The sequence below is a fragment of the Paenarthrobacter sp. E2MeOHC11 genome (assembly GCF_058744955.1).
This window is the reverse complement of the sequence record NZ_CP196673.1, coordinates 346029-1268774: the sequence shown is the minus strand read 5'-3', so window position 1 is coordinate 1268774 and position 922746 is coordinate 346029. Positions and strand designations below refer to the sequence as shown.

Sequence of the window (922746 nt, the reverse complement as noted above, 5' to 3'; positions counted from 1 at the left end):
TGGTGGCAGACGGCGGCATTACGGACGAGTCATGGCTCGCAGGGTTGCGGGGCTGGTTCGAGTCCTTCGTTGAAGGACTGGCCAGCGGAGCGCCTGCGCTGCGCTCGGAGCAGTTGGCCGCCTTGGCGCGTGCCGGCGTCGTGAGTTTTGTCGGACCGGACCCGAAGTTCAGCGTGGACAGGGGCGCAAGGGTGTTCCGGGCGGTTTCGCCGTGGGTACACGATGCGCCGGGTGAGGCGCCGACGCTCATCGAGGCGATGTCGCCGGCAAACAGGGTGGGCATGAACGTCTCCCCGCTGCTGGAGCAACTGATGGCTGATGGCTTGGTGCGTACCAAAATCATGATGGGCGGTGAGGGCGCGCCCGTGCAGACCACAGGCCTGGACGTGGAACCGCATCCCTACCGGCCGGTGGCTGCGAACGGATCCGTCACAAAACACCTGTTTGTTTTGGGCCTTCAACTTTCTGCGACGCAATGGGGCACGGCCATTGCCGCGGAAGCCCGGCCGCGGACCGGACCGGCCTACGCCAGCGGACAGCGGACCCTCCGCGACGCCGATGAGATCGCCCGTAGCATTCTGGCCCGATAGCGGCGCGGGGCGTGATGACTCATGTCAAGATGCTCGCGAAAGTGTTGTGCGTGCCTCAGTTATTTCTGCTCGCGTGATTGAGGCTTCCAGAGCCTGTGTTTTCGCGGCGGCGAGGGCGATGAGCTGGGTTTGGATTCTGGTGATGCCGCGGGTGAGTTCGGCCGGGTTGGTGGTCTCCATTAGTTCGGCAAGTTCGGTCGCTTTGGCCTCGGTGAGGATCCCGGAGTCGATGACGCGGTGGTATGGGGTCCGTGGTTTGTCATAGATCCGGGTCTTTTTGCCGTGTTTGTTTGAGCGCCAGCCGATGGCTTTGGTGGTCGCGGTAAAGAGGTTGAGGCGGATCCGGACCAAGGCGTAGAGGGCGTTGAGGAGCTTCAGTTCGGCCGCCGTGTCGTACCTGTAGTGGAAGGCGTGCCGGCGCACGACGTCACCGTTTTTCTGCTCGACGTGAGCATTGTCGTTGGACTTATACGGCCGTGCACGGGTGAAGTAGATGTCCTTCTTCCCGGCCCACTCGATCATGGCGTAGTTGATGAATTCCCCGCCGTTGTCGGTATCAAGCCCCACCAAGGGAAACGGTAGTCGTGCCACGACCTCATCCATGGCCGCAAGGACCCAGACGTGCGCCCCGTTTCGGACGGCCACGTTCTCGGTCCAGCCGGTGAACACGTCCGTGGCGGTCAGGGTTCGTGCGAATTCCCCAGTCAGGGTGGGGCCGCAATGGACGACCAGGTCCGCCTCGATGAAACCCGGGAGCTGTTCGTGCTCGTCGCCGGCCTTACGGACCGTGATCGAATTACGCAGCAGTGGCCCGGCCTTCGTCGCGGAGAGCCCTTTGGGTTTGTCCGCGTCCTTGGTGGGTTTGAGGAGCCGGTCGATCGTGGCCCCGGAGACCTGCATCAACTGCACTCTGACAGCCGGTGTCAGTCTCTTGGTGTCGAGTTCACCAAACGCTTCGAGCTTCGGTAGCCATAGGTCCATGGTCGCGGCCAGATATTTGCCCGAGGGCATCCCCGCCAGCCGCCACACACCGATCAGGACTTTAAGCGTGTCATAGCCATAGGTTCGTCCCCGAGGCTTCCGTACCGCCACCCTCGCAGGGCCCTTGCGCTTGCGCGCTGTGGAAAGCGCCCGCCGGGCATTGGCCCTGGACCAGCCCGTGACGGCGACCAGCTCGTCCAGAACCAATCCCTTGGCATTCTTCGACGACTTCGCATAATCGGCTGCGTACTTCTTCGTGATTTCCCTACGCGTTGCCATCGACAGGTCCATCCCTCATCGTCACCGCCGTGCCCGCAGCGGCCCATGATTTCGCGAGCGTTTCTCAAATGAGGCATGCACCCCGTTTCGCGAGCACTATTCATGAGTCTCGTCGCGGGGTTGCAGAGCAGCCCAGCCTTCGTTACTGTGTGAGCTGCATCACCCAGTGTGGTGGTGCGCGCTTTTGATCCGCGGCGGGAGAGCCCTGCCGGTACATCACCCCAGGCGCCGTAGGAGCAAATCCTCCCCAGGAATCTCTCAGGCCCATGTACCGCCGCGGCGAGGCAACTCTGGAAAGCAGTCCGGCCACCGGGCTCACCGAAGGTGCAAGCCTTCCTGCCGGGCAGGAAGGCGGAAACTCTCAGGTCCATCTACAGAGCGGGGAGGAACCCGAATCTCGTGGCACCCTGTGCCGCCTGAACGATGGAGTTCCTTTGACGATTCATCCTTCCACCGGTAACGATTCACCCCATCTTGAGCGTCAGCTCAGCAACCGCCACATCCAGCTCATCGCCATTGGCGGAGCGATTGGCACTGGCCTCTTCATGGGCTCCGGAAAGACCATTTCCGCTGCAGGCCCTTCCGTCATTTTCGTGTACATGATCATCGGCTTCATGTTGTTCTTCGTCATGCGCGCCATGGGTGAACTGCTGCTGAGCAACCTGAACTACAAATCCTTCAGCGATTTCGCTGCTGACCTGCTCGGCCCTTGGGCCGGGTTCTTCACCGGCTGGACGTACTGGTTCTGCTGGGTCATTACGGGCATCGCCGACGTGATCGCGATCGCCGGGTACTCCCAGGAACTCTGGCCGTCCCTTCCGCTGTGGGTGCCCGGCCTGATCACGATCGGCATCCTCCTGCTCCTGAACCTTGCCACGGTAAAAGCCTTCGGCGAGACCGAGTTCTGGTTTGCCCTCATCAAGATCGTGGCCATTGCAGCACTCATCATTGTTGGCTTGTTCATGATTTTCAGCGGCTTCCAGTCCGACGCCGGACCGGCCAGCTTCACCAACCTGTGGAGCCACGGCGGCTTCTTCCCCAACGAGTTCATGGGCTTCGTTGCGGGCTTCCAGATCGCGGTCTTCGCCTTCGTGGGCATTGAACTGGTGGGAACCACCGCCGCTGAGGCCAAGGACCCGGAGAAGAACCTGCCCAAGGCCATCAACTCCATTCCCATCCGCGTCCTGCTCTTCTACGTGGGCGCCCTCATCATCCTCATGTCAGTCACCCCGTGGACCCAGTTCGCTGCCGGCCACAGTCCGTTCATTGCCATGTTCTCGCTCGCTGGCCTCGGCGCAGCGGCCACCATCGTCAACCTCGTGGTGCTGACCTCCGCCATGTCCTCGGCCAACTCGGGCATCTACTCCACGTCCCGCATGGTGTTCGGGCTGGCGCAGGAAGGCGACGCCCCCAAAGTGTTCGGCGCGCTCTCAGGACGCAAAGTACCCCGCAACGCCCTGTTCCTGTCCTGCGTCCTGCTGCTGTCCGGCGTCGTGCTCATGTACGCGGGCTCGGACATTGGCAAGGCGTTCGACATGGTGACCACAGTGTCCGCGGTCTGCTTCGTTTTCGTATGGTCCATCATCCTGGCCAGCTACCTGGCCTTCCGGAAGCGCCGACCACACCTGCATGACTCCTCGGCCTTCAAGATGCCTGGCGGGGTGGTGATGGTGTGGGTAGTGTTCGCCTTCTTTGCCTTCGTGCTGTGGACGCTGACCACGCAGCCGGACACGCTCGCGGCCCTGCTCGCTACTCCCGCGTGGTTCCTGATGTTGGGCATCGCGTGGGCGATCCTCCGCCGCCGTCCCGCACATCTGGCCCGCTACGCGGCGTTCCAGGCAGAACTGCAGCGGGACGCGGACAGGGTCCAGGAGCTGGAACCGGCAAACAAGTAAACGGTCCGAGCAGGCAAACTGTCTGACGAGGCAAAAGCAGGGCCCCTCACGAAGGAAGATCGTGAGGGGCCCTGCCCTGTTGTGTCACTGGGAGGTTGTCAGCCCCTCAAGCACTTCTGGTACTCCAACCACGCAAAGGCGTACCGTAGCCAGCCCACGATGTCGTACCACTTGGACGGCTTCACCGGGGGAGTGCACTGCGGCGGGTTGGGTCCGCTCTCAGCCACCTTCACCAGGGCCTTCACGACCGTCCCGGATTCGACGGCGGTCAGCACCAGTGTGCCCGTCCCTGCAGCTGCTGCCGCGGGAACCTTGAGGTTCACTGTGGCCGCACCAGCTGTGACCGGGACGGATCCAAGCGTCACCGCCGCGCCCTTGCTGTCCACGAAGACGGCGTTGAGCGACGCGTTTGCCGGGCTGCCGATGGAGGTCAGGTCGAGCTTGGAGACGGCCAGCGTGATGGACTCTCCGGCCTTGACCTCAGCCGGCGTGGAGTTGGCCACGGCAACAGAACGGCGCGCGAAGTCCGGAGACACGGGCTTGTGTGCCTGCAGGTACTTGATCCACGCATCACGATCCACCAAACCGGTGTCCTTCGTGTTGCTGCCTTCCTTGAACACCCGGAAGTTGTCACCGCCGGTAGCAAGGAAGCTGAAGGTGCCGATCCTGTACTGCTTGGCGGGGTCGATCACAGCGCCGTTCACCCAGATGCCGGTGATGCGGTCACCCGCGGGACGTGTGGCGTCGTAGGTGTAGTTCACGTTCTTGGACAGTCCCAGCTGCTGGTAGGGGCGGCTGGGAACGGTGCCGTCGGCGTTGGTCTGCCACTGCTGCTCCAGGAGCGTCTTGAACTGAGCACCCGTCAAGGACGTGGTCCACAAGTTGTTCACGAACGGCAGGACCGCGTTGGCCTCGGCGTACGTGATGGTGCCGTCCGGCGCGTAGTACAGCTCGTTACGCAGGCCACCGGGATTCACGACGCCGATCTCCGCCGCGCCCAGCTCAGGAGCCTTGAGCGTGTCCACCAGCGAGTCCGCCACAAGGTTGCCCAAGGTGGACTCACTCGCGCGATCGTCCCGCTTGGGGGCGCCGCCGGCCGGATCCGGGGTGAACGCCGTGGTGATATCAGCGGTGACTGCGCCTACCGGCTGGTTGCCGATCTCCGCAGCCTGCGCAAGGGCCTTGTCCACGATGGTTTTCACTGCCGCCACCCGCGGGTAGGCAGCAACGAGGCTTTCGGCCGTCTCCGTGGTCCGGTCCACGACCGCGGCTTTGTACGACGTCACCGACTTGCTTGCAGTGTCCACGGTGAGCGTCACGCTACCCACGTTCTCACCGTAGTTGCCTGTCTGAACGATGGGGCGCGTCGTGCCGGTCGGCTGGCCATTGGCGTCCAGGACCGGGGCATCCCAGGCGTATTCCTTGTGCGTGTGCCCGGTGAAGATCGCCGCGACATCAGGAGTGGTTTCGTTGACGAGCTTGGCGAATGGTCCACCGGCAGCAACTTCCTGCTCCAGGGTGGCGCCCTCGGGCGTTCCGGAAGCAGCGCCGTCGTGGTTTTCCACGATGATCAGGTCAGCCAGGCTTTCAGCCTTGATCCTGGCCGCTACCCGGTTGATGGCTTCCACCGGATCACCGAACTCGAGATCCGTGATTCCGGCAGGGGTTACCAAGGAAGGAACTTCCTGCGTGACCGTGCCGATAACGGCTACGCGCACGCCGTTCATATCCAGGACCTTGTACTCCGGCAAGACCGGAGTGGTGGTGCCCTTTTGGTAGACGTTCGCACCAAGGTAGGCGAACTTGGCGTTGGTGCCTCCCGCAATGACACGGTCGCGCAGGTCCTGCCAGCCGCCGTCGAATTCGTGGTTGCCCACAGCGGAAGCCTGGAGTTCAAGGGTGTTCAGGACGTCGATGGTGGGCTGGTCCTTCGCTACGGATGAAGCGAAGAGCGAAGCTCCGATGTTGTCACCGACGGAGATGAAGGCCGTCGCACCGGGGGCGGCTGCCGCACGAAGCTTCTCCACGGTGCCCGCGAAGAGCACCGTGTTGGAGTCGATCCGGCCGTGGAAGTCGTTGATGCCCAGGAACTGCAGGTCAACGGTTTCCGGTGCCTCGGTGGTCAGGTTCAGGCCCACCACGACGGGGTCGTGGTCGCTGGCCCGGAACTCGTCCCCGGCATAGTAGTTGGTCACATTGTTGTTATACCTGCTGTACTCCAGCGCTACGGACTCCACGGAGTTGATGTTCCAGATGTCGGTTCCCGTGACGGCCTCAGCGGCGGACGGGGAAGCAAGGATGTGGTCCAGGGAACCCACCATGCCGCCGAAGAGGTATGAGTGCTTGCCCGTACCCACTTCCAGATCGGTGTAGCCGGCGCCCGTGAGGACGTTGATGGGGTCTTCCTTGGAGTAGGCGTTGAAGTCACCGATCAGGAAGACCTTGTCAGTACCCTTTGAGGCTTGGAGGTCCTTGGAGAAGGCAAGCAGCGATTCGGCCTGCTTGGTGCGGGCGATATTCGAGGCGCCCTGGCCCTTGTCCGTGTCGTCCGGTGTGGCCGCGGAGCCCTTGGACTTGAAGTGGTTCACTATCGCGATGAACTTCTTGTCATCGTCTCCGCCAACCGGCTTGAAAACCTGCGCCAGCGGCTTGCGGGCACTCGCGAAGGCCACGGTGTCGTTGTGGATGATGGACTCGCCAACGGGCTCGGCCACGGCCTTCTTGTAGATGAACGCAGTTCTGATCATGTCTTCATCGCTCAGCGGGGGAGCATTTGCGGGTGTGCGCACGTAGTCCCACACGCCAGGCGTCTTGACGTTGAGGGCGTCCACGAGCTTGGACAACGCGTCGTCACGGTTCTTGCCGAACTGCGCCGAGTTCTCGATCTCTTCGAGGGACACGACATCGGAGCCGGACTTGCTGATGGCCGTGACGATCTTGCCCTGCTGGCGCTCGAAGTTCTCCGCGTTGGCAGCGCCGCGGGCGTTGCAGCCTTCCTTGACCGTGATGGGGTTGCCATCGCGGTCGGTGTAGAAGACGCAGCCGGCAAGCTGGTCACCGGTGGTGGGGAAGTAGTTGAGCACATTGAAGGAAGCGAGCTTGAGGCTGCCGCCTACGTCAGCGGGGCCCTCGGGCCGTGTGGCGGTGAAGCCTGCCGGCTGGACCGTCTCAGCGTTGGCCGGGCTCAGGGCGGCGAGGGGCTGGAATTTCCAGGAGTTGTTGCCATAACCCAAAATGACGTCGGTCCGGAACTTCGCGGGCGAGCCCACACGTACGGGGTCGGACGCAGTCAGGTACGGTAACTGCTGGGCCTTGGTGGTGGCGTCCTTGAGGAAGTTGGTGGACGCGCCGTCGTCGAGCTTGATGCCGCGCAGCGCGTTGTCAGCAACCACCGCGGCGTACTCCGGCGAACCGTAGGTGGCTACCGCCGTCGGCTGTACCAGGGGCGATGTGCCGGCCGCCAGGCCAATCTCGCCGTACTGGTTCAGGGAGTAGTTGTCCGTGACAGTGAAGTCGCCCTGCGGTGCAACGAGCATGCCCTCGAGGCTTTCCCGGGCAGCCTCGTTGGCCGGCAAGGCGAACGGTGTGGATTTGACCTCGGGTGCGGCCTCCGTGAGTTTCTTGAACCCCGCAGCTTCAACGGTGAGCTGGGTCTGGTTGGCGAACTCGCTGACAACACCAGTGAGTTCCACATAGTCGCCCGGCTGGACCGTTCCTGCCGTCGTGGGTGAATAGACGAACAAAGCGTCCGACGCCGTCCTGGCCGCCGCCGCGGTTTCGCCGCCACTTCCGGGAGTCTGGACGTAGTAGCCGTTGAAGCCGCCGGTTGCGTAAGCGGCTGTGACCTTGCCTCGCGTGGTCACGGTACTGCCGACGAACGGGCTGGCCGCGCCGGTCCCTTGGATCTCCGCGATGGCCTTGACGCCGGGTTGCGGCCCAGGGTCGGTGGGAGGAGTTCCGCCATTGGACGGCGTAGGGGTGATGGTGGTGCTGAGGCTGAAGTCTGCGGCGTTGGAGTCAGTGTCCACGCCGTTGGTGCGGTTGAGGCTCTTGACGTCCGAGTTGCCGGTTGGGGCGGTGGCAACGGCGGTCTCAAAGGTGTTGGAGGCGCCGTAGCCCAGAAGGTCGGCAATGGCCGCGTTCCCCGTCACTGAACCTGACGGCAAGGGTGACACCGCGGTGGACTGCTTGGCCAGGATCAGCGTGCCAGTGGTTCCGCTGGGGTTCAGAGTGCCTGTAGCCTGCACATCGGCCGTGGGAAGTGCCGGCGCCGTGGACGTTCCGCTGTTGGTGGCGCCCTGAACCAGGAAATAGCCCTTTGCCGGGATGCTGCCCGTGAGGGGAGTGATCCCCGTGGGTGCTGCAGTGGCTGTGCCGGACCGGTACTGCAACGACCACCCGGCCAGGCTGACCGGCTCATCCGAGGAATTGTAGAGTTCCACGAACTTGTTCTTGAAGGCCGCACCGCTGCTGCCGCCACTGAGGTAGGCCTCGTTGATCACCACGGGCGATGTGCCTGCGGGGGCGGACGGTTCATCCGCTGCCATGGCCGGCGCGGCCGTCAGTGGGGCGGCAAGCAACCCCAGTGACAGGACCGTTCCCGCTGCTAATTTCCAATGTTGTTGGTGCATCCGCTCTAACTTTCATTAGGGGGCCCTGTGGGGCCCTTTGGACGACGCCCGCTCTCTTGTGGAACGGGCGCTGTTCCGGAAGTTACTCCGGGGTAAACCTGTTGCTCGGGCATAGCAGAACACGACGGAATGAATGGGAGGTGGACCCATGGTGGCCGGAGGGTTCTCCGGCCACTGGCGTGCTACTTGGCAGCGCCCTTCAAGGACCCGGTGGTGGCGGATCCTGCGGAGCCACCGATGAGGCAGACGATCTCGCGGTCGCCGTTCTTCCAGGAGTCGCTGGTGGGATGGAGGAAGGTGACCTCCAGCGCGGATTCCTCGAACGGCAAGCCAACGAACGTCGCAAACTGTGCGCCACAGTATTCCTCAGCCTGGGTGCCAACCTCGGTATCGCCGGGGAACGTTGAAGCGTCGATGTTTGTCAGTGCAAAGGCCTCCAAATCGTGGCTCTGATCGCACGGAATGATGGTGACATCCACAACTTCCTGGCTGTCCGGGTTGGCGATGCAGTCGCCCATCTTCACTTTGAAGGCGTCGGCCTTGGACGACTCCGTCGGCTTGCCGGATTCATCGCGTTTGGCGTCGCCGCTGCTGATCAACGAACAGCCGGCCAGTGCCAGTGATGCCATAGCCAGCGCGGCGGCAGTCCGAACGGTTTTCGAACGGTGGAGCATTCTGTCCTCATTCCAGAAGGACCACGGTGCGTCGGAAGAACGGACCTGTGGTCAACAATGAGGGACCAGAAAAGGACCCATGCCGGCCGATCCCCCAATGCCGGCAATGAGTGGATCAATCCGGCTGCCCCTGGGTGGGAGGCCGCCGGACGTGACCCGAAGTGTCAAAGTCTAGGCTGTCTGTCCCAAATCCTGGATCACCTTGAAGACGGCGCCTGTCGGGTCCGACAACGTAGCCAGCCGCCCGAACGGAGTGTCCTCCGCCGGCTGCATGACGGTGGCACCGAGGGCCGCGGCTTGCTCCACGGTCGCGTCCGTGTCCTCCACGGCGAAGTACACGCTCCACATGGACGGGACCTGCTCGGGCAGGAAGCCGGAGGCGTCCATGATGCCTGCCTTGGCGTCGTCGCCGGAGCCAAGAGTCGTGTAGCGGAATTCCGGAGTGTCGCTCATGACTTCCGTGTCCCAGCCGAAGACCTTCTGGTAGAAGGTGACAGCGGACTCGTAATCCTTGGAGAGGAGCTCATGCCACGCGGGAGCCCCCGCCTCGGCCGCCACCTCGTAGCCGTTCATGCCACCGAACTGCCAGGCTCCAATGGAAGCGCCTGAGGAGTCGCCGTACATGGCCATGCTGCCTTGCTCCGGGACTTCCATGGGTTCCAAGTACACCTGGCCTCCGTTGGCGGCCGCTGCCTCGGTGGTTGCCTTGATGTCATCGGTGCGCAGGTAGGTGGACCAGACATCCGGCATGGCACCCATGTCCGCCTGCTTCGCCATGATGCCTGCAACCATCCGGCCTTCCTTCGACGCCGTGATGTAGCCGCCGTACTTTTCCTGGTCGCCGGTCTCGTAGGTCCAGCCAAAAAGGGCAGTGTAGAAGGCCTTGGCCTTTTCCGTATCGGACGTCATCAGATCAATCCAGCAGGGTGCGCCGGGAGTGATGTCAGGCTTAGGCATGGGTCAGGCTCCTGTTGTTATTCCGCGGCGAAAGCTACGGCATATGTCAGTGGTGTGGAGACAGACAGAACACTATGCGGGGGGTCTGACAGTTTCAATGATCTTCCGGGTGTCAGTTCTCAGTTCTGGGCTCGGGTGGCCGTGCCGAACAGCAGTTAAACAAACAAAAATGCCCCGGGTCCTGGAACCCGGGGCATCTCATTGGCGGAAGGTAAGGGATTTGAACCCTTGGTACGGGGTTACCGCACACTGGTTTTCAAGACCAGCTCCTTAGGCCGCTCGGACAACCTTCCTCGCCTAGTAGTGTTTCATAGGGAGTTGGCTGTTCCAAAACATCACGTCCTGCAAACCCTGCCCCGGGGCCTTGGAGGACCAGCAAGAAACCGGGAGTTCGTCATGAAAGCCGTCTACATCTCAGAGCCAGGCGGGCCCGAAGTCCTCGAAATCCGGGAGGTCCCCTCCCCGGTACCGGGCGAAGGCGAAGTCCTGATCGACGTCGTGGCTGCCGGCCTGAACCGTGCGGATGTCCAGCAGCGGCGCGGCTTCTACCCGCCGCCACCGGGAGCCTCGGAAATTCCCGGGCTGGAGATTTCCGGGCGCATCGCAGCCTTTGGTCCCGGCGTCACCAAGGCGTTCTCCGTGGGGGACAAAGTAGTGGCCCTGCTCTCGGGCGGCGGATACGCCCAGCAGGTCGCGGTTCCGGCCGAACAAGTGCTCAGGGTTCCCGAAGGCGTGGACCTGATCACGGCGGCGTCCCTGCCCGAGGTAGCCGCCACCGTTTACTCGAACCTCATCATGACCGCCCAGCTGCAACCTGGTGAAACGGTGCTCATTCACGGGGCTACGGGGGGTATTGGCACCATGGCCATCCAGTTGGCCAAGGCGCACGGCGCAACCGTCGCCACGACGGCCGGATCTGACGAAAAAGTGGGCACCGCCAAGGCCTTCCTGGGCGCCGACATCGCGATCAACTACACAGAAGAAGACTTCGTCGAAAGCCTCAAAGCCCAAAACGGCGGCAAGGGCGCGGACGTGATCCTCGACGTCGTGGGTGCCAAATACCTGCAACAGAACGTCGACGCCCTTGCCGACTACGGCCGGCTGATCATCATAGGCCTGCAAGGCGGAACGAAAGCCGAAATCAACCTGGGGCAACTCCTCAGCAAGCGTGCTGCCGTGATTGGCACGGCACTCCGTCCGCGGCCGCTTGCCGAAAAGGGCATCATTATGTCCGCCGTTCGTGAATCCGTGTGGCCCATGCTCACGGACGGCCGGATCAGGCCACTTGTCGCCAAGTCCTTCCCGCTGGACCAGGTGAGGGAAGCGCATGAATACTTTGACTCCGGCGAGCACGTGGGCAAGGTCCTGCTGCTCCTCTGATTCGACCAACCAACTGCAGCGAGGAACCATATGTCCATCCGGCACAGCCTGCTGGCCCTGCTCCAGGACCAGCCCCGGTACGGCTATGAGCTGCGCGTCGAATTCGAGGACCGGACCGGCGCAGCCTGGCCGCTGAACATCGGACAGGTTTACACCACGCTGGACCGGCTTGAGCGCGATGGCCTGGTCAGTAAAGACGGCGACGACGGCGGCGGCCACGTCGTCTACAGCATCACCGATGCGGGAGCTGAGGCCGTCGGGGCTTGGTTTGGTGGTGCCGTGGACCGTGGCACCCCGCCACGGAACGAAATTGCCATCAAGCTGGCGCTCGCCGTGACGCTTCCGGGCGTGGATACCTCAGCGGTGATCCAATCCCAGCGGGAGGTCTCCGTCAGGGCTTTGCAGGAGCATACTCAAGCGCGAAAGGCGGTGTCCGCCAACCAGCGTTCGATGGACACGGCGGGACTGCTGGTGCTTGACTCGCTGATCTTCCAGGCCGAAGCCGAAGTACGTTGGTTGGATCTCTGCGAAGCACGCATGGTGCAGGCGCAAGGCAACGTCGGCGCGGGATAGCCGCGCCCACCGCACCAGAACCACCGCTCATCGCACGGACTTAGTGTTGGGCGTGGGCTGCGCCACGATTGCTTGACCGCCTTGTTAGCGTCCTCCCTGAATGTTCAGCGCCCCAACGGCAGCAGTTCTCAAGGAGGAGACATGGGCAGAGCCCCTGACCAGGAAGAACTTGGCCAAGAAGAACTTGGCCAACACGAACTTGACCTCAGCGATCTCGAGGAAAGGCTTGATCCTACGCTGCCCTCACCGGCCGTGGATGACTCCGCCCGGGAGGCTGAAGAGCGGAAGTGGACCCCGGCAAAGATCGGGCTCTGGGCGGCGATCTCGCTGCTTGGAGCGGTGGCGTGGTACATGCTCGCGCTGGTGCGCGGCGAGACCGTCAACGCCATCTGGTTCGTTTTCGCTGCAGTATGCACCTACCTGATCGGCTATCGCTTCTATTCCAAAGTCATTGAGCGCTACCTGCTCAAACCGGACGATCGCCGTGCCACTCCTGCCGAGTACAAGGCGGACGGCAAGGACTACGTCCGCACCGACCGCAACGTGTTGTTCGGCCACCACTTCGCCGCCATTGCCGGCGCCGGTCCACTGGTGGGACCGGTCATCGCAGCCCAGATGGGTTACCTGCCAGGCACAATCTGGATCATTATCGGCGTCGTCCTTGCCGGCGCCGTCCAGGACTACCTGGTCATGTTCTTCTCCATGCGCCGCGGTGGCCGTTCCCTTGGCCAGATGGCACGTGAAGAACTTGGCGTCATTGGTGGGACGGCGGCCCTCGTGGCCACCCTGCTCATCATGATCATCATCGTGGCCATTCTCGCCCTCGTGGTGGTCAACGCCCTCGGCGAGAGCCCGTGGGGTGTCTTCTCCGTGGGGATGACCATCCCTATCGCGTTGTTCATGGGCGTCTACCTTCGCTTCATCAGGCCGGGCAAGGTGATGGAAGTATCCATCATCGGCTTCGTGCTGCTCATGGCTGCCATCATTGGCGGCGGCGCCGTGGCCGGAACCGAGTGGGGTGCGGCCTTCTTCCACCTGGACAAGGTCACTATTGCCTGGGGGCTCATCGTCTACGGGTTCATCGCCGCCATCCTGCCGGTGTGGCTGCTCCTCGCGCCACGGGATTACCTGTCCACGTTTATGAAGATCGGCGTGATCGTGATGCTGGCGCTCGCCATCATCGTGGTGCGTCCGGAAATCACCGTCCCAGCATTCAGCGAGTTCGCCGGCAAGGAGAACGGCCCGGTCTTCTCAGGGGCACTGTTCCCCTTCCTGTTCGTGACCATTGCCTGTGGTGCCCTGTCCGGATTCCACGCGCTCATTTCATCGGGGACCACACCCAAGCTGATCGAGAAGGAGCGGCAGACCCGCTTCATCGGCTACGGCGGCATGCTCATGGAATCATTTGTGGCCATCATGGCCCTGGTAGCTGCCATCTCGATCGACCGCGGCATCTACTTCGCCATGAACGCGCCCCTTGCCCTCACCGGGGGCACCGTCGAATCCGCGGCGCAATGGGTGAACAGCCTCGGCCTGGCCAACGTCAACATCACCCCGGACGTGCTGGCCCAGACGGCAAAGGACGTGGGCGAGGAGAGCATCATCTCCCGCTCCGGCGGTGCTCCTACACTGGCGGTCGGCCTGGCGCACATCATGCAGCAGTTCATCGGTGGACCCGGAATGATGGCTTTCTGGTACCACTTCGCCATCATGTTCGAGGCCCTTTTCATCCTCACCGCAGTGGACGCCGGCACCCGTGTTGCCCGGTTCATGCTGCAGGATTCCATCGGCAACTTTGTTCCCAGGTTCAAGGAAGCCTCATGGCGTCCCGGCGCCTGGCTGTGCACTGCCATCATGGTGGGCGCCTGGGGTGCGGTGCTCCTGATGGGCGTGACCGACCCCCTGGGTGGCATCAACACGCTCTTCCCGCTGTTCGGAATAGCCAACCAGCTTCTGGCAGCCATTGCTTTGGCCGTATGCCTCGCCATCTGCGCCAAGCGCGGAGTGTTCAAGTGGCTGTGGATCGTGGCAATCCCGCTGGCTTTCGTCGCCGTCGTGACCATCACGGCCAGTTTCCACAAGATCTTCTCGCCCGTTCCTGCGGTGGGCTACTTTGCCAACAACCAGGCGTTCGCCAAGGCCTTGGCCGATGGCAAGACGGAGTTCGGCACGGCCAAGACCGTGGCGGCCATGGAAGCGGTGGTCCGCAACACCGCGATCCAGGGCGTACTCTCCGTCATCTTCGTGACGCTGAGCATCATCGTGATCGTCGCCGCACTGCTGGCAACCATCAAAGCCATCCGCGCCCGCGGCGGACAGGATCATGAGGACCCGGCTGTTCCTTCCAAAGTGTTCGCCCCTGCCGGGCTGATCCCCACGACGGCGGAGAAGGTCCTGCTCGCGGAATGGGACGCACTCCCGGCGGAGAAGCGGACGCAGAAGGCCGGGCATCACTGATGAATGCCGTGGCCAAAGGGCTTCGTGGCTTCGCCACTTTCATGGGCTCGCTCATGGGTGCCGACGCCTACAGCAAGTACCTGGAGCACTTCACCACCACGGGCCATGCTGGTCCCGCCATGACTGAACGCGAGTTCTGGCGGGACCGGATGGACCGGCAGGACAGCAATCCCCAGGGCCGGTGTTGCTGACGCGGAGTTTCGCTACGAACGAAGTCCAAATACTGCTCCAGGGCCCGGCTTCGCTTGAACCACATGAGAGTATGAACGAATGAGCGATCTGAACAACATTCAGCCCACGGATGAGGCTTCGGACGACACTCCCGTGGAGGGCACCACGCTGGACGGCAGCGGGCTGGACGGCAGCGGGCTGGACGGCACCGCGCTGGACGGCGCCACGTTGGACCGGGACCTGGCGGCAGCCGATGGACAGCCATCCGGGCAGGAAGAGTCCGGGAAGGACGTCAAGCCCAAGGCAACCAGCCTTCATGAGCTCGTTGACGAGCCTGCAAAGGTGATGCGGATCGGCACCATGATCCGTCAGCTCCTGGAGGAAGTTAAGGCTGCTCCTTTGGACGACGCCGCCCGCGGCCGGCTCGCGGAAATTCATGAGCGCTCCATCAAGGAACTTGAGGACGGACTGGCTCCGGAACTCATTGAAGAGTTGGAGCGGATAAGCTTGCCGCTTCCGGAGGACAAGGCACCTTCCGACGCGGAGCTTCGTATTGCCCAGGCGCAGCTGGTGGGATGGCTGGAGGGTCTCTTCCACGGTATCCAGGCTGCGATCGCCGCCCAGCAGGCAGCCAAGGAACACGCTGCCGCGCAGATGCAACTCCGTCAGCTGCCGCCGGGAACGGTCATCGCCCCTGGCATTGTCATTGGCGAGAACGGCCAACCACAGCGTGCTTCTGCGCCAGGTGCCCACGGCGCTGCTCCGCAAGGCCGCACGGAAGACCCCGACCACGGTCCGGGTCAGTACCTCTGAGCTCGCACGTGGGTTTCTTTGGGGCCGTCCGCCAAGGACGGAAAGACGATCTGGAGCTCGGCAAGGGGTTGTGGCGACGCGCCCACGACCGTTTCCACCGGGGCCTGGACCGGTACCACCAGGTTCTTGAGGGCGTTGACGATGACGAGTTGTACAACGAACTCGTGGAGATAGCCAACGAACTGGCCGGGTTGTCCCCGCTCGTCAGGACTATCTGCGTGGAGGCCCAAAAACGTTCCCCGAGCGACGGCCTGGATGTCCCCGGGGCGCTTGCGGGGGTTCACCGCGCCTTGTCCAAGGCCGGAAATTCACTTGCTACTACCGCCGAAGCCGCGGCGATGCTGCGGTTGGCTGTTGGCCCCGTCCCGGTAGGTGCGCTGTCCGTCCGGCGACGCGCGGAGTCTGTGTTCGAACAGGTTGCTGATGCGGAGCGCCAGCTCAACAGCTGACGGGAGAGTGGCAATAAGCCAAGCGTGCGCAACTACACGCGCACGCCTTTATTCCTCCTTCACAAGAAGTTAAGCGCATAGCTGATCTCCGTAACATTCAGGGCTTTTCACGGGTTTGTGCTGGCAGTATGGCAGACATGACTTCGTCACCAACACTTACTTTCAACGACGGCAACACCATCCCCCAGCTCGGCTACGGGGTGTGGCAAGTTGAAGACGATGTAGCCGAAAAGGTGGTGCGCCAGGCCTTCGAAGCCGGGTTCCGCCACATCGATACCGCCAAGATCTACGGCAACGAGGCAGGCGTCGGCCGTGCCATTGCCTCTTCCGGCCTTTCCGCCAAAGAAATCTTCATCACCACCAAGCTGTGGAATGCGGATCAGGGCTACGAGTCCACGCTCGAGGCTTTCGAGAAGTCCTTGGACCACCTGGGCCTGGAGACCTTGGACCTCTACCTGATTCACTGGCAGCAGCCCAAGCAGGAAAAGTATGTTGACACCTGGAAAGCACTCATCGAGCTCAAGAAGCGCGGTCGGGTCAAGTCCATCGGTGTCTCCAACTTCACCAAGGAAGGCCTGCAGCGCATCATCGATGAAACCGGCGTTGTTCCGGCCATCAACCAGGTTGAACTGCACCCGTTCTTCAACCAGGCCGAGCTGCGCGAATTCAACGCCTCCAAGGGCATCCTGACCCAGGCCTGGTCGCCGCTGGGACAGGGTGGTGAGCTGCTCGAAAGCGCCACCGTAGCTGAGATTGCTGCGAAGCACGATGCGACTCCGGCCCAGGTCGTCATCGCCTGGCACCTGACCATCGGCAATGTGGTCATTCCCAAGTCCGTCACCGAGTCCCGCATCCAGGAGAACTTCGCGGCTCTCAACGTCACGCTCGACGCCACCGACATCGAGGCCATCAACGGCCTGGACCGCGGTGCCGAAGGCCGCATCGGCCCGGACCCGGCAGTCTCCGACTTCGCCTAAGCCTGAAGCTTGACCCGAATGCCCCGTACCCACCTTGGGTGCGGGGCATCCGGCGTTAATGGTCGACGGCGGCACCCGCCAGGGGAACGCATGCGCGACGACGTCCGTGGTGAAATTGAACAACCCCAGTGGACGAGGACGGAGCTTGCATGGTGGTGTTTGACGCATTGGAGCGGCAGATCGTTGCCGCCCTCCAACTTGATCCGCGGTGCCCTTGGCGGAAGATGGCAGCAGTCCTCGGCGAGGCGGAGCGAACTGTAGCCCGTCGCGGATCACAGCTTTTGGACTCCGGTGCTGTAGCTGTGGTGGGGATCCGCCCCAGGCCGGCCGTGGTGCTGGTGGAAATGCGGTGCATGCCGGGCACGGTTCGTGCCGCGGCCCAAGCGCTCTCGCAACGGACTGACACCACGTTTGTCTACACCACCACCGGAACGGGCGACTGCGTGGCGGAAATACTCACCGAGCCGTCCCGTCTGGCCGATGTTTTGTCGGATGAACTACCGTCCACCATAGGCTTGCGTGATGCCACGAGCTACCCGGTCCTGCGGTACTTCCGTACCATCCGGGAGTGGCGCCCGGAGATTCTCACGGCCGATAAGTCCGAGGCGCTCCGCTCCAGCCTCACCCAGGACACAGGCATCCTGGTGCCCCGGCAGGATCTGAGCCGCCAGGACAACGAGCTTGTCGACGCCCTCTGTGCCGACGGCCGGATGAGTTTTGAAGCGTTGGGACGCCGCGTGGGTGTTTCGGAGGCAACAGCACGGCGCCGCAGTGAGTGGCTGCTGGCCAACAATCAGATCCATTTGCGGGCAATCGTTGAGCCGGCATCCTTTGGCTTGGGAGTCGAGGCCTTGCTCTGGATCCGGGCCTCGCCGCAGCACGTTGAACACGTTGGAAAAAGCCTGGCTGAGCTTCCCACTGTCCGTTATGCCGCGGCGATCGCCGGGGACTACCAGATCATGGCCGATGTGACAGTGGAGGACATGTCGGCCCTCTACCGCTTCATCACGGACTCAGAGTGGGCGCAGAACGCTGTCACTGTGAATGTTTCCATTTTGTTGGACGCGCGAAAGCGTGGCGGCAGGGTCATGCGCTCATCGTCGTAAGCGGCGGCTGTTCTGCCAGGACAGCAGGAGCGACGGCGGCGTACCCGGTCTGCTGCTCGAAGGCGCGGCCGTAGCGGAGTAGCTGCATATCCGTGTAGTGGTTGCCAGCCAGCTGCAGACCGATGGGGAGCCCCGTGGAACTGAAGCCGGCCGGAACGCTGAGCACCGGCAGGCCCGTGGCGGACAGGAGGCAGGCTGACCGCATCCAGTCCAAGTATGTTTCGGAGGCCACGCCGGCAATATCGGAGGGGTACCGCAGCGTGGCGTCGAAGGGCAGGACCTGGGCGCATGGGCTGGCGAAGAGGTCGTAGCGCCCGAAGAACTCCTGCACGCTGCGTTCAAGGCGGGTGCGGGCGGCGGCTGTCTCGATCAAGTCCTGCGCAGTGAGGGCGAATCCCTTCTCCACGTTCCAGTGCACTTCGGGCTTGATCACGTCCCCGGCGCGCTCCAGAATCGGCCCCAGGCCCGCGGCGAAGTCCATGGCACGCGTGTTGCCGAATACCAGGTCTGCTTCGCTGAAGTCCGGGGTGGCTTCCTCAACAATCGCACCGAGGTCCTCGAAGACGGCCAGTTGCCGTTCGAGGTGCTCCACGATCTCAGGGTCCACCGGAACGCCGATGCCAAAGTCCCGCGACCAGCCAATCCGAACACCGCGCATGTCGGTCTCGAGTCCGGCCCGGAAGACCTTCGGATCAAGGCCCGCAGGGTGCGGAACGCGGGGATCCTTGCCCGCCGTCACGGACATGAACAGGGCAATGTCCTCCACGCTCCGGGCCATGGGCCCCGTCCTTCCCAGCCACGCGTAGGCGTTGACGTCGGACGGCATGGGGATGACCGCCGTCGACGGCCTGAAACCGACCACATTGCAGAAGGAAGCCGGGATGCGGAGCGAACCGCCCATGTCGCTGCCGTCGCCGATGCTCTGGACACGGGATGCGACGACGGCGGCCACGCCACCGCTGCTGCCGCCGGCACTCAGCGTTGGCGCGTAAGGGTTGGTCGTGGTGCCGAACAGGTCGTTGAACGTATGGGAGCCCGCGCCAAACTCGGGAACATTGGACTTACCTGTAGTGACAACGCCGGCCGCTTTCAAGCGCGCAATGATGAGGTCGTCGGCGTCGGGAACATAGTCACGCAAGGCGAGTGAGCCCTGGGTGGTGCGCATCCCGGCGGTGTTGTTGGTGTCCTTATGCGTCATGGGTACGCCATGGAGGGGCGCCAGGGCGGCCCCCGAGGCCGTCAGCTGGTCGGCGCGGTGTGCCAAGGCGTGGGCGCCTTCGGCGTCGAGCGTCACCACGGCGTTGATCGCTGGGTTTACCTCGGAAATGCGCTCCAGATGTTCTGCCAAGGCTTCGCGCGCCGAGACCTTCCTCTCGCGGATGGCTGCGGAAAGTTCGACGGCGGACAGCTCGCCAATGGTGTCAGGCATGGTGCTCCTTTGCTGGATTGCTACTGCCTGAAAGTGTGCCGGGTCACACGGGGTGGGGGAAGTCCCGAAACGGCGAAAGGCAAGCTTTGACCGATTCGGCCACATCGAAGGCTGATTCCGTCAGCTATTGTGTGTGATCCGGCTCATAGCAGAAGGTGTTGGTAACCCACTGGCCGATCTGGTCGCTGGGTAGGATTTTCCCCAGAGCACCGGATGCGAACAGCGTGGTTCGGATGTGGACTTGCCGAGGGGCCGACACCGGAGGTTCCCATGCACCAACCCCTGGCTCTTCAACCGCTCGCCCCCAACGAGTCCACCGACATCATGGCCATCGCCAACAATCCCATCCTGTGGATCTGCGTGGCAGGCGTGTTCGGCGTGATCATCCTTCAGTCCGTCATCTTCATGAAAGCTGCCCGGACCGCCGCCCCATCCGTGGACATGAGCACGCAGGATATCAAAACCTCGTTCCGCTCCGGCGCTGTATCGGCCATCGGCCCCTCCCTGGCAGTCTCGCTCGTCGCAATTGCCCTGCTCGGCCTCTTCGGCGCGCCGGCTGTGCTGTCCAGGATCGGGCTGATCGGTTCTGCGGCTTACGACGTATCCGCCGCCGGCATCGCGGCAGGTTCCATGGGCGCCAAGCTCGGCGATGCCAGCTATACGCAAAGTGTCTTCGCAGTCGCCTTCTTCGCCATGAGCATCGGCGGAGCGATGTGGATGCTCGCCACCCTGATCCTGACCCCGGTCCTGCGAAAGGGCGACGCCAAGATCCGATCCGTGAACCCGGCCGCCATGGCCATCGTCCCGGCAGCCGCCCTGATCGGAGCCTTCTCCTGCCTGGGGCTCACGGAACTGCCCAAGTCGGGGATCCATGTGCTGTCCTTTGTTGTCTCCGCCGCGGTCATGGGCACCTGCCTGCTGCTGGCCAAGAAGCTCGGCAAGAGCTGGCTGCGTGAGTGGGGGCTCGGCATTTCCATCGTCATCGGGCTCGGCGCAGCCTACCTCGCTGTCGGCGCCTGATCCCGCCTCCCGCCATCAGACCCGGACTTTGAGCACGAAAGGAACACCCCTCATGTCTTCCATCACTTCCGCTCCCACCACCGCCAACAACACCGCCATGGCGGACTTCAACCGCACCACCTCCCGCTGGGGCCAGATCACCATGATCTGTGGCCTGCTGATCTCCGTGGCCGGCCCTTTGTACCTCGTCTTCGCTACGGGCCTGGACATAGGTCCCGCCCAACTTTGGATTGCCTTCGCCGCAGTGGCCGCCACGTTCGGCATCATCTGGATCGTCGAGCCACTGACGTACTATCCGATCCTGGGTCCGGCCGCGATGTACCAGGCGTTCATGATTGGCAATATCTCCAACAAGCTCCTGCCTGCTGCCCTGATCGCCCAAACCAATATCGGCGCGAAGCCGGGCAGCAAACGGGCGGAACTTGCCGCCGTCGTTGCTATTTGCGGCGCTGCGGTAGTGCACCTGATCTCGCTGGCAATCTTCGTGGGTCTCCTGGGCAGCTGGCTCATCAGCGTCATTCCTCCGTCGGTCCTGCTCGTCACCCGGCTGTATGTGCTGCCCACCGTTCTGGGCGCCGTCCTGGTTCAGGCAATCGTGTCCATGAAACAGCCCCGCACCACCGTGTTCGCCTTGCTGGTCTCAGCCGTCGTCGTGTTCGTCCTGCTGCCCCTGGTGCCATCGCTCGCCATGGTGTCCACCGCCATTGCCGTCCTGGGCACCATCCTGCTGGCATGGTTCTTCCGGGGCAAAACCACTATCACTGAGGCGAAGCCCATCCACATCGAGTAGCCCCGCAGCGCGCCCCTGACCCAGCCCGAACCGTGCCCTGACCAACAGAACCAGGAAGACAGGAACCATGACTTCAACAGCCACCGCCCTTCAGCTCGACTCCGAACAGACCGCAAAGCTGCACTCCCTGTACCGGCACCTCCACGCACATCCGGAACTGTCCATGCAGGAGTACGCAACGGCCGCGTTGATCGAGGAACAACTGGACGGCCTGGGCATTGAGCACTTCCGCTGCGGCGGCACAGGGGTGGTGGGAGTCCTGCGAAACGGTGACGGACCCGTGGTGGCATTCCGCGCCGATTCGGATGGCCTCCCCATTGAGGAAGCTACCGGGCTGGACTATGCCAGCACGGACACAGGCACACTGCCTGACGGAACAGTGGTTCCGGTCATGCACGGCTGCGGCCATGACACGCACGTGGCCAGCCTGCTGGGCGCCGCCGAGGTGCTGGCGGGCAACCGGGATGCCTGGGGTGGGACGCTGGTGTTGATCTTCCAACCCGGCGAAGAAACAGCGGCCGGCGCTCTCGCCATGCTCGATGACGGCCTGTGGGACAAGGCGCCGCGGCCTGACGTGGTCTTCGGGCAACATGTCATGCCGCGTCCGGTGGGGACGGTCGCGATTTCCAGCGGGCCGGTAGCCGCCATGGCAGATTCGCTCAGGGTCACGGTGCATGGCCAGCAATCGCATGGTTCGCAGCCGCAGGATTCCATTGATCCCATCGTGATGGCCGCGCACATGGTTACCCGGCTGCAGGGGATTGTGTCCCGCGAGCTTGATCCACGGAAGTCCGCCGTCGTGACGGTAGGGACGTTCCATGCCGGCCTCAAGGAGAACATCATCCCGGCCTCTGCCGAGTTCACCCTCAACATCCGCACTTTCGATGAGGACGTCCGCGGCCAGGTCCTCGCCGCCGTCCGCCGCATCATCGAGGCAGAAGCCGCCGCGTCCGGGGCGCCGAAGCCGGTTATCGAGGAAATGTACCGCTTCCCGCAGTGCTTCAACGATCCCGACGCCGTTCCTCCCGTCATTGAGGCCCTGCGGCTTGCGCTGGGGTCTGAAGCGGTCGAAATCACCCCGCCCATGATGGGTAGCGAGGACTTCGGGCACCTGGGCACCGCGATTGGCGTGCCGTCGGTGTTCTGGATGTTCGGAGGCACGCCCGCGGCCGGACATGACGGCCCGGGCCCCATCCCCGTCAACCACTCGCCGTTCTTCGCTCCGGAGCTGGAAGGTTCGCTGGCCGGGGGAGTTGCTGCCGCGGTCGCCGTGCTGATGTCCCGGCTGGGCCGCTGACGTCCTCAGACCCGGGCCCAGGGTGCCAAGGAGTCCACGGTGCCAAACATCCGGGCCCGCCCTAGGATGGGCCCATGTTCTGCGAAAGTGCAGGCGTTTCCGCAGGGCAGCTCCCGTTTGGAGATTCTGGTCCTCGGCGTGGCAGCGGGCGGCTACGGCAAGCGTTACCCCGTGGGCCGGAAGAAGTGGGCAGAGTATGCGCTCTTCGCTGCTGACGGATCCGGAAATCACAGCGGTGCTGGCCCCATGGGTGCCACGCCCGCTCAACTCACCGCCGCTGAGGAGCGGCTCAAAGCGGTCCCGGATGGGTGGAGGTCATGGCCACTCAGAAGGAACGGGAGGTCTACTCGTTTTTCGGAGCCAGGACCCGCCTGGCTGTGCCGCCGTTCAGTAGGTCCTGGGCCCGGACCGCGATGAGCTCGGACAGGAAGCCGAGAGACTCAGGTGGGGGTGTTTCCGCCGCTGCTGCCGCCATTCTCTCCAGTGTTGAAGCCGCGGTCTGCCGCGCATCGTCGTCGTCCATGCCCCAGGCGGCCCCTTCGGCGACCAGATGTTCCAAGGTGATGTAGCTCAGCCGGATCTGGCCACTGACGGTGTGCCCGGCAAGGCCACTCGGCTGGTACAGCAGCAGGGTTGGCGCCACGTCATAGAGCGGTGCCAGCAGCACTTCTCCACCGTCGCGCAGGGTGAGGGAATAGTTCTTGGAGTGTGCATCGCCGTTGCCGATCAGCAGGTTATAAGTCACGGCGCGCAACAGGTCACGGCGAAACGCGGCCTCGTCGCGGGTGTGCGGCGCCGCGGCGTTGACCAGCCGGGTCAGGCGCGAGGGCGGTGCGGTGGTGCCTTCGTACTTCGCTTCACTGGCCAGGGCCAGGGCCTGGGTGAAGTCTTCCTGGTGCAGCCGATCGCCCTCGCCTGTGCGGTCGAAGCGCTCCACGACGATCGCCCGACGCGACCCGAAGGTTTCCAGATGGGCTTTGGCCGCAGAAAGCCCTGCCGCGGCTGCTATCCGCAGGGCCCAGTCCTCAGCGGGGAGCAGATCCGGGATGGTGGAGTCAAGTGGTTCGGGCTTGATGATGTGGGTCGACACCGAACCACGGCCGGGCCAGGCCCAGCCGTCGCCGTGTCGGGACAGCAGTACCTTGGACTGGACGCCGCCCAGTGACGCAGTGACCAGGAAGTCATCCGGCAGGTCCCATGTCGGGAGGGATTCAACCACCCCGATGACCTCTTCTTCGGTCATGGGCGCAGCAGCGCCCTCCCGCGCGGGAGGTTCCCCGGGCGGCAGAACCTGAACGGCGCCGGCGCAGTCGGCGCCCAAGACACGGAGCAGCCCAAAGGCATCCGGGACAGTGACACCGTGTTCCTTGGCCAGATTGGAACGGACCTGGCCTTCTGGCAGGAGCCCGTCAAAGAAGTTGTAGACCTCCACCCCGTCCAGGCGTTTCCTGGCCAGCGGCAGGGACAGGGACAGCAGGATGGAACCGGCACCGTAGGTTGCCAGCACCTGCGGGTCATATTGGAAGGACAGCTTGAGGCCACTGCCGCGCAGCTCACCGATGCGGTCCCCGCGCAGGTACACGTCAAGGGTCTTGCGGGGGCTCACGGCCGCACCTGCAGCTTGGAAAAGCGCGGTACCAAAGCCACGTCGCGGCCCACCGCCCTGATGGCCTGCATGGCGACGACCACGGAGACTGCTCCGCCGGCTTCGAGACGTACGATGGTTCCGCGGGTGACACCCAGTTTCACGGCGAGTTCCTGCTGCGTGATAGCGGCTTCTTTGCGGGCATCGGCGATGGACCGCCCAAGGGAGGTGGCATCCACAGCCCGGTAGAACTGCGTCAGCTCATCGGAATGTTCCATAAATCGATCATACGGCTCATTGCTCAAAATGACCTATATTTCGAACATTTCTGGAACTTTGGTGAATGTTCGATATTTCCATCATTACGTCCGCCACCTCGCGGGACGTAGCAAGCGAAAAGCCCCGGAAAACCCTAGTGCAAGGGTTTATCCGGGGCTTATACCGAGCTTCCTATCAGAATCGAACTGATGACCTTTTCATTACGAGTGAAACGCTCTACCGACTGAGCTAAGGAAGCACCGCGTCCATCACCGGTTTCCCTGGCGATCACGCAAGACATAACTGTAATAGAGGCACAGCACCCGGGTCAAAACGAGGGCAGTGGCGGCCGTTGCGGGGATGTTCACCCGGGCGTCGGGCCGGGTTCAGGCGGGCGTTTCCCTGCCGCCGGAAGCTGGGAAATCAACCGTGGCGAGGTCCGCCCGCCACTCACAACAGACGAGGGAGCCGCTCAATGACCGGGGACGCATTGAATCGGGATGAATTCACCAGGGACACCAGCCACGCACCCAACCGGCTGCGGCTGGCCGTGGTGGACATGGTGGGGACAACCATCACCGACGATGGCCGCACCGAGCGGGCCATGTCCCAGGCGCTGGTGGAACACGGCATCGAGCCGGGCAGCAGTAGGTTCGAGAGCATGCTCGGCTACGCCCGGGACACCATGGGTTTCTCGAAATTGACCGTCTTCCACCACCTCTTCGAGGAAGCCGTAATTGCCGAAAGCGCCAACAAGGTTTTCGAGAAGGCATACGACCACATGATCGACGACGGCGGTGTCCGCGCCATTCCGGGCGCGGAGGACGCCATTTTGTGGATGCGTGAGTCCGGCATGCAGGTTTGCCTGGCAACAGGGTTCGGCCGCCACACCCAGAACATGGTCCTGGAATCCCTCGGGTGGATGGGCTTGGCGGACCTCAGCCTGTGTCCGGCGGATGCAGGGCGGGGGCGGCCCTACCCGGACATGATCCTGACTGCGGTGCTCGCCCTGGACCTCGATGACGTCCGCGAGGTGGCCGTGGTGGGCGACACCAGCTCGGACATGCTTTCCGGCGTCCGTGCAGGTGCGTCGTTGGTGGCCGGAGTCCTCACTGGCTCGCACTCGGAGGCGACCTTACGCGCGGCCGGCGCCACCGTCGTCGTGGATTCCATCAAGCAGCTCCCGCTCTTGGTGGAGAAGCGGGAAGCCCGGCACTGCTAGCATTTGAGGCCGTCCTGCGGCAGCTTCCCGTCAACAAAGTAATCGTCGACGGCGGCGCTGACGCAGGAGTTCGAGCGGCCGTAGGCTGTGTGCCCCTCACCCTCCCACGTGACAAGTGAGGCGTTCTCCAGCTGCTTGCGCAGCGACTGCGACCACTCCAGGGGAGTGGCGGGATCCCCTGTGGTGCCAACCACCACGATGGGAGCGGAGCCGTTGTATTCGACCGGCGCGGGCGTGCGGGTGTTCTTGTACGGCCAGTCCTTGCAGTTGACCCCGCCGTAAGCGAAGAACGAGCCGAACGTGGGGGAGTCCTGGATAAGGCGTGCTTCCTCGGCCCGCATGCCGGCAGTGTCGGTAACCATGGGGTAGTCCAGGCAGTTGATGGCCTGGAACGCGAAAGCCGAGTTCGAGCTGTACGTGCCATTGGGTTCGCGGTCGGCGCCCAGATCGGCAAGGCGCATCATCTGGGACACATCACCGGAAAAGGCGCTTTCCAGGGCCTGGGTGAGGGCCGGCCAGCTTTGATCGTTGTAAAGGGGCAGGATGAGGCCGTTGACGAAGTCGTTGCTGGTCACCAAACGGCCATCCTTGGCGGTCTGGGGGTTCTGGTCCACGGCATTGATGAGGTCCCTGATTTCCTGGACTCCGTTGTCCACGGAGCCGCTCAGCGGGCACTGGTTCTGTCCCTGGCAACTGGCCACATAGGTGTGGATGGCTCTTTCGAACGCCCGGGCCTGTCCCGCGGTCAGTTCCTCGTTGGTGATGGACGGATCCACGGCGCCATCCAGGACGAGGTGGCCAACGTTGTCGGGGAAGAGTGCAGCATAAGTTGATCCAAGGAAGGTGCCGTAGGAGAAGCCAAGGTAGTTGAGTTTGGCGTCGTTGACCACCGCGCGCAGGATATCCAGGTCCTTGGCCGCGCTCACGGTATCAATGTGCCCCAGGACATCCCCGGTCTGCTCTGAGCACTGCTCAGCGAAGGACTTATTGAAGGCCAGTGCAGCCTCCAGTCCCTCGTCGGTATTCTTCCGGAACACCTTTTCGCGGGCCGCGTCACGTTCGGCATCGCTCATGCAGGTGACGGGGGCGGAGCGTTTCACACCACGGGGATCGAAGCCGACGAGGTCGAAGTTGGACTTCACTTTCTCGGTGAAATTGGTGTTGCCGGCGTCCCTGACGTAGTCCACCCCGGAGCCACCGGGACCGCCGGGGTTGACCAGGATCGACCCCTGTTTATTGCCGGTGCTGGGCAACTTGATGACGGCGAGTGTGATTTCCCCGGACGCCGGGTTGGCGTAATCCTTGGGTACCTGGACTTTGCCGCACTGGAAGCCGTTCTCGCAGGAGCTCCACTCCACGGGCTGTGAATAGAACTTCTCCAAGCCCTTGGGCGCTGATGCTGCGATGGATGGATCCACGGTGCTGGTGGACGGCTTGGCCGTGGGCGTTGGCATGAACGGCAGGGTGCAGGCGCTCAACACCAGCGCGGCAGCAACGGCAACACACGTCGCCACGAAGCCGCGGCCGGCCCCACGCCGGGCAGACCGGTCCCTTGAAGGGGCATCGGCGGACCGGCGGGGTGCGGACTTCATGGATTCTCCTATTGCTGGATGAGACTTGTGGCCATGGACTCGACCGCCAACAGCGGGGCCACATTGGTGGTGGTGATACGGACGCGGGCTTTGTTGATGGCGTCCATCCGGGCCAACGTGGTTTCGGGGTTTGAGTGGCCCGCGTATTCTTCAAGATCGCTCTTGAGCTCAACGTTGACCAGCTCTACGGCGTTCCCCAGCTGGATGATCAGCACGTCCCTGTAGAAGGACAGCAGATCAGTGAGGGTGCGGTCCAACGAGTCAGTGATGGAGCGTTTTGCCCGCCGTTTCTGATCGTCTTCGAGCTGCTTGACCTGGCTGCGCATGGAGGGCGGCAGCGTGCCGGACTCGGGGGCGCCGAGGCTCGCCAGCAGCGCGATCTTCTCCGCGGCGTCACGTTCGTCATTGGAGCTGTTGGCCTCGTCGGTGGCAATCTTGACCAGCTTCTCGGCCATCATCACCGCAGCGGTGACGCCACGAAGGCCGAGTGGAATGCGGACCGTATCCAAACGGCGTTGGCGAGCGTCAGCGTCGCGGGCCAGTCGCCTGGCGATGCCGATATGGCTTTGGGCGGCGCGGGCTGCTATGTCCGCGAGTTGGCGATCAATGCCGTCGCGCCTGACCAGGAGATCGGCGACGTCGGACGCCGGCGGAAGCCGGAGGCTCACCGGACGGCATCGTGAGCGTATGGTGACCAGGACGTCGGCGGGGGAGGGGGCACACAGCATCCAGATGGTGCGGGGCGTGGGTTCCTCGATCGCCTTCAGCAGGACGTTGGTGGTGCGTTCGGCCATACGGTCCGCGTCCTCCACCACAATGATCCGCCACCGGCCAGTGGCAGGCCGGTCGCCAGCCTTGGAGACCAGTTCGCGGGCCTCGTCAATGGTGATGGTGACTTTCTCGGTCCGCACGAATGTCACATCGGAGTGCGTCTCGCCAAGGATAGTGTGGCACGCGGCACACTCCCCACAGCCTCTAAGGGTGACGTCGTCCTGCTCGCAGTTCAAGGCAGCGGCGAAGGCCTTGGCCGCGTTGGAACGGCCGGATCCAGGAGGTCCGGTAAACAGCCACGCATGGGTGAGGCCGGTTTCGCCTTGCGCAGCCTGCTTCAGTTGCGCAACGACGGGCGCCTGCCCCTGAAGGTCGTCCCAGACGCTCACGAACGGTCGCCGGGAACTCGGTCAGCCAGCAGCGATTCCACCCGATCCAGGATCTGCGCGGCGAGGGTGTTGATGTCCGCGCGTGCCGGCAGGACAAGGTAGCCCGACGGCGAAGCCTCTGCGAGGTCCAGGAACGCGTGGCGGATGGCCGAATGGAAAGCATCAGGCTCGGATTCGAGCCTGTCTTCGGTGGCGTCCCCGGCGGTCCGGCGCTGGCGGCCGTCGGAAGGGTCGACGTCGAGCAATACTGTCAGGTCCGGACGCAAACCTTCCGTGGCCCACTCGTTCAAGGTCAAGACGCCATCGGCGCCCAAGCCACGGCCGGCACCTTGATAGGCAACTGAGGAGTCCACGTAGCGATCAGTAATGACCACCGTCCCCTCAGACAGGGCGGGACGGATCACCTGGTTGGCATGGGCGGCGCGGGCGGCGGCAAACATGAGGGCTTCGGTACGGGCATCGATGGTGCCGTGGCCGTGGTCCAAAACCAGGGAACGCAACTTCTCGCCAATGGGAGTGCCGCCGGGCTCGCGGGTGCGCAGCACGGAAAATCCCCGCGACTCAAGGGCGTCAGAGAGCCGGGCGGCCTGGGTGGACTTGCCCGCTCCGTCCCCGCCCTCGAAGGCGATGAAAAGGCCTGGGCTCTGAATACTCACGCGTCTAGCCTACCGAGCTTCCCTGGCATCAAAGGCGCGTAACGCCTTTCATCCACAGTGGTGGCCGCGACTACGCTGAAACCATGAGCCTTTCCGATCAGCACGCCGCCGACTTGTCTCCGGAAACCGTCGTGGTTGCGGCTGGCCGCCCCGAGCGGGCCCACGATGAGCCGGTGAATCCGCCCATCGTCTTGTCCTCCACATACTTCGGAACCGGTGCGCTGGGTGAGGGAGACCGCGGCTACGGACGCTATGCAAACCCCACGTGGGATCCGTTCGAGGACGCGCTGGCCAAGCTGGAGGGCGCCGCCCTCCCGGGGCTGCTCTACGCATCGGGTCTCGCGGCAGTCAGTTCGGCCCTCTCCCTGGTACCTGCCGGTGGCGTCGTCGTGATGCCGTCCCACAGCTATGCGGGTTCGCTTGTGATGGCAACGGAACTGGCAGAGAAGGGCTTCCTGGAACTGCGCACGGTGGACATCACGGACACCGATGCCGTGAAATCGCTCATCAGTCCTGAAAGCGGCAAGCAGGCGGACCTCCTCTGGCTGGAAAGCCCCACCAACCCAATGCTCGGTATCGCCGATATCCGCGCGCTCACCGATGCCGCCCACGCCGTGGGAGCCATCGTGGTCACGGACAACACGTTCTCCACGCCGTTGGTGCAGCAGCCGCTCAGCCTGGGATCCGACGTCGTGCTCCACTCGGTGACCAAATACCTGGCCGGACATTCGGACGTCGTTTTGGGCGCCCTCGTCACGTCCAACCCGGAGCTGCGCGCCACCCTTCTTCATCACCGGATCATCCACGGTGGAATCGCCGGCCCGTTCGAAGCCTGGCTGGCACTGCGTGGCCTCCGCACGCTGGCGCTTCGGATTGAACGTTCGCAGGCTTCGGCCGCGACGCTCGCAGAACGCCTCAGCACCCACCCGCGCGTCGAAACCATCCGCTACCCGGGCCTCCCCACAGATCCCGGGCACGAGCGCGCCAAGGTCCAGATGAAGGGCTTCGGCTCCATCCTCTGCATCCAGATCACAGGCGACGAGCACCGCAGTGGTGCCGACGCCGCCGACGAGCTGGTCCGTGCGCTGGAGCTGTGGCTTCCGGCCACGTCCCTTGGCGGGGTGGAGTCCCTGATTGAGCGCCGACGCCGGCACACGGCCGAGCCGCTCAGCGTTCCGGAGAACCTGGTCCGCTTGAGCGTCGGAATCGAGAACGTGGAAGACCTCTGGTCCGACCTTGAGCAAGCGCTGAAGTCGCTGGACGGCTAGGCTAAAGGGCGTGGACGGAAAACTCTTGATTGCCTACGTCACCAACGGGGTCTACTTCATCCTCGGCTTGGTGGCCCTCGCCCTGGAAGTGTGGGCCTTCGCGGACTGCCTGCGCCACCGGCCGACGCTCTTCGTGGCTGCCTCCAAGCGGACAAAGACGTTCTGGACCGCCCTCACCGGCGTCGCTTTTGCGATCGGCGCCCTGACGGTCTTCACCGGCGGAAGCGGCCTGGGCCTCTTCGGCATCGCCGCCGTCACTGCGGCGTGCGTGTACCTTGCCGATGTCCGTCCAGCCCTGCGTGAAGCAGGCAGCGGCGGCAACCGCAACGTCGGCCCGTACGGCCCCTGGTAAAAGGCGTTACTGGTCAATCCGGCCGCTGCTGAGGCGCCACGGCGTCCCACGCCACGGTCAGTTCACCGAGGCGCCACCGCGAGGGGCCATCCTGCAGTGGCCACCCGGCGTCGCGCAATGAACGGCACATTCCGGTCCATCGCTGCCGGTTTCCGAAGGACGCCAACGGCGCCGCCTCCAGCCATGCCTTATCCATGGCCTGCAAGAACGCGTGGATGGCTTCACCGGGCACGTTCCGGTGGATCAGGGCTTTCGGCAACCGCTCAGCAACGTCCGACGGCAGCTCAAAACTGCCAAACCGGACAGAAAAGCTCAGGCTCAACGGTCGCTCGGAATCCAACGCCACCCACGTGACGCGGCGGCCAATCTCGTCGCACGTGCCGTCGATGAACAGCCCGCCCGGAGCAAGCCGCGACTGCACCAGACTCCAGATTCCGGCAACGTCAGCTTCCTCGTATTGCCGCAGTACGTTGAAGGCGCGGACCAGAACGGGCTTTCCGGGCACCGGGACTTCGAATCCGCCCACATGGAAGCTCAGCCCTGGCCGCTCCAGGGGCTTCGCTGTCCGGACGCGCTCCGGTTCAATCTCGATCCCGCAGACCCGGACATCCGGCCTGACGGCCTGCAGCCGTTCAAAAAGTTCGACGGCGGTAGTCGGCGAAGCGCCGTAGCCCAGGTCCACCACCAGGGGCTCGACGGCGGCGCGAAGCCGCCAGGCTTGCGGCCCGGCAAGCCAGCGGTCCAGGCGGCGCATGCGGTTGGGATTGGTCGTGCCGCGGGTGATATTCCCTACGGGCTTCCCGCCCCGACTTCGGGGAGAGCCCACCCGTTCCGCTTTTTGCACCACGGCCCCCACTTTATCTCGCGCGGCCGTAATGCCCGGCAGGCAATGGAGCTGCTCAGCTAGGATGAAAACCATGACTTACAAGCTGATTCTGCTGCGCCACGGCCACAGCGACTGGAACGCCAAGAACCTGTTCACCGGTTGGGTGGACGTTGACCTGAACGACCAAGGCCGCGAAGAAGCAGTGCGCGGTGGGGAACTCCTGGTTGAGAACAACATCCTCCCGGACGTCCTTTACACCTCGCTCCTGAAGCGTGCCATCAACACCGCCAACATGGCACTGGACAAGGCCAACCGCGGCTGGATCCCGGTCAAGCGCGACTGGCGCCTCAACGAGCGCCACTACGGCGCACTGCAGGGCAAGGACAAGGCCCAGACCCTCGCCGAGTTCGGTGAAGAGCAGTTCATGGAATGGCGCCGCAGCTACGACACCCCGCCGCCGCCCCTGTCCGACGACAGCGAATTTTCCCAGGCGCACGATGTCCGCTACGCGGATCTCGGCGACGCCCTGCCGCGCACTGAATGCCTCAAGGACGTCCTGGTCCGTCTCCTTCCCTACTGGGAATCGGACATCAAGGAAGACCTGAAGGCCGGCAAGACCGTCCTGGTCACGGCACACGGCAACTCCCTGCGCGCGCTGGTCAAGCACCTTGATGGCATCAGCGACGACGCCATTGCTTCGCTGAACATCCCCACGGGTATCCCGCTGGTGTACGAGCTGGACGAGGACTTCCAGCCGATCAACCCGGGCGGTACGTACCTGGATCCCGAAGCAGCAGCCCAGGCCATCCTCGCGGTAGCCAACCAGGGCAAAAAATGACGCGTTAGTGAAAACTACGACGGCGGCCGGTCACCTCAGGTGACCGGCCGCCGTCGTACTTAATGCGCTGAGGCTAGAAGCCTTCGGGCTGCCATTCGCCCGTCACCAGGTAGGTGACCTTTCGGGCAACCGAGACGCCGTGGTCGGCGAAGCGCTCGAAGTAGCGGCTGGCCAGGGCCACGTCCACGGTGGTGGACGGGCTCTCGCTCCACTCAGGGGAGGCGATCGCCTTGAAGACGCTGAGGTGGAGGTCGTCCACGGCGATGTTGATCTTCAGGATGTCGCGGGCAACCTCAAGGTCGCGGGTCTCGAGAAGCTCGATGACCTTGGCCGTGATTTCGATGTCGTGCTGGGCCATGGCCTTGAAGGTCTGGGTCAGCGAAGCGGGGATAACGGTGGCCGGGTAGCGCAGGCGCGCCAGCTGGGCCACGTGGCGGGCGAGATCACCCATGCGTTCCAGCGATGCACTCATGCGCAGCGAACCCACAATCATGCGGAGGTCGCTCGCGACAGGGCCCTGCAAAGCAAGGATGTCGATGGCACGCTCGTCGAGGCTGTTCTGCAGGAAGTCGATGCGGGCATCCGCCGCGATGACGTCCTGGGCAAGATCCACGTCGGCGCCTTCGAAGGAAGTAGTAGCCTTCGTGATCGCTTCGTGAACCAGCTTGGAGATCTCGATGAGGTCGTCACCTACCTGGGTGAGCTCCTCCTGAAAAACCTTGCGCACTAAGGCGTCCTTTCCTTGGAAATCCCGTTCCCATGGTGGGGGTCGGATTTCAAAACCATTGGCAGTCCAACCAGTAACTGTGTCAGGACCCAGTGAACTGTTCGGCACCTTTAGATGAACGTTAGTTGAACCGTCCCCGTTTAGCGCCGGATCAATGCTTGGCCGTGTTTCCACAGCATAAGCTGGACACGTGGATCCATTGCTCATAGGTGTCGTCGCAGGCCTCGTCGGTCTGTCGTTGGGCGTCTTTGGCATGCTCGCGTTCAAGATCAGCGAGCGGCAACGCAGCATTGTTGACCTGGACGTTACTGAACCCCTGCTCCCCGAAGGGGCAGCGGAAGTGCTGGCCGTCGTCGGGCGTGCGTTTGTTGTTGTGGACGCGATCGACGGCGTGGTCCGCGCCAGTCCGGCAGCTTACGCCTATGGCCTCGTCCGCGGGCACACCGTGGTTCATAAGCAGCTCCTGGACATGACAGCGAAGGTCCGCCGCGACGGCGTGATCCTGGAGGAGCAATACGAGCTCCCTCGTGGGCCGCTGGGCAAGGGCACCATTGTGGTCCAGGTCCGGACAGCCATGCTCGGCTGGGAATACATCCTGCTCCTGGCGGACGACCGCACCGAGATCACCCGCACCGAGGAGATCCGCAACGACTTCGTGGCCAACGTCTCCCACGAGCTCAAAACCCCCGTGGGCGCCATCTCGCTCCTGGCAGAGGCCTTGGAAGCCTCTCCCGATGACGAGGAAGCAGTGCGCCGGTTTGCCAAGCGCATGCACAAGGAGTCCGGCCGGCTCGCAGCCCTGGTTCAGGACATCATTGAACTTTCCCGCCTGCAGGGTGCCAATGTCGCCCAGCAGGGGCACTCCGTGGACATCAACACCGTGATCACGGAGGCAGTTGATCGTTCACAGCTGCCGGCGGAGAGCAAGAACATTCACATCGTGGTGGGCGGACACTCCGAGTCGCTGGTGTTCGGCGACCGGGACTTGCTGGTCACCGCACTGCGAAACCTGATCGACAACGCCATCCGCTATTCACCGGAAAACACCCGGGTTGGCGTCGGCCTCCGAACAAGGGAAGGCGTCGTCGCCATCTCCGTCACGGACCAGGGCGAGGGGCTGACTCCCGAGGACCAGGAACGGGTGTTCGAACGCTTCTATCGCGTTGACGCTGCGCGTTCCCGGCACACGGGCGGAACCGGCCTTGGCTTGAGCATCGTCAAGCACGTTGTCTCCAACCACGGCGGCGAGGTGACCGTATGGTCCCAGCCCGGCCAGGGGTCCACGTTCACCATCCGCTTGCCGGAGATGGAAGGCCAGGATGACGACGCCGGCGTTCCGGCTCCCGCTGCCACAGCGGTTCCGTCCACCGGACTTCCGGCGGAACCTGCCGCCGTCGAGCCCCACCACGCGAGCCAACAACCTCAGCATGCGGGACAACAACCTCGTATCCCGAGCCAACAAGGGGGCGCCAACGGCGCCCAAGAGCAAGGAGCCAGCGCTTGAGCCGGATTTTGATTGTGGAGGACGAAGAGTCCTTCAGCGACCCCCTGTCCTATCTCTTGGGCAAGGAAGGGTTCGACGTCGAGGTAGTAGACAACGGCAGTGACGCCTTGGTGGAGTTTGACCGCAACGGTGCCGACCTGGTTCTGCTGGACCTCCAGCTGCCGGGAACGCCGGGAACGGAAGTGTGCCGGCAGTTGCGCCAGCGCTCCAGCGTGCCCGTGATCATGCTGACCGCCAAGGACTCGGAAATCGACAAGGTGGTGGGCCTCGAGTTGGGTGCCGACGACTACGTCACCAAGCCCTATTCGTCCCGGGAACTCGTAGCCCGCGTCCGTGCTGTCCTCCGCCGCCAGGGCGAGCCAGAGGAACTCATTACGTCAACTGTGCAGGCCGGGCCGGTCCGCATGGACATCGAACGCCACGTGGTGAGCGTCAACGGCGAGCAGGTGTCCCTGCCGTTGAAGGAGTTCGAACTTCTGGAGATGCTGCTCCGAAACTCAGGCCGCGTCCTGACCCGGGGGCAGCTCATCGATCGCGTATGGGGCTCTGACTATGTCGGAGACACCAAAACGCTGGACGTCCACGTGAAGCGCCTCCGCAGCAAGATCGAGCCCGATCCCTCCGCTCCGCGTTACCTGGTGACGGTGCGCGGGCTGGGCTACAAGTTCGAGCCGTAAAGCGGCAGCAACACAAAGGAAGGGCCCAGTTCACGTGAACTGGGCCCTTCCTTTGTTATACGGCTTGTAGCGTGCTGCCTGCTAGTGTCCGGCTGCTGCGGACTCCGTGGGAGTCGCAGAGGACGTCGACGTCGACGTTGCTGTCGGGGTCGGCGTGGAGGGCAGGTATTTGGCGTACTCGGGGAGCGTGCCATCAACCACCGGTACGTTGACCGTGGCGGAGTCAGATCCACTACGGATGGTGATCGGGGTCAGGCCACCAGGGATAACGCCTGCGGTGCTGAGGATCGCAGCATCAGTGGTGTCGTTCAGGTACGTCTCAGAGTTGGCTTTGACCGGAATCTCGGTCTGGGACCCGTTGGCACCGCTCATGGTGAGGGTGGCGTCGCTGCTGGACTGGTTGAACACAGCACCTATGACACGACCAGGCTCGTTCTCGCCCGAGGCAACAATCAGGATGTTGCGCAACTGCAGGGGACCAAGATCAGCTTTGATCCCGTCCGATGCCGAGTACTGGTGGGTAGTCTGCTGGGCGTTGACGAAACCACAGCCGGTGACGGACAGAAGACCGACGCCGATTGCAGCCGCCGCAATTGCCAGCTTGCCGCGCTGGACAGGGTTCATCGCAGTATTGCGCACGACACCTACTCCTCAAGAGTCATTGGAACACTTTTCAGCCATAGCCTATCGGCAAACCCCCCAAAATAAGGATTCGGGAAGGCATTGTGGCGCAGCCAACCGAGAAGATCTGCGCGCCAGGTTGCTTGCTCGAAGCATCTTTCCCCGGTTTCGTCAAGAGGTTGGAGGAAGTCGTTTAAGGCCTTATTCCCTGTATTGGCGCGGCTGGAGGGCCCGTCCGATGCCAGTCGTATGCCTTAACCGTGATAGACTAATCTGCGGGAAAGGGGAAAGTCCACATGGTTTTTGAGGTCGGCGAGACAGTAGTTTACCCTCACCACGGTGCAGCAAAAATTGAGGAAATCAAGATGCGCACCATCAAGGGCGAAGAGAAGATGTATCTCAAGCTCAAGGTGGCTCAGGGTGATCTGACCATTGAAGTTCCAGCAGAGAACGTTGACCTTGTTGGGGTCCGGGACGTAGTGGGCAAAGAAGGCTTGGAGCACGTATTTGACGTTCTCCGCGCCGAGTTCACTGAAGAGCCTACCAACTGGTCACGTCGTTACAAGGCGAACCTGGAGAAGCTTGCTTCGGGCGATGTCATCAAGGTGGCGGAGGTCGTTCGCGATCTTTGGCGTCGTGATCACGATCGCGGCCTTTCCGCAGGCGAGAAGCGGATGCTGGCCAAGGCGCGGCAGATTCTGATTTCAGAACTGGCCCTGGCCGAGAAGACAGACGAAGAGAAGGCTGCAAGCGTTCTTGACGAGGTCTTGGCTTCCTAAGAATTGAGCCCCGGTGGTGCGACAGCGCCGCCGGGTTTCTTTTTGCCCAAATACAGCCGGAGTTACTTGATCATCAAGTAACTTCAAGTACTTCCAAGTAATCTTGGGCCCATGAGTACTCCTTCCAAGCGCGCCGTCACGGCCGTGATCGTGGTCGCCGCCGGTTCCGGTGAACGACTTGGCTACGGCATGCCCAAAGCCCAGGTTCCGCTCGGCGGCGAAGCCATCCTGATGCACGCTCTCCGCGGTGTTGTAGCGTCGGATGTCGCACGCCAGATCTGCATAGCCGTGCCCAAGGGCAACACCGAACTTCGCGAGCTGATCGCCGACTTCACGATTGACCTGGTGGATGGCGGCCCGGAAATTTCAGTGGTCGACGGCGGTTCGTCCCGGGCGGATTCCGTCCGGGCTGCCTTGGCTGCCTTGGAAGACGGAACCGAATTCGTACTCGTCCACGATGCTGCCCGCGCGCTGGCCCCTGAGCGCGTGTTCCAACGCGTAGCCGACGCCCTGGCCTCCGGCGCGAAGGCAGTCATCCCCGCGATGCCGGTGGTGGACACCATCAAGACGGTCGCCGAGACCGCTGGCGCGGACTCCTCCATCGCTCCGGAGGTGGTTACCGGAACAGCGCCCCGCGAACACCTCAGGGCCGTCCAGACTCCTCAGGGCTTTGAACTGGCCACCCTGCGCCGGGCACACCAGGCTGCTGAGCTCTTCGACGACAAACAGGCCGCAGCCGTGACGGATGACGCCATGTTGGTGGAGCTTCTGGGCGTTCCGGTCCACGCTGTCCGCGGAGCCAGCCAGTCCCTCAAGATCACGACTCCGCTGGACCTCATCATTGCCGAGGGCCTTCTGGAAGGCCCGCTGGGTATCCGTTGGGTGGAGGGCTGATGACCCGGAACATGATCCTGCCCCGGACCGGCATCGGCGTCGACGTGCACGCGTTCGCCCCGGAAGACGACCCCCAGCCGCTCTGGCTTGGCGGGCTTTTCTGGGAAGGTGAGCAAGGCCTTTCAGGGCATTCCGACGGCGATTGCGTCGCCCACGCAGCCGCGGACGCGCTGTTTTCGGCCTGCGGTATCGGTGACCTGGGCACCCACTTCGGCACGGACCGCCCCGAGTTCGCTGGCGCCTCGGGGGTAAAGCTCCTTGGTGAAGCGGCCCGCATTGTGCGCGCTGCCGGCTTCGAGATCGGGAACGTTGCAGTGCAGTTCGTGGCCAACCGTCCCAAGTTCGGACCCCGGCGGGAAGAATCCCAGCGGGTTCTGACCGAAGCCGCAGGTGCTCCTGTCAGCGTTACGGCAACCACCAGCGACGGTCTGGGCTTCACAGGCCGCGGGGAAGGAATTTCGGCTGTTGCCACGGCACTGGTGTACCCGGTCCGCGACCATGAGGCTACGACGGCGGAGACGGGTCCCGCGAAAGGTGCGCCGCATGGATAAGCTGCGTGCCGGCGTCGTGCGTTCCGCAGTGGGGCTGTCCCTGGGCCTTGCTGCTGCGCTCCTGCTGGGCGGTTGTGCGGGGACACCGAAGATGGACGTCGCGGCCAGCTGTGAGTTCCTGAATAACGACACCTTCAAGCCTGATGGCAACCAACAGCAGCAGTCCAAACAGATCGCCGCGCATTATCACGAGATCGCTGACAAACTGGCTCCGGAGATCGGCAACCCGATCAAGGACATGGCCGCGATCATGGACGAAGCGGCCGCTTCATCGCTTGGCGCGGCCACCAAGGACCAGCAGGAGAAGCTCACGGTCCAGTTCAATAAGATCGGCGAATACTGCAAGTAGGCAGGTCACACCGCGTCATCGGCTAATCTGGAGCGGTGACCCTGCGCTTCTATGACACCGCCTCCGCCGAAGTCCGCGACTTCGTTCCCCTCGAAGACGGCAAGGCCAGCGTGTACTACTGCGGGGCCACCGTCCAGGGAATGCCGCACGTGGGCCACGTCAGGTCGGCCATTGCTTTCGACCAGCTGACCCGTTGGCTTGAATTCCGTGGCCTCCGCGTGACTGTGGTGCGGAACGTCACCGACATCGACGACAAAATCCTTGCCAAGTCCGCCCAGTCCTTCGGACCGGACTGGGATGCTGAACCGTCCGCGCGCCAGGCCGAAGAGTGGTGGGCCCTCGCGTACCGGTACGAGCAGGAGTTCGAGGGCGCTTACGATTCTTTGGGCGTCCAGCGGCCCACCTACGAACCCCGCGCCACCGGGCACATCCCGGAAATGCACGCGCTCATCCAGCGCCTCATCGACCGCGGCCATGCCTACCCAGCACTGGACGATTCCGGCGATGTCTACTTCGATGTCCGCTCCTGGAGCAAGTACGGCTCGCTCACGCGGCAAAATATCGATGACATGCAGGGAGCCCCCGACGCCGACCCCCGCGGCAAGCGCGACCCGAGGGACTTCGCGCTGTGGAAGGGTTTCAAAGACGGCGAGCCCGCCACCGCCAAGTGGGAGTCACCCTGGGGCGCGGGACGTCCCGGCTGGCACCTCGAATGCTCCGCCATGGTCACCAAGTATCTGGGCCCTCGATTTGATATCCACGGTGGAGGACTGGACCTCCGCTTCCCGCACCACGAGAACGAGATGGCCCAATCCCAAGCCGCCGGCGACGGGTTCGCCAACTTCTGGATGCACAACGGCATGGTCACCTTCGAGGGTGAAAAGATGTCCAAGTCCATCGGCAATACGGTGAGCCCGGCCGAGATGCTCGAACTCGCCTCACCCCGGGTGGTTCGCTACTACCTGGGACAGGCACACTACCGCTCCATCCTCGATTACCGGCCCACGTCGTTGCAGGAGGCTGCAGCCGCCGTCGAGCGCATTGATGGCTTCATTCACAAGGCCTCCGCCAAGGTGGGGGCAGACGCCTCAGGCATTTCCCCGCAGGCCAACATGCCGGCTGCCTTCATCGCCGCCATGGACGATGACCTCAATGTGCCCCAGGCCCTCGGAGTGCTTCACGAAACGGTACGGGCAGGCAATACAGCCTTGGCCTCCGGGGAGCTTGATGCTGCGAAGTCCGCCCTCTACAGCGTGCTGTCCATGACGGAAGTCCTGGGACTGGACGCAGTAAAGCGTCCGGAAGCTGTCCAAGGGCGCGAACACGCTGCCCTGGAAGTGCTGATCGAAGCTCAACTCGACGCCCGGGCAGCGGCGCGGGCCGCCAAGGACTGGGCCGCCTCCGACGCGATCCGCGACACGCTCGCCGCCGCCGGCGTCGTCGTCGAAGATGGTGCGGACGGCGCCACTTGGAGCCTCAAACGCGACTGACAAACGGCCGCGGCGGCCGAATTGCATCGGGTCAGTAGACTTGATTCCAGACTTACTCACAAAATCAAGGATGGAATCTCATGGCCAACAACGGTCGCCGGTCGGTCAAGCAGAAGAAGGGCCCCTCCACCGGAACCGGTGGCCACGGCCGCAAGGCCCTGGAGGGCAAGGGTCCCACGCCCAAGGCGGAGGACCGCACCTACCACAAGGCATACAAGAACAAGCAGCTGGCTGAGCGCTCAGCTGCCAAGCGCGGCACGGGTACCCGCCCCGGTGGCGCCGGTGCCCGCTCAGGCCCCAAGGGCCGTGCAACCGAAGAACTGGTTACCGGCCGCAACTCGGTGGTCGAAGCCCTGCGCGCGGGCATTCCGGCCAAGGCACTGCACGTCGCCATCCGGATCGAGATGGACGACCGCGTCAAGGAATCCCTCAAGCTCGCGGCTGAACGCGGCATCCCGCTGCTCGAAACCGGCAAGGTTGAGCTGGACCGCATGACCGAGGACGCCGTGCACCAGGGCCTCGTCCTGCAGATCCCGCCGTACGAATACGAGGACGCCTACGACCTCGCGGAGACAACCCTGGCCAAGTGGAAGAAGGGGCACATCTCCAACGCTCCGATCTTCGTGGCACTGGACGGCATCACCGACCCCCGCAACCTTGGCGCGATCATCCGCTCCGTCTCCGCGTTCAGCGGCCACGGCGTGATCGTTCCCGAGCGTCGCTCCGTCGGCGTTACCGCGTCCGCCTGGAAGACCAGCGCTGGTGCCGCTGTCCGCGTACCCGTGGCCCGCGCGTCGAACCTTAACAACGCGCTTAAGCAGTTCAAGAACATGGGCATCTACGTTCTCGGCCTGGACGGCGACGGCGACGTTTCGCTGCCCGATCTCAGTGTGGCCACGGAACCCGTGTGCATCGTCGTGGGCTCCGAAGGCAAGGGCCTGAGCAGGCTGGTCCGCGAAAACTGCGACCAGATCGTCTCGATCCCGATCGACTCCGCCATGGAGTCGCTCAATGCATCCATGGCCGTCGGTATCTCGCTGTACGAAGTGTCGAGGCAGCGCGCCGCTAAGTAATCCACGGTGAGGCGGCGTTGCCGTCATCCTCCGCATGCTCGCTCGTTCCTCGCTTAGACGCATGCTTCCGGATGACGGCCACGCCGCCTTTCGGCCGACGCTCGCTCACCTTTCGTCGGTTTTCGGCCGACGCTCGCTCACAGTTGGAGCTGGCTCTAGAAGTTGTGGCGGTTGGCCAGCACCGGGAGTTTTTGTCGGGCTTCCTCCACCACCGTGGGGTCGAGGTCGGCGAAGATGAGGCCCGGTTCGCCTTCGAGCGCTTCCAGGACCTGGCCGAAAGGGGACACGACGGCGGAGTACCCCACTCCTGTGGGCGCAGCACCCTTGGCCTCGACACCCTGCGTGGCCGGATCGCCTTGGCCGCAGGCGAGCACAAACGTGGTGGTGTCAACGGCACGGGCGCGGGCGAGAAGTTGCCACTGCTCGGCTTTGCCCGGACCTGATCCCCATGACGCCGAGACGATGTTGACCGCAGCGCCGCGATCGGCGTTGGCCGTGAACAGCGCAGGGAAGCGGATGTCGTAACAGGTGGCCAGGCCAAAGGTGAGGCCGCCGGCGTCGAACGTTATGGGGTCCGTACCCGCCTCAACGGTGTCCGACTCCGAGAAGCCGAACGCGTCGAAAAGGTGAATCTTGTCGTAGCTTGCTTCGACACCTGGTCCGGTGGCGAGCAGCGTGTTCCGCACCCGCCGGGCACCCGAGTCCGAGGCAGTACCGGGAGTGAACATGCCCGCCACGATGACCAGCTGCAGTTCAGCGGCAAGGGCGCGCACGCGGCTGGCCCACGGCCCTTCCAAAGGTTCGGCGATGTCCAGCAGCGAGTTTCCGAACGCGCGCATCATCGCCTCGGGAAACACCACCAACCCGGCGCCACCCTCCTTGGCCCGGCGGGCGTACTCCTCCAGGAGCCGCAGGTTGTCGGCCAGATCCCGGCCGGTGATGACTTGGGCGAGTGCCACGCGCACGATAGAACCTCCAGTTGTCTCCGTCCCAGTATGCCAAGCGGGCGCCGCGGAAGCGGCCCACGCGACACATTGGAGTAGACCCCGCCGCCTGAATCAGGTTTCGGAATAATGTTCGAGCACGTGAACGGCATAAGTAATCTGGCGCTTAGCGCGCAAGTAATGAAATCGCTACGCAGAACCTCGTCACATGAGAAGCCGGCGCGGCACATACAGGGCGTGGAACTAAACTTGCAAGTAATGGTTATGCCTATTTTTGACACAGAAGCCGCCGTCGACGCCTCACGGCCACGGCCCCTTGGACTGAGCACGCCCCAGCCCGATCTCGTCGATGCCGAAAACACGCAGAATCATCACGTGAACGTGGCCGTTTTCGCGCCCGACCTGGAGCAAGTAGAGATTGCCTTCCAGGCTCCCGGCGAGCCGTGGCGCGCCCACGCCCTTCCCAACGTCGAGGACGGCGTCCACTTCGGGCTGGTGAGCGGGGTAGCGCCGGGCACCCGGTATGGTTTCCGGGCGGCACCAGCCGAGACCGGCCTCCCCATGTCCGTGCCGGCTTTGGACCTGGACGACGACGGCGAACAGCGGCTGCTGCTCGATCCCTACGGTCGCGCTGTGGACCAGCGGGGCGAATTCCTCACGAGTGTCCACCTGGAAACCGGCTTTGACTGGGGCGATGACCAACCGCCGCGTATTCCGCTCCGAACCTCGGTCATCTACGAGGCCCACGTCCGTGGGCAGACGATGCTTCACCCGGATATCCCGGAGCACCTTCGCGGCACCTACGCCGGCATGGCGCATCCGGTGATGATCCAGCACCTCACAGAGCTTGGCATCACCGCTGTTCAGCTCCTGCCAATCCATTTCCACTTGGACGAGTCACATCTCCAGGACCTTGGCATGACCAACTACTGGGGCTACAACACGGCTGCCTTCTTTGCCCCGCATTCGGACTACGCCACCGAAGCTGCCCGCAACGCTGGCCCCCACGCGGTTCAGGACGAACTCAAGGGCATGATCAAGTTGCTGCACGCAGCGGGCATCGAGGTCATCCTGGACGTGGTGTACAACCACACCGCCGAAGCAGGTCCGGACGGTCCTGCCCTCAGCTTCCGTGGACTGGCAGAGAAGCGCTATTACCGGCACGATGCCCACGGGCGCTACCTGGACACCACCGGCTGTGGCAACACCCTGGACTTCAGCGATCCCGTGGTGGTGGACCTGGCCCTGGATTCCCTGCGGTACTGGGTCAACGACTTCCACGTGGATGGCTTCCGCTTCGACCTCGCAGTGACCCTGTGCCGGGATGCGGGCAACACGTTCGATCCCCAGCACCCCTTCCTGCAGGCCATTGCGGAGGATCCGGTATTGTCGGCGGTCAAGCTCATCGCCGAGCCTTGGGACGTTGGCTACGGTGGCTGGCAGACAGGCCGCTTCCCGCACGGTTGGTCGGATTGGAATGACCACTTCCGCGACGGCGTCCGCAGCTTCTGGCTGTCCGACCGCGCAGCCATCGAAGCCGGTGGCCAGGGCGGTTCCGTGGCCTCCTTGGCTGAACTCATGGCCGGTTCGGCCAACCTCTTTGCCTCCTCGGGACGCACCCGGCTGGCCTCGGTCAACTTCATCACGGCCCACGACGGCTTCACCCTCAAGGACTTGGTGAGCTACGACCGTAAGCACAACGAGGCCAACGGTGAGCAGAACCGCGACGGCCACGGAGATAACCGCAGCTACAACCACGGCGTGGAAGGCAGGAGCGAAAACGAGGCCATCGTTGCTGCCCGTGCCCTGTCCGTTCGGAACCTGATGGCCACCTTGCTGTTGTCCTTCGGGGTTCCCATGATTACTGCCGGCGACGAACTTGGCCGCACCCAGCAGGGCAACAACAACGCCTACTGCCAGGACAACCCCACGGCGTGGCTGGACTGGAGCCGAACCCAGGAAGCCAATGCCATGTTCAGGACCACGCGGGAGCTGGTCAGGCTCCGCCGCTGGTTCCTGAGGCACCAGCCTGAGAGCTTCCCCGGCAACGCGAACGATTCCAGCCTGCAGTGGTTCGACGATAAAGGTAAGCGGATGACCCCGGCGCGCTGGAACGATCCCAATGTGCGCTCCGTCCAGCTCCTGATGGGCCATGAGGACAGCGAAATTCGTGGCTTGATCGTGGTTAATGGCAGCAACCAGGACGTGAAGATGGTTCTGCCGGAGATCCTCAGCGAATCGGGCATCGGCAAGCGCATGTTTGAACTTCGCTTCACTACGTCGGTGCTGCACGATCGCCGGAAGGGCGCGTTGGTGGCCTCCGGCGAGCGGGATATCCTGCAAGCCAACACCATCAACATCTACCGCACGTAGGCACACCAATCAGGAGTTCTTCGCATGAACCGCAGCCGCAACAAACTGGTGGCTTTCGCGGGACTGGTGATCGCCGTCGTCGTGCTGGTGGTCGCCATGGTGGGCGGAGGTGGGTTAACAGCGCAAACCACGACGCCGGAACCTGGCTCCGCGACGTCGGCCGCCGCGACGCCGGGGGCCGCGGTGGTGGCAAACCCTTCGTCGCTGCCCGCCATCAACGCCTCGCAGCTACCCAGGGAAGCCCGCCAGACGCTGACCCTCATCGCGAAGGGTGGCCCGTACCCGTATGACCGTGACGGCGTGAACTTCGGCAACTTCGAAGGCCTCCTGCCCAAGAAGTCCGGCGGCTTCTACAAGGAGTACACGGTGCCCACACCCGGAGAGTCGGACCGGGGCGCCCGCCGGATCATCGTGGGCAAGGACGCTGCCAAGTACTACACCGCGGACCATTACGAATCGTTCAAGTTCATCGTCGAAGGCAAGTAGGAGCCCATGAAGATCTATTCTGCAGACACCTGGACCCTTGAAGAACTACGGGAGCAGATTTCCGACGCCGGCCGCAGGACCGTGATGGTCCCCCCGGCAACCACCAAGCAAGCGGTCCTGGAAGTCTTCGCCCAGGTCCTGGACTTCCCTGAGTACTACGGTGTGAACCTGGACGCCCTGAACGACTCCCTGCACGATTACGCCGACGCCCTCTCAGAGGACGACGGCGGACCCGTCACCATGATCTGGCAGGTCCCGGCCGCTTACCGCACAGACCGGTCCTTCGGGGTAGTCTGCGAAGTCCTCCAAGACGCAGAGCGCTACGCCGGCCGCGACCTCGCGGTCATCGCCGTGTTCGAGAATTAGTCGCTCCAACGTCATACCAGTGGGGGCAAGCCACGGCGCAAACAGCGACTTGAGTGCTCTGACGGAGAGTTGAGGCGTGGCCCAGCATTGATCCTATGCGTTCGTGATTCCCGCCGAAGCGCTTAAGTGGTGCGTGCCACCCAATCGTGATGCGAGAATTTAAATATTTCTGCGCTTTTTCCGACTATTTTCCAAAGTTTGACGCTAAATGTGTCGAGCGATACATTTCGGAGGGGCCTTTAGGCTCTACGTCATTTGCGTATTAGGGATTACGGCGGTGCCACGTACGGAGCCGACAATTCGACCTGGATGGGGTCGTTTGATAACAAGACCAGTTCGGTCAAGAACTTCGGCTACTACGTCACTTGGTGGCAGGACATCAACTACGGCGGTGCTGGCTTTGGCAGCGCTAACGACTACAGCGCCCTGGGTTGGTACGTGCCCTTCCTGGGTACATGGAATGACAACATCAGCAGCTTCCACAGGGGCTAAACCCACGCAGCGGTTCGCATACATCGAGTGAGCGGCACCATGCTTTGACCTGCCGATAAAGTGTCGGCAGGTCAAAGTTCTTGTCTGAAAATAGGCCCGGCTACTACTAGTCGAGGCGTAAGAAACGAGATTGGACGCGGGATGGTGTCGAGAAGAACTACTGGACGACGGGCACGCTGGACAAGGTATTTTGTGGCCTCGCTTGCCACAGGCCTAGCGTTGGCTAGTTCATCTTGTTCGGGGGGTGCGGACAGTTCAATCACGCCGGACTCATCGGGAAAAGTGAATCTGGATTACGAGAACTCTCTGATCGTATTCCCAGTGGACGCATACAGAATTTCGGCCCGTGATCGCTCTCAGATTCTTCTGGCGAGGGAAGTCATCATGACCACGTGCATGAAGGAATTTGGCTTCATCGATGATCCGAATGCTGCTTATCCGAAGGCAGAGAACCGGAACTTCGGCGTGTGGAACGTTGATCGAGTGAGACAGTACGGCTTCCGGCTTATTGGAGAAGATGCTCAATCGAACCAGAAGCACGACGAGGCAGGCTCGTGGGGGGATGCCAGGTACAAATGTCTTGCCAGCGAAAAGAGCAAGATTGATGAAATCACTCCACCTGATGACCTGATGAATGGTGGTGCTGCAGCGGAAATTGCTTTGAAAAGTCTCAGGATGGCATCAGAAACTGACGCTTGGAAGAATGCCAAGGGCGACTGGGACAAATGCATCTCAGCGGCTGGCTTGACGCCGGGGCGGGATGCTGCCAACGCCAAGTGGTCGAGCCAGCAGTCCTTTGACCTGCAGGCGAGGACAGATCAGCAAAACCCGTCGAAGTCGGACACAGCCGAAGGCGTCCGAATCGCCACGATTGAGGCCGAATGCAACCAGGAAGTCCGGCTCACCCAAACGCTCGGTGATATTCAGGCAAGCTACCAGCTGCCGCTCATCAAGCAGAATGAGGCAGTTCTTACCGCGCTCAAGAATAGAAGCCAGAACTACGTGGATGCCGCCGAGAAGTTACTGAAAGAGACGCAGTGATCGATGAGCAGCCCCGGCAGAGTGCCGCGGCAGCTGTTGGATTGAGTCGACTCTCGCGACGGTGGCTAATCGTCCTGTTGGCAGTCACCGGAGTCATGTCCGCGGGGGTGGGTTTGCTCGCCGGACGCGTCTTTGATCAATCAGAGATCATCCGGCCGGAGGACTCCATGGCTGAGATCCCTGTTTATGCAATGGTTGAAAACCGTATCGTCGACGACCGTCTTACCTTCTCTGGAGTTATTAAGGCCGGCCCGGCAGTGCCGATCCAAATCGACTTGGAGGCACAGGAACCGATTGTCGTGCGCCAGACGCTTCAGGCGGGGGAAACGTTGAAGTGGGGCGACCTTGCAGGTGTGGTTTCAGGCAAGCCCTATTTCGTCCTGCCTGATCCGCTCCCTTTGTATCGCGATCTTTCCCGAGGTGATGAGGGAGATGACGTGTTGGCATTGCAACGGGCACTTATGCAGATGGGGTATCCTTCTCCCGAAAATGGTCACATGGACAGCGCAACCATGGAAGCCGCATCCTCTTTCTTTGCCAGCGAGGGTTTCACCTTGAGCAGCGGGAGAATGCCTACCGAGCAAAGTCAACAAGTCGAACCGGGAGCTACACCAGAAACAACGGCACCAGTCGGCTCTACCCCCGCGCTCTCGATCCCACACAGACAACTGATAGCACTGCCCGTGGCCAGCGCGACCGTTGTCTCCGCCCTGAACATAGGGCAGAAAGTTACGCCCGAAAGCCCTCTTGCCACGTTCCAGGCCGAAGACAACTTCGTGGAGTTTATTGCTGAGGTCCAGCAGGCTGAGTCTCTTAAGGCTGGGCAGGATGTCACTGTAAGGGTCGCGGAAAAGCAACTGGCCGGTCGGATAACTGGCGTGGGTCCATTCACGGATGCGGGAGAAGGCCAACGTGCTGGACATCCCGTGACGGTAGAGCCAACGAGTAAGGCGGATCTGGTCTTATTGACTCCCAATTTGAGTGTCACGGTAGCTGGCCAAGGTAGCGCGGCACAAGCCCTCGCTGTGCCGTTATCTGGCATCCGACAGGATGCCGACGGGACCTACGTTCTCAGAAGCTCGGGCGACGGAAGAAACTCAAAGGTCCCCGCAACGCGTATCCCCATCACGGTTCTTCGGTCAGGGGGAGGTTTCGCCGCAATCTCCGGTGATCTCAGCCAAGGTGACGAGGTCCAAATATCGTGACTATTTCACGATCGGAGCCTCTCGCGCGCAGAGCAGAAGTTACAGGCTCCGATAACGCATTGGTCATCAGCCTAGAGAGAGTATCGCGCACATATGCAGGTGCAGAGTCCCCCGCTCTTTCTGACGTCTCACTGGCAATTGAGTCCGGTGAGTTCTTGTCCATTGTGGGCCCTTCAGGCTCAGGGAAATCGACGCTTTTAAACATCATGGGCTTGTTGGACAGAGCAAGCTCCGGACGTCTCGCCATTCGTGGACAAGCCGTCGAGGCCGCTTCAGAACGAAGCCTCGACACGGTGCGACTACACCTGATCGGGTTCGTTTTCCAGTCCTCAAACGTCATCGGCGACGATAGCGTGATCAGCAACGCTGCTATCGGATTACGGGTCCAAGGTGTGCCGATGGACGAGCGGGCGTCGGCTGCCTTGGCCGCGCTGGAGTTCGTAGGTCTGGAGCATAAACGCAAGGTCCAAGCCAAGCTCCTATCAGGCGGCGAACGGCAACGACTTGCAATAGCACGAGCAATTGCGACCCACCCGCGGATCATCCTTGCCGACGAGCCAACAGGCAATCTTGATTCCAACAACAGCAGACGGGTCATTGAATACCTTCGGAAACTCAACTCCGAAGGTGTCACCGTAATTGTCATCACCCATGATATGGACGTGGCAAATCAAGCGGATCGCCGGATTGAGATCCGAGACGGTCGAATCACGAGTGACGTCGAAACGAATTCTCAACCCATGCCGCCATCTAAGGTTCCGGTCGACCCCGAGCCCTTCGGTGCACCAAGTCAGCAGTCATGGGTCTCTCGCACCGTGTGTTCCCTCATGGATGACTGGGGCGATGCACTTACCGCGCTCTCCGCCCGTACTCTCCGAACAATGCTTCTCATCCTTGCATTTGCGATTGCCATCGGCGGGATGACGGGTGCCCTGGGTATCAGTTCGACGACGTCGAATGCCATCAACGATCGGCTGGCGATCGCCTCACAGGATCGACTGTCCATCTCCATCGAAGACGGACCTGCCGTGTTTCAAGACGATTTAGATGGACTTCGTTCCGGGGTAGATCGCATTACCCGTCTTCCTCATGTAGTTGGCGCATCCTATGTGTACTCAGCGGTTCCGGCAGACGTACGTATAACACGGGTTAAGCCCTCCGACCTGGAACCCGAAGCGCCATTGTCACTCCACTCCTCCTCGAAGAACTACTTCAATGACTTCGGAATCGACCTAATTCCCCACAACATCCGAAGTGCCCTCGACGACCCACGAGCTGGTCCTCTCGCAGTAGTCTCGACGAAGGCGGCAATTGCGCTCGACATACCGTACAGCAAGAAAACCGGGCCGGTGGCAGGGGTGAGCATATGGATCGATGACCGACTTGTGCCCGTTGTTGGTGTATTCGAACCTGGCCCAAATTTTCCTGAGTACGCTGACTCCGTATTCGTAAACGCCAGCCTCATGCGTGGCGTCTCCAGGTCAGACCTAAAAGTTCAAGTTCGAACCGAAAAGGGCTTCTCGGCTGCGATTGCGCGAGTAGCGCCGCTTGGATACTCGCCGAGCGACCCAGGGAAGGCAAAAGTAGACGTCACAGCCGATATTCAGTCAATCAGGCAGGACGTCTCAAATGATCTCGGGTCGCTCATCGCTTTGCTATCGCTGGTCCTGATGCTCCTGGCGATCATCACTGCGGCTTCCTCGATGTACCTGACCGTTCAGAACCGATCGGCAGAGATAGCCCTTCGACGAGCGATCGGCTCTAGTCGATGGCTAATTTGCCGATCCTTCATCCTTGAGGGCTTCATCGTTGGAGTTACAGCAGGTTCTCTCGGCGGCATCATCGGAACTATGACCACGCTTTGCGTCTCCTGGATCCAGGCCTGGCCGCCCGTACTGCCCCCGGAGCTATGGGTGGTTGGACTCCTTGTGGGTGCGACCACCGGTATTGTGAGCGCCATTTACCCTGCCTGGGTCGCCAGCCGTAAAGATCCCGCTATTGCACTTCGCGCGTAGAAGTCCCGCGGGAGTTCCCCCGAACCAGCTTCATAGATGCAAAACAGCACCCTCCACGGGCGGCCGCCCGCTTTTCCGTCGTTGGGCAACAACGGAAAAGCGGGGCCATGCACCTTCGAAGGCTTAGGCGTTCGCGATCAACCCCAGCTCAGCCTTGGAAGCCAACGCTGTGTGCTTCGGGAACACTCGAACCGTGTAGCCGAAGGAGCCCGAGCGGTTGATGACCACGGAGCCATGGAAGAGGTGGCGTCCGCCGCCGAGGTCCTCCAGGGAGTCCAGTTCCGCAACCACGATGTCCTCGAGCTCGTCGGATTCCTCCGCGCGGCCGAAGGCCACCTCCACGGACACGTCATCCGGGGTGAGGCTGTTGAGGGCCACGTAGGCGTTGACCTGAAGGCTGTCGCCCACCTGGGGTTCCTCGGAGACACCCACGGAATCAACGTGTTCCACCACGACCTGGGGCCACGCGTTCCGGACCTTGGTGGTCCAGGCGGCGAGTTCCTTGGCTTCCTTGAACGATTCGGCAACTGCCCTGCGCCCGGAGACAGCGGCCGGGCAATAGAGGTTGTTGACGTAGTCGTGGAGCATGCGTTCGGCCGAGACTGCGGGACCCAGGTTGGCCAGGGTGTGCTTGATCATGGATACCCAGTGGGTGGGTACGGTCTCAAGGCTGGACTCGGAGGGTCCTGCAGCACCGGCGCCCTGGGCCACCGTGGTTCCGTAGAATCGTGGCGCCACCTGGTTCTCGAGCAGCTCATAGAGCGCTGATGCCTCGATGTCGTCCCGTTCATCGGCGGAGGCGCCATTGTTCGCGGTGGGGATCGCCCAGCCGTTTTCGCCGTCGTACATTTCGTCCCACCAACCGTCAAGGACGGACAGGTTGAGCGAGCCGTTGATGGCGGCCTTCATCCCGGAGGTGCCGCAGGCTTCCAGAGGGCGAAGCGGGTTGTTGAGCCAGACGTCGCAGCCGGGGAACAGCGTCCGGGCCATGGCGATGTCGTAGTTCGGCAGGAACACGATCCTGTGCCGCACTTCGGGGTCGTCAGTGAAGCGCACCAGGTCCTGGATCATCTTCTTGCCGGCGTCGTCAGCGGGGTGCGACTTGCCGGCGATGACCAGCTGGATGGGGTGCTTCGGGTCCAACAGGAGGGCCTTCAAGCGTGCGGGGTCGCGCAACATGAGGGTGAGCCGCTTGTACGTGGGCACACGGCGCGCAAAACCGATCGTGAGCACGTCCGGGTCCAGCACTGAATCGGTCCAGCCCAGTTCGGCATCCGCTGCGCCGCGCTTCTTCCACGAAGCCCGGAGCCGGCGTCGAACGTCGTCGATGAGCTGCGCGCGCAGTTCCCTGCGAAGCCTCCAGACGTCTTCGTCGCTGACGTTGTAGGCCAAGTCCCAGCGTCCCAGTGCTTCGGCTTCTGCACCGAACTGGGTCCGTGCCAGCGAAGAGATGCGCGGGTCAACCCACGTGGGCACGTGGACGCCGTTGGTAACGGAGGCGATGGGGATTTCGGAGTGGTCGAATCCTGGCCACAGGCCGGCAAACATCTCGCGGGACACCACGCCGTGCAGCTTGGCCACGCCGTTGGCGCGCTGCGCAAGCCGCAGGCCCATCACCGCCATGTTGAAAACGGAAGGGTTGCCGCCGTCGTAGTTTTCGCGGCCCAGCTCAAGGATCCGGTCAGTCGGTACGGCAGGCGCCAGCCCGGCTTCAAAGAAATGCTTGATCTGCACGGTCTCAAAGCGGTCGATGCCTGCGGGGACCGGCGTATGCGTCGTGAAGACGGTGGACGCGCGTCCGGCGGCGAGGGCTTCGTCCCAGCTGAGGGGCTCGTTGGGATCGGACATGGCTTCCTGGATGCGTTCGATTCCCAGGAAACCTGCGTGGCCTTCATTGGTATGGAACACTTCCGGCGCCGGTGTGCCGGTGAGTTCCTGGTAGACGCGGAGGGCCTTGACGCCACCCATGCCCAGGAGGAGTTCCTGCTGCAACCGGTGGTCGCCGCCGCCACCGTAAAGGCGGTCGGTGATGCCGCGCGCGGCCTCGTCATTGGAGGGGACGTTGGAGTCCAGCAGCAGCAGCGGAACGCGTCCGACGTCGGCACGCCACACATGCGCGTGGAGTTCCCGGCCGTTGGGCAACGGAAGCGAGATCTGGACCGGCTTGCCGGGCGCGCCGTCCTTGGCCGGGTGGCGAAGCAGCGTCAGCGGCAAGCCATCAGGGTCCAGCACCGGGTAGGTTTCCTGCTGCCACGCATCGCGGGACAGCGACTGCTTGAAGTAACCGGCCTGGTAGAGGAGCCCGACCCCGATCAGCGGCACGCCCAGGTCCGAGGCGGCCTTTAGGTGGTCGCCTGCCAGGATGCCCAGGCCGCCGGAGTACTGCGGAAGCACTTCCGTGATACCGAACTCGGGGGAGAAGTAGGCAATGCACGCCGGAGCGTCTTCGCCGAGGCCCTGGTACCAGCGTGGTTCGCTGAGGTAGCGGTCCAGGTCGGCGGCGGCGTGCTGCACGCGCTCCACTACTTCGCCATTGTTGGCCAAGTCCTGCAACTGTTCGCGGCTGATCGACCCAAGAAGAGCTATGGGGTCGTGCTGCGACGCCTCCCAGAGAGCCGGGTTGAGGCTCGCAAAAAGTTCCCGAGTGGGCCGGTGCCATGACCAACGTAAATTGGTGGCCAGACGTGCCAGGGGCCGGATGGGCTCAGGGAGGACGGTACGGACTGTAAACCTTCGAATTGCCTTCACGAGCGCCACACTAACGGACTCACATGGCAGTCGGAACCGCATTGGGTTTCTTTTAGGTAAAAGACATCTTGCGTCGAGAAGAAAGGTCGTGTGCTTAGCATTCTGTGATGTTTCTCGCTAACGTCGTGCTTGTGACGAATACCGTGCGAACCATCACCGCTCTGAAATCCAAGACGAAAACGGACATCACCGACGGACTTCGCTTCGGCCGGTTCCCCATCACGGCCGTTCAGCCGGTTGTTGAGGGTGGCCGTTTCCCGGCGAAGGCCTTGCCGGGGGAGGACCTCGTGGTTGGCGCCACGGTGTTCCGTGAAGGCCACGACCAGCTGGGCGTTTCCGCTGTGCTGCTCGATCCCAGGGGCAGGGAGCGCCAGCGCGTCCGTCTGAGCCCTGCGCAGGGTGAGCAGTGGAAGGGCCTGGACCGCTGGGAGGGCCTGATCACGCCGGGCGGCACCGGGGCCTGGTCGTTCGTTATCGAGGCCTGGCATGACCGCTACGGAACGTGGCACCACAATGCAGAGGTGAAGGTCGCTGCCGGAATCGACGTCGAGTTGATGCTCGCCGAGGGCGCCGCCCTCCTGGCAGGAGCAGCCGACGACGCCGGACGTACCGGCGCGGAAAAGCGCACCTTGCGTGCCGCTTCCGTTGTGCTGGCAGACACCACCAAAACCGCCGAACAACGCCTCGGCGCCGGTTTCAGCCCTGAGGTGCTGGCCGCCGTCGAACGTCTTCCGATCCGCGAGCTGGTGACCGTATCGGAGCGTTTCCCGCTGCAGGTGGAGCGCGACCTCGCGGGCCGTGGCTCCTGGTACGAATTCTTCCCCCGCTCCGAGGGCGCCGTGTTGGACCACTCCACCGGCACGTGGACTTCCGGTAATTTCCGCACGGCTGCCAAGAGGCTCGACGCCGTAGCGGACATGGGCTTCGACGTCATCTACCTGCCGCCCATCCATCCGATCGGCTTCCAGCACCGTAAGGGCCGCAACAACACCTTGACGCCGGGACCGCAGGATCCCGGTTCGCCGTGGGCCATCGGCTCCAAGGACGGTGGCCACGATGCCATCCACCCGGAACTGGGTACGTTCGAGGACTTCGACGCGTTCGTGGCGCGTGCCAACGAGCTGGAACTCGAGGTAGCTTTGGACCTCGCCCTGCAGGCAGCTCCGGACCACCCCTGGGTGACGTCCAACCCCGAATGGTTCACCACCCGAGTGGACGGTTCCATCGCCTACGCAGAGAACCCGCCGAAGAAGTACCAGGACATTTATCCCCTGAACTTCGACAACGATCCCACTGGCCTTTCCAAGGAAATTCTGCGGATCGTGCAGTTGTGGATCAGCCATGGCGTGAAGATTTTCCGCGTCGACAATCCCCACACCAAGCCTGTCTGGTTCTGGGAATGGCTGATTGGCAAGATCAACAAAAAGAACCCGGAGGTTGTTTTCCTGGCGGAGGCTTTCACCCGTCCCCCGATGATGCACGCGTTGGGCCGGGCAGGATTCCAGCAGTCCTACACGTATTTCACATGGCGGAACACCAAGACGGAGCTTGAGCAGTACTTCCACGAGGTCAGCCACGAGAGTCCGGCGTTCTTCCGCCCGAACTTCTTTGTGAACACCCCGGACATCCTCACCGAGTACTTGCAGTACGGCGGTCCGGCAGCCTTCCGTATCCGGGCTGCACTGGCTGCGACTGCCAGCCCGCTCTGGGGTGTGTATGCCGGTTATGAGTTGTATGAGCACGTAGCCCGGCCTGGCGCCGAGGAGTACATCGACAACGAAAAGTACGAATACAAGGCGAGGGACTGGGATGGCGCAGCCGAGTCCGGACGCACCCTGGCTCCGTACATCACCAGGCTCAACACCATCCGCAAGGATCACGTTGCCCTGGGTGACCTGCAGAACCTGACGCTGCACAGCAGCACGGACGATGCCACGATCGTGTACTCCAAGCACAAGACGCTGCCGGACGGAACCAAGGACACCTTGATCATTGTGGTCAACGTGGATCCGCACAGCGCCCGCGAGAGCACGGTCTCCCTGGACTTGGCGGCCCTGCAACTGGACCCCCGGGATCTCAATGAGGACGGCAGGTTCCGGGTGGATGACTTGATCAGCGGCCAGAGCTGGGAGTGGGGCGAGCACAACTACGTCCGCCTGGATGCCCACGTGGAACCGGCTCACATCCTGAGCATCCGGAGGCAGCCTTAGTGAGTTTTTCCCCGCAGAACCCGAGCCAGTACTTCACTCCGAAGAACACCTTCGAGTTGAACGCCCCAGGTCTCCAGCATGATCCCAACTGGTACCGCAAGGCAGTCTTCTATGAGGTACTGGTGCGGGCCTTTGCGGATGCCAACGGGGATGGGTCCGGCGACTTCCATGGGTTGATCGAGAAGCTGGACTACCTGCAGTGGCTCGGCGTTGACTGCCTATGGTTGCCGCCGTTCTTCCATTCCCCGTTGCGCGATGGCGGCTATGACATTGCGGACTACACGTCCGTATTGGATGAGTTCGGCACCATCAGCGACTTCAAGCGGCTGGTTGCCGAGGCACACGCCCGCGGCGTCAGGGTGATCATCGATCTTCCCTTGAACCACACGTCGGACCAGCACCCTTGGTTCCAGGAATCCCGCAAGGATCCCACAGGTCCCTTTGGCGATTTCTATGTGTGGAGCGATACCGACGAGAAGTACCAGGACGCCCGCATTATCTTCGTTGACACCGAGGAATCGAACTGGACGTTCGATCCCATCCGGCGGCAGTTCTTCTGGCACCGTTTCTTCAGCCACCAACCGGACCTGAACTTTGAGAACCCCAAGGTCATCGAGGCCCTCTATGACGTGGTCCGGTTCTGGCTGGACCAAGGGATCGATGGCTTCCGGGCCGACGCCATTCCGTACCTGTTCGAGGAAGACGGCACCAACTGCGAGAACCTGCCGGCAACGCACACGTTCCTGCAGGACCTACGGCGCATGGTGGACGCGAACTATCCCGGCAGGGTGATCATTGCCGAGGCCAACCAGCCCCCGCATGAAGTGGTGGAGTATTTCGGTACCGAGGAAGCGCCCGAATGCCACATGGCGTTCCACTTCCCCATCATGCCGCGGCTCTACTACGCACTCCGGGACCAGAAGGCCGCGCCTATCATCGAGACCTTGCGCGACACCCCGGAAATTCCCAAGGGGGCCCAGTGGGGAACTTTCCTGCGGAACCACGATGAACTCACCTTGGAAATGGTGCCGGGGGAGGAACGCGCCGCCATGCTGGGCTGGTATGCCCCCGATCCCCGGATGCGTGCCAACATCGGCATCCGGCGACGTTTGGCGCCTCTGTTGGACAACTCCCGCTCGGAGATCGAGCTCATCAACGCGCTGCTGCTTTCCCTGCCTGGCAGTCCCTTCCTGTACTACGGGGACGAAATCGGCATGGGAGACAACATCTGGCTCGATGACCGCGATGCCGTCCGCACTCCAATGCAATGGAACCCGGACCGAAACGCCGGTTTCTCGGGGGCCGATCCGGGCAAGCTGTACCTTCCGGTCATCCAGTCGCTCGTCTACAACTACAGCATGGTCAACGTTGAAGCCGAGGCCGCCCACTCGGGTTCACTGTTGCGCTGGACCCGGCAGATCCTCAGCGTGCGCAAGAACCACCCGGTGTTTGGTTTGGGCGGTTTCCGGCACATTGAAGCGGACCACGAGGTGGTGCTTGCCTATGTTCGGGAACTGCCGGCGGGCAACCCTGAGGGGGAGGACGCCGAAACCATTCTGTGCGTCTTCAACCTCTCCCAGCACCCCGTGGCGGCAACGTTGGACATCCCTGAGTTCGCAGGCCGCGGCCTGCGGGATATTTTCGGCGGCCAGCCCTTCCCGGCCGTCGGCGACAACGGTCATCTGACCGTGATGCTGGGCAGCCACAGCTTCTACTGGCTGAGGGTCCGCTCGGCCTTTTCCAATCCCTCGTCGCCTTTTACCCAGGCGATTCCCGTGGTGACCTCCAAAGGATGAGATGAGCAAGGACAACTTGAACCCCTCCGTTGAAGGACTTCTCCGTAACTGGCTTCCAGGCAAGCGCTGGTTCCCGGTCAATAGCCCCGATTTTGCGCTGGAGCAGGTGGGCGGTTTCAGCCTCCCGGGCACTGGCGGTGACGCTGCTTTTGAGGTGGTGCTGCTGGCCGTGACCTACCGGACGGCCGACGGCGGTCCCCGGACCGACGTGGTCCAGGTTCCGTTGAGCTATCGGAGCCAACCGCTGGTGGACGCTCCGGCCGCCTTGGTGGGTGAGTTTACCGACGATTCGGGCCTCCACCTGATCTACGACGCCGTCTTCGACGCCGGGTTCGTCGCCGCCTGGTTGGAGTTGATGCGCAGCGAGGGCCTGGTGGGACTCGCCCAGGGGCACCTGACGCGTGGACGCGTCGCGCTCCCGGAAACACCCACCTCCGTACGCGTTCTGTCCGGGGAGCAGTCCAACACGTCCGTCATCATCGACGACGGCCATTCGGCGGCGATCGTGAAGATCTTCCGAGTGCTGGCGGCTGGCAGGAATCCCGAGGTTGAACTGGGTGCCGCCCTGACCGCAGCCGGGACCAGTGAGGTTCCCGCGACGCTCGGCTGGATCACGGGCTCGTGGGACGGACCGGCGTCGAACGGTACAGCAGCGGCGACTGGCGAGCTGACTGTAGCCCACGAATTCCTGGTCGGTGGATTGGACGCCTGGCGGTTGGCAGTAGAGGCCGCAGCAGCCGGCAAGGACTTCACCGCCGAGGCCCGTGGGCTGGGGGCGGCCACCGCCACGGTCCACGCCAGGCTCGCGCAAACCTTTGGAATCCAGGAGGGCCAGGAACAGGGCCCGGACATCATCGCAACTGTTGTCCGGCGCGTCCGCCAGTCGTGGGCAGAAGCCGCATCCGCCGTCGGGCCTTATGACGACAATCTGGAAGAGCTGCTGGCGGCTCTGGATCCCCGGGACGTTGGCCGGTTGCAGCGTGTGCACGGTGACCTGCACCTGGGGCAGATCCTTTTGGTTCCCGGCGCCGAGGGGCAGCCGGGACGTTGGGCGATCCTCGACTTCGAGGGCGAGCCGCTACGGACCATCGATGAACGTAATACTCCCGATCTTCCCCTCCGCGATGTCACGGGCATGCTGCGCTCGTTCGACTACGCTGCCGGTGCCGCGACGCGCGAAAATGCGAACGCCAAGGTTCCCGACTCCTGGGTGGACGAGTGCGCAGAAGCGTTCCTTGAGGGGTACATCGAAGTCACTCCCGGAACCATGGACCGCCGCTCGCCGCTCTTTGTGGCATTGTGGCTGGACAAGGCTTTATACGAGGTGGTTTACGAGCTGCGGAACCGGCCCGACTGGCTGTCCATACCGGTGAATGCATCGCGAAAAATCCTCGACAACTCAAGCCGCGGCAAGCATGCGGCAGCTATAGCGGAAGGTAAAGACATGACTGGCTCTGCACGCACCGAACGGCCGCGAGTCCCACTGCATGTGGACACCGAGACCTTGGAACGCGTGGCAGCCGGCGCCTACCATGCGCCGCACTCTGTTCTCGGCGCACATCTGGACGACCACGGCCACGTCACCATCCGAACGGTGAAGCACCTCGCCAAGTCCGTGGTGGTGGTGACCGAAACCGGCCGCACGGAAATGACTCACGAAGCGCATGGCGTGTGGGTTGCCGTCCTGGAACCGCTGCAGGCCGGCCACGTGCCGGACTACCGTTTGGAAGTGGTGTACGACGCCGAACCGGTCACCATCGATGACCCGTACCACTACCTGCCTACCGTAGGTGAGGTGGACCTGCACCTCATCGGCGAAGGTCGCCACGAACGCCTTTGGGACGTCCTCGGTGCCCACGTGCAGCACTACAGTTCCGCGCTCGGCGATGTAGATGGGGTCTCGTTCGCCGTCTGGGCACCGAACGCCCAGGCTGTCCGGGTTAAGGGCGACTTCAATGGATGGGACGGGCGCTCGCATGGAATGCGCTCGCTGGGTTCGTCCGGCGTCTGGGAACTGTTCATTCCGGGTGTTGTAGCAGGGGCGTGCTACAAATACGAGATCCTCACCAAGGGAGGTCACTGGGTAGAGAAGGCCGATCCCTTGGCTTTCGGCACCGAGGTTCCGCCGCTGACCGCCTCACGCGTCGTGGATCCCAGCTACCGCTTCAAGGACGCGGAATGGATGAGTGCCCGCGCTCAGAAGGACCCGCATAACTCACCCATGAGCGTCTACGAAGTCCATTTGGGCTCGTGGCGCCTGGGCCTTGGCTACAAAGAACTGGCCAAGGAGCTCGTGGAATACGTCACATGGCTTGGCTTCTCGCACGTTGAGTTCATGCCGGTGGCGGAGCACCCCTTCGGCGGATCCTGGGGCTACCAAGTGACGTCCTACTTCGCGCCGACGTCGCGGTTCGGGCACCCGGATGAGTTCCGGTTCCTGGTGGACTCGCTGCACCAGGCGGGCATTGGCGTCCTCCTGGACTGGGTACCAGCCCACTTCCCCAAGGATTCCTGGGCGCTGGCACAGTTTGACGGCCAGCCGCTGTACGAGCACTCCGACCCCGCACTCGGCGAGCACCCCGACTGGGGAACTTTGATCTTCGACTTCGGACGCAGCGAGGTCAGGAACTTCCTGGTGGCCAATGCGCTGTACTGGCTGGAGGAGTTCCACATCGATGGCCTGCGCGTGGACGCCGTGGCCTCCATGATCTACCTGGACTACTCCCGTGAGGAAGGACAGTGGCGGCCCAACAAGTTCGGCGGACGCGAAAACCTCGAAGCAATTTCCTTTATGCAGGAAGTCAACGCGACGGTTTACAAGTCGCACCCGGGCGCCATCATCATCGCCGAGGAATCCACCGCGTTCCCGGGGGTTACCGCCCCCACCAACCACGGCGGCCTGGGCTTCGGCCTGAAGTGGAACATGGGATGGATGCACGACTCCCTGAAGTACATCTCCGAAGACCCCATCAACCGCAAATGGCATCACGGCACCATCACGTTCTCCATGGTCTACGCCTTCACGGAGAACTTCCTGCTGCCCATCAGCCACGACGAGGTAGTTCACGGCAAGGGTTCGATGCTCCGGAAGATGCCTGGTGACCGTTGGCAGCAGCTGGCAAACCTCCGGGCCTTCTTCGCCTACCAGTGGGCACACCCGGGCAAACAGCTCATCTTCATGGGCAGCGAGTTTGGACAGGAGGCCGAATGGTCCGAGCAATATGGACTGGACTGGTTCCTCGCCGACATTCCCGCCCACCGGGGACTCCAGCTGCTGGTCAAGGACCTGAACGGGATTTACTCGTCCACGCCGGCCCTCTACGAACGGGACAACGAGGCCGGTGGTTTCCAGTGGATCAATGGCGGGGATGCGGACCACAACGTCCTGACGTTCATTCGCTGGGATCACAACGGCAAGCCGTTGGTATGCGCCGTCAACTTCTCAGGCGGCCCGCACCAGGACTACATCCTGGGAGTTCCGTCTTCTGGGGAGTGGAGGGAAGTCCTGAACACCGACTCCGAAACGTATGGCGGTTCGGGTGTGGTCAATGCGGGATCGCTGAAGGCTTCGGCGCCAGGGACCGACGGTCAGCCCGCAGCGTTGACCATCACGCTTCCGCCTCTTGGCGCTTCCTGGTTCACGCCAGCTGAGTAGAGACCTGGCTCCTAGGGGGATTCAGTAGGCCGTGAGGGGTCCGGAGCCACGCGCTCCGGGCCCTCTTCCTTTTGTTTCCGGGGATTTTCCTCGAACGAAGAGGCATGTCGCTGAGCGGTTTTGCTATCCCGGCCGAGTAGGGGTATAGTTAGTACCCGCGCTGCTCCCCAGTGGAGGACGGTGAAGCTGACAAGAAACCGCTAGGAAAATCAAGTCAAGTTCGCCGATTTGACCCGGAGGCAGGCAGCGGGTAAGTTTGAAAAGTTGCTCCGGAGCGATCCTGGACCCTGTGGGGTGTGGGTGGTGCCGGTTGTGTCTGTTGTTTGAGAACTCAATAGTGTGCCAAGTTTGTTGATACCGATTGTTTTATTGATTGGTTGAAATTTATGCCAGTTCTGTCATGCACCCCCGTGTGTGGTGGGCTGGTTTTCAGCTGGTTTCGAATTTTGTGCAGCCGTGTTCGCCGTTATTTCCGGTGGGTGTGGTTGTGTCTGTTTGATTTGTTTTACTTCAACGGAGAGTTTGATCCTGGCTCAGGATGAACGCTGGCGGCGTGCTTAACACATGCAAGTCGAACGATGATCCCAGCTTGCTGGGGGATTAGTGGCGAACGGGTGAGTAACACGTGAGTAACCTGCCCTTGACTCTGGGATAAGCCTGGGAAACTGGGTCTAATACCGGATATGACTCCTCATCGCATGGTGGGGGGTGGAAAGCTTTTGTGGTTTTGGATGGACTCGCGGCCTATCAGCTTGTTGGTGGGGTAATGGCCTACCAAGGCGACGACGGGTAGCCGGCCTGAGAGGGTGACCGGCCACACTGGGACTGAGACACGGCCCAGACTCCTACGGGAGGCAGCAGTGGGGAATATTGCACAATGGGCGCAAGCCTGATGCAGCGACGCCGCGTGAGGGATGACGGCCTTCGGGTTGTAAACCTCTTTCAGTAGGGAAGAAGCGAAAGTGACGGTACCTGCAGAAGAAGCGCCGGCTAACTACGTGCCAGCAGCCGCGGTAATACGTAGGGCGCAAGCGTTATCCGGAATTATTGGGCGTAAAGAGCTCGTAGGCGGTTTGTCGCGTCTGCTGTGAAAGACCGGGGCTCAACTCCGGTTCTGCAGTGGGTACGGGCAGACTAGAGTGATGTAGGGGAGACTGGAATTCCTGGTGTAGCGGTGAAATGCGCAGATATCAGGAGGAACACCGATGGCGAAGGCAGGTCTCTGGGCATTAACTGACGCTGAGGAGCGAAAGCATGGGGAGCGAACAGGATTAGATACCCTGGTAGTCCATGCCGTAAACGTTGGGCACTAGGTGTGGGGGACATTCCACGTTTTCCGCGCCGTAGCTAACGCATTAAGTGCCCCGCCTGGGGAGTACGGCCGCAAGGCTAAAACTCAAAGGAATTGACGGGGGCCCGCACAAGCGGCGGAGCATGCGGATTAATTCGATGCAACGCGAAGAACCTTACCAAGGCTTGACATGAACCGGTAATACCTGGAAACAGGTGCCCCGCTTGCGGTCGGTTTACAGGTGGTGCATGGTTGTCGTCAGCTCGTGTCGTGAGATGTTGGGTTAAGTCCCGCAACGAGCGCAACCCTCGTTCTATGTTGCCAGCGCGTTATGGCGGGGACTCATAGGAGACTGCCGGGGTCAACTCGGAGGAAGGTGGGGACGACGTCAAATCATCATGCCCCTTATGTCTTGGGCTTCACGCATGCTACAATGGCCGGTACAAAGGGTTGCGATACTGTGAGGTGGAGCTAATCCCAAAAAGCCGGTCTCAGTTCGGATTGGGGTCTGCAACTCGACCCCATGAAGTCGGAGTCGCTAGTAATCGCAGATCAGCAACGCTGCGGTGAATACGTTCCCGGGCCTTGTACACACCGCCCGTCAAGTCACGAAAGTTGGTAACACCCGAAGCCGGTGGCCTAACCCTTGTGGGGGGAGCCGTCGAAGGTGGGACCGGCGATTGGGACTAAGTCGTAACAAGGTAGCCGTACCGGAAGGTGCGGCTGGATCACCTCCTTTCTAAGGAGCTGCTTGCAACTGGTTGCTGTGCCTGCATGGGTGTGGTGGTGGTTGTCAGTGTTGCCCATTGCGCAGGCGTCTGTTCTGCGGTGGGTGCTCATGGGTGGAATATCAACGAATCAAACTTGTTTGGCATGGCCTTTACCGGTTGTGTCCTGGTGCCAGTACGGCGACCTGTGCCTCTTTGGGGTGTGGTGTTGTTTGGAACGTGGCCGGGGCGTGCGGTTTGTGGGGGTTGTGTTTGGCGCACTGTTGGGTCCTGAGGCAACAGGACCTTTTTGCAGCAATGCAGGGGGGCACTTCTGGTGTTTCTTTTGTTCCTGCTTCCGGTACTGCTGGTCACTGTTTTCAGCCCTGTGTGGGTTGTGGTGGGTGGTGGTCTGGTTGATGGGGTTGTTGTTTGAGAACTACATAGTGGACGCGAGCATCTAGAGCACGCACGTGGCTGATCCTTTTGGGGGTTGGTGTGTGTGTTCTTACAGCAATTTCTTATGAATGAACCTGGCCCTTGTGGTCGTGGTTCTCTCGAGTAAGTTTTTGATCTTTGTGTGGTCAAGTTTTTAAGGGCACACGGTGGATGCCTTGGCATTAGGAGCCGAAGAAGGACGTAGGAATCTGCGATAAGCCTGGGGGAGTTGATAACCGAGCGTTGATCCCAGGATGTCCGAATGGGGAAACCCCGCACAACGCTGTCATGGTGATTGTGTGACCCGCATCTGAACACATAGGGTGCGTGGGGGGAACGCGGGGAAGTGAAACATCTCAGTACCCGCAGGAAGAGAAAACAAGAGTGATTCCGTTAGTAGTGGCGAGCGAACGCGGATGAGGCTAAACCGTTCCATGTGTGATAGCCGGCGGGCGTTGCATGGGCGGGGTTGTGGGACTTTCCGTTTTGGTTCTGCCGGACCAATGGGGTGAGAGCATGAGCATAGGTGAACGGTCTTGAAAGGCCGGCCAGAGAGGGTGTGAGCCCCGTAACCGTAATGTTGTGTGCCGCCTGGAGAGGATCCCAAGTAGCACGGGGCCCGAGAAATCCCGTGCGAATCTGTCAGGACCACCTGATAAGCCTAAATACTTCCTAATGACCGATAGCGGACCAGTACCGTGAGGGAAAGGTGAAAAGTACCCCGGGAGGGGAGTGAAACAGTACCTGAAACCGTGTGCTTACAATCCGTCGGAGCCAGTCTGATTCTGGTGACGGCGTGCCTTTTGAAGAATGAGCCTGCGAGTTAGTGTTACGTCGCGAGGTTAACCCGTGTGGGGTAGCCGTAGCGAAAGCGAGTCTGAATAGGGCGAGTGTAGTGGCGTGATCTAGACCCGAAGCGGAGTGATCTACCCATGGCCAGGTTGAAGCGACGGTAAGACGTCGTGGAGGACCGAACCCACTTCAGTTGAAAATGGAGGGGATGAGCTGTGGGTAGGGGTGAAAGGCCAATCAAACTCCGTGATAGCTGGTTCTCCCCGAAATGCATTTAGGTGCAGCGTTGCGTGTTTCTTGCCGGAGGTAGAGCTACTGGATGGCCGATGGGCCCTACAAGGTTACTGACGTCAGCCAAACTCCGAATGCCGGTAAGTGAGAGCGCAGCAGTGAGACTGTGGGGGATAAGCTTCATAGTCGAGAGGGAAACAGCCCAGACCACCAACTAAGGCCCCTAAGCGTGTGCTAAGTGGGAAAGGATGTGGAGTTGCGAAGACAACCAGGAGGTTGGCTTAGAAGCAGCCATCCTTGAAAGAGTGCGTAATAGCTCACTGGTCAAGTGATTCCGCGCCGACAATGTAGCGGGGCTCAAGTACACCGCCGAAGTTGTGGATTTCACACATTGCCCTAGCCTTCGTGGTTCAGGGGTGTGGAGTGGTAGGGGAGCGTCGTGTGGGCAGTGAAGTCGCGGTGGAAACCAGCGGTGGAGCCTACACGAGTGAGAATGCAGGCATGAGTAGCGAAAGACGGGTGAGAAACCCGTCCGCCGAATGATCAAGGGTTCCAGGGTCAAGCTAATCTGCCCTGGGTAAGTCGGGACCTAAGGCGAGGCCGACAGGCGTAGTCGATGGACAACGGGTTGATATTCCCGTACCGGCGAAAAACCGCCCATGCCAAGCGGGGGATACTAACCGCCCGGAGCCTGCCCGCTCACCCTTGTGGTGTTGTGGGTTTTGGCCGAGCGCGGGACCTGATCCCGGGAGGTAAGCGTATTAACAGGTGTGACGCAGGAAGGTAGCCGGGCCGGGCGATGGTTGCCCCGGTCTAAGGATGTAGGGTCAGGGATAGGCAAATCCGTTCCTGTGTGTTTCGAGCACAATCCTGAGATCTGATGGGACTCCCGTTTGGGGGGATCCGGTGATCCTATGCTGCCAAGAAAAGCATCGACGCGAGGTTTTAGCCGCCCGTACCCCAAACCGACACAGGTGATCAGGTAGAGAATACCAAGGCGATCGAGAGAATTATGGTTAAGGAACTCGGCAAAATGCCCCCGTAACTTCGGGAGAAGGGGGGCCTGCCCCGTGATGGAGACTTGCTCTCCGTGAGCGGGTGTGGGCCGCAGAGACCAGGGGGAAGCGACTGTTTACTAAAAACACAGGTCCGTGCGAAGTCGCAAGACGATGTATACGGACTGACTCCTGCCCGGTGCTGGAAGGTTAAGAGGACCGGTTAGCCACTTGTGGCGAAGCTGAGAATTTAAGCCCCAGTAAACGGCGGTGGTAACTATAACCATCCTAAGGTAGCGAAATTCCTTGTCGGGTAAGTTCCGACCTGCACGAATGGAGTAACGACTTCCCCGCTGTCTCAACCATAAACTCGGCGAAATTGCAGTACGAGTAAAGATGCTCGTTACGCGCAGCAGGACGGAAAGACCCCGAGACCTTTACTATAGTTTGGTATTGGTGTTCGGAGTGGCTTGTGTAGGATAGGTGGGAGACGTTGAAACCCGGACGCCAGTTCGGGTGGAGTCATCGTTGAAATACCACTCTGGTCACTTTGGACATCTAACTTCGGCCCGTGATCCGGGTCAGGGACAGTGCCTGATGGGTAGTTTAACTGGGGCGGTTGCCTCCTAAAAAGTAACGGAGGCGCCCAAAGGTTCCCTCAGCCTGGTTGGCAATCAGGTGTCGAGTGTAAGTGCACAAGGGAGCTTGACTGTGAGAGAGACATCTCAAGCAGGGACGAAAGTCGGGACTAGTGATCCGGCGGTACATTGTGGAATGGCCGTCGCTCAACGGATAAAAGGTACCTCGGGGATAACAGGCTGATCTTGCCCAAGAGTCCATATCGACGGCATGGTTTGGCACCTCGATGTCGGCTCGTCGCATCCTGGGGCTGGAGTAGGTCCCAAGGGTTGGGCTGTTCGCCCATTAAAGCGGTACGCGAGCTGGGTTTAGAACGTCGTGAGACAGTTCGGTCCCTATCCGCTGCGCGCGCAGGAAATTTGAGAAGGGCTGTCCTTAGTACGAGAGGACCGGGACGGACGAACCTCTGGTGTGTCAGTTGTACTGCCAAGTGCATCGCTGATTAGCTACGTTCGGATGGGATAACCGCTGAAAGCATCTAAGCGGGAAGCTCGCTTCAAGATGAGATTTCCATACACATTATGTGTGAGAGGCCCCCAGCCAGACCACTGGGTTGATAGGCCGGATGTGGAAGCGAGGACTAAAGACTCGTGAAGCTGACCGGTACTAATAGGCCAACAACTTACACCACACAACACACTGCACGCGTCCACTATGTGGTTCCCGAACAACAACCCGCTTGTTCCAGGAACAAAAACACAACAAAATAACAACACCACAGTTGTAACCACACTTCCCACCCACCCCACCACCGGGGTGCGGACGGGTAACAAAGTTACGGCGGTCATAGCGTGGGGGAAACGCCCGGTCCCATTCCGAACCCGGAAGCTAAGACCCACAGCGCCGATGGTACTGCACCCGGGAGGGTGTGGGAGAGTAGGACACCGCCGGACACACATTAGGAAGAGCCCCGACCACGACGGTCGGGGCTCTTCACATTTAACACCCTTGTTTAACCCACCTGTGTGCCTTTTGCCACCGGTAGAGTTGGTGGTCATGGAAAACCTCTTCAGCCACCCCGCATCGGAACCCGAGCCGTCCCGGCAGGACGGTGATGCCTTGGAGCCTCTCATCATCACCGTCGTGGTTCCCACGAACGTCCCGCATGCATTCCAGGGATTCACCGATCATCCCCACCTGTGGTGGCCCTTGGAGAAGGAGAGTGTCTTCGGCGCAGGATCGCACGTTGAGTTCGAGGAAAACCTGATCCTGGAGACCGCAGAGGATGGCCGTACGTCGGTGTGGGGGACCATCGACGATTGGCAGCCTCCGCTGTCCTTCCACGCCAGCTGGTATCCGGCCAGCACACCTCTGTGGTCCACTGAGATCCGGGTTGCCTTCCGGGCTGTGGATGATGGCACCGAAGTCCGGCTGGTCCATGACGGTTGGGAAGGCGCCGAAGATCCTGCTGCTTCTCGTGCATCCTACGCCGAAGGCTGGCCAGACGTCCTTGAACGCTATGTGAGATTCATGGGCGGAGCCGTTGCCTAGGATCCGCAGACTCCACGCCAATGATTGGCGGTTGCTGAAGGCAGTCCGCCTCGAGATGCTCTCGGATACACCCATGGCCTACATCGAGAGCCTGGATGCTGCCCGCCGGCAGACTGATACGCAGTGGCAGGAACGTGCGGCGGCCATGTCCGGGGATGCCAGTATCACTTTGGTGGCTGACGCCGGTGTGGAGGGCAGCAAAATTTGTGCACTGATGCGAGTAGTGGTCAAACACCCGCAGGAGCCACAGAAGCCCCTGCAGGCGATGCTCATCAGCGTCTATGTCGCCCCGGAGCACCGTGGATTGGGTTTGGCTGACGAACTGCTCCACGAATCGTGCAAAGCCGCAGCGCAGGAGCTGGCGGCGGAACTCCTGGAGCTCGGGGTCCATGAGGATAACACCCGGGCGTTGGCCTTCTATAGGCGGCACGGCTTCGAAACCACCGGTGCAAGCAGGCCGTATCCGCAGGACACGTCCAAGCTGGAGCTTGTGATGGTTCGCTGCCTGACATAGAAGCCAGGGCTAGGAAGAGGACTCCTTCGGCACGGCCGTGCTTGTCCGCACCACGAGCCTCGTGGGGTGTTCCGCGTCGGCTGGTTCCAGGACCAGGCCATTGCTGATCGCGCCCAGGAGGGTGCGCACGGCCAAGGCTCCCTGGCCCTTGGCGTCCTGGTCGATGGTGGTCAGGCCCAGGACGTTGCCCAGGTCATGTCCGTCGATGCCCACCACTGACAGGTCATCCGGGATGCGCAGCCCGAAGTCCCGGGCCGCCAGAATGGTGCCGATGGCCATTTCGTCGGATGCTGCGAACACCGCGGTGGGACGTTCGGGCGCGCTTGCCAGCAGTTGCCTGGCTGCCTTGTAGGCGCCTTCAACGGTGAAGTCCGCAGAAACGATCCATTCGGGCCTGACTGGACAGCCGGCGTCGTTCATGGCTTTTTCGAAACCGCCGCGACGGGTTCCAGGAAGATGGAAGTCCTGGTCGTAGGCCTCATGACCGGTGACGTGCGCGATTTTGGTATGACCCAAGCCAAGGAGGTGGTTGGTGGCCTTCATGGCGATTCCGGTGTCGTCGATCCTGATGGTGGAGGCTCCCGGCAGCGGGCCACCAATACCCACAATCGGCCTGTTCATTGCATGGAGCTGCTGAATTTCGGCTTCGCTGAGTTCCAGGGAGACTGCAATGACTGCGTCCACGCGTTTGCGCAGCAGGAAGTCGTTGAAGACACTGTGCCGATGCGCGGGGTTTTCGCCGATGTTGTACAGCGTGAGGTCGTAGCCGGCCTGGAGCAGGGCGGCGGAGGCGCCCTCGATTACCGCTGAGAAGAACCAGCGGTGCACCGAGGGGACAACCAAGCCGACGTTGTGCGTGCGACCGGAGGCCAGGCTTGAGGCGTGATAGGACAACACAAAACCGAGCTCAGCAGCTGCGGAGCGTGCCCGTTCGCGGCTGCTCGGGGATACGTTGCCCTTACCGCTCAGCGCGCGTGAAACAGTGGCAACGGACAGCCCTGCGCGCTCGGCTACGTCCTTGATGCCGGTCATGCCGCTCCTCATGCAAAAATCAGCTGACTGTCAGCCAGATTGTCTCCCCAGAGCCTAGTTGATCAGCGTCTGGTTGATCAGCGCCGGTTCCCGCCGCGGAGCTGCGCAGAACCGTCTGGCCTGCCGGGAGCGGCATCGGGTCAGTCCCGACGTTCATGATCACCAAGGTAGTGCCGTTGAGGTAGGCCAGCGAAGACCATGTGCAATAGTCCTCCACCCAGGCGAGGGATCCCTGGCCGAGACGGTGCGCGGCACGCTGGGCGAGCATCTCCCTGTAGAGGTTTAGGTGCGACGCCGGATCGGACTCCTGCTTGTCCCTGGCCAGGGCCGGCCAGGACTCGGGTTGCGGCAGCCACGGATCCAGGCCGCCGCCGAAACCGGCGTGCGGCTCGGCGGACCTCCAGGGGAGCGGTACCCGGCAGCCGTCGCGGCCGATGCGCGCACCCCCGGTACGGGCGAAGGTAGGATCCTGGCGCATGGTGCCGGGAATGCTGGTGGAGTCGGGGAGGCCCAGTTCCTCGCCCTGGTAAAGGTAGGCGCCACCGGGCAGGCCGAGCATGAACATGGTGGCCGCGGCAGCCCGGCGTCGTCCGAGTTCTTCGTTGGGCTGGGCGTCGTCAGGGCCGATGCCGTCGCCGTCGCGGGGACCGGGGCCGTTGTACCCGAAGCGTGTGACATGCCGGACTACATCGTGGTTGGACAGCACCCACGTGCTGGGGGCGCCTACTGCGTCCAGCGAGACCAAGGAATCGGTGATGATGTGGCGCAGCCGGTTGATGTCCAGGCCGGCATGCAGGTACGGGAAGTTGAAGGCCTGGTGCATCTCGTCAGGGCGGACCCACTGTGCCAGCCGGGGGAGCGGATCCACGTTCGCTTCGGCGCAGAGGATGCGGTCCGGGCCGTAGTCTTCCAGGATGGAACGCCAGCGGCGGTAGATGTCGTGCAGGGCCGGCTGGCCAAACATGGGTGCGTCGTGACCCGGGAATCCGTCGGAGCTGTTGCCGTCGGCGCGGCCGCCCCAGTTGGGGAGGCCGGCGGCTTTGACGAGTGCGTGTGCCACGTCCACGCGGAAGCCGGAAATGCCGCGGTCAAGCCAGAAGCGGAGGACGCGTTCGAACTCGGCGTGGACGGCAGGGTTGTCCCAGTTGAAATCAGGCTGTGATGAGTCGAACAGGTGCAGGAACCATTGTCCGGGCTGTCCGTTCGGCTCGGTGATGCGCGTCCATGCCGGGCCGCCGAAGTGGGACTGCCAGTTGTTGGGAGGTTCGTTGCCGTCGGGTCCTTGTCCGTCCCGGAAGATGAACATGTCGCGCTCGGGGCTGTTGGCGCCAGCTGTGAGTGCCGCTTGGAAGGCGACGTGCTGGTCTGAACAGTGGTTGGGAACGAGGTCCGCGATCACGCGGAGGTTGAGTCGGTTGGCTTCTGCGATGAGGGCATCGAAGTCGGCCAAGGTGCCGAACAGAGGATCGACATCGCAGTAGTCGCTGACGTCGTATCCCGCGTCCCGCTGGGGTGAGCGGTAGAACGGAGACAACCACACGGCGTCGACGCCCAGGTTCGCAAGCTGCGCGAGTTCCGCCGTGATACCAGCCAGGTCACCTACGCCGTCACCGTTCAGATCGCGGAAGGACCGCGGGTAGATCTGGTAGATCACGGCGGAACGCCACCACCCGTGCGCCGTGGAGGCGTCATGAACAGGCGTGAGCTGAGTGAATGCTGCAGGGGGCTGGTGGGCCTCAACCGGGAGCAAGGAATCGACGGACATGGTCACATCGTAAAAGACATTTCAGGGAATTGGAAACGCTTCCAATAGGAAGTGTCCTGTCTTTTAGGGGACCAGATCGCATTGGTATTTCACGGCATCCCGTTCGGTGTAGATCGTTTGGAAGCGCTTGCAGGAGGGTGGTTCCTGCCGGGTCCCGGGCCCCGCCGACGATGAGCCATGCCGCTCTGGCTAGACTGTGAGCACTGAAAACGCTGCGAAGACTGCCGATTTGGCGTGTCCGCGGCGCTCATGTGGAGGTATTACCTTGTCGGACGAAACGGCCATGGCCGGTACATCAGAGGAACGTATCAAGGACCGCACTGCTGGTCACCCGGAAGAGCTCCGGCAGACAGCCGCGCAACGAGCGTTCCTGCAGGAGCTGGCGGCCGGTCTCCGGGCCGACCAAGTAGCCGGGGATGAGGAAACCCTCACCGTCTACTCCATCGACCAAGGGCCAATGCTTGAGCGGCACTTACCGCTGGCCGTCGTCTGGGCCGAATCCGTGGAGGACGTGCAGCACATCGTCCGCAGATGCGCCGCACATGGCGTGCCGATCGTCGCCAGGGGTGCTGGAACCGGCGTCTCCGGCGGGGCCCATGCCACCGAAGGCTGCATCGTCCTGGGACTCGAGCGGATGAACCGGATCCTGGATCTGAACCCCGACGACGAAACCGCCGTCGTCGAACCCGGTGTCATCAACGCGGAGCTGAACGCTGCCGCGGCCGAACACGGCCTGATGTATGCGCCGGACCCGGCAAGCTACAAGATGTCCACCATCGGTGGCAACGTGGCCACCAACGCCGGGGGACTGCGGTGTGCCAAATACGGCGTGACACGCGATTCCGTGTTGGCGCTCGATGTCGTCATGGCGGACGGTTCGTTGATGCACACCGGCCACCAAACGTTCAAAGGCGTGGCGGGCTACGACCTGACTGCCCTGCTGGTGGGCTCGGAAGGAACGCTGGGCATCGTGGTGGGAGTGACGGTTCGGCTGAAATACCTGCCCCGCGAAGTCCACACCATTGCGGCGTTCTACCGGGACTTCCGCAGCGCAGCCGCAGGCGTTCTGGCCGTAGGCAGGGCCCGGGTGCAGCCCGCCATCATGGAACTCCTGGACAACGGAACACTGGTACAGCTGGACGAACTCCACGGCGGCGACCTGCAAAAGCGCGGCAAGTCCCTGCTCCTGATCCAGACCGACGGCTTCGGTGCGGCCGCGGAAGCAGACGTCGTCCGGCAAGTGCTGGCCGATGGCGGCGCTACGGTGACCATGGAAGCCAGCGCTGAGGCCGAGATGCTGGTGGAACTCCGCCGCAACAGCCGCGGCGTCGAAGTGGACGACGAATTCAGGGTGGGTGAGGACATCGCTGTCCCGCGCTCACGGCTGGTCGACTTCGTTGCAGCGCTCGAAGCCATGGCCGCCCGTTTTCAGGTCCGGCTCAAGGTAGTGGCCCACGCCGGCGACGGCAATCTGCACCCCACCTTCTGGATGGACCGCGTGGATCCCGCAGCCGATGCTGACGCATTGCAGCGCCTCAATGCTGCCCTGGACGAATCCATTCGCGTGGGCCTGGAGATGGGTGGAACGATCACTGGCGAGCACGGCGTCGGGCAGTACAAGCTGCGTTGGTTGGGCCTGGAGCAGCCCGAGCCGGTGCGGGAGCTGCAGCGGCGGATCAAGGAGTTGTTCGATCCGCGGGGAATTCTGAATCCGGGGAAAGCCATCTAGCGCTGCCTTAGGGCGTCCCGCAGGGGACGATGCCAACCACTGGACTCCTCGTTGGTATTCCAAAGTGCCTCATCTCCTTCGATTGTCACATCCAGCCTGCTTGTTTATCCGCATTTACTTTCCATCATCCTCCCCATAGTCTTATTTGGTATACCAAAGATGCTATGAGGGGAATGACGTGCGCAAGAATCGGCAGGCTGGAGCGGGACTGGGTCCGAGGCTGATGACGGGTTTGTCGCTGCTGGCGCTCGTCATGGTGTCGGTCAACCTTCGGCCGGCCATTACTACCGTTGCCGGGGTGATGAACCAGGTGCCCGGAGTGTTCGGCCTGGACCCCGCGCTGCTTCCGTTGTTGGGGACTTTGCCTGTGTTGGCTTTCGGTGTCTCGGGGCCGATGGGGCTATGGTTGGCCCGCCGGCTCGGGACCGGGCGTGCCGTTGCCGTGGCCCTGTTGGTGCTGGCCGCGGCGCTGGTTGTCCGGGCTACTGTTCCGGCACTCCTGTTACCCGGAACGTTCCTCGCCGGCAGCGCGATCATGACTGCGAGCGTACTGGTTCCCCAGATCGTGAAGGCAAACCGCGGCAGCGGGTGGTGGACGGGCCTTTGCACCATGGGCTTCGGGCTCGGAGCTGCGCTCGGTGCCGGACTGGTCCAGCCACTGGAGCAGGCCTTCGGCGGCAACTTGCACTCAGCGCTTGCCGTGTGGGCGGTCCCCGCCCTGGTGGGGGCGTTCCTCATCCAGCGGTCCGGAGGGCGCCCGACGGCGGCACCCACCTCGGCGGGCACAGCAACCATAGGTGCTGGTCCCGCCACGCCGCTCAGGAAGCAGGGGACTGCATGGGCGGTCACTGCCTTCTTCGGCCTCCAGGCCATGCTGTACTTCGCCATCACGTCCTGGCTGGCTGTCTATCTGGTATCCCGGGGCCTGTCGCCAGCCGACGCCGCGTCCTTGCTGGCATGGTTCAGCCTTGCCGGGCTCCCAGCGAGTTTGCTGGCCCCCGTGGTGGCTGGCCGTCCCGCCGTCCTGCGGATCATGGCGCCCGGGCTTGGAATGACGGTTGCTCTCGCGCTGTTGGGTGTCCTCGCGGCACCGGCTGAGCTGCAGTTCCTCGCCGTCGGGATTCTTGGAGTTGTCCAGAGCGCAGGGTTCGGACTGGCCATGGCGCTGGTAGTGATCCGATCCGCCGGGCCGCCATCAGCCGGGAGGCTCTCGGCCATGAGCCAGGGCCTTGGATTCGCGTTGGCATCGCTCGGTCCGCTGCTCGCAGGGTTGCTGCACACCATGACCGGCGGCTGGGAAGTGACGTTCTGGGCGCTCGCTGCCGAAGCCGTGGTGTTGGCCGGTGCCGGATTCTTTGCTGTCCGCGGACCGCTTGTGAACGTGGAAGGGGCTGAAATATCCCGGCAGGACGGGGCGAAACCCTCGCCTGTTCGGTGATCCTGCCCAGGCGAGCCGGGAGAAACGAACAGAGTCGGCCTGGCTGTGCCAGCCGTCGGCAGGCCTGTTGAGTGGCAAGCCGTCGGCGTATCCTCGGCGATATGACCAACTCACCATCAGGGACCAATCAGCCAAGCACACCCGCCACCGAGATCCTTGAGACCAACGAGTGTTGGGAGCTCCTTAGGGGTGTCTCAGTGGGCAGGCTTGCCGTGGTGGTGGATGACCACCCAGACATCTTCCCCGTGAACTACAAAGTGGACCACGGAACCATGGTGTTCCGGACAGGCGAAGGCACCAAGCTCCATGCGGCACTCGGCGATGCTCCGGTTGCCATCGAGGCCGATGGCGTCAACGCCGAAACAGGCGTGGCGTGGAGCGTGGTGGTCAAAGGGCAGGCCTCCGCCGTTAAGTTGACCCAGGACGTGCTGGATACCATCGGACTCCTGCTCTTTCCATGGGAGGCGGGCCAGAAGGACCAATTCATTCGGATCAATCCGGGCAGCGTGACGGGCCGCCGCTTCGCAGTCACCCCTGCGGTGACGTGGTGGACACCGCTGGATGACGCACCCACGGCACGGGGCGAGTGACCCTTAACGCCAAAACCCGCCCTCGAAACGAGGGCGGGTTTCCTGCGCCAGCTAGACGAGTTCCAGCTGGTCAGCCACCACCCGGCCGGCGTGGATCACGGTGCGGTCCTTGCCACGGTCCATCACTGTGGAGGCCACTGTTTCACCGTCCACCAGGAGCAGTTCAGCAGGATCGCCAACCTCGACGCCGGGACGGTGGGACGTGTCCTTGAGCCGGGTCGCGTTGGGGTCAAGGATGCTCGCGCCACCGATCGTGGCGATGGCCAGGGAGTGCTCGATCAACTCGTCCTTGCGGAAACCATGGGTGAAGGCGAGTTGCCACGTCCGGTCCAGCATGTCGGTGTTGCCGTACGGAGACCAGTAGTCGCGCTGGCCGTCCTCGCCCAGGCCAAGCCGGACTCCGGCCTCCGTGAGCAGCGGGATGGGCAGCTGGCCAGCAGCGGAGGGAGCAACCGAAGCCAGGGAGACATCCAGCTCCGCGAAGGCATCAATCAGCCTGCGGGTAGTCGCTTCGTTGACGCTGCCCAATTGGTAGGCGTGGGACATGGTTACTTTGCCCTGCATGCCCAGGGCTCGGGTGCGTTCCAGTACCAGGTCGGTGCTGAAGACTCCCAGTTCACCGGGTTCGTGGAGGTGGATATCGATAGGGACCTGGTATTTCTCGGCCAGGCCGAACACGATGTCCAGGTGTTTCGCCGGGTCCCTGTCCAAGGTGCAGGGATCAATGCCACCCATGACGTTGGCACCGGCCTTCAGCGCCTCTTCCATCAGCTCAACAGTGCCCTCCTCCAGCAACAAACCGGCCTGGGGGAAGGCGATGATATCCACCGAAGCCTGGCCGGCGAACTTCTCCTTGGCGGCAGCAACGGCGTCGAAACGCTCCAGCCTGCAGTCCACATCCACCTGCGCATAGGAACGCACACGGGTGGTGCCCCGCGCGATCATCCGTCCCAAGGTGTCGTTCACCCGCTCCTGCAGCGGGACCTCGGCGTTGCGCCAGTTTTGACGGTCGTTCATCATCATGGTCCATACGCCTGGACCACCTGTGTGTTCACGGAAGGGTAAGCCGATGCGGGTGGAATCCAGGTGCACGTGGACGTCCGAGAAGGACGGCAACAGCAGGCGTCCGCGCCCCTCCACGACGGTGACGCCGGCCGGAACGGCGCGGGCCGGATCATGGGGCTCGACGCCGGTGATCTTGCCGCCTGTTTCGCCCGCCACAAGGGAGACGTCGCTGAGCGCTTGCCCCCACGGGCGGACGGCGCGGATCAGGGTGTTCAATGTTTGCTCCTTTGGTAGTGAATCTATGGCCTGCGTCTATTGCACGCCAGCCAGGACCGATGCCGCCATACCTGCGTGGTGGCAGGCGGGGGCTGCAGGCGCGGCCGGTGTGGGAATCTGGTCGATGCAGCGTTGGCGTTGTTCTTCCGGAAGCGTGCCGATCAAGGGGCAACGGGTCCGGAAGACGCAGCCGCTGGGCGGATTGGCCGGAGACGGCAGGTCGCCGCGGAGCCGGATCTTTACCTGTTCGCGGGCGGCCCGGGGATCCGGCAGCGGCACTGCCGAGAGCAGCGCCTTGGTGTAGGGGTGCAGCGGGTTCTGGAAGAGCTCGTCACGGGGCCCCTGTTCCACGATCTTGCCCAGGTACATCACAGCAACTTCGTGGGAAATGTGCCGGACCACGGAGAGGTCGTGCGCAATGAAGATGTAGGAAACGCCGGTGTCGCGCTGGATCTGCTGCAGCAGGTTCACCACCTGGGCCTGAACGGAGACGTCCAGGGCGGACACTGGTTCGTCGCACACAATCACCGAAGGGTTCAGGGAAATGGCGCGGGCAATACCCACGCGTTGACGTTGGCCGCCGGAGAACTCATGCGGGAAACGGTTGTAGTGCTCCGGCTTCAACCCCACCTGGTCCAGGAGTTCCTTCACCCGGTTCTTGAGCCCACCCGGCGGGTTGATCTTCTGCGCCACCATGGGAGCCGCGATGGCCGTGCCCACGGTTTGGCGGGGATTCAGCGAGGCAAAGGGATCCTGGAAGATCATCTGGACCTTACGCCGGAAGTTGTACAGATCCTTGCCGCGCAGCTGGCTGATGTCGACGCCGTCGATCACAATCCGCCCGCCCGTCGGGTCCATGAGGCGCGCCACCATGCGTCCGGTGGTCGACTTACCGCATCCGGACTCGCCCACGAGCCCCAACGTCTGGCCTCGGGCAAGACTGAACGACACGCCGTCGACCGCTTTGACCGATCTCTTGGCGGCCCCCGGAAGGAGGCCGCCCTTCAGCGGGAAATGCTTTTTCAGGTTCTCCACCTGGAGAATTGGCTGATTGTCCATGGCGGGTCCTAACGCGAATTCCGGATGGTGATGATCTGCGGGCCACTCAAATGGCAGCGCTTTCCGTGCCCGTCCTCGACCCTCAGTTCGGGCCGTTGGCTGGCACAGACGCCGTCGCCGGCGAGTTCGGCGTAGTGGCACCGTGCGCTGAAGATGCAGCCCTTGGGCAGGTCAAGGAGCGACGGCGGCTGGCCGGGTATGGGGTTCAGCCGGCTTGAGGAGCTGTTGAGCGTGGGCATCGAGTTGAGCAGGCCGAGGGTGTAGGGGTGCTGGGTGTCGTAGAAGATTTCGTCCACCGGCCCGGACTCGACGCACTGGCCGCCGTACATGACCAGCACGTTGTCGCAGACCTCGGCGACTACACCGAGATCATGCGTGATGAGGATGAGCGCAGAGTTGCTTTCCTCCTGGAGCTCGGACATAAGGTCCAGGATCTGGGCCTGGACCGTGACGTCCAGGGCGGTGGTGGGCTCGTCGGCGATTAACAGCTCGGGCTCGCAAATCAGCGCCATCGCGATCATGGCACGCTGGCGCATGCCCCCTGAGAAATGGTGCGGGTACTCGTCGTAGCGCTGCTCGGGGCTGGGGATACCCACCCTTCCCAGCATGTCGACGGCGGCCGCCCGGGCCTGCTTCTTGCTCGCCTTGTTGTGGACCAGGTAGGCCTCGGCAATCTGGTGCCCCACGGTGTAGAAGGGGTGCAGGGCGGAGAGCGGATCCTGGAAGATCATGCCGATGTTGCGGCCGCGGAGTTGGCGCATGGCCGACTCGGGCAGCGTGACCAGGTCCTTGCCCTGGAACATCGCCTGGCCGCTGACCTGCGCTGATGTGCCTTTGAGCAGGCCCATGAGTGCCTGGCTGGTGACGGACTTACCGGAGCCGGATTCGCCCACGATGCCCAGGGTCTGGCCACGTTCCAGGGCGAAGTCCATGCCGTTCACTGCGGAGACAACGCCGTCGTCCGTCGGGAATTTCACGGTGAGGTCCCGGACCTCGAGGAAGGGGGCGGTGGCGGTTGAAGCCGGGGCGCCCGCCGCTGCCGCGGTGGTATGTAACTGGGTCATTGGAGCCTCACTCGGGGATCGATGGCGGCATAGGCGAGGTCCACCACAACGTTGGCGACGATGACGAAGAACGCGGCCAGCATGGTGATGGCCATGGTGACAGGGAGGTCGCCGGAGATGGCGGCGTGCACTGCGGTGAATCCCAGGCCGGGGACGGAGAAGATCTGTTCGGTGAGGACTGCGCCGCCCAGAAGGAGGCCGATGTCCATGCCGAGCATCGTGACCACGGGGGTGATGCCCGCCCGTACGCCGTGCTTGAACGTCACAGTCCGTGGTGCCAGGCCCTTGGCGCGGGCTGTCCGGATGAAGTCTTCGCCGAATGTCTCGATCATGTTGGTGCGCGTCACCCGGATGTAGGAAGCACTGAAGAGGACGGCCAGTGCGATCCACGGCAGCAGGTAGTTGGCTACCCATGCTCCCGGTCCTTGCGGGCCAAAGGGGCTGTTGATCTCGTTGGTAGTGAAAGGCAAAAGGTGCAGCTGGTTGACGAACAGGAGCAGCAGGAAGAGGCCCGTGACCGGGATGGGCAGCGAAACACCCACGGAGGCGGCGCCGACAATGAACTTATCGACAGGGGAGCCCTTGCGCAGGGCGGCCATGAGGCCGAGCCCGACGCCGGTGATGGTCCACAGCACCAGCGCGCCGATGGCCATGGAGAACGTGTAAGGGAGTGAGCGGCCGATGATGTCCGCTACGTTCTCATTGGTTTGGAAGGACTTGCCCAGGCACGGCCATTCGCAGAGGGTCTGGGCTCCCGGGGCACCGATCATCCGGGAGGAGAAGAGCCCGCGGATGTAGTCGAAGTACTGGACCAAGAACGGCTGGTCCATGCCCAGGGCCACGCGGGCCTCAGCGACGCGTTCGGGCGTGCATTCCTGTCCGCAGGCGGCCGCGGCTGGATCGGAGGGGCCAAGCTGGAAGAGGGTGAAGGTGATGAAACTGACCGCTGCTAGAAGCAATACCAGCGATCCGGTCCGGCGAAGAATGAAAGTCATCATTGTGGTGGTTGCGGGCCGCCCGCTGATGCAGGCGGCCCGCTTCTCCTTCTGGACTATGCCCGATTAATTTTCGAAGCCCGGTTAGTTCTCGACGCCGACGATCGAGAGGTCGATGCCGCCGAAGAAGTAGCCCACCTGGGCGTTGCGGACGTTGGAACCGACCACGCTGTTGGTGTGGCTGCGGATGAGTGGCACGATCGGGTAGGTCTTCAAGGCTGAGCCGAAGGCCTCGGACCACTTCTTACCAAGTTCCTCTGAGCTGCCGTCCGTATTACGGAGCTCGAACATGGCCTTGGACACTACGGGATCGAAGTAGCGGGAAGTGTTGGAGAAGCCGTAGCTGGTGCCGTCGTTGTTCGGGCCGAGCAGGGGATCTGCGGAGGTGCGGATGGAGGCAGGATCGGCGCCGCCACACCAGCCGGAGCGGCCCATGTCCGGGAGTTGCTCGCTGGCCAGGATGGAGTAGTAGTTCGGTGCGGGAATCGCAACCAGCTCAACCTCGATGCCCAAAGCCTTCAGGTTCTGCTGAACCACGGTGCCGGTGTTCTTGAAAGCGTCCCGGTTGTTGGCGTAGCCGTAGGTGAGGGTCTTGGGGTAATCCTTGCCCTCCAGCAGCTTCTTGGCTTCCTCAAGCTTTGGCTTGCCGGTGGGATCCAGTTCCAGTTCGGTCTCCACGTAGCCGCGCATCTTGGAGTTCAGCGGGCTCTGCGTGATCTCACCGAAGCGGCGTCCACCGTACTGCACCAGGATGGATTGGCGATCCAGGGCAAGCGCGATGGCCTTGCGGACGTCCGGATCCGTGATCTTCTGGGTGTTCAGGCTCAGGACGTCATTGCAGCCCAGGAGGCCGGAGGCAACGCGGTCCTTGACCTGGGCGTCGGCCAGCTTGGCGGAATCCGAGGTCTGCAGGGCACCGTTGGAATCGAGTGTGATGGCGTTGGGATCCGAGTCGGCCAGAAGCTGCTGGCTGATGGTGGCCTGGGAGGTGGACAGGGAGAAGCTGAACGTGTCCGGAAGGGCGGAGCGGTTGGGATCCGTGGCGGGATCCCAGTGCGGGTTGCGGACCAGCTTGAGGGATTTGCCGCGGTTGTAGGACTCCACCATGTACGGCCCGGAGGAGACGGGGTGGTTGGTGTAGTCGAGCTTGGTGTCCTTGGCCTTCGGGACCGGCGCCGTGTTGGAGCGCGATGCCAGTGCGGGGAACTCGGCGAACGGCTTCTTCAGGTGGAAGACCACGGTGCGCTCATCGGGCGTTTCGACAGCCTTGAGCACAGCGGAAGGATCCTTGTACGGCCCCTTGTACCCGCCGGCGTCGAGCGCTGCGTTCAACTCCTGCGGCGCCTGGGTGAAGACATCCTGCGCGAAGGTGCGCTCCACGCCGTATTTGATGTCCGCCGAAGTGATGGGCGTTCCGTCCTCGAACTTCACGCCTTCCTTCAGGGTGAAGGTCCAGCTGAGTCCGTCATCGGAGACCTTGCCGGTATCGGTGGCGAGGTCCGGGACGACAGTTGGCGGCTGGCCGGCCGTTTCCTTGGCCATGGTCAAGGTGCGGTAGTACAGCTGACCGACGTTGGCCGTCTGGACATAGTTGCTGTTGCCCGGATCCAGGGTCTGGAAGTCGGAAGACATGAGGACGTTGATGTTTCCGCCCTTGCCGTTGAAGCCGGACTTGACCACGTTGGGGGCCAACTCCGTGACCGAACCGGCGGGCTTGGAACTGCTGGGCTGGCTTTGGCCGGCGCCACAGCCGGTAGCGGCCATGGCGATCAACACCGAGAGTGCCAGTGCTCTTGCAGGGGTTTTCATGATGCTCCTTGTGAGGGGGTGAAAGGCGATGCGGGGATGAGGGTTAGTGGCGCGAAGCTTTGGGGTCCAGGGCATCCCGGACGGCGTCGCCCAGGAGGTTGAAGGCCAGGACGGTGATAATGAGCATGACGCCGGGGACAGCGAGGAACCACGGATCGCTGAGGTACCAGTTGCCGGACTGGGCGGCGTTGAGCATCTGGCCCCACGACGGTGTGGGGTCCTTGACGCCCACGCCCAGGAAGGACAACGCGGCCTCGGCCGAGATGTTGGTGGGGATCAACATGGTGGCGTACACCAGGACGACTCCCATGACGTTGGGGATGATCTGGCGGAAGAGAATGCTCAGGTGTGAGGCGCCAAAGGACCGTGCGGCTTCGACGAACTCGCGCTCGCGGAGGCTCAGCACCTGGCCGCGGACAATGCGGGCGAGGTAGGCCCAGCCGAAGAAGCCCAGGATGATGACCAGAGAGGCCATGGGCAGGAAGCTGCCTTCGCCGAGCGGGGTATCCCGGAGCCGCGACTGCAGGATGGGCGTCAGCGACAGCACGAGCAGGAGGTGCGGAAACGCGAGGAACAGGTCCATGATGCGGCTGATGATGGCGTCGGTCTTCCCGCCGAAGTAGCCGGCCGCCGCGCCCAGCACCGTGCCGAGGACTACGGAAACTGCGGTGGATAACAAAGCGATGGTGAGGGAGACCTGGCCACCGTAGGCGAGCCTCGCGAAGAGGTCGCGGCCCAGGCCCGGCTCGACGCCCAACCAGTGCTGGGCCGAGGGGTACATGTAGCCGGGGAGCGGAAGCCCGGGGGTCTGGAAGTCATCCAGCACTTCCGGGCTGGTGTTGGAAGTAAAGGGGTCGTTGCCCGACATGGCACTCAATACGGGAGCCAGGATGGCGAACAACAAGATCGCCACCACCACGCACAGGCTGAGGAGCGCGATCTTGCTGCGCCGGATCCTCATCCACGCGGTGGCGAGCAGTGAGCGCGCCTCGGCAGGAGCGGCGGCTTTACCTTCCGGCGACGTTGCCGGAGGCGGCGGGCTGCCGGTGTTCGGTTCGATGGACTGTAACTGGGTCAACGGTTCTGCTCGATTCATGATCCGAGGAGCTGGCTCCGGAGTTCTTGTATACCAAAATAGACTAGAGCACGATTCATGCGATGTAAATCACAAATAATGTAGTGTTTGGAATACCAGAGAGTAGTCACCGTAATGTCCGCCGTAGGACAGGAAACAGGAGTCGCCCGTGCCCACCAAGGTCACCGCCCGCTACGTGCTGGGCCATCACAACGGACAGCATGTCCTGCTGGAGAACGCCTGCGTGGTCTACAGCGGCCACACCATCGAGTACGTCGGCCATGACTACACGGGCCCTGTGGACGAAGAACGCCGGCTGGGTGAGGCACTGCTCATGCCAGGCCTGATCGATCTGGACGCCCTGACGGACATTGACCACCTCATCCTGGATAGCTGGGCTGGCGCGGAGCAGGCCAAGGGGCACCAGTGGTCAGAGGACTACTTCCAGAACCGCCGCGCGGATGTCTTCACCGCCGAAGAACGCCAGCAGATCCGCGAATACGCCCTGATCCAACTGGTCCTGCATGGCATCACCACTTACATGCCCATCGCGTCCGAGGTGCACTCCGAATGGGCTGAGCCACTCGAGGAACTGGTGGGGATGGCGGAGACCAGCAGCCGTTTGGGCCTGCGGGCCTTCCTGGGTCCCGCCTACCGTTCCGGCGTGAACGTCGTGTTGGACACGGGCGAACGGTCAGTAATGTTCGACGACGGTCGCGGCCGTGAGGGACTCGCTGACGCCTTGCGCTTCATTGACCATGCGAGCGAACTCAACGATCCGCTGGTCAACGCAGTCCTGCTCCCGTGCCGGATCGAGACGCTGGACATCGAGATGCTCAAAGCCACCGCGGCAGCGTCGAGCGAGCGGAACGTGCTGGTGCGCCTGCACTCCCTGCAGGGCTTGGTGGAACGCGAACTCATCCTGGACTGGCACGGCGTGACGCCCTTGGAGCTCCTGGACCAAGTGGGTTTGCTCAACGAACGCCTCCTGATCCCGCATGCCACCTACACGGACCGGAATCCCGCGGTGCATGGCGAAGACCGCGGAGACCTGGCAAGGCTGGCGGGCAGCGGTGCCAGCATCATCCACTGCCCGCTGACCTCGATGCGGTATGGCAGCACCCTGGACTCCTTCAACGCGTACAAGGAAGCCGGCATCAATATCTCCCTTGGCACGGACTCTTTCCCGCCGGACCTCATCCGCGGCATTGATGCCGGCGTTCAGCTCGCCAAGATCCTCGCAGGCACCAACGACGCCGGTGACGTGGCCGGGTACATCGACGCCGCCACTCTGGGTGGGGCCCATGCGTTGAAGCGGCCTGACCTGGGGCGTCTTGAACCGGGGGCCCAGGCCGACATGGTGGCCTTCTCCTTGGCAGATATCCGGGACGGCGTCCACGACGACCCGCTGCGGACCCTCCTCCTGAACGGCACGGCCCGCCAAGCCGTGCTGTCCGTAGTAGCCGGACGGACCATCATGGCTGATGGCGTGATAGCCGGAGTGGACCTGGATCACTGGCGCCTGAAGGGCCAGGAACTGTTCGAAAAGATGCGCAGCGCCTATACGGTCCGGGATGCCCGGAACCGCCCCGCCGACGAGCTCTTTCCTCCCGTGTATGCTCGGTTGGAACGCTGATCGGCGCCGTCCGGCACAGGGAGCGGACGCTGGCATGAAGGGAAGTTTGACAGTGGCTGAGGCGATGCCGGAAACGGGAAATGGCCGCGATGAAGAGGCCCGCGCGGAAAACGTCTACCAGTTGGTGCTGGAGGGCATCGTCACGGGGAAGTACGCCCAGGGGATGCGGTTGCGTGAACGCGAGCTCTCGGAGATCTACAACGTCTCCCGAATCCCCGTACGTGAGGCCATTCAGCGACTGGAGCAGGACGGCTTCGTGGAGACTTTCCCGCGCCGGGGTGCGGTGGTCCGGCAACTGACGCTCACGGACGTCAATGAGCTGTTCGACATTCGCCTCTGCCTGGAAACCTTCGCTGCCAGGATGGCTGCCACTCGTGTGGCGGAGGGCAGCGACGGCGGCCGGCTGGAGGAGCTCATGGACGCTTCCAAGGCGGCCATCGACGAGGACCGGACCGAAGATGTGGCGGTGATCAGCGCCGAACTGCACGCCGAGATCGTCCGGCTCTCCGGCAACAGGCTGCTCATTGAATCCGTAAAGCCGCTCTTTGGGCGCATGCGGTGGATTTTCGGGCTGGCCCATAATCGCAGCAATGAACTCCAGCGCGACGAACACACTGAGCTGTGCAACGCGATCCTGAAAGGCCGGCCGGACCTGGCATACTCGCTGGCTTACTCGCATATCGAGCTGGGCCGCGAACCGGTCCTGTCAGGGCTCGCCGAAACCCTGGACCCGTGAGTTTTTGTACAGATAACGCCCTTTAGGGGACCTCTTCCGGGCGTTATCTGTACAAAAACTCCGCTAGTCGTCCGCGTCCGGGTACTCTTCCTCGTCGTCGTACCGGCCGGATTCCTCTACCTCGACCTCAAGGATCTTGAGCAGCTCCGTGTCCGGGTTCAGCATGATGGCGGCCTCGTCACGGCGGTGCTGCAGCACTGAGTCCAGGTAGGACTGCACAGTCTCCGCCAAGGGGACGTACCTGTCCTGCTTCTGGCTCATGTACCAGCGGTGCTCCAGGACCTCGTGCACCACTTCTGCCGGCTCCAGCTTCCCTGCCAGGTGACGGGGAATGGACCGCACAATGGGCTCGAAGATCTGGCTGACCCAGATGTGGGCGCTGATTTCCTCGTCGAGATCCGGGTTGTTGTCCGCCCGGAACTGGTCCATGTCGTTCAGCAGCCTGCGGGCCTGGTTCTCCTGGGCGTCCAGTCCGGTGAGGCGCAGCAAGCGGCGCTGGTGGTGACCGGCGTCGACGACCTTCGGCTGGAGCTGGATGGTTGAGCCGTCCGCCGTGGTCTTGATGGCGTATTCCTCCACATCGAAGCCCAGCTCGTTGAGGCGGCGGATGCGGGCGGCCACGCGCCACCTTTCGCCGAGTTCGAAGGATTCCTTCTCGGTCAGCTCAGTCCAGAGCCGACGGTAGCTGTCCATGATCAGCTCGCTGGTGGCGACTGGGTCCACCTTTTCTTCGATGAGTCCGCCGTCCAGCAGGTCCATCAGTTCACCGGCGATGTTCACCCTGGCGATTTCGAGGTCGTATTCGCGCTGGCCCATGGACAGGTCCGGGTAGAGCTCGCCGGTTTCGGCGTCCACCAGGTAGGCGGCGAAGGCGCCGGCATCACGGCGGAACAACGTGTTGGACAGTGAAACGTCACCCCAGTAGAAGCCCACAAGGTGCAGGCGAACCAGCAGCAGGGCCTGTGCGTCAATGAGCCGGGTCAGGGTGTCCTTGCGGAGCATCTGGGAGAACAACGCACGGTACGGCATGGAGAACTTGAGGTGCCGGGTTACCAGCACAGGGTTCAGCGGGCGCCCGTCCGCGGTGGTGCGTCCGGTGATCACGGCCACCGGCTCCACGCAGGGAACGTCCAACCGTGCCAGCTTGCGCAGCATGTGGTACTCGTGTCGTGCAACGTGCTCCGACGTTTCCTTGATGGCGATCACCGAACCGCCCAAGTGCGCGAACCGCACGATGTGCCGGGAGATACCGCGGGGGAGCGCCGCAAGGTTCTCGGCGGGCCAGTCCTCCAGGGCGATATGCCACGGCAGGTCCAGCAGCTCCGGATCAGCCGCAGCCGCCGTAATGTTCAGGGAACCGATGACGCTGGCAGGCGGTGCAGTGTCCTGGGCACTGGCCGCTTCAGTGCGGGGGAGCTTGCCGATCTGCCCGTAGTCGGTAGGTTCGTCGTGCCACTGGGCTTCGTTTTGCTCGCTCATGCCTCAATTGTTCCGTACTTGGCGCTGATGGCTGACGCTTCGGCAAAGGGATACTCCGGCTTCGCAGACCATTCGACGTCGGGTGCTTCCTGGAAGACGACACCCTGCTTGGCGAGCCGGGCACCCAAGGCGCCCAACCGACGTCGGAAGTCACCGGCGTTGCGGACCTCCTGTCCGGACCAGGCGACTTCGGCCAGGGAAACAGCCCGTGGGTAGAGGAGCCACTGTGCCTGCTGGTTGTCGCGGACGGTTTCAGTCCACAGCGGCCCTTCGACGCCCAGGATCTGCTGGTCCGTGAGCCCGCCCTGGGCAGGATCCCAGTTGTAGTACTCGGACCAGGTAAAGGGGCCGCCCTCCACCCATTCAAGTCCGATGGGGCTGTCCGAGGCGTACTTTTGGTCCAGGTAGGTGTTGGCGGCGGGAGACATGATCACCTGTGAGCCAGCCTGTTCTGCCTGCCGCACCACGGGGGCGAAATCGCCGTGCCAGTACTGGATCACGGCACCTTCCGGAAGCTCGACGGCGGCAAATTCGTTCCAGCCCACCACGGTTTTGCCTGTCTCAGCACCGATCCGAACGAACTGCTGCACCATGGCAACGTAATCGTCGTGGTCGGTGACCTTCGCCTCGTCGCCACCGATATGGAGGTAGGGACCCGCTGTGATGGCAGCGAGCTGGCCAAGGACTTCGCGGACGAACTCGTAGGTGGCAGGCAGGTCGGCGGTGAGGGTTGACCACCCCACCTCCGCGGTGGTGCTCATCGGTTTGGCTGCGCCGTCCGGGTTGAGCTGCGGAATAGCGGCAAGGGCGGCGTTGACGTGGCCAGGGAGGTCGATTTCCGGCACTACCAGCACGTTCTTGGTTGCGGCGTAGGCCTGGATGTCCCTGAAATCCTGCTGCGTGTAGAACCCGTGGCGCCCGCGGGCCGGTGCGGCGGTGGGGACTTCCACTGCGCCTTGTCCGCCCAAGGCGGTCAGCTGGGCATAGGGCAAACCCGACGGATTTTGTTCCGGTTCGTGGATTTCAATACGCCACGCTTGGTCGTCCGTGAGGTGCAGGTGCAGGGCGTTCAACTTGAACTGGGTCATGACATCGATCTGGGCCTTGACCTCCTCCACCGTGAAGAAGCTGCGGGCAACGTCCAGCATCAGTCCGCGATACGCGAACCGGGGAGCATCGGCAATCTCGACGGCGGGAATCACCCAGGTATCGTCGCTGCGGTCAGCGCCTTCGATAGCCGCCGGGAAAAGCTGCCGGAGTGTCTGCACTCCGTTGAAGAGTCCAGCGGCAGTGGAGGCCGTGAGCTGTACTCCATCTTCGGCGGCGGTAAGGGCATAAGCTTCCGGGCCGCCGTCGAAGGTTTCGGTCAACTCCAGGGCGATGTCGCCGGGGCGGGTGTCCGCAACGAGGGGCAGCTCGAAACCGGTGCCACTGTGCAGAAGCGCAGCGAGCTGTTCACCGACCGGCGCGGCGGAACCGACCGCGGTGATCCGTGCTGTGGAAGCAAGCGTGAAGGCCGGGCCATCCAGGAGTGCGACGTGGGAGGGGCGGGGGATCAGGTTGTCCGTCGTGTTCATGCCGTTCTTTCTGGGAGAAAGGTTAACGCGAGAGCGGCCCGACCTGGAGGGGTCGGGCCGCTTTCATGCGGAGTTATGTGACTGCCGGTGGGACTAGTCGCCCAGGCGGAGGCCGGTCTTCGTGTCGAACAGGTGCACGTGGCCGGACTGCGGACGAACGAAGATGGACTCGCCCTTCATCGGGGGGCGACGACCGTCGACGCGTGCAACGATGTCGTGGCTCTTGCCATCGAGGATGGTGTGGCCGTAGACGTAAGCGTCGGCGCCGAGTTCTTCGACAACGTCAACCTCAACCTGGAGGCCTTCGCCGTTGCCGACGGTCTCGAGGTCTTCCGGACGGGAGCCGACGGTGACGGTCTGGCCGTGAGCTTCTTCGAGGACGTCACGCGGCACGGGGTAAACCGTTCCGCCGAACTGGACGCCGCCGTCGACGACGGGGAGTTCCAGGAGGTTCATGGCCGGGGAGCCGATGAAGCCTGCAACGAAGACGTTCTGCGGGCGGTCGTACAGGTTGCGCGGGGTGTCAACCTGCTGGAGGAGGCCGTCCTTCAACACAGCCACGCGGTCACCCATGGTCATTGCTTCGACCTGGTCGTGCGTCACGTAAACCGTGGTGACGCCGAGGCGGCGGGTCAGGGATGCGATCTGCGTACGGGTCTGGACGCGGAGCTTTGCGTCAAGGTTGGACAGCGGTTCGTCCATGAGGAAGACCTGCGGGTTACGGACGATTGCACGGCCCATGGCAACACGCTGGCGCTGACCACCGGAGAGTGCCTTCGGCTTGCGGTCCAGGTACTGCTCAAGGTCGAGAAGCTTGGCTGCTTCGCGGACACGCTCGGCGCGCTCTTCTTTGGAAATGCCGGCGATCTTCAGTGCGAAGCCCATGTTGTCCGCAACAGTCATGTGGGGGTACAGCGCGTAGTTCTGGAAGACCATCGCGATGTCGCGGTCCTTCGGCGGAACGTCCGTGACGTCGCGGTCACCGATCAGGATGCGGCCGGCGTTGACGTCCTCAAGGCCTGCGAGCATGCGCAGGGAGGTGGACTTACCGCAACCGGAGGGTCCAACGAGGACCAGGAATTCGCCATCGGCGATGTCGATGTTGAGCTTATCGACGGCGGGCTTATCTGTGCCCGGGTACAGACGCGTAGCGTTATCAAAAGTAACTGTAGCCACAGTTATCAATCCCTTCACCGGCAGGTACGTGCCGGACGATCCGTTGTGAATGGTTCATTTTCTTCAGTTGAACTCCCCGGCCAATGGCCGGGGAGGATCGTGTGACGTCGCACGGTTCTGTGCGTCACATCACATCCAAGAGTATGTCAGACTTTTTGACTAACTACCTAAATGTTACGAACGTCACATGTTGCGCTGCTCACACGCTACGCCTCGGCGGTAACCCGCCGACGCTCCTTCAGCAACGCTTCCAGCAACTCCGCCACGTGCACCGGCGCTTCCACCCTGTACTGGGCCTGGGTGAAGTCCAAGCCAACTTTGATGCCCACGTCATCGCCCAGCAGCCGGCCCAAAGCATCCTCGTCGGTGACGTCGTCCCCGGCGAACAGGATGGCCGTAGCGCCGGTGGCCTGGCGCAGGAATTCCACGGCCTCACCCTTGGACGCGTGGACCACTGAGGTTTCCAGCACCCGCTTGCCGGTTTTGAGGTACACACCAGGGTGCTCGCGCAGCACCCTGGTAGCTGCCTCGACGGCGTCTTCCGCAACGTCGTCGTCGGCCATCCTTGTGTGGAGGACGACGCCGGCGGGTTTGTCTTCGAGCAACGTCCCCGGAGCGATATTCACTATTTCGGCCAGGACCTCGCGGACCGCGGCCAGCTTGGTGCGTTGTTCGTCGTCCAGCTCCAGGCCCAGGGACCCTTCACCAAGCCAGACTTCCGCCCCGTGGCTGCCGATCAGCAGCGTGTTGGCCGGAGGCGACGCGACCAGCCGCAAGCTTTCCAGCGCCCGGCCCGAGATGAGTGCCGTCGTCGTACGCGGAAGTTCGGCGAGGGCCTCCAAAGCCGCTGCTGACCTTGGAAGGGGGCGCGCGTCCTCAGCGCGGTCGACGATGGGGGAGAGCGTGCCGTCGAAATCGAGGGCCACCAGGAGATGCTCCGTGTCGGCGATGTTGCGGATAGCCTCCAACAGTTCCGGCGGGAGGGACAGATTCTCAGCTGTCATCGCGCACTACCTTTTCTTCCAGGGCGGCAAGGAACTCAGCCGACCAGTGATCGACGTCGTGGTCCAGGATTTGCTTGCGCATCAGCTTCATGCGGCGGCGCGCTTCCTTGGCGGGCATGTTGATGGCCCGCAGGACGGTGGACTTGAGTCCGTCGATGTCGTGCGGGTTGATCAGGAGCGCCTGCTTGAGTTGGTCGGCAGCGCCGGCGAATTCGCTCAGGACCAACGCGCCGTCATCCTCGGAACGGGCGGTGACGTATTCCTTGGCCACCAGGTTCATGCCATCGCGCAGGGCGGTGACCAGCATGACGTCCGCAGCGAGGTAGAGCGCCACCATTTCTTCCACCGGGTAACTGTGGTGCAGGTATCGGACAGCCGTGTTCTGGATGGTGTCGTAGGTGCCGTTGATGTGGCCCACGGTGCCTTCGATCTCCTCGCGAAGGAGCCTGTACTGCTCGACGCGTTCGCGGCTGGGGCTTGCCACCTGGATCAGCGTGGCGTCCTCCACCTTGATGTGCCCGTCAGCCAGGAGTTCCTCGAAGGCCTTTAGGCGGTGTCGGATGCCCTTGGTGTAGTCCAGCCGGTCCACGCCAAGGAGGATGGTTTTGGGGTTGCCCAGGTCTTTGCGGATCTGCTTGGCGCGCTCGATGATCTCCGGGTTGGCTGCGAGCTCGCGGATCTGGGCGACATCGATGGAGATGGGGAACGCCTGTGCCCGGGCGATGTGCGTCACCTCGCCGTCGGGACCCTTCACGTGGACCTGCTGCTGTTTGACGCTGGCGCCCAGGAAGCGGCGGGCCGAACGCATGAAGTTGCCGGCGTCGCTGGGCCGCTGGAAGCCCAGGAGGTCCGCGCCGAGCAAACCGTCAATGATTTCCCTGCGCCACGGCAGCTGGGCGAAGATCTCCGGCGGCGGGAAGGGAATGTGGTTGAAGAAGCCGATCTTGAGGTCCGGGCGGGCCTCACGCAGCAGGCGTGGAACCAGCTGGAGTTGGTAGTCCTGCACCCAGACAGTGGCGCCGTCCGCGGCGTGGCGGGCGACGGCGTCGGCAAACTTACGGTTGACCTTGCGGTAGGAATCCCACCACGTACGGTGGAATTCAGGCGGCGCGATTACGTCATGGTAGAGCGGCCAAATGGTCGCGTTGGAGAAGCCCTCGTAGAACAGCTCGACATCGTCGCTGCTCAGTTGCACCGGGATAAGGTCCATTCCTTCGTGGCTGAAGGGGCGCACCGTCTCATCGGGGGCGCCATGCCAACCCACCCACGCGCCGTCGGACTTCGTCATCATCGGCGCGAGCGCCGTCACCAGGCCGCCGGGCGAACGCCGCCAACCGCTTTCTTCGTTGTCATCGCTGATGCGATCGACGGGCAACCTGTTGGAGACCACCATGAAGTCGAACTTGGTTGCCGTGGGCTTCTTGACGGGAGAAGCCCGGACGCCGTCCTCGGTCTTGAGTTTTTCGCTTGCCAAATCCTGCATTAACGCTCCCTGGGGTTGCTGTGACTCAACTCCCAGCCTACCGGCGGAATCTTCCCTGGCACTTGATCGTTCAACTACCGGGCAGGAAGGTCTGCGGCAGATCTTCAAGTTTGCTCCCGTAAACTGACCCCGTTGCCCTAGCTATGCACTATGACGTCGAGTACCCCGAGGAACTGATGAGCCCCGCAAACGAACCACGCCTGTCCAAGGCCGAACGCACCGCCCAGGCACGGGAAAGAGCGCGCGAAATCCGCGAAGCCCAGCTGAAAAAGGACAAGCGCAGCAAGCTTCTGGTTGGCTGGGGCATTGTGGTTGCCGTTGTCGTCATCATCGCGGTGGTGGCGTTCGTGGTCATCGGCCAGGCGCAGAACAACGCACCCATCGCCGACCAAGGCCCGACGCCGGCCAACGGCAACGTGCACGGTGGCGTCACACTGTTGGCCAACAGTGAAGTTGTTAAGTCCGAACCCGCCACCGTCAACGTGGCAGACGTTCCCAGCCCTGCGGCCACCCCGCCTGCAACCGTGACGGTCCCGGGCGGCGAAGCCGAAGCCGGCAAGCCCGTCAAGGTTGTTGCCTACATCGACTTCATCTGCCCCGTGTGCAAGCGGTTCGAGACCACTTACGGAGAGTCCCTGACCAATCTCCGCAATGAAGGCAAGATCTCCCTCGAATACCGTCCCCTCGGCTTCCTGGACCGGCAGTCCACCACCAACTACTCCTCCCGCGCAGCCAACGCTGCTGCGTGCGTAGTGAACTCATCCCCGGAAAAATACGCGGACTTCTTCAACTTGCTCTTTGAACGCCAGCCGGCTGAAGGCGGAGCGGGCATTTCCGACAACGACCTGAAGAAGATGGCCACCGAGGTTGGTGCAGCCAACATCGACACCTGCGTTGACAGCAAACAGTTCCGTCCGTGGGTGAAGGTTGCCACGCAGGAGGCTGCGGCGATCGGTATCACCGGCACGCCCACCGTGTTCATCGACGGCAAGCAGTGGGACGGCAGCACCGACCTGAACGCCGAGATCCAGACGGCAATCACCGCCAAGGGCTAGCCCGGGAATGTACGACGGCGGCCGGTCACCCTTTGTTTTCGGGTGGCCGGCCGCTGTTGTTCCGGCGAATTTCGTTGACGGGGATGGTCTGGGCTAACCTTATCTAGCGCTCTTTCGCGCTTTGCTCCGGGTATTCCGGAGCACGCCTCCTTAGCTCAGTTGGCCAGAGCACCGCTCTTGTAAAGCGGGGGTCGTCGGTTCGAATCCGACAGGGGGCTCCACTAACCCCTCCATTCCGGCGATTTTGCCCGGGATGGAGGGGTTTTTCGTGTCGTATGACTTGCGGCACCGTTGCCTTCTCTGAAGACTGGGCACTGAGCACGGGCCGAGGGGCCGTGGAGCATTAACTGTTGGGGGGCCGAAAATGCTGGGTCAGAGAATGTATGCGTGGCGTCGCCCGTTGTGGCCGGTCACTTTGGCCATTGTCGTGGCCGACATTGTGGTGTGGTTCCTGCTGATCAACGGTGTCACAGGCGGCGACCCGGCCCTCGGCAATGTCGCGTTTGTGGTGACGATTGGGTGGCTTGTGCTGGGGCAGTCCATCGGCCCGAAGCTCCGGGCCCGGAGGGGCGGGCCCCAAGGCGCCAAGACTGAACGGGCAGGCCTCGGACGTGACCACTGACTCCTGAGCCCATCTGGAGAGGCCGGCCAGGGCGAGATAGCGCGGGCGCAGGGGAGCGCTGCGGAATCCAGGTCTGCGGCTTAGCGCCCGTTGAGGGCTGACTGCGTGAACTGGTAGAAGAGTTCTGGGTCGCCTTCGTCCAGTCCGAAGACCATTCCCGCGGAGACCCATCCGCGGCGTGCGAGTAGGCGCTGCAGGCTCAACCACCGTATAGCCGACCTGGGAGCCGTCCTTGGTGGCTACCCTGACCGAACCGGACTCGAGCCATCTACGGCGTTCCCGTCCCCAATGATTTTCATGCTGACCCTACCTGCGCAGACGGAGACGCTCGCAATGGGGCAGCGGCATCAGACGGCGTAGAGGATCCCGACGATTCCGAAAGCCGGACTTCAGGGACAGTTCAGGGTGCCGGTGAGGGGCTGGCCAGCCCAGGCGTTGGTGGAGTTTGGAACCTTGTAATAGCCGCGGATCTGGTAGGTCCACGTCCCGGACAGATTGCTCACGCTTTGGACTCCTGAGCTGTAGGACTTCCCGGAGTTCTTGCTCAGATCGCCGGTGAACTGTACAACGCCATCAGGGTCGATGATCTTCAGCTCGTGGTAGTTCGCGTAGGCGACGGCACTGAAATTACCGACGCTGATTTTGGCCTGGGCGAACCAGAGGAATGAATCGCAGCTCTTGGTCACGGTCACCGTGTTCGCTGCCGGGGCCGGGATTCGGGCCGCGGTGACTGCCATTGCGCCTGTATCGGTGTCGTTGAACTTTGCATGGGCCGGCGAGGCGGGGACGCTGATCATCAGCAGCACGACAGCCAGGATGATGGCTGGTACTTGCCAGATGATGCCTTTGCCCTGCATGTGCGTGTTTCCGTCCCTTTAGCGTGTTCGTTCAATTCAACTGTCCCAACGTCAACTGTGCCCCAGCAGCCTCAGGAAAGGCCTTGGTGAACACTCAAGGTCCGCTCAAGACCGGAAAATCTCCCATGCGGGGTCGCTCACTGCCTGCTGCCTGGAGCTCTGGGGCGCTTTCCGGGGCTGATTTCTTTGGGTCTATGGTCCGGACGGTGGCGAGCATTCCGGCCTCGCGACTTGCCCGGGAAATGGGCCGGGGACCGGCCGGAAGGGCATGCCGGCCGGCCCCCGGGGCCTATGGGGTGAACCCCTCGCGGGGATTCAGGTGGTGCTTACTTGGTGGTTTCGGTGCGTTGGGTGCCGGTGAAGGAGAATCCGACGGTGGAGGCGGCGCCCTGGAAGTCGTTGTTCGCGGTGGCGGGCAACGCGGTGGTGACCTTGAGGTTGTCGGTTTTGGTCGAGGTCAGGGAGGTCAGGTTGTTCAGGACCTTGTTTGCTGCGATCACGGGGCCGTTGGCCAGGACGGTGGTTTTGGTGCCGGCGCAGCTGTAGGGGGCTGCGGTGCCGGTCCAGGCGACGGAGCAGTTTTCGATGCTCAGTTGCAGGCCGTTGGTCACGTCGGTGGTGAGCAGGGATCCGGTGGCGCCGGCGGAGGTGGTGAGGGTGACGTTGTTCAGGTCCGAGTTGCCGGTGTTGGCCAGAGTGACGAGCTTTTCGACCTTGTCGCCGGGCAGCAGGCCGGCGACCGGGACGTTCAATGTGTTGGAGGCTCCGGTGCCCAGGGCGATGGTGACGGTTCCTGCGGTGACGGCCTGGGAGGCGGAGGTGGAGGAGGTGAACGCGCCGTAGGTGCCCATGCCGGCGACGGCGGCTGCGGTGCCGACCAGTGCGACGGAGGCGAGGATCTTGCCGGAGGTGGTCTTGAGGGTGATGGCCATCTGAATCGGTTTCCTTTCGGGTGGCCACCGTGTTCGGCCGGCCGTCTTGTCAGCCTCTCTGGCTGACAAGAACTACTGTGCCGGGCCAGGATCAAGAACCAATCCAGTGTTCAGTCAACAGTCGCTCAGGAAAAACTCAAGACTCCCGCACCGGCAAAATCCTGGCATGATTCCGGGCGGTCGTGTCCGTCTGCACGCCGCAGGCGATTCAGAAACGCCCGATGGCCTTGGACCGTGCAGCCGAGTCGATCTTGGTTGCGACAGCATCAGCCTTGACGGACATACGCATGAGAAGCACGACCAGGACTGCAGTGAAGCCAAGGCCACTGAAGAAGATCAACGGCACGCTGGCGTCATCCTTGGGCAGGACCGCGAAGAGAACCCACAAGGCTGCCGTGCACACGAGCAAGAAGACGGCTGTCCCTTTCAGAATCCTCAAGGATGCCTCATGGGAAGCCATCCAGGCTTCTTCGGAGGCCATGGTCGCCTTGGACCTGATGCCGAAAGTCGGATTCGGTCTGGACTGCCCCGCCTCGATCTGTGAAGCCAACATCTTCAGGAGTCCGGCAACGACCAGGAAAGCGATGCTGAACATGGCCGTGCTGAATGCTGCCCCCAAGAAGCCGCCCTTTCGTTGTGGCGTCACTTATCCGATGACCGACGCTAACCAGCCAGTATGGAGTGGCACAAGTCAATGACCTGAGCCGAGACTCCGCCCCGGCCGCTTGCCAGTGGCCGTTCGTGATACGAATGATCGCTCTTTCTGCAGCACGCCTCACCCGAACCCGGGAAGGTGTCTCCTCGGCCGATTACTTCACTCGGCTCTTCTGTTGAAGCCTCGCTGGCTGACCCTCTGTCGTACCGCGATTATCATCGGACGCGTAGCGAGGGCTGCTGAACTCACGGAACGAAGAAACTTACTGAAATCTCCGATGAATCGTCCTCTACCACGCCAGGTTTGCGTCAGTTCCCACATGGTTCGGACAGCATGCACAGCGAGGACGACGACGAAGAGTGAGATCACCAGGCCGGCAATTGAGGCGGCCACGATCATCACCCCTGTGATGTGGACCAGGAGTACGGCAGTGATCACAACAGTGTGTGCGTCAAGAAGTTCCATATTCATTTCTCGTTATGCGGGTGGGCGGATCGGGTTTGCGCAGGAGGCTCGGGGAAGCGTACTCGCGCGGATCCCGGCACAGTCAAAGCTGTTGACAGCCGGCACGGCAAACGGACACCGAAGCTCACCCCGTGTCGTTTTCGGGCGCTACTCATATCAGGCTGTTCCCCCACAACACCAAGCCTCCCTGATTTCAGTTTCGTCTTATCCTAGCGATGAGCGCGCGGGCGTTCGTTGGCAACGCGTCAGGGACGAGTCAGAATCGCCATGGGGAGGGTGTCCGGTACAGCGCTCCCCATAAGGAGGAGAAGAGAAGATGGCAGAACCACAACCACTGGACATCACCTTCGTTGCCCGGCTCGGCAAAGTCCGATCAGGTGACACTTGGACGTGTGTCCAGCTCCCCGATTCTGCGAAGATCTTTGGAACCCGTGGACTGGTCAAAGTGGCCGGCACCGTAGACGGACACCCATTCACCGGGGCCTTCATGGCGCTGGGAGACGGTACGCACAAACTCCCGGTGGCTGCTCCTGTCCGCAAAGCCATTGGGAAGGGCGACGGTGACGCCGTCGAAGTTCACCTCACTCAGCGACTGAACTGACCTCACTCAGCGACTGAACTGACAGAGCGCAGTGGTGCGACGTGGGAAGGCGGATCAGCTCTTGTGTGCGGCCGTCAAGTGTCAGGTTCATTGCCAGGCTTCCGTGGGAGCGCAAAGGCACGTCAGATTCCTCCTTGAGCCTGGCTGTCTGGGCGAAGCGGTGCCACGAGGCTTTGTCAGTCTGCATTGACAGACGAATTCTGTCAGTCTAGCCTGACGGATATGAATGCTGATGAACTCTCCGAACAGATTCGTTCGACGAGCCCCGCTATCGGCTTACGCGCGGTGGGAGCCCTTCACCGCCTGGCCGAACAGGTCGAAGCAGTCCACGTAGGGGCGGCCCGCGAACAGGGTTGGACGTGGGAGCAGATCGGTGACGCCCTGGGCGTTTCACGACAATCGATACACGCTAAATACCGGGAATGAGTTGAGCCATGTTTGAACAATTTGCCCATGACACCCGAAGGATCGTTGGGTACGCCATGGAAGAAGCCCGAAGCCGGGGCGACAAACGAATGGGAACGGAGCACCTCCTTCTGGGTGCGCTCCACGAACCGGGTCCGGAAGCGGTCCTTGGCGTCAGCCTGGAAGACGCCCGGAAGGCAGCTTCGCGGCTGGATGCCACTGCCCTGAAGAGCATCGGACTCGAAACCAAGGACCTCAAGCGGGCAACCATGCCTACGAAGGGGAGGAAGCCGCCGTTCAGTTCGGGGGCCAAGGAGACCATGGCCAGTATGCTCAAGCATGCCGTGGATCAAAAGTCCCGGCAGATCACCGCCGCCAACCTTATCGAGGCGCTCCTGGAGCGCGGAGAACACGACCCCGTGTCGGCGCTTTTTGACGAGCTTCGCATCGACCGTTCTGCCGTGCGGAAGAGGCTGTAGCTGTGAACCAACCGCTGGACAAAGGACCGTTCTTTCACGGAACAAAGGCCAATCTTCGGGAGGGTGATTTCCTGGGCGCAGGGTTCAGGTCCAACTACCGTCCCGAAGTCGTGATGAACCACATCTATTTCACGGCTCTTCGAGATGGTGCGGGACTCGCCGCCGAACTTGCCGCCGGCGACGCTGAGCCGCGCGTCTACGCCGTCGAACCGACCGGGCCCTTCGAAAACGACCCGAACGTAACCGACAAGAAGTTTCCCGGCAATCCCACCCGGTCATATCGCAGCAGCGCACCACTCAGGGTCATTGGCGAAGTCACCGACTGGACACGGCTGGCACCCGAGGCGCTGCAGGCCTGGAAGGAACGATTGGCAACACTCCTGGCCAACGAGCGCGGTGAAATTATCAATTAGGGCGGCTCTGCCCTACTGGGCGTTTTCCTTGCCTCGTCGTACCTTGCGGACAATGAGCCATGCCACGAAAGCGGCCACACCTGCGTACACGGCGTAGTTGAGGAATCGTGAGTACTGGTCCACTAAGTGGTATTGCTTGCCAAGCAACGCGCCCAGGCCAATGAGCAAGGCGTTCCACAGCCCGGTCCCGGCAATCGTGAAGATGCTGAAGGTGACCAGGTTCATGCTTTCGGCGCCTGCCGGGAGGGAAATGAGGCTGCGAACGCCGGGCAAAAGCCTGCCGAAGAAGATGGCCGACTTGCCGTGACGTTCGAACCATTTGGCGGCATTCTCGAAATCCTCACGATCAACCAGGGGAAGTTTCGACAACAGGTTGATGGACCGTTCCAGCCCTACCTTGTATCCCAGCCAATACAACAACAGTGCTCCTGCGTACGCTCCAAGGGTGCTGGTGAGGAACACCAGGAGCAGGCTGATGCTGCCTTGCTGGGTAAGGAATCCGGCCAGGGGGAGGATGACCTCGCTGGGAATCGGGGGAAAGACTGTCTCCAGCAGCGTCAGCAAGCCCACGCCCCATTCGCCAAGGGCTTCGATAACCTGCGCGGCGACACCGACAAGGCCGGTCAATTGGTCCGCTGAACCCGTCGCTTCCAAAGAGCCGATCAAGCAAGTTTCCTTCCAGGGGGGACGGGTCCAAAGGGAAGCCCAGTGATGGGGGACCACTGGGCTTCCACCTCAACGCTATTCCCACTGACGCCGAAGGGCAACGAAGGGATTACTGGGCTGGTGAATGCACTGCAACGGACGCGCGCTCAACCGGCGGGCATTGGATCTTGACAGCCGACTCCAGGGGAGCGGCGTCGAGGCCCAAGAGCATGCGCACGCCCGCAGCGCCCAATTCGTAGTGAGGCAATGACACTGTGGACAGCGGCGGACGCAGGTGGGCTGCGATGACTTCCTGGTTATCGAAACCCACCACGGCCATGTCGTCCGGAATGGACAGCCCGTTTTCCCGCAGGCCATCGTAAAGTCCCATGGCCATGCGGTCGTTGTAGCAGTACACCGCACAGACCTCGAGCTTGAGCAGGTCGCCAGTGGCGCCGTAGCCGCCCTCCTGATCGGGGTAGGCCTCCAGCACCAGCGCGGGATCGAAGGGAATTCCGGCGGCGTCGAGTGCGTCCTTGTATCCCTGGAGTCGTCCGTCCCGGGCCGGTGCGGGGGTGGTGGCATTAATGAAGGCGATGCGGCGGTGGCCACCGCGGAGGAGGAGTTCCGTAGCCGATTGCCCGCCCTGTGTTTCGTCCGGGACCACGGCCCTGGCAGCTCCGGCCTCCGGGGAGAAACAGTTGACCAGGACAAAATCCGATTCCCGGAGGGTTGCCGGGATGTCGGTGGGGCGGTGGAACCAGGTGGAATACAGGATGCCGCGTACTTTGTACTCCAACATCATGGCAATCGCATCTTTTTCGAGCTCTTGATTGCCCTCGGTGTTCGCGATCAGCAGCGCGTAGCCATGTTTCCAGGCTTCGTCCTGGGCCCCATGAATGATTTGGCCGGCGAAGGGCGTAGTGGCTACGCCGTCGGCAACCAGTCCTATGAACTTGGACGTGCCGCTCACCAACGTTTGGGCCATGGCGTTGGGACGGTAGCCCAGTTGGGTGATCGCCGCGGTGACGCGTTGACGGGTTTCGTCGGCAATGCGGGCGTTTTTCTTCTTGTTGATCACCAGGGAGACCGTGGCAGTGGACACGCCGGCCAGTTCAGCAACTTCGCGGAGGGTCACCGGATGGGCGTGGCTTTTCTTGACAGGAACGCCCTGGGCGGCCGCGTTGCCTGACTCTCTCTCCTGCGAAATCATCTGTCCTCCATCAGGAGTATATCCGGCTGCCATGGGCGTCATCCCTTGTTCGCTCCGCTCTCAAGGCCTTGGATCATGGCCTTGTTAAGGACCAGGAACACCAGCAGCAACGGCGTGATGGTCACGCAGACGGCGGCGAAAGTTGCCGTCCAATCGACCTTGCCCATGGCGCCGATGTAGTTCTGCAGGCCCAGCGGGATGGTCTTGAGGTCTTCGGAAAGAACAAACGTGTTGGCGAAGATGAAGTCGTTCCAGATGAAGATACTGTTCACCAACACCACGGTGACCACCGTGTTGAGGGACAAAGGCAGCGTGATCAGGCCAAAGATCCTGTACGGGCCAGCCCCATCCAGTGATGCTGCCTCGTAGGTTTCCCGCGGAATGTATTCGAAGAAGGACGAGAAAAGGTAGATGGACATCGGCAGGGCGAAACCGGCCAGCGGAATGATCATCGACTGGTAGGTGTCCAGCAGGTTCACGGCGGAGTAGTCGATGAACAGCGGGACCAAAGCGATCTGGACGGGAACAATGATCCCGATCAGGAAGAGGCCCCGGACCAATTTGCTGAGGCGGAACCCAAGGACCTGGATGGCGTAGGCGGCCATCATGCCGAACAAGACGATGAGGATGTTGGCGCCCATGGTGACGATGAAACTGTTCAGGATGTTCCGTCCGAGGTCACCTGTTTCGAAGGCCCGGGCGTAGTTCTCCCAGGTCAAGGAGCTGGGAAGCGCGAACGGATCGCCCGTGGCAAAGTCGTGTTCTGTCCGCAGGCTGGTCAGGAACAGCCAGGCGAGCGGGTAGACCTGGACGATCACGATGAGCATGATCAGGACCCGCGAGAGCGTTCGGTACAAGCTTGGCTTCCGCCGCCGTCGCTGATGAACCGGGGAAGACGGAGCCGAAGCGCGCGGAGTAGCCGGTGCTGTCTGGGTGATCATTAATCTGCCTTCCGCTTGAGCATGAACAAGATGAGGCCGACGGCGACGAGGCACTCGATCACGATGAAGACGGAGATGGTGCTTGCGTAGCCAAAATCCGTGCTGGTGAAGGCTGTCTTGTACATATAGGTAGTGAGCAGCTCGGAGGATTGTCCCGGGCCGCCGTTGGTCATGAGGTAGGGGATGTCGAAGCCCCGCAAGCCGTACGTGGTGGCCATGATGGTGGTGGTAATCCAGACGGGTCGTATGTAGGGGAAGCGGATCTTGGTGAAGAGCGTCCACTTCGAAGCGCCGTCCAGGACCGCGGCTTCTTCGAGTTCCTTGGGCACGGCGATCAGTGCCGCGTAAATGATGAGCATGTAAAGCCCGGTGAACCGCCATCCTTCCGGGGCGGAGACGGCGGCCAGGACGGTGTTGACGTCGGACAACCAGGCCCGTTCAAAGGAACCCAGCCCCACCCAGTGCAGCAGCTGGTTCAGCAGTCCGACTGGATCAATGGAGTAGATACGGACGAAGAGGAACGCAATGGCGACCGTGGAGATCACGGCAGGGAGCAAATACAGGGTCTTGATCAGTTCACGTCCCCGGCGCAGGGAAGTGAGCAGGCTGGCGACAACCAGTGCACCGCCCAATTGCAGGACCAAGCAAATGGCCAGGTAGATGAGGGCGTTGAAGAAGGAGCGCCAGAAGATGTCATCAGCAGTCAGCATTCGGACGTAGTTGGCAAGACCTACGAATTCCATGTCGCTGATGCCGTTCCAGGAGAAGAAGCTCAGGAACAGGGATTGAAGAATCGGGAAGAGGACAGCTGCGCAGTAGAGCAGCAGGGGTGGGAGCAGGAAAACCAGGACTGAGGTCCTTGACCTGTTGGGAAGCATGGTGGGCCTTTCGGGCGGGGGCCTTATCGGCCCCCGCCGCTTGGGTTTACTTGAAGAACTTGGGCGCGTTCTGCTTGATGGCGTCGTCCATGGTCTTGGTGAACTGTTCGGGCGTGATGTTGCCTTGGACCAGGAGGACGAGCTCTTGTTGCAGGCGCCCGTTGGTGGTGGGATCCAGCTGGGTGTCCCACGGCATGGCCTGCTTCTCCCCGAGTGTGTTGGCCGTTTCGAGTGCCTTCTTATACAGCGGGGTGGCGTTCGCGGGGACGGTTGTCTGCACATTGGTGGTGGGGGAGAGCGCTCCGGTGGCCGCGTATTCTGCCGGGTACTTCTCTAAAGCAAACTTCAGGAAGTCGCTGACCAGCGGATCGTACGTCTTTGAGTTCACTGCCATGCCGATGCCGGAGGGTGAGACGAACTCGTTGGCCGCCGTCACGGAACCCGACGTGGTGGGAAGGGTGAAGAAGTCGATGTCGTCCCGGACATCGGGGTTGAGCTTGTCGGTTGCCAGGCTGGGCAGCTCCCACGTGCCGATGTTGTACATCGCGGCCTGGCCGGAGGTGAACTGGTTCTGCGCGTCCGAGTAGCCTTGCGCGGAGAAACCATCCTGGAAGCACTTGGCCTTACCGAGTTCAGCCATCCATTGAACAGTCTTTTGGCCCGCGGGATCGCTGAACGCAGCCTCGCCCTTCTTCAGTTTCTGGACGAAATCCGGTCCAGCGGCCCGGAACGGCTGGTACGCGACGTAGCGTTCCAGCGGCCACTGGTCCTGCCCGTCGATGGCGATCGGCGTGATTCCTGCGTTGCGCAAAGCGGTGCACATCGCGGGGACGTCGTCCAAGGACGCAGGCACAGCCACGCCGGCTTTTTCCAGCAAGGCCTTGTTGTACCAGATGAATTCCAGCTCGAACTGGAACGGGATCATGTACAGGGAGCCGTCGTCGAAGCGTTGGTAGTCCAGCGCGCCGGGGCGGTAGTCGTCATAGAGGTCCAGCGACTTCAGCAGCTTGTCGGCGTCCACCATCTTGCCTTGCTTCGCCAGCTGCTGGGCGAAGGGGGTGGCGTCCGTGTCGAACAGCTCGGGGAGCTTGTTTGCCGCGGCCAGGGTTTCGAGTTTCTGGATGTAGGAGGGGCGGTCCGGGGTGGTGATGAGGTTCAGTGCGAAGCCCGGGTGGTCCTTGGCGTAGTCATCGGCGAGCTTCTTCATGATGTTGATCACCGCTCCATCGGCGGGTCTGGAGAGGAGCCACGATATTTCGCGGGGTTTGATCTCCCCGGTGGGGCTGACGTTGGCGGGGTCGCTGGTGCTCCCTCCGCCGCCGCAGGCCGTCAACGCCAAGGCTGCGACGGCTGCGACGGCGGCAGCACGGAATAGTTTCTTCATTGCGGCAATCTCCCTTGATTGGAACAGAGGTTGGTTGGGGTAGGGCGGAGTATTCAGTTGTCGGTGCGCTGACGTATCTCAAGTTCGGTGACAGTGACGTTTCCTTCGCCGGCGAAGACGCCGATCCGTCCGGAAGCGAGGTCGTAAATCCTGGCGCTGAGCGCCACCTGACGGTCGACGACGGCGACGCAAATGTCGCCGTCGACGATGACCTCAAGGGTGTGCACGCCCGGGGTGAGGTCACAGGGCCGCTCCAGTTCGACGTCGAACGGGACGTCGCCGGAGACGTGCCACTGCGCATCGCCTGTGATGGTGCGCGGCCAGCGGTCGAAGACGAGCCGGCCGCGCTTGGGTTCCAGACGCAGGACGTAGGAATGGTCGCCGTCGTGGCTTGAGCGGAGCAGCAGCCCGCACTCGGTGGTGTTGGCCGCGATGTCCAGCACAACCTTGGCGTAGAACTGATCCGGCAGCTCTTCCGCGGAGATCAGGGCGGAGTATCCGTTCGGCACGGCCAGCCGGGCCGGCAACGCGCTGGTCAGGGATACCGGAACGTCGTCCCAGAAGCTCTCCACCAGCTCATCCGCGAAGGAGAAAGCGAGTGTCCCGTCGGGGTTTTGGCGGGCTTCCAGCACGGACATGGTGCCAGCCCACTGCCACGGCCCTTGATCGCGGTTGCCTTCCTTGCTGGCGATCCATCCGAAGAAGAATCGTCGCCCGTCGCGCTCGGCGGACTTTGACGCGTAGAAGGCGCGCCCGTCGATGCTGTCCAGGTCCGGCACGATCCATGGCCCATCCGGGCTCTTGGCCATCCGGTAGCGGGTGGTGAACGATTCCGAGAACTCGGAGTACACCATGTACCACCAGTCACCCCACGCGAACACGTCCGGGCATTCGTGGGTGATGTAACGGCGCGGATCCCAGAACGGCTCGGTATGCTGCCAGGTCATCAGATCACTGGACACACACTGCGCGATGACTCCGCGGCGCCGTTCAGGCCCGGTGGAATGCCGGGCTGCCAACAGCATCCTCCATTGCGACTTGCTGTCATCCCAAAACACGAAGGGATCCCGCCAGTCACCGGACTCGTAACCGTCCGGAGCGCCGAAAGTCAGTTCCGGGTGTTTTTGCCAGGTCCGCATGCCATCGGTGCTCGTGGCGTGCATGACCAGCTGGAGCGGCGCGCCGTCGGGTCCCAGGTTGCGGGGGTTCTGGCCTGTGTAGAACAAGTGGTGGATGCCGGACTCGTCCGTGACGATGCTGCCGGTATAGGCGTTGAAGTCCAGGTCGGTTTCGCTGCCATGGTGCAGGGAAACGCCGTGGTCCTCAAACTGCGTGAGGTCCTTGGTGGTAACAAGGTTCCATGAGGTTCCGGGCTTCGGGTCGGAGCGGTCTTCGTGAAGGTAGAAGAGCCAGAACTCCCCGTCCTTCTCGAAGGGGATGAGGTCCCCAACCCATCCGTCGGCGGGTTGGAAGAAGACTGAGCGTTTCATCTGCGCTGATGTCCATTCTGCTAAAGCGTTTGATCACTCGTAAGCTAGCGTGAAAACCATCAGTGTTCAAGCGTTTTAGCAAAATTCATTTTCAGTAAAAGTAGTGGTGCTAAAACGCTTGACCGTCGGAACCCCTGCCACTAATGTCCTGCGTAACCGATGACTTACCGGACCGCTCGATGCTGAGCCGTACGGACCAGGCCACGAGTACCGATCCAGCTCTCCCACATGACGTGCAGCATCAGGCTGCCCCGGAACCGCATCCGGCAGCCCGCGCCCGTTCATTACCGCCGAATGACGTTTGGCGCGCCGTCGTGCCTGTCAAACCTTGAGAGGAAACGAATCAATGACGTATGACATCTCTCGCCGCACTGCCCTGCAAGGTGCAGGAGTTGGCGCACTGGCACTCCTGATGTCCAGTGCCGTCCCTGTAGCAGCGCACGCCCAGGCATCCCTCCGGGCGATCTACCACATGACTCCGCCATCGGGATGGCTGTGTGATCCGCAGCGTCCCGTTCATACCAACGGTGCCTACCAGCTCTACTACCTGCACTCCGGCCAGAACAACGGACCGGGCGGATGGGACCACGCGACCACGAGTGACGGCGTGTCGTACACCCACCACGGCGTGGTGATGCCACTGCAGCCGGACTTCCCGGTGTGGTCGGGATCGGCCGTCGTGGACACCGCCAACACGGCAGGCTTCGGGGCGGGCGCCGTGATCGCGCTCGCCACCCAACCCACGGACGGCATCCGGAAATTCCAGGAACAGTATCTTTACTGGTCCACGGATGGCGGCTACACCTTTACCGCATTGCCTGACCCGGTGATCGTGAACACTGACGGACGAACGGCCACCACCCCCGCCGAGGTGGAGAACGCTGAATGGTTCCGTGACCCTAAGATCCACTGGGATGCGGCGCGGAACGAGTGGGTCTGTGTGATCGGCGGGGCCCGCTACGCTGCCTTCTACACCTCTCCCAACCTGAGGGACTGGCAATGGAAGTCCAACTTCGACTTCCCCAACCACGCCCTGGGCGGCATCGAATGCCCGGACCTCTTCGAGATGACCGCCGGAGACGGCACCCGGCATTGGGTGTTTGGCGCGAGCATGGACGCCTACAGCATTGGCCTGCCCATGACCTTTGCCTACTGGACAGGTTCATGGAACGGCACAGCGTTCATCGCGGACAACCTCACGCCGCAGTCGCTTGACTGGGGATGGGACTGGTACGCCGCCGTGACCTGGCCGGCCGTGGAAGCACCTGAGACCAAGCGCCTTGCCACCGCGTGGATGAACAACTGGAAATACGCGGCCCGCGACGTGCCCACGGACGTATCCGATGGTTACAACGGACAGAATTCCATCACGCGCGAACTCAGGCTTGAGCGCCAATCGGGTGGCTGGTACACCTTGCTCAGCGCCCCCGTCCCGGCGCTTTCCAACTACGTCACGTCCACCACCACCCTTCCGGATCGCAGCGTCAACGGCAGCTTCGTACTGCCGTGGGGCGGGCGGGCGTATGAACTGGAGCTCGATATCTCCTGGGACACGGCCGCGAACGTTGGGGTATCTGTGGGCCGCTCGCCGGATGGCGCGCGCCACACCAACATCGGGAAGTACGGTGCTGAACTGTACGTCGACCGCGCACCCTCGGACCAAAGCGGCTACGCACTGGCGCCGTACACGCGCGCTGCAGCACCCATCGACGCCAACGCGCGGTCTGTTCACCTGCGCATATTCGTTGACACGCAAAGTGTGGAGGTGTTTGTGAACTCCGGGCATACGGTGGTCTCCCAGCAGGTGCATTTCGCAGACGGCGACACAGGGATTTCCCTCTATGCCGACGGCGGCCCGGCCAACTTCACCGGAATCACCATCCGCGAGTTCGGGAACGCCATTTAGGGGCCGTCCACCAAGGCGGAAAGTACGACGGCGACGCTCCAGCGGGCGGACGCGTCGCCGTCGTACGTCGCTGTCAGTTGATGGTTCCAGCCTTGACAACCGGGACGCTGCCACGACACTGATTGCATGTACAGGAACAGCCGTGTGTCCGCCCAGTTTTCGATGTCCCTCGACGGCTTCATTGCCCGCGACGATGACGGGATCGGCCCCCTATTCGACTGGTACGAGGCCGGAAGCGTTGAAACCTGGATGCCGGGACACCCTGTTCCGTTCCACCTCAGCGAGGCCGATGCTGCGTACTGGACCTCCCTGCCGCGCGAGGGCGCGTTCATCGCCGGCCGCCGAATCTTCGACATGACGAAAGGGTGGGGCGGGCATCCACCCAACGAATCGCCGACGGTGGTGTTGACCCACCGCGAACCCCCGGCGGATTGGCCGCCCATCAGGCGGGACGGCAGGCCCGTGCCGTTCGAGTTCGCCGCGGACCTGGAATCGGCACTTGATCGTGCTGCCGACCTCGCGGCAGGCGGAGAAATTGGCGTCGCGGGCGCGGACGTCGTTCAGCAGTGCTTGCGCCGCGGGCTGGTCGACGAACTGCGTGTGGACCTCGTGCCGGCACTGCTCGGGAGCGGCATACGGTGGTTCGGAGAGCTCGATGGCGACATCATGCTTGACGATCCGGTGATCGTTCCGGGTAACCGGGTGACCCACTTGATCTACCGGGTACGTCGCTAAGGGCTCAGGTGTTGAGCTCCAGCATCAGTGCCGGCAGTTCGGCGGCCAGTTCGCGTGCCAGGAAACCCAGCGGGCCGAGCTTGCTGGCCAAACGGTCCGCCGCCGCAGCGTGAAGGTGGGTTCCCCAACAGGCGGCCTGCGCGTCGCTGGTTCCCCGCGCCCGCAGCCCGGCGACGGCGCCAGCGAGAACGTCACCGCTGCCGGACGTCCCCAGTCCGCCGCGCCCGGTGGTGATCTTCCATAACTTCGCGCCGGCGCCCGACGGCTCGGCAATGACGCCCTGGCAGCTCACCACGGCATCAAACCGATCTGCCACAGCGGCAACATCGCGTTCGAGGTCTTTCACGTCCCGACCCAGCAATATGCCGGTCTCCGTCGGATTGGGCGTCAGGATCAGCCGTCCCCGCCACGGTTCGAGTTCGTCCTCGATCCTGCCCAGCACTCCCAGGGCAAAAGCATCAAGCACGACGGCGGGCCCTCCCTCGGTGCCGGCGCCGCCGTCGGACTGTTCCCTTTCGAGCATCGCCCGCAGCAGTGCCTCAGCCAGATCGAGGTCGTCCAGGCCGGGCCCCTCCGATCACCAGCACAGCTCCCCGCGAGTACTTGTCCTCGCCCGGTTCCGGCAACGGCCAGTCACGCAGCAGCGAGGGCGTCACCAGGATGGTGGCACCGGATTCACTGCGGGTGGACATTGGCGTCCCCTGCATGTTCGGTCACTGCCACTCCCTGCTCGGCCAGATGGTCAGCCACATTGAAACTCTCCAGTTCCCAAGGGCCTGCACCCGACGGACGCACGTAACGGGTGATCGACGCATTCAGCACCGACGTGGTCGCCTGGATGGTCTCGGCTCCGGCCAAGCTCGCCTCTGTCGCGGCCACGTTGCCTTCGCTTTCACCGTGCCGGATCAGCAGCAACTCCACGGCACCGGCTTCCTGCACCGCGTCCGTCAGCCCGTCCTCGTTCACAAAGATCACTCCCCCGCGTGCGTTGCCGAATGCAGAACACTACCCACTGGGTACCCTCCGGCCCAGAGAATAAACGCACGACGGCGATCGGGGAACCCTGTTCCCGGAACCCGCGGTGAAGTAGGTTGCTCGCATGGAGGACTCATATCAGGTCATCATTGCCGGTGCCGGATTCGCCGGAGTTGCAGCTGCCAAAGAACTTGGCCGCAAGGGTGTGCGCGTCTTGCTGATCGACTCAAACAACTACCACCAGTTCCAGCCACTCCTATATCAGGTAGCGACGTCCCAAATTGGCGTGTCGGCCATCGCCCGGCCGCTGCGTTCAGTTTTCCGCCGCTACAAGACGGTGAAAGTCCTGACCGCCAAGGTGGACTCCGTCAATGCGGGAGAGCGGGCGGTCACAACTGCTGATGGCCAAACGATGCGCGCCGAAATCCTGGTTATTGCTGTCGGGGCCGTCCCGAACTTCTTCAACACCCCTGGGGCGGAAGAACTGGCTTTCCCGTTGTATTCCGTCACCGACGCCACCCGGCTCGGCACAGGCCTGACGCGGTTGCTGGACCAGGCGGACAGAAAGCCTGACGGTTCCGTGGATGTAGTAGTGGTGGGAGGCGGCCCCACTGGAGTTGAAACCGCCGGGGCAATGGCCGAGAACGTCAAGTACGTGGTTCGCAAATACTTCTCGCCGGAGCTCGCAGCGCGCTGCCGTGTGCACCTCGTGGACATGGTTCCCAGCGTGTTGAACATGTTCTCCTCAAAATCCCAGAGCTACGCAACAGAACACTTGAAGAAGGTGGGGGTCCAACTTCACATGGGAGTTGGTGTTACCGAGGTCCGCGCTGACGGCGTGACCTTGGCCGATGGGAGTTCCGTACCTGGCCAGATCGTGGTGTGGGCAGGAGGCCTGAAAGCGGGCGATCTTATTGCCGGCTCCGGGCTGACCCAGGGGAGAGGGGGCCGCATTGACGTTGATACGGACCTGACTGCTCCGGATGTGGAGGGCGTGTACGTCGTCGGGGATTGCGCCAACATCACCGATTCCACGGGTGCGAAGTTGCCGCAGCTGGGGTCGGTGGCTCAACAGGCAGGTAAGTGGGCCGCATCAAACATCCTTGCGGATCTCAAGGGTGGGACCCGTACCCCGTTCCGGTACGTCGACAAGGGGTACATGGCGATGATCGGACGGGGTGCCGCCGTTGCGGAGCTCGGCCGCAAACGGATCCAGTTGCAGGGCGTTTTTGCCTTCCTTTCATGGCTGTTGGTACATCTGGCCCTGTTGTCGGGCTTGCAACAAAAGATCCGTGCCCTGTTTTCGTGGCTCAACGGATACATCCTTCACAGCCCCGCCCAAGTGGTGGTCAGCGGGCCTATCGAAAAGGAACCACCCGAGCAGGCGGCCAGCGGGAAGCCATGATGTCACGTCCTTCGGGTCGAGGGTGTGCGCAAGCTGCGAAGATATGAGTAGGAATCCCGAACAAGGAGCATCATGACCCTCAAAGAACGCCTGAAGGCCGACGTCGTTGACCACATGAAAGCCGGAAACAAGATCGCGCTGACCACGGTGCGCAACGTGCTGGGTGAGATCACCACCCGCGAAAAGTCGGGCAAGACCCCTGTGGAACTCGACGACGTGCAAGTGACGTCGCTGCTGCAGAAGGAAGCTGCGAAGCGCCGGGATACGGCCCGTATTTACACCGAGGCCGGCGAGGCGGACCGGGCGGCAGCCGAGGTGGCAGAAGCGGAGATCATCGAGGAATACCTTCCCAAGGCACTCACCCGGGAAGAAGTGGAATCCATCGTTGACGAAGCCATCGACGCCCTGAAGGCCGACGGCCAGGAACTTTCCATGCGTTCCATTGGGGCCGTCATGAAGCCCGTCACCGCCAAGGTAGCCGGTCGTTTCGACGGCAAGACCGTCAGCGAAATTGTGCGCGGACGCTTGGCCTAGAGCAACCCCGCAAACAGGTCAGTGTTTGGCGGCCGTTCGGGCCATCAAGGCCCGGAGGTCGTCGGCTACCTTGGCTACCTCGCGTTGGCGGGCGCTTCGGTGAGGCCTTGATTCATGGCCCGCCGGCCTGGCTTTAGGAGGAGTGGCACGGAGCTGCGGATCGCGACGGAACGCTGCGTCGCGTCCAATCTTGGGATCACGCACTGGGGCGTCAACGCTGACGGAGCCCTGCAGGGGATCGTGGAAGAGCGGAAGGTTCATGGTCACTGATCCTGACACATGCGCTCGCCCTCCGATATGGACAACCGCCCACGATCTACCCGAATGACTGTGCAGAAGTCCATTCGGGCTGTAGCGCGTGCCTAGCCCCAGAGCGCCTTCTTGAGCAGCGCCCTCAGTTGCACATTCTCCTCGTCGGTCAATGCGGCGAGCTGCGTCTCCTCGCAAACTTCCAGCGCGGCCCGCGCCTTGTTGTGGATCCGCCGGCCCTCGGCTGTGGAGACGATGATCTTCGCCCGGCGGTCCTGCTTGCCCTGGGCTCGTGTGACCAGGCCGCGGTGTTCGAGATCGTCCACGAGGCTGACCACCTGGCTTGGGTCCAGGCTGAGGAAATCAGCGAGCTCCCGCTGCGTGGGTTCCAGCCCGCTGCACGCGAGAGTCAGCACGGAAAATGAGCGTTCCCTCAGTCCGTAATCCGCCAGCGCCTTGTTGTTCAGCAGCGAACCCGTGGCGTGCAGTTTGGCCAGCAACAGGCCCACATCACTGCCGATTTTTGCTGCGGCCAGGCGCGGGGTTTCCACTTCGGTGCTTTGCGGGCCCATGACAACTCCAATAGTAATGAAAAACAATCGTTGACTTTTTCAATGATCCGTATTCTCATTGATCATGACAAGGATCTCACGATGCTGTGGGATCGGCCCCACCGGCGTCAGCCGGTTACTGCATGCGAAGGAGCACGCCATGAGCTTGAACGGCAAGGTTGCAATCGTTACTGGGAGTGGGCAGGGTCTTGGACTCGCTTACGCGAGGGAACTCGCCCGCCGGGGTGCCGCCGTCGTGATTAATGACGTGAATGCTGAGACTGCGGCGGAGGCTGTTGCGCTGATTGAGGCCGACGGCGGTCGGGCTACGGCGGTGGTGGTTCCGGTGGGTTCGACGGATGCTGCGAAGGCGTTGGTGGCCGGTGCTGTGGAGGCGTTTGGCGGGCTGGACATTCTGGTGACGAACGCCGGGATTCTGCGGGACAAGAGCTTGTTGAAGATGACGGATGAGGATTTTGACGTCGTCATCAACGTCCACCTGAAAGGCACATTCACGTGTGTCCGTGAGGCGTTTGCGTACTTCAAGGAGAACAACATCCCCGGCCGGATCATCACGATTGGTTCGCCGACCGGCCAGCGCGGCAACTTTGGCCAGAGCAATTACGCCGCGGCGAAGGCCGGCATCGTCGGCATGGTGCGCACGTGGGCCCTGGAGATGAAGAGGGCCGGGGTGACGGTGAATTCGGTGATTCCGGTGGCGGCAACGGCAATGACCAAGACGGTCCCGTATTTCCAGAAAGCTGTCGAGGCTGACGAGCGTGGCGAGGCAATGCCGTCGTTCTTCCGCCACGATCTTGGTTTTGGAACGGCCGACGACGTTGCCGGGCTGATTGCCTTCCTCGCCTCTGATGAGGCCGCGGGGATCACGGGCCAGGCGATCGGTGCCGGTGGTGACCGGTTGCAGGTCTGGACGCACCCGACGGCGGCGAGCACTGAGTACTGCGAGGGCGGCTGGGATTATGAGGCACTGCAGGAGAATGCCGGCTCCCTCTTTGGTGCGGATGCTTTGCAGAGCTTCGGGGAGGAATTCCTGCCCTTGCCCGCGGAGTTGCAGCCCGAGCCGGCTAAATCTGAAGCGGTTCAGGCGCGCTGATCATGGGTGAGCGTTACGAACTAGGCATCGACGCCTCCGGGCTGGATGCGATTGACATGCATGTCCATCTCGAGGTGGACAGCTGCGGGCACGGCTCACTCCCGGAGGCGTTGACGGAAGCTTCGGCGAAGTACTTCAAGTCCGAGGACCGCACTCCGTCGCTGGACAGGATCGCGGAGGTGTACCGGGAGCTGAACATGGCCGCGGTCGTTTTCACGGTGGATGCCCGGACGCAGCTCAAGCATGAGCCCAACAGCATCCCGGAGCTGATTGCCGGAGCTGCGCGGAATAATGATGCGCTGATTCCGTTCGGCAGTGTTGACCCTAGGACCGGGGAGGACGCGATCGCGGGGGCGAAGCATCAGGTTGTTGAGCTCGGTGCCCGCGGCTTCAAGTTCCATCCCTCGTTGCAGGGTTTCGATCCGTCCAACGAGGTGTTCTACCCGTTGTGGGAGGCCCTGCAGGAGTTGGGGTTGCCGTGTATTTTCCACACGGGCCAGAACGGTATGGGGGCTGGTCTTCCGGGCGGGCATGGGATCAAGCTGGCGTACTCGAACCCGTTGTTGCTCGATGCGGTGGCTGCTGATTTCCCTGGCCTGCAGATCATCATGGCCCACCCCTCGGTGCCGTGGCAGGACGAGGCGAACTCGATCGCGACGCACAAGTCCAACGTGTTCATCGACCTGTCCGGGTGGTCGCCGAAGTACTTCCCGGAATCCTTGGTGAAAGCCTCGAACTCGGTGTTGCAGGACAAGGTGTTGTTCGGCACGGACTTCCCGCTGATCACCCCGCAAAAGTGGCTGGGCGCGTTCGCGGACCTTCCTTTGAAGGACGAGGTCCGCCCGAAGATCCTCAAGGACAACGCCGTCAAGCTGCTGGGACTGGGCGGCTTGGGATGAGCACCACGACGACAGCAACAGGTGTGGAGCAGCGGCTGTACTCCGTCGCGGACTGGTACGACGCCGAGGCGCTCCTGACCACCGAAGAGCGCCGGGTTTTGGGCCGCTTGCGGGACTTCCTGGATACCGCGGCGAAGCCGTTGCTGGCCGAGTATTGGGAACGTGGGGAGTTCCCTGAGCAGTTGGCCCGGCCGTTGATTGATCTTGACCTGATGGAGCCGGCCGAGCTGACCGTTGAGGCCCCCGCTCGGGGCATCTTCCACGGGTTCCGGAATTTCGAGCTCGCCCGCACGGATGCTTCATTGGCTACGTGGTTCAACGCCCAGTCTGGTTTGTTCCGGACCGCGATCCGCGTCGGTGCCTCCGAGGAGCAGCAGAAGGAGTGGATGCCCAGGGTCCTGGACTTCTCCCTCAAAGGCGTTTTCTCGTTGACCGAACCGGACCATGGGTCGGACATCGCCGGCGGGCTCGCCACCACCGCCCGCTACGAACCAAGCCCAGGAACAGACCCCGACGGCGGAACTGGATCCGACGGCGGTAGCTGGGTTCTGGACGGTGCGAAGCGGTGGATCGGGGGAGCCTCCACGGCGGATGTGTTGTGTGTGTTCGCCCGTGACGTCGCGGACGGTCAGGTCAAAGCGTTCCTCGTGGACAGGGCCGCCGCAGGGGTGTCCCTGGAGAAGATCCAGGGGAAGACTTCGCTGCGGATGATGCAGAACGCCCACATCACCCTGGACAGTGTCCGGGTTCCGGAGGGAATGCGCCTGCATAACGTGAATTCGTTCAAGGACGTCGCGGCGATGCTGCGGGCGATGAGATCCGATGTTGCCTGGATCGCTACGGGCATCCAGGCCGGCGCGTTCGAAGCCGCCCTGGCCTATGTGAAGGAACGGCAGCAGTTCGGCCGGTCACTGGGATCGTTCCAACTGGTCCAGGAGAAACTGGCCCGCATGCTGGGCAACATCACCGCGAGTTTGTCGTTGGTGGTGCGGTTGACTGAGCAGCAGGGCTGGGGGATCTACCGGGACCAGGATTCGGCCCTGGCCAAAATGCAGACGTCCCTGATGATGCGCGAAACCGTGGCTCTGGCCCGCGAAGTCGTGGGCGGCAACGGCATCACCCTCGCCGCCGACGTCGCGCGTTTTCATGCCGACGCGGAGGCTGTCTATTCCTACGAGGGCACCCACGAAATCAACGCCCTCATCATCGGCCGCGCCCTCACCGGCGAGGGCGCTTTCACCCGCTAAGCAACGCAGCTTTTCAACCAACGCTCTTTTTCAACCAACACTCAACAGGAGGCAAAGATGCCCAATCTCGTCGTCGATTTCGACACCCTGCTCACCATGTCCGGCAAGGACCTCGGCACCACCGATTACCGTGAGATCACCCAGCAGCAGATCAACCTGTTCGCTGACGCGACGGACGACCAGCAGTGGATCCACACCGACCCGGAACGGGCCAAGGACGGCCCGTTCGGCGCCCCGATCGCGCACGGTTTCCTCACCCTGTCCCTGATCATCCCGTTCTGGGGCGAACTCTTCGACGTCGAAGGGGTCACCACCAAGGTCAACTACGGCCTGGATAAAGTCCGCTTCACCTCCCCGGTGAAGGTCGGGTCCAAGGTCCGCATGCAGGGCAGCATCGCCGAAGTCACCGAGGTCAAGGGCGGCGCCCAGATCAAGGTCAACGCCACCATCGAAATCGAGGGCCAGGAACGCCCCGCCGTCGTCGCCGAATTCCTCGCCCGCTTCTACAAGTAACCCGCTTTCCTTCGCTAAGAAACCCACCCCTCCTCTCCCAAGGAACAGCCATGTCAGGACATACTGCGCTCGCTACGTCGAGCACGACCGCAAAGCGCAAGGAAGCGCGCACGGTCATCTTGTCCAGCTATCTGGGCAGCACCATCGAGTTCTACGACTTCCTGCTCTACGCAACTGCGGCGGCGGTCGCTTTCCCCAAAGTGTTCTTCGCCGGTACGGACGAATGGGTGGGCGTCGTTGCTGCTTACGCCACGTTCGCTGCGGGCTACGTTGCCCGGCCTCTGGGCGGCATCATCTTCGGCCACTTCGGTGACCGCATCGGACGCAAGGGCATGCTCATCGTGTCCATGGCCATGATGGGCATCGCCTCCACCCTGATCGGCCTGATTCCGGGCGCCAACGTCATTGGCCCCTGGGGTGCCGTGATCCTGGTGGTCTTGCGGGTCTGCCAGGGAATCGCCGTCGGAGGCGAATGGGGTGGAGCCGCCCTGATGGCTTTGGAGCACTCGGATCCCAAGCGACGCGGTTTCGCGGCGTCGTTCGTGAACGCGGGAGCTCCCACCGGCGCGGTCCTCGGCACCGTTGTCATGGGAATCTTCTCAGCGCTGCCACAGGACGCTTTCCTGGCATGGGGTTGGCGCGTGCCGTTCCTGTTGTCCTTCGTGCTCCTGATCGTGGGCATGTTCGTAAGGCTCAGGGTTTCCGAGAGCCCCATCTTCGCCGAGGCCGTGGCGAAGGAAAGTGCCCAGGGTACTAAGCGCAAGATCCCGTTGCTCGAAGTCCTGAAGCGTCCCAAGGCACTGATCATGATCATGTTCGCCGGCGCCGCGGGCTTCGGACTGCAGGTAGTACTGCCCACGTTCTCCGTGACCTACGCGGTCTCCAAGGGCGCACCGCAGCAGGGCGTGCTCTATGCGTTCGCGGGTGCCTCGGCCATCTCCATCCTGTTTGTCCTCCTGGGAGGCAGGCTGTCCGACCGCTTCGGCCGCCGTCCGGTGATGGTCACCGGTTTGGCCTTGTTCATCCTCTACCTGTTCCCAATGTTCGGGATGCTCAGCTCCGGCAACATCGGCCTCATCTTCCTGGCCTTCACCGTGGCGCTCATTCTGCACTCATCCCTGTACGGACCCCTCGCTGCGTTCGTGTCAGAACAGTTCGGCACCACCAACCGCTACACCGGCGCGGCTGTCGGCTACCAATTGGCCACGCTGATCGGGGCGGGCTTCACACCCGGGATCGTCGCCGGCCTCTACAAGGACGCCGGCCAGAGCATCGTCCCCGTGGTGGTGTTCCTGTCGGTCATGTCGCTGGTGTCGATTGTCTTCATCCTGCTGACGCGGGAGTCTAAGAACAACGACCTTTCCACGGTCAGTTAGGAGTACCGCACCATGGACAACAACGGAGTTGGATCCTGGCTGCACCGCCGCCGCGCCAAGTCGGCTGCCAAGACGGCGCTCATTTCCGGCATTCATGTCCTGAGCTACGCCGAGCTCGCCGAACGGACCGATCAATTGGCGAACGCCCTCAGGGACAGGGGAGTGGCCAAGGGGGACCGGGTGGCCTATCTCGGCGAAAACCACCCCTCCTTCGTGGAAACCTTCTTTGCCTGCGGACTGCTCGGAGCGATCTTCGTTCCGCTCAACACGCGGCTTGCCGCCCCGGAATTGCAGTTCCAGCTGGAGGACTCGGGCGCCCGGCTCCTGATCAACGCTGATGCCCTGGAGGGTGTGGCGTCCGCGTCCGTGAAGGACACACTGGTAACCCACCGTCTTGTGGTGGCGCCCGACGGCGGCACTGCCGGTTCCGCTGTTGAGCTGCCATCCGGCGTCGAGCACTATGGCGAGGTGATCGCTGCAGCGGCCGGGATGCCGCTGGATCAGGCCGTAACCCTCGACGACGGCGCCATGATTCTTTACACCTCCGGCACCACCGGCAAGCCCAAGGGTGCGCTCTTGACGCATGGCAATATCACGTGGAACTGCTTCAACACGGTGGTGGACATGGACTTGAACCGCAACGATGTTGCGCTCATGATTTCACCGTTGTTCCATGTGGCCTCCCTGGATATGGGCCTGCTGCCGATGCTGCTCAAGGGCGCCACAGTGGTGCTCGAAACCAAGTTCGACGCAGGCCGCGTCCTCGAGCTGATCGGGCAACACAAAGTCACCACCCTCAACGGAGTGCCCACCACCTTCCAGATGCTCTGCGATCATCCGGAATGGTCGACGGCGGACCTCGCCTCCCTGGATAAGCTCACCTGCGGCGGTTCTGCCGTTCCGCAACGGGTGCTGGACGCATATGAGGAGCGCGGCATTGGTTTTACGAGTTGTTATGGCATGACCGAAACCGCGCCCGGCGCGACGATGCTGCCCGTGTCCCGCTCCAAGGAAAAGGCTGGCTCTTCCGGCTTGCCGCACTTCTTCACGGATGTTCGGATTGCGGATCCCCTGGGCGGTGTTGCTGCCCTAGGCGCGGTGGGGGAGATCCAGATTTCCGGCCCCAACGTCATCAAGGAGTACTGGAACCGGCCGGAGGCCACCGCTGACAGTTACGCTGACTCTTCCTGGTTCCGTTCGGGGGACATGGGCCACCAGGACGAAGAAGGCTTCCTGTTCGTCTCGGACCGTATCAAGGACATGATCATTTCCGGTGGCGAGAACATCTACCCGGCCGAGGTGGAAGCAGCCATCGCGGACCTGCCTGCTGTGGGGAGCGTGGCCGTGATCGGAGTTGCCGACGACAAGTGGGGTGAAGTTCCCCGGGCCATCGTCACTTTGCGTGAGGGTGCCACTCTCACGGAGGAGCAACTGCGCTCGCATCTGGAGAGCCGGCTGGCCAGGTACAAGATTCCCAAGTCCGTGGTGTTCGTGGAGGAGATGCCGCGCACGGCCAGCGGGAAAATCCGGAAGATGGACCTGCGGAAGCACTACGCCCAGTGACCACCTTTCCGGAGCCACCCGCGCTGACGTTCCTCGCAACGTTGGACGTCCAGGTGGGGGCGCCGATTGATGTCGGGGTAACGCCCCAGGGGCATCGGCGGATCATTCCGATTGTTGGCGGGACCGTAGCCGGCCCTGGATTCAACGGACGCGTGTTGCCCGCCGGCGCTGACTACCAGGTCCTCCGCAGCGCCGAACTGACCGAATTGGACGCCAGATATGCGGTGGAACTTGATGGAGGAGCCGTGGTCCATGTCCACAACCTGGCTCTCCGGTTTGGGGCTGCGGAAGACATCGCCCGGCTCAACCGTGGCGAGGACGTGGACCCCGCGCTGATCTACTTCCGTTGCACTCCACGGTTTTCCACCGCAGCCCCGGAGTTGAACTGGCTGAACCACGTGGTCACGGTGGGAAATGGGCGTCGCCGTCCGGGTTCGGTGGAGATCGACGTCTTTACGGTCGCCTGAAGAGCTTCGGGAAAAGAGGAAATGTTGGAGCGTTTTATGGCGACATATTCCGTTACTGGGCTAAATCGGGGTTAATTTCATCCAACGAACTGCCTAATTGGCGCGGGGGGCATTACGATGGGCACGACTCATCACTGAGTACGACCCATCTCAATGATTCACACCTACCCCGGGGGAAATACCAATGACCAGCTATCCTCAACAACCGCAACAGACCCAGCCCTATGCAGCAGAGGCCGGCGAGCCGCCGCTGTGGGCTCCGTACTATGGCGCACCGATCGGTGCCGCCGTTAAGCGTTTCTTCAAGAAGTACGCCGACTTCACCGGCCGCGCGAGCCGCAGCGAATACTGGTGGTGGACGCTGGTTTCGGTCATCGTCAGCTCGGTCTTCAACATCCTCGCAGGAGTTGTTGGAGCCGCCGGTGCAACCGTTAGTGACTCAGGCACGGTAGTCCTGGGTGGTGGAGCATACGTGTTCTACGCACTCCTCGGCATCTGGGGCCTCGCTACGATCGTCCCGTCCATCGCGCTGCTCATCCGCCGTCTGCACGACGGAAACTTCAGTGGACTGCTTGCTCTGCTCATCCTGATCCCGGGTCTTGGAGCGCTGGCAGTATTCGTCTTGGCACTCCTGCCGTCCAACCCGGCCGGCCAGCGTTTCGACCAGCCCAAGGCTGCATAGCAACAGGAGAATCACCATAAAGGGGCGGCACCACGTGTGCCGCCCCTTTTGCGTGCCCTGTGCCTGCTTCGGACCGCCCCGTGAAATGCTGTGACTGACGCGGACCGATCCCCAACGACGAGGAGTGCCATGTCCAGCCCTTCACCGATGAGGCCCAGCCCTTCACGCATACGGGCCGTCAAGCGCTGCGCCGTGGTGGGCGGCGGAATCATCGGCGTTGCGGTGGCCAGGGAGCTCGCCATCAAGCTCGACGGCGCCCAGGTCACCGTCTATGAGAAGGAAGACCGCCTCGCTGCTCACCAGACCGGCCACAACTCGGGCGTGGTCCACGCCGGCCTCTACTACGAGCCCGGCGGGCTGAAGGCACGGTTGTGCCGCAGGGGAGTGGAGTTGCTGCAGGAATTCTGCGCCAGGAAGAACCTTCCCTACGAGGCCTGCGGCAAGCTGGTCATCGCCCAGACGCCTGAGGAATCAAAGCGGCTGGACAGCATCTTCGCCCGCGCTACGGCCAACGGCGTGCCGGGTGCGCGAATGCTGCACGGTGACCAAATACGCGAGGTGGAGCCGAACGCCGTCGGACTTTCTGCTTTGCACTCTCCGGAAACCGCGATCGTCGACTATACGGCCATTACCCAGGCGCTCGCCGACGACGTCCGCGCCATGGGCGGAACGATCCGGCTTGGGCAGGAGGTGACAAGGCTTGAACAGCAAGGCAGTGGGGTGGTGGTTCATACGAAGGGCGGGCGGGATCACTATGACCTCGTTGTGGCTTGCGCGGGCCTCCAGTCCGACCGTCTCGCCGAGGCAACCGGCGAGCCGGCCACCCCGCGGATCGTGCCGTTCTTCGGGCAGTACTACCTTTTGGGCCAGGAAGCCCGGGACCAGGTGAAGGGCTTGATCTACCCTGTGCCAGACCCCAGGCATCCGTTCCTGGGTGTGCACCTCACCAAGCGCATCGACGGTGAGATGATGCTCGGGCCGAATGCGTTTATCTCGTTCGGCCGTGAATCCTACGCGTGGAATGAGGTGAATTTTTCCGACATCCTGAATTACGCGCTTTTCCCGGGGTTCTGGAATTTTGCCCGCCAGAACGTGCCCTCTGCCGTCCGTGAATTCCGGACCGTCGTGAGTAGGAAGAAGTTCATCCGGGAAGCGATGCGCTTTGTTCCCTCGCTGGAGGGCGCCGGCATCCTCCCCGGAACGCGCGGCGTCCGGGCCCAGGCCATGAACGGTGACGGTTCGCTGGTGGATGACTTTGTGATCGCACGACGCCGGGACACGGTCTTGGTGCGCAACGCGCCATCGCCGGGGGCAACGTCGTCGATGGCCATCGCCGAGTACATCGTGGAGCAGGCGCTGCAGGACTGATTGGCGCCAGAGTTAACAAGCCTGTGACGAAGCAGAAACGGCGTCCACATCAGGGCTGGGTACGTTTGCGGCATGATCTCATCACTGGCCTCCCTGGCAACCCGCATCGGCACCACCCTGGCGGCGTGGATCGAGGCGGCCTATGTTCTGGATTGCGTGGACCCTTCAACGGAGGAAGACGCCGGAGCGGGGTACGGAGCCAGAAGCGATCTGACCTGGCTGCCGGCACTTAGCGGCGTCACGGTAGCCAGTGCACGAGCCATCCGATCGCACGCGGAAAGGCCCCGTATTTAGCGCTGGAACCAGCTCGAAAAGCTGCAGTATGTTGCGTTGGGCACACTATTCGTTTATCGCGGGTAGTATGCCCTAAACTGCTTCACTGAGGTGCCGGTATAGGCACTATGCAGCAACGAAAGCGAACCTTCAATGGCTACTGATTACGACGCCCCGCGCAAGACAGAAGAAGAGTCTCCCGCCGAATCGCTTGAAGCCCTTCAGGCATCCCGTGGGAACAGTGCGCAGACTGCAGTGATCGACGTCGAGGAAAACGATACCGCCGAAGGAATCGACCTTCCTGGCGCCGACCTTTCCGGTGAAGAACTGACTGTCATTGTGGTCCCGGAACAGTCCGATGAATTCACCTGTGGTTCCTGCTTCCTTGTCCGCCACCGCTCCCAGATTGCGCTGGAAAAGAACGGCCTGAAGTTCTGCAAGGACTGCGAGGGCTAGATAACGCCAGGGTCTCGTTATCTTCGATCACGAAAAAGTGCGCGGAGACCTTTAAAACAGCCGCGGAATGCGGCTGTTTCGGGCTTTCGACGACCCTCCTGTGATCACTGGACAGCGCGCTTAACGGTTGCGCGCCGAAGCGGCCACAACCCGTTCAAACCCCGCATGCGCTCCTACAGTTGAAGTATCAACTTCGCCTGAAGGGGGCACAAAAAATGAGGAAACTAGGAGCGGGTTTGGCAGCCGTCCTGGCAGCTGCCGGACTCGGTCTGGCGGCACCGGGGCCGGCCTCGGCAGCGCCATATTGCGGAATCGCGTGGGGTTCCTTGGCCAAGGCCGATCCCGACATGAGTTCCGCCAACGTCACGAACGTCCGCACCGGCCAACAGCCGTGTTTCGACCGTTTGGTGATTGACATGACCGGCAAAGTGGCTGGCTATTCGGTGCAGTATGTGCCGGTGGTGGTGCAGGACGCCACTGGCTATCCCATCCCGGTTCTCGGGGACGCTGACCTGCAAGTAGTGGTAACGGCACCCTCCCACGACCAGTACGGCCAGCCCACGTACCTGCCTGCAGCCAAGGCAGAGCTTTCCAACGTGTCGGGCTACCAGACGTTCCGTCAGGTGGTTTACGCGGGCAGCTTCGAGGGCACCACGAGCATCGGCTTGGGCGTCCGTGCCCGGCTTCCGTTCCGGGTGTTCACCTTGGACGGGCCCGACGGCGGGTCCCGCCTGGTGGTGGACGTCGCCCATCGCTGGTAGGAGGTTCGGCCACTGCTCGCCACAACGCGGGAAGTTCGCCACAACGCGGGAAAGCGGCCAGTTCGCCGGAGACTTCCCTGCGAACTGGCCGCTTTCCCACGAACTCGACGCAGGCGTACCGGGGGGGGCGTCTACTCCGGTACCACCAGGGCCGGGGTGTCCTTCCGGATGGTCTCGCCGCGGAAGAAGCCCGGGCGGACACGGGACATGATCAGCATGACCACGGCACCCAACGCCAGGATCCCGATGCCGAGCACGAACACGAGCCCCACTCCGAAGATCTCCGAGCCGCTGCCGAACTCCGGAGCCCAGCTGTCAACGGCGGTCTGCAGGAAGACCACGAACAGGCCTACGCCACCCAGCAGCGGGCAGACGAGCCGGAAGAAGAAGTTCCGGGCGCTGGAGAACACGCTGTTGCGGAAGTACCAAACACAGGCAATCGCCGTCAGCCCGTAGTAGAAGCAGATCATCAAGCCCAAAGCCAGGATGGTGTCGTTAAGGACGTTCTCGCTGATCACGTGCATCACTGCGTAGAAGCCCGCCGACAGGACGCCGGCCGCAACGGTGGCGAAGCCCGGCGTCGAGAACTTCTTGCTCATGTGGCTGAAGCGCTCGGGCAGGGCGCCGTAGTGCGCCATGGCCAGCAGGCTGCGCGACGGCGAGGTGAACGTGGACTGCAGGGAGGCGGCGGAGCTGGACAGCACCGCCAGGGACATGAGGATCGCGAAGGGACCCATGACCGGGGAGGCGAGTGCCGTGAAGACGTTGGCATGGTTGTCGGCGTTGTTCAGGCCGATTCCCGTATCGCCGACTCCGGCAAACATCATGGTGGCGATGGTGACCAACAGGTAGATGCCCAGGACGATCACTGCGGTCAGCGTGCCTGCAAGGCCGGCCGTCTTCTTGCCGTTGGCGGTTTCTTCGTTCACAGTGAGGCAGACATCCCAGCCCCAGTAGACGAAGATCGACAATGAGATGCCGGCCGCGATCTGGCCGAAAGTCTCGATCTTGGTGACGTCGAACCAGTCCCAGCTGAACGGAACAGCGGTCTCGGAGGTGGACCAGTTGGCGAAAGCCATGGCCACGAACAGTCCCAGGACCAGCAGCTGGAAGCCCACCAAACCGTACTGGACGATCTTGGTGGTGTGCAGTCCGCGGTAGCTGATCCACACCGCCAGGGCCACGAAGACGAAACATGTGGCAACGTTCAGGAGTTTGTCCGAAGCGAGGTCGGCGAGCTCGGGTGAGCCCGTGGCCTGCGCCAGGAACAGGTAGAAGAAGTCCACGGCGACGCCCGCGAGGTTGGACAGCACAATGATGTTGGCCGCGAGCAGGCCCCAGCCACCCATCCAGCCCACCCAGGGGCCGAATGCTTTGGTGACCCAGGTGAACGTGGTGCCGCTGTCCGGGGAGTCCGCGTTGAGCTCCCGGTACGCGAGCGAGACCAGGATCATCGGAATGAACCCGATCAGGAAGATGACGGGTAGTTGCAGCCCGACTTCGTTGACTGTCGGGCCAAGGGCGCCCGTTAGTGTGTACGCCGGAGCGATGGTTGAAATGCCAAGAACGACGACGGCGAGGAGCCCCAACTGCCCCGTCTTCAGTCCTTTGCCGCTGATGTCGTGCGACTTCGCAGCGTCAATGCCGCTGCGGCGGATTGTCTGGCTCATGAGAGGCCCTTTCTAGATGGCCGAAGGCTGTTGCTGCGTAATGCAGTGGATGCGGCCGCCCCGGGCGAAGAGTTCCGACGCGTCAACACTGACCACGCGGCGTCCGGGGTAGGCATCGGCGAGAATGCGGAGCGCTTTCTCGCCCATGGGGTCGTTGAATCTGCAGGCGATGACGCCGCCGTCTCGGACGGCGTGCGCCAAGAGCTCACGCGGAGGCTCCTTTGGATAGAGGTCCGTGCTTGTGCTTGTGCGGTGCCGCGCGGTGCGTTGGGGTGTGGGCTCCCCGTTTGGTACGGGCCAGGAAAGTCGGGGCTTCCAGGCTGGCAATTTCAATCATGGGGGCAAGTACTCCGTGAGACGACAGTCACTAAATGAATAGCGTTCATTTAGTATGACCGGAGTCACGCTTCAGCGCAAGGAGCGGGCAGAATGCCATGCATTTATGACTGGTCTGGGTTGGGCTGCGGGTGGAGCCGCTCCCGGCTCGAGGGTACGGCCTGCGTGGGGCGGCATCTCGGCTCTTTGCCGGCGGAACCAACGCTCATCGAGCTGGGTTCACTCGTGTCTTGGGGCGGTCTTGGGGCGGGTTTTCCACATAGGGAAGTTGGGGCCTGATGGTGCTGCGTGCCGGCTGGAAGAGTTGAGGCATGGAGCAGATTCGAGCCACTCATACGCCGTCAGGCAAGGCTCTCGCTCGCGCCCAACGGCCGCCGTCCAGGGGATCCGGACCTCGGGTTTCTGACCTCATCACACTCCTGGGCGCAGTCCGCCTCGGCACCGACAGCGGGGAGCTGATCGATCAGATCCGCGGGTTGGAGAATCTGAAGTCCGCCGTCACCGGGTTGCAGGCGAGGATCGCGGTGGCTTTGGATCTGGCACAGCGGCAGGAGCAGGCCGAGGCTGGTGTGCCCGTGTCCGAGCGGGGTAAGGGTGTTGGGGCGCAGGTTGCGTTGGCTCGGCGGGAGTCCCCGAATCGTGGGTCCCGGTTGTTGGGGTTGGCGAAGGCGTTGGTGGTGGAGATGCCGAGGACTCTGGCGGCGCTGGAGTCGGGGGAGTTGAATGAGTGGCGGGCGACGCTGCTGGTCAGGGAAACGGCGTGCTTGTCTGTGGAGGACAGGTGCGCGGTGGATGAAGAACTCGCCGCGGACACCGGAACTTTCGACGGCGCCGGGGATCAAGCGATCATTGCCGCAGCGAAAGCGGCCGCGTACCGGCGTGATCCGCGGTCGGTGGTGAAGCGTGCCTCCCACGCTGTCACCGAGCGGACCGTGAGTCTGCGTCCAGCGCCGGACACCATGACGTACCTGACCGCGCTGCTGCCGGTCGCGCAGGGAGTGGCTGTCTATGCCGCGCTCACGCGTCGGGCTGATTCTGCCCGTTCGGCCGGTGATCCCCGGAACCGGGGCCAGGTCATGGCCGACACCCTCGTCGAGCGCATCACCGGTACACCGGGAGGGATCTCAGGGATCAACCTGGACCTCGTCATGACCGACCGAACCCTCTTCCAGGGCGATGCCGAACCCGCACGCGTGAAGGGCTACGGAATTGTCCCAGCAGGGTGGGCCCGGAAACTGGTCGGCGCGGGAGAAGCGGCATCACCAGGACACAGGCCAATAGCAGGCGTCGAACCCGCACCACGCCAAAAGCGACCGCCGGTCCCAGACCCCTCGCTACGGCAGGGCTTCGGATCATCGCCAGACCGGGATGTCCCGCCGGGCAGGGATGTCCCGCGGGTTGGGGATGCCCCGCCGGAGCAGGATCGCGAGTTCCAGGTCTGGCTTCGCCGGCTTTATACGGCGCCTGCCACGGGAGATCTCCTGACCATGGATTCCAAAGCCAGGCTCTTTCCACCGCGGCTCAGACGCTTCATCGAAACCCGTGATGACACCTGCCGCACCCCGTATTGCGACGCGCCCATCCGCCATATCGACCACATCGTCCCCTGGCACTCCGGCGGCACCACCACCCTGGCCAACGGGGCCGGACTCTGCGAAGCCTGCAACCACACCAAAGAAAACACCGGCTGGAGCGCCAACGCCGTGTCCGGGGACGTCCATACCGTGGAATTACGCACGCCCACGGGGCATGTGTACCGTTCCAAAGCCCCGCCGATGCCGGACCCTGGCACTCTTCGCGCCACCGCTCCAATGTCCGAGTCGCCTGAGATTTTCGTCAGCTGAACCTGAAGGCTCAGGGCTTATCTAGCGGCCCGGTGACTAGCGGCCCGGCGTCTAGTAACCCAGTGTCGGCAACGTCAGGATTTCGGCTCCGTCGTTGGTGATGGCGATGGTGTGCTCGCTGTGGGCTGTCCGGCAACCCGTCGCGCTTCGGAGCGTCCATCCGTCGGCGTCGGTGACCAGTTGTGCGGTGTCGGCCATGACCCAGGGCTCCAGGGCCAGCAGCAAACCGGGGCGTAGCTTATAGCCGCGGCCGGGCCGTCCCATATTTGGCACATGGGGATCCTGGTGCATGGTCGACCCGATGCCATGGCCACCGAACTCGGTGTTGACGGGGTAGCCCGCCTCGCTCAGGACTGCGCCGATGGCGTAGGAGAGGTCTCCGATCTTGGCGCCGGGGCGGGCTGCTGCAATTCCGGCGCGCAGGGCTCGCTCGGTCACCTCGATCATCGCCACGCTCTCCGCCGGCCTCGATTCGCCCACGATGAAGCTGATGGCAGAGTCGGCTGCGACGCCGTGGAGGGAGACGGCGAGGTCGAGTGTCAACAGGTCGCCGTCGGCAAGTGCGTAGTCCCGGGGCAACCCGTGCAGCACGGCATCGTTGACGCCGGTGCAGATGTAGTGGCCGAAGGGACCCCGTCCAAAGGAGGGTGCGTAGTCGACGTAACAGGAGACCGCTCCTGCCTCGAGGATCATGGACTTTGCCCACTGGTCGATGTCCAGGAGGTTTGTGCCCACAGTGGTACGGCCCTTCAAGGTGTGCAGAATGTTGGCGACCAATGCCCCCGTATCCTTTGCGCGGACAAGCTCAGCGGGGCTGAGGATTTCGATCATTCGGCGCCTTTCGTTCATGTGAGACCAATAACTATCCCGGCCATATTATCCCGGTATTACAATTGGAGCCATGGTCAGGCTGCCGCTTACTCCCGCAGAGGCCGAGCGTGGACAACGCCTCGGTGCTCTCCTGCGTCGCGCCCGGGGCGGGCGATCCATGTTGGAGACCGCCCTCGATGCCCGGGTCTCGCCGGAAACGCTCCGAAAGATTGAGTCGGGCAGGGTGGCTACGCCGGCTTTCCCAACCGTAGCTGCGATCGCCGACGTCCTTGGGCTTTCCCTTGACGAGGTATGGGCCGAGATCAACCAACCCGACAAGGGCGTAGATGCTGAAGGCTCTCGACGAAGCGCCCGCGAATGGCTCGCCTCCTAGGCTTTATGGCAGACGCCTCAGCGCTTGGGGCGGGCCCGAACATGAAGTCGCTCGCCTTGCTGGCCAAATAGTGTGAGGAGTTCCACCGGTTCCGAGGTGGCACTCGCAAACCAGTGTGGAGTGCGGGTGTCGAATTCCGCCACCTCGCCCGGTTTCAAAATGAAGTCGCTGTCGCCAAGCACTAAGCGCAGCTTTCCGTTGAGGATGTACATCCAGTCGTAACCTTCGTGCGATTGCGGCTCCGGAATCTCCTTGCCTGTGCCACTCTTGAGCACCATCTTGAACGCCTGGATGCCGCCGGGTCGTCGCGTCAGGGGGAGGGCGGTGCCCCACTCGTGAACGTGTGGTTTGAGGTGGATGCGGGGATCACCAGTCTCCGGGGCGTCGATCAACTCTTCCAGGGGGACTTGATGGAGCCGCGCGATCGGGAGCAGGAGTTCCAGGGTGGGTTTGCGCTGGCCTGACTCCAGCCTCGAAAGCGTACTGACGGAGATGCCGGTTGCCTCCGAAGCTTCCGCAAGCGTCACGTTGCGCTGTGTCCGCATCGTGCGCAGGCGGGGACCGACGGCGTCGAGCATGGTGCTGAAATCTGTAACCATTCCTCCAGTTTGCCATAGCGGCAAAAATACTTGCTGATACTGCCGAGTGTCCCGAACCATGGAAGAAAGCGGTACGGAGCCGCTTGAGACATGTGGAGGCACCGTGGGTGAAGAATTGAACAACAGCCAGATGGTCGAGCAATACGACGTCGTAGTGGTGGGAGGTGGCGCAGCTGGGTTAAGTGCGGCGGTCACCCTGGGGCGGGCGTTGCGCTCGGTCCTGGTGATCGACGCCGGCGAGCCCCGGAATGCGCCGGCGGCGGGGGTGCACGGTTTCCTGTCCCGGGATGGCATCAATCCCAGGGAACTGCTGGCGCTCGGACGCGCTGAGGCGCGGCAGTATGGGGCCGACCTCGTGGACGGCATCGCAGTTGCAGCGAGGACGACGGCGGATCCCGGCTCAGGCGCGGAGCTCGCGTTCGAGGTGGACTTGGCCGATGGCCGGACCGTGGCCGCACGCCGCCTGCTGGTCAGTACCGGGCTGGTAGACAAACTGCCCGACATCGATGGCATCAAGGAGCGCTGGGGCAGGGACGTTCTGCACTGCCCCTATTGCCACGGCTGGGAGGTGAGGAACAAGGCGATTGGAATTCTGGGTTCGGTGCCCATGGCGCTGCACCAGGCCCTGCTCTTCCGACAGTGGAGCCCCAACATCACCCTGTTCCTGAACGACGTTGTGGAGCCGACGGAAGAAGAGTGGGAACAACTTGCTGCCCGTTCCATCACGGTGGTGGACGGCAAGGTGCGGTCCCTGGACGTGACCGATGACGTCTTGTCCGGCGTTGTCCTGGCATCAGGGAAAACGATCCCCGTGGAAGCTGTCGTTACAGGGCCTCGACTACAGGCGCGCTCGGCCGTGCTGGAATCGCTGGGCATCGCATCAGTGGTTCACCCGATGGGCGTGGGGACCCATGTCGAGGTGACGCCACAGGGCGCGACGTCGATGCCGGGTGTGTGGGCGGCGGGCAACGTCTCCGACCTCACCGGTCAGGTGATGGCGTCGGCAGCTTCGGGCGTCATGGCAGGGGCAGCCATCAATGCCGATCTGATGGTTGAGGAGACGAGGTTGGCTGTGGATGCGGCCCGACTCTCAGCCTTGTCACGATAACGGTCCAAGTCCGTGGCAGCCTCTTCTTCGACCACTGGGACCCGGCGGTGGTGAGCTGGTTGGGCAACCGCCGCGACAGCTGACCAGAAAACAGTCGGCTTGTGGCGTTCACGAGAGGACGATTAAGGGACAGCAGTTGGAGGAGGTTGGTATGTGCTGCGCGCACTACGACGACTTCGAGCGGCGCACGAAGAAGGACTCCGCGCGCAAGCCCGAGACGCACACGTTTGATGCAAGCAAAGATGAAGCACCCGCAGGGAAGCGTCCGCAGACAGAAGGAACACTGTGGACTTTCCTTGCCCGCCGTCGCAGGGAATTTGAGGTTTCTGAACCGAAGATCGACCGCATCCGCGAGAAGGTTTAGGCATTCACAGGCACAGTCATGGAAGCTGGACCTGCTCGAACAAAAAGGGTGAAGGCGCTGCGGTCGCAGCGCCTTCACCCTTTGCCGGCGGGCTGGTTCTTGTGGATAAAACCCTAGGACGGAATGGCCAGGAACTCTCGGGCAGCCGTCACCAGGGCTTCCGTCCCTCGCGTCAGCGTTGGCTGGATAACTGGTGCAAAGTATGGCGAGTGATTCGACGGAATGTCCTCGGGAAGGCGACCTGTTGCGGCGAATTCCTTGAACAAGGAAGGCTCAGAGCCACCCAGGAACCAGAACACCAGCGGAGCACCGGCAGCGGTGGCCAAGACTCCCACGTCCTCGCTCCCGGACACCGGTCCGGGGTCGATAATCTGTGTTTCGCCAAACTTTGCCTTGAAGGCTGCGGACACCTTCCCGGTGGCATCTTCGTCGTTGACTGTCAGTGGGAACCGTTCTTCGAAATGAACTTCCGGTTCCTTGGGAGCACCTGAAGCTGTGGCTTCCCCCTTGGCAATGCGTTCAATTGAACCGAGGATCTTATCCCTGGTGGCGTCACTGAAGGTACGGACGCTGAGGCCCAGAGTTGCCGTTTCCGGGATGATGTTATTCTTTGTCCCTGAGTGAATCTGCCCAACGGTCACCACCGCGGAGTCACTGGCTGCGAGTTCACGCGAGACGATGCCCTGCAATCTGACAGTGGTTGCAGCAGCCATCAATACTGGATCAATAGTGGTCTCCGGGCGCGATCCGTGCCCCCCTCGTCCATGCAAAGTGATGTTGAGGGAATCGGCGGACGCCATGGTGACGCCGGTACGCATGCCGAACCATCCGGCAGGGAAAGGGGCCACGTGCTGGCCTAGGACGACGTCGGGTTTCGGCACCACGTCATACAACCCAGCGGCAACCATGGTTTCCGCCCCGCCGCCCCATTCTTCTGCCGGCTGGAAGAGGGCTATCAGGGTGCCTTGCCACTCATCACGCTGCGCGGCCAGGACCTCCACCGCGCCAACAAGGCAACTCACATGCACGTCATGGCCACAAGCGTGCATGACCGGCATGTCCCTGCCCTCATGATCAACACCCACAGCCGTGCTCGCATAGTCCAAACCCGTTGCTTCCTTGACCGGCAACGCATCCATGTCTGCCCTGAGCATCACCACCGGTCCGGGTCCATTCTCCAGAACACCAACAACCCCGGTCTTTCCGATATTGCGGTGAACCGTGAATCCGAGGTCTTCAAGATAACCCGCGGCGATCCCGGCGGTTCGGGTCTCTTGGAACGACAACTCCGGATGGGCGTGCAGGTCCTTGTAGAGCTTTTCGAGGTCAATGGTCATGAGTCTGCCCTTTTCGTTCGACGCCTAGATCTGGTCAGTGTATCCAGCCCAAAGCTGCAAAGGCTGGGAAGCCCCGGCACACTGGATGGCATGAGGGATTCAGAACCAGTCACCACTCAGCAATCCACCGTGGAGGAGTGGACCAAGGCCTTGGCGGAAGCAACCGGTTCGCCGGGCGGGGGTGCCGGGACCGGCGTCATGCTCTCCATCGCGGCCTCGCTGACGTCCATGGTCGCCGGATACACCCAGGCGGAGGAGGCCCAGCATGAACAGCTCGGTGACATCCACGCCCGGGCCCATGCACTTCGCCAAGCTGCGCTTCAATTAGCCGACGACGACGCGTCCGCCTCCAACGCTTTCGGCGCCGCCTTCCGCCTCGACCCCGGTCCGGAACGCGACGCCGCGATTCATCAGGCCTCCGTCGATGCTGCCGAGGCTTCAGGCGTCCTGGGGAAGCGAGCCATCGAGGCCATCGAAGACCTGGGCTGGCTCGCTGCCAAAGGGAACCCGGCGCTGATCGCCGATGTCGTTGTGGGCTTTGGAGCCCTCCGTGCAGCCATAGCCGGAGCCAGAACCAACGTGAGCTTCGACCTCGCGTCCTTGACCTCGGCCGGCACCACGCTCCAGGAAGTCAGGGAACAGCATCCAGAGCTTTGGAATACGGTGACCCGACTCAGTGACGCCCTCGACAGAATCGACGAACTCACCGCTGGAGTCGACCCAAAAGCGGCGCCGACCGAAGCTGTCTAGCTTCAGTCGGCACCGCTTTGACTACACCACTGGGTTTACTACTGCGCCTTCGGCACACGCCGAAGTACGACGGCGGCTAGTACTGCCGCGCCTGCCATCAGGACCAGCCCAATCGCCGCAGTGATGTGGACACCGGACTCGAAAGCTGTCCGGGCGGCATGTGTCAGCGCCTCCGACAACGGGGCCGGAAGGGCGGCCGCCGCATCAACAGCGCCGGCGAGCGTTTCGCCGGAGTTCCCGGCAGCTTGCTCGGAGATGCCGTCCGGAATGGTCAGGTTGTGCTGGTAGGAAGCCGTAAGGATGGAGCCGAGCACGGCCGTTCCCAGGAGCGACCCCAGTTCGTAGCCGGTTTCGGAGATGGCCGAGGCCGCTCCGGACTTATCTGCCGGCACCGAGGCCAGGATGAGGTCGTTGGAGATGGTCTCCGCGGCACCCACACCCACAGCAAGCACGGTCAGGGCTGAGAGCAGGAATACGGGTCCGCTGCCGTGGTCGCCCACCACCACTACCAGGTAACCCACTGCGCTCAAGGTCAGCCCGGCCGCCACCACGAATCCGGGCCGCACACGCTTCACCAGAGGCACCACCAGGAGCCCGGCAATGACTGTGGCCAGGAGCGCGGGAATCATCGCGATGCCCGCCTCCATGGGGGACTGCCCCTCCACCAACTGCAGGTGCTGGGCGAAGAAGTAGATAAAACCCGTCATGGAGAAGAGGGACAGCACGTTGGCCACGATGGCCGTGCTGAACACCTTGTTCCTGAACAATGCGACATCCAGCATGGGGTTCTCGATCCGCTGCTGGCGGCGAACGAAGAGAATGCCCATCACCACGCCGAAGCCCATGAAGGCTGCCGCGGATGCCCCGAAGCCATGCACTGCGAATTCCTTGATGCCGTAAACAAAAGGAGCCATGGTGACCACAGACAGGACGATGCTGGGCACGTCCACACGTCCCGGATTGGAGTCCTTGGACTCGGGAATCAGGACCCGGCCGAAAGCCAGGAGCGGCAGGAGCAGGAAAGCTGCCACCAGGAAGACGGCACCCCACCAGAAGTGTTCCACCAGCCAGCCGCCAAAGATCGGGCCGAGGGCTGCGCCACCGGAGAAACCGGCAGCCCAGACGGCGATCGCAAGCCGGCGGCGGTTGGGGTCGGTGAAGATGTTCCGGATCAGGGAAAGCGTGGACGGCATCAGCATGGCGCCGAAGACGCCGAGGCCGGCGCGTCCGGCTATGAGCCACTCCGCGGAAGGTGCGAAGGCTGTAGCAGCCGACACCGCAGCGAAGCCTGTGCTGCCGACCAGCAGCAGCCGCCGTCGTCCGATCCTGTCGCCCAGGTTACCCATGGAAACGAGAAGCGCCGCGAGGACCAGCGGGTAGGCGTCAACAATCCATAGGAGTTGAACGCCGCCCACGTCCAGGGAGCGGGCGATCTCGGGCAGGGCAAAGGTGAGCGCGGTGTTGTCGACGGCCACCAGCAGCACCGGGAACATCAGGAGCGCCAGTGCCGTCCAATCGCGCCACGGTGCTGCCTGGCCCATATCGGGACGAGCGGAGCGGGGTGCTTGGGTTGAGGACGGCGAGAACATGTCACTTACTGTACCGTCCAGACGGTACAGTTTCAAATGGAACCCCAACAAGCCTTTAGGGAATGATGTACTCATGCCACGAAAACCAGTTGCCCGGGATGCCGTCCTGGATGCCTACGAAGCCCTCCTCATAGAGGTAGGGGAACGGGCTGCCACGCTCGACGCCGTCGCCAAGCGGGCCGGGGTCTCCAAGGGTGGGTTGCTGTACCACTTCCCCAACAAGGAATCGCTGATCAGTGCCTTGCTGGAACGACTGGACCAACTGGCTGAACAGGACATTGACCGGATGAGGGCCGCGCCGGACGGTGCTGCCGCGTACTTCATCCGGACGTCCCTGTGGGCCGGGACGCCGATGGACCGTGCGTTTGTGGCCGCGACCCGCCTGGCCGAGGTTGCCCATGAAGAAACCCGCCGCAGGTTTGCCGGAATCCAAAAGCAATGGCTCGATGTCCTGGCCAAGGATGTGGGACCCGAGGTCGCCAAGGCCGTCAGTTACATGGGTGACGGGCTGTATTTCAACGCGATGTTCGAAGGCGGCCAGGACAACGGCAACGCAGGCCGGGAGGCCGACGTCGAAATCCTGTTGGGAGTCCTGGACCGGCTGCGGAAGTAGTACGTCTCCCATTTGCGGCGGCGCCCGCCACGTAGGACAATTAACCCTTGTGGCCTGCCCTGACTGAGGTCGCGTACAACTGAACATGCCTCTGATCTGCGGCGGGAGAGTCCTGCAAGCATGTGGTGCAGGCGCCGTAGGAGCAAACCCTCCCCAGGAATCTCTCAGGCCCACGCACCGCCGCGGCAAGGCAACTCTGGAAAGCAGCAGGCGCTCAGCCCACCTTCGGGCCAAAGGGCGCTGTGCTCACCGACGGTGCAAGCGATGGTTGTCCCAACAACCCGCGGAAACTCTCAGGTCCAATACAGAGCGGGGAGGAACCCGAGCCGCTGTGGCGTACCCAAACGCCGCCCAAGTATTGGAGTTCCTTCGTGACGGTTAGTTCTGCCTCCACCACCTTCGTCGATCGGCATATCGGCGCACGCCGCCAGGCCGACATTGAGACCATGCTCAAGTCCGTCGGCTACGACACCGTTGATTCGCTGGTCGACACCGCCGTTCCGAACGACATCCGCCAGGACGTCGCCCTCACACTGCAAAACGCGCTGAGCGAAGTGGAGGTCCTGGCAGAGCTGCGCAAACTTGCGTCCAAGAACAAGACCGCTGTCCAGATGATCGGCCAGGGCTACTACGACACCGTGACGCCGCCGGTGATCCGTCGCAACATCCTTGAATCCCCGGCCTGGTACACCGCCTACACCCCGTACCAGCCGGAAATCTCCCAGGGCCGCCTCGAAGCGCTCCTGAACTTCCAGACCATGGTCCAGGACCTGGTTGGCCTGCCGATCGCCAACGCTTCCCTGCTGGATGAAGCAACGGCTGTGGCCGAAGCCGTCCTGATGATGCGCCGCGCCAACAAGAACAAGGCCGTCCAGGACGGCAAGACCGTTCTTGACGCCGACTGCCTGCCGCAGACCATCGCCATTGTGAAGGGCCGCGCCGAAGCCCTCGGCTTCGACGTTGAGGTCGCCGACCTCTCGCTCGGTCTCCCGGAAGGCGCCATCAACGGCGTCGTCCTGCAGCAGCCCGGCGTTTCGGGCCGCGTGTTCGACCACTCTGCCGTCATTGCTGAAGCCAAGGAACGCGGCGCGCTGGTTACTGTTGCTGCCGACCTCCTGTCCCTGACGCTCATCACCCCTCCGGGTGAGCAGGGCGCCGATATCGCTGTTGGTTCCGCGCAGCGCTTGGGCGTTCCGCTGTTCTTCGGCGGCCCACACGCCGCGTACATGGCCGTCCAGAAGGGCCTGGAGCGTTCCATGCCCGGCCGTCTGGTGGGCGTTTCCAAGGACGACGCCGGTGTCCCCGCCTACCGCTTGGCGCTGCAGACCCGCGAGCAGCACATCCGCCGCGAGAAGGCTACATCCAACATCTGTACCGCCCAGGCACTCCTCGCCATCGTGGCCTCGATGTATGCCGTCTACCACGGCCCGGAAGGCCTGAAGGCGATCGCCGAGACCGCCCACGGTCACGCCCGGACCCTCGCAGCGTCGCTGAAGGCTGCCGGCGTCGAGGTCCTCCACGGTTCCTTCTTCGACACCATCACCGTCCGCCTCCCCGGTAAGGCTGCCGAGATCGTGGCCGCTGCCGAAGCGAAGGGCATCAACCTCCGCGGCGTTGACGCTGACACGGTGGGCATCTCGGTTGATGAGACCACGACGACGGCGGTCGTCGCCGACGTCGCGTCGGTCTTCGGCGCTTCGGTGCTTGAGTCCGCTGATGGCTTTGCGCTTGAGGGCTCTGTTGAGCGCACGAGCGACTTCATGCAGCACCCGGTGTTCAACACCCACCGCTCCGAAACCCAGCTCCTCCGCTACATCCGCAAGCTCTCTGACCGCGACCTCGCACTGGATCGCACCATGATCCCGCTGGGCTCGTGCACCATGAAGCTCAACGCCACCGCTGAGATGGAAGCCATCTCCTGGCCGGAGTTCGCCTCGATCCACCCGTTCGCACCGGATTCCCAGACCGAGGGCTGGCGCGAACTCATCACCGACCTTGAGGCCCAGCTGACCGAGATCACTGGCTACGACCAGGTCTCCATCCAGCCGAACGCCGGCTCCCAGGGTGAGCTCGCCGGCCTCCTGGCCATCCGCGGCTACCACCTCTCCAACGGCGATGAGCAGCGCAACGTATGCCTCATCCCCGCCTCGGCGCACGGCACCAACGCCGCCTCCGCAGTGCTCGCGGGCATGAAGGTAGTGGTTGTCGCCACCGCACCTGATGGCACCATCGACCACGTTGACCTCAAGAACAAGATCGAGGCCAACCGGGACGCCCTCTCGGCCATCATGATCACCTACCCGTCCACGCATGGTGTGTACGACGCCGACGTCCGCGAAGTCTGCGACGCCATCCATGAAGCCGGCGGCCAGGTGTACATCGACGGCGCCAACCTCAACGCACTCGTGGGCCTAGCACAGCCGGGCAAGTTCGGCGGGGACGTGTCCCACCTGAACCTGCACAAGACCTTCTGCATCCCGCACGGCGGTGGCGGACCCGGCGTTGGCCCCGTAGCAGCCAAGGCACACCTCGCTCCGTTCATGCCGGGTGACGCCGCATCCTGGACCGAAGGCAACGACGTCCCGATTTCCGCGTCCCGTTTCGGTTCCGCCGGTGTCCTGCCGATTTCCTGGGCGTACGTGAAGCTGATGGGTGGCCAGGGCCTCACAGAAGCGACCAAGTCCGCGCTGCTGGCTGCGAACTACATCGCTTCGCGCCTCAACGACCACTTCCCGGTCCTCTACACCGGCGAAGGCGGACTCGTAGCGCACGAGTGCATCCTTGACCTGCGTGAACTGACGGCCAAGACCGGCGTCACGGCTGAAGACGTGGCCAAGCGCCTCATCGACTTCGGCTTCCACGCACCCACCCTCGCGTTCCCGGTTGCCGGCACGTTGATGGTGGAGCCCACCGAGTCCGAAGACCTCGTGGAGATCGACCGCTTCATCGAAGCCATGATCACCATCCGCAAGGAAATCGACCAGGTTGCCAACGGAGACTTCGCCGTTGAGAACTCGCCGCTGCGCAAGGCACCCCACACTGCTGCCGCCGTCGTAAGTTCTGATTGGGACCGCGCGTACCCGCGCGAGCAGGCCGCCTTCCCGGTCCACCACCTCAAGCAGGACAAGTACTTCCCGCCCGTCGGCCGCATCGACGGCGCAGCGGGAGACCGCAACCTGGTCTGCTCCTGCCCTCCGATCGAAGACTTCGAAAACTAAGGACTGGTCATGACTGAGAACTACACCGCTCTCTACGAAGAGCACAAGAAGCTCGGCGCGTCGTTCACCGACTTCGGTGGCTGGCAGATGCCGCTCAAGTACTCCTCCGAACTGGCCGAGCACCACGCAGTCCGCAAATCCGCCGGCCTGTTCGACCTCTCCCACATGGGCGAAGTCTGGGTCACCGGTCCGGAGGCTGCTGCGTTCCTCGACTTCGCCCTGGTGGGAAAGATCTCCGCCATGTCCGACGGCAAAGCCAAGTACTCGCTGATCTGCCAGGAAGACGGCGGTATCATCGATGACCTCATCACATACCGTCGCGGTTCCGAGAAGTTCCTGGTGGTTCCAAACGCGGGCAACGCTGCCGTTGTCGCCGAAGCCCTTCTGGAGCGAGCGGCCGGTTTCGACGTGGTGGTTGAGGACGCTTCGGCCGAAACTTCACTCATTGCAGTGCAGGGCCCGCTCGCCGAAGCCATCCTGCTGCGCTTGGTTCCGGCCGAACAGCACGCACTGGTCACCGAACTGAAGTACTACGCGGCAGTTGAAGTCCCGTTCACGTTCGACGGCGGCACTCAAGACCTGCTGTTGGCGCGCACCGGATACACCGGCGAAGACGGCTTCGAGATCTTCGTGGCGAACGATTCCGCCGCAGCCCTGTGGCAAGCCATCGCCGACGTTGCTGAGGAAGGCGAACTCACTCCCGCCGGCCTGGCTTCCCGTGACTCACTGCGTCTCGAAGCCGGCATGCCCCTCTACGGCAACGAGCTCTCCCGCGAAGGCAACCCCTTCGCTGCAGGGCTCGGCCCCGTGGTGGCGCTGTCCAAGGAAGGCGACTTCGTCGGCAAGGACGCACTCGCGGCCCTCAAGGCTGACGGGGCCGGTGCCACCAGCGGGCGCAAGCTCGTGGGCCTCAAGGGCTTGGGACGCCGCGCCGGACGCGGCCACTACCCGGTCCTCAAGGACGGTGCAGTGGTTGGCGAAGTGACCTCCGGCCAGCCCAGCCCCACGCTCGGCTACCCGGTAGCGTTGGCGTATGTCGACGTCGAGCACTCTGGTCTGGGTACCGCGTTGGACATCGACCTGCGGGGTAAGAGCGAGCCGTTCGAAGTCGTCGCACTGCCGTTCTACAAGCGCCAAAAGTAGGTTACGGGTTTTTCGAACCTGGCGACCTCTGCATGCTCGGTCGCATGTGCGCCCGCTGAGCGGACGCGATGCTCCCTTGGACGCATGCTGCCGGTCGCCAGGCTCGAATCCGGTTTTCCTCCGGCGCTTCGTGAACCGCTAAGGTGCTGGGGGAATGGGGCCTGCCGAAGGTGATCCTTTGCCACACCCCTGAATCATCCGCGCTCACGGCCCCCGGCGCGACACAATTAGATGTAGCCACTACACGTAAAGGAATCAGAATGCCCAAAGTAGCGCCCGAACTTCAGTACTCCGACGAGCACGAGTGGGTCTCCCGCGGCGAAGGGAACTCGGTATCCGTCGGCATCTCCGAGGTTGCCACCGACGCTCTGGGTGACATCGTGTACGTTGACCTGCCCGAGGTTGGCTCCACGGTCACCGCTGGCGAGACCTGCGGCGAAGTTGAGTCCACCAAGTCCGTCTCGGACCTGTACTCGCCGGTCACCGGTGAGGTCACGGAGATCAACGACGCAGTTGTCGGCGACCCCGCACTGATCAACAGCGACCCTTACGGTGCCGGCTGGCTCTTCAAGGTCGCCGCTGAGTCCGACGGCCCGCTGCTCTCGGCCGAGGAATACGCCTCCAAGAATGGCGGAGACCTCTCCTAACTCCCTTCGACCGAGTCCGATTCGGGGGTTCGCTGCGGGTCGTGCCGTGCGCACGGCATGTTCTGCAGCAAGCCCCCGAATTGGGCGACGGGATGGCCCTCGCCAGGACGTCGACCCAACGGGCCCGAACGCTCGCAGGCAGCACCGGCCCACAAGGCGTAGCGTGGGATTGTAGAACTGAATAAATTTGCGACGCCGGGTTGCCGCCTTTGGGGGCCATCCGGCGTCGTGCTTCGGTCGACCTTCGCCACAAGCGGGGGAGGCCATCCGGCAGGACCATCTGCCGGACCGTTTCAAGCTGTATTAAGGGATCCCGACCATGGCTGTTGGTGTTTTCGATCTGTTCTCTGTGGGTATTGGTCCGTCGAGTTCTCATACTGTGGGGCCGATGCGGGCTGCCGCTGTCTTTGCCGGTGAGCTGAAGGACGCTGGTGTCCTGGGCTCGGTGGCGTCGTTGCGTGTTGATTTGTATGGGTCGTTGGCTGCGACGGGGCGTGGCCACGGGACCATGACGGCCACGCTGCTGGGCTTGGAGGGGTACCACCCTGAGCTCATTCTGCCTGAGGAGGTGGAGGAGCGGTTGGCCACGATCGCTGAGACGGGTGTGCTGAACCTGGCCGGTGGTGCGCTCCTGGATTATGCGGTGGAGGATATGGTGTTGCATCCGTTGACGGTGTTGCCGCGGCATACGAACGGGATGAAGTTTGCTGTCTCTGATGCTGAGGGGAATGTTCTGCGGGAGGCGACGTTCTTCTCGGTCGGTGGTGGGTTTATTGTCCGTGAGGGTGAGGAGAACGCGGCCCAGCAGGAGTTGGAGGAGTCCAAGAAGGAGTTGCCGTTGCCTTTTAGGACGGCGGCGGAGTTGATGGGCCGGTGTGCGTCCAAGGGTTTGGGGATCAGCGACATCATGTTCATCAACGAGCGGGCGTCCCGGTCGGAGGAGGAGATCCGGGAGGGTTTGCTGCATATCTGGTCGGTGATGGAGGCCTGTGTTGAAACCAGTTTGAAGCGTGAGGGTGTGTTGCCTGGTGGGTTGCGGGTCCGGCGTCGTGCTCCTGATTGGTTGGAGCGGTTGCTGAAGGAGGATAAGGACCGGAACGATCCGAAGTATTGGCAGGAGTGGGTGAACCTGATCGCCCTGGCCGTCAATGAGGAGAACGCTTCGGGTGGCCGGGTGGTGACGGCGCCGACGAATGGTGCGGCGGGGATTATCCCGGCGGTGCTGTATTACGCGTTGAATTATGCTCCGGGCATGGACAAGGCCTCCCAGCAGGACCGGGATGATGTGGTGGTGAAGTTCCTGCTCGCTGCTGGTGCTGTGGGTGTGTTGTATAAGGAGCAGGCCTCTATTTCGGGGGCTGAGGTGGGTTGTCAGGGTGAGGTGGGTTCGGCGTCGTCGATGGCTGCTGCTGGGTTGGCTGAGGTGATGGGTGGTACGCCGGGGCAGGTGGAGAACGCTGCGGAGATCGCGATGGAACATAACCTGGGGCTCACGTGTGATCCGATCGGGGGGTTGGTGCAGATTCCGTGTATTGAGCGGAACGCGATCGCTGCGGCGAAGGCGATCAATGCTACGAAGATGGCGCTCTGGGGTGACGGGACGCACCGGGTTTCCCTGGACGAGGTGATCGTGACCATGCGGGAGACGGGCAAGGACATGTCCCATAAGTACAAGGAAACCGCGATGGGCGGCCTCGCCGTCAACGTCGTCGAATGCTGAGTCTGTTTACTGTCGGTGGCTAGTGCCATGCTGTATCCATGAGCGGGGGATACGACAGGGATTTTTTGCGGGCACGCCTTGAGCTGCCCAGTCCGTCGGCGACGACGATTCTGTTGGACTACATCCACTTTTCTGTGCGTTTCCGGGCTGCCCGGAAGCTTGCGGCGATCGTGGGTGTCAACATCAGCGGTGCGGAGCTGAACCCTTTGGCCCGCGAGGGAACCTGGCACTTCGACGACAGGATCCCCAAGGAGCAACAGGCAGGCCCGGACGTCTACAAGAACAACGCGTTCGACCGTGGACACCTGGTCCGGCGCCTTGATCCTGTCTGGGGCGATGCTGCTACGGCCAAGAAAGCCAACCAGGATACGTTTGCCTTCACCAACGCTGCGCCGCAAGTGGATGACTTCAACCAGGGCAAGGAGCTGTGGGTGGGGCTCGAAGACCATGTGCTTGAACATGCCGACGCCCACGACGCCAAACTCAGTGTCTTCACAGGACCGGTCTTCCGTGATGATGATCAGCCGTACCGTGGTGTCCAGATCCCGCGGAAGTTCTGGAAGATCGCGGCATGGACCAACGATGCCAAGCTGGCCGCCGTCGGGTTCGTCCTGGACCAGTCGCCGCTGCTGGGCAAGGTTGATCTGAAGAGAGCCATCGAGACGCGGCTCCTGGAAGGCGAACCGCCCCCGCTGGGTCCGTTCCGGACGTTCCAGGTCCCCATCGGGGAGATCGCGGACCTGACAGGACTAAGCCTGAGCCGGCTGTCCACTGCGGACCGCCTTGTCAGCGGCCAGCGTGAACTCGGAAAGCAACCGAAGGCAATCCAGCTGGAGAGCATGGACCAGATCCGTTTGTAAGCACCTGTTCGCGCCCGCTTCAGCTCAGAAATGAGCCGATTTTTCTCAGCCCGATAGACTTGGGGCTGCATGTCCGCATGCGCACCACGCTTTTGAACACTGCACCAAAACCCTGAGATTGGACACGGCCACCTTGCGAGAATTCACCGCCCGCTTTGCCACCGCCGAGGAAATCGACAACTGGGACAAGCACGTCACGGCCAATCCGAATGGCGGCAACATGCTGCAATCGGACGCCTACGCGGCAGTCAAGGACGGCAACGGCTGGCTGGTCCGCCGCCTTGTGGTGGAGAGCGCCGGCTACGCCAGCTACAACCTGCTCCTGGAGAAGAAGTTCCCGGTCATGGGCCGGCTCTGGTACCTCATCAAGGGGCCGGACGCTGCTGCCGTAGAGGACATTACCCCTATGCTCACGGCCATCGCCGCCCTGGCCAAGGAACAGAAGATGAACGTCTTCGCCATCAAGATAGAGCCCGACGTCGTGGACTCACCCGAGGCGGCAACGCACCTGAAGGCCGCTGGCTTGGTTAAGGCACCGAACATCCAATCCAACGACTCAACGGCGATACTCGATATCTCGGCACCGGCCAATGAAGTGCTCCGCAACATTTCCTCGCGTGCCCGGAACGCAGTCCGCAGGGCGGAGCGTGAAGGCTGCGAGGTAGTCCAGGCGGAGCCCGGCGAAGACAGTTACCGCAAGCTTTACGGCCTCATGCAGAACACCATGAACGCCAAGGGGGCCATGCCGCTCCGGAATTATGAGTACTACGCCACGTTCTGGGAAGAGTTCAGCAGCCGAGGCCAAGGGCACTTCTTCTTCGTTCACGAGGACGGGGCGCCGAGCGTTGGCGCTTTCGTCATCAACTACGGTTCCAAGGCGACGTACAAGGACGGCGGTTCCACCCAGAACCGCAAGCAGTACGGTGACTCACACTTGGCGCAGTGGGCTGCGATCCGGCGCATGCAGGAGCTTGGCTGCGTGGAATACGATTTCTGCGGCACACCCCCTGCGGCCAGGATCAAGGACAAGTCCCACCCGCTCTATGGCCTGGGATCCTTCAAGACCAGCTTCACCAAGACCGTCACGGATTTCGTGGGCTGTTACGACCTTGTGCTGGGACCAGTCCGCTACAAGTTGTGGCTAAAGGGAGCGGAACGTATCTTCCGTCGACTCGAAACCATGCGCACCGGCGGCCAGTTCTACTGACAGCCAGTTATCGGCAGCAAGCAAACTTCAGGCCCGCCCCGGCCACCAATGGGTGCAAATCTACTGTTAGGTGAGGTATTTTCTTTGACTCCGATTGAGGCTGGAACCGACATGGAATTCGTGATTCTCAGTGACGCTGATTTCGAGACGTTTGCCAAGGGACACCCCCAGGGCAGCTTCATCCAGTCCATGGACCTGACACGCTTCCAGCGCGCCCGTGGGCAGGAAGTCGAGCTCTTTGGCGTGAGGCAGGCCGGGAGCCTGATCGCCGCTGGCAAGCTCGTCTACACAAGCAACCGCTTCGGCTACAAGGTGTGCGACTGCGCCAAGGGACCACTGATGGACTACAGCGACCCCGCGATGGTGAGCTTCGTCGTCGAGCAGCTGAAGAAGCACGCGGCTTCGAAGAAGGCCGCGGAACTGCGGATCTCACCCAACATCCGGTACATCGCACGGGACGAAGAAGGCGCCGAGCACCCGGAGGTAGAGGACAACCGCCCGCTGCTGAAGGAGTTCGAAGGCCTGGGCTTCAAGCACCAGGGTTTCGACATGAACTTCGCCAACATCAACTGGATGTTCATCAAGCAGCTCGACGGGATCGCCGATTCCGAAGAGCTGATCATGGGCATGAACTACCGCACCCGCAAGGCCATCCGGAAAGCCGAAAAGAACGGCGTTTACCTGGAGCAAGCCACGCTGGAGACCTTGGATGAGTTCTACAACGCGCTGAGCACCGCCGGCGACGAGAAGGGCTTCACGTACCGCGAACGCGAGTACTACGAGCAACTGCTCCGCAACACCTCCGATGAGTTCACCAAGCTCATGATGGCCAAAATCAACATCCCCGAGTACCGCGCGTCCATCACCGAACGCCTGGATGCCGAATCCAAGACCCTGGCAGACCTCAAGCGCGAGGTTGAGGAAACAGGAAGCAAGAAAAAGGCCAACCGCATCAAGGTTGTCCAGGACCTCGTGGACAGCTACGAGCGAAGCCTCAAGGACATCGAACGCTTCCCGGACTCCGTAGGCGTCGCCACCGTCGCAGCCATCCACTTCGCTTGCTCAGGTGACGAACTGGTGTGCGTCATCGGCGGCACAGTTCAGGATTACATTTACTTCAACGGTGCCACCTCCCTCTACTGGGGCATGATGCTGCACGCGCTCAACAACGGCTACTCGCGCTACAACTTCTACGGCACGTTCGGCATCCAGGGCCAGGATGAGACCGGCCACGGCGGCTACGAATTCAAGAAGGGCTTCGGTGGCGAAGTAGTCCAACTGGTGGGAGACTTCGTGGCCCCGGTGAACCCGCTCATCTTCAACGCCTATCGGGTGGTCAGGAAGCTCGCAGGAGCCGCCCAGACAGTGCTGGGACGATTGCCCCTTGAGAAATTGCCAGTGGTACGAAACCTGCGGGGGAACCGCTAATCAATCAAGCCAAGGGAGGATCACCGCGTGACTGAACGCCCCGAGGGGTCCGCCAGCAGGCCCCATACCGACGGCTTGCCCAAGACCCAGCCGCTGCGGCCATCGCAGGTCCGGCAGAACGTCAACGCCAAACGCATGCTCATGCGCCTGGTCCAGGGTGACAGCCCGCCCACGGCGCCCATGAACATCGTGGACCGGCTTGCCGGAAGTCCGTATGCCAACCCCACCATCCAGGTGGTAGGAGTGGATGCCTCCGCCCGTAAGACCATCGACTTCGCCCTGCACCTGGCTGAGGTTATGTTCCGCTACGGGGCAGGTGCCTTGGAAGTCGAGACGAGCATGATCGCCGTTACGGCTGCCCTTGGCCTGAAGAACGTTGAAGTGGACATCACCAACCAGTCGGTGGCCATCAATTACGCGCCCAAGGACCAGACCCCCATCACGCTGCTCCGCGTGGTGCGCTCCTGGACCAACAACTACGCCGGCCTTGCGCAAGTGCACCAACTGGTCACGGACATCGTGGCCGGGGGAGTGGGCCGCGACGAAGCCGTGCGCCGCTTGAACGAGATCATCCGCAGCGCCAAGCCCTTCCCACGGTGGATGGTCACCATTGCCTTCGGCATCTTTGCCGCAGTCTTCGTCGGCGTTTTGGGTGGCGGCCTGGGAGCTTCTGCGGTTGCCTTCGGTTCCAACATCCTGGTCAGCCTGCTCTCCCGCCAACTTGCCAGATGGCGGACCGCAGACTTCTTCAACACCATGGCGTGCGCCTTCCTGGTCACCTTTATCGCCTTGATGTTGCGGTGGGCGGGCGCGGACATCGCTCCGTCCATTGTGGTGGCCGGCGGCATCCTGCTGCTGCTTCCAACAGGGCGGCTGGTCTCGTCGGTGCAGGATGCCATCAATGGGTTCCCCGTAACGGCTGCGGGCCGGTTCCTCTCAACGCTGTTGACCTTCGGGGCCATCGTGGCGGGCATCGGCGTCGCCGTCGTGGTGGGGACGCTCATGGGCAGCGCCGTCCTGGACGTCACGCAAACATTCCCCGACGCGTACCCCCTCCTGGTCCAAGCCATCCTCATCGCCATCGCGGTGGTGGCCATTGGCGTCACCGAACAAACCCAAATGCGGCTGTTATTCCCGACGGCGGCAGTCGGCATCGTGGGGTTCTTCGTCTTGTGGGGTGTGGGCGAAGCCGGGCTCGGCGACCGTTTATCGCCCGCCGTCGCGGCGGTGGTTATCGGACTGCTGGCTCGCGTGGTCGCGCTTAAATTGGGTGCTCCCCAGCTGGTGGTCGCAGTTCCAGCAGCGCTGATCCTGCTGCCTGGACTGACGATATTCCGCTCCATGTACGCCCTGACCGTGGAAGGGGGCGACTTCCTGGCGGGTGCCGGTGGCATGCTGAATGCCGGTGCGATAGTGCTGGGTGTCGCCGCGGGCATCGTGCTCGGTGACAACCTGGCCAGGCCGCTCACGAAGGGCCTCTCCAGTAACGAGCGCCGCCGGGTACGGAGGCGTTAACAAACAAAAGCCGAACGGCGCCGCCACCTGGGCGGCGCCGTTCGGCTTTAAGAACGAAAGCTGGATTTGGCCTGTATCTAGATTTGGCCGACGGGAAGCTTCTTCTCGGCCTGGAAGACTTCCTCCACCCGGCCCTGGGCCCAGTAGCCCGACAGCGAGACCTGGGAACGCTCCAAGCCGCGCTGTGCGAAGAAGATCTCGCGGAGACCTTTCATGTAGCCACGCTCGCCGTGGGCGAAGACGTCCACGCGGCCGTCCATCCACTCGGTGTTGCGCAGGGCCTCGAGCAGGAGGTCGCTGGCCCCTGCAGGCACTCCACTGCGCAGCAGCCAGTGCAGTTCGACGCCGGCCGGTGCGGAGATCGGAAGGATGTCTGCTTCGCTGTCCACCTCGAGGTAGACCGTGCCCCGGGCGTCCGCCGCAAGGGTTTCCACACAGGCGGCAATGGCGGGAATCGCGGCGTCATCGCCGGCGAAGAGGTACCAGTCGGCGTCCGGGGCAGGGTTGTAGGCGCCGCCCGGGCCAGTGAAGATCAGCGAATCGCCGGGTTCGGCCGCAGCCGCCCAGGGCCCTGCCAGCCCTTCATCGCCATGGACGACGAAGTCGATGGCCAGCTCCTGGGCTTCCAAATCTACCCATCGGATGGTGTAGGTCCGTGTGTGCGGCCACTGATCGCGCGGCATGGTTTCGCGGATGGCCCACAAATCCAGCGGGTACTGATAATCGACGCCCGGCTGAGGGAAGACGATCTTGACGTAGCGATCCACGTACTCGTTGTTCGCATAGTCACTGAATCCTGCCCCGCCTGCCACGATCCGCACCATATGCGGTGAGAGGAGCTCGGTGCGCAGGACGGTCAGGTTGACCTGCGGGCGTGTTTTGCGTGTGGCGGACGATGCGACGGGGAGGGCAGTCATATAGGTAAGCCTAAGCTAATCCGCTGGACGTCCGCTGGGTATGAGTCGAACGTTACAACCCCGGCGCTCTCTCACCGATCGTCGCTTTGGGGCGCATCCCCTCTCACCGATCGTTGCTTTGGGACGGGGTTGGTGGACGGGCTACAGGACGGGCAGTTCCCAGTCGATGGGATCCGCACCCTGCCCCACCAGCAGTTCGTTGGTGCGGCTGAAGGGCTTGGAACCGAAGAAACCCCGCGACGCCGAGAGCGGACTCGGATGGACCGATACGATCGACGGCGCCCCACCCAGCAACGGAACCACGCCCTCGGCGTCCTTGCCCCACAAGATCGCCACCAGCGGACTCTGGCGCCCCGCGCCGTCCGTACGGTTGGCGACGGCGGTAACTGCCGCCGTCGTGATGGCCTCCCAGCCCTTGCCGCGATGTGAACCGGCATCGCCGGCTGCGACGCTGAGAACGCGGTTCAGCAGGAGGACGCCTTGGTCCGTCCAAGCGCTGAGGTCGCCATGGACCCGTGGCGGCAGGCCGAGGTCGTCGTGAAGTTCCCGGTAGATGCTGGCCAGGCTTCGCGGGATGGGTCGCGTTTGCCGCGACACTGCGAAGGAAAGCCCGACGGCGTGTCCCGGGGTGGGGTACGGGTCCTGGCCCAGAATCAGTACTTTGACGTCGGCCAGCGGTTGCTTGAAGGCCCGCAGAAGGTTCTCGGCGGAAGGCAGGACCTGTGTCCCTTTGGTGGCTTGGGTGGCTACGAAAGCCAGCGCACTGCGGAGATGGCCTTCGACAGGGCGCAGCGCATCGGCCCAGTCAGGGGCCATCAGTTCTTCGAGTGGGCGGTCAGGCAGCTCGGCGAAGCCAGCCTCGCCCGCATCTGCTGGTTCTAGATCAAAGAGTGCGTCCTCGCCATTCACCAGGCCATTGTCTCCCGCGCCGCCCCGGCCCGGCGAATGACAGTGTTGTTATTCGCCCGTAACATGGGGGTAGGACATTTTCCCCCAACAAGCGTCGAAGGAGTGTGCCGTGGCAGAACCAGCACCGGAACCGATGGCGCCGCAGGCAACGGGTTTTGACCTCCAGGACCTCGCGGCCGGGATACGCAGTGACTCTCCGCTCAGCGAACGGGACCAGCAGATGCTGGCCCTGGAACGGCAGTGGTGGAAGTATGCCGGCGCCAAGGAACAGGCCATCCGTGAGCTGTTCGATCTCTCGGCCACACACTATTACCAGATCCTGAACGCGTTGATTGACACCGAAGACGCGTTGGCCCACGATCCCATGCTCGTCAAGAGATTGCGTAGACTACGTACGTCCCGCCAGCGTGCGCGGACGGCACGTCGCTTGGGGTCCGACGCGTAAATCGCCAGGCTGATCTGTCAGCAGCAACCAGCAAGGACAACGCTTCACCATGACCAAATATGCCAAGGACGAATTCGACCAGGTTCCGCAGAACACATCCCGGCAGGGTGTACATCGCGACGCCCAGGAGACCGCCCGCCCCACGTTGTGGCCGGTCCTGACTGTTGGGGCGGTGGCCTTGGTCCTCGGATTGGTGGCCTTCCTGGTCCTTCCGAACCTCGGCGTCGTGGCACCCGGCGCCGCGCCCAGCGCCTCGACGCCGGCACCTCAGCAGACTGACGCCTCGTCTTCAGCGACACCAAGCGAATCCAGCAGCGCCCCGGCCACATCCGGCGAACCGACCCCGTCCGATAGCCCATCCGCGACGCCGTCCTCGGCTCCCGTGGACAAGGCCACACCGGTCGCGGTCTACAACGGCGCCGGCACCGCTGGGTTGGCTGGCCGTGTTGCTGGCCTGGTGGAGGCCGACGGATGGCCGCTCAGCACTGTGGGCAACTGGGGCGGCCTGCCGCAGCAGACGTCCGTGATCTTCTACAACGCACCTGAGCAGAAGGTGAACGCCGAGGCTTTGGGCGCCCTGCTGGGTATCCAGTCGATCGTTGAATCTCCCGAGGTCCAGCAGCCCTTGGTAGTTGTGGCAGGGCCTGGCTTCCAGTAGCCCAACTGGCCCGGATGGGCTCCGAATGCCCAAACTCGGTTAAGCCTCAATAACAAAAGTCACCCCCGCGCCTTGCATGGGAGCGCGGGGATAGTGACTGTGGTTACAGTGGATTAATTCCGGTACGGAGATCCCGGCAACCGGTCTTGGCTACTGCGAAAGTGTGGGCATCATGGCATTGGGAACCGTCAAATGGTTCAACGCCGAAAAAGGCTACGGCTTCATCACTGTGGATGAATCCGGCGACGACGTCTTTGTACACTGGTCCGCTATCCAGATGGATGGCTTCCGCGCCCTCGAAGAGGGCCAGCGGGTTGAGTTTGAACTGGGTGAGGGACAGAAAGGCCCGCAGGCCGAAGGTGTCCGCGTCGCTTAGCTCCCACGGCACGCCACCGTCAGCCCTTGGCTGAAACCCCCTGTGTATGTAGAGCAAAGTGGCGTCCCTGCTTGCACTCTCCCCGGTCGAGTGCTAATTATTGATTTAGCACTCCTATGGTTCGACTGCTAAGTCCGGCCCGGGTAACCCCGGTGGTGGACGGCGAATGGACCACTGGAGGATCAAGAAACACCTTGGTGGGGTGAGGTTCGGAGCGCGGGGCATACATAGGCCGCAAGCGAAGAACCGTCCGTCGCGGGCACCCCATCTGACAGGTACCTTCTTAACGACTGTCCCGAAAGGACTACCGCCGTTATGGCCAAGATCATTGCATTTGATGAAGAGGCACGCCGCGGCCTCGAGCGGGGCCTGAACATCCTCGCAGACGCCGTCAAGGTCACCCTCGGCCCGCGTGGACGCAACGTCGTCCTCGAAAAGAAGTGGGGCGCCCCCACGATCACCAACGATGGTGTTTCCATCGCCAAGGAGATCGAGCTGGACGACCCTTACGAGAAGATCGGTGCAGAACTGGTCAAGGAAGTTGCCAAGAAGACGGATGACGTCGCTGGCGACGGTACTACCACTGCAACCGTCCTCGCCCAGGCACTGGTGAAGGAAGGCCTCCGCAACGTAGCTGCCGGCGCCGACCCGCTGTCCCTCAAGCGCGGCATCGAGAAGGCCGTCGAGGCAGTCATCAGCGAACTGCTGGCCTCCGCCAAGGAAATCGAAACCAAGGAAGAGATCGCAGCCACGGCTTCCATCTCCGCCGGTGACCCGGAAATCGGCAGCCTGATCGCCGAAGCCCTGGACAAGGTGGGCAAGGAAGGCGTTATCACGGTCGAGGAGTCCAACACCTTCGGCCTGGAGCTCGAGCTCACCGAGGGTATGCGCTTCGACAAGGGCTACATCTCCGCTTACTTCGTCACCGACGCAGAGCGCCAGGAAACGGTCCTCGAAGACCCGTACATCCTGATCGTCAACTCCAAGATCTCCAACGTGAAGGAACTCGTCACGGTTCTGGAGAAGGTCATGCAGTCGAACAAGCCGCTGCTGATCATCGCCGAAGACATCGAGGGCGAGGCCCTGGCCACCCTGATCGTCAACAAGATCCGTGGCACCTTCAAGTCCGTTGCCGTCAAGGCTCCGGGCTTCGGTGACCGCCGCAAGGCCCAGCTCGCCGACATCGCCATCCTCACCGGTGGCCAGGTCATCTCCGAAGAAGTTGGCCTCAAGCTCGAGAACGCTGGCCTTGAACTCCTCGGCACCGCCCGCAAGGTTGTTGTCACCAAGGACGAGACCACCATCGTTGAAGGTGCCGGCGACGCCGAGCAGATCGCAGGCCGTGTGGCCCAGATCCGCGCCGAGATCGAAAACTCCGACTCCGACTACGACCGCGAGAAGCTGCAGGAACGCCTGGCCAAGCTGGCCGGCGGCGTTGCAGTCATCAAGGCCGGTGCCGCAACCGAAGTTGAGCTCAAGGAACGCAAGCACCGCATTGAGGACGCAGTCCGCAACGCCAAGGCTGCTGTTGAAGAAGGCATCGTCGCCGGTGGTGGCGTTGCCCTCATCCAGGCTGGTGCCAAGGCATTCGCCAACCTGAACCTGCAGGGCGACGAAGCAACCGGCGCCAACATCGTCAAGGTTGCCATCGACGCTCCGCTGAAGCAGATCGCCTTCAACGCCGGCCTCGAGCCGGGCGTTGTGGTGGACAAGGTTCGCGGCCTGCCTTCCGGCCACGGCCTGAACGCTGCCACGGGCGTCTACGAAGACCTTCTGGCTGCCGGCGTCAACGACCCCGTAAAGGTCACCCGCTCGGCTCTCCAGAACGCTGCTTCCATCGCTGGTCTCTTCCTGACCACCGAGGCCGTAGTTGCCGACAAGCCTGAGAAGAACGCTCCGGCTGCCGGCGGCGACGACATGGGCGGCATGGGCGGCTTCTAAGCCTCCTTGCTGTAGCGATACAGCGCCCAGCATCACGCTTTAGAGCAAACGACGGCGGTCCTCACCTTTTGGTGGGGGCCGCCGTTTTTGCTGCCTATCACGGTTTCAGTGTCGGTGGGGTCTGGCAGGATTAACGCATGACGATTATTGCTGCCGCTGACGGGTCCGCCCTCGGCAATCCTGGGCCGGCCGGTTGGGCCTGGTACGTTGATGACTCCTGTTGGCGCGCAGGAGGCTGGCCGCACGGCACCAACAACCAGGGTGAACTCATGGCCGTCCTGGACCTGTTCCGGTCCACGGCGCACGTGCCGGAGGAAGAACTGCTGATTCTTTGCGACAGCCAGTACGTCATCAACTGCGTCACCAAGTGGATGCCGGGATGGAAGCGCAAAGGCTGGCGCAAGGCCGACGGCAAACCCGTGTTGAACGTGGACCTGCTCAAAGACATCGATCAGGCGATCGTTGGCCGCAAATACACGTTCGAATGGGTGAAAGGGCACGCCGGGCATGACCTCAACGAGGCCGCTGATGAGCGTGCACGCGCCGTAGCCACGGCCTACCAGCAGGGTGTGGCGCACCGGGCCGGGCCCGGGTTCCCTGGCGCGCTGGGGCAGGGCCACGGGCAAGTAGAGACCCCCGCGCAGGCCAAGACGCAGACAGCAACTCAGGCAGGGACTCAGCCCCGTGCGTCAGAGCCCGTTCCCGCGGGTGCGGCTGCCTCCTCTACGGGCAGCGCAGCGAAAGCTTCCCCCAAGTTTGAACGCAGCCCCCGGCCCCATTTCGAGCCGACCCTCTTTGGGGAGTCCGGAATCTTTGGCCAGCCCGACCTTTTCAGTGAACTCGAAGGAGCTTCGGCCCAGGAGCTCTCCGCTGAAGACACTGTTCTCGCCTTGGAACGGGAGTTGCTCCGGCCGGACGTTCGGGCTGACATCGGCCGGATTGGCGTGCTGCTCCACCCGGATTTCGCGGAGATAGGCAGCTCGGGCCGTTTTTGGACCCGGGACGCCATGATGATGGCGCTGGAAGAGGACCCGGGTGAACCCACGGAGCTCGAACTTCTCAGCGCCGACCGTCTGAGCGAAAATACCATCCTGCTGAACTACCGCAGCCTCGCCCATACGGGGTCCGCCCTTCGCAGTTCTGTCTGGATGCTGGACCGCGGTCAGTGGCGGCTCCGCTTCCACCAGGGGACTGTGGAGAACTAAGCACTGTGGAGAACTAAGGACTGCGGAGAACTAAGGACTGCGGAGAACCAAGGACTCTGGATGAATGACCTGCAGGGCCGGGATGCACAGGGGGAAGACAACCGGCCCCGCAGGAGCTCAATGGGCGGGAAGCCTAGTATGTGAAGCGTTGGGTGTTGCCCTGTTCCACTTCCGAATAGCTTGTGGCGGCTGAAGACAGTGCCATGGTGATGGATGCGAGCGAGGCTTCGACCTTGCTCTGAGTGAGGGACCATTCCACGACGAGGGACTGAAAGTTGGTGGCTGCGGACCCCCGCCACGTGGTCTGGAGTTCCTCCAAGCCACGGGTCATGGCCAACACATCGGAACTGATGCGGTCAACGGTTCCTTTGACATTGGCCGATTTGAGCTGAAGCAACTCGGTATCGACGGAGATGACGCTCATGGGTATTGCCTTTCGACGAAGATGTTCCGCAGGCTGCGGCGGGATGCGTGGGCCACAACATCGAGCCTAGGCAGGGCACAGCAACCGCGAAACACAGCTTCGCCGCTATGTGGACAACACCGCTATGTGGAAATACTGCCCGTAGGGCAGCAGCGTCGGCCGGTGGCAGAGCTACTGGGAAACCAGCTCCGCGGGCTCTTCACGGAACGGAAGGCTGACCACCAACGTGGCGCCGCCGCCGTCGGTCTCCGTAACCCGCACGGTACCGCTGTGCGAGCCCACAATCGCCGCAACAATGGCAAGGCCGAGTCCGCTGCCACCGGTTTCCCGGGTCCGCGAAGTATCCGCGCGGTAGAACCGTTCGAAGATCTTGTTGGTTTCCGTCTCCGGAATTCCGGGCCCGTGATCGCGGATCTCCACGACCGACACTGAGCCGGTGGGGGTGGTCCGGACACCCACAGCGAGTTCTATCGGGCTACCTTCCGGCGTGTACCTGAGGGCATTGCCCACCAGGTTGCCGATAACCTGCCGAAGTTTGGCTTCGTCGCCGTGGACGGGAGCCGCGGAAGGGGAGTCGCCGTCGAGCCCTGTAAGGGTGATGCTCCGGTCTCCGGAGGAGGCCTTGGTGTCCACCATGGCATCGTGGGCCAGGAGTTGCAGGTCCACCGGCTTGAGCTGAAGTGGTCGCTGCTCGTCCAGACGGGCCAGCATCAACAGGTCCTCCACCATGGAGCCCATGCGCTTGGCTTCGCTTTCGATCCTGCCCATCGCCATCGCCACATCCTCCTGCGAGGTCAGGGCGCCGTGCCTGTAGAGCTCAGAGAAGCCGCGGATGGTCACCAAGGGCGTACGCAGTTCATGGGAAGCATCTGCTGCGAAGCGGCGCATCCGCCCCTCGGAAGCAGCGCGGGCCGCAAATGAGGCCTCAATGTGCGCGAGCATGGCGTTCAGGGAGCCGCCGAGCCGTCCGACTTCGGTATGCGGATTGTCGATTTCCACACGCCGGGAAAGGTCACCGGCTGCGATGGCCGCGGCCGTCTTTTCCACCTTGGCCAGGGGCCGGAAGGATCGGGCCACGGTCCAAGTGGCGATGAAGAAGGCAAGCACCAGGGTCAAGAGGCCAACGCCTACCACCACCAGGACGGCATGTTCCATGACCTTGTCCACTGGCGTCAGCGGCAGTCCGATGATGACCACGCCGTTTTGTCCATCATTGGTCACCACCCCTACGGCAACTACGCGCCAGTCGGTCCCGCCTGTGCCCCTGACCTGGAACGGGGTATTGCCGCGCTGTTTCGCCTCAGCAAGGCTGATATCGGCAATCGCGGGACGGTCAGTCTGGCTGCCGCCCAATTGGTAAGGATCAAATCCGGGAACATACAGCGTGAGCGAGTAGTCCGTGGGCACGGCGGAGTCGTTGGGCGCCGTGGGGTTCGGACGGGACAGATTGTTGAAACCACCCTGCTGTTGGGCCAGGGCGACCGCTGTTTTGAGTTTGTCGTCCACCTGGCCCTGCAGGTAGCTCTTGACGAGCGTCAACGTGCCCGATCCCGTCGCCGCCAGGGCCAGCAGGAGCAGGCCCATGATGATGGCGACGAGCTGCGACCGCAGGGACGCCGATTTCCAGCGTTGCAGCAAGGTCAGCGCTTCTCTGCCGTTCGCAGCACGTAGCCCACGCCGCGCTTGGTCTGGATCAGGGCAGCGGCATCGGGGTCGATGTCCACTTTGCGGCGCAGGTAGGAAATATAGGACTCAACGATCGAGGCGTCACCGTTGAAGTCGTATTCCCAGACGTGGTCCAGGATCTGGGCCTTGGAAAGTACCCGGTTGGGGTTCAGCATGAGGTAGCGCAGGAGCTTGAATTCGGTGGGGGACAGCTCGATCACGGTTCCGCCGCGGCGGACCTCGTGGGCGTCGTCGTCGAGTTCAAGATCGTCGACGCGGATTACGGCGTCGTCATCTTCCAGCGGCTGGGTCCGGCGGAGGACGGCCCGGATTCGTGCCACTACTTCGTCGAGGCTGAAGGGTTTGGTGACATAGTCGTCGCCGCCGACGGTCAGGCCGGTGACTTTGTCCTCGGTGTCATCCTTCGCCGTGAGGAACAAGACGGGGAAGTGCTTGCCCGCGGCACGGAGGCGGCGCGTTACCGTGAAGCCGTCCATGTCAGGGAGCATGACGTCCAGGACGGCGAGGTCGGGGGCATGGAGGTCCGCTGCTGCGAGGGCTTCGCGACCATTGGACGCGGCAACGACCTCGAAACCTGCAAAACGCAGGGACGTGGAGAGCAGCTCGCGGATGTTGGGTTCGTCATCGACGACAAGGAGCTTGGCTTCGGGGCCGTTCTTTTTCATGACATCCATGATGCTCCCAGAAACTGGGAGTTCTCTGGACGCTGCATGTGAGCGCACTGCGTGGCAGGGTTGCGTCGTCCGACCTTGCCGGGAACCGCAGCTCAGGCACCCAATGCGAGGCCGGCCCCCAGCGCCACCATGGTCACGGCGATGCCGCCGTCCAGGAACCGCCACGATAACGGCCGGGCGAAGAAGCCACGGAGAAACCGGGCACCAAAGCCCAGCGAGCAAAACCACAGGATGCTGCCCAGCATCGCGCCGGCCCCAAACCACCACTGCAGCTGAGTGCCCTGGGCGCTGGCGATCGAACCCAGAAGGGCGATATCCAGGTAGACGTGCGGGTTGAGCCAGGTCAGTGCAAGGACGGTGGTGACGGCCGCTGCTAGGCCGCGTTTCGCACCGCCGTCGTGGGCTGCTCCCTCGCTGGCAGTCAGCGACTGCGGACGCAGTGCCCGCCGGGCGGCCAGCAATCCGTACGTCACCAGGAATGTGGCGCCAATGTAGCGGAGTACGACGACGGCGGCAGGGGCTGCCGTAATCAGGGCGCCGGTGCCGAGGACACCGGCAGCGATCAGCACGGCGTCGGACAATGCGCAGACGGCCACGACGGGAAGGATGTGCTCGCCACGGATGCCTTGTCGCAGCACGAACGCGTTCTGTGCGCCAATGGCGACGATGAGGGCCAGGCCTGTGGCCAGGCCGAGGCCTGCGGAGTGGAAGAAGTCGGTGTAGGTCACTCTTTGAAACTACGGTCGAAGCAAACTTTAGGCCAGCTAATGATTCTGATGCCACGTAAGATCTCCTTATGCCACAGTTTCCCTCCGAGCAATTGCTGACCTTCGCCACAGTCCTCTCCGAGGGGACGCTGGATTCGGCAGCGCGCCTGCTTCACATCACCCCCTCTGCGGTGTCGCAGCGGTTGAAGTCGCTGGAACAATCAGCGGGTCGGGTGCTGCTGCAACGCAGCAACCCTGCGCAGGCCACCGAAGCAGGCGAAGTGGTTCTCCGGCTGGCCCGCCAGGTAGCCCAACTGGAGGCCGACGCAGGCCGGGAGCTCGGGCTGGGCACTGACGGTGCGCAACGTGCCGTTCCGATCGTGGTCAACGCGGACTCGCTGGCTGTGTGGTTCCTCCAGGCGCTTGCCCACGTGCCCGGTGATCTCAACGTCACTTTCGACCTCCACCGGGACGACGAGCAGCACTCCACGTCGTTGCTGCGGTCCGGGACTGTGATGGCTGCCGTGACGGCAACCCCTGAGCCCGTGCAAGGGTGTCGCGTGGAAAGCCTGGGCGTCATGCGATACCGCGCAGTGGCAGCGCCGGGCTACCTGGAGAGGTGGTTCCCGGATTTTCCGGACGGTTTGGACCGGGCCGCACTCAACGCTGCGCCCACAGTGGATTTCGACCGCAAGGATACCTACCAGTGGGCCTTCGTGCGCTCGTGGCCCGACGCCTCGGGAGATCCTGTGCCTGAGCGGCGGGGGCCTCGGCACTACGTGCCGGCCTCGCATGATTTCGGCGACGCGATCCGGCTTGGCCTGGGGTGGGGCTTGATCCCTGAAGTCCAGTGTGGACCGGACATAGCCGACGGCAGGCTTGTTGAGCTGGCCCCGGAGAGGCCCTTCGATGTGCCGCTTTACTGGCAGCGATGGAAGACAGCTTCCAGGGTGCTGGACGTACTGAGCGATACGGTGCGTGAGGTGTCCGGCCGGTACCTCACCAAACCCTGAAAGCGGCTAAATCCGAACACGCCCAAGGATGCTTCCAATAATGTCAGTGCCCCGTTCCACACTTAAATCATGGCAAACACAGCAGCACCAGTGAGCATCCACCACCGTCAGCTCTCCGAAGACATCGAGTTTCACGTGACCTACCTGGACAGCGAAACGGGCCGGGTCCGGCGTGAGGACTTCCACGACCTCGCGGCGGCCGAGCGCTTCGCCAGTGCCCAGCTCCGCGACGAGGATTGCTGGGCCGTGGTGGACCACGTCAAGGTCCAGCACACCAGCCGGATGGTTGCCTAGGCACCAAGCACATCCGGCCACGCTACTCGGGCCGGTTGTGCGAATGGCCCCCGTGGACGAACGGCGATGACACACCCTGGTACTTCAGCAGCATCATCATTCCTTCGGCAGCATGATCCAGGTTGTGGCAGTGGTCCATCCAGATTCCGGGGTTGTCAGCGTGGAGCAGCAACTCCCACACTTCCCCTGGCAGGACATCCACGGTGTCCAGGACGAGCGGCGAGCCACTGGGCGCAACGCCGTTCCTGCTGAGCACCTGGACATGGTGGCCGTGGGGATGCATCGGATGCGGGTCGGCGGTGCGGTTCACCACCGTCACTTTCACGGTGTCCCCGAGCGCTACGTCCATGGATGGCACCAACGGGTAAGCGGCACCGTTGACTGTAAAGGCGTAGCGCGGAATGCCATTAACAAATCGGAATTGCCGGTCCAGGACAATTATCTCTTCGCGGGTGATGGCAGCGCCGTCTGAACCAGCCCTCGTCCCGACCAACGGTTTGCCATATTCCAGCAGGTCCAGCGCAGGGGTGGTGTTGAAGACTCCCGGCGGAGCTTTCCCAGGGACGTCCACCGGAGCCGCCGCCGCGCCGGCCCCGGGGGCACCCGATGGAGCAACCAGCACAACGGCGCTGGAAGCAGCATCTGAGCGTAGGGCCACGGCCTTGTCCGGCATGGTGAAAGAGATGTCCACCCGTCCACCGGCCCCGAGGCGTACCACCTTGCCGGACACGTCTTCGGGCTGATTCACCTCGGTTCCGTCCACCGCCACGGCCTTGAAGGTCGTGCCCTCCACAAGGTAGCGCTGCGGCAGGGAATCGGTATTGATGAGGCGCATCCTCACGCTTGTACCTGGCGGGGCCGGGTACACACTGCTGCGGTCTGAGGAGCCCAGCAACCCCAGACCGCTGAGGTCGTGACCGGCCACTACGATGTCCGTTTCAGCACGGGGCAACGTTGGGTCGTGCACGACGAATGTGCCGTAGAGGCCCTTGCGGACCCCCTCGGCCGAATCCTGGTGGGTGTGGTACCAGTAGGTACCCGACTGTGCTGCAGTAAAGCGATAAGTCATGGACTGCCCGGGCATCACGGCGTCCTGGGTTGCTCCGGCCACTCCGTCCATGGCATTGGGGACGTCGTACCCGTGCCAGTGCAGGGTGACACCGGCCGCCACATCGCGGTTCTTGAGTACCACCTCCATCACCTCACCCAGCTGGGCTTCCAAGGCTGGGCCGGGAAGGCTGCCAAACGTCCAAGCCTCGGTGCCCTGGCCGGACGGCAACGTCACCTGTTCCACCCGGGCCGTCAGTTCGTAGTGCCGGACCACGGCATCGGCAGGGGATTCACCCAGCAGGCTGGTTACCGGTGTCGGGTCCGCAACAGCAGCGGCCTCGCCGCCGTCGTGATGTCCGACGGCGGCCGCGATCACCGCGCCGTCGGCGGACCGGCTCCCAAGCCAGGCAAAGACTCCGGAGCCTAAAGCGGTACACGCCATGAGTCCGGCGACTGCGGCAACCGCCGTCGGACGCCTTCCTGACGGGACAGCACCGCGTCCTGTCCGGGCAGCGCGTCCGGGCGTGAACAGCGCCAGTTTGGCCAAGAGCACCGCCAACACCACCATGGACAGGAGCACCGCGATGCTCCACGGAGCCGGGAACGGGCCCAGGATGAACGTCAATGCCAGCGACGCTACGGCCGACGCCGCGGCTGCGACCATGGCCAGTATTGCCCACTCCCTGGACCGTGCCGAATCTCCCGGCTTGCCAGGTTTGAAGCCGGTGTTCCGTCTCCTCAGCAAGAACGGAACACCGGCCATCGCGGCCCAAGCCGCGGGGATGGCGGTCAGAGGCAGGTTGATGGTTGTGCGTTCGCTGGCAAACCACCAACTGCCGGCCACCAAAGCTGGAAGCAGGGCGTAACGCGCCGCCGTCAGCACGACGGCGGCACATACCAACAGCAGCGCCAGGCCGGTTACCCGGGTCGTGGCTGGATTGCGGTCGGCACTGGACGTCGTTGAGGCGACGGCCAACCAGACCGCGGTGATCCATGCGCCGGCCGCGAGGACGGCAAGCACAAGGTCCACCGCGAGCAGCTGCGAGGTGCTCACAGCTGCCGGCAGTCAGGCCGTTGTGGGCGAGGTGGAAGCATCCGAGGACGCGGCCTTGGGAGGCAGCGGCTGCGGGTTGAGGGCTGCCGCCCTGGCGCGGTTAAAGAGCCAGTAGGACATGAAAATCATCAATACGCCGACGATGGGGTGGATCGAGACAACCCATGAGCCCGCCGGTGTGATGAATTCCGGTGAGGAACCAGTCAGCATGCCGCCGATGATGAAGATGAACAATTGGAGCCACGTCAGCAGGAAAATGCCTGCCGCCAGCCAGATTGTCCGGGATCCAACCCGGGCAATGGCAGCGACGATGGCGGCCAGAAGTGCTGAATAGCGGAGGACGTACTGTCCGTTCGCCGCGTGGAAGACGCCCGCTTCACGCTGGGCTTCGATGGTGTTTTGGAAGTGGAAATATCCCGCGAAGAACAACTGTGCGAGTGCTGACAGCAGGACGATCGCGGAGAGGACCAGGAGGGCTTTGCGCATGGGGGAATCCTCTGGTGGAAATTCGCAGATTCTTCTAGGCCTTCAAACCGCCGGCTCCCTGGCTGCGGGCTTCCCCCACCGCCGACGGCTGGCCGCCAGGATGCCTGGACCAAGGGCAACCGTTAAGGGCGGAGAGCTTCACTTGGAATCGTAAATTCGCTGGAGATGAATAGCAAGGGTTTATTGCTTCCCAGCCGGCTTTACTGTTCGTGCCCCACGTCCTTGCCCACGTCCTTGGCATCCATGATCCGGTAGGCGTAGCCCTGTTCGGCCAGGAAGCGCTGGCGTTTGGCTGCGAAATCCTGGTCAAGGGTGTCGCGGGCCACCAGGGAGTAGAAGCGGGCGGCACGGCCGTCCTGCTTCGGACGCAGGAGCCGTCCCAGCCGCTGGGCCTCTTCCTGGCGTGAGCCGAAGGAGCCGGATACCTGGATGGCTACAGATGCTTCCGGAAGGTCGATGGAGAAGTTGGCCACCTTGGAGACCACCAGCGTGTGGATCTCACCCTTGCGGAAAGCATCGAAGAGCTTCTGGCGGGCTTTGACGGTGGTTTCGCCTTTGATCAGGGGAGCATCCAGGCGCTCGGCGATCTCGTCCAGCTGATCGATGTACTGGCCGATCACCAGTAACTGTTCGCCCTTGTGGACCGCAACGAGCTCTTCCACCAGCTTGGTCTTTGTTTCCGAGGTAGCGCAGAGCCGGTACTTGTCCGCGTCGTCGGCCATGGCATAGGCAACGCGTTCGTCCCGGGGCAGGTCCACACGGACTTCCACGCAGTCGGCGGGTGCGATGTAGCCCTGGGCCTCGATGTCCTTCCACGGTGCGTCGTACCGTTTGGGCCCGATCAGGCTGAAGACCTCGCCTTCGCGTCCGTCCTCCCTCACCAGGGTTGCCGTGAGGCCAAGACGACGCCGGGCTTGCAGGTCGGCGGTCATGCGGAAGATCGGGGCGGGCAGCAGGTGGACTTCGTCGTAGATGATGAGTCCCCAATCGTGGCCGTCCACGAGTTCCAAGTGGGGATACAGCCCTCCACGCTTTGTGGTGAGGACCTGATAAGTAGCGATGGTCACGGGGCGGACTTCCTTGACCGCTCCGGAGTATTCACCGATCTCGTCCTCGGTCAGGGAAGTGCGCTTGAGGAGCTCGTCCTTCCATTGCCGTGCAGAGACGGTGTTGGTGACCAGGATCAGCGTGGTGGTGGAGGACGTCGCCATCGCTGCCGCACCTACCAGCGTCTTGCCGGCACCACAGGGGAGTACGACGACGCCGCTGCCGCCGGCCCAGAAGTTCTCCGTGGCCAGCTTCTGGTAGGGACGCAGCTGCCAGCCGCTTTCGTCCAGCATGATGAGGTGTGGTTGCCCGTCAACGTAGCCGGCCAGGTCCTCCGCCGGCCAGCCCAATTTGAGGAGCAGCTGCTTCAGCTGGCCGCGCTGCGAGGAGTGCACCACCACGGTTTCGCCATCGATCCGCGGACCCAGCAGGGGAGCGATCTTCTTGGCACGGATGACTTCCTCCAGCACGGGGTAGTCATCGGTACGCATCACCAGCCCGTGTTGGGGGTCTTTCTCCAGCCGCAGACGGCCGTAGCGGGACATGGTCTCTTCAATATCGATGAGCAAGGCATGCGGAACCGGGAAGCGGGAGTACTTCAGCAAGGTGTCCAGTACCTGCTCCGCATCCAGCCCGGCAGCCCGGGCATTCCAGAGTCCCAGCGGGGTCAGCCGGTAGCTGTGCATGTGTTCGGGGGCGCGTTCCAACTCTGCGAAGGCCGCGATGGCGTGTCGTGCCTCGGTAGCGAGCTCGTGGTCGACTTCCAGCAGGATGGTCTTGTCACTTTGTACGATCAGCGGACCGTCGGTCACTGTTGAATCCTCACTGCGCTTTTTTGGAACGGCGGTCTTGGGAACGGAGCGGTTTTCATGACCGCAGTTCGCCTGCGGGCTCCACATCGATGATCCGGTGGATGGACAAAACCCGTTCGGTGTCCTTGGCGGGATCGAACACCCTGACTCGTCCACCGGATACGGATACAGGAACAACGGTTTCCGTGTTGGCATTCCCCAGGCTGTCCACCACGTTCATGGTGACCGCCTGTTTGAGCCGGATGGCCGTTTGCAGGGTCTCCAGGCCCAGCTGCGTGGACGCTTCGCCCGCCGCTTCGGACCGAACTCCGCGGTGCTGGCGAAGGACCGACAACTGTGCCTCAACGTCGTCGTCCGGGGGTGCCGTCCGTGGCGCCGTGTACACAGGGCGGGCGCTGCCGGGCACCGCTGTTGTCCGTTTGAAACGCACGACGGCGGGCTCGGCCTCTTGCACGGCGGGCGAAAGTCCCAGCTCGCGCAGAACGCGCGCCGTTTCACGGGGGCTCGCGGACGACGTCAGGACGGTGGGAGCTATGCGCACCAGGCTCAAAGCCGACGTACGGGCCTCATTCAAGAGATCGGTGATGGCCGTTTCGTCATCGCTTTGGATGAAGCTGGCACTCGTGCCGATCCGGAGGCGTCCATGCCGCGACGCCGTGTCCTGCACGAGGTACGCCAGTGGTTGCGGCACGTCCGTGGCCGAGTGCTCCCGGAGGAACGCCAACAGCGATTCCGCATCCTGTCCGGCGTCGAGCGCCCTGCGGATGGTGGTGGCAGAAAACCGGTAGATCGACGCCGGCCCCTGCCCCTCGGCGTCGGCCATCAACAGGAGCGTCTCGCTCAGCTCCGGCGCAAGGTATCCGGGTGCGACGGCTGTCAGGTCGGCCTGCAGGAGGATGTGGTTCACCGCGGCCGGCAAATGCTCGCCGAGGATGGTCAGTGCGTGTTCGGGCTGGGCCTCGGCAATGGCCGAACCCAATTGGGTCAGGGCACCGGAACCCATCAAGCCAAGGAGCGTGGCTTCCTCGAGGATGCCGCGGACCAGGGAACTGAACCGGCGGGACATTCGCGGCTGGGACCATTCAGCCCGTTGCAGGACGGCCCTGGCATCCAGGACGGGCGCTTTGCCGTCCGGTGCGGCGGCTTCTACGGTGAGTTCGTTCAGGATCTCAAGGACCCGGCGTCGGACGACAGGAGCGTCAGGCCGCTGCGCTTCCGCGGACAGCGCATTGATGGTGGTGCCGGCGGCTCCTTGATGCGCGGCCGACGACGGACCCGTGAGTGGTTGTCCCACCAGTGAAGGTGCACGCTCGCTGGCCAGCCAGGCATTGACCAGCCAGAGCCATTGCTCCTGCCGGGGAAGGTTGAGCCATTCAAGCGACGGTGGCTGCACCCACGTGGAGCTGTCTACGTCCAGGCGCAGCAGCCCGGCCATTGCGCACAGTTCAAGGATGACCGCTGTTTCATGCACGCCCATGCGGACGGATTCGGCCAGTCGCCGCAGTTCGCGCACGCCCACACCGCCGCTCCTGAGGGTGGACAGGGGCTGCTCCCGCACAGCGAACAGCAGCTCGCTGGTCAGTCGCAGGATCTCCGCTATGGCACCCATCGCAGCGTTCCGCCGCAAGGCAGCGCTGGTGTGGCCCAGCTCCGGAACGGGCGGCGAGAGCGTGAAGTCATCCACGATCGCACCCCCACGGAGGGCAAGTCCCACGCTGTGGGGCAGTTCCACGTGGCCGGCATCCAGGGGAACAAGCAGGCCGCGGGCCAACAGCCAGTCGATGGGCCCGACGTCGTGGCTTTCGTGGGTGACGGACGCCCGCCGCTGTGCTTGGGGTACTGCGCCCATGGCCCAACTGCCAAACTTGTCCAGCAGACCCACGGTCCGCTCCGGTGCCGTCGCCAGGATCGCGCGCAGGTTCTCCGGTGTGGAGGTCCAACGCTGGAGCGCGAGGGCTGCATCCATGGGAGTGCTGGCAGGGTGGATGCCAGCGCCGCTTTGCTGGAGTTCGGCCACCAATTGCACCACGCGCTGGGCAAAGGCGGGCTGCAGACGGACCAGTTCCGTATAACTCCTGCCCAAACCTGCCGGATAGATTCCGATGACGTCCTTGAGGCTGCCTACTGGAAGGTAGAAGCGCTGGCGGGACGAGGTGGCAGGCGAACCGGCCGGTGGATCGGCGCGGTGGATGAGGGCCAGCTCCTGCAGTTTGGCAAGGATGGGGTCCAGCGCCGACAGGGTGGAGCCGGCAATGACCTTCTTGAGTCCTGCTGCGGAAATGCTGTGCCCGGTATCGGCGTTGGTACACAGATGCAGTGTCTCCAAGACCTGCATTTCGGGCTTGTTCAGGCGTTCCAAGGCCCGCTGAACACTGACACGGGCACTCGCCCTCGCAGCCAAGGCGGCAAAGTCCGGCGCCATGGGGGAGATCAGGTCCGGTCGCGCAGCAAACAAGGCCCGCAGCGAATTGTCGCTGCGCGCTTCCAGTTCCTTGCTGAGCGCGCGTATAAGGGACATCAATCCAACGTTACCGCCCCGCGGCCGCTGGTGCCTGCCGGCAGCTCACCTGGTTACTGACGGCGGCGCTGGCGAACCGCGTCCAATACCAGGACCACCGCCAGCATGAAGGCCACGGGCAAGCCATAAAGGGCTGTGTAGGTGACCCAAACCGGTGCCGCACCACCGTTGTAGGCGATCGCCATGACGGCCCCGACGGCGGCCAGGGAGGCTACCGCGATCACGGCGGCGATGATCATGAGGGGGCGGCGGTAACCCTGGGAAGTCATGCCCCCAACGCTAGCAGCAGCACCGGAACAGGATGCATTACGGCTGCCTCGATGCTGTTCGGGTACGGCTGCTGTCCTCCCTGATCGCGGCAAAGCGGGAATAGCGGGCCAGGCAGGATAACCTTGAAGGAACAGACCAACACGGACCGGGCTGTCACCCTCGATCCCGCAGAACCCTGCGGATGCGGTGTTTGGCCCGACGTGTCTCCCAAAAGCAAGAACGAAGAAGGTTGATTACGTGCCTACCGGCAAGGTCAAGTGGTATGACAAGGAAAAAGGCTTCGGATTCCTCGCGGCTGAAGACGGCCAGGAAGTATTCCTGCCCAAGACGTCCCTGCCCGCGGGCGTAACGGAGCTCAAGGCCGGAACCCGCGTGGAGTTCGGCGTGGCCGATGGCCGCCGCGGCGCGCAGGCGCTGGGGCTGCGTGTCCTGGAAAAGACGCCGTCCATCGCCAAGGCCAAGCGCATGAACGCCCGGGACCTCGCGCCAATGGTGCAGGACCTGGTGACGGTACTGGACAACCTCTCGGGTTCTTTGTCGTCCGGCAAGTACCCTGACGGCAACAAGGCAAAAGCCATCAGCATGGCGCTGCGCAAGGTTGCCGACGAGCTGGAAGCCTAGGACCGGCCATGACATCGGAATCCGCACAGGATACAAAGGCCGGAAGGAACGCCGAGGCAAGCCCCGCGGCCGGTCCTGACGCTGCCCAGGCTCCTGGCAACGGGGAAGCCCCCGCGCGGAAGCCCGTTGCGGACAAGTCACGGGCCGGCTTGCCCGTGTGGCGCACCGGGAAGCCGGACGCGTTCCTTGCTGCCGCCGTCGACACTGCGCGCGAGGCCGTCGAGGGCATTGCCAATCCCGGTGAGGTCGGGCCGCACCTCGGTGCCAAATCGGAGGGCGACCGCGTTGTCACCCACCTGTTTGAGTCCAGGCTTGCCGGATATGGCGGTTGGCAGTGGTATGCCGTGGTGACCCGCAATTCACGATCCAAGATCGTGACCGTGAGCGAACTGGGCCTGCTGCCCTCAGAGGATTCCATCCTGGCCCCGGAATGGGTGCCATGGGCCAAGCGTGTCCGTCCCGAGGATGAGACGCCCTTGGTGGAGGAAACCGTGGAGGACGTCACGGAGGAGTCCGTTCAAGCGGACGAAGACGAGGCCACGGAACCGGCTGACGCGGACGCCGATTCCGACGAACCCGGCGCAGGCAGTGAAGATGACGACGACGAAACCGGTGCCGAATAAGCGTTGCGGTAATCCCGGGGTGAACGGAGCTGAAGGTGGACACTGATGTCCACCTTCAGCTGTTTAACCACTGGATGCGCCTTGGACACCGAACTGCGCCTTGGACACCGAACTGCGCCTTAAACAGCGGCGGCGCCGTCCGGACTTACCGAACGACGCCGACCACAGCCGGTGTTGCTACTTCTTCAGTTCGCCCACTACGTAGTCGATGCTGGCGAGCAGTGCGGAAACGTCGTCCGGTTCGATGGCGACGAACGTGGCAATGCGCAGCTGGTTGCGGCCGAGCTTGCGGTAAGGCTCGGTGTCCACCACGCCGTTGGCGCGCAGGACCTTGGCGATGGCTGCGGCATCAATGGAATCGTCGAAGTCGATCGTGGCGATGACATTGGAGCGGTCTTCGGGGTTGGTGACAAACGGCGTCGCGTAGTCCGAAGCCTCTGCCCACGAGTAGATGCGGTTGGCCGAGTCCGCAGTGCGCTTGCTGGCAAAGTCCAGGCCGCCGTTGCTGTTGAGCCACTGCACCTGGGCGTCCAGCGTCACCAGGGTGGACAACGACGGTGTGTTGTACGTCTGGTTCAGCTTGGAGTTGTCGATGGCCGTCTGAAGGTCCAGGAAGTCCGGGATCCAGCGGCCGCTGGCCTTGACCCGCGCGGCGCGTTCCAGGGCGGCGGGGGAGAAGAGGCCCAGCCACAGTCCACCATCGGAGGCGAAGTTCTTCTGCGGGGCGAAGTAGTAGACATCCGACTCGGCAACGTCAACGTCGAGGCCGCCGGCAGCCGAGGTGGCATCCACCAGGACGAGGGAGCCTTCGTCGGCCCCCTGCACGCGCTTTACGGGAGCAGCTACACCCGTGGAGGTCTCGTTCTGGGGCCAGGCATAAACGTCGACGCCCGTTTCGGCCTGTGCCACCGGGCGGGTGCCGGGCTCGGATTTAATGATGGACGATGCATCAAGGAACGGTGCCTTGTTGGTAGCGGCGGCAAACTTCGATCCGAATTCGCCAAAGGAAAGGTGCTGGGCCTTCTTCTCCACCAGTCCGAAGGCAGCGACGTCCCAGAATGCCGTGGAGCCGCCAACGCCGAGGACAACCTCATAGCCCTCGGGTGCGCGGAAGAACTGGCTGAGCCCTTCCCGGACGGACCCCACCAGGTTTTTCACCGGTGCCTGGCGGTGTGACGTGCCGAGGATGGTGGACGACGCGGCAGACAGGGCCTCGATCTGCTCCGGGCGGACCTTGGACGGTCCTGCGCCGAAGCGTCCGTCCTTGGGCAGCAGATCGGCGGGAATGGTGATGCTGTTGTCGCTCACGTGTGGCTCCAATGGGTATCGGCTAGAGATGGGTCGTGGCAGGTGGCATCAACTGCCCCTTCGACACCCCAATTCTGCCTGACGTGGCCCGGGGGCAGGAACCTGTGGCCGTCATAGTCCGCCACGTGGAATATGGACGAACCATATGCGACCGGAATTATCCAGAGTAATTCCAAATAAGCTAGGCTGGGGGTTGGCGTTCATGGGGCGGCGGTGCACACCGTCCGCACCGGCAAGGGACGCGGTACGGTGGAGATTACGCAAGGAACTGCGTTCGAGGAGAGCTGAGCTGGATGACGGATCTGATCGATACCACTGAGATGTATCTTCGGACCATTTTGGAGCTTGAGGAAGAAAACATCGTGGCGTTGCGGGCCCGCATCGCCGAGCGCCTGCGGCACTCCGGACCTACGGTTTCCCAGACCATCGGACGCATGGAGCGCGACGGCCTGGTGGTTGTGTCCAACGACCGCCACCTGGAACTTACCGAGGTTGGACGGAAGCGTGCCACAGAGGTCATGCGCAAGCACCGCCTTGCCGAGCGGCTCCTGGCGGACGTTATCGGCCTGGACTGGGCCTACGTCCATGATGAAGCGTGCCGGTGGGAGCATGTGATGAGCGAGCGGGTGGAGCGCCGGTTGTACGAGCTCCTGGAACACCCCACCGAATCCCCGTATGGCAACCCCATCCCCGGACTTGAAGCGCTTGGCGGCCTTGCGAGCCAGCCCTTGTCCCGGATTGACGTCAACCTCCTGCAGGCTATGGACGGCTATGCCACAGATTCCCGGGTGGCGGTAACCCGCCTCGCGGAGCCCATCCAGGTGGAACCTGAACTCCTCACGCAGCTGGACGAAGGTGGAATCCGTCCAGGCGCAACAGTCTCGCTGGCGCGCGTCGGCGAGTACATCTCCGTCCGGGTTCCCGGCATCGAGGGCGCGCTGGAGCTTCCGCCGGAAGTTGCGGCACACGTCTTCGTATCCGTCAGCTGAGGGCTGGCCTGTACCCAACCCGTGTCATATCTCACTTTCGCGGCTTTGGTGCGCGTGTGACCTGCGGTTTTTCAGGATTGATGATAAGGGCCTGCCGCGCCACGTGCGTTTCTGTTGATAACGAATTTATTACTGCGGGGCTTAATCCCCTATAGTTATCTACTAGCGCTGATACCAAAGCGTTACCTGTTCCGGAGCCGAGCTCTGCCAGCGGAACAGGTGTGTCATCCACCACTGGCAGAGGCGGGGGAACCACAAGCGGCTGTCTAAAGAAGCAGCCTTGGGGTGAAGTCCGCAGCAGAAGTGCCCACTGACGCAAGTCCTTCCTTGGATACCTGTGTGCCGTGAGCGCCTCGTGCGGACCGGGTCTTTGAACTCTCTGACCCGAATCCGACAGCTAACTTCGCAGGCTTTTTAGAGAGGAACAGAGTTTGACAACGCAGAACGTCAGGGGCCGCCGCCGCGCGTCCGGCCCCGCTGCTGAGCTGCGGCCAGCCCGCGTCGTATCGGAGATCCGGCCACGCGACACCGAGCGCCAGGTGCGTCGCCGTAAGAGCCCGTTGCGCCAGGTAGCCGACTTTGCCGCAGCCAGTGGCGTCGGGCAGAAGGCCGGAGTTGCGCTTGCCGCCACCGGACTCGCCCTGACTGTCGGTCTGCCGGCCACGAGCCCCGTCATGGCCACCTCGGAATCAGGCCAAACCGAGTCGGCCCTTGCCGTCACCGGTGGCAGCCAGCCCGAGGTTTCCGCAGCCGCATCCGCCAAGATCGACTTCAGCCGCGCTGCCGTTGCCACTGCAGCCGACCCCGACGGAAAGCTGAAGCAACTGCTCAGTGCGCAGTCCGCGGGCAGCATCCAGCGGGCCTCGTCGGCGGGCACCATGGCCAGCCCCTTGGACACGCTGACCACAGCTTCCCCGTTTGGCTACCGCGTCAGCCCCCTCACGGGCGGCGCCGGCGACTTCCACCGCGGCCAGGACTTCGTGGCTCAGTGCGGCACCGCCGTACATGCGGCAGCCAGCGGCAAGGTCACCTTTGCTGGATGGCACGAGTACGGCGGAGGCAACCGCGTGGTGGTAGACCACGGGAATGGCCTCGAAACCACGTACAACCACCTGTCATCCTTCACCGTCAAGGTGGGCCAGACGGTCAGCCGCGGCGATACGGTCGCACTGAGCGGCACCACAGGCGCTTCCACCGGCTGCCACCTCCACTTTGAGGTCCAGGTCAATGGTGAAGTTGTCGACCCCATGGGCTGGCTCTAAGGCCAGTTGATGGTTGTCTCTCGCATTCGTGACACACCCCGTGACCTGAATGTGACATTCGCGTTCAACTGTTGTACCGTACAAAGCGCATCGGCTTTTTAGGGGGCCGGTGCACTTGAGTGGATTGCCTAGCTCTGCCACCACTCGAGGTCCGTTCGCATAAATCGTCTGGCAGGGGCGGGGGAACCACTTCTGGTCTTCGAAAGAAGGCCTTGGGGTTAAGTCGCAAAGCTTCCTTGAAGCAGCGCGGCCGGATGACTCCCATCCGAATCCGACAGCTCACCTCGCAGGCATTGGGAGAGGCTACCTACGTGTCATCACGCACTACCCCTGCGCGCCACCGCGCCGAATCGGTTCGTACGAACCCCTTGAACACGCTTTCCAAGGCTGTTTCATCGAATGCCGGTACCGTTGGCCGCCAGGCCGTCGTTCTGGCAGCAGCATCAGGCCTCGTCCTCAGCGTCGGCTTGCCGGCACAGGCAGCTGACACCGACGTTTCCAAGTCGGAAGCCTCCAGCACCCAGCAGATGGTTGCCACCGCCGTCGTCACCGCGGAGCCCACAGCTACCGTTTCCTTTGAAAGCCCCGTTGTGGCCACCAAGGAAGCCCCCAAGATCCAGCGCGCTTCGCAGACCACCCAGCGGGCCACTGCAAACGGCACGCAGGACGCAGCAGGTGCTGTCACCGCCAAGTCGTCCGAAGCCAAGGACGCTGCTTCCAGCGCCGCGGCCTCCGGCCTCGCTGCCATCGCCTACACCGGCATTGGCCACCCGTACGTTTGGGGCGGCACAACGCCCAACGGATGGGACTGCTCCGGCTTCACCCAGTGGGTCTACGCACAGGCTGGCATCAGCATCCCGCGCGTCAACGCCTGGACGGCCATGAAGCCCACCAGTACTCCGGCCCCCGGTGACCTGGTCATGCAGAACGGCGGAGCCCACGTAGGCATCTACGTTGGCAACGGCATGATGATCAGCGCTTTGAACCCGGGCCAGGGCACGCTCCTGCACTCGGCTGCCTCCACCGGCACGTCCTCCTTCTTCACCCTCCGCTAGAAACAATCCGGTTCGAGGTTCGCCAGCATGCCCCCCAAGTGCTGGCGCGCCGATTAGCCGCGTGTACCCCAACTGCATGCGGATATGAAAAGAGAAAACCATGACCAGTGCAAACAAAGTTGCACGGCATCGCGCTGAGGCCCCCAAGACCAGCTCGCTTGCCGTCATCGCCAAGGCCGTCAGCGACAACGCCGGTGGCGTTGGCCGCCAGGCAGCAGTCATTGCCGCAGCTTCAGGCCTGGTCCTGACCGGTAGTGTTGCTGCCAACGCTGCCGAGACCAAGGTGGACCGCGAGTCCACCTCGACGTCCACCCTTGACGTCCAGTCGGTAGTCCAGGCGACCATCGCTGCGGACTCAACGGTTGCCATCTCCTACGAGCGCCCCGTGGTCACCACGGTGGAAGCTCCGGCTCCGGTAGTGAAGAAGGCTCCAGCCAAGGCTGAAACCAAGGCGGCCACGGAGAGCACAGCAACGTCCGGCAACGCTACGGTCGCCGTCAACACTGCGGCTCCGGCGGCAAAGGCTCCGGCAGCTGCCAGCGGCCTTGGTGCAGCAATCGCTGCTGCTGCCTACGCACAGCTTGGCGTCACCCAGGACTGCACCATGTTGGTGACCAACTCCCTGGCCGCCGTTGGCATCAACTTCCACGACTGGCCCGCTGGTTACCTGTCCTTGGGCCGCACGGTCAGTGCAGCAGAAGCGCAGCCCGGCGACCTCGCCTACTACGCCAACGGAGGTTTGGCTGGACAGGCCCACATCGCCGTCTACGTTGGCAACGGCATGGCAGTCCATGGTGGATGGAACGGATCCACCACGGCACTGTTCAGCGTCAACGTCGGCTCCGGCCCGGTTTTCATCCGCGTCAACGGCTGATCCCACATCATCATGAACACCCCGCAGGCTCCGGCCGGCGGGGTGTTCTGCTTTAACCGCGCATGAACTCTTGCCGACACCGCAGGCGAAACGGCAGAAAGATTCGTGGATACGGCATATAAGTGCTTACCCTTATGTTGTCGATCCACAGCCCGTACAAGCAGAGGGCAGCCGGCCCTCGTGCCCCTGACGGGTGCGGCCGTGAAGAGGTACGTGCATGCGCACACTCGTTCTGAATGCTGGATATGAACCGCTGGCGGTAATAACATTCCGCCGGGCGCTGGTCCTTGTGCTCACTGGGAAAGCTAGCGTTGTGGCCGAAGGCGACGAGCCTGTCGTCGGGCCACAGGAGATTCTCGGACGACCATCCGTGATCCTCCTCAACCGCTACATCCGTCCCCGGTACAACAGGATTACTGCCGTGAGTCGCCGCGGGGTCCTTCGCCGCGACGGTCACCACTGCGCCTACTGCGGGAAAACAGCCCACACCATAGACCACGTCCACCCCAAGTCCAGGGGCGGCGCGGATTCCTGGGAAAACCTGGTTGCGGCGTGCTTGAAATGCAACAACGCCAAGAGCGACCACACGCTGGCCGAAATGGGTTGGAAACTCCGTTTCAAGCCCGGCGTGCCCCAGGGAACCATGTGGCAGATCAAAGAACTCGAGAAACCTGCGCCGGACTGGGACCCGTTCCTGTTGCCGGAATCCGCTGCCTGATCGATTTCTGCTGACCTCCGGACGTCCGGGTAATCTGGGCGGATGGAGTTCAACGCCGTGATTTTGGCGGGAGGCAGGGCCACCCGCCTCGGAGGCGTGCCCAAGCCGTCGCTGACGTACGACGGCGCGTCGCTCCTTTCGCATGCCCTGCAGGCAGTCCGGGGTGCCGCAGCCGTGGTAGTCGTAGGGCCCGATGCTTCAGGATCCGGCGGTGTGCTGCTACCGGACAATGTGCTGAGGGCGCGGGAGGAACCGGCGTACGCGGGTCCGGCCGCTGCGATTGCAGCGGGCTTGGCCGCGTTGAAGAACCACGGCATGGGCGCTCCGTGGACGCTTGTCCTGGCTTGCGACATGCCGCATGCCTCCCGTGGCGTTGCACTCCTGTGGGAAGCACTTGCCTCACAGCCCGGGGTGGAGGGGGCCATGGCGGTCTCCGCGGACGGCCGGAAGCAACCGCTGCTGGGCGCCTACAGCACCGCAGCCATGGAACGGGAGGTAGGCGTAGCTTCGCAAGGTTCCGGGTTAACGAACTCTTCAGTGTTCCGGCTGCTTGCTAGGCTGAATGTGCTGGACGTTGCCGTCCCCGCAGGCTCTACGGATGACGTGGACACGTGGGAGGACGCAGCGGCCTTGGGCATTGACTACGAGTTGGAGGCGCACGTGAAGAGCCAGGAAGAAACGCTCGAGGAATGGTGCCGCACATTGCTGCAGGCGTTTGAGCTTGAAGGCGTTGAAGTGGACGTTAACGAGGTCCTGGCAGTGGCTGGCGTTGCTGCGCATTCAGTGGTGCGCCCCGCCGCACCCTTGACCACGTTCATCGCCGGATACGCCGCCGGCATGGCCCGCGGCATTGGCCAGGCCAGCGACGACGCGTCGATGAACGCTGCCTTGGACCTGGCCCGCAAAGTTGCCCAAGAGTACTCGGAGTCCGGGGCTGGCGCCGAATGACCCAGGCCCCCAACGAGGGCCATCACGCGGCACACACGTGGCATGAGGCTCGGCAGCGCGCGTTCGATGGCGCTGCTCCCATCCCGCCAGGCCCGGTCCCGCTGGGGTCTGCCCTTGGCCGCACCTTGGCATCGGATGCCCTGGCAGTGCAGGACATGCCCCACTATGCTTCTTCCGCCATGGATGGCTGGGCCGTCAATGGTAGCGGCCCGTGGATACTCAGTGAGCCGGGCCAGAGGCTTGCGCCTCACCAAGCCAGTCCCATTGTTACCGGTGGGCTGATACCTCCCGGGGCCAAAGCCGTGCTGCGCAGCGAGAGTGGCGTCATCACTACGGACGACGACGGCCTTCCGGTCCTTGCGTTGGGCGGCACCGCCAAACCGGGGGAGCCGCGCAACGGCCAACACATCCGCAGGGCTGCAGAAGAGGCAGCCGAGGGTGATGTCCTGCTCAAAGCCGGGACAGTGCTCAACCCGGCGCACATCGCGCTGGCAGCGTTGGCAGGCCTGGATCACGTGGAAGTCATGGGCAAACCACTGGTCAGGTTCCTTTTGACGGGTTCGGAGGTGGTGGCCCAAGGTATCCCGCGGCCTGGACAGGTCCGGGACACCTTCGGCCCGCAACTCGGCGCCGTGGTGGAACTCCTGGGCGGTATCGCCGGGGAGCAACTCAGGGTGGGCGACAGTTATGGGGAGTGGCTCGCCGCACTTCAGGACACCGAGCCGTCCCCCGAGGAACTCAGCGCAGACGAACCGTACGCAGAAACTGAACCGCCTGCCGACGTCGTCATTACGACCGGCGGGACAGGGCGTTCGGGGACTGACCACTTCAGGCGGGCGGTGGCAGAACTTGGTGGCCGGTTGCTGATCGACGGTATTGCCATGCGGCCTGGACATCCGGCCGTGTTGGCGGAGTTGCCCGATGGCCGGTTCGTCCTGGGTCTGCCTGGAAATCCGCTTGCCGCGATGATGGCCTTGTTTACCCTGGGGGCGCCCTTGCTGGCTGCGTTGGGCCACGGAAGCCTCCAGGAAGTGGGCGAAGTTCCTTGTGGAGCGATGATCGACGCGGAGCCCGGACGGACCCGCTTGATGCCTTTCAAACTGGTGTATGGCTTGGCGTCGCCGGCACAGCATGCGGGCCCGGGAATGATGCGTGGCCTGGCCGGTGCGGACGGGGTCATGGTGGTACCGCCGCACGGAGTCCAACTGGGCGAGCTGGTCCCGGCCTTTGCCTTGCCGTGGGGCAAACCGTTGCCCGCGCCGAAGACACCTGAAGACAAGCCCCGCAAGGCGCCGCCGCGGAGCCAAAAGAAGACCCCGCCAGGTCCGGTGGACTGGAGTGCCCTGGACGCATGAGGGCCGGGGCCAGCCTCCTGGTCGGTGCCCACAAAGTGCAATGATGGACTCATGAACAGGCATGCTCCCGAACAGGACATCAACGAAGATGACCTGCAGATCCATCCGCCCAAACAAGCTGCGGCAGGCCTCAAAGCCGTCACCGTTGCCCTTGAACGGGGATACGCCCAGGCCGGGGTGGCCCGCACGGTCCGGTCCATGCTCAGGGTCAACCAGCATGATGGCTTTGACTGCCCCGGGTGTGCATGGCCGGAATCCATAACCGGAAGGCGCAGTCCCGCTGAATTTTGCGAGAACGGGGCCAAGGCGATCGCCGAGGAAAGCACCACCCGGACCGTCGGTGCCGAATTCTGGGCGAAACATTCCCTGGCCGACCTTGAGGATAAGACGGAGTACTGGCTGGGGAGCCAGGGAAGATTGTCGGAACCCGTGGTCATCAAACCGGGCGACACTCACTACTCGCCCATCAGCTGGACCGAGGCATTCGCCCTGATCGGCGAGCACGTCAACGCCACCACGCCGGACAAGTGCGTCTTCTACACCTCCGGCAGGACGGCCAATGAGACGGCCTTCATGTATCAACTGTTTGCACGAAGCCTCGGCACCAATAACCTGCCGGACTGCTCCAACATGTGCCATGAATCCTCCGGGAGCGCGCTCAACCCAACCATCGGCATCGGCAAGGGCACTGTTTCCCTGGAGGACATCCACCACGCTGAGCTGGTACTGGTAGTAGGCCAGAACCCGGGAACCAACCATCCCCGCATGTTGTCCGCCCTCCGCGACTGCAAGAACAACGGCGGAAAGATTGTAGCCGTCAACCCGCTCCCCGAGGCCGGCCTCCTGAACTTCAAGGATCCGCAATCCCTCAACGGCGTCATCGGCGGCGGCACCACCATCGCGGATGAGTTCCTGCAGATCAAGGTCGGTGGCGACCTCGCGCTGTTCCAGGCGCTGGGCCACTTGCTCCTGGAGGAAGAGAAGCGAAACCCGGGCACCGTCGTCGACCATTCCTTCATTGAGCAGCAGACCGAAGGGTTCGCGGCCTACAGGGAAGCGCGTTCGGTGCTGGACTGGGACGAAACAGAACGGGCAACAGGGCTGACCAGGGAAGAAATCACCAAGGCTGCCGGCATGATGGCCGCGTCCAAGGCGACCATTGTTTGCTGGGCCCTTGGACTGACCCAGCAGCCGCACTCGGTGGATACCCTGCGGGAAATCATCAACCTCCTGCTGCTCCAGGGAAACTTCGGCAAGCGCGGGGCCGGTGCGTGCCCCGTCCGTGGACACTCGAACGTCCAGGGTGACCGGACCATGGGCATTTGGGAGAAACCCAAGGAATCGTTCCTGGCCGCGTTGGACGCCGAATTCGGCTTCCACATGCCGCGCGACCACGGCTATGACTCCGTGGAAACCCAGCACGCCTTGGAAAAGGGAGACGTGGAGGTCTTCGTGTCCATGGGCGGAAACTTCGCAGCCGCGGGATCGGACACGGCGGCCCTGGAACAGGGGCTGAGGAACGCCGGGCTCACCGTCCACATTTCCACCAAGCCCAACCGCGCCCACGTGGTGCACGGCAAGACATCCCTGATCCTGCCCACGCTGGGGCGGACGGACACGGATGACAAACACCCCAAGGGAAAGCAGTTCCTGTCGGTGGAAGACTCCATGTCCGTCATCCATAAAACGCAGGGCCGGCTGGAGCCGGTCTCGGATCACCTGCTGAGCGAGCCGGTGATCGTGGCCCGCATGGCACAGGCGACACTGGGTGAGAACCACAGCGTCGACTGGCGGGCCATGGCAGAGGATTACGACGTGATCCGCGACCACATTGCCAGGGTCATTCCGGGCTTTGAGGACTTCAACGCCAGAGTCCGGACCAAGAACGGTTTTGTCCTTCCCAACCCGCCCAGGGATACCCGCACCTTCGCCACGGACATCGGCAAGGGGCGGTTCTCGGTGCGGCCACTTGAGTACCTGGAAGCCCCTGCCGGTCACTTGATCCTGCAGACGGTCCGCAGCCACGATCAGTACAACACCACCTTCTACGGCTTGGATGACCGGTACAGGGGCGTTTCCGATGGACGCCGGGTCATCCTGGTGCACCCCGGAGACATCGAGGATTTGGGATTCAAGGACCGTGACCTGGTGGATGTCATTTCCACGTTCGCAGGGACGGAACGGCGTGCCAACAAGTTCAGGCTCATCGGGTACCCCACGGCCAAGGGGTGTGCCGCAGCGTACTTCCCCGAAGCCAACGCATTGGTGCACCGCGAGCTGGTGGCCCGGGAATCCAACACCCCTGGCTACAAGGCCATGACCGTGCGTTTCGTCAAGAATGAAGAGAACGGATCCTGACATGGGACGAGTGACGCAGCGCCGCAAGGTGCACAAGTTTGTCCTGGACGGCTCGCCACAGGCACTGGAGCATCCCGTCCGCTTCAAGGAGGACGTGCTGGCAGTGGAGGAGCCCCTGGAAATCCGGTTGGGGGACATGTCCTTCTCCGTCACCATGCGCACCCCCGGGGACGACTTCGACCTCGTGGCGGGATTCCTTGTCTCGGAAGGCATCGTGTGGGAACCTTCGCAGCTGATCTCCGAACGGTTCTGCGCGGGGGAGAACGAAGACGGTGTGCAGACCTTCAACGTGGTGGACGCCCAGCTCAGGCCTGACGTGGTGAGGCCTGACACCGGGCGCAACGTCTACACGTCCAGCTCGTGCGGGATTTGCGGCACTGATTCCATCGACGCCGTCCGCAAGTCCTCCCATCACAGTCCCAAGGAAGACGACGTCACCATCCCGGTCAGGGCGCTTGCAGCCCTGCCGGACCGCCTCCGGGAGGCGCAGGCGGTCTTCGACAAGACCGGCGGCGTCCATGCTGCCGGCCTCTTCAGGATCCACGACGACGGCACCACCGAGCTGCTGTGCCTCCGCGAAGATGTGGGTAGGCACAACGCGGTGGACAAAGTGGTGGGCTGGGCCTTGCGTGCAGGAATGCTGCCGTTGAGGGGCACAGTGCTCCAGGTATCCGGCAGGGCATCCTTTGAACTCGTCCAGAAAGCTGCCATGGCCGGCATTCCTGTTCTGGCCGCCGTCAGTGCGCCGTCCAGCCTCGCGGCGGATCTGGCGGAGGAAACCGGAATTACGCTGGCGGGGTTCAGCCGCGGACACAGTCTGAACGTCTACGCCGGACGGGACAGGATCGTCGGGGAAACAGTCGAATCGGAGCGGCAGGTCGTCGGGGGATAGCAGGCAATCACTTGGCTATTAAGCTGGAACAACGTAGATTTTATCCATCGATTGGAAGCGCGGCGACCCCAGAATCGCCGCCCGTGCCCGGCACATCCGGGGCGGGGCTGCCAACCTTGTTATTCAGCTGAAGCCCAAAGGGGAATTAATTGCACGACGACCGCCGGATCACTGAACAGCGTCTTGACCGATTTGTTCGGGAACGCATTCTTCCGGCCATTTACGGCAGGGCCATACCGCTGCAGCTCAGCAGCTGGGATGCTCCGGGTGAGCCCGTGCCGGCTGCGGAGGCCATCCGCCAGCTCTTCACGCCCCAGGAACACGGCGCCCCCTGGGGAAAGGCCTGGAGCACCAAGTGGCTGCACCTTCAGGGCGAAGTTCCGCAGGACTGGGGCATGGCCGAGTCCACGTCGGTGGAAATCATCGTGGACCTCGGCTTCAACAGCGACGCCCCCGGATTCCAGTGCGAAGGCACTGCCTGGCGTGCCGATGGCAGCATCATCAAAGCGATTTCCCCCCGGAACTTCCACGTCCCGCTCAAACTTCTGGGTGGTGGACTGTCTGTCGACTTCTATGTGGAGGCCGCCGCCAACCCGGACGTTGCGCAAGGCTGGTCCTTTGCACCCACACCGTTAGGGGATAAGGCCACCTCCGGCGACGATCCCCGGTACCGCCTGGGCCGCATCGCCATGGCAGAGCTGAACGAAACGGTCTGGGAACTGAACCAGGACATCTGGACGCTCAGCGGCCTCATGCATGAACTCCCTACTGAGCTTCCCCGCCGCCATGAAATCCTGCGGGCGCTGGAACGGATGCTGGACGTTATGGACCCGGACGATGTCGCCGGGACCGCGGCGGCAGGTCGCGAGGAGTTGAAAGCGGTCCTGGACCGTCCCGCGTATGCATCCGCGCACCAGCTCCTGGCCACCGGCCATGCGCACATCGACTCGGCTTGGCTGTGGCCGGTCCGTGAAACCATCCGTAAGTGTGCCCGGACGTTCTCCAACGTGGTGGCCCTCATGGACGAGGATCCGGATTTTGTGTTCTCCTGTTCCTCGGCCCAGCAGATGGCGTGGATCAAGGAGTACTTCCCGGAGCTCTTTGTCCGGATCCGGGAGAAGGTCAAAGCCGGTCAGTTCATTCCCGTAGGCGGCATGTGGGTGGAATCGGACACCAACATGCCCGGCGGCGAGGCGATGGCCCGCCAATTCGTGGAGGGCAAGAGCTTCTTCCTGAAGGAGTTCGACGTCGAGTGCCAGGAAGCCTGGCTGCCTGACTCCTTCGGCTACTCCGGCGCCATCCCGCAGATCGTCAAGGAAGCCGGTTCCCGTTGGTTCCTGACACAGAAAATTTCCTGGAACAAGGTCAACCGGATGCCGCACCACACCTTCACGTGGGAAGGCATCGACGGAACCCGGTTGTTTACGCACTTCCCGCCGGTCGACTCGTACAACGCTGAACTGCACGGCCGCGAACTGGCCCACGCGGAGCGCAATTACCGGGACCACGGCCGGGGGACCATGTCCTTGGTGCCTTTCGGTTATGGCGACGGCGGTGGCGGCCCCACGCGCGAAATGGTGGCTGCTGCGCACCGTACGGCAGACCTGGAAGGTTCGCCTAAGGTCCGCATGGGCACCGCCAAGGACTTTTTCACGCAAGCTGAAGCCGAGTACGCCAACCTGCCGGTCTGGGTGGGTGAAATGTACTTGGAAATGCACCGCGGTACCTATACCAGCCAAGCCAAGACCAAGCGTGGCAACCGCCGCAGCGAGCACCTTCTGCGGGAGGCCGAGCTGTGGTGCTCCACGGCTGCCGTCCGGCTCGGTGCGGACTATGCATACCCCCGGGACGAGTTGAAGCGGCTCTGGCGGCTTGTTCTCCTGCAGCAGTTCCACGACATCCTGCCGGGCAGTTCCATTGCCTGGGTGCACCAGGACGCCGAGCGCAACTATGAGGCCATTTCCCGTGACCTCGAGGCCATCATCAGCGACGCCGCGCAGGCCCTGGTGGGGGACGGCGACACAAGCTACCTGCTCAATGCGGCTCCGCATCGCCGCGACGGCGTGGCCGCCCTGGGTATCGGTGAAGGCGCCGGATCCGGCGCAGGCGTCCAGGTGGACCAGTCCGGGGAGAGCTTCATCCTGGACAACGGCGTCATCCGTGCAGTCCTGGACGGGAACGGCCTGCTCACGTCATTGGTGGATCACGCCAGCGGCCGTGACGCGATCGCCCCGGGACAAACCGGCAACCTGTTGGAGCTCTTCCGCGACACCCCTAATGAGTGGGACGCGTGGGATATCGAGGAGTTCTACCGTCGGAACGTCACCCAACTGACCCAAGCGGACACCATCCACCTTGAACGCACGCCAGCAGGCGCCGTCGTGGTGGTCCAGCGCAAGGTGGGCGCCTCCACCATCACCCAGCGCGTGACGCTCGACGCCGGCGCCAAGTCATTGGGCATCGCCACCACCGTGGACTGGCAGGAACGCGAAAAGATGCTGAAGATCGCCTTCCCGCTGGATGTGAGGGCGGATCGCTCGGCGTCGGAAACGCAGTTTGGCCACGTCTTCCGGCCCACCCATACCAACACCTCCTGGGAAGCGGCGAAGTTCGAGATTTGCGCCCACCGCTGGATCCACGTGGCCGAGCCCGGCTATGGAGTCGCGGTGAGCAACTCTTCGAGCTACGGGCACGATGTCACCAGGGCGGTTCGCCCCGACGGCGGAACCACGACGACGGTCAGGACCTCCCTGCTGAGGTCAGCCCGGTTCCCGGACCCGGAAGCAGACCGGGGAGAGCACACCCTGGAACTGTCCATCAGGCCAGGGGCAGCGATTGCCGACGCCGTGGAAGAGGGGTACCGGACCAACCTGAAGCCGAGGTTCGTCACCGGCGGGCATGCTGTGGAGCCGCTGGTTTCGGTGTCCAACCCCGCCGTGGTGGTGGAAGCCGTGAAGCTGGCCGAGGACGGTTCAGGCGATGTCATCGTCCGGTTGTACGAATCGCTGGGTGAGCGCTCAGCTGCCACTGTCAGGCCCGGTTTTGAGGCTGTTGGAGCGACGGCCACTGACCTGCTGGAGCGTGTGGCACTGGCTCCAGGAGTGACCGTGGGGGAGGACTCGGAAGTCGACCTGGTGCTTCGTCCGTTCCAACTGGTGACACTGCGCTTCACGCGCTGACGGGTACCCCCGGCGTCAGATGCCGCCGGGGGTCACTCGACCAGACGGGGGGCTATTCGACCAGTTCGACGTCCACTGCGTCTTTCAGGATTTGAACGCGCAAGGGGAGCACCGCGTCGTAGCTCTTGAGTTCGGCTGCGATCTTCTTGGAGAACACTTCCTCCACCAGGACAGGCATGTCCTTCACTCCCGACAGGTAGCGCTTGGCTGCGAAGTCAAACTCTGACCTGTTGTTCTTGATGCGGGTGTTAAGTGCCTTGGCTTCGTCGGCAATTTTCAGCAATTCCTCATCAGAGGCGTTGCGTGCGGTCGCTTCATCCGTCTTCTGGACCAACTGGTCCTTGAGCCGGACAAACTCGTTGTAAGTCTCTTCAGACTTTGCCGTGATCCCGGCGTTCGATTCGAGCTGTCCTACCCGGTTGTCAAAGGTACGGGCAAATTCGACGTAGGCCACGTTCTTGGATTGCTTGAGTTGGCCGGCTGCTTCGCGGCAAGGGGCCGCGGCCTGGCTCAGCAAGGTTTGGCGCTCCCGAAGGTTGGCGGCCTTGGAACCGACAAACAGGCCGTTGCAGCCTGCACCGTCGGCCCTGAAGAGGCCTTCAAACTGTGGGTATGACTCCACCAGGCCTTCCATATGGTCGATGTAGCCTTCATACGAGTCTTCGAGTTGCCCGATGGCGACGCCGATTCCATCTTCACGGGACTCGTGGGCGGACTGTACTTTCTGCAGTGCGGACCGGGCCTCATCTGCAGCTTTCTGGAACTCGTCCCGTTCCTTGCGGGAGTTCTTCCCGGCCTCTTCCTGTGAGGCGGGGGCGTTCCGCGCTTTCTTGTAGGCAGCGAGGTATTCATTGGCTGCCGGCTGAAGCTTGGCCCGGGAATCCACCAGCGCGGTGAGCTGGCCATCCTTCAGTTGCTGCAGGCTTTCCTTGCGCTGCTGTCCGGATACTTGGGTCATGGTCACAACAGCCGCCGCGGCAATCACCAACAGGACAACAACGCTGGAGATCAGGATGAGGGCCAGTTTGCGCTTTTTGGGCGCCGGTTGCCCTGCGGGGTCCGGTTGCTGCGGGAGGTCCGGTTGACTTGTTGGTCCGGGTTCAATCGTCATGGCTATTCCCCGTCCTTGCCTGCAGCATCAAACTGGTCCGTGCGCTTCTTGAGGGCACTTTCAAACTCTTTGTTGGAGTCATTGGCGTTATTGATGAGCTGGGTGTATTGCTCCTTCGCGGAGCTTTCATACTTTGTTTCGGCGGTTTTGAGTGCGTCGTTGATATCCAGCATCGCCAGGCCAGCCAGCATCCGTTTGGCCAGGCGTTCGAATTCGTCCTTGCCATCCAGGGCTTCCTGTTGTTTGTCCCGCTGTCCGCGGATGATGCCCTCAACAGAGGTCAGGAGTTCGGTTGTCCCGGCGTCGGTGTTCTCCTTGGCTGAGGCTATGGCCGTTAGGCAGGACTCTGCAGCCTTGACGTAATCTGCGGAGTAGGTCTCGCTGCCAACATTCAAGGACGAATGCAGGGGAGCGCAGGGACCACCAATGGATTGGGTAATGTTCGCCGTGTTGACCACCAGTTGATCGTTGTAGGCGATCACGGCTCCGTAGTGCTCTTTGAACCGGTTGTAGGCGTCGCGGATTTCCTGTTCCTGCACTGCCGGTGATGACCCCATCCGTACCAAACGGTCCCGGTTTATCCCTGACTCGCGTTTCAAGCGGTCACCATCCTGGTTGAGGACCGTGTCCTTGGCCTCTTGCCCGGCGGTTTCGGACATCACATTCGTCAGCCGGACCGAGAACTGGGTGACCAGCGGATCGTAGAGGTTCATTGAGTTGTCCAGTATGAGGCGTTCCTTGTCCAAACGGACCACATCTGCGCGCTGGACGCCTGCCGGGCGGGAGAGGGCAAACCACGTGCCGAGTCCTCCAGCCAGGACAGCGATGACAACCACTGCGACGATGATGATAGTACGCCGGGACTTTCTGCGGCCTGGTTGGGCTGCTGCATCCAAAGTCTCTTCCCCCATTTTCTTGAGTCTCCTAGACGTCGTGCTGTAGCCGTTTGACAAAAAGTTTGGTCCGTTCCTGCCGGGGTGCGCGCAGCACCTCGGCAGCAGGACCCCGTTCCACCACCACGCCGCCATCCATGAAGATGACCTCGTCCGCCACGTGCTGGGCGAAAGCAAGTTCATGGGTCACGATCACCATGGTCCAGCCCTCTTCAGCGAGTTCCTTGATGACGCCCAGGACGTCTCCCACCAATTCGGGGTCCAGCGCGGACGTAGGCTCGTCGAACAGGAGCAACTGGGGCTTGAGGGCAAGGGCCCTGACAATGCCCACACGCTGCTGCTGTCCGCCGGAGAGCTCAAAAGGGTACGCGTCGCGCTTGTCGGCAAGGCCAACCCGTTCCAGCAGGCGTTCGGCTTCGGCGATGGCTTCGGCACGCGGCCGCTTCTGGACCTGGACGGGGCCCTCGATAATGTTCTTCAGGACCGTCATGTGCGGGAACAGGTTGTAGTGCTGGAAGACCATGGCGCTCCGGTTCCGCAGCGCTGCGATCTCCTTCTTGCCAACTTTGGCATCGAAGTCGATGGCCAGACCGCCCGCGGCATCGCTGTCCCCGAAGGTGACCGTGCCGCCGTCGGGAATTTCAAGGCCGTTGAGCGAGCGCAGGACGGTGGTCTTGCCTGAGCCTGAGGGACCGATCAGGGCTACCACCTGGCCGCGGCGGATATCGATGTCGATGTCCCGCAGCACCACGTTGCTTCCGAACGCCTTGGCGAGGTTCCTTGCTTTCAGGACAGACGTAGCGCTCGGCTCCGGGATGGATTCGTTAGTGGGCGACATAGCGGTCCAATCTCTTTTCCACGGCGGACTGCGTGGTGGAAAGGACCAGGCAGATGACCCAGTAGACCAGGGCTGCCTGCAAGTAGAGGATCAGGAACTCGTTGCTGAACGCCGCAATTTGCTGGGCGTTGCGGAAGAGTTCGGTGACCAGGATCAATGATGCGAGGGACGTGTCCTTCACCAGTGAAATAAAGGTGTTGGACAACGGCGGTACTGACACCCTTGCGGCTTGGGGGAGGATGATGCGGACCAGGGTCTGCGGGCGCGACATGCCGATGGTGTGGCCGGCTTCCCACTGGCCCTTGGGCACGGACAGGATGGCGGCGCGGATGATCTCGGCCGCGTAGCCGCCCACATTCAGGGAGAACGCGATGATGGCGCTGGGCCAGGGATCCAGCCTGACCCCGATGCTGGGTAGCCCGAAGAAAATCACGAAGAGCTGCACCAGCAGGGGCGTGCCTCGGATGACCGATACGTAGAAGCGCCCCAGGCCCGAGAGGAACCAGTTGGGGCTCAGCCGCAACAGCGCAACCACCAACGCCAAAACCAGCCCGAAGGCGAACGAGGCAAGGGTCAGGGGTATGGTGCCCGTGACGGCGCCGGTAATGATCGGCCCGAAGGAACTCCAGATGAGGTCCCAGTTCATTTATTTGGTGACATCTGCGCCGAAGTACTTATCCGAAATCTTCGCAAGGGTGCCATCGGCCCGGAGATCGGCCAGCGCCTTGTCCACCGCTGCGGTGAGCTCGGTGGACCCCTTGCGGAAGACCAACGCACTCTCGGTCTTCTCCGGCGCTTCCGCCGCGACCTTCAGCCCGGAGTCGGGAGTGTTCTTGGCGTAGTCCAAGTAGGTGAGTTTGTCGTTCACGGTGGCATCCACGCGTCCCTGCTGCACCAGGGTGGCGGACTGCGCCCAGCCCTCAACCGCCTGGACATTGGCGCCGGCTTCAACGGCCATCTTGTAGAAGTTGCTGGTCAGCGATTGTGCCGTGGTCTTGCCCTTGAGGTCCGCGAAGCTGTTAATGCTGGTGTTGTCCGACTTGGTCACCACCACTCCGGTGGAGACGGTGTAGGGCGTGGAGAAGTCGTATTTGGCCTTGCGCTCATCATTGATGGAAATCTGGTTGGCGATGGTGTCGAAGCGCTTGGAGTCCAGCCCGGCGAAGATGCCATCGAACTGCGTTTCCTGGAACGAGGCCTTCACGCCGAGTTTCCCGGCCACGGCCTGGGCGATCTCGACGTCGAATCCGGTCAGTTCGCCTGCGCCGTCAGCATGGAAGCTGAAGGGACGGTAGGTACCCTCGGTGGCGATCACCAGTTCACCTTTGGACTTCACATCTGAAAGGGACGTGTCGCCGCCTGACTGTGCGGGCGTGGACCCGCCACCGCACGCAGAAAGTGCAAGGGCGGCCGAGGCCAGCGTAGCTGCGAGGACAGAGCGTCGGGTGCGAAGGCTGTTCATGGAGCCATCTTAGCCACCGTAAGGAACCTTGCTGGGTGTGGGGCCGCCGGCGACCGGCAACAGGGGCGTTAAAAAGGCTGAGTGGGGGCGGTCCCCAACAGCCCGCCACCACTCATCCCCCCAATTGTGTTCACGTGGGCGCCACATCCACCGGAAACCCGTTCTCTGATTCCGGTGTCAGGCTGCAACCGCGTTCACACATTCATGATTGTGCCACGATCTAATGGTTTTGTGAAAGTCTTACGCCGAGAGACGTCGTTTTCGGCGCGAATAGGCTTTCGAAAACCAGATCCCGGCCAACCCAATGGCCGTGGCCAGCACTGCGGAGTAGTTGATCAGCGAACGCAACCACAGGTGGACCAAGGGGATCAGGGGGAAGAGCTGGGAGATCAACAGCAGGGCCAGGCCGAGGAAGAGCAGGGCTGAGGCACCCCTGAGCAAGGCAGGGTAGCGGCCAACGATGGTCCGCCAGATCGCAGGCAACAAACAAGCCGACACATAGCCGGGATAAAAGCGCCCCAGCGCCGCGTAGGCCTCCATCGAAGGTCCCCACGTCAGCCCCGTCATGCCCACAGTGGAACCGCGTGTGTCCGTGATGACGAAGAAGAAAATGGTCAGCGCCACGGTGAATCCCAGGACGGTCAGCCCCCAGGGGCCGCGTATGGCGCGGACGGCTGACTGCGAGCCGAACCCCATGGCGATCTTGATGCCCATGAGCAGGAACGTTCCGTAGAGCAGGAACCGCAGGACCAGGTTAGTGACGTTGATTCCGCCCAAGAGTGCGTCGATGGCAAGGTAGGGCCCCTCGATGCTGAGGAGGATGTCCAGGGTGATCAACGCGAAGATGTAGAAAACCACCCGGTTCTCGCCCCGGATCAGGCTTGGGATCCGCGCAAGCGTAATTGCCAGGCAAACAACCAGCGTCACCCAAGGCAGGACAGCCGTCATCCGAGGTTCTCCCATATTCGTTCAGTACGTTCGTGGTCTTGTTCCTGGCGGCGCAGTGTCTTACCGAGGGCCAGTAGCCGTTCGCCGGCCAGGGTTACCAGTTCGCTTTGGGACATTTTGTCCAGCGCCTCCTGCCGGGCATTGGGTGGCCATCCGGCCTCGGCTTCGGTGATGAGCCCGCCCGCCACCAGTCCTCCGGCCGGTCCCACTCCTGCTGCCCGTGAGGTGGCGATGGCGAGTTCTGGTGGAAGCCTGTTGGCCGTCAAATGTGCCGAGAAATTTTGCGGGGCGATCCCCGTGGTGTCGCTGACCCGGTGGCGTAACTCGCCGTCGTCGATTGCGTCCACCCAGTTCCGCACCGACGTAGGGTGCGGTGGTTCGGAAAGGTGGCCAGCGGGCGCGGAACCTGGTTCGCTTCGGTCCACTACCGCGCGCAGCAAATCGATGGTGGCGATCTGGCTCACGAGTTCGCAGCCCGTGGGCGGGACCGGGGCGCCGCGGAGTTCGGAGTAAAGATCGAAAGTGGACAGTGCTTCCACGGGGCTCAGCTGGAAGCCGCGGCTGATACTCACCAAAGTGGACTCGGCAACCTTGCCGCGGACCAACTGCTGGGCCAGTGTTGTCCGCTTGATGCCGGCGATCCTGCAGACGTCAGCTGTACTGGCATCGGGCGCAACGCCGTGAAGCCAGCGCTGGAACGCCTTGGACTGTAAGGGCATGTGGAACTTTCCGGGAAGGGTCGCGGGGCAGGACAGGAGTAGGCCGTAAGTGGGAGTACGAATCGATTTTACGCGGACGCCACATTGAATTATGCTTGATGCTTGAACCCGTTGGTCCGTACACCCCCCAAGTCCGGACCAACGGGTTTTTCCATGCCTGCGGGAATCGCGGCCTGAATTCCTGCGTTTTCCCTGCTGGAGGATACACAAATGACAGCAACCTTGGTGGCCAAGAATCTTGCCGGTGGCCACGGCCATCGAACACTCTTTTCCGAACTTTCCCTGACGGTGGCTCCCGGCGACGTTGTGGGCGTCGTCGGCGCGAACGGTGCCGGTAAATCCACGCTGCTGCGCATCCTTGCCGGCGTGGACCAGCCCCAAGCGGGCAGCGTCAGCCTGGCGCCGTCGGACGCGTTTGTTGGCTGGTTGCCGCAGGAGCACGAGCGCACTGCCGGCGAAACAATCGGGGCCTACATTGCCCGGCGCACCGGCTGCGCCCAGGCAACGACAGAGATGGAATCCACCGCAGAGGCCCTCGGCTCCGGGGCTCCCGGCGCCGATGACGCCTACTCCCTGGCCTTCGACCGCTGGATGGCGTCAGGGGCAGCAGACCTGGAAGACCGTATCCCGGCCGTGCTGGCGGACCTCGGGCTGGAGCTTGGCGCAGAGGCCCTCATGACCGGACTTTCCGGCGGACAGGCCGCGCGCGTGGCATTGGCTGCATTGCTGCTCAGCCGCTTCGACGTCGTCCTCCTTGACGAACCCACCAACGATCTTGACCTCGACGGCCTGGCCCGCCTGGAGGCTTTCGTCCAGGGCCTGCGCGGCGGCGTGGTGCTGGTGTCCCACGACCGTGAATTCCTGGCCCGCTGCGTCACTACCGTGGTGGAACTGGACCTCGCCCAGAATTCCGTGGCCGTTTATGACGGCGGATACGAGGCCTTCCTCGAAGAGCGTGCAGTAGCCAGGCGCCACGCCCGTGAACGCTACGAAGAGTTCGCCAACACCAAGGCAGACCTGGTGTCCCGCGCGCGCACCCAACGGGAATGGAGTTCCCAAGGCGTCCGGAACGCCATGAAGAAGAACCCGGACAACGACAAGATCCGGCGCGCCGCGAGCAGCGAATCCTCGGAGAAGCAGGCCCAGAAGGTCCGCCAGATGGAGTCCCGGATTGCCAGGCTCACCGAGGTCGAAGAACCTCGCAAGGAATGGCAGCTTCAGTTCAGCATCGGCCAGGCACCCCGCTCCAGTGCCGTCGTCGCCACCTTGCGTGACGTCGTCGCGCGCCAAGGTGACTTCACGCTGGGACCGGTGAACCTCCAACTCAACGGCGGCGAACGCATCGGCATCACAGGACCGAACGGGGCCGGCAAGTCGACGCTCCTGCGCCTGCTGCTGGGAACGCAGGAACCGGACGACGGCGATGCCTCCATGGGCGCCTCCGTCGCCATCGGCGAAATCGACCAGGCGCGTGGACTGCTCGACGGCGGGCAGCCGCTCGGAGATGCAGTGGAAGCCGTGCTGGTGGACTGGAACAGTGCGGATGTCCGGACGCTTTTGGCCAAGTTCGGCCTGAAGGCGGACCACACCGCTCGGACAGTGGATTCGTTGTCCCCGGGGGAGCGGACCCGTGCTGCCCTGGCCCTGCTGCAGGCCCGTGGCGTCAACCTCCTGGTGCTGGACGAGCCCACCAACCATTTGGACCTCCCTGCGATCGAGCAGCTTGAAGAGGCGCTGGAAAGCTACGAGGGCGCGCTCCTGCTGGTCACCCATGACCGCCGGCTGTTGGAAAACGTTCGGCTCGATTCCCGCTGGCACCTCGAGAACGGCCAAGTCCAGGAACTTCACCACACCCCAAGCCAGGAGAAACAACCATGAGCATGGACCGCGTGGCCTGGAGCTCGCTGTACAACATCACCACTGCCAAGAGCGGATCGAAACCGTTCTCCAAGGAAACGCTGAAGCGCGTTATGGCTTTTGCTGCCCCGCACAAGGCCAAGCTCATTGCCTTCGTGATCGCTTCCATCGCAGGTGCTTTCCTGGCTGTTGCGACGCCCGTGCTGGCAGGTCAGGTAGTTGACGCCATCATCGCCAACGCCGGTGTTGGAACGGTGATTTGGCTCGCCGTCCTGATCGCCATCGTCGCCGTAGGCGAGGCCGGTGTGGGGCTGGTGACCCGCTGGCTGTCATCCATCATTGGCGAGGGCGTCATTGTGGATCTCCGCACCCGCGTCTTTGACCATGTGCAACGCATGCCCATTGCCTTCTTCACCAGGACCCGCACCGGTGCCCTGGTCAGCCGACTGAACAATGACGTCATCGGAGCGCAGTCCGCCTTCGCCGGCACGCTGTCCGGAGTGGTCAGCAACGTGGTGGCTTTGGCCCTCACACTTGCGGTCATGCTGAACACGTCATGGTTGGTGACCGTGCTGGCCATGGTCCTGCTGCCCATCTTCCTGATCCCTGCCCGGCGCATGGGCTCCAAGTTGGCGGACCTCCGCCGTGAGGCTGCTGCGCACAACGCGGCCATGGGTACGCAGATGACCGAGCGGTTCTCCGCACCGGGTGCCACCCTGGTGAAGCTGTTCGGCCGCCCCGACGAGGAATCCCGGGAATTCGCTGCCCGCGCGGGACGGGTGCGGGACATCGGTATCCGGACTGCGATGCTGCAGTTCACCTTCGTCACGGCACTGACCCTGGTGTCGGCGTTGGCTCTTGCCCTGGTCTACGGACTCGGCGGCTGGCTGGCCATCGGCGGGCAACTGGCGCCCGGTGACGTGGTGGTCCTGGCGCTCCTGCTGACCCGCCTCTACGCTCCGCTGACAGCGCTGTCCAACGCCCGTGTGGAAATCATGAGCGCGCTGGTCAGCTTCGAGCGGGTGTTTGAGATCCTGGACCTGCAGCCCCTGATCACCCAGAAACCGGACGCCGTGGAAGTTCCGGCCGGACCGGTGGCCGTGGAGTTCGACGACGTCCGCTTCTCCTACCCTTCCGCGGATAAAGTGTCCCTTGCCTCGTTGGAAGAGGTGGCAACCCTGGACACCCGGGGCGGCGAGGAAGTCCTGCACGGGATCAGCTTCAGGGTGGAACCCGGCCAGACTGTGGCCTTGGTGGGCTCCTCGGGTGCGGGCAAGTCCACAGTGGCCCAGCTGCTCTCGCGTTTGTACGACGTCGATTCAGGCGCCGTGCGCCTTGGCGGACAGAACCCCGGAACCGGTGTGGATGTCCGCGATCTAAGTTTCGATTCCCTGCGGGACACGATGGGCATGGTGACCCAGGACGGCCACCTGTTCCACGAAAGCATCGCGTCCAACCTGCGCCTCGCCCGTCCGGATGCCACCGAAGACGACATGTGGGATGTGCTCCGCCGGGCACGCCTGGAACCGATGATCCGGTCATTGCCTGACGGCTTGGAAACCGTGGTGGGGGAGCGCGGCTACCGGCTCTCCGGCGGTGAACGCCAACGCCTCACCATTGCCCGCCTCCTGATCAAGCAGCCGCGGGTTGTGATCCTCGACGAAGCCACTGCGGCCTTGGATTCCACCAACGAAGCCGCCGTGCAGGCGGCCTTGGGCGAGGCGCTCGAGGGGCGTACCGCCGTCGTGATTGCGCACAGGCTGTCCACCATCCGTGCGGCGGACGCCATTTTGGTGGTTGAGGACGGCAGGATCGTGGAACGCGGCACGCACACCGAACTGCTTGCGGCAGAGGGAAGGTACGCCGAGCTGTATCAAACCCAATTCGCCGAAGCCACAGCGGTGGCCCAGGAAGCCGTCCCGGAGCTGTAGCTGATCTGCTACCTACCTGGGCGTGGTCAGCAGCGGGATGACGTGGTCCGTCAGCAGGGGCGCGAGGTCCGTGGGCAACGGCCCGTTCAGGTCCAGCCAACGAATCTCGGCGATCTCCGCCGAAGGATGCGCCTCCCAGGTTCCGGGAGCGGTGAAGACTGTGGCCTCAATGTTCGTTGCTGCTTCGTTGGCGGCCACGGCAAGCCAGACACCAAGGGGCTGGAGCCGCTCCGCTGCTACTTCGATGCCGACTTCTTCCGACAGTTCCCGCGAAGCTGCTTCAGCCGCTGTTTCGCCGGGCTCGGGCTTGCCGCCCGGATGCATGAACTTGTCCGTCCCGCGCTTGCGAACGGTGAGCAGGTGGCCTTCGTCGTTGTAGACGCAAACGGCGCTGACCACGATGAGGTCCGTAGTGGTCACAATTGCCTCCCGGCGTTGAGTCGGACCAGGTGCGATTCCAGGAGCAAATCCTTGGCGGGCCCATGGACATCCCATGTAAAGCTGAACGAATCCGGGCCCTCAAGGACGTAGTTGACGCGGTAATCGTCGGGATCGCACCAGTGCTTGTCCTGGTTGCCCTGCTCAGAGAAGCTCATGATGTGGAAGGGCCTGCCGTCGGGAAAGAACACGTCCATCGAATCCGTGGCGGCGCCTGGTGCGAGGACATACTCGCGGAAAGCCGGGCCGGAATGGGTAGGCCAGTGCATGGTGCCGTCTTCGCGGTAGTCCAGGCCGCCGTCGGGGTTCAGTGCATAACGCACGACGCCGGTAAAAGTACCGCGGGTGCCGGAGGCGCGGTCCAGGAGTGTCCGCTCCACAGTCCAGCTGCCGGCCAAGTAGGCCTGCAAGTCCTGGATGGGTTCCTGGTGGTTCAAGTGCCCTCGATTGGAATCGAACCAACGACACCGGCTTTAGGAGAGCCGTGCTCTATCCACTGAGCTACGAGGGCCTGTGTGTCCATGGCTCTGAATCCCACTGCTGGAGCTCGAGGGCCCGGACACGACTACAAGCATACAAGCTGCCGGGGCGCTGCCCGAACACCGCTAGGCTGGCGACCATGAAAGGGCACTCGACTGCAGCAGCACCGGCCGGATCGTTCCTCCCCAACCTCCGCAGCGTCAGGGCGAACATCGGCGGCTGGGCGCAGCTGAGCGTCGTCCAGTACTTTGTGGCCGAAGCCGCCGTGATCCAGGCCTGGGCAGGTCCGGAGCCCTACAGCAGGGCCACTGGCTACATCAGCGACCTGGGAGCCATCTCTTGTGGCGTGTACGAGGACAGGGCCGTCTGCTCGCCCTTGCACTTGCTGATGAACGCCTCCTTCGTGGTCCAAGGACTGGGCCTGATCCTGGGTGCGCTCTTCCTGACCGCCGGGCTCCTGTGCGTAGCAGCGCGACCCGGTGTTGCTGCCCGGCGTTTCCGGTCCGTTGCAGCCGATTCCGCTCCAGCCCGCGTGCTGACTGTGCCGTGGATCCTGGCCGTCGCGATCCGGATCCTCACCGGAGTTGCCGGCGTAGGAACCGTCCTTGTTGGGTTGGTGCCTGAAGACCTCGACTCGCCATGGCATTTCGCAGGTGCCCTGATGTTCTTCATCGGCGGTGGATTCGCCCTGCTGCTGTTGGGCGTCCTGTGGTTCCGGCAGACTCCGGTCAGCTGGTTCCTTGCCCTGTGCGGCCTGGTTTGTATCGTTGCGCTCATCATTGGTGGGGTCACCGGGATGGAAGTTGCCCTGCCCGGCCTTGTGGAGCGGCTGATGGGGTACCCGGTGACCATCGGGTTGGCAGCAGCCGGGCTGGTGATCGCCCAGCGGGTGCACACGGAACGGAAGGCAATACGGTTGGGCTGAGGGGGGCCCTGATGCACGCAGAAGCGAACAACTGGTGCGCCGGACCTTGGCGGGGTCTATTCTGGCGCTATGACGACGGCGGCCGGTCCGCGCGGCAGTGACCGCGGGCTTCTGCCCGACCTCGCCGGGAGACGCGAGCTGGTTGGGGGATGGGCAGCGATCACGCCCATCCACTACTTCATAGTGGAAGCCGTGGCGATAGCTGCGTGGCTGGGCAACCCGGGCTATGAACGGCGGGCACACGTCATCAGCGATCTCGGTGCGGCCCACTGCGGACCTTTCAACGGGTATGAAGTCTGTTCCCCGCTCAATTGGTTGATGAATGTCTCGTTCGTGCTTCAGGGCGCAGCCATGATTCTGGGCGCCGTGTTGGTCAATACGGCCGTGTTGTCCATCGCGGCCGAGCCGGGTGCGCGGGTCATCACTCCCCGGATGGCCTCGGAGTCCCGCAGGGCAGCGGAGTCCATTCCCTGGCTCGCGGCCGGGGTTGTGCGGGCGCTGATCCTCGTTGCGGGCATAGGCCAGGCAATGGTGGGGCTTGTTCCCGAAGACACGGACCTGGCGTTGCACCTGGTCGGCGCGGGCATGTACTTCATTGCCGGGCCACTGTCCTTGGCGATCCTGGGCGTCGTGTGGCGCAGGCATACGCAGATGTCCTGGTTTGTCCTCGTGTGCGGTGCGGTGTCCCTGGGAACCACCATCTACATCCTTGCAGTGGGGCTGCGCGTGGAGGAACCGGGTGCGATCGAACGGACCATGGCCTATCCGATCATCATGGGGTTATCCATGGTGGGCCTGGTAGTGGCACGACGGGTGACGAAGCAAAGGAAAGCTGTCAGGGCTGTGGTGCGTTCTTCCGTCCCAGGAACACCGCAGCCACGCCGCACAGGAGGCTGATGAGGAACAGCACCCACGACGCAACGGTGAGCGAAGAGGCCAAAGCCACCGCACCGGCGTCGGGCGTGTCCGTTGACAGCATGGAATCGATGGCCACATTGGACCACAGGTGGGCCACCGCGAACAGCAGCGGAGCAGCCCACATGGCCCAACGCCATGACTTCCGCGCCACATTGGTGCCGATCAGCAGCAGCCAGCTGAAGCCGAAGATCAGCGGAAACAGCGTGCCGGCAGTCTTGTGGACGTAGTTGAGCTGGCCGCGCGCGGACTCATCCATGGCATCGCGGAGCTGCGAGACGTAGTCCTGTGAGAAGCCGCCGATCAGCGAGTCCGGCATCGCCAGGCCGCCGGAGAGCTGGGTCATCTGGTTCAGGGTCAGCAGGTGCAGGTACCAGAACAGGAACAGGCTGGCCACGACGCCCGCGATCACAATGAGCTTGGAGTTGCCCTGCGCCTTTTGCGGGGTGCGCTGGGTGGTGGTGTTGATCACGGGGGGCAAGGTGTGATCGGGAACCACAGCCTTTGCTCCGTGCTTCTTGATGCGCTGCGCTGGTGTCTTGGCCATGTCATCCATTATCCCGCCACATAAGCTGGAACCATGACCACCGGCAGGCACACCGCAACTGAACTCGATCCTTCACTCGACGACTACCAACTGGCAAGCGCGCTTGTCCGCGAGGCAGGCCAACTGGCGCTGCTCATGCGGATGGGCGGCTTGCAGGGCGAACGCAAGACCTCGGTGTCCGACGTCGTCACGGCGGCCGATCACGCTGCAGAGGCATACGTCCTGGAACAGTTGCGGCGCTGCCGCCCCGAGGATGGCATCCTCGGGGAAGAAGGTGCGTCGGTGGCCGGAACAAGCGGCCGGACCTGGGTGATCGACCCCGTGGACGGCACCTACAACTTCCTGCACGGCTCCACGTACTGGTGCTCGGCCATTGCCCTCAAACGGGACGATTCAGACCACGGGGGCACCGCGGTTGTTGATCCGGACGTGCTGCTTGGCGCCATCTACCAGCCCGAATTGGACAAGCTTTGGCTTGGCGGCGGGGAACACCCCGCGACGCTGAACGGAGAACCGATCTCCGGCTCCGGCGACCGCTCCGTCAGTGAAATCAGCGCAGCTACCTACATCCACCCCACGTGGCTGGCGGACCCCCGCACAGCCATGCCGTGGCACGCTGCCGCGATCACTGCCGCGTCCCTTCGTATGTTCGGGTCCGGCTCCTGCGACCTTGGCCGGGTTGCCGACGGCGAACTCGGCTGCTGGTTCCAGCACAGCTGCCCCGAATGGGACTGGCTCCCCGGTAAGGCGATTGTCCGTGCCGCAGGCGGGGACACCGCCGTCGTGAAGGTCAACGGACTTAACTGGTTCGTCGCTGGAGGCCCGACGGCGGTGCGCGAGTTGAGCGCGGCGCTCACCTCTGTTCCCCAATTTGCCTAGGTGCTGAAACCGGGTTAACCCCTTCGGGTACCCCTGCGAAGCTCCACTGTTTGCCCTTGTTATTTTGCACCGGGGGGCGTTTGCCCCCACGGTCTCAGCTGCAGGCAAGCCTTGTCCTGCAGCGTTCGCAAGGGGGAAGTACTTGAACAGCAAGAGCAAGCTGTGGCCCACCGCCGTCGGCGTTACCGCCGTCTCGGTTCTGGCCATCGGCCTCGTGGCCGCACCGGCAGCCAACGCAGCACCCACTGACGTCATTTCGGTCGGCAGTGGTCAGATCATTGATGGCTCAGTCCTGGCCATCCCGAACTTCGCCGGCCTCGCAGCCAACGGCGCAGCCAAGGCCGAGCAGATCGGCACGCCGCCGTCCGGCCCGGCCATCATCGAAAACACCACCCCGCTGGATCTCAGCGCGGTCTTCGGCGTAGTCAACGTCGGTGCGGGCAACATCCCGCTCCTGCAGGACAACGGCATCATCCAGGTTGGTGCGGTCAGCCAGTACGGCAAGGCCGTCAACGACGGTTCCTCCGAAGCATTCTCGGGCACTGTCTCCGGCGCTCCGGGTCTGGTAACCCTGCCCGGCGGCCTTCCGACCTCGGGCGACCCGGCCATTCCGGCAGCCCGTATCTCGGCCGGCACCGCAGACATCCTTGGTGGCACCGACCTGGTCAACCTCCAGCTCGACATCACCACCCTCGCGGCAGCAGCCAAGAAGGACCAGGGCGCAGCACCCCAGGGCGCCTACGCCCTTGCCGGTGTTTCGGCTGAGGTCGGCGGCACAGTGGTGGGAGGCGTTGCAGGCACCGTCAGCACCGCGATCAACACAGCCAACCTCGTCCTGACCCCGCTCGGCGTGACGGTTGCCAACCCGGTGGCCGGCGGCACCATCGCCATCACCGAAGCTGACCTCCTGGCCGCGGCAGGCGTTGCGGACCTGAATTCCCTGGCGCCTGGAACGGATTTGGTTTCCTTCCTGCCCCAGGCCGTCGCCACCAAGCTGACCACCCTGGTCAGCAGCACCCTGGCAACTGCCACTGCTGCCGTGAATGGCCTTGGCCCGATCGCCCAGCTCACCGCCGGACCTGCCCTGGCAGTCCTTACCGCGGCACTTAACGGTGTTGTCGCAGGCGTGGCAACCACCATCGTCACCCCGCTTGGTTCAGCCCTGACTGCTTTGGTTTCGGCCAAGGTCAACGTCCAGGAAACCGCACCGTCGGGCGCCTTCACCCAGCGCGCCCTGCAGGTCGGCATTGCCGGGGGCGCCATTGCCACCGTCAACCTCGCCAACGCAACTGTTGGTCCCAACCTTGACGCAGCGGCGATCCCGCTGGTCAACGCCGACACCATGGCCATCAGCGGTGGCGTGGCCCTCCTGGCACTGCTCACCTGGCTGTTCGTTCGCTCGCGCCGCCGGTCTGCGGTAGCTGCTGCCTGATCGCCTTGAGCGCATCAAGCATCAGCGAAAGGAGAACTCCTTATGTACGGCCATAACTGGACTGCAGGCGGCACAGCAGCCGGCGGTACCGCCCTCGCTGTCACCGGAGCCCCCACCCTTGGGTGGGTCATCCTGGTGGGTGTTGCCTTGCTGATCACCGGCTTCGTGGTCCTGCGTAACAGCAGGCTCAAGGCTGCGAAGCGGGATGCGGGCCCTAACCCGTAGCACCACCGGCGGGACGGCTCCTGCAAGGGCCGTCCCGCCACCCTTAATCTTTTCGAACAGGCCTCCCCGGCCACGCCCCAAGCATGGGAAGTAAATGTCGGTACTCGAATCCGCGCAGGCGCTGGCTTTTGTGCTCCTGGTGGTTTTTCTGTCGTATATCCTCGTGATCCTGGTGCCGTTCCTGCGGCGCAAACCCGATCCCGAGGGCGATCCCGGCTCTTTCTCCTGGCATGTGTTCATTCCATGCCGTGACGAGGAGGTGGTCATTGGGAAAACGCTGGAGCTGCTCCGTGCGAAGTTTCCCGAAGCCCATGTCTGGGTAGTCGATGACGACAGCGACGATGCCACGGCGGCCATTGTTGAAGCGGCTTCGGACCGCGACAGCATGATCCACCTGGTCCGACGCCGGCGGCCACTTGCCCGCACCGGCAAGGGGGACGCCCTCAACGCCGCCTACCGGACCCTGGACGGATGGCTGCCTGCCGACGTCGACCGTTCCTCGGTGATTGTCCTGGTGGTCGACGCCGATGGTCACCTTGCGGACAACGCCTTCCGGCAGGCGGCCGGTCCCCTCGCGTTCGGCGACGCAGAGGTCGGCGCCGCGCAAACCGCCGTGTTTATGTCCAACCTGGAGGACCCCGAACTCAAGGGTGGCCAGGGGCTCGACCGCATCAAGAAGGCCTTCGGCCGCTACCTGGTCCTGATGCAGGACATGGAATTCCGCACGACCATCGCAGCAATGCAGTCCCTCCGGCGCCACACCCTGACCGTGGGGCTGGGCGGAAACGGCCAGTTCACCCGGCTGTCCGCCCTGGACGCCATCGCCAGGACGTCGGGACAACCGTGGCACGGCGCGCTCCTTGAAGACTATGAACTCGCCATCCACATCATGCTGGGCGGCTACAAGACCGTGTATATGCACGACACCCACGTGGCGCAAGAGGCACTTCCGGACCTCCGCCGCCTCCTGACCCAAAGAACACGCTGGTGCCATGGCGGCATGCAATGCAGCACCTATTTGAAGCGGATCTTCGAGTCGCCGTACTTCAGCAATGTTGGCGCGATCGAATCCAGCTACTTCCTGATCCAGCCGTTCATCCAGATTGTTGGCCTGGTCCTGTGGCCGACGCTGTTCGTCACCATGGTGGCCCAGGGCGCACTGACCATGGGCAGCTTCGCAGCCTGGATTTCCGCGGCCTGGTTCATCATTCCGTTGATCTTCGCCACCGGCGTGCTGCCCTTCGCCCTGTGGGGACTGGTGTACCGGCGGCAGGTGACGCCGGAAAAGAACTTCATGATGGGCGTGGTGTGGGGCCTTGGCTATTGGCTTTACATGTACCAAAACTACGTGACGGTGCTGCGGGCAACGTACCGCCTCATCACGGGCCGGCAGGGCTGGGCAAAAACCCGCCGTAACCACGAGTCCGACGTCAAACTCCTAGCGAAGGAAGCCTAGTGGCAATGAGCGCCGACATCAGCAACGTCTCCGTCCCCCGTGGACCGCGCGCCATACCCGTTCGGAAAGGCCGCGGCGGGGGCGTGATCGGGCTGGTCTTCATCGCTGCGGCCGTAGTGGCGATGCTCCAACAGGAAAGCATCCGGGCAGCGGAAGCCTGGCTCATGGCTACCGTCTTCGACGGAATCCTCGGCGGGGCGTCCTACAGTGTGGACGACATCATCTTCCACAACGTCGGTGGCGGCCAGCCCTACGCACTCATGGTCACTGGCCTTTGCTCCAGCGCAGTCCTCCTGACACCCATCGCCGCACTCGCCGGAATCCTGTTCCTCATGGGCCGCATCCCGGTTGGGCGGCTCATGCCCGCTGCCATCACGGCCCTGGTCATCGTCTCTGTCAGCAACGCCATCCGATACTTCATGATCGCGGCGGCACAGCAGAGCTGGGGCCAGCAAGGCTTCGACCTCATGCACCACTTCTTCGGCTCCTTCGTGGTGATTCTCGGCTTCGTGGCCGCCATCATCGTCCTGGTGCGGGCCGCCGTCGTCCGTAAAGACCGTGCCGCTCCGGCTCGCAGGGGCCGGCGTGCGTCGTAGGCTGCCACTGGTCTTCGCGGCTGTTGGGCTCACCGCCGCCATGGCGTTGGCTGGCTGCGCGCCCGGAGATGCCGAATCGGCCACTGACGGCCAGGTAACCGGCGCTTCTTCGGAAAGCACAGCGGGCCAGTGCCACGTGATCACCACCCCGGAGGAATACGGTGCAAGCAGTGACTCGCGTCCCGCCGTTGCGTGTTCCGAGCCGCACACCACTCAGACATTCCTGGTTTCCAGTGTCCCCGAACCGTTGGCCGGCCGGGCCGAGCGCCCGCTCCACGAGCAATTGCAGAACCTCACCACTCGTCTTTGCCCGGCAGCCGAGCTGCGCAAGTACCTTGCCGGCAACGACCGCGACGCTACGGCGGGCATGGCCGTCACCGGTTTCTATCCGAGCCGGTCCGAGTGGGCTGCCGGGAGCCGGACTGTACGCTGCGACGTCCTGCTGACATCGCCCGACCAGGCTCCGCGGGAAACCACCATGGACCTCAAAGACGCGCTCGCGGGGCCGGATTCGGCGCAGATCCGCCTTTGCTATGCCCAGGAAATCAAGGACGGCGTGCTCAGCTCCGAAGGCTCGGATACCACCTGTTCCGAGCCCCACACCACCGAGGACGTCAGTGCTTGGTTCGGCCAGGACGCCTCGTTGGTCGGCCTCGCCGCGCAGCAGGAACGCTGCCTGCCGTTCGTTCTTGACTTCCTGAAAGTGGACGTCCTGCCGGCGGACGTGGAAGTCCGGCCAATTGTCAGGATCGACGGCGGTGCAAGGGCTGTCCGTTGCGGCGTGGCACCGCTGCAAGCCAGCCCGGAGCCCTGGACAGGAACGCTTGCGCCCCTGGCCGGCACACTGAATGGGGGAGCGGCCAATGGTTGAGACCAAGCCTGGAGAACCGAAACCATCCACACCCGAAGCGGGAGAGTTCGCTCCGATGCCGGTGCGGTCCGGCAAGGGCCCCACGTCCGGCCCGGTTCGCAGGGCAGCGGGATTTCTCGCCAGGTTCTTCGGACCCGGAGAGCTGGCGCTTGGAGGAGTCCCCGTCCCGGCTGTCCTTGCCGGCGTGGTGTCCGCCGTCGCCATGATGGTGAGGCTCTTCGTTCCAGGGCCTGTAGGCATGGCGGACCAGGGAGACGGCCACGCGCTGGTCTGCTCCCTTGGCGTCAGCAATGTCCGGCCCTGGGACTACGCCGACTTCACGAGGTTCATTTACCCAAGCTGGTCCCCGCACCACTTCGTCGGGGAGGCGTGCGGGGCTGTTGGCTCGGGTGAAGCCGTGTACTCGTCCCAACTGGCCTTCCTGTGGTTGGGCAAGGTGTTCACCCCGTTGTTTGGTTGGGGTCCCGGCCTGGATATGCGGGCCGTGGGGATTGTCTGCTGCCTCGTCTTCGGCTCGCTGATTGCCGCGCTGGTTGCTGTGCTGCCGGGACGCACCAGTTTCCGGCTCCTGGTTGCCGCACTGGTCGCTGCAGTGATGGCTGACGGTGTCTTTGCTGATTTCTTCATTTCCCCCTACCCCGAAGCTGCAGCTTTCCTGGGGACGCTGGCATTGCTGGTGGCGTTGCTGAACTACTGGAACGGCCGTGGAAACCGCTGGTTGGCCATCCTGTGGGTTGCCGCGGCCGGTACTTTCACGGTCGCGGCCAAGCCGGAGATGGTTTCGTGGCTGCCTGTGCTCGCGTTGGCGTTGTTGTGGCTGCCGTATGTTCGTTCGCAACGTTCCGGCCGCAGGGCACCGACGGCAAACTGGTGGCGGCAGCGCATGGTTCCGTTCGCGGCGATTCTGGCAATCGTAGCTTTCGCGGTGGCATTCCTTGCCGTTCAGCCCAAGCGCACCAGTGACGTGAACCTCTACAACGCTGTCTTCGCCGAAATCCTGCCGCACAGTCCGGTTCCTGAAGATGACCTCAAGTGGCTGGGCCTGGACCCGGGTTTCCTCGCGGCCAGCGGAACCACAGTTGCGTCGCCGCGTTCAGCTGCGTTGAACCCCAGGTTCCACGAGTTCCAGGAGCAGGCCGGGCCGGCGAAGCTCGTTGGGTTCTACCTGACGCACCCTGAACGGCTGATCGGTATTGGCGAACGGGGGATCACGGCCATGCTGGCACCCGAACTTGGCTACATTGGTTCCTACATGGAGGGGCAGGGGCATGAACCTTTCGACAAGGACCGCCGCTTCCCAGTGATCCTGGGCCTTTTCACCGCCATGAAAGCCGTGCCTGTGGCCTTGGTGGCCATGCAGTTGCTGACTCTATTGCTGGGCTTTGCCGTTGCCTTCCGTAAGAAGGCAGCAGTGGGTCGCCTTGCGGTAATTGTCGTGGTGGGCGGATGGTTGCAGTTCTGGGTGGTCATGCTGGGATCGGGACAGCCCGAGATGTATCGCCAACTGATCCTTTCCGGGTTCCATGCTGCGCTGTGCGTGCCATTGCTGGTGGCGTTGATCAGCATCCTGGCGTCCCAACCGCAAAAGCCTGTGCTTCAGCAACCGGAACCCGCGGTGCCTGACCAAGCGACGCCGGAGGTAGGCCCTGAGAAGCTACGTGACCCAGCCGTCAGCGTTTAGCTGCTTGCGCAGGCTGATCACGTTGCCGAGCTTGATTCCGGCAGCGGCATAGCGCTGCCTGATCCTGTGCAGGTGGGCCTTGACGGTTTGTTCACTGATGCCCATGGCGTCCGCAACGCCGCGCACGGACAAAGCTTCGCTTCCGAGGTAGAGCTCCGCCAGCCGCTGTTCGCGCAGGGATAACTTGACCCGAACCGGTGCGGTATCGACCATGATGGCGGCCGCGTCGGGGTGCACATACGGCTGCCCGTCAGCCGCAGCCCGGATGGCCGTCTCGGTGTGTGTGGGACCCGCGGACTTCGGCACGTACCCGAGGGCGCCGGCTGCGCGGGCTGCCCCTGCCTCCCACCCGTCCATGGCGGTGGCCAGGACCACCACCCGGAGGCCGGAGTCGATAAGCCAGTGGACCGCAGGAATCAGTTCTGCTTGGTGGTCCAAGGTCCCCAGGACGGCAACTGAAATGGAGTCCCCACCAAAATCGGGCTTGTCCAGGCGGGGTGGAATGGCGTTCAGCCCGGAGGCAACCACCAAGTCCGGAGCGTTGCAACGCAACCATGCATCCAAGGTGTCGATCATCAGCTGGTGATGATCGACAACCACCATACGGGTCACCATGGTTTCTGCGCCTTGGTACGGACCATGATGCTGGCACCTCCTGGATCTGTGTGGACGCGGGGGGAACCCAACAACTCGAGCTCGCTCCACAATGCCGGAGTGCATCGGTTGGGGTTCAGCTGGGTCACCCGCCATGTAATGAGCAACGTGGAGTCCATATCCGGTTCCACAAAGATGTGGATCCTTCGGGGCCGGTCAATCAACCGGTTGTCGGGCTCTCCTGCCGCTGTGGCCAGGAGCATGGTTGCCGCCAACACAGCTGACCGCGAAGCCTGCGGCATCCGGTCCACCAGGTCCGATTGCGCCACGACCATGACGGTGGATTCCAGGTCGGCCAACGCCAAGGACTCAGTGAGCCACGTGGTGGATTGCGAAAGCACCAACTGGTTGCGTAGCTGCTTTGCCAACTCCTGGGCCTGTTCCGAGAAGTGGGGGTCGAGGGGGAGTTCACGCCCCTCGGCAACCTTGGCGAACAACGACTGGATCTGTTGGTGCGTTTCGGCCAGGCCCTCGACCCTCCCGGAATCGCGCGACACGGATTGTTCGGTCAGTGTGTTCAGGGCCTCCAGGGTCCTCCGCTCCATGGCGCCGTGCAGGTGGCTGTGGAGGATAAAGACAGACAGCCCGCCCAGGAGGCCGGGGAGGAGGGTGATGAAGAAGATGAGCAGCCCTTCCCCGGAGCCGAACCGCGGGGTGGTGGCGTAATAGGCGCCGCTCAGGACCGAGTTGGCGGCTACAAGGACCAGGAAGCCCAGCAGGTCCCAGCGCATGGCGACAAGGAAGACCAACGCAGTCCCAAGGAGAACGTTCAACGCCAGGGACAGGTAACCCGATGTGAGCGTGACGAATTGGGCGGTCATGGTTCCGGAAGCAATGGACGACGCCAGCCAGATGAGGCGCACGTAGGGCAAATGGCGGCGAGGTGTCTTCGGGGCCGAAGCCATGCTGGCCACGGCAAGCCCCAAAAGGTCGAACGCCAATGCGCCAAGCTTCAAACGGTCAAGGCTGCTTCCATCGAGGGAGGCGGCGTTCAGGATGCAGGAAATGATCCAAATGGTCACGCTGGTGATCACTACGACGGTCCGGGAAACGAACAGCGGGCCGTCCTTGGAAGCTGTGTTCAGGTGCGCCAGGCTCATGGCGCGTCCGCTTCGAGGACAATGGTGGTCCCACGGCCGGGGGCTGACATGACCTGGGCCCGGCCACCGACCCCGCCCATGCGGTTCACCACGGAATTCTTCACCCCGAAGCGTTCCGCGGGGATGGCATCGGGGTCGAACCCTACCCCGGAGTCGCTGATCAACACCGACACCAGTGAACCGGAGCGCGATACCAGCACGTCAACACGGTCGGTTCCGGCATGGCGGGCGGCATTGACCATGCATTCCTCGGCGGCATCGGCAATCGCCAACTGAAGCGGCACCGGCAATGTTCCCCCTTCGCCGAAGACGTCCACGGCGAATCCATCACGGCTGTGGTGGCGGGCGCGGTCCGTCAGCAGCAGGGCAAGTTCGTTGCAGGGTTCGACGCCGGCCACCGCACCTTGGGCGCCGACAGGACCGTCCAGGTGCCTCATCGCATCCCGTAGGTGGGCTTCGGCGGCCGAGGTCCGCGGATCCAGCCCACCGGCGTCGGGTGTTCCAGTGGTGAGCATTTCCCGCAACTCGTCCGGGGCCGCTCCTGCACCGCCCCTGGCCAAGAGCGTCAGTGAGCGCAGGACGGTGTCATGCAGGACCCTGGCCTCGGCTGCGGTGGCGTCGATTTTGGCGCAGGCTACAGCCTGGGCAGCGGCCGATTCCGCCCTGACGGCTTGATCGCGCCAATAGGCCGCAAGGGCTTTGGGTGCTGAATGGCCCACCACGAACATGACGTACCAGGCCCCCGTGACCATCAGCATGGTGGTAGGCCCCAGGTTATGAACCATGGACGACATGAGGGTGTGTCCCAAGACCAGAACTGCCAGAATTCCCGTAAAGACCGCGGATTTCCATGAATCACGCAGGGACAGGACCAGGGGTGAACTTGCCGCGAGGACCAGGCTGTGCGCCAGGAGTAATGAGTCTGAATCCTGGCGGTAGGTGACACCGGCGAGGAGTTCGGAAAGGGTGATCATTGCCAGGACGATCACCAGCCTGAGCGGCCAGGCGTCGGTCCACCACATCGCGGTAAGGCAAGCAAAAACCAGGACCATCAGCACGGCGGCAACCACACGGTGCCATCCCGGCCCGCCCATGATTGGCGCCAAGTACAGCCACGAAGCCGCGATAAAGACGAAGCTGACCACGGCACCGCTGCGGACCAGCACGTCCGAACCATACTGCACCGGCCGCTCTGTTGCCGGCCGGTTAATCCATGCCCCCATGAATGTCTCCCCCGAAACCCGTGTCACCTAAAATGGTGACGACATTTCCAAATCATATGGGGGGGAGGGGCGCGTTGTTGCGATACCCGGTGTCCCGACCCGCCATTGAAGTCGACATCGTGGAAGACCACGCCGTCCTTCTCGAAGGGTTGGCTCAATGGCTCCAGGCCAATGCCCCCGGGATCCGGGTGGTGGGCCGGTACGGCTCGTGGGCCGAAGCGGCCGCGAACCTGCGGGGGTTGTCCGACGTCGTGGTCCTGGACGTACTGCTCGGCGACCAAGTGCCGCTTCGCGCCAAAATCCAGGCAATCGTCTCCACCGGACCACAAGTGGTGGTCTGCAGTTCAGTGGTGGACCCCGCCGTGATGCGCCAGGCCATCGCTGCAGGCGCACTGGCCTATATCCCCAAGACGGCGCCCGCCGGCGTGGTGGAAACCGCGCTCCGCCAGGCGGCACAGGGAATCTCATATATTACGGAGGAAGTCGCAGCTGCCCTGCAAGCCGAGCAGGCCGGGCCTCAACTATCGGCGCGGGAGCATCAAGTGGTTTCCGTGTATCTGGGCGGCGTTGCCGGCACCCTTGCAGAGACCGCGCATGTCCTCGGAATTTCCATCGATGGGGTGAAGAAGCACCTGGCGGCGGTGCGGCGAAAATTCCAGGACGGTTCCGAACCGTTGACCCGGCTGGCACTCAGGGAGCGGTTGGTCTCGGACGGCTGGCTGCTGGAGGACCCAAAACAGTGACCTCCATGGCCTTCGATCCGGCCGCCGTGGAGTGCCCGCCTTATAGTGTCGGAGCCACCGCCTAGACTGGTAGGCACCATGGATATGTTGTTTGACCCCTACGCAGACGGACCCTTCAAAGCAGGCACCAAAGCCGCAGTCAAGGCTGCCCCGGAGCTTTCCCACTCAGGCGGCGGTGCGGCCGGCGCCCGCCTCCAGCCGGGAAACAGCGGGTCATCGGACGCTCCTCAAGGACCAGCTTCAGGTGGATGGGGCAACCAAAGCGGCTCCGGTCTGCCAACTGCTGAGGCACTCCTCCAAGGTCTGAACCCGCAGCAGGAAGAGGCAGTCAAACACGCCGGCAGCCCTTTGTTGATCGTGGCAGGTGCCGGGTCAGGCAAGACCCGCGTCCTCAGTAACAGGATCGCCTACCTCATCGCCACCAAGCGTGCCCACCACGGGGAAATCCTGGCCATCACCTTCACCAACAAGGCGGCAGCGGAAATGCGGGAACGCATCGAAGCCCTGGTGGGCGGCCGCGCCAAGAGCATGTGGATCTCCACGTTCCACTCCTCCTGTGTCCGCATCCTGCGCAGGGAAGCCACCACTGTCGGGCTGAACTCGAATTTCTCCATCTACGACTCCGCGGACTCACTGCGCCTGATCACCCTTGTGGCCAAGAACCTGGACCTTGATCCAAAGAAGTTCGCACCCAAGGCCATCCAGCACAAGATCTCTGCCCTCAAGAACGAACTCGTCGACGCCGACTCCTATGCGTCCTCCGCGAATTACAACGACCCCTTCGAAACCGCCGTGGCCGAGGTCTTCAAGGGCTACACGCAGCGCCTTCGCCAAGCCAATGCCATGGATTTCGATGACCTCATTGCCGAGACCGTCTACATGTTCCGGGCTTTCCCGGCGCTCGCCGAGTCCTATCGACGCCGTTTCCGCCATGTCCTGGTGGACGAATACCAGGACACCAACCACGCCCAGTACGCCTTGGTCAGGGAAATCGTGGGCCTGGGGACCGATACCAGCGTCCAACCCAGCGAACTCACCGTGGTGGGCGACTCGGACCAGTCCATTTATGCCTTCCGGGGTGCGGACATCCGCAACATCGTCGAATTCGAGGCTGACTACCCCAATGCCCGCACCATCAAGCTCGAACAGAACTACCGCTCCACGCAGAACATTCTCAGCGCCGCCAACTCGGTGATCTCACGCAACCCGAACCGCCAGGAAAAGCGCCTGTGGACCGCTGAAGGTGATGGCGAAAAGATCGTTGGCTACGTCGGTGAGAACGAGCACGACGAAGCGCAGTTCATCGCCAAGGAAATAGACCGGCTGCAGGACGAGGAAAGCCTGCGTCCGGGCGACGTCGCCATCTTCTACCGCACCAATGCCCAGTCGCGCTCCATCGAAGACGTGCTGGTCCGGGTCGGCTTGCCCTACAAAGTTGTTGGTGGAACCCGCTTCTATGAGCGCAAGGAGATCAAGGACGCCCTCGCCTACCTGCGCGTCCTGGTGAACCCTGACGACGACGTCAACCTGCGCCGTATCCTCAACGAACCAAAGCGCGGCATCGGTGATCGGGCCGAAGGCGCCGTTGCTGCCCTGGCTGAACGTGAGCGGTCCTCCTTCATGGCCGCCGCCCGCCGTGCGGATCAAGCGCCCGGAATGGCCAGCCGCTCCGTCAACCTGGTCCTGGGCTTCGTGAAGCTGATGGATGACCTCTCCGAGGTAGCGTCCGGTTCCGGTGCCGCTGCGGCCCTGGAGGCCGTCCTGGAGCAAACCGGCTACCTTGCCGGGCTGCGCGCCAGCACGGATCCGCAGGACGAGTCCCGAGTGGAAAACCTCGCCGAACTGGTGGCCGTAGTCCGCGAGTACGAACGCGACAACCCGGAAGGTTCCCTGGGGGAGTTCCTGGAGCAGGTTTCCCTGGTGGCGGACGCCGACCAGATTCCGGATGCACCCGGCGCTGACATCGACGCCGCGGTTGCAGAGGCCAAGCGCATGGGTGTGGTCACGCTCATGACCCTGCACACCGCCAAGGGCCTTGAGTTCCCGGTGGTCTTCCTGACCGGCATGGAGCACGGGATCTTCCCGCACCAGCGCTCGGCCACCGATCCCAAGGAACTCGCGGAAGAACGCAGGCTCGCCTACGTGGGCCTCACCCGCGCCCGCAAGCGGCTCTACGTCACGCGATCCGAAGTCCGCAGCATGTGGGGCCAGAGCCAGTACAACCCCGCCAGCCAGTTCCTCGAAGAAATCCCTTCCGAACTGGTGGAGTGGAAGCGCGAAGGCATGAGCCGCCAAGCAGGCGGTTGGGGCAGCGCCCCCATCGGTTCCAACCGCTATGGCGGTTCGTTCTGGGGAGCGGGCACCTCGCGCGGTGCTGCCGCCAGCCCCACTGCGGGGTTCGACGCCGACGTTCCTGCCGCCGTCGCACGCAACAGGGTGCAGCCCCAGAAGGAAGTCATTTCCGTGGTGGTGGGGGACAAGGTCAACCACACGAGCTTCGGTAACGGCGTGGTCCTGGGCGTTGAAGGCGCGGGGGACAAGACAGTGGCCAAGGTGAAGTTCGACGTCGGGGAGAAGCGCCTGCTGTTGCGTTACGCGCCGCTGACCAAGCTTGATGCTTGATCTTCGCCGGCAGCTGGCCTCCGTACCTGTTGTCCTGACCCCCTTCCCGGCCTAGACTGACCGGGCGTTGCACTGGGGCCGACGTCTGTTTGCTGCCCCATCGCCGCAACCCGTGTTGGCAGTTTCAGCATTGCTGTGTGGGTCCGCGACTCTGATCAGCTGAAGCAGCGCATTTTCTGGACAACCGTGACGGTGCTGGCAACCCGGCCTCCCGTCGTCGAACAGCCGCCGGCAGTGGTGGAGCCGCCCGCGGGTGGGGACGCCCCGACACCCCCAGCGGCGGTGAGTCCAGCCGGTGCGCTGGCGTCGACGTCGGGCACTGAACTCGCCGCTACCGGGCTGCCGTCCGGAAGCCTGGCCTCGGCCCTTTGGGCCGCTGCGGGCTTGCTGGCTGTGGGTGGGGCATTGGCTACGGGCCTCCTGCGCCGTCCGTGGCGGAGAATCGGGGGCGTGAGGTTACCGGCATAATTGGTGGCATGCGACGGACTGTTCTGGGGATTCTTGCTGCCGTGCTCTTGGTGTTGGCCACGGGCTGCTCCTTCGCCACCGAGGATCCGGACTATGTTCCTCCGGCTCCTTTGGCGCCGCTGGAGCAACTGGAACAGGTTCCCGTCACGGAGCAGAGCAGCCTGTCTGCCGGCGAAGATGTCACCGCTTTCGTCACGGCGGACCGGAACATTGTGTGCGCCATGACATCCTCACGGGGTGGCCACCTCAACCTGCCCTACGAGGCCAATTCATACTCGGACGCCGCCAACAACAAGTTTGCGGTCATCCCGGTGGCGCACTGCGAACTGGCCAAGTATGCCAAACCGGAGCTGGCTGACATTGCCGACGACTGCGCCGGAACCGGCCTCGGCTACCTCGGCGGGACAGTGCTGCTGTCCCCTGACGCGGCTGTCTATGGCTCGTGTCGTTCCGGCGTAACACAAATGGAGTCGGAGTTCGGGCCCAAAGGCAGCCGAAACGGTCCGATCTCCAAGCTGCGGGAGTTGGCGGATGGGCAGAACATCGAGCGCAACGGCCTGCGGTGTTCGGCGTACAACGGCGGTGTTGCCTGCGGAAACGTCTCCGGTGGCGTCGCTTTCTTCGTGACGTCCGAGGGCTACCAGTTGATTTCCGACGGCGGCAAAACGGTCAGCGGGACGCTGAAACAAGCGTCCTGATCGCCGGCGGACAGACGACGGGCAGCCGTTGAAAGGTCCAAAAACCGCGTCATTCTGCGGTTTTTCTACAGCCGATAGAAGTGTAAGGTTACTCACTTAACAGGTAGTGTGTAGCTGGCGGGACTCCTCAAAGGGCTAAAGTTCCGAGAGGACCTTACGCAATGTGACCGGCTTCAATCCTGGTTGTTTACCGCGTACTTTCCGCAGCTGGCTATCGCGGTCATCGCGGTTCCCGGCTGAACAGAAAACTACTTCGACGTAGAAGGACACTAAACCGTGGACCTGTTTGAATATCAGGCGCGCGATATGTTCGAAGCGCACGGTGTACCCGTGCTCGCCGGCATCGTGGCGCACACTCCTGAAGAAGCAAAGGCAGCTGCCGAGAAGATCGGCGGCGTAACTGTCGTCAAGGCACAGGTTAAGGTTGGTGGCCGCGGCAAGGCTGGCGGCGTCAAGGTTGCCAAGACCGCCGAAGAGGCGCTTGAGCACTCCACCAACATCCTGGGCATGGACATCAAGGGCCACACCGTCAACAAGGTGATGATCGCCCAGGGCGCGGACATCGCCGAAGAGTTCTACTTCTCGGTCCTCCTGGACCGCGCCAACCGCAACTACCTGGCCATGTGCTCGGTTGAGGGCGGCATGGAGATCGAGCAGCTTGCTGTCGAGCGTCCCGAGGCCCTGGCCAAGATCGCCATCGACCCCGCTGTGGGAATCGACCAGGCAAAGGCTGACGAGATCGTCGCAGCTGCAGGTTTCGCTGAAGAACTGCGCGGCAAAGTGGCCGACGTCATTCTGAAGCTCTGGGATGTCTTCAAGAAGGAAGACGCCACCCTTGTTGAGGTCAACCCGCTGGTTCGCACCGGCGCAGGCGAGATCGTTGCCCTCGATGGCAAGGTTTCCCTGGACGAGAACGCTGACTTCCGCCACGTGCACCACGCCACGCTGGAAGACAAGGATGCAGCTGACCCGCTGGAGGCCAAGGCCAAGGCGCAGGACCTCAACTACGTCAAGCTGGACGGCGAAGTAGGCATCATCGGCAACGGCGCCGGTCTTGTGATGTCCACCCTCGACGTCGTCGCTTACGCCGGTGAGAACCACGGCAACGTAAAGCCCGCAAACTTCCTGGACATCGGCGGTGGAGCTTCCGCCGAGGTCATGGCCAACGGCCTGGACGTTATCCTGGGCGACTCCCAGGTCAAGAGCGTCTTCGTGAACGTTTTCGGTGGCATCACCGCGTGTGACGCCGTGGCAAAGGGCATCGTGGGTGCACTTGCTGAGCTTGGTTCCTCCGCGAACAAGCCGCTGGTCGTTCGCCTCGACGGCAACAACGTTGAGGAAGGCCGCCGCATCCTGACCGAGGCCAACCACCCGCTGGTTACCCTGGCCGCCACCATGGACGAGGGCGCCGACAAGGCCGCCGAGCTCGCCAACGCAGCTAAGTAAAGGGACGCGACAATGTCTATCTACCTCAACAAAGACTCCAAGGTCATCGTTCAGGGCATCACCGGCGGCGAGGGCACCAAGCACACCGCCCTGATGCTCAAGGCCGGCACCAACATTGTTGGTGGCGTCAACGCCCGCAAGGCCGGCACCACGGTCCTGCACGGCGACAAGGAAATCAACGTCTTCGGCACCGTCAAGGAAGCCATCGCTGAAACCGGCGCAGACGTCTCCATCGTCTTCGTCCCGCCGGCATTCACCAAGGACGCCGTTGTTGAAGCCATCGAAGCCGGCATCGGCCTCGTTGTCGTCATCACCGAAGGCGTTCCGGTCCAGGACTCCGCCGAATTCTGGGCACTCGCCCAGTCCAAGGTGGACGCTGACGGCAAGCAGGTCACCCGCATCATCGGGCCGAACTGCCCAGGCATCATCACCCCGGGCGAAGCACTGGTTGGCATCACCCCGGCGAACATCACGGGCAAGGGCCCCATCGGCCTGGTGTCGAAGTCCGGTACCTTGACCTACCAGATGATGTACGAACTCCGCGACCTCGGCTTCTCCACCGCGATCGGCATCGGTGGCGACCCCGTCATCGGCACCACGCACATCGACGCCCTGGCTGCGTTCGAAGCTGACCCCGAGACCAAGGCGATCGTCATGATCGGCGAAATCGGTGGCGACGCTGAAGAGCGCGCAGCCGACTTCATCAAGGCCAACGTCACCAAGCCGGTTGTCGGCTATGTTGCCGGCTTCACCGCTCCCGAGGGCAAGACCATGGGCCACGCAGGCGCCATCGTTTCCGGCTCCGCGGGCACGGCCCAGGCCAAGAAGGAAGCCCTCGAAGCCGCTGGCGTGAAGGTCGGCAAGACGCCGTCCGAGACCGCGAAGCTGCTGCGCGAAGTTTTCGCAACGCTCTAGGTTTTCGGCCGCAAGGCACAAGAAGTACGACGACGGCCCGGCGCCTTCCCCACGGAAGGTACCGGGCCGTCGTCGTACTTTAAGCGGACGTAGCTGACGCGTACGTCCATGAAAAGTCCAAGGCCCACCCGGGAGATCCGGAGGGGACTTCAATGTGTCGCGATCGCCCGGGCTGTGTACTTCGGAGCGAAAGTGCTGATCCTGGACGAACCGACAGCCGCGCTGGGTGTCAAGCAGTCCGGCGTAGTACTCCGCTACATCCTGCAGGCCCGCGACCGTGGGCTGGGAGTCATTTTCATCACCCACAACCCGCACCATGCCTTCCCCGTGGGCGATCGGTTCCTGCTGCTCAAGCGCGGCAAATCGATCGGCCACTACGACAAGAAGGACATCACCCTGGACGAACTGACGGCCCAGATGGCCGGCGGCGCCGAGCTGGCCGAACTCGCCCATGAGCTGGAACAGCTGGGCGGGCACTCCGCAGCCCTGGAGGAAGTCAAAGCGGAAGTAGCCGGTGTTGCCGACCCGACGTCGGGCAGCGCAAGCAAACGGCACTGAACATTACGCGGAGCGGACCCCGGCCGATACCTGTCGGCCGGGGTCTTTCCGTGGTGTTTGGCCCGGACATATCGTGATGGACCTGTGGAGGAAGCCATGAAAGAAGTAACCCTCGGACTAGTGGGTGTTGGCCGGATTGGCGTGATGCACGCAAAGAACATCAGCGCGCTCAACGAAGCCCTGGCCCAGGACGGTATCCAGGTCCAGCTAAAGCTCACGGATGTGGCAGAAGAGCACGCACGTTCGGTAGCACGCGACGTCGGCGGGGAGTACGTGGGCTCGATAGGGGAACTCATAGCCTCCGGAGTGAACGGGCTGGTCATCGCGACAGGCACCGCCACCCACCCGGACCTCATCCGGGCCGGCGTGGAGGCGGGCATCCCGGTGTTCTGCGAAAAGCCCGTGGCCGTGAACGTTGCCGAGTCGCTCCGTGTCCTGGATTACATCCGCGAGAAAGACGGCGTGGTGCAGATCGGCCACCAGCGCCGGTTCGATGCCGGCTACCTGGAGGCCAAGCGTGCCTACGAGGCTGGGGAACTGGGATGGATCCACTCACTGCGTGCGGTCACCTGCGACATGACCCCGCCCCGGTCCAGTTCCTGGCGACATCCGGCGGCCTCTTCCGGGACTGCTCCGTCCACGACTTCGACATCCTCCGCTGGCACTGAGGAGAATTGGACATGGCAGGGAGGTTGTTCCTGACTTATCCGCTGGCTGACGGACCGACATTGCGCCGGTTCTGTACTGGGGGAGATCTGTCGGTCCGGCTCCCTGCCCACTGGGTTTGAAGCATCTGCGCGAGTCGCAGCCTCAACAGTTAGACGACTGTTGAAAATGAGACCGTGGCAGGAAAGCAGTTCCTGACTTGCCCGCTTCGTGACGATCGGCACCTCGTGCACGAACTGTCTACGCGGAGATCAGTGGGTTCGGCTTCCCTGCCACTCACCTAGGGCGACCGGGCCGGACGGAGTTGTGACTTGATAGGAACGTGCAGCTTAGCTCTTCAGTGCTTTGTCCGCCCGGCCCGGTCAACCGTGCTCGCCTCAAACTCCTTCGACAGGAAAGAGCGCACATGACTCTCACAACGACGCTGCCCGTCAGGGCAGTCACCATCGGAGTAGATACGCACTCGATGTTTCACCACGCGGCAGCTCTGGACTCCATGGGGCATCTACTAGATGACCGCCGGTTTCCCGCCAACCTCGCCGGATACCAAGACCTGTTGGACTGGTCCTCGGGCTTTGGGATCATCAGCGCCTTCGGCATCGAATGCACCGGCTCCTATGGGGCCGGCCTAACCAGGCATCTGCTCGCCGCAGGGGTAGACGTGATCGAGGTCAACAGGGGACACTCATTGACCCGTAGCCGCTCAGGGAAAAACGACGCCATAGACGCAGAAGAAGCAGCCCGCAAAGTGCTCTCCGGTCAATGCTCTTCACCAGCCAAAGACACAACCGGCACCGTTGAAGCCATCCGTCACCTGTAACTTGTGCGGGACTCCGCCATCAAATCCCGCACGGCTGCTCTTGTCCAGCTCAGAGACATCCTCGTTACGGCACAAGGCATTCTGAAGGACCGATTGGACGCCAAGACGCTGCAAGCCAAAGCAGCAGTACAAGCACGTTCGCTCCGGCCTGACCTGACGCGCCTGGACGAGCCGGAGCAAGCCGCCAAATATGCGCTGCGGGAACTGGGCCGGCGCATCTCGGACCTAACCGTTCAGATCAACGAGACCGAAAAGCACCTGACCAAGTTGCTGCACGCAATCGCACCGACCATGATGGCACTGCCCCAAGTCGGGCCTGTCACCGCTGCCCAGCTACTGATCACTGCAGGGGAGAACGTCGACAGATTCCCCAGCGAGGCCGCGTTCGCCCGCCTCTGCGGCGTCGCACCAGTGCCGGTTTCCTCAGGTAAATCCCATCGAATGCGACTTCATCGAGGCGGAAACAGGCAAGCCAACAGATCCATCTATGTGATCACGGTAGGCAGACTCAAACTGGACCCCAAGTCCCAGGCATATCGAGACCGCAAACGGGCGCAAGGACATTCCAAAGGAGACGTTATCCGCAGCCTGAAACGCTACGTCGCAAGAGAGCTCTACTACGCCCTCAAGAAGGACCTCCAAGAACATAACCGAGTCATCAAGCTCAGGCCGTAGTCCCGGCGTCTATTGAGTTTGGGTGAAGACTTCCTTCGCTACGGTGATGGCTGACATTGCTTTGGGCCATCCAGCGTAGAAAGCCAGGTGGATGATCGCCTCTTTGAGTTCGGTTTCGGTGAGTCCATTGGTTCGTGCGCGGGCGAGGTGACCTCGCAGCTGCTCGGTACTGGAGCTGGTGATCAGGCTGGCCACCGTGATGAGGCTGCGGTCCCGGGGTGAAAGTTCTTCGCGTTCCCAAATGTCGCCGAAGAGTACCCCGTCTGTAAGTTCAACGAGTTTCGGTGCGAAGTCGCCGATGAGTTGCTGTGCCCTGGTCTGGTGTGAATCGCTCATGTGCTGAACCTTTCAATATGTGTAGCTGTAGGCGCGCGGGCGCCGGCTGTTGCTGCCGAGCGCTTAGCGGGCGGGGAGAAGCCCCGTGCGTTGTAGCCATGATTCGACGTCGGCTCCGGCGTCGCGGACCTCTTCGCCTTTGACCGCAAGGCCTTGGCCGATGGTTGCCCCTGGGCAGGATTGTTCGTAGTCGCGTGCGGTGTTGCCCAGCCCGCTTATGGCATGGGTTGTGACCGGGTAGACGGTCTTTCCGGCGAAGTCGTAGCTTTCCGTGAACGTGGTCATGATCATTGGGGCCCTGACGTTCCAGATGCCGCTGGCCAAAATCACCGTGTCGTACTGCTCTATGGAGGGCAGCGGGTTGCTGATCCCCGGGCGTGCGTCCTCGTCCTGTTCGCGGACGTTCCGGGCGACGGTGGCGTCATAGCTGTCCGGGTAGGGTTCAGCGGCTTCGATCCGGTGCATCTGGCACGGGATCAGTGCGCTGATCATGCCCGCGAGTACCTCGGTGTTGCCGATCTCCAGGTTGGTTCGGTCTCCGTAGTAGTAGTTTTCACCTGCCCGGGAGAAGTAGGCGAGCAATACCCGTTGGCCTCCCTGGCCTGGTCCTGTGCTGTTTGGTGGGGGCGTGGTGTCTGTTGAGGGCACGGTGGGTGGTCCTTGGGGTGTGCAGGCTGATGTTGCAGTTGCCAGTAGTGCGCCGGACAGCCCGGCGACCGCCCCGCGAAGGGCGGTCCGCCGACTGACGCTCAATGGATTAGAGGCCACGGGATAGCCGGCGCTTTAGTTGTAGCGGCGGCTACCGAGCCAGCTGACCATGGCGGGATCGCGGTGGTCGAAGAAGAGGCTGGCACCGGTGTCCAGGGTGGTGATCGTGGTCATTTGCTCCTCGGTGAGGGTGAAGTCGAAGACGTCCAGGTTTTGGGCCATCCTCTCGGGTCGGACGGACTTGGGGATGACGATGACGTCGCGCTGGATGAGCCAGCGGAGCACAACTTGGGCGACGGACCTGCCCTGGGCTTCGGCGATGGCGCTGAGGACCGGATCGGTGAAGAGGTTGTTCTTGCCCTCGGCGAAGGGTCCCCAGGATTCGATCTGGACGCCGCGTTCGCGCATCAGTTCCTGATCTGCTGCACGCTGGTGGAACGGGTGCGTTTCGATCTGGTTTACCGCGGGGACGATTTCGTTGTGGTCGATGAGGTCAACAAGGCGGTCGGGGTGGAAGTTCGAGACGCCGATGGCGCGGGCGAGGCCTTCCTTGTTCAGCTCCTGCATGGCGCGCCACTCGCTGTAGTAGTCTCCGAGCGGCTGGTGGATCAGGTAGAGGTCCAGGTAGTCCAGTCCGAGGCGGTTCAAGGAATTCTGGAAAGAGCGCTTGGTGTCGTCGTAGACGCTGCCGGTGGGTGCGTGCTGAATCCAGAGTTTGGTGGTGATGAAGAGGTCTTCCCGCTTGATCCCGCTGGCCTTGATCGCGGCGCCCACCGCGTTTTCGTTACCGTAGGAGGCTGCGGTGTCCAGGTGACGGTAGCCGGTGGCCAATGCCGCTTCGACGGCGGCCTGGGTTTCTTCTTCGGGGATCTGGAATACGCCGAAGCCGAGGATGGGCATTTCGATGCCGTTGTTGAGCGTGACGTTTTTCATGGGTTCGTCCTTACTGTCGTTCTGTTGAGGTTAGGCATTGGTGGTGGTGTGGGCGGCCTGGTAGTCGTGCTCGCTGACGGGTTCGAGCCACGTCGCGGTGTGTCCGTTGTCGTGTTCGACCAGGGCCAGGTGGCACATCAGGGTGTCCTGTGTTGCGCCGTGCCAGTGTTCTTCCCCTGGCGGGGTGTAGACGGTGTCTCCGGCGTGCATGAGGATGACCTTCCCGTCGCGGGTGGCTACCAGTCCCGTCCCATCGGTGCAGTGCAGTGTCTGGCCTAGTGGGTGGGAATGCCAGTGGGTGCGGGCGGCAGGGCTGAATCGGACCATGGCGGAGATCAGCCGTGAGGGATCTTCACCGGACTGCAGTGCGTTCAAATACACGTCACCGGTGAATTTTTCGGTGGGCCCCTTTGATGTGGGGCCCGGAATCGCGAGACGCATTGAAGTTCCTTTCATGAGACTGGTGGATCAGTTCCTGGTTGGTTGGGAACGACGCTGTAGTGCAAGGGATACGACGACCAGGATGACGAGCAAGACCGCGGTCGCACCGAGACTGGCGCGTAGCCCTGTCATGAACTCGCCGCTGGCCAGCAAGGCGCCGAAGATGGCCACACCCAGGGAACCGCCAACCTGACGGGCGGTGTTGACCACCCCGCTGGCCGTGCCTGCCCGTTCGGCAGCGACGTTATCCATAACCTGGGCAATGATCGGCGGGACAGTGAACGAACCACCAACGCCGACCGGGATCATGAACGCTGCGACGACCATGACCGGTGCATCCGCAGGAAGCAGACACAGGCTGATCAGGCCGGCAGCCATGATCAGCTGGCCCGCGGCGATCATCGCCACGTGCCCATACCGGGCCATCAGGCGTGCCACCCAAGGGTTAAGGATGGCAACAAGAGCCGTCATCGGCAGGAACAACAAACCGGTTTCCAGGGCAGAGGAACCGCGTTCCTGCTGGAAATAGAGGCTTTGGACAAACACGATGCCGTAGAAAGCAGCCATCGTCACCACGGCGATGATCAGCGCGGTGGACACTGCCCGGGACCGGAACAGGTCCAAGGGGATCATCGGGTGCCGGCCTTTGGATTGGGTGATGATGAACGCCGCGATCGAGATCGCGCTGATGCCGAACAGTGTCAGGATGGCGGGGCTGCCATATCCTGCCTCGGCCCCTTCGATGATGCCGTACGTCAGTGCCGCCAGTCCGGCGACGGCGGTGACCTGACCGGTCCAGTCGAAGGGCGCGGGACGGCGGGTCGAGGGTGCCACTCGGGAAAGGATGATCAGTGCTGCGGCGCCGACGGGCAGGTTGACGAAGAAGATCAGCCGCCAGTCGAGCTGCGTCAACAGCCCGCCCAGTACCGGTCCGGCAGCGGCGGCCACTGAACCGCCCAGGCCCCAGTACACAATCGCCCGACCCCGGGCGGCCGGGTCATGATAGGCCTCCCGGATCAGGGCCAACGAAGCAGGGGTGATCATTGCCGCCCCGATGCCTTGCAGGATGCGCGCAGCGATAAGGACCGGCAGCGTCGGGCTTAACGCGCATGCGGCAGAAGCAAAGATGAAGATCAGCATGCCCAGCCCGTAGGCGCGCCGGGCGCCTGCACGATCCGAGAGCGTGCCGGCGAACAGCTGGAGCGCAGAGAACATCAACGTGTACCCGGTCACCACCCACTGCAGCCCGGAGAGGCCACGGCCAAGGTCATTCCGGATTTCCGGGAGGGCGACGTTGACGATCTGAGCGTCTAGGGCAACCACGAAGAAGCCCAGCATGGCCACCATCAGGGACGCCCGTGGTCGGACAACAACAGCCGGGCGGCTGGCAGTGGGGACAGACATGGTGTCCTTTCGAAACACGGAAACGGTCTTCTTCAAGAAAACCAGCCCTTCTACGGGCGCGGGAGTACCTGTTGTGCGGTGTACTGGCAGTTCCTGTTAGACCGTTCCCGTATCGCCGTAGCCTTGAAGGCATGGACAACACCAATGACGTCCGCGACTTCCTCATGAGCCGCCGGGCACGCATCACCCCGGCCCAGGCAGGGCTCCCCGCCTACGGTGGAACCAGGAGGGTGGCTGGTCTCAAACGCGAAGAAGTAGCCATGCTCACCGGCGTCAGCACCGAGTACTACGCCCGACTCGAACGAGGAAACCTGCGGGGCGTGTCCGACTCCGTTCTCGACGCGTTAGCACGAGCCCTGCAGCTTGACGAGGCAGAACGCGCGCACCTGTATGACCTCGCCAAAGCGGCCGCGCCCACCGCAGCATCGGCGTCGCGGCGTACCCGTGCGGAGGTGCGCCCGAGCATCGAAAGAGTCTTGGCGGGGATGACCGGGACACCCGCCTATGTCCGGAATGCCCGCATGGACGTCGTGGCGGCCAACAGCCTGTGTTTCGCCCTCTACGCCGACATCCTCAGCCCGGAAAAGCTTCCACTGAACCTTGCCCGGTTCATGTTTCTGGATCCCCGGTCCAAGGACTTTTTCGTCGATTGGGATAACCTCGCCGATGACTTCGCAGCGGCGATGCGCACAGAATCCGGGCAGAACCCCCGGGACCGGGCGTTGAACAGCCTCATCGGTGACCTCGCCGCAGGCAGCACCGAATTCTCAACCCGGTGGGCACGGCATAATGTTCGGTTCCACCGCAGCGCCCGCAAGACAATGCGCAACCAACTCGTCGGCGAGATCGAGCTTACCGGCGACGCCTTGGAACTGCCCGGCGAAGGACTCACCCTGATCGCCTACTCAGCCGAACCCGGAAGCCACGCCCAAGATCAACTCGACTTCCTCGCCAGCTGGAGCACGAACAACAAAAACCACCTCGAACCCACACCACTGAACCCGCCGACGGCCTAGCCGGCAGCGTCTTCCCGAACCGGCCGGAGATGGGGTTAATGGGGGAGGGGTTGACTATAGGAACATCTCACCGGCAAGGAAATCGTGGAGGTCTATGCCAAGGGCTCCAATAACGGCGATCCGGCCATCGGTGAGGTTGGCGACGTCGATACCGCCCTGGCTTTGGTGACTTTCGACGACGGCACGGTAGGCACGGTGTCGGCCAGCCGATACAACGGGGCCGGGCATGATGTCCGGCTGGAACTCCAAGGCTCCGAGAGCTCTGTGCTTGTGGGAATGGACCAGCAGATGGCCTTGCGGTCAGCCGAACCCGGAGTCGAATTCCCCACCGGTGCCTCCCATACCACCTTCGCCGAGCGCTTCGATCAGGCGTATCGCTCAGAGATGGCCGCGTTCGTGGAACTTGTGCTTGGCCAGCGCAAGAACCCCTGCACTCCCGAAGATGCTGTCGCGGCCTCGAAGGTGGCAGACGCTGCGCAGGAGTCCCTGGAAAAAGGCGCCCCGGTAAAGGTTGCCCCGTAGAAGGTTTGGACATGGCTGACGCGGGCCGAAGAGTCTGGGGGAAAACTCCGACCCGCGCCAGGTTCAGGGGGCAGGCTAGGCGATGACTTTCATGGCCTGCCAGCCGGTGCCGAGGCTCATCGGCGGCACGTTGCTGAGCGTTCCGCCTCCCGATCCGGGATACAGCCACAAGGTGTCTCCGATGCGGCCCACGACGTCGTTCCTGCCGTCGCCGTCAAGGTCCCGCGGACCGGCCACGGCAGTGCGGGTTCCCCAGCCCGTCCCGATCTGCGTCCATTGCAGCCAGCCCCCGGAGCCATTGCCCGGATATAGCCATAATGCGCCTGTGTCGGTACGCCGCGCCAGTACATCTCCCTTGCCGTCCCCGTTGAAATCGCCGGTGCTGAAGATGGCATTCATGACGTCCCAACCCCAGCCGACGGTGTAGGGACTCCGCTGGCCTCCGGTCCCGTTTCCTTCGTAGAGCCGGAGCTCGCCATTGCTTCGGCGGCCAATAAAATCGGGGATGCCATCGCCGCTGAAATCGCCGGGGGAGAAGATCTGCGTCATGGTGCTCCACCCGGTGCTGACCTGCTTCCTGGCCGCGAAGCTGCCTGCGCCGTCGCCGGGGTAGAACCAGAGGATATCTCCGGCCCGGGCCAGGAGGTCAGGCTTGCCATCCTTGTTGAAGTCGCCAGGGGTGACGGTGTCCGTGATGGTGGACCACGCTGGTGCTGCCAGGGCGACCTGCCGCGGATCGAGTCCGCCCGAACTGTTGCCGGGGTAGAGGTACAGGTTGCCGGCGGTATCAGCGGCCAGCACGTCCGCACGGCCGTCACCGTTGAAGTCATGGGCCGACGGCGGTCCGGCTGCGGGCACAGTGTAGGTCTGGGTACCCACGGCCGAGGTGTTGCCGGCAGTGTCGACGCCGATGTATTTGAGCACCAGCGTGGTACTGCCCATGACGATCGGTTGCGCGGCACTGTACTTGATGTTGGTGGCTGATTCCGTGGCCGTAGGGGTGCTGCCATTGGTGGTGTAGTAGATGGCGGCAGGCTCATTGGCGGACAGCGCGATGGTGGCCCCACTGGCCAAGGCCCTGCCGGTGGGATTGGCCGATACCGTGGGCGCGGTGGTGTCCGGTGGCACGGAGTAGCTCTGCGTGGCTACCTCGGACACGTTTCCGGCAGTATCCCGGGCGAAGTACTTCAACGTCATGGGACCGGGTCCGTTGAAGGGGATCGCCGTGGTGTAGGGGAGTCCAGCCGTCAGGGGATCGGTGCCGTCCGTGGTGTAGCGGATTTCGGCCGGCTCGTTCGCAGCCAAGGTGATGGTGGTGCCTGGCGCGTACTCACCTCCCAGGGGAGTGGCCGTGACCACGGGCTTCGTGACATCCGGGCCGGTGGAGTACGTCTGGGTGACCACAGCCGACGAATTGTTCGCGCTGTCCACGGCGAAGTACTTCAAGGTCAGCGGACCGTTCAAAATCAGCGGAGCGGTGTACTTGCTGCTTGCCGTGGTGGGGGTGCCGCCATTGGTGGTGTAGTAAATGGTGGATGTTTCATTGGCGGTAAGGGTTATCGCCTGGCCCACCGCATAGGTTCCACCCGGGGGTGCCGCGGTGACGACGGGAGCCACGTTGTCGGTGCCGAGATAGGCCTCAAACTCAGCCAACCCGGCGTTGGTGGTGCCCGCGCTGACTGAGGTGATGTTGAGCCGCACGGAGCTCACTGTCTTGGCGGGGAAGTTGATGGTGAGGCCGGAGCCGTTGTTGGGCAGGGCTGGAACGGCCACGGTACTTCCATCAGAGAACTGCAGGTTGCCACCGGTAATCTGATCGGTCAGGAGTGGCCGATCGGACAGGGTGACCGCATTGATGGTCCGGGTGGGGGAGAAACTGTACTGAATCCAACTGCCGGCCTTTTCACCAGCAGAGACCCACTCCCGCGTGGCATCCATCGGTGCACCCCACTGGTAACCGTCCCGCGCCTTCTCCGGGCTCTGTGCGGAGGCTTTCTGCGAAGACGCCGTGACGGTGGTGCCCGCCGATTTGGCAGCGTTGCCCACCCACTCAATGGCTGTGATGTATTGCCGCTTCAGCCATTCGTCGTAGGGGGAATCCGGGCACCCTTCACCGGGGCTGCTGCAGACGTACATGTCGAAATCGGCGAACCGGACAAACGTGTCCACTTTGGCCGTGAGTTCGGCCCCGGTCACGTTCTGCGCATACTCATCGATGACGTAGGCATCGTAGGCCAGGGACGTGTGCGGCCCGGTGTAGCTTCGGGTCGCCAGCTGGGCGAACTTGGCCGTGGCCCAATGGTCGCTGTGGTCGTAGGGGGTATTGAAGTTCCCGGTCCAGTCCTGGGTGCGGAAGGTGGTGGGCTGGAAGTTGGCCACCAGGCGGTTCAACGCGGTTTGGAACTGGGATTTGGTGAACGTCGCTGCATTGTCCACGGGCCGGATAGAGGAGAGCCGGCCGTCCCAGAGTTTGAGGATGCTCTGGCTGTTGTAGGCGGCGCTGCCCAGGCCGTTCGGAAAGCCATCGGGAAGCCGCATATAGACCACCGAGACGTTGGGAGCACCGTTCAGGGTACGCATGGTCAGCGGACGCCCGGGCACTCCGGCATCGGATGTTGTCCAGCTGTTGGATACACCGGCCATTTTGGCGTAACTGGCTTGGATGCCTGACTCGAGGCTCCGCCAGTAGGTGGCTCCCTCGCCGGCCTCTCCCGCGGTGGTGAACACCGTTTGAACACATCGCTTGGCTTGGATGTCCCGCATGAAATCCGGGCTGAGGAAGAGCAGGTCGTCGTCTGTGTGGGCAACGATCTGCATGGCCCCGCCAGTTCCCGCGCAAGGCGGTTCAGCAGCAGCCGCAGGCGATGCGGAGGTCAGGACGAGTCCGCCCAAAACCAATGCAGGCCCGAGGAGCAGCCCTAGCAGGCGCCTGGGGAAGGATGGGCGGGTCTTCGGATGAGAGGATCGGCTGACGTGTTTTGGACGGTCCACAACTATGCTCCTTTGAGCAGATGTTGGGCCCCCCAGCCGGCAAACTTACGACGCCCCCTGGACGTCATGCGAATGAAATTAGGCTTTTGCTGAACTTTCAACGGAACTGAAAGCGATGCAGTGAGCGCTACTGTACTCCACCGGGACGAGCCTGGGTAGGGTTCCGGCAGACATCTACGAAGGATGTGAAAGGCAGCAACCGATCAGAGTCGGGAAGCTGGGACGCCTCGGGGTGCCACTGCACTGAGGCCACCCACCGTGAGGGGTCTTCCAGGGCCTCCACCGTACCGTCGTCGGCGACGGCCGTGACGACCAGGCCTTCGCCCACCCTTGCGACAGCTTGATGGTGCCCGGAAGCGATCTTGATGGTGCTCCCTTCGGGGGAACCATACAGTGATGCAGTTTTGGATCCGGCGGTGAGCAGCACATCGTGCCATGCCCATTCGCTGGCCGTGGTGTCGTGTGGATCCAAGCCGTTGTGGGTCACAGCAGTGGGTGCCATGTCCTGAATCAGCGTCCCACCATAAAGCACATTCAGCAGTTGGTGGCCGCGGCAGATGCCCAGCAGCGGAAGTCCGGCGTCGATGGTTGCGCGGGCAACATCCATGTCCAGATGGTCCTGCTCAGCGTTGACGTCGTACAGGGAGTCCTGCGGATCCTGGCCATAGAGGCGCGGATTGATGTCGCCGCCGCCCGGAAGCAGCACGCCGTCGAGCTCCTGCATTTCGGTGGCCAGCCTCCCGGCGCTGTCAGCCGACACCGGGGTCAGCAGCACGGGCCGCGCACCGGCCTCACGCAGCAGGTCCACGATGTAGGTGAACAGTCGGTTGGCCTCACCCACACGGGCGTCCGGAGCGTCCGAACTGCTGAGGCGAACCGGAACGCCGATACGCGGACGGGCAACTTCTGAACTCTTCATCCTTCATGATGCACCGCTCAGCGGCCGGGTGCGCAAACGCCGGCGTCATGGCGCAGCGATACTACGCTGAAGCCATGAACCGCAGCGCACCCTTGAACCCGAGTCCGCGAACTCTCGACATCCAAAGCCTTGTCCACTTCGAACGTCTGGTGAGTGCCGGTGCGGGGTCCATGAGTGGTTGGCACGCGCAGTCGCTGGACCTTCGAGGCCACGCCCGGGACCTCAAGGCCCTCAACCCCCAAGGGGCGATCTTCCTGGGATGCACGTTCGACGACGGCGTGGAAGAGAGCCTCCGACGCCGCGGGGCACTCATCTTTCCCAAACTGCAGGGCGTTCCGTTCGACCCCTACCGGGGCAGCCTCTACAGCGCCGCGGAGCTCTACCAGGACATCTCCTCCACAGAATACGAAGCCACCCTCGACGCGCAGGTCTACCAATGGAGCATCCTTCCCGGACAGCGGGCGAGCCTCGACGCCACCCTTGCCGCGGCCCTTCATGACCACGCGATCGGCGACGCCCTGGATGAGTTGCTGGATCATGGGGCGCTCGCCGGGAGCAAAATCGTGGGAGTCATGGGTGGACACGCCGCCCAGCGTGGCACCAGCGAATTCGCCGACGCCGCGAGGCTGGGCCGCCTGCTCGCCCAGGCCGGTTTCGCTGTCGCCACCGGAGGTGGACCCGGAGCCATGGAAGCGGCCAACCTGGGCGCCTCCTTGAGTGGGCTGCCCGACGCCGACACAACAGCCGCGCTGGGAACCCTCGCCGAGGTACCGGGGTTCAGGCCCTCGGTGACGGCTTGGGCGCGGCAAGCAGCCGTCGTCGTCGAACGTCATCCGGAAGGCACCCCGACGCTTGGAATACCCACGTGGTTCTACGGCCATGAGCCTCCGAACCTGTTTGCCACCCACATCGCCAAGTACTTCGCCAACGCCCTCCGGGAAGCCATCCTGTTGGAGCTTTGCAATGGTGGGACCATCTTCCTTCCGGGGGCCGCAGGAACGGTGCAGGAAATCTTCCAGGACGCCTGCGAAAACTACTACGGAGCGCCGGAGACCATCACTCCCATGGTGCTGGTGGGACGCGACCATTGGGAACGGACACTCCCGGCATGGCCGATGTTGCAGGGCCTCGCCGCGGGGAAGCCCATGGAGCACAGGATCTTCCTGGTCGATAGCGTGGAGGAGGCACTCGCAGTAGTTTCCGGCCAAGGAGCACGGCGCGGCTAGAAGTCCTTGCTGCACGGACCTTGGCCGAGTTGGGCCAGGCCCGTCCGGTCGCCGGCAGCGTATTGCCGGACCCACGAAGCCTGGTCAAACATGAGCTGCCGGGGATCGTCCACGTGGTCCAGGCCCAGCAGGTGTCCCAGCTCATGCATGATCACCGCGATGCCGATCTCCTTGCCCTCGGAAGTGTCCACAATGCCGGCGAACTGGGGCGCGTCCAGGGACACGGTGCCTGTGACGTAGGCCTTATAGCCGTTGCTCAGGCCAATTGATGAGCTTCCGCCCAGACCCACAGTCTGGCCTGTCAGGCGTGGCACCTGCTCCGGAGTGGTCCAGGCGATCAGGACGGGAGCCCATCGGTCCCCGTACCGGGCCGGCTGGTATCCGGTCCTGTTGGTGGAAGGGACCTCGGAACTCGGACCGTCGTAGATGAACTTCAATCCAGTGGCCACGCTGGCTTGCCGGACGGCTTCTTCCACCAGGGGCTGCCAGGAAGGATCCGCCTGGTCCGCGTTCACCACGTAATGGATGGGCCTGCACGGCGAGTAGGCCAGGGGGGTTCCGTCTTCTTTGACGGCAAGGAACTTGTAGGAGGTACTGGTCCGGTTTACTGGCGCCGGAGTTCCAAGCGGCGCGTCGGCTTCTTCCAGCCCGGGCAATGGGTCCTGGCGTTGTCCGAACGGTACTAAACCGGGGCGTGGAGCCTGGCTCTGCGTGGCGGATGATCCGTAGAGGAACCGCTGCAGGTCGCCGCTGAAATACGCGCCTGCGCAGACAAGGCCGAGGACGCCGAACAGGAACAGGATGGCGGCGATGCTGCTGTGCTTGATCGGTGGACGCGGCGCTGGGGGATCGGGGTCCGGCCACTGGGGCGACCCGTAAGGTTCCATGGAACCCCCTGACGTGGAGGCCGCGGACGGGAGGTGGGGCGCCGCCGTCGGCCGTAGTCGCCAGCATAAGTCCGGACGCCACGGGAGTCCATGCCGGAAGTGGTCGGCTGCTAGATGTCCTTGCGGCAGGGCGCTGATGCCAGGAGGTGCAGGCCGTTCAGGTCGCCGGCCGCGAGGCCGTCCGGGGCACCGATTTCCGGGTACATGAGCTGGACCGGATCATCCACGTGGTCCAAGCCCATCACATGTCCCAGTTCGTGTTGCATGACCGCCAGGACGTAGTCTGCCCCTTCTGGGTTGGCCAGTAGTTCGGCTACCTGCGGAGTGTCCAACTCGAGGCTGCCGGTGATATAGCTTTTGGGTCCGTTGTTGAGCGAGTACATGGTGCTGCCGCCGGTCCCGATGACTTTGTCTGCCAAGGCCGGCGCTGCCTCCGGCGTGGTCCATGAGATCAGCAGGGGAGCCCATCGATCGCCGTATTTGGCGGGCTGGTATGGTTCGCGGCGGTCCACGGGCAACTCATCGGTGCTGCCGTCGTTGACGAACTGGATTCCCGAAGCGGCGGATACCTTGGCGATCGCAGCCTCCAGCAACGCATCGGAGCCTTCCGGCGCGGAGGCGTTGTTCACTACGTAGTGCAGCGGCCGGCATGGTGAATAGCCAACGGGAGTGCCGTCGTCGTTGGTGGCCAGGAACTTGAACGAATCGTTCGCTGTCCCGGGCGCCGGCGGTGAGGCGAGAGGGGCGTCCGCCTCGTCAACGCCCGGCGGCGGGGCGTCGGCGGCACGGGCAGGTTTTGTTTGGCTTTGTCCGCTTTGCGGGGCGCCGGGGACGCTGACCCCGGGGAAAAGTGCGGTGATGCGGGGGTCTCCGTGCAGGAATCCGCTCACCAGGACGGCCACCACTGCGGCGATGCCGGCCATGAGGAGGCCGCGAAGGACCCGCCAGGCAGTTGCCGCACGTCGGTGCTTTGGCGCACGCGTTTCCCGCTCCGAGTCCACGGTTCTCCATTCCTCACGCCCTGGTCACGCGGGGCAGCGCGGAGGACGAACCAACATTACGGGCTGCGGAGGGAGGCGTCCAAACCTAGACGATCGTTGCGCCGAACACCAGGCCCAGCCCATAGGTGGCAGCCGCTGCTCCAAGACCAATGGCGAGTTGCCGCAACCCGCGGCTCAGCGGCGACGTTCCGGACAGCAAGCCCACGACGGCGCCGGTCGCCAGGAGCGCGATGCCCACCAGCACGCCGGCTACCAGCAAAGCAGCCACACCCGTCATGCCGAAAATGAACGGCAGGATGGGCACGATGGCGCCCGAGGCGAAGAAGCAGAAGCTGGACAACGCGGCGCCCCACGCCGAACCGACGGATTCGTGCTCATCGGTGGCCGGCTTCTCTGGCTGCAGGGAGAGGCTGGGGTCGCAGTCGCAGCTGAAGACGCCCATGCGTTCGGCGGCGCGGTGTTCGGCGGCTTCGTGGGTCATGCCCCGAGCCAAGTACACAAGAACCAGCTCGTTGTGCTCGATGTCCAACGAAGGTGCTGCTGTGAGCGTGGCCTGAGTGGGCAACGTGGCGTTAAGCAATTCCCGCTGGGAGCGCACGGAAACGTACTCGCCGGCGCCCATGGACAACGCCCCGGCCAACAGGCCTGCGACGCCGCTCATCAGCACGACAGGGCTGGGCACGCCGGTTGCGGCCATGCCCATGACCAGCGAAAGGTTGCTGACCAAGCCATCGTTTGCGCCGAAGACAGCAGCGCGGAAAGTGCCGGAGAGCCTGTTGCGTCCACGCGTGGCCAGGCCCCGGACCACTTCTTCGTGGATCTGCTCATCGGCCACCATGGCTGCTGTTGCCGCCGGTTCGGTGCCGTAGGGGGAGCGGCCTTCGGCTCGTTGGGCCAGGGCCAGTACAAAGACCGACCCGAAGTTGCGGGCCAGGAAGCCCAGGAACTGGCTGCGGGTTGAGGCGGCCTTGGGCATTCCGGCGTGCTCGCCCAGGAGCTTGAGCCAGTGGGCCTCGTGACGCCCTTCGGCTTCGGCCAGGGCCAGGAGGATTTGGCGTTCTTCGCCGTCGCGCCTCTGGGCGAGTTCGCGATAGACGGCAGCCTCGGCGCGCTCATCGGCCAGATACTGACGCCAGCGGCGGATGTCCGAGGATGACGGGGATGCCGCATCGTTTTTCGAGGCCATGCTGTCGACGGCCGTTGTTTCGGGGGCCGTGTTTTCGGTGGCGGGGTCCGGAGCCGGGCTCGACGAACCGGGGGATTCCTGGTGCTGTTGCACTTTCTCTCCTGTGCTGGGTGGGGTGGTTTCGGCCCCATTGCACGCCCCACACTACCGCTTATTGGCGGGGATTTTTGGCTGGTATTCCTCAACTGGAATGTTCGGCGCACCGTAATTCCGGGCACCCTTGACCCTCGACTGAGGCGGTGCTCAGATGGAAGGACAGGAGCGGGGAGCTCCCCGTTTTCCGGTTACCGGGCTTTGACCGGCCCACGAGACGGAGGTTGCATTATGGACACCACCGAATCACACGCCAGCCACCCGCGGGCGACCATCGAGTCGGACCCAGCCTATGACTACGCCGAGGACCAGGAAGTGGACGAAGCATGGGTGGAAGAGGTGGACGCCCCGGAGGACGACGAACGCGTCGTCCCGATCGATGAAACCGAGGACTTCCGCGAGGAGGACGAAGGGAACTAGGCCTGCACCCACGGGCAGAGAGGGAAGTGCCGCTGCACGCCCTCGCGCTTTCCGGCTGCGGCAACGGTCACCGTCAGGGTCCTTGAGGCCGCACACCATTGCGTCGGCCGGACAGCCTGCGTCAGGGCCCGGGTGATCAAGTGCGGTTCGGGATGCCCAAACCGCGCCGTACCGGCGTTGGAGATGATGGTCACCGTGCCCAGGAAAAGGTCGACGGCGGGAATCACCGTGACCGTGCGGGCTGCGGTTTTGGCAGGGGTTCCTGTGGCCGGCGCACTTGCGGCCGGCGTGGATGCCTGGGTGGTATCGCCTTGGTACGGCAAGGGACTGCTCCTCAGTGGAGTGCTCTTGCCCGCTCGGTTGTCTCTGGTCCGGGACGGGCCGCTTCCTCATCCGAACCACCCGTGAACATGGGGTTGGTGTGTGGCCAGTCGGAGCTTGGCACCACATCTCTTGAAGCTGGGACAACCCTACCCCACCGGGCGTTCTTCCAGGGGACGAAACAACGGCGACGCCTCCCCGAAAAGGGGTGGCGCCGCCGTCGAACGTTGCTCTGTTACTTGCCGTGCACTTTTACTTGTGGCTGCTGACCGGGTGGGCCTCCGGCGGCAGCTCTTCCGAGACAGCACCTGCGACGCGCTTGTCCCATGCTTCGCGAACCGCGGGATCCGTGGGCGGGGTGAGCAGCGAGATCACTACGTAGGCGATGAAGGAAGCCGCGAGGCCGAAGTAGATCGGCTCGTTGGCGTAGACGCCGTCAGCGCTGGGAATGACTCCAACGGCGAAGAAGATCAGCAGGACAAGCGTCAGCACCGAGCCCACTGCCATGGACCACGCGGCGGCGATGCCCGTGCCGCGCTTCCACACCAGGCCGCCCAGGATTGCCACCAGGAGGCCACCTACCAGGATGTCGTAGGCGATGGTGAGGGCGACAACCACGTCCTGCGCAGCCATGGAAATCAGCACGGCTACGATACCGAGGCCAAGTACCCAGTAGCGGTTGGCCTTGACGTCGTGCTCGGGGTTCTCCGTGTCATCAGTGTTGATGGTCTTGCCGAACCAGCTGGCCACGAACGGGACGACGTCTGCACGTGCCACCGTTGCCGCGGCAATCAGGGCTCCGGATGCGGTGGACATCATTGCTGCAACAGCTGCGGCCATGACCAGGCCGCCGATGCCGACAGGCAGGATGTGTGTTGCGACCTCTGCGTAAACCACGTCCTTGCCGAGGTTGGCGACGTCGATGTCCGGGAGCGCTACGCGGGCAGCCAGGCCGATCAGGGCCCCGGCGATGCCGTAAAGGATGCAGTAGACACCTGCGGTGGCGCCGCCCCAGCGTGCGACGGTGGGGGTCTTGGCGGTGAAGACGCGCTGCCAGATGTCCTGGCCGATCAGGAGGCCGAGCGTGTACACCACGAAGTAGGTGATGATCGTCTGGACACCAATGCCGTCGATCTGGAAGAAGCTTGCGTCGAGGCGCTCACGGATGCCGTCCATGCCGCCGGCTGCGTTCATGACGAACGGGAGCATCAGGAAGAAGATGCCTACGGTCTTGATGATGAACTGGACCTGGTCGGCCAGGGTGATGGACCACATACCGCCGATGGTCGAGTAGACGAGCACGATCGCGCCGCCAACTGCGATGGCCAGCCAGCGTTCCCAATCGAAGAGGACCACGAAGATGGTGGCGTAAGCGCCGGTGGACGTGGCACACAGCATCAGCGTGTACGCCAGCATCACGATTCCGGAGGTCTGCGTGGCCTTGCTGCCGTAGCGAAGGCTCAGCATCTGGGAGACCGTGTAGATCTTCAGGCGCTGGATGGTGCCTGCGAACAGGAGGCTGAGCAGCAGCACGCCCGAGCCGATTGCCACAACCAGCCACATGCCGGAGATGCCGAACTTGTAGCCGAGGCCGACGCCGCCCACGGTGGATGCGCCACCGAGGACCACTGCGGCCATGGTGCCGGTGTAAAGGAAGGGGCCCAGGCGGCGGCCGGCCACCAGGAAGTCGCTGTTGTTCTTGGTGCGGGACTTGCCCCACCAGCCGAATGCCAGCATGGCGAGCAGGTACACCACCACGATTGCGATGTTAATAGCCGAAGATTCCATGAGAGGTCCTTGGAGCTGATGCACGGAGGTTGGGGTTTTCGACGATACTCCTGCGAAGCGTCGAAGTCTCTGTGCTGATGATTGGAGATTGGGGATGTGTTGTGTGCCTCACAGACAACACTTGTTGCCTATGAGGATATGTTGTGATCGGAGTAACAGTCAAGATGCTTTGGTCATGGTTCCGCGGATTCTGGCCTTGTTGGCCTGTCTCCCGGCTACTATTGCTCCAATGACAGGGCCACATGACAGGCCTGAAAGGTTCGTGAATGAAGGCTCTACCCGTTGAACCGAGCAATGTTCCCGTTGCCATCGGTTCCAGAATCCGCGCAGCCCGGCAGGCGCAGCGCCTTACCATCGAGCAAGTGGCGGACGCTACCGGGCTGACCAAGGGCTTCCTCAGCCGTGTGGAGCGCGACCTGACATCGCCGTCGGTCGCTTCCTTGGTCACCCTGTGCCAGGTCCTGTCGGTATCGGTGGGGGACTTGTTCGCAGCCCCGGAGACGCACTTGACCAAGCGCGACGACGGTCCCCGCATCTCCCTGGGTGGCCAGGGCATAGTGGAGCGCTTACTGACCGCCCGTTCGGAGCGGCGGCTCCAGATCCTGCAAGCAACCATCGAGCCCCGGGGCCGCGGTGAAAACGAGCTTTACGCCGTGGACTGCGACGTAGACGTCCTGCACGTGGTCAAGGGCAGGATCAAGCTCATCCTGACCAATGAGGAGTACGACCTCGAAGAGGGGGACACCCTCTCCTTCCCGGGGCGCGAGCCGCATACCTGGATCAACCCCACGGACGAAACCGTCGAGGTGCTCTGGGTGCTGGTTCCAGCGGCCAGCCGCTAGTTTCGCGCCAACGCGCGGGGGCGGCAGCTAGCCGACGTGCACCCATGGCCGGCGGGTGATGTCCGGCTCGGCTTCCCTCAGCACTTCACGGGTGACAGGCGCGATCTCGCCTTCGCCGAAGAACAGGAACTTGCTGAGGTTGGAGATCGGGTTGCCCTCGGTCCAGCGGAAGTAGATGTGCGGCATGAACCCGGTGACGTCGCGGATGTGCAGCAGGACTGCGGCTACGGTGTTGGGCACGTTGTTGCTGTGCACTTCCAGGATCTTGAACCCGTGCCGCTGCCTGCCTACGACCTGGAGTTCCTGCTCGAAGTCCGAGCTGTCGTCCACAATGACCTCGATGAACACGGCGTCGCAGTCAACGGGAAGGTGGTTGGCCTGCTGGGCGTGCTGGAGCTTCTCCCGGTAGCGGCTTGCGCTGAGGTGCTTGGGCTCGTGGGCGATGATGCGCACTGGTCCTTCGGCAGCGTTCGCCGTGAATTCGAGGGCCTTCTCATCCATCTTGATGTGGGTGGCCCGGAGTTCGAAGGCGCGCCTCATACGGGAAATGAAGCTGACGACCATGATGCCCAGGATGAAGAGCGCCGCAATCTTCAAGCCGTCGGGGCGTTCGATCGAGTTGACCACGGTGGTGTAGACGAACACGAGGGAGATCAGCCCGAAGCCGATGACCTGGGCCCGTTGCTTCTTTCGCCGTGCGGACAGGGTCACGGCTATGGAGGCCGAGGTGATGAGGACCAGCACGCCTGTGGCGTAGGCGCCACCCTGGGCGTTGACGTCCGCCTTGAAGATGATGGTGACAAGGAAAGCGATGACTGTGAACACCAGCACCAGTGGACGAAGGGCGCGGGCCCACGCCGGCGCCATGCCGTAGCGGGGCAGGTACCTCGGGACCAGGTTGAGCAGTCCCGCCATGGCGGAAGCGCCGGCAAACCAGAGGATGGCTATGGTGCTGACGTCATAGACAGTTCCGAAGCCGTCGCCGAGGAATTTGTGGGCGAGGTAGGCGAGTGCGCGGCCCTCGGCCTTGCCGCCGTCTTGGAATTCGGCGGCGGGGATCAGCATGACGGTGGTGAAGCTGGACGTGATGAGGAATGAGCTCATGATGATGGCTGCGGTGGTGAGCAGCTTGTGGGCGCCCTTGATCCGGCCTGTGGGCTTGGCTTCGGTGTCCGTAGCGTGGCCCTTGATCTGGGGCATGACAGCCACGCCGGTTTCGAATCCGGAGAGGCCCAGTGCCAGGCGGGGGAACACCAGGAGTGCCAGGGCGATCATCATGATCGGGTCGCCGTGGGAGGTGGTGAGGGCGGTCCACCAATCGGTGATGACGCCGGACTCGGTGAAGAGGTGGGCCATGGATACGGCAATCACCACCAGGTTCAGCGCCAGGAATGCCGCCACGAGGACTACTGCCACGTTGATGGCTTCCTTGAAGCCGCGGAGGAAGACGACGCCGAGGCCTGCTATCAAGGCCAACGTGATAACCACTTGCTGGCCTTCGAGGAAGTGCGGAGCGAAGGGGTTCTCGATGAGGTGGGCTGTGGCGTCCGCGGCGGAAAGGGTAATGGTGATCATGAAGTCCGTGGCGGCGAAGCCGAGGAGGGCCAGGACGAAGAGCTTGCCTCCCCATCGGGGCAGTAGGCGTTCCAGCATGGCAATGGAGCCCTCGCCGCGCGGGCTTTCCTTCGCAACACGGCGATACACGGGCAGTGCGCCGGCAAGGGTTGCGAACACCAGGAGCAAGGTGGCCAGCGGGGACAGCAGGCCGGCGGCCAGTGCGGCGATGGCCGGCTGGTACCCAAGGGTGGAGAAGTAGTCCAGGCCGGTGAGGCACATGACTTTCCACCAGGCTTGGGGCTTATGCGAGTCCGTGGGGCGGCCGTGTGGGCCTTGCCGCTTTCCTGAGGTTTCCGGCATTCCTTCCAAAAGCCATGCTTTGAGCTTGAAGGAATTCTTTGGCCGGTTGGCCGGGTCGGCCGGAGGCCTCGTCAGGGTGGTCACGTTGTCCTTTCGCGCAGCACGGTACTGCTTCCGCTAGGAGCGTATGGCCGCATTCGACGCCGGGACCCCGGTTTTTATGGAATCTTTACGCCTGCTGTGACCGGCATCTCACCCTCTCGGATCACCACAAATTTGTAAACAGGTGATGCATATTAGGCAACTTCGAGTGTATGATGGGTGTCACAGCTAGTGATCCAATCCCCCCAAAGATGACAAGGAGTGGCACATTTTGGAAGAGCTCCGTATTGAAGCCAACGGGAACCTCGGCCCCATCGATTCGTCCCGCATCCCGCGCTACGCCGGTGCCGCCACCTACGCCCGACTGCCTCGCCTGGACCAGGTCGCCAAGGCCGACGTCACCGTAGTTGGCGTCCCCTTCGACTCCGGCGTTTCCTACCGTCCCGGCGCCCGCTTTGGCGCCAACCACGTGCGTGAGGCCAGCCGTCTGCTGCGCCCGTACAACCCGGCTTGGGACGTCAGCCCGTTCGAGAACATCCAGGTTGCCGACGCAGGCGACATGGCCGTGAACCCGTTCAACATCAACGAGGCCATCGAGACCATCCAGCAGAATGCCCTGGACCTCACGGCCAACGGCAGCAAGCTGGTCACCCTCGGTGGCGACCACACCATTGCCCTCCCGCTCCTGAGGGCAGCAGCAGAACGCGCCGGCGAACCCATTGCCATGCTCCACTTCGATGCGCACCTGGATACCTGGGACACCTACTTCGGCGCCGAGTACACGCACGGTACGCCGTTCCGCCGCGCAGTGGAGGAAGGCATCCTGGACACGGAAGCCATCAGCCATGTCGGTACCCGCGGTCCGTTGTACGGCAAGAAGGACCTCGACGACGACCACCGCTTTGGCTTCGGAATCGTCACCTCCGCTGACGTCTACTACCAGGGCGTCCTGGAGACGGTAGCCAAGATCCGTGACCGCATTGGCAACCGACCGCTGTACATCTCCGTTGACATCGATGTCCTGGATCCGGCGCACGCTCCCGGAACCGGAACCCCCGAAGCCGGCGGCATCACCAGCCGCGAACTCCTGGAAATCATCCGTGGCTTCCGCGGCATGAACCTCGTTGGTGCGGACATCGTGGAAGTCGCTCCGGCGTATGACCACGCAGAAATCACCGGTGTTGCCGGCAGCCACGTAGCTTACGAGCTCGTGACCCTCATGGCAGACAACGCCGTGGAGGGCGACCGTCTCGGCGCTCCGAACGGCTACGCACAGCAGGCGCTCGGCGCCCGCATTGCCGAACTCGCCAAGGCAACCGGAGACCAGCGATGATCGACTTCGATCCCGGTACGGCAGCCCCGACAAAGGGGACCAACCAGCGCAACGGCGGGGACCTCGTCGTCGAGACCCTCGAAGCGTTGGGCGCGAAGACCGTTTTTGGTATCCCGGGGCAGCACGCGTTGGGTCTTTTTGACGCCATGGGCCGCGGCAACCTGCACTTCGTGTCCTCACGTGTGGAGAACAACTCGGCCTTCGCCGCTGACGGGTACTCCCGTGCCACCGGAGAGGTCGGTGTGCTGTTCCTGTCCACCGGTCCCGGCGCGCTGACCTCCCTTGCAGGGCTGCAGGAGGCTTACGCCACGGGTGTTCCCATGGTGGTTGTTGCCAGCCAGATCCCGCTTGACGGCCTGGGCGCACGCCGCAAGGGCATGCTGCACCAGCTTGATGACCAGAAGGCCTCGGCCGCGAACGTCACCAAGAGCCAGCGCCTGATCCAGCACGCTTCCGGGATCCCGTCGGCCATCCAGGATGCCTGGACCGAAGCGATCTCCTCGCCGCAGGGGCCGGTCTGGATCGAAATCCCGCAGAACGTCCTGTTGGATCCCATCATGGTTCCCCCGGTGGAAGACGCGCTCGCCGAGGCCTTCGATAACCCGCCGCGCGTGGAGTTGATCCGCGAAGCCGTCAAATGGCTTTCGACGGCGGAACGTCCGGCGATCATCGCCGGTGGCGGTACGCGTCGTGGCCGGGCCGAGAAGTCGCTGCTCTCCATCGCCGAACAGCTCCGTGCCCCGGTGATCTGCACTCCCGGCGGTAACGGTGCGTTCCCATGGACCCACGAGCTGTCCTTGCAGTCGTGGATCGAGGACCGGTACATGACCGACGTCCTTGAAGACGCCGATGTGTTGATCGTCATTGGCTCCTCGCTGGGTGAAGTGACCTCCAACTACTTCACCTTTGAACCCCGCGGCCGCATCATCCAGATCGACGCCGAACCCCGCGTCCTGGAATCCAACCGGCCCGGGCTTGGCATCCGCGCCGACGCGGGCCAGGCCCTCGCAGCGCTGGACGAAGCCCTCGCTGAGGCGGGTGCAGCGGATGCGACACAGCGTTCCTGGCATGGCACCAGCCCGGAAGAGGTGGTCAAGGAGTCCTTGGCCAAGGTCACCGCACGCCTGGAATCGCAGGACCTGGCCAAGGAACTGAAGTTCATGTCGGACATCCGCGAGGCCGTTCCGGCTGATATGCAGACGTTCTGGGACATGACCATCTCTGCGTACTGGGGTTGGAGCTGCTGGGATGCCCGGCAGGGCCAGTTCCACTCCGCCCAAGGAGCCGGCGGCCTGGGCTACGGCTTCCCCGCAGCAATCGGCGGTGCCGTGGGGCTGGAAACCACGGGCAAACCGAGCCGGGTGCTGGCTGTGTCCGGTGACGGTTCCTCCATGTACTCCATCTCCGAACTCGCCACCGCCAAGCAGCACAACGTCCCGGTCACCTGGCTGATCGTGGACGACGGCGGCTATGGCATCCTGCGCGAATACATGGTGGGCGCCTTCGGCCAAGCCACGGCCACCGAACTCGCCCGCCCGGACTTCGTCAAGCTTGCCGAGTCCTTCGGCGTCCCGGCCCGCCGGGTTGCCCCCGAGGAAGTCGGGGACGCGCTCAAGGCGTCGTTCGAAGCGGACGGACCCAACGTCGTCGTGGTTGAAACGCTGCTGAAGATGTTTGGCCCCACGCATTTGGATTAAACAGACCCAAAAACAGCCAGCCCCCGCACGGTCATCCGTGCGGGGGCTGGCTGCTTTAAGGACACTCAGTCGAGTTCGCGCTGGGTGCCCTCAGGAGTGAGTTTCACAGCGACAACCGCGGCAAGCATCGCGGCGATCCAGAACACCGCGATGAGCCATAGGCCACCGCCGGCTGCGAGGCTGAGGCCGGCGACGATCATGGGAGTGAAGCCGGCACCGATCATCGAGGCACCTTGATAGGCCAGGGACGCGCCGGTGTAGCGGTTGCGGGTGGGGAACTGTTCTGCGACGTAGGCGGCAATGGGGCCGTAGAGGAAGCCCTGTACCAGCCCATTGCCCAACACGATGGCCAAGGCAAATGCCCACAGTTCGCCGTTGTCGATGAGCAGCAGGATGGGGTAGGCGAGGACGGCACCCAGGAGGGACGCTCCAATGAGGACCCGACGACGGCCGATCCGGTCGCTGAGGCGTGCCGAGTAGAAGCAGATGATCAGCGTGAGAAGTGCCGCGAAAGCCTTGATGTTCAGGACACCGTTCTTGTCAGCACCGTTCTCAACGGCCACCGAGACACCCCACACGGTGGTCATCGACTGGCACACATAGAACGCTGTGGTTGCCAGCAACCCGAGCACCACGGCGCGGCGGTTGTTCTTGAGCACGTCGAGAAGGGGCACCCGCCGCTTGGCTCCCTCTGCTTCCAGCTTCTGGAAAGCAGGAGTTTCGGACACCTTGAGGCGGATGACCATTCCAACGGCAATCAGCGCAGCACTCAGCAGGAACGGTACGCGCCAACCCCACGCCAGGAAGTCGTCACCGGAGAGTGCTGCGAACAGGGATAGCGCGAGCGTGCCCAGAATGGCCCCGGCGGGACCGCCGGCGTTGGCGAAAGCTGCCGCGAATCCGCGGTGCTTCTTGGGCGCGTGCTCTATGGCCATGAGGGCAGCGCCACCCCACTCGCCGCCCACAGCGACGCCCTGGACCAGCCTGAGCACCACCAACGCGATGGGCGCGGCAATGCCGATCTGGGCCGTGGTTGGCAGCAGTCCGATCATCGTGGTCCCAAAACCCATGATGAGCATGGAGAGGACAAGCATCTTCTTGCGGCCCATCCGGTCTCCGAAGTGGCCGAAGATCAGGCCGCCAAGGGGTCGGGCAATGTAACCGACGGCGAGCGTGACAAAGGACGCGAAGAGCGCGAAGCCGGGGTCGAGATTGGCGAAGAAGACCTTGTTGAACACCAAACTGGCGGCTGTGGCGTAGAGCATGAAGTCGTAGTACTCGATCGCACTGCCGATGAAGCTGGAGGCAAGGATGCGGCGCATGTCCTTGGACTTCATGGAATTCTCAGGTGCGAGGGGCGCAGTTCCTGGCAGGATGTCCTGCGGTGATGCTGGGCTCATGTGATTCCTCAGGTTGCTGGGGTCCGGCCGTCAGCGTTGACGGGCGAACGGAATGACGTCGAGATCGTTGGGGACGGTGAACTTTCCCGTGAAGTGTTCTGCGGCCTCGTGCCAGACAGATGCGGAGGCCGAGCCCGGAACGAGGTGATGCAGGGCCAGGTGCCCGGCACCGGCGGCTTCGGCCAGTTTCGCTGCCTCGCGGACGCTGGTGTGGGACTTGTAATGGTGGTCCCGCGCGGCCCGGCTGCCATCGTCGGTCTTGTCCGCATACAGCGATTCCACCCACGCGAAGTCGATGGCCTCATGCAACAGGAGGTCCGTGTCCTGGGCCAGGGTGATCATGTTTTGCGTGTAGGCGGTATCGCCGGAAATCGTCACGGAGCCCTCGGCAGTCTCGAAGCGGAAGGCGAACGCCGGAGCAACCGGCGGGTGCTCCACCAGGATGGCGGTCACGGTGACAAGCTCATCCCGGTAGACCTCGAACGGCTCCATGTCCGGCGTTGGATTGCTGTTGGGGTGGTACCCGGTTTCGACTGGTATCCGGAGATCTTCGGCCTTGAAGATTTCCAAGGGGCTGGGCCGGAGGCTGTCCAGGATGCGGTCATTGAGGTCCGTAGCGTGGGCGGCCATGAGTTGCTCGAACATCTGCCGGGTACCCGGCGTCGGATTCTCCGGCGCCAGCGGAAGAGGCTCGACGACGGCGCGCGGCGACACCGGGGGAAGCTCACCCCGGTTGCCCGGGCCAATGATCCTGACCGGGTTATCGGTGCGATCAGCAAGGGCGTACAGGCCAAAGATGCCCAGGCCGGCCAGATCATAGACATGGTCCGAATGGAGGTGGGTGATGAAGAGCGCCCTCAAATCCTTGAGTTCCAGGCCTGACTGGCTGAGCCTGCGTCCGGCGCCTTGGCCGAAATCCACCAGGTAGAAGGCCTCTCCCACCACCACGGCAGTGGCGATTCCCGTGCGCTCGCCGGTTTCGGCTGCCGCCCACCATCTGGGGCCGCCGGCGGTCCCCAGGGTGACGATGTGCGGTTTAAGGGATGACGTCAGTGTCACGGGTGTCTCCTTCGACGTTGGCTTTTCTCCAGTGTGGCCCGGCTCACTGCACTTGTATAATCAATCAATTCTAAGAAGTTCATAAGGAGAACTGATGGCTGAGTTCACCCTGCGCCAGCTCGAGTATTTTGTGGCCGTGCTCGATCATGGCTCCCTCACCAAAGCTGCGAGCGAAAGCAACATCTCCCAGGCCGCTGCCTCAATGGCGATCGCCCAGTTGGAAAAAAGCCTCGGCCTGGACCTGCTCATCCGGACCCGCGCCAAGAGGGTGGAGCCCACGCCGGCGGGACTTGAACTCGGCGTCCGTGCCCGGCGAATCCTCGGGGAAACGGCGGATCTGCAGGCCGGGGCACTAATGCGGTCCCATGAAGAGATGCGCGGCCGGGTGTCCATCGGCTGCATGGTGGCCATTTCGCCCCGGGTGATCCCGGAACTCATCGGCTATTTCGCGGAGAAGTGGCCCGAGGTGGAGCTCGACTTTGTGGAGGGCGCTGCCGAAGACCTGCAGAAGGCCGTGGGGGAGGGTGAACTGGACCTCGCGTTTGTCTACTCCCTTCAGGTGGTGCCGGGCGTGGATGTGGTCAAGGTGGTGGAGTCGCGTCCGCAGTTCATGCTGGCCGCGAGCCACCCCCTGGCAGGAAGGGCATCGCTACGCTTCGCCGACCTCGCCAGCGAGGATGTCATCCTCTTCAACGTGCCGCCCAGTGCCGAGCGCGTCACGGCCATGTTCCTCTCGGCGGGCATTGAGCCGAAGGTCCGCTGGAAAAGCGTGGTGGCGCAGACTATCCGCGGCGTGGTGGCCAGCGGAAGGGCTATATCCGTCACTCACGCGTGGCCGGGGGTCGCGCCTGTTTACGCGGACGCCAAAGTTGCCTTGGTGCCCATTGAAGACGATCTCCCTGAGAGTTGGCTCGTCGCTGCCGTGCCCCCGGGGATCACGCGGCCACGCAGGGTAGATGAGGTCATCAAGGCAGCGATCCACCTGGCCCGGTAAGCCATCCTCCTCATCTTTAGTTTCCCAAAGCAATCAAATAAGGTTATAGTTGCTTTAGGCAAACAAAAAGAGGGGTGTTTCCCATGTCCGTCGGTTCTGCCACAGCGACCGATCTTGTGCATCAAATCTTCGACCTCCAGCGCACTCTGCGCTGTGTGGTGACCGCCCACATGGCCCGCGTTCCCGACGTCGGAATGGCAGTCCAGGGCGTCATGCGGTTCATCGGCGAGGGGGAGACCCGCGCTACGCACCTGGCCACGCGCCTGGGCGTCAGCGCCCCGGTGCTCAGCCGGCACATCACCGAGCTGGAAGAGCTTGGCTTCGTGGTCAGGCGGCCCGATCCAGCGGACGGAAGGGCCCAACTCCTCGCCCTCACGGACAGGGGCGCGGCGAAGCTGCACGAATTCGAAGAACAACGCAGCGTGAGACTGCGGGATTACCTGGCGGATTGGAGCGAGGCAGACGCCCTCGAGGCCTCCCAGGTCATCAACAAACTCACGGAGTCCCTCAAGGACTCAATCCGGGCAACGGCGGCCGGCTCCATCACAACAAACCAGACAGCTTAGGAGCCAAGCATGGCCACACCAGCAGTTCAGCACACCAAGGCGGTGGACGCCTCAGTTAACAAGGCCGCCGCGCCCATGACGCACCGTCAAATCATGGAAGCCCTGACGGGCCTCCTGGCGGCCTTCTTCACGGCGATCCTCAGCAGCACGATCGTCGCCAACGCACTGCCCACCATCATGTCCGAACTCAAGGGCACGCAAACCGACTTCGCCTGGGTCATCACGGCCGCGTTGCTGGCGAACGCTGCAACCACGCCCATCTGGGGCAAGCTCGCGGACCTCTTCGACAAAAAGCTCCTGGTCCAGCTGAGCATCATCATCTTTGTGGCCGGTTCCGTCATGGCCGGTCTGTCCGAAACGATCCCCCTGCTGCTGACCGCACGCGTCATCCAGGGTATCGCCATGGGTGGCCTCACGGCCTTGGCGCAAGCCATCATCGGCTCCATGATCCCGCCGCGTGATCGTGGTAAGTACTCCGGCTACATGGGGGCCGTCATGGCCGTCGGCACCGCAGGTGGCCCGCTGCTGGGTGGCTTCATCGTTGACAGCCCGCTCGGCTGGCGCTGGACGTTCTTCGTCTGCGTGCCACTGGCCGTCGTCGCGCTCATCCTGCTCCAGGTGACCCTGAAGATCCAGCACATCAAGCGCCCGGCCAAGATCGACTGGCTCGGCTCCATCCTGCTGACTTCCGGTGTGAGCCTGCTCCTGATCTGGGTCTCCTTCGCCGGCAACCCGGACTACTACGACTGGTTCTCCTGGCAGTCGGCCCTGATGGTGGGTGGCGGCGTAGCGCTGCTGGCTGTCCTGGTATTCGTGGAAACCAAGGTTGCCCAGCCGATCATCCCGCTGAAGATCATCTCCGAGCGCACCACGGCCCTGGCCATCGTCGCGTCGGTTGCTGTCGGCATCGCCATGTTCGGTTCCTCCACGTTCCTGGGTCAGTACTTCCAAGTTGCCCGCGGCGCCACGCCCACCGAGGCCGGTCTGCTGACGCTGCCGATGATCGCCGGCAACCTGATTGGTTCCGTCGCGTCCGGCATCCTGATCAGCCGCTTCGGTAAGTGGAAGAGGTTCCTGATCGCAGGCTCCGTCCTGCTGATTGGTGGCCTCGCATTCGCCGGAACCATGGACCACACCACTGAACTGTGGATCGTCGCGATCTACACCGGCGTGTTCGGCCTGGGCCTTGGCATGCTGATGCAGAACCTGGTGCTGGCCGTGCAGAACACGGTCCAGGCCAAGGACATCGGAACCGCGAGTGCCTCCGTGGCATTCTTCCGCTCGGTGGGTGGCGCAATCGGCGTTTCCGTCCTGGGCGCCATCATGTCCAACCACGTGAAGGACCTGGCCGTTGAAGGCATGGCCGCTGCAGGCATCCCCGTCCAGGGTGGCGCTTCAGGAGCCAGCATGGACCTCGCCGACATGCCCGCTCCCATCGCCGAGATCATGCGTGCTGCCTATGGCGACGCCACAGCACAGATCTTCCTGATCTCCGCGATCATCAGTGTCGTGGCCCTCCTGGCCGTACTGTTCATCAAGGAACGTCCGCTGCGCCGCACCGTGGATGCCGCTCCTGAGAAGGAACTCATCGCCACAGCATCGGGAGACGCCGGGATGTCGCTGGACACCTCTTCCTTGGACGCCGTGAAGGCGGACGACGACGGCGGCAGCGCCTTTGGTGCCGGACGTACTGTTTCCGGGGCCGGGCATCAGGCTCCGAAGCAGGATTCCGGGGCAGACCTGGACCTCGAGTTTGCCCGGATCCTCACGCAGGAACGCCCGCACCCCACGGCTGCTGTCAAGGAAGCAACTGATGTGAAGGAAGTGCAGGAACAGCTGACCCGCACCCAGTACGTACTGGCGGAGCAGCAGTTGCAGCTCAGCCGTGCCAATGTGGAACTGCAGGCGCGGTTGAGGGAACAGCAAACAATCGCGGAGCAGCAGGCCAACACCGCAGGGGAACTCGCTGCGATCCGGAAGGAACTCAAGCGCGAACGCAGGCAGCAAGAGCGGATGGCGTTGTTGCTTCTGCAGGGTGTTGAAGCGCGCGAAGCCCGTCCGGACCACGGAAAGCACGCAGGCTGAATCTGGCCCCCATTCGAAATTCCCGGTTGTCCTGCGCCGGGTGCAGCGAACGAGTGCGGGACCAAGGCGCCGGCTGGAATACCAGCCGGCGCTTTGCTGCCTCTGCTGCTGTCTCTGCCCCTTGGGGTGCTCCCGCAGGGGAGCACCCCGCGACACGGCGGATACTCCGCTGGGATGATCTTTTCCGTAAGTTGTTTCGCCGGGGCAACGGATTTCGTAGAGTAGGGAGGCTAATACTGTCAGCCCCCGCTGCAACACTTCTCTTATCTCATTCACGCACTCTTTCTAAGGACCCGTGGGCATGCTTGTCACCCTTATACGGCGCTACTCCAAGCCGTATTTGCCGCAGATTGTGGCCGTGCTGATCTTTCAGTTGGCATCCACCATCGCCACGCTCTACCTTCCCAGCCTCAACGCCAAAATCATCGACGAGGGAGTTTCCCGCGGCGACACCGATTTCATCTGGCAGACCGGTGCGCTCATGCTCGCCGTCGCCCTTGGACAGGTGCTTGCTGCCATCGTCGCCGTCTACTTCGGCTCCCGCGTGGCCATGGCCATTGGGCGGGACCTGCGCCGCGGTGTTTTCCGCCAGGTCAGCAGTTTCTCCGCCCAGGACGTCAACAAGTTCGGTGCTCCCACGCTGATTACCCGTGGAACCAATGATGTCCAGCAGGTCCAGATGCTTGTGCTGATGGGCTTGAACTTCATGGTGTCCACGCCGATCATGTGCATTGGCGGCATCATCATGGCGCTTCGCGAGGACCTCAATCTTTCCTGGCTCGTGTGGGTTTCCGTCCCGGTTCTGGTGGCGGTCGTGGGTTACCTCGTAGTCCGCCTGATGCCGCTGTTCCGTTCCATGCAGACCAAGATCGACGCCATCAACGGCGTGCTGCGCGAACAGATCATCGGTATCCGTGTGGTCCGTGCCTTCGTGCGTGAACCCCACGAGGCAAAGCGCTTCGGCGACGCCAATGAGGAACTCACTGCCGTGTCCGTGAAGATCGGCAACCTGTTCGTCCTGATGTTCCCGGCGATTGGCATGATCCTGCACCTCTCCACAGCGGCGGTGTTGTGGTTCGGTGGACAGCGCGTGGACTCGGGCGAGATGCAGGTGGGCGCGCTGACGGCGTTCCTCCAGTACCTGTTGCAGATCCTGATGGCAGTCATGATGGGCACGTTCATGGCCATGATGATTCCCCGCGCTTCTGTTTGTGCAGACCGTATTGGCGAGGTGCTTGACGTCGAGCCTTCCATTCACAACCCCACCTCACCTGTGGTGCCGGCCGAGAAGAAGGGACGCGTGGAGTTCCGCGACGTCACGTTCAAGTACCCCGGTGCCGAGGCGCCAGTGCTGAGCAACATTTCCTTCACCGCGGAGCCCGGCAAGACCCTGGCCATCATCGGCTCCACGGGTGCCGGTAAGACCACCCTGGTTTCGTTGCTGCCGCGGCTTTACGATGTCGCTTCCGGTCACGTGCTGCTCGACGGCGTCCCCGTCACCGACATGGATGCCTCCGAGATCACCAGCCGCGTGTCGGCCGTGCCGCAGAGGCCATATCTGTTCTCAGGGACCATCGAGCACAACCTGCGCTTCGGCAAGCCGGACGCCACCGACGAGGAACTGTGGGATGCGCTGGAAACCGCGCAGGCCAAGGGATTCGTCGAGGAGAAGTCCTCAGGCCTGAACCGGCGCATTGCCCAGGGCGGAACCAACGTCTCCGGTGGCCAGCGCCAGAGGCTGTCCATTGCCAGGGCCCTGGTGACGAAACCGAATGTGTACCTGTTCGACGATTCATTCTCTGCCTTGGACGTCGCGACGGACGCCCGGCTTCGAAAGGCCTTGAAGGCCAAAACCCGAGAGGCGACGGTCATCATAGTGGCCCAGCGCGTCTCCACCATCGCGGATGCGGACGAGATCCTGGTGCTGGATAACGGTCGCATCGTTGACCGCGGAACGCACGACGAACTCCTGGAGACGTCACCCACGTACCAGGAAATCGTTGAATCCCAGCTGAGCGTGGAGGAAGTGGCATGAGCGAGCAGAACCAGCAGAAGAAGCGTGGCTGGGCTGCCAAGGCAGAAGCCGCCAAGGAGGCCAAGGCAACAGCCGAGGCCGAGGTGGCAACAGAGCTGCTTGACGACGAGGACTTCGTCGAGGAGGAATACGTCCCCTCGGAAGCCGATGGCGGCATGTTCGGCGACGTCCCGGCAAAGAAGGCCAAGGAGTTCTGGCCGTCCGCCAAACGGCTTATGGGGCTGCTGAAGTCCGAGGCCGTTGGCGTGTACATCGTGATCGGGCTCGTTATCGTCTCGGTGGTCCTCAACGTGATCGCCCCCAAGGTCCTGGGCAACGCCATGGACGTCATCTTTGGTGGTGTCATGGGAAAGCAGATCCCTGAGGGGGTCTCCCAAGAGCAGTTCGTGGAACTCATGCGCCAGCAGGGCCAGGGCAACTTTGCGGACATGGTCTCCAAGATGGAGCTCACCAACGGGATCGACTTCCCCAAGCTGACGTTCCTGATTTCGATCGTGCTGCTCATGTACTTTGTGGCCAACATCTTCCTGTGGGCCCAGGGCTGGTTGCTCAACAGGATCGTCATGCGGGTCATCAAGAAGCTCCGCAACGATGTCCAGGCGAAGCTCAACAGGCTCCCGCTGAACTACTTCGACACCCGCCAGCGCGGCGACATCCTGTCCCGCGTGACCAACGACGTCGACAACGTCCAGCAAGGTCTGCAGCAGGCATTCTCCCAGTTGGTCAGCTCAGTGCTCACAGTCCTTGGCATCACGGTCATGATGTTCATCGTGTCCTGGGAGTTGGCGCTGATCGCGCTGATCGCCCTGCCGTTGTCCGGCATTGTGGCGGGTGTTATTGGTGCCCGCAGCCAGAAACTGTTCGCAGCACAGTGGAAGAACACCGGCGCATTGAACGGCCAGATCGAAGAATCGTTCTCCGGCCACGATCTTGTGAAGGTCTTCGGGCGTGATGCCGACATGCTGGAGCGTTTCGACGCCAAGAACGAGGAACTCTACAAGGCCTCCTTCGGTGCACAGTTCGTGTCCGGCGTCATCTTCCCGGCCATGAACTTTGTTTCTTACCTGTCCTACGTCGGGATCGCCGTGGTGGGTGGCCTCCGGGTTGCCTCGGGCTCCATGAGCCTGGGCGACGCCACGGCCTTCATCCAGTACTCGCGTGAGTTCACCCAGCCGCTGGGCCAGATCGCCGGTATGGCGAACATGCTCCAGTCCGGCGTGGCCTCTGCCGAGCGCGTCTTCGAGTTCCTTGATGCTGATGAAGAAGTCGAAGAGAACGGCACCCGCCACCTGCCCTCCAAGACCGACGGGCACGTTGAGTTCGAGCACGTCTCGTTCAGCTATGTGGAGGACAAGCCGCTCATTGAAGACCTGTCCTTCGCAGCGGAGCCTGGCCATACCGTTGCGATCGTAGGACCCACGGGCGCCGGCAAGACCACCTTGGTGAACCTCGTGATGCGTTTCTACGAGCTCAACGCCGGCCGGATCACTTTGGATGGGGTGGACATCAAGGACCTCACCCGTTCCGAACTGCGCTCCAAGGTGGGCATGGTGTTGCAGGATGCCTGGCTGTTCGGCGGGACCATCTACGACAACATCAAATACGGCAAGCTGGACGCCACCGAAGAGCAGATCATGGAGGCGGCCAAGGCCACCTACGTGGACCGCTTCGTACGTGCGCTTCCGGACGGATACCAGACGATCATCGACGAAGAAGGCAACAACGTCAGCGCCGGTGAAAAGCAGCTCATCACCATCGCCCGTGCCTTCGTCTCCGATCCTTCGCTCCTGATCCTGGATGAAGCCACGAGCTCCGTGGACACCCGCACCGAGTTGCTGTTGCAGAAGGCCATGGCCGCCCTCCGTACGGACCGGACGAGCTTCGTGATCGCCCACCGTCTCTCCACCATCCGCGACGCCGACACCATCCTGGTGATGGAGAACGGCAAGATCGTGGAGCAAGGCAACCACACCCAGCTGCTCGCCCTCCAAGGCGCGTACTACCGGTTGTACATGTCGCAGTTCGCAGGCGAGGAAGAGACCGCTGTGGATGATTCGACGGCGGTGCACAGCTGAGTACCGATTCACTGAAGACTGGGCAAACCGCCCAGGATTCCTTTGCACCCCAGCGCATTGAGGTCCTCGTGCCGATGCGCTGGGGTGACATGGACGCATACGGACACATCAACAATGTCCAGATCGTCCGTATGTTGGAGGAAGCCCGCATCGCAGCCTTCGGGCCACCCCGCGGCGCGGGCCTTCCCGGCGTAGAGCCTCCGGCTGCCCTGTTCAACGATGTCGAAGAGGGCACCATGACCCTCGTGGTGGAGCACAAGGTCCGGTATGTCCGGACCTTGGAGTACCGCAACATTCCTGCCGTTGTGGAGATCTGGGTGGGTGCCGTCAAAGGCGCCAGCTTCGATCTTCACTACGTCATCAAGGACCCGGTTACGCGGGAGGACTGCGTCAAAGCCACCACGCATTTGGCTTTCGTCGCCGAGGACACCGGCCGGGTGCTCAGGCTCACCACGGAACAAAAGGAAAAGCTCGGGCGCTACCAAGCCTGACGAGTTTTTGTACAGGTGATGCCCTTAAGGAGCCTTCTTAGGGGCATTACCTGTACAAAAACTCCGCGTAGAGTTTCAGCATGAAACTTGAAATTGCCGTGGTCAGTGCCGCCGGTGCAGGTACCGCCGCCGCCGAAGGCGCCAACCGCGTTGAGCTCTGCAGCAGCCTGGAACTTGGTGGCATCACGCCCAGCCAAGGACTCATGGAAGCCAGCATGGAGCACGTTGACGGCCGCTTGGAAATCCATCCGCTGATTCGCCCAAGGCCCGGCGACTTCCGGTACTCAGCGTCGGACGTGGACACCATGGTCCACGAGATCCGGCATCTTCTGGCGCAGGGAGCACGCGGGGTGGTGGTGGGGGCCCTGACTCCGCAAGGCGACGTGGACATTCACGCGATCCGGCGCCTGGTGGACGCGGCCAGGGAGGCCAACGCGGACGCCCAGCTGACCTTCCACCGCGCGATCGATCAATCCCGGGATCCGTTCGCGGCCCTGGATCAATTGCTGGATCTCGGCTTTGCCAGGGTCCTTACTTCAGGCCATGAGGCCACCGCCGGGGCGGGGCTTCAGACCTTGACCGCGATGGTGGAAAGAGCCGGCGGCGCCTTGGAGATCATGGCCGGCGGGGGACTGTCCTTGGAGGACATCCCCGCGATGCATGCAGCGGGCCTCTCCGCCGTTCACTTGTCGGCCAAGAAGACAGTCTCCACGCTGGGCGATGGCGTGATCTCCCTTGGCGCCCAGGACGGTGCCGACCCCACGGCGTACACCGTCACTGACCGCGAGATTGTCCGGGCCGCCAAGGCGAAGGTCAACGCGCTGAACCTGGCCGCCACGAAGTAGCCCCCGTCCAGTGCCTCAAGGCAGGAATGCCAGTGAGTACGCATCGCAATAACCCTTTACGATTCTGCGGAACGCCGGGATGATGTAAGGATTCACCAAGTCGGTGAACAAGCCCCGGAAGCTACCTTCAGGAGTCCCAGCGATGCCGCTGCCCACGCCGGTTTCACCGGTTGTCATGTCCCCTCCAACAACCTCCCAAAACAGCAGGACGACAGGCCATCCGGAGGTGGCATGTGGCATCGGAACGTGGGACAAACTGCTGTACGGAAACCACCGGTTTGTGGTGGAAGCGCTGCAGGGTGAAAGCACCGGAGCAGCGCACGCGCACAGGGTAGTCCTCCCTTGGCGCCGGCAGGACCAGGACCCGGCATCTGTGGATGTCATCGTCGTCTCGGAAGAGTCGGGCACCAGGGTGCGAAACGTGATCGTGGAAGAGGCCACGCGCGCATCCGGGACGCTGCTGTTCGAGGCCATCGACGGCCCCGGGATCTACTTTGTGTACTACCTGCCCTACGCCATGCTGGGGAAACCGCACTATCCGCAGGCGCAGTACCTCCCGGGTCGCCCAGCGGCAGAACCCGCGTGGGCTGCCGCCGTCGTGCGTTCTCCTTGGACGCCCGCAGCGCAAGTCGAACCGTCCCAGGCCCGTGTCCTGCGTTATGAGGCGGCCAGCGAGCGGGACTCGTTCGCGCCAATGAACTTCACCGCCCGCGCCGATGAACTGGAGGACCTCCACAGCAGCCACGCAGGCGAGGCCTTCCTGGTTTTCCCCGAGGACCGGCTGAATCCCGTTTCCATGCGTGATGACCTACCGGCTCACTGGGTGATCAATGGACCATCGAGGATCGTCCATGGAGCTGCCCAGCCGGGGGAGGACTTCGTGGTCCAACTTGGGCTGTACGCCTTGGAAGACGTGGACGGCGTGGACGTCCACGTGGCCTCGCCAGGAGGCGGCCACTGCATCAACACCCATGGCGTGGACCGCCTGGGTAATCCATGGCGGAGGACGCTGACTGTTCCGGCCGGGAAGGTGCAGGCACTGTATGTGGTCCTGCCGGTCCCGTCGGAGAGCGCGGGAACCACACTGGCGGCGGCCGTGACCATCACGGCCACCGGCCAAGCGGCCCAAGAGATTGACATCCGCTTGGACGTGGCCGCCGAAAAGGACGCAGACCCGTCGATTGCGGCGGGCGGTTTCGGCGACCCCCGTTTCCTGCGGCGGCTGGCATGGCTGGACTCGACGGTGGCCCAGGATGCGGAGCTTGTGGAGCCGTTCACCGCCATCACGCTGGACGAAGCGGACAGGACATTGGGAATCCTGGGCAGGACCCTTCGGCTGAACGCATCGGGGCTTCCGGAGCAGGTGACGTCCACCTTTACCGCAGCTGTCACCTCAACGGACGGCCCCGCCGTCGAGCTCTTTGAGGCTCCGGTGAGTCTGGAGATTGAGGGGATCGACTGGAACTACTCACCGCTCACTTCCACGGCGGAAGGGCCGGCACGGATCTCGTGGCACTGCCACTGGAATGGACAACAGGGCGGCAAAGCTGCCGTATCGGTGGACCTGACCGGCGTGCTCGACGCCGACGGAACAGCCGGGTATTCGCTGCAACTCACCCCGGTGCAGACTGTGGAGGTGCCCGACGTCGGCCTGCAGCTTGGGTTCCACGAGGCTGCAGTGCCGCTCGCCATGGGCTTGGGCGTCCCGGGCGGACGGCGGCCGGAAACCCTGGACTGGACGTGGGACGTGGCCGCGAAGAACCAGGATGCGCTGTGGCTCGGTGGGGTGAACGCCGGAGTTCAGCTGGCCCTTCGGGCTGGGGGCTACGAACGGCCCCTCAATACCAACTTCTACCGGGAGAAGCCCCTGGTGGAGCCGAAATCGTGGGCCAACCGGCAACCCGGCGACGGGAAGGGCGAGGTGCTGCGAGGTGGGGTTAGGCTGCGGACTGCGGGAAGCACAGTGACGGTGCGCGCCTTCAGTGGCGCCCGGACCCTCAATGCGGGTGAGCCATTGCACTTCGATTTCCGGCTGCTGCTGACGCCCTTCAAGCCGATCGAGCCCGGGAAACACCTGTCCAAGCGTTACTTCCACCAGCCCGCCGACCCAGCGGACATCAAGGCGGCCGGCGCCACCGTGGTCAATGTCCACCACGCCACGGCCCCGGCTCCGTACATCAACGACCCCCTGCTCACTGGTGACTCGCTGCGCAGATACGTTGCTGCGTGCCATCGGCAGGGACTGAAAGCCAAGATCTACAACACCGTCCGGGAACTCACCTTCCACAGCCCGGAGTTGCTGCCGCTGATGCAACTGGATCATGAGATCTTCAGCGACGGACCGGGCAAGGGACACATCTGGCTCCAGGAGCACGCCGGGAGCGGCTACGTGTCCGCCTGGTTCGCTCCGAACGTTGAGGACATCGCAGTGGTGACCACGGGCGAGTCCCGGTGGGAGAACTTTTACGTTCGGAGCTTGCAGGAGCTGGCCAGTGGCGAGGATGGAATCGATGGCATCTACCTTGATGACATCGCCTATGACCGCCACGCCATGCTGCGCGTCCGGAAGGTCCTGCAACACGCCTGCAGGGCACGCGGCACGCATGGCCCGGAAATAGACCTGCACTCCGCCAACCAGTTCACGGCGCATGACGGCTACGCGTCCTCAGCCAATCTGTACATGGAACAGCTGCCCTATGTGGACAGGCTATGGCTGGGGGAGTACTTCGACTACGACACCACCGATCCCGACTATTGGTTGGTTGAACTGTCCGGCATTCCCTTTGGCCTGATGGGCGAGATGCTGGAGGGCGGCGGCAACCCGTGGCGTGGCATGGTGTTCGGCATGACTGGCCGGGCGCCTGCCGTGGACAACCGGCCCCTCTGGGAGTTCTGGGCCGAAACCGGGCTGGAGCACGCGACGATGCATGGGTTCTGGGACCACCACGCACCGGTGCGGACAAGCCACCCCGAGGTCCTTGCCACCACCTGGGTGACGGAACGCGGAATGGTCGTAGCGCTGGCTTCATGGGCCGGGCAGACTGAACATGTGAGGCTGATATTCGACGACGAAGCGGCCGCTACCAGCGTGGATGCCCCGGCGATCCCTGGCTTCCAATCCGCCGCGAGCTACGTGCCCGGCGAGCCCATCACCCTTGAGCCGCAGCGCGGCCTCCTCCTCACGATCGGATACTGACGTGGCAGACACAGCAACCTCCAACCTCACCGTCACCACCATTTCCCTGACCATGGCCGAACTCGGTCCGCTCAACCCCTTGCCCGTGGTCGCCGCCGAACTCGACCAGCCCTATACCGTGGGCGAGGGCGTTCCCGACGATCTGCAGGCCTCGGCCCGCTACGGTGTGGTGCCCAACGTGTACCCGTACCTGATGCAGGACGGCTACAGCCGCGAGGCGGCACCCAAGGAAGTGCCCGCCGTCGTGCTGGAAAACAGCAAGCTCAAGGTGACGGTCATCCCGTCGCTGGGTGGCCGCATCTGGGAGCTCTTCGACAAAGCGACCGGCAAGCAGCTCCTCCACACCCACGATGCTCCGCAACTGGCAAACATCGCGCTGCGTAAGGCGTGGTTCGCGGGCGGACTGGAGTGGAACATCGGGACCCGCGGGCACTCGCCCACCAGCTGCGATCCCTTGCACACCGCCATCGTCCACACGCCCGACGGCAAGCACATCCTGCGCATGTGGGAGTTCGAACGGCTGAGGGAAGTGGTGTTCCAAGTGGACATCTGGCTCCCCGCGGAATCGCCCGTGGTGTTCGCTGCGGTGCGGATCCGGAACCCTAATGACCACGACGTTCCGATGTACTGGTGGAGCAACGCCGCCATCCCGGAGACGGACCGCACCCGCGTCATCGCCCCGGCGGACGAGGCCTACGGCAGTGACTACACCACGGACATCACCCGCGTCCGGCCCACCAGCCACGAAGGCTATGACGGCACGTGGCCGGTCAACAGCCCCCACGCGGCGGACTTTTTCTTCGACATCGACCCTGCCGAACGGCGCTGGGTTGTGGCAGCAGACGACGACGGCGACGGGCTGGCGATGCTGTCCACGGGCCTCCTGCGCGGCAAGAAGCTCTTCGTGTGGGGCCAGGGACAGGGCGGCAAACGCTGGCAGGAGTGGCTGAGCCCCGGAGCTGGGCCGTATGCCGAGATCCAGGCCGGTTTGGCGCAGACGCAGTTTGAGCACCTGGTGATGCCAGCCGGCGCCCAGTGGGCATGGGTTGAGGCGTACGGTAACGGGCATCTGGATTCGGGGACCTCGCACGGTGATGATTGGGCCGCCGCGGTGGCGCACGCCGGCGAACGTTTGGAAGGGCTTCTGCCGCACGAAGAACTCGAGGCGATGCTTCCCGCAGCCATCGCCGACGCCGACGTCCCGCCGTCGACAATGTTGCTCCACGGCAGCGGCTGGGGAGTGGTGGAGCGGGCGCGGCGGCAGAAGAGCGCCTGGGCCTGGGTGGACGAAAGCGGAACGCCGTTTGCGGACGGGAGCATCACGGGGGAGCAGGAACCGTGGCTTGCGCTGCTGCAGGGAAAAGCGTTCGACGGCGCGCCCAGCTTCGTTGCGGGAACGGACTGGGCCGGGTTGCTGGCGGGGCAGGACAGTCCGGCCGCCCAGTTCCATGTGGCCACCATGCGGCACGGCCGGCAGGACCTTGAGGGCGCCAAAGATGGATATCGGCGCGTGCTGGCCACGGACGCCGGGCCGGTGACAACGGCGTTGGCGCATCGCGGACTGGGGCTGGCCCTGCTGGCGGGCGGACAGGACACCGCGGGACTTGCTGAGCTTCGGAAGGGCGTGGCGGCTGACTCCGCCAATCCCGCGTTGCTTACCGAGGCCATCACGCTCAGCATCCGGCACGGGGACCCGGCCATGGCGCTGGAACTGAACGACACGGCACCCAAGGAGGGTGCCGGCGTCGGACGTTTGAGGTTCCTCAGGGCGTTGGCGCTCGCAAGGACCGGAAACCCCGGTGGGGCGGCTGCGATCCTGCGCGAGGGCGTCGAGATCCCGGACCTCCGGGAGGGGGAGGATGCGCTCGCGGCGCTGTGGCAGGAAGTCTGCCCGAACGAGGCGGTGCCTGCCGCGTACCAATTCGGGATGCATTAGTCCCTTCGAAGGATAAAAAGTCCCGGGGATAGTGGGTTCCAGTGGGAATGCGCTATCCCCGGCGGCCGGGTGGCAGACGTTGGGCGGCCAGCAAAAATCACCACTTGACGGGTGACGTGGGTCACTGTATGTTTACGTAAACCTCTTCTATGTTCACGTAAACATGAACGGATTGGATTTAAGACAATGTTGTCGAGCTCGCACGCATCGTCGCGTCATCGTTTGGTCGCGGCCTTAGCTGCTTCAACCCTCGCCCTAGGCGCCCTTCCCCTGCTGGCCTCGCCGGCATCCGCCGCTGAGGACCTTGTCCTCACCCCCAACCCGGCCCAGGCAGGCCCGTCGTTCAAAGGCTGGGGCACCAGCCTCGTCTGGATGGCCAACGCCACCGGACAGTATCCGGAAGCCATCCGGAACGATCTGATCGACAAGGTCTTCGGTGACGACGGCCTGAACCTCAACATCGCCCGCTATAACGTTGGCGGTGGCAACGCCACGGATATCCCCGACTACCTTCGTCCCGGCGGAGCTGTTCCCGGCTGGTGGAACCCGAATGCCGGTCTCTCCGACCAGAATGGGCCGATCACCACCAACTACGCTGACCGGGACCGTTTCCTGGCCGCCTGGACCGGCGAGAACGCCTCGGATTACAACCTCGACGCCGATGCTTCCCAGCGTGCCTGGATCGCGGCCATCAAGGACAAAGTGACCACCTGGGAGGCCTTCAGCAACTCACCGCCCTACTTCATGACCGAAAGCGGCTACGTCAGCGGTGGTACAGACCCCAACGCCGACCAGATCAAGCCCGCAGCCATCGGTAAGTTCGTCAACTACGTCAAAAAGGCGGCTGAGCACGTCGAAGACACTGAAGGCATCAGCTTCGACACGATCAACCCCCTCAACGAGCCCAACACGAATTACTGGAAGACCACCTTCGGCGGCAACGGCCTGCCAAATGGAGGAGGCCAGGAGGGTGCCCACGCAGGCCCCGCACTGCAGTCCCAGGTGCTGACCGCCATGGCTGCCGAGCTCGCCGAACCGGGCACCACCACCGAGGCCAAGGTCTCCGGTCCGGATGAGACCTCCCCGAGCCGCTTCCTGGAAGATTGGAACGGCTGGACTCCGGAAACCAAAGAGGCCGTCAGCCAGCTGAACGTCCACACCTACTCCACCGGCGACCGCCTCGCGGTCCGCGACATCGCCAAGGCAACGGACAAGCCGCTGTCCATGAGCGAAGTCGAAGGCAACTGGGGCGGTGACTCCTGGAATCCGGAGAGCATCGAAAACGGTTTGGGTATGGCCACGCGCATCACTGATGACCTCCGCGAGCTCGATCCTGAGTCCTGGGTGCTGTGGCAGCCGGTCGAAGACCTCTACAACATGGAACTGGGCGAGAAGAAGAACTGGGGATCCGTCTTCATCGATTTCGACTGCAACGCCGATGGCGACTCCGTGCGGCGTTTGGCCGCAGGCGCCGCAGATCCTTCGTGCCGCACCACGGTGAACTCGAAGTACAACACCATCCGCAACTTCACCCACTACATCGCCCCGGGTGACCGGATCATTCCCACCAGCGACGGCAAGACCACATCTGCGCTGAAGGCCGATGGTTCCGGCCTGTCGATGGTGCACACCAACGATTCCGACCAGGCCAAGACCATCAAGGTGGACTTGTCCAAGTTCGCAACGATCGCTGCCGGTGCCACGGTTACTCCAGTGGTCACCACCCAGTCCCCATCCGGTGATCCGACGGCCAACGCGCTTGTCAGCGGCACCGCCGTCGCCATCGACGCCGGAACGCGCTCGGCGACGCTGACCGTTCCTGCCAAGTCCGTCACCACCTTCGTGGTGAACGGGGCATCCGGCGTCGCAGCGGATGCGCCGGCGGTACAGGATGGACAGTCCTACAGCTTCGTCGGAGTTCAGAGTGGCCGTGCAGTTACGGCATCGGATGGCTCACCGAAAACCGTGCTCAGCGATTCGGTCGCCGGCGGAAACCAGGTATGGAAAGCAACCCTCATCGCCGATGAAGACGGCACCACCCGTGACCGTTTTGTCCTGAGGCTCGCTGATGGCCGTGCTTTGGCGGCCGATACCAACGGCACTACGCTGCGCACCATCACTGACGAAGAAGCACGCACGGATAGCTCGGCCCAGTGGCTGTTCAGCACCACGGACGGTACCTCGTTCAGCCTTCTGAACGCTGGCGTTCACCAGGTCCTGGACGTCTCGAACCAGTCCACGCACGAAGGTGCTTGGATTGGGTTGTGGACCTCCAACGGTGGGGCCAACCAGGCCTTCACCCTGCGGAATGCCAGTGAGGGCACGGGCTACAACAGCTTCCGGCCCGGCCAGGACTGGCGGGATAACAACGGCAACCTGATCCAGGCCCATGGTGGCCAGGTGGTGACGTCCAAGGATTCCGAAGATAAGACGATCTACTACCTGTACGGGGAGGACCGCACCAACGGTTACCACTCCGCACCGGGCGTGCACGCTTACAGCTCCTACGATCTGTACAACTGGAAGGACGAGGGAGTTGCGCTGAAGACGTTGTCCTCACGCGGGCAAATCGACTCGGATCCGTACTTCCAGAACCTGTACTCGGGCTACACCACGGAGCAGAAGGACGCTGTCTACCGTGACCTCGGTACGGTGCCTGTGAATGGCCAGACCCCGCCGATCCTTGAGCGACCGAAGGTTATTTACAACGCGGCCACCAACAAGTGGGTCATGTGGGTCCACGCTGACGGGCCGTCGTCGTGGTCTACCGCTCAGTACGCCAAAGCCAACGCAGGCGTAGCAGTTTCTGATTCACCGTTCGGACCGTTCCGGTACATCGACAGCTACCGCCTCCACAAGGCAACGGCCGGCGATCCCACCAACTTCGCTCCGAACAACCCGGGCATGGCCAGGGACATGAACCTCTTTGTGGATGACGATGGCACTGGCTACATCATCTACTCCAGCGAAGAGAACAAGACCATGTTCATCTCCAAGCTCAACGCCGATTACACCTACCTGTCCGCTTCACCGGATACGGCGGTGGAGGGCGTCGACTTCCGGCGGGCCTTTGTCAACCAGTCCCGTGAATCACCGGCCATCATGAAATACCAGGGCCGCTACTTCATCATCTCGTCGGGAACCACTGGTTGGTCGCCGAACCCGTCCCGGTACGGCACGGCCACCAGCATCCTGGGGGAGTGGACTGACATGGGAGATCCGTTCAGCAGCGATGTTTCCTGGAACTCCAACAACTCGCAGCCGTCCTCGGTGATCCCCGTTGATCCAGCGAACGGCAAGTTCATCTACATGGGCGACCGCTGGAACGGCGGATCCGACCAGGCCCTGGCCACCGCACCGATGGTGTGGCTGCCGATCCAGATGGGCGAGGGTGGCAAGACGCTGGCGGTGAAGTCCCCGTCCGAGTGGAAACTTGAGGATCTGGACGCCAACTCCGCATGGAACGTCACCGGTGTTCCTGCCAGCCTGGCTGTTGGCTCAACCTTCAGTGTCAACTCCGTGACAGTCACCCAGAACGGACAAAGCTCCACCCAGCCCGTCACCTGGCAGGTCACCGACAACACGAACACCGTGGGAGTCATCACCGCTACGGGCACGCTCCCCGGTTTCGGTAACCGGACATTCACCCGGACCATCCCTGTTGTTCCTGACGGTGTCCAGTACGCGGTCAACGCCGGTGGGCAGCAGACAGCCGACTGGACTGCGTTGATGGCAGCAGCGGCCCAGGACGGACCTGTCCTGAACAGCGCGGCGGACCAGCCCTTCGGCGCTGATCCGGCGACGGGCAAGAGCTGGGGTTACGAAAGCCAGGACAGCGGAGTCTCCGGAACCGCGGATGGCAATATCTTCACCACCCTCCGCTACGCCAAGGCCGGGAGGGACCTGACCTACAAGTTCAACGGTCTGGCTCCGGGCACCTACACGGTCTACGCCGGGTACTACGATCCGTGGGCCCAGTGGGACGACCGCGGGGCCAAGGTCACCGTCAATGGTGCAGTGGTGGAAGCTGACCATGACTACAGCGGCGACTACCAGTCCGCGGCCTACCAAAACGTGACGGTGGGGACGGATGGCAAGATCACCTTCTCGCTCAGCCCGACACGGGGACCGGATGTGCAGCTCAGCTGGCTGATGATCGCCAACCCGGTCCCGGCCGCACCGCAGCTGAACGTCACCGCAGTGGCCAACACCAAGTGTGTTGCCGGCAAGGTCACCGTGACCGCGCAGCTGACGAACAACGACACCAAGTCGGTCCAGGCCACCTTCACCTCGGCCTACGGAACCAAGTCCTTCGCCGAGGTCAAGCCGGGCAAGAACGCGGTCCATGCCTTCACCACCCGTGCCGCTTCGGTACAGGCAGGCACCGTGGCCGTTGAAGCCAAGGCCACGGTCAACGGCCAACCGGTAACAGTGACAGCAAACGCCGCCTACAACGCAGCATCCTGCAACTAACCTGACGCTGGTGGTCCGCCTGATTGGCGGGCCACCAGCTTCTCTTCCCCCTCTCCATCCGGCTGGTGTGCCGGGCTTATGTGAAAGAAGCATGAAAGTGAACCGACATAAATTTCTGCCCCGTGTTGGCGCCGTCACAACTGCCACGGCGTTGTTGCTGGGTGTCGCCGGTATGGCGATGGCTGACCAGAACCACGGCGACCAGGACGTGGATGTCAACGTCGGCATTACCGAAATCGTCGACGGCGGCGTGCTGGCCATGAGCGTGGCGGGTACCGCCACGACATTGACCGAAGACGGGTCCACGCCCACGGTGCGGCAGTTTAAAGGCACCCTTCCTACCGTGACAGTGACCGATACCCGGGCTGCCAGTGAAATCCCGGCGGGTGCCGGTTGGTACGTGTTGGGAACGTCGTCAGACTTTGCCGGGGCGGCAGGTCAGCCGGCCATCAGCGCGTCGCACCTGGGGTGGCAGCCGCAGATCATCGACGGCGGGGCCTCCGGTCAGGTGACCGAAGGCGACCAAGTGGACACGTCGATGGATTCCGGTGCCAATGCCGTTGGTCTGGTGGACCAGGAACTGCTCGCATTGGCCTTGGACTCATCGGCGATTGCTGCCGAGGGGCAGTGGACGGCCAACGCGGACCTCTTCCTTCGGACTCCTGCGACGGTGGCACCTGGCGGTTACTCCGCCAAGCTGACGCTGTCCCTGTTCGAATAATCTCCAGCGGAGGTATCTTCGTCTCATGAGGTCCCCAACCCTCAAGCTCTCCGACCAGGGACTCCTGCTGCGCTGCGTCATCGCCGTGTGCGTCCTGGTTGCTGTCGTCTGCGCAAGTGTCGTTGCTGCAACCACCACCTTTGCCACCACCGGTGACAGCCCCGTCACGTGGGCTGTCACCCCATCGACCGTGGAGGGGCCGGATGGCCGCTCGTGGGTGGAACTCGAACTCGACCCAGGAGCCAGTGTCGACGAACACTTGGCGGTCAGGAACCTCAGCGACAGGGACGTTACCTTTGCCCTCACCGCGGCTGATGGGTATTTCACTCCGACCGGCCGCTTCAACATGCTCCCTGGCGACAAGCAGTCGGTAGCTGCAGGTACCTGGATCTCCATGGACAAGACGGTCACCGTAGCGGCGGGAGGTACCGCCGTCGTGCCGTTCACGGTGACGGTCCCGGACAACGCGACACCAGGCGATCATGCAGCGGGCATAGCTGCCTCGATCTATTCACAGGGCGGCTCGGACGGGACGCAACTGGGTGTGGAAAGCCGTGTTGGGTTCCGTGTCATGACCCGGGTAAAGGGGGAGGTCAGACCTGCGCTCAGCATGAAGGCAACCGCGAGCTACGATACGTCGTGGAATCCCCTGGAACCAGGATCCGCTGACCTTACCGTTGACCTGGAGAATACGGGCAACGTCCGACTTTCGGTGGATCCCTCCACCATGGTCAATGACGCCCGGTGGCCGGCCGCCGGGACCGAAGAAGCCAGAACTCTCGAATTGCTGCCCGGGGACCGTCGAACCGTCAGTATCCACGTACCTCAGGTGTGGCCGCTGGGCATGATGACTTTGCCGGTGACCGTTTCGCAAGGGGTGATTGCCCCTGACGGGGCCACCCAATCGCTGGATCCCGTGCAGGAAAGCGTGACGCTATGGGCGATTCCGTGGCCGCAGCTCGCCGTCCTTGTTGCTTTGTTGCTTCTGTTTGCGGGCCTTTTCCTAGGTCGCAAGCGGCGGAAGAAGGAGCTTGCCCGGCTGGTCGAAGAGGCCCGCGAGGCCGGGCGTCGGGAAGCGGGAGCCCCCTGATATCGGGGTGCTTGCCGCGCTCCCGTAAAAGTGCCGGAATGCAGCAAAAATACCCTTGTCAAACCACCGATGTTTACGTAAACTTCTTGCAACTCAATGTTTACGTGAACATTCACAAGAATGTTGATTAGATCCGGCGACTTTCTGCCTCCACAGGCCCACACTTGAGCTATCTCACGGTGCGCATGCGGATGTTGGACAGTCTCACGAAGAACCACGATCCAAAGGAGTAATCATGGCTGTAAATCTTGGCCCGTTCCAGGCGGCGGAAGGCGCCGGTCCAGGACGGCGAACCTTCCTCAAAACACTTGGAATCGGCGCCGTAGCCGCCTCCGGCATCCCGTTGCTGTCTGCATGCACGGGTGGTTCCGGTCCTGCCCCTGGTGCTTCATCAAAAAGCCTCACCTTCGGCTCGGGTTCATCGGACGAAGTTCCCCGTGCTGCCTACAAGGCAGTAACGGACGCCTTCACCAAAAAGTCGGGCTTCGACGTGGTGACCAACGTGGTTCCCCACAACGACTTCCAGAACAAGATCAACTCCTACCTGCAGGGCAGCCCGGATGAGTCCTTCACCTGGTTTGCCGGTTACCGCATGCAGTACTACGCAGAGAAGGGCCTCCTGGCTCCCGTCGACGACGTGTGGGAAAAGATCGGCGGCAACTTCTCCGACGCCATCAAGAAGGCGTCCACCGGCCCCGACGGCAAGATGTACCTGGTCCCCAACTACAACTACCCGTGGGGCTTCTTCTACCGGAAGAGCTTCTGGGCGGAAAAGGGCTACTCAGTTCCCGCTACCTTCGATGAGCTGACCACGCTCGCTGCCAAGATGAAGGCCGATGGCATCATTCCGATCGGCTTTGCCGACAAGGACGGCTGGCCCGCCATGGGCACTTTCGACTACATCAACATGCGCCTCAACGGGTACCAGTTCCACATCGACCTGACCGCGCACAAGGAGAGCTGGGACCAGAAGAAGGTCAGCGACGTCTTCGATACCTGGAAAGCACTCCTGCCGTTCCAGGACCCCGCAGCACTGGGGCAGACCTGGCAGGACGCAGCCAAAGCCCTCGAGGCCAAGAAGACCGGCATGTATCTCCTGGGCTCATTCGTGACACAGCAGTTCACGGATCCCGCAGTACTGGCGGACATCGACTTCTTCCCGTTCCCGGAGATCGCCATGGAGGGAACTGACGCTGTTGAAGCTCCGATCGATGGCCTGCTGCTGTCGAAGAAGGGTGGAGAGAACCAGGCTGCCCGCGACTACCTTGCCTTCATGGGAACCCCGGAAGGCCAGGACGCTTACGCGGCCGTAGATACTTCCAACATCGCGACGGCCAAGGGCGCTGACACGTCCAAGTACTCTGCCCTGAACAAGAAGTGTGCGGACACCATCGCGAACGCGAAGTACATCAGCCAGTTCCTGGACCGCGATGCGTTGCCGGCCATGGCCAACAACGTCATGATTCCGGCTCTTCAGTCCTTCATTAAGGATGGAAGCGTCGACGTGAAGAACCTGGAAGCGCAGGCAAAGTCGCTCTACGCGGCCCAATAGCGCAGGACTGCCCTGGCCATACGGTTGCTGGTCAACCGGCCAGGCTTCCCGAGCAAGGGTCGGCCGCGGGTCACACCGCGGCCGGCCCCTGTGCGACGAATACCAAAGGAATTCCCATGAGTACCACAGCCGAAAAACCGGCCTCCCCGAACAGCGGGCCCCCTGCAGGCGGCGCCCAACGCGGGGCAGCACACGCCTCGCCGGCAACAGCCGGAAGAACGCGCAAGAAGTCCAGGAAGGTTCGCCGCCTGAGTCGCAGGGACAAAATCGTCCTTGGCATCATGGTGGGCCTTCCAACGCTCATTCAGCTGCTGTTCGTTTGGTTGCCCACCCTGGCCTCTATTGGTCTGAGCTTCACCCGATGGAACGGGCTGGACTTGGCCGACATCAAGTCTGCCGGGACGGAAAACTATGAGTTCATCAGCCAGAACTACCCACCGTTCTGGCCGGCCATGCAGCACAACGTGCTGTGGCTGGCTTTCCTGGCCCTGATTGCAACGCCGCTGGGCCTTCTGCTCGCTGTGCTCCTGGACCAGAAGATCCGGGGAAGCAAGATCTACCAGAGCATCTTCTTCACGCCCGTCATGCTCTCCCTGGCATTGATCGGTATCATCTGGCAGCTCTTCTACAACCGCGACAGCGGTCTGCTGAACTTCCTGCTCGGTACGGCCGGCACGCCCCAGGCAGTGGACTGGTTCGGCGACTCGAACGTCAACATCTGGGCCGCCATGATCGCAGCTACGTGGCGCCACGCAGGCTACGTCATGATCCTCTACTTGGCTGGCCTGAAGGGTGTGGACCCTGCCCTCAGGGAAGCAGCGTCGATTGACGGCGCCAACGCTGTCCAGACCTTCTTCCGGGTTGTCTTCCCCGCCATGCGCCCGGTCAACATCGTGATCGTGGTCATCACCATCATTGAGTCCCTCCGCGCCTTTGACATTGTCTATGTCATCAACCGCGGCACCAACGGGCTTGAACTGCTCAGCGCCTTGGTGATCCAAAACCTGATCGGTGAAGGACAGGTGATCGGCGTCGGTTCAGCATTGGCCGTGGTACTGCTGGTGATTTCCCTGGTGCCGATTGTCTTCTACCTCATCCGCACCTTCGGCAAGGAGAAAGAGGCATGAGCACCATCGCCCGTACCCTTCCTGTCCAGACCGGCAGGACCGGCAAGACCGGCAAACGCCACTATGGCACTCACATCTTCCTCATCGTCATGGCCGCCATCTGGTTGGTACCGCTGGTCTGGTCCCTCTATACGGCGCTCCGTCCCAAGGAGGACACCGACAAATACGGCTACTTCAGCTTCGGCGGCAGCTTCGGCTTCGAGAACTTCGTCCAGGCCTGGAACCAGGGAGGATTCTCGAAGTACTTCCTGAACTCAGTCCTGATCACGGTTCCCACCGTCCTGCTGACGCTTCTCTTCGCGTCCATGATGGCTTTTGCAGTATCGCGGGTGAGCTGGAAGTTCAACATCACGCTGCTGATCATGTTCACCGCCGGCAACCTCCTGCCACCGCAGGTCCTTGCAGCACCGCTGTTTGAGATGTTCAAGCATGTTTCCCTGCCGTACTCCATCAGCGACTCCGGTAACCTGCTCAATACCTACATAGCCGTCATCATCGTGGACACTGCTTTCCAGATTGGCTTCTGCACCTTTGTGCTCTCCAATTACATGAAAGCCCTGCCGCAAGACCTGACGGAAGCTGCGTTGGTGGATGGCGCTGGAATCTGGCGGCAGTACTGGAACATCATCATGCCACTCTGCCGTCCGGCACTCGCGGCTTTGGGCACGCTGCAAGTCATCTTCATCTACAACGACTTCTTCTGGCCCTTGCTGTTTATCCAGAGCGGTGACAGGCTCCCGATCACCACCGCCATCAACAACCTCCAGGGCCAGTTCCTGAGCAACTACAACCTGATCGCGGCTGGTGCCATGATCACCTTGATTCCCACCATGATCATCTACCTTGTCCTGCAACGACAGTTCGTGGCAGGGCTCACCCTGGGCGCAAGCAAGGGGTAGCAGTCCACAACGGCGTAGCTGCGGAGGAGGGTTACCCCTTGTCCGCAGCTACGCGCTTTTTCCGCGCAGACGGCGGCCGGGCTCCCTGAGGGGGAGCGGCAGTGCTCTTGCGCACCACCATGCTGGTAGGCACGGTGGTGAAATCGTCCACCGAACCGGTGCCGGCAATCTGCTGAAGCAGGTTTTCGATGCTGAGTCGGCCCACGGCGTAGAAATCCTGGTGGATTGTTGTCAGTGGCGGCCAGAAGGACGTGGACTCGTCCAGGTCGTCGAATCCAACAATGCTGACATCTTCGGGAATGCGGCGACCCTGTTCATGCAGGGCACGCATCGCTCCCAAGGCCATTTGGTCGTTGGCGGCAAAAATGGCGGTGACATCCGGGTTGCCCGCAAGCTCCAGACCGATTTGGTAGCCGGATTCGGTGGACCAGTCGCCATGGGGGACCGAAGGGGCCTCAATACCGGCGTCCTTGAGCGTCCGCCTCCATGATTCTTCCCGGTGCGTCGCCGAGAAGGACGTGGTGGGTCCACCGATATGCCACACCTGTTGGTGGCCAAGGTCCAAAAGGTGCTGGGTAGCGAATCGTGCACCCTGTGCCTGGTCAGTATCCACCATGGGATAGCCAAAACCGGCGTTGGAATCGATGACCACGGCCGGGAGGTCCTCAGGAAGCGTTATGTCAGCGTCATCCAAAAGGTGGGCTTCGAAGATGACAACTACACCGTCGACCTGCTGCTCCCGCAGTCTTTCGTAGGCCCCGGACACGGTTCCGGTGGTGGGGTCCTGCACGGGGATGAGCGTCACTGAATAGCCCGCCTGCGAGGCAGCCGTGGCGATGGCGTCCAAGGTTCGCATGTTGCCGAAGCTGGAGAGGGTGAACATGATGACACCGATGGATTTGAACTGGCCGCTCTTGAGCGCACGTGCGGCCCTGTTGGGCCGGTAGCCAAGTTCCTTCATGGCGTCGAGAACCCTGTTCTTAGTGGATTCTTCGACATTGGTGAGTCCGTTGGAAACCCGGGAAACGGTTTGGGCGGAGACGCCTGCGGCCTGTGCCACGTCCCCGATGGACGGCCCCCTGGTGGCGCGCTTTTTGGCCGCGAGCTTCCGGGACTCCTTGGACGGTCCCGCCGGAGTCCCGATGCTTGTGTTCTCCTGATCCATGTTCACCTAAACAAAGGTACTGTCACTTTCAGTCCCGCTTGCGTAGATATTTCCAAGTGTTGCCAAAAAGGCTTCCAGTGCCGGAACGGCCGGGAGGTCGGCGCTGGCGGAAGGAAGGGGTTGTCTAGAGCGATGCGGATGCATCGAGCTGACGGCGCGCTTCGTCAAGTGTCTCGAGGATGGAGATGGTCTCGTCCAGAGTATGGATGGGCGATTCTGTACGGCCTTCGCCAACGAATCGTGCCAATGCCGTCGCTTCCCAAGACAGCCCGGCCATGGACGTCACCCCGGTCGTATCGTTCCACACCATTGCGCCACCATCATTGCCCGCGAGGCGGAAAGTGGTCGGCATGTAGAAGGAACCATCCATCTCGATTCTCGCTTGTGTGCCTGAGATGACTGCGGTGGACGGAGTACGGACGGCAAGACTGGTGGTGAGAGTGGATTGGACGTCACGCCCATGTCCAAGCACAAGAGTGGAGAAGGCGTCGACGCCGGTATCGAGTAGACCGCCGATCGCCGTGATCGATTGTGGCGCACCCAGGACCATCGAATCCAGTTGTACGGGGTAGATGCCGAGGTCGAGCAGTGCCCCCCCGCCCAGTTCGCGGCGGTGAAGGCGATGATCCGGGTAGCCTGGAATGGCCTGGCCGTGATCGGCGACCACAGAACGGACGTCCCCGAGGAACCCGTCGTTGACCAGAGTGCGCACCACGGAGGTCTGCGGTAGGTAGCGGCTCCACAGCGCCTCCATCAGCAGCACTCCGGCGTTTCGAGCCGCCGCGGCCAGCGCGCGGGCTTCGTCGGCAGTGGTCGCCATCGGCTTCTCGATCAAAGTGTGCTTTCCGGCAGCGATAGACAGGCGCCCGAGCGTTAAGTGCTCACTTTGCGGCGCAGCTATATAGACCACGTCAACCTCGGGGTCGGCGACGAGCTGCTCGTACGAGTCGTACGCCCTTGCAATGCTGTGCTGCGCTGAGAACGATCGCGCACGGTCAGCAGACCGGGAGCCGACGGCGACGAATCGTTGGTCAGTGTGCTCGTGCATGGCAGACACGAAAAGGTCCGCTATCCATCCAGGCGCCAGCAGCCCCCAACGCAACGCCGGGACGTCTTTGCCCGGGGAGAAGAGTTCAGGCTCGGGAAACGTGGTCGGAAACATTGGTGGATTATTCCTTCATTCTGCGCCTTGGTGCGCATCGAAAGTCATGGGGGCAGGCAACGGACTTGGGGAAAGCGCAGCGGTGGAGAAGGAAGCGGCCGGTTCCACCGGTACAAGAATCTTCGGAACGATCCACCCTAAGGATTGTACCATTATTAAACAATAGCTACCAAAATAGAACATTTTACGCGGGTAGTCCAAGCTCTTCGGCGGGGGTGCTGGCGGGGCGGCCCGCGACTACGGCTGTGTCATGGCGGGATCGCGGTTCCCGCACTCTTGACAATGGCGCCGGGGCAACCCTTCAATGTTTACGTAATCATTCGTCGGTGCAGACGATTTCGGGTGTTGGTGGGGCACTGCCTGGCAGCTGGTCGCTGCACCACGAGCCCCCTAGAGATCGTGAGAACCACTCCATGGCACACCATCTACGTCTGTGGGCGGGGGTCGCGGCTACGGCCGTGGCACTGACCGGCACAGTCTTGTCCAGCGCCCCCGTGATGGCCGCCGAGGCGCCCATAGCGAAGACGCTGATTATCGGGGTTGACGGGGCAGCCTTCGATTCACTGGGCCCGGCAGAGATGCCCCGGTTGGATGCGCTGCGTGCTCAGGGCACAACGTCGGTCAGCAACCTGTATACCCAGCCAATGGCGGAGACGTCCTCCGGGCCGGGATGGGCAACCATCGCCACCGGCGTCTGGCCGGACAAGCACAACGTCCTGGACAACGGGTTTGGCTCTCCACAATTTGGCGCTTACCCGGACTACCTGACACGCATTAACGCGGCATCACCGTCGCGCAAGACCGCGGCAATGGGAACATGGCAGCCCATTACCGCCACCATTTTCGGTCCGGGTGTGGACGTGCGGACCAAGTTCTCCACCGATGCGGACACAACGACGGCCGCAGTGGACGCAATCTCCACTGGCTCAGTGGACGATCTCTTCTTCTACCTGGAGGACGTGGACACGGTGGGGCACCGTGTGGGCACCAGTGGGGCTGACTACGGCGCGGCTCTTGCCAGCGCGGACGCAAGGATTGGCCAAGTCATGGACGCGGTGGCGGCACGCCCAAGCAACGAGGAATGGACGGTTGTTGTCACCACCGACCATGGTCACACCCCCACAGGAGGCCACGGCGGAAGCTCCGCGGGGGAGCGGCGTGTCTTTACCACGATGGTTGGCAAGGGAATCGCCGCAAACCTCACCCGGTACGACGCCAAGCTTGTGGACGTTGCCCCCACCGTCATGGCCGCCGCAGGGGTGCCCGTGAAGTCCGAATGGAATCTCGACGGAAATTCCTTTGGCAGCCTCACCCACGATGACTTCGACTCCCTGCGCCCAGTGCTGCAGCCCGGCGTCGATGAGACCGCGATCCCCGCGGGCATTCTTGGGTGGACCAAGGCGACGCCTGTGGGGTGGTCCATCGACAACTCGGCAATGCCTACCGGTGGGACTGCGGAGTGGCGGGGGTGGACCTTTGCCACGGATGACTTCTGGACAGCGGCCGATCGCGATCAGGGCCGTGAAACCACGGTACGTGGCCGCGACGTAATCGCGGTGGCTGACTCGGACGAATGGGACGACAAGCAGCACGCGTCCGGTCAGTTCGACTCGACGCTGGTCAGTCCCGCTTTTCCCGTTGACGGGCTGCGACGCGCGAGCCTCAGCTACGCAACCAACTACGCCATCGATGGTCCCCAGTCAGCCACGGTCACAGTAACCTTCGATACCGGGGCCACCCAGACGCTGAAGAGTTACTCCACGGCTACGAATACGGTGGAGAAACTGCCCTTCACCGTGCCAACAGGAGCCACGACGGCGCAGTTCCGGTTCCGTTACACGGGAGAGAACAGTTCCTTCTGGGCTGTGGACGCGGTGGGTATCCAGGACACGATCGAGGCGTCCGACATCCGTTACGTGGTCAACGCCGGCGGACAGCAGACATCTGACTGGGTGTCGCTGACCGGTGCGGCCGCCCAGGACGGGGGTCTCCTCAACAGCACGGCCGATCAGCCCTTCGGCGCGGACCCGTCCGGCGGAGCGCCTTGGGGATACGAAAGCTCCGGTAGTGGGAGCAGCGGCGAATCCAGCGGAGATATGTTCTCAACGTTGCGGTACGCCGTATCCAGCCGGGACCTGACCTACCGGTTCGGAAACCTTCAGCCGGGCATGTACACGGTTCACGCCGGGTATGCCGATCCCTGGTCCTGGGACAACCGCGGTGCCGAGGTGACCATTAACAACGAGGTCCGCGAAGCCGACCATGACTACTCATCGGAGAACCAGGCCGCGGCCTACGGCAACGTCGCCGTTGGCGAGAACGGCGAACTCACCTTCACGCTCAGCAAGACGCGCTCCTCTGATGTGCAGTTGAGCTGGCTCATTGTCAGTGCCGTGAACCCTGGGGAAACCGGTAACCCGCCCACGCACTCGGCCACCACCGCCATGCGATGCATCGGAAACAAGGCCTACCTCGCGGTCTCCGTGCAGAACACCACGGCAGAGGCTCTGACCATCGCTGTGGACACTGCCTATGGGTCCAAGTCCTTTGCCGGGGTAGCCCCGGGGAAGGGTGCTTCGATCGCTTTCAACAGCCGTGCTGCGATACTCCCGGCTGGCTCCGTCAGTGTCACCTCGGGTGCAACGGATGAGTCTGCAGGCTTCACCTCGACAGTTCCTTACACCGGCACCAGCTGCCCATAAGCAGCCCGGCTGCCTCAGCAGGCCAGCACGGTCGCGTTGCCCTAGTGGGCCGGCGCGGCCGTGCTTTTGCGCACCATGAGGCGGGTCGGCACCGTGGTGACGACGCTGGCCGGGGTGTTTCCGGCGATCTGCTGAAGCAGCTTTTCAATGCTCAGCCGGCCAACTGCGAGGAAGTCTTGACGGATGGTGGTCAGGGGAGGCCAGAAGGAAGTGGATTCCTCGAGGTCATCAAATCCCACAACGCTGACATCCTCCGGGATGAGGCGCCCAAGTTCATGAAGGGCCCGCATTGCCCCGAGCGCCATCTGATCGTTCGCGGCGAAGATTGCGGTGACTTCCCGATCGCGGCCGAGTTCCATCCCGACCTGATATCCGGATTCGGTGGACCAATCTCCATGAAGGACAGTGGGTGCTTGGATGCCTGCCTCGTCCAGCGTCCGTCTCCAGGACTCCTCCCGGTGCCTGGCTGAAAAGGAGGACACCGGGCCCCCGATGTGCCAAACCTGCTGGTGGCCTAGATCGAGGAGGTGCTCGGTAGCAAAGCGCGCACCCTCGGCTTGGTCTGTGTCCACCATGGGATAGCCGTAACCGGGGCTTGAGTCGATGACCACAGCGGGGAGGTCCTCGGGCAACGTAATGTCCGCACGATCAAACAGGTGCGCCTCAAAGATGATGACCACCCCGTCCACATCCTGTTCCTTCAGCCGGTTGTAGGCGCCTGTCACGGTACCTGTAGTGGGATCGTGGAGGGGGATGAGGTTCACCGAGTATCCGGCCTGTGAGGCCGCGGTGGCGATGGCATCCAGGGTGCGTCTGTTGCCGTAGGTCGAGAGATTGAACATGATGACGCCAATGGATTTGAACTGACCGCTCTTGAGTGCGCGTGCAGCCCTGTTGGGCCGATAGCCCAGTTGTTTCATGGCGTCCAGCACCCGCTGCTTGGTCTTTTCTTCTACATTCGTCAGGCCGTTGGATACGCGGGAGACGGTCTGGGCGGAAACCCCGGCTGCTCGTGCAACATCGCCGATTGAGGGGCCGCGGGCAGCCCGGGCACTCCTGACCGAGGGCGAATCGCTGTTGTGCGACGTGCTGGCCGGGCTAACGCTGTCTGCGGCATCCTCTTGTATGTTCACCTAAACATGCTAATCTTCTTTCAAGAATGTTTGCGTAAACATAGCGAGAAGAGAAGAATTCATCATGACAACGACGTCGCCCGTGGCCGACGCTCCACCCTTGGTCCAATCCCGCAAGCGCGCAGGTCGATGGATGGGGTGGGCATTTGTGGGCCCGTTCATGGCTGTCTTCCTGCTGGTATTCGTGGCTCCAGTCCTCTACGCGTTCTACCTGAGCCTCTTCCAGAACCAGATGGTGGGCGGCGACAAGTTCGTTGGGGGAGCCAACTACCTTCAGGCGCTTGGCGATCCCCAGTTCTGGGACTCCGTGATCAGGGTGGCCGTCTTCCTGGTGGTCCAGGTCCCCATCATGTTGTTCCTCGCCCTTTTCGCGGCCTTGGCACTGGACAGCGGGCGTCTGCGCGCGTCGTCGTTCTTCCGCATTTCGGTGTTCCTCCCGTACGCCGTCCCGGCAGTAGTAGCGACGCTGATGTGGGGATTCATCTACGGCCCCCGTTTTGGCCTGTTCGGCAGCATAAACGACTTCTTCGGGTTGGATCTGGCCGAGCCCCTCTCTTCCAGCTGGATCCTCGCCTCGATCGGGAACATCAACACCTGGGAGTTCACGGGCTACAACATGCTGATCTTCTATTCGGCGCTGAAGGTCATCCCCGCGGAACTGTATGAAGCAGCAAACCTTGACGGAGCAGGCACGTTCCGGGTGATCCGGAGCATCAAGCTTCCCTCCATCCGCGGAGCCATCGGCATTGCGAGCATCTTCTCGGTCATCGGCAGCTTCCAGTTGTTCAACGAGCCGAACATCCTCAAGGCGTTGGCACCAAACTCCATCAGCTCCTACTTCACGCCGAACATGTACGCATACAACCTCTCGTTTGCAGGCCAGCAGTTCAATTACGCCGCGGCTATCTCCATCATCATGGGCGTCCTGACGGTCATTGTTGCCTACGTCGTCCAGCTCTCCGGCTCGCGAAAGGATGCCTAGCCCATGTCCGTACGTTTGAGCCCAGCCCATTCCAGCGATACCGCGCCCACACCGTCACCGGCGGTGAGGCCCCGGCGGTCACCTGCACCCAGGTTGAACACCCGGCGCCACGGGGTCAGCCGGAAGCGCTCGTCCGTCCTCCTCACCATCCTGATGGGGGTCATGGCAGTGTACGCACTGCTTCCCTTGTTCTGGTTGCTGGTCAACTCCACCAAGACGCAGACCTCCCTTTTCAGCTCCTTCGGCCTGTGGTTCTCCGGGGACTTCGCACTGTGGGACAACATCGTGGGTACCCTGACCTACAACGACGGCGAATTCCTGCGCTGGCTGGCCAACACTGTGCTTTACGTGGTGGTGGGTGCCGGCGGGGCAACATTCCTTGCCACCCTGGCCGGCTATGGCCTGGCCAAGTTCGATTTCCCCGGCAAGCGCGGCGTCTTCGCGGTGGTCCTGGGAGCGGTAGCTATTCCGGGCACTGCCCTTGCCGTTCCGACGTTCCTCATGTTCAGCCAGATGGGGCTCACCAACACCCCGTGGTCGGTCATTATTCCGTCCCTGATCAGCCCGTTCGGGCTCTACCTGGTGTGGATCTACGCCCTCGAGTCCGTCCCCACAGAAGTTCTGGAAGCAGCGCGCATGGACGGTGCAGGGGAGTTCCGCACGTTCTTCACCATCTCCTTGCGAATGCTGGCTCCCGGCTTCATCACCGTTCTGTTGTTCACGGTGGTGGCCACCTGGAACAACTACTTCCTCCCCTTGATCATGTTGAGCCAATCAACCTGGTACCCGCTCACCGTGGGGCTCAACAGCTGGAACGCCCAAGCGACTACGGCCGGAGGCGAGGCCATCTACAACCTCGTCATCACCGGATCATTCCTCACCATCGTGCCCATCGTGGGGGCGTTCCTCTTCCTCCAGCGCTTCTGGCAGTCAGGACTGTCTGCGGGAAGCGTCAAGTAGAAGACCCGACGACGGCGACCTCCCGCCGTCGTAAATCTCCAAACCGCATCTGAAAGGCACTCATTCAATGAAGAACAACCATCGCTTCCGCAGGGTGGCCACTGCCGCCCTGGCGGCCAGCCTCCTGGTAGGCGGACTCGCGGCCTGCAGTGGCTCCGGAACAACCGCAAGCGCCGGGGCCGAAGGCGCCAGCGCCGCCGACATCGCCAAGGCGCTGGACACGGAGACCACCCTCACGGTGTGGGGCTGGGCTCCGCAGCTCGAGCCGATCGTGGAGGCCTTCGAGGCCAAGTACCCCAAGGTCCACGTCAACCTGGAAAACGTGGGAACGGGCAACGCCCACTACACCAAGCTTCAGAACGCCGTTAAGGCCGGAAGCGGTGCTCCGGACGTTGCGCAGATCGAATACAACGCCCTGCCGCAGTTCGCCCTGTCCGATTCCCTGGTAAATCTGAAGGACTTCGGTGCCGAGGAACTCAAGGACAACTACACGGCGTCCACCTGGGGTTCGGTGAACCTCAACGGTGGCGTCTACGCACTCCCGCAGGACTCCGGTCCCATGGCCATGTTCTACCGGGCGGATGTCTTCGAAAAGCACGGCATCAGCATCCCCACCACCTGGGATGAGTACGTTGAAGCCGGCAAGAAGCTCCACGCTGCCGACCCCAAGGCCTACATCACCAGTGACACCGGCGATGCCGGATTCACCACCAGCATGATCTGGCAGGCCGGCGGCAAGCCCTACACGCTGGACGGAAGCACCAAGGTAGCCGTTGATCTCCAGGATGAGGGCGCCAGGAAGTGGACCGGCACCTGGAACCAGCTGCTCAAGAACGATCTCCTGTCGCCCGTCACCAGCTGGAGCGACGAATGGTACAAGGGCCTCTCGGACGGAAGCATTGCCACGCTGATCATCGGCGCATGGATGCCCGCAAACCTGGAATCGGGTGCGGCAAGTGCCAGCGGACAGTGGCGTGTAGCGCCGATGCCCACCTACGAAAAGGGTGCGGCAGCAACGGCTGAAAACGGCGGCGGCGGTGACGCCGTGATGAAGCAGAGCAAGAACAAGGCGGCCGCCTACGGCTTCCTGCAGTTCGCGAACGGCCCGGAAGGGTCCAAGATCCACGCTGCAAACGGTGGGTTCCCCTCCACGACGGCCGATCTTCAGAGCGAAGCGTTCCTGAACGCCGAAAGCGCCTACTTCGGCGGCCAGAAGATCAACGAGGTCCTGGTCCAGGCTTCCAAGGACGTTGTTCCGGGGTGGAGCTACCTTCCGTTCCAGACCTACGCCAACAGCATCTACAGCGACACCGTTGGTCAGGCCTACGGTTCCAAGGGCGATCTGAATGATGGCCTCAAGGCCTGGCAGGATGCCACGGCAAAGTACGGCCAGCAGCAAGGCTTCACAGTTACCACCAAGTAAGACGTGGCGCGGGTCCAGGGCGTCCCCCGGCCCTGGACCCCGCTCCACCATTTCAGATTGGATTTCCCCTATGCCAACCTTCACTATCGGCGAGCAGGACTTCATGCTTGACGGTCAGCCCCACCGCATCCTTTCCGGCGCCCTGCATTACTTCCGCGTCCATCCGGATCAATGGGCGGACCGGATCCGGAAGGCCAGGCAAATGGGGCTCAACACCATTGAGACCTACATTCCGTGGAACACCCATGCTCCGTCCCCTGAAGTCTTCGACACCTCGGGGGGATTGGATCTGGGCCGATTCCTGGACCTGATCGCTGCGGAAGGAATGCACGCGATCGTTCGCCCTGGTCCGTACATCTGTGCGGAGTGGGACAACGGCGGGCTCCCTGCATGGTTGTTTGACCGCGGCGCTGCGGCCATTCGGGCCGATGATCCCGTGTATATGGCAGCCCTCACCGAGTACCTTGAACAGCTCGCCCCCATTCTTGTTCCCCGTCAGATCGACGCCGGCGGTCCCATCATCCTGATCCAGATTGAGAACGAGTACGGTGCCTACGGCGCTGACCGGTTCTACCTGGAAAAGCTCGTCAAGGTCAACCGGGAAATGGGGCTGACCGTGCCGTTCACCACGGTTGACCAGCCGCAGGATGACATGTTGGCCAACGGCAGCCTCCCGGAACTGCACAAGACGGGCTCGTTCGGCAGCCGCTCTGCGGAGCGCCTGGAAACACTTCGCCGCCATCAGCCCACCGGCCCCCTCATGTGTTCTGAATTCTGGGTGGGCTGGTTCGATCACTGGGGTGCGCACCACCACACCACCACCGTGGAGCAGTCCGCCACCGACCTGGAGGTGCTGCTGGAGCTTGGCGCGTCCGTGAATATCTACATGTTCCACGGCGGCACCAACTTTGGATTCACCAACGGTGCCAACGACAAGGGTGTTTACCAGCCGATCGTCACCAGCTACGACTACGACGCCCCTTTGGACGAAGCTGGAAACCCGACGGCGAAGTATTGGGCGTTCCGTGACGTTATTGGCAAGTACACAGACCTCGACGACGACGACGTGCCGGCACCTGCGCAACTCGGTTCCAGTTTTAGCGTCCCGCTGGCGCAGTCCCTCCCGCTGTGGGATTGCCTGGACCGGCTCGGGAAGTGGACCTCGCACGAGGGAATCCGCTCCCACGATGAGCTGGGCCACTACTCCGGCTTCACCCTCTACCGCAGGGAAATCGAAGTTTCCGGTCCCGCTGTACTGGAGTTCGACGAAGTACGTGACCGGGCCCAGGTATTCCTGGACAGGGTGCCGGTGGGAATCCTCTCCCGGGATCACCACGAAAGTTCCCTGGCGCTGCCCCATGACGCGGTTGGCACGCTGGAAATCCTGGTGGAGGACCAAGGACGCGTGAACTACGGTCCCCGTTTGGGGGAGTCCAAGGGCCTGATCGGAAATGCCCGGATCAACGGAGAAACTCTCTGGAACTGGGACATCCTTCCCTTGGAACTCGACGACGCAGTTCCGGTCTCAGCAGCGTTGGAGGAACAGCCCTCCCTTCCTGACGTACCAGTGTCCGGGCCGGTCTTTGTCCAGGGGACTTTTGACCTCCCCGGCGGCGGCGATACCTTCCTTTCCACCGTGGGTTGGACCAAGGGTGTGGTGTGGATCAACGGCTTCTGCCTGGGCCGGTACTGGTCCCGCGGACCGCAGGCCACGCTTTACGTTCCCGGCCCCCTCCTGCGAAAGCACGGCAACACCATCACCATGCTTGAACTCCAGGCGGCCTCCCACAGCACGGTTTCCTTCGTGGCCAGCCACGATCTTGGCCATACGGAGTTCTGACCATGACGCTGACTCAAGCAACAACGGCAGGAACTGCTGCTCCGACCGGCCGTCAGTTTCGGATTTCTGCGGAATCGGAGACAGATGGCCGCATGGTCGCGGCGGTGATCACGGAGGTCGGCGGCACCATCCGCAGCCTCACCGTGGACGGCGAGCCCCTGATCGAGGAGTTCCCCGAGTTCGGTCTCCCCAAACACTGCGAGGGCGAGATCCTCATTCCTTGGCCCAACAGGGTCCGGGATGGGCGATGGACGCATGACAGGAAAGACCTCCAACTGGCCATCAGCGAACCCGGGCGTGGCAACGCCATTCACGGCCTGGTCAGGTTACGTCCTCACACGATGGTTAGCCGGTCCGCCAGCGAGTTGACCCTTCACGTTCGGATCTACCCGAGCGACGGTTACCCGTTCGCTGTGGACGTGGAGACCACGTATTCGGTATCTCCGGAGGGGCTGGCGGTCACTCACGCTTTGACCAACAAGTCAGCCAAGCCCGCCCCTGTGGCCGTTGGATCCCATCCGTACATGCGGGTGGGCGCCACGCCCATGCAGGACGTTTCCTTGACCATCAACGCTGCCTCCTATGTGGTGGTGGATGAGCGTCTGAATCCCGTGGGTACGTCCCCTGTCTCCGGGACGCCCATGGATCTGTCCGCAGGGCCCAAGGTGGGCTGGCTGCACCTGGACACAGCATTCCTGGATCTCACTCCGGCGCCGGACGGAATGTACCGGCACCTCCTGGAGGCGCCCAACGGTGACGCCGTGGAGGTCTGGGGCGATGCCAACTACCAGTACGCGCAGGTGTACACCACCACGAGCTATCCAGCGGGAGGCCACCGGACCGCGGTAGCGGTGGAACCCATGACGGCGCTCCCCAACGCCTTCAACTCCGGAGCCGGCCTGCGCTGGCTTGAACCGGGGGAGGAATGGATCTCGACCTGGGGGATTTCACACCGGCTCGGCCCCGCACAGGGCAACCACCATAGAGGAGAGAACTGACCATGGCATGGCTAGTAACTGGAGGAGCCGGCTACATCGGCTCCCACGTAGCCCAAGCACTCATGGATGACGGCCACGACGTGGTGGTCATCGATGACCTGTCCAGCGGCAAGCGCGGATTTGTGCAGGAAGGCGCAGCCTTCGAACAGGGATCCCTGCTGGATACTGGTTTCCTTAAAGACGTCTTCGCACGCCACGACGTGGCCGGCGTGATCCACTTGGCGGGTTTCAAGTACGCCGGCGTATCGGTGGAATGGCCGCTTCACACCTATTTCCAGAACGTCACCGGTACGGGAAACCTGCTCGCCGCCATGGAAGCAGCCTCTGTACGGGCGATCGTTTTTTCCTCGAGCGCCGCCGTGTATGGGAACACTGACGTGGATCTCGTGACCGAATCGACGCCCACGAGGCCGGAATCTCCCTATGGCGAATCCAAGCTCATTGGTGAGTGGCTCATCGCAGACCAATCACGGGCAACCGGGCTTCGCCATACATCCCTCCGGTATTTCAACGTTGTTGGCTCCGGGATTCCGGACGTGGTGGATGTCAGTCCGCACAACCTGTTCCCCTTGGTCTTCCAAGCGCTGAAGGATGGCGCAACGCCGAAGATCTTTGGTACCGCCTATGCCACGCCGGACGGCAGCTGCGTCAGGGATTACGTCCACGTTGCCGACGTTGCCGCGGCCCACGTGGAAGCTGCCCGGAAACTCCAGGAGGGCGTTGATCTTGAACCCGTCTACAACCTTGGCAGCGGTACCGGGGTATCTGTCCGTCAGATCATGACCGAAATGGCCTCTGTGACGGAGATTCAGTTCGCTCCACAGATTTGCGCAGCCCGGCCCGGCGATCCTGCCCGGATCGTCGCTTCCGGCGAACTGGCACGCCGGGACATCGCCTGGGAACCAAGGCATACGCTCCGGGACATGATCTCCAGCGCCTGGGCGGCAGCCGGGAACCAGAAGTTATCCACCCACTAGCACTGCAACGCACTATCCCAAAGGAACATCATGATCGACGCCCCGGAACTGCTGGCTACCGTCACGGCTACCAGCAAGACCACCATGGAAATCAACCTCAACGCCGCCATCCAGGCTGCGGAGCAGCGTGCGCGCAATGAAGGCCGCTGCGGGATCCTGGTCACGCGGCTGGACTATGCGTCCTACACGGTGGAGCTCTCACCGGACGTGCCCTACGGCTACACCTATGAGAAGCATGACGCCTGAGGCGAAGGGATCGCGGGGCACGCCTCGCTCCGCCCGCCGGCGCTTCACTGTTCGAATCCGTTCAGCGGATTCGGCCAGGATCCTCTTGTCTTGCGTGCTGGTCGGCTTCAGCCTGGTGCTGGGGCTTACGCCGGGTTGGGCTTCGGAGATCAACGGCTCCGACATCAAGATCAGTGTTGACATTGCGCCGCGCACACAATGTAGCGGCCAGTGCCTTCCGAACGGACTCCCCGCGACGGGCCTCGACCCCGTAGGGGCCCTCGTGGCTGCCGGGCTCTGCGGCGGGACCGGGGTGCTCCTCCTGTTCGTCGGGCGGGGGCAAGCCGCTACGCGACGCCTTCCCACGGGCGGCTAGGCCAAGGACGCGACATCATGGATGCACGCCCCGCCAAAAGGTACAAAAACCCCTTGCTGGGTGCCAACATTCCGTGTAAGTTTACGTAAACATTCTTAAGAATCTTTGCACCTGGTTACCTGAATCACCTGCTTCGGTGCGCACAGCCGCGCATCGCCCAGCATGCCCACCCACCCTCGAGGCAACCGCTCACAGCGGGCGGGGGAGGGTGGAATTTCGCCCAACTGGACTCCGTATACGAGCACGGAGTCCGCCCTGGCGCTTCCCTTACCGACACCTCAGGATATGAATCTCCCCCCGCATTGCAATGAAGGAGCAAGACGATGAGCAAAACAAGCTTGTTCGTAAGAATCTCAGCAGTTGCCGCTGGCACTGCCGTACTGGCCGGCGTGGCCGGAGCCGCACTGGCTGAAGAAAACCATGGCGACCAGGACGTCGACGTGAACGTGGCGATTGCGCAGATCGATGAGCCCGGAATTCTGGCCATGAGCGTGGCAGGAACCACGGCCACCCTGACCGAGGCCGGCTCGTCTCCCACCGTCCGCCAGTTCACGGGTTCGCTGCCCACGGTAACGGTGACTGATACGCGACTCCCGGACCAGATCCCGGCCGGTGCCGGCTGGTACGTCATTGGTACATCCACCGACTTCACGGGAACCACGGGCCAGCCGGCGATCGGGGCTGGACATTTGGGGTGGTCCCCTTCGCTGATTGACGGTGGTGAATCGGGGCAGGTTGCCGAGGGCGACGTTGTGGAAACGGTCATGGACTCGGGTGCGGACGCGGTGGGCCTGGTGGACCAGGAATTGCTGGCCCTGGCCCTGGACTCAGCAGCGATCGCGCCTGAAGGGCAGTGGACCGCAACGGCCGGATTGTTCCTCCGTACGCCGGCTACCGTCGCGCCCGGCGACTACACCGCGAACCTGACGTTGTCGTTGTTCGAGTAGGCCCATTGGTGGTCCGGCTCCTGGGGGAGCCGGACTATTTTTGTGTCCAGTATGAAAAAGTTGCAGAGAAATGTCCTGACTGCCGAATACAAGGAGCGCCCATTGATTCCCGAAATAGCTGGACTTCCTTCCCTTGGGTGGACGTCATCGCCCAGCCACGCGAGCTACGACGACGCCGAGGGAACACTCACGCTCACGGCAGCGCCCGGCGTCGATTGGTCCAACGACTCGCTCGGGGGCGAACAGCAGCACCGGGCCTCGGCCCTGGCTTTCACGGCTCCAGCGTCGTTCTCGTTGTCGGCCAGGGTCATGGTGGCCTCGCCACGCACAACGTTCGACGCCGGTGTGCTGGCTTTGTGGACGGACAGCGACCACTGGGCCAAACTCTGCTTCGAGTACTCTCCGCAAGGGGAGGCCATGGTGGTCAGCGTGGTGACCAATACCTACTCTGATGACTCGAACGGTCCGGTGGTGACCGCACCGTGGGTCTACCTGCGGGTCAGCCGGGTGGGTCCCGCTTGGGCGTTCCATTCGTCAACCGACGGGCGGGACTGGTCCTTTGTCCGTCTGTTCCGGCTGAATACCGACAAACCTGTCCGCGTTGGGTTCATGTCGCAGGCGCCCATGGGGGATAGCTGCGAGGCGCGGTTCGACAGCATCAAGTTCATAGAGACAGCGCCGGAGAACCTCCGCGACGGCAGCTAGCCCCCGGCCGCGCTGCCCGTTCTCCGACGCAGACTGGCTGCCTCAGGGAATCGCAGGCACGGCGGTCGCCGTCGCGACCGGTGCGGGAGTAGGCAGGATGGCCGGTGCCGGTGCCGGTGCCGGCGCCGGTGTGGTGGGCGGCGTGACGGGTTCGACAGGTGCCGGCGCGGTGGTTGGCGGAGCCGTTGGCGTTACCGGCGGTGCCGGCGCGGTGGGCGGCGTGACGGGTTCGACAGGTGCCGGTGCGGTGGTTGGCGGTGCTGTTGGCGTCACCGGCGGTACCGGTGCGGTGGTTGTCGGAGTCGTTGGTTCCGTGGTTGGCGGCGTTGTTGGCGCTACAGGCGCGGTGGTTGTCGGATTCGTTGGTTCCGTGGTTGGCGGAGCTGTTGGCACACCCGGCGTTGCCGGCGGTGACGTCGGACTAGACGCAGGCGGTGTGGTTGCCGGTGTGGGGGCGGCTGTCGGTGACGGGGGAGTGGTTGGCGGCGCGAACGGTATCGGCGGGTCTGTGGCCGGCGGTGTGGATGCCGGTGCCGGCGGTGGAGTAGCGGGACCGGCGGCAGGTGTCTCTTGGTTCCCAAGCGCGGTGGTGGGCGACCATTGCGGCACGTTCCATGCCGGCGTCGTACCTGTCTGCTGCGCGAAGCTGGTCAGCCGCAGCGCATTGACATGCGCCTCAAATGCCAGGGGTACCAGGCTCCACGCTGACGGATCGGCCAGTGTGCCGTTCACGATGGTTTCAAAATGAAGATGGCACCCGGTGGACGCGCCGGTTGAGCCAACAAGTCCTACGACGTCGGCAGCCAGGACCGTTTCTCCCTTGCGCACTGCGACGGACTGCAGGTGGTTATAGGTGGTGACCAGGCCGCTGCCGTGGTCTATTTCCACCCGGTTCCCTCCGCCCCAAGGATGCCAGCCGACCTCGCGCACGGTTCCCTCGTCAGCGGAATGCACCGGCGTGCCACAGGCTGCGGCGTAGTCCTGTCCCGTATGGAATTCTCCGGCGGAACCCGTCATGGGGTTGGTGCGCTGCCCGAAGGGCGAACTCGGATGGAGGTTCACCAGCGGAGACATCAAGGTCCCTGGGCCAGGCCGGGCCGGTCGGCGGGACGTGTCACCAGCGGTTGCGCCCCATGAGCCGCCGCTGAAGGAACAGGTGCCGGGTGCTGACAGGCTTTGGGAGCCCAGGAAGCCCGCGATCTCCTCGGCCAACTGCCGGTATTTGGTGTAGTGGTCAGGATCTTGGTTCCGCTGCACGCGGTGGATGGCAATGCTGGAAGGCAGAGCCTGCCAGTCTTTGACGTCTTTCAAGGCCAGGAAGAAGCTGGTTGCGCTGACAAAGGGATCCATGCGATCGGCGGAGGAGCCCCAGGCCCCATTGGCGCGCTGCTGGAACAGGCCCCGCGAGTCCGGCCCTGCGGCGTCACCGTAGTCCTTGCTCTCCAGGGACGATTCGCCAAGTGCGGCCTGAATGCCGAGGATCCGGGCATCGGCGGGCAGGGCCAACTCTTCCGCCGCCGCCGCAATGGCGGAGGCGTTCCGGAGTTGGACGTCTGAAGCGGGGCCGCCCGCTGGGAGCGCTCCGCGCCCGGTGTTCGTTTGCCCGCACAGCAGCGCCCCTAAGCCATCCGAAGGTGCGAAGGTGGGTGGCGTCGTCGTAGAGGCGCTTGAGGCCTGAAATGCGGGCCCGTTCGCGGAACCCCTGGATCCTGCTGGGCTCCCTGCTGCCGCCGGAGCGGGTTCAACGGTGTGTGCCTGGGCTTGCTCTGCGGAGGGGTGGAGAGTCTGAACAGCACCCGAAGGGAAGCTGCCGATCACGGTTGCGGCAGTGAGTACTGCCAGGGGCAGCGGGATCCGATGGCGGGTCCGGGTGGCGGGCGGAACGTGGAGCGGGGTTACGCGGTGGTGGCCGTCAGAATGGCCGGTATTCACGGCGCTCACCGTTAGGGGCGGGGTCTAGCCCGGCCAAGGAGTTGGAGGTCGACGACATTGTCTTGATCCGATCCGGGTATGTTTACGTGAACATGATGTCAACGTAAACATACCGCCGACCGGTGGAGTGGTCAAGACTTGTGCTGCTGGTGGACTGACAATTCCAGATCGATAAATGCCGCAATCATGGCCCGGTACATTCGCTCGACCACATCCGGCGCAGCCCCGGACTCCTCAGCGATTGAGCGTACCTTTGCAATGACCTTCTCGACTCGGTCAGGCGCCTGGACGGCAGCCCGATCCGCCTTGAGCTTGCCGGCCTCCTCCACCCAATGTTGCCGCCGGGAAACAAGCCCCACGATCTCCCGATCCAATTCATCGATCTCCGCGCGAATACTCTCGATGTCCAGGCTCGTCATCCCACCAACCCTACCCATGCCCTGTGGAAATCCGGATGCTTAGGTAAGCCAAACAAGGTAAGTTGGCATGGTGATTCCCTCCGTAAAACCTGCCATTGACCGCGCCCCCGGAGTCTCAAAGGAGATCGAGGACGCGGCCTGGTATGTGCTCGGTCCGGCGCTGCAGGGGAGACCTTCGGCGCTGGACGGCGCGACGTTGACGTGGACCGCGGATGCCGCAGGAGAGTTGCTCGAAAGGCTTGAGCGCGGGGTTGAGGACTCCAAAGCGCCCATGATGACCAACCTTCGGCAGAACCTGGACGGCGCGTCCAGGGAAGCCAAGCTGCTTGCCGTGGAATTGCTGTTCCTGCAGTCGCTGCCGCTCGCCCATGAGGTCAAGTCACTCAGGGTGAAGCGCGCCCGCGTCGCCGAAGCCGCGTCCTGGGTTGAGCCTGCCATCGCCTTGCCGGATGAGCTCTACGAGGGCATGACGGACCATGGAGTCATCCGAGACCGCACTGCCGAATTCAACTGGACCATCTGGGACCACTTGAAGTGGCTGTGCCGGTTTGTGGCCCACGTCGACAGCCAAAACACCGACGCCATCAACCAGTCGCTCGCGGACCCCTTGGCATTCCATGAGCTCGCGGCAGCAACGCCGGAGGACCAACCCGCCCTGCGCCGCAGCATCGAGTACCTGGTGTGGCCCAGCTACTTCGAACCCGTGGTGGCGGACGTGGAACGCCAGGAAATCCGGGACGCCTTTGCTTCGCTTGTGGGCGGTGCCAAAGGTGACTCGGACGAGGACATCACCGCGGACATCCACCGCATTCGCCTGCACCTGGACGAGCAAGCAGGGCAACGCATCGACTGGTACGCCCGCCAACTGGTGAGCCAGTGGCGCAAGGTGGGAGACCCGGGTCGTCGTTCCTGGCTTCTGCGCACCCATCACGACAATGCGGACCTCCTGGCGGCCTGGGTAGCCGAAGAAAAGGCCACCTTGGACGTGGAGCACCTGCGTACGCTCACCGCGGGGGTTACGGCAGGCGTGGTCCAGCATGCAGTGGACGAGGATTACAAGCACCTTGGCTATGTGGAACGGGAGGACACCAAGACTGCCGTCTTCGCCTTCCTCACTGTCATGAAGCCCGGCGACCTCACGCTCTACCAGCACGCCGGACGGGTACGGGTTGGAGTGGTCCTCGGCGAGCCCGAACACCACGAAGACAACCGCCGGATCCGCCGCAAGGTCCGCTGGTTCGATGACAGCTATGCCATCCCCGAGCTTCCCCGCCACGCCCAGCGGCAGCTGTCCACCCCCGGCATCCTGGTGGATGTCACCAGGGTCATCCAGGCACTGCAGGAACTTCTCCCGGTAGAAGCTGAAACCGACGGCGAGGACGAAGCCCCGCCCACCGCCGTCGTCGAGGTTGTCCAGCAAGGCTTCCGGCCCCTGACCGACCAGTTCGCAGCGTCCCTTCACATGGACCTCGAGCCGCTCAAGGAGATCGCGGAACTACTGGAGGAGAACCGGCAGCTGGTTCTTTATGGTCCTCCGGGCACCGGCAAGACCTACCTTGCCAAGCACCTCGCCGCCGAACTGGCGGGCGATCACACCGACGAACGCGTGAAGCTGGTGCAGTTCCACCCGTCCTATGCCTACGAGGACTTCTTTGAGGGCTACCGGCCGGACAAGACCGACGACGGCCAGGTGTCCTTCAAGCTCGTCGCCGGGCCGTTGCGCCGGCTCGCCGAGGAAGCCGCCAAACCGGAAAACGCGCACAAACCGTACTTCCTCATCATCGATGAAATGAACCGCGCCAACCTGGCCAAGGTGTTCGGCGAGCTCTACTTCCTGCTGGAGTACCGGGACGACCGGATCTACCTGCAGTACAGCCCCAACGAGCCCTTCAGCCTGCCTGACAACCTTTACATCATCGGCACCATGAACACGGCGGACCGCTCCATCGCCATGATGGACGCCGCCATCCGGCGCCGTTTCGCGTTCATCGAACTGCACCCCAATGTCGAACCGGTCAAGGGATCGCTGCGGCGGTTCCTGGAAGCGCGGGGACTGGACACTCTCAACGCGGACCTCCTGGACGCGCTCAACGCCGCGATCGATGACTGGGACCGGGACCTGATGATCGGGCCGTCGTACTTCATGAAGAACGCCGCCCAGAATCCGACGGGCCTGCGCCGGATCTGGAAGTACGAGCTCATGCCGTTGCTGGAGGAGCACTACCACGGGCAGCTGAACCGGGCACAGCTGGAGGAGCGCTTCGGCCTGGACCAGTTACTGGGACGTCTTGCAGCCCGCTAACGCCATCCCACCCAGGCCGGGCCGGGCACCAGCCAGTGCTGGTCGGGCCCCTGCCAGTGCTGGCCGGGCCGCGGCGCCCCGGCACATCGTGATGGACGAGCTCTCCGGTGGTGTGGTGGACAAGCTCGATCCCGAATCAGCGGCGTTCATCAACGCCAGCGGACTGGCCAAAGCATCCCCCATGGGCATGGGCCTTTTCAGGATCGAGCCCGTGGGCAAGGTGGGCTCCGTCCGCACCCCCACAGTTCAACTGGAAGTCCGGCCCAAGGACCGCCTTGGCCTAAGCCGCCTGCTGTTCCTTCTGGGCTACGCCGGGGAACAGGGTTTCCGCGACCATGCGGTGGAGGCCGTGGAGCATCCGGACCTGTGGAGCGCCTTGGCCGAGTCGCTGGCGCAGTTGGCGGACCGGGCCCTCAGCCGCGGCGTCCTGCAGGGCTACCTGACGGTGGAGGAATCGCTGCGGACCGTCAAAGGCCGGATCCGGATTTCGGACCAGATCTCCCGCCGCCCCGGCATGATGGTGCCGCTGGAGGTGTCCTACGACGAATTCACGGAGGATATCGCCGAGAACCGTATTCTCCGTGCCGCGTTGGAGCGGATGGGAAAGGTGCCGGGGGTACGGCCCGACGTCCTGAGCCGTATCAGGCAGCTCAAGGGAAAGCTCGACGCCGTCACGCGGCTTCAGTCCGGAGCACCGCTGCCGCCGTGGCGGGCCAGCCGGATGAACCTCCGGTACCACCCTGTGCTGAGGCTGTCCGAAGTGATCCTGCGCAATGCCTCCGCCGAGGCGGGCGAGGGCAAGCAACAAACGGCGTCCTTCGTGGTGGATATGGCCCAGGTGTTCGAGGAGTTCGTGGGGACCGCGCTGCGCGGAGCCATGAGCGCCCATCCCGGGGAGATGCGACTCCAATACGGGGCGCTCCTGAACGAGGCAGTCAATGACTCAGATCGCCTGACGGTCCGCCCCGACGCCGTGCACTTACTTGGCGGCCGCCCCGTGGTGGTCTACGACTCCAAATACAAAGCAGCCTCCGACGCCGGGGCCTCGCTCAGTGCCGACCATTATCAGTTGCTGGCGTACTGCACCGCGCTCCGGGTCCCCACAGCGTGGCTTGTGTACGCCGGTGCCGGGGAAGTGAAGCTGCGGCGAATCCTCAACACGGACATCGATATCGTGGAGTACCCGCTGGACCTGTCGCTGCCGCCGTCGGAGATTCTTGCGGCGGTGGCGGACCTCGCTGAGCAATCGTGGGGTGAAGTAGTGCGCCAGGCTGTGGCGGGCCGGTCGGCGTCGGACTAGCCTGAGACTTAAACCGTTGGGCGACAAGGAGGCATCATGGCCGGCAAGAAATCGTGGCGCGACATGAGTAAAGGGCAACGCATTTCAGTCGTGGTCAGCGGAGTGCTGAACCTGGCTCTGCTGGTGGCCGCGCAGCGCAGCATCGCCAAGACCCCGGACTCGAACATCAGGGGCAGGAAGGCCGTCTGGCGCGCAGTATCCTTCATCAACTTCTTCGGCCCGGTCAGCTATTTCCTGTTCGGCCGCCGTCGGGATGCAGCAGGGTTGAACAGCTAAGTTCAGGCGGGCATTTTCACCGTAAAGGTGGTGCCCCGTCCCGGTTCGCTGGTCAGGGTGATGGTGCCGCCGTGGGCTTCAACGATTGCCTTGCTGATGGGCAGCCCAAGGCCGACGCCTGGGATGGTGCTGTTACGGACGCCGCCGGCCCGGAAGAACTTGGTGAACGCCTCGGCCTGCTCCTCCTCATTCATGCCCATCCCAGTGTCGGTGACCCGGCAGAACACATGGTCCTCGTCCTCCCAGGCCGCTACTTCCACGTCGCCGCCGTCGGGGGAGTACTTGATCGCATTGGATACCAGGTTGTCCAGAACCTGGGCGATGCGGGAGGAATCAACGTGTGCTTCCAAGGCGTCGGGGAGGTCCATGGAAAGCCGAATGCCGGCTTTGGCAGCCCGGGGTTCGGCGGAGGTTACGCTGCCTCGCACCAGTTCTGCCACGTCCACTGCGTGGGGCTGGATGACAATCTGGCCGGATCTGACGGCCAGGAGGTCGGAGACGAGGGTGAGGAGTCGTTCGGCGTTGCGCCGGACAATGTCGAGCTGTTTGCGGGACCGTGCATCCAGTACGTCGGGATCATCCAGGATCAGTTCCACGTAGCCCAGGATGGAGGTCAGCGGAGTCCGGAACTCGTGGGACACGTTGGCCACAAAGTCGTCCTTGGCAGCAAGCGCGTTCACCAGGTCCGTCACGTCGCTGAAGACCACCACGGAACCGGCGAACTTCCCGTCGTCGTCCACCATGGGACGCGCGCTGGCCGTGAAGGCACGCTGGTCCTTGCCTGAGCCGAGCCACACCAGCTGGTCAGTAAAGCGTTCACCGAGCACCGCGCGCCGCACGGGGCGGCGGTCCGGGTCCAACGGTGTGGTCCTGTCAGTATCGAAGACCAGCAGCTGGGATTCGTTGGGGTCGGCGTTGTCCGGGGGAGTGGCCAGCGTATGGGTTTGGCGCTGGCGCCGGTTCATCAGGACGTCGTGCCCATCGCCGTCGACAGCCACCACACCCAGTGGCAGGGCCTCCATGACCGTGTTCAGCAGCCGTTCCTGTTTGGTGCTGACCTCAAGTGCCTCTTTCAGGGCCGCGTCTTTCAACTCCAATGCGCGTTGCTGGCGGACCATGCTGAGTGTCAGGACACTGACGGACACGCCGATGCCGAGCATGAGTATGGGGAACAGGAGCGGCTTGGTGAGGTCCTGTTCCGTGAAAGTGCCACGGATGAACAGTGGAGCCCAGACAATTCCCAAGGGCCCAACAAAGGACATGGTGATGGCCAGCTTGGGGTACAAACCGGAAGCGCACAACCAAATGACGGGTAAGACCACCAGAACGCTGAGCCCTGTTATCGACTCAAGGGCCCCTTCCCTGGCAAATCCGATCGAGACCATGTCCAGGATGGGGATAGCGAGGAAGGTGGCGAAGGGCAGCCGGTGCCACGGCACCACCACGCACAGGGCCAGCAGGAATGCCTGGCTGAGCAGGAATATCAGGAAGAGGGGGTTTTCCAGCGTGGCCGGGAAAAACAGCCACACCAGGATGGCCGAAATACAAACACAAACCGATAGGGGCAGCTGGCTGAGGACTACACGCATCCGCAGGGTATGTTCGTGGAAGGAGCGTTGAAAAATCAAGAGTTTCTTCTTTTCACCAATATCCCAAGTCGAAGGGTGGGTCATGGCACATCCACCACGGATGCAGAAGAAAGTCGGTTCATGAGATCAGCCTAACCATAATGGATATACTTCTGAGGTTATCGAAGGGGCTGAGGGGCTGCGATGAGTGAAGTACGTGTGGGGTTGGTCATTGAAGATGACCAGGATATTCGGGAATTAGTACGTGTGGTTTTATCCCAGGCGGGATTTGATGTGCACACTGCGTCCACGGGATCTGCCGGTGTGACGTCAGCCCGTGAACTGAACCCGGACGTCATTACCCTGGACCTGGGGCTGCCCGACATCGACGGCTTCGAAGTCGCACGCCAGATCCGCAAGTCCTCCGACGCCTACATCATTATGCTGACGGCACGTGCCGAGGAACTCGATACCCTCATGGGCCTCGAAGCCGGTGGCGACGACTACCTGACCAAGCCGTTCCGACCCCGCGAACTGCGCGCCCGTGTCGAGGCCATGATGCGAAGGCCCCGCGCGTCGTCGGACACCAAAAACGTTCCGGAACAAGTGGACCCCGAGGTGAGCCACAACGGCTTGGCCGTCTCGGCCGGCTCCCGGACGGCGGTCCTCAATGGCGCCGAGCTGAAGCTCACCCGCACCGAATTCGACCTCCTGCTTGCCTTGCTGGAGACCGGACGGATTGTGCGGACCAAGGCAGACCTCGCCCGTCGCCTGCGCAACGAACCGTACGACGTCGGCAGTTACGTCAGCGACGCGGACGAACGTGCCGTTGAGGTGCACATGGGGAACCTGCGCAAGAAACTTGGCGACAGCATCCAGGCGCCCCGCTGGCTTGAGACGGTCCGCGGCGTCGGCTACCGACTGGCTCCCGCGAACAACAACTAAGCAACCCGCAACGGCTGGGCCGCGATCACCGGGTGATCGCGGCCCAGGTTGCCCAAACCGTTCGCGCCCTGCGGCGAGCCCAGTTCCTCGAAGAACTCCACGTTGGCCCTGACGTAGTCGGCCCATTCATCCGGGACATCGTCCGCGTAGTAGATCGCCTCAACGGGGCACACAGGATCGCATGCCCCGCAGTCCACACATTCAGACGGATGGATATAGAGCGAGCGTTCGCCCTCGTAGATGCAGTCCACGGGGCATTCCTCGATGCACGCTTTGTCCTTGACATCAACGCAGGGCTGGGCGATCACGTAGCTCATGGCTCGCTACACACCCGTGTAGACGGTCTTGCCCCACGTGTAGAAGTCCAGGGCGGACCTGCCTTGCTCACGGAAGGTATTTGTTGAGGAGTCCTTCACGCCGCCGAAAGGCACGTTGAGGTCCAGCCCCGCGGTGGGGCGGTTGACCTTGACCACGCCGGCCTGCGCCCGTGCGGCAAAGTCCGTCGCGAGGGCCAGCGAGTCCGTGCAGATGCCGGCGGTGAGGCCATAGCGGGAATCGTTGATGGCAGCGAGGCCGGCCTCGTAATCGGGCACCTCAAGTACCGCAACCACGGGACCGAAAATTTCTTCGGTGACCGCGGCGTCGTCGAACGCCAGGTCAGTCAGAACCGCGGCCGGGAAGAACAGCGGACCGTTCGGGTCGCCGTCGTGGCTTCCGTGCAGGAGCGTTGCGCCGCGTTCGACGGCGGTACGCACCGCGGCCTGGTCCTGTTCGAATTGCTGCCTGCTCACCACGGCGCCCATCCGGGCATCCGGGTCAAGACCGTCACCGGTGCTGTATGCAGCGGCCTCCTGGACCAGTGCGTCCAGGAACGCAGCGCGGATTCCCGGCGTCACGTACACGCGCGAGGTTGCCGTGCAGGCTTGTCCCGTCAGGCCGAAAGCACCTGCCGCCACCACCTGGGCAGCCTTGCGGGCATCGGCGTCGTCGAGGACCAGGACACCGTTTTTGCCGCCCATTTCCAGCTGGACCCGGGCACGGCGGCCGTTCAGGATCTCCTGCAGTCCGAGGCCCACATTGGTGGAGCCTGTGAAGGACATTCCGGCGATGCGCGGATCCCGGGCCAGGGCATCACCCACCACGCGGCCCTTTCCGTGCACCACGTTGAACGCGCCCGCAGGCAGTCCGGCGTCCTGGAGTGCACGGGCCAGGTGGGTTGCCGACAACGGCGTGAGTTCAGCCGGCTTGATGACCACGGTGTTCCCGCTGATCAGGGCCGGGGCTGTCTTCCATGCCGGGATGGCGATGGGGAAGTTCCACGGGGTAATGAGGCCGATGACGCCCAGCGGCTCGCGGCGTGTGGTGATGGTGGTGTCCGGCAATCCGCTGGGCAGCACCTCACCGGTGGCGGCCCAGCCGAGGGAGCCGAAGAAACGGAGGACGTCAGAGGCCCGCTTGACCTCGCCTTTGGCCTCGGCCAGGGTTTTGCCTTCTTCACGGACCAGGTCCTCGGCGATGGCAGCCTGGCGTTCGATCAACAGGTTGCCGGCAGCGATGAGGATGGCGCCCCGCGACGGTGCGGGCATGGCAGCCCAGCCCGGCTGGGCTGCTGCGGCTGCCGTGACGGCGGCGTCAAGGTCCCCGGCAGTACCGCTGGGGGAGAGCGCGGCGAGCTCTTCCGGACGGGCCGGGTTCATCCGCTGGGTGTCGGCTTCGCCCAGCCATTGGCCGTTGATGAGGTGTTGTGCGGTGATGCTGGAGTGTTGTCCGGGGTTGGTGTTCACGGCAAGGGTGGTTTCCAGGGCTGTGGACGTCATGGCGTTTCCTTTGAAAGTAGTGGGGTTAGAGGCTGCGGATCAGTCCGCCGTCGCACCTGAGCGCGACTCCGGTGATGTACGACGCCGGCGCGCTGCACAGGAACGCGGCGGCCGCACCGAACTCGGCGGGTTCTCCATAGCGGCGTGCAGGGATGGTCTTGCGGGATTCGAGCTGGATGTCTTCCATGGTGGTGCCGCGTCGTTTGGCGGCGGCTTGGTCCAGCTGGGTGACACGATCCGTGGCGATCCGGCCGGGCAGCAGCAGGTTCACGGTGACTTCATCCAACGCCACTTCAGCGGCGAGCGTCTTGAGGTACCCGGCCAGGGCAGCGCGTCCGGTGTTGGAGACGGCGAGGTTGGGCAGCGGAGCGACGACGCCGCTGGATCCGATGGCCAGGATGCGGCCCCAACGCCGTTCCCGCATCCCCGGAAGGACGTGCGATACCAAGGCGTGATGGGGTTTGACCAGGAGATCGAAGGCCGCGGCGATGTCGTCCGAACTCAAGGTCGCGGCGGCGCCGGGCTTGGGGCCGGGACCGTTGAGGACCAGGATGTCGATGGGTCCCAAGTCCGCCACGGTCTGTTCAATGGCGGACTCGATGCCTTCGGCAGTGGTGAGGTCGGCCTCGATGGCGACGGCGTCAAAACCGCTGGTACCCAGTGAGCCAGTCCCGTACGCAGCCTGCAGTTCCCCGACGATCTCCTTGGCGCGGTCCCTGCGGCGGCCAACGATCGCCACCCGTACTCCCTCGGCAGCCAAGGCACGCGCCACGGCCAGACCCAGCCCACCCGTGGACGCGGCAATCAACGCGGTCTTGCCGGCAATTCCCAGGTCCATCAGAAGCTCCCCACTGTTGTCTTTACTGTTGTTTTCGCGGTCTCCAGTGCCGACGCTGCTTCGCCCAGGTGCGTCCCCATGCTGGTCCGCAGGTTCTCGGGGAAGCCCGCCGCTGGTGCCCGGACGCCCGGGTCCTTGATGAGGCCGCGTTCGCGCAGGCATTCCTTGCGGATGGCCAACGCCACCTTGGCCTGCTGCTCAAAGTTGATCAGCGGCAGGTAGGGCAGCAACTCGCGTTGGGCGGCCTCGTAGCCGTCCTCTTGCCACGCCCGTACACAGGCGATCAAGGCTTCGGGGTAGGAGAACCCCGTCATGGCGCCGGCCGCACCGGCCATGAGTTCGTCCAGCAGGCCCTGCCCGCCAAGACCACCAAAGATGGAAACGCCGACGGCGGCACTCAGCTCCGCGATCGCGACGCTGGTGGGCGGCGCTTCGGCCTTAACGGCGATCACGTACTCGCAGGCGTTGACCACGGAGATCAGCGCGGACGTCGCGATGCTGACACCGCTGGCCAGTGGGTAATCCTGCAGGACCACCTTGGCGCCGGTAGCACGGTGAATGGCCTCCAGATGGTCAATCACCGTCCCAGCTTTGGCAGAGTTGGCCTGAACCATCACGGCCGCGAGCCGGCTGCCGGCCACTTCCTGGGCAGCAAGTACTTCCTCGATGGCAGTGCGGGTGGCCAGGGCGGTCACGCCAACGACCAAAGGGAGCGAGGTGCATTCGACCACGGTTTCCAGGACATCCCGGCGTTCCTCGGCCGTGAGCGCGGCTGCTTCGCCGAAGACGCCCAGGACGGTGAGCCCGGTGGCGCCGATGGCTTCGTAGTGCTCCACAAGCCCGGCCAGACTGTCCAGGTCAACGTCCAGTGTGCTGCCTTGGAACGGTGTGGCTACGACGCCCCACACGCCTGCAGGCAGGGATTCTCTGTTTTTGGGCGCAAAGAATTGCGTCATGGTTGGTTCCTTTCAGTGCAAACCGCAAAATACGGGAAGGCGGATTACTTAGCGGCCCGGCCAGACAGGCGGGCGTTTTTCCTGGAAAGCGCGGACGCCTTCGGCTGAGTCTTCGCTGTCCAAGGCAGCCATGAGGGCTGGCAGTCGAAGGCCGCGGGCTTCCTTCGCCGTGAGATGGGTGGTCTGTGTGACCATCTGCTTCACTGCCCGGACCGACGTGGGGGCGCAGGCAACGATCTGGTCCACCCAGCGCTGCACCGCGGCGTCCAGCTCTTCAGCCGGAACCACCTCGTTGACCAGGCCCATGGAGTGCATTTCCGCGGCGTCGGCTTTCCGGCCGGTCAGCAGCATGCCCATGGCCTGCGTGTGCGGGATCCGCCGCACCAACTGGTGGATGCCGCCGTCGAGCGCCAACCGCCCCACGCGAGGCTCGGTCAAACCGAACTTCGCGGTATCGGCCGCCACCACGATGTCTGCGCCGAGCACCATCTCCATACCGCCGCCCAGGGCGTAGCCGTTGACTCGGGCGATCACCGGGATATCGAGGGTGGTGCGCAGGCTCAGGCCGCCGAAGCCGTTGGGATCCAGGCCGGCCCAGTATTCAAGGCCCGTCTTGTCCACGGCGGAGGCAGACATGTCCGCGCCCACCGAGAAGGCACGGGATCCGGCGCCCGTGATCACGACGACACGCACTGATGGATCGTTCTCCAGCTGGTCCCAGATCCCGTTGAGCCGGGCTTGGGCGGTGGCATCGACGGCGTTGAGGACATGCTGGCGATCGATGACCACCGTTGCCACGTGGTTCTCTATGGTCAGGGTCACGGTGTCAACGCGGGACTCCACAACAGCCGTCATCGGAGGACCCCCAGCTGCTGCAGGCGTTCGATGGTTTCCTGGTCAAAGCCGTTCTCCAACAAGACCTCCACGTTGTGCTCGCCCAGGCGGGGCGCTGCACGACGGATGCTGGGAGGCGTTGCCGAGAGCCGGATGGGAGCGTTCAGCATCCGGACCGTGCCTACTGAGGGGTGTTCGGCTTCCACGATCATGCCGTTGGCTTCTGTCTGTGCATCCGCCAACGCCTGCTCCAAGGTGTGCACCGGAGCGTTGAGCAGCCCTTGCTCCTCGAGTTGGTGGGTCCAGTACTCGGTGGAGTTGGTGGCGATGTGCTCCCGGAAGATCGCCTGCAACGCCGGCTTGTTCTTGAACTGCTGTTCCAGGCTGGAGAATTCCGGACGCTGCGTCAGGTCCTCATCCAGCCCCAGGGCGTCGGAGATCCGGGCCAGCGGGTCCGGCGTGAAACCGCCCACCATGCACACGGCACCATCAGTGGTTTCGAAGACGCCGCTCAGGGGCATGGCACCCCAGTTGACCTCGTAACCGCGGTTGAGCTGCATGCACGCCTCCTGCATCTGCAGGTGCAGCATGGAGTCATACATGGTCACCTCCACACGCTGGCCAACTCCGGAGCTTTCCCGGGTGCGCAACGCCAGCAGGATGCCCTGCATGAGGTGCATGCCGGTGATGTAGTCGCACAAGGTGGTGGGGTAGATGGCCGGCTTGGTGTCCTCGGACTCGCGCCGCCACATCACACCGGAGTATGCCTGCGCGATCGCGTCCTGGCCGCCCTTGTGCGAGTAGGGACCGTCCGGGCCGAAACCGGTGCCCGATGCCCAGATGATCCCCGGGTTCGTGGCCTTGAGCTCTTCGTAGCCGAAGCCCATGCGCTCCATGACACCGGAGCGGAAGTTACTGACCACTACGTCTGCATCGGCCAGCAGCCTGTGCAACACGTCGCGGCCTTCTTCGGTGCGGGTGTCGACGGAGACGCTGCGCTTGTTGCGGTTGATGGACAGGAAGATCGGGTTGTCCTGGCCGTCCTGGTCCGGGAAGGAGTTGCGCGAGATGTCACCGGCGCCGGGGCGTTCCACCTTGATGATGTCCGCACCGTAGTCACCCAGCAGTTGCGTGCAGGACGGGCCCATGAACACTTGCGTAAAGTCGACGATCTTGATGCCATCCAGTGGGAGCGGCATCGTTGCCGGGGCAGCGGCGGCGAGTGCCGCCGTCGTGCTTTCCTGCTGTTCCGGTTCTACGGTCACGGTGCTCATGCCGGCACCGCAGCGGTTGCGTCGACGGTAGCGTTCGACGACGGGACGTCGCCCGGGTCGGCACCGTGGCGGCGCATGCCCTGCTGGATGTCCAGCGCGGAGACGTCGCGGACCAGGAGGTTGTTCTCCACGGCGAGGGCTGCTGCGACGCCGACGGCCTGGCCCATGGCCATGCAGGGCGGGATCTCGCGGGACATCTTCTGCGCCTCCGGCGTTGCGGAGTAGTGGCGGCCGGCCACCAGGAGCTGGTCCACTTCCTTGGGCAGGAGCGAGCGGTACGGGTAGTAGTAGTCGCGGCCGCGGGCCACGGTGTCCTCGAAGTGGCGGCGCTGTGTGACGTCGTCCTTGGTCATGACGTACTCGCCCTGCAGGAGGCGGGTCTGGCGGACGCCCATCTGGGAGGCGACGTCCAGCATGTAGCAGTTTTCGAAGCCGGGGAGGTTGGCGCGGACGTAGTCCACCGCTTCGGAGATGCGGTCCCGGGCGGCGAATTCGGCGGCAGTCATGTCGGCGGGATCGACGCCGTCGAAACCGGTCATGTGGGGGGCGTTGCACCACACCACGCCGTCGATGGGGGTCTTGAGCCACCACAGTTCCCAGGCGCCGCCAAGGAGGCGCTTGATCTTGCGGTTGATGGCGCGGGCTTCCTTGGGGTTGGCCTGCTCGAAGGCCTCTGCGGCGTTGGTGTCCACATTGCCCAGGCGGAAGACCAAGGTGGTGAGGTAGTTGTCCTTGGCGTAGCTGGCGCCGGCACGGGAGGCGACGTCGATGTCACCGGTGGTGTCGATGACGACGTCGGCCATAAAGGCCTGTGGGCCAAGCTTGGTTTCGCAGATGACGCCCTTGATCACGCCGTTGTCCACGATGGGGCGGGAGAACCAGGAGTGCAGGCGGAGGTCCACGCCTGCCTCGCGGACGAGGTCGTTGGAGACGCGCTTCCAGCCATCGGGATCGAAGGCGGCGGCGTAGCAGATGGGCTTGGGGTTGGTGTGGGAGTGGAAGTCGAAGGTGCCGTAGCGGCCCCACTTGTTCCAGAGTTCCTCGGAGGTCTTGCGGTCATCTGCCGGCGGGACGATTGCCAAGCCGAGCTTCTGGAGGCGTTCGACGTACTCGGAGACGATGCCCGTGACAGTGATTTCCTGGCCGTTGATCATGTCATCGAGAACCAGGACCATACCGCCGGAGGCGAGGCCGCCCAAGGATGAGTAGCGTTCCAGCAGGGTGACCTTGGCGCCCGAACGGGCCGCGGTGACGGCAGCGGCCACGCCGGCGGGACCACCACCAACTACCAGGACATTGGAGCGTGAGATGACCGGAGCGGTGAGGTCCGCCGTCGTGGTGCTGAGTTCCAGTGAGTTCAGAGCGTTCATGGGAGGTTCCTTACTTTCCGACGAAGATGCCGTTGCTGCGGCGTGCGGCGAGGTAGAAGACGATGCTGAGGATGGACAGGACGGCCACGTAGACCGGGAAAACCCAGGTGAGGTTCAGCGATTGGAACCAGACCAGAAGATAGGAAGCAGTGCCGCCGAAGAGGGCAACGCCGATGCCGTAGCCCAGGGCCACGCCCGTGCCGCGGATGTTCTTGGGCATCAGGGACGAGCTGACCACGTTGTAGAGGGTCATGTTCAGGACCAGGACAATGGAGCCGCCAAGAAGTACGGCCGCGAAGCCGCCGATGCCTGGCTGGACGTACATCAGCATGAGGAATACGGACGGGATGGCAAGGATTCGGGTGACGAGGAACCACTTGGACATTGCCTTGCCGTCGGCCAGCTTGCCGATGACCCAGCTGCCGACCACCAGGATGACGCCCAGGATGGTGGTGAGGGCGAAGACGGCGGTGGGATCTTCCTTGAATCCGCTGCGTGCTGCGCTGGGGAGCCCGACGTTCCAGGCGTAGTTGTAGGCCTGTGCTGCGCCCACCACGAAGATGATGGCCAGGACGGACAGCCAGTGCTTACGGACTCCGGACCACACTGCGCGGGGGGTGTTGGTGGCCATTTCCTCGGCCTTGAGCGTTTCCGGCAGGGAACGGCGGAGGTAGAGAACCACGAATCCGAAGAGGGCGCCGATGATGAACGGTACGCGCCAGCCCCAGTCGGCCATGGCGGCTCCGCCCAGGACCAGGCTGCAGAGGAAGCTGATGAGCGAGGCGAGCAGGATGCCGATGTTGACGTAGAAGGACATGATGCCGGCCACGTAGCCTTCCCGACCCTCTGGGGCGAGTTCAACGGCGTGCGAGGTGGACAGCGGAGCCTCAATGCCGGTGGAAATGCCTTGCAGGACGCGGCAAACCAGCAGGATGATTCCCGCAGCGGGGCCGATGGTCGCATAGCTCGGAGTGACGGCGATGATCAGCGTTGTTCCGGCCATCAACATGATGGAGAGCAGCATGACGCGGCGGCGGCCGATACGGTCGGCCAGGGTTCCCAGCAGGATGCCGCCCAGGGGACGGAACGCGAATCCGACGGCGAACACGGCCAAGGCGTTCAGCGTTGCGGAGAGTGGATCGGTGTTGGGGAAGAAGTTGGGGCCGATGAAGGCGGACAGGAGTCCGAAGACCATCCAGTCGTACCATTCCAGGGCGTTTCCGAGGCCCAGGCCCAGCAGGCCTTTGCGGACTTCCGGGGTGAATTTTGCGTTCTTCCGGGGAGATGAATGGGTGGTGCTTGGTGATGGGACTACGTTGTCCGTCGTTGTGGTGTCGAGCATGGAAGTGTCCTTACGCTGACGCCCAGGAGGGCGTGGGAGGGTATGACGCAGGAACGCCTGTTGGAGAAGGCGCTTGATGCGAAAGTGGCAAGGATTGTCAGCGGCCACGGTGTCGTGTCCGGACAGTTAAGGGAAAACGCTGGCGCCGTGTCGGGGCGGCAGGGTTACCACGCGTGTGGTGCGTTGACCCAGATGGCTACGCATACCTCTTCGTAGCTGTTCTTGTACCAGTGGGGAATCTCTGAGGAGTAGGTGATGGAGTCGCCCTCTTCAAGGCTGTAGCAGACGCCGTTGAGATAGACGTCCTTACGGCCGGAGATGATGTAGCAGAACTCTTCACCGCTGTGGGTAAAGGGGGTGTCGCTGGTGTCGTGCCCTGGGGGCGTGCTGATCCACTGCGCTTCGATGCTGCCGTCGCGGTTCGGGGTGAGCAGCTCGTGCACTGCTTCACCCACGGATTCGCGGGTGACGTTCTTAAGGTTGCGTCGATCGGACCTGCGGACCACGGGAGACTTGGATTCTTCCTGGCCGATGAAGAATCTTCCCACCGGGATGTCCAGGCCGTGGGCCAATTGAGCGAGTGTGGTGAAGGAAGGGTTGGCCATGCCGCGTTCGATTTGGCTGACGATCGCCTGGCTAAGGCCGGTGATGTCCGAGAGTTGGGCCAAGGTCATTCCCTTTGCCTTGCGCATGGTGCGCACCTTGTTTCCGACGGTCGCCAGCAGTTCGCTGGTGGCCGGTGGAGCAGGAGTCTCGGTAGTCATTGCCGCATCCTTCGTTGGTGAGCTAACTCACACAACTATAGTGAAGATCTTTAGCGAGTCAATGGTTTCTCTTCAATAAGGTGAAGAAATTTACAGGAGTGGTGTTTCAAGCTCGCTGATGGTCCCGCGCACGTAAAGGTCGATTTCGCTGACCTGCGGAGCGAGTTCGTAAAGGTGGTCCGCGTTGGGCAGGAGCCGGATGCTGATCTCGAGCTCTGTCGCCAGCCGGTTCATGCAGATGGCACCCACCATGTGGCTGGAGGTCTTCAAGCTCAGGACAGCGTCCATGGCGTCTTCCATGTCCAGGTTTTCCAAGGCACGATGAAGCCGCGAAACCCGCCACGGCAGGAGGGCTACGTAGTTACGGACGAAGGCGCCGATGATGGCTTGGTCTCCGCCAAGCTCAGCCTGGAGTTCGGTCAGGACGGTGCGATCCACCAGGGCGTCTGTGCACTCGTCATACTCAGACACCAGACTCCTCCCGCCTCCAAACAATAGATTCACGATTCAACAGTAGGACCCGTTCAACTGCCGACGCGCCATAAAAGCAAAGCTTGATCCAATCTTGAGCGGACTCAGAGGGAGTCTTGATCACCGGCCCACAGAGTTGGGACGAGCAGCTGAAAGATCGCGGATCCGGGGGATTCCAGGCTTGAATCAAGGAACGGGAAACAGCATGAACAGTAGTGCTCGTCCAGCACCAGGCCTCATGGTCATCATCGTCTTTTGCATGACCGTTCTCCTTGGCATCGGTGGCACCGCAGCGTTCGCACTCTGGGAACAGAGCACCCGTCCCGCAGCTACTGATCAGTCGGTCACGTCCGCCCCATCTGCTCCGCCTGCGCGATAGCCGGAGGGGTTCCCAGGCTGCCCATCCAGAAACTCCGTGAGCCGGTCTTCCAGTACTGACCGGTCCTTCAGCTGGCACTCCCATACCGTCAGCACGTCCCAGCCTCCCGCAGCCAGCTGCTCCCGTTGCTCGGCATCGCGTTGACGGGTCCGGGTTCGCTTGGCTTCCCAGAACCCGGCATTGGCCGCTGGCGCATGCTGCCCGACCCGGCAGTCATGGAAATGCCAGAAACAGCCGTTGACGAAAATGACCTTGCGCCGTCCCGCGAACACCAAGTCCGGACGCCCCGGCAGCTTCGCCGCCCCGGCCTGGCCGTGCAGCCGGTACCGGTACCCTTTCGCGTGCAGGAGCTTGCGGACCAGCAACTCAGGTTTGGTGTCCTTGCCGCGGATTTTGGACATGTTGCGGCTGCGCTGATCAGGCGTCAGGAGGTCCCGGCTCTCGCCCATGCATCCAGCCTACCCAGGCGGAGTTTTTGTACACCTCTTGCCCCTAAGACCGGGTTTTAGAGGCATTAGCTGTACAAAAACTCCAGGGTTACTGTCCTGGGCGCCTGGAAGGACAACAACCGGAGCCAATCCGGGTTTGAGTCCCGAAGCCGGACACCCTTGAGGGCAGCTGCCGTTTCATGAACGACGACGGCGGCCTCCAGCTCGGCGAGCTTGGCACCCAGGCACCGGTGGATCCCGGAGCCGAAGGCGAGGCCGTAGGGTGTGGGGCCCGGACGATCGGCGCCGGCAGTATCGGCGCCGGCAGTATCTGCCCAAGGGAATCCATGATTGCCCGTCAGCTCCAAGAGAATCTCCTCACCCGCCGGGATACGCTGACCGTCCAGCTCCGTGTCCTGGCTGGCCACCCGTCGCCACGTGGGCACGGACGACTCCGTTGCAAGGACGTGGCGGACCAGGTCGCGGGCCTTGGAGGCGGAAGCGGCTTCGCACCAGGAGATGCCACGGGACCCTTCGGCCAGGCGGAACAACGTGGTGCTGATCAGTTGCGTGGTGGTCTCCTGTCCAGCGATCAGTAGGAAGTAGCCCAGAGAGCAGATCCCGGGAGTGCTGAGACCGTGGCGGGCCAGCGCATTGAAGAGGTTGGGTTCCGGCGATGCCACCGATTCCAACACCAATTCCCTGAGCCAGGAGTAGAAGTCAGCGGCGCTGTGGGCCAGCTCGAGTTGCCGGTCCTCATCCGGCCAGCCCCAGAACAGTTCCAACGAGTCCAGGCTCCACGCTTTCAACGCCGGCACGTCGCGGACCGGCAACCCTAGCATCTCCAGCATCACGATGGCCGGGGGATCGGCGGCCACGGCCTGCACCAGGTCCACGCTCCCTCCGGAGGCCATCAGTTGCGCGGCACGGGCAGCTGCTTCGCGCGCCAAGGCACGAATGCGGGGTTCCATCGCTGCCACTTTGGCTGGCGTGAAGAAACCCGCCACTACCTTGCGGATGCCTGCGTGTGTCCCGGTGTCGTTGCTGGCCAGGACCGGCGGAAGCGCAAACCGGGCCTTCTGCAGCACCCGCAGCGCCCGTCCGCTCAACGGCGTCACGGCCAGCAGAGCGTTGGCCGGGCTGAAGTCCTGCGGCCTGTGCAGCACTTCGCGGACAGTATCCGGGTTCCGGAGCACCCGGTAAGGGCAGGCGCCGGACTCGGGAAGACCCACCTCGGTGGTTGCTGCCGCGCTCATGCCGGCAGCCCCTCAAGCCATGCGCATGAATGGGCGCGGAAATCGGCAGGATCCAGTCCGGAGGCATCAACCGGGATGGCACCAAGGAATGGAACCGGCCACGAGGTGATGGCAGCCCTGTTACTCCGCTCCACCGCGCCCGGCGTCACCGGCCAGCTTCCGAGAACCACTCCCACTACCGGCAAGGTCCTTCGGTCCAAGGCCTCCAGCGTCAGCGCCGTGTGGTTCAAGGTGCCCAGGGCGGACCGCGCCACCACAACAAAAGCAGCCGAATCGCCCAGCCGGGTTCCCAGATCGGCCAGCGTCCCGCCGTCGTGATCCAACTCCACCAGCAGTCCGCCGGCGCCCTCCACCAGCACGTGATCGTGCGCTGCTGACAGCTCACGGATCCGTCCGGCGTGAACGTCCAGCAGTGGCAGGGTGACCTCATCGAGGACGGCTGCAGGGACGGGTGCCATGGGCTCTTGGAGAACGACGCCAGCCTCCGTCGTGAGCGGATCCGCCAAGCGGGTCACCTCGGCGCAATCGGAATCGCCCACCACATTTCCGCTCTGGCAGGGCTTGTAAACGGCAACCGTCCGGCCCCTCTGATGAAGGGCAGCGGTGACGGCCGCCGTCGTGATGGTCTTACCGACGCCGGTATCGGTGCCGGTGACCAGGACGATGGGAGGCAGTTTCATGATGTTCTCTCCAGAATGCCGCGCAACGTCGCGCAGGCGTGGTCGATGTCAGCCGGGGTGAGGGTGGCCCTGGCCGTGAGGCGAAGGCGGGACACCCCATCCGGGACGGACGGTGGGCGGAAGCACCCCACAAGGACGCCCTCCGCATGGGCGGCCCCGCTGGCAGCGAGAGCCTCTGCAGCGGAGGGCATCGGGATGGACTGGACTGCTCCGGCGGAGCGTTCGACGGCGCTGCCGAGCCTCTCCAGCGCAGGCTGAAGGTGGGCAGCCATGGCAGCTGCGTTGTGGTGGACAGCCGCTGCACGCCACGGTTCGGCACGCACGACGCCGATGGCAGCGAGCGCCGCGGCCGCCGCCGGGGGAGCGAGTGCTGTGTCGAAGATGAAGCTTCGGGCCCTGTTCACCAGGTGCTCCCTGAGCAGGGCTGGGCCCAGCACGGCACCGCCTTGGCTGCCAAGTGCCTTGGACAGGGTGGCTGTGACGACGACGTTGGGATGGCCGGCCAATCCGGTTCCCGCGATCGCGCCACGTCCGGCGTCCTTCCCGGAGCCCGCGACGCCCAGGCTGTGGGCTTCGTCAACCAGCAGCACGGCGTCATGGGCTTCGGCCAGGTCCAGGAGTTCCAGTAGCGGTGCGGCATCCCCGCCCACGCTATAAATGGACTCCACGACGATGATCCCCCGTGGTTGGGTACGTTTGGCCAGTTTTTCCGCCGCGTCCGCCACGCTGTTGTGCGTGAATTCCTTCACCTCGGAGCGGCTCAGCCGGAAGCCATCGATCAGCGAGGCATGGCACTGCGTGTCGGCAACAATCAATGCCCCCGGGCCGCCGAGGGCGGTAGTGACTCCAAGGTTCGCCAGGTAACCGGAGGAGAAAACCAGCCCGGCGTCCATCCCTGTCAGCTCAGCGAGTCCGTGCTCCAACTCCAGGTGCAGCGCGGTGGTGCCCGTTACCAGTCGGGACGACGTGGCGCCCGTGCCCCACTTGGCGATGGCTTCCCGCGCGGCTTCGGCGAGCCTGGGATCCGTGGCCAAGCCGAGGTAGTCGTTACTGGCGAGGTCGATCATCCGGTGGTCCGCCCGGCGAACTTGAGGCGTCCTCACCAAACCCCGGCGCTCGCGGACCCGGGCCTGTTCCTGCAGCCACGTGGCCATGGCAGTGCTCACGCGGCCACCACCTGGTGGGAGGTTTCCGCCACGGCGGCCACCATGCCAGCGGCCATCGCGCGCACTTCAACGGCGGAACTAATGTACGGCGGCATCGCATAGACCAGGTTCCGGAACGGGCGAACCCACACGCCGTGCTCGACGGCGGCCTTCGTCACCGCGGTCACATCCACCGCGTCCCTCAATTCGATGACGCCCACGGCGCCGAAGGTACGGACGCCGGCAACGGCGTCGAGCGTCATCGCCGGGGCCAAACCCTCGGCAAGTGCGGTGCCAACGCGTTCCACGTCCTCTCGCCAAGCTCCCGTGGCAAGGATGCCGAGGCTTGCGTTGGCGGCGGCGCACGCCAGGGGATTGGCCATGAAGGTGGGACCGTGCAGGAGTGCCCCGGCGCCTCCGGAAGATACCGCCCGGGCAACGTCGCCGGTACACAGCGTCGCAGCCAAGGTGAGGTAACCGCCGGTGAGCGCTTTGCCGACGCACATGATGTCCGGGACGACGCGTGCGTGGTCCGCGGCGAAGAGTTCACCGGTTCGCCCGAAACCCGTGGCGATCTCGTCCAGGATCAGCAGCAGTCCGTGGCGGTCCGCGATCCCACGCAGGATCCGAACGCACTCGGCCGGGTACATGAACATGCCGCTTGCGCCTTGAAGCAATGGCTCCACGATAATCGCGGCGAGTTCGTTGGAATGCTCCACGGCAAGGCGCTCCACGGCGGCCCGCCATTCCTCGATTCCGGCGGGGGTGGCTGTTGCGGCCGCAGGTGGGCGGGGCGCGAAGACGTTGCGGGCCAGCAACCCTGGGAAGGACGAATGCATGCCGTCCACAGGATCGCAGACGCCCATGGCCGCGAACGTGTCCCCGTGGTAACCGCCACGGATGGTCAGGAAACTCTGCCGCGTGGGCCGGCCGGTTGCCGTCTGGAACTGCACCGCCAGTTTGAGCGCGACCTCGACCGAGATGGATCCCGAATCTGCCAGGAACACCCGTTCCAGGCGCCTCCCCGGTTCGCCCGGCGCCATGGACAGCAGGCTTTCCGCGAGTTCCACGGCGGGCTGGTGCGTGAGCCCGCCGAACATCACGTGGCTGAAACTGCTGAGCTGGCGCTGGAGGGCGGCATCCATGACGGGGTTCCGGTAGCCGTGGATCACCGACCACCACGACGACATCGCGTCCAGCACCTCATGCGTTCGTCCCCGTTCGTCGCGAAGCCGCAGCGCCACGCCGTCGGCCGCTTCCACCTCCCACAGGGGAAGCGTCGGGGAGGCAGGCGCGTAAGGGTGCCATAGGCTCGCGCGGTCACGCTCGATCAGCGTGCTCATGATGCCAGCCGTCCGTGCCTGGAACAGTCCGCGGTCCACCCCAGCGGCGTGACCTGGACCTTCATGCGGCGGCGGCACTGCGGGCAGAAGCGCGGCGGCTCCATCGCCAGCCGCTGGTGGCAGTTTTGCTGGGAGTCCGACGTCGGGCTGTCACCGCTGCCATGGACGTTACCGCCGCAATGCCCGCAAAACTGTTGGAAGTCTGCGGTGGTCACAGCGACTTCTGGAATTCCTTGATGGGCATGTTGAGCTCCACCAGCAGGTTCAGGTCGGCGTCCGCGGGGCGCCCCAGGGTGGTGAGGTAGTTGCCCACGATGACAGCGTTGATTCCGCCGAGCAGGCCCTCGCGGGTGCCGAGGTCGCCGAGGGTGAGTTCACGGCCGCCGGCATAGCGGAGCACGGTGCGGGGCATGGCGAGCCGGAACGCCGCGATGGCACGGAGGGCGTCCTTGCCGTCCATGATGCCTTGGTTCTCCAGGGGTGTTCCGGGGCGGGGATTGAGGAAGTTGAGCGGGACTTCGTGGGGTTCAAGGGCCGCGAGCTGGGCTGCGAGTTCGGCACGCTGGGCCACTGATTCGCCCATGCCGATCAGGGCGCCGCAGCACAGTTCCATGCCGGCGGCCTTGACCATGGCGCACGTTTCCAGGCGTTCTTCGTAGCTATGGGTGGTCACAACCTCGGGGAAGTAGCTCCGGGCCGTTTCAAGGTTGTGGTTGTACCGGTGGACGCCCCACTCGGCCAGCTGGTCCACTTGCCGCTGCGTGAGCATGCCAAGCGAGCAGGCGATGTTGATCTCCACTGCTTCGTTGATACGGTCGATCGCGAACTTGATCTGGTTCATGAGCTTGATGTCGGGCCCGCGCACGGCTGCGACGATGCAGAACTCCGTGGCCCCCGTGGCGGCGGTCTCCTTGGCGGCCTTGACCAGTTCCGGAATGTCCAGCCAGACACCGCGTACAGGGGAGTCGAACAGGCCGGACTGGCTGCAGAAATGACAGTCCTCGGGGCAGCCGCCGGTCTTGATGGAGATGATGCCCTCCACTTCCACGTCCTCGCCGCAGTGCTTGAGGCGAACCTCGTGGGCCAGTTGCAGGGCTGCGGGGATGGCGTCGTCGGGGAGCTCAAGGATCTCGATGAGTTGGGCTTCGGTCAGGCCCTCGCCGCGTTCGAGGACCTGCTCGCGGGCGGTGTCCAGGATGGCGTAGGTGGTGGTTTCCCGGGATTCCTGGGTTGCTTGGGTGCTCATGTCCTTGACGGTATCCGCGCTGGTGAAGGGCGATTTTGTGGGGTGCGTACAAACGCGGGTGGTTGATTTTGGACTTGACTGCCCAGGGCGCCTGGTGCAGAAGTTACAGCTGTGAAACATGGACGTGACTGAATTGACGCGCTGCGTGACTAGCGTCGGGGGCGAGGCACAGACCCCGACGAAAGCGACCACGAATGATCGACGACAAGACGAGTACCGCCACACTGGAGCCGACGACGGCGGCAAGCACCGCCGTCGGAACCGGCACCTCGGGTGCTCCAGCAGCCGGCAACTCCGACGCAATGAGTGCAGCGAAGGAGAGCCTGGAGGATTACACGCTCCGCTTCGCCCCGCGCTCCTACCGGAAGTGGAGCGCCGGTGTGGTGGCCACGAGCGCGCTGGGTGGCATCGCCTACCTGGCCGACTTTTCGATCGGCGCGAACATCGGCATCGCGTACGGAACGGTGAATGCGATCTTTGGCATCATTGTGGCGGCCGTGATCATCTTCGCCACCGGGTTCCCGTTGGCCTACTACGCCGCCCGGTACAACATCGACCTTGACCTCATCACCAGAGGCTCGGGCTTTGGCTACTACGGCTCGGTGGTCACCAACATCATCTTCGCCACCTTCACGTTCATCTTCTTCGCCCTCGAGGGCTCCATCATGGCCCAGGGGTTGCAGTTGGGCCTGGGTATCCCTCAATGGATCGGCTACGCAGTGTCCACCATCATCATCATTCCCTTGGTGATCTATGGGATGAAGACACTCGCTACGTTGCAGGTGTGGACCACCCCGCTCTGGCTGTTGCTGATGGTGGTTCCCGTTGGCTACCTGCTGCTGTCGCACCCCGAGAGTATCGATGCCTTCTTCGCTTTCACCGGCGCGTCCGGCGGGGGCGGCCCCAACCTGGCCTCGGTGATGCTGGCCGCAGGTGTTTGTTTGTCCCTGATGGCGCAGATCGCTGAGCAGATCGACTACCTTCGCTTCATGCCGCCCAAGACCGCCGAGAACAAGGGTGCCTGGTGGCGCGCCGTGATCCTCGCCGGACCGGGCTGGGTCATCTTCGGTGCCATCAAGCAGATCATTGGCCTGTTCATCGCGATCTACCTCATTGCCAAGCTGGACCCCGCAGCTGCTTCTTCCGCGAATGAGCCGGTCCACCAGTTCCTGGGCGTCTACGAGGAGATGATGCCGGCATGGCTGGCGATGACACTGGCTGTGGTGCTGGTGGTTATTTCCCAGATCAAGATCAACGTCACCAACGCCTACTCGGGTTCGCTGGCCTGGACCAACTCCTTCACCCGCATCACCAAGACCTACCCGGGCCGCATGGTGTTCGTGGTGGTCAACCTGGTCATCGCGCTGATCCTGATGGAGTCGAACATGTTCGAGTTCCTCAACACCATCCTCGGTTTCTACGCCAACTGCGCTATGGCCTGGGTGGTCACGGTTGCCTCCGATATCGCGATCAACAAGTACCTGCTGAAGATCTCGCCCAAGGTTCCGGAGTTCCGCCGCGGCATGCTCTACGCCGTGAACCCGGTGGGCTTCGTGTCCATGCTGGTCTCAGCGGGAGTCTCCATCGCGGTGTTCTTCGGGGCGTTCGGTTCCGGTGTCCAGCCGTTCTCGCCCATCTTCGCGGTGGGTCTGGCCCTGGTGCTGCCGCCCGTTCTCGCCCTTGCCACGAAGGGCCGCTACTACCTGCGCCGGACTGACGACGGCATCGACCTCCCCATGTTCGATGCCGACGGCAACCCGAGCGACGCGAAGCTTCTCTGCCACGTCACGGGCCTTGAGTTCGAACGCCCGGACATGCTCCGGTCCGGTCAGGACGGGCCCGACGGCGAACCCCAGTACATCTCGTCCCTTGCCTTGTCCACGGATAAGTCGGGCGAGCTGGTGCTCCCGGCCCAAAAGTAGCCTCTTCCCGAACCCAACCAGGTGTCAGAGCAGGTCGTTTTGAGAGCTCAGTAGGACCTGATCTGCGACCTACTTGGGTGCACGCAGAACGCCCCGGCTTCCAGGAAAGGAGCCGGGGCGTTCTGCTGTGTGTTTAGTGCTGTGTTTGCGGGGCCAGGGGCTTACTTGTCGAAGGCGTCCTTTGCGGCGTCTTTGACGTTCTCGCCGGCCTGCTTGGTCTTGGCCGCCGCTTGGTCAGCGACACCCTCGGCCTGCAGTTTCTCGTTGTTGGTGGCGTCGCCCAAGGCTTCCTTTGCCTTGCCGGTGACTTCCTGTGCCTTGTTGCTGATCTTGTCTCCGAGTCCCATGGGCCCTCCTTCGATGTAATCAAACGCTGACAATTGCTAGGCTATCGAGCAATTCTGGGTACTTCCTGAATGGACTCCAAAAATAGTCAGGATGCTTACACTGAGACCATGGCTGAGGAGATCCGGAACGAACAAACGGAGAAGACAGACCTTGACGAGGACATCGCCATGGCCTTGGTCAACAATGTGGCGTCCGGGTCCTACGCTCCTGACGGGGAGAGCGCGGATCCCCGCACCAAATACCCGTCGGGTGAATTCGAGCCACAAACCCAGGATTACCCCGGCTGGACCGAGGCCATGAACCCACGGCCCGACCATGGCGAGCAAAGCTATGTGGGCCACCACCGCCTGCTGGGCCGCCGGACCCTGATCACCGGCGGCGACAGCGGAATCGGCAAGGCCGTGGCCATCGCCTTTGCCCGGGAAGGTGCCGATGTTGCGTTCACCTACCTGCCCGAAGAAGAGCAGGACGCCGAGCACACGGTCCAGCTGATTGAAGACGCCGGAAGCAGGGCATTGGCATTACCAGGCGACCTGCGGGACGAGGAGTTCTGTCAGGAGGTCATTGCCCAGACCGTGATGGATTTCGGTGGGCTCAACGTCCTGGTGAACAACGCCGGGTTCCAGATGACAACAAGCCAAGGAATCGAAGACCTCAGCACCGATCAGTTTGACCGGACGTTCAAGACCAATGTCTACGCCCTGTTCTGGCTCACCAAGGCTGCCCTCCCTCACCTGCAGCCGGGCTCCGCCATCATCAACACCTCGTCCATCCAGGGCTACCACCCAAGCCCGTCCCTGATCGACTACGCCGCTACCAAAGCAGCGATCAACAGCATGACCTTTTCCTTGGCGGAATCACTGGGGCCGAAGGGCATCCGCGTCAACGCTGTGGCCCCAGGTCCGGTGTGGACCCCGCTGCAGCCGCCCACCCAGCCCGTGGAAAAGATCCAGGCGTTCGGGCAGGACACCCCGCTGGGCCGTGCGGGGCAGCCGGCCGAACTTGCTTCGACCTATGTGTTGTTGGCCAGTGAGGATTCCAGCTATATCTCGGGATCGGTCATTGGCGTCACGGGTGGGAAGCATTTGGCCTGATCGTCCGGGGGTTCAAAACGTGGGATCAGGGACGTCTTCGACGCTGAGTGAGCGCCGGCCATCCCGAAACTACCGGCAAATAAAACCATAAGTAATCTGACCATCGGTGTTAACATGGTGGGCAAGGGAGAGTTTCGGGCAGAGATGACCGAGGAGTGTCCGCATTGCCGTCAATGAAAAACCCTCTGGTTCCAGGGGACGCAACCCGTCCTCACGCCGAACCCCTCCGGTGCAGCCAATGCCGGTCCGCTGATCACTTGGATCTGGAAACCATCGAATCCATTGACCCGCATGCCGGCGATTTGATGGTCCGGGTGTCCTATAGCTGCCTGGCCTGCGAGGCGTCGTACGCCCACAACGCTGCGTTCCATGACGTTGCCGCGGTCCTCAACCGCAGCGGAAGCGTTTCCGGGTTGCTCCAATTCGGTGGGACGTACTTTCACTGCGGAGAAGCCATGACCTTCGCGAAATCGTCCACCCGGAGCGTATACGCCCCCATGACCACTGAGGACGTGGACGACGGCTTGCTGGACGTTTACCTGAAGACGCGCGTGATTCAATGCCGCTGCGGATTCCGGATGGAGCTGCCGGCCTGAGAGCCCGTAGTTTCGAGATGGTCTGATTGGGCCACACTTCGAGTATCAAGCACAGCGTGGGCCACGAGCGGCGCCCATAAAAGCCGCCCATCAGGAGGTAGTGCACATGGACACGGGACAACTGGTTCTCATTATCGTGTTGGCCGTCGTCGTTATTGCTGTGGTGATTGCCGCAGTGGTGATCGGACGCCGTACGAGAACGGAGATGAACCGGCACCGGGCCGAGGAGTTGCGTGAGAAGGCAGCCGAGGAAGCCATCGGAGCACACCAAGCCAAAGCCGAGTCGGCGCAGGCTGAAGCGGCCGCGCTCCAGGCGGAAGTCGAGGCGAACCGGCTTCGCAAGGACGCGGAGCGCCACGCGGAGAAGGCCGGCGAGGCGCATGAGCGGGTCGAGGAGCACCTTCGGCACGCTGACAAGCTGGACCCCAACGTCAGGGATGGCCGCGGGGCAGACGAGGAACGCGATGAGCATACGGAGCGCGCGACTGGTCGGGACCAGGCAACGGTCGACGACGGTGCGCGCCTGAGGCGCGACCGCAACGGACGTGACGATTCAGTGCGTGACGATTCAACGCGCGAGGGTGACAGGAATTCATAGTTTCCATGGAACGGAGGCAGGAAGTGAGCATCGTGGTGAGACGAACAGGTCAGGCGGTGCGCTCGGCTGAGTCGAAGGCGAGCCGGCACGCGGTTGACGTCGTTTTGGGGCATTTGGGGGAGATCGGCCCGGCAGTAGCGGCACTGCGGCGCGAATCTTCCAGGCTCGCCGAATGGGGCGAACAGCTGGCACTTGTCAGGCTGCGCGGTGGAACTGTCTTTGCCGCGGGCAGTGACGGGTCCTCGCACGAGGCCCAGAGATTCACTTCCGAGCTTGCCGCCCACGATCCCGGGGACGGTTCCGGTTTCAAAGCGATCTACATCCCCAAAGGCGCCGACGGATCAGATGGGGCCGCAGGAAGTATTAGTGCCCGGATCTCGGATCAGGTCCGACGCGGAGACATTGTGGTGCTGCTCGCCGCGAAGGGAATCACCGAGGACCTCAGGGATGCTGCTGCCGCCGCGAAGTCTGGTGGAGCGCGGGTGTGGGCTCTGACCGGAAAGGAATCCAAGGACCTGGCGCAGTCGGTCGATGAGGCCATCTGCGTCAACACGGACCCCGCCCACGCGGAGGAAGCGCACCTCGTCGCGGTGCTGGCCCTCTGTGAGTGCTTCGATGACGCACTGAAGAACCGCAACGCGGAGTAAGTCCTCCCGCGCTGACACGTGCGTGTGATCTGCGCCTCTATCGGAATAGTTGCAGACGCCTTGCAGTTGGGCAGAGTGAACCTGTTTCATTCTGAAAGGAACTGCGCATGCTGTTTTCCCCCCTGGCCCTCGGCGAGCTTGAACTTTCCAACCGACTGGTGATGGCGCCCCTGACGCGTCTTCGTGCGGGTCAGAATGGCGTGCCGGGTCCGTTGATCGCCGAGCATTACAGGCAGCGGGCTTCCCTGGGGCTGATCGTGAGCGAGGGTACCTACCCGGTTCCGGCCGGCCAGTCATACCCGGGACAGCCCGGACTCGTCACCGACGAACAAATCGCGGGTTGGAAGACAGTCACCGAGGCCGTTCACTCCGAGGGTGGGCGCATCTTCGCGCAGGTCATGCACGGTGGCCGCGTTTCGCACTCGGACATCACGGGCGGCAATGAGATCGTTGGTCCCAGCGCTGTCGCCATCGACGGCGAAGTCCGCACCCCCAGCGGCAAGCAGCCGTACCCGGTCCCGCGCGAACTCCGCACCGACGAACTGCCGGGTGTCATTCAGGAAATCGTCACCGCATCCAAGAACGCCATCGAGGCAGGGTTCGACGGCGTGGAACTCCACTCCGCCAATGGTTACCTGCTGCACGAATTCCTTGCGCCCAATTCCAACATCCGCACGGACAGCTACGGTGGCTCCCCGGAGAACCGGGCCCGCTTCGTGATCGAGACCGTCAACGCCGTGGTGGAAGCCCTCGGTGCCAACCGTGTGGGCATCCGGATTTCCCCGGAGCACAACGTCCAGGGCATCGCGGAAACCGATGCCGCTGACGTCCGGGCAACATATGAAGTCCTGGTGGACACCATCGCACCGCTGAACCTCGCTTACCTGAGCATCCTGCACCACGACCCCAAGAGCAGCCTGGTCCAGGATCTCCGGGAGCGTTTCAATGGGACGTTCCTTGTCAACACCGGGTTCAGCGAAATTACGACCCGCGACGAAGCCTTCGCCATCATCGAAGGCGGCCTCGCGGACGCCGTGGTGGTCGGCCGCCCCGCCATTGCCAACCCGGACCTCGCCCGCCGCTGGCGCGAAAGCCTGCCGCTCAACGAGCCGGACGCCTCCACCTTCTACGCCGACGGCGCCGAGGGCTACACCGACTACCCGTTCTACGCGAACTAGGTCCGTCATCCGCTGTTAGGCCAAAGCACCTCAGCAGAACCACGACGTCGGCGCCCGCCCGGGTGCCGACGTCGTGGTTTAACCTTGCGGCCGCCCGCGCGGAATATGACCGGTCCCGCGCCTGCTTTCCTATAGGATTTGTGGCATGTCTGATCCTTCCCCGGCTGGTGCCCGCGCTGGTTTTCCCGTCAGCCGCCAAGTGTTGGCCGACCACGTTTATGAAGCGCTCCTCGAGTGGCTCATGGACGGCCGCCTGGAGCCCGGGGCGGCCGTGAGCATCGACGGGATGGCGCGCGAACTCGACGTTTCTCCCACTCCGGTGCGCGAAGCCCTGGCTCGCCTGGAGCACACTGGCATGGTCCGGCGCGTTGCGCTGAAAGGGTACCGGGTGGCGCCCGTATTCACCCGGGAGGACTTTGCGGAGCTCATGGAAGCCCGCCTGTCCATCGAGCCCGTTAACGCCAAGTTGGCTTGTTCCCGCATGACGCCGGACGGATTGGACGCCCTGAAGCGGGCCGTGGAGGATCTCAAGACCGCCCCTCGTGGGGGCACGTTTGCCGAGTACCGCAGCTACCTTGAGGCAGACGAGCGGTTCCATCAGCTCATCGCCGCGCAGGCCAACAACCAGTTCCTGCTCGCGGCCTACAACACCCTCGGTGGCCAGATCCAGCGCTTCCGGCTGTTCGGGGGAGTGGGCATCACTGATGCGGAGCAAGCCATTGCAGAGCACCAGGCTGTGCTTGACGCCATGCTCGGCGGCGACCCGGAGAAGGCCGCGGAGATGATGGTTGACCACGTCGAAAAGGTCCGTGGCCGGGCTATGGCTGACGCGCCGGAGGACTAAGCACGGGACTAGACAAGGGGCTCGCCGGCTGCGCTGGCGGGCCTTCTTTGTGCGCACAGTGACCCCCTTCACATGCATATGTAAGACATATAGGATCTAGGAAGTTCCGGAAAAGGGTTGACAGTCTTGCTTGATTCGTAAATCCTATAGGAAACAGGATTCCACGAAGGAGTGATCGTCATGGCGTACACCGCCGAGAATTGGCCCATTACCGCGGCCCTCCTGCAGTTCCCGGGCACCGACGCCGCGGGGCAGCAGGTCAACGACGCCGATGCTTCCGTTTGGGCCTCGGTCCTCCAGGAAGTGAAGGACGCAGGTTTTGCCAACGCGGACCTCACTGACAGCTGGGTTCGTCCGGGCGACCTCAGCAAGGATCGCCTCGCCGAGTTCAAGCAGACCGCTGATGAAGTGGGCATCGGTGTTCCGGTCATCTCTGCCATCCGCCGCAGCGTCATCCACGCGACGGACTGGGCCGAGAACCTGGCGTACAGCCACCGGACCATTGACGCCGCCGCGGAGCTCGGTTGCGAAGTCGTATCGTTTGGACTCCACCAGGCCATCACCCCGGAGCAGCAGAAGCAGCTGTGGTTCTGGACCGTCGAGGGATACAAGGACCCGGTGGGGGACAAGGAAGCGTGGGGCAACGCCGTCTCCCGCCTCCGTGAGCTCGGCCAGCACGCAGCAGACGCCGGCATCCTCCTTTCCTTGGAAATGTACGAGGACACGTACCTCGGAACCGCTGACTCTTCAGTTCAACTGGTCCAGGACATCGGCCTGGCCAACGTGGGCCTCAACCCGGACCTCGGCAACCTCATCCGACTGCACCGGCCCATCGAGGACTGGCGCGAGATGGTGGCAAAGACCCTGCCGTACTCGAACTACTGGCACATGAAGAACTACATCCGCGACGAAGACGTTGCCCGTGACAGCTACATCACCATGCCGGCCCCGATGGAAAGCGGACTCATCAACTACCGCGAAGCCTTCAAACTGGCTCTCTCCGTGGGCTTCCAGGGCATCCTCTGCACCGAGCACTACGGCGGCGACGGCCTGAGCGTCACGGCCAGCAACCAGGACTACCTCCGCCGCCACGTCCTGCCCAAGAGCGAAGGCTACGAACTCGGCAAGAGCCAGGTAGCGCAGGGGCGCCAGGAACCAGCCACGCAGCTCGCAGGAGTTTAGGAACATGACACAGATTTTCGACAACCCGGCAGACTTCGCCGATGAAGCGTTGGACGGCTTCGTTGCGGCCAACCGTGGCTATGTTGCCCGCGTTGATGGCGGCGTCGTCCGCTCCACTGAAGTCCCTGCCGGCCAGGTGGCGTTGGTGGTCGGCGGCGGTTCGGGACACTACCCGGCGTTTGCCGGACTCGTCGGACCCGGACTCGCGACGGGCTCGGCCTGCGGGAACATGTTCGCTTCCCCGGCCGCAGGCCAGGTGTACCGGGTGGCCAAGGCTGCCAACGCCGGAGGCGGAGTCCTCCTGAGCTACGGCAATTACGCCGGCGACGTCCTGCACTTCGGCCAGGCCCAGCTCCGGCTCAACGCCGAGGGCATCGAAACACGCACGGTCACCGTCACGGACGACATCGCCAGTGCTCCGATCGGCGAACTCGGGAAACGCCGTGGCATTGCCGGTGACCTGACGGTCTTCAAGATCGCCGGTGCCGCGGCCGAAGCGGGACTGGACCTTGACGACGTCGAGCGTTTGGCCATCAAGACCAACTACCGGACCCGTTCGCTGGGTGTGGCCTTTGACGGGTGCACACTGCCGGGCGCCAAGGATCCGCTGTTCCACGTGCCGGCCGGGCAGATGTCGCTCGGCCTCGGGATTCACGGCGAGCCCGGCATCTCCGAGCACCCGATGCCAACAGCGTCCGAGCTGGCCGAACTTCTCGTCTCTAAACTCCTCAACGACAAGCCCGAGGACGCAGGTGACCGGGTGGTTGCCATCGTCAACGGACTTGGCACGGTGAAGTACGACGAACTCTTCCTGCTGTTCGGCAAGGTCGAAAAGCTGCTGACCGCGGCCGGGCTCACCGTCGTTGAACCGGAATGCGGCGAGTTGGTGACCAGCCTGGATATGTCCGGACTGTCCCTGACCCTGCTGTGGTTGGACGAGGAATTGGAACAGTACTGGGCTGCGCCTGCCGACACCCCGGCGTTCCGCAAGGGCAGCATGTCGCCCCGCGCACCTCGCGCTGACGCGGTAATCGACGACGCCGAAACCGCCGACGCAGAACAGACCACCTCAGCTGCGGCTGACCTCGGGCGGTTGGCTCTTGCCATCCTCGCCCAGGTGCGGGACGTCGTGGTGGACCATGAGGAAGAGCTCGGCAAGCTGGATGCCATTGCTGGCGACGGCGACCACGGAATCGGCATGCGCCGTGGCGTGGATGCCGCAGCGGCGGCCGGGGAAAGCGTGTCCGGTTCGTCTGCAGCACGCATCCTGACCACGGCCGGAGAGGCCTGGAGCGAACGCGCCGGCGGCACGTCCGGAGCCCTGTGGGGCTCGGCAGTTATCGCCGCCGGACAAGCACTGGGCAACCGGGATGCATACGCGGCGCAGGACGCAGCGGTCGCGGTCAATGCCTTCGTCCGCGCCATCACCGAACTCGGCAAGGCCGAGCCGGGGGACAAGACCATGGTGGACGCGCTCCTGCCGTTCAGGGACGCCTTCCAGACGGAGCTCGACGGCGGCGCTCCCGTTGACCGGGCCCTGGCGGTCGCCGCCGCGGCGGCCCAGTCAGCTGCCGCGAAGACCGCGGACCTGCGTCCCCTCAAGGGCCGGGCCCGTCCCCTCGCGGAAAAGAGCCTGGGCCATCCCGACCCCGGGGCAGTCTCCTTCGGGCTGATTGCCGCCAGGATTTCACAGTTCATCGATTCACAACTGGCCACGGTTGCCTCAGCCGGAGAGCTGTCGGCAACGGCCGGAAACGGAGCCCAAGCATGAGCAACACCCAAGGCTGGCGCATCGTCGTTGGCAATGACGAAGCCGGAGTCGAGTACAAGCAGGCACTTCTCGCCTTGCTGGAGGCGGACCCGCGCGTGGCATCGGTGACCGACGTCGGCGTTGGTTTCAACGACTCCACCGCGTACCCGCACGTCGCCGTTGACGCCGCCCGCAAAGTGGCCGAGGGCGAGGCAGACAGGGCACTCCTGATCTGTGGCACAGGGCTCGGGGTTGCTATTGCAGCCAACAAGGTCCCAGGAATCCGCGCGGTCACCGCCCACGACAGCTACTCCGTGGAGCGTTCGGTGCTGAGCAACAACGCCCAGGTCCTCACCCTCGGCCAGCGGGTGATTGGCTTGGAACTGGCCAAAAAGCTCGTAGGGGAGTGGCTCGACCACCGCTTCGACCACACCTCATCTTCCGCCGCCAAGGTGGATGCCATCTGCTCGTACGAGCCCGACTACACGAAGGCAGTCTGATCATGACCACTCCTGAAGCAACCGAAGGTTCCTCGAAGAACGCAGCCCGGAAGATCGCCGTCGTCGGCTCCGGTTACATGGGTGGCGGCATCGCCCAGGTCTTGGCTCTTGGCGGGGCGCGTGTTGCCCTGGCCGATGTCTCTGCCGAGATCGCGCAGAAGAACTTCGACCGCCTCCTGGTGGAGTCGGACCAGTTCATTGCCGACGGACTCTTCCCAGCGGGTTCCACGGAAATCCTCAAGCAGAACCTGTGGGCCGCCAAGGACATTGAGGAAGCAGTCGCGGACGCCGACTTCATCGAAGAAGCCGTTCCCGAAGTCCTGGAGATCAAGCACCAGACCCTCGCCCGGATCAGTGCCGCGGCCCGCCCGGACGCCGTGATCGGTTCGAACACCTCCACCATCTCCATTGGTGCGCTCGCGGAGGCCGTCACCAAGCCGGAGCGTTTCCTGGGCGTCCACTTCTCCAACCCGTCGCCGTTCATTCCTGGCGTCGAGGTCATCCCGCACGCCGGCACCGCTGCCGCTACCGTCGCCGCCTCCCGCGAGCTGGTCCACGCGGCCGGCAAACAGACCGCCGTCGTCAAGGACGTTACCGGTTTCGTGCTCAACCGCCTGCAGTACGCGCTCTTCCACGAAGCGGCGCAGCTGGTGGAGCAGGGCATCGCAACAGCGGACGACGTCGACACCCTGGTCCGTACGACATTCGGCTTCCGCTTGCCGTTCTTTGGTCCGTTCGCCATCGCGGATATGGCCGGTTTGGATGTCTACAACTTCTGCTACAAGTCGCTGCAAACAGGATTCCCGGAACGCTTCGCGACGCCGAAGATCCTGTCGGACCTGGTTGAGGCAGGCAAGCTCGGCACCAAGACCGGCGCCGGGTTCCTCAACGTCCCCGCCGAGCGCACGCCCGAACTCATCGCTTACCGCAACAAGGCCTACGTCGCTATGCAGAAGCTCATTGAAGAGCTCGGCCCGGCCCCCATCAACTAACCCTTCCTTCAGGAGTAAACACATGACTTTCCCCGCAGAACGCACCGCAATCGTCACCGGCGCCGTTTCCGAACGCGGCATCGGCCGCGCAACAGTCAACTACCTGGCCGCCCAAGGCTGGAACATCGGCATCATCGACCTGGATGACGCCGCCTGCAAGATCGCAGCCAAGGAAATCGCCGCGGAATACGGCGTCCAGGCCCACGGCGTTGGCGCCAACGTGGCCAGCGAGGCCGAGGTCCGCGCCGCCATTGACGAACTGGAGGCAGAACTGCCGCAGATCGTCGCCCTGGCCAATGTTGCCGGAGTCAGCTCGCCTGTTGGTTACCTCGAACTTGAACCGGCCGAATGGGACCGGGTCCTGAACATCAACCTCAATGGCGTCCACTACGCCACCCGCCGCGCGGCCGAGTCCATGGTCAAGAACCGCATCGGCCGCATCGTCAACATCTCCTCTGTTTCCGCCCAGCGTGGCGGCGGAACCTTCTCCAAGACCCCGTACTCGGTGGCCAAGGCCGGCGTCATCGGCCTGACCCGCGCAACCGCCCGTGAGCTGGGTGAGTACGACATCACCGTCAACGCCATTTCCCCCGGCCCCATCGACACCGACATCATGGGCGGCACCCTGAGCCAGGAACGCAAGGACGAACTCACCAAGGACCTTGTGGTGAACCGGGTGGGCTCCACCCGCGACATTGCTGCCGCCATCGCCTTCCTCATCAGCGAGGACTCCGGATACATCTCCGGCCAGACGCTGAATGTGGATGGCGGACTGTACATGCACTAGGCGCCCCCATGCGGACCTGGACAAGAGAACGCAAGATCTACCTTGCCGTGGGCATCCTTGCCTGCGCAGTGGGCATGGTGCTCATTTTCTTCCCGCGCTGACCGCGGCTGCATTAGTTGTTTCCTGTCACTCAAAGAGGAGTTTCAATGTCTGTTGCCACCAATTCCACCAAGGAGTTGCTGGATACGCCGGTCCTCAAATCGGCGATCTCCAAAGCGTCACGGCGGCTCATGCCGATGCTCGTCATCCTGTACGTGGTGGCCTTCCTGGACCGCACCAACGTTGGCTTCGCAGAAGCAGCGCTGGAAGTGGACAAGGGCATCACAGCGGGCGCCTACGCCCTGGGCGCGGGGATCTTCTTCATCGGTTACGCGCTGTTCGAGATCCCCAGCAACCTGCTGCTCACCAAGTTCGGGGCCAAGGTGTGGCTCGCCCGCATCGCCATCACGTGGGGCATCGTCTCGGCGTGCTTTGCTTTCGTGCAGGGCGAGACGTCGTTCATCATTCTCCGGTTCTTGCTGGGCGTCACTGAGGCCGGGTTGTTCCCGGGCGTCATCATGTTCCTGGCGGCGTGGTTCCCCAACAAGGTCCGAGTGAAGATGTTCGCCATCTTCTACCTGGCCCAGCCCTTCTCCCAGATGATGGGTGCACCGCTGTCCGGTTGGCTCATCAACATCGGTGACCAGGTCCCGGGCGTTGCAGGCTGGCAGGTGATGTTCTTCGTCGAAGGCATGCTGGCCGTCCTGGCCGGTATCGCCGCCTACTTCTTCCTTATCAACAGCCCACAGGACGCCAAGTTCCTGACCAAGGAAGAGAAAAAGGCGCTGTCCGACGTCATGGCACTCGAAGACACTGTCAAGGAGGAAACGGGTCCCCGGGGCGTCCTGGCCTCCATGCGGAACGGCCGCGTCTGGTACTTCACCGTCATCTACTTCTGCCTGCAGGTAGCGGTCTACGGTGTGACGTTCTACCTGCCCCAGCAGGTGGCGCAGCTGACCGGACAAAAGGTGGGCATCGCCGTCGGACTTCTTGCGGCTATCCCGTGGTTCTTCGGAATCTTCGCCTGCTACTTCATCGGCAAGGCCGCCAACACGGTGGCGCGTCGTCGCCGTTGGGGCACGGCACTGTTCATCTCCACGGGGCTCTGCATCTTCGGATCCGCGTGGGCGGGCGCCAACCAGCTGCCCGCGCTCGGCATCATCTTCATCACCTTGGCGGTGTGCAGCTTCTTGTCCACCGGTCCCATTTGCTGGTCGTATCCGACGGCGTTCCTCACCGGAACTGCCGCGGCTGCCGGCATCGGGCTGATCAACTCCCTTGGAAACCTGGGCGGGTTCGTCGCCCCGATCCTGCGCACCACGGTCAACCAGGTCACGGCCTCGGACACGGGAACCATGGGCGTCTACGCCTTGGGCGTCCTGCCTTTCGTTGCGGCATTGCTGATGTTCGGTACCAAGCGCTTCAGCAACAAGGCCGACGAACTGCTGGGCAAGTAGATCGTGATGCTCTCTGCTCCTGACACCCTGTTCATCGGGGTCAGCACCAAGATGTACATGGGCTACGCGCAGAGTCTGGCGTGGTTGGAGCAGCTGGTAGCAGAAGTGGACGCCCGTCCGGCCCTTGCGGCCGGGCGGGTGGTCCCGTTTGTGATCCCGTCCTTTCCGGTTTTGCCTGCAGCGGCGCGGATGCTGGAGGGCACAGCCTTGGTGCTCGGCGCCCAGAACTGCGGCTGGTCTGATGGGCCGTGGACGGGTGAGGTTTCTCCGTCGATGCTTGCTGAACTCGGGGTTGGCCTGGTGGAAATCGGTCATGCCGAGCGGCGACGTTTCTTTGCAGAAGACGAGGCGATGATCGCGCTCAAGGTCAGCGCCGCCGTCGACTCCGGGCTGACGCCGCTGCTGTGTGTGGGGGAACGCGACGTCGGCGATCCGGAGGCGGCGGCTGATACGGTGTTCCGGCAGATCAAGGCAGCAGTGGCAGGTGACTGGTCCGTTGCCTCACAACTGGTTATCGCTTACGAACCTGTGTGGGCGATCGGGGCCCCGGAGCCCGCCTCAGCCGGGTATGTTTCGCGGGTAGCGGCCGCGCTACGGGAATCGCTGGGCCACCACGGACTGGCAGGAATTCCCGTCATCTACGGCGGATCGGCGCAACCAGGCTTGATGCCACAGCTGGACGGGGTGTCAGGGCTTTTCCTTGGCCGGTTCGCGCACGACGCCACCAACTTTGGCCGGGTCCTGGACGAAGCCCTGAGTTTTTGTACAGCAGATGCCCCTAAGACGCCTTCTAAAGGGCATTAGGTGTACAAAAACTCCGCTGGCAGAGGGCCACGAATCCGCCAAGGTTCTCCAGGCCTTCCGGATGCGTCGGCAGGTAGTTGGTAAGCTCCGGCGAACGCACGACGACGGCACGCCACTGACCGCGCGACACCGCCACGTTGATCCGGTTGCGGGACAGCAGGAATTCCATGCCGCGGGGAACTTCGCCAGCTGCCGACGCTGCCATGGAAACGATGACCACAGGTGCTTCCTGGCCCTGGAACTTGTCCACGGTACCCACACGCACCTTGCCCAGCCCTGCTGCCCTGAGCTCATGCTTGATGAGCTGGACCTGGGCGTTGTAGGCCGCGACCACCAGGATGTCTGTTTCCTCGAGGGGGCGGCGGTCCGGAGAGTCCGAAGGGTCCAGCCATTTCAAGCCCAGATGAGCCTGGACTTGCCGCACCACTTCGGCAGCTTCCTCGGGGGAAGCAGTCGAGTTGGCCGTATGCGGCACGTAAACGCAGGAAATACCCGGAGCCGCGCCCTCCACGGATCGTTCCTTCGCCGCAGGGGCAGCCTCGAGCCGATTGTCGTAGGACAGCTCGGAAACGGCGCTGCACAGCTCCGGATGCATGCGCCACGACAACGCCAGGAAATAGCCCAGATGTGCGGGCAACGTGTTGTAGCCCTCCGACAACCAGCCCAAAGCTGATTCATCAACCGGTTCCGGGTGCTTGCCCTGGGTGACCTGCGGAAGCTGCTGTGGATCGCCCAGCAGCAGGAGCCGTTTGGCTGCCCGGCTGACGGCCATGGTGTTGGCAAGCGAGAACTGTCCCGCTTCGTCGATGACCAGGAGATCAAGCGAACCGGCCGGGACTTCCTTGCCCACCATGGTCCAGGCGGTGCCTCCGATCAGGGCCCCACCTGGCCGGGCCAGCAGTTCTTCGACGTCGCCCTTGGCACAGTTCGTCCAGGGCACAGGATCGTTGTGCTTGACATCCTTGGCCACGAGGCGGGGATCGACGCCGGCCTTCTCCACGGCAGCGCAGAGCATGTTTTCCACGACCGCATGGGATTGCGCCACGACCCCGACTTTCCACCCGTCGGCCACCAGCCTGGCAAGCACGTGGGCACCCACGTGGGTCTTCCCGCTGCCCGGTGGACCTTGGACTGCCACGTAGGAATGGTCCAGGTCCTTCACTGCCGCCGTAATGGCATCAATGTAGCCATCGGGGCCGGAGGGTATGGCTGGAAGGTGGGCCAAGGTGCGCAGCCGCGGCTGCTGCCGGCGGACCAGGTCCAAGGCCGGATCCTTGGGCCAGGAAGGCAACGATGCGCGGAGCTTGGTGGCCAACGCGGCCAAGGCGGCCCGCTGCCCATTCGTCTGAATCGGGCTGTCCGGGGTCAGCGCCATGGGGGTTTGTGTGAACTCCGTCGAATCGTTGCGTAGTTTCTCGGCGATGGTGACCGATTCGAAGTCTCCCTCTTCGCCGACGTCGATGACCTCCGTTCCAGCCCAACCTGCACGGCCGAGCACCGGGGATTCCTTGGCCGCCAACGCGTCCGGCAACGGGGATTGGTACATGCGGAAGTACTTCCTGCCGCGGTCCAGTCCGGCTCCGTCACCTGACCGGCCGAGCAGTTTCACGATCCGTGCAGGGTTGCTGCGAGGGGTTGGTTTGGCCCAGTCCTGCAGCAACTCGACGTGGTCCACGATGAAGAGATCGCGGGACTCGTCCCATTGCGAAGTCGGCTTTTCCAGGCGGTCGAAGTGTCCCCACCAGTGCTGTTTGTCCTCGCGGCGGTGATACCCGACTCCGGCGGCGACGATGCTGATGGCCCGGAAGTCCGATGGCGTCTGATCATCTTCGGGCAACCGGGCAAGGTAGTCGAAAAGGGCCTTCTCTTCCGGTGGTGCCTCGTACTTCTCCGGCTCGGCCTCTGATCGGGGCTCGTCCTCCACGGGGCCGCCCGGAACGATCGAGCGCTCTGCCGCACGGGCGAGCAGCCAGTTACGCAACTCCAGTGTTGAGAGGCAGTCGTATTCGTTGTAGTCCCGGATACCTTCGAGAATGGTGGCAGCTTGCTCGGCTTGGCCCGTGTCCCTGGCAGTGCAGAAGTCGGCGTAGGCAACCACGGAAGCACCGGCGTCGGTGACATCACCCGAGCGCAGATGCTGCCCCATGTAGAGGGGTTCCAGCTTCTTGATGCTGTAGGAGTTCTCGGAGACCCGGATGCTGTGCCGGACGGTGTCGTAGAGGTCCACCAGGACGCCTTGGCGCAGGAGGTCGTCGACGGCGGTTTCGCCCACCACATGCGTCAGCGAAAGATTGCGAAGGGCCGTCTTTTCGTAGGCCGCGTAGTGGTAGATGTGCATTCCGGGGTAAATGGCGCGGCGCTTGGCAACGTATTCCAGGAAGTCCACAAACGCTTGACCTTCCTCCACCCGTGAGTGCGCCCAGAATGGCCGGAAAACAGGCTCGGCACCCGGTTCCACTGGGTTCTCGATAACCCCGAACAGATACTCGAGACCCCACTTTCCGCTGGCGGGATCCTGCCAGAGGGGGTCTCCCTCGAAGTCGAAGAAGATGTCGCCCTGATCGGGAGCCGGGAGCCTTCCCAACGTGTTATCCGGGAGCACCTTGTAACTAACAGACTTGGCTTCACCGGTCTTGTCCGTGTAGTCGACGGTGCCGTCCGGGGTGCCTGTGCCGGTCTGGAGTTGGGCTTGCTCGCGGAGCCTGAGCAGCGTCGAGTCGCCAGTGGCCGGCATGGCCGCGAGCTGATCGATGGTGGTCACCCCGGTCTCGATCAGTTTCTTGCGACGGCTGATTCTCATGCCAGCCACCATGAGCAGATCCCTGTGCATCTGGACCTGCTCGGCGCAGTAGTCACAGCGGCCGCAAGCGGAGAAGCGGGTGTCGCCCCACTCCGCGGGGCCGGCCTCCGAAACATGGGCAGCTGTCATGCCGAGGAAGCGTTCCCGGCGTTCCTTGAAGACGGGGAGGATCTGTGCGAGGGGGTGGTCGCTGTGGATGCGGTTGCCCAGCACCAGGGTGACGGTTGGATCCAGGGTTATTCCGGCCTTGAGGAGCTGGTCTCCGTAGGCGGCAAGCTGCAAAAGTGCTGTGACCTTGGCATGGCGGGCCAGCTTGGTATCGAACACCGCATACAGTCCGCCGGGTTGCTTGACCAGAAAATCCGAGCGTCCGTGGAACTGGCCGTCGAAGAACGCGGCTTGGAATACTACATCCGCTCCGAGGCGCAGGGTGTGGACGGATTCCGCATGCTTGGCCGTCAGGGTGGCACGGTCCATCGAAGTGGCGGGGACGACGTCGTAAACGCCTTTTCCTGTTGCCGCGTCCCAGTGCCCGAATTCAGCCACGAACTCGTCCAGTACGCGATGTTCGTGTACGTCGCCCAGCTTGGCCGTGCGATCCAACATGGCGTCCGCCGCGAAGTCCGGCTTGGGTGACCGGCCGAGTTTTTCATCGAGTTTCCGGAGCAATTGGTATTCGCAGGTGGCCGCGATGACGAGGTCGCTGGCCGAGAAGACCAGGTCCTGCGGGGCGCCCGCTGTCTCCGGATCGAGAAAGAACACAGCGACCCACCTCTCTTCCACACCAATTGAACCAAGCCAGTTGAATCCTTGTAGCCAAGCTATCAGCGGGCACCGACAAAATAACTTCCGGCAAAGTAGCGTCGGGCCAACCTAGACTGCACCCATGACTGAAACAGCCCCCACCATTGACCCTGCTTTCGAAGCCGCGTACCAGGCCGCACAGAAGAGCCTCAGCGAGGGCGGCATTCCCATCGGGGCGGCCTTGGCCCGGGGCGGAGAAGTCATCGCCAGTGGCCACAACGAAAGGGTGCAGCACGGCGATCCGATTGCGCACGGCGAGATGTCCGCACTTCGTGCCGCCGGACGCCAAAAGACATACCGTGACACCACGCTCTACACCACGTTGGCGCCCTGCGCGATGTGCACGGGAACCATCATCCAGTTCAAGATCCCGCGCGTAGTGGTGGGCGAAGCCGAGACGTTCCCTGGCGAATTCGACCTCCTGCGTTCACGCGGCGTCGAGGTAGTGGTCCTGGACGATGCGCGCTGCGTGGACATGATGCGTGCATTCCAGGCAGAACACCCCGAACTGTGGGCCGAGGACATCGCTGAGTAGCCGCCGCGACTAAGCCGCGGCAAGGAGAGAGCGACGGCGGCACCAAGGGCGGGGTGCCGCCGTCGCCGGCTACAGAGGATCCATATACCAGCTAGCCATCCGACGGCTTTTTGGCAGGCTTCCTCGGAGCCGACCGGCGGGAACGGGCCGCCGGAGTTGATGGAATCAGTTCCTTGACTTGGGCCAGCACTGCGGCGTTGGCGCCACGGGTGCCCAGATCCTTGGCGAGGGTCTCGACCTCGGACTTCGCGGCCGCGGTACTGTCCGCTTTGGCGTGGAGTTCGGTACGCAGCTCCACCAGGCCGCGGTAGGCGAGGTTGCTTGCTGCGCCAGCGCCTTGCTGGTAGCTGGCCAGGCCGGCATCAGTCAGCGCCAGTGCACGCTCAGGGTCGGCGCTGTGGTGCTTGACCATCTTTTCGTCCTTGCGGCGGTAGAAGTCATCTCCCACGGACTGCGCGACGGCGGTGGCAGCCTTGACGCCCAAGGGCCCGCCACCGAAACGCCCGGCCGCCTCGGTCAGTGCGTCCAGGCCCTTGCTGAGATACGGCGACATGGAGCCCTCGAAAGCGAGGGTCAGGCCCACCTCGCGCGTGAAGAACTCCGGCGCGAACCGGTCCTCTTCACGGGTGACGGGAAAACCGACACGAAGAGGCAAGGTATTGGACGCTTGGACGATACCGTCCGTGGCATAGACGGCGCGGACCAGGTACTGCCCGGGCTCGTCGAAAGCGAAGCCTCCCACTCCGTAGGCGAGCTGGACGAGTTGGCTGTAGCGGTCGCTGCCGTCGTCGTCGCCCACCGGCGCAGGAGCCAGCGTTACGATCTCCGGAAGTCCGTAGAAGCAAACCACCGATTCATGCAGCACCACAGTTCCGTTGGGCTTCTGCACGTAGACCGTCGTGTTGCCGTACCGGGGATCGAGCCTGCCATCCACCATGACGGGCACGTCGGTGGTATTCCGCAACCGGAACTCGATGGACACGGGCTCCATGTAGTCGAAGTGGTCCTTGGCCGAGAGCGTCAGTTCAACGTCGCTGCCCGGCCCGGAGACCGTCATGGCGCCGGCAGGGGATTCCAGATGCCCGCCGGAGGCCCAGGGATCTCCACCCATGATCACGGAGGCCCGGTCACCGTGGCGCATGTGGAGGAGCTCGTCGTCGTCAAAGCGGAAACGGAAGTTGGCCCAGAAAGTGTCCGTGCCGTTGCGCTGATCGTATTTCCAGTCGTAGTTCATCCAGGACAGTGCATCCGGGCGGGCTTTGTCCCAGGCATGCAGGAAGTTGAAGGCGTGCCCGGCTTCGTGGACCCAGGTGTAGAGGAAGTGCCGCATGGCCCAGGCCTGATCCTGGGTGGTGGGGTTGGAGACAAGGTTGGTGAACCAGGAATGGTTCCGGAACACCGCAAAACCCTGGCGGTCGGGTCCGCGACCAGCGCCGCCAAAGCCCGCAGCGGCGTCGAACATAATGCCACCCACCCCCGCGCTGTCAAAGATGCCGGCCTGGATGCCCCACATGTTCCACGCGGGCCACCCCGAGTTGTACTTGCCGAACGAGGTTTCCATGGCGTCGTGGAGTTCGCCGACATTCCATGAAGCAAAGCCGGCGGCGCTGTCGTCGATGACTGTATGGACCGGATCGACGGTGACCGCGATTCCGGCGTCCTTATACGACGACTCGATGGTGATGGTTCGGTTGGGCAGGTCCGCGGGTCGGTTGTTGTGGGCATGGCTGTTGTAGATGGGAACCTTGGGTTCTATGTCTACGGACGAGCAATAATCCAACTCCAGGTTCATGTCACGGAAGGCGTCCGAACGGTAGGTGCACGCGTAGGGCTGGCCGAGGACTCCGCCGGAAGTAAAGGTGGCAACAGCTCCCGTGACTGCGCCGTGGGACCACGACACCACAATGTCCACCGTGGTGGCAGGATGGGTTCCTTTCCAATAGCGGACGGTTCCGAGGATATGCACGTCGGTATCGGTGAACGTCACAAGGGGTGTGTCCACGATCCAGGACTCAACATACGTCTTCACAAGTTGGTTGACCCCTGCCACCTTGACGAAGCGGGTGCTGTAGAAGTCACCGCTGACCTTGTTCATGACAGGAGACTGGACGCCGTCGCGGGAGTCGATATCCAAACGGAGGTCCACTGCGCTTCCGATGGGGCCGGGGTTGCCTTGAAAACCTTCATATCGCCCGCTGACCGCTGCGGGTCGCCGGCACCTCCAGAATTCCGTGGAGGGAAGGGACTGGACAGGTTCATGGGAGACGTCAGGGTTGTAGTAGGTGCTGGGGACGTTGGGGGTGTCCATGGGGAGATCTTTCTCGCTCTTCAAGCAGTCAATATGCGTTCGTTCATGGATCTGCACATGAACGGCATGACGGTTCAGGGCGAGGCGGGTGCGCGTGATGAGTGCTCAATATGAGTCCGAATGGCCAATGCCCAGAAGCCGTGTGTAACCCAAAATGAGGATACTCCAGCGAATGGATTATATCCATAGGAATGGTGTTGTTTTCTGCCGTCCGGAAGGGGCTGGATCGTCTGGTCAGGTGTTCCCGCCGAGCGTAGGCTGGCATCATCGGCGCCCGGAGCCGAAGGACCCGTGCCGAAGGCCCCGCGTCGATGACCCCAATCGATGAAGGAGGACCCATGAGTGCCGTACGTGAATTCATGACGACGAATGCACAGTGCATCGCCGAGGATAAGACTCTTCAGGAAGCCGCCATGCTGATGAGGGACCTGGACTGCGGTTCACTTCCCATCTGCGGCACCGACGGCAAGCTCACCGGCTTCATCACCGACCGCGACATCGTGGTCAAGTGCTTGGCCGAAGGCAAGGATGCCCGCGAAGTCCTTGCCCGCGAGCTCGCAACCGGCAAACCGTACTGGGTGGACGCCGACGCCAACGTGGACGAGGCTGTCACCATGATGGAGGACCGCCAGGTTCGCCGCCTTCCCGTCATCAGCGACCACAAGTTGGTAGGAATCATCAGCCAGGGCGATATTGCCCGCAACCACTACGCAGAACAGCGCCTCGGCGAAATGGTGGAGCACATCTCCGCCAAGGAACACATGGCCCATTGAGGAACAGCAACCACGCTGAGCCCAGCAACCAATCCAGCCGCCGCGAGGCCTTCCTTAGAGGAAGGCCTCGCGGCCCGTTCCTTCACGCAGTACGAGTTCGCCTTCTTCGATGGAGACGATCAGGCTCTTTGGTTTTCCCACGAGCTTCTTCGTTGCGCTGAGTTTCCTGCTGCTGACTTCCACTCCCACCGTGGCGCCCTTGGCCGGCAGTTCCACAGTGACTTCGTCGGCCATCCCCAGCAACATTTTGGTGGAGATGCCGCGCTCGGAGACGGCTTCCTTGCCGTTGACGGTCACGGTGACGTCGTCGGAGACGAAGCCGTCCTGAAGGATGATGAGCAGTTCCTGCATGGTCCAACTACAGCACTAACGGCGCCGCCGGGATAGGGCTTCCCGATACCTCCCTTCGGAAACTGTCGGCCACGTGAGGCAAACTGTCATGGTGACTTCAAATCTCCAACACCAGTCAGCTGACTCCGCCATCCACGCCCAGATCGCCGCCGAGCTCGGCGTCAAGGCCTGGCAAGTCAAGGCCGCGGTGGAACTGCTCGACGCCGGATCCACCGTCCCGTTCATCGCCCGCTACCGCAAGGAAGTTACCGGGACGCTCGATGACACCCAGCTCCGCGACCTCGAAGAACGGCTCAGATACCTGCGTGAGCTGGAGGAACGTCGTAAGTCCGTGCTCGAGGCGATTGCCGCCCAAGGCAAGCTGACTCCGGAACTGGAAGCCGCCGTCGTCGGCGCTGATACCAAGGCACGTCTGGAGGACATCTACCTCCCCTTCAAATCCAAGCGCCGCACCAAAGCCCAGATCGCCCGTGAAGCCGGGCTGGAACCGCTGGCCGACGTCCTGCTCGCCAACCCGCAACTGGACCCGGCTGCTGAAGCCGCCAAGTACCTGAACGCCGAGCACTCCATCGACGACGCCACCATGGCGCTCGCAGGCGCCCGCGCCATCCTGGTGGAGCGTGTCGGGCAGGACGCCGACCTCGCCGAGGACCTCCGCGAACGCCTTTGGAAGCAGGGACGCATGGTGTCCCGCGTCAAGAAGGGCATGGAGGCCGAGGGCCAGAAGTTCAAGGACTACTTCGAGTTCACGCAGGTGCCCTCCGGCATGCCGTCGCACCGCGTGCTCGCGCTGTTGCGTGGTGAAAAGGACGGTGTCCTGGAGTTGGATCTCGCCGAGGCGGACCCGGCCGACGACGACGCCCTGGCCGCCGCCCGCGGGAAGTACGAGAACGCTGTGGCCAAGTGCCTCGGGGTCGCCAACCAGGGGCGGCCCGCCGATACCTGGCTGACGCAGACGGCCCAGCTTGCCTGGCGGGGACGCATCCTGGACCGCCTCACCACCGACCTTCGCGGACGTATGTTCGCCGACGCCGAAGATGAAGCTGTGCGCGTTTTCGCCGCCAATCTGCGCGATGTCCTGCTGGCCGCTCCTGCGGGCAACCGCTCCACGCTCGGCCTGGACCCGGGGCTCAGGACAGGTGTGAAGGTGGCCGTCGTGGATGGCACTGGCAAGGTGGTCACCACGGACACCATCTACCCGCACGCCCCTGCGAAAAAGTGGGACGAGGCGTTGGCCACCCTCGGCCGGCTCGCCAAGCAGTACAACGTGGAACTCGTCGCCATCGGCAACGGAACGGCTTCCCGCGAGACGGACAAGCTGGCCACGGAACTCATCAAGTCCCTCGAAGCCGCCGGATCCAAGGGGATCCAGAAGCTGGTGGTGTCCGAAGCCGGAGCATCCGTCTACTCCGCTTCAGCGCTGGCGGCGTCCGAACTTCCCGGGATGGATGTTTCCCTCCGCGGTGCAGTGTCCATTGCACGCCGCCTTCAGGATCCGCTGGCGGAACTGGTCAAGATCGAACCGAAGTCCATCGGTGTCGGTCAGTACCAGCACGACGTCACGGCCGCGAAGCTGGACCGTTCACTGGATGCCGTGGTGGAAGACTGCGTGAACGCCGTGGGTGTGGACGTCAACACGGCCTCGCCCGCACTGCTAAGCCGGGTGGCCGGCGTAGGGCCCTTGCTCAGCGAGAACATCGTGGCCTACCGGAATGAGAATGGGCCTTTCGCCAAGCGCAGCGACCTCAAGAAGGTCCCGCGCTTGGGTGCGAAGGCCTTTGAACAGTGCGCCGGCTTCCTTCGGATCACCGGGGGAGCGGAACCCTTGGATGCCTCCAGCGTGCACCCGGAAGCGTACTCCGTGGCCCGCAAGATCCTGGTCGCAGCCGGAGGTGGACCCGCTACGTCCCTGGATCCGCAGGCGTTCGTCGATGGCACTTTCGGCCTGCCCACGGTCAAGGACATCATGTCCGAACTGGAGAAACCTGGCCGCGATCCGCGTCCGGCTTTCAAGGCGGCGTCGTTCTCGGAGGGCATCGAGAAGATTTCCGACCTCAAGCCCGGCATGATCCTCGAGGGAACCGTCACCAACGTGGCCGCATTCGGGGCCTTCGTGGACGTCGGAGTCCACCAGGACGGCCTTGTCCATGTGTCGGCGCTGTCCAACAAGTTTGTTTCCGATCCGCGTGAAATCGTGAAGTCCGGTCAGGTGGTCCGGGTCAAGGTCCTTGAGGCAGACCCTGAGCGTAAGCGCATCTCCTTGACGTTGAGGCTCGAAGACGAACCGGGCACCGCGGGCGGCCGCGGCTCCGGTGGACGTGCTTCGGGTGGACGGGATTCCGGAGACAGGAATTCGGGTGGTCAGCGTTCCGGCCAGCCTGGCCAAGGGGCGCCGCGGCAGGGCCAGGGCGATCGTCGTCAGGGCGGCGCGCGGCCAGGCAAGCCCCAGCAGGCTCCGGAGCCCGCGAACACCGCCATGGCTGAAGCTCTGCGCCGGGCCGGTCTCGGCAAGTAACTCCTACAGGCCCGCCGTCCTGGCTTCCCACGCCACTGCCTCCGAGGGCTGCAGCGCCGTGGGAAGCCAGCGGCCGATGCGCTGGAAAGCCTCGCGCCGGATGGGTTCGGGGGACAGGAAGATGTCGTGGAACGCGTTCGGCAGCCGGCTCACTGTGACAGTGTCCGCCAAGGACAGCGAACGGTGGGCGACGGCGTCGACATTCAACGCGACGTCGGCTGTGAGGGCGTCGGCTGACCATTTCGGTTGCAGGTAGCTCTTGTCCGAGAGCATGACGAGCACCGGTACGTCGATGCCAAGGCCGGCCGCAACGGTGGCCTGCCCGCGGAACACGGCGTCAAGGAATGCAGGCGTAACAGGGAAGCCCCGGTCCGGCCGCCAGTCAAGGTTGTACTCCCATTCGCCGTCGAGCGTAGCTGATACGGCACGGGTGTAGATGCCCGGATCCACCGGCGGCAGGGGTGCCAGCGGGTGGAGCTTTGCGTGGAGCCCCACCAGGGGTGCAATCGCGCGCCTGCCGAGTTCCGTGGCCTGAAATTCCAGCCAGGGGCTATTGAGGATCAGGGCCGACGCCATGCCAGGGTGGCGGGATGCCCACAGACTGAGCGTGAGCCCACCGGTGGAGTGGCCCAGCAGAATGAGTGGGCGGTCCTCGCCAGGAACACCGGAGCGGCCCATGGCTGACAGGGCGGCCGCGATGTCGGCGTCGTAGTCGGCCAGGTTGGTGACAAAACCCGGAACGCGTCCCGGCGCCAGGCTGCGGCCGTAGTTGTGCAGATCCAGGGCGTGGAAGCGTGCACCGGCCCGGTGCCAGAATTCGGCGACGTGGCGCTGGAAGAAGTAGTCGGACCAGCCGTGCACGTACAGGACATCTGCGTCGAGGCCAACGCCATCCGGGGCATCCAACCATTGCGGGCCGGAGCCGAGATACCGGACCAGGGTGGCGACAGCACCGCCGTCGAGGTTCAGCGTCTGCTGCTCAAAGCCTTCGCCAAGAATGTCCGGGCTCCACGGCTGCGTCATGCGTCCTTTTCCTTCTGCCACGGCCAGCGGCCCGTGATTTCCAATTCAAGGGAGAAGCTAAGGAACGTCCGGATCAGCACGATAATTGCCAGGACGCCGACGCTTTCGAACGTTGGAGTGACCGCGACCGTGCGGATGATGTCGGCGGCCACCAGGAGCTCAAGGCCCAGGAGGATGGACCTGCCCAGCAGTTGCCGGTACGAGCGGTACGGGGAGAACGGCGTGAGCCCGCGAGCCCGTTTCGGTTGGTAGCCACGCAGGGCCAGGGGGACGGATACCAGGGCGCCGATCACCATGACTGCCACCCCGACGGCGTCCATGTACCGGCCGACTTCTTCGATGACGTGCTGGAAATCCATGGCCCTCCTCCATAGCTGCGTGCCTCCACCGTCTCACACAACAAATAGCGACGGCGGCAGCCAGGTTCCGTTGAAACAGAACCTGGCTGCCGCCGTCGTGCGTTGTTCGAACGTTCCGCTACTCCGCGGGCGCCGGGACCGGGAAGAACACCCGGGGGTCCTGCAGCAGTGCGGGGTAGTCGAAATCGGAGCGCTTGATCACGTTGGTGACCTCGAAGTTGCGGGCAAACCGGCCATCGACCGTGATGGGTCGGCCTTGGATGAGCCCGACAGCGAAGGTTTGCCCGCCGTCGAACGGGACAGCGAGCTCAGTCTTGCCGGGCAGGGTGTTGAAGGCCTGCTCCTGTGCCTGGCGTTTCCGAGTCGGCTTCTTCTCGCGCTGCGCGACGGGACGCTTCTTGGGGGCGCCGACGTGCCGGCGGGAATTCTCCTCTGCGTACACAAACTGGTACTCATCAGGGTCTGCGGCCGGGATGGCCTTGGACTTGCCGTGCGGGGGCATGCTGACCGTGGTGAGCTGCTCCGGGCGGAGGTCCTCCACGTTGGCGCGGAGGATCAACAGGGCGTCCTCCTCCGGATCTTCGGGGTGGAACTCGTGCTTGGGTTCCGGCCAGATGTACTCGAGCTTTTCCTCGGCGCCGGGGAAAACATCGGCGTAGAACTTGGGGTCCTTGCCGAGCAGCTTGGAGCGGTGGCTGAGGTGCAGGTCCTCGTGTCCGAGCCATGGCGGCATGATGATCCGGGACGCGTAGTCAGGGTGTGCCGCCTGAGGCGCGAACTCCGCGATGTTGTCCCGCGTGTTGTCCGGGTGGCCGCGTTCCATCCACTCGTCGGCCATCGCGAGGCCGTAGAGGGTCAGCGCCGGGACGTGGCCCATCCACATGCGGACGGCGGGGTGCTGCTGCCAACCGTACTCCGGGATCACCAACGCGCGGAGGACCTGGAGTGCTTCGACGCGCTGTTTGCCGAGCCTTGAAGTGTCGAGCGCCGCGGCACTCTCACGGAAATCGGCGAAAGGGAGGAAAGTCTGCATCCTTTCAGTTTGAGGGTGCCGGGCGTGAGAACCAAGTTGAGTGCTCCGGGACACGTGCCATTGATGGGGCCTAGAGTTGCAGGGTGGAAACTTTTGACGAGAAAACTGTCACCACGGCGCCCCCGGTTGCCGAACTGCACCTGCACATCGAAGGGACTCTCCAGCCAGAGCTGATCTTTGCCCTGGCCGAACGAAACGGCATTGAACTGCCGTACGAAGACATCGAAGAACTCCGGGAAGAGTACGAGTTCACGGACCTGCAATCCTTCCTGGACCTCTATTACGCCAACATGGCCGTCCTGCAGACCGAGCAGGATTTCACGGACATGACCCGCGCCTACCTGAAGCGGGCCGCCGCTGGGGGAGTGCGCCACGCGGAAATCATGATGGACCCCCAAGCCCACGTATCCCGGGGTGTGGCACTGGAGACCTGCGTCAATGGTGTAGCCAACGCGCTGGCAACCTCTGAAGAGGACTTTGGTGTTTCGACCCTCCTCATCGCCGCTTTCCTGCGTGACATGTCCGAGGAATCCGCCCTCGAAGTGTTGGACCAGCTCCTGGCCATGCACGCACCGATCGCGGGCATCGGGCTGGACTCCGCAGAGGTGGGCAATCCGCCGTCGAAATTTAAGCGACTGTACCAGCGTGCCGGCGAGGCGGGCTTGCGGAGGATCGCCCACGCGGGCGAAGAGGGTCCGGCGTCGTACATCACCGAGGCGTTGGACGTGCTTCACGTCGAGCGGATCGACCACGGCATCCGCTGCATGGAAGACACGGATGTCGTGCAGCGGCTCGTCGCCGAACAGGTGCCCCTCACAGTCTGTCCTCTCTCCAACGTGCGGCTGCGCGCGGTGGACAAGCTGGCTGACCACCCGTTGCCGGAGATGCTGGCCATCGGTTTGAACGTCAGCGTGAACTCGGATGATCCCGCCTACTTCGGTGGCTACGTGGATGACAACTTTGAGCAGTTGGCCAAGGTTTTGGAGTTCTCGGTTCCGGAGCAGGCCACGTTGGCGGCCAACTCCATCCGGTCCTCCTTTGCCAGTGACGCCCGGAAGTCGGTGCTGTTGGACGAGGTGACGGAGTGGGTCAAAGCCTCGGTGCCGCACCCCTAGAGGCCGACAGCCGAGACCGGTAAATCACTTGCGGCACCCGGGATGTCACACTCGGTCACGACACACGGTGTTTACCATTTGCAGTCGTGGGAATTAACAATTCATTGGCAAACTGCAATGGAGTATCCACCGTTGAAGGAGAAGCATGGGCGCCAACACCGCCGAGAACACCAACCTTCGTCTGAAGGCCGTACTGGACATCCTCGCTGAAGGCGTGTGGTCCGAGACAACCCTCAACGCCGGCGAAGTCCTGGCCGAAGCGATCGTCCGCGTACCTTTCAATGACCACGAGGCTGAACTCCTCAGTGGCGGCATTCCCCGCGGCCACAAGACCCTCACTTCGGCGTCGGCCAAGCTGGTCAAGGCCGGCTGGCTGGTCAAGGGCCGCTCGGGTTGGACCATTCCGGACGACGGCCTGCGTGCGACGGTCGCCTTCCCGGATGTCTCCGCTTTCGGATCAGCGCTCGACGCCGGAACTCCGGTACCTGCCGACGTTCCGGTTCCGACGGCCCCGCCTGCGAAGCCCCAGGCTAAAAAGGCGGCGGCACCGAAGCGTGCGGTTTCGAAGAAGGCAGCTGAACCCAAGGCCGCGGCGGTGAAGGCCGCGCCGGCAGCGAAGAAGGCCACCACCCGCAAGGCGCCGGCCAAGACGAAGGCGGCTGCCGCCGTCGAGACCGTGCCGCAGCCCGGGGCTGTCGCGATTGCCGGTGACTTCAACAAGATCCTTGGAGCACCCGAGGACTGGGCTCCGCAGTACGACGAAGCCCAGATGGAATTCAATCCCTTGGTCCAGGTGTGGACGCTGACGGCTGAACTGCCCGCCGGCTTCTACACCTACAAGATCGCGCTGAACCGGTCGTGGGACGAGAACTACGGTGCGTTCGGTGCCCGCGATGGTGCCAACCACGAGTTGAACCACGACGGCGGCCCGGTCACCATCACGTACAGCCACGTGACGCGGGACATTGTGATCGGCTAAGTCTTTTCGCCGGTTCGAAACCTGCCCTTGTTCGCTTTGCTCACCGTTGAACGGCGAGTGGGACGAACAAGGGCTGGTTTCGTTAAGGTGGGTCCATGACTGACGAAACCGTTCGCCTCACGGCCCGCGTCACCGGCGTTGTCCAAGGTGTGGGTTTCCGCTATTGGACTGCCCGGAAAGCGGACGAGCTCGGCGTGAAAGGGACGGTCCGAAACAACCATGACGGCTCTGTGGAGTTGGTCGCCGAGGGAACTGTCTCCGATGTTGAACACCTCGTGACATGGCTCCAGTCATCGCTGGCCCCGGGCCGCGTGGCGGACGTTGACTTCAGGGTTTCCGAGGCCACAGGGGAGTTCGATACCTTCCGGATCGTGGATTAGGAGCCGCCGGGGCCCGGTGACGCAGTCATGAGTCCGGATTCCTTGGCAGCCAGGAGCAGTTCCTGGTCATACGCCACCATGGAGTCCACTTGCAATCTGATGGCGGTCGCCAGATGAATTGCGTCCGCACTCCGAAGTTGCCCGGGCAGCGCCGAGGCAAACATCAAATCCGTGCGGGTGACATCTACAAGGTTGAGGCCGGCAAGAACATCGTTGACTGAATCAAAGGGCAGGCTGCGGCGGCGTGCTGCGCAGTGAAGCTCGGTATAGAGGAGCATCGACGTCACCAAGTGGCCTCCCGCGACCCGGACTCCTTGGAGATGGGCGGCCAGGGCTTCGGATTCGTGCTCTTCCACAACAAGCTTCAGAATCGCGGATGTGTCCGCGTAGACGATCACCGATCCCCGCGCAGATCAGACAGGATCCCGGTTGTAGTCATGTCGCTGCTGACGCGGGGCAGGGTGCGGAAGTCCACAGGTGAAGGACTGGCTGGTCGGACACTACCGGCTTGGAGCAGCCGCTCAAAGGGTGAAGCCGACGGGGGAATGAGGGTGGCTGCCACCTCGCCATTGTTGGTGACGTCGATAACTTCGCCATTCCTGACGCGTTCCAGAATCTTACTGCTCTGGTTGCGCAGTTCCCGGTGCGGAATAGTTGTCATCATCACCCTCCGTAGCAATCGTAGCACTGTGCTCAAGAGCCGGAGGGCTGGCTTAAAATATATAGACTGGTCTATTATTCAGGCATGGCTTCCTCATACCCCAAAGGACTCGCAACCCGGCAGCGCTTGGTCGACTCCATGCTCGCCCTCATCCAGCTTCACGGCTATCACGGAACGGGGCTCAACACAGTGCTGGCGCGATCCGGGGCCCCAAAAGGCTCCTTGTACTTTCATTTCCCGGAAGGAAAAACCGAACTCGGGATCGCCGCTGTGGCTCTGGCGGGCGATCAATTCGCTGAGCTGATCGGCAGGGCGACCACCACGGCTTCCTCGCCCAACGCCGTGGTCGACACCCTGGTCGCCGAACTCAAGGGCATTCTGGAAGCAAGCGACTATCAAGCCGGTTGTCCGGTCTCGTCCGTTGCCTTGGACACAGGGTCTGGGAACGAGCCGCTCAGGGAGGCATGCGGCCAGGTCTATGACGCCTGGGTCAGCGCAGTGGCCAGCTATCTGGCGACGTTCGGGCTCGGGAAAGAGCAGGCGCAGCCTGTGGCGACATCGATGATCTGCCTGGTGGAGGGCTCCCTCATTCTGTCCCGCGCCCACAAGTCCACCCAGCCCCTGGACGCTGCTGCCGGGACGCTCAAAATGCTGATGACAGCAGTTCACAGCGAGGCCAGCGCATGAGCTCCCGGCACGCTCTCGTATTCGGCGCCACGGGCCACATCGGAAAATGGCTGGTCCGCGAACTCTTGCAGCAAGGCGTGACTGTCACGGCCGCCGTGCGCACGGAAGATTCCTTCCACCGGCTGGCTGGGTGGCTGGCAGGGCACGACGCCAACGGAACCGCAACGCAGGTACTCGTGGACTTCAGTGCGGGCGACTTGGGCCTCGATCCGACGTCGGACGATTTCGGGTCCGTGACTGAAGTCCACAACGTCGCCGGCGCCTTCGCCTTTGGCATGACTGCCGAGGCGGCCTATGCCGCGAACGTGACCAGCGCCGAGCGTGTGGTTCGCTTTGCCGCGAAGCTGCCGGCGCTGACCAGGTTGGTGCATCTGTCCGGTTACCGGGTGGGCGGCCAGAACCCGGCCGAGGTGCCCTGGGATGACTCCCGCCGCGCCAAGGACTACAAGCGCCTGGGCGCTTACGAGGGGTCCAAGGTGGAATCGGACGCCGTAGTGCAGGCAACCGCGCGTTCCTTGGGCGTTCGGTTCACCATGGTCAACCCGGCCACCGTGATCGGGGATTCCGTCAATGGCGAGTCCGGGCAGGTGGTGGGCCTCGCCTCCAGCGTGCTGGAGCTCTTCCGTGGAAAACTGCCCGTGCTGCCGGGCAATGAGCGCACGTTCGTCCCGGTGGTCACGGCCGACTATCTGGCTTCGTTCATGGCGCTGGTCCCCACCACGCCCGAAGCGGAAAATGCCTCCTACTGGGTGCTCGACGACGCCACACCGCCGTTGCCGGAGCTGCTGGGGATGCTGGGGGAGCACCTCAACGTTCGGGTCCCATGGCTGAAGATCCCCAGCGCCTTGCTGAAGAAGCTGCCCGCCAAGCTGACTGGGGCAGACCCGGAGACATTGTCGTTCCTGTCCGACGATGGATATCCGACGGCGGACGCGGTCGCCTTGGCGGAGGCGGGCGGGTTGCGCCACCCGCCTGTCGAGACTGCCTTGAAGCGCTGGGCCGACTATTTGGTGGCGGCCGTACCTGCAGCAAGAGAGGGCCGCGTAGCCTCGATGTAGTGCTCCAGCGGCTTCAAAGCCGGCTGCGATGAGGCATCCCGAACAGCGTCCGCGCCCACGGCGTTGGCCACGGCCAAAGCATGCGCATAGTCCAGGCCGAACTGGACGGCCAGGACCAAGGCAGCGCAGAAAGCATCCCCGGCTCCGATGGTGTTGGCAATGTCCGTGACACGTACGGCCGGGGCCTCGGCGACCCGTTCGCCGTCGACGAAGATCGCCGAGCCGTCGCCACCGTACGTGACGGCAACCAAAGGCGCGTTGCGAAGGGCCGGGATCAGCTCATACTCAGTCTCGTTCACGATCACCAGGTCGCACCGCTCCAGGAGCTCAGGGAGGATCGGCGCTGCAGGGGCGGCGTTCAGGGCGAAGAATCCCTTGGCCAGCCGAGCGGCTTCCAGGACAACATCCTGGTCGACTTCGAGTTGGCAGAGGACAGCCTCTTCGGCGCCGAAAGTGACACCGTCCAAGGCCACGGAGCCGTTGGCGCCCGGGCACACCACAATCTGGTTCTCGCCCTCGCTGTCCACCAGCACCAGTGCTGTTCCCGTGGCCGCATCCACCCGGGCAATGTCCTGAACGTCGACGCCGGCACCTGCCATTGCCGTGATGAGGCTGAGTCCGGCGTCGTCTTGGCCCACTGCCCCCACCATGCGGGACGTGCCCGCGAGCCGGGCCGCCGCTACCGCCTGGTTGGCGCCTTTGCCGCCGGGCTGCTGGCGGAGGACGCCGCCGCCGACCGTTTCACCCGGCGATGGGAGCCGGCCCGCGGTGGCCGTGATGTCGAGGTTGATGCTGCCCACCACGGTAAGGGAAGAGGGCGCAGCAGGCTGGGGGGACGTGCTCATGGAAGGTCCTTTTCGGGAGTAAGACAGGGAAGGAATCAGGAGGACTGGATGACGGAGAGGTGCCCGGCCTTGGCTGCCACGAGGCATTTGGCGAGGTAGAACTCGTTGCCGTTCCGGCGTACGTATTGGGTGAGGACCAGTACGGGGTCGGATGGGCGGAGTCCCAGCAGCTTGGCGCGGCTGGGACCGGCGGTACTAAGGCTGATCTGGCATTCGCCGGGGCCAAGGGAGGCACCGGGAAGTCCGGCGAGGACCTCCAGCAGCGTGGAGGCCGAAAGTGTAGGAGCCTCTGCCGCTTCCGCGAGGGCCTCAGCTTCGGGGATTCCCTGCGAGACATTTTCCTGCAGGTGCGCCACGGGCTCGCCGTTCCGGATGAGCACGCTTTCCCAGAACCACACGTCTTCGTCGGGCTGGACGCCGATACCAGGCGCCACGAATTCAGACGCCGGTTGCTTGATGGCGGCTACGCGTTTGACCTGGATGTCCTGGTCGGGGCCACCAAGAAGCTGATCGAACGGGCGGATGTGTTCAATGCCGATGCGGGGGAGTGAATCGGCCACGAAGCGCCCAACGCCGCGTCGTGCCCTGGTCAGGCCGTCCTCTTCCAGCAACATCAGCGCTTCCCGGATCACGGTGCGGCTGACGTCCATCATGGTGCCCAGCTCGGTTTCCGTGGGGAGCAGCGAACCGGGCGGCAGGATCTTGGTCCGGATGGCTTCGGCGATGCGGGAGTAGGCCGCGACGCGCAGGGGCTGCCCTGGTTGGGTGGCGATGGGTCGGGACAGGAACTGGACGGCATTGTCGGTCAAGGGTGCCTCACTTGAGATGGGTTACCGATACTGTACCGGATGACTGTGACAGGTTGCACAAGCTCGTAATACATGCTTGTATAACAACTCACATCTCATGGCGCCGCCCCGCGCCTCGGACAAAGGAGTTTGATGTGAACATCCCCACCGCCACAGGCCAGCAGACTGTGGACCCGCAGGCCCCAGCCGCAACCGAACCTGCCAAAGCCGCGGAGCACGGCCGCTTCCAAGGCAAGGCCGCCGCGCTGCTCATCACCACGCTGGTGCTTGCCGTGCTGGCCTTCCAGCTCAACGCCAGCATGATCACCCCGGCACTCCCGCACATCGGCTCCTTCTTCGGCGAGACACCCGAGGCCGTGGCGCAAGTGCAGTCGATGTTCTTCCTCGCCGGCGCCATCTCCGGTCCTGTGATCGGGCGCTGGAGCGACTTCATCGGCAGGCGCAATGCACTGCTGTTGGTCCTGGCCATCATGGGTGCCGGCACGGTGCTCTGCATCTTCGCGCCCACACTCCCGCTGCTGGTCACCGGCCGGTTCATGCAGGGTGTCTCCAGTGCCATCTTTGCGCTCTCCTACATCGTGCTCAACGAGTACTTGCCCGCCCGACTCTTCGGCACCTCGATCGGCATCATCGCTGCCATCAACGGCGGCGTCGGTGGCGTTGACGGCTACTTCGGTGGGCTCATGGCCGAGACCCTTGGCTTCCAGTCGATCTTTGTTGCCGTGCTGGTACTGGCCGCGATCGCCGTCGTCTGCGTCATCAAGGTGGTCCCCGGCGGCAAGTCCGCCGTCGCACCCGGCCGGATGGACTGGTGGGGCGCAGGTTCGCTGTCCGTGTTCCTGGTCTTCATCACGTACTTCGTCTCCACGGGTTCCTCCGCCGGGTGGACCTCACCTGCCGCACTCGGCTTGCTCGCTGGCAGCATCGCGTCCTTCACGGCCTTCTGGCTCATTGAAAAGAAGCGCGAAACCCCGCTGGTGGCAGTCCACCACCTCCGTTCACGCCAAGTCTGGCCCGTTATCGCCACCACCGTGCTGACGCTCGCGGGCATCTTCGCCATCATCAACTTCACCGTGGTGCTGCTGAGCCAGGACAAGGAAAACGGCTTCGGACTGACCGCCTCGGTGGCCGCACTGCTGTTCCTGACTCCTGCCGCGCTCATCGGTGTGTTCGCTGCTCCGCTGGCCGGTTGGATCGCCGACCGACGCGGCTGGATCAAGACGGTCCGCGTCGGCACCGCCACCAGCCTGGCCTGCGCCATCGTCGCTGCCCTGTTCGCCCACAACCAGATCGCTGTCCTCATCGCCATCGCAGCCCTGGGCATCTTCTACAACGGCTTCTTCCTGACTGCCATCAACGGCCTGTCCGTCCTGCTGTCGCCCAAGGAAGCGCCCGCCGCTTTGCCTGGCATCAACGGTGCCTCCTTCGGCATCGGGGCGAGCCTCGGCGTCGTAGTCGTCGCCCCGTTCGCGGGTCTGGGCACCGCAGCCGGGTACTCCACGGCCCTCTGGATTTCGGTGTCCATCACGGCCCTCGCCTTCGTTGTCAGCCTGTTCATCGCCGCTCCCAAGGGCGAAAAGATCTAGCGCACGACGCCGGCACGCGGCTCCCGCGTGCCACTCACCGCAGCTTCGCACCACTCCACAGAACAAGCCGTCCGCTCCACCTGAAACGAGAGACCATGACACAGCGCCCCATGACAACGGGCACCGCCGCCCCCTTCTTCCTTGACTGCGATACCGGCATCGATGACGCCCTCGCCCTGGCCTACCTCCTGGCCTCGCCGTTGGCGGACCTCGTGGGCATCGGCACAGTGAGCGGCAACGTCAGTGCGGCCGGCGGAGCCCGGAACACCTTGGACCTGCTGAACCTGGCCGGCCACCCGGACATCCCCGTGGCGATCGGTGCGCACGATCCGCAGGTGGGTACTTTCCACGGCGGTGCACCGCATGTCCACGGGGACAACGGCATCGGCGGCGTGGACCTGGTTCCTTCGGACCGCGAACCGGTCCAAGCTTCTGCTGCGGAACTCCTTGTCCAGTTGGCCCACCAGTACGCGGGGGAATTGCGTCTGGTGGCCATCGGTCCGCTGACCAACATCGCCGAAGCCCTGCGCCTGGAACCCAAGCTGCCTGAGCTCATTGCCGAGGTCACCATCATGGGCGGAGCGGCGCTGGCGCCGGGGAATATCACCCCGGTGGCCGAAGCCAACATCGCCAATGATCCCGAAGCCGCCGCCGAGGTCCTGGCGGCTGACTGGAACGTGACCCTGGTACCCCTGGATGTCACCATGACCAACGTCCTGGAGGAGAACCACCGCCAGGAACTGCTTGCTTCGGAGCACCCGGTCTCGCAGGCGCTTGGTGAGATGCTGGGTTACTACTTCGGCTTCTACGTGGATATTTTCGGCCGGGCATGCTCGGCGATGCACGATCCCCTCGCTGCCGCCATTGCTGTCCGGGGAGTGGAGCTCGCCGTGGCACCCACGGTCCGGGTCCAGGTGGACACCACCGACGGACCGGGCCGCGGCCAGACGGTCTGCGATCTTCGCGGACTCTACGTCGGACTGCCGGATCAGCGCGGTGCCCGCTGCCGCGTGGTCCTGGAAATCGGTGAGGACTTCGCGCCTCACCTGCTGGGTACCCTGCAGGCAGCCTGGCTTTCCGAGGAGCAGGAGACTGTGCCCGTCGCCTAACTGGCGGGAAACTGAAGGATTGACGACGACGGCGGCAGCGGCCCGCCGTCGTCGTTCGCCTTTAAGCGGTGCTGTCCTTGGCCGGCTACGCGTACATGAGCGAGCCGGGTGTGGTGAGCTTCTGCCCGGTTTCGAGCCAGGTCTTGAGGCCGGAGAGGATCATCGGCCAACCGCCGTAGAGCTGGTCGTTTGCGCCTTCGCGGAGCTGATCGTGCGTGACTGTGAGATGGCATGAATCGCCGACGGGCTCGATTTCCCAGGTGATCCGCGAGGTCCCCTCGGCTTTCACATCCTCGCCCCAGAGTGCGCGCATGGTTTGGACGAGGCGGCGCGGGGGATCGACTTCGATGTTCTCGCCCTCGCCGAGCGGTGCGTCCGCTTTCACGTTGTGCATCTCGAAGCGGCTGCCCGGCGTCCAATCCGACGTCAAGGTGTTCCCGAACTGGTACTTGCTGCGGATTTCGCTGTCCGTGATGGCTTCCCAGAGCAGTTCCGGAGTGGTCTTGATGTAAATCTCGAAGATCTTTTCCATGGGACTTTCCAATCTGGATTTGAGGTCGCTGAGGGCAGCGGCCCATGGTTCTGCGTATTTACTCACCCAACGATCGTGGATGAGGCGGATGGGTACCGGGTTCAGGAAGTGCAGCTTTTCGCGTCCCCGACGGCGGGTGACCACTAATCCCGCATCCTCCAGCAGCTTGAGGTGCTTGGCGATGCCGAAACGGGTCATCTCGAACCGGGCTCCGAGGGCTGTGGCGGGTTGGCCATCCTCGCGGAACAGCTCATCGAGCAGTTCTCTGCGGGTTGGGTCTGCCAAGGCCTTGAACACGGCGTCCATGGCATCAGAATAGGTGACTATTTGGTCACGTGTCAACGGTTTTCTGCTGCAAGGTTTCGCAGGGTCTTTAGACTCCGATAGTTTCCACGGCACATCGGAAACTTGATAGCACCATGACTCCCTTTCGCCCGTAACTACGGCAGAATCTCACTCCGAAAGTCCCCGCATCAGGCTGAAATCCTTGAATTTGAGCCGTTGATGTCACTTCCGGGTTTCCGATACCCATCTGTTGTTATTGCGTAAACTTTACGATAGTTTCTCACTGTGATGTGCGTCGCACTTTGGTTCAGGGCGACGAAGGCCGAGTGAAGGACAATGATGACCATCCACCCTGACGACTTGCGGACTGCCGAGGCGCGGCTGCAACGATTGCATCAACGACTAGGCGGCATTGCCTACGGCGGGGATTACAACCCGGAGCAGTGGCCACGCGAAGTGTGGCTCGAGGACGCCAAACTCATGCAGCAAGCCGGAGTGAACCTGGTGACCCTGGCGGTCTTCTCATGGAGCCGGCTGGAAACCAGCGACGGAGTTTTCGACTTTGCCTGGCTGGACGAGGTCATGGACCTGATGCATGAACACGGCATCGGCGTCGACCTGGCAACACCGGACGCCGTACCACCGGCCTGGCTCGTGGAGCAGCACCCCGACATCATGCCGGAGCGCGCCGATGGCAGCATTTTCGGCTTCGGATCGAGGCAGCACTTCGACGTCTCCCATCCCGTATACCGGGCCAAGTCGCTGGCACTCGCGGAAAAGATGGGGGAGCGCTACGCCAGCCATCCCGCACTGCGCATGTGGCATATCGGCAACGAATACGGTCCAGCCTCCTACGGTCCATGGGCGGAGAAAGCCTTCCGGGCATGGCTGCAGCGGAAGTACGCATCGCTGGAGGAACTGAACGAGGCCTGGAGCACCGCCGTGTGGGGCCAGCTCTACTCTGACTGGAAGCAGGTACGTGTCCCCGCCCAGCCCCGCACCTGGTCCAACCCGTCACGCCGCCTGGACTTCCACCGCTTCACCTCGGACAGCATGCTGGAGCACTTCACGGCCGAGCGGGATGTCATCCGCCGGCACAGCCCGGACTTGCCGATCCTCACCAACTTCATGCGGTTCTACAAGACCAACGACTATTGGGCCTGGGCGGCCGAGGAAGATGCTGCAGCCCTGGATATCTACCCGGATCCGCGCGAGGAAGATGCCCACATTGCCGCCGCGTTGAACTTCGATCTCATGCGCTCATTGCGTCACGGCCAACCGTGGATGGTCATGGAGCAGGCCACGGGAGCGGTCAGCCAATGGTCCGTCAACGTCTCCAAGCTGCCAGGCAAGATGCGCCTGGGCTCCTATCAGGCCATTGCGCAGGGCGCGGATTCCATCCTCTTCTTCCAGTGGCGCCAAGCCAAGGGCGGAACGGAGCGGTATCACTCGGCCATGGTGAACCATGCTGGCCCGAACACGCGGATCTTCCGTGAAGTGTGCCAGCTGGGACAGGAACTCACGTCATTGGGTGACCTGACCGGGACCAGGTCAACGGCCAAGGCCGCGATCGTCTTCGATTGGGACTGCTGGTGGGCTCTGGAACTGGGCAACTCGCCGCGTTCCGACCTGAACTACGCCCAGGAAGTCCTGCGTTTCTACCGACCGCTTTTTGACGCCAACATCACCGTCGATTTCGTCAACGCCAACAGCGACCTGTCCGGGTACAACCTGGTGATTATGCCGGCGTCGTATCTGCTGACGGACGCCGCCGCCTCCCGGTTCGAGAACTATGTGGCCGGCGGCGGACGGCTGGTGGTCTCATACCTGTCCGGTGTCGTGGACCAGGACAACACCATCCGACTCGGCGGCTACCCAGGGGCCCTGCGGAACGTTCTGGGCGCGTGGAGCGAGGAAATGCATCCGCTCGCCGGGGATGGTGAGCAAGTAAAGCTCTCAACGCCCGACGGCGGTACCTCCTCCGCGAGCTACTGGACTGAGCACCTGCACGCCGGGACGGCCGAAGTCCTGGCCAGCTACTCGTCGGGCCGTTTGGCGGGGTCGCCCGCGGTCACCCGCAACAACTTTGGCCGCGGAACTGCACTGTACCTGTCGGCACGGGTCGATGCCGGGCTCCTCAACCAGTTCCTCGACGACGAACTCCGCGCTGCGGGCGTGGAGCCGGAACTCAAGGCACCTACGGGAGTCCAGGTCCGCCGTCGTGCTGGCAGCAGGGCTGACGGCACCGCCAAGAGTTTCCTCATGGTGCTCAACCACAACGACGCGCCGTCCAGCGTGGACGTGCTCGACGGCGGCACGGACCGGATCAGCGGACGCCCGGTCACCGGGCCGGTTGAGATCCCGGCGAACGGCGTCCTGATTCTCGACGAAACTATAGAACGGGCGGCGGACTGATGGCATTACGACTGGACGTTCCGCCCGAGGTAGTACCGGGTCCGGGACCGAAGGAACCGAAGAAGCGTCGCGACAAGCCCGGAAGCTGGAAGCTGGCCATCAAACGCGATTGGCGTTTGTACACGCTGCTGGCGCTGCCGCTGCTGTACCTCTTGATCTTCAGGTACTTGCCGATGGCGGGCAACGTGATTGCCTTCCGCCAGTTCCAGCCCGGCGGCAGCATCTTCGGTGAGAAGTGGGTTGGCCTCAAATACGTCACGCTCTTCATCAACGATCCCAGCTTCTGGCAGGCGTTCCAGAACACCATCATCCTGGGTGTTCTGACCTTGGTGTTCTGCTTCCCGATGCCCATCATCTTCGCGCTTCTGCTCAACGAGTTGAGGTCGCAGAAGTTCAAGAAATTCGTGCAGACGGTGGCCTACCTGCCGCACTTCATGTCCGTGGTGATCATCGCCGGCATGATCCTGCAGAACTTCTCCATGAACGGCACCGTGAACCAGATCGCGGAATCCCTGTTCGGCACCACGGTGAATTTCACCCAGGACCCCGGCTGGTTCAGGCCCATGTACATCAGTTCCGAGGTGTGGCAGACCATGGGCTGGGGAGCGATCCTCTACCTTGCCGCGCTGACGAGGGTGGACGAGTCCCTTTATGAGGCGGCGCGCATTGATGGCGCCAACCGCTGGCAGCAGACCTGGCACGTAACGCTTCCTGCCATCAGGCCCACCATCATCACGCTGCTCATCCTGAACATCGGCACGTTCATGGCGGTTGGATTCGAGAAGATCCTCCTCATCTACAACCCGCTCAACTACGCAACCTCAGACGTCATCTCCACCTACCTGTACCGGGTAGGCCTGGAATCCAGCAACTTCAGCTATGCGGCTGCCATCGGAATGTTCGAATCCGTCATTGGCCTCACGCTGATCCTCTCAGCGAACGCGATCTCCAAGCGCGTCGCAGGAACGAGCCTGTGGTGAACAAGACAGCTACTGCAATTCGGGGCGTTGCAGCCCAAGGTGTCCTGGTGAAGGACATGAAAGTCTCCCGCGGCATGCGGATCTTCCGGGCTTTCAACCTGGTGTTCCTGTTGCTGGTGGTGTTCCTGACGGTGTACCCGTTCCTGAACATCATTGCGCAGTCGTTCTCCAGCGAAGGGTTCATCAACGCCGGGCAGGTCAACCTGTTCCCGATGGGGTTCAACACCGAGACCTACAAGTTGATCCTGGCCGACTCCACGTTCTGGAACAACTACGGCAACACCGTCCTCTACACGGTGGTGGCCACGGCGATTTCCATGGTGCTCACCACGGCCTTCGCGTACGCCATCGCCAAGAAGGACCTCAAGGGGCGCAGCGTCTTCATTGGACTGGCCGTCTTCACCATGTTCTTCAATGGTGGGCTCATCCCCAACTACGTGCTCATCAGTTCCATGGGAATGCGGGACTCCATCTGGGCCGTGGTGCTGCCAAACGCCATCAGCGTGTTCAACCTGCTCATCATGAAGTCGTTCTTCGAGAACATGCCCCGCGAACTGGAGGAAGCGGCATCGATTGATGGGCTCACGCAGTACGGCATCCTCTTCCGGGTGGTGCTGCCGCTCAGCAAAGCCATCATGGCCACCATGGTGTTGTTCTACGCCGTGGCCAACTGGAACTCCTGGTTCCAGGCCTTCCTCTACCTCGACAATCCGGATCTCTTTCCGGTCACCATCTACCTGCGCAACATGATCGCCGGAGTCACCACAGCGGGCTCGGCCGGCGGCACAGCGGAAAACGTCGGCCAGATCGCCGCCAACATCCAGTCGGTCACCATCGTCCTGACCGTCATCCCCATCCTTTGTGTCTACCCCTTCGTCCAGAAGTACTTCTTCTCGGGCGTGATGCTCGGCTCCGTCAAGGAATAAGCCTTATGAAAGGACATCCAATGATCCACACACCTGAGTTCCGCACGCGAGAGTTCCGCCGGCGGGATTTCCTTGGACTCGCATCCGTTGTCACCATCGGACTGATGATGACCAGTTGCGACACGGAAACCACCGAAAAGGTGGACACGTCCAAGTCACGAAACGGCGCGATGGACAGCTTCAGTGTCGGTGACACGTTCAAGGCGACGGTGCCGTTGACCTTCACCTTCCTCTTCTCCGACCAGCCCACCTACCCCTACAAGAAGGACTGGTTGCTTCTCACCAAGATGGCCAGCGACAACAACGTCACGTTGGAACCCACCATCGTGCCCAACAGTGACTACGAACAGAAGCGCAGCCTGCTGATCAGCTCCGGCAGCGCACCGGAAATCATTGCGAAGACCTATCCGGGCCAGGAGTCCGCGTTTGTCTCCGCCGGTGCAATCCTGCCGGTCAGCGACTACGTGGACCTGATGCCGCACTTCCAGGAAAAAGTGAAGAAGTGGAAGCTCGAACCTGAGATTGAAGCCCTGACCCAGGAAGACGGTAAGTACTACGTCCTGCCCGGCCTGCACGAGGAACTGTGGCCGGACTACTCACTGTGCTTCCGCAAGGATGTGCTGAAGAAAGAGGGCCTTTCGGAGCCGACCACCTGGGACGAATTCCGCGAAGTGCTGCGGTCGCTCAAGAAGGCCTATCCCGACGTCGTGCCTTTCTCTGACCGCTTCAAGGGCGACAGTGTCCTCAATATCGGCGCACCTTCCTTCGGAACCGTGGCAGGTTGGGGGCTGGTGGACGGACTGCTGTTCGATGAAGACAAGAAGGAATTCGGCTTCGCGGCAGGCTCGGACAAATTCAAGGAACTGGTCACCTACTTCAACTCCCTGGTCTCAGAAGGGCTGATGGACCCCGAGAGCTTCACCCAGACCGACGACTCCGCGATCCAGAAGTTCGTGTCGGGCAAGTCCTTTGTGATCAGCGCGAACTCGCAGAACGTCATCACGTACCGCACCTCGATGGAGCAGTCGTTGGGCAAGGGCAACTTTGAGATCGGCAAGATCACCGTTCCGGGAGGCCCGGCCGGCGACATCATCGGTGGTACCCGTCTTGAAAACGGGCTCATGCTGAACTCGTCCGTGAAGGACAAAGACAGCTTCGTGGCGCTCATCCAATACATCGACTGGTTGTTCTATAGCGACGCCGGGCAGGAATTCAGCAAGTGGGGCGTGGAAGGCACCACCTTCACCAAATCCGGCGGTAAGCGTCAGCTCGCAGCTGACATCAACTTCCAAGGACTCAACCCGGCAGGCAGCAAGGACCTGAGGGTGGACTACGGCTTCTCCGGTGGCAACTTCGCCTACGGAGGCGCCACGGAGCTGCTGCACTCCACCTTCAACGACGAGGAACTGGCTTTCCAGAAGGCCATGAAGTCCAAGAAACCGCGTGCAGTTGCTCCGCCGGTGCCGTTCAGCGACGTCGACCGCGAGCAGGCCACCCTGGCGCTGACCCCGCTCAAGGACCATGTGAAGCAGAACGCCCTGAAATTCATCACCGGTCAGCGCAGCCTCAGCGAGTTCGACGCCTACGTCAAGGAGCTCGACAGCAAGGGTCGGACTAAATACGTTGAGCTGGCGAACAAGGCCTACAAGGCCTACGCGGACAAGAAGTAGTTCTTCTGATGGCCGCGAAAGAGGCACAGTACGGAACCGGGCCGTTGTTCAAGGCGGCCAGCACCGTGTACGGCGTCATGGTGGGTGGCGCGTTGCTGGTGCTGGTCAACCTCTTGGTGGTGCTCATGCCGCTGCTGCTGGGGGTGGTTGGTCCTGCTGCGTTGCTGGGTTTCGTGTTGGTTGGACCCTCCGTTGTGGCTTCCTGCTACGCGTTCAACCGGCTTTTGGCAGGCGAGGACAGCGGTGTATTCAACGACTTCATGAAGTCGTACCGGAGCAACTTCGTCCAGGCAGTGGTGGTGTGGCTGCCCTATGCCGCCCTCCTTGCAGTCATCGGCGCGAATCTCACCAGCCTGCCGGGCAGCAATCCTGAAACGGTTGCTGCCCGGATCGGGCTGGTGGGGCTCGGGGTCCTGGTGGGCACGGCTGCCGTTCACGCGATGCTGCTACTGGCCCGTTTCAGTTTCCGCACGCTGGACATCTACCGGCTGTCCATCTACAGCATTGGCGCGCGGAAGCGGGTAGCACTCGGGAATGCGGGGATCCTCTTTGTTGCGGGATTCGTGCTGATGTCCACCACTGTGTGGTTGATCCTGTTCTTCTGCGGCCTGATCGTCTATCTGCTGTGCCTGAACTCCCGGCCACTGCTGGCGTTTGTGGAGAAGAGGTTCACCGTGGCCGCAGAAGTTTCCGCACACGGATCCTCCCCGGTGGGCTAGAGGTTCGTCCGCACCACAGCACCTTGGGCGATCACCGTGCTGACCTTTTCCAAGGCCGAGCCATCGGTCAGGGGATCCGAATCCACCACCACGACGTCCGCCATGGAGCCGCGGACCAAGCGACCAACGTTTTCGCCGCGTCCCAGCAAACGCGCCGCATTGGTGGTGGCTGCCTGCAGCGCCTCCAACGGCGTCAGTCCGGCTTCGGTGAGCAAGCGCGCTTCCGTGCCGATCGGCGTCACATCCGTTCCGAAGGAGTCGGTGCCGGCCACAATCGTGACTCCAGCGTCCTTGGCTGCGCGCACTGCGGCCTGAAGAATCGGGGTGTACTCCGTTCCGCGTGCGGCCAGGATCGGGTTGGAGGAGCGGGCCATGCTGGTGATGGCGTCCATGGTGGGTGTGAAGAACGTGCCGCGCCGAGCCATCTCCTGGATGGTCTTTTCCGTCATGAAGACGCCGTGCTCGATGCTGCGCACTCCCGCGCGGACTGCTCCATCGATTCCTTCGGCGCTATAGGCATGGCAGAGGACACCGGCGCCCTTAGCTGCCTTGACGATCGCACCGATCTGGTCCACGTTGTAGACCAACTCGCGGGGATCCTGTTCGGGAAGGCCAGCCCGCGGGTTGGCACGGGTCTTGATGACTTCGGCTCCGCGCTTGAGGTTGATGCGGGTCAGGTACGCGAGGTCCTGCGGCTCCTTGACGCCACCACTGAGCGTCGCCAAGGGTGCCAAATCCGGATCAGCCAGGAGGGAATCTCCCTGATCCGGTGAGATAAACAGCCCCGCCGGAGTCATCCGGGGGGAGAGGCCAGGAGCCCACGACGGCAGGGCGGCGAGGGCAATGTCCTGGTAGAAAGTGCTCGAACCGCTGCGTACGCTGGTGGCTCCGCCTTGCAGGAGGGCGCGGGCATCGGCCAGTGCATTGGCGTGGACGTGGGCATCGACGAGCCCTGGAAGGACCCATTTGCCCGAGGCATTGAGTCGACGGGCACGGTTGGCGACGGCGGCAACAGCTTTACGTGTTTCGTCCCGGGTGCCGACGGCGGTGACCTTGCCGCCGTCGAGCACTACCACCCCGTCTGTCACAGCACCGCCGGTCTTCGGGTCCACGACTGTTCCACCCTCGATGATGAGCGCCTTCGTGGTCAGTGGACGGCCGGGATAGTTCGGGCCCGAGGGGGCGTTGTCCGCAAGGGCAGCAGGCGCCGATGCCAGCTGCGCAGCGATGCCGGCCACGGAGATGCCAGCCAGAGCTGCAGCTCCGGCGAGGATGCCTCGGCGGGGCAACTCACCCTGGGGCTTGGGTGCTGAGGTGTGATCGTGAAGGCACATTGTTGGACTCCTGGGGAACGAGCTGCTGGGCCGCTACTTGGCCCCGGTTTAGCATTTGGTATTCCAGAATGCCTCACCTCGTTGCGTGACGCAAGCAATAGCAATGAACTTTGCGCTGCTATTGAATGCTTGGTATGCCAAAATGTGGGTCGGATTGTTGGGGACGTTGGGATCCTCTTCATCGCGGTTTCGTCCTGATCCCCACAAGCCTGTGGGCTGACGCTGTTCGTGGGCGGCTCCATCGTCAAGCTGCTGTGCCTGAACTCCCGGCCGCTGCGGGTACGTGGAGCGGAAAAGTTCCCCTTGGCCGCATCGGCAGTTGGCGAGTTATGCCGCAGGACTCGGCGCTGTCTGCAAGTCGCAGGTCGCAGGTCGCAGGTACGTGTTCGGGGCGGGCACGCGCCGCTGTTCGCAAGTCGCAAGCATGGCGCAGGTCGCAGGAACATGTGCCTGCCCCGTGCTGGCATGCGCCGGCACGGGGAAGGCAGCCCGGAAGCGAACAAAGTGTCGCCTGGCCCTCCCAATAATCCGACCCCAAAGTTAATCCGCCCCCAAAGTTCACTCTCACCCACGCCCGCGGAGCATCCTCCGCAACACCCTTATGTTCTGTGGGGTGTGTGGTGGTGGTTGCGTCGGGGTGTTTGTTGGGGGTCGATGTGGGGTGGGGGGATGAACCAGGGGACCCCGGTTGTCATGTCGATCCTCCATTGTTCTTTGTGGATGAGGTGGTGGTGGTGGCTGCAGAGCAGGGTGCCGTTTTCTGTTCCGGTGGTGCCGCCGTGGGTCCAGTACGTGGTGTGGTGGGCTTCGCACCAGGGTGCGGGCATGGTGCAGTCGGGGAAGGCGCAGCCTTGGTCGCGGGCGGTGATGGCTTTGCGGATGTGGGGTGGGAAGATCCGGGTGGTGCGGCCGATGTCCAGGACGCGGGAGTCGCTGCCGAGCAGGACGGGGATGATGTCGGCGTCGCAGGCTATTTTGCGGATGGTGTTCGGGTGCATTGGGCCGGTGAATGTTGCGGTGCCTGTGTTCAAGCGATCGGTGCCAGTGCCTGTGCCTGTTCCTATGCCTGTTCCTATGCCTGTTCCTATGCCTGTGGCTGTACGGGTTTGTGTCCTGGTGCCGGGCTGGTGGTGGCCGGTGCCGTTGAGTTGTTCGAAGAGGTCGCGGTGGTCGATGGTGACGGTGAGTTGGGGGCGGAGTCCGCCGTTGGAGGGCAGTTTCCCGGCGCTCATCGCGACGCTGCAGGCGCCGGTGAGGCCGTCGAGGAGTTTCTGTGCCCGGGAGCGGCGGTCCAGGTCCGGGCCGGTGCCTGTGCCGTTGTCTGGGCTGTGCCCGGTATCGGTGTTGTCCGTGGTGCCAGGCCCGGTGCCGGTGCTGGTTCTGGTGCTGTTGCTGTTGGTGAGTCGTGGGTTGGTGGCGGCGTTCATGGTGGTGGTGAGGGTTTCGATTTGTTCGTCGGTGGCGAAGACTTCGAGGTGGTGGAGTCCGTGGCGGCGTCGGCGGCGGAGGAACGCGCCTTGGAGTTGGTGGAGGATTTCTTCGGAAGGTTCGGGGCCGTCGTGGTCGATCCTGTCGGCCCAGCGTTTGGCCATTGTGGTGACGAAGTCCGGGTCGGTTTCGGTGGCGGTGGTGGTCAGGGCGTGTTCCATCCGGGTGATGGTGTCCTGGTCGGTGAGGTTCCGGACTTTGTCCAGGGCGGTGCTGATGATGGTCGCGGACCGGGACGGCACCAAAGCCGATCCGAGGGCCTCGGCGAGGATTCCGCGGCGGGCCGGGATTTCCTGCCCGGTCACGCCCTTCCGGGGGAGGACCTCGGCGGCGAGGGCAAGCCTGCTACGGGCTTCGCCGATGCCGATCCGCAACCGGGCCCGCAGGAACTCGGCTGCGTTCCGGTACCCGTCATCCAAAACACTGGCCGCGGACCCGGCCCCATCCACGGACAGTGCGTTGGTGGAACGTGCTTCACCAGCTGGGACTGTTGCCTCCGGAACTGTTGTGCCCGTGCCGGTGCCACTCGTTGGCTCTTCGGGTGTTTCCGTCCAGCCGGTCCGCCATTCCGGCGCTGCTGCTGAGGAGCCCGGCTGGGAGTTTTGTGCCTCAAGCCGGGACCGTTCCACTGCCTGGGCTGCGACGACCTGCAAGTACTCCACACACCGGGAGATCTCCTCCACCCGGCCGGCAAAATCAGCAGCCTCAACAAACCCCAACAGAGAAGCCTCGTCGGCAGCGGACAAGCGTGCGGAGTCCAGAAGTGCAGCGCTGTCTATAAGAAGCGCCATCAGGTCCCGCCCGGCAGACGCCTTGGGGTCAGGACGCTGAGTGTCGAAACGTTGGACTGGCTGAGCCGACGTGAAGCCAAGGCTGGTCCGGGGATTCCGCTGAGGTTTAGGGATCGATCCTGTGTTTTGGGCCGAAACGTCGGCCGGGGCGGGGCTCGTTAGCGATGAAGCCTGGGCGGACTTGGTTCTGCCGTTGAGCAGCCCCGCGCCTTGCAGGTGGCCGATCCAGGTGACGGTCGCCGTCGAATCCTTGAACCCGGCCTTATGCAATTCCGGCCTGCTCAAGAAGCGTCGTGACCGGACAGCGATCAGGGCAGCCACCGCAGGGGACGATTCCGCCCTGAGTGCTGATAACTGCCCTTGATCTTCCATAAAAACATGATGTCAGGGGGGTCCGACATTATGAGGCCTCGACTACCCGGTGATCTGCTCCCGCAAAATATCTGCGTGCCCGCAGTGCTGCGCGAGCTCCCGCAGCATGTGGAGGTAGACCCAGCGGAGGGGGAGTGGGCCGCGGCGGTTTCCCAGCAGCAGATCGTCGAGGGCAAGCGCAGCGGCCGCGCGCCGGGACGCCTCGCACGCTTCCAAGTGAGCCGCTTGAATGCTGGCTATGGTGTCGTGGTCGTCCAGGATGAACGACTCATCAGGCGACGCCGGGATGCCAATATCCGCTCTGGACCTTCGCGTGATGGCTTCGTCGAACCACACCTTCTCCACGAAGATTGCATGCTTCACCAAGCCCAGAAGCGTTGTACGCGAGGCGACCAACCGCCGTCGTGCTTGTTCTTCAGTGAGTCCATCGAGGGATGCGTTGAGGGCCCTGCGATGCTCGTCCAGAAACGTATCGAACTGGGTCCGGGCGTCCTGGTTGATGACGTCATCGGCGAACGTCTGCGGCAGTGCACTCATCCGAAAACCACCGTGCCGTCGTCGTTGATTCCCCAGCCGGGGTTGTGGGCGATCTCCCAGACGATGCCGTTCGGATCCTTGACGTGGCCGTGGAAGATGCCGCCAAACGCGCCCGCCTGCGCAGGCTTCACCACCGTTGCGCCAGCCGCCACCAAGGCATCGATGGTGCTGGCGACTTCCGCAGGGCTGCCGACGTTGTGCGACAGCGTCACGCCGCTGACTCCCGCCGTCGGTGCAGCGGCGCCGAGGTCCTGGTCGAACTTTTCGGCGTCGAACAGGCCGAGCATCAGCCCTGGCGCTATCTGGAAGAAGAGGATCTCGCCCGGAACGTCCATGGTCGGATCCCAACCGAGCCCGTCCTTATAGAAGGCGCGCGCGGCGTCGAGATCCTTGGTGGCGAACGTGAGGAAATGCAGTCGCTGGTCCATAGGGGAAGCCTATCGGGAGCGGACGACGGCGGCACTCGCCCGGTCGGGTCGGGGCAGCAGCCGCGGGCGGAGCCACTCAACATCACGAAGTAGCCAACTTGGCCGGTCCTGTTGAGCCCCGGTCCAAGCCGGTGGGAGGATGGAGCAGTGGAACCCCTCTTCGACTTCCTTGGCAGTTACTGGTGGCTCATTTTCCCTATCGGCGGGATGGCTGGTGGCTGGGCAAGGTCATGGTCCAAGGCCAGCGAGGAACGGCACCGCCGCAAGGTGGAGTTGCTGAAGTTGAAGAACCAGTTGGCGGTGCACGAGGAGGCCAACCAGGCCGAGGTAGTCTCGCTGATTGCCGCGCACGATTCTGTGAACCACAGGTGGCTCGATTACGAGCTCGACGTCGGTAACCTCATCGATTTCCCCCTCATGACCGACGTCCGTGAACCACTGACGGTTGCGTTCCTGCGCGCCAAGAAAGAAGCCGACGGCTTGCGGCCCGCTGACCCTGAAGAGATTTCGACGCCGGCCCGGCTGGCTGAGTATCGGGCGGCCGTCCATAGTTACGAACTCGCTTTCGATGTGGCCGAACGCGAAGCCAGACGCATCAAGGACGGCAACTTCAGCGGCCCCGAACGCCAACGACTGGCCACAGCGAGGAAGCTCTTGCGCATCGCGGAGGACACTGCCGCCACCCCCGCCGAACGGCAGACGGCGTACAAGCGGGCCCGCAAAGAACTCGATGGCCTGATCGTGCTGCCGGAGGCAACGGTTGCCGCACTTGAGAGCAAGATCATCAGCATGTTGGATGCGGGGGAAGCCCCGATCAAAGCCGACTAGACTCGGCACGGTCACTTTTTGCGACCTAGGTCGTCGCTTGAATAGCTTAAGCGAGGGCTTTTCCAGCTGCGGCGATCGCGTCCGAGACATTACCAGCACTTAACCAAGCGCTTCCCGTCGTGTCTACATTGAGCCCTGCAATTCGTAGTCTTTCCGCCAGAGAGTTCCTCTTTGCGGGCGATCCGTCATAGCGGACTACGTGCCGTCCTGCGGCATCGCTGAATGGCTTGACCTTGCCAACCTCAACAAGGACGGTCCGTTCGCGGCCCAGAGCGTCTGCAATGCCAGCCTCATAGTAAACGTTGGGCCGGGCCTGCCCCAGCCTTTGACTCTCGTTTGGATCGTCATCATCTCGAATCAGGTCGGTCCTTAGCTGCACCACGTCGTCTGGTGTCAGCAGGATGAGGGCTGCACCGGCCATGGCAAGGCCAGTGCGGACGACATCACCAACATATGGATTAGGGAGGCCCGTTTTAGCTACGGCGTGCTCCCATTCAACTATTCGCAGCCCGAGGGTCCGCAGGAATGTCACAACGGCTGAGTACGCCTCGTCATCTCGTCCCGTTACGACGAACACACTCGCTGGGTCGCCGATGACGTCAGCAGCCGTGGAACGGGTTAATTCTGTACTTTCCCCCTTTTCTGAGGGCTTGGGCGCGCTGAAGCCAGGTGGACCAGTTATGAACTGGTCAGTGACGTCTTGAGCACGCGCAGCAGCCTTGGCTATGTTGCTCGTGCCTCCAAGTACCCGCACCGCCGAATTTGCGGATTCCTGTTTGATCACTGGAATCATGGAGGAGGTATGCCAATCACTGGCGCTAATGCGAATGCGGGTGAGTTGGAGAGGGGGAATGGATCGACCGTTGATAGTAATTGAACGACCCTGCCGATACGGCTCTAGAAACTGTCGCTCCAGAGTCTCCTCGTCCAAATCAACTTTAACTTCATCTTGTCTTTCGCCGAACACAGAGATGCGTACGTGGTAGTAGACCAATGCTGCCTCTTTCGTATGGACCAAGGCTGTGCTCGGCCGACCCCGCCCCAATCTATTGCACATTTAAGTCGTCAACCAAGCGGATTCGGATTCATGAGACTCACCTGCTGGTCTGCTTCCGCGAAGCCTACCCGCAGCAGGAACGCTAGCCCCGCCGCACCTCCACCGGCGTCAGCATCTCCCGCTCGAACCCCACCACACGCCGCGGCCCGTGCAGGATGACCTCGTGGGAAGCAACATCGGCAGTGCTGGACGTCGAAACATGCAGCTTCACCAGCCCGGGAGTCACCACACGGTGGAGGTCCAGTCCGGTGAAAGACGTACGGTCCGCATGCACCACAAAATCGACGACGGCGGACGCGCCGGCTTCCAGCTCGACGCGGGCGTAGCCGATCAGCTCGCGGACGGGACGAACCACTTCGCCCACCGGATCCTCGAGGTAGAGCTGCACAACCTCGGCACCACCACGGGAACCCGTGTTGGTGACCGTGCAGCTGACGGTGACCGAATCCGACGTCGACATCGTGGGAGCGCTGCACTGGTGACGGGTTAGTTCAAACGTCGTATAGGACAAGCCGTGCCCGAAGCCGAACAGCGGCGAAGGATCCAGCGCGCTGACCCCGCTGGGCCCGGCGAGCTTCGAATGCAGGTAGGTGCCTGGCTGGCCGCCGGGGGAACGGGGCACTGAGACCGGGAGCTTTCCGGAGGGATTGGCGACGCCGGTCAATACGTCCCACAGGGCGGAACCGCCCTCTTCGCCGGGGAAGAAGCCCTGGACGATCGCGTCGGCGCGGTCAACAAAGGAGCCCAAGGCATACGGGCGTCCACTCAGGACCACTACCACGGCTCGAGTCCCGGAGGCCTCACACGCAGAGAGAACGCGATCCAGCATCCGATGTTGGTCGCCGGGAAGCCGGAGATCGGCGGCGTCGTTTCCTTCGCCCGAGGTACCTCGGCCAAACAGCCCAGCATTGTCGCCAACCACCACCACGCACGTGTCCACTGAGGATGCCACCTGGCACGCTTCGGCGATCTGCTTTTCCGTGGCTGCTTCACAGTTGCCGGTGACGGACGTGGTCACGGTGCCAAACCGTCCAGCGGCAACAGCTGCCACGGAGGGGACGGAAATACCCATGGGAACCTCTGGATGGGAAGCCCCCACGTGAGCGTCGAAGGAGTAGCAGCCCAGCATCGCGAAGGGGTCCTCGGCCAGCGGTCCAACAACACCCAGCGAAGCAGCCGGATCAAGTGGCAGCGCCGGAGACCCCTTGAACTCCCGGTTGCTCAGCAACACCAACGATTGCGTCGCCAATTCGCGGGCCAACACCCGGTTTGCCGGGGGATCCAGCTCAAGTGGATCGGACTCGGTGACGCTGGAGAGTACCGGAGGCGCCGCCGGGAAATCGGGCGATAACAGCCCCAGCTCGGCCTTCTGCGTCAAAACCCGGCGCAGGGCTCCATCCACAACAGATTCGTCCAGCGCGCCTTCGCGGATGCGACGCAGCAGCGGCTCGCCGAAGCAGTTCACTGTAGGGAGTTCAACGTCGACGCCGGCACTCAGGGCCAGCACCGCGGCGTCGCCGGAATCTGCGGCCACGCCGTGCGTGAGGTCCAGGAATGCGACGCCGAAGTAGTCTGCCACCACTGTCCCGGCGAAGCCCCATACCTCACGAAGCAGCCCGGTCAACAGGGCGCGGTTCGCGGCGGCCGGTACGCCGTCGACGTCGGTATAGGCGTGCATCACGGAACGCGCACCGCCGTGGCGGATCGCCATTTCAAACGGCGGCACCATGACGTCGGCCATTTCGCGGGGGCCCATGGAGACGGGCGCGTGGTTGCGGCCAGCCTGGGAGGCTGAGTAGCCCACGAAGTGTTTGAGTGTGGCGACGATGCCGGTGGATTCCAGCCCTTGGACGTAGGCGGTGGCCACGGTTCCTACCAGATACGGGTCCTCGCCGATGGTTTCCTCCACGCGGCCCCAACGGAGATCCCGCACCACATCCAGCACCGGAGCCAAACCTTGATGCACGCCCAGGGCCCGCATGCTCGTACCAATCCGGGCCGCCATTACCTGCACCAAACCAGGGTTGAACGTGGCGCCCCACGCCAGGGGCACCGGGAAGGCGGTCGCTTTCCAAGCGGCCAGACCCGCCAGGCATTCCTCGTGAACCTGAGCCGGAATCCCGAAACGGGACGCGGCCATGATCTGCTCCTGTGCGGCCGCCAGCCGGCGCGCGCCTTCGGCGGGTTCCACCGGAACGGTGCCGTACATGCGCGTGATCTGGCCCAGTCCATCGGCGATGATCTCCTCCCAGGAGCGCGTATCGCCGGCCATCTGGTTCTGCAGTGGGGCCACGGAATCACCGTCGGTGGAAGCGTTGACCCACACTCCCACAAGCTGGGCGAGCTTTTCCTCGAGGGTCATTTCACGGATGAGGTGCTCAACGACGTCCGACGCGGGAACGCGGGCAAGTGCTTGCTGATCGGCGGCGCCGGTGCTCACGGGGTCTCCTAGGGTTGCAGGGGCAATTTCTAGAAACTATCAGAAATTTCCATTTAGTTTCTAGAGTCAGAAAGTGTTGATTTACGAGCAGAATCTCCCTAGCGTTGATGCCACACAGTGGTGAAGCAGCATCCAGAGACCAGCAAAGTTCCGAAACTTTCCGAATATTTCCATCCTGAATCCTACGGAGAAACATGCAGACGTACCGAGTGGCCATCGTGGGCACGGGCGGCATCGCAGCAGTTCACGCATTCAACCTGGCCCGCACCGACAACCGGGCCGAGCTCGTGGCCGCGTGCGACGTCGACGACGCACGCCTCCAGGCCTTTGGCGATGAACACGGCATAGTCGGCCGCTACCAGAGCCTCACCGAGTTGCTGGCTGAGGCAAAACCAGACATCGTGCATCTCTGCACCCCGCCGATGATGCACATTGACCAGGCGATTGAGTGCCTCGAGGCCGGCGCGCATGTCCTTTCCGAGAAGCCTCCGGCCCTGAGCCTGGCCGACTTTGACCGGCTCAACGACGCACAAGCCAAGGGTGGCGCCCAGTTCTCGTGCGTCTTCCAGCACCGCTTCGGCGACGCCTCAACCGCGGCCCGAACCCTGATCGGCGGCAGCGATTTCGGCCGCCCGCTCGTGGCCCGCTGCGACACCCTCTGGTACCGGCCCGATGAATACTTCGACCTGCCGTGGCGGGGCACCTGGAAAGCCGAGGGCGGCGGGCCCACCATGGGCCACGGCATCCACCAGTTCGATCTCCTCCTCCACCTGCTCGGTCCGTGGGAAGAGGTCAGCGCGATCGCTTCCAGGCAAGCCCGCGCCACGTCCACCGAGGACTTCTCTGCCGCGCTGGTCCGCTTCGGGAATGGCGCCGCCGCCACCGTCATCAACTCCCTGCTCTCCCCGCGGGAAACCTCGGACATCCGCGTCGACTGCGAGTTCGCCACCATTGAACTCAGCCACCTCTACGGCTACGGCACCAAGGACTGGACCATCACGGCAGCGCCCGGACACGAGGACGCCGTGTCGGAGGCCTGGACCGGGCAACCATTGGAGCGCGGAAGCGGCCACTCAGCGCAATTCCTCGCCATGTATGACGCGCTCGACGCCGGACTGCCCCTCCCAGCCGGCGCGGACTCAGCGCGCCAAACCCTGGAGTTCGCTGCCGCGATTTACGCATCGGCCTTTACCGGCCACCCCGTGCGCCGCGGAGAAATCGTCCCCGGCCATGCCTTCTACGAGGGAATGGACGGCGAAGGGCGCGGCACCCGCGTCCTCGCCTCCACAGCCCGCCTGTAAACCCGAACCCAACCGGAGAACCCTTATGGCCACCTCAACGCAGACCTCACTGACCGATACCCTCAGCTACACCGACGACGGCCGCTCCCTGACCTTTAAGGTCGGGGCCCAGGCCATCGCCACGTACACATACCACGCCACGGACGAGCAGTACGAAAGCCCGCGTCCCTTCTTCCATCCACTGACCACCTTGGAAGGGGACGAGGTCACCATTTCAAGGCCATGGGACCATGTGTGGCACAAGGGCCTTTCGTGGGCGTTGCCGAATGTGGGCGACCACAATTTCTGGGGCGGAGCCACGTACACCCGGGAGACCGGCTACGCGAACCTGGACAACAACGGGGCCATGAACCACCAGGCCTTCACGGGCATTGAGGAGTCCGGGTCAGGAATCACTGCCACGGAATCCCTGCTCTGGACTGGACAGCCGGCCCAGGGCGGGCAGGGCGGCGCACCCCTGATCAAGGAGAGGCGTCGCTTCAGCATCCAGATCCTCCCAGCCGACAACGCGTGGGCGCTCCTGTTCGAAACCACCATGGACAACGTCTCCGGCGCTGAGATCGGCATCGGCAGCCCCACCACGGAAGGCCGCGACAACGCAGGATATGGCGGACTGTTCTGGCGCGGGCCGCGCTCCTTCACTGGCGGCGAATTCCGCTCCGAATCCGGGGCCGGGGGTGATGAGTTCATGGGCACCCGCTCACCGTGGATCGCCTTCACCGGGCAGCACGACGCCACCTGCCGGAAGTCCAGCATCATGTTCGTCGAAGACCAAGCCAACCCGGGCGCTTCCAACCAATGGTTCGCCCGCTCTTCCATGTTTGCCTGCCTCGGCTCAGCGCCGTTCTTCAGTGAAGTAGTCCCGCTGAAGGAGGGCAAACCGCTCACGTACCGCTTCGCCGTCGTGATTGCCGACGGTTCCCTCGCCGACCACCAAGCTGCTGCCCTTGCCGACGCCGCAACAGCCGCACTGGACGGTTGGGTCTAACCATGTGCAACTCGTTCCCGGGCGCCACAGCGGTTTCTGAGGTCAGCATTTACGACTGGCCCGGGATGGACGGTGCGGCCGGCGGCTCTCCGCATCTGCACACGGCGTCCACCGAGGCGTACGTGGTGCAGCAGGGGACCGGCCGCCTGGAGACCCTCGACTCGCGCGGTTTCACGTCCACTCCGCTTGCACCCGGGACGGTGGTCTGGTTTACGCCGGGCACAGTGCACCGCGCCATCAATGACAGCGGTGACCTCAGGGTCCTGGTGGTCATGCAGAATGCAGGGCTGCCAGAGAATGGCGACGCCGTGATGACCTTCCCGCCCGAGCACCTGGTGGACGTCAAGGCCTACTCACGTGCCGCTTCCCTTCCTTCCCGGGACGCCGACGGCGGTGACGCGGCTGCGGAGGCGGCCGCGCGCCGTCGTCGGGACCTGGCTTTGGAGGGGTACCTGGAGCTGAGAGCGGCTGTACTTGAGTCAGGAGTCGCGGCGCTCGCCGATTTTCATGCGTCCGCCGCCCAGTTGGTGAGCGGCAAGACCGGCGCCTGGCGGGGGTATTTGGCCGGGGGCGCGCAACGCCAGGCGGGTTTGACGGGGCAGCAGTTGGAGTCTCTCGAATCAATGGAAAGTTTCTACTTGCAAGATGCGAGGACTACGATGGGCGAACGGAAAACCCGCAGGATCTATGGCATGTGTGGCCGGATCCAGGCGTGGGAACTTTCCGAAACTGCAAACGCCGGGACGTGATTCCCGGCTTGAGAGGTGGGGACCTATGGTGACCAAGCAGGACTCGGGGCGGGCTACGATCAGCGAGATCGCGCGCGAGGCCGGAGTGTCCGTGCCTACGGTTTCCAAGGTCCTTAACGGCCATGCCCACGTCGCCGCAGCCACGCGGGCGAAGGTGGAGGAGATCATCGCCAAGCGCGACTACGCCCGCCGGCCGGCCAAGCGCAGCAAGAAAGCCGGGCTCATTGACCTGGTGTTCCCGGGCATGGGCTCGGAATGGGCGTGCGAAATCATCGAAGGCGTGGAGCGCGTGGCCCAGGAAGCCGGTTACGGCACGGTGGTCAGCAGCCTGTCGCTGGATGGCTCGCGCATTCGACCATGGCTGGCCAACCTTGCGGAGCGAAAGTCCGACGGCGTCTTGCTCGCCGTCTATGAACTGGACTCCAAGCAGATCCAGCGCATCAAGTCCCTGGGCATACCCGTGATCCTCATCGACCCTGTCGGGCAGCCGGGGCCGGACCTCATGACCGTGGGGGCCGCCAACTGGGACGGGGCGTTCTCGGCCACCGAGCACTTGTTGAAGCTTGGTCACACCCGGATCGGCATGATCGGTGGGCGTGAGGATCTTCAGTGCAGCGGTGCCCGTGAGGATGGGTATGTGGCGGCGCTGCGCCGTGCCGGGCTTGATGTTGATCCTTCGTTGATGGTGCCAGGCGATTTCTCCACCGAATCCGGGGCCCGGGGGACCGAGGCCCTGCTGGCACTCCCCGAACGGCCCACGGCGATCTTCACCGGCAACGATGCGCAGGCCCTTGGGGCGTACCGCGCCGCGCGTTCGGCAGGGCTACGGATTCCCGAGGACCTTTCCATCATTGGCTTCGACGATATCCCCGCCGCGGAATGGATCGAGCCAGGCCTGACCACCATCCGCCAGCCCGTGGTTCAGATGGCAGAAACCGCCATGCGCGCGCTGCTCCGGCACCTCGAAGGTGACGAGGAATTGCCGCAGCGCATCGAGCTGGGAACTGAGCTGGTGGTGAGGGGCTCGACGGCGGCGCCAGCTTCTTAGAGGCCGTGAGCCTCCACGGATTGCAGGAATTCGACGGATTGCTGGAACAGGGGCACTAGAGGGTCCTTGGTTCCGACCAGCCAAGCGGTTCCGATGCTCCACATCGAGGACTCGAGGTGGAGAGGCACCAGCTGTACGCCTTCAGGAATGATGGCGGAGGTGCTCTCCGGAACTATGGCGGGGCCGGCTCCGGCGGCGACGAGCGCCAGCACTGTGAGCAGGTCCGACGTTTGGTACAGGACATGTGGATGTGCGCCAAGGTCCGTGAACAGCATGCCGGTTTGAGCCGCCAGGCCGGGGCCGCGTTCCGGATCCAGACGGATGACGGAGCGGCCGTCGAGGTACTCCCGGAGTGATTCACGCGTGGATGGGGGAACCGGGTCTGCGCTGGGAATCGCAAGGGCCAGGCGATCGCGGCGAATCATCCGGGTGGCAATATCTGGTGGGGCCGGCAGGCGAACGAAGCCGATACCGAGGGCCCCGCTGCGAAGTGCATCGAACTGCGCCGACGATGACATGTCTTCCAGTCCGATATCGATCGTGGGGTGTTTAGTCCGGAAATCGGCCACGGCGCGCGGGGCAACGTCGATCGCCGACATGCCGAATCCGACGTTCAGCACACCTTCTGCTCCACCTGCCACACGTTCCATTCGCTGGGCGAGCGCATCCGCCCTGCGCACCAGGTCAATCGCATCGGCAAGCAGTACTTCACCGGCATTGGTCAGCGTTGCCCCGTGTCGTCCCCGGGTGAACAACAGGCTCCCGGCTTGCCGCTCCAGGAACTGGATCTGCTTGGTCAGATTGGATTGGGTGGTGGAGAGCGACTTCGCTGCCAGCCCGAAATTCCCGGTCTCCGCGACGGCAACAAAGGATCGCAATAGCCGTATTTCCATTTATGGACCGTAGTTCCATTCCGAATAGGAATCAAATGGGCGCAAGATTTCATTGGACGGAATGTTTGGCGACGACCAGCATGGGAGGTGTCCAAACCCAAGGAGAACCAATGCCCGCCACCCCCACCCTTCGCGCTTCAGTTGTTCAGTTCGAAGCGGTCCCCGATCGCCCGGACCTCAACCTGAAGACCATCCGCCGCCTGGCAACCAAGGCCGCAGAGGACGGTGCCCGGATTGTCGTGTTCCCGGAAATGTGCCTCATCGGCTATTGGCACCTCCGCAAGCAGACCCCTCACCGTTTGCGCCAACTGGCGCAGTCCGAGGATGGGGTAGAGGTCCGCGCTGTCAGGGAACTGGCCGAAGAGCTGGACCTGGGAATCGGTATCGGATATTTGGAGGTCGATGACGAAGGGCGGCTCTACAACTCCTACTCCCTTTGCCTTCCGGACGGCACCGTTCGCACCCATCGGAAACTGCATGCGTTCGAGCATGACTCCATCAGGAGCGGATCGGAGTTCACAGTGTTCGATACGCCCTGGGGAATCAAGGTGGGAATCCTGATCTGCTGGGATAACAACCTGGTGGAGAACGTTCGCGCCACGGCGCTGCTCGGGGCAACGGTACTCATTGCTCCGCACCAGACGGGCGGCACAAACTCCGTCAGCCCTCGTGGCATGAAGCCGGTCCCTGCCGAACTGTGGGACAACCGTGAGACGGATCCCGCGGCGATCGAGGCTGCCTTCCGTGGCCCCAGCGGACGCGGGTGGCTTATGCGGTGGCTGCCCGCCCGGGCCCACGACAACGGGATTTTCGTTCTCTTCAGCAACGGCGTGGGCCGCGACGACGATGAAATCCGGACAGGGAATTCCATGATCGTGGATCCCTACGGATCGATTGTGGCCGAGACCTGGGTAGCCGATGAGGCTGTGGTGACCGCCGATTTGGACCTTGGCCTCATACCCCTGTCAACCGGGCGCAGATGGATTCGTGGGCGCCGGCCCGAACTCTACGACATCCTGATCCGTCGGCAAGGAAACGAGGTGGATGCACGGGCGGCGCGCTTTTCCACGGAGCCCGTCCTGGGGTAGTGGCCTCCCGGCGCGCCCGGGGCGCCCGGGGTGCCAAGGAGCAGGCGGTGCCCGGTCCGACGAATCACCGCGCGCCGGTCAATGTAGCTGCAGGTCAAGGCCTTGCGTGCCGCACTTTGTACCGTTGATCGTTGGGCGATAAGGTATTGCCAGACCGTTTTGCAGAGGGCGGCCCTTTTCGCTCCTTTGCTGTCTGCTGGGGACGCATTTCAGTCAGTAGGAACGTGCATGGTCAACCCCCGCCCTGAGCAGGAAGCTCTCCAGAATGGCTACTTTTTGGATCTGGTCCTGGGCAGCGAAGACGTTGAGGCATTTCTCAGCGATCTAGCGGCTTTCTCAGCCGAGAGCCTCTCGCATCCTGACGCCACCGTCTTCTGCGGTATCACCGTTCTTCGCCGTAAGAAGTCCGCTACTGCGGCCAGCAGTGATGATCGTGCCCGCGTGATGGACGAACTTCAAAACGACTTTGAGGGTCCGTGCCTGACGGCCATGGACAAGCTGACCGCCGTCCTGGTGCCGGATCTGCTGCGAGAGCATCGCTGGCCGGACTATGTCGAAGCTGCGTCGCACCAAGGGCTGCGGTCCATCCTCAGCGTCCCGCTCCTTGTGGAGGGCGACACCCGTGCAGCCCTGAACCTCTACTCGGAGCTGACCAACGCGTTCAGTGAGTCCGATGTGGAACACGCCGAGGTCTTCGCGTCGCATGCCTCCAAATCCCTGCGTCTTGCCCTGAAGATCGCCCAGCTCAGCGATGCCCGGAACGACCTCGCAGCAGCCATGCAGTCCCGCACCGTGATCGACCTCGCGGTCGGAGCGATCATGGCGCAGAACAAATGCACCCAGGAAGAGGCCTTCACCATCCTTCGCACGGCCTCCAGCAACCGCAACATCAAGCTGCGGCACCTGGCGAAGTCGATCATCGCGGCTGTTTCTTCGGGGAAGGTCACGACGCACTTCGAGGAGTAGGGATTTTCTGCCGGAGGAGCGCTTTTTAAAGCTGAAGAACGTCGGGGTTGTGAATACCCCGACGTTCTTCCTCAAGCGTTTTTTGCTTATTTGCTGCTGCTGGATCCTGAGCAGGATGCCATTGCTGCCTTGCCCGAACCCGTATTCTTTGAGACGCTCGTCCCGTCGACGAGTATTTCGCACGTAACCGAGGATTCGGCGCTGAAATCTCCGGAAACGGTCAGCGAGGAAATGCCGAACCCAGTCGTCGTGATTTCTTTCTTCCAGTCGGCGGTGATGTCCTCGTTGGAGGAGCCGTCGCCGTTCCAGTAACTTACATGCGCAGGTCCGGTGGTGGTCACCACGTACTCGACCCTGTGCTCCTTGTTCAGCGATTCACTGACGCTGTTCGCTGCGGCCGCAATGATAGAAGTCACGATGATGGCGATGATGACCGAGACAACACCCAGGATCAGGCCTGTGATGGAGGTGCCCTTTTTGGTGAACTTGCGAGTCAGGCCGATAATACCGAAGATCACGGCGAGTGGACCCAGAATGAACGCAATGAAGCCCACGATCGGAATGATGGCGAAGACAACGGCCACGATGCCGAGAACAAGCGCCGTCGTTCCGAAGCCATTGCTTTTCAGGGGTTGGTTGTAACTGGGGTCCATGGGGCCGGGGGCCACAGGAGGGGAATACGGTTCACTCATGTCCATACCTTTGCTTGATGCGATGCGAGATGAAGCGCCGTTGTTCGGGATTGGCAGGAGGCAAGTGAATGCTCGTTCCCCCAAACAACGGCGACATCAGTGTAAGCAAAGGTAGATGAACCCTCAGACAATTTTGAAGACGGCACACGGATTGTGTCCATTCTGCAATTTCTTGCACGTACTAACGATAGAGAAGACTCAATTCCATGAGCCCATTCACTCAGAATGTCGTGTTTGAAGGGATCACGTTGACCTTCCATATATGCTCCTCAGAGGGCCTGAATGGGGGGCTCTTTTTGACTGGTCCTTAAGGGGAAAATTGAACATCTACAACTCGCCAAGCAACTGGCCAGCGCCGCCGCCAGGATGGCAACCCCATGAGGGCTGGCATCCGGATCCTGCATGGGGTCCCGCTCCGCCGGGTCACCAATTTTGGATCGAAGTTCCGGATGCTCCCGAGCCACCAAGCAGGACCTTGACCACAACGGCGCTTGTCCTGGCTGCGGTGGCCTTAGTCTTGTTTTGGATCCCGGTGCTCAATGTCGTGGGCATCCTGTTGGGTTTGGCTGCAGCTACCCTCGGCGTTATCTCACTGGTGACCGGTAGTCGGTCAAGATCCGGGACCAACGGCTTGGCCATTACCGCAGTAGCGATTGGTGGGTTCGCTGTAGTGGGCGCGATCGCTGTGCTGTCCGTCTATTCGTCGAACGGCAGCGGAAACACCAGCGCAAGCGTTTCGAAAGATACACACAGCCCGGCGGCGTCAGGTACACCGTCGGCCAGTCCGACCCCTTCGGCATCACCGAGTCCTAAGGAGACGTCAGCTACGCCGGGTTCCGCAGCGAGTCCGCACCCCGTCGGAACCACTGCCGTCGTTGGTAAGGAGTACCAAGTTGCCATTGTGGGTGTAAAGCTCAACGCAACTGACGAGGTTGTTTCGAACAATATGTTTAATGACCCTCCCGAGGGGCAGTACGTCTTGGTTGACGTCGCTGTGACCTATGTCGGTAAGGAGGAAGGGACACCGTGGATCGACCTTTCGCCCACGTTCGTAGGCACGGACGCACGCCAGTACGATGCTGGCCGTTGTGGTGCATCGCTGAAAAACAGTGCGCTGCAGGTGCCTACCTTGGAACCAGGCGGAAGCGCCACCTATCAAGTGTGCATGGACGTACCCGTAGGTGCCGTGAATGAGGGCAAGATCTTTGTCGAGGAGGGTCTTTCCTTCAATAGCAAAGCCAGAACATACTGGGCGCTGGGCTAGGAGAATTTCTCCAGCAGAATCTCACTGCGCGGCGTCGGCGACCACCAAGCGCTCCCGAAGCTGCGCGATGGTGGCCTCGGAAAGCCCGGCACGTCGGACAGGTTCCAGCACACTTCCATGCCGCTCAATCAGCAGAGCTTGCATGGTCTCCATCGACTCAGCGTGGGCGCCCATCATGGCGCCCATGCCCTTGATGGCTTCCTCGTCCAGAACACGGTCCGGCATGAGCTCGCCCATAATCGCCCTGAGTCGCGGGAACAGCTGTGGCAGGCGGGTGGCTGTCACGGCGTAGTCGGCGGAAATGGTCGCGGGTGCAGCGCCGAGGGCGGACAGCACGACGGCGGCAAACACTCCCGTACGATCCTTGCCGGCCGCACAATGGAAGACGGTTGCGCCGTCCGCCATGGCTACGAGCGTGACGCCAAGGGCGAGCTGCCGCGCCTGGGTCTCGAGGAGGTTCGCGTACCAAGCGCCAACCTGTGCAGGAGTAGTGGCGGCCGTCATCATGTCGTGGCTGATGGTCTCGGGGGATGCGACGGAAGCCGTCAACGCGAGGTGGTGGTAGCTGACACCGGCAACGGTCAACGGACCTCGTCCCGTGAAGAGTGCCTCCTCGGGTGAGCGAAGGTCGATAACTGACGTGACGCCGTCGTCGATCATTTGCTGGGCGAAAGCGGCGGGCATTACCGAGAGATCATCGCTGCGGAGCAGCACGCCCGAGCGGGTGGTGCCACCGGAAACGGGGAGGCCACCCAGATCGCGAAGATTGACGGGGGAGAGGTCCAGAGTTTCCAAGAGAGTTCCTAGCTGGCTTGCGCGGCTGACGGCGCTGGCCCGGTAGTCGGTGAGCGGCACGCGTAATGTTACATGCGCAATGTGGGAGCCCCCTCCGAGTTGTCGCCCCCGAAAGTCCGCCCTGTGACCCCGTTTCGTGACCCGAGGCAACAATGGAGCAGACTGGGTTGGGTGACCGCCAACAAACCCCGCCCCGGCCTCGCGATCGCCGCACTGAGCCTCGGGACGGCGCTGAATCCGCTGAACTCGTCCATGATCGCCGTCGCATTGGTGGTCCTGAGGGAGCACTTCGAGCTCGACGTCGCCACCGTCACCTGGGTCATCACCTCGTTCTACCTCGCGTCCGCCGCCGGCCAGCCGCTGATGGGCCGGCTCGCCGACCGTTTCGGCCCGCGCCGCCTGTTCATGTTCGGCATGGCTTTGGTCGCTGTCACCTGCGCCATCGCTCCGTTCCTGCCCAACTTCGCGCTGGTCTGCGTGGCCCGCGCGCTCATGGCTGTAGGGACCGCGACGGCGTACCCGTCCGCCGTCGTGATGGTCACCGAGCTGAGCCGGTTGGCTGACGTGCCGTCCACGCGGCCGTTGGGCCGGATCCAGATGGCGAACACCTCTGCCGCTGCCGTCGGACCTGTAGTGGGTGGGCTGTTGGTGAGCCTGGTCGGTTGGCAGGCGCTCTTCGCGATCAACGTACCTATCGCTTTGCTCGCCATGATCGTGGTCTACAAGGTAGCGCCCATCGATTCCGGGCGCGAGACCGGCAGGCTTGGCCAACTGATCCGCGATTCCGACATCCCCGGCATCCTCGCCTTCGTCACCTCGCTGATGCTGGCCATGATGGCGCTGCTCAATGTCATGCCCGGTTACCGCTGGTACCTGCTGGGCGCCGCAACGGTGATCGGCGCGCTCTTCGCCTGGCGCGAGCTGCGCTTCCAGCCGCCGTTCCTGGACCTTCGCTTGCTGGGCCGGAACCGACCGCTGCTGCTGGTCTACCTGCTGTTCGTCGTGTTCAGCGGGGTCTACTACTTCGCGTTCTTTGGCCTTCCGCAGTTGCTGCAGGAGGCAGGCCATTACGACGCCGGTGTAGTCGGCTTGCTGATGCTGCCCCTTGCAGCGTTGTCGGTGGTGGTGACGCCACTGACGGTGCGGTTCATTGAGCGGTTCGGCGTGCGTCCTGTGCTGATCACCGGCGTTCTGATCCTGACCCTTGCCGCGGGAACGCTCGGTTTCCTGACCATGACTTTGTGGGCGCCGCTGGTGTTCGTGCTCACCGCGTTGATGGGCGTTCCCTATGGCGTGGTGAGCACCGCGTCCAACCAAGGGCTGTACGTTTCTGCAAGGCCCGAGGAAAGGGGAGTGGCGGCCGGCATCTTCCAGACGTGCCGCTACCTCGGTGCGATCACTGCGACCGTGTTGATCGGCGTGCTCTACGGCCCGGGCGTGAACCAGGCGAACTGGGGCATCATGGTCCTGGTGATGCTGGGGCTCAGTGCCGTGGTGCTGGTGCTGGCTGTCATGTGGCGGAAGCCCGCGGTTTAGGGATTCAGCGGGATCAGCAGCGCCGCTGCGCCTGCGATCGACAGGGCTGCGCGCAGGTGGTTGGCCGGAACCCAGCCCCGCAGGTACGGGTTCCAATCCTGGCTGGAGCCTTGGGCCAAGCGGTTGTTGAGCGGCACGTTGATCGCCATGGTGGAGAGAAACCCAGCCAGGCAGGCCGCAGCGCCTGCCACCCGAAGCGGCGGCTGGCTGCCGGGATCGACGACGGCGGCAATCACCACGCCAGCGGAGGCGGCGGCCGAGCCGAAGAACAGGATCATGAACGGTGGGGTTACCGCCTTCTGGTTGATGGCGTTCATAGCCGCAACCGCGTCGCTTGCCGGCCGCATCCGGAGTGCGGGCATCACGAGTGCGGAGAAGGCGAAGTAGAAACCGCCCACCAGGGCCGAACCCGTTCCGGCTGCTACGGGAAGCCAAGTGCTCAAAGTTGTCATGCCTCAAGCCTGCCCTCGCCGGAGTGGACGATGAATAGTCAAGGATCCACTTTTCATACGCAGACGTCTAAGCTGACCGCATGGATCCTCTATCGCAGTTCCTGACTGGCCCACGGGCGCAGGCGGCATTTGCCCTCCGCGTGGTGATGGATCCACCCTTCGCCATTGACGTCCAGGACCAGGCCGCCCTGACGGTGATCGTCGTGGTGCGCGGGGAAGCGTGGATCACTGCGGACGGTGCTGAACCTCAACTCCTCCGGCAGGGTCGGGCTGCGACAGTACGCGGGCCGGAGCCCTATATCGTTGCTGATGCTCCCGGCAGGGAACCCACGGTGGTTATCGATGCCGACCAGTCATGCCGCACCCCCAGTGGCGAAAAGTTGGAGCTCACATTCTCCCGAGGTGTGTTGACGTGGGGCAACAGTGCCGTCGGCGAAACCGTCCTGTTGATCGGCACGTACCAGTCACCGGCGGCCGTGGGCCAGTTGGTCACGTCAGTGCTGCCCCGACTGGCGGTCTTCGCGGAGGGAGACCTCGACGGCGGCCTGTTGGGTATGTTGGAACGCGAACTCACGCAACAACGGCCTGGACAGGTAAGCGCGCTGGACAGGCTGTTGGATCTTCTCCTGCTGAACCTTGTGCGTGCCTGCGTGGAGCGGGGGGACGCACCTCAGGGACCGTGGGCGCATGCGTCCCGCGAACCCGTGGTTGCCCGGGCCCTCGAACTCCTGCACCAGGAGCCGGCGGCGCCGTGGACCGTGGCCGGGTTGGCGCTCAGGTGCCACGTCTCCAGGGCCACCATGGCCGCCCGCTTCCGTGCCGCCGTCGGGCAGTCACCCATGGCCTATCTCAGCGCATGGCGACTGGCGCTGGCCGCCGACAGGTTAGCCTCCAGCAATGCGACCACCGCAGTCATCGCGGAGGAGGTTGGCTACAGCAATGCCTTCACGTTCAGTACTGCGTTTTCGCGGGAATACGGCGTCAGTCCGAGCGGATACCGGCGGTCTTCACGGGCGGCAAGCAGCCGAACCGAAGACGCCGGTAAATCATCTGCCGGGGACCGACGCCGGTGAGCGTCGCGAAATGTAGCATCTGAGGGAGACGGCCAACAACCGTGCACTTCGGAGAAAGCGGAACACCATGTCACCCAGTCCCGATGGAATCGCCACTACCGTCAGTAAGACGTTCAGCCGCACCACCCAGGTGTCCACCACCGTCAACGCCAGCCCAGCCACCGTGTGGAAGTTGCTGACCACGGCGTCGGATTATCCGCGGTGGAACTCCACGATTGTTTCGGTGGAGGGCGAGATCAAGCCCGGATCCACCATTCAGTTGGTCTCCACACTGGATCCCAACCGTACGTTTAAGCTCAAGGTCAAAGAGTTCGAACCGTCCAGTCGGCTGGCCTGGGGTGACGCGATGGGCACCCGCGTCTACACGCTTACGGAAACCAATGGCGGAGGGACCCTGTTCGAGATGAACGAACGCATCGGCGGGCCGATATTCCCGCTGTTCGCCAATAAGATCCCGTCGTTCGACGCCAGCTTTGAACAGTTTGCCGCCGACCTGAAAGCTGCCGCCGAGAACTGACTTCAGCTGCGGGGCCTCTTGACTAAACATTGACTAAATAACTGAGTGCACTCATAATTGAGTCAAGTCAGTAAATTAGTCATTGGAGAACCCCCATGAGAGCCTTCGTCCTCAATCAGTACAAGGAACCCCTTCAGCAGATCGATGTCCCGGAGCCGGTGCTCGGCGACCATGATGTGCTGGTTAAGGTTCACGCAGCTGGCTTGAACCAGCTGGACGAGAAGATCCGGTTGGGCGAGTTCAAGCAGATCCTCCCGTACAAGCTGCCGCAGATTCTTGGCCATGATGTTGCCGGTGTGGTCCTAAAGGTGGGGCCCAAGGTGCGGTCCTTCACTCCCGGCGACGAGGTCTTTGCACGCCCCGGCAAAGACAGCATCGGCACGTTCGCGGAGCGCATTGCCGTCGCGGAGGAGGACCTGGCCATCAAACCGGCCACCGTCAGCATGGAGGAAGCGGGCTCGCTTCCGCTGGTGGCTTTGACGGCGTGGCAGGCCCTGGTGGAGCGCGGAAACGTTGGCCCCGGCCAGAAAGTACTCGTCCATGCCGGCGCCGGGGGCGTGGGCTCCATTGCCATCCAGCTGGCTAAGTACTTGGGTGCGACGGTAGCCACCACCGTCAGCGCGGGGAACAAGGACTTTGTTCGTGAGCTCGGCGCTGATGTGGTGATTGATTACCGCACCGAGGACTTCGTGGAGATCCTTCACGACTACGACCTCGTCCTGGACAGCCTCGGCGGTGAGAACCTGGAGCGGTCCCTGAAGGTCTTGAAGAAGGGCGGCACGGCTATCGGCATCGCTGGTCCGCCGGACGCCGGATTTGCCAGGCAGCTGGGTGGAAACCCTGTGCTGCTGGGTGTGATGACCCTGCTGAGCTCGGGTATCCGGCGCAAGGCCCGCCGCTTGGGCGTCACCTACGAGTTCCTTTTCATGCGCGCCGATGGCGGCCAGCTGAGGGAAATTGCTGCGCTCATCGATTCCGGCCACATCAAGCCGGTCCTGGGTCGCGTGGTGCCGTTCGACCAGACGGCCGATGTCCTTGCTGCCCTCGAAAAGGGCGGCGTCCGCGGCAAGACCGTCGTTAGCCATCTCTAGCCCCAAACCAACACCCCCGACAGGACCAACACCATGAGCAGTGAACAACAGTCGTATGTGCAAGTTCCAGCGAAGACAGTGACGGCGGGCGGCGTCACGTACGCGTACCGGGAGATGGGGCCCAAAGGCGGGGTTCCGGTGGTCTTCCTGATTCACCTTGCGGGGACTATGGACAATTGGGATCCGCGGATCATCGATCCCATCGCCGCGAAGCACCACGTCATCACCTTCAGCAATCGGGGAGTGGGCGCGTCCACGGGAAGTGTTCCGGAAAGCATCGACAGCATGGCCGACGACGCCGCGACCTTCATCCAGGCGCTGGGATATCAACAGGTGGATCTCTTCGGCTTTTCGCTGGGCGGCATGATCGCACAGTTGCTGGTCCTCAAGCACCCAACCCTGGTCCGGAAGCTGGTGCTGGCCGGTACGGGCCCTGCCGGTGGGGACGGCATCCAGAAGATCATGGGAACCACGTACTACGACATGCTCCGCGCCACCCTCACCAGGCAGGACCCCAAAGAGTTCCTCTTCTTCAACAGGAACGCCGCCGGTAAGCCTGCCGCGCGAGCCTTCATCAATCGGCTCAAAGAACGCACCACCAACCGCGAAGCGCCCATCAAGCTCGGCGCATTCCAGACGCAACTGAAAGCCATCCGCCGGTGGGGACTGTCGCCGTCGGCCGATTTGGGCGTCATCACCCAGCCGACGCTGATCGCCAACGGCGACAACGACCGCATGGTGCCGTCCAAGCTATCCGGCGACATGCACAGGCGCATTCCCGGCAGCGAACTGGTCATCTACCCCGACTCCGGGCATGGTGGCATCTTCCAGTTCCATGACAGGTTCGTCCTGGTAGCCCTTGAATTCCTGAGCCGCTGATGCCTCCAGCCGCTGAAGCTCCTGCCCGCTGATACGGTAGCTGAATGCAGCCTGCGCCCCAGACCCTTGGCCGACGTGAGCGGAATAAGCAGGAGAAGCTTGACCGCATCACCGCCGCCGCCCGTGAGCTTTTCACGCAGTACGGCGTGGATGAGGTCACCACCCAGCAAGTAGCTGAGAAGGCCGACGTCGGATCGGGAACCTTGTTCCTCTACGCCAAGACCAAGGCGGAGCTACTGCTGCTGGTGCACAACGTGAAATACGCTGGAGCGCTCGCCTCGGGCGTCGAAGCCGCTTCCAAGGAAAAGGCTGTGCTCGACGCAGTGATGGCCATCATCCGTCCCATCGTCGAGTGCAACCGCGTGCAGATTGAGAACGGCCGCACGTACCTGAAGGAAATCGTATTCGGGGATCCCGCCGAGCCGCACCACGCAGAGGCTTTGTCTCTCACCATGCGCACAGAAGAAGCCATCGCCGAGATCCTTGGCGGGGACGAGCAGTTGCTTGCCCGCGATCCGGCGAAGCTGGCACGGATCGTCTCCTCGATCATGTTCATCAGCATGACGTCCTCGGCCACCATTGGACTCACAGACGCCCAGGTCGGCGACGAGATCCGGGATCAGATCAACGTGCTCCTGGGCGCCTGACTTTTAGCTGCCTTGCCGGTTGAGGAACTCCTCGTGCTGGCGGTGCGCTTCGGTCACTTGCTCGCGGATCTTGTCCACGTCCTTGGCCTTGTTCCGATACTTGAGCGGCATCTGGACGATCTGCGCCTCTTCGGCCGTCAGCGCGCGGTAAATGCGTTCGCGCTCGTTGGCGTCAGCGGTGTAGTCGAGGTCCAGGTAATCGACGGCGTGCCGGCGGGCGTTGTTGATGGCGGTCTGGGCCTTGCCCGCAGGGCTGATCAGTGAAAGCACCACCGTGACGACCAAGACGCCGATGATGACGCTCAAGGAGAGGCCGGTGGTGATCTCGATGACGTTCACGTGCTCGCCGTCGTTGATGAACGGCAGGTTGTTCTCGTGCAGGGCGTGCAGGATCAGCTTGACGCCGATGAACGCGAGGATCGCTGCCAGGCCGTAGGAGAGGTAGATGAGGCGGTCCAGCAGGCCGTCGATCAGGAAGTAGAGCTGACGGAGGCCCATCAGGGAGAACGCCGTGGCGGTGAAGACGATGAAGACGTTCTGGGTAAGGCCGAAGATCGCCGGGATCGAGTCGAGCGCGAAGAGGATGTCGGTGCCGCCGATGGCCACCATCACCAGCAGCATGGGAGTCAGGGCACGCTTGCCGTTGACCATGGTGAAGAGCTTGTCGCCGTCGTACTTATCCGTGGTGTGGAAGAGTTTTTTGGCGAGCCGAATGATGAAGTTGTTCGCCTGGCCGTCCCCGTGGTCGCCGGGCTTGAGCAGGTTGCCTGCTGTTAGCAGCAGGATGAGGCCGAAGATGTAGAAGACCCACGCGAACGAGTTGATCAGCGCGGCGCCCAGGAAAATGAAGCCGGTGCGGGCGATCAGGGAGAACACGATGCCGAAGAGCAGGACCTTCTGCTGATCCTCACGCGGCACCCGGAAGCTCGCCATGATGATCAGGAACACGAACAGGTTGTCGACCGAGAGGGCCTTCTCCGTGATGTAGCCGGCGAAGTACTCGGACCCCATCTGGCCGCCGCCGAAGATCAGGACCAGGACTCCGAACAGCACAGCCAGGCCCACGTAGATGGACGACCAGATGGCCGCTTCCTTGAGTGAGGGGACGTGGGCCTTCCGGATGTGGAAGAAGTAGTCGAAGGCCAAGAGCGCCAGAATGACGACGATGGTGATGCCCCAGATGAGGGGAGAGACAGTCATATGATCCTGCTTTCGTGAGGCGCGCGAGTGGTGTTGCTCACCGAGGGTCAAACTCTTTGTCTAAATTTACCGGGAGTGGTGGGGCGGGTGGTAACCGAATGGCAGGATCTTTATTCAAGGGGCTAACCCCGGAGCGTCCACTCGTCCTGGTTGTGCTCCCGATGCCAGTGTTGACGAGGCTCCCCGGATTCACGGACGACGTCGTTGAGCCAGAACGTGGTGTCGGGGTTCCAGCCGGCGATGACACTCGCCGTTCCCTCGGCCGGGTCCACTTCAAGTGCGCGGCCTGCCAAGTGCAGGTAACCAGCGACGGTGAGGTGGACAGCATCCCATCGTGAGCTTGCCCTTTCCCAGTCAGGGATGACCCAATGTCCGTCCCGGCCCGTCGTGCGGAACCAGTCGTGTCTGCGGGATGCGGTGACTTTCAATGGGAATTCCCGGCATAGCTGGATCCAATCCGCAGCTGTCCCGATCTCCAGGATCTGTCCGGTTCCGGCGACCGGGATGGCGGTGGCGTTCTCCCATCCCAGCGAGTCCTCCACCAGATCCAGGCCCTGGGGAATCTGCCCCGTGGACTGCATGAGGTTGTGGGGTATTGACCACCACTCGCCTCCCACGTTGGCCCTGATGTCTGCACGGTGTTCCCTCGCAGCACGGACCTCCCCGGCCCTTTGGTTGCGCGCCCACTCTGCCAGCTTCTGTCGGGGATTTCCGGCGAGTGGCGCAGGGTCTCCCGCCGAACGCCAATCGATGCTCCACTGCCTCACCTCAGCCTCGCGGGTCCACGATTCTGCGGCAGATGTCCCGAGAACGCCCTCCGCGACGTGGCATAGGGCATTCGTTGTATCGGGCGCGGCGGCAAGAACGTCCTCGCCGTCCGGTTCCTGCCAATACCGGGCGGTATCAACGGCCCGCTCCAAAGCGTTCTGAACCAGCTGGTTGGTGATGCCCTTGAGATCCAAGGACGTGATCAATGCTGCGAGCTCATTCACAGTCGGCTCTGGCGGGGGAGGCGGCACCTCGCCCGAGGGAGACATGGTCAACATCCTCCGCGACCTGCCTGCCCCAGGATCGAGTTTGTATCCGAGGTGGAAGACGGCGATCCGGATCTCTTGGTCCATTTCCATCGCCAGTTCAAGGCACAGGCGGCGGCCTCGGGGGCCCTGCAGCAGTGAATCCATGGCGCTAAAGGGCTCTGCGAAGGCGTATGCCTCCGCTCACGTTAGCCAGCCGCGGCTTCGCGTACAGCCATACGACAACACCGAACAGCGGCACCACGAAGAACAGCAGAACCCACATGATCCGGGCAATTTGATCGAGACGGTCCTGCCGTAGGACATCGAAGATCGCCCAGATATTCGCTCCCATGACGAATACCGCGGACAGTCCCGCCAGCGACGCCAAGACCCATTCCCAAGCTTCCATGTCATCCCCCTGAGCCAGCAGCTTCCGTACAAAGTAGCACTCGCGCTGCAAACGTACGACGGCGGAGCCCGCCTTCGTGCCGACGGTTCGGCTCTCGCTGTGGTCGCCTCAGACCAGCGCGGTCATGACGTTCCAGATCGGAGAAGGCTCAATGGTGGGCTCTAGCTTTTACGCCTCCTGACGAGCCAACCAGCACCGATGGCCGCCACGACAGGCCCACCCAGAAAACTAAACCACAACGGCAAGAGGGAATCGCCGGGGTCGATTTTCTGCTCATCAATCACGTAGCCGGCGATATTCATGCCAATTATTGCGCCGACAAAGAGGACGCACCCCGCCACGATCAACACGACAGGAGCGTGGGAAAACAGTGATTTCATTTGTTCCTCTCTGACCCCAGTCGACCGCGTCGACGAACCAGCACAACAGGGCCATGAGGTCCTGATGCATGATCGATAATGGTCACGCAGCCGGGAATATTCTGAGCAGATAAAAACGACTCACAGAGGTAAAACCGATGGCCTTAGGTGGTGGCACGGCCGCAAAACCAGGGTTCTCAGGTGACCACCTAAGTGTAACCAGCGAAAAATGAGTGGTTAAAGCGATCGTCTAGGTGGTGACAGCACCCGCCATGTTCATACCTGTGCATTTGGTTGCCACAAACGCACACCCCGCAAGAAACTCCTTGTGGAAACACACTCAATGAGGAGCCCCACTTGCACCCACAACCCATGGCCAGGCGTCTGGCAGCAATCGCCGCATCAGCGGCACTAACAGCAGCAGCACTGGCAACCGGAATCGCAGCCAGCCCAAGCGCAACCGCAGCTGAACTACCATCCCCGCCCACCGGCGTCGTGTATGCCAGCGACGTTCCGTGGGCCAGCATGAGCAACGGTTGGGGACCCGCGGAACTGGACATGAGCAACGGAGGCCAGGCGTTGGGCGACGCCAACCGGAGGCCGCTGACCATCGGCGGCACTGTGTATCCCAAGGGCATTGGCACGCACGCGGCGTCGTCCATTTCCTACAACCTGGGCGGCCAATGCCGGCAGTTCCTGGCGCAGGTGGGCGTGGACGATACCCAGGGAGACCGCGGTCGCGTTGACTTCAAGGTCCTGGTGGACGGGGTGGAACGGTTCGCGGGGGAGCGGAAGGGGACGGACGGGGCCTTGCCCGTCAATGTGAATCTGCTGGGCGGCACCATGCTGCAGCTCAAGGTGGAGACCGGCCCGAAAGGGAACGGCAACGACCACGCCGACTGGGCCGATGCCAAAATCAACTGCTCGGACGCCTACCTCGCGGCACCGCTGCGCGTCGAGGGCTCAGCCGGGACCAACCTCAACGGGCTGGTCCCCGGGACGCCAGCGACCGTCGTCGTGCGTGACCTTAAGCCGCTGAGCCCGGTTAGCCTGAGCCTCCGCGGCGAAAGCGTGGCCGACGCCGTAGCTGACGCCACCGGGGCGGCCACCATCACTTTTGTGGTGCCTACTGGAGCCGCGGGCGGGACTGCTGAACTGGTCGCCACCGGTACTGGGCCGTTCGATATGGCCACGACGGGCAGGATCGGCGCGTTCGTTGTGCAGATCAGCGATGCGAAGTTCTATGTGGATTGCTCGGCTGCTGTTTCCGGTAATGGCAGCCAGGCAAGCCCGTTCAACTCGATCGCCCAGGTGAACGGCCACGGCGCGTTCAATGCTGGCGAGTCGATCCTTTTCCGGGCTGGCACCAACTGCACCGGCGCGCTCACGCCGGCTGGGACCGGCGTCGCCAACCATCCGATCACGCTCTCCTCCTACGGCGAGGGCGATAAGCCGACCATCAACGGCAACGGTGCAGTGGCAGCCATCAAGATCACCAACGCCAGTCATTGGACCGTCAGTGGATTGCGTGTGGTGAACCCGTCGGACACTCCGGTGCGCAGGGTCGGGATTCTCTTCGAGAACAGTGGAACGGCGCAGACTGCCGGGGTCGTGGTCACGGGCAACCACGTGGAGGACGTAGCGGGCTGGCGCAATAAGGCCACGGACGGCGCGGGCTTCGCGCAGTCTGCCGGCATCATGGTGCGCACCTGGGGCAAGGGGTCCGTGGACGGCATCACCATCACCGATAACGAGGTCAACGACGCTGCCGGTGGCGGCGTGAAGATCTCCGCTCCCGATACCACGGAGCGTTACAACACCAAGGTCTACGTTGCACGGAACGAGATCCATGACGTGGGCGGCGACGCGATCGTGATCCATAACTCGGACGCGCCGCTGATCGAACACAACAGGGGTTTGAACCTTGGCCAAGGCGCCCACCCCTACGAGGGCGGCAACTTCGCGGGCATGTGGCCGTACAACTCCAAGAACCCGGTGTTCCAGTTCAACGTGGTGGGCAACAGCACCACCTCCACGTATGACTCCACCGCCTGGGACTGCGACATGAAGATCGTGGGAACCTGCCTGTTCCAGTACAACTACTCGTACGGGAACGCAGGCGGCTTCTACCTCAACTGCGTGTCCAACTGCGGCGGCGGTGCTACGGCGGCGAACGTGGTTCTGCGCTACAACATCGCCCAAGACGACTGCCGTCTGGGCGGCGCCAGCAGCGGTACCGGTAAGCACTTCATTTACAACAACACCTTCTACTGCCCGTCGCGTGTGTTTTTGGATGACATGACCGGCCCACGCGAGGTGCGGAACAACCTGTTTGTGGCACCGGGCGGTTCCTTGAAGGCCGCGTCGGCTGTGTATGCGAACAACGCGTACTTTGGCGGGATCTTGCCGCCGGCTGGGGAGACTGGTTCGGTGCTGGGTGATCCTTTGTTGGTTGCTGGTGGCAGCGGGCAGACGGCGTTGGACGTTCCCGGGTACAGGCTTGCTTCCGGGTCGCCGCTGATTGGTGCCGGCACTGTAGTGGCCGACGACGGCGGCAGGGACTTCTTCGGTAACCCCACCTCGGGTGCCGGTTCCGTTGGGGCACCTGTAGGGGCCTCTGTTGGGGCGCCTGTTGGGGCGCCGAACATAGGCGCTTACCAAGGTGCGGGAGTTGCAGTTTCTCCGTTGCCTTTTGCTTCGTTGGTGAATCAGACCTCCGTGGCGAATGCGGCCAATCCGCGGAATGGGGCTGTTACGTCTGATCGTCGGACGTTCTCTGAGGAGGCTTTGGCTGCTGCCGGGCTTGGCTCGGGCGAGTCGTATTCGTCGTTTGGAGTGTCTTCCGTGTGGCATCCGACGGCTGTGGGTACGCCGGACACTGTGAAGGCTGCGGGTCAGGAAGTGGCTCTTTCGGGCCGCGGTCGGACTTTGCTGGTGACGGGGTTCTCCACGGGCAACGTGTCCTCCGGGGTGGCGACGGTGCACTTCACCAATGGGCAGAAACGCGACGTGGTGCTGTCGCTGCCGAACTGGCGCACCGGAGTGGCCACGGATACATCCATGGTGGTGGCTTCCTCGGCGTACCACCAGCGGCACACGCAGGCTTACATCGGTGGGCCGTCGACGGTGGTGCGGGTGGATGAGCCGGCACGTATCTTTGCAACGAAGATCGACATTCCTCCGGCTTTCGAGGTCTCCAGCGTGACGTTGCCGGAGGGGAGTGCGCTGGTGAATGAGGGGCTGAACATCATGGGTATCGCTGTGGGGAATCTGCCGCCGGGGTTGCGGTAGTTTCCTTGGTTGGTTGAGGTCAGAGTGTGGGATCCGCTGGTGAGGCGGGTCCCACACTTGTTTCATCGTGGGGTGCTGGTGACAGTGGTGCCCGGAAGAGGCCACCCCGGCTCCCTCGAGAACCCCTAGACGCGGCTGGCGGCCACTCATTTTTGGGCTTTTCGGCACTTATTTTCACTCTGGCAGCACCTAGTTCGGAGCACGTCGCCACCTAGACGGGAAATGGCGGGTGCACGATGTGCGGGTCAACGAAGACCGTTCTTCACTAGGAGAAGCATGATGTCGGAGCAGGCAAGCAGACATTTCGTGGCCTTCCGGCGCAAGCAGCTGGTGAAAATGGCCAATGAGTAAGGCCAAACAGTTCTCGCTATGCCTGTCCTTGATTTTCGGCGCGGGCATATCATCCGTGGGTCTGGTCCCTCCGCCGCTCGTATACCTCGTTGGCCTACTTCTCATGTCTCTCCTCGTCGTTGCCACCATGTATTACGGGCGTTGGCGATGGGTTCCACTCGGGGTGGGGTCGGCACGCGCGGCCGCTTTGGGCTTGGGAAGCGTGGCGGCGATGAGCACCGCATTAATTTTCAGGGGAGGCGAATGGAGTTTTGTTCTCATTCCCTTACTCAGCCTCGCAGGGACCGTTGGCATGTTCCGCTGGCTAACCAGACACGGGCGCTTCGTGAGCTCAAAGGGAACGGACCTCGCCTGAGTGTGAGGTCCGGTTCAGACTGCCTTCGTCATTAATATGCCCGCCGATCACGCGGCGCCCAATCGAAAGAGGGAATGATGAGCAAGGTACCGCATCCACTGCAAGTTGCTGGGTTCTTCGCAATGGCCATCATCTTTGCGACCTGGCAGCCGTTTGTTTGGTGGCGTGCCGCTGCTGCTGTTCTCATGCTGGGGTTCGGTTGCTACGGCATTTATGTGTTGCGGCGGAGCAAACGTAAAGAAACCAGCCAGGAGTCCAGCGAGCGTGAGCGACCGGGAAGATGACGATGGCCTGTGGACTAACGTCTGCAGGCCATCTCCTTATTGGTGGGTGTTTTCGTCGGGGCGAAGGCGATTCTGCAAATCAGGGTCACCCGAGCCGGCCACGAAGCCGAAGTCGTGTTTTCCATTCTCGGGTGGGAGCTCGCGCTCCAGTTTCAGTGCCGACGTGGGTGTCAACAGGGTTTTCGCGATGCCGCTTTCTGTTTCAAAGGTGAAGGACCCAAAGATTGTCGGGTCAATGCGGTGCCTCAGCAGGAGTGTCGTGTCCGAGCCATTCACTTCACAAGCGACCGGGTGATAGTCGTCCAGGTGCCGGCCCCAAATGGGCAGGGAGAGTGGAAACGAAAGCTGGACAGCTTCAGGAAATGAAAACGGGATGCGGTCAATGGAAAGACTGAAATCATCGACTCCATCCGTCTGAAGTGTGAGGGAGCGGGGGTCGAATGTTCTCGTAGGCCCGTCAGGCAACTCCGTCGCAGACCACATGAAGGCCCTTGGGTGCACCGAAACTGCATGCCTCACCAAGTGGTTACCGCTTTGGCAATACGAAATGCCGCTGTAGGCGCTTGCCTGTCCGCCGCCCAGCGCTTTTCCGATTGCGATCGCTAGCTGCTCAGAGGAAGTGTCCACGCCTCATCCTCGCACGGGGGGCGCTACCCGCTTAGGAGGGTTCGCCGTCGTCGTTTGTCCGCAGGAACTCGAAGCAGCTGCCTGGGGTGCAAGTACCGCCAGCATCTGGACAATGTTTCAGAGGTCCACCAAAGCCGCATACCCCAAGCGGTTCCTGACATCCCGGAACGCGTACTTCGCCCTGTATGCCGCGGCGCTTTGTGATTGGACTGAGGGCACGACGGCGGAGGGTGCCTTTAGTGCCAACCGCTTGACTGACGCTTACCCCGAGCTGGTCAACGCGCGCGAGGAGGCCGGGCGTCGTCAGGGGGAGTGCATGGCACCTAGACGAGGCAGGCGACCACTCATTTTTGAGGTTTTCGGCACCTAATTGTGTCCTCGCAGCACCTAGTTTGGCGGTTTTGCCACCTAGACGTGGATTTGCAGGCGCAGGCTGTGCGGGTCAAGAAAGATGGTTCTTCACTAAGGAGCAATCATGATCCTGAAGCGCATGCGCGAGATACCAGGTGGCTTGGTAGTTGCCGCGGGGTTGGCCTGCTCGGGTTGGTCATTATGGCCTGCTGTTCGCAGCGAACTAGAGCTCAATTCTTGGAATGACTCATGAGCATTAGGAACATAAAAAAGGCGTTTTCAATCTCTGCTCGGAATTTCAAGAGTCATATTGTCGTCCTCATCTTGTGCTGCTGTGCCGCCGCAGCAGGCGGGTGGGCGGCAAAGGCGGTACTGCAACCGGCACCTGACGTCAATGAACCAACGCAGTTTACGTACGTTGAGGCCGTATCTGGCACGGTTGGGTCGACCGTTGATGTCACGACCTTGGCGTCCTGGGTTGCGACACCGGTAGCCGCGAACCGCGCGTCCGGTGTTGTTACCGAGGTATTCGTCCAATCGCAAGCTGGCGACGTGCTCGGCCAAGGTTCCAATTTGTATAGCGTCAACCTCCGTCCAGTAGCGATCGCAGTTGGCGCCGTTCCTTCCTTCCGAGATCTTCAGGTGGGCGACACGGGCGGGGATGTTGGCCAACTAGAGCAGATGCTGAAGGACAGGGACCTCTTCAATGGGGCGGCTGACGGTCGGTTCGACGACGGCCTCACTGAGGCTGTCAAACGGTGGCAAAGCTCCCAAGGTATTGATGCGACAGGCGTGGTCCGTGGCGAGGATGTCGTATTCGTGCCAGCTCTTCCGGCCCGTATCGCCCTTGACACCGGAGTCATTGCTCCAGGACTAAATGTTGTTGGTGGAGAGAAAGCCATTAGCGCTTTTGCGGCTCAGCCCAGCTTTACCGTCAGAGCATCGCCAGCGCAGGCCTCTTTGATGAAACCCGGGGCCGTCATCGAGATTAGGGCACCCAAAGACGGACTTGTCTGGACGGGAGTAGTCCCGGCTTCGGGCGCCTCAAGTGATGGGCAGGGTGTCAATTTTGAGCTCAGCGGCGGGGCGGAGAAGACCATCTGCGGCTTGGATTGCTCCATCGTTCCGCCTGAAGGCCGTGAGCTTCCGTCCAAATTGGTTGTAGTTGAACCGACGACGGGTCTGACGCTACCAACCGCTGCGATCCTGTCTCAACCCAATGGTGAGCTCGAAGTTATTGATCGGGAAGGCGTTCACCATAAAGTTCGGATCACTATGAGTGCTCTTGGAATGAGCATCATCGACGGGATCGATCCAGGTACGTCGGTGCGAGTCCCTGCGAGGTCACGTCAGGGGGCACCGTGACTGCCCATCCGCTGGTGGCCGCCAACCTCAGCTTCGGATACACAAAATCGGATCTGATTATCGAAGATTGGTCGGAACAGTTCAATGCAGGAGAGATGGTTGCCTTGGCGGGGGCTAGCGGACGCGGGAAATCAACGCTGTTGTATTTACTGGGTTTGATGCTGGGGCCTTTGAGCGGCGAAATCATGGTGTTCGGAAGAAATGTAACCAGATTAAGCGACGCGAGTCGTGCCGGCCTGCGTGCCCGCAATTACGGATTTGTTTTTCAAGATGCCGTCCTGGATTCTTCGAGAACAGTTCTCGACAATGTCGTGGAGACTGCCCTGTATAGCGGGCTCAAACGTGATCTCGCTGTTGCCCGTGCTCATGATCTCTTGATGCAGTTTGGTGTTGAAACCCGTTCCGACCATAAGCCCGGACAGATTTCAGGCGGGCAAGCTCAACGGATTGCGCTCTGCAGGGGACTGATAGGCAATCCCCCTCTTCTGCTTGCCGACGAGCCCACCGGAAATCTGGATGCTGAAAGCTCCCGAGCTGTGATTGATGCGATGCGCCAACGGGCCTTGGAAGGAGGCACTGTGGTGGTGGCAACCCATGATCCGCGGGTAATGGACAGCTGCGACAGGGTGATTGGACTATGACGCTCCCTCTCCCATTCCTCCGCGAAGTTATCTTGACCGTGACCAGCCAGAAAGTCACGTCAGCAATGTCGATCATTGTTATAGCGGGCATGTGCGTTGCCGTCCTGCTCACCACAGGCCGAACCGCCGGCGTTGGGCAATCTGTTCTCGAGTCCATCGACTCCGCAGGAACGAGATCAATCGCCATACGGAGCGACCCAGACTCAGGTCTGAACACGGCCATCTTGGAAAGAATCAAAAATGTCGAAGGTGTCGAATGGGCAGGAGCCTTCAGCTCCGCTTTCGACTCAAGAAACGCTCGTGTGATTGGTGGCAACCCCGTTCCAGTTCGAGAGCTTTACACGTTCGACCCCGAGTATCTGGGTTTGGAACAAACCTGGGCGCCTGCAGAAGGAGCGTTCGCCTCATCTGCTGCAATCGCCGAGCTTGGGATGTCCTACCCGAGTGGCGGTCTATATTCAGCTGGAGCATCTCGGTCGTACGAGCTGGTTGGCGACATCCAGGTGCCGGATTTTCTCCAATTCTTAGAGCCCTTGGTCCTTGTACCACGTTCAACAGAAGGCGAACACGAAGGGCCGAACGCGATCAGTCTTCTAGTAGTAATCGCCGAGCGCGCAGAGCTGGTAAGTCCGATAGCTGCAACACTGACTTCGCTGCTGGGAATCACCGACATCAGCAAGGTCACTCTCGAAACAAGTGAGCAACTGGCATCACTTCAATCGAAAATACATTCTCAACTCAAAAGTTATGGTCATGAACTTGTGATGGGGATCTTCTTTGTCACAGTCGTTCTTGTCATGGCGGTTTTTTCAACCCACGTAATGATGAAGCGAAGAGAGTTCGGTAGGCGACGCGCATTAGGAGCTACACGTCGTTTCATCACGATTTTACTGATCTGCCAGGCGGGCATCATGAGCTTGGTGGGCGCTGGGATTGGTGCGATTGTTTCGGCAGCTGTTCTTCATTGGGAGATAGCACCGCAGCCGCCACCTGACTTCTATTTAGGAATTGTAGTTTTGGCAGTTCTGGTAGGAGTTATAGCTGTGGTGTTGCCTGCATATTTAGCTTCGCATCGGGATCCCGTGCGTGAGTTGCGAGTTCCATAGAGTTACTTTCATCCAGGAATTAATGGAATAAATAATAGAAAGCATGGTAGCTATGAGTCAACGATCACGAAAGATGGCTGACATGACAGCACATAGTTTCAGTCGGATGCCAATATTCATGGTTGGCGTTCTCGTTCTCCTGTCCGGCGGCGTTGCTGGATGCGATTCGTCGACTCAGGCCAACGAGCTGAAGCCGGCTATGGAACGATTTCCCACGCCTCTGGATTTAGCCACCGCACGAGCAAGCTGCCTGCAGGGAAAAGGATGGGACTCCAAGGTCCTTGAGGAGGATGCAACCATCGCGACCACGGTAACTGAGGTGCAGCAACGGAAGTTTGAAGAAGATGATGCTGCTTGCTTCGCGGAACTAGGCGTGGATCCCAATCGCGAACCGACGACGGCCGAATACGACGTGCTTTACAGCCAGTACGTGGAAGGCAAGAGATGTCTCGAAGAAGCAAAGCACTTCATCTCTTCCCCACCTTCCAGACAGGTGTTTCAGGAGACCTATTTGACCAATCCGTGGATTCCCTGGACAGAGGTTCCAGCTCTTGATCGTGATCTGGCTATGAAAGAGTGCCCGATGCCACCGCCGATTTACTAATATATTGGTTTGTATTTATATATTCCGAGCGAGTCTCGTTTTGGCGAGCTATCAAGGCTCTCAATTATAACTTTCTGACATTACTTATTTTGATGACTTGAAGCGCTCTTTAAAATTAGTGTCGGCTTAGGAGCTGTTGAGTGCTCACAATGGCAGCCGCACGAAGTTCATGTGGAATCAGTAGCACGTGGTGCGGTTCATCACTTCACGCATAGTGCCTTCCATGGCAGTATGACGATGAGCGCCGGCACATCGGCTTCCTATATGGCCATTGATACTCACCATTGGCCTAGGAAAGAGGCCGTGTATGGCTGGGTTTCCACTTCAAGTAACAGTTCTTCCGATATACAATCTGCGACGATCAACTGCCAGTAGCAACGAATCTATACAACCGCGTGGACGGGGCATGCTAAGGCGTGCCCCGTTTTAGCGGCGACGAGCCCGAAGTCATACATTCCGTTGTCCGGCCTGGCCTCGCGCTCCAGTTTTAGTGCCGACGTGGGTGTGAACAGGGTTTTCGCGCTTCCGCTTTTCCGATTGCGATCGCCAGCTGCTCCGCTTAGGAGGGTTCGCCGTCGTCGTTTGTTAGCAGGAACTTGCGCAGCAGGTTCGCCAGCTGTGTCCGCTCCGTCTTGGACAGGCCGTCGAGCATCTTCTGCTGGTTCTCTACGTGGTGCTCCACCACGTCATCCACCAAGGCAAGTCCCTCTGGCGTGAGGCTGATCAGTAGTTGCCGGCGGTTCTCGGGGTTGGTCTCGCGATGAACCAGGCCGCGGTTTACGAGCCGGTCCACCCGGTTGGTCATGGCCGCTGAACCGATCATGGTGAGGCTGGCGAGTCGCCCGGGCGTCAACGGCGCCTCGGCAGCCGACCGGCGCAGTGTTGCCAGGACGTCGAACTCCCACGGCTCCAGTCCGAACTGGTTCATGAATTTCTGCACGTCCAGTGAGGCGAGGCGACTCGCCCTGTTGAGCCGGCCCAGAATGCCCATGGAGCTGACGTCGACGTCGGGTCGCTCCTTGTTCCACTGCTCAAGAATCATGTCCACTGCGTCGCGGTCCATCGTCCTCCAATGCTTGACCTCAAACATTACAACACCTACATTGTCTTACATCAAATAGTTCGACATCAAAATGTATGGAAGTGAAAGATGAGTGCATCTACAGCGGTTGCCAGCAGGGCGGGAGTTGGGGCGCCCAAGGCATCCCCTCGCGACCTCTTCATCACCGCACTCGCGCCGATGGTCTGGGGCTCCACCTACCTGGTGACCACGGAGTTCCTCCCAGCCGATCGGCCGCTGCTGGCCGCAACCGTGCGGGCCCTGCCGGCGGGTATTGTGCTGATGCTCGTCACCCGAACGTGGCCGCGGGGGAGTTGGTGGTTCAAAGCCGCAGCGCTGGGCGCGCTCAACATTGGGCTGTTCTTCTTCCTGCTGTTTTTCACCGCCTACCAACTGCCGGGTGGGCTCGCAGCCCTGGTCATGTCCATCCAGCCCTTGTTTGTGCTGTTCCTCGGCGTGCTGTTGCTGGGGGAGAGGATCCGCATGGCGCACATCATTGCCTGCGCGGTTGGAGCCGCGGGTGTCGGCTTGCTCGTCCTGCGATCCGACGCGACGCTGACTTTTGTGGGTGTGCTCGCCGGGATGGCGGCGGCGCTGAGCATGGCGGCCGGCATAGTCCTCACCAAACGTTGGGGAAGGCCCGACGGCGTGGGGCTGCTTGGGTTTACTGGCCTGCAGTTAGCGATGGGTGGCGTGATGCTGCTGCCCGTGACCTTGGTTGTTGAAGGGCTGCCGGGGTCGGTTTCGGTGCCTAACCTGGCGGGTTTTGCGTACCTCAGTGTCATTGGTGCGTTGGTGGCTTACGCCGTGTGGTTCCGGGGGATCCAGCGGCTGCCCACGATGGTGGTGTCGTTCTTGGGATTCCTGAGCCCGCTTGTGGCTACTGTGCTGGGGTTTGTGTTCCTAGGGGAGGCGTTGTCGGGGTGGCAGTTGGTGGGGGCGGTGTTGGTGCTGGGGTCGGTGTTTCTGGTGCAGCGGCCGGGGGCCGTTGAGCGACAGCAAACTCCCCTAAAGCGGAAGCGATCAGGTGCGTGATGGTCCAGTTGCCCTGCAGGGCCGATCAGCGTTCGTCGAATGCTCCATCGACGCACAGTCATTGACAAACTTCGGCGTCACGGTATGAGCTAACCTGCGGATGCTCTGGCTTCCTTAGCGTTCACAAGCCGGGCAGATCCTCTCCTCGCAAAATAGCAGCCGAAACAAGCCCTAACATTAAGAGGTGCCGCCTTTTAGAATCGCGACATCCCCGTAGCTCAATAGGTTCTCCGCCTTCTCCGAAGTAATGAAGTGATCGTTCCTGCTTTCGGACTATGCCTGCGAATGGATGAAGCCGTGCCGAGTGATGAGCAGAGATTTCGATCTCGTCTACGTAGTGCGGCTAAGGCATGGCGTTCGGCGCGAACTAATGACGGCCAGGAGTCGTTGACGCGCGAGGACATCCTGAATTTCCGGATTGACGGTGAACCGCGAAGACTTCAGTCGACACAGCCTGGGATCTGGAAGCCGCGCGATCTCGCAGCTGCGTCTCCTATTCAGACGGCGTAGAGGGAACTTAGAAAGCCGCGTCCCTATGAAGGTTCCGAATAAGCTGTCGAGAACTGCTCTTGATAAGCAAGATGTTCGTAGTTCAGCCCGTGAGCCTCCGCCACCTTGAGCTTTCCTGTCGGCCTCCCAAGATTCATGACCGTGCTGTCCGGCCGAACTGTTAGGGCATGTCCGTCAAAGAGGACGTGGCAATTTGGGCATAGGCAAAGGATGTTCTCCAAAGTATCGGGCCCGTTGTGGGGGACGCCCAATGGTCGGATATGTGCACCCTCCGAATATGGCCCGGCGGCGGTGACGAGTGTGGTTCCACATATCTGGCAGGCGTTGTCATAGAGTCGCTTCACGGAAGCTGCGACATCGTAGTTCCGAATGATCCGATTGACGTGTGCGCTGCGTCGAGGCGGTGTTACATCCTCCCCACGGGTCAAAGCCGTGGCAAGTTCACCGGGGAAGAGACTTTCGCCAGCAACTGCTCGGAGCTGGTAGATCAGGACTTTCCAGCCGTCACGCATACCCCAGCCCCAATTCGTGACCGTGAACAGCCCGAGGTAGATGTATTGGTTGTGCGCTTTCCTTGCGGTGAGCACGGACTCCTTGACCAGAACCCGAACAGGCCGTCCAAGTTTGTAGTTCTCGACGAGGCCTTGGTTGCCCTTTTCCAGCTTTTGATCGGCGATATGCCGGCCTGTGTTAGCGTCTCGACCACCAGCGCCGGTGTAGGTGATCAGGTCACCCTGAATCTCGTCATCTGAGTATCCATCGGAAAGGCAAATGGATTGGGTGCCGCCTGCCTGACCAGCGATGCCTGCCTGTGTGGTCCTATGAACGCCCGCGTCGAAGGCCTCCCGTCGATCCTTGAAGGTTGTCCCTGGCGGGCAGTCCGGGATTTCCCCATACACCCGCCCTGGCGGTTCACTGGCGTTTGTGACGAGCTCTATGCCGAAGCGTTTCAGTGCCCTTCGACTCTCTGCTCCGCCCGAGAATAGTCGGATCGAGAGCGGGCCCCTGGCTGGATGCTGGATTCCGTACGCGACTGCCAAAAGCGGTTTCGAATCGATCAGCATCCCGTCGACTGCGGCGAAGTACCGCACGGACGGTTGTTGTCCGTGTTTGGCAAGGAAACCATCACGCCCCAGCATCCTGAACTCTTCGATCGTCTTTGCAATTGCTGATGGATCTGTTAGCTCCGATAATGCCCCCACAGAAGTAACCCCACAGTCTTTGTCCCTTTTTTGTTGCCGACTGCCGTCCGAGGTTGGGAGGCGGCGGATCGTCTGAGTACTGGCATAGGTGCCAACGATCTGTTGTCAAAAATATATGAATAACCGCGTCATGTGTGGCACCTAACTGACACATATATTGGGGATCTTCATCTCACGTTCGGATGAAGCGTTGTGACGAGTGAATGTTTTTGGGAATGGAGCACGGGCTCAAGTGTCTGAAGGATGTGCCGTCGCAGCCGAGAGTGAGAGTCGCCGCTGTGGATATTCAGAGGCCGTGATGCAATGGGCCGCCGCCGTTGCGATGGCTAAGTTCGGCGGCCGGTGGCTTCGCCACGTCACATCTTGACCGTGACCCCCATCACCGCCACATGAAATGAACGCTATTCATTTCATCTTTCCCTGGCCAACGGTCTCCATCAGGCGCCCATGAGCCAACCCCCAGCACTTCAGGATCTCGGCGACCCCGTAGATCCGGTCGCCGCTACGAAGTTCTGCAGCGTCGCAGCTTCCCAGCACATCAGCATGACCACCAAGGATTCTCAATGACCCCCACGTTTGAAACTGATACACCGGCAGGTGAGAAGCCTGTGGGTCCGGCCTCCGCCCAGGGGCCTGCCAAGGTTGGCGCCGAGTCCTCGGCGTTCCATCCCTGGTCCTGCTGGGATTGGTCTACATGGTGCCGCTGACGATCTTCAGCACCTACGGCATCGTCGTGGAACTGACCGGAGGGCGGCTCTCGGCTGCCTACGCCGTGACCCTGGTGGTCATGCTGTTCACGGCCCGCTCGCTGGAGCGGGGCTGGCCTACCTGGCATTCCTGACGCGAGGGTTCCGGAAACCTGCGCCGCAGCTGGACCTGAAGGAGGCGTAGGTTTCCTGAGCGCAAGCTCAGAGGATCTTAGCCAGCCGTGTGCATTCCCCTCACAGCCCCTCTGACCGGAGACGTTACGCTTCTTGGACGACATCGTAAGGGGAACGATTTCGAAAATGACTACTGCATGTAAGCTCCGCATCTTGAACATTGCATCCACAGTCCTGTTGTTAACCACTGTGATTTTGCAATCCACTCAAGTGGTCAGCGGGTTCTGGAGCTTGGCGCTTATCGTCCTCATCGGGGTCCCGACGACGGTTGCTTGGGTGATTCTTCAGCGGCGGCAAGGCGCCGAGAAGATGAGGGACGCCGCGTAGCCAGTCTTCTTCTCCCGGCGTGAAGATTCTGGCGGCCGTGCCCGCGCAAGGTGCTGTCGCCGTCGTCGTACTTCTCCGGTGACCATTGCCTGGCGGCCCCTCCTGTGGAACCCTCAACTTGATCCTGTCGCCGGGGTGACGACGGGCAGCAGGGAAGGATCCCGACATGGGACTGATACACATTGACCTGTTCACGACGCTCGACGGAGTCGCGCAGGCGCCCGGCGGGCCGGAAGAGGACCCTGCTGACGACTTCGCGTTCGGCGGCTGGCAGGCGCCGCTTATCGACGAGGTTGTTGGCGATCAGATCGATTCCGGAATGGTGGGAATGGACGCACTGCTACTGGGGCGGCGGACTTATGACATCTTCGCCTCATACTGGCCTCACCAGAATGGCAAGATCGCAGAGCTGTTCAACCGACTTCCGAAGTACGTGGCCTCGCGTCAGTCGCAACAGCTTGAGTGGGAAGGTTCCACTTGGCTCGGCCCTGACACCGTGGCGTCCTTGAGGGAACTCCGCCAGAAGCACCAGAACATCCACGTCATCGGCAGCCTCGACTTCGTTCAAACTCTTTTCTCTGAGCGCCTTTTCGACCAACTCAACCTGTGGGTCTATCCGATCCTCCTCGGCCGCGGGAAGAAGGTGTTCGCGGACGGAGTGGTGCCGAGCAACCTCAGGCTTATCGAGCCCGTGGTTGCTTCACCGAACGGTGCGGTGATGCAACGCTACACACTGGTGGAGGGGGCTCCCGCGGTGGGAAACATGGCGGAGATCGACCAGACGGAAAGCCAGTAAAGCTGTCACGCCACGGCAACCCGCCCCGCCACGTACTCCGCGTCCAGCCCAACGCCACCGACTATTGCGGAGTAATGCCGAGTAAGCCATGGGAGTCCGACGACGTAGAGGCCGGGGATCTCCGTGACGCCTCGCGAGTGCCGAGGGTAGCCCCATTCATCGACCAGAGGCATGTCGGCGAAGCTGAAGTCGAGCTTGTAGCCTGTGGCCCACAGGACGGACGTGATGTTGGCATCGGTCATGTTCAGCTGTGCCTGCTGTGACGGGAGCCAGTCGTCGGCTGGCAAGGGTGACTGCTCAGGCGCGCCGATCCCGGCCGCCGCAATGTAGGCATCGATCGCCTTTCCCGAGCGTTGCGCGAAGGCCGACTCGACTGTTGCCAGGCGTTCGGCGAGGTCGTCGCTGAAGGTGATGTCGCCGTCGTCGACTGTTTCAAGATGGCCGTGCAGGTGCATGCCTCGACGGCCCAGTTCGCGGAGGTGGATGCTGTGACCGCCGTCGGTGCCTGAGAGCAGCGGGTTAGGCGCGAAGCGTAGGGCAGGGGAGGGGAGCGCCTCGGTGGTGAGGGCATTGACTCCGTAGTCGGGACCGTGTTTGCCGGTTTCGAGCATCCAGTAGATGAGGTCCTGGCCGCGGTATCGGCGGGGTGCTTCGGGGGCGATGGAGACGGAGAGGTGGACTTCGCGGCCAGCGGCGTGGAGTTCCTCGGCGATCTGGCCGCCCGATTGGCCGGTTCCGACGATGAGTACGGCACCCTCGGGCAGCTGCTCGGGATTGCGGTAGTCGTGGGTGTGGAGTTGCGTCACGCCGGCTGGGAGCTTCGTGGCCAGAGCGGGGATCTTGGGGACTTGGTAGGCGCCCGTTGCCAGGACGACGTTGCGTGCGCGCAGGTTCCCGAGCGATGTCTCAAGATGGAACCCGCCGCCTGGTGCCGCGGATAGACGAGTGACGTCGACGCCGGTGTGGACTGGAGCGGCGATCAGCTCGGCGTACTGCCTGAAGAGGATCACCACTGCGTCGCCGGAGATGAACGCGTCCCGGTCGTCGCCGTCGTACGGCATCCCGGGGAGGTCCAGCGCAAGGTTCGGGGTGTTCATGTAGAAGCTGTCCCAGCGGTCTTGGAATGCGCCGCCGAGTGAGTCGCGCCGTTCCAGGATCTGATGCTCGACGCCGAATTGCGTGAGCCAGTAGCTCGTCGTGAGGCCGGCTTGGCCTGCGCCGATGATGACCGTGCCCGGGGTCGGTCCCATGGGGTGGAGTTTACGCTTCGGAGGCCTGTAAGGGGATGGACGAAGACGGATTTCTACTGGCTGAGCACCTGGAACGGCTGCCGCTGGAACGTCCTCCGGATGCGAGGTCGCAGGATGCCGCGCGCGTTCAAAAGACATAGGCTTTCGGAACGTATCTAGGGGGATGATTCGCACATGTCGACTACAAAATTGATTCGGCTTCTCGACATCACAACGTGGGTGGTGATCGCGGTTAGCCTTTCTCTGCTCGTCAGCGGCCTATTGGACAACTTCTGGGCGACGGCGTGCCTTATAGCGACGGCTGCTCCGTCAATTGCCAGTTGGGTGATCAAGGACAGGCTCAGTGGCGCGACCAATGGTGACGAGCCGCAGCAGCGCTAAAAACCTACCTGAAGGCGTCAGCGGCGGATGCACTGCTCGCTGTGTGGAGCATGGAATCGGCCGACTGTCAGTGCGCCTTAGCTATCCAGAAGATACTTTCGCGCCGTCGCAACCTTCATATACAGACGGAGATCGTCTCCGCCTGTGGATTTGAAGCCGTGGCGTGAGTACCAGCCAACCAGTCCGGGATTGTCAGCGTCGACCACAATGACCTGTCCGCCTCCCACTGAAGCGGCCTCAACGATCGTTTCCAATGCAACTCTGAGGAGTTGCCAGCCCCATCGCTTTTCAGAATCCCCGCGAAGAGAGCGGTCAAGGGCAAGCTTTGCCAGTAGCCAGGCGGGCGTGCTCCGCAGCAGATTCCGCTGAAGGGGCTTGGGCATATCGTCCCGGACCACCAGTGTCGGGCAAATGGCAAAGTATCCAACAACCTTTTGCTCGGTGGATATCTGGCTCTCAATGAAGAGGTAGACCATGCTGGCACCAGATTCCACTGATTTCGCTGCGTGCTCAGTGAGCCACAAGTTGCAGCTCTCCTCGCCACAGTCGAAGGCCCCCAGATCCATCCCGGGGGCCAACTTCACTATTGAATAACGGGGTTGCGTCATCGACGAATAAGCCGTGGAAGCTTGGACAGCGTCTCCAGTTCGGACGACTCGTCGGCCACGTCGAGAGAAGCCATCATGGCGTCGAAAATCTCCGGGGCCATGAGGGTGGTGTCCGCGCGTGCAACCACTCGTTCGGCGGCCTGCCTGGCAGCGTCAGTGACAAACGCCGTCTTGGAAACGTGCAGTAACTCCGCCGCCTCCGAGATCAACTGGTCTGTGGTCTCGTCGGTGCGTAGTTCCAATCGTCGGGTCTTGGTCATTGACATGGTCTCTACCTCCTCACTCGAGTGTACGGTATTTGTACGGCATCGGGTATGGCCTCATGCCCCCCATTGTTCCAACGCCCACCTCCACCGAATCAGTTCCTGCTCCAGCCGCATCCGATCCCCGACGCTTTTTGAGTCCCTCGATCAACACCGGATGGATAAATATTTCCCAGCACTAGCTATCTGCTCAGAACTCTGTAGACTTGACGGTGTTGTTGTGTTTGGCATTTGGTAGTTCAGGCAGTCCCCACGGTCCCTCTGGATCGTGACCTTCTGAAGTAACGGTGGAGAACACCCCACACCGGAGACCCGAAAGTCGGGAGCATCTCCACCTTCAGTAAGGACTGAAAAAATGGCTACAGGTACCGTGAAATGGTTCAACTCCGAAAAGGGCTTCGGCTTCATCTCTCCTGAAGATGGCAGCCAGGACGTTTTCGCTCACTACTCTGCGATCAACTCCTCGGGCTACCGCTCCCTCGAAGAGAACCAGAAGGTTTCCTTCGACGTCGAGCAGGGCCCCAAGGGTCCCCAGGCAGTAAACATCCAGGCTATCTAGTCTTCGGATAACAAAGAAGCAGGGCCGGTCATTGACCGGCCCTGCTTTTGTTTGCCCTCCTATTGGCGCTGGGCTAGACGAACTTCGACATCCGAGACCACACCGCCGTCGCGGCGAAAGCCACCAAGGCCAGGCCGGCAACCAACATCAGTACCCCGAGTTCGGTCCACACTGGAAAAGGCGTACGTGGGTTAAATCCGCCCCAGTAGCTGAAGATGCCTTCCGCCGCGGCTGTAAGGATGTTACGGGGATCGTAGGGGCCGGCGAACGGCAGCAGCAGGAGCAACGCTCCCGCAGTCAAGCAAGGTATCAGCATGGTCCTGGCAACGAGCCCAACAAAGAGCCCCACTAGGCCAAACAGGACGGCCACAGCGGAAGCGAATGCAATTTGGGCAACGGGGTTGCCTGCCTCGATGTCGTCCACGGCATAGACAAAGTTGTGGCTGTCGTTCTCCAGGAACAGTGACCTTAGGACCGGCGCCGCTCCCAAGCTCAGCCCGGCGGCGAGCACAACCGCCGCCACCGCAACCAACACGATTGTTGTCACCTTCGCGGCAACGTACTGTGCAGCGCCTTGAGCGACAATTCGATCCTTCAGGATCCGACGGCGGACATCGCCTACTGCTGTTGCGCATCCGTAGATGAAGAAGAGCAGGGGGATGACCAGGAAGGTGACCATCTCCAGCCCAGTGCCGATGGCATTAGTGCCCTCCAGGGCGCGGCTCGCGAAAAAGGCGGCCTCGTAGTCAAAACGGAGGGGGTTGTCGATGATCCGCTGACCGCCTTGGATGACGACGTTGTTGGGCTGTTCCATGGCCGCGGCCAAAGAGATGCCGTTGGCCAGTGCGTGCGACTCTGTGGTTTGAAGCCGCGTCAGGGCTGAGCTGGCATTGCTGATGCTCCCAGTAAAGGGGATTACCAACGACGCCAGCAGACCGCCGATGGGGAGGAGCAGTGCTTTGCTCCAGAACTGATATCGCAGTTCTGTTCTCAGGGAACGCAGATACTTGCTCATCGAAGTGACACCATGGCTTCCCTGTCTGGACGGACTTTTCCCCTCCGGATGGTGAATGTCGTAGAGGCAATGTCCTGATAGGACGCGGCGTCATGATCAGAAACGATGACGCACTTGCTGGCCTCAATCGACTCCAACGCGAGGCGCAGCGCACGCCTCCCATGATCATCCAGGCCTGAGCCTGGCTCGTCGAGCAGGATGCATGGCCGGCCACTTGCGAACGCCGCCGCCAGCGTGAGCTTCTTTCGCTGCCCCAGGGAGTATGAGGATGACCTCCGACTCAGCAGTTCCCGGGTGAGAAATGTCCGGATGATGGGATGGGTGGTGACCAGGCGGGGTGGGATATCCAGGAGGGCGCTGAGATTCTGCAGTCCAGTCAGGCGCTCATGGACGGCCGAGTCGTTGAAGGCCGCAGATACGTAGTCTCGAAGGTCGCTTTTGTACCAGCTAGCCTCACCCTTGAACCTGACCAGTCCTGCGAGGCACTTGAGCAGGGTGGTCTTGCCGCTTCCGTTCTCACCACGGATGAGGTGTAACCCCGTTGAAGGAATGGTGAGGTTGCCGTTATTGATGACCCTTTTGGGGCCGTAGCTCTTGGATAGGTTCGTGATGCGCAGCATTGATCCTCATTTGTCCCCCCACAATGAAAATGCCCGAGAATCACCGTTCGCGTTGATGGCTCCGGTGATTGAGCAACACTCTCGACCTGGGAGCAGCCCCTTGTCAAATGCGTTGGTGGCAACGGCCCCTTTCGAACACAAGCGCTCAGAGCGCCAGAGTCGAAGATGTGTACTAGAGGCTAAATCATGAATCGAATACATATCCACATAGCGAATTACACCCGTGTAACTCTCGCCCAGACCTCCGTAGCGTGGAAGGTAATCCACCTGCAGAGCTGAGGGAGCTTCCCATGGATCACCTGATTTCCGACCAGCCCCACCACCTAGACGGTCCCCGCCAGCACCTAGTTTTGCTCAAATCACCACCTAGATGGCCCCAAATCGGCCTGTGCAAGGCCGTTTTGCCACCTAGTCCCGATTTCTCGATCTAGCCTGCGAAGTGAGCCGCATGTCGGGCGTCCACGGAAACAGAAGGTCAGGTCGAGTGTTCGATTCAGAGGTTCAACGAATCCTCGATTTCGTTGCACGCGGCATAGGGGTGCGTGTTGTCGGCGCCACCGGAAGCGGCAAGACCGCCGTCGTCAAAAGCGTGATTGCCAACCTGGAGAAGACAGGTGTCTCCGTCCACTTCATCAGCGGTCTGCGCACGCACCGCAGTATCCCGTATTCGGCCATCAAGGGGCTGGGTTTGGACATGCGCCCGGGCCGAAGTGGTGTCTTCGACGTCGCGGACGTGTTCGCCAGCCAGCTGGCCACGCCGGGAAAGCACTTGATAGTAGCTGACGACATCCATCTGGTCGACAATGAATCCCTGGCAGTCCTGGAAGCCGTCCGCCGGCGATCCGACTGCCCAATGGTTGCCACCGCCCCGGAAACGTGGGCGTTCTCCAAAGGCCAACTCGCTGTCCTCAACCAAGGCCGCGAGGCTCACCTGCAGCTGGACCCCCTCCACTACGAGCAGGTCCACATGTTGATCGCCCAAGTGCTTGGTGCACCTGCGGATGCAGAGGCGACGGCCCGCATCCTCACCAAGTCCGCGGGAAATCCCCGGCTCATCGTACGGATAGCCGAAACGGCGTCGCTGAGTGAGCTGCTTGTCCTGAGGGACAAACAATGGCGCATGACCGGCAGCTCCCTCTGGAATGAACACCTCCGGGGAACCCTTGAAGCGCTGCTGGCTGAGGTCACCACCGAGGAGTTCACCGCACTCCACATCATGGCAATACTGGGCACGGCGCGCATCGACATCCTGCAGAAGGTCATCACCCCCGAGATCCTGGAGAATCTCGAGCGCCGCGGATTTCTCTCCGTCATGACCGACCACCACAGCGGCTCCATCGCCGCAATCAGTCCGCCGGTCATCGCCGACCATTTCCGTGGGCAGGAGATGCTCCGCGACCGACACCTGTTGCGCAGCAAAATCGCGGGGATGCTTGAGACCGCTCCGCAAACGGCCACCGAAAACTCTTCAACACCTGATTGCCTCGCCCAACTTCTCGCCGAACTCCGGCTGGAAAAGGGCGACGACGACGCAGTGACCGCCCGTCACTTCCATGACCACAACGCAGCCCGCGAACGCACGCGGTTCGAACGATGGGAAGGAAACAAGACAGCCGCCAACGCGGTGGCGCTCCTCCGTACGTATTGGGGTGCCCCCGTGAACATTCAACGCGCCGCTCGCGTCTGCGCAGAAACAACAACCGCCGACGCCGAAACAACAGACCTGCTGTTTCTCACGATTACCAAGGCGATGCTCGCTATTCAGACCGGCCAGGGGCCAAGCGCCGCCGTCGAAATTCTCCAGGCTTTATCTGCGGCCCAGCCCAAGTACGAAGCGGAAGTCGCAGATGCCGTTCTCTTTCTCAGCGCATCCCATGGTCGCATTCAACCCACAGAGCCCCCACTGGAAGGTGCCGATGCGCGCGGGGGTATGCGAAACCTGGTGTGCGGGTTGCTGGAGCTATACCGCCTGCAGCCGGAAGCTGCCCTCGAGGCAGTCGAGGGTGAGGGGGACGAGGACGCCTTCCCGCACCTCCGCCCCTTCATCCGGGGTTTCGCGATGTTCGCCGCCGGCCGGGTGGATGAATCACTCGTTTTCGCCCTGGATTGGCGTGCCGAGGCCCGCAAGAACCTGGATCAGTTCGGCGTTGTCACCAGCAGCTACATCGCTGCCCACGGACTGTTGTACCGAGGAAATTTTGAAGAGGCCGAGTACCTTATGAGCAGCGTCTTTGCCATGGGCCGGCCGGGGTTTGTCGTCGATTCCTTGTACGATGCCATGCTGCGCCTTGCGGGGCTAAGGCACGCAACCAACGTGGTCTCGCCGGCTTTCTCCATAGCTGCCCAAGCACGGGATGACGTGCACGACGTTGGACCCCTTCCCGGTATAGGTAAGGGCGCCTACGAACTCATCGCCCACAGCAGCGCCCAGCCGGCAACGTTCGACCGCAAGGCAGCCAAGCTCGTCAAACGACAATTGAAGAGCGGCTACGTTCTCGAAGCCATGATGACGGCTTTGCTGTGCACCTGTTTGTGCCCAGGCAGGCCGGTACTGGGCCTGCTGCAGAAGATCCTTAGGGAGAGTGGCATATCCGTTCACAACAACTTCCTGGCCATTGCCGCCGCAGTAGTTGAGGGAGACCACCAGCTACTGGGACTCCTCCTCAAACACTACGAACCAGATACCGACACCTACCAAATCGGTATGCTGCTCCGCGGCGCCCTCAAACGCCACGTCGTGGAAGGCGACGGTGTTGCGGCGGACGCTCTTGCGCAGGCCTCTTGGATGTTCGCCGTCCGATTCCCGTCGGCCAATGAACAACTGTCCTTCAACGCCTTCAGGACTACGCCCCTGACTGAAAGGGAGATCGAGGTGGCTGTGCTGGCGGGACACCGCTCGAATGTAGAGATTGGCGAACACCTGGGCATCAGCGCCAGGACCGTCGAAAACCACATTTCCAACGCACTGAGGAAAACCGGTGCAACGTCGCGCAACAGTCTCTTCATGCTCGTGGGGAATTCACTTCCACCACGCTGACCCGGGATACGCTCGAAGCATCTCCTGATCACCGCCCTTTCGGGCCGTCATCAGCTTCCCAACGCGTAAAGGGTTCCTGTGAGCAATTCTCCGGCCTTGGCCCGCAGGCTCGGCACCTTCGATGCCTCGCTCATTGGCCTCGGATCCATGATTGGCGCCGGCGTTTTCGCTGCCTTCACTCCAGCCGCGGCGGCTGCAGGTTCGGGGTTGCTAGTGGGCCTGGTGGTGGCGGCGTTCGTGGCCTTCTGCAACGCCACGTCGTCGGCTCAACTCGCCGCCGCCTACCCGACATCCGGTGGCACCTACGTCTACGGCCGTGAACGGCTTGGACCCTGGTACGGATTCCTGGCCGGGTGGGGATTCGTTATCGGCAAGACAGCCAGCGCCGCCGCGATGGCTATGACGTTCGCTGCCTATGCCGCACCTCAAGGCTGGGAACGCCCGGTGGCGATTGCCGCCGTCGTACTTTTGACTGCTGTGAACTATCACGGCGTAACCCGGACGGCGGGCCTGACCCGAATTCTGGTGGTTGCTGTGCTGACTGCGCTTGTCATAGCAGTAACTGCCGTGTGGGGTGGATCCGGTCCGGACTTCAGCAACCTGATGGGGGAGGGGCTGCTGGCTCACGGCTGGTACGGGATTCTTCAGTCGGCCGGGCTGCTGTTCTTCGCGTTCGCCGGATACGCGCGGATTGCAACGATGGGCGAGGAAGTCCGGGAACCTCGCCGAACCATTCCGAGGGCCATCGGCATCGCTCTCGGCATTACGATCCTGATTTACGCAGTCATCGCTGGCACCCTTCTCGCGGCACTTGGCCCCGACGGTATCGCGGAGAGTACGACGCCGCTCGCCGCCGCCGTCGACAAGGGAACCTTTGCGTGGGCTGCTCCTGTGGTTCGCGTCGGAGCCGCGATCGCTTCGCTGGGAGCCCTGCTGGCTCTGATAGCCGGGCTCGGCAGGACAAGCCTGGCGATGGCGCGAGAGCACGACCTGCCGCACGCACTCGCCGCTGTGCACCCGAAGTACAAAGTGCCGCACCGTGCTGAGATGACGCTTGCGGTGGTCATTTGCGTGATCGTTGCGGTGGCGGACCTGCGCGGTGCCATCGGCTTCTCCTCGTTCGGTGTGCTGCTCTACTACTTGGTGGCCAACGTCGCTGCGTTCACGCAGCCGGCCGAGGACCGCCGGTACCCCAAGGCCCTGCAAGTGGTTGGTGCGCTCGCGTGCGTGCTGCTTGTGGCAACGCTGCCGCCCCTGTCCGTCGGGCTGGGTGTGCTGATGTTTGGCGTTGGCACCGTATTCCGCCTTGTGCGCTTGCGGCGGCATTCGGTCGGCTAACGTGTGCGGCTGGGCGCGACCCCACCAGGGGGTAGGCAGGTGGGGCCGCGCCGTAGTGCCTCCTACGCCAGGAGCGGGTGGGGCTCCCGCCGGACACCGGGATTCCCGCCCCGGAGGCACAAGAAGAGACTATGGCCGGGTTTCGGCACTAGGTGTTCGGATCCGGCCACTAGGTGCTGCACACCCATGAAATAGGGGGCGCGAAAGGCGAAGATGAGTGGTGGGCGGCAGCGTCTAGGTGGTGGCCCGCCGTCGAGCGTTCTTGCGTTCCACCGACTCCATGTACGTGATTATGCTTCCAATCGTCAAAGTCAGAGAGCAGATCACGGCGATCATTGTGGAGGTTTCCTGAAACGGCACCACCAGCAGCGGGCTGAGCATCATGGCGTTTCCGAACCCCGACGCGGCAAAGACGCCCGCTTTGAGCAGGAGGCATCTGAGCGGGTCAGCAATCAGTAGGGTTACCGGCGCCACGACACCCAGTGCCATAGTCAGGACGACGGCGGTGGTCCTCAGATCTACGGGATCGAGTACTTTCAAGCTTTCAGGAGGCGGGGCCGTCCCAAGCAGGGTGGCTGACACCGCAGAACACACGGCCACAACGCATGTGATGATGCGAAGGGCCGCTGGGTAGAAGTGCGTGATCACTGGCAAGTCCTCGTTCTGGTTGGTTCACCCCGTATACAGAGGTAGTGCGCGGAACTGGGCAGCTGTGACGCGGGCATTCGGCCTGCACTGGCAGAATTGCCGATATGGAGTCACCCACCACCGTTCCCGCCGTCGAAGTGCGCATTTCCATCAGTGAGACAGAGCCGCTGATCTGGCGGCAGCTCGTCATTCCGGAGAGTGCCACTGTTGCCGAGCTGCACGGCGCCATCCAGTGCGCCTTCGGGTGGAAGAACTCGCATTTGTACGCTGTCGCCGGCCAAGACAGGTCAGGCAAGAAGCGCATCTTCATGGACGTCGACGACGGCGATGGTCCCGAGGGTGCCGAAAGCCCAGCTGCCGTTCGGCTGCTGGAGTTGTTCGACGCTCAGACGCCAGGTCTTTCAGACCTCCTCTACGAGTACGACTTCGGTGACAACTGGACGCACGAGATCGAGGTTGTGGGTCCCGCTGAGCTGCATGAGAACACCATCGCCTGCCTCGACGGAGCGATGAGGGGACCCATTGAGGACTCTGGGGGAGTGGGTGGGTACGCCAACGTGGTGGCTGTGGTGAGTAACCGCAGGCACCCTGAGCACAGGGAAGCAATTGAATGGCTTGAGTTCGTGACGCAGGAACACGTCTCCAAGTTCGACCCGGCCGCCTTTGATCTAGTGGCAATAAACGGGCAGCTCCGCAGCTTGGCGCAGCGATTCTGGCCAGGTGAGGTGACGGTTGCGGACTACGAAGCCGTCCTGGGGCCGATCCTGTGGTTCCTTAAGGAGGCCCAGCAGGACGGACTACCTTTGACCTCTGCCGGCTACTTGAAGCCCGCCTTCGTGAAGCGGGCCATGACCGAGCTTGGCTGGGACGATGAATGGATTTCGGCGGGACGGGTGGAGGTGAGCACGCAGCCAATCCTGAATCTTCGGGAACAGTTGCAGGAGTGGAAACTTTTGCGGAAGCTCAAGGACAGGCTGCTCTTGACGCCCAGAGGACGGAAACTGGCCGGGGACCCCGAAGCCCTGTGGGATTTCCTGGCAAATGAGTTGGCGAATCCAGACAGCGACGCGGAGCGCATCGCAACGCCGCTGTTCATCCATTGGGAACTAACAGGGGACCAGCCACCCTACGGGCTAAGGGATCAGGTGATCCAGGCAGCGCTTCACCAAGATGGGTTGAGAACCAGAACGGGCGGTGAGATTCCCCTGTCTTGGGCGAGCGACCTCTACTACGAGGTCACTGGGAGCCTGCACAGGCTCGAGTTGTGGGAAGGCCCCAGTTGGGGTCGACTCGACGAGAAGTTGTCCGACTCTGGCATCAAGTTCCTCTTGGACGTTCAGAGCCGCATGGACTGACCACGGTCTCCAGGATGTTGCCACGCCAGGTGTCGAGAGCAGCGCGGTCACTCTCGGGGAGGTCAGCTGCCTCGATGAAGCTACATAGGTCGAACCCGGCCAGAGCCGTCCGGAAGGCTCCTTCGGTAGTGGTGCCATGGCGCTCGCAGAGTTCGTTGAGCAAGGGTTCGGCGTTGTTTCTGTTGCTGCTGGCCGCTCGGAGGTCGCCCAGCCTGACGGTTTCAAGGTAGTCACCAACGATTTGCTCGGAACTGGTGTTCACGGCCGAAAGCAGAATCATGGCGATCATGCCGGTCCTGTCCCGGCCACCCATGCAATGAAAAAGGACGCCACCCGGCGGAGCATTGACGATGGAGGAGATGGCAGCTCCGGCTCGTTCGGGCATCTCAATGAGGTGGGGCAGGAAGTACAGCGCGGTGCCGACCAAACCGTTGTCCCAGTAGCCGGCCCAAAACTCCGTGTTCTCAAGTCCGTCAAGGTCCACGTTGATGGTTGTCAGCCAGGCTGGACGTTCTTGGGTATCCCCTTCACGTTCCTGCGGTTGGCGAAGATCGACGACAGTACGAATCCCCGCCTCGTACACTTGCTCCCACCCGGCGGGGCTGATCCGGTCCACGTTGTCGCTCCGGAAAAACACGCCACGCGGCGTCCGGGTTCCGTCGGCACGCTCCAAACCGCCGAGATCGCGGCCGTTGGTCAGACCATCAACCCGGAGGGCACGGTCCTTCCTCCCAGACTCTTCCATGCCCCAAGTAAAGCAAAGAGGGCTTACGCCCGCGCATGCTTTCACCCATTCAACTCCCTGATGTCGGAAGCGGCGTCAGGGGCGACCGTTGTTCCCCGGCCACGGTCGCCCCGAACGGCTACTACTTCTCGCAGCCGACTCCGTCACCGTTGCCGTCGAGTTGATAGATGTCGGTCCCAACGACCGTCACAGGACCCCTCACATATGCTGGGCCGTTACCTTTCCCACTCGCGCAATCAACATCGGACGCAATTGGCACGCAGTCACCCGTGTAGTTCGGATCGCAATTGCTCTGTGCCTGAGGCGCAGCCGGAACAGCTTTGGGAACTAACGCGGCAGCCGCGGCGTCCGCAGCTGCTTTGTCAGCGGCGGCCTTGTCGGCCGCGGCTTGAGCCGCCGCTGCCTGATCGGCTGCAGCTTTGTCAGCAGCTGCCTTATCCGCGGCTGCTTTGTCCGCAGCCGCCTTTTCAGCTGCAGCCTTCGCAGCCGCTTCCGCAGCTCGATCATCGGACAGTTTCTTTGCGGTGGCTGAGTCCAACCACGTTAATTTGCCAGCACGGTCAACTACGCATACGTACGTTTCTCCGGAAGAAGTTTGAGTCGCCTTCTCACTTTTACAGGCCGTCCCAGCGACCTTGCTGGGTGTAGGCGACGGTATCGCAGAAGGTGTTGCCGTTGTGCTGTTCACCGAGTTGGCGTTTGTCGTCGCCCCCTGACCGCAGGCTGTGGTCATAGCCAGCAGCGACGTGATCGCAACCAGTCCCAAAGTCTTCCTGCGTTGAGCCCAGGAAGACTTGCCTGGCAAATGCCGGTTTTTGGCCGTGCGATTAGAACCCTTTTTCACTTATTGCCCCCTTGTAGATGCGCCGATGCGATGGCGCGTCCCGTGACCATAACATTCGGCGGAATGGCAAGGGGAGGGAAAGTTATCTATGACTTAGCGTGCCGCTCACATTACAGGCGGCACGCCAAGACCTACGGGCTTACGCCCGCGCATGCTTCCGTCGAGCGCTAAGGTTCGCGTCCCCGCGCTCCTCAGCCACAACCGAAGCCCCCGTCCCCAACCCGCGGACCGTCCACCCCGCACTCCGCCAGGCCTCAGCGTCCAGGACGTTTCGAGCGTCCAGCACCATCCGGCGTCGTACGAGTGACCCAACAACCGACGGCGACAGCGAAACGTATTCATCCCACTCAGTCAGCAGCAGCACCAGTTCGGCGCCTTCGAGGGCGCGCTTGGTGGAGGCTTCGAAGCGGATTTGTGGGTAGCGGATCCAGGCGTTGTTGATGGCTTTGGGGTCGGTGACGGTGACGTGTGCGCCGGCCGCAGCGAGTTGCTGGGCGACGTCCAGGGCGGGGGAGTCGCGGATGTCGTCGGTGTCGGGCTTGAACGCGGCGCCGAGGATGGTCACCGTGCGGCCGGACAGGAAGCCGCGGCACATCTCGCGGGCGACCTCCACCGCGCGGGAACGCTGGTCCAGGTTCACCGAATCAACCAGGGCCATCCACTCATCCACGGACGGCACCGACAGTTCGCGTGCCTGCGCACGGAACGACCGGATGTCCTTGGGCAGGCAGCCGCCGCCGAAGCCGAGTCCGGCGTGCAGGTACCGGTTGCCGATGCGCGGATCCAGGCCCATCGCCTCGCTGAGCTCGCTCACATCGGCGCCCGACGCGTCGCACAGCTCAGCCATTGCGTTGATGAAGCTGACCTTCGTGGCCAGGAACGCGTTCGACGCCGACTTGATCAGTTCCGCCGTCGCGAAATTGCAGACCAGGCGCGGGATGCCGGCGCAGATCAGCGGCTCGTACACGGCATCCAGCACAGCGGTGACCGGGGCGCCGGCGGCTCCCTTGCCGCCGGGGACGCCGTAAACCAGACGGTCGGGAACCAGCGAATCCTTCACCGCAGTGCCCTGGCGCAGGAACTCGGGGTTCCAGCCGAGCAGCACGTCCGAGCGCCGGGCCAGGATCGCGCGGAGCGCTTCAACCGTGCCAACTGGCACCGTCGATTTACCGACGACGGCGGCGCCCTTGGCCAGGTGCGGCAGGAGGCTCTTCGTGGCGCCCATCAGGTAGGAGAGGTCCGCGGTGTCAGAGGTCTTGGACTGCGGGGTGCCCACGCAGAGGAAGTGCACCTGCGCATCGGCGGCGGCGGAGAAATCGGTGGTGAACTCTAGGCGGCCAGTGGTGCGACCGTCCTTGAGGAGCTCATCCAGGCCGGGTTCGTGGAACGGTGCCATCGCCTTGTTGAGCTGCTCAACCTTGGAGGAATCGACGTCGATACCCACCACGGTGTGGCCCATCGAAGCGAGCGTTGCGGCATGGACTGCGCCGAGGTAGCCGCAGCCGATCACGGAGATCTTCATGAGGAGGGTCCTTTGCTTGAGGTAAGTTCGGTGGGGCCGGTTCCTTCGGGAACACCTGAGATGACTTCGTCGTAGTGGCGCACCAGGTCGGCGCTGAGCACAGGCCATGTCCGGCCTTGGACCGAGGCGGTTGCTGCTGTTGCGAACGCGCGGCGCTTGGCGTCGTCGCCGATCAGGTCCTGCGCGTAACTGCGCAGCTGGGCGAGGTTTCCCGGCTCGTACAGCCAGCCAGTCCGCGAGTTTTCGACGAGGTCCAAGGGCCCGCCGCGGCCGGTCGCCACCACGGGAACGCCCGAGGCCATGGCTTCCTGGATGGTCTGGCAGAAGGTTTCGAACTCGCCGGGATGGACAAAAAGGTCAAAGCCCGCCACCGCCTCAGCCAGTGCATCACCGCCGAGGAAGCCTGTAAATACAGCGTCAGGCAGCTGCGCTTCAAGGGCCGCGCGTTGCGGGCCATCACCCACAATCACCAGCTTGGTGTTCGGCAGATCAGCCAGCACGGCGAGGTCCTCAACCTGCTTTTCGACGGCGAGCCGGCCGACGTAGCCGATGATGCGGTGACCGTCGGGCGTTACTGAGCTGCGCCACGCCGTCGAACGTTTGGCGGGGTTGAAACGCGCGGTATCCACACCGCGACGCCACATGTCCACGCGCAGGATGCCGCGTCCGCGCAACTGGTTCAGCGCGAACGTGGATGGCACAAGGGTTCGGGTGGCCAGGAGGTGGATGTTGTCCACGCGGTTCCAGGCCCAGTTCTCCAGGAACGGCACGCCATAGCGGGCGGCGTAGCTGGGAACCTCGGTTTGGTAGATCGCCACAGTCGGGATGCCGAGCTGATGGGCGGCCTGCACGGCGCGCCAACCGAGGACGAAAGGGGAGGCGAGGTGAACGACGTCGGGGGAGAAATCGGCAAGGATTCGCTTGACCCGATTCACACCACCCAACGCAACCCGCACATTCGTGTAACCGGCCAGCGGCACCGAAGGAAGCCGGTGCACATACGCACCCTTCTCGACGCTCGAAACATCAGTGTCCGACGTCGACGGCGCGATCACCATCACCTCATCCCCGCGCTCCTGCAGATGCTCCAGCACCCGCAGTATCGAGTGGGTTACCCCATTCATCAATGGCAGGAATGATTCGGCGACGATTGCGATCCTCACGCCTTCAACGGTGGCTGGGGCGGTTGGCTGCGCGGGTTCACTATGGTGGCCTGTGGAGGAAGAGTTGGTTAACAGGTGGTTCTCTGATTTGTCTGAGGGCGCGCGTAGACTTCCGGTATCCGACGCGCTGGGGCGTCATGACTTCTGGGGGTCTTGCCATGTTTGCTGCTGGGGATGGTTCGCGCGCGCTTGGGGGAGTAAACGTACGACGACGGCGCCGGGCAGCGGCGGGTACAGTCGCCGTCGGGTTGGGGCTGGCGCTGTTGTCTGGAGCCTTTGCTTCGCCCGCCATGGCTGATGTCGTGACGAATACTGTTTCAGTGGGAGATAACCCCACCGGCATTGCGGTCAATCCCGTCACCAACAAGGCGTACGTGGCCTCGTTCGAGGGTGTTTCGGTCATCAACGGAACGTCCGACGGGGGCCTCCTGTACTCCGGAGACATGCCCGTTGACGTTGCCGTGAACCCGGCGACCAACAAGATTTACGTCAGCGAGATTGGCGGCTCCGTTGCTGTTGTTAATGGGGTCTCTGGTGCTGTGACGTGGATTCCCGTGGGGTCATCGCCCGGCGTCATCGCAGTGAACTCCGCTACCAACAAGATTTACGTCGGTGTGAGTACTGGGATGACCATCATCAATGGGGCAACGAACACCACCACGTCCGTGCCGCTCGCCGGGGGCGCCCAGGACATTGTGGTGAACCAGGCCACCGGCAAGGTGTACGTAAAATCCTCCGGGACCATCCGGGTAGTGGACGCAGGCGGCATCGTTACCTCCAGCATCATCATCGGAGCCGGCGGCATTCTTGACGTCGCAGTGAATGAGACAACCAATAAGATCTACTTCACAACACTTGGCAGGTACGGTGCGGGCGTGAGCGTGATTGACGGAATCACCGATACCGTCACCGGAACCATTCCTTCGGCGAACAACGTGGGCAAACTTGCTGTGAACCCGGCCACCAACAAGATCTACGTGGCCGGGGACAGCCCCTCCATCGATGGTTTCATTCAGGTGATTGACGGTTCCTCCCAGACACAGGTCGCCGAGCTAAGGACCGCCACCAGGATCATGGACGTCGTGGTAAACCCGGCGTCGAACAAAATCTACGCACCGCTGTCCGGCAGGGGAGTCGCCATAGTTGATGGCGCGGACAACACCTTCTCAGCCGTCTTTACGGGGCAAGATCCGGTTGACGCTGCGGTGAACCCCTCCACCGGAACCGTCTACGTGGCCAACACCGGCAGTGACTCCGTATCAGTGATTGACGGCACCGTTCCCGCGCCGGTCAAGAACGACTTCAACGGCGACGGATCGGCCGATGTTCTGGCTCGCGACGGCTCCGGAGTCCTGTGGCTGTACCCCGGCAACGGCTCCGGTGGCTGGTTGTCCCGGGTCCAGGTCGGGCCGGGTTGGAACGTTATGACGGCCCTGGTATCGCCGGGTGACTTCAACGGTGACGGCACATCCGACGTGCTGGCCCGCGACGGCGCGGGGCTGCTGTGGCTTTACCCGGGGAACGGCGCGGGCGGGTTCCTTTCGCGAGTGCTCGTTGGCACGGGGTGGGAGGGCATGAGCGCTATCGAAGCGATCGACTTCCACGGCGATGGACGCGCGGACGTTGTGGCCCGCGACCGCGGCGGTGCTCTCTGGGTTTACCGAGGCGACGGAACGGGTGGATGGTTGCCGCGGATGTGGGCCGGGTCCGGGTGGACCGGAATGTCCGAGATCACCGGAGCGGGTGACTTCAACGGCGACGGCCTAACCGACCTGGTGGCCCGCGACGGGTCCGGCGCGCTGTGGCTGTACCCGCCCAACGGATACGGCAGCTGGCTTGCGCGGCAGACCGTTGGCCAAGGGTGGAATGTGATGGACTCCCTGGTTGGGCCCGGTGACTTCGACGGCGACGGACGGGCAGACATCCTGGCCCGCAACGCTGCCGGCGAGCTGTGGCTGTACTCCGGTACCGGGGGAACTGCTTGGCCCTCGGCTCAGCGCGTGGGCACGGGCTGGGGCGGGATGACGGCGATTCTTTGAGATTGTTACGCGTGTACTTGGTGCGCCGCCTATAAAAAGGCGGCGCACTGTTACCTTTTGACCGAGCGAGGCCTTCGGATGTTTGGCACTCAGGCCCTTTCGAGACTTTTTGGCCTCGCTTCAAAAAGGGGACATTTTGAAGAAACTATTTGCACTATTAGTGCTCACTGGCATTGCTTTAACGGGCTGCAGCAAAGCAACCTCTGCGCAGTCTGGGGCGAGCACCACAGCTGTTGCTGAGCAGACGATCACGGTGCCCGACGTTGGCGGACTCACCCTCGACAAAGCCACTGATCAGCTCAAAGACCTCGGACTCAAGGTAGATGCTGAGGACATAAATGACGGCAAGACAATCCTGTCCAAGAAGAACTGGCAGGTTGTCAGTCAGGATCCGCTGCCGGCCGTTCAGGTTGCGAAAGACTCCAAGGTAAAGCTTGGGGTGCGCCACCTTACGGACGAAACAGCGACACCTACTCCCACACCGACGCCAACTCCGATTCAGGAACCGATCAAGCTGGTCGCTCCGCCCGTTGTTGCAACGCCGGCTGTCGTCGTGCCGCCTCCGGCAGTAGTCGAGGCTCCGCCGGTGGTTCCAGTTGTGCCCGCTCAGCCTCCCGTTGTCCAAGCACCGCCGGCAGCGCCAGCGACCACCTATTACAAGAACTGCACGGCAGTTCGTGCCGCCGGTGCTGCTCCTATTCGTGTCGGCCAACCCGGCTACGGGTCACACCTCGACAAAGACGGCGACGGCGTGGGCTGCGAAAAGTAGGAAGTACCTCGACTTAATCATGAAAGTGGCCTCCCTTTGGGGCGGCCACTTTCGTTAGGCTCAGCACATGACTGAGGAACTCTATGTGGGCGGCGCTCAGATTGACTTTGAGGAAGCACGGAATTTCGCCAGGCGTTATTTCGGTTCCGAAGGAAGAACGTGGTCCTATCCGGCCTATGATTCCTACCCCGGTCACCCGGGCCCGGCGGTTGGGCATGCTGACCTGTTAGCCGTCGCCCTTCTGAACGCTCATCAGAAGCCAGTGGAAACCTACTATGGGCTGGAGTCGATGCTGCCCATTATCAACGGGCGTCTGGCCGATCCACATCTAACTGGGTCCCTTGCCGAAGCTGGCGAGCAGACTATTGAGGCACTGGCGCGACTGTTCGGGACATTGGACGAGCACAAACCCTCCCAAGTAGGACTTACCAAGCTGTCTAAAGTGCTCCACCGCAAGCGGCCGGAACTCATACCCCTCTACGACAAGAACATCTACTCCTGCTACGTCGGTGAGGGCAGGCCGCTACCTGAGGACGACAATCGGAGTTGGTTCAACTTGGCCAAGCTTTTGATGCGTGCGATGAAGTTCGATCTTGAATCACAGATCGACTCGTGGAGAGCTATCGCCGCTTTAGCTACTGGGCCCGCCGTCACGCCGCTCCGAGCGATGGACATCATTGGGTGGCGATTAGGCGCGCAAATCCGGGACAGTAGCTACCTCGGTGAGTTCCGTCATAGGCGTGCTTCCACGGCCGCGTAGTGATTGTGCCTCTAGCGACGGGTCGTCAGGCCAGCGGATTTTCGCCTATTGCATGGGCCACACAGGACTTGCAGATTCTCAACATTGCTGCTGCCTCCCATGGACACTGGGATGATGTGATCGAATTGAAGCTCGCCGGTCGATCCGCAACTCCGGCACCGGCCTTCATCACGGGCCCAGACGTACTGTTTCGCATCGTCCGGGATGGCGCGACGAACGGCTGCGGCTCGAGGCGTCGAACCCATAGCGACCGTTGCTTGGGCTCTGTCGATTTGCTGCTGCCTGCGTTGGTTCTTCATTACTAACAGTGCCCGAATTTCTGCTGAACGGAGCCCTTCGTTCTCCCAGTAGAATCCGTTTTCGAATTGCCAGTAGCGTCGCTCACCGATTGTGGTGAGAGCAATGGGGTACTCACTTTGGCGTTTAAGGGTTTCCGCAAATTCAGGCTTCGTAAACTTGCCCAATCGGTAAGAATTCCGGCCGATCGTTAGAACGACGGGGCCTTTACCTGTCCAAAAGCTCGGTTGATGAAAAAGGCTGACGTTATCGGCCTTTCGAAGCATGTCCTACCCCCACTTAGTTCTGGCAGCCACTTCGATTCGAGGCGCTGGTGTGATTCCATACTCTAATTGACGGCAAGGACAATGAACTCGGGTTGATTGAGCGGCACGCTATGTGACGAATCTGGAGTGCGGGTTGGAAACAATAGGCACCCCACCTCGCGCCCGCTTCAGATCCTTCCGCAGTCCTCGGTTATCAGCCCGGAGCTCCCTATTGTCGTCAGCCAGCCCCTGATTGTCCTCGGCCAACCCGCGATTCGTAGCCTCCAACTCAAGCACCAGCTTCACGCCGGCCAGGTTCAGCCCTTCATCCAGGAGCACCCCGATCCGTCGCAGCGTCGCCAGGTTCCGTTCGCTGTAACGGCGAGTTCCGCCGTCGGTCCTCTCCGGAGTGAGCAGGCCTTTGCGCTCGTACAACCGAAGGTTCTGCTGGCCAGTGCCCACGAGTTCAGCTGCTACGGAGATCGCGTAGACACCCAGCGCGTCGCGCCCGCCCCCGTCCCGTTTGCCAGTCGAAGCAGGGCCGCCGCCGGGCGCGGACGCGCCCAATCCGCCGTCGTGCTCCTCCGCAGCAGAACCCGCCATCAAGACCTCCCAAAATCCACTTGCACCACTCTCTCGCCGGTGCTATAAAAAATCTATACCAGCCACCACAGATCAGGAAGAGCTGGCACAACAACAGAATCATCATCAAGACCAGAGGAGTGAGAACAAAATGCTGATGCGCACTGACCCGTTCCGCGAATTCGACAGGCTCGCCCAACAGGTTTTTGGCACAACAGCACGCCCTGCCGGCATGCCCATGGATGCCTGGCAGGAGGGCGAGGAGTTTGTCGTTGCCTTTGATTTGCCCGGTGTGAGCCCTGACTCCGTCGACCTCGACGTCGAGCGCAACGTCCTCACCGTCAAGGCAGAACGGAAGTCGCCGGCGGGCGAGAACTCAGAGATGATCGCCGCCGAACGCCCGCAAGGCGTCTTCAGTCGGCAACTGATCCTGGGCGACACCTTGGACACCGAAGGCGTCAAGGCCAGCTACGACTCGGGCGTGCTGACACTCCGTATCCCCGTCGCAGAGAAGGCCAAACCACGGCGCATCGAGATCACGTCCAACGGACAACGGCAAGAGATCAACGCCTGACCCGTCCGCCCTGTCGGAAGGCTCACCCGGGGGTGGCCAACCGGCAGGGCGCCGACCGGGAACAGGCGCCGACCGGGAACAACGGAGGCGGCCGCATCGGAATAGTTGGGCGCAGGCTTCGCGCCACGTCACAGCGTTTCTTAGCGCACATGAAAGCGGCCCCCGCCCGTCGTCTCCCGATTGATGGCCCCCGGTTCACGCCGGGGGCCATCCCCAAGTCCGCTGCAGGAAACCGGAACCAGACGTGAGCGATCAACCTGACCACTACGCCACTTTGCACGTGCCGCCCGACGCGACGGCCCGCGACATCACCCGCGCCTACCGCGCGCTGCTCCGGACCCATCACCCGGACACACATCAAAAGGTCGACGACGGCGACACCACCTCCGCGGCCGACCTCAAGGAACTGCACGCCATCATGCAGGCGTACGTCGTTTTGTCGGACCCAGGAAAGCGGGCGGCTTACGACCAGGCGCGGCGGAGCGGTGTGCCCGCACGAAGGCCCGGAACGCCTGGAACGCCGGTGAAGGTACGGGTCCATCGACATGAACCGGCAGGCAGCAAGGAAACCAAGCCGCCCCTGTCTTTCGGACCAACCCAATGGGAGCCTTCATCCCGAACCCACAGAACACCAAGGAGGCATTCATGAGTGCTTGGCGTCCGTACGACGGCCACATCATTCCCGCGTTCTACGAACGATTCGAGAAGCGCTGGGGGAGAGGAACAGCACCGTTCCTCGACCCCGAAGTCCACGAGCAACCCATGCCACGGGCCCAGTGGATCAACCCGGACACGGGCGCGGCGGTAGCTGTTGTCCCCATCTGGACCGACGATCCCGAGCAAAGGTCCTTCGGCGTCTTCTACCTGCCACCCGCCGGCGATATCTGGATGCTCCGCCCGGGGCTCACCACATTCCTGGAACCCAGTGCCGGATCCAGTAAAGAGCAGGTGACGCTCCGCAACGACGCCTTCAAGAAGGCCGTCAACCACGCCAAGGAGTTCATCTACGGCCCGCAGCTTTGAGGGGGTGCGCCGAGGGGCGGGATCTCGGGGGAAAGTAGGCTTCAAACTGCTGGGGTGTCGCCCCTCGGCGAGGGAATAGCCACAATTGCGGACCGATCCTGACCTCGATCAGCCGTAGTCTGAAACCACGGAACCCCGACGAAGAGGATGCAGTCATGACCGCGGCAGACCCGACCATCAGCACAGTCCCGACTGGCTACTCCAGCGTCAGCCCCTGGCTCATCACTCGAGACACGAACGCCCTCTTCGAGTTCATCACGGCTGCGTTTGGCGCTGAGGAGATCGACCGGGTCGTTGGCGAGGACGGGACCATCGGGCACGCGGAAGCGCGGATCGGCGACTCAGTAGTCCTCGCATTCGACAGCCGACCGCATTGGCCCGCAACGCCGTCGTACCTCCGCCTTTATACGCACGACGCCGATGCCGCCTTCCACGCCGCCCTCGCCGCGGGTGCCACCACGGTTTCGGTCCCCGACAACAGCGCCTGGGGCGACCGTGGCGCCCGGATTCTGGACCCGCTGGGGAACGTCTGGTGGATCATGTCGCACATGGAAGACGTCTCCGACGACGAAGCCGCCAGCCGCTGGCAGGCCCCCGAATACGCGGCGGGGATGGACTATGCGGTCGAATCCCTCCATCGGCACATGATCGGCCAGCCGGACGCACGCGTCCCCGATGAAGTGACGTCCATGTCCCCGCTGGTTCGAGCCGACGGCATCAGCCACATTCCCGCTGGCTACCGTTCCGTGGAACCCTGGATCATCACGCGCAGCACACCCGGGCTCCTGGACTTCATCACTGCCACGTTCGGCGCCCAGGAAGCGTTCCGGGTCCCCATGGAAGACGGGTCCATCGGCCACGCGGAAGCGAGGATCGGCGACTCAAACGTCCTTGCCTTCGATTCCCGCCCGGACTGGCCGCCGACTCCGGCTTTCCTCCGCGTCTACGTCGACGACGGCGAGGCCACCTTCGCTGCCTCGCTCGCAGCAGGTGCCACGGCGGTGACGACCATGACGGAGATGTTCTGGGGAGAAACAGTGGGCTGGGTCAGGGACCCCTTGGGAAACCTCTGGTGGATCCACTGCCGGGTCGCAGAGCTCAACGAGGAGGAGGCCTACACGAGGATGGGCGATCCCGAGTTCGTGAAGGCCATGGAGTACGTATCGGGCGTGGACTTCTTCGCGAGGGGTTAGCTCTCGGCAGTAAGCGGGCTTCAACGTGCGCAGAGCCAACCGCGGGCTTATTGCCAGAAATCCTTGTGAGGGGCAGCAGCCTCGTCCTCCAGGAGAGGGCCCACCACAGAGATTTTGCGCTGACCGCGGCTGAAGACTTCGCGGCAGGGAAGGGACAGAGTGGGGTTTTCGGGATTGTCTCCCGTAATGCTCAGCAGTGATTCTTCGCTGAGCCCGTAGACCACTCGCCCGATGCCCGTCCAGTAGACAGCACCGGCACACATCGCACATGGTTCTGCGCTGGTGTACAGCGTTGACCGCGCCAGTTGCTCGGTATTGAGCTGTCGAAATGCTTCCGCCGCAGCCCTGAGTTCGGCGTGCTGGGTCGGGTCGCCTTCCAGCGGCATCGAATTGTTTCCCTTCGAGCTCACCACCGTGCCATGTTCGTCCACCACCACGGCGCCGAATGGATGCCGTCCCTCAGCCTTGACTTGGTGGGAAAGCGTGATGGCCAGGCGCAGGAAGTCCACGTCCTGTTGGGAGACGGCAGAGCCGGGGTTCGCAGTGTTTGTCACTTCTGAATCTCTCTTGATATGGGTTAGACGGAGAGGCCGTGGGGCTCACCGACGCGGTCGAGGTACTCACGACGCCGCGCAAACAGCCCCTCAAAGCCCCGAGAAGTCGCCCCTCAGCGGAAGGCACGGCACAAAGCAAAAAGAAGGCTGGTGCAGCCTAGGGAAAGAATCCCAAGGCGGCTGCACCAGCTGCTAGTACGACTTTCTGCTATGAGTTGTGACACCTATTCATTGGCCGCTCCTAGTTCCCGGCTTCGATTGTTTCCGGGCCTTTCAAAGTCTGTGCAGGTGAGGCGGAGCTGAGGTGGCAACTGAGGGCTCCGTACCCCGGGAGAACACCTCCCATCTTACGGCGGCTGCGTGAAAAAAGCGCTGGAATTCGCGGTATTTCAGGGGCGCCTGCGGGCCGTGCGCTGCCTGCCGTGGCACGATAGATCACGATGAAACTGCGCGCTGATCAGACCGGAAACCGTGGCCTCCCGATGCCCCTTTGGCTGCAGGGTGGTTTGGAATCGGCGCAGGCGGCCTTCATTTCGGCCATCGTGGTGGTGCTCCCGCTGGTGGGAGTGTGGGCCACCGACGGATTCCAAGACCGGAACGTGGACTCCTTGGCTCGCTTGGCCGGCCAGGCCTGGCTGCTGATTCACGGCGTTCCGCTGGAGTTGGCCCAAGTCAGCCTCGGCACTGCGGGCCAGCCGGGCTCGGGCCTGTTGTCACTCATTCCTTTGGGCCTGACGCTCATCCCCTTCCTGCTCGCCTGGCGGGCCGGGCGCCGCCTCGCCCGTGCCTCGTACACAGACCAGCTGTGGCAGGCATTCTTTGGCGCATTCGTTGTCTACGCGGCTTTCGGTGCAGCTACCGGGTTCGTGTGCCGCACCTCCGAAGTGGTCATCAACCTCTGGCTGGCCATGACCATTCCGCTGATCTCCTTCGGCCTGGGCATGATCGTCGGCGCCCGACGCGAGGCAGGCTCGTGGAGCCGCCTGATCGGCGTTGACGCCGTAGCCTGGCTTGCTAAGACGAGCCAGCACTCGCGCTGGGCGGGCTCGTATGTGGGCTCGGCGTTGAAGGCCGGCTTTGTCGCGGCGATGGCTGCCGTGTGTTTGGCCGCACTGCTCCTGGCGGCGACCATTGTGTGGCACTGGACGGACATCATCGCCGTCTACGAAGGCATCCAAGCCGGCGCCCTCGGCGGAGCCGTGCTCACTATCGCGCAGCTTGGATTCCTGCCGAACCTCGTGATTTTCGCCCTGTCCTGGTCCTCCGGCGCCGGCTTCTCGCTCGGCGTTGGCTCGACGGCGGGTCCGTTGGGTACCGCCGTCGGACCGCTCCCGGCCGTCCCGGTCCTTGGGGCCCTTCCCGCGGGACAGCTCGACGCCGGGGCCATGGCCCTCGCGCTTCCCGTCGTAGCGGGCATCCTGGCAGGCTGGTGGTTCCTGCGTGAAGGCGAAAACCACTTCGACGAGTGGCTCTCCATCAAGATCAAAGCCCGCTGGTTCACGGCAACCGTCTCAACCCTGTTCCTGGGCGCATTCATCGGCGCAGTTACCGGTCTGTTGGGCGGTGCCTTGGCGTGGATCGCGCGCGGATCGGCCGGCATTGGCCGGCTCACGGAAATCGGACCCCACCCGTTGTGGACGGCAGTCTGGCTGGCCGCGGAAGTGGGCATCGGCGTCGTTATCGGTTACGCAGTGGGGCCGTGGCTGGAACGCCGTCAGAAGCTGCGCGAGGCGGACCTCGACGAAGCAGCGTACGACGACGAACACGCCTAAGCGGGTCCTCTTCCGCTGGCGCTGGGGAGCCTCAGCCGGCTTAGCGAAGCGACCCCGGCATCGAGTCCTCGAGCTGCGTCATGCACTGCGTTTTGGCGGATTCCGTCAACGCCCCGCGCGAGCAATCCTGGTACGTGCTGACCTGGTTGAAAAAGAGCATCGACGTCAGGATGAGCAGGCACATGACGGCCGAAACGATGAGGCCGGAGATGGTCCCGAAGAGAATCAGCCGCGGGTGCTTGTACTTCAGCGTCCTCACCAGAACCACAATCCCCAACACCAAACCCGCGAGCGTCAGGATGGCACTCAACCACACGTAATTCACGTTCAGGGAGAACACGAAGAACGCGCCCAAAGCCGTCAAAAGGAATGCACGGAACAGGATTTGGGTCACGCCGAGGGCGGACTTTTCGGCCTCTGAGCGGGGTTGCTGGCTCGGCTTGGGACCGACGTCGGGATTCATGTTTTCCAGCCTACGCGAGCCGCCCATAAGCTAGTGCAATGCGCATTGTTGTCCTCGTCTCCGGTACCGGTTCCAATCTTCAGGCAGTCATCGACGCCGTGAAGTCGGGTGAACTGGATGTCGAGATCGCCGCTGTGGGTGCCGACCGCCCCGACACGTATGGCGTGGAACGCTCCGACGAGGCCGGCATTGAGACCTTCGTGGTCAACTTCAACTCGTTCGAAACCCGTGCTGAATGGGACACCGCACTGCGCGACAAGGTCCTTTCCTACCAGCCGGACGTCGTGGTGTCTTCCGGGTTCATGAGGATCGTCAGCTCCGACTTCATTGATGCATTCGGTGGCAAGTACGTCAACACGCACCCCGCGTTGCTCCCATCCTTCCCTGGCGCCCACGGAGTGCGCGACGCCATCGCGTACGGCGTGAAGGTCACGGGCTGCACCGTTCACTGGGCCGACGCCGGCGTGGACACGGGCCCCATCATTGCCCAGGAAGCCGTTGCTATCCTTCCTGAGGACTCCGAAGAATCCCTGCACGAGCGCATCAAGGTCGTGGAGCGCCGCCTGCTGGTCCAGACCCTCGCAGACCTCGCCGCCGCACCCAACTGAGTCGCAGCACCTGTTCCACTGAGCCCTGAGTGGAGCGTTTGCTGTTACCTAGTTGGGTGGCAGGAACGAAAGGCTGTGGATAACGCCCCAGGCTCCCGTCGCATTTGCCAGCATGGGCTGATGAAGATCCCACGGCCGCTCCCGGCAGACCTCACTTCGAAATCCTTTACAACGCAGGAAGCACTCGATGCCGGAGTGTCGGTTGGGCGCCTGCGTTACCGGGATCTGGACTCGCCGAGCCGAGCCATTCGAGTCCCTCGTCTGGACACCGAACATGCCTTCGCGGACATGGTTCGGCCGATCACTCAGGTCACACCATTTTCGGCGGCGTCCCACGCGACGGCGTTCCTACTATGGGGGTTTCCTGGCTTCCTGCCCGGCAGCCACGAGCCTGGGATTCATATTTCGCGGCCCCACGCCATGGCCATCCCTCGACGGCGCGGTGTGGTGGGACATCGAGGTCAGTTCTTCGAGGATGAAATCACCACGTTCAATGGCCTGCTCATCACCAGCCGGGCTCGGACGTGGCTGGACTGCGCGCGGAAGATGGACATCGACGAGATCACCGTTGTGGCCGATCATTTGCTGCGTATCCCCAGACCGGAATTCGAAGGACGGAGTTCGCCCCACTGCGCCATGGATGAGCTCGAAGAGATGCTTGACCGTCACTGGGGGACACCTGGCATCCGCAAGGCCCGCCTCGCTTTGGAACAAGCATGCGTGGGGTCCGACTCGGCTCCCGAAACGCGACTGAGGCTGGCGCTCAAGTGGGCTGGCCTACCCACAGCGGAAGTCAATGTTCCTACGGAGCTAGGTCCCGGCGTCGTGCGTCAACCGGATTTGGCCTATCGCGAGCAGCGCGTTGCCGTGGAGTACGAAGGTGAGGGTCACTCGGATCCGGAGCAGATCGTGAGGGACATCGCCCGGGAGGAGGATTACAGTCGAGCCGGCTGGACCCTCGTGAGGATCTCAAAGCGGCACATGAGCAACAACGCGAGGTCCGCCGTGGCCAAGGTGCGGCGGGCGCTCGAACAACGCGGCTGGTCACCCAAGTAAGTCGCAGTTCAGGTCGTTCCCAGGGCTGGGAACGACCTGAACTGCGACTCAGTTGGGTACGAGGCGGGGCGGTTACGAGAGTTCGCGCTGCTTCGTTTCGGGGGCGAAGAACGCCATCCACAGCACGGACAGCAGCACCAGACCACCAGCCATGGCGAAGGACTGCGCCAATCCGAACTCCGGCCAGAAGAACGAGGCAAACACCAAGGGCCCAAAGCCTGCCCCGATCCGGGAGAACGTCGACGCCCAGCCGAAGCCCGAGCCGCGAAGCTCAGTCGGGTACAGCTCGGACACATACGCATAAAGCACAGGGATGGCCACCTGGACCACGAAGCCGAACACCAGCAGCCAGAACACGGCCGCCGAGGGAACGTCCACCACGAACGCCACGATCACCAAGGTCAAAGCGGACAACGGACCGGTGATGGCCAGGATCCACTTGCGACCCACCCGCTCCACCAGCAGCGCTGCCACCACCACACCCAGGAGTCCGACGGCGGCCATGCTCGCCGTCGTGACGAACGCCTTGTACTCCTCAAACCCAGCACCGATGAGAATGCGCGGCATCCACGTCAGCGACAGGTAATAGACCAGCAGGATGCTGAAGAAGAGTGCCCAGGCAGCGGTGGTGATCTTCCAGTTGAACTGCCAAATCCGCCGCAACTGGGCCCAGGCGCTGCCGGGGGAGAGGCGCGGCGCAGCCTGCGGTTCGGGCAGGCTATACGCCCGCGGCGAAGCACCTGTCGCCTCGACCAGGCCATCAATGACCGCCGCAGCCTCGGCACGGCGACCCGCACGGATCAGGAACAGCGGTGACTCGGGAACCGAACGGCGCACCCAGAAAACGAGCAACGCGGGCAGCACCATGATCAGCATGGTGAGCCGCCAGTCGCCGAAGGCAGCAACGAGCCCGGCCGAGATAAAGCCACAGAGCGCAGCACCGATCGGCCACCACCCGTCCATGGCCGTGAGCACCTTGCCCCGTTGCTTCCGCGGAGTGAACTCACCCACCAGTGCGTAGTCCACGGGGATGCAGCCGCCCAGGCCGAAACCGGCCATGAAACGGAAGATGCAGAACCACACGATGTCCGGTGCGAACGCACCCAGAACCGTGAAGATGCTGAAAATCAGGAGGGTGGCCGTGAAGGCCTTCTTGCGTCCGATGGTGTCCGCAATGGTGCCCCATGCGAACGCACCCACGGCCATGCCGATCAGGTTGGCCGTGCCGATCCACGCAGCGTCAGCCGGCTGCAGGGACCAGTGCTTGGACAACAGCGGAATCAGGATGCCGTTCAGCGTGACATCCCAGGCGTCGAACATGAACCCGAGCCCGCCGATCAGGAAAATCCGTCCTTGGACCTTCCACCGCCATGGCAGGTCCTGCACAACTTGTTCGCCGCTGGGCACGGCTGTGTATGTATTCATTTGCCCTCCTGCATGCAACTTTATGCGCTGGGCACCGGGCTGCCGTCCGGGCTACTTCTGGTTCTCGATCGCCCGCCGCAGGAAACCACCGGCTTCCTCCAGGGCACCCTTGGCCTGACCAGCCTCGATGCCTGTCAGGAGCACCAAAATCGCCGCCTTGACCGAACCGCCAACCGAATCCAACGCGGCAGCGGCCTCATGGGCATCAACGCCGGTTGCGTGCTGAACGGTGCGCTGCGATCGGGCCAGCAGCTTTTCATTCGTGGCGCGCAAGTCCACCATGAGGTTGCCGTACGTCTTGCCAAGCTTCACCATCACCAGCGTGCTGATCATGTTGAGGACAAGTTTCTGGGCCGTGCCCGAGTTCAGCCTGGTGGAACCCGCGATGAACTCCGGACCCACCACAACCTCGATCGCAGCATCCGCCACGTGACTTACTGCCGAGCCCTTGTTGCACGCCAGCGACGCCGTGAACGCGCCCCGCTTCCGGGCTTCTTCCAACGCACCGATCACGTAAGGCGTCCGGCCCGAGGCCGTGATACCCACGACGGCGTCGGCTTCGGTCACGTTGATATCGTGCAGGTCGCGCGCGCCAGCAGTTGCGTTGTCCTCGGCGTACTCAACGGGTTTCTGGATCGCCTGCACACCGCCTGCGATGAGTCCGACGACGAGTCCGGGCGGGGTGCCGAACGTTGGCGGGCATTCGCTCGCGTCGAGCACACCCAAGCGACCGGCCGTGCCGGCTCCCACATACAAAAGGCGGCCGCCGCGCTGGAGCCGCTCCGCAACGGCGTCGACGGTTTGAACAATGGCGGCACTGGCCGCTTCAACCGCAGCGTGTACTCCTGAACTGTGGGAAAGCATCGCGGCCACGAGTTCTTCGGTGCCCAGGATGTCCAGGTTTTCCAGGCCCTCGGCCGTGGCCTCCGTCGCCAACCCTGCGAGTTCCGTGCGCAGGCCCGCGAGTTTGTCCGCGTCGTTGGGGTTAGTCGGGCCAGTTTGTGCCGTCACGGTGGATGTACCTTTCCTGGATGAGCCCGCGGCGCGTCGCAGCGAGGGCAGCACCGTCCAAGCCATCGCCGAGCGGGGCCACCACCTCAATCCCAGCCGAAGCGAGTGACTTCCGCAAGAGCGCCGCGAAGAAGTCCGAGCCCACCACTCCGCCCAGCATCGCCACGCGGGGTGTGCCGCCCTCGTCGCCGCTGGACGCGAGCTTCACGGTGCGGGTCAGGATGCGGCACGCCTCGCCGATGATGTCATGCGCGACGGCGTCACCCGCCTCCGCCGCGTGCAGAACCAGCGGCGCGAAACGGGCCATCGCGCGGTAGGGGTTCTCGTTGGCCGCGAGCCAGCCCGGCAGCATCCCGGGCGACTCGACCAGTGCGCCGGCCGCAGCCGACAGCGATGTGGCAGGGCCGCCGTCGTGTGCTTCAAGAACTGCCTGCAGGCCTTGCTGGCCGATCCATCGTCCGCTGCCGCGATCCCCAAGATAGGGTCCCCAGCCGTCGGCCCGGTGCAGGACTCCGGAGTCATCGAACCGGAAGGCGACGGCGCCTGTCCCAACGATGAGCGTGGTGCCGGGGGCGCCCTGGAGCGCGCCGAGCTGGGCGGCCGTGGCATCGGAGAGCACGGCTGCCGGGACACTGAACCGCTGGGACAGCATGGTGGCGAGTTCCTGCGACTTCTCGGCGGATGCTTCAACCCCGGCCACGGCGGCCCCAATACCGGTCAAGGTGCTGACGGGGAGGCCGGGCGGCAATTGGCTGACCGTCTCAAGGAGGAGGTCGAAAGCCATCGTTGGCCCGTTGTCCACGTGCACTCCGGGGAAGCCATGCTGGTCGGCGGCGCCCAGCAACTCTGTACCGCTGCGCAACTCGACGCGGCAGCGGCTCTTCCCTACATCGGCAACAAGTACGACATCGTTGGGGGCTTCCATGGATCAACCCTATGTTGCGTGGCCCGCTCTGCGTGTTTGGCGAGCGGTTTGGGGTGCAAAGCCGGCCTCGCAACGGGTGGTCCGTGAGTTGTGGGGCCCGCTCTGCGTGGTTGGTCGGGGTTTCGGGGCGCAAAGCCGGCCTCGCATTTTCTGTGGAGGAAAAGTCAAAAGCCCATCAAAGGGCGATTTCTGTGGATAACCGAATGTGAGCCATCATTTCCGGCAAGCATGGGCCCATGCGGAATCTCACTCCCTTGCCTCTGAACGTCGACCCTCAAGGCTTCCTCGTCGCCGACGCTTACGCTTCCGGCGTACCACGGTGGCGACTCCAGACGAAAGAACTTGTGACGCCGAGCCGTGGCATCCGTATCGCTAGGGCAAACGAACGCGACCTCGAACTGCTCGGGCGGCTGCACACCGCTGTGACTCCACGCTGTGCAGTCAGCCACGTCACTGCAGCGTTGTTGTGGTGCATGCCGCTCCCCATCTACCTCGAGGAAGAGGGCAGGAGCGGGCTAATCCATGTGACCCGCCGGCAAGAGATCGGGAGGGTCAAGCGTCGGGGGGTGGTCGGGCACCGGGCTCCGCTCTTGGCGCGGGATGTTCGGGTGTTGAACGGTGTCCAAATGACTTCGCCGGAATGGACGTGGGTGGATCTGGCTAGACACATGGGCAGGTCATCGCTTGTGGCCGCCGGCGATTTTCTGTTGGCGCGCGAGAATCCGTTGTCCTCGCTTGAGGCGATCCAGGAAGTCATCAATAGACGCCCCAAGGTCAAAGGCATCCGGATGGCCCGGGAAATTCTGCCATTGTTGCGCACGGGCGTAGATTCGCCGCAGGAGTCAAGGCTGCGTCTGAAAATCGTCGACGCCGGGCTGCCGGAGCCAGCTGTCACCCAGCCAGTTTATGACGATCACGGTCGCTACATCTCAACGCCAGACCTCCAGTACAAGGGGTACAAAATTGCTATGGAATACGAGGGCGATCATCACCGCGCCGACCCAGTGCAGTGGGGCAAGGACATCGAACGCGACGATCGGCTTCGCGCGTTGGGGTGGATTGTCCTGAAATTCTCCGAAGTCCAGATGAAGGGCGGGTGGGTCAATGCCGAGCGGAAAGTGCGGGACGCTTTGACGTCGCGCGGGTGGCGAGGGCCGTCGTCATGAAAGTTCGCTGGGGGTGCGATTTGTGGGGCCTGGTGTGCGTGGGTGGTGGGTGGTTTGGGGCGCAGAGCGGGCCTCGCAACGTAGGGGGTTAGTTTGTGGGGCCTGGTGTGCGCCTTTCGTGCTCCGAGGGGGCGTAGAGCGGGCCTCGCAACGCAGGGGTGCGACTTGTGGGGCCTGGTGTGCGTGGGTGGTGGGTGGTTTGGGGCGCAGAGCGGGCCTCGCAACGTAGGGCATCAAAGACGCAAAACCGGACCAACCACGAAACACGATAAACTCTCCGTATCCCCACACCCGCGATACCACCCGCGATATCTACGCGAACTAAGACGGAGACTTTTGTGAGCTTGACGCAGCTTGACCGTGTTCCCATCCGCCGTGCACTGATCTCGGTTTACGACAAGACGGGACTGGAGGAGCTCGCGAAGGGCCTGCACGCAGCCGGCGTCGCCATTGTTTCCACCGGCTCCACCGCCAAGAAGATCGCCGCCGCAGGCATCCCGGTCAAGGAAGTCGAAGAAGTCACCGGCTCCCCGGAAATGCTGGACGGCCGCGTCAAGACCCTGCACCCGCGCGTGCACGGCGGCATCCTGGCCGACCGTCGCGTCCCGGCACATATGGACACTTTGGCCGGCATGGAGATCGAAACCTTCGACCTCGTGGTGGTGAACCTCTACCCGTTCGTCGAGACCGTGAAGTCCGGCGCAGCGCAGGATGACGTGGTGGAGCAGATCGACATCGGAGGCCCCGCCATGGTGCGTTCGGCCGCGAAGAACCACGCCGCCGTCGCCATCGTCACGGACCCGCACTTCTACGGCGCAGTAGTCGACGCCGCAGCCCACGGCGGTTTCGACCTGAACACCCGGCGCCGCCTGGCTGCCAAGGCCTTTGCGCACACGGCCAGCTACGACAATGCGGTTGCCACCTGGACCGCCAGCCAGTTCCTCGACGAAGACGGCGACGGAATCATCGACTGGCCCGCCTACGCCGGCCTCGCCCTGGAACGTTCCGAGGTCCTGCGCTACGGCGAGAACCCGCACCAGCAGGCCGCGCTGTACGTGGACAAGGCTGCCCCGGCTGGCATCGCCCAGGCCGACCAGCTGCACGGCAAGGCCATGAGCTACAACAACTTCGTTGACGCCGATGCCGCCCTCCGCGCTGCCTTCGACTTCGCCGAGCCCGCAGTAGCGATCATCAAGCACGCCAACCCCTGCGGTGTCGCCGTCGGTTCGGCTGATGCTGCGGACCCGATCGCCGACGCCCATGCCAAGGCCCACGCCTGCGACCCCGTCTCCGCGTTCGGCGGCGTCATCGCGGCGAACCGCACAGTGACCGCCGGAATGGCTCAGACCGTTGCTGGCATCTTCACCGAGGTTGTCATCGCACCGGACTTTGAGCCGGAAGCCGTGGAGATCCTCTCCAAGAAGAAAAACATCCGCCTCCTCGCCCTTCCCGAGGGCTACGGCCGCTACCCGGCCGAAATGCGCCAGGTTTCCGGCGGCGTCCTGGTCCAGATGAGCGACAAGGTGGACGCCGACGGCGACAACCCCGCCAACTGGACCCTCGCAGCCGGCGAAGCAGCTGACGAGGCAACCCTGGCGGACCTGGCCTTCGCCTGGACCGCGTGCCGCGCCGCGAAGTCCAACGCGGTCCTGATCGCCGACCACGGTGCCGCCGTGGGTATCGGCATGGGCCAGGTCAACCGCCTGGACTCCTGCCGCCTGGCCGTCGAACGCGCCAACACGCTGGGCGTGCAGGTGGAGTCCGACGTCGAAGGTGCCGGCGGTGCCTCCAACGCCAGCGGTTCAGACGCACCTGAGCGTGCCCGCGGTGCCGTTGCAGCCTCGGATGCGTTCTTCCCGTTCGCTGACGGCCTGCAGATCCTGATCGACGCCGGTGTCCGTGCCGTCGTCCAGCCGGGCGGTTCGGTCCGCGACGAGGAAGTCATCGCCGCAGCCAACGCTGCCGGCATCACGATGTACTTCACCGGCGCACGCCACTTCTTCCACTAGAAGAGGTACAGCCCGCGAGGGCCATAGCAGCACAACGAAACGGCGGCCGCCCCCAGTAGGGGACGGCCGCCGTCGTTATTAACAGGGACTTGCTAAATCGGTTACGAAGCCGACGCGGTGTTGTAGGTGGACTGGATCACGGTGCCCCAGTACGGGCCGTACATGGTGCTGGAGTTGCTGCCGTAGCCGTAGCTGTTCACGGAGTTCTGGTAGCCGGAGGAGCTGTTGCCGATGAACCACGGACCGCCCGAGGAACCACCGGTCATGTTGCAGGGGATACCCTGCGTGGCGAACTGCGGGTTGTAGGGATCGTTGGTGGCGGTGCCGGAGCAGCTCTTGAGCGATTCACCGTTGAAGGGCGAGCCTGCAGGGTAACCGAAGGACTTGTAGCTCAGGCCGCGGGCGGCGTTGAACTGGACGCCGGAGGAGCCTACGACGTCGGCGAGCTTCTGGCCGTTGAGGGTGTTCATGACAGCAAACGCGGTGTCGTACTGCATGTTGCCGTTGGAGGCCCACTGGGTGGGGGCGTACAGCGCCTTTGCCGTCCACTTCCCGTAGGGTGCTGCGCCGTTGAGGTACGCGGGAACGAAGACGAAGTTGGTGGCGTAGGCGCCCGGGCCCTCATTGAGGCAGTGTCCGGCGGTGGACACGGTGCTCTTGTTGGCCGCGGTGACCGAGTTGCCGGAGCAGACGTAGTTGGAGCCGCCCAGGGTGAAGAAGATCTTGCCGATGTGCTTGACCGGCGTTTCGCTCTGGTTGACCTTGCGATCGATGGTCTTGGATTCGGTGGTGGCCTGCTGGCCGGCGATGCTGCTGACGGCGCCCGGGGCTTCGGTGACCGGGGCCTTGCCGAGGTTGAGGAGCTTGCCGCGATCCAGTGCCTTGGCGGCCAGGATTTCGCCGGACTGGGCGGTCTTCATGCGCTCCGGCGTCCAGTAGTCTGCAGCGCCGGCGTCCGACACTGTGTGGCTGCTGACCGCAGAGCTGCTGGAGTCTGTGGTGTTTACCGGAGCCGCGTTGGCGCTGGTGGTGCCGACCAGCGCCAGGATTGCGGCAGCGGACAGACTCAGCAGGCTTGTGGCCAGGGTCTTGGTTTTTGTCACGTTGTTCCTACCTATCGAGGGAGTGAGGCGGCCAGTGATGGCGACCGCCGACTGACGGAATTGAAGGTATCGAACGTATGACAAGTTTGTAAAGAGATGTTTCATAGTTTGTGATAATTTGCTGTCACTTGCTCGTCAAGTGGCGGGGTCCCTTTGGCGTGCGGTTGAACCGCTGCAAACGTTAGTCGTTTTTGGCGGTGACATTGCCCGGGAGGGGCTCCGGCACAGCACCCGGCCATTGACCGTCCTGTGTGAGCAGTGAGAGATTCCGCGCGCCCTCGGAGTCATCGGTGCTGAGCGGGATGACGACGGTGCTGTGCTGCGAAGGGTCACGGCTGAGGGGCGGGATCCAGCCCGACCCCGTGGCGGCGGACGCCAGGTCGAAGAACGGCTCCCCGTCAGCGGTGCTTGCGCTGATCTGGATCTGCGTATTCGGCATGTAGCCCTCGCCCACGGACCACGTGCTCCGGACGATGTAATCCACCAGCACGTCGCCGCGGAGAACGGTGTATCCGGGGTCAATGTCGAACGCCACGGAGTACCCGGTGTTGCCCTTCACATTCGGAGGACCCCCTCCGGCGAAGTCGGTAACCGAGATCCCGGGGACGGCGTCGATGGCCTCGCGGGCTTCCGCGAGCGTCTGGCCCGTGCCGGCGTCGTGCGGGATGGTCTGCCGTGGTGACGGCGCGGGAACGGTGCAAGCGGTCAGGGTGAGAAGAATCCCGGCAACGACGGCAGCCCGGGCGAAGGATCGGTTCGTGCGGGTCATGGTTTCACTATGTTCGGTTTTGCTTGGAATGCGATACTGACGCGCCCGGGAGCCCGCAGAAACCACGGCAGTCGACGCCCGACGCCGGTCGGCAGCGACGGCGGTCAGGTCGCCGTCGGGCGTAAATCGCTTTCCCGGGGTGGTAACGAACACGTGATCCCGGACACGAAGGGCCGTCAAAACGGCGTGCTCGGGTAAGTTAGGAGATGTTGAAATCTGCAGACTTTCAGGGAGAACCCCGCCAATGGCCAAGATTATCTATACCCACACAGACGAAGCGCCGATGCTGGCAACCTACTCATTCCTGCCGATTGTGGAAGCGTACGCCTCAACCGCAGGTGTAGAGGTGGAGACCCGCGACATTTCGCTGGCCGGCCGCATCATCGCCGTCTTCGGCGATTTCCTGACCGAAGAGCAGCGCACAGGCAACGCCCTGGCTGAACTTGGTGAACTGGCAAAGCAGCCGGAAGCCAACATCATCAAGCTGCCCAACATCAGCGCCTCCGTGCCGCAGCTCAAGGCTGCCATCGCCGAACTCCAGGCCCAGGGCTACGCCCTCCCGGACTACCCGGACAACCCCTCCTCGGACACCGAGACGGACATCCGCTCCCGCTACGACAAGATCAAGGGCTCCGCTGTGAACCCGGTGCTGCGCGAAGGCAACTCGGACCGCCGCGCACCCCTGTCGGTGAAGAACTACGCCCGCCAGAACCCGCACTCCATGGGTGCTTGGTCCGCTGATTCCAAGACCAACGTTGCCACCATGGGCGAGAACGACTTCCGCTCCAACGAGAAGTCCGTGGTCCTCAAGGCCGACGATTCCCTGAGCATCCAGCTGGTCCGCGAAGACGGCACCACCAAGGTCCTCAAAAAGGACTTCCCCGTCCTGGCCGGCGAAGTCGTGGACGCCACCGTCCTGCGCGCCGACGCCCTGGACGAGTTCCTCAAGGCACAGGTTGCCCGCGCCAAGGAAGAGGGCGTCCTCTTCTCCGCACACCTGAAGGCCACCATGATGAAGGTCTCGGACCCCATCATCTTCGGCCACGTCGTCAAGGCGTACTTCTCCGAGCTGTTCGACACCTACGGCAAGCAGCTCGCAGCCGCAGGCATCAGCCCGAACAACGGCCTGGCAGCAATCCTCAGCGGTCTGGACGACCTGCCCGAAGACGTCCGCGAAGGCGTCAAGGCAGCCATCACCAAGGGCCTCGAAGACGGTCCCGCACTGGCCATGGTCGACTCCGACAAGGGCATCACCAGCCTGCACGTTCCCTCGGACATCATCGTTGACGCCTCCATGCCGGCCATGATCCGTTCCTCCGGCCACATGTGGGGCCCGGACGGCAAGGAAGCCGACACCCTGGCAGTCATCCCGGACAGCTCCTACGCCGGCATCTACCAGGTAGTCCTGGACGATTGCCGCGCCAACGGCGCGTTCGACCCCACCACCATGGGCACCGTTCCCAACGTGGGCCTCATGGCGCAGGCAGCCGAAGAATACGGCAGCCACGACAAGACCTTCGAGATCCAGGCAGCCGGCACCGTCCAGCTCGTGGACAGCAAGGGCACCGTCCTGACCGAGCACCAGGTCTTCCCGGGCGACATCTGGCGCGCATGCCAGACCAAGGACATCCCGGTCCGCGACTGGGTCAAGCTGGCCGTTACCCGCGCCCGCGCGTCCCAGACCCCGGCCGTGTTCTGGCTGGACGAGACCCGCGCGCACGACGCTAACCTCATCGCCAAGGTCAACGAATACCTCCAGGAACACGACACCGAGGGCCTGGAAATCAAGATCCTCTCCCCGGTTGACGCCACGGCCTTCACGCTGGAGCGCATCCGCAAGGGCGAGGACACCATCTCCGTCACCGGTAACGTCCTCCGCGACTACCTCACGGACCTGTTCCCGATCCTCGAGCTGGGCACCAGTGCCAAGATGCTCTCCATCGTTCCGCTGATCAACGGTGGCGGCCTGTTCGAGACCGGCGCCGGTGGCTCCGCTCCCAAGCACGTCCAGCAGCTGGTGAAGGAAAACCACCTCCGCTGGGACAGCCTGGGCGAATTCCTGGCCCTGGCCGTCAGCTTCGAGCACCTTGCCACCACCACGGGCAACGCCCGCGCACAGGTCCTGGCTGACACGCTGGACCGCGCCACGGGTACGTTCCTGCTGGAAAACAAGTCCCCGCGCCGCAGCGTTGGCGAGCTGGACAACCGTGGAAGCCACTTCTACCTGGCCACCTACTGGGCCCAGGAACTGGCCAAGCAGACCGAGGACGCCGAGTTGGCCCAGGACTTCGCAGCAATCGCTGAGGCCCTGACCTCCAACGAGGAGGCAATCGTCGGCGAGCTGGCCGCAGTCCAGGGTCCCGCCGTCGAACTGGGCGGCTACTACCGTCCGGACGCCGCCAAGGCCGCTGAGATCATGCGCCCGTCGGCTACGTTCAACAAGGTCCTCGCGGACCTGAAGAAGTAGTCCCTCGAGCCCGGGTGCCTTTCACGGGCGCCCGAGCTCCGAGTTTTTGTACAGATAATGCCCCCAAGACGCGGTCTTGGGGGCATTATCTGTACAAAAACTCCTAGCGGTCCGCGTGGAACCGCTCCGGTGCCACGCCGCCGTCGACGATGTCTTTCAGCACCCGGCCAATCGCCGGGGTGAACTTGAATCCGTGACCCGAGAACCCGGCGCCCACCACCAGGGGACCGAAACGGTCCAGGACGAAGTCCTCGTTGGGCGTGGTGGTGTAGGTGCAGCTGATGGGAACCGCGGTGGAAGGGTCGACGCCGGGAAGCCACTCTTCTGCGTACCGCACCAGCGCTTCCATCTGGTGGGGGATGGGCTCGAACGTGCGCTCGTCGGGGTCCATGACGGGGCCGACGCCGTGCCAGCCGGCCTTCACGCCTTCGCCCGGGGTGAGCATGCCGTAGACCGGGCTGTACCAGTACTCGTAGGCTTCGTTGTTGGGATCGGGGTCCGGGCTGTGGTTGAAGCTCGGCCACACGAAGGTGTTGTCTGTCGGTGTGAAGTGGGCCGGCTGCTCCTGGGTGACTACCAACGCGGGCAGGTCCGTGAGCTTGCCGATGAGCTTGGGGGTCCAGGCTCCGGCGGTGACCACCACCCGATTGGCCGTGTATTCGGTCTCCTCGGTAACCACCACCACCGATTCGGCGCCGTCGACGCGGATGTCGCGGACCGGCGTCGAGTAGTTGAAGACCGCACCGTGGGCCTCGGCGGATTTGCGGAGCGCCGCCAGTGCGTCGGCGGAACGGATCCGGCCTGAACCCGGCACGAAGAGGACGTCGGTGGCGAAGTTCATGCCCAGCCAGCGGTTGGCGGCCTCTTCGGCGGAGATGAAGTAGCTCTCGATGCCGCGTGCCTCGTGGGCCTCGCGGACTTCTTTCAAACGGGGGAGGTTGCCGTGGTTCGCCAACCCCACCAGGTCCAGCAGCGGCGCGCCGTTCTCGGCAGCCAGTTCGTCCCAGAGGGTCTTGGATTCGGCCAGGAGGTCCAGGTAGTCGGCCTCGGCGTAGGCGGTGTTGAAATTGCGGGTGGCGCCGTGCGAAGCGCCGATATGGTGCCCGGCCTCAAACTGCTCCAACAGGACCACCGAGCGGCCCGAGCGGGCGAGTTGCCACGCGGCCGCCGATCCCATGGCTCCTCCGCCAACAACTACAACATCGACCTGCATGCCTGCTCCATTCGCCCTCTTCAACAACCCCAAACAGGGCCACCTCCCATTCTGCCCCCTCACCCACGTAGGTCGCAGCAGACGCCCTTTTGAGCGGTCAAAAGGGCGTCTGCTGCGACTCAGTTGGGGCGGGACGCAGGTTACGCGGCCAGGCGCCTCCGGATCCATGCGGAGAACTGGTCCACCACGATGATCAGCACCAGCACGATCAGGATGTGCGTCAGCATGGAGTCGAACTGGAACGACTTGATGGACTGGTTGATCAGGAGCCCGATGCCGCCCGCGCCCACCAGGCCGAGGACCAGCGAGGACCGGACGTTGACGTCGAAGCGGTACAGCAGCAGGCCCACGAACTGGGGGACCACCATGGGCAGTGTGGCGTTGGCTACCTGTTGGATCCGGTTGGCACCGGCGGTACGGAGTGCCTCCTGCGGTCCGGCGTCGATCTCCTCCATGGACTCGGCCCATAGCTTGCCCATCACGCCCGTGTTGTGGCAGATCAGGGCGAGCACGCCGGCGAAGGGACCGAGCCCCACGGCGGTGACGAAGATCAGTGCGAACACGATGTCCGGCACGGCGCGGAAGAATGACAACACGGCCCGCGCGCCTTGGTAGACCAGACGGTGCGGGCTGGTGTTCTCGGCGGCCAGCGCAGCCAGGAGCAAGGCGAACGGCACAGACAATGTCGTCCCCAAGAGCCCGATCCACAGGGTCACCAGCGTGGCTTCCAGGCCAGGTTTCAGTGTCTTCTCCCAGCTCAGGTCAGGCGGGAACGCATCGCCGATGAACGCGGCCATGCCCTTCCAACCATCCACCAACAGCTCAGGTTTGAAATCAGTCCCCTCGATGGCCACAGCGTGAAGTCCGACGACGGCGGCAGCCACTGCCGCCGTCGTGATCCACCGCAGCGGCTTCTTCGGGCGGACAAGTGCCACTCGGTTTTTTGTGGTTGAGTCCCGGCGGGCGACGGCCGGGGTCAGGGTCTGGGGTGTCATGCTGCGATATTCCTGTCCGGGGCATACAACGTGTCGAGATGTTCGGCCGTGACCGCTGTGGAGGGGAGGTCGAAGGTCATGGATCCTTGGAGCAGCCCGATGGACCTGTCCGCGTAGCGCAGGGCCAGGTCCGGCTGGTGCAGGACGGCGGCAACGGCCAGCCCTTCGGAGTGCGCGAGCTCGCGCAGCAGCGCCATGACCTGCTCAGCGGCGTGCGGGTCCAGGGCGGACACCGGCTCATCGGCGAGTACGACGTCGGCCCGCTGGCAGAGTGCCCGGGCTACGGCGACGCGCTGCTGCTGTCCGCCGGAGAGCCGGCCAACGCGGTCGAAGGCCCGGTCGGCCAAACCGACGCGGTCCAGGCAGTCGAGGGCCTCCTGCTGAACATCGGCCGGGAACAAGAGCGGCGACAGCGAACGCACAGTGGGAATCCGGGCGAGGGCCCCGGCGCAAACATTGTCCAGGGCCGTGCGGCGGGGGACCAAATGGATCTTCTGAAAGATCATGGCCATTCGCTGGCGCGCCTGCTGCAGCTCACGGCCTTGCAGGGAATCCAGTGCAGCACCGTCGATGCTGATGCTGCCGGCGTCGGGTTCCGTGATGCCCATGACGCAGCGGAGGGTGGTGGACTTACCGGAGCCGTTGGCGCCCAGGAAAGCGACCAGCTCGCCAGCGGCAACGGAGAAGTCCACTCCTTGAAGCACCGTCCGCCCGCTGAAGGACTTGCGTAAGCCTTGGACGGAGAGAGGCATTACAGGTCCTTCTCGGTGAGGCCCATGGTCTCGGCAAGGTCGAACAGCGGCGTGTAGTTGTCCTTGGTGACCTCCAGCAGCGGCCCCGGAGGGGTGACATCCAGGAACTCCCCAACTTTTGCCACGTCCGCGGGATCAAGGCTCAGGAACGCGTCCTTGACGGCAGCCTTGAAGGCGGGATCGGCGTCGCCCCGCACGGTGATGGGATCGTTGGGGATGGGGTCGGACGTCCAAACCTGGCGGAAATCGTCCTTCTTGAATGTCCCTGCGGCGATCGCGGTGGCCAGCGTCTGGGAGTTGATCTCGGCAGCATCCACCTTGCCGTTGGTCAGGGCCAGCAAAGCTTCGGGGTGGCCGCCCGTGTAGTCCATCTTGATGTCGGCGTCGGCGATTCCGGCTTCGCGGAGGCCGAAGCGCGGCAGCACGTCACCCGAGGTGGACCCCACGCTGCCCAACGCGAGCGACTTGCCCTTGAGGTCGCCGATGGCCTGTATGGTGCTGTCCTTGGGAACCCAGATCCCGGCGGTGTACGTGCTCAGTTCCTTCTCCGCGGTGCCGAACGAAACCAGGGGTTCGGCACCGGCTTTGGCATCTGCGAACACATATCCCAGCGGACCGAACTGGCCCAGGTCCAGCTTTCCGTTGCGCATGGCCAGGACCTCGGCGGCGTAATCCTCAACCACCTGGACGCTGACGGGGCATTCGAGCTTCTTGGACAACGCCGCGGCCAGGACATCGTAGGCGGGCTTGAGCTTGGCCGGGTCCTCGTAGGGCTCGATGCCGAACTTGATCTCACCATTGGGGCAGGTGGCCGACGTCGCCTCAGGCGAGGACTGAGCTGAGCCGCCACAGGCCGTCAGTGCGAGGGCCGCGGTTAGGGCAAGGGCGGAGCCGGTGAAGAGCGAGGTTTTCATGGGATTCCTTATGCGAAGGGAGGGGAGAGCGGGGATATTCAGTACAAGGTGAGTCAGTACAGGCGCGATACGTTGCGGTGTGCCAGGCCGAAGGACAGGGTCATGCCTACGCCCGAGGTCACGGACACCACCGTGACGCCGGGTTGGACCTCGCGGACCAGGATCGGTGCGACGTCGGAAGACGCGTAAACGCCCTGCCAGCGCTGGATGATCTCCAACGGCTCACCAATCCGGCCCGTGATTTCGGTGTTGAGCGTGGTGGTCATGGCTTCGTCCAGGAACGGATCGGCCGTGCGGTGGTAATGGTGCGAGTCACCCAGGATGATGGTGCCGTCCGGGCGCTGGGTGAACATGACATTGGCTCCGACATCCAGTAGCTCGGGCTGGTTCTCCAACACCTCGGAACGGAGGGCTGCAGCAGCGGGCATGTCCGTGAACGCCGGGTACCGGAGCATGGAGGTCGCGGTCAGGACAGCAGGGGCGAACTCGACGCCCGATGGTTTCGCGGCCAAAGACATCTGCAAGGCACATCGCTGGATCCGGTGTTCTTCGGCCAGGTCCGGGTACAGGTAGTCGACGTCATGGCCGACGCACACGAACACCCGCCCGGCGCGAAGCTCACCGCGCGAGGTCTGGACGGTCACTCCGTCAGTGGACTGGCTGAAGCCCAGCGCGGCGGTGTTCCAGTGAAGTTCGACGCCGGGTTGCCGGCTGAGCCAGTCGGCCAACTTTGCAACGGTGGTCCGGGGGTCGACGCGGAGGTCGTCCCGGAGGAAGGCGCCGCCTACGAGGCCGGGCCATGCCGCGCTCGAAGCACCACCGTCGTCGTGAGCTTCCTCAGCGGACGCAGCACCCAGCCGCTCCCGCGTCCCGGCGGGGGAGAGCAGCTCCACCTGGCCTGGCTCGCGGACCGCGGAGAGTTCGCGCAGGACGTTCATTTCGGCTTCGGTGCGGGCGAGTACGACGGCGCCAGCCTCGGAAGCCCAGAAACCGGCCTGCTCGGCGAACTCGAGCCAGTACTTCCGCGAGGTCTGCGCGAGTTCGTACAGTTCCCCGGACTGGGCAGTGATGCAGCAGTGGCCGAAGTTGCGGACGGAAGCGCCCGCGGCGTGGTGGTCGCGATCAATGATGGTGACGGTCAGGCCGTTGGCAACAGCGTGCGCGGCATGCGCCAAACCAACGATTCCAGCGCCAACAATCAGGACGTCGGCGGGCTGGCTCGCGCTGTTGTTGAAGGGAGTGGGGGAGGTGCTTGGGTTGTTCACACCACTGACATTGACGGCTACGGGGAGGGGAATCAAGCCAAAATGGCACTTGTATATACAAGTTAATCTGAATTTAACGTCTGTTCATTTCAGTTCACCCCAAATTCATCTGGAGCCGCTCAAAACCAGCGTTTCGAACCAGTGGGACTTGTATCATCAACTGGTGAGCACACAGCAGAACGCACCCCTCCACGTCAGGCTGAGCGAGGAATTCATGCGCCGCATCACCGACGGTGAGTGGCCCCCGGGTTACCAGTTGCCCAGCGAAGCGGAGCTATGCCGGGAGTTCGGGACCTCGCGCGGACCGATCCGCCAGGCGCTCGCCTTCCTCCGTTCCGAAGGCGCAGTGACCGGAGGGCGGGGTCGTCCTCCCATGGTTCGTTCGTCCGTGCCGTCGCAGTCGTTTTCCACGTTCAACTCGTTCACCGAATGGGCCAGCGGCATCGGCAAGAAGCCCGGCCAGCGGACCCTGGAGGTCGCGCGACGCGAAGCCAGCCCGGAAGCTGCCGAGGCACTCGGCCTCGTGCCGGGAACCACGGTGGTGGAAGTCCTGCGGGTCCGCTACCTGGACGAGTCCCCGGCCATGATTGAGCGGACCACGTTCATCCTGGATGTGGGACGGAAACTGTTCGACTTCGACACCGACTCAGGGTCCATCTTCGCGTTCCTCAAGGAGCAAGGCGTGGATCTGCACAGCGCACGGCACACCATCGACGCCGTTGCAGCCAGCGATGAAGACGCCGAACTGCTGGAGCAACCCGAAGGCATTCCGCTGCTGCGCGAACGCCGCATCACCCGTTCCGGCGACGGCCAGCCACTCGAATACTCCGAGGACCGCTACCTGCCGGCACTGACCAACTTCACCATCGACAACACCGTGGAACGCCGGGCCGCCCTGGTCCGCATCCATACCGAAGGAGCCACCCCATGATCACCCTTGTTGCCTGCGATATGGCCGGAACCACCATCGACGAACACGGCGACGTCTACGTTGCCCTTGCCCGCTGTGTTGAAGAGACTGGCGTGGCCACCACGCCAGAGGATGTCCAGGAATGGATGGGCGCGGACAAAGTGGAGGCCATCACGGCGCTGATCGAAGCCGGCGGAGGCACGGCGGACGCTGAAACGGTGGCGGCGGCGTTCATCCGCTTCAAGGAACTGCTCGTCGAGTTCTACGACGCCAACCCGCCCGTAGCGCTGGAAGGCGTGGAGGACGCGTTCCGTGAACTGCGCCGCCAGGGCATCAAGGTTGCGCTCACCACCGGCTTCTCCCGTGACGTCGCCGAGCCCCTGCTCGAGCGCCTGGGATGGGGCGTCGGCGACGACAACCTGCTGGACGCCGTCGTCTGCTCCGACGAAGTAGCTGCGGGCCGCCCGGCGCCGCACATGATCCACCGTGCCATGGAACTGACGGGCGTGCAGGACGTCCGGGCCGTCATCGCCGCCGGCGACACCGTGAATGACCTCGCCGCCGCCAACAACGCAGGCGTCACCGCCGTCGGTGTCCTGACCGGCAAGCTGGGCCGCGACGACCTCGCAGCGCACCCGCACCACCACATCCTGGACGGCGTGAAGGACATCCCGGCGCTGCTGTCCTAGTGCCGGGCGCTGGCGCCGCCCGTTTGGCTGGCGCCGCCCGTTTGGCTGGCGCCGCCCGTTTGGCTGGCGCCGCCGTTTGGCTGGGGACGCCCGGCATGGAAGATTGGGACGGGTGAAATTCCTTCACCCCTCTCCCAAGTCCTCCGCCCGTGGCGTCACCATCCTGCGCGTGGTGTTCGGCGCGCTCATCATGGTTCACGGCATCCAGAAGCTCATGGCCGGTCACGCCGCCTTCGCGGCGTCCGTCGCGGCAATGGGCGTGCAGAAGCCCGAGATCGTGGCGTGGTTGGTGATCGCCGGTGAGCTGGGACTTGGCTTGCTGCTGGTCCTCGGTGCCTTGACCCGGGTGGCCGGGTTCCTCGCGGCGATCATGTTCGCGGGCATTTGGTTCGTGACGGAAGCGGGCAAGCCCCTGCTGACGGACAAGGCGGGCGTTACGGCAGAACTCCTGATTGTCTACGCAGCCATCTCCGTGGCGTTCGTGTTCCTCGGACCGGGGGCGCTGTCCCTTGACCGCAAGCTCGCACGGCAACCGGCCCGCCAAGGGCGTTAACGCGGCTGAGTTAACTCACCGTGCGTCGTTCGGATACCGGATGCCCAGTTGTGACCGCACGCCGTCGAACAAGCGCATGACATTCACGGAGTCCTCCAGCGGCATGACCGGGCTTTCGGTGAGCCCTTGCTGCACGCAGCGCGTCACCTCACGGAGCTCGTAGGTGTAGCCGATGCCCACCACGTCGAAGCGCTCGTGGCGCGGCTCGTCCCAACCAACCCGGATCATCAGTTCGCGCGGATTGTTCACGGAACCTACTGTCTGCAGGAATCCGAGCCCGCCAGCTACGGTGGCGGTTCGTGGCCCGTGCGCCATGAGGGAAGAGGTCAGCTGCGCCTGGGCACCGTTGGCGTACCCCAGCGTCAGTGCGTTCTGCGTGTCCACGCCGTCCTCGTTCAGCGTGCCGATCGCCGTCACCGACTGGGGGAATCCCAGTGTCCCCAAAGGCCACAGCAACGGGTAGACGGTGAGGTCCAGGAGTGCGCCGCCGCCGTCGTTCAAGGCCCAGATACGGGCAGAGGGATCGTAGGGCGCGGGGAAGCCAAGATCCGCGCTGACCCACTGAATCTCGCCTAGCTCCCCGGATGCAGCGATTTCGAACGCCCGCTGCATGCTCGGCAGGAAACGGCTCCATACGGCCTCCATGAAGAACACTTTGTTTTCCCTGGCCAGTTTCACCAGCTCGGTAGCTTCGCGGGCATTGATGGTGAGCGCCTTCTCGCACAGTACGTGCTTGCCGGCACGCAGGGCCGCCGATGCAATCTGGAAGTGCTGGGCATGGGGAGTGGCCACATAGACCACGTCCACTGCGGGATCGTCGAACAGCCGCTGGTAGCCGGGCACATCGCCGTCGTCCCCGTATCCCTTGGCGAAACCAAGCGCGGCGGCGAACGCGTCCGCGGCAGCCTGGGTCCGGGAACTCACAGCGTAGGGCTCAGCGTCTTCCAGCAAGGCCAGGTCCTGCGAAACGCTGTTGGCGATGTTGCCGGTGGATACGACGCCCCACCTCAAACGCCGGCCCGTAGCCGCTCGGGGATCCTGGTTGGTTTGCGAGAAAAGCCACGGCTTGGCGATAGGGAGGGTCATGACTGACATCCTCTCATTTTGGCTATCGCTAATGGGGAAGTTGCAGCTGCTCCAGGTCCGCAGTGGTTCCCGTCGATTCGAAGGTCAGCCTGACATTGACGTTGTAAGCGCCGGGCTTTCCGAGGTCCGGTATCCAAATCTCCGCGACTCCAGCGTCATGGTCCGTGGTGGCCAGGATCCTGTAGGCCAGGTTCTCAGCCTTCCAGCTTTCGGAGACTTCAATGCCATCCAAGGACCACGTCAGGAGCATCGGGACGTGGGCCAGGCCCGCAAGATCCAGCTTCACGGCGACAGTCCACCCGAGCGGGTCCTTGCCCTGGGTGCCATCGATGACCAGCACTTCCTCCAAGGCCTTGACCAGTTCAGCTGCCACCTGGGCCGGCGGGAGCAGTTCGCCCGCCTCGTTGACCGTCACCGGCGGGAGGAGAGCGGGAATGGCTATGAGGGCTCCGGGAACGTAGCCTTCCAGCACTTTCTGTTCCTTAACAGCGGAGCGATACTCCTCGGGCGGACGGGAGGCGATCTTGTTTGCCAAGGTGGGTGAGCCTGTGGAGGTGCCTTGGGTGGCGGATGTCGTCGCAGGAGTAGTCGGAATTGTGGGGGTGGTGGTGGCCGTGGACGTCGTTGGGGGAGGCGTGGTGGTTGGCGGAAATGTGGTGGGAGTTGGCTTCTTGCTCCCAGTAGACGCGGCCAGATTCGCTGAATAGGGCTCAAAGGCAGCTGCTGCGGCCGGGTTGAGTGTCAGGTCCTTGCCCAAGTCCGCCGGGGCAAAGGCCGCAAGCGAAGTTTGCTTGAGGATGGTGAGCGATTCTATGTCGGCAACGTCTTCGGTATTGGGCGGAATGATCCGGTCCCACAGGGCGATGATGCTGATGAGGGCCGCGGCGATGGCTCCCGCGGTGATGATCCATGTCTTGCCGCGTCGATGCCAAGGAGTCTTTTTTCCTTTTTTCTTGTGAGCGGACACGCCCGCCACCTCCTGCCCTGCTCACAGATTGCTCCCGCGCCGGAACAGCGTCAACCCTGCGCAGCAGAGAATCATGGCCGACTCTTCTGTGTCGTGAGCTGTCAAGTCATACGAATGTCCGGACCGAAGATTTTCCTCGCCTAGGCTTAGGCCATCATCCCTCGCAGAGGTTCTGTGGGGAGTTACCGAAATGGAGCAGGGATGGGTACTTTTCGGCGCGTCATTTTGCCGGTTGCCTGGTTGTTGGTTTTCGCGATAATCGCGGTGGCATTGGTCAAGATCGCCTTCGTGGATGGCCTTGAATCGTCCGGCGCGGAGCCGGCCCCGCTGGCCCAAGTGGATATTCCGGTGGTCCCGGCGACACGGACCACGGTTACCAACACAGTCCAGATCAAGGGCACCGTTCAGAGTGACGCAGCCGAACCGGTCAGGAGCACTTCCGCTGGCAAGGTCATCAAGATCTTCGTGGACCAAGGTGCCACTGTCGCCAAGGGAGACGCTCTCTTCCAGGTCAAGGCCGAGCGACCCGTCACCAGCACGGCTACCTCCAAGGACGGCACACCCACCACACCCAAACCGGTGTACGACTACTTCGATGTCCTCGCTCCGAGCGCCGGAACCCTGCAGTCCCTGTCAACGCTCATTGACCAGCAGGTGACCGTTGGCGAGTCCGTGGGCAAGATCGATCCCGGAACGTACACGGTGGCGGGCCCGGTCACCGCCGCCCAGCAGTACCGCCTGCTCGGCAAGCCCGGTCCCGCGGAAATTGCTTTGGTAGGTGGACCGGCGCCCTTCCAGTGCACCGAAGTGACGCTCAAGAACAATGCGTCCGACGACGGCGGCACCACCTCGGGCGGTTTGGCCGCCACGGGTGGTGGTGCGGGGATGGGTGTGGGCGCAGCGATGGTGGGTCCCCAAGGAAGCGGAAGCCAGCCGGAAGAAGGTGGCACCCCCACGGGAACACTGAGCTGCGCAATCCCTTCCGACCAGCAGGTTTTCGCCGGTCTGGGAGCCACCATGACAGTCAGCGCCGGAGTCGCCCCTGACGTCGTGACTGTTCCGCTGACTTCGGTGAAGGGCAGCGTCAAGGACGGCATCGTGTGGATTGCAGGCCCCGGAGGGACTGGCGCCGCTCCCGAGCAGCGCACAGTGCAGCTGGGGCTCAATGATGGCTCGGTAGTGGAAGTGACCTCCGGTCTGGCCGAAGGCGAGCAGGTCCTGGAATTCGTGCCCGGCGCTCCGGCTGCCCCGAACCCCATGATGGGGCCGGGCCAGGTCGCCTACGCTCCGGCGGGCTAAAGGCATGACGGAACCCAAGGAAACACTTGTCAGCCTGCGGTCAGTCACCCGATCCGTCATCCTGCCGGACGATCAGCACCTGCACATTCTCCGGGGCATCGACCTCGAGGTGCACAGCGGCGATCACACGGCAATCGTGGGACGCTCCGGCTGCGGCAAATCAACGCTCCTCAACTTGCTGGGCCTGCTGGACATCCCGACATCGGGAGAGCTTGAGTTCCTGGGCCAGTCCGCTGACCGGCTGGGCAACAACGCCCGGGCCCGGCTCCGCGGTTCCACCGTGGGCTTCGTTTTCCAGCAGTTCAATCTCCTGCCAGGCCGCAGCGCCTTGGACAACGTGATCACTCCGCTGTTTTACGCCAAGGGCAAGGAGTTCTGGAGTCGCCGCAATATCGCCATGGACATGCTGGACCGGGTGGGCCTCGCCGCCCGGGCCAACACCATGCCCAACATGCTCTCCGGTGGCGAACAGCAGCGCGTGGCCATAGCCCGCGCCTTGGTCCGGAAGCCCCGGCTTATCCTGGCCGACGAACCGACCGGAGCACTCGACGTCGAGACCGGCCAGTCCGTCATGGCACTGCTGGACACCGTCGCTACGGAGACCGCCGCCGCCCTGGTGACCATCACCCACGACACCAACGTGGCCGCACTGGCCCGCGCCTGCTATCGGCTGGACTCCGGCGTACTCAGTCCACTGCTGGTGCCCGCAGCAGCAGGAGTCAGCGCATGACCGGCTTCGTTTCCACGCTGGTCGAGGCGTGGCAGGAACTTCGCATCAACAAAGTCCGGATCCTCCTGGCACTCATGGGCGTGGCGTTGTCCGTGGCGGCACTGACATCCGTGGTGGGCGTCGGGAATCTGGCCCGCGAGGGCTACAAGGTGCAGTCCGAACGAAACGGCGGCCGGGTGGCAACGTTGTCGTTGAGCGTCAACGGACCAACCATGCCGGACCCGGGGAAACTCGAGAAGGCGTACCAAGGGATCCAGCAGCGCTACGGCATCACCACCTCCACCCACGTCGGTCAGACGCAAGCTGGTTTTCAGTTTCCCCGCGGCGTGACCGCCGTGAGCATGACCATCGTGGACATCGGCTACGGCATTATCCACCGAGTTCCGCTCCAACAGGGAAGCTGGTTCGCCGCTGACGACGGTCAAAGGCTTGCACCCGCCGTCGTGGTGTCCGAGTCCTTCTACAACCAAGCCGGCAGGCCAAACCTCACCACCCATCCCACAATGAGCATCCCCGGTGACCGGCCAGCTACGGCGGTGATTATCGGCGTCGTCCCTGATACGTACCCCGATACGCCGCCGTCCGCGTTCATCCTCAGCGAGGGTGCGGCCATGACGGGGATGGAACCGCAGATGTCCCAGTTCAAGATGTGGGTGGGCGAGGAGCAGGCCGACGCGCTCAAAGCAGCGATCACCGCGGACCTCCAAGGCCAGTTCCCCGGCTACTACGCCCAAGCCGACCGCATGGACTACGCAGCCTGGGGCGATCCTTTGGCTCCCGTGCAGTTGGTGGTGGGCGGAGTAGCCGGATTGGTCCTGCTGCTCGGCGCCGTGGGGATGCTGAACATTTCCATGGTCACCGTGCGCTACAGGGTCCGGGAGATCGGCATCCGCCGCAGCTTCGGGGCAACGTCGGGCCGGATCTTTGTTGGCGTCATGATGGAATCCGTGGTGGCCACCGCAGTGGCCGGCGTGGCTGGCGTCATGCTGGCGGTTGCGGTGGTGAAACACCCGTGGATCGAGTCGAAGGTAGCGCCGGGGCTCACTGAGTACCCCGCGTTCCCCATCGACGCCGCTCTCCTTGGATTCGGCGCGGCTGTCCTTGTCGGCGCACTCGCCGGAGCCATCCCTGCGCTCGTGGCGGTGCGCGTCAAGGTCATCGACGCAATTCGGTTCTGACCTCCTCGGTGAGCCGGCCCTGCTGCAGGCGGAAGCACCGTTCAGTCTTTTTCGCCAGGCTCCGGTCATGGGTGACCACCAGGATGGTGGTGTTGTGGTCGCGGCTCAGCGAGCTCAGCAGTTCGATGATGTGCTCACCGGTCTGTTCGTCCAGGTTGCCGGTGGGCTCATCGGCCAGGATCAGCTTGGGCTCGTTGGCCAGCGCCCGGGCAATCGCCACACGCTGCTGCTCGCCGCCGGAAAGCCGGTTGGTCCGGCGTGAGTGCTTCTCAGGATCCAATTGCACTTGCTCCAGCAACTCCTTGGCACGCTGCAGCCTGGCCGCCTTGCGGACGCCCGCGAATTCCATGGGCAGCATGACGTTGTCTACGGCACTGAGGTTGGGGATCAGGTTGAACTGCTGGAACACGAAGCCGATGTCCCGGCGCCGGTACTCGGTCAACTTGCCGTCCGGGAGCCCGGCCAAGCTGACGCCATCCACGACGACGTCACCTGAGGTGGGCTTGTCCAGCGCACCCAGGAGGGACAACAGCGTGCTCTTGCCGCTGCCGCTCTTGCCGACAATGGATGCCAGCGAACCCTTTTCGAGTTCGAAGCTCACACCGTTGACGGGCTTGATGGTCCGGTCACCGGACTTGAACTGACGGACCAGGTCCTTGACTACGATCACGGCTATTCTCCTCGGAGTACTTCGATGGGACGGATGCGGGCGGTCAGCAATGCCGGGACCAGCGCGCCGATGATGGCAACCGCGAACACCGCTGCGATGCCTGCAGCGAGGACGCCGGGGGAGACGCTGGCAGTCACGGAGGTGAGCAGCTGGGAGGCGCCACCGAACGGACCACCTTGGCCGCCGCCGGGCAAGCCGCCACCGCCAGGTACCGCGCCGTTTGGCATGGCCCCTGCGAGACCCCCGCCGCGCTGGGTGGTGGTGGCCGCCGTCGTGGTTGTGTTCGAACTGATGAGCGCGGACGCAATGCCGCCGCTGGCCAGTGAAGCGATCACCGCACCCACCACGCTTCCAAGAGCTACAAGAACCAGTGACTCGAGGACGAACTGCAGGCCGATGGTGCGGTTGCGGGCACCGATCGCCTTGAGGACACCGATTTCGCGGCGGCGCTCGCGGACCAGCATGACCATGATGAGCAGGATGATGATGCCGGCGGTGGCGAGGGCCGCGATGAAGGCGATCAGCGAGATGTTCTTGACGCTGTCCAGTGAGCTGACGGCGGTTTCGAGGTTGCGCTGGCCCTGGGTCACGTCCGCCTTGTCCGTGCCGAGTGCGTCCTGGACAGCGGTCTTGGTGCTGTCCACGTTTTCCATGCTGTTGACCGTGACGATCATGCTGGAGAGCTCATCCGGGGTTTCGGCCAGTGCCTGCGCTTCCGGCAGGGCGACGTAGACGGCGTTGTTGCCGAACGTGGTGCCGGCGTCGAAGATGCCTGACACGGTGAACGTCTTGTCCTGGATGGTGAAGGTGGAGCCCACCGTCAGGCTGTTCTTCTCCGCAAGCGAGGTGCCCACAAGTGCCTTCGATTCGGCTGCGGTGTAGTCGCCCAGCCCGGTGCCGCTGGTGATGTCCAAGGCCTTGCCCGTGCTGTCCACTTCGGCGCCGATACCCGTCGCGGTGATCGGAAGCGTGCGTACCGGCTGGGTGGTGCTGCCTGTTGTTCCGGCGGAGCCGTTGCGGTTGCCCAGCGTACCGGCGTCGACGGCGGCCGTCAGGTTCGTGGTGACCGTCGCCTGTTGTCCGCCGGGACCGAAACCGCCGCCCGGGCCCTGCTGGGTGGTGCCGGTTGTTGAATCCGTGGTTCCGGTGGTCACCGTCTGGAGGCGCAGTGCCTTGGTACCAACGACCGCTGTCACGTTGGCGACCGAAGCCGCAGTCTCAGCTTCCGCCGTCGTGAGTGGTTCGCCGCCGCCTTCGAAGCCCTGGCCACCGGCCGGATTCACCGTCAAGGTGGTGCCCACGGAAGCGTTGAGCTCCTGGACCTTGGCACCCACGGCCTGATTGGCGACCAGCATGGCCAAAGCCAAACCGATGGCTACGGCCAGCACGACAACGACCGCCGCCGTTCTGATTTTGTTGCGGAAGGCGTTGCCTACGCTCCGGGCAAGGACGCTCACGTTTCTCCTCTTGACCTGCATGTTCGTTCGTCCCGCTGAATGCGGGCCGCAGATCCAAGACTGCTGAGTGCTGCTGTGCTGCACACCAGCCGAAGCTATGCGTGGGCTGTGAAAGCACCCGCGCCTGCCGTTTGAGGCAAGCGAAAGCCCCGGCCCGCCTGCTGGCGGACCGGGGCTTGCTGTCTTGCTGTGAAGAGGTGCTACTTGGTGATCGGGCCGAGTACCGGATCGTCAACGTAAGCGGTCTTGACGTTCTCCAGCGTCACGATCTGTGGCGGGAGGAGGTACGCGGGGACGGTCTTGACGCCGTTGTTGTAGGAGTCCTTGTCGTTGATTTCCAGTTCCTTGCCGGCCTGGAGGTCCTTCACCATGGTGATGGCGTGCTCAACGAGCTTGCGGGTGTCCTTGTTGATGGTGGAGTACTGCTCGCCTGCCATGATCGACTTCACGGACTCAACTTCGGAGTCCTGGCCGGTGACAACCGGGAGCGGCTTGCCGGCGGCCCTGACGGACGTCAGCACTGCACGGGCCAAGGTGTCGTTCGGGGACAGGACGCCGTCCAGGGAAGCGGTGCCATAGCTGCCGGTGAGCAGCGTGTCAGCGCGACGCTGGGCGTTTTCTGCCTTCCATCCCTGGGTAACAGCCTGCTCGAACGAGGTCTGGCCCGAAACAACCTTGAGGGTGCCGTCGTCGATCTTCGGCTTCAGGACGCTCATGGCGCCGTCGAAGAAGACCTTCGCATTGGCATCATCCGGGGAGCCGGCGAAGAGTTCGATGTTGTACGGACCCGTCGCCTTCTTGGCCTTCATGCCGTCCAAGAGGGCCTGGCCCTGCAGTTCGCCAACCTTGAAGTTGTCGTAGGCCACGTAGTAGTCCACGTTCTCGGTGTTGAGGAGCAGGCGGTCGTAGGCGATGATCGTGGCGCCGGATTCCTTGGCCTGCTGGAGCTGGGTACCCAGCTGGGCGCCGTCGATGGCTCCCACGATGATGACCTTGGCGCCCTTGGTGACCATGGCGCTAATCTGGTTCTGCTGCTCGGATACGCCGCCGTTGGCGAACTGTACGTCCGCCTTGAAACCGGCGCTGGTGAGGCCGTCGTTGAACAGCTTCTCCGCGAGGACCCAGTTTTCACTGGTCTTCTGCGGAAGTGCGACGCCGATCAGCGAGTCCTTGGGGAACGCTTCCCCGCCTGCTGTGCTGCTGCTTGAGCCGCTGTCAGTGCGGCCGCAGGCTGTCAGCGCCAGTGCCGCGATGGCAGCGACTGCTGCTGCCTTTCCTGCTTTACCAAACATTCGCATATCTTGGTTCACTTTCTGTGTGGGTGGGGTGGAGCGAGTCTGTCAGGAAGCGGATCACGCTTCCTTGGAGATGACCTCTTTGGTGGATGTGGTTTCGTCCGGCTTGATCTCGTTATTGCGCTGGAAGCCCTTCAGCAGCAGGCCGGTAATGGACCGCTTGCCCTGGGACTTGTTGTAGACATCGAAAGCGACTGCAGCCAGGAGCACCAGGCCCTTGATGATCTGGGTGAGGTCGGCGCCAACACCCAGGAGCTGGAGGCCGTTGTTGAGGACGGCCATGACCAGGCCACCGACGATCGAGCCGATCACGGTACCGACACCACCGGTAACGGCAGCGCCACCGATGAAGACGGCCGCAATGGCATCCAATTCCCAACCGACGCCGTCGAACGGGCCGGAAGCAGTGGAGCGGGCAACGAAGATCATGCCGGCAAGGCCGGCCAGGATGGACATGTTCATCATGACCATGAAGTTGACCTTCTTTGACTGCACGCCGGACAGCTCAGCTGCGTGGCGGTTGCCACCCACCGCGTAGACGTGGCGGCCGAGGACTGTCTTGTCAGCGATGAAACCGTAGATGAGCACCAGCACGGCAAGGATCAGGCCGGGGATGGGGAAGGACGTTCCGGGGCGGCCAGTAGCGAACAGGTACGTCGCGTAGAGGATGGCACCGCAGATCAGCACCAGCTTGGTGACCTCAACCCAGAGCTCGGGAACATCGGCGCCAAGTGCCTTGTTGGCTGCACGGGCACGCAGGGACATGATGACCACCAACGCTGCCGCCGCAATGCCAATGAGCAAGGTGAGGTTGTTGAAGCCGGTGTTCGGGCCGATTTCGGGCAAGTACCCGGAACCAATGAACTGGAATTCCTTGGAAACGGGGATGGTGTTGGACTTGCCCACGAACTGGTTGAAGCCGCGGAACAACAGCATGCCGGCCAGCGTCACGATGAAGGCAGGTATGCCCACATACGCTGTCCATAGCCCTTGCCAGGCGCCGATCACTGCTCCAAGGAGCAGGCCGAAGAGCACACCCGCCCACCAAGGCAGGCCCCAGTCCCGCATGGCGAGGGCCACCGAAACCCCCACGAACGCGGCTACGGAACCGACGGAGAGATCGATGTGGCCGGCGATGATCACCAGGACCATGCCGATGGCCAGGATCAGGATGTAGGAGTTGCCGTTGAACAGGTTGATCACGTTACCGGGGGTCAACGTGCGGCCCCCGGTGAAGATCTGGAAGAAGACGATAAGTGCCACCAGGGCGAAGATCATGCCAAACTGGCGGGTATTGCCACCAAATAGCTTCTTGAGCGCGTTCATTGTTTTGGTCCTTGTGTCAGGATGGGGCGAGTCTGGGCCAACGGTCAGGCGGTTTTGCGGGCGGAAGTCATGAGTTTCATGAGGCTTTCCTGGCTTGCTTCGTTTTTGTCCAGGACGCCGGTGATGGCGCCTTCGAAGATGGTGTAGATACGGTCGGACAGGCCCAGGAGCTCAGGGAGTTCCGAGGAAATGACAATCACTCCCTTGCCCTGGTTCGCGAGCCTCTGGATGATTCCGTAGATCTCGTACTTGGCACCTACGTCGATTCCGCGGGTGGGTTCGTCCAGGATCAGGAGGTCGGGGTCGGTGAACATCCACTTGGCCAGCACAACTTTCTGCTGGTTGCCGCCGGAGAGTTTGGCCACGCCTTCCTCAACCGACGGGGTCTTGGTCCGCAGTGACTTCCGGTACTCCTCCGCCACCGTGAACTCCTTGCGCGTATCCACCACCGAGTAGTTGCTGATTTTGTTCAGTGCCGCGGAAACCGTGGTGGTCTTGATGTCGTCCAGCAGGTTCAGCCCCAAGGACTTGCGGTCCTCAGTGACGTAGCCCAGGCCGGCGTCGATGGCTTGCTTGACGCTGCGGAGGTGGACCGGCTTGCCGTCCTTGTACACCTGGCCCTTGATGAAGCGGCCGTAGGAGTGGCCAAAGAGGGAGCGGGCCAACTCCGTGCGGCCGGCGCCCATGAGCCCTGCGAAGCCGACGATTTCGCCGCGGCGCACAAAGAAGTTGGAACCTTTGCAGATCAGGCGGTCCGAGATCTGGGGGTGTCCCACGGTCCAGTCCTTGACCTCGAAGAACACCTCGCCGATCGTGGGTTCGTGGTCCGGGAAGCGGGACTCGAGCGTCCGGCCAACCATGCCCTTGATGATGCGGTCCTCGTCCACGCCATCACGCTTGACGTTCAAGGTCTCGATGGACTTGCCGTCACGGATGATGGTGATCTCGTCCGCGATCTGTTCGATCTCGTTGAGCTTGTGGGAAATGATGATCGAGGTGATGCCCTTGCCTTTGAGGCCCAGGATCAGGTCCAACAGGTGCTGGGAATCGGATTCGTTCAGCGCTGCGGTGGGCTCGTCCAGGATCAGCAGGCGAACGGACTTGTTCAGGGCCTTGGCGATTTCCACCAGCTGCTGCTTGCCGACGCCGATTTCCTTGATGGGGGTATCGGGATCCTCGCGCAGGCCAACGCGGGCCAGCAGTTCGAGGGAACGCTTGCGGGCCTCGCTCCAGTCGATCACGCCCCACTTGGTGGGTTCGTTTCCGAGGAAGATGTTCTCCATGATGGACAGTTCCGGGATCAGGGCCAGTTCCTGGTGAATGATCACGATGCCGGCCGCTTCACTGGCGCGGATGTCCTTGAACTGCTGGGTTTCGGCTTGGTACACGATGTCGCCGGTGTAGCTTCCGTACCCGTAAACGCCGGAAAGAACCTTCATGAGCGTCGATTTGCCGGCACCGTTTTCCCCGCAGATTGCGTGGATTTCGCCGGCCATCACGCGCAGGCTCACGTTCGACAAGGCCTTCACGCCGGGGAATTCCTTCGTGATCGAGCGCATCTCCAAAAGGATGGGATCACCTTGCGTGTCGAGGGATGTCATCAGCCCTTACGCCTCCAATGCATGACTTCGTTGTCGGCCCCGCAATGGCGAGGCTGTCTGATGAAAAAGTAAACTGGATCACGGCCCTTGTCGTCAAGACTTGAACGCAAGAGCCAGCTAACGATTTCGTTACCTACCGGTAATACCCGCGTGTTGGAAGACCAAAGCGGCGGCCCCGAGTGCCTCTGCGCGTGCCCCGAGGGACGACATTGCGAGGTGGGTTGTCTCGCCCACGACAGGTACGGCGTGCCTGACCAGGCCGCGCCGGATGGGGTCCAGCAGGAGGTCCCCGAGGCCCGCCAAAGGTCCGCCCACGACGATCACTTCAGGGTTGATGAGGTTGGAGACGTTGCCCAGCGCGCGGCCCACCGCCAGCCCGGCGTCGTCCACTACGCGTTGGGTTGCGGAGTCGCCGGCGAGGCAGTTGCGGACGATGTCCTGTGGCGTCAACAGCGTCTCCTGGCCGCGCCCCAGCAACTCGATCATGGTGGTGGTGGACGCTATCGTTTCGAGGCAACCCCTGTTCCCACAGCGGCACACCAGGCCATGTTCGTGAATGGTTGCATGGCCGATTTCGCCGGTGATTCCCACATTGCCGTAATAGGGGAATCCGTTGAGGATCAGGCCCGCGCCAATGCCCGAGCCGATCTTGAGGAACATCAGGTTGGAGACCCCGCTGTGGGGTCCCCACGTTACTTCTGACAGCGCGCCCAGGTTGGCGTCGTTGTCAACGAAGACGGGGCAATTGAGCGCTTCCTCAAGCCGATGGAGGATGTCGATGCCCACCCATTCCGGAAGGATGGCTCCCTGGGCAACCGTGCCGGAGCGGCGGTCGATGGGGCCGGGAATGCCCGCGCCCGCCCCCACCACGGCAGTGCGGTCGATGCCGTTTTCCTGCAGCAGCCTTTCCAGCAGGCGGACTGCGGCAGCGATGCCTTCCTCAGCCTGGTGGCCCAGCGGCAATTCGATGTAATCCTCGGCAATAACGTGATAGCCCAGCGAGGCCAGGACCACGCGCAGGTGCCGGCGCCCGAAGTCGATTCCGACGGCGACCGCTCCGTTGCTGTTCAGCCTCACGTTGGTTGCCCGGCGCCCGGAGCTGGTGGTGGGTTCCGTGGAAACCAGGCCGGCGTCCTGCATGATCTTCACGATGTTCGAGATCGTCGCCGTGGAAAGCCCGGTCTGGCGCGACAGCTCTGCTTGCGTGGAGGGACCGCTCAGCAGGCACTCGATGATGCGTTGCTGGTTCAGGTGGCGCAGCGCGGACTGCGAGCCGGGTTTTCTTGGGTGGCTCTTCGTTGAGCGCTGCGTAGCGGGCATGACAAGAAGATTGCCCCACAAGCGACGTTGTAGTCAAGAAGTGAACACAAGGAGTCAACACTCCCCGACATACTCCAACGCAAGAACACCCGTTATGTACCCCTTGTGGGGCCCGTTATGCGCGCCAACTTCGAGATTGAGGGCGCAGAGCGGGCCCCACAACGGTCTCTTGGCAACAGCATGCGGGCTATTGCGTCCCGCCTGGGCGCCGTGCGGGTCCAATTGCCCCGCTCCTTGCGTCCCGGCCAGGCCTACGCTTGAAGAAGAAACCTCCCGGGCCCATTCTGTGGGCATCGGGAACAGGCGAAACCAAGGTGGTAATGATGCTGCTCTCAGTCCTGCAGGCGAACGCTTCCGTGATGGACGTTGAGGCGAACCTGCGCACAATCGACGACGCCGCGCAGCGCGCCGCCCACGCAGGGGCCGGGTTGCTCCTCACGCCGGAGTTGTTCCCCGTGGGATATGCCCCTCTGCGGCTGCACGCCGAACTGGACCCTGCCACTCTCCCGGACATTCGCGAACGCCTGGCTGACATTGCCCGCCGGCACAAGATCGGCCTGGTCTACAGCCTTCCGGCAGTGAGCCGGCAGGCAGCCGTCAACCAGCAAGAGACAGCGCACGACGACGTCGCGCAGCCAGCCGCCGCTGGCAACGGCTGGCACATCACGGCTACTTTGGTGGACGCCTCAGGCGCAGAGGTTCTCAACTACGCGAAGGTGCATCTCTTTGGGCCGGAAGAGCACAAGGCGTTCGTGGCCGCCCAAGAACCTCCCGCCGTCGTGGATTTCAACGGACTCCGTACGTCGATGCTGATCTGCTACGACGTTGAGTTCCCAGAAGCTGTGCGTGCCGCCGCCACGCGCGGCGCCGAACTCCTACTCGTCCCAACGGCCCTGTCCGCCGGGTTCGACAACGTGCCGCAAGTACTCATCCGAGCCCGTGCCCTGGAGAGCCAACTCAACGTGGCCTACGCCAACCACTCCGGACACGAGGATGTGTACACCTTCCTGGGTGGCAGCGTTGTGGCCGGTCCTGACGGCTCTCTACTGGCTGCCGCCGGGGAAGGTTCAGCTTTGCTGTTCGCCGAGGTAGGCGCGGAAGCGGTCAAAGCCGCGCGTGAGGAAGTCCCGTACCTTCGTGAGCGCAGGCCGGAACTGTACGGGCAATGGCAGGACAGGCAGGGCTAGGGGTCAACCTGAAGCAGGTGTACTTGCCGCCGCCATGCTAGTAGGCCTTTGACCAGGCTTCTGCCGTCGCCGAAAAGTGGCAACAAGAATATGGCGTGAAGGAAGAACCACCAGTGAAGTGCATAGTCAGGCAGCGCCAAGGCAACCGGGACCCCTGCGACACACGCCGCCAAGGGGCCGGCCAGGGCAATAAGTGCTGCCTGCCAACCCACGAGTCTTCCCATGGGAATGACTGAGAATCTCAGCAGTGTGCTCGCAAAGGTGACGTGGGTAATTCCCGGGGTCAGCTTGAGGCCGAGGACGTGGGAGCCCTCGTGAATCACAAAGCCGATCAGCAGGCAGGATGCATGGATCAGCAGCCAAAAGGCCGGTTGCAGAATCCCGGGAATCCCCGCCACCGCGGTGACTGCGCAGGCAGTGAAGCCGGCAGCCACTGCGGCGGCCGGAACGCGGACGGCCCAAACCAGGCTTTTGACGGCCACCATGACTTTGACCTCGTCAATGGGAACCGTGCTGAGATTCACCGCTGCTGTGCCTGCAGCAGTTGCTTTTTGCGGAGCTTGAGCTTTTCAAGGACTACAGTGACCGCCACGCAAAAAACGAAGAAGATGCCGAAGATGATCGCAATGGGTGTGCCGTCGGCGACCCCAATTTCCAAGGCCGTTGCGCCGCTGGCTTGCTCGTGGGCCTCGAAGAAGATGGCACCGAAAAGCCCAAATTTTCTGACGCCCACGTCCATAGTGGAAAACATGGCCATGATGAATCCTGCCACCACCATTGCCATGGTGATCACAAATGACACTGAAAATGCCGTGATAACTCTAAGAAGCCACTTCATGGCGTCGAATCCTTTCCATCCTCTGCATGCCGAGGATGCTGTACGTCACAACCAAGATATTTAGAACTGAGTAAACTACTGCGCTTATTGCCGGTTCGAGATTGAATACGTTGAGGCCGAGCGTGATCGTCAAGATGACGATAATGGCCAGCACCGCACCGACCAGAACAGTGAATGGGTTCCCCTTTTCCGGTGGAAACGCAATACCTATGAGGGTGGAGATAAGAATATTGCTGAGGCAGAATCCTGCTACGGGCAAACACGCAGAGAGCTCAATGCCTTGAGCAAGGCTGGCCGCGGTAACCGGAATCGCGACCGTAACCCAGAGGATTATCTGCGAGCCGAGGATGCTCGCGTAGTTCCTCCACGCGCTGACGTGCAGCACTGACATGCGCCGCAATGGTTCAGAATTTACATAGGCGTACACACCCTGAAATGTAATGAGAGCCAAAACATAGGGTGGAATGACAATGTGTTGCAGCCATGCAAACAGCGAAAACGCTAAGACGAAGATGACGGAAACTAGTGTTTCGAAGCTGCGGAACAGCACCAGCGTGTAGGCCCCCAGCCTCCACGTTGCAATCTCGGAAGGAAGCAAGATGATGAAGCGACGGAGGGGGACGTACGCTCCGGGAGCAGCGGCCACGATGCCGGCAATAACGGCCATGGAGGCTGCGGCAAAGCTCACCACCGCGAGCCACAATCCGAAGTTCTTTTCAAGTGTGGAGTACACCAGCAGCGGCGAACTGTAGTCACGCCCCTCGACGAAGCTCTCGGCAATCACCGCCGTCTGCTCATTCGTATAGGGGAACAGAACTGAGAGGCCTATCGCCAGGACAATCGGTACCAGTAGTCCTCGGAGCCGTGCCAGCCGCATGATGAGGAGGCTGCGTTCCAAGAGATAGTAGGCCAGGCTGAGGAGAAGATAAACAGTCGCTACCGGAAGCCAAATGGACACCGCAATCTTCGTAATGAAATCCGGGCCCTCAAGAAGCACCGTTGATATCGAGAATGCGCCGAAAACGAAAACCGTCATCACTGCCACCACCGATGCCTCGAACAAAGCGAAGGCAAGCGTTCGTTCCTTGTTGGTGGCAGGAAGGTGAAAGGACAACTTTAGAAGTTCATCCGCCTTCAAGAAGAGGACCCGTATCAGCGTGTACGCAATGAGGACCCAAAAACCCACCGAAACGTTGGCGATTGCGAGGACGGGTTCGAATAAATCAGTTCCACCGAGATACTGCCGCATCACCGTGTAGCTGAGAACATTGAATCCCGCAAATCCGAGCAGCACAATAAAGGCGCCAGCGATTCGCATTGCTCTCGAGGCCAGGAGTCCACGTCCCAGAACCTGCCGGAGAATGAATGTCCAAAATAGTCGAAACAACAGGACAATGCTTTCGAGCCGCATCTACTCGACTTCCATTGACTGGATGTACTCAGAAGCAAGGACCGAGAGGTTGCCATAGTCCTTGTTGACTGAACCCAGGTCCCCTTGGAAGACCAGGGCGCCTTGGATGAGGACGGTAACGTCATCGGCCACATTCTCAAGAACGTTGAAGTCATGGCTGCACAAGAGTACCGAGCGCCCATCGCTTGCGAGATTCCGGACGTCTTTTTCGAAGATCTTTACTGATTCGATGTCCACTCCATTGAGTGTCTCATCGATAACAGTGAGACGACGTTCCAGCATGAATGCGGCAATGAGCTGGAGTTTCTTGCGCATTCCATGGGAGTAGTCCTCAATGAGGTCACGGTGGCGACCACTCATTGAATAGCGGTCAAAGTGATGACCAAGGACATTCAGATCGAGCGGTTCAGTGTAGAGACCATGCATGAATCGAAGGTATTCTTCACCGGTTAGGAACTCGGGCAGGTAATCATTGCTCGAGAGGTACATTGCAGACATTTTCGCACTGCGACTGGAATTCCTGTGCCCGTTGATGTGGACGCTGCCACCCTGCATTTGCAGTAGGCCCAAAATCACCTTTATGAGGGTTGACTTGCCTGATCCGTTGGGACCGATAAGACCCATGATTCTGTTTCCGGAAATGCTGAGTGAGACGTCATGCAGGACTTGCTTCTGAAAGTTGTACGCATAATCGATGTGGTCGACAGTAAGGGGCATTGGGCTTTGGCTCCATGATCTGGCTGTGGTGGCATCGCACGACGATGCCACCACCGCGGTTATCTGACGACTAGACGCACTCCACCCAGACGGAAACGCCCCACTGGCTCCAACTCCAGTTGCCGACGAACCGTCCACGGCCGGACGTCAGGCACCAGATGGCCATGGCGCCCAGAATCGCGAATGCGAGGACCATAAGAACAGCGAGCAGGACGAGGAACCAACCGTCGTAACGAATGACCATATGGTCGATTTTGCTCCTGATTGCGGCCACGGTGCTGGTGGCCTGTACTGCTGTTGTAGCGAGCATATTTCCCCCTCGGAAATGATGATCTGTACGGCGCCGATGAGATTCGGCACCCACGAGGAGGCTAGACACCTTGAGCAGCCCCCTAGCCGCCCGACAGCCAAAATAGGTGCCAATAGCGCCGAAAATGAGTGGTGAAAACCGCTTGCACAGAAGAATTCGGTGTCATCTAGGTGGTGCCCGCCAGATCCGTGGAGTCCACCAGCTCGTCCACGTACTGCAACGCGAACCACAACTCAGCACGCACCTGCGCCTGGTTGAGGTCCATGTCCAGCAGTTCGCCGAGCACGCCGATCTGCCGCCGCACACTGTTTCTGTGCAATCCCAGCAGCTTGGCGGAACCGTCCCAACTGCCGTTTTCGCTGAGCCATCCCCGCAGCACGCTCAACAGCGGGTCCCGCCGATCAGCTTCCAACGCGAGCACGGGCGCCAGGAGCCGCTCGGCCAGCAGGGTTCCCGCCTCGCGCCCCAAAAGTCCGGCAACGGACCACGTCACCTCATCCAGGCGGGCGCTCTTGCCGGTGGTAACAACTCGACTCCGAAGCGAACTAGCTCGCTGGTAGGCGGCCGTAAGACCGGTGAGTTCCGCGGGTTCGCCGATCACCAGGCGCCACCCGAGTTTCTCAACATCGGCCAGCAGGGAGTCATCCACCTTCAGCCGTGTGATCGCAGCGAAGCCGTACTCGGTGATCTCTACGAGCTTGGTGTCGAACAGCCTCCGCCACTGCAGCAGCTCGCGGACGGGCCCGTCGTCGGCAGCACCGTCCACCCTGACGCCTTGAACCACTCGCATCTGTGCCGAGCGGGTGGAGGAGAGACTCTGCGCCACCAGGTCCTTCAGCCCGTTGACATGCTTGGTCCCGCCGGAGGTTATCGAATCCGGATGCAGCAGAACCGCCGTAGCCAACTGGCTCGGAGCAAGCGAACCGCTGGTCCGCTGCCGCACCAGCAGCTCCAGCAACCCCACAGCCGACTGCACCACGTTGTTCTGGGCCGGCGTCAGTGGCGTATCCGAGCCGAGGATCAGTGCACCCAAGTTCGCGTCCTTGGTGCTGCGCAGAGGATGACCGAACACCAATGCCGATCCCGGCTGGTCAAAACCGTCCATCTCCACCCGCGGACCGCTGCCGGACAACAGCCGCTCCAGCATCGGCGCCAACAAAGAATGCTCGACGCCGGTGCTGCCGCCGGCATGGTGCCCGGAGGCTCCCTGCCCGCCGGTGTTGTGCCCGCGCGCCCGGACCCGCCCGTCCGCGCCAACAAGGACAGCCCACACAGGCACCCGTTGAACCAGGGCCGCGAGCAGTTCGTGCTCGGGCCTGGGGGAGAGGACCGCCCGCATGAGCTGTCGGTTGGTGTCGGCCAGTTGCCGGAAGACCCTCGCGTTGTCCGATTCCAGGAGTTGGGAGAATTCCAGCCCGATCGCCGCGAACGGCAGTGATTCCGGAACTTCGAACAAGGTGAGGTTGTGCCGGCGGCAGGCATCCACCAAAGCGTCGGGAACGGCGTCGAAATAGGGCCTGATCCCGAAGCCCAGCGCCGCCACCTTCGCATCCACCAGCCGCTGGACGTAGGCATCCACCTTCGCCGCCGAGCCACCTTTCCCAAGGAAAGGCAGCCCGGCGGTCAGGAGGAACTCACCCTCCGGCAGGTATGGCGTGGGGTCCTCAAGCTCACTGGGCTCCACCCACCGGAGCAGCGAGGCGCCGCTGCCGCCGTCGTGAAGTAGTTTCAACTCCGGCGGCAGCTGCTCCAGGAACTGTTCGAGCGTGACGAAGCTCAGGCGGGCGGTGGCGGGCTCAGGCGACATTGCCCTGCCCGGCGGCGGCCGGCTCCTGGTAGTCGGGGCACCGGTAAGCAGTAGTTGCGTACGCCCGGGGGAGTCGGGGCGCGATCCTGTTGATGATCTCGTCCCCGTGACTGCCTATTGCGGCACCCCAGTCATCCGCGCTCGCCGCCCCTGTAGACGGGTCGCCGAACAACACGGCGGTATCGCCGACGTCGATTCCTGCAGCATCCGGTCCCAGATCCACCATGAACTGATCCATGCACACCTTGCCGATCACGGGCACGCTGCGTCCTCCAACGTTCACCACGGAGCGGCCGCTGATGCCCTTGGGGATGCCGTCCGCATAGCCGAGCGGGATGAGGCCGAGGAACCGAGGTTCGTAGGTGATGGCCTGGTGTTCGTAGCTCACGCCGGTGCCGGCCGGAACTTTCTTGACCATGACCAGCGGCGCCGTCACGCTGAGCGCGGGGCGCAGTCCGAAGTCCGCAGGGTCCAGGTGATCAGCGGGAGCGAGGCCATAAATGGCGAGCCCTGCGCGGACCATGTCGAAGTGGAATTCCGGCCGGTCCAGGATGTTCGCCGAGCTGGAAACGTGCCGGAGTTCGGGGCTAAGCCCCGCTTCGTGTGCCTCACGGACGGCGTCCTCGAACTCGGCCACGGCGGTGGCGTTTCCTGGATGTGCGGGGACGTCGGCCCAGGCCAGGTGGGTCCAGAGGCCTCGAACGCGAAGGGTCCCGTCCAGTTCGGCTTGGCGCGCCCGGGCTACGAGTTCGGCCCAATCTTCTTTGCGCGCGCCGCCGCGGCTCAGGCCGCTGTCCAGTTCCAGATGCACGACGGCGGGACGGCCTAGGCGTCCTGCGATACCTTCCAGCACCTCCAGTTGACCTACGCTCCCGAGGGACACGTCGACGTCGTTTTCGAGTGCTTCCAGAATGGTGGCGCTTGTCTGGGATGCCAGATACAGCCACGAAAGGATGGGCACTGTGATCCCGGCCTGCCGCAGCGTGATGGCTTCGGTGAGCTGGGCGGTTCCCAGCCAGTCAGCCCCTGCATCCACAGCGGTTTGCGCCACTTCCACCAGTCCGTGGCCGTACGCGTTTCCCTTCACCACGGCCATGAAATACGGGGCTTCGGTGCGCTTCTTAAGGGCTATGACATTGTCTGAAATCGCGGACAGGTCCACGGTGACCTGTCCCGACAGGGCTGCCGGGGCAGCCGCTTGATAGTGTGCATTACGTCTCATGGTTGAACACTATAGGTCATTTTGCACCGCGGTGAGAGGTGGCTCACATGCCAGTCTTGTGGAGGGGAAATCGAAACTACTTTGAAGGGACGTCAAGGGTGACTGTGCCTGTGAACACCAAAAACCCAGCGGCGGTGAGCGTCACGAGGCCGAGCCTCGGAGCCCAGCTTCTGCGCCGCAAACCCATTGGCCAGATGGTCAGCGAGGCTGGAAGCAGCGAAGGCGGTACGCCGCTGGTCCGCAGCTTCGGCGTCCTCCAGCTGACCATGATCAGCGTTGGCGCCACCCTCGGTACCGGCATCCTGGTCATCCTTGGCGAGTCCGTGCCGCTGGCAGGGCCGGCGATTTGGATCTCCTTCGTCATCGCCGGCCTGGCAGCCCTCTTGTCGGCGGTTTCGTACGCCGAGATGGCCGGCCTGGTCCCGGTGGCAGGATCCAGCTACTCCTACTCCTACGCCACCATGGGCGAGGGCATGGCCTGGATCTGTGGTTGGTGCCTGGTGCTGGAGTACGCAGTCTCCGTGGCGGCTGTTGCCGTGGGCGCGGGGCAGTACGTCAACGAGACGTTGGCGGCGTTTGGACAGTTCCTGCCCGACGCAGTGAGCCAACCGCCCGGCGACGGCGGCGTAGTAAACCTCCCCGCGATGGTCATCGTGGTGCTGGCCATGGTCCTGCTGGTGCGCGGTGCACGGGAGAGCGCATGGATCAACACGGCCATTGTCATCATCAAGGTGGGCATTCTGATCTTCTTCTGCGCCGTGGCCTTCACCGCCTTCACCGCAGGTAACTTCGAGCCACTCCTGCCAATGGGCGCCGCCGGTGTTTCAGCTGCCGCGTCCAGCGTCTTCTTCTCTTACATCGGCTTCGATGCCGCCTCCACGGCCGGCGAAGAAGCCAAGAACCCCAAGCGTGACCTGCCGCGGGCCATCATGCTCTCCATGGTGATCGTCACCAGCATCTACGTCCTGGTTGCCGTCGCAGCCATCGGTGCCCGCCCCTGGGACTGGTTCGACGGTACGGAAGCTGCCCTGGTGCAGATCCTGCACGAGATCACCGGCCAGCCGTGGATCGCCTTGGTCTTCTCCATCGGCGCTGTGCTTGCGATCGCCAGCATTGTGCTGACGGTTCTCTACGGCCAGACCCGCATCATGCTCTCCATGTCCCGCGACGGCATGGTGCCCAAAGTCTTCGGCCGCGTTTCCCGCCGTACCGGCACTCCGGTGGCCGGGACGCTGATCATTGGCACCGCCGTCGCCCTCACCGCAGGCTTGGTCCCGCTTGGTGCGCTGGCGGATGCCACCAGCATCGGCACGCTCTTCGCCTTCGCCCTGGTCAACGTGGCAGTCATCTACCTGAGGCGCAACCGGCCCGACCTTGAACGCAGCTTCCGGGTCCCGTTGTACCCGATCACGCCGATCCTGGGCACACTCATGTGCGCCTACCTGATGCTCAACCTCGGCGCCGATACCTGGATCACCTTCGGCGTGTGGATGCTGGTGGGCATCGCCATCTACTTCGGCTACGGACGCCGGAACTCAAAGGTAGCCGCGCTCAGCGAGCAGGACTACCGTGAACTAACCACCAGGGCCGTGAGCCCGGAACCTGTGAAAGCAGAAAACTCATGACCATCGCCACTGAACTTCCGCTCGTCGAAGCCCCCGCGGACGCGGCCGCCCAAGCACCCATCACCATGCTGAACCCGGACTTTCCCTTCAGCTATGACCACTATCTGGCGCACCCGGACGGCTTGGGCTCAGTCCCCGAGGAGCTCTACGGCACGGAGGTGGCCATCATCGGCGCCGGCCTGTCCGGGCTGGTCACTGCGTATGAACTCATGAAGCTCGGCCTCAAGCCGGTCATCTACGAGGCCGACCAAATCGGTGGGCGACTCCGGACGGCCAGCTTCCCCTCGGCTCCCGGCGTCGTGGCGGACCTTGGCGGCATGCGGTTCCCGGTGTCCGGCAAGGCCTTCTACCACTACGTGGACCTGCTCGGCTTGAACACGAACGAGTTCCCCAACCCCATGGCGCCGGCAACGTCCAGCACCGTGATCGAGCTGGCGGGCAAGAAGCACTACGCCACGACGGCCGAGGAACTTCCTGAGTTCTTCCGCGAAGTGGCAGAGGCCTGGAAGGCGGCAGTCAACGACGGCGCAGCCTTCGCCGAAATGCAGGAAGCCATCAAGGCCCGTGACACCAAGCGGATCAAGGAACTCTGGAACGCGCTGCTCCCGGAGCTCGACGAACAGACCTTCTACGGCTTCATCGCGGCCAGCAAGTCCTTCAAGGAAGCGGGCTTCGCGCACCGAGAGGCCTTCGGGCAAGTGGGTTTCGGCACCGGCGGCTGGGACACCGACTTCCCCAACTCCATCCTCGAAATCCTCCGCGTGGTCTACACCGACGCGGACGACCAGCACCGCTCCATCGCGGGAGGAGCGCAAAGGCTCCCCGAGGCACTCTGGAACCACGCGCCGTCGAACCTTACTTACTGGCCGGAAGGCACCTCGCTGGCGTCACTGCACTCCGGATCGCCCCGCGGTGCCGTGGACAACATCCGCCGCGCAGAGAACGGCGACCTCCTGGTCCGCGAAAACTGGGGTCGCGAAGCCACTTACCAGGCCGTGGTGACCACGTGCCAGTCCTGGCTGCTGTCCACGCGCATCCACACGGAGGAAGCGCTGTTCCCGGCAGAGCTGTGGACCGCTATCGAGCGCTCGCACTACATGCAGTCATCCAAGACGTTCGTGATGGTGGACCGGCCGTTCTGGAAGGACATCGACCCGGAGACCGGGCGGGAAGTCCTGTCCATGACGCTCACCGACCGCCTCAACCGGGCAACGTACTTGCTCGACGACGGCCCGGACAAGCCCGCTGTCATGCTCCTGTCCTACACGTGGAACGATGACGCGCTGAAGTGGCTGGCCCTGAGTGCTGAGGAGCGGGTCAAGCTGATGCTGCATTCGCTGCAGCAGATCTACCCGGGTGTGGACATCGCCAGCCACATCGTTGGGCAGCCGATCACTGTGTCGTGGGAGGCCGACCCCAACTTCATGGGCGCCTTCAAGGCCAACCTGCCGGGCCATTACCGGTACCAGCAGCGTCTGTTCACACACTTCAAGCAGGATCAGCTGCCGGAGAGCCAGCGTGGCATCTTCCTCGCCGGGGATGATGTTTCCTTCACCGCCGGTTGGGCAGAGGGTGCCGTGACCACCGGCCTCAACGCAGTGTGGGGCGTGGTGAACCACCTGGGTGGCTCCTCCGTTGCCGGGAACCCGGGACCGGGTGACCTGCTGGACGAACTGGGCCCGATTTCCCTGGACTGATCCCGGCCAGGCCTCGCGCATTCAGCGTTTATGCGTGCATTTCCCGGTGCGCCGCCGCGAGTTCCTTGTAGTGGGCTGCGTTGTGCTTCACGCCCTCGAATTCCTCGTCCGTGAGTTCACGGCGGACCTTGGCGGGAACTCCGGCCACGAGGGAGCGGGGCGGAATGATTGTGCCTTCCAGGACCACGGCGCCGGCGGCAATGAGCGAGCCCGTGCCAATCACTGCGCCGTTGAGGATGGTGGCGCTCATGCCGATCAGGCAGTCGTCCTCCACAGTGCAGCCGTGGACCACGGCGCTGTGCCCCACGGAGACGCGCTCGCCGACGCTGCACGGGAAGCCAGGGTCAGCGTGCAGGACCACATTGTCCTGGAGGTTGGAACCGGCGCCGACGTTGATGGCGGCTGTGTCTGCGCGGACGGAGACGCCGTAGAAGGCGCTGGAGTCCTGGGCCAATGTTGCCTTGCCGATGATGGACGCAGTGGGCGCAACGAAGGCGGATTCATGGATGGCCGGGGTGTCTCCGGCGAAAGTGTATGAGGGGGCCATGGAGCCAGCCTACTTCCCAAGTAGGTCGCAGTTGGGTGCGGGGGTGCGGAGGACCAGGAATTGGTAGTGCTGGACCCAGTTGCCCGCGCCGGGACCGGACTCCGCTCCCACACCCTCAGGCCACGTCCGGAAATGCTCGATCGAGCCGTGCTCACCAAAGATCCGGCGCACGGTGTCGTCACTGCGGCGGCTGAAGAACCGCCGCGGTTCGTCGAGGTCCTCCGGGTTGAGGACCTCGCAGTCCTCACCTGACCAGAGCCCGACGGCGATTGGCGCACCAGGTGCGGCGACCCGCGCCAGTTCGCGGACGACGTCGTGAATTCCGCTGTTGGGGACATGAAGCAGAGTGCTCATGGTCCACACGGCTGAGAACACGGAATCCGCAAACGGCAGGCCGCGCCCGCTCGCAACCGACGCCTCCAGCCCGGCCGAGCACGCCACATGAACGCTCTCCGAGGACAAGTCCACGCCGGTGTAGTGCAGCCCTGCCCGGACAAACTCCACGCCCTCAACACCCGTGCCGCATCCGAGCTCGAACAATGAATGCCGGTGTTCGGTCTTCAGCAGCTGGATGAACCACTCCCGGCACTGAACCCGATGCGGCGTCAGCGCGCGGGTGTTCCGGACCGGAGCCTGGCGGTCGTAGAAGGCGGCCAGGTCTGCTTCGTGGTCGGCCTCGGGAATGCCGTGCATACCCTCAGCTTAGGAGTGGCGCTAGTTGAACACCACGGTCCGGGTGCCGTCCAGGAGCACGCGGTGTTCGGCATGCCACTGAACTGCTTGGGTCAGCGTACGGCCCTCAACATCGCGGCCCATCTGGACAAACTGTGCAGCCGTACGGGCGTGGTCAACGCGGATGACTTCCTGCTCGATGATCGGCCCCTCGTCCAGGTCCGCCGTCACATAGTGGGCGGTGGCGCCGATGATCTTCACACCGCGGGCGTGGGCCTGGTGGTAGGGCTTGGCGCCCTTGAAGGAGGGAAGGAACGAGTGGTGGATGTTGATGGCTTTGCCGTTCAACTCCGTGCAGAGATCGTTGGAGAGGACCTGCATGTACCGGGCCAGGACGGTCAGCTCCACGTCGTGTTCGGCGATGAGCTTCAGGAGCTCCGCCTCGGCCTGCGGCTTGGTTTCCGGCGTCACGGGGATGTGGTGGAACGGAATGCCGTAGAACTCCGCCAGCGACTCAAGGTCCCGGTGGTTGGACACGATGGCCGGCACGTCGATGGGCAGGGTGCCGGTGCGCTGCTGGAACAGGAGGTCGTTCAGGCAGTGCGCGTCCTTGGAGCACAGGATGATGGTGCGGACCTTTTCGCCAACAGGATTGATCTGCCAGGTCATACCGAACGATTCGGCTACAGGACGCAGCGCGGTGGCCAGCTCGTCCTGCGAGGACGACGTCGATGCCTCCACGCGCATGAAAAAGTTGCCTGTGCTGGGGCTTCCGTACTGCTGGGAATCGGCGATATTGCAGCCGGCCTCCAGCAGGGCTCCGGCTACCGCGTGGACGATGCCGGGGCGGTCGGGGCAGGAAAGTGTTACTACGAAAGCGGTGGATTCAGTCACACGATCAAGCCTACCTGTGCTGCGTTGTTGTACTGTTAACGGGTCGCAACTGGCGTTGGGTGGACTACCACCAGGGAGCGGCAATCATGAAGACCACGGATCGTACGCCTGGGCCGAGGGTCATGTCTTACCGCTGCACGCACGTGACCGATCCCTCCGTCAAAAAAGGGGCGCGGGAATGCTGCTGCCGGTAGCCTGACCTGTAGCACCACCCGTTGCCTAGCCAGGAGATTTCCGTGACTACCACAACCACTTCCGCGTCTGTCAGCAACCAGTCGCTCGCCGATCTCGATCCCGAGATCGCAGCAGTCCTCAACCAGGAACTTGGCCGCCAGCGCGGCACCCTGGAAATGATTGCGTCCGAAAACTTTGCGCCCCGCGCGGTGATGGAAGCCCAGGGCTCCGTCCTGACCAACAAGTACGCCGAGGGCTACCCGGGCCGCCGCTACTACGGCGGTTGTGAATACGTCGACGTCGCTGAGCAGCTCGCCATCGACCGCGTCAAGGAACTGTTCGGCGCGGAGTACGCCAACGTCCAGCCGCACTCCGGCGCCCAGGCAAACGCTGCAGCACTGTCCGCCATGATCACCCCGGGCGATAAGATTCTTGGTCTTTCCCTGGCACACGGCGGTCACCTGACCCACGGCATGAAGCTCAACTTCTCCGGCAAGCTCTACAACGTAGCTGCCTACCAGGTTGAAGAAGACAACTTCCGCATTGACATGGACAAGCTCCGCGAGCAGGCCATCGCTGAGAAGCCGCAGGTCATCATCGCCGGCTGGTCCGCGTACCCCCGCCACCTCGACTTTGCTGCCTTCCGCTCCATCGCGGACGAAGTTGGCGCACTCCTGTGGACGGACATGGCGCACTTCGCCGGTCTGGTTGCAGCCGGTCTGCACCCGAGCCCGGTCCCGTACTCCGACGTCGTCACCTCCACGGTCCACAAGACCCTCGCAGGTCCGCGTTCCGGTGTGATCCTTGGCAAGCAGGAGTGGGCCAAGAAGCTCAACTCCAGCGTCTTCCCGGGCCAGCAGGGCGGGCCGCTCATGCACGTGATCGCCGCCAAGGCTGTCGCTTTCAAGATCGCCGGCGGCGAAGAGTTCAAGGCGCGCCAGGAGCGTGTCCTCGAGGGTGCCAAGATCATCGCTGACCGCCTGAACCAGTCCGATGTTGCCGAGGCCGGAGTTTCGGTCCTGACCGGCGGCACCGACGTTCACTTGGTCCTGGTTGACCTCCGCAACTCGCAGCTGGATGGTCAGCAGGCCGAAGACCTCCTGCACTCGGCGGGCATCACTGTGAACCGCAACTCTGTTCCGTTCGATCCCCGCCCGCCGATGGTCACCTCCGGCCTCCGCATCGGTACGCCTGCCCTGGCTACCCGCGGGTTCGGTGCCACCGAGTTCACCGAGGTTGCCGAGATCATCGCCACCGCGCTCAAGGCAGGCTCCGCCGCCGACGTCGAGTCCCTCCAGGCACGCGTCGACAAACTGGCTGCCGACTTCCCGCTGTACCCGCAGCACGAGCAGTGGTAAACGGCCTCGCTGCTAAAGCATCACCCGGGCACTGAACCGGAGCCTACGGGATCCGCCGCCACACCTACGGCGGCGGGTCCCGTTGGCATGAGCCTGTCAAAGGCTTTCGAACATAGGTCACCCACCAGAAAGAGCAGATGGAATGACACAGTCCACCGCACAGATCCTTGACGGCAAGGCCACCGCCGCAGCCATCAAGGCAGAACTGACCACTCGCGTTTCCGTCCTGGCCGCCAAGGGAATCGTCCCCGGCCTGGGCACCATCCTGGTGGGCTCGGACCCCGGCAGTACCTGGTACGTCGGCGGCAAGCACAAGGACTGCGCCGAGGTTGGCATCCAGTCCATCCGCCGCGACCTCCCCGAGGACATCAGCCAGGAAGACCTCCTGGAGGTTGTCCGCGAGCTCAACGACAACCCCGAATGCACCGGCTACATCGTGCAGCTTCCGCTTCCCAAGCACATTGACCAGGACGTCATCCTGGAAGCCATGGACCCGGACAAGGACGCCGACGGCCTGCACCCCATGAACCTTGGCCGCCTGGTGGCCAACGTGAACGGCGAGATGAAGTCCCCGCTGCCCTGCACGCCCAAGGGCTGTGTGGAATTGCTCCGCCGCCACAACATCGAACTCAAGGGCAAGCGTGTCCTGGTGGTTGGCCGCGGCGTCACCATCGGCCGCCCCATCGGCCTCCTGTTGACCCGCAAGGAAGTCAACGCCACGGTCATCCTGGCGCACACGGGAACGGTGGACCTGCCCGCAGAACTCAAGCAGGCCGACGTCGTGATCGCCGCCGCCGGCGTGCCGCACATGATCAAGGCTGAAGACCTCAAGCCGGGCGCAATCGTGCTCGACGTCGGCGTCAGCCGCGTGGACGATGGCAACGGTAAGGCGGTTGTCACCGGAGACGTGGATCCGGCCGCTGCCGACGTCGCCGCCTGGCTGTCCCCGAACCCGGGCGGCGTGGGTCCGATGACCCGTGCCATGCTGCTCGCTAACGTCGTGGAGAGCGCAGAGCGCCAGGCAGGCATCGCCTAGGTTCACACGCGCTAAACGAGAGGGCTCTTGCAACAGTATGTGCAAGAGCCCTTTCACATGTCGGTGGGCGCTACTAGTCTGCTGAGGGTGCACAATGAAGCAACCCGCTCTGAAACACAAGCCGAATCGTCGAGAACCAGCGTCGACATGAACCGACCAACCGTCATCAGCGCGCGGAACCTCACCAAAACCTATGGTGAGCTCACCGCCGTGGACAACATCTCCTTTGACGTACCTGCGGGGGAGTCCTTCGGGCTGCTGGGCCCCAATGGTGCGGGTAAGTCCACCACCATGAAGATGATCGGTGGCGTCTCCCAGCGCACGTCCGGCTCGTTGACCATCATGGGGCTGGATCCTGAATCGCATGGTCCCGAGGTCAGGGCACACCTTGGAGTGGTTCCGCAGCAGGACAACCTCGACGAAGAGCTCAAAGTCCGTGAAAACCTGATCGTCTACGGGCGTTACTTCGGCCTGCCTCTGAGTTACCTGCGACCGAAAGCCGACGAACTCCTGGAATTCGCGCAGCTGACGGACAAAGCCAACTCCAAGGTGGACGCGCTCTCCGGCGGCATGAAGCGGCGGCTCACCATCGCCCGGTCGCTCATCAACGAGCCCCGGATCCTGCTCCTGGACGAGCCCACCACGGGCCTTGATCCGCAGGCCCGGCACATCCTCTGGGACCGGCTGTTCCGGCTGAAGGAAAGCGGAGTCACGCTCATCCTCACCACGCACTACATGGACGAGGCCGAGCAACTCTGCGACCGCCTGATCGTGGTGGACAAGGGCAAGATCATGGCAGAGGGATCTCCGGCCAACCTCATCCGCGAGCACTCCTCGCGCGAAGTACTCGAGCTCAGGTTCGGGTCCGAGCGGAACGCCACCATCGGCGTCGAACTTCAAGGCATCGGCGAGAGGTTGGAGACGCTGCCTGACCGCGTGCTGATCTACGCGCACGACGGCGAGGCCGCACTGGAGCAGGTCAGTGCCCGCGGGCTGCGCCCGGTGACGTCGCTGGTGCGCCGCTCATCGCTGGAGGACGTGTTCCTGCGGCTGACCGGTAGGAGCCTCGTTGACTGACCCGGCGAACAAGCCGATCACGACGGCGGAGCGCCCGTTGCGGGCCCACTCACCGGAGGTTTCGGCTGCCCGGGCGCGACGCTGGGGCGCCTTCTTTTATGCGGAGCAGGTCCTCCGCGTCATGCGGAACTACGGCTGGTCCGTGGTCCTGTACAGCGTGGGTCAGCCGGTGGCGTACCTGTTCGCCATGGGAGTTGGGCTCGCCAGCTTGGTGGATGCGAACAGTGAAGCCACGTTTGGCGGTGTCAGCTACCTGGAGTTCGTGGCGCCGGCTTTGCTGGTCTCCGCAGCCGTGATGACGGCGTCGGGGGAGTTTTCCTACCCCATCATGGACGGCTTCAAATGGCGACGGGTGTTCTACGGTCCGCATGCCTCGCCGCTGATTCCCGAGCAAATTGCCAGTGGCCACATCATGGCCAGCACCCTCAGGTTCCTCCTGCAATCGGTGGTGTACTTCGTGGTGGTGGCACTTTTTGGTGCTTCGCCAAGCCCTTGGGGCTGGGTATCGGCCATTGTGGCGACGGTGGCGGCACTGTCCTTCGGGCTGCCGCTCATGGCCTATGCCGCCAGCATCAAACAGGACAAGGGACAGTTCGCGTTGGTGCAGCGCTTCATTGTCATGCCGCTGTTCCTGTTCTCGGGGACGTTCTTCCCCCTCGATTCGTTGCCCATAGCGGTCCGTTGGATCGGCTGGATTTCGCCAGTGTGGCACGGAACCGAACTGGGGCGGGTCTTCACCTATGGAATGGACCAAGACCCTGTGTTGACCATCATCCACGTAGTCTTCCTGCTGGTGACCGCTACCGTAGGGTGGCTGCTTGTCCGGCGCCAGTTCGTGAAAAGGATGGGCTCATGAGTGTCCTGACAGGTGGCCACAGCGTTACGGATCTTGCCCGTGAGCGCAAGTTTGGCTCGCTGTACTCACGCAATGCCAAGGCAGTGGTGGGCCGTGGGCTGATGGCGGCCAAGAGCAGCACCTGGCTGGTGATGGTTTCCGGGTTCTTTGAGCCCGTGCTGTTCCTGCTGGCGATGGGCGTGGGCATGGGTTCCATGGTGGGCACAGTGCAGGGTCCGGGCGGCGAGGAGATCAGCTACGCGGCCTACATTGCCCCGGCGCTGTTGGCGGTCTCGGCCATGAACGGGGCCATTTACGACTCCACGTGGAACGTCTTCTTCAAGATGAACTTCGCCAAGCTCTACCAGGGCATGCTCTATACGTCCCTGGGGCCGCTGGACGTTGCCATCGGCGAGATCTTCCTGGCCCTCCTGCGCGGGCTGCTCTATGCCACCGGATTCACGGCCGTCATGGGGGTAATGGGGTTGCTCACCAGTTGGTGGGCCATCCTGGTCATTCCAGCATCGGTGCTGATCGCCTTCGGGTTCGCGAGCTTCGGGATGGGCATCACCAGCTTCATGAAGACCTTCCAGCAGATGGACTGGATCAACTTCTTCCTGCTGCCCATGTTCCTTTTCAGTGCCACGTTCTACCCTCTCAGCGTCTACCCGCAGGTGATCCAGTGGTTCATCCAGGCCATGCCCCTGTGGCACGGCGTGGAGCTGCTGCGGCAGATCAGCGTGGGCTCGTTCAGCCCGGCCACCGCCATCCACGTGGGCTACTACCTGGTGATGATCGCGCTCGGCATCATGCTGACCACCGGAAGGCTGCGCCAACTGTTCCTGAAGTGATGGAGTTTTTGTACAGCTAATGCCCTGAAAGCGGCATCTTGGGGGCGTTAGCTGTACAAAAACCCGGGGCTTGGGGGCCGATGTTCGCCGTCCGTGGAAGCGGGCACGGGCACCTTTGTGCGTTTGAGAGAATAGGTTCATGCAATCTCTCGGTGACCCGCACCCGTCCACGTCCCCCGCCGGTAAAGGCATGTTCAAGGGCTTCCGCATCGGCGGCCTGGGGATGACCGTCGTCATCATCGCCTTCCTGGTAGCTGTCATTTTCGCTGCCAACCAGAACGATGTTGTGGGCTGGGTCGTGGCAGTAGTGGCATTCGGTTGGTTGGCTCTTGCCACGTTCGTCGTGCTGAGCATTCGCAAGGCCGCGCAGCGTGCCGGTGCAAAGTTGACCGAAGCGCAGAACGCCTTTAACGCCGCAGCAGGCCGCGCGCCGTCGTCGTCCGCGGCCGACAGCGGCGGCACGCGCGTCGTTGCCGAGCGCAGCAAGGCAGACGAGGTCCGGGACCTCAAACTGGACCATTCGTTCAAGATCGTCCAGGTTCAGGTCCGCGTGGTGGATGAGGAACGCGCCAAGGGCGGCGCCGCGGACCAGGACACCATCAACCGCGCACTGGAAACCATTGCCATTACGGCCACCAATGCGCGCGACATGATCAAGTCATCCGGCGGCTCGGACGAGCCCGTAGCCGGCACCATCATCGACTAGAGTGGACCGGGTGAGTACGGCATTGAAGAAGGACTTCCTTCGCATCGCATCAGTTAACGTCAACGGCCTCAGGGCTGCCTACAAGAACGGCATGGCGGAATGGCTGGAGCCACGCGAGGTAGACATTCTTTGCCTGCAGGAAGTCCGGGCACCTGATGACATCGTCAGGAAGCTGATCGGCGACGGCTGGCACATCCTCCACTCCGAAGCTGAAGCCAAGGGCCGCGCCGGGGTCGCCATTGCTTCCCGTGAGGAACCGACTGCCACCCGCGTTGGCATCGGCGACGATTACTTCGATACATCCGGTCGCTGGGTTGAAGCCGACTACACCGTGAACAACGGCGCCGGTGAACCCGCCACCCTCACCGTCGTCAGTGCTTACGTGCACTCCGGAGAGGTGGGGACACCCAAGCAGGACGACAAGTTCCGCTTCCTCGACGCCATGACCGTACGCCTGCCTGAGCTTGCCAAGCACAGCGACCACGCCTTGGTCGTGGGAGACCTCAACGTCGGACACACTGAACTCGACATCAAGAACTGGAAGGGCAACGTTAAGCGTGCCGGCTTCCTCCCGGAGGAGCGCGCGTACTTTGACCGCTTCCTCGGCGAAGAAATCGGATGGAGGGATGTCCACAGGGGCCTGGCAGGAAATGTCGCCGGCCCCTACACCTGGTGGTCCCAGCGCGGTAAGGCCTTTGACACTGACACAGGCTGGCGCATCGACTACCACCTGGCCACACCGGATCTCGCAGCCGCTGCTTTCTCTGCTGTAGTGGACCGGGCGCCATCGTGGGACACCCGCTTCTCCGACCACGCACCGCTGGTAGTCGACTACCGGCTCTAAGCTCCCTAAGGTTTTCCTCCATGACTAGTTCCACCACGACTGAAACTGGCGCCGCTGCTGCTGTGACCGAACCCCAGCCCGCAACGTCCACCAAGCTGCCCGTTGGCGCCAAGCACCGTGTCCTGTCCGGCATGCAGCCTTCCGCCGACTCCTTGCACTTGGGCAACTACCTGGGCGCCCTGGTCAACTGGGTCCGGATGCAGGACGAGTACGACGCCGTGTACTTCATCCCGGATTTGCACGCCATCACCGTGCCGCAGGACCCTGCCGAACTTGCGCGACGCACCCGGGTTACAGCTGCCCAGTACATCGCCGGCGGTGTGGACGTGGACAAGTGCACCCTGTTCGTCCAGTCCCAAGTACCAGAGCACGCCCAGTTGGCGTGGGTCCTGAACTGCATCACCGGCATGGGTGAAGCCGGCAGGATGACCCAGTTCAAGGACAAAGCACAGAAGCAGGGCTCTGACCACGCCAGCGTTGGCCTGTTCACGTACCCGATCCTGCAGGCCGCCGACATCCTCCTCTACCAGCCGCATGGCGTGCCGGTAGGCGAAGACCAGCGCCAGCACGTGGAGCTCAGCCGGGACCTGGCCAACCGCTTCAACAGCCGGTTCGGGGAGACCTTCCAAGTTCCCGAGGCCTTCATCCAGAAGGAATCCGCGAAGATCTACGATCTCCAGAACCCCACTGCCAAGATGTCCAAGTCCGCGGAATCACCGGCCGGCCTGATCAACCTCCTGGATGATCCCAAGACTGTGGCCAAGCGGATCAAGTCCGCCGTGACCGACACTGAAACCGAGATCCGCTACGACCGCGAGAACAAGCCGGGCGTTTCCAACCTGCTGACCATCTACTCGGCCATCAGCGGAACGCCGGTGGAGAAGATCGTGGCCGACTACCAGGGCAAGATGTACGGCCACCTCAAGGTTGATCTTGCCGAACTCGTCTCGGAACACCTGGCACCCATCCGGGAGCGAGCCAACGAACTCCTGGCCGATCCCGCAGAACTGGACCGGCTCTTGGCCCTCGGAGCGGACAAGGCACGCGACATTGCCTCAGCCACCCTGGCCGATGTGTATGCCAAGGTCGGTTTCCTGCCCTACCGCGGCGATGCACACCGCGACTTGGGAGTCCGCTAACTCCATGTGCTCCGCTGGCCAGCTCAACGTCAAGACCGATGCCCGCAAGGGTGTCGGTCCGGACCACTCTCGCCAGCCCGCTGTCACCGGCACCGATTGCGGTGCCGGTGACACTATGTGCGTGGGTGTCATCCTTGGTTTCCCCCCGGAGATCGCCCGTGAACTGCAGGAATGGCGGGCCTCTTTCGGTGATCCGATGGCCGAGGTCATTCCTGCCCACATCACGCTGATCACCACCACACCCACCCAGGACTGGGCCGCTACCCGGGAACATGTGCGGGAGGTGGCGCGGACACAGGAGCCGTTCGACATCACCATTTCGGGCACCGGTTCGTTCCGGCCTGTCTCACCGGTGGTGTTCGTCAACGTGGAAGAAGGCTTTGAAGAGTGCGTGCAGTTGCACGAGAAACTTCAAACCGGTCCGCTCGAGCGCTTGCTGCCTTTCCCGTACCACCCGCACGTCACGGTGGCGCACGATGTAGCCCAGGAAAACCTTGACGAGGCCGAAACGGTCCTCAGAGATTACCGGGCGACCTTCCCTGTGGTTAGCATGGGACTTTACGAGCACGACACCAACGGAATTTGGCAGCTACGGGAAGAGCTCGACTTTGGCGGCGATACTGACGAAGAACAACAAGCGGATTCACGCCATGGAGGCGGACGCTCCTCCGCTGCCAACTGAGCTGGCCAAGCTCAAATTACAACTTCTGCGCAAGAGGCAGGACTGGGGCCAGGCCAAGCGCGCCGGCGAGGGGCTGCCGAAGAAGGCAGGAGCATTCTTCGCCCTGTTCATGGCCAGGCTGAACACCAACCGCGCCATGCGCTCCTTCCAGCACTATTCACGGCAGCACGGGCCGCTGCTGAGTGCAGGTATCGGCTTCAACATGTTCTTCTCCGTCACAGGTCTGCTGACCACCGGCTTCGCCATTGCGGGCATCGTCCTGGGCGGCAATCCGGTGCTGGAAGATGCCGTGATCGGAAGCGTGGCCTCCGCTGCGCCCGGACTTCTCCAAGTAAACGGCGGCGAGGGGCTGGTAGATCCGCAGTCACTGCTTAATCCGTCCGGGCTCGGTTGGACCGCATTGATCGCAGCGGCCATTACCATCTTCACGTCGCTTGGCTGGATAGCCAGTGTCAGGGAAGGCCTACGGGGAGTGATGAACGCTGATCCACTCCAGCGCAACGGCCTCCTCCAGAAACTCATCGACGCCGGCACCCTCCTGCTCCTGGGTGTCATCCTGGTCATCAGCGCCGGGGCCTCCCTGATTTTTGGCACCGCCGCCGACTGGCTCATCGGCCTGCTGAAGCTGGACGAAGCGGTGGCCGCCCCCATCGCGGCCACCGTCAAGATCGTGGTGCCACTCCTGCTGAACTGCGCGACGGCGGCAGTCCTGTTCCGCATTGCCGGTGGCCTTAAGCTGGGGAAACGTGCCCTGCTTGAAGGCGTCGTGCTTGCCGGCGTCGGGACCACCGTGCTTCAGTTCTTCAGCACCGAACTCCTGGCCAGGTCCGGAAACAACCCCGTCCTGGCATCCTTCGCCATCATCATCGGCCTGCTGATCTGGTTCAACCTGGTGAGCCAGGTGTATCTCGTCTCGGCGTCGTGGTCAGCCATCCGCGAGGCTGACACGGAGTCGGGGGAGCTCCCCCGCAAGAGGGTCCTTGGTTCCCGCCGCTCGGCGCCCCGTACCTGACGGTTCCAGTCCTGGAGGCCCCATGAACAACCAACTGTGGATCGGCTGCCTCCTGGGGGCTGCCGTGGGCCTCATCGTTGGCCAACTGGTTTTCAATTCCCCGTTCCTGGGCATCCTTATCGGGGTGGGGCTCGGGGCGCTTGTGGGGGCAGCGGTGGGACCCCGCCGCGGATAGCCGGCAGGGTCCCCGGAACCACCCTAGGGCGCCTGCACCAGCCCTTCCCACGCAACGGTCCAGTCCGACGGGAATCCGGGGGCATGCCGCTCCGGCCCGTTGTCCCAGCCTGCCGCCATCAGTGCGACGGCGGCCAGAAGCCCTCCGTTTCCGGGGAGGTAGAGCGGCAGGGAATCGGTTTGCCGGTTGTGTCCGTTGATGAGGACCGTGTTCTTGCCGGCGCTTAGAAGGAGCGCGTCCACGGCTGCCTCGGGGTCCTCCAGCCGCGCAGCGGTCATGGCCATCACGGGATAGTCCCAGCCCCAGGTGCTGCCCCAGTCCCAGTCGGCCAGGACGCCGGACAGGGTGGCGCGCATGATGTCCGGATCAATGAGGTCGGTCTGCGGGAGGACTCCGAGGGCGCACAACATGGAGGGGTGGTCGGTGCGGATGGTGAAAGGCTCCACGTCGATCGCAGCGTAGACGCCGTCGATCACGCGAGGTGGCACCATGCCATCTGCTACGTCGGACCATTCCGGCACGGGTTCCAGGCCCAGCCGCTCGCGCCACGCAGCCGCCGTTCGCAGGCCCCACTGCCAGTAGGCCAACTCAAACGTCGGGTTGGTGACCTTGGCCCGGATGGAGCCGTAGCTTTCCTGTGCTGGAATCAGGGGTGGTCCCAGCTCGAATCCCCGCGATGTTGGGTGGGCAAAGCTGGCCATGAAGGCAGCTGACTCAAACACGATCTCGGCGAACTCTTCCAGGACTTCGCGGTTGGGGTTGGCCCGGTACAGCAATTCGGCCAGGTGGATGGGGTGTGGCTGTTGCCAAATGAGGAACGTCCCGATCGGACTGGGGCTCTCCCTTCCGTCGGGCCCTACCTGCTTGGGCCAGCGGACGCCCTCGAAGCCTTGGGCCTTGGCGGTCTGGCGGGAGGTCTCCAGCACCGTGGAGTACCACCGCAAGGATGGCAGGAGCAGTTCCACGCGGTTCCAGTGCGCGAAGTGCGCGGCGTGCCACCAGTGCATTTCAAGATGAAAGCGGCCACGCCACGAATTGCAGACAAGCCCGGTCTCCTGTGGAGGCAACGAGCCTGAGCAATTGATTGCCGTCAGGTACTGGGACAGCACGATCCTGCGCTCCAACTCCTTTGCCCGCGGATCGGCGGTCGCGTCGAGCTCGATTGCCCCACCCGAGGACCAGAACTCCGGCCAGTAGGCGGCGGATGCTTCGATGACTGAACGTGCAGGTGAAAGTTCGACGTCGTTACCGGCCTTCGCGGAGCCGTCCGGCTGCTGGGCGTGGTTGGCTGGCCTGTTGTTGCCTCTGGGGATGCAGTCACCATCACCTGCGGAAAGGAACGCAACGGAGAAGTCCAGTACGGCGTCTCTGGCCGGAGTTCCGGGCGAGGCCGGGGCAATGTGGAGGTGGTGGAGATCGGCCTGTTCCACAGCCAGGCTCTGACCGGTGATCACCACCTTGTAGCGGGAATCGTCCAGGTCGCGGTGGGCGGTCCATGCTGCGGATCCGTGGTGTCCCACTGGCGACGGTCCACTGAGCGTCGTGGTGTGGGCATCCGATCGTGTCCAGTCCGCGGCGTCGTGCCACGCCTCAGAGCCGTACGGGAAGCTGAAGCCGACAACCAGACCAGCACCAAGCGCCGACGACTCCACCCGGAAGCCGAGCTGATCGCGGTCGGGGTGGCACGCCGTCGTAACCGTCACTGAGTGGCCCGCCAGCGTGAAGCGACTGGTGACGACCCCCGTCCACAGGTCCAGTGTTTGTTCGGTGCCGGCGATGTCTGCTGCTGTGAGGGGGCGTTCAGTGCCGTCTTCCATCCAGCGGAAGCCGATGCGCCCAAGGTCCAGCCGATGGGCGTTGGCCCTTAGCCAGGTTTCAGCCAACGACGTATCCGTCTCGCGATCGTTGACGATGTCTCCCACCATGTCCACGTAGGGCACGGGACCACGGGGTGAATCGTAGAGGACAGTGGAAGCGGCCAGGTCATAAGGCTGCTCCGATGGGACCGAGTGCCAACCCCACTGGGTTTGCGTACCCAGCAGCGTTCCCGGTGGCAGCTCGTCGCGGGCGCCAACAGGGTAGGCGCCGGGCAACGACTGCAGCCCCGTGAGATCCATGGTGAAGGCGAATTCTCCGTTGCCCACGGACACTGGGCTCCGGGGGTCAAGGTGTTCCTGCCGGACGTTGTGGCGCCGCACGAGGACCTTGCGGTCGATGGCTGCGGGGGATTGCGGACTAGGTATGGTGCTTTGGCTGTGCACTGTGCACGCCCTCCTGATGCTGTCTGCGTTGACTGCTGCTGTCACTGAGAAACCGTTTTCCGAAACGATTCAATCCTTGTCTCGGAGCGCGGAGGTGTCAACCCCTCAGGCGCCGGGGGTGGCGGGATCGTATTCCTCCGGCGCCAGAACTACGGTGTCCTCGCGTTCTACGAGCGGGAAGAATGCAGCCCGCTCGTGGGGGCTCTTGTTGGGCTGGTGAAGTGTCAGGAAAAGGCTGCCATCCAGTGCACGGCCGATCATGCCGTGGCCACCATCAGTGCTCCAGAGGGGCTCTGGCTCCTGGGTCCATGGGCCCAAAACTGTTCCGGATTCGCTTCGGGCGATCCCCATTGCGTAGCCGTGGTCGCCAAAGCTCGACCACAACATGATGAGCTTGCCGCTGGACAGCCGGAAGAGGAATGGTCCGTCGGTGACATAGACGGGAAACTCCCTGTCCCGGACGGACGGAACATCCAGGGCGCGGGACCACGGTGCTTCCGAGGCGCTGAAGAGGAAGACTGGCACACCCTCGGCTGTCCGCAAGTCCGGGCTGAGCCGCTGGGCCATCATGGCTCCGTCGTGTACTTGCTTCCATTCGTGGCAGAACACCATCCAGGGCGTCCCGGCATCGTCCACGTGGAGCGTCCCGTCCAGGCACTCCCAGTCACCGGGGGTGACAGGGCCATCGCTCCACGGCTCGTAGGGGCCCTCGGGCGCAGTTGCTGAAAGGACCTGCGTTCCACGGAAACGCCCCGGCGCAGTAAACGTCGCGAACATGAAGTAGCGCCCTTGGTAGTGGTGCACCTCAGGAGCCCAGTACTGTTCCTGGCTCCAGAATTCGGGGGATGGGCGGAAGGCGGGCAGCGGACCTTCCCACGTGGCAAGGTCGCTGCTTCGGTAGCAGTCGAACCCTGTGGCAGGCCCCGACCAGATGTTCTTGTCCGTGCTGCCGAAGAGCAGGTAGCAGCCGGATGACGGCTGGGTAAGCACGAATGGGTCCCGGATCTGGATCTGGTCCAAGCGCATGGTCAAGGCGGACTCCTCAGTGGATTTATATAGTTCATATTCCAAACTATTGACGAATATACACCGCCTTGATACGTTTCAGGAACCGTTTTCTTGAGCCTGAAAGAAGCTTACCCAATGACGCGTAAACCCCTCCGACATCTCCGCAAATCCATCGCTTTCGTAGCCGCCGTCAGCATGCTTGGGCTTACTGCAGCCTGTTCCAGCCCTTCCGCCAACCAGCCTGAAGATGGGCCGGTCGAAATCCGGTTCTCGTGGTGGGGCAACGCCAACCGTGCCGAGCTGACCAACAATGCCATTAAAGAGTTCGAAGCAGCCAACCCCAACATCAAGGTCAAGCCGGAGTACGGCGACATCACGGGATACTTCGACAAACTGGCCACCCAGGTGGCAGCAAACGACGCCCCCGATGTCATCACGATGGGCGGCGCCTACCCGGCCGAATACGCCAACCGCGGCGCCCTGCTGGATCTGTCCACAGTGAGCGGTTCCCTGGACCTTTCCAAAATTGACCAGGGAGCCCTGGAAAACGGGCAGGTCCAGGGCAAGCAGTACGGAGTGTCCACAGGCGCCAACGCCCTGGCTATCGTAGTGAACCCTGCCGTCTTCCAAGCCGCCGGTGTTGCGCTGCCGGATGACAGCAAGTGGTCCTGGGACGAGTTCGCCAAGATCGCGGAAGACATCACCACCAAGAGCCCCAAGGGCACCTATGGCACGGCGACCGTCCTCACTCATGACTCCCTGGATGCCTTCGCCCGCCAACGTGGCAAGTCGCTCTACACACAAGACGGCCAGCTGGGACTGGACAAGGAAACTGTCCAGGACTACTTCGACTTCTCGCTGAAGCTCAGCGAGTCCGGCGCAGCGCCCAGTGCTTCGGAGACCGTGGAGAAGCTCAACGTCAGCACGGAGCAGACACTCATGGGCATGGGACAGGCCGGCATGATGCTCACGTGGAGCAACTCGCTCTCTGCGCTCAGCAAGGCTTCAGGGGCCGAATTGAAGCTCCTGAAGCTGCCCGGTGAGACACCTACGCCCGGCATCTGGCTCCAGTCCTCGCAGTTCTACACCATCTCCGCACGCAGCAAGCACACAGATGCCGCCGCCAAGCTGGTGAACTTCCTGGTGAACAACGAGGCTGCGGCCAAGATCATCCAGAGCGATCGCGGTGTGCCCAGCAACTCCGGCATGCGCACGGCCATTCAGGACCTATTGACGCCCCAGGGCAAGGTTGAGGCCGCCTACATTGACCAGATCGGCAAGATGGACTTTGCCCCCACGTTCATTGGTCCCACCGGTTCAACGGCTGTCTCAGAGATCACGGCCCGTATCAACACCGAGGTCCTGTTCAAGCGGCTGACCCCGGAGAAGGCGGCCGAGCAGTGGCTCAGTGAAAGCAAAGCGGCCATCGGCAAGTAGCAGCTAACCGGCGTCGCGGATCTCCAGGTAGGGGTCCGCCCACGCGCTGATGATGCGGGCGACCCGTGCTGCCTGGCCCTTCCCGGTCAGCAGATGCTCGCTGCCCTCCAGCGAGATAAAACTCCGGGGGTGCCGGGCGGTACGGAAGATCTCGCTGGCGTTGTCGATCCCCACGGTGTTGTCGGTGGGGGAGTGCATCACCATCAGCGGCTTGTGGAGGGTGCGGATGCAGTCGCGCAGATCGGCGCGTTCCACGTCTTCCACAAAGTGGCGGCGGACCTCCATGGGACGTCCACCGAGGTCCACCACAGCGCTGCCATCGCGGAGGATGTCCTCAATTTCGGTGTCGAACATGTGCTCAACGTGCTTGGGCTCGTACGGTGCGCCAACAGTCACCACGGCGTTGAGCCCCGGGACATCGCGGGCTGCGGCAAGCACAGCCGCACCCCCAAACGAGTGGCCCACCAGCACGGAGATTCCCCGGCCCTGTTCCCGCATGAATTCCGCGGCCAGAATGGTGTCGGACACCTTCACGCTGAACGATCCCGCCGACCATTCACCTGCTGAGCCGCCAAGACCCAAATTGTCGAAACGCAGCATTCCAATACCCTGCTCAGCCAGCCCCTTGCAGATGCGGGAAGCGGCAGGGCTGTCCTTGCCGAGCGTCAGGCCATGGGAGTACAGGCCCCAGCCCCGGACAGGGCCCTCAGGAACGTCCACGATGCCCGCCAACGTATCGCCGGTGCTTCCCGTGAAGCTGATCTTTTCGGAGCGTGACACGTTGGTCTCCTTGCGTTGCATTGACCGGTTGACGGCAGTGATTAACGACGACGGCGCCCCTCACCATCAGTGGTGAGTGGCGCCGTCGTCGTGTTTGTTCTTTGAAGAACGGTAACTAGATCTTGCGGGCCAGAATGGCCTGCTTGACCTCGGCAATTGCCTGGGTCACCTGGATGCCACGAGGGCATGCTTCCGAGCAGTTGAAGGTGGTGCGGCAACGCCACACGCCTTCTTTGTCGTTGAGGATCTCAAGGCGCATGTCGCCGGCGTCATCGCGGGAATCGAAGATGAAGCGGTGTGCGTTGACGATTGCTGCCGGACCAAAGTACTGGCCGTCGGTCCAGAAGACCGGGCAGGACGAGGTGCAGGCTGCGCAAAGGATGCACTTGGTGGTGTCGTCAAAGCGCTCACGGTCCTCAACGGACTGCAGGCGTTCCTTGGTGGGCTCGTGGCCCTTGTTGATCAGGAACGGCATGACTTCGCGGAAGGACTGGAAGAAGGGTTCCATGTCCACGATCAGGTCCTTCTCCACGGGGAGGCCCTTGATCGGCTCGACGGTGATGGGCTTGGTGGTGTCCAGGTCCTTCAGCAGCGTCTTGCAAGCGAGGCGGTTGCGGCCGTTGATGCGCATTGCATCGGAGCCACATACGCCGTGGGCGCAGGAGCGACGGAAGGAAACGGTGCCGTCGATTTCCCACTTGACCTTGTGCAGGGCATCCAACACGCGGTCCGTGCCGTACATCGTCAGCTTGTAGTCGTCCCAGCGGGCTTCGTCCGAGATTTCCGGATCGTAGCGGCGCACGCGGAGCGTGATGTGGAACGTGGGAATTTCACCGTCGCCGGCAACACTTGCCGGGAGCTCGATCTTGGAAGCGGGCTCTGCCATTTCGGTCGTCATTAGTACTTACGCTCCATCGGCTCGTAACGGGTGAAGATGACGGGCTTCGTCTCAAGACGGATGCCCGCGACGGATTCCGCCGAGGAGTCGACGGTGACGGAATTGTCCAGGTAAGCCATGGAGTGCTTCATGAACTTTTCGTCATTGCGGTCCGGGAAGTCCTCGCGGTAGTGGCCACCGCGGGACTCTTCACGGTGCAGGGCACCGACGGTCATGACCTTGGCCATGTCCAGCAGGAAGCCCAGTTCCACCGCTTCCAGGAGGTCCAGGTTGAAGCGCTTGCCCTTGTCCTGGACAGTGACGTTCTTGTAGCGCTCTTCGAAGGACTCGATGTCGCTGAGGACCTGCTCCAGCGATTCCTTGGTACGGAACACCTGCATGTTGGCATCCATGGTGTCCTGCAGTTCCTTGCGGATCTGTGCAACACGCTCGGTGCCATTGCCGTTGAGCAGGCCGCTGAGGATGCCACGGGTCATTGCCTCGGGATCCTCGGGCAACTCGACGTAATCGGCCGTCTTGGAGTACTCAGCGGCGGCAATGCCGGCGCGCTTGCCGAAGACGTTGATGTCCAGGAGCGAGTTGGTGCCGAGGCGGTTGGAGCCATGTACGGACACACAGGCAACTTCACCGGCTGCGTAGAGGCCCGGCACGATCGTGTCGTTGTCCTGCAGCACCTCGGTGGTGATGTTCGTGGGGATGCCGCCCATGGCGTAGTGCGCCGTCGGGAAAACGGGAACAGGATCGGTGAACGGTTCCACACCCAGGTAGGTGCGGGCGAACTCCGTGATGTCCGGAAGCTTGGCCTCGATATGCGCCGGCTCAAGGTGGGTCAGGTCCAGGAGGACGTAGTCCTTGTTTGGGCCACAGCCGCGGCCTTCACGCACTTCGTTCGCCATGGCGCGGGCCACGATGTCACGGGGTGCAAGGTCCTTGATGGTGGGGGCGTAGCGCTCCATGAAGCGCTCACCCTCGGAGTTACGCAGGATGGCACCTTCACCACGTGCACCCTCGGTGAGGAGGATGCCAAGGCCGGCCAGGCCGGTCGGGTGGAACTGGAAGAACTCCATGTCTTCCAGCGGGATGCCGCGGCGGAACGCGATGCCCATGCCGTCGCCCGTGAGGGTGTGGGCGTTTGAGGTGGTCTTGAAGACCTTGCCCGCGCCGCCGGAGGCGAACACCACGGACTTGGCCTGGAAGACGTGAAGTTCACCGGAAGCGAGGTCGTAGGAGACCACGCCGGCTACACGCTTCTGCTTGTACGGAGTACCGTCTTCGCGCACTGCGTCTTCTTCGACGATCAGCAGGTCCAGGACGTAGTACTCGTTGTAGAACTCAACGTTGTGCTTGACGCAGTTTTGGTACAGCGTCTGCAGGATCATGTGGCCGGTACGGTCTGCCGCATAGCAAGCACGGCGGACGGGGGCCTTGCCGTGGTCGCGGGTGTGGCCACCGAAGCGACGCTGGTCAATCCGGCCCTCGGGCGTGCGGTTGAACGGCAGGCCCATCTTTTCCAGGTCCAGCACGGCGTCGATGGCTTCCTTCGCCATGACCTCGGCTGCGTCCTGGTCAACCAGGTAGTCGCCACCCTTGATGGTGTCAAAGGTGTGCCATTCCCAGTTGTCTTCTTCGACGTTGGCCAGTGCTGCACACATTCCACCCTGGGCTGCACCGGTGTGCGAGCGGGTGGGGTAGAGCTTGGTCAGTACCGCTGTGCGTGCGCGCTGACCGGACTCGATCGCGGCGCGCATGCCGGCGCCACCTGCACCGACAATGACGACGTCGTACTTATGGACCTGCATACCAGATGCTCTCTCTTTCAAAAATCAGATGGTCGGCGGAGGCTGCTCCGCTACGTCAGGCGTGCCGTATCAAACCGGCAGCGCCGCTGTGGCACGGCCTCTACGGGGCCGGGCAGAATCCGCCGGGAAGCTGAACGCCGTCCACCACGGGGCACGGGTTGAAGGTGAAGATCACCAGGGTGCCCAGGATGATGATGACCAGGGTGGCCGCGTAAAGGACCATCTTGAGCCAGAAGCGCGTGGAGTCCTTCTCGGCGTAGTCGTTGATGATGGTGCGGACGCCGTTGGTGCCGTGCAGCATGGCAAGCCAGAGCATGGCGAGGTCCCAGAACTGCCAGAAGGGATCTGCCCACTTGCCGGCTACGAAGCCGAAGTCGATGGCGTGGATGCCTTCGCCCACCAACAGGTTCACGAAGAGGTGGCCGAAGATCAGCACCACCAGGACGATGCCGGAGAGGCGCATGAAGAGCCAGGCGATCATCTCGAAGTTGCCGCGGCTGGAGCCTGTGCGGTTGTACTTCGGGGCGATCTTCCCGGAACGCGGGGATTCGATGGTTGTCATGGCTTAGTGGCCTCCCAGCGCGAGGGAAAGGTGGCGGATGGCGAAGCCGGCGAACGTGACCAGCCACAGCGCAAGCACGATCCACAGCATCTGGCGCTGGTACTTTGCGCCCTTCTTCCAGAAGTCGATGGCGATCACGCGCAGGCCGTTGAAGGCGTGGAAGATGATCGCAGCGACCAGGCCCGTTTCCCCCAGGGCCATGAGGGGGTTCTTGTAAGCACCAATGACGGCCGTGTAGGCCTCAGGGGACACGCGCACCAATGAGGTGTCCAGCACATGGACCAACAAGAAGAAAAAGATCACTACACCGGTAATACGGTGTCCAACCCAGGACCACATGCCTTCACGGCCGCGGTACAAGGTGCCAGCTGGTTTTGTCGGCACTGATTAAACCTTCCTGCAACACAGCGGCGCTGGCATGGGATCCATGCGGGGGGAACGCCTGCTGCGAGAGCACTCGTAGCTCACGCCTAAATCTAGGCTTCGCTAACAGCATATTCAATTTAGGACTGGCTTCTCTGCTTGTTAATTCCATGTTTCCTGCCCGTATTCAGGCAATTTTGGCCAGTGCTTGAGACGAACACCACATGCGTGGCGTTCTGCGGGGCTTCCCGGCTGCGTCGGATAAAGTGTTGCGGTGAGTACAGAAGACGCGAAATACCCGGAATCGCCCATGAACCGCTTCCATGCGGTCATTCCGGCGGGCGGTGTGGGCACCAGGCTGTGGCCGCTCTCGCGTGCCGCCGCGCCCAAGTTCCTCCACGATCTGACCGGTTCCGGCAGCACGTTGTTGAGGGCCACCTACGACCGCCTTGAGCCGCTGGCCGGCGAGCGGGTGCTCGTAGTAACCGGCGAGGCACACCGCGCCGCAGTGTGCCGCCAGCTCCCCGAAGTAGGGGACGACGAACTGGTGCTCGAAAGCGAGCCCAAGGACTCCGGCGCCGCCATTGGACTGGCCGCTGCCATCCTGTATCGCCGGGACCCGGACACCATCATGGGCTCCTTCGCCGCAGACCAGGTCATCAGTCCGGACAATCTCTTCCAGGAAACCGTGCGCGAAGCGATCTATACCGCAGCCATGGGAAAGATCGTCACCATCGGCATCAAGCCAACGCACCCGTCTACTGGTTTCGGTTACATCCGTTCCGGTGCAGCCCTCCATGTCGAAGGCGCTCCCAACGCGCTTGCAGTTGCGGAGTTCGTGGAGAAGCCCAGCCAGGAAGTTGCCAATAAGTACGTCGAGGCAGGGGACTATGTCTGGAACGCCGGCATGTTCGTCGCTCCTGTGGCCCTCATGCTCAAGCACTTGGAAGCCAACCAGCCCGAGCTCTTCGCGGGCCTGCAGGAAATCGCCGAGGCCTGGGATACGCCGCAGCGCGCCGAGGTGACCGCCCGTGTCTGGCCCACCCTGCCCAAGATTGCCATTGACTACGCGGTGGCCGAGCCCGCAGCGGCGGCCGGCGATGTCGCCGTCGTGCCTGGCACGTTCCGTTGGGACGACGTTGGCGACTTTGCCGCGATCGGTCGCCTCAACAACGCCGGCGACGTCGACGAAGTGACGGTGCTTGGTGAGGGCGCGCGCGTCTTTGCTGAAAATGCCAGCGGGGTGGTGGTCTCCGATACCAAGCGCGTTATCGCCCTGATCGGCATCAAGGACGTAGTCATCGTGGACACCCCGGACGCGCTCCTGGTCACCACCAAGGAACATGCCCAACTGGTCAAAGGTACGGTTGACGCCCTCAAAGCCAGCGGCGATACGGACGTGCTGTAAAGCAACCCGCTTATACCGTGAGCCACCTTTTTGGTTGTCCTGCCGCTGAACGCAGCGTAACCAAGAGGTGGCTTTCGTTCTTCGAGGGCCACGCATGGCTAGAGTTGTGACGTGCGCAATTACACGACTGAAACCGAGCCCGCTCCCGTGGTGAGTCCTTGGGTTGATGAACTGCTTCCCGGACTGATCGAATTCCGGCGTGACCTCCATGCGCACCCGGAGCTGTCCTTCAAGGAATTCCGTACCACGGACAAGCTCGTGGAGCGGCTTGAAGCAGCCGGGCTGAAGCCGCGGCGGCTGGAAGAGACCGGGCTGACGGTTGATGTGGGCGAAGGCCCCATTGCCACCGCCCTCCGCGGGGACATCGACGCCCTGCCGATCATTGAGGAAACCGGACTGCCGTTCGCGTCGAAGAACCATGGCGTTACCCATGCTTGCGGGCACGACGTCCACACCACTGCCATGCTCGGCATTGCCTTGACGCTGCAGCGGATGCACAAGAACAATCCGCTGGGTGGCACGGTCCGGATCATCTTCCAGCCTGCCGAGGAAACCATGCCCGGTGGCGCGTTGTCCTGCATCGAGCAGGGAGTGCTTGAAGGTGTGCCGCGTATCCTGGCGCTGCACTGTGATCCCCGGATCAACGTGGGCCAGATCGGCACCCGCATCGGGGCCATCACCTCGGCGTCGGACACCATCAAAATTGAACTCTCCGGCAGGGGCGGCCACACGTCCAGGCCGCACTTGACCGAGGACCTCGTCTTCGCTTTGTCGCAGATCGCCATCAACGTCCCTGCTGTTCTTTCCCGCCGCGTGGATGTCCGCAGTGGCGTGTCCGTTGTCTGGGGCCAGATCTCCGCCGGCTCTGCGCCCAACGCCATCCCCGGCTCCGGCTACATGGCCGGAACCATGCGCTGCCTTGACCGCGACGCCTGGCACAGCGCGGGGGAGTTGCTGGACGAAGTGGTGAAGCAGGTTGCTGCCCCTTACGGCGTGGACGTCCACATGGAGCACACCCGCGGCGTGCCCCCGGTGGTCAATTCCGAGCATGAGACAGCCCTCATCGAAGCCTCCGCGCGCGCGGAGTTGGGTGAGAACGCAGTGGTCCTGACCCCGCAGTCCATGGGTGGGGAGGACTTCGCCTGGTTCCTGGCCGACCTTCCCGGCGCCATGATGCGCCTCGGCACGCACACGCCCGGCGGCGAAGAATACGATCTTCACCGCGGCGACTTCATCGTGGACGAACGCGCCCTCGGCTACGCCATCCGCGTCCTGACCGCAGCTGCCCTCCGTACCATCCGCGACCTCGAGCAGTAACCCCTCGAGCAGTAAACCCACTGAGTCGCATCAGGCGAAGATGAGTTGTGCGCAATTGAATTGTGCGCTATCGTTTTATCCATGAGTGATGCACCCCGCCTCCGCCACCAGGTTTGCTTTGCGCTGTATTCGGCTTCCAAAGCTGCGACGGCGGTCTACCGCCCCGTGCTGGAGGACCTCGGCCTGACGTACCCGCAGTACCTGGTGATGCTGGTCCTGTGGGAGCAGGAGCCGCGGAGTGTTCGCGACCTCGGTGCCGAATTGGGCCTCGATTCCGGAACGCTCTCGCCCCTGCTCAAGCGGCTCGAAGCCTTGGGCCTGGTGGAACGCCGCCGCTCCGCAGAGGACGAGCGCCGCGTGGACGTCGTCCTGACCGACGCCGGGACCGCCTTGAGCGGCCGCGCCCAGGCCGTGCCCCAGCGCCTCGCCGACGCCGCAGGCCTCTCCGCCGACGAGATTGAACAACTGCACGCAACCCTCGGCAAGCTCACGGCAGCGCTGAACAGCTCACTCTGACAGACTCCCGGAAAATCCCGAGACATCCATTCCCGAAGAGAAACGGAAACACCATGAAGACTCTCTACACTGCCGAGGCATTGGCCTCCGGCGAAGGCCGCGACGGCAACGCCCGCACGAATGACGGCAAACTGGATGTAGCACTCGCCAGCCCCGTGGAACTCGGTGGCAACGGTGAAGGCACCAACCCGGAACAGCTTTTCGCAGCCGGCTACGCTGCCTGCTTCCACTCAGCCCTCCGCCTGGTGGGCCGCAAGGAGCGCGCCGACCTCAGCGATTCCGCCGTCGCTGCCAAGATCCACTTCGGCGCCCTGACGGACAGCGAAGGCTACGGCCTGGCCGCGGAGTTGGAGGTCGCCCTGCCCGCGCTGGACCGCACCACGGCTGAAGAGCTGATGGCCAAGGCGCACCAGATCTGCCCTTACTCCAACGCGACCCGCGGCAACATGGCCGTAGACCTCAAGCTCGTGGAGTTCGCAGCATGAGCGCCCCCGCAACGGAAACCCGCGAAATCCAGCTCGCCTCGCGCCCGATCGGCAGGCCGGCCCCGGAGAACTTCCGGTTGGCAACGGCCCAGGTTCCCGAGCTCGCCGAGGGTCAGGTCCTGGTGAAGAACCAATTCATGTCCGTGGACCCCTATATGCGCGGCCGCATGAACGACGTCAAGTCCTACTCTGCGCCCTTCCGCCTGGATGCAGCGCTCGACGGCGGTGCGGTGGGTGAGGTGATCGCGTCCCGTTCGGACGCGCACAAGGTGGGTGACGTCGTCGTGCATCAACTGGGGTGGCGCGAGCACGCTGTGGTGGACGCCGCCGCGACGACGCCGGTCCCAAGCGGACTCGCTCCAACGTCAGCGTTCCTCGGCGCGCTGGGCATGACAGGGCTGACTGCCTACGCCGGACTGCTCAAGGTGGCTGAGTTCAAGGAGGGCGAGGTTGTCTTCGTGTCCGGTGCGGCGGGTGCCGTCGGCTCGATGGTGGGCCAGATCGCCAAGGCCATGGGCGCGTCAAAGGTCATCGGCAGCGCCGGGTCGCCGGAGAAGGTTGCCCGCCTGCTGGAGCTTGGCTTTGACGCCGCGTTCAACTACAACGACGCCCCGGTGCTCGAGCAGCTCCGTGAGGCGGCGGGGGAGCGCGGCATCGACGTGTACTTCGACAACGTCGGCGGCGAGCACCTCGAAGCGGCCTTGGCGACCCTCACCGTTGGTGGACGGGTAGCAATGTGCGGCGCCATCGCACAGTACAACTCCACCGAGCCCCCGGTTGCGCCGAGGAACCTGGCAGTGGCCATCGGGAAGCAGCTGACGATGCGTGGATTCCTGGTGGGCGGACAACGCCAGCACGCCGCGGAGTTCGCGCAGAACATGGCCGGTTGGCTGGCCGACGGCAGCGTCAGCTACGACGAGACAATCGTCGATGGACTGGAGAATGCACCGCAGGCCTTCATTGATCTGCTCGATGGCGCAAACACCGGAAAGATGCTCGTCCGCCTCTAATCCACAGGTGAAGCGCGTGTGACTTGCACACCCGGCTACTGCTTGGTAACAAAAGGTCAACAATCTGACCTGGAGTGATCATTTGTGGTAGCTGGGTGTGTTCCAGGCCACTAGTGTTGGTGACATCAATGCGCTTAGGCGCAGCTGCGAGCATCAGTGAAAACAGAATTTCTGCCTCAGGTATAGGAAACGGACACTCATTGACCATCCGTCGTAGCGCCAATCACTTTCTTCCTGGAGGAAAATTGAAGAAACCACTGCGTGCCACCCTGAAGCGCGGTTCAATGGCCGGTGTTGCCACCGTCGGCGCAGCAGCGCTCCTGCTGACCGGTTGTGGACAGGCCCCCGACGCCGGATCCGGCGCTGCCACCAAGAGCGACTTTGTTGGATGCATCGTGTCCGACTCCGGCGGATTCGATGACCAGTCCTTCAACCAGTCCTCGTTCGAAGGCCTCAAGAAGGCCGAGACTGATCTAGGCATCACGGTGAAGTCGGCCGAATCGAAGGCCAACAGCGACTTCGAAACCAACCTCAACGGCATGATTTCCGCTGGCTGCAACCTTACGGTTACCGTCGGCTTCCTCCTGGGCGATGCCACCAAGGCCGCCGCCGAGAAGAACACGGACAAGCACTTCGCGATCGTCGACTACACGTATGAGACGCCGATCGCCAACGTCAAGCCGATCGTGTATGACACGGCACAGGCGGCTTACCTGGCCGGTTACGCGGCTGCGGCCACCACCAAGACCGGCAAGGTGGGCACCTTCGGCGGCATCAAGATCCCCACAGTCACCATCTTCATGGACGGCTTCTACGACGGCGTCCAGGCCTACAACAAAGCCAAGAACAAGACCGTCCAGGTTGTCGGCTGGGACAAGACCACCCAGGACGGTTCGTTCACGGGTGACTTCGAAAAGCAGGACACCGGCAAGCAGGTCACCATCAACCTGCTGGACCAGGGTGCAGACATCATCATGCCTGTAGCCGGCCCCGTTGGTAAGGGTGCAGGTGCTGCGCTGAAGGAAGCCAAGGCTGCCGGCAAGGACGTCAAGCTCATCTGGGTTGACTCCGATGGCTACCTCACCGCTCCCGAGTACAAGGACCTCATGCTGACCTCCGTGGTCAAGCAGATGGGTGAAGCCGTTGAAGCCGTGGTGAAGGACGACACGGAAGGCAAGTTCAACAACGCAGCCTATGTCGGGACGTTGGAGAACGATGGCGTTGCCATCGCACCGTTCCACGATCTTGACTCCGCTGTCACTGCTGAAACCAAGTCCGAGCTCGATGCCCTGAAGGCCGACATCGTCTCCGGCAAGCTGGTTGTCGAATCGGCAGCGAGCCCCAAGAAGTAAACAATTCCTGGACGCGCCGCCAGTACCGAGCCCCGGTACTGGCGGCGCGTTTTTGCCCTGACTAGGCTGAGGCCAAGCCAATGGCTTGTCTGCAGTAAGTCCCTGGACTCACAGAACGGTGGGAGTTGTGAAACTCGAATTGAAGGGGATCTCGAAAGCCTTCGGGACCTTCTACGCCAACCAAGACATCGACCTCGTGGTCGAATCCGGCCAGATCCATTGCCTCCTCGGCGAAAATGGTGCCGGCAAATCAACCCTCATGAACGTGCTGTACGGGCTCTATGAGCCCACGGCTGGCCAGATCCTGGTGGACGACCAGCCCGTCAACTTCCGCGGCCCCGGTGATGCAATGGCGGCAGGTATCGGCATGGTGCACCAGCACTTCATGCTGGTCCCCGTCTTCACAGTGGCGGAAAACGTGGCCCTCGGCGCGGAACCGACCGCTTTTGGCGGCATCCTCAGCATGGATGAAACCCGTAAGAAGATCCGGGAGATTTCCGATAAATACGGCTTCGACGTGGACCCCGACGCCTTGGTGGAGGACCTCCCCGTGGGCGTTCAACAGCGCGTGGAGATCATCAAGGCACTGGTGCGCGAAGCCAAAGTCCTCATCCTTGACGAACCCACGGCTGTCCTGACGCCTCAGGAAACCGATGAACTCCTGGACATCATGCGCCAACTCAAAGCCGGCGGCACGTCCATCGTCTTCATTTCGCACAAGCTGCGTGAAGTGAAGGCTGTCTCGGACGTGATCACCGTCATCCGCCGCGGAAAAGTGGTGGGCGACGCTCCTCCGTCTGCCTCGGCCACCGAACTGGCCTCCATGATGGTGGGCCGCCCGGTCAGCCTGAGCTTGAACAAGGCTCCCGCACAGCCGAAGGAAACCACGTTTGTCGTGGAGAACCTGACTGTTCGCGCAGCCAACGGCACCAACGTGGTGGATGGGATCAGCTTCACTATCGCCCAAGGCGAGATCCTCGCCGTCGCGGGTGTCCAGGGAAACGGCCAAACCGAACTGACCGAAGCCATCCTGGGCGTGCAGGAGCACGTCACAGGTTCGGTGACCCTGGACGGCAAGCAACTGCTGGGCCTTCCGGTCAAGGACGTATTGCGTTCGGGCGTCGGCTTCGTCCCGGAGGACCGTACCGTCGATGGACTGGTTGGGCCCTTCTCCGTGGCAGAGAATCTGGTACTGGACCTGTATGACCAGGCGCCGTTCGCCAGTGGCATCAGCATGAAGCCGGCCAAGGTTGCCGAGCATGCCAAAGCCAAGATCGACGAATTCGATATCCGTACCCCTTCCGCAGGGTCGGCCGCCGGAACACTGTCTGGTGGCAATCAACAAAAAGTGGTCATGGCCCGCGAGTTGTCCAGGCCGTTGCGCTTGTTCATCGCCAGCCAGCCAACCCGTGGCGTGGATGTTGGCTCCATCGAGTTCCTGCATAAGCGCATCGTTGCCGAGCGGGACGTCGGAACGCCGGTCATGATCGTGTCCACCGAACTTGATGAGGTCATTGAACTCGCAGACCGGATTGCCGTGCTGTACAAGGGCAAGCTCGTGGGCATCGTCCCTGCTGGAACGCCCCGCGACACCCTCGGCTTGATGATGGCCGGCGTCGGCCCGGAAGGAGGCTCCGATGACTGAGAACGATCAGTCCAAGAGCGAACCAACACCCGCCCTGCCCGCAGAGGACCAGTCCACAGCGGACCTCCGCGCGGCTGATGTCTCACTCGATACTGCAGGCGGCATGCTGGAGCCCTCCATCGTGCCGGTGTCTTCCCAGAGCGGCGACACCGGGTCGCAGCAGGGCAGCCTCATGCGCCGGATCGTGATGGGCAACGGCTTTGTGTCCGTGCTCGCCGTCATCGTGGCGCTGTTCCTGGGCGGCCTGTTGATCGCCAGCACGGACGCGCAGGTTGCCAAAACCGCAGCCTACCTGTTCGCGCGGCCCACGGACTTCCTGAGCGCCTTGTGGTCTGCCATGACAGAGAGCTACGTTGCCCTGTTCCAGGGTTCAATCTTTAACCCGCGGCAAGGCCTCCAGCCACTTCTGGAAACCATGACCGTGGCAACCCCGCTCATCTGCGCCGGCCTTGGCGTTGCCTTGGCCTTCCGGGCCGGCCTGTTCAACATTGGTGCGCAGGGCCAGATCATTATCAGTGCGACCCTCGCAGCCTATGTCGGGTTCGCCTGGCACCTGCCGTTCGGCCTGCACTTGCTGGTGGTCATCATCATGGGTGTCCTGGGCGGTGCTTTTTGGGGCGCGATTGTTGGCATCCTCAAAGCACGGACCGGTGCGCATGAGGTCATCGTCACCATCATGCTGAACTATGTGGCGTTGTTCCTGCTGGACTTCCTGCTGAACACCGCTGCGTTCCGGCGTCCGGGGGATAACAGCCCTATCTCGCCCCGCCTCGACGAATCAGCAACCTACCCGGTCCTGATCCCGGGATCCAGGCTCCACGTGGGCTTCCTCGTAGCAATAGCGCTGACCTATGGCGTGTGGTGGCTGCTGAACCGGTCCACCATCGGCTTCGAGTTCCGCGCCGTTGGTGCCAACCCCGTCGCAGCACGGACTGCCGGGGTCAAGGTATCCCGTGCCACCATCCTGGTGATGGCAATGGCTGGTGCCCTTGCGGCCTTCGGTGGTATAGCGCAGGTTGCCGGTACCGAAAAGGTGCTCACCGGCGGCGTCGCAGCCCAGATCGGCTTTGATGCCATCACCGTTGCCCTACTGGGCCGCAGTACCCCGTGGGGTACGTTCTTTGCCGGCCTGTTGTTCGGAGCTTTCCGCGCGGGGGCAGTGCAGATGCAGATCCAGACGGGAACCCCCATCGACATCGTGCTGGTGGTGCAGTCCCTCATCGTCCTGTTCATCGCAGCACCGCCGCTCATCAGGTCGATCTTCCGGCTTGAGCCCAAGAAGAAGAACAAGACACCGAAAGCGGCTCCCAAGGCTGCCCTCGTCAACGCCTCCGGAGGTGCCAAATGAGCGCGACGACTACAGCTCCAAAGCCGGGTTCAACAGCCCTTCCGGCGTTCCGGCCGTCCATGAAGGCCCCGTTGTCGCTGGGCATCCTTGCACTCATTGCCCTGGTCTTCTTCGGCTTCCTGGGCCCGGACCAGACGGCCGAGATGAAGATCAGCGACGCCGGCGACGCCGTTGCCGTCCCCGCTCTTATGATTCCCGGGCAGGTGGGCGGCGTTGTCTTCGGCATTCTGCTCCTTGCCATGGCCGCCTATTCGATTTACCTCTGGACACAGGGGGAGCGTTCGCCCAAGTGGCTGCCGATCGCCTTCGCCGTCGTCTTCGTCTTCGCCTTGCTCGTGTGGATTGTGGCGGGTGCGCGGCAGCCGTCCATTTCGCTGGCAGGCTTGGTCGCGGGTTCGGTGACACTGGCGGTGCCGCTCGTCTTCGGTTCGTTGTCAGGCGTGCTGTGTGAGCGCGTGGGCGTGGTCAACATTGCCATTGAAGGCCAGCTGCTGGGCGGTGCCTTCACTGCTGCCCTGGTAGCCACCATGACGGGCAGCCCCTACATCGGCCTGATTGCAGCCGCTGCCGCTGGTGCCGCGGTGTCCATGGTCCTCGCCGTGTTCAGCATCAAGTACTTGGTCAACCAGATCATTGTGGGCGTTGTCCTGAACGTGCTGGTCTCGGGCCTCACCGGCTTCCTGTACGGCACCCTCATGGTTCCCAACAAGGAGCAGTTCAACACCCCGGGTCGCCTGGACATCCTGCCGATCCCGCTGCTTTCGGATATCCCCATCATCGGACCCATCCTGTTTGAGCAGTCCATCGCCGGTTACCTCATGTACATAGCCGTTGCCGTGGTGTGGTTCGGCCTCTTCAAGACCCGCTGGGGCCTGCGTGTCCGCGCAGTCGGTGAGCACCCGCAGGCTGCTGACACGCTCGGTATCAACGTCAACGCCACCCGCTTCTGGAACGTCACCCTGGGTGGCGCCATCGCGGGCATCGGTGGAGCAGTGTTCACGCTGGTGACCATCGACTCCTTCACGAAGGACATCTCCGGTGGCCGCGGCTTCATCGCACTGGCTGCCCTGATCTTCGGACGATGGAACCCGATCGGTGCCTTCCTCGCGTCGCTGCTGTTCGGCTTCGCCTACAACCTGCAGTCGATCCTGGGCATCATCGGTACTCCGGTGCCCAGCCAGTTCATGGCCATGCTGCCATACCTGGTGACCATCTTCGCCGTCGCCGGTTTGGTGGGTAAGTCGCGGCCACCGGCCGCAAGCGGCATACCGTACGTGAAGGGTTGACGATGCCGGCGAATGACATCGACTGGCCCGCTCTGGAAGATGCGGCAAAGCAGGCCATGGCGCGTGCCTATGCGCCGTACTCCAAGTTCCCGGTGGGGGCCGCGGCCCTCACCGAGGACGGCCGGATTGTCAGCGGCTGCAACGTGGAGAATGCCAGCTACGGCCTGACGCTTTGCGCCGAATGTGCCTTGGTGGGGGAGCTCCACATGACCGGCGGTGGCAGGCTTGCCGCCTTCTATTGCGTGGACGGCGGCGGCAACATCCTCATGCCGTGTGGGCGTTGCCGCCAGCTGCTCTACGAATTCAGGGCGCCAGGCATGCAGCTCATGACCACGCAGGGCATCAAAACCATGGACCAGGTCCTGCCTGACGCCTTTGGTCCCGAAAACCTGGAGGAAACCACGTGACCAGCACTGAAGCGTTCGACGCCGTCCAGATCATTTCCATCAAGCGTGACAAGGGCACTCTCTCGCCCGAGCAGATCGACTGGACCATCGACGCCTACACCCGTGGGGTCATTGCCGAGGAGCAGATGGCCGCACTGAACATGGCCATCCTGCTCAACGGCATGGACCGCGCCGAGATTTCGCGGTGGACTGCCGCCATGATCGCCTCGGGCGAGCGGATGGACTTTTCGTCCCTGACAAGGCCCGACGGCGGCATGAAGGCTACCAGCGATAAACACTCCACCGGTGGGGTCGGGGACAAGATCACGCTGCCGTTGGCTCCTTTGGTTGCCGTCTTCGGCGTCGCGGTTCCGCAACTGTCAGGCCGCGGCCTGGGCCACACCGGCGGAACGTTGGACAAGTTGGAAGCCATCCCCGGCTGGCGCGCCAACTTGAGCAACGAAGAGATCATGGCCCAACTCCAGGACGTCGGTGCAGTCATTTGCGCCGCAGGCTCCGGGCTGGCTCCTGCGGATAAGAAGCTGTACGCGCTGCGCGACGTCACGGGGACGGTGGAAGCCATCCCGCTGATTGCGTCCTCGATCATGAGCAAGAAGATCGCGGAAGGCACGGGTTCATTGGTGCTGGACGTCAAAGTTGGTTCCGGCGCCTTCATGAAGGACGAGGCGCGGGCCCGCGAGCTTGCCGAGACCATGGTGGCCCTGGGCAAGGACGCCGGCGTGCACACCGTCGCCCTGATCACGGATATGTCCACGCCGCTCGGCTTGACCGCTGGAAACGCGATCGAAGTTGAGGAATCAGTGGAGGTCCTTGCCGGCGGCGGTCCGGAAGACGTCGTCGAGCTGACCGTCCGCCTGGCCGAGGAGATGCTGGCAGGCGCCGGCATCCACGACGCCGATCCCGCTGCGGCGCTCAAGGACGGGCGTGCCATGGATGTCTGGAACCGGATGATCGAGGCGCAGGGCGGGGACCCGCGTGCTGCTCTGCCGGTGGCCAGGGAATCCGAGGTTGTGTATGCTCCCGCGGACGGTGTCCTGGTGGAACTGGATGCGCTCTCCGTGGGTGTGGCCGCTTGGCGCCTCGGCGCCGGCCGTGCCCGCAAGGAAGACCAGGTCCAAGCCGGCGCCGGTGTGAGGATGCATGCCAAGCCCGGTGCGCTGGTCCGTGCCGGTGAACCGTTGATGACACTCCTGACGGATACTCCGGAGAAGTTTGAACGGGCCAAGGAGGCACTCCAGGATGCTGTAGTGATTGCGCCCGAAGGATCACGCCCGGCGCACCAGCTCATCATCGATCGCATCGCCTAGGCTTAAGTGTTCCGGGCCGTTCGCCAAGGACGGCCCGGAACACCAGTCATCCGGCGCCTGTGGGGGAGCCGGCTACCGTAAGGAAACCGTGCAGGGCATCAACGATTTCATCCTCGCCGCGGCCGAGCAGCCGTGGGTGTTGTTCCTGGTGCTGGCCTGCTGCGTGATTGATGGATTCTTTCCGCCCATCCCCAGCGAATCCGTGGTGGTGGGCCTGAGCGCAGTGTCCGGAAGCAGCGGCTCGCCCAACGTATGGCTGCTCGGCCTGATGGCAGCCATCGGGGCCTTCTCCGGGGATAACATCGCCTACATTATTGGCCGTCGGATCGGTATCGCGCGGTGGCGTTGGATGCGCACCCAGCGGATGCAGGGCGCCTTCCGTTGGGCAGGCAAGGAACTCCGACGGCGTTCGGCCTCGCTGATCATGGTGGCCCGGTTCATCCCCATCGGGAGGGTGGCGGTCAACCTGACGGCGGGCGCCACTCATTTCCACCATCGCCGCTTCGTTGCCCTCACTGCCCTGTCGGCCATCCTGTGGGCCACGTATTCGGTGATTCTCGGCTACTTCTTCGGAGTCTGGTTCGAGGACAACCATCTCCTGGGTGCCGTCATAGCCATCGTGGTTGCCGTGATCCTGGGGGTCATCATCGATCGGATCATCAGCAAAGTCCGTGGATCCGTGCCGTTGGATGGCAAGAACATCCCTGAGGAAGAGGCACCGCCTCCACCCACGGTATGACAGGGAAGGCTCCGGAAGATCAGCCCGGCGGTGGACGAATAAACGGCCCCGTCACCTATAGCGTTAAACGCGTGATCCCTCGGCTGGGGCGTAGCGAACGACGTCCCGGCCATGGGACACTAAGAGCGACTTCCGTCACACTGTCAAGTCATATTCGCCTAGGAGCTACCGCCGCGTGGAGTTTTTGAACCAAATGCTCGAGCATGCAGCCGGGCAGCCCTGGATATACCCGGTCCTCCTGGTCTTCTTCTTCATTGACGGATTTGCCACCATCCTTCCCAGCGAAACAGCCATCGTGGGTCTCTCGGCGCTGTCCCTTCACAGCGGAGAACCGAACCTGTGGATCCTGGGCGCCACCGCGCTGGTCGGCGCGATGGCGGGCGACAATATGGCGTACATGCTCGGCCGGAAGATCGGCCTCACCCGCTGGAAGTGGATGCGCAGGCCCAAGGTCCAGAAAATGTTTGCCTGGGCGCAGTACGAGCTGGACAAGCGCGGGGCAGTGTTGATTTTCACGGCCCGCTACATTCCGTGGGGCCGCGTGGCTGTGAACTACGTTGCCGGACAAACAGGTTTTCGCCACCGCACCTTCTTCTGGCTGGACGCGTTCGCCTGCATTACCTGGGTGGCCTACTCCATTGGCATTGGCCTGCTGGCGGGTCAGTGGGTGCACCACAACCCGCTCCTCGGCGTAGGAATTGCGGTTGCCTTCGCTGTGGTCCTGGGCATTGTGGTGGATCATGCCCTGCGTTGGTGGCACAAGTACCTGGAAAAGAAGGATATCGCCCGAGGCACAGCCCCCCGCGAAAATGTCCTCAGCGAAGATGTGCCCAGCGAAAACGTGCCCAGCGAGGATGCTCCCGTATCAGACGCGTCGGATGCGGTCCGGAAGGCCGTTGCAGGCGTCGACGCCTCCAAGCCTGCTGGCTAAGCTCCTGCCGTCCCCCTACAGTTAGTACGTGACTGAGCCCATACTTGACGCCGCCCCTGCCCTCGACTTCGATTTGAAGAGCCTCCCCAAGGTTTCCCTGCACGACCACCTCGATGGAGGCCTACGCCCCGCCACCATCATCGAGCTTGCTGAGGAGGTCGGCCACACGCTGCCGTCCACCGATCCCGTGGCGCTGGGCGAATGGTTCCGCGAGTCCGCCGACTCCGGCTCGCTGGTGCGCTACCTCGAGACATTCGACCACACCATTGCCGTCATGCAGACCAAGGAAGGCCTGTTCAGGGTCGCCAAGGAATTCGTGGAAGACCTCGCCGAGGACGGCGTGGTTTACGGCGAAGTCCGCTGGGCGCCGGAGCAGCACCTGCAGAAGGGCCTCACCCTCGATGACGTTGTAGAAGCCGTCCAGACCGGCCTCGAAGCCGGAGTGGACGCTGCCGAGGAGCGCGGCCAGCAGATCCAGGTGGGCCAGCTCATCACCGCCATGCGCCACGCCGACCGTGGCCAGGAGATTGCCGAACTCGCAGTCCGCCACCGCGCCAACGGCGCGGTCGGCTTTGACATCGCGGGCGCCGAAGATGGCTTCCTGCCGTCCCGTTTCAAGGAAGCCTTCACCTACCTCGCTGAAAACAACTTCCCTGCCACGGTCCACGCCGGTGAAGCCGCGGGCTTGGAGAGCATCCAGTCCGCCTTGGTTGATGGCCGCGCCCTCCGCCTGGGCCACGGCGTACGGATTGCCGAGGACATCAGCGTGGAGTTTGAGGATAACTCCGACGACGACGGCGAAGACACCATCGGCATGGTGACCATCGGCAGCATTGCGGCTTGGGTCCGCGACCGCGGAATCGCCCTGGAAATCTGCCCGTCGTCCAACCTCCAGACCGGTGCCATTTCCGGTTTTGGCGACGGCATCGAAAGCCACCCGGTGGACATGCTCTTCCAGCTGGGCTTCAACGTCACCATCAACACGGACAACCGCCTGATGAGTGGCGTCACCCTGACGGACGAATTCGAACTGCTCGTGGAGACCTTCGACTACGACCTCGATGACCTGCTCGAGCTGACGCTCAACGCTGCCGAAGCAGCCTTCCTGCCGCTGGACGAGCGTGAAGCCTTGGTTGAGTACATCAACGATGCCTACGCCAACCTCGGCTAACAACGCCGACGGACCCGCGGACCTGATGGGTGGGCCCACGGCAGCGGGGGTCCCCGGCCGGGCTTGCGGGGTCGGGGAGCTGCTGGGGACAGTTGCCGCGCTGCGTGAGCATTGCCCCTGGATGGGTGCGCTGACGCACGAGTCGCTGGTGGAGTACCTGATCGAGGAAGCCTACGAAGTGGTGGATTCGATAGAAGCCGGTGACTCCCCGGCGAGGGACAGCGAGCTCCGCGGCGAGCTGGGCGATGTGCTGCTACAGGTAGTGCTTCATGCCCGGCTCGCCGAGGAGCGCGGCAGCTTCGACTTTGACGCCGTGGCGCGCGGAATCAACGCCAAGATGGTCCGCCGGAACGGGCACGTCTTCAAGGCGGACGGTTCCCTGCAGGAGAGTTTCCCGGCCAGTGTCGAGGAAATCATCGTCACGTGGGACGCCGCCAAACGTGCGGAGAAGCCGGAGCGGAAAGATCCCTTTGAGGGCATTCCGCCGCACCTTCCGGCGTTGGCAGCGGCTCAGAAGTCCTTGGATCGTGCGGTACGCGCAGGCTTGGACGTCGACGCACAAGGCGCGATGTCCGCCGTCGTAGTTCCTGTCATTCCGGCCTCGGAAGAGGCGCTCGGGGAGCTGCTGCTCGCCATCGTTGCCGGTGCCCGGGAACAAGGATTCGACGCCGAACGGGCCCTCCGCTCGGCAGTTCGATCGTTTCAGAACAGCCAACCAAAGCCTTCATGACGTGAGCCGTTGGAATCCGTGCCGTAACCTAAGCCACTCTCGACTACGCTAGTAGCGACGAGGACGTTGAGAATTTCCCTCCTCATTCCTGTAATTTGCCCATAAGGAGCACATCCATGGCGCTTATCGATGCCATCCACGCACGCGAGATCCTTGATTCCCGCGGAAACCCGACCGTAGAAGTTGAGGTCCTGCTCTCCGACGGCCAGATCGGCCGTGCAGCAGTTCCCTCCGGTGCCTCCACCGGCGAGCACGAGGCCGTTGAGCTTCGCGACGGCGACAAGGGCCGTTACCTCGGCAAGGGTGTCCAGAAGGCTGTTGACGCCGTCATCGACGAGATCTCCCCGGCCCTGATTGGTTTCGACGCCACTGACCAGCGCAGCATCGACCAGGCCATGATTGACCTCGACGGCACGCCCAACAAGGGCAAGCTCGGCGCCAACGCCATCCTCGGCGTCTCCCTGGCCGTTGCCAACGCTGCCGCAGCTTCGGCTGACCTGCCGCTGTACAAGTACCTGGGCGGCCCGAACGCGCACGTCCTGCCCGTTCCGCTGATGAACATCCTCAACGGTGGCTCGCACGCCGACTCCGATGTGGACATCCAGGAATTCATGATCGCCCCGATCGGTGCCGAGACCTTCTCCGAAGGCCTGCGCTGGGGTGTTGAGGTCTACCACAACCTCAAGGCTGTCCTCCAGGAAAAGGGCCTCTCCACCGGCCTCGGCGACGAAGGTGGCTTTGCCCCCAACCTGCCGTCCAACCGCGCTGCACTGGACCTGATCCAGGAAGCCATCAAGAACGCCGGCTACACCCCGGGTACTGACATCGCCCTGGCACTGGACGTTGCATCGTCCGAGTTCTACAAGGACGGCGCCTACCAGTTCGAAGGCAAGGCACTTTCCGCCACCGAGATGAGCGCCTACTACGCTGAGCTCGTTGCCGACTACCCGCTGGTTTCCATTGAAGACCCGCTGGACGAGAACGACTGGGAAGGCTGGAAGACCCTCACCGACACCATCGGTGACAAGGTCCAGCTGGTGGGCGATGACCTCTTCGTCACCAACCCGGTCCGCCTGCAGCAGGGCATCGACGCTGCCACGGCAAACTCCCTGCTGGTCAAGGTCAACCAGATCGGTTCCCTGACCGAGACGCTCGACGCCGTTTCCCTGGCCCAGCGTTCCGGCTACACCACCATCACCTCGCACCGCTCCGGCGAAACCGAGGACACCACCATTGCTGACATCGCCGTTGCCACCAACGCGGGCCAGATCAAGACCGGTGCCCCGGCCCGCTCCGAGCGCGTCGCAAAGTACAACCAGCTGCTGCGCATCGAAGAAGAACTCGACGACGCCGCACGCTACGCCGGCCGCAGCGCGTTCCCGCGTTTCAAGGGCTAGCCTTCAGCGAAAACACGTAACCGGTGGCTATGGTGGAATGACCATGGCCACCGGTTCTGTTTAACGCGGGCCAGGTCGGCAACAGCAAGCGCAGCAACCCGCCAGGCAAGCACCGGGCATTACAGGAGTGTCATGGCCACCCGTCGTCCAAAGGTACCCAGGGCCGACGCCCTTGGCGGCCCTTCCGGTACAGGCCGCCCATCCAGCGAAACGCGGACCGCCGGCGCTGGTCCGCGGACTGCAGCCAAGAGTGCGGCCGGCACAGGTTCGACCGAGCCTGGTTCCGATGGCGGCGATGTCATCAAAGCCGAGTTCGGCGGCACGCGATCCACGCCAAAACCGTCGACGCCGGCAGGTGGCAGCAAGATTCCGACGGGCAGGAAGCCCTCGGCGTCCACTGCTGGAAAGGCCACCTCCAAGGCCACCCCAAAGACCAATGACAAGGCCTCCAGCAAACCGCAGCCCGCGGCCAAGGACGATCGCGACGTCGATCCCGTACCAGCCAAGGCGTTTTCCGGCAGGATGCTGGCGCTGGCGGTCGTGATGATAGCCATCACCATCATGCTTGCCCCCACGGTGAAGATTTTCCTGGAGAAGCGCGCCGAAATTTCGGCGCTGGAGGCCGAGATTGCCGACCGGAAAGCAGAGCAAACCGAGCTGAACAAACAGCTTTCCCGGTGGCAGGACCCCAACTACGTGAAACAACAGGCCCGCGACCGCATTAACATGGTTATGCCGGGTGAAACGGGTTACTGGGTGTTTGGGGGAGAAGAAGCCGCCGGCACGCCGGGTGGCCGCACCGGCTCCGGATCGTCTGCCAACCCGGAGAATCTGCCCTGGGTCGATGCCCTCTGGGAGTCAATCAGACGATCGGCAACTGACTAGACGCGGTGCCCGCCGCCGTCGTGTCCGCAATGGACACGGCAACAAGGGCAGGAAGGTTGGCAGCGCAAGTGGAAGAGAACACGGCAGCCATGCCGCAGGAATCCCGCCAGCCATCAGCACACGATCTTGAGGTCCTCAGCCGCCAGCTCGGCCGGCCGGTCCGGGATGTCGTTGAGATCCCTGCACGGTGCGTCTGCGGCAATCCGCTGGTGGCGGCCACTGCGCCACGGCTCAGCAACGGAACACCGTTCCCCACCACGTTCTACCTGACCCACCCGGTCATCACCTCCGCGGTGTCGCGGCTGGAAGCGGGCGGCTTGATGAACGAGATGAATGACCGGCTGGCCGCTGACCAAGAGTTGGCGGGCACCTACCAAAGCGCCCACGAGGCCTATCTTCAGGCCCGGAACGACATCGCCGACCGCTCCGGGACCGGTGCGGTGCCCGAAATTGACGGCATCTCCGCCGGTGGCATGCCCACCCGCGTGAAGTGCCTGCATGTCCTGGTTGGCCACTCGTTGGCCGCAGGGCCGGGCGTCAACCCGTTGGGGGACGAGGCCCTGGAGTCCATCACCGAATGGTGGACCAAGGACCGCTGCTACTGCGACGGCGCCTGGGACACAGCGGGAGAGGCTCCTTCGCGCGACCTGAGCCGGCACGGCCCGCAGGGATTGCCGGACATCGTTGGACGCCCTGCGCCGGTGCGGAAATCGAAGACGGACATGTCAGGCCACCAGGAAGGCACTGCATGAGCCGCGTGGCAGCGATCGACTGCGGAACCAACTCGATCCGCCTCCTCATCGCCGATGCTTCGGCCGGCCGGGCATCGGGCCCCTTGGCTGACGTCGTCCGTGAAATGCGGGTGGTTCGCCTGGGCCAGGGCGTTGATGCCACGGGCGAACTTGCCCCCGAGGCCCTGGAACGTACGTTCGCTGCAACACGTGACTACGCCGAACTCATCAAGGTGCACGGCGCCGGGCGGGTCCGTTTCGCCGCGACGTCAGCCACCCGTGACGCCCGCAACCGCCAGGTCTTCGTGGACGGCATCCGGGACCTCCTGGGTGTGGAACCGGAGGTGATTTCCGGTGAAGAAGAAGCCGCGCTGTCATTTGCCGGTGCCAGCAGCGTCCTGCCGGCGACGGGACAGGACCCCATCCTCGTGGTGGACCTCGGCGGTGGCAGCACCGAGTTCGTCCTGGGCGACGCCGACGGTGTGATCGCGGCCCGCTCGGTGGATATCGGCTGTGTGAGGCTTACTGAACGTCACCTTCGCAGCGATCCGCCCACGCAAGCGCAAATCGCCGCAGCCGAGGCCGACGTCGATGCCGCACTGGACCTTGCCGCGCAGGCGGTGCCGCTTGACCGCGCCACAGCTGTGGTGGGCGTGGCCGGTTCCATCACTACGATTACGGCGCACGCGCTCGGCTTGAGCGAATACCAGCCGGACCGGATCCATGGTGCGTCACTGGATCTTGAGACCATCAGTGATGCCTGCACCAACCTGCTGGAAATGACGCGGGAGGAGCGCGCCAGGCTTCCCTACATGCATCCCGGCCGCGTGGACGTCATTGGCGCGGGCGCCTTGGTGTGGCGCCGGATCCTGGACCGCTTGGCCAGCGTCAGCGACGGCAGGATCACTACTGCCGTCTCCAGTGAGCACGACATCCTGGACGGCATCGCACTGAGCATCCGGGACGCCGAATGACGTTGCGTTTTCGCCGCACCGTCTCCGCTGCCCTTGCCACAGCACTGGCAGGCGGGGCGCTGGCGGGTGCATTGTTGACCGCTCCTGCCGCTACCGCTGACGCGTGGCGGGACAAAGAGTTCTGGCTTAAGGAATCCGGTGTTACCAACGCCTGGCAGGTTTCCAAGGGCGCGGGAGTCAAGGTTGCCATCATCGATAGCGGCATTGACGGGAACCACCCGGACCTCAAAGGCGTGGTGGTCGGCGGAACCGATGTCTCGGGAGCCGGGGCACCCAACGGGCAGAAGAGCATCGGCGCCAAGACCGAGCATGGGACCCTGGTTGCCACGATGCTCGCCGGGCGCGGTCATACGACCCCCACGGCATCGCCGTCACCGAGTGCTTCGGCGAGTCCGCCCGGACCACCGACTGTCCCGCCTGCCGGGGGACCGGACGGGATCACCGGCGTCGCGCCTGAAGCTGAAATCCTTGCAGTTTCAACCTGGCTCGGGTCACCCAATCCTGGTGGCAAAACAGATCAGGAACAGATTCCGGATGCTGTGCGATGGGCAGTGGACAACGGCGCCAAGGTCATCAACATCTCGCTCGGCAGTACCTCGCCGGACTGGCCGCAGAGCTGGGACGCGGCATTCCTCTACGCCGAGCAGAAGGATGTGGTGATCGTTGCTGCGGCGGGCAACCGCGTGGGCGGTAACGTGCAGGTCGGGGCCCCGGCGACCATTCCCGGTGTCCTGACGGTCGCCGGGCTCGACGGCGAGGGGCGCGCCAGCGTGGATTCCTCGTCGCAGGGCATCAGCATTGGCGTGGCGGCACCGGCCGAGAACCTGGTGGGCGGCATTCCTGGAGGTGGGTACGCCGAATGGGCAGGCACCTCCGGCGCGGCCCCCATCGTTTCCGGTGTTGCTGCCCTCATCCGGTCCAAGTGGCCGGAGATGAGCGCCACCCAGGTCATCAACAGGATTGTCACCACCGCAAAGGATGCGGGAGCTCCGGGCAAGGATCCGCTGTACGGCTACGGCATCCTGAATGCCGAGGCAGCGTTGAAGAGTGAGGTACCGACGGCCAGCAGCAACCCCCTTGGTTCCATCGCCGACTGGATCCGTGTCCACCGCCGGGGCGACTTCAGCACGCCATCGCAGGCGCCGGTCGCGAGCCCCACCAGCGCAGCGCCCACGCTGGCCGACCCGACCGTTCCCGCTGCGAAGACGCCGGCGACCGTCGATGACGCCCTCCCTGCCGCCGTCGTGCTTGGCTTTGGAGCGCTGTTCATCGCCCTCGTGACGGGTGCTGCGATCCAACTGCGCAAGGTCTCCAGGAACCCTCCGGCTGTTCCCGAAGAAGCCGAAACGGGTGCTCTTTTGAAGGTGGATCCGCCCGCCAGGAAGTAGTTAGTGAAGATTTTCACAAAGTACTGTACTCTGGATTCATGGCAACCACCCCTGAGCTCATTGACCGTCCCCGGGTCCTCGTCGTCGGCGGCGGTTACGTCGGCCTGTACGTAGCCCTCAAACTGCAGAAGAAGATCGCGAACGCGGGCGGCATCGTCACCGTCGTTGATCCACTGCCGTACATGACCTACCAGCCCTTCCTTCCGGAGGTGGCCGGTGGCAACATCGAGGCACGCCACGCCGTCGTCTCCCACCGCCAGCACCTGAAGCAGACTGAGCTCATCCAGGGCCGCGTCACCAGCATCGACCACGCCAACCGGACTGCGGTCATCGCACCGTCCGATGGCGGCGAGAACTTCGAAATCCCGTACTTCGACGTTGTCATCGCAGCCGGCGCCATCACCCGTACCTTCCCCATCAAGGGCCTCGCGGACAAGGGCATCGGCCTGAAGACCATCGAGGAAGCCGTTGCACTGCGCAACAAGGTCCTGGAGCGCATTGAAGCCGCTTCCACCATGACGGACCCGGCGGAACGCGCCAAGGCACTGACCTTCGTGGTTGTCGGTGGCGGCTTTGCCGGCATCGAGTGCCTCACCGAAATGGAAGACCTCGCCCGCGCCGCAGTCCGCAACAACCCGCGCATCCGCCAGGAAGAAGTCCGCTTCATCCTCGTCGAAGCCATGGGCCGCATCATGCCCGAGGTCACCGCTTCGCAGGCCGAATGGGTTGTGGAGCACCTCCGCAGCCGCGGCATCGAAGTACTCCTGAACACCTCCCTTGACAGCGCCGAGGGCAACCTCAAACTGATCAACCTCCCGGACAAGACCCCGGCGCAGGAAGTTGAAGCAGACACCCTGGTTTGGGCTGCCGGCGTGCAGGCCAACCCGATGATCCGCTCCACCGACTTCCCGCTGGAACCGCGTGGCCGCGTCCGCGTCCTCCCGGACCTGCGCATCGCAGGCGACGAAGGCATCGTGGAGAACGCCTGGGCAGCCGGCGACATCGCCGCTGTTCCGGACCTTACGGGCAAGGGCCTGCCGGACGGTACCTGCGTCCCCAACGCCCAGCACGCTCTTCGTCAGGCCAAGAAGCTCGCCAAGAACCTGTGGGCTTCACGCTGGGACAAGCCGCTGCACGACTACAAGCACAAGAACCTTGGTGCTGTTGCCGGCTTCGGCGAGTGGAAGGGTGTTGCCAATATCAACCTGCTCGGCCGCATCGGCCTCAAGGGCGGCCTCGCCTGGTTGGCGCACCGCGGTTACCACGGCATGGCCATGCCCACGGTTGAGCGCAAGTTCCGCGTTGTCTTCGGCTGGATCCTGGCCTTCTTCGCAGGCCGCGACACCACGCAGCTGATCGATCTCGACAACCCGCGCGGTGCCTTCGTGGCCGCAGCGACGCCGGCTCCCAAGCCCGCTGCCGCTCCGGCTCCTGTAGAAGCCAAGCCTGTTGCCGAAGAAGTCAAGACTCCGGTCACTGCTGACGCCAAGTAGTTCACGCACGACTGGTTCACGCACGACGGCGGCCGCCCCCTTTCAGGGAGTGGTCGCCGTCGGCGTTTAAGCAGTAGCGTTACGGTGGTCGCGGGTCATTGCGCCCCTAGACTGTCTTCATGTCCGGTGAAACCGATCTGAAGACGCTGCTGGAATCCCTTCACCCCGTGGCCCGCGAGGGCGATTACGTTTACGCCTTGTGGCCGCACGGCAGGCCCCTGGAGGGCGGCGTCGAAGCGGCAGTTCGCGAAGCCGAGGGCCTCACGGTTGTCCTGCGGCGGGACGAAGCGGACTCTTTGGGCCTGAGGTACGACTTTGTCGCCACGTGGATCACGCTCCAGGTCCATTCGGCCCTTGAAGCCGTAGGACTCACCGCTGCCGTCAGCGCCGCGTTGACGCACGCCGGGATCAGCTGCAATGTCCTGGCCGGCTTCCACCATGACCACCTCCTGGTGCCTTCCGCCGATGCCGAACGGGCCATGGACGTCCTCCGGCTGCTTGCTCGTGGTGTCGTCCTGCGATCTGAGCGGCCCGAGGACCGGGAAGAGATCCTGGAGCTGACAGCCAACGCGTTCGCCGTCTCACCAGTGACGGGCGAGCCTGTCGAGGGCACGCCGATCGAAGTCGGGCTCCTGCGCGAGCTGTTCGAGTGCGCGGAGTACATTCCGGAGTTCAGCATCGTGGCGGAAATGGGTGGGGAGATTGTGGGCCACGCGATCAGCACGCGGGGCTGGATCGGGGAGCTGGAGCTCATTGCCCTCGGCCCCATAGGCGTGCTTCCCCACTTCCAGAAGCGGGGGGTCGGTTCAGCCCTGATGCGCGAGACCGCGGCCCGCGCCACAGCACGTGGAGAACCCGGAATCGCACTGCTGGGCAGTCCGCTCTATTACCCACGCTTCGGCTACGTGCCTGCCACCTCTGTGGGTGTGCAACCGCCTGAGGCGATGTGGGGCGACCACTTCCAGTTGCTGACCCTGCCGGAATGGCCCGACGGCGTCCGGGGCACCTTCCGCTACGCGGAGCCGTTCAACGGGCTATAGCTGGGATACCATGGTGCGGGCGCCCCAGTAGCCCAATTGGCAGAGGCAGCGGACTTAAAATCCGCGTGTTGTGGGTTCGAGTCCCACCTGGGGCACAAACAAAAAGACCCCCGAAACCCTTGCGAACAAAGGGATTCGGGGGTCTTTCTGTTTCAACCGAGCGGCGCCCTCACCATGTTGGTGGTTGCCATTTTGGTTGCCATTAGCTGCTTGATGCCTGAAACCAAAGGTCCGTCATACCGTCCGGCCAATGGATTTCCCACACCTCGCCTCCGTCAATCTCGACGCGCTCGGCAATAGTGCCGAACTCGCCTTCCCCGCGTGCGACGGCCAGCGTGCACCCGTTCGGCCCGTATCCCATAACAGGCCGAATCTGATCAACCATCAATAAAACCCCCTCGGTTTGAAACTTCAACGTAAATGACAGGGCAGACAAAAAAGACCCCGGCTGGAAATAAATCCAACCGGGGCCTTAACCTCTGCTCAGTGCAGGATAGGTCCACTTCCGTAACGCATACAAATCGCGTGACGTCAGGCTTTCCTGCGGGCGCGGAAGTCTGCCATGGACACCACGCCACCATTGGTCGGTTCGGGCTCGGCCGGGGCTGCCCAGAGGGCGTCTCCCATCTTCTTGGCAGCCTCGACGCGCATGACGTCGAGGACGTGCTGGTAGCGCTTGAGCATGGACGCCACGGACCATCCCATGATGTCCATGACCACACGTCCATCCACCCCCATCAGGAGGAGCAGGGTGGCGGCGGTGTGCCTGGCGTCGTGCACTCGGACCGCCGGCACACCCGAGGCCTTTAGGAAGGCTTGCCATGCCTGCCAGTCCTTGGAGGCTTGGACAGCGTTGCCGTTGCGCTGGCAGAACACAAGGTCCAGCTTCTCTCCGCCGGCGGCCGTGAAACCCTTCCACCGAGTGCCCTCTTCGGTTCGGGCACGCAGCTGCTCTTCGCGGTGCTTCTTGAGGGTGGGCACGAGCTGCTCGGGCAGCGGCACGGTTCGCTTGCCGGCATCCGACTTAGGCGCACCGACGAACCGTCCGCCAGAGTGGCGCTCCTTGCAGTGGTCCGCGCGACGGCCGCACGGCTTCTTGGCCTTCGGGTCCGACTCGGACTTCGGGCAGCCGTGCTTCCAGGGCAGCGAGTACAGCTCGCGGTGGACGTGGATCTGCCCGCCGTCGAGGTCGATCTTGTCCCAGGCAAGGCCGAGCGCTTCGCCCTGGCGCAGGCCGAGGGCAAGGGCGATGAGCCAGCGTGCGCCGCCTTCACTGTTCTCCGCAGCGACTCGCAGCTTCCGCGCGTCATCGGGGGATAGGATCTCCGGCTCGAAGGCTGCCTGCTGTGGAGCGTCCATGCGCTGGGCCGGGTTGGTGGCGATTCGCCCGCGGCGGACAGCTACGGTGAGCGCGCGGGAAAGTATGCGATGCAGCTGCGCGACAGTGGACTCGGAGCGGCCGGCATCGCGCATCGGCTTGTAGAGCTGCTCGAGGTGCTCGGGCGTCAGTTTATCCAGACGCGTCTTGGCAACTTTGGAGGTATCTACCCAGTTGCGCACGTAGCTGCGGTAACCAACAAGGGTTCGCGGGCGCACCTTGGTAGGGGCGATGTTCTCAAGCCAGTGCTCCATCCACTCACCCAGGGTGGGCGGGCGCCCGTCGCTGAGCAATCCGTTTTCGCGGTTGCTGATGGCGGCGCGGAGATTCTTGCTGCATTCTTTTTCGGTTGCTCCGTAGACAACTACACGCTGCAGCTTGCCGTTGGAGTCTCGACCGTTGCGGAGGTATGCCTTCCAGCGCCCATCAGTGAGTCGCCGCGGAGCGGTGCCCTCGCCGTTTGGCCGGCGGGTGGGGTCTTCTGACGAACTCATGCGGCGAAGTTTTTTGTACCGGCGAGGTTATCGACGGCTGTGTTCCAGGCGTCGACAGTGATCGTGCCTCGGGATTCAAGCTCGGCCATAAGGTAGCCGATCAGTTGATGCGGCTCGACCTTGGAGTCACTGGGGCTCTTCGGGGCTGCGGTTTCCATGGGTTAGTCCTGGCCCTGCTCTGCCTGGAGACGATCCGTGGCAGCCATAAACAGGGTCCTGTAGTCCTCGCCTAAGGCGTCGCAGATCTTCTGAATGTCACTGATGGTGAAGGCAGCTTCATCGCGAAGGCGAGTCGCTATGTAGTTCTGGGACATTCCGGTCATTTTTGAGAGCTGGTTCCCGCTGACGCGGGCTCTGCCCATGGCTGCGCGCACCTCGGCGGCTACAGCAACGGCAAGCGGACCAGATTTATCTTCTTTTCCTAGCGGCATATTCATAGACACTAACCCATCTCCCACTCAATCGACTCTCTAGACGCCCCATTTAACCCATATGGCGTCGTTAACTAGCTCAGCATACACACATAAACGTATATACGCACGATTAAGCTTAAACACGCTCACTTAACCCCGTGAGTTGCTCTTCTTACTCATATCGGTTAGGTTTCCAGCATGGTTCATACCTGTTTACCCCCCTCGAAGTACTCATACGAAGGAAGCGCACTACTTGGAAACCACCGAGACAGTACTCAATAAGCCACCCGCAACGGCCGCCGAGAAAGTGGCCACCGAAATCAGGGGCCTCATGGGTGCCAAGCAACTCAGCATCCCTGACCTCGCCAAGAAGTTGAACGTCTCCCGGACCACCGCAGTAAGGCGTCTGAACGGCGACGGATACATGACCATCAACGAGCTCGAAGAAATTGCCAACTGGCTGGAAGTGCCAGTCATGCGGATCATCGCCCCGGCGCCAGGCTCCGGCTACAGCGAATAAAAAAGTCCCCCGCCTAGCAGCAACTAGGCGAGGGACTCTGTTGAAAACCAACCTCACCAAGGAGCATACCTTGTCTACCTCCACAGAAACACTCCCGTCCTCGGCTCTGCCGTTGCACACCGTGGCCGACGCGGCCAAGCAGCTCGGCGTATCGCTCAACTTCCTGTACGAGCGGATCCGCGGCAACGAGATTCCCACGGTAAACCTGGGCACCGACAGTCAGAAGAAGCTGCGCATCCGCGATGACAGCCTCCGCGCCTGGGTCGAGGCCCGCACTACTCGGATAGCCGCATGAGCGTCGCAGCGCAGGCCGAAGCTACCCCGACGCAGGGGCGCAGGGCTGACACCAGCCGCACCTCGTACATGGAGCACTGGGCCGAGCGCTACCACCGCAGCCAGGAAGCCGTCGAACGGGCACGGCTCCGCAAGGGCAAAGCCAAGTACCGCGCCCACCGTGAACCGCTCGCAGGGAAATCGGCTAAGGCATGAGCAACATCGACGCCTTCTGGGAAGTCCCCGGATTCTGGGCAATGGCCGGAGTGCTCATCCTCTTCGCAGCCGTAGCCACCCTCCTAGTCGTAACCGGGCCAACCGAGGCCCCATATGACGACAACGACGAACAGCTCTAACACCAGACAAGGAATAACATGACCACCGAAGCAACGACCACCAACGGACTCCCCGCTGGCACACTCGAAGAGCAAGTCACCTGGGTAGCTTCGCTCATCGCACAGCACGAAGCCGACGTCGCAGCCCTCGCCGCCGAGGCCAAGAAGCACGTGGCCGAGATTGACAGCCTCAAGGCCACGGTCCGCCAGCTGCTCCCCGTGGGGAAGCACAAGTTCGGCAACATCACAGTGAGTATCACCAACCCGAACCGTTCGTTCGACGCGGACGCGTTCATGAAGTCCTACCCAGTAGAGGTGAACCCTGCACTCTACAAGGCAGTGATCGACAGTGCAGCACTTCCGCCCAAGATCAAGGACCAGTTCATGGTTGAGGGCACCGGCGATCCCAAGGTTGCCATCAAGTGAGCGCCACCGAGAAAACGCTGACCTGTGACTCCTGCCCGGAGGAATCGCAGGACGTCCAGGCAGCAATGAAGCACGTAACTGCCAACACGGACCACAAGATGTCCGCCGTTATCGACGAGGAAGGGTCAACCATCACCGTCAGTATCAACGATGGCGACGAGAACGCTGGCGACCTGTGGGGCTTCGGCGGAGACGACCAGTGACCCTGGTCAACGCGGAGGGAGTGCGCCACAAGCACTCCTACTACCTCGACGCAGACCACGAGTTCGGAGCACGGGCCAAGAGCATCGCGGACCAGGCGTTCGACATCATGATCGAGGAAATGGTCAACCAGCCGCGCTCGCTCCAAAAGCGCATTGGCCCTTCCGAGATGGGTATCGACTGCAACCGGGCGATCCTGCACAAGCTGGCACGCACCCCGGAACCTCCCCGCGGTCCCGCATGGAAGCCGCAGGTTGGTACAGCCCTTCACGACCAGCAGGAGCGCTGGTTCAAGAAGGCAGCTGCCGCCGGCGCATCCGAAGAGAACCGATGGATGTGCGAAGAGTCCGTTGTCGTTGGCCAGATCAGCGGCGAGGACCACACCGGATCCACGGACCTCTTCGACACCTGGGGCCACGCCGTTGGTGACTGGAAGTTCGTTGGTCCAAGCCGACTCAAGCACTACCGCTCCAAGGGCCCTAGCAACCAGTACCGGACCCAAGCCCACCTCTACGGGCGCGGATGGGACTTGGAGGGTTTCAAGGTCGATTTGGTGATGATCTTCTTCATCCCCAGGGACGGCGAACTGTCCGATTCCTACGTCTGGTCCGAGCCCTACAACGAGGGCATCGCCCTCAACGCACTGGCTCGGATGAACCAGCTCGACGGCCTACAAAAGGCCATCGGTCTGGAACAGGCGCTCAGCCTGTATCCGCTCTGCGACGACAGGTTCTGCACCTGGTGCGCCCCGCAGAACAGAGTGGCCCAGCTTCAGCAAACCAACCCCTTCGCACGACGCTAACCAAGTAACAGGAGAACTAAGCAAATGAACGGCAACGGACTCGACGCTTTCAAGAAGCGCGGAAACAGCAAGTTCGCCACCTTCCCCCAGCCCGGCGCCACGGTGGCCGGCATCATCACCGAGATCAGTGACCAGAAACAGGCCACCAAGTGGAACCCGGACCCCAAGGCAAAGCGCGAACTGGACACTTGGCCCTCCGGAGATCCGGTCATGGAGGTCTGGGTTACGGTCCAGACTCAGGACCGCGACCCTCAGGACCCCGAGGACACCGGTCTCCGCACAGTCGTCGTCACGGTCAACCAGAAGCAGGGCGGCCAGCTGGCAGCCATCATGGACGCCTGCGAAGCCGTCGGCGCGCAGACACCGCTCCCTGGCGGATTCCTTGTTCTCACCTTCACCCAGTTTGATCCGGAGTCCAAGAACCCGCAGAACCCGCGCAAGCTTTACGCGGCCCAGTACCAAGTGCCGGCACCGGGTGGGGGAGCGTTCCAGCAGTCGCAAGCCCATCCCGCCCAACAGCCGGCGCCAGTACAGCAGTACAACGAGTTCAACCCGCCCCCGCAGCAGCAGGCAGCTCCGGTGCAGCAGTTCCAGCAGCCGCCAGTGCAGCAGCAGGCACCCGCATGGACTCAGCCGCCGGCAGCCCCTGTCCAGGCGGCACCGCAGGTTCCGCAGGCTTACCAGCCGCCGGTGCAGGTGAACACCAACACCGGCGAAATCGCACCGCAGCAGCAGGCAGCTCCGGTGCAGCAGTTCCAGCAGCCGCCAGTGCAGCAGCAGGCACCCGCTCAGCAAAGCGGGGGATGGGACGCCGTCCAGGTCCAGGCACTCATTGCCCAGGGCATGGATGACAACACCATCAACGCCACCACAGGTGCACCGCTGCCGGCCATCGCAGCAATCCGCGGCATCGCCTAAACACCAGCCCAACCCGCGGTGCCCGGTCAAGCAGCCGGCCGGGCACCGCAACCAACCTCAACCCAAAGGAAAAAAGAATGCCTACACGAGAAGAACTCCCTGAGTTCGCCCGTAACCATCAGCTGGGGAAGCTCGCGGTCCGCACCGAATCCGTCTACAACAAGGACGGAGACCTGACGAATGAAGAGCTCAAGCACGTGGCCACCGAAGGTGACTACGACGCTGACACAGAGTTCGTCGACGAACCCGGTCACGCAGAGGTGGTCCTCTCTCTCACCGGCCAGAAGATCGGGGACACAGTTCCCTTGCATCGGCCGATCTTTGATGTTGACTTCCCCGTCTCAGCACTTCCCTCGTCAACCCCGGGGCACTTCCACCTATATCTGGACAAGGAACTGACCTGGTTGCAGTACCGCCGTCTGCTCGAGGCGCTGAGCTTCGCAGGGATTATCGAGGGCGGCTACCTCCAAGCCTCTGTCGCTCGCGGATTCACGTCCGTCCGGATGCCCTCGGCCAAGAAGGCAGCCCCCCTTCCAGTCGAACTGTGAGCGGTCCGCACAAGAACTTCCCACTCACACAGAGGGAGTTCCACGAGCAGGCGGCAGCAATCGCCTTCCAGCCAAACCACTGGCCGGACCTCCCACCCCGCACCGAACAAGCACCACAGGCAGTCGCAGCACCTAACCCATTCGTCCGAAACCCCGCACTCGTAAAGGAAGAACCGTGACTGAACAGCACGCCAAACCCTTCGCAGACTTCCTCGCCCAGCAAGGCCGGGCACATGAGGAACTCACCGAAGGACTGCACCAGGTCATTCAGGCAGTAGAGGAAACCGGCAAGGCCGGCTCCGTCACCCTCGTCATCAAAGTCGATCCCGACAAGAAGGCCACCGGCGTCTTCCGCATCAGCGACAACGTCACCGTCAAGGTCCCCGCACACGACCGAGGCACCCGCATCTACTTCAAGGACGACTCCGGGAACCTCTCCCGCTCCAACCCCAACCAGCCCGAACTCGAAGGACTCCGCGACGTCTCCGCACCCGCCGAAGTCCGCAAGCTCAAGGAAGTCAACTGATCATGACCGAAGCACGCACCGAAGCCGCGACCGTCGCCGAATACGCACAGCAGGCCCACGATCCCTCCGAGCTGGAAGCCGGGAAGATCTACCTTATTGCCGACGGCGCCGGTGGTGTCCGCAAGATCGACACTGACGAGTACCACGCGCAGCCACGTCGCAAGAAGGGGCAGATCACAGTCTCCGGATTCGGGTCCTTCCAGCAGTACCTGGACAAGCACGGACTCACTGAGGAAACCGAAGTCATTGCCAACCTGAATGACGGCACGTTCCGCGCAGTCCTCAACGCAGGCGACTCGGAGAACCCCGGATGGGCAGACCATACGGCCACCCTCAAGCTGTCCAAGTCCTTGGAATGGGAGCGGTGGGCCAGCCGGTCCGGCAAGCTCATGCTCCAAGCTGACTTCGCCGAGTTCATCGAGGACAACGCCAAGGACATCGTGGAACCGTCCAGCGCGGACATCCTCGAAATCGCGCAGTCCCTCCAGGTGAAGCGCGGCGTGGAGTTCGAGTCTGGCACCCGCCTCTCCGACGGCAATGTCCAGTTCGGGTACCGCGAGAACACCACGGCCTCGGCCGGCAGTGTTGGGCAGCTCAGTATCCCCGAGAAGATCACCCTTGCGTTGCGCCCGTTCAAGGACGGCGAGACGTACAAGGTGCAGGCGATCTTCCGGTACCGACTCCAGGGCTCGCAGCTCACGCTCGGATACAAGCTGCAGGACCCGGAGAAGGTCATCGAGGACGCCTTCAACATCGTCGCTGAAGAGGTCAGCGACTACACGGCACAGCGGGACTTCCTCTACTTGAACGCTGGCTAACACCCCCCAGGAAACTGGCACAGCCTCGTTACCTGGCCAACGCGCCTGGGGCTGTGCCAGAACCCAGGGCCTGATAGGCAACCCACCCGCTGAAACCAATTCCCCCTGCGGAAGTAAGCACCGGGACCCGGTTCGAATCCGGGCAGGCCCACCACCACGACAACCAACCTCACCACCAAACCGAAAGGAGCCACAGCAATGGCTCGCAACTTCACCCCTACCATCGTTCACCCCGATGGGCACCGCACTATCCACGTCCACCGGTTCTGCAACGGCTGCAACCGCAACATCGGCGATGTCACAGATGCTGAGATGGATGCCGCAATCGCTGGCCTTTCGCTCCCTGACGTCCGTGAAGAATGCGGATGCGTCCCGCTGAAAACCCCAATCATGGGTGCAACCTGCACCTTCGGCAGCGGCAAGACCGTCTGGGAAATCGTCAGGGTCAACCACAACCAGGACGGCACCATCAAAGACCTGCACCTGTCCAAGTACTTGGGCGACGGCTACACCAACCGCTGGGCTCAGGTCAGCGAGATCCGCAACCTCAAAGCACAGACCCTCCGCGTCTCCCTGGCAACCATCCTCGCCCTCCGCGAAGAAGCAGAGAAGGCAGCCAAAAAAGTACAGGACAGCATCCGTTCCAAGGCCCGCCCCGGGCAGCTCATGGAAATCGTCGGGGACACCAACACCACCCTCGCCAACTACGCCCACGTCTACGCCATCCACCTCGAAGACGTCGCCAAGGAAGCCGAGGCCCAGTCATGAGCCGCCGCGTCCCCGAAATCGAAACCACCGTCACCCACGAATGCGGCTTCACCAAAACCGCCCGCACCCCGGGCCTCGCAGCCACGTCGCTTGCGCGTCACTCCTGCGAACGCCAGCAAGAGATTCAGGACCGCGCTGCCCGGGTAGAGGCTCGCCGCACCCGCGAGGGCGTCAAGCGTGACTGCCAGTGCAAAATCGCCAACCACATCCACGGCACCCGCCTCGCCTACGTTGTCGACAAGTGCCGCTGCCGCGCCTGCACCGACGCTGCCACCCAGGCGGAGAGCAACAGGAACAAGCAGATCGCTTTCGGACGCTACGACACCGGCCGCGTAGACGCCACCGAAGTCCGCGCCCACATCCTGGCACTCATGGAAGCCGGCGTTTCCATGAAGCGCCTCGGCAAAATCGCAGGGATGGCACACTCCACCGTGTCCGCCGTCGTCTACGGGCGCACTGAACGCGGGCACACCGCCTACCGCCGCGTCCACAAGGACACCGCAGCGAAGATCCTGGCCATCAAGCCGTCCATGGAGAACATGGCACCCAACCGCTACATCGACTCATGCGGCACCATCCGCAGACTCCAAGCCCTTGTTGCCATCGGCTGGTCACAAAACCGGCTGTGCGAGCAGCTGGGCATAAGCCGTCGCAACTTTGGCACCTTCATGAACGCCGACCAGTGCACCGTCCGTAAAGCGCTCGCCGTCCGGGACCTCTACAACCAGCTCTGGAACCGACCACAGACCGGCGTGGAATGGCATAGCAAGACCTCCGCCACAAGGGCCCGCAACCACGCCAAGGCCCGCGGCTGGGCACCACCCTTGGCATGGGATGACGAAACGATCGACAACCCCGACGCCCAGCCGGAGTTCGGAACCAAGCTCAAGCTCCGCGACACCATCGCTGAGGACGTCGAGTTCATGCACAAGACCGGCGCCAGCATCGATGAAATCTCCGAACGCCTCGGCAACCCCTGGCAGTCCATCGAACGCCAGCTGCACCGCATGGGCCGCGGCGAGCTGGTCACTCTCGTCAAGACAGACAACCGCGACAACGGCCGGCAGGCCAGCAAAGGAAAACGAGCAGCATGAGCGCCGCCGCATTCATCAAGAGATACCCCCGAGCCGTCATCAAGCCAACAACGGACGCCAGCGGATGGACCATCGACCTCATCCAGCGCGCTGGAGCCAAGCCCAAGCGAGTCAAAGCCACCTACGCCTCCATCCCCTGGGCGCACAAAGCAGCGCGGGCCAAGCTCGGCCTCCCTCCCTCGGCAAAGCTCGGGTCACTCGCATGAACAAGCAGATCAGCACCGGGAACATCAGGATGTTCCTCGCCGGTTGCAGGTGCGGCCGCGCGTTTGAATCGGACCGGCCCATAGAACAGGTGCCAGCCCACATCCACAACCACCGCCTCATCAGCGGCAACAACGTACACACCTGCACTGGCTGCATCTGGGAGGTCGAGACCTTCACCCCGGCCCAAGACCCAGTCACCATCACCGCGGTAAACGCGGCCTTCGCCAAGCACCTACTCACCACCGCAATCGAGGAGTCAGCATGAGCACCGAGATATCCGAGAAGCAGCTCGAGTGGTTCGACTACCGGAAGGAGTATGGTTCCTGGACTGAGCCGGAACTCTCGCAGGCCCATAAGCACTTCTGCGCTGGTTACGAAGCTGCCCAAGCGAAGCCCCGCACGGTCACCACCGAGGCAGAACTGAACGCCCTGCCCAACACCGCCGTCATCCGGGACAAGTACGGCGACGTTAGTGAGAAGCGAGACTACAAATGGTGCGGCTACGAAACTGCGCCGCTATCCGACCATCAAATGGCCAAGTACCTTCCGGCTAAGGTCCTCGACGACGGAGCAGGCGCATGAGCCGGGAGCAGATGAAAGCCCGCCTGGCAGCAGCCACCCCCGGGCCTTGGGAATGGGATCACAGCAACCCGCGGCGCGTCCTTGAAGGCAAAGACGGGGAAGGAGTGTTGCATTGCGCGGCACTGCTTTACCCAGAACTAAGAAACCAAGCCTTCATCGCCCACGCTCCCACGGACCTTGCCAAGCTGCACGCTGCACTGGACGCCGTCGAAGCACTGCATCGTCAAGACACCTACGGGCCGAAGTACTGCATATGCGGCGACGTGTGGCCGTGCGTAACCGTGAACGTCATCCAAGCAGCATTGAGCGAGGAATGACTGCCCTGGAACGCCTCGCGCAGCTGGCTATCAACTGCCCGCACCTCGCACGCAAACTCTCGCTGCTTCCACCAGAGCAGCTGGCCCAGATACTCACCGATAAGGAAACCGCCAGTTGAGCACCCTCCACGCAGCCCAGCAACTCGCCGCAGCTGGACTGTCCGTCGTACCCGTCATGACCGACGGCACCAAACGCCCCGCCGGCAACTGGAAGGAATACCAGGAACTCCGCGCTTCCCACCAGAAGCTCGCCGAATGGTTCACCACCGGCAACTACGGCGTCGGCATCATCACCGGCACCATCAGCGGCAACGTCGAAATGGCCGAAGTCGAAGGCCGCGGCGCCGACCGTCTCCCGGAAATCGCGCAACTCGCCACCGACTCCGGCATGGGCGAACTTTGGGCCAAGCTCTGCAACGGCTGGCTCGAACAGTCACCCTCCGGCGGATGGCACTGGTTCTACAAGATCGACTACCCCGAGAACTTCAAGTTCCCCGGCAACACCAAACTCGCTTCCCGCCCGTCCACAGCTACAGAGCTGGCGGCGAACCCCAGGCAGCGCAAGCAGGTACTTGCCGAGACGCGCTCCGAAGGCGGGTTCGTTGTCATGGCCCCATCCGGCGGCACCGTCCACCCGTCCGGGATGCCTTGGGTGCGGGTGGCCGGCGGGCCGGAATCCATGCCCACCATCACCCCCGACGAACGCGAGGCGTTCCACTCGATCCTCGGCACTCTTCACGAACCCATGCCCGAGGAAACCCAGCAGGGCACCTTCAACGTCACCCCTGTTGAACGGGATCCATTGGACGGCGTCATGCCCGGCGACGACTACGAGAACAAGACCACCTGGCCGGACATCCTCGGCCCCGCAGGCTGGACCAAACTCTTCACCTCCGGACGCACCACCTACTGGCGCAGGCCCGGGAAGAACCTCGGCATCTCCGCCACCACCGGCAACGCCGAGGACCGCGACCGCCTGTTCGTCTTCACGTCCTCCACCGAGTTTGAGCAGGAAACCCCGTACACGAAGTTCGGCGCCTACGCGCTCCTGCACCACCGCGGGGACCACGCCGCCGCGGCATCGGCGCTCCGGAAGGCCGGCCATGGTTCCGAACCACAAAGGCCTGTCCGCGTACCGTTGCCCGGGAAACTCGTCACAACACCGCCCGTTACCGTTTCATCGGCCCCGAATATGCACCAACCGTCCGAAATTATGCAGACGGCAGGGAACAACGCGCTCGCGACCGTACACCTGTTGGACGACCACCGCGACACCGTCACCCTTGCCCGGTCCGACGACGGCAACGCCCAGGCACTCATCGACGAATACGGCGACCGTCTACGGTACTGCTCCGACCGTGGCCGGTGGCTCGCCTGGTCAGGGAACGTGTGGCAGTGGCAGCAGGGCACCGGCGGAGCCGCCCGCGAGTATGCCAAAGCTATTGCAAGGGCCTTGCCAGAAGCCGGCACCGAGGCCCAGAACCACAAGCGCCGGGCACTCTCGGCCAAGGGCACCTCCGACATGCTCACCCAGGCGCAAACGGACCCGCGCATCACCGTCACTATCGACATGCTCGACGCCCACCCCTGGGAGCTCAACACCCCCGGCGGCATTATCGACCTCCGCACCGGGCGACTCTCACCGCCGGACCCGGCGAAACTCCACACCCGCATCACCACCTGCGCGCCGGACTTCAACGCGGACGGCACCATGTGGGACACCTTCCTCGCCCAAACCTTCCCTGAAGGTGAGGAGCTTATCGGCTACATGCAACGCCTCATCGGCTACTCGGCCGTCGGCGAGGTCCGCGAACACCTCCTGCCGTTCGGTTACGGCGGCGGCGGTAATGGCAAGGGTGTGCTGCTTGAAACCATCCGTGCCGTCCTGGGCGACTACGCCACCACCTCACCCAACGGGTTCCTCATGGCCACCAACTACTCAGCCCACACCACAGAGATAGCTCGCCTCGCCGGGGTCCGGTTCGTCATTTGCTCCGAAGTCAACGAAACCGACCGCTTTGACGAAGCCAAGGTCAAGCTGCTGGCCGGCGGCGACACCCTCACCGCCCGCTTCATGCGCCAGGACGACTTCACCTTCACACCAACCCACCAGCTGTGGCTCCTCGGCAACCACCAACCAGCCGTCGAATCCGGCGGACACTCATTCTGGAGGCGCCTACGCCTGATCCCCTTCACCCACACCGTCCCCGACGACAAACGAATAGACGACCTCCAAGGCATCCTCGCCCGCGACCACGGCCCAGCGGTCATGGCATGGATAGCCCGAGGAGCCGCAGCCTACGCAGCCAAAGGCCTACAAGAGCCGGCAGGCGTCAAGGCAGCCACCGCCGACTACGCACACTCCGTGGACACCGTTGGCAGGTTCCTCGAAGAAGAATGCACCCTCCACCCAGGCGACGCCGCAGCACACCTCGCAACCGACGTCTCAGCCATCAGGGCAGCCTACGAACGCTGGTGCCTCGACAACGGCGAAACACCCCTCAGAGGCCGCGCGTTCCAATCCCAGATCAGCCGCCACGGCGTCCTGACAGGCCCACAAGCGCCCCGAGGAACTGGAGGCACCCGACGATACGGCGGCGTCACTCTGCTCTCGGCAAAGACCGAACAGGATGACCACGACGGCGACCGAGGAGGCTGGTAGTGGCCTCGACATCCGGCGCCGTATCCCAGCACGCCCAGGCACCCGCATGCCCAATTCAGGGGTCCATCCACGCCCAGGACAGCTTGCGAGTGACAGCAAATTCTCCGCATGAAATCAGGGGAGTGACACGAGTGACGCAACTTTCGTCGGATAGCCTACGTGCGCGCGCCCGTAGGACAAGCAACGAAAGTTATGTCACTAAAGTCCTAAGCAGCCTTACTAGTGACACAGTGACACGAAATCTGACTTATCAAGCTGATGCGGGCGCATACGCCTACGCGGTCCGGTTCAACAAAATTCATGTCACTAGCGTCACTCGGTTAGGGCGAACCGAAAAATGAACCAGCCAGCTCTCTTCTCCACGCCGAAGCGCACCACACGCACGCCAGGGAAAGACGACTGGCTCAAGCAGCTCCTGGAAAACAAGACCGGCGGTTTCCGGGCCGCCAGGTGGGAACGCTGCACCACCTGCCAAGAACTCACCCTCCACGGGATGGACGCGGACATGTGCGCCGGCATGGTAACCGCAGACCCTACGCCGCTTTCCCCGCTCCAAGAACTCGCCTGCATGATCATCGGCCGGCCAACCTTCACCCTCAAACCACGAGGACAGGCCTACGAACTCAACGACCGACGGGCCGCCCACAAATACGGGCCACGCCCACCAGACCACAATGGCCTCACGGTCATCCCAGCCCACCAATGCGGCGCACGATTCCCAGGTTTCATCCAACGACCAGCCACCAAGGAGACCAGCAATGACCAACCAGACTTCTAGCCCCAGCCCCGAGCAGCTCAACGACCCGGAAGGCCACAAGCTCGTCGATGCGATCCACCAACGCCTGGAACTCGGACGGTTGATCATCGGCCGGACAACAACCTCAGCGGTCGAAGCGATATGGGCAGCTGGCTTTCGCAAACAGCGCGTGGTGACGACCGTGGAAGAACTCGATTCGCTGCACTTCGAGGCTGTCGTACTTGACGCTTACGGCACTGCTTACGTCTGCCTCAAGAAGTCCCCTCAGGAAAACCAATGGGACTGCCCAGCGCTGACGAGCCGGAGCATGTCTTCATGGGCCATTGAAGTCAACGGCCCTTTCACCGTTCTGCACGAAGGGAGCGACAAGTGAGCGCCTACCACCGTCAAAAGGGATCCAGCTTCGAACGGCTCATCGCCGACTACCTCGCAGCCAAGATCGACGACCGCATAGACCGCCGCGTCAAGAACGGCGCCAAAGATCGCGGCGACATCGCCGGCCTCCGCCACCTCGGCCAACGCATCGTCCTCGAATGCAAGAACACAGCCAAGATGGCGCTCGCCGGATGGGCCGCTGAAGCCGAGACCGAACGCCAGAACGACGAAGCACTCGCAGGCATCATCATCCACAAACGCCACGGCAAAGGCCGGCCCGAGGACCAATGGGTGACCCTCACTGTTGGCGAACTCGTCGCCCTCATCAACGGCAACCGCAACCACTACAACCAGGAACAGGACAAGGCAGCATGAAGGCGCAGATCCACTTCTTGCCGTACCAGCCAAAGAAAGAAGCGCCGACGGTGGCCGAACTCCAGGCCGCCACCCTGGTGTTCGATGGGGTTTTCGTCGACGTAACTGCCGCGTTCAAACAGGTGAACGAAAGCGCGAAACAAGCCGGTGAGTCTGCTCAGCGTATCTATGGCAATTATCAGACCAGTTTCGCCATTACCCGCACCTACCCCGCAACCCGGCGCGAACACCGCCAAGTCGCAACACGATGGGCCCGCCTTACCCGTAGGCCAGCCCTCATCCACAACGGAAGGAAACCACGATGAGCGACCTGATTGAGGTTCTGTATCGGCTCCGGGACATGGCCGGCATGGCGGCGGACAAGCTGCGCGCCGAGGTTCAGGCTGGCCAAGCCGTCCTGGACAAGCTGGACAAGTTCGCTGACGAGTGCGAGGAAGGCGCCGAACTCCTCGCGGCAAGCGACCTCCACCCCGGGATGCACGCCAACATCCCCGAGCGCAGCGGACTGACCAGGATTACCCAAGACGCGACACCGGCCGCTGAGATTCCCAAACGTCCGGTGCCTTGCAGGTACTGCGCTGACAGCCCATGCACTTGCCCAACAGTGTCCGAGCCGGAAAGGACTCTTGAATGAGGACCGTCACCGAAGATCTTGACTGGATCTATGACCGCTGGTCAGACCTCCGCGCCACTATGCACCGCGGCACACCCAAGCCATGGCGCGAACCAACCCTCACCCTTGAGCAGCGCGGACGCCTGGACGAGCTGGCCCGACTGGAGAAGCTGGAACGCGGCGCCTTCACCCTCGGCGAGTCACCGGCACCCATCCACCTCGACGCGCTGGACCGCGCCATCGACCTCACTGCCACCATGGTTAGGCTCGCCCGCGCCATGGCCGAAGAGCTCCAACACCATGCCGTCATCATCCGAGCTGCACGCCATCGTTACGATGACCCGCTGCTGCTCATTCGATACGTGCGCGCAAATGTGGACGAGCTTCTGCCCGAGCTGCGCGAGACAGTCCAAGATGAAGTCGCCAGGCTGCGCGCCGGCCTCGTGCACCACTTCTCCGAAATCGGAGTCGGCCAGCGACTCAAGACCGACTGCCCATGGTGCGACCAGCCCAGCCTCTACGTCCGACTCATCGGACCCGAGGGCAACGGCCAGCCCATCATCAGGTGTGAGTCAGGGGTGTGCGAGCCAGCCCAAGAGGTGTGCGGAACCTGGCACCGCAACATGCCAGCTTGGCCGTTCCACGAATGGGAATGGCTGGCCAAGCGCATCGCCCACGCCGAGGAAAAGCGCCATGGCCTCGCCGTGCTGGCACAGCTCCAGAACGCCAGCTAACCGACACGCGCACTTTCTAACCCACAGAGATGCAAACAGGCTGTGGATAAGTTACCCTAGAAGCACGTCGAGCCATACCTTTTTCAGGTTGCTGGGGAAGTTGCCGAAGGTGCTGACGACAACTGAATAGCGCGTCACCTCATGACCCCCAAAGCATGAGTGACGGCAGGACTGCGAGAACCCCACACCGCGAAAGCACGTGGGACGTGTTGGCTCCAGCAGGGTTCGAAGCCCTGCCAGTCCACGGGGATACCAAGAGATCCCTCCATGAGATACAAAGCCTGGCCCTTCCACCAGGCACCGAGGCCCGACTGTTCCCCATAGCAGTCGGGCCTCACCCATTCCACTGAACAGAGCGAGGTGCCACAGGTGAGGATCGCAGTCCACACCACCGACGGCGGCCAGCTCGACATCAAGGACTTCGACCAAGGATCCTTCATGGAACTCCTTGACGAGTTCGGCAATGAGCGCACCCACCTACTCACCTTCGCCCTCGACAGCGGCATGGCCTACGTCGTGAAGGCAGCAGTCACACGCATCGACACATTCGACTAAGGAGTAAGCCATGGCCAGCAAACCCAAGCAGGACATGCCGTGCCCCAAGTGCGGAAGCCACACCGTGGCAGGTCCGGACTCCAAGTGCACCAACCCACAGCCCGAACCAGCACGGCAAGACTGACATGCCGCACGCACCACGCAAGCCATGCCCCACACCAGGATGCCCAGAGCTACTGGAACCAGGGCAGCGCCGCTGCACCAAGCACGGGCAGCAGCACGAACAGCAGCGAGGCAGCAGGCAACAGCGAGGGTACGACCGCAAGCACGACCAACTCCGGAGACAGTGGGCACCATCAGTTGCCACTGGTTCCATCAAGTGCTGGCGTTGCGATGAGCTGATCCTCAAGGGCCAAGCATGGGACCTCGGGCACGACGACAACGACCGCACCAAGTACCGCGGACCTGAGCACGCAGCACGATGCAACAGGCGCGCTGCTGGCCTCAAATCACATCGACAGCAAGCACCATCACCGCCGCCTTTCTAGGGCGCTCAGGGGGTGGGGGGTGACCCCTCCGCCCCCGCCCTTGCCGGACCGCCGGGGAGGGTTTTTCCTACTGCCGCAGGTTAGAGCTTTTTGATCAGGAGGGTTTTTCATGCCCGGTCCTGCCAAGAAGCCAGCCCTCCAAATCGTCCGCGAGGGCAACCCCTCGAAGCGTCCGATTCCGGAACATATCGTCGTCCCGCCGGCGACCTTCGACGAGCCTGACTGGGCCGCGGAGTTCCCCACAGGACTGGTTGGACGCAAGCCGGCCAAGCCGAAGCTCAACGACGCCGCCACCTTCGAGGAATTCCAGAAGCTCCTCGCCATGTACGAGTGGGACCTTGACCGGTGGACGCGCCGCAAGCTTGCCGCAGAGGCCGCAAAATTCAGCCAGAAACGCGCAGCTGAAGAGTGGAACCGTGTCGTTCCCATCCTGAAAGCGTCCGTTGGCCTGGGAAACCTCGACTTCGCCACCGTCGTGGATCTCTGCGTCTGCATCGCCCGTCTCGAATGGTGTGAACGGCAGATCAGCCGGGAAGGGCTGATCGTTGAGGGCCAGCGCGGACCGTGCCGAAACCCTCTGACGACGGTGGCCACCGCCTACCGCACTCAGTTCAAGACCTACATCCGTGAGCTCGGCTTGTCTCCTTCTGCCCGGACGGGTGTCCCGTCTCGGAAGGACGACGATGACGAAGACGATCCGTTCGACTAAGGAACTCATCGACAACCTGCCGGTCCCGTATGACGCGTTGGTTGAGCTTGGCATGTCCCACGAGCAGATCCTGGACGGCGCCGAACGAGCGCCGCTGGTCAAGGCCTTCCAGGCGGACCAGCACCCGGACGCATGGTTCGACGTGGCCCGGGCCCGTAAAGCACTCCGTGCGATCGGTGCCTTCAAGCACACCAAGGGCCGGTGGGCCGGCCTGAACATGAAACTGGGCGAAGGCCTGGATCCTTGGCAGGCTGTCTGGATTATGGCCCCGGTCTTTGGCTGGGTCTACTACGACGCAGAGAGTGACCTTGTTGTCCGCGTCATCCGGACAGTGTGGATCGAGATCCCGCGTAAGAACGGCAAGTCCACCCTCACCTCGGCTATCTCCGGGGTCATGCTCCTCGCTGACGGCGAGGCTGGAGCTGAGGTTTACAACGCAGCTGGCTCGGCGCTTCAGGCTGGCCGTGTGTTCGAAGATGCCAAGCGGATGCTGCAAACCTCGCGCGCAGCTGCCAAACGCATCGAACCCCTCAAGGACGTCGTCCGCGTCCCCAAGACCGGAAGCATACTCCGCGTCCTGTCCCGAGTGGCCGAAACCGCGCACGGCCTGAACGTTTCCGCAGCGACCATCGACGAGGTCCACACCCTCAAGCTGCGCCGTGCCCTGGTCGAAGCCATAGAAACCGGCGTCGGCGCGCGCGACCAGCCACTCATCGTGTTCATCACCACCGCTGACGAAGCGGAAGAGGGCACGATTTACGATGAGAAGCACGTCTACACCAGGAACGTCGCCAACGGCATCGTCAAGGACCCTGCCCACTACGGCGTTATATGGGCCGCAGCGGAAACCGACGATCCGTTCTCCGAAGAGACGCAGAAGAAAGCGAACCCGGGCTACGGGAAGTCGCCGACCAAAGCGTACTTGCAGCGCGAAGCCCTCAAAGCGCAGTCCTCGCCAACGTATTTCCCGACGTACTGTCGGCTCTCGCTCAACTTGCGTATGCGGATGCAGACGAGATGGCTTGACCTGAAGAAGGTAGATGCGCTGACGGTTGACGTTGACCGCGCCTCGCTGCGTGGCCGGCGTGCCTGGGCAGGCTTGGACCTTTCCGCCGTTGCCGACTTCACTGCCTGGGCGGTGTGGGTTGAATCCCGGACTCCGGGCCGCGAACTGGACCTCCTCACCCATTACTGGGTACCGGGGGAACGAGTCGAGGCCTTGGAGAAGCAGCTAATGGTGCCTCTTCAAGAGTGGATTGACCAGGGGTTCGTGACTGCCACCGAGGGGGACGTCATCGACTACAGCTCGGTGAAGGCAAAAGCGATCGGCGATTGCCACCACTTTGACATGCAGCGAGTCTCCTACGACCGCATGTTCGCTGGCCAGCTCGTGCAAGACCTCGACGAGGAACTGAACGGCGTGGACATCGCACCAGTGGCTCAGACCTTCATGGGTCTATCTCCTGCCTGCAAGGAAGTGGAACGCCTCATCGGCGCCAAGTCTGTTGCGATCCAGACGAATCCGGTGACCAGATGGATGGCTTCCGTGGTCGAGGTCAAAAACGACGGACTCGACAACATCCGCCCGGTGAAGCCAGACCGGCAAAAGTCAGTTACCCGCATTGACGGCATCCAAGCCGCAGTGACCGGCCTCGACGGACGTATCCGCGTCGCCAAGAAAGAATCCGGCCTCACCAGGGCCCGCGGCAAAATTTCCAGCCAATGAGAGGGGCAAAGGGTGCCTAAGTTTGAACCGCTTTCCCCCGAATGGTGGGTGTACCGGCTTCACAAGAAACTCGCGCAGCGGGCAGCTGACATCGAGTTGTACGACCGCTACTACCGCGGAGACCATCCGCTGCCGTGGCTTGCCCCGCAGGCGCAGGAAGAATTCCGGCGCATCCTGAAGATGACCAGGTCGAACTACATGGGCCTCGTATGTGACTCCCAAGTGGAACGCATGCACTTTGAGGGCATCCGCGTTGGCGACACCATGGAAGCCGACGCGGAAATGTGGTCAATCTGGGAAGAGAACCACCTCGACTCTGACTTTGACCAGGGCATCCTGGAATCCACGATTGCCGGGCAGGCCTACTTGCTGGTGGCCCCGAACCCGGACAATGCCAAGCGACCGTTGATGTGGATTGAACACCCCTCGCAGGTCATCGTTGAGTACGCTCCAGGGACCGGCAGGAACAAGCGCATTGCTGGTCTGAAGGTCTGGCAGGACGACTGGACCGGGAAACTCAACTCCACGCTGCAGTACGACGGGTTCATCTGGAAGTTCGAATCAGAGCGTCCGGTAAACAGCCAGTCGGAGACTGACAGGATTCGTTGGGTGCCTCGGGTTGTCGGCAAGGAAACGTGGCCGGCAAAGAACCCGCTGGATGAAGTGACGTTCGTGGAGCTCCCGAACAATCCGCGCCTCCTCACTGGCGGCGTTTCGGAAATTCATGACCTCATTGACATTCAGGACCGCACAAACAAGACCATTGCTGATCGCTTGATGACTCAGGACTACGGGGCCTTCCCTCAGAAGTGGGCCAAGGCGTGGCCGGAAGAAGATGCGAACGGCAACCCCACAAAGCAGATTGACGTGGGCAGGGACCGCATGGTCACTACTGACGTCAAGGAAGCTGAGTTCGGGCAGTGGGATGCAGCGCCACTTGATCCTTACTCGGCCGCGAAACGGGAAGACGTAAAGGACATCGCGTCCCGTTCCCGCACTCCTGCTCAGTACTTGCTGGGTGAGATGTCGAACGTAAACGGCGAGACGCTCAAAGCTTCCGAATCTGGACTGGTGTCCAAGATTCGGCAGCGAATCAAGCCACATTCTGAGGGTCTCAAAGACGCTTTCCGGCTGGCACGCAAAGCAGCAAGCCTGCCTCCATTGCCGATGGAACCCATCTGGAAGAACCCAGAGTTCCGCACCGAAGGCGAACTTGTTGACTCCCTGACCAAGATGGCCACCCTCGGCGTTCCGGAGGAAGCCCTTTGGGAGCGTTGGGGAGCCACTCCGCAGGAACGTGACCGGTGGCGGAAATGGAACGCCGAGCGCCGTGAGGACCCGGTTCTCAACAGAATCAACCGTGACTTGGTTGGTGACGACGCGGAGGCATGATGATTCCCGAAGCGACGGCGGCCCACTACCGGCGGATACAGCGGCTCCAGTCTGCTGCGCTCCTGCTGGGCCGCCGCGCCTGGGGCAACATCGACCTCGCAAACCTCAGCGTCTCTTGGGACCGCAACCTTGCACTCATCCTTCCCAGCATCGCCGACTACCAAGAACAAGCGGCTGTGTCCGGCGCAGGCTACGCAGCTTCCACTATGGCCGCCCAGGGTCTATACGAAGCTCCCGGTTACTTCGTGAACCCGGAAGCCTTCGCAGGAACAGCAAGTGACGGGCGCAGCTTGGAAGACCTCCTGCACTCGCCAGTCACGAAGGTGAAAGTTCTGATCGGCAAAGGCATGCCAAACAGCAAGGCTTTGCATGCGGGCAGAGTCACCCTGGATACGATGCTACGCACGCAGGTAGCGGACGCTGGCAGGGGAGCGGCTGGTGTTGACATCGCAACCAGGCAAAACACCGGCTACATCAGGATGCTCAACCCGCCGTCATGCCCTCGCTGCTCGGTCCTCGCCGGAAAGTTCTTCCGATGGAATGCAGGATTCAACAGGCACCCCCGGTGCGATTGCGTCCACGTAGCCTCCACAAGAGCAGCCATCGAAGGCGGAGTGAGTGAAGGCCTCGTTCACGATCCCTATGAGTATTTCAACTCGATGAGCCGACCCGAGCAGGACAAGCTCTACACCGTCGCTGGTGCACAGGCTATCCGCGACGGTGCTGACATTTACCAAGTGGTCAACTCCAGCCGAGGCATGAAGCCAGGTGGTCTGCTCACGACGGAAGGCACGTCCCGCAGAGGAGCTTTCCGAGGGGCAGGCGGAGGCAAGCGCCGGCTCACTCCTGAAGCCATCTACCAGCAGGCCGGCGACGACCGTGCCAAGACGTTGAAGTTGCTCGAATCCAACGGCTACATCCTTCCTGGAGGGCAAACGCCGGGCGGCTCCATCACTGGGCAACGCGAAGGCTTCGGCGCCCTTGGCAGGGGCGGCACCCGTGTAGGCGCACGCCAAGCTGTAGAAACCGCACGCGAGACCGGCGTCAGGAACCCCACCAGCCGGGCCACGATGACCGAAGCGGAACGGCGGGCATTTGACGCCAAGCAGCGCTGGGATGAAGTCCGCGCCGGACGAAACCCCTACGGGCGCGGGAAGCTCACCCCCGAGCTGGCGGCCGCCGTCGAAAACGACTACCGCAACACCATCGTCCTGGGCGACGCGCAGTGGAAGCTCACAGCGCGCCGAAGCATGGGCGCCAAATAGGTTTCCTCACCACTTGGTGGGGGACGCTCACGGCCAGCGTATGGCCGGTCACGCCGACGGGCTTACGGAAAAGGAAAGCAGGAACGATGTCTGACGCAACACCGGAAACACCTCAAAGCGAGGCCCCACCCGCACCCGAGTGGAAGCCACCTGCCAGCCAGGACGACTTTGACCGGATCATTTCGGAGCGGCTCACCCGGGAACGGGCAAAGTACTCCGACTATGACGAGCTCAAGGCCAAGGAAACGGAGTACAACCAGTACCTCGAATCCCAGAAAACTGACGAGCAGCGCCGCCAGGAAGAAGCCGAGAAGGCCAACGCCGAACGGGAGCAGGAACGCAAGGAGTCTGCCGAAGCGAAAGCTGAGCTGGCAAGGACGCGCGCCGCTCTCAAGTACAAGCTCACCGAGGAAGACCTGGAGCTGCTCCAGTTCGTCCCCGCCGAGCAGGTCGAAGAGACCGCAGAGAAGATCTCGAAGCGGCTCAACCGCGAAGTCACCCCAGACTTCGACGGCGGGCATCGGACACCGCCACCTGCAACCCCATCTATGAACAACATCATCCGTCAGGCCGCTGGCCGGGGATAACGCCGCAGCACCAGCCGGCACGGCTGGCCCGCTGTTCCAACCATTCACGAACCTGTAGGAGGTCACCGTGCCGTTCAACAACATCATTTCCAGGACCGACGCGTCCGCACTCATCCCCGAGGAAGTCTCGAACGAGGTGTTCGACCACCTCCACGAGAACTCCGCGGCGCTCACGCTGTTCAAGCAGCGCCGCATGTCCCGCGGCCAGCAGCGCCTGCCCGTGAAGTCCGCGCTGCCCACCGCATACTTCGTGAACGGTGACACGGGGCTGAAGCAGACCACCGAGGTCAACTGGGACAACAAGTTCCTGAACGTCGAGGAAATCGCGGCCATCGTGCCGATTCCCGAAGCTGTCCTCGATGACGCCGACTTCGACGTCTGGGCAGAGATCCGCCCCGATCTGCAGGAAGCTGTGGGCCGCGCACTGGACGCCGCCATCTTCTTCGGCACAAACAAGCCGGCCTCGTGGCCTTCCGCCATCGTTGCGGGCGCAACCGCAGCGGGCAACACTACCGCCCGCGGCACGGCCACAGCAGCACAGGGCGGCATCGCCGGTGACCTGTCCAACCTCTTCGGCCTGGTCGAAGACGACGGCTACGACGTGGACGGGCTGATCGCTTCCCGTTCCCTGAAGGGCCGGCTGCGTAACGCACGCGCGACTGACGGGCAGACCCTCAACGGGTTCTCCCAGAACGACGTCTACGGCGTCGCGCCGTCCTACCCGCTGCGCGGCCTGTGGCCTGTCGGTGCTTCTGCGGCAGAGGCTGTGGCCGGCGACTTCAGCCGCGGCATCATCGGTATCCGCCAGGACCTGACTTACAAGGTCCTCACGGAAGCCGTGATCCAGGACAACACCGGGGCGATCATCTACAACCTCGCCCAGCAGGACATGGTTGCCTTGCGCGTCGTGTTCCGCGCAGCGTTCGCTGTCGCTAACCCGATCAACTTCGATCGGCCCACCGAAGCCGAGCGCTACCCGTTCGCTGTCCTCACGGCACCGGGCGCCTAGTCACCCACGGCGGCCCCAACACTGGGGCCGCCACCAACCACCAAGAGAGGAGGCCATCATGGCTGCTGAAAAGAAGGACGCCGGCGTGGCCAGTGTCCAGGCCAAGTTCGACAAGATCAACGAGCAGGGATTTATCGGAGACGAAACCGACAAGACCCCCAACGAGAACTACACCATCGCCGGAGTCACCGCCGGCAAGCCCACTCCTGAGACGGAAAAGGGTAAGTAGTGGCTGACCCGGTGCTGGCCACGGTCGAACAGCTAGAAGCACGCCTTGGGCATACCGTGGATGCCGTCAGGGCTGAAGCATTGCTCGAGGACGCTTCGGCTATCGTCCGTGGCTACACCGGGCAGTACTTCACCAAGGTCGAGGACGACGTCGTAACCCTCGCCGTCAGTCGCGGACAAGTCACCCTCCCTCAACGCCCAGCTGAGAAGCCCACCCTGATCAGCCGGGCTGACGGTTCCGGCACGTATCCAACCGGTTCCTGGTACTGGGGCGGCATTGGAGTCATCGACTTCGGCAGCCCCTCCTGGCTGGCGAACGGGCCTACAAGATCATGGACGCCGCAGGCCGTCACGGTTACCTACACGCACGGCTTCGAGGACATCCCCGCCGACGTCGTCGCCGTTGTCTGCCAAATGGTTGGCCGTGTCATCGACGGAACGGACACCCCGGGCCTTCGTTCTGAGTCGATCGATGATTACCAGTACCAGATGGGCGGCAACATCGTCTCCGGCGCTGTGGCCTTGGTGCCCTCCGAGAAGGAATCGCTCGACCGTTACCGCCGTCGGTCCGGATCTGTGAGGCTCCGATGAGTGCCACTGGGGCGACGCTCATGGGCAGACGCGCCGCCGAGCGAGGCATGAAGGACGAGTGCACGGTACGCCGCCCCGGGCCCAAGCCGGTAACTGATCCAACGACAGGCAAGGTCACCCGCCCCTCGTCCGAGGTCTACACCGGTATATGCCGGCTCCAGCAGACGCTGGCGCAGGCATCCACTGCGGAAGCGGGGGAGCATCAGTTCACTGAGCAGGGCATCCAGTGGCAAACCCCTGTAGGGGCTGGGCCATTCAGGATTGGCGACATGGTCGAACTGACAGCGTCCGAATTGGACGGCCAGCTCGTGGGAAAGATCTTCAGGGTTGAGCAGCTCTTCAACAAGTCCCAAGCGACGTCGCAGCGTTGCCGAGTGGTGGAGGTTCTCTGATGGCTGGCATGACTGTAGATGCTTCCGACTTCGACAAGCTCGGCGAAGAGTTCCTGGAAGCAGCCAAGAAGATCGTTCCCGAGACCCGCAAGGTTGTTGAGAAGGGTTCCCTGAACGTCAAGAAAGAGATCCAGGAGAACTTCCGCGGATCCAGCTTCGAAGGCGCGGTCCGGAACATCAGGTACAAGGTGAAAGACGTCCCTGACGGGATCGAGGGCAGCATTGCCCCGTACCTCGAACAGGAAGGCTTCGGCTCCCTGGTGGGCATCGCCCTCTACGGCTCGTCCAAGGGCGGCGGCGGAACCGTGGTAGACCCAATCCACGCGCTGGAAGCAGAAGCCCCACGGTTCGAGAAAGCGCTCTTGGAAGTCGCTGGGCTGGTGCTCAATGAGTAAAGCCCACTACGACGCACTGGAAGCGCTCCTTCCGGACGGATTTACAAGGTTCCGTGGCGTCGCCGAAGGGGAAGCATCCGAGGGAAACCCGGACGGCGAAGTGAACGCCGACGACTACCCCTTTATCGTCATCGGCGGCGGGCTCGGCAAGGACTACACCGAGGCCCTGAACGGTGATTCAGACACCCGTGACATGCGGTTCAGGATCACCTACTCCGGGCTTACATTCGACTCCGTCCTCGTCGTTATGGAAGCCGTCCGCGCTTCCCTCAACGACAAGAAGCTTGTCGTGCCCGGCTGGTCTAGCGGCATCCTCCGTCAAGAGGAGCTGTTGGACATCCGCGCCGACCGGGACGTCACCATTCCCGGCATCGGCTTGAACCCCCAATTCGCGGTGGACGAGTTCACCCTCGTGTCCGCTCGCTAGGAAACCCACCGGCCCTGCGGGGCCACCACCAAATAGGAGGCCATCATGGCAACCCGTAATCAGGTGACTGAGCCCGCCGCAGGCGCGACTGAGACCACCACTGATCCCGCTATCCCGGACGAAGTTCCGGGCCGCACGTACGACCCCCGAAAGCTGGTCTACGTCTACGACACGGAAACGGGCGAGAAGCAGCCCAACCCCGTCCCCGAGACGTGGCTGGACGGACGCTTCCCCCGCCTCGCCGAAGTCCCTTCCAAGAAAGCAGGTAAGTAGCCATGGTTCAGCTCGGCCCTAAGATGCTCACGGATGCGAACCGGCGACTCGCCTGGGTCCCGACCATCCTGAACTACCACGCACCCAAGATCTCGGAGATCACCGCCGGCAAGGACATCTCCTGCCTCATCACCGCGGCTGACTTCGCCCTGGGCGCTACCAGTGACGACTCGATCAACGACCCGGCGTACTGCGCTTCCTCCAACTCGACGGCCCCGGGCCGGACGAACTACGAGGCAGCCATGAACTTCTTCCGGTTCAAGAACGCCATCGATGACACCGCCTGGACCACGTTCACTGGCAAGAACATTGGCGGCTTCCTCGTCGAACGCATCGGACAGATCGACGACGGCCAGAAGGCCCACGAAGTTGCGTGGACGGCAGCCGACGAGGTCCGCGTATTCCAGGTCCTCACCAACACCCCGCAGGTCTTGGCACCCTCCGGGGCCGGCTACGAGAAGTTCCGCCAAGTCTTCTCCGTGCAGGACCTCGTGGACGAACGCGCAGTAGTCGCAGCGTCCTAACAATCAGCCGGCCGGAGGGTTTTCCAAGGTTCCCTCCGGCCGGCGCACCACCCAAACCTTGACCCACCCACTTGAAAAACCTTGGAGGTTTTCATGACTGACAAATCCCTGAACCTTGACGACTGGCTCGACGGCGCAAAGCGTACCGAACGCTCTGTCACCCTCTACGCCCGCAACGACCTCCTCGCCGACATCGACGAGCTCGAAGCCAAGCTCCGGCAGATCGAGGAAGTCCCCTTCGAAGATCGCAGCATGGGCGAGTCCGCGCCAGGTAAGGACTTGCAAGACAAGATCGACGACCTCTACGTCGAACTGGACCAGTCCAAGATGGTGTTCCGCGTCAGCTTCCTCGACGACGAAGAGCTTGAAGAAATCACGGAGCAGGTCAAGAAGGACATCAAAGAGGACATCGACAAGGCTGCCTCCGCCGCACGTGCCGAGGCCCGGGAGAAGTGCAAGCGTCTCGAAATCAGCGCAGTCAATGACATCAACTCGATGGTCCGGACGATGGCCAATACGGCAGCTGACGAAGTTATCCGGAAGGAAGCGGACCTTCGCACCATCACCAAGGCTGTAGTGTCTCCGCAGCTCACGCTCATCCAGGCCCGCAAGCTGGCCAAGACCGTTGGTGAAGCGCAGATGGGCCTGCTCAAGCAGGCGTACAGTCGTGCCGCTGTGGAAGCTCCCAAGGTGGCAGTCCCAAAATCGTCGAAGCCCTCGCCGACCGACGATGGAGCCATGTCCTCCTAGAAGCCCGAACCGCCCGCGAATGGAAAGTCCCGCAGACCGTCCTTCGCGGGCGCAAGGATGACGGCACCTGGACGGACAGGGACCGCATCATGGCCCTGGCACTCACAGCCTATGAAGAGGGCCTATGCCCGGGATGTGGGCTGCACCATTCAGTGGTCCGAGGGGACCATAACGTTGGCCGGCACGAAGCCGACGATCAGGTCATCTGCCATGGCTGTGCACCGCTGGAGTCCAAGAGGGAAGACAAGACGAGGCAAACCTTCCCAGGGCAGAAGATCACCCTGCGTGAAACCGAGGGCTGGGCCTAGCGGCTACTCCCGCGTTTCACGTAGCCAAGGATCGCTAGCAACAAGCCAACTACGACCATGCCGAAGGTGAGTACCGGGTTCCCGGTGCCGCCCGAGGCTACGGCCAGCACGAAAAGCACGATGCCCAACACAGCAAGGATCACCCCTCCCCGGATCAGCATGAAACCGGGCTGGGCGTGGTTCTTCTGTTCGCTCATGCCCTGATCTAACCACAACTGAATATTGCCTCTGGAGGTTACCGTGGCTGAGCGCAGCGTCGTTGTTCGGGTCAAAGCCGAAATCGCCGACTTCCGGAAGCAGATGCAGGAAGCTGCCCGCGCAACTGACGACGTCGGCAAGAAGGCCCAGGAAACCGCAAAGCGCTCAGGCACTGCCCTGGGCCAAATGGTCCAGTCCGCTTCCCGGCATGAGGAAGCTTGGCGCTCTACGGGCAACACCCTCCTCGGTGTTGGCGCTGCCATCTCTGTCGGCGTCGGGCTGGCCATCAAGTCCTACATGGCGTTCGACAAATCAATGTCCGAGGTCCGTGCCGCCACGCACGCCTCTGCTGGGGACATGGAGCTGCTCCGCGCCGCAGCCATCAAGGCCGGAGCTGACACTGCGTACTCCGCGAAAGAAGCCGCAGACGGCATCACAGAACTGGCCAAGGCCGGCGTCTCCACCAAGGACATCCTCGGCGGCGGCCTGAAAGGCGCGCTTTCGTTGGCAGCGGCCGGCGGAATGGAAGTGGCTGACGCAGCCGAGCTGGCCGCCACGGCCATGAAGCAGTTCAAGCTGACCGGCGACCAGCTGCCGCACGTCGCTGACCTCCTCGCAGCTGGTGCAGGCAAAGCCCAAGGATCCGTTGAGGACCTCGGCAACGCACTCAAGCAGGGCGGTCTCATCGCTTCCCAGACAGGCCTGTCCATCGAGGAAACCACCGGTGGTCTTGCTGCTTTCGCAGCCTCGGGCCTGCTTGGCTCCGATGCTGGCACCAGCTTCAAGACCATGCTTCAAGCGCTCACGCCGAACTCGGCTGCCGCTGCCAGCAAGATGAACGAACTTGGGATCTCGGCGTTCGATGCCCAGGGCGAGTTCATCGGGCTGTCCGCCTTTGCGGGCAACCTCAAAGACTCCATGAAGGACCTCACCCCAGAGGCCCGCTCCGCTGCCATGGAAATCATCTTCGGCTCTGACGCTGTCCGTGCCGCAAACGTTCTCTACGAAGAGGGCGCAGCTGGCATCTCCAAGTGGACCAAGGAAGTCAACGAGGCTGGGTACGCGGCCATTACCGCGGCCATGAAACAGGACAACCTCGCGGGCGACCTAGAGAAGGTGGGCGGCTCGCTTGACTCTGTCTTCCTGAAGTCAGGTTCCGGAGCCAACGAGGTCCTCCGTGACCTCGCCCAGGGCGCGGACAAGCTCATTGACTCCATCGGGCAAATCCCGGGCCCAGTACTTCAGGCCACGCTTGGTGTCGCTGCCTTGGCTGGTGGTGGTGCGCTGCTGGCTGGCTCCTTCCTGACATTGTTCCCGCGGTTCATCGAAGCAAGGCGGCACCTCAACGAGCTGGCAGTTTCCTCGCCACGCGCCGCTGCCGGGCTCACGAAGCTGGGCAAGGCAGCAACTGTCGCTGGTGTAGCGATGGCTGCCCTGCAAGTGGCCGGCACTCTCGCCAACGGCGCAGCTGGGGCAGGCCCTTCCTTTGAGCAGATGGCCAACCAGATCCTCAAAGCCTCCAAGGCAGGGGACCAGTTCGGGGCCACATTCGATAAGGACTTCCTCACGAACGTCGGCGACATCGGAAGCCTGAAGGACCTCTTCAAAGCCTCCGACCAGGACGACTTCGCTGGGTTCCTGAACAACACGGCAAAGGCACTTACCGGCTACGAATCCACCGTTCACCGGGCCACGAACGCGCTGGGCCAAGCTGACCAGGTGTTGGCGGCCATGGCGAAGAACGGCAACACCACTGCCGCAGCGGACAACTTCAAGGAGTTCGCCAAGGCATCGGAGGAAGCCGGCCTTTCGCAGAAGAAACTGTTCGATCGGTTCCCCTCCTACCGGGACTCGCTCCTCGAGCAAGCCCGCGCAGTCGGAGTGAACCTCGATGAGCAGGAACTCTACGACTTCGCCCTGGGGAAGATCCCGCCACGGCTGGCTGCAGCGCAGTCCTCCCAAGAGGGGCAGGCAAAAGCTGCCGAGTTCCAGGCGAAGGCCACGCAGGAAGCCACGGAACGGCTCGCAGACATGGGGCTGTCAGCGGACGGCGTGGTTGTTTCGCTGTCCAAGCTGCTGGACTCCATGTTCGCAGCTGGTCTCGCAACAATGTCAGCCCGGGACGCGGAGTCCGCGTACCAGGAAACCTTGGACGGACTGAAGGTAAAGATTGACGAGGTCAAGGCCTCTCAGTCAGCCGGCAACGTGGTCTGGGACGAAGCTAAGGGTTCCTTCGATCTGACCAGCGAGGCTGGTCGAGCGGCGAATAGTGTGTTCGGCGAGCTTCAGCAGAAAGCCATTGCTACTACTCAAGCTATGGCTAATGCCGGGGCGACCCAGCCCGAACTTCAGGCCAAGCTCGGAGACACCTATACGTCTCTCTACGACACAGCAAGGGCCTTCGGAGCTTCGAAGGAAAAGGCTGACGACCTCGCGCGGTCCGCTTTGAACATCCCGAAGAACGTGCCAATCGAGACTGCTATCCAGAACTACGCAGATTCGATGGCGAAGCTCAACGGAGTCAAGAGCGCGGCTGATGCGCTCAACGGCAAGGTGTCAACGGTCACGATCAACACGATTGAGCGGATCCAGCGGAACTACGAGTCGAATATCAATCCTGGCGCGGTGCCTAACGGCGGTCCGCAGCAGGTTCTGGGTCAAGCTACGGGCGGCCGGATTAGTGACCTCCCTGGTTTCAAGTCCGGTGGACGTATCCCATTTCCCCGACCTGCTGACATGTCGAAGGACAACGTGCTTGGTCTTGTGAACGGGAAGCCGGTTGGGCTGCAAGGCCAAGAGTGGATCATCAACGGCAGGCAATCTGACCGCAATGACCACTGGCTCCGCGCCGTCAACGACGGGTTGAATCTGGATGACGTCTTCAGCGCGTATCAGGCGCCGTCCAAGTCCTTGGCATCCGGTTACGGATCCGCGATGGGTTACGGCGGTTACCGGGAGCAGTCCGCGTCGATGGCCAGCGTAAACGTGGACCTCCCGGCGGTCTACGTGCAGAACCCGTTCACGGGCCAGTACCTGCTTGCTCAGGTCAGCACCGTAGCCCAGGGCGTGGTGTCCGCCGCGGATTCCAACTCCCAATACAACCGCAACGGAAGGCGGTAACCCATGGTTGCTGTGACAGCCGAGATGCTCCCTCCAGGGCCTGGCCCGAAGGCGGGCATAACCATCACGGGTCTGGGTGTCGGCAACTCACTGGTGAACGTGTGGCGCACCGCGGACGAGGAACGCAACCCCGTCCGCGGTGCCCGCCGAATCACCATGAATGACGCCGGATTCGTCACCGACTGGGACGTACCAACGAACCGGCGCGTGGTCTACGAGGTGGAAGTCCTGTCCGGGCCCGGTGGGTCAAGCAGAAAGACTGCGGCCGCCATCAACATTGCCTCTGATACCAGTTGGCTGATGGACCCCTTCATCCCGCAGGGCGCAGTGCCCGTGATCGGGAAGCGAACCAGCAAGGGTGACATCGTGCTCCGCGGCCCTGCGCTCAGCGCGCTTGAACACAGCGCGGACATCTCAATGTTCAACGTCATGGGCAACAGGAAGCCCATCGCTCTGTTCGGTGATCGCATGGCCGAAAAGGGCGTCGACCTTTCCATGGGCACGCGCTCAGCTGAGGAAAGCAAACGCCTGAAGGACCTACTCACCTCAACGTCCGGCTTCCTGTTCAGGCCCGGACCGGACCTCGACGGCGTCCTACTCAAAGGCGCCATGTTCCTCGCCGTCCCCTCCGTGGTTCAGATCCCCGTGGACGTCGGCTGGGGCGGCGAAATGACCTGGTGGGAATTCAAGGGTGACACCGTCGCCGCGCCCACCGTGAAGGTCCTGACAGCCACCTGGACCTACGGCGACGTGCAGCTGCTGGTGGAAACGTACCAGCAGAAGCAGGACGCCATGGCCGGCAAAACGTACCTCGACGACCTCAAGAACCCGCTCGGCTAGGAGTCACATTGCGTCTCATCGATCAGGACACGTTGGACGCACTCGAAGGCTCCCGCCCGGCGGACAACCTCACCGTGTGGGCATGGCGCGGCGGGCAGCTCGTCGTCCCGGAACCGCTCAACGTCAAGAACTGGTCCACGGACGACGAGGCAGGGGAGAACGTCAAAGTAGCCCAGAAGATAGGCATGACCGTCTCCGATCCTGACGGAACGCTCGGCGCCTGGCGTTTCGACGACCCCCTCGGCGTGGGCGGCACCCGCTTGCAGATCATCTACAACGTGGGCGGCGCCGGCGCCGTGAACTACGGCTGGTTCCGTATCACCGGGAACGTGCCCACCGAGTACCGCGAATCTCGGATCATCAATGAGTACGGCTACATCGAACCGGACGGCAGCCTGCCCCCGCACAAGAAACGTGTCTGGATCACCACAGCAGCGGTATCCCTCACCGCGGTAGACATCACATCCGACGTGGACCGCGACCGGCTTCAAGCACCCCAATCCCCAGGGGCCGGCGCCACAGTCATCTCCGAATGGAAGCGACTCACCAGCCGATACTTCCCCACAGTGGTGGATCCCGGCGTAACGGACACCGGATTGTCCCGGCAGCTCGTCTACGAAAAGGAACGCCTCGAAGCCGGCCAAGACCTGCTCAGCAGAGTTTCGGCACGCTACCGGATGGGCGGCGACGGCGAAGCGCACATCTATCCGCAACGCGGGCCCGTAGTGCTACGCATCGAACCCAACCAGGGACTCATCAACGTTTCCCGCAGCCAGTCAATCGACGGGCTCTATAACCGCTGGGTAGTCGAAGGAAAGAACGAAGCGACCGGCGACCCGATCTTCGGCGTCAAGGATATTGAAAACGGGCCGCTGCGCTACGGCGGAGACCACGGCCAAGTGCCGTTCTTTTACTCCTCCGAAATGATCACCACCGTCGCGCAGGCCACCACCTACGCGGAGAAGCTCCGCGATGAGTTCCTGGGCAACCTCGCCGTCGAGCTGAGCGCCGAAATCATCCCGCACCCGGAACTCCAAGCCGGTGACCGCGTCGAAATCGGATGCCCAGTACCGGCCGGCCACGTGGTCTACCTACCCGGAGACATCACTTCCATCAACAGGGCGGGCAGCCCCATCCCGGGCAACACCACCCTCACGGTGAGCTGCTCCTACACGGACGTCCTCGCCGCACTGGACCGGACCGAGTGGGCGCAGCACATCACCAACGAGATGCCGGAACTCACATGGGACCTGATGCCCGCCTCATGGGGCCAGCTCCCACCCGTACTTTGGTCCGAACTCTAGGAGGCCCGCATGCTTGCCCTGGTCAAAACCAAGGAAGCAATCCCCGCCGGCGGCACCACCCGCGAATACGGAACCGCCTACTTCGACGGCACGGAATGGTGGGCCAACGTGCGAGGCGGCATGCTCATGGCCCGCTGGAACAAAAACGTTCAGCCGGTACAGGGCGGCAAGATCGTCGTGGACATTACCAGCGACGGCAGGGGACTGGCCACCGCCCTCGTTGTCTGTGAGTACGACGACCAGCCGGCACCCTCCACAGGGTCCGTGCTTGCCGTCGGCGCGGACGAGATTATCTTCACGGGCGATGACGGCGGAACCTACACCACGAAGTCATTCCTCGGGCCGGTCACCGACTACGCACCAGGGAACCCGGTGAAGCTGTCCTGGGCATCGAACCAGCCCACCATCCTCGGGGTCATCGCAGCCATCAACGCCCCGCCCGCTCAGCCTCCGCTCCCACCACCTGCCGCACCAGACGTCATCCAGACGGGCCAGGAAACACTCATCGCCACCGCCACGGACACGTACGGCGTCGGAGGCTGGGGCCGGTGGGCCGGATCCCAGAACGGCGGCGAGCAGCTCTATAGCGGTTCGATGGCTGGCCAAGTACTGACAGGCAGTTGGTTCTACGGACCACCCAGACCAGCGCTCGCAGGGAAGACCATCACCCGGGTGCAGTTCCGTGTACCAGCCCGCCTCAGCAACGTCGGCAACTACAACTCCGCGGCCACCATGCACGTCTACGCGCACACTAGCCAGTACCGCCCAGGCGGCGACGTCGGGCGCTCCGTAGGTCCCATCGACGTGGTCCTTGCCGCGGGCCAAGTGCCGGCGTGGATTGACCTGCCCACCAGCGTCGGTCCGGTCATCGCAGCAGGCGGCGGCATCTCCATAGCGGGTGACCCGTACATCGGGCTCAACGGCAGACGCAAAGACCCCGAATCCGGAAAGCTCCTCATGGATTGGAAAATCTAAATGACGCAGACACTGAAAAACAAGATCGTCGTACCCACGAACGGCGACGAATACAACCTCGCTGCAGACCTTGCCACCGCTTTCCTCGGGGCCAACGTCGTCATACCGATCGCATCCAACGCTGCACGGACAGCCCTTCAAGCGCTGGGCGTCATGGTGGGCCAGTGCATCATCCGGACAGACCTTCCCGGCCAGCCCATCGAGACATGGAACGGCACCAAGTGGCTGGACTACGCCAGCGGCAACATCGCCCTCGGTGGTTTGTACCAGGCGTTCGGAGCCGGATACGGAACTCCGGGCTACGAGAAGCTCCCAACAGGCAGGGCGACCCTGCTGGGCATGGTGGGCACCACTGGCTCAACGATCACCATGACCGCCAACACCGCGTACCTGCTGGGCACCATCCCCTCGGCTATCGCGCCGGCCGCCGACGAGCTGTACAACCCGGGCACCAGCTCAGCCATGGGTAACAAGTGCACCCTCTACGTCCGGTCCAACGGCAACATCCACTTCGAAACCGCGACCGGGTTCACGAGCATCTCCCAGGGTGCGTTCTTCATCGGCCTCGGCGGAATCAACTGGAGGTCCAAGCCGTGATCGACGGAATACCCGCATGGGTAGGACTGGCATCGCCCCTGGGAGCCACCATCGCCGTCTTCTATCTGGTGTTCACTGGACGCCTTTGGGTGCGAGCGGCCCACGAAGATGTCGTCCGAGTACTCGAAGCGCAGATCCTCGCCCTCACCACTGACTGCAACAACTGGCGTTCAGCTGCCACCCTCGCCAACCAAACCAACAGCGAGCTCGCCAAGACCAACGGCGACCTCATCGAGACTGCCAAGTTCTCAGCGCACGTAATGACTGCCATCCAGGACAACGCGGCTGGAGGTGCCCATGCTGTTCCGGAAACTGCGAACTAAAGCCAACGAACGCCGGCGCCTGCCGAGCCTTCCACCGGTAGACCACAGCCTTGCTGAAGCCGCAATCAATCAAGCGGTGGACGTCCATCGCGCGGCGCAAGAGCAGCGAGCCGAGGCGGCGCAAGTCGTGTCCGAACTCAAGAGAGTCAATCTGCGCAACGGCTTCGCTCCGGCGATCGCGGCGTCTGTCACACAACGATACGGAGGCGCCCGGTGAGGGCTATCTACACGGGACTTCTGGCCACAACTGCATTCATCATCCTGGTGTTTGTCTTCTGGGGGAGCGGACTGAAGGCAATCAATATTGGCTATCTGGCCGCCTCAGTGTGTATCGCCCTGCCGGTGATCTATTGGGTCACGGCGCCTGACTGGTGGAGATCCCGCACCGGGCGGGCGCTGATGATGCTACTCGGCAGCCTCGCAGCCCTCTTCATCCTCATCATGACCAGCAGCCTGTTTGGCGCATACGAGTACCGCGAGTTGGTCCGCGCCTTCATCTACGGTGCGGTGCTGGTCTCCAGTGTCCGAGTCGCTGTCCTCTTCTTCCAGCTCAGGCTGGGCGCGGATTGGGCAGCAGACAAAAGGAAACCCACCGAAGCAACTAAGGAGCATCCATGAAACGCCTCGCAATCCTCGCCGTAGCTGCCGTCATCATGTTCATGACGGCAGCCGCCGGCCATGCTCACAACCCACCCGGGTACGTGCCGCCGCCTGACCCGCCCTACCACGAGGTCATTGTCACCCCGGAGACTCCCTGGTACGCGTACCCGGAATGCGGCGAAGAGCTGGACCTCGTCCGCCCATGGGACACCGCCCAAGTCACCTACGACGAGTTCTACCTCTACGGCACCCACTACAAGGTCACCGCGACGCTGACCAGCCCCACCACCACAGAGTTCGTCCGGCCACTCCCGGCCGGTTGGAAGCTGAATCCCGCGGCTCCGTGGCTTGCGGAGTTCATCGTGCCCCTCACACAACCCTGCTAGGAGCCGGCATGACAGCACAGTTGATTACACCCAATCCGAACATCCCCTGCAGGCCGGGCTGGTGCTTGCAGTATGTGCGCGAGACTTTCGGGATCGAGCCGGGCCTATATCCCACGGCCACCACAGGGTGGAACGGGGCGAAGAGAAAGTACCGCGACCGCAACTTCCCTGTTGGGGTCTGGCATCCAGTGTGGTTCAGCCTCAGGAACGTTCCCGCCGGCCACGTGGCCCTCCGCGCTCCCTGGGGCGCGGTCTACTCCACCAGCGATGACTCCAAGGTCCCGCACCTCCACCCGGACCTTGATGACCTCCTCAACTACTACAACCGCTACGGACAACCGATCACGTATCTCGGCTGGTCAGCGGACATTGAAGGTATCTCCGTAATCTCCGGCGAAACCATCAACCTCTCAAGCTCCAACCCAACCTCAGAAGGAGACCTCGACATGACCGGCGCTCAGCAAGTAACCGAATACGTCCAAGACATCGCCTACGACGGCTGGACCGACAAAGACGGCAAACCGCACCCCGGCTTCATGCTCGTCATCGAAGAGAACCAGCGGCGTCTGGACGGCATTACCAAGCTCCTGCTCCCCGGAGAGGGCGGCGAACGCGTCGCCGGCGTCATTCCCCAGATGATCGCAACACAGCAGGGAACACTGAACGCCATCCTGTCCGCGATCACGAACATCGGCGCAGGCGAACCCATCGACGTGAAGGCCATGGAGGAAGCCGCTGAGCGTGGCGCCAGCAAGGCCTTGGCCCAGCTCGAAGCCGTCGCCACAACCACCGTCACACTCAGCCAGGAAGGCTAACCCATGGAAGCTCTTGACCCCGTAGCGATCAAGGCGCTCGCAGCCCTCGGCCCCGTTGTCCTGTGGCTCATGGCAGTTGGCTTCTTCAGTCCGCTGGTTATCGCCTTGATCCAGCAGAGCAGGTGGTCAGCGCGACGGCAGTCCGTCGTGGCGTTCCTCTTCTACGTCGCGGTGGCCGCGGTGACTGCCTACCTCATGGGCATCTTCACAACGGCAGGAATTGTCGTCGCCGTCCTGGTCATCTTCATCACGGCAGGGAATAGCTACAAGCTGCTGTGGAAACCCACCGGCGTCGCGCCAGCCATCCAGGCCGCAACTCCGATAGGCGACAAACAGGGCAAACACGAAGCCTGACAACACGTTCCCCAGACTCACAACTGAATAGGAGGCCCTTGTGGCTGTAGAAGAGACGCCGTTGGGCTTCAAAGTTCCCGACGGCGACGACCCCGTACGGAACGGGGACAACCTCATCGCCGATAACGCGCTGGTGGCACAGGGCCTTCACCAGGAAGAACGCGCGCGACTGGTCACCCTTGAATCCCTCGCCGGGTTCGAGGGTGACCCTCTAGACCTCAACGACTCCGCCGTGGCCCAGGCCATCGCTGACGGGCCCGAATCATCGGGCGTGATAAACGATCTGCTGGGGCTCAAGGTAACGCCTCTTGTTGCTGCAGCAATTGCAGAGGACCCAACTGTCTCCCAGGCAGCTGCGAACCTCGCCCAGTCAACTGCGGGACTCCTGAAGGTCATGCCGGCCCTGACCGCCGGAGCAAACCTCAATACCCTAACGGTGCCGGGTATCTACCCTGTCCCGACTGGAACCATTGCCGCGTCACTCGTGGGCGGTCCTCCAGGGTTTGTAAACCCAGGCAACGTCACCGTCGTGCCGTCCTCGACTGCTAACGGAGTTCTCCAACAGAACGTCAACATGTACTGGACTGGAGGGCTAAGCCGATCCTTCACTCGACAGTCTGTTTCCAACGTCTACCCGTCATCGTGGGAGACTGCCAAGATGCTGATGGGCACTGTTCCCAACGGCACGAACTGGCACACGGTAGTAACTCCGGGTATTTACACTCTGGACTCAATCACGAACGCCGCGACTCACACGAACCTTCCGCCTACGCCGGGCGGGTTCGCGGGGCATATCGAGGTCTTGCCAGCAACAGCCTCTCGCGTGACTCTTCGAGCTACTGAGTGGGGCACTGCAACCGCTGGCACTCAATGGGTGCAGCCACAGAATCTTGACGGGTCGTGGCCTGCATGGAAGATCGAAGCTGGCCGGGCAATACAGCTGACAGCAACTTCCACCCTGGACACTCTGTTAGCCTCCGGGGAGTACAAGGCGGAAACGTCGCCGGTCGTGACCGGAGTGACGGGGAAGCCCAACGGAACCACCCAGCCTTTCCACGTTCGCGTCACACAGCTCTCGGCGGTCAACGGAATCTCCGAGCAGGAAGTGACTGAGTGGTCTGCGACCGGCCCGAAGATTTCCCGAAGGATGTCCCTCTCAAACGTCTACCCGGCGTCGTGGGTCACTGACAGTGGTTCGCTCACCGAACCAAGCCGCACAGTCTCAACGGCCCTGGGCGACTCCGTGGTGGAGGGTGGTGACATCAATGGACCTTGGGCGCCAGGCCAGGACTGGCCCACGAAGATGGGCGTCGAGCTGGGTATCACGGTCCGGAACTACGGCCGTTCGGGTGACACGACTGATGAGATGATGATTCGAATCGGAGCGCACCAGCCTTACTTTGCGGTGGCTGGCAACCAGATCCCAGCGAGTGGCACTGTCGCTTTGACCACCGCACAGGTGTTCGACTTTGCTACAACGAATGCTTGGCCCGGGACCCTGGCTGGCGTTTCCGGGACGCTTACGTGGACCGTTGGGAACACGTGGTCATTCACTCGTTCAACATCAGGTACGGCTGTTGCCGTCTCTGGCCGGGCGAGATTCACTGGAGCGCAGACTGACTGTGCCGGCGACACCCTGACAGTCCTTGTGGGCCGCAATGACCTCACGTTCGGCGGCACCGGAATGGAACAAACAAAGCCGGACCACATTGTGGCGAACATTTCCAGGATCCTTGAATGGGCAACACCGCGATTCAAGAACGTCTGCCTTGCCGGTGTCACCGCGACCACGACAGAAACGAACGGAACCCCTGGGCTTCAGGCGGTAAAGGAGGTCAATGACAGGCTGCGGGCGATGTACCCGGGGAAGTTCGCGGACCTCTACCGTTATCTTTCCACGACTGCACTGGCAGAAGCTGGGTTCACGCCTACGCCTGCTGATACGGCCGCGATGAATGATGGGCGCATCCCGCCGCAGCTCTATTCAGCGAACGACACAACTCACTTCCGTCCGGAAGTGGCGGCTGTAATGGCGCTATTCTTCGCACGCTACCATCGTGGCAAGGGGTGGGCGAACTAGTTCCCTGCCGGAAATTCATAAGCGCGAACGTTGAGCTCGTCGGGATCCATCGGCCCGATGAGAAACATTGCTTCGGCTTCAACGTCGGCGCGCTCTTGTTCGGTGGTGTTGTGTGGGGTTCCCATGCGCGCAATCGTACCAACAAAAGGAACCCCCACCCTAGATCGGGTGGGGGTTCCTTTTGTTGTGTGCATCAATTAGTGAGTGCGCAAGGCTGACTGCTCATCCGGATAAAGTCGGTTGTTCCAAAGCGTCCACGTCCCGTCGTCTTGACGGTAGAAGTGGGCGGAACTGCCAGCCTCACTCTGAACAGAAGCAATGTGCTTCAAGACCGCCTCGTCGAAAGTTTCAGCGGGGATTGGTTCCTGGTTGAGCTGCAACGCGGTCCCCTCGTCACCAGATCCATGTTGGCCCTCGGCCCAAATATCCCAAGTAGGCATAGCTGTCTGTCAGCCCCAGACTGCCACGGCTTTTTCGCCATCAGATGCTACGTGCTGGCCTGCGTGGCCAGTGTCGAGCACACAGGCTGCAAGCCACGGACCGTTCTGGTGCGTGCCGTCACAGTCCCCCACATGTGCGGGGTCAAGAGGGAATGGGTCGCCTGCTTTGATCATGGTTGTCTCCTGATAATTCGCGTCTGGGTCATGCCCATTGTGTTGGCATCATGGAGGGATGAGCAACTACGACGCCGAGAAATACGAGGCCCAAGCGCTGGCCGGCGACTGGCGCGCAGCGTCCACGGTCCTTTCCCGATCGATTGTGAAGCCGGAAGTCCTGGCTGCACTTATGACACCCAACGCTCACCGCGAAGTCATCCTCGGAATCATGGGCCGACCCGACGTCACTGTTGAGCAGCTGGCATGGGCGGCGTCGTGCGGTGACGCTCACGCTCTCGGGAGGATTGTCTCGAACCCTAAGGCGCCCACCTCCTTGGTTCGCGAGATTCGGGAGCGTGCGTCCGCCGGGGACAGTGAAGTCTGGGAGCATTTGCGGGACTATGCAGACAGGGTTTTAGAGCGGACCAATCGCGAGTCCGGGCTCCATCAAGGACTGCTCTAATCCGTACGGATGTTGACTGCTTTACAAACCTACTTCCACGCCCATCACCATAGGCTGGTTTGGTTGCCATCTTGGTTGCCATTAGCAAAAATGCGGACGCACCTCACCGCACATCAGCGCATCCGGATTCCGCGTGATTCCGGGACATTTGCACCTACCCGCACCCACGCGCACGCCCCACACTGAGACTTAAAATCCGCGTGTTGTGGGTTCGAGTCCCACCTGGGGCACGGACGGCAGGTGAGAGCTTATTCTCCCTTCCGCTGTGTGTGTGTCATCTTCCGCGCAAATTCCCAGCTGGCTCGTAGATTCCCCACAGGCAACGAGTGTTATAGGGATGTGACCTGAATCACTTATGTTCGCCGCCCAATTGCATTAGTTTGAGTCTTAATCAGGAACACCTGAGTAATCGCATCAAAGGCAGTTCGCACCTTTCGATCGAGGAGACAACGAATGTTTGATCTTTCCCCAGCGGCGCCCCGAGCCGCCAAGCTAACCGCGCTTGGCATTGGGGTCGCTCTCTTGGCCACAGCTTGTGGTGGGTCTTCGACTCCTACCCAGACTGGGTCTTCTTCCGCCGCCGCAGCAGGCATCTCCTGCCCGGCACCGAGCGGCGGGGCGGGAGCCGGCAACAGCCAGGCTGCCACCACCACGGGACCAGTACCTCCCTCGACCACCACCACTGACGCACCGCTGAAACTTGGATCGCTCCTGCCGACGACGGGGTCGCTGGCGTTCCTCGGCCCGCCCGAAATTGCCGGTGTCAACCTCGGCATCAAGGAAGTCAACGACGCCGGTGGCGTCCTGGGCGCCCCTGTCTCTGTGGTTCACCGCGATTCCGGTGACACCAAGACGGACATTGCCACCCAGTCCACCACGGCCCTCCTGGGCCAGGGCGTGAGCGCTGTCATCGGTGCGGCATCCTCGGGTGTTTCCAAGACGGTCATCAACCAGATCACCGGCGCCGGCGTCATCCACTTCTCGCCCGCCAACACCTCGCCTGACTTCACCACGTGGGACGACAAGGGCCTCTACTGGCGCACTGCACCGTCCGACGTCCTGCAGGGCAAGGTCCTTGGAAACTACATGGCTACCTGTGGTGCCCAGACTGTTGGCATGATCGTTCTGAACGACGCCTACGGCACCGGACTCCAGAAGAACGTCAAGGAAGCCTTCGAGGCTGCCGGCGGCAAGGTAGTTGCTGAAGAACTCTTCAACGAGGGTGACTCCCAGTTCAGCAGCCAGGTGGATAAGGTCCTCGCAGCCAAGCCGGACGCCATCGCCCTGATTACCTTTGACCAGGCCAAGAGCATCGTGCCCCTGATCACCGGCAAGGGTATCAAGCCCACGCAGCTGTTCATGGTTGATGGCAACACCTCGGACTACAGCAAGGACTTCCAGGCCGGCACCATGAAGGGCGCACAGGGAACCATTCCCGGTACGTTCGCCAAGGACGACTTCAAGAAGAAGCTCCTTGCGATTGATCCCGCCCTGAAGGACTACAGCTACGCAGGCGAGTCCTACGATGCCGTGAACCTGATCTCGCTGGCCTCTGAAGCCGCCAAGAGCACCAAGGGTACGGACATCGCAGCCAAGCTGAAGGAAGTCTCTGAAGGCGGCGAGAAGTGCACCAGCTTCGCAGCCTGTGTCACGTTGCTCCGCGAGGGCAAGGACATCGACTACGACGGCCAGTCCGGTCCTGTCACGTTCTCCGACGCCGGTGACCCCACCGAGGCGTACATCGGTATCTACGAATACCAGGACGACAACACCTACAAGCCGGTCCGTGAAGAGTTCGGCAAGCTCTAAGCCGCAGCTGATCTAAACCGCAGTCGGTAACAGGCCCCCTTCCTCACGTGGAAGGGGGCCTGTTCCGGGTTAACGCGGCCATCACACAGGCGGCCGACCTACCATGTCCTCATGAAGCTAACCCGGGAAGCACGCTCCATCGCCGTGGTCATCAACGCCGGTTCACGCAAAGGTTCCACTGCCCAGAAGCTGGTGGCCGAAAGCCTGGCTAAGGCGGAACTCCCGGTCTCCGCTGTGTATGCGGTGCCTGAAGGCGGGGACCTCGGCCGGACCCTGGAACGGGCCGTTAACGAAGGTCACGATCTTGTGGTGGTTGGGGGAGGCGACGGAACTGTTGCCTCCGCGGCAGGACTGGTGGCGGGTAAGGACGTGGTGCTGGGCGTCCTTCCACTGGGCACCGCCAATGACCTGGCCCGGACGCTGGAAATCCCTCCGGACCTGAGCCGGGCATGCGCTGCCCTCGCGGAGGGGAAAGTGGTGGACATCGACCTCGGGCGGGCCAACGGCCGGCCCTTCCTCAACGTGGCTTCAGCCGGCCTGTCCGTGGCAGTCACCCAAGCCCTCAGTCCGCGCCTCAAGCGCCTCATCGGGCCCTTGGCATATGGAGTGGCTACGCTGCGCTCCTTCGCCGGCCACAAGCCCTTCCAGGCCCGCCTTGAATTTCCGGAAGGGGATCACGAACCCGTGGAGCTGGAGAACCTGCTTCAGGTGGCAGTGGGAAACGGAAGGTACTACGGCGGCGGCAACGCGGTCTCTCCGACCGCCGGGATCGACGATCACACCTTGGACATCTATGCGATTCTGGCTGCGCCCCTGCGGCAGCAGGCAAGGATCGCGCGTTCGCTCAAGAACGGCAGATTTGTAGAAAACGAGCAGGTGTACCACCTCACCAGCCGGAGTGTCAGGCTGGTCACCACTCCGCCGCTGCCGGTAAACCTCGACGGCGAGATCGCCACCAGCACACCCACCGACTTCACTGTTGAACGGAATGCGGTGCATGTGGTGGTCCCGCGGAACAGCAGCAGCGCGACGTTTGAGGGACGCGGCTGAAAACACCGAAGGCCTGGTTCCGGTGCGACACCGGAACCAGGCCTTCGGGACTGACGCAGTTAGACCTCGTCGGCCAGGGTGCCCAGGTAGAGCTGAATGACCTTGGGGTCCTTCATGAGCTCACGACCGGTACCCGTGTATGCGTCCTTGCCCTGGTCCAGCACATAGCCGCGGTCGCAGATCTGCAGGCAGCGGCGGGCGTTCTGTTCCACCATGATGACCGAGACGCCGGCACGGTTGATCTCGTGGACCCTGAGGAAGGTCTCGTCCTGTTTGACGGGGGAGAGGCCTGCCGACGGCTCGTCGAGGAGGAGCACGGCCGGATCCATCATGAGCGCCCGGCCCATGGCCACCATCTGGCGTTCACCTCCGGAGAGTGACCCTGCCCGCTGGGCACGCCGTTTTCCCAGCTCCGGGAAAAGGCTGGTGACAAAGTCGAACCGCTCAGAGAAGTCCTTCGGCCGTTGGAACATGCCCATCTGGAGGTTCTCTTCGATGGTCAGCGCAGCGAACACGTTGTTGGTCTGCGGAACGAAGCCGACCCCTTGGGTGACCAGTTTGTTGGCCTTCAAACCCGTGAGGTCCTGCCCTCGGACCACGACGGTGCCGGAGTGGACCTTTACGAGGCCGAACATGGCCTTCAGGAGGGTGGACTTGCCGGCGCCGTTCGGGCCGATGATGCCGATCAACTCACCCTTGCGGGCCTCGATGCTGCATCCATTGAGGATGTTGACGCCGGGAATGTACCCGGCCACGAGGTTGGTGACTTTGACGACCGAATCGCCAGCGGGGGCATCTGCCGAGGCGGGCATTGCGGCTGTGCTGCTCATTTCCCATCCTCCTTCTTGGTTTCGACAATGTCGGAGAGGATGCCGGCGTCTTCAGTACCCACCACCGACTCTTCGTCGGCCTCAAGTTCTGCCTCGAGCACCTTAATGCCCTCTGCGTCGCCGAGGTCCACGTCGTGGTGGGCGCCCAGATAGGCGTCGATGACGGCAGGGTTCTTCATGACTTCGCCCGGAGGGCCTTCAGCCACCACCTTGCCTTCCGCCATGACCACAACCCAGTCAGCGATGTGCCGGACCATGTTCATGTCGTGCTCAACAAAGAGCACTGTCATGCCCTCAGCCTTCAGGTTCTTGATGTGGTCCAGCAGCGACTGCGTCAGCGCGGGGTTCACGCCGGCCATGGGCTCATCGAGCATCACCAGCTTGGGCCGCACCATCAGGGAACGTGCCATTTCCAGCAGCTTTCGCTGTCCACCCGAGAGGGAGGCGGCGTAGTCGTCCTTCTTGGCATCCAGCTTGAACTTCTCCAACAGGATGTTGGCCTGGGCCGTGATTTCCTTCTCGCGGCCTCCCCACATGCCCTTGAACAGGGCCTTGGAGAGCCGTTCACCTGGCTGGTCGGCTGCGCCGAGGCGCATGTTCTCCATGACGGTCAGCTTGCCCATCACCTTGGTCAGCTGGAACGTGCGGACCATGCCCATACGGGCCACTTTGTAGGAGGAAACACCGGCGAGGCTGTTGCCTTCGAACTGCCACTTGCCCGTGTTGGGCGTGTCAAAGCCCGTGAGCAGGTTGAACAGGGTGGTCTTGCCTGCACCGTTGGGGCCGATCAAAGCGGTGATCTTGTGGCGCGGGATCTCGAGGTACTCGACGTCCACTGCGTTGATGCCGCCAAAGGACCGGGTGACGTCCTCTGCCACCACAATGGGATCGCGCTTCTTGCAGCCGGGAGTGTTTTCCCCGACGGCGATGGGCCGCGAATCGGTCATGTAGTCGATATTTTCGGTATTGCGTTCGTTGGTCTCACTCATGCGAAAGCAAGCTCCTTCTTATTGCCGAAGACGCCTTGCGGGCGGAAGATCATCAGGAGCATCAGCGCAACGCCCACCAGGATGTAGCGCAACTGGCCGGCCTGGACGGTGGTCAGCCAGGTGACTGCCCCTGATTCGATAAGGCCGTAGAGCAGGCTCTGGGTCAGCGACAGGACAACCCAGAAGATCATGGCTCCGATGACCGGCCCCAGGACAGTGGCCATGCCACCGAGGAGGAGGCAGGTCCACAGGAAGAACGTCAGTTCCGTGCCGTAGTTGGACGGTTGGACAGCGCCGCGGGGGAGCGTGAAGATCATGCCCGCCAAAGCGCCCAGCACACCACCGATGATCAGTGCCTGCATCTTGTAGGCGTAAACGTTCTTGCCGAGCGAGCGCACGGCGTTCTCGTCTTCGCGGATGCCCTTCAGGACGCGGCCCCAGGGGCTGCGCATCAGAAGCCATACCAGCACACAGCACACGATCACGAGTCCCCAGCCGACCACGCGGATGAAGAAGTCGCGGTTGTTCATGCCCATGTAGGACCCTTCGGGGAAGGGGTTCATGGCATAGAACGTGTTCTCAAACGCTGCCAAACCGTTGGCCGAGCCTGTCACGCTGGTGAGCTGGTTGGTGGTGACCACGTAACGGACAATTTCCGCCGCCGCGATGGTGACGATGGCCAGGTAGTCGGCACGAAGCCGGAGGGTGGGAATACCGAGGATGAAGGCGAAAATCACCGAGCACAGAACCGAGATGATCAATGCGAGGAAGAACGGGGCATCGAAGCTCAGGGTTGAGATGGCGAAACCGTAGGCGCCAACGGCCATGAAGCCGGCCTGGCCGAAGTTCAGCAGGCCTGAGTAGCCGAAGTGAACCGCGAGGCCCAAAGCGGCAAGTGCGTACGCCGCCGTCGTCGGGCTGAACAATTCGCCAAGGGCGCTGGAGAAAATGAATCCGAAGTCCATGGCCCGCTCCTAACCCACACGCTCACGCCGGCCGAGGATACCCTGCGGTCGGAACAGAAGAACAACAATCATGATGAACAGTGCACCGACGTACTTGAGGTCGGCAGGAAGGCCGAACACGGTAGTCAGTTCCACGAAGATGCCGACGACGATCGAGCCGATCAGGGCACCGAAGACGGTTCCCAAACCACCCAGCGTCACGCCGGCGAAGATGAGAAGCAGGATCTGCGAGCCCATGTCGAAGGTGACACCTGGGCGGTAGTACGCCCACAGGATGCCACCGAGGGAGGCAAGGACACCGCCGACGATCCAGACAATGCGGATCACGGAGTCGACGTCGATGCCCGACGCGGCTGCCAGTGCGGGGTTGTCCGCTACAGCGCGGGTTGCCTTGCCAAGGCGGGTCTTCAGCAGGACGATGCCGATCAAGGCGATGACCACAGCACTGATGATCAGCGACCAGAGGTTGTTCGGCGAGATGGACACAGGCCCGATCTGGATCTCTGCGCTTTGCGCGCCGGGCAGCTGCTGTGTCGCGCCGCCGAAGAAGAACTGGATGACGTAGCGGATGGCCAATGCGAGGCCGATGCTGACGATCATCATCGGGACGAGGCCGGAGCCGCGCTTCCTGAGTGGACGCCAGAGTCCGGCGTCCTGGACGTAGCCGAAGAGCCCCCCGCCTACCAGTGCCAGCAGGATCGCCAGCCAGAAGGGGAGTCCGAAACCGTTGAACATGAAGACGAGGACGGCGCCCAGTGTCACCATCTCGCCATGGGCGAAGTTGGTCAGGCCCGTGGTTCCGAAGATCAAGGAGAGGCCAACGGAGGCGAGGGCAAGGAGGAGGCCGAAGCTCAGGCCCGCAACAAGCCGGTTCAGCAGGTTTTGGCCAAAGTCTTGCTGTTGGACCACGATGCCCTCGCCAAAGGCGAAGATCACCGACAGGTTGGAGGTCTGGCTGAACGTGACATCGCGGGGATTGTCCTGGCCCTCGGCCAGTGCGATGCCCTCCGGCAAGGTGGAGGTATCCAGCTCGATGGTGTAGGTGCCCTGGACAGGAACACCGATGGTCCACGCTCCATTGGCTCCGGAGGTTGCTTCACCTTCGAACCCGTTGCCTGAGGCCTTGACCTTGACGCCCGGTATGGGGGCCCGGGCGTCGTCGCGGAGGAAACCGCTGATGTTGTTCTGGAATGTCGTCGGTGACGGCGAAGGCGAAGGGGTGGTTGCCTGTGCCGAAGGGGCGGCGATCAGCAGGGCGGCGATGAGGGCTGCGAAAAACGCCCCCACGACTCTCTGCAGTCCCTTGGACCGTCTGATGGACGGGTCGCGCAGTGTGCTTCTCAAAATGGAAACCTCCACAGTGGGGGTGGTCCCGGCTGCGCCTTTGCAGCCGGTGCGAACGGTAAATGGGGCTTGTGAACAGTTCTTGCCTAGCTGCCTCGATTGTGATCTAAGTCACCCATGTGTGGCCTATGTTACCGCTCGGTGGGCTGAATAAACGCCCAGTTCGGGGGTGCAAACATCGCGATCGGATAACAACTGTGAAGCTATAGGCAACTTGTGATGTAGCTGGGCTTAAGTAAACCTTTGTTGTTTGAGGGTGTTTCTAAACGGTCAGGCTGATACCCGTCCCTGCCACTCTGGCGTTTTCGTGTCACGGTTGCGTTTCGTCTGGGTGAACAAGGGAACTTTCCCTCCCGCGCGCGCGTGGTAATTGGTACCGTGAATTATCACTTAGCCCTTTTTCAGGAGGACACCCGCAATGGCACTTGGCGGAAACCCAGTCTTCAACGGAAAGAATTTCCGTGGAGCAAAGCAGGCCCCGCCTGTACCGCAGAACCCGTACGGCCAGCAGTTTAACCAGGCACCCGGACGGGCGCCTGGCCAGGTGATGGACGGCCAGGCCGCTTGGTCTGCCCAGCAGCAGAACATGACCAACGAGCAGCTGCAGCAGATGTACAACCAGCCCTCGGCTGGTCCCGCCGACACCGGGCGCATGACCTACGACGACGTCATCATGAAGACCGTCGCCTGCCTCGTGGTCCTGGTTCTTGGAGCCGGCGTCACGCTGTTCGTCGCTCCCGGCCTCTCCACCATGCTCATGATCGTTGGTGCGCTGGGCGGATTCGTTCTCGCCCTGGTCAACACCTTCAAGAAGCAGCCGTCACCGGCACTGATTCTCGCCTATGCCGGTCTTGAGGGCCTGTTCCTCGGCGGCCTCACCCGCATCCTGGATGGCATGTACCCCGGCGTCGGCCTCCAGGCCGTCATCGGCACGCTGGCCGTCTTCGGCGTCACCCTGGTGCTGTTCAAGAGCGGCAAGGTCCGCGCCACCCCCAAGATGGTGCGCTTCTTCATGATCGCCACCATCGGTTACGCAGTCTTCGCCCTGATCAACATGGTGATGATGTGGACCGGCGCCGTGCAGGAGCCTTTCGGCCTGCGCACCAGCATGACGATTGCCGGCATTCCGCTGGGTGTCTTCATCGGCATCCTGGCCATTGGCCTTGCAGCCTTCTCGCTGATCATGGACTTCACCAGCATCGAAGAAGGCGTCCGCGCCGGCGCCCCGGAGCGTTACTCCTGGGTTGCGGCCTTCGGCCTGACGGTTACCCTGGTTTGGCTCTACGTTGAAATCATCCGCCTGCTGGCAATTCTGCGAGGCGACGACTAACTCCACCGGAGTTCGTCACACCTGAAATGCCCCCGAAGAGTCTTCGGGGGCATTTTTGTGTCCGGGCCAGCCATCGGCCTAGCTCAGGCGCTCGAAAACCACGGCCATTCCCTGCCCGCCGCCAACACAGAGCGTGGCAAGCCCCAACGTTCCGTCCCGCTCCTTCAGTCCGTTGAGCAACGTGCTGGTCATCCGCGCACCGGTCATGCCAAAGGGGTGTCCCAGGGCGATGGCGCCACCATGGACGTTGAGCTTGGCGGGGTCGATGCCCAGCTCACGCGCACTTGCCACCACCTGCACGGCGAAGGCTTCGTTGAGCTCCACGAGGTCGATGTCGTTCATGGTCATCCCAGCCAACGCCAATGCACGCCGGGAGGACTCCACGGGCCCCATGCCCATCAGTTCGGGGGAGAGGGCGCTCACGCCGGTAGACACCACGCGGGCCAGGGGCTCCAGGCCCAGTTCGCGTGCCCGGGTATCGCTCATGACAACCACCGCCGCGGCGCCGTCGTTGAGGGGGCACGCATTGCCGGCGGTGACCGTCCCCTCGGGGCGGAAGACGGGCTGCAGCGCTGATACTGCTTCGAGGGTTACGCCCGCACGGGGAGAGTCGTCCCGCGCCACCACTGTGCCGTCTTTGCGGGTGTACGGCGTGATGTCCCGGGCGTAGAAGCCTGAAGCGATGGCAGCCTCGGCGCGGTTTTGGCTCAGTACGCCCCACTCGTCCTGCTCGGTCCGGCTGATGCCGTAGCTGGTGGCGACGTTCTCGGCGGTCTGGCCCATGGAAAGGTAAATGTCCGGCAAGCGGCCGCCCAGTCGGGGATCGGTCCACGGAATGTTGGACGCTGCACGGGACGCCGTGCGTTGGGCCGCCGATTCGAAGAGTGGGTTGTGGTTGGCGGTATCCGTTTCGCCGGCGCCCGCCCAATTCTGGTATCGGGAGACACTCTCCACTCCGGCGGAGACGATCGCGTTGGCCTCACCGGATTTGATGGCGTGGAAGGCCATTCGCAGGGTTTGCAGGCTCGATGCACAGAAACGGTTGATGGTGGCCGCCGGAACTCGGTCGAGCCCCGCGAGGACGGCAACCACGCGGGCCATGTTGGACCCGGCTTCTCCGCTGGGTTCTGCACAGCCCAGGAGGAGGTCGTCCAGGCCTCGTCCGTCGTCCAAGGCGGGGTCAAAACCGGGGATCTTGGCGAGGGCGGCCTGCACCATGGCGGTTGCGAGGTCGTCGGGGCGTTCGTCCTTGAGCGAGCCTTTGAAAGCCCGGCCAATAGGGCTTCGGGCAGTGGAAACAATCACAGCCTCAGTCATGGCCACAGCTTACGCCCGGCGCCTGTAGGGGCGCCGGGCGGTTGCTGGAAAGCGGGTTGACGTCAGGCCAAACGACGGGCGCCCGCCGCCGGAGTCACGGTGAAGATGTCCGGTGCGGTGTAGCCCGCCTCCGAGAAGGAACGCACGACGGCGTCCCGCACCTGCTGCTCCTGGCCCACTGGAGTAAGTGCGATGGCTGAGCCACCGAAACCGCCGCCGGTCATGCGGGCGCCGATGGCGCCGTTGGCTCGCGCGGTGTCCACGGCGAGGTCCAGCTCAGGGCAGGAGATCTCAAAGTCGTCGCGCATCGAAACGTGGCTGGCATCCAAAAGGCCACCGATGCTGGCGGGACCCTGGCTGCCCAGGACTTCCACGGTCTGCAGCACGCGGTCGTTTTCGGTGACGACATGGCGGACGCGTTTCAACGTGGTCTCATCCAGCAACCCGGAGGCCTCCTCCAAACGTTCAACGCCGACGTCGCGCAGTGCTTTGACCCCGAGGATTTCGGCGCCCAACTCGCAGGAAGCGCGACGGGAGGCATAACCGCCGTCGGCGTGCGAGTGCGACACCTTGGTGTCGATGACCAGCAGCACGAGCCCTGAGGCCTCTGCGTCGAACGGGACCAGGTCCACGTGCTGGTCGCGGCAGTCCAGGAAGACGGCCTGTCCCTTGGCACCGCGCAGGGAGGCTGACTGGTCCATGATTCCAGTGGGTGCGCCAACGTACACGTTTTCGGCGCGCTGGGTAGCCAGCACCAGTTCCTCGGCCGGAAGGCCGGCTCCGGTCACATCATTCAGGGCGCTGATGACGGCGCACTCAATGGCGTGGGAGGAAGAGAGGCCAGCGCCCAAGGGCACATCGGAGTCGAGCAGGAGGTCGAAGCCGGGCACGTCGATGCCGCGCTCCTTCAACGCCCAGGCAACACCGAGCGGGTAGCGGGACCAGCCTTCTCCCGTGCCCGGCTCCAGCTCGGAGAGGTCAGCTTCCACCAAACCATGGCCACCGAACATGGACAGCAAGCGCACCGTGGAGTCGTCGCGTACCCGCAACGCCACTTTGGCGGTCTTGTCGATGGCGAAGGGCAACACAAAGCCTTCGTTGTAGTCCGTATGCTCGCCGATGAGGTTGACGCGGCCCGGTGCCTGCCACACGCCGTCGGGAGCTGCGCCAAACGTTTCCTGGAAGCGGGCGGCGAGGACGCCGGTATCTGTCGTGGTGGTCATGCTCGGGTGCCTTCCAGGGTCTTGGGCGATGCCGGTGCTGCGGCGACGCTGCGGAGGCGCTCCGCAACGGCTTCCGGGGTGGTGTCGTTGATGAACGCTCCCATGGCGGCCTCTGAGCCGGCCAGGTACTTGAGCTTATCGGCAGCGCGGCGGGGCGAGGTCAGCTGCAGGTGAAGCTGGCCCGCAGGACGAAGTGCCGGATCCAGCGGTGCTTGGTGCCATGCCGAGATGTACGGCATGGGCGTGGGGTAGAGGGAGTCGAGGCGCTTGAGCAGGTCAAGGTAGACGTGCGAGAGCTCATCGCGTTCTTCGCCCGTAAGGGCCGCAAGGTCAGGGACGCTGCGGTGGGGGACCAAATGGATTTCCAGGGGCCAACGCGCTGCAAAGGGGACGTAGGCACTGAAGTGTTCGGCCTCCAGCACCATGCGGCTGCCGTCTTCACGTTCGGCCCTGAGGAGCGAGGCCGCCAGCGTTTCCTTAGCGTCGACGTCGTCGTAATACTTCCGGGCCACGGCGCCAAGCTGGGCGGCGCGCGGCGTGACGTACGGGTAGGCGTAGATCTGGCCGTGCGGGTGGTGGAGGGTGACGCCGATGTCCGCGCCGCGGTTCTCGAAGGGGAATACCTGCTTGATGCCCGGCAGTGCGCTGAGCGCCTCCGTCCGCTGCGCCCAGGCCTCAATGACCGTGCGGGCGCGCGTCTCGCCAAGCTCAGCGAAGGAGCCCGTGTGCTTCGGGGTGAAGGCGACTACTTCGCAGCGGCCGTAGGCGGGGCCGGTAGTGCCATGGCCGCTGGTGCCCGGTGCCGGGAGCGGGGGAATGTCGCCAAGGGCCGGTCCCAGTGACGGGAAGCGGTTCTCGAACACCACGACGTCATAGTCCGAGGCCGGAATTTCCGAAGGATTCGCTGCGGTCGTGGGGCAAATGGGGCACTGGTCGGCAGGGGGAAGGTGCGTGCGGGCCTGGCGGTGGGCCGCTACTGCCACCCAGTCACCTGACAGGGCGTCATACCTGACTTCGCCGGGCTCTCCGCGCGCCGGAAGCTCGCGGTGGTCCACCAGTGATTCCGGTGTTCGCTCCGGGGTTCGGGGGTCGTCGAAGTAGATCAGCTCGCGGCTGTCCGCGAGGCGGGTGCTGGTGATGCGACTCATGGATCCATCATTCCACAAGTGACCAAAAACGCATAGTTTCTAACAAAAGCTAACATTCGGGAATCGGGGCGGTTTCCGTCATGCAGTACGGTATTGCCATGCCTGCCTCGCCATCGCCTGCTGAAAACGCACTCCAATCCGAACCCCGCCGTTTCGCCACCGGCCGTCAATTCGAAATCCGTCGCGGCGATGCGCTCGCCGTCATTACCGAGCTCGCGGCAGGCCTGCGGCTCTATTCCAAGGGCGGCGTGCAGCTGACGGAAAGCTACGGCGACGAAGAGATTCCTCCCGGCGCCACGGGCATCACCCTGGCGCCCTGGGCAAACAGGGTGGAAGACGGCGTCTGGCACCTCGACGGCCGGAAGCAGCAGCTCGACATCACCGAGGTCCCACGCAACAACGCCAGCCACGGCCTGCTGCGCAACACTGCGTATTCCCTGGTGGACGAGTCCGAGTTCTCCGTGACGCTGGAGGCCACCGTTTTTCCGCAGCACGGCTACCCCTTCCTGGTAAGGCACCAGGTTCGCTACGAGCTGGATGAAGCTTTGGACCTCCGCGTCTGGCAGTCCTTGGTCAATGATTCCCAGGAGAGTGCGCCCTTTGTTCTCGGAGCGCATCCATACCTTCGCCTTGGGGACGTCGCCCCAGAGGACCTGGTCCTGAGGGTGCAGGCAAAGACCCGGCTGGTGGCCGACGAGCGACTGATTCCCCGCAGCACCGCTGCGGTGGAGGGCGAGTACGACCTCTCAGTCGGTACCGCCGTCGGGAATCTGTTGATTGATGTCGCCTTGACGGACCTGACGTACGACGGCGGCGTGGCCCGCCACACGCTGACCGCGCCGGATGGGCGCAGCGTGAGCCTCGAGCAGGACGAGAACTGCCGATACGTCCACGTTTTCGTCACCGACACCTTCCCCGGCCGCTCCAAAGCAGTTGCCATTGAACCTATGACCGGCCCGGCGAACGCCTTCAACAGCGGCGACGGGCTGCGGTGGCTGGCCCCTGCTGAGACGTTCTCGATGACGTGGGGGATCACCGCATCCCTCTAGGCGTTTTTATGCCTGCCGCGCGGGCCGGTTTCCCATACGGCGTGGCCTACGGAATTATGGGTTCATGACGCCAACACCGGACGCCAAATCCCGCTCTGACCGCCAAATTGCCGAAGACATCCCCTACGGGGTGCGCATTGCTGCTGCCTGGTCGTGGCGGGCAGGACTGATCTTGCTCATGATCGGCGCCTTGGTCTGGCTGCTGGGCAAGGTCAGCTTCCTCATCATCCCGGTCATGGTGGCTGCCCTCCTGGCCGGCCTGCTGTATCCGGTGGTGGCCTGGCTCCGCGGCCGCAAGGTGCCTAACGGGGCTGCCGTCGCCATCACCGTGGTGGCCTTCATCGGCGTCATCGCCGGCGCGCTCGCCCTGGTGGGAAGGCAGCTTGCCTCCGGCTTCGGCGAGCTCTGGCAGGAGGCCTTGGCCGGAATCCAACAGATCCAGACGTGGTTGGCAGATGGTCCCCTCCACCTGACGGCAGACCAAATCGACCAGTACATTGCGGATGGCGCCAACGCGCTGCAAAACAACAGCAGCAGCATCCTCAGTGGCGCCCTGTCCTTTGGCAGCACCGCCGGACACTTTGCCGCGGGACTCGTCCTGGCACTCTTCATCCTCATCTTCTTCCTGCTCGAGGGCAGCCGCATTTGGGCCTTCCTGGTCCGTCTCCTGCCCAGGACCGCGCGAAAGGCCACTGACGGCGCCGGGCGTCGTGGGTGGACGTCCATGGTCAGCTACGTGCGTATCCAAATGTTCGTGGCGTTCGTGGATGCTGTGGGGATTGGCGTGGGTGCGGCCATCATCCAGGTTCCCCTGGCACTTCCCCTGGCAGTCCTGGTGTTCATCGGCTCCTTCATCCCGGTAGTGGGTGCCCTTGTTACGGGAGCCATTGCGGTGCTTCTTGCGCTGGTAGCCAACGGGCCCATCAACGCGCTCATCATGCTGGCAATCGTCCTGCTGGTCCAGCAGCTCGAAAGCCACATCCTGCAGCCGCTGGTGATGGGCAAGGCCGTGTCGCTGCACCCCGTAGCCGTGATCCTCTCGGTGGCCGCGGGCTCCTACCTCGCAGGCATCCCGGGAGCACTGTTCGCGGTCCCGTTGCTCGCCGTAGTAAATACGGCGGTTCGGTACATTGCCGGGCGGACGTGGGAACATGATGAAGGATTGGGCGGTTTGGAGCTTCAACCGGCTACCGCTTCTGCGGGGCCGGCCGAAGACGCCAACTTCAAGGAGGTTCACCTCCCCAAGCCCGAATCCCGCCTCGGAAGAGGCATCGCAGGCAAGAACAAGGCCGCAGGACGCCCCTCTGCTGAGGACCCTGCCGCCGACACCACCAAAGGAGAATAGTCAGTGAATACCCTCGAAACCCTGCCCGTCACGCTGGACGATGTCCTCAAGGCGCAGGAGCTGCTCGAGGGCATTATTACCAAGACTCCGGTGGAGTCGTCCCGTGCCCTGGGCAGCCTCGTGGGCGGCAACGTCTTCTTCAAATGTGAGAACCTGCAGCGCGCAGGCTCCTTCAAGGTTCGCGGCGCCTACGTGCGCATGGCCCGGCTGACGGAAGACGAAAAGAAGCGTGGCGTGGTGGCGGCCTCCGCCGGTAACCACGCCCAAGGCGTCGCGGTAGCTGCGAAGAGCCTGGGCATCAATGCCCGCATCTACATGCCCCTCGGTGTTGCGCTTCCCAAGCTGGCCGCCACGCGCAGCCACGGCGCTGAAGTCATCCTGCACGGCCACAACGTGGACGAGGCACTGGCCGAAGCACAACGGTACGCCAACGAAACAGGCGCCGTCTTTGTGCACCCCTTTGACAACGTGGACGTTGTTGCCGGCCAAGGCACCATCGGACTGGAGATCCTGGACCAGATTCCCAACGTGGACACCATCCTCATGGGCGTTGGGGGCGGTGGACTGCTGGCCGGCGTGGCCGTGGCCATCAAAGCCAGGGCCAAGGAACTTGGCCGGGAAATCCGCGTCATCGGTGTCCAGGCCGAAAACGCGGCGGCCTACCCGCCGTCGCTGGCCGCTGACGCCCTGGTGCCGCTCAAGAAGGTCACCACCATGGCGGACGGCATCGCAGTCGGCCGGCCCGGACAGCTGCCCTTCAGCATCATCCGCGAGCTCGTGGACGATGTTGTCACTGTCAGCGAAGACTCCCTTGCCCGGGCGCTGATCTTCCTTCTCGAGCGGGCCAAAATGGTGGTTGAGCCCGCCGGTGCCGTCGGAGTAGCCGCGCTGATGGATGGCAAGATCGAGAACCCGGGGAACACCGCCGTCGTGCTGTCCGGCGGCAACATCGATCCCATGCTCATGCTCAAAGTCATCCAGCGCGGTTTGTCGGCCGCAGGCCGTTTCATGACCGTCCGCATGATGCTGGATGACCGTCCCGGTTCGCTGGCCACGATCGCGCGCATCATTGCCGAAAACGATGCCAACGTCACTGGACTGGACCACACCCGTTTGGGCGGTTCCATCAGCATGGGGGACGTCTCCATCACCATCAACCTGGAAACCAAAGGCCACGAACACGGGGAGCAGGTTCTCGGCGCACTGCGGGCCGAGGGCTTCCAGCCCATCGTGGTGCACTGACCGGAGGAGCGCACATGGTGCTTGGAACGCCTGAAGGTTCAAAGGAAGAGGCCCAGGAGTCCCTCGCCGGGCGGGCCAAGGGCGGACTGCTGTTCATGGGCGGCTTCGTGATCCTGCTCTACGTCATCGAGATCCTCAACACGTTGATGCGGCATGGCCTGAACTCCACCTTTGGCCTGCGCTCCCGCTCCATGGATGGCGTGCTGGACATCCTGACGTTCCCATTGCTGCACGCGAACTTCAACCACTTGCTCTCCAACACCCTGCCGCTGATCATTTTCGGCTTCCTGGTGTTTATGTCCGGCATCCGTGTGTTCATCACGGCACTGGCGTTCAGCTGGCTCGGATCTGGACTGGCGGTGTGGCTGATTGGCGGGGGAGGGGTGACCGTCGGCGCATCGGGCTTGGTGTTCGGATTCTTTGCGTTCCTGCTGGTTCGGGGCTTCTTCAACCGGAACTGGTGGCAGATCCTGCTCTCCGTGGTGCTTTTCATGGCCTACGGCAGCATCCTCTTCGGGGTCCTGCCCACTGTCATGGGCTACGTGTCCTGGCAGGCGCACCTCGGAGGTGCCGTCGGTGGCATCATCGCCGCGGTCCTGTTGCGTCCCAAGCCCACGCCCGCCGCCCTCTGACCCAAGTAAGTCTCAGTTCAGGTCGTTCCCCAGCGCTGGGAACGACCTGAACTGCGACCCAGTTGGGTGCCCACACGAAAACGCCGGCCCGCCCCGCGAAGGGGTGGGCCGGCGTCGTGTATTTCGAGCCGCTGCTTAGGCGACGTAAGGCTTGGCGGAAACGATTTCCACCGGGATTTCCTTGCCGTTGGGAGCGACGTAGCTCAGGCTGTCGCCTTCCTTGTGGCCGATGATGGCGGCACCCAGGGGGGACTTCTCGCTGAAGACATCCAGATCCGAGTCCCCGGCGATTTCGCGGGAGCCGAGGAGGAACGTCTCTTCGTCGCCGGCGATGCGGGCAACAACCAGCATGCCCGGCTCAACGATTCCGTCATCAGCCGGGGCTTCGCCAACCTGGGCATCGCGCAGGAGTGCGGTGAGCTGGCGGATGCGGGCCTCGATCTTGCCCTGCTCTTCCTTGGCTGCGTGGTAGCCGCCGTTTTCCTTGAGGTCGCCTTCCTGGCGGGCAGCTTCGATCTTCTGGACGATTTCCGCCCGGCCAGCGCCGGAAAGGTGGTCCAGCTCAGCCTGCAAGCGATCGAAAGCTTCCTGGGTAAGCCAAGCCGCAGTGGCGCTATTGGTGGTAGACACGGATTTCTCCTCTAGATCTGACAATGCAAAAGACCCCGCCGAGATGGCCACTAGTGGAACTCAGTAACCAACTTAACGGGGTGAAGGTTTCATCCATTGTAGTAAATCCTTTGGACGAACCCAAACCGGTTGAGTCGTGGGTCACATGATTGTTATTTACCGCTGTCCACGATCCAGCAGCTGTCCACGACGCCGGAGACGGCCGGGGACTCGGTACGCAAGACAGTGCGTTGGACGGTGGTGCTGCCGCCGTCGGCACTCTCTTCGGGCTGGTTGGGCCCGATTTCCACAACCTTCCAGCCGACCACCGCGAACTTGGAGTCCATGGCCTTGATGGCGCATTTCGCGGTGGCTCCGGGGTACTTGGTGACTTGGTAATCCACTTCGGCCTGGGTGCCATCCACCGTGCTGTAGCCAATGTCCTTGAACGTAACTGGCGCCTGAGCCGACGACGTTGCGACCCATGCCGCGAACACAATCCCTATGACCAGTGCGACGATGACGATGTTCCGCTTGGTTTTGCGGGCCATGGCGCGCTTTTGACCGCCGTAGCGATTGGCTAGGCTGGTGCTTGCCGGTACTTGGGTGGCCGATAGGTCCTCTGAAGTCACCCGTCCAGTTTAGTGCCGATCCCGGCGCCCCATCACCGCCCCACCAGCTTGATACATGAAAGAGGAGCCGTCACGTGACAGCGTCCAGCAGTTCCGACCAGCAGCTGCGGCTGCTCGCCGTCCACGCCCATCCGGATGATGAGTCCAGCAAGGGCGCGGCAACCATGGCGATGTACGCCGCCGCGGGCGTGGACGTCATGGTCGCTACGTGCACGGATGGCTCACGCGGTGACATCCAGAACCCGGCCATGGAAACCGATCCGCATCCCAAGCGGGATATGGCCGGGGCCCGGCGCCTTGAAATGGCGAACGCGGCGTCGGTACTGGGAATCCAGCAGCGTTGGCTCGGATTTGTGGACTCGGGCCTGCCGGAGGGGGACCCCCTTCCGCCGTTGCCGCCGGGTTGCTTCGCACTCCAGCCGCTGGAGCGTGCCTCGGCGCCCTTGGTCAGGCTTGTCCGAAGCTTCAAACCGCACGTGATCGTGAGCTACGACGAAAACGGCGGTTACCCGCACCCGGACCACATCATGGCCCACAAAGTGGCTGTGGAAGCCTTCGATGCTGCCGGTGACCCTGAACGTTACCCCGGCATGGGGGAGCCGTGGGCACCGAGCAAGCTCTACTACGACCGCGCCTTCAGCCCGGAGCGGTTCCGGGCCCTGCACTTTGCGTTGGAAGAAGCAGGGTTGCAGTCTCCCTACGCCGAACGGCTTGCCGCATGGTTGGAAGCCGACGCCGAGGGCCACACTCCGCCGGTCCCCGGACACCAGACCACCACCCAGGTGAACTGCGGCGACTTCTTCGAAGCGAGGGATGACGCACTTCGGGCCCACCGGACGCAGATCGATCCGCTCGGTTTCTTCTTCGCAGTTTCACCGGATCTGCAGCGGACGGCATGGCCGTGGGAGGACTACACCCTCATCAAGTCCGCTGTCCCGTCCGAGCTGCCGGAGAAGGACCTGTTCGCAGGGATAAGATAGGACCGCCGGTAGTTTCTATCGCTCGTAGAAATTGCCGTATGGCCAACCAGCTTCCGGCTACGCGCTGCCTGTCGGCATGCATCAGCCCCCATAGAAGGTTTTGAACGTGCACCACTTGATTCTCGCCCTGACCGTCACTCCGTCGCCCAACCCCTCGGGCACGCTGCGTCCCGGCCTGTCCGAGGACCAGGTGACGCCGGGAACGTGGGGCTTCGTCCTCACGGCCTTCATCGTCATTCTCACCACGTTCCTGATTGTGGACATGGTGCGGCGGATCCGTCGTGTCCGGTACCGGGCGCAGGTAGAGGAAGCGCGCGTGGCTGCTGAGGCCGGCGACGCGGCAGATGAGAACGGCGACGCCGCTCCCGGAGCACGCTGACACCACCGGTAGCGGTTTGCCCTGGGCAAGCAATGCCCAGGGCTCGGAACCTTCGGCCCCTATCCTCGGAACCTTCGGCCCCTATCCTCGGAACCTAGCTCAGTACTGCCATCATGATCGCGATGAAGTGGGCTGCAAAAGCCAGCACCGTGAAGGCGTGGAAGAGCTCGTGGAAGCCGAAATGCTGCACGCTGAAGTTCGGTTTCTTGATCGCATAAAACACCGCACCTGCAATGTAGAGGGCTCCTCCGACGCAGATAAGGACCGCGGCAGCGGCGTTGGCGGCAAAGAACTGCGGCAAGTAGAACAACGCTCCGCAGCCCAAGGCGATGTAGACGGGAACGTACAGCCAGCGCGGAGCATGCGTCCACAGGATCCGGAAGAGCACGCCAATGATTGCCCCGGACCACACGAGCCACAACAAGGTGACAGCCTCGGAGCGCTCCAGCAAGGACCAGGCCAGCGGGGTGTAGCTGCCGGCAATGACCAGCATGATGTTCGTGTGGTCCAGCCGCTTGAGGATCATGCGGACTTTGGGGGACCAGTTCCCGCGGTGGTAAACGGCGCTGACGCCGAACAGCAGAAAGCCCGTCAAAGCATAGATGGCGGAGGTGATCTTGCGGTCAGTGGTAGGGGCAACCGTCACCAGGACAATTCCCGCTGCGAGTGCGAAAGGAGCGGCAACCGCGTGGATCCATCCCCGCCAGAGGGGCTTGGTTTCAAGGAGCTCAGCCATGATTAAACAATAACTTACGTTCCGGTAAGTTACTTCAGGGTAACAAGCGGCGAAAGGATTTTGACCGGCTTCTGCACCGGCCTGGCAGCTGGGGAAGGTAGCCTTGGATGTGCGCCGTCGTCGTACAAGCAAGGAAGTCAGGTGAGAGTCCGGTGGAGCTGCCCGGTTTCCTCTATGGCTTCTACGAGCGCAAACTCCAGCGAACACTCAAACAGGACCAGATCCCAAGGCACATCGGTGTCATGGTGGACGGCAACCGTCGGTGGGCCCGCCAGTTCAACGCACCCACGAGCCAGGGACACCAGGCCGGCGCAGACAAAATCCACGAATTCCTCGGCTGGTGCCAGGAGCTCGGCGTCAAGGTAGTCACGCTGTACATGCTCTCCACGGACAACATGAACCGCTCCGGTGAAGAGCTGGACCTGCTCATGGGCATCATCGCCAACACCATGGACCGCCTCGACGAAGACGAAGACGTCTCCGTCCACGCCATGGGCGCCCCCGAACTCCTCCCTGACTACTTGGCCGAGCGGCTCAACAAACTGACTGCCCGGACGCCTATCCAGGAAAAGATCCACGTGAACGTCGCGGTGGGCTATGGCGGCCGCCGCGAAATCGTCGACGCCGTGAGGGAACTCCTGCACGACGCCGTCGCCAAGGGACGCAATATGTCCGACGTCGCAGATGAACTTTCGGTGGACGACATCTCCCGCTTCCTCTACACCCGCGGCCAGCCGGATCCGGACCTGGTGATCCGCACTTCAGGCGAGCAGCGGCTCTCAGGATTCCTTATGTGGCAAAGCGCCTACAGCGAGTTCTACTTCTGCGAGGCCTTGTGGCCTGCCTTCCGCAAAGTCGACTTCCTGCGGGCGCTCAGGGACTATGCCGGACGCCAACGCCGCTACGGAACCTAGGGTGCGCTCCGGTTCACCAAAATTTAACGATCCGGACATGCGACTTGCCGACCGCGGATTGCGGAAATGAATGTGGCGGGGATTACGTTAATCACATCAGCAGGCAAAACCGCCCGCTGATCGGGGAGGCCAGTATATGGAGCGGACTAGCGCACCAGTTACAGGGGAGGCCACGCCCGGCCTTCCGGCCGAGCCGCTTCACCATTAGGCCGGGCGAACTGCCCGGGGCTGGAGTCGATGTGGCTATTTCTGAGCAACTGCCCGCAATGGTTTCCGACGGGGAAAGTGCAGCTACCTCTCGCACCAAGCGGGTCTCACAAAAAGGGCGGACCGCAACACCCGCCACAGGCCGCAGCTACGTGATTGATACGTCCGTCCTGCTCTCCGATCCACACGCGCTGTTGCGCTTCGCCGAACACGAGGTCATCGTTCCCATCGTGGTCATCAGTGAACTGGAAGGAAAACGCCACGATCCCGAACTGGGCTACTTCGCCCGCAAAGCACTAAGGCTCCTTGACGACCTCAGGATCGAACATGGCGGCCTGGACCACTCCATTCCCCTCGGAAAAGATGGCGGCATGCTTCGGGTGGAAATGAACCACATCTCCCCGGACGTGCTGCCGGCAGGATTCCGTGGAGGCGACAACGACAGCCGCATCCTGGCAGTGGCCAAGAACCTGGCCAACGAAGGCCACAACGTCACCGTGGTTTCCAAGGACCTCCCCATGCGCGTCAAGGCGTCCGCCATGGGACTGCAAGCTGACGAGTACCGCAACGAACTCGTCAAGGATTCCGGCTGGACCGGTATGGCCGAGGTGGAAGCCAACGACGACGAAATCACCACCCTTTACGGGCACGAACCAGTCTTCATCCCCGCAGCCGCCGAACTACCCGTCAACACCGGGCTGGTCCTCCTCTCCAACCGGGGCTCCGCCTTGGGCCGGGTGGGCGCGGACAATCAGGTCCGGCTCGTGAAAGGTGACCGGGATGTCTTCGGACTCCACGGACGCTCAGCCGAGCAGCGGCTGGCGATCGACATGCTCATGGACCCCGCCGTCGGCATCGTCTCCATCGGCGGACGGGCAGGCACAGGCAAGTCCGCGCTGGCCCTCTGCGCGGGCCTTGAAGCCGTACTGGAACGCCGGGAACACCGCAAGGTAGTGGTATTCCGCCCGCTGTACGCCGTGGGCGGCCAGGAACTCGGCTACCTCCCAGGATCCGAATCCGAAAAAATGAACCCCTGGGCCCAAGCGGTGTTCGACACGCTGGGTGCGCTGGTCAGCCAGGAGGTCGTGGAAGAAGTCATGGATCGGGGGATGCTTGAAGTCCTGCCACTGACCCACATCCGGGGGCGGTCGCTGCACGACGCCTTCGTGATCGTCGATGAAGCCCAGTCGCTTGAGAAGAACGTGCTCCTCACCGTCATGAGCCGCATCGGCCAGAACTCCAAGATCGTCCTCACCCACGACGTCGCCCAGCGCGACAACCTACGGGTCGGGCGGCACGACGGTGTTGCTGCGGTGGTAGAGACGCTCAAGGGACACCCCTTGTTCGGGCACATCACGCTGACCCGGTCAGAGCGGTCGCCGATTGCTGCCCTGGTGACGGAGTTGCTCGAAGGGGCTGAAATCTAGTCTCTTCAAGTGATGCGAAGGGCCGTGGCCGGGTTCGCCGGGCTGCGGCCCTTCGCCGTCGCTTAGACACGGGCCATAGGGACGGTCTGCGGTCGCTGGGCGACCTCCGACGTCCGATGGCCCGCGATGCGCTCCTCTGCGAAGGACCGCAGCACGGCTGGTTCGTCCTGCGACTAAAGCTTGAGGTACGTTTTCAGCTCTTCGTGGCCTTGGACTTTCAAGGTCCAGTCGGGGCGTTTGAAGGTGCCCGGGGTGAGGCGGACTCTTTGGACTTCCTCAACTTTTTCGCCCCAGCCGTCGCGGAAGATGCCGTTGGGTTCGTAGCCGAGGCTGGTGGAGACGCCCAGGGATTGCTGATTCCAGATGGCCGCTTCGGATTCGGCCACTTCCGCGTTCAGGTAATCGAAGGCGTAGCCGACGACGGCGGCGCGCATCTCCTTGCCGAAGCCCTGGCCTTGCGCGGACTGCTTGAGCCAGGAACCTGTGCTGGCTGTCTTGAGGGTTTTGAAGTTTTTGGCGCCGATGTCCTGGACTCCCAAAAATTCGTCCCTGTGCCAGACAGCAAGGAGCAGCGTCCAGGATTCGGGCGTGAAGTTCGCGCGGCAGCGCCAGTACCACTGGGCCATGTTGGGGGCCAGCTCGTCCTCCGGCAGTTCCGTCCATGGAGTGCTGAACGGGCTCTTGCCCGGCTGGTGGACGCCGGATCGGGCTGCGGCCACGGCGGAAGGGATGTCTTCGTCGAAAACGGGACGGATGGTCAACCTCGGGGTGGTGAGGGTGAGTCCGAACGGGGGCCAGAGTTCTGCCAGCGATGTCATCGCCGTAGCTTAGCCCGGAATCCGTCTGAACCTCAGGCCGCGGGGCCGATGTCCCATGAGATGTGGCGCCGGACGTCGGTGAGGTTCATGGACTCAGCCAGGAAAAGGTCGTCCAGCATGTACTCATCGACCGCGAGGATCTTCAGCCAGTGGCCTTTGCCGGAGGAGTCCCCGTCGAGGCTCTGGCTCGCAACGCAAACTCCCGTGCCGGCGTCGATCCTTATCAATGTCCGGCCAGGGTGGGCCAGGGGCTCGGCCGGATCAGAGGGCACATAGGTCCTGCTGCGGGTCACGACGGTTTCCAAGGCAGGGCGGCCCTCGTGGTCCACCTGCCGTGGTTCCTCCAGGAAGACCCGGTTGGTGTCCGGGAATTCCAGCGGCACAGGTGCGTTGCCTGCCAGTTCCACCGGGTCCAATGCGGCGGCAAGGCGGCCGTTACCGAAGGAGGGCTCGCCGTAGGCGGCCTCCGGGCGCCGGCGGACCAGGCCGGCGTCGTCATAAACGGGGGTCACCAGGTGGGCTGGAAGCAACCACGAACGGCGTGTGGCGGACACGTACAGACCATCCCGGGAATCGTTGATGCCGGTGGTGCTGTGCAGTAGCTGGCCATCCGGGGTCTCCAGGCGAAGCGCGCCCGGGCGCCGCAGCCAGACGCGGACCATGCCGGCCCCCGTCCCGGGCCGCTCCAAGTATTCGAAGCGGAGGCTCGTCCACTTCCACGGCGAAGAACGGCAGAGATTCCGGAATGTGGAGGACATGTCGAAACCCGGTCCAGCTGTACTGTAGTGCCCCATATCCACAGTTTACCTAGGGGTTCACGCGGCCCCGGGGCGAAACCGGATAGCATCCGAGGGTGATCCGACGACTCTCCGAACTCTGGGATGCCACACCACTGGGCTTCTGGCTCGTGATGGTCGCTGCCCTCTACTTTGTGGTGATGGCTGTCCGGCTCACGGTGATTGACGTGCGGAGCCACCTATTGCCCAACCGCATCGTGTTTCCGTCGTACGCAGTGGCCGGGGTGCTCCTGCTGGCCGCGGCGCTGGTGGCGTTCTTCTCTGACGCTGGCCCGGCTGTTGGCGCTGTGTTGTTCGGCGTGCCGGGCCTTGGAGTAATCGCCGGCGGCGCTGTCCTTTGGCTTTTCTACTTCGTGCTGCGCCTCATTCACCCGCCGGGAATGGGTTTCGGCGACGTCAAACTCGCTGGAGTGCTGGGCCTCTACCTGGGCTACTTGGGGTGGACCCATGTGTTCGCGGGGACCTTCGCCGCTTTCATCCTGGGCGGGCTGTGGAGCCTGGTCATCCTGCTGTCACGGCGCGGCACACTGCGCTCGGCCATTCCGTTTGGCCCGTTCATGCTGGCCGGCGCAGCGGCTGCCATGGTGGTCCTGCCGGCGTGAGGCTCCGAGCCGATGCCAACTGCGGCCAAACTGCAACGCTCACCGTCTTCTCCACGTTCACCGGGCCGCGGCATGCTTAGCCCAGCGAATGTTATGACGCGCCAGGAGAGGTTGCGATGCAGCGGATCAGGGTGAGGGTACGTTCCCTGCCTTGCGTGCCATGGATTCACACGCCACCATCGAATTGAAGGAAAGCTGAGACCATGGGTGCACCGGAATTCGTGCTCAAACTGAGGGAAAAGATCGGCAACGACCCCCTATGGCTGCCCGCCGTGCGGGGAGTGGTCTTCGATGACGAAGGCAGGGTTTTGTTGGGCCAGCGTGCCGACAACGGCCACTGGGCCCTCATCACCGGAATGCTGGAGCCCGGGGAACATCCTGCGCCCGGGCTCGTGCGGGAAATTTTCGAGGAAACCGCGGTGGTGGCCGAGACCGAGCGCATCATCGGCGTCGGGGTTGTGGGGCCGGTGACGTTCCCCAATGGCGACGTGTGCGACTTCCTGGACATCACGTTCCGGTGCCGGTATGTGTCCGGGGAAGCACGGGTCAACGACGACGAATCACTGGCCGTCGGGTGGTTCACGTTGGACGACCTTCCGGACATGAGCGCCGGGAACCTGGAAGCGATCAGGCTTGCCACGGAGCCCGAAGGCCCCGTGGCATACCAGCTGGAGGACTGAACCTACTGGCGCCCAGCGTCGGCATGGTCCTTGTCGAGGCTGTCCGACGCCGCCAGATCAGCTTCCAGCTTGGCGGTCTCCAAGCGTTGTGCTTCAAGGCGGTCAGCCTCGGCGCCTCCCACAGCCTCACCGCGTGCCACCATGCCGGCGGTGTCGGAGAGGGGGATCTGCTTCAGCGTGATCGCCAGGATCAACGCGATGGCGATAAAGGGCACCAAGTACCAGAAGACGGGCGCCAGGGAGTTGGCGTAAGCGTTGACGATGGCGTCGCGCAACTGTTCGGGCAACTGTGCAAGCGCCTGGGGATCCAGCGTGCTGGTGGACTGCGAGGCCTGCTCCGCCGAAGCACCGGCGCCGGTGAAGGCTTCGGTCAGCGACTCGGCAAGGCGGTTGGTGAAGATAGCGCCGAAGACGGCGACACCCAGCGATGCACCCACCTCACGGAAGTAGTTGTTGGTGCTGGTAGCCGTGCCGATCTGGTCAGCGGGAACGGAGTTCTGCACCACCAGGACGATGACCTGCATGATCAGGCCCAGGCCCGCGCCGAAAATGAACAGTTGCACGCAGATGACCCAAAGGGGGGTGGACGCCGCCAGCGTGGTCAGCCACAGCATCGCAGCGATGGTGAGCGCTGCCCCGAGGATGGGGAACATCTTGTACTTGCCGGTCTTGGAAATGCGGATACCGGAGTAGATGGACGTGCCCATCAGGCCAACCATCATGGGCAGCATCAGCAGGCCGGACTCAGCCGCGGACGTTCCCGAGGACATCTGCAAGAACGTGGGAACGAAGGCGATGGCGGCAAACATGCCCAGGCCCAGCGTGAAACCGATGGCCGTTGCATTGATGAAGATGGGGTTCTTGAACAGGCTCAGCGGAATGATGGGGTCCTCGGCGCGACGTTCAACCATCACGAAGGCAAAGGCCGCCAGGACCATGCCTGCGCCAAAGGCCCAAGTGAGGGGTGAATCCCAGCCTTCGTCTTTCTTGCCACCGAAGTCGGTGAAGAAGATGAGGCAGGTGGTGGCGGCGGAAAGGAAAAGGACACCAAGGATGTCGATCTTCTTTTCGGCCTTCTTGTTCGGCAGCGTGAGGGTGAACCACGCAGTGATGAAAGCCGCGATGCCAATGGGGATGTTGATGTAGAAGGCCCATTCCCAAGTGAGGTGGTCCACGAAGAAGCCACCAAGGAGCGGACCGGCCACAGCGGAGAGGCCGAAGATGGCGCCCAGCGGCCCCATGTACTTGCCGCGTTCCTTGGCGGGAACGATGTCGGCGATGATGGCCTGCGAGAGAATCATGAGGCCGCCGCCACCCAGTCCCTGGATGGCACGGAAGATCACGAAACCCCAGAAATCGGTGGCAAACGCACAGCCCACGGAGGCGAGGGTGAACAGGGCGATGGCAACAAGGAACAGATTGCGTCGCCCGAGGATGTCACCGAACTTGCCGTAGATGGGCATCACGATGGTGGTGGCCAGGAGGTAGGCCGTGGTGATCCACGCTTGGTGCTCCACTCCGCCCAGCTTGCCCACGATGGTGGGCATGGCGGTGGAGACGATGGTTTGGTCGAGGCTGGACAGGAGCATGCCTGCGATCAGCGCCGAGAAGATGATCCAGATACGTTTCTGGGTCAGCAGCAATGGTTCGGCTGCCTTCGAGAGAGTACTCATGCGGGGTCCTTCGAGGTTTCAAGGGTGTTGGGGCCCAGTTGGTGGTTCGTGGCCAGCGGCTGGGCAAAGAGTTTGCGCGCGGCGTTGAGGTTCTGCTCCAGAATCCCGCGGTAAGGGCGCGTGTTGTCCTCCGAGAAGAACTGCTGTGCCGTCTTCTTGGAGACAGCACCGAACAACACAGTGGCCGTCATGACTTCAGGGTGTTCGGGATCCAGGCCCTCGCGGGCGGCAACGAGCCCTGCGAATTGGCGTTCGCGGGCCTCCCCTTCAAGGGTGATCCGGGCAAGCAGCTGCGGCTCGGCCGTGATGGCAGCAATGAACTGCTGGACTTCGGTGCGGCTGATGGATGAACGCTCCATCAGGGTCACCGTGAGCACGTGCAGCGCTGCCAGGAGCGTGTGAGAGATGCTGTCAGGCGTGCGGGAGGGATTGCGGTTGAAGGCCTCCAGTGCCTCTTCAGGCAGTTCGTCGGAAAACGAGCCGATGACGGCGTCTTCCTTGGAATGGAAATAGTTGAAGAAGGTCCGGCGTGAAATCCCCGCCGCTTCGCAGACTTCTTCAACAGTGAAACCGTTGAGGCCGTGCTCCGCGGTCAGGGAACGCGCGACGGCGGTAATCGCCGTCCGCGTGGCGGCCCGCTTGCGCTCGCGGAGACCACCGTCGATATTTGCACTATTGCTCACAAAGTAAAGTTTTGCACTCCTGATGTAAAAGTGCAAAAAGATCGCGGTGTGCTGTTGCTCATAGTTCCGGTGCGAACATCGCCGGGTACGACGACGGCCGGTACCTTTCGTGCGAAAGGTACCGGCCGTCGTCGTGCTGTGGGTATTAAGCCTTGTGCGCGGGGGACGTCATGGTGGTGACGTCCAGGGCCTTGTCCAGCTCAGCCTCGGTGACTTTGCCTTCGCCCTCACCGACGAAGCCGAGCTTTTCGGTTGCCTGGCGGATGGTCAGGCCTTCCTTGACGGCGATCTTGGCGATCTTGGCCGCGTTTTCGTAGCCGATGAACTTGTTCAGCGGGGTGACGATGGACGGGGACGCCTCAGCCAGGAAGCGTGCGCGCTCCACGTTGGCGGTGATGCCGTCGATCATCTTGTCGGCCATGACGCGGCTGGTGTTGGCCAGCAAGCGGATGGACTCAAGAAGGTTGGCGGCCATGACGGGGATTCCGACATTCAGCTCGAAAGCGCCGTTGGTGCCGGACCAGGCGATGGTGGTGTCGTTGCCGATGACCTGTGCACAGGCCATGATCGAGGCTTCGCAGATGACCGGGTTGACCTTGCCCGGCATGATCGAAGAACCCGGCTGAAGGTCCGGAATGGCGATTTCGCCAAGGCCCGTGTTGGGTCCGGAGCCCATCCAGCGGAGGTCGTTGTTGATCTTCATGAAGGAGATCGCGATGTTGCGCAGCTGGCTGGAGCCTTCGATGAGGCCGTCACGGTTCGCCTGGGCCTCGAAGTGGTCGCGGGCTTCGGTGAGGGGCAAGCCGGTGTCGGCGGCGAGGAGTTCGATAACGCGCTCCGGGAAGCCGGCCGGGGTGTTGATGCCCGTGCCGACGGCGGTGCCGCCCAGCGGAACTTCGGCAACGCGGGGGAGTGCGGCGTTGATGCGCTCGATGCCATAACGGACCTGGGCGGCGTAGCCGCCAAACTCCTGGCCGAGCATGACGGGCGTAGCGTCCATGAGGTGCGTGCGGCCGGACTTGACGACTGCCTTGAACTCAACAGCCTTGCGGTCCAGGGAGGCTGCCAGGTACTCGAGGGCCGGGATCAGATCGTTGATCAGCGCCGAGGTAGCGGCAACGTGCACGGACGTCGGGAAGACGTCGTTGGAGGACTGTGATGCGTTCACGTGGTCATTGGGGTGGACAACCTTGTCACTCCCGGCAGCCGCGAGGGCGCGCGATGCGAGCTCTGCGATGACCTCGTTGGTGTTCATGTTGGAGGACGTACCCGAACCCGTCTGGAAGACGTCGATCGGGAAGTCGCCGTCGTACTTACCGGCAGCGACCTCATCGGCAGCGGAAGCGATGGCCTTGGCGAGCTCTTCATCGAGCACCCCCAGTTCGGCGTTCGCCAGTGCGGCGGCCTTCTTCACGCGGGCCAGGGCCTCGATGTGGGTGCGCTCAAGCGTCTTGCCGGAGATCGGGAAGTTCTCCACAGCACGCTGCGTCTGGGCGCGGTACAGGGCGTTCACGGGGACGCGAACTTCGCCCATCGTGTCATGTTCAATACGGAACTCAGTGGTGGAAGTCATGGGGCTAGCTTAGGGCGATTGGACGCCCCACAGAAAACCCGGAGGGGAGTGCTACGTGCTCCGGCGCCGGGGCCGGAGCACGGCCTCCTAGAGCTTGCCGATCCCGGAAACGAGGGCCGCACGGCCTTCATCGAGCTTGTACGACAGGCCGATCACAGCCACCCGGCCGTCGTCGATGGCGTCGGAAATCACACGCGAGCTGTCAGCCAGGCGGGCCGCGGTCTGCTTGACGTGCTCCACCACCATGTCGTTGACGTCCTCCTGGCTGTTGCGCTTGGCCGTCAGGACCGACGGCGTGATGCGCTCGACGAGGTCGCGGATGAAGCCGGGAGGCATCTCGCCCGTTTCCACCGCAGCCTTGGTGGCCTTCACGGCACCACAGCTGTCATGGCCCAGGATGACGATCAGGGGAACCCGGAGTTCACTGATGCTGTATTCGAGGGAGCCAAGAACGGCGTCATCAATGACCTGGCCGGCCGTGCGGACCACGAATGCGTCGCCGAGCCCGAGGTCGAAAATGATCTCTGCAGCAAGCCGGGAATCCGAGCAGCCAAAGATCACGGCAAACGGATTCTGGTTCTCAATGAGGGAAGAGCGTCGCGAAGCATCCTGGTTGGGGTGCAGGGATTCGCCGGAAACAAAACGTTCGTTGCCCTCGCGGAGACGGCGCCACGCCAGGGCTGGAGTCAGGTAAGTAGGCACGAGCCTTACTTTACGACGCGGACGGGGCAGTCCGTGAAACTGTTGCGCCGGGTTAGCCGGATACCGGGGCTTAAGCGGACGGCTGCGCTGAAGGAGTTACCGTGGCCGGAGCGGACGGCAACGGTGCCTGATCCGCGGACTTAACGACGGCGGCCGCCAGCGTTGCGAACTCGTCAAGGCTTGCAGTGCCGCTCAGGATGAGGGTGGTACCGCGGTACTCCAAGACCATGCTGCGCTTTTCCTTGCCGGAGTCGCGCAGCTCCCAGTCCTGGCCGCCGGCGTTTCGCGTGCCGGTGACCGGGAGGTTCTCCGTCTGCTGCAGAACCCAGGTGGGGTTGGCCTGGCTCGTCTGGGTGAGGCCAATGAAGGCCTCCTTCGGTGTCAGGAAACCAATCTCCCAGGTGGGGACACCGGATCCTGTGCCGGACTCCCAGCGCGCGTAGTTGGGTTTGAATGTGTCGCCGGTATCAGGAGTGACAGGTGTGAATCCTGCCACACCTGTGGCGTTGCGGGCGATGGCCGCCACATCAACATTGGGCCTGAAGCCCTCGCCCTTGGGGGCCGGGTTCATCAAAACGATGGGGAGGAAAGCCAGGACGCAGACCAGCAGTGCAATGACCATGCCAATGACCGAAGCGTTGGCCCGCTTGGCAGCTTTCGCCGCAATGACGGGTTTATACGGGGCATCGGGGATGGACTGGGCATCGTTTTGGTTAGCCGCTGCAGCGTCCGATTGGTTCCCGGCTGCGGGCTTGTCCTGCGTTTCACTCACCCCTCCATGATCCCTTATCGCGGCAGGGAACACACATCCGGCAACCTCACCGCAGGTATTGCGGGCTGTGGTCATCCAACGACTCCCAAGGGATGCGGCGACTATGATCGTTGGTAGAGGAACCCCGGGTTGCCCCGTGCAACCGTGTCCGGTCCCGTGAATCGTCACTCGAAGAAGAGGTTCAAGTGTCTCCTGCACCAATGACCCAGCAGTATTCCACGATTTCGCCGTCGCTCGCCGTCGGCATCGACGAACCCGACCGCAACCTTGCGCTTGAACTCGTCCGCGTCACCGAGGCCGCTGCCATTGCCGGCGGCCACTGGGTAGGCTTCGGCGACAAAAACAAGGCGGACGGCGCCGCCGTCGACGCCATGCGTTCGTTCCTTCACACAGTCCACTTCAACGGCGTTGTGGTCATCGGTGAAGGCGAAAAAGATGAAGCCCCCATGCTGTTCAACGGTGAGCAGGTTGGTGACGGCACCGGCCCTGAGTGCGATGTCGCCGTCGACCCCATCGATGGAACCCGCCTGACCGCCCTTGGCATCAACAACGCCCTCGCTGTTCTGGCAGTGGCGGAACGTGGATCCATGTTCGACCCCTCGGCGGTCTTCTACATGGAGAAACTGGTTACCGGGCCTGAAGCTGCCGACATGGTTGACCTTCGCCTGCCCGTCAAGCAGAACCTGCACCTCATCGCCAAGGCCAAGGGCGTCAAGGTCAACCAGCTCAATGTCATGATCCTGGACCGCGACCGCCACCGCCCGCTCGTGGAAGAAATCCGCGAAGCCGGTGCACGCACCAAGTTCATCATGGACGGCGACGTGGCCGGCGCCATCGCAGCAGCCCGCTCCGGCACCGGTGTTGACGCCCTCATGGGCATCGGAGGCACCCCGGAAGGCATCGTTGCAGCCTGCGCCATCAAGTCCCTCGGTGGCGTCATCCAGGGCCGCCTGTGGCCGACGTCGGACGAAGAGAAGCAGAAGGCCATCGACGCCGGACACGACCTCGACCGCGTGTTGTCCACCAACGACCTCGTCACCTCCGATAACTGCTACTTCGCAGCTACCGGCATCACCGACGGCGACCTCCTCCACGGCGTGCGCTACCAGAAGGACCGCGTCATGACGCAGTCCATCGTGATGCGCTCCAAGTCGGGGACCGTCCGCTTCGTCGAAGCTGAGCACCACGCTTCCAAGTGGGAGACGTACGCGCGCAAGCCGTAACCCCTACGCAGCCAACAGAAGGACGGCGGGCATCGCTCGGCGGCTATCTCCTCGTACCTCGTCGATTTGATGCCGCTTTCGCGATACTCGCCGTCCTTCTCTGTGCCCGGCCGGGTCGGCTTCGCGCTGATAAAGCGTGGGGGGGCCGTGCCGGGGGTGTGCCGCCACCACCTACTTTGATATTCCAACCCCTCGGACACGCCGGGATCCCCGGTGTGTCCGAGTGCCACCGGCTCCAAAGTTAGTGCTGGAGGTACGGGCGGATCGCGGGAATCGCCTAGCGGAGCCTGTCGCGGAGCTTTCTGGCCAGTTGGTAGGCGCCGTAGCGGAGTTTGTTGACCGGGAGGTCCCATGTGCCGGGGTAGGAGACTTCGCGGCCACCGAAGGACTTCTTGAACGCCGTGAAGCCTGCCCATTTGTGGTCCGGCTGGTCTTCCGGCGCTACTCCCCAGAGGTCCACGTGCTTGAGGCCCTTTTCCTTGGCATCGGCCATGAGCGTTACCAGGAGGGGGATGCCCGCGCTGAGCTTGCGGTGGGTGTCGTCCAGGGCCGCGTGGGCGTAGACGCGGGTGTCAGCGGAGTCGTAGGCGAAGGCTGCGGCGATCGGTTCGCCCTCAAGGTCTGCGATGAACAGCGTTCCCGCGCCCGAGGGCAGCAGGGATGCGGCCACTTGCGTGAGGTATTCATCGCTCTGGGGTTTGAAACCGTTCCGGGCAGCGGTCAGGTGGAGGAAGTGCAGGAGCACGGAAATATCAGCGGGGTCCTGGGAGGCCCGGAACGTCACACCCTTCTTGTGGATGTTCCGGTACAGGTTCCGGTTGGTGGGCTTCATGCCGGCCAGGACGTCCTTGAAGTCGCCGTCCAGGTCCACGATCCAACTCAGCTCGGGCTGCTGGTTGACCGGCGCCGGCCGGAAGCCGCGCGCGCGGAGGAGAGGACCGGCGTCGGATGCTGTGAAACCTGCGGCCGCAGGTTCCATCCGGATGAAGACCGCACGTTCTTTCTTCGCCAGTGACATCAAAGCCGCTGTGGCGGCGTCGAACGCTTCCACGGACTCCGCGACGGGGCCGTAGGGCGCATAAATGACCTTGCCGGCGGGGTTCTTTTCCTCAATGGCGAGGAAGCTCCAGCCCGGGCCGGACTGTTCGTGGACACGGCGTCCCAAGGAACGCTGGACAGCAGCCCATGCCGGGGTTTGCAGGAAAAACTCCATGAATCAGTTCCCCAGCCCTGTGGTCACTGCGAAAGCAATGCTGCTATCGGTTGCGCCCTGGACAGGATGGATATTCACGGGGGCCTCGACGTCGGGGATGAACGCAGCTGCGCCACGCTGAAGCAGGAGGTCGCTCTTGGGGGAATCGAGCATGACCGAACCGGACACCACCACGACGACGGCGGGACCGTTCTGTGCCAGCGGCACAGGCTCGGCGCCCGGGCCAAGCTCAATGCGCTGCAGCTGGAATTCCTTGAAAGGCGGACGGTACAGTTCCTGCCCGAATTCCGTTCCGGTCGCCTCGATGCGCGGCACTCCCAGCGCTTCGAAACGGACCGTCTTCATCAGCTCCGGAACGTCCACGTGCTTGGGCGTGAGGCCGCCGCGAAGCACGTTGTCGGAGGAAGCCATGACTTCCAGGCCAAGGCCGTGGAGGTAGGCGTGGACATTACCGGCAGGCAGGTACACCACTTCACCGGGCTCCAGGGACAGGTGGTTGAGGAGCAGGGAGATGAGGACCCCGGGGTCTCCTGGGAAGGCTTCGTTGATGTCCAGCATTGCCGTCAACGCTTCCCGATGCGGCTCCAGTGGTGCCCCGGCAGAGAAGACGGCGACTACCTCGTTGATCGCGTCGGAAACTTGGCTTCCGCCGTCGATGAGGCGGCTGAAGGCGGCCTTCAGGCCAGCGGGCTCGTCCGGCGCGGAAAGGTCCGAAATGACATGAGTGATAACGGGAGGAACAGAGATGGCAGCCGAATCAAGGATGCGGGCAAGATGCTCAAAAACGGCCTTGGACCCGGCGGAAGGACGGAAGCCACACAGAGCCTTGAACGGAGTCAACGCAAAGATCATCTCCGGCTTGTGGTTGTCGTCGCGGTAATTGCGTTCGGCGGCGCCGGAGGGGACTCCCGCTGCGTTTTCCCGGGCAAAGCCCTCCCGTGCCTGCTCGAGGCTGGGGTGCACCTGGAGTGACAGGGGCTGCTCGGCCGCCAGCAGTTTGGCGAGGAAGGGCAACCGTGGTCCGAATTCAGCCAGGCTATCGGAACCGAGGAAGCGCAGGGGATCCGATTCGATGAGCGCATTCAAGGGCTGCGTCACACCGTTGGGGTGAAGGGCCGTGGAGGGGGAGTCCGGGTGGGCTCCAATCCACATTTCAGCTTCGGGACCACCCGATGCCGGCCGCCCCAGCAAGTCTGCGATCGCCGTCGTCGAACCCCACGCGTAGGGTCGCAAAACATTCTCAATTTGGTACACGAAAGAAAGTCCTTATCGTTGCGCTGAACGTGGGTGGAACGGACCTGCAAGCTTACAGCGGTGCGCACTGTCCGTTGGTGGCGACGAGGTCACGGATGCCCTGCTCGTCGCCCTGGGCCTTGAGGCCGTTCAACAATTCGATGGTGATCGGCGTGCCGTCCGGTGTGGTGGTTACCGGCGTGAAATCCGCTGACGGCGACGGCAACTGGCTTGCGGGATTGAGCCCGGCAACCGGACCGGCGGCCATGACGGTACCGGCAGCGCCGTCGTCATAGGACACGACGGCGTCACTCGCCTTGGGCGTGTTGGACGACGCCAGGACTTCCTGGACCTTGGAGTGGATCAGGTCGAAGTCCGGCACGGTGGAGAACGACGCATCAAAGTCCGGAGGCCCGATGGTCAGGCGCTTGACGGGCTGGTTCTTCGACTTCAGAGCCAGGTCCACGAAACTGCCCAGCTGATTGGAAGAAATATTGGAATCCACCACCTTGGTCCCGGCATTGGCGATGTCCTCGAACTTGGTCAGCAGGGTGGCCGGATCAAGTTGCTTGAGCATGGCCTGCTGCACGCACTGCTGGCGCGCAATGCGGGCGTAGTCGTCCACGAACTCGCGGGAACGGCCATACCAAAGGGCATGGAAGCCATCCAGGTGCTGGTCGCCGGCGGGGATCCAGCCATCGGGCATGCCGTGGATTCCGTTGGCCTCATCCGTGACGGGACCACTGATGGGAACCCACCCGCCGGCCTTGATGTGGATTCCACCCATCGCGTCGATGAGCTTGGCGAACCCGTCCATGTCCACCAGGACGTAAGCCTGGACGGTGATGCCCAAGGTGCCTGACACCGCTTCCAGCGTGGCCTGCGCGCCGGGATCGGCAACGCCGGGGTAGAGGTCTTGATAATTGTTGGTGACCTCGGTGTTGACGGCATTGATGAGGCATTCGTCGCCGCAGTTGTAGCCCTCGGGATAAACCTCGCGCATGGGCGAGCCCTCGCTGAACTGGGCATTCTGGAGGTTGCGTGGGACGGAGATGATGGCACTCTCGCCCGTTTTTGCGTCGACGCTGATAACGGAGAGGCTGTCCGGGCGCCGGCCCGTCCTGTCGTCCCCGGCGTCGCCACCCATCATGAGGAAGTTGTAGCGTCCGTCCACGGGATCGATGGCCGGACCGGCATTGAAGATGCTGCCGATGGCGTTGCGGCTCACGTTCAGGACGTAGGCGATGTAGCCTAACGATCCGCTGGCGAGGATGGTGGAGACTGCCACCACCACGGCAATGATCGGCCGCATTCCCGGTGCCAGGAGCGTCGGCCTGATAATCCGCAAAGTGTTGAGGAACAGGTAAGCCCAGCCCAAAGCCAACGCCACCAGGACCACGATGATGATGAGGGATCCGACGGGGTGGGTGACGATGCTGAGCAGCATGGTGCGGTTGACCAAGGCAATGAAGAGGGTCAGCAGCGCCAATGCCCACACGGTGAGCGTGATGCGCAGCGCCACCCGGCCAAGTTTCCGGTCCCCGGCAACGATCTGGGCGCTGCCGGGGATGAAGAGGGTGAGCAGGACCAGCACGAAGGCGCGTTTGGTCCGTACCGGGGCGCTTGCGCCGGACGGATAGCGGACAGGATCAGTCAGGGCGGAACCGGGCTGATTCGAGGTCTTGTGCATGGTAGTCAACCGCAGCCTTCCTAGCGGGAGCTCCGGGCTGAGGCGTTGGCGGGAGAGAAGACTTCTTCTACTTTGCGCCGAAGGTTTTCACCCTTCTTGGTGGCGACGTCGTTCAGTTCCTGGGCAAACGTGAGCAGGTCCGACCGGAGCTTTGAGGCAAGTTCATCCGTTCCGGAGGCCAGGACGCGCACGGCCAGGAGACCAGCATTACGGGCGCCTGCGATGGAGACCGTGGCCACCGGTACGCCGGCGGGCATCTGCACGATGGACAGGAGGGAATCCATGCCGTCCAGGGTCTTCAGGGGGACCGGAACGCCAATCACGGGGAGGGGGGTGACTGAGGCAAGCATGCCGGGGAGGTGAGCTGCACCACCGGCGCCGGCGATGATGACCCGGAGACCACGTTCATGGGCTGTCTGGCCGTAACGGATCATTTCCGTGGGCATGCGGTGTGCCGAAACGACGTCCGCTTCGAAGGGGATGCCGAACTCGGCCAAGGCGTCCGCGGCGGCCTCCATGACCGGCCAATCGGAATCCGAACCCATCACGAGCCCAACCAGCGGGGCTGTTGATTCTGACGTCATGCGGTCTCCTCGGAGGTAGTCTGCGCCGGCATGCGGCCGTCACGGATGATGTCTGCAACGGCTGTGGCGCGCTGGCGGACGGAGTCGACGTCGGAAACCGAGCTGCCGACAAGGTTGACGTGGCCGATCTTGCGGCCGGGGCGAACGGACTTGCCGTAGGAGTGGACCTTCGCTGCCGGTTCGTAGGCCAAAGCCATGGGGAAGGCCTTGAAGAGGTCCTGGTTTTCGCCGCCAAGGAAGTTCTTCATGACTACTACCGGGGCCAACGCGTCGGTAGCACCGAGCGGGAGGTCCAGCACAGCCCGAAGGTGCTGTTCGAACTGGCTGGTGATGGAACCGTCCTGGGTCCAGTGACCAGTGTTGTGCGGGCGCATGGCAAGTTCGTTGATCAGGAAGCCTGCTCCGACACCCGGGGTTTCAAACAGCTCTGCAGCCATGACACCCGTGACGCCAAGCTCGTTGGCGATGCGCAGCGCAGCTTCTTCGGCGGCAGCTGCCACCTCAAGGGGAATGTTCTGGGCCGGTGCGATGACTTCGTCGCACACCCCGTCCACCTGGATGGTGTGGACCACGGGCCAGGCACGGGACTCGCCGCTGGGCGTGCGGGCCACCAGGGCGGAGAGCTCGCGGCTGAAGTCCACCTTGGCTTCTGCCAGCAGGGGGCTCATTGCCTGGAACCAGTCGGCAGTTTCCAAGGCTTCGTCCGGGGAGTCAACGATCCTGACTCCCTTGCCGTCATAGCCACCGCGGGGCGTCTTCAAGACAACGGGCCAGCCGATCCTTTCGCCGAAGGCCACGAGCTCTTCAACGGTGTTGACTGCTGACCACTCCGGGTTGGGAAGGCCGAGCCGGTCGATCGCAGCCCTCATGACCAGCTTGTCCTGGGCATTGACCAAGGCATCAGGTCCGGGCTGGACGTTAACGCCGGCATCCAGCAGGGCCTGCAGGTGTTCCGTGGGAACGTGCTCGTGGTCGAAGGTCAGCACGTCCAGGCCCTTGGAAAACTCGAGGAGAGCGTCCAGGTCCTTGTAGTCACCGATCGGGGCTGTGGCCACTGCGGCTACAGCCGAAACGTCCTCACCCTCGGCCAAAACACGGAGTTCGAAGCCCAGGGCGGTAGCGGGCGGGGCCATCATTCGTGCGAGCTGGCCGCCGCCAACAACGCCAATTACTGGAAAAGTCACAATGTTCAGCCTACCGAACCGGTGGCAGGATCACTGATTCTGCCGTCCTCCGGGCCGGTTTTTTGCGGCGTGAAGCGCCAGTATCGGCGTTCTCACAGCCCACCCAAAGGCAGCGCTTGGAAATCGGCGCTAAAATGGGTTTGGCCCATCGGCCCACTTTTCAACGGCCATGGAGGGTCATGATCACCACACTTGCAGATCGCATCCGCGGACTTGCCTCGCTTTTTTGGCGTGAGGTAGCAAAGTTCGGCGCCGTCGGCGGTGTTGCTTTTGTCATTGACTCGGCCGTTTTCATCTGGCTTTTCTCCGGTCCGATGCACGGCAGCGAAGTGTGGGCAAAAGCCATTGCAACGATTGTTGCCAGTGTTTTCTCCTGGGTCGCAAACCGTTTCTGGACCTTCCGCCACCGCAAACAGGCCAACGTCGTCCGTGAAGCCGTGCTTTTTGCCGTCATGAACCTCGTGGGCCTCCTGATTGCATCAGGGTGCGTTTGGTTCGCCAAATACGTCCTGGACCTCAATGACAAGCCTTCGCTGTTCATCGCCGGCAGCGTCGTGGGGCTCATCCTGGGCACTATCTTCCGCTTCTTCGCATACCGGTTCTGGGTGTTCAACGAAGAATTGGATGCCGAGCCGGAATTCTCACACGACCACGAGATCATCGAGCTTCACCACAAGGCCAAGGCCGGCGCGGAAAGCGGTGCTGCGAACCCGGCCACCGGCGAGTTCCCCTCAATCAAGAACGGCTGACGCGCTCGTTCTCCAGCAGGTGCCCGGTGACTTCCAGGTCCGGGTGGACCAACACTACTGAGCCATCTTCCTTCCAGGCACCCAACGACGCTGCAAGGCAGGGCTCCAAGCCTTCGGCGGCGCGTACCAGAAGGCGCACGCCGGGTTCCTGCGCACCGGCAAAACCGTCGATGAGGGCTTCGTGCGTGAGTGCTGATGCGCCCCGCACTGCCGGCAGCTCCGCCCCAGGGTCACTGTGCGCCATGAAGACATCGCCATGGGAGCGGACTTCCGCCGCGTAATCCACGACGCCGGATGGCAGCTCTCCCGGCCAGCGCATCGCCAGTGCCGCGAGCGGTACGGCGACGACAGCGTCGAAGTCTGCCCCGGCGTCGTCGTTGGGCTTGTCTGTGACCAGAAGATCCGCCGAGGTCTCATCGAAGACCACTTCCATCCCGAGCTGCCACGCCGCCAATGCCCAGACAAAGGACTTCCAGTGCGCCGGCAGGTCCAGCCGGATTGCCATTCCGGGTTCGGCGTCCAGTTCGTCCTGCAGGAGATTGCTGGTCTTGGCTACCCAGTTATCCAGGACCCGGCCGGAGAGCTCTACCCGTTCGGAGTCGGGACCGTACCAAGTGAGTCGTGGTGACGTTGAATGTCCGGATCGCAGGGTGGTCATCAGGTTCACTGCCGGGATGCTCATGCGTCAATCTTGCCACGGTGATCCCGCGCCGTCCTTGGGGTCGGCGGGGCGATTGTGAATTGCGCCACATGCGATTTTGTCCAATCGGTGGGGGCTCCGGGCTGACTCTGTTGTTTTCCGCGGAAATTCAATGAAAGTTCACGTAAATCGATGCGGGGCTCCCATTTGCCGCGGGTAGACGCGGCGGCGCCGCCAAAAATGTTGGGCGTGGCGCATCCCACGTTTCTACGGATTCTTGATTATTATCCCGGCGCGGCTTGACTGGTGGGTAGTTACACGCGTGTAATTAGTAATCAAACGCCGCTGCACAGAGGACCGGAACGTCGCCGGGAATCGGAAATACATCCAAGCAGCAGCTGCAAAATCAGGAGGGACGCCATGGGGCAAGCGTTGCGTATCCAGGAAGATGCAGTCGTCGCAGAACATGCGTCGGTGAAATACCGTTCGCGGGAAGTACCGGGGGATTGGTACGTCGACCCAGCGGACCCGGAAGCGGCAGACCGATACAGCCAGAATGTGCAGGACTCTTTGGAGGATCAGGCAACTGCCCTCCTGGCCGCACACGAAGCGCTGATCGGTGACCTGCCCGCTGGGCCGGACGAAGAAGTGGATGACCCTCCCATGGAGTTGCGTCGTCCGCTTGAGACGCCGGGGCAGCCCGTGTGGATCGGCCTTCCCGGCCAAGGCGATTTCGATGACGAAGGCGAACTTGGTTGGCAGACTGATGCGCTGTGCGCGCAGACCGATCCGGAAGCCTTCTTCCCCGAAAAGGGTGGATCAACCAGGGATGCCAAAAAGGTCTGCGGAGCGTGCAACGTCCGTTCGCAGTGCTTGGAGTACGCCCTCGCCAATGACGAGCGGTTCGGTATTTGGGGCGGACTCTCTGAGCGGGAACGTCGTCGGCTAAGGAAGCGAGCGGTCTAATTCTCAAGGAAGTTCATGTTACCGCCGTCGTGGTTTCCCACGATGGCGGCAACTATCTCCCCAGGACACTGGCGGCACTGTCGAACCAGACGCGTTCGGCAGATGCCGCCATTGGCATTGATACAGGTTCCACAGACAACTCGCTGGACTTGCTCCGTGAAGCTTTCGGCCAGGACAAGGTCACCACCTTCCAGCAAGCGAAGTCCGGCTTTGGCGCCGCCATCCAGGCAGGGCTGCAGGAGCTGGCTCCGGAGAGTGGCAGGGACAAGGACGGCAACGGAACTGAAACCGGCCCGGCCAAGTGGCTATGGCTTCTTCATGACGACGCTGCGCCGGCACCGGACGCCTTGGCGGAACTTCTCCACGCCGTGGAACGGGCCCCTTCGGTCACCGTTGCCGGATGCAAGCAGCTCGGTTGGGACAACGAGCGGCATCTGGTGGACGTAGGACTCTCCACCAGCCGCTGGGCCGAGCGCCTGACATTGATCGACGCGGACGAAGTCGACCAAGGCCAATACGATGCCCGCACGGACACCTTCGCCGTGAATTCCGCCGGCATGTTGGTCCGTCTCGATGTCTGGGAACAGCTGCAGGGCTTTGACCCTGCCCTGCCCGGTAGCGGCGATGACGTGGATTTCTGCTGGCGCAACTGGCTTGCGGGCAACAGGGTCGTGGTCGTACCGAGCGCCCGCATGTTCCACGTCGAGCACCGCCCGCATGGTTTGGGGACTTCCTCCGCCGCGCGCAAAGCCCAGATCCATATGCGGCTCAAGCACACGCCGTGGTGGAACGTGCCGTTCCAAGCTGTCGGGGCTTTGTTCGGTGCGATGGTTCGCCTGGTGTTGAGCATCCTGGTCAAGGAACCGGGCTATGGCTTCTCCCAGTTCACCGCAACTGTTGCGGCCTTGATGCGGCCTTTGGCGATTGGCAGGGGCCGCCGCATCGCGGCCAGGACACGCCGCGTTCACCGCTCCGTGGTCAGGGGCCTGCAGACGTCCACACGCGAGGTCCGGGCCAACAGGCGGTCATTGCTGGAAGCGATCCGTCCCAGTGAAGAAACTTCCGCTGTCTCGGACCTGCTGGCTCCCGAACCAAGCGGAGATGCCGCGGACGACTTTGCGGCGCTGGCAACAAACGAACGTGGATGGGTGGGTACAGGGGCAGTTGCAGCCTCCTTGCTTGCCCTGGCCGCCGCACTGGTTGGACTGCTCGGACTGGTCCGTTCCGGCACGGTTGCCGGTGGCGGGCTGCTTCCTCTGGCGGCATCGCCGGCTGACATTTGGGGCAACGCCTCCGCTTGGTGGATATCCCTTGGAGCAGGACTGCCCGGTCATGGCGATCCGTTCGGCTATGTGTTGTGGCTGCTGTCCCTCGTTGGCGGCGGAGACGGCGATTCGGCCATGGCCTGGTTGTTGATCCTTGCCATGCCACTGTCCGCTGTCGGCGCGTGGTTTGCCGCGGGTGCGTTGACTGCCAAGCGCCGTTTCCGGACGGTGGCGGCCCTGGCTTGGTCCGCCGCGCCGGCACTGCTGATCGCGATCAACGAGGGCCGCGCGGGAGCCCTGGTTGCACACGTCATGATGCCATTGCTGCTGCTTGCCCTGCTGCGCGCCTCAGGATCTGCCATCGGCCAAGGACGTTCGCATGCAGTAACGTCACTCAGCAGGCGGCCGGCTCCGATCCTTGGAAAACCGGGCATCAACGGGACACCGTCCTGGACAGCCGCGGCAGCCGGGGGACTGGTAATGGCCATTGTGACTGCCTCGGCACCGTCCCTGTTGGGCCCGATTGCCGTTGCGGTGATCCTGGCCGCCGTCATCCTGGGACAACGCGGCAAGACCCTGTGGTGGTCGCTTCTTCCCACCGTAGCTTTGTTCCTGCCGTACGGAATCTCCGTATTGGACAGGCCCCGTGCCTTGCTCGCTGATCCCGGCGTGCCGCTCACCTTCGAGGCAGCACCGCTGTGGCAACAACTGCTGGGCCAGCCGCTGGCTTTTGACGTCGACGCAGGACTGACCGGCCTGACGCTCTTTGGTCCCGGAGCCATGCCCTGGGCACTGCTGCTCGCCCTGTTGGTCAGCGCGCCGGTCCTGATACTCGCCGTTGCGGCATTGTTCCTGCCCGGCAAGCGCACCGCCCTGGCCAGGGTCTTCTGGCTGGCAGCGTTGACCATTTTGGCAAGCGGATGGCTGGTGGGTCATGTCGCCACGGGCGTGAACAACAACGTCATTGTGGGACCCTTTACCGGTCCGGCCGTATCGGCGGCGGGCATGTTGCTGCTCGGGGCTGCCGTCATCGGTGCCGATAAGATCTTTGCCGCTCCCCGCCGGATGACTGATTCGCAACGTCGACGACTGCCGCTGCGGCCCATCGCGTCCGGACTGGCCTTGGCTCTCCTCGTCGCCGGGCCCTTGGCCGGCATGGGCGCATGGGCAGTACAGAATGTCCTTCAGCCGTCCCCAGCACCCGGGGCGACAGCGGCACCGGACGCTACCAGGCCGACGTCGTCCCTCGGCTCCCCACGCCAGGTGTGGCCGGTGGACTCAGCTACTTTGCCGGCCACCGCGGTGGACCGTGGCCAGGGACCTGAACGTACCCGGACCCTGGTTATCACCAGCGGTGAGCAGGGTGCCTTCACGTCATCGCTGATGCGCGGCGCCGGCACGACCCTGGACAGTCTGTCCACTATTGCCTCCGCCCGGACCATCATCGGGGCGCCGGGCCGCGAAGAAACAGCCGCCGACGACGCTGCCACCGCATCCCTCCGCCGAGCCGTGGCCACCATTGTGGCCAGCACCGGTGTGGACCCCCGCGCGGACTTGGAACAACTCGGCGCCGGATTCGTAGTCCTCAAGGCCGCGGACAACGCGGCACAGCTGACAGCCAGCAGGATCGACGCCGTCCCCGGCCTCGTTGCCGTCGGCCAGACCGACGCCGGGTGGCTGTGGCGTGTCACGCCGAAGAACCAGCCTGCAGCTACCGCCGCGGATACTGCCCACCGCGTTCGAATCGTGGATTCCAAGGGCGAAACAGTAGGAAACCTGCCCTCCGGGGAAGTGTCCGTGGATGCTGCCGTGCCGGCCGGCGACGAAGGCCGCCAGGTTGTCCTGGCCGAACGGTCCGATCCCGGCTGGACAGCATGGATCGACGGCCGCCAACTTAAGGCCACCACATCCGGCTGGTCTCAGGCCTTCGAACTTCCGGCCAGTGGTGGTGAGCTGGAAATCCGGTACACGAACCCTTGGGCCCTGTTGTTCGGAATCCTGCAGGCCGTGGTGATCGGATTGACGGTCCTGTTGGCCATTCCGATGCCAGCACGCCGCACCCGAACCGGCATGTCGAGGGATGAAGTCTCCCTCCGTAAGGAGTACAGCAGTGTCTGACGACCAGAAGCCGCCGGTCGACCATAAAGCGTCCCGCAGCTCTCCCAAGGGCTCCCGAAGCTCCAACAAAGGCGTCATTACGGGCGTCCTCTCCGCAGTGGTCATCCTGGCCGCAGGCGGAGGTGCTGTTGCCGCGACCTCGATGGTGCCCCAGCCTTCCGGCGGTACCACTATGGATGTCCGGCAGGCTGATGTCCCTGCAGGGCGGTCCCTGGGTGTCTGCCCCGAGCCTGCAAGGCTGGTCAACGGCACCGTCGTGGGAACGGACGCGGACTTCAGCCCTGTCTCCACCACCGCAACCAGTGCCCTCAACGCTGTGGTGCTGAGCAACCCGGCCGGAACGGTTCCCGGAAGCAAGGTGACGTCGCTGGGAGGCGACGCGGTGGCTGAGATCGCCAAGGCCCCCACCAGCACTCCTACGCCAACGTCCGGTCCGCCAGTGCTGGCAGCAGGTGTTGCCTCTATTTCCCCCGTGAGCTCTCCGACAGTAGTAGGCGCGGATCCCCTGGGGAATGAGCAGGCATCCATGGCCGCCCATCTCAGCTATGCCGCAACAGATGGCGACCTCCGCGGCCTGGCCACGGCCCAATGCCAGCCGCCAGGTAACGATGCGTGGCTCCTGGGCGCCAACACCGCAGTGGGCCGCACGTCCGTCCTGAACCTGAGCAACGCCTCGGAGACTCCTGCGACAGTCAACCTCGACCTCTTCGGGTACGAAGGCCAGATCCAGGCACCAGGCGCGCGTGGCCTCCTGGTAGCTCCCGGAACCACCCGCTCAATAAACCTTGCGGGGCTCGCTCCGAGCGAATCCCAGCTTGCTGTCCACGTCCGCAGCACAGGCGGCCCTGTTTCCGGGACCATCCAGCAGAGCGTGCTGCGAGGACTCGCTCCCGGTGGCGTTGAGTATCTTTCGCCGGGAGACGGCCCCTCAAACCTGCAGGTGATGTCCGGGGTAGATATCCAGGACCCGGCCGCCACCAAGGCATTGGCCGGTAAATCAGGTTTCGCTGACGCTGTACCGGCCCTCCAAATCGCCGTTCCCGGTTCCACCGACGCCGTGGTGCAGGTGAGCCTGTACGGTGCCAATGGTGAACGAAAGCTTCCCAGCGGGGGAGTGGTGACGGTCAAGGGCGGATCAGTTGCCACGCTGAACCTGGAAGGAATTCCGGCCGGAACCTACACCGTCAAGGCGAGCTCGGACGTGGCATTCGTGGCATCGGCCCGCGTCACGCGGGGCGCCAAAGCCGAGGAAGCCACCGATTTCGCGTGGTCTCCCGCCTCGGCCCGCCTGGGAAGCCAGCATCTGGTAGCTGTTCCACGGGACGGCCAGAGGTTCCTGAGTTTTGGTGTGCCCGAGGGCCGCGGCACCATCAGCTACGCTCCAGTGACCGCCAACGGTGCGGTGGGCAAGGCAGTTGACGTCGATATGTCCGGTGGGACCACGTCGTTGATAGAGCTCCCTGCAAAGTCCGGAGACTCGCCGATAGCAGGGTATGTGGTCTCAGCTTCCGGCGACCCGATTTATGGGGCCTTGATCCTGGGCAAACAGGGCCGTGCGGACGTTTCCGTCGTGGCAATCCAGGACGCAGCGGCGGGACTTGAGAAGGTCCCGGTCTCGGTGGGGTACTAGCCCGGGGTGGGCGGGCAGCGAAAGCCGCCTGCCGCCGTCGTTATTGATACAGGGTTATTGATACCGGCGGCGGTACACGGGATCGAGTGTTTCCGGCGGCACGCCCAGCATTTCGGCGGTGTACTCGACCACGACATCATGGACCAGGTCCTGCAGTTCCTCACGGGTGTTGGAGCCTTGCTCCACCACCCGGCGGTAAACGGTGATCATGGGCGCTTCGCCACGGCCGCCGGGCGTATATGAGCCCATGGGGGCAGAGTTTCCAGTGGCGACCAGCTGTTCCAGATGGGGCGGGATTTCATCAACGGCAAAGAGCACGCCGTCGAGCTGTTTGCCCCACATGTCCTGGAGCCGCTCGGCGGAGTCCAGCACCATATCGTCGAACCGCTCTGACCGGGTTCGGAAACCAGGCAGGTTGGCGAGCATCAATTCGCCCCGCAGTCCCCGCCCGTGGCGGTTGCGCCGGCGCTGCCGGAAGCCGCGAACACCTGTACCGGCGTGTTCCCCCGCCTGATCGCCATCGGCGTCAGTCCACCGGATGTTGAACCCGGGAACATGTGGCTGTGACTGCATATATCGACTTTAGTACCGAGGAACCGCCAGCGCGACATCATGGCATGCACCGCGCCGGAGCTGGTGGCACTCATCGGTGTCCGTGGAGGGCGCGGGGGCCCCAATGCGCAGTGCAGGTGCCAATTGGCGCTAATCTGGGATGTTGTGGGTGCTATTCGTCAATGTTCAAGATCAGCCTGCCGCCAGTCCGCGGTGGCCACTTTGACGTACGTGTACGCCGAGTCGACCGCCGTCCTGGGTCCTCTCGCGACGTATGCCGAACCGCACGCCTACGACCTCTGCTCCCAGCACGCCGGAAGCCTGACGGTTCCACGGGGCTGGGAAGTCCTGCGCCTGGCGATGCCCGCAAACCCGCCCGAGCCCGGCCCTGATGACCTGCTGGCCCTTGCCAACGCCGTCCGCGAGGCAGCCTCGGCAGCACCTGAGTCGCCTGCCCGGCATAACCACGCGCAGATGGAACCGCCCGCCGGCGTCGAAGGAACTCGTCGCGGCCACCTGCGAATCCTCCGCGAACCGTCCTGACGGGCAGTCCTCTTTGCCGGATCCTGGCGTCGGGACGCAATTCGTCGCCGTGCTCCAAACCGGCTGATCCTGCGCGGTAGTCTGGAATCTGCAGATAAGTCCGCCAGCGGCGCCATGCAGGCGCCACCCAGGGAGCATCATTCATGCCAAAGGTCAGTCCTGAACTGTTGTCCATCCTGCGCTGCCCCGTGACGGGTTCAGCGTTGGTCCAGGAGGGCGAGGAGCTGGTCTCCACCTCCGCCGCAGCGGACGGTGAAAAGCTCCGCTACGCGATTGAGGATGGCATCCCGCTGCTCCTGCCTCCGGAGCTGCTTGCCGCGGCCAATGCTGCCACCTCCGGCCAGCACGATTCCAAGGCATAAGCGCACTTTCTTCTTCATCAAAACCGCACGGTACCCCTAAGGATTTCCATGACTTTTGACTTCAAAGTGGCTGACATTACCCTTGCGGAGGCAGGCCGCCACCAGATCCGCCTTGCCGAGCATGAAATGCCGGGCCTCATGTCCCTTCGGGCTGAGTTTGGCGCCTCTCAGCCGCTCAAGGGTGCGAGGATCGCGGGTTCCCTGCACATGACGGTCCAGACTGCCGTCCTCATCGAGACCCTCACCGCACTGGGTGCTGATGTCCGCTGGGCTTCGTGCAACATCTTCTCCACCCAGGATGAAGCTGCTGCCGCCGTCGTGGTCGGCAAAGGTACGCCGGAAAACCCCCAGGGTGTTCCCGTCTTCGCTTGGAAGGGCGAAACGCTGGAGGAGTACTGGTGGACTGCCGAGCAGATCCTCACGTGGCCGGGCGCTGAGACCAATCCGGAGCTCGGCCCCAACATGATTCTCGACGACGGCGGCGACGCCACGCTGCTGCTGCACAAGGGCGTCGAATTCGAAGCCGCAGGAGCAGTGCCCACCGCGACGGAAGAAGATCCCGAGGAATACGTCCTCATCCTGGACCTCCTCCGCCGGACCCTCGCTGCCGATCCGCAGAAGTGGACGCGCCTGGCTGCCCGCATCGAGGGCGTCACCGAGGAAACCACTACCGGTGTGCACCGCCTCTACCAGCTCGCCGAGCAGGGCAAGCTGCTCTTCCCGGCCATCAACGTCAACGACTCCGTCACCAAGAGCAAGTTCGACAACAAATACGGCATTCGCCACTCCCTGCCGGACGGCATCAACCGTGCCACGGACGTCCTCATGGGCGGCAAAGTGGCCGTCGTGTGCGGTTATGGCGATGTGGGCAAGGGCGCAGCGGAGGCACTGCGCGGCCAGGGCTCGCGCGTCATCGTTACCGAAATCGACCCCATTTGCGCCTTGCAGGCCGCGATGGACGGTTACCAGGTGGCCAAGCTTGAATCGGTCCTCGCACAAGGTGACATCTTCATCACCACCACGGGCAACAAGGACGTCATCATGGCCGAGCACATGCTGGGCATGAAGAACAAAGCGATCGTTGGCAACATCGGGCACTTCGATAACGAGATCGACATTGCCGGGCTCGCAAAGATTCCCGGTGTCAAGAAAGTGGAGATCAAACCACAGGTCCACGAGTGGGTCTTCGAGGCCGGCACGGGCTCGGAGCGGTCCATCATCGTCTTGTCCGAGGGCCGGTTGCTGAACCTGGGCAACGCCACGGGCCACCCGTCCTTCGTGATGAGCAACTCCTTCGCCAACCAGACGATCGCGCAGATCGAACTCTGGACCAAGAAGGACCAGCCCGCGGGCGAACGCGAATACGGCAAGCAGGTTTATGTGCTTCCCAAGATCCTGGACGAGAAGGTCGCACGACTGCACCTGGACGCACTGGGCGTGGAACTGACCGAACTGAGCAAGGACCAGGCGGATTACTTGGACCTTGACGTTGCCGGACCTTACAAGCCGGAGCACTACCGCTACTAAGCAACGCTGCGTCACCCAAATCGATGGCGAAAGGCCGGACACGCGACCAGCGTGGCCGGCCTTTCGGCTAGAATTGGGTGTTCAGTATTGCTTGCCGGGGGACAGGAAGACGGGAACCATGACGGAAGTCGCCAAACGGAAAACGGGCAAGATCCTTGCCATCGTAGGGATCTGCGCCGCTATTGCCGTGGGCGGAATTGGAGTCGCAACGGTGCCCGGGCTGCTGGCCGGTGGTACCCAGCTTGGTGGGGCCGCGCCGTCGCCGACTCCCACGGTGGAGGCCAAACCCGTGGAGTTGGGCATCACGCCGCTGGACGGAGCGATTGAGTGGAACCCCGTGGTGGGCCCACAGATCAAGGCGGTCAACGGCAAGGTCAAGGACGTGGTGCTGGCACCAGCCGATGGTGGTGTGCCAGTGCAGGGCAAGATCAGTCCGGACGGGACCACGTGGTCCACCGTGGAAGTCCTGAAGTTCAAGACCCAGTACAGCTATTCCTTCACCGTGGTGGATACCGCCGGGAAGGAAACCAAAAAGACCCAGACTTTTACTACGGTTTCCGCGGCCTATGAGGCCGACGCGTCCGTTTACCCCCGCAACGGCACTACAGCAGGTTCCGGGCAGCCCATCGAGATCAACTTCAGTGAGCCGGTGGTGGACAAGGCGGCCATGGAGAAGCGGGTTGCCATCACCGTTTCCTCCGGCCAACCTGTGGCCTGGCATTGGTACTCCGATAAGAAGGTGCGGATCCGCCCTGAAGCTTTCTGGGCTTCGGGTACCACCGTCACCGTCGACATGAAACTCCTGGGCGTCGACTTCGGAAACAAGATGATCGGCAACGCGGATGTGGTTTCCACGTTCACCACCGGCCCCCAGCGCGTGGCTGTGGTGGATGACACCACCAAGACCATGAACGTGTACTCCGACGGACAACTGGTCCACACCGCTCCAGTATCCCTGGGTGGCGAAGACTGGCTTTCTCCCACGGGCTATGCCGTGATCCTGGAGCAGGAGCGCAAATCCAACTTCAACGCCGGCAGTATCGGCCTCAAGCCGGGGGACAAGGGCTACTATGCGCCGATGGTGGTGGATTATGCCAACCGCCTGACGTGGTCCGGCGTCTATGTCCACCAAGCCCTTGAATCCGCTTGGGGGGCCATTGGCCGGGTCAACGTCTCGCATGGATGCGTCGGCCTGCTGCCGGACGATGCCGCGTGGTTCTTCAACAACATGAAGACCGGCGATGTTGTCCAGATCCTGAACACCGGGGCTCCTGCGGTGGAACCATTGGAAGGCTTCGGGGACTGGAACATCCCGTGGGCGAGCTACGCCCAGCGGTAGTCCCGAGGCTAGGATTGTCGCAGTGATTATTTCCTGCGCTCTTTGACCCACACTTCACGTGCCGACCATGCGTTGGCCCTCCATTTCGTGCTGCCCTCAGTGGTGATTCCGGGTGTCCCTGCGGGGAACCCGTTTGCGGGTTCCCCGGCTCCTTCCACCGGACCCCTTTTCACCCTTTGGAGCACCCATGACTCTTTCACCAACCCTTCGCCCGGACTGCGGCAGTTGCTTTGCGCTTTGCTGCACCGCTCTGGGATTCGCCCGCTCGGCTGACTTCGCCATCGACAAGCCAGCGGCCACGGCATGCCCGAACATGGCGGACGATTTTTCCTGCTCGATCCATCAACGCCTGGTGTCGCGGGGGTTCCGCGGCTGCACGGTTTTTGATTGCTTCGGCGCGGGCCAGGTGGTTTCCCAGCACACCTTCTCGGGCACCAGTTGGACTCAAGACCCCGCATCAAGGTCCTCGATGTTCGCCGTATTCAAAGTAGTCAGGCAACTTCACGAGATGCTCTGGTACTTGGCCGAAGCCAGTCAACGAACCTTCGATCCGGACCTCGCATCGGCAGCGGATCACTTGTCCGGGGACATAGCAACCATCGCCCAAGGCAACGCCCCCGCGGTGCTGGCCACCGACGTCGAAACCTTGCATGGAGAGGTGCGGACCCTCCTGATGGAGGTCAGCGAAGAACTGCGCGCCTCCTACGGTGCCGAGGACAAGCAGACGTTCGACGGCGGCCCTCACCGGGATGGTGAATCGGCCAGCGCGGACCTGGGCAGCAGAGACCTCATGGGAGCCAATCTTGCCAACCGGCGTCTCTGCGGAGCAGACCTCCGCAGTGCCTACCTGATCGGAGCAAACCTCAGGAACAGCGACCTCACAGCCGTTGACCTTCTGGGAGCAGATCTTCGCGGAGCGCAACTCCACGGCACAGACCTCTCCAAGGCCCTATACCTCACCCAACCGCAAATCAACGCCGCCGAAGGCGATGCCACAACCCTCCTACCCCCACGACTTACCAGACCGGCCCAGTGGTGATTTTGGCTGGTAGCAGCCGCACCAGAGCTAGGACTCGTGGCTGAACGGCAGCTTCCTGAGTCGTTCCCCGACGGTCGCATTCCGCTGCTCCGCTTGGCGCAGGCGGGCGAGTTCGCGGTTGCGCCGTTCCCCGAGGACTGCCCCGATGTAGTCCTCGGGGATGGTGCCTGGGGGAGGGGGAGGGGCGACGTATCTTGCGAGTTCGGACGCCAGGGATGCCGCCATGTTCACGCGCGATGCCGGGGCCATGAGGTACGCCTGCTGCACAAACGTTCCTGCCCTGCGCGCGGTGGCGTCGGGGACCCTGCCGATGTCAGCCATGGCTACCCAGGCCTGAAGGTAGTGGGGTGCCACGGGCATGATCCGTGGCTTGGAGGGAACACGCTGACGGAGCGAGTAAGTGCCGGCGACGATGTCGCCCAGGCGCTTGGACTTGTCGTTGAAAAGCGCTACTCCGATGGCCAGGCCACCGAACGTCATGTAGATCTCCAGGAAGCCGAGGAGGCCACGGATGAGGGCGTGGCGGAATCGGATGGACCCGCCGTCGTCGCGAACGATGCGAAGTCCTGTGGCGAGTTTTCCCAGGGACCGTCCGCGGGTGAGGGTCTCCACAGCGACGGGCACGATCACGACAGAGAATACGATGCTGCTGAGGACCAATGCCTGGATGGCGGCGTCATCGAGGTCCTGGGAGGCGGCGCCGATGAGGATGATGAGCAGTATCGCGAGGATGACCTGGGAGATGACATCAAGGATGAGCCCCAGTGCACGGGCAGCGAAGGAGGCCGGGCGCAACTCCAGGACCACTGCCTCGCCGGTGATGATTGAACTCATGCCCGCCCCCATGCTTCGCAAACGCGGCGGGCCCACGGCGTGCCCGCACCAATGAGTCTAGCTGCGGCACTGACCCGGTGGGTGGCACAGGCGCTAGGGTGGTGCCGTGGACATTGACGCCTTCTCGGCCGTGCAGGGGGACAAGTGGTCCCGGCTTCATTTCCTTGCGCACAAGCGCCGGCTCACGGGAGCCGAAGCGGATGAACTGCTGAGGCTGTACCAAACGGTGTCCGGACATCTGTCCCTGATTCGCTCCGTGGCCCCGGAGAGCGGCTTGTCGGCATCACTGTCTGCTGCACTGGCGCAGGCCAGGACACGGTTCACGGGCGCGCGCTCGAACTTCATGGAGGACCTGGCACGGTTCTTCGTTATTTCCTTGCCCGCGGCGTTCTACCGAATCCGCTGGCTCACCCTCTGGTGCGGGCTTGCCTTCGTGCTGGTAGCGGGCGCCTATGCCCTGTGGATCGGCACGTCACCGGATGCGTTGAGGGCCGTAGCCAGTGACGCAAAAGTGCAGCAGTACGTGGAGGAGGACTTCATTGACTACTACTCGGAGAATCCCGCTGCCTCGTTCGCAGGCGCTGTGTGGACGAACAACGCCTGGATTTCCGCCCAGGCCGTGGCGTTTGGAGTCACCGGGTTCTGGGTGCCGTTCATCCTGTTCATGAACGCACAAAGCCTGGGAGTCGCCGCAGGGCTTTTCCTGGCAACGGGAAAGATGGATATCTTCTTCAGCTACATCCTTCCGCACGGCCTGATGGAACTCACCGCGGTGTTCATTGCCTGCGCGGCGGGGCTCAAGATTTTCTGGGCCATGGTGCGGCCCGGTCCCAGGACGCGGCTCCAGGCTGTGGCCGATGAAGGACGGTCTTTGATGACAGTTGCCCTCGGGTTGGTGCTCGTCCTGCTCATTTCCGGGATAGTGGAGGGCTTCGTGACGCCGAGTGCGTTGCCTGTGTGGGCCAAGATCACCATTGGCGCGCTGGTTTTGGCTGGTTATTGGGTCTACACCCTGGTCCTCGGTGGGCGGGCAGCCCGCGCCGGTGTCACCGGTGACCTGGATGCCCACGACGCCGGGTATCGCAGCATCGCCGCGTAGACCTTACAGTTACGTTTCGATCTGGTCGCAGCCGGGGTGGCACCGCGTGTCTGTGTAAAGCCGGGCGGTAGGCTCGAATGCAGACAAGAGAGCCGGCAGCACCCCAATCGCCGGTGGATGCCTACGGAAGTGAAACCCGCTGTGAGCGACAAGAGCCAGAAACCACAAGAACCGGACACGGACGTCCATGAGGACCCCAACGAACCGGCCTTCGACTGGATGAAGCCGAAGGCCTCCGGCACTGCTTCCGGCGCAGCTCCTGCTACTACAGCGACGCCGGCCACCACCGCCACGCCGGCCACGACCGCGACGCCGGAAACTGAGACGCCCGCCAGCGGTCAGCCCGAAAGCCGCGCCGACCGTAAGGCTGCAGAAGCGGCCGACGCCGAGCCGGAACCTCCGCTGTTCGCTGACACGCTCGCTGGTGGCTCCACTGACAAACAGCCGTCGCACTATTCGGAACCCTTGCCGACGTCGGCCCTTCAGGTCCGTCCGCCGGAAGACGAGGTGGCCCGACGCAACGCAGAGCGGGAGCAAGCCGCCAAGGTGAAACCGATCGGCCCACGGGTTTTCCAGGTGCTGTTGGCCGTCTTCTATCCGGTGATCCTCCTGGTGCTCGCCGTCCGGGCGGTCACCAGCCCCCTGTTCCTGTGGGTGGAGTACAACCGCCCTGGTTTTCCCGGAGACGGCTACGGTTTCAGCACTGACGACCGCATGACGTACGGCTCGTACGCCGTGGATTACCTGAGCAACTGGGCCGGTCCGCGGTACTTGGGTGGCTTGGTCAACCAGGACGGTGCCAAGCTGTTCAAGGACAGCGAAGTGGCGCACATGGCCGACGTCAAGCTGGTCATATTGTCGTCCTTCGGTGCCGGCCTGCTGCTCATCATCCTCAGCATCATCGCCATCCTGTACCTGCGTAAGCGCAGTAACGGCGGGATCCGTCGCGGCCTCTTTGCAGGCTCCATCGTCACCCTGGTCATCATCATTGGCCTCGCTGTCCTGGCAGCACTGAGCTGGCAACAGTTCTTCACCGAGTTCCACCGAATCTTCTTCGCCAACGGCACGTGGACGTTCTCGCTGGAGGACACCCTCATCCGGCTCTTCCCGGGACAGTTCTGGATCGACGCGGGCATCGTCATTGGTGCCCTGGTGTTCCTCGTAGCGACGCTGACGTTCATCTTCACGTGGCCCACCAAGCAGCGTCGGGGTGCGGGCACAGCGGTTGACGAAGCCGATGCTTCAGGCGATGACGCTGCTGCGGATGATGCGGAAAGCGTCAGCAACGAACCAGCGGACATTAAGCGCTAGCCGCACCGGCTTCTCCGGGGACCACTCCCGCGGGCCAGGAGATCGACAAGGCGCCCGGGATGGTCTGTGCTGGCGATGACGGTCTTGCCGTTTTTCAACTCGATATTGATCTCGGGACCGCCGACGAGGTACCCGACCATGCCGGGCCCCATGTATCGGAGCCCGTACCCGCTGGGGCCGGCCGCCTCGTCGGTGGTCACCGTCGCGATTTCATCCCTCGGTAGAGTTCGTTTGACGATGTCGCAGAAGGCGATCACGACGTTCTGCGGGTCGACCTTGACCGTGACGGTCATGAAGGCGATGAATGAACCAGCTGCGGTGGTGACCAGGGGTGCGAAGAGCACTTCCGGCGTGTTCTTCAGGACGATCAGCACGAACAGCACCGGGCCGAGCGCAATCATCGTGAAACCCACGATTCGCGGTACCAAGGTAGACCGGACACGCGAGTAGTAGAGCGCGGGTAGTGGTATGCGTGATGGATCTGCCATGGGTTCCCCTTTGAACGTTTGGTTCGTGAGGAAAACGCTAGGGGGACAACAGCGGCACCTAGGGGGACATTGCCCAAAATAGGTGGCGATGTGGGCCGAATTAGGTGCTGATTTGGTTGTGCTAGGTGGTGTATCGCGGCGGTCTAGGTGGTGCCGCTACTTTTCGTAGAGCTTCTCCACAACCGACGGGAAATCGCCAACCACGGCGGCCCGCTTCAGTTTGAGCGAAGGCGTCAAATGCCCGGATTCGACGCTGAGCTCAGCCGTAAGGAATGCGAACTTCTTGATCGATTCAGCGGCGGACACGAGCTTGTTGGCCTCGTCCACCGCCGACTGCACGGCGGCGTTTACCCGGTCGTCCCGGGCTGCGTCCTCGAGTGACAAGGCATCCACCTTGTTCTCCGCGCACCAATCGGCAAGGCCCTCGGCGTCCAGGCTCACCAGTGCCCCGATAAACGGCCGGCCATCGCCCACCACCACTGCCTGGCCCACCAGAGGGTGCTCGCGGAGCTTCTCCTCCAAAGGTGCGGGGGCCACGTTCTTGCCACCTGCAGTGACCAGGAGGTCCTTCTTGCGGCCGGTGATGGTCAGGAAGCCGTCGTCGTCCAGTTCGCCGAGGTCGCCGGTACGGAAAAAGCCATCAACAAACGCAGCCTCGTTGGCTGCCTCATTGCGGTGATACCCCTTGAAAACGCCGATACCCTTGACCAGAACCTCACCGTCGTGTGCCACCCGGACGGTGGTGCCGGGAAGGGGGATCCCGACGGTACCGATACGCGACATGCTGGGGGTGTTCACTGTGCACGGCGCAGTGGTCTCTGTCAGTCCGTAGCCCTCCAGCACGGGAACACCCGCGCCATGGAAGAAATGGTTGTCACGGAGGCTCAGGGGACTGGCTCCCGACACCGTGTAGCCGACGTTCCCGCCAAAGATCTCCCTCACCTTGGGATACAGGAGTTTGTTGAACGCACGATGCTTCATTTCCAGCAGCCAACCCGGCCCCTGCCCCTGGCCACGGGAGGCGCGATCCACCGCCGTCGAATAATCCACAGCGGTTGCCGAAGCTGCGGAGAAGAGCGCCGACTTTCCGCTCATAGCGGCTTTGTGGCCGGCGCCGGCGTAGACCTTCTCGAAGATGCGGGGCACGGCCAGCAGGAAGGTGGGCTTGAACGTACTGAGGTCTGCCATGAGTCCGCTGGCGCCGGCACTATGACCGAGTGTGATGCCTGCCGTGAGGCAAACCACCTGGACCGCCCTGGCAAGGACGTGCGCCAGAGGCAGGAACATCAGCGTCCGTGCGCCTTGCTGCATCAGCAGTTCGGGGAGGAACGGGATGACGTTCCGTGCCACCAGGACAAAGTTGCCATGGGTTATTTCGCAGCCCTTGGGCTTGCCGGTGGTTCCGGAGGTGTAGACGATCGAGGCGATGTCGGCCAGGTTTGCGGCACTGCGCTGGCGCTCCAGCTCTGCGTCCATGATGCCGACTCCGACGGCGGAGACGCTGGTCAGGTTGGGGGCGTCGCCGTCGTGCTCCATCCGCACGATCGCCACGGGATCGTCCCCGAGCGCCGTGGACCGGTTTACCACGGCGTGCACGAGATCGGCTTTGGCGATGTCCTCGACAAAGATGCGCCGGGCACCGGAATCGGCCAGGATCCACTCGATCTGGCTTGCCGACGACGTCTCGTAGATGGGCACAGTCACTCCGCCGGCCATCCAAATGGCGAAATCAACCAGCGTCCATTCGAAGCTTGAACGGGAGAGCACTGCTACGGGGTCGCCGGGGCTGAGGCCACCGGCAATCAGTCCCTTGGCCAGGGCAGTGACATCGGCCAGGAACCGGGCCGCGGAGACGTTCAGCCAGCCGTTGGCCGTCTTGTGCGCGTACAGGATGCCGAACGGGTCCTTGGCGCAGCGTTCCAGGAGGAGGTCCGTCACGTTGGTGTTCGGGTCGGCCTCGACCAGAAGGTCTGTGCTGGCTTCCCTCACTGCTTGCCTCCTAGATCCACGATGGCATCCACATTCTCATCCGCCATTCTTCGTAGCTGATCACTTCCGCGGTCAGCACCGGATAGAAGAACGCAGTCGCCAGGACAGCCAAAATCAGCACCAGGCCCACCACGTAGAGCCCGGACCGCCGCCGCCACGGAGGATCGCTGCTGCGGCCCAGGGCCAACCCCAGCACGTACGTCAGGCCGAGGACAAGGAACGGCTCGAAGGACACCGCATAGAAGATGAACATGGTCCGTTCCGGGTACATGAACCACGGAAGGTATCCGGCGGCGACTCCGGCAAGGATGGCACCTGCGCGCCAATCCCGGCGGCCCGCCCACCAGAACAGCAGGATGACCAAGGCAATGGTCCCGCCCCACCACACCACCGGGTTGCCCACCGGCAGGATGGCCGACGAACAGGTTTCAACGACGCAGCCCGCGGTGCCCTGCTTGGGGGCCTGGTAGAAGAACGACGTAGGCCGGCCCATGACGAGCCAGGTCCAGGGGCTGGACTCATAGGGGTGGTCCGAGCTCAGTCCTTGGTGGAACTTGTAGGCCTCAAGGTGGTAATGCGCAAGGGACCGCACGGAGTTGGGCAGCCAATCCCATCCGGGTGCGGGATTGGTGGCCGCCCACTGCCGGTAGTAGGCGTCCTTCGACAGGAACCAGCCCGTCCAGGTTGCCGCATACGTGACGGCGGCGACCGGAATGATGGTCACGAACGCCAACAACCCGTCCTTGATGATGCCGGCACTGAACCAACTGCGGATGCCGGAAATGCGCCGGGCGCTCAGGTCCCACAGCACAGTCATCAGGCCAAAGGCAGCCACGAAGAACAGCGCGGACCATTTGGTTCCCACTGCCAAACCCATGCAGATCCCGGCAACCAGACGCCACCAGCGCATACCGAGCCAAGGACCTGCCACCAGCTGGGTGGGTGTTGGGCGACCGCCCGGCGAAGCAGCCGCCTGCGCGGCGAGCCGGGAAGCGAGACGACGGCGGCCGTCGTCGCGGTCCAACAGCAGGGCGCCGAACGCGGCGAGGATCCAGAACGCCAGGAAGACGTCCAGCAATGCTGTCCGGGACAGCACCAAATGGTGGCCATCAATGGCGAGCAGGAGCCCGGCAACGGCGCCGAGGGTGTGCGAACGGAACAGCTTCAGGGCAATGAGTGAGACAAGGAACACGGTCAGGGTCCCCGTCAGCGCCGCGCTAAAGCGCCAGCCGAAGGGATTGTCTCCGCCGAACAGCCACATCCCGAAGGTGATCATCCATTTGCCGACCGGCGGGTGGACCACATACTCCGGTGTGTTGAGCAGGACGTTCGGGTTGCCGGCATTGAAGGAGTCGTTGGCATTGGCGGGCCAGCTGCGTTCGTAGCCGCTCACCAGGTAGGAGTAAGCATCCTTGACGTAATACGTCTCATCGAAGACCAGGCTGTGCGGGGCGTCCAGCCGGAAGAAGCGGAGAATCCCGCCCAGGACCGCGGTGATGGTGGGGATCAGCCAGAACCACAAACGCAAGGTGGCCGGGTAATCGCGCCAGCTTTGGATCCCGCCGATCAGGCGCTCTCTCAGGGCTTGGGCCGTGTAGGCCTCGGCTGGCCGGACGATCCAGGGGTGGCGTTCCAGCCCCCGGCCCGGCAGGGGACTGCCCGGGTTGTCGTCCACAGACGTGCTCAGGCGGGACCGCGATGCGTCCCGTCTGGTCCGGGCGCCGGGCTGATCGATGCTGTCCACAACGCCCGTGTCACCGGCTCCGGCGGTTGCGGGGGACGCCACAGGAGTTCCGGAAGTGGTGGCAGGAACGGGCGACTGGTTCACCCGCCCATGCTACCTTTCCATCCTTGCTGCAGCGTTGAGGTGCGGCGTTGAGGACGGCGCGGCATTAGGCTTGGCAGGTGGACGAACAACGCAGCACCCCGGACGAGCCTCCCTTCAGCGATGACGTGTACGAGGCGACTCCTGCCGCCGGCGGCGGCGCAACCCCGGGCATAGGACGGATTGTGCTGGCGGCCACCCCCATCGGAAATGTGGGGGATGCCTCCTCCCGCTTGATCGAACTCCTGGCGACCTCGGACATAGTGGCGGCAGAGGACACCCGCCGTTTGCACCGGCTCGTCACGGCCTTGGGCGTGGAGGTCTCCGGACGCGTCATCAGTTACCACGAACATAATGAAGTGGCGAAGACCGGGGAACTCCTTGACCACGTGCGCGCCGGAAAGACCATCCTCATGGTCAGCGACGCCGGGATGCCCGCGGTTTCGGACCCCGGTTTCCGCTTGGTGGAGGGAGCCGTCGCGGCCGGCCTGACCGTTACAGCGGTGCCCGGACCTTCGGCTGTGCTGACGGCGCTCGCGCTGTCCGGCCTGCCAACGGACCGCTTCTGCTTTGAAGGCTTCCTGCCACGCAAATCAGGGGAGCGGAACTCCCGCCTGGTGGATTTGGCCGATGAGCGCCGCACCATGGTCTTCTTCGAGGCCCCACATCGTCTTGAAGTCATGTTGCGGGCACTGCACGAGCGTTTTGGCGCCGAGCGTCGCGCCGCTGTCTGCCGTGAATTGACCAAGACCTATGAAGAAGTCATCCGCGGCACGCTCCGCGAACTGCTGGAGTGGGCAGAGAGCAACGAGGTCCGCGGCGAAATCGCGGTTGTGGTGGGCGGTGCGCCTGAACAGGAACCCGGTAAGCCCGAGGACCATGTAGCCGCAGTGAACGAACTCATCTCCCAAGGCATCCGCTTGAAGGAAGCCGTGGCTGCGGTAGCCGATGACGCCCGCGTCAGTAAGCGCGAGCTGTACTCCGCGGTGCTTGCAGCACGCTGACGCGCGCTGTGCAGCTGCACAAATTGGCGTCCGCATGGCAGTGCGTGAAGGCGTAGACACTCCTTCTCGCGGGGCAGTACCGTGGCAGTAATTCAAGCCACTTCCGGCAACGAACCCCAGTGGTGCAATTCTCCAAAGCACCCAAGACGAAGGAGTCGCCATGACTGTCACGGTTGAACGCGAAAGCGAACTGCTGGCTTCCGTCCCCACCGGCCTGCTGATCAACGGTCAGTGGCGCCCGGCCGGATCCGGAAAGACCTTTGATGTTGAAGACCCGGCCACGGGCAAGGTCCTGCTCAGCATCTCCGACGCCGGTGCTGAAGACGGCGCCGCGGCCCTCGACGCCGCTGCTGCCGCCCAGGCCGATTGGGCCCGCACTGCACCGCGCGAACGCGGCGAAATCCTGCGCCGTGCCTTCGAGCTCGTCACCGAACGTGCCGAAGACTTCGCCCTGCTGATGACCCTGGAAATGGGCAAGCCCCTGGCCGAAGCGCGCGGCGAAGTCACGTACGGCGCCGAGTTCCTGCGCTGGTTCTCCGAAGAAGCGGTCCGCGTATCGGGCCGCTACTCCGCAGCACCTGATGGCAAGAACCGCCTCCTCGTGCAGAAGAAGCCGGTGGGCCCTTGCCTGCTGATCACCCCGTGGAACTTCCCGCTGGCCATGGCCACCCGCAAGGTAGCCCCCGCCGTCGCTGCTGGTTGCACCATGGTGCTCAAGCCCGCGAACCTGACCCCGCTGACCAGCCTGCTCTTCGCGCAGGTCATGCAGGAAGCCGGCCTCCCCGCCGGTGTCCTCAACGTCATCCAGACCTCCACTGCCGGCGCAGTCACTGGCCCGCTGATCAAGGATGACCGTCTCCGCAAGATCTCCTTCACTGGCTCCACCCCGGTAGGCCAGGCCCTGATCCGTGAAGCCGCCGACAAGGTGCTCCGTACCTCCATGGAGCTCGGTGGCAACGCCCCGTTCGTGGTCTTCGAAGACGCCGACCTTGACAAGGCCGTTGAAGGCGCCATCGCCGCGAAGATGCGCAACATGGGCGAGGCCTGCACCGCAGCCAACCGCTTCATTGTGCACGAGTCCATCGCCGACTCCTTCGCGGAGAAGTTCGCCGCGAAGATCGGTGCGCTGACCACGGCCCGCGGTACCGAGGCCGAGTCCAAGGTTGGCCCGCTGATCGACGGCAAGGCCCGCGATGGCGTTCACGCGTTGGTCACCGAAGCCGTAGCAGGAGGTGCCACAGCCGTCACCGGTGGTGCCGCCGTCGACGGTCCCGGCTACTTCTACCAGCCCACCGTGCTGAAGAATGTCGCAGCTGATGCCCGCATCCTGCGGGAAGAAATCTTTGGACCGGTAGCGCCGATCATCACGTTCTCCACGGAAGATGACGCTGTTCGCCTGGCCAACAACACCGAATATGGCCTGGTTGCCTACGTCTTCACCAAGGACCTCAACCGTGGCCTGCGCATCAGCGAGCGGATCGAGACCGGCATGCTCGGCCTCAACGCCGGCGTGATCTCCAACGCTGCTGCCCCGTTCGGTGGCGTCAAGCAGTCGGGCCTGGGCCGCGAAGGCGGTTCCGAAGGCATCGAAGAGTACCTGTACACCCAGTACGTAGGTATCGCGGACCCGTACGCCGACTAGGCGGCGCAGGATCCGGTCCACCGCTCTCGCAACAAGAACGGTTGACAAACGTAAGGGCCCGGCCACGGAATCACAAGTTCCGGCGTCGGGCCCTTTGCTGTGTCAGGGGGTCCTGCCGATCAGGAACAGCGGAGCTAGCGGCGCTGCGGCAGCAGGCCCCGGAGCATGCGCCAACCACGCGCGACCGCCCACCCCACAGCCTTTCCGAGCGCTGCCAAGGCCCGGAAGGGCGCGCCGAGGGCGTGCACCCATCGGCGCATCATCGACGGCGGCAGCCAGTCCGCGCGGAAGCGAACCAACCAGCGGGCGTTGTGCCGCATCGACTCACGGACGACGGCGATACGCGTCGCCGCTGGTGGTGTGGCTGCCTGCGCGGCTGCCTGTGCGGCAACGGCACCGCGGCCATAACGCTGCCGTTCGAAGTCCGAGGTGAGCGACGAGACTGCGACGTGCGCGGCGTCGTCCATTCCGCCAGTGTCGCCAAGGGCGGCGCTGGAGCGGAGCCTGGCGGAGAAGTGCCGGGGCGTTTCGCTGGGCGTGGACGGTAAGCCGTAGTCGGTGGCCAGATCCTGGAGTTCCGCCCACGCCAACTCGGGGGCTGGGTCTTTGTATCCGGGCATCACGGCGTCGGCGTCATCCGGAGGTTTCCGGTTCAGGCGGCGGCGGCGCAGCACCGTCCTGCTGAGCCGTGGCGACCACAGGAATCCCAGCAGCACCAGCACGCCCGCCGTGGCCGCCGCGATGGTGGGGAGCGGGTTCACACTGGCTGAGCCTGCGGCCGGAGTGTCCACTCCGGGCAGGGGAACAGGAGCGGGAGTGGCGGGAGCGGGGGTGGTCAGGACCTCTTTTTCGTCCGCGTTGGTGCTGAGGTTGGTGGGGGCCGAAGATTCAGTAGCGTATTCGGGAACTACGCCGCGCGAAGGAGTGGGCTCAAACGGAACCCAGCCCAGGCCCTCAAAGTAAAGCTCAGGCCACGCATGGGCGTCGCGGGCGTCAACCTCGTACTCCGGGAAGGACCCCTGACCGACCAAGGCCACGGACTCGCCGGTGAGCCGGCCGGGTGCATAGCCCACGGCAATGCGGCTCGGAATACCTTCAGCCCGGGCCATGACGGCCATCGCCGAGGAGAAATGGACGCAGTAGCCGCTCTTCACCGCCAGGAAGTCGGCCAGGACCGAGAGGCCGTTGCCGTCGTAGCCGTTCTGCACCGGCGCCTGCAGGGAATAGGTGAACTCGCCGGAGCGAAGATACTTCTGGAGGGCCAGCGCCTTGCCGTAGTTGCTGCCGGCGGATGCCGTGACCGAATCGGCCGTTTGGCGCACAATGTCCGGCAGGTTGCCCGGGATACGGAGGAAGTCATCCGAAATGCCCTGCGGGACCGCCGAGGCCTGGGACAAGGATTGCGCCGTGACCTTCGGGGCGGCGGAGAACACCACGTACCGCTGCGCACGGGTGGTGGTCTCGGTGCTCATGATGCTCAACGTTGCAGGATCCCAGGTCCAGCGACCGTTGAGGCCGTTCACCGAAGCCGGCGCGAACGGAGCAGGCAGGTAGGGGCTTGTGAACAGGCCTGCGTTGACGGACGTGACGGCGTTGACCACTTCGCCCTGGACGGCGTACCCCGTCTCAATCCTGTCCGCCCCCACGCGCCGCTCAGCGGAGCGGTCGTCGGGGGCCCAGGTTTCGCCGTCGAAATGATCGATGGTCACTGATCTCAGATACAGGGGCGCGCTGGAGCTCGTGGCATAAGTGATACGGCCAGCTCCCGTAGGACTCCGGAGGCTGTTGCCCAACGTGATCATGGGATTGAGCCCGTTGGAGGTACCCCATGGGCTCAGCCGCGAGCCCTGCGGGAAGGTGCCGGTCTCGAAGCCCGGGATTGCCAACGGAACCACCATGGTCAAGGCCAGGGCCAGCCCACCGGTAACCACTGAACGCCTGAACTGGCCAGCGCCCCGGCCGGATCCGGACTGCAGCCGCGCATCAGGGGCGAACCAGTGGCTGCAACCGAGAATGAGGAGGTAGCCCACGGCAGCGCCGATGAAGCCCGCAACGCCCACGCTCTGGGGCTTGATGGTGGCCGGAACCACCATGACGGCAAGCAGGCCAATGCCGCTGGCCGCGGGCATCGCCAGGGGTACAGCCAAGGCATCGATCAAGATCACCAGCAGCCCCAGGCAGGCGCACATGACGAACACTATTCCGGCGTTCGGCGCCACGGGAGCGCTTTCGGACACCACCGTTTCGGCAGCCCGTTTGATAAGGCGCCCGACGGCGGAGAACGTCCCCGCAGTGGGGATGAAGCCCGCAAGGCTTTCCTGGCGGCAAAACGTGAAACTCAGGATCCCCGCGAGGGTGGCAAAGGAACCCAAGGTGGCCAGCAGCGGCCGGGCTCGAAGCGCGCGGAGGACGGCCAAGGTCAGCGCCACGACAACCACGGTGGTGATCAATGGCATGAACCAGGCCCACCCCCTGAAGACACCGTTCAGGGACAAGGCAGCGCCAAGCACGGCCACGACAATGGACCCTGCCATGACCCAGGGGTAGGGGCCCGGCCCTGGTGCTCGTGTCCGTCGCGAGCCGGCCGGCTGCTTCTGGCCCGTCCCGCTGTTGGGCTGGGTGGGCGTGGGGGAGCCTACATGGGAGGTAGCGGTCACCGGGGCACCGCCGCTCCACGACGAACGTCCATGGCTGATCCGGCAGCGTCCACAATTCCGCCTTCGTCGAACGCTGACCAGGCTGCACCCAGCTGCGTCTTGGATGTGACCACGGCCACCCGCCAGCCCGCGAGCCGCAGAATCTCCAGCACGTCGTCGTTGTTCCGGGTCGCCTCCGTCACCATCAGGGCGAAAGCGTTGGCTCCGTAGGCCGCCGCAGGAGCCAGGGATCTGGCCTCGGCGGGAGTCAGCGTGCCCAGCAGCGCAAGAAGCGGGCCACGCAGTCGGTGGGCAGCGAGCTTGTCCATGAGCCGGTCATCAAAGGGGGCATCGGCAGAATCCGGGGTGGATGACCCCGCCGCGGCCTCCCTGTGTTCGGTGCCGTGATGATCCGCCCGGTGATGCTCACCCCTGGAATGCCTGGGACCGCTGAGCTCTATGGCCGCCAGTCCTTCGGCGATGGCCTGCAGGCCACCGGCACCCGCGAACTCCTCGGCATCAGGTTCCGGTGCCGAGCGCGAACGGTTGAACGCCGGGCTCCCAAAAGCGTCCAGAACCCGCAACGAGTAGTTTCGTTCTGCCAAATGGGACGTGATGGACATGGCTGCCGTGACAATCCACTCAAAGTTCGGACTCGTCACCAGGTCCGAGTCTTCGTCGTGGCCGCCAAACATGGATCCCGTTCCGCCGGCCAAGGCATTGAAGCGCTGGTCCAGGATGAGGGTGGCTTCCGGAGTCGTTACTGACTCCTCCTGGCGCACCATGAGTTGGCCATGGCGCGCAGTGGCCGCCCAATGGACCCTTCGCATGGGATCGCCGTGCCGGTACTCGCGGGTCATGATGTCGTCGTCGCTGGGGTTGGCGCGGATGCGCGTCGCGGTCACGCCGTCGTTGCCGCGCGCTCCAGCGAGTCCGGTGACGGGAAGGTCGACGGCGGCAGGCGTCACGGTGAGGATGTCGCCGTCGTCGATTGAATGCCGCCGAAGCGACAAGCCGAAGGGGTCGCTGAACTCTGCCGTGACCGGACCGATGCGGAACTGCCCGCGCTTGCCCGAGCGGAGGTGGTATTCGTAGCGGCTGGTGCCGCCGGAAGCTGACCGTGCGGGGAAACGGAATGCCGGAGGCTCTCCGAAGCGGGGAGGCAACTGCTCCTCCATGACCACGTGCCCAGTGGAATATGAGGACCTGGCCACGGCCAGTCGCACGGTGGTGGTGCTCGCTGTTTCCACAGTGGAGGGATTGAACTCCCGGTACACCTGGAACTTGGGCTTGAGAACCCGGACGCCGGCGAGGGCCGCCAGCGGCAGGAGGATCAAGAGGATGGCCAGCGTCAGGAGATCCCGGCGGCCCATGACGTAGGCGCACCCAAGGGAGATCGCCCCGGCCGCAAGCAAACCCCAGCCACGGGTGGTAAACAAATGCTTGGGGAGTCGATCAACCAGCGCCATTCCTGCCTCCTAAGCGGTGTGCCTGTCCCTGCGCCAGGCGCCAGGCGGCTCCTGGGCTACCGGAACGGATGCCAGGATGCCACGAAGAATGCTCTGGGGCGTATCGCCCGAGCTCGCCGCTTTGCGGTCCAGGATGATCCGGTGGGCGAGTACCGATTCCGCCACGTCCACCACGTCGTCCGGGAGCACGAAGTCGCGGCCGTCCAATGCCGCGGTCGCTTTGGCCGCACGGAGCAGCTGCAGCAATGACCGGGGGCTCGCGCCCAGACGGAGCCTGGCGCTGTCGCGGGTGGCCCGCCCGATTGCCACCGTGTATTCCTTGATCGCCGTGGATACGTGGACCTGCTGGACGGTGGCGATCATGGCAGCGACATCGCTGGCCGTGACAACCGGGGTTACTTTGACCAGGGGAGAGGACGCTTGGTGCGTCTCCAGCATTTCGATCTCGGCTTCCTTGTCCGGGTAACCCATGGAAATCCTCGCCATGAAGCGGTCCCGCTGGGCCTCCGGCAGGGGGTACGTGCCTTCCATCTCGATAGGGTTCTGCGTCGCCACCACCATGAAGGGCAACCCCAGCTGGTATGAATGCCCGTCCACTGTCACTTGGTGCTCTTCCATGCATTCCAGGAGGGCGGACTGCGTCTTGGCCGAGGCTCGGTTGATTTCATCGCCGATCACAATGTTCGCGAACACCGCCCCCGGGCGGAACTCGAACTGCCGTGAGGACTGGTTGTAGATGGAAACGCCAGTGACATCGGAAGGCAGGAGGTCGGGGGTGAACTGGATGCGGGAGACCGTACAGTCCACTGTCCGGGCCAGTGTCTTGGCCAACAATGTCTTTCCGACGCCGGGCACATCCTCCAGCAGGAGGTGGCCTTGCGCCAGCAGCACGGTCAGGGCGAGCTTCGCGGCGTCGGCCTTGCCGTCAATGACCTTGTTGATTGAACTGAGGATGCGTTCGCTGGCGTCGTGGAACCGCTCTCCGTCCATGACCTGCGGCCGATGCCCGTTGAGCGCGGCTCCATCGCGTGGCAGCGCACTGTAAGCCTCACCCTGAAGAGGGGTAGGTTCAACGGATACTTGTCGCTTGGACTCCATGGATTGCCCTTCAGCCGTGGCCGCTGCATCAGCAATCTGTTGTGCTGTTGCTGACCGTCTGTCCGTTCCAGACTACCCAGTCATTGGCCGCCGCTGACATAGTGCTCAGGAATTTATGTGCCGAGTGGAATTTATCGCCGTTGCCTCAGGAGGACCACGGTCCGATTAAGGTGGGAGCATGTGCAATTCCCTCGCTCCTGCTCCGTACCGCGCGTCCTCCGACGACACAGATTCCCGCAGGGAGTACCCGCCGGCACCGGAGCCGCTGCCCGTTCCCGTCATGGACAACCACACGCATCTGGACTTCAGGAACGGACTGATCGAGGTTTCCGTCAGGGACGCCATGGACGCGGCCCAGTCCGTGGGTGTGCAAGGAGCAATACAGGTTGGCTGCGACCTGGAGTCATCCCGCTTCACGGTGGAAGCTGTGGACGCGGACCCGCGCCTGCTCGGCGCCGTCGCGATCCACCCCAACGATGCTCCCGTTTATGCCGGGCGCGGTGAACTGGAGTCGGCGCTCGCCGAGATAGAGGAGCTGGCATCCCATCCGCGGATCCGTGCGATCGGCGAGACAGGACTGGATTTCTTCAGGACGCACGGGGACGGGCTGGTGCACCAGCGGCACTCCTTCCGGCGCCACATCGACATCGCGAAACGGCTCGGACTGACCCTGCAGATCCACGACCGCGACGCCCACGACGACGTTGTTCAGGTGCTGCAGGAAGAAGGGGCGCCCGACCGGGTGGTGTTCCACTGCTTCTCGGGCGACGAAGAACTGGCCCGGATCTGCAACACGAACGGTTGGTACATGTCCTTTGCCGGCACCATGACGTTCAAGAACGCAGGGAACCTCCGCTCGGCGCTGGCCATCGCCGAGCCCAGCCGGATCCTGGTGGAAACGGATTCGCCGTTCCTGACACCCCACCCGCACCGGGGACGCCCGAACGCGAGCTACATGGTGCCGTACACCGTCCGCTCCATGGCGGAAGTGACAGGAGATGACCTGTCCGAACTGTGTTCGCGCCTGGCGGAAAATACGCTCCAGGCCTACGGTTCGTGGGCCTGAGGCCTCGTCCAGGGAGCCCTCAGGGCGTCTGGTGCATGAATACCCGGTATGCAGAAGTCTTGGTTGCTTTATAACAGATCGGTTACTGTGTTAAACAAGTAGCCGGGGTCGGGGAAGGCCTTCGGACAGCTGGGCCGGTTGATTCCGGACTTAATCAGTTGAATGTATGTGGCGGCGCAGATGCCGGCAGCAAGAGTGGGACCAGGCTTTGCGCCTGGCCCCTCCGTTTTGCGGCTGGCATTATTTCTGTGCTTTTCCCCGTGCCCGGATGGTCTGAGAGTTATGGGCAATCGTGATCAAGTTCTTCACAACGGATGGCAAGTTCAGCTTCCTCAAAGTAGGCGCCCAGTTGCTGGTAGTTGCGGCGCTGGTGGTTGGTGTTGTGGCCTTCGTGGGCAACAACAAGACCGTCACCCTCAACGTCGACGGCAAAGTGAGCTCCATCCAGACCTTTGGCGGCACCGTAGACCAGGTGGTCAAGGCAGCCAAGGTTGAATTGAAGGACGCAGACCGGGTCTCACCCGCTCTGGACGCCAGTGTGGACAACGGCACCGTGGTGAACATCAACCTCGCCAAGGCCGTGTCCATTGAACTGGACGGCGCCCGCAAGACCGTGAACACGAACGCCCCCGACGTCGCCGCGCTGGTCAGCGAACTCGGAGTGGCCAGTTCCTCGGAAATCTCCCAACCAAAGGAAGCGTCACTGGAAGTCAGCGGCTCCTTCGTTTCCATCTCCACTCCCAAGACCATCAGCGTTGTGGCTGACGGCAAGGACACCAGCACCACCACGACGGCGGCCGATGTCGCCACCGTGCTCAAGGACACCGGCATCACCGTCGGCGCCAACGACCGCATCTCCCAACCTGGCAACGCGCCCATCGTCCAGGACATGGTGATCAAGGTCTCCCGCGTGGACACCAGCAAGACAGCCGAAGCCACTGAGGAAGTGCCCTTCGAAAGCGTGAAGACTGAAACTGCCGAACTGTTCAAGGGCGAGGAAAAGGTCACCCAGGCAGGTGTCGCCGGCTCCTTGGTCAAGACGTTCAAGCTGGTCCTCGTCGACGGACGCGAAGCCTCAAGGGCCCTCGTATCAAGCAACGTCACTACCAAGCCCGTCGCCGAGAAAGTCAGCGTTGGCACCAAGGCACGCCCCGTGGCGACTCCCGCCAAGGCGGCGGCAACCTCCAGCGGCCCCACCGGAGCTCCGAACGAGGCCATGTGGGACAGGATTGCCCAGTGTGAGTCCGGTGGAAACTGGTCCATCAACAGCGGTAACGGCTACTACGGCGGCCTGCAGTTCTCCAGCCCCACGTGGCTTGCCAACGGTGGCGGAGCCTACGCCCCCAACGCCAGCCTGGCCAGCAAGGCACAGCAGATCGACATCGCCAACCGCCTCTACGCCAAGAACGGCCTCCGCGACTGGGGCTGCGCGCACGCAGCCTGACCCCGCACAGGCGATACGATACCTAGGTGACTGAACCGAATTCCGAACCCGCCGCCGTCGCGCCCCTGCTGGGCGCCACAGACATCCGACGGCTTGCCGAGGAAATCGGTGTACGCCCCACGAAGACCTTGGGGCAGAACTTTGTGATCGACGGCAACACCATCCGCAGGATTGTGGCCGCCGCCAACATCGACTCCGACGAAACCGTTCTGGAGGTGGGGCCGGGATTGGGCTCACTGACGCTGGGTCTGCTTGACGCCGCCAAGAACGTCGTGGCTGTGGAGATCGACCCCGTGCTGGCCGGCAAGCTGCCGGAGACCGTGCGTGCTTGGCGGCCCGGGGCGGAGGACAATTTCCACCTGGTGCTGTCCGATGCCATGAAGGTCACCGAACTGCCCGTTCCACCCACCGCGTTGGTGGCCAACCTGCCCTACAACGTCGCCGTTCCCGTGGTCCTGCACCTGTTGCAACATTTCCCGAGCCTGCAGCACGGCCTGGTCATGGTGCAGGACGAGGTGGCTGACCGCCTGGCCGCAACACCCGGGTCCAAGATCTACGGTGTTCCGTCCGTGAAGGCCGCTTGGTACGGCCACATGCGCAAGGCCGGTGTCATCGGCATGAACGTGTTCTGGCCTGCACCCAAGATCCACTCGGGACTCGTGGCGTTCACCCGCCACGATCCGCCCCAAACGCATGCAACCCGCGAGCAGGTCTTTGCCGTCATCGATGCCGCGTTCGCCCAACGCCGGAAGACCCTCCGCGCCGCCCTCGCCGGGTGGGCCGGAAGCGCGGCCGAGGCTGAGCGGTGCCTGGTGGCGGCAGGTGTGGACCCGACGGCCCGCGGCGAGGTCCTGGACATCTCCGCTTACGTCAAGATCGCCGAAGCCCGCCACCCCGTGGACGCATGAATCCGGGCACCCGCAAACCAAGCAGCCTCCCGTTTGTGGGGGACCGCTTCCATGCCCGGACAGTTCGCGTCAAAGCCCCCGGAAAAGTCAACGTCTCACTGAGCGTCGGCCCGCTGCGGCCGGACGGCTACCATTCGGTGGCCAGTGTTTACCTTGCGGTTTCCCTGTATGAGGAAGTGGCCGCTACCAGCACCGAGGCTGAGGGGATTACCGTCAGCATCAGCCCGGAAAGCACGCTTGACCTCGACGGCGTTGACATCCCGCTGGATGAGCGCAACCTTGCCTACAAGGCCGCGGCCATCATGGCGGAAATGTCCGAGAAGCCAACGGGCGTTCACCTTGAAATCACCAAGCGTGTGCCTGTTGCCGGCGGTATGGGCGGTGGCTCCGCCGACGCCGCGGCCACGCTGTTGGCCTGCGACGCATTGTGGAACAGCGGCCTCTCCCGCGAGGAACTCGCGCACCTGGCGGCCGAGTTGGGCGCAGACGTGCCTTTTTCGCTCCTGGGAGGCACCGCCGTCGGGCTCGGCGTTGGCGACAAACTCTCTCCGGCCCTGGCCAAAGCGCAGATGGACTGGGTGCTGGTCTTCGCGGACTATGGCCTCTCGACGCCGGACGTGTTCCGCACCCTTGACGGACTCCGGGACTCCGAAGGCGCCGAGATCGCGGAACCCGTGGACGTGGATCCCACCATTCTCCAGGCGCTCCGCCACGGCGATCCCGAGACCCTCAGCCGGGTGCTCATCAACGATCTCCAGCGCGCGTCCATAGCCTTGGCGCCGCAACTCCGCGACACCATCGGACTGGGCGAAGCGCGCGGTGCGCTGGCCGGCATGGTGTCCGGTTCCGGTCCGACCATCGCCTTGCTTGCACGGGACTCAGTCTCTGCCAGCGTCCTCGCCGAAGAACTAACCCACCGGGGCCACACCGCGGTGGCTGTCCACGGACCTGTGCACGGCGCCCGGATCATCTCCGATACCCTCCTTTAGTACCCCCGCATTCCAGCAGTAGAAAGTAGTACCCATTGGCCCACCTGCTTGGCGGCGAAAACCTCACCGTTTCGTTCGCGACCCGCACTGTCCTCGACGGCGTCACCCTCGGTTTGGAGGATGGCGACCGTATTGGCATGGTGGGCCGCAACGGCGACGGTAAATCGACCCTCATGCGCCTGCTCGCTTTGCGCTCGACGCCGGACTCGGGCCGTGTCACCAAACGCGGTGACGTCAACGTCGGCTACCTGGACCAGGGTGACGTGCTCGACGGCGACCTGACGGTGGGGGCTGCAATCGTCGGTGACCGCGCGGACCACGAATGGGCCGCAAACGCCAAGATCCGCGAAGTGATGGGCGGACTGGTGGGCGACGTCGACTGGCACGCCAACGTCCATGCCCTGTCCGGCGGCCAGAAGCGCCGCGTTGCGCTGGCCAAGCTCCTCATCGAGGACCACGACGTCATCATGCTGGACGAACCCACCAACCACCTCGACGTCGAAGGCGTCGCCTGGCTCGCCCGGCACCTGAAGACACGCTGGCGCGCCAACCAGGGTGCCTTCCTGGTGGTCACCCACGACCGATGGTTCCTCGACGAAGTCTGCAACTACACCTGGGAAGTCCACGACGCCATGGTGGACATGTTCGACGGCGGATACGCCGCCTACGTTCTGGCGCGCGCCGAGCGCGACCGCACGGCCGCCGTCGTCGAAAATAAACGCCAGCAGCTCGTCAAGAAGGAACTTGCCTGGCTGAGGCGCGGCGCCCCCGCCCGAACCGCCAAGCCGAAATTCCGCATCGAAGCAGCCAACGACCTCATCGCCGACGTGCCCGATCCCCGCGACTCCGTGGCACTCAGCAAGATGGCCACTGCCCGCTTGGGCAAGGATGTGCTGGACCTCGAAAACGTGACGCTCGACTTCGAGGGTGGCGAGAGCGGCCAGAAGCTGTTCAACAACATCACCCTCCGTCTCGCACCGGGCGAACGGCTCGGGCTGGTGGGCGTCAACGGCGCCGGCAAATCCACGCTGCTGAAACTGCTGAACGGCGAAATTCAGCCGACCTCGGGCAAGGTCAAGCGCGGCAAGACCGTCGTCACCGCCGTGCTGACCCAGGACGTCAAAGAGCTCGACGACGTCTCCGACCTGCGCGTCATCGAGGTCATCGAACGCGAAAAGCGGTCCTTCAGCGTGGGCGGCAAGGAATTCACTGCCGGTCAGCTGGTTGAACAGCTTGGGTTCACCAAGGAAAAGCAGTGGACGCCGGTCAGCGACCTCTCCGGTGGCGAGCGACGCCGGCTCCAACTCCTGCGCCTGCTGGTAGGAGAGCCCAACGTGCTCATGCTCGACGAACCCACCAACGACCTCGATACCGACACCCTTGCCGCCGTCGAGGACGTCCTGGACGGTTGGCCCGGGACCTTGGTGGTGGTCAGCCACGACCGCTACCTGCTGGAACGCGTCACCGACAACCAAATGGCGTTGCTGGGCGACGGGAAACTCCGCGGCTTGCCGGGCGGAGTGGACCAATACCTCGAGCTGCGCGAGGCCGCACTTGCCTCCGGCGCCGTTGGCGGGGGCTCCGGTGCGCCAACTTCTGCCAGCGGAGCTTCCTCGTCCGCTGCCGCCCCTTCAGGTGCCAGCGAAGCCGAAAAGCGTGAAGCCCGGAAGGACCTCAACAGGGTCGACCGCCAACTCGGCAAGATCGCGCAGCAGGAGGAGAAGCTCCACACCCAAATGGCGGCGAAATCCGAATCCGGCGACTTCGACGCGCTGGGCGAGCTCAACGCCAAGCTTCGGGAGTTGCTTGACGAGAAAGAGGGCCTCGAGCTCGAATGGCTGGAGGCTGCCGAAATCCTCGGCGAGTAGGGGGCGTAGGCCGACGCCCCGACCGCCGAGGCGACAACCCCGTCTCACCTTTTGCGGTGGTGGGCTGGACGCTCTCTCATCTTTTGTGGTGGTGGGCTGGGCGCTCTCTCACCTTCTGTCGGTTTTAGGCAGCTGGTTCATATCCGATGAGCCAATGCAGGCCGTGGCGGTCCACCACTTGGCCGTCGGATGCACCCCAGGGCTTTGGTGACAGTGGGTCCAGGATCCGACCGCCGTCGGCGAGTTTGTCGAACCAATGGTGAAGAACGTCGGGTTCTGCCGCTCCCAGCAGTGAGAGCATGGCGCCTTCCATGCGGACGGTTTTGTCGCCTGTCGCAGCGTCAGATCCACTCAGTGAGACCACTCCGCTGAGGACGCCATGGGCGATGGCATCCGAGGGGCCATCGGTGCGGCTGAAGTCCTCAAACGTGTACAAGGAAAGCTCCCCGCCGAAGATCTCCGCGTAGAAGCTGAGGGCTTCACGCGCTGTGCCGGGAAAGGTGACGTAGAGCTGGGGTGCTGACATGAGCACATCCTACAAAGCAGACCCTCCGACCTTGCAATGACGCGTCACCAATCCGGCTTCCCAGGCGAGGAAAGAAGTACCCCGCGTCCAGGGGCTCAGGTGAGAGGGGGATGCCCAAAAACCCGCGGGCGGTGAGAGGGGGATGCCCAAAAACCGGTAGGCGGTGAGAGGGGGATGCCCAAAAACCCGCAGGCGGTGAGAGGGCGTCGAGGCGAGGAACGGGCCAGCACACGGAGGATGGCTGGTGCAGCGTCGGGAGGGGAATCAGCCCTCTGAACGCAGTCCGGGCTCCTTCTGCAGCCCGGTCAGGCCGTTCCAGGCCAGGTTCACCAGGTGCGCGGCGACGGCCCGCTTGTCCGGTGTGCGGCTGTCGAGCCACCACTGGCCGGTCATCGCCACCATGCCGACCAGCATCTGTGCGTACATGGCGCCGTCGGCTGCACTGAAACCCCGGCGTGCGAATTCATCGGAGAGCAGGTGTTCCACCCGGGCTGTTACGTGGGAGAGCAACGTGGAGAAGGCGCCCTCGGGTTGTGAGGGCGGGGCGTCGCGCATGAGGATCCGGAAGCCGTCGGTGCGGTCTTCGATGTAGCCAAGGAGGGCCAGTGCTGCGCGTTCAACCAGGACCCGGGGCTTGGCTTCGGTGCTGAGGGCCTCGGTGATGGAGTCCAGCAGAATCCGGAATTCTGTCTCCACGACCCGCCGGTACAAGCCTTCCTTGGAGCCGAAGTGCTCGTAGATGACGGGCTTGGAAACGCCAGCGTTGGCAGCGATTTCCTCGATGGTGGTGCCGTCCAGGCCACGGGCTGCGAAGAGGGCGCGGCCGATGCCGATGAGCTGGGATTTGCGCTGCTGGCCGGTCATCCTGACACGGACTGCGGGACCGGTGGCACCATGCTCCAGGGGTTCGGCGGTGTCCGCGGGACGGGGAAGTTCAGTGCGCTTGCTCACGTGACCATCATGCCTTACCGGCCCGCCGCCCCCGGTGGAAACAGGGTCATGGAGGGGTCCCGGAGTGCGCCAGTGAATGGGTGGCGGGCGGTCAAGTCGCGAAGCACGCAATGGTCATGGCAAACTAGATTCTTGTGTGTGCATCCCGGTAGCCCGGGAAACCGTCAGACCCTGCGGTCTGGTGGTGTGAATCATGCACGGTCCGCTCTGGTGTAATGGCAGCACCCCGGCCTTTGGAGCCGTGGAGTATAGGTTCGAATCCTATGGGCGGAACGGTCGGAAAATGCGCTCCTCTCTGTACCTGGAACGGCTCAAACGGTGCCTGGGTCCATTGGGATGGCAGCATTCCGAAGCCGGGTTACCCGGGACATACCGAGCAAGGAGAGCCAGTACGTGAGCCCCGAATCCACCGGTCCCGCAGCGGTCATAGTTTTGGCCGCAGGCGCTGGAACGCGCATGAAGTCCCGGACCCCCAAGATTCTCCACGAAATTGGCGGACGCTCCATGGTGGGCCACGCTCTCCTGGCAGCCCGTTCCATCACTCCACTGAAGCTGGCACTTGTTGTCCGCCACGAGCGTGACCGCGTGGCTGAGCACGTCACCACGCTGGATCCCGCGGCGCTGATTGTCGACCAGGACGATGTTCCCGGCACTGGCCGCGCGGTTGAGGTTGCCCTCAAGGCCCTCGACGCCGAGGCTGAACTTACCGGCACCGTGGTTGTCACGTACGGCGATGTCCCCCTGCTGACCGGCGAATTGCTCGCAGAGCTCGTAACCACCCATGAGGCTGAGGGCAATGCCGTCACCGTCCTCACCGCAGTACTGGATGACGCCACCGGTTATGGCCGGATCCTTCGCGCGGAAGACGGCACCGTCACGGGCATCCGCGAACACAAAGACGCAAGCGAGACTGAGCGCAGCATCCGCGAGGTCAACTCCGGCATCTACGCCTTCGACGCCGCGGTCTTGCGTACGGCCCTCTCGAAGGTCACCACGGACAACGCCCAGGGCGAGATGTACCTGACGGACGTCCTCGGGTTGGCGCGCGACGCCGGCGGCCGGGTTGCCGCCGTCGTCACCGAAGACCGCTGGCAGGTTGAGGGTGCCAACGACCGCATCCAGTTGTCGGCGCTTGTTGCCGAGCACAACCGACGCATCATCGAGTCCTGGATGCGCGCAGGCGTGACCGTGGTGGATCCCACCACCACCTGGATCGACTCCACCGTGACGCTCGACGAAGACGTCCGCTTGCTGCCCAACACCCAACTGCACGGTTCCACTACTGTGGCGAGGGACGCCGTCGTGGGTCCTGACACGACGCTGACGGACGTCAACGTAGGCGAGGGCGCGAAGGTGACCCGGACGCACGGATCGGGTTCCACGATTGGTGCCAAAGCGAGCGTCGGACCGTTCACGTACCTCCGCCCAGGCACGGTGCTGGGGGAGACCGGCAAGATCGGTGCATTCTACGAAACCAAGAACGTGACCATCGGCCGCGGCTCGAAACTGTCCCACCTGGGCTACGCGGGCGACGCCGAAATCGGCGAAGACACCAACATCGGTTGCGGCAACATCACTGCCAACTACGACGGCGAGAAGAAGCACCGCACGGTGATCGGCTCGGGCGTGCGCACCGGTTCCAACACGGTCTTCGTGGCTCCCGTGTCCGTCGGCGATGGCGCCTACAGCGGCGCAGGAGCCATCATCCGCAAGGACGTTCCCGCAGGTGCGCTCGCCCTCAGCCTGGCCGCACAGCGGAACGCCGAAGGTTGGGTCATAGCCAACCGCCCGGGCACAGCCTCTGCCAATCTGGCCGAAGCCGCCCAGGAACTGGCCTCCGCCTCCACATCCTCACAATCCCCGGCAACCATAGAAGAGGGCAAATAGGCATGAGCGAAATTACCGCACACGGAGAGAAGAAGTTGATTCTCGCCGCCGGAAGGGCGCATCCGGAGCTGGCGCAGGAAATCGCGAAGGAGCTGGAGACCGAGCTCCTGCCCATCGACGCCTACGACTTCGCCAATGGGGAAATCTACGTCCGTTCGGCCGAGAGCGTGCGAGGCACTGATGCCTTCGTCATCCAGGCCCACCCGGCCCCGCTGAACAACTGGCTCATGGAGCAGTTGATCATGATCGATTCCCTCAAGCGCGCCTCGGCCAAGAGGATCACGGTTGTTTCGCCGTTCTACCCGTACTCCCGCCAGGACAAGAAGGGCCGCGGCCGCGAGCCGATCTCCGCCCGCCTGGTTGCCGACCTCTACAAGACTGCCGGCGCGGACCGCATCATGTCCGTGGACCTGCACACCTCGCAGATCCAGGGCTTCTTCGACGGCCCCGTTGACCACCTGATGGCCATCCCGCTGCTGGCTGACTACATCCGCACCAAGGTCGAGGCCGACAACATCACTGTTGTTTCCCCGGACACCGGACGTGTCCGCGTTGCCGAGCAGTGGGCCGAGCGCCTGGGCGGTGCCCCGCTGGCGTTCGTGCACAAGAGCCGCGACCTCACGGTTCCCAACCAGGCCGTCTCCAAGACGGTTGTTGGCCAGGTTGAAGGCCGCACCTGCGTTCTGATCGACGACATGATCGACACCGGTGGAACCATCTCCGGCGCTGTCCAGGTCCTGAAGAACGCCGGTGCCAAGGACGTCATCATCGCCTGCACGCACGCTGTCTTCTCCGACCCCGCCGCGCAGCGCCTGGCCGATTCCGGCGCCCGCGAAGTGGTGGTCACCAACACGCTGCCCATCCCGGCTGAGAAGCGCTTCCCGTCATTGACGGTGTTGTCGATCGCACCGCTGATTGCACGCGCCATCCGTGAAGTGTTCGACGACGGTTCGGTCACCAGCCTGTTCGACGGCAAGGCATAACGCCGGACTGCTGAAAGTACGGGGGCCACCTGCCGCCTCACGGCGTCGGGTGGCCCTTTTCTTTGCCCGTTTTCAGTTCCGACGCGTTCCGCTGCTAAACTCTTGGGGATACCTTGGCGAGGGAGAGCACATCCGGTCCGCGTTTGATGGACCAGGGTTGCGGGTCTCCGTTATCGACTGGGTCTGCATCTCCTTCAACACAGGCGGAACGGCTGCTCGGCGGCCGCCCTCAGCCGGGCGTAGAAGGTCTCCAGACCTCCGCCCTTGCTGATAGACCAGCCCGGATATTTTCGGGCGCCACAGTAATCAAGGAGTACACATGTCTGAGCAGAAGCTCACCGCAGAACTGCGCACCGAATTCGGCAAGGGTTTCGCCCGCCGTGCACGCATGGCCGGCCAGATCCCGGCTGTTATCTACGGCCACGGCGCAGAGCCGATCCACATCAACCTGCCGGGCCGCGCCACCACGCTGGCAGTCCGCGTTTCCAACGCCCTCCTGGCGATCGACGTCGACGGCGAGCAGCACCTGACGCTCGTCAAGGACATCCAGCGCGATCCCGTAAAGCAGATCATCGAGCACGTTGACCTCCAGACCGTGAAGGCCGGCGAGAAGGTTACCGTCGACATCGCCATCCACGTTTCCGGTGAAGTTGCTCCGGGTGCTGTTGCCAGCCTCGAAGCCACCACGGTTTCCCTCGAGGCCGAGGCAACCCACGTTCCCACCGCCGTCGAGGTCAGCATCGAAGGCCTCAAGGCCGGCGAGAGCATCCACGCTTCGGACCTCGTCCTGCCGAAGGGTTCCACCCTGCTCACCGAAGGTGACACCCTGGTGGTCCGCATCGCTGAGACCGCTTCCGAAGCTGAAGAAGAAGCAGCACCGGCTGCCGAGTAGTCTTCTGACTGCTTGAGGCTTATGCCGTGGAGTGGCCGGGTACCTTCGGGTCCCGGCCACTTTCTTTTGGCCCTTGCCGGTAGTCCCTGGCTGGCCGCCTGTCCCCGCTGATAAAACCAACGTTCCCTAGGATGAGACCATGAGTGACACCTGGCTGATTGTCGGCCTCGGCAACCCCGGCAGTGAGTACAGCAACAACCGGCACAATGTGGGCCAGATGGTGCTGGATGAGCTCGCGTCCCGCATGGGTGGGAAGTTCAAGGTCCATAAGGCCCGCGCCCAGGTGGTGGAGGGCCGATTGGGCATCGGTGGCCCTCGCGTGGTCCTGGCCAAGCCCATGACTTACATGAACACGTCCGGGGGACCCGTAGCGGGGCTGTGCAACTTCTTCGACATCGCACCGGACCACGTCATAGCGGTCCACGATGAAATCGACATCCCTTTTAACACAGTCAAGCTAAAACTGGGCGGCGGTGAGGGCGGGCACAACGGCCTGCGGGACATCTCAAAAGCCCTCGCCACCAAGGACTATTTGCGCGTTCGCGTAGGGGTGGGGCGGCCGCCAGGGCGGATGGAGACCGCTGATTACGTGCTCCGGGATTTCGCCACCGCAGAAAAGAAGGAACTGCCATTCCTGCTTGACGAGGCGGCCGACGCCGTAGAGTTGCTCATGGACCAGGGCCTGCTGTCGGCGCAGCAGAAACACCACCCCGCGAAATCTTGAGCAAATCTTGAGGAAAGCCTGATGAAAGCCTGACGGTCCCGAGGACCCTAAGGCCTACAAAGTGTCGGCGCCCGAAGGTAGTGTGCATGGTACGCAGGTAAGCGGTGGGGGACTGTCGCGGATGTGTAGCGAAGGATGCGAATGTCGGCGGAGTTGCTAAACAAGGGCGGGGGAGGCGCAGCAAGGGCTGCGGCTCCCGATCTTGTGGGCGGACCAACCGACAGGCAAACGTGGTCACTCCTGGCCCGGAGCCATGATCTGTCAAAGGCCGGCAAATACCTTGAGTCACCTGATTCCTATGGAGTAGTGCTCACGGGCCAGCGGGGAATCGGCAAATCCGGGCTTGCCCGCGCTGTTGTTTCTTCGCTGGGGCCCAAGGTCCACAGCCTCCAATTGCGCAACACCGTAGCCAACGGCCAAACCCCGTACGGATGCCTGGGGTTCCTGTTGGCCCGGCTGCCGTCCGAAGCCGTAAGTTCCCCTACCGGGATCCTGCACGCAGTGACCAGCCTGATCAGGACAGAGGCCGCGGGCCGGGACACGGTTCTCATCGTGGACAACGCCGGTGGCATGGACCCCATGAGTACGGGCGTGCTGTTGAACCTCATGGCCACGGGTACCGCAAAGGTCGTTGCCACGGTCCAGCGCGCCAGCGACCTCCCTGCTGACTTCCACCGCCTGGTCCTTGAAGGTGAGCTGGGCGAAGTCCACCTCAACACCTTGAGCGAGGAACAGACCAAGCAAGTGCTGGGCTCTGTGCTGGGGCACTACGTATCCTCGACTTTGGTGGGCTCGCTGCATTCGGCTGTTGGCGGTAACCCGATGCTCCTCCACGCCCTCCTCGAAGAGCAGAGGCATACCGGCAATCTGGTCCTGAACGATTCCGTGTGGACGCTCAGGGACCGGATCAAGCTCGAGGGCGCAACGGTTGTTGAGGACTTTGTCCGCTCCAGGCTGGCGCGCGAAACGCAGGCCAGCAGGACCGTCGTCGAAATCCTGGCCTGTGCGCAGCGCGCCACCCTCATGGACCTGGCAGCCATCTTCGGGACAGAGGTCCTGGTGGAGATGGAGGAATCCGGGCTGCTCACCGTTGAGCGGTGCGGTGACCATTGGGTCTCCCTCCGCGATCCCTACGTTGGCGAGGTAGTCCGCGGCTGGTTGAGCACCCGCCGCAGGCGTGAATTACGCCTGATGCTGCACGGCCCCCAAGAGCCTGAGTTGCAGGGGTTGGCGGCGCAGGATCTCCTCAGCTACGCCGCGTGGATGCATTCGTGCGAGGACGAGCCAATGCCCTCGCCGGCGCATGCCCTCGCGGCCGGGCGTGCGGCGCTGGATGACTACGACCCCAATTTCGCCATCCAGTGCACGCTGTCACTGGGCCCGAAAGATGTGGAGTGGGTACCCGGGCAACGACTGAAGGCCGCGGCATATCTCATGCTGGACCTGCCGTTGCATGCTGCACAGGCGTTGGATGAGGTGTCCGAGTCCCATCTCGCTGCCCTGGATCCACTGGAATTCGCGGAGATTACGGCAGCAAAATGCCAGGCCATGACATGGATTGATGGGCGTTCGGGCATGGTGCCGGGAGTTGTTTCCGATGGGCTTGAGACCCTTGAAACCATGGCGGAGGCCTATCCGGCAGAGACGCTGGCCAAGGCGCGCAACCGCCTCCACCTGTGCAGCTACGAATACAACTCCTACATGGGCGAGTACGCCGCCATGATCGACGACCTGGAAGGGGAACTGGCCAAGGACCCGGACGCGGACCGCGAGCACTGGCTGAGGTCCTCCTTCTTCCTGATTGAGGCCCGTTGCATTCTTGGCCGGGAGCTTGAGGCGCAGGAACTCGCCAGGACCGTGTCACGGAATCTCGGTGACACAGACCGTCCAGCCCAGCTGGAGGAGGCCTTCGCCAGGCACGCCTTCCTGGTGCTGTTGTTGTCGGGGCAGTGGCGGCAGTGCATCGAACTCATACGGCGCACGCCATCGAGGTCATCACGGCTCCAGTACCGGGGTGCGCTGACTGAACTGGGCATCGGCCTCGCGTACGCCTACGCGGGCAAGCCTGCCAGCGCCATCGAACCGCTGCGGTCCGCCGTTGCCCAGCTTGAACTCCGTCCGGCCATGAACATGAACAAGGTAGCGTACGCTGCTACCGCTTTTGCCTACGCCCAAGTGGGCAATTCAGTGGAGGCCGGGCGGTATTTGGACCTCTACAGGACGTGCAGGGGAGTGGGGACATTCTTCTCCGAATCCGTTGCTGGGTTCTGCTCGGAAATGGCGGGGCGTTGGATGGGGGATCCCGAGGTCAAGCAGCGGCTCCTGGCGCGGGTGCGCAACGACATCGATAAGCAGCGGTTGACGACCGCCGGCATTTACCTCTTTGGTGCCACAGTTGAAGGGACCGACGACGAGTACCGGCTGCTCGAAGACATTGCCGGGCGTCGCCAAGGGCCCCTCGCCGAGATTTCGGGGAACCTCGCCCGAGGCGCCCTGGCCAGGAGCTCCCGGTCCCTCCTGGCCGCCGCGGATGCTGCCGCAACGCTGGACCTGCTGGTGGTTGAGGCCCGGTGTGTGGCCATGGCATTGGACTTTGCCCGGGACGCCGGCGAGACAACAGCGGCCCGGACAGCCCAACTGAGGCTGGAGCGCCTGGAACATTCCGTGTCAACATTGCCGATCCAACCGCGCAGCGACGCGCCGGTACTGACCGAGCGGGAACGCCAAATTGCTAAACTCGCCGGGAAGGGTGTCAGCAACCGTGAAATCGCGATGGATATTGGGGTGTCTGTGCGAACTGTCGAGGGCCATTTGTACCAAGTGTTTACCAAGCTCGGTGTGTCGTCTCGAGGCGAGCTCAATGGACTCCTATGAGGCCGGGTGCCCAGTAGTTTCAGTTCGGGTTGCCCATGCAGGCTGAGCACCTTGTAGGCCGGGACGCCGAACTGGACCTGGCCACCGGGATATTGCGCCAGGAAGGCGCAGGGGCTGTGCTCCTGGTAGCGGATCCCGGTATCGGCAAGACTGCCTTGGCAGCCGAAATCGCGGCCCGTCTGGCAGGGGAAATGGTGGTAATGCGGGTCCATGGGAGTCCCGCCTTGTCTGCTGTGCCCTACGGTGTCCTGGCGCCCTACCTGATGGACCTCCCGGTTGAGCAGGCCACCTCCCCTGTTGCGATCCTGCGCGAGTTCTGGTCACAGTTCGAAAAGCGGCGCGGTGGCGAAGGCGCCCGCCTGCTGCTCATCGTGGACGATGCACACGACCTCGACGAAGGCAGCACCCAGATCCTGGCCGAATTGGTGACGGCAGGATGGGCACGGCTGGTGGCAACCAGCAGGCCGCGGCCCGGTTTGCCGGCAGCCTTGCTCCAGCTCTGGTATGACGGCCTTGCCGAGCGGCTGGAACTGCATCCCCTTGACCAGGAAAGCGTCACTGAGCTGGCGGAGAAGACCCTTGGTGGAACGGTCATGGCCAGTGCCGCGGACGTCCTGCACTCCGTTTCCGAGGGTAACCCCCTGCTTCTGCGCTGCCTCCTGGACGACTCAAGGGCCGACGGAAACCTGGTGCGCAGGAATGGAGTCTGGTTCCTGACTCATGCCCTCTCAGGCAACGGCGAAGGACTGGCCGAGGTGGTGAGGAACAGGGTCCTGCGGACCAGCGAGGCCGAACGGGAAGCGATGTATGTCATTGCGTTGTCCGAGCCCGTCCCTGCCGCTGTCCTGGACACACAAGTGGGCAGGGAAACCGTGAGGTCGTTGATGGACAGCCGGTTGGTCCTGTCCACCAACGGGCCGGGCAGCCCGCTCAAGATGTGGCACCCCATGTACAGTGAGGCGCTGCGCCAGATCGTTTCGCCCGCTCGAAGCCTCCAGATCCGGCAGCGCATGGTCCAACACTTGCTCGCGGAACCGCCCACCGCCGAGGGCTTGCTGCGTTTGGTGAGCTGGGCGCTGGACTGCGGCGCCGACGTCGAGGATGAACAACTGCTGCAGGCAGCGTTCCTGGCCGCGAAGCTGCTCCAGAATCCCTTGGCGCTGGCCGCCGCCGGCAAAGTCAGCTCCGAGGTGCTGCGCCCGCGTGCCCGGGCCGTTATGGCCATGGTCAACTACAACGACGGCGACTTCAGCAGTACCGTACGGTTGCTGGAAGAAGACTTGGGTTTCCTGGACGCGGATCCGTCCGGACCGGTGGGCACAGGTCTGCTGTGGGCAGCTGCCCGGGCGGCGAATGGAGACTCGTCCGCGGACATTGTTGCCGACGCACGGGCCGCCGCCGCCACCCTGATCAAGGGCCGTCCGGCGTCGGACCCGATGGTTGGGCTGGTGGGGCGGCATGCCCGCGCCCTGGAATTGGCGGCCTTGGCCCATGATGGGCACTACGGAGAACTCCGCGAGGGCCTGGAGCGGTTTGCTGAAGTGCTCGGAACCGATGAACCGGATTTCGTGATGAACCGGGTTTTCCTGCTGGCCATGCAGTGTGAGCTGCTGACGGTCGAGGGCCGGGCCGCAGAGGCGCTGGAAGCCGGCCGTGAGGCCCTGGCGCTTCTGGACGCACCCTCGGATGAGCTCCTGTACTTCAGCGACTTCGTCCTGGCCCGCTACACCCTCGCAGCCTTGGAAGCGGGCGATTGGGGGGCTGCCGGGAGTGCGCTTGACCGCTATTCGGCCAGTTCGGCCTTGGGACTCATTGTTTTTGGTGGCGATATTCAGACCCTCAAAGGATTGTCGCTGCTGCGCCAAGGCCGCTTGGAACAGGCCACGGAGCTGCTGGCGCCCGCCGTCGAGGCGCTCCGGATCAACGACCCCCAAAGGCTGCAGGGCCTGGGCGGTGCCTTGGCGTTCTACGCGGCGGCCAAGTCCGGCGACACCGCACTTGCAGCGCGCTTGGCAGGTGAGCAGGACGAAGCCGCGGTTGGCGGAGCCTATGTAGGGGCCCTTTCGGAGCTGTTCATCCTCGCCGGTCAGGAACTGCTGGCAAAAGGCTCAGGGTTGGACAAACTGCGGAAGCTGCCCGAATCCGGGCCGCTGCATCGATGGCCCGGAGTTTTGCTGCAGAATCTTGTCCTCCGGGCAGAGCTCGGTGATATGCCGGCCATGGAGTCAGTCATGGAGACGGCGTCGTCCATGTCCGGTGCGTGGGCAGCAGGATGGCAGTCGATGGCGGCAGCACATCTGGGCGGTGAGGGCCAGGGCTTCGTCAACGCGGGCAACCTCCTGGCCGCCGCCGGTATGCCCGGCCCTGCCGCAGTGGCGTTCGACAAGGCTGCCCTGTCGTTCGACGCTGAAGGCAAACGCCCGGAGGCACGGCAGGCAGCGGTGCTGCGTGACGTGAGCGAAGCCAGCCTTGGCGACGCACTGGTCCATGACCCGAGTGCCGAAGCAGACCGTTCCGTGCCGTTGACGCGCCGGGAGCAGGACATCGTGGCATTGGCCGTTTCAGGACTGACGGACCGCCAGATTGCCGAGAAGCTGATGGTCTCGGTGCGCACCGTCGAAGGCCACCTTTACCGCAGCTACGCCAAGCTGGGTATCCGACGGCGCGAAGATCTCGGGGCGGCCGTCCGTCACTGACGGTGCCGCCCTTTGAGTACCCATAAAACCCGCAATGGGCCACTTGCGCCCCTGTCTGCGCGGAATTTAGCCAATCAATGGAGTAACGCGCGGGTGTTTGGCGTCCAAACCAAGTAGTGCCCTGTTGGGCGACTGAGTACAACAAGGTACCGGGCCGGAAAAAGCCGCGGAGTAATCGAGTACCAACTACTGGTGTACGGCAGTCGCCACCACGGCAGGATTGTTCTTGGAAGAACGGTTCAGCCCCAAGCATCACCGGGATTCCGAAAGTCGCATCATCCGCATCGGTGGTCTCTTTGAGCCGATGCACCGGCCATCGAAAGATGGTCCGGCCCTGGACGAAGCCGGCGGCGACAGAGTCTTCTGAGACCGAGACTCTCCCCCCAGCCGCCGCCGGCTTCTAGGCCAGGTAGCCCGCACTTCGCGGAAACCAAACCTCCCGGACCATGGGACTGCTGCTATTGGAGTGCGCATGCTGCCGGATCCCTGGCTGGACGAAGACACCGTCACAGTCGGGCTGAGGCCATCAGCATTCCCGGACCGGACGCGGCTCCTCGATATCATCCTTTCCGCAGTACCGTCATCCTCCATCAGCGGCATCGTGGTGGTGGGAGACCGAGGATCCGGAAAGAGCCACCTGTTGCTCTCCGTCAAAGCGGGGCTCCCCGACTCCATGGACGTCAGAAGCTTTGCAGGCAAGCCAGAGCTCAAAACCACCAGTTACGGAGCCTTGGGCGCGGCCCCTGCGGAGGAAGGCGACGGGGCAGCACTACCAGGACTTCACGTACTCAGGGCCCTCACCAGCACCCTTGGCGCTGCCGGGTATCTGTACACCCCAACGCTTGGCCGACGCCGGAACAAGCGCCAGTCGCAACCGGAACGTCCTCCGTTGGTATTGCTGGTAGACGACATCCACTACGTGGATCCGGCCTCGCTGGCTGTCCTGCTGCAGCTCATCCCCGGCTTCGGGGCAACGTTGGTGGCAACCGCGGACAGTCGCCGGCCCCTTCCGCCGGACCTCTACCAACTGTGGGAAGACGGCTTCCTGGAGCAGTATTTTCTTCCACCCTTTACTTTCTCGGAGGCACACGTGGTGTGCGAGGCCGTCCTGGGCGGCAGGGTCCAACGCCGCGCCAGCAGTCTTCTCGCTGCCATGAGCGGCTTCAACGTGGGCCTGCTTGGATTGGCAATCAACGATGCCCGCCACGCAGGGCTTCTTATGCGGAAGGACGGCTTCTGGACCATCGACGTCCGGGTCCATTGCCACTGGCCCGCTGTCGTTGCGCAGGTGCAGGCCGAAAACGCTGCCCGCCCACCTGAGGAACGGCATGCGCTGGAACTCATCGCGCTCGCAGAGCCCGTGGCGCTGGACGTCGTGGAACACCACTTCGGCCGGAAGGCAGTGGAGGATCTCCTGGACAACCACCACATCAGGTTGCTCCCCGGACGGCCACCGCTGGTCCGGACGAGTTCCTGGCTGCGTGGGGAGGGCACCCGCCTGTCTGTGCCGCGCCCCAGGAGCCTTGCACTCCGGCTGGGTGTTGAGGAGCCGCAACTTACGCGGGAATCGGCGCCCACCATGCTGCGCTGGATGAACTGGACCTTGGACTGCGGCCTCACACTCTCTGATGAGCTCCTCCTGGCTGCCGCCCCGGCCGCGGACAGGCCATCCACCGCAGAGCTTGCGCTGCGGGCCGCCGCGGCTGTGACAGAGCCCGGCCGGCAGGACGAGGCAAGGCTGCTCAGGGCACGGGCACTGGTGGCCGAAGGCCATATCGGCGAAGCGGCGCCGGAACTTCGGGAATTGGCAGCAAAGGCCGGGTCCGCCACCGTAAAGACCGATGCCGCGAACCGACTCGTGGCGCTGGAACTCCTGGGCGCTGTTTCCGATGAACCGGCAACTGGTGCTCCGGAGCAAGTTACCACAAGGGACACCGGGCTGGAGCAGGTGCCCCAAGGGGTGTCCGGGCTGGTGCTTGAAAACGTCCGGGAAGCCGAGCGCCTGCTGCAATCCGGAGCTGCCCCGGAGGCATTGGAGAGGTCCACAGCGGCAATGGCGGCCGTGGAAGCGGACGTGGGCTTGGAAATGTTCCGGCCAGGGGTGCTGCTCCGGCATGTGGTGTGCCTGCGGAACAACCTTGCGTGGGGGCAGGTGGACTCGCTCCTGGAATGCCCTTCCGCGTTCGTGCTCCCTAAGTATTTGGCCGTGTGCCTGGAGGTGGCCCGCGGATACGCCGAACTCAGCCAAGGGCTTCCGCGTGCGGCGCGGGGAACCCTGGAACCGGTGCTTGCGGAACTGTCCGACGCCGGCCTGCCGCCGGTACTCGCCCTGGCCGCAGCCATGCTGGCCTACTCGGAGGCGCTCTGCGGCAACCCGGACCTTGCCATGGAACGGGTGAAGCAGAGCCTGGCCGCACTCTCACGCGTGTCCCGGGGGCCCTCGGACCTCTTGCCTGAGCTCAGCACCATGTACTTGGCAGCGGCGCAGGACCAGGTGTCGGGCAAGCCAAGCCACCTGATGGCGCTGGCCGGACAACTTCACGCCCAAGGCAGTACGTTGATGGAAGCGGAGGCAGTGTCCCTCCTGACGCTCAACGCAAGCAGCGCCGCCGTCGACGATCTTGTGATCCAGCGCCGCCTGGCGGGGTTGGCTGCGGACATTCACGGCGCGGGCGGAGCAGCCCTGGGAACGTATGCCTCCGCACTGCTGGACAACGACCCCAAGACGCTCGAGTCGGCAGGGCGGAGCTTGTCCGCAGACCGGCAGTTTGCGCATGCAGCCATCTGCTATTCGCGGGCGGCCAGCGGATATGAAGCAAGAACCCGGAGCGCGGCGAGCCGGCGGGCCGCGGTACTCGTTGAGCGGCTGCGCGGTGCGTTCGACAGCGAAGCGGTTCCGCCGCTGGGCTGGGTGCCCGGGAGGGCAGGCGGCTGACGTGCTGTACGGCACACCTTCGGCACCGCACGCCAGGGGTCTCCGTGGGATAATGGGGAGTCCCTGAAGGATTTCCAAGGAGCGCCCCTTGACTGCCGTATCAACCCCCGCCTCTCTGCAGCGGTCCGTGCATGCCATGGACAACGCGGAGGTGTTGCGGATCCGGAACGACTTCCCGGTGCTGGACCAGCTGGTCAACGGCAAGCCCCTGATCTACCTCGATTCCGGCGCCACGTCGCAGAACCCGCTCAGCGTCATCGAGGCCGAGCAGGAGTACTACGAGCAACGCAATGCAGCCGTTCACCGCGGCGCGCACCACCTCGCCGTGGAAGCCACGGAGGTCTTCGAGGACGCACGCCAGACCGTCGCGGACTTCGTCGGCGCCCGGTACGAGGAAACCGTGTGGACCTCCAACGCCACCGAAGGCCTCAACCTGATCAGTTATGCCTTGTCCAACGCTGCTCTCTGGGCAGCGCAGGGGAGGGGCGGTTCGGCGTTGAAGGACCTGGCCATCGGACCGGGCGACGAGATCGTGGTCACCGAGATGGAACACCACGCCAACCTCATCCCCTGGCAGGAACTCGCCTTCAGGACAGGAGCCACGCTCAAGTTCATCCCCGTTACGGACGAAGGGACCCTGCGGCTCGACGCCGCCGCTGACATCGTGGGGGAGCGGACCAGGCTCCTGGCCTTCACCCATGCGTCGAACGTCCTGGGCACCATCAACCCGGTGGCGGAGTTGGTGGCCCTCGCCCGCCGGGTTGGAGCCCTGGTTGTGTTGGACGCGTGCCAGTCCGTGCCGCACATGGCAGTTGACGTCAAGGAACTGGACGTCGATTTCGCCGTGTTCTCGGGGCACAAAATGTTGGCGCCCACCGGGGTTGGCGTGCTTTACGGAAAGCGGGAACTCCTTGATGTCCTGCCGCCGTTCCTGACGGGCGGCTCCATGATCACCACTGTCACCATGGAGCGGGCGGAGTACCTGCCGGCACCCCAGCGGTTCGAGGCCGGCACCCAGCGCATCTCCCAGGCCGTGGCGCTCGCGGCCGCCGTGAACTACCTCACGGAGACCGGGATCGACCGCATCCATGCGTGGGAAGCAACGCTGGGACAGCGACTGGTAACGGGACTGGAGGGCATTGACGGCATCCGTGTCGTCGGTCCAGCCTCCGGGTCCGAGCGGATCGGTTTGGCGGCGTTTGACGTCGCCGGTGTCCACGCCCACGACGTCGGCCAGTTCCTGGACGACCGCGGCATCGCCGTTCGCGTCGGTCACCACTGCGCCCAACCCCTCCACCGCCGCTTGGGGCTGACGGCAACGACGCGAGCGAGTACTTACCTCTACAACACAACGGACGACGTCGACGCTTTCCTCGACGCTGTTTCCGGGGTCCGGGCCTACTTCCAGGCCTGACAAACGGCACAGGCCTTGTTGGCCGGAACGCCGTCAATCCACGATTTCGCCAGAACAGGCATCAACCACCGAACAGGCAACAACCACCATGAGTCTTGACCAGCTGTACCAGCAGATCATCCTGGACCACTCCAAGCAGCGTCACGGCAGCGGCCTGGCAGAAACGGCCGCCCCCGCCGGGGCATCCACCGGCCAATCGCACCAACTGAACCCTGTGTGCGGGGACGAAGTGACCCTGCGGCTCGCCGTTGCGGACGGAACAGTCCAGCAGATCAGCTGGGACGGTGCCGGCTGCTCCATCTCCATGGCGTCGGCCTCGGTGCTCAGCGAACTGGGTGAGGGCATGTCAGTGGAGGAACTGCACGCAGTGATCGAGAACTTCCGCGAGGTCCTCCGGTCGCGTGGCAAAGTCCAGGCGGATCCGGAGATCCTTGGCGATGCCGCCGCGTTCGAAGGTGTTGCCCGGTACGCGGCGCGCGTGAAGTGCGCCATGATCTCCTGGGTTGCCGCGGAAGACGCCCTGAACCAGGCCACCGCCTAGCCCTTCCGAAGCACCCGCGCGTCAGGCGCGGGCAAAGACGTCCGGTACGCCGTCGCCGTCGTCGTCCCGTTCTTCCTCCGCCTGCACCTGGCGGTAGCGCCGGTTGCGGGCCCTCAGCACGACGGCGGCCAGCAGCGCCGCTATCAGGGAGCCTGCCAGGATGGCCACCTTGGCGTGGTCATTGTGTGCCGAACCGGTGCCGAAGCTCAGCTCGCCGATCAGTAGCGAGACGGTGAACCCGATGCCGGCCAGGAGGGCCAGCCCGAAGAGGTCGATCCAGGCAATGCTGGAGTCGAGGCTTGCCCGGGTGGTCTTGGTGACCAGGAACGTGGTGCCGAAGACGCCAACGGCCTTGCCCACCACCAACGCCGCCACAATGCCGACGGCCACGGGATCCGAGAGGGCTGCGCCCATGCCATCGAGTCCGCCCAAGGCCACGCCGGCTGAGAAGAACGCAAAGACAGGTACGGCAAACCCTGCCGAGAACGGGCGCAGGCGGTGTTCGAAGTGCTCTGCCAGGCCCTCGGAAGGCTCTCCCTTTTTGCCGCTTGCCAGGACGGGCACGGCGAAGCCCAGCAGCACCCCGGCCACGGTGGCGTGGATGCCGGAGGCGTGGACGAAGCCCCAGGTAGCCAAGGCGAGGGGGACGAGCAAGTACCAGCTGCGGATCCGTTTTTGGACCAGGAAGGTGAAGAGGGCGAGCGGAACCAAGGCCGCCAACAGCATCAAGGGCTGGAGGCCCGTGGAGTAGAAGAAAGCGATAATGCCGATGGCGATGAGGTCGTCCACCACGGCGAGAGTCAGCAGGAAGGTCCGCAGGGCAGCGGGCAGGTGCGTGTTGATGACGGCCAGCACGGCAAGGGCGAAGGCGATGTCAGTGGCCGTGGGAATGGCCCAGCCCTTGAGCGTTTCGGGGGATCCCAGGTTGAACAGGACGAAGATCAACGCCGGAACCACGACGCCGCCGACGGCCGCGGCCACCGGGACCACTGCCCGGGCCGGTTTGCGGAGTTCGCCGGCAACGAATTCGCGCTTGAGCTCAAGGCCGGCGAGGAAGAAGAAGACCGCCAACAGGCCGTCCGAGGCCCAATGGCCAAGGCTGAGTTCAAGATGCAAGGGTTCGTAGCCGATCTTGACGTCGCGGAGCGCGAAGTAGCCATCTGCTGCGGGCGAGTTGGCCCAGATCAGGGCGACGACGGTGGCCGCCAGGAGGAGTGCGCCGCCCACGGTTTCCGTGCGGAGAATGGAGAGGATCCGGCGGTACTCGGGGTACGTGGAGCGGGAGAAGACTTTGCTGGAGCTGCTGGTATCGGGCGAAGGAGGGAGTTGCTGGGCCACGGGGGGCTCCTCACGGTGGGCGGGCATCACGAAGACATCGCCGACCAGACTTCCCGGCACACCATTGTCCATCTTACCCAACTGGGTAGCAGCACATGCTCCAATAGGGGCTCAGTGGAGCGTTTACTGCTACTCAGTTGGGTAAGGCGAGGGTCAGGCGACGAGGCCCGCAATCCCGATGGCCGCCGTCGCAAGGCCGAGCACCATGGAGATGGTGACCAGCACGACGTGGACCGTGAGGAACTTCGTGGCCTTGCCTGCGGCGTCGCGGGCGCGGGGGTCCTTCATGACACGCTTCAGGAACTGCGGCCACACAACCAGGGACCAGACTCCGGCAACGATCAGGACGACCGCAAGGATCGCGGGGATCTCCACGCTAGTGGCTTTCGAGCCAGGCCTGGGCCTGCTGCGACTGGATGTTCAAGGCCTTGCCCACCATGGGCTCCGCGGCGTCGGCGATCTTGCCACCGAGGAACGGGACCGAGGAGGACACGTTGCCTTCGAGCTCGATGCGGGTGTTGCTGCCATCGGCCACGAGGCGCTGAACGGCCGTGACGTCGAGGGGAGCACCCGAGATCTTGAGGGCGATGTTGCTGGCGCGCGAGCCGTCGGCGGCAGGGGCTTCCCACTGCTCGGTCTGGGTGACCTTCAGGGTTTCGCCAACGAACTTGCGGGCAATGTCCGGCAGCCGCGTGGTGGGGAGGGTACGGACGGTGGTGGTGGTGAAAGCACCGGCGGTGTCGCCGTCGATCGTGAACGATTCCAGGGAGCCGCCCACCAGTTCGCTCGTGTGACGCAGGAATTCCTCGTCGACAAATACGGCAGCTACGCGGTCAACGCTGTGCGGCAGGGTGGTGGATGCGCTCAGGGCCATGGGTCCTCCGTGGATGATGGTGGTGAAGCTTTTTAGCTCCCAACATCCTACGGGTTGTCCGTGGCCACCCCCGAACCCTGCTTCTGCTCAGCCTCCTGGAGGGTCATGGCCGCCGCCGAAATGTTGCGAGCCATCGACGGGAAGATGAACCCGTGGAACGGGTACACGCCCAACCAGTAGAGCCTTCCCGCCAAACCCCGGGGGAAGAAGATGGCTCGCTGCTTGTACAGGCTCCCGCCGCCGTCGGGCTCCACTGCCAGTTCCAGCCAGGCGCCGCCGGGTGCCCGCATCTCGGCGCGAAGGCGCAGCAGGTGTCCCCGCTCGATGGCCTCCACCCGCCACCAATCCACCACCTCGCCGGTATTCAGCGTCTTGGGGTGGCGCCGCCCCCGCAGCAACCCGGCACCGCCCTGCAACTTGTCCAGCCAGCCACGGATGCGCCAGGCCAAAGGCAGCGAGTACCAGCCGTTCTTGCCGCCGATGCCTTCGATGATGGTCCAGACGTGTTCGGGCTTGGCGTCGCTGTGGAAGGCCCGTTCATCCAGGAACACTTTGTAGCCGGCCCAGTCGGGGTCGCTCGGAAGCGGATCGGCATCGATGCCGGCGTTGGCCCACGTGGTCTCCACCTGCACGTCCCGTTCCTTGCCGAGCGCCAAGGCGACGGCACGGTGGTAGGGCGTCAGGCCGCCGTCGGGCTGCGGGAAGTAATCGTCGACGTCGTGCTCCCTTGACACAGCGTCGTGCTGCAATGACTGCACCAGAGGCAAGGACATGGACAGCGGAATGGGTGTCACCAGGGCAACCCACAGGCCGGCAAGCTTGGGTGCCGGGACGGGGAGCGCAATGACCAAGCGCCGGGGGAGTCCACGCTCCACGGCGTACTGGTTCATCATGTCCTTGTATTTCAGGACGTCCCGGGACCCGATGTCGAAGGAACGGTTCAGTTTCTCCGTGAGCGCCGCGGCAGCGACGAGATAATGCAGCACATCGCGGACGGCAATGGCTTCAACCCGGTTGTTGACCCAACTGGGCGCCGGCATGACGGGCAAGGTTTCGGCCAGGTGGCGGATCATCTCGAACGAGGCCGACCCCGAACCAATCACTACACCGGCTTGGAAGACGATGGCGTCCACCGGCGACTCAAGGAACACCCTGCCCACGGTCTCGCGCGAACGCATGTGCGTGGACAGCTCGGTGTTCTCCGGGTGCAGCCCACCGAGATACACGATCCTGTCCACCCCGGCCTCCGCTGCGGCTCCTGCCACGAGCCGGGCCATGGCTTCTTCCTTGGACTCGAACCCGCTGCCGGACGCCATGGAATGGACCAGGTAATACAGGACATCCACGCCGTTCAGGGCGTCGGCAAGGCCTTCGGCGTCGGACAGGCCGTTCTCGATGATTTCGACGTCGTCATGCCATGGAACGTCGGCGATCTTCTGTGGCGTACGGACCAGCACTTTAACTCTGTGGCCGGCTTCGAGGAGCCGGGGGACCAGGCGGCCGCCGATGTATCCCGTGGCGCCGGTGACCAGCACTGTCTTGGTGTCCTGCGGGGTGTTGGAATGCGTAGCTTCCGAAGGCTGCAAAGGAACTCCTGGGGCTGGGGGTAGAGGTAGGCTGGAATGACCCGGCGTTCATCTGAATTTCCGGGCATTTGTGTTGCCTGCCCTTGGACCCACCCTAGGAGTTTCTGTCATGAGCCTCAACGGTCTGCGCCGCGCATTGGCGGAGGACAAGACGTTCGCGCGCGTCCGAACGGAGGCACAGCGGCCTTTCAGCGACCGCAACACCGACTACCAGATCAGCGCGCCCACGGGCATGCGCGCCGTCCTGCTGGCGGAAATGGCAGATGCCCTGGCTTCCCAGGACGGCACTCCCGTGGTTCTCGCCGTTACCGCAACCGGCCGCGAAGCCGAGGACCTCACAGCCGCGCTGGGCTCCTATCTTCCGGCGGACTCCATAGCGACCTTTCCCAGCTGGGAAACCCTCCCGCATGAGCGGCTGTCGCCGCGCTCGGACACCGTTGGCCGCAGGCTCTCCGTCCTGCGCCGCCTGACCCACCCTGAAACGTCGACGGCGGCCCCGTTGCGCGTGGTGGTGGCCCCGGTCCGCGCTGTGGTCCAGCCCATTGTTGCCGGTCTCGGCGACCTTGTTCCGGTGACACTGCAGGTAGGACAGGAACGTTCGTTCACGGAGGTCGTCCGCGCCCTGTCCGACGCCGCCTATGCCCGCGTTGACATGGTGACGCACCGCGGCGAATTCGCGGTCCGCGGCGGCATCCTTGACGTCTTTCCGCCCACCGAGGACCACCCGATCCGCGTGGAGTTCTTCGGTGATGAAGTGGACCAGATGCGTTGGTTCGCGGTCGCCGACCAGCGCTCGCTGTCCGCGCCCGGGATCCACCACCCCACGGAACTGCATGCCCCGCCGTGCCGGGAAATCCTGATCACGCCCTCCGTGATGTCCCGTGCCTCGAAGCTGAAGGCCGACATGCCTGCCGCAGCGGACATGCTGGAGAAGATCGCGGGCGGCATCGCTGTTGAGGGCATGGAATCGCTGGCTCCGGTGCTGGTGGATGCCATGGTCCCGTTCGTGGACCAGCTACCGGCAGGCTCGCTTTCCGTGGTCATCGAACCGGAGAAGGTGCGCACCCGTGCGCACGATCTCGCGGCGACCAACGAGGAGTTCCTCGAAGCTGCGTGGTCAACAGCGTCCGACGGCGGTGCGGCGCCCCTTGACCTGTCGTCCCAGGCTTCCACGGATCTGCATGCCGCCAGCTTCAAGTCCCTCACCGACACCCGCTCCGCCGCCCTTGCGCACAACGTTTCCTGGTGGTCCATCACCTCGCTCGCCTCGGACGAGGACCTGGTACTGGATATCGACGTCCTCAACATGCGGGCCCGTGAACCGCGTGGTTACCAGGGCGAAGTGGCCGAGATGCTGGAGTTCATCGGCTCCCGCGTCCGCGAACAGTGGCGTGTGGTGGTGGTAACCGATGGTCCCGGGCCCGCCCAACGCCTGGCCGAGCTGTTCCACGACGCCGACATTCCTTGTTCCCGCGTTGAGTCCCTGGATAAGGAACCCCAGCCCGGAATCATCGAGGTGACCACCGCCGCCGTCGGACGTGGTTTTGTCCTGGACGGCCTCAAACTGGGCCTGTTGACCGAAGCGGACTTGCTGGGTCGCGCCACGGCCAGCTCCACCAAGGACATGCGGCGCATGCCGTCCAAGCGTCGCAACGCCGTGGACCCGCTGCAGCTGCACGCCGGCGATTTCGTGGTGCATGAGCAGCACGGCATTGGCCGGTTCGTCGAGCTCATCCAGCGCAAGGTCACAGGTACGTCAGCCTCGGACGCCGGGCTGCGCGAGTATTTGGTCCTGGAGTACGCGCCGTCCAAGCGCGGCGCCCCGGGTGACCGGCTCTTCGTGCCCACAGACCAACTGGACCAGGTGACACGCTACGTCGGCGGGGACACCCCGGCATTGAGCAAGATGGGCGGCGCGGACTGGGCCAGCACCAAGTCCAAGGCGCGCAAGGCCGTCAAGGAAATCGCCGGCGAACTGATCCGGCTGTACTCCGCCCGCATGGCATCCCGAGGCCACGCCTTTGCCCCGGACACCCCCTGGCAGCGCGAACTCGAGGAGGCTTTCCCCTATGTGGAGACGCCCGACCAGTTGACCACCATCAACGAGGTCAAAGCGGACATGGAGCGGGAGATCCCCATGGACCGGCTCGTGTCCGGAGACGTGGGCTACGGCAAGACCGAGATCGCAGTCCGTGCAGCATTCAAGGCCGTCCAGGACGGCAAGCAAGTGGCTGTCCTGGTGCCCACCACGCTATTGGCCCAGCAGCACTACGAGACGTTCACGGAGCGCTTCTCCGGGTTCCCGCTGCGCGTGAAACCACTGTCCCGCTTCCAAAGCACCAAGGAAGCCAAGGAAACGGCCGACGGCGTCAAGAGCGGCGCCGTGGACGTGGTGATCGGCACGCACCGGCTCTTGTCCAAGGACTTTGAGTTCAAGGACCTGGGCCTGGTCATCGTGGACGAAGAGCAGCGCTTCGGAGTGGAGCACAAGGAAGCGCTCAAGAAGATGCGCACCAACGTGGACGTGCTGGCCATGAGCGCCACGCCGATTCCGCGAACCCTGGAAATGTCCCTCACCGGCATCCGGGAAACGTCCACCCTGGCCACGCCTCCGGAGGAACGGCACCCCGTCCTGACCTACGTGGGACCGTATACCAACAAGCAAACGTCGGCCGCCATCCGCCGCGAACTCATGCGCGAGGGACAGGTGTTCTTCGTCCACAACCGGGTTTCCTCGATTGAGCGCATCGCAGCGCAGATCCGCGAGCTGGTCCCGGAAGCGCGGGTGGAAGTAGCGCACGGGCAGATGTCCGAGAGCCGCCTTGAGAAAATCATCGTGGACTTCTGGGAGAAGCGCTTCGACGTACTGGTGTGCACCACCATCATCGAGACCGGCCTGGACATCTCCAACGCCAACACCCTGATTGTGGATGGCGCGGACAAGTACGGGCTTTCGCAGCTCCACCAGCTTCGTGGACGTGTTGGCCGTGGCCGCGAACGTGCCTACGCCTACTTCCTCTACCCGTCCGAGAAGCCGCTGGGCGAGGTAGCTCTGGAACGCCTCAAGGCCGTGGCAGCCCACAACGAGCTGGGCGCCGGCATGCAGCTGGCCATGAAGGACCTCGAGATCCGTGGTGCGGGAAACCTGCTGGGCGGTGAGCAGTCCGGCCACATCCAGGGCGTGGGGTTCGACCTCTACATCAGGCTGGTTGGCGAGGCTGTTGCCGAGTACCGAGGCGAGGCCGAGGAGAAGGCTGCCGAGATGAAGATCGAGCTGCCCGTCAACGCCCACCTGCCCCACGACTATGTGCCCGGCGAAAGGCTGCGCCTGGAGGCGTACCGTAAGCTCGCCGCGGCCATTACCTATGAAGCCATCGACGAGGTCCTTGCTGAACTCGTGGACCGGTACGGTGAGCCGCCATTGCCCACCCAAAACCTCATTGCCGTGGCACGCTTCCGGGTGGGTGCCCGCGAAGCCGGCCTGTCCGACGTCGCGCTCCAAGGCAACTTCATCCGTTTCTCGCCGGCGCAACTGCCCGAATCCAAAACCATGCGCCTGAACCGCATGTACCCGGGTTCGCAGGTCAAGCCTGCTTTGGACTCCGTGCTGATTCCCAAGCCCAAGACTGCCCGGATCGGTGGACGGGATCTCCAGGACGCCGAAATCCTGCAGTGGGCCAACAACGTCATCGAAGCAATCTTTACCGACGTCCCCGTGAAGGCTGGCTAACCGAATGATGGGAGGACACCACGCCGCGTCAGGAGCCGCGGCGTGGATAGCTATTGCCTCGACCGGCCCGTACGCCTTGGGCTGGTACCCGCTGGATTCCACCGGCATCCTGATCGGAGCCATGGCGACGGCGGGAACAGCCTTGGTCTGCGACTGGGACCACCGGCACAGCACGATCGCGAATTCGCTGCCGCCGTTGTCGAACGCGATCGCCGTCGGAATCGAGAAGGCCAGCGGCGGGCACCGGCAGGGCACGCACTCCCTGCTGGGCGCCTCAGCCTTCGTGGTGCTCGCAGCCATGGCCGCACAGTTCCAGATGGTAACCCCGGTGGGCAAGCTTTCCGTGGGTGCAGGGCTGCTGTGCATGTTCATGATCAACCTTGCCGCCAAGGCCTTGAACCTGTTTCCCAAGTCCGGCTGGATCACCAATTGGCTTTTCGCCCTGGTGATGGCCGGACTGGTGACCTGGTTTGCGCCCGATCAGTGGGGATGGTTGCCGTTGTCCATGCTGACCGGTGTTGTGGTGCACATCGTAGGGGACATGATCACCGTGGGCGGAGTCCCACTTTTGTGGCCAATTGTCATCAAACCGCCAAAATTTCTCCGCAAATCCTTCATTAGTGGAATTTGGCGGGCAAACGGCGCCTTCTCCATTCCGCTGTTGGGGCGGGCTGGTTCGCGCCGTGAATGGCTGGTCCTTATTCCTGTCAGTGGATATGCCATGGTGGGCATGATTGCTTCGGCCTGGACGCTTGCCCAACAGCATTGGCCCGGAGTTCTGGCCGCTTTGGGCGGTGTTCTTCCCTTGCCTTAGGGGTGCAGCAGGCCTAGTATTACCGCACCTGCAGTGAGGCGTATGTAACATCGGTGGAATATTTGAAATGGCCCTCTACAAGTAGTGGGTTGCTGCTAAAACTGCGTACTCCGCTGCCAGACCAAGAGCTACTCCCTGAGATTTCGAGTAGTGACTACTCGTGCCTTCCGAGTAGAACCCCTAATAGCTTGGACCTCAACGTCAAATTGTTTGACTAAATGGAGGTTCAGATGGATCTGCTCCACTCGCACAGTATCCATACAGGCAGCAGGGGGAGTTTTCAAGCCCGGCAGGGGACCGATTCGCTTCGGCGTTCACACGTAGACCTTGAAGTGGTTATTCCTGCCTATAACGAGGCTGCCCGAATTCCCGGAACGCTCATGCAAGCAGTCGATTTCCTGGCCGGGCAGCCGTGGTCTTCCCGGATTGTGGTGGTGGACAACGGCAGCGTAGACGAAACGGGCGCAGTAGTCCGCAGGATATCCCGCGACAAAGGAAACGAAATTCCTATTTCCGTGGTGGGGTGTTCACGCCGCGGAAAAGGGGCGGCAGTCAGCAGGGGCCTGCTCAGCGGAACGTCCAAGTACACGGGCTTCTTTGACGCTGACCTGGCGACACCGCTTGAAACACTGATCCCGACGATGGCCCACTTGGAAGAGGGCGCCTCCGCGGTCATTGCTTCCCGTCACGCGCCAGGTTCCACCTTTGTCCAACCTCAACAACTGGGACGCCGGGTAGGCGGAACAGCCTTTCGTGTGCTGACCAAATCGAAGGTTAAAGGCATTTGGGATACGCAGTGCGGCTTCAAGTTTTTCGAACGGGCCGCACTGACGGCAGCCATGGTCCAGTGCCGCACCACCGGTTTTGCTTTCGATGTTGAACTGCTCCTCCGGCTCCAGCACCAAGGGGCCCGGATTGTTGAATTACCCGTGGCCTGGACGGATGTGGCAGCGTCTACTTTCCGGCCGTTCAAAGACGGAATTTCCAGTTTTGCCTCAGTTCTCCAACTACAAAAGGCGATGCCGTGACCGAAACCTTGGTAAATGCCGGCCTCCCGGCACAATTGGCCGGTCAACGGATCCTCGTCCTGAACTGGCGTGACATCAGGCACTCCCAGGCCGGGGGAGCCGAACAATACATGCACGAAATATCGCGTCGTTGGGTCGATTTCGGCGCCGAAGTGACGTGGTTCACCGGCCGTGAAGATCATCAGCCCGCCGAGGACGTCATTGATGGCATCCGAGTGGTCCGTTCGGGCGGCCCCTTGTCCCTGTATGGCAAAGCAGCCCTCAGAATGCTGCGTACGCGCAACCGGTTCGACGCCGTTATTGATTGCCAAAACGGGATTCCGTTCTTTTCGCCACTGTTCCTGCCCCGGGAAATGCCCATCGTTCAATTGATTCACCATGTCCACCAGGAACAATTCCGCACCCGCTTTTCGGCTCCGATGGCCGCCGTGGGCCGCTTGCTCGAAAGTACAGGGGCCAAGGCAGTCTATGGACGACGGGCTATTGCCGCGGTATCGCCATCCACCCGGCTGGAGTTGCGCAAGCTCGGGTTCCCCGGTGCCATCCACGTAGTTCCGAACGGAACCATCGAAGTGCCCCAGACCGTTGGCCCCCGCGATCCCGAGCCGACCATCGCCGTCGTCAGTCGATTGGTACCGCACAAACGGCTGGACCTGCTGTTGGGCCAGTTTGCCATTGCCGCGGCAAGCGTACCCAAACTCCGCCTGGAAATAATGGGCGATGGTCCCGAGCGGCCGCGTTTGCAGCAACTGGCCATGGACCTGGGCCTCGATGACATCGTGACATTCCACGGTTACCAACCCAACCACGTCCGCAACAGCCTGCTGAACAGAGCCTGGCTCACCGTTTCGACGTCGGCCTCGGAGGGCTGGGGTTGCTCGGTGATTGAGGCGGCCGCGTGGGGTGTTCCGTGCCTGGCGCTGCGCGTCCCAGGCATCCGGGACTCGGTGGTTCACGGGAGCACGGGCTGGTTGGTGGACACGGCTGCCGAGTTCGGGCCCGCCTTGGTGGCTGCCCTCGAGACACTCTCCGAACAGCGTGAGGCGGGCGGGATGTCGGCCAGGTGCCAGGACTGGGCACGCTGCTTCACCTGGGATCGCAGCGCAGCCCTGCTCGCCGGGGTGCTCATGGAAGAAGGAGCCTTGCGTCGCGGAGGCGTCGACGCCGGCGGTTCGTCATCGGACATGTCCACGCTGGTGCACTTTGACATGCCTGCCGGCGCCAACCTGGAAGCCATCCTTCGGCCAACCGACGAGGTCTCCGAAAACCAAGGGCGGGTGTCCGTGCTGATGAAGGGCCGGGACGAATTCGAGGCCTTCGCCATCATGAGGCGCATTGGAGTTGTATCAGCCGAACTCCGTGCCGTGGGCCGGAGCACGCTCCTGGCCGGTCCTGGAAGCACGTTTACACCTGCAGACGCCGTTGAGGGCATGTAGCGGACACCAGTCCATGGGGGAATTCGAGGGGGAAAAATGACTGACACTTTGCGCGCACCCGATACGAAGGCAGACGCCACTCCTGTGAAGCTACCGGAGCGGAAACCAGGACCAACCCCGGGCCGTGGGCCGAAAAGAGCATCGCCAACGGACAGCGGCGCCAGCGCCAAAGTAGCCGAAAACAGTGGCTTCCTTTCCGTAGCAGCTGGTTTGGTGGGGGTCATCAGCTACGCCTGCACACTGCTGATGGCCAACATGCTGGGCACGGCGGACTACACGCAGTTCGCGGCCGGGGCGATGCTTCTGGGTGTCGTAGGCATCGTCGCTTCCGCGCTCGTTCCCCTTCCCCTTTCCCACTTTGTGGCCGTCCACCCGGCAGGGTCGGTGGGGCGCAGGGACGGCATGGCCTTCTCGGTGTTCGTCTCCTTCATCGCGGGCATCGTTGCCGCGGTGACGACCGGCGCACTGACGCTGGCCTTCGCTACGCCGGCACTTGCTGCTGCTGTAGCGCTGGGTTCGCTGGCCATCTTCCTGATGGCGGCGCCGTCGGGCTGGCTGCAGGGTGAGCTGCGATTCAAGTGGTACGCGCTGACAACCATCGGCGAAGTGCTCCTGAGGCTGGTGTTCAGCCTCCTGGTGGTGGTCCTTGCCTGGGGTGCTGTGGGCGCGATCCTTGGATTCGCGGTGGGTGCGCTGGCACTGGTGGTTGTTCCTTGGTCCTTTTACCGGGACCTCCAGTGGCGCCCGGGTGTCCTGCGGCAACGATGGCGGTGGGCTGAGACCACTGACATCGCGTCCGTCCTGTGCGTGGTGTCGGTTCTGGTTGGCGTGGATGTGGTGGTGGTGGCGTTCCTGGACGAAGGTTCCGCCGCCGCAGGATTTCAGGCGCTGGCGACTATTGCCAAGGGCCCGGTCTACGTTGCGGCGGGCACCGCGTTGGTGGCGTTTCCACTGCTCCGCCGCCGCGGCGCCAATGTCCGCCAAGTACTCGCTGCCGCCTTCGCTTCCTTCAGTCAGCTCGCCGTGGTGGCGTTCGCCATCATCGCCACCGCCCCCCATGTTTTTGCCGGTGTGATCATTCCGGAGAAATATCATGGCTCCCTGGAACTCCTGCCCTGGCTTGCGGCCGCCGGTTTGGGCTACGCAGTCCTCACTGTCCTGGCCACGATCCTGCTCGCGCTGCGGGCATACCGGCGCTGCCAAACCGGCTTGGCCTGCGCCTGCCTCCTTGTAGTGGCAGGGCTCTGGGTGGGGTGGCACCTTGCTGCGGTCAGTGGCCTGGCCATGGGCTCTGCGATCGGGGCTGTCCTTGCAGCGCTGGTGATGACACTCATTTCATGGCCGGTCCTCACAGACATTGGACCGGTGAAGGGCGCCGGACGCTTCATGGGCGGCGCTGCCGCCCTGCTGCTGGTCCTTGCCGTCGCCAGCCAACTTCAGCCCTTCGTGTGGCTGGTCCTTGCGACCATCAGCGGGCTGGCTGTGCTGGCCCATCAGCGCGGTTTGTTGCCGCGAACGCTGGGCATTGGACCCTTTCGACGGCGGTTCGGGGCGCGTTCCCGGGCTGGCCGGCGGTCCGCGTCCCAGGAGCCTTTCAACAGCGTGCTGGCAGCAACCATGGTCCGGGTGGTTTCCAGTCCGGCGGCAATCTTCGTTGCCGTGTCCGCTGCTGCCTTTGGGGTGCGGGCCTTTGGCCTGGAGCGCGGCTTTGAGATGTGGGTGGATGAGTTGCTCTACGTCCGTCTGGGCGAGTCGCTGACGACAGGCCAGGTTCCCACCTTGCCGGACGGCCCGTTCTTCCTGCACCCACCGGGCTTCTTCCTACTGGAGGCCGGAGCCATCAAGCTCTTTGGAATCTCCGGCGACATCGTGGAAGTAGTGCTGCAACTGCGCTGGCTCAACGCCGCCCTGGGGGCAATCACCGTTGGCTTGGGATTCCTTCTGGTCAGAAGGCTTGCAAGCACGACGGCGGCATGGTTCACCGCGGTGGTCCTGGCCTTCGAACCCTTCATCCTGCGGAATAACAGCCATGCGTTCCTGGAGACGGCGGCGATGGCCTTCGTGCTCGCTGGCTTCCTCGTGCTGACTGGCCCGCGCCAGGCGGCGGGGAAGCTGCCCGGTATCCTGCGGCTGCCCGGTATCCTGCGGCTGGTCGGGGCTGGACTCCTGCTGGGATACGCCGTCCTGTGCAAGGACTTCTTCGTCATCTGCACAGTTGGTCCCGTCGTAGTCGCCGTGATCTGGAAGCGGACCCTGCCATGGCGGCAGGCTGCCGTCGTGATTCCTGCAGCGGCCGTGCCGTACGCGACGTACCTGGCCGTGGCGGCTTCGCAAGCCCACCTGCCGGATTGGATCGATGCGAAGACCAGCGGCTTGCTGCGGGCATCGGGACTGGAAAAGAGTACGGGCTTCACCGCAGAAGGTTCACCGGACATCGTCACCAGGTTGGTCGAACAGAGCGGACACTTTGGCACCAGCTACCTCCTGCTGGCCCTGTGCCCCTTGGCCGGTGCGATGCTGTGCTTCAGCCACCGGGCAGACCGGCGACTGATTGGTCTTGCCGGCCTCGCTTTGGGCGCTGCCGGGGCTTACAGCGCCGCGTTTGGCACCTTCGAGGAACAGTACGGGTATGGCGTCATGATCGCCGGGGTACTGTGTTCGGTCCTTGTGGTGGTTGAGCTCCGGGAGAGGTGGGTGCGGGGACGGACGTTCCTGGCCGTCGCCAGCCTGTGCTTCGTGGCCTTGACCGTGGTACAGGGTGTACGGACCGCACTGACGGTGGACAACGGCTTTGTCCAGGTCAAGGAGTGGGTCAAAACCAACCTCCCGCAGGAGGCCCGGGTAAGTGTCACCAACAGCACGGGTGAGTTCGCTTTTGCCGACGATCCACGGTTTGGTGTTTGGCCGTCCGCGCCCCTGATGCAGGGAGCCGGGGCAAGCTACATCCTGACGCAGTCACACCCCACAAGCCAGGGCTACGGCTACGCGAGGCCCGAGATGCTGACATGGCTCAAGGAGCACGCAACACCCGTGTTCAGCGCCGAGGGACCCACCAACGGTGCCACCACGCTCTGGTTTGTGCCACCTGCCGAACTCAGCGCCGGAGCTGCCGACGGCACGGGCACGCCCTCCAAAACCTACGAGACGGAACGGTGAACCCATGAGAATCCTGCATCTGGGTTTTGAGGATCCCCGCATGCCCGGCGCCGGTGGGGGATCGGTGAGGACCCATGAGATCAATCGCCGCCTCGCAGCCGACGGGTTCCGGATCACCGTGCTGACTACACGCTATCCGGGGTGGCGGGAGCGGGTTCAAGACGGGGTGCACTACGTACCGATCGGCTTCGGGCAGGGCAGCACGCGTGTGACCCGCCTGCTGGGGTATGTTGTCCGCCTGCCGTTCGAAGCCCGCAAACGTCGCGCCGCCGCCGACCTTGTGGTGGAGGACTTCTTCGCTCCGTTCTCCACCATGGCCGCCCCGCTGTGGACCAAAAGGCCCACCATTGGCGTGGTTCAGTGGCTGCACGCCCGTGAGAAAGCGCGGCAATACAGGCTTCCTTTGCACTGGTTGGAACGGTTCGGAGTCAGGCGTCATCGGCGGTGCATCGCCGTCTCGCAGGGAATTTCGGACCGGCTGACCGCCCTGAACCCGGACATCCACGTGGACGTGATCGGAAACGGCGTGGACCCTGCCGCCTGGAAACCTGTGCCAACGGTTGGCCAGGACATCCTTTGCCTAGGCCGGCTGGAGTTCACCGGCAAGGGCCTAGACCTGCTGCTGGCGGCCTGGGCACAATGCTGCCGGCGAATCGACGGAAAGCTGTTGATTGCAGGGACCGGCCCCGACGAGGCGACACTGCGCGCAGCCATTGCGAACGCCGGACTTGCGGACCGTGTGGAGCTCCTTGGTTGGCTGTCCGGAGATGCCAAGTTCCAGGCCTTGAGCCGTGCACGACTGGTGGTGTGCCCGTCCCGGCAGGAGACCTTCGGCTTGGTGGCCATCGAAGCGCTGGCCACCGGCACGCCGGTCATCGCCTTCGACATTCCTTGCCTTCGGGAGATTGTCCCGAAGGGTGCGGGCTGGCTGGTGGACGCGTTCGACGTCGGCGCCCTCGCCCGGGAGCTCGAGGCGCGGTACTCCCAATCCGGCCTGGAGTCCGTCGGTGCGCAGGGCCGGGCCTTCGCGGCCGGCTACAACTGGGACCGTTTGGCAACGCTGCAGGGTGCGGCATACCGTGCCGCGATAGCTGATCCCGCTGCTTTTGAAGCCCAGGTTGAAGGCCCCGCGGCGCTACCGCACATCGTCCGTTAGGAAGGCACCGTCTTGCCCCAGCAATCCAGAATCGATCGATCCTTGTCAGGCGATGCGCCGTGGCTTTTCCTTTCGCCGCACCTGGACGACGCCGTCCTGTCCTGCGGTGCGCTGATGGAGGCCCAGGCCCAAGGCCGCGAAGTGATTGTGGCAACCTTGTTCACTGAAGCGTCGCCGGGGCCGCACACACGGGCCGCGAAGTCCTTCATGAACCAATGCGCGGTCAAGGATGCCGGGCATTTGTTTGCCGCCCGTCAAGCCGAAGACAGGGCAGTGTTGGAAGACATGGGCGTCCAATCGATCCACATGGGAGCCGTGGACGCTTTGTTCCGCCGACGCCGGGCCCTCCGGTTTGGCAGCAGTGCTTGGGACAGGCTTCTCCCGGAAATGACGCACCGATATCCCACGTACAGGTTCGACATCGCGCTGGGACGGATCGCGAGGGGAGACCAGGAGCTCATCGGCCAACTCCGCACCGATGTGGCTGGGTTGATGGGGCTGACCGGGGCCGAGCTGCTGTTCTGCCCTGTGGGAGTAGGGAAGCACGTGGACCACCTCATCACCCGGGAAGCCGGCATGGCCCATCCGGAGAACCTGGTGCTGTACTCGGATTTCCCTTACGACCTCGAGGCCGAACCGGATGCACGGCGCTTGGCACAACTGGGCTACGTCCCGTGGAGCTGGGATCAGGGCCTTGCCAATAAGCCGCCCAGGATCCGGCAATACGGCACCCAGGCGGATGCACTTTTTCCCACTGGCGAGGTTCCGGTAAAGGCGGAGACCTACTTCGTCCCGGCTTTTTGAGTAGCTGACAGGCCGGCCGTGGTCAGCAACCTTCGCGGTTGTTCGACACAACATTGCCGGGAGCATCGCCAAGCTTCAAGGCCCCGCTCTGGCAGAAGACGTTGTCCGTCACCGTGATGTTCCTCAGGTCCCCTTGGAAATCCAGCCACGGTCCTGGCGTATCAACGACGGAGTTGTTCTTGACCACGATGTCATGAACAGCGGCGTTGCCGTCGTAGTAGCCGATCTTGACGCCGTTGGGGGATTCCCAGAAGCGGTTGTTCTCCACCGTGATGTTGTAGATCTCGTGCTTTCCCACCGCCAACTGCATTCCAGAACCGTGCGATCCGCCGCGGACCTTGTTATTCCGGTAGGTGACGTCGTAGACCGAGGCTCCAATGGTTTGCGCCACGAGGCCGTCGTCGCCGTCGTCTCCCTGGCGTTGATCGACAGTATTGCCTTCCACTATGCCGCCGTGTGAATCGGTGATGTGGATGCCGTCCAATTGATCGTATGTGCCGCTGCTGGTCACCAGCGTGTCATTGTTCCGGATGCAGAAGTTGCTGCTGGCGACCACCGCGATGGAGTAGGTAAAGGGGTTCCGGGTCCGGACATCTTCCACCAACGCATTGGTGGTGTGACGCACGTCCACCAGGTATTCAGTGAGCCGTTCCGAGGTGTTGCCGTCCAATTCCCCGCCGCTTTGATCTGCAGTGAGGTGGGAGATGGTGACGTTCTGCGCCCCGTTGGTGGTGATGAGCGGGTGCCCGCCGAAGGGTCCTTTGGTTTTCAGGAACCCCGGCCCCGCTTTCAGCACTGTGGCTTGCCCCGTACCCTTGAGGGCCACGTTGCTCTTGATGACCAGCGGACGCCCCAGCGTGAACGTTCCCTCAGGCAGTTCTACGATGCCGCCACCGTCCTTGGATGCGGCGTCGATGAGTTGCTGGAGGGACTTGGAGGTGTCCTCCGGGTCCAGGTAGCCGTTGACTGTGAACTTCTCGACGTGGGTGGCTTGGCTGCCCGGAGCGCTGCAGTAGGACGGGTTAGGGTCGACGGCGCCGGGTTTCGCCGCGACGACGGCCACGCCGAGGCCTGCCGCGGCCAATGCCACTACCAGCAAGGCAACCTTGGGGACCGCTGATTTCATGGCAACACCCTATCCTGCGCGGGTTTCCGGCGAGTTAAGCGGGTTAAAGCGGGTTAAAAGGAAACGGCCCAGGCAGCAGCCTGAACCGTTTCCCGACATGTGAAGGATTTAGCTTTCGCCCGCGGAATCAGAGCGGCCAAGAATGGTCTGCGGGATCCAGAAAGCCAGAGCGAACAGGCCCAGGCAGACGGCCATCGGCCACGGGTTCTCGAGGCTCAGGAAGGACAGCGAGTAGATGGCGCCCAGGAAGAGCACGAACATGACCACGAACAGCACAATGCTTGTGCCCAGGTTGTTCTCACGTTCAATGGGGGCGCTTGTTGCGTTCTTGGACATTCGTTCCTCCTCGGCCCCGCGGGGCTCAAAAATCTCTGGCGGTTGCGGAAGCCTCAGTAGGCAGATGAACCTTGTTCACCCTTGACGATGGCAATTCCGGAACTCGCTCCGATACGTGTTGCACCAGCAGCAATCATAGCCTGTGCATCGGCGAGGGAACGCACTCCACCGGAGGCCTTGACGCCCAAGTCCGGTCCAACGGTCTTGCGCATCAACGCAACGTCTTCTGCTGTGGCGCCGCCGCCGTTGAATCCGGTGGACGTCTTTACGAAGTCCGCCCCTGCCTCCACGGCTGCTTGGCACGCGATGACCTTCTGCTCATCGTTCAACATTGACGTCTCGATGATGACCTTCAGGATGGCTTCACCGGCGTGGACTGTCTCGGCCACGGCCTTGATGTCATCCACCAGCGCACCCTTGTCGTTGGCGCGGGCGGAGGCCATGTTGATGACCATGTCGATCTCGTCCGCTCCATCAAGCACAGCTCCGCGTGCTTCGAAGGACTTGACGTCGCTGGGCGTGGCACCCAGGGGGAAGCCGATCACCGAGCACGTCAGCACACCGGAACCTTTGAGGGCCTTGGTGACGGTTTTGACCCAGACCGGGTTCACGCACACTGATTTGAACTGGTATTCGATGGCTTCGGCGCACACCTTGAGGACGTCGGCCTCGCTGGCCTCCGGCTTCAACAGGGTGTGGTCGATGTAGGAGGCGATGTTCGCAGGGGCGACGGCTTGGTTGCTCATGGGATCCTTCCGTGCTGGGCGTGGCCGGCCCGGTGGCCGCAGGGTTGTCACTGCCCGTCAAAGGACCATCTTGCCACATGGCCTGAGGGCTTTTGGGGTTTGTCCACATAGGCAAAGTCGGCCCTGATGATGGTCCGGGATGGCTGGAAGAGTTGGGGTATGGAGCGGATTTGGAGAGGGCAGGCGGCCACTGCGGCCACTGCAGCGACTGCGGCGGTTGGGGATGTTTTGGCGGCCCTGCGTTCCGTCCACCTTGGTGTCGGTAGCCGTGGGTTGATCGACCAGATCCGCCGGCTGGAGCGCCAACACCATGCCCGGCGACAGACACACCCTGGAAACCACCACACCCACGGGACACAGCTACCGGTCGAAAGCCCCAGCCTTGCCGGGTTATAGACAGGGCTCTCGCACGTCCGCGGTGACAACTCCGGGGGTGATAGCGGAACCGTCGGCGACTCCAACAGGTTCGAGCATTACGCCCCCGGAGAGTTCACCGCAATCCCGCCGGGTTGGCCGTAGGGTGCGGTACCGGGACAAGTCGCCCGCGGTGGTTCGGTGAGGAAAGGGACTTCCAGCCGAGAAGGATCATGCTGCAAGGGGCGCTTGCAGATCCGCGAAGCCCGGCGAACCCAAGAGCATGCCCGAAGCGCACAGCATCGCCGAAGACTCGGCGGAGAGAAGCAAACCAAGGCGAAGGCCGTCGCAGGACGCGGCGTCGCCGATTGCCCAGATACCCGGAACGGAGGTGGCGAGGTCGCGCCCCACTGCAATGCCGCCGTCGGACGCTACCAGGAGGCCGGCGCTCTCGGCGAGATCGTTGCGTGCAGTGCGCTCCTCGGCGATGACTACGAGGTCTCCGTTCATGCTGCTGCCATCCTCGAAGAGGATGCCGGTTGCCGGGAGCGGGGAGCCAGCAGCAGACGCTACGACGGCGGCAGGGCGGAGGGTGGTGCGGACGGGACGGACCCCGCGTGCCCGCAGCACGGCCTCAGCCTGGCCAGCAGCAGGTCCGTTGCCTACGAGGATCCCCAAGGGGCGTCGGCCGACGATCCGGGTGACGTCCTTGACTGCTTCGCCGATGTTTGCGGCGTCGTCGATAGTGGAGTAGCTCAGGCTGGATTCGGCGCCCGCCACCGGGGGCAGGACCGGGGCGGAGCCTGTTGCGATGACCAGCTGGTCGTAAGCGAACTCCATGCCGTCCACAGTGGTGACAATCTTTGAGTCGGCGTCGATGAAGCTGGCCGGCTGGCCGAAGCGGACCGAGACCTGGGGGAGTTCAGCGAGTTCAAGCAGGGCGTCCGGGCATTCGTCACGGTTGCTGAGCACGGTGATGGTTCCGTCGAACGCGCGTCGCCGGGAGTCGGACCTTCCGGCAAGTCGCCGCACCAAAGCCTGGGCGGCGGGGCCTGCGCCTGCGATGACGATGTGGAGGGAAGGTGCGGACGGGGTGGCGGACATGTTTGGCCCTTTCGCTCATATGACCTGCTGTTGATCATCAGCGTATTGGGCCGGTTTTTCGCGGGTGTTTCCCCGCTGTTGCCATCTTTGGCGTATCCGTAGCGTGGTGTTTACCAGCCGGTAATAACGTGCGTCACATTCGGCCGCCCATGACCCTCAGTATCGGCGGAGCAGCTCGCGGAAACCGTTCCCAGCGAAGCCGGCCACTGCCCCCGCACGGTCCACGAGTCCGTGGGCGCCCACCGGTTCGAGGGAGGCCAGGAGCCCTGCAGCGTCGGCCAGGCTCATGCTGAGGTCGGCAACCAGCCCACCAACTTCCAGCCGGGCACGCCGCGTATCCGCCCAGGCATCCGGACCCGGGTCGTCACGCAAGGTGCGCGTCACGGCGACGCTTTGCCACCCGCCGTCGAGCCTTACCCGTGCACGGTACGTGACGTCGTCCCCCATGACCTCCACCCGGCCGCCTGCCAGGAACGCCCGCCCGAACCGTGGGTGCTCAAGGTATCCGGTGAGCTGAGGCGCTTCATCGCCGGGATCAGACGGAAGGACCACTGTGGCCTTGAGCGTCACGGGAGAACCGTCCAGGTCGCCGCGAAGGGTGTCGTTGAAGCGGACTCCCGGTGCCGGTTCAGTCATCGCAGTGCAGCTCGCATCCTTGGCCACTCCGGCGTCAGTCATTGATTCAAGGTAGGCGCGGGCATCCCGGTAACCCATCCCGATCAGGGTCTCGGCGTCGATCCTGCCCAAGTAGAACTCCGGGTCCAACGGAAGCGGGTGGCGTGGCCGGACCACATGCAGCACAAACTCGCGCCCGGCAGCTGCGGCAACCTCGAAATCCGCCAAGAGCGCCCCCATGGCGCTCATTTCGATCATGTGCACGTACTGTTCCAGCGGACCATCGCCCCAGTACGGCGTATTTCCAATGCACCAGACAAGCCACACTTCGTCGGCACCCCGCTGCAGGGCTTCGGCCACGTTGGCGTCCCGTACCCAGACCGCGTCGGTCCAAATCTTCCCGTCCCGTCGCAGGGGTGTCAGGAAGATGGGCAACGACATGCCCGCCGCCATGAGCCCGGCGTCAATGACCGTGGCGTCGAGTGCGTGGCAGCGCTTTTCGGTGAACTCCACTACGTTGAAGGAACCTTCGACGGCGCCCGGTTCAGCCGCGCGGGCGCGGATGGTTGCGTCGTTGATGCCCAGAGCCGGGAAGACTTTGCCGAGGATGCCGTCCGCATCACCGATGGCAGGAAGTGACCACGGCCCCTTGAGATAGTCACCCACAGGCAATGCCGAGCCGAAGTCCTTGACGTCAACCCCCGACCAACGGTTGCACATCTCCTCAGGCGACACTCCTGAGAGCAGCATGCCGGCCGTGAGGATCCCGCCGGAGGTGCCGTCAACATGGTGGAATTCCAGGCCTTCCTCAGCGAGCGCCTTCACCACGCCGGCCTGCCAGGCCACCCGCATACCGCCACCTGCGAGGACCAGCGAGCGTTTCACGGTGCGCTTCATCCTGCCAGCCCGGCGTTCGCTGGTGCCGCACTGATGCGACGCCAATAGATGAACAGGAGTATCGCCGTCGCGAGGTCGAAGAAGGCGACTAGCAGGGCCAAGGGTGAGAAGACGCCGTTGAGGACGCCGATGCCCACGGCTCCGAAGGCGCCGGTTTTCTGCAGGCCGGACCAGAGCACCACTTCCGGGGAAGGCACGGTGTTGAGCAGGGTGTGGAGGAGCAGTCCGCCGACCACGACCATGAACATGCCCACGGTGCCGAAGAGTTGGCGGGTTTCGGGGGTGGAGCCGGCGCCGATCAGTTGGAGGACCGGTCCGCCGAACGGAACCTGGATGGCACCGGTCAGCACCGTGATGATGGCAATGACTGCGAGGGCTGCTCGAAGTGGATCAGCGAGGGCCCAGGCGAGAGTGCCGGGAGGGTGCGGCCGGCGGGATCGGGCGGGGTGACCGGGCTGGTGCGCGGTCACGCGAACGACTCCAACAGCCGGCCGCGGTCCACCAGCAGCCACACCATGGCGGCCCAGGTGAGGGTGGATACGTAGAAGCGGATGTCGTTGAGCATCATCCAGCGTTTGAGCAGGGTGCGCAGTTCGGTATCGTCCGCGAAGTCGCCGCCACGGATCCGGACGTTGATGGGGATGATGATGCCTTGGCCCACCCAGGTCAGGACGATGATTCCCAGCAGGCAGATGATGGCGGGGATGACGCGGATGCTGCCCCATTCGGACCAGACGAGGATGCCGCCGGAGATGAACATGATGGGCACCACGATGGTGAAGAACTTGGTGGCCGCACGCGTGGGGATGCCGAAGTGCATGTCCACGTTGTCGCGGGCCAATGATTCCCATGTGGGGTAGAGGAAGAACTTGAGCACCCACATGGTGCCGACGTACATGGTGGCGCCGAAGAGGAAGTAGAGGGCGTTGATCAGGAGGAGCCAGTTCATTGGGCACCGCCCTGTACCCGGCTGCGGTCCGGCGGGGCCAGCCATTCCTGCCCTTGGCCCAAATCCACCACGCTGTCCATCATGTCCCCGCCGCGCAGCGCTGCGGCTTCGAGCTGGGTGGGGGCTGTGAGGAACCAGGCTTCGTAGTGGTCGTCCAGGACACCGTGGGCTTGCGGCAACCATGCGGTGAACACCGGTTTGCTTTCTACCTGCAGCTTTTTCAAGGGTTCGACGCCGGGCGCGTCACCGAGGATGAGCCGCGCCTTGGCTTGGGCTCCGAGGGCGATGTCCCCGGTGGCTTCGAAGTAGATGTCCGATTTCCAGAGCATGTTCCGGAAGACACAGTAGTTTGAGGCAGCGAGTTTGAGTGGCAGTTGGGTTGCGCTTGGCGCTGCGGGCCGTTCGATCTCGATGTAGCAGCCCAACTGGCCGTCCTTGTCGTACTGTGCGGAGACCGAGGAGTCCGTGACCACGAAGTCCAGGTTGGCTTGGTGTTTGGGCATTCCCCAGATCCCTTTGCCTCCCTTGACTGAGACTTCGGAGCTCACGGGCAGGTCCACCACGAACTGACCCAGCTTGAAGGTCTTTTGGAACAGCAGCGGGAGGATGGGCGGGGCTGGGCGGCTGCCGTGGGTGATGGCGATGGCCAGGGAGTATTCGATGTACTTCCCGATGTCAGTGGATTTGTAGTTGACCACCGTCACCACCAACAAGCCTTTGCCGCCGAGACTGAACGGCCGCATCTCGGAACCGGGGAGCGCAGCGGCCGCGGCTTTCTTGTTGATGGGGAAGGCCGCCATCAGTACGGGCGAGTCATCGGAATTGACCGGCATGACGTACTTGATCCCATCCGCGAAAGCATGCTGCCCGCGGAGCCGCTCCTGCCGCCGTGGAACCGGAGACGGGAGGAGTTTAAGCAAGGGTGTGGCCAGCTCGGTGAGGTTTTTCATGGTGTTGGCTCCTGGGCTGGGCTGATTGCTGGGGTTCCGTTGAGTTCGTTGACAATGACTGGGAAGGTGTCCTGCCAGGCGTGGTCGCCGAAGAAGACGTCCAAATGGCCGTAGCCGGGGATGAGGTGGAGTGAGTCCTTCCCGGGGCGGTGCTTTTGGAAGAACGCGAAGGTGCGTTGCTGGCTTTCGGGCAGGAAGCACAGGTTGTCCAGGCCGGCGATGAAAGCGAACCTCGCGTCGGTCTGGGGAGCCTCTGCGACGAAGTTGTCCGGCAGTTCCGGATGGTCGCCGGCAGCCACCATGTGCCCGGCTTTGATGCTGCGGCCCATTTCTTCGAAGAAGGTCACGGGTACCTCCGCGAACTCTCCGCTGAGCCACTGGTGGGTGGCGTCGTCGAGGTTTTCATGGGACCAGAGGGCCGGGCGGCCGCTGCCGTAGGTGAAGCTGACCATCTTGCAGACGGTGTTGTCGCATTCATGGTGCGTCGCTTTGACCAGGCCCCGGATGGCCCGGGTGAAGTACCCCTGCGACTTGTACCCCCACGCTGGTGACAAGTACGGAGTGAAGACCTTGACCACAGGGGTCAGGTAGTCGATCTTGAGCCGGGAGAACGCCGGAACCACCGGGTGCAGGGACACCGCATTGGACACGATGGTGTCCACTTGCGGCAGGAGTCCGGCCACGGCGGACATGGTGAATGATGTGGATCCCTGGCAGTGGATCACAGCCTTCATGGTCTCCGCGCCCGTCGCGTTCAGGACGTGCTCGACGGCGGCAGGATGGTCGTACACGGCAGCGTCGGCGAGCGTCCAGGACAGCGGATCGAGGTCGATGGAAGCCCGCCAGTTCAGCATCCACACATCCCAGCCGTCTTCGAGGAGGACGTCTACGATGGTGGTCTTGACCGGGGGCCGGAACAGCTCAGCCCTGACGCCTGAGCCGTGGACCAGTATCACGGGACCCTTTGTGGCTTCCGCCGGCGACGTGACGTGGACGAGGCTGAGCGGTGTGTTGTCCCGGGCACGGAGGGGGATGACCTCAGTCCTGTGCTCGGCACGGGTGATGATCATGGGGTGCTTCCCTTCTGTGTGATGGCGATGGTCCGTGCGATGGTGATGGGTTCTTCAAGAAGCCGCACGCCGGGCAGGCCGGTAACCGGAACCAGGCGCGCGCCGTCGTCGCTGCTTGCCAGCTGCCAATCGCGGCAGACTGTGTCCACCATGAGGGGGTAGACGGTGAGGTCGCCGTCGGGTGCGAGGTGGATGCGGAGGAAGCCTTTATGGTCCTCGATTGCCTGGCCGGACATCCTCCAGGAGGACACCTCTCCGCTGGGCGTCGCCAGGATGTACAGGGCAAAGGCCTCGCTGCCGAGCACCCAGCCACCCAGATGCACCAGCGCCAGGGCCAGGACCAGGATCACGAAGTCCGGCCAGCCTCCTGGCCAGGGAACCAGGATCACGACGGCGGCACTCACCGCGAGCGCTGACAGCTGGTACAGCGCGCCCCGGACAAAAACGACGATGCCTGCCTTGGCCACTCCGAGCCAGCGGGCAAGCGTGGAGGCGACGGCCAGCACCAGCGGAAGGGCAAGGACCAGGACGAGGACCAACAACCAGGTGTTGCCGCGGGTGAGGCTGCGCAGGCTGTCCACGAACGACTCGCCGCGGAAGGCGCTGAAGACGGTCCACAGAGTCAGGGCGGCCACCACGTGCACTATGCCGAGCGACAATCCGAAGCCGGGGTTGCGGATGGGGAGCCAGAACTGCGAGACGGGGTTGGCCAGCTGCGGGCCGAGCAGGCGGGAATCTCCTTGGCCCGGAAAGGTGGTGGGTGTGCGGGTGAACGTTCGGGCTGCGGCTGTGGGCTCAGGGCCTGGCACCCCCGTGCCCGTCAGCCCCGTGTGTTCGCCGTTGGAGGACTCGCCGGGAGCCGCCGACGGGGCAGGAAGGACGATGTCCTCCGGCAGCCCGTGTGTATCCGAGAGGTAGGCGCCGCCCAACCCGCAGGTGATCATCTGGGTCTTGCCTGGATCCGGTGCCTGGTGCTGGCCGTGGGAGTCCTCTCCGGGGTGGGAGTCCTCGTAGCGGGCGTAATGGTGGAGGTCGCCGGTGAGCCACAGCCGGACGCTGGCACCGGTGGCTTCGAACATGCCGGTTTCAGGGTTGAAGCGCCGGCGCAGGTAGTCCTGTTCGAAGAAGTTTGCCTGGCGGAACTCACCTAGGCCCGGATCAGCGGCGTCAACCCAGAAGGGGGCGGCCACGCAGAGGATGATCGCGTCACCTGGCTGCAATTGAAGGGTGACGTTCCGGTAGAAGTAATCCAGCTGCGGCTCGTCGATGTACTGACCCAATTGACTGTCCAGGCCCAACAGCCACCAGCCGGGCGTGCCGCCGCGGCCCGGCCCGGGAGGGGCTCCGGTGAGCCGGACGGCAAAGTAGCTGCGCGTCTGGATGGTCCGCCAGCCCCCGATGCTCCGTTGCCTGGTGAAGATCCGGACGAAGGAGGTGAGGCCGTCGTACCAATCGTGGTTGCCGGGAAGCGCAAGCATGATGGGTACGGGATCCCGTCGAGGGTGGGCCGGAAATGCCGTCCGGTACGGGCCGGCCATCCGGTTCTCATAGGCCGCCGGGGAAGCCACAGGGTAGACCTCGTCCCCTCCCAGCACCAGGATCCTGCCGCGGGGGAGCTCATGTCCGTCCACGGTCAGGGTGTCCTGGGCCAGCAGGGATGCCACCGTGTACGTGGCATCGAAGCCGTCGCCGAGGTCGGCCGCGAAGTCGAGCCACATGTCCGCCGGTGCCGACCCGGCTGCACGCTCGTCCTGAAGCCCGGCAGGCGAGGGCAGGCCCCGGCTGCTGACCGGGGGCTGCGCCGGCTGGCCCTGGACGGGAAGGTTATCCAAGCGCAGGGGATCGGCGGGAAAGCTGCCCTCAAGCTCACGCTTATCGCCAAAATCGGCGAATACGGTGGCCGCCGCGACCTTCAGCGCAGTCCTGGCCAGCGACATGGGTGAGAGCCAACGAACCGCCGCCTGGGGTGTGAAACCCAGGACGGCGTGGTGTTTCGCGAGCTCCCAGCTTTTCATTGCTTCGGCTTGAAAGGGAACGGGATACGTTTGAGCCCCGCACCGTAGACCTGCCGGAGTTCGCCACCGAACAACTTCCCGAAGGCCACCAATCCTGCAACGGGGGCTGGGCCTTCGGCGCGGAACGTGGTGAGTTGCTTGGCGAAGTCGAGAGGCCTGATGTAAAGGATGCCGGCGCCCACGACGCCCTCATGGCCGGTGTCGTCGGAGGCCGGCAGCCCGGCCTCCGGTGGAACGTGCCCCTTGAGGATGGTCGCATACAGGGTGGTGGTGTCCGCCCAAAGGTCGAAGCCTGCCTCGTTGTGGATCAGTTTGTGCCCGGTGAACGTGAACGGCGTTCCGCCTGGGTCCCGCAGCCACAACCGGTACAGCATGCGCCTGGCTGGTGCGCCGTCGTCGGAGGTGTCCTCGACAAACAGGTTGAACCAGCCACGCTCCACCGGCATCCGGCCGCCGAAGTAGTCCGCCAAGACATAGCCCTCGGTCTTGGCAGGGTGGTTCGGGTCGGCAACGAACGCGTCAATGTCCTCGGCAACAATGGTCAGCTCGAACATGATCCGACGGCTTCGGTCCCGCCCCAGGCTCCGGCCCTTTTCCGGGTCGGTGATGCCGGGACTGAACCAACCGTGCATCTGTTCGGTGAACCGCACGGACGTTGCATCCTTGTTTTGAGCGCCAGGCACCCCCAGGCCGCGACTGCGCACCCCGGACCCTTCGGAGACGGCGCTCGCAGGCTGTTCCTCGGGCGCCGCCTTGCCTTTGGTAGCGTCCGGTGCCAGAGCGCGCGGAGCGGACGCACTGACGTCGACGACGGCGCCTGCCGCCTCGCGCTCAACGGTCGCCTTTCCGCTGGACTCGCCCGGGGCCTGCGCATCTTCGGGTCTGATGCCTCTGTGGCCCGCCCTGTCCGCGTCCTCGACGATGTGGGCACACGTGCGTTCCGCGAACGCGGCGATGGTCAAGGACGGGTTGGCGCCCACTGGACCGGGCATAGCGGCTCCATCGACCACGTACAGCCCCGGGTACCCGAACACCTCGCCATAGGAATCGCAGACTGCCTCCCCGGGGTGCCGGCCGGACGGCGCGCCCCCGATCGGGTGGACGGTGATGACGCGCTTGGCCCACCACAGCGGGTTGTCAATGAAGTCGCCGTCGAGGTCTTTGGAAACCGACTCCATGGTTTCGCGGACGCGGCCGAAGTATTCCTTGGACGTGGCCATGGTCCAGGCGATGGCGAGCCTGCCGTCGCGAAGGGTCATCACGCCGTCGGGAATGTCCCTGCCCATGCCGAGCAAAGGCACCGAACTGGACGATAGACGGCCGTCACCCAGGGCTGCGGCGAGGTCGGCCGAGACGTTGGAACGGCCGGAGTCGAACAGCCTGTCCTTGAAGAGTTGCCCCGCGACCCTGGCGGTGCGTTTGATGGTGGTTCCCAACTGGGCGGTTTCGATGAGCCAGTTCATGAAGGCCGGATACCCGGCGTCCTCCACGTAGTAGCCGCGGCCATCGCCGTCGTCGTCGTTCGAATCCGGAACCCTGATCGCTGTGGTGATCACCGGCCCTCGGCTGCCGGCCAGCGTTCGGACGCCGGGACGCGAGCCGTTGGCAGGGGGAGTCTTGGCGCCCATGATGAACGTCAAAAGGTCGCCGTTGCCGCTGAACCGGGTGCCCAAGGCGTCACTGAGTGCCGGGAGGGACCCGCGGTTGCGGAGCAGCAGGAAGTTGGTGCCGAACGTACCTGCGCCCAGGATGAGCCTGCGGCAATGGATGATGCGCTCGGTGAGGAGTTCGCCGTGGTGGTCCGGATTGTGCACAACGTACCGGACCTCATAACCGCTGCCCGGCGTTCCGGAATCCAGCGGCCGGATGCCGCGGACATCATGGAAGGTGCGCACATCGGCGCCCTTGAAGGCCGCGGCTGAGACGTAGTTGTGGTCCAAGGTGTTCTTGGCGCCGGCGTTGCACCCGATGTCGCATTCACCGCTGAGCGTGCACGTCGTCCGCACAGTGTCGGGGCCATGGATGCTGCCGTAGCCGGGCAGGGGCAGCGCATGGTTGGTCCGCGGTTCCGCGGTCGGGCTGCTGGAGAACGTGATGGCAAGGGGCGGGCGGGTGATGGCCAGGCCCAGGTTCGCGGCCGATTTTTCCATGGCCACGGTTTTGGCCGTGTCCTTGTACGGGTAGGGGACAGGCTGGAGCATAGCTTCGGCGGCATCGTAGTAAGGTTCGAGATCTGCCCGGGTGAAGGGCCAGTTCTCGTACCCGCCGCCGGGAATGGGTGACTCGTTGACGAACCACTTTTCGTCTTTGCGCAGCAGCACGTTGGCGTAAATGAGTGAGCCGCCACCCAGCCCGCTGGACACCAGTCCCTCAGTGCCACGGAATGTCCAGGCGTCAAAGAGCCCGTACAGGCCGCGGTCCGGATCCCAGAAGTTCCTGCCCATCTCGGACGGCGAGCGCGCGAAGCTGCCGGGTGGGTAAGGTTTGCCGCGTTCCATGAGCACAACGGACTGCCCGGCTTCGGCCAGTCGAAGTGCGGCCACGGAACCGCCGAAGCCTGAACCAACCACCACTGCGTCGACTTTTTCGATGCCACTGCCCCGGTGGCGTGAAGGATCACTGGCGGGTTCGGTACCCGCATCCCCACTGTTCCCGGTCCCCAGACGACCCATGGCCGTTCCTCTCAGAGGAGAGCTGACTACATAGCTGCAGCTGACGGCGCCGGGCGTGGCCGGGCGATGCCTCCGCGGACTATGGGGCTTATGTTCCCACCGGGCAGGGGATCTGTAAATGAGGTGGAGTTATTGGGTAGTGCTCGGGTTAAGCGAGGCGCCTGTAAACCATGTCAAAGTCGTGTTCCAGCGGTCCACCGGGGTAACTGCCCCGCTCCAAGCGCGCAGTGATGGTGGTGCCATCCTCGCTGAAGCGGCCAACAAAGCGCTGAGGCCAGTCCGGTCCATCCCGGAAAAGGGTCCACAACTTGTCCTTGAGCGTCATGTCGTAGATCCGCGCTACGCCACGGGAGTCGAAATAGTGCTGCTGGAACGCACCGTCCGAGCCGGTGGCGCCGATGACGCTGACCGCGTTGGGGTAGTCGGGGTGCTGGACCGTGGAGCGCTGAATGAGGAAGCCTCCACTCTCGAGCCACTCGAAGGTCGTCCGGCCGGAGATTTCCCTGCCCGGAATAGACGTTTCCCATTCGCCGACGAGGATGTTCAGTTGCTCCAACGTGGGTTTTGGATCCCGTGCCATGGCTGCCCTCTCTTCGCATCTTCGCGCTGGTGAACAGGTTCAGCGTAGGACCCGTGCGTTCCTCCGCCTAGGGTCCAAGCCTCAGCTGTTTTCTATACGGCCAGCGTGGTGGATGGCAGGATGGGCGCATGAGCCAAGTCACGTGCGATCTGACCGTGTCCCTGGACGGCTTTGTTGCCGGCCCCGATCAGTCTCTGGAGCAGCCGCTGGGGGAGCGCGGCGAAAGCCTGCACCGCTGGCAGTTCGAAGAACGTGAAGCCAACGCAGCCGAGGTGGCTGGCATCCTGGAAGCCGGCGCCTACATCATGGGCAGGAACATGTACGCAGGGCCCGGCCCCGGCCCTTGGGACTCGGACTGGCGCGGGTGGTGGGGTGAGGAACCGCCATACCACGCACCCGTCTTCGTCCTGACCCATCATGAGCGGCAGCCCTTGGAGCTGCAGGGCGGCACGACGTTCCACTTCGTCACGAACGGTATCGAGGCTGCACTGGACCGTGCCCGGGAAGCTGCCGGCAGCAAGAACGTGGCCATCGCCGGCGGAGCGCAGACGGCCCGGCAGTTCCTCTCGGCGGGGCTGATGGACGAGTTGAGGCTCCACATCTCGCCCGTAATTCTCGGCGGTGGCGAACGATTGCTGGACGGAGTCGGGGACGTCCGCCTGGAGCCGGTGGACGTACGGGGGACCGGGCTCGTGACGCACGTACGATATCGGGTGGTCCGCTAGCCGAAGATTCGGTGACTGCAAGAATGGGCGCATGCCCCTCCATACCTATCCAATCCGGCGGCTTGCCGAGGACCCAGCAAACGTTCTTGATCGCGGTCGCTGGCCGGCAGCGCTGCCGCCTGTTACCCAGGTGCTTGATGAGGGCCTCGATCTGACCGCCGCCACGATCCTGATTGGCGAGAACGGGTCCGGAAAATCGACGCTGGTGGAAGCCATCGCCTTGGCCTACGGTCTGTCGCCGGAGGGCGGTTCGACTGGCGCGCGGCACACCACCAGGTCCAGCGAATCCGTCCTCGCCGATCACCTGCAGCTTGTCCGGAATGCCGGTGCCAGCCGGCGTGGGTACTTCCTGCGGGCCGAAACCATGCACGGATTCTTCACGTACCTCGAGATGAACCCGAGCACATCCGGGGACATCCCATTCCACGACATGTCCCACGGCGAATCATTCCTGGAATTGGCGCTGGACAGATTCAAGGGACACGGATTATGGGTGCTCGATGAGCCCGAGTCGGCTTTGTCGTTCAGCGGTTGCCTCAGCCTTCTCAGTGTTCTGAAGGACCTGTTGTCCCACGGAGATTCCCAGGTCATCATGTCCACGCACTCACCTCTTCTGGCGGCCCTTCCGGGCGCCCGGATCCTGGAAGTCGGGCCTTGGGGCCTGCGGGCACGCGACTGGGAAGATCTTGATCTTGTTGCCAACTGGCGGTCATTCCTGGACGCACCTCAGAGGTATCTTCGGCACATCTGACGCCACCTCACGTGGCCAACGTGCCGGGAAAGTGACCGGAGAGGTTCGCGAATGGGCGGGGCTTGCCCGATGATGAGGTCTGGTCCGGTGATGGGTCCCGTCCGGTGATGGGTCCCGTCCGGTGAGCGGCGTAGCCTTGGCGGCATGGGGAAACTATTGACAGCAGCACCACGCCTTACATTGGCCTGCGGAGCCCTGATGCTGTTGGGAACGGGGTGCGCATCGCTCGGACAGCCGGCCGCCGGCCTGCCGTCTGCCAGCCTGCCGTCCGCCGGGAGCCCAACCCCGGAAATCCGACCGGAAGTTGTGCTGTGCCAAGGCAACGAGGTTTCGCGTCAGGCGCTGGACAATCCACGACCGGCCAGCGAGCTCGGCCCGGAGGCCGCCCCGGCTCTCGCCGGCCGTGGGGTCTCGGCTTTTGACCCGGTCACCTGGCTGATTGCGCAGGAGAGCAGCGATCGTGTGATGCTCATGAACAAACTCGCAGCTCCCCAGGATCACGGCCACGGCGATGTCCGCGACTACATGTATATCGTCATTTCCACCCACTCCATGGCATCGGAACCAGGTAAACCGGTATGGGCGGTCGTCGAGTCATCGACCTGCACGCCCACGCTGGACCTTGGCGAGCTGAGAGCCGGCGCAGTCACTCTTGATCCCTCGTTGCCGCCGGCCCCTGAGTCCGATCGCGTGGCTCTCCTCGTCACGGAGTTCGACTGCAACTCCGGGAAGAACGCCGAAGGCCGGATTGACGTCGTCAAGCTCGTCGAAACAGAGTCCACGGTCGAGGTCGTCCTGGGGGTGCAGCCCGCCGGGGCGCAGTGGGCCACCTGTCAGGGAAACCCGGCGACGCCCTTCGCTGTCGATCTCGAACGGCCGCTCGGGAACCGTACCATCCTGGACGCCGCCGTCCTGCCCGCGCGCGAGATCACAGCACCAGCCCGGCCGGGAACCGGCGGATAGCTCTATCTGCCTTCCCCGCCCCAGCGGGGACCAGCAGCCATGCCATCTCCGGCCCGCGATTTCACGGTTCCGCGGGTAGGTTTCGGGTGGAGATCGAACAATGTCCGCCAACCGCTGTACACTCAAGTATCGAACATATATTCGAATAAAGGTGTGTTGTGGGCGTGATCGTCGGCCCCCGCGTGATAGATGCGGGCTTTTCCCTGATGTCGGTACTGCTGGCTCCAATCCCGGTGGCGGCAGGGTATCCATCGCCTGCCCAGGACTACTTTGACGGCAGGATCGATCTCAATGAGCACCTGATCAAGGATGTCACCAGCACTTTCGTGGTGAGGGTGACGGGGCAATCCATGGAGGGTGCCGGGATCAGCGACGGGGACGAGTTGATCGTTAACCGGGCGCTGGAGCCCAAGGACGGGTCCGTCGTCGTGGCTGTCCTTGACGGTGAGTTGACCATCAAGAGGCTCCGCGTCACGCCCTCAGGGGTGATCCTCCAGGCGGACAATCCCAAGTACCCGGACATTCGCGTGCCGGCAATGTCTGAGCTGACCATCTGGGGCGTTGCAACCACGTGCCTGCATCACATCTAGCTGTTGCCGCCCCCGTTGATCCCCGAGTTGATCCGTTCTATCTTTGAGTGCACAAACGCGACATATGCACTTGAAGGATGGGTCTACTCCTCGATGGTGTCAGTCCGGGCCGGAACTGCTCGAAATCGCAGCCGTGACACTTCGGATGCTGGCCGAACCGACCCGCCTCAACCTTCTTTGGCAACTCGCCAAACTCCGGCTCATCCAGGAGACCATCAACCACGCCGACCACCAAGTCAGTGGCGAACCCGCCCACGACTAACCCAAGCGGTGTGATCAGCGGCAGGTTGATATCGAACTGGAGCTGATGTTGTGGGCGGAGTTCGGTCGCTGCTGCAACGCGGTTTCTTGTCGCCGGTCGGCGGTACAGTTGATGCATTCGAAGATATATTCGAATGCATGGGGTGTCCTGCGTGATGATTGCGGGCATGCGTGCTAGTGGCGAACGCAAGGAGAATGATGTCCAAGCCAGCTCTCATGCATCAAATGCAAGAGATTGCCCATGTGGATATCAACTGCTTCTATGCGTCGGCGGAGAGGGCATTCAACCCCGCGCTGGAGGGCAAGCCATTGATTGTGTTGTCCAACAATGACGGTTGCGCCGTGACCAGGTCGCCGGAAGCCAAGAAGCTGGGCATTGGGCTGGGGGAGCCGTGGTTCAAGATCGCCCCACGGGCCAAGGAATGGGGGCTGATAGCGCTCTCCAGCAACTATGAACTGTACGGCGACATCAGCTCCCGGGTCATGGAGCTCCTGGCCCGCTACTCGGCATGGCAGGAGGTCTACTCCATTGACGAGGCGTTTCTCGGAGTCAGGGGACAACCGCAGGACTTGCTGGAGCTGGGAAGCACCATCAAGGCAGCCTGCCAACGGCATGTGGGGGTTCCGGTCTGTGTCGGAATCGCCCGCACCAAGACCCTGGCCAAGCTCGCCAACAAATGGGCTAAGCACAATCCAGCCTTCCACGGCGTATGCCGCTGGGACTCGGTCCCCGAAGCCCAACGCGAAGCTCTCATGGCACGGCTGTCCGTCATTGAAATCTGGGGTGTGGCAACGCGGCTTACCAAGCGCCTGAACGCCCTGGGAATCTTCTCAATCCTGGACCTGGTCCGCGCCGACCCGATTGCTTTGCGGGACAAGTTCTCGATTGTCATGATGCGAACCGTCCTGGAACTCCAAGGCACGCCCTGTATTCCCATGGAGGAAGAGAGAGTCGGCCGGGACCAACTGATCTTCTCCCGCTCGTTCTCCACACCGATTACGACGACGGACCAGCTGCGGCAGGTGCTCAGCGTCTACGGTCAAATGGCCAGTGCCAGGCTGGCCAAGCACGATCTTCAGGCCAAGCTCCTAACAGCGTTTGCCGCGACGTCCGTCTACAACCCGAACGATAAGTCCTTTCCCACGGTCACCGTGAGGCTGCCCATGCCCACGTCGGACCCCGTGCTCCTCACCAAGGCCGCACACGCGCTGGTCCCCAAAATCCAGGAAGGCGTGAAGTATGCCAAAGCCGGAATCATGGTCACGGACCTCCGTCCCAGCGGCAACCAGAAACCGTTGGAGATCTTCGAGAACCGTCATGAGGAGCGCGGCATCGGCCCCCTGCTGGAGCAAGTCAGCAAGCGGTATGGCCGGGGCTCCATCGGCCTGGGCCACGCCGGCATTAAGGGCGGCCCGGACTGGTCCATGAAACGGGACATGCTCAGCCCCCGCTACACCACCAACTGGGACGAACTTCCCCTGGTGAAGGCGGCGTAGCGTGGCAGGGGTCGAGGAAGCGGAGGACCTACGCCCGCAGCCGGTAACCGCGCTTCACGACGGTCTCCACGAGCTTGCCATCCGGCAGCGAGGACCGCAGCCTGCTGACTGTCATGTCCAGGGCGTGCACGGAGCCACGCAGGTCCAACAGGTCCGAGAGCGCTTCCCTGGACAATACCGCTCCGCCCGCGCCGAGCAGGGCCCGCAGCAGCAGGAGGGGGGCCGGTGCAAGGTCCACCACCTCACCGTTGATCCGCAGGCAGCGCCCACGCAGCTCGATCGTTGCGCTCTTGGTTTCCAAACGGCGCACGTGGTTCAGGGACAGGTGCTCCGTCACCAAGCGGATCAAAGCACCCATCCGGTAGCGGTCGGGGATAAGGGGCGTCAGCCCGGCGTCGACCAGTGGCTGTGCGGTGACTGGCCCCACCGCGGCAACAGTCACCGGCCCCTTAAGGGCTTCGATGAGCTGCCGGTAGAGGCCCATTTCGTGAGCGGTGCTCCACATGGCATCCACCGCGGGGGCGCTGGTGAACGTCAGTACATCGAGGTTCCCGCCCACCACGGCTTCGATCAGGCGCGGCAGTTTGTCCTCGCCGTCGGGCTTCACCCAGCGGTACGGGGTCACCGTCAGGACCGTGGCGCCGGACATGCGGAGCCGCTCCAGCTGGCGGACGTCGGTGTATCCGTGCAGCTGCACGGCCACGATCTTGCCACGAACGCCTTCGGCCAGCAGCATGTCCACCAGCGTGGCCGTGGTTTCGTCACTGCTGATTCCGACGTCGGCAAGACCGGCAGCGCGCACGGCACCGCGGGCCTTGGGGCCACGGACGAACATGCGGCAAGCGGACAGGGTTTCCAGGAGTTGCTCGCCGATGCCGAACGAGTCCGCGGCCTCGCACCAGCGGCGCATTCCGTAAGCCGTGGTGGCGATACAAATGTCCGGCTTTGCCGCAATGATGGTGCGGGTGTCCTCGATGAGGACCATGTCTTCCTGCACAGGAGCGATCTTCAGAGCGGGGGCGTGCAACACGCTCGCACCGCGGCGCTCCAATGCCTCAATGAGGTCACGGGAACGGCGGTGCGAGGTGACGCCGATTCGGAAGCCATCCAGCGGCGCATCGGCCGCTTCGGATACTCCCGGAGCGGCGGTGGCGTCGTGGACTTCGAGGGCGCGTGCAACAGTCATGTGTTCTTACCTTCAGGCTTCAAGGAGCGAAGCCGCGAGGCGGCTCAGTTCAGCGGATGCTTCAGCATGATTGCGGTTGGCTTCAGCCACCCGGACCACCTCGCCGATGACCAGAACGGCCGGGTTGCTGCAGCCGGTGGCTGCAGTTTCGATCGTACCCAGATCAGCGATGGTGGTGCGCTGTCCCGGACGGTAGCCACGTTCAACGACGGCCATGGGCATGTCCGAATTCATCCCGGCCCGACGCAGGCCTGCCGCCAGCTGGGGAAGGGTGCCGATACCCATGAGGACCACGATCGTGCCGCCAAGGCCGGCAAGGTGGGTGTGCTCCTTCTCGGTCAACGGGGCGTGGCCGGACACCACGGTGAACATGTGGCTCACTTCGCGGTGTGTCACCGGGATCCCTGCCGCTGCAGGAACGGAGATGGCACTGGTGACACCGGAAATCACCCGTACCGGGACGCCGGCCGCAACACAGGCGGCCACTTCCTCGCCTCCGCGGCCGAACACGTATGGATCGCCGCCCTTGAGTCGGACCACGTTCTTGCCCAGCAGGGCAGCTTCCACCATGAGCTTCTCGATGTCACGCTGAGTCACCTTGTGGAGGCCAGGCTGCTTTCCGACATCCACCAGCTCGGCAGAGGTCAGGTCGGCCAGTTCCTGGTAGGGAGCCAGCCGGTCATAGAACACGACGTCGGCATCCCGCAAGGCGTCAACGGCACCAACCGTCAGCAGGTCCAGGGCCCCCGGGCCTCCGCCTACCAGGGTGACGTGGCCCTCAGCGCCCGGGGCGGGCTCGAACGCAACCGGGATTCCGGCGTCGCGGCAGCGTTCCACCAGCGGCAGCCAGCCGGCCCCGCCGTCGTCCACTACTGCCACCAGGAACGGGCGCTCGGGGAGCTGGCCGTCGCCGGGCACACCCTCCGGGGTGCTCAGCCGGTACACATGGGCACCGGCGCTCTGGTAGCGGCGGATTGCTTGGCGGGCGGACTTGTCCGATCCCGTGACGAGGACGTCACGGCCGGTGAGATCGATGGTGAGCTGCATGGGAGACCCCTAGTTTTCTGCGCCGACGGTTTCGCTGCGGACCGGGATGGTGGAGGCAATGAGCACACCGCCCTTTTCTTCGTTCGTGGCCGGACGGATCTGGCCCCGCTCAGGAACGAAGGAGATGGATTCGTCCTTCTGGTTGGGAGCGTTGACGAAGGAACGGAAACGGCGGAGGCGCTCCGGGTCCTTCAACGTCTCAGCCCACTCGTCCTCGTAGGTGTCGATGTGCTTGGCCATGGCTGCCTCAAGCTCTTCGGCGATGCCCAGGGAGTCGTTGACCACTACCTCCTCGACGTGCTTGATGCCGCCGTCAAGCTCCTCCTGCCAGCGAGCGGTGCGCTGCAGGCGGTCGGCGGTGCGGATGTAGTACATGAGGTAGCGGTCGATGTACTTCAGAAGGGTTTCGTCGTCCAGATCCTTGGCGAGCAGCTGGGCGTGGGCCGGGGTGGCGCCACCGTTACCGCCGACATACAGGTTCCAACCGTCCGCCGTAGCGATCACGCCAACATCCTTGCCGCGGGCTTCGGCACATTCGCGGGCGCAACCGGAGACACCCATCTTCAGCTTGTGCGGGCTGCGGAGGCCCCGGTAGCGGAGCTCCAGTGCGATGGCCATCGCCACGGAATCCTGGACACCGAAGCGGCACCACGTGGATCCAACGCAGGACTTCACCGTGCGCAGGCTCTTGCCGTACGCCTGTCCGGACTCGAAACCGGCATCCACCAGTTCCTTCCAGATGTCCGGGAGCTGCTCAAGGCGGGCACCGAACATATCGATGCGTTGTCCGCCCGTGATCTTGGTGTAGAGGTTGTACTTCCCGGCAACGGCCGCGATGACGCCCAGGCCCTTGGGCGTGATCTCGCCACCTGCGATGCGGGGGACCACCGAGTAGGTGCCGTCTTTCTGCATGTTCGCCAAAGCGCGGTCGTTGGTGTCCTGCAGCGAGCCACGTCCGGCATCCAGGACATAGGCGGAGTGCTGGCTGGCCAGGATGGAGGCAATGGTCGGCTTGCAGATATCGCAGCCCGCACCGGTGCCGTACTTGGCCATGATCTCTTCGAAGGACGTCAGTTCCAGCACGCGGATGGCGTCGAAGAGTTCCTGGCGGGAGAGGCTGATGTGCTCGCAGAGTGCCTTGGAGACCTCGATGCCGGACTTCTTCAGCTCGCCTTCGAGGAGCTTCTTGAGCATGGGGACGCACGATCCACACTGGGTACCGGCCCTCGTGCAGCCCTTGAGTTCGCCGAGTTCCTGCACAGGAGCGTCGCCTTCGCAGGCGCCGCAACCGTTGATGGTGTCGCGGATGGTTCCGGCGGCCACGTTGTTGCAGGAGCACAGGATGGCGTCATCGGGGAGCTCGGTCTCCGGGGCCTCGCCACCGCCGGCAGCGCTCAGATAGGCACCGGGTTCGGCGGAGAGCTCGCGGCCCAGGAGCGGGCGGAGGCTCATGTAGGGGGAAGCATCGCCGACGAAAATGCCGCCCAAGAGGGTCTTGGCATCATCGGTGGTGACGATCTTCTGGTAAACGCCGCGGGCGGGGTCGGCGTAAACGATTTCGAGGGAGTGCTCGGTCCGGGCGAAGGCGTCACCGAAGCTGGCAACATCAACGCCGGACAACTTGAGTTTGGTGGCAGTGTCAAAGCCCGGGAAGGTCGCTTCGCCACCGTGCAGGCGGTCGGCAACGATCTCGGCCATGGTGTTGGCGGGAGCCACGAGGCCCAAGCACATGCCCTCGAAGTTGGCCACCTCACCGATGGCCCAGATCCCGTCCACTTCGGTAGCGCAGAAATCGTTGATGACCACACCGCCGCGCTGGCCCAAGCTGAAGAGCTGCTCTTCGCCTTCTGCCGCGCGGAAAAGGTCGTCGCGGGGTTTGACGCCGATAGCCACGATGACAAGGTCGGCGTCGATGGTGCGGCCGTCGGCCATGAGGACTCCGGTGACGTTGCCGTCGTCGTCCGTAACAACCTCCGAAGGGAAGACGCCACCGTGGACCTCGAAGCCCTTGGCTTCAATCAGCCGACCGAGCGCCTGGCCTGCGCCTTCGTCCAACTGGGTGTTCATGAGCCAAGGCGACCCGTTGATGACCACCGGAGTGGCACCGAGCTGCTCGGTACCGGCCGCGGACTCAAGCCCCAGCAGGCCGCCGCCGATGGTGACTGCGTTGACCTTGCGTCCCAGCTTCGCGCTGAGCTCGGCGATGGCCTTGTTAATGGCCCAGACGTCTTCGAGCGTGCGGTAAACGTGGGTGTGCTCGGCGCCGGGAATGGGAAGCCGGGCTGCATCCGAACCCGAGGCAACCACCAGGTGGTCGTATTCGTACTTGTTGCCGGCGGCCGTGAGCACACTCTTGGCAACCGTGTCGATCTTGACGGCGCGCTCGCCGGTCTTGAGGGTCAGGGCCTCGTGGTCCCACATCGATGCCTCGCCCAGGGTGAGGTCCACGTCGGTTTCGGTGAGGGCCTTGCTCAGCGCCACTCGGTCATAAGGGAGGTGGGCCTCTTCGGTCAGCACCGTAACCTGCCAACCTTCAAGTCCCCGGTTGACCATGGCATCGGCGAAACGGTGGGCAGCGGGACCGCCGCCGACGACGACGATGCGGCGCGGGTTCTCTGTACTTGAAGTGTGTCCGGTCACTGGTGGGCCTTTCGCAGATGTTGCAGACGGATCTCCGCAACTTGTGGTTCCAGCCTAGGGACGGGCAGTTTCGCTTCAGTTTCCCTTATGTTTCGTGATCTTAACTTCTGCATCACAAACGCATTTCCGGGGGCGTGAGGTCTCTTTTACGCGTTGGACACAAACGCGCACCCCTGTTGAAACACCCCCGCCCTAGCGTGGAGGAGTGGCCGCAAGCGTGGCCCGGTCCGGGGGAGTGACGGTGGAAATGCCAGCACCCGGACACAGTGAGAGGGGCTGAAATGACCGTAATTCTGGACCGTGCCGAGGACCTGACCACCACCGCCACGTGGCAGCGTGTTTGCCCGGTGGCAGAACTGGAAGTGGCCTGGGGCGAAGCGGCACTGATCGCCGGACGCCAGGTTGCTCTGTTCCGCACCGCGCCCACCGAGGTCTTCGCTGTGGCACAGCAGGATCCTGCAACGCTGGCCAACGTCATGGCCCGCGGCATCATCGGATCCCGAGGCAGCAGGCCGACCATCGCGTCGCCACTGCACAAGGAGGTCTACGACCTCGAAACCGGGGAGTGCTTCACCAACCCGGAACTTAAGCTCGCCGTCTTCGCCACCCGTTTGGTGGACGGTTTCATCGAAGTTGAAGTCTAGGACTCCTACAAACCCAAAGCTTCGCGGACATCCCTGAGGACATCGTCCAGGGAGGTCCGTGCTGCTTGGCGTGCCTCGGGCAGTTCGGCCGCGGACTCAACGGCCTGGATGACTTCCAGGTAGCACTTGAGCTTGGGCTCCGTGCCACTGGGACGGATAATCACGCGGGTGAGGTCCCTGGTCACATACAGCAGACCGTCCGTGGGCGGCAGGGCCTCGCTTCCTTCTGCCAAGTCGGTGAAGACCTCGACGGCGGAGCCTCCGAATGCTTCGGGCGGGTTGACCCGCAGGCGGTTCATCATGGCGTCGAGCAACCCGAGGTCTGCCACCCGGATGCTCAACTGGTCGCTGGCGTGCAGCCCGTGCACCAGGTACAGGTCATCAAGGGTGTCGAAGATGGTCCTGCCCTCAGCTTTGGCGGCGGCGGCCAATTCGGCGATCAGGACTGCTGCGGAAATGCCGTCCTTGTCGCGCACCAGTTCGGGCGCCACACAGTAACCCAGTGCTTCCTCGTACCCGTAGGTGAGGCCGGGAACCCGGGAAATCCATTTGAATCCCGTGAGCGTTTCCTCGTGCGCATACCCGGCTGCTGCCGCGATCCGTGAGAGAAGGCGTGAGGACACGATCGAGTTGGCGAAGACGCCGCCCCGGGTCTCTTCGCCCGCACCGGCGGCCATGCGCGCTACGACATGTGCGCCCAGTAACGCACCCACTTCGTCCCCGCGCAACATCCGCCAAGCACCGGTGGCGGGATCCAAGGCTGCGACTGCGGCGCGGTCGGCGTCGGGATCATTGGCCAGAACGATGTCCGCATCCGAGTCCGCGGCAGCCGCGAGAGCCAGGTCAAGCGCGCCGGGTTCTTCCGGGTTGGGGAAGGCAACAGTGGGGAAGTCAGGGTCCGGTGCCGCCTGTTCAGCCACCAGGGTGACGTCCGTGAAACCTGCGGCATTAAGGACTGAGACGGCCGTTTCGCCACCCACACCGTGCATGGGAGTCAGGACGATCTTGAGGTCCCGGGCGGGAAAGTGTTCCCGATCTGCCAGGCCGGCCATGGCAGTTTCATACTCTGCGGTGATGGCGTTGGGCAGCACGGTCCAGCCGGCCGCGGCCAGCTGAATCGAGTCCAGCGCACCCACAGCTTCGATCTTCGCCGCGATTTTTGCATCGTAGGGGGCCACGATCTGGGAACCGCGCCCGCTCTCCGGCACAGCGTGCCGCCCCAGGTAGACCTTGTAGCCGTTGTCCTGCGGCGGGTTGTGGCTGGCTGTGACCATCACGCCGCCGTCGCACCCCAGTGACCTGACCGCGTAGGCGAGCAACGGCGTCGGGAGCGCCGCCGGCATGAGGAACGTCTCGATTCCTGCTGCGGTGAAGATTGCCGCGGTTTCCTCGGCAAAGATGTCCGAGTTGTAGCGGGCATCAAAGCCGACGACGGCGCGTGGCCGGGTTCCCGGCGCAGCTGCAGCGACTGCTTCGGTGAGGAAAGCCGCCAAACCTGCCGCGGCTCGACGGACAACGACGCGGTTCATGCGGTTGGGACCGGGGCCCAGTGCTGCGCGGAGGCCGGCAGTGCCGAACTGCAGGGTGCCGTTGAAGCTGTCGCCCAGCTCCTGGGCTGCTCCCGCATCACCGCCACTGGCGAGTTCGGCGAGCTCCACGAGAGCGGCCGACGTCGCCGGATCCGGGTCTTGGGATGCCCATTCGCGGGCGTCGGTGAGCAGCTGTTCAAATGCGGCATCGCTGGATGTCATAGGGACAAAACTATCCTCAATGAGCCGCGAAGGGGCAACGAGGGGCAAGATCCCTTCCCTCAAGAGGGGTCTTAATGGGTGGGATCCCGCTCATCGGCGGCACTAAAGTGAGCGCGTTCGCACGGTGAAGTCCGTGTCGCCATCCAGGCTGAACCCTGAAGAACCCGTGTCGTCCCAGTCCGGGAAGAACGTGTCCGAAACAACCGCAGCTCCGTCTCCGGCGAAGACTTCCACAGAGGACGAATCCAAGAGGATGGTCAGATGGACCTTGTTCCCGGAGGATGGCAGGGCCACTTCGTGAAATGGGCTGAACTTTTCAGAGAAGTTGCCCGTTCCGGCCTTGGACCGGTCCACCCTGAGAGTGTGGTTCTCCTTGTTGTAGGAGATACGCAGGCCCGCATTGGCATCGGGCGATTGGCGGAGGATCAGTCCGGCTTCGCGGGCAGAGGTCAGTTCCATCTCGAGTTCGATCAGTTGGGCGCGGCCCGTGAAGTCCTCGCCGAGTGCCTGCGGTGAGGAGCCGATGGTGAGGTTTTTGCCTTTGACTTCACTGCCGGCGCGTTCAAGTGCCGTTCTTGCTGCGGAGGCGATGACGGACCGCAGTTCGAAACGGCGCTCTCCGCGAACCAAGGTGAGCTCGCGCGGAATCGCCATGGAACCTCGCCACGGAGTGGTGGGAACATGCTGGGCGTAGTCCCAGTTGCCCATCCAGCCAAGCAGCACGGGTTTGTCACCGGGCGCGCCGGAGATGGAGTTGGCCGCGTAATAGTCGGCGCCATGGTCCAGCCACTGGGATTCGTTGAGTGGGGCATCCGGTGCGGCCGCGTTTTCGGCTGTGAAGCGGGTCCCGTCGAATTCACCGACGAAGTACTGCATGCCCGAGCCGCCAGCTATACCGCCGGGGTTGATGCTGAGCAGCATCACCCACTTCTTCGCGGTGGAACCTTCTACCTTCATCTGGAGAAGTTCGGGCACCTCCCAGAGCCCTCCTTGGGCTCCGACTCCCGAGAAATCACTCAAGTAATCCCACTGGAGCAGATCGGTGGACTTGAACATTTTGACGACTTGGGCGTCGGCCACCACGGTGGTCATCACCCAGTAACCGCCCGGCTCATACCACGTGATTTTGGGATCGCGGAAGTTGTTGTTCGTGGGCGCGAGGTTCAGCACAGGGTTGCCCCGGTACTTCTGCCAAGTGGTCCCGTTATCCAGGCTGAAGGCGAGCGACTGTGCCTGCGCGCCCTGGGGGAGTGCACCGTTCTTCCCGTAAGCGCTGGTGTAGAGGGCCACCATCGGCGGATTCCCTGCCGATCCCAGTCCGGAAGCGTTGTTCGTGTCCATGACGATGCAGCCGGAGAAGATCTCTTCCTCGGGGCTGGCTTCCATGGCCACGGGACGCTGTTCCCAGTGCACGAGGTCTGTGCTGGTGGAGTGGCCCCAGGACATGTTGCCCCACGAGTTTCCGCGCGGGTTGTACTGGTAAAACGCGTGGTAGGTCCCGTCGTGGAAGACGAGGCCATTGGGGTCGTTGAGCCAGTTCTTTTCAGCCGTCAGGTGGGCAACGGGCCGCCAAGGATCCGAAGCGGTAGGTGCCGGACCCGTCGAGGTGGGGGACGGCGTCGGACTGGCCGTGCAGGAAGCGGCAGAAAAGGCGACCACGACGGCGGCACTTGCGGCCAGTAAATGGCGGCGGGACAGGTGGGGGTTGGGATAAGTCATGGGGAAAATCCTGAAGGGGTTGGGGTGGCAGGGGTGCTGGCCCTTCTGGAGCCAACACCCCTGCCGCGGCCTCACGGCCAGGGTTTTATGGCCTACTTGTAGTGGCCTTCGCCGCCGACGCGGACGTTGGTGGGCAGGTAGCCGAACGGGCCGAGGCCGTTCTGGCCGAAGCTGCGATCAACCTGCGTCACTCCGCCCTTGAAGTTCATCTTCACGGTGGGTGAGAGTGAACCGCCGCGGACACCGTCCACGTTGTCGATGAACGACTGCACCAGGCCTCCGGGCTGCACGTAGTGCGAGTAGGCCTGGAACTGGCGGCCATTCTGTCGGGGGTCCGGGCCTTCCGGGGCGTTGGCCGGCATGTTCAGGTCCGTGGGGGAACCCAGGGCCAGGCCGCTGTTGTTGACCGGCTGGTAGTCCGAACGGACGCCGTTGCCAACAAAGCCGTACACGCCGTCGGGACCGCGCATGCCGTCCGCGTAGGTGAACTGGTGGCTGATGGTGAACAGGTAGTACTTGTTCTTCCCGTTCTCGTTCTGGATGAAGATCTGGGGACGCTCAGTCTGGTCGTTGACGCAGTTTGCAGACAGGATCGGCGGAAGGAAGCTCCACTTGGTCAGGTCCTTGTTGTCTGCGACTGCCAGGCCCACGTTTGCTGTTTGGTACCAAGCGCCGGTGCTGTTGACCTGGGCCACGGTTTCGGCGTTGGGATCGCCGGGCTGGTAGCCCAGGTCTTCCTGCTTGCACTTGTAGGAGCCCCGGGTGCCACCGGTGTTGCCTTCGAAGACCATGAAGGTCTTGCCCGGGTGTGCGGGGTCCGCGAACGTGTACGGATCACGGAAAGCGAAGCCCGGGTTCTGGGCCTTGTTCTGGTACAGCTTTCCGTCCGGTTCCAGCAGTTTGGTGTGCTGGAAGCCATCAAAGCTCACGCCGTTCTTGTCGGCATGGATGGTGCCCAGGGCCTTGGCGATGGCCGCGTCGGGGGCGATTCCACCCCCACCGGCGTTGCGTTCGGCGATGTCATAGAACGTGGTGGCCGTGTAGAACACGTTGATCTTGTTGCCCTGCATGAGGCGGGTGGAACCGGACCATTCCGTGTTTCCGATGGACGTGTTGTCCAGGAACAGGTGTCCGCCGTAGTTCCATTTGTCCTTGGCAGGATCGGCGTTGGTCTTCCGGAAGAAGTAGCCGATCCGGGCGTTCCAGTGGCGCTGGTCGAAGCCGTAGCCTGCATGCCGGTCAGCCACCAGGGAGAAGATGACGTCATAGCCCTTGTAGCTGATCTGGTTCGCGTTCTCGTCGGTCAGGGACCAGGTGTCCCATACCCAGACGTCGTCGTTCATGGCCGGGAAGTCCTTGGGGATTTCCGGCATGGTGACGTTGGGGCTCATGGAGTTCTGGCCCGGTGCAACGTTGGGGTTGCTCTGGGCCATGATCTGTTTGGCGTCGGCGCGCGTCCACTTGGACGTGAAGTCTGCTGCCGGGTCGTAGGCCTGCTGCGTATGGGTGGTTGGCAGCGGGAAGCCGGGCGTAGGTGCCGGCATGGTGCTCGACGGCGGGTCGGCCGGCAGGTTGGCCTGCGCAGCGGGCGTGACCAGCAGGATGCTGCCTGCCACGCTGGCTGCAGCGGCGACGGCTACTGCCTGTCGCAGACGGCGGCGTGGCCGTAGAGGGGTTGAGTGCGTGTTCATGCTTGCTCTTCTCGCGGAGTGTTGGACTTCGTGGAGTGGGGCGCATGCCCTGTCCCCTGATGAGGGGTTCTTTTACTCAGGCGTCCGTCGATCCGCTGGAAGCGTCTTCGAAGGACGCCATCGTTTCGAGGTGGCGACGAGTCCATGCGGGGCCCTCGTCGCGGTGTGTTCCGGCACGTCGACTTACCGGAGCACTCTCCACGCTAGACACGTGTTAGGTCGCAAATCAAAGGGCATTTCATCTGCCCGGGAGGCTACCCGCCGGTAGATGCGCAAGCGCTTACATTGCCAACGTGCGCGCGTGACATTTCCGGCCAGGCAGGTCAAATGTTGCGCAACAAATCAGATTTATTCTGGGAATCTGCTGTGCATTTACTTCCCGCCCCCGATTGTTAGCGCACACGCCGACGCGCACCCTTAAACAGGAATGCGTGGCCACCTGCCAGTGACCACGCATTCTTTGGGGTTCGTCTTAGAGCTTGGCGATGATCTCAGCCAGGAGCTTGGAGATCCGCTTGCCCGCGGCCTGCCCGGCTTCCAGGACCTCCGCGTGGCTCAGGGGGACCGGGCTGATACCTGCGGCGAGGTTGGTCACCAGCGAAATGCCGAAAACTTCCATTCCCGCATGGCGGCCGGCGATCGCTTCAAGCGCGGTGGACATGCCCACCATGTCGGCGCCGATGCGCTTGGCGTACTGCACCTCGGCCGGCGTTTCGTAGTGCGGGCCCGTGAACTGGGCGTAGACGCCCTCCTGCAGGGAGGAATCGACTTCGCGGGCAAGATCGCGGATGCGTGAGGAATAGAGGTCGGTGAGGTCAACAAACGTAGCGCCCTCAAGCGGTGAAGTTGCGGTGAGGTTGATGTGGTCGCTGATGAGCACGGGAGTGCCCGGGGTCCACGCCTCGTTGAGACCGCCGCAGCCGTTGGTAAGGACCAGGGTCTTGCATCCGGCGGCTGCTGCGGTGCGGACGCCGTGGACCACTGAACGTACACCGCGGCCCTCGTAGTAGTGCGTCCTGGCGCCGAGGACCAGGGCCCGCTTGCCCTCTTTGGTGAGGACGGAGCGGATGGTGCCCACATGGCCCACGACTGCTGGTTTGTGGAAGCCCGGGACCTCCGAGGCGTTGAGTGTGGCGGTGGTTTCACCAATAAGGTCCGCGGCCTCCGCCCAGCCGGATCCGAGCACCAGTGCTACATCGTGGGACTCGACGCCGGTCTCCGCGGCAATGAAGTCAGCGGCGGCCTGTGCGGCTTCGAAAGGGTCTGTGTTCATCAGCTCAGTGTTACTCACTGGTACAAGCTACCTTGCGGCCACGGGACTTTGGTAGGGACCCGGGTGCTGGTGAGGGTGGACTGAGTGGCAGCCGGCGTGGCAATGAGCGAGAATTGAGGATTGTGACCACCCAAGTTGACTTCAGTGCCCCCCGTATCGCGATCCTGGGAGGTGGTCCCGGCGGATATGAAGCTGCCATGGTGGCCGCCTCACTCGGCGCCCACGTCACCATCGTTGAGCGGGCAGGCCTCGGCGGCTCAGCCGTGCTGACCGACGTCGTGCCTTCCAAGACCCTCATTGCCACCGCCGACCTCATGACCCGCGTCGGTGAGGCGGACGAGCTGGGAGTGAAGTTCGACGGCGACGGCACCGCGTCCAAGCCCCGTGCAGACCTTAAGCACATCAATGATCGTGTCCTGAACCTGGCCCATGGACAGTCCGAGGATATCCGTGCCGGCCTTGAGCGACTGGGCGTGGAGATCGTGATCGGTTCCGGCAAGCTGCTGGACAACAACACCATCGAGGTCCTGACCCTCGAAGGAACCCGCACCATCGATGCCGACGCCATCCTGCTGGCTGTCGGCGCCCACCCGCGCGAACTCCCCACGGCCAAGCCCGACGGCGAACGCATCCTCAACTGGGCCCAGATCTACAACCTGGACGAGCTCCCCGAAGAGCTGATCGTGGTGGGATCCGGTGTTACCGGCGCGGAGTTCGCGTCCGCCTACAACGGCCTGGGATCCAAGGTCACCCTGATTTCCAGCCGCGACCAGGTCCTTCCCGGCGAGGACACGGACGCTGCCAAGCTGCTGGAGGGCGTCTTCGAGCGTCGGGGCGTCCGCGTTTTGTCGAAGTCACGCGCGAACGCCGTCGAGCGGACGGACGACGGCGTGAAGGTCACCTTGGGTGACGGATCGGTCGTGACAGGCTCGCACTGCCTGGTGTGTGTTGGATCCATACCGAACACGGCCGGAATCGGTCTTGAAGAAGCCGGTGTGACCCTCACGGAGTCCGGCCACATCAAGGTGGATGGCGTTTCCCGCACCACCGCCCCCAACATTTACGCTGCCGGCGACTGCACAGGCGTTTTCGCCCTGGCTTCTGTAGCCGCCATGCAGGGCCGCATCGCCATCGCGCACTTCATGGGCGACGGCGTGAAGCCGCTCAAGCTCAACCAGGTGGCGTCCAACATCTTCACCTCCCCGGAAATCGCCTCCGTAGGCGTTTCCGAGGCCGATCTCGCCTCCGGCAAGTACCAGGGCGACGTGGTGATGCTGTCCCTGCTCAGCAATGCCCGCGCCAAGATGCGCAACACCAAGGACGGCTTCGTCAAGATCATCGCCCGCAAGGGATCAGGCACCGTGATTGGTGGCGTGGTGGTTGGCCCGAACGCTTCCGAGCTCATCTTCCCGATCTCCGTGGCCGTGACCCAGAAGCTCCACGTGGACGACGTCGCCAGCGCCTTCACGGTGTACCCGTCGCTCACGGGATCCATTTCTGAGGCCGCACGGCGCTTGCACGTGCACATGTAGGTTCAAACGCCGACGCCCGTTTCGACGGTTCGCTGCGCACCATGCCGTTCGCACGGCACCCTGCGCAGCGAGCCATCGAGGCGGGCGTTTCTGCGTCCAGCGACTTAGCGGATGCCCCGGTACTTGAGGCCGGCTCCCAACGCCGCCAGGCTCAGGCAAGCCAGGATGGCCAAGTAGTAGGCAGGGGCGACATCCTGTCCTGTGATCTCGATGAGGTACGCGGCGATCATGGGAGTGAAGCCACCGAAGGCCGCCACGGAAGCGTTGTAGCTGAAGGACAGTCCGGTTGCCCGGGAACGTGCATCAAAGGCGTCCGACATCACCGAGGGCAATGCTCCGAAGTAGGCGGCCTTCAGGCAACCGAGAATGGTCATTGTGGTGGCCAGAACCAGGAAGGACCTCCCGGCAGTCAGCCAGAGGAACAGCGGGATCACCATCAGTGCGGTCAGAATGACCGTGGGGATCATGATCCTCAGTCGCCCGAACTTGTCCGAGAGGTGCCCCACCACGGGTGTCCCGAAGGTGAGGATGACGCCCGTGATCACCAGGCAGCTGAACGAAGCTGACGGGTCGAGTCCCAACTGCTTGATCCCGTACGTAGGCATGTACTGGAGGATGAAGTTCACTGCCGTGGAAATGGCCAAGGCGCCTGCAGCAATGAAGATGCCGAGCTTTTGGGTCTTGAAAACATCCAGGATGGGGGATCCCGAGGCTCCGGCGTCGTCGTCGCTGCGGACGATCGGCGCTTCATCCACATGCTTCCGGATGAAGTAGCCCGCCGGGCCCACCAACAGCCCGAAAATGAAGGGGATGCGCCAGCCCCACTCGGTCATGTCCGATGCGGAAAGCACGGAGGTGAGGACGGCGACGAAGATGGCTGCCATCAGCGATCCCAAGCCTTGGCTGGCGAACTGGAAGCTTCCCAGGAAGCCCTTGCGCTTGGAGTCTTGGGCGATGAGGAACGACGTCGCGGCACCAAACTCACCACCAGCCGAGAAGCCTTGGACCAGGCGGGCAAGGATGATGCCGATCGGGGCGAGCATGCCAATCTGGTCGTAGCCAGGCATGAAGGCGATCATCGCCGTGCCGATCACCATCAGGCGGATGGTCAGCATGAGGCCCTTTTTCAAACCCTTCCTGTCTGCGTAGGAGCCAAGGATGAGGCCGCCCAGGGGACGGATCAGGTAGGAGGCGCCAAAGACGGCAAAGGCTTGGATTAGCTCCACTGCCGGGTTTTCGGCCGGGAAGAAATTGCGGCCGATGTAGATGGCAAGCAGGGCATAGATGCCCATGTCGAACCACTCCAGGGCATTACCGACCGTCGCGGCGGCAATTCCTCGCGTGGTCGATTTCCTGGACTGCGGGCGTACAACGTCGTCGTTGATGCCAACAGGTGCCGGCTGCTGCGCAGGACCGGCGTTGGGCGTTGTTGTCATGGTGTTCCCTCGATGATACGTAGTGGGATTCAGGCGTGGGCTGCTGTGCGGCGTTGCTCCAGGACAGGAACCTGGGCTTGGCCTAGATCGTGGAAGAGCCCGCACGCGATCTGCAGGCCTTCGCGGGCGATGGACTCGAGCATGTGTTCGTTGGGCGCGTGCTGCAGGCAACCGGGGTAGGAGTGCGGGACCCAGAGTGTCGGCAGCCCCAGGATGTCTTCGAAAACGTGGTTGGGGAGGGAGCCGCCAATGTTGGGCAGGATCGCCGGTGCCGTGCCCGTGGTCTCCGTGATGGACTGGCTGGCCCAGGCAACCCAAGGATTGTCCGGGTCCAACCTGCTGGCAGGAAAGACCGTGGTGACCCGGGCCTTGACCATGTCAAAGCCCTTGGCGTCCAGATGGTCCTGAAGTCGGCGCTCCAACCCGTTGGTGTCTGTTCCGGTGACGTATCGAAGTTGCAGGATTGCTTGCGCGGTTCCGGGAATGGCGTTGACGGGGTTTTCCAGGTCAGCAGCGCCCAGGGCCAGGACTTCCAGCGTGTTCCAGCCGTAGACCCGCTCAGCAGGGCTGAGGCTCTCATCGCCCCAGCCCTCATCAACGGCAGGGTCTTCGGGCCCCGGCAAGATTTCGACGCCGGCAAGGGCTCGCCGGACGGAGCCCGGTAGCGCTACAGGCAGCAGGCCGGGTATCTGAACCCGGCCATGTCCGTCCACCAGTGTGCCGATGGCGGCTGCCAGGGTGGTGGCCGGATTCCGAAGGAGCCCGCCCCAGTTGCCCGAGTGGTAGGAGCTGGGCCGCAGCTTGGCCGTGAGCTCAAAGCTTGCGCCGCCCCGGGCGCCAAGGAAGATCGTCGGAGTATGGGCGTTGAGGCGGGGACCATCGGATGCGATGAAGACATCAGCGGAGAGCTCATCCTGGTGCGAGGCCGCGAACTCGGCCAGGTTGGGCGAGCCAATCTCTTCGCCGCATTCGAACAGGAATTTGAGATTGAAGCCAAGCTTTCCCTGGTGGGCAAGCAGAAGCCGGAGGGCTGCCAGGTTTACCAAGTGCTGGCCCTTGTTGTCGGCGGTGCCCCGGCCGTACCAGTGACCTTCTTGAACGGAAACTTCCCACGGATTACGGCCTCCTGCCCACCGTCCCTCGTGGCCGTCCACCACATCGGCGTGTCCGTAGCAGAGGACCGTGGGGAGCTCAGGGCTTTCCATGCGGGTGCCGAGCAGGAACGAGTTGTCGCTGCCGTCCCACCGGTCCCACCGATCCACGGCGCACCCCATGTCCTCCAACAACTGGGTGAGGATGTCGTCCAGATATGCATTCAGTGCATCTCTTCCCTCAGGCTTGCCGCTCTCTGTCGGGTAGGAGACCGCTGTGCGCAGTTCACTGAGAAACGTTCCAGAGTCGATGTGATCATTAGCTGCAGCAAGGATTTCGGTGCGTAGAGTCATGGGCTTTGTTCCTCGAATCGTGGTGGCTAACTCCGACTCTAGATGTGGCCTGACTCACTAACCAGTATCCTTTTCTCAATAAGCTTTGACTTGAATGCAAATCGAAGGGAAGCGTGCGACGTGCAGCTGTTGCCAACATCGCTGATCTATTTCCGCGAGGTCGCCGGTACCGGATCCATCACTGAGGCCGCAGAAATCCTCCACGTCTCGCCATCAGCCATCAGCCGTCAAATGAGCAAGCTGGAATCCTCGGCCGGAGCTCCGCTCTTCCTCAGGCACCCGCGGGGCATGATGCTTACCGAGGCTGGGCGATTGGTGTTGGCGCATGCTCGCAGGAGCGAACTCGAAGGAGAATCTCTGCTCCAGGAACTGCGGGATACGGAGTCTCGGCGAACCAGCGTCATCAAGGTTGCCAGTGCGGAAGGGCTGGCTCACTGCAGGGTGCCTGCGGCCATCGCAACGATGGTAGCCAGCTACAGCGACGTTGTGTTCAACCTGGTGGTCGTGCCCTCAGCAGAGGCCACGCGTCAAGTGATCGACGGCAAGGCTGACATTGCCGCGGTGTTTGCCCTCGGGCCCCAGCGTGATGTCACTGTGGAGTATTCCTTACCGGCTCCTGCCTTGGCTGCTGTCACGCGCGATCATCGGCTGGCAGCTCGGGATTCGGTGTCTCTCAAGGAGCTTTGCGAGGAAAAACTTGCCCTCCCCGGACGAGGGATTACCCAGCGTGAGCTCTTTGATATCGCCGTCCAGCGGGAAGGACTTAGCCCTGAGATCGTCCTGGAAACGGATCAAGTGGGACCCATTCTTGCCTTTGCCCGGAGCGGCGCTGGAGTGGCGCTGATGAGCAGGTTTACGGTCCCGGCACGCGAAGACGCTGGTCTTGTTTTCATCCCCGTGGACAACACGGTCTTCCTCCAGCGGGAGGGACAAATCCAGACCATGGCCGGGCGCCGTAAATCGGCTTTGGTCACTGCCTTCGCTTCGGCCTTGGCGGACGAGCTCTTGGCTGAGTAGACCGGCTCAGTACTGCTTGCGCAGCGCCGAAAGGGCTTCAGCGAGGGGCATATTCAAGGCAGGGCCGTGTCCCGGGAGGACCACTGAAGCGTCAACATCATCGAGCCGATGAGTAGCCCCTAACGCCGCCGCCGGGTCCGAGTGGTACATCCGGTGCAACATCTGCGGGCCGGACATAGGGCTGATCGGGTGCCCGCTGACGAACGAATCTCCCACGGCGATCGCCTGGGCGGTTGGCAGCAGCAAAGCAACGTTGCCCGGGGTGTGGCCGGGAAGAAGGATCGCTTCAGGCTTTCCCGGCAGGCCTTGGAGCTTCTCCTGGGTCCAGGCCTCGGCCCGTGTGGCCGGCTCTGCTTGGAGGGCTTTGGCATTGATGACGTGCAGCATCCAGTGGAACACCTTGGGCCGCCACGCCCGGACCAAGACCTGGCCGAACGTGACCTGATGCTTCTCTTTGCCCTGCACATGGGCAAGTTCCTCGGGGGAGCAGAGGATGGGTGTGCTAAAGGTTCGGGAGAAGTAGGCGGCGGATCCTGTATGGTCCACGTGTCCATGCGTGATCAACATTGCCTTGGCTGCCGCGGGATCCAGGCCGAGCCCACGGACGGACTCCAAGACCAGGTCACGGTCGGCGGGGTAGCCGCCGTCGATCAGGATGAAGCCTGAGTCGTCACGGACAATGAGCCAGTTGGACGCCGGTCCCTCCACGAAAAAGACGCCGGGTGCTTGTTCGGAGATGTTCACCCGAGAAGTCTAGAGAGCTACGCGGCGTCAGGCGGCAGCCGCTTGGAAATGTTTTTCGATGATCCCCTTGATGTCCTCATGGCATCCTCCACAGCCAGTTCCGGCGCGGGTGGCCTTGGAGACCTCGCCGACCGTGCTGCAGCCTTCAACAACGGAGTCCTCGATGCTGGCCGCGCTGACCCCTGCGCAACGGCACACGGTCCGCTGGGGATCGTTGCTGGTTGCGCCGGCGTCAAGCTGGTCAGGCCCATCGAGCCGGAGCAGCAAGGACCGGTCGGCAGGCAACTCAGAGGAACGCTCGAAAAGCACCACGAGTTCAGCTGCAGTCCTGGGCATGCCCACAGCTACGAGGCCCTCCAGGACCCCGCCGCGCGTGGTCATCTTCACGTAACGGCCGTGCTCCGGATCTGCCCATTGGGAGATCTGCCGACGGGCACGTCCGGCAACAGCTCCGGCTTCCAACAACTCCTCATCCCAAGGATCGGCCTGGTTGTCGCCGGCCACTGCAAGGTTGATGCCCCGCGCCTTCAAGACCACCACTCCGGGCTTCTCCTTGGGCAACGCCTCCAGTGCATCCGCGGCAGCCTGGCCGTCACGGGCCAGAACCACCAAGTACTCGGCCAGCCATTCGGCCTGCCGCCACCCCGGGCCCACCAAGCCGGAAGGCCCACCTGCGGTACGGCAATCAACGCAGGAAGCGTCCGGGCAGCGCACTTCCGCGCAGTCACCGATCGCGAACATGTGCGGCTCGTGATACGTCCGGAGATGGTGGTCCACCAGAATGCCGGAGGCGACAGGAAGCCCACATCCCTCAGCCAGTTCGATACGGGGCCGGACACCGCAGGACAACACCAGCAGATCGCCGTCGATCGCGGAACCGTCATCCAGCAGCAAGGCCGAGAAGCTGCCGCCGGGTCCGGCCGTCTCCACTCCGGTGGAACGTGCGTTGCCGGCCATCCGGACGCCACCGGCGCGCAGGCTGTTCGTGAGGACGGAGCCGCTGCCGCGGTCGATGCTGCGTCCCAGGGGGAAGGGCCCGTTGTGCACCACGGTGGCCTGGGCGCCCTCTTCGGCGGCCGCGAGGGCGGTCTCAAGACCCAGCACGCCGCCACCCAGCACCACAACACGCTTGCCTTCGGCAACCGCGGCGCGAAGCACGGCAGCGTCCCGTAGATCACGCAAAGCTGTAACTCCGGCCGGAAGGACGGGCCGGGAGGGATCCGGGTTGAGTCCGGTCAGGTTGGGAATCTCAGGACGGGAACCGGTGGCGAACACCAGCCGGTCGTAGTGTTCAGTGGTGCCGTCCGAGAGGACTACGTGCTGGCGGGCGCGGTCGATCCGGTTGACCTTGATGCCCAACCGGACGTCAACGCCGTCGGACGTCAACTCGGACGCATCGGCCATCGCCAAAGCCTCGGCTGTGGTGCGGCCAACGCCGAGCTCTGCAACCATGACCCTGTTGTAGGCAGCCTCGATCTCCTGACCCACCACCAGCAATTGCACCAGTCCAGTGCGAACGGCGGGGAGCAGTTCGTCAATGAGCCGCGATGCCACAGGCCCGAATCCAACTACAACAATGCGTTCGCTCATGATGCCTCCTTGACGTGCAGTGGCAGCCGCGTCCCGGCAGGACCTGTGCTCGAGGCCAGATCCTTTGTGGAGACTGCCCGCCGGACCCATACCCGGCTGGTCTTGAATTCCGGCATGCCGGAGATGGGGTCTGTTGCCGCTTCGGTGAGGCGGTTGGCGTTTTCCTGGCCGGGGAAGTGGAACGGCAGGAAGACGGTGTCCGGTCGGACTGTGGTGCTGAGTTCAGCCCGGCAAAGTACTTCGCCGCGTTCGTTCGTGACGGTGGCGTAGTCGCCGTCGGCGATACCGCGGGCAGCTGCGGTGCCTGGGTGGATGAGGAGCCGGGCCTGCGGCTGCGACGCCATCAACTCGCTCACGCGGCGGGTCTGGGCGCCGGACTGGTAGTGCTCCAGCAGCCGGCCCGTGGCGAGTGCCAGGGAGTCGTCCGCAAAGGAACGCACAGCCCGCTTGGAGGGAGTGACGGGAACCATCACTGCGCGGCCATCGGCGTGGGCGAACCCATCGCCGAAGAGCCGCGGGGTGCCGGTGCTGCCCACAGGGTAGGGCCAGTAGGCAGCTTCGCCGCGGTCCAGCATGGCGTAGTCGATGCCCGAGTAATCGGCCAGACCACCAGCAGAAGCCAGCCGTAGCTCCTCGAAAACAGTCTCGGGATCATCGCTGAAAGTCGAAGGGGCCTCAAGAAGCTCCGCCAGCCGGGCCATGAGCCACAGCTCGCTCCGGACACCCGGGGGAGGCGTCAACGCACGCCGGCGACGGATCACGCGGCCTTCGAGGTTGGTCAGCGTGCCCTCTTCCTCGGCCCACTGGGTAACCGGCAAAACGAGGTCAGCTTCGGCAGCGGTCTCGGACATGAAGAAGTCGCAAACCACCAGGAAGTCCAGTCTGCGAAGACCTTGGATGACCGCGTTGGTGTCCGGGGCGGACACCACCACATTGGCGCCGTGCACGAAGAGGCAACGGACGCCGTCGGGTTTTCCGAGCGACTTGAGAAGTTCGACGGCGGGCAGGCCGGGGCCGGGGATGAGCGACTCATCGACTCCCCACACGCCGGCGACGTGGGCGCGCGCTGCGGGGTCGGTGATCTTGCGGTAGCCCGGGAGCTGGTCCGCCTTCTGGCCATGCTCGCGGCCGCCCTGGCCGTTGCCTTGGCCGGTGAGCGTGCCATAGCCGCTGCGGGCTGAGCCGGGCAGTCCAAGGAGCAGGCTGAGGTTGATTGCCGCAGTAGCGGTATCGGTGCCGTCTACGTGCTGTTCCACGCCGCGGCCGCTGAGGACGTAGCTGCCACCGGCGCGGGCGCCTTGGGCCAGTCGTCGGGCCGTCTCGCGGATGAGGGTGGCGGGGACGCCGGTGATGGACTGGACGCGCTCCGGCCAGAACGCAGAGAGGCTGCGAACCACGGCCGCGTAGCCGCTGGTGTTCTTCTCGACGTACGAGGCATCGGTGAGCCCTTCGTGGACCACCACATGGCTGATGCCCAAAAGGAGGGCCAAATCGGTGCCGGGCGTCGGCTGCAGGTGGAGGCCGCCGCCGTCGGACGTGAACGCTGCAGTAGCCGAGCGGCGGGGGTCCACCACGATCAGCCCACCGGCATCGCGCGCGCCCTGCAGGTGCTGGACGAACGGCGGCATCGTCTCGGCAACGTTTGAACCGAGCATGAGGATCACCGACGCGGTGTCGAGGTCCGTGACCGGGAAGGGGAGACCGCGGTCCACGCCGAAGGCGCGGTTGCCGGCGGCGGCCGCGGACGACATGCAGAACCGGCCGTTGTAGTCGATCCGGGACGTCCTCAGGGCGAGCCGGGCGAACTTGCCCAGCAGGTAAGCCTTCTCGTTGGTGAGGCCGCCACCCCCGAAGACTCCCACGGCATCATTTCCGTACTGAGCCTGGGTGTCCTTGACGGCTGCGGTGATGAGCATGAGCGCCTGGTCCCAGGAGATGGGCTGGTGCACGCCGTCGGAACCTTTGAGCATCGGCTCCGTGACGCGGCCGTTGTGATGCAACAACGACGCCGATGTCCAGCCTTTGCGGCACAGCCCGCCCCGGTTTGTGGGGAAGTCGCGCCCGGAAACTTCCAAGGGCACGGCGGGTGTGGCCGGTTCTGCGGCGGGCGTTGCCGCTGCCCCCGGAACTGCGGGTGCAGCCGGGGTCAGCGTCATGGCGCACTGGAGCGCGCAGTAGGGGCAGTGGGTATCGGCGCCGTTGGGCATCTAGATGTGTCCGATCGTGTTGCGCTTCTGGGCGGGGCGGATGTAGCAGACCCAGCAGACGGTGAGCATCAGGACATAGGCTCCAACGAATCCGTAGAACGCCGGGGTGTAGGAGCCGCTGGCCGTATTGGAGGCATTCAGTACCTGCGGGATGACGAATCCGCCGTAGGCGCCGATCGCTGAGATCAGGCCCAGGGAGGAGGACGCGAGCCGCGCGGTGGTGGCACTGGGTGCTCCGGAGCGTGCTGCACGGCTGGACGTTGCGAAGATGACGGGGATCATCCGGTACGTTGCACCGTTTCCAAACCCGCTGGCCAGGAAGAGCAGCAGGAACAAGGTGAGGAAGAGCCAGAAGTTCTTCAGCGGCAACGTCCAGATCATGGTCAGGGTGATGACGGCCATGGAGGCGAACGAAGCAATGGTCATCCGTGCCCCACCCATGCGGTCAGCCATACGGCCACCATAGGGGCGGGCCAGGGAGCCAACCAGCGGGCCGAGGAAGGCCAACGAGAGTGCAACTGCGCCGACATGGATGGACGAGAAGTCCGGGAAGTAGTCCTTGATGAGCTTGGGGAAGACGCCTGCGAAGCCGATAAAGGAACCGAAAGTGCCGATGTACAGGAACGCCATGATCCACAGGTGCGGTTCCTTCAGGGCGGCTAGCGAGCCGGCCACATCACCCTTGGCGCTGGTGAGGTTGTTCATGTACTTGTAGGCGCCAAAGGCGGCGATGATGATCAGCGGAATCCAGATGATGCCAGCCATCGGCAGGTTCACCGTTCCGGCCGCCAGCAGGGTGATGGCGATGGGAACAACGAGCTGCGCGACGGCGGCACCCAGGTTTCCGCCGGCTGCGTTCAGGCCCAGCGCCCAACCCTTTTCGCGGGCGGGGTAGAAGAAGGTGATGTTGGCCATCGAGCTGGCGAAATTACCGCCACCGAAACCGGCGAGTGCGGCCATCAGGAGCATGACGCCGAAGGGCGTTTCCGGGTTCGAGACACAGATGGCCAGGCCCGTGGTGGGAATCAGGAGGAGGAGGGCGGAGACGATGGTCCAGTTCCGGCCACCGAACTTGGGAACCATGAAGGTGTACGGGATTCGGAGCGTAGCGCCTACCAGGCTGGGGATGGAGATGAGCCAGAAGATCTGGTTGGTATCAAAGGTGAAGCCGGCTGCGGGCAGCTGGACCACCACGATGGACCACAGCTGCCAGACGACGAAACCGAGGAATTCGGCGAAGATCGACCAGTAGAGATTGCGCTTGGCGATGGACCGGCCTTCGGCTTCCCACTGGCCCTTGTCTTCGGCATCCCAGTTGGCAATCCAGCGGCCGGGGCGGTGTTCAAGGGCGGGGGCTGCGGTGGCAGTGGACTGGGCGGGGGCCAGTTCTTCTGCGGAGCGGTCAACAGTCACGGAGTGGCTCCTTGGTGGGGGACGTTGTTATTCCAAGGTAGGTTTCGTGCATTTCGTGGACGGGCGCCGTTTGTAAACGTGCTGTGACATTTCCCTATCGGAGGGGTCACCGGCGCGTGAGGCCATGGTGAGGTAATGTGGCCCGGACCACAGGGTGAGATTTTTTTGTGCGTCCGCATGTTGGACTTCGTTGTCCGGTCAATGGACAGCCGGAACTATTATTGAACTCTCGAATAAACCTTCGCCGGGTAGGCTCCTGGGGCATCGGCCGGCGTGAACGAAAGCTGCTAATACATGTCTTCCACCGCACCATCCAAGGAAGGCGAGTCCACTAAGCCAGTGAACTCGCGGGGCAAGGTGATCTTCGCGAGCCTGATCGGCACGACGATCGAGTTCTACGACTTCTATGCCTATGCCACCGCGTCGGTACTCGTCTTCCCGAAGCTCTTCTTCCCCGACGCCACTGACATCAATGCTCTCCTCAGTGCGTTTGCCATCTTTGGTGTTGCCTTCTTCGCGCGTCCCATCGGTGCCGTGGTCTTCGGCCACTTCGGTGACAAGATCGGCCGCAAGGGCACCTTGGTTGCTTCGCTGTTGACCATGGGTATTGCCACGTTCCTTATTGGACTCCTGCCCACGGCATCCATGCCGGGATGGGCAATCCTCGCCCCGATCATGCTGGTGATCCTGCGCTTCTTCCAGGGCCTTGCCCTGGGTGGAGAGTGGTCCGGTGCGGCCCTGCTGGCCACCGAAAATGCTCCCGAGGGCAAGCGGGCCATCTACGGCACCTTCCCGCAGTTGGGTGCTCCCATCGGTTTCATCATCGCCAACGTCATCTTCATCTGGATGAACGTGGCCCTGAGTGCCGAAGAGTTCCTGGCCTGGGGTTGGCGTGTTCCGTTCATCCTGAGCGCCGTACTGGTGATCGTCGGACTCTACGTCCGCCTGAAGCTGGTGGAGAGCGCATCCTTCACCAAGGTGATCGAGCAGGACAAGGTCCAAAAGCTGCCCCTCGCTGCCACGCTCAAGAGCCACTGGCGCCCTGTGGTGGCAGGCACCTTCATCATGTTTGCTACCTACGTGCTCTTCTACATCATGACCACGTTCACGCTGTCCTACGGCACCAAGCCCACCTTGGCCGGCGCGCAGGCCGCAGCCGAAAAGGCAGGCAAGCCCATGACCGCGGACCAGGTCGCGGCGTTCGTCCCCGGCCTTGGCATCACCCGGTCCGACTTCCTGTGGATGCTGATCATCGGCGTCGTCTTCTTCGGCATCTTCACGGTGGTCTCCGGACCGCTCGCGGAGAAGTGGGGCCGCCGCAAGTTCCTGCTGGGTGTCACCGCCGGGATCTTCGTGTTCGGCGCGCTCTGGTTCACCATGTTTGGTCCGGGCCAGGCAGCGGCGATGGTTGGCCTGATCGTGGGCTTCACGCTCATGGGCCTGACGTTCGGGCCCATGGCAGCCATCCTTCCGGAGCTGTTCCCCGCGAACGTCCGCTACACCGGTTCTGCCGTGGCGTACAACCTGTCGTCCATGATCGGGGCGGCTCCGGCATCGTTCGTTGCCATCGCGCTCTGGTCCGCCGCGAACGGCAGCACCTGGCTGGTGGGCGTGTACATGGCAGTCGCCGCGGTGATCACGTTCATTGCTCTTTGGCTGACCCGTGAAACCAAGGACATGGACTACGAGAACAACGTTGCCTAAGTAGCCCCTTAACGACGGCGGCTCCGCACCATTGGTGCGGAGCCGCCGTCGTTAAGGGGTTCTTTGCGCTAGTCCTCGATGGTGGCGATGACGGCGCCAGCCGCGACGGTCTCGCCGGCGGTGGCGGCGAGGCCACGCACTGTGCCTGCCTTGTGGGCGGTGAGGGGCTGCTCCATCTTCATGGCTTCGAGAACCACGATCAGGTCGCCCTCGGCCACCACGTCGCCCTCAGCGGCTGCCACCTTGACGATGGTGCCCTGCATCGGGGAGGTCAGGGCGTTGCCGCCAGCTGCAGCAGCCGTGGCGCCGGCCGAGCGGGAACGCTTCTTGGACTTTCCGCCCTTGGCACCTGAACCGCTGGAGACCGCGGCGACGCTGCCACCCAGGCCAGAGGGCAGGACGACCTCAAGGCGCTTGCCGCCAACCTCGACGACGACGCGCTGGCGCTCACCGGCGTCGGGCGCTTCAGCACCGGTGCCGGTGGCCGACCATGCCGGAATGCTGTTGACGAACTCGGTTTCGATCCAGCGGGTGTGAACCTTGAACGGTCCTTCAGCGGGAGCGAAATCGGGGTCGGTGACCACGGCGAGGTCGAACGGGATGACGGTGGGGATACCCTCAACAACCATCTCTTCCAGGGCGCGGCGGGAACGCTGGAGAGCCTGCTCGCGGGAAGCGCCGGTGACAATCAGTTTGGAGAGCATGGAGTCGAAGTTGCCGCTGATGACGTCACCCTGCTCGATACCGGAGTCGATCCGGATCCCGGGTCCTGTCGGGTTCTTCAACGTGCTGATGGTGCCCGGAGCAGGCATGAAGTTGCGGCCCGGATCTTCGCCGGTGATGCGGAACTCGAAGGAGTGGCCGCGGACCTCGGGATCGTCGTAGCCGAGTGCTTCGCCGCGGGCGATGCGGAACTGCTCGCGGACGAGGTCGATGCCCGTGACTTCTTCCGAAACGCAGTGCTCTACCTGGAGGCGGGTGTTGACTTCAAGGAAGGAGATGGTGCCGTCCTGGCCCACCAGGAACTCACAGGTTCCGGCGCCGAGGTAGTTGGCTTCCTTCAGGATGGCCTTGGAGGACTCGTAAAGCCTCTTGACCTGCTCTTCGCTCAGGTAGGGAGCCGGGGCTTCCTCAACGAGCTTCTGGTTGCGGCGCTGCAGTGAGCAGTCGCGGGTGGAGACCACCACGACGTTGCCGAACGCGTCGGCAAGGCACTGGGTTTCAACGTGGCGCGGAGCATCGAGGAAGCGTTCGATGAAGCACTCGCCGCGGCCGAAGGCTGCTGTGGCTTCGCGGACCGCAGATTCGTAGAGCTCGGGGATTTCGTCCATGGTACGGGCGACCTTGATGCCGCGACCGCCACCACCGAATGCTGCCTTGATGGCAACGGGGAGGCCGAATTCTTCGGCAAACTTCAGGATTTCGTCTGCAGATTCCACGGGATCAGCCGTGCCGGGGACCAGGGGAGCGCCAACCTTTTCGGCAATGTGGCGGGCCTGGACCTTGTCGCCCAAGGCTGAGATGGCCGCGGGGGAGGGGCCGATCCAGGTGATGCCGGCGTCGATGACCTTGGCCGCGAACTCGGCGTTCTCCGCCAGGAAGCCGTAGCCGGGGTGGATGGCGTCTGCGCCGGACTGTTTGGCGACGTCGATGATCTTGTCCATCACCAGGTACGACTCGGCGGCGGTGTTGCCGCCCAAAGCGTAGGCTTCGTCGGCGAGGCGGACATGGAGGGCATCACGGTCGGGGTCGGCGTAGACCGCTACGGAGGCGATGCCTTCGTCCCGGGCGGCTCGGATGATGCGGACCGCGATTTCGCCGCGGTTGGCAATCAAGACCTTGGTAAGAGGGCTGGAAATGGGCTGCGCCGGGTTAGCTGACAAGTTGTTGACTCCTTCTGTCCTTCAGGGAGCCTAGCGCGATTGTGAGGGTTCCGCCCATATTGATGGGGGATTCCGTGTGTGAGGCGATGTTCCTTTGTAGGGTTGCTACAAATGGCGTCTACTGCTCGTCCCTGTCCCAGAGTTCGGTGATTCCCACGTTCGCGTGGACCAGCAGGTCCCGCAGCGTAGAGATGGAAAGCCCGACGACGGCGTGCGGGTCGCCGTCGACCTTGCGGATGAAGGCCCCACCCAGGCCGTCGATAGTGAAGGAGCCGGCGCAGTGGAGTGGTTCTCCCGTGGCGATGTAAGCGTCGATGTCGTAGGTGCTCATTTGGGCGAAGTGGACCTCGGCGCTGGATACGGCCCCTACCGTGGCGCCGGTGCCTTCCGGAGTCTCGTTCTCGTCCGCATCTGCTTCGGTATCCCTGCAGTCCACCAGCCAGTGTCCGGTGTGCAACACTCCTTGCGAGCCACTCATCCGCAGCATCCGCTCCCGTGCCACGTCCGCGGTGTAAGGCTTGCCGTGGGACTCGCCGTCGAACTCGAACACCGAATCGCAGCCGATTACCAACGCGCCCTCGGCCTCGGGGAGCGCGGCAACGGCCTCTGCCTTGGCTCGTGCCAAAAGCAGCGCGGTGTCATGCGCGTCCGTCACGCCGTACTTGGCCTGCACCGCATCCTCGTCCACGTCCGAGACCAGGACATCATGCTGGATCCCGGCTTCCGTGAGCAGCTTGGTGCGGGCGGGGGACTGGGAGGCGAGAATCAATTGGGTCACGCCACCCAGCCTAATACCAACCATCTCTCACTTCCCGCGCTTATCCCGCCGACCCCCTATCACCTTCCGCGTGCTTAAACCGAACGCTCGCTCACTTGCCTCAAGCAAGTGAGCGAGCGTTCGGTTATATCGGCTGTTAGGTGAGAGACGGTTAGTGGACCAGTTCCTCGGATCCGGCCTTCGAGCGGTCCGTTCGGTTCAGCTTGGCGCCTTCAACGTCCACGTCCGGCAGGATGCGTTCCAGCCACTTGGGCAGCCACCAGGCCTTCTCGCCCAAGAGGTACATGACAGCCGGAACGATGGTCATGCGGACCACGAATGCATCAATCAGCACACCGAAGGCCATCGCGAAGCCGAGCGGCCGGACCATGGTGAGGTGGCTGAAGATGAAGCCGGAGAACACGCTGACCATGATGATCGCGGCTGCGGTGACCACGGCAGCGGCATGGCTGAAGCCGGAACGCACTGCGTGCTTGGCGGACTCACCGTGCATGAAGGATTCCCTCATGCCTGAGGTGATGAACACCTGGTAGTCCATGGCGAGGCCGAACAGTACACCGATCAGGATGATGGGGAGGAAGCTCAGCACCGCGCCCGGGTTGGCGACGTCGAAGATCCCTCCCAGCCAGCCCCACTGGTACACAGCAACCACGGCGCCGAACGCAGCGGCCAGGGAGAGCAGGAATCCGCCGGTAGCCAGCAGCGGGACCACGATTGAACGGAATACCAGGAGCAACAGGAGCAGGGAAAGGCCGACGACGATCGCCAAGTACGGTGGCAAGGCAGCCCCGAGCTTGTTGGAGACGTCAATGTTGCCCGCGGTTTGCCCGGTCAGGCCGATGGTCACGTCCAGGTCGTCCTGAATTGCTGAGCCCTTGGCCCGGAGATCCGACACCACCTGCACGGTGCCGGCGCTGGCCGGACCTTCCTTCGGAATGACCTGGAAGACGGTGGTGCGGCGGTCTTCGCTCAGGGCAATGGGCACGGCTGCGACGACATTCTCAACACTGCGAAGCTGGTCCGCCACGTCAAACTGCTTATTCTTGGCGTCGTTCTCGCTGAGGCCTTCCGGGAACTCGCCGACCACGATGATCGGTCCCGTCACGCCTTCCCCGAAGCTGCTGCGGGTGAGGTCGTAAGCCTTGAAAGCCTGCGAATCCACGGGCTCTGATCCGCCGTCGGGAAGTGCCAGCCGCAGCTGGGAGGCCGGCAACGCCAAGGCGCCCAGCAGGACCACGCTGGCAATAAGTGCAACCCAAGGATGGCGCGTCACCATGCCGCCCCAGCCGCCGCTGCTGCGCTTCTCTTCGAGCTCGCGGTCGGCGGCTTCGTGGCCGGGCTCAGCATTGTGCTTTGCGGCCTTGGCCCAAGCGCGCTTGGAGATGAGTCGGCGGCCGATCAGGGCCAGAACGGCGGGCGTCAGGGTCAAAGCGACGACGACGGCGACCGCAACTGTCGCCGCGGCGGCAACACCCATGACTGCGAGGAACGGCAGGCCGGGGACCACCAGCGCAGCCAGGGCGATGATGACGGTGAGACCGGCGAACAACACAGCGTTACCGGAAGTGCCGGTGGCCAGTGCCGCGGATTCCTCGGCGTCCATGCCGGCCAGGAGCTGGGTGCGGTGGCGGTTGACGATAAACAGGGAGTAGTCGATGCCCACCGCGAGGCCGAGCATCAGGGCAAGCATCGGGGAGATGGAGCTCATGTCGATGACGCTGGTGAGGGCAAACGTTCCGCCCACACCTACAGCTACGCCGATCAGGGCCATCAGGAGAGGAAGCCCGGCTGCGATGAGGGTTCCGAGCATCAGGATCAGGACCATGGCCGCGACGGCGACGCCCACGATTTCAGCAATACCGAAGATCTCCGAGACATCTTCGGTGATTTCCTTGCTGGCGTAGGCCGTGACGCCGGCCGATGAGACCGCATGGACGATCTCCTGGACTTCCTCGCGGACGGCAGGGTCAACGGCGTTAATGGAGGTCTTGAACTGGACCTGCGCTACTGCTGCTTTGTTGTCACTGGAAACAAAGCGGAGGCCTTCGGAGGCTTCGAGCTGTCGCTTGCCCAGAGCCAATGCGGCGGCGCCGTCGGCAGCTTCCTTGGCTCCGGCGTCGAGCTTTTCCTTGCCGGCAGCAAGTTCGGCGCGCTGTGGAGCCAGCTGGGCTTCGATCTGGGAGGGTGTGAGGCCTGAGGCAGCCAGTTGCTGTTCCGCCCCGGCGAGTTGGGTCTCGCCCGCTTCCAGCTGTGCGCGGGAGGCGTCAAGCTGGGCCTGGCCCTCGGCTGCCTTCGCCTCACCGGCAGCGATCTCAGCCGCGGAGTTATCCAGTTGCTCCTGCGTGGTGAACGGGTTCACCGTTCCTTGCACGTCCGGCATGGCTTCAAGCTTTGTCAGGGCAGCGGCCACTGCGTCCTTCTTGGCTTGGTCGAATCCGCCGTCGCCGGCGTCGAAGACCACGCTGGCCGAACCTCCCGAGGAATCGGGAAGGGCTTCCTTGAGCTTGTCGGCCATCTGCTGGGTTTCGGTGCCCGGGATGGTGAAGTTGTTGGACATGGTGCCGTGGAACGCTGCGGCCGAGCCGCCCACTGCCACCATGACGGCCAGCCAGATGGAGATGACCAGCCAGCGGCGCCGATACGAAAACTTGCCGAGACGGTAGAGGAACGAAGCCATGTCAGAACCGATCTGTGGTGGTTGGAACGGAGGGGGAGGCAGCTGAGGCGTGGAAAGAAGCGTCCGACGGCGGCGCGAAGCCGGCGCCCAGGAGGCCCATCGCATCGATGAGGTGCTGGCGAAGGACCGCCAGGGATTCCGCCGAGAGATCCGGGCCGCGGTCGGCGAACCAGACGGTCATTGCGGCTTTGCCGCACGAAATCACGGAGCCGGCCAGAGCGTGGAGATAGAGTTCGCTGACGCCGGCGCCGAGCCTGCTGCGGGCGGCGTCAATAATCTGCTCGGTGCAGTGTTCCCACGCTTCAAGCTCGGAGCGGGCCAGCTGGCGGTTGTCCTGGGTCAGGCTGAACAGCTCGGCCATGGGCGCCACGGACATGGGATCGGCCAGCGCCATGAGGGCTGCTTGGGCGGATTCGAGAATTGACTCGTCCGCCGGGCGTAGCCGGAACTGCTCCAAGGCGTGGTCCATGAAGCCGTCGGCTACTGATGCCAGGGCGGCTTCAAGGCTGGGGAAGTAGTTGAAGAAAGTCCGCCGGGATACCCCTGCGCTGGCTGCGATGTCTTCGACGGTGAAATTGCCGGACCCGTTGCTACGCAGAAGGTCCAGGGCTGCGGAAGCGATGGAGCTGCGGGTGGCCGCCTTGTTGAGTTCGCGTCGTGTGGGGACTGCGGCGTCGGCATGGGCAGGCGACTCCGCAGCGGCACCGTGGTTGCTGGTTTGGGTCACATACTTACACTAAGTGCAAGTTTGCACTCTGCGCAATTTGAGCTTTGGTAGGTGCAAAGAATCCCGCCCTCGTCCGCTCCGCCCACCGGTGAGCGGGGAGCGGGCGAGGACGGGATCCTGGATTGGTTGGAGACTGGCTGCCTAGAACTGGGTTGGCGGAGCCGGCGGAATTGGCTGGCCCGGCTGCTGCGGCTGTGGGGGCTGGGCTGGCTGCTGCGGCTGTGCGGGCTGGGCTGGCTGCTGGGCGGCGGTCTTGGTCAGGTAGACCGACTGTCCCGTAGCCCCGGGCTCACCCTCACCCAGCGGCAGGACATACACGGCGGTTCCGTACGCACAGACCTCGGTCCAGTTGGTGCCCATCTCGGACGTGTCGAAACGCATGGCGACGATGGCATTGGCTCCACGCTGCTGCGCTTCATTGACCATGCGTGCCATGACTTCCTGGCGGCTTTCGTAGAGTGCCTTGGTCATTTCGGGCAGCTCGCCGCCGCCGAGGGAGCGGAAGCCGGCAAGCATTTGCGAGCCGATGTCCCGTGAGCGGACGGTGAGGCCCATGACTTCGCCGAAGACGGCGTCGATCCGGTGGCCCGGGATTTCATTGGAAGTGACGATCAACATGGTCCGAGCCTATCCAGTCTTGGCCTCTTAAACAGGGAAATCCCCCGGGGAGGACTCCCCGGGGGATTTACGCCGTGCCAAAAGACTGAAGCTAGGCCTTGGAGTCGGCAAGTTCGCGCTCGTTGCTTTCGGCCGCTGCCTTGTCGGCGGCGTACTCGTCGGCAAAGGCGGCACCGTTGCGGGGTGCGTTGTACAGCGACTCATCCAGGATGCCCTGACGCTTGGCCACGATGGCCGGGACCAGTGCCTGGCCAGCCACGTTGACGGCGGTGCGGCCCATGTCCAGGATGGGGTCGATAGCCAGCAGGAGGCCGACGCCGGCCAGCGGCAGTCCCAGTGTGGACAGGGTCAGCGTGAGCATGACGACGGCGCCGGTGGTACCTGCCGTAGCGGCGGAACCGAGGACGGAGACCAGAACGATCAGCAGGTACTGGCTGAAGTCAAGGTTGATGCCGAAGAACTGTGCCACGAAGATGGCTGCGATCGCCGGGTAGATTGCTGCGCAGCCGTCCATCTTGGTGGTGGCGCCCAGCGGCACGGCGAAGGATGCGTAGCCGGAGGGGACGCCCAGGTTCCGCTCAGTGACGCGCTGCGTGAGCGGCAGCGTACCGATGGAGGAGCGGGAAACGAACGCCAGCTGCACGGCCGGCCACACGCCGGAGAAGTACTGCTTGATGGACAGGCCGTGAATGCGGACCAGTATGGGGTAGAGGACGAACAGCACCAGAGCCAGCCCGATGTAGATGGCGGCGGTGAACTTGCCCAAGGAACCGATGGTGTCCCAGCCGTAGATGGCCACAGCGTTACCGATCAGGCCTACCGTGCCCAGCGGAGCAAGGCGGATGATCCACCACAGGACCTTCTGGATGACGGCCAGAGCTGAAGCGTTGAACGTCAGGAAGGCCTCAGCCTGCTTGCCAACCTTGAGTGCGGCAACGCCGACGGCGATCGCGACCACCAGGATCTGGAGCACGTTGAAGTTGACCGCGGTGCTGACGGTGGTGGCAGCGTTGGCGCTCTCGGTCACGGTGGAGCTGGCGCCAAGTCCCAGGAAGTTTTTCGGGAAGAGGCCGATCAGAAACGCCCACCAGTCACCGGTCTTGCCGGCGTACTTGGCTTCTTCGGTGATGCCGGTTGCCGCGCCCGGCTGCAGGAGCACGCCCAGGCCGATGCCGATCAGCACCGATACCAGCGAGGTGATCGCGAACCACAGCAGGGTGTTCCATGCCAGTCGCGCCGCATTGGAGACCTGGCGCAGGTTGGCAATGGAGCTCACCACAGCGGTGAAAATCAAAGGAACGACGGCGGTCTGCAGCAAGGAGACGTAGCTGGAGCCGATCGTCTGGAGAGTAGCCCCCAGGCCGTTTGGGGAGGCCTTGGTGCTGCCCGTGTACTTGGCGATGAGGCCGAGGATGAGGCCCACAATGAGGGCCGCGATGATCTGGACGCCGAAGGAACCGGCCCACTTGGGGAGCCGGAAGCCGCTCTTGCCAGCTGCTGGGGAAGTGTTGGTTGAGGTGCTCACCGGAACACGTTAGGTGCATGGCCAATAACATAGCGAACGGACGTTGAGAAATGTTACGTGCGCAAAAGTTATTCCCGCCGCTTTGTGACGTTGCTCTCAGGGGAGGGTGTTGAGGGCCCCCGGGGAGCTTGCGTGCCATCGACGGTTAGTCGTGCGCGAAGAAGGTCGCCCATGGGCTCCCAACGCAACCCTTGTGGCGACGGCAATGGGCTCAACGTCGTCTCTCTGGACGAGGGCAAACACAGTGCTGGGAAGCACGACCGTTCGGAGCACATTGTCAGCCGGCGTGGGCGGGTCCGGAAGCAACGTCGTGGCTTATGCCCTGGACGATAAACAAGATCAGACCATCGGAGGGTACTTCGCCACGGCCGGAACCGGATTCTTGACCGGCGCTGGGGGATCCTGGGTTGTCGGCAAGGCGGGGGCCGCATGGGCTGCTCCAGAGGCTCCGCTTCGAGCGCTGGTATTTTAGTCGAAACGTCGAACTGTGGAACGATTTCCGTATCGCACGGTGTAACTTTTGAAAATCAACAGGAAACTGCTTCTTCTTTCGAAGTTGGCAAAGATTATGAGATTGATATTGGCTGGTTCTCCCGCGTTGTCATGAAGGACCTTAGGAACGGCATTCCGTCGGCTCACGACTATCGATTGGTGCGCTGACCTCGGCCGCGGGAGAGTTGTTGGCTGTGCTCGCGGCACACCGAGTGGCCCCAGCCTCTGGCCGGAGGCACTCGAGCCGAGTCAGCCCAGCAACGCCCGGCGCAGTACGTCCAAACCGACGGAGCCGATGTTGAGCGCCTTGCTGTGGAAGGACTTGAGATCGAAGCCTTCACGGGACTCCAGCTCGGCACGGATCTGCTCCCACAGACGCTGCCCCACCTTGTAGGACGGAGCTTGTCCCGGCCAGCCCAGGTAGCGGGTGAATTCGAACTGAAGCTGGCCTTCGCTGATGTCGAGGTTGGCTTTGAGGAAGTCGAAGCCCTTCTCCGGCGTCCAGGTGCCGGTGCCCCAACGTTCGGGGACGGGCAGTTCCAAGTGCACACCGATATCGAACACTACGCGGGCTGCCCGCATCCGCTGGCCATCCAGCATGCCCATGTGGTCACCCGGGTCCTTGAGGTAGCCCAGTTCCAGCATGAGCTGTTCGGCGTAGAGCGCCCAGCCTTCACCATGGCCGGAGACCCAGCAGACGTTCCGTCGCCAGTTGTTCAGAAGCTCCCGGCGGTAAGTTGCCGTGGCGACCTGAAGGTGGTGGCCGGGGACCCCTTCGTGGAAAACGGTGGTGGTTTCGGACCAGGTGGTGAAGGTGTCTTCGCCTGCCGGCACTGACCACCACATACGTCCGGGCCGGGAGAAGTCGTCGGAAGGGCCGGTGTAGTAGATGCCGCCCTCGTCGGTGGGGGCGATCATGCACTCAAGAGTTCTCATGACGTCCGGGATGTCGAAATGGACGTCAGCCAGCTCGGAGACTGCGCGGTCGGAGAGTTCCTGCATCCAGGCTTTCAAGGCATCTGTGCCCTTGATCTGGCGGGCGGGATCGTTGTTGAGGATGCTCTTGGCTTCTTCGATCGATGCACCAGGTTTGATCTGGTTGGCGATCTTCTCCTGCTCGCCGATGAGCCGCTCGAGCTCCTGAACGCCCCAAGCGTAGGTCTCTTCCAGGTCTACTTCAGCGCCAACGAATGAACGCGAGGCCAGCGCGTAGCGTTCGCGCCCGACTGCGTCCTTCTCCGGTGCCAGGGGCAGGAGTTCGTCCCGAAGGAAGTCGCCCAAGGCGCTGTACGCAGAACGCGCGGCCGCAGTCCCGGCGTCGAGCTTTGACTGGATATCCGCGGGCAGCGGCGCATCACCCACCGAGGCAGCAGCGGCCATTTTGGCGAAGAAACCATCCTCAGCGGCGTAGCGGCCGGTCTGCTCGACGACGATCCGGACTTGGCGGGCGGCGGCTACTTTTCCGTCGGCAGCAGCGGAGCGAAGGGACTCAAGATAGCCTTCAATCGCCCCGGGAACATTGGCCGCGCGGCCGGCAATGTGCTCCCACTGCTCAACGGTGTCCGTAGGCATGAGATCGAAAATGGCGCGGATGTCCTGGGCAGGAGAGGCAATGTTGTTCAGGTCGGCGAGGTCCCAACCCGACTCGTGGATTTCCAGGTCCAGGCCGAGCCGCTCGCGCATGGCGTCGAGGGTGACGGCATCCACATCATCGGACGGCTCAAGGCCTGCCAAGGCATCCAATGCCAACTTTGTGGCCTCCGCATGGGCCTCGGCACCGGCAGGGGAATAGTCCTGGTATTCGGTTTCGTGTCCCGGCAAGCCCAGCGTGGTGGCGAAACTGGGATTGAGTTCGATCAACTTTTCTGTGTACGCGTCAGCGACGGCATCGATGGCGGACTTTGGGCGTACAGGAGTGTTTGCAGTAGTCACCCACAGAGCCTAGCCGCGTCGCCGCTTACGTGAAAGGGTTGTTGAACTTTTCCATGTGCGGGAAAACTAGCCGCGGCTGCGCTTCCATGCGCCAGGGCCCGGTGACGGGTCCAACCGAAGCTGCTGGCGACGCACCCAATGCCGAACATTCGGCGTGGAAGCGGCCGTCGCTTCAGGGGTACCAAGGGAAACCACGACGGCGGCAATCGCCGCGAGCTCTTCGGCCGTCGGTTCGCCCTTGACCACCGAAAACAGCGGCGCAGCGGGTACCTGATCAGGCGCGGAATCAGCCCGGTGCTTCGGAGTGCTCACAGCGGGATGTTTCCGTGCTTCTTGGTGGGCAGGCTCGCGCGCTTGTCGCGGAGGGCACGGAGCCCGCGGATGATCTGGAGGCGCGTGTCGGACGGAGCGATGACTGCGTCCACGTAGCCCAGCTGCGCTGCCTGGTACGGGTTGAGGAGTTCTTCCTCATAGCCCTGGATGATCTCGGCCCGCTTTGCCTCGACGTCGCCGCCAGCTTCGGCAACAGCAGCAAGATCGCGACGGTACAGGATATTCACGGCGCCCTGGGCACCCATGACGCCGATCTGGGCGGTGGGCCAGGCGAGGTTCAGGTCTGCGCCCAACTTCTTGGAGCCCATCACGATGTACGCGCCACCGTAGGCCTTGCGGGTGATCACGGTGAGCTTGGGGACCGTTGCTTCGGCGTAGGCGTACAGGAGCTTCGCGCCGCGTCGGATGATGCCTTGGAATTCCTGGTCCTTGCCGGGCAGGAATCCGGGGACGTCCACCAGGGTGATGATGGGAACGTTGAACGCGTCGCAATGGCGTACAAAGCGGGCTGCCTTTTCAGAGGCGGAGATGTCCAGGGTTCCCGCGAACTGCATGGGCTGGTTGGCCACGATGCCCACGGTGTGTCCCTCGACGCGGCCGTAGCCGATCATGACGTTGGGGGCGTACAGCGACTGCATTTCCAGGAAGTGCGCGTCGTCCACGATCTGCTCGATGACCTTGCGCATGTCGTACGGCTGGTTGGCGGAATCGGGGATCAGCCCGTCCAAGGCGAGGTCGTCGTCGTTGAGTTCCAGTTCCTGGTCGTGCTCCACCACGGGGGCCTCGGACAGGTTGTTGGAGGGGAGGAAGTCCAGGAGTTCGCGGACGAATTCGATCGCGTCTGCTTCATCGGAGGCAAGGTAGGTGGAGGTGCCGGTGGTGGCGTTATGCTGCCGGGCGCCACCGAGTGTCTCCATGTCCACGTCTTCGCCGGTGACGGTCTTAATGACGTCCGGTCCCGTGATGAACATGTGGGAGGTCTTGTCCACCATGACCACGTAGTCGGTCAGGGCGGGGGAGTAGGCGGCACCGCCGGCGCACGGGCCCATGATGAGGGAGATCTGCGGGACCACGCCGGAAGCGTGGACGTTGTTGCGGAAGATGTCCGCGAACATCGCCAGCGAGGCGACGCCTTCCTGGATGCGCGCGCCGCCGCCGTCGTTGATGCCGACAACCGGGCAGCCATTGCGCAGGGCGAATTCCTGGACCTTGACGATCTTCTCGCCGTTGACCTGGCTCAGGGAGCCGCCGTAGACGCTGAAGTCCTGGCTGTAAATGGCGATGAGCCGGCCATCCACGGTGCCGTATCCGGAAACCACGCCGTCGCCGAGGGGTTTCTTCTTTTCCATGCCGAAGGCCGTGGAGCGGTGGACGGCCAGGGCGTCGAACTCGACGAACGAGCCCGGATCAACCAGGAGGTCGATGCGTTCGCGGGCGGTGTTCTTGCCGCGGGCGTGTTGCTTTTCAATCGCTTCCGGGCCGGAAGGCTGTTCTGCACGGGCCTGGCGGTCGCGGAAGTCGGCAATCTTTCCCGCTGTCGTTGTCAGATCGTGGCTCATCAAGTGTCTCCGGCTCTGTAGCTGATTTTCGCTGGCACAGTTCGTTCACGGTTAAGTAGCTTCCGTACAAAGAACAGGCCCCGATGGCCAGTCTAGTGACGCCTTTGCCGCGAACCGCTGTAGAAACCCTACAATTTTCCGCGTCCAAGCCAAATCCCTCACTATGTTACCCGTCGGTAACATAGTTGGGCTAGAGTGTCCCCATGACTTCAAGCAACGACGCTTCCCACGCACTTTCGCAGGCAGAGACTCCCTACGTGGCCACCGGTTCGCTCAAGGACAGGACCATCCTCATGTCCGGTGGCAGCCGTGGCATCGGACTGGCGATCGCCACCCGCGCGGCCCGTGACGGTGCCAACATTGTGATCATGGCCAAGACCGGCGACCCCCACCCCAAGCTGGAGGGAACCGTCTTCACGGCAGCGGATCAACTGGTCGCCGCCGGCGGACAGGCACTGCCGTTGGTGGGGGACGTCCGCAACGACGACGACGTTGCTGCCGCGGTGGCCGCCGCCGTCGAGCGTTTCGGTGGGATCGACGTCGTCGTTAACAACGCCTCGGCGATCGACCTCTCCCGCACCGATGCCGTCGACATGAAGCGCTATGACCTCATGCAGGACATCAACGTCCGTGGCACTTTCCTGCTCTCCAAGCTGGCGCTGCCGGCCCTGCGGGAGTCCGCTCACGGCCACATTCTCACACTGTCCCCGCCCCTCAACCTGGAACCCAAATGGGCCGGCATGCACTTGGCCTACACCATGGCCAAGTATGGGATGAGCCTGACCACCCTGGGCCTCGCCGAAGAGTTGAAGGACGACGGCGTGTCGGTCAACTCGCTCTGGCCGTGCACCTTGATTGATACTGCCGCGATCCGGAACATGCCGGGCGGGCAGCAAATCGTGCAGGCGGCGCGTGGCCCGGAGATCATGGCCGACGCGGCGCACGCGGTGCTCACTGGCACTGGCGCAACCGGGAATTTCTTCACGGACGAGGAAGTCCTTCGCGCCGCTGGGGTGTCGGACTTTGCGCCGTACAGCCTCGGCGCACCCGAGGACCGCCTGGTTCCGGACATCTTCCTCTGAGTCGATTTCGCCGGACGGATTTCTCTGGGCGGATTCCCAGACGCTTTTCGGTTCACGGGCCATCCCGGAGCGCCGCAACTGGATAGGATTCAGCTATGGATGCCGAACAGCCAGACAACAGCGAACCGCAGGTCCCGTCCGGGCCGTCCCGTTCTCCCTTGGACCGCGATGCGCTGCTCCAGCCGGACTTCCTGTCGGCCACGGGCATCTCCCAATTGAACATTGTCGCGTCCACGGGCTCCACCAATCAGGACTTGGTGCGCGCCGTCACGGTTGAGCCCAAAAAGTGGGCTGATCTTGCGGTGTTGACCGCCGAACACCAGACGGCTGCGCGCGGACGGTTGGACCGGCACTGGGAATCACCGGAGCGCTCGGCAGTGTCCGTGTCCATGGTCCTGCGTCCCGTAACGGCCGAGGGCATGCCCGTGCCCACACAGAGCTACTCCTGGCTTTCCCTGCTTGCGGCCGTTGCCCTGCGCGAGGCGTTGCAGGAAACCGCCGGAGTGACCGCTGAGATCAAGTGGCCCAACGACGTCTTGGTCAAGGGTCGCAAGATCGCCGGAATCCTGGCGCAGATGACACCCCTGGGCGACGGTTCGGTACCTGCCGTGATCCTCGGAGTGGGTCTCAACGTGACCCTGTCGGAAGATGAGTTGCCGGTTCCAACAGCAACGTCCCTCGCGTTGGAAGGCGCCACGACGACGGACCGCACCGCGCTGCTGAAGAGCTACCTTTCGCGATTTGCCCGGCTTTACCGCAGCTTCTGCAATTCCGAAGGAGACCCTTCCGCCGGTCTGGACGGCGGACCGTCGCTGCACAAACGTGTTGAGTCTGCCATGGTCACGTTGGGCCGCGAAGTGCGGGCGCACTTGCCCGGCGATCACGAACTGGTGGGGCATGCCTCACGCCTCGATGAGCATGGCTCGTTGCTGGTGGTGGACCATGGCGGCAGGGAACACGTCGTAACGGCCGGGGATGTGGTGCACTTGCGCGCCACGGAAAGCGGTTATGCGTAAAGAGCTGCTTCCGGGGGAGCAGGTCATCACCATCACGCGGCAACAGTCGCGTTCCCTCTTCTTTCCCGTCCTGGTCTTCGTACTTGCTCCAGCCCTGACCGGCTACGCCTGCGCCTGGATTGTGAAGGGCAATGCCGAGCGGGTCGCTCCATTCATTACAGTGGAATGGACTCCCTGGCTGATGGGCATCTGTGTGGTGCTCGCAGCGTGGTTGTTGATTGGCTACAGCCTCAAGCGCGTGCTGCGCTGGCGCTCCATCAGGTACATCTTGACGAGCAGGCGGATACTTGCCAAATTCGGAATGTTTCGGCGTCGCGATTGGCAGGTTTCACTGATGGCGGTCCGCAACGTGGGCGTTCATCAGAGCATGCTCCAACGGTCATTGCACTCGGGGAATATATCCTTGGATACCGGGCACTCCGGGACAGCCGTTCTGGCGGACGTTCCCGAGGTTGGAAAATTCAGGGGCTTCATTCTTGACGCGATGGACGAACTCCCGCAAGGTGAGGTTTTTGAGGGCCAAGTATTGACGGATTATGACCAGTTGCCATGGGAGCTGAGAGAAGGTGGAAGAGATGAGCGTTGAGGATCAGCAGTCCGGCGAGGACTTGGACCAGGAGTTCGACGCCGTCCCCGAACCTTCCGTGGATGAGGATACGGATGCCGGGCCTGCTCCGGTACCGGTGCAGACGGGTCCACCCACTGGGGTGATGTCCGCCGAACGCCTTGCTATTAAGGCGCTGGAGTCGAAGTTGCTTGGCGGCGAACGCAAGCTCCGCCGTCGCGAAGTCGCAGCCGGCGCAGGCGTATCCATTCTGTCCGCACGAAAAATTTGGCGTGCCCTCGGGTTCCCGAACTTCGGCGACGAAGACGTTGCCTTTACCGAGCGGGACCAAGCCGCGCTGTCCACCATCCTGGACCTCGTCAGGGCAGGGATCCTTACCGAGGAAGCTGCTATCTCGGTCACCCGTTCCATCGGGCAGATGACGGACCGCATGGTGGTCTGGCAGATCGAAGCCCTGGTTGAGGACATGGTGTCCGAGCAGGGGATTCCGGATGCGGTGGCCCGTAAGCAACTCGTGGGTCAGTTACCGGCCTTGGTGGATTCCCTCGAAGAGATCCTTGTTTATTCATACCGCCGCCAGCTGAATGCAGGAGTGCAGCGCCTCGCGGTGAGGGCCGAGGCAGGGCTGCAGGCGAGTGAGGAAGGCCGCGAGGGCGACGAAGATGACTCCCCGTTGCCCCTGGCGCGCGCAGTGGGCTTCGCGGACCTCGTCTCATACACCAGCCTTTCGCGTCGCATGAACGAAAAGACCCTGGCCCAACTGGTGCAGCGTTTTGAGAACAAGTGCGCCGAGATTATTTCCGTGGGTGGCGGACGCCTGGTCAAGACCGTGGGTGACGAAGTCCTCTACATCGCGGAAACGCCTGCGGCCGGGGCCGAGATTTCGTTGGCACTGGCCCAAGCTTTCACTGAGGACGAGATCCTTCCGCAGTGCCGCGTTTCCATGGTCTGGGGCCGCATTCTGTCCAGGCTGGGTGACATCTACGGACCCACGGTGAACCTCGCCGCCCGGCTCACCACCTTGGCCCAGCCCGGTACCGTCCTGGTGGACGCGATGACAGCCGCTGCGCTGGGGCAGGATGACCGTTTTGTCCTGGTTCCGCAGAAGTCGGAGAATGTCCGTGGCTTCGGTGAGATCCATCCTGTGATGCTGGCCCGCGGCCGCGGCAAGGGCCTGGTGCTGGACTAGGCGCGTGATCACAGCCCGCCTTCCAAAGCGCACGCTCTCTCACCTCCCGTCGTATTCTGCCCGACGCCCTCTCACTTCCTTCAAGAAAGTGAGAGGGCGTCCCTGTTTTGGGGGCGTTTGGTGATAGGGGATCGGGGGCGGCCCGGGCGGTAAACCGGGGAGCCGGACACGGGTGTTGACGCGTGGGTCCTCAGGGGATGAACGACGCGACTTAGCTAATCGATGGATTAACCCGGTAGGCTGTGGGTTGTTTGTGTCGTGATTTCGCCGTGGGGGTCGGCGCCGGCGGCTTCGTGCTGCCTGAACTGTGGGGGATTGTAGGATGGCTCTGCCTGATGGGTCCGGAAAACGCCGTGCCAAAAACCGCCGGCGCAAAGCCATCGCAACCACGGCCTTCACGGCGGCAGCAGCTGTCCTGGTGACTGGTGCCATCCTTTACCCGGGCTTCAAGACCACCGAGGTGGAACTCAACGACGGCGGCGTCTGGGTGGTCAGCAAGACCAAGAATGCTGCCGGGCGCCTCAACTATCCTTCGAAGTCCTTGGATGGCGCAGTGACCCCCGCCAGCACCAACTTCGACATCCTCCAGCAGGCCGGTGACATCTTCATTGATGACTCCGATGGCGGAACCATCAACCCTGTCAGCGCCGCCAACATGCGCCTCGGCGGCGACCAAAAACTACCAGGCTCCGCAGACGTGAGCTTCGGCAACAAAGTACTGGCTGTCACTGACCCGTCCAAGGGCAAGGTCTGGGCCGTTTCGCCCACCTCCATCGGCGGTTTCAGCGACGAATCGGAACCCTTGTTCGAACAGTCCCCGGGCGTCGTGTCCGTGGTGGGTGTGGATGACACCATCCACACCCTGGACCCAAAAACGGGCACACTGACGGCAACCAAGGTGGACGTCGACGGTCAGGCCGTGGATTCGCAAGTCCGCAAAGACGACGCACTGAAGGCCGACGGCGAAGTCCAGTTGGCCGCGGTGGGCGACAAAGCAGTGGTGCTCAATGAAACCAGCGGCGACATCGTGCTGCCCGGCGGCAGCAAGGTGCACCTGGACGATGCCCGGGATGCCAAGTTGCAGCAGAGCGGTCCAGCCGCCGATTTCGTTGCCGTTGCCACTCCGAAGGCATTGCTCCTGCAACCCCTGGACGGCGGGACAGCCAAGACTGTCCAAGCGGACGGCCAGGGCATTCCGGCTGCGCCTGTTCATCTGGGATCCTGCACGTACGCCGCGTGGTCCGGTGCCAACAAGTACGTCCGCGACTGCACCAACGAGGCAGATAACAGGCGGTCCGACGTTCCCAAGGCGAGTGCATCGCCGTCGTACGTGTTCCGTGTCAACCGCGATCTCGTGGTGCTGAACGACGTGAACTCCGGCAACGTCTGGATGGTCAACCAGAACATGCAGTTGGTCAATAACTGGGACGACGTCATCCCACCCCAACAGACCTCGGACGACGCCGAGAAGGACTCCGCGGACGAAGTCCAGCAGACAGTCCTTCCGGACCGCAGCAAACCCAATACTGTACCGGTGGCCAAGCCTGATTCGTTTGGTGTCAGGGCTGGCAAGACCACCGTTCTGCCCGTCCTGGACAATGACGCCGATGCCGACGGCGATGTCCTCACAGTCAGCACCAGCGAGCCATTGAAGTCCGGCGCGTTGTCCGCCGTCTACGGTGGCACCGGCTTCCAGATCGCGGTTCCGGCAGGAACCGCGGGTTCGGAAACGTTCAAGTATTCGGTCGACGACGGCCGGGGCGGTACGGGGGCCGCGGACGTTGACCTGCGCATCGTGCCGGCGGAGGAAAACAACGCGCCGCAGCCCAAGCCCAACCGGAACAACGCCTTGGTGGTCCAGTCCGGGAAGATTGCCAGCCAGTTTGTCCTCACCGATTGGTTGGACCCCGACGGCGATGACATCTTTGCGGTAGCCGTCTCCAGCAGCGATCCCGCGGACCAGGTCCGGATCAGGCCGGACGGCCTGCTCATCTTCCAGGACTCAGGGGCGGGACCGGGCCGTAAAACGCTGACCGTTAGTGTCTCGGACGGGTCCATGACCACCCAAGGGCAGATCAGCGTTGACGTCCGTGCTCCCGGTGCGCTGCCGCCCATCGCCAACGCGGACCACGTGGTTGCGGTGGCCGGCCAGGACACGGTGATCGCCCCGCTCAAGAATGACACCGACCCCCAGGGCGGCACCTTGCGGCTGGCGCAAGCACAGCCGGATCCGCAGTCGACCGCGGTGGTCGGGCCGGACCAGCAGACGTTTACTTTCAATTCGGCGTCCGTGGGTCCCCACTACGTGACGTACATGGTGACCAACGGACCGGCGAGTGCGCAGCAACTGGTGCGGGTGGATGTCGTGTCCGGAAACAGCGAGGGTGCGCCGGTGGCTGTCCGCGACATAGCCCTCCTGCCCAGCGGTGGCAACACCGTGGTTGACGTCCTCGGCAATGACTCGGACCCCAGCGGAGGCGTCCTGGTGGTCCAGTCGGTCACGGCGGCTGACGGGCTCCCGGTTTCCGTTGCAGTGCTGGACCACTCGGTGGTCAAGATCACGGACATCCGGGCCCAGGGCCAGCTCTCCCTGAAATACACGATCTCCAACGGCAAGGCGTCGGCAACGGGGGACATTTCCGTACAGGTTGTTCCGGCGCCTACCAAGCTTCAGGCACCGCAGGCCAAGCCGGACGAGGTATCCGTGCGTGCCGGTGATGTGGTGACCATCCCGGTCCTGGACAACGACACTGATCCCAACGGCGGAGAGTTGACCCTTGACCCCGTCCTGGCGCAGCAGCCTGACGCAACCGCCGGCAGGATCTTCGTTGCCGGGAACACGCTGCGGTACATCGCCGGCGAGGAGCCCACCACTGTATATGCGATCTATAAGGTCAGCAACGCCTCGGGCCAGACCGACTCGCAGCAAGTCACCATCCGGATCCGCGCCCGCGACGACGCCACGAACACCCGGCCCGAGCCCCGGAACCTGACTGCCAGGGTGGTTGCGGGGATGACGGTGAAGATTCCGGTCCCCTTGGACGGCATCGACGCCGATGGCGACTCCGTTCAGCTCATCGGTATCGACAAAGCTCCCGAACTGGGGACAGCGATTCTTCGTGACGGATACCTGGAGTTCACGGCTGGCGGCACGTCGGCCGGCACGGACACCTTCAGCTACCGTGTGCGGGATCGTATTGGTGCGGAGAACACCGGCACGGTGATCGTCGGCATTGCGCCCGCTGAAGCCGACAACCAGAAACCCATCGCCGTGGACGACGTCATTGATGTCCGGCCCGGCCGCCGGGTTGCGGTCAATGCCCTGAAGAACGACTCAGACCCCGACGGCGATCCCATAGCTTTGGTGTCGACGTTCGAGGCCAAACCGGAGCTGCAGGTTGAAGCTGCCGCGGGCAAGGTAGTGCTGACGGCACCCGGTGCAGCCGGTACGGACAGCATCAGCTACCGGATCCAGGACGACAAGAAGGCCGAAGCGTCCGCTGTCATCCGCGTCCAGACCAGCCCGACAGCGCCACTGCACGCTCCTGTGGCAGTGGATGACCGGATCACGCTCGCTGAGACCCTGGGCAAGACTGCCGTCGACGTTCCGGTGTTGAAGAACGACTCCGATCCCGACGGCGTGGCTGAAGACCTCACCCTCTCCCTGCCGGACGGAAACCCGAACGCCCGTGTGGGAACCGCAGGCAACGTGGTGGTGACGCTGCTGCCCCAGGACCAGTTGATTCCTTACACGGTCACGGATATTGATGGTCAGTCGGCTACCGCAGTCATGTGGATTCCCGGCCAGGGACTCCAGTACCCAACACTTTCGACCACGGACGTCGTGGAGGTCACCGCGGGGGAGGAAGTCACTCTGGCCCTCCAGGACCATGTGAAGGTCAGGGAAGGCCGCCAGCCACGTATCACGGTCGCGGACAAGATCCGCGTCCTGGGCGGCGACTCCGCGAATGTCATTGCCGGTGACGGTAGCGCACTGAGGTACGCAGCCCAGCCGGAGTATGTGGGTCCCGGCTCCATCACCTTCGAAGTGACCGACGGCAGCGGTCCGGACGACGCGGAGGGCCTGAAATCAACCCTGACGATCATGACCAAGGTGCTGCCGAACCCCAACGCCAATCACGCCCCCACCTTCAGCGGAGCCGCGATTGAAGCGCCCAAGGGGGACACGACGGAACTGGACCTGGCCAACCTCGCCGCAGATGTTGATGAACAGGATCAAGGCAAACTCGGCTTCAGCCTGGACGGTGACCTGCCGGGCGGATTTGACGCGCGGGTGGAGGGCACCGTCCTGAAAATAACGCCGGGCGGTTCGCTCAACCCGGGAGCCCGCGGGACGGTGCCGCTCAAGGTCACCGACGGCCGCTCGGAGCCTGTGAAGGCTGCCGTCACAGTTTCAGTGGTCTCGTCCAACCGTCCGAAGCCCGCAGCCAACGACGACGTCGTGGACAAAGCCAACGCCGGTAAGTCCGAGACCGTCAACGTGCTGGGCAACGACTTCAACCCCTTCAACGAACCGTTGACTGTGGTCTCTGCCGTGGTTGAAACCGGGTCTGCATCAGGCGCCCCCGCGATTGCCGGGGACTCGATCACAGTGACGCCCGCCGATGGTTTCAAGGGGGTCCTGGTGGTCAGGTACACCATCAAGGACAAGACCGATGATCCCAGCCGGCAAGCAGTGGGTCGGGTGCGCATCACGGTGCGGGACAAGCCCGATGCTCCGTCGGCGCCCGTCGCAACCGACGTCCGCAGCAAGACGGCCGTGCTCAAGTGGGCACCGCCGTCGGACAATGGCGCAGCCATCACCAAGTACACGGTGAAAGCGGCCGGATTCCAGCAGGAATGCCCCACCACCACGTGCACGCTGACTGGACTGACCAACAACGTCAAGTACGTCTTCACTGTGGTTGCCACCAACGAGGTGGGCGAATCCCAGCCGTCCGTCCCGTCCAACGAGATCACTCCGGATGAGAAGCCATCGCCCCCGGACGTCCCCACCATCAAAGCCGGTGACAAAGACCTGGCCATCACCTGGACCCCCGCCAAAACCGAGGGCTCCCCGGTGAAGCACTACAACCTGGAGATCTCTCCGCCGCCGGCCAACGGCATCGCCGTCAAGAACGAGGTCACCGGCCTCAGCTACACGTGGCCCGGCCTGACCAACGGCGTGAAGTACAAGGTCCGCGCGCAGGCCGTCAACGACCTTGGCCCGTCCGACTGGGGGCTGTATTCCGCCGAGGACCACCCCGCCGGCATCCCCGGAACACCGGCGCCGCCGAGCACCACGGTGCTGTCCGCCCTCGGGTCCCGGAACCAGCTCCGCGTCGACTGGTCCGAGCCGGGCATCAATGGTGACCCCATCAAGAGCTATTACGTCACCATGAGTGGCGGCAGCGGAACCACCCAGACACAGACCGTTCCGGGGAACGTCCGAACAGCCACCTTCGAGGTAGCCACCGACCAATCGGCGTACACGTTCACTGTTCAGGCCGAGAACAAAGCAGGCAAGAGCCTGGTCAGCGCGGCCTCAGCGCCACGCAGGGCAACAGGAAAGCTGGGTACTGTTCAAAACGTCAGTGCCACGCCGGCAAATACCGGCGCCGCCGGTGGCCAGCTCACCATCAACTTCACCGCCCTCGGCGATACCCAGCGCAACGGTTCCAAGGCCAACGAAGTCAGCTACACCTACTCCGCTGGCGGGCGTTCCGGTGCCATCCAGCCCGGGCAGACGGTAGGAGGCTTTGCCAACGGCCAGCCCACCAGTGTTACTGTCATGGCGCACTCCACGGTGGCGCCCAGTTCCGACGCCAGCAAAGCTGCTACGGCCACGCCTTTTGGTGCGCCGGGGACGCCGTCGGCGTCGGGGTCCAACGGGGCCGTGAACCAGAAATCTGTGACCTTCAACTGGTCGTCACCTTCACCATCCACCAACGACGTCAAGACGACGAAGATCCGCATCGACAACGGCGGCTGGGAGACCGTGGGCGCCTCTGGCAGCCGGACCATCAACACAGCCGGGTGGGAAGAGACGCACAGCATCGCCGTGCAGACCTTCAACTCGCTGGGAACCGGCGGCGCCGTGGCTTCAGCCAGTGCCAAGTCCGGGCGGCAAGGGGAGTGGACCACCACCATGAACCCCGGAGCGGTGGTGAGGTCCTGCAGCTTTACGCTGGGCGGAGCCAACTACGACCCCAATAGAAAAACGTGCGACGGCCAAAGCAACAACACTCCACCCTGGATGGCTTCCGCCGATCAAGGCGCCATTGTGGTGCGTTGTTACATCGACCAAACAGATAACTGGACTGGTATGCACCGTTGGTGGCGCATCGAATCCGGGTCTTACCGCAACGTTGGCCGGTACATCATCGCAGGTCACACCCACTTGGGAGACCCCGCGGGCATTGGAGCGCCCCCGTGCTGACCGTTGCAAAGGTTAAGCGCGGGGCACATCTCCCCATCGCGCGCGCTGTAGTTAAGGCCGTAGGCTGTCAAAGCCAATGGATAGCCCGGTCTCGGGTTTCCTTGGTTGGCCGTGGGGTGCGTGGGATAGTCTTAGGGACTGAAAATTCCGCCGCCGTATGGGGGTACTGCGGAATGTACGGCTGCCGGCATGTGCCGGTTGGCCAGGAAGTCGCTGGGGAGCGGCTGTATATCAAGGGAATTTTGGGGCTGTGAGAAATTTCTTCGGCAAGCTGGGGCTGACAAGGCGTCAAAACAAGAAGTTCATAGCGGGAACGGCTGCCACCGCGGCCGGCGCTTTGCTGATCACCGGGGCAGTGCTGTATCCGGGCTTCAAGACCACCGAGGTGGACTTGAACGACGGCGGCGTCTGGGTCGTGAGTAAAACCAAGAACGCCGTGGGCCGGTTGAACTACCCGTCCCGCGTGCTTGACGGTGCCGTGACTCCGGCAACCACCACTTTCGATGTCCTGCAGCACGACGGCAACGTCTTTGTCGACGACGAATCCGGCTCCACCATCAACCAGGTGTCGGCCGCGAACCTGAAGCTCGGCGGCGACAAGCAACTCCCGTCCTCGTCCCAGGTGAGCTACGGCTCCACCGTCCTCTCAGTCACCGATCCCGCCCGCGGCAAGGTCTGGGCTTTGTCTCCTTCCACCGTCAACGGTTTCGATGAAGAAGGAACCGAACCGGTCCTGACAGGGGACCAAGGCCTAGTGTCCGCCGTGGGAACCGATAACCGTATCTACACCGCGGACCCCGGCAAGGGCGAAATCACTGTGACCACGGTGGACGCCAATGGTGAACGGACAGACTCCCAGGTCACCAAAGTCGATGAGCTCAAAGGCGCCGGTGACCTTCAGATTGCCGTCGTGGGGGACAAACCTGTTGTCCTTGATGCCGGTTCCGGCAACCTGTTCCTGCCCGGCGGCCGCAAGCTCCAGCTGCAGGACGCCCGGGAAGCCAAGCTCCAGCAGAGCAGCGGGGACAGCGGATTTGTTGCCATCGCCACCCGCAAAGCCCTCCTGAAGCAGCCCTTGGACGGTTCCACAGCAGCAACAGTCAATGCCGACGGTGAAGGCGTCCCCGCGGCACCTGTGCAGGTCAGCAAGTGCGTCCACGCCGCCTGGTCCGGCGCGAACAAGTACGTCCGCGACTGCGACAACGACGCCGATGACAAGAAGAACGACGTTCCCAAAGCCAGCGCCTCTCCCAGCTACGTTTTCCGCGTCAACCGCGACCTCGTGGTCCTCAACGACGTGAACTCGGGAAGCGTCTGGTTGGTCAACCAGAACATGCAGCTCGTCAACAACTGGGACGATGTTGTCCCGCCCAAGAACCAGTCCGATGACCAGGACCAGGAGTCCGCGGACAACAACACCATCAACGTCCTTCCGGACCGCACCAAACCCAACCGTGCGCCTGAAACCAAACCGGACGAGTTCGGTGTCCGGCCGGGCCGGACCTCCATCCTCAGCATCCTGGACAATGATTCAGACCCCGACGGCGATGTCCTCACCGCTGCGGTAGGCGCAAACGGACCCAAGTCCGGGGCGCTGGAGAACATCTACGGTGGCTCAGCGTTCCAGATCAAGGTCCCCGCTGACGCCAAAACGGGCACGGAAACCTTCGATTACAACGCCTCCGACGGACGCGGCTTGTCCGCCGGTGGACAGGTCACCCTGCGCGTCGTGGCTCCTGAGGAAAACAAGCCTCCCTTCTTCAAACGCGGCGAGCCCACCACCATGCTGGTGGAGCAGGGCAAATCCGTCAGCCAGAACATCCTGACCGACTGGATGGATCCTGACGGCGACGACCTCGTCCTCCTGGACGCCAAGACGGACAACGACCAGGACCAGGTCAAGGTCCGTCGCGACGGCCTGCTCACGTACCAGGACTCTGGTGCAGCGCCGGGCAAGAAAAACGTCACCATCACGGTGTGGGACGGCCGTGCCACCACCACGGGCAGGATCGTTGTCAACGTTCAGCCGCCAGGCGCCCTGGCGCCGGTGGTCAACGCCGATCACGTCACGGCCGTGGTTGGCCAGGACCTGGTCATTGCGCCCCTCAAGAATGACGTCGACCCCAATGGCGGTGCCCTGCGGGTGGCGCACGTCGAGGCTGCCGGACCGGCAGAGCTGGGTCCAGTGACCGACGGCGGTACGTTCACCTTCCGGAGCACCACGCCGGGCCCGATTTACTTGACGTACATCGCCAGCAACGGTCCCCAAAGCAGCCAGGGCCTGATCCGCGTGGACGTGGAATCCGGCAAGGACGCTGGAGCGCCCGTTGCGGTCCACGACGTCGCACTGCTCCCTGTGGGCGGCAGCGTGTTGGTTGATCCGCTGGCAAACGACTCCGATCCATCCGGCGGCGTGCTGGTCCTCCAGTCCGTCACCGTCCCGGACGGCTCGTCCGCTTCGGTCAGCGTGATCGACCACAGCGTACTGCGCGTTACCGACGTGCTCGGCGCGAAGGAGCCGTTCGTTTTCAGCTACACCATGTCCAATGGCCGCGGCTCGGCCACAGGCACCGTGGGCGTCGTCCCGGTGCCGGCCCCCGCCGTCGTCGAGGCCCCCCAGCCCAAACCCGACGAAGTCAACGTCCGCGTCAACGACGTCGTGACCATTCCAGTCCTGGCCAACGACACGCACCCGCAGGGTGAAGAACTGTCTGTCGATCCTGTCTTGGCGCAGAGCATCCCTGAAGAAGACGGCAAGGCCTTCGTCTCCGAGAAGACGCTGCGCTTCATCGCCGGGCCCACGCCTAAGACCGTGCGTGCCATCTACAACGCGGTGGACCCCCAGGGCCAGAAGAGCGCCGCTGCCGTCACCATCCATATCCTGCCGCTGGAAGGCGCGCAGAACTCACGTCCGCAGCCGCAGAACCTGACCGCACGCGTGGTCGCCGGCGGCAGCGTCCGGATCCCGGTGCCGCTGGACGGCATCGACCCCGACGGCGACTCGGTCCAGCTCACCGGCATCGACAGCACGCCCACCATGGGAACCGCGACGGCGGGCAGCAGCTTCATCGATTTCGTCGCCGCTGGTGATGGCGCGGGAACCGACTCGTTCCGTTATAAGGTGATCGACCGCCAAGGTGCGGTCAACACCGGAACGGTGACTGTCGGCGTCGCGCCCCGTGGTGAAGACAACCAGAAGCCTGCCCCGGTGGACGACGAAGTTCAGGTCCGTCCTGGACGTCAGATCGCCGTGGATGCCACCGCCAACGACACCGATCCCGACGGCGACATCATCCGCATCCTGACGGACAGCATCGAAGCTGACGCAGGCCTCGAAGCCCAGGTCAGCAAGACCAGCGGCCGCGTTCTGGTCACAGCTCCGGCCGCCGAGGGAACCGTCAACGTCCGCTACTCCGTGGCTGACGACCGGGATGCCGTGGGCAATGCCAGCATCAGGGTGATCGTCAAGAACGACATTCCGCTGCAAGCTCCCATCGCCCGCGATGACCGCGTCACGTCAGCCCAAACGCTGGGCAAGACCGCCGTGGACGTTCCGGTGCTCAAGAACGACGAGGATCCGGACGGCGTGGGGGAGAACCTCAAGGTCACCACAGGCTTGGAGACAGCCCGTCCGGGCTCTGAAGGCAATGTGGTGGTGGACCTCACCGAGCAGCCGCAATTGGTGCCTTACACAGTTGAGGATGTGGACGGCCAGAAGTCCACGGCCATCATCTGGGTTCCGGGCATCGGCCAGCAGGTCCCGACGCTTGCCAAGGATGAAGTGGTGGAGTTGGTTTCAGGCCAGTCCGTCACCGTGAACCTGGCCGAATGGGTCAAGGTCCGCGAGGGGAAGTCGCCGCGGCTGACCCAGGCGGACCGCATCAAACTCATCGGTGCCGACGGCAGCGACCCCGTAGCGGGCAATGGAACAGCCCTGAAATACACGGCCGGCGCTGAATACGTTGGTCCCGGTTCCATCAGCTTCGAAGTCACTGACGGAAGCGGTCCGGATGATCCCAACGGCTTGAAGTCGACACTGAGCATCCGCACCAAGGTGCTGCCGGATCCGAACAAGAACAACCCACCGGTGCTGCTGGGCAGCGACGTGGATGTTCCCAAGGGTGACTCGGCCAGCCTGGACTTGGGCAAGCTCACCTCCGATCCCGATTCCGACGACGTTCAGAACATGAAGTACGAGTTGGCCGGTGCAGCCCCGGGCGGATTCAAGGTGAGCATCGATGGCAAGACCCTGAAGGTCTCCGCCGAAGACTCGGTGCAGATCGGTCAAAGCGGCACGGTCCAAGTGAAGGCGAAGGACCCTCGTGGCCTTGAAGCGGTCGCGACGTACAAACTGTCATTGACTGCTTCCAACCGTCCGAAGCCCGTAGCCAACGACGACGTTGAACCGGATGCACAATCCGGGAAGTCCGTCACGGTCAATGCGTTGGCGAACGACTCCAACCCCTTCCCGGATACGCCGCTGAAGATCATCTCAGCGGTCACCGAGACAGGCGAAGGCACGGCAGAGGCCAGCGGCGGAAACGTCACCGTCACTCCGTCGTCGGGCTTCACAGGGACCATGGTTGTTGCCTACGTCGTGGGCGACAAGACGGGCGAAACCTCCCGCTACGCCACGGCCCGTATCCGCCTCACCGTCAAGGACAAGCCGGCCCCGCCCACCACGCCTCTGGCTCAAAGCGTGGGCGACCAGACAGCGTTGCTGACATGGAACGCGCCGGCTGATCGTGGCTCACCCATCACCAAGTACACGGTGTACGGGGAGAACGGCTTCAAGCAGGACTGCCCCGCGAATACGTGTACGTTGACCGGGCTGACCAACAACGTGAAGTACCACTTTGCCGTCACCGCCACCAATGCGATCAATGAATCCGAGCGTTCTCCGGTGTCTGCCGAGGTCCGTCCGGATGTCAAGCCTGATACTCCGATTGCTCCCACACTGAAGTTTGGTGACAAGCAACTTTCGGTTGCCTGGGTTCCCCCGGCCAGCAAGGGCTCGCCCATCAAATCCTACGATCTTGAGATCTCGCCTGCCCCGGCCGGGCAGAATCCCCAGATCCAGAACCTCACCGGCAACAGTCATGTGTGGACCGGACTGACGAATGGCGTGGCGTACAAGGTCCGTGTCCTTGCCCGTAACGACGCCAAGGAACCATCCGAGTGGAGCCCCTACTCCGCCGCGGAAACTCCCGCTGGCGTGCCGGCCACGCCTGCTGCACCGTCGGTGTCCGGCGCTGGGTCCCTTGGCGACCAAAGCCAACTCCAGGTCAGCTGGGCCGCGCCGAACAACAACGGTGACGCCGTGTCCGCCTACACGTTGACCACGTACCGGGGCGGGGCCGTAGTGACCACGCAGTCGGTGGGGGCGACCTCGCAAAATGTCACCGTGACCAACAGCGAAGCTGACTACACCTTCACTGTTTCAGCAACCAACAAGGCAGGCGTCAGTGGGGTCAGCCAGCAGTCAGCGGCAATCCGTGCTGCGGGCAAGCCCGGTATTGTTGCCGCGCCCACGGCGGCACTGCTGGAAACCAATGCGGCCGGTGGCAAGATCCGCGTGGCCTTCAACCCACTGTCACAGAAGGAACGCAACGGAGCCACCGCCAACGAGATCAGCTATAGGTATGCCCTGACGTCCGGCGCCAGCAGTGGAGCCATCCCCGCCGGCGGCGGCGTCATAGCGGCACCGAATGGCCAGGACACGGCCGTGGTGGTGTGGGCAGTCTCCTCGCGAAACCCCACGCCTGGCGACAGGAGTCCGGCATCAAACACCGTGAATCCCTATGGGCTTGCGGCGGCGCCGACTGTTACCGGCAGCAAGAGCAGCGGCGTCGGCGATAAGACGGTGTCCTGGACGTGGAACCAGCCCAGCGGCAACGGCAGGCCGGTTACCGGCTACCAGTACAGCCTTGAGGGCGGTGCGTGGACTGACACCGGGCAGCGGAGTTTCTCCACGACCGTGGGCTTCAGCGAAACAAAAACGCTGAGAGTCCGCGCCATCAGCGGTGGCCAGGCCGGCAACGTCGGAAGCGACACGTCCCGCAGCGGATCTGCGCCCCCGCCTCCGGACCCGCCCGCAGGCGAGGTCAAGGCTCACAACAACACATGCCCTGGCCAGCCGGGAAGAACAGACACCTACAACCCCAGCGGTCCGTCCTGCGGCGTTGGCTGGGTCTCAAGTTCGGAGGGGTGGTTGAACGTTAACTGCACCAAGGACATCTACAACAACGGCACGCCCTGGTACCGCGTCACCCAAGGCAGCCACCCGGGTTGGTATGTGAAGTCCACCACTGTGGATCTCCGCGGAACCAGGCCGGGCGGTTGCTAGCCTGCTCGGGCCAGCACCAACAAACAACATCACGTCAAACCCCACCGATACATAAGGAACAGGATCAACCCATGACCATGACAAACGAGCAGGCCGCGTGGTTTGCAGAAACGTTCGAGAAGCTCGTGGCCAACGTGGGCAAGGCGGTCCTCGGCAAGGAGCACGTCATCCGGCTGACCTTCACCGCGATGCTGGCCGAGGGCCACGTTCTCTTTGAAGATGCGCCGGGCACGGGCAAGACCTCGCTGGCCCGTGCCTTGGCAGCAACGGTCCAGGGTTCGCACAACCGTATCCAGTTCACGCCGGACCTCCTGCCGTCCGATGTGACGGGTGTGACCATCTACGACCAGAAGACCCAGAAGTTCGAGTTCCACAAGGGTCCGGTGTTCAACAACATCGTCCTGGCCGATGAAATCAACCGTGCCTCGCCGAAGACCCAGTCCGCGTTGCTGGAAGTCATGGAAGAGTCGCGCGTGACCGTGGATGGAACCACGTACGAGGCTGGGCGCCCCTTCATGGTGCTGGCAACCCAGAACCCGATTGAGCAGGCAGGCACCTACCGCCTGCCCGAGGCGCAGCTGGACCGCTTCCTGATCAAGACGTCCATCGGCTACCCGGATCACGCGTCCACCGTGCGCTTGCTCGGTGGAGCGAACCTGAAGGACCGGTCGAAGGAACTGACCCCGCTCATCACCACTCAGGCCGTGGCCGACATGGCAGACCTCGCAGCCACTACGCACGTTGATACGGCAGTCCTTGGGTACATTTCGCGCTTGTGCGAGGAGACCCGCAACGCCTCAGAGACGCGCCTCGGCGTTTCGGTTCGTGGAGCCCTGGCCATGGTCCGCGCTGCGAAGGTGTGGGCTGCAGGGCAGGGCAGGAACTTCGTGCTCCCGGACGACATCAAGGAACTTGCACCCGTGGTGTGGACGCACCGTTTGGTGATGGATCCGGAAGCCGAATTCTCCGGTGCTACGCCTGAGGTTGTGCTCACCCGGGTCCTGGCCGACGTAGCTGCTCCGCAGCAACGCGCCACCGCGTAACCCACAACCGCATAAGCCAGTCCTGCACCCAGCTCAAACAAAGGCCTCCACATGTCCTCCAGCACACCCCTGACAAGGGCTGCTGACTCGTTCAAGCGCGCTGCGGCGGCAGTGAACGGCAAGATTCGCGGCGCCCGCACGTCCGGCAACGCACCGGTCAACCGTCCTGGTCGTTCCGGGAAACCAGGCAGATCCGGAGCTCTCCACCCGGCGGCCGTGTGGGCCGAAGCCGCAGGCACGGCCGGCGAGTTCCTTTCGCCCGCATGGCGCAAGGTCCGTGCCGTCTGGCTGAAATTCGCGTGGCCGGTCCTGTCCGTGGTGAGTCTGTTGGGCTGGGTAGTCCTCGCCGCTGCGATCGGGCTGTGGTGGGCCGGGCAGGCCTGGGGCTGGCAGGAGGCCAAGTCGGCAGCCATGGTGGCATTCCTGCTGTTCGTCCTGGCCATCGCATTCATCGTTGGCCGTTCGGCATACGGTGTGGTGTTGGACCTTGCCCGGACCCGCGTGGCTGTGGGCGACGACGCCGTAGGCAGCATTGCGGTATCCAACGTATCCACCAGGCCACTGCTGCCCGCATCACTGGAACTGCCCGTCGGCGCCAACACCGCCGTGTTCCATCTGCCGCGCATGAAGCCGGCCCAGGTGCACGAGGACCTGTTCACCATCCCCACGGCCCGGCGTGCCGTGATCGTGGTGGGCCCGGTCCGTTCGGTGCGCGCCGACCCCCTCCACCTTCTGCGCCGCCGCGTGATGTGGACAGAGCCCGTGGACCTGTACGTCCATCCCCGCACGGTGTCGCTGGGCAGCTCGGCAGCAGGCTTCATCCGCGACCTTGAAGGCATGCCCACCACCGAGCTTTCCAGCGCCGACGTGTCCTTCCACGCCCTGCGCGACTATGTTCCCGGGGACGATCGTCGCCATATCCACTGGAAGACCACCGCACGCACCAACAAGCTCATGGTCCGCCAGTTCGAAGAAACACGCCGCGCGCACCTCGCCATCGCGCTGTCCACCAACACCGATGAATACGACTCCGAACCGGAGTTCGAGATGGCCATCTCCGTGGCAGCATCCATCGGGCGCCAGGCCATCAGTGAACAGCGCGACCTCGACGTCCTGACCCAAAAAGGACCGCTCCGCTGCGAAACCGGCCGCAACCTGCTGGACGACGCCACCCGGATTGTCGGGGCGCCGATGCGGAAGACCGCCGTCGACCTCGCCCGGAACCTGTCCGACGCCGTCCCGAACGCCTCCGTCGTCTTCTTCGTCGTGGGCAGCCACGTGACAGCAACCCAACTCCGTACCTGCGCCGCCTCCGTGCCTCCCGGGGTCCGCAGCCTGGCAGTGCGCGTACAACCCGGCGCGGCGCCGTCGAGGGCCAACATCGCGGACCTGACGGTCCTCACCGTTGGTGACCTGGACGATCTGGCCATTGTTCTTCGAAAGGCGGCAGCATGAGCACCGCGCCGAACCAACGCGAGCGTCCCCGCGCCGCCAAGCCCACCCGCCGCGCCACCGGCGGATCGATTTTCGCTGACGGCCGCCCCTTGTGGCACTTCGCCGTTGACTGCGGCGCGCTGGTGGTGCTGCTTTTCCTGGGTGTCCTTGGCTTCAGCCTGAGCTTTGGGGGAGACCCGCGCTACCTGGTCGCCGGACTGGGCGGCGTGCTGCTGGGATTGGGCATTGCTGTCCTGAACGCGCACCTTCGCCTGGGGTTGCTGATCACTGCCGCCCTGGCTTTCGGCGCCTACATGCTGTTCGGTTCCGCCTTGGCTGTGCCGGACTCGGCCGTCTTCGGCGTCCTGCCCAGCCTCGATTCGCTGCGGACGCTGCTGCTGGGCGTCGTGTTTTCCTGGAAGGACATGCTGACTGTCGGTGTGCCCGTGGGTACGGCCAACGGCATGCTGATTGTGCCGTTCCTCAGTTCACTGCTCACGGCACTTGCCGCCGGCTTGCTGACGTGGCGCCTGAAGAGCCCGTACTGGCCGTTGCTTCCCGTCCTGGTCCTGTTTGTCACGGGTATCGCGTTCAGCACCAACGCCGGTTTCCTCAACGTCGAACGCGGCGTCTCCTTGACCATCGTCTCGATCGTCTGGGCGACCTTCCGTCGGGACGTCCTCCGACAGCGGAGCACCAAGACGGTCTCGGCCAACCGTCCGGATTCCGACGCCGGTGTTGCCCGCCGCGGCCAACTCCGCCGCCTGGGGACTGCTGCAGCCGTGATCGCCGTCGCTGTCGGCGTCACCGCCATTGCGTCTCCGCTGGTCAGTGCCAGCGATGACCGGAAGGTGCTGCGCAATACGATCGTCCCGCCCTTCGATCCCCGCGACTACATCACCCCCCTGGCCAGCTTCCGGAACTTCGTCAAGGACGAGAAGGACAGCACGCTGTTCACGGTCAAGGGCCTGCCCAAGGATGCCCGCGTCCGCCTGGCGGCCCTGGATGCCTTCAATGGACTGAACTACACCATGGACCCCAACAGCTCCGGCAACTTCAGCAAGGTAGGCGATGCCCGCTCGCTGAACACGCTGGCTGACACGGGGAGTCCGGTGAAGGGCACCAATTACGCTCTGGACATCACCATCGAGGACTACCAGGGCTACTTCGTTCCCGGCGGACGGCACACCACCGGGATGAGCTTCGCAGATACCTCAGGTGCTGCGTCCGGACTCTATTTCAACGCGGGGACCGACACGGCAGTGACCACCAAGGGCCTGGCCAAGGGTGATAACTACACGGTTCAGGTTTCCGACCCCGGGACACTGGAGCACGGCCAGTTGACGCAGTACGACTTTGCGAAGCTGACGCTGCCGGAAGCCGAGGAAGTACCCCCGATCATCGCCTCGCAGGCCAACGAGCTTTCGGCTGATGCGCCCACCGCCATCGACCGCGTCCGGCAGATTGAGGCGCACTTCCAGAAGAGCGGTGCGTTCAGCAATGGCTTGGTAACAGAAGGACAGCTTCCCAGCCTCCCCGGGCACAGTGCGGCCCGCGTCCGCAATATGCTCTCCGCCAAACAGATGCTCGGTGACGACGAACAATATGCCGTGTCCATGTCGCTCATGCTCCGTCACTTGGGCATTCCGTCCCGCGTGGTGATGGGTTTCTATCCGGACCCCAAGAGCCCTGAAAACGGTGCCGGCGACGTCAAGATCACCGGTAAGGACGTGCACGCCTGGGTTGAGGTGGCCTTCGACCGAGTGGGTTGGGTTTCGTTTGATCCCACCCCGCCCAAGGACAATGTGCCCATCCCGCCGGACCCGGAGAACAAGTCCAAGCCCAAGCCGCAGGTGCTGCAGCCGCCGCCCCCGCCACAGGAACCCGCGGACCTGCCGCCGGACTCCACGCCGGATGCCTTGGATGCGGACGAAAAGAAGAACAACCCTTGGCTGTTTTGGGGTCCGTTGCTGGCAGCCATCGGTGTTGCGCTGATTCCGTTGGGGATACTCGCCTTGCCGCTGCTGCTCATCATCTTGTTGAAAGCACGACGCCGGAAGGCGCGTTTCCGTGACGGCCATCCCGCCCAGCGGGTCGGGGGCGGTTGGAACGAAGTGATCAGCCTCGCCACCGACATGGGGGCGTCGATCGACACGAAGTCCACGCGGCGCGAATCGGCCACGGTCCTCGCGGATGCCTTCCCGACTGCCGGCAGCACCACCACGATTCTCGCCCACCGTGCCGACGCCGCCGTGTTCGGTGCCGGCCAGCCGAGCGAGGACGAGGTCAAGGAGTACTGGGAGATTGTGGATTCGTCGCTGACCGACATCACGGGAAGCGTCGGATTCTGGAAACGGCAGCAGGCCCGGTTCTCGCCGCGGTCCTTGTTGTCCGACGGCCGGGCAGCCCTGCGCCGCCGGAACCAGGTACCCACGGATCCCAAGGTCCGCCGCCGCTTTACCTTGCCGTTCAAGAAGGACACCACGGATGAACAATGAGGCCGAACTTTGCCCGGCCTGCAGGCATGCGGTCCGTCCGGGGGCAGCGTTCTGCACCCAATGTGGATCCCCGCTTAACAATCGCGGAGCCCGCAAGGAAGGGAACATCAACCACGCCCGGAAGGCTGCCTTGGAGTTCGCCACCCGGCAGGGCCTGCCCAATCCCGGTAGTATCTCGGTAGTGTCGGCGCCGGCGTCGCCCACGCTGCCGGTACATCCGGGAATGACCACAACGCCGGACGGAATGCCGGGGCCAGGGGGAGGGACCACTATGACTACCAAGCTCGACTTGGTGCCCGCGTCTGCCGGGAAGCGCCTTGGCGCCGCCGTGCTGGACTGGCTGGGCCCCATCGCGGTCCTGGCCACCAGCTTCGCAATCGGAATCGCGGGCATCACCCAAACCCGCAGGAACGGCTTCATTGTCTATGACACGGGCCTCCTGGTCCTCCTGGGCAGCATTGGCCTGGGTGTGACGGTGGTGTACACCTTCGTGTTGCTTGCGCTCGAGGCCAAGTCCGGCAACACCATTGGCAACCAGCTCATGGGCATTCGGAGTTCGGACGCTGACGGATATGCTCCCGGCGCCGGTGCCGTTTTTGTCCGTGGCATCATCACTGGCGGGGTCCTGCTCCTCGGCGGGATTGCCTCGGTCATTCTTTCTGCCCTCGGCTTGATTGACCTGGTCCTGTTTATCGGCCTGCCGCTGATGTTCCTCGGCGTCGTCTGGGCCATCCTCGTGGTGGTCTCCAGCGCCTGGGACAAGAACGGCAAGTTGCGCGGCTGGCAGGACAAGGCCGCGAAGTCCTTGGTGTTCGATGTCAACGCTGGACGCAATCCTGTTGCCACCGGTGGCATCCAAGGTCCTTACAGTTTCGCCCCCATGGACCTTCCGCCGGTGCAGGCGGTAGCGTCTCCGGTTCCTTCCGGGGCTTCGCCCATGGCCACTTCTTCCGGCGCTGGGCAGGCCGTGCCTGCCCAGGCTGTTCCTGTGGTTGCCACGCCGCAGCCCTCGCACGATCCCAACCAGTGGCGCCCACCGGCAGCACCCCGGCCGACGCCCGTTGCACCGCAGCAGGCCCCCGTGACCCAGCAGCCTATGACACAGCAGCCTGTGACACAGCAGCCTGCGGCCAGGGCCCAGCAGCCCGGGGGCATGATCCAGCCGCCTGCCGCTGTGATTCCGTCGGCGGCCACCGGGGCTCCGGCCCATCCCGACGACGACGTGGAGCGCACCCAAATGCGTCCGGGAACCACGCGCGCGCAGGCCGTTCTCCGCATCCGGATTGATGACGGGCAGGATGTCCAGCTCGGCGGGTCTGTCCTTCTCGGACGGAACCCGGCACCGCAGCCCGGCGAAGTCGTGGAGCAACTGTTGCCCGTCTCCGACCCCGGCCGGTCCATCTCCAAGACCCACCTGCACCTGCGGGTTGACGGCGACGGCGTCTGGGTCACCGACCGCAACTCCACCAACGGCAGTGCCGTCACCACGCCCGATGGACTTCAGACACGGCTCCACCCAGGCCAGGCAGTCCTGGTCCGTCCCGGTTCCACCGTTCATTTTGGGGACCGTTCCTTCCACCTAGGACAAGCATGAATTCACAGCCGGCTACCCCTGCCAATGCCGAAGCAGGTGCCGCCGTTGGCGCGTCATCCTTTGGCCTGAGCTACGGGTACGGGACGGACCGCGGCCTGCGCCGGGAGCTGAACGAGGATTCCTTCATCGCCGCGGACCCTGTCTTTGCGGTAGCCGACGGCATGGGCGGGCACGAGGCCGGCGAAATTGCCAGCGGTATGTGTGTCCGGACTTTGGGCAGTGCCCCGGAGCTCGCTGCGGGTGTACGAACTGCTTCCGCGGCGGACCTGCAGTCATGCCTGTTGAAGGCTGACGCCGCCATCCGAAAGGCCACGGGAGCCCGTGCGGGAACTACGTTGTCCGGCGTGGTGGTGGTGGAGCAGATGGGCCTGCCCTACTGGCTGGTGATGAACATCGGCGATTCACGAACCTACCGCCTCAGCCAAGGCGAGTTCACCCAGGTCAGCGTGGACCACTCGGAGGTGCAGGAGTTGGTGGATTCCGGCGACATCACCCCGGAACAGGCCGCCGTTCATCCCCGCCGCCATGTGGTCACCCGCGCTTTGGGCACGGGCGACGAAACCGAAGCGGATTTCTGGTTGCTTCCCATTCAGGAAGGCGACCGGATGATGGTGTGCTCGGATGGCCTCAACGGCGAGCTGGGGGATGACCACATGTTCCGCATCCTCAGCACAGTGGCCCATCCGCAAGACGCAGTTGACGCACTGATCCAGGCCGCCCTGAGGAGCGGCGGCCGGGATAACGTCACCGTGATTGTGGTTGACGCCAAAAACGTCCTGAACGACGCCGGCATCGCTACCACCGCGCCCCGCCCGGAGGCGGAGACCGAAGTTGAGGAAGACACACTGCCGCGGGCCTGGGTTGACGGCACCGATGCCCTTGGCGCAGACCACCCCAAAGGTCAGGAGGAAGGCATAGATGGCAAGCAATAACCGCCTTTCGCCAGTCCGTTACCAGCAGGGCGAATGGTTTGGTGTTGTCCGCAACGGAACCGTGGTGCTTTTGGGGCCGGACACGCCCCACGCCCTGATTGACACTGTCTGGGAGTTACTGGAGTCCGCGCCCGAGGCCCACGAGGTCCTCCATGAGGTGACGGACGCCTTCGGTGTTTCGCTGAGCCGCATCCCTCCATTCGGGATCATAGACTCCAAAGACGCACTCCGGGTGTTCCTCCGTGGTGATCTCGAATTGCTGGTCCAGTTGGCATCAGGCCCGGAACAGCTCACCGGTCGTGACGTCACCACCTGGACCGAGCGTCGACTCGCCGGTGTTTCGTCCTACAGCGTCCGCATTGGTGGCAGTGCTGCCCCCGAAGCGCCACCAAGCACCCTGCCTTTGGACGGCCTTCCCTTGACCGAGGGGGTAGTGCTGCTGTCAGTACTCGACGTTGCCCCCATCGGGCCAGGACGCGACGCCGCGCTGGCGGTCCCTGCCGCTATCGTTGCTTCTGCCGCCAGCGTTCCAGCCCAGGAGCCTGCATCAGCACGGGAGCCTGCACCGGCCCAGGAAGTCCAGCACGCCGCGTCGGACAGGGTTTCCGACGAAACCATGATCGGCTACACCGAGGCGGACCTCGGGTTGACCATCGCACCCGGCCACCTGGGGCTTGCGGCGGAACTGCCTGCGGTGGATGAACCTGCCGATGACGCCGCTGCCGCCGATGAATCCGCTGCTGATGAATCCGCTGCGGAACAAGATCTCCCCTCCGAAGAGCCGTCCTCCGCCGAAGCACCGTCCCCGGCAGACGAAGCTGACGTGGCGGAACCTGCCTCGCAGGGCGAACCGGACGCCGAACAAACGGCTGTGCAGGAACCGGCCGTCCGGGAAGACCCCGAGGAGTCCGGGGCTCCCGTCCACACCAGCACCACGGACCCCATGGTTCCCGCGCTGGAAAACACCACCAACTACGACCACTTATGGGACAAGACGGTGATGCGCAACATTGAAGACGCTGCTGTCCGGGTGGAAGACGACTCCGATGACCACGATGCTCCGGTGTCCAAAGGGCCGGATGCTCCGGCGCCTGCTGGGCCCGCCCTGCAACCACCGGTTCAGGAGTCGCAGGTTGGGGAACCACCGGCTTCTGAACCAGCTGTGCAGACCCCGGCAGCAGTTCACGGCAGTGGGTTGATTGAATCCGTCCCGTGGCTGCGCAGCGGCGCGTCCACGAGCGCAGCTGCCAGCGCCCAGCCCGCGGTTCCGTCCGGACTTGGTGCCGGGCCGGCGCCGCAAATGCCCTCCGGCTGGCCGCCTGCACCCGTGGCTGCTCCCGAGGATGAGGACTCAGACCACGACGGCCAGACCATCATGAAAAGCAGCCTCCCCAGTGATGATGAGGACGCCGCCAAAGCTGCCGTCGCATCTGTACAGTCGCCTGCTCCCAACGGGCCGCGGGTTTTGGCAAGGGTGTGCTCCCAAGGGCATGCCAACCCGCCCACATACCCGCAATGCTCCGTGTGCGGCACCGCCCTGGCCGGCGATGCCGAACAGGTCCCGCGTCCGCGCCTTGGCCGCATGCGTCTTTCCACCGGCGAACTGATTGATCTTGACCAGTCGTTGATCATCGGCCGGCAGCCCTCCGTTTCCCGTGTCCAAGGCGGCACCATGCCCAGGCTGGTGCAGGTGGAGAGTCCCGGAGGGGACATCTCCCGCTCTCACGTGGAGGTCAGGTTGGAGGGTTGGCACGTCATGCTGTGCGACCTGAAGGCAACCAACGGAACAGTGTTGATCAGGGAAGGCCAGGCACCCCGCCGGCTGGCCCAAAACGAAATGGCCATCCTGCTGGACGGCGACATCGCCGAACTGGGTGACGACATTTCATTGCGTTTCGAGGAGATTCTTTGAGTTCCAAGAGGCCCCCCGCGCCGCCTCCACCCATTCCGGGGTTCCAGTACGTCAGCCTGCTCGGCTCCGGTGGTTTCTCGGATGTGTACCTGTACGAACAAGACAGGCCCCGCCGTAAAGTGGCCGTCAAAGTGCTGCTCTCAGACCTGAAGACCGAGGGCGCACGCCGACGCTTCGAGTCCGAGGCGAACCTGATGGCCCAGCTGTCGTCGCATCCGTACATCGTGACGATCTTCGAGGCCGAGATCACGGAGAACGGCCACTCCTACCTCGCCATGGAGTACTGCTCCAGGCCGAGCCTCGATGTCCGGTACCGCCGTCAGCGCTTCAGCGTGGACGAGGTCCTGGCCGTCGGCATCCAGGTGGCGTCCGCCGTCGAGACCGCGCACCGGGCCGGGATCGTCCACCGGGACATCAAACCGGCCAACATCCTGGTGACCGACTACAACCGGCCTGCCCTGACGGACTTTGGTATCTCCGGCACCATCGGCGCGGATACCGAGGACGACGCCGGCATGTCCATTCCGTGGTCACCGCCGGAGCAGTTCCGTGGTGGCGCCGTGGACGGTGTTCCCGTGGACATCTGGGCGCTGGGCGCCACCCTCTACACGCTCCTGGCCGGTCGCTCGCCGTTCGTTTTGCCAGGACAGGACAACTCACAGCGCGAACTGATTTCGCGCATCACCAACTCATCCCTGCCCAGGCTGGGCCGTGCTGACGTGCCCGAGTCGCTGGAACTCGTCCTGGCCACGGCCATGGCGAAGGCTCCGGAGTCCCGTTATTCGTCGGCGCACGCCTTTGCCCTGGCGTTGCAGCGCATCCAGACAGAGCTGAACCTGTCAGTAACGCCCTTCGAAGTGCTTGAAGAACCGGGCCACGTCGATGAGCATCCGGATGACAATTTCGAGGAAACCCGGGTCCGGAGCATCGCGTCCATCGATCCGGACGCATCAGGAACTGCCACCACGGGTTCTGCGCCAACCTTCCCGGCGCGGACCTTCCCCTCCACTGTTCCCGGCGCTACCCGGTCTCCCGCCCATCCTGCCGACGCGCCGCAAACGGTCCCGGCAACCCCGGCCCACGCCCAGCAAACCCCGCCGCAATTCCACGCGCCCGTCCGGGACCACAGCCCCGTGGAGGAACCCGCGGTGGCAGAGTCCACTGTCCTGCGCGGCTGGCAAACACCGCCGGACCAGCCGGACGTCGACGCAACCGTCAGCCGCTCCGCGGCGTCCGCAGGGGCGTCGACGACGGAAGACGACGCCTCACCAGCGGACCACAGCAAACGCAACCTGTGGCTCGCCGCGACGGGCGCTGCGGTCCTGGTGGTCGCCGTCGTGGTTGGCATGGTTCTCGGTTCCTCGGCCCAGCCGAAAGTGGCCCCGACTGAAACGGCGAGCAAGCCCCCGGCCGATGCTTTGGACAGCGGCAGCGTCCCTGATGTCGAAGCCCTGGCCGCGGCGCGCGACACGACGGATCCGAACATCATCGTCTTCTCCTGGAAGAATCCGCAGCCAAAAGAGGGCGATACCTACAAATGGCGCACCAAGTCGGCCAAAGCTGACGGCGCCTACGAAACGACGCGGACCGAGAAGGCTTTTGTCTCCGGATTCGGTGAGCCGCCCATTTGCGTCCAGGTGATCATTGTCCGGGCTGACGGCAGCGCATCGCCTGAGGGCCCGGCCTCGATCGCCTGCCTGGACGGGTAGCCGGCACATGAAACTTGTTTACTGCCGACTGAGGAGGCACAGATCATGGGGGATCTAGCAATAGATTTCTGTGGGGAATGGTACGAACCATCCGACGAGGACATCTTCGACATCGGCCGTGAAGGTGACCTGGAGGTGGACGACAACCCCTACCTGCACCGACGCTTCCTGCAGATTGCCCGCTACGACGGTATGTGGTGGCTCAGCAACGTGGGCAGCATGCTCTCTGCCACCATTGCGGACGGTTCCGGCGGGATGCAGGCCTGGCTTGCGCCCGGTGCGCGGATCCCGCTGGTGTTCAGCCATACCAACGTCATTTTCACCGCCGGCCCCACCACCTACGAGTTTGCTGTCCATTTGAAGACGCCCTCCTTCAGGCACGAGGCCCGCGACGAGGACCAAGCGGGGGACACCACCATCGGCCCCGTGGTGTTCACCGACTCGCAGAAGGCCCTCATCGTTGCCTTGGCTGAACCGATGCTGCGACGCGAAGGCACGGGCTTCAGCGCCATTCCTTCCTCTGCGGAGGCTGCGAAGCGGCTCGGCTGGGCGTTGACCCGTTTCAACCGCAAGCTGGACAACGTGTGCGACAAACTGGACCGCGTCGGCGTCGTTGGGCTGCGAGGTGGTGCAGGGAAGCTCGCCACGAATCGCCGCGCACGCTTGGTGGAGCATGCCGTGACATCGCACCTGGTGACACCGGCCGACCTGCACCTCCTTGAAAAAATGACTGGAGTCGACGAAGGATGAAGTTTCGCCTGACCTTGCGGCGCGACCCTGCGGAAGCAAAGGACCTCGCCGTAACGGTGGATGGTCGTGCCACGGTTGCTGATATTGCCACGGAGCTTTGGGCTGCGGACCCCGTACGCAAGGGGACCGAGCCGCCGTCGAACCTGTCCATCAGCGTGGACGAAGCGTTTGTTGGCGGAGGCCTGTCCGGCCACGTCCTGAGGCCCACCGACAACCTGCTTGAGTCCGGGCTGCGGCCCGGTTCCAAGGTTTCGCTCGCGCAGGTGAGCGAGCAGTTCGCATCGAACGGACACGCGGCCGGCACCAACAGGGGACCGGCAGCGGCGACGTTGCGCGTGATGTCAGGGCCCGACGTCGGACGCGAATTTTCGCTGCCTTTCGGCACCAGCTACATCGGCCGGGACCGCGACGCCGACATCCGTCTCTCCGACCCACTGACCTCCAAGCGCCATGCGCGCGTCACGGTGGGCGAAACAGTGGAGATCGTGGATACGAATTCCGCCAACGGCCTCCTCATGGACGGCCTGCCCGTCACGCGGGCAACGCTGCAATCCTCGGACACGGTGACCCTGGGCGATACCACTGTGGGAGTGGTTGCCTTGTCGCGGAACCACTCCGGCGGCCCGTCGTCGCCGTTGGTGGACTTCAACCGGTCACCGCGTGTCCTGCCGAGGTTCGAGTCTCCCAAACGCGTGCCGCCGGCCGGTCCCAAGCGACCTGAGCACCAGCCGTTCCCGTACATCATGCTGGTGGCGCCGCTCCTGATGGGCGGCGTGCTCTTCGCCGTGACCCAAAACCTGCTCTCGGTCCTCTTTATGGCCATGATGCCGCTGTTCATCGTGGGCCATTATGTGGACCACAAGATGCAGAGCAAGCGCCAGGCAAAGGAAGGCCACAAGCAGTTCAAAGCTTCCATGCTGGCGTTCCGCGAGGACATCGACCGGCAGCAGAATATTGAGCGGGCCGTCAGGCTGCAGGAAGCACCTTCCGTGAGCGACACCGTGGACGCGATCTACAAGCTTGGTCCGCTCCTGTGGACCAACCGGCCTGAGCACCAGCACTTCCTGGGTGTCCGGTTCGGGCTGGGCTCCGCGCCGTCGCGGATTCCTTTTGACGAGCCTGGCGCCAACGAGACCGAACCCCAATACATGAGGGAAATCCAGGACTGCCTGCGGGAGGTCCGCGTCATCGGCGGCGTACCGATCGTCTCGCAGTTGCGGACCTCGGGTTCGTTCGGCGTGGCAGGGGACCGCAGCGTGGTGGACGACGTTGCCCGGGGCATGGTGCTCCAGTTGGTAGGCCTCCACTCGCCGGCCGAGGTTGTCCTGACATCTCTGACCTCTGCCCGTTCCCGTGAACGCTGGGACTGGCTGCAGTGGCTCCCGCACGTCGGTTCAGGCCACAGTCCGCTGTCCGGCGACCACCTCGCCGCAGGTCCCGGAGCCGGTGCCGCGTTGCTGTCCCGCCTCGAAAACCTGGTGGAAGAGCGCGAATCCATGGCGAAGGAGCCAGGCCCGCAGCCGCGGCCCGGACTCAAGGACGAGCACGAAGAAATCCCCGGCCCCGTGGTTCCGGCTGTCTTGGTGATCGTCGAGGACGATGCTCCCGTGGACCGCGGACGCCTCACGCGCTTGGTGGAACGCGGACCCGACTACGGCGTTCACGTTATGTGGGTTGCCGCCAACGTGCAGTCCCTCCCGGCGGCATGCCGTGATTTCCTCTCCGTCGACGGCGACCACGGCACCACCACAGGCCAGGTCCGTCTGGGCCGCCACACCTACCCGGTGAGCTGCGAAAGCCTCGATGCGGAACTGGCCACGCAACTGGCCCGCATGATGTCGCCGCTGGTGGACGTCGGAAACCCGCTCGACGATGACTCCGACCTCCCGCGGGCCGTCTCCTATGCCACCTTGATCGGCAAGGAGCTCATGGACAATCCGCAGGCTGTGGCGGAGCGCTGGCAGGAGAACAACTCCGTCCACGCAACAGCGGTACCCAACCGCAAGGACAACGGCAGCCTCCGTGCCCTGGTGGGTTCCAAGGGCGTGGAGCCGTTCTACCTGGATCTCAAGAACGAGGGACCGCATGCGCTGGTGGGCGGAACCACCGGTGCCGGCAAATCCGAGTTCCTCCAGTCCTGGGTGATGGGCATGGCCGCGGCGTACAGCCCGGACCGGGTCAGCTTCCTGTTCGTGGACTACAAGGGCGGCGCGGCCTTCGCTGACTGCCTGCACCTGCCGCACACCGTGGGCTTGGTGACGGACTTGTCCCCGCACCTGGTCCGCCGGGCCCTGACCTCCCTGCGCGCGGAACTGCACTACCGTGAACGGCTCCTGAACCGTAAAAAGGCCAAGGACCTGCTGGCGCTCCAACGTGAAGCCGATCCTGAGGCGCCGCCCTACCTGATCATCATCGTGGACGAATTTGCGGCCTTGGCTACCGAGGTTCCCGAGTTCGTCGACGGCGTGGTGGACGTCGCTGCCCGCGGCCGTTCATTGGGCCTGCACCTGATCCTGGCCACCCAGCGCCCTGCCGGTGTCATCAAGGACAACCTGCGTGCCAACACGAACCTCCGCGTCGCGCTCCGGATGGCCGATGAAGTGGACGCAACCGACATCCTGGGCGTGCCCACCGCGGCCTACTTTGACCCCTCCATCCCGGGCCGCGGCGCCGCGAAGACCGGTCCAGGGCGCATCCAGGGCTTCCAAACCGGTTACGCCGGCGGCTGGACAACGGACAAGCCGCAGCGTCCCCGGATCGACATCGTGGAGATGGCCTTCGGCTCCGGTCCTACCTGGGAACCGCCGCTGGTGGCCCAAGTTGAGGAAGAGCCGGCGGGACCGAACGACATTGCCCGGATGACCGGAAACATCATCCGCGCAGCCGACGTCCTGTCCATCGAGCCTCCCCGGAAGCCGTGGCTCAACGAGCTCGCGACCACCTACGACTTCTCCAAGCTCCCCAACCCGCGGACGGACGAGCGGCTCTTGCTCGGTGTCGCCGACGATCCCGCGCACCAGGACCAGCCCACCGTGTTCTATGAACCGGACAAGGACGGCAACATGGCCGTTTACGGTACGGGTGGATCCGGAAAGTCGGCGGCGTTGCGCAGCATCGCCATCGCCGCGGCGGTCACGCCCCGCGGTGGTCCCGTGCACGTGTATGGCATCGACTGCGGGTCATCAGGCCTGAAGATGCTGGACGGCCTTCCGCACGTTGGCGAAATCATCAACGGCGACGACGTCGAACGCGTGGGCCGCCTGCTGCGCTGGCTCAAGGAAGTAGCCGACGACCGGGCAGCCCGGTTCGCGGAGGTACGGGCCTCCACGATTGTCGAATACCGTCAGCTGGCCAACCGGCCGGACGAGAAGCGCATCTTCATCCTGGTGGACGGCATGTCCTCCTTCCGCGAAGGGTACGAGTACAGCAAGCTGTCCGCGCTGTGGGACATCTTCCTGACCTTGGCCACTGACGGCCGTCCCCTGGGTATCCACCTGGTAGTGAGCGGTGACCGCACCAACTCCGTTCCGGCGTCGCTCCTTGCTTCCATCCAGAAGCGGTTGGTCCTGCGCCTCAGCTCCGAAGACGACTACATGACCCTCGACGTCCCCAAGGATGTCCTCAACGCCGCTTCGCCTCCCGGGCGTGGCTTGCTGGATGGTCTCGAAGTCCAGTTGGCCGTGCTGGGCGGCAACTCGAACCTGGCCCTGCAGGCACGCGAAGTGGCCAAGCTCAGCCAGGCGATGCTCAGGCAGGGACTCGAGCAGGCACCGCAGATCCAGCGCCTTCCGGAACTGGTGGACCTGGATATCCTGCCCGCCGGCGCTCCGGACAACCCCGTCATTGGTGTCGACGACGAGACGCTGGGTTCGGCGGCCATCGCCGCCAAGGGGTCGCTCCTCCTGGCCGGCCCTCCGGGTGCCGGACGCACGGTCGCCTTGGTGACGCTGGCTTACGCCTTGCGGCGCTCCAACCCGCGGACGGACCTCATCTACATCGGCTCACGCCGCTCCGCTGTTGCTTCATTGAACATCTGGAGCCGCTCGCTCGTGGGGCCGGACGAGGTCTCGGACGTCGTGGACGACCTGATCGACAAGGCCTCGGACAACCCCGGCAGCATGGCCATCTTCATTGAGGGCCTGACGGAGTTCACGGACACGTTGGCGGAATCCGGTGTCGGGCGCCTGGTCACGGCGGCCATCAAGGCCGACCAGTGGGTGGTGGGCGAGTCCGAAACGTCCACGTGGTCCCAAGCCTGGTCCCTGGCCCAGCCGTTCAAATCCGGACGCCGTGGACTGCTGCTCAACCCCGGGGATGTGGAGGGCGACAGCCTCCTCAACACCTCCTTGGGCCGCATCAGTACGGAGTTCATTCCCGGCCGTGGCTACATCGTTGGACGTGGAAAGGTACGTAAGCTCCAAATCGCCATGCCGCCGGAAAACCGGAGCTAGGATTTGCCGCAGCGCAGGGGGATGTAGGAGGATTTCACGAAACACCCCCAAACCGGGACGCCCCAACGCCCCAACTGAGGTTACTTTCATGCGACACTCCGTTGTCCCTGCCGTTCTGTTGGCTGCCGGCTTGCTTCTGGCACCCGCTGCCGCCGCGCACGCTGCTCCCTGCGACGGGAAGTTTTCCTGCGCTCCCAGCGAGGGGGCCGACGACCCGTCGCCGACGCAGCCTGCGCTGGCCCCGGAAGCGGACAAGAAGCCGACGCCGAAGCCGGAACCAACCCGGGTGCGGGAAACTCAGAATGCCCCTGCACCGGCGCCAACGGTGGAGGCGCCACGCCCAGCGGTGACCCAGGCCCCGGTGAAGATGGCACCCCAACCGGCCAGTCCGGCGTCGAGCCCGTCCGAAGCAGCGTCGACCCCCGAGGCCACCGTGGCGTCAGCGACGCCGTCGGCTGCTCCGAGCGCCAGTGCCACCTCCGCCAGCCCAAGTCCGTCGAAGTCCTCCAACTGGAACACCCCGGTGGACAAGGGCAAGGAAACACAGGCCGCCGTGTTGGCCGGCAATTCCATCGAGGGGCCCAACATGCTGGGCCTGTTCGGCATTCTGGGCGGCGTGCTGATTGTGGGCCTGGGAGGCCTGGCGTTCGCGCTGTGGAGCAAGAACCGGCTCTCGTCGCACTAGCGGCACCGCAATAATGTCGTTGGCTTGCGGCAAGATAGACGTGTGAGCACACCAGAAACTGCGAATCCGGTAGAAACCACAGGTGAAGAGGCGGCTGCCGCCGTCGTGGAAGCAGAGGGCACTCCGCCTTCGGAGTCGTTGCGCGATGAGTACGAGCAACTGGCCGATCTCGTCCGCAAGTACCGGTATGCCTATTACCAGGAAGACTCACCCACGGTATCCGATGCCGAATTTGATGAACTGTACCGGCGTCTGGAGGAGCTGGAAGCCCTTCACCCGGAACTTGTCTCGAATGACTCTCCCACGCAGGAAGTAGGCGGCGAAGTCTCCTCGGCGTTCGCTGCCGTGGAGCACTTGCAGCGGATGTACAGCCTGGATGACGTCTTTTCATTGGACGAGCTCGAAGCCTGGGTCCGGAAAGCAGAAGCATCCGTGGCGAAGCTCGGAGATTCCGTCCCGCCCATCGCCTGGCTGACGGAGTTGAAGATCGACGGCCTTGCCGTGAACCTGCTTTACCGGGACGGCAAACTGGTCCGCGCGGCCACCCGCGGCGATGGCACCACTGGCGAAGACATCACCCACAACGTCCTGACCATCAAAGAGATCCCCAGGGAACTCAGCGGGTCCGGATACCCGTCGGAGGTGGAGATCCGGGGTGAGGTGTTCATCCCCTCCAAGGCATTCGTTGCGTTCAACGAGACCCTCGTGGCCGCAGGCAAAGCCCCCCTCGCCAACCCCCGCAATGCAGCAGCCGGCTCCTTGCGCCAGAAGGACCCGGCAGAAACTGCCAAACGGCCGTTGAGCATGTACGTCCACGGCATCGGCGCCCGCGAAGGACTCGAGGCCAAGAGCCAGTCCGAAACGTACAAGCTCCTGGAAGCATGGGGCCTGCCGACCAGCCCGTACCTTAAGGTCCTGGACTCCTTTGAAAAGGTCCTTGAGTTCATCGGGCACTACGGCGAGCACCGGCACGACCTCGCGCATGAGATCGACGGCATCGTGGTCAAGATCGACGACTTCGCCACCCAGCGGGCCCTCGGCTACACCTCCCGGGTCCCCAGATGGGCTGCTGCGTACAAGTACCCCCCGGAAGAAGTCCACACCAAACTTCTGGACATCGCCGTCAACGTTGGCCGCACCGGCCGTGTGACTCCTTTCGGTTTGATGGAACCCGTGAAAGTGGCAGGCTCCACGGTGGGCATGGCTACGCTGCACAACCAGGACGTGGTCAAGGCCAAGGGCGTCATGATCGGGGACATCGTGATCCTTCGTAAGGCCGGCGATGTTATCCCCGAAATCGTGGGCCCCGTGCTGGCCTTGCGCGACAAGCAGGTCCCACCGGTCCGGGAATTTGTGATGCCCACCGAATGCCCCTCCTGCGGCACCCCGCTGGCGCCGGCCAAGGAAGGCGATGTGGACATCCGCTGCCCCAACGCGAAGTCGTGCCCGTCTCAATTGCGTGAGCGTGTGTTCCACCTCGCGGGCCGTGGTGCTTTCGATATTGAAGCTTTGGGGTGGGAAGCAGCCATCGCACTCACTCAGCCCGCCGAGCCTGTGACGCCACCGCTGACCAGCGAGGCGGGACTCTTCAGCCTGACGCGCGAGGACCTGGCTGACGTGCTGATCCGTAGGGAGAAGCGTTCCAAGGGTTTGGGTACGGGTGAGTACGAACTTGTTCCGTACTTTTACACCAAGGGCACGGCCAAGTCCCCGTCCAAGCCAACGGCAACCACTGAGAAACTGTTCGGGGAGTTGGAGAAAGCCAAGAAGCAGCCGCTTTGGCGTGTCCTGGTAGCGCTCTCCATCAGGCATGTGGGCCCAACCGCTTCGCGGGCGTTGGCCACGGCTTTCGGGAGCATGGATGCCATCCGCAACGCCACGGAAGACCAGATGGCCCACGTCGATGGAGTTGGCCCCACCATTGCGGTCGCCCTGAAAGAGTGGTTCGCCGTGGACTGGCACAACGAGATCGTGGACAGCTGGGCTGCCGCCGGTGTGCGGATGGAGGACGAGCGGGACACCTCCATGCCCCGGACACTGGAGGGTCTCACCATCGTTGTCACCGGTACTTTGCCCACCTACAGCCGCGACGAAGCCAAGGAAGCCATCATCATCCGTGGCGGGAAGGCGTCAGGCTCTGTTTCCAAGAAGACCAGCTACCTGGTGGCCGGCGAAAGCGCAGGAACCAAGCTGGACAAGGCGGAGCAGCTCGGAGTTCCCGTGCTGGACGAGGACGGGTTCCGTGAACTCCTTGCCAATGGGCCCGCAAAGGCTGAGGCGGACACTGAAGCAGCACCCGAAGCGGACGCTGCCGAGGCGGTCTCCGAATGACGGACGTGACGGAGCTGTTGGCCGTAGCTCAACGTGCGGCCGCGGCGGGGGCTGCAGTGCTCGCGCAGAGGTCCGTCGGCGGCACCGGCGGCGATGGCCTGGAAACCAGCAATAAGGGCGAGGCCGGAGACTGGGTCACGGCCTTTGATGTCGCGGCGGAGAATGCGGTCCGCGACGCCATCCTTGCAGAGCGTCCCCACGACACCATCACGGGGGAGGAGCACGGCACCACGAGGCCCGAACAGCCTTCGGGTTACCGCTGGTCCATCGATCCCCTTGACGGGACCACCAATTTCATCCGCAACATCGTCTACTACGCCACCTCTGTTGCGGTAGCGGATTCCGACGGCGTCTGGTTGGCCGGCGTCGTTCACGCGCCTGCGCTGGGGCGCGTCTATTCGGCGGCCCGCGGTCAAGGAGCCTGGTTGGAAGCGGCCGGAGAGACCGCACGGCTGGCCGGACCGGTCCCGGGTCGCAAAGGACTCATCCTGGCCACGGGATTCAGTTATGACCCCGCGACCCGGGCGAGCCAATCTGCCGGCTTGGCCGAGCTCATGGAAGGCTTTGCCGATGTTCGGCGCCTGGGGTCCGCTGCGCTGGATCTCTGCCTGGTGGCAGATGGAACCTTCGATGCCTACGGCGAACGCGGACTCAACGAGCACGACTTCTCCGCCGGTGCACTGATCGCTGAAGAGGCTGGTTGCTGGGTACGCCGGCCGCGCCTTGAGAGCCCCCTCGACGGCGGACCCACCGCCGAGGACCGCCTTGCATCGTGGATGTGTGCCGGCACCTTGGAACTGTCCGGCAAATTCCCGCTGTAATCATCAAACCGTGATCACAACGCTCGCCATCGCCAATTACCGGTCCGTCCGGGACCTCACCATGGAATTGCATGGCTTGGACGTCGTGACCGGGGCGAACGGGAGCGGCAAGTCCTCGCTCTACCGGGCCTTGAGGCTGCTGGCGGAGTGTGCCGGAGGCGATTCCGGCAATGTGGTGGGCTCATTGGCCCGGGACGGTGGTCTGGCTTCCACGCTTTGGGCTGGACCCGAGTCCATCAGCGAGGCCATGCGCCGCGGTGACGTCCCTGTCCAGGGAACGGTCCGGCGGGAGTCCGTCAACCTGAAACTAGGGTATTCCGGCGACGACTTCGGGTACTTGGTTGATCTTGGCATGCCTTCCTCCAGCGGTGCCGGCTTTGATCAGGAAACCGGCCGGCCCCGCCCCTCGGCGTTCAGCCTGGATCCTGAAATTAAGCGGGAACAGATATTCTCCGGTCCCGTGGCAAGGCCGGGTTCCCTGTTGGTGGACCGCAAAGGGGGCCTCGCTAAGTTGCGGGGTCCGGATGGCGAGTGGACGGAGTTGTCCCGGCGGCTGGACACCTTCCAGAGCATGCTGACGGAAGTCTCGGACCAGGACAGGGCGCCTGAAGTGCTGCGGGTCCGGGACTCGGTACGTTCATGGCGTTTCTACGACCACTTCCGAACAGATACGGAGGCTCCCGCGCGGCAAGCGCAGCTCGGAACACGCACACCCGTACTGCACCACAGCGGCAAGGACCTCGCGGCCGCTCTGCAGACGCTGCGGGAAGTGGGCTTCGAACGGCAGTTGGATGCCGCAGTCGATCATGCTTTTCCCGGGAGCCGCCTGGAGATCGCGGTCAACGACGGCCGCTTCAGTGTCGAGTTGCGGCAGCCTGGCATGCTGCGGCCCATGAAGGCTGCCGAGCTCTCGGATGGGACGCTGCGGTTCCTCCTGCTGACCGCAGCGTTGCTGACCCCGCGCCCACCGGAGCTCATGGTCCTGAACGAACCCGAGACGAGCCTGCACGTTGACCTGATGCCGGCACTGGCCGGACTGATAGTCCAAGCCAGTGCCAACAGCCAGATGATCGTGGTGACGCACTCGGAGGCCTTGCTCAAAGCACTCCGGGAGAGCGGAGCCGCGCACGAACACGAGCTTTACAAGGACGTGGGCGAGACCCGGATCAGGGGCCTCGGCTCACTGGAAGGTCCGCTGTGGAGCTGGCCCAAGCGCTGAAGGCAACTGCGCGCTGGGCTGCTTATCGAGAGGAACGACGACGCCGGGCCGGTTCAGTCAGCCAGACCGGCTCATACCCCGCGTCGGCCGTGTTCAGGGTGGTCCCCGGCGGTACGATCTCATCGATCCTGTCCAGGACATCGGGGGACAGGTTGAGCTTGTCCGCCCCGATGGCTGCCTCCAAGTGTGCCAGGGTACGCGGCCCGATGATCGCCGAGGTCACTGCCGGGTGTTCCAGCACGAAGGCCAGGGCGAGGTGGATCAGTGACAGCCCCGCTTGCTCGGCCAGGTCGGTCAACTCGAGGACGGCCTTCGTTTTGAGGGCGTTCTCAGGCAGGTTCGGATCGTGCCGGGCCGGCTGGCGTCCCGCGCGGCTCGACGGAAGATGACCGCCCTTGGGCTGGATCCTGCCGGATAACCAGCCTCCGGCGAGCGGGCTCCATGGGAGGACCCCAAGCCCGTGCTGCTGCGCCAACGGGAGCACTTCACGCTCCGCTCCGCGGGCCAGGATCGAGTATGGCGGCTGCTCTGTGACCGGCCGCTCGCGGTGGCGTTCCCGCGCCACGTACTGGGCTTCGACGATCTGGCCCGGCAAGAACGTTGACGTGCCGATATAGCGGATCTTGCCTTGGGTGACGAGGTCGCTGAGGGCACCGAGTGTCTCGTCGATGTCCGTATCGGGTTCGGGCCGGTGGACTTGGTACAGGTCGATCCAGTCTGTTTGCAGCCGGCGCAGGCTGTCCTCGACTTCACGGATGATCCAGCGGCGCGAATTGCCGGCCTCGTTCACGTCGTCGCCGAGGCGACCGTGGACTTTGGTGGCCAGGATGACTTGGTCCCGCCGTCCCTGCAGGGCCTTGCCCACAATTTCCTCGGACTCACCCTGCGAATACACATCGGCCGTGTCCACCAGGTTGATGCCGGCGTCCAGCGCCCGGTGGATGATGCGGATGCTGTCGTCGTGGTCCGGGTTGCCGATCGCTCCGAACATCATGGTTCCCAATGTCAGCTGGCTGACCTTGACCCCGGTCCGCCCGAGGTTCCGGTATTCGGTCATCAGAAGGCCGACCCGATGGACGTGAGCTGCTGCGCGGCGGATCCGGCGAAGCGGTTCTCGGGACGGGCGAGTCCGTAGTGTCCGCGGAGGGTGGACTCGGTGTATTCCGTGCGGAACAGGCCGCGCTGCTGGAGGATCGGCACCACCTGGTCCACGAAGATTTCCAGTCCCGAGGGGAGGACCGGCGGCATGATGTTGAATCCGTCAGCTGCGCCGGCAAAGAACCAGTCCTGGATGGCGTCGGCAACTTGCTCGGGCGTGCCGGAGAACGTGCGGTGGCCACGCCCGCCACCCAGGCGGCCGATCAGCTGCCGGACGGTGAGCTGCTCACGTCGCGCCAGTTCCACAATCAGGGTGTAACGGCTCTTGGCTCCTTCGATCTCATCCTCCGAGGGCAGGTCGGCGGGCAGTTGGCGGTCCAGCGGGAGGTCTTCGGGCTTCAAGCGCAGCGTCTTGGCCAGCTGTTCCCGGGCGTATTCAGGCTTGATCAATTCGTCGAGTTCGCGCTCAAGCTTGAGCGCTTCGGTTTCCGTGGAGCCGATCACCGGGACGATGCCCGGCAGGATCTTGATGCCTTCGGGGTCACGGCCCACTGCAGCGGTGCGCGCCTTAAGGTCTGTGTAGAAGGCCTGGGCGTCGGCCAATGTTTGGTGTGCGGTGAACACGGCTTCTGCGTACTGCGCGGCCAGTTTCTTGCCGTCTTCCGAGGACCCCGCCTGCACGATCAGTGGGTGGCCCTGCGGTGAACGCGGGACATTGAGCGGTCCGCGGACGCGGAAGTGCTTGCCCTCGTGCTCGATGGCGCGGATCTTGCTGTCATCGCCCCAGACACCCTCGGCTTTGTCGGCCAGCACGGCGTCGTCTTCCCAGCTGTCCCAGAGTTTCTGGGCCACCTCGATGAACTCTGCGGCCCGCTCGTAGCGGACAGCATGGGCCGGTTGGTCATCTACGCCGAAGTTGCGCGCGGCGTCCGGTCCCGCCGTCGTAACGACGTTCCAGCCTGCGCGGCCGCCGCTGACCCAGTCCACCGACGCGAAGCGGCGGGCCAGGTTGAAGGGGTCGTTGTAGGTGGTGGAGGCTGTGGCGATCAGCCCGATTTTCTGCGTGGCTGCGGCGATGGCAGTCAGTAGCACTGTGGGTTCCAGCTTGCCGGCGGGGCGGCGGCCCACTTCGCCGAACAGGACAGGGGAGTCCGCGAAGAAGATGGAGTCCAGCTTCCCGCGTTCGGCCGTGCGGGCCAGGTGCTGGTAGTGCTCCACCTTGGTGGAGGACAGGGGATCGCTTTCCGGAAGCCGCCATGAGGCTTCGTGGTGGCCGGTGCTCATGAGGAAGGCGTTGAGGTGGAGGTGGCGCTGGGGTTCAGACATGGGTTTCTCCTTGATTCGGATAAGGGGGGTTCAGGCGGCAGCGTGGACGCCGAGGGCTTCGAGCAGTTCGCCCCTCAGCGATGAATGGTCGACGGCGGTTCCGGCGGTGCGCTCCAAGGCGACACGGCCGCCTTGGAGGACGATGACGCGATCGGCCAGTGTGATGGCCTCGTCGACGTCGTGGGTGACGAGGAGTACCGCCGGGCGATGGGCGGCCACGAGCTCCTTCAGGAGGGTGTGCATTTTCAGGCGGGTTAGGGCATCGAGGGCGCCGAAGGGTTCGTCGGCCAGGAGCAGCCGGGGCTCCCGTACCAGCGACCTCGCCAGGGCGACGCGTTGCTGCTCACCGCCGGACAGTTCGTGAGGCCACGCCTTTTCGCGGCCGGCGAGTCCCACCTCGGTGAGTGCGCGGCGACCGCGGGCATCGGCGTCGTGATCTTTGAGTCCCAGCGTGACGTTGCCCAGCACGGTGTCCCACGGCAGCAGGCGCGAATCCTGGAACACCACGGACACCTGCTCCGGGACTTTCACCACACCGCTGCCGCGGACGTCGCGGTCCAGTCCGGCGAGGGCGCGGAGCAGGGTGCTTTTGCCGCAGCCGCTCGGACCCAGGAGGGCGACGAACTCGCCCGGGGCAATATCGAGGTCGACGCCGTTGAGGACACCTTTGGGTCCGAAGCTGCGAATCAGGTTCCGGACGGAGACCTCGTAGGAGGGGCGCGCCGTAGTTAGCCCGCCAGTGTGCGTTGCCATGACAATGCCTTTCGTTCCAGGAGCCGGACGGCTGCATCGGAGAGCAGACCCAGGACGCCGTAGACGGCCAGGCCCAGGACGATGATGTTGGTTTGGCCATAGGTGCGGGCGAGCTCCATCATGTAGCCGATGCCGCTGGTGGAGTTGATCTGTTCGACCACCACGAGGGAGACCCAGGCACCGGTGACGGCGAATCGAAGTCCCAGGAAGAACCCTGGTAAAGCTCCCGGCAGGACAACGCGCCGGATGAACCCGGCCCGGCTCAGGCCCACGGTTTGTGCCAGTTCGACGTAGCGGAGGTCGATGCCGCGCAACCCGGCATGGGTTTGGAGGTAGATCGGGACAAACACACCCAGAGTGATGGTGAGGACCTTCATGGTTTCGTCGATGCCGAACCACAGGATCAGCAGGGGAATCAGGGCCAGTCCGGGAATGGCGCGCTTGATCTGCACCGGGCCGTCGATCAGGGATTCACCCACCCGGCTCAGGCCCGACAGGACGGCCAGGACGGCTCCCACTACGATGCCGAAGAACAGCCCCAAACCAGCGCGCTGGGCCGAGATGGCCAGGTTCTCCTGGAGCCGGCCATCTGCGATCAGTTCGCCGGCCGTTGAAACCACGGTCCACGGCTCGGACAGGATGCGTGGGTCCAACAAACCGGTCGCCGAGGCGACCACCCACAACAGGATCAGCGCGGCAGGACCCACCAGGCCTGCAAATCGCCGGCGCTTCCCAGGTCCCAGGCGACGGCTCGTGGGCCGGATGTCGGGGCGGCCGGTGAGGTTCGGGGCGAGGTGGGGTTCGACGGCGGCACCCGGGTGAGTGCCGGCGTCGCCTTTGAACGGGGGAGCGGTGACCGTCGTCGCTCGGCGGGCAGCAGTGGTGGTCATGGCTACGCCACCTTCGCTGCGGCAGCGTACGCCGTGCCGCCGATGGCCTCGAAGCGCAGGTCGTAGAGTTTGGCGGCGTCCAACTGAGGCTTCTTCTGTTCGCGGGCAAGCAGGTCGATGGTCTGCTGGTGCCGGGCAATCGCGTCGGTCCATGACGTGGGAAGGTCGCGCTCGCCGGCGGCATCGATCAGGTACTGGCCATCCTCGACGGAAAGCCCTTGGTTGTTGACGTAGTAGCCCTGGAGCCATTCCTTGGGGTGGTCTTGGATCCACCGTTGGGCCTGGCCCCAGATTTCGACGTATTCGGCAAGCGCCGCAGCCTTGGCGGGATCATCCAGCACCTTGGCCGGAGCGTACAGGTGGCCGGGATCGTCCCGGAGGCCGTGCCGCAGCGTGGTTCCGCCGTCGGCGCCGTACTTGGCCAGGTAACGCTTGATCTGAACGCCTCCCAGCGGAGCGGCATCAACCTGCTTGCTGGACAGGGCAGTGGAGTAGGTGTCGCCGGTGCTGGGGAGTTCCACGAGCTTCACGTCGCTTTGCTGCAGGCCGGCCTTCTCGAGGATTCGCAGCACCAGGGCGCCCTGTGCCTGCCCTGGGCTGTACGCGATCTTCTTGCCGCGGAGCCCTTGGAGGTCCGTGATGCCCGCGTCGGGTGCCACACCCAGCTCGTACAACGGGTGGTTCACGGCGTCCTGGCGGTAGACGCTGGCGACGATGCGGACATCCAGCCCGGTCCACGTGGCGTGGATGGGAGGGATATCGGCCACGGAGCCCACATCCAGGGCGTTGGCCCGGAACGCTTCGGTGGTGGCGGGGCCGCCGGAGATGTTGGCAAATTTCACGGGGAAGCTGAGCTTCTTGTCCAAGCCGGAGAGCTCGAGGGCGACCTGCACGGAGGGATCGCCCACAACAAGCGTGGTGCCTTCCGGGACAGTCGTTGCCAGCGGGGCCGTCACTTGTGCGGCCTGCGTGGCCTCGCCGCCGGCGGTTGCTGCTCCGCCGCAGGCTGTCAGGAGCCCGAGGGCGGGAATTGCGAGGAGGGCGCCAAGAATGTGGCGGCGGTTCGGGGGTGTTGTGGGGAGTTTTTGGGCGCGGAGGGACGCGGGGGACATGTAAAGCCTTTCAGGTGCGGGAGGGTCGCTGCAGCCCGGAGCCAAGGGTATCGACGGGGCAGCGGTGCAGATCGCTAGTTCTGAAGGCGGGATGGACAGCAGGAGTGAGCCTGCGTTGCGTATGCATGGAAAACGGTGGTGGGCATCGGTTCCTCCTGTTCTCTGTCTACGAAAGTCGGCACGGTGTGCGGGCGTCAGTCATTGGCCGTGTGGCAACTCAAGCACGCCCGCCACGCCCTGCGCCAGCGTTTCGACATGTCCCCGCAACAGCACGAAACCGGGGTTCACCGCGAGCAACGGAACTCCATCCGACGCCATGGGAGGCAACACAAAAGCACCCCGTCGGTTGTCCATCTGATCAACAAGACGCCCTCAACCGGCGTCGTGAATTCCGTTCACGACTGATAGTTCCATCACGGAAAGGGGCTTTTGGCGCTGTGCGCATGTGCGGCGCGACTACCATTGGTAGGTGCTTTCGCCGATTACCGTCCGTCCCGCCCTGCCCGAAGACTACGACGCCGTTGCCCGCATTACGCAGGAGTCCTACGTCACCGCGGGGTACTACGGCGACGCCGACCACCCGTACCTGCAGAAGCTCCAGGACGTGGCCGGCCGCGCGGAGCACGCTGAGATCCTGGTGGCGGAGCGCAACGGCGAAGTTATCGGCTCTGTGACGGCAGCTCCTGCCGGTGGCGGCTTCTCGGACATCGGCCTCGACGACGAGCTGGAACTCCGTACCCTGGTGGTGGATCCGGCAGTCCAGCGCTCCGGCGCGGGCCGTGCGTTGGTGCAGGCCGTCGTCGACCAAGCCAAGGCCATGGACGGCATCAAGGCTGTGTCCCTGACGACGGGCGCCACGTGGGAAAGCGCCAACGCCCTGTACGCACGTACGGGCTTTGACCGCGCGCCGCACCGTGACTGGTTTGTCCCGGGCACCGACATAAAGCTGTTCGTTTACCGGCTGGACCTCCCACAGTCATAAAGTTTCCTTCGTAAACGCCGGTCACCGGACCGCGCGAAGCGACAGGAAAGGCGCGGCATGCGCAAGACATTCGGCACGGGTTCGGTCTGGGAACAGACCCTTGGTTACTCCCGCGCAGTCCAGGTGGACAATACCCTCTTCATTTCAGCTACGGCAGCCAGCGGGGTCGTTGATGGTCAACCGGGGATTGTTGGCGACGACTTCTACTCGCAGACCAAGTACATCCTGGAGAAGCTGGGTGCCGTTCTGGAGGAGGCCGGCTTCTCCTACGAGGACGTGGTCCAGTCCAAGTTGTACCTGACGGACATCAGCAAGTGGGAAGACGCCGGCCGTGCGCACGGTGAGGTCTTCGGCGAGATCCGTCCGACCCTGGCACTGGTGCACGTCCTGCCGTTCCTGGACCCGGAAATGCTCGTCGAGATTGAGCTCGTGGCGCAGAAGCCCGCGTAACGCCCCCTGCCGTAGCGCCCCCAATTTGTAGCAGCAAACGCCCTTCTGAGCCCTCAAAAGGGCGTTTGCTGCTACCTGCTGGGGTTAGCCCGGGACGCCGTAACGGTGTTCAGGGCGGCCCGTGCTTCCGTAGCGGAGTTGGATTTCGACGGCGCCATCGTCCGCGAGCGAGGACAGGTACCTTTGCGCTGTGGCGCGGGAAACGCCCACCCTCTCCGCGACCTCGGCTGCGGAGTATTGCTCGCCGGCAACCAACGATTCCAGGACGGCCGCTTCCGTGGCGGACCGGGGTTTGGCGGCCGGCGTGACGTCACCGGGAATCAGGGAGCGCTTGGCACGTTCAATGGTTGTCTGATCGACGGCGGTCTGCTGGCCGAGGATCCGGCGATACCGCGCGTAGGACCTGAGCTGTTGGGAAAGGGACTCCGCGGTGAAGGGCTTGAGCATGTACCCCAGGGCGCCGCGGCGCAGTGCGACCTTGATGGACTGCGCGTCAGAGGCAGCAGTGAGCATCACGGCGTCGACGTCCAGCTGGCCCAGCAGGTCCAAGCCTGAGCCGTCCGGTAAGTACACGTCCAGCAACACCAGGTCCGGGCGCAGGCTATGGATCGCCTGCAGGGCTTGGGACACGGATCCGGCCGGCGCCAAGGCCATGAACCCGGCCACGGAATCCACATAGGCGGCGTGGAGCCTTGCGACGTGGAAGTCGTCATCCACGATCAACACCCTCAAATCATCAGCCACTGCTGTCCTCCCTCACCGTTGAGCCCGCACCGGCGTCTGCGGAATCCATGACGCCGGGGATGGTTGCCATGAAAACGGCGCCCGGACCGCCAGCGGTGCCCGATTCCAGTACGCGCACATCTCCGCCGCGCCGCCGCGCAAGCTGCCGCACCAAAGCCAGCCCCAAACCTTGTCCAGCCCCCGAGCGTACCGGTTGTTCCGACGTCGTGAATCCCTCGGCGAAGACTTCCTCAGGTTCCAGGCTCCCCAAACCGTCGCCCGAGTCACCCACCACGAGGTGCAGGGTGCCGCCGTCCTGGGTGGCGTCGTGGTCAGGGAAGTCGTCCAGCAGCTCAACTTCCACCCACCGTTCCGTGGCGGAACCGGCGACGGCGGCACTCACCGCGTTGTCGATCAGGTTGCCGAGCACGGTGGTCACGTCCTGGGGATCGGCAACGTGTCCACGGACCAGTGTCTCTGGCCCGATGCGCAGGGTCACGCCGCGCTCTGAAGCCTCCACCCCTTTGGCGCCAATAAAGGCCTGCAAATACGTGTCCTGGAGGAGTTCGGCCTGCTCCACGGGGAACTTCAATGGTCCCGTGGCGGAGGTCCGGGCCAGGTACTCCTTGGCGGAATCGTACTGTCCGATGCTCATGAAACCGGCGATGGTGTGGAGTTGGTTGGCGAACTCGTGGCGCTGCGCACGCAGGGCGGTGGACATGGTTCCCACGGCATCCAGTTGGCGGGTGAGCTGCTGCAGTTCCGTTCGGTCGCGCAGCATGACAACCCAGCCGAGGTCTTCCTTCCGGTGCCAGGCCTTGCGCGCGCTGGCCACCAGGACGCGTCCGCCTGCAACGATCTCCACGGCCTCTGCATCGCGGGCTGCCGGTTGGGTGAGCTGCCTCAGCTGTTCGGGTACGGCAGCACTTGCCCAGTCCTGTCCGGTGGCATCGGGGATGTCCAGGAGCCGGGCCGCTGCGGCGTTGAATACCGAGATCCGTCCGTCAGCCGCGATGCCGATAACTCCGTCATCCACGCCCTGGAGCACTGCTACTTGGTCGTGGACCAGCGTGCTGATTTCCTCGGGCTCCAAACCCAGGGTGAGGCGTTGCAGGCGGTGGCGGAGCAGGAACGATGCCAGCACGCCCGCCAAGAGGGCGCCGCCGGCGGTCAGGGCAATGGGCACGATGTCGCGGGCCAGGCTGTTGCTGAGGGACTCCACGGAATAGCCGACGCTGACCTCGCCAACAATCACTCCTGAACCCCCTGGACCGTAGACCGGAACTTTCGCACCGGCAGAAGGCCCCAGCGTGCCCGTGTTGCGCGTCGTGATTTCTTCGCCGCCCAGGGCGACGGACGGGTCGGTACTGACCCGTTCACCAAGCCGCGCCGTTTCGGGGTGGGCCAGCCGCAGGCCGGTTTCGTCCGTGATGACCACGAACAAGGCACCAGTACGGACCCGGACGGCTTCGGCCGCAGCCTGCAGGGGACCGGCGGCGAGGACCTCCGGGGGAGGCGTTCCCTGTTCCTTGCTGATCTCTTGGACGCCGGCCCGGATATCCGGATCCGCGGCAACCGTCCTGGCGAGGGTGAGTGCTTGGTTCTCGGCTTCCGTGCCGATCCGTTCGTAGACCAGCCAGCCGTGGACAGCACCGCTGAGCAGAACCACCAGCAAGACAACTCCCAATTGGAGGAGAAGTGTTTGGGTGGAGAAACGCATACTGACCCTGCTGAATCGCGGCACCCTTGCTCCTTTCGTCCAGCTCCATTGAAGCACTGAGCACAATGCGCAAAACGTTCGCAACGAGCAGTATTCCCAACAATTCCCGGAAACCCCGGCCAGTGACGGGCGCCACCATATCGTCTGTAGTGCGCATCACACCGACGTGGCGCCATTCACAGTAGTAAGGAGCCGGCCGTGCTGGTTTTGCTTGGATTCGCAATGATTGCGGTATTCATGGTCCTGATCATGACCAAAAAATTGACGCCCGTTCTGGCGCTGATCATCGTCCCCACCGTCTTTGGCCTGTTCGCCGGGGCGGGCCTCGGTATCGGCGACATGGTGATGGACTCGATGAAGTCCATGACCTCGACGGCCGCGCTCCTCATGTTCGCCATCATCTACTTCGGCCTGATGATCGACGTCGGACTCTTCGACCCCCTGGTGAAGTTCATCCTGCGCAAGCTGGGCAACGACCCCGCCAAGGTTGTCCTCGGCACCGCGATCCTCGCCGCAGCAGTCTCCCTGGACGGCGACGGCTCCACCACCTTCATCCTCACTACTGCCGCGATGCTCCCCGTCTACCTGCGGCTCAAGATGAGCCCCGTGGTCCTCACATGCGTCGCCGGCCTCGCCAACGGCACCATGAACATCCTGCCGTGGGGCGGTCCCACGGCCCGCGCAGCCACCGCGCTGCACCTGGACGTCAACGATGTCTTCGTCCCCATGGTCCCCTCGCTCATCGTTGGCCTCATCGTTGTGTTGGTCTTCGCCTGGCTGCTCGGACTGCAGGAACGCAACCGCCTCCGCACCACCGCCCCTGAGATCTGGGGCGACGTCGCCGATCCTTCGGAAGCGTTCGACGGCGGCACTGGCCGCGGCGGATCTGTCGCCGCCGGTTCGGGCTCAGGTAAGGGCCGCTTCGGCTTTGGTCGCAACAGCTCCACCACGCCGGCAGGCAAGCCGGGCACCGGCGGAGGCTCCGGCGTCGCGGTCCTCGAAGACCCGGCCACCCTGGTGGACGACCACGACACCGCCATGGCTGACACCGCACTTGACCCCAACCGCAAGACCCTCCGGCCCAAGCTGTTCTGGTTCAACCTGGGCCTGACCGTCGCCGTCATGGTGGTCCTGGTAGCCAACGTCGTTCCGCTGCCGTTTGTGTTCATGGTCGGCTCCGCCATCGCCCTGCTGGTCAACTTCCCCAAGGTCAAGGACCAGGGCGCCCAGCTGATCGCGCACGCACCCTCGATCGTCGCCGTCGTCAGCATGGTCATGGCAGCCGCAGTCCTCACCGGTGTCCTCAACGGCACCGGCATGGTCAAGGCAATGTCCGAGTGGCTCGTCCAGATCATCCCCGCCGACATGGGTCCGTTCATGGCAGTCATCACCGGCCTGCTCAGCATCCCGATGACCTTCTTCATGAGCAACGACGCCTTCTACTTCGGTGTCCTCCCGGTCCTGTCCGAAACCGCCGCCCACTACGGGGTGGATGCAGCAGACATGGCCCGCGCCTCCATCACTGGCCAGCCGTTCCACCTGCAAAGCCCCCTGGTCCCCGCGATCCTCCTGCTGGTATCCCTCGCCAAGGTTGACCTGGGCGACCACCACAAAAAGGTCCTGTGGCGCACGGCAGTCGTCTCGATCGTCATGCTGGCAGTCGGAGTCCTGACCGGAGCCATCGGCATCGGCTAACCCGCCGCGCAGCACCCCAACCCGGGTGCGCCGCAGGCGCAAACGGCCCAAACAATCCTTCGTGCCGCGGCGCGGAACGAACCAGAAATCCCCCGGAGGGCGGCCCGAAGCGGCCGCCCTCCGCGTGCTCGCTCGTGCCTCGCTTGGACGCACGCTTCCGGGCGCCCGCTTCAGCCCGCGCAGCACCCGGATGCCTGGGTCGTTCCGTGTGAAGGGCCGCCCGCTTCATTCCGCGCAGCGAAGAAAGTCCCATCCCGCGTTCCGATCAAGCCCACCCAGCCCACGTCCCAACCCAACGGGAAAGCAAAGTGCATATGGTCCGCTCAGCCGTCTTTGTGGTTGGGTCCAGAAGTGGGGTGGGTGCCGACCGCAAGGTGAGATGGGCAATAGGCGGCGGACCGGAGACATCCTGCCGGTCGCGTCTAAGCGAGGAACGAGCGAGCGACCAAAGGATCGTCTGCGGGCAGCCACCGAACTCAACCACTCGCCCTGCGCGCCAGCGCATCGTCCAGCAGGGGCGCATGGACAAGTAGACTGGTTCGGAAAACCATTTGAACTTTGCAGGGGAGATCCATGGCTGCGATCAACCGTGACGACGTCGCGCATCTTGCGCGTCTGGCTCACATTGAAATGAGTGCCGAAGAACTGGACAGGATGGCTGTTGAGCTTGCTGTCATCGTGGATTCGGTGAAGAGCGTGAGCGAAGCTGCGGGGGAGGACGTCCCGGCGACGTCGCACCCGATTCCGTTGACCAATGTGTTCCGTGAGGACGTTGTGGGCCACACGTTCACGGCTGAGCAGGCATTGTCCGGTGCTCCGGATGCTTACGAGAACCGTTTCAAGGTCCCGGCAATCCTGGATGAGGGCTAATCACATGACTGATCTGAAGAACGAACTCATCCGCCACTCCGCTGCCGATCTCGCTGCCAAGCTGGCTTCCCGCGAGGTTACCGCCGTCGAAGTAACGCAGGCGCACCTTGACCGCATTGCCGACGTCGACGGCCAGGTTCATGCGTTCCTGCACGTTAACGGCGAAGAGGCTTTGGCTGTTGCGGCCGAGGTTGATGCTGCCCGCGCTTCCGGCGGTTCCGCCGCCGAAGAGCTGCATGCCCTCGCTGGTGTGCCGATCGCCGTGAAGGACCTCATCGTGACGATTGGCCAGCCGACGACGGCTGGTTCGAAGATCCTTGAAGGCTGGAACAGCCCGTACGACGCCACCGTGGTGAAGAAGTTGCGCGCGGCCAAGATGCCGATCCTGGGCAAGACCAACCTGGATGAATTCGCCATGGGCTCCTCCACGGAGCACTCTGCGTACGGCCCCACCCGCAACCCGTGGGACCTGGACCGGATTCCTGGCGGTTCGGGCGGTGGCTCAGCTGCCGCCGTCGCCGCTTTTGAAGCGCCGCTGGCGCTCGGGACGGACACCGGTGGCTCAATCCGCCAGCCCGGTGCAGTCACCGGAACCGTTGGCGTGAAGCCGACCTACGGTGCAGTGTCCCGTTACGGTGCCATTGCCATGGCGTCGTCGCTGGACCAGATCGGCCCGGTTTCCCGTACGGTGCTGGACTCGGCGTTGCTGCAGGAAGTCATCGGCGGCCACGATCCGTTTGACTCCACGTCACTGACCGATCCCTTCAATGACCTTGTTGCTGCGGCCCGCGTGGGCAACGTGGCCGGCATGAAGATCGGCATCGTCAAGGAACTTCACGGCGAGGGCTACCAGGCCGGCGTCGAGAACCGTTTCAACGAGTCCCTTCAGCTGCTGAAGGATGCCGGTGCTGAAATCGTCGAGGTTTCCTGCCCCAACCTGAAGTACGCCCTGGGTGCGTACTACCTGATCATGCCGTCCGAGGTGTCCAGCAACCTGGCCAAGTTCGACGGTGTCCGCTTCGGCATGCGCGTGCTGCCCAAGGACGGTCCCATGACCATCGAGCGCGTCATGGGTGCTACCCGCGCCGCCGGCTTCGGCGACGAGGTGAAGCGACGCATCATCCTGGGTACCTATGCACTGAGCGCTGGCTACTACGACGCTTACTACGGCTCGGCGCAGAAGGTCCGCACGCTGATCCAACGCGACTTCGACGCCGCTTTCGCCAAGGCCGATGTCCTGATCTCCCCGACGGCGCCCACCACGGCGTTCAAGCTGGGGGAGAAGCTGGATGATCCGCTGGCAATGTATTTGAACGACGTCGCAACCATCCCGGCCAACCTCGCCGGTATCCCGGGCTTGTCCTTGCCGGGTGGACTGGCTGATGAAGACGGCCTGCCCGTTGGTATCCAGTTGCTGGCTCCGGCCCGCCAGGATGCCCGCCTGTACCGCGTGGGTGCGGTCCTCGAAACCATGCTTGAAGAGAAGTGGGGCGGCCCGATGCTTGCGCAGGCGCCTGAGCTTTCATCAGCTTCAACCACCGCCGGAGGTTCCAACTAATGTCCGTCGACGCAACCCTGAGCTTCGAAGAGGCCATGGAGAAGTACGATCCCGTCCTGGGGTTCGAGGTCCACGTGGAGCTCAACACCAAGACCAAGATGTTCTCCTCCGCGCCGAACGTCTTCGGTGACGAGCCGAACACCAACGTCAACGAGGTTGACCTGGGCATGCCCGGCGTCCTGCCGGTAGTGAACAAGACGGCTGTGGAGTCTTCCATCAAGATCGGCCTTGCACTGAACTGCAAGATCGCCGAGTCCTGCCGTTTCGCCCGGAAGAACTACTTCTACCCGGACACTCCGAAGAACTTCCAGACCTCGCAGTACGACGAACCGATCGCCTACGACGGATACCTCGACATCGAGCTCGAGGACGGCACGGTCTTCCGCGTGGAGATCGAACGCGCCCACATGGAGGAGGACGCCGGCAAGCTGACCCACATGGGTGGCGCCGCGGGCCGCATCCAGGGTGCCGACTACTCGCTGGTGGACTACAACCGTTCGGGTGTTCCGCTGGTTGAGATCGTCACCAAGCCCATCGAGGGCGCGGGCAGCCGTGCGCCTGAGCTGGCCAAGGCGTACGTCGCTGCTGTTCGCGAGATCGTGAAGAACCTTGGTGTTTCCGATGCCAAGATGGAGCGCGGCAACGTCCGTTGCGACGCCAACGTTTCCCTGCGCCCGCACGGCCGGGAACGCTTCGGTATCCGTTCGGAAACCAAGAACGTGAACTCGCTGCGCGCCGTCGAGCACGCCGTCCGCTATGAAATCCAGCGCCACGCTGCCGTCCTGGATTCCGGCGAGCCGGTCATCCAGGAGACACGCCACTGGCACGAGGACACACGTTCGACGACGTCGGGCCGGCCCAAGTCCGATGCTGACGATTACCGCTACTTCCCGGAGCCGGACTTGGTTCCCGTCGTCGCGTCCCGTGAGTGGGTGGAGGAGCTGCGCGCTACCCTTCCCGAGCCGCCGGCCGAGCGCCGGAAGCGCCTCAAGGAAGCTTGGGGCTACTCGGACCTGGAGTTCCGTGACGTGGTCAACGCCGGCGTCATGGACTCCATCGAGGAAACCATCGCAGCCGGTGCGTCCGCCGATGTTGCCCGTAAGTGGTGGATGGGTGAGATCGTTGGCCGCGCCAAGGTTGCCGACGTTGATCCTTCCGAGCTGGGCGTCACTCCGCAGGTCATCGTCGAGCTGAACAAGCTCGTCGAAGATGGCAAGATCAACAACAAGATGGCCACCCAGGTCCTGGACGGCGTCCTCGCCGGCGAAGGTACTCCGGCGGAGATCGTCGAGCAGCGCGGCCTGGCCGTTGTGTCCGATGACGGCCCCCTCTTGGAAGCCATCGACGCCGCACTGGCAGCACAGCCTGACGTGGCGGAGAAGATCCGTGGTGGCAAGGTTCAGGCCATCGGTGCGATCGTTGGCGGCGTCATGAAGGCCACCCGTGGCCAAGCGGACGCCGGACGAGTCCGCGAGCTCATCCTGGAGAAGCTCGGCGTCGAGGGCTAAGCACCCGCTTCAAGCATCACAGTAGGCCGCAGTTTTTACTGCGGCCTACTGTGCTTTGGGCGCACAATGGATGTATGGCCACTCTCAGACCAGGCCTTCGTAAGGGCCTCCTTGCCGGCGGGATCGCCGTCGCACTGACCGGCGGCGGGGCCGCCGCTGTGTGGGCGGGCACCCAACCCAGCCCTTCGCCGTCGAGCACCTCTGCTTCACCCAGTCCGTCCGCGACGACGAAAGCCAAGTCCACCGAGGGGCGTGGGCAGGCAATCCATGGCGAGCACGTCGTCAAGCAACAGGACGGCACCTTCCGCACCGTTGTCACGCAGCTTGGAACCATCGAGACCGTCAGCGACTCCGAAGTGACAGTGAAGAGCGAGGACGGCTTTGCCCAGCGGTACGTGATCAAGGCGGAGACACGGATCGCCAAGGTGCCTGCTGATACTTCGGATCTGAGGAATGGCAGGGGCCGGCCCACATTGCCGTCGGCCACGGCTGCCGACCTCAAACCTGGCGACACAGTGCGCATCAGCGGGACGAAGGACGGCGATACCGTCACGGCTACCAGGGTGGTATCGGGCGAGTTGCCTGCGGGCCTCAAAGGCGGCCACGGGCACAGGGGCCACGGGCCCAAGTAGGCTACAGCGCCAATCAGTTAGAGGGCCACAGTCCTGAATCCGAGGTTGCCGCTGGCTGAGTCCGGCGTGTTCGAGCTCCGTGCTGCGAGGCGGTAGCGGTTGCAGTACGAATCGTGGCAGAGGTACGAGCCGCCGCGCATCACCCTGCCGCGGCCAATCGTGGGCCCCTGGGGGTCTTCGACGGTTCCTGCTGCGAGGCACGTTTTGTAGTACTTGGGCAGGAACCAGTCGCTGCACCATTCCCACACGTTCCCGCTGGTCTGGTACAGACCGTAGCCGTTGGGGGCAAACGAACGCACGGGTGCCGTGGTGAGGTAGCCGTCCTCCACCGTGTTGCGGGAAGGGAACTCGCCTTGCCAGATGTTGCAGTTGTGGGCAGCCTCGCCTGGCTCATCGGTGTGCAGTTCGTTGCCCCAGGGGTACCTCTGGCCGGGTAGGCCGCCCCGGGCCGCATATTCCCACTCAGCTTCTGTGGGCAGCCGCCGGCCGGCCCACTCGCAGTAGGCCAGAGCATCGTTGTGCGACACATGGGTTACGGGGTGGTCCGGGATTTCGGACCAGTGCGAGAGCGGTCCTGCAGGGTGTGCCCAGTCGGCTCCACGGACGTTGAGCCACCAGGGCACGTTGTTGACGCGGTTGAGGATGTCCTGCGTGGCGGCTCTGACGGCCAGATGGAACACTGCCGATGTTCCGAACGTTTCCGACTCGGTTCGATGCCCGGTGGCGTCCACGAACGCCGCGAAATCCTCGTTGCTGACGGTGGTGGCGCTGATCCGGAAGCCTGAAATGGACACGTGGTGCACTGGAGACTCGCCGTCGGCTTCATAGCCCTCGCCGAAGGGGTCGCCCATCGCGAAGGTCCCGGCGGGGATGCCGACGTCGTTTGTTTCCTTGGACGCTGCGGGACTGCTTGCGGAAGGCTCGACGGCGGCGCGCACGTTCTGCTGTCCGCCCACGGTACGCAGGGGGAGTATCAGCCCCGGCCTGGAATGCGCCCGGGCGTCGGCGCCTGGGCTGCAGCAATCTGCCATTTCCACCTCCTGTGTGAATTCCACCTGCTTGTACTTTAGCGGGGCCGCGTTTCCGGCTGGTTGGGAAGCCGTCGGAATGATGAAAAATGATTTTTGCGGTCAGTTTCGATCATGATCTTGCAAAAAGAGATGCGCGTCACTTATGGTTTGTTAAACGGTTAACGAGCGTGGCTTGAATCACATTGCTGATTCGGCCTCAGCACTTGAGGAGACAGCATGAACTCGACGACGGAACAGGCTCCGGCATTGCCCGAAGCTCGCCGAGTCCCGGCCCCGGCAGGTGGAGACACCCCCGGATCCGGTGCGAAGAAGCGGAAGCGAAGCAAGCCCCCGCAGCAGAGTTTCCGATCCCGCCTGCGACGCGACAAGCAGATGTTGCTCATGATGGTCCCGGGCGTGGCCTTCCTGCTGCTCTTCTTCTACATCCCCATCCTGGGCAACGTCATCGCGTTCCAGGACTACCAGCCCTACTTGGGCATCGGCGACAGCTTGTGGGTTGGTTGGCAGAACTTTGTGGATCTGTTCGGCAATCCGGACTTCATCCACGCTTTCTGGAACACCTTGTACCTGGCTGCCTGGCAGTTGGTCTTCCTGTTCCCGGTGCCGCTGGTGCTGGCGCTGATTGTGGATTCACTGATCAGCACCCGGGTCCGCCGGATCTTCCAGAGCATCGCCTACCTGCCGCACTTCCTTTCCTGGGTGCTGGTGATCGCGTTCTTCCAGCAAATGCTGGGCGGCGCAGGCTTCGTCAACAACCTTCTCCGGGACTGGGGCATGGATCCCATTCCCTTCATGACCAACCCGGAAACATTCCCGGTCATGGTGGTCGTCCAGATGATCTGGAAGGACGCGGGCTGGGCAATGATCATCTTCCTGGCAGCCCTCGCCAGCATCGATGCTTCCCTCTATGAGGCTGCGGCGGCTGACGGTGCAGGCCGCTGGCGCCGGATGTGGCACATCACCCTCCCAGGCCTGAGGCCCGTGATTGTGCTCCTGCTCATCCTGCGCATCGGCGACATCCTCTCTGTCGGCTTTGAGCAGTTCATCCTGCAGCGTGACGCAGTGGGCGCTGGAGCCGCGGAAGTGCTGGACACCTTCACCTACTACACCGGCGTAGTGGGAGGCGGCTGGAGCTCAGGTGCCGCGGCCGGCCTCGCGAAGGGCGTGGTCAGTGCGCTGCTGATCTACGGCGCCAACAAACTTGCCCACCGCTTCGGCGAAGACGGAATCTTCGCAAAACAAGTGCGCTGAAAGCCCCGCTGACCCGCGCGCCTGCCGCACAAGGAGAACCCCATGGCAACAACACTTTTCGCTAGAAAACCCCGGGAACTTACGTACAACCCCAAGCGCCCGGTATGGAAGGAAAAGCCTTCCGCCCTGTACCAAACGGTCAAGGCAGTGGTCCTGATCGTGTTCAGCCTGTCCATTCTGACGCCCATCCTCCTGGTGGTCTCAACGTCGCTGGCCGACACTGAGCAACTCGTGAAGGCCGGTGGTTTTGTCCTGTGGCCGGAGCGTCCCACGCTGGAGGCCTACGCCACCATCTTCAAAGGCCCCATGGTGCTGCAGTCACTCGGCGTGAGCATGCTGGTCACGGCGGTGGGCACCATCCTGGCCCTGTTCGTGACCATCACCATGGCTTATGCCACCAGCCGGACGGTGCTCTTTGGCCGTCCTGTGATCCTCGCAGTCCTGTTTACGCTCCTGTTTGCGCCGGGCCTGATCCCGTCATTCCTCATGATCCGCCAGCTGGGACTGCTTGACTCCCTCTGGTCGCTGATCCTCCCGGGCATCTTCGGAGCATTCAACTTCGTGGTGATGCGCTCGTTCTTCATGAACATTCCGGGTGAATTGATCGAAAGCGCCAGGATCGACGGCGCCAACGACTGGCAGATCCTGTGGCGCATCGTGATGCCGCTGTCCAAAGCCGTGATCGCCGTCGTCGGGCTGTTCTACGCCGTCGGTTTCTGGAACTCGTTCTTCAACGCCCTGCTGTACATCAACGATCACAGCAAGTGGCCCATCCAGTTGCTGCTCCGCAACTTCGTGGTCCAGGGCAGTGGCGCGGCGGACCAGCTGGGAATCACCACCACACCGCCACCGCAGTCCATCCAGATGGCAGTGGTCGTGGTGGCGCTCGTCCCGATCCTGATGGTCTACCCGTTCCTCCAGAAGCACTTTGCCAAGGGCGTCATCACCGGAGCAGTCAAGGGCTAGTCCCGCCCCGAAGCCCACTATCCACAAGCCCAAACACCCAAAACCCCCAGACAAAAAGCAAGTAACCAGAAAGGGTTATGCCATGACGAGCACTACCTCCCAGGCCGGATTCAGCCGCCGCGGTTTCCTTGGCCTCGCCGGCTTGGCCGTGACCGCCGCAGGCTTGTCCGCCTGTGGTGGTGGCGGAGCCGCGAGCAACGGAGGCGCCGCTGCCTCAGCTTCGGTCAAGTTGCCCACTTACAAGGAATTCACTGGCGTCACCCCGGACATCGCGGGCAACGCCAAGGGCCTCCAAGCTGGCTACTTCAAGCTGCCCACCGCTGTGCAGTCCGTGAAGACGCCGCCGCTCAAGGGCAAGGTCACCGGTCTCACCGAAACCTTCGACACCATGAGCCCTGGCATGAAGGACAACCCCTTCTGGCAGCGACTCAACGCCAAGCTCGGCGGCGACTTGGAGCTCCAGATCGCCGAAGACATCGGAGACGGCTACCCAGCCAAGTTCGCGACCGTCCTGGCCAGTAACGATCTCCCGGACATGATGTGGGTTCCGCCGAACCAGGGCATCCCCAACGTCGGACCCATGCTCGAAGCCAAGTTCCAGGACCTGACGCCGTACCTCTCCGGTGACGCCGTCCTGGAGTATCCCAACCTGGCCGCACTCAAGCCCGATTCCTGGAAGACCGCCGTCGTGAACGGCAAGATCTGGGGAGCTCCCATCCCGAGTACCCCCTTTGGCCAGGTGTACCTGGGCAACCACGACATGTGGGCCAAGGTGGGCGGCTTCGAAGCGGCCAGCGCCGGCGAATTCCTTGAGAAGGCCAAGGAGCTGACCCGACCGGGGGACCAGCAGTACGCGCTCGAACCTGCCTATATCAATGCACTCCACATGGTCACCGAATGGTTTGGCGCCCCGAACAGCTGGGCCGTCAACAAGGACCGCACGCTGACCCACCTGTACGAAACCGATGAATACATGGCCGGCGTGGAGTTCACGGCCAAGATGTTCGCAGCCGGCGTCTTCTACCCGGACTCCAAGGCAACCGACATCCGTTCGCGCGTCGCCAACGGCAGCGTGGCCGCCCAGGTGGTGGTTGGCCCGCACGACATCCGCAGCTACCGTGCACTGAACAAGACCGCCCAGTTCGATGTCCTCATTCCGTTCAGTGCGGACGGCAAGGTCAAACCGGTGTACGACATGGGCTACGGAACGGTGGGCTTCACCCCGTTCAAGAAGGCCGACGAGGGCAAGATCCGCGAGCTGCTCTCGCTCATCAACTACCTGTCCGCACCGTTCGGCACCGTGGAGTACATGCAGAAGAACTTCGGCGAGCTCGGCCAGGACTACACGATCGACGGCTCCGGGAACCCGGCACGCACCGAAACGGGAACAACCAACGCCCCCGGACTGGTGTCGGCGTTGAACATCATGTCCAGCCCGGAAAACGTCATCTTCAACCCCGGTTTCGACGACGACACCCGGTATGTCAGCCAGCAGGAGGAGAAGCTCCTTGAGTTCGCCTGGCGGAACCCCACCAACGGTTCCTACTCGGACACCAACGCCAAGGTGGGCGCCAAGATCACCAAGCAGCTGCGCGACAAGGTAGTGGACATCATTACCGGCCGCGCCAAGATCGACGAGCTCAAGGACGCGGTCAAACGCTGGAAGAGCGAAGGCGGCGACAAGATGCGCGATGAGTACCAGGCCGCGTTGGACCCGAACGTGCCGGTGTTCAGGAGCTAGCCTCAAACCAACACGGACCAGACCAACAACGGACCAGACCAAGAACGCACCAACGCGTCAACACAAAGAACACCAGCAGGGGGAACCATGGCAAAAGCGAGCACCACCGGAATCCGGCCCACCATACGTATGGTGGCCGAGTTGGCGGGAGTTTCCACGGCCACGGTTTCCTATGTGCTGTCGGGGCGCCGCGGCGATGGCGGACCTGGGGTGTCGGATCCGACGGCGGAGAAGGTCAAGGCGGCTGCGGAGCGGCTCGGGTACCGCCCCAACCAGGCGGCCCGGGCCATCCGGACCGGCCGGACCAATACGGTCATCCTGTCGCTGACCATGCTGTCCGATCCTTGGTCCCTGTCCGTCATCGAGGCCGTGCAGAAGGCTGCGGTCCCGCTGGGAATCACTCCGATGATCCTGGGCGACGCCGACTGGGTCAAAGTGCTCGGCACCCACAACGCCGACGCCGTGTTCGTGGACGCAGTCCGTCCCGACCAGCGGGACGCCCTGCGGAAACTGGCCGAGCACGGAACCACGCTGGTGGTCTTCGACGAGGAAGTAAAAGCGGAGGGCTTCGACGTCATCCGTTCCATCGCCGGGCCGGGCTGCCGCATGGCCGTGGAGCACCTGCTCCACGGCCATCGCAGGGTAGCTTGTTTGACTCCCGCAACGGCGGCCGGCACCTCCGGCGGTACCCGGTACCGTGCGTACTCGGAGGCGTTGGCGGATGCGGGGATTCCGGAACGCGACGATTTCGTTGGCTTGTTCGATGGCACCAGTGCCGGGGCCTACGCCGCGGCCACGCGGCTGCTCAGCCTGCCGGACCGGCCTACCGCCATCTACGCCACCACCGATTACGCGGCTGTCAGCGCCATTAATGCCGCCCAGCGCCTGGGCCTGGCCGTTGGCACTGATGTGGACATCATCGGCGTGGGCAACACCGTGGAAGGTGAGCGGATGTCACCATCGCTGAGCACCGTGGGTCCCGTCGATTTCTTCGACAAACTCGCCCGGGTTCTCTTGAGGCGGGCCACAGGTCCGGCCGGCACGACCGCGACGGAGCAACCCGGCGTCCTCGACTTTCCCTGGCACTTGTTCGTGCGCGAATCGGCGCCGCACCGCAGCGCCGCAACCAGACTTTACTAGGAACCAGAAGAAGGAAAAAGCACACCATGGAAAAGGATTTGAAGGTCGGCATCGTAGGTTTCGGCCTGCGTTCAGGGCTTTGGAAACACGCCCATAAGCCGGGCCAGGGCTCCGAGGTCACCATTGTTTGCGACCTCAGTGAACGAGGCCGGGCGGACGCTGCGGAACGCATTCCTACGGCCCGGGTCACGGACGATCTTGAGGAACTGCTGGCCAGCGGCCTGGACGCCGTCCTGGTCCTGACCCCCGATAACCAGCACGCCGCCGTCGCGGTCCGTACGCTCAAGGCGGGCATCCCCACCTTCTGCGAGAAGCCGCTCGACATCACTGTGGAGGCTGCGGACTTGATCCTTACGACGGCCTACGAAACCGGCACCCGCTTGTACGTCGGCCACAATATGCGGCACATGCCGGTGGTCGTCCAGATGCGCCAGCTCATCGAGGAAGGCCGAATTGGCGATGTCAAGGCCGTGTGGTGCCGCCACTTCGTCGGTCACGGCGGTGACTACTACTTCAAGGACTGGCATGCGCAGCGCGCCAATGTCACCTCGCTGCTGCTCCAAAAAGGTGCGCACGACATCGATGTGATCCACTGGCTTGCCGGTGGCTACACCAAGCGGGTTGCCGCCGTCGGCGATCTTGCTGTCTACGGTGACGTAGCCAACCGCAGCAACAATGCCGGCAAGCGCATGGGGGATTGGTTCTCCATGGACAACTGGCCGCCCACCGAGCAGAAGGACCTGGCGGAGGTGATCGACGTCGAGGATATCTCCATGATGAACATGGTGCTGGACAACGGCGTCCTGGCCTCTTACCAGCAGTGCCACTTCACGCCTGATTACTGGCGCAACTACACGGTGATCGGCACCAAGGGCCGGATCGAGAACCTCGGCGACGGCCCCGGCGAAACCATCAACGTGTGGACCAGTCGGACGTCAGGCTATGCAGTGCCTGACGAGGTCATCACCATCCAGGACGGGGAAGGCGGCCACGGCGGCGCGGATCCCCGCCTGATCGAGGAATTCCTGCGGTTCGCTTCCGTAGGCGGCCAGACCCAGACCAGCCCCATCGCCGCGCGCCAGGCAGTAGTGGCCGGCATCCTCGCAGCCGAATCGCTGCGCGGGGACGGCTCGGCCCGCGAGGTTCCGGAACTCCCTGAGGAGATGGTGGAGTACTTCGACGCCGGCCAGCCCGCCCTGGTCCGCGACTGACCGTCCGCGGTCAGCGGGGGCTGGATAGCTCGATAAGCTCGGTCATGACGGTTTGAAGTGACTCGCAAACCGTCATGACCGATTTCCGTTTAAGAGTCTCCGGCCGGGCCAGGATGTCGATCTTGCGCACCGAATTCACCCCTGACAGCGGACGCAACACCACTCCGGCGTCCAGGACCCTGCGTGCCGTGAACCGCGGCAGGAGCCCGATCGCTCCGCCCGCCGAGACCAGCGCAGCGACAGTGGAGTAGTCGTTGATGCGGTGCAGCACCTCTGCCGGCCGCCCGCTCACGGCAACGACGGCGGCCAGCACATCGGCGGGGGAGTAGCCGTCGCGGCTGGTCACCCAGGATTCGCCCACGACGTCGGACGGCTCCAGTTCGTGCCGGGCTGCCAGGGCGTGGCCCGCGGGGAGCGCGATGTCCAGTGGCTCGTCGGCGAGCGGAATCACCGCCACTTTGTCTCCAGGCCACTGCGGGCTGTTGTCCATCCGGTGCGCCAAAACAAGGTCGTACCGGGCAGCCAACCCCGGGAAATCCTCCTGTGCCACGTCCTCATCGGAGAGTCGCAGCCGAGGCGACTTCCCGTCGTCGGACGACTTTCCGCTGGCCAGCAGGGCCGCCAGCGGCGCGAACAGCGCCTGGCCGGCACTGTGGAATGCGCTCACACTCACCGGCGCATCGGGAGCGTCGTGGTAGGCACCGATTGCTGCCCGTGCATCCGCCATGGCGTTCACGACGGCGGCACCGGCCTCGGCGAGCACGCGGCCTGCGTCGGTCAGCACCAAAGCCCTGCCCTCTTTGCGCGTCAACGGGACGTCCACCGACTTCTGCAGCAGGGCGAGCTGTTGGGAAACGGCCGAGGGTGTGACCATGAGTGTCTCTGCCACGGCCTTCACGCTGCCCAGGTCGCCGAGTTCCCGGAGCATCTGCAGCTGGTGAATTTCCATTAGCAAATACTAAATCGTTGATTGAGAAGAATCTAGTTGTGCTAAATCGTCGGCGGGGATTCAATGGACTCAGCAGCAGCGAAGCAGCCCCAGCAGTGAGGAATTCCATGAAGGCTCTCTACAAATCCGGACCGCACGCAGGGTTCGAACTCGTCGACCGTCCCGAGCCCGAAGCGGGTCCCAGCGACGTGAAGATCCGTGTGATGACCACCGGCATCTGCGGTACCGACCTCCACATCCAAAGCTGGGATGCCTGGGCCCAGGGCATCATCGAAACGCCACTCATCGCAGGCCACGAGTTCTACGGCGAAGTAGTGGAAATCGGCGAGGACGTCCGCGACGTCAAGGTGGGGGACCGGGTCTCCGGCGAAGGCCACATAGTCTGCGGCATCTGCCGTAACTGCCGCGCCGGTCGCCGCCAGATGTGCATCCACACGGTCTCCGTCGGCGTGCAGCGCGATGGCGCCTTTGCCGAGTACGTCGTCATCCCCGAAACCAACGTCTGGGTCCACCATGATGAATCCGTCACCCCGGAACTCGGCGCCATCTTCGATCCCTTCGGCAACGCCGTCCACACCGCACTGAGCTTCCCGCTGGTCGGCGAAGACGTGCTCATTACAGGTGCCGGCCCCATCGGACTTATGGCAATCGCCGTCGCCCGCCACGCCGGTGCCCGCAAGATTGCCATCACTGACGTCTCCGCGCCGCGGCTGGAACTTGCCCGCCAGATGGGCGTGGACCTTGCCGTGGACGTCTCCAAAATGCGCGTTCGCGAGGCACAGCAGGAACTGGGCATGCGCGAAGGTTTCGACATCGGTTTGGAAATGTCCGGACACCCCACGGCACTCCCTGAGATGATCGACAACATGAACCACGGCGGCCGCATCGCCATGCTCGGCCTTCCCAGCCAGTCCATCGACATCGACTGGGGCAAAGTCGTGACCCACATGCTCACGCTCAAGGGCATCTACGGCCGCGAGATGTTCGAAACCTGGTACGCCATGAGCGCCATGCTGTCCTCCAACCCCGTGCTGCACCGCAGCATCTCCGCCGTCGTCACCGACAAGCTGTCCGCAAAGGATTGGGAAAAGGGCTTCGAAATCGCCCGCAACGGTACAGGCGGCAAAGTGGTCCTCGACTGGACCGAACTGTAAGACCTGACTGCAACCGGATACCCCCAAAACCTAGGAGCACCCATGTATTCAGCCATCAAAGACCAACTGCAGGGCGAACTCGACGAGATCCGCAGCGCCGGTCTCTTCAAGACCGAACGGCACATCGACTCCCCGCAGGCCAGCCACATCGCCGCCGGCCAGCTCGGCCAGCCCGCCAACAAGGTCCTGAACTTCTGCGCCAACAACTACCTTGGCCTGGCCGACCACCCGGACATCATCGCCGCAGCAAAGTCCGCCATGGACGAGCGCGGCTTCGGCATGGCGTCCGTTCGCTTCATCTGCGGAACCCAGGACCTGCACCTGGAACTGGAGACCCGTGTCTCCGCGTTCCTGGGCACCGAGGACACCATCCTGTTCTCCAGCTGCTTCGACGCCAACGGCGGCGTGTTCGAGTCCCTCTTCGGCCCCGAAGACGCCATCATCTCGGACTCCCTGAACCACGCGTCCATCATTGACGGCATCCGCCTGAGCAAGGCCAAGCGCTTCCGCTACGCCAACCAGGACATGGCAGACCTCGAGGCCAAGCTGGTTGAAGCAGAAGGCTCCCGCCGGAAGATCATCGTCACGGACGGCGTGTTCTCCATGGACGGCTACCTCGCGCCGCTCGAGGCCATCTGCGACCTCGCCGAGAAACACGACGCTTTGGTGATGGTGGACGACTCCCACGCCGTTGGATTCATGGGACCCACGGGTGCCGGCACGCCTGAGCACGCCGGTGTTTCCGAGCGCGTGGACATCTACACGGGGACCTTCGGCAAGGCCCTCGGCGGCGCGTCGGGCGGCTACGTTTCCGGTCGCGGCGAGATCGTTGCGATGCTTCGCCAGAAGGCCCGCCCCTACCTGTTCTCCAACTCGCTCGCCCCGGCCATCGTTGCGGCCACCATCAAGGCAATCGAGCTGGTCCAGGAATCCGGCGAACTCCGTACCCGCCTGTTCGAGAACGCAGCGTTGTTCCGTCGCCGGATGAGCGAGGAAGGCTTCGAGCTCCTCGACGGCGAACACGCCATCATCCCGGTCATGTTCGGTGATGCCGTGGTTGCCGCGAAGGTTGCCGACGAGATGCTCAACAACGGCGTCTTCGTCACAGCTTTCAGCTTCCCGGTGGTCCCGAAGGGCGTGGCCCGCATCCGCGTGCAGCTTTCCGCAGCCCACAGCGCGGACGACGTCGAAGCGTGCGTTCAGGCGTTCGTCAGGAGTCGCGCCGCGGTCGCCTGACCCCCCCTCTCACCTCCGGCGGGTTTCCGCCTGATGCTCTCTCACCTCCGGCGGGTTCCTGCCTGATGCTCTCTCACTCCCTTGGGGCAAGTGAGAGAGCATTTGGGTTTAAGGGCGGTTAGGTGAGAGATGGTCGGTGGGTGGCAAGGGTTGGAGGGCTGTCGCCGCGGCCGCGTCGGTCTGACAGGATGGAGCCATGGCTTCGAATTATGACGTGGTAATCGTTGGCGGCGGCATCGGGGGACTGTCGTTGGCGGCGGCTCTGGCGGGTAAGTGCACTGTTGCGCTTGTTGAGGCTGAGCAGTCCCTGGCCTTCCACACTTCGTCGCGTTCCGCGCGGCAACTCATCCCCAGCTACGGCCCAGCGGTGGTCCAGGAGCTGACCATCCGGACACTGGAGATGTTGGCGGAGAGGGATGCCCAGGCGACAGAGCCGATCCTGACGCCTCGCGGGTTCATGCTGGTGGGGGACCAGGAGACTGTTCGCGCCGAAGCCAGCGGCAATATGCACCCCATCACCCACCAAGAGGCCATGCAGCTCTGCCCTGCGCTGAATCCCGATTCCTTCACCGCCGCAGGGCTGGATAACGGCTCCTTCGGCTGCAACGCCCCGCTGTTGCTCGAGGAACACCGCCGGACCGCCGAAGCTGCGGGCGTGGATATCATCACCGGCGCCAAGGTCCATTCGGCCCAGCGGCTGGGGAGTGGCTGGCAGGTGGGCGCGGGAACAGAAGGCTTCCAGTCCGGCGTCGTTGTCAACGCTGCCGGTGCGTGGGCGGATGAGTTGGCCGTTATCAGCGGCGTGGAGAAGCTCGGACTCCAGCCTTACCGCCGGACCGCAGCGATTGTGAACGTGGAGAACCCGTTGACGCCTGAAACACCCATGGTCTGTGCTGCAGACGACACGTTCTATTTCCGCGCCGAGGGCAACCAGGTACTGATCTCGCCGTCGGAAACGGTGCCCAGCGGAGCCGAGGACGCCAAGCCTTACCCAGGTGACGTTGAGGCGCTGATCAGCAAACTCAACGGTGTAACGTCGCTGGGCATCCGCTCCGTGGACCGTGCGTGGACAGGCCTGCGGACCGAAGCCGCGGACGGCATCCCCGTGGTGGGATTCGACGCCGAAGCGCCCGGCTTCTTCTGGTTGGCCGGACAGGGTGGCTACGGGTTCCAGACGTCCTCGGCCATCGCCGAACTTGCAGCCTCCCTGATCCTCGACCACGTCGCGGCAGACAGTCCGGAATCCCGGACAGCGGAGCAGCTCGCGGCAGTACGCTGGTCCATCCGGCGCTGAACAATAGGGTCATGAGCGGAATCACGAACGGGAACAGCGGCACCACCACTGTCATCACCAACATCGGCGAGTTGATGACCCAGGACCTCGAGCATCGAGTCCTCAGGGACGCGGCGATCGTGATCGAAGGTGAGCGCATCGCCTGGATCGGCCCCGCCAAGGACGCCCCTGCCGCTGACGCGAGAATCGAAGCGGAGGGCCGTGCCGTCCTGCCCGGTTGGGTTGATTCGCACTCGCACCTCGTTTTCGCCGGCGACCGCACGGCCGAGTTCGAGGCCCGCATGGCCGGTGAAAGCTACAGCGCCGGCGGAATCGCAGTCACCACGGGAGCCACACGCAGCGTCAGCGACGACGAACTAACCCGCCTCGTGCGGGACCGCGTGGCTGAAGCGGTCTCGCAAGGAACCACATACCTGGAGAGCAAAACCGGCTACGGCCTCGACGTCGCGAATGAGGCCCGCAGCGCCCGCATCGCCGCGGCCGAAGTGGACGAGGTCACCTACCTCGGCGCGCACTTGGTCCCGAAAGGCTCCGATCCGGAGGAATACACGGACCTGGTCTGCGGCCCAATGCTCGACGCCGTCCTGCCGTACGTCCGCTGGGCCGACGTCTTCTGCGAACGGGGCGCGTTCACGGAAGACCAGTCGCGTCGCGTCCTGACGGCGGCCCGCAACGCCGGGCTCGGCCTGCGGGTCCATGGCAACCAACTGGGCGAGGGGCCCGGGGTAGCATTGGCCGTCGAGTTCGCCGCCGCCAGCGTGGACCACGTCAACTATCTCTCGGACAAGGACATCGCCTCGCTCGCAGGAACCTGGGCGGGCTGGGACCCGGCAACGGGCGCCGGCGCAAGGGGCACCGTGGCAACCTGCCTTCCCGCCTGTGACCTCTCCACTCGCCAGCCCCTCGCGCCTGGCCGTGAATTGCTCGACGCCGGCGTGCAGGTAGCGCTGGCGGCCAACTGCAACCCTGGCACCTCGTACACCAGCTCCATGGCCTTCTGCGTGACCACGGCCGTCCTCCAGATGCACCTGAGCGTCCATGAGGCCGTCCGCGCAGCAACGTACGGCGGCGCCTTGGCGTTGGGCAGGGAGTCCGGGAACGACGTCGACGGCGAAAGGGCGGTGGGTTCGCTCGCCGTCGGGCATCGCGCAGACCTGCACATGCTGAAGGCGCCGTCGGCCACACACCTGGCCTACCGTCCCGGGATCCCGCTAACACACTCGGTTTGGCGGGCGGGCGCTCGGGCCGTCTGATTAAAGCAACGCGGGGTCACTTATGGCCCCTTCCGAGGTTACGGATGGGCTATAAGTGACCCCGCGTTGGGCTTACGCGCAGCTGAACTTCGCGTCGGCCCAATCACCCCAGTCGTCGCCGGCGTCGTCACCGTTCTTGTCGGCGATCAGCTCGACGTTCTGGACACCTGTGATGTCCACGGTGAGGGGAAGTGCTGCCGAATCGGCACTGAGAACGGGAGTCCTCAGCAGTTCGCGCCCATCGCCCTTGACGATAAAGACCACGGATCCGTGCAGGCCCTTGTTCAGCTTGGCGTCGTCCACTCCCACCACGGCGGTGAAGGCGTTGCACTTGGCTTCCGTTGCGATGCTGATCTTCGAGTCGGCGTGGACGCCGATGCCCTTCGGATAGACGACGCCGTCAAGCCGTAACGCGGGTCCGTCACCGGCGTTCTGCTCACCGTTGGCGCGGTCCCGTTCCGCAGGTCCCCAACCGTTGGTGCTGCCGATCCACGGCAGGTCGGAAGCGAACACAATGCCCGTCAGGACGGGCGCCGGCGGCTCCTGCGACGTCGAGGAACAGGTGAACTTGGCGTCGGCCCAGTCCGCGTGGTCGTTGCCGTTGGAGTCGCCGGCGTCGTTGGCCACCAGCTCCACGTACTGTGCTCCGGTGACGTCCACGGTCAGCGGCAGGGGAGCGCTGGTGGCGCCCAGGACAGGGGTGGTGACCTTGGTGGCGCCATCTGCCACAACGGAGAATTTCACGCTGCCCCGCGTCGGCTGGGCGTCGTCAATACCTACCGTTGCCGTAAAGGCAGTGCAGTAGCCGCCGAGGTAGTAGCGGACATTGCCGTTGGCGTGGGCACCCAAACCCTTGGCATAGACCGTGCCGTTCAGGGTGAGGGGTGTGCCGTCGCCCGTTCCCGTCCCGCCGTTGGACTGGTCCTTCTCGACGGGCCCCCAGCCGTTCGTGGCGCTGACCCACGGGTGGTCGCTGGCGAACACGGTGGCCTGCGGTGGTTTGGGCAGCGTCCGGACGGTGGACGTCGTGCTGATGGTGCGGCCGCCTGCAGGCTCTGTTGTGGTGGTGTATTTGGCCGAGGCAGTGATGGGGTAGTCGCCATCGGCCGAAGCGGGCGCGGTGATCTTCCACGTGGTGGTCAGGGTGCCCCCGGCCGGCAGGGTCGCGGCCGTTGCAGGCGTGGAAGGGGTTGCCGTCCAGCCCTCGGGAAGTTCGAGCGCAACGGCGAGGCCGCTGATGGCCGCCGGTTCGTCCGAGACGAACGTGGTGACGAAGTCCTGCGCTTTGCCCTGCTGGACCACATCGCCTTGAAGCGCAGCCGAGAGTTGGGCGCAGGCCGGGACGGCGCCCGAGGCGCCGAGGTCCTCCACCAAGAAGTTGTCCAGGGTGAAGTCCGAACCATTCGAGCTGCCGGTTCGCTGCAGCCCCACAAAGTAGTCTCCGCAGAAGCCGGTATCGAGGATCTGCTCAAAACGGGCGGTGGTGGTTTTCGCATCGATGGCTTGGCTGCCCGTCACTGCGGGACCTGCCTGCGAGTCATAACCGGAAACCCAGGCGTATTGCCCGGCCTTGGAGTTCTGGTAGTCGAAGGACACCTTGTACTTGTGGCCCGCCTGGAACGGTACGGTCGCCTCGGTGGTGCGGTAGACCATGCCCGGTCCACCGTTGGGGGCGAGGTTTTCATCGTGGGCGATCAGCGACCAGGTGCCGTCCAGCACTTCGTCGATCACGTTGGCATCCCAGCCCTTTTGGGTGAAGGGTTCGTTGCGCTCGGTGATGTGCGTGCGCGGGTCCGTGGAGCCGCCGGCGTCGCCTTTCACGAACGGTCCCCAGCCCTGGTCCACGTCCTCGAAGTCCTCGCTCAACACGCCGGTGGTTGCCACCCGGCTGGTCTTGACCGCCCGGAAGTCATCGACGCGCACGGTGGCATCGCCGTCGGCCGCTTGGACGGAAACGGTGGCCTTGGTGTTGTTCCGTGGCACGTCCACCAGCACCCGTACGCGCTGGAAAGCCGTGCCATGCTTTTCGTCACCTGCCACGTAGTTTTCGGCGTTGGACGAATCGATGGTGACGCTTTCGGTCTTGCCGTTGATGGTGACGGAGAGCGTGGTGGGACGGGTCTTGCCGGGTTGGATTTCCACCCAGGCACTGACGGATTGGGTTCCGGCGTCCAGCTTTACTTCCTGGCTGATCGACGACGGCGTTGCCCCCATCTGAGCGTAGCGGCGGCCTTTGTCGTCGCGGACCTGGGTGACGTTGCCCGTGGGGGTCCACGGGGAGAGATCGGCACCGTTGAAGCCGGGATCGTTGAACGCAGTGCCTTTACCGAAGTCGGCCTTCCTGGGCAGATCGGCCTTATTGTTCTTCGGGGCAAGGACATACGGCTGCTTGGCGTCGGCCGTGACGGTGACCTGCCCGTTGACCACAGGCACATCGGCCACCTTGACGCGGCCGTTGTCGGTCAGCTTGAACAGTTCAAGCGAGCCGGACGTGGCGAACTCCTTGGTGAGGGTCCACGTGCTGGCACCCCCGGCCGGGTTGTAGTGGTAGAGCTTGTCGGCCTTGCCGTTCTCCTTGGAGGACCACGGCAGCAGGTACGTTCCACCCTGCAGTACGGAGGTTCCACCCACCGTGATGTTGCGTTCCTCGGCGGTGTTTCCGGTGACGGCCAAGCCATCGGCGAGGTCGATGCGGTCGGCCGTCCACTTGGTGATCTGGTGGTGCTGCAGGAACTTGGCGGGCACGTTGGCCGTCCAGACGTTCTCGCTGAAGGCGTTGAAGTCGTTCTGGCCAGTCCAGCCTTCGAACTCCACAATGTGGCTCACGCCAAGCTTGGGATCGGGGTTCCAGACGTCCGACTGGGTGTTGTTGATGAAGCGCAGGATCTGGGAGTTGATGCCCTTGTTGGTGGATCCACCGTACTTTTCGTCGTTGGCCCAGTGGGACCAGGTGTTGTTCCGGGAAAGGTGGTCCGCCCATTCCGAGCCGACCCGGAAGCCGTTCTTGACGAGTTCCTGTTGCAGCCGCTCGGCCAGCCAGCCGAATTCGTAGTAGACGTCCACGTAGACGAAGTCCAGGTTCTTGTCCGTGGCTTCGCGCAGTTCCTTGATGCGCTGGGCGAGCTTGCCCGAGTTGATGTCCTCGCGCTGGTTCATGTAGTAGGACTGGTCCAGCCAATTCCAGCCCAGGCCTTTGTCGGCGCGCAGCAGGTCCTCGCTGAAGGACTTGGCTTCAGGGTAGATCTCGGTGGCATTGATGTGGACGCCGAAACTGGCGTTCCAGTCTTTGCCTTCCTTGACCAGCTTGTTGAGGTCCTCGAGGCCACCGGCCCGGGTGTTGAAGTTGTTGCCATAGTCCGTGTTCGCCGAGTCGTGGCCCTCGCTGGTGTAGCCCTTGAGCATGGCCACCTGACCCAGGCCGTCGGTGGCCAGGGAGATGCGTTTGACGTCGTCCAGGGTGCGCAGGAACGGGTGGGTTGCCTGGGAGGCAAAGTTGAACGGGATGTGGGTGATCACGTTGTCCGGTGTCTGTTCGCCCTTGTTGGCGCTGACCTGGATGGACCTCATGGCGATCGCCGCATCCTGCCAGTCCACGCCGCCGTCGGCATTCGCGTCGGGGGTGATGGCGACGCGGGTCCATGGAAGTTCCTCGGTGGCGTCGGAGCCCTCAGTGCGATACAGCCACTGACCGCTGGCGAGACCCATGGTGACTCCGCCGGCACCGTCGCTGACGGCTTGGCGCCAGAAGCGGCCGCGGTCCTTCGCGCCCGGCCCGGAGGACGTGTCATACAGGGCATTGGATTCAACTGCGGCACCCAAGGTCCCGGTGTTGGCCAGTGCGTAGGCGGAGCTCTTGGCAGCGGCATCCACTTGAGTGGACGCGGTGATCGGTGTGAACTCGTCGCCCGTAACACTCCGGTCCACGGAAAGGTTGGCGGTGGATATCTGGGCTCCGGGCTGGGTGGAGCCCACGGTCACCAGGTTCAGCCGGGGGAGTTGAAGCGTCTTCACCTGGTGCTCGGTGGAGTCCTTGATCTCCGTGACATTAAACGAGACCACGTTCTTTTTCACTGAGAGCCGCGCTTTGATCACGGTGTTGCCGAATTCGGGCACGGTCAGGACGTAGTCCCTCGCGTCCTTTCCGGAAGCGGTGGACGTTCCGGTGACCGTGTACTCCACGCCGTTGATGGTGATGGTGTTGAGCCGCGTTGTGGTGCCGTCGAGGCGTGCTTTGGAAGCTGTATGGGTATACCCGAGGACCTGCGGGAACGTGGTGGCCACATCCACCCTGAGTTGGCCGGACGTGAGGGTCGTTGAATCGGCGGCGCTGACGATCTCCGTGGGTTGGGTGGATGGGGCTGCGGTGGCGGGTTGAATAGCCAGCAGACCCAGCGAGGATGAGGCGACGACGCAGGCCAAACTTAGTGAGGCGAGGCGTCTGGGGGAGGACAAGCCGGGCATTATGCTCCTTCTTGATTTTTCCGAGCTAGTAACAATCATGTTCTTGCGGACCCGTCTAAGACTGCTGCATGGGACAGAAGTTGACAAGAGTTAACAGTCACTTAACTTAAAAGCACATGTCGGCACACGCTTTCCATGGTTATGCGACCAGCTCAGCCACCCGCAGTTAATGAGCGGTCTTCGCATGCGGATGATCCTTGTGAGATCGAAAATGATCGTTTAGTGTTTCTATAGATCAGAAAACGTCATTAAGCTGAGCGGGAGCGAAACAAACGATGAGCGAGAACACACTGGGTGCCTTCATGGACGAAGAGCTGGCCTCCCAGCCCGAAGTCTGGCAGCGCGCCGTCGAGCAAGCACGTTCCGAGCAACTGCTTCCCGCCGATGGCAAGCGCATCGCCGTCATCGGCTGCGGGACGTCCTGGTTCATGGCGCAGAGCTACGCTGCAGCCCGCGAATCCGCGGGTAAGGGCGTCACGGACGCGTTCGCGGCGTCCGAGGCTTTCCTGAACAACAACAGTGCCGATCGCCAGTACGACGCCGTTGTGGCCATTACGCGGTCAGGAACCACCACTGAGGTTCTTGAGATCCTGGCTGAGCTCCAGGGGATCGTCCCCACGGTGGCGATCATCGGCGACACCTCCTCGCCGATCGTCCCGTTGGCAGACGCCGTGATTGGACTGCCCTACGCGGATGAGCGTTCCGTGGTGCAGACCCGCTTCGCCACCACGGCATTGGTCTACATGCTGACCAGTCTCGGAATCGATGTGCAGCAAGCAATCGAGGACGCCCGGGACGCCGTCAGCGCTCCGGTCTCCCAGGAACTGCTGGACGCCGAACAATTCACTTTCCTGGGCACCGGCTGGACGGTGGGCCTGGCTCACGAGGCCGGCCTGAAAATGCGCGAGGCCGTCCAGGGCTGGACCGAGTCCTACCCAGCGATGGAGTACCGCCACGGTCCCATTTCCATTGCTGCACCTGGCCGCGTCACCTGGTTGTTCGGAACCCAGCCTGAAGGCTTGGACAACGACATGGCAGTCACCGGCGCCCTCTACATCCACACGGACAAGCATCCGCTGGCTGAACTGGCACGGGTCCACAAGGTAACCCTGGAGCGTGCGCGCGTCCGCGGACTGAATCCGGACCTGCCCCGCAACCTGACGCGTTCCGTCATTCTCGACGCCTCCGCCTAGGCACCCGATCATGGTTCTCGGAGCCGCAGAATCACCTGTCCTTTCATTCGACGTTGGCGGGACGGACATCAAAGCTGGTCTGGTGGATGCCCGGGGGACCGTTCTGGGCATGCGCCGGGTCCCCACGCCGTTGGATTCGGCGAGGCCGGGCGAGGCGGTCCTCGACCGGCTCGCCGAGCTTGCTGCGGAGTTGGCGTCCGAGTTCCCGGGCTCACCGGCCCGCGCCGCCGGCATCATCGTTCCGGGCATCGTGGACTCTGCTGCCGGAGTTGGCGTCTACTCCGCCAACCTGGGATGGCGTGATTTCCCGTTCACTGCCGAGGCCGAGAAGCGCCTGGGAATCCCGGTGGCGTTCGATCACGATGTCCGCTCCGCTGCTGCGGTGGAACACAGCATTGGTGGCTCGAAAGAGTTCAACGACGTCGTGGTGATGGTGGTGGGAACTGGAATCGCAGCGGCCGTGTTCTCAGGTGGGAAGGCTGTCACAGCGGGCGGTTTCGCCGGCGAGCTCGGCCATGCCCAGGTGCCGGACCCTGATGCCGCCGCCGGAACCGCCAACTCCACCATCCTGGAAGCCGTAGGTTCCGCCGGAGCCATCGCCAAGCGCTACCACCGGGCGTCGGGGAACAGGGTGAATGGCGCCCGTGGCGTCCTGCTCAGGGCAAATTCCGGCGACGAACTGGCAGCCCGTATCTGGGCTGATGCCGTGGATGCCCTCGCTTTCACCATCTGCCAGTGCGTCAACATCATCGGTACCGAGGCAGTGGTTATCGGCGGAGGCCTGGCTGAAGCCGGGGATGAACTCCTGGAGCCCCTCCGCGTCCGGGTGGACCAGATCCTCGATTTCCAGCGGCGTCCCCAACTCATCCGTGCTGAGCTGGGTCAAGATGCAGGCTTGCTCGGTGCGGCCTTGAATGCCAGGGCACTCTTGGGAGGCACCCAGTGAAACGCGCTGCTGTGAACCGCATCATTACCGTCACGCCCAACCCGGCCATTGACATGACCTACACTGTGCAGGGGATCACCGAGGGCGCCAGCCACCGCGTCCCCACGCCCTTGAGCCGGGCGGGCGGCAAAGGGATCAACGTAGCCCGCGTTACGCACCAGCTCGGCTACCCCGTCCTCGCCATTGCACCCACGGGTGGGGCGGCGGGCCAAACCCTCGCTGCTGAACTCTGGACGAGTGGAGTGCCGCACACCCTGGTGGGGGTCGCCGCCGAGACCCGCCGCAGCATCGCACTCGTCGATACCATCGCGGGGGAGACGTCCATCTTCAATGAGGAGGGCCAAGCCCTGCTGCCGGATGACTGGCGATCGCTCCGGATTGCGGTGGTTGAGGCCGTGAGTGGAAACCGCAACCTGCCGGCCTCCGTCCTGGTCGGTTCCGGAAGCCTGCCCCCGGGCGCTCCCGCGGACTTCTATCCGGAACTGGTCCGGTTGGCCCACGACGCCGGCATCCCCGCCATCATCGACACTTCCGGTCCCGGAATCATCGCGGCAGCAAAAGCTGGAGCCGACGTCCTCAAGCCCAACCACCACGAACTCGCAGAGGCCACCGGGGAGTCCAGCCTTGACGCGGCGGCCCTCTCACTGATCGACATGGGTGCCCGCACCGTGCTCGTCAGTGCAGGTGCGGACGGGATGCTCGCCTTCGACCACGCAGCCCCTGGTGGTTACTGGAGCGCCCGCTTGCCCGAGGCGCTCAGCGGCAACCCCACAGGAGCGGGCGACGCCGGTGTGGCGGCTGCCGCCGTCGCACTCGCCGAAGGCATTACCGAACCCCGCGAAATACTTCGCCGTGCCACCGCCTGGTCGGCCGCGGCCGTACTCATGCCCGCGGCGGGCGAAATCTCGCCGCGGTACCAGGAACTTCAAGACCAACTGATCGTGACATGGAAGGAGACCCGGTGACCCTGGTCAACACGCGGGAACTCATGGACAGGGCCGCCGCCTCCGGCACGGGCCAAGGCGCGTTCAACATCATCCACATCGAAACGGCCGAAGGGCTGGTGGCTGGAGCCGAAGCGGCCGGTGTTCCGCTGATTCTGCAGATCTCCGAGAACTGCGCCAAATACCATGGCGGGCTCGAGCCCATCGCCTCAGCCGCACTGGCGATCGCCCGTTCGGCCGCTGTGCCCGTTTCGCTTCACCTGGACCACGCCGAGTCCGAAGACCTGGCGCTCGCCGCAGTGGATCTCGGTTTCGGTTCGGTCATGTACGACGGCGCGCATTTTCCCTACGAATGGAACGTCGAAGTCACCCAGCGCGTAGCAAAGTACGCCCACGAGCGTGGTGTCTATGTGGAGGCCGAACTGGGAAAGGTGGGAGGCAAGGACGGCGCCCACGCCCCGGGCGTCCGGACGGACCCCGCCGAGGCCAAGGCATTCGTTGAGGCAACAGGAGTGGACGCGCTGGCTGTGGCTGTGGGTTCCTCCCACGCCATGACCGAGCGCAGCGCCGCTCTGGACCTGCACCTGATCACACGGCTGAAGTCCGCCGTCGGAAAACCGCTGGTCCTTCACGGCTCCTCAGGCGTCACAGACGAGGTACTCGTAGCCGCTATCGGCGCGGGTATGACTAAAATCAACGTATCCACACATTTGAACGGGTTCTTCACCCGCGCCGTCCGTGAGTACCTCGATGCCAACCCTGCAGTGGTAGATTCCCGGAAGTACATCAAGGCCGGCCGGGAAGCCCTGGTGCTGGAGTCCGCACGTATGCTGACGCTGTTCGCCAAAGCGAAATAGCAGGAACCCGCGAAAGGCTCGTCATGACCCGCACCGATCGGCTGACCGCCATCCTCGATCTCCTGGCCGAGTCCGGCCATGTGGAAGTCGAGGACATCGTGACGCGTCTTGGCGTGTCACCAGCCACGGCACGACGAGACCTGGATAGCCTCGCCAAGCAGCGGTTGCTCAGCCGGACCCGGGGCGGCGCCACCACTGGATCAGTGGCCTACGACCTTCCGGGCCGGTACAACCGTGACGATCACGCTGTGGCCAAACAGGAAATCGCCCTGGCAGCGTCTGCCTTGATCCGGCCCGGTGCTGTGATTGGGCTCAGCGGTGGAACCACCAACACAGCGCTGGCACAGCTCCTTTCCACCCGTGAGGACCTCAACGCTCCGTCTCACACGCCCACCCTGACCGTGGTGACCAATGCCATCAACATTGCCTCGCAGCTGGCAGTGCGTCCCAACATCAAGATCATGGTCACCGGCGGCATCCTGAACCCGCGCTCCTACGAACTCGTGGGCCCCTACACCGATGTCATCATGCAGAAAGTTGCTTTGGACATCGCGTTCATTGGCGTCAACGGCGTGGACCCGGACCTCGGCCCCACCATCACCGACGAAGGCGAAGCCATGGTCAACACGGTGATGGCACGCCGGGCCACTGAATCCTACGTTGTGGCGGACTCTTCCAAGGTAGGCCGCCGTTCCTTCGCCGCCATGGCCGGCTACGACTTCAGGCACCTCATCACCGATTCCGGCATCAGCGCCGAGGACAAGGCCGCCTTCGAAGCCAAGGGCACCGAAGTCATCGTCGCGGCCGCCAGCTAGGGTACCTGCTAGAACCGCATCCTCGGTGCGTGAAGCACTGAGTCGTCAACATCCCTGGGCACCCACTGGCTGAACGGCAAATCCAAACTGTACTGCCCGTCGTCGTTCTTGATCAGTGTGCGCAGCTCGGCGTTGTCCGGGTTGTTGAGCGACTCGAAGTACTCAACTGTCCAGTGGAACCAGCGCATGCAAAACAGGCGCATGGTCAGTCCGTGCGTCACCAGGAGTGCGTTCGGGGCATAGCTGGGCTTTTGCCAGTGGCGGTAGAGCGTCTCCATGAACGATGACACGCGGTCGTACACGTCAGAGCCGGACTCACCCTCGCGGAACCGGTAGAAGAAATGGCCGTACAGGTTGCGCAGCTCCTTTTGATCTTCGATTTCCCCGGCAATTTGGAAGTTGGCCCAGTCCTGTTCCCGCAGCCGGGGCTCCTCGATCACGCGCTCGATCAGAGGTCCAAGTTTCATCGCTTCCAGGGTTTGGTAGGCCCGCAAATACGGCGATACGTAGACGCAGACCTGCTCGCCATCGAGTTTCCGGCGAAGTGCTTCGCCGGCAATCCGGGCCTGCTCCACCCCCATCTCAGTCAGGGGGATCCGATAATCCGGCACACGGTTGTAGATGGTCGTGTCGGCATTCGCGGCCGACTGTCCGTGCCGGATCATGAAGATTCTCGCTGGGGCGCCCATCCCACCAAGCATAGGTGCGTGGTTCCCGGCAAAGTGGCAGGAACTGCGGGCAAGATGGGTACATGTTCCTTGCTTCCCGCCGCCGGCTGCGCGCCGAAGTACTTATTGTGCTGGGCCTTTCCCTGGGCCAGTCGGCCGTCTACTCCGTGGTGCAATTGCTGGACAAGATGACGCGGGCACCGTTGGCCGACGCCACCTCAACCCTGAACAGGTCCCAAAGCACCCGGGAGTACTTCGACCTTACGTACCAACTGCTGGACATCATCTTCGCCCTGGTGCCGGTGGCCCTGGTGTTCTATTTCCTGTCCATGCATATCCAGGCGAACCGGGATGGTGAGAGCGGTTCGGCCTTCGCCCGGCTTGGCTTCAATTTTGCCCGCCCCGGGAAAGACCTGATTCAGGGTTTGGGACTGGCGGCGGCTATCGGTATTCCATCGCTGGGTCTTTACGCGGCCGGGCGGGCCCTCGGAATCACCACGGCCATCGTGCCCAGCGGGCTGGACGCCTACTGGTGGACCGTGCCGGTGCTGGTCCTCTCGGCCATCCGGCACGCAATCGTCGAAGAAGTGATCGTGGTGGGTTACCTCATGGACCGCTTCGGCAAGTTCGGCTGGAGCATGCCGGTAGCCATCGTTGTCAGTGCCGTCCTGCGGGGCAGCTACCACCTGTACCAGGGCTTCGGGCCGTTCATCGGCAATGTGGTCATGGGGCTGGTGTTCGCGTGGATCTACACCAAAACCAAGCGGGTGATGCCGTTGGTGATTGCCCACGCCTTGCTCGATATCGTGGCGTTTGTTGGCTTCAGCCTGTTCGGTAAGGCGGTTGGCTTGGGATAGGGCCTTAAAATTATCCGGCCGCCATCGGTGGGTGACGTCCTTGGCACCCGCTGATGGCGGCCGAAGTTTTACCGGACATGGTTGACCGGTCCCGGGACTGGCCCGGATGGAGGGGGCTGTCAGATGGTGACGGCCCCGGAGGCGGTTTCGAAGGTGACGGCCAGGATGCCGGGGGTCCCGTGCGGGGCCATCCACTGGACCGCAACGTCCTCAAGCGGCTTTTCCACCGGCTCGCCCAACCACTCGGTGACGCGTTCGGCCGAGCCTGCAATGGTGAGGCTGGACATCTTGACGTCGCTCTCGTAAATCCTGGACGGGTGCAGTGCCGGGTCGCCCTCCCACTTGAGCAGGTACGGGACCTGGGGATCGGCGATCAAGCCGAGGATTCCGATTTGCTGCCACACCAGTTCGCGGCCGTCCGGGAACTTGCGGTTGCCCGGAACAGCGGAGCGGCCAAGCCGGTCTTCGAACGGGGCGAGGTCCTCAACAGCGACGCACCAGCCCATCCACCCTCCTCCGGCAGCTGAGCGTGCACGAACTGCTTGGCCAAATGGTGCTTTGTCTGAAGCAGGGTGGTCCAGGACCTCCACCACTTCAAGGTACTTGTTATCCGCAAGGGGAATGATCATGTTCCGGGTACCGAAGCGCGGGTGCACTCCGCCCCGGACAGCGTCCACTCCCAATGCCGCGGAAATTCGTTCGGTAGTGGCCAAAAGGCCATCTCGTTCACAGGCGTAAGAGACGTGATCCATGCGCATGGCTTCATCTTGGCACTTTGTGATCGGGGTCTCAGCTAAGTCAAGCCTAACTAAGGTGGGATGTGTATAAACCGTGACGGTGGGCGTCATGGAGGGACGCGAAAAGACCGAAAGATTCCACCGGCGTCACAAAGCTGTCCTAGCCTCCGGACAGTTCCTAGACTGGCCCCAGCTCACATCGCACCACATTCCCGCCAAACCCATGCGTTATGAAGAGGAGAACTCCATGTCCCAAGGATGGTCTTTCGAAACCCGCCAGATCCACGCAGGCCAGGAGCCCGACTCCGCCACAGGCGCGCGGTCGCTGCCGATCTACCAGACCACTTCCTTCGTGTTCCCCAGCGCCGAAAGTGCCGCCAACCGCTTTGCCCTGGCCGAACTCGCACCCATCTATACCCGGATCGGCAACCCGACGCAGGATGCTGTGGAGCAGCGGGTTGCGAGCCTTGAAGGCGGACTGGGCGCACTCTTGCTCAGCTCCGGCCAGGCTGCCGAGACATTCGCCATCCTGAACATCGCCGAGGCGGGGGACCACATCGTAGCGAGCCCCAGCCTGTATGGCGGTACCTACAACCTGCTGGCGCACACGCTGAAGAAGTTTGGTATCTCGGTCACGTTCGTCGGGGATCCTGACAACCTGGACCAATGGCGTGACGCTGTCCAGCCGAACACCAAGCTGTTCTTCGGCGAAGTGGTTTCCAATCCCCGCCAGGATGTGCTGGATATCGAAGGCATCGCCCGTACGGCACATGAGGCCGGTGTGCCCCTGATCGTCGATAACACCCTGTCCACGCCGTACCTCATCCGACCCATCGAGTGGGGCGCGGACATCGTGGTCCATTCCGCAACAAAGTACCTGGGTGGCCATGGCTCCGCAATCGCCGGAGTGATCGTGGACTCCGGCAACTTCGACTTCGGCAAGGACCCGGAGCGTTTCCCTGGCTTCAACACGCCGGACCCGAGCTACAACGGACTCGTCTACGCCCGGGACTTGGGCAAGGACGGCGCGCTGGGTGCCAACCTTTCCTACATCCTGAAGGCCCGCGTCCAGTTGCTTCGCGACCTTGGCTCGGCTGTGTCCCCGTTCAATGCCTTCCTCATTGCCCAGGGCCTGGAGACGTTGAGCCTGCGCGTGGAACGCCACGTAGCGAACGCCACCAAGGTTGCCCAGTGGCTTGAAAGCCACGACGACGTCGAATCGGTGGCCTATGCGGGCCTGCCGTCCAGCCCGTGGTACGACCGCGGCCGAAAGTATGGCCCCAAGGGCACCGGCGCAATTGTTGCCTTCAACATCAAGGGCGGCGTGGACGCCGGCAAGCGCTTCGTGGACGGATTGGAACTGCACTCCCATGTCGCCAACATTGGCGACGTCCGTTCCCTGGTCATCCACCCGGCGTCCACCACTCACAGCCAGCTGACGGTGGAACAGCAGGTCGCTGCCGGCGTCAATCCCGGCCTGGTCCGCTTGTCCGTAGGCATTGAGCACGTCGATGACATCATCGCCGACCTCGAAGCCGGATTCAGGGCTGCCAAGGGCGCCTGACGCCCGGGCTCATCACCTCCGCCGGGAACGCCGCCCGCGCCGACGATTATTCGCCGGGCGGCACTTCCGGGTGCTTCTTCGTGAATGAAGCTGGCCCAAACCGTCACACTGTTGTCACATTCTTCGCCAGAACCGCCCTGCATTTCCTAGACTCTTCGTATTAGGTCATGAGTGCCAGCACACAGCCCCGGCTTGCTGGCCGGCAACCCTCCTCCGCGGTGGGGTGCCCCGGGTGAAGACCTGGCCTGTTCGCACGCAAGGCGACGGGCAAGCGCGAGGATAGGTGTCAAAGGAATGACCATTACTGCTACAGCCCTTCCAAAATCCGGAGAAGAAGACGGAACCGTCAAGTATGCCGGGATCGGACCGCTGGAACTTGAAGCCGGCGGACTCCTTCCGGACGTTGTCCTGGCGTATGAAACCTGGGGCCGGCTGAACGCGGACGCGTCCAACGCCGTGCTCATCGAGCATGCGCTCACGGGCAGCACGCATGTCGCCCGTGGAGCCACTGACGAAGAAGGCTGGTGGGAGCAGCTGGTGGGGCCTGGTGCCACCATCGACACCGACAAGTTCTTCGTCATCTCCATCAACATCGTGGGTGGCTGCTATGGGAGTACCGGACCATCGTCGGAAGCGCCGGACGGCAAGCCCTGGGGCTCACGTTTCCCCTTGATCACCCTGCGCGACAGCACGGAGGCCGAAGCGCGACTGGCTGATGCCCTGGGTATCGATGCCTGGCATGCTGTGTTGGGCGGTTCGATGGGCGGCGCCCGGGCACTCGAGTGGGCCGTGACATTCCCGGACCGCGTCAAACGCTGCGCCGTCATCTCGGTGGGCGCCTACAGCACGGCCGAGCAGATTGCCTTCGCGCAAGCCCAGACTTTGGCGATCAGGCAGGACCCGAACTTCAACAACGGCGACTACTACGGCGGCTCTGCGCCCGAGCACGGTCTCGCGCTGGCCCGGCGCATCGCCCACATCACCTACCGCTCAGCACTGGAGCTGGATTTCCGCTTTGGCCGGCAAGCCCAGCACCAGGAGACACCGCTTGCTGCCGCGGTGTTGGGGGAGCGTGGCCGCTACCAGGTGGAAAGCTATTTGGACCACCAAGGGACAAAGCTGGTGCGCCGTTTTGATGCCAACAGCTATATCGCCATCACCGAGGCCCTCATGTCCCATGACGTCACGCGTGGCCGCGGCTCGCTGGAAGCGTCGTTGTCGCGGACCACAGCTGAGTTTTTCGTAGCGGCAGTGGACAGCGACAGGCTCTACTTCCCGGCGCAATCGCGTGAATTGGCTGCTGCGCTCCCGGGCGACGTGCCGGTACAGGTCATTGAGGCACCCATTGGCCACGACGGGTTCCTCACCGAAATCGGGCAGCTTTCAAGCCAACTTCGCCAGGCGTTCTTCGCCTAAGCCTCCGGACGTATCAAACGGCTTAGCCGTTCATGATGTCGGCGCGCTGCTTCATGTAGTCCTCCATGGCGATCTCGCCGTTGCTGAACTTCGCGTCCAGTTCTGACAGCTTCCGTGCCCGGTAGCCCTGCGGCTCGGAACCGCTGGATGCCGGGAACGGCGCAGGGGATGAAGGGCTCGACGGCGGCCCGGCCTGCGGTGGCGCATCCGCGGGGCGGACGACGACCGGCTCGGATGGGTAGCCGGGGTAATTCTGTTGCGGGAAGTTCTGTGGGGGATAGCCCGGACCCGGCAGGTTCTGCTGCGGGTACCCGGGGCCGCGGAAGTCGCCATGCTGGATCCGACGCGCCCGGGAGCGGTTGTACATACGGATCCCGAGTGGGATCAGCCACGAGCAGACGATGATCCAGAAGATCAGATTGTTCACAGTGCAGGCCTCCTAGGTCTTCTCCCAGCTTAGCCCTGCTGCTGAAATCGACTCGGCGACGTCACACCAGCTTGGTCTCCATTCCCAGGAACCGGCCGTAGCGCTCCGCCTCGGCCTCAAGTGCGGCCTGCTGCTCCGGCGTTGCCGGCCGGTTCATGCGCACGTCCAACTCACAAGCCCCGCCGGAAAAGCCATGACGCCACCAACCGGCCAGTCTGCCGTCCAGCAAGACCACGTGCAGGGGTCCGTTGTCCTCGGGGAAATATGGAGCAGTCCCGCCCAGGTAATGCCGGGACTGCGAGTAGCCCATGACGTATTCGTCGTAACACTGAATGAGGTCGACGCGGGGGAGCCCGGAATCCCCGGCAGGCGAAGAATCGCTACCGCTCAAGAGGGCCTCCGCCTCCTCTGCGGCCAGGTAAAAACCGAGACCGTCAAAGGACACCGACGCGAGGCTGCCGGGAGACAGGTCGTCAGCCACGTGCAGGCCCAGCTTCACATCTTTCATGGTCAGACCGGACCACACGGAACAGTCTTTGATGGTGGCCGGCCCGCGGCTGCTGAAGTACCTCAGTGCCAGTTGCCCCAAGGCGCGCTCGCGGGCGTCCCCGGTCAGTGAGGACGTACCAACGAAACCCGGCACTCGTTCCTGGAACAGTGCATACGTCTGTTTCAGGGCGCCACCGGCGGAGCGGACGGGGGTGCCGCTCACCAGGGTGCAGCTGATTTCCGCGTGCATCAGATGGTAGATAAATCCCAGTCCCTTGCTGGGGAAGCCGGCTTGCCCCAGTACTTGGGCCAACTCTTCGCGGGTCTTATGGGCGCCGTCCGCCACGGCCTCACCGAGGATACGGCCACTCAATGCCGCTGATTCCTCATCCACACCCGTCTGGCGGTACATGCCCTTGTTTCCCTGATGAAGCCGATCCGCCGAGAGCCCCATCAACCAGCCGAGATCGTCCCGGTGCACAAAATGCCAGGTGGGCCGGAGGATATGCGTCCGCAGGATCGTTCCGTCTGCTACAGCCTGCTCCACCTCGGTGGAGGTGCTGCCGGCCGTCCTTTGTGCCAGCGACCATCGCGCGTAGGGGAACTCCTGCGACTGGACGGCCAAGAGGTTGCGGACCACCTCTCCGGCATTCCGGGCAAGCGGAGCCCGTAACTGTTGCCTTCGCAGGCGCAGCCGCCGAACATTCTCCGCCATGCGGGTCTCGTCAGCCGTCACTGCGGTCCTCGACAAGCATTGCCGTCACCCTAACGGCGCGGCAAGAGGGTGCCGCTGGAACCGAAGACGGGTCCCGGCGTCGGACGCTTTGGACTGATGCCGTCGCCTGAAGATTGGTGTCGCAGCCTTCGGATGACCCATGGGACGAAGTACTCGCGCGCCCAGACGAGGTCGGAAGAGCGGGCCTCGCGCCATGTACGTGGGGGTAATGGTTTGGGCATCAGGGGCTCGAGTGTATGTTCTACGTTCAGTGCCTCCAGGACCATGGTTGCGATGGTGTGGTGGCCCAACGGGGAGAAGTGCAGGCGGTCGACATCCCACATTTGCGGATCAGCCAACTGCCGTAGCGACCACATGTCGGCCACCACGGCGTCGTGTCGTGCCGCTACCGTACGGAGGTTCTCGTTGTAGATAGCCACCTTGCCGCGAATGCGTCCCAGGACGGAGGCGGCCGTGTCCGGGCCGTTGAACAACACCACAGTGGCGCCGCCGGAGCTCAGCCCGCCCACCGCGACGTCGAGTTTTTCAGCCAGCAGATCGGGGTCGCCGCCAGGCCGGATGAGATCGTTGCCGCCGGCCGAGATGGACACCAGGTCCGGCTGCAACTCCAGGCAGGGACCAACCTGTTCGTCCAGAATCTGCTGCAGGAGCCGGCCCCTGATGGCGAGGTTGGCATACGCGAAATCCCCGTGCCCCCGGCCAAGCTCCTCAGCGACGCGATCGGCCCAGCCGCGGTAGCCGCCGGGGTTCGCGGGTTCGGGATCGCCGATCCCTTCAGTGAACGAATCACCCAGGGCCACGTAGCGGCTCCAAGGGTGTTTTTGAACAGGTCCGCCCGGTTTCAACAAAGGATTGTTCTCACTCACGCTCATATCCTGCCTCGTCACTGCGAACCTACGCCACCGTAGGTTGTTACTTCCGGGTAACTGTAAGAATGGAACCATGACTGAAGCCCCCGCATTCCCCGCGCCCGTTGTCCTGTGGTCCCACGACGAAGCCGAGCGTGCCGGCAAGCCACTCCTGGTCCTGCTGCACGGCTACGGTTCCAACGAGGAGGACCTCTTCAGCCTGGCCGGGCTGTTGCCTGACGGCTTCGTGGTGGCGGCACTCCGGGCGCCGATGCCCATGGGGCCGGGCTTCACGTGGTTCCCCCTCACAGCGTCCATCGACTACTCGCTGGACGCCGTGAAGCTTGCCGCGGAATACGCGCTGGGGTGGCTGGACACGGTCAAAGCCAACCACTCATCGGTGACCTTGCTCGGCTTCTCCATGGGCATGGCGATGGCTACCACCATGGTCCGCTACCGTCCCGCGGACTTTGCTGCCGTCGTCGGACTTTCAGGATTTGTGATCGACGCCGGCGCTGACGCCGCCTTCCGGGACCACGAACTGGATGGCTCGATGCCCATGTTCTGGGGCCGGGACCAGCAGGATCCGGTCATTACCCAGGACAAGATCGAATACACCATGGGCTGGGTGCGAAAGCACGTAGACCTCACCAAGGTGCTCTACACCGGGATGTGGCACGGCATCAACCAGCAGGAGATCGGGCACGTGGGTGAATTCCTGACCCACAAAGTCCTCACCGATTGAGTTTTTGTACAGATAACGCCCCCAAGAGCCGTTCTTGAGGGCGTTATCTGTACAAAATCCCGGTGCGTCAGGCGGCGGTGATCCGCACAGTCTGGCCGTTGACGGTCACGGTATCGCCCACGTGGAGTTGGCGGCCACGGCGGTCATCGATCTCGTCGTTGACTTTGACCAAGCCGTTCTTGATGAGCTCCGTGGCTTCGACACCGTCTTCCACGAGGTTGGCAAGCTTCAGCAGTTGGCCAAGGCGGATCATGTCGTCGCGGATGGGGATCTCTTCGATTTCCGGATTGCTCATACAGTAATGATGCCTGAAGTAGTGTGGGGACGGTGCCGCAGCCTTCTCCCCGTCCTGTCCTTCCGCTCGCCCTTGGCCTCCCCATTGCAGTCGCAACAGGCTTGGTCATCCCGCTCCAAGGAAGGATCAACGGGGCACTTGGCGCCAGGCTCGAGGACGGCATTGCCGCCGCCGTGGTGAGCTTCACCACAGGCCTCCTGCTCATCAGTGCAATTTCCTTTGCAACACCCAAAGGCAGGGCAGGCCTCCAGCGCATTATCCCCGCCGTCCGGAACCGCAGCTTTCCACGCTTCTATGTCATGGCCGGTGCCATCGGTGCATTGTTCGTATTTGCCCAGTCGTTCACCGTCGCCCTGCTGGGGGTAGCGCTCTTCACTGTTGCCGCGGTGACGGGGCAGACATTGAGCGGATTGCTGGTGGACCGGATGGGCATCGGACCGGGAGGGAAACGTGCCATCACGGGAGTGCGGGTCCTGGGCAGCGTCCTGACCGTTGCCGCCGTCGCCTGGGCAGTTTCGCCCCGGTTCGGCGGCGACGCCGATATCGCCTCCCTCGTGTTGCCCGTCCTGCTGCCACTTGCTGCCGGATTCTTCATGAGCTTCCAACAAGCCATGAATGGAACGGCCACCGTTCACTACGGGACGCCGATTGCAGCCACGCTGGTCAACTTCATTGCCGGGTCAGCCATCCTCTGGATCGCATGGCTCATTAAGCTTGCCGTCGCCGGCCCGGGCAATCCGCTTCCCTCGGAGTGGTGGTACTACCTTGGCGGGCCCATGGGCTGCCTCTTCATCGGGCTGGCGGCCCTCCTGGTCCGCAGCCTCGGCGTGCTGATCACCGGCTTGGGCATGATTGCCGGTCAGCTGGTGGGATCGTTGCTGCTCGACGTCGTGATCCCCAGTCCCGGCGCCGCGGTCGCCTTGCCCACGGTGCTGGGTACGGTACTGACGCTCGCCGCCATCATCGTGGCCACCCTGCCGTGGCCCAAAGGCGCTTTTGCACGAAGAGGCCCTGCCAAAGGCCGGTAGGCTAGGAGACGCAGTGCCCCCAAGTGCTTTTTCCAGTAGGGTCAAGTACTTTGCAGTAAATTTCCCCCAGCACCCCGCCGGACAACCTCGTCCGGAAACCGGGGCTAACCACCGCGGACCGCACCCAGCGGCCCTGTAGAACAAATGGAGTACCCATGGCAGCAAAATCCGTCCTTGACCAGGTCATTTCCCTCTCCAAGCGGAGGGGCTTTGTCTTCCAGGCCGGTGAAATCTATGGTGGCTCCCGTTCCGCATGGGACTACGGTCCCCTCGGTGCGGAGCTGAAGGAAAACATCAAGCGGCAGTGGTGGCAGAGCATGGTCCGAGGCCGCGAGGACGTTGTAGGCCTGGATTCCTCCGTCATCCTTCCCCGCCAGGTATGGGAAGCATCGGGCCACGTGGAGGTCTTCTCCGATCCTTTGGTGGAGTGCCTGTCCTGCCACAAGCGCTACCGTGCAGACCACCTCGAGGAAGAGTACGAGGAAAAGAAGGGCCGTCCCGCTGAGAACGGCCTCAAGGACATTGCCTGTGCCAACTGCGGCACCCGTGGCGAATGGACGGAGCCGCAGGAATTCTCCGGCCTTCTGAAGACGTTCCTCGGCCCGGTGGCCAGCGACGAAGGTATGCACTACCTCCGCCCGGAAACCGCCCAAGGCATCTTCGTGAACTTCAACAACGTGCTCACCACCTCCCGGAAGAAGCCGCCGTTCGGCATCGGCCAGATCGGCAAGTCCTTCCGTAACGAGATCACCCCGGGCAACTTCATCTTCCGTACCCGCGAGTTCGAGCAGATGGAGATGGAATTCTTCGTCGAGCCCGGCACCGATGAAGAGTGGCACCAGTACTGGATGAAAGAGCGCATGTCCTGGTACACGGGCCTGGGCATCCGTGAAGACAACCTCCGTTTCTTCGAGCACCCGCTGGAGAAGCTCAGCCACTACTCCAAGGGCACTACGGACATCGAATACCGCTTCGGTTTCCAAGGCTCCGAATGGGGCGAGCTCGAAGGCATCGCCAACCGGACGGACTTCGACCTCTCCACCCACGCCAAGGCCTCCGGCACCGACCTGAGCTACTTCAACCAGGCAACCAACGAGCGCTACACCCCGTTCGTGATCGAGCCCGCCGCTGGCCTGACCCGCTCCTTCATGGCCTTCCTGATCGACGCGTACACCGAGGATGAGGCACCCAACGCCAAGGGCGGCGTCGACGTCCGTACGGTGCTGAAGCTGGATCCGCGCCTTGCCCCGGTCAAGGCAGCCGTCCTGCCCCTGAGCCGCAACGAGGACTTGTCCCCCAAGGCCAAGGCGTTGGGCGCCCAGTTGCGCAAGAACTGGAACATCGACTTCGACGACGCCGGAGCCATCGGCCGCCGCTACCGTCGCCAGGACGAGATCGGTACCCCGTTCTGCATCACCGTGGACTTCGACACGCTCGAAGACCAGGCAGTCACCATCCGTGAGCGCGACACCATGAGCCAGGAACGCGTGTCCTTGGACAAGGTTGAAGGCTACCTGGCAGCACGCTTGATCGGCGCCTGATCGTGGCTTTGGAGTACCGCGAATGGAAGGAAGGCGACGACCTCGCCCTCCTGGAGATCTGGGGTAGCCCGGAGACCCTTCCCGCCGAGCAGTTCCGTGCCGCCCTGGCGCCGTCGGGCAACCAGCCATGGCGCCGGTGCATCGTGGCCGAGGACGTCGTGGATGGCGTACGGATTCCCGTTGCGGCAGGCGTGGTCCATGAGGCATCGCTGCACCCCGAACGCCTTTGGGTTTACCTCGAGGTTGCCAAGGACCACCGCCGGGAAGGCGTCGGTGCCACGCTGCTGACCATGCTTCGCCGCGAAGCCGGGAACTCGCCGTCGGGCGTTTCCAAGCTGCGCAGCAAGGTGGAGCCGGGAACTGCTGGTGCGGCATTTGCTGCGGCTGCGGGACTGGCACCGATCCAGCGTTCGCAGCTGGTGGTTGTGGAGCCTGAGCCTCTGTCATTGCCGAGGTTCGGCGACGGTTCCGAGGAAGCTGCGTCGGAGCGTGTGGAGGACCTGGCGACTGGTTCCGTTGAGCTCAGTGATGTGGTGGGTAAGTACTACTCGCACGTCCACCACTGGGATAGCCCGGGGGAGCTGGGCGTTGCAACGGTTCAGCGCTTGTTCCTGCATGACCTGACAGGTGCCCATGGCGCAATAGTCCTGCGCGCGCCCAAGGCCAGTGCCTTCGGCGAAGGCGTTCCCGCGAGCCGCAAGGGAAAGATCCAGGCGTTTGCCATCAGCTACGCCCAGGGCAACACCGACGAACCGTCGGACGTCTTCCTCGGCCATGATCCTCAACTGTCCACTGACGATGCGTCGGCTGCGGTGCGGGATCTGCTGGCGCTTATTGCCTACCAGCACCCGGTGTTGTTGGAAGTTGACGAATCGATGACGGCCCTGCGGAATGTCCTCACTCCGTTGCTGGAATCAGGCAAGGCCCACGTGCGCGGTGCGGATACGTTGATCGTGAGCGACTGACCACTGTTTCCGCACGTCAGGATCCCACGCCGTCCGTCACCATGGGGCAGCGTGGGATCCTGCGTTTAAGCTTCGCCGTGGGACACCCATCTTCGCTGGAGCCAACACGGCGGGCGGGTGACATCCGAATCCGCGCGTCCAAAGCCGGTCATTGTGGCGACAAGGAATGTGGACGTCCTGGGTCGTGGGGTGTCCGGGGCCCGCGTAGGGTTGAGGCATGAGGTTTTGCTGCTGATGGGCCACGGTCACTCCCACGGTCATTCTGAAAGTTCCGAGCCAACGCCGCAGGCTCTTGCCTCGCGGAAGAGGGCCAACTGGATATTGGCGGCCATACTTGTTCCGCTGGGCGTCCTGACCCTGGTGGCCATGATGGTCATGTGGCCCTCGGGCAGCCGGGAAGGGATCACTTTCTCAAGCCCGTACCAGGCTGCCCCGGGCGTCACGTTCGATACCGGCCGGATCCAGAGCGTGGTGGTGGAAAGCTGCACGCAAACCGGCCAGACGGATACGGGCCAAACAGGCACCGGCCAAACGGACGCCGGCCAAAACAATCAGTCCGGCGGCTCGCAGTGCACGTTCGCCTTTACGGAGCCGGACAAGGGCGGGGATGTAGTCAAGGTGGTCATCAACCCTGACGTTGCCATGTCCCACGGCGTGGACGTGGGGGACTCCATCCGGTACCTGAACCTCTCCGCGGTCCAGGGTGCCAACGCGGGCAGCGGCGCTCCTGCCTATGTCTTTGTCGATTTTGTCCGCAGCATTCCCATAGCGCTGCTGGCCGTCCTGTACGCGGCGGTGGTTATCGCGGTTGCCCGTTGGCGCGGCTTCCGGGCGCTCCTTGGGCTGGTGGGTGCGTACTTCGTCCTGGTCAGCTTCATCCTGCCCGGATTGGTGGAGGGCAAACCCCCGCTGCTGCTGGCGTTGGTGGGGTCCACGGTGATCATGATCGGGGTCCTGTATTTTGCGCACGGATTCTCGGCGCGAACGTCCACGGCCCTCTTGGGGACCATTTTTGGGCTCAGCATCACAGCGCTGTTGGCGGCCTGGGCTACGGATGCCGCCAACCTGGCCGGCGTCGGAAACCACGATGCCTCAACGCTGGTGAATATGTCGAGCCAGATCTCCATCTCCGGGATCATTCTCTGCGGCCTGATCATTTCCGGCCTGGGCGTGCTTAATGACGTCACCATTACCCAGTCCTCGGCAGTGTGGGAACTCTATGAACTGGCGCCCAACACCAGTGCCCGCAAACTGTTCACCTCGGCCATGCGGATCGGCCGGGACCACATCGCCTCCACGGTGTACACCATCGCTTTTGCCTACGCGGGCGCAGCCCTTCCGATACTCATCATCGTGATGCTCTACGACCGTCCCTTGGCTGAAGCGCTCACCAGCGCCGAACTCTCCGAAGAAGTCATCCGAACGCTCGTGGGTTCCATCGGGCTGGTTCTTGCGATCCCGGTCACGACGCTGATCGCCGTCCTCGTCGTCAAGGCGACCGGCATGAAGCGCCCAGCTCCTGCGGACGGGCCGTCGGTTGGTCCCGACGACGTCGAGGACACCGGCGCGCTGGCGGCAGCGGCCGCCGTCGCGCGGTCCGACGCGCACGACGCCGGAACCCGCCTCGACGCTCCCGCCAAACCTGCACGGCCGGGCAGCCGCCGCGCCCAGCGGGAAGCGGAGCGGCGCAGCCCGGAATAGCCCACTGATGACATTTGTCACCCAGAAGGTGTGACACCGTCCAGGGGTGCGACGGGCAGGACGCGGGTTGACTTGGTTGCAGAACAACAGCAACCAGGGAGAGCCATGAAAGCAGCAGGTGTGCCGGCCGTTCAGGCCGCCGGACTTCACAAGAGCTTTGGAAAGGTCCACGCAGTTCGCGGGCTGGACCTGACGGTGCAGCAGGGGGAGGTGGTGGCCTTCCTTGGCCCCAATGGCGCCGGCAAGACCACCACCATCGACATGATCCTTGGGCTGAGCACCCCGGACCGGGGCAGTGTCTCGGTCTTCGGGCACACGCCACGGGCTGCGATTGCCAGGGGCCAGGTGGCTGCAGTGATGCAGACCGGTGGCTTGCTGCGCGATATCAGCGTCCGGGAGACGGTGCAGCTCACTGCAGCGATGTTCGACTCCTCGCGCCCGGTTGACGAAGTCCTGACCCGCGCAGGCATCCTGGACATCGCGGACCGGAGGGTGGAGAAGTGTTCCGGCGGGCAACAGCAGCGCCTGCGCTTTGCCATGGCGTTGGTCTCCGACCCCGGGCTGCTCATCCTCGATGAACCGACCACCGGTATGGACGTAGCGGGGCGCCGTGATTTTTGGACTGCCATCAGGGCCGACGCGTCGCGGGGGCGAACCGTCATCTTCGCCACCCACTATCTTGAGGAAGCTGATGCCTACGCGGACCGGATTGTGTTGGTCCGCCAAGGGGCTGTTGTTGCCGACGGCACGGCAGCACAGGTGAAGAACCTCGCGTCCGGACGGACGGTCCGGGCAGCGCTGCCGCCGGGGGACCGGGAGCTACTGGCCGGGCTGCCGCCGGCCGCCACAGTGGAGTACGACGCCGGGCGCGTCACCGTCCGAACCTCCGACTCGGACACAGTGGTCCGCTACCTGCTCAACAACACCGGTGCCCACGACCTTGAAGTGGTCGCCCACAACCTGGAGGAGGCCTTCGTGGCGCTCACCGCGGACGAACCCGGGACGGGCGCTATCCACCACGCGTTGGAAGGAGACCGGGCATGAGCCAGGCACCAGCCATCCAGGACCGGAAGCCATCCGCAGGCGGCATCAACCGCACCTTCCTGTGGATAGAAATCAAGCGGATGCTCCGAAACCGCAGGACCGTCATCTTTACCGTCCTGATGCCGGCCATCTTCTTCTTCATCTTTGGGCTGTCCAACAAGGACCAACTGCTTCCCAACGGCCATAGCTACGGGCAGTACATCCTGATCAGCCTCACCGTCTACGCGGCCATGACGGCAGCCACAGGTGCGGGCAGCCAGGTGGCTGTTGAACGGGCGCAGGGCTGGAGCAGGCAACTGCGGCTCACCCCGCTCCTGCCGGGGGCCTACATTGCCGTCAAGGCAGCGGCGGCGCTGACCTTGTCCCTGGTAGCCGTCATTGCCCAATTCGTCATTGGTGCCATCGCCGGGGTGACCATGGACCCGCAGATCTGGCTGACCGCGGGCCTGGTTGCCTGGTTGGGGTCCCTGGTCTTCGCCGCCCTGGGCCTGTTCGTCGGGTACCTCATGCCAAGCCAGAACGTCATGCAGATCCTTGGCCCGGCGCTCGCCATCCTGGCCATGTTGGGAGGATTGTTCATGCCGATCGAGATCATGGGAGACACCTTCGGCGAGATTGCGAAGTTCACACCGGCCTACGGGATCGGACAATTGGCGCGCAGCCCCATCACCGGCGATTTTGATGCCCTCTGGATCGTTAACGTGCTGGTATGGCTGGCCATCTTCGTTGGCGGGGCGGCCATGGCCTTCCGCCGTGACACTAAACGTGTCTGAGCGCGTCCCGCGGTGACTATTGTGGGATCCATGAGCAGCCCTGGCCTTGGCGACACGTTCCGTGGGCCCGGGCCCCGCAAATGGTTCGTAGGAGCCGGATTCTCCATCATCCTCTGGGCCTGGCCCACGTGGAACCTGGTGTGGTCGGTGGACGAACCCCCGCTATGGAAGGTGGCTGCTTCCGCATCGCTGGTGGCTTTCTTCGCCGCCTACGCCGTCCTGCCGATGTTCAGCCGGAGCCGCGGAACCAGAACGGGACTCGCCTGTACGGGGATCCTGTTGGCTTTGAACGGCCTTGTCATTCTCCTGGTCGGCAAGGAGGCATTGTGGACCTGGCCGTTCCTCGCATGCGCCATCGCCATGACCGTGCTGCCGCCACGTGTGGACTTTGTCCTCATCCTTGCCATGGCCGCTGTGTCCTTGGCGACGGAACTGATAACCGGTACCCCCGAGCAGGCGTTCTTCCAGCCCGCCCTCATCCTGTCGCTCGGCCTCATGATGTCCTCCTTTGCACGGCTGATCCGGCAGACGGTCCAGCTCCGCGAGGCGCAAACCGAACTGGCCGACGCCGCAGTGGCTGCCGAGCGCAGCCGCGTCGCCCGGGACATGCACGACATTCTGGGGCACTCCTTGACGGTGATCGCTGTCAAAGCGGAGCTGGCCGGGCGGTTGATGGAAGGATCACCCGCGGATCCGGCCACGGATAGGGCCGCCGCGGAAATCAGCGATGTGCAGGACCTGGCCCGCGGCGCGCTCGCAGATGTCAGGGCCACTGTTGCCGGTTACCGGGGAGTGAACGTCCTTGCCGAGCTCGCAGCGGCCCGGTCAGCTCTCGAGTCGGCGGGGATCAATGCTGAATTGCCCGGCTCGGTGGAGCAGGTGCCGGCCAGGCACCGGGAACTGTTCGGCTGGGTGCTCAGGGAAGGCATCACGAACGTGGTTCGGCACTCAGGCGCCGGCCGCTGCCGGGTCCTGTTGACGGCGTCGAGCGTCATGGTGGAGGACGACGGCGTCGGGCCAGGTGCCGCGGGATCTTTCGGTAGCGGCCTGGCCGGGATCCGCGAAAGGGCAGCGGCTGCCGGTGGCAGCGTTAATGTGGGCTTGAGTGACCTGGGAGGGTTCAGATTGGTTGTTGAGGTATGACTATCCGTTTGGTGATTGCCGACGACCAAGCGTTGGTCCGCGGGGCTTTGGCCGCTTTGCTGGGGCTTGAGCCGGACATCGAGGTGGTTGCTGAGCTGGGTGACGGAACAGGAGTGGCGGACGCCGTCGTGGAATACGCTGCGGATGTGGCCATGCTCGACGTCGAGATGCCCGGGTTGGATGGCATCAGTGCCGCAGCGGCCGTCCGCCGGGCGGCGCCTTCGTGCCGGGTCCTCATGGTCACCACGTTCGGCCGGCCGGGCTACCTCAAGAGGGCCATGCAGGCCGGAGCATCGGGCTTCGTGGTCAAGGACACGCCTGCGCGCCAGCTGGCTGAGGCGGTCAGGCGTGTGCACCGCGGACTGCGCGTAGTGGATCCCGTCCTCGCCGCGGAGTCGTTGACCTCCGGCGACAGCCCGCTGACCGAACGTGAGGCGGACGTGCTTCGGGCAGCGTCCGACGGCGGCACCGTGGCAGACATTGCCAAGGCCGCGATGCTCTCCGAGGGGACAGTACGGAACTACCTCTCCGCGGCCATGGCCAAGACAGGCGGAAGGACCAGGGCGGAAGCGGTCCGGTTGGCCGCGGACAATGGCTGGCTTCTCTAGGGTTTCCCGCCGATTTGCCCGCATTTGCAACAATGGATGGGTGACTGTAGTAGCGACGCCCCCTGCACCAAAGCTCGAGCTCCCGCCATTGAAGCTCGGTGGGATCACCGTGGACACCCCGGTAATCCTCGCCCCCATGGCGGGCATCACCAACTCTGCCTTCCGCAGGCTCTGCCGTGAATACGGCGGCGGCATGTACGTGGCCGAGATGGTGACCTCGCGTGCCCTCGTGGAGCGGACGCCGGAATCGCTGCGCATCATCTCCCACGACGAGGACGAGAAAGTCCGATCGGTGCAGCTCTACGGCGTGGATCCTGTGACCGTTGGTGCCGCAGTGCGCATGCTCGTGGAAGAAGACCGGGCAGATCACATCGACCTTAACTTTGGGTGCCCAGTGCCCAAAGTCACCCGACGCGGCGGCGGCTCTGCCCTGCCGTGGAAGATCGACCTCTTTACGTCCATCGTGAACACAGCAGTCAAGGAAGCGTCCAAGGGCGGCATCCCGCTGACCATTAAGATGCGCAAGGGCATCGATGAGGACCACCTGACGTACCTCGACGCCGGCCGCATCGCCCGCGACGCCGGAGTGGCCGCCGTCGCACTGCACGGCCGAACCGCCGCGCAGTTCTATTCCGGCCAGGCCGACTGGTCCGCCATTGCCCGCCTCCGCGAGGCATTGCCCGACATCCCGGTGTTGGGCAACGGCGATATCTGGTCCGCTGAGGACGCTGTCCGCATGGTCCGGGAAACCGGCGTGGACGGCGTCGTCGTCGGCCGTGGTTGCCAGGGGCGCCCGTGGCTGTTCGGTGACCTGCAGGCCGCCTTTGAAGGCAGCGACCAGCGACACCGCCCGGGCCTGCGTGAAGTAGCCGAGGGCGTTTACCGGCACGCCGAACTGATGGTGGAGACCTTCGGAAACGACGAATACAAAGCGCTCCGCGAGATCCGCAAGCACATGGCCTGGTACTTCAAGGGCTACGTGGTGGGCGGGGAACTGCGTGCCAAGCTGGCCACCGTGCCCACCCTGGAAGTCCTGCGCGAATACCTTGACGAGCTGGACATGGATTCGCCCTACCCCGGAGTTGATTCCGAGGGTCCGCGCGGCCGCGCAGGTTCGCCAAAAAAGCCCGCGTTGCCCAAGGACTGGCTGGTCAGCCGTCAGCTGAACGCTGAACAGAGCGCGGAAATCTCCGCTGCGGAGCTGGACGTTTCGGGCGGCTAGCCTCACACGTGTAAGACTGACTCAAGAAGCTCCACACCCCGGCGCTTGGAGGAGGCAGATACCCATGGGAACCGAAGCAGTGCTTGGCCACAACGGAACCAGTCACGATTATGTGTTGGCCATTCCCGGATACGCCGAGGCGGATTCAGCACGGTGGGTCGAAGAGTCCCGCAAGACCACGTACCGTTCGGACTTTGAACGGGACCGTGCCCGGGTCCTGCATTCCTCGGCACTGCGCAGGCTGGGCGCCAAGACCCAGGTGGTCGCCCCGGACACGGACGACTTTGTCCGCACCCGGCTGACCCACAGCCTCGAAGTCGCACAGGTTGGCCGTGAGCTTGGCCGCTCCTTGGGCTGTGATCCTGACGTCGTGGATACAGCCTGCCTGAGCCATGACCTGGGACACCCGCCCTTCGGCCACAACGGCGAATCCGCTTTGAACGAGGTGGCTCACACCATCGGTGGTTTCGAAGGCAATGCCCAAACACTGCGCCTGCTGACCCGGCTCGAACCCAAGGTCCTGGGCGAGGACGGCAGGCCCGCGGGACTCAACCTGACCCGCGCCAGCCTGGACGCCGCATCCAAATACCCGTGGTCCGCCGTCGACGCCCCCGTCATCCACGGCCACCGCACCAGCAAGTTCGGCGCCTACGAAGACGACCTTCCCGTGTTTGAGTGGCTGCGTGAAGGCGCCCCCGGAAACCGCTCGTGCATCGAGGCCCAGGTGATGGACCTCGCCGACGACATTTCGTACTCGGTCCACGACGTCGAAGACGCTATTGTCGCCGGCCATTTCCAGCTCAAATGGATGGAAAACCCGGATCACCGGGCGCGCGTGGTGGGTTACACCAAACAGTGGTACTTGCCGCACAACGACCCCGCCGAAATCGATGCGGCCCTGGCCCGGTTGGAAGCCACCAGGGTTTGGGTCCGCGAGGCCGATGGCAGCCGGAAGTCCATGGCCGCCCTGAAGGATATGACCAGCCAGTTGATCGGCCGGTTCTGCCAGAGTGCAATGGAAACCACCCGGGACCATTTCGGGCCCGCCAACCTGACCCGCTACGACGCCGAACTCATGGTTCCCGAGGACACCGTCACCGAGATCGCGGTCCTCAAGGGCCTTGCCACCACCTTCGTCATCTCCACCGACCACCGCCAGCCGGTCTACGAACGCCAGCGCGAGGTGCTGCACGCCCTCGTGGGTGTCTTGAACGCCACCGGCGACCGTCACCTGGAGCCGATGTTCGCTGCGGACTGGCGCGACGCCGTCGACGACGGTGCCCGGCTGCGCGTGGTGATCGACCAGGTCGCATCGCTGACGGACGTGTCCGCGCTGGCCATGTATGAACGCCTTGTGGGCAGCCTCCCGTCCCTTTGGTGAGGGCCGGTGCGTTTGGCCGGAGCGACTAGGATGGTCACGTGGCTGGCCTGATCAAACGTGAAGATATCGACGAAGTACGCCAGCGCACGGATATCAAGGAAGTCGTTGACGGATACGTCACGCTCAAAGGCGCGGGACTGGGCAGCTTCAAGGGACTGTGCCCCTTCCACGACGAACGATCGCCCTCCTTCACCGTCCGCCCACAAGTGGGCAGGTACCACTGCTTCGGCTGTGGCGAGGACGGCGACGCTATCTCCTTCCTCCAGAAAATGGACCACAGCTCGTTCCATGAGGCCGTCGAGAAGCTGGCTGCAAGGATCGGCTACGAGCTGCGCTACGAGGACGGCGGAACCGGTCCCAGCCGCGAGGAAGTGGGCAAACGCCAGCGCTTGCTGGACGCGCACAAGATCGCCGATGAGTTCTTCCGCGCCCAGCTGCTGACTCCCGGGGCGGCCGAAGGACGCAACTTCCTGGATGGCCGCGGCTTTGACCGCGCGGCCGCTGAGCATTTCGGTGTGGGCTATGCCCCGCAGGGTTGGGACGCTCTCCTGAAGCACCTTCGTGGCCGTGGGTTCACGGACGCTGAGTTGAAACTCACAGGGATGTTTTCTGAGGGGAACAGGGGCATCTACGACCGCTTCCGGGGAAGACTCATCTGGCCCATCCGCGACATCGCCGGCGACACCATCGGCTTCGGCGCCCGCAAGCTCTACGAGGACGACCAGGGCCCCAAGTACCTGAATACCCCTGAGACCACGCTCTACAAGAAATCCCAGGTCCTCTACGGCATCGACATCGCCAAGCGGAACATCGCCAAGGAGCGCCAACTGGTGGTGGTGGAAGGGTACACCGACGTTATGGCCTGCCACCTCGCAGGAGTCACGACGGCGGTAGCCACCTGCGGTACTGCGTTCGGCACCGAACACATCAAGGTCGCCCGGCGGCTGCTTTCGGACGACGGCAGCGGCGGGGAGGTCATCTTCACGTTCGACGGCGACGCCGCCGGCCAGAAGGCCGCCCTGAGGGCTTTTGAGGAAGACCAGCGCTTCACGGCCCAGACCTACGTCGCCGTGGAGCCCACTGGTGCCGATCCCTGCGATCTTCGCCAACTCAAGGGCGACGCCGCGGTGCGCGACCTCATCGGTACCCGGAAGCCGCTTTTTGAGTTCGCCATCAGGGCCACTTTGCGCCGGCACAACCTGGACACCGTGGAAGGCCGTGTGGCCGCATTGCGGGAAGCCGCCCCCGTGGTGGCACAGATCAGGGACTCTGCCACGCGGCCCGGCTATACGCGCAACCTGGCTGGCTGGTTGGGCATGCCCATCGAGGAAGTCAGCAGCTATGTTGGGGCGGCCGCCAAGCGCGCAGCGTCCGGCGGCAGCACGTCGGGTCCCTCCGGCGCAGCTGAACAATCCGCGGCGGCGGCAGCACCGCCGTCGAGCGGTCCTGTCTTCCAACGGCCCGACCCCAGGGACCCGATAGCGGGTATGGAACGCCAGGCTCTGGAAGTTGTCCTCCAGGAGCCCGCGGTGCTTGGCGGGGGAGCGTGGGAACGTTTCGAGGCCTCGTACTTTGCCACCCCCGCCTATGCTGCCGTCCACACGGCAGTGCGCGCCGCTGGCCTCGCCCATGCGGCTGATCCGGTGGCGTGGGTGGAACAGGTCCGCCAGGAAGTTCCCGAGCCGCTGCGGCCTTTGGTGTCCGAGCTTGCTGTCACACCGTTGCCCGCCAGCACTCCCGAAGCCATGCAGCGGTACTGCCGGGACATCCTGGCCCGCCTCTTCGAACTGCAGATCACACGCATCAAAGCTGACAAGATGGGCCAGTTGCAGCGCTTGGACGCAGGAGCCAACCCGGAGGAATTCCAGCGCCTGAACCGGGAGCTCATGCAGTTGGAAATGGAACGTCGCGCGCTGCGTTCCGACGGCTGAGAACCTCGATTTCGTTTTCCGGCGGGCCCCTGTTAAGCTAGTAACCGCTTCATTCCTCCGTAGCTCAATTGGCAGAGCATTCGACTGTTAATCGAAGGGTTACTGGTTCAAGTCCAGTCGGAGGAGCGCGCAATACCCCCGTTCCGGTGATCCGGAATGGGGGTATTTTTTATACCCCCAGGGGGTATGCCGGGCCGATTTCGCATTCCGGTGAAACCTTTGCTAAAGTCATAACCGCTTCATTCCTCCGTAGCTCAATTGGCAGAGCATTCGACTGTTAATCGAAGGGTTACTGGTTCAAGTCCAGTCGGAGGAGCACAAGGACCCCGTACCGGCTTCCCGCCGGTGCGGGGTTCGTCTTTTTCAGACGAAATCCATCTCCACCTGCAGGAAGCGGGCTGCCTCGGCCACGGCTGCCAGGAACGAATCCTGTTCTGTAGGTGGGGTCCTGGGTTCGCGGGGATGCCACTCGTGCGGAGCTGAGTAGACGCGGGTGAAGCCGCCACCGGGTGGTGCGTAGAAAATTCCGAAACGCTGGACAGGCCACTCAGGCGAGGTCTCGGGTGCAACCAGCAGGGCTGCGTCGGCTTCGGGGTTGTACCACTGGGCAATGGGGCGGCGCCGGTCGTCGGTGAAGAGTCCTGCGGCGTAGAGGGCGGCTGACTGCGGGCTGGTCACTGAGCACAGACGATCCCACCACAGCGGCAGGATGCGTTCATCCCGTCGCTGCCAGGGTGCCGGAAGCGGCTGCAGCTCTTGCCAATGTGGCACAGCTCAACTTTATCGCCGGTAGGTGGCGCGCAAAAGGGTTCTAGCGCGAGAGCCCCAGACGCGGATAGAGCACCTCGAAGCCTTTGGTCAGTCCCGCGTTCAGGGCGATACCCACGTGTCCGCCGTTGGGGACCTCGTAGTAGGTGACGGTCATGCCTGCTGCCTGTGCAGCAGCGGAGACGGCTTTGGCGGCGGCCACGTACGTCACGTCGTCGGAGCCAACGGTGAAGACGGCCGTGGTGTCAGGGAATTGCTTGCCCTTCATGATGTTGATGGGCTTCTGGGCGTCGTAATCCGCCTGGTTGCCGCCGAAGATGGCTGCAAGATTGCCTGCCGGGTCCTCGGCGCCCGGGAACTCTTCACCGGAGATGTCCACCACGTTGCCCCACATTTTCGGGTATTTGACGGCGAAGGAGATGGCGCACTGGCCGCCGTTGGAGTAACCGGCGACGGTCCAATGCTCCCGGTCCGGGAGGATGTTCAGGTTGGCTTTGGCCCAGTTCACCACGTCCTCATTGATGTACTTCTCCACGTTGCCGTACTTGGCAGTGTCCAAGCAGAGGTTGTCGTTCTCATCAGGGCCGATCTGGTCCGCGACGATGGCAATCGGGGCAAGGCCGTTGTTCTTCGCCGCGAATTCATCCAACGCAGCCGATACGTACTGGGGGTCGGGGAGGCCGGGCTGGCCCATCATGAGGACGTACAGGGGCAACCGTGGCGGGTTGTCCGTCAGGGCCGCAGGAGGCAGGTAGATGCCGGCGGGCCGGGCGTCAAAGCCCGAGGCCGTTGCCGGTATCACCTGGGTGCCCACCTTGCCCTTGGACGGCATGGTGGCCGGGGGTTTCCAGCTTTGCCAGAGCGGACCTGCGGGGATGGACGCATCCGGGTTTGGCTTGTTCAGCTGGATGGCCCCCTCAGTGGAGATCCCCAATGCCGAGCCCAACGTCTTGTTCAGCCCGAACTCGGCGTTGATGCCCAGGGCGGCTACCAGGAGGAACACTGGAATGGCGAATGCCGCCACCACTTTCCGCCACGGCCGGCTATGGCGGAAGCTGACCGCGGCCAGGCCCAACGCAGCGAAGCAGGCGACGGCCCAGAACCACACACGTGGTGTCAGGCCCACGTGGAAGACATCCATGACGTCCTCAATGAGCCACACAGTCAGCCACCCCAGCAACGCAGCCGACACAACGGCGACGATCGCGGTGAGTGCCCAGCGTGCAGTCGGCCTGAGGAACAGTACAAGGAAGAACACGGCGCCGATAGCCCCGGCAATGGCCATGACGACAGGACCGCTGATGTCAAGTTTCAAGATGTCGTCCATGGCTAGGAAATCTGTCCGGGCCTCATGCGGCGGGCTCCCTTGCCACCATCTGGCGCAGCAGGCCTGCGCTTTGCGCGGGGGAGAGGCCCGGGAGATAAGCGGAGCCCACGGCGATACCGATGGATGGCAACGCCAAGGGGTCCTGATAGTACATATACAGGGTCCTGTGCTCTGGCTGGAACCGTGACTTGAAGGCTGCCAGGGACTTAAAGCCGTACATGGGTTCGAGTGCATTTCCGAGCAGTGCCAGGACCCGGTCCAAGGAACTTCGGTCACCCTCAGCAACGTCAGCTCCGGCATTGGCGAGCGGCGAGCCGGACAAGGAGATCCGGGGGACTTCTTCCCTGAAATGGGTCACGGCGGAGGCGATGAGGAATTCCATGACGCCCTTGAATCCGGTGGTCCGGCGCCGCATGAAGTCCAGGGTCCATCCGGAGATGACGCCGTTGCGGAACACCGGCAACCAGCTGGTGACTCCGTGGACCAGCCCTTCATCATCCACTGCCACGCAGCAGAGGACTTCGGGATCCTTCAATTCATTCAGGCCGCCCAACGTGAAGCCCATTTCGGGGAGGGCCTTGTCCGCTACCCATTCTTCGGAGATCTCTGCCAGCTGCGCCCTGGTTCCCGGAGGCATCGCATGGTAGGGATACCAGTGGTCCTTGATGGACAGCTTGTCTGCCCGGTTCAGCGCCGTGCGGACGTTCTGCCACTCCTTGCCCTTGAAGGTCATGGCCTGGACATTCAGGAGGGTCTCTTCCGCCACTTCCAGTTTTCGGAATCCCCTGGAAAGGAGCGGGCCGTCCAGCTCGGCAGTGGCTGAATAGAAGCACGGGGTGAGTCCCAGGCCGGCGCAGTGTTTCAGGAAGCCCGTGGCTGCGTCCGCATGGTGTTCCTCCGCGCCGAAAGGCCCGGCAACTGTGAGCGCCACGCCGTTGTGTACCTGATAGGCAACGCCGGCCTTCCGGTCCGGCGTGAACCAGTACTGGTTGTTGTCCCACAAAGCCATCCAGGACAGCGTGCCGCCGCCGTCGTGGAGCAACTCCCGGGTGTGCCCCAGGTCTGCTGCCGGATCCGTGGCGAGCTGCCTGAAACGCCGGAAGTTGTTCAGGACCAGTACCAGGATGCAGAGCCAGATGATGTCCCCGCCAAGTCCGTACAGCACCGTGCTCAACAGGCCTTGCGGGAGAGCGACGACAAAGGGAACCGGGAAGGGAACCAGGATGTGGGTCAGTTGTCCGGCAAGGTCCCACAGCGTTGAGCGGCCCGGATTGCCTTCGACGAACCAGAACGCCACGTAAAGGACTATGGCGACGACTGCCAGGATGAGTGAGCTCCGGCCCAGTACCCGGTATCCGGCATCGCTGGACTCCACCCGGAACTTGTGGCGGTTGGCCAGCAGCAGCGCCACGATGATCACTGGGGCGAGAACAGCCGGGACCGCATAGAGAAGGAGGTAGCCGAAGTCGTCATCGCCCAGGGTGACGTCCGGATCGCTCACGTACTGGAGGATGGACAGGACAGTGACGGCGGCCAGGTACGCCTGGATCACCAGGGTCAGGCGGTACGCCAGGCGGCGGCCGCGGCGAAGCCCCTCGGCGCAAACCAGCAGCAAGAGGACCGGAATCAGTGTCAGGATTGCTGCGCCGAAGCTTTGCACGCCCACGATGCTTTGCAGAGCCACGCAGTTGTTGTCGTTGTTGCAGGCTTCCTTGACTTCGTCGGCGTCGGGACTGGCTTGGAGCATGACCTCCGAGACGACGGACAGTGGCCCGATTTCCCACGTCCCGGTAAGTTGCGTCAGCAAAGGTCCGACGGCGAAGACGCCCACCACGGTGCCCACCAGGAAACGCGTCTCACGGAGAGTCGAGGAATGCAGCGAGCCTGCCCGGCGCCGGAGGACCAGCGACTGGACAGCCCAGCCGGCCACGGTGCCGATCACTGCGCCGGCAAGCGCCTGGAGTGTTTGTGCCACTCCTACGAACAGGGCGAACATCAATGAGGCGGCCAACAGCCACGTCCTTAGCCGCCGACGCCATAATGCGTCCAGTGCCGCCGTCGCACATCCCAGCGCGGCGGCAGCGCCGCCATAGGAACCCACCGCGTATTCGCCGCCCAGGAAACTCAGCCACTGGTCGCTGGCGTCGGTCCCGAAGGCCACCAAGGCCACAAGGACCAGGGCGCTGAGGGCTGATCCGCCGACGAAGGCGGCGAGGGCGAGCCACGGGCCCATGACGCGCTCGGCGATGCCCACGCCCACCAGGATCGCGGCCGCGCAGGCCAAATAGTCGAGCAGGGAGGAAGCAAAGAAAGCTGACGTGAATATGGACCACCACGGTCCTGGGTCCACCGCCAATCCCAAGCCCACCTGGTCCAGCAACGCCTCACTGGGTCCACTCAGCAGGCTCCCAGTCGCAGCCCCCAGGATCCACAGCGATGCCACCAGGCCCAGCGTCAGGGGCAGCCGCCGCACTGTTGCCAAGCCGCGGACACCGCCCCATAATCCCACAGCCGCGCTCATGTGATGTCCCCTTCACCGGTCCGGCACCGGCTACCCCGGCTGGCCACCATTCTGCCTTGCGGGACGCTGTTAGGGGAGGGGGTTGAAAAGTTCGACGGCGGCAGGCCGCTTTGCGGGGTGCGGTTAGTCCCGCTTCCAGGGGCCAGGGTTCACCCGGTACAGCACGGCGGCACCGATGACGGCCCCCAGGATCGCGCCGAACAGCGCGCTTCCTGCCGCCCGGCCGAGGACCGCGCCGGCAGTGGCGCCAAGCACGGCGCCAAGGAAGAGTCCTCTGCCGTTACGGTGCGGTTTGTTGGTCATGATCCCAGCCTACGGGTGTGTTCCTAATGGATGGAGGGAACAGTGCGGGGCCGGACCACCAGCCACAGGGCGGCGATCGCGCCGGTGATGCACGCGGCCATGACGGCTCCCATGGGGACTGCGGAGCTGACGCCCAGCCAACCGACCACCGGAGGCACAATTCCGGCCATCATGAACTGCGATGCGCCCAGGAGGGAGGCCGCCGTGCCTGCTTGGGCGCCATGGTTGGCCAAAGACAGGACCTGAACGCACGGGAACATGAAGCCGGTTGCACAGATGTAGAACCACAAAGGAATCAGAATGCCCCACAATCCCACCTGGAACAGGTCCAGAACGATGATCAGGATGGCCATGAGCAGCATGAAGACCGTTGCTCCGGCCACGATCCACTGAGGGGCCACCCGTCTGATCAGGCGTGAGCTGATCTGGACACCGGCAACAATGCCCAGGGAATTGATGCCGAAAAGGATTCCGTACTCCTGCGGCGAAAAGCCGTAGATGTCCTGGAACAGGAAGGTCGAGGCCGAGAGATAAGCAAACAACCCACCGAAGTTCAGGCTTCCCACCAGCACCATGCCCACAAAGATCCGGTCCGTGAGGACCGACTTGTAACGCTGCCCCACCGTGGTGGTGGATTTGCCCCGCTGGTCGGCCGGGAGTGTCTCGCGGATGAAGAAGATGGAGGCAAGGATCACCAGCAGGCCGTAGCCGGCCAGGAAGTAGAAAATGCCGGGCCACGGGAAAGCCAGCAGCAACTGCGAGCCGATGACCGGGGCCAGGATGGGAGCCAGGCCGTTGACGAGTGACATGCGCGAAAACATCCGGACCATGGAATAGCCGTGGAAGAGGTCCCGGACCATGGCCATGGCCACCACGCCACCGCCTGCCGCGCCGATTCCCATGAGGACACGGAACAGGGACAGCATCCCGATGTCCGTTGCCAGCGCAGCACCAAGGGACGAACCGATATGGACGGCCGTGGCAAGGATGAGTGGCAGACGGCGCCCCACTTTGTCGCTGAACGGTCCCACCACCAGTTGGCCGAGCCCGAAACCAACGGTGGTACCTGTCAGGGTGAGCTGGATGGCCGCAGCCGAGACGTCGAAACTTTCCTCGAGCGCCGGGAACGCCGGGAGGTATAGGTCGATCGTGAATGGACCCAGTGCAGTCAGGGCACCCAGCAGGAGAATGTAGACAAGTTTTTCGCGTCGGCTCAGGGAATCGCCCGGAGCAATGGGAGAGGTCACGATCATCTATCCTATGGCCCGGATCATATTTATTGGGCGTATGACGGGCGCGCCGCAGTGTGGTCCCGAAAGTTCAGCAGGAACCTGAATGATAGCTTTGAGGACAGGTGTCCGCGGCTGTAGATTTCAGGCCGCGTTCGCCTTACACGATGCCCAGAGGAAAGCAGTTAGGCGGAACCCATGAGTGGACGTCACACCGGCCGGACCAGTCAAGGACCAGCCATTCGTACTTTGCCGAAGACCCTCAAGCTCGTTGCACGGTTGGCCCCACGGCAAATCAACGACGAAATTGCCTTGGCCAAGGTGGAACTCAAGCGCAAGGCCACCCAGGTAGGCATAGCGGGCGCCTTCTTCGGCGTTGCCCTGGTTTTCCTCACGCTTCTGGTGATCGCCCTGGTCGTTGCCGCCATACTGGGACTGGCAACCATCATGCCCGGTTGGCTCGCGGCCCTGATCGTCGCAGCGTTCTTCCTCCTGATTGTCGCCATCGCGTCCTTGATAGGCGTTGCCAAGTTCAAGAAGGCCATGCCCTTGGTTCCCGAGGACACCATCCGGGGCATCAAGCACGATCTCGGAATTGCCAAGGAAGGCTCGTCCTTCGATGAGTCGATCCTGGATCCCAACTCGCCAGCTGCCAAGGCTGCCAAAGCTGAGAAGGAAGCCGCAGCGGAGAAGGCCAAGGCCGAGAAGGCCGCCAAGGAAGCTGCGAAGGAAGCGGACGCCGTCAAGGCGCCCACGGAAGCCGAGCTTCGCTCGCGCCTGAAGAAGCGCCGCGAGCACCTGACCGGGGTCCGTGACGAACTTGGCGAGCAGTTGGACGTTAAGAAGCAGGGACAGGCTTTGCTGGACAGCGCCAACGGCAAGTTCCAGGAAGGCAAGGAATTCGCGGCCGCGAAGCTGGCCGACATCGGAGATTCAGTGCCGGATAACCTTTCCGAACGGCTCGCTGCCCGCTGGAAGGATCTCGCGGCATTCGCGACCGCTGCCGTGGTCTTCGTGGTTGCCCTGAGGAAGCTGCTGAAGAAGTAGGCCACTATCCGAGGCAACAGAGACTGACAACGAGGAAGGGGGACACGAGTGAGATTGATCGGTGCTGGTTCGCACCCTGACCGCCCTCAGGTTGACCACGACCTCATCTTCACAGTCCCCAACATCCTCACGGTCCTGCGCTTCATGGGTGTGCCGCTGTTCGTCTGGCTCGTTTTGTCGGAACAGGAGTACGGTTTTGCGGTCCTGGTGCTCGTTATCATGGGCAGCACCGACTGGGTGGATGGCTACATAGCCAGGCGCTTCGACCAAACCTCCAAGCTGGGCCGCATCCTGGATCCCATGGCGGACAGGGCTGCGCTCCTGGCCGTTGCCTTCACGTTGGCGATTGCCGGCGTCGTGCAGTGGTGGTACTTGGCCGCGCTGTTGGTGCCCGACGCCATCCTGGCCATCGCCTCGCTGTTCTACTTCCGTAGCCACCCGGACCTTCCGGTGAGCATTATTGGAAAAGTCCGCACGGCACTGCTGCTGGTCGGCACCCCCTTGCTCGTCCTGTCCAAGCTGCCCATACCTTTCACTGAGGTGTACTTCGTGATCGCTTGGACATTCCTGGGCATCGGGCTTCTGGGCCACTGGATCGCGGCCTACAACTATTTCTGGGCCATCTTGCGTAAGGGTAAAGAATTGAAGACCGACGACGGCGGACACGGCTGATGGTGTGGCTGGCGGTTTTCCTTGCGGTACTTGGCGCCTTCTTCCTGGCGATTGGCGCCCAACGGCAGGGCAGCGCGGTCAAAGCCGATACCGGCGGCCTTGCGCTCAGCTCCAACGGATTCCTGCGGCTCCTGCGTAATCCGCGCTGGATGCTCGGACTGCTGTTCCTTGCCCTCGGAATGGTCATGAACGCCATCGCTTTGGTGTCTGCGCCCCTCACCGTCGTCCAACCGATCGGCGCGATCGCGCTCGTGATCACCACGGTGGTCAACGCCAAGGACCAAGGCCTGAGCATCAACCGCGCCACCGTCGTGGCCATCAGCGCCTGTGTCACGGGGTCGGCATTGTTCGTGTTGCTGGCAGTGTTCGTCACCCAGGAGAACCACCACGTCAACGCCGAAGACGAGCTGACAATCGTTCTGCTCCTGGCCGTGGCCGTGGGAATTTTCGGGACTTTGGCCGTCATGTTCAAGCACCGGATGAGTGCTTTTGTGTACATCCTGGGAGCCGGGGTCCTCTTCGGCTTCGTGGCCGTCCTGACCCGCATTATCGGCAAGCACCTGCTAGATCCCAATGGCCTGTTCCTGCTCAACGTCCAGTGGTACACGCTCATTGCCATTGCGGCGGCCGGGGGGCTCGGTTCCTGGTTCGTGCAGAGTGCGTACTCGGGAGGCCCGCCGGACCTCGTCATCGCCGGCCTGACCGTTATTGACCCCATGGTGGGCATCGCCATTGGGATTGTGATCCTTGGTGAGCTTCGTCCCGATGTCCACGCCGTGATGGCTATCGCCATGGCTGCGGCGGCTACGCTTGCTATCGTGGGGGTTATTGCCCTGAGCCGGCACCATCCGGAAGTCACCAAACGCAAGAAGGACGCGAAGGCGGCTGCCAGCAAGAAGGCCTAGGGCAGCGCTATACCTTGCGCCGCCGCTACACGCGGACCGGCAACCCGGCGACAACGCAGCAATGCCACCAGCATTGCTGTCCGCACCGTGACCATCAGGAGTTCTCCACGTGACCATTCCCGACACCAACAAGCCCCTCACGATTTTGATTGCGGCAGACACCTATCCGCCGCACGTCAATGGTGCCGCCCAGTTCGGCTACCGCCTGGCCAAGGGGATGACGGCACGTGGGCACAATGTGCATGTGTTGGCCTGCCGGCCGGACTCGGGCAAGAGCTATACGGAGTTCCGGGACGAAGCGACTGTCCACCGTCTTCGCTCGCACGGCGTCTTCACGCACGAGTACTTCCGCATCTGTTTCCCGTGGGAAATCAAGAAGGAAATCAGCCTGCTGTTCGACAAGGTCCAGCCGGACGTTGTCCACATCCAGAGCCACTACATGATTGGCGAGCACGTTCTCTACGAGGCCGTGAAGCGTGGCATCAGGATTGTAGCCACCAACCACTTCATGCCGGAGAACCTGAATCCGTTCCTGCCGTTCCCGCAGTGGTTCAAGGACATCGTGGGCCGTATCTCCTGGAAGGACATGGGCAAGGTCATGGGCCAGGCAGACGTGGTCACCACGCCCACGCCGCTCGCCGCCAAGGCAATGCACCAGCATGCCTTCCTTCGCAAAGTCCTGCCCCTGTCCAACGGCATCGACTCTTCCGCTTACGAGCTCCAGCCAGGGGAGACCATCGAGCCGCACAGCAACCCCACGGTCCTTTTTGCCGGACGCCTGGCCGAAGAGAAGCACGTGGACGTCCTCATTGATGCCGTGGCCAAGACTCCGCGTGCATTGAACGTGCACCTGGAAATCGTTGGCGGCGGCGAAGTCCGTCCGGCCCTCGAAGCGCAGGTAGCGAAGCTTGGGCTGGGGGATCGCGTGAAGTTCCTTGGCTTGGCCAGCGATGAAGACCTGCGTGAGGCTTACATCAAGGCCGATATTTTCTGCATGCCCGGAACAGCTGAGCTCCAATCACTGGTGACCTTGGAAGCCATGTCCGCTTCCACCCCCGTGCTGCTGGCCAACGCCATGGCATTGCCGCATCTGGTCCGTGACGGTGAGAACGGCTACCTGTTTACGCCGAACGACAGCAACGAGCTCGCTGCCAAGATCACCCAACTGGTGGAGCTTCCCCAGGATGAGTTGGAAGCCATGGGCAAGCTGAGCCGCGAGATGGTGGAGCCGCACAGCATCAACGGCACACTCCAGACCTTCGAGGACCTCTACCGTGGAGCTTCCTACGAGGACAAAGTAGTGTGACCAAAGCACTCCCCGGCACCTATTAGAATTGCTGGAGTGCTTTGCCCGGAACAGCTGCTTTGCGGTGGCTTTCCCGGGCGTCAAGGGGCTATAGCTCAGCTGGTTAGAGCGCGGGACTCATAATCCTAAGGTCCTCGGTTCAAGTCCGAGTAGCCCTACACATTTCACGGGAGCCGTGGCCGACGATTCATGTTCGTCGGCCACGGCTCTTTTGTGTTCCCACCATGGTGCGGTATGTTACTCATCAGTAACTTAGTCTTGGTCGCAGGTGACCACCCTTGAAGGAGCGAGCATGTCCAACGCTGCATTCGACGCCACTACCCTTCCCTATGCCGATGGTGATTTCTATGCCTTTGAGCAGATGCTGACAGGCAAGGAGCAGGATCGCCTGGCTGAAGTCCGCGAATTCCTGGCCCGCGAGGTCAAGCCCATTGCAGTGGACTGCTGGAACCGCGGTGAATTTCCCATGGATCTCATTCCCAAGCTGGGCGAACTGGACCTCGTTAGCCCAGTGCGCCGCCAGGGCTACTCCAATCTGTTCGCGGGCATGCTCCACGCGGAGGTCACCAGGGCGGATGCGTCCATTGCGACGTTCATGGGTGTCCACGACGGGCTCTTCACGGGGTCCATCGAGGCGCTGGCTTCACAAGAGCAGAAGGACGCGTGGCTGCCGGACATCTACGCCCTGAAAAAGATCGGCGCCTTCGGGCTGACAGAGCCCCTTGGCGGCTCCGATGTTGCAGGTGGCACCCGCACCACGGCAAAGCGTGACGGTGGACATTGGATCCTCAACGGCGCCAAGCGTTGGATCGGCAACGCTACCTTCTCCGACTGGGTAGTCATCTATGCCAAGGATGTGGCCGACAACCAGGTCAAGGCGTTCCTGGTGGATACTACGCTGCCGGGTTACTCGGCCACCAAGATCGAGAACAAGATCTCCCTGCGCACGGTCCAGAACGCGGACATCATCCTGGACAACGTGGTGGTTCCTGACTTCTTCAAATTGGAAAATGGGAACAGCTTCCGCGATACAAACAAGGTCCTCAAGGTGACCCGTTTGGCTGTCGCCTGGCAGGCCGTGGGACTTCAGATGGCGGCCTTCGACGTCGCCCGCAGCTATGCCGTGGAGCGCCAGCAGTTCGGTCGGCCGTTGGCAGCCTTCCAGTTGGTGCAGAACCAGTTGGTGCAAATCCTCGGCAACACCGTGGCATCCATGGGCATGATGGTCCGCTTGGCCCAGCTTGAAGATGCCGGCGTTGCCAAGGATGAGCAATCTGCACTGGCCAAGGCGTTCACCACTGCCCGCATGCGTGAAAGCGTCGCCCTGGGCCGCAGCATCCTGGGCGGAAACGGCATTGTCACCGATTACGGCATGGCGAAAATCTTCTCCGACGCAGAGGCGATCTACTCCTACGAGGGCACGCACGAAATCAATACCCTGGTCACCGGCCGCGCCATTACGGGAGTTTCGGCCATCGTCTAAGGGCCAAAAGATGTGGTGGCGTGAACTCAGTCAAGGGGAAGCAGGATGGAGGGCCGCATGTCCTCCACGAAGCCCAGGGGATTGACGTAGTCGTCGCCCCGCCGCACGCCCCAATGCAGGCAGGTTGTGCTGCCGCAATGACCGGAGCCGGGCTCCAGTGTCCCGATGACCTGGCCTTTGACAACAGCATCTCCTTGCTTCAGCCCGCTGGCCACCGGCTCAAAACTGCTCCTCAAACCGTTGCCCTGATCGATCGTGATCACTGCTCGATCAACCACGATGCCGGAAAAGGTCACCACCCCGTCCGACGGTGCGGTGACGGGGCCGCCGTCGGACGCTGGTCCTATATCCACGCCGCGGTGTCCACTGAGCCACGGCTTGTCCGGCGGGTCGAACGTCCGCAGGACTGAGGGCTTGGGGGAGAGTGGCCAGCTCCACCGCGGGTCCGTCCGCGACGGGGCGCCTGCCGTGCCCGCAAGAACGGCGGCAACAACAATAGTGGCAATCGGGATCTTCAAAAGGGCCATGGAAACAGCCTTCCCGGAAGGCCGGGTCGGAGCGATCCCCGGACTTCCTTATGTGGACAACCGCTTGTCGTGCGCGGTCAAACCGGTGGGGTCGCTGTAGTACACTTGGTGGAGCAGTTTGCTGTGCTCTCAAGCTTGTTCAGGAACATGTCTCATTCAGATATGTGGGGGTCCCAGGCTGACTACGCGTATCCAGCCCTCCACCAGTAAAAGCCTCTTGGCTTGATGCTGCGGAGGATTGTGCCTCTTGCGGTCCGGCTGAGCCCATGGCTCCATGCCGGATGAGAAGCGCAATGGATGCCAGGAGCCGCGCCCGTCCGGGCAAAGGCTAAACAACCGTCAACTATTGGCAGGGTAAGAGCAGCCCCATGGGCTCTCTCATGAATGACCTGCCGGAAGGAGCGTCGGCATGCCCGTCGTAACTATGCGCCAGCTGCTTGACAGCGGCGTCCACTTTGGACACCAGACCCGTCGTTGGAACCCGAAGATGAAGCGCTTCATCTTCACGGAGCGCAACGGCATCTACATCATTGACCTCCAGCAGTCGCTGTCCTACATCGACCGCGCCTACGAGTTCGTCAAGGCTACTGTCGCCCACGGCGGCACCGTCCTGTTCGTCGGCACCAAGAAGCAGGCTCAGGAAGCAATTGCCGAGCAGGCTACCCGTGTTGGCCAGCCGTACGTCAACCAGCGTTGGTTGGGCGGTATGCTCACCAACTTCCAGACCGTCGCCAAGCGTATCCAGCGCATGAAGGAACTCGAAGAGATCAACTTCGACGACGTCGCGGGCTCGGCATACACCAAGAAGGAGCTCCTGCTCCTCAAGCGCGAACTCACCAAGCTTGAGTCCAACCTCGGTGGTATCCGCAACCTGACCAAGGCTCCCTCGGTTCTGTGGGTTGTTGACACCAAGAAGGAACACCTTGCTGTTGACGAAGCCAAGAAGCTGAACATCCCGGTTGTTGCCATCCTCGACACCAACTGCGATCCGGACGAAGTTGACTTCCCGATCCCGGGTAACGACGACGCCATCCGCTCCGTCAACCTGCTCACCCGCGTTGTTGCCGACGCCGTAGCTGAGGGCCTCATCGCCCGTAACCAGCGCGCAACCGGCACCACCGAAGCTCCGGAAGAGCCGCTGGCCGAGTGGGAGCGCGAGCTCCTCGAAGGCAGCAAGGCCGAAGAAGCAGCGGCAACCGAGGCTCCGGCAGCAGAAGCTCCCGCAGCTGAGGCTCCCGCAGCTGAGGCTCCCGAAGCAGCTGAAGCTGCAGCCGGCGAAGCTGAAGCCAAGTAAATCTGGACCTTCCCTGATGCCGAAACGGCGTCGGGGGCAACTGACAGGATGGCGGCTCACACGGTGGGCTGCCGTCCTGTCAGTCCGTAATCACACAAATTTCTAGACAGAGGGGTTCACATGGCGAACTACACTGCTGCTGACATCAAGGCCCTGCGCGAGCGCACCGGCGCCGGCATGATGGACGTCAAGAAGGCTCTTGACGAAGCCAACGGTGACGCTGAGAAGGCCATCGAGATCATCCGCATCAAGGGCCTCAAGGGTGCTACCAAGCGCGAAGGCCGCTCGACTGCTGAGGGCCTGGTTGCTGCCAAGGTCAACGGCGGCGTTGGCGTAATGATCGAGGTCAACTGCGAAACTGACTTCGTTGCCAAGGCTGACAAGTTCATCCAGCTGGCCGACAAGGTCCTCAACGTCGCAGTCGAGTCCGGCGCAGCCGACCTCGAGACCCTGCTGGCCACCGAGGTCGACGGCAAGCCGTTGTCCGAGGTCGTCGTCGAAGAGGGCGCTGTCCTCGGCGAAAAGGTTGTTGTCCGCCGTATCTCCCGCGTTGAGGGCACCACGGTTGACGCTTACCTGCACAAGACGTCCAAGGACCTCCCGGCCCAGGTCGGCGTCCTGTTCGCTGTTGACGGTGAAGGCGAAGCCGCTGCCACCGCCGCACACGACATCGCTGTCCACGTTGCAGCCATGGCTCCGAACTACCTGACCCGCGAAGACGTCCCGGCCGAACTGGTCGAGTCCGAGCGCCGCATCGCCGAAGAGACCGCCAAGGCTGAAGGCAAGCCGGAAGCTGCTCTTTCGAAGATCGTTGAAGGCCGCGTGACGGGCTTCTACAAGGGTGAAGTTCTGGTTGACCAGGCATTCGCCAAGGATTCCAAGAAGACCGTTGCACAGGTCCTCGAAGAAGCCGGCGTCAAGGCAACCGCAGTAACCCGTTTCCGCGTCGGAAACTAGTAATTCATGAAAAGGGGTGGTCACTTCGGTGGCCGCCCCTTTTTCATGCATCCGTCCGGGTAGTACCTGCGCGGACGCACAGCACGATAATCTAGCCAGAGTCCACCAACGGGAGGCACCATGGAAACCGTCAACACTGCAATCCAGCCCGAGAAGACCCGCCGTCGTGTACTTCTGAAACTTTCCGGCGAGGTCATCGGCGGAGGAAAGCTCGGCGTCGATCCTGAGACTGTCCGGGCCATCGCCAAGCAGATCGCCGCAGCTGTCTCCGATGTCGAGGTAGCCATCGTCGTCGGTGGCGGCAACTTCTTCCGCGGAGCCGAGCTCTCCCAGAGCGGCATGGACCGTTCCCGCGCCGACTACATGGGCATGCTGGGCACAGTCATGAACTGCCTCGCACTGCAGGACTTCCTGGAGCAGGCAGGCGTTGAAACCCGCGTCCAGAGCGCCATCACCATGGGCCAGGTCGCAGAGGCCTACATTCCCCGCCGTGCCATCCGCCACATGGAAAAGGGCCGCGTGGTCATCTTCGGTGCCGGTGCCGGCCTGCCGTATTTCTCCACCGATACCGTGGCGGCACAGCGGGCACTCGAAGTACATGCCGATGTGGTCCTGATGGCCAAGAGCGGTGTGGACGGCGTCTACACCGCGGACCCCAAGAAGGATCCGGCCGCTGAAAAGCTCGATGTCCTCAGCTACGACGACGCCCTGCGCCGCGACATCCGGGTCATGGACCAGACGGCCATGACCATGTGCAAGGACAACAAACTCTCCATGGTGGTCTTCGGCATGGAAGGCGAGGGCAACGTTACCCGTGCCATCCTCGGCGAAACGCTGGGAACCCTGGTTACTCCCTAGCAAGGGCTAGGATATTTCTAGGACCGTCCGCCCCTTGTGGCGGATCTTTACTGTGTATTGGTGCCTGCAGTTGGGCAGCAACTATTTTCTGAGGAGAAACCCGTGATCGAAGAGACCTTACTCGAAGCCGGCGAGAAGATGGACAAGGCGGTTGAGGTAGCAAAGGACGATTTCGCCACGATCCGCACTGGCCGGGCAAACCCCGGTCTCTACAACAAGGTGATCGTCGAGTACTACGGCACTCCGACGCCGCTCCAGCAGCTGGCCTCCTTCGGTGTGCCTGACGCCCGGACCATCCTGATCACCCCTTACGACAAGACCGCACTGCGCGATATCGAGAAGGCTCTGAGTGACTCTGAGGTTGGCGCCAACCCCTCCAACGACGGAAACGTCATTCGCGTGACCATCCCCGAGCTCACCAAGGAGCGTCGCAAGGAATACGTGAAGATCGTCAAGGGCAAGGGTGAAGACGCCAAGGTCTCCATCCGCAGCATCCGGCGCAAAGCCAAGGACACCCTGGACAAGCTCGTCAAGGACGGCGAAGCCGGCGAGGATGAAGGCGCACGCGCTGAGAAGGAACTTGACGCCCTCACCAAGCAGCACGTCGACAGCATCGACGAACTGCTCAAGCGCAAGGAAGCCGAGCTGCTCGAGGTCTGATGAACCAGGCTGAGCCGGCGCCCGCTGAGCGGGTCCCGACACGCGACACCCCCAAACGCGCCAGGCGTGTGCGGGCGAACCCCACACCGAAGGCCGGCCGGAATCTTCCGGCCGCCATCGGCGTCGGACTTTCCATGCTTTTGGCTGTTCTGGGTGGCCTGCTCTTCCTCCCGTTGGGATTCGTCCTGCTCACTACCGCCTTCGGGGTGCTGGGTGTCTGGGAAGTTTTCCGGGCTCTTGAAGCCCAGGGCACCAGGATGCCGATCATTCCTGTGATGATCGGCAGCCTGGTGATGCCGGTATCTGCCTACTTTGGCGGACTTGAAGGTTTGCTGTTCACCTTGACGGCAAGTTCCGTTGCCGTTCTCCTGTGGCGTTCCATCGACAGTGCGGCGGGGGCGCCCCGAAGCGTGTTTGCCGGGGTTTTCACTCTGGCCTGGATTCCGTTCCTCATCAGTTTCGCGGCCCTGCAGCTCCACGCCACGGGTGGTGCCACACCTGTCGGCTTCTGGCCGGACGGGATTCCTGACGGCGCGTGGCAGATCGCTTCGATGTTGCTGCTGGTTGTCTCGAACGACACTTTTGGCTACATTGTCGGGGCCTCCTTCGGGAAACACCCCATGGCCCCCAAGATCAGTCCCAAGAAGTCCTGGGAGGGATTCGCGGGATCCGTGGGCGGGGCAATGGTCATAGGTGTCCTCGCCTGCATCTTCCTGTTGGACAAGCCCTGGTGGGTGGGGCTGGTGCTGGCCGTTGGCATGGTTGCAGCTGCAACTGCCGGAGACCTCGCCGAGTCCATGGTCAAACGCGAACTTGGCGTCAAGGACATGAGCAGCATCCTGCCTGGTCATGGTGGCGTGATGGACCGGCTGGACTCCATCGTGTTCGCAGCCCCTGTAGCCTATGTTCTGTTCGCGCTGCTAAGCGGCGTCTAACAAACCAATGAAGGAAAATTAGTGTCCGTGGATATTCGACGCCAGATTCCCGCATCATTCGACCGCGTGGAGCGCAGCAAGTACGGCTATAACGCCAAGCAAGTGGACGAGTTCCTCCAGCGTGCCAGGACGTCGTTCGAAAACCCTGTTGGCACGGCTGACCAAGTGGCCAGCGTGGACGTCCGGGACGTCGCCTTCGACCCCGTGAAGGGTGGGTACGACGCCCATAGCGTGGACGCTGCCCTGGACCGGCTCGAGGATGCCTTCGCCCGCCGTGAGCGGGACGACCTCATCAGCCAGCAAGGCGAAGAAGCCTGGTTGCGCCAGATCGGTAAACTCTCCGGAATCCTGCGTGGCCGGCTTCACCGGCCGGACGGCGAGCGGTTCCGCCGCCCGTCCAGGAAGCGGGCCCGCAGCTACAACATCCAGGACGTTGACGCCCTGTGTGCTGAGCTGGTCGGGTACCTGGAACACGACCAAGTGCTAAGCGTGGACACTGTTCGGCGCGCTGTATTCCGTGCGGCAAAAGGCGACGAAGGCTATGAAGAAGCCCAGGTGGACGCCTTCCTCGCCCGTGTCGTAGAGCTCATGGCGGCTATCGACTAGGCGTACCGTACGCTCAGCGGGAGCTGGGGGAGATCGGTTTGTTGTTCTTCCAGACGTCCAGGTAGCGACGGTGGCCCCGCACCAGCGACGACCCGAAGAATACCAAAGCGGCCAGAACGGCCACAGGGACAGCCACCACTGGGGGAAGCCCGGCGGTCAGGAGTGCTGATCCGAGCAGCAGGGCGATGAGGGCCGAGTTCACGAACCCCATGAAAACCATGCTGCTGCCAGCCACCTGGCTGAAGTCTTTCCGAATGCCCAGGAAGTAATACGTCCTTTTGGCACCTTCCTCGTCATCGTGAACGCCGGCCATGAGGAATGGCTCCATGCCTGGGTCCATGTCGACGTAGGCCGCCCGCAGGCGGTTCATGGCCAGGACGTACATCAAATCCTCCATGCCCACGCTCATGACCCGGACATGGGTGAGCAGGCCAACCACCAGGTCGATGCTGAGGACGGCCAGCGCGAAGGCCCTGAACGCATCCGAAAACTGGGTGGCGTTACCCACCAACGCCACGCTCAGAAGGCTCGCCGATGTGAACGTCAGGAACATGCTGATGCGTGTGAGTACTTCGCCCTGCGTGGTGCTGCGTGAGGCGAGCAGGCTCCAGTGCTCGGTGGCCAATAATTGCGCGCGGACGCTCGGTGACAACGCCGGCGGGGTTGCCGGTGGTTCTGGGCCGGCAGCATCCGGTTCCTCGGACATGGCGACATTGTCCACCCTGGCCGCTGTGCGGACAACAGGCCCCTGCTTTCGTGGGCTACCGCTCGGTGGCCACAGGCCGTTCCGGCACATGGAGTCGCGACATGACGCGATTCACCGACGCCGGCACACGGCTCTTCGTCAGGCTCGACACCACCACTGTCACGGCGAATGCTGACGGAACGCTCCATGCAGCAGGCTGCGCCAGCCACGCCGGCGCGTTGCCCGACCCCATGAGCGTACCGGCCACCATGGCGCCTCCGCAGAGGAGCGCTCCGGTCAGCATTCCTGCAATGGCGCCGGTATCGGTCAGCCCACGCCACCAGATTCCCAGGAGCAGGACAGGGCAAATCGTGGAGGCCGTGAACGCAAACACCAGGCCGACGCTGCCGGCCAGGGCCAAGGTGTCGGTCATGAAGGCAAAACCCAAAGGCACGACGGCGGCGAGCACCGCCGCGAGCCGGAAACCCTTGACGCTTCCGCCGAAGAGGTCCTGGCTGATGACACCGGACAGTGACACCACCAGCCCGGAGGTTGTGGACAGGAAGGCTGCGAAGGCTCCGGCTACTACGAGGGAGGAGAGCAGATCGCCTGCGACACCGCCGATCAGCTTGCCTGGGAGTAGCAGCACCAAGGCATCGGCCTGTCCGGACTGGGCAAGTTCGGGCGCGAACATCCTTCCCAAGGCTCCGGACAAGGTGGGAAACAGATAGAAGACGGAGAGCAGCCCCAGCACGATCAACGTCGTCCGCCTGGCAGATTGACCGTCAGGGTTGGTATAGAACCTCACCAGGACATGCGGCAGGCCCAAGGTGCCGAATAACAACGCCACCAACAGCGATATGTGCTGGTAAGCCCCTGCGGGAGCCTGCCCTGTGGGATTAACGGGCAGGGGGGCCTGGGGTTCTGAGCCGTTACCGGCAAGCACCAGCAACACGAAGACCACTGGAAGCGCCAAGGCCGTGAGTTTCAGCCAGTACTGGAACGCTTGGACGAACGTTATTGAGCGCATGCCACCTGCCACGACCGTGAGGCACACAACCACCACGACCGCCGTCGAACCTACCCACGACGGCAAGCCGGTGGTGATCCTGATGGTGAGCGCCGCGCCGTGGAGTTGGGGGACGATGTACAACCAGCCCACGGCCACCACCACCAGGCTCGTTACGCGGCGGACCAGCTTGGAATCCAACCGTGCTTCGGTGAAGTCGGGGATGGTGTAGGCCCCTGATCGCCGGAGGGGAGCGGCCACAAACAGCAAGAGCATCAGGTATCCGGCCGTGTAGCCCACGGGAAACCACAGAGCATCCGTTCCGGAAAGCAGGATCAGTCCGGCGACACCCAGGAAGCTGGCAGCGGACAAATACTCGCCGCCGATCGCCGAGGCATTCCACCACGGCGGGACTGTGCGCGAGGCGACGTAGAAATCGCCCGTAGTTCGGGAGATGCGCAGTCCGTAGAACCCGATGACCGCCGTTGCCAGCGAAACGGCCAGGAACGCGAACAGGCCGACAGCCGGATTCACTTATCCTCCACGAGGTCCCTGTAGCGGGCCTCATTCCGTGCCGCCGCGCGGTTGTAAAGCCAGGCACTCAAGCCAATAACGGGGTAAATTCCGGCCCCCAGCACCAGCCAGTCAAGCGGAATCCCGAAGATCCGGGTTTCTGCCACGCCCGGTCCGTAGACGAGGAACAGCGCCAACACGGCGAGGATGATCAGGAAGCCGGAGGCCACCACCAGAGCCAAACGCAGTTGCGATCGGATCAGGGACCGGATGAAGATCCGGCCGGCGTCGGAATCTTCGGTGACCTCGCGCGGATATGGCGACCTTCCCGGAGCCGCTGTGGCCGCCTGGCGCGGCGCCGTGACGCGGACGCGCGTCATCCTTGGGGCCGGATGCGTGTGGACTGCAGCTTGTCCCGGACGGAGGGCAGGTGTCTCCGGCTGATGGGGAGTTCAGCACCTGCCACGGCCACACTGGGGCCGCTTGCGGATAATTTAAGGTGCTGTACGTGGTTCAGGGCTATCAGGTATGAGCGGTGGATCCGGATGAACCCCGCTTCAGCCCATTTCTGTTCAAGGTCGCTGAGGGGAACCCGGATGAGGAAGCTGGCCTCAGCGGTGTGCAACCTCGCGTAGTCGCCTTGGGCCTGCACATAGGTGACATCGTCCCGCCGGATCATCCGGGTGGTGCTGCCAAGATCCACAGTGATCATTTCCGGTGCCGGCGTGCCCTCTTTGATGAGGTCGCTGATCCGGTCCACGGAACGTGAGAGCCGTTCCGCGCGCAGCGGTTTCAGCAGGTAGTCGATGGCGGCGAGGTCGAAGGCTTCCAGGGCGCAGTCTTCATCAGCGGTGACAAACACGACGGCGGGCGGGTTGCTGCTGCGGGAAATCGCCCGCGCGATGTCCAGACCGGACAGGGCAGGCATATGGATGTCGAGGAAGACGGCGTCCACGGACTCTGTTTCCAAGGTCCGCAGTGCCTCGGCGCCGGAAGACGCCCGGTGGATGGCGCCAATTCGCTCATCCAGTCCCAGCAGGAAGGCGAGCTCCTCCACAGCGGGCAGTTCGTCATCAGCGACGAGCACGTTGATCATGTTTATAGACTAACCGGCGCCTTAGGCGTCGTGGTCGGGCTGGGACTTCGGCACCCGCATGGTGATCAGGGTTCCTTCGCCGGGGGCAGTTTCAACGACCAGCCCGTGCTCGTCCCCATACACCTGCCGCAAGCGGGCGTCCACATTCCGAAGACCCACATGGTCGCCGTCTGCGTGGCCGGCTAGCACCGACCGCAGGTGCTCGGGATCCATGCCGACGCCGTCGTCCTCGATGGTGACTTCAGCAAATGCTCCGGAATCATTGGCGCAAATGGTGATGTGTCCGGGGCCCTCCTTGGCCTCCAAGCCATGCCGGACCGCATTCTCCACCAGCGGTTGGAGACTGAGGAATGGAATGACCGTGCTGAGGACCTCGGGCGCGATCCGTAGGCTGACTTGGACGCGCTCGCCGAAGCGCGCGCGTTCCAGCAGCAGATAACGGTCGATGCAGCGCAGTTCCTCGGCCACTGTGGTGAAGTCGCCATGCCGCCGGAACGAGTACCGGGTGAAGTCGGCGAACTCCACCACAAGCTCACGGGCCCGTGCAGGATCGGTGTTGATGAACGATGCTATGGCATTCAGGGAGTTGTAGATGAAATGCGGGCTGATCTGCGCACGCAAGGCCCGTACCTCCGCTTCCATCAGCAAGGTCCTCGAAGCCTCCAGCTCGGTCAGTTCCAGTTGGGCGGCAATCCAATCGGCAACCTCGGAGGTGGCTCTTACCAGTCCCGCCCCTGCCGCTGGCGCGAGGGCGGCCACTGAGCCAACTACCCTGGAGCCGGCCCGGATAGGAGCAATCACGGCACTGAACCCGTGGTTTCCGTGCTCGGCTTTTGCGTGGGGTCCTTGCCCGGCATGGGGCACCACGGCTGTGCGCCCGGTGGCGAGCACCTCCTCAGCGAGGCGCATGAGGGAAGGCCTGAGCTCCTCGGCAGCACCATCCCAGGCGAGCACCGAATCTGTGTCCGTGATCGCCAGGGCATCACAGCCCAGCAGCACCCGCAGTTGCTTGCTGGCTTTGGCTGCCCCGGCAGGCTGGAGGCCGCCCCGGAGGTGCTGCCCGGCCCGCGAGGCCGCGTGCAGCGTGTTGTAGGTGGCACGCTCTGCATCCGTGCCCAGATCCCGGAAGGAACGGATCACTTTCAGGCCAACGCCCACGACGACGGCGATGGCCAGCACGATCACGGCGACCGCGGCGGCTGTGAAGAGCGGGGAATCTGGCATAGGGCCAGCGTAGCCGGACACTTTTCCGCATCGCGGCCTGTTGTCCCGCATGTTCCCTCACATCCCACCGTTTGGCGCAGCGCCGCAACCGTTGAGCGACGGCATTGGGCGATCCTCTGGAACAGGCGCAGGGCCGCGTTCGATAGTGATTGCAGTCACGTTGGCAACGCATGTGCAGCTGATGTGGACACATCACACTCAGGAGGAACCATGGGTAATGAGGCCCAACCCCAGGACGCAACGGCGTCCGTGGACTTCCAGGAAGTCCAGCAGACGGAACGGTTCAAGACACTGCGCAAGCGGCACCGCAGCTTTGTCTTCCCGATGGCCGTCGTATTCCTGCTCTGGTATTTCGCGTATGTCCTCTTGGCCGACTATGCGGTCGGCTTCATGTCCATCAAGGTCTGGGGCAACATCAACGTCGGCCTGATCCTTGGCCTGCTCCAGTTCGTCACCACCTTCGGCATCACGGCGTGGTACGTGAGCTACTCCAACAGAAAGCTGGACCCGATCGCGGCTGAGATCCGCAACGAGATTGAGGGCCACGATTTCGATAAGGACGGCAATGTGATCAGCGGGGCAGCCAAATGAACACCATGGTCCCGGCAGTCAATGTCGAAGCGCTGAAGGACACCACCCTGCTCAACATGGGCATCTTTGCCTTGTTCGTTGCGGTCACCATGGTGATCGTTTTCCGGGCCAGCCGGAACAACAAAACCGCAGCGGACTACTACGCCGCCGGCCGTTCCTTCACGGGTTCGCAGAACGGCACCGCCATCGCAGGCGACTACCTGTCCGCAGCCTCGTTCCTGGGCATCACCGGCGCCATCGCCATCAACGGCTACGACGGCTTCCTGTACTCCATCGGGTTCCTCGTCGCCTGGCTCGTAGCCCTGCTGCTCGTGGCGGAGCTGCTGCGCAACACCGGCAAGTTCACCATGGCTGATGTCCTCTCCTTCCGGTTGCGCCAGCGACCGGTCCGTATCGCGGCAGCTCTGTCGACGCTGGCGGTCTGCTTCTTCTACCTCCTTGCACAGATGGCGGGGGCAGGCAGCCTGATTTCGCTCCTCTTGGGCATCAGCGATTGGGGTGGACAGGCGCTGGTGATTATCGTCGTCGGTGCCTTGATGATCATGTACGTCCTCATCGGAGGAATGAAGGGCACCACCTGGGTGCAGATCATCAAAGCCATCCTGCTGATCGCCGGGGCCGCCGTCATGACGGCCATGGTGCTCGCTATCTATGGCTTCAACCTGTCCAACCTGTTGGGCTCCGCTGCGGAAGCCGCCAACAACCCGAACATCCTCAACCCTGGCCTGCAGTACGGCAAGACGGAAACGTCCAAGCTCGACTTCATGTCGCTTGGCTTGGCGCTGGTCCTCGGAACAGCGGCCCTGCCCCACGTGCTGATGCGCTTCTACACAGTTCCAACAGCGAAGGAAGCCCGGAAGTCCGTTGTCTGGGCGATCTGGCTGATCGGCCTGTTCTACCTCTTCACCCTGGTGCTCGGCTATGGCGCAGCAGCCCTGGTGGGTGCTGAAACCATCAAGTCCGCACCCGGCGGCGTGAACTCCGCTGCTCCGCTGCTGGCCTTCCACCTCGGCGGACCACTGCTCCTTGGCTTTATTTCGGCCGTCGCCTTCGCCACCATCCTGGCGGTCGTAGCTGGCCTGACCATCACCGCGGCAGCTTCCTTCGCCCACGATATCTACGCGAACGTCATCTCCAAGGGCAAGGCCGACGCAACCACCGAAGTGAAGGTGGCACGTCGCACGGTAGTGGTGATCGGTGTCCTCGCGATCCTGGGCGGCATCTTTGCCAACGGCCAGAACGTTGCGTTCCTGGTGGCACTGGCCTTCGCGGTGGCAGCATCCGCGAACCTGCCAACCATTGTCTATTCCCTGTTCTGGAAGAAGTTCACTACACAGGGTGCGGTGTGGAGCATGTACGGCGGTTTGGCTGCGGCCATCTTGCTGATCACCTTCTCTCCGGTGGTCTCGGGCGCAAAGACCTCCATGATCCCCGGAGCAAACTTCGCACTGTTCCCGTTGAGCAACCCGGGCATCGTGTCCATTCCCTTGGCATTCTTCCTGGGGTGGCTGGGGACGGTCCTGGACAAGCGGCGCGAAGATCCGGCCAAGCAGGCGGAGATGGAAGTCCGCTCGCTGACCGGCGTCGGTGCAGAGAAGGCCGTGGACCACTAATAAGAGCCACCGCTCTAAGAAGAGGGACTCCTCCTGCCAGCCGCAGGGGGAGTCCCTTTCAGCGTGCGCTGAGCACCTACTTCTTCAGGCTCAGCCACTCCGTCAGCTGTTCCAGCGGCCACGTGGTGACGATCCGTTCCTTCGGGACGCCCAGGGCCTCGGCGCGCTCCGCCCCGTATTGCAGGAAATCGAGTTGGCCGGGAGCATGGGCGTCGCTGTCGATGCTGAACAGGCAGCCTGCGTCCAGGGCAAGCTTGATCAGGTTGTCCGGCGGGTCCTGCCGTTCGGGGCGCGAGTTTATCTCGACGGCGACACCCCACTCTGCGCACTCCGTGAAGACTTTGGCGGCATCGAATTCGGACTCGGGCCTGGTGCCCCGTGATCCCTGCACGAGGCGGCCGGTGCAATGCCCCAGGACGTTGGTGTGCGGATCGCTGATACCGCCCAGCATTCGCTTGGTCATGGTCTTCTTGTCAGCCCGAAGCTTGGAGTGGACGCTCGCCACCACAACGTCCAGCCGGCCCAGCATGCGGGGTGTCTGGTCCAGTGTCCCGTCCTCAAGGATGTCCACCTCGATGCCTTTGAGCAGCCGGAAGCCATCCTGCGATGAGTTGATCCCCTCCACTACGCCAAGCTGCTGCTCAAGGCGTTCGACGCTAAGTCCATTGGCGATGGTGAGATTGGGGGAGTGGTCGGTCAGGGCAAGATATTCGCGGCCGAGTGTCCGTGCGGCGGCAACCATGGATTCGATCGGCGATCCGCCGTCGGACCAGTTGCTGTGACTGTGAAGGTCTCCACGCAGGGCGGCCCGCAGGGTGTCGCCGCCGGATGTCAGCGCCTCTGCGCCGCGTTCGCGCAGGTCGGCCAAGTAGTCCGGGACCCTGTCTTCCAATGCCTGGGTGATGACTTCTGCGCTGCGGTTGCCGATGCCCTTGATACTGGTAATCCGTCCCGTCCGGATCAGCGTCGGCAGTTGTTCGGGCGGAAGCTGCCGGACGGCGTCGGCCGCTTTCCGGAAGGCTTGGACCTTGAAGGATGGGGCCTGGCTTCGTTCGAGCCAAAAGGAGATTTCGTCGAGTGCCTCGATGGGATCCATGGCTCCATGATCCACGAACAAGGCGCACCATCAACAGTGGGCAGTGTCGATGGTGCGCCTGTCCGGTCACCGCCTAGTGGTGGTGACCCGGGTCCAGGGCGGGATTGGAGCCCTGGCCGCTTTCCTCGTGTGGGGCCTGGCCGTGCTCACCGTGCGGGACAGCGTGCTGTCCCGCCATCGACGCGGCCAGGCCTGGTGTTGCAACTGAAGCAACAACGACGGCGGCTCCGAACGCGGCTGCCAGAAGCCGCCCGGTCCTTGGCTGGCCGTGGGCGCCGCCGTCGTTGGTCTTGTGCTGCCGCCTCAGCCATCCCGCTCCGGCAAGTGCCATGAGTGTCAGGCCGAGGGCGGCAAAGTGGCTCACATCGAGTGAGCGTTGGGTGGTGACGCCGGTGACGGTGGCAGCAAGGTGCGCAGCTGCCGCCACCGCGAGGACCGGAAGCGCGTATCGGGAGAATACCAAGGTGTTGCGGTGCAGCCCCCACAGTGACCAGGCCAAAAAGGCCAGGCCTCCTGCGAGGGTTGCGGCACCGGCAATCGCCGGGCCAGAGGTCACGGATCCGGTGAGGTACCCGGCAGCAAGGGAAAGCTCGACCATTCCGGCGGCCATCGCTGCGAAGTATACGAACAGCAAGGTCGCTGCGCTCAGCGTGGGGTGGTTTCTGCGTTCCATGGCTGTTGCCGTCCTCTGGCTCGTTGTTGGTGTTCAGTCGCGGCTCAGGTGTTGCTCAGGCGCGGGCGGAAGCTACTGCGGCCTTGTCCTGGGAGAGTGCGACGCCCAGCAGGACGACAGCACTGGCAAGGTGCAGGACGTTGTCCGCACCGTTGAGGGCGATGATGTTCAGCGAGGAGCCCACCAGGAACAGTCCAAGGATGCCTACCAGCAGGTAAACGCCACCGACGGCCGTGTTGACGGACTTGGACAGCGTGACGCTGTTCATGCCGGAGTAAAGCAGCGCAGCGCCAATGGCCAAGTGGATGATGTTGTGAAGCGGGTTGACGGCGAAGATGATCAGGTTGGCGCCCTCGGTGGCGAAGAAGCCGATTCCCGAGGTGACGAAGAATCCGAGGACGCCTACCAAGAGGTAAACGGCTCCGAAGATGGTGGCGATCAAGCGATTGGGCGAAGTACGCATTGGTCCGAACCTTCCGATGGTGGCCGGATTTCCCGGCCGTCCTGCTGAGCCCCGAGTGGGGCTCTCAAGCAGTGATTCGGACCATATGCGCAGGTGGATGGGTGAAAGTCCGGAAATATTTTCCGGTAACTATGGGCGGAGGCGGATGCTGCTCATCTTGAGGTCGTTGGTGCCTTCGAAGACGTATTGGAGGTCAATGGTTTTGCCGTCGCATTGCAAGGTACCGGAGAGATCGGCCTTGTTGTTGCCGTTGTTGTTGTTCACGCTCACCGAGTTGTAGTTGGGCTTGCACGAGCTATCCAGTTCCAGGCTGGCAATGCCGTCCACGAACGACTGCTTGTCCAGCTCGTCCTTTAATGGCTGGCTAAGGTAATTGTCGTAGGCCTGCTCCGATTGCCCGGACACCACAAGATTGGTGAACTCGTCGGCGAGGGACTTGGCCTTGGACGTGGCGTTGCCCACGAGGTTGACCAGCAAAAGGACACCTACCACCGCAAGCACGATCACGCCCGCAACGATGCTCAGCACGATCCACAGGACTTTTCGGCTCTTCTTTGGGGGCTGCTGGCCGTATTGGCCGGGTGCGTACTGGCCGGGTTGGTACTGACCCTGCGGGTACGGGTTCTGGGTCTGTGGGTATGGGTTCTGCTGGTATTGGCCGGGAGCCGCGTACTGCGGGTTGCCCGCCTGTGGAGCAGTGGTCGACGGCGGCTGTTGCCACTGGGGTGAGGCGCCGGTCTGCGGCGGGTACCCGGGTGGAATCGGGGGAGGGTTCTGTCCGGGCTGGTTGTTCCCGGGCTGGTTGGGTTCTTGCGGGTTGCTCACGATCGTGCCCCTTTCGGCAGCCTCCGGCAGCGCCACCACCTTGCCGGGGACCTCTGGCCGGCCCCCGTTGCGTCCTCTTGCATCAAATCGCATGCAGGTTCCCCGGGCAAGTACTACGCCCGGAATAACCGCAGGTGAGAAGCGATTTCAGGCTCCGGAGCGCCTGCCGAGCAATGGTTGCACCCGGTACGGGATCATTTCCCGCATCGCCAGTGCGGTATCCGTCCGTTCCACGCCGTCGCAGCCAAGGATTTTTCCGTTGATTCGGTAGAGGTCTTCCGCATCCAAGGCAACGACCCGCAGCAGCAGGTCCGCTGAACCCGTCAGGCCAAAACCTTCCAGGATTTCCGGTATGTCCGCGAGGTCCTGGGCGAGGGAGGCGAGTTTTTGCTGCTGTACATGGACTGTGATGAATGCCGTCAGCGGGTAGCCGAGTGCGGCCGGGTTGATCCTCCGCTCGAAGGAAAGAAACGCGTGCTTCTTTTCAAGTTGGGCCATGCGGGCCTGGACCGTGTTGCGGGACAAACCCAACTTTTGGGCGAGGGCAACCACTGTCCCGCGGGGGTCCTTCGCCATGGCCGAAAGGAGCCGGGTGTCAGTGCCATCCAAGGGTTGCATAATGCGCAAGATTAGCACGCCTCCAACCCTCAAAACAGGGCACAATGCTCAACTTCTGCCGGGGTAGTTGTACCCGATGCCTCTTGTGAGTAGGGTCACAATTAACTCCGGCGAAGGTGCCGGAGGGCCGGTCTGCGGCAGGATCACAAGTCCAGCCAGCGCCGACGAAACCGAGCCGGAAGGTTGCGATCACCTGTGTTGACGGATCAGGCGGGCAAGGGAGTGCATCAAGGCACTCCGGGCCCAGGACAAAGTGCACAAAATCCCCTGCGGACTGGCGGCGATCTGCTCCAGCTGGTGTCTCCGGAAGGCGACCGCATCAGCCATCCAGAATTCGACGTCTGGGTTAGGGACATCGGCGACGAGCAATTGTGTTCCCTGTATGAGGACATGACCGTCATCCGCCGTATCGACGCCGAGGCAACGGCTCTGCAGCGCCAGGGAGAGTTGGCATTGTGGCCGCCGCTCCTGGGCCAGGAAGCGGCCCAGATCGGCTCAAGCCGCTCGCTGCGCGACGACGACTTCGTCTTCCCGAGCTACCGTGAAAGCGGCGTGGCATACGTCAGGGGCGCCCACCTCTCCGAGATCGCCAGGGTGTGGCGAGGCAATGCCTCCTACGGTTGGGACCCCCAGCGAATCAACGTGGCCACGCCACAGATCATCATCGGATCCCAGAGCCTGCACGCCACCGGCTACGCCATGGGCGTCCAGCTGGACGGTGCGAGCACTGCTGTTCTTGCCTACTTCGGCGACGGTGCCACCAGTGAAGGGGACGTGAACGAAGCCATGGTGTTCGCGGCCAGCTACCAGGCCCCCGTGGTGTTCTTCTGCCAGAACAACCACTGGGCCATTTCCGAGCCTGTCCGCATCCAATCGCATGTTCAATTGGCTGACAGGCCAACCGGGTTCGGTATTCCGAGTATGCGGGTTGACGGCAACGACGTCCTGGCCGTCATGGCTGCAACCCGGGTTGCCCTGGATCGGGCACGCAAGGGCGGCGGTCCTACCTTCATCGAGGCTGTTACCTACCGCATGGGTCCGCACACTACTGCCGATGACCCCACCAGGTACCGAGACCCCAACGAGCTGGAAGACTGGGCAGCCAAGGACCCGATCCTGAGGCTGCACAAGCTCCTGGAAGCCAAGGGACTGCTGACTGAAGACGTGGCCGCCCGTGTTAAGGCAAAGGCCGATGCCGTGGCCGCCGAGCTCCGTTCCAGTTGCATCGATATGCAGGATCCGCAGCCATTGGATGTTTTCAACCACGTGTACAGCACACCAAATTCCTGGATTGAACGGCAGAAGGACCACTACTCGCGCTATCTGAACAGCTTCAACCAGCCTGTCGAGGAAGGTGCACTCTGATGTCCAAGCTCACGTTTGCCCGGGCCATCAACGCCGGCCTCCGCAAGTCCCTCGAAAACGATCCCAAAGTGGTCCTCATGGGAGAGGACATCGGTGCGCTCGGTGGTGTCTTCCGTGTCACGGACGGTCTCCAAAAGGACTTTGGAAAGCACCGGGTGATCGATTCGCCGCTGGCCGAATCCGGCATTATCGGCACCGCGGTGGGTTTGGCGTACCGCGGATACCGTCCCGTGTGCGAGATCCAGTTCGACGGTTTCATCTACCCCGCATTCGACCAGATCGTCAGCCAAGTAGCCAAGATGCATTACCGCACCCAGGGCCGGGTCAAGATGCCCATCACCATCCGGGTTCCCTTTGGCGGCGGCATCGGATCTCCTGAACATCACTCCGAATCGCCTGAGGCGTACTTCACCCACACCTCTGGGCTGCGGGTAGTAGCGGTGTCGAATCCGCAGGACGCCTACACGATGATCCAGCAGGCCATTGCCTCCGATGACCCCGTCCTCTACTTCGAACCCAAGCGCCGCTACCACGACAAGGGCGACGTGGACGAAAGCCTTGACCTTTCCACAGCCCTTCCCCTGGACAGGGCTGCTGTGGTGAACACCGGCACGGACGTGACCTTGGTGGCATACGGTCCTTTGGTGAAAACCGCGAAGGACGCCGCCATGGCAGCGGCAGATGAAGGCATTTCCGTGGAGGTCATCGACCTCCGTTCCCTGGCTCCCGTGGACTATCCCGTGGTGGAGGCTTCTGTCCGCAAGACGGGCCGACTGGTCATCACCCACGAGGCCGGCCAGTCCGGTGGCCTCGGCGCAGAGATTGCTGCCAGCATCACCGAGCGCTGCTTCCACTATCTGGAGTCTGCCCCCGTCCGCATTACCGGTTTCGATGTTCCGTACCCCTATTCGAAGCTTGAAATGCACCATTTGCCGGATCTGGACAGGATCCTCGACGGCGTCGACCGCGCCTTGGGCCGCCCAAACTCGCTGAGTGGACTGGAAGGATGACCGCCACCATGATCAAGGAATTCAGGCTGCCGGACCTTGGCGAGGGCCTGACGGAATCGGAAATCCTCAGTTGGAAGGTGGCAGTGGGGGACACTGTCACCCTGAACCAAGTCATCGCCGAGGTGGAAACCGCCAAGGCAGTCGTGGAACTGCCGTCTCCGTTCGCCGGAACCGTGGCGGCCCTTCACGAGCAGCCTGGGACGGTGGTGGAGGTCGGTAAGCGGATTGTCTCCTTTGAGGTGGACGACGCCGGATCCTCCAACGGAGGCAGCGCCCCAGCCGCTGGCAACAGGGCCGCCGTCGAGACTTCCGCGAATGGTTCTGCGGCCGCAGGCGACGCTGACGCGGTGGGGGCCCCTGCAAAGCGTGAGCCGAACCTGGTGGGGTACGGTGCCGTCGTCGAACATTCCGGTCGGCCGACCCGGCGCGCCCGTGGCCAGGTTCAGGAGGCCCGCCCAGGAACCTCTGTCCCTGGGCAACCACAGGCGGCGCCCGTCGCTGCGCCGGAATCAGAAACGGCAGGCGCCGAAAGGCCCCGATCCACCCCGCCCGTGCGCAAGCTGGCACGCGACCTTGGTGTCGACTTGGAACAGGTTCCGGGCACGGGACCCGGCGGGCTCATCACCCGCGAGGACGTCCAAGCCTTCACAGGTCCTCCGGAAACCGCATCCGAAGCTCAACCAGTGAGGGGCGGGCGGGAAACGCGCACAGCCATCAAGGGTGTGCGGAAGTTCACTGCCGCCGCCATGGTCCAGAGCGCGTTCACCGCGCCGCACGTTACAGAGTTCCTAACCATCGACGTCACAGCAACCATGGAGTTGCTGGGCAGGCTCAAGGGCAACAAGGCGTTCGATGGGTTCAAGCTGACGCCGCTGACCATCGCGGCCAAGGCCATCTTGGTGGCGCTGCGCAGTCATCCCACGCTTAACTCACGCTGGGACGAGGCGAACCAGGAGATTGTCCAGTTCAACTACGTCAACCTTGGCATTGCGGCTGCAACGCCCCGCGGCCTGACCGTCCCGAACATCAAGGACGCAGACCAACTGACGCTGCGTGAACTCGCCACGGCACTGACTGAACTGACCAACACGGCACGTGCAGGCAAGACGTCGCCATCGGATCTTTCCGGTGGCACCCTCTCGATCACCAACATTGGTGTGTTCGGGATCGACGCCGGGACACCCATCCTCAATCCAGGTGAAGCCGCCATCGTCGCCCTGGGCGCTGTGCGTAAAGCTCCCTGGGTGGTCAACGACGAACTCGCCGTCCGGCAGGTCATGTCGCTGAGCCTGTCCTTCGACCACCGCCTGGTGGATGGCGAGCAGGGTTCACGGTTCCTCGCTGACCTCGGAGCTATCCTGTCCGATCCCGCCATGGTCATGACAATGATCTGACGCTTCCAAGCTGCGCCGGCCCATCCCTTTACGAGTGCTTGCAGGAAACTGCGGTTAAGGGGTGGGTCGTCGCGCGTCAGGGGACAGGGGTCAATCTTCGGTTGGCGTGGTGCGGTTGGAGTGGACGTTGCGCCAGCTGTGCTCCGGTTCGAAGCCCAACATCCTTCGCGCCTTGTCGATGGACAGCATCGTTTCGTGCTGCCCCAGTTCCTTGAGGACCTCGACGCCGGGGAAGACTTCCGCGGCCAGTTCGGCGCTGCTTCGGCCCATCACAGTATCGGCCGCCGCGATGATGAAGGTCTCGAAGCCCGGTTCCCCGTGCTCAAGGGCGCGGACTACGGCGAGGGCACCGTCCCGGGCATCGATATAGCCCCACAGGTTCCACTTGCGCAGAGTTGCATCGGAGTCGAAGGACGGGAAGGCGTCGTAGTCTTCCGGGTCCATGACGTTGGAGAAGCGCAGCGCCGTGATGCTCAGCTCCGGGTCCCATCGGGTGAGCTGGATCGCCATCTGCTCTTCGAGGTGCTTGACCAGGGAGTAGGTGCTTTCCGGTCGGGCCGCGTACTCCTCGTCCACGGGAATGTAGGGAGGGACGACGTCGAAGGGGAGGCCCAGTACGGTCTCGCTGGAGGCATAGACCACCTTTTTGATGCCCGCCCGCCGTGCCGCTTGGAAGACGTTGTAGGTGGAGACCATGTTGTTCTCGAAAATCGCGGCGTCGGGGGCCAGCCCCGGGGCCGGGATGGCAGCTAGGTGAACTATTGCGTCCAGGCCGTCATGTTGGTCATCCAGGCCCATGATGACGTCCAGGACCTGCCCGTAGTTGCGGAGATCCACGTTGACGTAGCCCTTGCCACGGGTGCCGGCACGGTCAATGTTGAGCACTTTGTGGCCATCCTGCGTGAGTCGCCGGACCACGCTCCTGCCCAGTTTTCCGCTTCCGCCGGTGACGGCAATCCTCATGGTGTGCTCCTTGATTGTGGCTGGGCGTAGACCTTGTCGCCCTGTCGATTCAGCTGCTGAGCAGGGTCAGCAAGGTTTGAGTTTCAGCCTAGGCGGCTCCGCGGCAGAAAACAGCCTCACAGGCTGGCCCTGAGAGTCCTAGGAAGACACGAACGCCCCAAGGGCATACACGCATACGACCCAACGGGTTGCCTCCCGCTCGGCAGTTTGCCGGGCAGCTTCTTTTGCCCTGGCACAACTTGGACCTACGCAGCACAACCGGACGCACCCAGCATCAGGCCTGGACCAACACACCGTTTGTTGAGTCAGTCCTCATTGCTCACCTCTGTCGGGCGGGTTCATGTTCTGTGGGGTGTGTGGTGGTGGTTGCGTCGGGGTGTTTGTTGGGGGTCGATGTGGGGTGGGGGGATGAACCAGGGGACCCCGGTTGTCATGTCGATCCTCCATTGTTCTTTGTGGATGAGGTGGTGGTGGTGGCTGCAGAGCAGGGTGCCGTTTTCTGTTCCGGTGGTGCCGCCGTGGGTCCAGTACGTGGTGTGGTGGGCTTCGCACCAGGGTGCGGGCATGGTGCAGTCGGGGAAGGCGCAGCCTTGGTCGCGTGCGGTGATGGCTTTGCGGATGTGGGGTGGGAAGATCCGGGTGGTCCGGCCGATGTCCAGGACGCGGGAGTCGCTGCCGAGCAGGACGGGCATGATGTCGGCGTCGCAGGCTATTTTGCGGATGGTGTTCGGGTGGATCGGGCCGGTGAACGTGGCGGTGCCTGTGTTCAAGCGATCGGTGCCCGTGCCTGTGCCTGTCCCTATGAACGTGGCGGTGCCTGTGGCTGTGCCGGTTTGTGTCCTGGTGCCGGGCTGGTGGTGGCCGGTGCCGGTGAGTTGTTCGAGGAGGTCGCGGTGGTCGATGGTGACGGTGAGTTGGGGGCGGAGTCCGCCGTTGGAGGGTAGTTTCCCGGTGGTCATGGCGAGGGCGCAGGCGCCGGTGAGGCCGTCGAGGAGTTTCTGTGCCCGGGAGCGGCGGTCCAGGTCCGGGCCGGTGCCTGTGCCGTTGTCTGGGCTGTGCCCGGTATCGGTGTTGTCCGTGGTGCCAGGTCCGGTGCCGGTGCTGTTGCTGCTGGTGCTGGTGCTGTTGGTGAGTCGCGGGTTGGTGGCGGCGTTCATGGTGGTGGTGAGGGTTTCGATTTGTTCGTCGGTGGCGAAGATTTCGAGGTGGTGGAGTCCGTGGCGGCGTCGGCGGCGGAGGAACGCGCCTTGGAGTTGGTGGAGGATTTCTTCGGAAGGTTCGGGGCCGTCGTGGTCGATCCTGTCGGCCCAGCGTTTGGTCATTGTGGTGACGAAGTCCGGGTCGGTTTCGGTGGCGGTGGTGGTCAGGGCATGTTCCATCCGGGTGATGGTGTCTTCGTCGGTGAGGTGCCGGACCTTGTCCAGGGCGGTGCTGATGATCGACGCGGACCGGGACGGCACCAAAGCCGATCCGAGGGCTGTGGCGAGGATTTCGCGGCGGGCCGGGATTTCCTGCCCGGTCATGCCTTTCCGGGGGAGGACCTCGGCGGCGAGGGCAAGCCTGCGACGGGCCTCGCCGATGCCGATCCGCAACCGGGCCCGCAGGAACTCGGCTGCGTTCCGGTACCCGTCATCCAAGACACTGGCCTTGGACCTGGCCCCATCCACGGACAGTGCGTTGGTGGAACGTGCTTCACCAGCGGAAACTGGTGCCTCCGGAACCGTTGCGCCCGTGCCACTCGTTGGCTCTTCGGGTGCTTCCGTCCAGCCGGTCCGCCATTCCGGCGCTGCTGCCGAGGACCCCGGCCGGGAGTTTTGTGCCTCAAGCCGGGTCCGTTCCACCGCGTGGGCTGCGACGATCTGTAAGTACTCCACTGATCGGGAAATCTCCTCGACCTTGCCGGCAAAATCAGCAGCCTCAACAAACCCCAACAGGAAAGCCTCATCCGAGGCGGACAAGCGTGCGGAGTCCAGAAGTGCAGCGCTGTCGATAAGAAGCTCTGTCAGGTCCCGCCCGGCAGACGCCTTGGGACCAGGACGCTGAGTGTCGAAACGTTGGACTGGCTGAGCCGACGTGGAAACAAGGCTGGTCCGGGGATTCCGCTGAGCCTTAGGGATCGATCCTGTATTTTGGGCCGAAACGTCGGCCGGGGCGGGGCCCGTTAGCGATGAAGCCCGGGCGGACTTGGTTCTGCCGTTGAGCAGCCCCGCGGCGTGGAACCCACCGACCCAGGTGACGGTCGCCGTCGAATCCTTGAACCCGGCCTTATGCAATTCCGGCCTGCTCAAGAAGCGTCGTGACCGGGCAGCGGTCAGGGCGGCCACAGCAGGGGACGATTCCGCCCTGAGTGCCGAAAACTGCCCTTGATCTTCCATAAAAACATGATGTCAGGGGGGTCCGACAATATGAGGCCGTAGATGGAAGGCGGCTCAAACCTCCCGGAAGATAGACCGTTCAGGCTGAAGTCAGAGCCGCCAAGGCCATCTGTTCCAGGATAGGCCTGGCAGACTTCACCGCGATCTTCCTGCCGTGGTGGCGCACCGAGTGGGGTGTGGAATTGATCAACCCAAAGGCCGCGTGCGCACGGACCCTGAGCCCGGGGACATCTGCGTCCGTGTGGATGCGGGCCAGGACGTCAACCCACGTTTCGACGTACTTGCGCTGAAGGGATCGCACTTCTGCCTGGTCGGCGTCGCTGAGACTTCCGAAGTCCCGGTCCTGGACGCGGATGACGTCCGGATTGCTGAGCGCGAAATCAACCTGGAATTGGATGAGCCCCTTGAGCGCAGAGCGGGGATCGCCCGATGCGGAAACCACCCGCAATCCGCCCTCCATAAGGTCGCGGCTGACGCTGAGCAGAAGCTCCCCAAGGACTGCTTGCTTGCCGGGGAAATGCCGGTAGACAGCGGGGCCGCTGACGCCCGCTGCGGCACCTAAATCCTCAAGGGAGACTCTGTTGAAGCCATTCTGTGCAAAGAGCCCCGCGGCCGCGGACAACAGAGCCAGCCGTCGGAGCTCCTTAGCCTGGCCACGTTGGGTGGCGGCGCCACGGGTTCCCTCAGTGCTTGTTTCCCGGCCTCCGGTCACGTTCTCCTCCTTGGCGCCAGTCCCGGCACGCCTGACCGATAAGGCCCTGCTGTGCTGGACATCACAGTTAATAAAGACTAACCTAAATTTCAGTTACGCGGCACTAACCGAAGTGGCCTGTGGCCGGGAATGGAACAGGGGTCGATGGAGACAATCGCCAGCCTTGCGGGAGCCGCCAGCGGCACCTATGAAGCCAACCAGGAGGCGCAACTGGCTTTGGTGGCAGAACTGAAGGATCGCTTGGCGACGGCGGCCCTCGGCGGCCCGGCCAAGTCACGGGAACGGCACATCGCCCGCGGAAAGCTTTTGCCGAGGGAACGCATCGACTACTTGCTGGATGACGGCAGTCCGTTCCTTGAGATTGCGCCCTTGGCTGCCAACGGCATGTACAACGACGATTCCCCAGGGGCCGGGGTCATTGCAGGCATTGGCCTGGTCCATGGCCGGCACGTCCTGGTGATCTCCAATGACGCAACGGTCAAGGGCGGCACCTACTATCCGATGACCGTCAAGAAGCATCTCCGGGCTCAGGAAATCGCCTTGGAGAACAAGCTTCCCTGCATTTACTTGGTGGATTCCGGCGGAGCCTTCCTGCCCAAACAGGACGAGGTTTTCCCGGATAAAGAACACTTCGGGCGGATCTTCTACAACCAAGCCAGGATGTCCGCAGCCAAGATCCCGCAGATCGCTTCCGTGATGGGCTCGTGCACTGCTGGCGGTGCCTATGTGCCGGCCATGAGCGACGAGACAGTCATCGTGCGGAACCAGGGCACCATCTTCCTGGGTGGTCCGCCCTTGGTGAAAGCTGCAATCGGCGAGATTGTCACTGCCGAGGAGCTGGGCGGCGGCGACGTCCACTCCCGGATTTCCGGGGTCACGGACCACCTGGCCGAGAACGATCAGCACGCCCTCGAGATCGTACGGGACATCGTGGCGACGTTGCCGAAGCCGGCGCAGCCGGCCTGGGACGTGCTCGACGTCGTCCTGCCGCCCGTCGTCGACCCTTCAGAGATCTACGGTGTGGTTCCCACGGACGTCAACGCCCAGTATGACGTCCGCGAAGTCATTGCCAGGCTGGTGGATGGTTCCGAATTCCATGAGTTCAAGAAGAACTACGGCACCACCTTGGTCACTGGATTCGCGCACCTCCACGGGCATCCAGTGGGCATCGTGGCCAACAACGGTGTTCTCTTCAGCGAGTCCTCCCTCAAGGGCGCGCACTTCATCGAGCTCTGCGACCAGCGCGGAATTCCCTTGATCTTCCTGCAGAATCTCTCCGGTTTCATGGTGGGCAAGGACTACGAGCAAGGTGGCATCGCCAAGAACGGCGCCAAGATGGTCACCGCGGTAGCCACGGCCAGGGTGCCCAAACTGACGGTGGTCATCGGTGGGTCCTTCGGCGCCGGCAACTATTCCATGTGTGGCCGGGCCTACTCACCGCGGTTCCTGTGGATGTGGCCCGCAGCCCGCATCTCCGTCATGGGCGGAAACCAGGCCTCCAGTGTCCTCGCCACGGTCAAGAGGGACCAATACGAGGCAGCCGGACAGGAATGGTCCGCCGAGGACGAGGAAGCTTTCAAAGCTCCTATCAAGCAGCAATACGAGGATCAGGGAAGTCCCTATTACTCCACAGCCCGGCTGTGGGACGACGGCATTATCGATCCCGCCGACACTCGGCGAGTCCTGGGGATGGCCCTGGACGTCGTCTCCCGCCAACAACTGCCCGAGACCTCCTTCGGTCTCTTCAGGATGTGACCATGAGCCTGCCAACAACAGCCACAGCCCCACCCAGCCCGGCATCCACAGCCCACCCCCTCGGTTCCGTGCTCGTTGCCAACCGCGGTGAGATCGCCTGCCGGGTCATCAGGACCTTGAAGGAGCTGGGCATCCGCTCCGTCGCCGTGTACTCGGACGCGGACAAGGATGCCAAGCACGTGGCCCTCGCTGACACAGCTGTCGCCATTGGTGGCACGGCACCCTCCGAGAGCTACTTGAAGATCGACGCCATCATCGACGCATGCCGTCGAAGCGGAGCGGAGGCGGTTCACCCGGGGTATGGCTTCCTGTCCGAAAATCTGGAGTTCGCCAAGGCGCTGGACGCCGCAGGGATCACCTTCATCGGGCCGGGAGTCGGCGCCCTCGAAGTAATGGGGGACAAGATCCGCTCCAAGAACCATGTGTCGGCCTACAACGTTCCCTGCGTGCCTGGGATCGCCAAGCCAGGACTCACGGACCAGGAGCTGCTGGACGCTGCATCGGGCATCGGTTTCCCCTTGCTGATCAAACCGTCGGCAGGTGGTGGAGGCAAGGGCATGCATGTGGTGGAACGTATCGAGGACATGGCTGCCACCCTGCTCACGGCAAGGCGTGTGGCATCATCCGCTTTTGGGGATGACACCCTCTTCCTGGAGCGGCTCATCCGGGCGCCCCGCCACATCGAGGTCCAGGTCCTGGCGGACAACCACGGCAACGTCATCCACTTGGGCGAGCGCGAGTGTTCCTTGCAACGGCGTCATCAGAAAGTTATCGAAGAGGCCCCCTCGGCCTTGTTCGAATCGATGAAGGACGGGGCTGCACAGCGGGCGCGGATCGGCGAGGCCGCTTGTAACGCAGCACGTTCGGTCAACTACAGCGGCGCGGGGACCGTCGAATTCCTGGTTTCCGATGAACACCCTGACGAGTTCTTCTTCATGGAAATGAACACCCGGCTGCAGGTGGAGCATCCGGTCACGGAAATGGTCACCGGCATTGACCTCGTTGAATGGCAGGTGCGGATCGCCGCCGGCGAGGTCCTCACCGTAGCGCAGGCCGACGTCGTACTTAAAGGCCACGCCGTAGAGGCGCGCGTTTACGCCGAGGTGCCCGAACGGAATTTCATGCCGTCCATGGGCCGGATTGTTGGGCTTGCCGAGCATGGTGCCGCGGACCCCGCCGTGTCGGGTCAGCAAAAAGCCCACGCCAACGTGCGGATCGACTCCGCCATGCGGGACGGGCTGGAGATCACGGGCGACTACGATCCCATGCTCGCCAAGGTCATTTCGTGGGGGGTGGACAGGGCCGCGGCGCTGGACACCTTGGACGCTGCCCTTGGCCGGTACACCCTGCTGGGCGTGGACACCAACGTTGAGTACCTGCGCCTGCTGATCAACGACGCCGACGTCCGGGCAGGGCGCCTCGACACCGGGCTGATTGAGCGCAAACTGCCGACCATGGAGTTCAGGCATGCCGGCTTCCGCGAACTGATCGCCGCCGCTCTTACGCTGTGGCTTGAACGCACGGGCTCTGCGGTTGCGGGGGACGCGTGGAAGACTCCCGACGGCTGGCGCGTAGGTGGCCGCGGGGCGTGGACTACCACGCTGGGCGTTCCGGGTGGTGGACTCGCCACAGTGTCCATCACCGAGGAGGGCGGAACCGTGACAGCCACCGTCGACCACGGCTCTGGTGCCGGCACCGCTGCACGCGTCAAGGTACTGAACCGCAGTGCGGACACCGTTGTTGTGGAGTTCGACGACGGTCCCGTCACCTTCGCGGTGGGCGTGGCCGTCGACGCCGTCCACGTAGGCAACGATGGCTGGTCCTGCCGGCTTGAGGTCCTGAACCGGGCTGAACGCCTGCGGCGGGTGCTCGCCGGCATCCAGCGGGACGAAGGGGCCGCGGACCCGGAAGTGCGCTCGCCGATGCCCGGAACCGTGGTGTCCGTGTCCGTGGCCAACGGAGATTCCGTAGAGGAAGGCCAAGTGCTTTTGGCCGTGGAGGCGATGAAGATGGAGCACCAACTGGTGGCCTCGGTATCCGGAACTGTCCATCTGAGCAGCAAACCCGGGGACCTGGTCAAAGCAGACCAGGTACTCGCCACCATTCACGTACCCGTCGCCCCTGAAAGCGCGGCCGGAAAGAACACAGACAAGGAAGTCCAGCCATGAGCACCTTTGAAATGAACAGCACTTACGGGCTAACAGAGGAGTACCAGGACCTCAGCGACTCCGTCCGCGAGTTCGCCGACGAGGTGGTTGCGCCCGTCTCGGCCAAGCATGACGAAGAGCACAGCTTCCCGTACGAGGTAGTCAAGCAGATGGGGGAGATGGGCCTGTTTGGGTTGCCGTTCCCCGAGGAGTTCGGCGGCATGGGCGGAGACTACTTCGCGCTGGCCCTGGCGCTGGAACAGCTGGGGCGGGTGGACCAGTCCGTGGCTATCACCCTCGAAGCCGGCGTATCGCTGGGCGCGATGCCGGTGTACCGCTTCGGCACGGATGCGCAGAAGGAACAGTGGCTGCCGGAGTTGGCCTCCGGGCGTTCCTTGGCCGGCTTTGGTTTGACCGAACGCGAAGCCGGATCCGATGCCGGCGGCACCAAGACCAATGCCCATCTGGAGAACGGCGAATGGGTCATCAACGGGAACAAGGAGTTCATCACCAACTCCGGCACGGACATCACCACGCTGGTCACCGTCACTGCGGTCACGGGGCAGAAGGAAAACGCCGACGGCAGCACCAAGAAGGAAATCTCCACCATCCTGGTGCCCGCGGACACCCCCGGGTTCACCGCGGAAAAGCCGTACAACAAGGTGGGCTGGAACGCCTCCGACACCCACCCGCTCACCCTGGACAACGTTCGGGTTCCTGAAGCCAACCTGCTGGGGGAACGCGGCCGCGGGTACGCGAACTTCCTCTCCATCCTTGACGAGGGACGCATCGCGATCGCCGCCCTTGCCACCGGAGCGGCGCAGGGATGCGTGGACTTGTCCGTGAGGTATGCCAAGGAGCGCAGCGCCTTTGGGCAGAACATCGGCAAGTACCAGGCCATCCAGTTCAAGATCGCCCGCATGCAGGCCAGGGCCCACACAGCCCGTTTGGCGTACTACGACGCCGCCTCCAGGATGCTCGCCGGTAAGCCGTTCAAGACCGAAGCGGCCATCGCTAAGATGGTCGCAGGCGAGGCAGCCATGGACAACGCGCGGGACGCCACCCAGGTGTTCGGCGGCTATGGCTTCATCAACGAATTCACGGTGGCACGGCATTACCGCGACTCCAAGATCCTTGAAATCGGGGAAGGCACCACCGAGGTCCAGTTGATGCTCATCGCCCGCGAGCTGGGTCTGTAACCGCACGGGAAGGATCAAGGATGATTGACAAGGTTGTTGCCAGCGCCGCGGAAGCGGTGAAGGACATCCCGGACGGAGCTTCGCTCGCGGTGGGAGGGTTCGGTCTATGCGGCATCCCCGTCTCCCTGATCGATGCCCTCCATCAGCAAGGAACCAGCGCTCTGGAGACCGTCAGCAACAACTGTGGCGTGGACGATTGGGGCTTGGGGATCCTCCTTAAGGACGGACGCATCCGCCGGACCATCAGCTCCTACGTGGGCGAGAACAAAGAATTCGCGCGGCAATACCTTGCCGGGGAGCTGGAGGTTGTCCTGACCCCGCAGGGCACGCTGGCCGAGAAGCTGCGCGCCGGCGGCGCTGGAATCCCGGCCTTCTACACCAAAGCGGGTGTGGGAACCCAGGTGTCCGAGGGCGGTTTGCCGCAAAAGTACGACGCCGACGGGAACGTTGCGCTGGCGTCTGCGCCGAAGGAAGTGCGCACCTTCAACGATGCCGACTACGTCCTCGAAGAGTCCCTGACACCGGACTTCGGATTGGTCCACGCCTGGAAGGGTGACCGCCATGGGAACCTTGTTTTCCATGCGACGGCAATGAATTTCAACCCGCTCTGCGCCATGGCGGCCAAGACCACCATCGCCGAGGTGGAAGAGCTGGTGGAACCCGGTGAACTGGATCCGGAACACATCCACACGCCGGGTATCTTCGTACAAAGGGTGGTGGTGGCGCCGTCCAACGAGAAGCGGATCGAGAAGCGCACGGTGGCGTTATCCGGATCGGCAAGCAGCCAACAGGCAGGAGCCTAGCCATGGAATCGAACAGCCTCCAGGACTTGCCGCCCCGCCCCGAAGCCGTGCGGCACGAGTACCGTCGCGCCGACGTCGAACATCACGAAGCCAAAGGCTGGACCCGCAACGAACTGGCCGCGCGCGTGGCAAAAGAGCTCGCCAACGGACAGTATGTGAATCTCGGAATCGGGATGCCAACCCTGATTCCCAACTACATTCCGGACGGCGTGGAAGTCATTCTCCATTCAGAGAACGGCATCCTGGGAGTGGGGCCCTACCCGGCCGAGGACAAAGTGGATCCGGACCTCATCAACGCGGGGAAGGAAACGGTGACCACCAACGCGGGGGCGGCATTCTTCGATTCGGCGTCGTCCTTCGGCATGATCCGGGGTGGGCATGTTGATGTCGCTGTCCTGGGTGCCATGGAGGTTGCAGCCAACGGAGACCTCGCCAACTGGATGATTCCCGGAAAGATGGTCAAAGGCATGGGTGGTGCCATGGACCTGGTGTTCGGTGCCAAGAAGGTCATCGTCATGATGGAACATGTGGACCGCAGTGGCAGGCCGAAAATCGTCCAGGACTGCACGTTGCCCCTGACAGGCAAGGGATGCGTGGACCGGATCATCACCGACCTCGCAGTCATTGATGTCGTGAAGGACCAAGGAGATTCCCGTCTGGTCCTCCGCGAGCTGGCCCCCAATGTGACCCTTGAGGACGTGGTGGCCGCCACCGGTGCGGACTTGTTCGAGGAAGACCAGGAGCTCACCGTATGACCCGGGTGGTTGAGCAGCGTGGGCTGTACTTCGACGAACTTGAAGAGGGCGTGATTTACGCGCACAGGCCCGGACGCACGGTCACCGAGACGGACAACGTCCTCTTCACCACCATGACCATGAACACGCAGGCGCTGCACCTTGACGCCGCATGGAGTTCCGGACAACCGTTCGGGCAGCGGCTCATGAACTCCATGTTCACGCTGTCCACCATGGTGGGGCAGTCCGTGGCCCAGTTGACGCAGGGGACTATCATTGCGCAGCTGGGCCTGACTGATGTCACCTTTCCGCACCCGCTGTATCACGGGGATACCCTGTACACGGAAACGGTGATCACCGGCAAACGGTTGTCGTCGTCCCGCCCCGGACAGGGCGTGGTGACCATGCAGCACACCGGTCGCAACCAGGATGGATCAGTGGTGGCGTTGGCCACCCGGACCTGCCTGATGTGGACCAAGGAAGCGCACGCCGCGACGTCTTAGTTCTCCGTACCTGTCAGCACCCCACCAGCAAGGAACTTCATGCACTCTCCCTTCACCATGGGCCCGGCTCTCTTGTTCTGTCCTGCGGACCGGCCCGAGCGTTTCGGAAAGGCCTCTGACCGGTCCGATGCCGTGATCCTGGACCTGGAGGATGCTGTGGCTCCTGCGGACAAGCCGAGGGCCCGCGAAGCGATCCTTGAGCAGCCCGGTGCCGGAGCACTGGAGCCCAGCCGCACCATAGTCCGCGTGAATCCCGTGGGGACGGACGAGTTCGAGCTCGATCTGGAGGCCTTGGCGAAGACTCCCTACCGCACGGTGATGCTGGCCAAGGCGGAAAGCGCTGGGCAGCTCAAGGCTTTGGAGGGATACCAGGTCATTGCGCTCTGCGAAACGGCGGCCGGCATCGTCAACGCTGCTGCAATTGCCGCTGAACCCAACGTCGTAGGACTCATGTGGGGTGCCGAGGACCTGCTGGCTTCCCTGGGCGGGCTCTCCAGCCGGAACGACGACGGCGGCTACCGGGCTGTCGCACTTCACTCACGTTCCGCTGTCCTGCTCGCCGCGAAGGCAGCGGGCAAGGAAGCCATCGACTCCGTGTATGTGAACATCCCGGACCTTGAAGGCCTGGGCGTGGAGTCCCGGGATGCGGTGGCAAGCGGCTTCGGCGCGAAGGCCTGCATCCACCCGAACCAGGTTGCCGTGGTCCGTGAGGCCTACGCCCCTACTCCGGAAGCCGTTGCCGGGGCCACCGAGCTTCTGGACGCAGCGGCCGCCGCGGGCACGGGAGTTTTCCAGTTCAAGGGCAAAATGATCGACGGCCCCATCCTCAAACATGCCGAGGCGACCCTTCGCCGGGCCGGCCTTGCGCGAGACAGCAGTTAATGCCCATGTTTGTCGGGGAAAACATGTGCATTAACTGCCGTCCCGGCGCAGGTATGGAGCGCTAGGCGCGTACCGCCGTCGAGAAATCCGCCAATTCCGTCAGCTCAACAGTGGCAGGCCGTGCGGCCGTGCTCTTGATGGCTACTGATTGTCCGGTCTTGGCGGATTCCAGCACCGACTCCATGACTTCCAGTGCGTGGAATGCCAGCCGGCCGCCGGCCCGTGGCTCCTGTCCGGCCGGAGTCGCGGCGAGGTCTGCAATGCCGAAGCCCCGGCCGGAGTCCACATAGCCAGCGGAGACAGGGAGTGTCTCCCACTCCTGGGCGCCGAGGGCGAAGAGCTGCACGTCGCCCTCGAAGTGGTTGGGGTCCGGCACGATCAGCGACCCCGACTGACCGTGGATCTCGATGTTGGGGCTCTTCGTTTTCACGGCGTCGAAGCTCATGAACATCGTGGACAATGCGCCGGACTCGTGGACCAGGACACCGGTGACGTGCGAGTCGATATCCACCGGTACTTTTTGGCCTTCCCGCGGGCCGGACCCGATGGTGCGTTCGTTGCGGGTGTGGCTCGCCGCGCCCACCACCGAGACCACGGGCCCCAGCAGCGTGACCAGGGCCGAGACGTAGTACGGGCCCATGTCCAAGAGGGGTCCGCCGCCGGGCTGGTAGTAGAAGTCGGGGTTCGGGTGCCAGCGCTCGTGACCGGGAGTCGCCATGGTGGCCGTTGCGGAGACCGGTGCGCCGATCAGTCCGTCGTCGATTGCTTTCCGCGCCGTCTGGATACCTGTACCCAGCACCGTGTCAGGTGCGCAGCCAACCACCACACCTGCTGCGGCCGCAGCGTCGAGTACTTCGCGGGCCTCCCCGGTGGTGGCAGCCAGCGGCTTTTCACCGTAGACAGACTTACCTGCGGCGATTGCCTTCAGCGCAATGTCCGCGTGTGCCGCGGGGATGGTCAGGTTCAGGACGAGGTCCACATCGTCCGCGGCCAGGAGCTGGTCCACGGTCAGTGCCCGGACACCGTCGTACGAGTCGGCGACGGCTTGGGCGCGGGCGGGATCCAGGTCCGCGACTGCCACCAGGTTGATGGAATCCAGCCGGCGGAAGTTGGCCAGGTACTGGGCGATGATGGCGCCGCAGCCAATGACTCCTACATTTATCGGGATGCCCACAGCATGCCCCTTTCTATGATGGTGCGGACGTTGCTGTCCTGGAGGACTTCCACGCGGTGGCCCGGTGTGCTGACAAAGATCCTGCCCTTGCCCCACTGGCGGGTCCAGATGGCCGGGGACGTCACTTCGCGGTTCCAAGGGTCCCATTCGCGGACCTTCTGGGTGGTGGTGGCCAGGACGTCGATGTAGTCATCACTGAGGACCCAGTACTGCTCCGTGACGAGATCGAAATCGCCGATTCCCTGCGTGATGGGATGACCGGCGCCAGCAGGCAGGATGTTCACGGTGTACGGGACATAGTTGTCCGATTGTTCGCCGATCCGCTCGTCTGCGTGCTTACCGGGGTGGCAGGCAAACTGTCCACCGATCAGGTGCAGGTAGTCGGAGTTGTTGCGGTAGGAATCTGCGATGCCACCGTGCCAGCCCGCCAGGCCCGTGCCATTTTCGACGGCGGCGCGGAGCCCCTCGAATTCGTCCTTCTCAATGGTGGTCATGGTCATGCACTGAACGATCAGGTCCACGCCGGCCATGTAGTCGGGGTCGGCGTAAATCTTGGGGGATTCCTCCACCCGGACGTCGTAGCCGTTGTCCTTCAGGTAGGGAACAAACAGCTCGGTTGCTTCCACCGGCTGGTGTCCGTCCCAGCCGCCGCGGACCACCAGTGCTGTCTTGTTGTTGCTTGTCATGGTTTCCTTCGTTTCGGGGCGTATTCGTTGGAGTCAGGGTTTGCTGCGATCAGCGCGTTGAAAAAGCGGCATCAAAAGCAGTTGCCGGGGGACGGATGGCGGCCAGCTTGCGGACCATGTCCAATGCCTGGGGTGCGCCGACCAGCCGGTCCATGCCGGCATCCTCCCACTCGATGCTGGTGGGTCCTTCATAGCCAATGGCGTTCAGCGTGCGAAAGATCGGCTCCCAGTTCACATCTCCGTGGCCGGCTGTGACGAAGTCCCAACCTCGCCGCGGATCAGCCCACGGCAAATGGGAGCCGAGCCGGCCGTTGCGCCCATTGAGCTGCCGGACGGATTCCTTCACATGGACATGGAAGATCTTGTCCGCGAAGTCCTGGAGGAACATCACCGGATCCAGGTCCTGCCAGATGAAATGGGAGGGATCGAAGTTCAGGCCAAAGACTTCCCGATGGCCGATCACCTCCAGCGTGCGCTTGGCAGTCCAGTAGTCGTAAGCAATCTCTGAAGGGTGGACCTCAAGCGCAAAACGGACCCCCACGTCGTCGAACACGTCCATGATGGGATTCCAGCGGTCGGCAAAGTCCTGGTATCCGCGCTCGATCATGGCGTCCGAGGCCGGCGGGAACATCGCAACGCATTTCCAAATGGAGGATCCCGTGAAGCCCGTGACGGTCTTGACCCCAAGCCTGGCAGCTGCCCGGGCGGTGACCTTCATTGCTTCGGCGGCCCGCTGCCTCACGCCTTCCGGTTCGCCATCGCCCCACACTTCCGGGGCAAGGATGTCCCTGTGCCGCTCATCGATGGGGTCATCGCACACGGCCTGCCCGGTGAGGTGGTTGGCGATGGCGTGGACGCTGAGGTGATGCTTTGCCAGGATGTCCAGCTTGGCTTGCAAATAGGCGTCGTCTTCCACAATGCGCTGCGGATCCAGATGGTCGCCCCAACAGGCGATCTCCAAGCCGTCGAACCCCCACTCTCCGGCGAGCCGTGCCACTTCTTCAAACGGCAAATCGGCCCACTGTCCGGTGAAGAGGGTGATGGGTCGGGTCATGATGCTTCCTTGTCGACGTTCTGCCAGCGGCTTGAGTCGTCCGCGCTCGCCTCGACGGCGGCCAGGACCTTTTGCACCTGCAAAGCATCAGCGAACGACGGCGAGGGCTGCTCGCCTGCGCCGATGGCATTGACGAGGTCCACCACCTGGTGCGTGAAGCCGTGTTCATAGCCAAGGCCGTGCCCGGTGGGCCACCAGTTGGCGGTGTAGGGATGGGACGGTTCGGTGACCATGATCTTCCGGAAGCCTGCGTCGGGTTCCAAGGCCGCATCGTAGTACTGGAGGGAGTTCATGTCCTCGAAATCGAAGGCGATGGATCCCTTGGTGCCATTGAGTTCCAGGCGCATGGCGTTCTTGCGTCCGAGCGCAAAACGGGTGGCTTCGAAGATGCCGATGGGGCCGGAAGGAGCCCCGGCGCCAGCGCCGACGTCATGCCGTGCTTCAAAGCGGGCGGTGAACAGAGCGGCGTCGTCCACGGTCACCGGACCTCGCGGCCCGTCCGAACCGCCGTGGCCGCCAAGCCCCACGAAGTCGCCGCCCACAGGGCGTTCCTTCACGAAGGTCTCCAGCAGGGCCGAGACACCAGTGATGTTGAGGCCCGTGATCCATTGGGCGGCATCGATGCTGTGTGCACCGATATCTCCCAGTGAACCGGACCCGGACTTGGACTTGTCCAACCTCCAGGTCAGGGGAGCGTCGGCGTCGCTGAGCCAGTCCTGCAAGTACTGGGCGCGGACGTGCCTGATGTCGCCCAAACGGCCGTCGTCCACCATCCGCTTTGCCAGGGCCAGTGCAGGGGTGCGTCGATAGCTGAAGCCGCACATTGACAGCACACCGCGCTCGGCCGCAGCCTGTGCCACAACGGTCATCTTCTCCGCTTCTTCCACGGAGTTGGCCAAGGGTTTCTCGCACAGGACATGCTTGCCTGCCTCGAGGGCGGCAATGGCGATCTCCGCGTGGGTATTGCCCGGAGTGCAGATATCGATGAGGTCGATGTCGTCGCGCTCGATCAAGCGGCGCCAATCGGTCTCTACGGAGGCCCAGCCGTACTTGCCGGCTGCCGACCGTACGCCCTCCGCATTCCTGCCGGCCACGGCCGTGAGTTCAGGGCTGAGGGGCAAGTCGAAGAAGCGCGGTGCCGTCCGCCAGGCGTGTGAGTGTGCCGCGCCCATGAACGCGTAGCCCACCATGCCAACCCGCAGGGGTTTCGGTTCCGTCATGAGGAGTTCCTTTCTGCTGGAAACCAGTTACTTGCTGAATCCGGCCGTCAAACCGCTGAGCAACTGCCGGCGGGCCACCACATAAACCACCAGCAGGGGGAGCGTGGCCAATACGACCGAGGCAAGCACCGCCGGAATATTGACGCTGAACTCGCCCTGGAAGGTCCACAGTGACAGCGGTAGTACCCGGGTTTCCGGGCTTTGCGTGAGGATCAGCGGGAACAGGAATCCGTTCCACACATGCAGTGCGTTGTAGATGCCAACCGTGATGACAGCGGGCTTGGTCATGGGCAGCGCGAGGCGCCACATCATGGCCCAGTCCGAGCAACCGTCCAGCCGCATCGACTCGAACAACTCGTTGGGAACATCCCGCATGAAGTTGGACAGGATGAGTACGGAGACCGGGATCGCGAAGGCGATGGACGGCAGGATCAAGGCCAGCAAGGTGTCATACATGTGGGCCTTGGTGATCATCCAATAGATGGGGATGATCGTGGCGTGCAGGGGGATGGCCAGGCCCAGCAGGAACACATTGTTGGTCCAGCTGAGGAACCTGCCCTTCCCTCGAACGATCGCGTAGGCCGCCATGAACGCGACGAAAAGCGCCGGAACCACACTGCCCACCGTCACGATGAGGCTGTTGGCGAAGTACCTGGCGAAGTCGTTCTCCAGGACAAGCTTGTAGTTGTCCAGTGTCGGCTCTGCCGGTGGCAACATCGGGTTGGATGTGAAGAAACCTGCCTGGTTCTTCAGGCTGGTGATCACCACGTAGTAGACGGGCACGATGATGATCGCCAACCAGAGCCAGCCGCCCAGGCCGCCCAGGAAGTTGGGCCGCGAGCGGCCGGTCTTGAGGGGCCGACGGCGGGTGGCCACCGGCGCCGGAAGCGGAGCCGGTGCTGTGGGGAGTTGGGTAGTGGAAGCCATTACGCACCTTCCAATTGGCTGGCGTTGCGGTTCTTGCCGCCGAGTCGTTGAAGGAAGAGGGCCAAGGCCAATCCGATGACCACCAGGATCACTCCCAAGGCGCTCGCCGCTCCCATGTCGTTGGCTTTGAAGCCGGTGAGGTACATGTGCAGCGGAAGCAACCTGGTGGAGTAGCCCGGGCCGCCGGCTGTGAGCACGAAGATCAGGTCGAAGTACGCCAGGGATCCCACCACCATGAGGGTGGAGGAAGTGATCATGGTGTATTTGAGCTGCGGCAACGTGATGTTAAAGAACTGCTGGATACGTCCGGCGCCGTCGATTTGCGCCGCCTCATACAGCGAGGTGGGAATCTGCCGCACGCCACCTTGATAGATCAGCGTGTGGAACGGCACGAACTGCCATGCGATCACGAAGACCACCACGAACAGTACGAGGTCGGAGTTACCCAGCCAGTCCTGCGCAAGGAACGGCAGCCCCAGGCCAGGGCCGAGTCCGAAGTTCGGATCCAGCAGGGCCTTGAACGCGATGGCCACGGCGGCCGAGGACAACAGCAGCGGTACGAAGTAGAGCACGGCCAAGGCTGCCCGGTACTTCTGGCTGGCAGCGGTGAAGACACCGAGCAACAGGCTGATGGGTGCCTGGACGATGAAGGAGAAGAACATGATCTTGGCTGTCACCAACAGCGCGTTGCCTGTGACGGGATCGGCCAGGACCGTGTTCCAGCTGGAGAGTCCGTCCAGTTTGATCTCACCAAGTCCGTCCCAGCGGGTGAAGCTGAGGAAAAGGACTCCCAGCAACGGGAGGATGGCGAAGAGCATGAAGAACGCGAGGGCCGGGGCCGCCAGCCAGCCCGACGGACCCTTTTCCAGGGTTCGTCGGGACGGCTGATCCCGCCGGGACAACTGCTCCCGGGTGGTTGTTGTGGTTGACACAGGACTACTTCCCGATCGTCGCGTTCATGGTGGAAGCGAACTGCTCCGGGGTGATCTTCTTCAGGAAGATCTGGTCAAGGTTGGCCAACATCGCATCGCCCTGTGCCGGGGTCAGCGCCTGGTCCCACGAAAGCGTGAAGTCCGGAGCATCCTTGGCCATGCCATAGACGTAGGTCAGGAAGTCCTTGTCGGGGGATGCTGCCAGCTTGTCTTCGATGCCGGTGACCACAGGTACGGCGCCTGAATCGATCAGGCCTTGGACGTTCTCATCATTGAACATTCCGTCCTTGACGTACTCCAGTGCTGTCTTCTTCTGCTCCTCGGTGGCCTTGGAAGACACAGACCAGAAGTTCGACGGGTTGCCTACAACGTTCGCCGGATCACCCTTGCCACCTTCGACGGTGGGGAACGGTGTGTAACCAAGCTTGCCGCTCGAGACGAAGTCGGCTGCGTCCTTCTTCATGCCTTGGTAAATCCAGCTGCCCTGCAGAATCATGGCGGCTTTGCCGGTGTAGAGCAGGGCCTGGTCGGCGTTGCTGTCAGCGGCGATGGAGGAGAAGCCATTGATGAAGCCGCCGGCATCCACAAGTTCCTGGATCTTGGTCAGGGCCTCGATCACGGCGGGATCGGACCAGGCGTCCGGCTTGTTGGCAGCAATATTGGCGAAGACCTCAGGGCCGCCAATACGATCCACCAAGTATTCGAGCCACATCAGGTCGGGCCACTTCGACTGCCCGCCCAAGGAGAACGGTGCCACGCCGGCCTCCTTGAACTTGGGCACGAGGGCCATGAGCTCATCCCAGGTCTTGGGGGCTTCGGCGCCGATCTTGTCGAAGACCTCCTTGTTGTAATAGAGCACAACGGGCTGCACTTTGTTGTTCGGCAGTGCGTAGGTTTTTCCGTCGATGACGCCGCTCTCAAGGATGGATGGGAGGTAGCGGCTCTGGACATCGGGGTTCTCCTTGAGGAAGCCCGTCAAGTCGTCCACTTGGCCGGCGTCGACGTAGGACTTGAGGACGCCGCCGCCCCAGCCGTAGACGAGGGTGGGCCCTTGGCCGGCGCCGACGGCGGTGCGGACCTTGGTCTTGTAGGCATCATTGGCGAAGAAGTCGAGCTTGATGGCTGAGTCCGGGTGCGCTTTGTTCCAGGAGTCCACGGATGCTTGGAACACGGGCTGGTCGCCACCTGTCAGTCCCCACATGGTTGCAGAATCCGCCGAGGCTCCCGTTCCGGCCGGGCCGGAGGACCCACAGGCTGCGAGCGCGATCGAGAGTGCGGCTGCAGAAACGGCCATTCCGGCGGTACGCAACTTAAGGTTTTTCATGTGCAGTTTCCATTCGTCCTTCGGGCTCGACGCTGATGGCCCGGTTGTTCGTGTAAAAAGCCACACTTCGCGATGAGGAGATCGACTGCGATCATCCAAACATGCAGATTTTTCGAAATATTTCGATTGTCCTTTCGGAAGTGCCCACCAAACTTAGCCGTGAGCCGCATCACCGTCAAGGTCCAAGAAGGTCTAATTTCAGGGAATTCGACGTTCCATTGACGAACCTGCTCCACATCAATCACACTGATCTAGTCCGAAATATTTCGAAAACAGGAGCGTTGTGGAACGTCATCTCCGCCCGTCCAAGCTCACCTTGGCCGCAGTTGCCGCCGAGGTGGGTGTCTCGGCGCCCACCGTTTCCAAAGTGGTCAATGGCCGCGAGGACGTGGCAGAAGCCACCCGGGCCAGGGTCTTGGCGGCACTGCAGCGCACCGGCTACAAGTCGCCACTCCAACGCAAGAGCATCCCGGAGCACCGTGCGGTGGAGGTTGTCTTCGATTCCTTGAATTCGGCCTATGGGGTGGAAGTCCTCAACGGGGTAATGGAGCACGCTGCAGTGTCCGAGATGGAGGTCATCCTTTCCATCACCGGGCGTCAGGCAGCTTCGCCGCTGGGACCCGAGGAGCGGGCGCAACGCATGATCGACGAAGGCCGTGCAGGCATGATCGTGGTGACCTCTGCGTTCGGATCTGCCCAGTTGGAGGCGTTCAAGCGTCGCCAGATCCCCATCGTGGTGGTTGATCCACTGAATCCGCCGCCCGCCGACGTCTTCAGCGTTGGCGCCAGCAATTGGGCCGGTGGCAAGGCCGCGGCATCCCACCTGTTGGAGTTGGGGCATCGAAGAATCGCCTATGTTGGCGGCCCCTCGACCGCGGAGTGCAGCCAAGCCCGCTTGCATGGCTACATGGCCGCGCTGATGGCAGGGGGCGTAGCTGTGGACGACGAGTATGTTTCCGCCGGTCCCTTCAAACCGGAAAACGGGGTACGCGCCATGAAGGCCCTGTTGGCGCTCGACGATCCGCCCACCGCCATCTTCGCCGGCAGCGACAGCATCGCCCTTGGCGTCCTGGCTGAAGCGCGCCGTCAGAATGTGCGCATACCCGAGGAGATGAGCCTGGTTGGCTTCGATGGCACACACCAGGCTGAAGAATCCGTACCGCCGCTGACGTCAGTGTCACAGCCGTTGCAGGAGATGGGCCGCTCCGCGCTGAGCTTCATCCTCCGTCAAAAAAACGGCGAGGAGATCGACTCACGCAGGGTGGAACTGGCCACCCATCTGGTCGTCCGCGAGTCCACCGCACCACCGCGGGCGTCGAGCGCTAGGGAAGCTTTCGCCGTCGAAGGTTGAGCTGCATCGGCGGAATGGCGTCATACAGCAGTACCCGCACCCAGCGTTCGCCGGTGTCACGGAACTCCCCGCGGCTGGCAAAACGGTAAAGGTAGCTGCGCGCGCGCACCCACTGCGGGCGTTCGCCGTCGAACGGGTCCTGGCGGAGCAGCGCAAGGGTCGGCTTGTCGGCCTCCAGAAGCTTGTCCAGGAAGGTGTGGAACCAGTCCTCGTGGACAGTTCGCAGGGGCAGGAACCACATCAGCCAATCGAGCCGGAGGTGGTACGGCGCCCATTGCCGTGGGAGTCGCCGGACATCACCAGGTTTGCCCTTGAAGCCGTACTCAAGCCACCGGTCATCAGGAGCATCCGGCTCCTCAGAAGTAGTGCCCTCCACTACGATTTCGATTCGCTGCTTGGTCACCGTGCCGAATGCTCCATAGGCATTGACCAGGCGCCAACGGTTGAAACTGGCATTCATGAGCTGCCGGCTCGAGAACAGGTTCAGGAGTGGGCGGTAGCTCAGCGCCAGCAACAGGATCGTGACGGCCCCGACGACGGCGAGCCACCACGCCGGGGTATCGGCACCCTGGTGCCACTCAAGGGGGATCAAGGGAACAACGGCATGCGCCACCGGATCGCTCACAGCCGCGAAAGCCAGGACGATCGCCGCCCAGTTCAGCCAGGCGAAGTTTCCGGACGCCACCAGCCACAGTTGGGTCACGATGATGATGCCGGCGGCAATGCTGGCCAACGGCTGCGGTGCGAACAGGAAAAAGGGCACCACCAGTTGCGCGAAGTGGTTGCCCACCACCTCCACTTTGTGCAAAGGCGGAGGCAAGAGATGCGCCTGCCTGCTGAGCGGCCCGGGCATGGGCTGAGTCTCATGGTGGTAGAACATCGCCGTCATGTCCCGCCACTCACGGCCGCCGCGAATCTTGATCATGCCCGCACCAAACTCAAGCCTGAACACCAGCCACGCAACCAGGACCAAGATGGTGGTGGGTGGGGGAGTCTGGTCCGAACCAAGGAACGCCACCGTGAATCCGGCTTCGAGGAGCAGGATCTCCCAACCAAAGCCGTAGAACGCCTGGCCGACGTTGACCACCGACATGTAGAGGAACCACAGGGCAAGGAACGCCAGCATGGGCAGCCATGGTGGGCCTGTTTGTGGGAGGCCGACCACCAGGACGGCTGCGACTGCGATACCCGCCCAACACACGGCCTTGAGCAGTGCATCCGAGTATCGCCACCGGAAAAGCGTGGGCCTGGCCAGCCGGCGGGCCATGTCCAGGAAGTCCGGTACGGGCAAGAGGCCGTGCTCCCCGAGCAGAGCGGGGAACTGGTTGAGGGTGGAGAGGAACGCGATCAGGTACAGCGCAGCCGTTCCGCGCTGCAACACTTGCCGGGCGAATTCATAGTCCCGCGCATCAAACCAGGACAGCCACTCCACGGTTCCACGGTACGCGCGGGACATTGGTGGTCAAGCACTCCTGGTTTTTCCACGTGGGAAGCCCTTCCGTTCGCGGCTCTCTGTACTGACTGGGATACTTGAACCATGCAGCCGCGCAAGATCGTCATCCTCGGGTCCACCGGTTCCATCGGCACACAAGCGATTGACGTCGTCGATGCTGCCCCGCACCGTTTCGAGGTGGTGGCGCTCAGCGCCGGCGGAGGGAACCTGGAACTCATCGCCCAGCAGGCGGTCCACACCCGTGCGCAGGCTGTCGGAATTGCGCAGGGGGATCCAGCCACCCTGCGGCAACTGATCGACTCGGCAGCCTCAGCCGCAGGCGAGCGGGACTTCGCGCCGGAGATCTTTGTCGGACCGGACGCATCTACACAGGTCGCCGCCATCGAGTGCGACGTGGTCCTCAACGGCATCACCGGTTCCATTGGCCTGGCGCCCACCCTGGCCGCGCTTGGCACCGGAGCCACGCTGGCGCTGGCCAACAAGGAATCCCTGATCGTCGGTGGGGCGCTGGTGAAAGCGGCCGCCCGCCCCGGCCAGATAGTTCCCGTCGATTCCGAGCATTCCGCCATTGCCCAGTGCCTGCGTTCCGGCACTGGGCAGGAAGTCGAAAAACTGATCCTGACTGCCTCAGGGGGGCCGTTCCGCGGACGCACCCGCGAGCAATTGCACCACGTCACGCCGCGGGAGGCACTGGCGCACCCCACCTGGGACATGGGACTGATGGTCACCACCAACTCCGCCAGCCTGGTCAACAAGGGCCTGGAAGTCATCGAGGCCCACTTGTTGTTTGATGTTCCTTTGGACAGGATCGACGTCGTCGTCCACCCCCAGTCGGTGGTGCATTCCATGGTCCAGTTCGTGGACGGATCCATCATTGCCCAGGCCTCGCCTCCAGACATGCGGCTGCCGATCGCCTTGGGTCTCGCCTGGCCGGAACGGGTCCCGCGCGCCGCCAAGCCGTGCGACTGGAGCAAGGCCACCAGCTGGACCTTCGAGCCCCTGGACACTGTGGCTTTCCCGGCCGTGGACCTCGCCAAGGACGCTGCCAAACAGGGCAGCACTTTCCCTGCAGTGTTCAATGCCGCCAACGAGGAAGCCGTGCAGGCCTTCCACGCCGGCCGCATCCGCTTCACGGACATCGTGGATACCGTGGAGTCCGTCCTCAGTGAACATTCAGGCTCCTCCGAGCTAACGGTGGAGTCCGTGCTGGATGCTGAGAAGTGGGCACGTGCCCGTACCCTCGATCGTTTAGCCAGCAGCGCCCTCTAGCGCACAAACCCTTATGGAAGCAGTCCCACCGGCATGAGTCCCGTCCTTCTCTTCATTCTTGGAGTCGTCTTCGTCGCAATCGGCGTTGCGGTTTCCATCGCGCTGCACGAGGTAGGCCACCTGGTGCCTGCGAAGCTCTTCAAAGTGCGCGTCACCAAGTACATGATCGGCTTCGGGCCAACCCTGTGGTCCAGGAAGAAGGGCGAGACGGAGTACGGCTTCAAAGCCCTGCCGCTGGGCGGCTACGTGTCCATGATTGGCATGTACCCGCCCAACAAGGAAGACGGCGCAGTCCGGCCCTCCAGTACAGGCATGTTCCAGACGCTGGCCACCGAAGCGCGTTCGATGGCTCACGAGGAAGTGGGGCCAGGGGATGAAAACCGCGTCTTCTACAAGCTCCCCGTGTGGAAAAAGATCATCGTCATGCTCGGCGGCCCCGCCATGAACATGGTCATCGGGCTCATCCTGCTGGCTGTCCTGCTCATGGGCTTCGGTACAGCCCAGGCAACCACCACCATCGCGGACGTGTCCAAATGCCAGGTAGCTGCCGGCGAGACGGTGGACCCGGACTCCACGGAATGCAAGCCGACTCCAGCCGCGGCGGCCGGACTGCAACCCAATGACACCATCACCTCATTCGACGGAAAGCCCGTCACTAATTGGGAGGAACTGACCGGGTGGATCCGTGCCTCTGCAGGCAAGGATGTCCCCATCAAAGTCATGCGCAACGGCGCTGAGGTTTCCGCGACCGTGACGCCTGTGCTCTCATCGCGTCCCGTTGTCGGTTCCGATGGCCGCCAGGAACAGGATGCCAACGGGGTACTGAAGTACCAAGAAGTCGGGTTCCTCGGAATTGGCGCCCAAAGCGCATTGGTTCCACAACCGGCGTCGGCCGTCCTGCCCATGGCGGGGGAGAACATCAAGCAGATTTCCGGTGTGATCTTCAACCTGCCCGCCAGGGTGGTGGGGGTGGCGAAAGCTGCCTTCAGCGAGGAGCCCCGCGACCCGAACGGTCCCATCAGCGTGGTGGGTGTAGGCAGGGTTGCCGGCGAAGTCGCGGCCATGGAACAGGTGCCGTTGCAGGCACGTATCGGAACCCTCATCGGACTGCTTGCAGGACTGAACTTCGCGTTGGCCATCTTCAACCTCATTCCGCTGCTTCCGCTCGACGGCGGTCACGTGGCCGGCGCGCTGTACGAAGGAGCACGCCGCCAGGTGGCCAGATTGCGGGGCAAGCCGGACCCCGGATCGTTCGACATCGCGAAACTGTTGCCGGTCACCTACGTGGTAGCTGCCCTGCTCATGGCAATGGGCGCCTTGTTGATCTACGCGGACATCGTGAAGCCCGTGAACATCTTCGGCTGACCTGTGCATATTTTCGGGTCAGCTGTGAACTTTTTCTGCGCAGCTGGCGGGATAGGCTAGCTCCATGACTGTTTTCGCTGTTGAGTACGTATATGTCGCCGATTCCGGTGCCCTTCGCGACGAAGCCCGCCCAGCACACCGTGCCTGGCTCGGCGAACTGGCCGAGGAAGGCAAGTTGCTTGCCAGCGGCCCCTACGGTGACGGTGCCGGCGCGCTGCTCATCTTCAAGTCCGCAGACGAAGCCGGGCTCAATGACCTCCTCAAGCAGGATCCGTTTGCTGAAGCCGGAGTTATCGCCGGCATCCGCACCACGGAATGGGCCCCCATCATCGGTGTCCTGGCTGCCCACGCGTCCTAACCCGCGTTCTTCACCACAACGATCCACCCCAATCCAAGGAGTCCACGTGACCTCGGTCAGCCTGGGAATGCCAGCAGCCCCACCCCCCGTCCTTGCCCCGCGCCGTAAGACGCGGCAGATCAAGGTTGGCTCCGTTGGTGTTGGTTCTGATTCGCCCATCAGCGTTCAGTCCATGACCACCACGCCCACCACGGACATCAACGCCACGCTTCAGCAGATCGCTGAACTGACCGCGTCCGGCTGCGACATCGTGCGTGTTGCCTGCCCCTCCGCGGATGATGCCGAGGCTTTGCCCATCATTGCCCGCAAGTCCCAGATCCCCGTGATTGCAGATATCCACTTCCAGCCGAAGTACGTCTTCGCCGCCATTGAGGCCGGATGCGCGGCAGTTCGGGTGAACCCGGGCAACATCCGCAAGTTCGATGACCAGGTCAAGGAAATCGCAGCAGCGGCCCGGGACCACGGCACGTCCATCCGGATCGGCGTCAACGCCGGATCCCTTGAGCCGGGCATCATGAAGAAGTACGGCAAGGCCACCCCGGAAGCGCTGGTTGAATCCGCCGTCTGGGAAGCCTCGCTGTTCGAAGAGCACGGTTTCCACGACTTCAAAATCTCCGTCAAGCACAATGACCCGGTCATCATGGTGGCCGCTTACGAGATGTTGGCTGAGAAAGGCGACTGGCCCCTGCACCTCGGTGTGACTGAAGCCGGGCCGGCGTTCCAGGGCACCATCAAGTCCGCCACTGCGTTCGGTGCGCTGCTGTCCAGGGGCATCGGCGACACCATCCGTGTTTCCCTCTCGGCGCCGCCAGTGGAGGAAATCAAGGTGGGCAACCAGATCCTGCAGTCCCTGAACCTGCGCCCCCGCAAGCTCGAAATCGTGTCCTGCCCATCCTGTGGCCGGGCCCAGGTGGATGTGTACACGCTGGCAGAGCAAGTAACTGCCGGTCTGGAAGGCATGGAGATTCCGCTGCGCGTCGCCGTCATGGGCTGCGTAGTTAACGGGCCCGGTGAAGCCCGCGAAGCGGACCTCGGTGTGGCTTCCGGAAACGGCAAGGGCCAGATTTTCGTGAAGGGCGAAGTCATCAAGACTGTTCCTGAAAGCGAAATTGTTGAGACACTGATCGAAGAGGCCATGCGCATCGCCGAAGAGATGGGGGAGGCCGATGGCGAAGATGCTGTCAAGGGTAGCCCCGTGGTTAGCGTCTCGTAACGAGAACGGCTTGGGAGTCAGGGTGCTCGGCAACGCCGACACCCTGGCTCTTCGCGCCCTGGCAAGCGAAGACGTCGTGGCCAACGTCTTCATACTGGCGCACTTGGACAGTACCGGCACGGCGGCGCCCACCAGCGGGGGCGCCAGTGTTTTCGGCGTGTTCGACGACGACAGGCTCCTTGGCGCCTGCTGGGCCGGAGCCAATCTGGTTCCCGTGCAACTCGATCCGGAATTGGCAGGCTATATAGCCACGGCAGCCCACCAAACAGGACGCCGCTACGCTTCCATTTTTGGTCCAGCCGATACGGTGCTGGCGCTCTACTCCCGGTTCGAGCAACTGGGCCACACAGCCCACGAGGTCCGTTCCCACCAGCCCTTGCTCACTCTTTCGGGCGGCCCGGCCATCGGCGCAAACCCGGCCCTGACTTTTGGCACCATGACGGACTTCGACCGCATCCTTCCAGCATGCGCGGCGATGTTCGAGGAAGAAGTGGGCTACTCACCCTTCCTTGGCGGCCAGGAGTTCTACAGCAGGCGGGTCGCCGGCCTCATTCGGCAAGGCCATTCGCTGGTCCACATCGACGCCGGAGGCACTGTGGTCTTCAAAGCCGAACTTGGTGCTGTCACAGCCGACGTGACCCAGGTCCAGGGCGTGTGGATGAATCCGGAACTCCGGGGGCGCGGCCAGAGCGCCGGCTACATGGCCGCCGTCGTGAATCTTTCCAAGACCTTTGCTCCCGTGACGAGCCTGTACGTCAACGACTACAACGCCAAAGCCCGTGCCACCTATGACAGGGTTGGCTTTGAGCAGGCAGGCACGTTCGCGACAGTCCTGTTCTAGCCCCGACTGTGGCCTACATGGGGGGAGTCCAGGTCCCCTGTCAGGTAGCGCTGGATGTTCGGGGCCACCCAACGGACAACGTCCTCTTGGGTGGCGGATGCCAAGGGCTCAAGGCGGACCACGTACCGGGCCAGCATCAACCCCATCACCTGTGTCGCAACAAGATTGCCTCGAAGCCGCACCTCTCCTGCAGGGCCCGGGACTCCGGCCATCACCCGCGACAGGATGGTCCGGTTCACCATTTCCCTCAGCAGGGCCGTCTTGGCTTTGGACCCGATGGTCCCTCGAACAAAAGCCACCAGGCTGTGCTGGGCAGGGCTCTCCCAGAGGTGCAGGACCGCCCGGACAATCGCTTCCGCCCTCAGGGACGGGTCCGTGCTTTCGACGCCGACCACCACCTGGGCAGGGTCGGCGGGCAATTCAACGCATAAGGCAAAAAGCTCGTCCTTGCCCTTGAAGAAGTGGTGCACCATGGCGGGATCGACGGCGGCCTCACGGGCAACCTGCCGCAAACTTGTCCCTTCGAACCCGTGTTCCGCGAACAATTTCCGTGCCGCCGCAAGGATGGCCTGACGGGAATGGTCGCCCGCGCTGCGGCGACCACGCCGAATCTGGGGAAGGCTCATCGGGTTTGCCGCCGCAGCGTCAGCGATGCCAGGACCAGCACTCCTACGACGATCACGCCCATCACCAGGACGTCCTGCCACATCGAGGCCGTCGCTTCGGCATTCCCGGCGATTTCCTTCAACGCATCCACGGAGAACGTCAGCGGCAGGACGCTTGAGATCGTCTCCAGGACGTCATTCATCCCGTCGCGGGCAACGAACAGCCCGCACAGCAGGATCTGTGGCACCACCACGACCGGCATGAACTGCACGGCCTGGAATTCAGTGCGCGCAAAAGCCGAGCACAGCAGCCCAAGGGCGACACCCAGGACGCCATTGATGACAGCGACCATCACCACGAATCCCGGACTTCCCTTGATGTCCAGGTCGAAGACCCAATAGGCGACGGCCGTCGCCACCAGGGACTGCAGAGCGGCCATGATCGAAAAGGCCAGGGCGTAGCCGAAGAGGAGATCTGCCTTGTGGATGGGCGTGGTCAGGAGCCGCTCCAAGGTCCCGGATGTCCGCTCGCGGAGCATGGTGATGGAGGTGACCAGGAACATCACCACGAACGGGAAGATGGCCAGCATCATCAGGCCCACGCGGTCAAAGGTGCGGGGGATCCCCGGAGGCAGGGCCTCGTTGTCGAAGAGGAAGTACACGGCCGCCAGCAGCAGGGCCGGAACCACCAGGATCAGCCCTACGCTGCGGTGATCGTGCCTCAGTTGGCCAAGAACGCGGGCGGCCGTGGCGAGGGTCATACGCAGGTTCACGATGCCACCTGGCTTTCACTGCCGTGGTCGGCGGCTTTGATGATGGTCAGGAAGGCCCGCTCAAGGTCATCGCTGCGGCCGCGCTCAGCCAACTCCGATGGGCTGAGTTGCGCCAGGAGCAAACCGTCACGCAGCAGGAGAAGGGAGGAACAATGGGAGGCTTCCTCCATCACATGGCTGGACACCAGCAGCGTGGTGCCGGCAGCAGCCATTGCGGCGAAACGTTCCCACAGTTCTGCGCGAAGTACGGGATCGAGCCCCACAGTGGGCTCGTCCAGGACCAATAGCCTTGGGCGGGACACCAGTGCGCATGCCAACGACACCCGGCTGAACTGCCCGCCGGACAAATCTGCGGCTTTTTTCCGGGCGAGTGATGAGAGCCCGACGGCGGCAATCGCCTCGGCGGTGTCGGCCGTCGTCGCGCCGTGCATGGCGCCAAAGTACCTGACATTGGCTTCGACGCTGAGGTCCGGATAGACGCTGGCGCCCTGGGTGACGTATCCGACGTCGTGCCTGAGTGTCGGGCTGCCCGCAGGCAGGCCGAGAACGGACAAGGTTCCCCGGGTGATCCGCTGGACGCCGACAATTGCGCGCATGAGCGTTGTCTTGCCGCTGCCCGAAGGGCCGAGCAATCCGGTGATCCGGCCGGAATCAACGGTGAAATCAAGTCCGCGGAGGATTTTTGTCCGCGAACGGGAGACGTGAAGTTTGTCCGCTTCGATGGCCGCTGGAACGGGTGACATACGGGCCTCCCAGGGCTCCATTAATTCACCAAATGATGAAATAAAAGTAGATCCACACCCCGCAAGGGTCAAGGGTGGCGGCAACGCCGGGTAGCCCCAATCCTTGAAAATGTGTCTGCGATCACATAGGTTCTACCCAAGCCGTGTCGTTGGGGTGCGGGTGGCAACAGGGGGAAATCATGATCAAGACCTTGAAGGGCGCCATAAGCGCTTCGGCCATCCGAAAGCTCGGCAGTGACCAATGCTTCCCAGTCGCAGGCGATCCCGTTCCGCTGGAGGGAACGGCGATCTAGTCCCCGGACAGAGTCTGCGGCCGGCCGGCCGCTGAGCCACGCCATCGCAGGATGACCAGCCCATTGCGGCCAGGGGCTTCCACACGCGACGGCGTGGCTCTTCTGTGTCCGGCGCACGGCCAAGCGGCCATTCAAGCGGCAAGGCGCTGAACCGGTAGATTAGTAGGCAGTTGTTTTTGCCACATCTGCCATAGAAACGGATACGTACCCGTGGTCCTTCGCCTTTCCCAGTTGTTCCTGCGCACCTTGCGTGAAGATCCCGTCGATGCCGAGGTCGCCAGCCACAAGCTCCTGGTACGCGCCGGGTACATCCGCCGCGCAGCCCCGGGCATTTACACCTGGCTCCCGTTGGGCCTGAGTGTCCTGCGCAAGGTGGAGGAGATCATCCGCCAGGAAATGTCTGCCATAGGCGCCCAGGAAGTCCACTTCCCGGCGCTGCTCCCGCGCGAACCCTACGAGGCCACCAACCGCTGGACCGAGTACGGCGAGGGCCTGTTCCGCCTCCAGGACCGCAAGGGTGCGGACTACCTCCTTGCTCCGACGCACGAGGAAATGTTCACTCTCCTGGTGAAGGATCTGTACTCCTCGTACAAGGACCTGCCCCTGAGCCTTTACCAGATCCAGAACAAGTACCGCGATGAAGCACGCCCCCGGGCAGGCCTCCTCCGCGGCCGCGAGTTCATCATGAAGGACTCCTATTCCTTCGACGTTGACGACGCCGGCTTGGATGCCAGCTACGCCGCGCACCGTGCCGCGTACCTGAAGATCTTTGCGCGGCTGGGCCTGGAGGTCATTCCGGTGGCGGCAACGGCCGGTGCCATGGGTGGTTCCAAGAGTGAGGAATTCCTGTTCCCCACCGAGATCGGCGAGGACACCTTCGTCCGCTCGGCCGGCGGCTACTACGCCAACGTCGAGGCCGTGACCACCGTTGTTCCCGACGAGATCGACTTCACCAACGCGCCGGCAGCCCAGGTCCTGGATACGCCGAATACGCCCACCATCGATACCCTCGTGGACGCAGCCAACCAGCTGGCTCCGCGCAGTGAGTCCGACGGCGGCCCCTGGGCTGCCGCTGACACGCTCAAGAACGTGGTCCTCGCCGTCACGCTGCCCACCGGTGAGCGCCAGATCGTTGTCATCGGCGTTCCGGGCGACCGCGCCGTGGACCTTAAGCGTGTGGAAGCCAACATCGGTTCCCACCTGCCGATTGCCGGCGAAATTGGCCTCGAGGCTGCCAACGAAGAAGACCTCAAGAAGCTGCCGTGGCTGGTCAAGGGCTACATCGGCCCCGGCCTGTCACTTGACGAGCCTGTCCTTGGCCTTGAAGGTTCCTCCAAGGTGCTCTTCCTGGTGGACCCCCGCGTCGTCTCCGGCACCAGCTGGGTCACCGGCGCCAACGCCGAGGGCAAGCACGTCTTCGGGCTGGTTGCAGGCCGCGACTTCGCGTGGGACGGGGTCATCGAGAGCACCGAAGTGCGTGCCGGCGATCCCGCCCCGGACGGCTCCGGTCCGCTGGAAACCGCCCGTGGCATCGAAATGGGCCACATCTTCCAATTGGGCCGCAAGTACGCTGCCGCATTGGACTTGAAGGTCCTGGACCAGAACGGCAAGCAGGTAGTTGTCACCATGGGTTCCTACGGCGTAGGCGTGACGCGTGCCGTGGCTGCCCTTGCCGAAGCCAACCACGATGACCGTGGCATCGTATGGCCGCGCTCGGTCGCTCCCGCTGATGTCCACGTGGTGGCTGTTGGCCGTGGCGATGAGATCTTCGAGGCCGCTGAGAAACTTTCCGCAGAGTTGGAAGCCGCTGGCCTGGACGTCATTTTCGATGACCGTCCCAAGGTTTCACCCGGCGTGAAGTTCGGCGATGCCGAGCTCGTGGGCGTGCCCACCATCCTGGCCGTCGGCCGGGGATTGGTGGATGGCGTCGTGGAAATCAAGGACCGCCGCAGCGGCGAAGCCGAGAACGTTTCGGTGGACAAGGCCGTGGATTACGTGGTCAACGCCGTACGAAACCGGTGATTTCCGGCTTCGAATCAATCCAGCTCACCACAATCATCCTGATTGTGGTGGCTGGATTCGCCGCCGGCTGGGTTGATGCCGTGGTGGGGGGCGGGGGACTGATTCAGCTCCCCGCCCTGCTGCTGGTGCCGGGCATCACGCCTGTCCAAGCGCTGGCGACCAACAAAATGGGGTCCATATTCGGGACAACCACCAGTGCCGTCACGTATTACCGGCGCGTGGGGCCTGACCTCAGGACCGCGGTTCCCATGGCCGTGATCGCCTTGGCCGGGAGCTTCGGCGGGGCAATCCTTGCGGCCTCCCTGCCGGCCAGTGTGTTCAAGCCGATCATCGTGGTGGCGCTGATCGCCGTCGCCATCTTCACAGCCTTGCGCCCCCGCGCGGGCGAGCTGACAGCCCTTCGCCACGATGGCCACAAGCACTACGTCGTGGCCTGCCTCATCGGCGCTGTGATCGGCTTTTACGACGGCTTGATCGGACCCGGCACCGGCTCGTTCCTGGTGATCGCCCTCGTTTCGGCCATGGGGTATGCCTTCCTTGAAGCCAGTGCCAAGGCGAAGATCGTCAACATGGCCACGAACGCTGGAGCCTTGATCTTTTTCCTCCCGCACGGCTCACTGCTCTGGGGCGTGGGACTCATCCTGGGGCTGGCCAACATGGCCGGCGGCTACTTGGGTGCCCGCACCGCCGTGGCCAAGGGGAGTGGCTTTGTGCGCGTTGTATTCCTGATCGTGGTGGCCGCGTTGATCGTCAAGCTCGGCGTGGATGTCTGGAATGAGAACTTCGCGGCGTAGCCCTCCCGGGTTCGTCAGATAAAACTGCCGCTGGCGTTGGCCAGCGTCTTCAAACCGCGGACGACGGCGTGCGGCACCAAAGCGCTCGACGCCGGGTTGTTGGGGGATGCCTCGTTGGTCACCCGGACATCGAAAGTGCCCAGGCTTGTCTCAGCCAGCACGTGGTGGGCTGTCTGGTGGGCGGCCGGGTCCGCAATGAGCACCGCCTCTACTACGTCCCAGTTGCCCGCTGCCAGGGCAAGTGCCGAGACCACGTTGGTGGATTTGGGGAAGGCTTTGATCAGTTCTTCCGGCCCACCCCGCAGAAGCTCCACCGGCCGGGTGGTTGCGAGGAGCCGTTCCTTGGTTTCACCGTCCATCCACGGCTGCACCAGGGCCGCCGGCAGCTTCCGCGACTCCAGGGTGATGCGGTGAATGGTTCCGCCCGCCCGGGCGGCGGTGATCGCATCCAGTCCTCCCAACGCGCCGGTGGTCAGGAACGTCCGGCCAGGACCGCCGTCGAGCAGTGCTGTACGCAGGGAGCGGTCACACAAAGCACCGATCGAGGTGACCAGCAGGTCCTTGCCGGTTGAGACGGTGCGGGGGCCGAACTCGGCGACAGCGGCAACGCCGGCGCACTCCACCACCACATCAGCGGCTTCCAGGGCATCGTCGAAGCTGAAGCCTGTGCCGGCGTCGCCGTGCGGCACCACTCCGGCGAGCCTGACGCCCGGGGCGGTCCCGGCGTCGAGCAGTTCCACGATCCTCGAACCGATGGCCCCGGATCCAATCAGGGCGACTGTGAGTGCCATGGCCTAGTGCGCCGTCGCGCCGGGATCGGGCAGCTCATGTGCCCTTGGAAGATCATCGAGTGTCCGGCCGGCAAGGGTGCTGGCAACCCACAACGAGCGCGCGAGGTCTCCGCCGTGACGGGGTTTCCCGGCGTACCCCAGGGCGTTGTCCACCTCGCGGGCAATGCTCCACTGCCGGGCAGCCTCCGGATCAAGTCCGGCAGCGAGGCTGAAGTCGTGGCAGCGTTCCCGTAGTGCAGCTTCCGGGTCCGTCCGGGACAGGTCATGGATGCGGTTGCAAAGAATCGGCGCGACGGCGAACTCGGCCTCGCCAACCTGCGGTTGCGGGTCGATGGCCAGGTAATCGCCCCGGCGCGACCGCTGGTCGCTCATGACAGCCAGGATGTTCATGAAGTGGAGGTCCGTGTGCACCAGGACATCCATCCCGGAGCGGCGTCCCACGGCGCCACGCGTCTGGCACACTTCCAGGGCCGCTTCAAGCAGCCATCTGGGGAAAGGCCGGTCCAGGCGTTCCCATTCCGCAGGAAGTTCGTCACTCCACCGTTCGGCAGTTGCGGCAACATGGTCCAAAGCCCGCCATTCGAGCCGGTCATCGGGCGTGATGGAGAGCTGGCGCAAAATGGCACCCCAAGCGTCCCGGGCATCGTCCAGCGCGACGTCCTGGAGCCAATGGGTGGCATCAAGCCGTTCCAGGAGCATGGAGCAGCTGGGAGCATGCGCTGCCAGGAGCCGGGCAGCTCCGTGGCCGTCCCAGAGTGCCAGGGCATGGCGCTCCACCAGGGCTTCGTCGTGTGGGAAAGCGATCTTCAAGGCAGCCTGTGTGCCGTCCTGAAGGACCGGAACCACCAGGGCTCCGTGGCCGTTCCACGGTTCGGCGCCGGGAGCCAGGTCAACTGTGAGCTGCCAGCGATCAATCGCATCGGCGATAAGTCCCGGAAGGCTGGCCAGCCAGTCGCGTCCGGCGGAGTCGCGGTTGTACCGGGCGTGCAGGTCGCCCGGAATGGGAATCATCGCGTGAAGGGTCACGCGATCAGCCTAACTCTGCTGTAACGCGCGGCTCTCAGAAAACGCCGCTGGCCCCCAAGAGCGTTCCGATCCAGAACGTCGCCGCCAGTGCCAAGGCCCCGCCAAGCACCACCCGGGCGGCCGCACGGATGCGGGAAGCGCCGCCGATCCATGCACCTACTGCGCCAGTTACCGCCAGTGCAAGCAGGACTGCAACGAACGTCAGGGGCACCCGCAGTTCCGTGGGAGGCAACAGGATGGCCAGCATCGGCAGTATCGCTCCCAAGATGAAGGCCACAGCGGAAGCCAAAGCTGCGTTCCACGGGCTGACAATGTCGTCTTCATGGATATTCAGCTCTGCTGAAAGATGGGCGGCCAGGGCATCGTGCTCGGTCAACTCCTGTGCAACGGTCCGGGCCGTTTTGGCGCTGAGGCCTCTGGATTCGTAGATCGCGGCCAGCTCGTTAAGCTCATCCTCGGGTTGCTCCGCCAGCTCGCGCCTTTCCTTTTCGATCAGGGCTTTTTGGGTGTCGCTCTGGCTGCTGACGGACACATACTCACCCAAAGCCATGGAGATCGCGCCACCCACCAGGCCGGCGGTGCCTGCGGCCAGGATGCTGCCCGTGCTGGTGGTGGCACCTGCCACACCGACCACGATGGCAGCGACGGACACAATGCCGTCATTGGCGCCCAGGACTCCGGCCCGCAACCAGTTCAACCGGTGGGCCAGATCATCCCGGTGTGGTTCGTTCTCATGCATGGAGGCAGTGTCCTTGGAAGCCATGCATCAAGCCAAGCACTGGCGTGCTCTCGGGGCCAGCATGGCTAGGCTGGCCTATCCGCCAGCGGAAGGGGACGATGCGCCGGGCGTCGGCAGGGAAGGCAACCCGCCGGCGTCGACCTTTAGTCCTGGTAGCGCTGGCAAGTCTGCGCCCCAGGCCATGCTCCTGCGCGAGGCGGCCAGAAGCCCGTCCACGGCCCACGTCCGGGCATCGGCCGTGGACAAGGCAATAAGGTCCCCAAATACCAGTAAGGAAGTCGACTCGAGCGCGGCCAAGGAAGCGGCGGGGTCTTTGGCGAACTGTGCCGGGAGTCGGTAACCGGCTTCGCTGGCAGGCACGTCGCCGCAATTGGCGCGGGACAGCGCCTCCGACTGCTGCAGCGCCAGCTCGTGCGTTTGCAGGTCCCTCGCCGCCGCAGCCGCCGCCGAACTGTCCAGCCGTTTGAGTGCCACCTGATAGGCGTAGATGGCCTCCTGCTGGGAGCGGACCATGGCTGCCAGAGCTGCGTCCGTGGTTGCGGAGGTCGCTGCGGGGGTCGGACTCACTGAAGGACAAGGTGCGGCTGACGGTGTTGCGGCGGGCACCGTGGTCGCCGACGTCGCCGGTTCCTTCGGGACAGGCAGTTGCCAGGCTGCCGCCAGCTTTTCCGCCTGCAGAAGTTGGGCGGAGCCGACAGCAGCCAGCAGACGTGCGATGCCGCCGTCGGCCTCGCGGGCGTCAGTCAAGCGCTTCCGCCCGCTGACGGACAAAGCTGCAACAAAGGTGGCACGGGTGGCGTCCGGCGACGGTGCCTTGGTGGTGGCTGGGGATGTTGAGCCGGCAGGATCCAGCAGGGCCCGCGCATGGGTTGTCAGCAAAGTCACAGCGTCCCCGAGGACCGGCTTTTCGGTATCCGGGCCGGCCGCCTCTGCCAGTACGGTGGCCGATTCCCGCAACCGCAGCGTGTCCTCCAACGCCCCAACGCGTGCATTTTCGGTAAAGGTGATCGGCGGGGGAGTCCCGGAATCACGCGGAATAAGCACTATTCCTGTACCGGCCACGAGCAGCGCCACGAGGGCAACCAGCACTAGCCGGCCCCACGGTGGTGTTTGTCGTTTTTCGCTTGTCTGCCCGTTCACAACAGACCATGGTGTCACGTGGGCGGCAAACTCCGTGCACCATGTTCCCGGGAAAATCGTTAGGCTAGTAGTCACAACAACATCTATCGGGAGGCGGCGGGCAACGTGAGTGACTCGGAAGCCACGACTTCAACAGACCGTTCTGAATCGAACTCAACGGCCACCATCCACAACCCGGAAGAGAGCAGGCTTAAGGCGCTGCTTGAACCGGCCGTCCTTGCCAGCAGGCTCTACCTCGAGGATGTTTCCATCCACGTTGCCGGTTCACACCGCACTGTCCACGTCGTAGTGGATCTTCCGCAGGAGGAAACCGGGGGCGTCAGCCTTGACGCCATCGCGGACGTTTCGCGCGGACTGTCCGATATCCTGGACAACGATCCCCACGATGACGGCCGTCCGTATGACCTGGAGGTTTCTTCCCCCGGTGTCAGCCGCCCCCTGACCGAGCCGCGCCACTGGCATCGCGCCCGTGGGCGCATGGTCAGGGTCAACGTTATTCAGGGTGACAACCTCCTGGGACGCATCGCTTCGGTGGAGGATGACGCAGTGACGCTGATTCCCGAGCACGAGGTCAAGAAGGGCATGAAGCCCAAGCAAGGCGACCCCATTACTATTCCTTTCGACAGGATCCGCCAAGGAAAAGTCGAGATTGAATTCAGCCACCTCCACGAGGCTGCGCTGGAAAACGAGCACAACGGACCTTCCGAGGAGGCCTAATGGATATTGACATGAGCGCACTGAGACTCCTGGAGCGTGAGCGTGAAATCCCGCTGGATCTCCTGATTCCCACCATCGAGCAAGCGTTGCTGGTGGCGTACCACAAGACGCCCGGCGCCTTCGAGAAGGCTCGCGCGGAGCTGGACCGCAAGAGCGGTCACGTGACCATCTGGGCCACTGAGATCGACGACGACGGCGAGCCGATCGGCGAGTTCGAGGACACCCCGGCCGGTTTCGGCCGCATCGCTGCCAGCACGGCACGCCAGATCATCCTGCAGCGTCTTCGCGACGTTGAGGATGACAATGTGCTGGGCGAGTTCAAGGGCCGTGAAGGCGAACTTGTGGCCGGCATGATCCAGCAGGGCAACAACCCGCACATGATCCAAGTCAACCTTGGGTCTGTTGAGGCACTGCTGCCGCCGCCCGAGCAGGTTCCCGGCGAGAAGTACCTCCACGGAAGCCGCCTGCGCGCTTTCGTGGTGGATGTCCACCGTGGTGCCAAGGGTCCGTCCATCACGCTGTCCCGTTCGCACCCCGGACTGGTCCGCAAGTTGTTTGAAATGGAAGTTCCGGAGATCGCGGACCACTCCGTGGAGATTGTGGCACTTGCCCGCGAAGCCGGCCACCGCACCAAGATTGCCGTCAAGGCGAACACTCCGGGCGTTAACGCCAAGGGTGCCTGCATCGGTGAAATGGGTTCGCGCGTCCGTGCCGTCATGACGGAACTGAACGATGAAAAGATCGACATCGTCGACTTCAGCGATGACCCGGCAACCTTCATCGCCAACTCCCTGTCGCCGTCGCGAGTGAATTCCGTCACTATTACCGACGAGGCAACCCGTTCAGCCCGCGTAGTGGTGCCCGATTACCAGCTTTCGCTGGCGATCGGCAAAGAGGGTCAGAACGCCCGGCTCGCAGCAAAGCTGACCGGTTGGCGGATCGATATCATCTCCGACGCCGCTCCGGCGAAGGTCGACTAACACTCCAACCGGCGGCCCATGCCGCCGGTTCCGCGCCGCGCTTGCGGCGTACCTGGTTTCGGGAGTGCGGGGCCGGGGGGCTAGACTAGATGGAACCGGGCTTACGTCCGGTATCCGCGCGCTTTGGCGTGCCTCAGCTGCGTTTGCAGGACCGGGGCCCGTCGGGCGCCAGAAGCGTAAGGCAGGTTGGACACGTCGTGGCTGAACTGCTGGAACACGGCCAGGGGCCTGTTCGCACGTGTATCGGATGCCGGAAGCAAGGCTCCCGGTCCGAGCTTGTCCGGCTGGTCGCCCAAGGCGGCGGTTCGTCCGCTGTCCTGGTGGATGAACGACGCCGGATGGCCGGCAGGGGTGCGTGGCTGCACCCCAGCGAAAAGTGCTTGGCATTGGCGATCAAGCGGCGCGCTTTCGGAAGGGCCCTTGCAGGCGCTGCCGAAACGGGCGCCGTTGAAAGATATCTGATGCCGGGCACGCCACTTGTGGAGGCCCAGGCCGCCACGGGAAAACCGTCCAAACCTGAAAGCGGGTCAGAAAACTGATGGAAACCCGATGAGTTCCCAGCGATGAGTGCGTAACGATGACAACTTTGTTGCGCTCTGCAATGGGCCTTTCTGTCGCGATTGCGACAAGGGCCCGCAGTAAGAAGTAGACGGTTCGTGCCTGGCTCGGTGCGGACCGAGACAGGAGAAATGTGGCCAAGGTCCGCGTACATGAGCTCGCTAAAGAGCTCGGTATTACTTCCAAAGATGCAGTAACAAAACTGCAGGAATTGGGCGAATTCGTTCGCTCCGCCTCTTCCACCATTGAGGCCCCCGTCGTGAAGAAGCTTCGCGACGCCTATCCGGGTGCCGGTGCCGCAAAGGCCGCCGCTCCCGCAGCTGCTCCGGCGGCAACCCGTCCCGCAGCATCACGTCCGGCCGCTCCGGCACCCGGACCTGCAGCACCCAAGGCTCCGGCCCCGGCGCCTGCAGCGGCTGCTCCGGCAGCTCCTGCTCCCGCGGCACCGGCTCCGGCAGCACCCGCGGCTCCCGCCGCGTCCACCCCGGTCTCTGCCAAGCCCGGCGCCCGTCCTGCTCCCAAGGCAGAGACTCCGGCTCCGGCACGTCAGGGTGGCCAGGCTCCGCGTCCGGGCGGTCCCCGTCCGGGCAACAACCCGTTTGCTACGTCCCAGGGCATGCCCCGCGGCCGTGGTGGCGATGGCGATCGTCCGCCGCGTCCGGGCAACAACCCGTTTGCTCCGTCGCAGGGTATGCCCCGTGGTGAGCGCCGCAACGACGGCGAACGCCCCGGCGGTCCCCGTCCCGCGGCCGGCACGGGCGGTCCCCGTCCCGCAGCGGGCACCGGTGGTCCCCGTCCGGGTGCTCCGCGTCCCGGTGCACCCCGTCCGGGTGCTCCGCGTCCCGCCGGTGGTCCCGGTGGCGGAAACCGTCCTACTCCGGGCATGATGCCCAACCGCACTGAGCGTCCGGCTCCCGGTGGCGCAGGCCGTCCGGGTGGCGCAGGCCGTCCCGGTGGCGGACCCGGTCGTCCGGGTGGCGCACCTGGTACAGGTACCGGTGGCGGCGCTCCCGCCGGCGGTGGCTTCGGCAAGGGTGGCCGCGGTCGCGGTGGCACCCAGGGTGCCTTCGGCAAGGGCGGTGCCGGTCGCGGCAAGCAGCGCAAGTCGAAGCGTGCAAAGCGCCAGGAACTGGAGCAGATGAGTGCTCCGTCGCTGGGCGGCGTATCAGTACCCCGCGGTGATGGCGAGACCATCATCCGTCTGCGTCGTGGCTCGTCCATCACGGACTTTGCCGAGAAGATCGATGCGAACCCCGCGTCGCTCGTGACCGTGCTGTTCCACCTCGGTGAGATGGCCACGGCTACGCAGTCCCTCGACGAAGACACCTTTGGCCTGCTTGGTGCCGAACTTGGCTACAAGCTCCAGGTTGTTTCCCCTGAGGACGAAGAGCGCGAGCTGCTGGACCAGTTCGACATCAACATCCAGGACGAACTCGACGCCGAAGGCGACGACGTCCTCGAAGCCCGTGCGCCGGTTGTCACCGTCATGGGTCACGTTGACCACGGTAAGACCCGCCTGTTGGACGCCATCCGCAACTCGAACGTTGTGGCCGGCGAGCACGGTGGAATCACCCAGCACATCGGTGCTTACCAGATCAGCCACGTCCACGAGGGCACGGCCCGCGACATCACCTTCATTGACACCCCCGGTCACGAGGCCTTCACGGCCATGCGTGCACGCGGTGCCAAGGTCACCGATATCGCGATCCTGGTTGTCGCAGCCGACGACGGCGTTATGCCGCAGACGGTGGAAGCACTCAACCACGCGCAGGCAGCAAACGTGCCGATCGTCGTCGCGGTGAACAAGATCGACAAGGAAGGCGCCAACCCTGACAAGGTCAAGGGCCAGCTGACCGAGTACGGCCTGGTTCCCGAAGAATACGGTGGCGACACCATGTTCGTTGAGGTCTCTGCACGCCAGAACCTCAATATCGACGAACTGATCGACGCTGTCCTGCTGACGGCCGATGCCGCCTTGGATCTGCGTGCCAACCCGGACAAGGACGCTCGAGGCATTGCCATCGAAGCGAACCTCGACAAGGGCCGCGGTGCTGTTGCCACCGTCCTGGTGCAGTCCGGTACCTTGGCCGTGGGCGACACGATCGTGGCCGGTACGGCTCACGGCCGCGTCCGCGCCATGTTCGACGAGAACGGCGAGGCACTTGATGTCGCGCTGCCGTCCCGCCCGGTCCAGGTCCTCGGCCTGTCCAACGTGCCGCGTGCAGGTGACACCTTCCTGGTGACTCCTGACGAGCGTACGGCCCGCCAGATCGCCGAGAAGCGTGAAGCTGCCGACCGCAACGCCGCACTGGCCAAGCGCCGCAAGCGCATCAGCCTGGAAGACTTCGACCAGGCCGTTGCAGAAGGCAAGATCGACACCCTCAACCTCATCCTCAAGGGTGACGTGTCCGGTGCCGTGGAAGCCCTCGAAGACGCCTTGCTCAAGATCGACGTCGGAGACGACGACGTTCAGCTCCGTGTCATCCACCGCGGTGTGGGTGCCATCACGCAGAACGACGTCAACCTCGCAACGGTGGACAACGCCATCATCATCGGCTTCAACGTCAAGCCGGCAGAGCGCGTTGCTGAACTGGCTGACCGCGAAGGCGTGGATATGCGCTTCTACTCGGTCATCTACGCAGCAATCGATGACATTGAGATGGCTCTCAAGGGCATGCTCAAGCCGGAATACGAAGAGGTCCAGCTCGGCACTGCCGAGGTCCGCGAAGTCTTCCGTTCCTCCAAGTTCGGCAACATCGCAGGCTCGATCGTCCGCACGGGCATCATCCGCCGTAACACGAAGGCACGTGTCAGCCGCGACGGCAAGGTCATCGGTGACAACCTCACCGTTGAGACGCTCAAGCGCTTCAAGGATGACGCAACCGAAGTCCGTACCGACTTCGAGTGTGGTATTGGTCTTGGCTCCTTCAACGACATCAACGAAGGCGACATCATCGAGACCTTCGAGATGCGCGAAAAGCCGCGCGTCTAGGTTCCGTTTGGAACGGGTCCGTCGGGTTGCCCCGGCGGACCCGTTCCGTCCCCGTTTCTACTTTCCAGGAGGAAGTCATGGCTGATCCCGCACGCGCTGCCAAGCTGGCACAGCGGATTAAGGTCGTCGTCGCAGAAGCCCTCGGACGTCGCGTGAAGGATCCTCGTGTCGAGTCCATCACGGTGACCGACGCCCGCGTCACCAACGACCTTCAGCACGCCACCATCTACTACACCGTCTTCGGTGACGAGGTAGCCCACGCTGATGCCGCCCGCGCCTTGGAAAAGGCCAAGGGTGTGCTGCGGCAGGAAGTTGGCCGCAACATCACGGTCCGGCTCACCCCGACCCTCGAGTTCGTTGCCGACCAGATTCCGGTCAACGCCTCGAACCTTGAGGAGTTGCTGCGTGAAGCCAAGCGTCGCGACGCCGAGGTAGCCGCTTTGGCTGCCAGCGCCAAGCATGCAGGCGAAGCAGACCCCTACAAGGGCGACGCCCCTGAAGACATCGACGAGGACGACTTCGACGAAGAGGACACAGACCTCTCCGGCGACAACGAACTCGACGAAGACGCCAACCGCTAGAACCTCAGGGTTTTTTGTACAGCTCATGCCCCTAAGACTGCGTTTTAGGGGCATGAGCTGTACTCAAACTCGTTAGGATCAGAGCATGTCGGCGCACAGTGCTCAGCAGCGTGATGAATACCTGAACCGTGCTATCCGCCTGGCGGTGCAGAACGTTTCCGACGGCGGCGGTCCTTTCGGCGCCGTCGTGGTCACCCCGGACGGAACTGTCCATGAGGGAGTGAACCGGGTGACACGTGACCACGACCCCACCGCCCATGCCGAAGTGGTGGCGATTCGTCGGGCAGCGGCCGCAATGCAGAAGTTCGACCTCAGCGGTGCCGTGCTCTATGCCAGTTGCGAGCCCTGCCCACTGTGTTTGTCGGCTACCCTGTGGGCCAGGATCGGTCACGTCTACTTCGCAGCGGACAGGCATGGTGCTGCCCGGGCGGGCTTTGATGACGCCGTGTTCTACGAATACTTCGCCGGTACCAGGCCTGAGCTGCTTCCGGTAGAGCAGGCGGAGGTGGCCGCATCCGGTGACCCGTTCGAAGCCTGGCTGAACCACTCCCGCCGGACCGCCTACTAGTCCGAATGACCAGTACCGCCGCGGTGCTAAACGGTCGCTGGCAGGCGCCTGACGCCGTCGAGCAGGTCTTGCTGCCCACCGCAAAGGGCGATCCTGATCCAACCCTCGCCGATGGACCCGAACGCAGTTCCCGGCGCGAACGACACCCCGGAATCCGCCAGGAATTTGCGCACCCAGGTGCGGACATCCCCATCGCTGACGTGCGACACATCGGTCCACAAATAGAACGCTCCTTGTGCACCCAGATAGCGGATACCCTTCTCCGACAGCACGGCCGAAGCCGCGTCCCGGTTGCTGCGGTAGTGTTCGCGCGCGTTGGAAACGTAGTCCTGGGGTCCGGTCAGCGCAGCCAGCGCAGCGTACTGCGACGGTGAGGCGACGCAGGAAACGATCGCCTCCATGACATTGTTCATCTTTTGTTCCAGGCCCGGCGGGCAAACCAATGCCCCGATACGCAGGCCCGTGAGCCCATACGTTTTGGACAAGGTCATGGACGTGAACACGCGGGCTTCGCCGGGAACATCGCTGTCGAAGCGGGCCGGACTGATATGCGGGACGTCGAAGGTGAAGGCTTCGTAGCACTCGTCCGAAATGATCCAAAGATCATGCCGCACAGCCAGGTCCACCAGTTGGCGGGTGGCATCTTCGCTGATGACTGCCCCCAAGGGGTTGGAGGGCGAGTTCAGCATCAAGACCTTGGTCCGGGGCGTGATGAGTGCCTCGATGTCCTCGATATGCGGCTGGAAGTCGTTTTGAGGGTACAGCGGATACTGCACAGGTACCGCGTGGAGGAGGCGGCTCGTCATGGCAAAGGTGGGGTAGCCGGGGTTGGGAATGAGGATCTCATCTCCGGGGGAGAGCAGGAGGCTCATGGCGAAGTGCAGGCCTTGCTGGGCTCCGTCCACCACATAGACGCGCTCCGCCCCGATCTGAACACGTTGCTGTTCGCGGAAACGGGCTGCGAAGGCTTCACGGAGCGCCGGAATCCCGGCGTTCGGTGTGTAGTTGGTCTCATCACGGTCAAGGCAGGCAATGCCGGCGTCCAGGACATGGCGGGGGAGGGCAAACCCCGGTTCCCCGATGCTGAGGACGATCGCGCCGGGCGTCGCCCAGGCGGCCTCGGTGATCTCACGGATCTGGTTCACTGGGACGTCGCGCACGTGCGGGGCAAGCTCAGGCATGGGAGCCATCCTAGCCACCCATATACTGGTAAGCGTGCTTTCTGGACTGGTAATCGTTGACAAACCGCAGGGATGGACCAGCCATGATGTGGTTGGCCGGATGCGGCGGCTGGCTGGTACCCGGAAAGTGGGGCACGCGGGGACCCTGGATCCCATGGCCACAGGTGTCCTGGTGCTCGGCATTAATAAGGCGACCCGCCTGCTGACCTACATCGTGGGCACGTCCAAGACGTACACCGCCACCATCAGGCTCGGTGAAACCACTATCACCGACGACGCCGAAGGCGACGTTACGGAGGCCCGCAGCGCTGCGGATGTCACAGACGACGCCATCGCGGCCGGTGTTGCCGCGCTCACAGGCCCCATCCAACAGGTGCCCAGCAGCGTCAGCGCCATCAAAGTCAACGGTGAACGCTCCTACGCCCGTGTCCGCTCGGGCGAAGAGGTCAAGCTCGCCGCCCGCCCGGTCACCATTCACCGCTTCGAGGTCCACTCCATCACCAGGGTCGACGGCGGCAGGGTAGTTGACGTCGACGTCACCGTGGAATGTTCTTCGGGAACGTACATCAGGGCCCTGGCCCGGGACCTCGGCAACGACTTGGCTGTCGGCGGCCACCTCACGGCACTTCGAAGGACCCACGTGGGTCCCTACTCGTTGGAGCAGGCCCGCACCCTTGAGGAGTTGGCAGAGGATCTCGAGGTCCTGGAAATGTCACTCGCCGCCCGCGCCCTCATGCCCAACCGGGAACTGAGCGAGGAAGAAACCACGGAGATCTCCTTCGGCCGCCGCATCGCCGCCGGCCCGGGAGCAGGGACCCCCGACGCTGCCACGGCCGAGAATCCGGCTGCAGCGTTCGCGCCGTCCGGGGAACTGGTAGCACTGCTGGCTGACACCGGGAGCTTCGCCAAGCCGGTGCTGGTCTTTGCGCCGGGATCTGGGCCGGGTTCCAGTACCGGCGAGGGAACCGGGCAGGCGAACTAGGCATGGACGGATATTTTTACGCCCTCCTGATCATCGGATTGGTGTCCACCATCATGTGCGTCGTGGCCGGCCTCATGAAGAAAGCGCCCAACGACCCCACCATCTTTTCCGTGCTTGCCGTTGAACTGGTGCTGCTGGTGTATCTGGTGGGTTCGATCGTCCGCGTTGCCATGGGCGAACAAATCGCCGGGGAAACATGGGAGTTTTGGGGCTACTTGGTCACGGCGCTGATGATCCCGTTGGGAGCTGTCTATTGGGCCATCCTCGAACGAACCCGCTGGAGCAACTTCGTCCTGGCGGCAGTGGGCGTCACGGTGATCGTGATGGGCGCCCGCATGAACCAGATCTGGTACTGACCTTGAAGGAAGAACACAACGTGACTGGAACCGAGACAAACTCCGCGAACCGGAAGCCGCAGCTGAAGGACACCAGGAATACTGGTCCCGGCCGTCTCCTGATCGCGGTGTATGCCGTGTTCGCGCTGTCGGCGACGGCACGCGCTGGCTACCAGATCGCTACCAAGTTCGCCGAAGCTCCGCTGGCGCACATCCTGTCGGCGTTCGCCGCCGTCGTGTATATCGTGGCCACCGTTTCGCTGGCCAAGCCGGGCCGCACGTGGTTCAAGGTTTCGGTCGCCGCCGTCCTCACCGAGCTCATTGGCGTCCTGGTGGTCGGGGCCATCAGCCTCTTCGACCCCGTCGCGTTCCCGCACGACACTGTGTGGTCGCTGTTCGGCCGGGGCTATGGCTTCGTGCCGCTGATCCTTCCGGTCCTTGGCCTTCTGTGGCTCAACAAGCGCCGGCCGTCCTGAGCCGGCTGCCCTTCCGGGTAACCTTAGAATGTTCCGGCGCCGGGAGGTTGCCGGGCGGAACGAATATCTGCAGTAAAAGGCGAGGTTGATGGTCCACATCTGGAACGATCCCACCGAAGTCCCCAAGGACTTCGGACCTACTGTCGTTACCCTCGGGAATTTTGACGGCGTCCATCGCGGCCACCAGCATGTCCTGTCGCAACTGACCGATACCGCCAAACGGCACAACATTCCGTCGGTTGCGGTGACGTTCGACCCCCACCCTGCCCAGGTCCACAGGCCGGATGCGGCTCCGGAACTGATCATGGGGCTGCAGGACAAACTTGATGCCCTTGGTGACACCGGCGTTGATGCCGTGCTGGTCATGAAGTACACCCTGGACCTGGCCGCGATGACGCCACTACAGTTCGTCCGCGACGTCCTCCTTGACGGGCTCCACGCGGCACACGTCGTTGTAGGCCATGACCTCCGCTTTGGTGCCGGCAACGTGGGCGACGTCCTCACCATGCAGGAGTTGGGCGAAGCGCTCGGCTTTGGTGTGCAGGTAGTCAACGAATTCGGCGCGGGGGGTTTCCCGGTCCACGACGACGGCGACACAGACCGCCGCTGCTCCTCCACCTGGGTGCGGGAAGCCTTGGCCGAAGGCGACGTCGTGACAGCCGCAGCTGTGCTGGGCCGCCCGCACCGCATGCGTGGTGAAGTGGTACACGGCGCAGCCCGCGGCCGCGATCTTGGTTTCCCCACAGCAAACCTTGCCCCGGATTCCACTGGCTATGTTCCCGCGGACGGCATCTACGCAGGATGGTTGATCGACCAATCCGGCACGCGCTGGCCCGCAGCCATCTCCGTTGGTTCCAACCCCACCTTCGATGGCGTGAGCCGCCAGGTCGAAGCACATGTCATTGACCGCCCGGAGGAGAACGTGGAGGATTTCGATCTCTACGGCCAGACCGTGGCTGTCGAATTCACACAGCGGCTGCGCGGCATGGTGGCCTACCGCGGACCTGAGGCGTTGGTCGAGCAAATGTGCCTGGACGTAGCCCAGGCCCACGAGCTGCTGGCCACGCGCTAGGGCCATTTTCGACAACACTGCTGACCTGCCGGTAAACTGATCAGTGGATCCGGCTGCAGTCCGTGGCGGCTGGACCTGTTTTTGTGTGCGGCAACGCATCAAAGGCAACCCGTCAGCGAGGCGCTGCACCGGGAGGCACGGCACAACTCTAGGAGTTCACGTGGCACTTGACGCCGCTGTAAAGCAGTCCATCATCAAGGAATACGCAACCTCTGAAGGCGACACCGGTTCGCCCGAGGTCCAGGTTGCAGTCCTGACCCAGCGGATCAAGGATCTGACTGAGCACATGAAGGAGCACAAGCACGACTTCCACACCCAGCGCGGTCTGCTGGCCATGGTTGGTCGTCGCAAGCGCATGCTTACCTACCTGAAGAACACCGACATCGCCCGCTACCGTGCGCTCATCGAGCGTCTCGGCCTGCGCCGCTAGTCTGCCTTTAGGGGCGGCCCGCTCCTGTCCGGAACGGGCCGCCTTCTTCACCAACAACTAAAAACAGGAATCAACCGCATCGCGCATTCGCGGTCCTCGGTAGTGATTCCCGGGAAGCTCATCTGTGGTGATGACGCCCGTGGATCTCGATCGATGACCGGGTGTCGTACAGGCCAGGAAAAAAGAAGAGGCCTGGGTTGATGCGGCGGACTTCCGCTAACAGAAACGGAGGTGACTCTCTATGGAGGGTCCCGAAATCCAGTTCTCCGAAGCCATTATCGACAACGGTCGTTTCGGCAAGCGCGTCATTCGCTTCGAAACCGGCCGCCTTGCCAAGCAGGCAGCCGGCGCTTCGATGGTCTACATCGACGAAGACACTGCCTTGCTTTCCGCAACCACCGCAGGCAAGCAGCCGCGCGAAGGTTTCGACTTCTTCCCGCTGACGGTTGACGTTGAAGAGCGCATGTACGCTGCCGGCCGCATCCCGGGCTCGTTCTTCCGCCGCGAAGGCCGCCCGTCCACCGAAGCCATCCTGGCGTGCCGCCTCATGGACCGTCCGCTGCGCCCCGCGTTCGTCAAGGGCCTGCGCAACGAGGTCCAGATCGTGGTCACCGTCCTGGCGATCAACCCCGATGAGCTCTACGACGTCGTCGCCATCAACGCGTCCTCGATGTCCACGCAGCTTTCCGGCCTCCCGTTCTCCGGCCCGATCGGTGGCGTCCGCGTCGCCCTCATCGCCGATGAGCATGGTTCGCAGTGGGTTGCTTTCCCCAAGCACTCCCAGCTTGAGAACGCCGTCTTCAACATGGTTGTAGCCGGCCGCATCACGGGTGACGACGTCGCCATCATGATGGTTGAAGCCGAAGCCACGGACAACTCCTGGAACCTCATCAAGGAACAGGGCGCCACGGCTCCCACCGAAGAGGTTGTCTCCGAGGGCCTCGAGGCTGCAAAGCCCTTCATCAAGGCACTCTGTGAAGCACAGGCGGACCTGGCTGCACGCGCTGCCAAGCCCACCGTCGAGTTCCCCGTGTTCCTGGACTACCAGGACGATGTTTACGCCGCTGTTGAAGCCGCTGCTGCCGACAAGCTGGCTGCTGTCTTCCAGATCGCTGACAAGCAGGACCGCGACAACGCCTCTGACGAGCTCAAGGACGAAGTCCTGGGCGCGCTTGCCGGTACCTTCGAAGGCCGCGAGAAGGAACTGTCCGCAGCTTTCCGCTCGGTCACCAAGCAGGTTGTGCGCCAGCGCATCCTCAAGGACCAGATCCGCATCGACGGCCGTGGCCTGACGGACATCCGCCAGCTCACCGCCGAGGTAGAGGTTCTGCCCCGCGTCCACGGTTCGGCCATCTTCGAGCGCGGCGAGACCCAGATCATGGGTGTCACCACGCTGAACATGCTCAAGATGGAGCAGCAGATCGACTCGTTGTCGCCGGTAACGCGCAAGCGCTACATGCACAACTACAACTTCCCGCCGTACTCCACCGGTGAGACCGGCCGCGTCGGTTCCCCGAAGCGCCGCGAAATCGGCCACGGTGCCCTTGCAGAGCGCGCCCTGGTTCCGGTTCTGCCGACGCGTGAAGAGTTCCCGTACGCCATCCGCCAGGTATCCGAGGCCCTCAGCTCCAACGGCTCGACGTCCATGGGCTCGGTCTGTGCTTCGACGCTGTCCATGCTCAACGCCGGTGTGCCGTTGAAGGCAGCAGTTGCCGGTATCGCCATGGGCCTGGTTTCCGACCAGGTTGACGGTCAGACCCGCTACGCAGCGCTGACCGACATCCTCGGCGCCGAAGACGCTTTCGGCGACATGGACTTCAAGGTTGCCGGTACGTCCGAGTTCGTCACGGCCATCCAGCTGGACACCAAGCTTGACGGTATCCCCGCTTCCGTGCTGGCAGCAGCACTGAAGCAGGCCCGCGAAGCCCGCCTCCACATCCTCGAGGTCATCAACGCAGCGATCGACACCCCGGACGAGCTCTCCGAGTTCGCTCCGCGCGTCATCGCCGTCAAGATCCCCGTGGACAAGATCGGCGAGGTCATTGGCCCCAAGGGCAAGATGATCAACCAGATCCAGGAAGACACGGGCGCGGACATCTCCATCGAAGATGACGGCACGGTCTACATTGGCGCTACCAACGGTCCGTCTGCCGATGCAGCACGTTCCGCCATCAACGCCATCGCCAACCCGCAGGTACCGGAAATCGGTGAGCGCTACCTGGGTACGGTCGTCAAGACCACCACCTTCGGCGCCTTCGTCTCCTTGACCCCGGGTAAGGACGGCCTGCTGCACATCTCCGAGCTCCGCAAGCTGGCCAACGGCAAGCGTGTGGACAACGTTGATGATGTTGTCTCCGTGGGCCAGAAGGTCCAGGTCGAGATCACCAAGATCGACGACCGCGGAAAGCTCTCCCTGTCCCCGGTTGTTGCCGAGGAAGAGGGCGCAGCTTCAGAGGACGCACCGGCCGAGGCCGCTGAAGAGTCCGCAGAGTAGTCTGTAAGCAGTACACCCGGCGGGGCCGGTGGGCTTGAAAAAGCTCCACCGGCCCTTCCGGCCTTAACCCGAAAACCTGAAAGGCCTTGATGACTGTCGTACCCTTGCCGTTGGAGCAGACCCTTCCGGGCGGCGAATTGATCCATGGTGCCGAGGGCGGTTCCGTCGTCCGGCGCTCAGTCCTGCCCGGCGGCGTGCGCGTCCTGACCGAGGCAATGCCCGGTCAGCGTTCGGCCACCATCGGTTTTTGGGTGGCAGTGGGTTCGCGCGACGAGGCGGACGGCCAGCACGGTTCCACGCACTTCCTTGAGCATTTGTTGTTCAAAGGCACCAAGAGGCGCACCGCCTTGGAGATCGCATCGGCTTTCGACGAGGTTGGCGGAGAATCGAATGCGGCCACTGCGAAGGAGAGCACCTGCTACTTCGCCAGGGTCCTGGACACGGACTTGCCCATGGCCATCGACGTTATTGCCGACATGATCACCGGCGCGGTCCTCGATCCTGCTGAACTGGAGCAGGAACGCGACGTCATCCTTGAGGAAATCGCGATGGACAGCGATGATCCCACCGACGTTGCGCACGAGAAATTTGTGGAAGCTGTGCTTGGAAGGCATCCGCTGGCCCGCCCCATCGGTGGAACGCCTGACGCCATCAAAGCTGTGGCACGGGACTCGGTCTGGGCGCACTACCAGCGCTACTACCGCCCTGAGGAACTGGTCATCACCGCCGCCGGCGGCCTGGATCACGACGTCGTCTGTGACCTTGTGCTCGATGCCCTGACGGCTGCGGGCTGGCAGCTGGATGCTGATGCGGCTCCCGTTAAACGCCGTGGGACTGAACGGGCTGTCATCACGGGGACGTCGGGCCTGCATGTGGTCAAGCGGCCCGTGGAGCAGGCCAACATCATTATGGGTTGCCCCACCATCGTTGCAACGGATGACCGCCGTTTCGTCATGAGCGTGCTCAACGCTGTCCTGGGCGGAGGCATGTCCTCCAGGCTGTTCCAGGAGATCCGCGAGAAGCGTGGCCTGGTGTACTCCACGTACTCCTTCACGGCCGCCTACGCTGATGCCGGATACTTCGGCATGTACGCCGGTTGCACCCCTTCCAAGGTCCGCCAGGTGCTGGAGCTCCTGGGCGTTGAGCTGGAGAAGCTGGCCAAGGATGGCATTACCGAGGAAGAACTCCGCAAGGCAGTGGGACAGCTCAGCGGTGGAATTGTCCTGGCGCTCGAGGACACGGGTTCACGGATGTCACGGCTGGGCCGGGCCGAGCTCGTGTCCGGAGAATTCCAGGACATCGACGAGACCCTTGCCCGGATCCAGGCCGTCACGGTGCAGGAAGTGCAGGACCTGGCCCGAGAGCTCGCAGCGGCGCCCCGCACCATCACTGTCGTTGGTCCGTTCGAGGAAACCGAGACGTTCGGGCTCTAAGTCTCTGGACTCCCGCACTGTCAGCAGGGCAGCATGATCACACGGTGATGATGCTGCCCTGACTACTTTGGAGACGTGATGGATCTGCCCTCAAGCGGCCAAGCTGCGGAGATGCTGCACGACTTCATCGGTCACTGGCGGGGAATCACGGAGATAGCGGCCTCGCCGTGGGGGAGCGCCCGGACAGCCGACGCCGAGGTGGTATTCACCAGGGCCGCCGGAGGGTACGCCGTGGTCCAGAGCTACAGGCACCGCGAAGCTGACGGCGCGCATTTTGAGGGGCACGGCATGTTCACGGTGGACCGGGACCACGGAGACACCCTGTGGTACTACGTGGACAGCATGGGTCGGCCGCCTGCCAGCCCCGTTCGGGGAACGTGGAACGCAGGTACGTTGACCGTGGATCGGCGAACAGCCGACGGCGTTGCCAGGCACACTTTCCGCGTCGAAGATGGCGTCCTGGTGCACACAGCCGACCTCCGGCTCGAAGGGACAGCAGACTTCAGCCCCTTGTTGAAGAGCGTGTTCAGGAAGGCCTGAGCCTCAGCCGCCGGCGAAAGGCGGCAGGACATCGATGATGTCCTGCGCACCGAGCGGAGCCGAACGGTCCCGCACGGCCACCTCATTGCGGAGGAAGCTGCTGCGCGCCACGATGCGGTCCAGCGGTGGTGTTCCTTCCGGAGGCAGCGGGCGCTCGACGGCGAGGGCAGCTTCCAGCAGGGCCTCCAGGCTGGATCCTTCCGGGAGGACATGATGTTCTTCTTCCACCCCGGCGGCCGCGCGCGCGGCAGCGAAGTAACGGACAAGCAAGGGTTCAGCCTCCGATTGCGCTCATGCTGCGGTCCGGCTGGACGAAGTCCGCTGCGCCGAGACCAGTGTGGTCCATGCCGTGGGCCTTGGGCTTGACCCACATGGCATCCTGCCACCGCTCCGCAAGCTCATCGTCCGTGGCACCTTCACGAAGCAGGCCCAGGAGGTCGAACTCTTCGCGGGAGAAGAGGCAGCTCATGATCTTGCCCTCGGCAGTGATGCGAGTCCGGCGGCAGTCCGAACAGAACGGCTCGGTGACCGAGGCGATGATGCCAACTGTACCGAGGACCGGGCCCTCGGCTTCACCGGAAGCGGAGTCCCGGCGTCGTACTTCGAAGCGTTCTGCCGGGGCGCCGTCCCGTTCGCGGGGGTCCTGGCCCAACACGAAGTCGCGGGACAGCAGATCGCGGATCTCCGCTGCCGTGATCATGTTGCGCCGGGTCCACCCATGATCGGCGTCCAAAGGCATCTGTTCGATGAAGCGAAGCTCGTAGCCGCGGCCCAAGGCCCATGCCAGCAGGTCCGGTGATTCGGCGTCGTTGATCCCGCGCATCAGCACGGCATTTAGTTTGACCGGACCCAGGCCGGCTGCCCAAGCGGCATCGACGCCGGCCAGGACACGATCCAGGAAGGGACGGCGGGTGAGTTTGGTGAAGGTCTCCTCGTGCAGGGAGTCGAGCGAGACGTTGATCCGGGTGAGGCCCGCTGCCTTCAGCGCCGCTGCCTTCTTATCCAGACCCACACCATTGGTGGTCATGGAGATGGGGAGTTCCGGGTGGTCGCTCCGAAGACCGGAAATAATGTCCACCAGGTCAGCACGGACCAAGGGCTCGCCGCCTGTGAGACGGAGTTCCCGCACACCCAGGGCGTTGACGCCGATCCGGACGATACGAATGATTTCGTCCTTGGTCATCACGGCGGTTTTCGAGAGCCATTCCAGTCCCTCGGCCGGCATGCAATAGGTACAGCGCAGATTGCATTTGTCCGTCAGGGACAGGCGCATATCCGTAGCCCGCCTGCCATAGCGGTCCCACAAACCTGCAGGCGTGCCTGTGGGACGCGGCGGCGGGACCGCGACGCCAGTTTCCTTGTTTCCTGCGGCAACGCCCGAAGGGGGCACCGGCATGCCCAGCTGAACACTCATAAATTCAGGCTACGCCACCCTGGCAGGATAAGTGACACCGGTAACAGTCACACAGTTCTTACGGATTCCATACACTTGCGTCCCGGACGCCCGGATCGCGTGCCGGTCACCGTTGGCAAACCTATGCTGAAAGCGTGAGCACATCAACGACACCACCAGCGGAACCAGGAAACCGCCGGATCCTCCTGGTCGAAGACGAGGAGACCATCGCTGCCGTCGTGCGCGACTACCTGCTTCAGGCAGGGTTCCAGGTTGATATGGCAGGGGACGGCTTCACCGCACTCAAGGTCGCTGCATCGCGTCAACCCGACCTGGTGATCCTGGACCGCATGCTGCCCGGACTGGACGGCGTTGAGGTGTGTCGCCGGCTCCGCCAAACCATGAGCGTACCGGTGATCATGGTGACGGCGTTGGGCACCGAAGACGACCGGATCCTCGGTTTGGAGATGGGAGCCGACGACTATGTCACCAAGCCCTTCTCGCCCAGGGAACTCGTTCTCCGGGTGAAGTCGGTGCTGCGGCGGAGCATCAGGGAGTTCACGCCCGAACCACCGGTGGAAGCCGCAGGACTCGCACTCGATCCCGCCTCCCGCACGGTCACACATGGCGGAGTTCCCCTGGCGCTGACGGTTCGCGAATTCGATCTCCTGGCGTTCCTGATGCGCCGGCCCAACCAGGTCTTCAGCCGGGAAGAACTCATCAAGGCCGTATGGGGCTGGGACTTCGGGGATCTGTCCACCGTTACAGTCCACGTGCGTCGCCTCCGGGAGAAGATCGAATCCAATCCCACCAAGCCGGAGCTGCTCAAGACGGTCTGGGGCGTCGGTTACCGGTTCGATTCCTCCGCCGGCGCCCACGAAGAGCAGCCGGATTCGAAGGAGCGTGCCCGTGGAGGGCAGTGAACTGTGGACCATCCTCGCCTGGGTTCTGTTCTGGGCGGTGCTCATCGGCGCCACCACCTTGATGCTCCTGCGATTGCTTCGCCGCGCCTCGGTGCTCGCCCGGATCTGCCTGGTGGTGGTGGCAACTGTTGCGGTGCTCGTGGCGGGCATGGTCAGTGCCTTCAACGCAATGTTTATCTCAGCGAGGGACCTTGAGGTCATGTGGTACATCCTGGCGATGGCCTCCGCTGTAGCCGTTGCGTTGTCACTCATGCTCGGTGCCGGTGTTTCCCGCGACGCGGCCCAACTGGTGGACGCTGCCCGGCGACTCGGTCGCGGTGAAACCTTGGCCAGCACCGCCGGAGAGGGGCGGGGGACGGCTCCGGCCATGTCGTCCGAACTTGCCGAACTGGCACAGGAACTTGAGGCCAGCAGCCGCAGCCTTGCAGAGTCCCGGGAGCGGGAAGCCGCTATCGAAACTGCCCGGCGGGAGCTTGTCTCGTGGATTTCGCATGACCTCCGAACGCCCCTGGCCAGCATGCGCGCCATGACAGAAGCACTTGAGGACGGCATGGCATCGGATGTCCCGGGCTACTACCGGAAAATTATCGGGCAGACCGAGCAGATGACCGCCATGGTCAATGACCTCCTGGAACTATCCAAGATCCAGGCCGGCAGCCTCCGCATGCGCGCCGAACCCCTGGACCTCTATGACCTCGTCAGTGATGCTTTGTCTGACCTGGCGCCGCTGGCCGCCAAACGCGGCATCAGGCTCGACGGCGGCGGAGACCGTGAATGCATGGCCGTCGCTGACGGACCCAGCCTGGCCAGGGCCGTGCGGAACATCCTGTTGAACGCCGTCATCTACAGCCGGCCCGACACCGATGTCCACGTCAGCGTAGGACGGGACGGCAACGTACGGGGCGGCAACGCAGTGATTGCCGTGCAGGACCAGTGCGGTGGCATTCCGGATGAGGACCTCCCGCATTTGTTTGAAACAGGCTGGCAGAAAGACCCCGCCCGCGGTACCGCCGAAGGACTGCAGGGCAGCTACAACGGCGCCGGCATCGGACTGAGCATGGTTGCAGGGATCGTCAAGGCACACGGCGGATCAGTCACCGTGGACAACGTCGACGGCGGCTGCCGCTTTACCCTGTCACTTCCGGCAGGATCACGTCCGGCCGTGTCCCATCCGGCTGTGCCCCTTTCGGCGGAGACCCACCCGCCATCTTCCGTCCCGGCCACATCCGGGACCTCACATGACGAACGCCCAGGAGGCGCATCATGAGCACGCCCAACAGCGTTGACAATCCGGACCCGCGCGTGGTCGCAGCCGAACCTGCCGCACCGCCGACACCACGAGGCCACCTCCACCCCCGCTTGTGGGCAACTGCGGCCGGCATGGCTTCGGGAGGTGCGGGGATCGCCGCAGGTGAACTGACCGCCGGCCTCCTGAGCCCCCTGGTTTCCCCGGTCACGGCTCTGGGCGGAGCCGTGATCGATGCAGTGCCTCCGGCTGTGAAGGACCTGGCTGTGCAGCTGTTCGGTACGGCGGACAAGGTCGTGTTGATTGCTTCCATCGGGATCGTCGCAGGGTTGCTGGCAGCGCTCGCGGGAGTCCTGGAGCGTCGCCGCGCTGGCTGGGGCCTGGTACTGGCCGGGTTGGCCGGAGCGGCTGGCCTGACCGCCGTCGTGACGCGTGCACAGGCAAGCCCGCAGGGGGCGCTGGCCCCGATCGTCGCGGCGGTTGTCACGATGCTGCTGTTGCGAACGCTCATACGCCGACTGACGACGTGGGCTCCGTCCACCACAACGCCGGCCGGTCAGGGCCACGATCCTGCGCCCTTGGCCAGACGGAGCTTCCTGAACGCGCTCGCCGGAACATCCATCGCCGCGGTCGTGGCGGGGACAGTTACCGCCGTCCTGACCAGGGCGACGGCGGTGGCTTCAGGTTTCCGGGGCTCCATGACACTCCCCGAGCCCGCCACAGCACCACAGGCCATCCCCGCAGGCGCAACCCTCCCTGTGGATGGCATCAGCCCTTTGGTGACCCCGAATGCCGATTTCTACAGGATCGACACGGCCCTGACGGTGCCTGCCATCGATCCGCCTGCCTGGAAGCTGAAGGTCACTGGAATGGTGGAGCGGGAGATCGAACTGGATTTCGCCACGCTGCTTGCCAAACCCATGACCGAGCGTCACATCACCATTGCCTGCGTGTCCAATAACGTCGGTGGCGACCTTATCGGCAATGCCCTCTGGCTGGGGTGGCCCGTCCGCGAACTTCTGGCCATGGCCGGTCCCAAAGCCGGCGCCGACATGGTGCTCTCCACCAGCAACGACGGTTGGACGGCAAGCACGCCCTTGGAGGCCCTCACCGACGAGCGCGACGCACTGTTGGCCGTGGGAATGAACGGTGAGCCCCTCCCGCTCGAACACGGCTTCCCCGTGCGCATGATTGTGCCGGGACTTTATGGCTTTGTCTCGGCCACCAAATGGCTCACGGAACTCAAAGTCACACGTTTCGCAGACGACACCGCCTATTGGACGCCCCGCGGCTGGAGCGATCACGGCCCGATCAAGACGCAGTCCCGCATCGATGTACCCCGCAGCGGCAGGACAGTCCAAGCCGGCCAAGTGCAATTCGGCGGTGTGGCGTGGGCTCAGCACCGGGGCATCAACCGCGTAGAGCTCCGCGTCAACCGCGGACCATGGCAGCAGGCCACCCTCGCCAGCGCTATCTCCACGGATACTTGGTACCAGTGGCAGCTTGGCATCGACCTCACGCCAGGCGATTACGAGATCCAAGTGCGGGCTACCGACTCCACGGGCCAGCCGCAGACCGAAGACAAGGCCGCGGTGGCTCCCGACGGCGCCACGGGCTATCACACCATCAGCGTGAAGGTGGGCTGAGGCCCTAGTCTGGGTACGTCCGGAGATTTCCCGGAAGCCAGCGTATCCACACAGGAGGATGACCGTGCCCAGATCAGTTGCAGACCACCGTCAAGCAGTGGCGGAACTGCTGACCGGCGCGACCAACAACAACGGTCACCGTCGCCTGCCGTTGCTGGAAGCGCTCGGAAAGGCGCTCGCCGTCGATGTCTACGCGCCACTTTCGCTGCCGCCGTTCGCTAATTCCCAGATGGACGGCTTTTCCGTCCGGTCCGCGGACATTCCCGACGACGGTGCGGAGCTTTGGGTGGCTGCGCCCGTTCCGGCAGGTGCCGCGCCGGCACCTCTGAAGGCCGGCTTTGCCGCCCCCATCATGACCGGAGCCATGATCCCTGACGGAGCTGACGCCGTCGTGCCTATCGAAAAGGCGACGCCGAACTCATTTCCTGAGGCAACAGCCAAGGATGCCGTTGTAGACGTCCCTGCCGTCGCTCCCGGTACCTATGTCCGAAACGCTGGCAGTGACATCGAGAAGGGGGCGTTGGCCCTGGCCGCCGGCAGCCTGCTGGGGCCGGCGCAACTTGGCTTGTTGGCCGCCCTGGGCCTGGCGACCGTCGAGGTTCGTGAGTCGTTGCGCGTCCTCCTGGTCACCACTGGAGATGAAGTGGTGGAGCCGGGGGAGGAACTCACCGCAGGCAAAATCTATGATTCCAACGGAACACTGCTGGAAGCCTCCATGCGGCAGGCCGGCCTGGACGTGGTTCGTGCCGGAATTTCCGACGACGATCCTGCAAGCCTGTTGACTGTCCTTCATCGCTACACCCGGAAGACGGACAGCCCCGTTGACCTCATCGTGACCACCGGGGGAGTGAGCAAAGGTGCCTACGAAGTAGTCCGCCAGGCCATGTCCGGACACGCCGTCGACTTCCTGCCTGTGGCCATGCAGCCAGGCGGACCGCAGGGTCTGGGGTCATTCAACGACGTTCCATTCCTTGGTTTTCCCGGAAATCCCGTCAGCTGCCTTGTCTCCTTCGAAATGTTCCTCCGACCCGCGCTGTCACAGGTCGTGGGACACCCGGCGCCGCGACTGGTTCGCAAGGCAGTCCTGGCCGAACCGCTGACCTCGCCGGACGGCAAGCACCAGGTGCGTCGCGGCACCGTGGGAGGGGACGGTGTCCTCCGCATGGAAGGGGGCGCCGGGTCCCACCTGGTCCACGCCTTGGCCCGCGCCAATGCCCTGGTCCAGATCCCCATCGGCGTCACGGAACTCGCCGCAGGAGCCGAAGTGGAAGTATGGATGCTGTGAATGAAACTCCCGCGACCACAGAACACGCCGGCGGCCTGACGCACCTCAGGCAAGACGGCACCGCGCAGATGGTGGACGTCTCCGCGAAGGCCGTCACCACGCGTGAAGCCACCGCCACGGCAACCGTCCGCACCACCCCCGAAGTACTGGTCCTGTTGGGCGCCGGTGAGCTGCCCAAGGGTGATGCGCTCGCCGTGGCACGCGTGGCAGGGATCATGGCGGCAAAGAAGACTCCCGAGCTGATCCCGTTGTGCCATCCTTTGCCGATCTCCAAGGTCACAGTGGATTTCGACCTGGGCGCCGACTCGGTGGAAATCCTGGCCACCGTCAAGACCAGGGGCGTGACCGGCGTCGAAATGGAAGCGTTGACTGCAGCATCGGTCGCGGCCCTGAGCGTTTACGACATGATCAAGGCCGTGGACAAGCATGCCGTGCTGACCGACATCCGCGTGCTCGCCAAGAGCGGCGGCAAAAGTGGCGACTGGGCGCTGACCGGGGAAGCAACCCACGGGGAGTCCGGCGCATGAGCGCTTGCGAGCCGAACGCACACGGGCCGCGGAAGGCCGGCGTCGTCATCGCCTCCACCAGGGCGGCGGCCGGAATCTACGCCGATGAGACAGGCCCCATCATCCTCGATTGGCTCAGTGAGCACGGCTTCGAGACTTTTCCCACCATGGTGGTGCCGGACGGCGAACCTGTGGGAGCTGCCCTCAGGGCCCTCCTGACGCAAAACCCTGCCGTTGTCATCACGAGCGGCGGTACCGGCCTCAGCCCGGATGACCGGACCCCGGAGATGACGCTTCCGCTCCTGGACCGGGAAATACCCGGAATCATGGAAGGAATCCGGCGCGCGGGCACCGCGAAAACTCCCATGGCCATGCTGAGCCGTGGCCACGCCGGAGCTGCGGGGAAGACGTTCATCATCAACCTGCCGGGGTCTCCCAAGGGCGTCATGGATGGATTGGCTGTCCTGGACCCGGTCATCGGGCACCTGTGCGAACAACTGGAAGGTAGCCATGGGCACTGAAACAGACTTCGAAGTAGTCAGCGCTGTCCTCAGCGCCGAGCCCATTTCCGTCGACCAAGCCATCGCTGCGGTTGAATCGGACACGGCCGGTGCAGTGGTCAGCTTCAGCGGCGTGGTGCGGAACCACGACGCCGGCAAGGCCGTCGACCGGCTCAGCTACAGCGCCCACCCCACAGCGCATCAGGTCATGTCGGACGTCGTTGCGCAATTGGTCGCAGAGCATTCAGGCGAAGCCGACCAGCCCGTCCGCATTTGGGCCGCCCACCGGATCGGCATGTTGGAGATCGGCGACCCCGCGCTGGTTTGCGCGGTAGCAGCAGCCCACCGCGGGCAGGCGTTCGCTGTGTGCTCCGAGCTGGTGGACCGGGTCAAAGCGCAGGTTCCCATCTGGAAGGAACAGTTCTTCACCGACGGCACTGTCGAGTGGGTTGGCGCAGGCGAGTAGGCAGGAGTAACGGTTCCTGCCGGGCTCCGGCCCGGCGGTAGGGTTAATGGCATGACCGAACAACTTGCTGTTGCAGTGCTGGGCGCCCACGGGCGCATGGGAATCGAAGCCGTGAAGGCTGTGGAAGCAGCCGATGACATGAAGCTCGTAGCCGCCCTGGGCCGCGGCGATTCCTTGGAAACACTGCTGACCGCCGGCGCACAGTATGTTGTTGACCTCACCGTTCCGGACACCACCGAGACCAACGTCCGGTTCGCCGTCGAGCACGGGATCCACGCTGTCGTGGGAACCACTGGTTGGAACGCCGACAAGCTGGAATCCCTCCGTTCCCTGTTGGAGCAGAAGCAAGACACTGGCGTCCTCATCGCCCCGAACTTCGCCCTCGGGTCCGTGCTGGCATCTGCTTTCGCAGCCAAGGCCAGCCAGTACTTCGAATCCGTTGAAATCATCGAGCTGCACCACCCCAACAAGGTGGATGCACCCTCCGGCACAGCAGTACGCACCGCACAGCTGATCGCCACGGCGCGGCAGGAAGCCGGGGTTCCGGCCAGCCCGGATGCCACCGAAACGTCGATGGATGGCGCCAGGGGCTGTGACGTGGATGGTGTCCGGGTCCACAGCGTCCGGCTTCGCGGTTTGGTCGCCCACCAGGAAGTCCTCCTTGGCGGGCCCGGCGAGCAGTTGACGTTGCGCCACGATTCCTTTGACCGTGCCTCTTTCATGCCAGGCGTCCTGCTTGGACTGCGCAAGGTCGCTGCGCACCCCGGCCTCACGGTGGGCCTTGACGGCTACCTGGACCTGGGGCTCTAGGTCCATGGGAAATTTTTGGACGTCGTTGAAGAAGAACCGCACCAAAATCTGGGTCGGCGCCATCACCTTGCTGTTGGTGCTGTACCTGGTGGTCTCCGTGCAGCGTTCGTTCCTCCTGCTCGGCGACCCCAACCTGGTGGCCAAGGGCATTGGGGCGGCCTATCTGGTCCTGCCCGTAGTTGGTGCGTGGGCCCTCATCCGTGAGCTCCTCTTCGGCGCCCGCACGGAGCAGATGGCCAAGGTGCTGGAAGCTGAAGGCGGCTTGCCCGAGGACACTTTGCCGCGTACGCCGGGTGGGCGGATTGTCCGTGCTGCCGCGGATGCCGAGTTTGAGAAGTACCGGGCCGAAGCCGAAGCCGCGCCGGACGATTGGCGCTCCTGGTTCAGGCTGAGCTGCGCCTACGATGCCTCAGGGGACCGTAAGCGCGCCCGGGCGTCAATGCGCGACGCCGTGAAGCTCTTCCGCTCTCAGCCCACCGCAGCGGGCCGGTAGCTGCCCAGCCTCGACGCCGTGTGGGCCGCCCATTCCAGAGGCCCGCGGCGCCGGAGCAAGGCAAAGCACACGCCAATGGCGACGGCGCAGAGCGCTTGGGTCCAATACATGCCTTCGTCGGTCCACCCTGCAGGTAACGGCTGGTTGGTGAATCCGGACACTACCCACACGTGGGCTGAATAGAGGCTCAGCGTCATGGCACCCGGCCCGCTGAGCACCAAGAGGACGTTGAACTTGATGCGTTCGGCCACGGTGCCGAGCAGCAGGAAGAAACCCACCACAGCGGCCGCCGTGCCACCGCTGTGCAGCAGGTCCAGGGTGGTCCCTGCATGCGGGGACGCGGTGGCCAACCACCACCAGGAGCCTGTCTGCTCCAGCCCGGTCAGGTTGACCTGAAGCATGCTCTCCAGCGGGTAGCCCCTGGTTCCGGGGAGCGCCTCCAGCGCGGCCCGGCCGCCCCAAGCCTCCATGGCAAGGAATCCGACGAGCTTCGCGGCGGTGGCCACGACGATTCCGGTGGTCAACAACCGCAACTGGACCTTCGCGGTTGTCAGCGCCAAACGGCCGATCACCAGTCCGATCAGGAGATACGAGATCCACTGGAACACCGGGTAGTAGCCCGTGAAGAACAGGTCGGCGAGAAGGCGCCCGGGCGTCCCCAGGTCCTCGCTGTTCGGGTTGTGGCCCAGCTGCAGCGGAGGGGTGGCGTCCAACAGAAGGGGCCGGACCAGGTACGCCAGCACAGGGGAGACGAGGATCCACCCCAGCGCCCAGAAACACAGTGCCCTTAGCCGCAGGCCAAGGAACGGAAGAATACACAGGAAAAGTACGGCGTAGTGCACCAGGATGACGGCGATGTTGACGTCCAGGCCTCCCAAGGTGAGGCCGACGACGGCAATCACCAGGGCGCGCATGGCGACGCCACCCCTGGCGGCCCACAGTTCGCTGCCTTTCCGTGGCTCCTGCTTACCGGTACTCAGTGCCAGGCCGATGCCGGCAAGGACGGCAAACAGTGCTGCAGACCGCCCCGAAAAGACCAATCCCACGAACGTCGGCTCCCACAGCGGGGAGGGCCCGAACGTTGGTACCAGGTGCGTGGACATCATGCCAAGCAACGCTGCACCCCGGGCGGCGTCTATCCCCGTGAGCCGGGAGGAGATCGTGCCGCCACCGCCTGCTTTCCGCGGAGGCGCCGTCTCTTGCGAAGTCATGCTGCGATGGTCTCATAGCCAACTGTGAGCCGGGGCAGCGGTAGAGTCCTATGGCATGGAATCCGTCAACGCCCAATGGGCTGGAGCTTTCACGATCGTCCACGACGCCGACGGCTGGCACCAGTTCCGGCGCCTTGACGGTGCCCTGTTCATGCCCCCGGCCACGGATGGCTTGGAAGAGCGGGCCAGGATGTGCGCCGGAATACATGCGACATGGACGGCGACGTCCGGGCATCTGGTGATAGAAGCCGAAGGTCCGGAAGATGGGTCCCCGTTCGACGTCCTGGTGAACGGCGTCCTTCGCCACCGCGTGCCCAGCGCGGGACGCGTCAGCCACGATCTCGATCTGGGTGCCCTGCCTCCGCAATCAACTGTTCAGCTGTGGTTGCCACAGTACGGTTTCCTGAGGGTGCTGGAGGTTTCGCTGAAAGGCGAGGACGTGAAGGTTGCCGCGGAAACCGGCAAACGGTGGATCGCCTATGGCAGTTCCATCACCCAATGCAGGCAGGCCGACGGGCCCTCCGAAGCATGGCCAGCGCTGGTTGCAAGACAGTACGGCTGGCAGTTGCAGTCACTCGGATTTGGCGGCGAATGCCAACTGGACCCAGCAGCTGAGAGCACCATCGGCCAACTTCCCGCTGACTTCATTTCCTTGTGCCTGGGCATCAACACCTACAACGTAGCCGCATTTTCGGGACGGACATTCGCCAGCCAGGTCCTGGGTTTCCTCAGCAACATCCGACGGGCACACCCCGGCGTTCCCATCGCTGTTATCTCTCCCGTTTTGTCCCTTCCACGGGAGGACATGCCCAATGCGGCCGGGTGGACGCTCGCCGACTACAGGAGGGCACTTACAGGCGTGGTCCGGGCAATCCGCGAACGCGGCGACATCCGCATCCATCTGGTGAATGGCGAGGAAGTGTTCACTCCGGAGGAGGCTGCCGCACTGATGCCCGACACATTGCACCCGAACAACGACGGATACCGACTCATGGCCAGCAGGTTGGGTCCACAGTTGGCGGCCGTCGCCAACGCGAACAACTGACCGCGCCCGGCGTCCAAGGCCTTGTCTTCGAATATATGTTCGAATAACATGGCAGGATGAACGACGTTCCCAAGCCACCCGAAGGCCTTGCCGGCCCCATGAAAGCGATGAGCCCCGGCGTGGTCGACTTCCTGTTCAGGCAACTCGTGGCGGGAGAACCTCCCGAAGACACCCAGTGGCGCCGTGAAGGAACAGTCCTGGCCGAGCAACCGCCGGGGCCTGAGTTGGCCCGCAGGCTATCGGAGGCTGACGTGGATTCACTGACGCCGCTGGAGCTGTTCGAATATGTCCGCGCTTCGCAGCGTTTGGTGGCCTGGGCAGAGCAACTCAAGGATCGGGCCGTCGCAACGTATTGCTCAGAGCAGCCTGCGCGGACGCCCGGGATCCCCTTGCCTGATGGAAGTCGGGCTGCAGCGGAATAAGCTGGCCGGGTGAACCTGATGCCCCCGCAAGCCCCCATGCACCTGCCGGCCCAGCACCTGGATAGTTCGCCATCTGAAGCCATGCCAGTTGAGACCAAGCCCCGTCCAGGCGAAGAGCCATCGGCAGCGGCAACATTACGGGCCGCCGTCGTTCAATATGAGGCGTTGCTGCCGGGTGTCGGGGGAGAAGCGGTGGAGGCAAACGTTGCCGCCCACGTGGCGCTAGTGGAGCAAGCCCATGCCCGCGGCGCGCGGTTGGTTCTCTTTCCCGAACTCTCACTGACGGGTTATGAGCTGGGCGTGTTGGAGGGGACAGGTCCCTCTGGTCGGCCATCACCGTGGCTGAGCGACGGTGATACGAGGCTCCAGCCCCTCCGGGACGTCTGTGCCCGCACGCAAACCACGGCCATTATCGGAGCAGCCTGGCGGGAGGCCGACCAGACTCCCCGGCTGGCTTCGCTCATCATTGGCCCGGACGGTACCGTCAAAGCCGTCTTCAAGACGCACTTGCATGGGGCAGAGCGTGAGCTGTTTGTGCGGGGAAGCGGCCCGGGAATTATCGATATTGACGGATGGCGGGTGGCGCTCGCTGTTTGCGCCGATGCGGCTTATCCGACCCACGCCGGGGCCGCCGCTGAGGCGAAGGCGGACGTGTATGCAGTGTCTGCCCTGTACTCGAGCGGTGATGAACTTCGTCTCGGCCTCCATATGGGCGCCCGTTCCATGGACCACAGGATGTTCGGTTTGTTGGCCAACCTTGGCGGGCAAACCCCGTTGGGTGCCTCTTGTGGGCTCAGCGGGGCGTGGGGTCCGGACGGTGCGGCCCTGGCTCAGGCGGCAGGCACTGGAACGGAGGTCGCCGTGGTGGCATTGGACCGGTCCCGCCTCCACGCCTACAGGTCCGGCGGCGAAGCATGAGGACCATCACGCGGAACCCATTCTTGTAACAAGCCCGTGACAGGGTAACGTTTTTCTTATGTCTGACTCGCGCGCCCACAGTCCCGCCCTTGGTACCCTCCTGACCGCCATGGTCACCCCGTTCACCGAGGACGGCAAGGTTGACTATGAGCAAGCAGCCGCACTGGCAGAGAAGCTCGTGCAGGACGGTTGCGACGGACTCGTGGTCACGGGTACCACCGGAGAGACCTCAACGCTCACGGACGATGAGAACCTTGGCATGTTCCGGGCGGTCAAAGAAGCCGTCGGCGGCAAGGCTGCCATTATTGCCGGAACGGGCACCAATGACACTGCCCACTCCGTCCACCTGTCCCAGCGCGCAGCAGAGGTAGGTGTCGACGGCCTCCTGATCGTCACCCCTTACTACAACAAGCCAAGCCAGGCCGGCGTCCGCGCGCACTTCGAGACGATTGCCTCCTCAACGGACCTGCCCGTCATGGTGTACGACATCCCGGGCCGTTCCTCCATTGCGATTGCTCCGGAAACCATGATCGGCCTGGCCAAGCACCAGAACATCGTGGCAGTTAAGGATGCCAAGGCAGATTTCGCCGCCGCGACACGTGTCATGGCTGAGACGGACCTGCTCTTCTACTCCGGCGATGACGGATTGACCCTTCAGTGGATGGCGCTGGGCGCCGTCGGCCTGGTGGGCGTCACTACCCACGTGGCCACGCGTCGCTTCCGTGACCTGATCGACGCCGTGAACGCCAGCGACCTCGCTACGGCGAGGACCATCAACTTTGAACTGGAACCGGTGGTTCGTGGAACCATGACGCGGGTCCAGGGCGCAGTAGCCGCCAAACAGATTCTCAAGTGGCAGGGAGTCCTGCCCAACTCGGTTGTCCGTTTGCCCCTCGTGGAGCCGGACGCGGCCGAGATCGAAATCATCCGCGGGGATTTGGCGGAAGCCGGAATGGACTTCAACGTCTAGGCCGGTACCGCCGGAAAGTAGCACAATATGACCCAAACCGCCCTTCCCGGACTGGTTACGCCGCCGAAACTGCCGAAAGGCACACTGCGGATTGTTCCGCTCGGTGGCCTGGGAGAGATCGGCCGCAACATGGCGGTCTTTGAAATCGACGGCAAATTGCTGGTCGTTGACTGTGGCGTACTCTTCCCCGAAGAGACCCAGCCCGGAGTCGACCTGATCCTGCCCGATTTCTCGTACATCGAGGACCGCCTCCAGGATGTAGTAGGCGTCGTGCTGACACACGGTCACGAGGACCACATCGGTGCCGTTCCTTACCTGTTGCGTCTCAAAGCCGATATTCCCCTGATCGGATCACAGCTCACCCTGGCCTTGGTGGAAGCAAAGCTCCAGGAACACCGGATCAAGCCTTACACCCTGACCGTTACTGAGGGCCAGGTGGAGCAGTTTGGCCCGTTCGAGTGCGAATTCATAGCCGTCAACCACTCCATCCCGGATGCGTTGGCAGTCTTCATCCGGACGGAGGGCGGCACGGTACTCCACACTGGCGACTTCAAGATGGACCAGTTGCCGCTGGATGGCCGCATCACGGACCTCCGCCACTTCGCGCGACTGGGTGAAGAGGGCGTGGACCTTTTCATGGCCGATTCCACCAACGCAGACGTCCCTGGGTTCACCACGGCTGAGAAGGAAATTGGTCCCACCTTGGACCGGTTGTTCGGGCAGGCCAAGAAGCGCATCATCGTGGCTTCCTTCTCCTCCCACGTTCACCGGGTCCAGCAAGTCCTTGACGCCGCAGCCAAGCACGGCCGCAAGGTTGCCTTCGTGGGCCGGTCCATGGTGCGCAACATGGCCATCGCGGCCAAGCTGGGGTACTTGGATGTGCCGGACGGCATCCTGGTGGACATCAAGAACATCGACAACATGCCGGACGACCGTGTGGTCCTCATGTCCACTGGTTCCCAGGGCGAGCCCATGGCTGCCCTTTCCCGGATGGCCAACGGCGACCACCGGGTGGTAGTTGGACAGGGTGACACCGTCATCCTGGCCTCCAGCTTGATCCCCGGCAACGAGAACGCCGTATTCCGCATCATCAACGGCCTCCTCAAGCTGGGCGCAGACGTGATTCACAAGGGCACTGCGAAGGTTCACGTGTCCGGACACGCAGCGGCTGGCGAGCTGCTGTACTGCTACAACATCCTCGAGCCCCTGAACGCGATGCCTGTGCATGGCGAAACCCGCCACCTGATCGCCAACGGCAACATCGCGCTGGAATCCGGTGTGCCGTCCGATGGCATCATCCTCAGCGACAACGGCACAGTAATCGACCTCAAGGACCACAAGGCCAACATTGTTGGGCAGGTGGAGGTTGGATTCGTGTACGTCGACGGTTCAAGCGTGGGCGAAATCACCGACGCCGACCTCAAGGACCGCCGCATCCTGGGCGATGAGGGCTTCATTTCCATCATCACGGTCATCAACCGCACCACCGGCAAGATCGTGTCCGGACCGGAAATCCATGCCCGTGGCGTGGCGGAGGACGACTCTGTCTTCGATGAGATCATTCCCAAGATCAACGCCGCGCTGGAAGAAGCCGTGCTGAATCACGCAGACCACACCAACCATCAGTTGCAGCAGGTGGTGCGCCGGATCATCGGCACGTGGGTCAACCGCAAGCTCCGCCGCCGCCCCATGATCATCCCGGTGGTCCTGGAGGCGTAGCCCGCAAGCAACATGCATTCCCAAGGGGGCCTGAAATCCGCGGATTTCAGGCCCCCTTGCGGTACCGTGGCACGTATGGCGACCCGTACTACCTCCACGCCACGAGGCAGCTCCAGCAGTAAATCCGGCGGCACAGGCCGGGGCGGAGCTGCATCCAAAAGCAGCGCAGCCGCAGCCAGGAACGGCCGGGGAAGCACTGCCCGCGCCAAGCAAGCGGCCGCCGTCGAACCCCAGGCTCCGCTGCCATTGCGCATGCTTTCGGGTTTCTGGCAGGGCATAGGCCACGTGGTCGGTGCCGGGGTGCGGCGCATCGGTTACGACGTGAGCGACCTCGACCCAGCGGATCGCCGCGACGGCGCAGCCCTGTTCAACCTGGTACTTGGGATCACGATCGCCACCTTCGCCTGGTGGGGCCTCACGGGCTGGCTCCCGGACATCGTCTTCAGTGTGGTCAACGGAACGTTTGGCTGGATGTCCCTGATTCTGCCGTTCATGCTTTTTGTCTGCGCCTTCCGCTTGTTCCGGAAGCCCCAGGATGGCCGGGGAAACAACCGGGTAGGCATCGGCTTCATGATCATGACCCTGGCCGGTTCCGGCCTGGCCCACGTCATTGGTGGCCTGCCCACAGTGGCGGATGGATTCGACGGCCTCCGCCGGGCAGGCGGCATGCTGGGCTTCCTCGCCGCCGCGCCCTTGGCTGCAATCCACGTCGCTGTTCCGGTGGTCCTCTACAGCCTGTTGGCATTTGTCTCCTTCCTCATCGTCACTGCCACCCCGTTCGGCGCCATTCCGGCCCGGATCCGGGGCGCCTATGAGCACCTCATGGGCGTTGATCTTTTGGACGAGTCCGGCAAGGACGCCCATGACCGGAGCTACCTCTACGAGAATGACGGGACCGCCAAGCCCAAGAAGAAGAAGCGCATGCGCCTCTTCGGCAAGGATGAGGAACCCGACGCCGGCCTGGAAGGCTACGTTGGCGACGAGGCTTTCGAGCATGCAATAGTCGACGACGACGAAGATACCGGCGCGTCCGCGCCGCGGGTTCCGCCGGGCGTACGGCGCCCTACCCAGGCGGAGATCGCCGTCGGGAAAATCAAGGCCGCCCAAGGCCTTGGAGCTGCCCAGGGCCTTGGAGCTGCCCCCGGCATCGACAACCCCACCGAGGCCATCCCTGTCATCACTCCGGAAATGATGGCACCTGCCCCCACTATCGCCCAGGTCCCCGCGAAGCCGGCCGGCGCGCCGCTCCCGCAGGCTCCGATTCCGCAGCGCACGGAGCAGCTGTCACTCGCCGGGGATGTCACGTACACCCTTCCGGCCTCTGATTATCTGACGCCCGGCTCCATTCCGAAGGAGCGCACGGAGGCGAATGACGCCGTCGTCGCCGCCCTGACGGACACTCTCACCCAGTTCAACGTGGATGCCGCAGTGACTGGCTTCAGCCGTGGTCCTACGGTGACCCGCTATGAGATCGAGCTGTCTCCGGGCACCAAAGTGGAGCGTGTTACTGCTCTGTCCAAGAACATTTCCTACGCTGTCGCCTCGAGTGATGTCCGTATCCTGAGCCCCATTCCCGGCAAATCCGCCATCGGTATCGAGATTCCCAACACGGACCGCGAAACGGTCTCGTTGGGCGATGTTCTGCGCAGCCAGAATGCCCGCCGGACGGACCACCCCATGGTCATGGGAGTCGGCAAGGACGTCGAGGGCGGCTACGTGGTGGCCAACCTTGCCAAGATGCCCCACTTGCTCGTGGCCGGTGCCACCGGCGCTGGTAAGTCGAGCTTCGTGAACTCCATGATTACCTCCATCCTGATGCGCGCCACCCCGGACGAGGTGCGCATGGTCATGGTGGACCCCAAGCGCGTGGAACTCACGGCCTACGAGGGTGTCCCGCACTTGATCACACCCATCATCACCAACCCCAAGAAGGCCGCGGAGGCCTTGCAATGGGTGGTTCGTGAGATGGATGCCCGCTACGACGACCTCGCCAACTACGGTTACAAGCACATCGACGATTTCAACAAGGCAGTCCGTGCGGGCAAGGTGGTGCCGCCAGTGGACTCCAAGCGGATCATCAAGCCCTACCCGTACCTGCTGGTGATCGTGGACGAGCTCGCCGACCTTATGATGGTGGCGCCGCGCGACGTCGAAGACTCGATCGTCCGCATTACCCAGCTTGCCCGTGCCGCCGGTATCCACCTCGTCCTGGCAACCCAGCGCCCGTCCGTGGATGTTGTCACGGGCCTGATCAAGGCGAATGTGCCGTCCCGTATGGCCTTTGCGACCTCGTCCGTGACGGACTCCCGCGTCGTGCTGGACCAGCCGGGCGCAGAGAAGCTCATCGGCCAGGGCGACGCGTTGTTCCTGCCGATGGGCGCCTCGAAGGCAATGCGTGTCCAGGGTGCCTGGGTCACGGAATCAGAGATCCATAAAGTTGTGGAACACGTCAAGGGACAGCTTCAAGCTGTGTACCGGGACGACGTCGCTGCCGAAGCCCCGAAGAAGCAGATCGACGACGACATCGGAGACGACCTTGAGGTCCTGCTGCAGGCGACCGAGCTTGTGGTCACCACGCAGTTCGGATCAACGTCGATGCTCCAGCGCAAGCTCCGTGTGGGCTTCGCGAAGGCCGGACGCCTCATGGACCTCCTCGAATCCCGTGGCGTCGTGGGCCCCTCCGAGGGATCCAAGGCCCGCGACGTGCTGGTCAAACCCGACGACCTCGCGGCCGTTCTGGCAGCGATGAAGGGCCAGGAGTCACCTGCTGCGCCTGACGCCCACACAGCGGCCTTGAGCGACAACGCGAACTCGAACATCGCCGTCGGCGGTTACGCTGAGGATTTGGTCCAGGCGGACCTGGACAACCGGACGCAGGCCGTTGAGTACTACGACGGCGCTGACGGCCCCGATGACGACGATGAAGGCGGCGAAGACGCCTGGTCGCTCACGGGGCGGTAACTCAAAAGGCGGACGCCCCAAAGACGGTAGCCTAGAGGAGTGACTACAGCCGAGGGTGATAACGCGACTTCCAGCAGCTCCGATGTCTGGAACCTGCCCAACATCCTCACGATGCTCCGCATCGCCCTGGTTCCCTTTTTCGTCTGGTTCCTGCTGGCGGACAACGGCGAGTACGGGCTCTGGCGCTGGGCCGCCGTGGTGGCTTTTGCGGTAGCCATCTACACGGACAAGCTCGACGGCGACATCGCCCGGGCGCGTGGCCTCATCACGAACTTCGGCAAAATCGCCGATCCCATAGCGGACAAGCTGCTCATTGGTTCCGCCCTGGTGCTGTTGTCCATCCTCGGGGAGCTGCCCTGGTGGGTGACCATCCTCATCCTGGTGCGGGAGTGGGGGATTACCGCACTTCGGTTCGTTGTCATCCGGTACGGCGTTATGCCGGCCTCCCGTGGCGGGAAGCTGAAGACCGTGGTCCAGACCGTTGCAATTTTCCTGTACATCCTTCCGCTGAAGGCGATCGCCCCCTGGCTGGGTGACGTCGCCTTCTGGGTCATGATGCTGGCCCTTGGCATCACTCTGTGGACCGGCGTCGAATATGTCATCCAGGCACTCAAGCTCCGCGCGGCGGGACGTCGCGCGTGACGTCCCGTGACGGTGGGGGCGAAACCGCGACGGCGGTCGTCGGCGCCGCGATCGCGAAGAACGTGACGGTGGCCACGGCTGAGTCGTTGACCGCTGGAATGGTGGCCGCTGCACTGGCCAGCACGCCGGGCGCTTCAGGAATGCTTCAGGGCGGCGTAGTCGCGTATCAAAACTCCGTCAAAGCAGGCGTCCTGGGTGTCCCGGAGGAGTTGCTTGCGGTCGTCGGTTCCGTTGACGGTGCCGTTGCGAAGGCCATGGCCGACGGCGCCCGTCGAGCCTGCGCTGCCAACGTGGGGGTATCCACTACCGGCGTCGCAGGTCCAGAGTCCCACGATGGCAAAGCGGTGGGAACGGTCTTTATTGGGATAGCCACCGACTCTGGAACCGAAGCTTTCGAATATGGGTTCTCAGGTGACCGGCAGTCCATCCGGGAGCAGGCCCGGGACGCTGCCTTGGCGCGCCTTCTTGCCGCGCTGACCGACGTTGGTTACCGTTCGTAAAGTAGCCGGGAACAAAAACTGATTGCCAATAGTTGTGTCATTGTGTCGCTTCGGAAGAGCCGGGGCGCCTAGGATGTAGAAACCAACCCGGTCCGCCAGCCAGCGAACCGGATGAACGAGGGAGCAAGGCGATACAGATGGTAAAGCAGCCCGTATCCGTAAACGGCGTTGTCCGCTGGAAGGATGTGGGCTTGGCTGATCAGGCACAGAGCGAACAGAAGGAGCGCAAAATGGTTGTACTACGCCACGAGATCGGTGATGTACTGCGCGATGTCCGCCAGCGTCAGGGCCGTACCCTCCGCGAGGTTTCGCACAGCGCCCGCGTCTCACTTGGATACTTGAGTGAAGTTGAACGCGGCCAGAAGGAGGCTTCTTCCGAGCTCCTGTCTTCTATCTGCACAGCCCTGGATGTTCCGTTGTCCCACATGCTCCGCGAAGTCAGCGACCGCGTGGCCGTTGCCGAAGGCGTGGCCGTACCGGACACCGTTCCGCAGGAATTCTCCCAGCGCTACGGTCGCGACCTGGACCTTACGGACGACTTCCCGCAGGGAATGCTCTCCGGGGCCCGGTAGCCGCTCCACCAGAATTACGACGAAGGTCCCCAGCCAATGGCTGGGGACCTTCGTCGTTTGGATTAACTGAGGCGCCGGTTGGCGCAGGTTCCCGTCAATCGCCTGCTGGTTTGTCGTGGGCGTCTGTTTCCGGTTCCTTGACATTGAGCACGCCGTCGCCGTAGATGGCGTTGAGCCTGCCCATGTAGTCGGCAAGCGTCTGAACATCCTCCAGGGGCCATTCGCCCAGCCGTTCGCGGAAGACCTGCCTGCGGGCATCCTGGACCTGGTGCATCTTTTCCTCGCCCTTGTCCGTCAGGCGGATGGACTGGGCCCTGCCGTCCTGCGGGTCCGCTTCCTTGTACACGAGGCCGATGCTTTCCAGGAAGGCGATCTGGCGGCTCACGGACGGCTTGCCTACGCCAATGCACGTGGCGAGGTCCGTAAGCCGGATGGGGCCTTCCCGTCGGATGACGGTAAGCAGCCCGTAGGCGGCCGGTTCCATGTCAGGGTGGACCTGGCGCGACAACTGATGGGAAATCGATCGGGCGCGGCGCCAGAGCAGGCTCAGCTGGTGTTCCACCTGCTGGAGGGCGTCGTCCACGGCGTCGCCTGGCACGGCCTGATCGGGCGTGCTCGGGAGAGGATTGCTCATGGCAACCATTCTAGAGTCCGGCTCCGTGAGAGACTCTATCCGTGAGGGCAAGTGACTTTTGGCGTTTGATGGACGATGAATTCGGGGCAGGCTATTCCCGTGTCCTGGCTGGCTCCCTGGTACTCGCCGGCGTTGGTGGACGTACTGCCGTGGAGGCGCTGGCCTCCGGTTTCCACCCCCGCGAGGTGTGGTTGGCCGTATGCGAAGTCCAGGACGTACCTCCGGAGCGCAGGTTGGGTCGGGACATCAAGCCGGCCTCGAGCTGAGATCGGAACCCCCGCGGCGGTGGGGACACGCCGGGCCGTTGTTCGAATATCTGTTCGGATGGGGATATGCTCCTGTGAGAGGAAAATTGATCCTGAAGGCCGCTTATCCGGGCATCCGGAATGCCCGGTTGTCCACATAGCCGGAGTCGGCTTGGAAAAATGTCAGTGCAGCGTAATAGCGTCTGACAAGACAGGAAAGCGGCCCTTCGGGCCACTCCACAGCGAGAAAGCATCAGAGGTGTGAACCATGGCGGCAACCCCGGATCGTGAGAAGGCGCTCGAAGCAGCGCTTGCCCAGATCGACAAGCAGTTCGGCAAAGGCTCCATCATGCGCCTGGGTGATGACACCCGCGCTCCTATCGAGGTCATCCCTACCGGCTCCATTGCACTGGATGTCGCCCTTGGCATTGGCGGCCTGCCTCGCGGCCGCGTCGTGGAAATCTATGGCCCGGAATCATCGGGTAAGACCACTGTTGCGCTGCACGCTGTAGCCAACGCCCAGCGAGCCGGTGGCATCGCGGCCTTCATTGACGCCGAACACGCCCTTGACCCGGACTACGCTGCCAAGCTTGGCGTGGACACCGACGCACTCCTGGTCTCCCAGCCGGATACCGGTGAGCAGGCGCTGGAAATCATGGACATGCTGGTGGGCTCAGGCTCGCTGGACATCGTGGTCATTGACTCCGTGGCAGCATTGGTTCCCCGCGCCGAAATCGAAGGCGAAATGGGCGACTCCCACGTTGGTCTCCAAGCCCGCCTCATGAGCCAGGCCTTGCGTAAGATCACGGGCCGCCTGAGCCAGACCAAGACCACCGCAATCTTTATCAACCAGCTGCGTGAAAAGATCGGTGTCTTCTTCGGATCCCCGGAAACCACCACGGGTGGTAAGGCGCTGAAGTTCTACGCCTCCGTGCGCATCGACGTTCGTCGCATCCAGACATTGAAGGAAGGTGCGGATTCCGTCGGTAACCGCACCAAGGCAAAGATCGTCAAAAACAAAATGGCTCCGCCGTTCAAAATCGCCGAGTTCGATATCATCTACGGCCAGGGCATCTCCCGTGAGGGCGGCATCATTGACATGGGTGTCGAGCACGGCATCATCAAGAAGTCCGGCTCGTGGTTCACGTACGACGGCGATCAGCTGGGCCAGGGCATGGAGAACTCGCGGCGGTTCCTGCGGGACAACCCTGAGCTTGCCCAGGAGCTGGAGCGCCTGATCAAGGAAAAGCTTGGCGTTGGGGTCAAGCCGGAGGAAGACTCCCCGAAGCTGAAGGCCGTTGACGGTTAGGAGAGGGCCGGATCCGGATTCGTCCGTATCCGCCGATCCCGAGCCTGACCCCGAATCCGTGGCGCGTGCCATCGTCCTGAGGCAATTGACGATGGCGCCGCGGAGCCGGCTGCAGCTGGCCCGCAAACTCGCAGAACGAAATGTTCCCCAGGATGTTGCCGAAGCGGTCTTGGACCGGTTCGAAGAGGTCCAGCTGATCGATGATGCAGAGTTCGCCAGGATGTGGGTCCGGAGTCGTTCGCAAAGCAAGAAACTTGCCAAGGGCGCACTTCGTCGCGAGTTGGCTGATAAGGGTATTGAACTGGATGCGGCCGAAGAAGCCCTGTCGCAGCTCAGTGATCAAGACGAGGAACTGGCCGCACGCGAGCTTGTTGAGCGCAAGCTGCGGCCAGGCGTCGACCTGGCGGATCGTGCGGAGCGGGACAAATACACGCGCCGGCTGGCATCCATGTTGGCACGCAAGGGCTACGCCCCGTCCGTGGCCTTCAGAATCGTCGGTGAGGTGCTGGCAGAAGCCGGTACCCTTGAGTAGTGAGTTTGACCATTCCCTCCCCAGCAGCTGCCACCACTCCTTCGGATAAGCCCAGGACCTATCAGGTCCGCACTTTCGGCTGCCAAATGAACGTCCATGATTCAGAGCGCATGGCGGGACTCCTGGAGGACGCGGGCTACGTGCCCGCCGAGGGTGAGCCCGCTGACGTGGTGGTTTTCAACACCTGCGCTGTTCGGGAAAACGCGGACAATAAACTCTACGGAAACCTCGGCCAACTGAGGCAGGTCAAAGCGGAAAACCCGGGCATGCAGATCGCTGTCGGTGGTTGCCTGGCCCAAAAGGACAGGGAAACCATAGTCAAGAAGGCGCCGTGGGTTGACGCCGTGTTCGGAACCCACAACGTCGGCGCGCTGCCGGCCTTGCTGAAGCGTGCCCGCCACAACAACGAGGCACAACTTGAGATCCTCGAGTCACTGGATGTCTTCCCCTCAACCCTTCCCACGAAGCGCGACTCCGTTTACTCGGGGTGGGTTTCCATCTCCGTGGGTTGCAACAACACCTGCACGTTCTGCATAGTGCCCTCTCTCCGCGGCAAGGAAAAGGACCGCCGTCCAGGGGAGATCCTCGCCGAAATACAGGCCCTGGTGGACGACGGGGCTGTGGAAGTGACCCTGCTGGGTCAGAACGTGAACTCCTATGGCGTGGAATTCGGCGACCGTGAGGCGTTCTCGAAACTCCTGCGCGCCTGCGGTGCGATCGAAGGTCTGGAGCGCGTCCGCTTCACCAGCCCGCACCCGGCCGCATTCACCGACGACGTTATCGATGCCATGGCTGAGACGTCCAACGTGATGCCGCAGCTGCATATGCCGTTGCAGTCCGGTTCGGACAAGGTCCTCAAGGACATGCGGCGTTCTTACCGGTCCAGCCGGTTCCTCGGGATCCTGGACAAGGTCCGTGAGCGGATTCCGAACGCAGCCATCACCACGGACATCATTGTCGGGTTCCCCGGTGAAACAGAGGAGGATTTCCAAGCGACCCTTGATGTCGTGGAGAAGTCCCGTTTCGCCTCGGCCTTCACGTTCCAGTACTCCAAACGTCCCGGAACGCCGGCCGCGGACCTGCCTGAGCAGCTCCCCAAAGCCGTCGTACAAGAGCGCTTTGAACGGTTGACTGCGCTCCAGGACCGTATCGCCGCAGAGGAGAACGCCAAGCAGCTGGGGCGTACGGTTGAAATCCTTGTGACCGCCCAATCGGGGCGAAAAGCCGGGGAAACCCATCGGCTGTCCGGTCGGTCCAAGGACCAGCGACTGGTCCACTTCTCCGTGCCGGCCGGGGCTGAGGCTCCCCGTCCGGGCGACTTCGTCACAGTCACCGTCACAGAGGCAGCCGCCTTCCACCTTGTCGCGGATCCTGCCAGTACAGAGGAATATCTTTTGCGGCGTTCCCGCGCTGGTGATGCGTGGGATCGTTCCCAGGCTGATTCCTGTGGGGTCCCAACCCCGGGATCGCCCTCCGGCAAGGCCGGGGTGTCCTTGGGCATGCCGGCGCTGCCGATTCGCCGAGCCTAGCTGCGGACCTCCGGATCACATGTCGGATTTCCCTCAGGAAACACCCCAGCCTGTCATTGCTGTCATAGGACCCACCGGTTCCGGCAAATCAGATCTGGGCGTCAACCTCGCGTTGGCCCTGGACGGTGAGGTTATCAACGCCGATGCCTTGCAGTTCTACCGGGGCATGGATATTGGCACGGCCAAGATCACCGTGGCGGAGCGCAAGGGCGTACCTCACCATTTGCTGGACACCATGGACGTCACACAGGAAGCCAGCGTGGCCGGCTTCCAAGAGGAATGCCGCGCTGCCATCGAGGACATCCACTCGCGGGGGAAACGCGCCATCGTGGTGGGGGGCTCTGGACTGTATGTCCGGGCAGCCTTGGACGTCCTGGAGTTTCCCGGCACTGATCCGATGATTCGAAGGGCGCTTGAAGAGGAGTGTGAAGTGCGCGGGCTCGCACCGCTGCGCGCCCGCCTGGAGGACGTCGATCCCGTGTCCGCGGCCCGCCTTGGAGACGCCCGTCGAGTGATCCGTGCACTGGAAGTGCACCAGCTCACTGGGCGTCCCTTCAGTTCGTTCATGCCGCAGCGGGAGTATTTCCAGCCTGCCCTGCAGATCGGCCTGGCCGTGGACAGGGACGTACTCCGGGAGCGGCTGGCCACGCGGGTTCATCGGATGGTGGAGGCCGGCCTCCTGGATGAGGTTGAACGCCTCGATGCTGCCGGACTGCGGATGGGCAAGACCGCCTCCCGTGCTTTGGGTTACGCGCAGTTCCTGAAGGTTCTGGACGGCGAAAGTGATGTCACGGCTGCGGCGGAGGAAACCATCGTGGCCACCAGGCAGTTCGCCAGACGCCAGTTGACGTGGTTCCGGGCAGATCCCCGCATCACCTGGATCGACTGGCAGGATCCCGGCTTGGTGGCCAAGGCTGTGGCAGCTGCCGCGCAGTAGCCTGTGCAATTTCTGGCCGAACATGCGTGGAAGGTAGCCTAGTCCCATGGATGAAACCGTCGCAGTTCCCGCCCCGCAGTCCGCAACTGCCGGTGCTCCCGTAACCGCTTCCAGCCTTACCGGTCTTGGGTTTTCCAAGGGCCACGGAACGGGCAACGACTTCGTCCTGATTGCCGACCCCGGAGACGCGCACGAGATCACTCCCGAGCAGGTTGCACAGCTGTGCGATCGGCACGTGGGGATTGGTGGAGACGGCCTTATCCGCGCCGTCCCGTCACGTTTTCTCCCTGAGGGCCGGGACCTGCTTGAGAAGGATCCGGACGCCGAATGGTTCATGGATTACCGAAACGGCGACGGTTCCCTCTCGGAGATGTGCGGTAACGGCGTTCGTGTCTTTGTCCACTTCCTCATTGCCGAGAAATTGGTGGACCTGGGTCCGGGCGAAACTTTGACCATCGGAACACGCGGCGGCATCAAGAAAGTGGTTCGCACCGCCAACGGCTATGCCGTGGATATGGGCCCGTGGGAGTTCATCTTCCCGCAGGAAGCCACCAGCAAGGCCATGGATGCCCTGGTCAGCGCTGAAGGGCTGGAAGTGGCAAGGCCAGGCCTCTCAGTCAGCATGGGCAATCCACATACCGTGGTTGCCCTTGCGGAGATCAGCGAGCTTTCGGCCACGCAACTGTTCAAAGCGCCGGTGGTTGATCCCAAGCCGGCCAACGGAACGAACGTCGAGTTTGTTGTTCCTGCAGAGCCGCTGGTTGAAGAGGGCGTGGGCACCATCACCATGCGAGTCCATGAGCGTGGCGTGGGGGAGACCCAGTCATGCGGTACCGGTGCCTGTGCCGCCGCCGTCGCCATCCGTCACTGGGCCGGCAATACGGCGCCGAACGATTGGCACGTCAAGGTTCCCGGCGGCGTCGTTGACGTTAAGTTCTTCCCCGGCGCGGGCGGTCGCGAGCACGTAGAGCTCAGCGGCCCTGCCGTCATCGTGGCTACTGGGACGCTTTCCTGACCCGAATAATCCTGAAAGACTTGGACGTACTCTCGCGCGAAACCGTGTAAGTGCTGTCCAGTTCACCGGCGAGCCACCGCTGGAGGGAATCGGAGCCAAGGTTCTTTTGAACCACCAGCCATGCATTGCCTCCTGGGGCAAGGCGGGGAATCCACTTCAGCAAGAGCGAGTGAAGTTCATCTTTGCCGATTCGGATGGGCGGGTTGGACCAGATCGTGTCGAATTCGACGCCGGCGTCCACCTCGTCGGGGAGGCTCGCCGTCACGTTGGTCAAGCCCAGGGCCGCGGCGTTCTCGTTGGTCAGCGTGACGCACCGTTCGTTGACGTCCACCGCGTGCACCTTGGCATGGGGTGCCATCAAGCCCAACGTCAAGGCGATGGGACCCCAACCACAGCCGATGTCCAAGAGGTTTCCCTGCGGCGAAGGCGGCGGAACTTCCGAGAAGAGTATCGCGGTACCTTTGTCGACGCCGTCGGGGCTGAAGATGCCGGAGGAGGTCTGCAACTGGCGCGTGGCTCCAGCGAGTTCCACCGTGAGGGGCTTTCTGGTGAAAGGTCCGGCTGGTTGGGCGGTGAAATAGTGTGCAGACTCCATAATTTGCCAGATTAGTTGGCTAACGGCGCCATGGGAAACTGCCCCGGCCAAGGGGTGGTTTGACACCGGGTGATAATGTGGAACGCATGTTCTTGATCTTCGAGTAAATAGCCGAAACCCGCCTGGTTCATCAGGCGGAGCACGGCACCGCCCGCGATGCAGGCCCGTCTTGGCCACCAGCCAAGCACGGGTCTTTCCGCCAGGCAGGTCCTACCGGCACAATCCGTTGGCTTTTTCCCGTCACGGACTCCTTGAAGATCCCACTATCCAGTCAGCTTCCTGATCCGCCAACCACTCCGGTTGCACGGTCGGGGCGGGCAGTGTGCAGTCTCCAGGTCGCCAGGAACCTCTGCGCGGATCCAACCACGCCGGAACACAGCAACCGCTGCCCATGTCACGGGTGGCCGTTCAGCACAGGAGGCCCTTTTGCCCCAAGCCCGTCAGCCCAGCGCGAATAGCGCCCCATTGAGCAACAAACAGCACTATTCTGGAATTGCCGAACAGTCTAAGGAGACCATGACCACCCAGAAGCACTCCGGATCCGATTCCGACGCCCAGGACATGAGTCCTGAACAAATCCAGGCCGTCATCGACCGGATACTTTCCAAGGATGTACCTGCGCCGTCATCCGATGACAACGAAGCCAATGGTGTGTTCGGCAAGGCGCAGGCGATTTCGACGCTTGACCAGGAACACAGCATTTACGACGGCGACCAGGAAGACCTGGCTGAACGCCGCGCACTGCGCCGCACCGCAGGTCTGTCCACTGAACTCGAAGACGTCACCGAGGTCGAATACCGGCAGCTGCGCCTTGAGCGCGTTGTCCTCGCCGGACTGTGGACCGAGGGCACCCTGGCCGATGCCGAGAATTCGCTTCGCGAACTTGCTGCGCTGGCAGAAACTGCCGGCTCCGAGGTCCTTGACGGTTTGGTCCAGCGCCGCACGAAGCCGGACCCGGGCACCTTCCTGGGATCGGGCAAGGCCCAGGAGCTCAAGGACATCGTTGCCGCCACCGGTGCGGACACCGTAGTGGTGGACACTGAGCTGGCACCGTCCCAGCGCCGCGGCCTTGAAGACATTGTCAAGGTCAAGGTCGTGGACAGGACCACCCTGATCCTGGACATCTTCGCCCAGCATGCCAAGAGCCGGGAAGGCAAGGCCCAGGTTGAGCTTGCACAGCTCGAATATCTGCTCCCGCGCCTCCGTGGCTGGGGTGACTCCATGTCCCGCCAGGCCGGTGGCCAAGTGGGTGGAGCCGGCGCAGGCATGGGCTCGCGTGGTCCTGGTGAAACAAAGATCGAACTGGACCGGCGTCGCATTCGCACGCGGATGGCCAAACTGCGTCGGGAAATCGCCGCGATGAAGCCGGCCCGCGAGACCAAGCGCGCCAACCGTCGTCGCAATGCTGTTCCTTCTGTCGCTATCGCCGGTTATACCAACGCCGGCAAGTCGTCGCTCCTGAACCGCTTGACCGACGCCGGTGTCCTGGTGGAAAACGCCCTGTTCGCTACCTTGGATCCCACCGTTCGCAAAGCCCAGACTCCGGATGGCATTGGCTACACGCTGGCCGACACTGTTGGGTTCGTCCGGTCTCTGCCAACGCAGCTGATTGAGGCCTTCCGGTCGACGCTGGAGGAAGTTGCTGACGCGGATCTGATCCTGCATGTCGTGGATGCCTCGCACCCGGACCCAGAAGGTCAAATCGCTGCCGTACGGGCTGTTTTCACTGAAGTGGATGCCCGCAAGGTTCCTGAGATCATCGTCCTGAACAAAGTCGACGTGGCGGATCCTTTCGTCGTGGAGCGCCTCAAACAGAAGGAGCCCCGCCATGCGGTGGTTTCCACTCGTACAGGCCAGGGCATCGCTGAGCTGTTGGAAGACATCAGCCAGTCCATTCCGCGCCCGGGCGTACGGCTTGAGCTGCTTATTCCCTACGACCGGGGAGACATGATCAGCAAGCTGCACAGTTCTGATTCGGAGATCCTGAACCTGGAGCATGAGGAAGACGGCACCCGCGTGGTGGTCATGGTCCGCGAGGGCCTGGCAGCCGAACTGGAGTCTTTCGTCAGCAATGGTTGAGAAGGTGGCGGCGGACGCCGTCGAATCGGTGGGAGAGAAAGCCACCCTTGAGCTGTTGGATCGTGCTGTCGCCGGCATGGGCGGTCAAAGCCGTGCCGGCCAGCACGAAATGGCCAAACATGTCACCCGGGCAATTGAAACCGGGGAGCACCTGCTGGTCCAGGCAGGAACGGGAACAGGTAAGTCTTTGGCGTACCTGATTCCGTTGATCGCGCATTCCATGGACAGCAACAAACCGACGCTCGTGTCCACCGCCACCTTGGCACTGCAAACCCAGATTGTTGGCCGGGATCTTCCCCGGCTGTTGGAGACCATCAACCCTGCCCTTGAACGACCCGTCAACGTGGCGCTCGTGAAGGGCAGGGCCAACTACGTCTGCCGCCAGAAGCTGGAAGGTGGGTTCCCCAGCGAAGAGCCGTCCGAGGGGCAGCTGTTTTCCTTAGGCGAGGACACCAGCGTGCCGCACTTCGCGGCATCCATGGGCGGACCGCAGTCACAGCTCGGCAAGGAAGTGGTCCGCCTCCGCGAGTGGGCCGAAAAGACGACCACCGGCGACCGTGACGAACTGATGCCCGGCGTCACGGACCGTGCCTGGCGGCAAGTCTCTGTGACCTCCATGGAGTGCCTCGGCGCGCAGAAGTGTCCGGTGGCTGAAGAGTGCTTCAGTGAGTTGGCGCGGTCCCGCGCGGGTGAGGCCGACGTCGTCGTCACCAACCACGCCATGCTTGCCGTCAGCGCCTTTGAAGGGCTGGCTGTGTTGCCTGAGTATGACGTCGTGGTGGTGGACGAGGCACACGAGCTGCAGGATCGCGTGACCGGCGCGGTCTCGGGCCAGTTGTCTGTGGCCATGGTTCATGCCGCGGCGTCAAGCGCACGCAAGCACACCGCCATCACGGTGGATGCCCTCAACGCTGCGGCGGAGCGCCTGGACATGGCCATCGCAGGGGTGCCCAACGGGTTGCTGGCCAGTGGGCTCAACGACGAACAGCTTGACTGCCTTGACCAGTTACGCGATGCGACCCGCGCGGCGCTCTCAGATTCCAAGACCGACTCTTCCAACGCGGTCGACGGCGGCAGGCAGCTCGCTCGCTCACGGCTCATGCTCATTCTTGAATTGTGCGAGCGGATGCTGGCCGCCAAGGAGAACCGGGAAGTGGTCTGGTTTTCCCGCAACAGCACCTTCGACCCCCAACAGGGTTACTCGCAGCCTGATGAAACGGCACCGGCACTGATCAACATCGCGCCACTCAGCGTCGCGGGACGGCTGCGCGAAGGCCTCTTCGAGGGCCACACCGTGGTGCTCACCTCCGCCACGCTGGCGATTGGCTCTGCCTTCGAACCGGCGGCTGGAGGTCTGGGCCTCATCGGCGACGGCGCCCCGAGCTGGACCGGGATTGATGTTGGATCGCCCTTTGATTACCCCAAACAGGGGGTGCTGTATGTTGCCAAGCACTTGCCCAAGCCGGGGCGTGGGACCTCGCCCGAGGCTCTCGATGAGCTCGAAGACCTCATCCGGGCATCCGGCGGGGGAGCGCTTTGTCTCTTCTCTTCGCGGCGAGCTGCCGAAGAAGCCGCCGACGCCATGCGGCTGCGCCTTGACATGGACATTCTCTGCCAGGGCGAATCCACCATGGCTGCCCTTGTGAAGCAATTCGCAGATGAGCCGGACACTTGCCTGTTTGGCACCATGTCACTCTGGCAGGGCGTCGACGTGCCGGGTGGTTCGTGCCGCCTGGTGGTGATTGACCGCATTCCCTTCCCGCGCCCCGACGATCCCCTGATGACTGCCCGCTCCCGGGCAGTCGCCCAGTCGGGCGGGAATGGCTTCATGGCCGTGTCAGCAACGCATGCCGCCATCCGCTTGGCACAAGGCGCTGGGCGCCTTATCCGTTCAACGGGAGACAAGGGAGTCGTGGCCGTGCTTGACTCACGGCTGTCGACGGAACGCTACGGCGGTTTTCTGAGGGCTGCGCTTCCGCCGTTCTGGGCGACGACGGACAGGGCGGTTGTGCGCGGCGTGCTGGAACGCCTGGGCTCCGCCAAGGCCTCCTAGGTCCAACAATGCCTCGTGGGGCCAACAAAGCCTCCTGGGTGCGGCAAAAGCCGCCCAGGAGGCTTGGGGTACCTACCTAGTGGGCACCTACAGGGAACGCAGAACAGAGACAACCTTGCCCATGATGGTGGCTTGGTCGCCAAGGATTGGCTCGTATTGGGTGTTCTGGGGCAGCAACCACGTGTGGCCATCGCGCTGACGGAACGTCTTGACGGTAGCCTCGTCATCCAGCAGTGCGGCCACGATGTCGCCGTTGATGGCGTCGTTCTGGCGGCGCACAACAACCCAGTCACCGTCGCAGATGGCGGCATCAATCATTGAGTCGCCTGCCACCTTCAGCATGAACAGTTCGCCGTGGCCCACAAGTTGCCTGGGAAGGGGCAAGACGTCTTCCACTGCCTGGTCAGCCAGGATGGGGCCGCCTGCAGCGATCCGGCCCACCAGGGGAACCATGGCAGTATCGCTGGCGCTGGCCAGCTCCGTGACGGCAAGGCCACCCGCGCTGCGCAGCGTCGCAGGGGCTTCGACGCCGGGAATTGGTCCGCCATCCAACGTCAACGGCATCAGGACTTCCATGGCACGGGGACGCTTGGGGTCCCTGCGCAGATAGCCGAGCTTCTCGAGCTGGGAAAGCTGATGCGTGACACTCGACAAACTTGCCAGGCCGACGGTGTCACCGATCTCACGCATGCTTGGCGGATACCCATTGTCATTCACCGAGCGTTGGATGGTCTCCAGAATTTTTTTCTGCCGGACAGTCAGGCTCTTGGGACTCTTTTGAGGCTGTTGGCTCCGCAGGGGTGCCCCGCCGCCTGTGGCTTTCGCTGCCATGTTCGCCAGTGCCTTTCCATTCGCCCCGGAACGATCCAGGGGTGTCGGGTCTGCAAAAAATGTCAGACCCTCCTGTTCCACTGAAACAGTGCTGTTTCTTCACTCAAACGTAGGGCAGGCACAGGCGTTTATCAAACATTTGTTCTAGCGAGTCTCGACACCGTTCGTTGATAAGTGCTAAAAATGTCATAGCAAGGTTCGAATATGTGTTCTATAAACCCGAACCGGATGACGGATGTTCGAACAGAGTGTTCGAACATCCGGGATCGGGGGAGGGGAACACAAAGAATTGGCAGCCATGTACCGGAATCCGGCGCAAGGCAATAGCTCAGAAGGGCTCAGCTCATGTCCGCAATCACTACGTTCGCTGATTTCCGCACTACCCAGGCGCCGACGCGCCTGCGTCTTACCCGCCGGGGTCGGATGGTCTTCTTTGGCATCCCCGCAATGCTGCTGGTGGCTGCGCTGCTGAGCCTGGCCGGTTTCATTACGTCCCCTGCCAAGGCCTCGGACTCGCAGGCGCAGCTCCAGCCGCCGGTCGCGGTGACCGTGACGGTCCAGCCCGGGCAGTCGCTGTGGGGTATCGCCGGCGCAGCTGCTCCGGAGCGCGATCCCAGGGATGTCATCTCCGAGATCATTCAGCTCAACGACCTCCATGGTGGCCGGATCCAGCCCGGGCAGCGTTTGTTCGTCCCGGCAAGCTAGCGCGTTCCACCGTGGCTGGATCCGGTGGCGCGGCGTCACAGTTACTCGGCAGTCCCGGTAGCCCCTTAAACTGTCTTGGTGAGTGACCAGCTTGAGCGACTAGACCGACTACCCCTCCGGACCAACCTGCGTGGACTGAGCCCTTATGGCGCACCGCAGCTTGACGTTCCTATCCTGCTCAATGTCAACGAGAACACTCATGGCGTTCCCGCGGACGTCCAGGCGGCCATCACGGAAGCCGTTGCCGCCGCGGCCACGGGGCTGAACCGCTACCCGGACCGGGAGTTCACTGAACTGCGCGAGTCCTTGGCCGAATACCTTGGCCACGATCTCACCCCGGACAACATTTGGGCCGCCAATGGTTCAAATGAGGTCCTGCAGCAGATCCTCCAAGCATTCGGCGGACCCGGTCGGAAGGCACTCGGATTCCCGCCCACGTATTCGATGTACCCCCTGCTGGCCAGTGGCACGGATACCGAATACGTACGCGGAGTCCGGGCAGAGGATTACGGTTTGGATGCGGCGTCGGCGGCAGCGCAGGTTCGTGAAACAGGAGCCAACATTGTGTTCCTGTGCTCGCCCAACAACCCCACCGGAACAGGCCTGGGCCTGGAAGTTGTTGAGGCCGTTTACGAGGCCGGGGAAGCCAGCCAGGCCATCGTGATCGTCGACGAGGCCTATCACGAGTTCGCCCATGACAACACGCCAAGTGCCCTGACCTTGCTGCCCGGGCGCGAGCGTCTGATCGTTTCCCGCACCATGAGCAAGGCCTTCGCCCTCGCGGGCGCCCGGCTGGGCTATATGGCCGCAGCACCCGAGGTTACAGACGCCATCAGGTTGGTCCGCCTCCCGTATCACCTGTCGGCTGTTACTCAGGCAACTGCCCTGGCGGCCCTCAACCACCGCGAGGCCCTCATGGCCGACGTCGAGGACATCAAGGTCCAACGCGACCGCATCGTGACTGAACTCCTGCGCATGGGTCTCAAGCCTTCAGCCTCGGACTCCAACTATGTGTTCTTTGGCGGGCTCGAGAACCCGCACGCCATCTGGCAAGGCCTGCTTGACGCGGGTGTGCTGGTTCGCGACGTCGGCATTCCCGGACACTTGCGGGTCACCGCAGGGACCGAGCCGGAAACCACGGCCTTCCTTGAGGCGCTGGAAGCGCTGCTGGACGGCCAGCCGCCACAGCGCGCCTAAACTTGTCCATAGACCCAACCCACTCTTCGTGTATAAGGACGTCCCAATGAGCGAAACCGGCGCCACGCCGTCCGCTGCCCGCACCGCGCGCATGGAGCGCACCACCAGTGAATCCTCCGTCCTGGTGGAGATCAACCTGGACGGGTCCGGTGTCTCGGACATCAGCACCTCTGTGCCTTTCTATGACCACATGTTGACCGCGCTGTGCAAGCACTCGTTGATTGACATGACCGTCAAGGCCACTGGCGATACCCACATCGATGCCCACCACACGGTGGAAGACGTGGCCATTACGTTCGGCGAAGTCCTGCGCACTGCTTTGGGCAACAAGGCCGGCATTCGCCGCTTTGGCGAAGCTACGGTTCCCTTGGATGAAGCCCTGGCCCACGCCGTCGTGGATGTTTCCGGTCGGCCCTACCTGGTGCACGGCGGCGAGCCCGCGGGCCAGGAATACCACCTCATTGGTGGCCACTTCACTGGGTCGTTGACGCGCCACGTTTTTGAAGCCATCACCTTGCACGCCGGAATCTGCCTGCACATGAACGTACTGGCGGGCCGCGATCCGCACCACATTGTGGAAGCACAGTTCAAGGCTTTTGCGCGGGCACTCCGTGCAGCGGTGGAATCCGACCCCCGGGTCGAGGGCATCCCCTCGACAAAGGGGGCACTGTGAGCGGCCAGGTCCTCAAGGACGGCGCGGTGGCCGACACCATCGCTTCGGTGAGGCCCGAGTCGCCGGAAGGCAAGCCAACTGTCACCGTGCTCGATTACGGTTCGGGCAATGTTCGGTCCGCTGTCCGGGCACTTGAGCGTGCCGGTGCCCACGTAGTGTTGAGTTCCAAGCCGGAAGACGTCCTCAACGCCGACGGACTCGTCGTTCCCGGGGTGGGCGCGTTCGAGACCGTCATGAAGGAACTTAAGGCCGTGGATGCGATCCGCATGATCGGTCGCCGGGTGGCCGGCGGGCGCCCTGTACTGGCCATCTGTGTTGGCTTGCAGGTCCTTTTCGAGGCCGGGGTTGAGCACGGCACTGAATCCGAAGGCATGGCAGAGTGGCCAGGCAAAGTGGAGTTGCTGCCTGCTCCGGTTGTCCCGCACATGGGTTGGAACACCGTGGACGTTCCCGAAGGTTCCAAGCTTTTCGCCGGGGTGGAGCAGGAGCGCTTCTATTTTGTGCACTCCTACGGTGTCCAGGAATGGAACTTCGATGTTGTGCAGCCCCGCATGGCCCCGCCCCAGGTGACGTGGTCCGAGCACGGTGCACGCTTCATTGCTGCAGTCGAAAACGGCCCGCTGTGCGCAACGCAGTTCCACCCCGAGAAATCAGGGGACGCCGGGGCGCGGCTGCTGCGGAACTGGGTGGACGGGCTGAAAAAGCCCGGCACACCAGGTGCGGCAGCATCCGGAAGCGGTGCCGCCTAGATGTGGTCTGTTGTCCTCATGGGCCTCGCCGGTGTGCTGGTGGGTGGCGGCATTTCCTTCCATCAGCAGAAGAAGCCCCGCTGGGTTTCCATCTCCTTTTACGTGCTGGCGGGGATGTCCCTGCTGGCCGCCTATCTCTTGACGCTGCCCGGTACCTGAACCGGTCACTCGAATAACCGCGCCACCCTCGAACTCCAAGGACCCACATGACCACCTCCTCCCAGTCCGTTCTGGAACTCCTGCCCGCCGTCGATATTGTTGATGGCCAGGCAGTCCGCCTCCTGCAAGGAGAAGCCGGCTCGGAAACCAGCTATGGAACACCGCTGGAAGCAGCGCTGAACTGGCAGAACGCAGGCGCCGAATGGGTTCATATGGTGGACCTTGACGCCGCTTTCGGTCGTGGCAACAATGCCGACCTCATCAGTGAGGTTGTCTCACAGTTGAACGTGAAGGTGGAGCTGTCCGGCGGTTTGCGCGATGACGAATCACTGGAGCGTGCCCTGGACCTTGGCGTTGCACGCGTGAATCTCGGCACGGCAGCGTTGGAGAACCCCGAGTGGACCCGCAGGGCCATCGACCGCTTCGGTGACAAGATCGCCGTCGGTCTTGATGTCCGCGGTACTACGCTCGCCGGTCGTGGCTGGACGAAGGAAGGCGGGGACCTCTGGGAGGTCCTGGCCCGCCTTGAGGATGCCGGCTGCGCCCGCTACGTCGTCACTGACGTCACTAAGGACGGCACCTTGCAGGGACCGAACGTGGAACTGCTGCGCCAGATGGTGGAGAAGACCGGAAAGCCTGTTGTGGCCTCGGGGGGAATTTCAAGCCTTGAGGACCTCCGGGTCCTGCGTGAACTTGTCCCAATGGGCGTGGAGGGCGCGATCGTGGGCAAGGCTCTTTATGCCGGCGCCTTCACCCTGCCCGAAGCCCTGGACGTTGCCGGTCGCCGCTGATGTCCCAGGACGCCGGACACCCGCACGGAAGCCACGGCCACCATGGCGCCGGCAGCCGAAACCTGCCGGGCCACATCGCCGCAGCGTTGGCCGGCGCCGGGGGAGCGACTGACTCTGCCGGGCAACCGTGGGCAGGCCGGAGCCTGACGGGAGACGACGCAAAGATCCATAACTTCGAGGACGACGACGGGACGGCGGACGCCGGTTACCTCGCCGCCATTGCCGGGCTGGTCAACGGGACCGGAGGCGAGGCCGAAGTAGTAGCCTCACTCGCCACGGCGCGGGTTTTCGTTCCGGTTGTCGCCCAGCTCGCCGAGGAAGCCGACGGCGTTGACGGACTGCATGCCGACAAGCAGGCCGATATGGCTTTGGTCACACTCACGGCGCCCGACGGCCGTAAGGCCATGCCTGTCTTCACCTCGGCCGCAGCCCTCGAAGCGTGGCACAGCGATGCCCGTCCCGTGGCCGTTTACGCGGCCCGTGCGGCCCTTTCAGCTGTCTCCGAAGGCGCGCAGTTGTTGGTTCTGGATCCCGGCTCGGACTTCACCTTCGTGGTTCGTCGCCCGGCAATGTGGGCACTCGCCCAACAGCGGGACTGGACGCCGTCATACCTTGATGATCAACTGGAGGCTGCTCTCGCTTCCACGGTGTCAGCCTTCCGGACTGTCCGTCGGCTGGAGACCCAACCGGGCGCCGGCGTTGCGTCCTTGACGGCTGACGGCCGCACGGTCTCCGGTGGTGGGTCTGGCCCGGAGCTGCGGGTGGTGCTCTTCCTCGAAGACGGACTGGATGCCGTGGCTGTGCAATCGTTGGTTGGCCAACTCAACGAGGCGTGGGCTCGGATGGATTCCTTCGCTGAAGGCGTTGACTCCATTGAAGTTAAATTGCAGCGTGCGGCGCAGGAGCCTGGGCAGCACTAACGGCAGTTCCGGTTCCCCGGTCTGCCCCGGGGGAACAAGAGGATTTGCCAGTGAACTTCGCTCTCTACAAAGAGATGCTGTCCATCCGCCCTGTCAGGCGCCTGTTGGTGGTGGGCATGATCGCGCGCATCCCGCATTCCGCGGCGGGCGTGCTCCTGACGTTGCACATCGTTCTAACCCTGGGCCAGGGCTACGCCGCCGCTGGTGCAGCGGCAGCTGTGATGACGATCGGCATCGCCCTGGGCGCGCCATGGCGTGGTCGACGAGTGGACACGGTAGGCCTGAGGAAGGCCCTGATCCCGTCGGTCGTCTCTGAAACCGTGATCTGGTCCATCGTTCCGCACGTCTCCTATGAGTGGCTGCTGCCGCTGGTCTTCGTCGGCGGGCTCTTCACCTTGCCGATCTTCAGTGTTGTGCGTCAGTCGTTGGGTGTCATGGTGGAGGGGGAGCAGCGGCGTTCGGCGTTCGCCCTCGATTCCATCGCAACGGAACTTGTGTTCATGATTGGCCCGGCTGTTGGTGCGATCGTTGCCACCAGCGGTTTCTCTGCGATCGGCCTGACAGCGGTGGGCATTTCGGTCTCCGTGGCGGGGCTGTTCCTGATGTGGTTCAACCCGCCCACGCGAAGTGACGTGGCCTGCACGCCGCAAGAGTCCGCTGAGCGGGCTGCGGCAGACCTGGTTGCGGCTGAAGCGGCGATGGTGGCTTCCGCGCCGGCCCATGTTCAGGAGGCGGCCTCGGAGATGGCCTCGAATACCTCGCGCGGTTCAGCGCTCCGTGACCGCGTCGCGAGGAATTTCACCTGGTTCACAGTATCCGTGGCCGCATTGTTCGCGGTGGCCGCGGGATCGGGCATGGTGCTCAGTGGGTCGGACGTGAGCATCGTTGGGCTGCTGGAGCGTGGTGGGCACGAGAATGAAATTGGCATCGTGTTCTTCTTCTGGTGTGCCGCGTCCGTGGTGGGCGGACTCATCTACGGATCCATGAAGCGTTCGATTTCGCCCATGCTGTTGCTGTTGGGCATGGCCGCACTGACTATTCCCATGGGCTTCGCACAAGATACCTGGACCTTGGCTTTCCTGTCGCTTCTGCCGGGCCTGTTGTGCGCACCCGTCTTGTCCGCATCGTCGGAGAAGGTTGCCGACCTCGTGGACGAGGAACGCCGAGGCGAAGCCATGGGCTGGTATGGCTCGGCCCTGACGGCCGGCGTCGCGCTGGGCGCCCCCTTGGCAGGTGTTTTCATCGACGCCGTGGGTCCTTCCGCTGGCTTCGCGGCCATCGGCTCAGCTGGCGTCGTCCTCTGTATCGCGGGCCTGGTACTTACGTCCATGCGTCGACGGGCCGCCCGCGTCTGACCCGGCAAACTGGTGGAAAACACGACGGCGGGTCGACCATGTGTGGTCGACCCGCCGTCGTTTGATTCTTTCGGCAGTTGGCGCTAGTTCACCGGACCGGTGAACTTTTCGCCCGGGCCCTTGCCTGGTGCATCCGGAATGAGCGAGGCTTCGCGGAAGGCGAGCTGCAGTGAGCGGAGGCCGTCGCGCAATGGACCGGCGTGCTGGGAGCCGATTTCCGGGGCGGCAGCGGAGACCAGGCCGGCGAGGGCCGTGATCAACTTGCGGGCTTCGTCGAGGTCTTTGAGGTCCTCGGCGTTGGGATCATCCGCCAGGCCTACCTTGACGGCAGCAGCACTCATCAGGTGAACGGCGCCGGTGGTGATGACTTCCACGGCGGGAACTTCAGCGATGTCGCGGATCTGCTGGGAAACCCCCGTGTCGGCGGCAGGATCGGCGTCTTCGCTGTAGGAGTTGCGGGAATTGCTGTCTTCAGTGCTCATACTGGTAAGCTTGTCACAGACCGACTGGAAGTCGTTATTCACAGTGATCAATCACAGTGAACATCAGCAGTAATGCTCCCGCCGCGTGCAATGTGCGCTTGGCGGGTTGTTTCTGTAGAATTGTCTTTCAGTTTGCAAGCGGAGTTCTCTCCCACCCGCGTCAGCCGTTTCCCTTCAGGGACGTGATCCCTTTCGGGACAAGAGGTTGCCGGGTACCTGGTCGGACACTTGGGTGGCACAGCCACGCAGAGTGCGTACTTCCCGCAAGGGGAGTCAGCCGACCGTTGAGGCCTTCGATTGCACCAGCAATTGGGGGCCTTCTCTATTTGCCGGTGAAATTACCACAACCACAGGAGCTTTAACATTAGCGAGCCAAGAATCAATGAGCGTATCCGCGTCCCCGAGGTGCGGTTGGTCGGCCCTGCCGGCGAACAGGTAGGAATTGTCCGCATCGAGGACGCACTGCGTCTTGCTGCCGAATCCGATCTCGATCTCGTTGAAGTTGCCCCGCAGGCTAAGCCTCCTGTTTGCAAGTTGATGGACTTCGGCAAGTACAAGTACGAAGCCGCAGTCAAGGCCCGCGAAGCCCGCAAGAACCAGACCAACACGGTTCTGAAGGAAATTCGCTTCCGCCTCAAGATCGACAAGCACGACTACGAAACCAAGCGCGGCCACGCACTTCGCTTCCTCGGTGCCGGTGACAAGGTCAAAGCCATGATCCAGTTCCGCGGCCGTGAGCAGCAGCGTCCCGAAATGGGCATCCGCCTGCTCCAGAAGTTTGCTGAAGACGTTGCCGAGGTTGGCATCGTCGAGTCCAGCCCGCGCATCGATGGCCGCAACATGGTCATGGTGATCGGTCCTTTGAAGAACAAGGCTGAAGCGAAGGCTGAAGCCCGCCGTGCGGCCCAGCGTGCCGAAGCCAAGGCCCAGAATGAAGCCAAGGCATCGGGACGGGTGGACACCACTGGTGACCAGGCTCCCTTGACGCAGACCCTGGGTGACCTTCTTCCGGCCGGCCTGCTGGCTGGCGAAGAAGAGACCAAGCAGGAAACTGTGGAGGCCCCCGAGGTTGAAGCAGCCGTGGCTGATGAAGCTCCGGTTGTTGAAGAAACCCCGGCAGCTGAAGAGGAAGCGGCGGTCGAAGAGGCTGCTGTTGCAGAAGAAGCTCCGGCGCCTGTCGTCGAAGAAGCTCCTGTTGTCGAAGAAGCGCCCGTAGTCAAGGAAGCCCCGGCTCCCAAGGCTGCACCGGCCAAGGCCGCTGAGGTCCCGGCTGCTCCCAAGGCTGCACCGGTCAAGGCTGCTGAGGCTCCGGTTGCCAAGGCTGCCCCGGCCGAGACTCCGAAGCCTGTGGTTCCGGCAA

The 922746-nt window shown here is 63.3% G+C and carries 834 protein-coding genes, 10 tRNA genes, 3 rRNA genes, 7 pseudogenes and 8 riboswitches (2 of these 862 running past the window's edge); of the genes and pseudogenes, 525 read left to right on the top strand and 329 right to left on the bottom strand.

Annotation, left to right across the window (positions count from 1 at the left end):
* Window positions 1-590, top strand: partial view of an FAD/NAD(P)-binding protein gene (locus tag ACSSVG_RS05825; RefSeq protein ID WP_492417833.1) — the end only. The gene continues 1348 nt to the left of window position 1, outside the view; only the last 590 of its 1938 coding nucleotides appear in the window; its start codon lies off the left edge, out of view; the stop codon is at window positions 588-590.
* Between the two features lie 24 nt (window positions 591-614).
* Here ACSSVG_RS05825 and ACSSVG_RS05820 read toward each other — a convergent pair whose 3' ends face one another.
* Window positions 615-1850, bottom strand: a complete 1236-nt coding sequence (locus ACSSVG_RS05820; protein ID WP_492415919.1) for an integrase catalytic domain-containing protein — start codon at window positions 1848-1850, stop codon at window positions 615-617.
* Between the two features lie 185 nt (window positions 1851-2035).
* Window positions 2036-2134: riboswitch (glycine riboswitch) on the top strand.
* 150 nt (window positions 2135-2284) lie between these two features.
* Here ACSSVG_RS05820 and cycA point away from each other — a divergent pair.
* Complete coding sequence (gene cycA / locus ACSSVG_RS05815) at window positions 2285-3745, top strand: D-serine/D-alanine/glycine transporter (protein ID WP_492417831.1); 1461 nt, start codon at window positions 2285-2287, stop codon at window positions 3743-3745.
* Window positions 3746-3843: 98 nt separating this feature from the next.
* On the opposite strand, the gene ACSSVG_RS05810 is transcribed toward cycA, so the two are convergent.
* The 4 genes from ACSSVG_RS05810 to ACSSVG_RS05795 all read right to left on the bottom strand — a co-directional run bounded on the left by ACSSVG_RS05810 (window position 3844) and on the right by ACSSVG_RS05795 (window position 10300).
* A complete protein-coding gene (locus tag ACSSVG_RS05810; protein WP_492417829.1) occupies window positions 3844-8376 on the bottom strand; it encodes an ExeM/NucH family extracellular endonuclease in 4533 nt (1510 codons plus the stop codon).
* 182 nt (window positions 8377-8558) lie between these two features.
* Entirely contained in the window at window positions 8559-9050 is a 492-nt protein-coding gene (locus ACSSVG_RS05805; protein WP_492417827.1) for a septum formation family protein, read from the bottom strand.
* Between the two features lie 171 nt (window positions 9051-9221).
* On the bottom strand, window positions 9222-10007 hold the full coding sequence (locus ACSSVG_RS05800; protein ID WP_492417825.1) for a VOC family protein: 786 nt from the start codon (window positions 10005-10007) through the stop codon (window positions 9222-9224).
* Between the two features lie 202 nt (window positions 10008-10209).
* A tRNA-Ser gene (locus ACSSVG_RS05795) sits at window positions 10210-10300 on the bottom strand.
* A 103-nt stretch (window positions 10301-10403) separates the two neighbouring features.
* Between ACSSVG_RS05795 and ACSSVG_RS05790 the strand changes: the two genes are divergently transcribed.
* From ACSSVG_RS05790 to ACSSVG_RS05755, 8 genes are all read left to right on the top strand, one after another.
* On the top strand, window positions 10404-11387 hold the full coding sequence (locus tag ACSSVG_RS05790; protein ID WP_253466546.1) for an NAD(P)H-quinone oxidoreductase: 984 nt from the start codon (window positions 10404-10406) through the stop codon (window positions 11385-11387).
* 30 nt (window positions 11388-11417) lie between these two features.
* A complete protein-coding gene (locus tag ACSSVG_RS05785) occupies window positions 11418-11960 on the top strand; it encodes a PadR family transcriptional regulator (RefSeq protein WP_492417824.1) in 543 nt (180 codons plus the stop codon).
* 141 nt (window positions 11961-12101) lie between these two features.
* Window positions 12102-14417: a carbon starvation CstA family protein gene (locus ACSSVG_RS05780; RefSeq protein ID WP_492417823.1), complete on the top strand. Its 2316-nt coding sequence runs from the start codon at window positions 12102-12104 to the stop codon at window positions 14415-14417.
* A complete protein-coding gene (locus ACSSVG_RS05775; RefSeq protein WP_231341818.1) occupies window positions 14417-14608 on the top strand; it encodes a YbdD/YjiX family protein in 192 nt (63 codons plus the stop codon). Before ACSSVG_RS05780 ends, ACSSVG_RS05775 begins: the two co-directional genes overlap by 1 nt.
* A gap of 79 nt (window positions 14609-14687) precedes the next feature.
* The gene (locus ACSSVG_RS05770; RefSeq protein ID WP_492417821.1) at window positions 14688-15401 is read left to right on the top strand and encodes a bacterial proteasome activator family protein; all 714 of its coding nucleotides are present in this window, start codon (window positions 14688-14690) and stop codon (window positions 15399-15401) included.
* Window positions 15402-15409: 8 nt separating this feature from the next.
* Window positions 15410-15850 (top strand): hypothetical protein, encoded by a 441-nt coding sequence (locus ACSSVG_RS05765; RefSeq protein WP_253466555.1) that lies wholly within the window; start codon window positions 15410-15412, stop codon window positions 15848-15850.
* A gap of 137 nt (window positions 15851-15987) precedes the next feature.
* Window positions 15988-16827, top strand: coding sequence for an aldo/keto reductase (locus ACSSVG_RS05760; RefSeq protein WP_492417819.1), 840 nt, complete (start codon window positions 15988-15990; stop codon window positions 16825-16827).
* Between the two features lie 149 nt (window positions 16828-16976).
* Window positions 16977-17933: an Lrp/AsnC family transcriptional regulator gene (locus tag ACSSVG_RS05755; protein ID WP_492417817.1), complete on the top strand. Its 957-nt coding sequence runs from the start codon at window positions 16977-16979 to the stop codon at window positions 17931-17933.
* Here ACSSVG_RS05755 and ACSSVG_RS05750 read toward each other — a convergent pair.
* On the bottom strand, window positions 17914-19362 hold the full coding sequence (locus tag ACSSVG_RS05750; protein WP_492417815.1) for an amidase: 1449 nt from the start codon (window positions 19360-19362) through the stop codon (window positions 17914-17916). The genes ACSSVG_RS05755 and ACSSVG_RS05750 overlap by 20 nt on opposite strands.
* A gap of 270 nt (window positions 19363-19632) precedes the next feature.
* Here ACSSVG_RS05750 and ACSSVG_RS05745 point away from each other — a divergent pair, with 270 nt between their 5' ends.
* From ACSSVG_RS05745 to ACSSVG_RS05730, 4 genes are all read left to right on the top strand, one after another.
* Window positions 19633-20382 (top strand): DUF5058 family protein, encoded by a 750-nt coding sequence (locus tag ACSSVG_RS05745; RefSeq protein WP_231341807.1) that lies wholly within the window; start codon window positions 19633-19635, stop codon window positions 20380-20382.
* 52 nt (window positions 20383-20434) lie between these two features.
* On the top strand, window positions 20435-21172 hold the full coding sequence (locus ACSSVG_RS05740) for a hypothetical protein (protein WP_492417813.1): 738 nt from the start codon (window positions 20435-20437) through the stop codon (window positions 21170-21172).
* A 67-nt stretch (window positions 21173-21239) separates the two neighbouring features.
* Complete coding sequence (locus tag ACSSVG_RS05735; RefSeq protein ID WP_492417811.1) at window positions 21240-22469, top strand: amidohydrolase; 1230 nt, start codon at window positions 21240-21242, stop codon at window positions 22467-22469.
* Window positions 22470-22535: 66 nt separating this feature from the next.
* Entirely contained in the window at window positions 22536-22886 is a 351-nt protein-coding gene (locus ACSSVG_RS05730; protein ID WP_492419151.1) for a DUF6226 family protein, read from the top strand.
* Here ACSSVG_RS05730 and ACSSVG_RS05725 read toward each other — a convergent pair.
* The 3 genes from ACSSVG_RS05725 to ACSSVG_RS05715 all read right to left on the bottom strand — a co-directional run bounded on the left by ACSSVG_RS05725 (window position 22813) and on the right by ACSSVG_RS05715 (window position 24571).
* A complete protein-coding gene (locus ACSSVG_RS05725) occupies window positions 22813-24075 on the bottom strand; it encodes a type II toxin-antitoxin system HipA family toxin (RefSeq protein WP_492417809.1) in 1263 nt (420 codons plus the stop codon). The two genes, ACSSVG_RS05730 and ACSSVG_RS05725, sit on opposite strands and share 74 nt — an antisense overlap.
* Window positions 24072-24332, bottom strand: a complete 261-nt coding sequence (locus ACSSVG_RS05720; protein ID WP_492417807.1) for a helix-turn-helix transcriptional regulator — start codon at window positions 24330-24332, stop codon at window positions 24072-24074. The genes ACSSVG_RS05725 and ACSSVG_RS05720 overlap by 4 nt, the downstream gene beginning before the upstream one ends.
* 166 nt (window positions 24333-24498) lie before the next feature.
* Window positions 24499-24571, bottom strand: a tRNA-Thr gene (locus ACSSVG_RS05715).
* Between the two features lie 216 nt (window positions 24572-24787).
* Between ACSSVG_RS05715 and ACSSVG_RS05710 the strand changes: the two genes are divergently transcribed.
* The gene (locus ACSSVG_RS05710) at window positions 24788-25534 is read left to right on the top strand and encodes an HAD family hydrolase (protein WP_492417805.1); all 747 of its coding nucleotides are present in this window, start codon (window positions 24788-24790) and stop codon (window positions 25532-25534) included.
* On the opposite strand, the gene ACSSVG_RS05705 is transcribed toward ACSSVG_RS05710, so the two are convergent.
* From ACSSVG_RS05705 to tmk, 3 genes are read right to left on the bottom strand one after another with little or no spacing between them, the layout of a single operon-like run.
* A complete protein-coding gene (locus ACSSVG_RS05705) occupies window positions 25531-27126 on the bottom strand; it encodes an alpha/beta hydrolase (RefSeq protein WP_492417803.1) in 1596 nt (531 codons plus the stop codon). The two genes, ACSSVG_RS05710 and ACSSVG_RS05705, sit on opposite strands and share 4 nt — an antisense overlap.
* Before the next feature lie 8 nt (window positions 27127-27134).
* Window positions 27135-28286: a DNA polymerase III subunit delta' gene (locus ACSSVG_RS05700; RefSeq protein ID WP_492417801.1), complete on the bottom strand. Its 1152-nt coding sequence runs from the start codon at window positions 28284-28286 to the stop codon at window positions 27135-27137.
* Window positions 28283-28942 carry a dTMP kinase gene (gene tmk, locus ACSSVG_RS05695; protein WP_492417799.1) on the bottom strand — a complete coding sequence of 220 codons (660 nt, stop codon included), beginning with the start codon at window positions 28940-28942 and terminating at the stop codon, window positions 28283-28285. The genes ACSSVG_RS05700 and tmk overlap by 4 nt, the downstream gene beginning before the upstream one ends.
* An 83-nt stretch (window positions 28943-29025) precedes the next feature.
* Here tmk and ACSSVG_RS05690 point away from each other — a divergent pair, with 83 nt between their 5' ends.
* Together ACSSVG_RS05690 and ACSSVG_RS05685 are read left to right on the top strand one after the other, a co-directional pair.
* Complete coding sequence (locus ACSSVG_RS05690) at window positions 29026-30210, top strand: trans-sulfuration enzyme family protein (protein WP_492417797.1); 1185 nt, start codon at window positions 29026-29028, stop codon at window positions 30208-30210.
* 10 nt (window positions 30211-30220) lie between these two features.
* Complete coding sequence (locus ACSSVG_RS05685) at window positions 30221-30562, top strand: DUF2516 family protein (RefSeq protein WP_159704615.1); 342 nt, start codon at window positions 30221-30223, stop codon at window positions 30560-30562.
* Between the two features lie 13 nt (window positions 30563-30575).
* On the opposite strand, the gene ACSSVG_RS05680 is transcribed toward ACSSVG_RS05685, so the two are convergent.
* A complete protein-coding gene (locus ACSSVG_RS05680; protein WP_231341819.1) occupies window positions 30576-31409 on the bottom strand; it encodes a class I SAM-dependent methyltransferase in 834 nt (277 codons plus the stop codon).
* Window positions 31410-31479: 70 nt separating this feature from the next.
* Between ACSSVG_RS05680 and ACSSVG_RS05675 the strand changes: the two genes are divergently transcribed.
* Entirely contained in the window at window positions 31480-32226 is a 747-nt protein-coding gene (locus tag ACSSVG_RS05675; RefSeq protein WP_253466575.1) for a phosphoglyceromutase, read from the top strand.
* Between the two features lie 73 nt (window positions 32227-32299).
* On the opposite strand, the gene phoU is transcribed toward ACSSVG_RS05675, so the two are convergent.
* Complete coding sequence (gene phoU / locus ACSSVG_RS05670; RefSeq protein WP_024819653.1) at window positions 32300-32953, bottom strand: phosphate signaling complex protein PhoU; 654 nt, start codon at window positions 32951-32953, stop codon at window positions 32300-32302.
* A 199-nt stretch (window positions 32954-33152) separates the two neighbouring features.
* On the opposite strand from phoU, the gene ACSSVG_RS05665 reads away from it, so the two are divergent.
* Both ACSSVG_RS05665 and ACSSVG_RS05660 read left to right on the top strand, forming a co-directional pair.
* Complete coding sequence (locus ACSSVG_RS05665) at window positions 33153-34457, top strand: sensor histidine kinase (RefSeq protein ID WP_492419149.1); 1305 nt, start codon at window positions 33153-33155, stop codon at window positions 34455-34457.
* Window positions 34454-35134, top strand: coding sequence for a winged helix-turn-helix domain-containing protein (locus ACSSVG_RS05660; protein ID WP_020608526.1), 681 nt, complete (start codon window positions 34454-34456; stop codon window positions 35132-35134). Before ACSSVG_RS05665 ends, ACSSVG_RS05660 begins: the two co-directional genes overlap by 4 nt.
* A gap of 81 nt (window positions 35135-35215) precedes the next feature.
* Here ACSSVG_RS05660 and ACSSVG_RS05655 read toward each other — a convergent pair whose 3' ends face one another.
* A complete protein-coding gene (locus tag ACSSVG_RS05655; protein WP_231343363.1) occupies window positions 35216-35758 on the bottom strand; it encodes a hypothetical protein in 543 nt (180 codons plus the stop codon).
* A 293-nt stretch (window positions 35759-36051) separates the two neighbouring features.
* Here ACSSVG_RS05655 and ACSSVG_RS05650 point away from each other — a divergent pair, with 293 nt between their 5' ends.
* The 6 genes from ACSSVG_RS05650 to rlmB all read left to right on the top strand — a co-directional run bounded on the left by ACSSVG_RS05650 (window position 36052) and on the right by rlmB (window position 40891).
* A complete protein-coding gene (locus tag ACSSVG_RS05650) occupies window positions 36052-36534 on the top strand; it encodes a CarD family transcriptional regulator (protein ID WP_011690592.1) in 483 nt (160 codons plus the stop codon).
* Window positions 36535-36645: 111 nt separating this feature from the next.
* Window positions 36646-37428, top strand: a complete 783-nt coding sequence (gene ispD, locus ACSSVG_RS05645; protein WP_231343361.1) for a 2-C-methyl-D-erythritol 4-phosphate cytidylyltransferase — start codon at window positions 36646-36648, stop codon at window positions 37426-37428.
* Complete coding sequence (gene ispF, locus ACSSVG_RS05640) at window positions 37428-37979, top strand: 2-C-methyl-D-erythritol 2,4-cyclodiphosphate synthase (RefSeq protein ID WP_231343360.1); 552 nt, start codon at window positions 37428-37430, stop codon at window positions 37977-37979. The genes ispD and ispF overlap by 1 nt, the downstream gene beginning before the upstream one ends.
* Window positions 37972-38328, top strand: a complete 357-nt coding sequence (locus ACSSVG_RS05635; protein WP_231343359.1) for a hypothetical protein — start codon at window positions 37972-37974, stop codon at window positions 38326-38328. The genes ispF and ACSSVG_RS05635 overlap by 8 nt, the downstream gene beginning before the upstream one ends.
* A 35-nt stretch (window positions 38329-38363) precedes the next feature.
* Entirely contained in the window at window positions 38364-39818 is a 1455-nt protein-coding gene (cysS, locus tag ACSSVG_RS05630; protein WP_492417792.1) for a cysteine--tRNA ligase, read from the top strand.
* A gap of 80 nt (window positions 39819-39898) precedes the next feature.
* On the top strand, window positions 39899-40891 hold the full coding sequence (rlmB, locus tag ACSSVG_RS05625; RefSeq protein ID WP_159704595.1) for a 23S rRNA (guanosine(2251)-2'-O)-methyltransferase RlmB: 993 nt from the start codon (window positions 39899-39901) through the stop codon (window positions 40889-40891).
* Between the two features lie 155 nt (window positions 40892-41046).
* Here the strand turns inward: rlmB and ACSSVG_RS05620 are convergent, their stop codons facing one another.
* The gene (locus ACSSVG_RS05620; RefSeq protein ID WP_492417790.1) at window positions 41047-41856 is read right to left on the bottom strand and encodes a carbon-nitrogen hydrolase family protein; all 810 of its coding nucleotides are present in this window, start codon (window positions 41854-41856) and stop codon (window positions 41047-41049) included.
* A 237-nt stretch (window positions 41857-42093) separates the two neighbouring features.
* Between ACSSVG_RS05620 and glgX the strand changes: the two genes are divergently transcribed.
* From glgX to ACSSVG_RS05585, 7 genes are all read left to right on the top strand, one after another.
* Complete coding sequence (glgX, locus tag ACSSVG_RS05615) at window positions 42094-44208, top strand: glycogen debranching protein GlgX (protein WP_492417788.1); 2115 nt, start codon at window positions 42094-42096, stop codon at window positions 44206-44208.
* Window positions 44209-44232: 24 nt separating this feature from the next.
* Window positions 44233-44694, top strand: a complete 462-nt coding sequence (locus tag ACSSVG_RS05610) for a guanyl-specific ribonuclease (protein ID WP_231342678.1) — start codon at window positions 44233-44235, stop codon at window positions 44692-44694.
* 6 nt (window positions 44695-44700) lie between these two features.
* Window positions 44701-45060 (top strand): barstar family protein, encoded by a 360-nt coding sequence (locus ACSSVG_RS05605; RefSeq protein WP_354232656.1) that lies wholly within the window; start codon window positions 44701-44703, stop codon window positions 45058-45060.
* 309 nt (window positions 45061-45369) lie between these two features.
* Window positions 45370-45552 carry a hypothetical protein gene (locus ACSSVG_RS05600; RefSeq protein WP_492417786.1) on the top strand — a complete coding sequence of 61 codons (183 nt, stop codon included), beginning with the start codon at window positions 45370-45372 and terminating at the stop codon, window positions 45550-45552.
* A gap of 384 nt (window positions 45553-45936) precedes the next feature.
* Window positions 45937-46593 carry a hypothetical protein gene (locus tag ACSSVG_RS05595; RefSeq protein ID WP_492417784.1) on the top strand — a complete coding sequence of 219 codons (657 nt, stop codon included), beginning with the start codon at window positions 45937-45939 and terminating at the stop codon, window positions 46591-46593.
* 167 nt (window positions 46594-46760) lie between these two features.
* The gene (locus ACSSVG_RS05590) at window positions 46761-47798 is read left to right on the top strand and encodes a hypothetical protein (RefSeq protein WP_492417782.1); all 1038 of its coding nucleotides are present in this window, start codon (window positions 46761-46763) and stop codon (window positions 47796-47798) included.
* Entirely contained in the window at window positions 47795-49813 is a 2019-nt protein-coding gene (locus ACSSVG_RS05585) for an ABC transporter ATP-binding protein/permease (protein ID WP_492417780.1), read from the top strand. The genes ACSSVG_RS05590 and ACSSVG_RS05585 overlap by 4 nt, the downstream gene beginning before the upstream one ends.
* Before the next feature lie 123 nt (window positions 49814-49936).
* On the opposite strand, the gene glgP is transcribed toward ACSSVG_RS05585, so the two are convergent.
* A complete protein-coding gene (gene glgP, locus ACSSVG_RS05580) occupies window positions 49937-52561 on the bottom strand; it encodes an alpha-glucan family phosphorylase (RefSeq protein ID WP_492417778.1) in 2625 nt (874 codons plus the stop codon).
* A gap of 104 nt (window positions 52562-52665) precedes the next feature.
* On the opposite strand from glgP, the gene ACSSVG_RS05575 reads away from it, so the two are divergent.
* The 8 genes from ACSSVG_RS05575 to ACSSVG_RS05540 all read left to right on the top strand — a co-directional run bounded on the left by ACSSVG_RS05575 (window position 52666) and on the right by ACSSVG_RS05540 (window position 67320).
* Complete coding sequence (locus tag ACSSVG_RS05575) at window positions 52666-54771, top strand: alpha-1,4-glucan--maltose-1-phosphate maltosyltransferase (protein WP_492417776.1); 2106 nt, start codon at window positions 52666-52668, stop codon at window positions 54769-54771.
* On the top strand, window positions 54771-56567 hold the full coding sequence (treS, locus tag ACSSVG_RS05570) for a maltose alpha-D-glucosyltransferase (protein ID WP_231342690.1): 1797 nt from the start codon (window positions 54771-54773) through the stop codon (window positions 56565-56567). The genes ACSSVG_RS05575 and treS overlap by 1 nt, the downstream gene beginning before the upstream one ends.
* Before the next feature lies 1 nt (window position 56568).
* Window positions 56569-60222 carry a 1,4-alpha-glucan branching enzyme gene (locus ACSSVG_RS05565; RefSeq protein ID WP_492417774.1) on the top strand — a complete coding sequence of 1218 codons (3654 nt, stop codon included), beginning with the start codon at window positions 56569-56571 and terminating at the stop codon, window positions 60220-60222.
* A gap of 510 nt (window positions 60223-60732) precedes the next feature.
* Window positions 60733-62252: ribosomal RNA gene (locus tag ACSSVG_RS05560) — 16S ribosomal RNA — on the top strand.
* A gap of 550 nt (window positions 62253-62802) precedes the next feature.
* A 23S ribosomal RNA gene (locus tag ACSSVG_RS05555) occupies window positions 62803-65946 on the top strand.
* A gap of 145 nt (window positions 65947-66091) precedes the next feature.
* Window positions 66092-66208: ribosomal RNA gene (rrf, locus tag ACSSVG_RS05550) — 5S ribosomal RNA — on the top strand.
* The 16S, 23S and 5S rRNA genes sit together here, the layout of an rRNA operon.
* A 103-nt stretch (window positions 66209-66311) precedes the next feature.
* The gene (locus ACSSVG_RS05545; protein ID WP_492417772.1) at window positions 66312-66806 is read left to right on the top strand and encodes an SRPBCC domain-containing protein; all 495 of its coding nucleotides are present in this window, start codon (window positions 66312-66314) and stop codon (window positions 66804-66806) included.
* A 31-nt stretch (window positions 66807-66837) separates the two neighbouring features.
* Window positions 66838-67320 carry a GNAT family N-acetyltransferase gene (locus tag ACSSVG_RS05540; protein ID WP_231343236.1) on the top strand — a complete coding sequence of 161 codons (483 nt, stop codon included), beginning with the start codon at window positions 66838-66840 and terminating at the stop codon, window positions 67318-67320.
* Window positions 67321-67329: 9 nt separating this feature from the next.
* On the opposite strand, the gene ACSSVG_RS05535 is transcribed toward ACSSVG_RS05540, so the two are convergent.
* Complete coding sequence (locus ACSSVG_RS05535) at window positions 67330-68352, bottom strand: LacI family DNA-binding transcriptional regulator (RefSeq protein ID WP_492417770.1); 1023 nt, start codon at window positions 68350-68352, stop codon at window positions 67330-67332.
* Window positions 68353-68371: 19 nt separating this feature from the next.
* Complete coding sequence (locus ACSSVG_RS05530; protein WP_492417768.1) at window positions 68372-70117, bottom strand: glycoside hydrolase family 13 protein; 1746 nt, start codon at window positions 70115-70117, stop codon at window positions 68372-68374.
* Between the two features lie 283 nt (window positions 70118-70400).
* On the opposite strand from ACSSVG_RS05530, the gene ACSSVG_RS05525 reads away from it, so the two are divergent.
* The 3 genes from ACSSVG_RS05525 (at window position 70401) to ACSSVG_RS05515 (ending at window position 73874) form a co-directional block, all read left to right on the top strand.
* The gene (locus ACSSVG_RS05525) at window positions 70401-71846 is read left to right on the top strand and encodes an FAD-binding oxidoreductase (RefSeq protein WP_492419147.1); all 1446 of its coding nucleotides are present in this window, start codon (window positions 70401-70403) and stop codon (window positions 71844-71846) included.
* A 178-nt stretch (window positions 71847-72024) separates the two neighbouring features.
* Window positions 72025-73284 (top strand): MFS transporter, encoded by a 1260-nt coding sequence (locus ACSSVG_RS05520; protein ID WP_492417767.1) that lies wholly within the window; start codon window positions 72025-72027, stop codon window positions 73282-73284.
* Between the two features lie 101 nt (window positions 73285-73385).
* Window positions 73386-73874 carry a pyridoxamine 5'-phosphate oxidase family protein gene (locus ACSSVG_RS05515; RefSeq protein WP_492417765.1) on the top strand — a complete coding sequence of 163 codons (489 nt, stop codon included), beginning with the start codon at window positions 73386-73388 and terminating at the stop codon, window positions 73872-73874.
* A 51-nt stretch (window positions 73875-73925) separates the two neighbouring features.
* On the opposite strand, the gene ACSSVG_RS05510 is transcribed toward ACSSVG_RS05515, so the two are convergent.
* From ACSSVG_RS05510 to ACSSVG_RS05485, 6 genes are all read right to left on the bottom strand, one after another.
* Window positions 73926-75155, bottom strand: a complete 1230-nt coding sequence (locus ACSSVG_RS05510) for an amidohydrolase family protein (RefSeq protein WP_492417763.1) — start codon at window positions 75153-75155, stop codon at window positions 73926-73928.
* A 36-nt stretch (window positions 75156-75191) separates the two neighbouring features.
* Window positions 75192-76214, bottom strand: coding sequence for an ABC transporter ATP-binding protein (locus tag ACSSVG_RS05505; protein WP_492417761.1), 1023 nt, complete (start codon window positions 76212-76214; stop codon window positions 75192-75194).
* Between the two features lie 8 nt (window positions 76215-76222).
* Window positions 76223-77278 carry an ABC transporter ATP-binding protein gene (locus ACSSVG_RS05500; protein ID WP_492417760.1) on the bottom strand — a complete coding sequence of 352 codons (1056 nt, stop codon included), beginning with the start codon at window positions 77276-77278 and terminating at the stop codon, window positions 76223-76225.
* Window positions 77275-78276: an ABC transporter permease gene (locus ACSSVG_RS05495; protein ID WP_159708702.1), complete on the bottom strand. Its 1002-nt coding sequence runs from the start codon at window positions 78274-78276 to the stop codon at window positions 77275-77277. Before ACSSVG_RS05495 ends, ACSSVG_RS05500 begins: the two co-directional genes overlap by 4 nt.
* A gap of 81 nt (window positions 78277-78357) precedes the next feature.
* Complete coding sequence (locus tag ACSSVG_RS05490; protein ID WP_231341015.1) at window positions 78358-80082, bottom strand: ABC transporter substrate-binding protein; 1725 nt, start codon at window positions 80080-80082, stop codon at window positions 78358-78360.
* A 43-nt stretch (window positions 80083-80125) separates the two neighbouring features.
* Window positions 80126-81178: an ABC transporter permease gene (locus ACSSVG_RS05485; RefSeq protein WP_492417757.1), complete on the bottom strand. Its 1053-nt coding sequence runs from the start codon at window positions 81176-81178 to the stop codon at window positions 80126-80128.
* Between the two features lie 148 nt (window positions 81179-81326).
* Between ACSSVG_RS05485 and ACSSVG_RS05480 the strand changes: the two genes are divergently transcribed.
* Both ACSSVG_RS05480 and ACSSVG_RS05475 read left to right on the top strand, forming a co-directional pair.
* The gene (locus ACSSVG_RS05480) at window positions 81327-82793 is read left to right on the top strand and encodes a chlorohydrolase family protein (protein ID WP_492417755.1); all 1467 of its coding nucleotides are present in this window, start codon (window positions 81327-81329) and stop codon (window positions 82791-82793) included.
* A gap of 34 nt (window positions 82794-82827) precedes the next feature.
* Window positions 82828-83529, top strand: a complete 702-nt coding sequence (locus ACSSVG_RS05475; RefSeq protein WP_253466625.1) for a GntR family transcriptional regulator — start codon at window positions 82828-82830, stop codon at window positions 83527-83529.
* Between the two features lie 63 nt (window positions 83530-83592).
* Here ACSSVG_RS05475 and ACSSVG_RS05470 read toward each other — a convergent pair whose 3' ends face one another.
* From ACSSVG_RS05470 to ACSSVG_RS05450, 5 genes are all read right to left on the bottom strand, one after another.
* Window positions 83593-85008, bottom strand: coding sequence for a DUF4032 domain-containing protein (locus tag ACSSVG_RS05470; protein ID WP_231341011.1), 1416 nt, complete (start codon window positions 85006-85008; stop codon window positions 83593-83595).
* Window positions 85005-86585: a beta-N-acetylhexosaminidase gene (locus ACSSVG_RS05465; protein ID WP_492417753.1), complete on the bottom strand. Its 1581-nt coding sequence runs from the start codon at window positions 86583-86585 to the stop codon at window positions 85005-85007. Before ACSSVG_RS05465 ends, ACSSVG_RS05470 begins: the two co-directional genes overlap by 4 nt.
* Before the next feature lie 93 nt (window positions 86586-86678).
* Window positions 86679-87761, bottom strand: coding sequence for an ABC transporter ATP-binding protein (locus tag ACSSVG_RS05460; RefSeq protein ID WP_159735410.1), 1083 nt, complete (start codon window positions 87759-87761; stop codon window positions 86679-86681).
* A 206-nt stretch (window positions 87762-87967) separates the two neighbouring features.
* The gene (otsB, locus tag ACSSVG_RS05455; RefSeq protein WP_492417751.1) at window positions 87968-88765 is read right to left on the bottom strand and encodes a trehalose-phosphatase; all 798 of its coding nucleotides are present in this window, start codon (window positions 88763-88765) and stop codon (window positions 87968-87970) included.
* The gene (locus tag ACSSVG_RS05450) at window positions 88755-90248 is read right to left on the bottom strand and encodes an alpha,alpha-trehalose-phosphate synthase (UDP-forming) (protein WP_269215732.1); all 1494 of its coding nucleotides are present in this window, start codon (window positions 90246-90248) and stop codon (window positions 88755-88757) included. The genes otsB and ACSSVG_RS05450 overlap by 11 nt, the downstream gene beginning before the upstream one ends.
* Window positions 90249-90424: 176 nt before the next feature.
* Between ACSSVG_RS05450 and ACSSVG_RS05445 the strand changes: the two genes are divergently transcribed.
* The 3 genes from ACSSVG_RS05445 to ACSSVG_RS05435 all read left to right on the top strand — a co-directional run bounded on the left by ACSSVG_RS05445 (window position 90425) and on the right by ACSSVG_RS05435 (window position 91925).
* On the top strand, window positions 90425-91303 hold the full coding sequence (locus ACSSVG_RS05445) for a DsbA family protein (RefSeq protein WP_231341008.1): 879 nt from the start codon (window positions 90425-90427) through the stop codon (window positions 91301-91303).
* 144 nt (window positions 91304-91447) lie between these two features.
* Window positions 91448-91524, top strand: a tRNA-Thr gene (locus ACSSVG_RS05440).
* 143 nt (window positions 91525-91667) lie between these two features.
* The gene (locus ACSSVG_RS05435) at window positions 91668-91925 is read left to right on the top strand and encodes a hypothetical protein (RefSeq protein ID WP_492417748.1); all 258 of its coding nucleotides are present in this window, start codon (window positions 91668-91670) and stop codon (window positions 91923-91925) included.
* A 389-nt stretch (window positions 91926-92314) separates the two neighbouring features.
* On the opposite strand, the gene ACSSVG_RS05430 is transcribed toward ACSSVG_RS05435, so the two are convergent.
* From ACSSVG_RS05430 to ACSSVG_RS05420, 3 genes are all read right to left on the bottom strand, one after another.
* The gene (locus ACSSVG_RS05430; RefSeq protein WP_492417746.1) at window positions 92315-92782 is read right to left on the bottom strand and encodes a SipW-dependent-type signal peptide-containing protein; all 468 of its coding nucleotides are present in this window, start codon (window positions 92780-92782) and stop codon (window positions 92315-92317) included.
* Window positions 92783-93108: 326 nt separating this feature from the next.
* The gene (locus ACSSVG_RS05425) at window positions 93109-93714 is read right to left on the bottom strand and encodes a TasA family protein (protein WP_492417744.1); all 606 of its coding nucleotides are present in this window, start codon (window positions 93712-93714) and stop codon (window positions 93109-93111) included.
* Window positions 93715-93922: 208 nt separating this feature from the next.
* On the bottom strand, window positions 93923-94333 hold the full coding sequence (locus ACSSVG_RS05420) for an SdpI family protein (RefSeq protein WP_492417742.1): 411 nt from the start codon (window positions 94331-94333) through the stop codon (window positions 93923-93925).
* 817 nt (window positions 94334-95150) lie between these two features.
* Between ACSSVG_RS05420 and ACSSVG_RS05415 the strand changes: the two genes are divergently transcribed.
* Entirely contained in the window at window positions 95151-95435 is a 285-nt protein-coding gene (locus ACSSVG_RS05415) for a DUF1905 domain-containing protein (RefSeq protein WP_492417740.1), read from the top strand.
* Here the strand turns inward: ACSSVG_RS05415 and ACSSVG_RS05410 are convergent.
* On the bottom strand, window positions 95416-95622 hold the full coding sequence (locus tag ACSSVG_RS05410; protein WP_492417738.1) for a hypothetical protein: 207 nt from the start codon (window positions 95620-95622) through the stop codon (window positions 95416-95418). The two genes, ACSSVG_RS05415 and ACSSVG_RS05410, sit on opposite strands and share 20 nt — an antisense overlap.
* 35 nt (window positions 95623-95657) lie before the next feature.
* On the opposite strand from ACSSVG_RS05410, the gene ACSSVG_RS05405 reads away from it, so the two are divergent.
* The 3 genes from ACSSVG_RS05405 to arr are packed head-to-tail and all read left to right on the top strand — an operon-like array spanning window position 95658 to window position 96732.
* Complete coding sequence (locus tag ACSSVG_RS05405; RefSeq protein WP_159708676.1) at window positions 95658-95861, top strand: hypothetical protein; 204 nt, start codon at window positions 95658-95660, stop codon at window positions 95859-95861.
* A gap of 8 nt (window positions 95862-95869) precedes the next feature.
* Window positions 95870-96319, top strand: coding sequence for a Clp protease N-terminal domain-containing protein (locus tag ACSSVG_RS05400; RefSeq protein ID WP_492417736.1), 450 nt, complete (start codon window positions 95870-95872; stop codon window positions 96317-96319).
* A 2-nt stretch (window positions 96320-96321) separates the two neighbouring features.
* Window positions 96322-96732: an NAD(+)--rifampin ADP-ribosyltransferase gene (gene arr / locus ACSSVG_RS05395; protein ID WP_492417734.1), complete on the top strand. Its 411-nt coding sequence runs from the start codon at window positions 96322-96324 to the stop codon at window positions 96730-96732.
* 12 nt (window positions 96733-96744) lie between these two features.
* On the opposite strand, the gene ACSSVG_RS05390 is transcribed toward arr, so the two are convergent.
* From ACSSVG_RS05390 to ACSSVG_RS05365, 6 genes are all read right to left on the bottom strand, one after another.
* Complete coding sequence (locus tag ACSSVG_RS05390) at window positions 96745-97398, bottom strand: DedA family protein (protein WP_492417732.1); 654 nt, start codon at window positions 97396-97398, stop codon at window positions 96745-96747.
* Window positions 97399-97507: 109 nt separating this feature from the next.
* A complete protein-coding gene (locus ACSSVG_RS05385) occupies window positions 97508-98590 on the bottom strand; it encodes a LacI family DNA-binding transcriptional regulator (RefSeq protein ID WP_492417730.1) in 1083 nt (360 codons plus the stop codon).
* Between the two features lie 38 nt (window positions 98591-98628).
* Entirely contained in the window at window positions 98629-99531 is a 903-nt protein-coding gene (locus ACSSVG_RS05380; protein ID WP_231340996.1) for a carbohydrate ABC transporter permease, read from the bottom strand.
* On the bottom strand, window positions 99531-100409 hold the full coding sequence (locus ACSSVG_RS05375) for a carbohydrate ABC transporter permease (protein WP_231340995.1): 879 nt from the start codon (window positions 100407-100409) through the stop codon (window positions 99531-99533). The genes ACSSVG_RS05380 and ACSSVG_RS05375 overlap by 1 nt, the downstream gene beginning before the upstream one ends.
* 46 nt (window positions 100410-100455) lie before the next feature.
* Window positions 100456-101793, bottom strand: coding sequence for an ABC transporter substrate-binding protein (locus ACSSVG_RS05370; RefSeq protein ID WP_231340994.1), 1338 nt, complete (start codon window positions 101791-101793; stop codon window positions 100456-100458).
* Window positions 101794-101846: 53 nt separating this feature from the next.
* Window positions 101847-103283, bottom strand: coding sequence for a glycoside hydrolase (locus ACSSVG_RS05365; RefSeq protein ID WP_492417727.1), 1437 nt, complete (start codon window positions 103281-103283; stop codon window positions 101847-101849).
* A 346-nt stretch (window positions 103284-103629) separates the two neighbouring features.
* Between ACSSVG_RS05365 and ACSSVG_RS05360 the strand changes: the two genes are divergently transcribed.
* Together ACSSVG_RS05360 and ACSSVG_RS05355 are read left to right on the top strand one after the other, a co-directional pair.
* Window positions 103630-105189 (top strand): glycoside hydrolase family 32 protein, encoded by a 1560-nt coding sequence (locus ACSSVG_RS05360; RefSeq protein ID WP_492417726.1) that lies wholly within the window; start codon window positions 103630-103632, stop codon window positions 105187-105189.
* Between the two features lie 126 nt (window positions 105190-105315).
* Complete coding sequence (locus ACSSVG_RS05355) at window positions 105316-105924, top strand: dihydrofolate reductase family protein (protein ID WP_492417724.1); 609 nt, start codon at window positions 105316-105318, stop codon at window positions 105922-105924.
* Window positions 105925-105928: 4 nt separating this feature from the next.
* Here the strand turns inward: ACSSVG_RS05355 and ACSSVG_RS05350 are convergent.
* Together ACSSVG_RS05350 and ACSSVG_RS05345 are read right to left on the bottom strand one after the other, a co-directional pair.
* A pseudogene (locus ACSSVG_RS05350) lies at window positions 105929-106616 on the bottom strand (ADP-dependent NAD(P)H-hydrate dehydratase).
* Window positions 106600-106890 carry a hypothetical protein gene (locus ACSSVG_RS05345; protein WP_492417722.1) on the bottom strand — a complete coding sequence of 97 codons (291 nt, stop codon included), beginning with the start codon at window positions 106888-106890 and terminating at the stop codon, window positions 106600-106602. The pseudogene ACSSVG_RS05350 and the gene ACSSVG_RS05345 overlap by 17 nt, the downstream one beginning before the upstream one ends.
* 133 nt (window positions 106891-107023) lie before the next feature.
* On the opposite strand from ACSSVG_RS05345, the gene ACSSVG_RS05340 reads away from it, so the two are divergent.
* Both ACSSVG_RS05340 and ACSSVG_RS05335 read left to right on the top strand, forming a co-directional pair.
* The gene (locus ACSSVG_RS05340) at window positions 107024-108304 is read left to right on the top strand and encodes an NAD(P)/FAD-dependent oxidoreductase (protein WP_492417720.1); all 1281 of its coding nucleotides are present in this window, start codon (window positions 107024-107026) and stop codon (window positions 108302-108304) included.
* Between the two features lie 72 nt (window positions 108305-108376).
* On the top strand, window positions 108377-108838 hold the full coding sequence (locus ACSSVG_RS05335; RefSeq protein ID WP_231340988.1) for a GatB/YqeY domain-containing protein: 462 nt from the start codon (window positions 108377-108379) through the stop codon (window positions 108836-108838).
* Window positions 108839-108856: 18 nt separating this feature from the next.
* Here ACSSVG_RS05335 and ACSSVG_RS05330 read toward each other — a convergent pair whose 3' ends face one another.
* Both ACSSVG_RS05330 and ACSSVG_RS05325 read right to left on the bottom strand, forming a co-directional pair.
* Window positions 108857-109099, bottom strand: a complete 243-nt coding sequence (locus ACSSVG_RS05330) for a hypothetical protein (protein WP_231340987.1) — start codon at window positions 109097-109099, stop codon at window positions 108857-108859.
* A 101-nt stretch (window positions 109100-109200) separates the two neighbouring features.
* Entirely contained in the window at window positions 109201-109659 is a 459-nt protein-coding gene (locus ACSSVG_RS05325; protein ID WP_231340986.1) for a MarR family winged helix-turn-helix transcriptional regulator, read from the bottom strand.
* Window positions 109660-109798: 139 nt separating this feature from the next.
* On the opposite strand from ACSSVG_RS05325, the gene ACSSVG_RS05320 reads away from it, so the two are divergent.
* From ACSSVG_RS05320 to ACSSVG_RS05265, 12 genes are all read left to right on the top strand, one after another.
* A complete protein-coding gene (locus ACSSVG_RS05320) occupies window positions 109799-110752 on the top strand; it encodes an SDR family NAD(P)-dependent oxidoreductase (RefSeq protein ID WP_492417718.1) in 954 nt (317 codons plus the stop codon).
* 2 nt (window positions 110753-110754) lie between these two features.
* Window positions 110755-111651: an amidohydrolase family protein gene (locus ACSSVG_RS05315; RefSeq protein ID WP_492417716.1), complete on the top strand. Its 897-nt coding sequence runs from the start codon at window positions 110755-110757 to the stop codon at window positions 111649-111651.
* Complete coding sequence (locus tag ACSSVG_RS05310; protein WP_492417714.1) at window positions 111648-112898, top strand: acyl-CoA dehydrogenase family protein; 1251 nt, start codon at window positions 111648-111650, stop codon at window positions 112896-112898. Before ACSSVG_RS05315 ends, ACSSVG_RS05310 begins: the two co-directional genes overlap by 4 nt.
* Window positions 112899-112955: 57 nt before the next feature.
* Window positions 112956-113411 (top strand): MaoC family dehydratase, encoded by a 456-nt coding sequence (locus ACSSVG_RS05305; RefSeq protein ID WP_178996173.1) that lies wholly within the window; start codon window positions 112956-112958, stop codon window positions 113409-113411.
* A gap of 50 nt (window positions 113412-113461) precedes the next feature.
* A complete protein-coding gene (locus tag ACSSVG_RS05300; protein ID WP_231340981.1) occupies window positions 113462-114787 on the top strand; it encodes an MFS transporter in 1326 nt (441 codons plus the stop codon).
* 12 nt (window positions 114788-114799) lie between these two features.
* Window positions 114800-116350: an o-succinylbenzoate--CoA ligase gene (menE, locus tag ACSSVG_RS05295; protein WP_492417711.1), complete on the top strand. Its 1551-nt coding sequence runs from the start codon at window positions 114800-114802 to the stop codon at window positions 116348-116350.
* Window positions 116347-116817, top strand: a complete 471-nt coding sequence (locus tag ACSSVG_RS05290; protein WP_231340979.1) for a DUF3237 domain-containing protein — start codon at window positions 116347-116349, stop codon at window positions 116815-116817. The genes menE and ACSSVG_RS05290 overlap by 4 nt, the downstream gene beginning before the upstream one ends.
* 184 nt (window positions 116818-117001) lie before the next feature.
* Window positions 117002-117499, top strand: coding sequence for a DUF805 domain-containing protein (locus ACSSVG_RS05285; protein WP_231340978.1), 498 nt, complete (start codon window positions 117002-117004; stop codon window positions 117497-117499).
* Between the two features lie 129 nt (window positions 117500-117628).
* Complete coding sequence (gene lhgO, locus ACSSVG_RS05280) at window positions 117629-118867, top strand: L-2-hydroxyglutarate oxidase (protein WP_492417708.1); 1239 nt, start codon at window positions 117629-117631, stop codon at window positions 118865-118867.
* 72 nt (window positions 118868-118939) lie between these two features.
* Window positions 118940-119161, top strand: coding sequence for a hypothetical protein (locus ACSSVG_RS05275; RefSeq protein ID WP_492417707.1), 222 nt, complete (start codon window positions 118940-118942; stop codon window positions 119159-119161).
* Window positions 119162-119293: 132 nt separating this feature from the next.
* The gene (locus ACSSVG_RS05270) at window positions 119294-119596 is read left to right on the top strand and encodes a DUF4193 domain-containing protein (RefSeq protein ID WP_090820569.1); all 303 of its coding nucleotides are present in this window, start codon (window positions 119294-119296) and stop codon (window positions 119594-119596) included.
* Between the two features lie 215 nt (window positions 119597-119811).
* Complete coding sequence (locus tag ACSSVG_RS05265; RefSeq protein ID WP_492417705.1) at window positions 119812-120357, top strand: AMIN-like domain-containing (lipo)protein; 546 nt, start codon at window positions 119812-119814, stop codon at window positions 120355-120357.
* Between the two features lie 131 nt (window positions 120358-120488).
* Here ACSSVG_RS05265 and ACSSVG_RS05260 read toward each other — a convergent pair whose 3' ends face one another.
* Window positions 120489-122027, bottom strand: a complete 1539-nt coding sequence (locus ACSSVG_RS05260; protein WP_492417703.1) for an APC family permease — start codon at window positions 122025-122027, stop codon at window positions 120489-120491.
* A gap of 12 nt (window positions 122028-122039) precedes the next feature.
* Window positions 122040-122222 (bottom strand): annotated as a pseudogene (locus ACSSVG_RS05255) (agmatine deiminase family protein); the annotation flags it as partial.
* Between the two features lie 452 nt (window positions 122223-122674).
* On the opposite strand from ACSSVG_RS05255, the gene ACSSVG_RS05250 reads away from it, so the two are divergent.
* Entirely contained in the window at window positions 122675-124207 is a 1533-nt protein-coding gene (locus tag ACSSVG_RS05250; RefSeq protein ID WP_492417701.1) for an HNH endonuclease, read from the top strand.
* A 51-nt stretch (window positions 124208-124258) separates the two neighbouring features.
* On the opposite strand, the gene map is transcribed toward ACSSVG_RS05250, so the two are convergent.
* The gene (gene map / locus ACSSVG_RS05245) at window positions 124259-125038 is read right to left on the bottom strand and encodes a type I methionyl aminopeptidase (protein ID WP_492417699.1); all 780 of its coding nucleotides are present in this window, start codon (window positions 125036-125038) and stop codon (window positions 124259-124261) included.
* Window positions 125039-125108: 70 nt separating this feature from the next.
* On the opposite strand from map, the gene ACSSVG_RS05240 reads away from it, so the two are divergent.
* Window positions 125109-125411, top strand: a complete 303-nt coding sequence (locus ACSSVG_RS05240) for a helix-turn-helix domain-containing protein (protein WP_231340972.1) — start codon at window positions 125109-125111, stop codon at window positions 125409-125411.
* Window positions 125412-125428: 17 nt separating this feature from the next.
* On the opposite strand, the gene ACSSVG_RS05235 is transcribed toward ACSSVG_RS05240, so the two are convergent.
* Window positions 125429-126010: a helix-turn-helix domain-containing protein gene (locus tag ACSSVG_RS05235; RefSeq protein ID WP_492417697.1), complete on the bottom strand. Its 582-nt coding sequence runs from the start codon at window positions 126008-126010 to the stop codon at window positions 125429-125431.
* A gap of 130 nt (window positions 126011-126140) precedes the next feature.
* Here ACSSVG_RS05235 and ACSSVG_RS05230 point away from each other — a divergent pair, with 130 nt between their 5' ends.
* Window positions 126141-127118 carry an NAD(P)/FAD-dependent oxidoreductase gene (locus ACSSVG_RS05230; protein WP_492419145.1) on the top strand — a complete coding sequence of 326 codons (978 nt, stop codon included), beginning with the start codon at window positions 126141-126143 and terminating at the stop codon, window positions 127116-127118.
* 151 nt (window positions 127119-127269) lie between these two features.
* On the top strand, window positions 127270-127482 hold the full coding sequence (locus ACSSVG_RS05225) for a hypothetical protein (RefSeq protein WP_231340970.1): 213 nt from the start codon (window positions 127270-127272) through the stop codon (window positions 127480-127482).
* A 113-nt stretch (window positions 127483-127595) separates the two neighbouring features.
* On the opposite strand, the gene ACSSVG_RS05220 is transcribed toward ACSSVG_RS05225, so the two are convergent.
* Window positions 127596-128819 (bottom strand): amidohydrolase, encoded by a 1224-nt coding sequence (locus ACSSVG_RS05220; RefSeq protein ID WP_231339632.1) that lies wholly within the window; start codon window positions 128817-128819, stop codon window positions 127596-127598.
* A 90-nt stretch (window positions 128820-128909) separates the two neighbouring features.
* Between ACSSVG_RS05220 and ACSSVG_RS05215 the strand changes: the two genes are divergently transcribed.
* Window positions 128910-129569 carry a cyclodeaminase/cyclohydrolase family protein gene (locus tag ACSSVG_RS05215; RefSeq protein ID WP_492417695.1) on the top strand — a complete coding sequence of 220 codons (660 nt, stop codon included), beginning with the start codon at window positions 128910-128912 and terminating at the stop codon, window positions 129567-129569.
* A 38-nt stretch (window positions 129570-129607) separates the two neighbouring features.
* Here ACSSVG_RS05215 and ACSSVG_RS05210 read toward each other — a convergent pair whose 3' ends face one another.
* Complete coding sequence (locus ACSSVG_RS05210) at window positions 129608-131158, bottom strand: MFS transporter (protein WP_492417693.1); 1551 nt, start codon at window positions 131156-131158, stop codon at window positions 129608-129610.
* Between the two features lie 73 nt (window positions 131159-131231).
* On the opposite strand from ACSSVG_RS05210, the gene ACSSVG_RS05205 reads away from it, so the two are divergent.
* The 9 genes from ACSSVG_RS05205 (at window position 131232) to ACSSVG_RS05165 (ending at window position 143509) form a co-directional block, all read left to right on the top strand.
* Entirely contained in the window at window positions 131232-131771 is a 540-nt protein-coding gene (locus tag ACSSVG_RS05205) for a TetR/AcrR family transcriptional regulator (protein ID WP_492417691.1), read from the top strand.
* A 92-nt stretch (window positions 131772-131863) separates the two neighbouring features.
* Window positions 131864-131961: riboswitch (glycine riboswitch) on the top strand.
* A 1-nt stretch (window position 131962) separates the two neighbouring features.
* Window positions 131963-132089: riboswitch (glycine riboswitch) on the top strand.
* Between the two features lie 53 nt (window positions 132090-132142).
* Window positions 132143-134989, top strand: coding sequence for an aminomethyl-transferring glycine dehydrogenase (gene gcvP / locus ACSSVG_RS05200; protein ID WP_492417689.1), 2847 nt, complete (start codon window positions 132143-132145; stop codon window positions 134987-134989).
* A 9-nt stretch (window positions 134990-134998) separates the two neighbouring features.
* Window positions 134999-136132, top strand: a complete 1134-nt coding sequence (gene gcvT / locus ACSSVG_RS05195; protein WP_492417687.1) for a glycine cleavage system aminomethyltransferase GcvT — start codon at window positions 134999-135001, stop codon at window positions 136130-136132.
* A 260-nt stretch (window positions 136133-136392) separates the two neighbouring features.
* Window positions 136393-136779, top strand: coding sequence for a glycine cleavage system protein GcvH (gene gcvH, locus ACSSVG_RS05190; protein ID WP_231339626.1), 387 nt, complete (start codon window positions 136393-136395; stop codon window positions 136777-136779).
* A 319-nt stretch (window positions 136780-137098) separates the two neighbouring features.
* Window positions 137099-138499 carry an L-serine ammonia-lyase gene (locus ACSSVG_RS05185; RefSeq protein WP_492417685.1) on the top strand — a complete coding sequence of 467 codons (1401 nt, stop codon included), beginning with the start codon at window positions 137099-137101 and terminating at the stop codon, window positions 138497-138499.
* Between the two features lie 38 nt (window positions 138500-138537).
* Window positions 138538-139359, top strand: coding sequence for a DNA/RNA non-specific endonuclease (locus ACSSVG_RS05180; RefSeq protein WP_231339624.1), 822 nt, complete (start codon window positions 138538-138540; stop codon window positions 139357-139359).
* 118 nt (window positions 139360-139477) lie between these two features.
* On the top strand, window positions 139478-140566 hold the full coding sequence (locus ACSSVG_RS05175; RefSeq protein WP_492417683.1) for a lipid II:glycine glycyltransferase FemX: 1089 nt from the start codon (window positions 139478-139480) through the stop codon (window positions 140564-140566).
* 111 nt (window positions 140567-140677) lie between these two features.
* Complete coding sequence (locus ACSSVG_RS05170; RefSeq protein ID WP_231339622.1) at window positions 140678-141994, top strand: peptidoglycan bridge formation glycyltransferase FemA/FemB family protein; 1317 nt, start codon at window positions 140678-140680, stop codon at window positions 141992-141994.
* Window positions 141995-142021: 27 nt separating this feature from the next.
* Complete coding sequence (locus ACSSVG_RS05165) at window positions 142022-143509, top strand: threonine/serine exporter family protein (protein ID WP_159709126.1); 1488 nt, start codon at window positions 142022-142024, stop codon at window positions 143507-143509.
* 77 nt (window positions 143510-143586) lie between these two features.
* Here ACSSVG_RS05165 and ACSSVG_RS05160 read toward each other — a convergent pair whose 3' ends face one another.
* Together ACSSVG_RS05160 and ACSSVG_RS05155 are read right to left on the bottom strand one after the other, a co-directional pair.
* Window positions 143587-144426 (bottom strand): siderophore-interacting protein, encoded by an 840-nt coding sequence (locus tag ACSSVG_RS05160; RefSeq protein WP_492417681.1) that lies wholly within the window; start codon window positions 144424-144426, stop codon window positions 143587-143589.
* Between the two features lie 141 nt (window positions 144427-144567).
* Window positions 144568-145338, bottom strand: coding sequence for a uracil-DNA glycosylase (locus ACSSVG_RS05155; RefSeq protein WP_492419143.1), 771 nt, complete (start codon window positions 145336-145338; stop codon window positions 144568-144570).
* 106 nt (window positions 145339-145444) lie between these two features.
* Between ACSSVG_RS05155 and ACSSVG_RS05150 the strand changes: the two genes are divergently transcribed.
* From ACSSVG_RS05150 to ACSSVG_RS05130, 5 genes are all read left to right on the top strand, one after another.
* A complete protein-coding gene (locus tag ACSSVG_RS05150) occupies window positions 145445-145780 on the top strand; it encodes a DUF3263 domain-containing protein (RefSeq protein ID WP_374110786.1) in 336 nt (111 codons plus the stop codon).
* Between the two features lie 49 nt (window positions 145781-145829).
* On the top strand, window positions 145830-146438 hold the full coding sequence (locus ACSSVG_RS05145; protein WP_492417679.1) for a LytR C-terminal domain-containing protein: 609 nt from the start codon (window positions 145830-145832) through the stop codon (window positions 146436-146438).
* 172 nt (window positions 146439-146610) lie between these two features.
* Window positions 146611-146814: a cold-shock protein gene (locus tag ACSSVG_RS05140; protein ID WP_011773737.1), complete on the top strand. Its 204-nt coding sequence runs from the start codon at window positions 146611-146613 to the stop codon at window positions 146812-146814.
* A gap of 315 nt (window positions 146815-147129) precedes the next feature.
* A complete protein-coding gene (groL, locus tag ACSSVG_RS05135; protein WP_091465695.1) occupies window positions 147130-148755 on the top strand; it encodes a chaperonin GroEL in 1626 nt (541 codons plus the stop codon).
* 137 nt (window positions 148756-148892) lie between these two features.
* Window positions 148893-149960: an RNase H family protein gene (locus ACSSVG_RS05130; protein WP_492417677.1), complete on the top strand. Its 1068-nt coding sequence runs from the start codon at window positions 148893-148895 to the stop codon at window positions 149958-149960.
* 133 nt (window positions 149961-150093) lie between these two features.
* Here the strand turns inward: ACSSVG_RS05130 and ACSSVG_RS05125 are convergent, their stop codons facing one another.
* From ACSSVG_RS05125 to ACSSVG_RS05110, 4 genes are all read right to left on the bottom strand, one after another.
* A complete protein-coding gene (locus tag ACSSVG_RS05125) occupies window positions 150094-150384 on the bottom strand; it encodes a WXG100 family type VII secretion target (protein ID WP_231339618.1) in 291 nt (96 codons plus the stop codon).
* Between the two features lie 171 nt (window positions 150385-150555).
* The gene (locus tag ACSSVG_RS05120) at window positions 150556-152022 is read right to left on the bottom strand and encodes a sensor histidine kinase (protein WP_492417675.1); all 1467 of its coding nucleotides are present in this window, start codon (window positions 152020-152022) and stop codon (window positions 150556-150558) included.
* 2 nt (window positions 152023-152024) lie between these two features.
* Window positions 152025-152735 carry a response regulator transcription factor gene (locus tag ACSSVG_RS05115; protein ID WP_026543233.1) on the bottom strand — a complete coding sequence of 237 codons (711 nt, stop codon included), beginning with the start codon at window positions 152733-152735 and terminating at the stop codon, window positions 152025-152027.
* Window positions 152736-152836: 101 nt separating this feature from the next.
* Window positions 152837-153472 carry a LysE/ArgO family amino acid transporter gene (locus ACSSVG_RS05110; protein WP_492417673.1) on the bottom strand — a complete coding sequence of 212 codons (636 nt, stop codon included), beginning with the start codon at window positions 153470-153472 and terminating at the stop codon, window positions 152837-152839.
* Window positions 153473-153540: 68 nt separating this feature from the next.
* On the opposite strand from ACSSVG_RS05110, the gene ACSSVG_RS05105 reads away from it, so the two are divergent.
* Both ACSSVG_RS05105 and ACSSVG_RS05100 read left to right on the top strand, forming a co-directional pair.
* On the top strand, window positions 153541-154464 hold the full coding sequence (locus ACSSVG_RS05105) for a LysR family transcriptional regulator ArgP (protein WP_492417671.1): 924 nt from the start codon (window positions 153541-153543) through the stop codon (window positions 154462-154464).
* 69 nt (window positions 154465-154533) lie between these two features.
* The gene (locus tag ACSSVG_RS05100) at window positions 154534-154758 is read left to right on the top strand and encodes a hypothetical protein (protein WP_231339614.1); all 225 of its coding nucleotides are present in this window, start codon (window positions 154534-154536) and stop codon (window positions 154756-154758) included.
* Window positions 154759-154780: 22 nt separating this feature from the next.
* Here the strand turns inward: ACSSVG_RS05100 and ACSSVG_RS05095 are convergent, their stop codons facing one another.
* The 5 genes from ACSSVG_RS05095 to ACSSVG_RS05075 all read right to left on the bottom strand — a co-directional run bounded on the left by ACSSVG_RS05095 (window position 154781) and on the right by ACSSVG_RS05075 (window position 161994).
* A complete protein-coding gene (locus tag ACSSVG_RS05095; RefSeq protein ID WP_492417668.1) occupies window positions 154781-156862 on the bottom strand; it encodes a multicopper oxidase family protein in 2082 nt (693 codons plus the stop codon).
* Between the two features lie 12 nt (window positions 156863-156874).
* Window positions 156875-157348 (bottom strand): hypothetical protein, encoded by a 474-nt coding sequence (locus ACSSVG_RS05090; RefSeq protein WP_231339612.1) that lies wholly within the window; start codon window positions 157346-157348, stop codon window positions 156875-156877.
* A 200-nt stretch (window positions 157349-157548) separates the two neighbouring features.
* The gene (locus ACSSVG_RS05085; protein ID WP_159703474.1) at window positions 157549-159207 is read right to left on the bottom strand and encodes a DNA repair helicase XPB; all 1659 of its coding nucleotides are present in this window, start codon (window positions 159205-159207) and stop codon (window positions 157549-157551) included.
* A gap of 55 nt (window positions 159208-159262) precedes the next feature.
* The gene (locus ACSSVG_RS05080) at window positions 159263-161725 is read right to left on the bottom strand and encodes a helicase-associated domain-containing protein (RefSeq protein WP_492417666.1); all 2463 of its coding nucleotides are present in this window, start codon (window positions 161723-161725) and stop codon (window positions 159263-159265) included.
* A gap of 53 nt (window positions 161726-161778) precedes the next feature.
* Window positions 161779-161994, bottom strand: a complete 216-nt coding sequence (locus tag ACSSVG_RS05075) for a hypothetical protein (protein WP_231339609.1) — start codon at window positions 161992-161994, stop codon at window positions 161779-161781.
* Window positions 161995-162232: 238 nt separating this feature from the next.
* Between ACSSVG_RS05075 and ACSSVG_RS05070 the strand changes: the two genes are divergently transcribed.
* Complete coding sequence (locus ACSSVG_RS05070; RefSeq protein WP_011773749.1) at window positions 162233-162616, top strand: cold-shock protein; 384 nt, start codon at window positions 162233-162235, stop codon at window positions 162614-162616.
* Between the two features lie 8 nt (window positions 162617-162624).
* Window positions 162625-163239 carry a DUF3027 domain-containing protein gene (locus ACSSVG_RS05065; protein ID WP_231339608.1) on the top strand — a complete coding sequence of 205 codons (615 nt, stop codon included), beginning with the start codon at window positions 162625-162627 and terminating at the stop codon, window positions 163237-163239.
* A gap of 177 nt (window positions 163240-163416) precedes the next feature.
* Here ACSSVG_RS05065 and serC read toward each other — a convergent pair whose 3' ends face one another.
* Window positions 163417-164547 carry a phosphoserine transaminase gene (serC, locus tag ACSSVG_RS05060; RefSeq protein ID WP_231339607.1) on the bottom strand — a complete coding sequence of 377 codons (1131 nt, stop codon included), beginning with the start codon at window positions 164545-164547 and terminating at the stop codon, window positions 163417-163419.
* A 293-nt stretch (window positions 164548-164840) separates the two neighbouring features.
* Here serC and ACSSVG_RS05055 point away from each other — a divergent pair, with 293 nt between their 5' ends.
* The 10 genes from ACSSVG_RS05055 to ACSSVG_RS05010 all read left to right on the top strand — a co-directional run bounded on the left by ACSSVG_RS05055 (window position 164841) and on the right by ACSSVG_RS05010 (window position 178177).
* Window positions 164841-165536, top strand: coding sequence for an iron-dependent transcriptional repressor DtxR (locus ACSSVG_RS05055; protein ID WP_231339606.1), 696 nt, complete (start codon window positions 164841-164843; stop codon window positions 165534-165536).
* A 195-nt stretch (window positions 165537-165731) separates the two neighbouring features.
* A riboswitch (cyclic di-AMP (ydaO/yuaA leader) is annotated at window positions 165732-165961 on the top strand.
* A 6-nt stretch (window positions 165962-165967) separates the two neighbouring features.
* The gene (locus tag ACSSVG_RS05050; RefSeq protein WP_231339605.1) at window positions 165968-166798 is read left to right on the top strand and encodes a M23 family metallopeptidase; all 831 of its coding nucleotides are present in this window, start codon (window positions 165968-165970) and stop codon (window positions 166796-166798) included.
* Window positions 166799-166944: 146 nt separating this feature from the next.
* Window positions 166945-167105: riboswitch (cyclic di-AMP (ydaO/yuaA leader) on the top strand.
* Window positions 167106-167109: 4 nt separating this feature from the next.
* A complete protein-coding gene (locus ACSSVG_RS05045; RefSeq protein ID WP_268825373.1) occupies window positions 167110-167853 on the top strand; it encodes a C40 family peptidase in 744 nt (247 codons plus the stop codon).
* A 100-nt stretch (window positions 167854-167953) separates the two neighbouring features.
* The gene (locus ACSSVG_RS05040; protein ID WP_492417662.1) at window positions 167954-168727 is read left to right on the top strand and encodes an NlpC/P60 family protein; all 774 of its coding nucleotides are present in this window, start codon (window positions 167954-167956) and stop codon (window positions 168725-168727) included.
* 217 nt (window positions 168728-168944) lie between these two features.
* Window positions 168945-169445, top strand: coding sequence for an HNH endonuclease (locus tag ACSSVG_RS05035; protein ID WP_159703451.1), 501 nt, complete (start codon window positions 168945-168947; stop codon window positions 169443-169445).
* Between the two features lie 42 nt (window positions 169446-169487).
* Window positions 169488-170393 carry an NTP transferase domain-containing protein gene (locus ACSSVG_RS05030; protein WP_253466657.1) on the top strand — a complete coding sequence of 302 codons (906 nt, stop codon included), beginning with the start codon at window positions 169488-169490 and terminating at the stop codon, window positions 170391-170393.
* Window positions 170390-171748 (top strand): molybdopterin molybdotransferase MoeA, encoded by a 1359-nt coding sequence (locus tag ACSSVG_RS05025; protein ID WP_231339602.1) that lies wholly within the window; start codon window positions 170390-170392, stop codon window positions 171746-171748. The genes ACSSVG_RS05030 and ACSSVG_RS05025 overlap by 4 nt, the downstream gene beginning before the upstream one ends.
* Before the next feature lie 51 nt (window positions 171749-171799).
* Window positions 171800-174106 (top strand): FdhF/YdeP family oxidoreductase, encoded by a 2307-nt coding sequence (locus ACSSVG_RS05020; RefSeq protein WP_492417659.1) that lies wholly within the window; start codon window positions 171800-171802, stop codon window positions 174104-174106.
* Between the two features lies 1 nt (window position 174107).
* Window positions 174108-174998, top strand: a complete 891-nt coding sequence (gene fdhD / locus ACSSVG_RS05015) for a formate dehydrogenase accessory sulfurtransferase FdhD (RefSeq protein WP_253466663.1) — start codon at window positions 174108-174110, stop codon at window positions 174996-174998.
* A 149-nt stretch (window positions 174999-175147) separates the two neighbouring features.
* Complete coding sequence (locus tag ACSSVG_RS05010; protein ID WP_492417657.1) at window positions 175148-178177, top strand: alpha-mannosidase; 3030 nt, start codon at window positions 175148-175150, stop codon at window positions 178175-178177.
* 52 nt (window positions 178178-178229) lie between these two features.
* Here ACSSVG_RS05010 and ACSSVG_RS05005 read toward each other — a convergent pair whose 3' ends face one another.
* The 7 genes from ACSSVG_RS05005 to ACSSVG_RS04975 form a co-directional block, all read right to left on the bottom strand.
* Window positions 178230-179288, bottom strand: a complete 1059-nt coding sequence (locus ACSSVG_RS05005) for a hypothetical protein (protein ID WP_492417655.1) — start codon at window positions 179286-179288, stop codon at window positions 178230-178232.
* Window positions 179289-179290: 2 nt separating this feature from the next.
* Window positions 179291-180199, bottom strand: coding sequence for a hypothetical protein (locus ACSSVG_RS05000; RefSeq protein WP_492417654.1), 909 nt, complete (start codon window positions 180197-180199; stop codon window positions 179291-179293).
* A 13-nt stretch (window positions 180200-180212) separates the two neighbouring features.
* Window positions 180213-181019 (bottom strand): amino acid ABC transporter ATP-binding protein, encoded by an 807-nt coding sequence (locus ACSSVG_RS04995; RefSeq protein WP_492417652.1) that lies wholly within the window; start codon window positions 181017-181019, stop codon window positions 180213-180215.
* On the bottom strand, window positions 181006-181665 hold the full coding sequence (locus tag ACSSVG_RS04990; RefSeq protein ID WP_492417651.1) for an amino acid ABC transporter permease: 660 nt from the start codon (window positions 181663-181665) through the stop codon (window positions 181006-181008). The genes ACSSVG_RS04995 and ACSSVG_RS04990 overlap by 14 nt, the downstream gene beginning before the upstream one ends.
* Window positions 181666-182481, bottom strand: coding sequence for an amino acid ABC transporter substrate-binding protein (locus ACSSVG_RS04985; RefSeq protein WP_492417649.1), 816 nt, complete (start codon window positions 182479-182481; stop codon window positions 181666-181668). It abuts the gene before it with no gap.
* Window positions 182482-182721: 240 nt separating this feature from the next.
* Window positions 182722-183429, bottom strand: coding sequence for a hypothetical protein (locus ACSSVG_RS04980; protein WP_231339593.1), 708 nt, complete (start codon window positions 183427-183429; stop codon window positions 182722-182724).
* A complete protein-coding gene (locus ACSSVG_RS04975; RefSeq protein WP_231339592.1) occupies window positions 183426-184148 on the bottom strand; it encodes a hypothetical protein in 723 nt (240 codons plus the stop codon). Before ACSSVG_RS04975 ends, ACSSVG_RS04980 begins: the two co-directional genes overlap by 4 nt.
* Window positions 184149-184358: 210 nt before the next feature.
* Here ACSSVG_RS04975 and ACSSVG_RS04970 point away from each other — a divergent pair, with 210 nt between their 5' ends.
* On the top strand, window positions 184359-186026 hold the full coding sequence (locus tag ACSSVG_RS04970; protein ID WP_492417647.1) for an ABC-F family ATP-binding cassette domain-containing protein: 1668 nt from the start codon (window positions 184359-184361) through the stop codon (window positions 186024-186026).
* On the top strand, window positions 186023-187936 hold the full coding sequence (locus ACSSVG_RS04965; protein WP_231339590.1) for an ABC transporter ATP-binding protein: 1914 nt from the start codon (window positions 186023-186025) through the stop codon (window positions 187934-187936). Before ACSSVG_RS04970 ends, ACSSVG_RS04965 begins: the two co-directional genes overlap by 4 nt.
* A gap of 12 nt (window positions 187937-187948) precedes the next feature.
* On the opposite strand, the gene ACSSVG_RS04960 is transcribed toward ACSSVG_RS04965, so the two are convergent.
* The 3 genes from ACSSVG_RS04960 to ACSSVG_RS04950 all read right to left on the bottom strand — a co-directional run bounded on the left by ACSSVG_RS04960 (window position 187949) and on the right by ACSSVG_RS04950 (window position 188885).
* A complete protein-coding gene (locus ACSSVG_RS04960; protein ID WP_492417645.1) occupies window positions 187949-188356 on the bottom strand; it encodes an NUDIX hydrolase in 408 nt (135 codons plus the stop codon).
* Window positions 188353-188811: a DUF6314 family protein gene (locus tag ACSSVG_RS04955; RefSeq protein WP_492417643.1), complete on the bottom strand. Its 459-nt coding sequence runs from the start codon at window positions 188809-188811 to the stop codon at window positions 188353-188355. Before ACSSVG_RS04955 ends, ACSSVG_RS04960 begins: the two co-directional genes overlap by 4 nt.
* A gap of 1 nt (window position 188812) precedes the next feature.
* Window positions 188813-188885, bottom strand: a tRNA-Arg gene (locus ACSSVG_RS04950).
* 108 nt (window positions 188886-188993) lie between these two features.
* Here ACSSVG_RS04950 and ACSSVG_RS04945 point away from each other — a divergent pair.
* Together ACSSVG_RS04945 and ACSSVG_RS04940 are read left to right on the top strand one after the other, a co-directional pair.
* Window positions 188994-189779, top strand: coding sequence for a DUF998 domain-containing protein (locus tag ACSSVG_RS04945; RefSeq protein WP_492417641.1), 786 nt, complete (start codon window positions 188994-188996; stop codon window positions 189777-189779).
* A gap of 69 nt (window positions 189780-189848) precedes the next feature.
* Window positions 189849-190676, top strand: coding sequence for a DUF998 domain-containing protein (locus ACSSVG_RS04940; protein WP_253466687.1), 828 nt, complete (start codon window positions 189849-189851; stop codon window positions 190674-190676).
* Here the strand turns inward: ACSSVG_RS04940 and ACSSVG_RS04935 are convergent.
* Window positions 190615-191241 carry a hypothetical protein gene (locus tag ACSSVG_RS04935; RefSeq protein WP_253466690.1) on the bottom strand — a complete coding sequence of 209 codons (627 nt, stop codon included), beginning with the start codon at window positions 191239-191241 and terminating at the stop codon, window positions 190615-190617. The two genes, ACSSVG_RS04940 and ACSSVG_RS04935, sit on opposite strands and share 62 nt — an antisense overlap.
* A 33-nt stretch (window positions 191242-191274) precedes the next feature.
* Here ACSSVG_RS04935 and ACSSVG_RS04930 point away from each other — a divergent pair, with 33 nt between their 5' ends.
* From ACSSVG_RS04930 to wsfD, 7 genes are all read left to right on the top strand, one after another.
* Entirely contained in the window at window positions 191275-192120 is an 846-nt protein-coding gene (locus tag ACSSVG_RS04930; RefSeq protein WP_231339584.1) for an inositol monophosphatase family protein, read from the top strand.
* A gap of 142 nt (window positions 192121-192262) precedes the next feature.
* Entirely contained in the window at window positions 192263-193552 is a 1290-nt protein-coding gene (locus ACSSVG_RS04925; protein ID WP_231339583.1) for a PVV-CTERM domain-containing choice-of-anchor G protein, read from the top strand.
* Between the two features lie 42 nt (window positions 193553-193594).
* Complete coding sequence (locus ACSSVG_RS04920; RefSeq protein WP_231339582.1) at window positions 193595-193777, top strand: hypothetical protein; 183 nt, start codon at window positions 193595-193597, stop codon at window positions 193775-193777.
* 94 nt (window positions 193778-193871) lie between these two features.
* Window positions 193872-195233 (top strand): XrtP-associated glycosyltransferase, encoded by a 1362-nt coding sequence (locus ACSSVG_RS04915; RefSeq protein WP_231339581.1) that lies wholly within the window; start codon window positions 193872-193874, stop codon window positions 195231-195233.
* 5 nt (window positions 195234-195238) lie between these two features.
* On the top strand, window positions 195239-195829 hold the full coding sequence (gene xrtS / locus ACSSVG_RS04910) for an exosortase S (protein ID WP_492417638.1): 591 nt from the start codon (window positions 195239-195241) through the stop codon (window positions 195827-195829).
* Window positions 195819-196700: a septum formation family protein gene (locus ACSSVG_RS04905; RefSeq protein ID WP_492417637.1), complete on the top strand. Its 882-nt coding sequence runs from the start codon at window positions 195819-195821 to the stop codon at window positions 196698-196700. The genes xrtS and ACSSVG_RS04905 overlap by 11 nt, the downstream gene beginning before the upstream one ends.
* Complete coding sequence (gene wsfD / locus ACSSVG_RS04900; protein WP_492417636.1) at window positions 196693-198381, top strand: glycan biosynthesis hexose transferase WsfD; 1689 nt, start codon at window positions 196693-196695, stop codon at window positions 198379-198381. The genes ACSSVG_RS04905 and wsfD overlap by 8 nt, the downstream gene beginning before the upstream one ends.
* Here wsfD and ACSSVG_RS04895 read toward each other — a convergent pair.
* From ACSSVG_RS04895 to ACSSVG_RS04885, 3 genes are read right to left on the bottom strand one after another with little or no spacing between them, the layout of a single operon-like run.
* Window positions 198355-198996, bottom strand: coding sequence for a helix-turn-helix domain-containing protein (locus tag ACSSVG_RS04895; protein WP_231339577.1), 642 nt, complete (start codon window positions 198994-198996; stop codon window positions 198355-198357). The genes wsfD and ACSSVG_RS04895 overlap by 27 nt on opposite strands.
* Window positions 198990-200135 (bottom strand): hypothetical protein, encoded by a 1146-nt coding sequence (locus tag ACSSVG_RS04890; protein ID WP_231339576.1) that lies wholly within the window; start codon window positions 200133-200135, stop codon window positions 198990-198992. The genes ACSSVG_RS04895 and ACSSVG_RS04890 overlap by 7 nt, the downstream gene beginning before the upstream one ends.
* A complete protein-coding gene (locus tag ACSSVG_RS04885) occupies window positions 200132-201358 on the bottom strand; it encodes a sensor histidine kinase (RefSeq protein ID WP_231339575.1) in 1227 nt (408 codons plus the stop codon). Before ACSSVG_RS04885 ends, ACSSVG_RS04890 begins: the two co-directional genes overlap by 4 nt.
* Before the next feature lie 74 nt (window positions 201359-201432).
* On the opposite strand from ACSSVG_RS04885, the gene ACSSVG_RS04880 reads away from it, so the two are divergent.
* The 9 genes and pseudogenes from ACSSVG_RS04880 to ACSSVG_RS04840 all read left to right on the top strand — a co-directional run bounded on the left by ACSSVG_RS04880 (window position 201433) and on the right by ACSSVG_RS04840 (window position 210969).
* On the top strand, window positions 201433-202101 hold the full coding sequence (locus ACSSVG_RS04880; protein WP_492417634.1) for a response regulator transcription factor: 669 nt from the start codon (window positions 201433-201435) through the stop codon (window positions 202099-202101).
* 78 nt (window positions 202102-202179) lie between these two features.
* Window positions 202180-204723: a DNA helicase PcrA gene (gene pcrA, locus ACSSVG_RS04875; protein ID WP_253466707.1), complete on the top strand. Its 2544-nt coding sequence runs from the start codon at window positions 202180-202182 to the stop codon at window positions 204721-204723.
* 186 nt (window positions 204724-204909) lie between these two features.
* Window positions 204910-205191 carry a hypothetical protein gene (locus ACSSVG_RS04870; protein ID WP_492417631.1) on the top strand — a complete coding sequence of 94 codons (282 nt, stop codon included), beginning with the start codon at window positions 204910-204912 and terminating at the stop codon, window positions 205189-205191.
* Between the two features lie 8 nt (window positions 205192-205199).
* Window positions 205200-205889, top strand: a complete 690-nt coding sequence (locus ACSSVG_RS04865) for a hypothetical protein (protein ID WP_253466713.1) — start codon at window positions 205200-205202, stop codon at window positions 205887-205889.
* A 276-nt stretch (window positions 205890-206165) separates the two neighbouring features.
* Window positions 206166-207335, top strand: a complete 1170-nt coding sequence (gene sucC / locus ACSSVG_RS04860) for an ADP-forming succinate--CoA ligase subunit beta (RefSeq protein WP_089593935.1) — start codon at window positions 206166-206168, stop codon at window positions 207333-207335.
* A 12-nt stretch (window positions 207336-207347) separates the two neighbouring features.
* Entirely contained in the window at window positions 207348-208250 is a 903-nt protein-coding gene (gene sucD, locus ACSSVG_RS04855) for a succinate--CoA ligase subunit alpha (RefSeq protein WP_253466716.1), read from the top strand.
* Between the two features lie 150 nt (window positions 208251-208400).
* Window positions 208401-208808: pseudogene (locus tag ACSSVG_RS04850) on the top strand (P-loop NTPase family protein); the annotation flags it as partial.
* 96 nt (window positions 208809-208904) lie between these two features.
* Window positions 208905-209470: pseudogene (locus ACSSVG_RS04845) on the top strand (Gfo/Idh/MocA family oxidoreductase); the annotation flags it as partial.
* A 410-nt stretch (window positions 209471-209880) separates the two neighbouring features.
* Window positions 209881-210969, top strand: a pseudogene (locus ACSSVG_RS04840) (IS110 family RNA-guided transposase).
* Window positions 210970-210978: 9 nt separating this feature from the next.
* Here ACSSVG_RS04840 and ACSSVG_RS04835 read toward each other — a convergent pair.
* The 5 genes from ACSSVG_RS04835 to ACSSVG_RS04815 form a co-directional block, all read right to left on the bottom strand.
* Window positions 210979-211305 (bottom strand): carboxymuconolactone decarboxylase family protein, encoded by a 327-nt coding sequence (locus ACSSVG_RS04835; protein ID WP_492417628.1) that lies wholly within the window; start codon window positions 211303-211305, stop codon window positions 210979-210981.
* Between the two features lie 63 nt (window positions 211306-211368).
* Window positions 211369-211953, bottom strand: coding sequence for a flavodoxin (locus tag ACSSVG_RS04830; protein WP_492417626.1), 585 nt, complete (start codon window positions 211951-211953; stop codon window positions 211369-211371).
* Window positions 211954-212088: 135 nt separating this feature from the next.
* Window positions 212089-212946: an aldo/keto reductase gene (locus tag ACSSVG_RS04825; protein ID WP_492417624.1), complete on the bottom strand. Its 858-nt coding sequence runs from the start codon at window positions 212944-212946 to the stop codon at window positions 212089-212091.
* Between the two features lie 30 nt (window positions 212947-212976).
* Window positions 212977-213387 carry a (R)-mandelonitrile lyase gene (locus tag ACSSVG_RS04820; protein WP_492417622.1) on the bottom strand — a complete coding sequence of 137 codons (411 nt, stop codon included), beginning with the start codon at window positions 213385-213387 and terminating at the stop codon, window positions 212977-212979.
* A 27-nt stretch (window positions 213388-213414) separates the two neighbouring features.
* Window positions 213415-214791: an MFS transporter gene (locus ACSSVG_RS04815; protein ID WP_492417620.1), complete on the bottom strand. Its 1377-nt coding sequence runs from the start codon at window positions 214789-214791 to the stop codon at window positions 213415-213417.
* 131 nt (window positions 214792-214922) lie between these two features.
* On the opposite strand from ACSSVG_RS04815, the gene ACSSVG_RS04810 reads away from it, so the two are divergent.
* Entirely contained in the window at window positions 214923-215807 is an 885-nt protein-coding gene (locus ACSSVG_RS04810; RefSeq protein ID WP_492417618.1) for a helix-turn-helix transcriptional regulator, read from the top strand.
* Window positions 215808-215873: 66 nt separating this feature from the next.
* A pseudogene (locus ACSSVG_RS04805) lies at window positions 215874-216329 on the top strand (Gfo/Idh/MocA family oxidoreductase); the annotation flags it as partial.
* Window positions 216330-216404: 75 nt separating this feature from the next.
* Here ACSSVG_RS04805 and ACSSVG_RS04800 read toward each other — a convergent pair.
* Window positions 216405-219146 (bottom strand): chitobiase/beta-hexosaminidase C-terminal domain-containing protein, encoded by a 2742-nt coding sequence (locus ACSSVG_RS04800; protein ID WP_492417616.1) that lies wholly within the window; start codon window positions 219144-219146, stop codon window positions 216405-216407.
* Window positions 219147-219447: 301 nt separating this feature from the next.
* Window positions 219448-220239, bottom strand: a complete 792-nt coding sequence (locus tag ACSSVG_RS04795; protein ID WP_492417614.1) for a gamma-glutamyl-gamma-aminobutyrate hydrolase family protein — start codon at window positions 220237-220239, stop codon at window positions 219448-219450.
* A gap of 74 nt (window positions 220240-220313) precedes the next feature.
* Between ACSSVG_RS04795 and ACSSVG_RS04790 the strand changes: the two genes are divergently transcribed.
* Window positions 220314-221465, top strand: a complete 1152-nt coding sequence (locus ACSSVG_RS04790; RefSeq protein WP_492417612.1) for an LOG family protein — start codon at window positions 220314-220316, stop codon at window positions 221463-221465.
* Here ACSSVG_RS04790 and ACSSVG_RS04785 read toward each other — a convergent pair.
* From ACSSVG_RS04785 to ACSSVG_RS04775, 3 genes are all read right to left on the bottom strand, one after another.
* Window positions 221462-222352 carry a matrixin family metalloprotease gene (locus ACSSVG_RS04785; RefSeq protein ID WP_253466723.1) on the bottom strand — a complete coding sequence of 297 codons (891 nt, stop codon included), beginning with the start codon at window positions 222350-222352 and terminating at the stop codon, window positions 221462-221464. The genes ACSSVG_RS04790 and ACSSVG_RS04785 overlap by 4 nt on opposite strands.
* Window positions 222353-222462: 110 nt before the next feature.
* Window positions 222463-223353: a matrixin family metalloprotease gene (locus ACSSVG_RS04780; RefSeq protein WP_492417610.1), complete on the bottom strand. Its 891-nt coding sequence runs from the start codon at window positions 223351-223353 to the stop codon at window positions 222463-222465.
* A gap of 85 nt (window positions 223354-223438) precedes the next feature.
* Window positions 223439-224539, bottom strand: coding sequence for a VIT1/CCC1 transporter family protein (locus ACSSVG_RS04775; protein WP_492419141.1), 1101 nt, complete (start codon window positions 224537-224539; stop codon window positions 223439-223441).
* A 324-nt stretch (window positions 224540-224863) separates the two neighbouring features.
* Between ACSSVG_RS04775 and ACSSVG_RS04770 the strand changes: the two genes are divergently transcribed.
* Entirely contained in the window at window positions 224864-225052 is a 189-nt protein-coding gene (locus tag ACSSVG_RS04770) for a hypothetical protein (protein WP_231341780.1), read from the top strand.
* Here the strand turns inward: ACSSVG_RS04770 and ACSSVG_RS04765 are convergent.
* Together ACSSVG_RS04765 and ACSSVG_RS04760 are read right to left on the bottom strand one after the other, a co-directional pair.
* Window positions 225049-225375, bottom strand: coding sequence for a hypothetical protein (locus ACSSVG_RS04765; protein WP_492417608.1), 327 nt, complete (start codon window positions 225373-225375; stop codon window positions 225049-225051). The two genes, ACSSVG_RS04770 and ACSSVG_RS04765, sit on opposite strands and share 4 nt — an antisense overlap.
* 16 nt (window positions 225376-225391) lie before the next feature.
* Window positions 225392-225511, bottom strand: a riboswitch (SAM riboswitch).
* Between the two features lie 114 nt (window positions 225512-225625).
* Window positions 225626-227161 carry a sodium:solute symporter family protein gene (locus ACSSVG_RS04760; protein WP_231341778.1) on the bottom strand — a complete coding sequence of 512 codons (1536 nt, stop codon included), beginning with the start codon at window positions 227159-227161 and terminating at the stop codon, window positions 225626-225628.
* A gap of 266 nt (window positions 227162-227427) precedes the next feature.
* Between ACSSVG_RS04760 and ACSSVG_RS04755 the strand changes: the two genes are divergently transcribed.
* A complete protein-coding gene (locus ACSSVG_RS04755) occupies window positions 227428-228003 on the top strand; it encodes a helix-turn-helix domain-containing protein (RefSeq protein ID WP_024819844.1) in 576 nt (191 codons plus the stop codon).
* A gap of 27 nt (window positions 228004-228030) precedes the next feature.
* On the opposite strand, the gene ACSSVG_RS04750 is transcribed toward ACSSVG_RS04755, so the two are convergent.
* Window positions 228031-230004, bottom strand: a complete 1974-nt coding sequence (locus ACSSVG_RS04750) for an APC family permease (RefSeq protein WP_253466729.1) — start codon at window positions 230002-230004, stop codon at window positions 228031-228033.
* A gap of 229 nt (window positions 230005-230233) precedes the next feature.
* Here ACSSVG_RS04750 and speB point away from each other — a divergent pair, with 229 nt between their 5' ends.
* Both speB and ACSSVG_RS04740 read left to right on the top strand, forming a co-directional pair.
* Complete coding sequence (gene speB, locus ACSSVG_RS04745) at window positions 230234-231295, top strand: agmatinase (protein WP_492417605.1); 1062 nt, start codon at window positions 230234-230236, stop codon at window positions 231293-231295.
* Window positions 231292-232992, top strand: coding sequence for a thiamine pyrophosphate-binding protein (locus ACSSVG_RS04740; protein WP_231341775.1), 1701 nt, complete (start codon window positions 231292-231294; stop codon window positions 232990-232992). The genes speB and ACSSVG_RS04740 overlap by 4 nt, the downstream gene beginning before the upstream one ends.
* Window positions 232993-233057: 65 nt before the next feature.
* Here ACSSVG_RS04740 and ACSSVG_RS04735 read toward each other — a convergent pair whose 3' ends face one another.
* Window positions 233058-234392, bottom strand: coding sequence for an MFS transporter (locus tag ACSSVG_RS04735; RefSeq protein ID WP_492417603.1), 1335 nt, complete (start codon window positions 234390-234392; stop codon window positions 233058-233060).
* A 30-nt stretch (window positions 234393-234422) separates the two neighbouring features.
* Window positions 234423-235451, bottom strand: coding sequence for an MBL fold metallo-hydrolase (locus ACSSVG_RS04730; protein ID WP_231341773.1), 1029 nt, complete (start codon window positions 235449-235451; stop codon window positions 234423-234425).
* A gap of 94 nt (window positions 235452-235545) precedes the next feature.
* Between ACSSVG_RS04730 and ACSSVG_RS04725 the strand changes: the two genes are divergently transcribed.
* The 7 genes from ACSSVG_RS04725 (at window position 235546) to ACSSVG_RS04695 (ending at window position 244542) form a co-directional block, all read left to right on the top strand.
* Window positions 235546-236445, top strand: a complete 900-nt coding sequence (locus ACSSVG_RS04725; RefSeq protein WP_231341772.1) for a LysR family transcriptional regulator — start codon at window positions 235546-235548, stop codon at window positions 236443-236445.
* Window positions 236446-236528: 83 nt separating this feature from the next.
* A complete protein-coding gene (locus tag ACSSVG_RS04720) occupies window positions 236529-237011 on the top strand; it encodes a MarR family winged helix-turn-helix transcriptional regulator (RefSeq protein WP_231341771.1) in 483 nt (160 codons plus the stop codon).
* Window positions 237012-237020: 9 nt separating this feature from the next.
* Window positions 237021-239096, top strand: coding sequence for an MFS transporter (locus ACSSVG_RS04715; RefSeq protein ID WP_492417600.1), 2076 nt, complete (start codon window positions 237021-237023; stop codon window positions 239094-239096).
* Between the two features lie 301 nt (window positions 239097-239397).
* Entirely contained in the window at window positions 239398-241131 is a 1734-nt protein-coding gene (locus ACSSVG_RS04710) for an ABC transporter ATP-binding protein (RefSeq protein WP_231341694.1), read from the top strand.
* On the top strand, window positions 241128-243206 hold the full coding sequence (locus tag ACSSVG_RS04705; RefSeq protein ID WP_492417598.1) for an ABC transporter ATP-binding protein: 2079 nt from the start codon (window positions 241128-241130) through the stop codon (window positions 243204-243206). The genes ACSSVG_RS04710 and ACSSVG_RS04705 overlap by 4 nt, the downstream gene beginning before the upstream one ends.
* Window positions 243207-243280: 74 nt before the next feature.
* Complete coding sequence (locus ACSSVG_RS04700) at window positions 243281-243697, top strand: acyl-CoA thioesterase (protein ID WP_253469195.1); 417 nt, start codon at window positions 243281-243283, stop codon at window positions 243695-243697.
* Between the two features lie 80 nt (window positions 243698-243777).
* Window positions 243778-244542 (top strand): copper homeostasis protein CutC, encoded by a 765-nt coding sequence (locus ACSSVG_RS04695; RefSeq protein WP_492417596.1) that lies wholly within the window; start codon window positions 243778-243780, stop codon window positions 244540-244542.
* Between the two features lie 15 nt (window positions 244543-244557).
* Here the strand turns inward: ACSSVG_RS04695 and ACSSVG_RS04690 are convergent, their stop codons facing one another.
* Window positions 244558-244719 carry a hypothetical protein gene (locus ACSSVG_RS04690; RefSeq protein ID WP_253466747.1) on the bottom strand — a complete coding sequence of 54 codons (162 nt, stop codon included), beginning with the start codon at window positions 244717-244719 and terminating at the stop codon, window positions 244558-244560.
* On the opposite strand from ACSSVG_RS04690, the gene ACSSVG_RS04685 reads away from it, so the two are divergent.
* From ACSSVG_RS04685 to ACSSVG_RS04650, 8 genes are all read left to right on the top strand, one after another.
* Window positions 244718-247738 carry a glycoside hydrolase domain-containing protein gene (locus tag ACSSVG_RS04685; protein ID WP_492417594.1) on the top strand — a complete coding sequence of 1007 codons (3021 nt, stop codon included), beginning with the start codon at window positions 244718-244720 and terminating at the stop codon, window positions 247736-247738. The two genes, ACSSVG_RS04690 and ACSSVG_RS04685, sit on opposite strands and share 2 nt — an antisense overlap.
* Before the next feature lies 1 nt (window position 247739).
* Entirely contained in the window at window positions 247740-249674 is a 1935-nt protein-coding gene (locus ACSSVG_RS04680) for a DUF5107 domain-containing protein (RefSeq protein WP_492417592.1), read from the top strand.
* A 186-nt stretch (window positions 249675-249860) separates the two neighbouring features.
* Window positions 249861-254147, top strand: a complete 4287-nt coding sequence (locus ACSSVG_RS04675) for a family 43 glycosylhydrolase (protein WP_492417590.1) — start codon at window positions 249861-249863, stop codon at window positions 254145-254147.
* 97 nt (window positions 254148-254244) lie between these two features.
* A complete protein-coding gene (locus ACSSVG_RS04670) occupies window positions 254245-254868 on the top strand; it encodes a hypothetical protein (RefSeq protein ID WP_492417588.1) in 624 nt (207 codons plus the stop codon).
* Window positions 254869-254893: 25 nt separating this feature from the next.
* Entirely contained in the window at window positions 254894-255958 is a 1065-nt protein-coding gene (locus ACSSVG_RS04665) for a COG1470 family protein (RefSeq protein ID WP_492417586.1), read from the top strand.
* Window positions 255959-256193: 235 nt separating this feature from the next.
* The gene (locus ACSSVG_RS04660) at window positions 256194-257510 is read left to right on the top strand and encodes an ABC transporter substrate-binding protein (protein ID WP_089593958.1); all 1317 of its coding nucleotides are present in this window, start codon (window positions 256194-256196) and stop codon (window positions 257508-257510) included.
* Window positions 257511-257626: 116 nt separating this feature from the next.
* Window positions 257627-258637, top strand: coding sequence for a carbohydrate ABC transporter permease (locus ACSSVG_RS04655; protein WP_231341685.1), 1011 nt, complete (start codon window positions 257627-257629; stop codon window positions 258635-258637).
* Window positions 258634-259536 (top strand): carbohydrate ABC transporter permease, encoded by a 903-nt coding sequence (locus tag ACSSVG_RS04650; protein ID WP_091465792.1) that lies wholly within the window; start codon window positions 258634-258636, stop codon window positions 259534-259536. The genes ACSSVG_RS04655 and ACSSVG_RS04650 overlap by 4 nt, the downstream gene beginning before the upstream one ends.
* Window positions 259537-259567: 31 nt before the next feature.
* Here the strand turns inward: ACSSVG_RS04650 and ACSSVG_RS04645 are convergent, their stop codons facing one another.
* Window positions 259568-260701 (bottom strand): LacI family DNA-binding transcriptional regulator, encoded by a 1134-nt coding sequence (locus tag ACSSVG_RS04645; RefSeq protein WP_253466768.1) that lies wholly within the window; start codon window positions 260699-260701, stop codon window positions 259568-259570.
* A 124-nt stretch (window positions 260702-260825) separates the two neighbouring features.
* On the bottom strand, window positions 260826-261863 hold the full coding sequence (locus ACSSVG_RS04640) for a Gfo/Idh/MocA family protein (RefSeq protein WP_253466770.1): 1038 nt from the start codon (window positions 261861-261863) through the stop codon (window positions 260826-260828).
* A 413-nt stretch (window positions 261864-262276) separates the two neighbouring features.
* Between ACSSVG_RS04640 and ACSSVG_RS04635 the strand changes: the two genes are divergently transcribed.
* On the top strand, window positions 262277-264565 hold the full coding sequence (locus ACSSVG_RS04635) for an alkaline phosphatase family protein (RefSeq protein ID WP_492417582.1): 2289 nt from the start codon (window positions 262277-262279) through the stop codon (window positions 264563-264565).
* A 41-nt stretch (window positions 264566-264606) separates the two neighbouring features.
* On the opposite strand, the gene ACSSVG_RS04630 is transcribed toward ACSSVG_RS04635, so the two are convergent.
* Window positions 264607-265698: a LacI family DNA-binding transcriptional regulator gene (locus ACSSVG_RS04630; protein ID WP_492417580.1), complete on the bottom strand. Its 1092-nt coding sequence runs from the start codon at window positions 265696-265698 to the stop codon at window positions 264607-264609.
* Window positions 265699-265762: 64 nt separating this feature from the next.
* Here ACSSVG_RS04630 and ACSSVG_RS04625 point away from each other — a divergent pair, with 64 nt between their 5' ends.
* The gene (locus tag ACSSVG_RS04625) at window positions 265763-266680 is read left to right on the top strand and encodes a carbohydrate ABC transporter permease (protein ID WP_231341680.1); all 918 of its coding nucleotides are present in this window, start codon (window positions 265763-265765) and stop codon (window positions 266678-266680) included.
* On the opposite strand, the gene ACSSVG_RS04620 is transcribed toward ACSSVG_RS04625, so the two are convergent.
* The gene (locus ACSSVG_RS04620; protein ID WP_253466777.1) at window positions 266677-266844 is read right to left on the bottom strand and encodes a hypothetical protein; all 168 of its coding nucleotides are present in this window, start codon (window positions 266842-266844) and stop codon (window positions 266677-266679) included. The two genes, ACSSVG_RS04625 and ACSSVG_RS04620, sit on opposite strands and share 4 nt — an antisense overlap.
* On the opposite strand from ACSSVG_RS04620, the gene ACSSVG_RS04615 reads away from it, so the two are divergent.
* The 9 genes from ACSSVG_RS04615 (at window position 266834) to ACSSVG_RS04575 (ending at window position 275131) form a co-directional block, all read left to right on the top strand.
* Complete coding sequence (locus ACSSVG_RS04615; RefSeq protein ID WP_229785142.1) at window positions 266834-267640, top strand: carbohydrate ABC transporter permease; 807 nt, start codon at window positions 266834-266836, stop codon at window positions 267638-267640. The two genes, ACSSVG_RS04620 and ACSSVG_RS04615, sit on opposite strands and share 11 nt — an antisense overlap.
* Before the next feature lie 67 nt (window positions 267641-267707).
* The gene (locus tag ACSSVG_RS04610) at window positions 267708-269063 is read left to right on the top strand and encodes an ABC transporter substrate-binding protein (protein ID WP_253466780.1); all 1356 of its coding nucleotides are present in this window, start codon (window positions 267708-267710) and stop codon (window positions 269061-269063) included.
* Between the two features lie 70 nt (window positions 269064-269133).
* A complete protein-coding gene (locus ACSSVG_RS04605; RefSeq protein WP_231343018.1) occupies window positions 269134-270903 on the top strand; it encodes a glycoside hydrolase family 35 protein in 1770 nt (589 codons plus the stop codon).
* A gap of 2 nt (window positions 270904-270905) precedes the next feature.
* The gene (locus ACSSVG_RS04600; RefSeq protein WP_231343017.1) at window positions 270906-271901 is read left to right on the top strand and encodes an aldose 1-epimerase family protein; all 996 of its coding nucleotides are present in this window, start codon (window positions 270906-270908) and stop codon (window positions 271899-271901) included.
* Window positions 271902-271903: 2 nt separating this feature from the next.
* The gene (gene galE / locus ACSSVG_RS04595) at window positions 271904-272878 is read left to right on the top strand and encodes a UDP-glucose 4-epimerase GalE (protein WP_492417576.1); all 975 of its coding nucleotides are present in this window, start codon (window positions 271904-271906) and stop codon (window positions 272876-272878) included.
* Window positions 272879-272908: 30 nt separating this feature from the next.
* On the top strand, window positions 272909-273124 hold the full coding sequence (locus ACSSVG_RS04590; RefSeq protein ID WP_089593971.1) for a hypothetical protein: 216 nt from the start codon (window positions 272909-272911) through the stop codon (window positions 273122-273124).
* On the top strand, window positions 273114-273479 hold the full coding sequence (locus tag ACSSVG_RS04585; protein WP_231343014.1) for a hypothetical protein: 366 nt from the start codon (window positions 273114-273116) through the stop codon (window positions 273477-273479). The genes ACSSVG_RS04590 and ACSSVG_RS04585 overlap by 11 nt, the downstream gene beginning before the upstream one ends.
* A gap of 323 nt (window positions 273480-273802) precedes the next feature.
* Window positions 273803-274426 (top strand): hypothetical protein, encoded by a 624-nt coding sequence (locus ACSSVG_RS04580; RefSeq protein ID WP_231343013.1) that lies wholly within the window; start codon window positions 273803-273805, stop codon window positions 274424-274426.
* Window positions 274427-274528: 102 nt separating this feature from the next.
* The gene (locus tag ACSSVG_RS04575; protein WP_492417574.1) at window positions 274529-275131 is read left to right on the top strand and encodes a DUF1349 domain-containing protein; all 603 of its coding nucleotides are present in this window, start codon (window positions 274529-274531) and stop codon (window positions 275129-275131) included.
* 42 nt (window positions 275132-275173) lie between these two features.
* Here the strand turns inward: ACSSVG_RS04575 and ACSSVG_RS04570 are convergent, their stop codons facing one another.
* A complete protein-coding gene (locus tag ACSSVG_RS04570) occupies window positions 275174-277063 on the bottom strand; it encodes a M23 family metallopeptidase (RefSeq protein ID WP_492417572.1) in 1890 nt (629 codons plus the stop codon).
* Between the two features lie 131 nt (window positions 277064-277194).
* Entirely contained in the window at window positions 277195-277482 is a 288-nt protein-coding gene (locus tag ACSSVG_RS04565) for a chorismate mutase (protein WP_253466802.1), read from the bottom strand.
* A 67-nt stretch (window positions 277483-277549) separates the two neighbouring features.
* Here ACSSVG_RS04565 and ACSSVG_RS04560 point away from each other — a divergent pair, with 67 nt between their 5' ends.
* From ACSSVG_RS04560 to ACSSVG_RS04550, 3 genes are all read left to right on the top strand, one after another.
* Window positions 277550-279784, top strand: coding sequence for an McrB family protein (locus ACSSVG_RS04560; RefSeq protein WP_231343008.1), 2235 nt, complete (start codon window positions 277550-277552; stop codon window positions 279782-279784).
* Window positions 279785-279875: 91 nt separating this feature from the next.
* Window positions 279876-281084, top strand: coding sequence for an McrC family protein (locus ACSSVG_RS04555; protein ID WP_492417569.1), 1209 nt, complete (start codon window positions 279876-279878; stop codon window positions 281082-281084).
* Window positions 281085-281120: 36 nt separating this feature from the next.
* Entirely contained in the window at window positions 281121-281360 is a 240-nt protein-coding gene (locus ACSSVG_RS04550) for a PLDc N-terminal domain-containing protein (RefSeq protein WP_492417567.1), read from the top strand.
* Between the two features lie 2 nt (window positions 281361-281362).
* Here ACSSVG_RS04550 and ACSSVG_RS04545 read toward each other — a convergent pair whose 3' ends face one another.
* The gene (locus ACSSVG_RS04545; RefSeq protein ID WP_492417566.1) at window positions 281363-283033 is read right to left on the bottom strand and encodes a sensor histidine kinase; all 1671 of its coding nucleotides are present in this window, start codon (window positions 283031-283033) and stop codon (window positions 281363-281365) included.
* A gap of 99 nt (window positions 283034-283132) precedes the next feature.
* On the opposite strand from ACSSVG_RS04545, the gene ACSSVG_RS04540 reads away from it, so the two are divergent.
* Window positions 283133-283873, top strand: a complete 741-nt coding sequence (locus tag ACSSVG_RS04540; RefSeq protein WP_231342993.1) for a response regulator transcription factor — start codon at window positions 283133-283135, stop codon at window positions 283871-283873.
* Here the strand turns inward: ACSSVG_RS04540 and fdxA are convergent.
* The 17 genes from fdxA to bioB form a co-directional block, all read right to left on the bottom strand.
* Window positions 283870-284190 (bottom strand): ferredoxin, encoded by a 321-nt coding sequence (gene fdxA / locus ACSSVG_RS04535; protein WP_492417564.1) that lies wholly within the window; start codon window positions 284188-284190, stop codon window positions 283870-283872. The two genes, ACSSVG_RS04540 and fdxA, sit on opposite strands and share 4 nt — an antisense overlap.
* Before the next feature lie 6 nt (window positions 284191-284196).
* Window positions 284197-285690 (bottom strand): aldehyde dehydrogenase family protein, encoded by a 1494-nt coding sequence (locus tag ACSSVG_RS04530; protein ID WP_492417562.1) that lies wholly within the window; start codon window positions 285688-285690, stop codon window positions 284197-284199.
* Window positions 285691-285715: 25 nt separating this feature from the next.
* Window positions 285716-286528, bottom strand: coding sequence for an SDR family oxidoreductase (locus tag ACSSVG_RS04525; protein WP_231341221.1), 813 nt, complete (start codon window positions 286526-286528; stop codon window positions 285716-285718).
* Complete coding sequence (locus tag ACSSVG_RS04520) at window positions 286528-287484, bottom strand: dihydrodipicolinate synthase family protein (RefSeq protein ID WP_492417560.1); 957 nt, start codon at window positions 287482-287484, stop codon at window positions 286528-286530. The genes ACSSVG_RS04525 and ACSSVG_RS04520 overlap by 1 nt, the downstream gene beginning before the upstream one ends.
* 48 nt (window positions 287485-287532) lie before the next feature.
* A complete protein-coding gene (locus ACSSVG_RS04515; protein ID WP_253466823.1) occupies window positions 287533-288339 on the bottom strand; it encodes an enoyl-CoA hydratase-related protein in 807 nt (268 codons plus the stop codon).
* Window positions 288336-289592 (bottom strand): CaiB/BaiF CoA transferase family protein, encoded by a 1257-nt coding sequence (locus tag ACSSVG_RS04510; protein WP_492417558.1) that lies wholly within the window; start codon window positions 289590-289592, stop codon window positions 288336-288338. The genes ACSSVG_RS04515 and ACSSVG_RS04510 overlap by 4 nt, the downstream gene beginning before the upstream one ends.
* A complete protein-coding gene (locus ACSSVG_RS04505) occupies window positions 289589-290962 on the bottom strand; it encodes an FAD-dependent oxidoreductase (RefSeq protein ID WP_492417556.1) in 1374 nt (457 codons plus the stop codon). The genes ACSSVG_RS04510 and ACSSVG_RS04505 overlap by 4 nt, the downstream gene beginning before the upstream one ends.
* A 10-nt stretch (window positions 290963-290972) precedes the next feature.
* Entirely contained in the window at window positions 290973-292304 is a 1332-nt protein-coding gene (locus tag ACSSVG_RS04500; RefSeq protein ID WP_253466831.1) for an MFS transporter, read from the bottom strand.
* Between the two features lie 164 nt (window positions 292305-292468).
* Window positions 292469-293068: a helix-turn-helix domain-containing protein gene (locus ACSSVG_RS04495; RefSeq protein ID WP_189015422.1), complete on the bottom strand. Its 600-nt coding sequence runs from the start codon at window positions 293066-293068 to the stop codon at window positions 292469-292471.
* A gap of 90 nt (window positions 293069-293158) precedes the next feature.
* Window positions 293159-293539 carry an Hpt domain-containing protein gene (locus tag ACSSVG_RS04490; RefSeq protein ID WP_231341215.1) on the bottom strand — a complete coding sequence of 127 codons (381 nt, stop codon included), beginning with the start codon at window positions 293537-293539 and terminating at the stop codon, window positions 293159-293161.
* Window positions 293540-293875: 336 nt separating this feature from the next.
* Window positions 293876-294367 carry a very short patch repair endonuclease gene (locus ACSSVG_RS04485; protein WP_492417553.1) on the bottom strand — a complete coding sequence of 164 codons (492 nt, stop codon included), beginning with the start codon at window positions 294365-294367 and terminating at the stop codon, window positions 293876-293878.
* A gap of 65 nt (window positions 294368-294432) precedes the next feature.
* Complete coding sequence (locus tag ACSSVG_RS04480; protein WP_492417551.1) at window positions 294433-295602, bottom strand: cytochrome P450 family protein; 1170 nt, start codon at window positions 295600-295602, stop codon at window positions 294433-294435.
* Window positions 295599-296282: a dethiobiotin synthase gene (bioD, locus tag ACSSVG_RS04475; protein WP_231341212.1), complete on the bottom strand. Its 684-nt coding sequence runs from the start codon at window positions 296280-296282 to the stop codon at window positions 295599-295601. The genes ACSSVG_RS04480 and bioD overlap by 4 nt, the downstream gene beginning before the upstream one ends.
* On the bottom strand, window positions 296279-297436 hold the full coding sequence (locus ACSSVG_RS04470) for an 8-amino-7-oxononanoate synthase (protein WP_492419139.1): 1158 nt from the start codon (window positions 297434-297436) through the stop codon (window positions 296279-296281). Before ACSSVG_RS04470 ends, bioD begins: the two co-directional genes overlap by 4 nt.
* A gap of 8 nt (window positions 297437-297444) precedes the next feature.
* Window positions 297445-298770 (bottom strand): adenosylmethionine--8-amino-7-oxononanoate transaminase, encoded by a 1326-nt coding sequence (gene bioA / locus ACSSVG_RS04465; protein WP_492417549.1) that lies wholly within the window; start codon window positions 298768-298770, stop codon window positions 297445-297447.
* Window positions 298767-298985, bottom strand: a complete 219-nt coding sequence (gene bsaP, locus ACSSVG_RS04460) for a biotin synthase auxiliary protein BsaP (protein ID WP_492417547.1) — start codon at window positions 298983-298985, stop codon at window positions 298767-298769. Before bsaP ends, bioA begins: the two co-directional genes overlap by 4 nt.
* The gene (bioB, locus tag ACSSVG_RS04455; RefSeq protein WP_253466846.1) at window positions 298982-300016 is read right to left on the bottom strand and encodes a biotin synthase BioB; all 1035 of its coding nucleotides are present in this window, start codon (window positions 300014-300016) and stop codon (window positions 298982-298984) included. Before bioB ends, bsaP begins: the two co-directional genes overlap by 4 nt.
* A gap of 194 nt (window positions 300017-300210) precedes the next feature.
* Between bioB and ACSSVG_RS04450 the strand changes: the two genes are divergently transcribed.
* Window positions 300211-301938, top strand: coding sequence for a purine-cytosine permease family protein (locus ACSSVG_RS04450; RefSeq protein ID WP_492417546.1), 1728 nt, complete (start codon window positions 300211-300213; stop codon window positions 301936-301938).
* Window positions 301939-302099: 161 nt separating this feature from the next.
* Here ACSSVG_RS04450 and ACSSVG_RS04445 read toward each other — a convergent pair whose 3' ends face one another.
* A complete protein-coding gene (locus tag ACSSVG_RS04445) occupies window positions 302100-302285 on the bottom strand; it encodes a CsbD family protein (RefSeq protein ID WP_018777112.1) in 186 nt (61 codons plus the stop codon).
* A 108-nt stretch (window positions 302286-302393) separates the two neighbouring features.
* Between ACSSVG_RS04445 and ACSSVG_RS04440 the strand changes: the two genes are divergently transcribed.
* The 13 genes from ACSSVG_RS04440 to ACSSVG_RS04380 all read left to right on the top strand — a co-directional run bounded on the left by ACSSVG_RS04440 (window position 302394) and on the right by ACSSVG_RS04380 (window position 314754).
* Window positions 302394-303380: an SDR family oxidoreductase gene (locus tag ACSSVG_RS04440; RefSeq protein ID WP_492417544.1), complete on the top strand. Its 987-nt coding sequence runs from the start codon at window positions 302394-302396 to the stop codon at window positions 303378-303380.
* Window positions 303381-303637: 257 nt separating this feature from the next.
* A complete protein-coding gene (locus ACSSVG_RS04435; protein WP_253466852.1) occupies window positions 303638-303976 on the top strand; it encodes a hypothetical protein in 339 nt (112 codons plus the stop codon).
* Window positions 303977-304082: 106 nt separating this feature from the next.
* Window positions 304083-304574 carry a hypothetical protein gene (locus ACSSVG_RS04430; RefSeq protein ID WP_492417542.1) on the top strand — a complete coding sequence of 164 codons (492 nt, stop codon included), beginning with the start codon at window positions 304083-304085 and terminating at the stop codon, window positions 304572-304574.
* A gap of 5 nt (window positions 304575-304579) precedes the next feature.
* Window positions 304580-305221, top strand: coding sequence for an SIS domain-containing protein (locus ACSSVG_RS04425; RefSeq protein ID WP_253466859.1), 642 nt, complete (start codon window positions 304580-304582; stop codon window positions 305219-305221).
* A 107-nt stretch (window positions 305222-305328) separates the two neighbouring features.
* Complete coding sequence (locus tag ACSSVG_RS04420; RefSeq protein WP_492417540.1) at window positions 305329-306399, top strand: alkene reductase; 1071 nt, start codon at window positions 305329-305331, stop codon at window positions 306397-306399.
* 145 nt (window positions 306400-306544) lie between these two features.
* Complete coding sequence (locus tag ACSSVG_RS04415) at window positions 306545-307243, top strand: GntR family transcriptional regulator (protein WP_253466864.1); 699 nt, start codon at window positions 306545-306547, stop codon at window positions 307241-307243.
* A gap of 180 nt (window positions 307244-307423) precedes the next feature.
* Window positions 307424-308425 carry a sugar phosphate isomerase/epimerase family protein gene (locus ACSSVG_RS04410; RefSeq protein WP_231341202.1) on the top strand — a complete coding sequence of 334 codons (1002 nt, stop codon included), beginning with the start codon at window positions 307424-307426 and terminating at the stop codon, window positions 308423-308425.
* A 4-nt stretch (window positions 308426-308429) separates the two neighbouring features.
* Window positions 308430-310196, top strand: a complete 1767-nt coding sequence (gene dhaL / locus ACSSVG_RS04405; RefSeq protein ID WP_492417538.1) for a dihydroxyacetone kinase subunit DhaL — start codon at window positions 308430-308432, stop codon at window positions 310194-310196.
* Entirely contained in the window at window positions 310193-310675 is a 483-nt protein-coding gene (locus ACSSVG_RS04400) for a ribose-5-phosphate isomerase (RefSeq protein WP_231341200.1), read from the top strand. The genes dhaL and ACSSVG_RS04400 overlap by 4 nt, the downstream gene beginning before the upstream one ends.
* A gap of 2 nt (window positions 310676-310677) precedes the next feature.
* The gene (locus tag ACSSVG_RS04395) at window positions 310678-311667 is read left to right on the top strand and encodes a 3-hydroxyacyl-CoA dehydrogenase family protein (RefSeq protein ID WP_492417536.1); all 990 of its coding nucleotides are present in this window, start codon (window positions 310678-310680) and stop codon (window positions 311665-311667) included.
* Between the two features lie 22 nt (window positions 311668-311689).
* Window positions 311690-312454 (top strand): SDR family NAD(P)-dependent oxidoreductase, encoded by a 765-nt coding sequence (locus ACSSVG_RS04390; protein WP_253466875.1) that lies wholly within the window; start codon window positions 311690-311692, stop codon window positions 312452-312454.
* 146 nt (window positions 312455-312600) lie between these two features.
* Window positions 312601-313950 carry an MFS transporter gene (locus ACSSVG_RS04385; protein WP_231341198.1) on the top strand — a complete coding sequence of 450 codons (1350 nt, stop codon included), beginning with the start codon at window positions 312601-312603 and terminating at the stop codon, window positions 313948-313950.
* Window positions 313951-313956: 6 nt separating this feature from the next.
* Entirely contained in the window at window positions 313957-314754 is a 798-nt protein-coding gene (locus ACSSVG_RS04380) for a triose-phosphate isomerase family protein (protein WP_492417534.1), read from the top strand.
* Here the strand turns inward: ACSSVG_RS04380 and ACSSVG_RS04375 are convergent.
* A complete protein-coding gene (locus ACSSVG_RS04375) occupies window positions 314741-318316 on the bottom strand; it encodes a TM0106 family RecB-like putative nuclease (RefSeq protein ID WP_492417533.1) in 3576 nt (1191 codons plus the stop codon). The two genes, ACSSVG_RS04380 and ACSSVG_RS04375, sit on opposite strands and share 14 nt — an antisense overlap.
* Before the next feature lie 124 nt (window positions 318317-318440).
* Here ACSSVG_RS04375 and ACSSVG_RS04370 point away from each other — a divergent pair, with 124 nt between their 5' ends.
* A complete protein-coding gene (locus ACSSVG_RS04370) occupies window positions 318441-318893 on the top strand; it encodes a nucleoside deaminase (RefSeq protein ID WP_492417531.1) in 453 nt (150 codons plus the stop codon).
* Between the two features lie 91 nt (window positions 318894-318984).
* On the opposite strand, the gene ACSSVG_RS04365 is transcribed toward ACSSVG_RS04370, so the two are convergent.
* Window positions 318985-321201, bottom strand: a complete 2217-nt coding sequence (locus tag ACSSVG_RS04365) for a hypothetical protein (protein WP_492417529.1) — start codon at window positions 321199-321201, stop codon at window positions 318985-318987.
* Window positions 321202-321539: 338 nt separating this feature from the next.
* Between ACSSVG_RS04365 and ACSSVG_RS04360 the strand changes: the two genes are divergently transcribed.
* A complete protein-coding gene (locus ACSSVG_RS04360; RefSeq protein ID WP_231341193.1) occupies window positions 321540-321974 on the top strand; it encodes a CBS domain-containing protein in 435 nt (144 codons plus the stop codon).
* Between the two features lie 54 nt (window positions 321975-322028).
* Here the strand turns inward: ACSSVG_RS04360 and ACSSVG_RS04355 are convergent, their stop codons facing one another.
* Window positions 322029-322325, bottom strand: coding sequence for a hypothetical protein (locus tag ACSSVG_RS04355; RefSeq protein ID WP_231341192.1), 297 nt, complete (start codon window positions 322323-322325; stop codon window positions 322029-322031).
* A gap of 88 nt (window positions 322326-322413) precedes the next feature.
* Between ACSSVG_RS04355 and ACSSVG_RS04350 the strand changes: the two genes are divergently transcribed.
* Window positions 322414-324840 carry a Tex family protein gene (locus ACSSVG_RS04350; RefSeq protein WP_492417527.1) on the top strand — a complete coding sequence of 809 codons (2427 nt, stop codon included), beginning with the start codon at window positions 322414-322416 and terminating at the stop codon, window positions 324838-324840.
* A gap of 3 nt (window positions 324841-324843) precedes the next feature.
* Here the strand turns inward: ACSSVG_RS04350 and ACSSVG_RS04345 are convergent, their stop codons facing one another.
* The 3 genes from ACSSVG_RS04345 to ACSSVG_RS04335 all read right to left on the bottom strand — a co-directional run bounded on the left by ACSSVG_RS04345 (window position 324844) and on the right by ACSSVG_RS04335 (window position 327255).
* Entirely contained in the window at window positions 324844-325863 is a 1020-nt protein-coding gene (locus ACSSVG_RS04345) for an alpha/beta hydrolase (RefSeq protein WP_492417525.1), read from the bottom strand.
* Complete coding sequence (locus ACSSVG_RS04340; RefSeq protein WP_231341189.1) at window positions 325860-326222, bottom strand: DUF1622 domain-containing protein; 363 nt, start codon at window positions 326220-326222, stop codon at window positions 325860-325862. The genes ACSSVG_RS04345 and ACSSVG_RS04340 overlap by 4 nt, the downstream gene beginning before the upstream one ends.
* A 118-nt stretch (window positions 326223-326340) precedes the next feature.
* Window positions 326341-327255, bottom strand: coding sequence for an MSMEG_6728 family protein (locus ACSSVG_RS04335; protein WP_492417523.1), 915 nt, complete (start codon window positions 327253-327255; stop codon window positions 326341-326343).
* Between the two features lie 83 nt (window positions 327256-327338).
* On the opposite strand from ACSSVG_RS04335, the gene ACSSVG_RS04330 reads away from it, so the two are divergent.
* The 3 genes from ACSSVG_RS04330 (at window position 327339) to ACSSVG_RS04320 (ending at window position 329729) form a co-directional block, all read left to right on the top strand.
* On the top strand, window positions 327339-328370 hold the full coding sequence (locus tag ACSSVG_RS04330) for an adenosine deaminase (protein ID WP_492417521.1): 1032 nt from the start codon (window positions 327339-327341) through the stop codon (window positions 328368-328370).
* A 145-nt stretch (window positions 328371-328515) separates the two neighbouring features.
* Window positions 328516-329349 carry a pullulanase X25 domain-containing protein gene (locus ACSSVG_RS04325; RefSeq protein WP_492417520.1) on the top strand — a complete coding sequence of 278 codons (834 nt, stop codon included), beginning with the start codon at window positions 328516-328518 and terminating at the stop codon, window positions 329347-329349.
* A 95-nt stretch (window positions 329350-329444) separates the two neighbouring features.
* Window positions 329445-329729, top strand: a complete 285-nt coding sequence (locus ACSSVG_RS04320) for an acylphosphatase (protein ID WP_231342537.1) — start codon at window positions 329445-329447, stop codon at window positions 329727-329729.
* Here ACSSVG_RS04320 and ACSSVG_RS04315 read toward each other — a convergent pair.
* Both ACSSVG_RS04315 and ACSSVG_RS04310 read right to left on the bottom strand, forming a co-directional pair.
* Window positions 329726-330127 (bottom strand): type II toxin-antitoxin system VapC family toxin, encoded by a 402-nt coding sequence (locus ACSSVG_RS04315; RefSeq protein ID WP_231342530.1) that lies wholly within the window; start codon window positions 330125-330127, stop codon window positions 329726-329728. The genes ACSSVG_RS04320 and ACSSVG_RS04315 overlap by 4 nt on opposite strands.
* Window positions 330124-330393 (bottom strand): type II toxin-antitoxin system Phd/YefM family antitoxin, encoded by a 270-nt coding sequence (locus tag ACSSVG_RS04310; protein WP_231342524.1) that lies wholly within the window; start codon window positions 330391-330393, stop codon window positions 330124-330126. Before ACSSVG_RS04310 ends, ACSSVG_RS04315 begins: the two co-directional genes overlap by 4 nt.
* Before the next feature lie 81 nt (window positions 330394-330474).
* Here ACSSVG_RS04310 and ACSSVG_RS04305 point away from each other — a divergent pair, with 81 nt between their 5' ends.
* Entirely contained in the window at window positions 330475-331077 is a 603-nt protein-coding gene (locus tag ACSSVG_RS04305) for a TetR/AcrR family transcriptional regulator (protein WP_492417518.1), read from the top strand.
* Window positions 331074-332135 carry an SDR family oxidoreductase gene (locus ACSSVG_RS04300; RefSeq protein WP_492417516.1) on the top strand — a complete coding sequence of 354 codons (1062 nt, stop codon included), beginning with the start codon at window positions 331074-331076 and terminating at the stop codon, window positions 332133-332135. The genes ACSSVG_RS04305 and ACSSVG_RS04300 overlap by 4 nt, the downstream gene beginning before the upstream one ends.
* Here the strand turns inward: ACSSVG_RS04300 and ACSSVG_RS04295 are convergent.
* Both ACSSVG_RS04295 and ACSSVG_RS04290 read right to left on the bottom strand, forming a co-directional pair.
* On the bottom strand, window positions 332081-332980 hold the full coding sequence (locus ACSSVG_RS04295) for a ribokinase (RefSeq protein WP_492417514.1): 900 nt from the start codon (window positions 332978-332980) through the stop codon (window positions 332081-332083). The two genes, ACSSVG_RS04300 and ACSSVG_RS04295, sit on opposite strands and share 55 nt — an antisense overlap.
* A gap of 35 nt (window positions 332981-333015) precedes the next feature.
* The gene (locus tag ACSSVG_RS04290) at window positions 333016-333789 is read right to left on the bottom strand and encodes a GntR family transcriptional regulator (RefSeq protein ID WP_231342514.1); all 774 of its coding nucleotides are present in this window, start codon (window positions 333787-333789) and stop codon (window positions 333016-333018) included.
* 134 nt (window positions 333790-333923) lie between these two features.
* On the opposite strand from ACSSVG_RS04290, the gene ACSSVG_RS04285 reads away from it, so the two are divergent.
* Together ACSSVG_RS04285 and ACSSVG_RS04280 are read left to right on the top strand one after the other, a co-directional pair.
* Complete coding sequence (locus ACSSVG_RS04285; protein ID WP_492417512.1) at window positions 333924-335375, top strand: MFS transporter; 1452 nt, start codon at window positions 333924-333926, stop codon at window positions 335373-335375.
* 95 nt (window positions 335376-335470) lie between these two features.
* Window positions 335471-336484 carry a nucleoside hydrolase gene (locus ACSSVG_RS04280; protein ID WP_492417510.1) on the top strand — a complete coding sequence of 338 codons (1014 nt, stop codon included), beginning with the start codon at window positions 335471-335473 and terminating at the stop codon, window positions 336482-336484.
* An 85-nt stretch (window positions 336485-336569) separates the two neighbouring features.
* On the opposite strand, the gene ACSSVG_RS04275 is transcribed toward ACSSVG_RS04280, so the two are convergent.
* Entirely contained in the window at window positions 336570-337322 is a 753-nt protein-coding gene (locus ACSSVG_RS04275; RefSeq protein WP_231342506.1) for an ArsR/SmtB family transcription factor, read from the bottom strand.
* Window positions 337323-337640: 318 nt separating this feature from the next.
* Between ACSSVG_RS04275 and ACSSVG_RS04270 the strand changes: the two genes are divergently transcribed.
* From ACSSVG_RS04270 to ACSSVG_RS04250, 5 genes are read left to right on the top strand one after another with little or no spacing between them, the layout of a single operon-like run.
* Entirely contained in the window at window positions 337641-339716 is a 2076-nt protein-coding gene (locus ACSSVG_RS04270; protein ID WP_492417508.1) for a beta-galactosidase, read from the top strand.
* A complete protein-coding gene (locus ACSSVG_RS04265) occupies window positions 339716-340696 on the top strand; it encodes an ABC transporter permease (RefSeq protein WP_492417505.1) in 981 nt (326 codons plus the stop codon). Before ACSSVG_RS04270 ends, ACSSVG_RS04265 begins: the two co-directional genes overlap by 1 nt.
* A 56-nt stretch (window positions 340697-340752) precedes the next feature.
* Complete coding sequence (locus tag ACSSVG_RS04260; protein ID WP_159703507.1) at window positions 340753-341622, top strand: carbohydrate ABC transporter permease; 870 nt, start codon at window positions 340753-340755, stop codon at window positions 341620-341622.
* 5 nt (window positions 341623-341627) lie between these two features.
* Window positions 341628-343292, top strand: a complete 1665-nt coding sequence (locus ACSSVG_RS04255) for an ABC transporter substrate-binding protein (RefSeq protein ID WP_492417503.1) — start codon at window positions 341628-341630, stop codon at window positions 343290-343292.
* 8 nt (window positions 343293-343300) lie between these two features.
* Window positions 343301-344011, top strand: a complete 711-nt coding sequence (locus ACSSVG_RS04250) for a YesL family protein (protein WP_492417501.1) — start codon at window positions 343301-343303, stop codon at window positions 344009-344011.
* Here the strand turns inward: ACSSVG_RS04250 and ACSSVG_RS04245 are convergent.
* From ACSSVG_RS04245 to ACSSVG_RS04230, 4 genes are all read right to left on the bottom strand, one after another.
* Window positions 344008-345345, bottom strand: coding sequence for an amidohydrolase family protein (locus ACSSVG_RS04245; protein ID WP_492417499.1), 1338 nt, complete (start codon window positions 345343-345345; stop codon window positions 344008-344010). The two genes, ACSSVG_RS04250 and ACSSVG_RS04245, sit on opposite strands and share 4 nt — an antisense overlap.
* 599 nt (window positions 345346-345944) lie before the next feature.
* Window positions 345945-347996 carry an HNH endonuclease signature motif containing protein gene (locus ACSSVG_RS04240; RefSeq protein WP_492417497.1) on the bottom strand — a complete coding sequence of 684 codons (2052 nt, stop codon included), beginning with the start codon at window positions 347994-347996 and terminating at the stop codon, window positions 345945-345947.
* 42 nt (window positions 347997-348038) lie between these two features.
* A complete protein-coding gene (locus ACSSVG_RS04235; RefSeq protein ID WP_492417495.1) occupies window positions 348039-348533 on the bottom strand; it encodes a DinB family protein in 495 nt (164 codons plus the stop codon).
* The gene (locus tag ACSSVG_RS04230; protein WP_492417493.1) at window positions 348530-348961 is read right to left on the bottom strand and encodes a VOC family protein; all 432 of its coding nucleotides are present in this window, start codon (window positions 348959-348961) and stop codon (window positions 348530-348532) included. The genes ACSSVG_RS04235 and ACSSVG_RS04230 overlap by 4 nt, the downstream gene beginning before the upstream one ends.
* Before the next feature lie 147 nt (window positions 348962-349108).
* Between ACSSVG_RS04230 and ACSSVG_RS04225 the strand changes: the two genes are divergently transcribed.
* Window positions 349109-349789 (top strand): hypothetical protein, encoded by a 681-nt coding sequence (locus ACSSVG_RS04225; RefSeq protein ID WP_492417491.1) that lies wholly within the window; start codon window positions 349109-349111, stop codon window positions 349787-349789.
* A 46-nt stretch (window positions 349790-349835) separates the two neighbouring features.
* Here ACSSVG_RS04225 and ACSSVG_RS04220 read toward each other — a convergent pair whose 3' ends face one another.
* Together ACSSVG_RS04220 and ACSSVG_RS04215 are read right to left on the bottom strand one after the other, a co-directional pair.
* Window positions 349836-350783, bottom strand: coding sequence for a TIR domain-containing protein (locus ACSSVG_RS04220; protein ID WP_492417489.1), 948 nt, complete (start codon window positions 350781-350783; stop codon window positions 349836-349838).
* Window positions 350784-350928: 145 nt separating this feature from the next.
* Window positions 350929-353286, bottom strand: a complete 2358-nt coding sequence (locus tag ACSSVG_RS04215; RefSeq protein WP_492417487.1) for a glycoside hydrolase family 3 N-terminal domain-containing protein — start codon at window positions 353284-353286, stop codon at window positions 350929-350931.
* Window positions 353287-353480: 194 nt separating this feature from the next.
* On the opposite strand from ACSSVG_RS04215, the gene ACSSVG_RS04210 reads away from it, so the two are divergent.
* The 4 genes from ACSSVG_RS04210 to ACSSVG_RS04195 are packed head-to-tail and all read left to right on the top strand — an operon-like array spanning window position 353481 to window position 357372.
* On the top strand, window positions 353481-354587 hold the full coding sequence (locus tag ACSSVG_RS04210) for a Gfo/Idh/MocA family protein (RefSeq protein ID WP_492417485.1): 1107 nt from the start codon (window positions 353481-353483) through the stop codon (window positions 354585-354587).
* A 25-nt stretch (window positions 354588-354612) separates the two neighbouring features.
* The gene (locus ACSSVG_RS04205) at window positions 354613-355575 is read left to right on the top strand and encodes a DUF6807 domain-containing protein (protein WP_492417483.1); all 963 of its coding nucleotides are present in this window, start codon (window positions 354613-354615) and stop codon (window positions 355573-355575) included.
* A gap of 2 nt (window positions 355576-355577) precedes the next feature.
* Entirely contained in the window at window positions 355578-356324 is a 747-nt protein-coding gene (locus ACSSVG_RS04200) for a cupin domain-containing protein (RefSeq protein ID WP_492417482.1), read from the top strand.
* A 25-nt stretch (window positions 356325-356349) separates the two neighbouring features.
* Window positions 356350-357372: a LacI family DNA-binding transcriptional regulator gene (locus ACSSVG_RS04195; RefSeq protein WP_231341651.1), complete on the top strand. Its 1023-nt coding sequence runs from the start codon at window positions 356350-356352 to the stop codon at window positions 357370-357372.
* Here ACSSVG_RS04195 and ACSSVG_RS04190 read toward each other — a convergent pair.
* Window positions 357369-358265, bottom strand: coding sequence for a LysR family transcriptional regulator (locus ACSSVG_RS04190; protein WP_492417480.1), 897 nt, complete (start codon window positions 358263-358265; stop codon window positions 357369-357371). The genes ACSSVG_RS04195 and ACSSVG_RS04190 overlap by 4 nt on opposite strands.
* Before the next feature lie 110 nt (window positions 358266-358375).
* On the opposite strand from ACSSVG_RS04190, the gene ACSSVG_RS04185 reads away from it, so the two are divergent.
* Both ACSSVG_RS04185 and ACSSVG_RS04180 read left to right on the top strand, forming a co-directional pair.
* Window positions 358376-359353, top strand: a complete 978-nt coding sequence (locus ACSSVG_RS04185; RefSeq protein WP_492417478.1) for a nitrilase family protein — start codon at window positions 358376-358378, stop codon at window positions 359351-359353.
* A 228-nt stretch (window positions 359354-359581) separates the two neighbouring features.
* The gene (locus ACSSVG_RS04180) at window positions 359582-360319 is read left to right on the top strand and encodes a GAF and ANTAR domain-containing protein (protein WP_231341654.1); all 738 of its coding nucleotides are present in this window, start codon (window positions 359582-359584) and stop codon (window positions 360317-360319) included.
* Between the two features lie 86 nt (window positions 360320-360405).
* Here ACSSVG_RS04180 and ACSSVG_RS04175 read toward each other — a convergent pair whose 3' ends face one another.
* Window positions 360406-361011, bottom strand: coding sequence for a hypothetical protein (locus ACSSVG_RS04175; RefSeq protein ID WP_492417476.1), 606 nt, complete (start codon window positions 361009-361011; stop codon window positions 360406-360408).
* Window positions 361012-361486: 475 nt separating this feature from the next.
* Here ACSSVG_RS04175 and ACSSVG_RS04170 point away from each other — a divergent pair, with 475 nt between their 5' ends.
* Entirely contained in the window at window positions 361487-362275 is a 789-nt protein-coding gene (locus ACSSVG_RS04170; protein ID WP_492417474.1) for a DUF4352 domain-containing protein, read from the top strand.
* Window positions 362276-362296: 21 nt separating this feature from the next.
* Here the strand turns inward: ACSSVG_RS04170 and ACSSVG_RS04165 are convergent, their stop codons facing one another.
* The gene (locus ACSSVG_RS04165; protein ID WP_492417472.1) at window positions 362297-363070 is read right to left on the bottom strand and encodes a tyrosine-protein phosphatase; all 774 of its coding nucleotides are present in this window, start codon (window positions 363068-363070) and stop codon (window positions 362297-362299) included.
* A gap of 171 nt (window positions 363071-363241) precedes the next feature.
* On the opposite strand from ACSSVG_RS04165, the gene ACSSVG_RS04160 reads away from it, so the two are divergent.
* Window positions 363242-364606, top strand: a complete 1365-nt coding sequence (locus ACSSVG_RS04160) for an MFS transporter (protein WP_492417470.1) — start codon at window positions 363242-363244, stop codon at window positions 364604-364606.
* Here ACSSVG_RS04160 and ACSSVG_RS04155 read toward each other — a convergent pair.
* Entirely contained in the window at window positions 364603-365058 is a 456-nt protein-coding gene (locus ACSSVG_RS04155) for an anthrone oxygenase family protein (RefSeq protein ID WP_253466963.1), read from the bottom strand. The two genes, ACSSVG_RS04160 and ACSSVG_RS04155, sit on opposite strands and share 4 nt — an antisense overlap.
* Window positions 365059-365138: 80 nt before the next feature.
* On the opposite strand from ACSSVG_RS04155, the gene ACSSVG_RS04150 reads away from it, so the two are divergent.
* The 5 genes from ACSSVG_RS04150 (at window position 365139) to ACSSVG_RS04130 (ending at window position 369265) form a co-directional block, all read left to right on the top strand.
* Window positions 365139-366131: an AraC family transcriptional regulator gene (locus ACSSVG_RS04150; protein WP_492417468.1), complete on the top strand. Its 993-nt coding sequence runs from the start codon at window positions 365139-365141 to the stop codon at window positions 366129-366131.
* Between the two features lie 67 nt (window positions 366132-366198).
* Entirely contained in the window at window positions 366199-366648 is a 450-nt protein-coding gene (locus ACSSVG_RS04145) for an SRPBCC domain-containing protein (protein ID WP_492417466.1), read from the top strand.
* A gap of 95 nt (window positions 366649-366743) precedes the next feature.
* Window positions 366744-367739: an NADP-dependent oxidoreductase gene (locus tag ACSSVG_RS04140; RefSeq protein WP_231341664.1), complete on the top strand. Its 996-nt coding sequence runs from the start codon at window positions 366744-366746 to the stop codon at window positions 367737-367739.
* 33 nt (window positions 367740-367772) lie between these two features.
* A complete protein-coding gene (locus ACSSVG_RS04135; protein WP_492417465.1) occupies window positions 367773-368618 on the top strand; it encodes an alpha/beta fold hydrolase in 846 nt (281 codons plus the stop codon).
* A 44-nt stretch (window positions 368619-368662) separates the two neighbouring features.
* On the top strand, window positions 368663-369265 hold the full coding sequence (locus ACSSVG_RS04130; protein ID WP_492417463.1) for a TetR/AcrR family transcriptional regulator: 603 nt from the start codon (window positions 368663-368665) through the stop codon (window positions 369263-369265).
* Window positions 369266-369268: 3 nt separating this feature from the next.
* Here the strand turns inward: ACSSVG_RS04130 and ACSSVG_RS04125 are convergent, their stop codons facing one another.
* From ACSSVG_RS04125 to ACSSVG_RS04110, 4 genes are all read right to left on the bottom strand, one after another.
* Window positions 369269-370465 (bottom strand): TerC family protein, encoded by a 1197-nt coding sequence (locus tag ACSSVG_RS04125; protein WP_231341667.1) that lies wholly within the window; start codon window positions 370463-370465, stop codon window positions 369269-369271.
* A gap of 122 nt (window positions 370466-370587) precedes the next feature.
* Window positions 370588-371586, bottom strand: coding sequence for a hypothetical protein (locus ACSSVG_RS04120; protein WP_492417461.1), 999 nt, complete (start codon window positions 371584-371586; stop codon window positions 370588-370590).
* 64 nt (window positions 371587-371650) lie between these two features.
* Window positions 371651-371890 (bottom strand): PLDc N-terminal domain-containing protein, encoded by a 240-nt coding sequence (locus ACSSVG_RS04115; protein WP_492417459.1) that lies wholly within the window; start codon window positions 371888-371890, stop codon window positions 371651-371653.
* 161 nt (window positions 371891-372051) lie between these two features.
* Complete coding sequence (locus tag ACSSVG_RS04110; protein ID WP_492417457.1) at window positions 372052-372270, bottom strand: hypothetical protein; 219 nt, start codon at window positions 372268-372270, stop codon at window positions 372052-372054.
* A gap of 336 nt (window positions 372271-372606) precedes the next feature.
* Here ACSSVG_RS04110 and ACSSVG_RS04105 point away from each other — a divergent pair, with 336 nt between their 5' ends.
* The gene (locus tag ACSSVG_RS04105; protein WP_492417455.1) at window positions 372607-375540 is read left to right on the top strand and encodes an NPCBM/NEW2 domain-containing protein; all 2934 of its coding nucleotides are present in this window, start codon (window positions 372607-372609) and stop codon (window positions 375538-375540) included.
* A 783-nt stretch (window positions 375541-376323) separates the two neighbouring features.
* Entirely contained in the window at window positions 376324-376530 is a 207-nt protein-coding gene (locus ACSSVG_RS04100) for a hypothetical protein (protein ID WP_492417453.1), read from the top strand.
* A gap of 36 nt (window positions 376531-376566) precedes the next feature.
* Here ACSSVG_RS04100 and ACSSVG_RS04095 read toward each other — a convergent pair whose 3' ends face one another.
* The gene (locus ACSSVG_RS04095) at window positions 376567-377157 is read right to left on the bottom strand and encodes a hypothetical protein (RefSeq protein WP_492417451.1); all 591 of its coding nucleotides are present in this window, start codon (window positions 377155-377157) and stop codon (window positions 376567-376569) included.
* A gap of 600 nt (window positions 377158-377757) precedes the next feature.
* Here ACSSVG_RS04095 and ACSSVG_RS04090 point away from each other — a divergent pair.
* The 4 genes from ACSSVG_RS04090 to ACSSVG_RS04075 all read left to right on the top strand — a co-directional run bounded on the left by ACSSVG_RS04090 (window position 377758) and on the right by ACSSVG_RS04075 (window position 381224).
* Window positions 377758-378873: a peptidoglycan-binding domain-containing protein gene (locus ACSSVG_RS04090; RefSeq protein WP_492417449.1), complete on the top strand. Its 1116-nt coding sequence runs from the start codon at window positions 377758-377760 to the stop codon at window positions 378871-378873.
* Window positions 378870-379514 carry an ABC transporter ATP-binding protein gene (locus tag ACSSVG_RS04085; protein ID WP_492417447.1) on the top strand — a complete coding sequence of 215 codons (645 nt, stop codon included), beginning with the start codon at window positions 378870-378872 and terminating at the stop codon, window positions 379512-379514. The genes ACSSVG_RS04090 and ACSSVG_RS04085 overlap by 4 nt, the downstream gene beginning before the upstream one ends.
* 38 nt (window positions 379515-379552) lie before the next feature.
* A complete protein-coding gene (locus ACSSVG_RS04080) occupies window positions 379553-380620 on the top strand; it encodes an ABC transporter permease (protein WP_492417445.1) in 1068 nt (355 codons plus the stop codon).
* Between the two features lie 82 nt (window positions 380621-380702).
* Window positions 380703-381224, top strand: coding sequence for a hypothetical protein (locus ACSSVG_RS04075; RefSeq protein ID WP_492417443.1), 522 nt, complete (start codon window positions 380703-380705; stop codon window positions 381222-381224).
* A 559-nt stretch (window positions 381225-381783) separates the two neighbouring features.
* Here ACSSVG_RS04075 and ACSSVG_RS04070 read toward each other — a convergent pair.
* On the bottom strand, window positions 381784-382287 hold the full coding sequence (locus ACSSVG_RS04070; protein ID WP_492417442.1) for a MarR family winged helix-turn-helix transcriptional regulator: 504 nt from the start codon (window positions 382285-382287) through the stop codon (window positions 381784-381786).
* Window positions 382288-382374: 87 nt separating this feature from the next.
* On the opposite strand from ACSSVG_RS04070, the gene ACSSVG_RS04065 reads away from it, so the two are divergent.
* Window positions 382375-383319 (top strand): EamA family transporter, encoded by a 945-nt coding sequence (locus tag ACSSVG_RS04065; protein ID WP_492417440.1) that lies wholly within the window; start codon window positions 382375-382377, stop codon window positions 383317-383319.
* A gap of 533 nt (window positions 383320-383852) precedes the next feature.
* Here ACSSVG_RS04065 and ACSSVG_RS04060 read toward each other — a convergent pair.
* On the bottom strand, window positions 383853-385031 hold the full coding sequence (locus ACSSVG_RS04060) for a YDG/SRA domain-containing protein (RefSeq protein WP_492417439.1): 1179 nt from the start codon (window positions 385029-385031) through the stop codon (window positions 383853-383855).
* A gap of 563 nt (window positions 385032-385594) precedes the next feature.
* Here ACSSVG_RS04060 and ACSSVG_RS04055 point away from each other — a divergent pair.
* Together ACSSVG_RS04055 and ACSSVG_RS04050 are read left to right on the top strand one after the other, a co-directional pair.
* Window positions 385595-385848 (top strand): annotated as a pseudogene (locus tag ACSSVG_RS04055) (Putrescine importer PuuP); the annotation flags it as partial.
* 557 nt (window positions 385849-386405) lie between these two features.
* Entirely contained in the window at window positions 386406-387035 is a 630-nt protein-coding gene (locus tag ACSSVG_RS04050) for a dihydrofolate reductase family protein (protein WP_492417438.1), read from the top strand.
* Window positions 387036-387040: 5 nt separating this feature from the next.
* Here ACSSVG_RS04050 and ACSSVG_RS04045 read toward each other — a convergent pair whose 3' ends face one another.
* Window positions 387041-388285, bottom strand: coding sequence for a flavin-containing monooxygenase (locus ACSSVG_RS04045; protein WP_492417436.1), 1245 nt, complete (start codon window positions 388283-388285; stop codon window positions 387041-387043).
* Between the two features lie 174 nt (window positions 388286-388459).
* Between ACSSVG_RS04045 and ACSSVG_RS04040 the strand changes: the two genes are divergently transcribed.
* Window positions 388460-388666 carry a hypothetical protein gene (locus tag ACSSVG_RS04040; RefSeq protein WP_492417435.1) on the top strand — a complete coding sequence of 69 codons (207 nt, stop codon included), beginning with the start codon at window positions 388460-388462 and terminating at the stop codon, window positions 388664-388666.
* Between the two features lie 77 nt (window positions 388667-388743).
* Here the strand turns inward: ACSSVG_RS04040 and ACSSVG_RS04035 are convergent, their stop codons facing one another.
* Window positions 388744-389190: a GNAT family N-acetyltransferase gene (locus tag ACSSVG_RS04035; protein ID WP_492417433.1), complete on the bottom strand. Its 447-nt coding sequence runs from the start codon at window positions 389188-389190 to the stop codon at window positions 388744-388746.
* Window positions 389191-389270: 80 nt separating this feature from the next.
* A complete protein-coding gene (locus tag ACSSVG_RS04030; RefSeq protein WP_231341492.1) occupies window positions 389271-389540 on the bottom strand; it encodes a type II toxin-antitoxin system TacA family antitoxin in 270 nt (89 codons plus the stop codon).
* A 352-nt stretch (window positions 389541-389892) separates the two neighbouring features.
* Between ACSSVG_RS04030 and cspE the strand changes: the two genes are divergently transcribed.
* Window positions 389893-390096, top strand: a complete 204-nt coding sequence (gene cspE, locus ACSSVG_RS04025; protein ID WP_011773907.1) for a transcription antiterminator/RNA stability regulator CspE — start codon at window positions 389893-389895, stop codon at window positions 390094-390096.
* Window positions 390097-390169: 73 nt separating this feature from the next.
* Here cspE and ACSSVG_RS04020 read toward each other — a convergent pair whose 3' ends face one another.
* Both ACSSVG_RS04020 and ACSSVG_RS04015 read right to left on the bottom strand, forming a co-directional pair.
* Window positions 390170-391111, bottom strand: a complete 942-nt coding sequence (locus tag ACSSVG_RS04020) for a hypothetical protein (RefSeq protein ID WP_492417431.1) — start codon at window positions 391109-391111, stop codon at window positions 390170-390172.
* Complete coding sequence (locus ACSSVG_RS04015; RefSeq protein ID WP_492417429.1) at window positions 391108-391731, bottom strand: ABC transporter ATP-binding protein; 624 nt, start codon at window positions 391729-391731, stop codon at window positions 391108-391110. The genes ACSSVG_RS04020 and ACSSVG_RS04015 overlap by 4 nt, the downstream gene beginning before the upstream one ends.
* Before the next feature lie 484 nt (window positions 391732-392215).
* Between ACSSVG_RS04015 and ACSSVG_RS04010 the strand changes: the two genes are divergently transcribed.
* Window positions 392216-394768, top strand: coding sequence for a helix-turn-helix transcriptional regulator (locus tag ACSSVG_RS04010; protein ID WP_492417427.1), 2553 nt, complete (start codon window positions 392216-392218; stop codon window positions 394766-394768).
* A 78-nt stretch (window positions 394769-394846) separates the two neighbouring features.
* The gene (locus ACSSVG_RS04005; RefSeq protein ID WP_492417425.1) at window positions 394847-396106 is read left to right on the top strand and encodes an APC family permease; all 1260 of its coding nucleotides are present in this window, start codon (window positions 394847-394849) and stop codon (window positions 396104-396106) included.
* Window positions 396107-396340: 234 nt separating this feature from the next.
* Here ACSSVG_RS04005 and ACSSVG_RS04000 read toward each other — a convergent pair whose 3' ends face one another.
* On the bottom strand, window positions 396341-396754 hold the full coding sequence (locus ACSSVG_RS04000) for a hypothetical protein (protein WP_231341497.1): 414 nt from the start codon (window positions 396752-396754) through the stop codon (window positions 396341-396343).
* Window positions 396755-396858: 104 nt separating this feature from the next.
* Here ACSSVG_RS04000 and ACSSVG_RS03995 point away from each other — a divergent pair, with 104 nt between their 5' ends.
* Window positions 396859-398109, top strand: a complete 1251-nt coding sequence (locus ACSSVG_RS03995) for a plasmid pRiA4b ORF-3 family protein (RefSeq protein WP_492417423.1) — start codon at window positions 396859-396861, stop codon at window positions 398107-398109.
* On the opposite strand, the gene ACSSVG_RS03990 is transcribed toward ACSSVG_RS03995, so the two are convergent.
* The 4 genes from ACSSVG_RS03990 to ACSSVG_RS03975 form a co-directional block, all read right to left on the bottom strand.
* Entirely contained in the window at window positions 398072-398854 is a 783-nt protein-coding gene (locus ACSSVG_RS03990; RefSeq protein ID WP_492417421.1) for a tyrosine-protein phosphatase, read from the bottom strand. The genes ACSSVG_RS03995 and ACSSVG_RS03990 overlap by 38 nt on opposite strands.
* A 121-nt stretch (window positions 398855-398975) precedes the next feature.
* Entirely contained in the window at window positions 398976-399392 is a 417-nt protein-coding gene (locus tag ACSSVG_RS03985) for a hypothetical protein (protein WP_492417419.1), read from the bottom strand.
* A 445-nt stretch (window positions 399393-399837) separates the two neighbouring features.
* Entirely contained in the window at window positions 399838-401220 is a 1383-nt protein-coding gene (locus ACSSVG_RS03980) for a UDP-glucose dehydrogenase family protein (protein WP_492417417.1), read from the bottom strand.
* Entirely contained in the window at window positions 401217-402383 is a 1167-nt protein-coding gene (locus ACSSVG_RS03975; protein WP_492417415.1) for a glycosyltransferase family 4 protein, read from the bottom strand. The genes ACSSVG_RS03980 and ACSSVG_RS03975 overlap by 4 nt, the downstream gene beginning before the upstream one ends.
* A 302-nt stretch (window positions 402384-402685) precedes the next feature.
* Between ACSSVG_RS03975 and ACSSVG_RS03970 the strand changes: the two genes are divergently transcribed.
* From ACSSVG_RS03970 to ACSSVG_RS03960, 3 genes are all read left to right on the top strand, one after another.
* Complete coding sequence (locus tag ACSSVG_RS03970) at window positions 402686-404422, top strand: FG-GAP-like repeat-containing protein (RefSeq protein WP_492417413.1); 1737 nt, start codon at window positions 402686-402688, stop codon at window positions 404420-404422.
* 136 nt (window positions 404423-404558) lie between these two features.
* On the top strand, window positions 404559-405191 hold the full coding sequence (locus ACSSVG_RS03965; protein ID WP_253467083.1) for an excalibur calcium-binding domain-containing protein: 633 nt from the start codon (window positions 404559-404561) through the stop codon (window positions 405189-405191).
* Window positions 405192-405258: 67 nt separating this feature from the next.
* Entirely contained in the window at window positions 405259-405951 is a 693-nt protein-coding gene (locus ACSSVG_RS03960; RefSeq protein ID WP_253467087.1) for a DUF6308 family protein, read from the top strand.
* Between the two features lie 11 nt (window positions 405952-405962).
* Here the strand turns inward: ACSSVG_RS03960 and ACSSVG_RS03955 are convergent, their stop codons facing one another.
* Both ACSSVG_RS03955 and ACSSVG_RS03950 read right to left on the bottom strand, forming a co-directional pair.
* Window positions 405963-406052 carry an HNH endonuclease gene (locus ACSSVG_RS03955; RefSeq protein WP_492419137.1) on the bottom strand — a complete coding sequence of 30 codons (90 nt, stop codon included), beginning with the start codon at window positions 406050-406052 and terminating at the stop codon, window positions 405963-405965.
* Between the two features lie 570 nt (window positions 406053-406622).
* Window positions 406623-407096, bottom strand: coding sequence for a MerR family transcriptional regulator (locus ACSSVG_RS03950; protein WP_492417411.1), 474 nt, complete (start codon window positions 407094-407096; stop codon window positions 406623-406625).
* A 130-nt stretch (window positions 407097-407226) separates the two neighbouring features.
* On the opposite strand from ACSSVG_RS03950, the gene ACSSVG_RS03945 reads away from it, so the two are divergent.
* From ACSSVG_RS03945 to ACSSVG_RS03930, 4 genes are all read left to right on the top strand, one after another.
* Window positions 407227-407649 (top strand): Hsp20/alpha crystallin family protein, encoded by a 423-nt coding sequence (locus ACSSVG_RS03945; protein WP_492417409.1) that lies wholly within the window; start codon window positions 407227-407229, stop codon window positions 407647-407649.
* Window positions 407650-407893: 244 nt separating this feature from the next.
* Window positions 407894-408298 carry a J domain-containing protein gene (locus tag ACSSVG_RS03940; RefSeq protein ID WP_492417407.1) on the top strand — a complete coding sequence of 135 codons (405 nt, stop codon included), beginning with the start codon at window positions 407894-407896 and terminating at the stop codon, window positions 408296-408298.
* On the top strand, window positions 408295-408672 hold the full coding sequence (locus ACSSVG_RS03935) for a hypothetical protein (RefSeq protein WP_492417405.1): 378 nt from the start codon (window positions 408295-408297) through the stop codon (window positions 408670-408672). The genes ACSSVG_RS03940 and ACSSVG_RS03935 overlap by 4 nt, the downstream gene beginning before the upstream one ends.
* A 155-nt stretch (window positions 408673-408827) precedes the next feature.
* Window positions 408828-409865, top strand: coding sequence for a VOC family protein (locus ACSSVG_RS03930; RefSeq protein WP_492417403.1), 1038 nt, complete (start codon window positions 408828-408830; stop codon window positions 409863-409865).
* 47 nt (window positions 409866-409912) lie between these two features.
* On the opposite strand, the gene ACSSVG_RS03925 is transcribed toward ACSSVG_RS03930, so the two are convergent.
* Complete coding sequence (locus ACSSVG_RS03925) at window positions 409913-410419, bottom strand: nucleoside deaminase (protein WP_492417401.1); 507 nt, start codon at window positions 410417-410419, stop codon at window positions 409913-409915.
* 440 nt (window positions 410420-410859) lie between these two features.
* Here ACSSVG_RS03925 and ACSSVG_RS03920 point away from each other — a divergent pair, with 440 nt between their 5' ends.
* On the top strand, window positions 410860-412191 hold the full coding sequence (locus ACSSVG_RS03920; RefSeq protein ID WP_492417399.1) for a cell division protein PerM: 1332 nt from the start codon (window positions 410860-410862) through the stop codon (window positions 412189-412191).
* A gap of 40 nt (window positions 412192-412231) precedes the next feature.
* Here the strand turns inward: ACSSVG_RS03920 and ACSSVG_RS03915 are convergent, their stop codons facing one another.
* A complete protein-coding gene (locus ACSSVG_RS03915; protein WP_231341513.1) occupies window positions 412232-412681 on the bottom strand; it encodes a hypothetical protein in 450 nt (149 codons plus the stop codon).
* An 11-nt stretch (window positions 412682-412692) separates the two neighbouring features.
* Here ACSSVG_RS03915 and purN point away from each other — a divergent pair, with 11 nt between their 5' ends.
* Together purN and ACSSVG_RS03905 are read left to right on the top strand one after the other, a co-directional pair.
* Window positions 412693-413262: a phosphoribosylglycinamide formyltransferase gene (gene purN, locus ACSSVG_RS03910; RefSeq protein WP_492417397.1), complete on the top strand. Its 570-nt coding sequence runs from the start codon at window positions 412693-412695 to the stop codon at window positions 413260-413262.
* Between the two features lie 120 nt (window positions 413263-413382).
* A complete protein-coding gene (locus ACSSVG_RS03905; RefSeq protein WP_253467115.1) occupies window positions 413383-414318 on the top strand; it encodes a hypothetical protein in 936 nt (311 codons plus the stop codon).
* Between the two features lie 72 nt (window positions 414319-414390).
* On the opposite strand, the gene ACSSVG_RS03900 is transcribed toward ACSSVG_RS03905, so the two are convergent.
* From ACSSVG_RS03900 to ACSSVG_RS03890, 3 genes are read right to left on the bottom strand one after another with little or no spacing between them, the layout of a single operon-like run.
* Complete coding sequence (locus ACSSVG_RS03900) at window positions 414391-415743, bottom strand: MFS transporter (RefSeq protein WP_492417395.1); 1353 nt, start codon at window positions 415741-415743, stop codon at window positions 414391-414393.
* Between the two features lie 51 nt (window positions 415744-415794).
* Window positions 415795-416754, bottom strand: a complete 960-nt coding sequence (gene murQ / locus ACSSVG_RS03895) for an N-acetylmuramic acid 6-phosphate etherase (RefSeq protein ID WP_492417393.1) — start codon at window positions 416752-416754, stop codon at window positions 415795-415797.
* On the bottom strand, window positions 416729-417679 hold the full coding sequence (locus tag ACSSVG_RS03890) for an N-acetylglucosamine kinase (protein ID WP_492417391.1): 951 nt from the start codon (window positions 417677-417679) through the stop codon (window positions 416729-416731). The genes murQ and ACSSVG_RS03890 overlap by 26 nt, the downstream gene beginning before the upstream one ends.
* A 236-nt stretch (window positions 417680-417915) precedes the next feature.
* Here ACSSVG_RS03890 and ACSSVG_RS03885 point away from each other — a divergent pair, with 236 nt between their 5' ends.
* Both ACSSVG_RS03885 and purH read left to right on the top strand, forming a co-directional pair.
* Window positions 417916-418845, top strand: coding sequence for a putative endonuclease domain-containing protein (locus tag ACSSVG_RS03885; RefSeq protein ID WP_492417389.1), 930 nt, complete (start codon window positions 417916-417918; stop codon window positions 418843-418845).
* Window positions 418846-419183: 338 nt separating this feature from the next.
* The gene (gene purH / locus ACSSVG_RS03880) at window positions 419184-420854 is read left to right on the top strand and encodes a bifunctional phosphoribosylaminoimidazolecarboxamide formyltransferase/IMP cyclohydrolase (RefSeq protein WP_492417387.1); all 1671 of its coding nucleotides are present in this window, start codon (window positions 419184-419186) and stop codon (window positions 420852-420854) included.
* A gap of 101 nt (window positions 420855-420955) precedes the next feature.
* Here purH and ACSSVG_RS03875 read toward each other — a convergent pair whose 3' ends face one another.
* Together ACSSVG_RS03875 and ACSSVG_RS03870 are read right to left on the bottom strand one after the other, a co-directional pair.
* Window positions 420956-422062: a trypsin-like serine peptidase gene (locus ACSSVG_RS03875; protein ID WP_492417385.1), complete on the bottom strand. Its 1107-nt coding sequence runs from the start codon at window positions 422060-422062 to the stop codon at window positions 420956-420958.
* A 76-nt stretch (window positions 422063-422138) separates the two neighbouring features.
* Window positions 422139-422726 carry a hypothetical protein gene (locus tag ACSSVG_RS03870; protein ID WP_492417383.1) on the bottom strand — a complete coding sequence of 196 codons (588 nt, stop codon included), beginning with the start codon at window positions 422724-422726 and terminating at the stop codon, window positions 422139-422141.
* A 244-nt stretch (window positions 422727-422970) separates the two neighbouring features.
* On the opposite strand from ACSSVG_RS03870, the gene ACSSVG_RS03865 reads away from it, so the two are divergent.
* Window positions 422971-425193, top strand: coding sequence for an NADP-dependent isocitrate dehydrogenase (locus ACSSVG_RS03865; RefSeq protein ID WP_492417382.1), 2223 nt, complete (start codon window positions 422971-422973; stop codon window positions 425191-425193).
* A gap of 103 nt (window positions 425194-425296) precedes the next feature.
* Here ACSSVG_RS03865 and ACSSVG_RS03860 read toward each other — a convergent pair whose 3' ends face one another.
* The 5 genes from ACSSVG_RS03860 to ACSSVG_RS03840 all read right to left on the bottom strand — a co-directional run bounded on the left by ACSSVG_RS03860 (window position 425297) and on the right by ACSSVG_RS03840 (window position 430332).
* Entirely contained in the window at window positions 425297-426406 is a 1110-nt protein-coding gene (locus ACSSVG_RS03860; RefSeq protein ID WP_492417381.1) for an FAD-dependent oxidoreductase, read from the bottom strand.
* Between the two features lie 140 nt (window positions 426407-426546).
* On the bottom strand, window positions 426547-427401 hold the full coding sequence (gene phnE / locus ACSSVG_RS03855) for a phosphonate ABC transporter, permease protein PhnE (RefSeq protein WP_492417379.1): 855 nt from the start codon (window positions 427399-427401) through the stop codon (window positions 426547-426549).
* Window positions 427398-428153: a phosphonate ABC transporter ATP-binding protein gene (locus ACSSVG_RS03850; protein WP_231341107.1), complete on the bottom strand. Its 756-nt coding sequence runs from the start codon at window positions 428151-428153 to the stop codon at window positions 427398-427400. The genes phnE and ACSSVG_RS03850 overlap by 4 nt, the downstream gene beginning before the upstream one ends.
* Window positions 428153-429067, bottom strand: a complete 915-nt coding sequence (locus tag ACSSVG_RS03845; protein ID WP_231341108.1) for a phosphate/phosphite/phosphonate ABC transporter substrate-binding protein — start codon at window positions 429065-429067, stop codon at window positions 428153-428155. The genes ACSSVG_RS03850 and ACSSVG_RS03845 overlap by 1 nt, the downstream gene beginning before the upstream one ends.
* 53 nt (window positions 429068-429120) lie before the next feature.
* Window positions 429121-430332, bottom strand: a complete 1212-nt coding sequence (locus ACSSVG_RS03840) for a TIGR03364 family FAD-dependent oxidoreductase (protein WP_492417376.1) — start codon at window positions 430330-430332, stop codon at window positions 429121-429123.
* A gap of 163 nt (window positions 430333-430495) precedes the next feature.
* On the opposite strand from ACSSVG_RS03840, the gene ACSSVG_RS03835 reads away from it, so the two are divergent.
* The 3 genes from ACSSVG_RS03835 (at window position 430496) to ACSSVG_RS03825 (ending at window position 432484) form a co-directional block, all read left to right on the top strand.
* Window positions 430496-431263, top strand: coding sequence for a GntR family transcriptional regulator (locus ACSSVG_RS03835; RefSeq protein ID WP_159698217.1), 768 nt, complete (start codon window positions 430496-430498; stop codon window positions 431261-431263).
* Window positions 431260-431931: a phosphonatase-like hydrolase gene (locus ACSSVG_RS03830; protein ID WP_492417374.1), complete on the top strand. Its 672-nt coding sequence runs from the start codon at window positions 431260-431262 to the stop codon at window positions 431929-431931. Before ACSSVG_RS03835 ends, ACSSVG_RS03830 begins: the two co-directional genes overlap by 4 nt.
* A 112-nt stretch (window positions 431932-432043) precedes the next feature.
* Entirely contained in the window at window positions 432044-432484 is a 441-nt protein-coding gene (locus tag ACSSVG_RS03825; RefSeq protein ID WP_492417372.1) for a DoxX family protein, read from the top strand.
* Between the two features lie 15 nt (window positions 432485-432499).
* Here ACSSVG_RS03825 and ACSSVG_RS03820 read toward each other — a convergent pair whose 3' ends face one another.
* Window positions 432500-433570 (bottom strand): Gfo/Idh/MocA family protein, encoded by a 1071-nt coding sequence (locus tag ACSSVG_RS03820; RefSeq protein ID WP_492417370.1) that lies wholly within the window; start codon window positions 433568-433570, stop codon window positions 432500-432502.
* A 28-nt stretch (window positions 433571-433598) separates the two neighbouring features.
* A complete protein-coding gene (locus tag ACSSVG_RS03815; RefSeq protein WP_492417368.1) occupies window positions 433599-434537 on the bottom strand; it encodes a hypothetical protein in 939 nt (312 codons plus the stop codon).
* Window positions 434538-434738: 201 nt separating this feature from the next.
* Here ACSSVG_RS03815 and ACSSVG_RS03810 point away from each other — a divergent pair, with 201 nt between their 5' ends.
* From ACSSVG_RS03810 to ACSSVG_RS03800, 3 genes are read left to right on the top strand one after another with little or no spacing between them, the layout of a single operon-like run.
* Complete coding sequence (locus ACSSVG_RS03810; RefSeq protein ID WP_492417366.1) at window positions 434739-435836, top strand: efflux RND transporter periplasmic adaptor subunit; 1098 nt, start codon at window positions 434739-434741, stop codon at window positions 435834-435836.
* A gap of 4 nt (window positions 435837-435840) precedes the next feature.
* A complete protein-coding gene (locus tag ACSSVG_RS03805; protein WP_253467136.1) occupies window positions 435841-436566 on the top strand; it encodes an ABC transporter ATP-binding protein in 726 nt (241 codons plus the stop codon).
* Window positions 436563-437744, top strand: a complete 1182-nt coding sequence (locus ACSSVG_RS03800; RefSeq protein WP_253467138.1) for an ABC transporter permease — start codon at window positions 436563-436565, stop codon at window positions 437742-437744. Before ACSSVG_RS03805 ends, ACSSVG_RS03800 begins: the two co-directional genes overlap by 4 nt.
* Here ACSSVG_RS03800 and ACSSVG_RS03795 read toward each other — a convergent pair.
* From ACSSVG_RS03795 to ACSSVG_RS03770, 6 genes are all read right to left on the bottom strand, one after another.
* Window positions 437722-438414, bottom strand: a complete 693-nt coding sequence (locus ACSSVG_RS03795; RefSeq protein ID WP_231341117.1) for an ABC transporter ATP-binding protein — start codon at window positions 438412-438414, stop codon at window positions 437722-437724. The two genes, ACSSVG_RS03800 and ACSSVG_RS03795, sit on opposite strands and share 23 nt — an antisense overlap.
* A gap of 2 nt (window positions 438415-438416) precedes the next feature.
* Window positions 438417-439871: an ABC transporter permease gene (locus tag ACSSVG_RS03790; RefSeq protein ID WP_492417363.1), complete on the bottom strand. Its 1455-nt coding sequence runs from the start codon at window positions 439869-439871 to the stop codon at window positions 438417-438419.
* Between the two features lie 200 nt (window positions 439872-440071).
* Entirely contained in the window at window positions 440072-441169 is a 1098-nt protein-coding gene (locus ACSSVG_RS03785) for a substrate-binding domain-containing protein (RefSeq protein ID WP_231341119.1), read from the bottom strand.
* Window positions 441170-441223: 54 nt separating this feature from the next.
* Entirely contained in the window at window positions 441224-442492 is a 1269-nt protein-coding gene (gene mmsB, locus ACSSVG_RS03780; protein ID WP_492417361.1) for a multiple monosaccharide ABC transporter permease, read from the bottom strand.
* 44 nt (window positions 442493-442536) lie between these two features.
* Entirely contained in the window at window positions 442537-444093 is a 1557-nt protein-coding gene (gene mmsA / locus ACSSVG_RS03775; protein ID WP_231341121.1) for a multiple monosaccharide ABC transporter ATP-binding protein, read from the bottom strand.
* A 129-nt stretch (window positions 444094-444222) separates the two neighbouring features.
* Complete coding sequence (locus tag ACSSVG_RS03770; RefSeq protein WP_231341122.1) at window positions 444223-445413, bottom strand: ROK family transcriptional regulator; 1191 nt, start codon at window positions 445411-445413, stop codon at window positions 444223-444225.
* 320 nt (window positions 445414-445733) lie between these two features.
* On the opposite strand from ACSSVG_RS03770, the gene ACSSVG_RS03765 reads away from it, so the two are divergent.
* Window positions 445734-446600, top strand: coding sequence for a carbon-nitrogen hydrolase family protein (locus ACSSVG_RS03765; RefSeq protein WP_253467146.1), 867 nt, complete (start codon window positions 445734-445736; stop codon window positions 446598-446600).
* Here the strand turns inward: ACSSVG_RS03765 and ACSSVG_RS03760 are convergent.
* From ACSSVG_RS03760 to alr, 7 genes are all read right to left on the bottom strand, one after another.
* Complete coding sequence (locus ACSSVG_RS03760; protein ID WP_231341124.1) at window positions 446597-447124, bottom strand: hypothetical protein; 528 nt, start codon at window positions 447122-447124, stop codon at window positions 446597-446599. The genes ACSSVG_RS03765 and ACSSVG_RS03760 overlap by 4 nt on opposite strands.
* A complete protein-coding gene (locus ACSSVG_RS03755; protein WP_231341125.1) occupies window positions 447121-447438 on the bottom strand; it encodes a hypothetical protein in 318 nt (105 codons plus the stop codon). Before ACSSVG_RS03755 ends, ACSSVG_RS03760 begins: the two co-directional genes overlap by 4 nt.
* Window positions 447422-448849 (bottom strand): hypothetical protein, encoded by a 1428-nt coding sequence (locus tag ACSSVG_RS03750; RefSeq protein ID WP_492417358.1) that lies wholly within the window; start codon window positions 448847-448849, stop codon window positions 447422-447424. The genes ACSSVG_RS03755 and ACSSVG_RS03750 overlap by 17 nt, the downstream gene beginning before the upstream one ends.
* Window positions 448850-449566, bottom strand: coding sequence for an ATP-binding cassette domain-containing protein (locus ACSSVG_RS03745; protein WP_231341127.1), 717 nt, complete (start codon window positions 449564-449566; stop codon window positions 448850-448852). It lies immediately after the preceding gene.
* Window positions 449567-449636: 70 nt separating this feature from the next.
* Window positions 449637-449876, bottom strand: coding sequence for a hypothetical protein (locus ACSSVG_RS03740; protein ID WP_105693113.1), 240 nt, complete (start codon window positions 449874-449876; stop codon window positions 449637-449639).
* Between the two features lie 166 nt (window positions 449877-450042).
* Window positions 450043-451683, bottom strand: a complete 1641-nt coding sequence (locus ACSSVG_RS03735) for a PucR family transcriptional regulator (RefSeq protein WP_492417356.1) — start codon at window positions 451681-451683, stop codon at window positions 450043-450045.
* Window positions 451673-452905, bottom strand: coding sequence for an alanine racemase (gene alr / locus ACSSVG_RS03730; protein ID WP_253467158.1), 1233 nt, complete (start codon window positions 452903-452905; stop codon window positions 451673-451675). Before alr ends, ACSSVG_RS03735 begins: the two co-directional genes overlap by 11 nt.
* A gap of 194 nt (window positions 452906-453099) precedes the next feature.
* On the opposite strand from alr, the gene ACSSVG_RS03725 reads away from it, so the two are divergent.
* Window positions 453100-454530, top strand: coding sequence for an amino acid permease (locus tag ACSSVG_RS03725; RefSeq protein WP_492419135.1), 1431 nt, complete (start codon window positions 453100-453102; stop codon window positions 454528-454530).
* The gene (locus ACSSVG_RS03720; RefSeq protein ID WP_253467162.1) at window positions 454527-456227 is read left to right on the top strand and encodes a flavin monoamine oxidase family protein; all 1701 of its coding nucleotides are present in this window, start codon (window positions 454527-454529) and stop codon (window positions 456225-456227) included. The genes ACSSVG_RS03725 and ACSSVG_RS03720 overlap by 4 nt, the downstream gene beginning before the upstream one ends.
* A 28-nt stretch (window positions 456228-456255) precedes the next feature.
* Here ACSSVG_RS03720 and ACSSVG_RS03715 read toward each other — a convergent pair whose 3' ends face one another.
* From ACSSVG_RS03715 to purU, 3 genes are read right to left on the bottom strand one after another with little or no spacing between them, the layout of a single operon-like run.
* The gene (locus tag ACSSVG_RS03715) at window positions 456256-456774 is read right to left on the bottom strand and encodes a gamma carbonic anhydrase family protein (RefSeq protein ID WP_231341132.1); all 519 of its coding nucleotides are present in this window, start codon (window positions 456772-456774) and stop codon (window positions 456256-456258) included.
* 9 nt (window positions 456775-456783) lie between these two features.
* The gene (locus tag ACSSVG_RS03710) at window positions 456784-457467 is read right to left on the bottom strand and encodes a class I SAM-dependent methyltransferase (RefSeq protein WP_492417353.1); all 684 of its coding nucleotides are present in this window, start codon (window positions 457465-457467) and stop codon (window positions 456784-456786) included.
* A gap of 21 nt (window positions 457468-457488) precedes the next feature.
* Window positions 457489-458340 (bottom strand): formyltetrahydrofolate deformylase, encoded by an 852-nt coding sequence (purU, locus tag ACSSVG_RS03705; RefSeq protein ID WP_231341134.1) that lies wholly within the window; start codon window positions 458338-458340, stop codon window positions 457489-457491.
* Between the two features lie 35 nt (window positions 458341-458375).
* A riboswitch (ZMP/ZTP riboswitch) is annotated at window positions 458376-458461 on the top strand.
* A gap of 115 nt (window positions 458462-458576) precedes the next feature.
* Here purU and glyA point away from each other — a divergent pair.
* From glyA to ACSSVG_RS03650, 11 genes are all read left to right on the top strand, one after another.
* Window positions 458577-459872, top strand: coding sequence for a serine hydroxymethyltransferase (gene glyA, locus ACSSVG_RS03700; RefSeq protein WP_492417351.1), 1296 nt, complete (start codon window positions 458577-458579; stop codon window positions 459870-459872).
* Between the two features lie 142 nt (window positions 459873-460014).
* The gene (locus ACSSVG_RS03695; RefSeq protein WP_091466032.1) at window positions 460015-460908 is read left to right on the top strand and encodes a bifunctional methylenetetrahydrofolate dehydrogenase/methenyltetrahydrofolate cyclohydrolase; all 894 of its coding nucleotides are present in this window, start codon (window positions 460015-460017) and stop codon (window positions 460906-460908) included.
* 147 nt (window positions 460909-461055) lie between these two features.
* Window positions 461056-461985 (top strand): ABC transporter ATP-binding protein, encoded by a 930-nt coding sequence (locus ACSSVG_RS03690; RefSeq protein WP_492417349.1) that lies wholly within the window; start codon window positions 461056-461058, stop codon window positions 461983-461985.
* Entirely contained in the window at window positions 461978-462841 is an 864-nt protein-coding gene (locus ACSSVG_RS03685; RefSeq protein WP_492417347.1) for an ABC transporter permease, read from the top strand. The genes ACSSVG_RS03690 and ACSSVG_RS03685 overlap by 8 nt, the downstream gene beginning before the upstream one ends.
* Complete coding sequence (locus tag ACSSVG_RS03680; RefSeq protein WP_492417345.1) at window positions 462838-463671, top strand: ABC transporter permease; 834 nt, start codon at window positions 462838-462840, stop codon at window positions 463669-463671. Before ACSSVG_RS03685 ends, ACSSVG_RS03680 begins: the two co-directional genes overlap by 4 nt.
* Window positions 463672-463810: 139 nt before the next feature.
* Entirely contained in the window at window positions 463811-464377 is a 567-nt protein-coding gene (locus tag ACSSVG_RS03675; protein ID WP_231341139.1) for a hypothetical protein, read from the top strand.
* A 10-nt stretch (window positions 464378-464387) separates the two neighbouring features.
* Window positions 464388-465221 (top strand): exodeoxyribonuclease III, encoded by an 834-nt coding sequence (locus tag ACSSVG_RS03670; RefSeq protein ID WP_231341140.1) that lies wholly within the window; start codon window positions 464388-464390, stop codon window positions 465219-465221.
* 20 nt (window positions 465222-465241) lie between these two features.
* On the top strand, window positions 465242-466360 hold the full coding sequence (gene trpS / locus ACSSVG_RS03665; RefSeq protein WP_492417342.1) for a tryptophan--tRNA ligase: 1119 nt from the start codon (window positions 465242-465244) through the stop codon (window positions 466358-466360).
* A 4-nt stretch (window positions 466361-466364) separates the two neighbouring features.
* Window positions 466365-467042, top strand: a complete 678-nt coding sequence (locus tag ACSSVG_RS03660; RefSeq protein WP_231341142.1) for a 2'-5' RNA ligase family protein — start codon at window positions 466365-466367, stop codon at window positions 467040-467042.
* Window positions 466969-468054: a YihY/virulence factor BrkB family protein gene (locus ACSSVG_RS03655; protein ID WP_492417340.1), complete on the top strand. Its 1086-nt coding sequence runs from the start codon at window positions 466969-466971 to the stop codon at window positions 468052-468054. The genes ACSSVG_RS03660 and ACSSVG_RS03655 overlap by 74 nt, the downstream gene beginning before the upstream one ends.
* Window positions 468055-468076: 22 nt before the next feature.
* Window positions 468077-468229 carry a YMGG-like glycine zipper-containing protein gene (locus ACSSVG_RS03650; RefSeq protein ID WP_159698106.1) on the top strand — a complete coding sequence of 51 codons (153 nt, stop codon included), beginning with the start codon at window positions 468077-468079 and terminating at the stop codon, window positions 468227-468229.
* A 23-nt stretch (window positions 468230-468252) separates the two neighbouring features.
* Here ACSSVG_RS03650 and ACSSVG_RS03645 read toward each other — a convergent pair whose 3' ends face one another.
* Both ACSSVG_RS03645 and ACSSVG_RS03640 read right to left on the bottom strand, forming a co-directional pair.
* A complete protein-coding gene (locus ACSSVG_RS03645; protein WP_492419133.1) occupies window positions 468253-470490 on the bottom strand; it encodes a glycoside hydrolase family 95 protein in 2238 nt (745 codons plus the stop codon).
* A gap of 105 nt (window positions 470491-470595) precedes the next feature.
* On the bottom strand, window positions 470596-471516 hold the full coding sequence (locus ACSSVG_RS03640) for a glycoside hydrolase family 43 protein (RefSeq protein WP_492419131.1): 921 nt from the start codon (window positions 471514-471516) through the stop codon (window positions 470596-470598).
* A gap of 117 nt (window positions 471517-471633) precedes the next feature.
* On the opposite strand from ACSSVG_RS03640, the gene ACSSVG_RS03635 reads away from it, so the two are divergent.
* Window positions 471634-472935, top strand: coding sequence for an ABC transporter substrate-binding protein (locus tag ACSSVG_RS03635; protein ID WP_231343453.1), 1302 nt, complete (start codon window positions 471634-471636; stop codon window positions 472933-472935).
* Window positions 472936-472938: 3 nt separating this feature from the next.
* On the opposite strand, the gene ACSSVG_RS03630 is transcribed toward ACSSVG_RS03635, so the two are convergent.
* The 5 genes from ACSSVG_RS03630 to sdhC form a co-directional block, all read right to left on the bottom strand.
* Window positions 472939-473715 carry an alpha/beta hydrolase gene (locus tag ACSSVG_RS03630; protein ID WP_492417338.1) on the bottom strand — a complete coding sequence of 259 codons (777 nt, stop codon included), beginning with the start codon at window positions 473713-473715 and terminating at the stop codon, window positions 472939-472941.
* A gap of 115 nt (window positions 473716-473830) precedes the next feature.
* Entirely contained in the window at window positions 473831-474613 is a 783-nt protein-coding gene (locus ACSSVG_RS03625) for a succinate dehydrogenase iron-sulfur subunit (RefSeq protein WP_024820061.1), read from the bottom strand.
* Window positions 474613-476412, bottom strand: a complete 1800-nt coding sequence (gene sdhA, locus ACSSVG_RS03620; protein WP_231343328.1) for a succinate dehydrogenase flavoprotein subunit — start codon at window positions 476410-476412, stop codon at window positions 474613-474615. The genes ACSSVG_RS03625 and sdhA overlap by 1 nt, the downstream gene beginning before the upstream one ends.
* A gap of 100 nt (window positions 476413-476512) precedes the next feature.
* Window positions 476513-476974, bottom strand: coding sequence for a succinate dehydrogenase hydrophobic membrane anchor subunit (locus tag ACSSVG_RS03615; protein ID WP_017197835.1), 462 nt, complete (start codon window positions 476972-476974; stop codon window positions 476513-476515).
* Window positions 476975-476977: 3 nt separating this feature from the next.
* Window positions 476978-477313 (bottom strand): succinate dehydrogenase, cytochrome b556 subunit, encoded by a 336-nt coding sequence (gene sdhC / locus ACSSVG_RS03610; RefSeq protein WP_231343329.1) that lies wholly within the window; start codon window positions 477311-477313, stop codon window positions 476978-476980.
* A 334-nt stretch (window positions 477314-477647) separates the two neighbouring features.
* Here sdhC and ACSSVG_RS03605 point away from each other — a divergent pair, with 334 nt between their 5' ends.
* The 23 genes from ACSSVG_RS03605 to ACSSVG_RS03495 all read left to right on the top strand — a co-directional run bounded on the left by ACSSVG_RS03605 (window position 477648) and on the right by ACSSVG_RS03495 (window position 500992).
* Window positions 477648-478745 (top strand): mannose-1-phosphate guanylyltransferase, encoded by a 1098-nt coding sequence (locus tag ACSSVG_RS03605; RefSeq protein WP_256492275.1) that lies wholly within the window; start codon window positions 477648-477650, stop codon window positions 478743-478745.
* Window positions 478746-478856: 111 nt separating this feature from the next.
* A complete protein-coding gene (locus ACSSVG_RS03600) occupies window positions 478857-480062 on the top strand; it encodes an amidohydrolase (RefSeq protein WP_231343326.1) in 1206 nt (401 codons plus the stop codon).
* Window positions 480063-480143: 81 nt separating this feature from the next.
* A complete protein-coding gene (locus tag ACSSVG_RS03595; protein ID WP_253467181.1) occupies window positions 480144-480578 on the top strand; it encodes a MarR family winged helix-turn-helix transcriptional regulator in 435 nt (144 codons plus the stop codon).
* 53 nt (window positions 480579-480631) lie between these two features.
* Complete coding sequence (locus ACSSVG_RS03590) at window positions 480632-481063, top strand: organic hydroperoxide resistance protein (RefSeq protein ID WP_231343323.1); 432 nt, start codon at window positions 480632-480634, stop codon at window positions 481061-481063.
* On the top strand, window positions 481060-482073 hold the full coding sequence (locus tag ACSSVG_RS03585) for an NADP-dependent oxidoreductase (protein ID WP_231343322.1): 1014 nt from the start codon (window positions 481060-481062) through the stop codon (window positions 482071-482073). Before ACSSVG_RS03590 ends, ACSSVG_RS03585 begins: the two co-directional genes overlap by 4 nt.
* Window positions 482074-482318: 245 nt before the next feature.
* A complete protein-coding gene (locus tag ACSSVG_RS03580) occupies window positions 482319-483425 on the top strand; it encodes a BMP family lipoprotein (protein ID WP_439898960.1) in 1107 nt (368 codons plus the stop codon).
* Window positions 483426-483552: 127 nt separating this feature from the next.
* Entirely contained in the window at window positions 483553-485070 is a 1518-nt protein-coding gene (locus tag ACSSVG_RS03575) for an ABC transporter ATP-binding protein (RefSeq protein WP_231342472.1), read from the top strand.
* A complete protein-coding gene (locus ACSSVG_RS03570; protein WP_492417334.1) occupies window positions 485063-486418 on the top strand; it encodes an ABC transporter permease in 1356 nt (451 codons plus the stop codon). Before ACSSVG_RS03575 ends, ACSSVG_RS03570 begins: the two co-directional genes overlap by 8 nt.
* Window positions 486415-487704, top strand: a complete 1290-nt coding sequence (locus tag ACSSVG_RS03565; RefSeq protein WP_492417332.1) for an ABC transporter permease — start codon at window positions 486415-486417, stop codon at window positions 487702-487704. Before ACSSVG_RS03570 ends, ACSSVG_RS03565 begins: the two co-directional genes overlap by 4 nt.
* Before the next feature lie 2 nt (window positions 487705-487706).
* Window positions 487707-488111, top strand: coding sequence for a cytidine deaminase (locus ACSSVG_RS03560; RefSeq protein ID WP_231342465.1), 405 nt, complete (start codon window positions 487707-487709; stop codon window positions 488109-488111).
* Window positions 488108-489418 (top strand): thymidine phosphorylase, encoded by a 1311-nt coding sequence (locus tag ACSSVG_RS03555; RefSeq protein ID WP_492417330.1) that lies wholly within the window; start codon window positions 488108-488110, stop codon window positions 489416-489418. Before ACSSVG_RS03560 ends, ACSSVG_RS03555 begins: the two co-directional genes overlap by 4 nt.
* 88 nt (window positions 489419-489506) lie before the next feature.
* A complete protein-coding gene (locus ACSSVG_RS03550) occupies window positions 489507-490157 on the top strand; it encodes a DedA family protein (RefSeq protein ID WP_231342457.1) in 651 nt (216 codons plus the stop codon).
* Between the two features lie 193 nt (window positions 490158-490350).
* Window positions 490351-491088, top strand: a complete 738-nt coding sequence (locus ACSSVG_RS03545; RefSeq protein ID WP_231342476.1) for a DedA family protein — start codon at window positions 490351-490353, stop codon at window positions 491086-491088.
* Between the two features lie 28 nt (window positions 491089-491116).
* A complete protein-coding gene (locus tag ACSSVG_RS03540) occupies window positions 491117-492259 on the top strand; it encodes an adenosine deaminase (protein ID WP_231342455.1) in 1143 nt (380 codons plus the stop codon).
* 121 nt (window positions 492260-492380) lie between these two features.
* Entirely contained in the window at window positions 492381-492989 is a 609-nt protein-coding gene (locus ACSSVG_RS03535) for a MazG nucleotide pyrophosphohydrolase domain-containing protein (RefSeq protein WP_492419128.1), read from the top strand.
* A 116-nt stretch (window positions 492990-493105) separates the two neighbouring features.
* The gene (gene eno / locus ACSSVG_RS03530; protein WP_231342452.1) at window positions 493106-494386 is read left to right on the top strand and encodes a phosphopyruvate hydratase; all 1281 of its coding nucleotides are present in this window, start codon (window positions 493106-493108) and stop codon (window positions 494384-494386) included.
* 132 nt (window positions 494387-494518) lie between these two features.
* On the top strand, window positions 494519-495271 hold the full coding sequence (locus ACSSVG_RS03525; RefSeq protein WP_492417328.1) for an FtsB family cell division protein: 753 nt from the start codon (window positions 494519-494521) through the stop codon (window positions 495269-495271).
* 68 nt (window positions 495272-495339) lie between these two features.
* Entirely contained in the window at window positions 495340-496023 is a 684-nt protein-coding gene (locus ACSSVG_RS03520; protein WP_231342446.1) for a DUF501 domain-containing protein, read from the top strand.
* Window positions 496020-496976 carry a Ppx/GppA phosphatase family protein gene (locus tag ACSSVG_RS03515; protein ID WP_231342444.1) on the top strand — a complete coding sequence of 319 codons (957 nt, stop codon included), beginning with the start codon at window positions 496020-496022 and terminating at the stop codon, window positions 496974-496976. The genes ACSSVG_RS03520 and ACSSVG_RS03515 overlap by 4 nt, the downstream gene beginning before the upstream one ends.
* Window positions 496973-498364: a S8 family serine peptidase gene (locus ACSSVG_RS03510; RefSeq protein ID WP_231342442.1), complete on the top strand. Its 1392-nt coding sequence runs from the start codon at window positions 496973-496975 to the stop codon at window positions 498362-498364. The genes ACSSVG_RS03515 and ACSSVG_RS03510 overlap by 4 nt, the downstream gene beginning before the upstream one ends.
* A gap of 38 nt (window positions 498365-498402) precedes the next feature.
* Window positions 498403-499857: an NAD(P)/FAD-dependent oxidoreductase gene (locus ACSSVG_RS03505; protein ID WP_231342437.1), complete on the top strand. Its 1455-nt coding sequence runs from the start codon at window positions 498403-498405 to the stop codon at window positions 499855-499857.
* A gap of 119 nt (window positions 499858-499976) precedes the next feature.
* Window positions 499977-500897, top strand: a complete 921-nt coding sequence (locus ACSSVG_RS03500; protein ID WP_231342434.1) for an N-acetyltransferase — start codon at window positions 499977-499979, stop codon at window positions 500895-500897.
* A 21-nt stretch (window positions 500898-500918) separates the two neighbouring features.
* A tRNA-Leu gene (locus ACSSVG_RS03495) sits at window positions 500919-500992 on the top strand.
* Window positions 500993-501428: 436 nt separating this feature from the next.
* On the opposite strand, the gene ACSSVG_RS03490 is transcribed toward ACSSVG_RS03495, so the two are convergent.
* The 3 genes from ACSSVG_RS03490 to ACSSVG_RS03480 are packed head-to-tail and all read right to left on the bottom strand — an operon-like array spanning window position 501429 to window position 503083.
* A complete protein-coding gene (locus ACSSVG_RS03490; RefSeq protein WP_492417324.1) occupies window positions 501429-502769 on the bottom strand; it encodes a tyrosine-type recombinase/integrase in 1341 nt (446 codons plus the stop codon).
* Window positions 502766-502927, bottom strand: a complete 162-nt coding sequence (locus ACSSVG_RS03485) for a hypothetical protein (protein ID WP_492417323.1) — start codon at window positions 502925-502927, stop codon at window positions 502766-502768. Before ACSSVG_RS03485 ends, ACSSVG_RS03490 begins: the two co-directional genes overlap by 4 nt.
* Before the next feature lie 3 nt (window positions 502928-502930).
* Complete coding sequence (locus tag ACSSVG_RS03480; protein ID WP_492417321.1) at window positions 502931-503083, bottom strand: helix-turn-helix domain-containing protein; 153 nt, start codon at window positions 503081-503083, stop codon at window positions 502931-502933.
* Window positions 503084-503435: 352 nt separating this feature from the next.
* On the opposite strand from ACSSVG_RS03480, the gene ACSSVG_RS03475 reads away from it, so the two are divergent.
* The 42 genes from ACSSVG_RS03475 to ACSSVG_RS03270 all read left to right on the top strand — a co-directional run bounded on the left by ACSSVG_RS03475 (window position 503436) and on the right by ACSSVG_RS03270 (window position 528652).
* Complete coding sequence (locus ACSSVG_RS03475) at window positions 503436-503702, top strand: helix-turn-helix domain-containing protein (RefSeq protein WP_492417319.1); 267 nt, start codon at window positions 503436-503438, stop codon at window positions 503700-503702.
* A 70-nt stretch (window positions 503703-503772) separates the two neighbouring features.
* The gene (locus ACSSVG_RS03470; RefSeq protein WP_492417317.1) at window positions 503773-503997 is read left to right on the top strand and encodes a helix-turn-helix domain-containing protein; all 225 of its coding nucleotides are present in this window, start codon (window positions 503773-503775) and stop codon (window positions 503995-503997) included.
* Window positions 503994-504191 carry a hypothetical protein gene (locus ACSSVG_RS03465; RefSeq protein ID WP_492417315.1) on the top strand — a complete coding sequence of 66 codons (198 nt, stop codon included), beginning with the start codon at window positions 503994-503996 and terminating at the stop codon, window positions 504189-504191. Before ACSSVG_RS03470 ends, ACSSVG_RS03465 begins: the two co-directional genes overlap by 4 nt.
* A complete protein-coding gene (locus ACSSVG_RS03460; protein ID WP_492417314.1) occupies window positions 504188-504331 on the top strand; it encodes a hypothetical protein in 144 nt (47 codons plus the stop codon). Before ACSSVG_RS03465 ends, ACSSVG_RS03460 begins: the two co-directional genes overlap by 4 nt.
* Window positions 504332-504349: 18 nt before the next feature.
* A complete protein-coding gene (locus tag ACSSVG_RS03455; RefSeq protein WP_492417312.1) occupies window positions 504350-504736 on the top strand; it encodes a hypothetical protein in 387 nt (128 codons plus the stop codon).
* On the top strand, window positions 504733-504939 hold the full coding sequence (locus ACSSVG_RS03450) for a hypothetical protein (RefSeq protein WP_492417310.1): 207 nt from the start codon (window positions 504733-504735) through the stop codon (window positions 504937-504939). Before ACSSVG_RS03455 ends, ACSSVG_RS03450 begins: the two co-directional genes overlap by 4 nt.
* Complete coding sequence (locus ACSSVG_RS03445; RefSeq protein ID WP_492417308.1) at window positions 504936-505739, top strand: hypothetical protein; 804 nt, start codon at window positions 504936-504938, stop codon at window positions 505737-505739. The genes ACSSVG_RS03450 and ACSSVG_RS03445 overlap by 4 nt, the downstream gene beginning before the upstream one ends.
* 24 nt (window positions 505740-505763) lie before the next feature.
* The gene (locus tag ACSSVG_RS03440) at window positions 505764-506657 is read left to right on the top strand and encodes a hypothetical protein (RefSeq protein WP_492417307.1); all 894 of its coding nucleotides are present in this window, start codon (window positions 505764-505766) and stop codon (window positions 506655-506657) included.
* Between the two features lie 77 nt (window positions 506658-506734).
* Window positions 506735-507205 carry a hypothetical protein gene (locus ACSSVG_RS03435; protein ID WP_492417305.1) on the top strand — a complete coding sequence of 157 codons (471 nt, stop codon included), beginning with the start codon at window positions 506735-506737 and terminating at the stop codon, window positions 507203-507205.
* 175 nt (window positions 507206-507380) lie between these two features.
* On the top strand, window positions 507381-507731 hold the full coding sequence (locus ACSSVG_RS03430) for a YfdP family phage-associated protein (protein ID WP_492417304.1): 351 nt from the start codon (window positions 507381-507383) through the stop codon (window positions 507729-507731).
* A gap of 2 nt (window positions 507732-507733) precedes the next feature.
* Window positions 507734-508549: a DUF2303 family protein gene (locus ACSSVG_RS03425; RefSeq protein WP_492417302.1), complete on the top strand. Its 816-nt coding sequence runs from the start codon at window positions 507734-507736 to the stop codon at window positions 508547-508549.
* A gap of 66 nt (window positions 508550-508615) precedes the next feature.
* Window positions 508616-508703, top strand: a tRNA-OTHER gene (locus ACSSVG_RS03420).
* 44 nt (window positions 508704-508747) lie between these two features.
* Window positions 508748-509317, top strand: a complete 570-nt coding sequence (locus tag ACSSVG_RS03415; RefSeq protein ID WP_492417301.1) for a hypothetical protein — start codon at window positions 508748-508750, stop codon at window positions 509315-509317.
* Entirely contained in the window at window positions 509314-510411 is a 1098-nt protein-coding gene (locus tag ACSSVG_RS03410; RefSeq protein ID WP_492417299.1) for a hypothetical protein, read from the top strand. The genes ACSSVG_RS03415 and ACSSVG_RS03410 overlap by 4 nt, the downstream gene beginning before the upstream one ends.
* The gene (locus ACSSVG_RS03405) at window positions 510408-510617 is read left to right on the top strand and encodes a hypothetical protein (protein ID WP_492417297.1); all 210 of its coding nucleotides are present in this window, start codon (window positions 510408-510410) and stop codon (window positions 510615-510617) included. The genes ACSSVG_RS03410 and ACSSVG_RS03405 overlap by 4 nt, the downstream gene beginning before the upstream one ends.
* Window positions 510614-510883, top strand: coding sequence for a hypothetical protein (locus ACSSVG_RS03400; protein ID WP_492417295.1), 270 nt, complete (start codon window positions 510614-510616; stop codon window positions 510881-510883). Before ACSSVG_RS03405 ends, ACSSVG_RS03400 begins: the two co-directional genes overlap by 4 nt.
* On the top strand, window positions 510880-511200 hold the full coding sequence (locus tag ACSSVG_RS03395) for a hypothetical protein (RefSeq protein WP_492417293.1): 321 nt from the start codon (window positions 510880-510882) through the stop codon (window positions 511198-511200). The genes ACSSVG_RS03400 and ACSSVG_RS03395 overlap by 4 nt, the downstream gene beginning before the upstream one ends.
* Window positions 511197-511517 carry a hypothetical protein gene (locus tag ACSSVG_RS03390; RefSeq protein WP_492417291.1) on the top strand — a complete coding sequence of 107 codons (321 nt, stop codon included), beginning with the start codon at window positions 511197-511199 and terminating at the stop codon, window positions 511515-511517. Before ACSSVG_RS03395 ends, ACSSVG_RS03390 begins: the two co-directional genes overlap by 4 nt.
* A complete protein-coding gene (locus tag ACSSVG_RS03385; RefSeq protein ID WP_492417290.1) occupies window positions 511514-511636 on the top strand; it encodes a hypothetical protein in 123 nt (40 codons plus the stop codon). Before ACSSVG_RS03390 ends, ACSSVG_RS03385 begins: the two co-directional genes overlap by 4 nt.
* Window positions 511633-514179: a phage/plasmid primase, P4 family gene (locus ACSSVG_RS03380; RefSeq protein ID WP_492417289.1), complete on the top strand. Its 2547-nt coding sequence runs from the start codon at window positions 511633-511635 to the stop codon at window positions 514177-514179. The genes ACSSVG_RS03385 and ACSSVG_RS03380 overlap by 4 nt, the downstream gene beginning before the upstream one ends.
* A 337-nt stretch (window positions 514180-514516) precedes the next feature.
* On the top strand, window positions 514517-514957 hold the full coding sequence (locus tag ACSSVG_RS03375) for a hypothetical protein (RefSeq protein ID WP_492417287.1): 441 nt from the start codon (window positions 514517-514519) through the stop codon (window positions 514955-514957).
* Window positions 514938-515309, top strand: a complete 372-nt coding sequence (locus ACSSVG_RS03370) for a hypothetical protein (protein ID WP_492417285.1) — start codon at window positions 514938-514940, stop codon at window positions 515307-515309. The genes ACSSVG_RS03375 and ACSSVG_RS03370 overlap by 20 nt, the downstream gene beginning before the upstream one ends.
* Window positions 515306-515686 (top strand): hypothetical protein, encoded by a 381-nt coding sequence (locus ACSSVG_RS03365; protein WP_492417283.1) that lies wholly within the window; start codon window positions 515306-515308, stop codon window positions 515684-515686. Before ACSSVG_RS03370 ends, ACSSVG_RS03365 begins: the two co-directional genes overlap by 4 nt.
* Window positions 515683-515991 carry a hypothetical protein gene (locus ACSSVG_RS03360; RefSeq protein WP_492417281.1) on the top strand — a complete coding sequence of 103 codons (309 nt, stop codon included), beginning with the start codon at window positions 515683-515685 and terminating at the stop codon, window positions 515989-515991. The genes ACSSVG_RS03365 and ACSSVG_RS03360 overlap by 4 nt, the downstream gene beginning before the upstream one ends.
* Window positions 515988-516320 (top strand): hypothetical protein, encoded by a 333-nt coding sequence (locus ACSSVG_RS03355; protein WP_492417279.1) that lies wholly within the window; start codon window positions 515988-515990, stop codon window positions 516318-516320. Before ACSSVG_RS03360 ends, ACSSVG_RS03355 begins: the two co-directional genes overlap by 4 nt.
* Window positions 516317-517033, top strand: a complete 717-nt coding sequence (locus ACSSVG_RS03350) for a hypothetical protein (protein WP_492417277.1) — start codon at window positions 516317-516319, stop codon at window positions 517031-517033. The genes ACSSVG_RS03355 and ACSSVG_RS03350 overlap by 4 nt, the downstream gene beginning before the upstream one ends.
* Window positions 517034-517402: 369 nt before the next feature.
* Window positions 517403-517588, top strand: coding sequence for a hypothetical protein (locus ACSSVG_RS03345; protein ID WP_492417275.1), 186 nt, complete (start codon window positions 517403-517405; stop codon window positions 517586-517588).
* Between the two features lie 597 nt (window positions 517589-518185).
* The gene (locus tag ACSSVG_RS03340; protein WP_492417273.1) at window positions 518186-518785 is read left to right on the top strand and encodes a phage terminase small subunit P27 family; all 600 of its coding nucleotides are present in this window, start codon (window positions 518186-518188) and stop codon (window positions 518783-518785) included.
* Entirely contained in the window at window positions 518760-520511 is a 1752-nt protein-coding gene (locus ACSSVG_RS03335; protein WP_492417271.1) for a terminase large subunit, read from the top strand. Before ACSSVG_RS03340 ends, ACSSVG_RS03335 begins: the two co-directional genes overlap by 26 nt.
* Window positions 520512-520523: 12 nt before the next feature.
* Window positions 520524-521903 (top strand): phage portal protein, encoded by a 1380-nt coding sequence (locus tag ACSSVG_RS03330; RefSeq protein WP_492417269.1) that lies wholly within the window; start codon window positions 520524-520526, stop codon window positions 521901-521903.
* Window positions 521900-523168 (top strand): hypothetical protein, encoded by a 1269-nt coding sequence (locus ACSSVG_RS03325; protein ID WP_492417267.1) that lies wholly within the window; start codon window positions 521900-521902, stop codon window positions 523166-523168. Before ACSSVG_RS03330 ends, ACSSVG_RS03325 begins: the two co-directional genes overlap by 4 nt.
* 86 nt (window positions 523169-523254) lie before the next feature.
* Window positions 523255-523755, top strand: coding sequence for a hypothetical protein (locus ACSSVG_RS03320; protein WP_492417266.1), 501 nt, complete (start codon window positions 523255-523257; stop codon window positions 523753-523755).
* 67 nt (window positions 523756-523822) lie between these two features.
* Entirely contained in the window at window positions 523823-524764 is a 942-nt protein-coding gene (locus ACSSVG_RS03315) for a phage major capsid protein (RefSeq protein WP_492417264.1), read from the top strand.
* A 58-nt stretch (window positions 524765-524822) separates the two neighbouring features.
* Window positions 524823-524993 carry a hypothetical protein gene (locus ACSSVG_RS03310; RefSeq protein WP_492417262.1) on the top strand — a complete coding sequence of 57 codons (171 nt, stop codon included), beginning with the start codon at window positions 524823-524825 and terminating at the stop codon, window positions 524991-524993.
* Window positions 524993-525583, top strand: a complete 591-nt coding sequence (locus ACSSVG_RS03305) for a hypothetical protein (protein WP_492417260.1) — start codon at window positions 524993-524995, stop codon at window positions 525581-525583. The genes ACSSVG_RS03310 and ACSSVG_RS03305 overlap by 1 nt, the downstream gene beginning before the upstream one ends.
* Window positions 525580-525975, top strand: a complete 396-nt coding sequence (locus ACSSVG_RS03300; protein WP_492417258.1) for a DUF6093 family protein — start codon at window positions 525580-525582, stop codon at window positions 525973-525975. Before ACSSVG_RS03305 ends, ACSSVG_RS03300 begins: the two co-directional genes overlap by 4 nt.
* The gene (locus ACSSVG_RS03295; protein ID WP_492417257.1) at window positions 525975-526370 is read left to right on the top strand and encodes a hypothetical protein; all 396 of its coding nucleotides are present in this window, start codon (window positions 525975-525977) and stop codon (window positions 526368-526370) included. The genes ACSSVG_RS03300 and ACSSVG_RS03295 overlap by 1 nt, the downstream gene beginning before the upstream one ends.
* Complete coding sequence (locus ACSSVG_RS03290; protein ID WP_492417255.1) at window positions 526363-526797, top strand: hypothetical protein; 435 nt, start codon at window positions 526363-526365, stop codon at window positions 526795-526797. Before ACSSVG_RS03295 ends, ACSSVG_RS03290 begins: the two co-directional genes overlap by 8 nt.
* Window positions 526798-526842: 45 nt before the next feature.
* Entirely contained in the window at window positions 526843-527070 is a 228-nt protein-coding gene (locus ACSSVG_RS03285; RefSeq protein WP_492417253.1) for a hypothetical protein, read from the top strand.
* Window positions 527071-527072: 2 nt separating this feature from the next.
* Window positions 527073-527594: a phage tail tube protein gene (locus ACSSVG_RS03280; RefSeq protein ID WP_492417251.1), complete on the top strand. Its 522-nt coding sequence runs from the start codon at window positions 527073-527075 to the stop codon at window positions 527592-527594.
* A 93-nt stretch (window positions 527595-527687) separates the two neighbouring features.
* Complete coding sequence (locus ACSSVG_RS03275) at window positions 527688-528344, top strand: hypothetical protein (RefSeq protein WP_492417249.1); 657 nt, start codon at window positions 527688-527690, stop codon at window positions 528342-528344.
* Window positions 528345-528433: 89 nt separating this feature from the next.
* Window positions 528434-528652: a hypothetical protein gene (locus ACSSVG_RS03270; RefSeq protein ID WP_492417248.1), complete on the top strand. Its 219-nt coding sequence runs from the start codon at window positions 528434-528436 to the stop codon at window positions 528650-528652.
* On the opposite strand, the gene ACSSVG_RS03265 is transcribed toward ACSSVG_RS03270, so the two are convergent.
* Window positions 528649-528849 carry a hypothetical protein gene (locus ACSSVG_RS03265; protein ID WP_492417246.1) on the bottom strand — a complete coding sequence of 67 codons (201 nt, stop codon included), beginning with the start codon at window positions 528847-528849 and terminating at the stop codon, window positions 528649-528651. The two genes, ACSSVG_RS03270 and ACSSVG_RS03265, sit on opposite strands and share 4 nt — an antisense overlap.
* 43 nt (window positions 528850-528892) lie before the next feature.
* On the opposite strand from ACSSVG_RS03265, the gene ACSSVG_RS03260 reads away from it, so the two are divergent.
* Genes ACSSVG_RS03260 through ACSSVG_RS03205 form a run of 12 tightly spaced genes read left to right on the top strand, consistent with a single transcriptional unit; the run spans window position 528893 to window position 540244 of the window.
* Window positions 528893-531970, top strand: a complete 3078-nt coding sequence (locus ACSSVG_RS03260) for a phage tail tape measure protein (RefSeq protein ID WP_492417244.1) — start codon at window positions 528893-528895, stop codon at window positions 531968-531970.
* Window positions 531971-531973: 3 nt separating this feature from the next.
* The gene (locus ACSSVG_RS03255) at window positions 531974-532810 is read left to right on the top strand and encodes a hypothetical protein (RefSeq protein ID WP_492417243.1); all 837 of its coding nucleotides are present in this window, start codon (window positions 531974-531976) and stop codon (window positions 532808-532810) included.
* A gap of 8 nt (window positions 532811-532818) precedes the next feature.
* Window positions 532819-534114: a hypothetical protein gene (locus tag ACSSVG_RS03250; RefSeq protein WP_492417241.1), complete on the top strand. Its 1296-nt coding sequence runs from the start codon at window positions 532819-532821 to the stop codon at window positions 534112-534114.
* A 9-nt stretch (window positions 534115-534123) separates the two neighbouring features.
* Window positions 534124-535089, top strand: coding sequence for a hypothetical protein (locus ACSSVG_RS03245; protein ID WP_492417239.1), 966 nt, complete (start codon window positions 534124-534126; stop codon window positions 535087-535089).
* Window positions 535090-535686: a hypothetical protein gene (locus tag ACSSVG_RS03240; RefSeq protein ID WP_492417237.1), complete on the top strand. Its 597-nt coding sequence runs from the start codon at window positions 535090-535092 to the stop codon at window positions 535684-535686.
* Window positions 535683-536009: a hypothetical protein gene (locus tag ACSSVG_RS03235; protein ID WP_492417235.1), complete on the top strand. Its 327-nt coding sequence runs from the start codon at window positions 535683-535685 to the stop codon at window positions 536007-536009. The genes ACSSVG_RS03240 and ACSSVG_RS03235 overlap by 4 nt, the downstream gene beginning before the upstream one ends.
* On the top strand, window positions 535984-536226 hold the full coding sequence (locus tag ACSSVG_RS03230; RefSeq protein ID WP_492417233.1) for a DUF7620 family protein: 243 nt from the start codon (window positions 535984-535986) through the stop codon (window positions 536224-536226). Before ACSSVG_RS03235 ends, ACSSVG_RS03230 begins: the two co-directional genes overlap by 26 nt.
* Window positions 536223-536627, top strand: a complete 405-nt coding sequence (locus ACSSVG_RS03225; protein WP_492417231.1) for a putative phage holin — start codon at window positions 536223-536225, stop codon at window positions 536625-536627. The genes ACSSVG_RS03230 and ACSSVG_RS03225 overlap by 4 nt, the downstream gene beginning before the upstream one ends.
* Window positions 536624-536995 carry a hypothetical protein gene (locus ACSSVG_RS03220; protein ID WP_492417229.1) on the top strand — a complete coding sequence of 124 codons (372 nt, stop codon included), beginning with the start codon at window positions 536624-536626 and terminating at the stop codon, window positions 536993-536995. Before ACSSVG_RS03225 ends, ACSSVG_RS03220 begins: the two co-directional genes overlap by 4 nt.
* 8 nt (window positions 536996-537003) lie before the next feature.
* Window positions 537004-537810 carry a hypothetical protein gene (locus tag ACSSVG_RS03215; RefSeq protein ID WP_492417227.1) on the top strand — a complete coding sequence of 269 codons (807 nt, stop codon included), beginning with the start codon at window positions 537004-537006 and terminating at the stop codon, window positions 537808-537810.
* 3 nt (window positions 537811-537813) lie between these two features.
* Window positions 537814-538164 (top strand): hypothetical protein, encoded by a 351-nt coding sequence (locus tag ACSSVG_RS03210; RefSeq protein ID WP_492417225.1) that lies wholly within the window; start codon window positions 537814-537816, stop codon window positions 538162-538164.
* A 40-nt stretch (window positions 538165-538204) separates the two neighbouring features.
* Window positions 538205-540244 (top strand): hypothetical protein, encoded by a 2040-nt coding sequence (locus tag ACSSVG_RS03205; protein ID WP_492417224.1) that lies wholly within the window; start codon window positions 538205-538207, stop codon window positions 540242-540244.
* Here the strand turns inward: ACSSVG_RS03205 and ACSSVG_RS03200 are convergent.
* Both ACSSVG_RS03200 and ACSSVG_RS03195 read right to left on the bottom strand, forming a co-directional pair.
* A complete protein-coding gene (locus ACSSVG_RS03200; RefSeq protein WP_492417222.1) occupies window positions 540241-540369 on the bottom strand; it encodes a hypothetical protein in 129 nt (42 codons plus the stop codon). The genes ACSSVG_RS03205 and ACSSVG_RS03200 overlap by 4 nt on opposite strands.
* Window positions 540370-540693: 324 nt before the next feature.
* On the bottom strand, window positions 540694-540858 hold the full coding sequence (locus tag ACSSVG_RS03195) for a hypothetical protein (RefSeq protein ID WP_492417220.1): 165 nt from the start codon (window positions 540856-540858) through the stop codon (window positions 540694-540696).
* Window positions 540859-540916: 58 nt separating this feature from the next.
* Here ACSSVG_RS03195 and ACSSVG_RS03190 point away from each other — a divergent pair, with 58 nt between their 5' ends.
* From ACSSVG_RS03190 to ACSSVG_RS03180, 3 genes are all read left to right on the top strand, one after another.
* Complete coding sequence (locus ACSSVG_RS03190) at window positions 540917-541303, top strand: hypothetical protein (protein WP_492417218.1); 387 nt, start codon at window positions 540917-540919, stop codon at window positions 541301-541303.
* A gap of 453 nt (window positions 541304-541756) precedes the next feature.
* Complete coding sequence (locus ACSSVG_RS03185) at window positions 541757-543112, top strand: ABC transporter substrate-binding protein (protein ID WP_231342432.1); 1356 nt, start codon at window positions 541757-541759, stop codon at window positions 543110-543112.
* Window positions 543113-543223: 111 nt separating this feature from the next.
* On the top strand, window positions 543224-544162 hold the full coding sequence (locus ACSSVG_RS03180; RefSeq protein WP_492417216.1) for a lipid kinase: 939 nt from the start codon (window positions 543224-543226) through the stop codon (window positions 544160-544162).
* Between the two features lie 59 nt (window positions 544163-544221).
* Here ACSSVG_RS03180 and ACSSVG_RS03175 read toward each other — a convergent pair whose 3' ends face one another.
* From ACSSVG_RS03175 to ACSSVG_RS03160, 4 genes are read right to left on the bottom strand one after another with little or no spacing between them, the layout of a single operon-like run.
* Window positions 544222-544992 (bottom strand): ABC transporter ATP-binding protein, encoded by a 771-nt coding sequence (locus ACSSVG_RS03175; RefSeq protein WP_159698017.1) that lies wholly within the window; start codon window positions 544990-544992, stop codon window positions 544222-544224.
* Window positions 544989-545981, bottom strand: a complete 993-nt coding sequence (locus tag ACSSVG_RS03170) for an ABC transporter ATP-binding protein (RefSeq protein WP_231342103.1) — start codon at window positions 545979-545981, stop codon at window positions 544989-544991. Before ACSSVG_RS03170 ends, ACSSVG_RS03175 begins: the two co-directional genes overlap by 4 nt.
* Window positions 545978-546946 (bottom strand): branched-chain amino acid ABC transporter permease, encoded by a 969-nt coding sequence (locus tag ACSSVG_RS03165; protein ID WP_159698011.1) that lies wholly within the window; start codon window positions 546944-546946, stop codon window positions 545978-545980. The genes ACSSVG_RS03170 and ACSSVG_RS03165 overlap by 4 nt, the downstream gene beginning before the upstream one ends.
* A 9-nt stretch (window positions 546947-546955) precedes the next feature.
* Window positions 546956-548290 carry a branched-chain amino acid ABC transporter permease gene (locus ACSSVG_RS03160; protein WP_256491201.1) on the bottom strand — a complete coding sequence of 445 codons (1335 nt, stop codon included), beginning with the start codon at window positions 548288-548290 and terminating at the stop codon, window positions 546956-546958.
* Window positions 548291-548708: 418 nt separating this feature from the next.
* Between ACSSVG_RS03160 and ACSSVG_RS03155 the strand changes: the two genes are divergently transcribed.
* On the top strand, window positions 548709-549620 hold the full coding sequence (locus ACSSVG_RS03155) for a Bax inhibitor-1/YccA family protein (protein WP_492417213.1): 912 nt from the start codon (window positions 548709-548711) through the stop codon (window positions 549618-549620).
* A gap of 78 nt (window positions 549621-549698) precedes the next feature.
* On the opposite strand, the gene ACSSVG_RS03150 is transcribed toward ACSSVG_RS03155, so the two are convergent.
* From ACSSVG_RS03150 to galT, 3 genes are all read right to left on the bottom strand, one after another.
* Window positions 549699-550937, bottom strand: coding sequence for an acetyl-CoA C-acetyltransferase (locus ACSSVG_RS03150; protein ID WP_492417211.1), 1239 nt, complete (start codon window positions 550935-550937; stop codon window positions 549699-549701).
* A gap of 62 nt (window positions 550938-550999) precedes the next feature.
* Entirely contained in the window at window positions 551000-552160 is a 1161-nt protein-coding gene (gene galK / locus ACSSVG_RS03145) for a galactokinase (protein WP_231342096.1), read from the bottom strand.
* Window positions 552157-553308: a galactose-1-phosphate uridylyltransferase gene (gene galT, locus ACSSVG_RS03140; RefSeq protein ID WP_492417209.1), complete on the bottom strand. Its 1152-nt coding sequence runs from the start codon at window positions 553306-553308 to the stop codon at window positions 552157-552159. The genes galK and galT overlap by 4 nt, the downstream gene beginning before the upstream one ends.
* A 98-nt stretch (window positions 553309-553406) precedes the next feature.
* Between galT and ACSSVG_RS03135 the strand changes: the two genes are divergently transcribed.
* The 4 genes from ACSSVG_RS03135 (at window position 553407) to ACSSVG_RS03120 (ending at window position 557576) form a co-directional block, all read left to right on the top strand.
* Window positions 553407-554357, top strand: coding sequence for an aldose 1-epimerase family protein (locus ACSSVG_RS03135; protein ID WP_492417207.1), 951 nt, complete (start codon window positions 553407-553409; stop codon window positions 554355-554357).
* Window positions 554358-554421: 64 nt separating this feature from the next.
* Window positions 554422-555702 carry an AI-2E family transporter gene (locus ACSSVG_RS03130; RefSeq protein WP_231342090.1) on the top strand — a complete coding sequence of 427 codons (1281 nt, stop codon included), beginning with the start codon at window positions 554422-554424 and terminating at the stop codon, window positions 555700-555702.
* 3 nt (window positions 555703-555705) lie between these two features.
* Complete coding sequence (ilvA, locus tag ACSSVG_RS03125) at window positions 555706-556944, top strand: threonine ammonia-lyase (protein ID WP_089594164.1); 1239 nt, start codon at window positions 555706-555708, stop codon at window positions 556942-556944.
* A 14-nt stretch (window positions 556945-556958) separates the two neighbouring features.
* Complete coding sequence (locus ACSSVG_RS03120; protein WP_492417204.1) at window positions 556959-557576, top strand: rhomboid family intramembrane serine protease; 618 nt, start codon at window positions 556959-556961, stop codon at window positions 557574-557576.
* A 135-nt stretch (window positions 557577-557711) separates the two neighbouring features.
* Here ACSSVG_RS03120 and greA read toward each other — a convergent pair whose 3' ends face one another.
* Together greA and ACSSVG_RS03110 are read right to left on the bottom strand one after the other, a co-directional pair.
* The gene (gene greA / locus ACSSVG_RS03115; protein ID WP_026542824.1) at window positions 557712-558206 is read right to left on the bottom strand and encodes a transcription elongation factor GreA; all 495 of its coding nucleotides are present in this window, start codon (window positions 558204-558206) and stop codon (window positions 557712-557714) included.
* A gap of 152 nt (window positions 558207-558358) precedes the next feature.
* Window positions 558359-558817, bottom strand: coding sequence for a DUF4307 domain-containing protein (locus tag ACSSVG_RS03110; protein ID WP_231342087.1), 459 nt, complete (start codon window positions 558815-558817; stop codon window positions 558359-558361).
* Window positions 558818-558891: 74 nt separating this feature from the next.
* Here ACSSVG_RS03110 and mca point away from each other — a divergent pair, with 74 nt between their 5' ends.
* Both mca and ACSSVG_RS03100 read left to right on the top strand, forming a co-directional pair.
* Window positions 558892-559797 carry a mycothiol conjugate amidase Mca gene (gene mca, locus ACSSVG_RS03105; protein WP_492417201.1) on the top strand — a complete coding sequence of 302 codons (906 nt, stop codon included), beginning with the start codon at window positions 558892-558894 and terminating at the stop codon, window positions 559795-559797.
* A 106-nt stretch (window positions 559798-559903) separates the two neighbouring features.
* Window positions 559904-560176, top strand: a complete 273-nt coding sequence (locus ACSSVG_RS03100; protein ID WP_231342082.1) for a hypothetical protein — start codon at window positions 559904-559906, stop codon at window positions 560174-560176.
* Window positions 560177-560270: 94 nt separating this feature from the next.
* Here the strand turns inward: ACSSVG_RS03100 and trhA are convergent, their stop codons facing one another.
* Window positions 560271-560912, bottom strand: coding sequence for a PAQR family membrane homeostasis protein TrhA (gene trhA, locus ACSSVG_RS03095; RefSeq protein WP_492417199.1), 642 nt, complete (start codon window positions 560910-560912; stop codon window positions 560271-560273).
* A gap of 107 nt (window positions 560913-561019) precedes the next feature.
* Between trhA and ACSSVG_RS03090 the strand changes: the two genes are divergently transcribed.
* Window positions 561020-561826: an isoprenyl transferase gene (locus ACSSVG_RS03090; protein ID WP_492417198.1), complete on the top strand. Its 807-nt coding sequence runs from the start codon at window positions 561020-561022 to the stop codon at window positions 561824-561826.
* A 239-nt stretch (window positions 561827-562065) separates the two neighbouring features.
* Complete coding sequence (phoH2, locus tag ACSSVG_RS03085) at window positions 562066-563460, top strand: RNA 5'-3' helicase PhoH2 (RefSeq protein ID WP_492417196.1); 1395 nt, start codon at window positions 562066-562068, stop codon at window positions 563458-563460.
* A gap of 173 nt (window positions 563461-563633) precedes the next feature.
* Here the strand turns inward: phoH2 and ACSSVG_RS03080 are convergent, their stop codons facing one another.
* Window positions 563634-564278, bottom strand: a complete 645-nt coding sequence (locus ACSSVG_RS03080) for a GNAT family N-acetyltransferase (RefSeq protein ID WP_492417195.1) — start codon at window positions 564276-564278, stop codon at window positions 563634-563636.
* A gap of 32 nt (window positions 564279-564310) precedes the next feature.
* Window positions 564311-565072 (bottom strand): hypothetical protein, encoded by a 762-nt coding sequence (locus ACSSVG_RS03075; RefSeq protein ID WP_492417194.1) that lies wholly within the window; start codon window positions 565070-565072, stop codon window positions 564311-564313.
* 59 nt (window positions 565073-565131) lie between these two features.
* Between ACSSVG_RS03075 and ACSSVG_RS03070 the strand changes: the two genes are divergently transcribed.
* On the top strand, window positions 565132-565677 hold the full coding sequence (locus tag ACSSVG_RS03070; protein ID WP_231342065.1) for a prepilin peptidase: 546 nt from the start codon (window positions 565132-565134) through the stop codon (window positions 565675-565677).
* Window positions 565678-565880: 203 nt separating this feature from the next.
* The gene (locus tag ACSSVG_RS03065; RefSeq protein WP_231342063.1) at window positions 565881-566357 is read left to right on the top strand and encodes an NUDIX hydrolase; all 477 of its coding nucleotides are present in this window, start codon (window positions 565881-565883) and stop codon (window positions 566355-566357) included.
* Between the two features lie 2 nt (window positions 566358-566359).
* On the opposite strand, the gene ACSSVG_RS03060 is transcribed toward ACSSVG_RS03065, so the two are convergent.
* From ACSSVG_RS03060 to ACSSVG_RS03040, 5 genes are all read right to left on the bottom strand, one after another.
* A complete protein-coding gene (locus tag ACSSVG_RS03060; RefSeq protein ID WP_231342060.1) occupies window positions 566360-568030 on the bottom strand; it encodes an MDR family MFS transporter in 1671 nt (556 codons plus the stop codon).
* Window positions 568027-568713 carry a TetR/AcrR family transcriptional regulator gene (locus ACSSVG_RS03055; protein ID WP_231342058.1) on the bottom strand — a complete coding sequence of 229 codons (687 nt, stop codon included), beginning with the start codon at window positions 568711-568713 and terminating at the stop codon, window positions 568027-568029. Before ACSSVG_RS03055 ends, ACSSVG_RS03060 begins: the two co-directional genes overlap by 4 nt.
* Before the next feature lie 145 nt (window positions 568714-568858).
* A complete protein-coding gene (locus ACSSVG_RS03050) occupies window positions 568859-570286 on the bottom strand; it encodes a class II fumarate hydratase (RefSeq protein WP_231338742.1) in 1428 nt (475 codons plus the stop codon).
* A gap of 87 nt (window positions 570287-570373) precedes the next feature.
* Window positions 570374-570988 (bottom strand): carbonic anhydrase, encoded by a 615-nt coding sequence (locus tag ACSSVG_RS03045; protein WP_011774029.1) that lies wholly within the window; start codon window positions 570986-570988, stop codon window positions 570374-570376.
* Window positions 570989-571058: 70 nt separating this feature from the next.
* Entirely contained in the window at window positions 571059-571760 is a 702-nt protein-coding gene (locus ACSSVG_RS03040; RefSeq protein ID WP_253467244.1) for a DUF4245 domain-containing protein, read from the bottom strand.
* 200 nt (window positions 571761-571960) lie between these two features.
* Between ACSSVG_RS03040 and glpX the strand changes: the two genes are divergently transcribed.
* Window positions 571961-572983, top strand: coding sequence for a class II fructose-bisphosphatase (glpX, locus tag ACSSVG_RS03035; RefSeq protein WP_011774031.1), 1023 nt, complete (start codon window positions 571961-571963; stop codon window positions 572981-572983).
* Window positions 572984-573260: 277 nt separating this feature from the next.
* On the opposite strand, the gene ACSSVG_RS03030 is transcribed toward glpX, so the two are convergent.
* From ACSSVG_RS03030 to ACSSVG_RS03010, 5 genes are read right to left on the bottom strand one after another with little or no spacing between them, the layout of a single operon-like run.
* Window positions 573261-574196, bottom strand: a complete 936-nt coding sequence (locus ACSSVG_RS03030; protein WP_231338740.1) for a lipid II:glycine glycyltransferase FemX — start codon at window positions 574194-574196, stop codon at window positions 573261-573263.
* A 3-nt stretch (window positions 574197-574199) separates the two neighbouring features.
* On the bottom strand, window positions 574200-575450 hold the full coding sequence (manA, locus tag ACSSVG_RS03025; RefSeq protein WP_492417192.1) for a mannose-6-phosphate isomerase, class I: 1251 nt from the start codon (window positions 575448-575450) through the stop codon (window positions 574200-574202).
* A 52-nt stretch (window positions 575451-575502) separates the two neighbouring features.
* Window positions 575503-577119, bottom strand: coding sequence for an LCP family protein (locus tag ACSSVG_RS03020; RefSeq protein WP_492419126.1), 1617 nt, complete (start codon window positions 577117-577119; stop codon window positions 575503-575505).
* Window positions 577120-577139: 20 nt separating this feature from the next.
* On the bottom strand, window positions 577140-577703 hold the full coding sequence (gene purE / locus ACSSVG_RS03015) for a 5-(carboxyamino)imidazole ribonucleotide mutase (RefSeq protein WP_231338738.1): 564 nt from the start codon (window positions 577701-577703) through the stop codon (window positions 577140-577142).
* Complete coding sequence (locus tag ACSSVG_RS03010) at window positions 577700-578839, bottom strand: 5-(carboxyamino)imidazole ribonucleotide synthase (protein ID WP_253469209.1); 1140 nt, start codon at window positions 578837-578839, stop codon at window positions 577700-577702. The genes purE and ACSSVG_RS03010 overlap by 4 nt, the downstream gene beginning before the upstream one ends.
* A gap of 227 nt (window positions 578840-579066) precedes the next feature.
* Between ACSSVG_RS03010 and ACSSVG_RS03005 the strand changes: the two genes are divergently transcribed.
* Window positions 579067-579636 carry a GtrA family protein gene (locus tag ACSSVG_RS03005; protein ID WP_231338737.1) on the top strand — a complete coding sequence of 190 codons (570 nt, stop codon included), beginning with the start codon at window positions 579067-579069 and terminating at the stop codon, window positions 579634-579636.
* On the opposite strand, the gene ACSSVG_RS03000 is transcribed toward ACSSVG_RS03005, so the two are convergent.
* Window positions 579623-580318: a TIGR03089 family protein gene (locus tag ACSSVG_RS03000; protein WP_492417191.1), complete on the bottom strand. Its 696-nt coding sequence runs from the start codon at window positions 580316-580318 to the stop codon at window positions 579623-579625. The genes ACSSVG_RS03005 and ACSSVG_RS03000 overlap by 14 nt on opposite strands.
* 378 nt (window positions 580319-580696) lie before the next feature.
* Between ACSSVG_RS03000 and ACSSVG_RS02995 the strand changes: the two genes are divergently transcribed.
* Genes ACSSVG_RS02995 through ACSSVG_RS02985 form a run of 3 tightly spaced genes read left to right on the top strand, consistent with a single transcriptional unit; the run spans window position 580697 to window position 586255 of the window.
* Window positions 580697-581242: a WhiB family transcriptional regulator gene (locus tag ACSSVG_RS02995; protein WP_492417190.1), complete on the top strand. Its 546-nt coding sequence runs from the start codon at window positions 580697-580699 to the stop codon at window positions 581240-581242.
* Between the two features lie 29 nt (window positions 581243-581271).
* On the top strand, window positions 581272-584625 hold the full coding sequence (locus ACSSVG_RS02990) for a glycosyltransferase (RefSeq protein ID WP_492417189.1): 3354 nt from the start codon (window positions 581272-581274) through the stop codon (window positions 584623-584625).
* Window positions 584618-586255: a DUF5719 family protein gene (locus ACSSVG_RS02985; RefSeq protein ID WP_253467256.1), complete on the top strand. Its 1638-nt coding sequence runs from the start codon at window positions 584618-584620 to the stop codon at window positions 586253-586255. Before ACSSVG_RS02990 ends, ACSSVG_RS02985 begins: the two co-directional genes overlap by 8 nt.
* A gap of 54 nt (window positions 586256-586309) precedes the next feature.
* On the opposite strand, the gene ACSSVG_RS02980 is transcribed toward ACSSVG_RS02985, so the two are convergent.
* Window positions 586310-586828, bottom strand: a complete 519-nt coding sequence (locus ACSSVG_RS02980; protein ID WP_231338732.1) for a metallopeptidase family protein — start codon at window positions 586826-586828, stop codon at window positions 586310-586312.
* 144 nt (window positions 586829-586972) lie between these two features.
* On the opposite strand from ACSSVG_RS02980, the gene ACSSVG_RS02975 reads away from it, so the two are divergent.
* The 5 genes from ACSSVG_RS02975 (at window position 586973) to ACSSVG_RS02955 (ending at window position 591617) form a co-directional block, all read left to right on the top strand.
* Complete coding sequence (locus ACSSVG_RS02975; protein WP_231338731.1) at window positions 586973-587350, top strand: DUF3499 domain-containing protein; 378 nt, start codon at window positions 586973-586975, stop codon at window positions 587348-587350.
* 143 nt (window positions 587351-587493) lie between these two features.
* Window positions 587494-587712 (top strand): Trm112 family protein, encoded by a 219-nt coding sequence (locus tag ACSSVG_RS02970; protein WP_159697912.1) that lies wholly within the window; start codon window positions 587494-587496, stop codon window positions 587710-587712.
* Window positions 587713-587760: 48 nt separating this feature from the next.
* Window positions 587761-589239 (top strand): adenosylhomocysteinase, encoded by a 1479-nt coding sequence (ahcY, locus tag ACSSVG_RS02965; RefSeq protein ID WP_492417188.1) that lies wholly within the window; start codon window positions 587761-587763, stop codon window positions 589237-589239.
* 118 nt (window positions 589240-589357) lie between these two features.
* Window positions 589358-590578, top strand: coding sequence for a L,D-transpeptidase (locus ACSSVG_RS02960; RefSeq protein WP_231338729.1), 1221 nt, complete (start codon window positions 589358-589360; stop codon window positions 590576-590578).
* A 187-nt stretch (window positions 590579-590765) separates the two neighbouring features.
* Entirely contained in the window at window positions 590766-591617 is an 852-nt protein-coding gene (locus ACSSVG_RS02955) for a pentapeptide repeat-containing protein (protein ID WP_492417187.1), read from the top strand.
* Between the two features lie 27 nt (window positions 591618-591644).
* Here ACSSVG_RS02955 and ACSSVG_RS02950 read toward each other — a convergent pair whose 3' ends face one another.
* A complete protein-coding gene (locus ACSSVG_RS02950) occupies window positions 591645-592451 on the bottom strand; it encodes an RDD family protein (RefSeq protein WP_231338727.1) in 807 nt (268 codons plus the stop codon).
* 106 nt (window positions 592452-592557) lie between these two features.
* Between ACSSVG_RS02950 and ACSSVG_RS02945 the strand changes: the two genes are divergently transcribed.
* Both ACSSVG_RS02945 and ACSSVG_RS02940 read left to right on the top strand, forming a co-directional pair.
* Window positions 592558-593550, top strand: coding sequence for a stage II sporulation protein M (locus tag ACSSVG_RS02945; protein ID WP_231338726.1), 993 nt, complete (start codon window positions 592558-592560; stop codon window positions 593548-593550).
* Window positions 593551-593691: 141 nt separating this feature from the next.
* Window positions 593692-594861 carry a TIGR01906 family membrane protein gene (locus ACSSVG_RS02940; RefSeq protein WP_492417186.1) on the top strand — a complete coding sequence of 390 codons (1170 nt, stop codon included), beginning with the start codon at window positions 593692-593694 and terminating at the stop codon, window positions 594859-594861.
* Here ACSSVG_RS02940 and ACSSVG_RS02935 read toward each other — a convergent pair.
* The 3 genes from ACSSVG_RS02935 to ACSSVG_RS02925 form a co-directional block, all read right to left on the bottom strand.
* Window positions 594858-595349: a hypothetical protein gene (locus ACSSVG_RS02935; RefSeq protein ID WP_492417185.1), complete on the bottom strand. Its 492-nt coding sequence runs from the start codon at window positions 595347-595349 to the stop codon at window positions 594858-594860. The two genes, ACSSVG_RS02940 and ACSSVG_RS02935, sit on opposite strands and share 4 nt — an antisense overlap.
* 156 nt (window positions 595350-595505) lie before the next feature.
* Window positions 595506-597338: an AMP-dependent synthetase/ligase gene (locus tag ACSSVG_RS02930; RefSeq protein WP_492417184.1), complete on the bottom strand. Its 1833-nt coding sequence runs from the start codon at window positions 597336-597338 to the stop codon at window positions 595506-595508.
* Window positions 597339-597348: 10 nt separating this feature from the next.
* Window positions 597349-599166 (bottom strand): dolichyl-phosphate-mannose--protein mannosyltransferase, encoded by a 1818-nt coding sequence (locus tag ACSSVG_RS02925; RefSeq protein WP_492417183.1) that lies wholly within the window; start codon window positions 599164-599166, stop codon window positions 597349-597351.
* A 125-nt stretch (window positions 599167-599291) separates the two neighbouring features.
* On the opposite strand from ACSSVG_RS02925, the gene rsmI reads away from it, so the two are divergent.
* Window positions 599292-600167, top strand: a complete 876-nt coding sequence (gene rsmI / locus ACSSVG_RS02920; RefSeq protein WP_492419124.1) for a 16S rRNA (cytidine(1402)-2'-O)-methyltransferase — start codon at window positions 599292-599294, stop codon at window positions 600165-600167.
* Between the two features lie 160 nt (window positions 600168-600327).
* Window positions 600328-601809, top strand: coding sequence for an NAD-dependent succinate-semialdehyde dehydrogenase (locus ACSSVG_RS02915; protein WP_231338721.1), 1482 nt, complete (start codon window positions 600328-600330; stop codon window positions 601807-601809).
* Between the two features lie 134 nt (window positions 601810-601943).
* Here ACSSVG_RS02915 and ACSSVG_RS02910 read toward each other — a convergent pair whose 3' ends face one another.
* From ACSSVG_RS02910 to ACSSVG_RS02900, 3 genes are read right to left on the bottom strand one after another with little or no spacing between them, the layout of a single operon-like run.
* A complete protein-coding gene (locus ACSSVG_RS02910; RefSeq protein WP_492417182.1) occupies window positions 601944-604466 on the bottom strand; it encodes a transglutaminase TgpA family protein in 2523 nt (840 codons plus the stop codon).
* A complete protein-coding gene (locus tag ACSSVG_RS02905; protein WP_492417181.1) occupies window positions 604463-605914 on the bottom strand; it encodes a DUF58 domain-containing protein in 1452 nt (483 codons plus the stop codon). The genes ACSSVG_RS02910 and ACSSVG_RS02905 overlap by 4 nt, the downstream gene beginning before the upstream one ends.
* 9 nt (window positions 605915-605923) lie before the next feature.
* Window positions 605924-607012, bottom strand: coding sequence for an AAA family ATPase (locus tag ACSSVG_RS02900; RefSeq protein ID WP_231338718.1), 1089 nt, complete (start codon window positions 607010-607012; stop codon window positions 605924-605926).
* 178 nt (window positions 607013-607190) lie between these two features.
* Here ACSSVG_RS02900 and ACSSVG_RS02895 point away from each other — a divergent pair, with 178 nt between their 5' ends.
* The 5 genes from ACSSVG_RS02895 to ACSSVG_RS02875 all read left to right on the top strand — a co-directional run bounded on the left by ACSSVG_RS02895 (window position 607191) and on the right by ACSSVG_RS02875 (window position 613287).
* Window positions 607191-608078 carry a TatD family hydrolase gene (locus tag ACSSVG_RS02895; RefSeq protein ID WP_492417179.1) on the top strand — a complete coding sequence of 296 codons (888 nt, stop codon included), beginning with the start codon at window positions 607191-607193 and terminating at the stop codon, window positions 608076-608078.
* A 292-nt stretch (window positions 608079-608370) separates the two neighbouring features.
* Window positions 608371-609522 (top strand): resuscitation-promoting factor, encoded by a 1152-nt coding sequence (locus ACSSVG_RS02890; protein ID WP_159697867.1) that lies wholly within the window; start codon window positions 608371-608373, stop codon window positions 609520-609522.
* A 26-nt stretch (window positions 609523-609548) separates the two neighbouring features.
* Window positions 609549-610430, top strand: a complete 882-nt coding sequence (rsmA, locus tag ACSSVG_RS02885; protein WP_231338715.1) for a 16S rRNA (adenine(1518)-N(6)/adenine(1519)-N(6))-dimethyltransferase RsmA — start codon at window positions 609549-609551, stop codon at window positions 610428-610430.
* On the top strand, window positions 610427-611419 hold the full coding sequence (locus ACSSVG_RS02880) for a 4-(cytidine 5'-diphospho)-2-C-methyl-D-erythritol kinase (RefSeq protein WP_231338714.1): 993 nt from the start codon (window positions 610427-610429) through the stop codon (window positions 611417-611419). Before rsmA ends, ACSSVG_RS02880 begins: the two co-directional genes overlap by 4 nt.
* Before the next feature lie 35 nt (window positions 611420-611454).
* Window positions 611455-613287: an ABC-F family ATP-binding cassette domain-containing protein gene (locus ACSSVG_RS02875; protein ID WP_253467286.1), complete on the top strand. Its 1833-nt coding sequence runs from the start codon at window positions 611455-611457 to the stop codon at window positions 613285-613287.
* A gap of 124 nt (window positions 613288-613411) precedes the next feature.
* Here ACSSVG_RS02875 and ACSSVG_RS02870 read toward each other — a convergent pair whose 3' ends face one another.
* Complete coding sequence (locus ACSSVG_RS02870) at window positions 613412-613813, bottom strand: VOC family protein (RefSeq protein WP_253467289.1); 402 nt, start codon at window positions 613811-613813, stop codon at window positions 613412-613414.
* A gap of 264 nt (window positions 613814-614077) precedes the next feature.
* Window positions 614078-614677 (bottom strand): TetR/AcrR family transcriptional regulator, encoded by a 600-nt coding sequence (locus tag ACSSVG_RS02865; protein WP_231338743.1) that lies wholly within the window; start codon window positions 614675-614677, stop codon window positions 614078-614080.
* 288 nt (window positions 614678-614965) lie between these two features.
* Here ACSSVG_RS02865 and ACSSVG_RS02860 point away from each other — a divergent pair.
* The 10 genes from ACSSVG_RS02860 to sufU all read left to right on the top strand — a co-directional run bounded on the left by ACSSVG_RS02860 (window position 614966) and on the right by sufU (window position 629710).
* Window positions 614966-615037: transfer RNA gene (locus ACSSVG_RS02860), tRNA-Gln, on the top strand.
* A gap of 120 nt (window positions 615038-615157) precedes the next feature.
* On the top strand, window positions 615158-616651 hold the full coding sequence (gene glmU, locus ACSSVG_RS02855) for a bifunctional UDP-N-acetylglucosamine diphosphorylase/glucosamine-1-phosphate N-acetyltransferase GlmU (RefSeq protein WP_492417175.1): 1494 nt from the start codon (window positions 615158-615160) through the stop codon (window positions 616649-616651).
* Between the two features lie 2 nt (window positions 616652-616653).
* A complete protein-coding gene (locus ACSSVG_RS02850) occupies window positions 616654-617634 on the top strand; it encodes a ribose-phosphate diphosphokinase (RefSeq protein ID WP_011774071.1) in 981 nt (326 codons plus the stop codon).
* Window positions 617635-617953: 319 nt separating this feature from the next.
* Window positions 617954-618526: a 50S ribosomal protein L25/general stress protein Ctc gene (locus ACSSVG_RS02845; RefSeq protein ID WP_231338710.1), complete on the top strand. Its 573-nt coding sequence runs from the start codon at window positions 617954-617956 to the stop codon at window positions 618524-618526.
* Between the two features lie 139 nt (window positions 618527-618665).
* The gene (gene pth / locus ACSSVG_RS02840; RefSeq protein WP_231338709.1) at window positions 618666-619250 is read left to right on the top strand and encodes an aminoacyl-tRNA hydrolase; all 585 of its coding nucleotides are present in this window, start codon (window positions 618666-618668) and stop codon (window positions 619248-619250) included.
* A 141-nt stretch (window positions 619251-619391) separates the two neighbouring features.
* The gene (locus tag ACSSVG_RS02835; RefSeq protein ID WP_231338708.1) at window positions 619392-622124 is read left to right on the top strand and encodes a helix-turn-helix transcriptional regulator; all 2733 of its coding nucleotides are present in this window, start codon (window positions 619392-619394) and stop codon (window positions 622122-622124) included.
* 35 nt (window positions 622125-622159) lie between these two features.
* On the top strand, window positions 622160-624820 hold the full coding sequence (locus ACSSVG_RS02830; protein ID WP_492417172.1) for an AAA family ATPase: 2661 nt from the start codon (window positions 622160-622162) through the stop codon (window positions 624818-624820).
* Between the two features lie 472 nt (window positions 624821-625292).
* Window positions 625293-627755 carry an ATP-binding protein gene (locus ACSSVG_RS02825; RefSeq protein ID WP_492417170.1) on the top strand — a complete coding sequence of 821 codons (2463 nt, stop codon included), beginning with the start codon at window positions 625293-625295 and terminating at the stop codon, window positions 627753-627755.
* A gap of 88 nt (window positions 627756-627843) precedes the next feature.
* Window positions 627844-629169: a cysteine desulfurase gene (locus ACSSVG_RS02820; RefSeq protein WP_492417168.1), complete on the top strand. Its 1326-nt coding sequence runs from the start codon at window positions 627844-627846 to the stop codon at window positions 629167-629169.
* A gap of 88 nt (window positions 629170-629257) precedes the next feature.
* Window positions 629258-629710, top strand: a complete 453-nt coding sequence (gene sufU / locus ACSSVG_RS02815) for a Fe-S cluster assembly sulfur transfer protein SufU (protein WP_253467302.1) — start codon at window positions 629258-629260, stop codon at window positions 629708-629710.
* Window positions 629711-629731: 21 nt separating this feature from the next.
* Here sufU and nhaA read toward each other — a convergent pair whose 3' ends face one another.
* From nhaA to ACSSVG_RS02795, 4 genes are all read right to left on the bottom strand, one after another.
* Window positions 629732-631075 carry a Na+/H+ antiporter NhaA gene (gene nhaA / locus ACSSVG_RS02810; protein WP_492419122.1) on the bottom strand — a complete coding sequence of 448 codons (1344 nt, stop codon included), beginning with the start codon at window positions 631073-631075 and terminating at the stop codon, window positions 629732-629734.
* A gap of 126 nt (window positions 631076-631201) precedes the next feature.
* The gene (locus ACSSVG_RS02805) at window positions 631202-631423 is read right to left on the bottom strand and encodes an SCO4848 family membrane protein (RefSeq protein WP_089594213.1); all 222 of its coding nucleotides are present in this window, start codon (window positions 631421-631423) and stop codon (window positions 631202-631204) included.
* A 1-nt stretch (window position 631424) separates the two neighbouring features.
* The gene (locus tag ACSSVG_RS02800) at window positions 631425-631922 is read right to left on the bottom strand and encodes a DUF2505 domain-containing protein (protein WP_231338701.1); all 498 of its coding nucleotides are present in this window, start codon (window positions 631920-631922) and stop codon (window positions 631425-631427) included.
* A 47-nt stretch (window positions 631923-631969) separates the two neighbouring features.
* Window positions 631970-633508, bottom strand: coding sequence for an SDR family oxidoreductase (locus ACSSVG_RS02795; RefSeq protein WP_492417166.1), 1539 nt, complete (start codon window positions 633506-633508; stop codon window positions 631970-631972).
* A 109-nt stretch (window positions 633509-633617) separates the two neighbouring features.
* Here ACSSVG_RS02795 and mfd point away from each other — a divergent pair, with 109 nt between their 5' ends.
* The 7 genes from mfd (at window position 633618) to ACSSVG_RS02760 (ending at window position 645632) form a co-directional block, all read left to right on the top strand.
* Complete coding sequence (gene mfd / locus ACSSVG_RS02790; protein ID WP_492417164.1) at window positions 633618-637238, top strand: transcription-repair coupling factor; 3621 nt, start codon at window positions 633618-633620, stop codon at window positions 637236-637238.
* 4 nt (window positions 637239-637242) lie between these two features.
* Entirely contained in the window at window positions 637243-638052 is an 810-nt protein-coding gene (locus tag ACSSVG_RS02785; RefSeq protein WP_231338698.1) for a metal-dependent hydrolase, read from the top strand.
* Between the two features lie 230 nt (window positions 638053-638282).
* The gene (locus ACSSVG_RS02780; protein WP_492417162.1) at window positions 638283-639080 is read left to right on the top strand and encodes a glycosyltransferase; all 798 of its coding nucleotides are present in this window, start codon (window positions 638283-638285) and stop codon (window positions 639078-639080) included.
* Complete coding sequence (locus ACSSVG_RS02775; RefSeq protein WP_492417160.1) at window positions 639077-640516, top strand: glycosyltransferase family 4 protein; 1440 nt, start codon at window positions 639077-639079, stop codon at window positions 640514-640516. The genes ACSSVG_RS02780 and ACSSVG_RS02775 overlap by 4 nt, the downstream gene beginning before the upstream one ends.
* A gap of 36 nt (window positions 640517-640552) precedes the next feature.
* Window positions 640553-643672 carry an oligosaccharide flippase family protein gene (locus ACSSVG_RS02770; RefSeq protein ID WP_492417158.1) on the top strand — a complete coding sequence of 1040 codons (3120 nt, stop codon included), beginning with the start codon at window positions 640553-640555 and terminating at the stop codon, window positions 643670-643672.
* A gap of 4 nt (window positions 643673-643676) precedes the next feature.
* The gene (locus ACSSVG_RS02765; protein WP_492417157.1) at window positions 643677-644828 is read left to right on the top strand and encodes a glycosyltransferase family 4 protein; all 1152 of its coding nucleotides are present in this window, start codon (window positions 643677-643679) and stop codon (window positions 644826-644828) included.
* Window positions 644829-644840: 12 nt separating this feature from the next.
* A complete protein-coding gene (locus tag ACSSVG_RS02760; protein WP_492417155.1) occupies window positions 644841-645632 on the top strand; it encodes a PIG-L deacetylase family protein in 792 nt (263 codons plus the stop codon).
* A 22-nt stretch (window positions 645633-645654) separates the two neighbouring features.
* Here the strand turns inward: ACSSVG_RS02760 and ACSSVG_RS02755 are convergent, their stop codons facing one another.
* The 12 genes from ACSSVG_RS02755 to ACSSVG_RS02700 all read right to left on the bottom strand — a co-directional run bounded on the left by ACSSVG_RS02755 (window position 645655) and on the right by ACSSVG_RS02700 (window position 659046).
* The gene (locus tag ACSSVG_RS02755; RefSeq protein ID WP_492417153.1) at window positions 645655-646758 is read right to left on the bottom strand and encodes a right-handed parallel beta-helix repeat-containing protein; all 1104 of its coding nucleotides are present in this window, start codon (window positions 646756-646758) and stop codon (window positions 645655-645657) included.
* 108 nt (window positions 646759-646866) lie between these two features.
* Complete coding sequence (locus tag ACSSVG_RS02750; RefSeq protein WP_231338691.1) at window positions 646867-647094, bottom strand: hypothetical protein; 228 nt, start codon at window positions 647092-647094, stop codon at window positions 646867-646869.
* A gap of 53 nt (window positions 647095-647147) precedes the next feature.
* Window positions 647148-647840, bottom strand: a complete 693-nt coding sequence (gene deoC, locus ACSSVG_RS02745; protein ID WP_159697802.1) for a deoxyribose-phosphate aldolase — start codon at window positions 647838-647840, stop codon at window positions 647148-647150.
* Between the two features lie 585 nt (window positions 647841-648425).
* Window positions 648426-649298 (bottom strand): FAD-dependent oxidoreductase, encoded by an 873-nt coding sequence (locus ACSSVG_RS02740; protein WP_492417151.1) that lies wholly within the window; start codon window positions 649296-649298, stop codon window positions 648426-648428.
* 156 nt (window positions 649299-649454) lie between these two features.
* A complete protein-coding gene (locus ACSSVG_RS02735; RefSeq protein ID WP_492417149.1) occupies window positions 649455-650798 on the bottom strand; it encodes a patatin-like phospholipase family protein in 1344 nt (447 codons plus the stop codon).
* Between the two features lie 8 nt (window positions 650799-650806).
* Window positions 650807-651280, bottom strand: coding sequence for a hypothetical protein (locus ACSSVG_RS02730; RefSeq protein ID WP_231338686.1), 474 nt, complete (start codon window positions 651278-651280; stop codon window positions 650807-650809).
* Complete coding sequence (locus ACSSVG_RS02725) at window positions 651277-651759, bottom strand: hypothetical protein (protein ID WP_492417147.1); 483 nt, start codon at window positions 651757-651759, stop codon at window positions 651277-651279. Before ACSSVG_RS02725 ends, ACSSVG_RS02730 begins: the two co-directional genes overlap by 4 nt.
* Window positions 651756-652709: an acetoacetate decarboxylase family protein gene (locus ACSSVG_RS02720; protein ID WP_231338684.1), complete on the bottom strand. Its 954-nt coding sequence runs from the start codon at window positions 652707-652709 to the stop codon at window positions 651756-651758. The genes ACSSVG_RS02725 and ACSSVG_RS02720 overlap by 4 nt, the downstream gene beginning before the upstream one ends.
* Window positions 652706-653779 (bottom strand): alpha/beta fold hydrolase, encoded by a 1074-nt coding sequence (locus tag ACSSVG_RS02715; RefSeq protein WP_231338683.1) that lies wholly within the window; start codon window positions 653777-653779, stop codon window positions 652706-652708. Before ACSSVG_RS02715 ends, ACSSVG_RS02720 begins: the two co-directional genes overlap by 4 nt.
* Window positions 653776-655794: a hypothetical protein gene (locus tag ACSSVG_RS02710; protein ID WP_492417145.1), complete on the bottom strand. Its 2019-nt coding sequence runs from the start codon at window positions 655792-655794 to the stop codon at window positions 653776-653778. Before ACSSVG_RS02710 ends, ACSSVG_RS02715 begins: the two co-directional genes overlap by 4 nt.
* Window positions 655791-658466 (bottom strand): GMC oxidoreductase, encoded by a 2676-nt coding sequence (locus ACSSVG_RS02705; RefSeq protein ID WP_492417143.1) that lies wholly within the window; start codon window positions 658464-658466, stop codon window positions 655791-655793. Before ACSSVG_RS02705 ends, ACSSVG_RS02710 begins: the two co-directional genes overlap by 4 nt.
* Before the next feature lie 148 nt (window positions 658467-658614).
* Window positions 658615-659046, bottom strand: a complete 432-nt coding sequence (locus tag ACSSVG_RS02700; RefSeq protein ID WP_492417142.1) for a hypothetical protein — start codon at window positions 659044-659046, stop codon at window positions 658615-658617.
* A gap of 128 nt (window positions 659047-659174) precedes the next feature.
* On the opposite strand from ACSSVG_RS02700, the gene ACSSVG_RS02695 reads away from it, so the two are divergent.
* The 6 genes from ACSSVG_RS02695 (at window position 659175) to ACSSVG_RS02670 (ending at window position 663833) form a co-directional block, all read left to right on the top strand.
* Window positions 659175-659771, top strand: coding sequence for a dihydrofolate reductase family protein (locus ACSSVG_RS02695; RefSeq protein ID WP_492417140.1), 597 nt, complete (start codon window positions 659175-659177; stop codon window positions 659769-659771).
* A gap of 31 nt (window positions 659772-659802) precedes the next feature.
* On the top strand, window positions 659803-660522 hold the full coding sequence (locus tag ACSSVG_RS02690; RefSeq protein WP_492417139.1) for an AAA family ATPase: 720 nt from the start codon (window positions 659803-659805) through the stop codon (window positions 660520-660522).
* A 144-nt stretch (window positions 660523-660666) separates the two neighbouring features.
* Entirely contained in the window at window positions 660667-661485 is an 819-nt protein-coding gene (locus ACSSVG_RS02685; protein ID WP_492417137.1) for a hypothetical protein, read from the top strand.
* A 158-nt stretch (window positions 661486-661643) separates the two neighbouring features.
* Window positions 661644-662075 carry a LexA family protein gene (locus tag ACSSVG_RS02680; RefSeq protein WP_159697748.1) on the top strand — a complete coding sequence of 144 codons (432 nt, stop codon included), beginning with the start codon at window positions 661644-661646 and terminating at the stop codon, window positions 662073-662075.
* A gap of 64 nt (window positions 662076-662139) precedes the next feature.
* Window positions 662140-662337 (top strand): hypothetical protein, encoded by a 198-nt coding sequence (locus ACSSVG_RS02675; protein ID WP_492417135.1) that lies wholly within the window; start codon window positions 662140-662142, stop codon window positions 662335-662337.
* A gap of 197 nt (window positions 662338-662534) precedes the next feature.
* Window positions 662535-663833: a Y-family DNA polymerase gene (locus ACSSVG_RS02670; protein WP_253467342.1), complete on the top strand. Its 1299-nt coding sequence runs from the start codon at window positions 662535-662537 to the stop codon at window positions 663831-663833.
* A gap of 28 nt (window positions 663834-663861) precedes the next feature.
* Here the strand turns inward: ACSSVG_RS02670 and ACSSVG_RS02665 are convergent, their stop codons facing one another.
* Genes ACSSVG_RS02665 through nirB form a run of 3 tightly spaced genes read right to left on the bottom strand, consistent with a single transcriptional unit; the run spans window position 663862 to window position 668706 of the window.
* The gene (locus ACSSVG_RS02665; protein ID WP_492417133.1) at window positions 663862-665019 is read right to left on the bottom strand and encodes a uroporphyrinogen-III synthase; all 1158 of its coding nucleotides are present in this window, start codon (window positions 665017-665019) and stop codon (window positions 663862-663864) included.
* Window positions 665020-665031: 12 nt separating this feature from the next.
* Window positions 665032-666066 (bottom strand): uroporphyrinogen-III C-methyltransferase, encoded by a 1035-nt coding sequence (gene cobA / locus ACSSVG_RS02660; protein WP_231338673.1) that lies wholly within the window; start codon window positions 666064-666066, stop codon window positions 665032-665034.
* 9 nt (window positions 666067-666075) lie between these two features.
* The gene (gene nirB, locus ACSSVG_RS02655) at window positions 666076-668706 is read right to left on the bottom strand and encodes a nitrite reductase large subunit NirB (RefSeq protein ID WP_492417131.1); all 2631 of its coding nucleotides are present in this window, start codon (window positions 668704-668706) and stop codon (window positions 666076-666078) included.
* Between the two features lie 281 nt (window positions 668707-668987).
* Here nirB and nirD point away from each other — a divergent pair, with 281 nt between their 5' ends.
* A complete protein-coding gene (nirD, locus tag ACSSVG_RS02650) occupies window positions 668988-669350 on the top strand; it encodes a nitrite reductase small subunit NirD (RefSeq protein WP_231338671.1) in 363 nt (120 codons plus the stop codon).
* A gap of 5 nt (window positions 669351-669355) precedes the next feature.
* Here nirD and ACSSVG_RS02645 read toward each other — a convergent pair whose 3' ends face one another.
* From ACSSVG_RS02645 to ACSSVG_RS02630, 4 genes are all read right to left on the bottom strand, one after another.
* Window positions 669356-671101 (bottom strand): phospho-sugar mutase, encoded by a 1746-nt coding sequence (locus ACSSVG_RS02645; protein ID WP_492417129.1) that lies wholly within the window; start codon window positions 671099-671101, stop codon window positions 669356-669358.
* Window positions 671102-671203: 102 nt separating this feature from the next.
* On the bottom strand, window positions 671204-672820 hold the full coding sequence (locus ACSSVG_RS02640; protein ID WP_492417127.1) for a glycoside hydrolase family 32 protein: 1617 nt from the start codon (window positions 672818-672820) through the stop codon (window positions 671204-671206).
* Between the two features lie 92 nt (window positions 672821-672912).
* Window positions 672913-674511 carry a glycoside hydrolase family 68 protein gene (locus tag ACSSVG_RS02635; protein WP_492417125.1) on the bottom strand — a complete coding sequence of 533 codons (1599 nt, stop codon included), beginning with the start codon at window positions 674509-674511 and terminating at the stop codon, window positions 672913-672915.
* 472 nt (window positions 674512-674983) lie between these two features.
* A complete protein-coding gene (locus ACSSVG_RS02630) occupies window positions 674984-675784 on the bottom strand; it encodes a purine-nucleoside phosphorylase (protein ID WP_492417123.1) in 801 nt (266 codons plus the stop codon).
* 122 nt (window positions 675785-675906) lie between these two features.
* On the opposite strand from ACSSVG_RS02630, the gene ACSSVG_RS02625 reads away from it, so the two are divergent.
* Window positions 675907-677316 (top strand): NAD(P)H-quinone dehydrogenase, encoded by a 1410-nt coding sequence (locus tag ACSSVG_RS02625; protein WP_231339257.1) that lies wholly within the window; start codon window positions 675907-675909, stop codon window positions 677314-677316.
* A 104-nt stretch (window positions 677317-677420) separates the two neighbouring features.
* Here the strand turns inward: ACSSVG_RS02625 and ACSSVG_RS02620 are convergent, their stop codons facing one another.
* Window positions 677421-678752: an MFS transporter gene (locus ACSSVG_RS02620; RefSeq protein ID WP_253467370.1), complete on the bottom strand. Its 1332-nt coding sequence runs from the start codon at window positions 678750-678752 to the stop codon at window positions 677421-677423.
* 29 nt (window positions 678753-678781) lie between these two features.
* Window positions 678782-680197, bottom strand: coding sequence for a M20 family metallopeptidase (locus ACSSVG_RS02615; RefSeq protein WP_231339265.1), 1416 nt, complete (start codon window positions 680195-680197; stop codon window positions 678782-678784).
* Between the two features lie 120 nt (window positions 680198-680317).
* Here ACSSVG_RS02615 and ACSSVG_RS02610 point away from each other — a divergent pair, with 120 nt between their 5' ends.
* Window positions 680318-681214, top strand: a complete 897-nt coding sequence (locus tag ACSSVG_RS02610; protein WP_231339266.1) for a LysR family transcriptional regulator — start codon at window positions 680318-680320, stop codon at window positions 681212-681214.
* Between the two features lie 6 nt (window positions 681215-681220).
* Here the strand turns inward: ACSSVG_RS02610 and ACSSVG_RS02605 are convergent, their stop codons facing one another.
* Genes ACSSVG_RS02605 through ACSSVG_RS02590 form a run of 4 tightly spaced genes read right to left on the bottom strand, consistent with a single transcriptional unit; the run spans window position 681221 to window position 687168 of the window.
* Window positions 681221-681958, bottom strand: a complete 738-nt coding sequence (locus tag ACSSVG_RS02605) for an MBL fold metallo-hydrolase (protein ID WP_253467379.1) — start codon at window positions 681956-681958, stop codon at window positions 681221-681223.
* Window positions 681959-681985: 27 nt separating this feature from the next.
* Window positions 681986-683548, bottom strand: a complete 1563-nt coding sequence (locus ACSSVG_RS02600; RefSeq protein ID WP_492417119.1) for an FAD-dependent oxidoreductase — start codon at window positions 683546-683548, stop codon at window positions 681986-681988.
* Entirely contained in the window at window positions 683545-685755 is a 2211-nt protein-coding gene (locus ACSSVG_RS02595) for a molybdopterin oxidoreductase family protein (RefSeq protein WP_492417118.1), read from the bottom strand. The genes ACSSVG_RS02600 and ACSSVG_RS02595 overlap by 4 nt, the downstream gene beginning before the upstream one ends.
* The gene (locus ACSSVG_RS02590) at window positions 685756-687168 is read right to left on the bottom strand and encodes an MFS transporter (RefSeq protein ID WP_231339302.1); all 1413 of its coding nucleotides are present in this window, start codon (window positions 687166-687168) and stop codon (window positions 685756-685758) included.
* 294 nt (window positions 687169-687462) lie between these two features.
* On the opposite strand from ACSSVG_RS02590, the gene ACSSVG_RS02585 reads away from it, so the two are divergent.
* Window positions 687463-688872, top strand: a complete 1410-nt coding sequence (locus ACSSVG_RS02585) for an MFS transporter (protein WP_231339304.1) — start codon at window positions 687463-687465, stop codon at window positions 688870-688872.
* A 68-nt stretch (window positions 688873-688940) separates the two neighbouring features.
* Here the strand turns inward: ACSSVG_RS02585 and ACSSVG_RS02580 are convergent, their stop codons facing one another.
* From ACSSVG_RS02580 to ACSSVG_RS02540, 9 genes are all read right to left on the bottom strand, one after another.
* Window positions 688941-690755 carry an acetyl/propionyl/methylcrotonyl-CoA carboxylase subunit alpha gene (locus ACSSVG_RS02580; protein ID WP_253467385.1) on the bottom strand — a complete coding sequence of 605 codons (1815 nt, stop codon included), beginning with the start codon at window positions 690753-690755 and terminating at the stop codon, window positions 688941-688943.
* 118 nt (window positions 690756-690873) lie between these two features.
* Window positions 690874-691533 carry a Maf family protein gene (locus ACSSVG_RS02575; RefSeq protein ID WP_492417115.1) on the bottom strand — a complete coding sequence of 220 codons (660 nt, stop codon included), beginning with the start codon at window positions 691531-691533 and terminating at the stop codon, window positions 690874-690876.
* Between the two features lie 151 nt (window positions 691534-691684).
* A complete protein-coding gene (locus tag ACSSVG_RS02570; RefSeq protein ID WP_492417113.1) occupies window positions 691685-694210 on the bottom strand; it encodes an MMPL family transporter in 2526 nt (841 codons plus the stop codon).
* Between the two features lies 1 nt (window position 694211).
* Window positions 694212-694937: a TetR family transcriptional regulator gene (locus tag ACSSVG_RS02565; protein ID WP_492417111.1), complete on the bottom strand. Its 726-nt coding sequence runs from the start codon at window positions 694935-694937 to the stop codon at window positions 694212-694214.
* A 141-nt stretch (window positions 694938-695078) separates the two neighbouring features.
* On the bottom strand, window positions 695079-695555 hold the full coding sequence (locus ACSSVG_RS02560) for a YbjQ family protein (protein WP_492417109.1): 477 nt from the start codon (window positions 695553-695555) through the stop codon (window positions 695079-695081).
* Window positions 695556-695646: 91 nt separating this feature from the next.
* A complete protein-coding gene (locus ACSSVG_RS02555) occupies window positions 695647-697080 on the bottom strand; it encodes a dicarboxylate/amino acid:cation symporter (RefSeq protein ID WP_253467397.1) in 1434 nt (477 codons plus the stop codon).
* Between the two features lie 741 nt (window positions 697081-697821).
* Entirely contained in the window at window positions 697822-699504 is a 1683-nt protein-coding gene (locus tag ACSSVG_RS02550) for a DUF885 domain-containing protein (protein ID WP_253467399.1), read from the bottom strand.
* Between the two features lie 66 nt (window positions 699505-699570).
* Entirely contained in the window at window positions 699571-699816 is a 246-nt protein-coding gene (locus tag ACSSVG_RS02545) for an acyl-CoA carboxylase subunit epsilon (RefSeq protein WP_492417106.1), read from the bottom strand.
* Window positions 699813-701396 (bottom strand): acyl-CoA carboxylase subunit beta, encoded by a 1584-nt coding sequence (locus ACSSVG_RS02540; RefSeq protein WP_105693983.1) that lies wholly within the window; start codon window positions 701394-701396, stop codon window positions 699813-699815. The genes ACSSVG_RS02545 and ACSSVG_RS02540 overlap by 4 nt, the downstream gene beginning before the upstream one ends.
* Before the next feature lie 203 nt (window positions 701397-701599).
* Here ACSSVG_RS02540 and ACSSVG_RS02535 point away from each other — a divergent pair, with 203 nt between their 5' ends.
* The 19 genes from ACSSVG_RS02535 to ACSSVG_RS02445 all read left to right on the top strand — a co-directional run bounded on the left by ACSSVG_RS02535 (window position 701600) and on the right by ACSSVG_RS02445 (window position 739412).
* Complete coding sequence (locus ACSSVG_RS02535; RefSeq protein ID WP_253467402.1) at window positions 701600-702478, top strand: SDR family oxidoreductase; 879 nt, start codon at window positions 701600-701602, stop codon at window positions 702476-702478.
* Window positions 702479-702573: 95 nt separating this feature from the next.
* On the top strand, window positions 702574-703494 hold the full coding sequence (locus ACSSVG_RS02530) for a biotin--[acetyl-CoA-carboxylase] ligase (protein ID WP_492417103.1): 921 nt from the start codon (window positions 702574-702576) through the stop codon (window positions 703492-703494).
* Complete coding sequence (locus ACSSVG_RS02525) at window positions 703487-704080, top strand: PH domain-containing protein (protein ID WP_492417101.1); 594 nt, start codon at window positions 703487-703489, stop codon at window positions 704078-704080. Before ACSSVG_RS02530 ends, ACSSVG_RS02525 begins: the two co-directional genes overlap by 8 nt.
* Window positions 704070-705248, top strand: coding sequence for an adenylate/guanylate cyclase domain-containing protein (locus tag ACSSVG_RS02520; protein ID WP_159708448.1), 1179 nt, complete (start codon window positions 704070-704072; stop codon window positions 705246-705248). Before ACSSVG_RS02525 ends, ACSSVG_RS02520 begins: the two co-directional genes overlap by 11 nt.
* A 322-nt stretch (window positions 705249-705570) precedes the next feature.
* Window positions 705571-711687, top strand: coding sequence for an Ig-like domain-containing protein (locus ACSSVG_RS02515; RefSeq protein WP_492417099.1), 6117 nt, complete (start codon window positions 705571-705573; stop codon window positions 711685-711687).
* A 157-nt stretch (window positions 711688-711844) separates the two neighbouring features.
* Window positions 711845-718033, top strand: coding sequence for an Ig-like domain-containing protein (locus ACSSVG_RS02510; protein WP_492417097.1), 6189 nt, complete (start codon window positions 711845-711847; stop codon window positions 718031-718033).
* A 71-nt stretch (window positions 718034-718104) separates the two neighbouring features.
* Window positions 718105-719076 (top strand): AAA family ATPase, encoded by a 972-nt coding sequence (locus tag ACSSVG_RS02505; RefSeq protein WP_492417095.1) that lies wholly within the window; start codon window positions 718105-718107, stop codon window positions 719074-719076.
* A 51-nt stretch (window positions 719077-719127) separates the two neighbouring features.
* Window positions 719128-720531, top strand: a complete 1404-nt coding sequence (locus ACSSVG_RS02500) for a DUF58 domain-containing protein (protein WP_231339421.1) — start codon at window positions 719128-719130, stop codon at window positions 720529-720531.
* Complete coding sequence (locus ACSSVG_RS02495; RefSeq protein ID WP_231339424.1) at window positions 720528-723008, top strand: transglutaminase-like domain-containing protein; 2481 nt, start codon at window positions 720528-720530, stop codon at window positions 723006-723008. The genes ACSSVG_RS02500 and ACSSVG_RS02495 overlap by 4 nt, the downstream gene beginning before the upstream one ends.
* Entirely contained in the window at window positions 722998-724602 is a 1605-nt protein-coding gene (locus ACSSVG_RS02490; protein ID WP_231339432.1) for an RDD family protein, read from the top strand. The genes ACSSVG_RS02495 and ACSSVG_RS02490 overlap by 11 nt, the downstream gene beginning before the upstream one ends.
* Window positions 724599-725534: a PP2C family protein-serine/threonine phosphatase gene (locus ACSSVG_RS02485; RefSeq protein ID WP_231339447.1), complete on the top strand. Its 936-nt coding sequence runs from the start codon at window positions 724599-724601 to the stop codon at window positions 725532-725534. The genes ACSSVG_RS02490 and ACSSVG_RS02485 overlap by 4 nt, the downstream gene beginning before the upstream one ends.
* Complete coding sequence (locus ACSSVG_RS02480) at window positions 725521-727446, top strand: FHA domain-containing protein (RefSeq protein WP_231339457.1); 1926 nt, start codon at window positions 725521-725523, stop codon at window positions 727444-727446. The genes ACSSVG_RS02485 and ACSSVG_RS02480 overlap by 14 nt, the downstream gene beginning before the upstream one ends.
* Window positions 727443-729155 (top strand): serine/threonine-protein kinase, encoded by a 1713-nt coding sequence (locus ACSSVG_RS02475; protein ID WP_231339466.1) that lies wholly within the window; start codon window positions 727443-727445, stop codon window positions 729153-729155. The genes ACSSVG_RS02480 and ACSSVG_RS02475 overlap by 4 nt, the downstream gene beginning before the upstream one ends.
* A gap of 45 nt (window positions 729156-729200) precedes the next feature.
* Window positions 729201-729905 (top strand): hypothetical protein, encoded by a 705-nt coding sequence (locus ACSSVG_RS02470; RefSeq protein ID WP_159708468.1) that lies wholly within the window; start codon window positions 729201-729203, stop codon window positions 729903-729905.
* Window positions 729902-734356 (top strand): type VII secretion EssC family protein, encoded by a 4455-nt coding sequence (locus tag ACSSVG_RS02465; protein ID WP_492417091.1) that lies wholly within the window; start codon window positions 729902-729904, stop codon window positions 734354-734356. The genes ACSSVG_RS02470 and ACSSVG_RS02465 overlap by 4 nt, the downstream gene beginning before the upstream one ends.
* A gap of 88 nt (window positions 734357-734444) precedes the next feature.
* Window positions 734445-735041, top strand: coding sequence for a hypothetical protein (locus ACSSVG_RS02460; RefSeq protein WP_492417089.1), 597 nt, complete (start codon window positions 734445-734447; stop codon window positions 735039-735041).
* Window positions 735042-735083: 42 nt separating this feature from the next.
* Window positions 735084-737372, top strand: a complete 2289-nt coding sequence (gene ligA / locus ACSSVG_RS02455; protein WP_492417087.1) for an NAD-dependent DNA ligase LigA — start codon at window positions 735084-735086, stop codon at window positions 737370-737372.
* On the top strand, window positions 737369-738193 hold the full coding sequence (locus tag ACSSVG_RS02450) for an inositol monophosphatase family protein (protein WP_231339477.1): 825 nt from the start codon (window positions 737369-737371) through the stop codon (window positions 738191-738193). Before ligA ends, ACSSVG_RS02450 begins: the two co-directional genes overlap by 4 nt.
* Before the next feature lie 10 nt (window positions 738194-738203).
* Window positions 738204-739412, top strand: coding sequence for an AAA family ATPase (locus tag ACSSVG_RS02445; RefSeq protein WP_492417085.1), 1209 nt, complete (start codon window positions 738204-738206; stop codon window positions 739410-739412).
* 22 nt (window positions 739413-739434) lie between these two features.
* Here the strand turns inward: ACSSVG_RS02445 and ACSSVG_RS02440 are convergent, their stop codons facing one another.
* Genes ACSSVG_RS02440 through ACSSVG_RS02420 form a run of 5 tightly spaced genes read right to left on the bottom strand, consistent with a single transcriptional unit; the run spans window position 739435 to window position 744591 of the window.
* Window positions 739435-740469 carry an aldo/keto reductase gene (locus ACSSVG_RS02440; RefSeq protein ID WP_492417083.1) on the bottom strand — a complete coding sequence of 345 codons (1035 nt, stop codon included), beginning with the start codon at window positions 740467-740469 and terminating at the stop codon, window positions 739435-739437.
* Complete coding sequence (locus tag ACSSVG_RS02435) at window positions 740469-741836, bottom strand: LLM class flavin-dependent oxidoreductase (RefSeq protein WP_231339480.1); 1368 nt, start codon at window positions 741834-741836, stop codon at window positions 740469-740471. The genes ACSSVG_RS02440 and ACSSVG_RS02435 overlap by 1 nt, the downstream gene beginning before the upstream one ends.
* Window positions 741837-741866: 30 nt before the next feature.
* Window positions 741867-742589, bottom strand: coding sequence for an ABC transporter ATP-binding protein (locus ACSSVG_RS02430; RefSeq protein ID WP_231339481.1), 723 nt, complete (start codon window positions 742587-742589; stop codon window positions 741867-741869).
* Window positions 742565-743479, bottom strand: coding sequence for an ABC transporter permease (locus tag ACSSVG_RS02425; protein ID WP_492417080.1), 915 nt, complete (start codon window positions 743477-743479; stop codon window positions 742565-742567). The genes ACSSVG_RS02430 and ACSSVG_RS02425 overlap by 25 nt, the downstream gene beginning before the upstream one ends.
* Before the next feature lie 2 nt (window positions 743480-743481).
* On the bottom strand, window positions 743482-744591 hold the full coding sequence (locus ACSSVG_RS02420) for an ABC transporter substrate-binding protein (RefSeq protein ID WP_492417078.1): 1110 nt from the start codon (window positions 744589-744591) through the stop codon (window positions 743482-743484).
* A 469-nt stretch (window positions 744592-745060) separates the two neighbouring features.
* Here ACSSVG_RS02420 and ACSSVG_RS02415 point away from each other — a divergent pair, with 469 nt between their 5' ends.
* Both ACSSVG_RS02415 and ACSSVG_RS02410 read left to right on the top strand, forming a co-directional pair.
* Window positions 745061-745573, top strand: coding sequence for a GNAT family N-acetyltransferase (locus ACSSVG_RS02415; RefSeq protein WP_231339484.1), 513 nt, complete (start codon window positions 745061-745063; stop codon window positions 745571-745573).
* A gap of 57 nt (window positions 745574-745630) precedes the next feature.
* Entirely contained in the window at window positions 745631-746023 is a 393-nt protein-coding gene (locus ACSSVG_RS02410; protein ID WP_253467442.1) for a RidA family protein, read from the top strand.
* A gap of 84 nt (window positions 746024-746107) precedes the next feature.
* Here the strand turns inward: ACSSVG_RS02410 and ACSSVG_RS02405 are convergent, their stop codons facing one another.
* Entirely contained in the window at window positions 746108-746767 is a 660-nt protein-coding gene (locus tag ACSSVG_RS02405) for a response regulator (RefSeq protein ID WP_231339488.1), read from the bottom strand.
* Window positions 746760-748466 carry a sensor histidine kinase gene (locus ACSSVG_RS02400; RefSeq protein ID WP_492419120.1) on the bottom strand — a complete coding sequence of 569 codons (1707 nt, stop codon included), beginning with the start codon at window positions 748464-748466 and terminating at the stop codon, window positions 746760-746762. Before ACSSVG_RS02400 ends, ACSSVG_RS02405 begins: the two co-directional genes overlap by 8 nt.
* 198 nt (window positions 748467-748664) lie before the next feature.
* On the opposite strand from ACSSVG_RS02400, the gene ACSSVG_RS02395 reads away from it, so the two are divergent.
* From ACSSVG_RS02395 to ACSSVG_RS02375, 5 genes are all read left to right on the top strand, one after another.
* Window positions 748665-750161 (top strand): CitMHS family transporter, encoded by a 1497-nt coding sequence (locus ACSSVG_RS02395; RefSeq protein WP_231339489.1) that lies wholly within the window; start codon window positions 748665-748667, stop codon window positions 750159-750161.
* A 573-nt stretch (window positions 750162-750734) separates the two neighbouring features.
* Window positions 750735-751031, top strand: a complete 297-nt coding sequence (gene gatC, locus ACSSVG_RS02390; RefSeq protein ID WP_026541440.1) for an Asp-tRNA(Asn)/Glu-tRNA(Gln) amidotransferase subunit GatC — start codon at window positions 750735-750737, stop codon at window positions 751029-751031.
* 4 nt (window positions 751032-751035) lie between these two features.
* Entirely contained in the window at window positions 751036-752589 is a 1554-nt protein-coding gene (gene gatA, locus ACSSVG_RS02385) for an Asp-tRNA(Asn)/Glu-tRNA(Gln) amidotransferase subunit GatA (RefSeq protein ID WP_492417075.1), read from the top strand.
* Window positions 752589-754097, top strand: coding sequence for an Asp-tRNA(Asn)/Glu-tRNA(Gln) amidotransferase subunit GatB (gene gatB / locus ACSSVG_RS02380; protein ID WP_231339491.1), 1509 nt, complete (start codon window positions 752589-752591; stop codon window positions 754095-754097). Before gatA ends, gatB begins: the two co-directional genes overlap by 1 nt.
* 74 nt (window positions 754098-754171) lie before the next feature.
* Entirely contained in the window at window positions 754172-754729 is a 558-nt protein-coding gene (locus tag ACSSVG_RS02375) for a DUF5666 domain-containing protein (protein ID WP_492417073.1), read from the top strand.
* A 17-nt stretch (window positions 754730-754746) separates the two neighbouring features.
* Here ACSSVG_RS02375 and ACSSVG_RS02370 read toward each other — a convergent pair whose 3' ends face one another.
* Window positions 754747-755760, bottom strand: a complete 1014-nt coding sequence (locus tag ACSSVG_RS02370; protein WP_492419118.1) for a formylglycine-generating enzyme family protein — start codon at window positions 755758-755760, stop codon at window positions 754747-754749.
* A 216-nt stretch (window positions 755761-755976) separates the two neighbouring features.
* Between ACSSVG_RS02370 and ACSSVG_RS02365 the strand changes: the two genes are divergently transcribed.
* The 5 genes from ACSSVG_RS02365 to ACSSVG_RS02345 all read left to right on the top strand — a co-directional run bounded on the left by ACSSVG_RS02365 (window position 755977) and on the right by ACSSVG_RS02345 (window position 762069).
* Complete coding sequence (locus ACSSVG_RS02365; RefSeq protein WP_231339494.1) at window positions 755977-757011, top strand: ABC transporter permease; 1035 nt, start codon at window positions 755977-755979, stop codon at window positions 757009-757011.
* A gap of 42 nt (window positions 757012-757053) precedes the next feature.
* Window positions 757054-757977 (top strand): carbohydrate ABC transporter permease, encoded by a 924-nt coding sequence (locus tag ACSSVG_RS02360; protein WP_231339495.1) that lies wholly within the window; start codon window positions 757054-757056, stop codon window positions 757975-757977.
* Window positions 757978-758059: 82 nt separating this feature from the next.
* Window positions 758060-759718, top strand: coding sequence for a type 2 periplasmic-binding domain-containing protein (locus ACSSVG_RS02355; protein ID WP_492417070.1), 1659 nt, complete (start codon window positions 758060-758062; stop codon window positions 759716-759718).
* 87 nt (window positions 759719-759805) lie between these two features.
* Complete coding sequence (locus ACSSVG_RS02350) at window positions 759806-760858, top strand: LacI family DNA-binding transcriptional regulator (RefSeq protein ID WP_492417068.1); 1053 nt, start codon at window positions 759806-759808, stop codon at window positions 760856-760858.
* A gap of 26 nt (window positions 760859-760884) precedes the next feature.
* Entirely contained in the window at window positions 760885-762069 is a 1185-nt protein-coding gene (locus ACSSVG_RS02345; protein ID WP_231341022.1) for a Gfo/Idh/MocA family protein, read from the top strand.
* Between the two features lie 10 nt (window positions 762070-762079).
* Here ACSSVG_RS02345 and ACSSVG_RS02340 read toward each other — a convergent pair whose 3' ends face one another.
* On the bottom strand, window positions 762080-763018 hold the full coding sequence (locus ACSSVG_RS02340) for a LysR family transcriptional regulator (RefSeq protein ID WP_231341023.1): 939 nt from the start codon (window positions 763016-763018) through the stop codon (window positions 762080-762082).
* A gap of 107 nt (window positions 763019-763125) precedes the next feature.
* On the opposite strand from ACSSVG_RS02340, the gene tdh reads away from it, so the two are divergent.
* The 4 genes from tdh (at window position 763126) to hutI (ending at window position 767955) form a co-directional block, all read left to right on the top strand.
* Window positions 763126-764172, top strand: a complete 1047-nt coding sequence (gene tdh / locus ACSSVG_RS02335) for an L-threonine 3-dehydrogenase (RefSeq protein ID WP_492417065.1) — start codon at window positions 763126-763128, stop codon at window positions 764170-764172.
* Window positions 764173-764214: 42 nt separating this feature from the next.
* The gene (locus ACSSVG_RS02330) at window positions 764215-765408 is read left to right on the top strand and encodes a glycine C-acetyltransferase (protein ID WP_231341025.1); all 1194 of its coding nucleotides are present in this window, start codon (window positions 764215-764217) and stop codon (window positions 765406-765408) included.
* Between the two features lie 196 nt (window positions 765409-765604).
* The gene (locus tag ACSSVG_RS02325) at window positions 765605-766702 is read left to right on the top strand and encodes an NAD(P)/FAD-dependent oxidoreductase (protein WP_492417064.1); all 1098 of its coding nucleotides are present in this window, start codon (window positions 765605-765607) and stop codon (window positions 766700-766702) included.
* 11 nt (window positions 766703-766713) lie between these two features.
* Window positions 766714-767955 (top strand): imidazolonepropionase, encoded by a 1242-nt coding sequence (gene hutI / locus ACSSVG_RS02320; protein ID WP_492417062.1) that lies wholly within the window; start codon window positions 766714-766716, stop codon window positions 767953-767955.
* A 72-nt stretch (window positions 767956-768027) separates the two neighbouring features.
* Here the strand turns inward: hutI and ACSSVG_RS02315 are convergent, their stop codons facing one another.
* The gene (locus tag ACSSVG_RS02315) at window positions 768028-772416 is read right to left on the bottom strand and encodes an endo-alpha-N-acetylgalactosaminidase family protein (RefSeq protein WP_492417060.1); all 4389 of its coding nucleotides are present in this window, start codon (window positions 772414-772416) and stop codon (window positions 768028-768030) included.
* 275 nt (window positions 772417-772691) lie between these two features.
* Between ACSSVG_RS02315 and ACSSVG_RS02310 the strand changes: the two genes are divergently transcribed.
* The 5 genes from ACSSVG_RS02310 to ACSSVG_RS02290 are packed head-to-tail and all read left to right on the top strand — an operon-like array spanning window position 772692 to window position 777171.
* Complete coding sequence (locus ACSSVG_RS02310; RefSeq protein WP_231341028.1) at window positions 772692-773609, top strand: SIS domain-containing protein; 918 nt, start codon at window positions 772692-772694, stop codon at window positions 773607-773609.
* 10 nt (window positions 773610-773619) lie between these two features.
* Window positions 773620-774555 carry an ROK family protein gene (locus ACSSVG_RS02305; RefSeq protein WP_231341029.1) on the top strand — a complete coding sequence of 312 codons (936 nt, stop codon included), beginning with the start codon at window positions 773620-773622 and terminating at the stop codon, window positions 774553-774555.
* Window positions 774552-775520: a 1-phosphofructokinase family hexose kinase gene (locus ACSSVG_RS02300; protein WP_492417058.1), complete on the top strand. Its 969-nt coding sequence runs from the start codon at window positions 774552-774554 to the stop codon at window positions 775518-775520. Before ACSSVG_RS02305 ends, ACSSVG_RS02300 begins: the two co-directional genes overlap by 4 nt.
* Window positions 775502-776356 (top strand): class II fructose-bisphosphate aldolase, encoded by an 855-nt coding sequence (locus ACSSVG_RS02295; RefSeq protein ID WP_492417056.1) that lies wholly within the window; start codon window positions 775502-775504, stop codon window positions 776354-776356. Before ACSSVG_RS02300 ends, ACSSVG_RS02295 begins: the two co-directional genes overlap by 19 nt.
* Before the next feature lie 23 nt (window positions 776357-776379).
* Window positions 776380-777171 (top strand): DeoR/GlpR family DNA-binding transcription regulator, encoded by a 792-nt coding sequence (locus tag ACSSVG_RS02290; protein ID WP_231341032.1) that lies wholly within the window; start codon window positions 776380-776382, stop codon window positions 777169-777171.
* Between the two features lie 8 nt (window positions 777172-777179).
* Here the strand turns inward: ACSSVG_RS02290 and ACSSVG_RS02285 are convergent, their stop codons facing one another.
* Window positions 777180-777860 carry a histidine phosphatase family protein gene (locus tag ACSSVG_RS02285; RefSeq protein WP_253467468.1) on the bottom strand — a complete coding sequence of 227 codons (681 nt, stop codon included), beginning with the start codon at window positions 777858-777860 and terminating at the stop codon, window positions 777180-777182.
* 62 nt (window positions 777861-777922) lie between these two features.
* Between ACSSVG_RS02285 and ACSSVG_RS02280 the strand changes: the two genes are divergently transcribed.
* Window positions 777923-778696 carry a CPBP family intramembrane glutamic endopeptidase gene (locus tag ACSSVG_RS02280; protein ID WP_253467471.1) on the top strand — a complete coding sequence of 258 codons (774 nt, stop codon included), beginning with the start codon at window positions 777923-777925 and terminating at the stop codon, window positions 778694-778696.
* Between the two features lie 119 nt (window positions 778697-778815).
* Here ACSSVG_RS02280 and ACSSVG_RS02275 read toward each other — a convergent pair whose 3' ends face one another.
* Window positions 778816-779454: a VOC family protein gene (locus tag ACSSVG_RS02275; RefSeq protein WP_231341035.1), complete on the bottom strand. Its 639-nt coding sequence runs from the start codon at window positions 779452-779454 to the stop codon at window positions 778816-778818.
* A 226-nt stretch (window positions 779455-779680) separates the two neighbouring features.
* Here ACSSVG_RS02275 and ACSSVG_RS02270 point away from each other — a divergent pair, with 226 nt between their 5' ends.
* Complete coding sequence (locus ACSSVG_RS02270; protein WP_492417053.1) at window positions 779681-780997, top strand: bifunctional o-acetylhomoserine/o-acetylserine sulfhydrylase; 1317 nt, start codon at window positions 779681-779683, stop codon at window positions 780995-780997.
* A gap of 163 nt (window positions 780998-781160) precedes the next feature.
* A riboswitch (SAM riboswitch) is annotated at window positions 781161-781277 on the top strand.
* Window positions 781278-781291: 14 nt separating this feature from the next.
* A complete protein-coding gene (gene metX, locus ACSSVG_RS02265) occupies window positions 781292-782413 on the top strand; it encodes a homoserine O-acetyltransferase MetX (protein ID WP_492417051.1) in 1122 nt (373 codons plus the stop codon).
* A gap of 22 nt (window positions 782414-782435) precedes the next feature.
* Here the strand turns inward: metX and ACSSVG_RS02260 are convergent, their stop codons facing one another.
* The 3 genes from ACSSVG_RS02260 to ACSSVG_RS02250 form a co-directional block, all read right to left on the bottom strand.
* Window positions 782436-782840: a DUF2076 domain-containing protein gene (locus ACSSVG_RS02260; RefSeq protein WP_253467477.1), complete on the bottom strand. Its 405-nt coding sequence runs from the start codon at window positions 782838-782840 to the stop codon at window positions 782436-782438.
* Window positions 782841-782901: 61 nt separating this feature from the next.
* Window positions 782902-784044 carry a winged helix DNA-binding domain-containing protein gene (locus ACSSVG_RS02255; protein WP_492419116.1) on the bottom strand — a complete coding sequence of 381 codons (1143 nt, stop codon included), beginning with the start codon at window positions 784042-784044 and terminating at the stop codon, window positions 782902-782904.
* A gap of 50 nt (window positions 784045-784094) precedes the next feature.
* The gene (locus ACSSVG_RS02250; RefSeq protein WP_492417049.1) at window positions 784095-784937 is read right to left on the bottom strand and encodes an SGNH/GDSL hydrolase family protein; all 843 of its coding nucleotides are present in this window, start codon (window positions 784935-784937) and stop codon (window positions 784095-784097) included.
* Between the two features lie 70 nt (window positions 784938-785007).
* On the opposite strand from ACSSVG_RS02250, the gene ACSSVG_RS02245 reads away from it, so the two are divergent.
* The gene (locus tag ACSSVG_RS02245) at window positions 785008-785658 is read left to right on the top strand and encodes an alpha/beta hydrolase (protein ID WP_231341040.1); all 651 of its coding nucleotides are present in this window, start codon (window positions 785008-785010) and stop codon (window positions 785656-785658) included.
* Between the two features lie 67 nt (window positions 785659-785725).
* Here the strand turns inward: ACSSVG_RS02245 and ACSSVG_RS02240 are convergent, their stop codons facing one another.
* Entirely contained in the window at window positions 785726-785953 is a 228-nt protein-coding gene (locus ACSSVG_RS02240; protein ID WP_231341041.1) for an RNA-binding S4 domain-containing protein, read from the bottom strand.
* A 23-nt stretch (window positions 785954-785976) separates the two neighbouring features.
* On the opposite strand from ACSSVG_RS02240, the gene ACSSVG_RS02235 reads away from it, so the two are divergent.
* From ACSSVG_RS02235 to ACSSVG_RS02175, 13 genes are all read left to right on the top strand, one after another.
* Window positions 785977-786981: a DMT family transporter gene (locus ACSSVG_RS02235; RefSeq protein WP_492417046.1), complete on the top strand. Its 1005-nt coding sequence runs from the start codon at window positions 785977-785979 to the stop codon at window positions 786979-786981.
* A gap of 155 nt (window positions 786982-787136) precedes the next feature.
* Complete coding sequence (locus tag ACSSVG_RS02230) at window positions 787137-788522, top strand: glycine--tRNA ligase (protein ID WP_090819307.1); 1386 nt, start codon at window positions 787137-787139, stop codon at window positions 788520-788522.
* A gap of 2 nt (window positions 788523-788524) precedes the next feature.
* Window positions 788525-789487, top strand: coding sequence for a GNAT family N-acetyltransferase (locus ACSSVG_RS02225; RefSeq protein ID WP_492417044.1), 963 nt, complete (start codon window positions 788525-788527; stop codon window positions 789485-789487).
* 234 nt (window positions 789488-789721) lie between these two features.
* Window positions 789722-791188, top strand: coding sequence for a YibE/F family protein (locus ACSSVG_RS02220; protein ID WP_492419114.1), 1467 nt, complete (start codon window positions 789722-789724; stop codon window positions 791186-791188).
* Window positions 791189-791293: 105 nt separating this feature from the next.
* On the top strand, window positions 791294-792232 hold the full coding sequence (locus ACSSVG_RS02215) for an ABC transporter ATP-binding protein (RefSeq protein WP_231341044.1): 939 nt from the start codon (window positions 791294-791296) through the stop codon (window positions 792230-792232).
* On the top strand, window positions 792229-793005 hold the full coding sequence (locus ACSSVG_RS02210; RefSeq protein WP_231341045.1) for an ABC transporter permease: 777 nt from the start codon (window positions 792229-792231) through the stop codon (window positions 793003-793005). The genes ACSSVG_RS02215 and ACSSVG_RS02210 overlap by 4 nt, the downstream gene beginning before the upstream one ends.
* A 30-nt stretch (window positions 793006-793035) precedes the next feature.
* Window positions 793036-794148: a sensor histidine kinase gene (locus ACSSVG_RS02205; RefSeq protein WP_492417042.1), complete on the top strand. Its 1113-nt coding sequence runs from the start codon at window positions 793036-793038 to the stop codon at window positions 794146-794148.
* Complete coding sequence (locus ACSSVG_RS02200; RefSeq protein ID WP_231341047.1) at window positions 794145-794756, top strand: response regulator transcription factor; 612 nt, start codon at window positions 794145-794147, stop codon at window positions 794754-794756. The genes ACSSVG_RS02205 and ACSSVG_RS02200 overlap by 4 nt, the downstream gene beginning before the upstream one ends.
* A gap of 40 nt (window positions 794757-794796) precedes the next feature.
* Window positions 794797-795978, top strand: coding sequence for a tRNA dihydrouridine synthase DusB (gene dusB / locus ACSSVG_RS02195; RefSeq protein ID WP_144652105.1), 1182 nt, complete (start codon window positions 794797-794799; stop codon window positions 795976-795978).
* Window positions 795979-796042: 64 nt separating this feature from the next.
* Window positions 796043-797359 (top strand): deoxyguanosinetriphosphate triphosphohydrolase, encoded by a 1317-nt coding sequence (locus ACSSVG_RS02190; RefSeq protein WP_253467493.1) that lies wholly within the window; start codon window positions 796043-796045, stop codon window positions 797357-797359.
* Between the two features lie 38 nt (window positions 797360-797397).
* Window positions 797398-799290, top strand: coding sequence for a DNA primase (dnaG, locus tag ACSSVG_RS02185; RefSeq protein WP_492417039.1), 1893 nt, complete (start codon window positions 797398-797400; stop codon window positions 799288-799290).
* Between the two features lie 53 nt (window positions 799291-799343).
* A tRNA-Asn gene (locus ACSSVG_RS02180) sits at window positions 799344-799416 on the top strand.
* Window positions 799417-799533: 117 nt separating this feature from the next.
* Window positions 799534-799606, top strand: a tRNA-Asn gene (locus tag ACSSVG_RS02175).
* Between the two features lie 47 nt (window positions 799607-799653).
* Here the strand turns inward: ACSSVG_RS02175 and ACSSVG_RS02170 are convergent.
* The 5 genes from ACSSVG_RS02170 to ACSSVG_RS02150 form a co-directional block, all read right to left on the bottom strand.
* On the bottom strand, window positions 799654-800061 hold the full coding sequence (locus ACSSVG_RS02170) for a hypothetical protein (protein ID WP_231341051.1): 408 nt from the start codon (window positions 800059-800061) through the stop codon (window positions 799654-799656).
* Between the two features lie 40 nt (window positions 800062-800101).
* Window positions 800102-801385: an alpha/beta hydrolase gene (locus ACSSVG_RS02165; protein ID WP_492417037.1), complete on the bottom strand. Its 1284-nt coding sequence runs from the start codon at window positions 801383-801385 to the stop codon at window positions 800102-800104.
* A 22-nt stretch (window positions 801386-801407) separates the two neighbouring features.
* Window positions 801408-803906 carry a bifunctional lysylphosphatidylglycerol flippase/synthetase MprF gene (locus tag ACSSVG_RS02160; protein ID WP_492417035.1) on the bottom strand — a complete coding sequence of 833 codons (2499 nt, stop codon included), beginning with the start codon at window positions 803904-803906 and terminating at the stop codon, window positions 801408-801410.
* A gap of 123 nt (window positions 803907-804029) precedes the next feature.
* Window positions 804030-804209: a YMGG-like glycine zipper-containing protein gene (locus ACSSVG_RS02155; RefSeq protein ID WP_492417034.1), complete on the bottom strand. Its 180-nt coding sequence runs from the start codon at window positions 804207-804209 to the stop codon at window positions 804030-804032.
* Window positions 804210-804232: 23 nt separating this feature from the next.
* Window positions 804233-805462 carry a multidrug effflux MFS transporter gene (locus tag ACSSVG_RS02150; RefSeq protein WP_231341055.1) on the bottom strand — a complete coding sequence of 410 codons (1230 nt, stop codon included), beginning with the start codon at window positions 805460-805462 and terminating at the stop codon, window positions 804233-804235.
* A 174-nt stretch (window positions 805463-805636) separates the two neighbouring features.
* On the opposite strand from ACSSVG_RS02150, the gene ACSSVG_RS02145 reads away from it, so the two are divergent.
* The 6 genes from ACSSVG_RS02145 to ACSSVG_RS02120 all read left to right on the top strand — a co-directional run bounded on the left by ACSSVG_RS02145 (window position 805637) and on the right by ACSSVG_RS02120 (window position 810851).
* Complete coding sequence (locus ACSSVG_RS02145; RefSeq protein ID WP_231341056.1) at window positions 805637-806485, top strand: phage holin family protein; 849 nt, start codon at window positions 805637-805639, stop codon at window positions 806483-806485.
* A gap of 48 nt (window positions 806486-806533) precedes the next feature.
* Complete coding sequence (locus tag ACSSVG_RS02140) at window positions 806534-807157, top strand: CDP-alcohol phosphatidyltransferase family protein (protein ID WP_231341057.1); 624 nt, start codon at window positions 806534-806536, stop codon at window positions 807155-807157.
* Window positions 807157-808062: a DMT family transporter gene (locus ACSSVG_RS02135; protein WP_159707880.1), complete on the top strand. Its 906-nt coding sequence runs from the start codon at window positions 807157-807159 to the stop codon at window positions 808060-808062. The genes ACSSVG_RS02140 and ACSSVG_RS02135 overlap by 1 nt, the downstream gene beginning before the upstream one ends.
* Window positions 808063-808171: 109 nt before the next feature.
* Window positions 808172-809368 (top strand): glycosyltransferase, encoded by a 1197-nt coding sequence (locus tag ACSSVG_RS02130; RefSeq protein ID WP_231341058.1) that lies wholly within the window; start codon window positions 808172-808174, stop codon window positions 809366-809368.
* A gap of 84 nt (window positions 809369-809452) precedes the next feature.
* Window positions 809453-809526, top strand: a tRNA-Ile gene (locus tag ACSSVG_RS02125).
* Window positions 809527-809660: 134 nt separating this feature from the next.
* Window positions 809661-810851 (top strand): acyl-CoA dehydrogenase family protein, encoded by a 1191-nt coding sequence (locus ACSSVG_RS02120; RefSeq protein ID WP_253467506.1) that lies wholly within the window; start codon window positions 809661-809663, stop codon window positions 810849-810851.
* A gap of 26 nt (window positions 810852-810877) precedes the next feature.
* On the opposite strand, the gene ACSSVG_RS02115 is transcribed toward ACSSVG_RS02120, so the two are convergent.
* Window positions 810878-811378: a M23 family metallopeptidase gene (locus ACSSVG_RS02115; protein ID WP_492417030.1), complete on the bottom strand. Its 501-nt coding sequence runs from the start codon at window positions 811376-811378 to the stop codon at window positions 810878-810880.
* A gap of 409 nt (window positions 811379-811787) precedes the next feature.
* Between ACSSVG_RS02115 and rpsB the strand changes: the two genes are divergently transcribed.
* The 6 genes from rpsB to ACSSVG_RS02085 all read left to right on the top strand — a co-directional run bounded on the left by rpsB (window position 811788) and on the right by ACSSVG_RS02085 (window position 816688).
* A complete protein-coding gene (gene rpsB, locus ACSSVG_RS02110) occupies window positions 811788-812672 on the top strand; it encodes a 30S ribosomal protein S2 (RefSeq protein ID WP_253467512.1) in 885 nt (294 codons plus the stop codon).
* A 120-nt stretch (window positions 812673-812792) separates the two neighbouring features.
* Window positions 812793-813629, top strand: coding sequence for a translation elongation factor Ts (gene tsf, locus ACSSVG_RS02105; RefSeq protein ID WP_011774217.1), 837 nt, complete (start codon window positions 812793-812795; stop codon window positions 813627-813629).
* A 120-nt stretch (window positions 813630-813749) separates the two neighbouring features.
* The gene (gene pyrH / locus ACSSVG_RS02100; protein WP_231342155.1) at window positions 813750-814487 is read left to right on the top strand and encodes a UMP kinase; all 738 of its coding nucleotides are present in this window, start codon (window positions 813750-813752) and stop codon (window positions 814485-814487) included.
* A 102-nt stretch (window positions 814488-814589) separates the two neighbouring features.
* Window positions 814590-815147 carry a ribosome recycling factor gene (gene frr, locus ACSSVG_RS02095; protein WP_026541491.1) on the top strand — a complete coding sequence of 186 codons (558 nt, stop codon included), beginning with the start codon at window positions 814590-814592 and terminating at the stop codon, window positions 815145-815147.
* Window positions 815147-816082 (top strand): phosphatidate cytidylyltransferase, encoded by a 936-nt coding sequence (locus tag ACSSVG_RS02090; protein WP_253467515.1) that lies wholly within the window; start codon window positions 815147-815149, stop codon window positions 816080-816082. Before frr ends, ACSSVG_RS02090 begins: the two co-directional genes overlap by 1 nt.
* A gap of 21 nt (window positions 816083-816103) precedes the next feature.
* The gene (locus ACSSVG_RS02085) at window positions 816104-816688 is read left to right on the top strand and encodes a DivIVA domain-containing protein (RefSeq protein ID WP_231342157.1); all 585 of its coding nucleotides are present in this window, start codon (window positions 816104-816106) and stop codon (window positions 816686-816688) included.
* A 13-nt stretch (window positions 816689-816701) separates the two neighbouring features.
* On the opposite strand, the gene ACSSVG_RS02080 is transcribed toward ACSSVG_RS02085, so the two are convergent.
* The 5 genes from ACSSVG_RS02080 to ACSSVG_RS02060 are packed head-to-tail and all read right to left on the bottom strand — an operon-like array spanning window position 816702 to window position 821215.
* Complete coding sequence (locus ACSSVG_RS02080; RefSeq protein ID WP_492417026.1) at window positions 816702-817394, bottom strand: hypothetical protein; 693 nt, start codon at window positions 817392-817394, stop codon at window positions 816702-816704.
* 55 nt (window positions 817395-817449) lie between these two features.
* The gene (locus ACSSVG_RS02075) at window positions 817450-818916 is read right to left on the bottom strand and encodes a sodium/solute symporter (RefSeq protein ID WP_231342160.1); all 1467 of its coding nucleotides are present in this window, start codon (window positions 818914-818916) and stop codon (window positions 817450-817452) included.
* Window positions 818913-819275 (bottom strand): DUF485 domain-containing protein, encoded by a 363-nt coding sequence (locus ACSSVG_RS02070; RefSeq protein WP_231342163.1) that lies wholly within the window; start codon window positions 819273-819275, stop codon window positions 818913-818915. The genes ACSSVG_RS02075 and ACSSVG_RS02070 overlap by 4 nt, the downstream gene beginning before the upstream one ends.
* Window positions 819272-819991 carry a LytR/AlgR family response regulator transcription factor gene (locus tag ACSSVG_RS02065; protein WP_231342164.1) on the bottom strand — a complete coding sequence of 240 codons (720 nt, stop codon included), beginning with the start codon at window positions 819989-819991 and terminating at the stop codon, window positions 819272-819274. Before ACSSVG_RS02065 ends, ACSSVG_RS02070 begins: the two co-directional genes overlap by 4 nt.
* Window positions 819992-820012: 21 nt before the next feature.
* Complete coding sequence (locus ACSSVG_RS02060) at window positions 820013-821215, bottom strand: sensor histidine kinase (protein WP_231342165.1); 1203 nt, start codon at window positions 821213-821215, stop codon at window positions 820013-820015.
* Between the two features lie 210 nt (window positions 821216-821425).
* Between ACSSVG_RS02060 and ACSSVG_RS02055 the strand changes: the two genes are divergently transcribed.
* Together ACSSVG_RS02055 and ACSSVG_RS02050 are read left to right on the top strand one after the other, a co-directional pair.
* Window positions 821426-821806 carry a DUF485 domain-containing protein gene (locus ACSSVG_RS02055; RefSeq protein WP_231342166.1) on the top strand — a complete coding sequence of 127 codons (381 nt, stop codon included), beginning with the start codon at window positions 821426-821428 and terminating at the stop codon, window positions 821804-821806.
* A complete protein-coding gene (locus tag ACSSVG_RS02050; protein WP_231342167.1) occupies window positions 821803-823419 on the top strand; it encodes a monocarboxylic acid transporter in 1617 nt (538 codons plus the stop codon). The genes ACSSVG_RS02055 and ACSSVG_RS02050 overlap by 4 nt, the downstream gene beginning before the upstream one ends.
* 76 nt (window positions 823420-823495) lie before the next feature.
* On the opposite strand, the gene ACSSVG_RS02045 is transcribed toward ACSSVG_RS02050, so the two are convergent.
* The 5 genes from ACSSVG_RS02045 to ACSSVG_RS02025 form a co-directional block, all read right to left on the bottom strand.
* Complete coding sequence (locus ACSSVG_RS02045; protein ID WP_231342168.1) at window positions 823496-824515, bottom strand: PHP domain-containing protein; 1020 nt, start codon at window positions 824513-824515, stop codon at window positions 823496-823498.
* A 73-nt stretch (window positions 824516-824588) separates the two neighbouring features.
* Window positions 824589-825188, bottom strand: coding sequence for a hypothetical protein (locus ACSSVG_RS02040; RefSeq protein WP_231342169.1), 600 nt, complete (start codon window positions 825186-825188; stop codon window positions 824589-824591).
* A gap of 55 nt (window positions 825189-825243) precedes the next feature.
* On the bottom strand, window positions 825244-825651 hold the full coding sequence (locus tag ACSSVG_RS02035) for a DUF4383 domain-containing protein (RefSeq protein WP_310201331.1): 408 nt from the start codon (window positions 825649-825651) through the stop codon (window positions 825244-825246).
* 129 nt (window positions 825652-825780) lie between these two features.
* Entirely contained in the window at window positions 825781-826476 is a 696-nt protein-coding gene (locus tag ACSSVG_RS02030; protein ID WP_492417022.1) for a hypothetical protein, read from the bottom strand.
* A 147-nt stretch (window positions 826477-826623) separates the two neighbouring features.
* Window positions 826624-827094 (bottom strand): Lrp/AsnC family transcriptional regulator, encoded by a 471-nt coding sequence (locus tag ACSSVG_RS02025; protein ID WP_159707934.1) that lies wholly within the window; start codon window positions 827092-827094, stop codon window positions 826624-826626.
* 195 nt (window positions 827095-827289) lie between these two features.
* Between ACSSVG_RS02025 and pdhA the strand changes: the two genes are divergently transcribed.
* Genes pdhA through ACSSVG_RS02010 form a run of 3 tightly spaced genes read left to right on the top strand, consistent with a single transcriptional unit; the run spans window position 827290 to window position 830863 of the window.
* Window positions 827290-828459 (top strand): pyruvate dehydrogenase (acetyl-transferring) E1 component subunit alpha, encoded by a 1170-nt coding sequence (pdhA, locus tag ACSSVG_RS02020; RefSeq protein ID WP_492417020.1) that lies wholly within the window; start codon window positions 827290-827292, stop codon window positions 828457-828459.
* Window positions 828459-829469 (top strand): alpha-ketoacid dehydrogenase subunit beta, encoded by a 1011-nt coding sequence (locus ACSSVG_RS02015; RefSeq protein WP_231342181.1) that lies wholly within the window; start codon window positions 828459-828461, stop codon window positions 829467-829469. Before pdhA ends, ACSSVG_RS02015 begins: the two co-directional genes overlap by 1 nt.
* Window positions 829466-830863 carry a dihydrolipoamide acetyltransferase family protein gene (locus ACSSVG_RS02010; protein ID WP_492417017.1) on the top strand — a complete coding sequence of 466 codons (1398 nt, stop codon included), beginning with the start codon at window positions 829466-829468 and terminating at the stop codon, window positions 830861-830863. The genes ACSSVG_RS02015 and ACSSVG_RS02010 overlap by 4 nt, the downstream gene beginning before the upstream one ends.
* Window positions 830864-830953: 90 nt before the next feature.
* Here ACSSVG_RS02010 and ACSSVG_RS02005 read toward each other — a convergent pair whose 3' ends face one another.
* From ACSSVG_RS02005 to ACSSVG_RS01995, 3 genes are all read right to left on the bottom strand, one after another.
* Window positions 830954-831826, bottom strand: a complete 873-nt coding sequence (locus ACSSVG_RS02005) for an NAD-dependent epimerase/dehydratase family protein (RefSeq protein WP_231342183.1) — start codon at window positions 831824-831826, stop codon at window positions 830954-830956.
* A gap of 338 nt (window positions 831827-832164) precedes the next feature.
* Entirely contained in the window at window positions 832165-834201 is a 2037-nt protein-coding gene (locus tag ACSSVG_RS02000; protein WP_492417015.1) for an HNH endonuclease signature motif containing protein, read from the bottom strand.
* A 79-nt stretch (window positions 834202-834280) separates the two neighbouring features.
* The gene (locus tag ACSSVG_RS01995; protein ID WP_253467539.1) at window positions 834281-834913 is read right to left on the bottom strand and encodes an SACE_7040 family transcriptional regulator; all 633 of its coding nucleotides are present in this window, start codon (window positions 834911-834913) and stop codon (window positions 834281-834283) included.
* A gap of 144 nt (window positions 834914-835057) precedes the next feature.
* Between ACSSVG_RS01995 and ACSSVG_RS01990 the strand changes: the two genes are divergently transcribed.
* The 7 genes from ACSSVG_RS01990 to ACSSVG_RS01960 are packed head-to-tail and all read left to right on the top strand — an operon-like array spanning window position 835058 to window position 842936.
* Window positions 835058-836668 (top strand): carboxyl transferase domain-containing protein, encoded by a 1611-nt coding sequence (locus ACSSVG_RS01990; protein ID WP_492417013.1) that lies wholly within the window; start codon window positions 835058-835060, stop codon window positions 836666-836668.
* Between the two features lie 2 nt (window positions 836669-836670).
* Window positions 836671-838836, top strand: coding sequence for an acetyl/propionyl/methylcrotonyl-CoA carboxylase subunit alpha (locus ACSSVG_RS01985; protein ID WP_231341576.1), 2166 nt, complete (start codon window positions 836671-836673; stop codon window positions 838834-838836).
* Window positions 838833-840014 carry an acyl-CoA dehydrogenase family protein gene (locus ACSSVG_RS01980; protein ID WP_492417010.1) on the top strand — a complete coding sequence of 394 codons (1182 nt, stop codon included), beginning with the start codon at window positions 838833-838835 and terminating at the stop codon, window positions 840012-840014. The genes ACSSVG_RS01985 and ACSSVG_RS01980 overlap by 4 nt, the downstream gene beginning before the upstream one ends.
* A gap of 20 nt (window positions 840015-840034) precedes the next feature.
* A complete protein-coding gene (locus ACSSVG_RS01975) occupies window positions 840035-840817 on the top strand; it encodes a CoA transferase subunit A (protein WP_231341574.1) in 783 nt (260 codons plus the stop codon).
* 2 nt (window positions 840818-840819) lie between these two features.
* The gene (locus ACSSVG_RS01970) at window positions 840820-841572 is read left to right on the top strand and encodes a CoA transferase subunit B (protein ID WP_253467551.1); all 753 of its coding nucleotides are present in this window, start codon (window positions 840820-840822) and stop codon (window positions 841570-841572) included.
* Window positions 841569-842054, top strand: a complete 486-nt coding sequence (locus ACSSVG_RS01965) for a MaoC family dehydratase (protein WP_231341572.1) — start codon at window positions 841569-841571, stop codon at window positions 842052-842054. The genes ACSSVG_RS01970 and ACSSVG_RS01965 overlap by 4 nt, the downstream gene beginning before the upstream one ends.
* A gap of 39 nt (window positions 842055-842093) precedes the next feature.
* The gene (locus ACSSVG_RS01960; RefSeq protein ID WP_231341571.1) at window positions 842094-842936 is read left to right on the top strand and encodes an HpcH/HpaI aldolase/citrate lyase family protein; all 843 of its coding nucleotides are present in this window, start codon (window positions 842094-842096) and stop codon (window positions 842934-842936) included.
* Between the two features lie 61 nt (window positions 842937-842997).
* On the opposite strand, the gene ACSSVG_RS01955 is transcribed toward ACSSVG_RS01960, so the two are convergent.
* From ACSSVG_RS01955 to ACSSVG_RS01925, 7 genes are read right to left on the bottom strand one after another with little or no spacing between them, the layout of a single operon-like run.
* Window positions 842998-844110 (bottom strand): Gfo/Idh/MocA family protein, encoded by a 1113-nt coding sequence (locus ACSSVG_RS01955; protein WP_492417008.1) that lies wholly within the window; start codon window positions 844108-844110, stop codon window positions 842998-843000.
* Window positions 844095-844796, bottom strand: a complete 702-nt coding sequence (locus ACSSVG_RS01950) for a ThuA domain-containing protein (RefSeq protein WP_492417007.1) — start codon at window positions 844794-844796, stop codon at window positions 844095-844097. The genes ACSSVG_RS01955 and ACSSVG_RS01950 overlap by 16 nt, the downstream gene beginning before the upstream one ends.
* Before the next feature lie 49 nt (window positions 844797-844845).
* Window positions 844846-845850, bottom strand: a complete 1005-nt coding sequence (locus ACSSVG_RS01945) for a sugar phosphate isomerase/epimerase family protein (RefSeq protein ID WP_492417005.1) — start codon at window positions 845848-845850, stop codon at window positions 844846-844848.
* Window positions 845847-847070, bottom strand: a complete 1224-nt coding sequence (locus ACSSVG_RS01940; RefSeq protein WP_492417003.1) for a Gfo/Idh/MocA family protein — start codon at window positions 847068-847070, stop codon at window positions 845847-845849. The genes ACSSVG_RS01945 and ACSSVG_RS01940 overlap by 4 nt, the downstream gene beginning before the upstream one ends.
* 27 nt (window positions 847071-847097) lie before the next feature.
* Entirely contained in the window at window positions 847098-847997 is a 900-nt protein-coding gene (locus ACSSVG_RS01935) for a carbohydrate ABC transporter permease (protein WP_231341566.1), read from the bottom strand.
* Entirely contained in the window at window positions 847997-848929 is a 933-nt protein-coding gene (locus ACSSVG_RS01930) for a carbohydrate ABC transporter permease (RefSeq protein ID WP_231341565.1), read from the bottom strand. Before ACSSVG_RS01930 ends, ACSSVG_RS01935 begins: the two co-directional genes overlap by 1 nt.
* A 4-nt stretch (window positions 848930-848933) precedes the next feature.
* Entirely contained in the window at window positions 848934-850253 is a 1320-nt protein-coding gene (locus ACSSVG_RS01925) for an extracellular solute-binding protein (protein WP_492417000.1), read from the bottom strand.
* Window positions 850254-850536: 283 nt separating this feature from the next.
* Here ACSSVG_RS01925 and ACSSVG_RS01920 point away from each other — a divergent pair, with 283 nt between their 5' ends.
* Window positions 850537-851604 carry a LacI family DNA-binding transcriptional regulator gene (locus ACSSVG_RS01920; protein WP_231341563.1) on the top strand — a complete coding sequence of 356 codons (1068 nt, stop codon included), beginning with the start codon at window positions 850537-850539 and terminating at the stop codon, window positions 851602-851604.
* Here the strand turns inward: ACSSVG_RS01920 and ACSSVG_RS01915 are convergent.
* On the bottom strand, window positions 851576-853036 hold the full coding sequence (locus ACSSVG_RS01915) for a lipase maturation factor family protein (RefSeq protein WP_492419112.1): 1461 nt from the start codon (window positions 853034-853036) through the stop codon (window positions 851576-851578). The genes ACSSVG_RS01920 and ACSSVG_RS01915 overlap by 29 nt on opposite strands.
* A 105-nt stretch (window positions 853037-853141) precedes the next feature.
* On the opposite strand from ACSSVG_RS01915, the gene dxr reads away from it, so the two are divergent.
* From dxr to ACSSVG_RS01890, 5 genes are all read left to right on the top strand, one after another.
* Entirely contained in the window at window positions 853142-854326 is a 1185-nt protein-coding gene (gene dxr, locus ACSSVG_RS01910; protein WP_492416998.1) for a 1-deoxy-D-xylulose-5-phosphate reductoisomerase, read from the top strand.
* 33 nt (window positions 854327-854359) lie between these two features.
* Entirely contained in the window at window positions 854360-855691 is a 1332-nt protein-coding gene (locus ACSSVG_RS01905) for a M50 family metallopeptidase (RefSeq protein WP_231341561.1), read from the top strand.
* A gap of 64 nt (window positions 855692-855755) precedes the next feature.
* Complete coding sequence (locus ACSSVG_RS01900; RefSeq protein ID WP_159707390.1) at window positions 855756-856049, top strand: YciI family protein; 294 nt, start codon at window positions 855756-855758, stop codon at window positions 856047-856049.
* Between the two features lie 46 nt (window positions 856050-856095).
* Window positions 856096-857262, top strand: a complete 1167-nt coding sequence (ispG, locus tag ACSSVG_RS01895; RefSeq protein WP_011774258.1) for a flavodoxin-dependent (E)-4-hydroxy-3-methylbut-2-enyl-diphosphate synthase — start codon at window positions 856096-856098, stop codon at window positions 857260-857262.
* On the top strand, window positions 857225-858103 hold the full coding sequence (locus ACSSVG_RS01890) for a GNAT family N-acetyltransferase (RefSeq protein ID WP_253469217.1): 879 nt from the start codon (window positions 857225-857227) through the stop codon (window positions 858101-858103). The genes ispG and ACSSVG_RS01890 overlap by 38 nt, the downstream gene beginning before the upstream one ends.
* Here ACSSVG_RS01890 and ACSSVG_RS01885 read toward each other — a convergent pair.
* Genes ACSSVG_RS01885 through ACSSVG_RS01875 form a run of 3 tightly spaced genes read right to left on the bottom strand, consistent with a single transcriptional unit; the run spans window position 858100 to window position 860224 of the window.
* Entirely contained in the window at window positions 858100-858729 is a 630-nt protein-coding gene (locus ACSSVG_RS01885; protein WP_492416995.1) for a TetR/AcrR family transcriptional regulator, read from the bottom strand. The genes ACSSVG_RS01890 and ACSSVG_RS01885 overlap by 4 nt on opposite strands.
* Window positions 858726-859469, bottom strand: a complete 744-nt coding sequence (locus ACSSVG_RS01880) for an ABC transporter permease (RefSeq protein ID WP_231341580.1) — start codon at window positions 859467-859469, stop codon at window positions 858726-858728. The genes ACSSVG_RS01885 and ACSSVG_RS01880 overlap by 4 nt, the downstream gene beginning before the upstream one ends.
* Window positions 859470-859477: 8 nt before the next feature.
* Entirely contained in the window at window positions 859478-860224 is a 747-nt protein-coding gene (locus ACSSVG_RS01875; protein ID WP_253467562.1) for an ABC transporter ATP-binding protein, read from the bottom strand.
* Between the two features lie 503 nt (window positions 860225-860727).
* On the opposite strand from ACSSVG_RS01875, the gene ACSSVG_RS01870 reads away from it, so the two are divergent.
* Both ACSSVG_RS01870 and ACSSVG_RS01865 read left to right on the top strand, forming a co-directional pair.
* Entirely contained in the window at window positions 860728-862539 is a 1812-nt protein-coding gene (locus tag ACSSVG_RS01870; protein ID WP_492416993.1) for a proline--tRNA ligase, read from the top strand.
* Window positions 862536-863333, top strand: a complete 798-nt coding sequence (locus ACSSVG_RS01865) for a sulfite exporter TauE/SafE family protein (protein ID WP_492416991.1) — start codon at window positions 862536-862538, stop codon at window positions 863331-863333. Before ACSSVG_RS01870 ends, ACSSVG_RS01865 begins: the two co-directional genes overlap by 4 nt.
* Before the next feature lie 14 nt (window positions 863334-863347).
* Here the strand turns inward: ACSSVG_RS01865 and ACSSVG_RS01860 are convergent, their stop codons facing one another.
* From ACSSVG_RS01860 to ACSSVG_RS01845, 4 genes are read right to left on the bottom strand one after another with little or no spacing between them, the layout of a single operon-like run.
* A complete protein-coding gene (locus ACSSVG_RS01860) occupies window positions 863348-864124 on the bottom strand; it encodes an aspartate dehydrogenase domain-containing protein (protein WP_492416989.1) in 777 nt (258 codons plus the stop codon).
* 3 nt (window positions 864125-864127) lie between these two features.
* The gene (locus tag ACSSVG_RS01855) at window positions 864128-865150 is read right to left on the bottom strand and encodes an aminoglycoside phosphotransferase family protein (protein WP_492416987.1); all 1023 of its coding nucleotides are present in this window, start codon (window positions 865148-865150) and stop codon (window positions 864128-864130) included.
* Window positions 865151-865184: 34 nt separating this feature from the next.
* Window positions 865185-865913, bottom strand: a complete 729-nt coding sequence (locus ACSSVG_RS01850) for a VIT1/CCC1 transporter family protein (protein WP_231341554.1) — start codon at window positions 865911-865913, stop codon at window positions 865185-865187.
* Between the two features lie 51 nt (window positions 865914-865964).
* On the bottom strand, window positions 865965-866978 hold the full coding sequence (locus ACSSVG_RS01845) for a DUF4439 domain-containing protein (protein ID WP_231341553.1): 1014 nt from the start codon (window positions 866976-866978) through the stop codon (window positions 865965-865967).
* 156 nt (window positions 866979-867134) lie between these two features.
* On the opposite strand from ACSSVG_RS01845, the gene rimP reads away from it, so the two are divergent.
* The 6 genes from rimP (at window position 867135) to ACSSVG_RS01815 (ending at window position 873425) form a co-directional block, all read left to right on the top strand.
* Entirely contained in the window at window positions 867135-867746 is a 612-nt protein-coding gene (gene rimP / locus ACSSVG_RS01840) for a ribosome maturation factor RimP (RefSeq protein WP_231341552.1), read from the top strand.
* Window positions 867746-868726 carry a transcription termination factor NusA gene (nusA, locus tag ACSSVG_RS01835; RefSeq protein WP_231341551.1) on the top strand — a complete coding sequence of 327 codons (981 nt, stop codon included), beginning with the start codon at window positions 867746-867748 and terminating at the stop codon, window positions 868724-868726. Before rimP ends, nusA begins: the two co-directional genes overlap by 1 nt.
* 197 nt (window positions 868727-868923) lie before the next feature.
* Window positions 868924-869265, top strand: a complete 342-nt coding sequence (locus tag ACSSVG_RS01830; RefSeq protein ID WP_231339128.1) for a YlxR family protein — start codon at window positions 868924-868926, stop codon at window positions 869263-869265.
* A 152-nt stretch (window positions 869266-869417) separates the two neighbouring features.
* Window positions 869418-872276 carry a translation initiation factor IF-2 gene (gene infB, locus ACSSVG_RS01825; protein ID WP_253467585.1) on the top strand — a complete coding sequence of 953 codons (2859 nt, stop codon included), beginning with the start codon at window positions 869418-869420 and terminating at the stop codon, window positions 872274-872276.
* A 77-nt stretch (window positions 872277-872353) separates the two neighbouring features.
* A complete protein-coding gene (gene rbfA, locus ACSSVG_RS01820; RefSeq protein ID WP_231339130.1) occupies window positions 872354-872857 on the top strand; it encodes a 30S ribosome-binding factor RbfA in 504 nt (167 codons plus the stop codon).
* Between the two features lie 85 nt (window positions 872858-872942).
* A complete protein-coding gene (locus tag ACSSVG_RS01815) occupies window positions 872943-873425 on the top strand; it encodes a nucleoside deaminase (RefSeq protein ID WP_231339131.1) in 483 nt (160 codons plus the stop codon).
* A gap of 26 nt (window positions 873426-873451) precedes the next feature.
* On the opposite strand, the gene ACSSVG_RS01810 is transcribed toward ACSSVG_RS01815, so the two are convergent.
* Window positions 873452-874606 (bottom strand): pyridoxal phosphate-dependent aminotransferase, encoded by a 1155-nt coding sequence (locus ACSSVG_RS01810; RefSeq protein WP_492416983.1) that lies wholly within the window; start codon window positions 874604-874606, stop codon window positions 873452-873454.
* A gap of 34 nt (window positions 874607-874640) precedes the next feature.
* Here ACSSVG_RS01810 and truB point away from each other — a divergent pair, with 34 nt between their 5' ends.
* From truB to ACSSVG_RS01770, 8 genes are all read left to right on the top strand, one after another.
* The gene (truB, locus tag ACSSVG_RS01805; protein ID WP_492416981.1) at window positions 874641-875588 is read left to right on the top strand and encodes a tRNA pseudouridine(55) synthase TruB; all 948 of its coding nucleotides are present in this window, start codon (window positions 874641-874643) and stop codon (window positions 875586-875588) included.
* Between the two features lie 2 nt (window positions 875589-875590).
* Window positions 875591-875944 (top strand): hypothetical protein, encoded by a 354-nt coding sequence (locus ACSSVG_RS01800; protein ID WP_253467594.1) that lies wholly within the window; start codon window positions 875591-875593, stop codon window positions 875942-875944.
* Between the two features lie 20 nt (window positions 875945-875964).
* Window positions 875965-876399, top strand: a complete 435-nt coding sequence (locus ACSSVG_RS01795; RefSeq protein WP_231339139.1) for a hypothetical protein — start codon at window positions 875965-875967, stop codon at window positions 876397-876399.
* 88 nt (window positions 876400-876487) lie between these two features.
* Entirely contained in the window at window positions 876488-877471 is a 984-nt protein-coding gene (locus tag ACSSVG_RS01790) for a bifunctional riboflavin kinase/FAD synthetase (RefSeq protein WP_231339141.1), read from the top strand.
* 160 nt (window positions 877472-877631) lie between these two features.
* Window positions 877632-877901, top strand: a complete 270-nt coding sequence (gene rpsO / locus ACSSVG_RS01785; protein ID WP_104137311.1) for a 30S ribosomal protein S15 — start codon at window positions 877632-877634, stop codon at window positions 877899-877901.
* 241 nt (window positions 877902-878142) lie between these two features.
* Entirely contained in the window at window positions 878143-880395 is a 2253-nt protein-coding gene (locus ACSSVG_RS01780) for a polyribonucleotide nucleotidyltransferase (RefSeq protein ID WP_231339142.1), read from the top strand.
* An 89-nt stretch (window positions 880396-880484) separates the two neighbouring features.
* The gene (locus ACSSVG_RS01775) at window positions 880485-881828 is read left to right on the top strand and encodes a M16 family metallopeptidase (protein WP_231339143.1); all 1344 of its coding nucleotides are present in this window, start codon (window positions 880485-880487) and stop codon (window positions 881826-881828) included.
* Between the two features lie 78 nt (window positions 881829-881906).
* A complete protein-coding gene (locus ACSSVG_RS01770; RefSeq protein WP_492416978.1) occupies window positions 881907-882368 on the top strand; it encodes a DUF1579 family protein in 462 nt (153 codons plus the stop codon).
* Between the two features lie 3 nt (window positions 882369-882371).
* Here ACSSVG_RS01770 and ACSSVG_RS01765 read toward each other — a convergent pair whose 3' ends face one another.
* Both ACSSVG_RS01765 and moaA read right to left on the bottom strand, forming a co-directional pair.
* Window positions 882372-882638 carry a MoaD/ThiS family protein gene (locus ACSSVG_RS01765; RefSeq protein WP_231339145.1) on the bottom strand — a complete coding sequence of 89 codons (267 nt, stop codon included), beginning with the start codon at window positions 882636-882638 and terminating at the stop codon, window positions 882372-882374.
* A 4-nt stretch (window positions 882639-882642) separates the two neighbouring features.
* On the bottom strand, window positions 882643-883782 hold the full coding sequence (gene moaA / locus ACSSVG_RS01760) for a GTP 3',8-cyclase MoaA (protein WP_231339146.1): 1140 nt from the start codon (window positions 883780-883782) through the stop codon (window positions 882643-882645).
* A 134-nt stretch (window positions 883783-883916) separates the two neighbouring features.
* On the opposite strand from moaA, the gene ACSSVG_RS01755 reads away from it, so the two are divergent.
* The 9 genes from ACSSVG_RS01755 (at window position 883917) to ACSSVG_RS01715 (ending at window position 891636) form a co-directional block, all read left to right on the top strand.
* The gene (locus ACSSVG_RS01755; protein WP_231339147.1) at window positions 883917-884684 is read left to right on the top strand and encodes a response regulator transcription factor; all 768 of its coding nucleotides are present in this window, start codon (window positions 883917-883919) and stop codon (window positions 884682-884684) included.
* Window positions 884671-885951, top strand: a complete 1281-nt coding sequence (locus ACSSVG_RS01750) for a sensor histidine kinase (protein WP_231339148.1) — start codon at window positions 884671-884673, stop codon at window positions 885949-885951. Before ACSSVG_RS01755 ends, ACSSVG_RS01750 begins: the two co-directional genes overlap by 14 nt.
* A 113-nt stretch (window positions 885952-886064) precedes the next feature.
* Complete coding sequence (locus tag ACSSVG_RS01745) at window positions 886065-887576, top strand: molybdopterin-dependent oxidoreductase (protein WP_492419110.1); 1512 nt, start codon at window positions 886065-886067, stop codon at window positions 887574-887576.
* 58 nt (window positions 887577-887634) lie between these two features.
* On the top strand, window positions 887635-888861 hold the full coding sequence (locus ACSSVG_RS01740; RefSeq protein ID WP_492416973.1) for a molybdopterin molybdotransferase MoeA: 1227 nt from the start codon (window positions 887635-887637) through the stop codon (window positions 888859-888861).
* On the top strand, window positions 888849-889388 hold the full coding sequence (moaC, locus tag ACSSVG_RS01735; protein ID WP_231339150.1) for a cyclic pyranopterin monophosphate synthase MoaC: 540 nt from the start codon (window positions 888849-888851) through the stop codon (window positions 889386-889388). Before ACSSVG_RS01740 ends, moaC begins: the two co-directional genes overlap by 13 nt.
* On the top strand, window positions 889385-889888 hold the full coding sequence (locus tag ACSSVG_RS01730; RefSeq protein ID WP_492416971.1) for a MogA/MoaB family molybdenum cofactor biosynthesis protein: 504 nt from the start codon (window positions 889385-889387) through the stop codon (window positions 889886-889888). The genes moaC and ACSSVG_RS01730 overlap by 4 nt, the downstream gene beginning before the upstream one ends.
* Window positions 889878-890333 (top strand): molybdenum cofactor biosynthesis protein MoaE, encoded by a 456-nt coding sequence (locus tag ACSSVG_RS01725; protein WP_159707334.1) that lies wholly within the window; start codon window positions 889878-889880, stop codon window positions 890331-890333. The genes ACSSVG_RS01730 and ACSSVG_RS01725 overlap by 11 nt, the downstream gene beginning before the upstream one ends.
* Before the next feature lie 51 nt (window positions 890334-890384).
* Window positions 890385-891143, top strand: coding sequence for a 4-hydroxy-tetrahydrodipicolinate reductase (gene dapB / locus ACSSVG_RS01720; RefSeq protein ID WP_492416969.1), 759 nt, complete (start codon window positions 890385-890387; stop codon window positions 891141-891143).
* Window positions 891144-891147: 4 nt separating this feature from the next.
* On the top strand, window positions 891148-891636 hold the full coding sequence (locus tag ACSSVG_RS01715; protein ID WP_231339153.1) for a hypothetical protein: 489 nt from the start codon (window positions 891148-891150) through the stop codon (window positions 891634-891636).
* Here the strand turns inward: ACSSVG_RS01715 and ACSSVG_RS01710 are convergent.
* Complete coding sequence (locus ACSSVG_RS01710; protein ID WP_492416967.1) at window positions 891612-892847, bottom strand: heparan-alpha-glucosaminide N-acetyltransferase domain-containing protein; 1236 nt, start codon at window positions 892845-892847, stop codon at window positions 891612-891614. The two genes, ACSSVG_RS01715 and ACSSVG_RS01710, sit on opposite strands and share 25 nt — an antisense overlap.
* A 55-nt stretch (window positions 892848-892902) precedes the next feature.
* Here ACSSVG_RS01710 and ACSSVG_RS01705 point away from each other — a divergent pair, with 55 nt between their 5' ends.
* From ACSSVG_RS01705 to ACSSVG_RS01665, 9 genes are all read left to right on the top strand, one after another.
* Entirely contained in the window at window positions 892903-893892 is a 990-nt protein-coding gene (locus ACSSVG_RS01705) for a GDSL-type esterase/lipase family protein (RefSeq protein WP_492416965.1), read from the top strand.
* Window positions 893893-893948: 56 nt separating this feature from the next.
* Entirely contained in the window at window positions 893949-894314 is a 366-nt protein-coding gene (locus ACSSVG_RS01700; RefSeq protein ID WP_492416963.1) for a hypothetical protein, read from the top strand.
* Between the two features lie 81 nt (window positions 894315-894395).
* The gene (locus ACSSVG_RS01695) at window positions 894396-895232 is read left to right on the top strand and encodes a carbon-nitrogen hydrolase family protein (RefSeq protein WP_492416961.1); all 837 of its coding nucleotides are present in this window, start codon (window positions 894396-894398) and stop codon (window positions 895230-895232) included.
* 58 nt (window positions 895233-895290) lie between these two features.
* Window positions 895291-896202, top strand: a complete 912-nt coding sequence (dapA, locus tag ACSSVG_RS01690; RefSeq protein WP_231339157.1) for a 4-hydroxy-tetrahydrodipicolinate synthase — start codon at window positions 895291-895293, stop codon at window positions 896200-896202.
* Window positions 896203-896229: 27 nt separating this feature from the next.
* Window positions 896230-897921, top strand: coding sequence for a ribonuclease J (locus ACSSVG_RS01685; RefSeq protein WP_253467619.1), 1692 nt, complete (start codon window positions 896230-896232; stop codon window positions 897919-897921).
* Between the two features lie 75 nt (window positions 897922-897996).
* On the top strand, window positions 897997-900882 hold the full coding sequence (locus ACSSVG_RS01680) for an FtsK/SpoIIIE family DNA translocase (RefSeq protein WP_231339159.1): 2886 nt from the start codon (window positions 897997-897999) through the stop codon (window positions 900880-900882).
* A gap of 39 nt (window positions 900883-900921) precedes the next feature.
* Window positions 900922-901524: a CDP-diacylglycerol--glycerol-3-phosphate 3-phosphatidyltransferase gene (gene pgsA, locus ACSSVG_RS01675; RefSeq protein ID WP_231339160.1), complete on the top strand. Its 603-nt coding sequence runs from the start codon at window positions 900922-900924 to the stop codon at window positions 901522-901524.
* A complete protein-coding gene (locus ACSSVG_RS01670) occupies window positions 901521-902024 on the top strand; it encodes a CinA family protein (RefSeq protein WP_492416958.1) in 504 nt (167 codons plus the stop codon). Before pgsA ends, ACSSVG_RS01670 begins: the two co-directional genes overlap by 4 nt.
* A 137-nt stretch (window positions 902025-902161) precedes the next feature.
* The gene (locus ACSSVG_RS01665) at window positions 902162-902596 is read left to right on the top strand and encodes a helix-turn-helix domain-containing protein (protein WP_014921288.1); all 435 of its coding nucleotides are present in this window, start codon (window positions 902162-902164) and stop codon (window positions 902594-902596) included.
* 94 nt (window positions 902597-902690) lie between these two features.
* Here ACSSVG_RS01665 and ACSSVG_RS01660 read toward each other — a convergent pair whose 3' ends face one another.
* The gene (locus ACSSVG_RS01660) at window positions 902691-903230 is read right to left on the bottom strand and encodes a MarR family winged helix-turn-helix transcriptional regulator (protein WP_492416955.1); all 540 of its coding nucleotides are present in this window, start codon (window positions 903228-903230) and stop codon (window positions 902691-902693) included.
* 41 nt (window positions 903231-903271) lie between these two features.
* On the opposite strand from ACSSVG_RS01660, the gene ACSSVG_RS01655 reads away from it, so the two are divergent.
* The 6 genes from ACSSVG_RS01655 to dapF all read left to right on the top strand — a co-directional run bounded on the left by ACSSVG_RS01655 (window position 903272) and on the right by dapF (window position 908797).
* Window positions 903272-903496: a DUF3046 domain-containing protein gene (locus tag ACSSVG_RS01655; RefSeq protein WP_492416954.1), complete on the top strand. Its 225-nt coding sequence runs from the start codon at window positions 903272-903274 to the stop codon at window positions 903494-903496.
* Between the two features lie 247 nt (window positions 903497-903743).
* Window positions 903744-904784, top strand: coding sequence for a recombinase RecA (gene recA / locus ACSSVG_RS01650; RefSeq protein WP_090822488.1), 1041 nt, complete (start codon window positions 903744-903746; stop codon window positions 904782-904784).
* Complete coding sequence (locus ACSSVG_RS01645) at window positions 904774-905316, top strand: regulatory protein RecX (protein WP_231339163.1); 543 nt, start codon at window positions 904774-904776, stop codon at window positions 905314-905316. Before recA ends, ACSSVG_RS01645 begins: the two co-directional genes overlap by 11 nt.
* The gene (gene miaB / locus ACSSVG_RS01640) at window positions 905316-906845 is read left to right on the top strand and encodes a tRNA (N6-isopentenyl adenosine(37)-C2)-methylthiotransferase MiaB (protein WP_492416951.1); all 1530 of its coding nucleotides are present in this window, start codon (window positions 905316-905318) and stop codon (window positions 906843-906845) included. Before ACSSVG_RS01645 ends, miaB begins: the two co-directional genes overlap by 1 nt.
* 19 nt (window positions 906846-906864) lie before the next feature.
* Window positions 906865-907782 carry a tRNA (adenosine(37)-N6)-dimethylallyltransferase MiaA gene (miaA, locus tag ACSSVG_RS01635; protein ID WP_492416950.1) on the top strand — a complete coding sequence of 306 codons (918 nt, stop codon included), beginning with the start codon at window positions 906865-906867 and terminating at the stop codon, window positions 907780-907782.
* A 46-nt stretch (window positions 907783-907828) separates the two neighbouring features.
* Complete coding sequence (gene dapF, locus ACSSVG_RS01630; RefSeq protein ID WP_492416948.1) at window positions 907829-908797, top strand: diaminopimelate epimerase; 969 nt, start codon at window positions 907829-907831, stop codon at window positions 908795-908797.
* On the opposite strand, the gene ACSSVG_RS01625 is transcribed toward dapF, so the two are convergent.
* Window positions 908778-909392, bottom strand: coding sequence for a class I SAM-dependent methyltransferase (locus ACSSVG_RS01625; protein ID WP_231339167.1), 615 nt, complete (start codon window positions 909390-909392; stop codon window positions 908778-908780). The genes dapF and ACSSVG_RS01625 overlap by 20 nt on opposite strands.
* 516 nt (window positions 909393-909908) lie before the next feature.
* Here ACSSVG_RS01625 and hflX point away from each other — a divergent pair.
* The gene (hflX, locus tag ACSSVG_RS01620; RefSeq protein WP_231339168.1) at window positions 909909-911471 is read left to right on the top strand and encodes a GTPase HflX; all 1563 of its coding nucleotides are present in this window, start codon (window positions 909909-909911) and stop codon (window positions 911469-911471) included.
* A complete protein-coding gene (locus tag ACSSVG_RS01615) occupies window positions 911464-913524 on the top strand; it encodes an ATP-dependent DNA helicase (RefSeq protein ID WP_492416945.1) in 2061 nt (686 codons plus the stop codon). The genes hflX and ACSSVG_RS01615 overlap by 8 nt, the downstream gene beginning before the upstream one ends.
* A gap of 87 nt (window positions 913525-913611) precedes the next feature.
* On the opposite strand, the gene lexA is transcribed toward ACSSVG_RS01615, so the two are convergent.
* Window positions 913612-914355, bottom strand: a complete 744-nt coding sequence (gene lexA, locus ACSSVG_RS01610) for a transcriptional repressor LexA (RefSeq protein WP_231339170.1) — start codon at window positions 914353-914355, stop codon at window positions 913612-913614.
* Window positions 914356-914700: 345 nt separating this feature from the next.
* Here lexA and ACSSVG_RS01605 point away from each other — a divergent pair, with 345 nt between their 5' ends.
* The 8 genes from ACSSVG_RS01605 (at window position 914701) to ACSSVG_RS01570 (ending at window position 920904) form a co-directional block, all read left to right on the top strand.
* Window positions 914701-915060 (top strand): LysM peptidoglycan-binding domain-containing protein, encoded by a 360-nt coding sequence (locus tag ACSSVG_RS01605; protein WP_231339171.1) that lies wholly within the window; start codon window positions 914701-914703, stop codon window positions 915058-915060.
* Between the two features lie 78 nt (window positions 915061-915138).
* Complete coding sequence (locus ACSSVG_RS01600) at window positions 915139-916257, top strand: histidinol-phosphate transaminase (RefSeq protein ID WP_231339172.1); 1119 nt, start codon at window positions 915139-915141, stop codon at window positions 916255-916257.
* 46 nt (window positions 916258-916303) lie between these two features.
* The gene (gene hisB, locus ACSSVG_RS01595) at window positions 916304-916930 is read left to right on the top strand and encodes an imidazoleglycerol-phosphate dehydratase HisB (RefSeq protein ID WP_089594411.1); all 627 of its coding nucleotides are present in this window, start codon (window positions 916304-916306) and stop codon (window positions 916928-916930) included.
* Window positions 916927-917679: an imidazole glycerol phosphate synthase subunit HisH gene (hisH, locus tag ACSSVG_RS01590; RefSeq protein ID WP_492416942.1), complete on the top strand. Its 753-nt coding sequence runs from the start codon at window positions 916927-916929 to the stop codon at window positions 917677-917679. Before hisB ends, hisH begins: the two co-directional genes overlap by 4 nt.
* A complete protein-coding gene (locus ACSSVG_RS01585) occupies window positions 917680-917838 on the top strand; it encodes a hypothetical protein (RefSeq protein WP_231339174.1) in 159 nt (52 codons plus the stop codon).
* Between the two features lie 47 nt (window positions 917839-917885).
* A complete protein-coding gene (gene priA / locus ACSSVG_RS01580) occupies window positions 917886-918629 on the top strand; it encodes a bifunctional 1-(5-phosphoribosyl)-5-((5-phosphoribosylamino)methylideneamino)imidazole-4-carboxamide isomerase/phosphoribosylanthranilate isomerase PriA (RefSeq protein ID WP_231339175.1) in 744 nt (247 codons plus the stop codon).
* Complete coding sequence (locus tag ACSSVG_RS01575; protein ID WP_492416940.1) at window positions 918629-919549, top strand: SseB family protein; 921 nt, start codon at window positions 918629-918631, stop codon at window positions 919547-919549. The genes priA and ACSSVG_RS01575 overlap by 1 nt, the downstream gene beginning before the upstream one ends.
* 50 nt (window positions 919550-919599) lie before the next feature.
* Window positions 919600-920904 carry an MFS transporter gene (locus tag ACSSVG_RS01570; RefSeq protein ID WP_231339177.1) on the top strand — a complete coding sequence of 435 codons (1305 nt, stop codon included), beginning with the start codon at window positions 919600-919602 and terminating at the stop codon, window positions 920902-920904.
* Between the two features lie 83 nt (window positions 920905-920987).
* On the opposite strand, the gene ACSSVG_RS01565 is transcribed toward ACSSVG_RS01570, so the two are convergent.
* Complete coding sequence (locus tag ACSSVG_RS01565; protein WP_231339178.1) at window positions 920988-921386, bottom strand: DUF1844 domain-containing protein; 399 nt, start codon at window positions 921384-921386, stop codon at window positions 920988-920990.
* Window positions 921387-921791: 405 nt separating this feature from the next.
* Here ACSSVG_RS01565 and infC point away from each other — a divergent pair, with 405 nt between their 5' ends.
* A protein-coding gene (gene infC, locus ACSSVG_RS01560; protein WP_253467643.1) for a translation initiation factor IF-3 crosses the window boundary here: on the top strand, window positions 921792-922746 show its 5' portion. The gene runs 122 nt beyond the window's last position; 955 of the gene's 1077 nt are visible here — the first part of the coding sequence; it begins with the start codon at window positions 921792-921794; its stop codon lies beyond the right edge, outside the window.

Bases quoted from the DNA above. Each gene is read 5' to 3' on its own strand.
- ACSSVG_RS05820 (WP_492415919.1), bottom strand. From the start codon at position 1,850: ATGGCAACGCGTAGGGAAATCACGAAGAAGTACGCAGCCGATTATGCG.
- ACSSVG_RS05810 (WP_492417829.1), bottom strand. From the start codon at position 8,376: ATGCACCAACAACATTGGAAATTAGCAGCGGGAACGGTCCTGTCACTG.
- ACSSVG_RS05805 (WP_492417827.1), bottom strand. From the start codon at position 9,050: ATGCTCCACCGTTCGAAAACCGTTCGGACTGCCGCCGCGCTGGCTATG.
- ACSSVG_RS05800 (WP_492417825.1), bottom strand. From the start codon at position 10,007: ATGCCTAAGCCTGACATCACTCCCGGCGCACCCTGCTGGATTGATCTG.
- ACSSVG_RS05790 (WP_253466546.1), top strand. From the start codon at position 10,404: ATGAAAGCCGTCTACATCTCAGAGCCAGGCGGGCCCGAAGTCCTCGAA.
- ACSSVG_RS05785 (WP_492417824.1), top strand. From the start codon at position 11,418: ATGTCCATCCGGCACAGCCTGCTGGCCCTGCTCCAGGACCAGCCCCGG.
- ACSSVG_RS05780 (WP_492417823.1), top strand. From the start codon at position 12,102: ATGGGCAGAGCCCCTGACCAGGAAGAACTTGGCCAAGAAGAACTTGGC.
- ACSSVG_RS05775 (WP_231341818.1), top strand. From the start codon at position 14,417: ATGAATGCCGTGGCCAAAGGGCTTCGTGGCTTCGCCACTTTCATGGGC.
- ACSSVG_RS05770 (WP_492417821.1), top strand. From the start codon at position 14,688: ATGAGCGATCTGAACAACATTCAGCCCACGGATGAGGCTTCGGACGAC.
- ACSSVG_RS05760 (WP_492417819.1), top strand. From the start codon at position 15,988: ATGACTTCGTCACCAACACTTACTTTCAACGACGGCAACACCATCCCC.
- ACSSVG_RS05755 (WP_492417817.1), top strand. From the start codon at position 16,977: ATGGTGGTGTTTGACGCATTGGAGCGGCAGATCGTTGCCGCCCTCCAA.
- ACSSVG_RS05750 (WP_492417815.1), bottom strand. From the start codon at position 19,362: ATGCCTGACACCATTGGCGAGCTGTCCGCCGTCGAACTTTCCGCAGCC.
- ACSSVG_RS05745 (WP_231341807.1), top strand. From the start codon at position 19,633: ATGCACCAACCCCTGGCTCTTCAACCGCTCGCCCCCAACGAGTCCACC.
- ACSSVG_RS05740 (WP_492417813.1), top strand. From the start codon at position 20,435: ATGTCTTCCATCACTTCCGCTCCCACCACCGCCAACAACACCGCCATG.
- ACSSVG_RS05735 (WP_492417811.1), top strand. From the start codon at position 21,240: ATGACTTCAACAGCCACCGCCCTTCAGCTCGACTCCGAACAGACCGCA.
- ACSSVG_RS05730 (WP_492419151.1), top strand. From the start codon at position 22,536: ATGGGCCCATGTTCTGCGAAAGTGCAGGCGTTTCCGCAGGGCAGCTCC.
- ACSSVG_RS05720 (WP_492417807.1), bottom strand. From the start codon at position 24,332: ATGGAACATTCCGATGAGCTGACGCAGTTCTACCGGGCTGTGGATGCC.
- ACSSVG_RS05710 (WP_492417805.1), top strand. From the start codon at position 24,788: ATGACCGGGGACGCATTGAATCGGGATGAATTCACCAGGGACACCAGC.
- ACSSVG_RS05705 (WP_492417803.1), bottom strand. From the start codon at position 27,126: ATGAAGTCCGCACCCCGCCGGTCCGCCGATGCCCCTTCAAGGGACCGG.
- ACSSVG_RS05690 (WP_492417797.1), top strand. From the start codon at position 29,026: ATGAGCCTTTCCGATCAGCACGCCGCCGACTTGTCTCCGGAAACCGTC.
- ACSSVG_RS05675 (WP_253466575.1), top strand. From the start codon at position 31,480: ATGACTTACAAGCTGATTCTGCTGCGCCACGGCCACAGCGACTGGAAC.
- ACSSVG_RS05655 (WP_231343363.1), bottom strand. From the start codon at position 35,758: ATGAACCCTGTCCAGCGCGGCAAGCTGGCAATTGCGGCGGCTGCAATC.
- ACSSVG_RS05650 (WP_011690592.1), top strand. From the start codon at position 36,052: ATGGTTTTTGAGGTCGGCGAGACAGTAGTTTACCCTCACCACGGTGCA.
- ispD (WP_231343361.1), top strand. From the start codon at position 36,646: ATGAGTACTCCTTCCAAGCGCGCCGTCACGGCCGTGATCGTGGTCGCC.
- ispF (WP_231343360.1), top strand. From the start codon at position 37,428: ATGACCCGGAACATGATCCTGCCCCGGACCGGCATCGGCGTCGACGTG.
- ACSSVG_RS05635 (WP_231343359.1), top strand. From the start codon at position 37,972: ATGGATAAGCTGCGTGCCGGCGTCGTGCGTTCCGCAGTGGGGCTGTCC.
- rlmB (WP_159704595.1), top strand. From the start codon at position 39,899: ATGGCCAACAACGGTCGCCGGTCGGTCAAGCAGAAGAAGGGCCCCTCC.
- glgX (WP_492417788.1), top strand. From the start codon at position 42,094: ATGGTTATGCCTATTTTTGACACAGAAGCCGCCGTCGACGCCTCACGG.
- ACSSVG_RS05610 (WP_231342678.1), top strand. From the start codon at position 44,233: ATGAACCGCAGCCGCAACAAACTGGTGGCTTTCGCGGGACTGGTGATC.
- ACSSVG_RS05605 (WP_354232656.1), top strand. From the start codon at position 44,701: ATGAAGATCTATTCTGCAGACACCTGGACCCTTGAAGAACTACGGGAG.
- ACSSVG_RS05600 (WP_492417786.1), top strand. From the start codon at position 45,370: ATGGGGTCGTTTGATAACAAGACCAGTTCGGTCAAGAACTTCGGCTAC.
- ACSSVG_RS05595 (WP_492417784.1), top strand. From the start codon at position 45,937: ATGACCACGTGCATGAAGGAATTTGGCTTCATCGATGATCCGAATGCT.
- ACSSVG_RS05590 (WP_492417782.1), top strand. From the start codon at position 46,761: ATGGCTGAGATCCCTGTTTATGCAATGGTTGAAAACCGTATCGTCGAC.
- ACSSVG_RS05565 (WP_492417774.1), top strand. From the start codon at position 56,569: ATGAGCAAGGACAACTTGAACCCCTCCGTTGAAGGACTTCTCCGTAAC.
- ACSSVG_RS05545 (WP_492417772.1), top strand. From the start codon at position 66,312: ATGGAAAACCTCTTCAGCCACCCCGCATCGGAACCCGAGCCGTCCCGG.
- ACSSVG_RS05535 (WP_492417770.1), bottom strand. From the start codon at position 68,352: ATGACCGGCATCAAGGACGTAGCCGAGCGCGCAGGGCTGTCCGTTGCC.
- ACSSVG_RS05530 (WP_492417768.1), bottom strand. From the start codon at position 70,117: ATGTCCGTCGATTCCTTGCTCCCGGTTGAGGCCCACCAGCCCCCTGCA.
- ACSSVG_RS05525 (WP_492419147.1), top strand. From the start codon at position 70,401: ATGGCCGGTACATCAGAGGAACGTATCAAGGACCGCACTGCTGGTCAC.
- ACSSVG_RS05515 (WP_492417765.1), top strand. From the start codon at position 73,386: ATGACCAACTCACCATCAGGGACCAATCAGCCAAGCACACCCGCCACC.
- ACSSVG_RS05505 (WP_492417761.1), bottom strand. From the start codon at position 76,214: ATGGACAATCAGCCAATTCTCCAGGTGGAGAACCTGAAAAAGCATTTC.
- ACSSVG_RS05500 (WP_492417760.1), bottom strand. From the start codon at position 77,278: ATGACCCAGTTACATACCACCGCGGCAGCGGCGGGCGCCCCGGCTTCA.
- ACSSVG_RS05495 (WP_159708702.1), bottom strand. From the start codon at position 78,276: ATGATGACTTTCATTCTTCGCCGGACCGGATCGCTGGTATTGCTTCTA.
- ACSSVG_RS05490 (WP_231341015.1), bottom strand. From the start codon at position 80,082: ATGAAAACCCCTGCAAGAGCACTGGCACTCTCGGTGTTGATCGCCATG.
- ACSSVG_RS05485 (WP_492417757.1), bottom strand. From the start codon at position 81,178: ATGAATCGAGCAGAACCGTTGACCCAGTTACAGTCCATCGAACCGAAC.
- ACSSVG_RS05475 (WP_253466625.1), top strand. From the start codon at position 82,828: ATGAAGGGAAGTTTGACAGTGGCTGAGGCGATGCCGGAAACGGGAAAT.
- ACSSVG_RS05470 (WP_231341011.1), bottom strand. From the start codon at position 85,008: ATGAGCGAGCAAAACGAAGCCCAGTGGCACGACGAACCTACCGACTAC.
- ACSSVG_RS05465 (WP_492417753.1), bottom strand. From the start codon at position 86,585: ATGAACACGACGGACAACCTGATCCCCCGCCCCTCCCACGTCGCACTC.
- otsB (WP_492417751.1), bottom strand. From the start codon at position 88,765: ATGACAGCTGAGAATCTGTCCCTCCCGCCGGAACTGTTGGAGGCTATC.
- ACSSVG_RS05450 (WP_269215732.1), bottom strand. From the start codon at position 90,248: ATGCAGGATTTGGCAAGCGAAAAACTCAAGACCGAGGACGGCGTCCGG.
- ACSSVG_RS05445 (WP_231341008.1), top strand. From the start codon at position 90,425: ATGAGCCCCGCAAACGAACCACGCCTGTCCAAGGCCGAACGCACCGCC.
- ACSSVG_RS05435 (WP_492417748.1), top strand. From the start codon at position 91,668: ATGCTGGGTCAGAGAATGTATGCGTGGCGTCGCCCGTTGTGGCCGGTC.
- ACSSVG_RS05430 (WP_492417746.1), bottom strand. From the start codon at position 92,782: ATGCAGGGCAAAGGCATCATCTGGCAAGTACCAGCCATCATCCTGGCT.
- ACSSVG_RS05425 (WP_492417744.1), bottom strand. From the start codon at position 93,714: ATGGCCATCACCCTCAAGACCACCTCCGGCAAGATCCTCGCCTCCGTC.
- ACSSVG_RS05415 (WP_492417740.1), top strand. From the start codon at position 95,151: ATGGCAGAACCACAACCACTGGACATCACCTTCGTTGCCCGGCTCGGC.
- ACSSVG_RS05410 (WP_492417738.1), bottom strand. From the start codon at position 95,622: ATGCAGACTGACAAAGCCTCGTGGCACCGCTTCGCCCAGACAGCCAGG.
- ACSSVG_RS05405 (WP_159708676.1), top strand. From the start codon at position 95,658: ATGAATGCTGATGAACTCTCCGAACAGATTCGTTCGACGAGCCCCGCT.
- ACSSVG_RS05400 (WP_492417736.1), top strand. From the start codon at position 95,870: ATGTTTGAACAATTTGCCCATGACACCCGAAGGATCGTTGGGTACGCC.
- ACSSVG_RS05385 (WP_492417730.1), bottom strand. From the start codon at position 98,590: ATGATTTCGCAGGAGAGAGAGTCAGGCAACGCGGCCGCCCAGGGCGTT.
- ACSSVG_RS05380 (WP_231340996.1), bottom strand. From the start codon at position 99,531: ATGATCACCCAGACAGCACCGGCTACTCCGCGCGCTTCGGCTCCGTCT.
- ACSSVG_RS05375 (WP_231340995.1), bottom strand. From the start codon at position 100,409: ATGCTTCCCAACAGGTCAAGGACCTCAGTCCTGGTTTTCCTGCTCCCA.
- ACSSVG_RS05370 (WP_231340994.1), bottom strand. From the start codon at position 101,793: ATGAAGAAACTATTCCGTGCTGCCGCCGTCGCAGCCGTCGCAGCCTTG.
- ACSSVG_RS05365 (WP_492417727.1), bottom strand. From the start codon at position 103,283: ATGAAACGCTCAGTCTTCTTCCAACCCGCCGACGGATGGGTTGGGGAC.
- ACSSVG_RS05360 (WP_492417726.1), top strand. From the start codon at position 103,630: ATGACGTATGACATCTCTCGCCGCACTGCCCTGCAAGGTGCAGGAGTT.
- ACSSVG_RS05355 (WP_492417724.1), top strand. From the start codon at position 105,316: ATGTACAGGAACAGCCGTGTGTCCGCCCAGTTTTCGATGTCCCTCGAC.
- ACSSVG_RS05340 (WP_492417720.1), top strand. From the start codon at position 107,024: ATGGAGGACTCATATCAGGTCATCATTGCCGGTGCCGGATTCGCCGGA.
- ACSSVG_RS05335 (WP_231340988.1), top strand. From the start codon at position 108,377: ATGACCCTCAAAGAACGCCTGAAGGCCGACGTCGTTGACCACATGAAA.
- ACSSVG_RS05330 (WP_231340987.1), bottom strand. From the start codon at position 109,099: ATGAACCTTCCGCTCTTCCACGATCCCCTGCAGGGCTCCGTCAGCGTT.
- ACSSVG_RS05325 (WP_231340986.1), bottom strand. From the start codon at position 109,659: ATGGGCCCGCAAAGCACCGAAGTGGAAACCCCGCGCCTGGCCGCAGCA.
- ACSSVG_RS05320 (WP_492417718.1), top strand. From the start codon at position 109,799: ATGAGCTTGAACGGCAAGGTTGCAATCGTTACTGGGAGTGGGCAGGGT.
- ACSSVG_RS05315 (WP_492417716.1), top strand. From the start codon at position 110,755: ATGGGTGAGCGTTACGAACTAGGCATCGACGCCTCCGGGCTGGATGCG.
- ACSSVG_RS05310 (WP_492417714.1), top strand. From the start codon at position 111,648: ATGAGCACCACGACGACAGCAACAGGTGTGGAGCAGCGGCTGTACTCC.
- ACSSVG_RS05305 (WP_178996173.1), top strand. From the start codon at position 112,956: ATGCCCAATCTCGTCGTCGATTTCGACACCCTGCTCACCATGTCCGGC.
- ACSSVG_RS05300 (WP_231340981.1), top strand. From the start codon at position 113,462: ATGTCAGGACATACTGCGCTCGCTACGTCGAGCACGACCGCAAAGCGC.
- menE (WP_492417711.1), top strand. From the start codon at position 114,800: ATGGACAACAACGGAGTTGGATCCTGGCTGCACCGCCGCCGCGCCAAG.
- ACSSVG_RS05285 (WP_231340978.1), top strand. From the start codon at position 117,002: ATGACCAGCTATCCTCAACAACCGCAACAGACCCAGCCCTATGCAGCA.
- lhgO (WP_492417708.1), top strand. From the start codon at position 117,629: ATGTCCAGCCCTTCACCGATGAGGCCCAGCCCTTCACGCATACGGGCC.
- ACSSVG_RS05275 (WP_492417707.1), top strand. From the start codon at position 118,940: ATGATCTCATCACTGGCCTCCCTGGCAACCCGCATCGGCACCACCCTG.
- ACSSVG_RS05270 (WP_090820569.1), top strand. From the start codon at position 119,294: ATGGCTACTGATTACGACGCCCCGCGCAAGACAGAAGAAGAGTCTCCC.
- ACSSVG_RS05265 (WP_492417705.1), top strand. From the start codon at position 119,812: ATGAGGAAACTAGGAGCGGGTTTGGCAGCCGTCCTGGCAGCTGCCGGA.
- ACSSVG_RS05260 (WP_492417703.1), bottom strand. From the start codon at position 122,027: ATGAGCCAGACAATCCGCCGCAGCGGCATTGACGCTGCGAAGTCGCAC.
- ACSSVG_RS05250 (WP_492417701.1), top strand. From the start codon at position 122,675: ATGGAGCAGATTCGAGCCACTCATACGCCGTCAGGCAAGGCTCTCGCT.
- map (WP_492417699.1), bottom strand. From the start codon at position 125,038: ATGATCGAAATCCTCAGCCCCGCTGAGCTTGTCCGCGCAAAGGATACG.
- ACSSVG_RS05240 (WP_231340972.1), top strand. From the start codon at position 125,109: ATGGTCAGGCTGCCGCTTACTCCCGCAGAGGCCGAGCGTGGACAACGC.
- ACSSVG_RS05235 (WP_492417697.1), bottom strand. From the start codon at position 126,010: ATGGTTACAGATTTCAGCACCATGCTCGACGCCGTCGGTCCCCGCCTG.
- ACSSVG_RS05230 (WP_492419145.1), top strand. From the start codon at position 126,141: ATGGTCGAGCAATACGACGTCGTAGTGGTGGGAGGTGGCGCAGCTGGG.
- ACSSVG_RS05225 (WP_231340970.1), top strand. From the start codon at position 127,270: ATGTGCTGCGCGCACTACGACGACTTCGAGCGGCGCACGAAGAAGGAC.
- ACSSVG_RS05220 (WP_231339632.1), bottom strand. From the start codon at position 128,819: ATGACCATTGACCTCGAAAAGCTCTACAAGGACCTGCACGCCCATCCG.
- ACSSVG_RS05215 (WP_492417695.1), top strand. From the start codon at position 128,910: ATGAGGGATTCAGAACCAGTCACCACTCAGCAATCCACCGTGGAGGAG.
- ACSSVG_RS05210 (WP_492417693.1), bottom strand. From the start codon at position 131,158: ATGTTCTCGCCGTCCTCAACCCAAGCACCCCGCTCCGCTCGTCCCGAT.
- ACSSVG_RS05205 (WP_492417691.1), top strand. From the start codon at position 131,232: ATGCCACGAAAACCAGTTGCCCGGGATGCCGTCCTGGATGCCTACGAA.
- gcvT (WP_492417687.1), top strand. From the start codon at position 134,999: ATGACTGAGAACTACACCGCTCTCTACGAAGAGCACAAGAAGCTCGGC.
- gcvH (WP_231339626.1), top strand. From the start codon at position 136,393: ATGCCCAAAGTAGCGCCCGAACTTCAGTACTCCGACGAGCACGAGTGG.
- ACSSVG_RS05185 (WP_492417685.1), top strand. From the start codon at position 137,099: ATGGCTGTTGGTGTTTTCGATCTGTTCTCTGTGGGTATTGGTCCGTCG.
- ACSSVG_RS05180 (WP_231339624.1), top strand. From the start codon at position 138,538: ATGAGCGGGGGATACGACAGGGATTTTTTGCGGGCACGCCTTGAGCTG.
- ACSSVG_RS05170 (WP_231339622.1), top strand. From the start codon at position 140,678: ATGGAATTCGTGATTCTCAGTGACGCTGATTTCGAGACGTTTGCCAAG.
- ACSSVG_RS05160 (WP_492417681.1), bottom strand. From the start codon at position 144,426: ATGACTGCCCTCCCCGTCGCATCGTCCGCCACACGCAAAACACGCCCG.
- ACSSVG_RS05145 (WP_492417679.1), top strand. From the start codon at position 145,830: ATGACCAAATATGCCAAGGACGAATTCGACCAGGTTCCGCAGAACACA.
- ACSSVG_RS05140 (WP_011773737.1), top strand. From the start codon at position 146,611: ATGGCATTGGGAACCGTCAAATGGTTCAACGCCGAAAAAGGCTACGGC.
- groL (WP_091465695.1), top strand. From the start codon at position 147,130: ATGGCCAAGATCATTGCATTTGATGAAGAGGCACGCCGCGGCCTCGAG.
- ACSSVG_RS05130 (WP_492417677.1), top strand. From the start codon at position 148,893: ATGACGATTATTGCTGCCGCTGACGGGTCCGCCCTCGGCAATCCTGGG.
- ACSSVG_RS05125 (WP_231339618.1), bottom strand. From the start codon at position 150,384: ATGAGCGTCATCTCCGTCGATACCGAGTTGCTTCAGCTCAAATCGGCC.
- ACSSVG_RS05115 (WP_026543233.1), bottom strand. From the start codon at position 152,735: ATGAAAAAGAACGGCCCCGAAGCCAAGCTCCTTGTCGTCGATGACGAA.
- ACSSVG_RS05105 (WP_492417671.1), top strand. From the start codon at position 153,541: ATGCCACAGTTTCCCTCCGAGCAATTGCTGACCTTCGCCACAGTCCTC.
- ACSSVG_RS05100 (WP_231339614.1), top strand. From the start codon at position 154,534: ATGGCAAACACAGCAGCACCAGTGAGCATCCACCACCGTCAGCTCTCC.
- ACSSVG_RS05090 (WP_231339612.1), bottom strand. From the start codon at position 157,348: ATGCGCAAAGCCCTCCTGGTCCTCTCCGCGATCGTCCTGCTGTCAGCA.
- ACSSVG_RS05080 (WP_492417666.1), bottom strand. From the start codon at position 161,725: ATGTCCCTTATACGCGCGCTCAGCAAGGAACTGGAAGCGCGCAGCGAC.
- ACSSVG_RS05075 (WP_231339609.1), bottom strand. From the start codon at position 161,994: ATGACTTCCCAGGGTTACCGCCGCCCCCTCATGATCATCGCCGCCGTG.
- ACSSVG_RS05065 (WP_231339608.1), top strand. From the start codon at position 162,625: ATGACATCGGAATCCGCACAGGATACAAAGGCCGGAAGGAACGCCGAG.
- ACSSVG_RS05055 (WP_231339606.1), top strand. From the start codon at position 164,841: ATGACGGATCTGATCGATACCACTGAGATGTATCTTCGGACCATTTTG.
- ACSSVG_RS05040 (WP_492417662.1), top strand. From the start codon at position 167,954: ATGACCAGTGCAAACAAAGTTGCACGGCATCGCGCTGAGGCCCCCAAG.
- ACSSVG_RS05035 (WP_159703451.1), top strand. From the start codon at position 168,945: ATGCGCACACTCGTTCTGAATGCTGGATATGAACCGCTGGCGGTAATA.
- ACSSVG_RS05030 (WP_253466657.1), top strand. From the start codon at position 169,488: ATGGAGTTCAACGCCGTGATTTTGGCGGGAGGCAGGGCCACCCGCCTC.
- ACSSVG_RS05025 (WP_231339602.1), top strand. From the start codon at position 170,390: ATGACCCAGGCCCCCAACGAGGGCCATCACGCGGCACACACGTGGCAT.
- ACSSVG_RS05020 (WP_492417659.1), top strand. From the start codon at position 171,800: ATGAACAGGCATGCTCCCGAACAGGACATCAACGAAGATGACCTGCAG.
- fdhD (WP_253466663.1), top strand. From the start codon at position 174,108: ATGGGACGAGTGACGCAGCGCCGCAAGGTGCACAAGTTTGTCCTGGAC.
- ACSSVG_RS05005 (WP_492417655.1), bottom strand. From the start codon at position 179,288: ATGACGATTGAACCCGGACCAACAAGTCAACCGGACCTCCCGCAGCAA.
- ACSSVG_RS05000 (WP_492417654.1), bottom strand. From the start codon at position 180,199: ATGGGGGAAGAGACTTTGGATGCAGCAGCCCAACCAGGCCGCAGAAAG.
- ACSSVG_RS04995 (WP_492417652.1), bottom strand. From the start codon at position 181,019: ATGTCGCCCACTAACGAATCCATCCCGGAGCCGAGCGCTACGTCTGTC.
- ACSSVG_RS04990 (WP_492417651.1), bottom strand. From the start codon at position 181,665: ATGAACTGGGACCTCATCTGGAGTTCCTTCGGGCCGATCATTACCGGC.
- ACSSVG_RS04985 (WP_492417649.1), bottom strand. From the start codon at position 182,481: ATGAACAGCCTTCGCACCCGACGCTCTGTCCTCGCAGCTACGCTGGCC.
- ACSSVG_RS04980 (WP_231339593.1), bottom strand. From the start codon at position 183,429: ATGACGGCTGTCCTGCCTTGGGTGACGCTGGTTGTTTGCCTGGCAATT.
- ACSSVG_RS04975 (WP_231339592.1), bottom strand. From the start codon at position 184,148: ATGCCCTTACAGTCCAAGGCGTTCCAGCGCTGGCTTCACGGCGTTGCG.
- ACSSVG_RS04970 (WP_492417647.1), top strand. From the start codon at position 184,359: ATGACAGCAACCTTGGTGGCCAAGAATCTTGCCGGTGGCCACGGCCAT.
- ACSSVG_RS04965 (WP_231339590.1), top strand. From the start codon at position 186,023: ATGAGCATGGACCGCGTGGCCTGGAGCTCGCTGTACAACATCACCACT.
- ACSSVG_RS04945 (WP_492417641.1), top strand. From the start codon at position 188,994: ATGAAAGGGCACTCGACTGCAGCAGCACCGGCCGGATCGTTCCTCCCC.
- ACSSVG_RS04940 (WP_253466687.1), top strand. From the start codon at position 189,849: ATGACGACGGCGGCCGGTCCGCGCGGCAGTGACCGCGGGCTTCTGCCC.
- ACSSVG_RS04935 (WP_253466690.1), bottom strand. From the start codon at position 191,241: ATGGCCAAGACACCAGCGCAGCGCATCAAGAAGCACGGAGCAAAGGCT.
- ACSSVG_RS04930 (WP_231339584.1), top strand. From the start codon at position 191,275: ATGACCACCGGCAGGCACACCGCAACTGAACTCGATCCTTCACTCGAC.
- ACSSVG_RS04920 (WP_231339582.1), top strand. From the start codon at position 193,595: ATGTACGGCCATAACTGGACTGCAGGCGGCACAGCAGCCGGCGGTACC.
- ACSSVG_RS04915 (WP_231339581.1), top strand. From the start codon at position 193,872: ATGTCGGTACTCGAATCCGCGCAGGCGCTGGCTTTTGTGCTCCTGGTG.
- xrtS (WP_492417638.1), top strand. From the start codon at position 195,239: ATGAGCGCCGACATCAGCAACGTCTCCGTCCCCCGTGGACCGCGCGCC.
- wsfD (WP_492417636.1), top strand. From the start codon at position 196,693: ATGGTTGAGACCAAGCCTGGAGAACCGAAACCATCCACACCCGAAGCG.
- ACSSVG_RS04895 (WP_231339577.1), bottom strand. From the start codon at position 198,996: ATGGTGACCCGTATGGTGGTTGTCGATCATCACCAGCTGATGATCGAC.
- ACSSVG_RS04890 (WP_231339576.1), bottom strand. From the start codon at position 200,135: ATGAGCCTGGCGCACCTGAACACAGCTTCCAAGGACGGCCCGCTGTTC.
- ACSSVG_RS04885 (WP_231339575.1), bottom strand. From the start codon at position 201,358: ATGGGGGCATGGATTAACCGGCCGGCAACAGAGCGGCCGGTGCAGTAT.
- pcrA (WP_253466707.1), top strand. From the start codon at position 202,180: ATGGATATGTTGTTTGACCCCTACGCAGACGGACCCTTCAAAGCAGGC.
- ACSSVG_RS04865 (WP_253466713.1), top strand. From the start codon at position 205,200: ATGCGACGGACTGTTCTGGGGATTCTTGCTGCCGTGCTCTTGGTGTTG.
- sucD (WP_253466716.1), top strand. From the start codon at position 207,348: ATGTCTATCTACCTCAACAAAGACTCCAAGGTCATCGTTCAGGGCATC.
- ACSSVG_RS04835 (WP_492417628.1), bottom strand. From the start codon at position 211,305: ATGAGCGATTCACACCAGACCAGGGCACAGCAACTCATCGGCGACTTC.
- ACSSVG_RS04825 (WP_492417624.1), bottom strand. From the start codon at position 212,946: ATGAAAAACGTCACGCTCAACAACGGCATCGAAATGCCCATCCTCGGC.
- ACSSVG_RS04820 (WP_492417622.1), bottom strand. From the start codon at position 213,387: ATGCGTCTCGCGATTCCGGGCCCCACATCAAAGGGGCCCACCGAAAAA.
- ACSSVG_RS04815 (WP_492417620.1), bottom strand. From the start codon at position 214,791: ATGTCTGTCCCCACTGCCAGCCGCCCGGCTGTTGTTGTCCGACCACGG.
- ACSSVG_RS04810 (WP_492417618.1), top strand. From the start codon at position 214,923: ATGGACAACACCAATGACGTCCGCGACTTCCTCATGAGCCGCCGGGCA.
- ACSSVG_RS04800 (WP_492417616.1), bottom strand. From the start codon at position 219,146: ATGCAGATCGTTGCCCACACAGACGACGACCTGCTCTTCCTCAGCCCG.
- ACSSVG_RS04795 (WP_492417614.1), bottom strand. From the start codon at position 220,239: ATGAAGAGTTCAGAAGTTGCCCGTCCGCGTATCGGCGTTCCGGTTCGC.
- ACSSVG_RS04790 (WP_492417612.1), top strand. From the start codon at position 220,314: ATGAACCGCAGCGCACCCTTGAACCCGAGTCCGCGAACTCTCGACATC.
- ACSSVG_RS04785 (WP_253466723.1), bottom strand. From the start codon at position 222,352: ATGGAACCTTACGGGTCGCCCCAGTGGCCGGACCCCGATCCCCCAGCG.
- ACSSVG_RS04775 (WP_492419141.1), bottom strand. From the start codon at position 224,539: ATGGCCTCGAAAAACGATGCGGCATCCCCGTCATCCTCGGACATCCGC.
- ACSSVG_RS04770 (WP_231341780.1), top strand. From the start codon at position 224,864: ATGGACACCACCGAATCACACGCCAGCCACCCGCGGGCGACCATCGAG.
- ACSSVG_RS04760 (WP_231341778.1), bottom strand. From the start codon at position 227,161: ATGGAATCTTCGGCTATTAACATCGCAATCGTGGTGGTGTACCTGCTC.
- ACSSVG_RS04755 (WP_024819844.1), top strand. From the start codon at position 227,428: ATGAAGGCTCTACCCGTTGAACCGAGCAATGTTCCCGTTGCCATCGGT.
- ACSSVG_RS04740 (WP_231341775.1), top strand. From the start codon at position 231,292: ATGATCGACTTCGATCCCGGTACGGCAGCCCCGACAAAGGGGACCAAC.
- ACSSVG_RS04735 (WP_492417603.1), bottom strand. From the start codon at position 234,392: ATGAGCCCAGCATCACCGCAGGACATCCTGCCAGGAACTGCGCCCCTC.
- ACSSVG_RS04725 (WP_231341772.1), top strand. From the start codon at position 235,546: ATGGCTGAGTTCACCCTGCGCCAGCTCGAGTATTTTGTGGCCGTGCTC.
- ACSSVG_RS04720 (WP_231341771.1), top strand. From the start codon at position 236,529: ATGTCCGTCGGTTCTGCCACAGCGACCGATCTTGTGCATCAAATCTTC.
- ACSSVG_RS04715 (WP_492417600.1), top strand. From the start codon at position 237,021: ATGGCCACACCAGCAGTTCAGCACACCAAGGCGGTGGACGCCTCAGTT.
- ACSSVG_RS04710 (WP_231341694.1), top strand. From the start codon at position 239,398: ATGCTTGTCACCCTTATACGGCGCTACTCCAAGCCGTATTTGCCGCAG.
- ACSSVG_RS04705 (WP_492417598.1), top strand. From the start codon at position 241,128: ATGAGCGAGCAGAACCAGCAGAAGAAGCGTGGCTGGGCTGCCAAGGCA.
- ACSSVG_RS04700 (WP_253469195.1), top strand. From the start codon at position 243,281: ATGCGCTGGGGTGACATGGACGCATACGGACACATCAACAATGTCCAG.
- ACSSVG_RS04695 (WP_492417596.1), top strand. From the start codon at position 243,778: ATGAAACTTGAAATTGCCGTGGTCAGTGCCGCCGGTGCAGGTACCGCC.
- ACSSVG_RS04685 (WP_492417594.1), top strand. From the start codon at position 244,718: ATGTCCCCTCCAACAACCTCCCAAAACAGCAGGACGACAGGCCATCCG.
- ACSSVG_RS04690 (WP_253466747.1), bottom strand. From the start codon at position 244,719: ATGACAACCGGTGAAACCGGCGTGGGCAGCGGCATCGCTGGGACTCCT.
- ACSSVG_RS04675 (WP_492417590.1), top strand. From the start codon at position 249,861: ATGTTGTCGAGCTCGCACGCATCGTCGCGTCATCGTTTGGTCGCGGCC.
- ACSSVG_RS04665 (WP_492417586.1), top strand. From the start codon at position 254,894: ATGAGGTCCCCAACCCTCAAGCTCTCCGACCAGGGACTCCTGCTGCGC.
- ACSSVG_RS04660 (WP_089593958.1), top strand. From the start codon at position 256,194: ATGGCTGTAAATCTTGGCCCGTTCCAGGCGGCGGAAGGCGCCGGTCCA.
- ACSSVG_RS04655 (WP_231341685.1), top strand. From the start codon at position 257,627: ATGAGTACCACAGCCGAAAAACCGGCCTCCCCGAACAGCGGGCCCCCT.
- ACSSVG_RS04650 (WP_091465792.1), top strand. From the start codon at position 258,634: ATGAGCACCATCGCCCGTACCCTTCCTGTCCAGACCGGCAGGACCGGC.
- ACSSVG_RS04645 (WP_253466768.1), bottom strand. From the start codon at position 260,701: ATGGATCAGGAGAACACAAGCATCGGGACTCCGGCGGGACCGTCCAAG.
- ACSSVG_RS04640 (WP_253466770.1), bottom strand. From the start codon at position 261,863: ATGTTTCCGACCACGTTTCCCGAGCCTGAACTCTTCTCCCCGGGCAAA.
- ACSSVG_RS04635 (WP_492417582.1), top strand. From the start codon at position 262,277: ATGGCACACCATCTACGTCTGTGGGCGGGGGTCGCGGCTACGGCCGTG.
- ACSSVG_RS04625 (WP_231341680.1), top strand. From the start codon at position 265,763: ATGACAACGACGTCGCCCGTGGCCGACGCTCCACCCTTGGTCCAATCC.
- ACSSVG_RS04615 (WP_229785142.1), top strand. From the start codon at position 266,834: ATGGGGGTCATGGCAGTGTACGCACTGCTTCCCTTGTTCTGGTTGCTG.
- ACSSVG_RS04620 (WP_253466777.1), bottom strand. From the start codon at position 266,844: ATGACCCCCATCAGGATGGTGAGGAGGACGGACGAGCGCTTCCGGCTG.
- ACSSVG_RS04610 (WP_253466780.1), top strand. From the start codon at position 267,708: ATGAAGAACAACCATCGCTTCCGCAGGGTGGCCACTGCCGCCCTGGCG.
- ACSSVG_RS04605 (WP_231343018.1), top strand. From the start codon at position 269,134: ATGCCAACCTTCACTATCGGCGAGCAGGACTTCATGCTTGACGGTCAG.
- ACSSVG_RS04600 (WP_231343017.1), top strand. From the start codon at position 270,906: ATGACGCTGACTCAAGCAACAACGGCAGGAACTGCTGCTCCGACCGGC.
- galE (WP_492417576.1), top strand. From the start codon at position 271,904: ATGGCATGGCTAGTAACTGGAGGAGCCGGCTACATCGGCTCCCACGTA.
- ACSSVG_RS04590 (WP_089593971.1), top strand. From the start codon at position 272,909: ATGATCGACGCCCCGGAACTGCTGGCTACCGTCACGGCTACCAGCAAG.
- ACSSVG_RS04585 (WP_231343014.1), top strand. From the start codon at position 273,114: ATGACGCCTGAGGCGAAGGGATCGCGGGGCACGCCTCGCTCCGCCCGC.
- ACSSVG_RS04580 (WP_231343013.1), top strand. From the start codon at position 273,803: ATGAGCAAAACAAGCTTGTTCGTAAGAATCTCAGCAGTTGCCGCTGGC.
- ACSSVG_RS04565 (WP_253466802.1), bottom strand. From the start codon at position 277,482: ATGACGAGCCTGGACATCGAGAGTATTCGCGCGGAGATCGATGAATTG.
- ACSSVG_RS04560 (WP_231343008.1), top strand. From the start codon at position 277,550: ATGGTGATTCCCTCCGTAAAACCTGCCATTGACCGCGCCCCCGGAGTC.
- ACSSVG_RS04555 (WP_492417569.1), top strand. From the start codon at position 279,876: ATGGACGAGCTCTCCGGTGGTGTGGTGGACAAGCTCGATCCCGAATCA.
- ACSSVG_RS04550 (WP_492417567.1), top strand. From the start codon at position 281,121: ATGGCCGGCAAGAAATCGTGGCGCGACATGAGTAAAGGGCAACGCATT.
- ACSSVG_RS04545 (WP_492417566.1), bottom strand. From the start codon at position 283,033: ATGACCCACCCTTCGACTTGGGATATTGGTGAAAAGAAGAAACTCTTG.
- ACSSVG_RS04540 (WP_231342993.1), top strand. From the start codon at position 283,133: ATGAGTGAAGTACGTGTGGGGTTGGTCATTGAAGATGACCAGGATATT.
- fdxA (WP_492417564.1), bottom strand. From the start codon at position 284,190: ATGAGCTACGTGATCGCCCAGCCCTGCGTTGATGTCAAGGACAAAGCG.
- ACSSVG_RS04530 (WP_492417562.1), bottom strand. From the start codon at position 285,690: ATGACGTCCACAGCCCTGGAAACCACCCTTGCCGTGAACACCAACCCC.
- ACSSVG_RS04525 (WP_231341221.1), bottom strand. From the start codon at position 286,528: ATGGACCTGGGAATTGCCGGCAAGACCGCGTTGATTGCCGCGTCCACG.
- ACSSVG_RS04520 (WP_492417560.1), bottom strand. From the start codon at position 287,484: ATGACGCAATTCTTTGCGCCCAAAAACAGAGAATCCCTGCCTGCAGGC.
- ACSSVG_RS04515 (WP_253466823.1), bottom strand. From the start codon at position 288,339: ATGACGGCTGTTGTGGAGTCCCGCGTTGACACCGTGACCCTGACCATA.
- ACSSVG_RS04510 (WP_492417558.1), bottom strand. From the start codon at position 289,592: ATGAGCACCGTGACCGTAGAACCGGAACAGCAGGAAAGCACGACGGCG.
- ACSSVG_RS04505 (WP_492417556.1), bottom strand. From the start codon at position 290,962: ATGAACGCTCTGAACTCACTGGAACTCAGCACCACGACGGCGGACCTC.
- ACSSVG_RS04500 (WP_253466831.1), bottom strand. From the start codon at position 292,304: ATGCTCGACACCACAACGACGGACAACGTAGTCCCATCACCAAGCACC.
- ACSSVG_RS04495 (WP_189015422.1), bottom strand. From the start codon at position 293,068: ATGACTACCGAGACTCCTGCTCCACCGGCCACCAGCGAACTGCTGGCG.
- ACSSVG_RS04485 (WP_492417553.1), bottom strand. From the start codon at position 294,367: ATGGGCGAGAGCCGGGACCTCCTGACGCCTGATCAGCGCAGCCGCAAC.
- ACSSVG_RS04480 (WP_492417551.1), bottom strand. From the start codon at position 295,602: ATGAGCGCGGCAGCAACCACCGAGGTGGGTCTTCCCGAGTCCGGCGCC.
- bioD (WP_231341212.1), bottom strand. From the start codon at position 296,282: ATGAAACTGCCTCCCATCGTCCTGGTCACCGGCACCGATACCGGCGTC.
- ACSSVG_RS04470 (WP_492419139.1), bottom strand. From the start codon at position 297,436: ATGGCCACGTGGCTGCAGGAACAGGCCCGGGTCCGCGAGCGCCGGGGT.
- bioA (WP_492417549.1), bottom strand. From the start codon at position 298,770: ATGAGCACGCTGATCGAGCGTGACCGCGCGAGCCTATGGCACCCTTAC.
- bioB (WP_253466846.1), bottom strand. From the start codon at position 300,016: ATGAGCACCCAAGCAACCCAGGAATCCCGGGAAACCACCACCTACGCC.
- ACSSVG_RS04450 (WP_492417546.1), top strand. From the start codon at position 300,211: ATGATCGACGACAAGACGAGTACCGCCACACTGGAGCCGACGACGGCG.
- ACSSVG_RS04445 (WP_018777112.1), bottom strand. From the start codon at position 302,285: ATGGGACTCGGAGACAAGATCAGCAACAAGGCACAGGAAGTCACCGGC.
- ACSSVG_RS04440 (WP_492417544.1), top strand. From the start codon at position 302,394: ATGGCTGAGGAGATCCGGAACGAACAAACGGAGAAGACAGACCTTGAC.
- ACSSVG_RS04430 (WP_492417542.1), top strand. From the start codon at position 304,083: ATGGACACGGGACAACTGGTTCTCATTATCGTGTTGGCCGTCGTCGTT.
- ACSSVG_RS04425 (WP_253466859.1), top strand. From the start codon at position 304,580: ATGGAACGGAGGCAGGAAGTGAGCATCGTGGTGAGACGAACAGGTCAG.
- ACSSVG_RS04420 (WP_492417540.1), top strand. From the start codon at position 305,329: ATGCTGTTTTCCCCCCTGGCCCTCGGCGAGCTTGAACTTTCCAACCGA.
- ACSSVG_RS04415 (WP_253466864.1), top strand. From the start codon at position 306,545: ATGTCTGATCCTTCCCCGGCTGGTGCCCGCGCTGGTTTTCCCGTCAGC.
- ACSSVG_RS04410 (WP_231341202.1), top strand. From the start codon at position 307,424: ATGGCGTACACCGCCGAGAATTGGCCCATTACCGCGGCCCTCCTGCAG.
- dhaL (WP_492417538.1), top strand. From the start codon at position 308,430: ATGACACAGATTTTCGACAACCCGGCAGACTTCGCCGATGAAGCGTTG.
- ACSSVG_RS04400 (WP_231341200.1), top strand. From the start codon at position 310,193: ATGAGCAACACCCAAGGCTGGCGCATCGTCGTTGGCAATGACGAAGCC.
- ACSSVG_RS04395 (WP_492417536.1), top strand. From the start codon at position 310,678: ATGACCACTCCTGAAGCAACCGAAGGTTCCTCGAAGAACGCAGCCCGG.
- ACSSVG_RS04390 (WP_253466875.1), top strand. From the start codon at position 311,690: ATGACTTTCCCCGCAGAACGCACCGCAATCGTCACCGGCGCCGTTTCC.
- ACSSVG_RS04385 (WP_231341198.1), top strand. From the start codon at position 312,601: ATGTCTGTTGCCACCAATTCCACCAAGGAGTTGCTGGATACGCCGGTC.
- ACSSVG_RS04380 (WP_492417534.1), top strand. From the start codon at position 313,957: ATGCTCTCTGCTCCTGACACCCTGTTCATCGGGGTCAGCACCAAGATG.
- ACSSVG_RS04370 (WP_492417531.1), top strand. From the start codon at position 318,441: ATGACTGAAACAGCCCCCACCATTGACCCTGCTTTCGAAGCCGCGTAC.
- ACSSVG_RS04365 (WP_492417529.1), bottom strand. From the start codon at position 321,201: ATGGACACCCCCAACGTCCCCAGCACCTACTACAACCCTGACGTCTCC.
- ACSSVG_RS04360 (WP_231341193.1), top strand. From the start codon at position 321,540: ATGAGTGCCGTACGTGAATTCATGACGACGAATGCACAGTGCATCGCC.
- ACSSVG_RS04355 (WP_231341192.1), bottom strand. From the start codon at position 322,325: ATGCAGGAACTGCTCATCATCCTTCAGGACGGCTTCGTCTCCGACGAC.
- ACSSVG_RS04350 (WP_492417527.1), top strand. From the start codon at position 322,414: ATGGTGACTTCAAATCTCCAACACCAGTCAGCTGACTCCGCCATCCAC.
- ACSSVG_RS04345 (WP_492417525.1), bottom strand. From the start codon at position 325,863: ATGACGCAGCCGTGGAGCCCGGACATTCTTGGCGAAGGCTTTGAGCAG.
- ACSSVG_RS04340 (WP_231341189.1), bottom strand. From the start codon at position 326,222: ATGGATTTCCAGCACGTCATCGAAGAAGTCGGCCGGTACATGGACGCC.
- ACSSVG_RS04335 (WP_492417523.1), bottom strand. From the start codon at position 327,255: ATGCAGACTTTCCTCCCTTTCGCCGATTTCCGTGAGAGTGCCGCGGCG.
- ACSSVG_RS04325 (WP_492417520.1), top strand. From the start codon at position 328,516: ATGGGCGCCAACACCGCCGAGAACACCAACCTTCGTCTGAAGGCCGTA.
- ACSSVG_RS04320 (WP_231342537.1), top strand. From the start codon at position 329,445: ATGACTGACGAAACCGTTCGCCTCACGGCCCGCGTCACCGGCGTTGTC.
- ACSSVG_RS04310 (WP_231342524.1), bottom strand. From the start codon at position 330,393: ATGATGACAACTATTCCGCACCGGGAACTGCGCAACCAGAGCAGTAAG.
- ACSSVG_RS04305 (WP_492417518.1), top strand. From the start codon at position 330,475: ATGGCTTCCTCATACCCCAAAGGACTCGCAACCCGGCAGCGCTTGGTC.
- ACSSVG_RS04300 (WP_492417516.1), top strand. From the start codon at position 331,074: ATGAGCTCCCGGCACGCTCTCGTATTCGGCGCCACGGGCCACATCGGA.
- ACSSVG_RS04295 (WP_492417514.1), bottom strand. From the start codon at position 332,980: ATGAGCACGTCCCCCCAGCCTGCTGCGCCCTCTTCCCTTACCGTGGTG.
- ACSSVG_RS04280 (WP_492417510.1), top strand. From the start codon at position 335,471: ATGACACAGCGCCCCATGACAACGGGCACCGCCGCCCCCTTCTTCCTT.
- ACSSVG_RS04275 (WP_231342506.1), bottom strand. From the start codon at position 337,322: ATGGACGCCGTGTTCAAGGCCTTGGCAGACCCAACCCGCAGAGAACTG.
- ACSSVG_RS04270 (WP_492417508.1), top strand. From the start codon at position 337,641: ATGACCATCCACCCTGACGACTTGCGGACTGCCGAGGCGCGGCTGCAA.
- ACSSVG_RS04265 (WP_492417505.1), top strand. From the start codon at position 339,716: ATGGCATTACGACTGGACGTTCCGCCCGAGGTAGTACCGGGTCCGGGA.
- ACSSVG_RS04260 (WP_159703507.1), top strand. From the start codon at position 340,753: ATGAAAGTCTCCCGCGGCATGCGGATCTTCCGGGCTTTCAACCTGGTG.
- ACSSVG_RS04255 (WP_492417503.1), top strand. From the start codon at position 341,628: ATGAAAGGACATCCAATGATCCACACACCTGAGTTCCGCACGCGAGAG.
- ACSSVG_RS04250 (WP_492417501.1), top strand. From the start codon at position 343,301: ATGGCCGCGAAAGAGGCACAGTACGGAACCGGGCCGTTGTTCAAGGCG.
- ACSSVG_RS04245 (WP_492417499.1), bottom strand. From the start codon at position 345,345: ATGTGCCTTCACGATCACACCTCAGCACCCAAGCCCCAGGGTGAGTTG.
- ACSSVG_RS04240 (WP_492417497.1), bottom strand. From the start codon at position 347,996: ATGGAAGATCAAGGGCAGTTATCAGCACTCAGGGCGGAATCGTCCCCT.
- ACSSVG_RS04235 (WP_492417495.1), bottom strand. From the start codon at position 348,533: ATGAGTGCACTGCCGCAGACGTTCGCCGATGACGTCATCAACCAGGAC.
- ACSSVG_RS04230 (WP_492417493.1), bottom strand. From the start codon at position 348,961: ATGGACCAGCGACTGCATTTCCTCACGTTCGCCACCAAGGATCTCGAC.
- ACSSVG_RS04210 (WP_492417485.1), top strand. From the start codon at position 353,481: ATGCAGACGTACCGAGTGGCCATCGTGGGCACGGGCGGCATCGCAGCA.
- ACSSVG_RS04205 (WP_492417483.1), top strand. From the start codon at position 354,613: ATGGCCACCTCAACGCAGACCTCACTGACCGATACCCTCAGCTACACC.
- ACSSVG_RS04200 (WP_492417482.1), top strand. From the start codon at position 355,578: ATGTGCAACTCGTTCCCGGGCGCCACAGCGGTTTCTGAGGTCAGCATT.
- ACSSVG_RS04195 (WP_231341651.1), top strand. From the start codon at position 356,350: ATGGTGACCAAGCAGGACTCGGGGCGGGCTACGATCAGCGAGATCGCG.
- ACSSVG_RS04190 (WP_492417480.1), bottom strand. From the start codon at position 358,265: ATGGAAATACGGCTATTGCGATCCTTTGTTGCCGTCGCGGAGACCGGG.
- ACSSVG_RS04185 (WP_492417478.1), top strand. From the start codon at position 358,376: ATGCCCGCCACCCCCACCCTTCGCGCTTCAGTTGTTCAGTTCGAAGCG.
- ACSSVG_RS04180 (WP_231341654.1), top strand. From the start codon at position 359,582: ATGGTCAACCCCCGCCCTGAGCAGGAAGCTCTCCAGAATGGCTACTTT.
- ACSSVG_RS04175 (WP_492417476.1), bottom strand. From the start codon at position 361,011: ATGAGTGAACCGTATTCCCCTCCTGTGGCCCCCGGCCCCATGGACCCC.
- ACSSVG_RS04155 (WP_253466963.1), bottom strand. From the start codon at position 365,058: ATGACAACTTTGAGCACTTGGCTTCCCGTAGCAGCCGGAACGGGTTCG.
- ACSSVG_RS04150 (WP_492417468.1), top strand. From the start codon at position 365,139: ATGGATCCTCTATCGCAGTTCCTGACTGGCCCACGGGCGCAGGCGGCA.
- ACSSVG_RS04145 (WP_492417466.1), top strand. From the start codon at position 366,199: ATGTCACCCAGTCCCGATGGAATCGCCACTACCGTCAGTAAGACGTTC.
- ACSSVG_RS04140 (WP_231341664.1), top strand. From the start codon at position 366,744: ATGAGAGCCTTCGTCCTCAATCAGTACAAGGAACCCCTTCAGCAGATC.
- ACSSVG_RS04135 (WP_492417465.1), top strand. From the start codon at position 367,773: ATGAGCAGTGAACAACAGTCGTATGTGCAAGTTCCAGCGAAGACAGTG.
- ACSSVG_RS04130 (WP_492417463.1), top strand. From the start codon at position 368,663: ATGCAGCCTGCGCCCCAGACCCTTGGCCGACGTGAGCGGAATAAGCAG.
- ACSSVG_RS04125 (WP_231341667.1), bottom strand. From the start codon at position 370,465: ATGACTGTCTCTCCCCTCATCTGGGGCATCACCATCGTCGTCATTCTG.
- ACSSVG_RS04120 (WP_492417461.1), bottom strand. From the start codon at position 371,586: ATGGACCAAGAGATCCGGATCGCCGTCTTCCACCTCGGATACAAACTC.
- ACSSVG_RS04115 (WP_492417459.1), bottom strand. From the start codon at position 371,890: ATGGAAGCTTGGGAATGGGTCTTGGCGTCGCTGGCGGGACTGTCCGCG.
- ACSSVG_RS04110 (WP_492417457.1), bottom strand. From the start codon at position 372,270: ATGAAATCACTGTTTTCCCACGCTCCTGTCGTGTTGATCGTGGCGGGG.
- ACSSVG_RS04100 (WP_492417453.1), top strand. From the start codon at position 376,324: ATGAGCAAGGTACCGCATCCACTGCAAGTTGCTGGGTTCTTCGCAATG.
- ACSSVG_RS04090 (WP_492417449.1), top strand. From the start codon at position 377,758: ATGAGCATTAGGAACATAAAAAAGGCGTTTTCAATCTCTGCTCGGAAT.
- ACSSVG_RS04075 (WP_492417443.1), top strand. From the start codon at position 380,703: ATGACAGCACATAGTTTCAGTCGGATGCCAATATTCATGGTTGGCGTT.
- ACSSVG_RS04070 (WP_492417442.1), bottom strand. From the start codon at position 382,287: ATGGACCGCGACGCAGTGGACATGATTCTTGAGCAGTGGAACAAGGAG.
- ACSSVG_RS04065 (WP_492417440.1), top strand. From the start codon at position 382,375: ATGAGTGCATCTACAGCGGTTGCCAGCAGGGCGGGAGTTGGGGCGCCC.
- ACSSVG_RS04050 (WP_492417438.1), top strand. From the start codon at position 386,406: ATGGGACTGATACACATTGACCTGTTCACGACGCTCGACGGAGTCGCG.
- ACSSVG_RS04045 (WP_492417436.1), bottom strand. From the start codon at position 388,285: ATGGGACCGACCCCGGGCACGGTCATCATCGGCGCAGGCCAAGCCGGC.
- ACSSVG_RS04040 (WP_492417435.1), top strand. From the start codon at position 388,460: ATGTCGACTACAAAATTGATTCGGCTTCTCGACATCACAACGTGGGTG.
- ACSSVG_RS04030 (WP_231341492.1), bottom strand. From the start codon at position 389,540: ATGTCAATGACCAAGACCCGACGATTGGAACTACGCACCGACGAGACC.
- cspE (WP_011773907.1), top strand. From the start codon at position 389,893: ATGGCTACAGGTACCGTGAAATGGTTCAACTCCGAAAAGGGCTTCGGC.
- ACSSVG_RS04020 (WP_492417431.1), bottom strand. From the start codon at position 391,111: ATGAGCAAGTATCTGCGTTCCCTGAGAACAGAACTGCGATATCAGTTC.
- ACSSVG_RS04015 (WP_492417429.1), bottom strand. From the start codon at position 391,731: ATGCTGCGCATCACGAACCTATCCAAGAGCTACGGCCCCAAAAGGGTC.
- ACSSVG_RS03995 (WP_492417423.1), top strand. From the start codon at position 396,859: ATGGAGTCACCCACCACCGTTCCCGCCGTCGAAGTGCGCATTTCCATC.
- ACSSVG_RS03990 (WP_492417421.1), bottom strand. From the start codon at position 398,854: ATGGAAGAGTCTGGGAGGAAGGACCGTGCCCTCCGGGTTGATGGTCTG.
- ACSSVG_RS03980 (WP_492417417.1), bottom strand. From the start codon at position 401,220: ATGAAGATCTCCGTGATCGGCTGCGGCTACCTCGGCGCAGTCCATGCC.
- ACSSVG_RS03960 (WP_253467087.1), top strand. From the start codon at position 405,259: ATGACTGAGGAACTCTATGTGGGCGGCGCTCAGATTGACTTTGAGGAA.
- ACSSVG_RS03955 (WP_492419137.1), bottom strand. From the start codon at position 406,052: ATGGGAGGCAGCAGCAATGTTGAGAATCTGCAAGTCCTGTGTGGCCCA.
- ACSSVG_RS03950 (WP_492417411.1), bottom strand. From the start codon at position 407,096: ATGGCGGGTTCTGCTGCGGAGGAGCACGACGGCGGATTGGGCGCGTCC.
- ACSSVG_RS03945 (WP_492417409.1), top strand. From the start codon at position 407,227: ATGCTGATGCGCACTGACCCGTTCCGCGAATTCGACAGGCTCGCCCAA.
- ACSSVG_RS03935 (WP_492417405.1), top strand. From the start codon at position 408,295: ATGAGTGCTTGGCGTCCGTACGACGGCCACATCATTCCCGCGTTCTAC.
- ACSSVG_RS03930 (WP_492417403.1), top strand. From the start codon at position 408,828: ATGACCGCGGCAGACCCGACCATCAGCACAGTCCCGACTGGCTACTCC.
- ACSSVG_RS03920 (WP_492417399.1), top strand. From the start codon at position 410,860: ATGAAACTGCGCGCTGATCAGACCGGAAACCGTGGCCTCCCGATGCCC.
- ACSSVG_RS03915 (WP_231341513.1), bottom strand. From the start codon at position 412,681: ATGGGCGGCTCGCGTAGGCTGGAAAACATGAATCCCGACGTCGGTCCC.
- purN (WP_492417397.1), top strand. From the start codon at position 412,693: ATGCGCATTGTTGTCCTCGTCTCCGGTACCGGTTCCAATCTTCAGGCA.
- ACSSVG_RS03905 (WP_253467115.1), top strand. From the start codon at position 413,383: ATGAAGATCCCACGGCCGCTCCCGGCAGACCTCACTTCGAAATCCTTT.
- ACSSVG_RS03900 (WP_492417395.1), bottom strand. From the start codon at position 415,743: ATGAATACATACACAGCCGTGCCCAGCGGCGAACAAGTTGTGCAGGAC.
- ACSSVG_RS03890 (WP_492417391.1), bottom strand. From the start codon at position 417,679: ATGGAAGCCCCCAACGATGTCGTACTTGTTGCCGATGTAGGGAAGAGC.
- ACSSVG_RS03885 (WP_492417389.1), top strand. From the start codon at position 417,916: ATGCGGAATCTCACTCCCTTGCCTCTGAACGTCGACCCTCAAGGCTTC.
- ACSSVG_RS03875 (WP_492417385.1), bottom strand. From the start codon at position 422,062: ATGAAACATCTCTTTACAAACTTGTCATACGTTCGATACCTTCAATTC.
- ACSSVG_RS03870 (WP_492417383.1), bottom strand. From the start codon at position 422,726: ATGACCCGCACGAACCGATCCTTCGCCCGGGCTGCCGTCGTTGCCGGG.
- ACSSVG_RS03865 (WP_492417382.1), top strand. From the start codon at position 422,971: ATGGCCAAGATTATCTATACCCACACAGACGAAGCGCCGATGCTGGCA.
- ACSSVG_RS03860 (WP_492417381.1), bottom strand. From the start codon at position 426,406: ATGCAGGTCGATGTTGTAGTTGTTGGCGGAGGAGCCATGGGATCGGCG.
- phnE (WP_492417379.1), bottom strand. From the start codon at position 427,401: ATGACACCCCAGACCCTGACCCCGGCCGTCGCCCGCCGGGACTCAACC.
- ACSSVG_RS03850 (WP_231341107.1), bottom strand. From the start codon at position 428,153: ATGCCTCTCTCCGTCCAAGGCTTACGCAAGTCCTTCAGCGGGCGGACG.
- ACSSVG_RS03845 (WP_231341108.1), bottom strand. From the start codon at position 429,067: ATGAAAACCTCGCTCTTCACCGGCTCCGCCCTTGCCCTAACCGCGGCC.
- ACSSVG_RS03830 (WP_492417374.1), top strand. From the start codon at position 431,260: ATGATCACCCTTGTTGCCTGCGATATGGCCGGAACCACCATCGACGAA.
- ACSSVG_RS03820 (WP_492417370.1), bottom strand. From the start codon at position 433,570: ATGACCCTCCCTATCGCCAAGCCGTGGCTTTTCTCGCAAACCAACCAG.
- ACSSVG_RS03810 (WP_492417366.1), top strand. From the start codon at position 434,739: ATGGGTACTTTTCGGCGCGTCATTTTGCCGGTTGCCTGGTTGTTGGTT.
- ACSSVG_RS03805 (WP_253467136.1), top strand. From the start codon at position 435,841: ATGACGGAACCCAAGGAAACACTTGTCAGCCTGCGGTCAGTCACCCGA.
- ACSSVG_RS03800 (WP_253467138.1), top strand. From the start codon at position 436,563: ATGACCGGCTTCGTTTCCACGCTGGTCGAGGCGTGGCAGGAACTTCGC.
- ACSSVG_RS03785 (WP_231341119.1), bottom strand. From the start codon at position 441,169: ATGCGAATGTTTGGTAAAGCAGGAAAGGCAGCAGCAGTCGCTGCCATC.
- mmsB (WP_492417361.1), bottom strand. From the start codon at position 442,492: ATGAACGCGCTCAAGAAGCTATTTGGTGGCAATACCCGCCAGTTTGGC.
- mmsA (WP_231341121.1), bottom strand. From the start codon at position 444,093: ATGACATCCCTCGACACGCAAGGTGATCCCATCCTTTTGGAGATGCGC.
- ACSSVG_RS03770 (WP_231341122.1), bottom strand. From the start codon at position 445,413: ATGCCCGCTACGCAGCGCTCAACGAAGAGCCACCCAAGAAAACCCGGC.
- ACSSVG_RS03765 (WP_253467146.1), top strand. From the start codon at position 445,734: ATGATGCTGCTCTCAGTCCTGCAGGCGAACGCTTCCGTGATGGACGTT.
- ACSSVG_RS03755 (WP_231341125.1), bottom strand. From the start codon at position 447,438: ATGAAGTGGCTTCTTAGAGTTATCACGGCATTTTCAGTGTCATTTGTG.
- ACSSVG_RS03750 (WP_492417358.1), bottom strand. From the start codon at position 448,849: ATGCGGCTCGAAAGCATTGTCCTGTTGTTTCGACTATTTTGGACATTC.
- ACSSVG_RS03745 (WP_231341127.1), bottom strand. From the start codon at position 449,566: ATGCCCCTTACTGTCGACCACATCGATTATGCGTACAACTTTCAGAAG.
- ACSSVG_RS03740 (WP_105693113.1), bottom strand. From the start codon at position 449,876: ATGCTCGCTACAACAGCAGTACAGGCCACCAGCACCGTGGCCGCAATC.
- ACSSVG_RS03735 (WP_492417356.1), bottom strand. From the start codon at position 451,683: ATGTCGCCTGAGCCCGCCACCGCCCGCCTGAGCTTCGTCACGCTCGAA.
- alr (WP_253467158.1), bottom strand. From the start codon at position 452,905: ATGAGACGTAATGCACACTATCAAGCGGCTGCCCCGGCAGCCCTGTCG.
- ACSSVG_RS03725 (WP_492419135.1), top strand. From the start codon at position 453,100: ATGGTCAGCGAGGCTGGAAGCAGCGAAGGCGGTACGCCGCTGGTCCGC.
- ACSSVG_RS03720 (WP_253467162.1), top strand. From the start codon at position 454,527: ATGACCATCGCCACTGAACTTCCGCTCGTCGAAGCCCCCGCGGACGCG.
- ACSSVG_RS03715 (WP_231341132.1), bottom strand. From the start codon at position 456,774: ATGGCCCCCTCATACACTTTCGCCGGAGACACCCCGGCCATCCATGAA.
- ACSSVG_RS03710 (WP_492417353.1), bottom strand. From the start codon at position 457,467: ATGCACGGCATTCCCGAGGCCGACCACGAAGCAGACCTGGCCGCCTTC.
- ACSSVG_RS03695 (WP_091466032.1), top strand. From the start codon at position 460,015: ATGACACAGTCCACCGCACAGATCCTTGACGGCAAGGCCACCGCCGCA.
- ACSSVG_RS03690 (WP_492417349.1), top strand. From the start codon at position 461,056: ATGAACCGACCAACCGTCATCAGCGCGCGGAACCTCACCAAAACCTAT.
- ACSSVG_RS03680 (WP_492417345.1), top strand. From the start codon at position 462,838: ATGAGTGTCCTGACAGGTGGCCACAGCGTTACGGATCTTGCCCGTGAG.
- ACSSVG_RS03675 (WP_231341139.1), top strand. From the start codon at position 463,811: ATGCAATCTCTCGGTGACCCGCACCCGTCCACGTCCCCCGCCGGTAAA.
- trpS (WP_492417342.1), top strand. From the start codon at position 465,242: ATGACTAGTTCCACCACGACTGAAACTGGCGCCGCTGCTGCTGTGACC.
- ACSSVG_RS03660 (WP_231341142.1), top strand. From the start codon at position 466,365: ATGTGCTCCGCTGGCCAGCTCAACGTCAAGACCGATGCCCGCAAGGGT.
- ACSSVG_RS03650 (WP_159698106.1), top strand. From the start codon at position 468,077: ATGAACAACCAACTGTGGATCGGCTGCCTCCTGGGGGCTGCCGTGGGC.
- ACSSVG_RS03640 (WP_492419131.1), bottom strand. From the start codon at position 471,516: ATGCGCTTGGACCAGATCCAGATCCGGGACCCATTCGTGCTTACCCAG.
- ACSSVG_RS03635 (WP_231343453.1), top strand. From the start codon at position 471,634: ATGACGCGTAAACCCCTCCGACATCTCCGCAAATCCATCGCTTTCGTA.
- ACSSVG_RS03625 (WP_024820061.1), bottom strand. From the start codon at position 474,613: ATGACGACCGAAATGGCAGAGCCCGCTTCCAAGATCGAGCTCCCGGCA.
- sdhA (WP_231343328.1), bottom strand. From the start codon at position 476,412: ATGCAGGTCCATAAGTACGACGTCGTCATTGTCGGTGCAGGTGGCGCC.
- ACSSVG_RS03615 (WP_017197835.1), bottom strand. From the start codon at position 476,974: ATGACAACCATCGAATCCCCGCGTTCCGGGAAGATCGCCCCGAAGTAC.
- sdhC (WP_231343329.1), bottom strand. From the start codon at position 477,313: ATGTGGTCCTGGGTTGGACACCGTATTACCGGTGTAGTGATCTTTTTC.
- ACSSVG_RS03605 (WP_256492275.1), top strand. From the start codon at position 477,648: ATGAACCGCTTCCATGCGGTCATTCCGGCGGGCGGTGTGGGCACCAGG.
- ACSSVG_RS03595 (WP_253467181.1), top strand. From the start codon at position 480,144: ATGAGTGATGCACCCCGCCTCCGCCACCAGGTTTGCTTTGCGCTGTAT.
- ACSSVG_RS03590 (WP_231343323.1), top strand. From the start codon at position 480,632: ATGAAGACTCTCTACACTGCCGAGGCATTGGCCTCCGGCGAAGGCCGC.
- ACSSVG_RS03585 (WP_231343322.1), top strand. From the start codon at position 481,060: ATGAGCGCCCCCGCAACGGAAACCCGCGAAATCCAGCTCGCCTCGCGC.
- ACSSVG_RS03570 (WP_492417334.1), top strand. From the start codon at position 485,063: ATGACTGAGAACGATCAGTCCAAGAGCGAACCAACACCCGCCCTGCCC.
- ACSSVG_RS03565 (WP_492417332.1), top strand. From the start codon at position 486,415: ATGAGCGCGACGACTACAGCTCCAAAGCCGGGTTCAACAGCCCTTCCG.
- ACSSVG_RS03560 (WP_231342465.1), top strand. From the start codon at position 487,707: ATGCCGGCGAATGACATCGACTGGCCCGCTCTGGAAGATGCGGCAAAG.
- ACSSVG_RS03545 (WP_231342476.1), top strand. From the start codon at position 490,351: ATGCTCGAGCATGCAGCCGGGCAGCCCTGGATATACCCGGTCCTCCTG.
- ACSSVG_RS03535 (WP_492419128.1), top strand. From the start codon at position 492,381: ATGGGTGCGCTGACGCACGAGTCGCTGGTGGAGTACCTGATCGAGGAA.
- eno (WP_231342452.1), top strand. From the start codon at position 493,106: ATGGCGCTTATCGATGCCATCCACGCACGCGAGATCCTTGATTCCCGC.
- ACSSVG_RS03525 (WP_492417328.1), top strand. From the start codon at position 494,519: ATGGCCACCCGTCGTCCAAAGGTACCCAGGGCCGACGCCCTTGGCGGC.
- ACSSVG_RS03515 (WP_231342444.1), top strand. From the start codon at position 496,020: ATGAGCCGCGTGGCAGCGATCGACTGCGGAACCAACTCGATCCGCCTC.
- ACSSVG_RS03510 (WP_231342442.1), top strand. From the start codon at position 496,973: ATGACGTTGCGTTTTCGCCGCACCGTCTCCGCTGCCCTTGCCACAGCA.
- ACSSVG_RS03505 (WP_231342437.1), top strand. From the start codon at position 498,403: ATGGCAACCACCCCTGAGCTCATTGACCGTCCCCGGGTCCTCGTCGTC.
- ACSSVG_RS03500 (WP_231342434.1), top strand. From the start codon at position 499,977: ATGTCCGGTGAAACCGATCTGAAGACGCTGCTGGAATCCCTTCACCCC.
- ACSSVG_RS03490 (WP_492417324.1), bottom strand. From the start codon at position 502,769: ATGAGTTCGTCAGAAGACCCCACCCGCCGGCCAAACGGCGAGGGCACC.
- ACSSVG_RS03485 (WP_492417323.1), bottom strand. From the start codon at position 502,927: ATGGAAACCGCAGCCCCGAAGAGCCCCAGTGACTCCAAGGTCGAGCCG.
- ACSSVG_RS03480 (WP_492417321.1), bottom strand. From the start codon at position 503,083: ATGTCCCAGAACTACATAGCGACTCGCCTTCGCGATGAAGCTGCCTTC.
- ACSSVG_RS03465 (WP_492417315.1), top strand. From the start codon at position 503,994: ATGAGCGTCGCAGCGCAGGCCGAAGCTACCCCGACGCAGGGGCGCAGG.
- ACSSVG_RS03460 (WP_492417314.1), top strand. From the start codon at position 504,188: ATGAGCAACATCGACGCCTTCTGGGAAGTCCCCGGATTCTGGGCAATG.
- ACSSVG_RS03455 (WP_492417312.1), top strand. From the start codon at position 504,350: ATGACCACCGAAGCAACGACCACCAACGGACTCCCCGCTGGCACACTC.
- ACSSVG_RS03440 (WP_492417307.1), top strand. From the start codon at position 505,764: ATGAACGGCAACGGACTCGACGCTTTCAAGAAGCGCGGAAACAGCAAG.
- ACSSVG_RS03435 (WP_492417305.1), top strand. From the start codon at position 506,735: ATGCCTACACGAGAAGAACTCCCTGAGTTCGCCCGTAACCATCAGCTG.
- ACSSVG_RS03425 (WP_492417302.1), top strand. From the start codon at position 507,734: ATGACCGAAGCACGCACCGAAGCCGCGACCGTCGCCGAATACGCACAG.
- ACSSVG_RS03415 (WP_492417301.1), top strand. From the start codon at position 508,748: ATGGCTCGCAACTTCACCCCTACCATCGTTCACCCCGATGGGCACCGC.
- ACSSVG_RS03410 (WP_492417299.1), top strand. From the start codon at position 509,314: ATGAGCCGCCGCGTCCCCGAAATCGAAACCACCGTCACCCACGAATGC.
- ACSSVG_RS03405 (WP_492417297.1), top strand. From the start codon at position 510,408: ATGAGCGCCGCCGCATTCATCAAGAGATACCCCCGAGCCGTCATCAAG.
- ACSSVG_RS03400 (WP_492417295.1), top strand. From the start codon at position 510,614: ATGAACAAGCAGATCAGCACCGGGAACATCAGGATGTTCCTCGCCGGT.
- ACSSVG_RS03395 (WP_492417293.1), top strand. From the start codon at position 510,880: ATGAGCACCGAGATATCCGAGAAGCAGCTCGAGTGGTTCGACTACCGG.
- ACSSVG_RS03390 (WP_492417291.1), top strand. From the start codon at position 511,197: ATGAGCCGGGAGCAGATGAAAGCCCGCCTGGCAGCAGCCACCCCCGGG.
- ACSSVG_RS03385 (WP_492417290.1), top strand. From the start codon at position 511,514: ATGACTGCCCTGGAACGCCTCGCGCAGCTGGCTATCAACTGCCCGCAC.
- ACSSVG_RS03375 (WP_492417287.1), top strand. From the start codon at position 514,517: ATGAACCAGCCAGCTCTCTTCTCCACGCCGAAGCGCACCACACGCACG.
- ACSSVG_RS03370 (WP_492417285.1), top strand. From the start codon at position 514,938: ATGACCAACCAGACTTCTAGCCCCAGCCCCGAGCAGCTCAACGACCCG.
- ACSSVG_RS03360 (WP_492417281.1), top strand. From the start codon at position 515,683: ATGAAGGCGCAGATCCACTTCTTGCCGTACCAGCCAAAGAAAGAAGCG.
- ACSSVG_RS03355 (WP_492417279.1), top strand. From the start codon at position 515,988: ATGAGCGACCTGATTGAGGTTCTGTATCGGCTCCGGGACATGGCCGGC.
- ACSSVG_RS03350 (WP_492417277.1), top strand. From the start codon at position 516,317: ATGAGGACCGTCACCGAAGATCTTGACTGGATCTATGACCGCTGGTCA.
- ACSSVG_RS03340 (WP_492417273.1), top strand. From the start codon at position 518,186: ATGCCCGGTCCTGCCAAGAAGCCAGCCCTCCAAATCGTCCGCGAGGGC.
- ACSSVG_RS03335 (WP_492417271.1), top strand. From the start codon at position 518,760: ATGACGAAGACGATCCGTTCGACTAAGGAACTCATCGACAACCTGCCG.
- ACSSVG_RS03325 (WP_492417267.1), top strand. From the start codon at position 521,900: ATGATGATTCCCGAAGCGACGGCGGCCCACTACCGGCGGATACAGCGG.
- ACSSVG_RS03320 (WP_492417266.1), top strand. From the start codon at position 523,255: ATGTCTGACGCAACACCGGAAACACCTCAAAGCGAGGCCCCACCCGCA.
- ACSSVG_RS03310 (WP_492417262.1), top strand. From the start codon at position 524,823: ATGGCTGCTGAAAAGAAGGACGCCGGCGTGGCCAGTGTCCAGGCCAAG.
- ACSSVG_RS03300 (WP_492417258.1), top strand. From the start codon at position 525,580: ATGAGTGCCACTGGGGCGACGCTCATGGGCAGACGCGCCGCCGAGCGA.
- ACSSVG_RS03295 (WP_492417257.1), top strand. From the start codon at position 525,975: ATGGCTGGCATGACTGTAGATGCTTCCGACTTCGACAAGCTCGGCGAA.
- ACSSVG_RS03290 (WP_492417255.1), top strand. From the start codon at position 526,363: ATGAGTAAAGCCCACTACGACGCACTGGAAGCGCTCCTTCCGGACGGA.
- ACSSVG_RS03285 (WP_492417253.1), top strand. From the start codon at position 526,843: ATGGCAACCCGTAATCAGGTGACTGAGCCCGCCGCAGGCGCGACTGAG.
- ACSSVG_RS03280 (WP_492417251.1), top strand. From the start codon at position 527,073: ATGGTTCAGCTCGGCCCTAAGATGCTCACGGATGCGAACCGGCGACTC.
- ACSSVG_RS03275 (WP_492417249.1), top strand. From the start codon at position 527,688: ATGACTGACAAATCCCTGAACCTTGACGACTGGCTCGACGGCGCAAAG.
- ACSSVG_RS03270 (WP_492417248.1), top strand. From the start codon at position 528,434: ATGGCCCTGGCACTCACAGCCTATGAAGAGGGCCTATGCCCGGGATGT.
- ACSSVG_RS03265 (WP_492417246.1), bottom strand. From the start codon at position 528,849: ATGAGCGAACAGAAGAACCACGCCCAGCCCGGTTTCATGCTGATCCGG.
- ACSSVG_RS03255 (WP_492417243.1), top strand. From the start codon at position 531,974: ATGGTTGCTGTGACAGCCGAGATGCTCCCTCCAGGGCCTGGCCCGAAG.
- ACSSVG_RS03245 (WP_492417239.1), top strand. From the start codon at position 534,124: ATGCTTGCCCTGGTCAAAACCAAGGAAGCAATCCCCGCCGGCGGCACC.
- ACSSVG_RS03240 (WP_492417237.1), top strand. From the start codon at position 535,090: ATGACGCAGACACTGAAAAACAAGATCGTCGTACCCACGAACGGCGAC.
- ACSSVG_RS03230 (WP_492417233.1), top strand. From the start codon at position 535,984: ATGCTGTTCCGGAAACTGCGAACTAAAGCCAACGAACGCCGGCGCCTG.
- ACSSVG_RS03220 (WP_492417229.1), top strand. From the start codon at position 536,624: ATGAAACGCCTCGCAATCCTCGCCGTAGCTGCCGTCATCATGTTCATG.
- ACSSVG_RS03215 (WP_492417227.1), top strand. From the start codon at position 537,004: ATGACAGCACAGTTGATTACACCCAATCCGAACATCCCCTGCAGGCCG.
- ACSSVG_RS03210 (WP_492417225.1), top strand. From the start codon at position 537,814: ATGGAAGCTCTTGACCCCGTAGCGATCAAGGCGCTCGCAGCCCTCGGC.
- ACSSVG_RS03200 (WP_492417222.1), bottom strand. From the start codon at position 540,369: ATGGGAACCCCACACAACACCACCGAACAAGAGCGCGCCGACGTTGAA.
- ACSSVG_RS03195 (WP_492417220.1), bottom strand. From the start codon at position 540,858: ATGATCAAAGCAGGCGACCCATTCCCTCTTGACCCCGCACATGTGGGG.
- ACSSVG_RS03190 (WP_492417218.1), top strand. From the start codon at position 540,917: ATGAGCAACTACGACGCCGAGAAATACGAGGCCCAAGCGCTGGCCGGC.
- ACSSVG_RS03185 (WP_231342432.1), top strand. From the start codon at position 541,757: ATGTTTGATCTTTCCCCAGCGGCGCCCCGAGCCGCCAAGCTAACCGCG.
- ACSSVG_RS03180 (WP_492417216.1), top strand. From the start codon at position 543,224: ATGAAGCTAACCCGGGAAGCACGCTCCATCGCCGTGGTCATCAACGCC.
- ACSSVG_RS03175 (WP_159698017.1), bottom strand. From the start codon at position 544,992: ATGAGCAGCACAGCCGCAATGCCCGCCTCGGCAGATGCCCCCGCTGGC.
- ACSSVG_RS03170 (WP_231342103.1), bottom strand. From the start codon at position 545,981: ATGAGTGAGACCAACGAACGCAATACCGAAAATATCGACTACATGACC.
- ACSSVG_RS03165 (WP_159698011.1), bottom strand. From the start codon at position 546,946: ATGGACTTCGGATTCATTTTCTCCAGCGCCCTTGGCGAATTGTTCAGC.
- ACSSVG_RS03155 (WP_492417213.1), top strand. From the start codon at position 548,709: ATGGCACTTGGCGGAAACCCAGTCTTCAACGGAAAGAATTTCCGTGGA.
- ACSSVG_RS03150 (WP_492417211.1), bottom strand. From the start codon at position 550,937: ATGACTGAGGCTGTGATTGTTTCCACTGCCCGAAGCCCTATTGGCCGG.
- galK (WP_231342096.1), bottom strand. From the start codon at position 552,160: ATGACCACCACGACAGATACCGGCGTCCTCGCCGCCCGCTTCCAGGAA.
- galT (WP_492417209.1), bottom strand. From the start codon at position 553,308: ATGAGTCGCATCACCAGCACCCGCCTCGCGGACAGCCGCGAGCTGATC.
- ACSSVG_RS03135 (WP_492417207.1), top strand. From the start codon at position 553,407: ATGCCTGCCTCGCCATCGCCTGCTGAAAACGCACTCCAATCCGAACCC.
- ACSSVG_RS03130 (WP_231342090.1), top strand. From the start codon at position 554,422: ATGACGCCAACACCGGACGCCAAATCCCGCTCTGACCGCCAAATTGCC.
- ACSSVG_RS03120 (WP_492417204.1), top strand. From the start codon at position 556,959: ATGGTGCTTGGAACGCCTGAAGGTTCAAAGGAAGAGGCCCAGGAGTCC.
- trhA (WP_492417199.1), bottom strand. From the start codon at position 560,912: ATGGCTGAGCTCCTTGAAACCAAGCCCCTCTGGCGGGGATGGATCCAC.
- ACSSVG_RS03090 (WP_492417198.1), top strand. From the start codon at position 561,020: ATGTGCGCCGTCGTCGTACAAGCAAGGAAGTCAGGTGAGAGTCCGGTG.
- ACSSVG_RS03080 (WP_492417195.1), bottom strand. From the start codon at position 564,278: ATGACATCGCTGGCAGAACTCTGGCCCCCGTTCGGACTCACCCTCACC.
- ACSSVG_RS03075 (WP_492417194.1), bottom strand. From the start codon at position 565,072: ATGGGGCACTACAGTACAGCTGGACCGGGTTTCGACATGTCCTCCACA.
- ACSSVG_RS03065 (WP_231342063.1), top strand. From the start codon at position 565,881: ATGGGTGCACCGGAATTCGTGCTCAAACTGAGGGAAAAGATCGGCAAC.
- ACSSVG_RS03060 (WP_231342060.1), bottom strand. From the start codon at position 568,030: ATGAGTACTCTCTCGAAGGCAGCCGAACCATTGCTGCTGACCCAGAAA.
- ACSSVG_RS03050 (WP_231338742.1), bottom strand. From the start codon at position 570,286: ATGACTTCCACCACTGAGTTCCGTATTGAACATGACACGATGGGCGAA.
- glpX (WP_011774031.1), top strand. From the start codon at position 571,961: ATGACCCAGCAGTATTCCACGATTTCGCCGTCGCTCGCCGTCGGCATC.
- ACSSVG_RS03030 (WP_231338740.1), bottom strand. From the start codon at position 574,196: ATGGAGTTTTTCCTGCAAACCCCGGCATGGGCTGCTGTCCAGCGTTCC.
- ACSSVG_RS03020 (WP_492419126.1), bottom strand. From the start codon at position 577,119: ATGCACAAGACCTCGAATCAGCCCGGTTCCGCCCTGACTGATCCTGTC.
- purE (WP_231338738.1), bottom strand. From the start codon at position 577,703: ATGACGTCAGAATCAACAGCCCCGCTGGTTGGGCTCGTGATGGGTTCG.
- ACSSVG_RS03010 (WP_253469209.1), bottom strand. From the start codon at position 578,839: ATGATGGCCCCGCCCGCTACCGCCCTGGGCTTCGAACTCCGTGTTTTG.
- ACSSVG_RS03005 (WP_231338737.1), top strand. From the start codon at position 579,067: ATGATCACCACACTTGCAGATCGCATCCGCGGACTTGCCTCGCTTTTT.
- ACSSVG_RS03000 (WP_492417191.1), bottom strand. From the start codon at position 580,318: ATGAGCATCCCGGCAGTGAACCTGATGACCACCCTGCGATCCGGACAT.
- ACSSVG_RS02995 (WP_492417190.1), top strand. From the start codon at position 580,697: ATGGGGCAAGCGTTGCGTATCCAGGAAGATGCAGTCGTCGCAGAACAT.
- ACSSVG_RS02980 (WP_231338732.1), bottom strand. From the start codon at position 586,828: ATGCAGTCACAGCCACATGTTCCCGGGTTCAACATCCGGTGGACTGAC.
- ACSSVG_RS02970 (WP_159697912.1), top strand. From the start codon at position 587,494: ATGCCAAAGGTCAGTCCTGAACTGTTGTCCATCCTGCGCTGCCCCGTG.
- ahcY (WP_492417188.1), top strand. From the start codon at position 587,761: ATGACTTTTGACTTCAAAGTGGCTGACATTACCCTTGCGGAGGCAGGC.
- ACSSVG_RS02960 (WP_231338729.1), top strand. From the start codon at position 589,358: ATGACGGAAGTCGCCAAACGGAAAACGGGCAAGATCCTTGCCATCGTA.
- ACSSVG_RS02955 (WP_492417187.1), top strand. From the start codon at position 590,766: ATGACTCTTTCACCAACCCTTCGCCCGGACTGCGGCAGTTGCTTTGCG.
- ACSSVG_RS02950 (WP_231338727.1), bottom strand. From the start codon at position 592,451: ATGAGTTCAATCATCACCGGCGAGGCAGTGGTCCTGGAGTTGCGCCCG.
- ACSSVG_RS02935 (WP_492417185.1), bottom strand. From the start codon at position 595,349: ATGGCAGATCCATCACGCATACCACTACCCGCGCTCTACTACTCGCGT.
- ACSSVG_RS02915 (WP_231338721.1), top strand. From the start codon at position 600,328: ATGACTGTCACGGTTGAACGCGAAAGCGAACTGCTGGCTTCCGTCCCC.
- ACSSVG_RS02905 (WP_492417181.1), bottom strand. From the start codon at position 605,914: ATGGCGCTGGTTGATCGACTCCCCAAGCATTTGTTTACCACCCGTGGC.
- ACSSVG_RS02900 (WP_231338718.1), bottom strand. From the start codon at position 607,012: ATGGAGTCCAAGCGACAAGTATCCGTTGAACCTACCCCTCTTCAGGGT.
- ACSSVG_RS02895 (WP_492417179.1), top strand. From the start codon at position 607,191: ATGTGCAATTCCCTCGCTCCTGCTCCGTACCGCGCGTCCTCCGACGAC.
- ACSSVG_RS02880 (WP_231338714.1), top strand. From the start codon at position 610,427: ATGAATCCGGGCACCCGCAAACCAAGCAGCCTCCCGTTTGTGGGGGAC.
- ACSSVG_RS02870 (WP_253467289.1), bottom strand. From the start codon at position 613,813: ATGTCAGCACCCCAGCTCTACGTCACCTTTCCCGGCACAGCGCGTGAA.
- ACSSVG_RS02865 (WP_231338743.1), bottom strand. From the start codon at position 614,677: ATGACCGGCCAGCAGCGCAAATCCCAGCTCATCGGCATCGGCCGCGCC.
- ACSSVG_RS02850 (WP_011774071.1), top strand. From the start codon at position 616,654: ATGAGCGAAATTACCGCACACGGAGAGAAGAAGTTGATTCTCGCCGCC.
- ACSSVG_RS02845 (WP_231338710.1), top strand. From the start codon at position 617,954: ATGTCTGAGCAGAAGCTCACCGCAGAACTGCGCACCGAATTCGGCAAG.
- pth (WP_231338709.1), top strand. From the start codon at position 618,666: ATGAGTGACACCTGGCTGATTGTCGGCCTCGGCAACCCCGGCAGTGAG.
- ACSSVG_RS02835 (WP_231338708.1), top strand. From the start codon at position 619,392: ATGTCGGCGGAGTTGCTAAACAAGGGCGGGGGAGGCGCAGCAAGGGCT.
- ACSSVG_RS02830 (WP_492417172.1), top strand. From the start codon at position 622,160: ATGCAGGCTGAGCACCTTGTAGGCCGGGACGCCGAACTGGACCTGGCC.
- ACSSVG_RS02825 (WP_492417170.1), top strand. From the start codon at position 625,293: ATGCTGCCGGATCCCTGGCTGGACGAAGACACCGTCACAGTCGGGCTG.
- sufU (WP_253467302.1), top strand. From the start codon at position 629,258: ATGAGTCTTGACCAGCTGTACCAGCAGATCATCCTGGACCACTCCAAG.
- nhaA (WP_492419122.1), bottom strand. From the start codon at position 631,075: ATGCCCGCCCACCGTGAGGAGCCCCCCGTGGCCCAGCAACTCCCTCCT.
- ACSSVG_RS02800 (WP_231338701.1), bottom strand. From the start codon at position 631,922: ATGGCCCTGAGCGCATCCACCACCCTGCCGCACAGCGTTGACCGCGTA.
- mfd (WP_492417164.1), top strand. From the start codon at position 633,618: ATGAGCCTCAACGGTCTGCGCCGCGCATTGGCGGAGGACAAGACGTTC.
- ACSSVG_RS02785 (WP_231338698.1), top strand. From the start codon at position 637,243: ATGATGGGAGGACACCACGCCGCGTCAGGAGCCGCGGCGTGGATAGCT.
- ACSSVG_RS02780 (WP_492417162.1), top strand. From the start codon at position 638,283: ATGGATCTGCTCCACTCGCACAGTATCCATACAGGCAGCAGGGGGAGT.
- ACSSVG_RS02770 (WP_492417158.1), top strand. From the start codon at position 640,553: ATGACTGACACTTTGCGCGCACCCGATACGAAGGCAGACGCCACTCCT.
- ACSSVG_RS02765 (WP_492417157.1), top strand. From the start codon at position 643,677: ATGAGAATCCTGCATCTGGGTTTTGAGGATCCCCGCATGCCCGGCGCC.
- ACSSVG_RS02755 (WP_492417153.1), bottom strand. From the start codon at position 646,758: ATGAAATCAGCGGTCCCCAAGGTTGCCTTGCTGGTAGTGGCATTGGCC.
- ACSSVG_RS02750 (WP_231338691.1), bottom strand. From the start codon at position 647,094: ATGTCCAAGAACGCAACAAGCGCCCCCATTGAACGTGAGAACAACCTG.
- deoC (WP_159697802.1), bottom strand. From the start codon at position 647,840: ATGAGCAACCAAGCCGTCGCCCCTGCGAACATCGCCTCCTACATCGAC.
- ACSSVG_RS02740 (WP_492417151.1), bottom strand. From the start codon at position 649,298: ATGTCCGCCACCCCGTCCGCACCTTCCCTCCACATCGTCATCGCAGGC.
- ACSSVG_RS02725 (WP_492417147.1), bottom strand. From the start codon at position 651,759: ATGAACTGGCTCCTCCTGATCAACGCCCTCTACTTCCTCTTCGGCGCC.
- ACSSVG_RS02720 (WP_231338684.1), bottom strand. From the start codon at position 652,709: ATGAAAAACCTCACCGAGCTGGCCACACCCTTGCTTAAACTCCTCCCG.
- ACSSVG_RS02715 (WP_231338683.1), bottom strand. From the start codon at position 653,779: ATGATCATCACCCGTGCCGAGCACAGGACTGAGGTCATCCCCCTCCGT.
- ACSSVG_RS02710 (WP_492417145.1), bottom strand. From the start codon at position 655,794: ATGAAAAGCTGGGAGCTCGCGAAACACCACGCCGTCCTGGGTTTCACA.
- ACSSVG_RS02705 (WP_492417143.1), bottom strand. From the start codon at position 658,466: ATGGGTCGTCTGGGGACCGGGAACAGTGGGGATGCGGGTACCGAACCC.
- ACSSVG_RS02700 (WP_492417142.1), bottom strand. From the start codon at position 659,046: ATGGCACGGGATCCAAAACCCACGTTGGAGCAACTGAACATCCTCGTC.
- ACSSVG_RS02695 (WP_492417140.1), top strand. From the start codon at position 659,175: ATGAGCCAAGTCACGTGCGATCTGACCGTGTCCCTGGACGGCTTTGTT.
- ACSSVG_RS02690 (WP_492417139.1), top strand. From the start codon at position 659,803: ATGCCCCTCCATACCTATCCAATCCGGCGGCTTGCCGAGGACCCAGCA.
- ACSSVG_RS02685 (WP_492417137.1), top strand. From the start codon at position 660,667: ATGGGGAAACTATTGACAGCAGCACCACGCCTTACATTGGCCTGCGGA.
- ACSSVG_RS02675 (WP_492417135.1), top strand. From the start codon at position 662,140: ATGCACTTGAAGGATGGGTCTACTCCTCGATGGTGTCAGTCCGGGCCG.
- ACSSVG_RS02670 (WP_253467342.1), top strand. From the start codon at position 662,535: ATGTCCAAGCCAGCTCTCATGCATCAAATGCAAGAGATTGCCCATGTG.
- ACSSVG_RS02665 (WP_492417133.1), bottom strand. From the start codon at position 665,019: ATGACTGTTGCACGCGCCCTCGAAGTCCACGACGCCACCGCCGCTCCG.
- cobA (WP_231338673.1), bottom strand. From the start codon at position 666,066: ATGCAGCTCACCATCGATCTCACCGGCCGTGACGTCCTCGTCACGGGA.
- nirD (WP_231338671.1), top strand. From the start codon at position 668,988: ATGACCGTAATTCTGGACCGTGCCGAGGACCTGACCACCACCGCCACG.
- ACSSVG_RS02645 (WP_492417129.1), bottom strand. From the start codon at position 671,101: ATGACATCCAGCGATGCCGCATTTGAACAGCTGCTCACCGACGCCCGC.
- ACSSVG_RS02640 (WP_492417127.1), bottom strand. From the start codon at position 672,820: ATGACTTATCCCAACCCCCACCTGTCCCGCCGCCATTTACTGGCCGCA.
- ACSSVG_RS02635 (WP_492417125.1), bottom strand. From the start codon at position 674,511: ATGAACACGCACTCAACCCCTCTACGGCCACGCCGCCGTCTGCGACAG.
- ACSSVG_RS02630 (WP_492417123.1), bottom strand. From the start codon at position 675,784: ATGAACACAGACCCTTTCGAAGCCGCACAGGCCGCCGCTGACTTCATT.
- ACSSVG_RS02620 (WP_253467370.1), bottom strand. From the start codon at position 678,752: ATGACAACAACGCCCAACGCCGGTCCTGCGCAGCAGCCGGCACCTGTT.
- ACSSVG_RS02615 (WP_231339265.1), bottom strand. From the start codon at position 680,197: ATGACTCTACGCACCGAAATCCTTGCTGCAGCTAATGATCACATCGAC.
- ACSSVG_RS02600 (WP_492417119.1), bottom strand. From the start codon at position 683,548: ATGAGCGAACGCATTGTTGTAGTTGGATTCGGGCCTGTGGCATCGCGG.
- ACSSVG_RS02595 (WP_492417118.1), bottom strand. From the start codon at position 685,755: ATGCCCAACGGCGCCGATACCCACTGCCCCTACTGCGCGCTCCAGTGC.
- ACSSVG_RS02585 (WP_231339304.1), top strand. From the start codon at position 687,463: ATGTCTTCCACCGCACCATCCAAGGAAGGCGAGTCCACTAAGCCAGTG.
- ACSSVG_RS02570 (WP_492417113.1), bottom strand. From the start codon at position 694,210: ATGGCTTCGTTCCTCTACCGTCTCGGCAAGTTTTCGTATCGGCGCCGC.
- ACSSVG_RS02560 (WP_492417109.1), bottom strand. From the start codon at position 695,555: ATGTTGATCGTCACTTCCAATGAAATCCCGGGCCACCGGATCGACGCC.
- ACSSVG_RS02540 (WP_105693983.1), bottom strand. From the start codon at position 701,396: ATGAGCCACGATCTGACAACGACAGCGGGAAAGATTGCCGACTTCCGC.
- ACSSVG_RS02535 (WP_253467402.1), top strand. From the start codon at position 701,600: ATGACTTCAAGCAACGACGCTTCCCACGCACTTTCGCAGGCAGAGACT.
- ACSSVG_RS02530 (WP_492417103.1), top strand. From the start codon at position 702,574: ATGGATGCCGAACAGCCAGACAACAGCGAACCGCAGGTCCCGTCCGGG.
- ACSSVG_RS02525 (WP_492417101.1), top strand. From the start codon at position 703,487: ATGCGTAAAGAGCTGCTTCCGGGGGAGCAGGTCATCACCATCACGCGG.
- ACSSVG_RS02520 (WP_159708448.1), top strand. From the start codon at position 704,070: ATGAGCGTTGAGGATCAGCAGTCCGGCGAGGACTTGGACCAGGAGTTC.
- ACSSVG_RS02515 (WP_492417099.1), top strand. From the start codon at position 705,571: ATGGCTCTGCCTGATGGGTCCGGAAAACGCCGTGCCAAAAACCGCCGG.
- ACSSVG_RS02510 (WP_492417097.1), top strand. From the start codon at position 711,845: ATGGGGGTACTGCGGAATGTACGGCTGCCGGCATGTGCCGGTTGGCCA.
- ACSSVG_RS02505 (WP_492417095.1), top strand. From the start codon at position 718,105: ATGACCATGACAAACGAGCAGGCCGCGTGGTTTGCAGAAACGTTCGAG.
- ACSSVG_RS02500 (WP_231339421.1), top strand. From the start codon at position 719,128: ATGTCCTCCAGCACACCCCTGACAAGGGCTGCTGACTCGTTCAAGCGC.
- ACSSVG_RS02495 (WP_231339424.1), top strand. From the start codon at position 720,528: ATGAGCACCGCGCCGAACCAACGCGAGCGTCCCCGCGCCGCCAAGCCC.
- ACSSVG_RS02490 (WP_231339432.1), top strand. From the start codon at position 722,998: ATGAACAATGAGGCCGAACTTTGCCCGGCCTGCAGGCATGCGGTCCGT.
- ACSSVG_RS02485 (WP_231339447.1), top strand. From the start codon at position 724,599: ATGAATTCACAGCCGGCTACCCCTGCCAATGCCGAAGCAGGTGCCGCC.
- ACSSVG_RS02480 (WP_231339457.1), top strand. From the start codon at position 725,521: ATGGCAAGCAATAACCGCCTTTCGCCAGTCCGTTACCAGCAGGGCGAA.
- ACSSVG_RS02470 (WP_159708468.1), top strand. From the start codon at position 729,201: ATGGGGGATCTAGCAATAGATTTCTGTGGGGAATGGTACGAACCATCC.
- ACSSVG_RS02465 (WP_492417091.1), top strand. From the start codon at position 729,902: ATGAAGTTTCGCCTGACCTTGCGGCGCGACCCTGCGGAAGCAAAGGAC.
- ACSSVG_RS02460 (WP_492417089.1), top strand. From the start codon at position 734,445: ATGCGACACTCCGTTGTCCCTGCCGTTCTGTTGGCTGCCGGCTTGCTT.
- ACSSVG_RS02450 (WP_231339477.1), top strand. From the start codon at position 737,369: ATGACGGACGTGACGGAGCTGTTGGCCGTAGCTCAACGTGCGGCCGCG.
- ACSSVG_RS02440 (WP_492417083.1), bottom strand. From the start codon at position 740,469: ATGACCGAATACCGGAACCTCGGGCGGACCGGGGTCAAGGTCAGCCAG.
- ACSSVG_RS02435 (WP_231339480.1), bottom strand. From the start codon at position 741,836: ATGTCTGAACCCCAGCGCCACCTCCACCTCAACGCCTTCCTCATGAGC.
- ACSSVG_RS02430 (WP_231339481.1), bottom strand. From the start codon at position 742,589: ATGGCAACGCACACTGGCGGGCTAACTACGGCGCGCCCCTCCTACGAG.
- ACSSVG_RS02425 (WP_492417080.1), bottom strand. From the start codon at position 743,479: ATGACCACCACTGCTGCCCGCCGAGCGACGACGGTCACCGCTCCCCCG.
- ACSSVG_RS02420 (WP_492417078.1), bottom strand. From the start codon at position 744,591: ATGTCCCCCGCGTCCCTCCGCGCCCAAAAACTCCCCACAACACCCCCG.
- ACSSVG_RS02410 (WP_253467442.1), top strand. From the start codon at position 745,631: ATGCGCAAGACATTCGGCACGGGTTCGGTCTGGGAACAGACCCTTGGT.
- ACSSVG_RS02400 (WP_492419120.1), bottom strand. From the start codon at position 748,466: ATGCGTTTCTCCACCCAAACACTTCTCCTCCAATTGGGAGTTGTCTTG.
- gatC (WP_026541440.1), top strand. From the start codon at position 750,735: ATGGCTGCGATCAACCGTGACGACGTCGCGCATCTTGCGCGTCTGGCT.
- gatA (WP_492417075.1), top strand. From the start codon at position 751,036: ATGACTGATCTGAAGAACGAACTCATCCGCCACTCCGCTGCCGATCTC.
- gatB (WP_231339491.1), top strand. From the start codon at position 752,589: ATGTCCGTCGACGCAACCCTGAGCTTCGAAGAGGCCATGGAGAAGTAC.
- ACSSVG_RS02375 (WP_492417073.1), top strand. From the start codon at position 754,172: ATGGCCACTCTCAGACCAGGCCTTCGTAAGGGCCTCCTTGCCGGCGGG.
- ACSSVG_RS02370 (WP_492419118.1), bottom strand. From the start codon at position 755,760: ATGGCAGATTGCTGCAGCCCAGGCGCCGACGCCCGGGCGCATTCCAGG.
- ACSSVG_RS02365 (WP_231339494.1), top strand. From the start codon at position 755,977: ATGAACTCGACGACGGAACAGGCTCCGGCATTGCCCGAAGCTCGCCGA.
- ACSSVG_RS02360 (WP_231339495.1), top strand. From the start codon at position 757,054: ATGGCAACAACACTTTTCGCTAGAAAACCCCGGGAACTTACGTACAAC.
- ACSSVG_RS02355 (WP_492417070.1), top strand. From the start codon at position 758,060: ATGACGAGCACTACCTCCCAGGCCGGATTCAGCCGCCGCGGTTTCCTT.
- ACSSVG_RS02350 (WP_492417068.1), top strand. From the start codon at position 759,806: ATGGCAAAAGCGAGCACCACCGGAATCCGGCCCACCATACGTATGGTG.
- ACSSVG_RS02345 (WP_231341022.1), top strand. From the start codon at position 760,885: ATGGAAAAGGATTTGAAGGTCGGCATCGTAGGTTTCGGCCTGCGTTCA.
- ACSSVG_RS02340 (WP_231341023.1), bottom strand. From the start codon at position 763,018: ATGGAAATTCACCAGCTGCAGATGCTCCGGGAACTCGGCGACCTGGGC.
- tdh (WP_492417065.1), top strand. From the start codon at position 763,126: ATGAAGGCTCTCTACAAATCCGGACCGCACGCAGGGTTCGAACTCGTC.
- ACSSVG_RS02330 (WP_231341025.1), top strand. From the start codon at position 764,215: ATGTATTCAGCCATCAAAGACCAACTGCAGGGCGAACTCGACGAGATC.
- ACSSVG_RS02325 (WP_492417064.1), top strand. From the start codon at position 765,605: ATGGCTTCGAATTATGACGTGGTAATCGTTGGCGGCGGCATCGGGGGA.
- hutI (WP_492417062.1), top strand. From the start codon at position 766,714: ATGAGCGGAATCACGAACGGGAACAGCGGCACCACCACTGTCATCACC.
- ACSSVG_RS02315 (WP_492417060.1), bottom strand. From the start codon at position 772,416: ATGCCCGGCTTGTCCTCCCCCAGACGCCTCGCCTCACTAAGTTTGGCC.
- ACSSVG_RS02310 (WP_231341028.1), top strand. From the start codon at position 772,692: ATGAGCGAGAACACACTGGGTGCCTTCATGGACGAAGAGCTGGCCTCC.
- ACSSVG_RS02305 (WP_231341029.1), top strand. From the start codon at position 773,620: ATGGTTCTCGGAGCCGCAGAATCACCTGTCCTTTCATTCGACGTTGGC.
- ACSSVG_RS02295 (WP_492417056.1), top strand. From the start codon at position 775,502: ATGGAAGGAGACCCGGTGACCCTGGTCAACACGCGGGAACTCATGGAC.
- ACSSVG_RS02290 (WP_231341032.1), top strand. From the start codon at position 776,380: ATGACCCGCACCGATCGGCTGACCGCCATCCTCGATCTCCTGGCCGAG.
- ACSSVG_RS02285 (WP_253467468.1), bottom strand. From the start codon at position 777,860: ATGGGCGCCCCAGCGAGAATCTTCATGATCCGGCACGGACAGTCGGCC.
- ACSSVG_RS02280 (WP_253467471.1), top strand. From the start codon at position 777,923: ATGTTCCTTGCTTCCCGCCGCCGGCTGCGCGCCGAAGTACTTATTGTG.
- ACSSVG_RS02275 (WP_231341035.1), bottom strand. From the start codon at position 779,454: ATGCGCATGGATCACGTCTCTTACGCCTGTGAACGAGATGGCCTTTTG.
- ACSSVG_RS02270 (WP_492417053.1), top strand. From the start codon at position 779,681: ATGTCCCAAGGATGGTCTTTCGAAACCCGCCAGATCCACGCAGGCCAG.
- metX (WP_492417051.1), top strand. From the start codon at position 781,292: ATGACCATTACTGCTACAGCCCTTCCAAAATCCGGAGAAGAAGACGGA.
- ACSSVG_RS02255 (WP_492419116.1), bottom strand. From the start codon at position 784,044: ATGGCGGAGAATGTTCGGCGGCTGCGCCTGCGAAGGCAACAGTTACGG.
- ACSSVG_RS02250 (WP_492417049.1), bottom strand. From the start codon at position 784,937: ATGAGCGTGAGTGAGAACAATCCTTTGTTGAAACCGGGCGGACCTGTT.
- ACSSVG_RS02245 (WP_231341040.1), top strand. From the start codon at position 785,008: ATGACTGAAGCCCCCGCATTCCCCGCGCCCGTTGTCCTGTGGTCCCAC.
- ACSSVG_RS02240 (WP_231341041.1), bottom strand. From the start codon at position 785,953: ATGAGCAATCCGGAAATCGAAGAGATCCCCATCCGCGACGACATGATC.
- ACSSVG_RS02230 (WP_090819307.1), top strand. From the start codon at position 787,137: ATGGCAGCAAAATCCGTCCTTGACCAGGTCATTTCCCTCTCCAAGCGG.
- ACSSVG_RS02220 (WP_492419114.1), top strand. From the start codon at position 789,722: ATGGGCCACGGTCACTCCCACGGTCATTCTGAAAGTTCCGAGCCAACG.
- ACSSVG_RS02215 (WP_231341044.1), top strand. From the start codon at position 791,294: ATGAAAGCAGCAGGTGTGCCGGCCGTTCAGGCCGCCGGACTTCACAAG.
- ACSSVG_RS02210 (WP_231341045.1), top strand. From the start codon at position 792,229: ATGAGCCAGGCACCAGCCATCCAGGACCGGAAGCCATCCGCAGGCGGC.
- ACSSVG_RS02205 (WP_492417042.1), top strand. From the start codon at position 793,036: ATGAGCAGCCCTGGCCTTGGCGACACGTTCCGTGGGCCCGGGCCCCGC.
- ACSSVG_RS02200 (WP_231341047.1), top strand. From the start codon at position 794,145: ATGACTATCCGTTTGGTGATTGCCGACGACCAAGCGTTGGTCCGCGGG.
- ACSSVG_RS02190 (WP_253467493.1), top strand. From the start codon at position 796,043: ATGGGAACCGAAGCAGTGCTTGGCCACAACGGAACCAGTCACGATTAT.
- ACSSVG_RS02165 (WP_492417037.1), bottom strand. From the start codon at position 801,385: ATGGACGACATCTTGAAACTTGACATCAGCGGTCCTGTCGTCATGGCC.
- ACSSVG_RS02160 (WP_492417035.1), bottom strand. From the start codon at position 803,906: ATGAGCGCGGCTGTGGGATTATGGGGCGGTGTCCGCGGCTTGGCAACA.
- ACSSVG_RS02155 (WP_492417034.1), bottom strand. From the start codon at position 804,209: ATGACCAACAAACCGCACCGTAACGGCAGAGGACTCTTCCTTGGCGCC.
- ACSSVG_RS02150 (WP_231341055.1), bottom strand. From the start codon at position 805,462: ATGATCGTGACCTCTCCCATTGCTCCGGGCGATTCCCTGAGCCGACGC.
- ACSSVG_RS02145 (WP_231341056.1), top strand. From the start codon at position 805,637: ATGAGTGGACGTCACACCGGCCGGACCAGTCAAGGACCAGCCATTCGT.
- ACSSVG_RS02135 (WP_159707880.1), top strand. From the start codon at position 807,157: ATGGTGTGGCTGGCGGTTTTCCTTGCGGTACTTGGCGCCTTCTTCCTG.
- ACSSVG_RS02120 (WP_253467506.1), top strand. From the start codon at position 809,661: ATGTCCAACGCTGCATTCGACGCCACTACCCTTCCCTATGCCGATGGT.
- ACSSVG_RS02115 (WP_492417030.1), bottom strand. From the start codon at position 811,378: ATGGCCCTTTTGAAGATCCCGATTGCCACTATTGTTGTTGCCGCCGTT.
- rpsB (WP_253467512.1), top strand. From the start codon at position 811,788: ATGCCCGTCGTAACTATGCGCCAGCTGCTTGACAGCGGCGTCCACTTT.
- tsf (WP_011774217.1), top strand. From the start codon at position 812,793: ATGGCGAACTACACTGCTGCTGACATCAAGGCCCTGCGCGAGCGCACC.
- pyrH (WP_231342155.1), top strand. From the start codon at position 813,750: ATGGAAACCGTCAACACTGCAATCCAGCCCGAGAAGACCCGCCGTCGT.
- ACSSVG_RS02090 (WP_253467515.1), top strand. From the start codon at position 815,147: ATGAACCAGGCTGAGCCGGCGCCCGCTGAGCGGGTCCCGACACGCGAC.
- ACSSVG_RS02080 (WP_492417026.1), bottom strand. From the start codon at position 817,394: ATGTCCGAGGAACCGGATGCTGCCGGCCCAGAACCACCGGCAACCCCG.
- ACSSVG_RS02070 (WP_231342163.1), bottom strand. From the start codon at position 819,275: ATGACGCGCGTCCGCGTCACGGCGCCGCGCCAGGCGGCCACAGCGGCT.
- ACSSVG_RS02065 (WP_231342164.1), bottom strand. From the start codon at position 819,991: ATGATCAACGTGCTCGTCGCTGATGACGAACTGCCCGCTGTGGAGGAG.
- ACSSVG_RS02060 (WP_231342165.1), bottom strand. From the start codon at position 821,215: ATGCCAGATTCCCCGCTCTTCACAGCCGCCGCGGTCGCCGTGATCGTG.
- ACSSVG_RS02055 (WP_231342166.1), top strand. From the start codon at position 821,426: ATGGGTAATGAGGCCCAACCCCAGGACGCAACGGCGTCCGTGGACTTC.
- ACSSVG_RS02050 (WP_231342167.1), top strand. From the start codon at position 821,803: ATGAACACCATGGTCCCGGCAGTCAATGTCGAAGCGCTGAAGGACACC.
- ACSSVG_RS02045 (WP_231342168.1), bottom strand. From the start codon at position 824,515: ATGGATCCCATCGAGGCACTCGACGAAATCTCCTTTTGGCTCGAACGA.
- ACSSVG_RS02040 (WP_231342169.1), bottom strand. From the start codon at position 825,188: ATGGAACGCAGAAACCACCCCACGCTGAGCGCAGCGACCTTGCTGTTC.
- ACSSVG_RS02035 (WP_310201331.1), bottom strand. From the start codon at position 825,651: ATGCGTACTTCGCCCAATCGCTTGATCGCCACCATCTTCGGAGCCGTT.
- ACSSVG_RS02025 (WP_159707934.1), bottom strand. From the start codon at position 827,094: ATGCAACCCTTGGATGGCACTGACACCCGGCTCCTTTCGGCCATGGCG.
- ACSSVG_RS02015 (WP_231342181.1), top strand. From the start codon at position 828,459: ATGTCCAAGCTCACGTTTGCCCGGGCCATCAACGCCGGCCTCCGCAAG.
- ACSSVG_RS02010 (WP_492417017.1), top strand. From the start codon at position 829,466: ATGACCGCCACCATGATCAAGGAATTCAGGCTGCCGGACCTTGGCGAG.
- ACSSVG_RS02005 (WP_231342183.1), bottom strand. From the start codon at position 831,826: ATGAGGATTGCCGTCACCGGCGGAAGCGGAAAACTGGGCAGGAGCGTG.
- ACSSVG_RS02000 (WP_492417015.1), bottom strand. From the start codon at position 834,201: ATGGAAGATCAAGGGCAGTTTTCGGCACTCAGGGCGGAATCGTCCCCT.
- ACSSVG_RS01990 (WP_492417013.1), top strand. From the start codon at position 835,058: ATGGAGACAATCGCCAGCCTTGCGGGAGCCGCCAGCGGCACCTATGAA.
- ACSSVG_RS01985 (WP_231341576.1), top strand. From the start codon at position 836,671: ATGAGCCTGCCAACAACAGCCACAGCCCCACCCAGCCCGGCATCCACA.
- ACSSVG_RS01980 (WP_492417010.1), top strand. From the start codon at position 838,833: ATGAGCACCTTTGAAATGAACAGCACTTACGGGCTAACAGAGGAGTAC.
- ACSSVG_RS01975 (WP_231341574.1), top strand. From the start codon at position 840,035: ATGATTGACAAGGTTGTTGCCAGCGCCGCGGAAGCGGTGAAGGACATC.
- ACSSVG_RS01970 (WP_253467551.1), top strand. From the start codon at position 840,820: ATGGAATCGAACAGCCTCCAGGACTTGCCGCCCCGCCCCGAAGCCGTG.
- ACSSVG_RS01965 (WP_231341572.1), top strand. From the start codon at position 841,569: ATGACCCGGGTGGTTGAGCAGCGTGGGCTGTACTTCGACGAACTTGAA.
- ACSSVG_RS01960 (WP_231341571.1), top strand. From the start codon at position 842,094: ATGCACTCTCCCTTCACCATGGGCCCGGCTCTCTTGTTCTGTCCTGCG.
- ACSSVG_RS01950 (WP_492417007.1), bottom strand. From the start codon at position 844,796: ATGACAAGCAACAACAAGACAGCACTGGTGGTCCGCGGCGGCTGGGAC.
- ACSSVG_RS01945 (WP_492417005.1), bottom strand. From the start codon at position 845,850: ATGACCCGACCCATCACCCTCTTCACCGGACAGTGGGCCGATTTGCCG.
- ACSSVG_RS01940 (WP_492417003.1), bottom strand. From the start codon at position 847,070: ATGACGGAACCGAAACCCCTGCGGGTTGGCATGGTGGGCTACGCGTTC.
- ACSSVG_RS01935 (WP_231341566.1), bottom strand. From the start codon at position 847,997: ATGGCTTCCACTACCCAACTCCCCACAGCACCGGCTCCGCTTCCGGCG.
- ACSSVG_RS01925 (WP_492417000.1), bottom strand. From the start codon at position 850,253: ATGAAAAACCTTAAGTTGCGTACCGCCGGAATGGCCGTTTCTGCAGCC.
- dxr (WP_492416998.1), top strand. From the start codon at position 853,142: ATGCAGCCGCGCAAGATCGTCATCCTCGGGTCCACCGGTTCCATCGGC.
- ACSSVG_RS01905 (WP_231341561.1), top strand. From the start codon at position 854,360: ATGAGTCCCGTCCTTCTCTTCATTCTTGGAGTCGTCTTCGTCGCAATC.
- ACSSVG_RS01900 (WP_159707390.1), top strand. From the start codon at position 855,756: ATGACTGTTTTCGCTGTTGAGTACGTATATGTCGCCGATTCCGGTGCC.
- ACSSVG_RS01890 (WP_253469217.1), top strand. From the start codon at position 857,225: ATGCTGTCAAGGGTAGCCCCGTGGTTAGCGTCTCGTAACGAGAACGGC.
- ACSSVG_RS01885 (WP_492416995.1), bottom strand. From the start codon at position 858,729: ATGAGCCTTCCCCAGATTCGGCGTGGTCGCCGCAGCGCGGGCGACCAT.
- ACSSVG_RS01880 (WP_231341580.1), bottom strand. From the start codon at position 859,469: ATGACCCTCGCCACGGCCGCCCGCGTTCTTGGCCAACTGAGGCACGAT.
- ACSSVG_RS01875 (WP_253467562.1), bottom strand. From the start codon at position 860,224: ATGTCACCCGTTCCAGCGGCCATCGAAGCGGACAAACTTCACGTCTCC.
- ACSSVG_RS01860 (WP_492416989.1), bottom strand. From the start codon at position 864,124: ATGGCACTCACAGTCGCCCTGATTGGATCCGGGGCCATCGGTTCGAGG.
- ACSSVG_RS01850 (WP_231341554.1), bottom strand. From the start codon at position 865,913: ATGGCTTCCAAGGACACTGCCTCCATGCATGAGAACGAACCACACCGG.
- nusA (WP_231341551.1), top strand. From the start codon at position 867,746: ATGGATATTGACATGAGCGCACTGAGACTCCTGGAGCGTGAGCGTGAA.
- rbfA (WP_231339130.1), top strand. From the start codon at position 872,354: ATGGCTGATCCCGCACGCGCTGCCAAGCTGGCACAGCGGATTAAGGTC.
- ACSSVG_RS01815 (WP_231339131.1), top strand. From the start codon at position 872,943: ATGTCGGCGCACAGTGCTCAGCAGCGTGATGAATACCTGAACCGTGCT.
- ACSSVG_RS01810 (WP_492416983.1), bottom strand. From the start codon at position 874,606: ATGCCTGAGCTTGCCCCGCACGTGCGCGACGTCCCAGTGAACCAGATC.
- ACSSVG_RS01800 (WP_253467594.1), top strand. From the start codon at position 875,591: ATGGACGGATATTTTTACGCCCTCCTGATCATCGGATTGGTGTCCACC.
- ACSSVG_RS01790 (WP_231339141.1), top strand. From the start codon at position 876,488: ATGGTCCACATCTGGAACGATCCCACCGAAGTCCCCAAGGACTTCGGA.
- ACSSVG_RS01780 (WP_231339142.1), top strand. From the start codon at position 878,143: ATGGAGGGTCCCGAAATCCAGTTCTCCGAAGCCATTATCGACAACGGT.
- ACSSVG_RS01775 (WP_231339143.1), top strand. From the start codon at position 880,485: ATGACTGTCGTACCCTTGCCGTTGGAGCAGACCCTTCCGGGCGGCGAA.
- ACSSVG_RS01770 (WP_492416978.1), top strand. From the start codon at position 881,907: ATGGATCTGCCCTCAAGCGGCCAAGCTGCGGAGATGCTGCACGACTTC.
- moaA (WP_231339146.1), bottom strand. From the start codon at position 883,782: ATGAGTGTTCAGCTGGGCATGCCGGTGCCCCCTTCGGGCGTTGCCGCA.
- ACSSVG_RS01745 (WP_492419110.1), top strand. From the start codon at position 886,065: ATGGCTTCGGGAGGTGCGGGGATCGCCGCAGGTGAACTGACCGCCGGC.
- ACSSVG_RS01740 (WP_492416973.1), top strand. From the start codon at position 887,635: ATGACCGTGCCCAGATCAGTTGCAGACCACCGTCAAGCAGTGGCGGAA.
- moaC (WP_231339150.1), top strand. From the start codon at position 888,849: ATGGATGCTGTGAATGAAACTCCCGCGACCACAGAACACGCCGGCGGC.
- ACSSVG_RS01730 (WP_492416971.1), top strand. From the start codon at position 889,385: ATGAGCGCTTGCGAGCCGAACGCACACGGGCCGCGGAAGGCCGGCGTC.
- ACSSVG_RS01725 (WP_159707334.1), top strand. From the start codon at position 889,878: ATGGGCACTGAAACAGACTTCGAAGTAGTCAGCGCTGTCCTCAGCGCC.
- dapB (WP_492416969.1), top strand. From the start codon at position 890,385: ATGACCGAACAACTTGCTGTTGCAGTGCTGGGCGCCCACGGGCGCATG.
- ACSSVG_RS01715 (WP_231339153.1), top strand. From the start codon at position 891,148: ATGGGAAATTTTTGGACGTCGTTGAAGAAGAACCGCACCAAAATCTGG.
- ACSSVG_RS01710 (WP_492416967.1), bottom strand. From the start codon at position 892,847: ATGACTTCGCAAGAGACGGCGCCTCCGCGGAAAGCAGGCGGTGGCGGC.
- ACSSVG_RS01705 (WP_492416965.1), top strand. From the start codon at position 892,903: ATGGAATCCGTCAACGCCCAATGGGCTGGAGCTTTCACGATCGTCCAC.
- ACSSVG_RS01700 (WP_492416963.1), top strand. From the start codon at position 893,949: ATGAACGACGTTCCCAAGCCACCCGAAGGCCTTGCCGGCCCCATGAAA.
- ACSSVG_RS01695 (WP_492416961.1), top strand. From the start codon at position 894,396: ATGCCAGTTGAGACCAAGCCCCGTCCAGGCGAAGAGCCATCGGCAGCG.
- dapA (WP_231339157.1), top strand. From the start codon at position 895,291: ATGTCTGACTCGCGCGCCCACAGTCCCGCCCTTGGTACCCTCCTGACC.
- ACSSVG_RS01685 (WP_253467619.1), top strand. From the start codon at position 896,230: ATGACCCAAACCGCCCTTCCCGGACTGGTTACGCCGCCGAAACTGCCG.
- ACSSVG_RS01680 (WP_231339159.1), top strand. From the start codon at position 897,997: ATGGCGACCCGTACTACCTCCACGCCACGAGGCAGCTCCAGCAGTAAA.
- ACSSVG_RS01665 (WP_014921288.1), top strand. From the start codon at position 902,162: ATGGTAAAGCAGCCCGTATCCGTAAACGGCGTTGTCCGCTGGAAGGAT.
- ACSSVG_RS01660 (WP_492416955.1), bottom strand. From the start codon at position 903,230: ATGAGCAATCCTCTCCCGAGCACGCCCGATCAGGCCGTGCCAGGCGAC.
- recA (WP_090822488.1), top strand. From the start codon at position 903,744: ATGGCGGCAACCCCGGATCGTGAGAAGGCGCTCGAAGCAGCGCTTGCC.
- miaA (WP_492416950.1), top strand. From the start codon at position 906,865: ATGTCGGATTTCCCTCAGGAAACACCCCAGCCTGTCATTGCTGTCATA.
- dapF (WP_492416948.1), top strand. From the start codon at position 907,829: ATGGATGAAACCGTCGCAGTTCCCGCCCCGCAGTCCGCAACTGCCGGT.
- ACSSVG_RS01625 (WP_231339167.1), bottom strand. From the start codon at position 909,392: ATGGAGTCTGCACACTATTTCACCGCCCAACCAGCCGGACCTTTCACC.
- hflX (WP_231339168.1), top strand. From the start codon at position 909,909: ATGACCACCCAGAAGCACTCCGGATCCGATTCCGACGCCCAGGACATG.
- ACSSVG_RS01615 (WP_492416945.1), top strand. From the start codon at position 911,464: ATGGTTGAGAAGGTGGCGGCGGACGCCGTCGAATCGGTGGGAGAGAAA.
- lexA (WP_231339170.1), bottom strand. From the start codon at position 914,355: ATGGCAGCGAAAGCCACAGGCGGCGGGGCACCCCTGCGGAGCCAACAG.
- ACSSVG_RS01605 (WP_231339171.1), top strand. From the start codon at position 914,701: ATGTCCGCAATCACTACGTTCGCTGATTTCCGCACTACCCAGGCGCCG.
- hisB (WP_089594411.1), top strand. From the start codon at position 916,304: ATGAGCGAAACCGGCGCCACGCCGTCCGCTGCCCGCACCGCGCGCATG.
- ACSSVG_RS01585 (WP_231339174.1), top strand. From the start codon at position 917,680: ATGTGGTCTGTTGTCCTCATGGGCCTCGCCGGTGTGCTGGTGGGTGGC.
- priA (WP_231339175.1), top strand. From the start codon at position 917,886: ATGACCACCTCCTCCCAGTCCGTTCTGGAACTCCTGCCCGCCGTCGAT.
- ACSSVG_RS01575 (WP_492416940.1), top strand. From the start codon at position 918,629: ATGTCCCAGGACGCCGGACACCCGCACGGAAGCCACGGCCACCATGGC.
- ACSSVG_RS01565 (WP_231339178.1), bottom strand. From the start codon at position 921,386: ATGAGCACTGAAGACAGCAATTCCCGCAACTCCTACAGCGAAGACGCC.